The organism is Peribacillus sp. NJ4 (assembly GCF_030348345.1).
Classification (GTDB): domain Bacteria; phylum Bacillota; class Bacilli; order Bacillales; family DSM-1321; genus Peribacillus.
On sequence record NZ_JAUCFQ010000001.1, the window covers coordinates 541,371 to 1,464,116 of the forward strand.

900 protein-coding genes, 22 tRNA genes, 3 rRNA genes, 33 pseudogenes, 9 riboswitches and 7 other annotated features (2 of these 974 running past the window's edge) are annotated in these 922,746 nt (G+C 40.2%); of the genes and pseudogenes, 637 read left to right on the forward strand and 321 right to left on the reverse strand.

Annotated features, from left to right (window positions below; translation table 11 throughout):
* From QUF94_RS02625 to QUF94_RS02685, 14 genes are all read left to right on the forward strand, one after another.
* Positions 1 to 839, forward strand: the 3' portion of a protein-coding gene (locus QUF94_RS02625) for a methionine ABC transporter ATP-binding protein (protein WP_289314490.1). It extends 196 nt beyond the left edge of the window; the window shows 839 of its 1,035 coding nt (coding positions 197-1,035); its start codon lies beyond the left edge, outside the window; its stop codon occupies positions 837 to 839.
* A complete protein-coding gene (locus QUF94_RS02630) occupies positions 832 to 1,500 on the forward strand; it encodes a methionine ABC transporter permease (RefSeq protein ID WP_289314491.1) in 669 nt (222 codons plus the stop codon). The genes QUF94_RS02625 and QUF94_RS02630 overlap by 8 nt, the downstream gene beginning before the upstream one ends.
* 15 nt (positions 1,501 to 1,515) lie before the next feature.
* The gene (locus tag QUF94_RS02635) at positions 1,516 to 2,352 is read left to right on the forward strand and encodes a MetQ/NlpA family ABC transporter substrate-binding protein (protein ID WP_289314492.1); all 837 of its coding nucleotides are present in this window, start codon (positions 1,516 to 1,518) and stop codon (positions 2,350 to 2,352) included.
* Positions 2,353 to 2,517: 165 nt separating this feature from the next.
* The gene (locus tag QUF94_RS29030) at positions 2,518 to 2,658 is read left to right on the forward strand and encodes a YuzK family famiily protein (RefSeq protein ID WP_483313630.1); all 141 of its coding nucleotides are present in this window, start codon (positions 2,518 to 2,520) and stop codon (positions 2,656 to 2,658) included.
* Positions 2,659 to 3,111: 453 nt separating this feature from the next.
* Positions 3,112 to 3,897, forward strand: coding sequence for a Fe-S cluster assembly ATPase SufC (gene sufC / locus QUF94_RS02640; protein ID WP_289314493.1), 786 nt, complete (start codon positions 3,112 to 3,114; stop codon positions 3,895 to 3,897).
* Between the two features lie 15 nt (positions 3,898 to 3,912).
* Positions 3,913 to 5,214, forward strand: a complete 1,302-nt coding sequence (gene sufD, locus QUF94_RS02645) for a Fe-S cluster assembly protein SufD (RefSeq protein WP_289314494.1) — start codon at positions 3,913 to 3,915, stop codon at positions 5,212 to 5,214.
* A complete protein-coding gene (locus QUF94_RS02650) occupies positions 5,214 to 6,443 on the forward strand; it encodes a cysteine desulfurase (RefSeq protein ID WP_289314495.1) in 1,230 nt (409 codons plus the stop codon). Before sufD ends, QUF94_RS02650 begins: the two co-directional genes overlap by 1 nt.
* Positions 6,433 to 6,861, forward strand: coding sequence for a Fe-S cluster assembly sulfur transfer protein SufU (sufU, locus tag QUF94_RS02655; protein ID WP_034310148.1), 429 nt, complete (start codon positions 6,433 to 6,435; stop codon positions 6,859 to 6,861). The genes QUF94_RS02650 and sufU overlap by 11 nt, the downstream gene beginning before the upstream one ends.
* Positions 6,862 to 6,916: 55 nt before the next feature.
* Positions 6,917 to 8,314, forward strand: a complete 1,398-nt coding sequence (gene sufB / locus QUF94_RS02660; RefSeq protein ID WP_289314496.1) for a Fe-S cluster assembly protein SufB — start codon at positions 6,917 to 6,919, stop codon at positions 8,312 to 8,314.
* 201 nt (positions 8,315 to 8,515) lie between these two features.
* Positions 8,516 to 9,364 (forward strand): DUF72 domain-containing protein, encoded by an 849-nt coding sequence (locus QUF94_RS02665; RefSeq protein ID WP_289318273.1) that lies wholly within the window; start codon positions 8,516 to 8,518, stop codon positions 9,362 to 9,364.
* A gap of 84 nt (positions 9,365 to 9,448) precedes the next feature.
* Complete coding sequence (locus QUF94_RS02670) at positions 9,449 to 10,276, forward strand: sulfite exporter TauE/SafE family protein (protein ID WP_289314497.1); 828 nt, start codon at positions 9,449 to 9,451, stop codon at positions 10,274 to 10,276.
* A gap of 16 nt (positions 10,277 to 10,292) precedes the next feature.
* Positions 10,293 to 11,678: a bifunctional metallophosphatase/5'-nucleotidase gene (locus tag QUF94_RS02675; RefSeq protein WP_289314498.1), complete on the forward strand. Its 1,386-nt coding sequence runs from the start codon at positions 10,293 to 10,295 to the stop codon at positions 11,676 to 11,678.
* Positions 11,679 to 11,748: 70 nt separating this feature from the next.
* Positions 11,749 to 12,042, forward strand: coding sequence for a YunC family protein (locus QUF94_RS02680; protein ID WP_483313676.1), 294 nt, complete (start codon positions 11,749 to 11,751; stop codon positions 12,040 to 12,042).
* Between the two features lie 312 nt (positions 12,043 to 12,354).
* Positions 12,355 to 13,023, forward strand: coding sequence for an HD-GYP domain-containing protein (locus tag QUF94_RS02685; RefSeq protein ID WP_353957734.1), 669 nt, complete (start codon positions 12,355 to 12,357; stop codon positions 13,021 to 13,023).
* A 22-nt stretch (positions 13,024 to 13,045) separates the two neighbouring features.
* On the opposite strand, the gene yunB is transcribed toward QUF94_RS02685, so the two are convergent.
* Together yunB and QUF94_RS02695 are read right to left on the reverse strand one after the other, a co-directional pair.
* Positions 13,046 to 13,795, reverse strand: coding sequence for a sporulation protein YunB (gene yunB / locus QUF94_RS02690; protein WP_289314500.1), 750 nt, complete (start codon positions 13,793 to 13,795; stop codon positions 13,046 to 13,048).
* Between the two features lie 87 nt (positions 13,796 to 13,882).
* Positions 13,883 to 14,872, reverse strand: coding sequence for a M23 family metallopeptidase (locus QUF94_RS02695; protein ID WP_483313631.1), 990 nt, complete (start codon positions 14,870 to 14,872; stop codon positions 13,883 to 13,885).
* Between the two features lie 186 nt (positions 14,873 to 15,058).
* Between QUF94_RS02695 and lipA the strand changes: the two genes are divergently transcribed.
* On the forward strand, positions 15,059 to 15,973 hold the full coding sequence (gene lipA / locus QUF94_RS02700) for a lipoyl synthase (RefSeq protein ID WP_289314501.1): 915 nt from the start codon (positions 15,059 to 15,061) through the stop codon (positions 15,971 to 15,973).
* A 43-nt stretch (positions 15,974 to 16,016) separates the two neighbouring features.
* Here the strand turns inward: lipA and QUF94_RS02705 are convergent, their stop codons facing one another.
* Positions 16,017 to 16,679 carry a YhcN/YlaJ family sporulation lipoprotein gene (locus QUF94_RS02705; protein ID WP_289314502.1) on the reverse strand — a complete coding sequence of 221 codons (663 nt, stop codon included), beginning with the start codon at positions 16,677 to 16,679 and terminating at the stop codon, positions 16,017 to 16,019.
* A 113-nt stretch (positions 16,680 to 16,792) separates the two neighbouring features.
* Here QUF94_RS02705 and QUF94_RS02710 point away from each other — a divergent pair, with 113 nt between their 5' ends.
* Positions 16,793 to 17,068 (forward strand): YutD family protein, encoded by a 276-nt coding sequence (locus QUF94_RS02710; protein ID WP_034310177.1) that lies wholly within the window; start codon positions 16,793 to 16,795, stop codon positions 17,066 to 17,068.
* 31 nt (positions 17,069 to 17,099) lie between these two features.
* Here QUF94_RS02710 and QUF94_RS02715 read toward each other — a convergent pair whose 3' ends face one another.
* Positions 17,100 to 17,393, reverse strand: a complete 294-nt coding sequence (locus QUF94_RS02715; RefSeq protein WP_289314503.1) for a cytosolic protein — start codon at positions 17,391 to 17,393, stop codon at positions 17,100 to 17,102.
* A gap of 66 nt (positions 17,394 to 17,459) precedes the next feature.
* On the reverse strand, positions 17,460 to 17,726 hold the full coding sequence (locus tag QUF94_RS02720) for a DUF3055 domain-containing protein (RefSeq protein WP_061465473.1): 267 nt from the start codon (positions 17,724 to 17,726) through the stop codon (positions 17,460 to 17,462).
* A gap of 261 nt (positions 17,727 to 17,987) precedes the next feature.
* On the opposite strand from QUF94_RS02720, the gene QUF94_RS02725 reads away from it, so the two are divergent.
* Positions 17,988 to 18,566: a DUF86 domain-containing protein gene (locus QUF94_RS02725; protein WP_353957652.1), complete on the forward strand. Its 579-nt coding sequence runs from the start codon at positions 17,988 to 17,990 to the stop codon at positions 18,564 to 18,566.
* Between the two features lie 23 nt (positions 18,567 to 18,589).
* Entirely contained in the window at positions 18,590 to 19,357 is a 768-nt protein-coding gene (locus QUF94_RS02730) for a TIGR01457 family HAD-type hydrolase (RefSeq protein WP_289314504.1), read from the forward strand.
* A 60-nt stretch (positions 19,358 to 19,417) separates the two neighbouring features.
* Here QUF94_RS02730 and QUF94_RS02735 read toward each other — a convergent pair whose 3' ends face one another.
* Positions 19,418 to 19,915 carry a phosphatidylglycerophosphatase A family protein gene (locus tag QUF94_RS02735; protein WP_063234039.1) on the reverse strand — a complete coding sequence of 166 codons (498 nt, stop codon included), beginning with the start codon at positions 19,913 to 19,915 and terminating at the stop codon, positions 19,418 to 19,420.
* 208 nt (positions 19,916 to 20,123) lie between these two features.
* On the opposite strand from QUF94_RS02735, the gene yutH reads away from it, so the two are divergent.
* From yutH to thrB, 5 genes are all read left to right on the forward strand, one after another.
* Positions 20,124 to 21,125, forward strand: coding sequence for a spore coat putative kinase YutH (yutH, locus tag QUF94_RS02740; protein ID WP_289314505.1), 1,002 nt, complete (start codon positions 20,124 to 20,126; stop codon positions 21,123 to 21,125).
* A 108-nt stretch (positions 21,126 to 21,233) separates the two neighbouring features.
* On the forward strand, positions 21,234 to 22,145 hold the full coding sequence (locus tag QUF94_RS02745; protein ID WP_289314506.1) for a L,D-transpeptidase family protein: 912 nt from the start codon (positions 21,234 to 21,236) through the stop codon (positions 22,143 to 22,145).
* Between the two features lie 189 nt (positions 22,146 to 22,334).
* The gene (locus QUF94_RS02750; RefSeq protein WP_289314507.1) at positions 22,335 to 23,633 is read left to right on the forward strand and encodes a homoserine dehydrogenase; all 1,299 of its coding nucleotides are present in this window, start codon (positions 22,335 to 22,337) and stop codon (positions 23,631 to 23,633) included.
* Positions 23,630 to 24,691, forward strand: coding sequence for a threonine synthase (gene thrC, locus QUF94_RS02755; RefSeq protein WP_289314508.1), 1,062 nt, complete (start codon positions 23,630 to 23,632; stop codon positions 24,689 to 24,691). The genes QUF94_RS02750 and thrC overlap by 4 nt, the downstream gene beginning before the upstream one ends.
* Complete coding sequence (gene thrB / locus QUF94_RS02760) at positions 24,688 to 25,632, forward strand: homoserine kinase (RefSeq protein ID WP_289314509.1); 945 nt, start codon at positions 24,688 to 24,690, stop codon at positions 25,630 to 25,632. The genes thrC and thrB overlap by 4 nt, the downstream gene beginning before the upstream one ends.
* A 196-nt stretch (positions 25,633 to 25,828) precedes the next feature.
* On the opposite strand, the gene QUF94_RS02765 is transcribed toward thrB, so the two are convergent.
* The gene (locus tag QUF94_RS02765) at positions 25,829 to 26,065 is read right to left on the reverse strand and encodes a NifU family protein (RefSeq protein WP_034310199.1); all 237 of its coding nucleotides are present in this window, start codon (positions 26,063 to 26,065) and stop codon (positions 25,829 to 25,831) included.
* 166 nt (positions 26,066 to 26,231) lie between these two features.
* Here QUF94_RS02765 and QUF94_RS02770 point away from each other — a divergent pair, with 166 nt between their 5' ends.
* On the forward strand, positions 26,232 to 26,555 hold the full coding sequence (locus QUF94_RS02770; protein ID WP_289314510.1) for a YuzD family protein: 324 nt from the start codon (positions 26,232 to 26,234) through the stop codon (positions 26,553 to 26,555).
* Between the two features lie 89 nt (positions 26,556 to 26,644).
* Here QUF94_RS02770 and QUF94_RS02775 read toward each other — a convergent pair whose 3' ends face one another.
* Positions 26,645 to 27,712, reverse strand: coding sequence for an NAD(P)/FAD-dependent oxidoreductase (locus QUF94_RS02775; protein WP_289314511.1), 1,068 nt, complete (start codon positions 27,710 to 27,712; stop codon positions 26,645 to 26,647).
* A 308-nt stretch (positions 27,713 to 28,020) separates the two neighbouring features.
* Between QUF94_RS02775 and QUF94_RS02780 the strand changes: the two genes are divergently transcribed.
* A complete protein-coding gene (locus tag QUF94_RS02780) occupies positions 28,021 to 28,254 on the forward strand; it encodes a YuzB family protein (protein WP_289314512.1) in 234 nt (77 codons plus the stop codon).
* A gap of 96 nt (positions 28,255 to 28,350) precedes the next feature.
* On the opposite strand, the pseudogene QUF94_RS28705 reads toward QUF94_RS02780, so the two are convergent.
* Positions 28,351 to 28,497: pseudogene (locus QUF94_RS28705) on the reverse strand (DUF2225 domain-containing protein); the annotation flags it as partial.
* 111 nt (positions 28,498 to 28,608) lie between these two features.
* Here QUF94_RS28705 and QUF94_RS02785 point away from each other — a divergent pair.
* Positions 28,609 to 28,971 carry a HesB/IscA family protein gene (locus QUF94_RS02785; RefSeq protein ID WP_241580756.1) on the forward strand — a complete coding sequence of 121 codons (363 nt, stop codon included), beginning with the start codon at positions 28,609 to 28,611 and terminating at the stop codon, positions 28,969 to 28,971.
* A 69-nt stretch (positions 28,972 to 29,040) separates the two neighbouring features.
* Here the strand turns inward: QUF94_RS02785 and QUF94_RS02790 are convergent, their stop codons facing one another.
* Together QUF94_RS02790 and QUF94_RS02795 are read right to left on the reverse strand one after the other, a co-directional pair.
* Positions 29,041 to 29,682, reverse strand: a complete 642-nt coding sequence (locus QUF94_RS02790; protein WP_289314513.1) for an SDR family oxidoreductase — start codon at positions 29,680 to 29,682, stop codon at positions 29,041 to 29,043.
* A gap of 152 nt (positions 29,683 to 29,834) precedes the next feature.
* The gene (locus QUF94_RS02795; RefSeq protein ID WP_289314514.1) at positions 29,835 to 30,827 is read right to left on the reverse strand and encodes an NAD(P)/FAD-dependent oxidoreductase; all 993 of its coding nucleotides are present in this window, start codon (positions 30,825 to 30,827) and stop codon (positions 29,835 to 29,837) included.
* 476 nt (positions 30,828 to 31,303) lie between these two features.
* Between QUF94_RS02795 and QUF94_RS02800 the strand changes: the two genes are divergently transcribed.
* The 4 genes from QUF94_RS02800 to QUF94_RS02815 all read left to right on the forward strand — a co-directional run bounded on the left by QUF94_RS02800 (position 31,304) and on the right by QUF94_RS02815 (position 34,458).
* Positions 31,304 to 32,521, forward strand: coding sequence for an NAD(P)/FAD-dependent oxidoreductase (locus QUF94_RS02800; protein ID WP_289314515.1), 1,218 nt, complete (start codon positions 31,304 to 31,306; stop codon positions 32,519 to 32,521).
* A gap of 209 nt (positions 32,522 to 32,730) precedes the next feature.
* Positions 32,731 to 33,213, forward strand: a complete 483-nt coding sequence (locus tag QUF94_RS02805) for an NUDIX domain-containing protein (protein WP_421156787.1) — start codon at positions 32,731 to 32,733, stop codon at positions 33,211 to 33,213.
* Positions 33,214 to 33,320: 107 nt separating this feature from the next.
* Entirely contained in the window at positions 33,321 to 33,638 is a 318-nt protein-coding gene (locus QUF94_RS02810; protein WP_289314516.1) for a YuiB family protein, read from the forward strand.
* Positions 33,639 to 33,765: 127 nt separating this feature from the next.
* Complete coding sequence (locus QUF94_RS02815; RefSeq protein WP_289314517.1) at positions 33,766 to 34,458, forward strand: 3D domain-containing protein; 693 nt, start codon at positions 33,766 to 33,768, stop codon at positions 34,456 to 34,458.
* An 86-nt stretch (positions 34,459 to 34,544) separates the two neighbouring features.
* Here the strand turns inward: QUF94_RS02815 and QUF94_RS02820 are convergent, their stop codons facing one another.
* Positions 34,545 to 35,333, reverse strand: a complete 789-nt coding sequence (locus QUF94_RS02820) for a cobalamin-binding protein (protein WP_289314518.1) — start codon at positions 35,331 to 35,333, stop codon at positions 34,545 to 34,547.
* A gap of 9 nt (positions 35,334 to 35,342) precedes the next feature.
* Complete coding sequence (locus QUF94_RS02825) at positions 35,343 to 35,825, reverse strand: divergent PAP2 family protein (protein WP_289314519.1); 483 nt, start codon at positions 35,823 to 35,825, stop codon at positions 35,343 to 35,345.
* Positions 35,826 to 36,099: 274 nt separating this feature from the next.
* On the opposite strand from QUF94_RS02825, the gene QUF94_RS02830 reads away from it, so the two are divergent.
* Positions 36,100 to 37,605: a leucyl aminopeptidase gene (locus QUF94_RS02830; RefSeq protein ID WP_289314520.1), complete on the forward strand. Its 1,506-nt coding sequence runs from the start codon at positions 36,100 to 36,102 to the stop codon at positions 37,603 to 37,605.
* A 58-nt stretch (positions 37,606 to 37,663) separates the two neighbouring features.
* Here QUF94_RS02830 and QUF94_RS02835 read toward each other — a convergent pair whose 3' ends face one another.
* Positions 37,664 to 37,999, reverse strand: coding sequence for a YuzC family spore coat inner layer protein (locus QUF94_RS02835; RefSeq protein ID WP_289314521.1), 336 nt, complete (start codon positions 37,997 to 37,999; stop codon positions 37,664 to 37,666).
* A gap of 314 nt (positions 38,000 to 38,313) precedes the next feature.
* On the opposite strand from QUF94_RS02835, the gene QUF94_RS02840 reads away from it, so the two are divergent.
* The 6 genes from QUF94_RS02840 (at position 38,314) to QUF94_RS02865 (ending at position 43,235) form a co-directional block, all read left to right on the forward strand.
* On the forward strand, positions 38,314 to 39,063 hold the full coding sequence (locus QUF94_RS02840; protein ID WP_289314522.1) for a GTP cyclohydrolase II: 750 nt from the start codon (positions 38,314 to 38,316) through the stop codon (positions 39,061 to 39,063).
* A 13-nt stretch (positions 39,064 to 39,076) separates the two neighbouring features.
* Positions 39,077 to 40,177, forward strand: a complete 1,101-nt coding sequence (gene ribD / locus QUF94_RS02845; protein WP_289314523.1) for a bifunctional diaminohydroxyphosphoribosylaminopyrimidine deaminase/5-amino-6-(5-phosphoribosylamino)uracil reductase RibD — start codon at positions 39,077 to 39,079, stop codon at positions 40,175 to 40,177.
* 17 nt (positions 40,178 to 40,194) lie between these two features.
* Positions 40,195 to 41,292 (forward strand): FAD-dependent monooxygenase, encoded by a 1,098-nt coding sequence (locus tag QUF94_RS02850; RefSeq protein WP_289314524.1) that lies wholly within the window; start codon positions 40,195 to 40,197, stop codon positions 41,290 to 41,292.
* Positions 41,293 to 41,307: 15 nt separating this feature from the next.
* Positions 41,308 to 41,871 carry a 5' nucleotidase, NT5C type gene (locus QUF94_RS02855; RefSeq protein WP_289314525.1) on the forward strand — a complete coding sequence of 188 codons (564 nt, stop codon included), beginning with the start codon at positions 41,308 to 41,310 and terminating at the stop codon, positions 41,869 to 41,871.
* Between the two features lie 132 nt (positions 41,872 to 42,003).
* Entirely contained in the window at positions 42,004 to 42,396 is a 393-nt protein-coding gene (locus QUF94_RS02860) for a hotdog fold thioesterase (protein WP_289314526.1), read from the forward strand.
* Positions 42,397 to 42,515: 119 nt separating this feature from the next.
* Complete coding sequence (locus tag QUF94_RS02865) at positions 42,516 to 43,235, forward strand: MOSC domain-containing protein (protein ID WP_289314527.1); 720 nt, start codon at positions 42,516 to 42,518, stop codon at positions 43,233 to 43,235.
* Between the two features lie 55 nt (positions 43,236 to 43,290).
* On the opposite strand, the gene mnhG is transcribed toward QUF94_RS02865, so the two are convergent.
* From mnhG to QUF94_RS02900, 7 genes are read right to left on the reverse strand one after another with little or no spacing between them, the layout of a single operon-like run.
* Positions 43,291 to 43,629, reverse strand: a complete 339-nt coding sequence (gene mnhG, locus QUF94_RS02870; protein WP_289314528.1) for a monovalent cation/H(+) antiporter subunit G — start codon at positions 43,627 to 43,629, stop codon at positions 43,291 to 43,293.
* Complete coding sequence (locus QUF94_RS02875) at positions 43,613 to 43,849, reverse strand: Na(+)/H(+) antiporter subunit F1 (protein ID WP_370017115.1); 237 nt, start codon at positions 43,847 to 43,849, stop codon at positions 43,613 to 43,615. Before QUF94_RS02875 ends, mnhG begins: the two co-directional genes overlap by 17 nt.
* Before the next feature lie 47 nt (positions 43,850 to 43,896).
* Positions 43,897 to 44,373, reverse strand: a complete 477-nt coding sequence (locus QUF94_RS02880; protein WP_289314530.1) for a Na+/H+ antiporter subunit E — start codon at positions 44,371 to 44,373, stop codon at positions 43,897 to 43,899.
* 6 nt (positions 44,374 to 44,379) lie between these two features.
* A complete protein-coding gene (locus QUF94_RS02885) occupies positions 44,380 to 45,861 on the reverse strand; it encodes a Na+/H+ antiporter subunit D (RefSeq protein ID WP_289314531.1) in 1,482 nt (493 codons plus the stop codon).
* Positions 45,854 to 46,195, reverse strand: a complete 342-nt coding sequence (locus QUF94_RS02890) for a Na(+)/H(+) antiporter subunit C (RefSeq protein ID WP_289314532.1) — start codon at positions 46,193 to 46,195, stop codon at positions 45,854 to 45,856. The genes QUF94_RS02885 and QUF94_RS02890 overlap by 8 nt, the downstream gene beginning before the upstream one ends.
* On the reverse strand, positions 46,195 to 46,617 hold the full coding sequence (locus QUF94_RS02895) for a Na(+)/H(+) antiporter subunit B (protein WP_289314533.1): 423 nt from the start codon (positions 46,615 to 46,617) through the stop codon (positions 46,195 to 46,197). The genes QUF94_RS02890 and QUF94_RS02895 overlap by 1 nt, the downstream gene beginning before the upstream one ends.
* Positions 46,614 to 49,019 carry a Na+/H+ antiporter subunit A gene (locus QUF94_RS02900; protein ID WP_289314534.1) on the reverse strand — a complete coding sequence of 802 codons (2,406 nt, stop codon included), beginning with the start codon at positions 49,017 to 49,019 and terminating at the stop codon, positions 46,614 to 46,616. The genes QUF94_RS02895 and QUF94_RS02900 overlap by 4 nt, the downstream gene beginning before the upstream one ends.
* A 330-nt stretch (positions 49,020 to 49,349) precedes the next feature.
* Between QUF94_RS02900 and QUF94_RS02905 the strand changes: the two genes are divergently transcribed.
* Positions 49,350 to 49,907, forward strand: a complete 558-nt coding sequence (locus QUF94_RS02905) for a DUF5366 family protein (protein ID WP_289314535.1) — start codon at positions 49,350 to 49,352, stop codon at positions 49,905 to 49,907.
* Between the two features lie 38 nt (positions 49,908 to 49,945).
* Here the strand turns inward: QUF94_RS02905 and QUF94_RS02910 are convergent, their stop codons facing one another.
* Positions 49,946 to 51,805 (reverse strand): transglycosylase domain-containing protein, encoded by a 1,860-nt coding sequence (locus tag QUF94_RS02910; RefSeq protein ID WP_289314536.1) that lies wholly within the window; start codon positions 51,803 to 51,805, stop codon positions 49,946 to 49,948.
* Positions 51,806 to 52,082: 277 nt separating this feature from the next.
* Here QUF94_RS02910 and kapD point away from each other — a divergent pair, with 277 nt between their 5' ends.
* Positions 52,083 to 52,706 (forward strand): 3'-5' exonuclease KapD, encoded by a 624-nt coding sequence (gene kapD, locus QUF94_RS02915; protein WP_289314537.1) that lies wholly within the window; start codon positions 52,083 to 52,085, stop codon positions 52,704 to 52,706.
* 40 nt (positions 52,707 to 52,746) lie between these two features.
* Here the strand turns inward: kapD and kapB are convergent, their stop codons facing one another.
* Positions 52,747 to 53,133 carry a kinase-associated lipoprotein KapB gene (gene kapB, locus QUF94_RS02920; RefSeq protein WP_289314538.1) on the reverse strand — a complete coding sequence of 129 codons (387 nt, stop codon included), beginning with the start codon at positions 53,131 to 53,133 and terminating at the stop codon, positions 52,747 to 52,749.
* 177 nt (positions 53,134 to 53,310) lie between these two features.
* On the opposite strand from kapB, the gene QUF94_RS02925 reads away from it, so the two are divergent.
* The 4 genes from QUF94_RS02925 (at position 53,311) to QUF94_RS02940 (ending at position 55,589) form a co-directional block, all read left to right on the forward strand.
* Positions 53,311 to 53,901, forward strand: coding sequence for a peptidylprolyl isomerase (locus QUF94_RS02925; protein WP_098371439.1), 591 nt, complete (start codon positions 53,311 to 53,313; stop codon positions 53,899 to 53,901).
* A 135-nt stretch (positions 53,902 to 54,036) separates the two neighbouring features.
* The gene (locus QUF94_RS02930; protein WP_289314539.1) at positions 54,037 to 54,261 is read left to right on the forward strand and encodes a hypothetical protein; all 225 of its coding nucleotides are present in this window, start codon (positions 54,037 to 54,039) and stop codon (positions 54,259 to 54,261) included.
* 197 nt (positions 54,262 to 54,458) lie between these two features.
* The gene (locus QUF94_RS02935) at positions 54,459 to 54,935 is read left to right on the forward strand and encodes a GNAT family N-acetyltransferase (protein WP_289314540.1); all 477 of its coding nucleotides are present in this window, start codon (positions 54,459 to 54,461) and stop codon (positions 54,933 to 54,935) included.
* Positions 54,936 to 54,974: 39 nt separating this feature from the next.
* A complete protein-coding gene (locus QUF94_RS02940; RefSeq protein WP_289314541.1) occupies positions 54,975 to 55,589 on the forward strand; it encodes a PH domain-containing protein in 615 nt (204 codons plus the stop codon).
* A gap of 41 nt (positions 55,590 to 55,630) precedes the next feature.
* On the opposite strand, the gene QUF94_RS02945 is transcribed toward QUF94_RS02940, so the two are convergent.
* Complete coding sequence (locus QUF94_RS02945; RefSeq protein WP_289314542.1) at positions 55,631 to 56,488, reverse strand: manganese catalase family protein; 858 nt, start codon at positions 56,486 to 56,488, stop codon at positions 55,631 to 55,633.
* A 143-nt stretch (positions 56,489 to 56,631) separates the two neighbouring features.
* Between QUF94_RS02945 and QUF94_RS02950 the strand changes: the two genes are divergently transcribed.
* Positions 56,632 to 57,387, forward strand: a complete 756-nt coding sequence (locus tag QUF94_RS02950) for a TraR/DksA C4-type zinc finger protein (RefSeq protein ID WP_289314543.1) — start codon at positions 56,632 to 56,634, stop codon at positions 57,385 to 57,387.
* 40 nt (positions 57,388 to 57,427) lie between these two features.
* Here the strand turns inward: QUF94_RS02950 and QUF94_RS02955 are convergent, their stop codons facing one another.
* Entirely contained in the window at positions 57,428 to 58,603 is a 1,176-nt protein-coding gene (locus QUF94_RS02955) for a MalY/PatB family protein (protein ID WP_289314544.1), read from the reverse strand.
* A 102-nt stretch (positions 58,604 to 58,705) separates the two neighbouring features.
* Here QUF94_RS02955 and QUF94_RS02960 point away from each other — a divergent pair, with 102 nt between their 5' ends.
* On the forward strand, positions 58,706 to 58,966 hold the full coding sequence (locus QUF94_RS02960) for a DUF1871 family protein (protein ID WP_289314545.1): 261 nt from the start codon (positions 58,706 to 58,708) through the stop codon (positions 58,964 to 58,966).
* A 38-nt stretch (positions 58,967 to 59,004) separates the two neighbouring features.
* Here the strand turns inward: QUF94_RS02960 and QUF94_RS02965 are convergent, their stop codons facing one another.
* Positions 59,005 to 59,847, reverse strand: a complete 843-nt coding sequence (locus tag QUF94_RS02965) for an alpha/beta fold hydrolase (RefSeq protein WP_289314546.1) — start codon at positions 59,845 to 59,847, stop codon at positions 59,005 to 59,007.
* Positions 59,848 to 60,142: 295 nt separating this feature from the next.
* On the opposite strand from QUF94_RS02965, the gene QUF94_RS02970 reads away from it, so the two are divergent.
* Both QUF94_RS02970 and QUF94_RS02975 read left to right on the forward strand, forming a co-directional pair.
* Complete coding sequence (locus tag QUF94_RS02970; RefSeq protein WP_100533585.1) at positions 60,143 to 60,643, forward strand: Lrp/AsnC family transcriptional regulator; 501 nt, start codon at positions 60,143 to 60,145, stop codon at positions 60,641 to 60,643.
* Complete coding sequence (locus QUF94_RS02975; RefSeq protein ID WP_289314547.1) at positions 60,640 to 61,809, forward strand: aminotransferase; 1,170 nt, start codon at positions 60,640 to 60,642, stop codon at positions 61,807 to 61,809. The genes QUF94_RS02970 and QUF94_RS02975 overlap by 4 nt, the downstream gene beginning before the upstream one ends.
* Positions 61,810 to 61,968: 159 nt before the next feature.
* On the opposite strand, the gene QUF94_RS02980 is transcribed toward QUF94_RS02975, so the two are convergent.
* The gene (locus tag QUF94_RS02980; RefSeq protein ID WP_289314548.1) at positions 61,969 to 62,322 is read right to left on the reverse strand and encodes a helix-turn-helix domain-containing protein; all 354 of its coding nucleotides are present in this window, start codon (positions 62,320 to 62,322) and stop codon (positions 61,969 to 61,971) included.
* A 139-nt stretch (positions 62,323 to 62,461) separates the two neighbouring features.
* The gene (locus tag QUF94_RS02985; RefSeq protein WP_289314549.1) at positions 62,462 to 63,805 is read right to left on the reverse strand and encodes a sodium-dependent transporter; all 1,344 of its coding nucleotides are present in this window, start codon (positions 63,803 to 63,805) and stop codon (positions 62,462 to 62,464) included.
* A gap of 346 nt (positions 63,806 to 64,151) precedes the next feature.
* Between QUF94_RS02985 and yugI the strand changes: the two genes are divergently transcribed.
* Complete coding sequence (gene yugI / locus QUF94_RS02990; protein ID WP_061143894.1) at positions 64,152 to 64,556, forward strand: S1 domain-containing post-transcriptional regulator GSP13; 405 nt, start codon at positions 64,152 to 64,154, stop codon at positions 64,554 to 64,556.
* A 193-nt stretch (positions 64,557 to 64,749) separates the two neighbouring features.
* Here the strand turns inward: yugI and QUF94_RS02995 are convergent, their stop codons facing one another.
* Entirely contained in the window at positions 64,750 to 64,983 is a 234-nt protein-coding gene (locus tag QUF94_RS02995; protein WP_289314550.1) for a DUF378 domain-containing protein, read from the reverse strand.
* A gap of 208 nt (positions 64,984 to 65,191) precedes the next feature.
* Between QUF94_RS02995 and QUF94_RS03000 the strand changes: the two genes are divergently transcribed.
* The 3 genes from QUF94_RS03000 to QUF94_RS03010 all read left to right on the forward strand — a co-directional run bounded on the left by QUF94_RS03000 (position 65,192) and on the right by QUF94_RS03010 (position 68,641).
* On the forward strand, positions 65,192 to 66,355 hold the full coding sequence (locus QUF94_RS03000; protein ID WP_289314551.1) for an iron-containing alcohol dehydrogenase: 1,164 nt from the start codon (positions 65,192 to 65,194) through the stop codon (positions 66,353 to 66,355).
* A 141-nt stretch (positions 66,356 to 66,496) separates the two neighbouring features.
* Positions 66,497 to 67,843, forward strand: coding sequence for a glucose-6-phosphate isomerase (locus tag QUF94_RS03005; protein ID WP_289314552.1), 1,347 nt, complete (start codon positions 66,497 to 66,499; stop codon positions 67,841 to 67,843).
* Between the two features lie 393 nt (positions 67,844 to 68,236).
* On the forward strand, positions 68,237 to 68,641 hold the full coding sequence (locus tag QUF94_RS03010) for a YugN-like family protein (protein WP_289314553.1): 405 nt from the start codon (positions 68,237 to 68,239) through the stop codon (positions 68,639 to 68,641).
* Here QUF94_RS03010 and QUF94_RS03015 read toward each other — a convergent pair.
* On the reverse strand, positions 68,638 to 69,630 hold the full coding sequence (locus QUF94_RS03015) for a potassium channel family protein (protein ID WP_289314554.1): 993 nt from the start codon (positions 69,628 to 69,630) through the stop codon (positions 68,638 to 68,640). The two genes, QUF94_RS03010 and QUF94_RS03015, sit on opposite strands and share 4 nt — an antisense overlap.
* A gap of 265 nt (positions 69,631 to 69,895) precedes the next feature.
* A complete protein-coding gene (locus QUF94_RS03020) occupies positions 69,896 to 71,179 on the reverse strand; it encodes a glycoside hydrolase family 18 protein (RefSeq protein WP_289314555.1) in 1,284 nt (427 codons plus the stop codon).
* Positions 71,180 to 71,348: 169 nt separating this feature from the next.
* Between QUF94_RS03020 and QUF94_RS03025 the strand changes: the two genes are divergently transcribed.
* On the forward strand, positions 71,349 to 71,552 hold the full coding sequence (locus tag QUF94_RS03025) for an alpha/beta-type small acid-soluble spore protein (RefSeq protein WP_057278019.1): 204 nt from the start codon (positions 71,349 to 71,351) through the stop codon (positions 71,550 to 71,552).
* Between the two features lie 60 nt (positions 71,553 to 71,612).
* Here the strand turns inward: QUF94_RS03025 and QUF94_RS03030 are convergent, their stop codons facing one another.
* Positions 71,613 to 72,362, reverse strand: coding sequence for a glycerophosphodiester phosphodiesterase (locus QUF94_RS03030; RefSeq protein ID WP_289314556.1), 750 nt, complete (start codon positions 72,360 to 72,362; stop codon positions 71,613 to 71,615).
* Between the two features lie 147 nt (positions 72,363 to 72,509).
* Here QUF94_RS03030 and QUF94_RS03035 point away from each other — a divergent pair, with 147 nt between their 5' ends.
* The 4 genes from QUF94_RS03035 to QUF94_RS03050 all read left to right on the forward strand — a co-directional run bounded on the left by QUF94_RS03035 (position 72,510) and on the right by QUF94_RS03050 (position 76,807).
* Entirely contained in the window at positions 72,510 to 73,337 is an 828-nt protein-coding gene (locus QUF94_RS03035) for an undecaprenyl-diphosphate phosphatase (protein ID WP_289314557.1), read from the forward strand.
* A gap of 376 nt (positions 73,338 to 73,713) precedes the next feature.
* Positions 73,714 to 75,036: an APC family permease gene (locus QUF94_RS03040; RefSeq protein WP_289314558.1), complete on the forward strand. Its 1,323-nt coding sequence runs from the start codon at positions 73,714 to 73,716 to the stop codon at positions 75,034 to 75,036.
* A gap of 148 nt (positions 75,037 to 75,184) precedes the next feature.
* A complete protein-coding gene (locus QUF94_RS03045; protein WP_289314559.1) occupies positions 75,185 to 76,378 on the forward strand; it encodes an MFS transporter in 1,194 nt (397 codons plus the stop codon).
* 99 nt (positions 76,379 to 76,477) lie between these two features.
* Positions 76,478 to 76,807 carry a hypothetical protein gene (locus QUF94_RS03050; protein ID WP_289314560.1) on the forward strand — a complete coding sequence of 110 codons (330 nt, stop codon included), beginning with the start codon at positions 76,478 to 76,480 and terminating at the stop codon, positions 76,805 to 76,807.
* A gap of 89 nt (positions 76,808 to 76,896) precedes the next feature.
* Here QUF94_RS03050 and QUF94_RS03055 read toward each other — a convergent pair whose 3' ends face one another.
* On the reverse strand, positions 76,897 to 77,034 hold the full coding sequence (locus tag QUF94_RS03055) for a hypothetical protein (protein ID WP_289314561.1): 138 nt from the start codon (positions 77,032 to 77,034) through the stop codon (positions 76,897 to 76,899).
* 144 nt (positions 77,035 to 77,178) lie between these two features.
* Here QUF94_RS03055 and QUF94_RS03060 point away from each other — a divergent pair, with 144 nt between their 5' ends.
* The 3 genes from QUF94_RS03060 to QUF94_RS03070 all read left to right on the forward strand — a co-directional run bounded on the left by QUF94_RS03060 (position 77,179) and on the right by QUF94_RS03070 (position 81,264).
* On the forward strand, positions 77,179 to 78,042 hold the full coding sequence (locus QUF94_RS03060) for an STAS domain-containing protein (protein ID WP_289314562.1): 864 nt from the start codon (positions 77,179 to 77,181) through the stop codon (positions 78,040 to 78,042).
* A gap of 181 nt (positions 78,043 to 78,223) precedes the next feature.
* A complete protein-coding gene (locus QUF94_RS03065) occupies positions 78,224 to 78,661 on the forward strand; it encodes a hypothetical protein (protein WP_289314563.1) in 438 nt (145 codons plus the stop codon).
* A gap of 233 nt (positions 78,662 to 78,894) precedes the next feature.
* Entirely contained in the window at positions 78,895 to 81,264 is a 2,370-nt protein-coding gene (locus QUF94_RS03070; RefSeq protein ID WP_289314564.1) for a penicillin acylase family protein, read from the forward strand.
* Between the two features lie 57 nt (positions 81,265 to 81,321).
* Here the strand turns inward: QUF94_RS03070 and QUF94_RS03075 are convergent, their stop codons facing one another.
* Both QUF94_RS03075 and QUF94_RS03080 read right to left on the reverse strand, forming a co-directional pair.
* On the reverse strand, positions 81,322 to 81,537 hold the full coding sequence (locus tag QUF94_RS03075) for a hypothetical protein (RefSeq protein ID WP_289314565.1): 216 nt from the start codon (positions 81,535 to 81,537) through the stop codon (positions 81,322 to 81,324).
* On the reverse strand, positions 81,530 to 82,153 hold the full coding sequence (locus tag QUF94_RS03080) for a sigma-70 family RNA polymerase sigma factor (RefSeq protein ID WP_289314566.1): 624 nt from the start codon (positions 82,151 to 82,153) through the stop codon (positions 81,530 to 81,532). The genes QUF94_RS03075 and QUF94_RS03080 overlap by 8 nt, the downstream gene beginning before the upstream one ends.
* 156 nt (positions 82,154 to 82,309) lie before the next feature.
* Here QUF94_RS03080 and QUF94_RS03085 point away from each other — a divergent pair, with 156 nt between their 5' ends.
* The 3 genes from QUF94_RS03085 (at position 82,310) to QUF94_RS03095 (ending at position 84,188) form a co-directional block, all read left to right on the forward strand.
* Complete coding sequence (locus tag QUF94_RS03085) at positions 82,310 to 82,474, forward strand: YvrJ family protein (protein ID WP_081088496.1); 165 nt, start codon at positions 82,310 to 82,312, stop codon at positions 82,472 to 82,474.
* Between the two features lie 390 nt (positions 82,475 to 82,864).
* Positions 82,865 to 83,713: a GNAT family N-acetyltransferase gene (locus QUF94_RS03090; RefSeq protein WP_289314567.1), complete on the forward strand. Its 849-nt coding sequence runs from the start codon at positions 82,865 to 82,867 to the stop codon at positions 83,711 to 83,713.
* Positions 83,714 to 83,729: 16 nt separating this feature from the next.
* A complete protein-coding gene (locus tag QUF94_RS03095; protein WP_289314568.1) occupies positions 83,730 to 84,188 on the forward strand; it encodes a DinB family protein in 459 nt (152 codons plus the stop codon).
* Between the two features lie 277 nt (positions 84,189 to 84,465).
* Here QUF94_RS03095 and QUF94_RS03100 read toward each other — a convergent pair whose 3' ends face one another.
* Entirely contained in the window at positions 84,466 to 84,951 is a 486-nt protein-coding gene (locus QUF94_RS03100; RefSeq protein ID WP_289314569.1) for a DUF2798 domain-containing protein, read from the reverse strand.
* 637 nt (positions 84,952 to 85,588) lie between these two features.
* Here QUF94_RS03100 and QUF94_RS03105 point away from each other — a divergent pair.
* Positions 85,589 to 89,407, forward strand: a complete 3,819-nt coding sequence (locus QUF94_RS03105; protein ID WP_289314570.1) for a bifunctional 2',3'-cyclic-nucleotide 2'-phosphodiesterase/3'-nucleotidase — start codon at positions 85,589 to 85,591, stop codon at positions 89,405 to 89,407.
* A gap of 128 nt (positions 89,408 to 89,535) precedes the next feature.
* Here QUF94_RS03105 and QUF94_RS03110 read toward each other — a convergent pair whose 3' ends face one another.
* On the reverse strand, positions 89,536 to 90,018 hold the full coding sequence (locus QUF94_RS03110; RefSeq protein WP_289314571.1) for a TspO/MBR family protein: 483 nt from the start codon (positions 90,016 to 90,018) through the stop codon (positions 89,536 to 89,538).
* A 120-nt stretch (positions 90,019 to 90,138) separates the two neighbouring features.
* On the opposite strand from QUF94_RS03110, the gene QUF94_RS03115 reads away from it, so the two are divergent.
* Positions 90,139 to 91,002, forward strand: a complete 864-nt coding sequence (locus QUF94_RS03115; protein ID WP_289314572.1) for a DUF4349 domain-containing protein — start codon at positions 90,139 to 90,141, stop codon at positions 91,000 to 91,002.
* A gap of 53 nt (positions 91,003 to 91,055) precedes the next feature.
* Here the strand turns inward: QUF94_RS03115 and QUF94_RS03120 are convergent, their stop codons facing one another.
* The 4 genes from QUF94_RS03120 to QUF94_RS03135 all read right to left on the reverse strand — a co-directional run bounded on the left by QUF94_RS03120 (position 91,056) and on the right by QUF94_RS03135 (position 95,491).
* Positions 91,056 to 92,423: an amino acid permease gene (locus tag QUF94_RS03120; protein WP_289314573.1), complete on the reverse strand. Its 1,368-nt coding sequence runs from the start codon at positions 92,421 to 92,423 to the stop codon at positions 91,056 to 91,058.
* A 313-nt stretch (positions 92,424 to 92,736) separates the two neighbouring features.
* Positions 92,737 to 93,894, reverse strand: coding sequence for an endonuclease (locus QUF94_RS03125; RefSeq protein WP_289314574.1), 1,158 nt, complete (start codon positions 93,892 to 93,894; stop codon positions 92,737 to 92,739).
* Between the two features lie 206 nt (positions 93,895 to 94,100).
* Positions 94,101 to 94,448, reverse strand: coding sequence for a phage holin family protein (locus tag QUF94_RS03130; RefSeq protein WP_289314575.1), 348 nt, complete (start codon positions 94,446 to 94,448; stop codon positions 94,101 to 94,103).
* Between the two features lie 152 nt (positions 94,449 to 94,600).
* A complete protein-coding gene (locus tag QUF94_RS03135; protein WP_289314576.1) occupies positions 94,601 to 95,491 on the reverse strand; it encodes a TetR/AcrR family transcriptional regulator in 891 nt (296 codons plus the stop codon).
* A gap of 650 nt (positions 95,492 to 96,141) precedes the next feature.
* Between QUF94_RS03135 and katA the strand changes: the two genes are divergently transcribed.
* From katA to QUF94_RS03150, 3 genes are all read left to right on the forward strand, one after another.
* On the forward strand, positions 96,142 to 97,596 hold the full coding sequence (gene katA, locus QUF94_RS03140; protein ID WP_289314577.1) for a catalase KatA: 1,455 nt from the start codon (positions 96,142 to 96,144) through the stop codon (positions 97,594 to 97,596).
* 422 nt (positions 97,597 to 98,018) lie between these two features.
* Positions 98,019 to 98,168 (forward strand): hypothetical protein, encoded by a 150-nt coding sequence (locus QUF94_RS03145; protein ID WP_289314578.1) that lies wholly within the window; start codon positions 98,019 to 98,021, stop codon positions 98,166 to 98,168.
* A 339-nt stretch (positions 98,169 to 98,507) separates the two neighbouring features.
* Entirely contained in the window at positions 98,508 to 99,701 is a 1,194-nt protein-coding gene (locus QUF94_RS03150) for a M14 family metallopeptidase (protein ID WP_289314579.1), read from the forward strand.
* Between the two features lie 443 nt (positions 99,702 to 100,144).
* On the opposite strand, the gene QUF94_RS03155 is transcribed toward QUF94_RS03150, so the two are convergent.
* Positions 100,145 to 100,471: a hypothetical protein gene (locus QUF94_RS03155; RefSeq protein ID WP_289314580.1), complete on the reverse strand. Its 327-nt coding sequence runs from the start codon at positions 100,469 to 100,471 to the stop codon at positions 100,145 to 100,147.
* A 276-nt stretch (positions 100,472 to 100,747) separates the two neighbouring features.
* Here QUF94_RS03155 and purT point away from each other — a divergent pair, with 276 nt between their 5' ends.
* Entirely contained in the window at positions 100,748 to 101,905 is a 1,158-nt protein-coding gene (purT, locus tag QUF94_RS03160) for a phosphoribosylglycinamide formyltransferase 2 (protein WP_289314581.1), read from the forward strand.
* Positions 101,906 to 102,563: 658 nt separating this feature from the next.
* Here purT and QUF94_RS03165 read toward each other — a convergent pair.
* Both QUF94_RS03165 and QUF94_RS03170 read right to left on the reverse strand, forming a co-directional pair.
* Positions 102,564 to 102,788, reverse strand: a complete 225-nt coding sequence (locus QUF94_RS03165) for a riboflavin kinase (protein WP_289314582.1) — start codon at positions 102,786 to 102,788, stop codon at positions 102,564 to 102,566.
* 114 nt (positions 102,789 to 102,902) lie between these two features.
* Positions 102,903 to 103,100 (reverse strand): annotated as a pseudogene (locus tag QUF94_RS03170) (FMN reductase); the annotation flags it as partial.
* Between the two features lie 547 nt (positions 103,101 to 103,647).
* Between QUF94_RS03170 and QUF94_RS28710 the strand changes: the two are divergent.
* Both QUF94_RS28710 and QUF94_RS03175 read left to right on the forward strand, forming a co-directional pair.
* Positions 103,648 to 103,968 carry a beta/gamma crystallin domain-containing protein gene (locus QUF94_RS28710; RefSeq protein WP_353957735.1) on the forward strand — a complete coding sequence of 107 codons (321 nt, stop codon included), beginning with the start codon at positions 103,648 to 103,650 and terminating at the stop codon, positions 103,966 to 103,968.
* A 71-nt stretch (positions 103,969 to 104,039) separates the two neighbouring features.
* Positions 104,040 to 104,357: a beta/gamma crystallin domain-containing protein gene (locus QUF94_RS03175; RefSeq protein WP_289314583.1), complete on the forward strand. Its 318-nt coding sequence runs from the start codon at positions 104,040 to 104,042 to the stop codon at positions 104,355 to 104,357.
* Between the two features lie 300 nt (positions 104,358 to 104,657).
* Here the strand turns inward: QUF94_RS03175 and QUF94_RS03180 are convergent, their stop codons facing one another.
* From QUF94_RS03180 to QUF94_RS03190, 3 genes are all read right to left on the reverse strand, one after another.
* Positions 104,658 to 104,792, reverse strand: coding sequence for a hypothetical protein (locus QUF94_RS03180; RefSeq protein ID WP_289314584.1), 135 nt, complete (start codon positions 104,790 to 104,792; stop codon positions 104,658 to 104,660).
* Positions 104,789 to 105,010, reverse strand: coding sequence for a hypothetical protein (locus tag QUF94_RS03185; protein WP_289314585.1), 222 nt, complete (start codon positions 105,008 to 105,010; stop codon positions 104,789 to 104,791). The genes QUF94_RS03180 and QUF94_RS03185 overlap by 4 nt, the downstream gene beginning before the upstream one ends.
* A 122-nt stretch (positions 105,011 to 105,132) precedes the next feature.
* Complete coding sequence (locus tag QUF94_RS03190) at positions 105,133 to 105,753, reverse strand: ATP-binding protein (RefSeq protein WP_289314586.1); 621 nt, start codon at positions 105,751 to 105,753, stop codon at positions 105,133 to 105,135.
* 187 nt (positions 105,754 to 105,940) lie between these two features.
* On the opposite strand from QUF94_RS03190, the gene QUF94_RS03195 reads away from it, so the two are divergent.
* The 10 genes from QUF94_RS03195 (at position 105,941) to rpsN (ending at position 112,732) form a co-directional block, all read left to right on the forward strand.
* Positions 105,941 to 106,399 (forward strand): tyrosine-type recombinase/integrase, encoded by a 459-nt coding sequence (locus QUF94_RS03195; protein WP_289318277.1) that lies wholly within the window; start codon positions 105,941 to 105,943, stop codon positions 106,397 to 106,399.
* 471 nt (positions 106,400 to 106,870) lie between these two features.
* On the forward strand, positions 106,871 to 108,238 hold the full coding sequence (locus QUF94_RS03200; protein ID WP_289314587.1) for an alkaline phosphatase: 1,368 nt from the start codon (positions 106,871 to 106,873) through the stop codon (positions 108,236 to 108,238).
* A gap of 22 nt (positions 108,239 to 108,260) precedes the next feature.
* On the forward strand, positions 108,261 to 108,908 hold the full coding sequence (locus QUF94_RS03205) for a DUF4352 domain-containing protein (protein WP_289314588.1): 648 nt from the start codon (positions 108,261 to 108,263) through the stop codon (positions 108,906 to 108,908).
* Between the two features lie 106 nt (positions 108,909 to 109,014).
* Positions 109,015 to 109,167: a YpzG family protein gene (locus tag QUF94_RS03210; protein WP_076368068.1), complete on the forward strand. Its 153-nt coding sequence runs from the start codon at positions 109,015 to 109,017 to the stop codon at positions 109,165 to 109,167.
* Positions 109,168 to 109,372: 205 nt separating this feature from the next.
* Positions 109,373 to 109,753, forward strand: a complete 381-nt coding sequence (locus QUF94_RS03215) for a nucleotide excision repair endonuclease (protein WP_289318278.1) — start codon at positions 109,373 to 109,375, stop codon at positions 109,751 to 109,753.
* 166 nt (positions 109,754 to 109,919) lie between these two features.
* The gene (locus QUF94_RS03220; RefSeq protein ID WP_181762212.1) at positions 109,920 to 110,090 is read left to right on the forward strand and encodes a hypothetical protein; all 171 of its coding nucleotides are present in this window, start codon (positions 109,920 to 109,922) and stop codon (positions 110,088 to 110,090) included.
* Positions 110,091 to 110,521: 431 nt separating this feature from the next.
* Positions 110,522 to 111,715, forward strand: a complete 1,194-nt coding sequence (locus QUF94_RS03225; RefSeq protein ID WP_289314589.1) for a GTP-binding protein — start codon at positions 110,522 to 110,524, stop codon at positions 111,713 to 111,715.
* 19 nt (positions 111,716 to 111,734) lie between these two features.
* A complete protein-coding gene (gene rpmG, locus QUF94_RS03230) occupies positions 111,735 to 111,884 on the forward strand; it encodes a 50S ribosomal protein L33 (protein WP_034310390.1) in 150 nt (49 codons plus the stop codon).
* A 180-nt stretch (positions 111,885 to 112,064) separates the two neighbouring features.
* Positions 112,065 to 112,256 (forward strand): hypothetical protein, encoded by a 192-nt coding sequence (locus tag QUF94_RS03235; protein ID WP_289314590.1) that lies wholly within the window; start codon positions 112,065 to 112,067, stop codon positions 112,254 to 112,256.
* Between the two features lie 206 nt (positions 112,257 to 112,462).
* Positions 112,463 to 112,732, forward strand: a complete 270-nt coding sequence (rpsN, locus tag QUF94_RS03240) for a 30S ribosomal protein S14 (protein ID WP_289314591.1) — start codon at positions 112,463 to 112,465, stop codon at positions 112,730 to 112,732.
* 144 nt (positions 112,733 to 112,876) lie between these two features.
* Here the strand turns inward: rpsN and QUF94_RS03245 are convergent, their stop codons facing one another.
* Positions 112,877 to 114,520, reverse strand: a complete 1,644-nt coding sequence (locus tag QUF94_RS03245; protein ID WP_289318279.1) for an alkaline phosphatase — start codon at positions 114,518 to 114,520, stop codon at positions 112,877 to 112,879.
* Positions 114,521 to 114,812: 292 nt separating this feature from the next.
* Positions 114,813 to 115,199 carry a VOC family protein gene (locus tag QUF94_RS03250; RefSeq protein ID WP_289314592.1) on the reverse strand — a complete coding sequence of 129 codons (387 nt, stop codon included), beginning with the start codon at positions 115,197 to 115,199 and terminating at the stop codon, positions 114,813 to 114,815.
* 353 nt (positions 115,200 to 115,552) lie between these two features.
* Here QUF94_RS03250 and QUF94_RS03255 point away from each other — a divergent pair, with 353 nt between their 5' ends.
* From QUF94_RS03255 to QUF94_RS03265, 3 genes are all read left to right on the forward strand, one after another.
* A complete protein-coding gene (locus tag QUF94_RS03255; protein ID WP_230159473.1) occupies positions 115,553 to 115,822 on the forward strand; it encodes a DUF1292 domain-containing protein in 270 nt (89 codons plus the stop codon).
* Positions 115,823 to 116,048: 226 nt separating this feature from the next.
* A complete protein-coding gene (locus QUF94_RS03260; RefSeq protein WP_289314593.1) occupies positions 116,049 to 116,477 on the forward strand; it encodes a cell wall hydrolase in 429 nt (142 codons plus the stop codon).
* A gap of 147 nt (positions 116,478 to 116,624) precedes the next feature.
* Entirely contained in the window at positions 116,625 to 118,091 is a 1,467-nt protein-coding gene (locus QUF94_RS03265) for a PAS domain-containing sensor histidine kinase (protein WP_289314594.1), read from the forward strand.
* A gap of 37 nt (positions 118,092 to 118,128) precedes the next feature.
* Here the strand turns inward: QUF94_RS03265 and QUF94_RS03270 are convergent, their stop codons facing one another.
* Entirely contained in the window at positions 118,129 to 119,121 is a 993-nt protein-coding gene (locus QUF94_RS03270; RefSeq protein WP_289314595.1) for an NADPH:quinone oxidoreductase family protein, read from the reverse strand.
* A gap of 160 nt (positions 119,122 to 119,281) precedes the next feature.
* Here QUF94_RS03270 and QUF94_RS03275 point away from each other — a divergent pair, with 160 nt between their 5' ends.
* Complete coding sequence (locus QUF94_RS03275; RefSeq protein ID WP_053348803.1) at positions 119,282 to 119,722, forward strand: peptidylprolyl isomerase; 441 nt, start codon at positions 119,282 to 119,284, stop codon at positions 119,720 to 119,722.
* Positions 119,723 to 119,821: 99 nt separating this feature from the next.
* On the opposite strand, the gene QUF94_RS03280 is transcribed toward QUF94_RS03275, so the two are convergent.
* Positions 119,822 to 120,760 (reverse strand): oxidoreductase, encoded by a 939-nt coding sequence (locus QUF94_RS03280; protein WP_289314596.1) that lies wholly within the window; start codon positions 120,758 to 120,760, stop codon positions 119,822 to 119,824.
* A gap of 329 nt (positions 120,761 to 121,089) precedes the next feature.
* Between QUF94_RS03280 and QUF94_RS03285 the strand changes: the two genes are divergently transcribed.
* The 3 genes from QUF94_RS03285 (at position 121,090) to QUF94_RS03295 (ending at position 122,407) form a co-directional block, all read left to right on the forward strand.
* Positions 121,090 to 121,581, forward strand: coding sequence for a DUF2975 domain-containing protein (locus QUF94_RS03285; RefSeq protein WP_289314597.1), 492 nt, complete (start codon positions 121,090 to 121,092; stop codon positions 121,579 to 121,581).
* Between the two features lie 10 nt (positions 121,582 to 121,591).
* Complete coding sequence (locus QUF94_RS03290; protein ID WP_289314598.1) at positions 121,592 to 121,813, forward strand: helix-turn-helix domain-containing protein; 222 nt, start codon at positions 121,592 to 121,594, stop codon at positions 121,811 to 121,813.
* Between the two features lie 207 nt (positions 121,814 to 122,020).
* Entirely contained in the window at positions 122,021 to 122,407 is a 387-nt protein-coding gene (locus QUF94_RS03295) for a DUF1259 domain-containing protein (RefSeq protein WP_289314599.1), read from the forward strand.
* A gap of 202 nt (positions 122,408 to 122,609) precedes the next feature.
* Here the strand turns inward: QUF94_RS03295 and dut are convergent.
* Positions 122,610 to 122,968, reverse strand: a pseudogene (dut, locus tag QUF94_RS03300) (dUTP diphosphatase).
* 217 nt (positions 122,969 to 123,185) lie between these two features.
* Between dut and QUF94_RS29035 the strand changes: the two are divergent.
* The 5 genes and pseudogenes from QUF94_RS29035 to QUF94_RS03325 all read left to right on the forward strand — a co-directional run.
* A pseudogene (locus tag QUF94_RS29035) lies at positions 123,186 to 123,494 on the forward strand (alpha-helical endospore appendage domain-containing protein); the annotation flags it as partial.
* A gap of 783 nt (positions 123,495 to 124,277) precedes the next feature.
* Positions 124,278 to 125,531 (forward strand): LVIVD repeat-containing protein, encoded by a 1,254-nt coding sequence (locus QUF94_RS28720; RefSeq protein WP_353957737.1) that lies wholly within the window; start codon positions 124,278 to 124,280, stop codon positions 125,529 to 125,531.
* Positions 125,532 to 126,039: 508 nt separating this feature from the next.
* Positions 126,040 to 126,537, forward strand: a complete 498-nt coding sequence (locus QUF94_RS03315) for an LURP-one-related/scramblase family protein (RefSeq protein ID WP_289314600.1) — start codon at positions 126,040 to 126,042, stop codon at positions 126,535 to 126,537.
* 769 nt (positions 126,538 to 127,306) lie between these two features.
* Positions 127,307 to 127,456: a hypothetical protein gene (locus QUF94_RS03320; RefSeq protein WP_048680414.1), complete on the forward strand. Its 150-nt coding sequence runs from the start codon at positions 127,307 to 127,309 to the stop codon at positions 127,454 to 127,456.
* Between the two features lie 721 nt (positions 127,457 to 128,177).
* Positions 128,178 to 128,711: a GNAT family N-acetyltransferase gene (locus tag QUF94_RS03325; protein ID WP_289314601.1), complete on the forward strand. Its 534-nt coding sequence runs from the start codon at positions 128,178 to 128,180 to the stop codon at positions 128,709 to 128,711.
* A gap of 317 nt (positions 128,712 to 129,028) precedes the next feature.
* On the opposite strand, the gene QUF94_RS03330 is transcribed toward QUF94_RS03325, so the two are convergent.
* On the reverse strand, positions 129,029 to 129,187 hold the full coding sequence (locus tag QUF94_RS03330) for a hypothetical protein (protein ID WP_289314602.1): 159 nt from the start codon (positions 129,185 to 129,187) through the stop codon (positions 129,029 to 129,031).
* A gap of 379 nt (positions 129,188 to 129,566) precedes the next feature.
* A complete protein-coding gene (locus tag QUF94_RS03335; RefSeq protein WP_289314603.1) occupies positions 129,567 to 130,337 on the reverse strand; it encodes a TSUP family transporter in 771 nt (256 codons plus the stop codon).
* 215 nt (positions 130,338 to 130,552) lie between these two features.
* On the opposite strand from QUF94_RS03335, the gene QUF94_RS03340 reads away from it, so the two are divergent.
* Positions 130,553 to 131,335, forward strand: coding sequence for a TrmB family transcriptional regulator (locus tag QUF94_RS03340; protein WP_289314604.1), 783 nt, complete (start codon positions 130,553 to 130,555; stop codon positions 131,333 to 131,335).
* 64 nt (positions 131,336 to 131,399) lie between these two features.
* Here the strand turns inward: QUF94_RS03340 and QUF94_RS03345 are convergent, their stop codons facing one another.
* Entirely contained in the window at positions 131,400 to 131,753 is a 354-nt protein-coding gene (locus QUF94_RS03345) for a hypothetical protein (RefSeq protein ID WP_289314605.1), read from the reverse strand.
* Positions 131,754 to 131,937: 184 nt separating this feature from the next.
* On the opposite strand from QUF94_RS03345, the gene nagZ reads away from it, so the two are divergent.
* A complete protein-coding gene (gene nagZ, locus QUF94_RS03350) occupies positions 131,938 to 133,179 on the forward strand; it encodes a beta-N-acetylhexosaminidase (RefSeq protein WP_289314606.1) in 1,242 nt (413 codons plus the stop codon).
* 91 nt (positions 133,180 to 133,270) lie between these two features.
* Positions 133,271 to 133,459: a hypothetical protein gene (locus tag QUF94_RS03355; protein WP_289314607.1), complete on the forward strand. Its 189-nt coding sequence runs from the start codon at positions 133,271 to 133,273 to the stop codon at positions 133,457 to 133,459.
* 193 nt (positions 133,460 to 133,652) lie between these two features.
* Here QUF94_RS03355 and QUF94_RS03360 read toward each other — a convergent pair whose 3' ends face one another.
* The 5 genes from QUF94_RS03360 to QUF94_RS03380 form a co-directional block, all read right to left on the reverse strand.
* On the reverse strand, positions 133,653 to 134,054 hold the full coding sequence (locus QUF94_RS03360; protein ID WP_289314608.1) for an SET domain-containing protein: 402 nt from the start codon (positions 134,052 to 134,054) through the stop codon (positions 133,653 to 133,655).
* A gap of 219 nt (positions 134,055 to 134,273) precedes the next feature.
* The gene (locus tag QUF94_RS03365; protein WP_289314609.1) at positions 134,274 to 134,456 is read right to left on the reverse strand and encodes a hypothetical protein; all 183 of its coding nucleotides are present in this window, start codon (positions 134,454 to 134,456) and stop codon (positions 134,274 to 134,276) included.
* Positions 134,453 to 134,602, reverse strand: a complete 150-nt coding sequence (locus QUF94_RS03370; RefSeq protein ID WP_289314610.1) for a hypothetical protein — start codon at positions 134,600 to 134,602, stop codon at positions 134,453 to 134,455. The genes QUF94_RS03365 and QUF94_RS03370 overlap by 4 nt, the downstream gene beginning before the upstream one ends.
* Positions 134,603 to 134,681: 79 nt before the next feature.
* On the reverse strand, positions 134,682 to 134,918 hold the full coding sequence (locus QUF94_RS03375) for a hypothetical protein (RefSeq protein ID WP_289314611.1): 237 nt from the start codon (positions 134,916 to 134,918) through the stop codon (positions 134,682 to 134,684).
* A gap of 61 nt (positions 134,919 to 134,979) precedes the next feature.
* Positions 134,980 to 136,605 carry a M4 family metallopeptidase gene (locus tag QUF94_RS03380; protein WP_289314612.1) on the reverse strand — a complete coding sequence of 542 codons (1,626 nt, stop codon included), beginning with the start codon at positions 136,603 to 136,605 and terminating at the stop codon, positions 134,980 to 134,982.
* Positions 136,606 to 137,086: 481 nt separating this feature from the next.
* On the opposite strand from QUF94_RS03380, the gene QUF94_RS03385 reads away from it, so the two are divergent.
* The 3 genes from QUF94_RS03385 to QUF94_RS03395 all read left to right on the forward strand — a co-directional run bounded on the left by QUF94_RS03385 (position 137,087) and on the right by QUF94_RS03395 (position 140,649).
* Positions 137,087 to 138,571 carry an amino acid permease gene (locus tag QUF94_RS03385; RefSeq protein ID WP_289314613.1) on the forward strand — a complete coding sequence of 495 codons (1,485 nt, stop codon included), beginning with the start codon at positions 137,087 to 137,089 and terminating at the stop codon, positions 138,569 to 138,571.
* 230 nt (positions 138,572 to 138,801) lie between these two features.
* On the forward strand, positions 138,802 to 139,902 hold the full coding sequence (locus QUF94_RS03390) for a CaiB/BaiF CoA transferase family protein (protein ID WP_289314614.1): 1,101 nt from the start codon (positions 138,802 to 138,804) through the stop codon (positions 139,900 to 139,902).
* Between the two features lie 222 nt (positions 139,903 to 140,124).
* The gene (locus tag QUF94_RS03395) at positions 140,125 to 140,649 is read left to right on the forward strand and encodes a hypothetical protein (RefSeq protein ID WP_289314615.1); all 525 of its coding nucleotides are present in this window, start codon (positions 140,125 to 140,127) and stop codon (positions 140,647 to 140,649) included.
* Positions 140,650 to 140,757: 108 nt separating this feature from the next.
* Here the strand turns inward: QUF94_RS03395 and QUF94_RS03400 are convergent.
* A pseudogene (locus QUF94_RS03400) lies at positions 140,758 to 141,009 on the reverse strand (MFS transporter); the annotation flags it as partial.
* Between the two features lie 120 nt (positions 141,010 to 141,129).
* On the opposite strand from QUF94_RS03400, the gene QUF94_RS03405 reads away from it, so the two are divergent.
* From QUF94_RS03405 to glpK, 4 genes are all read left to right on the forward strand, one after another.
* Positions 141,130 to 141,567: a hypothetical protein gene (locus QUF94_RS03405; RefSeq protein WP_289314616.1), complete on the forward strand. Its 438-nt coding sequence runs from the start codon at positions 141,130 to 141,132 to the stop codon at positions 141,565 to 141,567.
* Positions 141,568 to 141,727: 160 nt separating this feature from the next.
* Positions 141,728 to 142,270, forward strand: coding sequence for a glycerol-3-phosphate responsive antiterminator (locus QUF94_RS03410; protein WP_089361795.1), 543 nt, complete (start codon positions 141,728 to 141,730; stop codon positions 142,268 to 142,270).
* Between the two features lie 235 nt (positions 142,271 to 142,505).
* Complete coding sequence (locus tag QUF94_RS03415; RefSeq protein ID WP_289314617.1) at positions 142,506 to 143,330, forward strand: MIP/aquaporin family protein; 825 nt, start codon at positions 142,506 to 142,508, stop codon at positions 143,328 to 143,330.
* 21 nt (positions 143,331 to 143,351) lie between these two features.
* Positions 143,352 to 144,842 carry a glycerol kinase GlpK gene (gene glpK, locus QUF94_RS03420; protein ID WP_289314618.1) on the forward strand — a complete coding sequence of 497 codons (1,491 nt, stop codon included), beginning with the start codon at positions 143,352 to 143,354 and terminating at the stop codon, positions 144,840 to 144,842.
* A 286-nt stretch (positions 144,843 to 145,128) separates the two neighbouring features.
* Here glpK and QUF94_RS03425 read toward each other — a convergent pair whose 3' ends face one another.
* A complete protein-coding gene (locus QUF94_RS03425; protein WP_289314619.1) occupies positions 145,129 to 145,320 on the reverse strand; it encodes a hypothetical protein in 192 nt (63 codons plus the stop codon).
* 178 nt (positions 145,321 to 145,498) lie between these two features.
* Here QUF94_RS03425 and QUF94_RS03430 point away from each other — a divergent pair, with 178 nt between their 5' ends.
* The 3 genes and pseudogenes from QUF94_RS03430 (at position 145,499) to QUF94_RS03440 (ending at position 148,446) form a co-directional block, all read left to right on the forward strand.
* A complete protein-coding gene (locus QUF94_RS03430; RefSeq protein WP_289314620.1) occupies positions 145,499 to 147,151 on the forward strand; it encodes a glycerol-3-phosphate dehydrogenase/oxidase in 1,653 nt (550 codons plus the stop codon).
* Between the two features lie 105 nt (positions 147,152 to 147,256).
* Positions 147,257 to 147,504, forward strand: a pseudogene (locus QUF94_RS03435) (alanine:cation symporter family protein); the annotation flags it as partial.
* A gap of 237 nt (positions 147,505 to 147,741) precedes the next feature.
* Positions 147,742 to 148,446: an MBL fold metallo-hydrolase gene (locus tag QUF94_RS03440; RefSeq protein ID WP_289314621.1), complete on the forward strand. Its 705-nt coding sequence runs from the start codon at positions 147,742 to 147,744 to the stop codon at positions 148,444 to 148,446.
* Between the two features lie 124 nt (positions 148,447 to 148,570).
* Here the strand turns inward: QUF94_RS03440 and QUF94_RS03445 are convergent, their stop codons facing one another.
* From QUF94_RS03445 to QUF94_RS03460, 4 genes are all read right to left on the reverse strand, one after another.
* The gene (locus QUF94_RS03445) at positions 148,571 to 149,791 is read right to left on the reverse strand and encodes a PucR family transcriptional regulator (RefSeq protein WP_289314622.1); all 1,221 of its coding nucleotides are present in this window, start codon (positions 149,789 to 149,791) and stop codon (positions 148,571 to 148,573) included.
* A gap of 138 nt (positions 149,792 to 149,929) precedes the next feature.
* The gene (gene putP / locus QUF94_RS03450) at positions 149,930 to 151,396 is read right to left on the reverse strand and encodes a sodium/proline symporter PutP (protein ID WP_289314623.1); all 1,467 of its coding nucleotides are present in this window, start codon (positions 151,394 to 151,396) and stop codon (positions 149,930 to 149,932) included.
* A 156-nt stretch (positions 151,397 to 151,552) separates the two neighbouring features.
* The gene (gene pruA / locus QUF94_RS03455) at positions 151,553 to 153,094 is read right to left on the reverse strand and encodes an L-glutamate gamma-semialdehyde dehydrogenase (protein WP_289314624.1); all 1,542 of its coding nucleotides are present in this window, start codon (positions 153,092 to 153,094) and stop codon (positions 151,553 to 151,555) included.
* Positions 153,095 to 153,151: 57 nt separating this feature from the next.
* Complete coding sequence (locus tag QUF94_RS03460; RefSeq protein ID WP_289314625.1) at positions 153,152 to 154,069, reverse strand: proline dehydrogenase family protein; 918 nt, start codon at positions 154,067 to 154,069, stop codon at positions 153,152 to 153,154.
* Between the two features lie 411 nt (positions 154,070 to 154,480).
* Between QUF94_RS03460 and QUF94_RS03465 the strand changes: the two genes are divergently transcribed.
* Positions 154,481 to 154,645, forward strand: coding sequence for a hypothetical protein (locus tag QUF94_RS03465; RefSeq protein WP_289314626.1), 165 nt, complete (start codon positions 154,481 to 154,483; stop codon positions 154,643 to 154,645).
* Between the two features lie 204 nt (positions 154,646 to 154,849).
* Here QUF94_RS03465 and QUF94_RS03470 read toward each other — a convergent pair whose 3' ends face one another.
* Positions 154,850 to 155,068, reverse strand: coding sequence for a hypothetical protein (locus QUF94_RS03470; RefSeq protein ID WP_289314627.1), 219 nt, complete (start codon positions 155,066 to 155,068; stop codon positions 154,850 to 154,852).
* 129 nt (positions 155,069 to 155,197) lie between these two features.
* Entirely contained in the window at positions 155,198 to 155,428 is a 231-nt protein-coding gene (locus QUF94_RS03475) for a helix-turn-helix domain-containing protein (RefSeq protein WP_289314628.1), read from the reverse strand.
* 508 nt (positions 155,429 to 155,936) lie between these two features.
* On the opposite strand from QUF94_RS03475, the gene QUF94_RS03480 reads away from it, so the two are divergent.
* On the forward strand, positions 155,937 to 157,139 hold the full coding sequence (locus QUF94_RS03480; RefSeq protein ID WP_289314629.1) for an aminotransferase-like domain-containing protein: 1,203 nt from the start codon (positions 155,937 to 155,939) through the stop codon (positions 157,137 to 157,139).
* A 297-nt stretch (positions 157,140 to 157,436) separates the two neighbouring features.
* Here the strand turns inward: QUF94_RS03480 and QUF94_RS03485 are convergent.
* Both QUF94_RS03485 and QUF94_RS03490 read right to left on the reverse strand, forming a co-directional pair.
* A tRNA-Ala gene (locus QUF94_RS03485) sits at positions 157,437 to 157,509 on the reverse strand.
* Positions 157,510 to 157,624: 115 nt separating this feature from the next.
* Positions 157,625 to 158,332, reverse strand: coding sequence for an MgtC/SapB family protein (locus tag QUF94_RS03490; RefSeq protein ID WP_289314630.1), 708 nt, complete (start codon positions 158,330 to 158,332; stop codon positions 157,625 to 157,627).
* A 147-nt stretch (positions 158,333 to 158,479) separates the two neighbouring features.
* Between QUF94_RS03490 and QUF94_RS03495 the strand changes: the two genes are divergently transcribed.
* A complete protein-coding gene (locus tag QUF94_RS03495; RefSeq protein WP_289314631.1) occupies positions 158,480 to 159,385 on the forward strand; it encodes a DMT family transporter in 906 nt (301 codons plus the stop codon).
* Between the two features lie 32 nt (positions 159,386 to 159,417).
* Here the strand turns inward: QUF94_RS03495 and QUF94_RS03500 are convergent, their stop codons facing one another.
* Positions 159,418 to 159,603, reverse strand: coding sequence for a hypothetical protein (locus QUF94_RS03500; RefSeq protein ID WP_289314632.1), 186 nt, complete (start codon positions 159,601 to 159,603; stop codon positions 159,418 to 159,420).
* A 428-nt stretch (positions 159,604 to 160,031) separates the two neighbouring features.
* Here QUF94_RS03500 and QUF94_RS03505 point away from each other — a divergent pair.
* The 24 genes from QUF94_RS03505 to QUF94_RS03620 all read left to right on the forward strand — a co-directional run bounded on the left by QUF94_RS03505 (position 160,032) and on the right by QUF94_RS03620 (position 166,904).
* Positions 160,032 to 161,582: ribosomal RNA gene (locus tag QUF94_RS03505) — 16S ribosomal RNA — on the forward strand.
* 175 nt (positions 161,583 to 161,757) lie between these two features.
* A 23S ribosomal RNA gene (locus QUF94_RS03510) occupies positions 161,758 to 164,690 on the forward strand.
* 118 nt (positions 164,691 to 164,808) lie between these two features.
* A 5S ribosomal RNA gene (gene rrf, locus QUF94_RS03515) occupies positions 164,809 to 164,924 on the forward strand.
* The 16S, 23S and 5S rRNA genes sit together here with 21 tRNA genes alongside, the layout of an rRNA operon.
* 11 nt (positions 164,925 to 164,935) lie before the next feature.
* Positions 164,936 to 165,011: transfer RNA gene (locus QUF94_RS03520), tRNA-Val, on the forward strand.
* A 10-nt stretch (positions 165,012 to 165,021) separates the two neighbouring features.
* Positions 165,022 to 165,097 (forward strand) — tRNA-Thr (locus tag QUF94_RS03525).
* Between the two features lie 22 nt (positions 165,098 to 165,119).
* Positions 165,120 to 165,195, forward strand: a tRNA-Lys gene (locus QUF94_RS03530).
* Between the two features lie 8 nt (positions 165,196 to 165,203).
* Positions 165,204 to 165,285 (forward strand) — tRNA-Leu (locus QUF94_RS03535).
* A gap of 8 nt (positions 165,286 to 165,293) precedes the next feature.
* Positions 165,294 to 165,368 (forward strand) — tRNA-Gly (locus tag QUF94_RS03540).
* Positions 165,369 to 165,380: 12 nt separating this feature from the next.
* A tRNA-Leu gene (locus QUF94_RS03545) sits at positions 165,381 to 165,469 on the forward strand.
* A 9-nt stretch (positions 165,470 to 165,478) separates the two neighbouring features.
* Positions 165,479 to 165,555, forward strand: a tRNA-Arg gene (locus tag QUF94_RS03550).
* 11 nt (positions 165,556 to 165,566) lie between these two features.
* Positions 165,567 to 165,643: transfer RNA gene (locus QUF94_RS03555), tRNA-Pro, on the forward strand.
* Between the two features lie 17 nt (positions 165,644 to 165,660).
* Positions 165,661 to 165,736 (forward strand) — tRNA-Ala (locus QUF94_RS03560).
* A gap of 28 nt (positions 165,737 to 165,764) precedes the next feature.
* A tRNA-Met gene (locus QUF94_RS03565) sits at positions 165,765 to 165,841 on the forward strand.
* Positions 165,842 to 165,851: 10 nt separating this feature from the next.
* Positions 165,852 to 165,928 (forward strand) — tRNA-Ile (locus QUF94_RS03570).
* A 20-nt stretch (positions 165,929 to 165,948) separates the two neighbouring features.
* Positions 165,949 to 166,041: transfer RNA gene (locus tag QUF94_RS03575), tRNA-Ser, on the forward strand.
* Between the two features lie 102 nt (positions 166,042 to 166,143).
* Positions 166,144 to 166,217: transfer RNA gene (locus QUF94_RS03580), tRNA-Met, on the forward strand.
* Positions 166,218 to 166,223: 6 nt separating this feature from the next.
* A tRNA-Asp gene (locus QUF94_RS03585) sits at positions 166,224 to 166,299 on the forward strand.
* A 23-nt stretch (positions 166,300 to 166,322) separates the two neighbouring features.
* A tRNA-Phe gene (locus QUF94_RS03590) sits at positions 166,323 to 166,398 on the forward strand.
* Positions 166,399 to 166,414: 16 nt separating this feature from the next.
* A tRNA-His gene (locus tag QUF94_RS03595) sits at positions 166,415 to 166,490 on the forward strand.
* A 4-nt stretch (positions 166,491 to 166,494) separates the two neighbouring features.
* Positions 166,495 to 166,568, forward strand: a tRNA-Gly gene (locus QUF94_RS03600).
* Between the two features lie 5 nt (positions 166,569 to 166,573).
* Positions 166,574 to 166,650, forward strand: a tRNA-Ile gene (locus QUF94_RS03605).
* 12 nt (positions 166,651 to 166,662) lie between these two features.
* Positions 166,663 to 166,737 (forward strand) — tRNA-Asn (locus QUF94_RS03610).
* A 1-nt stretch (position 166,738) separates the two neighbouring features.
* Positions 166,739 to 166,829, forward strand: a tRNA-Ser gene (locus tag QUF94_RS03615).
* 3 nt (positions 166,830 to 166,832) lie between these two features.
* Positions 166,833 to 166,904 (forward strand) — tRNA-Glu (locus QUF94_RS03620).
* A 41-nt stretch (positions 166,905 to 166,945) separates the two neighbouring features.
* Here the strand turns inward: QUF94_RS03620 and QUF94_RS03625 are convergent.
* The 3 genes from QUF94_RS03625 to QUF94_RS03635 form a co-directional block, all read right to left on the reverse strand.
* Positions 166,946 to 167,068: a hypothetical protein gene (locus QUF94_RS03625; protein WP_289314633.1), complete on the reverse strand. Its 123-nt coding sequence runs from the start codon at positions 167,066 to 167,068 to the stop codon at positions 166,946 to 166,948.
* A gap of 1 nt (position 167,069) precedes the next feature.
* Positions 167,070 to 167,696, reverse strand: a complete 627-nt coding sequence (locus tag QUF94_RS03630) for a TraR/DksA C4-type zinc finger protein (RefSeq protein ID WP_289314634.1) — start codon at positions 167,694 to 167,696, stop codon at positions 167,070 to 167,072.
* Positions 167,697 to 167,842: 146 nt separating this feature from the next.
* Positions 167,843 to 168,763 (reverse strand): 1,4-dihydroxy-2-naphthoate polyprenyltransferase, encoded by a 921-nt coding sequence (locus QUF94_RS03635; RefSeq protein WP_289314635.1) that lies wholly within the window; start codon positions 168,761 to 168,763, stop codon positions 167,843 to 167,845.
* A 298-nt stretch (positions 168,764 to 169,061) separates the two neighbouring features.
* Between QUF94_RS03635 and QUF94_RS03640 the strand changes: the two genes are divergently transcribed.
* The 7 genes from QUF94_RS03640 to QUF94_RS03670 all read left to right on the forward strand — a co-directional run bounded on the left by QUF94_RS03640 (position 169,062) and on the right by QUF94_RS03670 (position 177,224).
* Positions 169,062 to 170,471 carry an isochorismate synthase gene (locus QUF94_RS03640; protein WP_289314636.1) on the forward strand — a complete coding sequence of 470 codons (1,410 nt, stop codon included), beginning with the start codon at positions 169,062 to 169,064 and terminating at the stop codon, positions 170,469 to 170,471.
* Complete coding sequence (gene menD, locus QUF94_RS03645) at positions 170,464 to 172,215, forward strand: 2-succinyl-5-enolpyruvyl-6-hydroxy-3-cyclohexene-1-carboxylic-acid synthase (RefSeq protein ID WP_289314637.1); 1,752 nt, start codon at positions 170,464 to 170,466, stop codon at positions 172,213 to 172,215. The genes QUF94_RS03640 and menD overlap by 8 nt, the downstream gene beginning before the upstream one ends.
* Positions 172,212 to 173,033 (forward strand): 2-succinyl-6-hydroxy-2,4-cyclohexadiene-1-carboxylate synthase, encoded by an 822-nt coding sequence (menH, locus tag QUF94_RS03650; RefSeq protein WP_289314638.1) that lies wholly within the window; start codon positions 172,212 to 172,214, stop codon positions 173,031 to 173,033. Before menD ends, menH begins: the two co-directional genes overlap by 4 nt.
* Position 173,034: 1 nt before the next feature.
* Positions 173,035 to 173,853 (forward strand): 1,4-dihydroxy-2-naphthoyl-CoA synthase, encoded by an 819-nt coding sequence (gene menB, locus QUF94_RS03655; RefSeq protein WP_289314639.1) that lies wholly within the window; start codon positions 173,035 to 173,037, stop codon positions 173,851 to 173,853.
* Positions 173,854 to 173,939: 86 nt separating this feature from the next.
* Complete coding sequence (locus QUF94_RS03660) at positions 173,940 to 175,421, forward strand: o-succinylbenzoate--CoA ligase (protein WP_289314640.1); 1,482 nt, start codon at positions 173,940 to 173,942, stop codon at positions 175,419 to 175,421.
* Positions 175,418 to 176,521, forward strand: coding sequence for an o-succinylbenzoate synthase (gene menC / locus QUF94_RS03665; protein ID WP_289318280.1), 1,104 nt, complete (start codon positions 175,418 to 175,420; stop codon positions 176,519 to 176,521). Before QUF94_RS03660 ends, menC begins: the two co-directional genes overlap by 4 nt.
* A gap of 556 nt (positions 176,522 to 177,077) precedes the next feature.
* A complete protein-coding gene (locus QUF94_RS03670) occupies positions 177,078 to 177,224 on the forward strand; it encodes a hypothetical protein (RefSeq protein ID WP_289314641.1) in 147 nt (48 codons plus the stop codon).
* A gap of 61 nt (positions 177,225 to 177,285) precedes the next feature.
* Here QUF94_RS03670 and QUF94_RS03675 read toward each other — a convergent pair whose 3' ends face one another.
* Together QUF94_RS03675 and QUF94_RS03680 are read right to left on the reverse strand one after the other, a co-directional pair.
* Positions 177,286 to 177,981 (reverse strand): response regulator, encoded by a 696-nt coding sequence (locus tag QUF94_RS03675; RefSeq protein WP_289314642.1) that lies wholly within the window; start codon positions 177,979 to 177,981, stop codon positions 177,286 to 177,288.
* Complete coding sequence (locus QUF94_RS03680) at positions 177,974 to 179,584, reverse strand: ATP-binding protein (RefSeq protein ID WP_289314643.1); 1,611 nt, start codon at positions 179,582 to 179,584, stop codon at positions 177,974 to 177,976. Before QUF94_RS03680 ends, QUF94_RS03675 begins: the two co-directional genes overlap by 8 nt.
* A gap of 141 nt (positions 179,585 to 179,725) precedes the next feature.
* On the opposite strand from QUF94_RS03680, the gene QUF94_RS03685 reads away from it, so the two are divergent.
* Positions 179,726 to 180,790 carry a DctP family TRAP transporter solute-binding subunit gene (locus QUF94_RS03685; protein WP_289314644.1) on the forward strand — a complete coding sequence of 355 codons (1,065 nt, stop codon included), beginning with the start codon at positions 179,726 to 179,728 and terminating at the stop codon, positions 180,788 to 180,790.
* 71 nt (positions 180,791 to 180,861) lie between these two features.
* On the opposite strand, the gene QUF94_RS03690 is transcribed toward QUF94_RS03685, so the two are convergent.
* Positions 180,862 to 181,809: a metal ABC transporter solute-binding protein, Zn/Mn family gene (locus tag QUF94_RS03690; protein WP_289314645.1), complete on the reverse strand. Its 948-nt coding sequence runs from the start codon at positions 181,807 to 181,809 to the stop codon at positions 180,862 to 180,864.
* A gap of 120 nt (positions 181,810 to 181,929) precedes the next feature.
* On the reverse strand, positions 181,930 to 182,151 hold the full coding sequence (yidD, locus tag QUF94_RS03695; RefSeq protein ID WP_421157138.1) for a membrane protein insertion efficiency factor YidD: 222 nt from the start codon (positions 182,149 to 182,151) through the stop codon (positions 181,930 to 181,932).
* A gap of 199 nt (positions 182,152 to 182,350) precedes the next feature.
* On the opposite strand from yidD, the gene QUF94_RS03700 reads away from it, so the two are divergent.
* Positions 182,351 to 182,824 carry an S-ribosylhomocysteine lyase gene (locus QUF94_RS03700; protein ID WP_289314647.1) on the forward strand — a complete coding sequence of 158 codons (474 nt, stop codon included), beginning with the start codon at positions 182,351 to 182,353 and terminating at the stop codon, positions 182,822 to 182,824.
* A 38-nt stretch (positions 182,825 to 182,862) separates the two neighbouring features.
* Here QUF94_RS03700 and ytzI read toward each other — a convergent pair whose 3' ends face one another.
* Positions 182,863 to 183,018 carry a YtzI protein gene (gene ytzI / locus QUF94_RS03705; protein ID WP_289314648.1) on the reverse strand — a complete coding sequence of 52 codons (156 nt, stop codon included), beginning with the start codon at positions 183,016 to 183,018 and terminating at the stop codon, positions 182,863 to 182,865.
* A 124-nt stretch (positions 183,019 to 183,142) separates the two neighbouring features.
* Here ytzI and QUF94_RS03710 point away from each other — a divergent pair, with 124 nt between their 5' ends.
* Entirely contained in the window at positions 183,143 to 183,583 is a 441-nt protein-coding gene (locus tag QUF94_RS03710; protein ID WP_289314649.1) for a Dps family protein, read from the forward strand.
* 104 nt (positions 183,584 to 183,687) lie between these two features.
* Here the strand turns inward: QUF94_RS03710 and QUF94_RS03715 are convergent, their stop codons facing one another.
* The gene (locus QUF94_RS03715; RefSeq protein WP_370016622.1) at positions 183,688 to 183,954 is read right to left on the reverse strand and encodes a DUF6154 family protein; all 267 of its coding nucleotides are present in this window, start codon (positions 183,952 to 183,954) and stop codon (positions 183,688 to 183,690) included.
* A 227-nt stretch (positions 183,955 to 184,181) separates the two neighbouring features.
* On the opposite strand from QUF94_RS03715, the gene QUF94_RS03720 reads away from it, so the two are divergent.
* A complete protein-coding gene (locus tag QUF94_RS03720; protein ID WP_289314650.1) occupies positions 184,182 to 184,532 on the forward strand; it encodes a hydrolase in 351 nt (116 codons plus the stop codon).
* A 104-nt stretch (positions 184,533 to 184,636) separates the two neighbouring features.
* Positions 184,637 to 185,092 carry an RNA deprotection pyrophosphohydrolase gene (gene ytkD / locus QUF94_RS03725; RefSeq protein ID WP_289314651.1) on the forward strand — a complete coding sequence of 152 codons (456 nt, stop codon included), beginning with the start codon at positions 184,637 to 184,639 and terminating at the stop codon, positions 185,090 to 185,092.
* 71 nt (positions 185,093 to 185,163) lie between these two features.
* Here the strand turns inward: ytkD and QUF94_RS03730 are convergent, their stop codons facing one another.
* The 4 genes from QUF94_RS03730 to QUF94_RS03745 all read right to left on the reverse strand — a co-directional run bounded on the left by QUF94_RS03730 (position 185,164) and on the right by QUF94_RS03745 (position 188,335).
* The gene (locus QUF94_RS03730) at positions 185,164 to 185,325 is read right to left on the reverse strand and encodes a hypothetical protein (protein ID WP_289314652.1); all 162 of its coding nucleotides are present in this window, start codon (positions 185,323 to 185,325) and stop codon (positions 185,164 to 185,166) included.
* Between the two features lie 429 nt (positions 185,326 to 185,754).
* The gene (locus QUF94_RS03735) at positions 185,755 to 186,546 is read right to left on the reverse strand and encodes an ABC transporter permease (RefSeq protein WP_289314653.1); all 792 of its coding nucleotides are present in this window, start codon (positions 186,544 to 186,546) and stop codon (positions 185,755 to 185,757) included.
* Positions 186,536 to 187,306, reverse strand: coding sequence for an ABC transporter ATP-binding protein (locus QUF94_RS03740; protein ID WP_289314654.1), 771 nt, complete (start codon positions 187,304 to 187,306; stop codon positions 186,536 to 186,538). The genes QUF94_RS03735 and QUF94_RS03740 overlap by 11 nt, the downstream gene beginning before the upstream one ends.
* Positions 187,307 to 187,333: 27 nt before the next feature.
* On the reverse strand, positions 187,334 to 188,335 hold the full coding sequence (locus tag QUF94_RS03745; RefSeq protein ID WP_289314655.1) for an ABC transporter substrate-binding protein: 1,002 nt from the start codon (positions 188,333 to 188,335) through the stop codon (positions 187,334 to 187,336).
* 96 nt (positions 188,336 to 188,431) lie between these two features.
* On the opposite strand from QUF94_RS03745, the gene QUF94_RS03750 reads away from it, so the two are divergent.
* The 4 genes from QUF94_RS03750 (at position 188,432) to QUF94_RS03765 (ending at position 191,176) form a co-directional block, all read left to right on the forward strand.
* Positions 188,432 to 189,259 (forward strand): alpha/beta hydrolase family protein, encoded by an 828-nt coding sequence (locus QUF94_RS03750; RefSeq protein WP_289318281.1) that lies wholly within the window; start codon positions 188,432 to 188,434, stop codon positions 189,257 to 189,259.
* Between the two features lie 51 nt (positions 189,260 to 189,310).
* Complete coding sequence (locus QUF94_RS03755; protein ID WP_101225571.1) at positions 189,311 to 189,553, forward strand: DUF2584 domain-containing protein; 243 nt, start codon at positions 189,311 to 189,313, stop codon at positions 189,551 to 189,553.
* Positions 189,554 to 189,908: 355 nt separating this feature from the next.
* Positions 189,909 to 190,373 (forward strand): 2-thiouracil desulfurase family protein, encoded by a 465-nt coding sequence (locus tag QUF94_RS03760; RefSeq protein WP_289314656.1) that lies wholly within the window; start codon positions 189,909 to 189,911, stop codon positions 190,371 to 190,373.
* A gap of 32 nt (positions 190,374 to 190,405) precedes the next feature.
* Entirely contained in the window at positions 190,406 to 191,176 is a 771-nt protein-coding gene (locus QUF94_RS03765) for a TSUP family transporter (protein ID WP_289314657.1), read from the forward strand.
* 53 nt (positions 191,177 to 191,229) lie between these two features.
* Here QUF94_RS03765 and QUF94_RS03770 read toward each other — a convergent pair whose 3' ends face one another.
* Complete coding sequence (locus QUF94_RS03770; protein WP_289314658.1) at positions 191,230 to 191,637, reverse strand: VOC family protein; 408 nt, start codon at positions 191,635 to 191,637, stop codon at positions 191,230 to 191,232.
* A gap of 188 nt (positions 191,638 to 191,825) precedes the next feature.
* Between QUF94_RS03770 and QUF94_RS03775 the strand changes: the two genes are divergently transcribed.
* Together QUF94_RS03775 and QUF94_RS03780 are read left to right on the forward strand one after the other, a co-directional pair.
* The gene (locus QUF94_RS03775; RefSeq protein WP_289314659.1) at positions 191,826 to 192,404 is read left to right on the forward strand and encodes a TetR/AcrR family transcriptional regulator; all 579 of its coding nucleotides are present in this window, start codon (positions 191,826 to 191,828) and stop codon (positions 192,402 to 192,404) included.
* Positions 192,405 to 192,429: 25 nt separating this feature from the next.
* Positions 192,430 to 193,794, forward strand: a complete 1,365-nt coding sequence (locus QUF94_RS03780) for an MATE family efflux transporter (RefSeq protein WP_289314660.1) — start codon at positions 192,430 to 192,432, stop codon at positions 193,792 to 193,794.
* 83 nt (positions 193,795 to 193,877) lie between these two features.
* Here the strand turns inward: QUF94_RS03780 and QUF94_RS03785 are convergent, their stop codons facing one another.
* Complete coding sequence (locus QUF94_RS03785) at positions 193,878 to 194,045, reverse strand: Fe3+ hydroxamate ABC transporter substrate-binding protein (RefSeq protein WP_289314661.1); 168 nt, start codon at positions 194,043 to 194,045, stop codon at positions 193,878 to 193,880.
* A gap of 352 nt (positions 194,046 to 194,397) precedes the next feature.
* Positions 194,398 to 195,531 (reverse strand): non-hydrolyzing UDP-N-acetylglucosamine 2-epimerase, encoded by a 1,134-nt coding sequence (gene wecB, locus QUF94_RS03790; RefSeq protein WP_289314662.1) that lies wholly within the window; start codon positions 195,529 to 195,531, stop codon positions 194,398 to 194,400.
* 196 nt (positions 195,532 to 195,727) lie between these two features.
* On the opposite strand from wecB, the gene QUF94_RS03795 reads away from it, so the two are divergent.
* Genes QUF94_RS03795 through QUF94_RS03805 form a run of 3 tightly spaced genes read left to right on the forward strand, consistent with a single transcriptional unit; the run spans position 195,728 to position 199,615 of the window.
* Positions 195,728 to 196,933 carry a glycosyltransferase family 4 protein gene (locus QUF94_RS03795; RefSeq protein WP_289314663.1) on the forward strand — a complete coding sequence of 402 codons (1,206 nt, stop codon included), beginning with the start codon at positions 195,728 to 195,730 and terminating at the stop codon, positions 196,931 to 196,933.
* A 22-nt stretch (positions 196,934 to 196,955) separates the two neighbouring features.
* On the forward strand, positions 196,956 to 198,272 hold the full coding sequence (locus QUF94_RS03800; protein WP_289314664.1) for a glycosyltransferase: 1,317 nt from the start codon (positions 196,956 to 196,958) through the stop codon (positions 198,270 to 198,272).
* A 41-nt stretch (positions 198,273 to 198,313) separates the two neighbouring features.
* Entirely contained in the window at positions 198,314 to 199,615 is a 1,302-nt protein-coding gene (locus QUF94_RS03805; protein ID WP_289314665.1) for a nucleotide sugar dehydrogenase, read from the forward strand.
* Between the two features lie 165 nt (positions 199,616 to 199,780).
* Here QUF94_RS03805 and pckA read toward each other — a convergent pair whose 3' ends face one another.
* Entirely contained in the window at positions 199,781 to 201,367 is a 1,587-nt protein-coding gene (gene pckA / locus QUF94_RS03810; RefSeq protein WP_289314666.1) for a phosphoenolpyruvate carboxykinase (ATP), read from the reverse strand.
* A 416-nt stretch (positions 201,368 to 201,783) separates the two neighbouring features.
* Positions 201,784 to 201,946: riboswitch (SAM riboswitch) on the forward strand.
* 162 nt (positions 201,947 to 202,108) lie between these two features.
* On the opposite strand from pckA, the gene metK reads away from it, so the two are divergent.
* On the forward strand, positions 202,109 to 203,302 hold the full coding sequence (metK, locus tag QUF94_RS03815) for a methionine adenosyltransferase (RefSeq protein WP_289314667.1): 1,194 nt from the start codon (positions 202,109 to 202,111) through the stop codon (positions 203,300 to 203,302).
* Between the two features lie 682 nt (positions 203,303 to 203,984).
* Here the strand turns inward: metK and QUF94_RS03820 are convergent.
* Positions 203,985 to 204,503, reverse strand: a complete 519-nt coding sequence (locus tag QUF94_RS03820; RefSeq protein ID WP_289318282.1) for a gamma carbonic anhydrase — start codon at positions 204,501 to 204,503, stop codon at positions 203,985 to 203,987.
* Between the two features lie 210 nt (positions 204,504 to 204,713).
* On the opposite strand from QUF94_RS03820, the gene QUF94_RS03825 reads away from it, so the two are divergent.
* Positions 204,714 to 205,517: an alpha/beta hydrolase gene (locus QUF94_RS03825; RefSeq protein WP_289314668.1), complete on the forward strand. Its 804-nt coding sequence runs from the start codon at positions 204,714 to 204,716 to the stop codon at positions 205,515 to 205,517.
* Between the two features lie 268 nt (positions 205,518 to 205,785).
* Here QUF94_RS03825 and mnmM read toward each other — a convergent pair whose 3' ends face one another.
* Complete coding sequence (gene mnmM, locus QUF94_RS03830; protein ID WP_289314669.1) at positions 205,786 to 206,358, reverse strand: tRNA 5-(aminomethyl)-2-thiouridylate-methyltransferase MnmM; 573 nt, start codon at positions 206,356 to 206,358, stop codon at positions 205,786 to 205,788.
* Positions 206,355 to 207,314, reverse strand: coding sequence for a tRNA modification radical SAM protein MnmL/YtqA (gene mnmL, locus QUF94_RS03835; RefSeq protein WP_289314670.1), 960 nt, complete (start codon positions 207,312 to 207,314; stop codon positions 206,355 to 206,357). The genes mnmM and mnmL overlap by 4 nt, the downstream gene beginning before the upstream one ends.
* A 169-nt stretch (positions 207,315 to 207,483) precedes the next feature.
* On the opposite strand from mnmL, the gene QUF94_RS03840 reads away from it, so the two are divergent.
* The 7 genes and pseudogenes from QUF94_RS03840 to QUF94_RS03870 all read left to right on the forward strand — a co-directional run bounded on the left by QUF94_RS03840 (position 207,484) and on the right by QUF94_RS03870 (position 216,313).
* Positions 207,484 to 207,990 (forward strand): SMI1/KNR4 family protein, encoded by a 507-nt coding sequence (locus tag QUF94_RS03840; protein ID WP_289314671.1) that lies wholly within the window; start codon positions 207,484 to 207,486, stop codon positions 207,988 to 207,990.
* 95 nt (positions 207,991 to 208,085) lie between these two features.
* On the forward strand, positions 208,086 to 208,349 hold the full coding sequence (locus QUF94_RS03845) for a DUF2524 family protein (protein WP_061465304.1): 264 nt from the start codon (positions 208,086 to 208,088) through the stop codon (positions 208,347 to 208,349).
* A 153-nt stretch (positions 208,350 to 208,502) separates the two neighbouring features.
* Positions 208,503 to 208,735, forward strand: a binding site (T-box leader).
* A 53-nt stretch (positions 208,736 to 208,788) separates the two neighbouring features.
* Complete coding sequence (gene leuS / locus QUF94_RS03850; RefSeq protein WP_289314672.1) at positions 208,789 to 211,203, forward strand: leucine--tRNA ligase; 2,415 nt, start codon at positions 208,789 to 208,791, stop codon at positions 211,201 to 211,203.
* A gap of 339 nt (positions 211,204 to 211,542) precedes the next feature.
* Positions 211,543 to 214,707, forward strand: a complete 3,165-nt coding sequence (locus QUF94_RS03855; RefSeq protein ID WP_289314673.1) for a S8 family peptidase — start codon at positions 211,543 to 211,545, stop codon at positions 214,705 to 214,707.
* 280 nt (positions 214,708 to 214,987) lie between these two features.
* On the forward strand, positions 214,988 to 215,176 hold the full coding sequence (locus QUF94_RS03860; RefSeq protein ID WP_289314674.1) for a DUF2712 domain-containing protein: 189 nt from the start codon (positions 214,988 to 214,990) through the stop codon (positions 215,174 to 215,176).
* Between the two features lie 74 nt (positions 215,177 to 215,250).
* Positions 215,251 to 215,688 (forward strand): annotated as a pseudogene (locus QUF94_RS03865) (ATP-binding cassette domain-containing protein); the annotation flags it as partial.
* Positions 215,675 to 216,313 carry a hypothetical protein gene (locus QUF94_RS03870; protein ID WP_289314676.1) on the forward strand — a complete coding sequence of 213 codons (639 nt, stop codon included), beginning with the start codon at positions 215,675 to 215,677 and terminating at the stop codon, positions 216,311 to 216,313. The pseudogene QUF94_RS03865 and the gene QUF94_RS03870, both read left to right, overlap by 14 nt.
* A gap of 532 nt (positions 216,314 to 216,845) precedes the next feature.
* On the opposite strand, the gene QUF94_RS03875 is transcribed toward QUF94_RS03870, so the two are convergent.
* The 3 genes and pseudogenes from QUF94_RS03875 to gltC all read right to left on the reverse strand — a co-directional run bounded on the left by QUF94_RS03875 (position 216,846) and on the right by gltC (position 219,095).
* Positions 216,846 to 217,445, reverse strand: coding sequence for a hypothetical protein (locus QUF94_RS03875; RefSeq protein WP_289314677.1), 600 nt, complete (start codon positions 217,443 to 217,445; stop codon positions 216,846 to 216,848).
* Positions 217,446 to 217,573: 128 nt separating this feature from the next.
* Positions 217,574 to 218,068: pseudogene (locus QUF94_RS03880) on the reverse strand (spore coat protein).
* A gap of 124 nt (positions 218,069 to 218,192) precedes the next feature.
* Positions 218,193 to 219,095 carry a glutamate biosynthesis transcriptional regulator GltC gene (gene gltC / locus QUF94_RS03885; protein WP_289314678.1) on the reverse strand — a complete coding sequence of 301 codons (903 nt, stop codon included), beginning with the start codon at positions 219,093 to 219,095 and terminating at the stop codon, positions 218,193 to 218,195.
* Between the two features lie 133 nt (positions 219,096 to 219,228).
* Here gltC and gltB point away from each other — a divergent pair, with 133 nt between their 5' ends.
* The gene (gltB, locus tag QUF94_RS03890; RefSeq protein ID WP_289314679.1) at positions 219,229 to 223,779 is read left to right on the forward strand and encodes a glutamate synthase large subunit; all 4,551 of its coding nucleotides are present in this window, start codon (positions 219,229 to 219,231) and stop codon (positions 223,777 to 223,779) included.
* Between the two features lie 16 nt (positions 223,780 to 223,795).
* Positions 223,796 to 225,277, forward strand: a complete 1,482-nt coding sequence (gene gltD / locus QUF94_RS03895) for a glutamate synthase small subunit (protein ID WP_289314680.1) — start codon at positions 223,796 to 223,798, stop codon at positions 225,275 to 225,277.
* 67 nt (positions 225,278 to 225,344) lie between these two features.
* Here gltD and QUF94_RS03900 read toward each other — a convergent pair whose 3' ends face one another.
* On the reverse strand, positions 225,345 to 225,548 hold the full coding sequence (locus QUF94_RS03900; protein ID WP_289314681.1) for a hypothetical protein: 204 nt from the start codon (positions 225,546 to 225,548) through the stop codon (positions 225,345 to 225,347).
* Positions 225,549 to 225,660: 112 nt separating this feature from the next.
* Positions 225,661 to 226,236, reverse strand: coding sequence for an MEDS domain-containing protein (locus tag QUF94_RS03905; RefSeq protein WP_289314682.1), 576 nt, complete (start codon positions 226,234 to 226,236; stop codon positions 225,661 to 225,663).
* A gap of 330 nt (positions 226,237 to 226,566) precedes the next feature.
* Between QUF94_RS03905 and QUF94_RS03910 the strand changes: the two genes are divergently transcribed.
* Positions 226,567 to 227,277, forward strand: coding sequence for a DUF4386 domain-containing protein (locus tag QUF94_RS03910; protein ID WP_289314683.1), 711 nt, complete (start codon positions 226,567 to 226,569; stop codon positions 227,275 to 227,277).
* 153 nt (positions 227,278 to 227,430) lie between these two features.
* On the opposite strand, the gene QUF94_RS03915 is transcribed toward QUF94_RS03910, so the two are convergent.
* Together QUF94_RS03915 and QUF94_RS03920 are read right to left on the reverse strand one after the other, a co-directional pair.
* Complete coding sequence (locus QUF94_RS03915; protein ID WP_289314684.1) at positions 227,431 to 228,066, reverse strand: FusB/FusC family EF-G-binding protein; 636 nt, start codon at positions 228,064 to 228,066, stop codon at positions 227,431 to 227,433.
* A 159-nt stretch (positions 228,067 to 228,225) separates the two neighbouring features.
* On the reverse strand, positions 228,226 to 228,489 hold the full coding sequence (locus tag QUF94_RS03920; RefSeq protein WP_101225543.1) for a CD3324 family protein: 264 nt from the start codon (positions 228,487 to 228,489) through the stop codon (positions 228,226 to 228,228).
* 349 nt (positions 228,490 to 228,838) lie between these two features.
* Here QUF94_RS03920 and QUF94_RS03925 point away from each other — a divergent pair, with 349 nt between their 5' ends.
* Positions 228,839 to 229,483 carry an SDR family oxidoreductase gene (locus QUF94_RS03925; RefSeq protein ID WP_289314685.1) on the forward strand — a complete coding sequence of 215 codons (645 nt, stop codon included), beginning with the start codon at positions 228,839 to 228,841 and terminating at the stop codon, positions 229,481 to 229,483.
* 43 nt (positions 229,484 to 229,526) lie between these two features.
* Here the strand turns inward: QUF94_RS03925 and QUF94_RS03930 are convergent.
* A pseudogene (locus QUF94_RS03930) lies at positions 229,527 to 230,057 on the reverse strand (sugar O-acetyltransferase).
* 383 nt (positions 230,058 to 230,440) lie between these two features.
* On the opposite strand from QUF94_RS03930, the gene brnQ (QUF94_RS03935) reads away from it, so the two are divergent.
* From brnQ (QUF94_RS03935) to QUF94_RS03950, 4 genes are all read left to right on the forward strand, one after another.
* Positions 230,441 to 231,772, forward strand: coding sequence for a branched-chain amino acid transport system II carrier protein (gene brnQ, locus QUF94_RS03935; protein WP_289314686.1), 1,332 nt, complete (start codon positions 230,441 to 230,443; stop codon positions 231,770 to 231,772).
* A gap of 118 nt (positions 231,773 to 231,890) precedes the next feature.
* On the forward strand, positions 231,891 to 232,757 hold the full coding sequence (locus QUF94_RS03940; protein WP_289314687.1) for an ATP-binding protein: 867 nt from the start codon (positions 231,891 to 231,893) through the stop codon (positions 232,755 to 232,757).
* 15 nt (positions 232,758 to 232,772) lie between these two features.
* Entirely contained in the window at positions 232,773 to 234,689 is a 1,917-nt protein-coding gene (locus QUF94_RS03945) for a vWA domain-containing protein (RefSeq protein ID WP_289314688.1), read from the forward strand.
* Between the two features lie 183 nt (positions 234,690 to 234,872).
* Entirely contained in the window at positions 234,873 to 235,568 is a 696-nt protein-coding gene (locus QUF94_RS03950) for a hypothetical protein (RefSeq protein WP_289314689.1), read from the forward strand.
* 51 nt (positions 235,569 to 235,619) lie between these two features.
* On the opposite strand, the gene QUF94_RS03955 is transcribed toward QUF94_RS03950, so the two are convergent.
* Positions 235,620 to 235,739, reverse strand: coding sequence for a DUF4023 family protein (locus tag QUF94_RS03955; RefSeq protein ID WP_061465287.1), 120 nt, complete (start codon positions 235,737 to 235,739; stop codon positions 235,620 to 235,622).
* Between the two features lie 614 nt (positions 235,740 to 236,353).
* Between QUF94_RS03955 and QUF94_RS03960 the strand changes: the two genes are divergently transcribed.
* The 7 genes and pseudogenes from QUF94_RS03960 to eutC form a co-directional block, all read left to right on the forward strand.
* On the forward strand, positions 236,354 to 236,683 hold the full coding sequence (locus QUF94_RS03960) for a hypothetical protein (protein ID WP_289314690.1): 330 nt from the start codon (positions 236,354 to 236,356) through the stop codon (positions 236,681 to 236,683).
* A gap of 163 nt (positions 236,684 to 236,846) precedes the next feature.
* Entirely contained in the window at positions 236,847 to 238,226 is a 1,380-nt protein-coding gene (locus tag QUF94_RS03965; RefSeq protein ID WP_289314691.1) for a sensor histidine kinase, read from the forward strand.
* Positions 238,227 to 238,235: 9 nt separating this feature from the next.
* Positions 238,236 to 238,820, forward strand: a complete 585-nt coding sequence (locus QUF94_RS03970; RefSeq protein ID WP_289314692.1) for an ANTAR domain-containing response regulator — start codon at positions 238,236 to 238,238, stop codon at positions 238,818 to 238,820.
* Between the two features lie 146 nt (positions 238,821 to 238,966).
* Complete coding sequence (eutH, locus tag QUF94_RS03975; RefSeq protein WP_289314693.1) at positions 238,967 to 240,238, forward strand: ethanolamine utilization protein EutH; 1,272 nt, start codon at positions 238,967 to 238,969, stop codon at positions 240,236 to 240,238.
* 18 nt (positions 240,239 to 240,256) lie between these two features.
* On the forward strand, positions 240,257 to 241,663 hold the full coding sequence (locus QUF94_RS03980) for an ethanolamine ammonia-lyase reactivating factor EutA (protein ID WP_289314694.1): 1,407 nt from the start codon (positions 240,257 to 240,259) through the stop codon (positions 241,661 to 241,663).
* Positions 241,664 to 241,681: 18 nt separating this feature from the next.
* Positions 241,682 to 243,046 carry an ethanolamine ammonia-lyase subunit EutB gene (locus tag QUF94_RS03985; protein WP_289314695.1) on the forward strand — a complete coding sequence of 455 codons (1,365 nt, stop codon included), beginning with the start codon at positions 241,682 to 241,684 and terminating at the stop codon, positions 243,044 to 243,046.
* Between the two features lie 32 nt (positions 243,047 to 243,078).
* Positions 243,079 to 243,804 (forward strand): annotated as a pseudogene (eutC, locus tag QUF94_RS03990) (ethanolamine ammonia-lyase subunit EutC); the annotation flags it as partial.
* 337 nt (positions 243,805 to 244,141) lie between these two features.
* On the opposite strand, the gene QUF94_RS03995 reads toward eutC, so the two are convergent.
* Complete coding sequence (locus QUF94_RS03995) at positions 244,142 to 244,867, reverse strand: DUF4261 domain-containing protein (protein ID WP_289314696.1); 726 nt, start codon at positions 244,865 to 244,867, stop codon at positions 244,142 to 244,144.
* 262 nt (positions 244,868 to 245,129) lie between these two features.
* Here QUF94_RS03995 and QUF94_RS04000 point away from each other — a divergent pair, with 262 nt between their 5' ends.
* Positions 245,130 to 245,849 (forward strand): YebC/PmpR family DNA-binding transcriptional regulator, encoded by a 720-nt coding sequence (locus QUF94_RS04000; protein ID WP_289314697.1) that lies wholly within the window; start codon positions 245,130 to 245,132, stop codon positions 245,847 to 245,849.
* A gap of 99 nt (positions 245,850 to 245,948) precedes the next feature.
* Here QUF94_RS04000 and QUF94_RS04005 read toward each other — a convergent pair whose 3' ends face one another.
* Entirely contained in the window at positions 245,949 to 247,355 is a 1,407-nt protein-coding gene (locus tag QUF94_RS04005; RefSeq protein ID WP_289314698.1) for a polysaccharide deacetylase family protein, read from the reverse strand.
* 185 nt (positions 247,356 to 247,540) lie between these two features.
* Between QUF94_RS04005 and QUF94_RS04010 the strand changes: the two genes are divergently transcribed.
* A complete protein-coding gene (locus QUF94_RS04010; RefSeq protein ID WP_289314699.1) occupies positions 247,541 to 248,056 on the forward strand; it encodes an RNA polymerase sigma factor SigV in 516 nt (171 codons plus the stop codon).
* On the forward strand, positions 248,041 to 248,910 hold the full coding sequence (rsiV, locus tag QUF94_RS04015) for an anti-sigma-V factor RsiV (RefSeq protein WP_289314700.1): 870 nt from the start codon (positions 248,041 to 248,043) through the stop codon (positions 248,908 to 248,910). Before QUF94_RS04010 ends, rsiV begins: the two co-directional genes overlap by 16 nt.
* Before the next feature lie 107 nt (positions 248,911 to 249,017).
* Here rsiV and QUF94_RS04020 read toward each other — a convergent pair whose 3' ends face one another.
* A complete protein-coding gene (locus QUF94_RS04020; protein WP_289314701.1) occupies positions 249,018 to 249,242 on the reverse strand; it encodes a hypothetical protein in 225 nt (74 codons plus the stop codon).
* Between the two features lie 332 nt (positions 249,243 to 249,574).
* Here QUF94_RS04020 and QUF94_RS04025 point away from each other — a divergent pair, with 332 nt between their 5' ends.
* Positions 249,575 to 251,068 carry a peptide MFS transporter gene (locus QUF94_RS04025; RefSeq protein ID WP_289314702.1) on the forward strand — a complete coding sequence of 498 codons (1,494 nt, stop codon included), beginning with the start codon at positions 249,575 to 249,577 and terminating at the stop codon, positions 251,066 to 251,068.
* 384 nt (positions 251,069 to 251,452) lie between these two features.
* Here the strand turns inward: QUF94_RS04025 and arfA are convergent, their stop codons facing one another.
* Both arfA and QUF94_RS04035 read right to left on the reverse strand, forming a co-directional pair.
* A complete protein-coding gene (gene arfA / locus QUF94_RS04030) occupies positions 251,453 to 251,698 on the reverse strand; it encodes an alternative ribosome rescue factor ArfA (protein WP_289314703.1) in 246 nt (81 codons plus the stop codon).
* A 42-nt stretch (positions 251,699 to 251,740) separates the two neighbouring features.
* Entirely contained in the window at positions 251,741 to 252,013 is a 273-nt protein-coding gene (locus tag QUF94_RS04035; protein ID WP_289314704.1) for a YesK family protein, read from the reverse strand.
* Positions 252,014 to 252,572: 559 nt separating this feature from the next.
* Between QUF94_RS04035 and QUF94_RS04040 the strand changes: the two genes are divergently transcribed.
* Positions 252,573 to 252,854: a hypothetical protein gene (locus QUF94_RS04040; protein WP_289314705.1), complete on the forward strand. Its 282-nt coding sequence runs from the start codon at positions 252,573 to 252,575 to the stop codon at positions 252,852 to 252,854.
* 77 nt (positions 252,855 to 252,931) lie between these two features.
* On the opposite strand, the gene bioA is transcribed toward QUF94_RS04040, so the two are convergent.
* Genes bioA through QUF94_RS04055 form a run of 3 tightly spaced genes read right to left on the reverse strand, consistent with a single transcriptional unit; the run spans position 252,932 to position 255,581 of the window.
* Entirely contained in the window at positions 252,932 to 254,314 is a 1,383-nt protein-coding gene (bioA, locus tag QUF94_RS04045) for an adenosylmethionine--8-amino-7-oxononanoate transaminase (RefSeq protein WP_289314706.1), read from the reverse strand.
* Entirely contained in the window at positions 254,311 to 255,018 is a 708-nt protein-coding gene (gene bioD, locus QUF94_RS04050) for a dethiobiotin synthase (protein WP_289314707.1), read from the reverse strand. Before bioD ends, bioA begins: the two co-directional genes overlap by 4 nt.
* A complete protein-coding gene (locus tag QUF94_RS04055; protein WP_289314708.1) occupies positions 254,997 to 255,581 on the reverse strand; it encodes a biotin transporter BioY in 585 nt (194 codons plus the stop codon). The genes bioD and QUF94_RS04055 overlap by 22 nt, the downstream gene beginning before the upstream one ends.
* A gap of 647 nt (positions 255,582 to 256,228) precedes the next feature.
* Between QUF94_RS04055 and bioB the strand changes: the two genes are divergently transcribed.
* The 6 genes from bioB (at position 256,229) to modA (ending at position 261,632) form a co-directional block, all read left to right on the forward strand.
* Complete coding sequence (bioB, locus tag QUF94_RS04060) at positions 256,229 to 257,194, forward strand: biotin synthase BioB (protein WP_289318283.1); 966 nt, start codon at positions 256,229 to 256,231, stop codon at positions 257,192 to 257,194.
* 287 nt (positions 257,195 to 257,481) lie between these two features.
* Positions 257,482 to 257,703 (forward strand): hypothetical protein, encoded by a 222-nt coding sequence (locus tag QUF94_RS04065; RefSeq protein ID WP_289314709.1) that lies wholly within the window; start codon positions 257,482 to 257,484, stop codon positions 257,701 to 257,703.
* Between the two features lie 375 nt (positions 257,704 to 258,078).
* A complete protein-coding gene (locus tag QUF94_RS04070) occupies positions 258,079 to 258,708 on the forward strand; it encodes a polysaccharide deacetylase family protein (protein ID WP_289314710.1) in 630 nt (209 codons plus the stop codon).
* Between the two features lie 17 nt (positions 258,709 to 258,725).
* Entirely contained in the window at positions 258,726 to 259,325 is a 600-nt protein-coding gene (locus QUF94_RS04075; RefSeq protein WP_289314711.1) for a DedA family protein, read from the forward strand.
* A gap of 185 nt (positions 259,326 to 259,510) precedes the next feature.
* Positions 259,511 to 260,677, forward strand: a complete 1,167-nt coding sequence (locus QUF94_RS04080) for an MGDG synthase family glycosyltransferase (protein WP_289314712.1) — start codon at positions 259,511 to 259,513, stop codon at positions 260,675 to 260,677.
* A gap of 163 nt (positions 260,678 to 260,840) precedes the next feature.
* Positions 260,841 to 261,632: a molybdate ABC transporter substrate-binding protein gene (gene modA, locus QUF94_RS04085; protein WP_289314713.1), complete on the forward strand. Its 792-nt coding sequence runs from the start codon at positions 260,841 to 260,843 to the stop codon at positions 261,630 to 261,632.
* 141 nt (positions 261,633 to 261,773) lie between these two features.
* Here modA and QUF94_RS04090 read toward each other — a convergent pair whose 3' ends face one another.
* On the reverse strand, positions 261,774 to 262,262 hold the full coding sequence (locus tag QUF94_RS04090; protein WP_289314714.1) for a VanZ family protein: 489 nt from the start codon (positions 262,260 to 262,262) through the stop codon (positions 261,774 to 261,776).
* Between the two features lie 117 nt (positions 262,263 to 262,379).
* Between QUF94_RS04090 and QUF94_RS04095 the strand changes: the two genes are divergently transcribed.
* The 3 genes from QUF94_RS04095 to QUF94_RS04105 are packed head-to-tail and all read left to right on the forward strand — an operon-like array spanning position 262,380 to position 263,812.
* On the forward strand, positions 262,380 to 262,751 hold the full coding sequence (locus tag QUF94_RS04095; protein ID WP_289314715.1) for a hypothetical protein: 372 nt from the start codon (positions 262,380 to 262,382) through the stop codon (positions 262,749 to 262,751).
* Positions 262,748 to 263,248 carry a hypothetical protein gene (locus QUF94_RS04100; protein ID WP_289314716.1) on the forward strand — a complete coding sequence of 167 codons (501 nt, stop codon included), beginning with the start codon at positions 262,748 to 262,750 and terminating at the stop codon, positions 263,246 to 263,248. The genes QUF94_RS04095 and QUF94_RS04100 overlap by 4 nt, the downstream gene beginning before the upstream one ends.
* 39 nt (positions 263,249 to 263,287) lie before the next feature.
* Entirely contained in the window at positions 263,288 to 263,812 is a 525-nt protein-coding gene (locus tag QUF94_RS04105) for a GrpB family protein (protein WP_289314717.1), read from the forward strand.
* 132 nt (positions 263,813 to 263,944) lie between these two features.
* Here QUF94_RS04105 and QUF94_RS04110 read toward each other — a convergent pair whose 3' ends face one another.
* Both QUF94_RS04110 and QUF94_RS04115 read right to left on the reverse strand, forming a co-directional pair.
* Positions 263,945 to 264,952 carry a LacI family DNA-binding transcriptional regulator gene (locus QUF94_RS04110; protein WP_289314718.1) on the reverse strand — a complete coding sequence of 336 codons (1,008 nt, stop codon included), beginning with the start codon at positions 264,950 to 264,952 and terminating at the stop codon, positions 263,945 to 263,947.
* Positions 264,953 to 265,110: 158 nt separating this feature from the next.
* A pseudogene (locus QUF94_RS04115) lies at positions 265,111 to 265,509 on the reverse strand (SDR family oxidoreductase); the annotation flags it as partial.
* Positions 265,510 to 265,516: 7 nt separating this feature from the next.
* Here QUF94_RS04115 and QUF94_RS04120 point away from each other — a divergent pair.
* From QUF94_RS04120 to QUF94_RS04145, 6 genes and pseudogenes are all read left to right on the forward strand, one after another.
* Positions 265,517 to 266,161, forward strand: a pseudogene (locus QUF94_RS04120) (AAA family ATPase); the annotation flags it as partial.
* A 193-nt stretch (positions 266,162 to 266,354) separates the two neighbouring features.
* Positions 266,355 to 266,735, forward strand: a complete 381-nt coding sequence (locus QUF94_RS04125) for a GntR family transcriptional regulator (RefSeq protein ID WP_289314719.1) — start codon at positions 266,355 to 266,357, stop codon at positions 266,733 to 266,735.
* Positions 266,732 to 267,418 (forward strand): ABC transporter ATP-binding protein, encoded by a 687-nt coding sequence (locus QUF94_RS04130; protein WP_289314720.1) that lies wholly within the window; start codon positions 266,732 to 266,734, stop codon positions 267,416 to 267,418. The genes QUF94_RS04125 and QUF94_RS04130 overlap by 4 nt, the downstream gene beginning before the upstream one ends.
* On the forward strand, positions 267,415 to 268,245 hold the full coding sequence (locus QUF94_RS04135) for a hypothetical protein (RefSeq protein WP_289314721.1): 831 nt from the start codon (positions 267,415 to 267,417) through the stop codon (positions 268,243 to 268,245). The genes QUF94_RS04130 and QUF94_RS04135 overlap by 4 nt, the downstream gene beginning before the upstream one ends.
* A 27-nt stretch (positions 268,246 to 268,272) precedes the next feature.
* Positions 268,273 to 269,508 (forward strand): hypothetical protein, encoded by a 1,236-nt coding sequence (locus tag QUF94_RS04140; protein ID WP_289314722.1) that lies wholly within the window; start codon positions 268,273 to 268,275, stop codon positions 269,506 to 269,508.
* Between the two features lie 37 nt (positions 269,509 to 269,545).
* Positions 269,546 to 269,860: pseudogene (locus QUF94_RS04145) on the forward strand (GNAT family N-acetyltransferase); the annotation flags it as partial.
* 39 nt (positions 269,861 to 269,899) lie between these two features.
* On the opposite strand, the gene QUF94_RS04150 reads toward QUF94_RS04145, so the two are convergent.
* The 6 genes from QUF94_RS04150 to QUF94_RS04175 form a co-directional block, all read right to left on the reverse strand.
* Positions 269,900 to 271,099 carry an MFS transporter gene (locus tag QUF94_RS04150; RefSeq protein WP_289314723.1) on the reverse strand — a complete coding sequence of 400 codons (1,200 nt, stop codon included), beginning with the start codon at positions 271,097 to 271,099 and terminating at the stop codon, positions 269,900 to 269,902.
* Positions 271,100 to 271,111: 12 nt separating this feature from the next.
* Complete coding sequence (locus QUF94_RS04155) at positions 271,112 to 271,531, reverse strand: MarR family winged helix-turn-helix transcriptional regulator (RefSeq protein ID WP_289318284.1); 420 nt, start codon at positions 271,529 to 271,531, stop codon at positions 271,112 to 271,114.
* 90 nt (positions 271,532 to 271,621) lie between these two features.
* The gene (locus QUF94_RS04160) at positions 271,622 to 271,810 is read right to left on the reverse strand and encodes a hypothetical protein (RefSeq protein ID WP_289314724.1); all 189 of its coding nucleotides are present in this window, start codon (positions 271,808 to 271,810) and stop codon (positions 271,622 to 271,624) included.
* Entirely contained in the window at positions 271,798 to 271,944 is a 147-nt protein-coding gene (locus QUF94_RS04165; protein ID WP_289314725.1) for a hypothetical protein, read from the reverse strand. Before QUF94_RS04165 ends, QUF94_RS04160 begins: the two co-directional genes overlap by 13 nt.
* A gap of 57 nt (positions 271,945 to 272,001) precedes the next feature.
* Entirely contained in the window at positions 272,002 to 272,178 is a 177-nt protein-coding gene (locus QUF94_RS04170) for a hypothetical protein (protein ID WP_289314726.1), read from the reverse strand.
* Positions 272,179 to 272,333: 155 nt separating this feature from the next.
* Complete coding sequence (locus tag QUF94_RS04175) at positions 272,334 to 272,984, reverse strand: DUF6944 family repetitive protein (protein WP_289314727.1); 651 nt, start codon at positions 272,982 to 272,984, stop codon at positions 272,334 to 272,336.
* Between the two features lie 152 nt (positions 272,985 to 273,136).
* Between QUF94_RS04175 and QUF94_RS04180 the strand changes: the two genes are divergently transcribed.
* The 8 genes and pseudogenes from QUF94_RS04180 (at position 273,137) to QUF94_RS04215 (ending at position 281,949) form a co-directional block, all read left to right on the forward strand.
* Positions 273,137 to 273,616: a DUF4306 domain-containing protein gene (locus tag QUF94_RS04180; RefSeq protein WP_289314728.1), complete on the forward strand. Its 480-nt coding sequence runs from the start codon at positions 273,137 to 273,139 to the stop codon at positions 273,614 to 273,616.
* Positions 273,617 to 274,009: 393 nt separating this feature from the next.
* Positions 274,010 to 274,657 carry a pentapeptide repeat-containing protein gene (locus tag QUF94_RS04185; protein WP_289314729.1) on the forward strand — a complete coding sequence of 216 codons (648 nt, stop codon included), beginning with the start codon at positions 274,010 to 274,012 and terminating at the stop codon, positions 274,655 to 274,657.
* Between the two features lie 377 nt (positions 274,658 to 275,034).
* The gene (locus tag QUF94_RS04190; RefSeq protein ID WP_289314730.1) at positions 275,035 to 275,721 is read left to right on the forward strand and encodes a VOC family protein; all 687 of its coding nucleotides are present in this window, start codon (positions 275,035 to 275,037) and stop codon (positions 275,719 to 275,721) included.
* Positions 275,722 to 276,093: 372 nt separating this feature from the next.
* Positions 276,094 to 277,374, forward strand: a complete 1,281-nt coding sequence (locus QUF94_RS04195; protein ID WP_289314731.1) for a family 8 glycosyl hydrolase — start codon at positions 276,094 to 276,096, stop codon at positions 277,372 to 277,374.
* Positions 277,375 to 277,419: 45 nt separating this feature from the next.
* Positions 277,420 to 277,815, forward strand: coding sequence for a VOC family protein (locus QUF94_RS04200; RefSeq protein WP_289314732.1), 396 nt, complete (start codon positions 277,420 to 277,422; stop codon positions 277,813 to 277,815).
* 240 nt (positions 277,816 to 278,055) lie between these two features.
* Positions 278,056 to 278,394 (forward strand): annotated as a pseudogene (locus QUF94_RS04205) (thioredoxin family protein); the annotation flags it as partial.
* Between the two features lie 196 nt (positions 278,395 to 278,590).
* Positions 278,591 to 279,097, forward strand: coding sequence for an RrF2 family transcriptional regulator (locus tag QUF94_RS04210; protein ID WP_289314733.1), 507 nt, complete (start codon positions 278,591 to 278,593; stop codon positions 279,095 to 279,097).
* A gap of 2 nt (positions 279,098 to 279,099) precedes the next feature.
* Positions 279,100 to 281,949, forward strand: coding sequence for a YhgE/Pip family protein (locus tag QUF94_RS04215; protein ID WP_289318285.1), 2,850 nt, complete (start codon positions 279,100 to 279,102; stop codon positions 281,947 to 281,949).
* Between the two features lie 46 nt (positions 281,950 to 281,995).
* Here QUF94_RS04215 and QUF94_RS04220 read toward each other — a convergent pair whose 3' ends face one another.
* From QUF94_RS04220 to QUF94_RS04235, 4 genes are all read right to left on the reverse strand, one after another.
* On the reverse strand, positions 281,996 to 282,367 hold the full coding sequence (locus tag QUF94_RS04220) for an ArsR/SmtB family transcription factor (protein ID WP_289314734.1): 372 nt from the start codon (positions 282,365 to 282,367) through the stop codon (positions 281,996 to 281,998).
* Entirely contained in the window at positions 282,368 to 282,796 is a 429-nt protein-coding gene (locus QUF94_RS04225; protein WP_289314735.1) for an SRPBCC family protein, read from the reverse strand.
* A gap of 177 nt (positions 282,797 to 282,973) precedes the next feature.
* Positions 282,974 to 283,417 (reverse strand): DUF6376 family protein, encoded by a 444-nt coding sequence (locus tag QUF94_RS04230; protein WP_289314736.1) that lies wholly within the window; start codon positions 283,415 to 283,417, stop codon positions 282,974 to 282,976.
* 33 nt (positions 283,418 to 283,450) lie between these two features.
* The gene (locus tag QUF94_RS04235; protein ID WP_289314737.1) at positions 283,451 to 284,056 is read right to left on the reverse strand and encodes a protein kinase family protein; all 606 of its coding nucleotides are present in this window, start codon (positions 284,054 to 284,056) and stop codon (positions 283,451 to 283,453) included.
* Between the two features lie 614 nt (positions 284,057 to 284,670).
* Here QUF94_RS04235 and QUF94_RS04240 point away from each other — a divergent pair.
* Entirely contained in the window at positions 284,671 to 287,757 is a 3,087-nt protein-coding gene (locus QUF94_RS04240) for an SH3 domain-containing protein (RefSeq protein WP_289314738.1), read from the forward strand.
* 48 nt (positions 287,758 to 287,805) lie between these two features.
* Here the strand turns inward: QUF94_RS04240 and QUF94_RS04245 are convergent, their stop codons facing one another.
* Positions 287,806 to 288,237: an Rrf2 family transcriptional regulator gene (locus QUF94_RS04245; RefSeq protein ID WP_289314739.1), complete on the reverse strand. Its 432-nt coding sequence runs from the start codon at positions 288,235 to 288,237 to the stop codon at positions 287,806 to 287,808.
* Positions 288,238 to 288,539: 302 nt separating this feature from the next.
* Between QUF94_RS04245 and QUF94_RS04250 the strand changes: the two genes are divergently transcribed.
* The 7 genes from QUF94_RS04250 (at position 288,540) to galE (ending at position 298,698) form a co-directional block, all read left to right on the forward strand.
* The gene (locus tag QUF94_RS04250; protein ID WP_289314740.1) at positions 288,540 to 289,229 is read left to right on the forward strand and encodes a DsbA family protein; all 690 of its coding nucleotides are present in this window, start codon (positions 288,540 to 288,542) and stop codon (positions 289,227 to 289,229) included.
* A gap of 2 nt (positions 289,230 to 289,231) precedes the next feature.
* Positions 289,232 to 289,642 carry a disulfide oxidoreductase gene (locus tag QUF94_RS04255; protein WP_289314741.1) on the forward strand — a complete coding sequence of 137 codons (411 nt, stop codon included), beginning with the start codon at positions 289,232 to 289,234 and terminating at the stop codon, positions 289,640 to 289,642.
* A gap of 390 nt (positions 289,643 to 290,032) precedes the next feature.
* Entirely contained in the window at positions 290,033 to 290,674 is a 642-nt protein-coding gene (locus tag QUF94_RS04260) for an NAD(P)-dependent oxidoreductase (RefSeq protein ID WP_289314742.1), read from the forward strand.
* Between the two features lie 266 nt (positions 290,675 to 290,940).
* On the forward strand, positions 290,941 to 292,683 hold the full coding sequence (locus QUF94_RS04265) for a phospho-sugar mutase (protein WP_289314743.1): 1,743 nt from the start codon (positions 290,941 to 290,943) through the stop codon (positions 292,681 to 292,683).
* 237 nt (positions 292,684 to 292,920) lie between these two features.
* Entirely contained in the window at positions 292,921 to 293,811 is an 891-nt protein-coding gene (gene galU, locus QUF94_RS04270) for a UTP--glucose-1-phosphate uridylyltransferase GalU (RefSeq protein ID WP_289314744.1), read from the forward strand.
* Between the two features lie 214 nt (positions 293,812 to 294,025).
* Complete coding sequence (locus tag QUF94_RS04275) at positions 294,026 to 297,628, forward strand: CDP-glycerol glycerophosphotransferase family protein (protein ID WP_289314745.1); 3,603 nt, start codon at positions 294,026 to 294,028, stop codon at positions 297,626 to 297,628.
* A gap of 98 nt (positions 297,629 to 297,726) precedes the next feature.
* Positions 297,727 to 298,698 (forward strand): UDP-glucose 4-epimerase GalE, encoded by a 972-nt coding sequence (gene galE / locus QUF94_RS04280; RefSeq protein ID WP_289314746.1) that lies wholly within the window; start codon positions 297,727 to 297,729, stop codon positions 298,696 to 298,698.
* A 1,051-nt stretch (positions 298,699 to 299,749) separates the two neighbouring features.
* On the opposite strand, the gene QUF94_RS04285 is transcribed toward galE, so the two are convergent.
* Entirely contained in the window at positions 299,750 to 300,574 is an 825-nt protein-coding gene (locus QUF94_RS04285; protein ID WP_289314747.1) for an ATP-grasp domain-containing protein, read from the reverse strand.
* A gap of 59 nt (positions 300,575 to 300,633) precedes the next feature.
* Positions 300,634 to 300,885 (reverse strand) — a binding site (T-box leader).
* A gap of 160 nt (positions 300,886 to 301,045) precedes the next feature.
* Between QUF94_RS04285 and QUF94_RS04290 the strand changes: the two genes are divergently transcribed.
* Positions 301,046 to 301,942 (forward strand): PhzF family phenazine biosynthesis isomerase, encoded by an 897-nt coding sequence (locus tag QUF94_RS04290; protein WP_289314748.1) that lies wholly within the window; start codon positions 301,046 to 301,048, stop codon positions 301,940 to 301,942.
* A 215-nt stretch (positions 301,943 to 302,157) separates the two neighbouring features.
* On the opposite strand, the gene QUF94_RS04295 is transcribed toward QUF94_RS04290, so the two are convergent.
* Both QUF94_RS04295 and QUF94_RS04300 read right to left on the reverse strand, forming a co-directional pair.
* The gene (locus tag QUF94_RS04295) at positions 302,158 to 302,877 is read right to left on the reverse strand and encodes a pentapeptide repeat-containing protein (RefSeq protein WP_289314749.1); all 720 of its coding nucleotides are present in this window, start codon (positions 302,875 to 302,877) and stop codon (positions 302,158 to 302,160) included.
* A gap of 16 nt (positions 302,878 to 302,893) precedes the next feature.
* On the reverse strand, positions 302,894 to 303,223 hold the full coding sequence (locus QUF94_RS04300) for a PadR family transcriptional regulator (RefSeq protein ID WP_289314750.1): 330 nt from the start codon (positions 303,221 to 303,223) through the stop codon (positions 302,894 to 302,896).
* A 247-nt stretch (positions 303,224 to 303,470) separates the two neighbouring features.
* Between QUF94_RS04300 and QUF94_RS04305 the strand changes: the two genes are divergently transcribed.
* Positions 303,471 to 304,091: a class I SAM-dependent methyltransferase gene (locus QUF94_RS04305; protein ID WP_289314751.1), complete on the forward strand. Its 621-nt coding sequence runs from the start codon at positions 303,471 to 303,473 to the stop codon at positions 304,089 to 304,091.
* Positions 304,092 to 304,549: 458 nt separating this feature from the next.
* Complete coding sequence (locus QUF94_RS04310; RefSeq protein WP_289314752.1) at positions 304,550 to 305,383, forward strand: STAS domain-containing protein; 834 nt, start codon at positions 304,550 to 304,552, stop codon at positions 305,381 to 305,383.
* Between the two features lie 144 nt (positions 305,384 to 305,527).
* Here the strand turns inward: QUF94_RS04310 and QUF94_RS04315 are convergent, their stop codons facing one another.
* Both QUF94_RS04315 and QUF94_RS04320 read right to left on the reverse strand, forming a co-directional pair.
* On the reverse strand, positions 305,528 to 306,184 hold the full coding sequence (locus tag QUF94_RS04315; protein ID WP_289314753.1) for a potassium channel family protein: 657 nt from the start codon (positions 306,182 to 306,184) through the stop codon (positions 305,528 to 305,530).
* Between the two features lie 23 nt (positions 306,185 to 306,207).
* On the reverse strand, positions 306,208 to 307,542 hold the full coding sequence (locus QUF94_RS04320) for a TrkH family potassium uptake protein (protein ID WP_483313677.1): 1,335 nt from the start codon (positions 307,540 to 307,542) through the stop codon (positions 306,208 to 306,210).
* A gap of 171 nt (positions 307,543 to 307,713) precedes the next feature.
* Positions 307,714 to 307,855, reverse strand: a riboswitch (cyclic di-AMP (ydaO/yuaA leader).
* Between the two features lie 333 nt (positions 307,856 to 308,188).
* On the opposite strand from QUF94_RS04320, the gene QUF94_RS04325 reads away from it, so the two are divergent.
* Both QUF94_RS04325 and QUF94_RS04330 read left to right on the forward strand, forming a co-directional pair.
* The gene (locus QUF94_RS04325) at positions 308,189 to 308,380 is read left to right on the forward strand and encodes a hypothetical protein (protein ID WP_289314755.1); all 192 of its coding nucleotides are present in this window, start codon (positions 308,189 to 308,191) and stop codon (positions 308,378 to 308,380) included.
* A 387-nt stretch (positions 308,381 to 308,767) separates the two neighbouring features.
* A complete protein-coding gene (locus tag QUF94_RS04330; protein WP_289314756.1) occupies positions 308,768 to 310,015 on the forward strand; it encodes an MFS transporter in 1,248 nt (415 codons plus the stop codon).
* Positions 310,016 to 310,061: 46 nt separating this feature from the next.
* On the opposite strand, the gene QUF94_RS04335 is transcribed toward QUF94_RS04330, so the two are convergent.
* Positions 310,062 to 310,661, reverse strand: coding sequence for a TetR/AcrR family transcriptional regulator (locus tag QUF94_RS04335; protein WP_289314757.1), 600 nt, complete (start codon positions 310,659 to 310,661; stop codon positions 310,062 to 310,064).
* 118 nt (positions 310,662 to 310,779) lie between these two features.
* Between QUF94_RS04335 and QUF94_RS04340 the strand changes: the two genes are divergently transcribed.
* The 11 genes and pseudogenes from QUF94_RS04340 (at position 310,780) to QUF94_RS04390 (ending at position 323,901) form a co-directional block, all read left to right on the forward strand.
* On the forward strand, positions 310,780 to 311,505 hold the full coding sequence (locus tag QUF94_RS04340) for an ABC transporter ATP-binding protein (protein ID WP_289314758.1): 726 nt from the start codon (positions 310,780 to 310,782) through the stop codon (positions 311,503 to 311,505).
* Complete coding sequence (locus QUF94_RS04345; protein WP_289314759.1) at positions 311,502 to 312,518, forward strand: ABC transporter permease; 1,017 nt, start codon at positions 311,502 to 311,504, stop codon at positions 312,516 to 312,518. Before QUF94_RS04340 ends, QUF94_RS04345 begins: the two co-directional genes overlap by 4 nt.
* A gap of 424 nt (positions 312,519 to 312,942) precedes the next feature.
* Entirely contained in the window at positions 312,943 to 313,137 is a 195-nt protein-coding gene (locus tag QUF94_RS04350) for a hypothetical protein (protein ID WP_289314760.1), read from the forward strand.
* Between the two features lie 30 nt (positions 313,138 to 313,167).
* A pseudogene (locus QUF94_RS04355) lies at positions 313,168 to 313,548 on the forward strand (VanZ family protein); the annotation flags it as partial.
* Positions 313,549 to 313,574: 26 nt separating this feature from the next.
* Positions 313,575 to 315,041 (forward strand): aminoacyl-histidine dipeptidase, encoded by a 1,467-nt coding sequence (locus tag QUF94_RS04360; protein WP_289314761.1) that lies wholly within the window; start codon positions 313,575 to 313,577, stop codon positions 315,039 to 315,041.
* Between the two features lie 582 nt (positions 315,042 to 315,623).
* Positions 315,624 to 319,367 (forward strand): glycoside hydrolase family 3 N-terminal domain-containing protein, encoded by a 3,744-nt coding sequence (locus QUF94_RS04365; protein ID WP_289314762.1) that lies wholly within the window; start codon positions 315,624 to 315,626, stop codon positions 319,365 to 319,367.
* A gap of 196 nt (positions 319,368 to 319,563) precedes the next feature.
* Positions 319,564 to 319,923 carry a PTS lactose/cellobiose transporter subunit IIA gene (locus QUF94_RS04370; RefSeq protein WP_289314763.1) on the forward strand — a complete coding sequence of 120 codons (360 nt, stop codon included), beginning with the start codon at positions 319,564 to 319,566 and terminating at the stop codon, positions 319,921 to 319,923.
* Complete coding sequence (locus QUF94_RS04375) at positions 319,916 to 320,227, forward strand: PTS sugar transporter subunit IIB (RefSeq protein ID WP_098373050.1); 312 nt, start codon at positions 319,916 to 319,918, stop codon at positions 320,225 to 320,227. The genes QUF94_RS04370 and QUF94_RS04375 overlap by 8 nt, the downstream gene beginning before the upstream one ends.
* Before the next feature lie 13 nt (positions 320,228 to 320,240).
* Positions 320,241 to 321,650, forward strand: a complete 1,410-nt coding sequence (locus tag QUF94_RS04380) for a glycoside hydrolase family 1 protein (RefSeq protein WP_289314764.1) — start codon at positions 320,241 to 320,243, stop codon at positions 321,648 to 321,650.
* Between the two features lie 101 nt (positions 321,651 to 321,751).
* On the forward strand, positions 321,752 to 323,065 hold the full coding sequence (locus QUF94_RS04385) for a PTS sugar transporter subunit IIC (RefSeq protein ID WP_289314765.1): 1,314 nt from the start codon (positions 321,752 to 321,754) through the stop codon (positions 323,063 to 323,065).
* Positions 323,066 to 323,196: 131 nt separating this feature from the next.
* Positions 323,197 to 323,901: a GntR family transcriptional regulator gene (locus tag QUF94_RS04390; RefSeq protein ID WP_289314766.1), complete on the forward strand. Its 705-nt coding sequence runs from the start codon at positions 323,197 to 323,199 to the stop codon at positions 323,899 to 323,901.
* Between the two features lie 83 nt (positions 323,902 to 323,984).
* Here QUF94_RS04390 and QUF94_RS04395 read toward each other — a convergent pair whose 3' ends face one another.
* Entirely contained in the window at positions 323,985 to 324,533 is a 549-nt protein-coding gene (locus QUF94_RS04395; protein WP_289314767.1) for an SMI1/KNR4 family protein, read from the reverse strand.
* Positions 324,534 to 324,796: 263 nt separating this feature from the next.
* Between QUF94_RS04395 and QUF94_RS04400 the strand changes: the two genes are divergently transcribed.
* Positions 324,797 to 325,306, forward strand: a complete 510-nt coding sequence (locus QUF94_RS04400) for a hypothetical protein (RefSeq protein WP_289314768.1) — start codon at positions 324,797 to 324,799, stop codon at positions 325,304 to 325,306.
* Positions 325,307 to 325,344: 38 nt separating this feature from the next.
* Here QUF94_RS04400 and QUF94_RS04405 read toward each other — a convergent pair whose 3' ends face one another.
* Positions 325,345 to 325,932 (reverse strand): TetR/AcrR family transcriptional regulator, encoded by a 588-nt coding sequence (locus tag QUF94_RS04405; protein WP_289314769.1) that lies wholly within the window; start codon positions 325,930 to 325,932, stop codon positions 325,345 to 325,347.
* A 166-nt stretch (positions 325,933 to 326,098) separates the two neighbouring features.
* Here QUF94_RS04405 and QUF94_RS04410 point away from each other — a divergent pair, with 166 nt between their 5' ends.
* Positions 326,099 to 327,016: an ABC transporter ATP-binding protein gene (locus QUF94_RS04410; RefSeq protein WP_289314770.1), complete on the forward strand. Its 918-nt coding sequence runs from the start codon at positions 326,099 to 326,101 to the stop codon at positions 327,014 to 327,016.
* Complete coding sequence (locus tag QUF94_RS04415) at positions 327,016 to 328,620, forward strand: ABC transporter permease (protein WP_289314771.1); 1,605 nt, start codon at positions 327,016 to 327,018, stop codon at positions 328,618 to 328,620. Before QUF94_RS04410 ends, QUF94_RS04415 begins: the two co-directional genes overlap by 1 nt.
* 280 nt (positions 328,621 to 328,900) lie before the next feature.
* On the opposite strand, the gene QUF94_RS04420 is transcribed toward QUF94_RS04415, so the two are convergent.
* A complete protein-coding gene (locus tag QUF94_RS04420) occupies positions 328,901 to 329,485 on the reverse strand; it encodes a LysE family transporter (protein ID WP_289314772.1) in 585 nt (194 codons plus the stop codon).
* Positions 329,486 to 329,588: 103 nt separating this feature from the next.
* Here QUF94_RS04420 and QUF94_RS04425 point away from each other — a divergent pair, with 103 nt between their 5' ends.
* From QUF94_RS04425 to QUF94_RS04455, 7 genes are all read left to right on the forward strand, one after another.
* Positions 329,589 to 330,143, forward strand: coding sequence for a helix-turn-helix domain-containing protein (locus QUF94_RS04425; protein WP_289314773.1), 555 nt, complete (start codon positions 329,589 to 329,591; stop codon positions 330,141 to 330,143).
* A gap of 731 nt (positions 330,144 to 330,874) precedes the next feature.
* Entirely contained in the window at positions 330,875 to 333,685 is a 2,811-nt protein-coding gene (locus tag QUF94_RS04430; protein ID WP_289314774.1) for a bifunctional metallophosphatase/5'-nucleotidase, read from the forward strand.
* Between the two features lie 47 nt (positions 333,686 to 333,732).
* The gene (locus QUF94_RS04435; RefSeq protein WP_289314775.1) at positions 333,733 to 338,064 is read left to right on the forward strand and encodes an endonuclease; all 4,332 of its coding nucleotides are present in this window, start codon (positions 333,733 to 333,735) and stop codon (positions 338,062 to 338,064) included.
* Positions 338,065 to 338,371: 307 nt separating this feature from the next.
* Positions 338,372 to 339,034, forward strand: coding sequence for an L-serine ammonia-lyase, iron-sulfur-dependent subunit beta (gene sdaAB, locus QUF94_RS04440; RefSeq protein ID WP_289314776.1), 663 nt, complete (start codon positions 338,372 to 338,374; stop codon positions 339,032 to 339,034).
* 40 nt (positions 339,035 to 339,074) lie between these two features.
* Positions 339,075 to 339,950 carry an L-serine ammonia-lyase, iron-sulfur-dependent, subunit alpha gene (gene sdaAA, locus QUF94_RS04445; RefSeq protein WP_289314777.1) on the forward strand — a complete coding sequence of 292 codons (876 nt, stop codon included), beginning with the start codon at positions 339,075 to 339,077 and terminating at the stop codon, positions 339,948 to 339,950.
* A 325-nt stretch (positions 339,951 to 340,275) separates the two neighbouring features.
* Complete coding sequence (locus tag QUF94_RS04450; protein ID WP_289314778.1) at positions 340,276 to 340,434, forward strand: YuzK family famiily protein; 159 nt, start codon at positions 340,276 to 340,278, stop codon at positions 340,432 to 340,434.
* 212 nt (positions 340,435 to 340,646) lie between these two features.
* A complete protein-coding gene (locus tag QUF94_RS04455) occupies positions 340,647 to 341,165 on the forward strand; it encodes a DinB family protein (protein WP_289314779.1) in 519 nt (172 codons plus the stop codon).
* A gap of 288 nt (positions 341,166 to 341,453) precedes the next feature.
* Here the strand turns inward: QUF94_RS04455 and brnQ (QUF94_RS04460) are convergent, their stop codons facing one another.
* Entirely contained in the window at positions 341,454 to 342,794 is a 1,341-nt protein-coding gene (gene brnQ, locus QUF94_RS04460) for a branched-chain amino acid transport system II carrier protein (protein ID WP_289314780.1), read from the reverse strand.
* A gap of 379 nt (positions 342,795 to 343,173) precedes the next feature.
* On the opposite strand from brnQ (QUF94_RS04460), the gene QUF94_RS04465 reads away from it, so the two are divergent.
* From QUF94_RS04465 to QUF94_RS04490, 6 genes are all read left to right on the forward strand, one after another.
* Complete coding sequence (locus QUF94_RS04465; protein WP_289314781.1) at positions 343,174 to 343,404, forward strand: hypothetical protein; 231 nt, start codon at positions 343,174 to 343,176, stop codon at positions 343,402 to 343,404.
* Positions 343,405 to 343,796: 392 nt separating this feature from the next.
* The gene (locus tag QUF94_RS04470; RefSeq protein WP_289314782.1) at positions 343,797 to 344,246 is read left to right on the forward strand and encodes an Lrp/AsnC family transcriptional regulator; all 450 of its coding nucleotides are present in this window, start codon (positions 343,797 to 343,799) and stop codon (positions 344,244 to 344,246) included.
* A 485-nt stretch (positions 344,247 to 344,731) separates the two neighbouring features.
* Positions 344,732 to 346,348, forward strand: a complete 1,617-nt coding sequence (gene ggt, locus QUF94_RS04475) for a gamma-glutamyltransferase (RefSeq protein ID WP_289314783.1) — start codon at positions 344,732 to 344,734, stop codon at positions 346,346 to 346,348.
* A 303-nt stretch (positions 346,349 to 346,651) separates the two neighbouring features.
* The gene (locus QUF94_RS04480; protein WP_289314784.1) at positions 346,652 to 348,304 is read left to right on the forward strand and encodes a thiamine pyrophosphate-dependent enzyme; all 1,653 of its coding nucleotides are present in this window, start codon (positions 346,652 to 346,654) and stop codon (positions 348,302 to 348,304) included.
* 55 nt (positions 348,305 to 348,359) lie between these two features.
* Positions 348,360 to 349,778 (forward strand): Na+/H+ antiporter NhaC, encoded by a 1,419-nt coding sequence (gene nhaC / locus QUF94_RS04485; protein ID WP_289314785.1) that lies wholly within the window; start codon positions 348,360 to 348,362, stop codon positions 349,776 to 349,778.
* 454 nt (positions 349,779 to 350,232) lie between these two features.
* Positions 350,233 to 350,592, forward strand: a complete 360-nt coding sequence (locus QUF94_RS04490; protein ID WP_289314786.1) for a winged helix-turn-helix transcriptional regulator — start codon at positions 350,233 to 350,235, stop codon at positions 350,590 to 350,592.
* Positions 350,593 to 350,730: 138 nt separating this feature from the next.
* Here the strand turns inward: QUF94_RS04490 and QUF94_RS04495 are convergent, their stop codons facing one another.
* Both QUF94_RS04495 and QUF94_RS04500 read right to left on the reverse strand, forming a co-directional pair.
* On the reverse strand, positions 350,731 to 351,291 hold the full coding sequence (locus QUF94_RS04495) for an NAD(P)H-dependent oxidoreductase (protein WP_289314787.1): 561 nt from the start codon (positions 351,289 to 351,291) through the stop codon (positions 350,731 to 350,733).
* A 593-nt stretch (positions 351,292 to 351,884) separates the two neighbouring features.
* Positions 351,885 to 352,247 (reverse strand): hypothetical protein, encoded by a 363-nt coding sequence (locus QUF94_RS04500; protein WP_289314788.1) that lies wholly within the window; start codon positions 352,245 to 352,247, stop codon positions 351,885 to 351,887.
* A 463-nt stretch (positions 352,248 to 352,710) separates the two neighbouring features.
* Here QUF94_RS04500 and QUF94_RS04505 point away from each other — a divergent pair, with 463 nt between their 5' ends.
* The 8 genes from QUF94_RS04505 to QUF94_RS04540 all read left to right on the forward strand — a co-directional run bounded on the left by QUF94_RS04505 (position 352,711) and on the right by QUF94_RS04540 (position 359,718).
* On the forward strand, positions 352,711 to 353,571 hold the full coding sequence (locus tag QUF94_RS04505) for a transporter substrate-binding domain-containing protein (RefSeq protein ID WP_289314789.1): 861 nt from the start codon (positions 352,711 to 352,713) through the stop codon (positions 353,569 to 353,571).
* A 261-nt stretch (positions 353,572 to 353,832) separates the two neighbouring features.
* The gene (locus QUF94_RS04510) at positions 353,833 to 354,402 is read left to right on the forward strand and encodes an MOSC domain-containing protein (RefSeq protein ID WP_483313632.1); all 570 of its coding nucleotides are present in this window, start codon (positions 353,833 to 353,835) and stop codon (positions 354,400 to 354,402) included.
* 303 nt (positions 354,403 to 354,705) lie between these two features.
* Positions 354,706 to 355,233, forward strand: coding sequence for an RNA polymerase sigma factor (locus QUF94_RS04515; protein ID WP_289314790.1), 528 nt, complete (start codon positions 354,706 to 354,708; stop codon positions 355,231 to 355,233).
* Positions 355,217 to 356,305 carry a DUF4030 domain-containing protein gene (locus QUF94_RS04520; RefSeq protein WP_289314791.1) on the forward strand — a complete coding sequence of 363 codons (1,089 nt, stop codon included), beginning with the start codon at positions 355,217 to 355,219 and terminating at the stop codon, positions 356,303 to 356,305. Before QUF94_RS04515 ends, QUF94_RS04520 begins: the two co-directional genes overlap by 17 nt.
* A gap of 231 nt (positions 356,306 to 356,536) precedes the next feature.
* A complete protein-coding gene (locus QUF94_RS04525) occupies positions 356,537 to 356,749 on the forward strand; it encodes a hypothetical protein (RefSeq protein WP_289314792.1) in 213 nt (70 codons plus the stop codon).
* Between the two features lie 936 nt (positions 356,750 to 357,685).
* Positions 357,686 to 358,249: a dihydrofolate reductase family protein gene (locus QUF94_RS04530; protein ID WP_289314793.1), complete on the forward strand. Its 564-nt coding sequence runs from the start codon at positions 357,686 to 357,688 to the stop codon at positions 358,247 to 358,249.
* Between the two features lie 269 nt (positions 358,250 to 358,518).
* The gene (locus tag QUF94_RS04535; protein WP_289314794.1) at positions 358,519 to 358,908 is read left to right on the forward strand and encodes a cupredoxin domain-containing protein; all 390 of its coding nucleotides are present in this window, start codon (positions 358,519 to 358,521) and stop codon (positions 358,906 to 358,908) included.
* Between the two features lie 255 nt (positions 358,909 to 359,163).
* Positions 359,164 to 359,718, forward strand: coding sequence for a hypothetical protein (locus QUF94_RS04540; RefSeq protein ID WP_289314795.1), 555 nt, complete (start codon positions 359,164 to 359,166; stop codon positions 359,716 to 359,718).
* A gap of 80 nt (positions 359,719 to 359,798) precedes the next feature.
* Here QUF94_RS04540 and QUF94_RS04545 read toward each other — a convergent pair whose 3' ends face one another.
* The gene (locus tag QUF94_RS04545; RefSeq protein ID WP_289314796.1) at positions 359,799 to 361,211 is read right to left on the reverse strand and encodes a PQQ-dependent sugar dehydrogenase; all 1,413 of its coding nucleotides are present in this window, start codon (positions 361,209 to 361,211) and stop codon (positions 359,799 to 359,801) included.
* Between the two features lie 513 nt (positions 361,212 to 361,724).
* Here QUF94_RS04545 and QUF94_RS04550 point away from each other — a divergent pair.
* Positions 361,725 to 362,279, forward strand: a complete 555-nt coding sequence (locus QUF94_RS04550; protein ID WP_289314797.1) for a GNAT family N-acetyltransferase — start codon at positions 361,725 to 361,727, stop codon at positions 362,277 to 362,279.
* A gap of 178 nt (positions 362,280 to 362,457) precedes the next feature.
* Positions 362,458 to 362,799 (forward strand): hypothetical protein, encoded by a 342-nt coding sequence (locus QUF94_RS04555; protein WP_289314798.1) that lies wholly within the window; start codon positions 362,458 to 362,460, stop codon positions 362,797 to 362,799.
* Between the two features lie 218 nt (positions 362,800 to 363,017).
* Here QUF94_RS04555 and QUF94_RS04560 read toward each other — a convergent pair whose 3' ends face one another.
* On the reverse strand, positions 363,018 to 363,509 hold the full coding sequence (locus tag QUF94_RS04560) for a hypothetical protein (RefSeq protein WP_283896555.1): 492 nt from the start codon (positions 363,507 to 363,509) through the stop codon (positions 363,018 to 363,020).
* Between the two features lie 75 nt (positions 363,510 to 363,584).
* Entirely contained in the window at positions 363,585 to 363,860 is a 276-nt protein-coding gene (locus tag QUF94_RS04565; protein WP_289314799.1) for a transporter, read from the reverse strand.
* Between the two features lie 631 nt (positions 363,861 to 364,491).
* Here QUF94_RS04565 and QUF94_RS04570 point away from each other — a divergent pair.
* From QUF94_RS04570 to QUF94_RS04595, 6 genes are all read left to right on the forward strand, one after another.
* Positions 364,492 to 365,271 (forward strand): CPBP family intramembrane glutamic endopeptidase, encoded by a 780-nt coding sequence (locus QUF94_RS04570; protein ID WP_289314800.1) that lies wholly within the window; start codon positions 364,492 to 364,494, stop codon positions 365,269 to 365,271.
* Between the two features lie 211 nt (positions 365,272 to 365,482).
* The gene (locus QUF94_RS04575) at positions 365,483 to 366,166 is read left to right on the forward strand and encodes a hypothetical protein (protein ID WP_289314801.1); all 684 of its coding nucleotides are present in this window, start codon (positions 365,483 to 365,485) and stop codon (positions 366,164 to 366,166) included.
* A 152-nt stretch (positions 366,167 to 366,318) separates the two neighbouring features.
* Positions 366,319 to 366,576, forward strand: a complete 258-nt coding sequence (locus tag QUF94_RS04580) for a hypothetical protein (protein WP_057219614.1) — start codon at positions 366,319 to 366,321, stop codon at positions 366,574 to 366,576.
* Between the two features lie 558 nt (positions 366,577 to 367,134).
* Positions 367,135 to 367,791 carry a Type 1 glutamine amidotransferase-like domain-containing protein gene (locus QUF94_RS04585; protein WP_289314802.1) on the forward strand — a complete coding sequence of 219 codons (657 nt, stop codon included), beginning with the start codon at positions 367,135 to 367,137 and terminating at the stop codon, positions 367,789 to 367,791.
* A gap of 204 nt (positions 367,792 to 367,995) precedes the next feature.
* Entirely contained in the window at positions 367,996 to 368,337 is a 342-nt protein-coding gene (locus tag QUF94_RS04590) for a PadR family transcriptional regulator (RefSeq protein WP_283896836.1), read from the forward strand.
* Positions 368,334 to 369,179 (forward strand): permease prefix domain 1-containing protein, encoded by an 846-nt coding sequence (locus QUF94_RS04595; protein ID WP_283896834.1) that lies wholly within the window; start codon positions 368,334 to 368,336, stop codon positions 369,177 to 369,179. The genes QUF94_RS04590 and QUF94_RS04595 overlap by 4 nt, the downstream gene beginning before the upstream one ends.
* A 240-nt stretch (positions 369,180 to 369,419) precedes the next feature.
* On the opposite strand, the gene QUF94_RS04600 is transcribed toward QUF94_RS04595, so the two are convergent.
* Positions 369,420 to 369,689: a hypothetical protein gene (locus tag QUF94_RS04600; protein ID WP_289314803.1), complete on the reverse strand. Its 270-nt coding sequence runs from the start codon at positions 369,687 to 369,689 to the stop codon at positions 369,420 to 369,422.
* 465 nt (positions 369,690 to 370,154) lie between these two features.
* Between QUF94_RS04600 and QUF94_RS04605 the strand changes: the two genes are divergently transcribed.
* Positions 370,155 to 371,432: an IS110 family RNA-guided transposase gene (locus tag QUF94_RS04605; RefSeq protein ID WP_289314804.1), complete on the forward strand. Its 1,278-nt coding sequence runs from the start codon at positions 370,155 to 370,157 to the stop codon at positions 371,430 to 371,432.
* Between the two features lie 525 nt (positions 371,433 to 371,957).
* Here the strand turns inward: QUF94_RS04605 and QUF94_RS04610 are convergent.
* Positions 371,958 to 372,824 (reverse strand): PhzF family phenazine biosynthesis protein, encoded by an 867-nt coding sequence (locus QUF94_RS04610; RefSeq protein WP_283896831.1) that lies wholly within the window; start codon positions 372,822 to 372,824, stop codon positions 371,958 to 371,960.
* A 348-nt stretch (positions 372,825 to 373,172) separates the two neighbouring features.
* On the opposite strand from QUF94_RS04610, the gene QUF94_RS04615 reads away from it, so the two are divergent.
* Positions 373,173 to 373,481 carry a hypothetical protein gene (locus tag QUF94_RS04615; protein ID WP_283896829.1) on the forward strand — a complete coding sequence of 103 codons (309 nt, stop codon included), beginning with the start codon at positions 373,173 to 373,175 and terminating at the stop codon, positions 373,479 to 373,481.
* A 297-nt stretch (positions 373,482 to 373,778) separates the two neighbouring features.
* Here the strand turns inward: QUF94_RS04615 and QUF94_RS04620 are convergent, their stop codons facing one another.
* Entirely contained in the window at positions 373,779 to 374,687 is a 909-nt protein-coding gene (locus QUF94_RS04620) for a LysR family transcriptional regulator (protein ID WP_289314805.1), read from the reverse strand.
* A 187-nt stretch (positions 374,688 to 374,874) separates the two neighbouring features.
* Here QUF94_RS04620 and QUF94_RS04625 point away from each other — a divergent pair, with 187 nt between their 5' ends.
* The 6 genes and pseudogenes from QUF94_RS04625 to QUF94_RS04650 all read left to right on the forward strand — a co-directional run.
* Positions 374,875 to 376,050, forward strand: a complete 1,176-nt coding sequence (locus tag QUF94_RS04625; RefSeq protein WP_289314806.1) for an acyl-CoA dehydrogenase family protein — start codon at positions 374,875 to 374,877, stop codon at positions 376,048 to 376,050.
* 20 nt (positions 376,051 to 376,070) lie between these two features.
* Positions 376,071 to 377,249, forward strand: a complete 1,179-nt coding sequence (locus tag QUF94_RS04630) for a CaiB/BaiF CoA transferase family protein (protein WP_289314807.1) — start codon at positions 376,071 to 376,073, stop codon at positions 377,247 to 377,249.
* 48 nt (positions 377,250 to 377,297) lie between these two features.
* Positions 377,298 to 378,875, forward strand: coding sequence for a class I adenylate-forming enzyme family protein (locus QUF94_RS04635; RefSeq protein ID WP_289314808.1), 1,578 nt, complete (start codon positions 377,298 to 377,300; stop codon positions 378,873 to 378,875).
* Between the two features lie 220 nt (positions 378,876 to 379,095).
* A complete protein-coding gene (locus QUF94_RS04640; RefSeq protein ID WP_289314809.1) occupies positions 379,096 to 380,331 on the forward strand; it encodes an MFS transporter in 1,236 nt (411 codons plus the stop codon).
* Positions 380,332 to 380,359: 28 nt separating this feature from the next.
* Positions 380,360 to 381,544: a serine hydrolase domain-containing protein gene (locus QUF94_RS04645; protein ID WP_289314810.1), complete on the forward strand. Its 1,185-nt coding sequence runs from the start codon at positions 380,360 to 380,362 to the stop codon at positions 381,542 to 381,544.
* A 375-nt stretch (positions 381,545 to 381,919) separates the two neighbouring features.
* Positions 381,920 to 382,053: pseudogene (locus QUF94_RS04650) on the forward strand (MFS transporter); the annotation flags it as partial.
* A gap of 241 nt (positions 382,054 to 382,294) precedes the next feature.
* Here QUF94_RS04650 and QUF94_RS04655 read toward each other — a convergent pair.
* Positions 382,295 to 382,804 carry a GNAT family N-acetyltransferase gene (locus QUF94_RS04655; RefSeq protein ID WP_289314811.1) on the reverse strand — a complete coding sequence of 170 codons (510 nt, stop codon included), beginning with the start codon at positions 382,802 to 382,804 and terminating at the stop codon, positions 382,295 to 382,297.
* 400 nt (positions 382,805 to 383,204) lie between these two features.
* Here QUF94_RS04655 and QUF94_RS04660 point away from each other — a divergent pair, with 400 nt between their 5' ends.
* The 7 genes and pseudogenes from QUF94_RS04660 to QUF94_RS04690 all read left to right on the forward strand — a co-directional run.
* Positions 383,205 to 384,233, forward strand: coding sequence for a serine hydrolase domain-containing protein (locus QUF94_RS04660; protein ID WP_289314812.1), 1,029 nt, complete (start codon positions 383,205 to 383,207; stop codon positions 384,231 to 384,233).
* Between the two features lie 257 nt (positions 384,234 to 384,490).
* On the forward strand, positions 384,491 to 384,697 hold the full coding sequence (locus QUF94_RS04665; protein ID WP_289314813.1) for a hypothetical protein: 207 nt from the start codon (positions 384,491 to 384,493) through the stop codon (positions 384,695 to 384,697).
* Positions 384,698 to 384,929: 232 nt separating this feature from the next.
* On the forward strand, positions 384,930 to 385,202 hold the full coding sequence (locus QUF94_RS04670; protein WP_289314814.1) for a hypothetical protein: 273 nt from the start codon (positions 384,930 to 384,932) through the stop codon (positions 385,200 to 385,202).
* A gap of 227 nt (positions 385,203 to 385,429) precedes the next feature.
* Positions 385,430 to 385,627, forward strand: a pseudogene (locus QUF94_RS04675) (MerR family transcriptional regulator); the annotation flags it as partial.
* A 659-nt stretch (positions 385,628 to 386,286) separates the two neighbouring features.
* On the forward strand, positions 386,287 to 386,424 hold the full coding sequence (locus QUF94_RS04680) for a hypothetical protein (RefSeq protein WP_289314815.1): 138 nt from the start codon (positions 386,287 to 386,289) through the stop codon (positions 386,422 to 386,424).
* A gap of 666 nt (positions 386,425 to 387,090) precedes the next feature.
* Complete coding sequence (locus tag QUF94_RS04685; RefSeq protein ID WP_289314816.1) at positions 387,091 to 387,273, forward strand: hypothetical protein; 183 nt, start codon at positions 387,091 to 387,093, stop codon at positions 387,271 to 387,273.
* A gap of 338 nt (positions 387,274 to 387,611) precedes the next feature.
* A pseudogene (locus QUF94_RS04690) lies at positions 387,612 to 387,794 on the forward strand (hypothetical protein); the annotation flags it as partial.
* Positions 387,795 to 388,147: 353 nt separating this feature from the next.
* Here QUF94_RS04690 and QUF94_RS04695 read toward each other — a convergent pair.
* The 3 genes and pseudogenes from QUF94_RS04695 to QUF94_RS04705 form a co-directional block, all read right to left on the reverse strand.
* Positions 388,148 to 388,276: pseudogene (locus tag QUF94_RS04695) on the reverse strand (YhjD/YihY/BrkB family envelope integrity protein); the annotation flags it as partial.
* 305 nt (positions 388,277 to 388,581) lie between these two features.
* Positions 388,582 to 390,018 (reverse strand): M20 family metallopeptidase, encoded by a 1,437-nt coding sequence (locus tag QUF94_RS04700; protein ID WP_289314817.1) that lies wholly within the window; start codon positions 390,016 to 390,018, stop codon positions 388,582 to 388,584.
* Positions 390,019 to 390,060: 42 nt separating this feature from the next.
* Entirely contained in the window at positions 390,061 to 391,302 is a 1,242-nt protein-coding gene (locus QUF94_RS04705) for an MFS transporter (RefSeq protein WP_289314818.1), read from the reverse strand.
* Positions 391,303 to 391,569: 267 nt separating this feature from the next.
* Here QUF94_RS04705 and QUF94_RS04710 point away from each other — a divergent pair, with 267 nt between their 5' ends.
* The 4 genes from QUF94_RS04710 (at position 391,570) to QUF94_RS04725 (ending at position 399,630) form a co-directional block, all read left to right on the forward strand.
* On the forward strand, positions 391,570 to 392,886 hold the full coding sequence (locus QUF94_RS04710) for a helix-turn-helix domain-containing protein (protein WP_289314819.1): 1,317 nt from the start codon (positions 391,570 to 391,572) through the stop codon (positions 392,884 to 392,886).
* A 1,355-nt stretch (positions 392,887 to 394,241) separates the two neighbouring features.
* Positions 394,242 to 395,225 carry a glycosyltransferase family 2 protein gene (locus QUF94_RS04715; protein WP_289314820.1) on the forward strand — a complete coding sequence of 328 codons (984 nt, stop codon included), beginning with the start codon at positions 394,242 to 394,244 and terminating at the stop codon, positions 395,223 to 395,225.
* 1,155 nt (positions 395,226 to 396,380) lie between these two features.
* Positions 396,381 to 399,116 carry a DUF3289 family protein gene (locus QUF94_RS04720; RefSeq protein WP_289314821.1) on the forward strand — a complete coding sequence of 912 codons (2,736 nt, stop codon included), beginning with the start codon at positions 396,381 to 396,383 and terminating at the stop codon, positions 399,114 to 399,116.
* Entirely contained in the window at positions 399,109 to 399,630 is a 522-nt protein-coding gene (locus QUF94_RS04725; RefSeq protein WP_289314822.1) for a hypothetical protein, read from the forward strand. Before QUF94_RS04720 ends, QUF94_RS04725 begins: the two co-directional genes overlap by 8 nt.
* Before the next feature lie 466 nt (positions 399,631 to 400,096).
* Here QUF94_RS04725 and QUF94_RS04730 read toward each other — a convergent pair.
* Positions 400,097 to 400,210, reverse strand: a pseudogene (locus QUF94_RS04730) (YjcZ family sporulation protein); the annotation flags it as partial.
* Between the two features lie 301 nt (positions 400,211 to 400,511).
* On the opposite strand from QUF94_RS04730, the gene QUF94_RS04735 reads away from it, so the two are divergent.
* The 7 genes from QUF94_RS04735 (at position 400,512) to QUF94_RS04765 (ending at position 409,031) form a co-directional block, all read left to right on the forward strand.
* The gene (locus tag QUF94_RS04735) at positions 400,512 to 402,332 is read left to right on the forward strand and encodes a GMC family oxidoreductase (protein ID WP_289314823.1); all 1,821 of its coding nucleotides are present in this window, start codon (positions 400,512 to 400,514) and stop codon (positions 402,330 to 402,332) included.
* 354 nt (positions 402,333 to 402,686) lie between these two features.
* Positions 402,687 to 403,196: a DinB family protein gene (locus tag QUF94_RS04740; RefSeq protein WP_289314824.1), complete on the forward strand. Its 510-nt coding sequence runs from the start codon at positions 402,687 to 402,689 to the stop codon at positions 403,194 to 403,196.
* A 440-nt stretch (positions 403,197 to 403,636) separates the two neighbouring features.
* The gene (locus tag QUF94_RS04745; protein ID WP_089364937.1) at positions 403,637 to 404,077 is read left to right on the forward strand and encodes an SRPBCC family protein; all 441 of its coding nucleotides are present in this window, start codon (positions 403,637 to 403,639) and stop codon (positions 404,075 to 404,077) included.
* A gap of 365 nt (positions 404,078 to 404,442) precedes the next feature.
* Complete coding sequence (locus QUF94_RS04750; RefSeq protein WP_289314825.1) at positions 404,443 to 405,717, forward strand: IS110 family RNA-guided transposase; 1,275 nt, start codon at positions 404,443 to 404,445, stop codon at positions 405,715 to 405,717.
* A gap of 683 nt (positions 405,718 to 406,400) precedes the next feature.
* A complete protein-coding gene (locus tag QUF94_RS04755) occupies positions 406,401 to 406,940 on the forward strand; it encodes a sigma-70 family RNA polymerase sigma factor (protein ID WP_289314826.1) in 540 nt (179 codons plus the stop codon).
* Positions 406,933 to 408,348, forward strand: a complete 1,416-nt coding sequence (locus QUF94_RS04760) for a DUF4179 domain-containing protein (RefSeq protein ID WP_289314827.1) — start codon at positions 406,933 to 406,935, stop codon at positions 408,346 to 408,348. Before QUF94_RS04755 ends, QUF94_RS04760 begins: the two co-directional genes overlap by 8 nt.
* A gap of 395 nt (positions 408,349 to 408,743) precedes the next feature.
* The gene (locus QUF94_RS04765; protein WP_283896594.1) at positions 408,744 to 409,031 is read left to right on the forward strand and encodes a hypothetical protein; all 288 of its coding nucleotides are present in this window, start codon (positions 408,744 to 408,746) and stop codon (positions 409,029 to 409,031) included.
* A 205-nt stretch (positions 409,032 to 409,236) separates the two neighbouring features.
* On the opposite strand, the gene QUF94_RS04770 is transcribed toward QUF94_RS04765, so the two are convergent.
* Positions 409,237 to 409,515, reverse strand: coding sequence for a hypothetical protein (locus QUF94_RS04770; RefSeq protein ID WP_289314828.1), 279 nt, complete (start codon positions 409,513 to 409,515; stop codon positions 409,237 to 409,239).
* Positions 409,516 to 409,520: 5 nt separating this feature from the next.
* On the reverse strand, positions 409,521 to 410,468 hold the full coding sequence (locus tag QUF94_RS04775) for an IS110 family RNA-guided transposase (protein WP_289314829.1): 948 nt from the start codon (positions 410,466 to 410,468) through the stop codon (positions 409,521 to 409,523).
* A 377-nt stretch (positions 410,469 to 410,845) separates the two neighbouring features.
* Between QUF94_RS04775 and QUF94_RS04780 the strand changes: the two genes are divergently transcribed.
* The 6 genes and pseudogenes from QUF94_RS04780 to QUF94_RS04805 all read left to right on the forward strand — a co-directional run bounded on the left by QUF94_RS04780 (position 410,846) and on the right by QUF94_RS04805 (position 415,381).
* Positions 410,846 to 411,286, forward strand: coding sequence for a GNAT family N-acetyltransferase (locus QUF94_RS04780; RefSeq protein WP_289314830.1), 441 nt, complete (start codon positions 410,846 to 410,848; stop codon positions 411,284 to 411,286).
* 72 nt (positions 411,287 to 411,358) lie between these two features.
* Positions 411,359 to 411,901 carry a PepSY-associated TM helix domain-containing protein gene (locus QUF94_RS04785; RefSeq protein WP_289314831.1) on the forward strand — a complete coding sequence of 181 codons (543 nt, stop codon included), beginning with the start codon at positions 411,359 to 411,361 and terminating at the stop codon, positions 411,899 to 411,901.
* Between the two features lie 185 nt (positions 411,902 to 412,086).
* A complete protein-coding gene (locus QUF94_RS04790) occupies positions 412,087 to 413,166 on the forward strand; it encodes a DUF3626 domain-containing protein (protein WP_289318287.1) in 1,080 nt (359 codons plus the stop codon).
* Between the two features lie 134 nt (positions 413,167 to 413,300).
* The gene (locus tag QUF94_RS04795) at positions 413,301 to 413,708 is read left to right on the forward strand and encodes a GNAT family N-acetyltransferase (protein ID WP_289314832.1); all 408 of its coding nucleotides are present in this window, start codon (positions 413,301 to 413,303) and stop codon (positions 413,706 to 413,708) included.
* Between the two features lie 95 nt (positions 413,709 to 413,803).
* A pseudogene (locus tag QUF94_RS04800) lies at positions 413,804 to 414,068 on the forward strand (IS110 family transposase); the annotation flags it as partial.
* A gap of 41 nt (positions 414,069 to 414,109) precedes the next feature.
* Positions 414,110 to 415,381 carry an MFS transporter gene (locus tag QUF94_RS04805; RefSeq protein ID WP_289314833.1) on the forward strand — a complete coding sequence of 424 codons (1,272 nt, stop codon included), beginning with the start codon at positions 414,110 to 414,112 and terminating at the stop codon, positions 415,379 to 415,381.
* 238 nt (positions 415,382 to 415,619) lie between these two features.
* Here the strand turns inward: QUF94_RS04805 and QUF94_RS04810 are convergent, their stop codons facing one another.
* Entirely contained in the window at positions 415,620 to 416,090 is a 471-nt protein-coding gene (locus QUF94_RS04810; RefSeq protein WP_289314834.1) for a hypothetical protein, read from the reverse strand.
* Between the two features lie 289 nt (positions 416,091 to 416,379).
* Between QUF94_RS04810 and QUF94_RS04815 the strand changes: the two genes are divergently transcribed.
* From QUF94_RS04815 to QUF94_RS04885, 15 genes are all read left to right on the forward strand, one after another.
* The gene (locus QUF94_RS04815) at positions 416,380 to 416,862 is read left to right on the forward strand and encodes a DUF2975 domain-containing protein (RefSeq protein ID WP_289314835.1); all 483 of its coding nucleotides are present in this window, start codon (positions 416,380 to 416,382) and stop codon (positions 416,860 to 416,862) included.
* A gap of 15 nt (positions 416,863 to 416,877) precedes the next feature.
* Positions 416,878 to 417,099 (forward strand): helix-turn-helix domain-containing protein, encoded by a 222-nt coding sequence (locus QUF94_RS04820; protein ID WP_289314836.1) that lies wholly within the window; start codon positions 416,878 to 416,880, stop codon positions 417,097 to 417,099.
* A gap of 95 nt (positions 417,100 to 417,194) precedes the next feature.
* Entirely contained in the window at positions 417,195 to 417,986 is a 792-nt protein-coding gene (locus QUF94_RS04825) for a DUF817 domain-containing protein (protein WP_289314837.1), read from the forward strand.
* Between the two features lie 390 nt (positions 417,987 to 418,376).
* Positions 418,377 to 419,351: a sugar-binding transcriptional regulator gene (locus QUF94_RS04830; protein WP_137020318.1), complete on the forward strand. Its 975-nt coding sequence runs from the start codon at positions 418,377 to 418,379 to the stop codon at positions 419,349 to 419,351.
* Between the two features lie 74 nt (positions 419,352 to 419,425).
* Entirely contained in the window at positions 419,426 to 419,848 is a 423-nt protein-coding gene (locus QUF94_RS04835; RefSeq protein WP_289314838.1) for a transcriptional regulator GutM, read from the forward strand.
* Between the two features lie 20 nt (positions 419,849 to 419,868).
* Positions 419,869 to 420,414, forward strand: a complete 546-nt coding sequence (srlA, locus tag QUF94_RS04840; RefSeq protein WP_289314839.1) for a PTS glucitol/sorbitol transporter subunit IIC — start codon at positions 419,869 to 419,871, stop codon at positions 420,412 to 420,414.
* Positions 420,415 to 420,427: 13 nt separating this feature from the next.
* Positions 420,428 to 421,453: a PTS glucitol/sorbitol transporter subunit IIB gene (srlE, locus tag QUF94_RS04845; protein WP_289314840.1), complete on the forward strand. Its 1,026-nt coding sequence runs from the start codon at positions 420,428 to 420,430 to the stop codon at positions 421,451 to 421,453.
* A 56-nt stretch (positions 421,454 to 421,509) separates the two neighbouring features.
* Positions 421,510 to 421,875, forward strand: a complete 366-nt coding sequence (locus tag QUF94_RS04850) for a PTS glucitol/sorbitol transporter subunit IIA (protein WP_289314841.1) — start codon at positions 421,510 to 421,512, stop codon at positions 421,873 to 421,875.
* Between the two features lie 172 nt (positions 421,876 to 422,047).
* Positions 422,048 to 422,848: an SDR family oxidoreductase gene (locus QUF94_RS04855; RefSeq protein ID WP_289314842.1), complete on the forward strand. Its 801-nt coding sequence runs from the start codon at positions 422,048 to 422,050 to the stop codon at positions 422,846 to 422,848.
* Positions 422,849 to 423,136: 288 nt separating this feature from the next.
* Positions 423,137 to 423,418, forward strand: coding sequence for a colicin immunity domain-containing protein (locus tag QUF94_RS04860; RefSeq protein WP_289314843.1), 282 nt, complete (start codon positions 423,137 to 423,139; stop codon positions 423,416 to 423,418).
* Between the two features lie 187 nt (positions 423,419 to 423,605).
* A complete protein-coding gene (locus QUF94_RS04865) occupies positions 423,606 to 424,289 on the forward strand; it encodes a hypothetical protein (protein ID WP_289314844.1) in 684 nt (227 codons plus the stop codon).
* A gap of 155 nt (positions 424,290 to 424,444) precedes the next feature.
* Entirely contained in the window at positions 424,445 to 424,708 is a 264-nt protein-coding gene (locus tag QUF94_RS04870) for a CPCC family cysteine-rich protein (protein ID WP_289318288.1), read from the forward strand.
* A 274-nt stretch (positions 424,709 to 424,982) separates the two neighbouring features.
* On the forward strand, positions 424,983 to 425,741 hold the full coding sequence (locus QUF94_RS04875) for a carbon-nitrogen hydrolase family protein (RefSeq protein WP_289314845.1): 759 nt from the start codon (positions 424,983 to 424,985) through the stop codon (positions 425,739 to 425,741).
* 399 nt (positions 425,742 to 426,140) lie between these two features.
* Positions 426,141 to 427,334 carry a YhgE/Pip domain-containing protein gene (locus tag QUF94_RS04880; protein WP_289314846.1) on the forward strand — a complete coding sequence of 398 codons (1,194 nt, stop codon included), beginning with the start codon at positions 426,141 to 426,143 and terminating at the stop codon, positions 427,332 to 427,334.
* Between the two features lie 45 nt (positions 427,335 to 427,379).
* A complete protein-coding gene (locus tag QUF94_RS04885) occupies positions 427,380 to 427,919 on the forward strand; it encodes a PadR family transcriptional regulator (RefSeq protein WP_289314847.1) in 540 nt (179 codons plus the stop codon).
* A 567-nt stretch (positions 427,920 to 428,486) separates the two neighbouring features.
* Here the strand turns inward: QUF94_RS04885 and QUF94_RS04890 are convergent.
* Complete coding sequence (locus tag QUF94_RS04890; protein ID WP_289314848.1) at positions 428,487 to 429,482, reverse strand: zinc-dependent alcohol dehydrogenase family protein; 996 nt, start codon at positions 429,480 to 429,482, stop codon at positions 428,487 to 428,489.
* 325 nt (positions 429,483 to 429,807) lie between these two features.
* Between QUF94_RS04890 and QUF94_RS04895 the strand changes: the two genes are divergently transcribed.
* The 8 genes from QUF94_RS04895 (at position 429,808) to QUF94_RS04930 (ending at position 436,876) form a co-directional block, all read left to right on the forward strand.
* Positions 429,808 to 430,125 (forward strand): winged helix-turn-helix transcriptional regulator, encoded by a 318-nt coding sequence (locus tag QUF94_RS04895; RefSeq protein ID WP_289314849.1) that lies wholly within the window; start codon positions 429,808 to 429,810, stop codon positions 430,123 to 430,125.
* A gap of 274 nt (positions 430,126 to 430,399) precedes the next feature.
* Positions 430,400 to 430,825 carry a FosM family fosfomycin resistance protein gene (fosM, locus tag QUF94_RS04900; RefSeq protein ID WP_483313633.1) on the forward strand — a complete coding sequence of 142 codons (426 nt, stop codon included), beginning with the start codon at positions 430,400 to 430,402 and terminating at the stop codon, positions 430,823 to 430,825.
* A gap of 355 nt (positions 430,826 to 431,180) precedes the next feature.
* Positions 431,181 to 431,303, forward strand: coding sequence for a hypothetical protein (locus QUF94_RS04905; protein ID WP_284702828.1), 123 nt, complete (start codon positions 431,181 to 431,183; stop codon positions 431,301 to 431,303).
* Between the two features lie 546 nt (positions 431,304 to 431,849).
* Positions 431,850 to 433,052 (forward strand): IS110 family RNA-guided transposase, encoded by a 1,203-nt coding sequence (locus tag QUF94_RS04910; protein ID WP_289314851.1) that lies wholly within the window; start codon positions 431,850 to 431,852, stop codon positions 433,050 to 433,052.
* Between the two features lie 832 nt (positions 433,053 to 433,884).
* Positions 433,885 to 435,045: a CapA family protein gene (locus QUF94_RS04915; protein ID WP_289314852.1), complete on the forward strand. Its 1,161-nt coding sequence runs from the start codon at positions 433,885 to 433,887 to the stop codon at positions 435,043 to 435,045.
* 114 nt (positions 435,046 to 435,159) lie between these two features.
* The gene (locus tag QUF94_RS04920; RefSeq protein WP_289314853.1) at positions 435,160 to 435,468 is read left to right on the forward strand and encodes a hypothetical protein; all 309 of its coding nucleotides are present in this window, start codon (positions 435,160 to 435,162) and stop codon (positions 435,466 to 435,468) included.
* 165 nt (positions 435,469 to 435,633) lie between these two features.
* Positions 435,634 to 436,170, forward strand: coding sequence for a nucleotidyltransferase domain-containing protein (locus tag QUF94_RS04925; protein ID WP_289314854.1), 537 nt, complete (start codon positions 435,634 to 435,636; stop codon positions 436,168 to 436,170).
* Positions 436,171 to 436,540: 370 nt separating this feature from the next.
* Positions 436,541 to 436,876: a hypothetical protein gene (locus tag QUF94_RS04930; protein ID WP_289314855.1), complete on the forward strand. Its 336-nt coding sequence runs from the start codon at positions 436,541 to 436,543 to the stop codon at positions 436,874 to 436,876.
* A 208-nt stretch (positions 436,877 to 437,084) separates the two neighbouring features.
* Here QUF94_RS04930 and QUF94_RS04935 read toward each other — a convergent pair whose 3' ends face one another.
* The 7 genes from QUF94_RS04935 to QUF94_RS04965 form a co-directional block, all read right to left on the reverse strand.
* The gene (locus QUF94_RS04935) at positions 437,085 to 437,372 is read right to left on the reverse strand and encodes a hypothetical protein (protein WP_289314856.1); all 288 of its coding nucleotides are present in this window, start codon (positions 437,370 to 437,372) and stop codon (positions 437,085 to 437,087) included.
* Positions 437,373 to 437,383: 11 nt separating this feature from the next.
* Positions 437,384 to 437,596 carry a histidine kinase dimerization/phospho-acceptor domain-containing protein gene (locus QUF94_RS04940; protein ID WP_289314857.1) on the reverse strand — a complete coding sequence of 71 codons (213 nt, stop codon included), beginning with the start codon at positions 437,594 to 437,596 and terminating at the stop codon, positions 437,384 to 437,386.
* Between the two features lie 15 nt (positions 437,597 to 437,611).
* Positions 437,612 to 438,358, reverse strand: a complete 747-nt coding sequence (tatC, locus tag QUF94_RS04945; RefSeq protein WP_289314858.1) for a twin-arginine translocase subunit TatC — start codon at positions 438,356 to 438,358, stop codon at positions 437,612 to 437,614.
* 64 nt (positions 438,359 to 438,422) lie between these two features.
* On the reverse strand, positions 438,423 to 438,602 hold the full coding sequence (locus tag QUF94_RS04950; protein ID WP_144479126.1) for a twin-arginine translocase TatA/TatE family subunit: 180 nt from the start codon (positions 438,600 to 438,602) through the stop codon (positions 438,423 to 438,425).
* Between the two features lie 12 nt (positions 438,603 to 438,614).
* Positions 438,615 to 438,770: a hypothetical protein gene (locus QUF94_RS04955; protein ID WP_289314859.1), complete on the reverse strand. Its 156-nt coding sequence runs from the start codon at positions 438,768 to 438,770 to the stop codon at positions 438,615 to 438,617.
* A 52-nt stretch (positions 438,771 to 438,822) separates the two neighbouring features.
* Positions 438,823 to 440,202: a metallophosphoesterase gene (locus QUF94_RS04960; RefSeq protein WP_289314860.1), complete on the reverse strand. Its 1,380-nt coding sequence runs from the start codon at positions 440,200 to 440,202 to the stop codon at positions 438,823 to 438,825.
* 427 nt (positions 440,203 to 440,629) lie between these two features.
* On the reverse strand, positions 440,630 to 440,959 hold the full coding sequence (locus QUF94_RS04965; RefSeq protein ID WP_289314861.1) for a DeoR/GlpR family DNA-binding transcription regulator: 330 nt from the start codon (positions 440,957 to 440,959) through the stop codon (positions 440,630 to 440,632).
* A gap of 213 nt (positions 440,960 to 441,172) precedes the next feature.
* On the opposite strand from QUF94_RS04965, the gene QUF94_RS04970 reads away from it, so the two are divergent.
* The 6 genes from QUF94_RS04970 (at position 441,173) to QUF94_RS04995 (ending at position 445,276) form a co-directional block, all read left to right on the forward strand.
* On the forward strand, positions 441,173 to 441,490 hold the full coding sequence (locus tag QUF94_RS04970; RefSeq protein ID WP_289314862.1) for a hypothetical protein: 318 nt from the start codon (positions 441,173 to 441,175) through the stop codon (positions 441,488 to 441,490).
* Positions 441,491 to 441,622: 132 nt separating this feature from the next.
* The gene (locus QUF94_RS04975; protein WP_289314863.1) at positions 441,623 to 442,120 is read left to right on the forward strand and encodes an SRPBCC family protein; all 498 of its coding nucleotides are present in this window, start codon (positions 441,623 to 441,625) and stop codon (positions 442,118 to 442,120) included.
* A 581-nt stretch (positions 442,121 to 442,701) separates the two neighbouring features.
* Complete coding sequence (locus QUF94_RS04980) at positions 442,702 to 442,884, forward strand: hypothetical protein (RefSeq protein ID WP_106028659.1); 183 nt, start codon at positions 442,702 to 442,704, stop codon at positions 442,882 to 442,884.
* Between the two features lie 114 nt (positions 442,885 to 442,998).
* Complete coding sequence (locus tag QUF94_RS04985) at positions 442,999 to 443,130, forward strand: DUF6254 family protein (RefSeq protein WP_289314864.1); 132 nt, start codon at positions 442,999 to 443,001, stop codon at positions 443,128 to 443,130.
* A gap of 753 nt (positions 443,131 to 443,883) precedes the next feature.
* Positions 443,884 to 444,675, forward strand: a complete 792-nt coding sequence (locus QUF94_RS04990) for a phosphotransferase (RefSeq protein ID WP_289314865.1) — start codon at positions 443,884 to 443,886, stop codon at positions 444,673 to 444,675.
* A gap of 91 nt (positions 444,676 to 444,766) precedes the next feature.
* The gene (locus tag QUF94_RS04995; RefSeq protein WP_289314866.1) at positions 444,767 to 445,276 is read left to right on the forward strand and encodes a DUF6584 family protein; all 510 of its coding nucleotides are present in this window, start codon (positions 444,767 to 444,769) and stop codon (positions 445,274 to 445,276) included.
* A gap of 154 nt (positions 445,277 to 445,430) precedes the next feature.
* Here the strand turns inward: QUF94_RS04995 and QUF94_RS05000 are convergent, their stop codons facing one another.
* Positions 445,431 to 446,486, reverse strand: coding sequence for a potassium channel family protein (locus QUF94_RS05000; protein WP_289314867.1), 1,056 nt, complete (start codon positions 446,484 to 446,486; stop codon positions 445,431 to 445,433).
* 430 nt (positions 446,487 to 446,916) lie between these two features.
* Between QUF94_RS05000 and QUF94_RS05005 the strand changes: the two genes are divergently transcribed.
* Genes QUF94_RS05005 through QUF94_RS05015 form a run of 3 tightly spaced genes read left to right on the forward strand, consistent with a single transcriptional unit; the run spans position 446,917 to position 448,705 of the window.
* Positions 446,917 to 447,492: a LysE family translocator gene (locus tag QUF94_RS05005; RefSeq protein WP_289314868.1), complete on the forward strand. Its 576-nt coding sequence runs from the start codon at positions 446,917 to 446,919 to the stop codon at positions 447,490 to 447,492.
* A 25-nt stretch (positions 447,493 to 447,517) separates the two neighbouring features.
* The gene (locus QUF94_RS05010; protein WP_289314869.1) at positions 447,518 to 448,294 is read left to right on the forward strand and encodes an AraC family transcriptional regulator; all 777 of its coding nucleotides are present in this window, start codon (positions 447,518 to 447,520) and stop codon (positions 448,292 to 448,294) included.
* Between the two features lie 33 nt (positions 448,295 to 448,327).
* The gene (locus QUF94_RS05015) at positions 448,328 to 448,705 is read left to right on the forward strand and encodes a hotdog family protein (RefSeq protein ID WP_289314870.1); all 378 of its coding nucleotides are present in this window, start codon (positions 448,328 to 448,330) and stop codon (positions 448,703 to 448,705) included.
* Between the two features lie 512 nt (positions 448,706 to 449,217).
* Here QUF94_RS05015 and QUF94_RS05020 read toward each other — a convergent pair.
* A complete protein-coding gene (locus QUF94_RS05020; protein ID WP_289314871.1) occupies positions 449,218 to 450,132 on the reverse strand; it encodes a DUF4240 domain-containing protein in 915 nt (304 codons plus the stop codon).
* A 291-nt stretch (positions 450,133 to 450,423) separates the two neighbouring features.
* On the opposite strand from QUF94_RS05020, the gene QUF94_RS05025 reads away from it, so the two are divergent.
* The 3 genes from QUF94_RS05025 to QUF94_RS05035 all read left to right on the forward strand — a co-directional run bounded on the left by QUF94_RS05025 (position 450,424) and on the right by QUF94_RS05035 (position 452,189).
* Positions 450,424 to 450,837 (forward strand): DUF4262 domain-containing protein, encoded by a 414-nt coding sequence (locus tag QUF94_RS05025; protein WP_483313634.1) that lies wholly within the window; start codon positions 450,424 to 450,426, stop codon positions 450,835 to 450,837.
* A gap of 118 nt (positions 450,838 to 450,955) precedes the next feature.
* Positions 450,956 to 451,498, forward strand: coding sequence for a hypothetical protein (locus QUF94_RS05030; protein ID WP_289314872.1), 543 nt, complete (start codon positions 450,956 to 450,958; stop codon positions 451,496 to 451,498).
* 148 nt (positions 451,499 to 451,646) lie between these two features.
* Positions 451,647 to 452,189, forward strand: coding sequence for a GNAT family N-acetyltransferase (locus QUF94_RS05035; RefSeq protein WP_289314873.1), 543 nt, complete (start codon positions 451,647 to 451,649; stop codon positions 452,187 to 452,189).
* 392 nt (positions 452,190 to 452,581) lie between these two features.
* On the opposite strand, the gene QUF94_RS05040 is transcribed toward QUF94_RS05035, so the two are convergent.
* The 3 genes and pseudogenes from QUF94_RS05040 to QUF94_RS05050 all read right to left on the reverse strand — a co-directional run.
* On the reverse strand, positions 452,582 to 453,421 hold the full coding sequence (locus tag QUF94_RS05040; protein WP_264640784.1) for a MetQ/NlpA family ABC transporter substrate-binding protein: 840 nt from the start codon (positions 453,419 to 453,421) through the stop codon (positions 452,582 to 452,584).
* 14 nt (positions 453,422 to 453,435) lie between these two features.
* Positions 453,436 to 453,668 (reverse strand): annotated as a pseudogene (locus QUF94_RS05045) (ABC transporter permease); the annotation flags it as partial.
* Between the two features lie 103 nt (positions 453,669 to 453,771).
* Positions 453,772 to 453,882: riboswitch (SAM riboswitch) on the reverse strand.
* Positions 453,883 to 454,037: 155 nt separating this feature from the next.
* Positions 454,038 to 454,118 (reverse strand): annotated as a pseudogene (locus QUF94_RS05050) (PLP-dependent transferase); the annotation flags it as partial.
* A 75-nt stretch (positions 454,119 to 454,193) separates the two neighbouring features.
* Here QUF94_RS05050 and QUF94_RS05055 point away from each other — a divergent pair.
* The 10 genes from QUF94_RS05055 to QUF94_RS05100 all read left to right on the forward strand — a co-directional run bounded on the left by QUF94_RS05055 (position 454,194) and on the right by QUF94_RS05100 (position 461,932).
* On the forward strand, positions 454,194 to 454,628 hold the full coding sequence (locus QUF94_RS05055; RefSeq protein ID WP_289314874.1) for an NUDIX hydrolase: 435 nt from the start codon (positions 454,194 to 454,196) through the stop codon (positions 454,626 to 454,628).
* Between the two features lie 138 nt (positions 454,629 to 454,766).
* On the forward strand, positions 454,767 to 455,039 hold the full coding sequence (locus QUF94_RS05060; RefSeq protein WP_289314875.1) for a hypothetical protein: 273 nt from the start codon (positions 454,767 to 454,769) through the stop codon (positions 455,037 to 455,039).
* 175 nt (positions 455,040 to 455,214) lie between these two features.
* Positions 455,215 to 456,492: an IS110 family RNA-guided transposase gene (locus QUF94_RS05065; RefSeq protein WP_289314804.1), complete on the forward strand. Its 1,278-nt coding sequence runs from the start codon at positions 455,215 to 455,217 to the stop codon at positions 456,490 to 456,492.
* A gap of 497 nt (positions 456,493 to 456,989) precedes the next feature.
* Positions 456,990 to 457,499 (forward strand): hypothetical protein, encoded by a 510-nt coding sequence (locus tag QUF94_RS05070; protein WP_289314876.1) that lies wholly within the window; start codon positions 456,990 to 456,992, stop codon positions 457,497 to 457,499.
* A 980-nt stretch (positions 457,500 to 458,479) separates the two neighbouring features.
* On the forward strand, positions 458,480 to 458,791 hold the full coding sequence (locus tag QUF94_RS05075; protein WP_289314877.1) for a hypothetical protein: 312 nt from the start codon (positions 458,480 to 458,482) through the stop codon (positions 458,789 to 458,791).
* An 86-nt stretch (positions 458,792 to 458,877) separates the two neighbouring features.
* On the forward strand, positions 458,878 to 459,246 hold the full coding sequence (locus QUF94_RS05080) for an ArsR/SmtB family transcription factor (RefSeq protein ID WP_289314878.1): 369 nt from the start codon (positions 458,878 to 458,880) through the stop codon (positions 459,244 to 459,246).
* A 20-nt stretch (positions 459,247 to 459,266) separates the two neighbouring features.
* The gene (locus QUF94_RS05085; RefSeq protein ID WP_289314879.1) at positions 459,267 to 459,764 is read left to right on the forward strand and encodes an SRPBCC family protein; all 498 of its coding nucleotides are present in this window, start codon (positions 459,267 to 459,269) and stop codon (positions 459,762 to 459,764) included.
* Between the two features lie 253 nt (positions 459,765 to 460,017).
* Positions 460,018 to 460,929, forward strand: coding sequence for a DMT family transporter (locus QUF94_RS05090; protein WP_289314880.1), 912 nt, complete (start codon positions 460,018 to 460,020; stop codon positions 460,927 to 460,929).
* A gap of 65 nt (positions 460,930 to 460,994) precedes the next feature.
* A complete protein-coding gene (locus tag QUF94_RS05095) occupies positions 460,995 to 461,390 on the forward strand; it encodes a VOC family protein (protein ID WP_289318289.1) in 396 nt (131 codons plus the stop codon).
* Positions 461,391 to 461,494: 104 nt separating this feature from the next.
* A complete protein-coding gene (locus QUF94_RS05100; protein WP_289314881.1) occupies positions 461,495 to 461,932 on the forward strand; it encodes a GNAT family N-acetyltransferase in 438 nt (145 codons plus the stop codon).
* A 134-nt stretch (positions 461,933 to 462,066) separates the two neighbouring features.
* On the opposite strand, the gene QUF94_RS05105 is transcribed toward QUF94_RS05100, so the two are convergent.
* Positions 462,067 to 462,330 (reverse strand): hypothetical protein, encoded by a 264-nt coding sequence (locus QUF94_RS05105; RefSeq protein ID WP_289314882.1) that lies wholly within the window; start codon positions 462,328 to 462,330, stop codon positions 462,067 to 462,069.
* A 91-nt stretch (positions 462,331 to 462,421) separates the two neighbouring features.
* Between QUF94_RS05105 and QUF94_RS05110 the strand changes: the two genes are divergently transcribed.
* Both QUF94_RS05110 and QUF94_RS05115 read left to right on the forward strand, forming a co-directional pair.
* The gene (locus QUF94_RS05110; protein WP_289314883.1) at positions 462,422 to 462,688 is read left to right on the forward strand and encodes a hypothetical protein; all 267 of its coding nucleotides are present in this window, start codon (positions 462,422 to 462,424) and stop codon (positions 462,686 to 462,688) included.
* 71 nt (positions 462,689 to 462,759) lie between these two features.
* Entirely contained in the window at positions 462,760 to 462,990 is a 231-nt protein-coding gene (locus QUF94_RS05115; RefSeq protein WP_289314884.1) for a hypothetical protein, read from the forward strand.
* Between the two features lie 121 nt (positions 462,991 to 463,111).
* On the opposite strand, the gene QUF94_RS05120 is transcribed toward QUF94_RS05115, so the two are convergent.
* From QUF94_RS05120 to QUF94_RS29040, 3 genes are all read right to left on the reverse strand, one after another.
* A complete protein-coding gene (locus QUF94_RS05120) occupies positions 463,112 to 463,816 on the reverse strand; it encodes a Dph6-related ATP pyrophosphatase (protein ID WP_289314885.1) in 705 nt (234 codons plus the stop codon).
* A 109-nt stretch (positions 463,817 to 463,925) separates the two neighbouring features.
* Positions 463,926 to 464,333: a type VII toxin-antitoxin system HepT family RNase toxin gene (gene hepT / locus QUF94_RS05125; protein WP_289314886.1), complete on the reverse strand. Its 408-nt coding sequence runs from the start codon at positions 464,331 to 464,333 to the stop codon at positions 463,926 to 463,928.
* 205 nt (positions 464,334 to 464,538) lie between these two features.
* Positions 464,539 to 464,682 carry a nucleotidyltransferase domain-containing protein gene (locus QUF94_RS29040; RefSeq protein WP_289314887.1) on the reverse strand — a complete coding sequence of 48 codons (144 nt, stop codon included), beginning with the start codon at positions 464,680 to 464,682 and terminating at the stop codon, positions 464,539 to 464,541.
* 336 nt (positions 464,683 to 465,018) lie between these two features.
* Here QUF94_RS29040 and QUF94_RS05135 point away from each other — a divergent pair, with 336 nt between their 5' ends.
* The 3 genes from QUF94_RS05135 to QUF94_RS05145 all read left to right on the forward strand — a co-directional run bounded on the left by QUF94_RS05135 (position 465,019) and on the right by QUF94_RS05145 (position 467,053).
* The gene (locus QUF94_RS05135; RefSeq protein WP_289314888.1) at positions 465,019 to 466,023 is read left to right on the forward strand and encodes a phosphotransferase enzyme family protein; all 1,005 of its coding nucleotides are present in this window, start codon (positions 465,019 to 465,021) and stop codon (positions 466,021 to 466,023) included.
* Positions 466,024 to 466,094: 71 nt separating this feature from the next.
* A complete protein-coding gene (locus tag QUF94_RS05140; protein ID WP_289314889.1) occupies positions 466,095 to 466,532 on the forward strand; it encodes a bleomycin resistance protein in 438 nt (145 codons plus the stop codon).
* Positions 466,520 to 467,053: a GNAT family N-acetyltransferase gene (locus tag QUF94_RS05145; RefSeq protein WP_289314890.1), complete on the forward strand. Its 534-nt coding sequence runs from the start codon at positions 466,520 to 466,522 to the stop codon at positions 467,051 to 467,053. Before QUF94_RS05140 ends, QUF94_RS05145 begins: the two co-directional genes overlap by 13 nt.
* A gap of 122 nt (positions 467,054 to 467,175) precedes the next feature.
* On the opposite strand, the gene QUF94_RS05150 is transcribed toward QUF94_RS05145, so the two are convergent.
* Complete coding sequence (locus QUF94_RS05150) at positions 467,176 to 467,973, reverse strand: peptidoglycan-binding protein (RefSeq protein ID WP_289314891.1); 798 nt, start codon at positions 467,971 to 467,973, stop codon at positions 467,176 to 467,178.
* A 246-nt stretch (positions 467,974 to 468,219) separates the two neighbouring features.
* Here QUF94_RS05150 and QUF94_RS05155 point away from each other — a divergent pair, with 246 nt between their 5' ends.
* The 6 genes from QUF94_RS05155 (at position 468,220) to QUF94_RS05180 (ending at position 480,468) form a co-directional block, all read left to right on the forward strand.
* The gene (locus tag QUF94_RS05155) at positions 468,220 to 468,927 is read left to right on the forward strand and encodes an HAD family hydrolase (protein WP_289314892.1); all 708 of its coding nucleotides are present in this window, start codon (positions 468,220 to 468,222) and stop codon (positions 468,925 to 468,927) included.
* A 114-nt stretch (positions 468,928 to 469,041) separates the two neighbouring features.
* Positions 469,042 to 469,560 (forward strand): GNAT family N-acetyltransferase, encoded by a 519-nt coding sequence (locus QUF94_RS05160; protein ID WP_289314893.1) that lies wholly within the window; start codon positions 469,042 to 469,044, stop codon positions 469,558 to 469,560.
* Positions 469,561 to 470,319: 759 nt separating this feature from the next.
* A complete protein-coding gene (locus QUF94_RS05165; protein WP_289314894.1) occupies positions 470,320 to 471,252 on the forward strand; it encodes an ABC transporter ATP-binding protein in 933 nt (310 codons plus the stop codon).
* Complete coding sequence (locus tag QUF94_RS05170; protein WP_289314895.1) at positions 471,252 to 472,208, forward strand: ABC transporter permease; 957 nt, start codon at positions 471,252 to 471,254, stop codon at positions 472,206 to 472,208. Before QUF94_RS05165 ends, QUF94_RS05170 begins: the two co-directional genes overlap by 1 nt.
* 563 nt (positions 472,209 to 472,771) lie before the next feature.
* Positions 472,772 to 478,702: a DNRLRE domain-containing protein gene (locus QUF94_RS05175; protein ID WP_289314896.1), complete on the forward strand. Its 5,931-nt coding sequence runs from the start codon at positions 472,772 to 472,774 to the stop codon at positions 478,700 to 478,702.
* A gap of 1,562 nt (positions 478,703 to 480,264) precedes the next feature.
* A complete protein-coding gene (locus QUF94_RS05180; protein ID WP_098373407.1) occupies positions 480,265 to 480,468 on the forward strand; it encodes a zinc ribbon domain-containing protein in 204 nt (67 codons plus the stop codon).
* A 67-nt stretch (positions 480,469 to 480,535) separates the two neighbouring features.
* On the opposite strand, the gene QUF94_RS05185 is transcribed toward QUF94_RS05180, so the two are convergent.
* Positions 480,536 to 481,402: a LysR family transcriptional regulator gene (locus QUF94_RS05185; RefSeq protein WP_289314897.1), complete on the reverse strand. Its 867-nt coding sequence runs from the start codon at positions 481,400 to 481,402 to the stop codon at positions 480,536 to 480,538.
* 137 nt (positions 481,403 to 481,539) lie between these two features.
* Here QUF94_RS05185 and QUF94_RS05190 point away from each other — a divergent pair, with 137 nt between their 5' ends.
* A complete protein-coding gene (locus tag QUF94_RS05190; protein WP_289314898.1) occupies positions 481,540 to 482,673 on the forward strand; it encodes an NADH-dependent flavin oxidoreductase in 1,134 nt (377 codons plus the stop codon).
* A 54-nt stretch (positions 482,674 to 482,727) separates the two neighbouring features.
* Complete coding sequence (locus QUF94_RS05195; protein ID WP_289314899.1) at positions 482,728 to 483,624, forward strand: DMT family transporter; 897 nt, start codon at positions 482,728 to 482,730, stop codon at positions 483,622 to 483,624.
* A 31-nt stretch (positions 483,625 to 483,655) separates the two neighbouring features.
* Here QUF94_RS05195 and QUF94_RS05200 read toward each other — a convergent pair whose 3' ends face one another.
* Positions 483,656 to 485,146 carry a LysM peptidoglycan-binding domain-containing protein gene (locus tag QUF94_RS05200; protein ID WP_289314900.1) on the reverse strand — a complete coding sequence of 497 codons (1,491 nt, stop codon included), beginning with the start codon at positions 485,144 to 485,146 and terminating at the stop codon, positions 483,656 to 483,658.
* 446 nt (positions 485,147 to 485,592) lie between these two features.
* Here QUF94_RS05200 and QUF94_RS05205 point away from each other — a divergent pair, with 446 nt between their 5' ends.
* Complete coding sequence (locus tag QUF94_RS05205; RefSeq protein ID WP_098372987.1) at positions 485,593 to 486,078, forward strand: DUF2975 domain-containing protein; 486 nt, start codon at positions 485,593 to 485,595, stop codon at positions 486,076 to 486,078.
* Between the two features lie 414 nt (positions 486,079 to 486,492).
* Positions 486,493 to 486,662 (forward strand): annotated as a pseudogene (locus tag QUF94_RS05210) (DinB family protein); the annotation flags it as partial.
* A gap of 57 nt (positions 486,663 to 486,719) precedes the next feature.
* Here QUF94_RS05210 and QUF94_RS05215 read toward each other — a convergent pair.
* Positions 486,720 to 487,136 carry a hypothetical protein gene (locus QUF94_RS05215; protein ID WP_289314901.1) on the reverse strand — a complete coding sequence of 139 codons (417 nt, stop codon included), beginning with the start codon at positions 487,134 to 487,136 and terminating at the stop codon, positions 486,720 to 486,722.
* 112 nt (positions 487,137 to 487,248) lie between these two features.
* Between QUF94_RS05215 and QUF94_RS05220 the strand changes: the two genes are divergently transcribed.
* The 4 genes from QUF94_RS05220 to argS all read left to right on the forward strand — a co-directional run bounded on the left by QUF94_RS05220 (position 487,249) and on the right by argS (position 491,199).
* Entirely contained in the window at positions 487,249 to 487,464 is a 216-nt protein-coding gene (locus QUF94_RS05220; protein ID WP_289314902.1) for a hypothetical protein, read from the forward strand.
* A gap of 39 nt (positions 487,465 to 487,503) precedes the next feature.
* A complete protein-coding gene (desA, locus tag QUF94_RS05225) occupies positions 487,504 to 488,535 on the forward strand; it encodes a Delta(5) desaturase DesA (protein WP_289314903.1) in 1,032 nt (343 codons plus the stop codon).
* 93 nt (positions 488,536 to 488,628) lie between these two features.
* A complete protein-coding gene (locus QUF94_RS05230; RefSeq protein WP_289314904.1) occupies positions 488,629 to 489,174 on the forward strand; it encodes a response regulator in 546 nt (181 codons plus the stop codon).
* A gap of 88 nt (positions 489,175 to 489,262) precedes the next feature.
* Positions 489,263 to 489,481 (forward strand) — a binding site (T-box leader).
* Between the two features lie 38 nt (positions 489,482 to 489,519).
* Entirely contained in the window at positions 489,520 to 491,199 is a 1,680-nt protein-coding gene (argS, locus tag QUF94_RS05235) for an arginine--tRNA ligase (RefSeq protein WP_483313635.1), read from the forward strand.
* 40 nt (positions 491,200 to 491,239) lie between these two features.
* Here argS and QUF94_RS05240 read toward each other — a convergent pair.
* Positions 491,240 to 491,458, reverse strand: a pseudogene (locus QUF94_RS05240) (SET domain-containing protein-lysine N-methyltransferase); the annotation flags it as partial.
* A 284-nt stretch (positions 491,459 to 491,742) separates the two neighbouring features.
* Between QUF94_RS05240 and QUF94_RS05245 the strand changes: the two are divergent.
* The 6 genes from QUF94_RS05245 (at position 491,743) to hxlB (ending at position 497,041) form a co-directional block, all read left to right on the forward strand.
* Positions 491,743 to 492,777 carry a LacI family DNA-binding transcriptional regulator gene (locus QUF94_RS05245; protein WP_289314906.1) on the forward strand — a complete coding sequence of 345 codons (1,035 nt, stop codon included), beginning with the start codon at positions 491,743 to 491,745 and terminating at the stop codon, positions 492,775 to 492,777.
* A 93-nt stretch (positions 492,778 to 492,870) separates the two neighbouring features.
* Positions 492,871 to 493,641, forward strand: a complete 771-nt coding sequence (locus QUF94_RS05250; RefSeq protein ID WP_289314907.1) for a sugar phosphate isomerase/epimerase family protein — start codon at positions 492,871 to 492,873, stop codon at positions 493,639 to 493,641.
* On the forward strand, positions 493,628 to 494,599 hold the full coding sequence (locus tag QUF94_RS05255) for a sugar kinase (RefSeq protein WP_289314908.1): 972 nt from the start codon (positions 493,628 to 493,630) through the stop codon (positions 494,597 to 494,599). The genes QUF94_RS05250 and QUF94_RS05255 overlap by 14 nt, the downstream gene beginning before the upstream one ends.
* Positions 494,581 to 495,864 (forward strand): MFS transporter, encoded by a 1,284-nt coding sequence (locus QUF94_RS05260; protein ID WP_289314909.1) that lies wholly within the window; start codon positions 494,581 to 494,583, stop codon positions 495,862 to 495,864. Before QUF94_RS05255 ends, QUF94_RS05260 begins: the two co-directional genes overlap by 19 nt.
* A complete protein-coding gene (gene hxlA, locus QUF94_RS05265; RefSeq protein ID WP_289314910.1) occupies positions 495,861 to 496,493 on the forward strand; it encodes a 3-hexulose-6-phosphate synthase in 633 nt (210 codons plus the stop codon). Before QUF94_RS05260 ends, hxlA begins: the two co-directional genes overlap by 4 nt.
* Positions 496,490 to 497,041, forward strand: a complete 552-nt coding sequence (gene hxlB, locus QUF94_RS05270; protein ID WP_289314911.1) for a 6-phospho-3-hexuloisomerase — start codon at positions 496,490 to 496,492, stop codon at positions 497,039 to 497,041. The genes hxlA and hxlB overlap by 4 nt, the downstream gene beginning before the upstream one ends.
* A 160-nt stretch (positions 497,042 to 497,201) precedes the next feature.
* Here hxlB and QUF94_RS05275 read toward each other — a convergent pair whose 3' ends face one another.
* Entirely contained in the window at positions 497,202 to 498,383 is a 1,182-nt protein-coding gene (locus QUF94_RS05275; protein ID WP_289314912.1) for an NAD(P)/FAD-dependent oxidoreductase, read from the reverse strand.
* Between the two features lie 39 nt (positions 498,384 to 498,422).
* The gene (locus tag QUF94_RS05280) at positions 498,423 to 498,854 is read right to left on the reverse strand and encodes a helical membrane plugin domain-containing protein (protein ID WP_289314913.1); all 432 of its coding nucleotides are present in this window, start codon (positions 498,852 to 498,854) and stop codon (positions 498,423 to 498,425) included.
* 335 nt (positions 498,855 to 499,189) lie between these two features.
* On the opposite strand from QUF94_RS05280, the gene QUF94_RS05285 reads away from it, so the two are divergent.
* Positions 499,190 to 499,360, forward strand: a complete 171-nt coding sequence (locus QUF94_RS05285; protein WP_289314914.1) for a hypothetical protein — start codon at positions 499,190 to 499,192, stop codon at positions 499,358 to 499,360.
* Between the two features lie 669 nt (positions 499,361 to 500,029).
* Here the strand turns inward: QUF94_RS05285 and QUF94_RS05290 are convergent.
* A complete protein-coding gene (locus QUF94_RS05290) occupies positions 500,030 to 500,614 on the reverse strand; it encodes a DJ-1/PfpI family protein (protein WP_289314915.1) in 585 nt (194 codons plus the stop codon).
* A gap of 134 nt (positions 500,615 to 500,748) precedes the next feature.
* On the opposite strand from QUF94_RS05290, the gene QUF94_RS05295 reads away from it, so the two are divergent.
* Both QUF94_RS05295 and QUF94_RS05300 read left to right on the forward strand, forming a co-directional pair.
* Positions 500,749 to 501,204: an Lrp/AsnC family transcriptional regulator gene (locus QUF94_RS05295; protein ID WP_483313636.1), complete on the forward strand. Its 456-nt coding sequence runs from the start codon at positions 500,749 to 500,751 to the stop codon at positions 501,202 to 501,204.
* Between the two features lie 111 nt (positions 501,205 to 501,315).
* Positions 501,316 to 502,143: an STAS domain-containing protein gene (locus QUF94_RS05300; protein ID WP_289314916.1), complete on the forward strand. Its 828-nt coding sequence runs from the start codon at positions 501,316 to 501,318 to the stop codon at positions 502,141 to 502,143.
* 229 nt (positions 502,144 to 502,372) lie between these two features.
* Here the strand turns inward: QUF94_RS05300 and QUF94_RS05305 are convergent, their stop codons facing one another.
* The gene (locus QUF94_RS05305; protein WP_289314917.1) at positions 502,373 to 502,897 is read right to left on the reverse strand and encodes a GNAT family N-acetyltransferase; all 525 of its coding nucleotides are present in this window, start codon (positions 502,895 to 502,897) and stop codon (positions 502,373 to 502,375) included.
* A 157-nt stretch (positions 502,898 to 503,054) separates the two neighbouring features.
* Here QUF94_RS05305 and QUF94_RS05310 point away from each other — a divergent pair, with 157 nt between their 5' ends.
* The 3 genes from QUF94_RS05310 to QUF94_RS05320 all read left to right on the forward strand — a co-directional run bounded on the left by QUF94_RS05310 (position 503,055) and on the right by QUF94_RS05320 (position 504,736).
* Positions 503,055 to 503,201: a hypothetical protein gene (locus QUF94_RS05310; protein ID WP_141994063.1), complete on the forward strand. Its 147-nt coding sequence runs from the start codon at positions 503,055 to 503,057 to the stop codon at positions 503,199 to 503,201.
* Positions 503,202 to 503,323: 122 nt separating this feature from the next.
* Complete coding sequence (locus QUF94_RS05315) at positions 503,324 to 504,289, forward strand: quinone oxidoreductase family protein (protein WP_289314918.1); 966 nt, start codon at positions 503,324 to 503,326, stop codon at positions 504,287 to 504,289.
* 234 nt (positions 504,290 to 504,523) lie between these two features.
* Positions 504,524 to 504,736, forward strand: a complete 213-nt coding sequence (locus QUF94_RS05320; RefSeq protein WP_289314919.1) for a hypothetical protein — start codon at positions 504,524 to 504,526, stop codon at positions 504,734 to 504,736.
* Here the strand turns inward: QUF94_RS05320 and QUF94_RS05325 are convergent.
* Entirely contained in the window at positions 504,720 to 506,120 is a 1,401-nt protein-coding gene (locus QUF94_RS05325) for a hypothetical protein (protein WP_289314920.1), read from the reverse strand. The genes QUF94_RS05320 and QUF94_RS05325 overlap by 17 nt on opposite strands.
* A 44-nt stretch (positions 506,121 to 506,164) precedes the next feature.
* Complete coding sequence (locus tag QUF94_RS05330; protein WP_289314921.1) at positions 506,165 to 506,533, reverse strand: hypothetical protein; 369 nt, start codon at positions 506,531 to 506,533, stop codon at positions 506,165 to 506,167.
* Positions 506,534 to 506,819: 286 nt separating this feature from the next.
* Here QUF94_RS05330 and QUF94_RS05335 point away from each other — a divergent pair, with 286 nt between their 5' ends.
* Positions 506,820 to 508,580, forward strand: coding sequence for a hypothetical protein (locus QUF94_RS05335; RefSeq protein WP_289314922.1), 1,761 nt, complete (start codon positions 506,820 to 506,822; stop codon positions 508,578 to 508,580).
* A 131-nt stretch (positions 508,581 to 508,711) separates the two neighbouring features.
* Here the strand turns inward: QUF94_RS05335 and QUF94_RS05340 are convergent, their stop codons facing one another.
* The gene (locus tag QUF94_RS05340; protein ID WP_289314923.1) at positions 508,712 to 509,404 is read right to left on the reverse strand and encodes an FHA domain-containing protein; all 693 of its coding nucleotides are present in this window, start codon (positions 509,402 to 509,404) and stop codon (positions 508,712 to 508,714) included.
* A gap of 181 nt (positions 509,405 to 509,585) precedes the next feature.
* Between QUF94_RS05340 and QUF94_RS05345 the strand changes: the two genes are divergently transcribed.
* Positions 509,586 to 509,714 carry a hypothetical protein gene (locus QUF94_RS05345; protein WP_289314924.1) on the forward strand — a complete coding sequence of 43 codons (129 nt, stop codon included), beginning with the start codon at positions 509,586 to 509,588 and terminating at the stop codon, positions 509,712 to 509,714.
* 491 nt (positions 509,715 to 510,205) lie between these two features.
* On the opposite strand, the gene QUF94_RS05350 is transcribed toward QUF94_RS05345, so the two are convergent.
* A complete protein-coding gene (locus tag QUF94_RS05350) occupies positions 510,206 to 511,447 on the reverse strand; it encodes an AraC family transcriptional regulator (RefSeq protein ID WP_289314925.1) in 1,242 nt (413 codons plus the stop codon).
* Positions 511,448 to 511,879: 432 nt separating this feature from the next.
* Between QUF94_RS05350 and QUF94_RS05355 the strand changes: the two genes are divergently transcribed.
* Together QUF94_RS05355 and QUF94_RS05360 are read left to right on the forward strand one after the other, a co-directional pair.
* Positions 511,880 to 514,702 (forward strand): beta-glucosidase, encoded by a 2,823-nt coding sequence (locus QUF94_RS05355; protein WP_289314926.1) that lies wholly within the window; start codon positions 511,880 to 511,882, stop codon positions 514,700 to 514,702.
* Between the two features lie 118 nt (positions 514,703 to 514,820).
* Positions 514,821 to 516,245, forward strand: a complete 1,425-nt coding sequence (locus QUF94_RS05360) for a glycoside hydrolase family 30 protein (protein WP_289314927.1) — start codon at positions 514,821 to 514,823, stop codon at positions 516,243 to 516,245.
* Positions 516,246 to 516,695: 450 nt separating this feature from the next.
* Here the strand turns inward: QUF94_RS05360 and QUF94_RS28730 are convergent, their stop codons facing one another.
* Positions 516,696 to 516,986 carry a phosphotransferase gene (locus QUF94_RS28730; RefSeq protein WP_353957738.1) on the reverse strand — a complete coding sequence of 97 codons (291 nt, stop codon included), beginning with the start codon at positions 516,984 to 516,986 and terminating at the stop codon, positions 516,696 to 516,698.
* 282 nt (positions 516,987 to 517,268) lie between these two features.
* Positions 517,269 to 517,421 (reverse strand): hypothetical protein, encoded by a 153-nt coding sequence (locus QUF94_RS05365; protein ID WP_289314928.1) that lies wholly within the window; start codon positions 517,419 to 517,421, stop codon positions 517,269 to 517,271.
* Between the two features lie 350 nt (positions 517,422 to 517,771).
* Between QUF94_RS05365 and QUF94_RS05370 the strand changes: the two genes are divergently transcribed.
* Positions 517,772 to 518,200, forward strand: coding sequence for a hypothetical protein (locus QUF94_RS05370; protein ID WP_289314929.1), 429 nt, complete (start codon positions 517,772 to 517,774; stop codon positions 518,198 to 518,200).
* A gap of 379 nt (positions 518,201 to 518,579) precedes the next feature.
* Positions 518,580 to 520,037 carry a protein adenylyltransferase SelO gene (locus QUF94_RS05375; protein ID WP_289314930.1) on the forward strand — a complete coding sequence of 486 codons (1,458 nt, stop codon included), beginning with the start codon at positions 518,580 to 518,582 and terminating at the stop codon, positions 520,035 to 520,037.
* Between the two features lie 92 nt (positions 520,038 to 520,129).
* Here the strand turns inward: QUF94_RS05375 and QUF94_RS05380 are convergent, their stop codons facing one another.
* A complete protein-coding gene (locus QUF94_RS05380) occupies positions 520,130 to 520,558 on the reverse strand; it encodes a MarR family winged helix-turn-helix transcriptional regulator (protein ID WP_289314931.1) in 429 nt (142 codons plus the stop codon).
* Positions 520,559 to 520,679: 121 nt separating this feature from the next.
* On the opposite strand from QUF94_RS05380, the gene QUF94_RS05385 reads away from it, so the two are divergent.
* Entirely contained in the window at positions 520,680 to 521,267 is a 588-nt protein-coding gene (locus QUF94_RS05385) for an NAD(P)H-dependent oxidoreductase (protein ID WP_289314932.1), read from the forward strand.
* Between the two features lie 483 nt (positions 521,268 to 521,750).
* Positions 521,751 to 523,841, forward strand: coding sequence for an Ig-like domain-containing protein (locus QUF94_RS05390; RefSeq protein WP_289314933.1), 2,091 nt, complete (start codon positions 521,751 to 521,753; stop codon positions 523,839 to 523,841).
* 180 nt (positions 523,842 to 524,021) lie between these two features.
* Here QUF94_RS05390 and QUF94_RS05395 read toward each other — a convergent pair whose 3' ends face one another.
* From QUF94_RS05395 to nikC (QUF94_RS05425), 7 genes are all read right to left on the reverse strand, one after another.
* On the reverse strand, positions 524,022 to 525,353 hold the full coding sequence (locus QUF94_RS05395; protein WP_289314934.1) for an SLC5/6 family protein: 1,332 nt from the start codon (positions 525,351 to 525,353) through the stop codon (positions 524,022 to 524,024).
* A 3-nt stretch (positions 525,354 to 525,356) separates the two neighbouring features.
* Positions 525,357 to 526,055, reverse strand: a complete 699-nt coding sequence (locus tag QUF94_RS05400) for an AraC family transcriptional regulator (protein WP_289314935.1) — start codon at positions 526,053 to 526,055, stop codon at positions 525,357 to 525,359.
* On the reverse strand, positions 526,052 to 526,813 hold the full coding sequence (locus QUF94_RS05405; protein ID WP_289314936.1) for a sensor histidine kinase: 762 nt from the start codon (positions 526,811 to 526,813) through the stop codon (positions 526,052 to 526,054). The genes QUF94_RS05400 and QUF94_RS05405 overlap by 4 nt, the downstream gene beginning before the upstream one ends.
* Positions 526,814 to 526,901: 88 nt before the next feature.
* Positions 526,902 to 527,888 carry an ABC transporter ATP-binding protein gene (locus QUF94_RS05410; protein ID WP_289314937.1) on the reverse strand — a complete coding sequence of 329 codons (987 nt, stop codon included), beginning with the start codon at positions 527,886 to 527,888 and terminating at the stop codon, positions 526,902 to 526,904.
* Between the two features lie 2 nt (positions 527,889 to 527,890).
* On the reverse strand, positions 527,891 to 528,913 hold the full coding sequence (locus QUF94_RS05415; protein WP_483313637.1) for an ABC transporter ATP-binding protein: 1,023 nt from the start codon (positions 528,911 to 528,913) through the stop codon (positions 527,891 to 527,893).
* A 12-nt stretch (positions 528,914 to 528,925) separates the two neighbouring features.
* Complete coding sequence (gene nikB, locus QUF94_RS05420; protein WP_289314939.1) at positions 528,926 to 529,846, reverse strand: nickel ABC transporter permease; 921 nt, start codon at positions 529,844 to 529,846, stop codon at positions 528,926 to 528,928.
* A 12-nt stretch (positions 529,847 to 529,858) separates the two neighbouring features.
* Complete coding sequence (gene nikC / locus QUF94_RS05425) at positions 529,859 to 530,761, reverse strand: nickel transporter permease (RefSeq protein ID WP_289314940.1); 903 nt, start codon at positions 530,759 to 530,761, stop codon at positions 529,859 to 529,861.
* A gap of 210 nt (positions 530,762 to 530,971) precedes the next feature.
* On the opposite strand from nikC (QUF94_RS05425), the gene QUF94_RS05430 reads away from it, so the two are divergent.
* From QUF94_RS05430 to pdxR, 13 genes are all read left to right on the forward strand, one after another.
* Positions 530,972 to 532,528 (forward strand): glutathione ABC transporter substrate-binding protein, encoded by a 1,557-nt coding sequence (locus QUF94_RS05430; protein WP_289314941.1) that lies wholly within the window; start codon positions 530,972 to 530,974, stop codon positions 532,526 to 532,528.
* Positions 532,529 to 532,594: 66 nt separating this feature from the next.
* Positions 532,595 to 534,103, forward strand: coding sequence for an amidohydrolase family protein (locus tag QUF94_RS05435; protein ID WP_289314942.1), 1,509 nt, complete (start codon positions 532,595 to 532,597; stop codon positions 534,101 to 534,103).
* Between the two features lies 1 nt (position 534,104).
* On the forward strand, positions 534,105 to 535,610 hold the full coding sequence (locus tag QUF94_RS05440) for an amidohydrolase family protein (RefSeq protein ID WP_289314943.1): 1,506 nt from the start codon (positions 534,105 to 534,107) through the stop codon (positions 535,608 to 535,610).
* A 101-nt stretch (positions 535,611 to 535,711) separates the two neighbouring features.
* Complete coding sequence (locus tag QUF94_RS05445; protein WP_289314944.1) at positions 535,712 to 537,277, forward strand: glutathione ABC transporter substrate-binding protein; 1,566 nt, start codon at positions 535,712 to 535,714, stop codon at positions 537,275 to 537,277.
* 460 nt (positions 537,278 to 537,737) lie between these two features.
* On the forward strand, positions 537,738 to 538,985 hold the full coding sequence (locus QUF94_RS05450) for an amidohydrolase family protein (RefSeq protein ID WP_289314945.1): 1,248 nt from the start codon (positions 537,738 to 537,740) through the stop codon (positions 538,983 to 538,985).
* A gap of 24 nt (positions 538,986 to 539,009) precedes the next feature.
* The gene (locus QUF94_RS05455) at positions 539,010 to 540,284 is read left to right on the forward strand and encodes an amidohydrolase (RefSeq protein ID WP_289314946.1); all 1,275 of its coding nucleotides are present in this window, start codon (positions 539,010 to 539,012) and stop codon (positions 540,282 to 540,284) included.
* 5 nt (positions 540,285 to 540,289) lie between these two features.
* Complete coding sequence (locus tag QUF94_RS05460; RefSeq protein WP_289314947.1) at positions 540,290 to 541,537, forward strand: amidohydrolase; 1,248 nt, start codon at positions 540,290 to 540,292, stop codon at positions 541,535 to 541,537.
* A 552-nt stretch (positions 541,538 to 542,089) separates the two neighbouring features.
* Positions 542,090 to 543,385 (forward strand): uracil/xanthine transporter, encoded by a 1,296-nt coding sequence (locus QUF94_RS05465; RefSeq protein ID WP_289314948.1) that lies wholly within the window; start codon positions 542,090 to 542,092, stop codon positions 543,383 to 543,385.
* A 347-nt stretch (positions 543,386 to 543,732) separates the two neighbouring features.
* Positions 543,733 to 543,996: a heterocycloanthracin/sonorensin family bacteriocin gene (locus QUF94_RS05470; protein WP_289314949.1), complete on the forward strand. Its 264-nt coding sequence runs from the start codon at positions 543,733 to 543,735 to the stop codon at positions 543,994 to 543,996.
* A 141-nt stretch (positions 543,997 to 544,137) separates the two neighbouring features.
* A complete protein-coding gene (locus QUF94_RS05475; protein WP_289314950.1) occupies positions 544,138 to 546,081 on the forward strand; it encodes a putative thiazole-containing bacteriocin maturation protein in 1,944 nt (647 codons plus the stop codon).
* Positions 546,078 to 548,021, forward strand: a complete 1,944-nt coding sequence (locus tag QUF94_RS05480; RefSeq protein ID WP_289314951.1) for a TOMM precursor leader peptide-binding protein — start codon at positions 546,078 to 546,080, stop codon at positions 548,019 to 548,021. Before QUF94_RS05475 ends, QUF94_RS05480 begins: the two co-directional genes overlap by 4 nt.
* A 23-nt stretch (positions 548,022 to 548,044) precedes the next feature.
* Positions 548,045 to 549,616 carry a SagB family peptide dehydrogenase gene (locus QUF94_RS05485; RefSeq protein WP_289314952.1) on the forward strand — a complete coding sequence of 524 codons (1,572 nt, stop codon included), beginning with the start codon at positions 548,045 to 548,047 and terminating at the stop codon, positions 549,614 to 549,616.
* A gap of 205 nt (positions 549,617 to 549,821) precedes the next feature.
* A complete protein-coding gene (gene pdxR, locus QUF94_RS05490; RefSeq protein ID WP_289314953.1) occupies positions 549,822 to 551,252 on the forward strand; it encodes a MocR-like pyridoxine biosynthesis transcription factor PdxR in 1,431 nt (476 codons plus the stop codon).
* Between the two features lie 92 nt (positions 551,253 to 551,344).
* On the opposite strand, the gene QUF94_RS05495 is transcribed toward pdxR, so the two are convergent.
* On the reverse strand, positions 551,345 to 551,569 hold the full coding sequence (locus QUF94_RS05495; protein WP_289314954.1) for a hypothetical protein: 225 nt from the start codon (positions 551,567 to 551,569) through the stop codon (positions 551,345 to 551,347).
* 842 nt (positions 551,570 to 552,411) lie between these two features.
* Between QUF94_RS05495 and QUF94_RS05500 the strand changes: the two genes are divergently transcribed.
* Together QUF94_RS05500 and QUF94_RS05505 are read left to right on the forward strand one after the other, a co-directional pair.
* The gene (locus QUF94_RS05500) at positions 552,412 to 552,606 is read left to right on the forward strand and encodes a hypothetical protein (protein WP_061464872.1); all 195 of its coding nucleotides are present in this window, start codon (positions 552,412 to 552,414) and stop codon (positions 552,604 to 552,606) included.
* A 374-nt stretch (positions 552,607 to 552,980) separates the two neighbouring features.
* The gene (locus QUF94_RS05505; protein WP_289314955.1) at positions 552,981 to 553,430 is read left to right on the forward strand and encodes a YfmQ family protein; all 450 of its coding nucleotides are present in this window, start codon (positions 552,981 to 552,983) and stop codon (positions 553,428 to 553,430) included.
* A gap of 160 nt (positions 553,431 to 553,590) precedes the next feature.
* Here QUF94_RS05505 and QUF94_RS05510 read toward each other — a convergent pair whose 3' ends face one another.
* The 3 genes from QUF94_RS05510 to QUF94_RS05520 form a co-directional block, all read right to left on the reverse strand.
* Entirely contained in the window at positions 553,591 to 554,433 is an 843-nt protein-coding gene (locus tag QUF94_RS05510) for a MurR/RpiR family transcriptional regulator (protein WP_289314956.1), read from the reverse strand.
* Between the two features lie 159 nt (positions 554,434 to 554,592).
* Positions 554,593 to 555,285, reverse strand: a complete 693-nt coding sequence (locus tag QUF94_RS05515; RefSeq protein ID WP_289314957.1) for an N-acetylmannosamine-6-phosphate 2-epimerase — start codon at positions 555,283 to 555,285, stop codon at positions 554,593 to 554,595.
* Between the two features lie 31 nt (positions 555,286 to 555,316).
* The gene (locus QUF94_RS05520; protein WP_289314958.1) at positions 555,317 to 556,852 is read right to left on the reverse strand and encodes a maltose/glucose-specific PTS transporter subunit IIC; all 1,536 of its coding nucleotides are present in this window, start codon (positions 556,850 to 556,852) and stop codon (positions 555,317 to 555,319) included.
* 338 nt (positions 556,853 to 557,190) lie between these two features.
* Between QUF94_RS05520 and QUF94_RS05525 the strand changes: the two genes are divergently transcribed.
* From QUF94_RS05525 to QUF94_RS05565, 9 genes are all read left to right on the forward strand, one after another.
* Positions 557,191 to 557,559 carry a DUF2294 domain-containing protein gene (locus QUF94_RS05525; protein ID WP_370016368.1) on the forward strand — a complete coding sequence of 123 codons (369 nt, stop codon included), beginning with the start codon at positions 557,191 to 557,193 and terminating at the stop codon, positions 557,557 to 557,559.
* A gap of 197 nt (positions 557,560 to 557,756) precedes the next feature.
* Positions 557,757 to 558,803, forward strand: a complete 1,047-nt coding sequence (locus tag QUF94_RS05530) for an ABC transporter substrate-binding protein (protein ID WP_289314959.1) — start codon at positions 557,757 to 557,759, stop codon at positions 558,801 to 558,803.
* Positions 558,804 to 558,824: 21 nt separating this feature from the next.
* On the forward strand, positions 558,825 to 559,754 hold the full coding sequence (locus tag QUF94_RS05535) for a nucleoside hydrolase (protein WP_289314960.1): 930 nt from the start codon (positions 558,825 to 558,827) through the stop codon (positions 559,752 to 559,754).
* Between the two features lie 24 nt (positions 559,755 to 559,778).
* Positions 559,779 to 560,600, forward strand: a complete 822-nt coding sequence (locus QUF94_RS05540; RefSeq protein WP_289314961.1) for an ABC transporter permease — start codon at positions 559,779 to 559,781, stop codon at positions 560,598 to 560,600.
* 6 nt (positions 560,601 to 560,606) lie between these two features.
* The gene (locus tag QUF94_RS05545) at positions 560,607 to 561,395 is read left to right on the forward strand and encodes an ABC transporter permease (protein WP_289314962.1); all 789 of its coding nucleotides are present in this window, start codon (positions 560,607 to 560,609) and stop codon (positions 561,393 to 561,395) included.
* A 15-nt stretch (positions 561,396 to 561,410) separates the two neighbouring features.
* Positions 561,411 to 562,475, forward strand: coding sequence for an ABC transporter ATP-binding protein (locus tag QUF94_RS05550; protein WP_289314963.1), 1,065 nt, complete (start codon positions 561,411 to 561,413; stop codon positions 562,473 to 562,475).
* A 16-nt stretch (positions 562,476 to 562,491) separates the two neighbouring features.
* The gene (locus tag QUF94_RS05555; RefSeq protein WP_289314964.1) at positions 562,492 to 564,210 is read left to right on the forward strand and encodes an adenine deaminase; all 1,719 of its coding nucleotides are present in this window, start codon (positions 562,492 to 562,494) and stop codon (positions 564,208 to 564,210) included.
* 278 nt (positions 564,211 to 564,488) lie between these two features.
* Positions 564,489 to 564,686 (forward strand): hypothetical protein, encoded by a 198-nt coding sequence (locus tag QUF94_RS05560; protein ID WP_289314965.1) that lies wholly within the window; start codon positions 564,489 to 564,491, stop codon positions 564,684 to 564,686.
* 673 nt (positions 564,687 to 565,359) lie between these two features.
* Positions 565,360 to 567,264, forward strand: coding sequence for an endonuclease MutS2 (locus tag QUF94_RS05565; RefSeq protein ID WP_289314966.1), 1,905 nt, complete (start codon positions 565,360 to 565,362; stop codon positions 567,262 to 567,264).
* Positions 567,265 to 567,338: 74 nt separating this feature from the next.
* Here the strand turns inward: QUF94_RS05565 and QUF94_RS05570 are convergent, their stop codons facing one another.
* Together QUF94_RS05570 and QUF94_RS05575 are read right to left on the reverse strand one after the other, a co-directional pair.
* Positions 567,339 to 567,482, reverse strand: a complete 144-nt coding sequence (locus QUF94_RS05570) for a hypothetical protein (protein WP_289314967.1) — start codon at positions 567,480 to 567,482, stop codon at positions 567,339 to 567,341.
* A gap of 35 nt (positions 567,483 to 567,517) precedes the next feature.
* Positions 567,518 to 568,483 (reverse strand): DMT family transporter, encoded by a 966-nt coding sequence (locus QUF94_RS05575; protein ID WP_289314968.1) that lies wholly within the window; start codon positions 568,481 to 568,483, stop codon positions 567,518 to 567,520.
* Between the two features lie 135 nt (positions 568,484 to 568,618).
* On the opposite strand from QUF94_RS05575, the gene QUF94_RS05580 reads away from it, so the two are divergent.
* Together QUF94_RS05580 and QUF94_RS05585 are read left to right on the forward strand one after the other, a co-directional pair.
* A complete protein-coding gene (locus QUF94_RS05580; RefSeq protein ID WP_289314969.1) occupies positions 568,619 to 569,515 on the forward strand; it encodes a LysR family transcriptional regulator in 897 nt (298 codons plus the stop codon).
* 98 nt (positions 569,516 to 569,613) lie between these two features.
* Positions 569,614 to 570,507 (forward strand): LysR family transcriptional regulator, encoded by an 894-nt coding sequence (locus QUF94_RS05585; RefSeq protein ID WP_289314970.1) that lies wholly within the window; start codon positions 569,614 to 569,616, stop codon positions 570,505 to 570,507.
* A 401-nt stretch (positions 570,508 to 570,908) separates the two neighbouring features.
* On the opposite strand, the pseudogene QUF94_RS05590 reads toward QUF94_RS05585, so the two are convergent.
* Positions 570,909 to 571,019, reverse strand: a pseudogene (locus QUF94_RS05590) (site-specific integrase); the annotation flags it as partial.
* A 520-nt stretch (positions 571,020 to 571,539) separates the two neighbouring features.
* Between QUF94_RS05590 and QUF94_RS05595 the strand changes: the two are divergent.
* The 7 genes from QUF94_RS05595 (at position 571,540) to QUF94_RS05625 (ending at position 578,054) form a co-directional block, all read left to right on the forward strand.
* Positions 571,540 to 571,716: a hypothetical protein gene (locus QUF94_RS05595; protein ID WP_169803986.1), complete on the forward strand. Its 177-nt coding sequence runs from the start codon at positions 571,540 to 571,542 to the stop codon at positions 571,714 to 571,716.
* 169 nt (positions 571,717 to 571,885) lie between these two features.
* A complete protein-coding gene (locus tag QUF94_RS05600; RefSeq protein WP_289314971.1) occupies positions 571,886 to 572,083 on the forward strand; it encodes a hypothetical protein in 198 nt (65 codons plus the stop codon).
* Between the two features lie 152 nt (positions 572,084 to 572,235).
* Positions 572,236 to 572,940 (forward strand): hypothetical protein, encoded by a 705-nt coding sequence (locus QUF94_RS05605; RefSeq protein ID WP_289314972.1) that lies wholly within the window; start codon positions 572,236 to 572,238, stop codon positions 572,938 to 572,940.
* Positions 572,941 to 573,538: 598 nt separating this feature from the next.
* A complete protein-coding gene (locus QUF94_RS05610) occupies positions 573,539 to 574,735 on the forward strand; it encodes a M20 family metallopeptidase (RefSeq protein WP_289314973.1) in 1,197 nt (398 codons plus the stop codon).
* 65 nt (positions 574,736 to 574,800) lie between these two features.
* Positions 574,801 to 576,231: a YfcC family protein gene (locus tag QUF94_RS05615; RefSeq protein WP_289314974.1), complete on the forward strand. Its 1,431-nt coding sequence runs from the start codon at positions 574,801 to 574,803 to the stop codon at positions 576,229 to 576,231.
* Between the two features lie 387 nt (positions 576,232 to 576,618).
* Positions 576,619 to 577,485, forward strand: a complete 867-nt coding sequence (locus QUF94_RS05620; protein WP_289314975.1) for an RNA polymerase sigma-70 factor — start codon at positions 576,619 to 576,621, stop codon at positions 577,483 to 577,485.
* Positions 577,486 to 577,592: 107 nt separating this feature from the next.
* Complete coding sequence (locus tag QUF94_RS05625) at positions 577,593 to 578,054, forward strand: carboxymuconolactone decarboxylase family protein (RefSeq protein ID WP_289314976.1); 462 nt, start codon at positions 577,593 to 577,595, stop codon at positions 578,052 to 578,054.
* Between the two features lie 265 nt (positions 578,055 to 578,319).
* Here QUF94_RS05625 and QUF94_RS05630 read toward each other — a convergent pair whose 3' ends face one another.
* The 3 genes from QUF94_RS05630 to QUF94_RS05640 form a co-directional block, all read right to left on the reverse strand.
* Entirely contained in the window at positions 578,320 to 578,547 is a 228-nt protein-coding gene (locus QUF94_RS05630; protein WP_289314977.1) for a hypothetical protein, read from the reverse strand.
* Positions 578,547 to 578,867: a YbjQ family protein gene (locus QUF94_RS05635; protein ID WP_289314978.1), complete on the reverse strand. Its 321-nt coding sequence runs from the start codon at positions 578,865 to 578,867 to the stop codon at positions 578,547 to 578,549. Before QUF94_RS05635 ends, QUF94_RS05630 begins: the two co-directional genes overlap by 1 nt.
* A 549-nt stretch (positions 578,868 to 579,416) precedes the next feature.
* Positions 579,417 to 580,106: a response regulator transcription factor gene (locus QUF94_RS05640; RefSeq protein WP_289314979.1), complete on the reverse strand. Its 690-nt coding sequence runs from the start codon at positions 580,104 to 580,106 to the stop codon at positions 579,417 to 579,419.
* A 444-nt stretch (positions 580,107 to 580,550) separates the two neighbouring features.
* Between QUF94_RS05640 and QUF94_RS05645 the strand changes: the two genes are divergently transcribed.
* From QUF94_RS05645 to QUF94_RS05660, 4 genes are all read left to right on the forward strand, one after another.
* Positions 580,551 to 582,368, forward strand: a complete 1,818-nt coding sequence (locus QUF94_RS05645) for a sensor histidine kinase (RefSeq protein ID WP_289314980.1) — start codon at positions 580,551 to 580,553, stop codon at positions 582,366 to 582,368.
* Entirely contained in the window at positions 582,340 to 583,086 is a 747-nt protein-coding gene (locus QUF94_RS05650; RefSeq protein ID WP_289314981.1) for a LytR/AlgR family response regulator transcription factor, read from the forward strand. The genes QUF94_RS05645 and QUF94_RS05650 overlap by 29 nt, the downstream gene beginning before the upstream one ends.
* A gap of 141 nt (positions 583,087 to 583,227) precedes the next feature.
* Positions 583,228 to 585,021, forward strand: coding sequence for a carbon starvation protein CstA (gene cstA / locus QUF94_RS05655; protein ID WP_289314982.1), 1,794 nt, complete (start codon positions 583,228 to 583,230; stop codon positions 585,019 to 585,021).
* Between the two features lie 299 nt (positions 585,022 to 585,320).
* On the forward strand, positions 585,321 to 585,476 hold the full coding sequence (locus tag QUF94_RS05660; RefSeq protein ID WP_065310844.1) for a DUF1540 domain-containing protein: 156 nt from the start codon (positions 585,321 to 585,323) through the stop codon (positions 585,474 to 585,476).
* Positions 585,477 to 586,730: 1,254 nt separating this feature from the next.
* Here the strand turns inward: QUF94_RS05660 and QUF94_RS05665 are convergent.
* The 4 genes and pseudogenes from QUF94_RS05665 to QUF94_RS05680 all read right to left on the reverse strand — a co-directional run bounded on the left by QUF94_RS05665 (position 586,731) and on the right by QUF94_RS05680 (position 589,517).
* A pseudogene (locus tag QUF94_RS05665) lies at positions 586,731 to 587,347 on the reverse strand (O-methyltransferase).
* Positions 587,334 to 587,678, reverse strand: a complete 345-nt coding sequence (locus QUF94_RS05670) for a hypothetical protein (RefSeq protein ID WP_289314983.1) — start codon at positions 587,676 to 587,678, stop codon at positions 587,334 to 587,336. Before QUF94_RS05670 ends, QUF94_RS05665 begins: the two are co-directional and overlap by 14 nt.
* 170 nt (positions 587,679 to 587,848) lie before the next feature.
* Positions 587,849 to 588,292 carry a MarR family winged helix-turn-helix transcriptional regulator gene (locus QUF94_RS05675; protein ID WP_289314984.1) on the reverse strand — a complete coding sequence of 148 codons (444 nt, stop codon included), beginning with the start codon at positions 588,290 to 588,292 and terminating at the stop codon, positions 587,849 to 587,851.
* 133 nt (positions 588,293 to 588,425) lie between these two features.
* On the reverse strand, positions 588,426 to 589,517 hold the full coding sequence (locus QUF94_RS05680; RefSeq protein ID WP_289314985.1) for a low temperature requirement protein A: 1,092 nt from the start codon (positions 589,515 to 589,517) through the stop codon (positions 588,426 to 588,428).
* A gap of 209 nt (positions 589,518 to 589,726) precedes the next feature.
* Here QUF94_RS05680 and QUF94_RS05685 point away from each other — a divergent pair, with 209 nt between their 5' ends.
* From QUF94_RS05685 to QUF94_RS05735, 11 genes are all read left to right on the forward strand, one after another.
* Positions 589,727 to 590,287, forward strand: coding sequence for an NADPH-dependent FMN reductase (locus tag QUF94_RS05685; RefSeq protein ID WP_289314986.1), 561 nt, complete (start codon positions 589,727 to 589,729; stop codon positions 590,285 to 590,287).
* A gap of 177 nt (positions 590,288 to 590,464) precedes the next feature.
* A complete protein-coding gene (ycaC, locus tag QUF94_RS05690) occupies positions 590,465 to 591,106 on the forward strand; it encodes an isochorismate family cysteine hydrolase YcaC (RefSeq protein ID WP_289314987.1) in 642 nt (213 codons plus the stop codon).
* A gap of 707 nt (positions 591,107 to 591,813) precedes the next feature.
* The gene (locus tag QUF94_RS05695) at positions 591,814 to 593,880 is read left to right on the forward strand and encodes a BglG family transcription antiterminator (RefSeq protein WP_289314988.1); all 2,067 of its coding nucleotides are present in this window, start codon (positions 591,814 to 591,816) and stop codon (positions 593,878 to 593,880) included.
* On the forward strand, positions 593,877 to 594,143 hold the full coding sequence (locus QUF94_RS05700; protein WP_289314989.1) for a PTS sugar transporter subunit IIB: 267 nt from the start codon (positions 593,877 to 593,879) through the stop codon (positions 594,141 to 594,143). The genes QUF94_RS05695 and QUF94_RS05700 overlap by 4 nt, the downstream gene beginning before the upstream one ends.
* A gap of 17 nt (positions 594,144 to 594,160) precedes the next feature.
* Complete coding sequence (locus QUF94_RS05705; protein ID WP_053347686.1) at positions 594,161 to 594,427, forward strand: PTS sugar transporter subunit IIB; 267 nt, start codon at positions 594,161 to 594,163, stop codon at positions 594,425 to 594,427.
* Positions 594,428 to 594,458: 31 nt separating this feature from the next.
* Entirely contained in the window at positions 594,459 to 595,727 is a 1,269-nt protein-coding gene (locus tag QUF94_RS05710) for a PTS ascorbate transporter subunit IIC (protein ID WP_289314990.1), read from the forward strand.
* Between the two features lie 118 nt (positions 595,728 to 595,845).
* Positions 595,846 to 596,691, forward strand: coding sequence for an HAD family hydrolase (locus QUF94_RS05715; protein WP_289314991.1), 846 nt, complete (start codon positions 595,846 to 595,848; stop codon positions 596,689 to 596,691).
* A gap of 734 nt (positions 596,692 to 597,425) precedes the next feature.
* The gene (locus tag QUF94_RS05720) at positions 597,426 to 598,394 is read left to right on the forward strand and encodes an ABC transporter substrate-binding protein (protein WP_289314992.1); all 969 of its coding nucleotides are present in this window, start codon (positions 597,426 to 597,428) and stop codon (positions 598,392 to 598,394) included.
* A gap of 85 nt (positions 598,395 to 598,479) precedes the next feature.
* Positions 598,480 to 599,484: a FecCD family ABC transporter permease gene (locus QUF94_RS05725; protein ID WP_289314993.1), complete on the forward strand. Its 1,005-nt coding sequence runs from the start codon at positions 598,480 to 598,482 to the stop codon at positions 599,482 to 599,484.
* On the forward strand, positions 599,481 to 600,494 hold the full coding sequence (locus tag QUF94_RS05730) for a FecCD family ABC transporter permease (protein WP_289314994.1): 1,014 nt from the start codon (positions 599,481 to 599,483) through the stop codon (positions 600,492 to 600,494). The genes QUF94_RS05725 and QUF94_RS05730 overlap by 4 nt, the downstream gene beginning before the upstream one ends.
* A gap of 15 nt (positions 600,495 to 600,509) precedes the next feature.
* Positions 600,510 to 601,301, forward strand: coding sequence for an ABC transporter ATP-binding protein (locus QUF94_RS05735; protein WP_289314995.1), 792 nt, complete (start codon positions 600,510 to 600,512; stop codon positions 601,299 to 601,301).
* A 98-nt stretch (positions 601,302 to 601,399) separates the two neighbouring features.
* On the opposite strand, the gene QUF94_RS05740 is transcribed toward QUF94_RS05735, so the two are convergent.
* Entirely contained in the window at positions 601,400 to 601,738 is a 339-nt protein-coding gene (locus QUF94_RS05740) for a YmaF family protein (RefSeq protein ID WP_289314996.1), read from the reverse strand.
* A gap of 176 nt (positions 601,739 to 601,914) precedes the next feature.
* Here QUF94_RS05740 and QUF94_RS05745 point away from each other — a divergent pair, with 176 nt between their 5' ends.
* The 12 genes from QUF94_RS05745 to QUF94_RS05800 all read left to right on the forward strand — a co-directional run bounded on the left by QUF94_RS05745 (position 601,915) and on the right by QUF94_RS05800 (position 611,085).
* Entirely contained in the window at positions 601,915 to 602,904 is a 990-nt protein-coding gene (locus tag QUF94_RS05745; RefSeq protein ID WP_289314997.1) for a zinc-dependent alcohol dehydrogenase family protein, read from the forward strand.
* A gap of 221 nt (positions 602,905 to 603,125) precedes the next feature.
* On the forward strand, positions 603,126 to 604,436 hold the full coding sequence (locus QUF94_RS05750; protein ID WP_289314998.1) for an amidohydrolase family protein: 1,311 nt from the start codon (positions 603,126 to 603,128) through the stop codon (positions 604,434 to 604,436).
* A 332-nt stretch (positions 604,437 to 604,768) separates the two neighbouring features.
* Positions 604,769 to 605,011: a hypothetical protein gene (locus QUF94_RS05755; protein ID WP_289314999.1), complete on the forward strand. Its 243-nt coding sequence runs from the start codon at positions 604,769 to 604,771 to the stop codon at positions 605,009 to 605,011.
* A 22-nt stretch (positions 605,012 to 605,033) separates the two neighbouring features.
* Positions 605,034 to 605,402 (forward strand): nuclear transport factor 2 family protein, encoded by a 369-nt coding sequence (locus tag QUF94_RS05760; RefSeq protein WP_289315000.1) that lies wholly within the window; start codon positions 605,034 to 605,036, stop codon positions 605,400 to 605,402.
* A 98-nt stretch (positions 605,403 to 605,500) separates the two neighbouring features.
* On the forward strand, positions 605,501 to 605,968 hold the full coding sequence (locus QUF94_RS05765; protein ID WP_289315001.1) for a GNAT family N-acetyltransferase: 468 nt from the start codon (positions 605,501 to 605,503) through the stop codon (positions 605,966 to 605,968).
* Positions 605,969 to 606,108: 140 nt separating this feature from the next.
* Positions 606,109 to 606,220, forward strand: a riboswitch (SAM riboswitch).
* A 108-nt stretch (positions 606,221 to 606,328) separates the two neighbouring features.
* Positions 606,329 to 606,517 carry a hypothetical protein gene (locus QUF94_RS05770; protein ID WP_289315002.1) on the forward strand — a complete coding sequence of 63 codons (189 nt, stop codon included), beginning with the start codon at positions 606,329 to 606,331 and terminating at the stop codon, positions 606,515 to 606,517.
* Positions 606,518 to 606,557: 40 nt separating this feature from the next.
* On the forward strand, positions 606,558 to 607,580 hold the full coding sequence (locus tag QUF94_RS05775) for a methionine ABC transporter ATP-binding protein (RefSeq protein ID WP_289315003.1): 1,023 nt from the start codon (positions 606,558 to 606,560) through the stop codon (positions 607,578 to 607,580).
* 13 nt (positions 607,581 to 607,593) lie between these two features.
* The gene (locus tag QUF94_RS05780) at positions 607,594 to 608,244 is read left to right on the forward strand and encodes a methionine ABC transporter permease (RefSeq protein ID WP_289318292.1); all 651 of its coding nucleotides are present in this window, start codon (positions 607,594 to 607,596) and stop codon (positions 608,242 to 608,244) included.
* 21 nt (positions 608,245 to 608,265) lie between these two features.
* Complete coding sequence (locus tag QUF94_RS05785; RefSeq protein ID WP_289315004.1) at positions 608,266 to 609,138, forward strand: MetQ/NlpA family ABC transporter substrate-binding protein; 873 nt, start codon at positions 608,266 to 608,268, stop codon at positions 609,136 to 609,138.
* 87 nt (positions 609,139 to 609,225) lie between these two features.
* Positions 609,226 to 610,434: a M20 family metallopeptidase gene (locus QUF94_RS05790; protein ID WP_289315005.1), complete on the forward strand. Its 1,209-nt coding sequence runs from the start codon at positions 609,226 to 609,228 to the stop codon at positions 610,432 to 610,434.
* A 212-nt stretch (positions 610,435 to 610,646) separates the two neighbouring features.
* On the forward strand, positions 610,647 to 610,856 hold the full coding sequence (locus QUF94_RS05795; RefSeq protein WP_289315006.1) for a Fur-regulated basic protein FbpA: 210 nt from the start codon (positions 610,647 to 610,649) through the stop codon (positions 610,854 to 610,856).
* A gap of 34 nt (positions 610,857 to 610,890) precedes the next feature.
* Positions 610,891 to 611,085: a Fur-regulated basic protein FbpA gene (locus tag QUF94_RS05800; protein ID WP_289315007.1), complete on the forward strand. Its 195-nt coding sequence runs from the start codon at positions 610,891 to 610,893 to the stop codon at positions 611,083 to 611,085.
* A 13-nt stretch (positions 611,086 to 611,098) separates the two neighbouring features.
* Here the strand turns inward: QUF94_RS05800 and QUF94_RS05805 are convergent, their stop codons facing one another.
* The 3 genes and pseudogenes from QUF94_RS05805 to QUF94_RS05815 form a co-directional block, all read right to left on the reverse strand.
* Positions 611,099 to 611,692 carry a dienelactone hydrolase family protein gene (locus QUF94_RS05805; protein ID WP_289315008.1) on the reverse strand — a complete coding sequence of 198 codons (594 nt, stop codon included), beginning with the start codon at positions 611,690 to 611,692 and terminating at the stop codon, positions 611,099 to 611,101.
* Positions 611,693 to 611,763: 71 nt separating this feature from the next.
* Positions 611,764 to 612,039: pseudogene (locus QUF94_RS05810) on the reverse strand (DUF3885 domain-containing protein); the annotation flags it as partial.
* Positions 612,040 to 612,295: 256 nt separating this feature from the next.
* Positions 612,296 to 612,691: an SRPBCC family protein gene (locus QUF94_RS05815; protein WP_289315009.1), complete on the reverse strand. Its 396-nt coding sequence runs from the start codon at positions 612,689 to 612,691 to the stop codon at positions 612,296 to 612,298.
* A gap of 191 nt (positions 612,692 to 612,882) precedes the next feature.
* Here QUF94_RS05815 and QUF94_RS05820 point away from each other — a divergent pair, with 191 nt between their 5' ends.
* The 3 genes from QUF94_RS05820 (at position 612,883) to QUF94_RS05830 (ending at position 614,520) form a co-directional block, all read left to right on the forward strand.
* Positions 612,883 to 613,497 (forward strand): undecaprenyl-diphosphatase, encoded by a 615-nt coding sequence (locus QUF94_RS05820; RefSeq protein WP_289315010.1) that lies wholly within the window; start codon positions 612,883 to 612,885, stop codon positions 613,495 to 613,497.
* A gap of 138 nt (positions 613,498 to 613,635) precedes the next feature.
* Positions 613,636 to 614,061, forward strand: a complete 426-nt coding sequence (gene fabZ / locus QUF94_RS05825; RefSeq protein ID WP_289315011.1) for a 3-hydroxyacyl-ACP dehydratase FabZ — start codon at positions 613,636 to 613,638, stop codon at positions 614,059 to 614,061.
* 33 nt (positions 614,062 to 614,094) lie between these two features.
* Positions 614,095 to 614,520, forward strand: coding sequence for an NUDIX hydrolase (locus QUF94_RS05830; protein WP_289318293.1), 426 nt, complete (start codon positions 614,095 to 614,097; stop codon positions 614,518 to 614,520).
* Between the two features lie 72 nt (positions 614,521 to 614,592).
* Here the strand turns inward: QUF94_RS05830 and QUF94_RS05835 are convergent, their stop codons facing one another.
* Complete coding sequence (locus tag QUF94_RS05835; protein WP_289315012.1) at positions 614,593 to 615,174, reverse strand: LOG family protein; 582 nt, start codon at positions 615,172 to 615,174, stop codon at positions 614,593 to 614,595.
* A 97-nt stretch (positions 615,175 to 615,271) separates the two neighbouring features.
* Between QUF94_RS05835 and QUF94_RS05840 the strand changes: the two are divergent.
* From QUF94_RS05840 to QUF94_RS05850, 3 genes and pseudogenes are all read left to right on the forward strand, one after another.
* A pseudogene (locus QUF94_RS05840) lies at positions 615,272 to 615,592 on the forward strand (MazG nucleotide pyrophosphohydrolase domain-containing protein).
* 273 nt (positions 615,593 to 615,865) lie between these two features.
* The gene (locus QUF94_RS05845) at positions 615,866 to 616,441 is read left to right on the forward strand and encodes a TetR/AcrR family transcriptional regulator (protein WP_289315013.1); all 576 of its coding nucleotides are present in this window, start codon (positions 615,866 to 615,868) and stop codon (positions 616,439 to 616,441) included.
* Positions 616,442 to 616,512: 71 nt separating this feature from the next.
* Positions 616,513 to 619,683 (forward strand): bifunctional cytochrome P450/NADPH--P450 reductase, encoded by a 3,171-nt coding sequence (locus tag QUF94_RS05850; protein WP_289315014.1) that lies wholly within the window; start codon positions 616,513 to 616,515, stop codon positions 619,681 to 619,683.
* Between the two features lie 275 nt (positions 619,684 to 619,958).
* Here QUF94_RS05850 and QUF94_RS05855 read toward each other — a convergent pair whose 3' ends face one another.
* From QUF94_RS05855 to QUF94_RS05870, 4 genes are all read right to left on the reverse strand, one after another.
* Entirely contained in the window at positions 619,959 to 620,105 is a 147-nt protein-coding gene (locus QUF94_RS05855; RefSeq protein WP_289315015.1) for a hypothetical protein, read from the reverse strand.
* A 17-nt stretch (positions 620,106 to 620,122) separates the two neighbouring features.
* Positions 620,123 to 620,248, reverse strand: coding sequence for a hypothetical protein (locus tag QUF94_RS05860; RefSeq protein WP_289315016.1), 126 nt, complete (start codon positions 620,246 to 620,248; stop codon positions 620,123 to 620,125).
* Between the two features lie 78 nt (positions 620,249 to 620,326).
* Complete coding sequence (locus QUF94_RS05865; protein ID WP_289315017.1) at positions 620,327 to 620,578, reverse strand: hypothetical protein; 252 nt, start codon at positions 620,576 to 620,578, stop codon at positions 620,327 to 620,329.
* Between the two features lie 78 nt (positions 620,579 to 620,656).
* Positions 620,657 to 620,938: a hypothetical protein gene (locus tag QUF94_RS05870; protein ID WP_289315018.1), complete on the reverse strand. Its 282-nt coding sequence runs from the start codon at positions 620,936 to 620,938 to the stop codon at positions 620,657 to 620,659.
* Positions 620,939 to 621,091: 153 nt separating this feature from the next.
* Here QUF94_RS05870 and QUF94_RS05875 point away from each other — a divergent pair, with 153 nt between their 5' ends.
* Positions 621,092 to 621,541, forward strand: a complete 450-nt coding sequence (locus tag QUF94_RS05875; RefSeq protein ID WP_289315019.1) for an NUDIX hydrolase — start codon at positions 621,092 to 621,094, stop codon at positions 621,539 to 621,541.
* 88 nt (positions 621,542 to 621,629) lie between these two features.
* On the opposite strand, the gene QUF94_RS05880 is transcribed toward QUF94_RS05875, so the two are convergent.
* Positions 621,630 to 623,033: an NCS1 family transporter gene (locus QUF94_RS05880; protein ID WP_289315020.1), complete on the reverse strand. Its 1,404-nt coding sequence runs from the start codon at positions 623,031 to 623,033 to the stop codon at positions 621,630 to 621,632.
* 254 nt (positions 623,034 to 623,287) lie between these two features.
* Here QUF94_RS05880 and QUF94_RS05885 point away from each other — a divergent pair, with 254 nt between their 5' ends.
* The 9 genes from QUF94_RS05885 (at position 623,288) to QUF94_RS05925 (ending at position 631,409) form a co-directional block, all read left to right on the forward strand.
* Positions 623,288 to 623,518 (forward strand): DUF3953 domain-containing protein, encoded by a 231-nt coding sequence (locus tag QUF94_RS05885; RefSeq protein ID WP_289315021.1) that lies wholly within the window; start codon positions 623,288 to 623,290, stop codon positions 623,516 to 623,518.
* A 195-nt stretch (positions 623,519 to 623,713) separates the two neighbouring features.
* Positions 623,714 to 624,064, forward strand: a complete 351-nt coding sequence (locus tag QUF94_RS05890; protein WP_289315022.1) for a DUF4181 domain-containing protein — start codon at positions 623,714 to 623,716, stop codon at positions 624,062 to 624,064.
* A 28-nt stretch (positions 624,065 to 624,092) separates the two neighbouring features.
* Entirely contained in the window at positions 624,093 to 624,587 is a 495-nt protein-coding gene (locus tag QUF94_RS05895; RefSeq protein ID WP_289315023.1) for a hypothetical protein, read from the forward strand.
* Positions 624,588 to 624,742: 155 nt separating this feature from the next.
* Positions 624,743 to 625,624, forward strand: a complete 882-nt coding sequence (locus tag QUF94_RS05900) for a PhzF family phenazine biosynthesis protein (RefSeq protein WP_289315024.1) — start codon at positions 624,743 to 624,745, stop codon at positions 625,622 to 625,624.
* Positions 625,625 to 625,785: 161 nt separating this feature from the next.
* Positions 625,786 to 626,487: a response regulator transcription factor gene (locus QUF94_RS05905; RefSeq protein ID WP_289315025.1), complete on the forward strand. Its 702-nt coding sequence runs from the start codon at positions 625,786 to 625,788 to the stop codon at positions 626,485 to 626,487.
* Between the two features lie 59 nt (positions 626,488 to 626,546).
* Positions 626,547 to 627,827, forward strand: coding sequence for a sensor histidine kinase (locus QUF94_RS05910; RefSeq protein WP_353957739.1), 1,281 nt, complete (start codon positions 626,547 to 626,549; stop codon positions 627,825 to 627,827).
* An 84-nt stretch (positions 627,828 to 627,911) separates the two neighbouring features.
* Positions 627,912 to 628,667, forward strand: a complete 756-nt coding sequence (locus QUF94_RS05915; RefSeq protein WP_289315027.1) for a PepSY domain-containing protein — start codon at positions 627,912 to 627,914, stop codon at positions 628,665 to 628,667.
* Between the two features lie 374 nt (positions 628,668 to 629,041).
* Positions 629,042 to 629,635, forward strand: a complete 594-nt coding sequence (locus tag QUF94_RS05920) for a beta-class carbonic anhydrase (RefSeq protein ID WP_289315028.1) — start codon at positions 629,042 to 629,044, stop codon at positions 629,633 to 629,635.
* Between the two features lie 16 nt (positions 629,636 to 629,651).
* Complete coding sequence (locus QUF94_RS05925) at positions 629,652 to 631,409, forward strand: SulP family inorganic anion transporter (protein WP_289318294.1); 1,758 nt, start codon at positions 629,652 to 629,654, stop codon at positions 631,407 to 631,409.
* A 338-nt stretch (positions 631,410 to 631,747) separates the two neighbouring features.
* Here QUF94_RS05925 and QUF94_RS05930 read toward each other — a convergent pair whose 3' ends face one another.
* The 6 genes from QUF94_RS05930 to blaOXA form a co-directional block, all read right to left on the reverse strand.
* Positions 631,748 to 633,295: a glycoside hydrolase family 32 protein gene (locus tag QUF94_RS05930; RefSeq protein ID WP_289315029.1), complete on the reverse strand. Its 1,548-nt coding sequence runs from the start codon at positions 633,293 to 633,295 to the stop codon at positions 631,748 to 631,750.
* 93 nt (positions 633,296 to 633,388) lie between these two features.
* A complete protein-coding gene (locus QUF94_RS05935; RefSeq protein WP_289315030.1) occupies positions 633,389 to 634,855 on the reverse strand; it encodes a glycoside hydrolase family 68 protein in 1,467 nt (488 codons plus the stop codon).
* A 233-nt stretch (positions 634,856 to 635,088) separates the two neighbouring features.
* A complete protein-coding gene (locus QUF94_RS05940; RefSeq protein WP_289315031.1) occupies positions 635,089 to 636,369 on the reverse strand; it encodes an ABC transporter substrate-binding protein in 1,281 nt (426 codons plus the stop codon).
* Between the two features lie 38 nt (positions 636,370 to 636,407).
* Positions 636,408 to 637,580, reverse strand: a complete 1,173-nt coding sequence (locus QUF94_RS05945; protein WP_289315032.1) for a response regulator — start codon at positions 637,578 to 637,580, stop codon at positions 636,408 to 636,410.
* A gap of 61 nt (positions 637,581 to 637,641) precedes the next feature.
* Positions 637,642 to 639,402, reverse strand: a complete 1,761-nt coding sequence (locus QUF94_RS05950) for a cache domain-containing sensor histidine kinase (protein ID WP_289315033.1) — start codon at positions 639,400 to 639,402, stop codon at positions 637,642 to 637,644.
* Between the two features lie 385 nt (positions 639,403 to 639,787).
* Positions 639,788 to 640,579, reverse strand: coding sequence for a class D beta-lactamase (blaOXA, locus tag QUF94_RS05955; RefSeq protein ID WP_289315034.1), 792 nt, complete (start codon positions 640,577 to 640,579; stop codon positions 639,788 to 639,790).
* 216 nt (positions 640,580 to 640,795) lie between these two features.
* On the opposite strand from blaOXA, the gene QUF94_RS05960 reads away from it, so the two are divergent.
* The 4 genes from QUF94_RS05960 (at position 640,796) to QUF94_RS05975 (ending at position 643,187) form a co-directional block, all read left to right on the forward strand.
* Positions 640,796 to 641,440: an alpha/beta hydrolase gene (locus QUF94_RS05960; RefSeq protein ID WP_289318295.1), complete on the forward strand. Its 645-nt coding sequence runs from the start codon at positions 640,796 to 640,798 to the stop codon at positions 641,438 to 641,440.
* Positions 641,441 to 641,490: 50 nt separating this feature from the next.
* Entirely contained in the window at positions 641,491 to 642,165 is a 675-nt protein-coding gene (locus QUF94_RS05965; RefSeq protein WP_289315035.1) for a Type 1 glutamine amidotransferase-like domain-containing protein, read from the forward strand.
* A gap of 66 nt (positions 642,166 to 642,231) precedes the next feature.
* Positions 642,232 to 642,609 (forward strand): iron chaperone, encoded by a 378-nt coding sequence (locus tag QUF94_RS05970; RefSeq protein WP_289315036.1) that lies wholly within the window; start codon positions 642,232 to 642,234, stop codon positions 642,607 to 642,609.
* 86 nt (positions 642,610 to 642,695) lie between these two features.
* Positions 642,696 to 643,187 carry a PTS sugar transporter subunit IIA gene (locus tag QUF94_RS05975; RefSeq protein ID WP_289315037.1) on the forward strand — a complete coding sequence of 164 codons (492 nt, stop codon included), beginning with the start codon at positions 642,696 to 642,698 and terminating at the stop codon, positions 643,185 to 643,187.
* 140 nt (positions 643,188 to 643,327) lie between these two features.
* On the opposite strand, the gene QUF94_RS05980 is transcribed toward QUF94_RS05975, so the two are convergent.
* Positions 643,328 to 643,906 carry a hypothetical protein gene (locus tag QUF94_RS05980; RefSeq protein WP_289315038.1) on the reverse strand — a complete coding sequence of 193 codons (579 nt, stop codon included), beginning with the start codon at positions 643,904 to 643,906 and terminating at the stop codon, positions 643,328 to 643,330.
* 654 nt (positions 643,907 to 644,560) lie between these two features.
* Between QUF94_RS05980 and QUF94_RS05985 the strand changes: the two genes are divergently transcribed.
* A complete protein-coding gene (locus tag QUF94_RS05985) occupies positions 644,561 to 644,977 on the forward strand; it encodes a VOC family protein (RefSeq protein WP_289315039.1) in 417 nt (138 codons plus the stop codon).
* A 69-nt stretch (positions 644,978 to 645,046) separates the two neighbouring features.
* Here the strand turns inward: QUF94_RS05985 and QUF94_RS05990 are convergent, their stop codons facing one another.
* Positions 645,047 to 645,562 (reverse strand): GNAT family N-acetyltransferase, encoded by a 516-nt coding sequence (locus QUF94_RS05990; RefSeq protein WP_289315040.1) that lies wholly within the window; start codon positions 645,560 to 645,562, stop codon positions 645,047 to 645,049.
* Between the two features lie 533 nt (positions 645,563 to 646,095).
* Positions 646,096 to 646,174, forward strand: a riboswitch (ZMP/ZTP riboswitch).
* A gap of 138 nt (positions 646,175 to 646,312) precedes the next feature.
* On the opposite strand from QUF94_RS05990, the gene QUF94_RS05995 reads away from it, so the two are divergent.
* The gene (locus tag QUF94_RS05995; protein WP_289315041.1) at positions 646,313 to 647,512 is read left to right on the forward strand and encodes a phosphoglycerate dehydrogenase; all 1,200 of its coding nucleotides are present in this window, start codon (positions 646,313 to 646,315) and stop codon (positions 647,510 to 647,512) included.
* A gap of 269 nt (positions 647,513 to 647,781) precedes the next feature.
* Here QUF94_RS05995 and QUF94_RS06000 read toward each other — a convergent pair whose 3' ends face one another.
* From QUF94_RS06000 to QUF94_RS06020, 5 genes are all read right to left on the reverse strand, one after another.
* Positions 647,782 to 647,949 carry a hypothetical protein gene (locus QUF94_RS06000; RefSeq protein ID WP_289315042.1) on the reverse strand — a complete coding sequence of 56 codons (168 nt, stop codon included), beginning with the start codon at positions 647,947 to 647,949 and terminating at the stop codon, positions 647,782 to 647,784.
* A complete protein-coding gene (locus QUF94_RS06005; RefSeq protein WP_289315043.1) occupies positions 647,946 to 648,107 on the reverse strand; it encodes a hypothetical protein in 162 nt (53 codons plus the stop codon). Before QUF94_RS06005 ends, QUF94_RS06000 begins: the two co-directional genes overlap by 4 nt.
* 449 nt (positions 648,108 to 648,556) lie before the next feature.
* Positions 648,557 to 649,039: a hypothetical protein gene (locus QUF94_RS06010; RefSeq protein WP_289315044.1), complete on the reverse strand. Its 483-nt coding sequence runs from the start codon at positions 649,037 to 649,039 to the stop codon at positions 648,557 to 648,559.
* Positions 649,040 to 649,255: 216 nt separating this feature from the next.
* Complete coding sequence (locus QUF94_RS06015) at positions 649,256 to 649,726, reverse strand: FixH family protein (protein WP_289315045.1); 471 nt, start codon at positions 649,724 to 649,726, stop codon at positions 649,256 to 649,258.
* Positions 649,727 to 649,754: 28 nt separating this feature from the next.
* On the reverse strand, positions 649,755 to 651,098 hold the full coding sequence (locus QUF94_RS06020) for a PepSY-associated TM helix domain-containing protein (protein WP_289315046.1): 1,344 nt from the start codon (positions 651,096 to 651,098) through the stop codon (positions 649,755 to 649,757).
* A gap of 396 nt (positions 651,099 to 651,494) precedes the next feature.
* Between QUF94_RS06020 and QUF94_RS06025 the strand changes: the two genes are divergently transcribed.
* The 3 genes from QUF94_RS06025 to QUF94_RS06035 all read left to right on the forward strand — a co-directional run bounded on the left by QUF94_RS06025 (position 651,495) and on the right by QUF94_RS06035 (position 653,962).
* On the forward strand, positions 651,495 to 652,556 hold the full coding sequence (locus tag QUF94_RS06025) for a M4 family metallopeptidase (RefSeq protein ID WP_289315047.1): 1,062 nt from the start codon (positions 651,495 to 651,497) through the stop codon (positions 652,554 to 652,556).
* A 32-nt stretch (positions 652,557 to 652,588) separates the two neighbouring features.
* A complete protein-coding gene (locus QUF94_RS06030) occupies positions 652,589 to 652,906 on the forward strand; it encodes a protealysin inhibitor emfourin (protein ID WP_289315048.1) in 318 nt (105 codons plus the stop codon).
* A gap of 495 nt (positions 652,907 to 653,401) precedes the next feature.
* Positions 653,402 to 653,962, forward strand: a complete 561-nt coding sequence (locus tag QUF94_RS06035; protein ID WP_289315049.1) for a competence protein ComK — start codon at positions 653,402 to 653,404, stop codon at positions 653,960 to 653,962.
* Between the two features lie 160 nt (positions 653,963 to 654,122).
* Here QUF94_RS06035 and QUF94_RS06040 read toward each other — a convergent pair whose 3' ends face one another.
* Positions 654,123 to 655,004 (reverse strand): hypothetical protein, encoded by an 882-nt coding sequence (locus QUF94_RS06040; protein ID WP_289315050.1) that lies wholly within the window; start codon positions 655,002 to 655,004, stop codon positions 654,123 to 654,125.
* Between the two features lie 725 nt (positions 655,005 to 655,729).
* On the opposite strand from QUF94_RS06040, the gene QUF94_RS06045 reads away from it, so the two are divergent.
* Positions 655,730 to 657,043 (forward strand): Nramp family divalent metal transporter, encoded by a 1,314-nt coding sequence (locus tag QUF94_RS06045; protein ID WP_289315051.1) that lies wholly within the window; start codon positions 655,730 to 655,732, stop codon positions 657,041 to 657,043.
* A 79-nt stretch (positions 657,044 to 657,122) separates the two neighbouring features.
* Positions 657,123 to 658,100, forward strand: coding sequence for a 2-hydroxyacid dehydrogenase (locus QUF94_RS06050; RefSeq protein ID WP_289315052.1), 978 nt, complete (start codon positions 657,123 to 657,125; stop codon positions 658,098 to 658,100).
* A gap of 222 nt (positions 658,101 to 658,322) precedes the next feature.
* On the opposite strand, the gene aspA is transcribed toward QUF94_RS06050, so the two are convergent.
* The gene (aspA, locus tag QUF94_RS06055; RefSeq protein ID WP_289315053.1) at positions 658,323 to 659,759 is read right to left on the reverse strand and encodes an aspartate ammonia-lyase; all 1,437 of its coding nucleotides are present in this window, start codon (positions 659,757 to 659,759) and stop codon (positions 658,323 to 658,325) included.
* A gap of 20 nt (positions 659,760 to 659,779) precedes the next feature.
* A complete protein-coding gene (locus tag QUF94_RS06060) occupies positions 659,780 to 661,051 on the reverse strand; it encodes a cation:dicarboxylate symporter family transporter (protein ID WP_289315054.1) in 1,272 nt (423 codons plus the stop codon).
* 205 nt (positions 661,052 to 661,256) lie between these two features.
* Here QUF94_RS06060 and QUF94_RS06065 point away from each other — a divergent pair, with 205 nt between their 5' ends.
* Both QUF94_RS06065 and QUF94_RS06070 read left to right on the forward strand, forming a co-directional pair.
* Positions 661,257 to 662,528: a sensor histidine kinase gene (locus QUF94_RS06065; RefSeq protein WP_289315055.1), complete on the forward strand. Its 1,272-nt coding sequence runs from the start codon at positions 661,257 to 661,259 to the stop codon at positions 662,526 to 662,528.
* Positions 662,525 to 663,445 carry a response regulator gene (locus tag QUF94_RS06070; RefSeq protein WP_289315056.1) on the forward strand — a complete coding sequence of 307 codons (921 nt, stop codon included), beginning with the start codon at positions 662,525 to 662,527 and terminating at the stop codon, positions 663,443 to 663,445. The genes QUF94_RS06065 and QUF94_RS06070 overlap by 4 nt, the downstream gene beginning before the upstream one ends.
* Before the next feature lie 175 nt (positions 663,446 to 663,620).
* On the opposite strand, the gene QUF94_RS06075 is transcribed toward QUF94_RS06070, so the two are convergent.
* Positions 663,621 to 663,878, reverse strand: a complete 258-nt coding sequence (locus QUF94_RS06075) for a zinc ribbon domain-containing protein (protein ID WP_289315057.1) — start codon at positions 663,876 to 663,878, stop codon at positions 663,621 to 663,623.
* Positions 663,879 to 664,129: 251 nt separating this feature from the next.
* Between QUF94_RS06075 and QUF94_RS06080 the strand changes: the two genes are divergently transcribed.
* The 4 genes from QUF94_RS06080 to QUF94_RS06095 all read left to right on the forward strand — a co-directional run bounded on the left by QUF94_RS06080 (position 664,130) and on the right by QUF94_RS06095 (position 670,833).
* Positions 664,130 to 664,258 (forward strand): hypothetical protein, encoded by a 129-nt coding sequence (locus QUF94_RS06080; RefSeq protein ID WP_289315058.1) that lies wholly within the window; start codon positions 664,130 to 664,132, stop codon positions 664,256 to 664,258.
* 480 nt (positions 664,259 to 664,738) lie between these two features.
* Positions 664,739 to 667,081, forward strand: coding sequence for an RNA polymerase recycling motor HelD (gene helD, locus QUF94_RS06085; RefSeq protein ID WP_289315059.1), 2,343 nt, complete (start codon positions 664,739 to 664,741; stop codon positions 667,079 to 667,081).
* Positions 667,082 to 667,262: 181 nt separating this feature from the next.
* On the forward strand, positions 667,263 to 667,397 hold the full coding sequence (sspL, locus tag QUF94_RS06090; RefSeq protein ID WP_201186571.1) for a small, acid-soluble spore protein L: 135 nt from the start codon (positions 667,263 to 667,265) through the stop codon (positions 667,395 to 667,397).
* A gap of 265 nt (positions 667,398 to 667,662) precedes the next feature.
* The gene (locus QUF94_RS06095) at positions 667,663 to 670,833 is read left to right on the forward strand and encodes an ATP-binding cassette domain-containing protein (protein ID WP_289315060.1); all 3,171 of its coding nucleotides are present in this window, start codon (positions 667,663 to 667,665) and stop codon (positions 670,831 to 670,833) included.
* Between the two features lie 332 nt (positions 670,834 to 671,165).
* On the opposite strand, the gene QUF94_RS06100 is transcribed toward QUF94_RS06095, so the two are convergent.
* Positions 671,166 to 672,473, reverse strand: a complete 1,308-nt coding sequence (locus QUF94_RS06100) for an ATP-binding protein (RefSeq protein WP_483313638.1) — start codon at positions 672,471 to 672,473, stop codon at positions 671,166 to 671,168.
* Between the two features lie 225 nt (positions 672,474 to 672,698).
* Here QUF94_RS06100 and QUF94_RS06105 point away from each other — a divergent pair, with 225 nt between their 5' ends.
* Positions 672,699 to 673,157 (forward strand): SRPBCC family protein, encoded by a 459-nt coding sequence (locus tag QUF94_RS06105; protein ID WP_289315062.1) that lies wholly within the window; start codon positions 672,699 to 672,701, stop codon positions 673,155 to 673,157.
* A 1,173-nt stretch (positions 673,158 to 674,330) separates the two neighbouring features.
* On the opposite strand, the gene QUF94_RS06110 is transcribed toward QUF94_RS06105, so the two are convergent.
* Both QUF94_RS06110 and QUF94_RS06115 read right to left on the reverse strand, forming a co-directional pair.
* The gene (locus QUF94_RS06110) at positions 674,331 to 675,314 is read right to left on the reverse strand and encodes an ornithine cyclodeaminase family protein (protein ID WP_289315063.1); all 984 of its coding nucleotides are present in this window, start codon (positions 675,312 to 675,314) and stop codon (positions 674,331 to 674,333) included.
* A 33-nt stretch (positions 675,315 to 675,347) separates the two neighbouring features.
* The gene (locus QUF94_RS06115) at positions 675,348 to 676,646 is read right to left on the reverse strand and encodes an MFS transporter (protein ID WP_289315064.1); all 1,299 of its coding nucleotides are present in this window, start codon (positions 676,644 to 676,646) and stop codon (positions 675,348 to 675,350) included.
* A gap of 173 nt (positions 676,647 to 676,819) precedes the next feature.
* On the opposite strand from QUF94_RS06115, the gene QUF94_RS06120 reads away from it, so the two are divergent.
* The 4 genes from QUF94_RS06120 (at position 676,820) to QUF94_RS06135 (ending at position 679,016) form a co-directional block, all read left to right on the forward strand.
* Positions 676,820 to 677,332, forward strand: coding sequence for a helix-turn-helix domain-containing protein (locus QUF94_RS06120; protein ID WP_289315065.1), 513 nt, complete (start codon positions 676,820 to 676,822; stop codon positions 677,330 to 677,332).
* Between the two features lie 480 nt (positions 677,333 to 677,812).
* A complete protein-coding gene (locus QUF94_RS06125) occupies positions 677,813 to 678,358 on the forward strand; it encodes a hypothetical protein (RefSeq protein ID WP_289315066.1) in 546 nt (181 codons plus the stop codon).
* An 11-nt stretch (positions 678,359 to 678,369) separates the two neighbouring features.
* Complete coding sequence (locus QUF94_RS06130) at positions 678,370 to 678,498, forward strand: hypothetical protein (protein ID WP_289315067.1); 129 nt, start codon at positions 678,370 to 678,372, stop codon at positions 678,496 to 678,498.
* Positions 678,499 to 678,689: 191 nt separating this feature from the next.
* Positions 678,690 to 679,016, forward strand: a complete 327-nt coding sequence (locus QUF94_RS06135) for a hypothetical protein (protein ID WP_289315068.1) — start codon at positions 678,690 to 678,692, stop codon at positions 679,014 to 679,016.
* Positions 679,017 to 679,231: 215 nt separating this feature from the next.
* Here QUF94_RS06135 and QUF94_RS06140 read toward each other — a convergent pair whose 3' ends face one another.
* Both QUF94_RS06140 and QUF94_RS06145 read right to left on the reverse strand, forming a co-directional pair.
* Positions 679,232 to 680,425 carry an MFS transporter gene (locus QUF94_RS06140; RefSeq protein WP_289315069.1) on the reverse strand — a complete coding sequence of 398 codons (1,194 nt, stop codon included), beginning with the start codon at positions 680,423 to 680,425 and terminating at the stop codon, positions 679,232 to 679,234.
* A gap of 253 nt (positions 680,426 to 680,678) precedes the next feature.
* Positions 680,679 to 681,473 carry an alpha/beta hydrolase gene (locus QUF94_RS06145; protein WP_289315070.1) on the reverse strand — a complete coding sequence of 265 codons (795 nt, stop codon included), beginning with the start codon at positions 681,471 to 681,473 and terminating at the stop codon, positions 680,679 to 680,681.
* Positions 681,474 to 681,728: 255 nt separating this feature from the next.
* Between QUF94_RS06145 and QUF94_RS06150 the strand changes: the two genes are divergently transcribed.
* The 7 genes from QUF94_RS06150 to dcm all read left to right on the forward strand — a co-directional run bounded on the left by QUF94_RS06150 (position 681,729) and on the right by dcm (position 695,688).
* Positions 681,729 to 683,510: a T7SS effector LXG polymorphic toxin gene (locus tag QUF94_RS06150; RefSeq protein WP_289315071.1), complete on the forward strand. Its 1,782-nt coding sequence runs from the start codon at positions 681,729 to 681,731 to the stop codon at positions 683,508 to 683,510.
* Positions 683,511 to 683,522: 12 nt separating this feature from the next.
* The gene (locus tag QUF94_RS06155) at positions 683,523 to 683,978 is read left to right on the forward strand and encodes an SMI1/KNR4 family protein (RefSeq protein ID WP_289315072.1); all 456 of its coding nucleotides are present in this window, start codon (positions 683,523 to 683,525) and stop codon (positions 683,976 to 683,978) included.
* A 194-nt stretch (positions 683,979 to 684,172) separates the two neighbouring features.
* Positions 684,173 to 684,820 (forward strand): BglII/BstYI family type II restriction endonuclease, encoded by a 648-nt coding sequence (locus tag QUF94_RS06160; protein WP_289315073.1) that lies wholly within the window; start codon positions 684,173 to 684,175, stop codon positions 684,818 to 684,820.
* Between the two features lie 386 nt (positions 684,821 to 685,206).
* The gene (gene dptF / locus QUF94_RS06165; RefSeq protein WP_289315074.1) at positions 685,207 to 687,540 is read left to right on the forward strand and encodes a DNA phosphorothioation-dependent restriction protein DptF; all 2,334 of its coding nucleotides are present in this window, start codon (positions 685,207 to 685,209) and stop codon (positions 687,538 to 687,540) included.
* A gap of 3 nt (positions 687,541 to 687,543) precedes the next feature.
* Positions 687,544 to 688,929: a DNA phosphorothioation-dependent restriction protein DptG gene (dptG, locus tag QUF94_RS06170; protein WP_289315075.1), complete on the forward strand. Its 1,386-nt coding sequence runs from the start codon at positions 687,544 to 687,546 to the stop codon at positions 688,927 to 688,929.
* Entirely contained in the window at positions 688,910 to 694,108 is a 5,199-nt protein-coding gene (gene dptH / locus QUF94_RS06175; RefSeq protein ID WP_289315076.1) for a DNA phosphorothioation-dependent restriction protein DptH, read from the forward strand. The genes dptG and dptH overlap by 20 nt, the downstream gene beginning before the upstream one ends.
* A gap of 326 nt (positions 694,109 to 694,434) precedes the next feature.
* On the forward strand, positions 694,435 to 695,688 hold the full coding sequence (dcm, locus tag QUF94_RS06180; protein ID WP_289315077.1) for a DNA (cytosine-5-)-methyltransferase: 1,254 nt from the start codon (positions 694,435 to 694,437) through the stop codon (positions 695,686 to 695,688).
* A 38-nt stretch (positions 695,689 to 695,726) separates the two neighbouring features.
* Here the strand turns inward: dcm and QUF94_RS06185 are convergent, their stop codons facing one another.
* Complete coding sequence (locus QUF94_RS06185; protein ID WP_289315078.1) at positions 695,727 to 695,849, reverse strand: hypothetical protein; 123 nt, start codon at positions 695,847 to 695,849, stop codon at positions 695,727 to 695,729.
* Between the two features lie 841 nt (positions 695,850 to 696,690).
* On the opposite strand from QUF94_RS06185, the gene QUF94_RS06190 reads away from it, so the two are divergent.
* Positions 696,691 to 698,145: an Msr family ABC-F type ribosomal protection protein gene (locus tag QUF94_RS06190; protein ID WP_289315079.1), complete on the forward strand. Its 1,455-nt coding sequence runs from the start codon at positions 696,691 to 696,693 to the stop codon at positions 698,143 to 698,145.
* A gap of 72 nt (positions 698,146 to 698,217) precedes the next feature.
* On the opposite strand, the gene QUF94_RS06195 is transcribed toward QUF94_RS06190, so the two are convergent.
* Positions 698,218 to 698,712 (reverse strand): L,D-transpeptidase family protein, encoded by a 495-nt coding sequence (locus QUF94_RS06195; protein ID WP_289318296.1) that lies wholly within the window; start codon positions 698,710 to 698,712, stop codon positions 698,218 to 698,220.
* A gap of 213 nt (positions 698,713 to 698,925) precedes the next feature.
* Between QUF94_RS06195 and QUF94_RS06200 the strand changes: the two genes are divergently transcribed.
* Positions 698,926 to 699,264 (forward strand): hypothetical protein, encoded by a 339-nt coding sequence (locus QUF94_RS06200; protein WP_057276953.1) that lies wholly within the window; start codon positions 698,926 to 698,928, stop codon positions 699,262 to 699,264.
* A gap of 216 nt (positions 699,265 to 699,480) precedes the next feature.
* Positions 699,481 to 700,206, forward strand: a complete 726-nt coding sequence (locus tag QUF94_RS06205) for a ZIP family metal transporter (RefSeq protein ID WP_289315080.1) — start codon at positions 699,481 to 699,483, stop codon at positions 700,204 to 700,206.
* A gap of 241 nt (positions 700,207 to 700,447) precedes the next feature.
* On the opposite strand, the gene QUF94_RS28735 is transcribed toward QUF94_RS06205, so the two are convergent.
* Together QUF94_RS28735 and QUF94_RS06210 are read right to left on the reverse strand one after the other, a co-directional pair.
* Positions 700,448 to 700,816 carry an Abi family protein gene (locus QUF94_RS28735; protein ID WP_353957806.1) on the reverse strand — a complete coding sequence of 123 codons (369 nt, stop codon included), beginning with the start codon at positions 700,814 to 700,816 and terminating at the stop codon, positions 700,448 to 700,450.
* Positions 700,817 to 700,845: 29 nt separating this feature from the next.
* Entirely contained in the window at positions 700,846 to 701,250 is a 405-nt protein-coding gene (locus QUF94_RS06210; protein WP_289315081.1) for an Abi family protein, read from the reverse strand.
* A gap of 390 nt (positions 701,251 to 701,640) precedes the next feature.
* On the opposite strand from QUF94_RS06210, the gene QUF94_RS06215 reads away from it, so the two are divergent.
* Both QUF94_RS06215 and QUF94_RS06220 read left to right on the forward strand, forming a co-directional pair.
* A complete protein-coding gene (locus QUF94_RS06215) occupies positions 701,641 to 702,006 on the forward strand; it encodes a hypothetical protein (RefSeq protein ID WP_289315082.1) in 366 nt (121 codons plus the stop codon).
* A 738-nt stretch (positions 702,007 to 702,744) separates the two neighbouring features.
* Positions 702,745 to 703,593: a PDDEXK family nuclease gene (locus QUF94_RS06220; protein WP_289315083.1), complete on the forward strand. Its 849-nt coding sequence runs from the start codon at positions 702,745 to 702,747 to the stop codon at positions 703,591 to 703,593.
* A gap of 605 nt (positions 703,594 to 704,198) precedes the next feature.
* On the opposite strand, the gene QUF94_RS06225 is transcribed toward QUF94_RS06220, so the two are convergent.
* The gene (locus tag QUF94_RS06225) at positions 704,199 to 705,125 is read right to left on the reverse strand and encodes an NAD(P)-dependent alcohol dehydrogenase (RefSeq protein ID WP_289315084.1); all 927 of its coding nucleotides are present in this window, start codon (positions 705,123 to 705,125) and stop codon (positions 704,199 to 704,201) included.
* 152 nt (positions 705,126 to 705,277) lie between these two features.
* On the reverse strand, positions 705,278 to 706,171 hold the full coding sequence (locus tag QUF94_RS06230) for a LysR family transcriptional regulator (RefSeq protein WP_289315085.1): 894 nt from the start codon (positions 706,169 to 706,171) through the stop codon (positions 705,278 to 705,280).
* Between QUF94_RS06230 and QUF94_RS06235 the strand changes: the two are divergent.
* Positions 706,137 to 707,042 (forward strand): annotated as a pseudogene (locus QUF94_RS06235) (GntP family permease); the annotation flags it as partial. The gene QUF94_RS06230 and the pseudogene QUF94_RS06235 sit on opposite strands and share 35 nt — an antisense overlap.
* On the opposite strand, the gene QUF94_RS06240 reads toward QUF94_RS06235, so the two are convergent.
* Positions 707,008 to 707,244, reverse strand: coding sequence for a hypothetical protein (locus QUF94_RS06240; protein ID WP_289315086.1), 237 nt, complete (start codon positions 707,242 to 707,244; stop codon positions 707,008 to 707,010). The pseudogene QUF94_RS06235 and the gene QUF94_RS06240 overlap by 35 nt on opposite strands.
* Positions 707,245 to 707,400: 156 nt before the next feature.
* Here QUF94_RS06240 and QUF94_RS06245 point away from each other — a divergent pair, with 156 nt between their 5' ends.
* On the forward strand, positions 707,401 to 707,655 hold the full coding sequence (locus QUF94_RS06245; RefSeq protein ID WP_289315087.1) for a sigma-G-dependent sporulation-specific acid-soluble spore protein CsgA: 255 nt from the start codon (positions 707,401 to 707,403) through the stop codon (positions 707,653 to 707,655).
* A gap of 46 nt (positions 707,656 to 707,701) precedes the next feature.
* Here QUF94_RS06245 and QUF94_RS06250 read toward each other — a convergent pair whose 3' ends face one another.
* Positions 707,702 to 708,346 carry a hypothetical protein gene (locus QUF94_RS06250; protein WP_289315088.1) on the reverse strand — a complete coding sequence of 215 codons (645 nt, stop codon included), beginning with the start codon at positions 708,344 to 708,346 and terminating at the stop codon, positions 707,702 to 707,704.
* Positions 708,347 to 708,753: 407 nt separating this feature from the next.
* Positions 708,754 to 709,620 (reverse strand): LysR family transcriptional regulator, encoded by an 867-nt coding sequence (locus QUF94_RS06255; RefSeq protein ID WP_289315089.1) that lies wholly within the window; start codon positions 709,618 to 709,620, stop codon positions 708,754 to 708,756.
* A gap of 206 nt (positions 709,621 to 709,826) precedes the next feature.
* On the opposite strand from QUF94_RS06255, the gene QUF94_RS06260 reads away from it, so the two are divergent.
* The 7 genes from QUF94_RS06260 (at position 709,827) to QUF94_RS06290 (ending at position 713,454) form a co-directional block, all read left to right on the forward strand.
* Entirely contained in the window at positions 709,827 to 710,108 is a 282-nt protein-coding gene (locus tag QUF94_RS06260; protein WP_430102859.1) for a DUF2798 domain-containing protein, read from the forward strand.
* Between the two features lie 197 nt (positions 710,109 to 710,305).
* Positions 710,306 to 710,524: a DUF1659 domain-containing protein gene (locus QUF94_RS06265; protein ID WP_289315090.1), complete on the forward strand. Its 219-nt coding sequence runs from the start codon at positions 710,306 to 710,308 to the stop codon at positions 710,522 to 710,524.
* Positions 710,525 to 710,564: 40 nt separating this feature from the next.
* Complete coding sequence (locus QUF94_RS06270) at positions 710,565 to 710,783, forward strand: DUF2922 domain-containing protein (protein WP_289315091.1); 219 nt, start codon at positions 710,565 to 710,567, stop codon at positions 710,781 to 710,783.
* Between the two features lie 52 nt (positions 710,784 to 710,835).
* A complete protein-coding gene (locus QUF94_RS06275) occupies positions 710,836 to 710,991 on the forward strand; it encodes a YvrJ family protein (RefSeq protein WP_289315092.1) in 156 nt (51 codons plus the stop codon).
* A gap of 156 nt (positions 710,992 to 711,147) precedes the next feature.
* Positions 711,148 to 711,414 (forward strand): KGG domain-containing protein, encoded by a 267-nt coding sequence (locus tag QUF94_RS06280; RefSeq protein WP_251432644.1) that lies wholly within the window; start codon positions 711,148 to 711,150, stop codon positions 711,412 to 711,414.
* Positions 711,415 to 711,528: 114 nt separating this feature from the next.
* Positions 711,529 to 711,933 carry a KGG domain-containing protein gene (locus QUF94_RS06285; protein ID WP_289315093.1) on the forward strand — a complete coding sequence of 135 codons (405 nt, stop codon included), beginning with the start codon at positions 711,529 to 711,531 and terminating at the stop codon, positions 711,931 to 711,933.
* Positions 711,934 to 712,107: 174 nt separating this feature from the next.
* Positions 712,108 to 713,454 (forward strand): DUF3238 domain-containing protein, encoded by a 1,347-nt coding sequence (locus tag QUF94_RS06290; protein WP_289315094.1) that lies wholly within the window; start codon positions 712,108 to 712,110, stop codon positions 713,452 to 713,454.
* Between the two features lie 115 nt (positions 713,455 to 713,569).
* On the opposite strand, the gene QUF94_RS06295 is transcribed toward QUF94_RS06290, so the two are convergent.
* Positions 713,570 to 713,962, reverse strand: coding sequence for a thiol-disulfide oxidoreductase DCC family protein (locus tag QUF94_RS06295; protein ID WP_289315095.1), 393 nt, complete (start codon positions 713,960 to 713,962; stop codon positions 713,570 to 713,572).
* 347 nt (positions 713,963 to 714,309) lie between these two features.
* Between QUF94_RS06295 and QUF94_RS06300 the strand changes: the two genes are divergently transcribed.
* Positions 714,310 to 715,419: a D-alanyl-D-alanine carboxypeptidase family protein gene (locus tag QUF94_RS06300; protein ID WP_289315096.1), complete on the forward strand. Its 1,110-nt coding sequence runs from the start codon at positions 714,310 to 714,312 to the stop codon at positions 715,417 to 715,419.
* A gap of 66 nt (positions 715,420 to 715,485) precedes the next feature.
* Positions 715,486 to 715,998: a DUF3189 family protein gene (locus QUF94_RS06305; RefSeq protein WP_289315097.1), complete on the forward strand. Its 513-nt coding sequence runs from the start codon at positions 715,486 to 715,488 to the stop codon at positions 715,996 to 715,998.
* A 248-nt stretch (positions 715,999 to 716,246) separates the two neighbouring features.
* Here the strand turns inward: QUF94_RS06305 and QUF94_RS06310 are convergent, their stop codons facing one another.
* A complete protein-coding gene (locus QUF94_RS06310; protein WP_054399815.1) occupies positions 716,247 to 716,426 on the reverse strand; it encodes a small acid-soluble spore protein H in 180 nt (59 codons plus the stop codon).
* 304 nt (positions 716,427 to 716,730) lie between these two features.
* Here QUF94_RS06310 and QUF94_RS06315 point away from each other — a divergent pair, with 304 nt between their 5' ends.
* From QUF94_RS06315 to QUF94_RS06335, 5 genes are all read left to right on the forward strand, one after another.
* Entirely contained in the window at positions 716,731 to 717,603 is an 873-nt protein-coding gene (locus tag QUF94_RS06315; RefSeq protein ID WP_289315098.1) for an AraC family transcriptional regulator, read from the forward strand.
* A gap of 191 nt (positions 717,604 to 717,794) precedes the next feature.
* Positions 717,795 to 718,541: a class I SAM-dependent methyltransferase gene (locus QUF94_RS06320; RefSeq protein WP_289315099.1), complete on the forward strand. Its 747-nt coding sequence runs from the start codon at positions 717,795 to 717,797 to the stop codon at positions 718,539 to 718,541.
* 52 nt (positions 718,542 to 718,593) lie between these two features.
* On the forward strand, positions 718,594 to 719,130 hold the full coding sequence (locus QUF94_RS06325) for a DUF1572 domain-containing protein (RefSeq protein ID WP_289315100.1): 537 nt from the start codon (positions 718,594 to 718,596) through the stop codon (positions 719,128 to 719,130).
* 666 nt (positions 719,131 to 719,796) lie between these two features.
* Entirely contained in the window at positions 719,797 to 720,171 is a 375-nt protein-coding gene (locus tag QUF94_RS06330; RefSeq protein ID WP_289315101.1) for a hypothetical protein, read from the forward strand.
* Positions 720,172 to 720,363: 192 nt separating this feature from the next.
* The gene (locus tag QUF94_RS06335; RefSeq protein WP_289315102.1) at positions 720,364 to 720,882 is read left to right on the forward strand and encodes a histidine phosphatase family protein; all 519 of its coding nucleotides are present in this window, start codon (positions 720,364 to 720,366) and stop codon (positions 720,880 to 720,882) included.
* A 97-nt stretch (positions 720,883 to 720,979) separates the two neighbouring features.
* On the opposite strand, the gene mleCBF is transcribed toward QUF94_RS06335, so the two are convergent.
* Both mleCBF and QUF94_RS06345 read right to left on the reverse strand, forming a co-directional pair.
* The gene (gene mleCBF, locus QUF94_RS06340; protein WP_289315103.1) at positions 720,980 to 721,819 is read right to left on the reverse strand and encodes a CBF family alpha/beta fold macrolide esterase; all 840 of its coding nucleotides are present in this window, start codon (positions 721,817 to 721,819) and stop codon (positions 720,980 to 720,982) included.
* A gap of 318 nt (positions 721,820 to 722,137) precedes the next feature.
* Positions 722,138 to 722,914, reverse strand: a complete 777-nt coding sequence (locus QUF94_RS06345) for a 3-hydroxybutyrate dehydrogenase (RefSeq protein ID WP_289315104.1) — start codon at positions 722,912 to 722,914, stop codon at positions 722,138 to 722,140.
* Positions 722,915 to 723,167: 253 nt separating this feature from the next.
* Here QUF94_RS06345 and QUF94_RS06350 point away from each other — a divergent pair, with 253 nt between their 5' ends.
* From QUF94_RS06350 to QUF94_RS06375, 6 genes are all read left to right on the forward strand, one after another.
* The gene (locus QUF94_RS06350; protein ID WP_289315105.1) at positions 723,168 to 724,115 is read left to right on the forward strand and encodes a 3-hydroxyacyl-CoA dehydrogenase family protein; all 948 of its coding nucleotides are present in this window, start codon (positions 723,168 to 723,170) and stop codon (positions 724,113 to 724,115) included.
* Positions 724,112 to 725,287 (forward strand): acetyl-CoA C-acetyltransferase, encoded by a 1,176-nt coding sequence (locus tag QUF94_RS06355; protein WP_289315106.1) that lies wholly within the window; start codon positions 724,112 to 724,114, stop codon positions 725,285 to 725,287. The genes QUF94_RS06350 and QUF94_RS06355 overlap by 4 nt, the downstream gene beginning before the upstream one ends.
* Before the next feature lie 64 nt (positions 725,288 to 725,351).
* Positions 725,352 to 727,022 (forward strand): sigma-54 interaction domain-containing protein, encoded by a 1,671-nt coding sequence (locus tag QUF94_RS06360; RefSeq protein WP_289315107.1) that lies wholly within the window; start codon positions 725,352 to 725,354, stop codon positions 727,020 to 727,022.
* Positions 727,023 to 727,819: 797 nt separating this feature from the next.
* Positions 727,820 to 729,205, forward strand: a complete 1,386-nt coding sequence (locus QUF94_RS06365; protein WP_289315108.1) for a GntP family permease — start codon at positions 727,820 to 727,822, stop codon at positions 729,203 to 729,205.
* Positions 729,206 to 729,237: 32 nt separating this feature from the next.
* Positions 729,238 to 729,933, forward strand: a complete 696-nt coding sequence (locus QUF94_RS06370; RefSeq protein WP_289315109.1) for a CoA transferase subunit A — start codon at positions 729,238 to 729,240, stop codon at positions 729,931 to 729,933.
* Between the two features lie 17 nt (positions 729,934 to 729,950).
* Positions 729,951 to 730,598, forward strand: coding sequence for a 3-oxoacid CoA-transferase subunit B (locus tag QUF94_RS06375; RefSeq protein ID WP_370016234.1), 648 nt, complete (start codon positions 729,951 to 729,953; stop codon positions 730,596 to 730,598).
* A 340-nt stretch (positions 730,599 to 730,938) separates the two neighbouring features.
* Here QUF94_RS06375 and QUF94_RS06380 read toward each other — a convergent pair whose 3' ends face one another.
* Positions 730,939 to 731,853 (reverse strand): iron-hydroxamate ABC transporter substrate-binding protein, encoded by a 915-nt coding sequence (locus tag QUF94_RS06380; RefSeq protein ID WP_289315110.1) that lies wholly within the window; start codon positions 731,851 to 731,853, stop codon positions 730,939 to 730,941.
* 416 nt (positions 731,854 to 732,269) lie between these two features.
* On the opposite strand from QUF94_RS06380, the gene QUF94_RS06385 reads away from it, so the two are divergent.
* Positions 732,270 to 733,187: a peptidoglycan-binding protein gene (locus QUF94_RS06385; RefSeq protein WP_289315111.1), complete on the forward strand. Its 918-nt coding sequence runs from the start codon at positions 732,270 to 732,272 to the stop codon at positions 733,185 to 733,187.
* A 216-nt stretch (positions 733,188 to 733,403) separates the two neighbouring features.
* Here the strand turns inward: QUF94_RS06385 and QUF94_RS06390 are convergent, their stop codons facing one another.
* Positions 733,404 to 733,916 carry a GNAT family N-acetyltransferase gene (locus tag QUF94_RS06390; RefSeq protein WP_483313678.1) on the reverse strand — a complete coding sequence of 171 codons (513 nt, stop codon included), beginning with the start codon at positions 733,914 to 733,916 and terminating at the stop codon, positions 733,404 to 733,406.
* A 166-nt stretch (positions 733,917 to 734,082) separates the two neighbouring features.
* Between QUF94_RS06390 and QUF94_RS06395 the strand changes: the two genes are divergently transcribed.
* The 12 genes from QUF94_RS06395 (at position 734,083) to QUF94_RS06450 (ending at position 746,738) form a co-directional block, all read left to right on the forward strand.
* Positions 734,083 to 735,564, forward strand: coding sequence for a sigma-54 interaction domain-containing protein (locus tag QUF94_RS06395; protein WP_289315113.1), 1,482 nt, complete (start codon positions 734,083 to 734,085; stop codon positions 735,562 to 735,564).
* 265 nt (positions 735,565 to 735,829) lie between these two features.
* The gene (kamA, locus tag QUF94_RS06400) at positions 735,830 to 737,272 is read left to right on the forward strand and encodes a lysine 2,3-aminomutase (RefSeq protein ID WP_289318299.1); all 1,443 of its coding nucleotides are present in this window, start codon (positions 735,830 to 735,832) and stop codon (positions 737,270 to 737,272) included.
* 2 nt (positions 737,273 to 737,274) lie between these two features.
* Positions 737,275 to 737,541 (forward strand): YokU family protein, encoded by a 267-nt coding sequence (locus QUF94_RS06405; protein WP_289315114.1) that lies wholly within the window; start codon positions 737,275 to 737,277, stop codon positions 737,539 to 737,541.
* A gap of 65 nt (positions 737,542 to 737,606) precedes the next feature.
* Complete coding sequence (ablB, locus tag QUF94_RS06410) at positions 737,607 to 738,470, forward strand: putative beta-lysine N-acetyltransferase (protein ID WP_289315115.1); 864 nt, start codon at positions 737,607 to 737,609, stop codon at positions 738,468 to 738,470.
* 13 nt (positions 738,471 to 738,483) lie between these two features.
* Positions 738,484 to 738,714: a ferredoxin gene (locus QUF94_RS06415; RefSeq protein WP_061464616.1), complete on the forward strand. Its 231-nt coding sequence runs from the start codon at positions 738,484 to 738,486 to the stop codon at positions 738,712 to 738,714.
* 79 nt (positions 738,715 to 738,793) lie between these two features.
* Complete coding sequence (locus tag QUF94_RS06420) at positions 738,794 to 740,161, forward strand: aspartate aminotransferase family protein (protein ID WP_289315116.1); 1,368 nt, start codon at positions 738,794 to 738,796, stop codon at positions 740,159 to 740,161.
* Positions 740,162 to 740,171: 10 nt separating this feature from the next.
* On the forward strand, positions 740,172 to 740,870 hold the full coding sequence (locus QUF94_RS06425; RefSeq protein WP_289315117.1) for a CoA transferase subunit A: 699 nt from the start codon (positions 740,172 to 740,174) through the stop codon (positions 740,868 to 740,870).
* Complete coding sequence (locus QUF94_RS06430; RefSeq protein ID WP_289315118.1) at positions 740,855 to 741,517, forward strand: 3-oxoacid CoA-transferase subunit B; 663 nt, start codon at positions 740,855 to 740,857, stop codon at positions 741,515 to 741,517. The genes QUF94_RS06425 and QUF94_RS06430 overlap by 16 nt, the downstream gene beginning before the upstream one ends.
* A gap of 19 nt (positions 741,518 to 741,536) precedes the next feature.
* Positions 741,537 to 742,718 (forward strand): thiolase family protein, encoded by a 1,182-nt coding sequence (locus QUF94_RS06435; protein ID WP_289315119.1) that lies wholly within the window; start codon positions 741,537 to 741,539, stop codon positions 742,716 to 742,718.
* An 11-nt stretch (positions 742,719 to 742,729) separates the two neighbouring features.
* Positions 742,730 to 744,055 (forward strand): peptidase, encoded by a 1,326-nt coding sequence (locus tag QUF94_RS06440; RefSeq protein ID WP_289315120.1) that lies wholly within the window; start codon positions 742,730 to 742,732, stop codon positions 744,053 to 744,055.
* A gap of 154 nt (positions 744,056 to 744,209) precedes the next feature.
* Positions 744,210 to 745,703 carry an amino acid permease gene (locus QUF94_RS06445; RefSeq protein WP_483313639.1) on the forward strand — a complete coding sequence of 498 codons (1,494 nt, stop codon included), beginning with the start codon at positions 744,210 to 744,212 and terminating at the stop codon, positions 745,701 to 745,703.
* A gap of 378 nt (positions 745,704 to 746,081) precedes the next feature.
* Positions 746,082 to 746,738 (forward strand): DUF7010 family protein, encoded by a 657-nt coding sequence (locus tag QUF94_RS06450; RefSeq protein WP_289315121.1) that lies wholly within the window; start codon positions 746,082 to 746,084, stop codon positions 746,736 to 746,738.
* A gap of 38 nt (positions 746,739 to 746,776) precedes the next feature.
* Here QUF94_RS06450 and QUF94_RS06455 read toward each other — a convergent pair whose 3' ends face one another.
* A complete protein-coding gene (locus QUF94_RS06455; protein WP_289315122.1) occupies positions 746,777 to 747,052 on the reverse strand; it encodes a hypothetical protein in 276 nt (91 codons plus the stop codon).
* Between the two features lie 121 nt (positions 747,053 to 747,173).
* Positions 747,174 to 747,393, forward strand: a binding site (T-box leader).
* 28 nt (positions 747,394 to 747,421) lie between these two features.
* Positions 747,422 to 747,645: a binding site (T-box leader), on the forward strand.
* 29 nt (positions 747,646 to 747,674) lie between these two features.
* Positions 747,675 to 747,896: a binding site (T-box leader), on the forward strand.
* Between the two features lie 58 nt (positions 747,897 to 747,954).
* On the opposite strand from QUF94_RS06455, the gene thrS reads away from it, so the two are divergent.
* A complete protein-coding gene (gene thrS / locus QUF94_RS06460; protein WP_483313679.1) occupies positions 747,955 to 749,862 on the forward strand; it encodes a threonine--tRNA ligase in 1,908 nt (635 codons plus the stop codon).
* Between the two features lie 12 nt (positions 749,863 to 749,874).
* On the opposite strand, the gene QUF94_RS06465 is transcribed toward thrS, so the two are convergent.
* From QUF94_RS06465 to QUF94_RS06475, 3 genes are all read right to left on the reverse strand, one after another.
* Positions 749,875 to 750,015 (reverse strand): hypothetical protein, encoded by a 141-nt coding sequence (locus QUF94_RS06465; protein WP_289315124.1) that lies wholly within the window; start codon positions 750,013 to 750,015, stop codon positions 749,875 to 749,877.
* A gap of 135 nt (positions 750,016 to 750,150) precedes the next feature.
* Positions 750,151 to 750,312 carry a hypothetical protein gene (locus tag QUF94_RS06470; protein ID WP_289315125.1) on the reverse strand — a complete coding sequence of 54 codons (162 nt, stop codon included), beginning with the start codon at positions 750,310 to 750,312 and terminating at the stop codon, positions 750,151 to 750,153.
* Entirely contained in the window at positions 750,278 to 750,904 is a 627-nt protein-coding gene (locus QUF94_RS06475; protein WP_289315126.1) for a LysE family transporter, read from the reverse strand. Before QUF94_RS06475 ends, QUF94_RS06470 begins: the two co-directional genes overlap by 35 nt.
* A gap of 258 nt (positions 750,905 to 751,162) precedes the next feature.
* Between QUF94_RS06475 and QUF94_RS06480 the strand changes: the two genes are divergently transcribed.
* Both QUF94_RS06480 and QUF94_RS06485 read left to right on the forward strand, forming a co-directional pair.
* A complete protein-coding gene (locus QUF94_RS06480) occupies positions 751,163 to 751,330 on the forward strand; it encodes a hypothetical protein (RefSeq protein WP_289315127.1) in 168 nt (55 codons plus the stop codon).
* Positions 751,331 to 751,873: 543 nt separating this feature from the next.
* On the forward strand, positions 751,874 to 753,109 hold the full coding sequence (locus tag QUF94_RS06485; RefSeq protein ID WP_289315128.1) for an MFS transporter: 1,236 nt from the start codon (positions 751,874 to 751,876) through the stop codon (positions 753,107 to 753,109).
* A gap of 62 nt (positions 753,110 to 753,171) precedes the next feature.
* On the opposite strand, the gene QUF94_RS06490 is transcribed toward QUF94_RS06485, so the two are convergent.
* On the reverse strand, positions 753,172 to 753,414 hold the full coding sequence (locus tag QUF94_RS06490; protein WP_289315129.1) for a hypothetical protein: 243 nt from the start codon (positions 753,412 to 753,414) through the stop codon (positions 753,172 to 753,174).
* A 72-nt stretch (positions 753,415 to 753,486) separates the two neighbouring features.
* Between QUF94_RS06490 and QUF94_RS06495 the strand changes: the two genes are divergently transcribed.
* Positions 753,487 to 754,905 carry an amino acid permease gene (locus QUF94_RS06495; RefSeq protein ID WP_483313640.1) on the forward strand — a complete coding sequence of 473 codons (1,419 nt, stop codon included), beginning with the start codon at positions 753,487 to 753,489 and terminating at the stop codon, positions 754,903 to 754,905.
* 50 nt (positions 754,906 to 754,955) lie between these two features.
* Here QUF94_RS06495 and QUF94_RS06500 read toward each other — a convergent pair whose 3' ends face one another.
* Complete coding sequence (locus QUF94_RS06500; protein WP_289315130.1) at positions 754,956 to 756,629, reverse strand: ribonuclease J; 1,674 nt, start codon at positions 756,627 to 756,629, stop codon at positions 754,956 to 754,958.
* Positions 756,630 to 756,866: 237 nt separating this feature from the next.
* A complete protein-coding gene (locus tag QUF94_RS06505; protein WP_289315131.1) occupies positions 756,867 to 757,763 on the reverse strand; it encodes a TetR/AcrR family transcriptional regulator in 897 nt (298 codons plus the stop codon).
* A gap of 257 nt (positions 757,764 to 758,020) precedes the next feature.
* On the opposite strand from QUF94_RS06505, the gene QUF94_RS06510 reads away from it, so the two are divergent.
* The gene (locus QUF94_RS06510; RefSeq protein WP_289318302.1) at positions 758,021 to 759,469 is read left to right on the forward strand and encodes a DHA2 family efflux MFS transporter permease subunit; all 1,449 of its coding nucleotides are present in this window, start codon (positions 758,021 to 758,023) and stop codon (positions 759,467 to 759,469) included.
* 271 nt (positions 759,470 to 759,740) lie between these two features.
* Here the strand turns inward: QUF94_RS06510 and QUF94_RS06515 are convergent, their stop codons facing one another.
* Positions 759,741 to 761,744 carry a YhgE/Pip domain-containing protein gene (locus tag QUF94_RS06515; RefSeq protein ID WP_289315132.1) on the reverse strand — a complete coding sequence of 668 codons (2,004 nt, stop codon included), beginning with the start codon at positions 761,742 to 761,744 and terminating at the stop codon, positions 759,741 to 759,743.
* Positions 761,745 to 761,866: 122 nt separating this feature from the next.
* Here QUF94_RS06515 and QUF94_RS06520 point away from each other — a divergent pair, with 122 nt between their 5' ends.
* Together QUF94_RS06520 and QUF94_RS06525 are read left to right on the forward strand one after the other, a co-directional pair.
* A complete protein-coding gene (locus QUF94_RS06520) occupies positions 761,867 to 762,769 on the forward strand; it encodes a LysR family transcriptional regulator (RefSeq protein WP_289315133.1) in 903 nt (300 codons plus the stop codon).
* Between the two features lie 214 nt (positions 762,770 to 762,983).
* A complete protein-coding gene (locus QUF94_RS06525; RefSeq protein WP_289315134.1) occupies positions 762,984 to 763,673 on the forward strand; it encodes an alpha/beta fold hydrolase in 690 nt (229 codons plus the stop codon).
* Positions 763,674 to 763,762: 89 nt separating this feature from the next.
* Here the strand turns inward: QUF94_RS06525 and QUF94_RS06530 are convergent, their stop codons facing one another.
* Entirely contained in the window at positions 763,763 to 764,389 is a 627-nt protein-coding gene (locus QUF94_RS06530; RefSeq protein ID WP_289315135.1) for a TetR/AcrR family transcriptional regulator, read from the reverse strand.
* A gap of 189 nt (positions 764,390 to 764,578) precedes the next feature.
* On the opposite strand from QUF94_RS06530, the gene QUF94_RS06535 reads away from it, so the two are divergent.
* Together QUF94_RS06535 and QUF94_RS06540 are read left to right on the forward strand one after the other, a co-directional pair.
* Complete coding sequence (locus QUF94_RS06535; protein WP_289315136.1) at positions 764,579 to 765,337, forward strand: SDR family oxidoreductase; 759 nt, start codon at positions 764,579 to 764,581, stop codon at positions 765,335 to 765,337.
* A gap of 173 nt (positions 765,338 to 765,510) precedes the next feature.
* On the forward strand, positions 765,511 to 765,651 hold the full coding sequence (locus QUF94_RS06540; protein ID WP_289315137.1) for a hypothetical protein: 141 nt from the start codon (positions 765,511 to 765,513) through the stop codon (positions 765,649 to 765,651).
* Between the two features lie 73 nt (positions 765,652 to 765,724).
* Here the strand turns inward: QUF94_RS06540 and QUF94_RS06545 are convergent, their stop codons facing one another.
* The 3 genes from QUF94_RS06545 to QUF94_RS06555 form a co-directional block, all read right to left on the reverse strand.
* Positions 765,725 to 766,426: a FadR/GntR family transcriptional regulator gene (locus tag QUF94_RS06545; RefSeq protein ID WP_289315138.1), complete on the reverse strand. Its 702-nt coding sequence runs from the start codon at positions 766,424 to 766,426 to the stop codon at positions 765,725 to 765,727.
* 150 nt (positions 766,427 to 766,576) lie between these two features.
* Positions 766,577 to 767,935, reverse strand: a complete 1,359-nt coding sequence (gene gudD / locus QUF94_RS06550; protein WP_289315139.1) for a glucarate dehydratase — start codon at positions 767,933 to 767,935, stop codon at positions 766,577 to 766,579.
* A 31-nt stretch (positions 767,936 to 767,966) separates the two neighbouring features.
* Complete coding sequence (locus tag QUF94_RS06555) at positions 767,967 to 769,328, reverse strand: MFS transporter (RefSeq protein WP_289315140.1); 1,362 nt, start codon at positions 769,326 to 769,328, stop codon at positions 767,967 to 767,969.
* 311 nt (positions 769,329 to 769,639) lie between these two features.
* On the opposite strand from QUF94_RS06555, the gene kdgD reads away from it, so the two are divergent.
* The 11 genes from kdgD (at position 769,640) to QUF94_RS06610 (ending at position 782,180) form a co-directional block, all read left to right on the forward strand.
* Positions 769,640 to 770,572 carry a 5-dehydro-4-deoxyglucarate dehydratase gene (gene kdgD, locus QUF94_RS06560; protein WP_289315141.1) on the forward strand — a complete coding sequence of 311 codons (933 nt, stop codon included), beginning with the start codon at positions 769,640 to 769,642 and terminating at the stop codon, positions 770,570 to 770,572.
* Positions 770,573 to 770,589: 17 nt separating this feature from the next.
* Positions 770,590 to 772,053, forward strand: a complete 1,464-nt coding sequence (gucD, locus tag QUF94_RS06565) for an alpha-ketoglutaric semialdehyde dehydrogenase GucD (protein ID WP_289315142.1) — start codon at positions 770,590 to 770,592, stop codon at positions 772,051 to 772,053.
* Between the two features lie 129 nt (positions 772,054 to 772,182).
* The gene (gene garD, locus QUF94_RS06570; protein ID WP_483313680.1) at positions 772,183 to 773,706 is read left to right on the forward strand and encodes a galactarate dehydratase; all 1,524 of its coding nucleotides are present in this window, start codon (positions 772,183 to 772,185) and stop codon (positions 773,704 to 773,706) included.
* A 210-nt stretch (positions 773,707 to 773,916) separates the two neighbouring features.
* Positions 773,917 to 774,369 carry a GNAT family N-acetyltransferase gene (locus tag QUF94_RS06575; RefSeq protein ID WP_289315144.1) on the forward strand — a complete coding sequence of 151 codons (453 nt, stop codon included), beginning with the start codon at positions 773,917 to 773,919 and terminating at the stop codon, positions 774,367 to 774,369.
* Between the two features lie 406 nt (positions 774,370 to 774,775).
* Positions 774,776 to 775,189 (forward strand): hypothetical protein, encoded by a 414-nt coding sequence (locus QUF94_RS06580; RefSeq protein WP_289315145.1) that lies wholly within the window; start codon positions 774,776 to 774,778, stop codon positions 775,187 to 775,189.
* Between the two features lie 245 nt (positions 775,190 to 775,434).
* A complete protein-coding gene (locus QUF94_RS06585) occupies positions 775,435 to 775,746 on the forward strand; it encodes a hypothetical protein (RefSeq protein WP_289315146.1) in 312 nt (103 codons plus the stop codon).
* Positions 775,747 to 775,781: 35 nt separating this feature from the next.
* Positions 775,782 to 776,258 carry a VOC family protein gene (locus QUF94_RS06590; RefSeq protein WP_289315147.1) on the forward strand — a complete coding sequence of 159 codons (477 nt, stop codon included), beginning with the start codon at positions 775,782 to 775,784 and terminating at the stop codon, positions 776,256 to 776,258.
* A gap of 73 nt (positions 776,259 to 776,331) precedes the next feature.
* A complete protein-coding gene (locus QUF94_RS06595; protein ID WP_289318303.1) occupies positions 776,332 to 776,787 on the forward strand; it encodes an ASCH domain-containing protein in 456 nt (151 codons plus the stop codon).
* 97 nt (positions 776,788 to 776,884) lie between these two features.
* Positions 776,885 to 777,583 (forward strand): polysaccharide deacetylase family protein, encoded by a 699-nt coding sequence (locus QUF94_RS06600; RefSeq protein WP_289315148.1) that lies wholly within the window; start codon positions 776,885 to 776,887, stop codon positions 777,581 to 777,583.
* A 607-nt stretch (positions 777,584 to 778,190) separates the two neighbouring features.
* Entirely contained in the window at positions 778,191 to 781,229 is a 3,039-nt protein-coding gene (locus QUF94_RS06605; RefSeq protein WP_289315149.1) for an efflux RND transporter permease subunit, read from the forward strand.
* Positions 781,230 to 781,529: 300 nt separating this feature from the next.
* Complete coding sequence (locus QUF94_RS06610) at positions 781,530 to 782,180, forward strand: DsbA family oxidoreductase (RefSeq protein ID WP_289315150.1); 651 nt, start codon at positions 781,530 to 781,532, stop codon at positions 782,178 to 782,180.
* Positions 782,181 to 782,347: 167 nt separating this feature from the next.
* Here QUF94_RS06610 and QUF94_RS06615 read toward each other — a convergent pair whose 3' ends face one another.
* Entirely contained in the window at positions 782,348 to 782,986 is a 639-nt protein-coding gene (locus QUF94_RS06615; RefSeq protein ID WP_289315151.1) for a hypothetical protein, read from the reverse strand.
* 23 nt (positions 782,987 to 783,009) lie between these two features.
* Positions 783,010 to 783,570 (reverse strand): hypothetical protein, encoded by a 561-nt coding sequence (locus QUF94_RS06620; protein WP_289315152.1) that lies wholly within the window; start codon positions 783,568 to 783,570, stop codon positions 783,010 to 783,012.
* Positions 783,571 to 783,909: 339 nt separating this feature from the next.
* On the opposite strand from QUF94_RS06620, the gene QUF94_RS06625 reads away from it, so the two are divergent.
* From QUF94_RS06625 to QUF94_RS06645, 5 genes are all read left to right on the forward strand, one after another.
* On the forward strand, positions 783,910 to 784,521 hold the full coding sequence (locus QUF94_RS06625) for a flavodoxin domain-containing protein (protein ID WP_289315153.1): 612 nt from the start codon (positions 783,910 to 783,912) through the stop codon (positions 784,519 to 784,521).
* Positions 784,442 to 784,609: a Fur-regulated basic protein FbpA gene (locus tag QUF94_RS06630; protein WP_081112861.1), complete on the forward strand. Its 168-nt coding sequence runs from the start codon at positions 784,442 to 784,444 to the stop codon at positions 784,607 to 784,609. Before QUF94_RS06625 ends, QUF94_RS06630 begins: the two co-directional genes overlap by 80 nt.
* Positions 784,602 to 784,751 carry an FbpB family small basic protein gene (locus tag QUF94_RS06635; RefSeq protein ID WP_148357550.1) on the forward strand — a complete coding sequence of 50 codons (150 nt, stop codon included), beginning with the start codon at positions 784,602 to 784,604 and terminating at the stop codon, positions 784,749 to 784,751. Before QUF94_RS06630 ends, QUF94_RS06635 begins: the two co-directional genes overlap by 8 nt.
* On the forward strand, positions 784,717 to 784,914 hold the full coding sequence (locus tag QUF94_RS06640; RefSeq protein WP_289315154.1) for a hypothetical protein: 198 nt from the start codon (positions 784,717 to 784,719) through the stop codon (positions 784,912 to 784,914). The genes QUF94_RS06635 and QUF94_RS06640 overlap by 35 nt, the downstream gene beginning before the upstream one ends.
* Positions 784,915 to 785,089: 175 nt before the next feature.
* On the forward strand, positions 785,090 to 785,542 hold the full coding sequence (locus tag QUF94_RS06645; RefSeq protein ID WP_289315155.1) for a DinB family protein: 453 nt from the start codon (positions 785,090 to 785,092) through the stop codon (positions 785,540 to 785,542).
* Between the two features lie 29 nt (positions 785,543 to 785,571).
* Here QUF94_RS06645 and QUF94_RS06650 read toward each other — a convergent pair whose 3' ends face one another.
* Together QUF94_RS06650 and QUF94_RS06655 are read right to left on the reverse strand one after the other, a co-directional pair.
* On the reverse strand, positions 785,572 to 786,231 hold the full coding sequence (locus QUF94_RS06650) for a DUF2238 domain-containing protein (RefSeq protein WP_289315156.1): 660 nt from the start codon (positions 786,229 to 786,231) through the stop codon (positions 785,572 to 785,574).
* A gap of 101 nt (positions 786,232 to 786,332) precedes the next feature.
* Positions 786,333 to 787,103: an alpha/beta fold hydrolase gene (locus tag QUF94_RS06655; RefSeq protein WP_289315157.1), complete on the reverse strand. Its 771-nt coding sequence runs from the start codon at positions 787,101 to 787,103 to the stop codon at positions 786,333 to 786,335.
* A gap of 277 nt (positions 787,104 to 787,380) precedes the next feature.
* Between QUF94_RS06655 and QUF94_RS06660 the strand changes: the two genes are divergently transcribed.
* Positions 787,381 to 787,563 carry a hypothetical protein gene (locus QUF94_RS06660; RefSeq protein WP_289315158.1) on the forward strand — a complete coding sequence of 61 codons (183 nt, stop codon included), beginning with the start codon at positions 787,381 to 787,383 and terminating at the stop codon, positions 787,561 to 787,563.
* Between the two features lie 213 nt (positions 787,564 to 787,776).
* The gene (locus tag QUF94_RS06665; protein WP_289315159.1) at positions 787,777 to 788,337 is read left to right on the forward strand and encodes a peptidoglycan-binding domain-containing protein; all 561 of its coding nucleotides are present in this window, start codon (positions 787,777 to 787,779) and stop codon (positions 788,335 to 788,337) included.
* A 547-nt stretch (positions 788,338 to 788,884) separates the two neighbouring features.
* Here QUF94_RS06665 and QUF94_RS06670 read toward each other — a convergent pair.
* Positions 788,885 to 789,313, reverse strand: a complete 429-nt coding sequence (locus tag QUF94_RS06670) for a hypothetical protein (RefSeq protein WP_289315160.1) — start codon at positions 789,311 to 789,313, stop codon at positions 788,885 to 788,887.
* Positions 789,314 to 789,535: 222 nt separating this feature from the next.
* On the opposite strand from QUF94_RS06670, the gene QUF94_RS06675 reads away from it, so the two are divergent.
* Both QUF94_RS06675 and QUF94_RS06680 read left to right on the forward strand, forming a co-directional pair.
* On the forward strand, positions 789,536 to 790,963 hold the full coding sequence (locus QUF94_RS06675; RefSeq protein ID WP_289315161.1) for a phospholipase D-like domain-containing protein: 1,428 nt from the start codon (positions 789,536 to 789,538) through the stop codon (positions 790,961 to 790,963).
* A gap of 132 nt (positions 790,964 to 791,095) precedes the next feature.
* Positions 791,096 to 791,947, forward strand: coding sequence for an MBL fold metallo-hydrolase (locus QUF94_RS06680; RefSeq protein WP_289315162.1), 852 nt, complete (start codon positions 791,096 to 791,098; stop codon positions 791,945 to 791,947).
* Positions 791,948 to 792,069: 122 nt separating this feature from the next.
* On the opposite strand, the gene QUF94_RS06685 is transcribed toward QUF94_RS06680, so the two are convergent.
* The 6 genes from QUF94_RS06685 to kynU all read right to left on the reverse strand — a co-directional run bounded on the left by QUF94_RS06685 (position 792,070) and on the right by kynU (position 797,832).
* Positions 792,070 to 792,405 (reverse strand): hypothetical protein, encoded by a 336-nt coding sequence (locus QUF94_RS06685; protein WP_289315163.1) that lies wholly within the window; start codon positions 792,403 to 792,405, stop codon positions 792,070 to 792,072.
* Between the two features lie 164 nt (positions 792,406 to 792,569).
* Entirely contained in the window at positions 792,570 to 793,202 is a 633-nt protein-coding gene (locus QUF94_RS06690) for a LysE family translocator (RefSeq protein ID WP_289315164.1), read from the reverse strand.
* Between the two features lie 199 nt (positions 793,203 to 793,401).
* Entirely contained in the window at positions 793,402 to 794,028 is a 627-nt protein-coding gene (gene kynB / locus QUF94_RS06695; protein WP_289315165.1) for an arylformamidase, read from the reverse strand.
* 63 nt (positions 794,029 to 794,091) lie between these two features.
* Complete coding sequence (gene kynA, locus QUF94_RS06700; protein ID WP_289315166.1) at positions 794,092 to 794,946, reverse strand: tryptophan 2,3-dioxygenase; 855 nt, start codon at positions 794,944 to 794,946, stop codon at positions 794,092 to 794,094.
* Positions 794,947 to 795,001: 55 nt separating this feature from the next.
* A complete protein-coding gene (locus QUF94_RS06705; RefSeq protein ID WP_289315167.1) occupies positions 795,002 to 796,423 on the reverse strand; it encodes an amino acid permease in 1,422 nt (473 codons plus the stop codon).
* 131 nt (positions 796,424 to 796,554) lie between these two features.
* Positions 796,555 to 797,832 (reverse strand): kynureninase, encoded by a 1,278-nt coding sequence (gene kynU / locus QUF94_RS06710; RefSeq protein WP_289315168.1) that lies wholly within the window; start codon positions 797,830 to 797,832, stop codon positions 796,555 to 796,557.
* A 184-nt stretch (positions 797,833 to 798,016) separates the two neighbouring features.
* Here kynU and QUF94_RS06715 point away from each other — a divergent pair, with 184 nt between their 5' ends.
* Positions 798,017 to 798,631, forward strand: a complete 615-nt coding sequence (locus QUF94_RS06715) for a TetR/AcrR family transcriptional regulator (protein ID WP_289315169.1) — start codon at positions 798,017 to 798,019, stop codon at positions 798,629 to 798,631.
* Here QUF94_RS06715 and QUF94_RS06720 read toward each other — a convergent pair.
* From QUF94_RS06720 to QUF94_RS06735, 4 genes are read right to left on the reverse strand one after another with little or no spacing between them, the layout of a single operon-like run.
* The gene (locus QUF94_RS06720; protein ID WP_289315170.1) at positions 798,602 to 798,886 is read right to left on the reverse strand and encodes a hypothetical protein; all 285 of its coding nucleotides are present in this window, start codon (positions 798,884 to 798,886) and stop codon (positions 798,602 to 798,604) included. The genes QUF94_RS06715 and QUF94_RS06720 overlap by 30 nt on opposite strands.
* A 26-nt stretch (positions 798,887 to 798,912) precedes the next feature.
* Entirely contained in the window at positions 798,913 to 799,092 is a 180-nt protein-coding gene (locus QUF94_RS06725; RefSeq protein ID WP_289315171.1) for a hypothetical protein, read from the reverse strand.
* 26 nt (positions 799,093 to 799,118) lie between these two features.
* Positions 799,119 to 799,244: a hypothetical protein gene (locus QUF94_RS06730; RefSeq protein WP_289315172.1), complete on the reverse strand. Its 126-nt coding sequence runs from the start codon at positions 799,242 to 799,244 to the stop codon at positions 799,119 to 799,121.
* Positions 799,244 to 799,381, reverse strand: coding sequence for a hypothetical protein (locus QUF94_RS06735; RefSeq protein ID WP_289315173.1), 138 nt, complete (start codon positions 799,379 to 799,381; stop codon positions 799,244 to 799,246). Before QUF94_RS06735 ends, QUF94_RS06730 begins: the two co-directional genes overlap by 1 nt.
* 134 nt (positions 799,382 to 799,515) lie before the next feature.
* On the opposite strand from QUF94_RS06735, the gene QUF94_RS06740 reads away from it, so the two are divergent.
* The 6 genes from QUF94_RS06740 (at position 799,516) to QUF94_RS06765 (ending at position 803,544) form a co-directional block, all read left to right on the forward strand.
* Positions 799,516 to 799,863 carry a lmo0954 family membrane protein gene (locus QUF94_RS06740; protein WP_289315174.1) on the forward strand — a complete coding sequence of 116 codons (348 nt, stop codon included), beginning with the start codon at positions 799,516 to 799,518 and terminating at the stop codon, positions 799,861 to 799,863.
* 19 nt (positions 799,864 to 799,882) lie between these two features.
* Entirely contained in the window at positions 799,883 to 800,518 is a 636-nt protein-coding gene (locus QUF94_RS06745; RefSeq protein WP_289315175.1) for a PspA/IM30 family protein, read from the forward strand.
* Between the two features lie 154 nt (positions 800,519 to 800,672).
* The gene (gene liaF / locus QUF94_RS06750) at positions 800,673 to 801,419 is read left to right on the forward strand and encodes a cell wall-active antibiotics response protein LiaF (RefSeq protein WP_289315176.1); all 747 of its coding nucleotides are present in this window, start codon (positions 800,673 to 800,675) and stop codon (positions 801,417 to 801,419) included.
* Positions 801,416 to 802,462, forward strand: coding sequence for a sensor histidine kinase (locus QUF94_RS06755; RefSeq protein WP_289315177.1), 1,047 nt, complete (start codon positions 801,416 to 801,418; stop codon positions 802,460 to 802,462). Before liaF ends, QUF94_RS06755 begins: the two co-directional genes overlap by 4 nt.
* On the forward strand, positions 802,455 to 803,096 hold the full coding sequence (locus QUF94_RS06760; RefSeq protein ID WP_289315178.1) for a response regulator: 642 nt from the start codon (positions 802,455 to 802,457) through the stop codon (positions 803,094 to 803,096). Before QUF94_RS06755 ends, QUF94_RS06760 begins: the two co-directional genes overlap by 8 nt.
* A gap of 148 nt (positions 803,097 to 803,244) precedes the next feature.
* Positions 803,245 to 803,544, forward strand: coding sequence for a hypothetical protein (locus QUF94_RS06765; RefSeq protein ID WP_289315179.1), 300 nt, complete (start codon positions 803,245 to 803,247; stop codon positions 803,542 to 803,544).
* A 72-nt stretch (positions 803,545 to 803,616) separates the two neighbouring features.
* On the opposite strand, the gene QUF94_RS06770 is transcribed toward QUF94_RS06765, so the two are convergent.
* On the reverse strand, positions 803,617 to 804,780 hold the full coding sequence (locus tag QUF94_RS06770) for an MFS transporter (protein ID WP_289315180.1): 1,164 nt from the start codon (positions 804,778 to 804,780) through the stop codon (positions 803,617 to 803,619).
* 521 nt (positions 804,781 to 805,301) lie between these two features.
* Positions 805,302 to 805,537, forward strand: a binding site (T-box leader).
* 59 nt (positions 805,538 to 805,596) lie between these two features.
* On the opposite strand from QUF94_RS06770, the gene QUF94_RS06775 reads away from it, so the two are divergent.
* The 3 genes from QUF94_RS06775 to QUF94_RS06785 all read left to right on the forward strand — a co-directional run bounded on the left by QUF94_RS06775 (position 805,597) and on the right by QUF94_RS06785 (position 809,216).
* Entirely contained in the window at positions 805,597 to 806,946 is a 1,350-nt protein-coding gene (locus QUF94_RS06775; RefSeq protein ID WP_289315181.1) for an amino acid permease, read from the forward strand.
* A gap of 243 nt (positions 806,947 to 807,189) precedes the next feature.
* Positions 807,190 to 807,846, forward strand: a complete 657-nt coding sequence (locus tag QUF94_RS06780; protein ID WP_289315182.1) for a phosphatase PAP2 family protein — start codon at positions 807,190 to 807,192, stop codon at positions 807,844 to 807,846.
* Positions 807,847 to 808,061: 215 nt separating this feature from the next.
* Positions 808,062 to 809,216 (forward strand): hypothetical protein, encoded by a 1,155-nt coding sequence (locus QUF94_RS06785; protein WP_289315183.1) that lies wholly within the window; start codon positions 808,062 to 808,064, stop codon positions 809,214 to 809,216.
* A 204-nt stretch (positions 809,217 to 809,420) separates the two neighbouring features.
* On the opposite strand, the gene QUF94_RS06790 is transcribed toward QUF94_RS06785, so the two are convergent.
* Complete coding sequence (locus tag QUF94_RS06790; RefSeq protein ID WP_289315184.1) at positions 809,421 to 810,809, reverse strand: L-cystine transporter; 1,389 nt, start codon at positions 810,807 to 810,809, stop codon at positions 809,421 to 809,423.
* A 301-nt stretch (positions 810,810 to 811,110) separates the two neighbouring features.
* On the opposite strand from QUF94_RS06790, the gene QUF94_RS06795 reads away from it, so the two are divergent.
* Both QUF94_RS06795 and QUF94_RS06800 read left to right on the forward strand, forming a co-directional pair.
* The gene (locus tag QUF94_RS06795; RefSeq protein WP_289315185.1) at positions 811,111 to 811,620 is read left to right on the forward strand and encodes a GNAT family N-acetyltransferase; all 510 of its coding nucleotides are present in this window, start codon (positions 811,111 to 811,113) and stop codon (positions 811,618 to 811,620) included.
* A 187-nt stretch (positions 811,621 to 811,807) separates the two neighbouring features.
* Complete coding sequence (locus tag QUF94_RS06800; protein WP_289315186.1) at positions 811,808 to 812,671, forward strand: pentapeptide repeat-containing protein; 864 nt, start codon at positions 811,808 to 811,810, stop codon at positions 812,669 to 812,671.
* Positions 812,672 to 812,720: 49 nt separating this feature from the next.
* Here QUF94_RS06800 and QUF94_RS06805 read toward each other — a convergent pair whose 3' ends face one another.
* Positions 812,721 to 813,629: a hypothetical protein gene (locus QUF94_RS06805; protein WP_289315187.1), complete on the reverse strand. Its 909-nt coding sequence runs from the start codon at positions 813,627 to 813,629 to the stop codon at positions 812,721 to 812,723.
* 147 nt (positions 813,630 to 813,776) lie between these two features.
* On the opposite strand from QUF94_RS06805, the gene QUF94_RS06810 reads away from it, so the two are divergent.
* A complete protein-coding gene (locus QUF94_RS06810) occupies positions 813,777 to 814,514 on the forward strand; it encodes a MerR family transcriptional regulator (RefSeq protein ID WP_289315188.1) in 738 nt (245 codons plus the stop codon).
* Positions 814,515 to 814,739: 225 nt separating this feature from the next.
* Positions 814,740 to 815,165 carry a UPF0715 family protein gene (locus tag QUF94_RS28740; protein ID WP_353957740.1) on the forward strand — a complete coding sequence of 142 codons (426 nt, stop codon included), beginning with the start codon at positions 814,740 to 814,742 and terminating at the stop codon, positions 815,163 to 815,165.
* Between the two features lie 31 nt (positions 815,166 to 815,196).
* On the opposite strand, the gene QUF94_RS06815 is transcribed toward QUF94_RS28740, so the two are convergent.
* The gene (locus tag QUF94_RS06815) at positions 815,197 to 815,898 is read right to left on the reverse strand and encodes a copper homeostasis protein CutC (protein ID WP_289315189.1); all 702 of its coding nucleotides are present in this window, start codon (positions 815,896 to 815,898) and stop codon (positions 815,197 to 815,199) included.
* A gap of 299 nt (positions 815,899 to 816,197) precedes the next feature.
* Here QUF94_RS06815 and QUF94_RS06820 point away from each other — a divergent pair, with 299 nt between their 5' ends.
* The 4 genes from QUF94_RS06820 (at position 816,198) to QUF94_RS06835 (ending at position 818,545) form a co-directional block, all read left to right on the forward strand.
* A complete protein-coding gene (locus QUF94_RS06820) occupies positions 816,198 to 816,464 on the forward strand; it encodes a transporter suffix domain-containing protein (protein WP_370016172.1) in 267 nt (88 codons plus the stop codon).
* 55 nt (positions 816,465 to 816,519) lie between these two features.
* Complete coding sequence (locus tag QUF94_RS06825; protein WP_289315190.1) at positions 816,520 to 817,146, forward strand: NUDIX hydrolase; 627 nt, start codon at positions 816,520 to 816,522, stop codon at positions 817,144 to 817,146.
* A 409-nt stretch (positions 817,147 to 817,555) separates the two neighbouring features.
* A complete protein-coding gene (locus tag QUF94_RS06830; protein WP_289315191.1) occupies positions 817,556 to 818,017 on the forward strand; it encodes a DUF2690 domain-containing protein in 462 nt (153 codons plus the stop codon).
* 42 nt (positions 818,018 to 818,059) lie between these two features.
* Positions 818,060 to 818,545: a DUF2690 domain-containing protein gene (locus tag QUF94_RS06835; RefSeq protein WP_421156296.1), complete on the forward strand. Its 486-nt coding sequence runs from the start codon at positions 818,060 to 818,062 to the stop codon at positions 818,543 to 818,545.
* 83 nt (positions 818,546 to 818,628) lie between these two features.
* Here the strand turns inward: QUF94_RS06835 and QUF94_RS06840 are convergent, their stop codons facing one another.
* Positions 818,629 to 819,159 (reverse strand): methylated-DNA--[protein]-cysteine S-methyltransferase, encoded by a 531-nt coding sequence (locus QUF94_RS06840; RefSeq protein WP_289315192.1) that lies wholly within the window; start codon positions 819,157 to 819,159, stop codon positions 818,629 to 818,631.
* Positions 819,160 to 819,179: 20 nt separating this feature from the next.
* Positions 819,180 to 819,746, reverse strand: a complete 567-nt coding sequence (locus QUF94_RS06845; protein WP_289315193.1) for a bifunctional transcriptional activator/DNA repair enzyme AdaA — start codon at positions 819,744 to 819,746, stop codon at positions 819,180 to 819,182.
* 210 nt (positions 819,747 to 819,956) lie between these two features.
* Between QUF94_RS06845 and QUF94_RS06850 the strand changes: the two genes are divergently transcribed.
* From QUF94_RS06850 to QUF94_RS06930, 17 genes and pseudogenes are all read left to right on the forward strand, one after another.
* Positions 819,957 to 820,883 (forward strand): DNA-3-methyladenine glycosylase family protein, encoded by a 927-nt coding sequence (locus QUF94_RS06850; protein WP_483313641.1) that lies wholly within the window; start codon positions 819,957 to 819,959, stop codon positions 820,881 to 820,883.
* 257 nt (positions 820,884 to 821,140) lie between these two features.
* Positions 821,141 to 821,500, forward strand: a pseudogene (locus QUF94_RS06855) (collagen-like protein).
* A gap of 456 nt (positions 821,501 to 821,956) precedes the next feature.
* Positions 821,957 to 823,552 carry an ATP-binding protein gene (locus QUF94_RS06860; protein ID WP_289315194.1) on the forward strand — a complete coding sequence of 532 codons (1,596 nt, stop codon included), beginning with the start codon at positions 821,957 to 821,959 and terminating at the stop codon, positions 823,550 to 823,552.
* Entirely contained in the window at positions 823,546 to 824,235 is a 690-nt protein-coding gene (locus QUF94_RS06865) for a response regulator (RefSeq protein WP_289315195.1), read from the forward strand. The genes QUF94_RS06860 and QUF94_RS06865 overlap by 7 nt, the downstream gene beginning before the upstream one ends.
* Before the next feature lie 138 nt (positions 824,236 to 824,373).
* Complete coding sequence (locus QUF94_RS06870) at positions 824,374 to 825,255, forward strand: helix-turn-helix transcriptional regulator (protein WP_289315196.1); 882 nt, start codon at positions 824,374 to 824,376, stop codon at positions 825,253 to 825,255.
* 134 nt (positions 825,256 to 825,389) lie between these two features.
* Positions 825,390 to 826,790, forward strand: coding sequence for a CitMHS family transporter (locus QUF94_RS06875; RefSeq protein ID WP_289315197.1), 1,401 nt, complete (start codon positions 825,390 to 825,392; stop codon positions 826,788 to 826,790).
* 206 nt (positions 826,791 to 826,996) lie between these two features.
* Positions 826,997 to 828,940, forward strand: coding sequence for a PTS mannitol transporter subunit IICBA (locus QUF94_RS06880; RefSeq protein ID WP_289315198.1), 1,944 nt, complete (start codon positions 826,997 to 826,999; stop codon positions 828,938 to 828,940).
* A gap of 86 nt (positions 828,941 to 829,026) precedes the next feature.
* On the forward strand, positions 829,027 to 831,117 hold the full coding sequence (locus tag QUF94_RS06885) for a BglG family transcription antiterminator (protein WP_289315199.1): 2,091 nt from the start codon (positions 829,027 to 829,029) through the stop codon (positions 831,115 to 831,117).
* A 5-nt stretch (positions 831,118 to 831,122) separates the two neighbouring features.
* On the forward strand, positions 831,123 to 832,268 hold the full coding sequence (locus QUF94_RS06890; protein ID WP_289315200.1) for a mannitol-1-phosphate 5-dehydrogenase: 1,146 nt from the start codon (positions 831,123 to 831,125) through the stop codon (positions 832,266 to 832,268).
* Positions 832,269 to 833,027: 759 nt separating this feature from the next.
* Positions 833,028 to 834,557, forward strand: coding sequence for a nickel ABC transporter substrate-binding protein (gene nikA / locus QUF94_RS06895; RefSeq protein WP_289315201.1), 1,530 nt, complete (start codon positions 833,028 to 833,030; stop codon positions 834,555 to 834,557).
* The gene (gene nikB / locus QUF94_RS06900) at positions 834,557 to 835,510 is read left to right on the forward strand and encodes a nickel ABC transporter permease (protein ID WP_289315202.1); all 954 of its coding nucleotides are present in this window, start codon (positions 834,557 to 834,559) and stop codon (positions 835,508 to 835,510) included. The genes nikA and nikB (QUF94_RS06900) overlap by 1 nt, the downstream gene beginning before the upstream one ends.
* Entirely contained in the window at positions 835,501 to 836,340 is an 840-nt protein-coding gene (nikC, locus tag QUF94_RS06905) for a nickel transporter permease (RefSeq protein ID WP_289315203.1), read from the forward strand. The genes nikB (QUF94_RS06900) and nikC (QUF94_RS06905) overlap by 10 nt, the downstream gene beginning before the upstream one ends.
* A complete protein-coding gene (locus QUF94_RS06910) occupies positions 836,337 to 837,134 on the forward strand; it encodes an ABC transporter ATP-binding protein (RefSeq protein ID WP_289315204.1) in 798 nt (265 codons plus the stop codon). The genes nikC (QUF94_RS06905) and QUF94_RS06910 overlap by 4 nt, the downstream gene beginning before the upstream one ends.
* Entirely contained in the window at positions 837,131 to 837,895 is a 765-nt protein-coding gene (locus QUF94_RS06915) for an ABC transporter ATP-binding protein (protein ID WP_289315205.1), read from the forward strand. The genes QUF94_RS06910 and QUF94_RS06915 overlap by 4 nt, the downstream gene beginning before the upstream one ends.
* A 258-nt stretch (positions 837,896 to 838,153) precedes the next feature.
* Positions 838,154 to 838,558 (forward strand): DoxX family protein, encoded by a 405-nt coding sequence (locus QUF94_RS06920; RefSeq protein WP_289315206.1) that lies wholly within the window; start codon positions 838,154 to 838,156, stop codon positions 838,556 to 838,558.
* A 4-nt stretch (positions 838,559 to 838,562) separates the two neighbouring features.
* Complete coding sequence (locus tag QUF94_RS06925; protein WP_289315207.1) at positions 838,563 to 839,408, forward strand: VOC family protein; 846 nt, start codon at positions 838,563 to 838,565, stop codon at positions 839,406 to 839,408.
* Positions 839,409 to 839,457: 49 nt separating this feature from the next.
* Positions 839,458 to 840,144, forward strand: a complete 687-nt coding sequence (locus QUF94_RS06930) for an FMN-dependent NADH-azoreductase (RefSeq protein ID WP_289315208.1) — start codon at positions 839,458 to 839,460, stop codon at positions 840,142 to 840,144.
* Positions 840,145 to 840,524: 380 nt separating this feature from the next.
* Here QUF94_RS06930 and QUF94_RS06935 read toward each other — a convergent pair whose 3' ends face one another.
* Entirely contained in the window at positions 840,525 to 841,937 is a 1,413-nt protein-coding gene (locus QUF94_RS06935) for a sigma-54 interaction domain-containing protein (protein ID WP_289315209.1), read from the reverse strand.
* A 382-nt stretch (positions 841,938 to 842,319) separates the two neighbouring features.
* Here QUF94_RS06935 and pruA (QUF94_RS06940) point away from each other — a divergent pair, with 382 nt between their 5' ends.
* The 15 genes from pruA (QUF94_RS06940) to QUF94_RS07010 all read left to right on the forward strand — a co-directional run bounded on the left by pruA (QUF94_RS06940) (position 842,320) and on the right by QUF94_RS07010 (position 860,352).
* The gene (gene pruA, locus QUF94_RS06940) at positions 842,320 to 843,867 is read left to right on the forward strand and encodes an L-glutamate gamma-semialdehyde dehydrogenase (RefSeq protein ID WP_289315210.1); all 1,548 of its coding nucleotides are present in this window, start codon (positions 842,320 to 842,322) and stop codon (positions 843,865 to 843,867) included.
* 17 nt (positions 843,868 to 843,884) lie between these two features.
* Positions 843,885 to 845,078 (forward strand): ornithine--oxo-acid transaminase, encoded by a 1,194-nt coding sequence (locus QUF94_RS06945; protein WP_289315211.1) that lies wholly within the window; start codon positions 843,885 to 843,887, stop codon positions 845,076 to 845,078.
* A gap of 22 nt (positions 845,079 to 845,100) precedes the next feature.
* Positions 845,101 to 846,366, forward strand: coding sequence for a Glu/Leu/Phe/Val family dehydrogenase (locus tag QUF94_RS06950; RefSeq protein ID WP_289315212.1), 1,266 nt, complete (start codon positions 845,101 to 845,103; stop codon positions 846,364 to 846,366).
* A gap of 37 nt (positions 846,367 to 846,403) precedes the next feature.
* On the forward strand, positions 846,404 to 846,658 hold the full coding sequence (locus tag QUF94_RS06955; protein ID WP_289315213.1) for a biotin/lipoyl attachment domain-containing protein: 255 nt from the start codon (positions 846,404 to 846,406) through the stop codon (positions 846,656 to 846,658).
* Between the two features lie 273 nt (positions 846,659 to 846,931).
* Positions 846,932 to 847,171, forward strand: coding sequence for a hypothetical protein (locus QUF94_RS06960; protein ID WP_289315214.1), 240 nt, complete (start codon positions 846,932 to 846,934; stop codon positions 847,169 to 847,171).
* A gap of 282 nt (positions 847,172 to 847,453) precedes the next feature.
* Positions 847,454 to 848,131, forward strand: coding sequence for a DUF975 family protein (locus tag QUF94_RS06965; RefSeq protein ID WP_289315215.1), 678 nt, complete (start codon positions 847,454 to 847,456; stop codon positions 848,129 to 848,131).
* A gap of 136 nt (positions 848,132 to 848,267) precedes the next feature.
* A complete protein-coding gene (locus tag QUF94_RS06970) occupies positions 848,268 to 848,447 on the forward strand; it encodes a DUF4083 domain-containing protein (protein WP_289315216.1) in 180 nt (59 codons plus the stop codon).
* A gap of 537 nt (positions 848,448 to 848,984) precedes the next feature.
* Complete coding sequence (locus QUF94_RS06975; RefSeq protein ID WP_289318307.1) at positions 848,985 to 850,223, forward strand: cytochrome P450; 1,239 nt, start codon at positions 848,985 to 848,987, stop codon at positions 850,221 to 850,223.
* Positions 850,224 to 851,208: 985 nt separating this feature from the next.
* Positions 851,209 to 851,859, forward strand: coding sequence for a phosphatase PAP2 family protein (locus QUF94_RS06980; protein WP_289315217.1), 651 nt, complete (start codon positions 851,209 to 851,211; stop codon positions 851,857 to 851,859).
* An 82-nt stretch (positions 851,860 to 851,941) separates the two neighbouring features.
* Entirely contained in the window at positions 851,942 to 852,556 is a 615-nt protein-coding gene (locus QUF94_RS06985) for a DedA family protein (protein WP_289315218.1), read from the forward strand.
* 180 nt (positions 852,557 to 852,736) lie between these two features.
* The gene (locus QUF94_RS06990) at positions 852,737 to 854,374 is read left to right on the forward strand and encodes a spore germination protein (protein ID WP_289315219.1); all 1,638 of its coding nucleotides are present in this window, start codon (positions 852,737 to 852,739) and stop codon (positions 854,372 to 854,374) included.
* Positions 854,364 to 855,587, forward strand: a complete 1,224-nt coding sequence (locus QUF94_RS06995; RefSeq protein WP_289315220.1) for a Ger(x)C family spore germination protein — start codon at positions 854,364 to 854,366, stop codon at positions 855,585 to 855,587. The genes QUF94_RS06990 and QUF94_RS06995 overlap by 11 nt, the downstream gene beginning before the upstream one ends.
* A 21-nt stretch (positions 855,588 to 855,608) precedes the next feature.
* The gene (locus QUF94_RS07000) at positions 855,609 to 856,748 is read left to right on the forward strand and encodes a GerAB/ArcD/ProY family transporter (protein ID WP_289315221.1); all 1,140 of its coding nucleotides are present in this window, start codon (positions 855,609 to 855,611) and stop codon (positions 856,746 to 856,748) included.
* Positions 856,749 to 856,804: 56 nt separating this feature from the next.
* Complete coding sequence (locus tag QUF94_RS29045; protein ID WP_483313681.1) at positions 856,805 to 856,975, forward strand: YczF family membrane protein; 171 nt, start codon at positions 856,805 to 856,807, stop codon at positions 856,973 to 856,975.
* Positions 856,976 to 857,142: 167 nt separating this feature from the next.
* Positions 857,143 to 860,352 carry a DEAD/DEAH box helicase gene (locus QUF94_RS07010; protein ID WP_289315223.1) on the forward strand — a complete coding sequence of 1,070 codons (3,210 nt, stop codon included), beginning with the start codon at positions 857,143 to 857,145 and terminating at the stop codon, positions 860,350 to 860,352.
* Positions 860,353 to 860,485: 133 nt separating this feature from the next.
* On the opposite strand, the gene QUF94_RS07015 is transcribed toward QUF94_RS07010, so the two are convergent.
* The 3 genes from QUF94_RS07015 to QUF94_RS07025 form a co-directional block, all read right to left on the reverse strand.
* Positions 860,486 to 860,671 carry a DUF8096 family protein gene (locus tag QUF94_RS07015; RefSeq protein WP_289315224.1) on the reverse strand — a complete coding sequence of 62 codons (186 nt, stop codon included), beginning with the start codon at positions 860,669 to 860,671 and terminating at the stop codon, positions 860,486 to 860,488.
* Between the two features lie 105 nt (positions 860,672 to 860,776).
* Entirely contained in the window at positions 860,777 to 861,091 is a 315-nt protein-coding gene (locus QUF94_RS07020) for a DMT family transporter (RefSeq protein WP_230161041.1), read from the reverse strand.
* Entirely contained in the window at positions 861,091 to 861,432 is a 342-nt protein-coding gene (locus tag QUF94_RS07025; protein ID WP_289315225.1) for a DMT family transporter, read from the reverse strand. Before QUF94_RS07025 ends, QUF94_RS07020 begins: the two co-directional genes overlap by 1 nt.
* Positions 861,433 to 861,505: 73 nt before the next feature.
* Positions 861,506 to 861,606: riboswitch (guanidine-I (ykkC/yxkD leader) on the reverse strand.
* A 215-nt stretch (positions 861,607 to 861,821) separates the two neighbouring features.
* Between QUF94_RS07025 and QUF94_RS07030 the strand changes: the two genes are divergently transcribed.
* Positions 861,822 to 862,058 carry a hypothetical protein gene (locus QUF94_RS07030; RefSeq protein WP_289315226.1) on the forward strand — a complete coding sequence of 79 codons (237 nt, stop codon included), beginning with the start codon at positions 861,822 to 861,824 and terminating at the stop codon, positions 862,056 to 862,058.
* A 48-nt stretch (positions 862,059 to 862,106) separates the two neighbouring features.
* Here the strand turns inward: QUF94_RS07030 and QUF94_RS07035 are convergent, their stop codons facing one another.
* The gene (locus QUF94_RS07035) at positions 862,107 to 863,078 is read right to left on the reverse strand and encodes a DMT family transporter (RefSeq protein WP_289318308.1); all 972 of its coding nucleotides are present in this window, start codon (positions 863,076 to 863,078) and stop codon (positions 862,107 to 862,109) included.
* 527 nt (positions 863,079 to 863,605) lie between these two features.
* Between QUF94_RS07035 and QUF94_RS07040 the strand changes: the two genes are divergently transcribed.
* On the forward strand, positions 863,606 to 863,887 hold the full coding sequence (locus tag QUF94_RS07040) for a transition state genes transcriptional regulator AbrB (RefSeq protein ID WP_289315227.1): 282 nt from the start codon (positions 863,606 to 863,608) through the stop codon (positions 863,885 to 863,887).
* 52 nt (positions 863,888 to 863,939) lie between these two features.
* Here QUF94_RS07040 and QUF94_RS07045 read toward each other — a convergent pair whose 3' ends face one another.
* Positions 863,940 to 864,377, reverse strand: a complete 438-nt coding sequence (locus QUF94_RS07045; RefSeq protein ID WP_289315228.1) for a GNAT family N-acetyltransferase — start codon at positions 864,375 to 864,377, stop codon at positions 863,940 to 863,942.
* A gap of 495 nt (positions 864,378 to 864,872) precedes the next feature.
* On the opposite strand from QUF94_RS07045, the gene QUF94_RS07050 reads away from it, so the two are divergent.
* On the forward strand, positions 864,873 to 865,088 hold the full coding sequence (locus QUF94_RS07050; RefSeq protein ID WP_289315229.1) for a hypothetical protein: 216 nt from the start codon (positions 864,873 to 864,875) through the stop codon (positions 865,086 to 865,088).
* Between the two features lie 74 nt (positions 865,089 to 865,162).
* Entirely contained in the window at positions 865,163 to 865,339 is a 177-nt protein-coding gene (locus QUF94_RS07055; RefSeq protein WP_289315230.1) for a hypothetical protein, read from the forward strand.
* A 130-nt stretch (positions 865,340 to 865,469) separates the two neighbouring features.
* Here the strand turns inward: QUF94_RS07055 and QUF94_RS07060 are convergent, their stop codons facing one another.
* The 3 genes from QUF94_RS07060 to QUF94_RS07070 are packed head-to-tail and all read right to left on the reverse strand — an operon-like array spanning position 865,470 to position 869,232.
* Positions 865,470 to 866,615, reverse strand: coding sequence for a Ger(x)C family spore germination protein (locus tag QUF94_RS07060; protein WP_289315231.1), 1,146 nt, complete (start codon positions 866,613 to 866,615; stop codon positions 865,470 to 865,472).
* A 3-nt stretch (positions 866,616 to 866,618) separates the two neighbouring features.
* Complete coding sequence (locus QUF94_RS07065) at positions 866,619 to 868,103, reverse strand: spore germination protein (RefSeq protein ID WP_289315232.1); 1,485 nt, start codon at positions 868,101 to 868,103, stop codon at positions 866,619 to 866,621.
* Entirely contained in the window at positions 868,078 to 869,232 is a 1,155-nt protein-coding gene (locus QUF94_RS07070) for a GerAB/ArcD/ProY family transporter (protein ID WP_289315233.1), read from the reverse strand. The genes QUF94_RS07065 and QUF94_RS07070 overlap by 26 nt, the downstream gene beginning before the upstream one ends.
* 180 nt (positions 869,233 to 869,412) lie before the next feature.
* Here QUF94_RS07070 and QUF94_RS07075 point away from each other — a divergent pair, with 180 nt between their 5' ends.
* The 5 genes from QUF94_RS07075 to QUF94_RS07095 all read left to right on the forward strand — a co-directional run bounded on the left by QUF94_RS07075 (position 869,413) and on the right by QUF94_RS07095 (position 873,233).
* The gene (locus QUF94_RS07075) at positions 869,413 to 869,931 is read left to right on the forward strand and encodes a YfiT family bacillithiol transferase (RefSeq protein ID WP_421156266.1); all 519 of its coding nucleotides are present in this window, start codon (positions 869,413 to 869,415) and stop codon (positions 869,929 to 869,931) included.
* 36 nt (positions 869,932 to 869,967) lie between these two features.
* Positions 869,968 to 870,480 carry a GNAT family N-acetyltransferase gene (locus QUF94_RS07080; protein WP_289315235.1) on the forward strand — a complete coding sequence of 171 codons (513 nt, stop codon included), beginning with the start codon at positions 869,968 to 869,970 and terminating at the stop codon, positions 870,478 to 870,480.
* Positions 870,481 to 870,503: 23 nt separating this feature from the next.
* Complete coding sequence (locus QUF94_RS07085) at positions 870,504 to 870,989, forward strand: SRPBCC family protein (protein ID WP_289315236.1); 486 nt, start codon at positions 870,504 to 870,506, stop codon at positions 870,987 to 870,989.
* A gap of 603 nt (positions 870,990 to 871,592) precedes the next feature.
* Complete coding sequence (locus QUF94_RS07090) at positions 871,593 to 872,843, forward strand: MFS transporter (protein WP_289315237.1); 1,251 nt, start codon at positions 871,593 to 871,595, stop codon at positions 872,841 to 872,843.
* A gap of 192 nt (positions 872,844 to 873,035) precedes the next feature.
* Positions 873,036 to 873,233 carry a hypothetical protein gene (locus tag QUF94_RS07095; protein ID WP_289315238.1) on the forward strand — a complete coding sequence of 66 codons (198 nt, stop codon included), beginning with the start codon at positions 873,036 to 873,038 and terminating at the stop codon, positions 873,231 to 873,233.
* Positions 873,234 to 873,372: 139 nt separating this feature from the next.
* On the opposite strand, the gene QUF94_RS07100 is transcribed toward QUF94_RS07095, so the two are convergent.
* Together QUF94_RS07100 and QUF94_RS07105 are read right to left on the reverse strand one after the other, a co-directional pair.
* Positions 873,373 to 873,597: a hypothetical protein gene (locus QUF94_RS07100; protein WP_289315239.1), complete on the reverse strand. Its 225-nt coding sequence runs from the start codon at positions 873,595 to 873,597 to the stop codon at positions 873,373 to 873,375.
* A gap of 478 nt (positions 873,598 to 874,075) precedes the next feature.
* Positions 874,076 to 874,489 carry a HesB/IscA family protein gene (locus tag QUF94_RS07105; RefSeq protein WP_289315240.1) on the reverse strand — a complete coding sequence of 138 codons (414 nt, stop codon included), beginning with the start codon at positions 874,487 to 874,489 and terminating at the stop codon, positions 874,076 to 874,078.
* 365 nt (positions 874,490 to 874,854) lie between these two features.
* On the opposite strand from QUF94_RS07105, the gene QUF94_RS07110 reads away from it, so the two are divergent.
* A complete protein-coding gene (locus QUF94_RS07110) occupies positions 874,855 to 876,057 on the forward strand; it encodes a C40 family peptidase (RefSeq protein ID WP_289315241.1) in 1,203 nt (400 codons plus the stop codon).
* Between the two features lie 5 nt (positions 876,058 to 876,062).
* Here the strand turns inward: QUF94_RS07110 and QUF94_RS07115 are convergent, their stop codons facing one another.
* The 8 genes from QUF94_RS07115 to QUF94_RS07150 all read right to left on the reverse strand — a co-directional run bounded on the left by QUF94_RS07115 (position 876,063) and on the right by QUF94_RS07150 (position 884,710).
* Positions 876,063 to 876,692 (reverse strand): poly-gamma-glutamate hydrolase family protein, encoded by a 630-nt coding sequence (locus QUF94_RS07115; protein ID WP_289315242.1) that lies wholly within the window; start codon positions 876,690 to 876,692, stop codon positions 876,063 to 876,065.
* Positions 876,693 to 876,775: 83 nt separating this feature from the next.
* Positions 876,776 to 876,925 carry a CapE family protein gene (locus QUF94_RS07120; RefSeq protein WP_176474433.1) on the reverse strand — a complete coding sequence of 50 codons (150 nt, stop codon included), beginning with the start codon at positions 876,923 to 876,925 and terminating at the stop codon, positions 876,776 to 876,778.
* Between the two features lie 69 nt (positions 876,926 to 876,994).
* Positions 876,995 to 878,578 carry a gamma-glutamyltransferase family protein gene (locus QUF94_RS07125; protein WP_289315243.1) on the reverse strand — a complete coding sequence of 528 codons (1,584 nt, stop codon included), beginning with the start codon at positions 878,576 to 878,578 and terminating at the stop codon, positions 876,995 to 876,997.
* A gap of 74 nt (positions 878,579 to 878,652) precedes the next feature.
* Complete coding sequence (locus QUF94_RS07130; protein ID WP_289315244.1) at positions 878,653 to 879,927, reverse strand: CapA family protein; 1,275 nt, start codon at positions 879,925 to 879,927, stop codon at positions 878,653 to 878,655.
* 10 nt (positions 879,928 to 879,937) lie between these two features.
* On the reverse strand, positions 879,938 to 880,387 hold the full coding sequence (gene pgsC / locus QUF94_RS07135) for a poly-gamma-glutamate biosynthesis protein PgsC (RefSeq protein WP_063232582.1): 450 nt from the start codon (positions 880,385 to 880,387) through the stop codon (positions 879,938 to 879,940).
* Positions 880,388 to 880,402: 15 nt separating this feature from the next.
* Positions 880,403 to 881,584: a poly-gamma-glutamate synthase PgsB gene (gene pgsB / locus QUF94_RS07140; RefSeq protein WP_289315245.1), complete on the reverse strand. Its 1,182-nt coding sequence runs from the start codon at positions 881,582 to 881,584 to the stop codon at positions 880,403 to 880,405.
* 769 nt (positions 881,585 to 882,353) lie between these two features.
* Positions 882,354 to 882,566, reverse strand: a complete 213-nt coding sequence (locus QUF94_RS07145) for a hypothetical protein (RefSeq protein ID WP_289315246.1) — start codon at positions 882,564 to 882,566, stop codon at positions 882,354 to 882,356.
* A gap of 464 nt (positions 882,567 to 883,030) precedes the next feature.
* Entirely contained in the window at positions 883,031 to 884,710 is a 1,680-nt protein-coding gene (locus QUF94_RS07150) for a methyl-accepting chemotaxis protein (RefSeq protein WP_289315247.1), read from the reverse strand.
* Between the two features lie 186 nt (positions 884,711 to 884,896).
* Positions 884,897 to 884,939: riboswitch (PreQ1 riboswitch) on the forward strand.
* Between the two features lie 55 nt (positions 884,940 to 884,994).
* Between QUF94_RS07150 and queC the strand changes: the two genes are divergently transcribed.
* Genes queC through queE form a run of 3 tightly spaced genes read left to right on the forward strand, consistent with a single transcriptional unit; the run spans position 884,995 to position 886,851 of the window.
* Positions 884,995 to 885,660 carry a 7-cyano-7-deazaguanine synthase QueC gene (gene queC / locus QUF94_RS07155; RefSeq protein WP_289315248.1) on the forward strand — a complete coding sequence of 222 codons (666 nt, stop codon included), beginning with the start codon at positions 884,995 to 884,997 and terminating at the stop codon, positions 885,658 to 885,660.
* A complete protein-coding gene (queD, locus tag QUF94_RS07160; RefSeq protein ID WP_289315249.1) occupies positions 885,660 to 886,130 on the forward strand; it encodes a 6-carboxytetrahydropterin synthase QueD in 471 nt (156 codons plus the stop codon). Before queC ends, queD begins: the two co-directional genes overlap by 1 nt.
* Positions 886,123 to 886,851 (forward strand): 7-carboxy-7-deazaguanine synthase QueE, encoded by a 729-nt coding sequence (gene queE, locus QUF94_RS07165; protein WP_289315250.1) that lies wholly within the window; start codon positions 886,123 to 886,125, stop codon positions 886,849 to 886,851. The genes queD and queE overlap by 8 nt, the downstream gene beginning before the upstream one ends.
* A 63-nt stretch (positions 886,852 to 886,914) precedes the next feature.
* Here queE and QUF94_RS07170 read toward each other — a convergent pair.
* Positions 886,915 to 887,262 (reverse strand): annotated as a pseudogene (locus QUF94_RS07170) (DUF4260 domain-containing protein).
* 53 nt (positions 887,263 to 887,315) lie between these two features.
* Entirely contained in the window at positions 887,316 to 887,885 is a 570-nt protein-coding gene (locus QUF94_RS07175) for a TetR/AcrR family transcriptional regulator (RefSeq protein ID WP_289315251.1), read from the reverse strand.
* A gap of 385 nt (positions 887,886 to 888,270) precedes the next feature.
* Between QUF94_RS07175 and QUF94_RS07180 the strand changes: the two genes are divergently transcribed.
* Together QUF94_RS07180 and QUF94_RS07185 are read left to right on the forward strand one after the other, a co-directional pair.
* Positions 888,271 to 888,558 carry a hypothetical protein gene (locus QUF94_RS07180; RefSeq protein WP_289315252.1) on the forward strand — a complete coding sequence of 96 codons (288 nt, stop codon included), beginning with the start codon at positions 888,271 to 888,273 and terminating at the stop codon, positions 888,556 to 888,558.
* Positions 888,559 to 888,604: 46 nt separating this feature from the next.
* The gene (locus QUF94_RS07185) at positions 888,605 to 889,576 is read left to right on the forward strand and encodes an HD domain-containing protein (protein ID WP_289315253.1); all 972 of its coding nucleotides are present in this window, start codon (positions 888,605 to 888,607) and stop codon (positions 889,574 to 889,576) included.
* A gap of 196 nt (positions 889,577 to 889,772) precedes the next feature.
* Here QUF94_RS07185 and QUF94_RS07190 read toward each other — a convergent pair whose 3' ends face one another.
* On the reverse strand, positions 889,773 to 890,213 hold the full coding sequence (locus QUF94_RS07190; RefSeq protein WP_289315254.1) for an SRPBCC family protein: 441 nt from the start codon (positions 890,211 to 890,213) through the stop codon (positions 889,773 to 889,775).
* 6 nt (positions 890,214 to 890,219) lie between these two features.
* A complete protein-coding gene (locus QUF94_RS07195; RefSeq protein WP_289315255.1) occupies positions 890,220 to 890,735 on the reverse strand; it encodes an SRPBCC family protein in 516 nt (171 codons plus the stop codon).
* Positions 890,736 to 891,112: 377 nt separating this feature from the next.
* Positions 891,113 to 891,155, forward strand: a riboswitch (PreQ1 riboswitch).
* Positions 891,156 to 891,206: 51 nt separating this feature from the next.
* On the opposite strand from QUF94_RS07195, the gene QUF94_RS07200 reads away from it, so the two are divergent.
* Positions 891,207 to 891,749: a VUT family protein gene (locus tag QUF94_RS07200; RefSeq protein WP_289315256.1), complete on the forward strand. Its 543-nt coding sequence runs from the start codon at positions 891,207 to 891,209 to the stop codon at positions 891,747 to 891,749.
* A 21-nt stretch (positions 891,750 to 891,770) separates the two neighbouring features.
* A complete protein-coding gene (locus QUF94_RS07205; RefSeq protein WP_289315257.1) occupies positions 891,771 to 891,920 on the forward strand; it encodes a hypothetical protein in 150 nt (49 codons plus the stop codon).
* Here the strand turns inward: QUF94_RS07205 and QUF94_RS07210 are convergent.
* From QUF94_RS07210 to QUF94_RS07230, 5 genes are all read right to left on the reverse strand, one after another.
* Entirely contained in the window at positions 891,917 to 892,159 is a 243-nt protein-coding gene (locus tag QUF94_RS07210; protein ID WP_289315258.1) for a hypothetical protein, read from the reverse strand. The two genes, QUF94_RS07205 and QUF94_RS07210, sit on opposite strands and share 4 nt — an antisense overlap.
* Positions 892,156 to 892,365 (reverse strand): hypothetical protein, encoded by a 210-nt coding sequence (locus tag QUF94_RS07215; RefSeq protein WP_289315259.1) that lies wholly within the window; start codon positions 892,363 to 892,365, stop codon positions 892,156 to 892,158. The genes QUF94_RS07210 and QUF94_RS07215 overlap by 4 nt, the downstream gene beginning before the upstream one ends.
* Entirely contained in the window at positions 892,362 to 892,529 is a 168-nt protein-coding gene (locus tag QUF94_RS07220) for a hypothetical protein (RefSeq protein WP_289315260.1), read from the reverse strand. Before QUF94_RS07220 ends, QUF94_RS07215 begins: the two co-directional genes overlap by 4 nt.
* Positions 892,526 to 892,777, reverse strand: coding sequence for a hypothetical protein (locus QUF94_RS07225; protein ID WP_289315261.1), 252 nt, complete (start codon positions 892,775 to 892,777; stop codon positions 892,526 to 892,528). The genes QUF94_RS07220 and QUF94_RS07225 overlap by 4 nt, the downstream gene beginning before the upstream one ends.
* A 175-nt stretch (positions 892,778 to 892,952) precedes the next feature.
* Positions 892,953 to 893,273 (reverse strand): PadR family transcriptional regulator, encoded by a 321-nt coding sequence (locus tag QUF94_RS07230; protein WP_289315262.1) that lies wholly within the window; start codon positions 893,271 to 893,273, stop codon positions 892,953 to 892,955.
* A 308-nt stretch (positions 893,274 to 893,581) separates the two neighbouring features.
* Here QUF94_RS07230 and QUF94_RS07235 point away from each other — a divergent pair, with 308 nt between their 5' ends.
* Complete coding sequence (locus tag QUF94_RS07235; protein ID WP_289315263.1) at positions 893,582 to 894,328, forward strand: alpha/beta hydrolase; 747 nt, start codon at positions 893,582 to 893,584, stop codon at positions 894,326 to 894,328.
* 173 nt (positions 894,329 to 894,501) lie between these two features.
* Here the strand turns inward: QUF94_RS07235 and QUF94_RS07240 are convergent, their stop codons facing one another.
* Positions 894,502 to 895,206 carry a DUF421 domain-containing protein gene (locus QUF94_RS07240; RefSeq protein ID WP_289315264.1) on the reverse strand — a complete coding sequence of 235 codons (705 nt, stop codon included), beginning with the start codon at positions 895,204 to 895,206 and terminating at the stop codon, positions 894,502 to 894,504.
* Between the two features lie 268 nt (positions 895,207 to 895,474).
* Positions 895,475 to 895,578: riboswitch (purine riboswitch) on the forward strand.
* A 176-nt stretch (positions 895,579 to 895,754) separates the two neighbouring features.
* Between QUF94_RS07240 and QUF94_RS07245 the strand changes: the two genes are divergently transcribed.
* Positions 895,755 to 896,948 (forward strand): nucleoside transporter C-terminal domain-containing protein, encoded by a 1,194-nt coding sequence (locus tag QUF94_RS07245; protein ID WP_289318309.1) that lies wholly within the window; start codon positions 895,755 to 895,757, stop codon positions 896,946 to 896,948.
* Positions 896,949 to 897,011: 63 nt separating this feature from the next.
* Here QUF94_RS07245 and QUF94_RS07250 read toward each other — a convergent pair whose 3' ends face one another.
* From QUF94_RS07250 to QUF94_RS07260, 3 genes are all read right to left on the reverse strand, one after another.
* Positions 897,012 to 898,151, reverse strand: coding sequence for a CAP domain-containing protein (locus tag QUF94_RS07250; RefSeq protein ID WP_289315265.1), 1,140 nt, complete (start codon positions 898,149 to 898,151; stop codon positions 897,012 to 897,014).
* A 39-nt stretch (positions 898,152 to 898,190) separates the two neighbouring features.
* A complete protein-coding gene (locus tag QUF94_RS07255) occupies positions 898,191 to 898,502 on the reverse strand; it encodes a hypothetical protein (protein ID WP_289315266.1) in 312 nt (103 codons plus the stop codon).
* A 377-nt stretch (positions 898,503 to 898,879) separates the two neighbouring features.
* A complete protein-coding gene (locus QUF94_RS07260; protein ID WP_063232600.1) occupies positions 898,880 to 899,251 on the reverse strand; it encodes a winged helix-turn-helix transcriptional regulator in 372 nt (123 codons plus the stop codon).
* A gap of 188 nt (positions 899,252 to 899,439) precedes the next feature.
* On the opposite strand from QUF94_RS07260, the gene QUF94_RS07265 reads away from it, so the two are divergent.
* Both QUF94_RS07265 and QUF94_RS07270 read left to right on the forward strand, forming a co-directional pair.
* Positions 899,440 to 900,645 (forward strand): MFS transporter, encoded by a 1,206-nt coding sequence (locus QUF94_RS07265; RefSeq protein ID WP_230176687.1) that lies wholly within the window; start codon positions 899,440 to 899,442, stop codon positions 900,643 to 900,645.
* Positions 900,646 to 900,838: 193 nt separating this feature from the next.
* Positions 900,839 to 901,681, forward strand: a complete 843-nt coding sequence (locus QUF94_RS07270; RefSeq protein ID WP_289315267.1) for an aldo/keto reductase — start codon at positions 900,839 to 900,841, stop codon at positions 901,679 to 901,681.
* A 138-nt stretch (positions 901,682 to 901,819) separates the two neighbouring features.
* Here the strand turns inward: QUF94_RS07270 and QUF94_RS07275 are convergent, their stop codons facing one another.
* Positions 901,820 to 902,263, reverse strand: coding sequence for a MarR family winged helix-turn-helix transcriptional regulator (locus QUF94_RS07275; RefSeq protein WP_289315268.1), 444 nt, complete (start codon positions 902,261 to 902,263; stop codon positions 901,820 to 901,822).
* 183 nt (positions 902,264 to 902,446) lie between these two features.
* Here QUF94_RS07275 and QUF94_RS07280 point away from each other — a divergent pair, with 183 nt between their 5' ends.
* From QUF94_RS07280 to QUF94_RS07295, 4 genes are all read left to right on the forward strand, one after another.
* Entirely contained in the window at positions 902,447 to 903,475 is a 1,029-nt protein-coding gene (locus QUF94_RS07280; RefSeq protein ID WP_289315269.1) for an NADH:flavin oxidoreductase/NADH oxidase, read from the forward strand.
* 168 nt (positions 903,476 to 903,643) lie between these two features.
* The gene (locus QUF94_RS07285; protein WP_148357489.1) at positions 903,644 to 903,955 is read left to right on the forward strand and encodes a rhodanese-like domain-containing protein; all 312 of its coding nucleotides are present in this window, start codon (positions 903,644 to 903,646) and stop codon (positions 903,953 to 903,955) included.
* A 310-nt stretch (positions 903,956 to 904,265) separates the two neighbouring features.
* Positions 904,266 to 905,348 (forward strand): tartrate dehydrogenase, encoded by a 1,083-nt coding sequence (locus QUF94_RS07290; protein ID WP_289315270.1) that lies wholly within the window; start codon positions 904,266 to 904,268, stop codon positions 905,346 to 905,348.
* Positions 905,349 to 905,413: 65 nt separating this feature from the next.
* The gene (locus QUF94_RS07295) at positions 905,414 to 905,599 is read left to right on the forward strand and encodes a sporulation protein Cse60 (RefSeq protein WP_057913195.1); all 186 of its coding nucleotides are present in this window, start codon (positions 905,414 to 905,416) and stop codon (positions 905,597 to 905,599) included.
* Positions 905,600 to 905,760: 161 nt separating this feature from the next.
* Here QUF94_RS07295 and QUF94_RS07300 read toward each other — a convergent pair.
* A pseudogene (locus QUF94_RS07300) lies at positions 905,761 to 906,027 on the reverse strand (SDR family oxidoreductase); the annotation flags it as partial.
* A 151-nt stretch (positions 906,028 to 906,178) separates the two neighbouring features.
* On the opposite strand from QUF94_RS07300, the gene QUF94_RS07305 reads away from it, so the two are divergent.
* The 3 genes from QUF94_RS07305 (at position 906,179) to QUF94_RS07315 (ending at position 907,499) form a co-directional block, all read left to right on the forward strand.
* Entirely contained in the window at positions 906,179 to 906,349 is a 171-nt protein-coding gene (locus QUF94_RS07305; RefSeq protein WP_169803975.1) for a hypothetical protein, read from the forward strand.
* 240 nt (positions 906,350 to 906,589) lie between these two features.
* Complete coding sequence (locus tag QUF94_RS07310; RefSeq protein ID WP_289315271.1) at positions 906,590 to 907,150, forward strand: MEDS domain-containing protein; 561 nt, start codon at positions 906,590 to 906,592, stop codon at positions 907,148 to 907,150.
* Positions 907,119 to 907,499, forward strand: a complete 381-nt coding sequence (locus QUF94_RS07315; RefSeq protein ID WP_289315272.1) for an MGMT family protein — start codon at positions 907,119 to 907,121, stop codon at positions 907,497 to 907,499. Before QUF94_RS07310 ends, QUF94_RS07315 begins: the two co-directional genes overlap by 32 nt.
* 92 nt (positions 907,500 to 907,591) lie before the next feature.
* Here the strand turns inward: QUF94_RS07315 and QUF94_RS07320 are convergent, their stop codons facing one another.
* Positions 907,592 to 908,857 (reverse strand): BaiN/RdsA family NAD(P)/FAD-dependent oxidoreductase, encoded by a 1,266-nt coding sequence (locus QUF94_RS07320; RefSeq protein ID WP_289318310.1) that lies wholly within the window; start codon positions 908,855 to 908,857, stop codon positions 907,592 to 907,594.
* Between the two features lie 205 nt (positions 908,858 to 909,062).
* Between QUF94_RS07320 and QUF94_RS07325 the strand changes: the two genes are divergently transcribed.
* Entirely contained in the window at positions 909,063 to 910,664 is a 1,602-nt protein-coding gene (locus tag QUF94_RS07325) for a putative polysaccharide biosynthesis protein (protein ID WP_289315273.1), read from the forward strand.
* 124 nt (positions 910,665 to 910,788) lie between these two features.
* On the forward strand, positions 910,789 to 911,511 hold the full coding sequence (locus QUF94_RS07330) for a pseudouridine synthase (protein WP_289315274.1): 723 nt from the start codon (positions 910,789 to 910,791) through the stop codon (positions 911,509 to 911,511).
* Between the two features lie 84 nt (positions 911,512 to 911,595).
* On the opposite strand, the gene QUF94_RS07335 is transcribed toward QUF94_RS07330, so the two are convergent.
* Positions 911,596 to 911,817: a DeoR family transcriptional regulator gene (locus QUF94_RS07335; RefSeq protein WP_034309346.1), complete on the reverse strand. Its 222-nt coding sequence runs from the start codon at positions 911,815 to 911,817 to the stop codon at positions 911,596 to 911,598.
* A gap of 544 nt (positions 911,818 to 912,361) precedes the next feature.
* Between QUF94_RS07335 and QUF94_RS07340 the strand changes: the two genes are divergently transcribed.
* Positions 912,362 to 912,712 (forward strand): hypothetical protein, encoded by a 351-nt coding sequence (locus QUF94_RS07340; protein ID WP_098372038.1) that lies wholly within the window; start codon positions 912,362 to 912,364, stop codon positions 912,710 to 912,712.
* A gap of 965 nt (positions 912,713 to 913,677) precedes the next feature.
* Here the strand turns inward: QUF94_RS07340 and QUF94_RS07345 are convergent.
* Entirely contained in the window at positions 913,678 to 914,436 is a 759-nt protein-coding gene (locus tag QUF94_RS07345; RefSeq protein ID WP_289318311.1) for a DeoR/GlpR family DNA-binding transcription regulator, read from the reverse strand.
* A gap of 228 nt (positions 914,437 to 914,664) precedes the next feature.
* Between QUF94_RS07345 and QUF94_RS07350 the strand changes: the two genes are divergently transcribed.
* The 5 genes from QUF94_RS07350 to phnX are packed head-to-tail and all read left to right on the forward strand — an operon-like array spanning position 914,665 to position 919,964.
* Positions 914,665 to 915,417: an ABC transporter ATP-binding protein gene (locus QUF94_RS07350; protein WP_289315275.1), complete on the forward strand. Its 753-nt coding sequence runs from the start codon at positions 914,665 to 914,667 to the stop codon at positions 915,415 to 915,417.
* Entirely contained in the window at positions 915,410 to 917,026 is a 1,617-nt protein-coding gene (locus tag QUF94_RS07355) for an ABC transporter permease subunit (protein WP_289315276.1), read from the forward strand. The genes QUF94_RS07350 and QUF94_RS07355 overlap by 8 nt, the downstream gene beginning before the upstream one ends.
* A 13-nt stretch (positions 917,027 to 917,039) precedes the next feature.
* A complete protein-coding gene (locus QUF94_RS07360; RefSeq protein WP_289315277.1) occupies positions 917,040 to 918,032 on the forward strand; it encodes an extracellular solute-binding protein in 993 nt (330 codons plus the stop codon).
* Positions 918,033 to 918,057: 25 nt separating this feature from the next.
* The gene (gene phnW / locus QUF94_RS07365) at positions 918,058 to 919,152 is read left to right on the forward strand and encodes a 2-aminoethylphosphonate--pyruvate transaminase (protein ID WP_289315278.1); all 1,095 of its coding nucleotides are present in this window, start codon (positions 918,058 to 918,060) and stop codon (positions 919,150 to 919,152) included.
* Entirely contained in the window at positions 919,149 to 919,964 is an 816-nt protein-coding gene (phnX, locus tag QUF94_RS07370) for a phosphonoacetaldehyde hydrolase (protein ID WP_289315279.1), read from the forward strand. The genes phnW and phnX overlap by 4 nt, the downstream gene beginning before the upstream one ends.
* A gap of 239 nt (positions 919,965 to 920,203) precedes the next feature.
* Here phnX and QUF94_RS07375 read toward each other — a convergent pair whose 3' ends face one another.
* Positions 920,204 to 921,571, reverse strand: coding sequence for an APC family permease (locus QUF94_RS07375; RefSeq protein ID WP_289315280.1), 1,368 nt, complete (start codon positions 921,569 to 921,571; stop codon positions 920,204 to 920,206).
* 385 nt (positions 921,572 to 921,956) lie between these two features.
* On the reverse strand, positions 921,957 to 922,746 hold the 3' portion of the coding sequence (locus QUF94_RS07380; RefSeq protein WP_289315281.1) for an alanine dehydrogenase. It continues 332 nt past the right edge of the window; the window shows 790 of its 1,122 coding nt (coding positions 333-1,122); its start codon lies off the right edge, out of view — the gene reads right to left on this strand; it ends in the stop codon at positions 921,957 to 921,959.

Consider the following 922,746-nt stretch of genomic DNA (forward strand, 5'->3'; position numbering starts at 1 on the left):
TGGTGGCTGAGAAGGAAATTTCAAAAATTAAAGGTGCTCAGCTTCGTAAGGCCCGTCAAGAAATCAGCATGATTTTCCAACATTTCAATCTATTATGGTCCAGGACCGTTCAGGAAAATATATCCTTCCCGTTGGAAATTGCAGGAGTTTCAAAATTTGAACGCACCAAACGTGTGAACGAATTGATCAAGTTAGTCGGACTGGAAGGCAGAGAAAAGGCCTATCCTTCGCAATTAAGCGGAGGGCAAAAGCAACGGGTGGGAATAGCCAGGGCTCTAGCGAATGATCCTAAAGTGCTGCTGTGTGATGAAGCGACTTCTGCCTTGGATCCACAGACTACCGACTCTATACTCGAATTGCTTGTTGACATCAATCAGCGTCTTGGGTTGACGATTGTCTTGATAACACATGAAATGCATGTAATACGTAAAATCTGTCATCGTGTGGCTGTGATGGAAAGCGGGCAAGTTGTTGAACAGGGACCTGTCCTGGATGTTTTCAAGAATCCTAAAGAACAAATGACGAAGCGTTTCGTGCAACAGGTGACGGAACCGGAAGAAACGAAAGAAACGATGGACCATCTGCTCGAACGCTTTCCTGCAGGCAAAGTGATTCAATTGACTTTTGTAGGTGATCATGCAGAAAGCCCGTTGATCACTAAGCTTGTGCGTAACTTCGAGTTGGATGTCAATATAGTTCAAGGTAAAATATCGCAAACCAGAAGCGGTTCATATGGAACGTTGTTTATCCATCTTGATGGCAAAGAGGATGAAATGCTCCGCGCAATCGAATTCATTAAAGCACAGCAGGTAGGCGTGGAGGTGATTACTCATGCTTGAAGAATTATTGCCGAATGTTGATTGGGAAGACATTATTGAAGCAACGAAAGAAACGCTTTATATGACAAGTATCTCTGTAGTGGCAACCTTTTTTATAGGCATATTATTAGGATTGATCCTGTTCTTGACAGGGAAGGGGAATATGTGGGAAAACCGGGCAATCAACGCGGTCATCAGTGCTGTGGTTAATATATTCCGTTCCATTCCATTTCTTATTTTGATCGTGCTGCTCATTCCTTTCACTAAAGCGCTTGTCGGTTCCATGATCGGAGAGAACGCTGCACTGCCGGCACTTATTATCGGTGCGGCACCATTTTATGCACGTATGGTTGAAATCGGCCTCCGTGAAATCGATAAAGGTGTAATTGAAGCCGCTAAATCGATGGGGGCAAAAACGAGCACGATCATTTGGAAGGTCCTTCTTCCGGAGTCGATGCCTGCCCTTATTTCCGGGATTACGGTAACATCGATTGCATTGGTTGGATATACCGCAATGGCCGGGGTCATCGGCGCAGGCGGACTTGGTAATCTAGCCTATCTGGAGGGCTATCAAAGAAATCAAAATGACGTTACGCTTGTAGCGACTATCGTTATTCTAATTATCGTCTTCATAATTCAAATTATTGGAGATGTGATTACATCTAAATTGGACAAAAGATAAAGGGAGATGAAAAGGATGAAAAAGTTTTTAGGATTTGCATTGATTTTAGTGTTATCTATCGCTTTGGCTGCTTGTGGAAGTGAAAAGGATAAAGGCGGCAGTGAAACGGAAAAAGAATCGAAGAAATTAGTTGTAGGGGCATCCAATGTTCCGCATGCTGAAATCCTTGAGGAAGCTAAGCCGCTTCTTGAAGAAAAAGGAATAGAATTGGAAATCGAAACATTCCAGGACTATGTTTTACCAAATAAGGCTTTAAATGATAAGGAATTGGATGCTAACTATTTTCAGCACATTCCTTATTTAGAATCCCAAATTAAAGAAAATGGATATGATTTCGTTAATGCAGGCGGAATCCATATCGAGCCAATAGCTCTATACTCAAAAAAATATAAAACCATCGATAAACTTCCTGATGGGGCAACGATCATTTTAAGCAGCTCTGTCGCTGATCATGGGCGTGCTTTATCCCTTTTGGAAAAGAATGGCCTGATCACTTTGAAAGAGGGAATCGATAAAACGACGGCTACAACTAAAGACATCGTTAAAAATGAGAAAAACCTTAAATTCGATTCTGAATATGAAGCGGCTCTGCTTCCTAAAATTTATGAGAGCAGCGAAGGCGATGCTGTTTTGATCAACTCAAACTATGCGATCGATGCAGGTTTGAATCCGATTGAAGATTCGATCGCCATTGAAGATTCTGAATCACCATACGTGAATGTCATCGCTGTAAACAAAGGTGACGAAAATAAAGAAGCAATCAAAGCGCTTGTAGAAGTATTGCATTCTAAAGAAATTCAAGATTTCATCCTTGAAGAATACGAAGGTGCAGTTGTACCGGCGGATAAATAATTCAACAATGACGGCCTGATGTAATTCAGGTCGTTTTTTCATGTTTATATATGATAGAAAAAGGGTAGAGAATGATTGAAGGTAATAAAATGATACACAAATTTGAAAGGATGGTTCACTATCAATACTCTGGATTTAAATGTAACAAGCGAAATGGAAAAGGCGATGCAGTCTTCACATGGGATTGGCTACAGTGAGTACAGTAGAAACTTAGACCTCCGTATCGAGGTTGAGAAAGAACGAGATAGGGAACATGAAAAGTGCAACAAAATGGTCCTGGACCTGCAACGCAAAATTCACGGCTAAGCATATAAAAGAGTTCTTTAAAAGATCGGTCTGTAGAGGTAAAATGGTAAGTGGTCCAGAAAATAAGGGTTTCCTTATTGGATGAACTTACATAATGCCTTACAGTCCGATTTTTTTATTTTCAAAGCGGAACGTTCATACCATCCGATCGACTCTTTCGAACATATATTAATAAGAACGAAGGTTTGCCGAATAATAAGATAATTTTAACAAAAGCTAAAATAAGGCTAAATATGCTGTAAATAGGCTATATCTGTTAGTATGGTAAGAATAGGACAGGTTTTTAACATGTAAGAAGTGGAAACCCTTTTCTATATTAGTTGATTCCAAATTGGATTTGTTATAAAATTGGAATGAGAATAAATTGAGAATGGTTTTACGTAAATTTATAGTAAAGAAAGTAATCTTTACTTTCTGGTAATAAAATAGGAATTAGTTCACGGAGGTATTATTATGTCAGCTTCTACATTAACGGTTAAAGATCTTCACGTATCAATTGAAGGCAAAGAGATTTTAAAAGGGGTAAACCTTGAAGTTAAAGGTGGGGAGATCCATGCGATCATGGGACCAAATGGAACTGGTAAATCCACTTTATCATCAGCAATCATGGGTCACCCTAAATATGAAGTAACAAGCGGTAGCATCACATTCGATGGTGAAGACGTATTGGAAATGGAAGTCGACGAGCGCGCTCGTGCAGGCCTATTCCTAGCTATGCAATATCCAAGTGAAATCAGTGGTGTTACAAACGCTGACTTCCTACGTTCTTCCATTAATGCACGTCGTGAAGAAGGCGATGAAATTTCATTGATGAAATTCATCCGTCAAATGGATCAAAAAATGGAATTCCTTGAAATGGATGAAGATATGGCGCAACGCTATCTGAATGAAGGTTTTTCCGGCGGAGAGAAAAAACGTAACGAGATCCTTCAATTAATGATGATCCAACCTAAAATTGCAATTTTGGATGAGATTGATTCAGGTCTTGATATCGATGCACTTAAAGTCGTTTCAAAAGGAATCAACGAAATGCGTGGAGAAGACTTTGGATGCTTGATCATCACTCACTACCAACGTCTATTAAATTACATCACTCCTGATTATGTACATGTAATGATGCAAGGACGTGTGGTTAAATCAGGCGGTCCTGAACTTGCTGCCCGCTTGGAAGCGGAAGGTTATGATTGGATCAAACAAGAATTGGGCATTGAAGACGAAACTGTTGGCGAAGAAGCGTAAGTAGGAGGATTTGCAATGACTACAGAAACGAAATTACCGTTTGAACAAGAGGATATAAGCTCCTATTCAACTAAAAATAATGAGCCAGCTTGGCTTTCCGAGCTTCGGATTCAAGCGTTTTCTGAATTTGAAAAGCTCCCGATGCCAAAGCCGGATAAAACGAAAATCGACAAATGGAATTTTACTTCCTTCAAAACCCACGCGGTTGAAAGTGAAGCTTTTGCCTCTTTAGAGGAGCTTCCGGAAGAAATTAAATCCATTATTGAAGAAAATGGGAACTTATACATTCAACGCAACAATACGCCGGCATATATCAATCTGTCAGCTAATGTGAAAGAACAAGGCGTCATCTTTACGGATATTTTCACAGCGGCCCGTGACCATTCTGAGCTCGTGCAAAAATATTTCATGAAAGACGGCGTTAAAATAGATGAACATCGTTTAACAGCGCTGCATGCTGCATTAGTCAATGGGGGAGCATTCCTCTATGTTCCGAAAAATGTAGAAATCAAAGAACCGATTCAATCGGTATTCTTGTTGGATAATCCAGATACTACACTTTTCAACCATGTATTGATCGTAGCGGAAGATAACAGCTCGGTAACGTATGTGGAGAACTATTTCTCAAACGTTGAATCTAGCGAAGGTATCGCCAATATCGTAACCGAAGTAATTGCGAATGCAAATGCAAAAGTGGAATACGGAGCGGTCGACACCCTTTCAAAAGGATTTACGACATATGTTAACCGCCGTGGGGTGGCAGGTCGTGACGCACATATCGAATGGGCGCTAGGTCTTATGAATGATGGTAATACGATTTCGGATAACACAACATATTTAATGGGCGATGGCTCACATGGGGATACTAAATCTGTTGTAGTTGGCCGCGGGGAGCAAAAGCAGAACTTTACGACTGCCATCATTCATTATGGTAAGCGTTCCGAGGGGTATATCCTTAAGCATGGTGTTGTGAAGGAAAGTGCATCCACGATTTTCAATGGAATTGGAAAAATAGAGTATGGTGCGACAAAATCCAATGCCGAACAAGAATCACGCGTACTGATGTTAAGTGAAAAAGCACGCGGAGACGCCAATCCAATCCTTTTAATTGATGAAGATGATGTAACGGCTGGTCATGCCGCTTCTGTTGGACGTGTTGACCCGCTTCAACTTTATTATTTAATGAGCCGTGGTATAACAAAGCAAGAAGCGGAAAGACTTGTCATTCACGGATTCTTGGCCCCTGTTGTTAACCAACTTCCTATTGAGGGAGTAAAAAAACAATTAGTTGCGGTCATTGAAAGGAAAGTACAGTAATGAACCCATACGAAATTCGTAAGCTTTTTCCAATATTAGATCAAGAAGTCAATGGTCAGCCATTAGTTTATTTAGATAGTGCTGCAACCTCTCAAAAACCGGCTGCAGTGATTGAAGCGATTGAGCAATATTACCGCGGATACAACTCGAATGTTCACCGCGGGGTGCATACACTAGGAACAAAAGCTACGGATGCGTATGAAGGTGCACGTGAAAAGGTGCGTAAATTCATTAATGCTTCTTCTACTGAAGAGATCATCTTTACCAGAGGTACGACTACTTCTTTGAATACAGTAGCAAAAAGTTACGGTGGAGCAAATGTTAAAGAGGGTGACGAAATCGTCATCTCTTACATGGAGCATCATAGTAATATCATTCCGTGGCAACAGCTTGCCAAAGAAAAAGGCGCTGTACTGAAGTACATTCCACTTCAAGAGGATGGAACGATTTCCCTTGATGATGTGAGGGCAACAATTACGGATGCAACGAAAATCGTTTCCATCATGCAGGTTTCGAATGTACTTGGTGTTATCAATCCTGTGAAGGAAATCGCGAAAATTGCCCATGATCACGATGCTGTAATGGTAGTCGACGGGGCACAAAGTACACCTCATTTAAAAGTGGATGTCCGCGATTTGGATTGTGACTTCTTTGCCTTCTCAGGTCATAAAATGGTCGGTCCGACTGGTATCGGCGTATTATATGGTAAAAAAGAATTACTGGAAAAAATGGAGCCGATTGAATTTGGCGGGGAAATGATTGATTTTGTAGGTTTGTATGAGTCTACATGGAAAGAACTCCCGTGGAAATTCGAAGGCGGAACCCCTATCATTGCTGGTGCGATCGGCATTGGGGCTGCGATCGATTTCTTGGAAGAAATCGGCTTGGATAATATTGAGCGGCATGAACATAAACTCGCCGCTTATGCAATGGAAAAAATGTCTGCAGTTGAAGGACTTACCATATACGGTCCAAAAGATGCAGAAAAACGTGCGGGCGTAGTAACCTTTAATATTAATGACGTACATCCACATGATGTCGCTACCGTACTTGATGCAGATGGAATTGCTGTCCGTGCCGGTCATCACTGCGCACAGCCATTAATGAAATGGCTTGACGTGTCATCGACAGCAAGAGCAAGTTTCTATCTCTATAACACGGAAGAAGATATTGATAAGCTTGTGTCCGGGCTTGTTAAAACGAAGGAGTATTTCAGCAATGTCTTTTGATAACTTAGATACACTTTACCGTCAGGTCATTATGGATCATTATAAGAAACCACGTAATAAGGGTATGCTTGAGGATGGAAGCATGACAATTGATATGAACAATCCAACTTGCGGCGATCGGATTCGTTTAACGATGAAGATTGAAGATGGAAAAGTCAGCGATGTTAAATTCGATGGTGACGGTTGTTCGATATCCATGAGTTCAGCTTCCATGATGACTCAAGCCATAAAGGGCAAAGACGTAGATACTGCTTTAGCGATGTCCGAGACTTTTTCCTTAATGATTCAAGGAAAAGAATACGATGATGAGATGGACCTTGGGGATATTGAAGCCCTTCAAGGTGTTTCTAAATTCCCTGCCCGAATCAAGTGTGCGACGCTAGCTTGGAAGGCCATGGAAAAGGGATTGAAGGAATAATTAAATTAAAATGAGCTGTTGTAATTCAGCCATTTGAAATGGAGGAATACGAGCTATGGCAAAGAAAATGCCTGATATCGGCGATTATAAATATGGCTTTGCGGATAAAGATGTTTCCATCTTCCGTTCAAAGCGTGGTCTGACAAAAGAAATCGTGGAAGAAATTTCTCGAATGAAGGATGAACCGCAATGGATGCTTGATTTCCGTTTGAAATCATTGGAGCATTTCTACAACATGCCAATGCCTCAATGGGGCGGCGACATGCAAAGCTTGAACTTTGATGAAATCACATATTATGTTAAACCATCAGAGAAATCAGAGAAATCCTGGGATGAAGTTCCTGATGAAATCAAACAGACTTTTGATAAATTGGGAATTCCTGAAGCTGAACAAAAATACCTTGCAGGCGTATCTGCTCAATATGAATCAGAAGTGGTTTACCATAGCATGAAAGTGGAATTGGAAGATATGGGTATCGTGTTTAAAGATACGGACTCAGCACTTCGTGAAAATGAAGATATCTTCCGTGAGCATTTTGGAAAAACGATTCCGCCGACTGACAATAAATTCTCGGCATTGAATTCAGCAGTTTGGTCAGGTGGATCTTTCATCTATGTACCAAAAGGCGTTAAAGTGGATACTCCGCTTCAAGCTTATTTCCGAATCAACTCTGAAAACATGGGTCAATTCGAACGTACGCTTATCATTGTTGATGAAGGCGCATCCGTTCACTATGTAGAAGGTTGTACAGCACCTGTTTATACAACTAACTCCCTTCATAGTGCGGTTGTTGAAATCGTCATTAAAAAAGATGCTTACTGCCGTTACACGACGATCCAAAACTGGGCAAACAACGTGTTTAACCTGGTTACGAAACGTGCGGTTTGTGAAGCAAACGCAACAATGGAATGGATTGATGGTAACATCGGTTCTAAATTGACAATGAAATATCCTGCTGTCATCTTAAAAGGTGAAGGCGCTCGCGGTATGACATTATCCATTGCTATTGCCGGTAAAGGCCAACACCAAGATGCTGGAGCTAAAATGATTCACCTAGCGCCAAATACATCTTCAACCATTGTATCAAAATCAATTTCTAAACAAGGCGGTAAAGTAACATACCGCGGTATCGTTCACTTCGGACGTAAGGCCGATGGGGCTCGTTCCAACATTGAATGTGATACATTAATCATGGATAATCAGTCTACTTCTGATACAATCCCTTACAACGAAATCTTGAATGACAACATTTCCCTTGAACACGAAGCGAAGGTTTCCAAAGTATCTGAGGAACAATTGTTCTACTTGATGAGCCGCGGAATTTCTGAGCAAGAAGCAACGGAAATGATCGTAATGGGCTTTATCGAACCATTTACAAAAGAACTTCCAATGGAATATGCGGTTGAAATGAACCGTCTGATCAAGTTCGAAATGGAAGGCTCCATCGGCTAATAACCGACTGGCCTGCCTGTAAGGCGATTTAGAATAACCATTCATACAAAAGCCTGCCGGGTCTGCCTGGCAGGCTTTTGTATTTGGAAAGTGATATATGACACTCTTATACCAAAGATTAAATATGGCTCAATAAGGGTAAAAAATAATAAAGGAAGAAGTCAGGAAATGGGGACTGTCCCGGGAGGAGTGATGGTGCAGATGATTTATGTTGGCGTGACAGGTTGGGGGGATCATGATAGTTTGTATCATGGCGGTGTGTCCCAACGTGAAAAACTCAAAGAGTATGGGGCTCATTTTCCCATTGTGGAGGTGGATGCCTCATTTTATGCAGTCCAGCCAAAGAGGAACAGTGAAAAGTGGGTATCAGAGACGCCGGCATCATTCAAGTTTGTCGTCAAAGCCTATCAAGGGATGACAGGACATCAGCGTGGGGAGATCCCGTTTGAAAGTAAGAAGGAAATGTTCAAGGCATTTCGCGACTCTCTGGAAGCTTATCAGAAGTCAGGGAAGCTCGCGATGGTCTTATTTCAGTTTCCGCCATGGTTTAATTGTAAGCGTGAAAACGTGAATTACCTGCGATGGTGCAAAGCTGAAATGGGCGATATTACAGCTGCCATAGAATTTCGGAATCAAAGCTGGTACAGACCCAGCGTAGTCCAGCAAACTTTGGACTTTATCCAAGAGGAAGGCTGGATACATACTGTATGCGATGAGCCGCAGGCTGGAGAGGGATCCATTCCTGTCGTTCTGCATGCCACCGATAAAGATAAAACCCTGATACGCTTTCATGGCCGTAACCTGCATGGTTGGCAGAGACCTTCCTCGGGTGATGATTGGCGTGAGGTCAGGTACTTATACCGATATAATCATCAGGAATTGACTGAATGGGTGGAGAAAATCAGGATATTGGAAAAGGAATCCAAGGAGATATATGTCCTGTTCAATAATAACTCAGGCGGAGATGCCGCCGATAATGCCAAACAAATGATTGAGTTGCTTGGTATAGAATATGAAGGACTGGCTCCAAGGCAGCTTGGTTTGTTTTAAAAGGCATTATATAATCAATAAAGAGAAGATGTGACAAGCTAGTAGAGGTGCCATCCTCACAAACAGGTAAAGGCGGATTTCTTCATGGTATGGTTAGTTTTAGTGGGTATCGGATTATTAGCGGGATCAATCGGCTCTCTTGTCGGTCTGGGCGGAGGCATCATCATTGTGCCTTCTCTTTTATATTTAGGTACTTCGACAAATATAATCGATGAGCTGACACCTCAGGTGGCCGTAGGTGTTTCAACCGTTATCATGATTTTCACCGGGTTATCTTCTACTTTATCTTATTTAAAACATAAAGTGGTGGATTATAAGGCCGGCTTAATCTTCTTTATAGGCAGTGCACCAGGTGGCATAATAGGGGCATATGTGAATAAAAACCTTAATGTCGAAGCTTTTTCATTGTACTTTGGGATTTTCATGGTTTTCATGGCTATCGTGTTATTAGTGAAGGACCGGTTGAAGCCAATGGTTTTCAAGCCTGGAAAAGGGAAAATGGTCAAAACGTATAAAACTGAAAATGGACATTCATTTTCTTATGGTTACCACCCCCTTATAGCTGTATTGATTACTTTTTTCGTGGGATTCAGCTCCGGGTTATTTGGGATTGGCGGCGGAGCCTTAATGGTTCCCGTAATGATGCTTCTTTTCTTCTTCCCTCCGCATATGGCTGTAGCGACTTCGATGTTCATGGTATTTCTGTCTTCCATCACTAATTCGATTACGCATATTTCCCTTGGAAATGTAAATTGGCCATATGCTTTTGCCCTGATTCCGGGTGCATGGTTCGGTGCTAAATGGGGGGCATTCATCAATAGGCGCCTAAAAAGCGCGTCGCTGGAAAATATGTTAAAAATAGTGCTGATAATCATTGGTTTACGTCTTATATACCAAGGTATTACAGGATAAACGAGGAGGAAAAATGATGTCAGAAATCATTCATTTATATCACACCAATGATCTCCATAGTCATTTTGAGAATTGGCCTCGTATTGATAAGTTTCTTAAAGAAAGAAGACAACTTCATCAAGATACGGGAGAAGAAGCGATCATACTTGATATAGGCGATCATGTAGACCGCTGGCATCCATATACAGAAGGTACGTTGGGTAAAGGGAATATTGAACTGCTGAATGAAGCGGGCTACCAATATGTGACCATCGGCAATAATGAAGGGATCACTTTACCTCATGACGCGTTAGACTCCTTATATGATCAAGCAAGGTTCAAAGTATTGGCAGCCAATATTTATTACGGAAATAATGAAAGACCGGAGTGGGCGCTGCCATATTGGATACATACAACGGAAAAAGGCACTAAGATCGCCATGATAGGTTTGACAGCATTTTTTCAAAAGTTTTATTCTGCGATGGGCTGGGAATTAACAGAACCATTCGCGGAGTTAAAGGCACAGCTTGAAAGGGTCAAAACAGAGGCGGATGTAATCATCATCCTTTCTCACCTGGGCATCCATGATGATGAGAGGATGGCAGAGGACTTTCCGGAGATTGACGTCATACTTGGCGCGCATACCCACCATATCCTTCACCAAGGGAAATTGATCAATGATACACTCCTTTGCGCTGCGGGAAAATATGGTTTTTATGTCGGGCAGGTGGAAATGACCGTCAATCAGGAAAAGAGAATTAGCCAGAAGAGGGCCATTATATATGATACCAATGACTTTTCGGAATTAGAGGATGAACGGGCATGGATTGAAGCGATGTACCTGGCCGGAGGGGAAACGCTAAAACAGGTCGCAGTGGACTTGCCGGAAGCCTTGGACAATGATTGGTTCAAGGTAAGTGCTTTGACGGAAATCCTTGGAGAGGCCTTAAGGGAATGGAGTCAGGCGGATTGCACCTTTCTGAATGCTGGTCTTCTACTCGAGGGATTGCCGAAGGGACCAGTCACAAAAGGGGATATTCACAGAATCTGTCCACACCCCATCAATCCTTGCGTCGTTGAAGTAAATGGGAATGAATTAAAAGAAATCTTAATGCAATCGAGAAATGAGGAGTGGCCTCATATCCAAGTGAAAGGTTTCGGTTTCCGCGGAAAAATCATGGGAGTCATGCAATATGATCAAATTGAATTTAACGAAATGGAGAATGGAATCGTAAATGGGATTCTGATAAAAGGGGATAAACTGCAGGCAGATAAGTCCTATAAATTGGCTATACCTGATATGTTCACGTTTGGGAACTTTTTTCCAAGTATCCAGCGCTCCAATCGTAAGAAATACTTATTACCGGAATTCTTGCGGGATATCCTTTTATGGAAGTTGAAAAAAATGTATACGGACGCCTAACGCTAAATCACGGTTTCGCCCTTTTTTTCATAAAGTATGGGGAAGAAAGGGGCGAAACCAATTGATTAGCATGATACCTATAATACTTGATAATCATACATTCCTAGCCATTACTGTCCGACTTCCCAAAACGAATTTACTTGCTGTCGCGTCCGAAAAAGGGTATATAATGTGCGGTGCGTTAGATGTAGGACTGTTGAATGATAAATTGAGAGATCGTAAAATCCTTGCAGGAAGGGCCACAGGAGTTAAATCGATTGAAGAGCTTTTGGAAGTGCCGCTTGAATCAGTTACCTGGGAGGCCGTGGAAAAGGGCATTCATCCAGGAATGATTGGTAAAGAAGCATTAATCAAGATGATTTGAAAAGGTAGGCTTTCTTTTATCAAGAAGGGGGGCCTTGTTTTTTACCAAAGATTTATTCAATAATTATTTTTAAACGGATTCATTTATCAAAATATTTTCCGATAATCCTTATAAAGGAAAGAAATGGTTCGATTTACAAATATTAAATGGGGAAATAGCGTACAAGAATGAGGCTAGCTATTACAAAGTCCCTAAGCCCTGGAGCCAGGCTCGGAAAAAACATCTATAATGAGCGGGGCCATAGCCTATTATGTGAAGGTCTTACATTAACTCAGAAAATGATCAATCGACTGGTGTCCCTTAATATTCCCTTTGTTTACATACAAGATTACAGGACGGATGACAATTAATGAAAAGAATCTCGAAATTCTTGGGCTGGGCGCGATTTTACATGATGTCGGCAAAATGCTCGTACCTTTGGAAATCCTTCGTAAACCCGGTCAGCTCACGGAAAAGGAGTTTGAACAAATCCGAAAACATGCCGATTACGGATTTCACCTAATTAAAAATGTTCATACCGTTTCACTTTTAGTTGCAAATTGTGCATATCAGCATCATGAAAGGTTGGATGGATCTGGATATCCACGTGGGATAAAAGGGGATGAAATCCACTATTTCGGCAAGATCATTGCCGTTGCCGATGTGTTTGATGCCGTGACATCCAAACTGGTTTACCGGAATGCCATGCTGCCGCATCAGGGGTTGGAAGTACTTTATGCCGGAGTCGGGAGAAAGTTCGATAACACGATCATCGAGGCTTTCCGCAGGGCAGTCGCGATCTATCCAAATGGTTTATCCGTAGAATTGAATGATGGGAGAAAAGGGGTGGTATCAGCTCAAAATGAGGGGATAGGGGACTGCCCAATGATCAGGATACTTGAAGAAAATGGGGAACAGATAAAAGAGCCATATGAAGTGGACTTGAATAAAACCCTGCATTTGCTGATCATGAAATGTCTCAAAATACAAGAACCAGCCTAACCTCATGGATAAGCTGGTTTTATTATTCCTTGTTTTCCTTCATGATGGCAGGTGCCAACGAACCGTTTCCATTACTATAATAACTTGGTACATCACCTTCAATTAGCAAACTGCCGACTGTCACTTCCTGACTTACCTTGGTCTCCTTTGTGAAAGAGGGGATGACGATTTGAATATTGACATCAAAATCCACAATCAATTCATAATACACATTATTGATGCCTGCGTTTGTCAGTTTTGTCCTCAAATCCGATTCAACATTGCCGATGACTGACATTTTCACTGGGATTTCAGGTCCGTAGTTGGAAAGAAGGTTATTTCCGGTCACGACACCCAAGGGTATATAATAGACCACACTTTTATATTGTTCATCATTTATTTTGGCTGAACCCGTTTTAAAAGGATTTCCCTTTTTGATGCCAAGCTTCTTTTGAATATCCTTCGTAATGCTAGCGCGCAATTCGCTGTATATGACCGGATTGAAGCTATAGGAAGAACTGGAGTCCTTACTACCCTCGTTGTTGGTGATGATTTTGTTCATATCAACCTTGGCTATATTCTCATCAACCGATTCATGAATCGTTTCCGTTGCAATCCGTTTGATTTCATATTCGGCTACACTCATGATCACGGGTTCGATTGATTTATCAACGTACCAAAGAGTCATGATGCTGGTTATGATAAAAAGGATAAAGGAATAGAGAAATACTTTTCGGGTGGGAAGAGGCCCCTTCTTTCGGAATTTCTTTGTTCGAAATCTTTTTCGGAACACGCTTTAGCCCCCTTTACTAATACCTATGCATCAAGTTCAGGGGTTTATGTTCGAATCAAAAAAAAGCAGCGTAAAATTCATCGCCGCTTACTTTTTCTTTTTAGCTAAATCCTTCCTTTCCCACATTTTCAAATAAGGGTAAGGGTCAAAGCTCCATTCCGTGATTCCGTTGTCTTTGTACATTCCGTAATGAAGATGCGGAGGGAATTTCCCTGAAGTTCCCGGAGGGCCGTAACCTGTACTGCCAACACCTCCGATGACTTGCCCGGGCTCAACGATCTGTCCGACTTTCAATCCTTTGGCAAAACCGCTTAAATGGGCAAAGTAATGATACGTATTATTTAAATCCCGTATCCCGATCCGCCAACCGCCGAATTTATTCCAGCCTTTCATTTCGATGATTCCATAGCTCGTTGATCGAACGGGAAGGCTATAATCCGCAAATATATCAGTACCCTCATGGATTCTCCTTCCGCCCCATCCACGAGCGCTTCCCCATGTATTCAAATACGTATAATGAGTCCGTACTGGAACGGGGAAGGCCTTTTCCTGTAAATCCAGCCGGCCATATTTCTTATAAATCTCGGCATTGCCGATAATGATGCTGACGGCTTTATCTCGTTTATAATAATCCCACAAGCCGATCCGGATATTATCTTCATCTGCACCATATGATTGAAGGTGCTTCGAAAAAGCATACAATCGATCGGTATCATTAGTGATATCAGCTTTGCCATCACCATTGCCATCCTGGCCAAGCCCATCAAAAAATGTGATCGTGAGCGGGTTCACGTCGTTTAAGTCAGGATTGAGGGCACCGCTCCACTTTGAAGGCTCGATGTGGATGCCTATTAAACCCTTTGCCGGCTCTAAATCCCTTCGTGCAGCCCTGAGGCTGTGCTCATATTGATCAGCTCCAGCAAGGTAATACCACGGGATTTGGACGGTAGCCTCCATATTTTTGTATAGCTCCATTCTCCCGGCATAAGCATCTGGAGTATCGGCAGCATTAGCCACTTGGCCTGGTGCATTCAAAATAAACAAACAAGTTAGGGTAAGAAGGAATAATTTTTTCAACGGGGCAGGCTCCTTTCATGTCACTCTCCGATTTATAAAGACATCAGTTATCCATCTTTTATAGTTTTGCTGATTTAGCTATAAACATGAAAAATAAATAATGGGAAACCAACTATAACTTGTATTAATGCTTTTTTATTGTTAAAGTAGGGTGTGTTAATTTCTATAGAATGGAGTGGCATTTTCATGTCTTCTACAAATAAAGAAATTCTTCGTAAACCAGATTGGTTAAAAATAAAGCTTAATACTAATGAAAATTACCTCGGTTTAAAAAATATGATGCGCGAAAAAAATCTTCATACTGTCTGTGAAGAGGCGAAATGTCCGAATATTCACGAATGCTGGGCAGTGAGAAGAACGGCTACATTCATGATCTTAGGTGAAATCTGTACAAGGGCTTGCCGTTTTTGTGCTGTTACAACCGGACGACCTAATGAATTGGACTGGGCTGAACCGGAGCGTGTTGCCGATTCCGTCGTATTGATGAATTTAAAGCATGTCGTCATTACAGCTGTTGCCCGTGATGATTTAAAAGATGGAGGCGCTGAAGTTTTCGCTGAAACGGTCCGTGCCATCCGACGCAAGAATCCATTTACATCGATTGAAGTATTGCCGTCGGATATGGGCGGGGTACATGAAAATATTAAGACTTTGATGGATGCTAAACCAGACATTCTGAACCATAATATAGAGACAGTCAGAAGTTTATCCGACCGTGTACGGGCTCAAGCCAAATACGACCGTTCATTGGAGCTTTTAAGAAGAGCCAAGGAACTGTATCCGGAGATTCCGACAAAGTCGAGTTTAATGGTTGGCCTTGGTGAAACGCGGGAGGAAATCCTTGAAACGATGGATGACCTAAGGGCCAATAATGTGGATATCATGACGATCGGCCAGTATTTGCAGCCGACTAAAAAGCATTTGAAGGTGCTAAAATACTATACGCCTGAGGAGTTTGCCGAATTGAAAGAACGTGCATTGGAAAAAGGCTTCAGCCATTGTGAATCCGGCCCGCTTGTCCGTTCTTCCTACCATGCGGACGAACAGGTTAATGCTGCGGCAAAACATAAGCAAACCAAAGGTGAAGAATTATTGAAATAGAGTGAAATAAAGGACCGAAAAAATTCGGTCCTTTCATTTTTAATTAACGGTTATCCATTTTTTGATGGATGTTATCGTGATGATCCCTTTTATCGTTAATCATTTCTCCATTTTCATTTTCCCCGTCACTCATTTTGTGTCCTTGAGGCGATTTCAGCATTCTTTTGATGGTTTGTTCAATCGTATAGTCGATCCCTTTGCTGCCGGATTTCAATGTAGCGAAATTCTCGACATCTTGGGCAAGGTTTTGATAATCATCACTAACATAGACATGATAGTAGCGAGGCACGACGGACATGGCAGTACGTTTAACTTGGTCTGCGGTTTCAGTCCGATCCTTGGTATTGGTATCATATACGACAAGAACTTCCTCGTCGGTCACCAGAGTAGCCGCGTCATTGACATTTGGAATCTGAACACTCAGTTTTGAAATGACATCTGACAGTTGTTCACGGTCAATGGAAGCAGCCTTGTTGGAAATGTTACGGCCGTCAATGGTTGCACTATTTGTGCGGGTAAAACCGAAATCATCACTCTTGTTGTCATTATTACGGTAATCCTCGTCATAATATTGAGTTGGGTTATTTACGTTTGTTGGGTTGCCGGCATTGTTTTTTGCACCGAGCCCCTGATCCTCTTCTTTATCAGCACATCCAGTTAGTGCAATAATCGAACTTAAACCTATCGTTATTAGCGTTTTTTTCATCAATAACACCCCCATAACTTTAGGATGAACATATTTCTCTATTTTTCGCTTAGTAATTGATGGGGAATCAGTTATAATTTAAAGAAGGAATGTATTTATGAGAGGTGAAAATAATGATTAACATCAATAACATGACCTATGAAATAATCGAGGATGAACGGGAAGGCTATAACGAAGAAGCGTTTAAAGCCAGATACAGTGAGATTTTAACGAAGTATGATTATATAGTGGGGGATTGGGGTTACGGCCAATTGAGGCTGCGTGGATTTTTTGATGACTCTAATCAGAAAGCGACCTTCGATACAAAAATAAGCACGCTTAGTGAATATTTATATGAATACTGCAATTTTGGCTGTCCATATTTCGTCGTGAAGAAAATAAAGAAATAAGAAAGGCCAGGATTTACTCTGGCCCTCCATGTTAAGAGTTTCCATATCCTTTATAAGGAGACTGTTCATCTTTTTCTGGATCATCATGTGTCGGATGAGCTCCAGGATATTGTCGAGGTAAGTCTTCGTGCAAAGATTTATTTTCATAATTAAAGGCACTTTGATATCGTTGACCTTCCTGCCACGGGGTGTTTTTATTCTGAACTGGTGCATCTTTTGCTATGGATGATCCAAAAGGTCCTTCGGGAAATTCTTCAGGAATTAAATAATCCCGCTGTTTTTCGACATTGGAGAAATCGTGGTATATTTCCTCTTCTTTGCCCAAGGTAATCCCCCCTCATGTAATCGTACATTCAGTAGGTTATCCCGTTTAAGAAAAAAACGTCGGCTTTCAGACGATTTCCATTAAAAAGTGACTTAGTTCTTCGGCTTCCGCTTCTGACAACTGAAAGGCATGCTCAAGATAGCCTTCCTCTTCTAAATCATCAGGTCCAATAATCGCGAAACGGTTACTCTGCATATTTAAGACAAGTTTCTTCCCATAAAAACGATCGGTTGTCGTAATGGCCAGATCGAATCTTGATTCCTCTCCCATGAAACTTATGAACCGGGTTTTTGAATCAACTACGTCATTGTATAAATAAAAACGATCTTCCATAGTATCATTCCCTTCTTATCTTCACATTTGTAGTTCCATCATAACAAAGTGCCTTCAATAGGGGAACAGACATTTTTCGGGTTCCCGGCAGGAGGAACTTCGTCACTCCTCATGGTTCCACAGGAAAGTCCGGCAATCATGCCGTCAGAGTTTTCATTGATTAAAGGAAATTTGTCAAGAATACAAATGGGACCGTAAATTTAGGTTTTTTTATGGCAATGCTTGCGTTTTTGCTGCTGTTTAATATAGGGATTGGTTCAAATGGCTGAAGGAATTGAGAGTAAGGGAGAAGCTATGGTATCATCAAGGAATAAGGTTGGTCCGGCACAGGGTTTTACCTATGCCGCTCATTCAACCAATGATTCCCTATATCATCTTAGATCAGAAAGGATCTGGAAAAAAATGTACTTTGTAGACCGCCAAAAGATTGAACAAATATTAGGTTTTCTTGAAAAGCAGCTTGGACTTTTTGAAGGGCATGATAATTGGGATGGAGACCTTTCGGAACTTATCGCTGAAAGGCTTATACATACTTCCATCGATTCCGTGTTGGATGTGGGAAATGCGGTAATTGATGGTTTTATTATGCGTGATCCGGGAAGTTATGAAGATATTATCGATATCCTTCAAGATGAAAAAGTCATTTCAGAAGAAAAAGCGATACAATTCAAAAAGGTTTTGCCGCTAAGGAAAATGCTGGTCCAGGACTTCATTGAAGTCGATCACAAAGAACTGCATGCTGTTTTCTCGGAAAATATCGAGGCATTCAAGCAATTCCCCGATTTGGTGAGGAACTATTTAACAAATGAATTGGGACCCGTATCAGCTTTTAAAAACTAGTAGCGTTAGGAAGGCGAATTCAAATGAAGTCGTATAAAGGATATTTGATTGACTTAGATGGCACCATGTATCGCGGAACTGAACAAATTGCGGAAGCGGCAGGGTTTATTAATGACCTAAGAAAAAGGGAGATCCCTTATTTATTCGTCACCAACAACTCATCCCGGACTCCGGCACAGGTAGCGGATAAATTGAGAAGCATCGGCATATCAACGGAAGATGATCAAGTTTTCACGACAAGCATGGCCACTGCCAATTACATAGCTGAACAAAAGCAAGATGCATCGGTCTATGTGGTGGGTGAAGAAGGCATCATCGAGGCTCTTAAGGAAAAAGGAATGAAGCTTGTGGATGAACATCCAGACTTTCTGGTAATGGGCATCGATCGCGGCGTCAATTATGAAAAGTTGTCAAAAGCCTGTCTTGCTGTCAGGAATGGCGCTGTTTTCATTTCGACCAATGGTGATATTGCCATTCCTACTGAACAAGGCCTTTTGCCGGGGAATGGTGCTTTGACCTCCGTTGTTTCCGTTTCGACTCAAGTACAGCCAATTTTCATCGGAAAACCTGAATCCGTCATAGTGGAGCAAGCTCTAAGAGTATTAGGGGTACCTAAAGAAGAGACGATCATGGTTGGCGATAACTATGATACGGATATCCTAGCCGGCATTAATGCAGGAATCGATACAATGCTTGTACATACTGGCGTAACGACCAAAGAACGCTTGAAACAATATAAGGAGCAGCCAACGTATGTGGTGGATACGCTCGACCTATGGCACTTCGAATGAAAAAACCAGGCCTGCGAAAGCAGTCCTGGTTTTTTTATGTCGTTTAATATCATAAGCTCACTATTCTGCATTTTCGGTTCTATGGGCAAGCCTGCTTGAAGCGGCAGCAGCAATTGCCCCAACGATATCGTCTAAAAAGGTGTTCACCTTACCTGTGCTTTTATCGTTTAGATATTTTAAGATACCTGGCTTTTGTTTATCGATGAAACCATAATTGGTAAAGCCGATGGATCCATATACATTCACAATTGAAAAAGCCAATATTTCATCGACCCCATATAGTCCTTCATCTATTTCAATGATGCTCAGTAGCGGCTCCTCGAGCAGTTTTTTCTCAGCTAGAATATCCAACTGAATGCCGGTAAGGATGGCATTTTGGACCTCGCGTTTTGAAAGGACCCGTTCGACATTGTGAAGGCAATCGGACATTTGGAGATTTTCATGGTATCCAGATTGTAAATACATGACAAGCTCAGCGATATCCTCCAATTTCACCCCTCGTTCAATTAGCCACCTACGAGCCGTTTTTTCAGACATTGATTGTTCAATATTAGCCATGTCATCACCCATTTCTCTATATTTTAAAGGGATAGTTCTATTGCCGGAAGTTTGATTTGATTAGAGTCAAAACCCATGAAAGGGATTTCGATTCGATTTTATAATAAGGTTTCGATAATCATTCAGAAAACGGGTTATTCCACATATATATATAAGTATATGATGACCAATATTTCTATTATATCCATTTGATGAAGGGGGCCATTCCATGATAGAAGAAATCATTTTTAATAATTATGGTATACAGGTAGGTCATGAAGAAGCCAATAGCAGATTTCCAAGCTTCCGTTCAGGGAATATGGTTTACAGCATCGTTCCCATTGAAAATATGGAGCAGGAGGAATTAGTGGAACGGCATACAATGTCTCAACACATGATTTCACAAGGAGATCGTCACGTATCGGCTTTTGTTCTTGCCAATCATGGAAGTTATGTTTCGGAAGCGGATGAACAATTATTCATCCTTCTTGCCAATCAGGCATTGGAAGGTCCGAAAAATTTCAACCCAGGAAGACGTCTGGCAAGATTCCATCAGCGTGGGAGAAATATTAATGAAACGATTCGAACATGCTCAAGGATCGGTAAATGGAAAGAACTCTGGGAACAAAGGATCGATCAGTTAGAAAAGATTTGGCGGGATAAGCTCAATGCCCATCCTGATAACCAGTTTGAAAAATTATTTATAGAAACCTTTCCCTATTATATGGTCCTGGGTGAAAATGCGATTCAATATTTAGTCGACACGGAAATTGATGATACCCCGCAAATTGTCGATAGTGGTACGGTATGTTATGAACGTTTTTTACATGATACGTGGAAAAGCAATAAATGGATGAAAAATCCGTTTGATTGGGTATTCGACCACGGAACAAGGGATGTCGCGGAATGGGTGAGGGAACACTATTTTCAAAATGTGCATACCCATCAGCGTGGCATTGGCCATTTCTTTCACGAATATCAATCCATAGAACCGTTCTCCAGCTTTTCAGCCCGGTTATTATATTCAAGGATGCTATTTCCCATTCATTACTTTGAAACAGTGGAAGAGTATTTTTCAAAAACGACGGAATCAAGGGCGAATGAACTGGAGGATAAAATATCTGCGATCACGAAATCCTCCCAACAATATGAGTCCTTCCTCAAACATTTTTATGAATTGGCGGAGGTGCCGGCCAAGCAATATGATTTGCCTAAAATTGACTGGATTTAGGTAAAAACGGAAAAGAAATATGATTCATCCTTACTTACTATGTTATGATGATAAAAAGATTTTTTAGAATAGTTAGATATTTGGTTATAACTACGGAAGGATGGGTCCATGAAAAGATTGATGATGGCCACCCTTTTAGTCCTTTTAATCCAACCGACAGATCTTACGAAAGCTGAAACGAAAACAAGCTGCGAAGCAACACAATTCAAGATTGTCATGAAGACTACTACGGATGTGAAGGAAAAGGCGTCGGCTGCGAGTAAAACATTAAAAACTTATAAGAAAAATAAAGAACTATCGGCAAGTGGTAGAACTGGAAACTGGTATAAGGTCTGTCATTCAAAAAAGACTGCATATATCAAGATGGCAGATGTAAAAGAGGTTTTCAGTTCCGGTGAAAAAGTCCTTCTGAAAAAATTCGATACGAGGAAAGGTGTTAATCAAGTTGTATCGGTGACAGGGAAATCCATGAGTGATACGAAGGTCGCGATCCAAACTTACGAGAAGAAACAGGGTGAATGGCGACGCGCATTAAAGAAGATGGAGGGCGTCATTGGGAAGAACGGCTTCACGAAGAGTAAAAAAGAGGGTGATGGAAAATCACCGGTTGGAATTTATTCATTTGGTACGGCCTTTGGAAGCAAAACGAAGCCGCCCGGCGTGAAAATGAATTATAGGAAAACTACCAAATATGACTACTGGATTGATGATCGGACATCCAAGGATTATAACAAGTGGATAACCTATAAAGGAAATCCTTCAAGTAAATGGAAGTCTTTCGAAAGGATGAATCATGAACTCTATAGGTATGGGGCGGTCATCAATTATAATACGAATCCCATCATAAAAGGAAAAGGAAGTGCAATCTTCCTTCACATATGGAGAGGGGAAACAAAGCCGACGGCAGGATGTACAGCAACTGCCGAAAAGAATGTCCTCAGTTTACTGAAATGGATGGATCCCGCGCAAAAGCCACATGTAGTAATGGGAACGAATGATTCATTAAAGAGCGCTGAGTAATAATCTTCAAAATGGTTTTCCCATAAAAAAATTAGCTTTAGCCGTTCTTACTCGTTCAAGGGATGGACAAAAAAAGTCGTTCATCCATCTTTTCTAACTATTGATAATTATATGAATTAAACTTATAATGTCTACTATACAAATACAAATGTTTTCTACAGGTAAACAGTTTTTAAGGGGGAACCAAATATGAAAGCCATCTCGATCGGTTTATTGGGGTTAGGTACAGTTGGATCAGGAGTCGTACAAATCATTGAAAGTCATCAGGACAAGCTCATGCATCAAGTGGGCTGTTCCATATCCATTAAGAAGATACTGGTCAAGGACACGACTAAGGAGCGGCTTGTCGAGGTTGATAAAGATATGTTAACTGACAAACCTGAGGATATCCTTTCGAATCCCGAGATTGATGTTGTAATTGAGGTCATGGGTGGAATTGAAGAAACACGCGGTTATCTGATAGAAGCAATAAAAAATAAAAAGCATATCGTTACGGCCAATAAAGACCTAATGGCTCTATATGGACCGGAACTGTTGGAATTGGCCACCGAGAATCAATGTGATTTGTTCTATGAAGCAAGTGTTGCAGGGGGAATTCCGATTCTAAGAGGTCTTGTCGATGGATTATCTTCTGACCGCATCACGAAAATGATGGGAATCGTCAATGGGACGACAAACTTCATTTTAACGAAAATGAGCAAGGAAGGCAGAGCTTATGATGACGTATTGAAGGAAGCCCAGGAGCTGGGATTTGCTGAAGCGGATCCGACAGCAGATGTAGGGGGATTGGATGCAGCCCGTAAAATGGCGATACTATCCACACTCGGGTTCTCAATGAACATTGGCTTGAATGATGTTGAGGTACAGGGAATAACCGATATATCCGAAGAGGATTTGAGATATAGTAAAAAGCTTGGATATACGATGAAATTGATTGGCGTCGCTTCCAGGGCAGGGGATAGGGTCGAAGTAAGTGTCCAGCCTGCACTTCTTCCGGAAGCACATCCTTTAGCATCGGTAAATAATGAGTATAATGCGGTATACGTTTATGGGGAAGCTGTAGGGGAAACGATGTTTTACGGACCGGGAGCAGGAAGTCTTCCGACTGCGACTGCAGTCGTTTCGGATATGGTGACGGTCATCAAGAATATGAGGCTGGGCGTAAATGGCCGCAGTGCCGTTTCACCGCAGTACCCGAAACAATTAAAAGATGCCACTGAGATTTTCGCTAAGTTCTTCATTCGATTGCATGTTCAGGATGAAGTTGGCGTTTTAGCCAGAATCACGAATTTATTTGCCGAGCATGGGGTAGGATTCGATAAAATCCTTCAATTGCCGCTGGATGAAAAGGAATCTTCCGAAATCGTATTAGTTACGCATACAGCCACTTTGGCAGCATTTGAGCAAATTATACAGAAATTAAATGATTACAATATGGTAAGAGAAGTGAAAAGCACATATAGAGTTGAAGGAGAGGACATCAAATGAGCTGGCAAGGACTTATAAGCACATATAAAGATTTTTTACCTGTCACTGAAAATACACCTGCGCTCTCCCTGTTGGAGGGGAATACACCTTTAATCAGACTGAATCGATTATCCGAAGAGTGGGGAATCGACTTACATGTAAAATATGAAGGAGCTAATCCAACTGGGTCGTTTAAAGATCGCGGAATGGTCATGGCTGTCGCAAAAGCGATCGAAGCAGGTAGCGACACGATCATCTGTGCTTCTACTGGGAATACATCGGCAGCCGCAGCGGCTTATGCCGCCCGTGCCAACCTGCGCTGTATCGTTGTCATTCCAGAAGGTAAAATAGCCATGGGTAAGCTTGCACAAGCAGTTATGTACGGAGCAGAAATAATCTCTATCGAAGGGAACTTCGACCAGGCTTTAAAAATCGTCCGTTCACTTAGTGAGAGCTCACCGATCACCCTTGTGAATTCTGTCAACCCATACCGGATCGAAGGGCAGAAGACGGCGGCTTTCGAAATTTGTGATGCTCTAGGCTCTGCACCGGATATTTTGGCGCTTCCAGTCGGGAATGCAGGTAATATAACTGCTTACTGGAAAGGGTTTAAAGAATATAATGAATCGAAACAAACGGGCCTACCTGAAATGAGAGGGTTCGAAGCGGAGGGTGCGGCTGCAATTGTCAGGGATACCATTATTGAAAATCCCGAAACCATTGCAACAGCCATCCGGATTGGGAATCCTGCAAGTTGGAACTTTGCTGTCGAAGCGGCAAAAGAATCCCAAGGTAAAATTGATGAGGTGACAGACGAAGAAATTCTGGAAGCCTATCATTTCCTCGCTAAAAAAGAAGGGGTATTTGCAGAGCCAGCCTCATGTGCTTCCATTGCAGGCATCTATAAACAATTAAAAAGCGGTGAAATCAAAAAAGGAAGCAAGATTGTTGCGGTGTTGACTGGAAATGGCTTGAAAGATCCGAATGTGGCAGTCGATACTAGCACGATTCAACCGACATTGTTGCCAATGGACGAAGAGGTCATATTAGAACATCTGCAGGGTGTGAAACAGGCATGAGTGCAGATTCCGAGATGTTCTTGATCCGTGTACCGGCGAGTACGGCCAACTTAGGACCAGGATTCGATTCCATCGGCTTGGCACTAGGACTTTACTTGGAAATACACGGATCTTCATCAGATCATTGGGAAGTCGTTCCACTATCAGAGGAAATGTCTGTTTTTCCAAGGGATGATCGTAATTTTATCGTTAAAGTTGCCAAGGAAACGGCGGCTTATTATGGAAAGGAACTATCCCCATGCCGGATTTTCGTCTCTAGTGAAATTCCCCTGGCACGGGGTCTTGGAAGCAGTGCCTCCGCCATTGTAGCGGGGATTGAATTAGCGAACATCGTTGGTGAACTCCATTTATCCGTTGATGAAAAGAATAGGCATGCTTCCCTCTTTGAAGGGCATCCGGATAATGCAGGGGCATCTGTTTATGGTGGATTGGTAGTGGGCCTGCATACAGAGGAGAGAACGGATGTCGTGTCGTTTCCGATCGAGGGAGTTAAGGTGATTGCTGTCATTCCCAATTTTGAATTGCTTACTGAGGATTCAAGAAATGTCCTTCCTAATTCACTTTCCTATAAAGATGCGATAAGCGGAAGTGCAGCCGCAAATGTATTGCTTGCAGGAGTCTTATCGAAAGATTGGAAGCTTGTTGGTGAAATGATGCAAAGCGATCGATTCCATCAACCTTTTAGAGCGGGGTTAGTCCCTCATTTAGCACTTATAGAAGAGGTCGTCCTTAAAAAAGGTGGATTTGGTGCAGCCCTAAGCGGAGCAGGCCCCACTGTATTATGCTTGGCATCCGCAGAAAAATGCGAAAGTGTGCTCACTGGATTGAAGGAGAAATTTCCGGAATATCTTGTGAAAGAATTGGAAATAGATAATGTTGGCAGTTATACGGCAATCCTTTCAGAACAGGAAAAAAAGGAATTGAAATTTTTGAAATCGTGAGCCGCATTTCATTTACTTTCCATATAAAAAAGCTGACTCGCGTCAAGCCGTATCAATTCATTTGATAGGGCAAAAGCCGAGTCAGCTTTATTTTTTACTACAGTCCAGGAAAAGTTCCGGCCTGCATGAAAAAAGGTTGAACGTGTATAGATGAAGTGATCCTTCATCCATACGCTGCATGTTATTTAAAGGGCTATTAGAAAACTTGTTCTACTTCCACTACACCAGGAACTTCTTCAAGAAGGGCACGCTCAATCCCAGCTTTTAGCGTAATGGTCGAACTAGGACAGCTTCCGCAGGCTCCTAGTAATCGTAATTTTACAATTCCATCTTCTACGTCAACTAGTTCACAGTCACCGCCATCACGAAGAAGAAACGGACGAAGTTTATCTAGGACTTCTTGAACTTGAACTTCCATTGTTTGTTCAGACATTGCAATCGACTCCTTTCCTAATCATATTATAAAGCGAAGGTAGTAAAAAATCCAACTGTAACTTTGCGGAAATATAATCTATATTATTCTGGTATGATGGAAACAGGTGAAGTTTTTAAACATTATTCAAAATGAAGCAGATATACTAAAATGAAGGAGGAAGAGTATGGTAATGAAAGAAATTGAGATAGAAGTGTATGGAGCGGAGCAAATTTGCGCGAGTTGTGTGAATCTCCCATCTTCAAAAGATACCTGTGAGTGGCTTGAAGCCGCTTTAACGAGAAAGTTTCCTGAGCAGAAATTCAAAATATCCTATATAGATATGTATAATCCCCCAGAAACGCTGAAGCAAAAGAACTTTGCCGCGAAGATGATCGAAGAAGATTTATTTTATCCACTGGTCCTCATCGAAGGTGAGATCGTTGCAGAAGGAAATGTGCGTCTCAAAAAAGTGGTGGAAACGATGGAAAAATACGGATACACTATATAATGGAAGAAATAAAAAAACCGACCCATGATGAGCTGCTCGCAGCTCCATGGGCCAGTTTATGAAATGTGTGGCATATGAAGGTCTTGAAATCAACCGTTATGGTATTTATACATCCAAAGAATGCCTGATTTCATTAGACGTGCCACTCTTCCGGTGATAGGGCGATTTGCAACAAGACCAAAACCTTGTTTCTTCCCAAGGGAACCTAATGTCCCTTTTAATTTCATGGTAGGGAAGCTTTCTGGAAGTGGTTCATTTGCCCATTTCTTCACAAGGACTTGGACGATTTGTTCAGCTTGGGACTCCGCCAATTGAGCACTAGGTGCATGAGGCAGGCTCGCACAGTCGCCGACCACAAAGATGCTGTCATTATTAGGAAGGAAATGCTGAGGAGTCAGAACGGCTCTTCCTTGACGATCTTTTTCAATATCCATATCGCGGATGATTTTGCTTGGCTGAATTCCCGCTGTCCAGACGATGACGTCACTTTGAACGGCTTCGTCACCATTATAAAGAAGGTTTGGCTCAACTTTGGTTATATTTGAATGATGGATGATTTCGATTGTATGTTTATCGAACCAAGATTCGACAAAGGTACTTAATCTTTCTGGGAAAGCAGATAGTATATGCGGTCCACGGTCAAATAGCTTAACGTTCAAATCTGAACGGCTTTCAATTAATTCACTTGCTAGCTCAACACCACTAAGTCCGCCACCAACGATAGAAACGGTTGCACCTGCACCCAAATTATTCAAAGCTGAATATGTGCTACGTGATTTATCGATTGTTTGGATACTATAGGTATGTGTGTCTGCTCCAGGAATATTGTGGTATTTATCTTCACAGCCAAGGCCAATGACTAAATCATCATAAACGACAGGATCTTGGTTTTCTATAATGACCTGTTTATTTTCCATATCGATGGAAAGTACTTCTCCGTATACGTTCTTCAAGCGAGGATGTTCAGGAAATGCAACACGGATGTGCTGATCAGGAATGGTACCTGCTGCTAAAGCATAATATTCCGTTTTTAAGCAGTGATAAGGATTACGGTCGATAAGCGTGATGCTCACATTTTCAGGCAGCTGATTAGGCAGCAATCTTTGCAACATGCGCATACCACCATACCCACCACCAAGTATGACTAAATTCTTCATATGATTTTCCCCTTTATTTGATCTCTTGAAAAATTTGAAAAAATGCTTCACTTGTGAAAACAAGTATCCAACTATAGGATTCCCCCAAATGAACCCTTTTAAAGTTTAATTAAATATATATACCCCAATTAGTAGTAAGAATAAAAAATTAGATAATTTTCTTTTTTTACGTACCCCGACAAAAGTATAACGAATATAAAAGGAAATCACAACCGATATCTTGAAATCAGCTTACTTTTTATGCGTAAATATTGACTGTAACTGGGAAAAGTAATAAGATGATTTGTTAGTAACTGTGAGGTGAAACAATGTACCCGATTATTGAATTTTGCGTAAGCAATCTAGCCAGCGGTGCTCAAGAGGCTCTGGAAAGATTGGAGAGGGATCCAAATTTAGATATCATAGAATATGGTTGTTTGGGATATTGCGGCAAATGCTCCAGTAACTTATATGCACTAGTAAACGGTGAAGTGGTTTCCGGCGACACAACGGATGAATTGGTAGATAAAATATATAAGTTCATTGATGAATTTGAAATGTAATCATCAACGGCGAATGAAAAGGCTGCTCCTTTTGGGACAGCCTTTTCATTCCCTGTCCTTTTTAAAATGTCTCCAGCGAGTTAGAGGGTTCTGGCTTCAGATGCCTGAGTACGCTAAAGTCCAAGTCCCCTTTAAATAGGATGCTTCATATTCCTTAAGTGCGAATCTCAAGAATCTTCCTTCTTGGTCCTTTGTTTGATTGATTCTGTATAGCCAGGCAATCCGTAAATGGGTAAAATAAGTGCGGGAATATGAGTTTTTTCAAGCTGGAAAATTGAGCGTGGGAAATTCTTTGGTATATACTATAAAGAGAAATAGTTCTATCTCACATATCTTAAGAAGGAGGGGTTTATTGTGAGTGAAGTTGTTCAAATAACGGAAGCTGCTGCTTTTCAGATAAAAGAAATGATGAAACAAAATGGTGAAGAGGGTTCCTTTTTAAGAGTGGCCGTTAAAGGCGGGGGCTGCAGTGGATTATCCTACGGAATGGGTTTTGAAGAAGAGCCCGGAGAAAAAGATAGCCAACTGGAGCAGTTTGAAATAAAGATCCTTGTTGATAACGGGGATGCTGATATATTAAATGGAACGGTAATTGATTATAAACAAACGATGATGGGCGGAGGCTTTACGATCGAAAATCCAAATGCCATCGCTTCATGCGGTTGTGGGTCTTCCTTCAAAACGGCAAAAAACGCCGGTACACCGGAGAATTGCTAACAAACTGGTTCATTTAAAAAGGGGGGGCACTTTAACAAGTGCGCCCCTTTTTCATGCTTATTTCCTATTTTAAATATTGTTAAGGGCTTCCTTGATTGAAGAGGTACCGCTGAAAATCTCGAATGTCTTATTGAACGTATTTTCCGCTGTGATTGATTGGGCAAGAACGGAGGCGACATCTGCTCTTGGAATGGATTTGTTGGCATGGTCCACTTTTACTTCAGCAAAGATTTTTCCGATAGCTTGTTCATTTGTCAATGCAACCGGCCGGACAATCGTGTAAGTCAGCCCGCTTGCTTTTAAATGTTCATCGGCATCATGTTTTGCTTCAAGATAATGGCGCATCCCTTCTTGGGCTTGTTCCGGATCATCAGTACCGACAGAGCTTAACATGATAAAACGTTCGATCCCTTTCTTTTTGGCGGCATCAACTAGTTTAATCGCCCCATTCTTATCCACAGCCGTCGTTTTATCCGATCCCGTTTTTGGTCCAGATCCGGCTGCGAAAATGATGGCTTCCATGTTATCCACTGCTTTATCCACATTTCCCTCTAAATCTGCAAGAATTGGATGACCGCCGAGTTCTTTTATCGTTTGAGCCTGTTCCTCTTTCCGGATTATTCCGAATACATTCATTTGTGGATTTTTTGATAATTCCCCAATGATCTGCTTTCCGGTCGTTCCATTGGCTCCAGCAATTAAAATATTCATATATGTGCATTCTCCTTTCAAGTCTTCTCCTACTCTCTACCCTTAGAATAACAAGGTTAAGCACTGTGGATAACTAATGAAAAACAGTTATCCACAATCATGGAATTGGGGACAAAAAAACCCGGCTACGGAAGCCGGGTTTTTACGTAATTTTAAAACATGGAAGAACTGTGCATTGGCTGGACTTTTGCTTTTGGGTCAATATATTGTTTTGCGTGATTGACGGCAGTGGGTGCCTCACCAAAACCACTTGCAATCAATTTGACCTTGCCATCGTATGTTGCGATATCACCTGCTGCATAAATTCCTGGGATATTCGTTTCCATTCTGGAATTCACCAAAATACTGTTCTTCTGGATATCAAGTCCCCATTCCTTGATGGGACCAAGGGAGGAAACGAAGCCGTAGTTGACGATGACTGCATCTACCTCCATCGTCTCTGTATCTTCACCGTTAGTATCCTTGATGACAACTGTATTGATCCGGCCGTCTGTACCAATCAATTCTGAAGGTATGTAAGGAGTCTTTATTTCAACTTTTGAATGTTTAAGGTTCTCTACACTATGTTCGTGGGCACGGAATTTATCTCTTCTATGAATGATGCTCACTTTCTCGGCGATCGGCTCCAGCATAAGTGCCCAGTCCACTGCTGAATCCCCACCTCCGAATACCACCACTTTTTTGCCAGCAAAATGATTGAGGTCGTCGATGAAATAATGAAGGTTGCTGCTTTCATATTTTTTTGCATCATCAATTTCGATGCGGCGGGGTTGGAAAGCCCCATTTCCAGCTGTGATGATAATGGTTTTGGAGTAATGGATTTCTTTATCCGTCGTTAACTTGAAAACTCCGTCGGCTTGCTTTTCCACTTCTTGAACGGCTTGCTCCAAGACAACATCCTGTTCAAACTTTGCCATTTGTTCTTTCAAATTATTCACTAGCTCCTGAGCACGCACTTTTGGGAAACCTGCGATATCATAGATGAATTTCTCAGGATAAAGGGCCGACAATTGTCCGCCTAATTGTGGCAGGCTCTCGATGATTTTTACGGATGCCTGTCTCATGCCGCCATAAAATGCAGTAAATAATCCAACCGGGCCTCCGCCAATGATGGTAATATCATAAACTTTTTCATTAACTTCCAACGTTATCCCTCCGATATACTAGGTTTGCTGAAATTTATTCTTTTATTTTAACATAGATGATCTTTTAAAAAGCGGAGAAAGATTAGAAAAGTGAGAAAGTTTTGACTATATATGAGCAGTCACATGATGAATACTGTTCACCCTCTTTCATAAGTGGGTAAAAATACTCTTTACCATGATTGAACATATAGAAAAAATATGGTCAGTAACCGGGTGAAAAGTAACGTTTTTAAGCTTTATTTTAACGCTAAAAAGTTCAGTTTGTTACTTGAAAAAGGTATGGAAAAAGACTAATATTTACTTAGACATCATTTGGTAAAATTTTTATGAATTTTTTATTACAATTACGAATTGTTACGTGAAAAACGTCACAAATGTATAAGAGTGCTTTTTATAATGGAAATTAATAAGATACACAATAGATTTTAGTTATGGAAAGCATCACAAGAAAATATCGTAAAGGTGGACGAATACTTTTGAAAAAGCCAACTATCGTTGTTTTAGGAGCAGGTTATGGTGGATTGATGACCGTTACTCGCTTACAGAAGGCATTAGGTCAAAATGAAGCAGAAATCGTATTAGTTAACAAAAATGATTACCACTATGAAACAACATGGCTGCATGAAGCATCTGCTGGAACGCTTCATCATGATCGTGTGCGCTATCCAATCAAAAGTGTCATTAACGGCAGCAAAGTTAAATTCATCCAAGATTCTGTTTTGGAAGTGAAAACAGAAGACAAAAAAGTCATCCTTGAAAACGGCGAAATTTCTTATGATTACCTAGTGATTGGACTTGGACCGGAATCGGAAACATTCGGGATCCAAGGGCTAAAAGAATATGCTTTCTCCATCTCCAATGTGAACACTGCTCGTAAAATCCGTGACCATATCCAATTGCAATTTGCTACGTACAGTTCTGAGGTCGAGAAGAATGAAGACCGATTGACGATCGTCGTTGGCGGAGCAGGATTTACGGGTATCGAGTTCCTTGGCGAATTAGCTAATCGTGTTCCTGAACTTTGTAAAGAATATGACATCGATTTCCAAAAGGTTCGTATGTACTGTGTGGAGGCAGCACCGGCCGTCCTACCTGGATTCGATCCGGAATTGGTGGATTATGCAGTTTCTTACCTTGAGAAAAAAGGTGTGGAATTCAAAATCGGTACACCGATCAAGGGGGCAACTCCTGAAGGTATCATCGTGGCAAAAGGCGAAGATGAAGTGGAAGAAATCAAGGCGGGAACCGTTGTATGGGCAGCTGGCGTACGTGGTAACTCCGTGATTGAGGCTTCTGGTTTTGAAGCTATGCGTGGACGTATCAAAGTGAACCTTGACATGCGTGCACCGGGTCATGACGATATTTTCATCGTAGGGGATTGCGCTTTGATCATCAACGAAGAAATTAATCGTCCATATCCACCAACTGCACAAATCGCCATGCAACAAGGTGAGGTCATTGCGAAGAACCTGACTAAATTGGTTCGTAACGAAAGCGACCTTGAAACGTTCACTTTCGAAAACAAAGGAACGGTATGTTCACTTGGTGAAAACAATGCGATTGGTGTTGTATTCGGCAAGAAAGTTACAGGTAAGACTGCATCATTCATGAAGAAAATGGTCGATAACAGAGCATTGTTAATGATTGGCGGAGCTTCCCTGGTTGCTAAAAAAGGTAAATTCAACGTCCTTTAATTTTTTGATTTATAAATAATGGCCATTTGGGGAATCCCTGAATGGCTTTTTCTTAGGTTCTCTCGAGTGAGAGTCCCATGAAAGCTAGGAGTATGCACCTTTCGTATGTGGAATATAATGGGGATAAGGATGACAGCTTTAAAATCATCGTATGTTCTTATGCGGTTTGGAGTTTATACTGCTTATAATGAATGTAGGGGAAGTGGGTTTTGGTGGAACGATGCAAAAATGTTTGGCTGGCAGTGTCCGGCCTTGTGATATCTGATAAAGGTGAGTGGCTTGTCGTGAACAAAAGGTATGGCGGATTGAAAGGGCAGTGGTCACTTCCGGCTGGTTTTGTCAAAAATGATGAAACCGTTGATGAAGCTGTCGTAAGGGAAGTGTTGGAGGAGACGGGTATTCATACAGAAATCGAAGGTATTGTAGGAGTGAGAAGTGGAGTCATCAAAGGGGATATAAGTGATAATATGTTTGTATTTTTACTTAAACCGCTCAGTTTTGAAGTCACCGCTCAATTGGATGAATTATATGAAGCTAAATTTTATGACCCTGAATTACTCGTGCAGGAGGGGAAGCAATCTTTACTATTGGAACAGCTTTTAGCGTTTAAAAAGGAAAGAATGCAGACGATGCTTGACGGATTGAATCCGGGAGATCAATTTGGCTATACATCCTATAAATTATTCATGTGATTTGGGTAATTATCTTTTCTTCGGTATTATTTGGTATAAGTCGTTGACGTAGCAATTATTTTTTCAGTAAACTAAAGGTGTCGCTTTTAAGGAGGGTCAAGAATAACATGCCATTGCCTGTTTTAATTATCTCAATACTCTTATTTTTCATACTGTTTTTCGGAATTGGCTTTTTGCTGAATATGCTCTTTCGTTCTTCGTGGATCATGGTCATCTTATTTCCAATCGTCTTCATCATCATTGTCAATGAAACAAAGCTAATAGAATATTTCAGAAATCCGGGAATATCTTTTTCACATCTTGGAACGAACCTAACATCCTTACATATGGCAGATATCATGATTTTATCGAGTGGACTGCTTGGCGCGGTTTTAGCTGGTGTGGTCATTAGGGTTTTAAGGAATAAAGGATATCAAATGTTTTGAATTGGGAAGGGCCTTCATTTATGGAGGTCCTTTTTTGTAAGAAAAAATGGTTGTTTTCATTCTTTATGAATACTTTCACTCGGGAAAGGGAACAAATATCCTTGTGAGAGGAGTGGAACTATTACATATGAAAATTGTAAAGGCATTATTTTTGAGGGTTGCTATTATCATATTATTTATCTTGGCCATCGAATCAACCTTAAATCATGTTTTTGGAGCTGAGTCGGACAATCATCTCTTTGAAGAGGCGATGAGACAAAATCGAATGCTTGGTCTCGAATACAAAGCCATCCATAGTGGTGGCCAAGTGGCAACGCTAGTGGCATCCGCATCCCTGAGCAATGGTCCAACGACGATAGCGGAGGCAATTGAGCTCTCTAAATACCCGAAGCACGAAGTTTTGGCTACAGGGTATACAGCAGGGTATGAATCAACCGGAAAGTTCCCGGAGAGCCCATCTTATGGAATCACTTATTCAGGGGTGAAGGTGAAAAGGGATCTGTTTTCCACCATTGCAGCTGATCTTGCCGTATTTCCTCTCGGAACCATCCTTTGGATTCCGGGCTATGGATATGGGGTTGTAGCGGATAAGGGTGGCGCGATCAAAGGCAATCACCTGGATCTATACTACGAAACGGTACAAGACGTGTACGAGAACTGGGGAAAGAAAACCCTTGAAGTATATGTTGTGCAAAAAGGGAACGGCGAATTATCTGAAGAACAGTTAAAAAAGCTGAACGAAACCAGGATCAGGCAGGTTTTCAAGCCTAAAATCGCTGAAAAAACATTGAACGAGAATGTATCATCCTTTGCTTTTTAATGAAATGATGGATAAAGTCCAGCGAAGGTCAAAAGGCTGCCCCGATTGTGGCAGCCTTTTTGATATCATGTTCATTTGAAAATCCCTTAGCCCAAGCCGTTGTATGCTTCTGGGTGAAGAGTCTTTGCCAATTTTGAAAGACCATCCAGTAAACGGGGGGAAGGCCGACAGAATAAGGGTTCTTCCATGATGTGGATATTGTTATCCCGGACTGCCTTCATATCGGTCCACCCTTTTCGTTTCTTGACCAGCTCTGGATTCACTTTTCGTAAAGGGACACCGACCCAAGCTAAGCAAATATGGTCGGGATCCTTTTTCCGGACCTCTTCGGAAGTGACTTGAATGCTTGCCATGTCCACATCTTTGAAAAGATTATATCCTCCAGCAAGAAGGCTGATCTCGGTTAACCAGTTAACTCCCCCAGGGCTGAATAAGGGATTTGGCCACCATTCCCAATATAGGGACGGCTTCGTTTCGATTTTATCGGCGACGTTTTTATATTGAAGGATGGCCTCACGGAATTTAGCAGCCTGTTCCGCTGCTTTATCATTAAAATCCGTGGCTTCGCCCAGGATCAGCAAATCTTTTGCTATATCTTCAAGTGATTGCGGATTGAAGATGATATGAGGGAGGTTCCGTTCTTTTAATCCTTCAATATTTTTTTCCATACCCGGTACACTCAGGGAAGCGAGCACCAAATCGGGTTTCAGTGATTCTACATGATCGATATCAATCGATAAATCGGGCCCCACCTTAGGAAGGTGCTGTATGGTTTCGGGCCAATCGGAATAGTCATCGATAGCAATCAGCTGATCTTCAATCCCTAGATATGTGCAGAGTTCCGTATTGCTGGGGCAAAGAGAGATTATTTTCAAATTGACCACCTACCCTTGAAAGATGAAAAAGTGAAGTGCCAGTGCAATGAAAACTCCGGTCAAGGCTCCGAAAAATACCTCGATTGGCTTATGGCCCAACAGTTCCTTTAATTGTTGCTGTTTCTGCTTTTCTGCTTTTTTCTGCCAGTTTTTTGCTTGCTCGACAAATGTATTGAAGTCCGTGACGAGCTGATTCAAGACGGCTGCCTGTTCTCCTGCCTGCCGTCTCACTCCTGTCGCATCGAACATCGTGATGATGGCAAAGATAGCGGCAACGGCAAATACAGGAGAATCCATTCCGGTTTCAATCCCTACTGCTACTGTTAGAGCTGACACGGCCGCAGAGTGGGAGCTGGGCATACCGCCTGTGGAGTTAAGAAGTGACCAGTTAACCTTACGAAAAGCTATGAAGTGGATGGGCACTTTAATGAATTGAGCAAAGAAAATAGCAATCAATGCTGCAATTAAAGGGAAGTTGAGAAATAATTCCAAGAGTATCAGCCTTCTTTCTAGTTATGAGTAACAATGAAATCCATATATGGGTAAATAAGAAATCCTGCTCGGTACAAGGCCCTTATTATTAGTTCAATTCGGTCCTGTCGATTCCCTGCTGGTTATAAGTATAAATATGATCTTTCTTATACTATTACTCTAAAGTCACCCATTCTAAACAATATCCCTTGTTATTATTATTTTAAGGTGCCTTATTCGAAAATTTTGGAAAATTTCGTTATAATGAAGGTAATCGAATGAAGGAGGTAGCAGAATGTTTACAGTTAAAGATTCCTTGAATATAGATTTGATTGATGAATGCCTGATTCTAGGCATATTTGACAAACCCGTAAAATTCACAGGCATAGGGAAAGAAGCCGATGAACGATTGGACGGTCAGTTAACCGAGTTAGTTAAAGCTGGAGAAATCTCTTCCAAGAAAAAATCAGTAGTTAAAATACATACATTAGGTAAATTAGGCGTAAAGAGATTGATTTTTGTAGGGTTGGGCAAGGAAAAGGAGCTTTCCTTTGAAACGCTGCGCGAAGCGTTGGGGAAAGCCCGTAAAACGATTAAAGAATCCAAGCTTACGACGCTTTCGATTGCTTTGGATACATTCACGACTGAAAACCTGGATGCATTGGATGTAGCCCATGCTTGTTCAGAGGCCTTTGAACTTGCTTCCTATAAATTTGACGGATACAAGCAAAAATCGAACCAGGTCGAAAAAAGCATTGAATCGATTACGGTTTACAGTGAATCGGATAATGAAGAGGTCGGGGCCGCACTTCATGTAGGGAGAATCTTCGGAAGGGCGACGAATTCAGCAAGAACATTGGTTAACACACCAGGCAATTTGTTGACTTCCACGGATCTGGCGGATTATTCATCTGCCTTGGGTGAACGATATGGCTTTGAAGTGGAGATCCTGGAGAAGGAAGATATGCTCAAGTTGGGTATGGGCGCCCTCCTTGCTGTCAATCAAGGTTCGGTCGAGCCTCCGAAAATGATCGTCCTGAAGTATCAAGGTAAAGATGAATGGAAGGATGTTATCGGGTTGGTCGGTAAAGGCATCACATTCGATACAGGTGGATACTCATTGAAAACGAAGGCCGGAATCGTTGGAATGAAGACGGATATGGGTGGTGCGGCAGCTGTTTTAGGTGCAATGGAAATTATCGGGGAATTAGGACCGGATCAAAATGTCGTGGCTGTCATTCCGTCCACTGATAACATGATCAGCGGTGATGCATTCAAGCCAGATGATGTGATCACTGCCATGAGCGGCAAGACGATAGAGGTATTGAATACGGATGCGGAAGGCCGGCTTGTTTTGGCGGATGCCATGACTTACGCTAAACATCATGGTGCTGACTATCTTATTGACGTTGCTACTCTAACGGGTGGTGTCATAACGGCGTTGGGCATGGATATGACGGGTGCGATGACCAATGACACGGAATTCTATGAACAAGTGGTCAAAGCCTCAGAGGAGGCCGGGGAGCCCATTTGGAGATTGCCGATTACCGAAAAGGATAAAGAGCGGGTACGCAATAGTAAAATAGCCGATTTGAATAATTCACCTGGCGGGGCAGGGCATGCGATCATGGGTGGGGCCTTCATCGGCGAATTTGCCGAAGATACTCCGTGGGTCCATCTGGATATTGCCGGAACATCCACAACCTCTAGCAGCTCCGAATTGTGCACGGCGGGGGCTACCGGTGTCATGGCACGAACGCTTGCACTATTGGTTGAAACCTTTGAAACGAAAACGAAATGAACCCAAATATCCGAAGCCGAAAAAAGGCTTCGGTTTTTTTACCAAAAGGTGTTGGACGTTATACATCACTCCATTTCAAGCTGACGATGATATGACAATTTTCTTCCTCTGCTTTAGGATAGAAATCAAAACGGATCCCATCGGGGTTATACGTGATATCAGGTTCGTTCTTAATTCCTATCTTTCGGATCATATCGATCACGACACTCATTTTCGATGCTTGGGCAGCAATCATCAGCCGGTTTGAAAAAGGCTTGGATGTGGCTAAAGTATCCATGACTTTTTTCACATCAAGCATTAAAGATTGTGATGTCTTTGCCGATTTAACTAGCAGATCTGGATTGGTTGCCGAGTAGGGACGCAATGTTCCTCCCCGCTCCCGATTCATATTCATTGCCCCGGCGTGAGGTGGAAATAGGATGGGGTCATACAAAAAATAAGGGAAATCCTCCAAAAGGTTTCCTTCCTTTCCTTAAGTCTGTCTATAGACACGTTTTCGTTATACGTTAAAATATGTATAAAGGCCAGCCGATATGATAGCGGTTTGTGAATGACTTCCTTTTGCAAGAAAACTTCTTGAAAATTATGATCAAAGACACACTATTATTTGTAAACTGCTTCATTGACAGGTATAGTGTATAGTAATATACTTACTTACCTAAAGTAAGGAGAAGGCACACTATAAATTATAAAATAGGTGATGTTAAGATGAAAATAACCCAGGAAACAAAAAACCTTTTAATAGATAAAATGAATATCATCAAAACCCCGGGAAAGGCTGATATATGCCTTGTGGGGCCTGTGAACCTGCCTGTTGAACAAGGCGATTTCTCAACGGTGTTCCAATGGTATACGTGGCTCCAGCTTGATGGCATGGATAATGACAAGGAAGCGGTGCTTGAATCGCTTTCGGAAGCTAACCTTGCTTTTGGACAGCAATCCTCCGTATTGGTGTATGGAGATTTTGAAAAGTCGGGGGATGCACTCGTCCGGATGCATAGCATCTGTCACACTGGTGATATCTTCGGCAGTAAACGCTGCGATTGCGGCTACCAGCTCCACCAATCGATGAAAATGATAGCCGAGCATGGGTGCGGGGCCATTTTTTACCTTGCGGACCATGAAGGAAGAGGGATCGGCCTGTTTTCCAAATCTCTTGCATATTTGCTTCAGGAGGAAGGGTATGACACGGTCGAGGCGAATCAGGCATTAGGATTCGAAGACGATACGCGATCTTACGAGGGAGCCATTCGAGTGTTGAGGGAACTGCGTGAGGAGCCGGTTACTTTAATTACGAATAACCCCAAAAAGTTGGATGCCCTTATGAAGCATGGACTTGCGGCAAAGGACCATATCCCGCTTTGGGGCGGTTTGACGGAAGATAATAGCTTCTATCTGGATACAAAGGTTAAGAAGTCAGGACATATTCCCCACAAGAAGCCAACTTTGATTGTATAAGGAGAGCCATAGTATGAATGATGATCAATATTACATGAAGCTGGCATTGGATTTGGCGGCCAGTGCTAAAGGAAAGACGAATCCAAATCCAGTGGTCGGTGCAGTCATAGTTAAGGACGGTGTGATAGCCGGTACAGGAATCCACCGTAAAGCGGGTGAACCGCATGCCGAGGTTCATGCTTTCAAAATGGCGGGTGAGTATGCAGAAGGTGCAACGCTATACGTGACTCTTGAGCCGTGTTCCCATTATGGAAAGACACCTCCTTGTGCAAATCTAGTGAAAGAATCAGGTGTCCGGCGGGTTGTGGTGGCTACACAAGATCCAAATCCGGAAGTTGCAGGAAGAGGGATATCCATCATTCGGAATGCGGGCATTGAAGTGGAAGTTGGCGTCCTGGAGAAGGAAGCGCAAAGACTGAATGAGCGTTTCATTCACAATATGTTGACGAGCCGTCCATTTGTCATTTCGAAGTATGCGATGACACTTGACGGAAAACTTGCAACCCACACAGGCCATTCAAAATGGATAACAGGAGAAGAATCCCGTCATTCCGTTCATTTGCTGCGTGATGAGGTGGATGCCATTCTCGTTGGTATCGGGACTGTTTTGGCCGATGATCCATCATTGACGACAAGACTTCCGGAGGGCGGAGGGAAAAATCCGATCCGAATCATTCTAGACAGTGAATTACGTGTTCCGATGGAAGCAAATGTTGTCCAGGTATCAGATGCGAAAACCATGATCGTAACGCATGATCAAGCACCTGCGGAAAAAATGGCGGCTTTACGTGAAAAAGGAATCGAATTCATTCTCGTCCCCAAAAACGATACGGGCCTGAATTTAAGGACCTTGATGGAAGAGCTGTATAAAAAGGGGATTACGGATGTCTTGCTGGAAGGTGGAAGTGAAGTGAATGCCTCTTTCCTAAGGGCGGGGCTCATCGATAAATACTTGATTTATATAGCTCCTAAACTATTGGGCGGGAGAAACTCACTAACACCGTATACTGGAATGAATGTAGATACTATGGATGAAGCGATGGATGTTACCTTCTCTGGCGTGGACACGTTTGGTGAAGACATACGCATCACGGCTTATCCTAAATTAAAATAGACAACAGGTGAAGAGGCATGTTGGTTAAATCAGATGTATGCATAGTCGGATCAGGACCAGGAGGAGCGCTGCTAGCTTACCTATTGGCCAAGCAGGACATTTCAGTCGTCCTGCTTGAGAGGCATTCTGAAGTTGCCAGGGAGTTCCGGGGCGAGTTCCTGAACGATGAAGGAGAGGCCATTCTTAAAAAGCACGGTTTATTCGAGGACGTGGAAAGGCTTGGCTTGCTTAGGATGGAACAAATTGAATATTGGAATGACGGCCAACTATTTAAAAGGATTTTCCCGGAATTTCCTATAGACCATGTTGGGATACATGTCCCTCAAAATCATCTGCTTACAGCTATATTGAATGAAGCTGAAAAGCTGGATTCTTTTCAATTGATGATGAATACGAGGGTTACGGACCTGATTCAGAATGAAATGGGCCGGTTTACGGGTGTCAAGGCTCGAAAGGGCGGAAATGACCTGGAAGTGCAAAGTTCATTGATAATCGGAGCGGATGGCAGATTTTCCATGGTTCGAAAAAAAGCGGGGATACCAGTCGTGATTAAAAATCATGGCTATGATTTACTGTGGGCAAAAATTCCTGCTCCAGAGGGATGGAAGCCTTCGATCAAGATGGCATTGGTCAATGGCTCCCAGGTTGCCCTCTTCACTCAGGCTGGAGGTTTCATCCAAATTGGATGGAATATAGAACATGGTTCATTTTCCCATTTGCGAAAACAGCCATTTGATCCATTCATTGAAGATTTGCTTTTTGCATTTCCTGAATTAAAAAAGGTCGTGTGTGAAAATATCAGCTCTTGGCAAGACTTCATTTTATTGGATGTTTACAGCAGCTACTGTGAAACGTGGACAAAGGATGGTGTTGCATTATTAGGTGATGCAGCCCATACGATGACACCTACAGGTGCATTCGGACTCAATTGTGCCATGAAAGATGCCGATATATTAGCCGAGCTTATTCAACGATGCATCCTGCAGGGGGATACTGGATTCCTTGGATTAAAAATGGCTGAACCGGAAAGAAAAGCCGAAATTGAAAGATTACAGGCCATTCAGGTGGACAAGGAAATTTCCTTCGCATCACAATTTGCCGCCGCTTATGTTTAAAGAGGAGTGAAAGATATGAAATTCGGTTTTGATATTGACGATACCCTTATTAATTTGAGGGAGTTCGCGTTCCATCTTTATAATGAAAAGCTTAATAAGAACATAGAGTTAGCGAAATTCAAAGCATTAAAGACAATAGAGATCCATGAAGCTTTCGGGCTTGATAAAGAGGCTGGCGGCAAGATGTGGAACAGCCTTGCCGAGGAAGTGTATTATTCATCCTGTCCAACCTTCGAGGGAGCGGTGGAAACGCTGCAGGAGCTTGAACGCGATGGTCATGAGATCTATTACATCACCGCTAGAAAATCGGAGCATGGTGAACGGACGAAAAAATGGTTGATTGAAAACGGCTTTCCCGTTAAGGATGACCATTTTTACTGTGGTATGAAGGATCATGAAAAAATTGATACGATTCGTAAATTGGAATTGGATTATTATTTTGATGATAAACCGGCAGTTCTGGAAACTTTATTGGATATTCCAACGAAAGTGTATGCAATTGATAATTCCTATAACAGGGAATTGGATATCCCAAGACTGACAAACTGGTTTGAATTAAAAGAAATACTCTCGAAATAATACAATTCACATTATTGAAGGATGACTTGATAGACTTGGGTCATCCTTTTTTTGTATACTATTATGAATGGTGATTCACTTTTTCTGAATCATTCGTTGTAGGAAAAAACATAAGAGTTGGGGGTATTGGGGATGGAGAGAAATATTGAAAATTCGTTGATAGGCACGCTTGGGATAGACATGAAAGTAATCGGTGACGGGAAAGTCATTGCGACGATGCCGGTGGATGAACGTACCAGGCAGCCATATGGTTTATTGCATGGGGGAGCGTCCGTTGCCCTTGCGGAATCCGTTGCAAGTTTTGGCGGGATGCAGCTTGTGGACAGTGAAAAACAAGCTGTCGTGGGCCTTGAAATCAATGCCAATCATGTAAGGGGCGTCCGTTCAGGTATTGTTACCGCCGAAGGGAACATCATCCATCGCGGGAGGACGACAATGGTATGGGACGTGAAAATCCGTGATGAAGAGGATAATCTTATCTGCATTTCACGCTGTACGTTGGCCGTTATCGACTTACCGAAGTGAATCAGGGAACGATCGCTTTGAGGTGACGTAATGATTTAGACGGTTCACTATTTTGATTCTACAGTATCCGGTTTACGTATAATATGGCAGTAGACTATTGTATGAAAAGGAGTTTTTTTATGCTGGTTGGTCATATACAGGAAATCACCCGTCATCCTGTAAAATCTTTCACTGGTGAACAGGTACAGAAAACAAGGGTGATGGATTATGGACTATATGGAGATCGCAGTCATGCCTTTAAAGACAAAAATGGGAAGTTCCTGACGATAACCCAAGTCCCGGAGATGGTCCGCTATCAAGCTGTTTTTTCTGGTGAGGAAACCCTTGACCAATATCCGGAAATAAAAGTGAAGACCCCTTCAGGAAACGTGCTGACATGGGGAGGGGAAGCCTTTCGGGAGGAAATGGAACGGTTGTTAAATCAGGAGGCAACTTCCGTTGTTTATCCGCCAGCACATATCCCGTTCGGTGCGATTGAAGAAGAAAACATCCTGCTAGTCAGTGATGCCTCGATTGGCGAATTGTCGAAGCTTTGGGGAAGAGAAGTGGATGGCAGAAGATTCAGGCCCAATTTGGTGCTATCTTTAGAGAACAAAACACCCTTTTTAGAAGAGCGATGGTTCGGAAAAAGGATTCTGATCGGGGAAGATGTTGAACTGGAAATCAAAAGGCATTGTGAGCGTTGCATGATCATAACAGTCGATCCGAGCGATTCCCATAGAGATCCATCACTCTTGAAAACTGTCGTCAAGGAAAGGAACAATCATTTTGGTGTATATGCTTCGGTCATACGAAAAGGTGAAATCAGTTTAGGGGACCAGGTATATTTAAAGGATTGAGACAGAAAAGAGCTGCTCCTGTTAAATAGGGCAGCTCTTTTGCAATGGCAGGGAATCACCGGATTTTCTTTAAATCATCCTGGACACTCCGATCCCACATTTTAACGCCTGAATGGTAAGCCGAGCGATTGATTAAATGCCCGGCAACAGGGCCGGTCATGAAGATGAAGATGATCGCGAGCACGACCCGGAAATCGAAATGGCTATGCTTATAATAGAAATATAACAAGGTGCCAATCAGGATGAACATGATCCCAAGTGTCGAGCTTTTTGAGGCAGCGTGATTTCTTGTATAGACATCGGGCAGCCGGATGATTCCGAAAGCCGAGACTAAAAAGAGAAAGACCCCCAATAATAGGAATAGGGCAGATAGGATTTCAACGATTGCGGTCATCTTCGATAATCTCCCCTTTCTCAAGGAATTTGGCAAACGCGACCGTTCCTATGAAAGATAGGATTCCGAGCAGTAGAATGGCTTCCAGATAAGCGCTTGTATCCATGACAATGGAGGCAAGTGCAACGATTGCTATTAGGTTTATTCCCATCGCATCGAGTGCGACGACCCGATCCGGTACGGAAGGCCCTTTGATTAAACGGTATAAGAATCCAATCATGGAAAGCGAAACACCGAGCAACGCGATTTTAAGTATTAGATCGAACATTATTTGCTCACCTCCATGATCGCCTTTTCGAATGTATTTCTAATGCTGTCCACGGCTTCATCCTTATCGGCAATATCCATCGCATGGATATAAAGAATCCGATTATCCTCCGATACTTCAACGACAAGTGTTCCTGGTGTCAGTGTAATTAAATTCGATAGTATCGTAATTTCCCAATCCTTAGTCAGCACTGTTTCGAATGCGAATATGCCAGGTCTCATATCCAGACTCGGTTTAAGCACGACCTTAAGGACGCTAATATTGGAAAGTATGAGTTCCCTTGCGAATATGAGTAGTAATAGAACGACGGCATTCACCCTGTTCAGGTAAAAACGATCATTGAAAAAATGACGGAAGACGAACATGATGCCGAGCCCCAATACATATCCGATGATAAAAGTGCTCCCGTTAAACTCATTTTTCAAAAACATCCAGATAACCGCAAGGAACACATTCAGTAAAATTTGGAATGACATCAGGCACTACTCCTTTAAAACCGCTTTGATATAAATATCGGGATTCATTAATGTATCTGCAGCTTGTGTAATGAATGGGTAAATCGATTCTGTTCCTACTCCGAATAAAACGGAAATGATAACAAGGAGGACGGCAGGAACCAGCATTTTATTTACCGTATTATTAGATAAGGCATAATCAGCTTTTGGAGTTCCCCAGAAACCATTCATGAATATTTTCATAACCGAGTATAGGACCATCAAGCTTGAAATCAAGACAACGGCCATTCCAAAGTAGGCACCTTTTTCTGCAGCTCCCTGAAGAATCAGGAGCTTGCCGGCAAATCCGCTGAACGGTGGTATTCCCGCCAATGATATGGCAGCTATGAAGAAGGTCCATGCAAGGGCAGGGTATTGCTTGATCAAGCCGCCCATATCCCGTAAATCATCCGATCCGCTGATTTTGATCATGATGCCAACCAGCAGGAAGAGTGCAGCCTTGATAAGCATGTCATGAATGATATATATAATGGAGCCTGATAATGCCTGCCCATTCATGATCGAGATGCCGAAAATGATAACCCCGACGGCGATGATGATATTGTAAATGATGATTTTTTTAACATCCCAATAAGCTATCGCTCCTATGACACCGATGATGATGGTCAAGATCGCAAGTATCGCAAGGAAAGTGTGGGTGAAATCCTGGTCATGATAAAACATGAGTGTATAGGTCCTGAAAATGGAGTATATCCCTACCTTTGTCAGCAATGCCCCGAATAGTGCGATCACTGGGATGGGTGGAGCATAATAGGACCCAGGCAGCCATTGGAAGAGCGGGAAAATGGCTCCCTTCAAACCGAAGACGATCAAGAAGCCAATTGCTATCACCGAGATGATTCCAGGCTGGTTGACTTCCGCTATCCTCTGGCTGATGTCTGCCATGTTCAATGTGCCAAGAACTGAATAAAGGTACGCCACCATGATGACGAAAAAGGAAGAGGAAAGCACATTGACGATGATATACTTCAATGATTCCCTCAGTTGTATTTTCGTCCCTCCCAGTACCAGCAGCACGTAAGAAGCCATCAGCATGACTTCAAAGAAGACGAATAGATTGAAAAGATCCCCCGTAAGGAAGGCACCGTTTACACCAATCAGCAAAAATTGAAATACAGGATAATAATAGTGTTTTTCACGTTCTTCACCTATGGAGTAAAACGAGTAAATCAGTATGGCCAATCCAATGATATTCGTGGTCAGGACCAACAGTGAAGAAAGCATGTCTGCGACGATCACGATCCCGAACGGGGCATCCCAGCTACCGACACCGAGAGTCAAGATCCCTTGAGTATGAACCGAGAACACTAGATAAAGGGATATTACGATTCCGATAAGAGAGGAAAAAAGAGAGATTCCTCTTTGCAGCTTGATTTTTTTTACAAAGAAAATGAGAAGTATGCCTGTGAAAAGCGGCCATAAAACAGGCATGAAAGTAAGATTATTCATTCGCTTCCGTACCTCTCATTTCTTCCATATCATCAGTTCCGAGTTCCTGGTAGGTCCGATAAGCAAGAACCAGCAGAAATGATGTGACTCCGAAACTGATGACGATGGCCGTCAAGATAAGCGCTTGCGGAAGCGGATCAACATAGGTTGTAACATCATCACTTAGCAATGGAACGGAACCGCCTTTCAAACCGCCCATCGTCAAAATCAAAAGATGGGCGCCGTGACTGAGCAGCCCAGTACCGATTATGATTCTTAAAATGCTTTTTGAAAGCATTAAATAGGTCGCACACATAAATAGTATTCCAATGACAATGGCCATTAAAAGTTCCATTATTCACTCTCCCCTATCGTTTGAATAATGGTCATCGTTACACCAACAACCACAAGATAAACACCCAGATCAAAAAGTACCGCAGTATGAAGCGAGATGTGCCCAAGAAGAGGCAAATCGAAATATTGATATACATGTGTCATGAGCGGCACCCCGAACACTAACCCGCCGGCAACAGTCAGGCTTGATATGAACAAGCCTGAACCAATCATTAACTTATAGTCAATCGGCAGGATGCCTGTGACGGTTTTAATGTCGAAAGCGAGCAACAGCAGGACTATGGCGGCTGATGTCATTAAACCGCCGACAAACCCGCCTCCTGGCGAATAATGCCCCCCTAAAAAGATGGCTACTGCAAAAAGCAGGATAACAAAGGCGGCGACTTTCGTAACCGTTTGGAGAATCAGGTCATTTTGCTTCATGATTTATCTTTCCCCCCTGTCAAACGCAATTTGATCATCGCGAATATTCCAAGCGCAGCGATCGAAAGGACAGTGATTTCAAACATCGTATCAAGTCCGCGGAAGTCAACGAGAATGACATTTACGACATTCTTTCCGCCTGCTTCCTTATAAGCATTTTCAAGGTAGTAACTTGATATGGAATCAAATAGTTTATTGCTATGTGCCGATAAGGCAATCAATGTAACCATGACTCCTACACCAATGGATATAAGGGCATTATTCAACCTGAATGTCATCCGTTCTTCCTTTCTGCTTGCCATTAATGGAAGGTGGAAGAAACAGAGCAAAAACAGTGATACAGAAATCGTTTCGATGACAAGTTGAGTCAGGGCTAAATCCGGTGCCCGCAACAAAACGAAAAATAGGGAAATCGTATAACCGACCGCTCCTAAGATGATAATGGAAGTCAAACGGGATCTTGCAAACAGAATGGCGATCGAGCCAATCACGGTAATCGCCGCTAATACCCATTCATATAAGCCGATCGAAGCTAAATTTCCTGTATCCAATTTAAATGCATCCTTCCAATAGAGCGTAAAGCCCAATGAAAGAATGAAGAATAGGAATATCGAAAGCAGATATGTACGGATCGAACCTGTCATTAAAAATTTCATGACGGAGGATGCCGAGCGTTCGAGCCCTCTTAGCCCGTTATCATACAGAGCATTCAGGGATATACTTTCAGGCATCCACTGATGGATCTTTTGCCACTTCGGAAACGTCTTGTATAAAATGATACCAAATGCAATGATACCGACTGTCATCCATAATTCGGGTTGGAATCCATGCCAGAAGGCGATATGGACTTGGAAATCCGGACCCACCAAGCTTGGCTGAATGCCAGCTACCGCCGGTTCAATGATTGACGAAGATAGCAAGTTTGGAAAAATGCCGAAAATGATCACCAACGAAGCAAGGATTATTGGAGAAATCAACATCCCGATCGGTGCCTCATGGGGTTTCTTGTCCAATAGGTTTAACTGAAGTTTGCCTGTGAAGGGTTTGAGCACGACAATCATGCTGTATATAAAAGTGAATACACTGGCGACCCATGCCAGCACAGGAAACAGCATCCCCCATGTCGCCATATTGAAGATATTCAGTTCCAATACATCCACCATGCTGGCCAAGAACATTTCCTTGCTTAAAAAACCATTGAAGGGTGGAAGGCCAGCCATTGAAAAAGCACCTATGACGGCGACGGTGAAAGTAATCGGCATCAACTGCATTAATCCGCCAAGCTTTCTGATATCACGCGTACCGGTTTCATGATCAATGATGCCTGCAACCATGAAAAGGCTACCTTTAAAGGTCGCATGATTAATCAAGTGGAATACAGCTGCAACCGTGGCTGCCAAGTATATATTTTCCCCTAAAGATTCATAGTGGAGTGCCGCCGCTCCAAGCCCCAAAAGCGACATGATCAATCCGAGCTGACTGATGGTGGAAAAAGCGAGAATCCCCTTTAAATCTGTCTGTTTGATTGCAGAGAATGAGCCCCAGAACAGGGTGATCAATCCGGCAATCGAAACTAGCCAGAACCATATTCCGGATTCTGCAAAAACAGGGCTTAATCGGGCAACCAAATAAATTCCGGCCTTGACCATTGTAGCGGAATGAAGGTAAGCGCTGACTGGTGTCGGAGCTTCCATCGCGTCAGGTAGCCAGATATGGAACGGGAACTGTGCGGATTTAGTGAACGCACCAAGCAGCACAAGCAAAAGGGCAGGAGTGAAGAGCGGGTGGTCCATAAGTTCCCCACTTTGTGCTATCAATTCACGTATGCTGAATGTGTTCCCCATAATGGCAAGGAGAATGATGCCTCCAAGCAGGCTTAAGCCTCCAAACACAGTGATCAACAGGGATTTCTGCGCCCCATAACGTGAACGCTCCCTTTCATTCCAATATCCTATCAATAAAAATGAGGATAAACTCGTGAATTCCCAAAACGAATAAAGGACAATCAGATTATCGGAAAGGACGACGCCCAACATCGCTCCCATGAAAAGCAAAAGGAAGACGTAAAATTGGTTCAGCTTTTCTTTCTCTTTCGATAAATAGAAAACCGAATACAGAACGACGAGTGAACCTATCCCTGTGATAAGCAAGGCGAACAAAAGCCCTAGACCATCCACATAGAAATCAATATGAATTCCGAGAGAAGGAATCCATGCAGCCCTTTCTGTAATGATATCCCCTCGTTTGGTCAAGGAAATGAAACTTGAAAAATAGGTGAAAAGGAGAATCGGTAAAATCAATACAAACCAACCTGTATGTATTTGTCGAAATAGTTTGTATAATATTGGTACAATAAGTGCTAATAGAAACGGTGATAATACCGCCCAATGAAGTAAAGACATAAACTCCCCCCTTTTTAAAACGAAGTCATTCGTCTTATTATGCTTTTTTCACGCAATCCTAGACGTTAGGAAATCTTCGTTGATTATGAATTTTTTTATCGAATACTTGTCTCGCTTAAAAGTATAACGCAATTTTTGTGGGTTTGCATGGCTTTAAAAACAGTGAAGGCCGACTAAAATGGAGTTTTATATATAGGTAGAAAAGGAGAGGAAATCGACCTGAAAAATTTAATTTAAAAGTTTTTCAAGGGTGAATTAGTAGAGTATCCATTGTGAAATGGTGGATTATCTAGCATAATATAGGATAAAAGATACATGGATGGAGAAATCATGAAAAACACATATTTACTTAGCTACTTTCCAATCATTTCAATCCTATTGTTCAGCCTCTCCTTTGCCATTTATGGGGAAATGCAGATGCTCAAGTTATTTGGGAATTTGGGAATCTACCAAGGGATGCTGGAGTTTTTTTCTGAAGCGGGCATTAAGCTGGCGCTGCTGATCGTATTGCTGCTATTATTCTTTATGGTTTTTGCCGCATTGAAGTTGATTTCCGATACTATATTGGAGCTGTCCTTATTATTCTTTTCCAAAGATTCGGAAGGTAAAGCACTGAACAGTGTAAGAAGGGGATCTGTCATTTATGTCATTGGCGGTGCCTGTTCATTGTTCAGTGTCCAATTCATCATCGGGCTTGGTTCTATCTTTATCGCAACGAATGTCGTGGCCTTAATTTATTTTGTCAATAAGTTAAGCCCGAGCCTGAATTTGTCCAGGCTTGTCGGATTGGTTTTCTTTCCAATCTTCGTTTGGGCTGCCTTGATTTCAATAGTCGCTTATGCGGGATTGAAGCTTTATAACAGCGTTATTGCAAGTCTTCCCATATAGAAAAAAAAAGAAGGTGCCATCATGGCACCTTCTTTTTTTCACTCGGCAGTCTGGCTGATGTCTTTCCAAATCAGTACATGGGGTGTATGTGAATAAATGGATTGCAGATTGGATGGCTTGTCCCTCCCAATCCAAACGCCTGTTGTATAGTTTGCTGTCAGGCCGACAAACCACATGTCTTTCACATCATTGGTCGTACCGGTTTTCCCGCCGATATAATCTGTGGGAAAGTAGGCTTTGCGGGCTGTCCCGGAAAGCGTTGTTTCATGGAGAAGTTGCCGCATCTTGGCTACGGTGCTTTTGTTCCATATCTCCTTGGAGTTGTCGTTCCATTTATAAAGGACTTCACCTTTTTGATCAGTGACTTTAATAATGGCCCGCGCTGGCTGATAGTTTCCGTCATTGAAGGAAGTATAGGCATTTGTCAGTTCAAGGGGACTCATGCCATATTCGAACCCGCCTATGGCCGAACTCGTATGGTGGTCTTTTTTGCTCACTTTTTTAAAGTCGAAAGCTTCCAGGTACTTGAAACTAGTCTCCATACCCGTCTTTTCAAAAAGCCTTATGGCGGGTGTATTATAGGATTGAGCGAAGGCTGTCCTTAGTGAGACCATCCCATAACTGTCACCGCTATAATTCTTTGGGCAATAGCTATTGCTGCAATAGCTCGCTCCACTTACAAGCTGATTGATGTCAGCACCCGTTTCTTCAATATAGGGAGCATAATCGAGAAGTGGCTTTATGGCTGACCCTGGCTGCCTATAACTTTGGTATGCCCGATTGAAAGAATTTTTTTTATAATCCTTTCCCCCAATCAAAGAGACAAGCTCGTGCGTATGATGCTGTATAACCACTAAAGCTCCCTCGATATCATTGACACCGATTTTTGATTGTACAGCAGTCTTGGACTGGGTTTGCAGCTTGGTATCGAGTGCGGTATGGATGGTTACACCGGAATTCAAAAGCTTTTCGACCTTTTTATTCAGTTCTACTTCCGCCTGCTGACGTATATCGACATCAGGACTTTGCAGAGATTTGGTGAGACCTTCAGAGGATGCCACCAGGTTTTTCAATTCCTGATGAACATACGCCACGTAATCGGGATATAAGTCGACCGAGGTGGACAAGTCTAATTTAATCGTAGTGTTGATGAGCTTTTCATACTCGGTCTGTTCTAAATCACCTTCGGCTACCATTTGTTTCAGTAATCTCTCCTGCCTCTTTTTCGTCTCATCAAAATGTTTAAGAGGATTGTAGTTTTCGGGATTATTAGGAATCGCTGCAAGGAAGGCAAGTTCCGCTTTGGACAACTCCCCAGTCGGTTTACTGAAATAATACTGGGAGGCAGCTTCGATTCCATAGGCTCCATTACTGAAATATATGGCATTCAAATATAGCTCCATGATTTCCGGTTTTGATTTTTTTCGCTCTAACTGATAGGCGTAAAGGATTTCACTAAGTTTTCGGTTATACGTCCTATCATGTGAAAGGTAAGCATTCCTGGCCAGCTGCTGGGTAATGGTACTGCCGCCTTGTTCGATTGTTTTATTTTGTGAATTGATAAGAAGCGCCCTGCTTATGCCGGATAGGTCAACGCCTGCATGATCATAAAATTTCTGATCCTCTGTAACGATGAACAGGTTTTCCAGGAAAAGGGGGATGTCTTCAAGTTTTAGGTAGGTCCTTTTTTCACCAGTGGAAATTTCACTGATGACCTTTCCATTTGCAGCCTTCATGTAACTGGTCTGAGACAGTTCTACCGAATCCATGGGAATTCGCTCGTCGAGTACATGATAGGGAGATTGCGCTAAGGACCATTCCTGATAGGAAAGGAAAATGAAAAGGATCAATACGGGAACTAAGAGGGAAATCGTGATATAACCAAGGCACTTGCGCATAGATCAACTTCCTAACTAATATATTTTTAGTATGTTCTTGGGAAAAATGACGGGATGAAAGAATGGTACTTTTGGTTCATTCATCCATCATAATCCAATTAAGGTAGACAATAAAGAGTTTTGGGTAAATTAGGTATGACGGCAAAATTTCTATCTGAATGGTGTATTACGATCCAATTAAAAACTTTCTAAATCTTCTGTTATAATATTCTCATGAGAAAATTAAATCCAATTTTTGTTTAGACGTGATGTCAGGAAAATGAAGGGGGTCATAAAAATGGAGGAACAACAGCAATATGTATTCATTGATTTTGAATTTACGATGCCGGAAGGAAAAGCCAATCCATCAGGGTTTTATCCAGAAATCATTGAGGTTGGTTTAGTCACAGTCATTAATGAGAGTATTCAGGAACAATACTCATCTTTTGTTAACCCATTGAAATTTCCAGTCCTAACGGGAAGATGCAAGAAGTTCTTGAATATTACCCAAGATCAGGTGGACCGGGGGATTTCATTTGAAGAGTTGGTTTCTTTATTGAAGAAAATTGATGAGCAGCACCCGACGACGATTGTGACCTGGGGAAATATGGACATGAAGGTACTTCGCCAGAACTGTCAGAAATCAGGACTTGATTTCCCTTTTTCAGGGAAACAAACGGATCTTTGCTTGGAGTATAAACGCTTTTTCGGAGATCAAAATCAAACCGGACTTTGGAAGGCTGTACAGGCCTATGGCAAAGAAGGGACAGGCAAGCATCACAGGGCGCTGGATGATGCAATCACGACATATAATATCTTTAAGTTAGTAGAGAAAGATAAAAGTTATATGCAAAATCATGAACCGACGACAATTGGCGATCGCATTGATTTATCAAAGGTTTTGAATCATTTAGCGTTATAAAAGCCAAATCATCTACTACTGATTTGGCTTTTATCATGCTTTATTTGAAATAGTCCGCCGCTAAATCCTCTAGCAACTGTAAGCTTTTATCATTCCACTCTGTGTGTGCTTCGCTTAAGGTGCGTTTCATTTTCTCGACAGCTTCTCTTAAGGACTCCTTATACTCAGGAATCTCCTCTTCAAAGATCCTTACCATATTCTTCGGTACATTGGTTTGCTCCCGGAATGCAAGAGCGCGCCGCTGATGGAACATGGACACTTCCGTTTGCTTCGGGTTATGAAGATCTCCCTGCATGGGATGCTTCAAGACAGCCAACACTTTAACAAGATATGCAGCAGGTCTGATATCGGTAATTTCCCCGATGTATTTTCCAGTTTTATATATGGCGGTAACTTTATCGCCGATTTTAAAATCCTGTTCTGACATTTCCCTACCACCTTTCTTTTACTTCCTTCATGATACATAAGAACAACGATTTTTCACAGCGATTTTGTTCAACTTCGCAAAGATGCTTTTTTCACGAAAATCGTGTAAAGTGTACAAATGAAGATGGAAAATGGCAGTTAAGGCCATTTTATTTAAAACAGAAAGAGGGTATGTACAATGACAAACTTTCCACAATTAACAAGTGAAGTTTTGGAAAATGAAAAAGCGGTCATCATGCAAACGACGATGGGCGATATTAAAATTAAACTATTCCCTGAGCTGGCTCCGAAGACAGTGGAAAATTTCTTGACCCATGCTGAAAACGGCTACTACGAAGGAATCATCTTCCACCGTGTCATCAAGGATTTCATGCTTCAAGGCGGAGATCCGACAGGGACTGGAATGGGTGGAGAAAGTATCTGGGGAACTCCATTCGAGGATGAGTTCTCTATGCAATTATTCAATTTGCGTGGAGCTCTTTCCATGGCAAATGCAGGCCCGGGAACAAACGGCAGCCAATTCTTCGTCGTACAAGCCCAGCATGTAGACAGCAGAATGGGTGAGCAAATGAAGCAAGCCGGTTATCCGGAAGAAATCATTAGCGCTTATATGGAACAAGGCGGCACACCATGGTTGGATCATAAACACTCTGTTTTTGGTCAAGTGGTTGAAGGCATGGACGTTGTTGATACGATTGCTAACGTAGAGACAGTTGCGGGAGACAAACCAGCAGTTGATGTTGTCATTAAAGGGATCACCATTTTATAAATAAAAGGGAAGCGAGGGGCTAATGGCCTCTCGTTTTTTTTAGATTTTAGTGGATAAGGCCCACTAGTGGATTGTTCTGGTAATTGATATAATGGGATAATGCAGTTTAATTCCCTATCAGGAAGGATGTATCGGATGGACTTTCTCAATCATACTTTACTTGGTTTGTTTCTTTACTTTCCAGAAGACAAGACTGAATATATCTCGGCTGGCATAACTTGCTTCATCTTTTTGGTTGCAGCGGTTTTTACGATGAGGGCAATTATAAGATATTCAAAGAAGGAAGAAATGAAAACCAAGCAATTTGAAGATGAAGTCACTAAAAGGAACCGACGTATAAAGGATGATACCATTACTTGATTCCGGAAGAGGCGGGTGCATCGCGAGAGGTCCTGCCGTTTTTTTATTCCATGATTATTGATTATCTGAATATGAATGGTATTATGTTTTGTTAGAAGGTTGTAAAGGATCTGAATGAAGAATAAAATGTTCCCTTATCAGCATAAGCATTTTATACTATAAGCAGAGAGAGAGAAATTTTGGGGGCGTAAATAGTTATGCAAATCGTAGCGAAAAGAATGATTGCGACAGATACGGTCAAGAGTTTTTTCATTCAGCACTGGGAGACGACTCAAGTCGTTTTTTCAAGAGGCTTGTTTCATTATGCGGAACTTGAGGGTTTTGGAGTGATGGACGAGAATGAAAAAATCACGGGTTTGGGAACATACAAATTATCCGACCATGTATGTCAGATCATTTCTTTGAACAGTGAGCATGAGAATCAAGGTGTGGGCTCATCGTTGCTTTATGTGATGGAAAATATCGCTAAGGAAAAAAATTGCCATACTATTAAAGCGATTACAACGAACGATAATTTACAGGCATTGAAGTTTTTTCAAAAGCGTGGTTATGTCATTTCGGAAATCGTTAAAAATGCAGTTGAAGAATCACGGAAAATAAAACCTGAAATACCATTTTACAGTTTTGATGGAATTCCGATCCGAGATGAGATAATACTGGAGAAATACTTATGATAGGGTGTAATTACCTGAAATTTGATAGGGGGAATGGGAATGTTCAAGAAAATTGCGGCTGATGCCCTTGGTCTTAGTGATATTGGGAGTGTGATTAGCCCTGCCGATTATGACAAGGTGGATGCAGATGATTATATCATGCATGAAGATGAGGAAAAAATTTATTTCCTGATTAAATCGAAAACCGATGAGTACTGTTTCACGAATCAAGCGTTCATACATTTGGATGGCACGAGTGCAATAAGCAAAAAGCGTACACTTACTAGGTATAGCTACAGCCAGTATAATATTTCCAACGTAACGCTTGAAACGGCAGGGACTGTTGATTTGGATGTGGAAATTAAATTTTCGATCGGTGCAAAGAGTTTCTCCATTGATGTCCATAAGAAATTCATTGAAGAATTAAAGGACTTGTTCAAAACACTCGTGAAAATATCGGAAATTTGCCATGAGAATGAATATGCCCTTCAATATGCCCAGCAAAGTGTAAACCTTGCTTCTTCCACTTTGAACCAGGTTCGTACTGAAGGAAGCCAAATGGCTGCAAGTTTCAAGGAAATTAATTCCGCAGCTTTCGAATGGTTGATGGATAGCCGGAAAAAGTACCATGTGAAAGATTTTGGCTTTGTTTTTGAGAAATATATCAATAATTAAAACAAGGAGGCGAACACAGAATGATGTGTCCGCCTTCTTTTTTAATTGTTCAAATCACTCAATCCAGGACTGTGTTCATTTGGCATATCTGGCATTTCTGGGACCGGGAATCCTTTTGGCGGCTCGGTAACAGCAAGTTTTCCGCCATTTCGACTCGGTGTTTCCCCTTGGAAAACTTCGCTGATTTGAGTTTGATCCAGCCTGAAATTGAATTGGGCATTATGGTAGCCTAAATCCACATATTTGCGGCATTCAGGATATTTGTTCAAATCATAATTAGGTACGGGGAAGATTTTTCCCCAGTCGACCCCGAGGGTTTCCAATGCTTTGGCAAATGCATTTTGATGGGCATTGTCACGAACCATTAAAAATGCCAGTGTTTCACGCATTGTTTTATTGGAACTCATTTCATAAATCCTCGACTTTTGCAGGACCCCCGTGGATTCAAGCATGACATTATTCAAAAGGTTCGCCACAAGATTACCGTGATCATAAACCCATGATCCATTCCATGGATTGCCGCCAGCATCGACGGGGAGGGAAGCTTTCGCACCGATGATGAAATGATGGGGGTTTGCGCCACCCCGGATGACATCATCCAATGGGGCACCATCGATACCGGCATCTCCGGGCATATCCCCGCCAGCATCATTCAGCAGCTGGTTAATGGTTGATTGGACAAGTTCAACATGGCTTAGTTCCTCTAAGAAAACACCACGGATTAAATCACGATATTGTTTAGCCTTGCCGCGGAAGTTGGCGCTTTGGAAAGAATACTGCATCATCGTCCGCATTTCACCGAATTGCCCTCCGAGCGTTTCCTGAAGTACTTTTGCTGCATTCGGATCAGGCTTATCGGGAACGATGATATTTATTAAATCTTCTTTATAGAAATACAAATCAAAGCCCTCCTAAGAATTAATATTTCTGATTTAGCTTCTGTTATCTGAATTAAATTATTCTTAAGGTAAAAAATACCCTTATGGAATGACGGGAAGAGAGAAATACTAGTGGGAAGAACGATTTTGAAAGGATGTTGCACATGCTATCCAATCAGCAGCTTAAAGAATTTCAACAGCAATTGCAGCAAACGAAGCAAGAGTTGAAAGAGCGATTAAATGATCAAGGCGACCACGATTTAAGAAGAAGCATGGAGGATTCGACAGGTGAGTTATCGAATTACGATAATCATCCCGGCGATCAGGGAACCGAGTTATATGAACGGGAAAAGGATTTGGCCCTTACCGAGCATGATCGGGATGAAATAAGGGATATTGAAAGAGCGCTTTCTGCCATCGAGGCAGGTGAGTATGGAAAATGCGAGGTTTGTTCAAAGGAAATACCTCTTGAACGTTTGAATGCCATCCCTACTACGACTTATTGTGTCGAGCATACCCCGTCACAAGAAACTTCGGACAATCGGCCGGTGGAAGAGGAAGTGCTGGGACCCCCATTTGGAAAGTTTGATTATGATGACCGGCACGAATCGGTTGCATACGATGCGGAAGATTCATGGCAGGACGTTGCCAGCTATGGAACATCTGAAACGCCTTCCGATTTTGTGAATCCACCAAATGATTACGAAGATATGTATGTCGAGTCCGAAGAAAATATCGGATATGTCGAAGATTATGAAAATTTCGTTGGTGTGGATATATACGGTAAAGAGATAACCGTTTACCCTAACTCGCAATATGAAGAATTGAAGGAAGAACTTTTTGAAGAAAATATTCAAACCCCGTTTGGGGATTTGCCACGTTATGAGCATGATCCTTATGTAGATGAAGAGAAAGAATGAAAAAAAAGAACCAGGATTCTAAACCTGGTTCCTTTTTTATTTATGGAAAAGCCAATTTCAAACGGTTTAGCCCTTCCATCATCATGCTGCGTGAACAACCGAGATTCATTCGGACGAAACCTTCTCCGCCAGGTCCATATTTTGAACCGGGCTCCAATGCGAGCTTCCCTTGATGAATCAGCCGTTCCTTAATTTCCTTGTCGGTCAATCCAAGGTCACGGCAATCAATCCATAATAGGTAAGAAGCTTCCGGATGCATGACATGCAGTGAAGGAATTTCAGCAGCAATGAATTCCTCTGCCACTTTTATATTCTCCTCAATGTAGTCAATCATGTCTTCCAGCCAATCCAAGCCCTCTCGATACGCGGCTTCCATAGCTGTTAAGGCAAAGATGTTAAGACCATGGAAGGCAAGCTTCGTTTGGGCCTTTTGCAATTGCTTCTGCAATTTTTCATTACTGGCGATCAGGAATGAAGCTTGAAGGCCGGCAATATTGAATGTTTTACTTGGGGCCATTAACGTAACGGTTATGTCCGCTAATTTTTCCGAAAGTGAGCCGATCGGATAATGCCTCGAAGTTTTATGGAATAAGTCAGCATGTATCTCATCACTGACGATGACTACATCATATTTTTCACATAGCTCCCCGATTCGCAATAGTTCGTCCTTTGTCCAAACGCGTCCGCCAGGGTTATGTGGACTGCAAAAAAGGAATAGTTTCACTCCGCTTTTCAGTTTGTCCTCAAAATCCGTGAAATCAATCTCAAAGCGGTCTTTTTCTATGATAAGGGGACTATTGACCACTTCCCGGTCATTATTTTTGATCATATCAAAAAATGGGGTATAGACGGGAGATTGTAACAATATTTTATCGCCCGGGTTCGTGAATGCTTGGATCGTTGTACCGATCGCAGAAACGACGCCAGAGCTGAATGAAATCCACTCTTTTTCGATTTGCCAGGAGTGCCGGTCTCTAAGCCAGCTTTGAATTTCGGTGAAAACCGTTTCCGAAGGGACGGTATAGCCGAAAATTGGATGATTCAAGCGTTCCATTAACGCCTTTTGAATGCCCTCAGGAGATGGGAAGTCCATATCGGCAACCCACATTGGTAGAATATCCTCGCGTCCATACAATGATTTGAGCGAGTTTTTATCCCATTTTGCTGACCCTGAATTTTCCCTGTTAATTTGTTCTTCAAAAATTGACTTGTTCAAAATATACACCACCGAATAAAAATTTGTCGTCTTCGTGAAAAGTCTGTTGTTATGATACTATGATATCATGTTCTTTGAAAATATTGAGCAGGTGATGAAGATATGGATACACAGCAAATGAATTTAGCGTTGGTTGCCGTTTTGCAAGAGTGGGATCCCTTCCAAATAGGTTGGGATTTATATGAACCGGAAATTGCAGATACAGTCGTAGCAATCCGGGATATAGATGACCCAAAGGAACTGGCGGAAAAAATAAAATCCATTTACGAGTTCGCGTTTGATGAATCCGTTCAGATGGAAAAATGCCTGGAAGTTGCACAGAAGCTGCTCATCATAAAAAATGATGCCAGCTGTTCGATCTAAAGGTGAAATAGGGTGTACCCGAATAAGGGTCACCTTTTTTATGTTGGGGTGGCTACTCCAAGAAACCCCTTAATTAATTGATACACTTCTTCCGGTTTCTCCTCTGGGAGGAGGTGCCCAGTATCCTCAATGACAACAAGCTCGGAATTAGGCAGGTCATCATGAAGCCTTTGGCCAACACTCAATGGCACCACTCTGTCATGCCTTCCCCAAATAAGCAGGCAAGGTGTATGGATATCACTAAGGTCCTCCTTCAGCAAATCGACTTCCTTATCTCGAAGCATCCTCCCCAAGGCACGGAAAATATCATGATTCTTTATGAATGGCCCCAGATAACCCTGCCGCATTTCATCGTCAATCATGGCCGGGTCATGGACGACATTTTTCAAGTTCTTTTCGATACCTGATTTTTGTAAATACCGTTTTATCCCGAATGAAAAGAAAGGCAGGTAACTGACCATTTTCATTTTTTCCGAATAGCCGGGCTGATAGCCTGAACCGGCAAGCAGAATGGCGTGGTCGACAAGATCAGGATATGATTTGATGAGCTGCAGGGAAATCTGCCCGCCCATGGAATGGCCGATGAGACTGAATTTCCTGATATTTTTCCCCTCTAAGAACAGAACGACGGATTTAGCAATGTTCCGGAATGAATATGTATATCGATAATCTTTTCCGCTTTGACCGAAGGGAGGGAGGTCTATAGAGATCACATTGAATTCCTTGATCAAATAGGGTACTAATTTACGGAAACTGAAGCTGGATGACAAAAACCCATGAAGCAGTACAAGGGTGGGGAGTGAATCATCCATTCGGTCATATTCAAAATAGATTTCCATATCATCCACCCGTTCCACGCCTTTGATTGTATGACTTTCCATAAAGATCCTCCTCCGTTAAAATGAAAGTCCATGTTAACCTGAATATCCCAAAAAAGGTCCTTTAATACTGTTGCATAACAGTAATTGTAATAATAACGATGAAAAAAGACAATTACTATAACAGGTCACCAACCAATTTTGATATAATAGTGTAAGTTTATCCTGACAGAATAGGACTTATTAATTTATATTGTCATATAGGATTGTAAAAAAGTCTAATAAGGTAATTCGTGAGACTATCTGCCAGCCAAACCATCACATTTAAATTAGTGAATTCCAAAAGGGGGTTTTTCCAATGCACTTGAATGAAGAGGAATTGGAAGTCTTGAGAATCATTGAAAATAACAGCCGGATTGATCTGAAGGATTTGGCTAAAATGACCGATCTATCAGAAGCGGACATTGAAATAACATTGAAGAAATTAGAAGATATGCGGGTTATTGTACGTTATTTAACCGTCATTAACTGGGCAAAAGTAGATGAATACCATGGTGTCACAGCCATGATTGATGTAAAAGTCACTCCAAAACGCGGTGTCGGTTTCGATGAGGTCGCAAAAAGGATTTACAAATTCAAAGAAGTCCAGTCCGTTTATCTAATGTCAGGGGCCTATGATCTTTCAGTCATTGTCGAAGGACGTTCGATGAACGAAGTGGCAAGCTTTGTTTCAGAAAAACTTTCGACACTGGATTCCGTCATTTCTACGACGACTCACTTCATTATGAAAAAATACAAGCACGATGGCACGATTTTTGACCAAACTGAAGAAGATAAGCGGATAGTGGTGTCACCATGATTAAAACGAGTTATGTTTCAAGGACGATTGCAGAGCTTAAACCATCAGGTATCCGCCGCTTTTTCGACCTGGCAGCCAATTTGGAAGGGGTCGTCTCACTTGGTGTGGGTGAACCGGATTTCGTTACATCTTGGGCTGTAAGGGAAGCGGCGATCAACTCCTTGGAGGAAGGGTATACCTCTTATACGGCTAATGCCGGATTATATGAATTAAGGTCGGAAATCAGCTGGTATATGGAAAAGCAGTTCCATGTTTCGTATAGACCAGAGGATCAAATCATTGTCACGGTCGGAGCAAGCCAGGCTCTCGACATTGCTTTGAGAACCATCCTGAATCCAGGCGAGGAAGTCATAGTCGTTGAACCATGTTTCGTCGCTTATGCACCGCTTGTGACCATGGCCGGGGGAATACCGGTGACGGTCCAAACTTCAAAGGAAGATGACTTTAAGCTGACTCCCGGGCAACTCGAAGCGGCGATCACCCCTAAAACGAAGGCCGTTTTAATCTGTTCGCCGAATAACCCAACGGGCACCCAGCTTGGGCAGGAAGAATTAGTGATGCTTGCTGACATCGTCAAAAAGCATGATTTATTGGTCATTTCCGATGAAATCTATGCCGAACTTGCTTATGATGAGAAATTCACCTCCTTTGCTGCCATTGACGGCATGCTTGAGAGGACAATTGTCATCAATGGGTTTTCGAAAGGGTTTGCGATGACTGGATGGCGTCTTGGGTTCGTTTGTGCACCTAAGGAAATTTCTGAAGCGATGCTTAAGCTTCATCAATATGCGATGATGTGTGCGCCGACCATTGCACAGCATGCTGCATTGGAAGCTTTGAAGCACGGAATGCAGGATGTGGAAGAAATGCGTCGGAGTTATCGGAGAAGACGAAATTTTATCGTGAAATCATTTAACGATATGGGTCTGGTTTGCCATAATCCTGGCGGGGCTTTTTATGCTTTTCCGTCCATCGAGAAAACGGGGATGACTTCGATGGAGTTTGCTGAAAAACTTCTGACGGAAGAACTTGTAGCCGTTGTACCGGGAGATGTGTTCGGGGAAAGCGGTGAAGGTCATATCCGCTGTTCCTATGCATCCTCCATGGAACAACTTCAAGAAGCACTTAGTAGGATGGAACGTTTCATGAAGAACCATTGCCAATAAAAGCAAAAAAATAGGGATCCGGCCTTTTCAAGCAGCCGGATCCCTTTCCATAGGGGGAATTAGAAAAAAGAGTTAATCTAATGGATTAACATAGAAAGTGTTAATCATAGTATATCCAGCACACTGAAAAAAAATACACACACTACGACATTTTTTGAATTAGGCTTTTGTATTATATAAAGTATGCATAACATTCAGAATTTGTTCTTCGCTAAAATCTTTAGCTGTTCTTAGAATGAGCTTTGCTTTTTTTGTTCCAACTTCTTCAATGAGCTTTTTGATGTCCTCGTCCACATCAGAAGCGTTCCCGGTTGGGGTATCCTCCAGGAATTCTGAAGCTGGAATGTCAAGAACGGTGGAAAGCCGTAAAATGGTTTGTGTATCAGGAATCGATTCACCGGATTCATACTTTTCAATCTTCTTGGTGCCGATTCGTAATTTTAGAGCCAGTTCCTGTTGAGTGAGGTTATGATCTTCTCGGTATTGCCGGATATTCTTCGCGATATTTGACATAGTCAGGCACTCCTTTTTCAGGAAATATTTTAGTAATGTAATTATTTTACCATATTATAACTTAAAGAGAAGTAATTGATTATGTAGGTTTTGTGAAAAAAATGCCGTCCCGAGATATATCGAGACGGCATTTTGGATGTTAAATGAGATTGATTGACTTAAGGAATACGAGTATGATCATGATCGGCACGATGTAGCGAATCAGGAAGTACCAAAGTTTAAAAAGTGATCGGCCGGAATCTGCGCCAGATTCGAACTCCCTTTGGACCTCGATCCTTTTCATTTGATAGCCGATGAAAAGGGATATGAACAAGGCGCCGACTGGCAGCGCGATATTGCTTGTCAGATAATCAGCCAAATCGAATATGGATAAATTGAAAATCTTCACATCCGAAAGCACCCCAAATGATAATGCGCTTGGAATCCCAATCAGGAACACGAGGATACCAGCTATCCAAGAAGCCTTCTTCCGCTTTGCAGTATCACCTTTGATCATGGCTGCCACAACGATTTCAAGTATCGAGAATGACGTTGTAAGGGTGGCAAATAATAATAAAATAAAGAAAATGGCCATGAAGATCCCGCCAAGCGCCATTTCATTAAAGACGGCAGGTAATACGACAAATACCAGTCCAGGCCCGCTTGATGGGCTGAAGCCTAGTGCGAAAACAGCCGGGAAGATAACTAAACCTGCCAACAAGGAAATGAAGATATTCAGTCCGACTACTGAAAAGGCCGATTTTGTAATATCCTCATTTTTACTTAAATAGGATGCGTAGGTTACCATCACTGAAACACCAACACTTAGCGCAAAGAAGGATTGGCCAAGTGCCAATAGGATCGTTTCCCCTGTTAAAGCGGAAAAGTCGGGCTTCAAGAAGAATTTCACACCCTCCATTGCTCCATCGAGAGTCAAGGAACGGATTAGAAGAATGATGAAAAGAATGAACAATGAAGGCATCATATATTTATTCGCTTTTTCAATTCCCTTGGATACGCCACCTTGCACGACCCAAATGGTAAAGACCATGAATAATAATTGAGCGATTACCGTTTCATAAGGATTGCTGATTATCGCATTAAAGAAGTTTCCATATTCCTCTTGAGTTAAGTTTGAGAGGGAACTTGTAAAGCTTCTTGCTAAATAAGAGATGATCCAGCCTCCAACCACACTGAAGAATGAAAGCAGAATGATGGAAGCGACGACACCGCCGTACCCAATCAAAACCCAAGGCTTTCCTGGGGCGATATGTTTATATGCGCTGATGGCATCTTTCTGTGCATTGCGGCCAATTGTGAATTCTGCAATTAATATGGGTGCACCGATAAGCAGGGTGAACAAAATGAAGAGCAGGAAAAAGACCCCTCCACCATTTTCCCCAGTCATATATGGGAGCTTCCAGATGGCACCCAATCCAATAGCGGATCCCGCGGCTGCCAGGATAAACCCAAGTTTTGAAGTCCATTGATCTTGTTTTGACATGATGGAAAAACTCCTTTAGATGTAAAAAATATCTAGCTGTAAATTACTTTCTTTAAAACATTTTCCCATCTTACTATGTTTATTAGGGATTGGATAGTGTTTTAATATTACAATCTTTAGAAAAATGAGTAAATATCTTAAGGGGAAATGAGGTTATTTGCAAATTTTTAGGATAAGTTATTAATAACGAGCTTATGATATTTATTATTTCCAAAAAACAAACATATTTAATGAGTAAAATCCCAAAAAGTATGGTATACTTAACTTTGATTATTTTCCAATTATGTGATATAATTTTTTATTGCGTGAAAAGACGAAAAAATATATATAAAATAGGAGTGTTACCATGTCTGAAAAATTCGAAATTGGTGCGGTAGTTACTGGTAAAGTTACTGGTATTCAACCATACGGTGCTTTTGTTGCTCTAGATGATTCAACTCAAGGTTTAGTTCATATTTCTGAAATTACTCACGGATTCGTTAAAGATATCAACGAACATTTAAAAGTGGGCGATGAAGTAAAAGTTAAAGTGCTTTCCATCGATTCAGCTGCAGGAAAAATCGGCTTATCGATCCGCGCTACAGAAGAAGCTCCTGAGCGTACTGAAGCTCCGAAAAAAGCTCCGAAAAAACGCCAAGCATCTGTTAAAGCGACATCTCACATCGAATCTACTGAAGGTTTCAACACATTGAAAGACAAACTTCAAGAGTGGATTGAACAATCTCAACGCGAAGACTTAATCAAAAAATAATTTTGTGAACCGGCAGATCCTTCGATCAGCCGGTTTTTTTTGTCCATTTTCATGATCAATGAAGATGTCCAGACCTAACTTGCCGCTTATAGATGGTATACAGGCATATGAATTAAATAAAGCCGGGTCATGTGTTTACCATGGTCCGGCTTTATTTTATAGAACATAAACAATGTCCATGGACTTAAGACTTTCAACGAGTAGGTTTGGTTTCAGGCTCCCTGGAAATTTCAGGACTTGGTTTAAAGAGAAGACCAAGATTAATGAGACCGGCAATTCCTACCAATCCATAAACGATGCGGGCCATTGCTGCATCTTGCCCTCCGAAAATTGAAGCGACCAAGTCAAATTGGAAAAAACCTATTAATCCCCAGTTGATTGCCCCGATTATAATAAGAACAAGTGCAGTTCTTTGTATTCCACTCATTGTACAGCCTCCCTTTTTGAGAAAATCAGTTCTTTACTTATCATGCTTTTTCATCATGTAAATATACATCCTTATAAAAGATGCGGGCGGATATTTTGTATTTATATGGAACATTGGTTCATAATGAAAAGAAAAACCAGCCATTGGCCAAATGGGCAATTTTATGGCCACAGATGGGGTCAATGAGGCACTAAAGGAGAGAAATCCATTGGAAAATTTCACTTATAAAAATCCTACTAAAGTAATTTTCGGGAAAAATCAGCTTGAAAGTTTAAAAACTGAAATTCCTGCTTATGGTCATAAAGTTTTACTTGTTTACGGTGGAGGAAGCATAAAGAAAAATGGCTTATATGATAAAGTGGTCAACGCATTGAAGGTGATTGATGCAGAGGTACACGAACTTTCCGGAGTTGAACCGAATCCACGCATCTCAACAGTCCGGAAAGGTGTGGATCTTTGTAAAGAAAAGGGTATCGACTTTGTCCTTGCTGTTGGAGGCGGAAGCGTTATTGATGCTACAAAGGCAATTGTGGCAGGTGCTAAATATGAGGGGGATCCATGGGATCTTGTCATTAAGGAGGCACCAGTGGTAGAGGCCCTTCCGTTTGGAACGGTGCTGACTTTAGCTGCAACCGGCTCCGAGGCAAATTCGGGCTCAGTCATAACAAACTGGGAAACGAAAGAGAAATATGGATGGGGAAGTCCATTGGTATTTCCTCAATTCTCGATTTTAGATCCCGAAAATACTTTTTCGGTGCCTAAAGATCAAACGGTATACGGAATGGTCGATATGATGTCACATGTGTTCGAAACGTATTTCCATCCGGAAACGCATGCACCCCTTCAAGACCGTTTCTGTGAATCGCTGTTATTGACCGTGATTGAAACGGCACCTAAACTATTGGAAGACCTAGAGAATTATGAGCACCGGGCTACTATCCTATATGCAGGAAATCTAGCCTTGAATGGTTCGCTTGGGGTTGGTTACAGTGGTGATTGGGCAACTCATAACATTGAACATGCCGTTTCAGCCGTTTATGACATCCCGCATGCCGGAGGATTGGCCATCTTATTCCCAAATTGGATGAAACATGTGCTCCATGAAAACGTCGCACGCTTTAAACAGGTTGCAGTCCGCGTGTTCCATGTGGACCCGGAAGGTAAAACGGATGAGGAAGCTGCACTTGAGGGCATTGAAAGGCTTAGGGCGTTTTGGAGCAGCTTAGGGGCGCCGACCAATCTTTCGGATTATGGCATCGATGACTCACAATTGGAAGTCATGGCTGATAAAGCGATGAGCAGAGGGGAATTTGGACGATTCAAAATCCTGAACCGTGAGGATGTCCTTGCCATTTTACGGGCTTCATTATAAATCAAGTGAAATGATCATTTCTCCCATCTTGTCAGGTGGGAGATTGCTGCATTATTCGTTATTTACTAAATCGATGTCTTGATTATGAGAATTACATCAGATAAAGTGAAAGGGAAACTTAAAATTAAAGGAGGAATTTGAATGGCCCATATTCGTTTCGATTATTCAAAAGCCCTACCGTTTTTCGGGGAGCATGAAATAACCTATTTACAGGATGCTGTAAAAGTGGCACACCATTCTCTGCATGAGCAGACAGGGGCAGGCAATGAATATCTTGGCTGGCTTGATTTACCCGCCAATTATGATAAAGAAGAGTTCTCAAGAATCAAAAAAGCGGCCGAAAAAATAAAAGAAGATTCAGATGTGTTGCTGGTTATCGGAATCGGTGGGTCATACCTGGGAGCACGTGCGGCAGTCGAGATGCTTCAACATAGTTTTTATAACATTTTGCCATCGGACAAAAGAAATACACCGCAAATTTTATTTGTGGGTAATAATATAAGCTCTACATATATGCAGGACGTAATGGACCTATTGGAAAATAGGGATTTCTCGATCAACGTCATCTCTAAATCCGGTACGACCACTGAACCTGCACTTGCCTTCAGGATTTTCCGGAAATTGCTGGAACAAAAATATGGGGTTGAAGAAGCTAAAGGCCGCATTTATGCGACCACTGATAAAGAAAAGGGCGCATTAAAAACGGTAGCAACGGAGGAAGGTTTCCAAACTTTCGTCATTCCTGATGATGTTGGCGGACGTTACTCGGTCTTAACGGCAGTAGGGCTGCTTCCGATTGCGGTCAGCGGGGCGGATATCGATCAAATCATGGAGGGAGCCGAGCAAGCCAGGGTGGAATTCAGTTCTTCCGAGCTAGCGGATAATCAGGCATACCAATATGCGGCGGTTCGAAATATCCTTTACAATAAAGGGAAAACCATTGAAATGCTGATAAACTATGAGCCTGGACTTCAATACTTCTCTGAGTGGTGGAAACAATTATTTGGAGAGAGTGAAGGAAAGGATCAAAAAGGGATCTTCCCTTCATCCGCTAACTTTTCGACTGACCTGCATTCATTAGGGCAGTATGTTCAGGAAGGGCGACGTGATCTTTTTGAAACAGTCATCAAAGTGGAGAAAGCCCGTCATGAAATTTCAATTGAAAAAGCGGGAAATGATTTGGATGGTCTGAATTACCTTTCAGGTGAAACGGTGCAATTCGTAAATAATAAAGCATTTGAGGGTACTCTGTTAGCCCATACGGACGGCGGCGTTCCCAATCTGATCCTATCGGTTCCTCAGCTCGATGCTTATACATTTGGCTACCTTGTATATTTCTTCGAGAAAGCTTGTGCAATGAGCGGTTACTTACTAGGTGTAAATCCATTTGATCAGCCTGGAGTGGAAGCATATAAGGTGAACATGTTTGCGCTTTTAGGCAAACCGGGTTATGAAGAGAAAAAAGCGGAGCTCGAAAAGCGCTTATAATAATAAAAAGGCATCAAGCTGGAATACATCCAGCTTGATGCTTTTTTTGGGTTGAACGCCAAAGGGTAAGAATAAACATATTCGATACTGGTATCGAAAATGAAAGTGGGGGATAAGTAGTATCGAGGTGCTAGAGAAACTGAGAACGGTTCCCGGGTCCGCAAGAAGCCTGCCTGCCGGATGGAAAGAAGAGCAGCAGAAGATCCGGTAATTACGACTGGAGGAGGAGAGGAGCGACGAAGCTGAAATAAAAGCGTAAGGAAAGCTTGGAAATCAGTGAGGAAGCCAATCTTCCTTTATGCCTGATCAAGGGAACGATAGAGTCATTCCAGGGGTTTTTTTAAAGGCCTTTTGGTTAAGCTAATAGAAAATTAGCGAAAGAGGTTTTTTACAATGATTAAAATTTCTTCTGAGTTGGAAGGGAAAACATTCGGTTTGTTCGATTTGGAGACGAAGTTAAAACCCGAAGGCTATGTGATAGGCGGAGGATGGGATTATGACCACGGGTCTTTTGATTATAAGATAGATGACAGTGATGGATACCAGTTCTTGCGAGTCCCTTTCAAGGCTGTTGATGGTTCACTCGATATGGATGGGGTAATGGTCGAATTTTTACAGCCGTTTTTGCTATCTCATAAGTACGAGGACGGTATTGACGGTGAAGGAAATATCGGAAACCTCTCCGCTTCCTTCAACCAGTTTGCTGAGCCGGAAAATCCGGATGCCGAATTTCCGGAAAACTATATCTCATATGGAAAAACGCTTGTCCGTGATTTGGAAAAGCTTTTATTACATTAATCTTCAATGATGAGCAGGGTGTCATTACGATGTATGATTACATCTGCAGGGGGCTTGATGAAAGTCTTGTCCCCTGAAATGATGCCAATCAATAAAATGTCCTGATCAAATAGCTTGACGCCCAGCTGTTTGAACGACATTTCCACCCAGTCATTCCGGACGGGCAGCTGTTTGAGGTTCAATCCATCCCAATCATTTTGCACTTCTGCATCCGCAATGATCCCTTTCGATAAGCAATCCTGCATATATTCACTCGCAAATTTATTCGTTTCCACTATACCGTCCGCTCCTGCTCGTAAAGCATTTTCCTTTTGTTCATGCGTTAATATCTCCACAAGGCAATACACATGCGGATTCAGTCCCTTGACAGCCAATAATGTTAATATCGAGAACATATCCGTTTGCAGCTCGTCTTGCTTGAGGTCAGCTGTGATAAGTACGCGTATGGCTTGTTTTATATTAGCTTTTTGCAAAACGGAATCCAATGTAGCTTTTCCTTGGACAAAGTGGATATTCGTTCTTGGAAGCGGATGCTTTTGCAGTGTATCATCTATAAGGACGATGGATTGATGATGTTTACGATCATGAATGTTTTGGATGATTCTCTTGGAACGGCCATTCCAGCCTACAATGATGATATGACCGCCGCCGCCGAATACTTTCTTTCCTGTTAGAAATTGCTGTTCATTGGAAATGGACATTTTAGCAATGAACGCAAAATAAGAGGTGATCAGGCCGGCTCCCGACAAAATGAGGACCATCCCAATTATTTTTCCAAGATTTGTAACGGGAGTAAAATCTCCGTAACCCACCGTTGACATTGTGACGATTGCCCACCAGATGCCATCAAGTAAAGTAGGGAATCTCTTCGGCTCCACAATGTGGATCAAGACCCCGAATGAGAGTAAAAATAATGCGATGATAGAAAGCAATCTGATGAAACGCGGAATTCTGGGAACGGCGCTGATGTATGTGCCGATTCGAATCATGTTTCTCACACCCCCTTAACTGTTCCTTTTAGTATGGTCAAAAAAGGCTTGGCTCATAAGGGAGCGGACAGACAAACTTTGAATGATGAATTTCGGCAGATTACCTGGAAAGTTGCGACTGAAATGATAAAAGCCCTCCGGCAATGCCGGAAGGCTTATTGGCTGAGTCACGTATCCTGAACTGGACTTCATGCTCGATATTTGATTATATGTCCGTTTGCGTCTTGGTATTCCAAAAATTTGACGATATAGGCTCAATCTGTTCTTAGACCCTTCTGCGTACGTTAAAATTATCACTGATGAGCAGCCAGTTTTGAGGGAAGGCCAGGCCGAGCTTCCAATAACTCATCCCCCTTAGGTTCAGTTCTTTGATTAAATCGAATTTTGCCTGAATGGATCTGGCATCCTCAAACCACACCTCATGCTGCCTATCCTCAATAGTATAGTTGAAGTGCGGGGCCTGTGCGGTTTCATCATACTCGATGGAAACATTATTTGCCGCCGCAATCTGGATGGCCTGCTGCGGACTCACGGCCTTGGCGGTGGATCCCTGTACAAAAGGCAGGGTCCAATCATAGCCATATAGATTCTGCCCCATCAGGATCTTATTGGAGGGAATATCGGTGACGGCATATTCGAGAACATCCCGAACCGGTCCAATAGGGGACACGGCCATTGCAGGTCCTCCGCTATATCCCCATTCATAAGTCATGATGATAACGAAGTCGACGATTTCACCATGTGCTTTATAGTCATGTGCTTCATACCAACTGCCTTTTTGTTCAGCACTTGTTTTAGGGGCAAGTGCCGTGGAAATGAACCAGCCTTCTTTCTTGAATCGATCCCTGGCTTTTCGGAGAAATTGATTATAGGCTTCTTTATCGGCCGGCCTTAAAAACTCAAAGTCAAAGTGAATATCCCGGAATCCATATTTCTTTGCCGTTGTAACGATATTGTTCAGGAACTTATTCTGAACAGAAGTATTCGTCAAGATGATTTGCCCGAGCTCATCGCTGAATTGGTCATTTTCCTGATTCGTGATCACCATCATTAAAACATTTTTATTTTCTCTGGCGATGGCAGGGAAGTCATCGAGCAAAGGCTCTTTTAAGGAGCCGTCACGAAGCGCCTGGAAGCTGAATGGGGCTAAATAGGTTAAATAGGGCGCAGCTTCCCTTGCAGCCGTTACAAGGGCCGGTGCGACCGTCGTACCCCTAGGCTCGACATAACCGTTGAATTCGGCGGTCCTTTTCTTCCGTGCCGGAATATAGAGTCGATATCCAACGGATAAGACTTGATTTTCGGGAATGCCATTTATTTTTGCCAACTCTTGAAAAGGGACATCAACCTTTTGGGAAATGGAATAAAGACTATCACCCGGTTGAACGAAATAATAGCTGCCGACTATTGGAATGACAAGGGCCTGCCCCGAAACAAGGTTAGTTGGGTTAGGAATCTTATTCGTTTCCACGAGCCTGTCAACGGTTACGCTGTACGTCTGGGCGATGCCATATAACGTCTGGCCTGGCCTAACCACATGTATTTGCAATTCTTTTCCCTCCTACTGTACTGAAAGTTTCCTAACAGTTTATGAACATAATAAGAAAATCATGATAAAGAGCTTTGGATTGAAGGGCCGTAAAGAAAAAAATACAATAAATTGGCAATAATAATTTAAGCTTAAAATGCTAATTAATATTAGTAGGAGGTGAAAACACATGGCAAACAACAATAACAGCAATCAACTAGTAGTAGCTGGTGCAGAGCAAGCTCTACAACAAATGAAGAATGAAATCGCTAGTGAATTTGGTGTAAACCTAGGTGCTGACACTACTTCTCGCGCTAACGGATCTGTTGGTGGGGAAATCACAAAACGTTTAGTGCAAATGGCTGAGCAACAATTAGGTGGATATTCTCGTTAATTAATTGAATAAAAATGGATTAGAAAGAGAAGGGGCTTCGCTCCTTCTCTTTCGCATTGTTCAGCCGTGTGACTGCCAAGCCTTTAAAATCTTGATTGCCTTTTCAGGGAAATCGGTCATGATAACATCGACATCCAATTCTGCAAGCTTGACGATGTCAGCTTCATCATTGGCGACCCATGGCCGGACTTTGTATCCAAGTTTTTTCGCTTTTTCACTAACTGCCGGGGTCAGGCTGTTTTTATCTGGATGAAACCCTGATTCTTTTTTATCACGTAAGATTTCTTCGAAGTTTTCAGGAAGCCCCTCGAACAATAATGCACGTTCAAGTTCCGGGGCTAGCATCTTCACTTTTTCAATGGATTGATGGTTGAAGGAAGAGAGGATCACCCGATTTTCCATTCGATATTGCCGAATTAAATCAATGATTTTCTGTTCAATCCCTTCGTAAGCGAGTTTATCCGTTTTGATTTCGATATTCATCAATAAAGCATTTCCCTTTGCCCATTCGAAAACTTCCATTAAAAAAGGAATCGGCTCCCCAAGGAATTCCTTGGAAAATTTGCTCCCGGCATCCGCCGTTTTCAGCTGTTGTGACGAATGATCTTTTACATAACCAGTAAGGGTGGTCGTTCGATCTAATGTTTCATCATGGATGATGACCAATTCACCATCAGAACTGAGATGGACGTCGAACTCGATCCCCTCGGCACCGATTTCTGCCGCCTCTTGAAATGCAGCCATGGTATTTTCAGGATGCGTCCCCTTTGACCCTCTATGGGCGAAAATCAGTATGTTTTGCAAAATCATCACTTCCCCTTTAAACTTTATCTTGAACCCTATCATACATGTACCCGTAAATTGTTTCAGCAATGTTTAATAGACAATATTTTAAACAACGAGTAAAATACATATGATATTTCCATAAATAGGTGTTCGAATTATGAGGTGAATAAAATGAATATGTGGGAAATTTTTGTTGCGGTTATCCTTGGTCTTGTTGAGGGGTTAACTGAATTTGCTCCTGTATCGTCTACAGGGCATATGATTATCGTCGATGATTTATGGCTGAATTCGAAAGAGCTTTTCGGGAGTGAAGTGGCCAATGCGTTCAAGGTGGTCATCCAGCTTGGTTCGATACTTGCCGTAGTCGTGCTCTTCTGGGGACGATTCATGGACTTGCTTGGTTTAAGGAAGCTGAAAGGCACATCCGCTGTGAACGGCCCAAAGCTTAACCTATTGCAGATCCTTGTCGGATTGCTACCGGCGGGCGTTTTAGGTCTATTATTCGAAGATTACATTGATGAAAATCTATTTACCATGAAGACGGTTATCGTCGGGTTGTTCTTGGGCGCATTTTTGATGATTGCTGCAGATAAATTCCGTCCAAAGCTGACTGCAGAAACGGTTGACCAAATCACTTATAAACAAGCTCTCGGTGTAGGGTTAATCCAATGTTTATCTCTATGGCCGGGATTCTCTCGTTCAGGTTCAACGATATCAGGCGGTGTGCTATTAGGGATGAGCTATCGGGCTGCTTCCGATTTCACGTTCATCATGGCAGTGCCGATCATGGCTGGGGCCAGTCTGTTGAAAATCGTGAAGTACTGGGATAATTTCACGCCTGAAGTTCTGCCATTCTTTATTGCAGGTTTCATAAGCGCATTTATCTTTGCGTTAATCTGTATCCGCTTTTTCTTGATTTTAATCGATAAAGTTAAATTGACTCCTTTTGCCATCTACCGGATTGTCTTGGCGATTGTGCTTCTATTCATTATTTGGTAATACGAAATGAAGCTTGAAAGTGGAGTGGAACCACCCCGTTGATTTGGGGTGGTTTTTTTGCGTCCCTAGAAAAATGCTGGAATCTCACAAATATATATAACGAATGATAACTTTATTTTGTGATTTTTAATTCGTGATTATTGAGCTAAATAACGAATAATCTTTTGTAAATAAAAAAATATTCGGCTTTTAGCGTAGTTTCAGTCATATTTAGTAAAAAAAATATAAATGTAATAAAGCGCCTTGAGCGTAGTAATACCAATGTGTCTGAGTTTTTATTGGAATATTCAAATGATTACATAAACTATTTTCGTATAATTTATATGATATAATTTTAGTATAAAATAAGTACATGTGTACACCTGGGGGGGACAACATGGGAAATGACCAATTGAAAAAAACGATTGGCTTTTGGGTTGGAACATCTATTGTAGTTGGTACAGTTATCGGTTCTGGTATTTTCATGAGACCTGGTGACGTGCTTGAGTTAAGTGGTAATTCAACTATGGCCTTATTAGCTTGGCTGATAGGTGGTCTGATTACCCTGGCAAGCGGATTGACGATTGCGGAAGTGAGTACCCGGATTCCTAAAACGGGTGGCTTATATGTTTATATGGAAGAAGTGTACGGAAAAGCATGGGGATTCCTATGCGGCTGGGTTCAAACATTGGTATATGGACCTGCAGTCATGGGTGCCCTCAGTTTATATTTCGGATTATTAGTCGCAGGAATATTTAATATTGCTTCAGATTACGCTTGGGTAATAGGGATTCTTACGATCGTGTTTTTAGCAGGCATGAATCTGCTGGGGACAAAATACGGCGGTATGATACAAGCCTTATCGACCGTTGCTAAATTGATTCCCATCATATTCATAGCAGTGTTCGGTATCGCACAGGGTGATATGCCTGTATTCAATGTCAATAGTGAAAGTTCAATGAAAATCAGCATGGCCGGTGCGATTTTGGCTACGCTCTGGGCATATGATGGTTGGATGAACGTCGGCTTCATGGCAGGGGAAATGAAAAACCCGCAGAAAACGTTGCCGCGTGCGATCATAACGGGAATAGTCGTGGTCATGGTCGCTTACTTAGCTGTTAACCTTGCCATGCTTCATGTATTGGGAGCAGAGGGAGTCATAGCTCATGGAACGAATGCAGCGAATGTTGCGGCAACGCTTCTATTTGGTGAATTGGGCGGGAAATTGATATCAATCGGAATAGCGATTTCCATTTTCGGTTGCTTGAACGGAAAACTCCTGACCTTCCCGCGCATAACCTTGGCGATGGCGACTGATAAAATGATGCCTGGGCATAAACAAATCGGGAAAATATCGCCCAAGTTTAAAACGCCTGTAAATGCAACGATATTACAAGTGTTCATTGCAATCATCATGATGGTTGCAGCAGACCCTGACAAACTTACCAATATGGCCGTATTCTCTGTCTTCTGTTTTTATGGATTAGCATTCTTTGCGGTCTTCATCTTACGCAAGAAAGATCCGGATGCGAAAACTTATAAAGTTCCATTTTACCCATTGATTCCTATTGTAGCGATTGCTGGCGCAATATATATTGTTGTAAGCACATTAATCGATACGCCTTTAAATGCCCTGTACTCTGTGATCATCCTCATTATAGGTATGCCTGTGTACTGGCTGCTTAAAAAAAGTGAGCGGAATGATAAACGGTCATATTAATGAAAAACCCTTCACTCAGTGCAGTGAAGGGTTTTTTTAGGATTGCTGGAACTGAACTTTCCCTTTGGCCATAAGTGGCGAAATAGACAACTCAGGAAGTTCGTATTAACATAGGGGGAAAGTTTAATAGTGAAGGGTCTGAACAAAAGTGAATTATATCGAGCCTGCTGGAAAATCATTCAGGAAAACAATCTTGGCTTTATTTCTTGGTAGCTTTGTAACGTTTGCCGATCTATATAGTACCCAACCGGTCATTCCGGTATTCGCAAAGCAATTCGGAGTCTCTCCTGCTATGGCAAGTCTTACATTATCTTTCGCAACGGGGACGCTTGCCATTTGTTTATTGCTAGTTTCCTTTTTCTCGGAAAATATCGATAGGAAAAAAATAATGGGGACAGCGCTCACCCTGTCTGCATTGTTATCCATATGTGTAAGCTTCATCCAGGATGACCTATACATACTTATTGCAATACGGGCGGTTCAAGGAGCGGTGCTTGCTGGTTTCCCGGCAATTGCGATGGCCTATATCAATGAAGAGTTCCATCCGAAAAGTCTGGGCTATGTGATGGGGATTTACGTGAGTGGGTCGAGTATCGGCGGATTGGCTGGCAGGTTGATTGTCGGGGTGCTGACCGATCATTTCTCATGGAACATAGCGATTGGCAGCCTTGGAGCTTTAAGTTTGATCATCAGTCTGGCTTTTTGGTGGATGCTTCCGCCTTCGCAGCATGCAGTTCGCGTAGGAGTCTCATTGTCGAGAATAAAAACCTCCCTCATTAATAACTTAAGGAATGGCAGACTAGTACTCTTATTCGGTATGGCCTTCCTATTAATGGGCTCGTTTGTTACCGTTTATAACTTTGTGGGTATACCTTTAATGGGACCGCCATATCATTTATCACAGACATTGATTGGCTTCATTTTCATCATCTATCTTGTGGGGACATTTAGTTCTACATGGATGGGGAAGCTTGCCGATCAATATAGTCGGAGGCTTGTACTTCTTATAGGAATCGCAATCATGCTGATGGGGGCCCTTTTAACCCTATTGGATCCACTTTTGCTGAAAATAATGGGGCTTGCCTTGTTAACATTTGGCTTTTTTGGAGCTCATTCAATTGCGAGCAGCTGGGTTGGAAGTTTAGCCGATAAAAGTGAAAAAGCACAAGCATCCGCATTATATCTCCTGTTTTACTATGCGGGATCAAGTGTAGTGGGGGCATCAGGCGGTTTATTCCTGATGAAGTTCGGTTGGGTAGGGGTCATCTCGGCAGTATCCATTTTAATCATCCTGGCTGCTGCTTGTGCCATGATGGTTGAAAAAGTGAAAATCGTTAAATAAAATGATCTTTTCTATCATGATTTTCCGGAATCCTGAATATAATCTAGTGAAAAAGGATATTGAATAATAGATTGATAAGAGAAGAGGGTAATAGATAGAGTGAAACGAAAAGTAGTAATTCTCATTGGGTTAATAGTCGTATTAATTATTTTATTCGTTGTATACTTAACAAGTCCTGGCAGATTGGAAAAGGTGGAGATTGTTGAAAAATACTATCCTCATTTCTCCGATGGCAAGGCAGTCGGTTTTAAGACGAACGAAGTCATTGATGTGACGGAGACCGAAGAGGGATCCAATTGCGCAATGAAATTCGACAATGGGAAAACGTTGGAAATTGATTGTGACCGTTATTTAACATACAAAATTGATGAAACAGTCTATATTACCACTGAAGGGAACCATGTGAAGGAGATTCGGAGAAAAAGATAGGGACAGGAAGAGCTGGGTTTGCTTAAATAACAAACTCAGCTCTTTTATTTATCCATTCAAAAACCCAGACCACATTGGACTGGGCTTTTTCATTTTTTATCTTTACTTTTATCCTTTTTGTTACGCCGAAGTACATCCAATAATCTGCGGCTGTTATTTTTACTGTTTATGAGTTCGACTAAATCGCTCATGTTTTCAGATTCAAAGTCTTGTTGATCTTTTTTCATGGTAATCCCTCCAAGTCATATGTCATAATACCCTTATTCAGAAAAGGGTAAACGTCTATTATCATATTGGTAATAGAAGGTTTTATACCCATAACCATTAACTATTTGATAAAATGTGATGAAAGCCCTGTATGGGAGGTCTACATGGAAGAATTAAGAATGATCGGTGAAAAAATTCAAAAATTTAAATATATCTTAGTGGAGCATATCGAGTTGTTCGAAGAAGATGTCCCGCTCTATGATTTTGAAACCAGTAAAAAGGTAAGGTCAGAGCTTATTCAAATCCATGCAGATGCCTTAATCCATGGAAAGTCACAAGCGATGGAACGTATGAAAATAACGGGTATGGAAATAGGAAAGCGCGTCGTGGATATGGGTATTCCTTTAGATAAGAATATTGAGGAAGCTCAGCTGGTACGTAATCTTTTCTGGAGTTTCATTGAAGAAGAAGTAAGCAACCGCTACTACTCCATTGAAATTTTGCTAAAGGCAAGTTCGATAATTGATGCGATCCTGGACCAATTCATACACTGTGTGAGTATAAGTTACGTGAATCATTATAAAGAAATGGCAAGAATGGCAAACGATTCTTTGCAGAAGATAAAAGAAAACCAGGAAGTCATGGAAGAATTGGCCACTCCGATCGTTCAGACCGTTTTAAAGGATGTCCTGCTCTTACCATTGATCGGGCGCATTGATGATTGGAGAATGGAGCCGATGCAATCGACTGTACTGCAAAAATGTGCAGATCTGCATGCGGAAGTATTGATTATCGATTTCTCCGGGATTACCTTTACGAAGGAAAGCAATGTGCTCTCCCTTTTAGATAAACTAGTGGGGGCACTGGCGTTGATGGGTACGGAAACGATGTTTGTCGGTTTTACCCCTGATGTGGTGAAAGAGATAATCAAACTCGATTTCACTAATCAGGTAAAAGCTTTTCTATCGTTCAGGCAGGCTATGGAATATCTGTTTAAACAAAGAGGGCTGGCTCTTCAGCCGGTATGATGGGGGTATCCTTTTCAGGGTATCTTTTTTGTATGTCATGAAGTTGCATATCCCTCCATGGTATAGTGAAATGGCGTGAGGACGGACATGTTGAGTTTGCCATTTAGATAATGAATGGGAAAAATAATATACAAGAAAAAGAAATAGGACATGTAAAGCGTGAAAGGAAGGTGGATGAATAGTGTTTTTCAAGAAAAATGAAGAACTGGATCATAATGAAAAATGGTATTGTATAGGAATCATGACGGATAATGGGTTGGAGGATGAAGAATATGATGTTTTGTCAAAACGCATCCTCGACTCGGTCCAAAATGTGAAGGTCATATCAGATTTGATAAGGGTGGAATGGGATCGGGGAAAATTGCAGGCATTGAACGAACGTTTTCAGGACCATTCATTTTCTGACCCATGTTTTATCATTAATGAATTCATACCAGAGGATATAAAAAGGGCAAGGAAACTTCTTGAGAAAAACAATAAATGGAAGCGGCTCTTTGGTTTCCTTTCCCCTGTTGAATACATGGAAGCCGAGACGAAGGCGGCCCATGACTTCGATAAGGCCCTCTTTTATACGGATGATGCGGAAAAAGTGATTGAATACATAATTGCAAATAGCTAGAATCCCCTGACGCATCGATACATAGTATCGGTGTTTTTGCATTTGACAATGTTTATCGGAGCAATTTCGCGGTAGTAATTCGCCCTTACGCGGTAATAATCCGCCCTTGAGCATATCTTCCCTTCCGGAAATAAAAAGAGAGAATGTCAGGAAGTTGGTAGGAAAGGTGGGTGGAAACGCGGAATATCTTAAATAGAAAGAAAGAGAGTTTTAAGGGAGAGGGAGATGTATCGATGGAAGTTGCCGTACCTCAGCAAAAGCCAAAACCGAAATGGAAAAGACGGGCGCTATGGAGTTTTGGAATCCTGATTTTACTTTTGCTGTCTGTCTTGATTGCTGCAAATGTATTTCTTTCAAGATCCTTGCCCGAAACAAAGGGGGAAATATCGCTTCCAGGCCTTTTGAAACCGGTTACGGTAGTGAGGGATTCCAGTGGGGTACCGCATATCAACGCAGCGAATGAACATGATTTGTATTTAGCCCAAGGGTATATCCAAGCACAGGACCGTTTATTTCAAATGGATTTAAGCAGGCGTCAGGCATCAGGAAGATTGAGTGAAGTGATTGGTGAGAAAACCGTCAAAAATGATAAATATTTTCGTACACTGGGGTTGAGACGGGCGGCTGAAGCCTCTTATGGTGCATATACAAGTAACGGGAAAGAAGCCCTGGATGTGTTTGCCGAAGGGGTGAATCTTTATATCGATGAACTGAAGCAGAATGGGAAATGGCCGGCAGAGTTCACTTTACTTGGATACGAACCAGAGCCGTGGACACCAGTCGATTCGCTGGCCATCGGTAAATATATGGCCTTTGATTTAGGCGGGAACTGGGAAGATCAGGCGTTTAGACAGTATTTGCTGCAAACGTTCCCAAAGGAAAAAGCGTATGATTTATTCCCGAATTATCCCAATGGCGCTCCATATATCATCAGCAAGGAAGAACTGGATATTGAAAAAAGTTTCGCTGGGGCGGTTATTCCTTATGAATTCAACGGCAGCAATAACTGGGTCGTTTCAGGCAAGAAAACGGATTCCGGTCAGCCGCTATTGGCGGATGATCCCCATCTGGGATTAGCTACACCGTCCGTTTGGTATCAAATGCATTTGGAGGCCCCGACAGTCAATGTGAGCGGTGTTATTTTTGCCGGGATTCCAGGAATCATACTAGGTCATAACGAAAAGGTCGCTTGGGGTGTGACCAATACAGGTCCGGATGTTCAGGATCTGTATATTGAGAAGAGAAACCCGGAAAACGAGAAAGAATTCGCCTACAAAGGTAAATGGGAAAAAGCTGAAATCCTGGACGAGCCGATCAAGGTGAAGGATGGTAAAACACTTGACTATAAGGTGACGGTTACCCGCCATGGACCGGTTGTTTCCGAGTTTGCCGGGAAAAGCGGAAAAGATACCGTCCTTGCATTAAGGTGGACGGCACTTGATCCTTCTGCCGAGCTTGAAGCGGTGTTGAATATGAATAAAGCCGGAAACTGGAAAGAATTCGAAAAGGCCCTCTTGAAATTCGAAACCCCGGCACAGAATTTCGTCTTTGCCTCAGTCGATGGGACCATTGCCTATAAGGCGAATGGGAGAATCCCAATCCGGAAAAAAGGCGATAGTATGCTGCCAGTACCTGGCTGGACGGATGAATTTGAGTGGAAAGGCTACATTCCGTTTGATGAACTTCCAAAAACGGTCAATCCGGAAGAGGGATTCATTTCGACAGCGAATAATAAAGTCATCTCGGATGACTATCCTTACCACATCAGCAATAACTGGGCACAGCCCTACCGTCAGATGAGGATACAGGAGTTTTTAAAAGCCAATAAAAAGCTTACGGCCGAGGATATGCAAAGCCTGCAAATGGATCAGCTGAATCTGCAAGCTAGAGAGTTTGTCCCTCAATTTCTAGAGGTATTGAAAGGTCCTTCGGGAAAACAGGAAGAACAGGCACTTAGGATTCTTAAGAAATGGAATCATATTGATTCCGTTGATGAAGCAGCGCCGCTGATTTTTAATGTCTGGATGAAAAAAATAGGGGAAGTTCTGCTTACAGAAGAAATACCGGAGGAAACCCTCAACCTCTTTAATGGAAGGCGTTCAGCCATTGATGAACTACTAAGGCGGGCACTGGACGGTAAGCCGGGTCCTTGGATTGAAGAGGCAGGCGGACTGGAGCAGGTACTCGCCAAGTCGTTACAGGAGACGTTAAAGGAGCTGGAAGAATCACAAGGTGACGATATAGCTGATTGGGAATGGGGTGACTATCATCAGGTAAGGTTTAACCACCCGCTATCAAGTGTCGCCCCGTTAAATTATTTATTTAACAGCGGCGGCGGAATGCCGGTCGGCGGCAGCAGTGTAACTGTACAGGCAGCGGCATTTTTAGATGACGGAACTGTTAATCATGGTGGCTCCTGGAGGTTTGTCATCGACCTATCCGACATGAACCAGGGGTATCACCTCGTTGGCCCGGGGCAATCAGGTAACGTTAAAAGTGAGTGGTACCACGATCAGCTTGATGATTGGGCAGAAGGTACTTATCACAAAACGGCATTAGACGATCCAAAAGGTGATAAGCTGACATTGAATCCATCATACTGATATTCAGAAAAAAAGTACCAAGTCCAGCATGCATGCTCTGGACTTGGTAATTTTTCATTATTTTTGCTTAGTCAGGAATTCTGCAAGGAATTCCTCAAAATTAGGTGCCTCGATTGCTGCAATTTTTTCATATGACTCAATGATCTTGAGTTTAATCTCTTGTTCCAGATCATTCCGGTCTTGATAGTTTGTGTTTTTTAACGATTTTTTTATTTTAGGATTTAAAGAATCGATAAGATTCACCAATTCTTCTTTTGAGAGTTTTTTATCCACAATGGCTTTTCTCCTTTCTATTATATACCTCATCCATATAGTGCTTTCGAAGTTTTTTTAGAGCTTGTTTACGGATGCTTGAGATATTCTGTGGCGACTCATGGAAATAGGCAGCAATTTCCTTGTTGGATAGGCCGTAGGAAAAAATCATGGTCAGCACCAGGTTTTGTTTGGCTGTTAACTTCTTCAAGGCTTTTATCATCTCTTCATCACTTATGTGTGAAGATAGATCATTCGTTTCTCCCATCTTTTCAAGTTGAACGTCCAAAGTACCGATTCGATCGATCATTCCGCCAGTATCCCTTGGTGTCGCATCAAGTACCATTCGATAGCGTTCCCGCTGCTTCCGTGCCCTTTTATCAAAGTCAACGGAGAAAAAGTAAATTAAGGAGCACATGTATTTGTATACCTTAGCCCGGTAATAGAAAATTTTGAAAGTCTCGTTGAGTTGGCAAATGTTGTGTGAAGAAGGGGAATCAAGAGTTTCGGTGAAAATCTTTAAATGCTCTGGGTTCTGTAAAAATACTTGAATGATCGGTTGTTCAAAGAAAGATGAGTACTGTTGTTGCAGAAATTCCAATGAATGAGAAAAAAAATGAGAAGTTAATTGGTTCATCGCTATCCCTCCTTTAATTAATAAAGTGATGGACAAGGGGAATAAATCAATTATATACGAACATTCGTTCTTTTATCCATAAATCAATAGTGCTAGATTGTTTTTTTTAAACAAGTTTCACTTTAGATATCAGATACAAGAAAAGGGGTGAAGAGGATGATGATTGAGGATGCTACTATGTGGGTGTCATTAGTTAGCGAATTTGGCTATCCATTCGTCGTTTCTATGTTTTTGCTCTTCCGCTTCGGTAAACAATTAAAAGAACTGACAACGGACGTAGAGAACTTAAAAAAGTCCGCTCACAAAACGAAAAAACGATAACCTCAGGACGTAATGTGCTAGGTAGTAAAAACCGAATTTCGGGTTCTGTTCAATAAAGGGTCCGGAATTCGGGTATAAAGAAACCGGTACATTGGACCATTAAATTCCTCCTTTAAAGTCAAATAAAAAAAAGATAAACCATTATTTGGAATATAGCACAAAATGGTTAAAAAATAATCCTCAATTGGAATCATTTTACTGCTATAATTCATCCGTCAATGGAATTAGATAGGAAATCCTCCCCTCATACGATTTTAGTTTTATGGATTAAAGTGAAAATACTTTTAAAAAAACAACATTCATATATAAACTTATGTAAATATGCGGCATCCAAGTAAAAGGATGCTGCTTTTCTTATTTTTTGGTAATAAACTGATAGTATGGAAAGGGGTGACAATTTTGAATGAAATACAGCTAGAAGATATTCGGATTCTACAGCATGAATGTGAAGGGGAAGATTTTACATTAAAGCTGAACTGGGAAACGCTTCGCAGTCGAAATGGTGTGAATAAGAATGACTTTCTTCACTATGATGGAGTAAAACTTGTTGGTTTTCTTGGTCTTTACGATTTTGGAAACAAAGTGGAGATGTGTGGGATGGTACATCCTGATTTTCGGAGGCAAGGCATTTTTACAAAGCTGATGGATGAAGCTATAAGGAGTGCCATGGAGCGCAACTATAAGTTGATCATCTTGAACGCACCTTCCCAATCCCATTCAGGGACAGGATTCTTGAAACAGCTCCCATGTGAGTTTTCTTTTTCTGAGTTTCAAATGAAATGGTCTCAAACGGAACTGGATGATTATGAGGATGCAGTCGTTCGCCCTTCACGGAGAGATGATGAGGAAACGGAAATTCAGCTGGATATTCAATGTTTCCAATTTACGAAACAAGAGGCGAAGGATTATTATCAGCGCATCCTATATGAGGATACTCTGAAAACCATGATGATTGAAAAGGATGGCCGCGCGGTCGGTAAGATCCGTGTTGATCACTCAGACCGGGAAGCGTGGATTTATGGATTTTCCATTTTGCCGGAATACCAGGGAAACGGACTGGGCAGAAAGGCATTGAAAAAGGTTGTAGCCGAACAATGCCAGCTGGGATATGATATTTTTCTCGAGGTCGAGGCGACTAATGAGCATGCTTTAAGACTCTATGAATCTTGTGGATTCAAAACCATTCAAAGACAGGATTATTATCAATATAAAGGGAAGCGGTGCTTTAACGTCAAATAGTGTTGGGGGAAAAGGGATGTTGACATTATTCACTTATAACTGGCAGGTGCGAAATGAGTGGTTCAAGTGGTGCAGATCCGTACCGATTGAGGAACTGAAACGACAGCGTACTGGCGGGATGGGCAATATTTTAAGGACACTCGCCCATATAATCGATGTCGAATGCAGCTGGATCAGGGCCATACAAGGGAAGCCGGATGTCGGGATAGATTTAGACGCTTATAATACGATCGAGAAAGTGGAGGAATTATCCGGGCGTTATCATTCAGAGGTCGTGGACTATTTGAACTCGCATTCAATTGATGGGAAGGAAGAAATGATTCAGCCATCCTGGATGGAGGGGACATACCAACAAGGCAGGATACTGCGCCATCTGATAGCACACGAAATTCATCATATAGGCCAGTTGTCCATCTGGTCGAGGGAGATGGGAATCGAACCGGTTTCCGCCAGTTTAATAAATCGGGATTTATAGGTTTTCATGTTTTAATAACTGGTTACCAGTTTTTTTTGAAAGGAATTCTGCAGGTTTTTTCAAAAAAGGGGATTATGGAGGGGGACAATTCGGGAATCCATATTGGGTATAATGGTCGTTTCACCGGCACGCCTTGGTCTGGATGGGACAGGTTAATTCCTAATATAAGAAATTTTTCGTCTTAACGCAGTAGAGTTATAACATATTAAATAAAAAGGATTAGCGTATTAGCTTAATCCTTTTTATTTATTTGTCATATACATTAATATTTACGCACTCAAATTTTTGTTAATTTTGGCTTATGTGTCGCTGGTTTAATGTATTTAGTTAATAACCGGCGTGAGATTGGTCCAACAATCAGTAACTGTGATGGTAGCGCCACGATAAAGTTTAGACCAACTGTTTTAAGGTAAGCTGTGACAATTGAACCCTCGATTCCTATTATTAACCTCGTTAAAATAACCCCATATACTGACATAATAAGGACCATTATTGGGACCATACAAAAGGCGATTGCAATAATAAAGTTGGTTTCTTTCGATTTATCATAAGGCAGTGATAATGCAAGTTTACGCGCCTGCGGTTCAACTATTGACTCTGCAATAAAAGCGACGATGAATGTTACCACAAATTGAATCACTGCACCCCCTACTGTAAACGATGAAAACCCGTGTAAAGCTGTGTTGTAAACTGACATAATAAGAACCATTCCAAAACACATAAAAAGCCCAAAGATTATGCCTTCCTTTTTATTACTAGGCAAATAAAAACATCCTTTCTTTTAAGCATAAATGTAATTATATATGCCAAAATTTTTTTACATAAGTGACATCTTTATGACTTTTATTTTAAGTTATTTTAATTACATTGTTGTTTTGATGAAACCTTGTTTATAGAGGTTTTGCAAAAAAAAACGAATTAGAAAAATTGATAGATAAAGAAAACCATAAAAGAATAATAGCGAATTTAATTTGTTTCAATGAGTTTGATGATTCATTAGATTCCCAGTAAGTATTTCATTATCAATCGGGAGTATGCTGGGGTGATTGCCTTGGTCCTATTATTATCAAGCGGATTAACTGCAGCGGCGCTTCCGGTTCACTGAAGTAGAGAGCGTCGAAGAAAGAAGGAACGATCTTGAAACCATACGATGTAAGCAGGCTGGCTCATGTGCATGGGCCAGCCTTTTATTAAAAAGCACCTTTCTCCCTAAGGATTCCCTCGGATTCGGTGACGATTATATATATTTGAAGGAAAAACGATCCATGTTCAGTGAATGGGAATGGATAAATAGTACCAATTATTCAAAATTATTAATATTATGGTAAATCATGACGCGATTTCGACAAAATCATGTTATATTATTCTAGCATTTTACAAAAATAGAAGGGTTGTGAAGTATGTCGTTCAAGATGCATGTTAAAAAGATGCTTGCCCCGATTCTGGCTGTAAGTTTGATTACAGCCCCATTTACCGTACCGGGGGAGACATCCGCCAAAGAGTCTAATAAGAAACCGGTCGCGACTAAACCATTCATCATTTCAGCTCCTGCCGTTAATTACACAAATGGCACCAAGGCGACTGTAACGGTCACACCGAAAAAAGGGAACAAAGGAAATGAAACAGTTGTCTTCCAGTTAATGAATGGGACGAAGGTCATTTCACAGTCAGCCGTTGAGGCGGATATTAAATCGGCCCAAAAGTTCTCTGCATACTTCAATACGTATAAAGCTGGTTATTGGGTCAAGGTATCGGTTGTCTCCAAGTATAACGGCAATACGAGTAACTTCGGCAACAGCCTGGCAACCTCCGTTTCTGATGCCCCATTTGAACTAAGGATCATGGAGACGACAGATATACACACTAATCTAGTGAGCTATGATTATTATAAGGATGCCGTATCGGACTCCGTCGGCTTTTCCCGCACGGCATCTTTAATCAAACAGGCACGAAAAGAAGTGGAAAATAGTGTTTTAGTGGATAACGGCGACCTTATTCAAGGGACCCCCCTGGGTACGTACAAAGCGAAAATAGCGCCACTGAAAAAAGGTGAAGTTCATCCTGTCTATAAAGCGATGAACTTGCTTGACTATGATGTCGCTACATTCGGCAATCACGAATTCAATTATGGTTTAGCTTATTTGGACGAGGCCATCAACGATGCGGACTTCCCTTATGTGAATGCCAATGTTTATAAAAAGGATAAAGACAATAATCCAAAGAATGACAAAAATAAATATACCCCTTATAAGATCGTCACGAAAAAAGTAAAGGATATCAATGGAAACGAGAAATCAGTAAAAATAGGCTACATTGGATTTGCCCCTCCGCAAATCATGGATTGGGATAAAACGAATCTTGACGGTAAGGTCATTACAAAAGAAATCGTCACGACTGCAAATAAATATGTACCTGAAATGAAGAAAAAGGGTGCGGATGTCATCGTGGCGCTCACTCATTCCGGGTTTAATGGCGACACCAAGAATACCGAGGATGTCATCTATTCATTAAGCAAAGTATCCGGCATCGATGCCATCACGTTCTCTCACACGCATAAAGTCTTTCCGGCACAAGATGAGGCGTCTTTAGACAGCCTATTTAAAGATAGCCAAGGAAAAATCCTTAAAGGCGTGGATAATAAAAAGGGCACCATCAATGGTGTACCAGCCGTTCAAGCAGGATATGGCGGCAGTAATCTGGGGATCATCGATCTTGATATCCAGAATATCAAAGGGAAATGGAAGGTCGTTCATTCCGATTCATCAACACGGGCAATCAACGACAAAGTAACAGGAAAAAAAGCAGCTGAAGATGCATCTGTCGTCAAAGCCGTTAAAAAGGATCACGAAGGAACGATCAAGTATGTCAACACGCCAATTGGAACGACTACAGCTCCAATCCATAGTTACTTCGCCCTTGTGCAAGATGATCCTTCTGTACAGGTCGTGACAAGCGCGCAGAAATGGTATGTGGAAAAATATATCCAAAGCAACCGTCCTGAATACAAAGACTTGCCTATTCTTTCTGTAGGCGCCCCTTTCAAAGCGGGGCGCAATGGAGTCGAGGAATTCACCGAAATCAAAGAAGGCGGACTGACCATTCGCAGCGCCGGCGATTTATATTTATACGATAATACCTTGAAGGCAATCAAGATCAAAGGGTCCGTGGTTAAAGAATGGCTTGAGATGTCTGCCGGGAAATATAATAAAATTGATCCTGCCAAGTCTGAGGAACAGGAATTGCTTAATGGGAAGTTTGCCGTCTATAATTTTGATGTGATTGACGGCGTTACGTATCAAATCGATGTCACCAAGGCTCCGCGCTATGATGAAAAAGGGATAAAAGTGTCGGATTCAAGCAGGATTGCAGATTTGAAATATAATGGCAAACCAGTGGACCCGAATCAAGACTTCATCGTCGTTACGAATAATTACCGTGCTTCGGGCGGAGGAAACTTCCCGGGAGTGAAAGGCAGTGAATACGTAGTTGACTCTGCGGATGAAAATCGCCAAATCTTGATGGATTACATTACACAAGAGGGTGAGATCAATCCAACCGCTGATAATAACTGGTCGATTGCCCCGATTTCAGGCAAGGTGAACGTTACTTTCACCTCATCACCAAAGGGTGCGGAATATCTAAATGAAGAAAGTACGATTTCCTATACAGGTAAAACCGATGATAAAGGCTTTGGCATTTACAAATTCAATCTTGGAAAAGAAAACGTTAAGGTGCAATTGCTCGGAATCAATGATCTTCACGGCCAGCTGGATACCACTTCTGATTTTGGCGGTATCAAACAAGGGCGTGCTGATTATTTAGCTGCGCACATGAAGCAGCGTAAAGCTGAAAACCCTGAAAATACACTTTTACTATCAGCAGGGGATGCTGTTGGGGCAAGTGCTCCCGTTTCCTCTTTGATCCAGGACAAACCGACGCTACAGTTTTTGAATAATATGAAATTCGATGTCGGAACTGTCGGGAACCATGAGTTCGACAAAGGGGTAGAAACCCTGATGGCTCAAATAAATGGCGGAAAGTCGCCCACATCTGATGTGGTATTCGATAAATTGAACTTTCCGTATGTGGTTGCCAATGTCGTATATAAAGACACGAAAAAACCCATTTTGGACCCTTACGTCATAAAAAAGGTCGGCGGGGTTGATATTGGGTTCATAGGTGTAGTCACGAATGCCACACCTCAAAAAGTAAGTCCGGATGGCATTAAGAATGTGGAATTCATAGAACAGGCACCTGCGGTAAATAAGGCGGTTGATGAGTTGAAGGAGAAGGGCGTCAAATCCATTGTGATCATCTCGCATGACCCAGGCACTGAAAAGGAAGGGGTCATCACAGGCGAAGTGGCTGATCTTGCCAATGCAGTGGATGATGAAGTCGATGTGATCTTAGCAGGAGATAATCATGCAAGGGTCAACAACTATGTGGATAATAAATTGATTGTACAAGCTTACTCTTATGGAACGGCTTTTGAAGATGTTGATTTGGAAATCGATCCAAACACAAAGGATATTGTCAAAAAGTCAGCTGAAATTGTCACGGTTACACAAGATGGCATCACACCCGATGCCGGGACGACGAAATTCATTAACGACTATTTAGACATGTTCCCCGAGTTGAAAGCCCCACTTGGGACAACGGATGAGAAAATTTTAAGAACCAATGCCTATACACAGGAAACTGCACTCGGTAATTTAATTGCCGATTCGATGAAAGCAGATTTGAATTCGGATTTTGCCTTCATGAATCCAGGTGGAATTCGTGCAGATATTCCAAAGGGGGAAGTCACTTTTTCCGATTTAGCGAAAATCCAGCCGTTCGGAAACGTATTGGTTAAGCTCGAACTGACTGGAGCCGAAGTGAAAACGCTGCTTCAACAGCAATGGATTGTTGAAGGATCTCCGAAAACTTTGCAAATTTCTGGACTGAGCTACACAGCCGACTTCAGTAAACCTGTCACCGAACGTGTCACTTTATTGAAGGAAGCGGACGGGACACCGATCAAGGATACCGAAACATACACGGTCGCCGTCAATGATTTCATGGCAAGCGGTGGTGATAACTATACCGTCCTGAAAGGAAAAGAGCGAGTATTTGGGCATGCTGATCTGGAAGCTTTCGTTAACTATGTGAAAGAAACCTTCAAAGGCGGAAAGATCACGGCAGAAATTGAAGGCAGAATTACGAATATCAATAATTAATTGAGGTTTACTCGTGAGTTTGAGGATTTACTCGTGAAAATTGGACATTTACTCGTGAGTTAAGTGAATTTACTCGTGAAACCTAAATGAGAGCGCTCCTTAATACAAGGGGGCGCTCCTTTTTGTGATCAATTGTTTCTGAAGATGGAAAAGTTTAATCCCAATGCAAAGGTGACCCATGCGATATAGGGAATCATCGCTAAACCTGATGTACGGTCTATTTTATAAAACTCGAATGCCGTTAATGTAATCAAGGTCAGCAGTCCAGCCATTTCAATAAATGCTGTTCCGCGCAAGCCCCATTTGAAGAATAAAAAAGACCATAAGAAATTCAACCCTAGTTGAGTATCGTAGAGGAGTTCAGCTGACTTCGATTTTTTTTCTTTGGATGCAATGCGATATTTCGCTATTCCCATAATCATATAAAGGCCGGTCCAAGCAACGGGGAAGGTCCAGGAAGGAGGAGCAAAAGCAGGTTTCTTGAGTTTGTCATAAATTTCTTTTGAATTCCTTGTGGCGAATATCCCCACAAGTGAACCTCCGACCACAGGTACCAAAACACTTTTAGCTAACTTTCCGTAGTTCATCATGCAATCAGCTTCTTTCTTCATTGTTTGGATGTTCTTAATACCTTTACCTTTTCATCTGAAAATAAAACATGTCCTTTAATCAAGGAGTGTAACTTTCTTCCAAATTTTACGTCGGTACTATTAAGAAAAGGGGGAATACCGATGAACCGTAAAAAAATGATGTTTTTGTTCAGTTTGTTCCTTTTACTTGCTGCATGCAGCAGTAATGAAAAAGATGATTCAGCATCGGAATCACAGGATGAAAAGGCGACCAGTAAAATGGACGCTTCCTTTTCTGGGAATAAGGAGCCGGAAGAAGTCGCGGAAAAAGAAGGGGTGACGGATGAAAGAAAGGTCATCCATCAAGCCCAGCTAGAGTTGAAAGTGAAGAACCTTGAAAAGGCACAAATAAAGATTGAGAATAAGGTGGATGAATATGGCGGATATGTTGTCGAGTCCAATGTATACAGGGAAGATGAAGAATTGGTGGAAGGAACCATCACTGTTCGGGTCCCCGAGGCCCGTTTTCAGGATTTTCTAGCCGATAGCGAGGGCGAGGCTTCAGAAGTGGTCGGAAGGAATGTTACAGGACAGGATGTGACGGAGCAATATGTAGATTTAAAAGCAAGGTTGAAGTCAAAGAGGGCTGTGGAGGAAAGGTTACTTGCATTCATGCAGGACGCTAAGAAGACGGAAGACCTGTTGAAAATATCATCTGATCTTGCCGTGGTTCAAGAAGAAATAGAGCAGCTGACCGGGCAAATGAAGTATCTTGAAAACCAGACTTCATATTCAACGGTTACAATCACGTTTATACAGGACCGGATTGTTGTACCGGGCATTGATAATAAGGAATTGAATACATGGGAGAGAACCAAGAAACAACTTGCAACGAGTGCGAATCTATTACTTAAAGCGGGTTCGGGAATCATTGTTTTCATAATAGGAAACTTGCCTATCCTCATTATTTTAGGCGGAGCTGGAGCGGTGGTCCATTGGGCGCTGAAAAGAAGGGGTAAAAGGTAAAGGAAGAAAAAAAGAGGGTGCCCAAACAAATTCGTTTGGGCACCCTCTGGCATTTATTTTTTTCTTTTATGCAAACCGGTCACATAATACAGAACCACTAACAGTAAGATCCAGATCGGACCAACGATTAGAGCGATTCTTGTATCTGCTGAAAAGCCGAGTACAACCATTACGAATACTAAAAAGGCTAGAGTGAAATAAGAAGTGAATGGGAAAAGAGGCATTTTGTAACCTAAGCCTTGTTTTTCCGTCGGACTCATTTTTCGTCTAGACATAATCTGTGTGACAAGTATGGTTCCCCAAGTCCAGAGTGCACCGAATGTGGCAACACTTGTCACATAACTGAAAACTTTATCGGCTTCCATGTAGTTAAGGTAAACACCAAAAAGTAGCACGACAGCCGAAACGATAATGGCAACGCCAGGAACGCCTGACTTTGTTGTACGTTCGAAACTTTTTGGTGATTCACCTTGCTGCGCTAGGTTGAATAACATTCTTCCCGTACTGAAGATCCCGCTGTTACAAGATGATAGGGCCGCTGTCAATACGACAAACTGAATGATTCCTGCTGCGCCTGGTATACCGATTTTATCAAACATCATAACGAATGGGCTGTTTTCTCCATTCATTTGATCCCATGGAGTGATCGATAGAATGACTGTCAGAGCTAAAACGTAAAAAAGTAAGATCCGATAAAAGACGGTATCGATGGCTCTTTTTAGAGATTTTTCAGGATTTTTGACTTCACCTGCTGTTACACCGAGCATTTCAATTCCCAAATAGGCGAACATGACCATTTGGAAAGAGAGGATGACACCGGAAATCCCATTAGGGAAAAATCCGCCATGTTCAACAAGGTTGCCGAATCCAACCGCGATTCCGCCGTTCCCAAGTCCAAAGATGATCATCCCGAAGCCAAGAACGATCATAAGGATGATCGTAACGATTTTAACTAGGGCGAACCAAAACTCCAATTCACCGTAAGCTTTTACAGCAAGAAAGTTAATCGTTGTCATGATGGCAAGTGCGGCTAACGCCCAAGCCCATTGTGGAGTCCCAGGGAACCAGAATTGCATATAGATTCCGACTGCCGTAATTTCGGCCATACAGGTGGCAATCCAAACGAACCAGTAATTCCAACCGGTTATATATCCGGCAAGAGGGCCGACAAATTCGCTTGCATAGCGACTGAATGAGCCTGCGACAGGGTTTTTTATCGCCATTTCCCCTAGTGCCCGCATGATAAGATAGATCATAAGCCCGCCAATTGCATAAGAAATAATGATAGCTGGGCCGGCTAGTTTAATCGCAGATGCCGAGCCGAGAAATAAACCGACTCCAATGGCTGCGCCAAGAGACATTAATGCGATATGTCTTTCTTCCAAACCTCTATGCAGTTGAGATTCTTTGGAGTTTTGCATAATTTTCCCCTTTTCTTTGTTGGAGTGAAGTTTTCTCTATCTAGCATTTTATCACTAGTAGAGCTGAATACATATTATTTATTGATTTTTCACATAATATTACAACTAAATAATATATTTTAATAGAGAGATTGTAAAGCGAAAAATGAAAACGCTTACCAAGAAGGAGCTCTTACCTGTTTTCATTATATAATAATCTTTTATAACTAAATGGAATGCTATTTAAATAAAATATAATTATGTGATTTTTCTAAAAATTTAGACTATTATCCGATGAAAAGCTGTCCCAATGTAAAGGAACAGCTTTTTGTTATCATTGCCAGATGGCGGAGGCCCACTCTGGATGATCTATGAAAGGGTTGCGATTATGTTGATATTCATTATAAATGACCTCATTTCGGTTACGCTCGAAGGCATCTACAGGGTCCTGTTCATTCCATTCCAGTAAGACAGCCAATTTACCATGATACGGGGCTGTACCATTGTTCACTTGATTATTTAGCTCTAAATTGACTTCCCCTGAATCGCCCTCGTAACGAACCGCCATATAAAAAAGCATTCGGGCGACATCCCCTTTGACACTATCGCGAGGTTCCCAAGAATCCGAGTCATAGTAATTTCCTTTCGCTTCGGTGTGTTCAGAACCTCCATTATCGAAGTCCAGGTTGTTTCTTGTACTATTGACGGACGCATCAGTCGGCCGAAGGTGATGTAGATCGGTGCCAGGTCCTAAAGTGGTGCCAAAATCGCCATGTGATTTTGCCCAGACATGTTCACGGTTCCAATCATTGACACCAGATCCGTTCATTGTTTTTCCTTGAGAACGCCCTGTATAAAGAAGAATGACATTATTGGCGTTATTCGGGTCCTCATCGGTTTTCCGTAAAGCGTCCCAGACATTTGTATACGATATTTCCGTATGGTCATCGATGATTTCATGGAGGGAACTCTTTAGCGAAGCCCCTGATTTTCCGCTGGCTGATTCATAGTATGAGCCGACCCCGGGTGTCTCCGGTTCTGGTGAATCATTCCCTGAAACCATGGCAGAAACATCTTTTAAGCCTGGATGGGTGAAATATGCACTCAGTGCACCGGTTACGGTGACTTTTTTTCCTTTTAAAGAAGGATTCGATTTCAACCCAAATTCAGGTCGAAAGGAAGATGGGATCTGAACATATACCATATTGGCAATGTTTGTTTCCGCGAAACTGTCTGCTAAGGCTATGGCATAATCATTCGGATAGCTGTTCGTGACTACGGTGTTAGCAGAGGTAGGCTGTCCCACTACATAGCCACTGACCGTTTTAATCGTGCTGTCTTGATTTGCAATGGCTTGGGAAACGGAGAAAGGAGATGACAAGCTGCCATCGCCAGTCGCGGCTAGTGAAGGGGTGCCGAAAAGAGCGGGAATAAAGAATGCCAGCACGAGTAAAATGGACAGGATAAGTCTTGGTTCATGTTTTGTGAACATGTCATTCCTCCATAAATCGATTCATACCCATTTCCAGAAAAATCGGCATGTATATGTAAAGTTATGGATAAATGGTGCCTTCTCCTTCTGGATTGTCAAAAATGAGAGAATACAGCTAGTGAGGGTTAGCGAAATTTAGGGAAATAGCCCGGGAAATATCGAAGTCCGTTATGGAAATGACATGGATACGAAAAACCGTCAGCATCCTACTGACGGTTTTTTTTACTCTTTTTTATAAGAAGGCTTTGAATGAAACTCAATAGAAATGATCCGATTAAAGCTCCCCAAAAAGAATCTATTACAAAGCCACTCACTACATAGGAGGTGATTTGAAATGTGAAGGCATTGATAATGAAAGAAAACAACCCGAACGTCAGGATGGTGATCGGCAATGTGATAAGTTGCAGAATGGGTCTAACCAGCAAGTTCATGATTGATAATATAAAAACCGCCAGCAGGGCTGTACCGTAAGATTTGATCGTGATGGAGTCGAGAAGCCAGTCAATAACGAGCAATACCAACCCGTTGATAAGAAAGCGCATTATTATGTTCATGAAAAACTCCTCCTGAAGTCACTTTACTACAAGTCATTATACTAAAATTTCATGAATTTCAGTTATATGTTTACAGAATTGTCACAAAAAAGAGGGGGCGGATATGTACTCCCCCCGGAAAAGAAAAGGACCCATTTTAGGGCCTTATTCTATTAGTTGTTGGCAATGATCTTTTCGAATTCACTTAACTCCAATGTGTTTTTCAGCTTTGGATTGGTGTTTAAGGAAAGCAGGGCACTTTCGATGAGGAAGGTTCGCGGATCACTGTTTTGTAAAAATTCCTCTTGGATAAAGTGAATTAATTTTAAGTTTTTCACCCGTTCAGCTTCATCATCTTGACATAGCTTCAAAATCATCTTTTTTAGGTCGTTTGCAGAGTGCAGGAGTGCTGTATGAAAATCCTGCTGTGTATTGAAGCACTCCGGCAGCCATTGCTTGATTTGATCGGGTTCTAAAAGCTGTACGCCGGACTGGCTAACATCTTCGAAAATGGTTTTGATCCGGTCCACACAATAACGGATAACTTCAGTAGGGTTGAAATCGGGCTCTTTAGCCAAGACATTAAAATGAATCGTTTGATGCATCATCCCCGAGTAAAGAATGGCACAGTCCAAAATATAGGGTTTTTTCTCAGCGCCGAAAATATCCAGAAACCGTTTTGATAACCAATGTATATGCTGGAATTTAGCATGGGTTATGAAGTTCTTAAGTTCGGTATCATTCGAAATCATTACTTCTTCATATAAGGAAAAGAGTTTATTACTTTTATTGGAGTGCATTTGCAATTCGGATTGTTTGATGAATATTTCAATATCTCCAAGGTTTTGCCCAATCAGCAATTCATTCCGCTCTTTTTCTAATTTTTCTAGGGTAGTCAGGAAGACTGCCTTAAGCAATTCGCTTTTAGAAGAAAAATAGTTATAAAATGTTCCTTTTGAAATGCCGCTATAATCCAAAATGTCCTGAATGGATGTTGCTTGATAACCCTTTTCGATAAATAATTGGTGTGCATATTTAACTACCAGTTGTTTCCGCTCATTCATTTATATCACCCTTACTCTTATTGGACGGTCATTTTAACGTAATAGTATCTTATTTTCTATACGAATACAAACCAGTATGTTTACAATTTCTCTAGCAAAATAAGGGTGATGTCCTCATATGGATACCTTGTTTCAGTCAATTTTTTTATAGGGATTCATGGATTTTTGAAATCCAAAATGTACACGAATGGATCAAGTCTGATGAAATCGGGAATCAACAAAATGCATCCTTCTACACTTTATGTAAATAAAGGCTAATGAAGTGAACAAAGTCACAGGAGAATCATCTGGATTGCTATAAAATAAATAGAAGGAACCAGGTGCAGCCGCATCGTATCAAGAAAGCATATATCTCTCATTCTCGTTTACTATCCCATTAGTAGGAGAAATGATAAAAACACTTATTACGAAGGAATATTGGGCATGAGGGTCGTATACCATTATTAGGAATATTAATTTGTTTATATGTTGTACAACCAACGTTTATAAAGTGTGAGTAATCCATATTATGGTTATGTTTCGGGGGTGCAATATTAATGGTGACTTAATGAATTGATTATTATATTAAAATTATTATAAATAAGTATTGATTTTTTCCTGAGAAGCTTTATCATTATATACATAAATAATAATGAAAAGGTGGTTCAATAATGACGAACAAGAAAAACCTTACTACAAGCTGGGGAGCACCAGTTGGAGATAATCAAAACTCAATCACTGCCGGCGAACGCGGTCCTGTACTCATTCAAGATGTACACTTGTTGGAAAAGCTAGCCCACTTCAACCGTGAACGTGTGCCTGAACGTGTAGTTCATGCGAAAGGTGCCGGTGCATTCGGTACTTTCGAAGTAACGAACGACCTTTCTCAGTATACGAAAGCTAAACTTTTCAATGGTGTAGGCAAGAAGACAGATCTTTTTATCCGTTTCTCTACAGTGGCCGGTGAATTGGGATCTGCCGATACAGTCCGTGATCCGCGTGGATTTGCTGTTAAATTCTACACGGAAGAAGGAAACTACGATATCGTCGGTAATAATACGCCTGTATTCTTTATTCGCGATGCGATTAAATTCCCCGATTTCATTCATACACAAAAAAGAGATCCTAGAACACATTTGAAAAACCCGACTGCAGTATGGGATTTCTGGTCACATTCACCAGAATCCTTACATCAAGTAACGATCCTGATGTCCGACCGGGGCATTCCTGCTACACTCCGTCATACACATGGTTTCGGAAGCCACACATTTAAATGGGTGAATGATGAAGGAAAAGGCGTTTGGGTGAAATACCACTTCAAAACAGAACAGGGCATCAAAAACCTTGATGTGAATCTAGCTGCAAAACTAGCAGGTGAAAACCCTGATTACCATACGGAAGATCTTTTCAATGCCATTGAAAAAGGGGACTTCCCTGCATGGAAATTATATGTTCAGATCATGCCTTTGGAAGATGCGGATACATACCGTTTCGATCCATTTGATGTAACGAAGGTATGGTCTCAAAAAGATTATCCGCTAATCGAACTTGGCCGTATGGAATTGAACCGAAATCCTGAAAACTATTTTGCAGAAGTGGAACAAGCCACGTTCTCACCGGGGACATTCGTGCCAGGAATTGAAGCTTCCCCAGATAAGATGCTTCAAGGACGTCTATTTGCATATGGAGATGCACACCGTTACCGTGTAGGCTCGAATCACAACCAGCTTCCGGTTAACCGTCCGAAAGTCGAAGCGAACAACTACCAGCGTGATGGCTTCATGCGGGCGGATGACAATGGAAAGGGATCTGTTTATTATGAGCCGAATAGCTTTGGCGGTCCTGCAGAATCAACGGAAAATAAAGTCACTCCTTTCGAGGTGACTGGAAAAGCTGCACAAGTGGGTCATAATAGTGATGATCACTACACTCAAGCAGGTGACTTATACCGTCTATTGAGTGCGGAAGAGAAAACCCGCCTTGTCGAAACGATTGTGGGCGCAATGAAACCTGTTGAATTGGAAGAAATCAAGCTTCGTCAAATCGGCCATTTTTACAAAGCCGATCCGGAATACGGAACGCGCGTAGCTGAAGGTTTAGGCTTGGTGGTACCACAAGAAGCGTAAAATATGGAACTCCCAATCTATTTTTAAAGCAAAAAGGCACCCATTCATGAATGGGTGCTTTTTTTTATACCGGGATGTCCTGTTCATCAGGAAGGCGATGATATTCTGACCTTGACCCCAAGAAATAGGACGCCAAAAGGGTGGCTGCTGCAAGTTGATGAATTAAAGCCATCGTTTTATAAAGCGTGGAACAAGGTGGTATCACTGACACCCAACAAGTTCGGTATGAATATATAGTTATAAATGTTCGTAAAGGAAGTAATGCAGTCAGATCAATAGGGGGCTGGGTACTTAGTTTATCGGTAAAGGGTGGAGTTAATGACTAATAAAAAGAAACGGGTTTTAGTAGGCAGTCCAGTTTACCAGAAACCACATATTTTAAAAAGTTTTCACTCTCACTTGAACGCTTGGATGTGGAGGGAATGGAGATTGGCCATTTTTTCATTGATGACAATGAAGATGAGCGATCAAGAAAATCCGGTTATATGACTTTTGAAATGAAACCCATTACAGGGAGGATGAACTCTGGTTCGCTCACCAGTACTACCGCCGTTCCTGGTCAGGTATCGTGAGGGGGTTGAATGCAAGTGGAACGATAGGCCGCAGCATAGCGGGAGATTTGGAGAAAATGTTTTTGAATTGCCTCACAAGTTATCTGACATACGCTTGAAGCATCTGGGCTGGGTCAAAGAAGAAGAGCGGATGGCGAAATTCAAAAGGTTTCAGGGATTGGACCCTGATGGTACCTATGGGAGTACCAAGCATTATCTAAGCAATCCGGATGATGCCCCCAATTTGGTTCGATTTGAGGAGTGAGGATCATTAATCATGAAGTCCCTATCAAGATGGCCCGGGTGCTTTGGCAATAATTAAATCGAATCAGCATACATTTGGTTAAGAGGAGGTGCAGTATGGACGTTTTTGTGAGGCAGAATGATTCCTTGTGGTATTATAGCCAATTATTCAAGGTGAATTACCAACTTATCATTGATTCCAATAATGGGATTGATCCACTTGCACTTATGATTGGCCAACAAATCAAAATTCCTGGCTTTACGACTACCAGTTATAGCATTAAGCAAGGTGATTCGTTATGGGCAATTGCCAGGTCACGTAATCTTTCATTGGATGCCCTATTTTTGGTTAATCCTAATCTCAACCCGAATGCCCTGCAAGTTGGTCAGACGATTTCTGTGCCATTAAGGATTACATGGAGGCTAGTTCAAGGAAACCAGGAATATGATTATGAGATGATGGTGACTGATGTAAGACGTTTGAAAAATATCTATCCATTTATTAAAACATCCCCAATTGGGGACTCGGTACTTGGGAGGGATATCCCCGAAGTGCTGATTGGAAATGGTAACAAACGAGTTCACTATAATGGTTCCTTTCATGCCAATGAGTGGATTACGACACCTGTGATCATGACCTTTTTAAATGATTATTTACTCGCAATCACGAATCAGGCTGACATCCGCGGTCTATCCATGTATCCTTTTTATCAACAGACGATGCTGTCGATCGTCCCAATGGTGAATCCGGACGGAGTGGAGTTGGTTCTGAAAGGCCCGCCTGCAGATGAGTCATTGAAAGGTCAGCTCGTGGAATGGAATAATGGCAGCGAAGACTTCTCTGGCTGGAAAGCCAATATCAATGGAGTGGATCTGAATGATCAATTTCCCGCCAAATGGGAATTGGAACAAGCTCGCAATAATGTAACGGAGCCAGGTCCGGCAAACTATCCTGGGGAAGGCCCGCTTACGCAGCCTGAAGCGATTGCAATGTCAGAGTTGACAAGAAAACGCGATTTTGGCAAAGTCCTTGCTTTCCATACCCAAGGAGAGGTCATTTATTGGGGGTTTGAAGATTTGGAGCCACCCGAGTCCGAAACGATAGTCAATGAGTTTGCGAGGGTCAGTGGATATGAGCCTGTCAAATCCGCCAATAGTTACGCAGGGTATAAGGATTGGTACATTCAGGATTGGAGAAGGCCAGGATTTACCGTGGAGCTGGGCAAAGGAACCAATCCCCTTCCTATATCACAGTTCGATGAGATTTATCAGAAATCGCTTGGGATTTTCTTAGCAGGGCTATATATGTGAATTTTGACCAAATGAAAAAGCTCAACTCCGTTTCCTGGGGTAGAGCTTTTTAGTCTTATAAACTATTAGACTTGAAACGATGAGGGCTGCTGCAAAGAATAAGTAAAGTTATGCTTTACTTATCGATTGCATGATTAACTCGCTTTAAGCCTAAAAAGTAAGGACGTTCTCCAGTATTCGTCCTAGTAATAATACAGCCCCTACCAAAAGGAATTCTAATAGTTTTACGGTAAGGAAGTTTGTCTCCCTTAGCGCTAGTATTGGCCCCACCTACGCCAGATACTTTGACGGCCACGCATGCCATCCAACCTAATTCCATTATAATGGAAAGCGCTTACATTTACAAAAATATTCGTATTGCAAATTTCGACATTCGCTTCTATATCCCCTTATCAGCATAGGAAAATGGGCTTCTTACTGATAAGGGCCCTATAAGATTCAGGTTAATCTGCAATGAATTCCTGCAACTTTTGCGTTAGTCCACCATTGCCGAATTTAATGAACTTTGTTTTTCCGGCATCTTGTTCAGGGGTAGAAGCGAATTCCAAAAAGGCTAATAAGTTGATCCGGCGGTAAAGAATATGGACAATGCCATATTCATAGAACCAACGATCGATCGTGTTGTAAACCCCTCTATTCAGTCGGTATTGCTGCTGGCACCAGTGGAAAAATATTCTGTCCGGCAGATTTAGGTACTCCATATCTTCTAAGCCCCCATTTTGCTTCTCATTCATGATAGGGGAAATGGTCCGTAGCGATTCCTTTTGCATAGTGCAATCCTCCCTCATTGATAAAAACGAAAAAACCCCCTATTCTTGTTGAATAGAGAGCCTCCAGTGAACTAGTCAGCTTATATATTTTCCTTATATAAAAGCAGTATAAAATACATTAATCCTATTTGTAAAGTTGGTATTTAGAATTATTGAAATAGATATGTTTACTTTATATTTTCCGGGAAAATTGATTGAAAATACGAATAAAATTTTATGTTTATTCGTTTATAGTTCGTATATAATGATTTTGAAGTATTAAGGAGGAGAGACTGAATGTATAAATCGAAAAAGATTTTATTATTGGGCTCGGGTGAATTGGGGAAAGAGGTCATACTTGAAGCACAGCGACTTGGTGTTGAGACCATTGCTGTAGACCGCTATGAACATGCCCCTGCCATGCAAGTCGCTCATCGCAGTTATGTGATCGATATGCTGGATGCGGAGCAACTAAGGGGAGTTGTAGAAAAAGAACAACCCGATTTGATTGTACCGGAAATCGAAGCCATCGCTACATCTGAATTAGTCAAGTTGGAAGAGGAAGGCTTTCACGTCATTCCGACGGCAAGAGCGGCTAAATTGACTATGGATCGTGAAGGAATCAGGAGGCTGGCTTCCGAAACCTTGGAGATTCCGACTGCAGCCTACAAATTCGCCGATACATATGAAGAATTTGTCCAAGCTGCCAAGGAAGTTGGATTTCCCAATGTCGTAAAACCGCTGATGAGTTCCTCAGGTAAAGGGCAAAGTGTGTGCCGAACGGAAGGTGACCTGGAGGATTGCTGGAAAATCGCGATGGAAGGCGGCCGGGTTCAAAATGGACGGGTGATCATTGAAGAATTTATCCGATTTGATTCGGAAATTACGCTGCTTACTGTCCGGGCCGTGAATGGTACCATGTTTTGTGCTCCTATCGGTCACATTCAGCAGGGCGGGGATTATATTGAATCATGGCAGCCGCATAATATGACAGAAGCGCAAATAGCGGAAGCTAAAAGAATTGCCCATGCCATTACGGATGAACTTGGAGGGTACGGATTATTCGGGGTTGAGCTTTTCCTCTCAGGGGATAAAGTCTATTTCAGTGAAGTTTCCCCACGTCCGCATGATACAGGGCTAGTGACATTAGTGACTCAGAATTTGTCCGAGTTTGCCCTGCATGTTCGAGCGATACTAGGATTTCCAATCCCGGAAATCACGCTGATCAGCCCAGGTGCCAGCCGTCCATTAAAAGCGCAAGATGAGTTATCGGAATATTCTATAGTCGGTGTTGAACAAGCTTTGGCTTTACCGAATACACAAGTGCGTCTTTTCGGAAAACCGGTTACCAAGGTAGGGAGAAGGGTCGCGGTTGCCCTGTCAACTGCCGATTCAATCGAGTTGGCGAGAGTGAATGCGGCCCGTGCTTTGGAATGTTTAGTTGTAGAGAAATAATAGTGAAAAAAGCGCTCTTTGAATGGAGCGCTTTTTCATATAGCATGACCTCCATAACCAGGCCTCCGACAGAGTTCTATAAGCGAAAATAAAGCATCCTGATTGGATGCTTCAGTTTATCGACAATAGGGGATTCGGAAGGGTCTCATCCCGAACCATGTTTAAGACTAGGGTGGACTTTATGGTTTTTTCTTGTTTTATGAAACCCTCAATAGTTTGAAGAAATTTGCGACACTCCTGCCGAATAACTGGCTAGCCAAGACCCCGCAGACGCTTGCGTCGAGGAGGCATGGCAGACAGTCGGCGGAAAGGGAGCGGATTTCTGAAAACAACCGGAACTTTTTTTCTTTTCTCCATTAATTTTTTAGCACTTTCAAACTCCTAACAAATCACTCTGATTTGAAGTTAGAGGGAAGGTATCTTTTTTCGTTCCATCTAGTTTTATATAATGGCGTAAAATCTTGATTTAATGCACTTTTTAACTAGTCATATATCATTTAATTTTATCTAATTATATATATAAACATCTAATCTGTGACCAAGTTGTGACCAAAGATGTGACTAGTTTTCTTATTTTATTAATGGGATTAATTAAGTAAAAGAGGAGGTTTATACAAACCTCCTCTTTTTCCATTTGTCACCTAAAGGGAGAATAAGACTAATTCAACGAATGACCCCAACCCTGCAAGGTTGTGGGAAAACCAAATATTCTGCCTAAGGCTTGACCATGTATAACTTTACCGCTAATTAAATAAGGTCTTCCCAGCAGGGTTAGTACAGCTTCCAACTTGCCATCTTTAACAAGGGAATGTATCTTACTGCTGCTTATTTCCCTTTTATCTTTCTCATTAAAGGATGCTGATGTTGCTTGAATTACTTCCATTAATTCCACTTCCTTATAAGGTTCAAAAAGTAAAAATCAATAGAACAAGAAGCCAATAGGCACCTCATTCTATTGATGATAAAAATACATAAGGTAAGTCCCAAAGGATACTTTTTAAAAATCGTATTTAGCCTCTTTTTCTTTACGGATGTTTGTATATGTTTCTGTTAACATGACCGTGTCCTCAACTAATCGTTCTAATCGGAAGAGAACATCATCGTTTACTATTTCCCTACGATGGAAATCCTGTTCTTCAATAAATACATATGTTTGAACAATTTGGGCTTTCATATAAGCCAAGATCGGCTTTAATGTCTTGCTATACATGTTAGGTATTCACACAATTAAGCATGGACAATCATCTAGAACGTAACAGCTTAATATAATATCGAGAAAACTAAAATCAAGATAAGGAGGAAAAAGAATTAACGCCTTATGAAGGAAGCACGGTCGATTAAGTTATCCACACATCATCACCTCAAAGGGATGGAAGCCGCCTTTCCCTCGGTGCCCCGTTGAAGTCAAAGCTCGTAGAAGAGCTAGGTTCCATCGGGAACAGGATGATTTGCTGGCTAGATCGTTGGTTCCCTTAGTTTGTGAAGGTATTACGATTGCTTGGGAAAATGGTCTCCAAAGGAATGTAGGCACATAGATGTCAAGAAAGACGAGAGTATACGGCTCATAAAAGCACTGATCCACAGTGCATCGTTTAAGGATTTATTACTCCCCCAGATTTAACCTGTAGAGACCGCGAATTTGTACCCAATATCAATATTGAAACGACTGACCTGACAGTCGTTAGTTTATGCAGTATTTTATTCATGCCGCAAGGTATAAAAAAAGTATTGGAGAGATGTTTATGTATTATCATCCGTATAATAATTATAGTCATTCAGTCGAACGTGCTCTTGTTAACACCTTTTATCACCATATTAATGAAGGTGGTGCGTCTTTCACTTTAAATACAGGAGACTCGATGGCATTCGTAGGAGATCTTTGGAACGACCAGATTTCTTCTGTAGTGGTCGCACCTAAGACTCAGGTAATTTTGTATGAGCATATTAACTTCAGTGGTAGGAAAAAGATACTGACAAATAGAAGTAACGATTACTGGAGGTTTAACATTCACCGCGATTTTAATGACACAGTTTCATCAATTAAAACTTATCAACTAGCCTAAATAATAAAAATGCCCCCAGTATCCAGCCTGAGGGCATTTTTTATTATAAAAATACAATTGGAGAGATGTTTATGTATTATCATCCGTATAATTATAGTTATTTAGACGAACGTGTTCTAGTTAACACCTTTTATGTTCATGCAAATGGGGGTGGTGCGTCCTTCACTTTAAATACAGGAGACTCGATGGCATTCGTAGGAGATCTTTGGAACGACCAGATTTCTTCTTTACGTGTAGCACCTAAGACTCAGGTAATTTTGTATGAGCATATTAACTTCGGTGGTAGGAAAAAGATACTGACAAATAGAAGTAACGATTACTATCTCTTTAACGTTCACCGCGATTATGGTGACAATACTTCATCAATTAAAACTTATCAACTAGCCTAAATAATAAAAATGCCCCCAGTATCCAGCCTGAGGGCATTTTTTATCCAAAATGTATCTTCCTCGATTCAAAATGGACACCCGATATTATCAGGGCAAAAAGTGAAATCAAAACTTAAAAAGCCTTAAGAGGTGCCTCCTCCCAAGACTCTTAAATATAAATCAAGACACCGACACATGTTTGTTTTCCTTGATTAACTGTTTTATACGAATGTTATAAGTTTTAGCCTTTTCTTGATATGGTTCTTTCCATTGCTCCAAGGTGTCGATACTCTGACCCACTGAGCACTGTAAACGAAATATTTACCGCACACATTCGCGAAACTCTTCGCTATTTTGAGCAAGCCATTCACAAACATTATCATACTCATCTTCATTTGCATTTTTTATTGTTGGTAATAGCTTTTCAAGCTTATTTATTCTTTTTTGAATTCTCACGATGTTTCCACCCCTAGCCGCTTTTCTATTTCCTTCATACGTTCATCAAGCTCGCCTACTTCCATTGCCTTAATGATACTATTTGATAAGGTTGCAATCACTCGTGCTCGATCTATACTAGATGGTTCTTCCTGAATTAGTTCATTAATCACTCTAGCAAGTAACCTTCTTACATCTTGAGGTCGGGTCAAACGAATATTTCCCTTTGGCATACTCATATTTTTTCCCACTCCCTTAAAATACTGTTATATCAAGGGATTAAACCTTTAATTTTTATACAAAAAGCAGAGTTTTTAGGCTTAAATTAAAAGCTTTTGTTCATATAGTTTCATTATTGTAATCATTTTATTTGAAGGTTCTTCCTATAATCATCTGTAAATAAATCAATAAATTTTGTATTGTCATTTAGACGGGAATAGACTCTACTTCCTACGGCATTTTCTAAATCTGTTCCAGTCAAATTGGTTGTGTAGATTGTCGGTTTACCAGAACGGCTTTCTACAATTTTAAACATCATTGCTATTCTCCAATCGTTATTTCCACCTATCGCTTCCAATCCTAAATCATCTAATATAAGAAGATCACATTTTTTTAGGTCTCTAAAAATATCTTCTTCCTTTTTTGCTGCTCCCTTTTGATAAGTTTCGCTAATTATTGAAAGTAATTTTCCTGTAGTTAAAAAACCTACCGTAAAACCTTTTTCTATTAAGGTTCTAGCAACTGCTACACACAAATGTGTTTTTCCAGTTCCCGGATTCCCCATAACCAAAAGATTATAGCGTACAGAAACCCGGAAATCCTTTACAAAACGAATAAAATTACTTTTTGCTCTAGCAGTAACATTGTTCGTTTCTCGGTAATCCTTAAATCCAGCGTTATTTAAAGTTTCCGGAATAAGGAAATACCCTTTCTTCAATCGGTTTGCAATTTCCTTCTCCCGCTCTTTTAAACTGTTTTCCATCTGAATTTTTAAAGCTATGGAATTCCTACAATTGGAGCAAGCTTGTGTTTCCCCTGCTTGAGTCCATTCATCGCCCTCATTAACCCGAAAAAAAATTGCCCCAGTCCCTATACTACCACTTTCACCGCATTCCGGGCACTCTATAGCTGTCCTAAATTCGGTTTCTATACTCCTTCCCTCTAATTCTATTCTATACGTAAGACAGTCCCTTCAGGAGGTTAGAGGTGAAGGCTTAAAATTTAAGGAACCTAAATCAGGAAAAAGCAGATCAATTACTATTACCCCTTCCCTAGCAAGAGAATTGAAAAAAGTTTATAAGCAACAAATAGAATACAAGCTTTTATTAGGCCAAACTTATCATGATTTAGATTTAGTTTTTGCTCAAAAAAATGGTAAGCCAATCCAACCAACTGAAATGGCAAGAAATTATCGTAAGGTGGTTAGTAGTACAGATTTACCCTATATTAGGTTTCATGACTTAAGACATACGCATGCTACGTTATTGCTGCAAAAAGGGGTACACCCTAAAATTGTTTCCGAACGTTTAGGTCATTCAACAATAGGTATTACAATGGACACTTATACACATGTATTACCAAACATGCAAAAAGAAGCTGCTCAACAATTTGAGCAACTCATTAAATAGCATATGTAATTTCAAAAAAATAATGATGTGACCAAACCGTGACCAAAAACAATATTTTTTGCTTTTTCGCGAACACAAATCTTCCTTATCAACTTCATCAAAAGGCCTCTAAAACCCTTATATATCAAGTGTTGGCGGGACCGCCTGGGAATCGAACCCAGCTGACCTGACACGCAGGTCACAAGCGGTTTTGAAGACGTTGAATGAAAAGAACTTGGTTCAAGATCACTTACCCACGCTGGTGTTAACTAAATCTTTTTCATTCCTCTAAAGCCTGTAAAATGACCCCACTACTGATGATTTTCCTGAATAACCCACAACTTCATAAAAGTGGCATACAATTCCGAGTCAAGCTGCCTTTACTTTGTCTTAACAATTATCCTGCTGCATTTTTACATAGCCTTGACATTGAGTTCATTTTCTTCACCTATAGTTTAATTAAAGAGAAAACATTAATGGGAGGTCATTCATTTGAATCGCACATGGAGTAAAAAGGTTTTACCCATCACACTCGTTTCTGCATTAGCATTTGGAAGTTTATCATGGTCCGCTACGGATCGTGTTTCGGCAAAGGGGAATCCAAAAAAAGAACCCGAAATCAAGAACGTGATTTTCCTGATCGGTGACGGCATGGGTGTTTCCTATACCTCCGCTTACCGGTATTTAAAAGATAACCCTGGTACCCAGGTGGCAGAACGGACAGAGTTTGATAAATACTTGGTGGGCCAGCAGATGACCTACCCTGAAGACGCTGCACAAAATATAACGGATTCAGCCTCGGCAGCAACGGCAATGTCTTCCGGAGTGAAGACTTATAACGCTGCCATTGCAGTGGATAATGATAAATCCGAAGTCAAAACCGTATTGGAAGCAGCGAAGGAAAAAGGAAAAGCGACGGGATTGGTTGCCACTTCTGAAATCACTCATGCTACACCTGCATCTTTTGGCGCCCATGATGAAAATCGGAAAAACATGAATTCAATCGCAGACGATTATTATAATGACTTGATCAAGGGCAAACATAAAATTGACGTCCTCTTGGGCGGTGGGGAATCCAATTTTGTCCGTCCGGATGTCAATTTGGCGAAAGCCTTCGAAAAAGACGGTTACAGTTATGTGACTGATAAAAATCAAATGCTCAAGGACAAAAATGAACAGGTACTGGGATTATTCGCTTCAGAAGGACTCCCGAAAATGATTGACCGCCCAAGTGAAACGCCTTCTTTGAAAGACATGACTAGTTCGGCCATCGAGCGTTTGAATAAAAATAAAGATGGTTTCTTCCTTATGGTCGAAGGAAGCCAAGTCGATTGGGCAGGACATGATAATGATATCGTAGGTGCAATGAGTGAAATGGAAGACTTTGAAAAAGCATACAAAGCGGCCATGGAATTTGCGAAGAAAGACAAACATACCTTAGTGGTGGCTACTGCGGATCACTCTACAGGAGGATTCTCTATTGGAGCCAAAGGAATCTATAACTGGTACGGTGAACCCATCAAGGCAGCCAAACGCACCCCTGACTTCATGGCGGATGCCATCGTCAAAGGCGCCGATGTTGAAAAAACTTTAAAGCAATATATTGATCAAAATGAAGTGAAGCTAACTAACGATGAAATCAAAACGGTTTCCGATGCTGCCAAAACAAAAAATGTGACGAAAGTCGATAATGCCATTGAAGCCCTATTCGATAATCGGACCAATACTGCATGGACTACCGGGGGACATACGGGTGAAGATGTACCGGTCTACGCATACGGGCCATATAAAGAGCGTTTTGCCGGGCAGGTCGATAACACGGATCATGCCAAAATCATCTTTGATCTATTAAAGAAGTAATAACACTTCAGGGAGGGATTCAATGAAAAGACTGATGATTGGTGCCCTGTTATTAACGGCATTTGGTGCTCTTAATACCCAACCAGCTTACGAAGAAGAAACGACAGCTAAAGAAAAAACAGAGGAAAGTGCACGACCACTGGTAAAAAAGGATGTCTATGTTCCGAATCCACAGCTTCCTGATGATATAAACTTGAACCAGATCGGTCAGAACGTTTCCGATGCAAAAGGCGAATTAACTTTGAAGGCCTATAAAAAAGTGAATGAAACGTTGAATGTTGGTCCGATCGAGGTTAAAGTCAAAGAAATGAAAGTGATGCATGCCACTCCGGATTACAGCATGATCGATTTCTTTCATGGCTATACACATGATGAAGATTTCGATATCGTAAAAGTGAACGTGGATATCAAAAACAATTCGGATAAAAAAATCAAGTTTTCCCCAGTCGCTTTCCTTGAAACAGACAAAGGGGAACATCTGACATGGGAAGATGACATCTATTTAGAAGAACTTACTGGTGTAATAGAAGGAAACGGTTCAAAAAATGGAAACATTGGTTTCATTCTAAGTGATGGAGACATAAAGGGAATATCCTTCATGACAGGTGATGCGGTGGATGAAGAAAGGGAAGTCCTTGCAAAAGGCAAGTCAGCTGAATTCGCTTTTTAGAGAATATGGTGTATGAATACCTTCCAAAAAACAAATACTAGAACAAGTGATAGGGATTTCTATCACTGAACGGAATCTCCAAATCCTAATGATGAGGTGACACAGAATGAGCTATAAAGATCAATTAGATCCACATTCTCAAAAGTTTCACCATAATTGGACAAGACCTAAGCGTTCAAATTCTCAAGTTAATGGCCATACGCAAGAATCGCAAACAAACATTATACTAAGAAGCAATGCAAAGGCTCACAGGTGGTAATGGATATTTCCGACAAAGAAGGAGGCTCTTAGTGAGTCTTCTTCTTTATATTTAAAATAGTTCATCTATACCAATCAAGGCATACATGGCTTTTCATTGATAATTATGATACCATTTACCTTTAAGGTTAAAGTGATGAGCTTGGCGTGAAACTGGAGTTTCGATCTCGATTGAAAGTTTCACCTTATACAAATAGAGGACGTGAATTGTAATGATTAAAATTGAAATCCCTGCAGCGGATATAAGCATCAAACAAAGAAAGCAAGTTATAGAAGGAGACGAAGCCGTCATTCCTGAAATTTACGGGTTTATCGATTTTCATTTGATTCCCCGTGATAAAGGCGGCATCATCTTGTTTTACAATGAAAACGAAGAGCTGATTTTTGTCGGGAAAGCACGTAAATTAAGACAAAGGGTCAAAAAGCACTTCGAGGATAATGTTTCTCCAATTAAAGAGCATCGTAATGAAGTCAAGAAAATTGACATTCTTATAGTCGAAGATGCCATGGAACGTGAAATCTATGAAACGTACATGATCAATAAACTTCATGCTAAATACAACATCGACAAAGTGTTTTATAAATAAGAAGAACCTATGAAAAGCTGACTGCATATGCACTCAGCTTTTTTGTGTGCAAACTTAAGTTTACATATGTACAAAAATAATTTCGTACATTTACAGCTGCTCCATGTTAGGTTAACAATGTTGGTTTATATTTAGAGTATTCCAATACATTTTCAGGAGGAAGCTATTGAAGAAAATACTTTGTAAAAAGGTGTTAGTTATCTCAATCGGGACAGTGATTGCCTTTGGGAATTTAACGTGGTCCGTGTCACAAGCTTCTAAACTGGCGAAACAGAGAGAGATTGAAACTTTTGAACAAAAGACAGTAAAATCTTCAGGGTGGGAAATGGCGGAATAAGCAAAGTAACCAATAATTTTTTTCTTGATTTTCAACAAAGAAAAAGAAAAATGTATTGGATAATGAAACGTTGTTGATGATCAGCAGCTTGTCAATATGGAAGTACAATAAATGATAAAACTGTAATGGAGGTTCATTACACATGATGTTATGTGTGATTGGGCTTCCATTTAATTTTTTTAGTTTTAGGAAGAATGTCAGCACCTTTCATTTATCCGTGATTGCCCATGCTGAGTATCGGGTGCAATGGCTGATTACATATGTTCAGGAAAAGTATTCAAGAGGTAATTTTGATAAAAAGCTTGCAAATAGGAATGATTACGTTTTATTATTAAAGAGTGATTTTTCATGGAGGTTAACTTTTGTATTTAAATCGTAATGATTTTGATTTGTGAACAAAAATAATAAATCAGGTAAGGAAGTGACAAGGGATGGAGAAGGAGAAAATTCCCGTTACGGTATTGAGTGGATACCTTGGTGCGGGAAAGACGACGCTTTTGAATCATATACTTGAAAATCGCAATGATCTAAAGGTTGCCGTCATCGTTAATGATATGAGTGAGATCAATATTGATGCTTCGCTGGTCAAAAAGGGAGGGTTTACCCGGACAGATGAAAAACTTGTGGAAATGCAGAATGGCTGCATTTGCTGTACGCTTCGTGAGGATTTAATGATCGAGGTGGAGAAATTGGCGAAACAAGGGGACATTGATTACATCGTGATTGAATCGACTGGGATAAGCGAACCGGTACCTGTAGCCCAAACCTTCTCCTATGTTGATGAAAGCATGGGAATTGATTTATCGGAATATTGCCGGCTTGATACGATGGTCACCGTTGTTGATGGGTATAACTTTTGGCAAGACTTCACTTCCGGAGAAACACTTATTGACAGGATGCAGGCAACTGATACTGCGGATGGCAGGGAAGTCGTCGATCTTTTAATAGATCAGATTGAGTTCGCCAATGTCATCCTGTTAAATAAAATCGATCTAATGGATGCTGACGCCGTGGAGGAACTGAAAGCGGTACTTCATAAAATGAATGCAGATGCGAGGATCATCGAAACGGATCATTCCAAGGTGCAGCTAAAGGAAGTATTGAATACGCATTTATTTGATTTTGAAAAGGCAAGCCAAGGTGCAGGCTGGATAAAAGAGTTGAATGAAGAGCATATCCCTGAAACCCTTGAGTACGGGATTTCATCCTTCGTTTACAGAAGGAAATTACCCTTTCATCCATCACGGCTGATGACGTGGTTAGAAAGTTGGCCGGTGGAAGTGGTGCGGGCAAAGGGCTTCCTTTGGCTGGCATCAAGAAATGATATAGCCGGATTGCTATCGCAAGCAGGACCGTCATTAACGATACAAGCAGCCGGTAAATGGGTCGCAGCTTACCCTGAGGAAGAACAGCTCCAAATTTTGCAGGAAGCACCTGAATTACTGGAACGGTGGAATGCGGTATATGGTGACCGGATGACGGAGCTGGTGATGATTGGCATCGAGATGAATCAAGAGGAGATAGAACGTGAACTAGATCAATGTTTACTGACTTCAGCAGAGTTGCAGCAGGATTGGTCTCTGTATGAAGATCCATTACCTGCATTTACGGAAATAGTCCATTAAAATTTAGGAGGAAAAAAACATGAGAGTGAACATTACTTTAGCATGCACTGAATCAGGGGACCGGAACTATATCACAACGAAAAACAAGCGGAATAACCCGGACAGGATCGAGCTGAAAAAGTACTGCCCGCGTTTAAAGAAACACACGCTTCACCGTGAAACGAAGTAATTTCGAGATTTAAATCGTAATGATTATGCTTTATGAAGAGATTGGATGTAAAAGGAGGGAAGTTCATGTTGGAATGGATCATTATTGGCGGAGGCATTCAAGGTACGATTATGGCTGCATTTTAGTCTTATCCAGGCCCGTAATAAGGGATCCATTCCACCTGACTTACATAAAGCGCTGATGAATCAGGTTAAACAGGGATTATTGCGTGTGATGGATGTTGAAGTGATAAGCGCTGTGCGGAGGGACGGGCATATTAGCCTCAGGGATAAAAACAAAAAGGTTATTCAACAAACAGGGACGATCCTTTTGGCGACCGGCTTTAAGTCATCAATGCCAGGGAAGGATTGGCTAACGCCAGTCATCCAGTAGCATGATTTACGCTGCGCGAAATGTGGTTATCCGATTGTATCGCAGTCATTGCAGTGTGGACCTGGTTTAGATGTAACGGGAGCATTGGCTGAACTTGAAATGGCCCGATATCCAGGAATATATCGGGAGCAAGACAGGCAGCGGAACGGATTGTGAACAGTTTATAGAATTTATAAAATCATTATGTTTAAAAAAGGAGAATATAAATGGCGAAAAAATCCAAAGTGGTAAAAGCACAAAAACAGTTGGCAATGGTCGAAAAATATGCAGAAATCCGTAGGGAATTGAAGGCGAAAGGGGATTATGCTCCATTGGCTAAACTGCCGCGTGATTCTTCGCCGACAAGGGTCAACAATCGTTGTGGAGTAACAGGGAGACCGCGTGGGTATATGCGCAAATTCAACATGTCCCGTATCGCTTTTAGGGAACTTGCACATAAAGGGCATCTGCCGGGTGTTAAAAAGGCAAGCTGGTGAAGCGTGGTGGTGAAAGTGATTAGGGATGAAAGTCTTTCATTCACTTGAATCAAGTACTAGTACTACAAAGAACATTCATAAAAAAGGGAGCCCTTGTTAAACAGGGGCTCCTTCCATTCGCTCATCATAATAAAGAAGTGATGCTTACTTGACTGCCTTTAATGCTTGTTCAGATATATAGAAGTCTTTTCCATTGTAAACGGTGATGGCATTTATTTTCTTTTGCTGTGTAGACTTAGAAGTCTTCATGATAACGATATTCTTATTTGCAGGCAACTCCACTTTTTGCTTACCCTTTTTTGCTACGAAAACTGGGTTATTCGGGTCAGACACATCAATACGGGTTGAATATCCCTTTTTCTCAAAGGAATCTTTAGCATTCATGTATAGTTTATTCGATAACTTTTGTAAATCAAACCCCATGAATTGGGCCATCTTTTTAGCGAGATCTGTATTCTCCACTAATCCTGTCGGTTTTGATGGGCCATAAGAATACAGAAATACGTCTTCCCCTGTATGACCGCCTGTTGTAAAACCAATGTTGGCACGGTTAGCAAGCATCTTTGTCATGTCAGCCCCTACGTTTTTTGAAGAGGATAGTTTTGCTGATTCTTCAGCTGTCAGATCATTAAGTCCATAAAGGGCTGCAACTTCCTTTAGATTGGATTTATCTGATTTCAACTTACTTAAAGCTCCTTCAACTGTCATCTTCGCTTTCTTTAATGGATCGATGTAGGCTGAAACGGGTGTTTCCGGGTAGGAGGAGTTCGTGTTTAAGTTACCCATTGTAATTCCGCTGTTCCCATGGTCCGTTACAGCAATAACCATCGTGTTTCCATCTTTTTTTGCAAACTTAAGTGCCTCGTCCACGGCATTATCAAAAGCTAAAGTATCACTGATCATTCCGATTGTGTCGTTTCCGTGAGCAGCCCAGTCAATCTTGCTGCCTTCAATAAATAGGAAGAAGCCGTCTTTATCTTTTTTCAAGGTTTTAAGGGCTTTATTGGTCATTTCTGCTAAAGTGGGCTCACTTGGCTTTGTTGTTTCACGATCAAAATCATAGGCTAGGGCACTTGGTGCAAAGCTTCCCCAAATTTTATTAGATTTAGAGTTTAACAGCTCATCTCGGGTTTCAACAAAGTCATATTTGCCATCATCAAGCACTTCCAAAAGGTTTTCCCCATCAATTCTTGCATTTTTTGTTTTACCTGGTGAAAGGGATTCCTTGCCCCCTCCCAAAACCACGTCAATGCCCTGATAAACCTGCTGTTCCGCAATATCAGCGTAATTGCTTCGATGTGTCACATGAGCTGAAAAGCCTGCGGGTGTAGCATGCTGGATTTCAGAGGTAGAGATGATGCCAGTTGCCTTTCCCGCTTGTTTCGCTCCTTCCAATACGTTGGCGACTGGTTTATGGGCATTTTTCGGATTAACCGGATCGAGCCCTGGGGAATTGACGATGGATGGCAGGACACCGACAAATTTATCATTGGATTTATTTCCTGTCGCAAGCGCTGTTGCTGCAGGAGCTGAGTCTGTAATCGCTGATTCAGCTGAGTATGTACGCATACCACCGGCCAGCATTTCGTCCATGGCCAGATTATCGCCTTTATACCACCTTGAAAGGGTTGTGGCACCTGTACTTGTTCCGTCCATAACCATCATGATGACGTTTGTTGGTTCTTTTTTCTTGTCTTTTGCCTGAACATCTTCCTTCAATGTTGAAATACCCAGTGATGAAAGGGCTACTGTACCCGCTAACGTAATTCCTGCTACCTTTTTACTCATTTTCCCCAAAATGCATACCTCCAAAAAATATACTTGATACATCTAAGGATAAATGGGATATATTAAGAAATTACTTCATTTAAGTAAAGAAAGGTTTTTTATCTGTAAATTTGATTTTCTCGCTATAAATGAAATGAACGTACCATTTGAAAAACGCGACTGTTATTTATCATGGAAAAGCTCATGGGAAATGGACTGAAGTGTATTTTTGAAGGCTGTTCAGAAGGAATAGCTTAAGAGTGAACGTTAAAAAGGCAGAAATCCCATGGACTCTGCTTTTTTAGTATGCTAGTTACCTTTGGAAAAATTCAATCCACTCTTTTTCTGGTCCATAAACGTAGAAATAGCGATAACCATTTGGAAGTGTGATGATTTCCTCCTCAATAAGCTCGGTGTTATCCAAGCTTTTGATCCGGGCATATTCTTTTTCGATATCATCCACGGTAATGGCAAAATGGTGGATCGTTGCTTCGGATGGCAGTGTGTCGCTATATCCTTGAATCAATTCTATTTCTGTTTCGTCCGACTCTTCGTAACCCAGGAATGCCAGTTCGATTACCCCATTAGTATGAGGCATGCGTAATTTTAATTTTAAATCCAGCACATCTTGATAAAAGGCGATGGATTTTTCAAGATCTTTTACAACGATGCCAATGTGATCGACCCTTTTCGCAGCCAAGAAAACTTCCTCCTTCATTATGTCCATGTGCAATATGCTGATAAATAGTATGTATAACATTATTCGGAATTAAATTACATTTTTATAGCCGTTTTTAGATAATATTTAAAATAATGTTAATTAAGAGGAATTATTGGTGAATATCGGAAGGTGAGCGGTGACGTTATGGATAATATTTTTTTCATAATATTGTCTATTCAGATTCGAGGTATAAAATTATTGCGTTTACATTACATTATGTTGGAAAGAATAGAATTTAATATTTTTACAAGGTAAAAATTTGTTTCTATATGGATTAGTCGATATACTATGGAAACAACACCATTATTAATGGATATGAGAGGAGAGGTAATATGGGGAAAATTCGTGAAGGTGAAGTTTTCACACTTGCTGATGACAATGATGAAGGCCATGAAGTTGAGGTTTTAGGATCATTGGATGTAGAAGGAACGGAATATGTAGCGGTAGGTCTGCTTGAGGATATTGAAGAGGATACTGAAGAAGATATCGATATTTTCTTTTTCAGGGTCGAAGGCGAAGGTGAGCTGCTTGATATCGAATCGGATGAAGAGTTCGAAAAGGTATCATTGGCGTTTGAAGCCGCATTTGAAGCGAAAGAATGATGGGACAAGATAAAAGACGGCACAATATGTGCCGCCTTTTTTATATGTATAAGAAAGTATTGGCCCCGCCTTCGCCATATACCATGATAGCCACTCGTGCTATCCAACCTTACTTAAGTATAGGATTGTATTATTGATGGGACATGTACTCTATATGTAGATTTTGTTAAAAAACGGAGCATTTTTCCATCTCTAAGGCATAGGATAAAAAAGTGGAGGTGATGGGATGGCTGTTGTAAAGCACACTGATGCCGATATTGCTTTATTGGCAAGGTTGCTTAGAGCTGAAGGCGAGGGCGAAGGCGATCAAGGCATGTTGATGATCGGGAATGTAGGGGTGAATCGGATCAGGTCGAACTGTTCCGATTTCAAAGGGTTAAGGACGATTCCAGACATGATTTATCAGGAACATGCCTTTGAAGCTGTACAGAAGGGGTATTTTTATCAACGAGCAAGGGATAGGGAAAAAAGGCTTGCACGCCGCAGTGTAAATGGTGAAAGGCTATGGCCCTCGAAATTTAGCCTATGGTACTTCAGGCCACCGGGAGATTGTCCGGCAACCTGGTATAATCAGCCTCTGGTTGGCCGATTCAAGCTTCATTGCTTTTATGAACCAACAGGTGCAGAATGTCAAAATATTTATAATACATTTTAATGAAGAGGCTGAACCTTATGGAGGTTTAGCCTCTTTGTGCATCAAACCCTAAATGGTAAATATCATATGATAAAACTGGCAAATGATTTACTGTTACTGTAAAATTGAGACAGTAAATTTCCGGATAAGAAAGGAATAAAAAAATTGATGAGTAAAGGGCTTATTAATTATGGACAAGGGCAAATGGGGGAACAGTCGGAGGAGAATACTTGGAAATTCAGGTCTTTCATGGAGAATAACCCGGACGCCATTTCCATTGTTGATCTGGAAGGTAAGACTCTTCAAGTAAATGCAGCTTTTGAAGAGTTTTTCGGTTGGACGAATGATGAGCTCATTGGCATGCCATTTCCCATTATTCCTGAATTCTTGAAGGAATCAGTCAAAGGATTGCATGACCAGATTAGGGCTGGGGTACAAAAGAAAGGCTTTGAAACGGTCAGGCAAAGGAAGGATGGCCGGTTAATCGATGTGAGCATCTCCCTATTTAATATCCGGGATAAAGAAAATGAGCCGTGTGCACTGGTCTTCGTTTATCGGGATATCACGAATCAAAAACTTGCTGAAGCTGCCTTGAAGGAAAGTGAACAAAGGTATCGCAGTTTAGTGGAGGTGTCACCTGAAGCGATATTTGTGCATCGCAATGGGATCATAGAGTATATGAATCCCATGGGGGCAAAAATGCTTGGGATGGATAGTGTGGAAGATATTATCGGTAAATCGGTTTTTCAATTCGTTCACCTTGATTCCCGGGAAAGTGTACAAAAAAGAATCGAGATAATGAGGGACGATTATCAGGCAGTTGGTTTACTGGAACAAAAGTTCATTCGACTTGACGGACAAGTATTTTATGGAGAAACACTCGGGCTTCCGATTATTTATAAAGGTCAGCCAGCCATACAGGTATTTTGCAGGGATATTACGGAGCGTAAAAAGACCGATGAGCTGCTCTGTAAATCCAATATGTTATCAGCGGTAGGACAGATGGCTGCGGGCATCGCACATGAAATAAGAAATCCATTAACTACGGTAAAAGGATTTTTACAATTATTAAGGGAAGACCCTGAGCAAAAGGACTATCTTGAAATGACGGTCAGTGAAGTTGAGAAAATCGAAATCCTGGCCAATGAATTTTTAAGTTTAGCAGAGCCTGAAGCGAAGGTTTGTGAATCGATACAGCTTAACGAAATATTGGATAGTGTGATTACGTTAGCCGAGTTTCAAGCGATATTGAATGATGTTGAAATCATCAAGGAATTCAATACGGATTTGGCATCAGTCATTGGCGAACCGAATCAGTTAAGACAAGTATTCACGAATGTCGTCAATAATGCGATAGAAGCCATGCCGAATGGCGGCAAACTTCATATACAGTTAAACCATGAGGGCGCCTCCGCAATGATCCGATTCATTGATCAAGGTTGTGGAATCTCAAATGAGCGCATGAAGCATATAGGGCAGCCTTTTTATAGCACCTCGGAAAAAGGAACAGGGTTGGGGCTCATGGTCAGTACTAAAATCATCCATGAACATAATGGGGAAATTCATTTCAGCAGCGAAGTGGGAAAAGGGACGATTGTAGAAATCATTCTCCCGATCAATGAAAGTTCACAATGAAAAGTGACGAGAAGCCATGCTCTCGTCACTTTTTGGATTATAGCTTAACGATCGTTCTGCCTCTTGCTTCCCCTTTTAATAGGGTAGGAAGGATGTCAGGCAATTCATCAATTGTAATTTCCTGTTGAATGAGCTGTTCTAAATGCGTAAGTTTAAAGTCGGTGGCAAGGCGATGCCAAACTTTCAATCTTGTATCCATCGGGCAATTGACCGAATCGATACCAAGTAAATTAACGCCTCTGAGGATAAATGGAAAGACGGTGGCAGGAACGCTTGTACCAGCCGTTAATCCACTGACCGCTACAGATCCGCCATACTTGATTTGGCTAAGGACCGAGGCTAACGGTTCACCGCCGACGGGATCTACCGCCCCGCTCCACTTCTGTTTGCCCAGTGCCCGCAGCTTGCCATCATATACATCTTCACGGGATATAATAGTCGTCGCACCGATTTCCTTCAGGTATCCATGTTCCGATTCTTTTCCTGTACTCGCTTCAACGGAATAGCCTAGTTTGGAAAGGATCGAGACAGCGAAACTGCCAACCCCGCCAGTTGCACCAGTGACGAGAACGCTCCCTTGCCCAGGAGTAAGGTCATTTTCTTCCAGACGCTGAACCGATAAAGCTGCAGTGAAACCAGCCGTTCCGATGATCATCGCCTCTTTCATTGTAAGGCCATCAGGAAGCGGAACGATCCAATCTGCAGGAACACGGGCAAATTGACTGTAGCCGCCGGATTGTGAAACGCCAATCCCATAGGAGGTCGCAATGACTTCGTCCCCTTTTTTAAAGCGGGAATCCTCAGATGAAACGACAACACCAGCCATATCAATTCCCGGAACGATCGGATAGCTGCTGACAATGTTTCCATTCGGAATGCTGGCAAGGCTATCTTTATAGTTCACACCGGAATAATGAACACGGATGAGCACGTCCTCTTGCGGCAGATCATCAACTGATAGTTTCTGAATGTTAACGGTGAATTGATCATCTTGCTTGTTCACGACTAATGCATCAAATTGCTGTATCATGGTTCGTTCCCCCTTTTATAATGAATCTATCCAATTATAAAGAAAAAACGTTGTGATGTATAATGATACAAATCGAAATAAGTAGTGCTTGCTTTTCTTTCTGCTTCTAAAAATGTTACTATTAGATTTGATTCAGTTCATATTAAAGGAGATGTTTTACATGGCTAAAAAAGGATACATACTTATGGAAAATGGAGAAAAGATCGAATTCGACCTTTTCCCGAACGAAGCACCGAACACAGTTGCCAACTTCGAAAACTTAGCAAACACAGGATTTTATAACGGCGTAGTCTTTCACCGTGTCATCCCTGGTTTCGTAAGCCAAGGCGGAGATCCAACAGGTACAGGTGCAGGCGGAAGCGGCACACAAATCAAATGTGAAACAGTAGGAAACCCTCACAAACATGAGGCAGGCAGCCTATCAATGGCACATGCCGGAAAAGATACAGGCTCAAGCCAATTCTTTATCGTGCACGCACCACAACCGCATCTTAACGGCGTTCACACGGTATTCGGTAAAGTGACATCTGGACTTGAAACAGCAAAAGCTATGAAAAATGGCGACAAAATGGAAAAAGTCGAAGTTTTTGACGCTGAATGATAGAAGTGAAAAGAGGGGGCATTATGCCCCCTCTTTTTTTTCCATGTTCATGGGCAGCAGACTTAACCTATAAGCCCGCTTTAATGGTGAGCATTTTAGTTAGGTTGGCGTAATGCTTTCAGTGAAACGATAGTTGACCTCTGTCATGGATTCCGAAATAGCCCATAATCTTTTCGAGGTTTCTTCATTATATAAGGTATCGATGATATCGTCTTTTCTAGGAAAGCCTTTTCTGCTTTTCTTGCCATCGGGACCGATATACTCCCCGCCTGTTAATGTAGGTTCCGTTGCGGCATAAAGAGTGGGCAATGCGCCCAGATTTGCGGGCTGGGTGATGGTTTTGGAAAGAAAGTGGACAAATTTATTCATGGGCTTGCCAGATCCGCGTGACATGAGATTGGTATGGGCAAGGCCCGGATGACAGGCAATGCTAATCGGGTTTGCATCATGCTGGTTGAATTTGTTCTGTAATTCGCGGGCAAAGAGAAGATTGGCCAGCTTGCTTTGCGCATAGTATTTCATTGGTTTATAACCGTTTTCACCATTTAGATTTTCGAAATCCATGAATCCATTGTTGGCGGCCAAGCTGCTCAATGTGACCACCCGCGATTTTGGAGTAGAAAGGATACGCGGAAGCAGGAGGCCTGTCAAAGCAAAATGACCGAGATGATTGCTGCCGAATTGTAGCTCGAAACCATCCTTCGTCTTGCTGTAAGGCGGAATCATCACACCTGCGTTATTGATAAGGACGGAGAGTGAGTCATAGTTTTCCTTATATGAATCAGCAAAATGCCGAATGCTGCTTAAATCACTTAAATCCAGCTGCATAACGCGTACATTTGCCTTAGGGTGGACCGAGATGATTCTATCGACCGCCTTTTCACCCTTTGAAGAATTCCGGACGGCAAGAATGATTTCTGCCCCCTTACCGGCCAGTGCAAAAGCCGTTTCGAAGCCAAGTCCACTATTAGCACCAGTGATTACAATGGTTTGCCCCGATAGATCTACCATTTCTTCGCCAGTCCACTTTTTAATCATCCAATCACACCTTTCCACACATTCTATACCTATCATATACCCAAATAATTCCTATATGTCACATTCCATGGCGGGAACTAAGTGTTGTACTTATTTTTTTGCAATTTTAAAGGATATTGTTGATTTTATTGGTGAACTAACGGGGAAGTTTAGTTGCACAAGTTATAAATTGAATGGTTTAAAGTTATAGAGCATTTCGCTGTAATGAGGAATGCTTTTTATCTTGTCTATAAACAATAACAATATAATTAAAATCAATAATATTTTATTGTGAAACAATAAAACATGTGTTAAATTCAAATTGACAATAAATAAATGAGGTGCTTTTTATGAAACCAAGTTCAACACTCTTTTTAAAGGTAGCTGTTATTTTTATTGGTATTCCTGTTCTTGCTTTGTGTCTATTTTTGTTGCCTCAGATAGCGAATGAAGCAAATGAAGCAGCAGAAAGAGGTTCAGATTTGGCTTATGTGGTATATGGAATTTTAATGGTTATGTATGTTTCGGCGATCCCATTTTACTTCGCTTTGTATCAATCTTTTAACCTTTTAAGCTATATTGACAAGAACCAAGCTTTCTCGGAATTATCTGTAAGAGCCCTAAAGAAAATCAAAAACTGTGCCATCACAATCAGTGGCTTGTACGTGGTTGCTCTGCCACTCGTCTATATCATGGCGGAGATAGATGACGCACCGGGTCTCGTACTAATCGGAATGGGCTTGATTTTTGCTCCCATGGTGATTGCGGTCTTTGCGGCTGTTCTTCAAAGACTTTTAAAAGAAGCCATCGATATAAAATCAGAGAACGACTTAATAGTCTGAGGTGAATAACATGGCAATAATAATCAATATTGATGTGATGCTGGCTAAAAGGAAAATGAGCGTAACAGAACTTTCGGAGAGGGTTGGAATAACAATGGCTAACCTTTCTATATTGAAAAATGGAAAGGCAAAAGCGATTCGACTATCCACGTTAGAAGCTATTTGTAAGGCTTTAGACTGTCAGCCGGGAGATCTTTTAGAATACAAAAGTGACGAGTACACTCAAGAATAATAGGCAACAAATTTCTTCAACTAATGGGTGGTTTAGTTCAAAAAGGGAGGTTGCTGCGGCAGCCTTTTTCTTATGGAACTAACTGGGCAGGTTAGTTTGAATAAGATATAAATAATTTTCATAATTTTTATTTCAAAAGAGCTGCATATCCGTTTCGAATCTATTCATTAATTCATATCCTATTAATACTAGGGAGGAGATGAATAGATGGCATCTAATGATGAATTAATTTGTCAAGAGTTTGCAAGAATTATCGGCGGCCAAGAAGGATTTGCGGGTGGAAAATGTGTGACAACCATAAATCGAAATGAAATAAAAGCAAAAATTTCAGGAAAACGTTTTAGAGTAACCTCTTCTTTCTCATTTGAATCAAGAGATAATAAGACTGGACGAGCATTGTGCCTAGGTAGGGTAGCACTCTTGCAAAAAGAAGTCGAGAATTTTGTTGCTTCCATTCTTAAACAAGGAATAATAGTTTCATCCATACACAATGAGTGGCTTTTTGATAATCCGAATTTGGTTTACGTTAATATCGAAGCTGTTGATGCCCCATTAGTTTTTGCAAGGAAAGTAAGAAAAGCGTTATGGAACTAATGGATTTCTCACTAGTGGTAAACCGGAGGGAAAACCAAAAAGAATAATTAATAGTTGTAGAATAAATGAGAACAGAGAACAGATAAAGCCAATGGAATCCAGAATTCCATTGGCTTTATTCTGATGCTTTATGTAAACAGCGTGCGTGATTATCTATTCCAAAAAAAATTATTCCTTATCAAGAACATCCATTGTTAAGATGTTATCTAATACCTGATAACCCAAAGCCACCTTCGTTTCTAGCGGTTACTGATAATTCACTAACCTCATTAACTACCGATTTATATGTAGGTTGTATTACCATTTGAGGGATTCTCATTCCAACTTCAATATGAAATGCATCTTTCCCGTGGTTAATTAAAATAACTCCAATTTCTCCTCTGTAACCTTCATCTATGGTTCCAGGACTATTTAAAACTGTTATAGAGTGTTTTAAAGCTAATCCACTCCTAGGTCTAATTTGAGCCTCTTATTTGTTGGTAACCCGATTTTTATACCTGTTTTTAATAATGATGTTTCTCCAGGTAGTAATAATTTTTCCTCAACTGAATATAGATCCATGACTATTTTCCCTATATAAAGTGGTTTTTTTGAATTTTTTTTGCAAGGTGGTATAAGTTTAACGTCTACACATGACAAACGCTCAGTCATTCAAAGGCTTGTTGCATAACTATAGAAAGAATGTCCTATTAAAGATCTCTGTCCATGCAAATAACAAAATGGGAAACCCATACACTCATGTTTATGGCTTCCTAAACTAAAAAAGAGGTGAATCATTTTGTCTTTTCCAAACATCCCTAATATTACACCAACCATTTCGATTACGACTGCTCAGACTGTACCGCTACTTTTGTCTTCCATTGCTCTTGAAGAATTAGCCCTCGCTCACATCATCAATGCTGAGGCAGAGAAGCTTCAATTTGTTCTAGGAACATTACCAACAGGAACCACACTTTCTCCTGCAGTGGTTTCGTTACCCAATCTTCTTGCTGTTGACTCGAGTGTTCAAAGAACCCTTCGTGACGTCATCAAAAAGGAAATGTTGTTGGAATTCAAGTTTGAAAACGTTCTGGATTTGTTAACAACTATTCCCCCAACTCCGCCTCCACCAGCTTGCGGTTGTCAGGTAACGGGCATGCCAGTAGCAGGAAATGCCTTTTCCATTAACCGAGGACAAGGCGCAGCAGGCACAACTGTTACATTTAACGAAGTCGTTCAAGATCCACCTGGAGGAGTTACCTATAATGGTCTCATATGTTCGAGCTGCACACCAGATGCCAACTTCTTTGAGTTTGATTTCGATGGATCCGATGGTGTCGCTGCATTTATTTTCACGGCAACTACCTTTAACGTTCCTAATTGCCCTAACAATGCTACAGTAACAATAACAGGCCAAGGGACTATCACAGCAGGCACTAATGTGTTTGGTGCTAATCCTGTATACGCTCTCACCGTGAACGAAGTAACAGATGATATTAGCTTAACGATTACTGGTAACGGTAACACATTCATAGCAACGGTAACAGACCTAGGAGAAGGTGAAATCGCTCTCTTGAATTGTCCTTAAACTGGTTCAGCGCCCAAAACATTCACACATAGACGATTTTTCCCATTAGAGTAGGAAAAATCGTCTTTTCAATTGACATAATATTCACCTTTTATGATTCTAGTAAATCACTTTCGTTAATTGATTTCAGTTATTTGGCGTCTCCTAAGATTGAACTGACCCCATAAAGTTAGACAGGTTATTTCGTTAGGGATTTCTTGAACTAGAACAAAAATTACTTATAACGGAACAAGGGCCGTGTCCCATTTACACCATTAACCATAATTTATATATAGTCTTAAAAATTGAAAGAGGTGAATGATTTTGTCTTTTCCAAATATACCTAATATTACTCCTACCATTTCTGTTACGGTAGAGCAGACGATTCCTTTACTGTTAAGTTCCATTGCTCTGGAAGAACTAGCTCTGGCTCACATCATAAATGCCGAGGCAGAGAAGCTTCAATTTGTTTTAGGAACATTACCTACAGGAACCGCACTTTCTCCTGCAGTGGTGTCGTTAGCCGAACTTTTTGCTGTTGATTCGAGTGTTCAAAGAACCCTTCGTGACGTCATCAAAAAGGAAATGCTCTTGGAGTTCAAATTTGAAAATGTTCTGGATTTAATCGGAACTCTTCCTCCTGTGATATCTACATTTCTTTTTGTATCGAATCGTGACGATAACACGGTAGCAATTTTTGATATTTCCACTCCTCCAAATCCTTTATTTGTAACGAAGTTTAGTTCAGTAGATTCTCCAGGCGTTTTAAATGGTCCTACTGGTGGCCCTACCGGATTAGCGATTACAGGTACCACTCTTTATGTCGCAAATCAATTCGATAACAATGTAGCAATTTTTGATATTTCGTTACCTACTGGTCCTATCCATCCTGGTGATCCTATCTTTCCTACAGGTCCTATACGTGTAGGGCAGTTTAGTACAGGTTTAAGTGAACCTACCGGATTCGCGATTACAGGCAACATTCTTTATATCGCAAATCAACTCGATAGCACGTTAGCCATTTATGATATTTCCACTCCTCAGGATCCTTTATTTATAAAGAAGTTTGGCGGATTAGATATTCCAGTAGGCTTAAGTAAGCCTAGCGGATTAGCGATTACAGGTGACATTCTGTATGTATCAAATTCCGGCGATGACACGGTAGCCGCTTTTGATATTTCTTCGCCTGGGTTTCCTTCCCTTGTAAAGCAGGTGAATGACGTAAGTGGTCCTGCCGGATTGGCGCTTTATCCTATTGATCCTATCCTTCCTGGGGATCCTGTCGTTCCTCCAAGTTCTATGTATGTATCAAATTTTAACAATAGTACGATAGATATATTTGATATTACCCTTCCTACTGATCCTATACATGTAGGGGAGTTTGGTGCAGGGGATTTAAGTGGTCCTGAGGGATTGGCGATTACAGATACGACTCTGTATGCAGCAAATTTTAACAATAGTACGGTAGAAATTTATAATATTATCCTTCCTACTAGTCCTGTACGTGTAAGGGAGTTTGGTGCAGGCGTTTTAAATGGTCCTTTCGGATTGGCGATTTTCCCAGTTGACCCTGTCTAAATGAATATCATATACATGTGAGGTTGACATAACATCACATTATTGGAAGTAGCTAAAAAAGCCAAACCCATGTGTATCAGGAGTTTGGCTCTTAGTCGTTTTTTATCGTTTATTCAGGATTTTATACAACCTTGATGTAGCAAGGGTTTACTAGCTTGTAAGACTCATATAACAGACCTATTCTTTGCATAAAAAATATAAAACACCTTATTAAGCTAACGGGTGCTTTACTTCAATAAGGGAGTTGCTTTGGCAACTCTTTTTCTTATGGAACTGACGGGGCAGGTTAGTTCAAGAGTACATAAGGAGTTGTTCAACAATTGGGCTAGATTGCGAGGAAGAATTGCTGACTTTACAAAAGGTAAATTAGTTAAGGATAAATAGTGGTGAACCGAAAAGAAGGCGCTTTTGAGTGGAGCTATTATTTGGAATTTAATGCATAAGATTGGAACCGATGCCCATTTCAAACGTAAGTAATGTAAAAGACTTAAGGTTGGGAGGCATAAGTATGAGGCAGCTTTATATAAAGCAGAAGGTATTCAGTCTTAGCGGGAAATTTACAGTAAAGGATCAGCAGGAGAAGGATATATATTACGTGGAGGGAAGTTTTATGCAAGTTCCAAAAACTTTCTCCATTATGAATACAGCAAGAGATGAAGTAGCACTCATTACGAAAAAGGTGTTCAGCTTTTTACCAAAGTTTTTGGTTGAGGTGAATGGTCGAGAGGTATTAACAATAAAGAAGGAATTTTCCTTATTTAAAGCACGATATACAATTGATGCGGCAGGCATTGAAGTACATGGTAATTGGTGGGATATGGATTTTCAAATTTTACAGCATGGTAAAATCGTAGGTAAAGTGGGCAAGGAGTGGTTCACTTGGGGCGATAGCTACAAGGTTCAAATAATAGATGAAGAGATGGAAACCATTATTATTGCACTCGTTGTTGCAATTGATTGTGTGAAGGCTGATCAAGCAGCTGCTTCCTCAGCAGCGTCGATTTAAAGTAGAAGTGTAAAATTAAAAGGTTGACAGTTTTTAAAAAATCACTGCTTGAATAGGTGCGGTGAACCGTATCATAAATAAATAAATAAATAAATGACAAGGCCATTTGGTACCAAGGTTTTATATTCGTTCTTCAGTAATCGAGCGCGATTCTTGAATAAGGTTCGCTTTTCTTATAGAACTAACAGGCTGAAGATTGGAGCTGTCTTTAAGGCAGCTTTTTCTTATGGAGCTAACGGGGCAGGTTAGTTGAATAAGGTAATATTTGGATTAAGATAGATATAAGTAGAAAAGTTAATAACAAGGGGTGCTTTTTTGGAGAAAAATATTGGGGGTGTAGATTTTTTTAAACAAGTAGTAAAAAGACTTTGCAAAAAAACAATATTTCCCCTCAGAAACCTAAATTTGAAATCATCGAGAACGTAATGGTTATTAGCATTAAGAACCATTTAAAAGATGGAGTAGACTTAGATTGTTTTAATATTTTAAACCTTATTTAACGAACAATTGGACCTTTAGAAGAGAGCTGAACAAACAAGAAATAGAATTATTGAGGCTTATGCAGAGTGTCAAGGCATTTTATTTTGATTATAGCAATGAAATGAATACCATTTGGCGATGAATTATTTTACTAAGTTTTTAATGTTTTTACTGATATATGCAAAGTTAGAGTACACTAATAAAGTAATAAGGTTTACTTCAGTAAAATAAGGTATATTATATTTGTTGAATAGATTCTCTTTAAAGACATGAAAAGTAGGTGAACAAAGTGGGAAAATATCAATTGGATACCAAAGGTAAGGTAGCTGTGACAAAGTTTCATGAAAAACAGAAGCCTGCCAAATTTGATAAAAAGCAGCAACTTGAAAAAATACGTGCGGAGTATTTGAAAAAGAAGCAAAAACAAACAGATAAATAATATGAATGAAAACATAGGAAGACTAAGATCTCCCTATGTTTTTCTTATTCGAAGTTCTTTTTTAAATTGATGATAGAGTTTATTATTCCCATAAATTTCAGATTCGGTGACAAAAAACTCGTCATCAGATATCCATTCCTCACTAAAAATTTCAGTAGCAGAATCAATAGATCAGCCGTTATTTTGGATACACCAGTAATCTCAAGCAGAAATTTTTAAAACATTTGGATACTCACTTGGCTTAGGTAGCTGAATAAAAAGATAAGTCTCGATCTTTTCAGCAAGATACTTTCTCAACACCCCACACTCAAAGAAAGTCAGGGAATACCAATGCGGCTTTAATTCATACTTTCAATTTTACGCTTGACGAGTTTTTTATAAAAATGGTTACGTTTTTGATTACGTTTTTCCCAATTTTCTGTATATGGTGCAAACAAACACAAGAAAATAGGTAAGTTATTCATCGTTCAAATATATACAGGCTATTTTTTCAAACCTCTTCCTTATGCAACTAACGCATGCGTTAGCTGAAGATCGGAGCTGTCTTTAAGGCAGCTTTTTCTTATGCAACAAACGGGGCAGTAGAGTTGAAGAAGGAATAGGTGTATAAAGAACGAATATATATGAAGGCTGGGATTAATTTCCAAGAGTTAAATAATGTGTTTTAGAGGGTGAAGATATGGGGTTAAGCTTTAAAAAGGCTTGGTTTATGAATTAGCAGGTGAAAATCGCAAAGAAGCAAAAAATGATTGAAGCATATGAACACTCTGCAAAATATAATGCTTATTTTGTTTGCTTATTGGATGACACTAAATTAATTGGCTGGGTTCTAATCTATAAGGGGTATGATTTCTTAAATGGTAATCAAGTGGGTTGGATAAGTGATTTGTATGTAAAATCACAATACAGAGGTAATGGTTATGCCAAATTATTGATGGAAGAAGCCTTTAATGAGTTCAGAAAAAATGGAGATAATGATCCACCAAATTTTAATGATGGAAGTGAATTTATGACGAAAACATCAGATAACAAAGGTAGCGCAAAGAAAAAATATCCCCTCAGGAAGCTTGGTATCGCGTTGATTATCTTAGCCGTTATCCTGGCTTTTGTTGGAGTCGCCCTTATGCCTACGGCCGATGATGCGTTCGCTGCTGCAATGGTTGCATGGATTCCTGGCGCCATAGCACTTTGGGCTGGCCTGGTATTTACCTGGTGGGATGGCAAGCTGTCTGACGGCGGGCATATGGGCTCGTAGCAGGCAGTAAAGATAAAAATCCTTAATCAACTAACAGGTGCGTTAGCTGAAGATCGGAGCTGTCTTTAAGGCAGCTTTTTCTTATGGAACTAAAGGGGCAGGATAGCTCAATAAAAATAAGGGTTACCCAATTAATGTAGCTTACCTTTTGCTATATTTATTTGTTTATTTCTTTAGCTAGATATTCACATGGCTTGAGGTGGTCTTTCAACCAACCGTGCTTATATCATTAAGTTTTCAGCATCTCCATTAAATCGATATGAGGGATGTAAAGTGTTTAATTTTGAAGCAGAAAAAAAACCACTCAGAGTGGTTTTTTAATCGCGCATTGCTCCTGCCTCTCGGGAGGTCATTGCACCTTGTCCTTCGCTTACATCTTTTTGAATTTCTTGTTTTACTTTTTGTGCATCAGTTCCGGAAAATTCCGGTTTCATAATAGAACCCAAATTCTCTTTAGCTTGTTGATCCTTTTGCATATAAGTCCTCCTCAATTTATTGTTTAACAATCTTATTATTTACAAAAGAACACTCTTTATATCCCGAGGATTTGAGCGAATTTCCCTTAAAGTAAAGGGGGCTTTCGTAAACAATCGGGTTGCTGTGGCAGCCCCTTTTCGACTAACGGGGCAGGTTGGTTAAAGAAGTATTTAACTAAATTCAAGCCTTATTAATCACCTATAACACTATAAATAGAGCGGAAAGAATATTAAACTGACTTTGCCAATTAAAAATTTTATTTTGAAATTCAGAAGACCACAATAAGTGGTCTTTTTCATTTGTTCAAATATCAATATTAATGTTTAATAAGGCATTTTTCAGATGTATACAGTTCTTGCTGTAGCTGAAAATTTCTATTTAGCCACCCATTAAGTAATCGAATATATTTTTCATGATCAGAATGACGGTAACTATGATAAATAATACTCTTACATATGCAACTCCCTTCTTAATGGCAAATTTTGAACCTGCCAATGCTCCTGCTATCATGGAGATCCCCATCGGTATTCCATAGGAAAAGTTGACGGTATCAAGAAAGATGAACATGATCAGTGCTGCCAGATTACTTCCGAAGTTTAAAAATTTTGCGTTTCCTGCAGAGTGCAAAAAATCAAAGCCAATCATTAAAAAGGCAAACAAAATGAAAGATCCCGTTCCAGCTCCTAAAAATCCATCATAAAAACCAATGGCAAATATAGCGAACGTAAATAGTGCTGCCTTATACCATGTAAGCCTTTGGTAAGTCGAATCTTGTCCCCAGTCCTTTTTTAAAAAGGTATAAATGGCTATAGCTAGTAAAAGAACTAAGATCAGTGGTTTTAATAGTTCGGGTGAGACGAAATTGACAACCCAAGCACCTAGCAAGGATCCCATGAAAATAAGTGGGAAAAGTTTGGATACCAATCGAAAATCAACCTTACCTGAGCGAATGAAGGCAATGGTACTTGTTAAAGATCCCATGGAACTTGCCAACTTATTCGTTGCGATCGCTGCTGAAGGGGAAAGTCCTGAAAATAATAAAGCGGGTATGGAAATCAGGCCACCGCCGCCAACTACTGAATCAATGAATGCTGCCAGAAAGCCGAAAAATATCAGCATCAAGAGTGTTGAAATTTGTATATCTTCCATTCAGGAAACCTCCGTAAACATTGGCATTATGGCGGAATCCTTGCTTTTTCTGTAGCCATAACCCAAAGTATTTCTATTAGTCACTATTTAAATAGTAACTAACAAAAATCATTCTGTAAATAAGAATATGATGCATACCTTTTGAAATCGAATAAATTTCGATAAGAGATTTGGTATGATAGGCATATAACTTACTTAAAGCACTAGGAGGTACTATGCAAGATATCATTCAAAAACTACAGTCTCTCGGATTTAGTCAATATGAAGCAAAGGCTTATGTTTCTTTAGTTCGCCAAGGTCCAACCAGTGCCTATCAAGTAAGCAAGGAATCAGGAATTCCCAGGGCACGTATCTATGAAATATTAAATGGACTTCAAGAAGAAGGAGTCGTATTAAAAGAGGAAATCAATGACTCGATACAATATTCACCATTACCAGTCGATGTGTTTTTGGAATCCGTCCAATCGAAATGGAAAAATACCTATCAATCCATCAGTCATACACTAAAACAATTCGAGAAAATCGAGCCGATGTCCGACAATCGTGTAATGACGCTAAAAGGTGAGGGGCATATCCTATCCTTCTGTCGTACTTTGATTCAAAAAGCCGAGAAAAGGGTGGTGGTTTCCTTATGGGACAAGATGTATGGGAAACTTGAACAAGAGCTTAAAGGGGCAGCCGAGCATTGTACTCTCAAGGGGATTGCATTTCAGGTTGAAAACCCATTATCAGGTATAGATATACATCGCCAAACCAGCTATGTGGATAATATCGGAGAGAACAAATGGTTCATCCTATCCATTGATGGCAAGGAGACGATTTACGGGCCTTCTTCGGAAGCGAGAGAAACGGCGTTTTACACAGATGACCCCATTCATATCAATTTTCTCGAAAATTACATTTGGCATGATATTCTCGTTAACCGCTTAGTTAAAAAGGATGAAGAAGATGCCGAGAAATGGATTTCGAGGGAAAGAGACCAGTTTTTCTCCCTATAAATTTGAAAAAAAGCTGATAACCCCTTATGTAGGGAATATCAGCTTTTTATTTTTTGTACCAGAGTCATTCGGACAAAAGGGTTTTAGGAAATCTAATCGCCGTGGGTAAGCTTGATTTATCTCGATAAGATCTGTAAGACACAATCGTATGGTTCTGGGCTTGAACATCCAACTGGAGAATTTGAGAGCTCTTCATTTCCAAATAGTACGTAACATCTTCTTTTTGTAAGTGGTAAAAAGAAAAGGGTATCCCTAAATGGTTCTTGCTGATTAGTTTTGTTTCAGGCTGATTGATGATGTGCTCACTTAATTCCGCTATCGTAACGGAAGTTGTTCCTGTAATTGCTGTTATTTTTTGTTTTGCATAATCGACTGCATGATTTAAGGTAACGGCAATATTTTTCAAGATTCCGTTCATGGGGGGCATCTCCTTATAATTAGGCTATGTTTGTAGTATGGTACCTGGCTAATGCTTTATGCAAAAAAATCCTCAATGATGATATAGAATGTTCCATTTATGAACATGATTAAGATAGTGTGCCGCGAAATCAATAAAAGGGCAATTAAGGAAGGAAAGAGAAAATGTCAATGAAGGTTAAAGCATGAAGAAAAGAAAAATATATATGGGCCTGCTTTTCATCGCAATCCTAGCTTTTTCAGTGGTGTTCATTCAGTTGAATATGGATGCGAATTCTAAAGTCGAAAAAGGGAAAGACGTCGATGCCATTACGGATAGCCATGAGAAAATAGAAAAAATGCTCGGAGAAATGACGCTTGAAGAAAAAGTTGGGCAGCTTATGATGGTCGGTTTCAGGGGAACTGAAAAGAGCAGTGAAATTACGGAGCTTATTGAACAAAAACATATAGGGGGCGTCATTTATTTTGACCGCAATATGAAATCACCTGAACAAGTGGCTAAGTTATCCAATTCGCTTCAGCAAACGGCAGATCAAAGTACACTTTCGCTTCCGCTCATGGTGGCCGTCGATCAGGAAGGCGGGAACATAATCCGGATGAGGGAACGGGTATCGCCACTTCCTTCGCAACAGGACCTTGGGAAAAATGCATCTGTGGAAGACATGTACAAGGTGGCAAAATTGAATGGGGCAGAACTGGGTTCCATGGGGATTAACATAAATTTAGCCCCGGTTCTTGATCTATCGAAAACGGATGAGCGCTCATTGGGAAAAGATCCGGAAAAGGTCTATCAATACGGAAAGAAAGCCATTCAAGGCTTGAATGATGTATCCATAACGGGTGCATTGAAGCACTTTCCCGGAAACGGACGCAGCGAAATCGATCCGCATGTCGAAACATCGTCCGTGGAAGCAAACCAACTTGATCTGGAAAATTCGGATATTTATCCTTTCAAGCAAATCATAAGTGAAATGGATAACCAAAAGTTTTTCGTGATGGTGACCCACATTAAATATCCAGCCTATGATAAAGAAAAACCGGCAAGCCTTTCAAAAGTCATCATAGAGGACCTGCTTCGGGGGAAACTTAAATATGAAGGGCTTGTGGTCACGGACGATTTGGAAATGGGAGCTGTGAACAAGTATTTCTCCTATGAGGATATGGGGAAGCAAGCAATCCTTGCAGGAGCTGACTTATTACTCGTCTGTCATGAATATTCCCATGAGCTTGAGGTATATAACGGATTACTAAAAGCAGCAAAGACAGGGGAAGTTCCGATGGATAGAATTAACGAGTCAGTGAAAAGAGTTTTGACATATAAACTCTTCAATATGAAGCAAACGAAGGCTGACCCGGATCAAGCTGAAAAAGTGGTGAAAAGTCCTGAAAGCATAAATTATATTGAAAGTCTGAATTTGGATAAATAAAAGGGACACCGCACTCTCAACAGGATGCTTTTGTTTAATTCTGTAGATAGAGGGAATACTATATATGACTAACTTGAAGGAGGAAACTCACATGCCATCAAACAAAATGCTTGGAACCGTCCTGATAGGAGCTGCCGCATTTCTAATGCGCAATAAGAAAACTCGTGAAAAAACCATGACTCAAATAAAATCACTGGCCACACCAGAAACCATTGACAAGGTTAAGAGCCAATTCCAATCAATGACTAAATCAAAATCAAGTAACCCATCCGTACGTTAAGGTGAAATGACCACCCCATTAAGTTGTTCTTAATGGGGCGTTTTTTATTGCTTAATATCCAACAATTAAAACGATTAAAATCCAGCAGTGAATTCATCAAGCCGGTAAAAGGAAAATGAAAAAGCACCCGTTGCTTTCGAAGACCTTTGACAGGTCTTTCAAAAGCACAAGTGCTTTCATGAATGTTCAATGATCATTCAGCTACATCTTCACCGTCATCTTCTTTATTGAACCAAAGCGGATCCTCATTATCGACTTCACCATTATAATTAATCAGGATTTCTTCTCCTGCTTTTATGTCGGTGTAAGCAAAGAAATCAAACGTATGATTCTTAAAGTTTATGTCATACGTAGCGTTTGGGGTATAAGAATGATTAAACAGCATGCCATAACCTAAAAGCATGGCGGTATGGTTAATTCCATATTCAAACGCATAATCAGCAAGCAATGTTTTCTCTATGAAGACATGCTCCTCGTTTGGGTAAGCAATGACAGGTGCTTCATGCAAAAGCTCACCTTTTTTAATGTCCTGTGTTGCGAATACGCCTCTATTGAACTCACCATCACTGAGTGTGGAAGTTTTAACTTCAATCATGTTCGTCACCTACTTGTTCTATTCAATATAGTCCAGATCATCTAAGCTTGACAGTTAATAAGGAGAAAAGCAACTATTTTACGGAATTAATCATTTTATCATTTAAATGACACTAATGTATTTATTGAGGCTTAACCTTTATTTCATAGGTATACATTCACGAGAAGGACGAATTAAAATTCCGGACAGTCGAAATATACGAAGTCTGGTTATCTTTTTTTACTTTTTATTATGATGTATCGGAAAATCCATATTTATTCTAAAATCCAAACTCACGAGTAAATGCACGAAACTCACGAGTAAATGCGCGAAACTCACGAGTAAATGCTTCAAACTCACGAGTAAATGCACGAAACTCACGAGTAAATGCACGAAACTCACGAGTAAATGCGCGAAACTCACGAGTAAATGCGCCAACTCACGAGTAAATGCGCGAAACTCACGAGTAAATGCACGAAACTCACGAGTAAATGCGCGAAACTCACGAGTAAATGCACGAAACTCACGAGTAAATGCACGAAACTCACGAGTAAATGCGCGAAACTCACGAGTAAATGCGCCAACTCACGAGTAAATGCGCGAAACTCACGAGTAAATGCGCGAAACTTACGAGTAAATGCGCGAAACTCACGAGTAAATGCGCCAACTCACGAGTAAATGCGCGAAACTTACGAGTAAATGCACGAAACTCACGAGTAAATGCACGAAACTCACGAGTAAATGCGCGAAACTCACGAGTAAATGCGCGAAACTCACGAGTAAATGCGCCAACTCACGAGTAAATGCGCGAAACTTACGAGAAAATGCGCGAAACTCACGAGTAAATGCACGAAACTCACGAGTAAACTCACGATTATAGTACATACAAAAAAACACCTCCGCTAAAAGTGAAGCTAGGGAGGTGTCGTTCATATAGGTAAATCCCTTAATTCACACCGACAGCTGTAAAGGCATTTTTGACAGCTGTGACTTCGGCACTGGTTGAACCGTATAAATCAGCTGCAGCTTGTACGACTGCCGCTTTGGCTTGTGAAAAAGTTGATGAGGTAGTTAAATAAGTCGTGTTTGCCCGGTAAAAGATTGTCCCAAGTTTATCGATACCGATCCCGGAGACGGTCACGCCATGGTGAGTGCCGCCTGCAGAGATCAAATAGGCTGCCTTATTTATGATTCCGCTGTTCGTGTGGACTCCGCCATTATCACCCGTGCCCGTATAACGGTTCGAATAATGGTCAGGGTCACCATTCAATGTTGGGTTAGCCATTGAACGGAGTGCATCACCGGAAGTTTTAGGTGTGTAAATATCTTCTCCAATCAAATAATCCGCTTTGGCACTTTGATTCTTAAATTCGACCACTGTGCCAAAAATATCAGAAATCGCTTCATTCAAAGCACCGGATTCATTTTGATAGGTAAGATTCGATTCAGTGGAAGTCACAGCATGCGTCAGTTCATGTGCAACGACATCCAGACCGCCGGACAATGGGATGAACGTCGTGCCATCTCCATCACCGTAAACCATTTGGGTGCCATCCCAGAAAGCATTATTGTATCTCGAGCCATAATGAACGGTTGATTTCAGGATGGTTCCATTTCCATCATAAGAGTTCCGTCCAAATGTGGATTTGTAATAATCATAAGTTTTACCCGCATAAAAATGAGCATCTACAGCAGCTTTATCGGTAGAAGTGGTAAAAGCATTTGTTGTGTTGGAAAAGAGTGTGCCAGGTAATCTTGAACGGTTATTGGCATTGTAAGTGAAAATGCCTTTGCCGCGTGTATTGTCTTGTAAATAGTAATTACCGTTGGATAAGGTAGTGTTCAACGACACGGTGTCGTTTAATACTCCTGTGCCCGTTCCTACGGAATTGGTTCCCGTCACTTCATCCAGGGTATTATATTTATTCAGTATTTTCCCCGTTTTGACTGAGATGAAATAATTATGATTTCCTGGTTCCGGACTTAAGAAATTCAAATTGACTTTATATACATAATCCGCCTTGCCTTCATTTGCGTATACATATAGCTCAGATTCAGGGGATTGTTCATAGGCAGGAGTGAACCCCAGATCTGTTTCCGCTATTTTGATAGCTTCTGATTTACTGATGCCTTTTTTAGCCTTTTTCTCTAATTTCGTGTTTAGATTGGCTTCGACCGTACCGGATACGACCGTTAAAACCCCTTTAGCGTCAATCGATACTGCTTGTGTAGAATTCCATACAGGTACCCCTTTATAGGTTTGTTGCAATCTAAGGACGGTATTGCCAAGTTCATCCTTGCTTTCTTTCTGGATAATGAAGGAGTCTTTCGCCTTTTGCTTTTCTAGCTTGTAAGACTTTTTGTTTTCGTCAAAAAAGGTAAGAATGATATCTTCTGCCGTTTGCTTCGATGGGTCTGTAAGTTTCCCAGACTTGAATTCTAGCGAATCCTTATGCTTATTATACTTTTCAACACTTAACACATTTTTTGCCGCTAAAGCTTCTTGATGGGGAATAGCAGAAAATAATAGACCGATGGATAGTGCAGTTCCTAAAAATACCTTACCTTTCATAACACTCAACTCCTTCATGAGAATACCTCATTTTTACATTTGCTTCATATATTATCAAATGGAGAAAACACGCAAAAAATATGACAATTAAAGGAATAAAATGGGGAAAAATGGTTTTTAATAGAAATATTCTTTCTGGATATTCTTCTAGTAATATTTGGAATGTATTTAAATTGAACCATATGAATAAAAAGTGCAAAAAAACTTGGCATAAAGTGCAAAAAAACGTGGCATAAAGTGCAAAATGTTTTGTCTATTCTGTCATTTTTTCTGTTAATTTGTTGAATATTGCGGTTTTGTAAATTTGGCATGAAAATTGCATATATATTCAGTAAGGGAATTCAGGAAGGATTCAGAAAGGATTCAGAAAGGAAGATTCGAATTGTAAATTAGGTCTATTTGAAAGTCTATGAAATAGGAAAATTTATTAAATGGATTTCCCCATACATGTAAGCGCTTATATAGAAAGGGATGAAAATTTATGATACCAAAACAAGAAAATGACGTCTTTCAGCATCCTCCACAGCAAGAAGGACAAGAATTAAAGCGCGGTTTAAAATCCCGACATTTAACGATGATTTCCATTGGAGGGGCAATCGGCACAGGGCTGTTTCTTAGCAGCGGGGCAGCCATTCATACAGCTGGGCCAGGCGGCGCATTACTTGCTTATGCCTTAGTTGGGGCAATGGTTTACTTCGTGATGACAAGCTTAGGGGAACTGGCAGCCTTTATGCCGACAAGCGGATCATTCAGTACCTATGGATCGAAATTCGTCGATCCGGCATTTGGGTTTGCCTTGGGATGGACGTATTGGTTCAATTGGTCGATGACCATAGCGGCAGAGTTGGCAGCCTCAACAATGATCATGAAATTTTGGTTTCCGAATAGTCCATCATTGTTGTGGAGTTCATCATTCTTGGTGCTCATTTTCCTATTAAACTATTTATCGGTTAAAGGGTATGGTGAAGGCGAATACTGGTTTTCCTTCATAAAAGTTACAGCCATCGTTATTTTTATAATCGTTGGGATATTAATGATTATCGGCATTATGGGCGGCGAAGCAGTAGGATTTAAAAACTTCACCGTCGATGACGCGCCATTCCCGGGCGGGTTCATGGGTGTCTTCATCGTGTTCATAGCGGCTGGCTTTTCTTTTCAAGGTACTGAAATCGTCGGCGTGGCTGCCGGTGAAAGTGAAGATCCTGCACGGAATATACCAAAGGCCATTAAAAGTGTCTTCTGGAGAATCCTGCTCTTTTACGTATTGGCAATCTTTGTGATAGGACTGCTTATCCCTTATACAAGTTCAAGTTTACAAGGGGATAACGTCATGGTAAGCCCGTTCACGCTCATATTTGAAAAGGCTGGAGTGGCCTTTGCAGCTTCACTTATGAATGCAGTCATTTTAACAGCGGTGTTATCAGCAGGTAACTCTAGTCTGTATGCATCTACGCGTATGCTATATTCCATGGCAAAAGATGGCCAAGCACCGCGTATTTTTGCAAGACTTAATAAACGAGGGGTACCGGTTGCAGGAATGATTTTGACATGTTCCATCGGTATGCTAGCCTTTTTAGCTTCCGTATTCGGTGATGGTAAAGTGTATATTTGGTTAATGAATGCCATTGGAATTACAGGATTCATCTTTTGGCTGGGCATTTCCATCAGCCATTACCGTTTCCGCAAAGCATTCATCGCTCAAGGCCATTCATTGGAGAAGCTGCCATATAAGGCATTATGGTTCCCGATAGGTCCGATTTTTGCCATTGCAATTGGCATGATCGTCATCCTGTCTCAAAATATCCAAGCCTTTTTCTCAGACCAGATTGATTGGGGCAGTGTTATAGCTGCGTACCTAGGAATCCCGCTTTTCCTTGGTTTATGGTTTGGCTATAAACTGGTAAGAAAGACTAAATTCGTTAAACTGGATGAAGTCGAGTTTGACTTCGACAAAAAATACGAATGAACAAGCTTAAAGTAAAAGCCGGACAATTTGTCCGGCTTTTACTTGTTTTCTTTAGGCTCATTATCAAAAGCTAGGAAGCTGATTCCTAGCTTTTTATTTTTGTTAAATGGAAATTTATACAAATCTCGTGGGAGGTGTTATATGATAATCGTAAACTCTGCTAAATTGCATGTACAGAACGACGGGGAAAGCTTTTAATATTTCCAATAGAAAGGGAAGGTGCACGGCTGATGACCTTATTGACTCATTTAAAAGTATTGGACTTTTCAACGTTACTGCCAGGCCCATTTGCCACTTTGATGCTAGCGGATTTAGGAGCGGACGTTTTGAAAGTAGAGAGGCCGGGAGCAAAGGATTCATGGGGTGTGAACCAATATCTTAACAGATCGAAGAAGTCGATCACACTTGATTTAAAACAATCTGAGTCCATCGAATCCGTAAAAAATCTAGTGAAGGAATACGATATCGTCATTGAACAATTCCGTCCAGGTGTCATGGAACGCCTAGGACTGGGGTATGAGGCATTGAAATCGATCAATCCGAAGCTGATTTACTGTTCCATCACTGGCTTCGGCCAGACCGGTCCCTATAAAGACCGACCGGGACATGATATCAATTATATTTCGATTGCAGGCTTATCAGGCTATTCCGGTACGAAAAAGGACGGCCCGGCAAAAAACGGAACCCAAATAGCAGATCTTGCCGGAGGCTCACTGCATGCTGTTATCGGTATATTATCTGCAGTCATTCATAGGGAAAGAACAGGAGAAGGCCAAGCCATCGACATCAGCATGACCGACTGCAGTTTTGCCTTGAATGCCATATCCGCACCTCTGAATTTACAAGGGGGCCTCGAGCTTGAACCAGAAAAACTGATGTTAAACGGAGGGTCCTTTTATGACTTTTATGAAACGAAAGATGGACGTTATTTTTCGGTTGGAAGCCTTGAGCCCCCTTTTCGAAAAGCATTATGTGAAGCGATCGGTGCACCCGAATTGTATGAACTGAGCATGAAAAGCAATGAAGAAAGCGGAATCAGGTTTAAAACGGCCATCCGACTTGCTTTCCTCGAAAGAGATTTTCATGAATGGCAGGAAATATTCGCTGATTTCGAGGCCTGCGCAGAACCAGTGCTGACCTTCACTGAAGCGGCCGAACACCCCCATTTGAAGGAGAGGGGAATGATTGTCGAGGTACCTGACGGAAAAGGAAATGCCCAGAAGCAAATCGCATGCCCGATTAAAACATCGGTTTTCACCCCTGAATATAAACATGCAGGCTTGAGGCCAGGAGAAAACAACGCAGAAATTCTTCGCACCCCCAATCGCTAAATAATGATGTAAAGGCTATCACTTTTCCGAGTTTTTTTGAAAAGAGATAGCCTGTTTTTTTTGAAGGGCGAAATAAGTTGGAGTTAGGTCGAATTAAGAAGGAAACAGCCGAATTAACTGTGAAAATTTACTAGTTATAACTATTTTGGACAGGGTATCAGAGTAACATCCCAGTAATAGGGTTTTTGAGAAAATTGCTCTGATAAGGAGGGTTGATTAAACATGTTTGGTCTCTCTGATATCATTAAATTTCTATTTTCCTTTTTTTTGATCTTGCCGATCGTTACGCTGATACATTTGAGCGGGCATATTTTCTTTGTTACGATTTTTGGGGGATCAGAAAAGAAAATCTTGATCGGTTGTGGTAATAAACTTTTCGCCTTTCGGAACATAGAGGTGAGGAAATATTATTTTTGGAATGGGACTTGCGAGTTCAAAGGATTGAAACATGATAATCGATTTACGAATACGCTGATTTATTTAGGGGGGGCTATCTTTAATTTAGTCAGCATGCTGATCATATATAGCTTAGTGTATCAGAATATCCTGGACAGCTCGGTAATCTGGTATCAGTTCATATATTTTTCTTTCTACATTATGTTTTTCTCCTTGTTTCCGATGTATTTCTCGGACGGGTCGCCCAGTGATGGGAAGGCTGCGGAATTGGCCTTGAGGAACAAGCTGAAAGATAGGGTGACGGATGATATTTTTGTGAAGAAAATGGATGATGAAGATAGCTGCAAGTAAAAAGGGACGTGCTGGTGGGCGTTCTTTTTTTGTTGCTTTCGTCTTTAGGATTTATCATAAGGCTAAAATCTAGCCTTATGATGAATGTTTATATATCGGTCTAGGATTTTATGACTGTGCTATTTTACTGCTTGACGATGAACTTGAAAGGACCAGAACAATGACCATGGCAATGGCAACCCCCGTTGCACCGATCCAGGTTATGGAAGCAAGGGATACATGTTCTACGGCAACACCGCCAATCCCAGCACCGGTAGCCATGGCCAATTGCATCATCGACTGATTGAGACCGAGCATGACTCCTGATGATTCAGGCTCAAGGGTGGCTAAATGATATTGCTGTGTCGGCCCTGATGACCATTCCTTAGAATATATCGATTATTAACTCAGGAAATGTTAACTGCATCCGTTAACCCGGCATATGTTATAACCGACGTTCCTTATGAACCGTGATATTGAAAGTTGGAGGGGAATACGAGGATGAATGCATTCGATCCATCCAATATATTTGGAAATGGCATACCGATAACGGTAACTGCAGCTATGATAGAGAGAATCATAAAGATGAAATCATCTGATCAGGATATTAAAGTCGAGATTACGCCAAAGTATATAGTGCTTTCCGGAACGACGGAAGTGAAAAAAATGATGTTTAAGAAAAACGTAGCTTTCAGGATTACATTAAAACCGGTTCACGTGGAAAAAAGAACGATATCATTTGAATTAGTGGAAATGGAACCGCTTGACAGGAGTTTCATCAACCAAAGGATATTTAACAGACCGCCATTTTTTGAATTTGAAAATAGAATGATCAAAATGAATGTTGATGCTTGGAACATCGTGAGAAAAATCCCGGTGGGCACAATTAAATCATTTGAACTGGTCGATGGTTCATTGAAAATGAAACTTTCTTTATGATGGAACGTTTTTAGCCGCAATATATAAAGGGGATGCCAGGTATGTTAGTGTAGGGATGGATAGGGTGGCGATTCATTAAAATGTGTTTGAAAAACCAAGCTCTTTAAAATATACTGAATTACTAAAAGTTTTAGTTTTTCCAGAGATAAGGGGGAAAATAATGGACCAGAAGATTTTGCCTGCTTCGGCAAGCATGAAGGATTTCGAAAGATTCTTAGAAAGTTCCTATGAAATAGGCGTGTTTCTTGATTTGCATATATCACAATTGAAAAATGTAAGTATGATGGCAAAGCAGCATAATAAGAAAATGATTTATCATGTCGATTTGATCCATGGCATAAGAAGTGATGAATATGCGACAGAATTCATTTGTCAGGAGTATAATCCATATGGATTGATTTCGACTAAATCAAACGTTATTTTGAAAGCGAAGCAAAAGGGGGTCATTGCCATCCAGCGAATCTTTTTAATAGATTCACATGCGCTGGAGAAAAGTTATAAGCTGGTGCAGAAAACCAAGCCGGATTATATCGAAGTTTTGCCGGGTGCTATGCCGTGGATGATAAAAGAAGTGAAGGAACGACTACAAACACCCATTTTTGCAGGCGGTCTCATACGTACTTCCGATGAAGTCCTGAACGCCCTTGATGCTGGAGCGTCGGCAATCACCACTTCCAAAACTGAATTATGGGATATCGTCTAATAGGGTAGAACGAGGAATTTGAGAAAAATTACAGAAAAATAGATTAATTTTTCACAAAATAATTGACAGCGTTTTCACAACCTAGTATATTTTACATTACAAGTTAATATATGTGACGGAGACTAGGAGATTCACAACAGATCTATTCATAATTTTTTTATGAGGATAGTTCTGCTGTGAATCTCCTTTTATTTGTTTGCAAGGTTTTTAAATTATCAGGGGAGGGGTTTTATTCATGACTCCATTTTGGGGAGAAGTAGTAGGCACAATGATTTTAGTTTTATTCGGAGCAGGTATTGGAGCGGGTTCATCCTTAAAGGGATCTTATGCTAAAGATGCCGGTTGGATCGTTATCACGATTGCGTGGGGACTGGCTGTCACCATGGGTGTTTTTGCAGTGGGATCCATAAGCGGGGCGCATTTAAATCCGGCGGTCACAGTAGGATTTGCCATTATTGGAGAGTTTCCATGGAGTGATGTGCCTGGTTACATCGTTGCCCAAATGATTGGAGCAATCCTGGGCGCAACTCTAGTATTCCTGCACTATTTGCCACACTGGAAAGCTACTGATGATCCAGGAACGAAGCTTGGTGTGTTTGCGACTTCACCAGCTATCCCACATACATTTTCAAATCTATTAAGTGAAATGATTGGAACTTTCATCCTTATTCTTGGTTTATTATTCATAGGTGCCAATGATTTTACAGAGGGTCTGAACCCATTCGCTGTCGGTTTATTGATTGTCGTGATCGGGATGTCACTTGGGGGAACGACAGGATATGCCATAAACCCAGCCCGTGATCTGGGGCCCCGCATCGCTCACTTTTTGCTGCCGATACCGGGTAAAGGCAATTCGAATTGGGGCTATTCATGGATTCCGGTAGTTGGACCGATTGTTGGGGGGTCACTTGGTGCCGTTTGTTATAAAGCATTCTTTTTAGGGGATATAACAGTAGGATTTTGGTCTGTTTTGGGTGCAAGCTTGGTACTATTGGTATTAGCCTATGCATTTGGGAAAAAGCAGTCACATGAATTGGAAAGCAGGAATATCGCTAGTTAATTAAAAGGAGGGGCATACACTATGGAAAAATATATTTTATCATTAGATCAAGGAACAACAAGCTCGCGGGCGATTTTATTTAACGAAAAGGGGGAAATCGTCCATTCCTCCCAAAAGGAATTCACGCAGCATTTCCCTAAACCAGGCTGGGTCGAGCATAACGCCAATGAGATTTGGGGATCGATCCTGGCAGTGATTGCCGGTGTACTATCGGAATCAGGTGTAAAGCCAGAGCAAATTGCCGGTATCGGGATTACTAATCAGCGTGAAACGGCAGTCGTTTGGGATAAGGAGACAGGTACTCCTGTTTATAATGCGATTGTATGGCAGTCAAGACAAACAAGTGAAATCTGTGATGATTTGAAGGAAAAGGGACTTAATGATTTATTCCGGGATAAAACGGGATTGTTGATAGATGCATATTTTTCCGGAACGAAAGTGAAATGGATCCTCGATAATGTGGAAGGGGCACGACAAAAGGCGGAGGAAGGCAAGCTGTTATTCGGTACCATCGATACTTGGCTAATCTGGAAGCTTTCAGGAGGCAAGGCTCACGTAACGGACTATTCCAACGCATCCCGGACATTGATGTACAATATTCATGAACTGAAATGGGATGAAGAACTGCTGGAGATATTGACTGTACCGAAGTCGATGCTGCCGGAAGTAAGACCATCATCCGAGGAGTATGCACGTACGGTCGAGTATCATTTCTTCGGCCAATCTATTCCGATTGCCGGAGCAGCCGGTGATCAGCAGGCAGCATTATTTGGCCAAGCCTGTTTTAATGAAGGAATGGCCAAAAATACGTATGGCACAGGCTGTTTCATGCTCATGAATACAGGGGAAAAGGCTGTCAGTTCCGACCACGGACTATTGACGACCCTTGCTTGGGGATTGAATGGGAAGGTCGAATATGCACTGGAAGGCAGTATATTCGTAGCTGGCTCCGCAATCCAATGGCTGCGAGATGGTCTGCGGATGCTTCATGATGCCAAGGATAGCGAAGCCTATGCAAAACGGGTGGAAAGTACGGATGGGGTATATGTAGTGCCGGCTTTTGTAGGCCTTGGAACTCCATATTGGGACAGTGAAGTACGGGGAGCCGTTTTTGGTTTGACGCGCGGTACCTCCAAAGAACATTTCATTCGTGCCACACTTGAATCACTTGCGTATCAAACGAAGGATGTCCTTGATGCAATGGAGGCGGATTCAGGAATCGAGCTGCAGACGTTGAGAGTGGATGGCGGTGCAGTCAAGAATGACTTCTTAATGCAATTCCAAAGCGATTTATTACGGGTGCCTGTCGAAAGGCCGACCATAAACGAAACTACGGCATTGGGGGCTGCGTATTTAGCGGGACTTGCTGTCGGGTATTGGAAGGATCAAGAAGAAATCTCTCGGCAATGGGCGGTGGACAAAACCTTCAAACAATCCATGGAAGAGCAAGATAGTGATAAATTATATGAGGGCTGGAAAAAAGCTGTACACGCTGCAATGGCGTTTAAATAAAAAAACAAGGTGAATTCTTTCTCAAATGAGCTGGAGTATGCTATACTGAAATCAAGTTAATAACTCGGCCGGAGAACAGGAGAGACCATGAATGCGTTATCGTGAATACGATAATGTGCATTTATGGTCTCTCTTTTTTGTTTTTTAAAGGCAGATTAGGGATATTAATATCTATACGAATGAGAAACTATGAGAACAAATGAACCAATTGAATATAAGCGAACTCACGAGTAACCAGCACGAACTCACGAGTAAACGTGCAGAACCACGAGGAAACAGTGCGAACTCACGAGTAAACGTGCAGAACCACGAGAAAACAGTGCGAACTCACGAGTAAATAGCGCGAATTCACGAGTAAACGTGCAGAATTCACGAGTAAACAGCGCGAACTCACGAGTAACCAGCGCGAATTCACGAGTAAACAACACGGACTCACGAGTAACCAGCGCGAACTCACGAGTAAACAGTGCGAACTCACGAGTAAACGTGCAGAACCACGAGAAGACAGTGCGAACTCACGAGTAAACGTGCAGAACCACGAGAAAACAGTGCGAACTCACGAGTAAACAGCACGAATACACGATTAAATAGCGCGAATTCACGAGTAATTCAAGCTACACGACAATAGAGAGCATTACTTAAAGGAGGAGTCAGGGATGAGGTTTTCAAATATATATCGGGAAGAAACAATCGAACTTCTGAAAAAAGAAAAATATGATGTAGTTGTCATTGGTGGGGGAATTACCGGTGCAGGAATCGCCCTGGATGCAACGACCCGTGGGATGAAAGTGGCATTGGTTGAAATGCAGGACTTTGCGGCAGGTACTTCAAGCCGCTCGACAAAACTGGTCCATGGTGGTTTGAGGTATTTGAAGCAATTTGAGATAAAAATGGTTGCTGAGGTTGGTAAAGAGCGGGAAATCGTTTATGAAAATGGACCGCATGTGACCACGCCGGAATGGATGCTGTTACCGATGCACAAAGGAGGCACCTTCGGGAAATTCAGTACTTCCATTGGACTCCGTGTATATGATTTCCTTGCAGGTGTTAAAAAAGCCGAACGCAGGAAAATGCTTTCGGCGGATGAAACACTAAAACGGGAACCCCTCGTTAAGAAAGAGGGACTGAAAGGCGGAGGCTACTATGTCGAATATCGGACAGATGATGCTCGTCTGACGATTGAAGTGATGAAGGCAGCTGTCGATAAAGGTGCAACGGCGATAAATTATACAAAAGTAGATAAATTGTTATATGAAAATGGAAAGGTGAACGGCGTCCAAGTTGCCGATTTACTTTCAGGTGATGCTTATGAAATATACGCAGATAAAGTTATTAATGCAGCAGGTCCATGGGTGGATTCCATCCGTGAGAAAGATCAATCGAAAAAAGGGAAAACGCTGAAGTTATCCAAGGGTGTCCATGTGGTCATCGACCAATCGAAGTTCCCGTTGAAGCAGGCGCTTTATTTCGATACACCTGATGGACGGATGATCTTTGCCATCCCGAGAGCCGGTAAAGCTTATGTAGGGACTACGGACACTTTTTATGATGGCGATCCTGCAGTGCCATCCGTTACATCCGAGGACCGTGCCTATTTATTAAAGTCGATACATTATATGTTTCCAGAAGTGAAAATTTCCGATGATGATATCGAATCAAGCTGGGCTGGAGTAAGACCGTTGATTCTTGAAGAAGGAAAAGACCCTTCTGAAATATCAAGGAAAGATGAAATATGGGAGTCCGATTCGGGTCTTATCACGATTGCGGGAGGTAAATTGACCGGTTATCGCAAAATGGCAAAAACGACGGTCGATCTTGTGGCAGGGAAGCTTTCCCAGCAATCTAATAAGACTTACCCAACCAGCAGCACTAAAGGAATGCCGATTTCAGGAGGGGATGTCGGAGGTTCAAGCAACTTCTCCGATTATATCAAGCAACATATTCAAATGGGAGTGGACTCAGGACTTGCCGGTAAGGACTCCGAAGAAATATTGGCCATGTACGGGTCAAACGCACCTGTGTTATTCGATATCGTAAAAAGCGAAGGAGACGGAGCAGCAAGCATTGGCCTTCCGCAGAAATTGTTCGTTCAGCTGAAATACGCACTAGATCATGAAATGGCCGCAACTCCAGTGGACTTCTTCTTCCGCAGGACCGGGACCCTGTTATTCGATATCGATTTAGTCCAAACGCATAAAAGTGGAGTGATTGAATATATGGCTGGATATTTCGGGTGGACGGAATCAACAAAAATGGAGAGAACCAATCAATTGGAACGGGAAATACTCGGTGCGATTAGAGTATCTTGACTTATATGCAAAAAACATGATGCCGGCGGAATCGCTGGCGTTTTTTTCGATTCGGGAAGGAAATGAAAGACGAAACTATCATGTTAGGTTTTCCGTGGTGCCTGGAAGCTCATCATACTGGTAGCCAGTTTCCATGGATCCGTCCGTACGGCAGAGCTGGCTTGGGCATTATGGTATGGCTTAATGTCATTGCCATTTTAATTCTGGCTAAACCGGCGCTTATTGTGTTAAAGGATTACGAAACGCAAAAGAAGGCGGGGGTGGTTCTGGTTTTCGATCCCAAAGCTTTAGGCATAAAAAACGCCTTCTTTTGGGAGCATGAATACACCGGAGACAAGGAAAACGTTTCATGAAGAGAAATGCCCTGAAATAAATTAATAAATATATGGAGATACATGAAAAACCAGCTTTAGGTATTTGAGAGCTGGTTTTTTATCATATTGCGATAACTAGGACAAAACTGAAATTGTGAACATAACTAGTGAGGCTTTAGTTTACTAGAAAGACTAAAAGGATGGAATATTATTGAGAAAATAATCATAGTATTTATGATTGTAATTATATAAGTGTGTGAGGGAGTTTGATTAAAGATGAAGCTGACAAAGGTCGATACAGTATATCAACTATCTTTCATGCCACGTGTATTTCCCGTAAACTGTTATTTCATAGAAGAAGAGGATAGCCTTACACTAGTAGATGCAGCTTTACCCTATAGCGGAAAAAGTATTTTGAAGGCGGCGCGGATTATTGGAAAACCGATAACAAGAATAATAGTTACTCATGCACATGATGATCATGTCGGTGCACTAGACGGGCTAAAAGCGTTAATGCCTGATGTGCAGGTGAGTATTTCTATCAGGGAAGCATCATTACTGGCTGGTGATTCCAGCCCCTTACAAAATGAAAATCCAATTCGCGGTGGAGTCCCCAAAAACATTCAAACTCAACCCGACTTACTGCTTAAAGAGGGCGACCGTATCGGTTCATTGGAAGTTATTTATTCACCTGGGCATACCCCTGGTTCGATATCGCTTCTTGATACCCGGAATCATAGTTTAATTGTCGGGGATGCCCTGCAGACAAGGGGTGGAACTGCAATTTCTGGAATCATTAAACCTTTATTTCCATTCCCGGCCTTTGCTACATGGGATAAACTCATTGCCCTTGAAAGTGCAAAGAAATTAAGAAGTCTTAATCCGCATTTGCTTGCTGTAGGTCATGGAAAGATGCTAGAACAACCTGGGAACTCCATGGACAAAGCAATAGTTGAAGCTGAATTAAAACTCCAACAATGAAAGAATGGGAAAGTGCCGGCATATTGAGGTGTTATTTCAAAAAGAGTGAGGAACACGGCTGATGGGTCTCCGTGCTCCTCACTCTTTAGCTGTTTGAATCTTTTAACCGTAAAAGCGAAATGCCTTAAGATTTTTGCTTTATAAGCTGTAAATCGATGTAGAGTTGTATTCTTGAGTGTAAGTCATCAAAATCGATTGAAGTAAGATCGGCTATTTGGTTCAATCTATATTTCAATGTGTTGGTATGAATGTATAGCTGCTCAGCTGTCGGTTTGATCCGGCAATTGTTCAACAGATATATTTCCAATGTTTGAAGGAGTTTCGTTTGGCTTTCCTGGTCCTTCTTTTGAAGAATCTGTAAATCCATATTGATATAATTCGTTTTAGTATGATGATGGGAGATCATTTCGAGGTAACGGAAAATCCCTAGCTTGCTATATTGGAAAGGAAGCTGTTCAGGTTTACCGATGAACTTCGCAGCATTGATCACTTCCAGGGCTTCGAGGTAGGATTTCCTTAATTGAAGAATCGAAGAATATTCATTTCCGATTCCCGGGAACACCCTTTGATCATTGAATTGGGAAAGAACCGTATTCGTTAAATCATTGGCGCTTTCAGAAAGGAGTTCTTTCCCTTTTCCGTTGCTGCCAATTAATACGATGATCTTCAATTGGTTTGTGAATACATGGGAAAAATGATTCAAAGCATTGGCGAATAGACTGACTGTATCCGTTAATTCATCGAAATGTTCCGCATCGGATTGAGCGATGGTAAAGACATTTACAAGGAAAGTTTCCGGAATGAGGAGATTCATATTGGCGGCTTCCCATTTTATTTGGTTTTCAGTTTGATATACTTCATCAATGACCTTTTGATAAAACTCATTTTTTTCTTCATCTTTTTTCATGTTTATCTGTTTTTTCTGATAAAGGAGCTTGCCGATATGATGGGAAACCTCATGCAAAAATTCCAAGTCGGAATCAGTCATCATTTCCGTCTCTTGAACCCATATGAATCCGAAGACTTGCCCTTTGTGTACCGCGCTTACAACGACTCTTTGATTTAAACCGATTTCCTCGATTTGTTTCACCCTAAAGGGATGCTGCACCGTTTTAAGCTGTTCGACAATGCCCTCATCCATGAATTTCTCCAAGATTGGAATCGGCCAATGCTTTGTGAAAATGGTTTGCCGATTGGCTTGGTCGAAGTGATCGATATAATATGAACTATATGACAGCAATAAAAATTGGTCATTTTCGATGACCACTGGTTTTTTTAAATAAGTGCTGACCATATCCGTTATATCGTTGATGTTTGTGAGAGTAAGGATTTTTTCTAATGACATATATGGCCCCCTGTTTTTTGAATTGGACGATAACTTAGTCTAATAATACTTATAAACGGATGATGTGTATAGGGGCAAGCACAAAGAAGGCACGGTATATGAAAAAAATTTCATATACCGTGCCTTTCAGGGGATTTATTATTGTTTTAATGTTCTTTCGAATTCGTCGAACTTTTCTTCTACTTCTCTAGATGGTTTCGCTGTAAGAAGACTGACCACGATGATGGCAATCAAGCTCGCGCCAAAACCAGGAATCATTTCATAAAGCGTATCGGATAATCCTGCCATGGACCAGAAAATTACAGTCCCGGCACCGACGATCATCCCTGCTAAAGCGCCCCATCTTGTCATCCGTTTCCAGCAGAGGCTTAGTATGACCAATGGACCGAATGAAGATCCGAATCCAGCCCATGCATAGCCGACAAGTCCAAGGATCGTGTCATTCTGTTCCCAAGAGAGAATGAGCGCTATGATGGATATGGTCAGTACGGAAAGTCTGCCCAGGAAAACAAGCTCTTTATCTGAAGCGGAACGACGGAAGAAAGTTTTGTACATATCCTCCGTTAAAGAGCTGGCCGTAACCAAAAGCTGCGAAGAAATCGTGCTCATGATGGCTGCCAGTATCGCTGAAATCAAGAAACCAGTGATAAGTGGGTGGAATAGTATTTCACCTAACTCTATGAAAATCGTTTCAGGATCATCTAACTTCAGGTTGTTCTGATGGAAATACGTGATACCGATGAATCCAGTCAGCATGGCACCGACACTGGAGAAAATCATCCAGCCCATCCCGATAGTACGGGCTTTTTTGATTTCCTTAATAGAGCTGATCGCCATAAAGCGGACAATGATATGCGGCTGGCCGAAGTAACCCAGTCCCCAAGCAAATAATGAGATGATTCCTAAAAAGCTCGTCCCCGTGAAAATATTCAATAGAGCTGGATCAATGGAACGTGGCGTATCTATGGAAGGACCGAAACCGCCAACATGGAAAAGGGTGACGATCGGTACAAGAACCAAGGCAACGACCATGATGATTCCTTGAACGAAGTCTGTCCAGCTTACTGCCAGGAATCCGCCGAATAAAGTATAGGCAACGGTGACGCCTGTTAAGATCCATAGGCCTGTATGGTAATCAAGGCCAAATGTACTTTGGAATAAGACTCCGCCGGATACCATTCCGGAAGAAACGTAAAAGGTGAAGAAAATTAGGATAACTAAAGCGGAAATGAGCCTTAGGATCCGTGAACCCTCGCCAAAACGATTTTCCAGGAAAGCGGGGATCGTAATGGAGTTATTGGCGACTTCCGTATAGGTTCTTAATCTTGGCGCAACATACAGCCAGTTCGCATAGGCGCCTAGCGTCAGGCCGATTACGATCCAGATGGAACTTAGTCCTGTTGCGAACATGGCACCAGGCATCCCCATCAAAAGCCAACCGCTCATATCCGCAGCGCCGGCGCTTAATGCAGTGACAGCAGGACCAAGGCCCCGGTCGCCCAACATATAATCACTCAAATTGGAAGTCCGTTTGTAAGCGAAGTAACCAATGAAAAGCATGCCAGCCATGTAAATGCTGATGGAAATTATTAATGCGTAATCCATAAAAGACTCCCTTCAGGTTGAAATATATATTTTTTTGTTTTAAAAGAGGAAGCAACCTATTTGTCACTTCCTCCATTTACCCTCATTTTGGTTTTGTATCGCAAAATGGAAGATACATAACCAAAACGAGTATTCAAACTGCTTGATAGAACATTATCAGAACGTTTCTGATGTTGTTTTAGCTTGCATATGAAGCTGCAAGTAGTCCGGTCCGCCTGCCTTGGAATCGGTTCCTGACATGTTGAACCCGCCGAATGGCTGATAACCTACGATTGCACCAGTACAGCCGCGGTTGAAATACAAGTTCCCCACATGGAATTCTTCACGTGCTTTTTCCATGTTAAGGCGATTTGTCGTAATGACAGCCCCAGTCAAACCGTATTCTGTGTTATTGGCAATTTCAAGAGCTTCGTTAAAGTCTTTGGCTTTTGTAAAGGCAACGACTGGTCCGAAGATTTCTTCTTGCATCAAACGGGCTTTCGGATCTACATCAGCGACGATTGTCGGTTGAACGAAGTAGCCTTTAGAGCTATCTCCTTCTCCTCCAGTCAGAATGCGTCCTTCTTGGTTCCCGATTTCAATATAGCTCATGATTTTGTCGAAAGCTGCTTGATCGATTACAGGACCCATGAAGTGGTTCTCTGTAGGATTACCGACAGTCAGTTGTTTAGTTAACTCGACAGCGCGATCCAAAACTTGATCATATACATCTTCTACAATGACAGCACGGGAGCAAGCAGAACATTTTTGTCCCGAGAAGCCAAATGCCGATTTCACGATCGATTGAGCTGCCAATTCCAGATCAGCCTCTTTGTCGACGACGATTGTATCTTTTCCGCCCATTTCAGCAATGACACGCTTTAGCCAAACTTGGCCTTCGTTCACTTCTGAAGCACGTTTGTAAATGCGCAGACCTACATCACGTGAACCGGTGAAGGAAATGAAACGTGTTTTTGGATGATCTACCAGGTAGTCGCCCACTTCGGCTCCGTTCCCTGGAACGAAATTCAATACTCCTGCTGGAAGGCCTGCTTCAAGCATCACTTCAACGAATTTCGCAGCGACAATAGGAGTGGTCGAAGCTGGTTTCAACAGGATTGTGTTACCAGTAACGATAGCTGCAACAGCTGTACCTGCCATGATGGCAAATGGGAAGTTCCAAGGAGAAATGATGATGCCGACTCCTAATGGAATGTAATCATAGCGGTTATATTCTCCCGGACGGCTTTGTACAGGCACACCATCTTTAAGCGTCAACATTTGACGGGCATAGAATTCAAGGAAATCGATTGCTTCAGCTGTATCGGCATCAGCTTCATTCCAAGGTTTTCCTGCCTCTTTTGTCAACAACGCAGAGAATTCATGCTTGCGTCTGCGAATGATGGCAGCCGCTTTGAATAAAACGTCAGCACGGATTTCCGGCTTCACTTTTTTCCAGCTTTCAAAAGCTAAAGACGCTTCCTGCATGGCTTTTTCAGCAAGATCCCTGTTCGCTTTCGATACTCGGCCGATGACCTCTTCCTTATCTGCAGGGTTATATGAAACGATTTTCTCATCAGTCGTCACTTTCTCTGCCCCGATATAAAGAGGGTAGTCTTGCCCTAAGTAGCCTTCAACAGTTTGAAGAGCTTCCTGATACGCTTTTTTGTTTTCCTCGTTTGTAAAATCAACAAATGGTTCGTGTTTATATGAAATCATTGATTACTCACACCTTTTTATAGATTTTTTGTAACAATTAGAATATTAAATGTATATTTAGCTTTTGACCATCCCTTTGAAGGCAAAGGCAATATTGGATGGCCTTTCTGCAAGCCTTCTCATGAAGTATCCATACCAATCCAGACCATATGGAACATAGACGCGCATTTTGTAACCTTGCTTGACCAACTCGTATTGTGTTTTGTTTCTCATGCCATAAAGCATTTGAAATTCGAATTGTGTATTTGGAATGTTGTGCCTCTTAGCCAACTCTTTTGTATACTCGATGATTTTGTCATCATGTGAGGCGATGGCCGTATAATTACCGTTAAGAAGACTTTGCTTAATCAACTTTTTATAGTTTTCATCTACATCATCCTTTTCGGGAAAAGCCACCTCTGGAGATTCCTTGTAGGCACCCTTTACGAGACGCAGGAATGGCTTATATTGGGCAAGGTCCTCCAAATCTTTCTCTGTGCGGAATAAATATGCTTGTAGAACAGTACTTATGCAGCTGTATTTTTCCTTGAACTGTCTAAAAATGTCGATTGTTGCCTGACAGCGAACTTCATCTTCCATGTCGATCGTGACCATGACTTTATGCTTTTCTGCTGTATCAAGAATTTTCGTCATGTTCTCTATGACCAGATTATGATCGATATCGAGTCCCAAAGAAGTCATCTTCAGAGAAACTTGTGAATCAAGTTTTTCCCTGCTGATCATTTCGATGGTTTCGATGCATTCTGCCGTCCTTTCCTGAGTCACTTCCTTAGAATCAACGAATTCCCCAAGATGGTCGACTGTAACCGACAAGCCACTATTATTAAGTTGTTTAATAAATTTAATGGAACTTTGGAAATCAGTTCCCCCAATGATCTTTCCAGCAGCAAAACTTCCTCCGCTTTTTTTAGCAATATTATTAAGCAGATTATTTTTAGATAAAAATAAGAAAAAGTCCCTTGTAATGGCTTCCATATAAAGCGCACCCCCTAAGAAGATGTATTTCAATAAATTAAGCTTACGATTATTCGACAATATTCACAATGTTTCAAAAAAACAATAATTATGCCTTCCGTTTGTCGGTTATGGACAAATGAAAAGGTTTACATTTTTTCTTTTATGATCGGAAAGAAACGAAGGTTTATATTTTAACTTAAAGAGAAACGCTAGAAATAAAGGCTTTATCAGGAAGCGATGATGTGAAGGTCATCAATAAATACGTTTAAAAGTGGCACCTCGACCATAATCATCCAATGCGTTATAATGAACCTAATTTAACGGAATGGGTGCAAAGTTCGAAGATAAAACGATTAATGAAGCTTTCAGAAGTAAAATGGGTGATAAACCGTAAAATAAGTCGCATCGGCAAGCCGGGGAGGATAAGGAATGGATGCTGTACTTGAAGAACTTAGAGAAACATCGGGTTTGATAATAGGATTAATAATGGCCCTGGTAATATTGGGGCTGATCGGTTATGCCCTTACGAATGTACATGATTCCATTGTGTCGCCTGTGGTTCAGTTCATAAAGAAAATGGTTAGGCGAAAATAGCTGAAGCGAAATAAATAACCCTTTGTCCCTAATCGATAACAAGCCCTTGATAATAGAAATCCCTGCAGGGTTTGTCTAAAAGGAACAAAAAAACTGCAAGAAATAAGCATATCATCCGAAAATGAAGAAAATCCCCGCTCCTAATGGAGGTGGGGGGTTTCAGACTGTAGACAAATTCGAATAATTTGCCTACAGTTTTTTTATTTAGTAAACGTTCCAGTTGATTTCAGAAATCCACTCCCTTTCCTCCGACTGGCTGCCAAGCCTCCTCACCACAAGCGCCTGGACAATCTCCCAACCGGTATGATCTTTGGTGTATGTAAGCTTGAAAATTGTTTGAAGGTAATTGAAAATAACGGGATGCAGGCAATGCTGGAAGATGGACAAGTGGAACAAGGCAATGATTTTTTTTAGGAGCCCCACAGTGGGAGAATACGCCTGGGAAGTAAAGGACATGCGGCTGTTCCAGTGAAAGGAAAGCTTGGACTAAGGGAGCATGGATAAGGAGAGTATCAACATTTAGCCCCGGCCATTACGCTGGGGGCTTTTTGTTTATAAGTCAAAGTAGTCATCTGCCTTTGCGCCAGCCTCTATACTTCGAACCGCCTTCATGATTTTCTTTAATACTCCGGCTGACGGCACATACTTGGGATCGCTGCAAACTCTGCTTATCGTATTGCGTGAGATTCCGGACGCGCTTACAAACTCCTCTTGTGAATATCCGTGCTTATCGATGAATTTGCCGACCTTACTTCGTGGCTTTCCCTTCCCGAATCTAAACATTTTGATAACCTCCTAGATTAATTTACTAGCAGTCTCGTCCAACTTTCACAAAAATATACGCATAGTTTCGCAAAAATTTGGTATTACGGACAAAGTAAGCAATTGGATGTATAAAATATATGTGTGAGGTTGCCAAGGTTTCTTATACTAACGGCAGAATAATGAAATATCCATTCACTATAGTAAATAAGGATTAACGAAAAATGTTATAATGCATAAGGTATCAGAATATTCAAAAATGCGTTGGCGGAAAAGGCAAACATAAATAAAAAAAGGGGATTTTTGTTTGAAGGTAACAATTGGCCTAGCTATGTATGGAAAGTGCGGGTGATGAAGAAGTGAATATGGTATTTCTTTATTACCATAAGTCGGTTACCTTATACTTTAAAGCAGTTGGAGATCAAAGGCTAACGGATAGAAATTTATGATTTATCTCTTAAAAAGGCAGCTATCCAAAAAAAATGTGAGGATCAATTAAGGCTCGATTGAAGGAAGGGGTATGGTTGAAGTGAATGTTGAATCTTTTTTTTCTGAAAACATTAAAGCGGCACTTAAGAATGATCCGCCCGGTGCATGGATGCCAGACCTGCCAGATGGTTGTATTCGCTTGAGTTCAGGCTATCCTGATCCTGCGCTCGTTCCTGCTGAGGAGCTCAAGGTAGCTGTAGCCGGACTTCTTGATGAGGAGCAGGATTTGCCGCTCCATTATATCGGAAGTCCAAGGATTGTAAGACTGAAGCAGCAAATCCAGAAAAGACTTGAAGATCGTGGAATTCGCGTTTTGGAAGAACAGCTTTTGATTACATCAGGTGCTTGCCAGGGGATTGATCTTATTGCCCGCATTCTCCTTGATGATAAAGCGGTCGTAGCTGTAGAATCTCCCACCTATATGGAGGCTTTAGAGATTTTTCAAAACTATACGAAGCAGATTATTAGTATACCTATAGATGAAAATGGACTCCAAACGTACCTATTAAAAGAAATGCTGGATGAAAGGAAACGTAAAGGTCTAACCCTCCCGCGTTTTCTATATACCATCCCAACCTTTCAAAATCCAACTGGGACGACTATGACAACTGAGCGGCGAAAGCATTTATTGGAACTTTCCATCGAGTTTGATTTCCTCATTCTAGAGGATGATGCATACGGAGAATTAGCCTTCGATGAAAATCCGGTGCCAATAAAATCTTTTGATACACTCGGACGAGTCCTCCACGTTGGTTCATTATCCAAAGTAGTGGCACCGGGAATGCGGATTGGATGGATAGCAGGAGAAAGTGAATTCATTAAGGCATTAGAGTGGTTTAAAAAAGATTTAGACCATCCATTTGCTCAAAGTACAATGGCTGTATACTTAGAAAACACGGATTTTGAGAAACGAATCGACCTTCTGAAAAATGTGTATCGTGCTAAATGTACTGCGTTAATCCATTCGTTGGAACAATTCCTTCCAGAATCCGTTTCCTGGTATGTACCAGATGGTGGTTACTTTGTATGGGTGAGAATTCCAGGTATGGATACGTCGCAATTATTATCACAGGCTCTAGCGGAGGGTGTTTCGTATGTTCCAGGGAAGTACTTTTTCTTGGATGAAAAGGATGGAACCGAGTTTCTCCGGCTCTCGTTCAGTTATGCTAATGAGGAAGAAATAATCGAGGGAACTAGAAGACTAGGACAGCTTATCGCATCTTTTTTTCATAAAATGTCCTGAAGGATTGTTAGTTTTAAATTTGAATGCGCCTACTTCCTTAAAGGGGGTAGGCTTTTTGTTATAAAAGGATTCTTTATCTCTTTCGCGATGATTATATCGACAAATTCTTTCAAATCTTAGCTGGGATATGCATGCAAAGAAGTGGCATCTGGGCAAATACATATTCACATGTTCTTCCAAACATGCAAGAAGAAGTGGCAAATTGTGACCGTTTTTATGGCCAAAATATGATCAGCGCGCGATGTTTTTCCGTTAAGACAAAGAAAAAAACCCTTGCTACACAAGGGTTTTTGGATATGGAGCATAGCGGGATCGAACCGCTGACCTCTACGCTGCCAGCGTAGCGCTCTCCCAGCTGAGCTAATGCCCCGAATTGAGGTACAATAATTATTTTATCGGATTTTGGGGAAAAGTCAATATAAAAAATGAGATTTTTGCAAAAATGATAAAAAAAACCGTTTGAGAGTAGTCAAACGGTTCTTTTATTATGAATTTTCGATTTCTACCCGTGCAATTTCCTTAAGATTGGAGACGGTGTAATACACTTCAGATGTTCTAACTTTATGATCGACCAAAACTTTAAGTGTCAAAAGGTGGTGGTCTTCTTCTACATCTTTGATTCTAAGGTTCTTGATGAATATCTTTTCCTCTTTGATTTTTTTCAATACGACGGCAATGTCATCTTTGTTTTTGACCACCAGCTGCAGAAAGATTTCTTTTTGCCGTAACTTCATCGGTCCGAGCCAGGTGACCATTGCTGGCACCAATTCGACACTGATGATCAATAGTATGACGCCGGCTATGGCCTCAAGAAAAAATCCTGCTCCTACGGCAATCCCGATTCCGGCCGCTCCCCAGATGATGGCGGCTGTCGTTAAACCGGATATGCTGTTGTTGCCCCGCCGGAGAATGACGCCTGCCCCGATAAAGCCGACGCCAGAAACAATCTGAGCGGCTAGACGCAAGGGGTCCATTGTTATATTTACGTCGTCACTTCCTGGGAACTTATAAGCGGACTCCATGGAAACGATCGTTAATAAACAGCTGACTATTGAAATGACCAGGCTTGTTTTTAATCCAACGGGTTTTCGTTTCATTTCTCGCTCAAGTCCGATAATTAGTCCTAGGAGAGCTGAAATCCCCAATTTGATAAGGATTTGCAGTTCCGATTGAGGGTCGAATGTCCATTCCATTTTGTTTCACCACTTCCGAATTATTATCGAAGAAAAAGATCGTCTGTTGCCATATACCCGTTTTTAAAAAAAGCTTACCCTATTAATTTTAACATAGTAGAATAGAGTTCAATGTTAAGTAATTCCCTTTGAAAGGAGGAGTTTGAAATGCAAATGCCAAAAGTGAATCCTTATGTTGCGTTGGCGATTGGTGTGGCATCCGTTTCATTTTCGGCCATCCTTGTTAAATTAGCGACTGCTCCATCGGGTGTTATAGCCTTTTACCGTTTATTATTTACTGTCCTTCTTATGCTGCCGGTTTTCTTGGTGAAATACCGCCATGAACTTAAATTCATTGGTAAAAAGGATTGGTTATATTCGATTGCTGCAGGAGTGTTCTTGGCTTTTCATTTTATTTTATGGTTTGAATCGCTTAATTACACGTCTGTTGCGAGTTCAACTGTACTTGTCACCCTCCAGCCTTTATTCGCTTTTGCCGGAGCCTATTTGTTTTTTAAAGAAAGTTTTTCAATGAAGGCAATATTGAGCGGCATCATTGCGATAGCAGGCAGCCTTGTCATTAGCTGGGGAGATTTGAGAATCAGCGGCATGGCGCTTTGGGGAGATATTCTTTCGCTAATCGCATGTGCGCTTGTAACCGGTTATTTACTATTTGGGCAAAATGTTCGAAAACGCATCTCTTCTATAACATATACATTTGTCGTGTATGCTATCAGTGCAGTCACTTTGTTTTTCTATGTGATCTTCAAGGGAGAGGCATTGGCACCATATCCTGCTGCCGATTGGATCTATTTTGTTTTGCTTGCCATTTTCCCGACATTATTAGGACATTCTTTATTCAATTGGTCATTAAAGTGGTTAAGCACTTCGACGCTTTCGATGGGAATCTTACTTGAACCGGTTGGAGCGACGGTTCTGGCTTACTTCATATTAGATGAACCGATACTATGGACGCAGGTCCTGGGAGGTACCATCATATTGGGCGGTTTGATGATGTTCCTGAAGGATGAAAAGAAAAGTAGGGTACGGGAAGAAACACAAGTCTCCGTATAAAAGCAGTAAGTCTCCTGACTTACTGCTTTTATTTAATAGGGATGAAACAAATAGGTGATTCGTGTGAAAATCATAGCGAAAGTAAAGCTGAATAAAAATGTCGTACCATTCACCTTGCCTTTTTCTCTGCTGAACCTGATGGCTTCATAAAAAGCAGTACTGAATAAGTAAAGGGCCATACTGTAAGAAATGAGTAATCCGATTAATGATAGATTCATTGCTTCACCTCATGGGAAAAGATATCTTTATAAGTCTATTTGTGTTTCTTTGGAAATATGCTTCGTTCATTCATGTACCATGCTATTGGTCAAGGAAGCAGGGGGGATGATAATGAAGGATATATAGAGGGAAAAAGAAAAAAACGTTTTTTTTGAAAAAAGTTTTAAAAAACATATTGCAAACATTTTTGGTACATGGTATATTATTTCTTGTCGCTAAGACAGCAACTTAAACAGCTAACAAGTTGTTGAAAAATATTTTTAAAAAAGTTGTTGACGAAACGTGACACAATGTGTTACATTATAGAAGTCGCTTCTGAGAGAAACGACAGAAATTGCTCTTTGAAAACTGAACAAAACAAAGCGTCAACGTTAAATTTTAAGTGAGCACACACTATCAAAAAAGCAAAATGAGCAAGTCAAACATTTCTTCGGAGAGTTTGATCCTGGCTCAGGACGAACGCTGGCGGCGTGCCTAATACATGCAAGTCGAGCGAATCGATGGGAGCTTGCTCCCTGAGATTAGCGGCGGACGGGTGAGTAACACGTGGGCAACCTGCCTATAAGACTGGGATAACTTCGGGAAACCGGAGCTAATACCGGATACGTTCTTTTCTCGCATGAGAGAAGATGGAAAGACGGTTTCGGCTGTCACTTATAGATGGGCCCGCGGCGCATTAGCTAGTTGGTGAGGTAATGGCTCACCAAGGCGACGATGCGTAGCCGACCTGAGAGGGTGATCGGCCACACTGGGACTGAGACACGGCCCAGACTCCTACGGGAGGCAGCAGTAGGGAATCTTCCGCAATGGACGAAAGTCTGACGGAGCAACGCCGCGTGAACGAAGAAGGCCTTCGGGTCGTAAAGTTCTGTTGTTAGGGAAGAACAAGTACCAGAGTAACTGCTGGTACCTTGACGGTACCTAACCAGAAAGCCACGGCTAACTACGTGCCAGCAGCCGCGGTAATACGTAGGTGGCAAGCGTTGTCCGGAATTATTGGGCGTAAAGCGCGCGCAGGTGGTTCCTTAAGTCTGATGTGAAAGCCCACGGCTCAACCGTGGAGGGTCATTGGAAACTGGGGAACTTGAGTGCAGAAGAGGAAAGTGGAATTCCAAGTGTAGCGGTGAAATGCGTAGAGATTTGGAGGAACACCAGTGGCGAAGGCGACTTTCTGGTCTGTAACTGACACTGAGGCGCGAAAGCGTGGGGAGCAAACAGGATTAGATACCCTGGTAGTCCACGCCGTAAACGATGAGTGCTAAGTGTTAGAGGGTTTCCGCCCTTTAGTGCTGCAGCTAACGCATTAAGCACTCCGCCTGGGGAGTACGGCCGCAAGGCTGAAACTCAAAGGAATTGACGGGGGCCCGCACAAGCGGTGGAGCATGTGGTTTAATTCGAAGCAACGCGAAGAACCTTACCAGGTCTTGACATCCTCTGACAACCCTAGAGATAGGGCTTTCCCCTTCGGGGGACAGAGTGACAGGTGGTGCATGGTTGTCGTCAGCTCGTGTCGTGAGATGTTGGGTTAAGTCCCGCAACGAGCGCAACCCTTGATCTTAGTTGCCAGCATTCAGTTGGGCACTCTAAGGTGACTGCCGGTGACAAACCGGAGGAAGGTGGGGATGACGTCAAATCATCATGCCCCTTATGACCTGGGCTACACACGTGCTACAATGGATGGTACAAAGGGCTGCAAACCTGCGAAGGTAAGCGAATCCCATAAAGCCATTCTCAGTTCGGATTGTAGGCTGCAACTCGCCTACATGAAGCCGGAATCGCTAGTAATCGCGGATCAGCATGCCGCGGTGAATACGTTCCCGGGCCTTGTACACACCGCCCGTCACACCACGAGAGTTTGTAACACCCGAAGTCGGTGAGGTAACCTTTATGGAGCCAGCCGCCTAAGGTGGGACAGATGATTGGGGTGAAGTCGTAACAAGGTAGCCGTATCGGAAGGTGCGGCTGGATCACCTCCTTTCTAAGGATAATTACGAGAGCGCTTTTGTTTTGTTCAGTTTTGAATGAGTAATTCATTCAAATAGGAAAGACAAGCATCACGATGTGATGGATTCTTTCTGCTTTGTTCCTTGAAAACTAGATAATAGATAGAAGGCAATTAATTTTTTTCAAAGCATCTGTAAGATCTTTTTAACGGTTAAGTTAGAAAGGGCGCACGGTGGATGCCTTGGCACTAGGAGCCGATGAAGGACGGGACTAACACCGATATGCTTCGGGGAGCTGTAAGTAAGCTTTGATCCGGAGATTTCCGAATGGGGAAACCCACTGTTCGTAATGGAACAGTATCTTTACCTGAATACATAGGGTACTGAAGGCAGACCCGGGGAACTGAAACATCTAAGTACCCGGAGGAAGAGAAAGCAAATGCGATTTCCTGAGTAGCGGCGAGCGAAACGGAATTAGCCCAAACCAAGAGGCTTGCCTCTTGGGGTTGTAGGACACTCAACATGGAGTTACAAAGGAACGGGGTAAATGAAGTGATCTGGAAAGGTCCGTCAAAGAAGGTAAAAACCCTGTAGTTGAAACTTCGTTCCCTCCTGAGTGGATCCTGAGTACGGCGGGACACGAGAAATCCCGTCGGAAGCAGGGAGGACCATCTCCCAAGGCTAAATACTCCCTAGTGACCGATAGTGAACCAGTACCGTGAGGGAAAGGTGAAAAGCACCCCGGAAGGGGAGTGAAATAGATCCTGAAACCGTGTGCCTACAAGTAGTCAAAGCCCGTTAATGGGTAATGGCGTGCCTTTTGTAGAATGAACCGGCGAGTTACGATTTCATGCGAGGTTAAGTTGATAAGACGGAGCCGCAGCGAAAGCGAGTCTGAATAGGGCGAATGAGTATGAGGTCGTAGACCCGAAACCAGGTGATCTACCCATGTCCAGGGTGAAGTTCAGGTAACACTGAATGGAGGCCCGAACCCACGCACGTTGAAAAGTGCGGGGATGAGGTGTGGGTAGCGGAGAAATTCCAATCGAACCTGGAGATAGCTGGTTCTCTCCGAAATAGCTTTAGGGCTAGCCTCAAGATGAGAGTATTGGAGGTAGAGCACTGATTGGACTAGGGGCCCCCAACGGGTTACCGAATTCAGTCAAACTCCGAATGCCAAATACTTATTCTTGGGAGTCAGACTGCGAGTGATAAGATCCGTAGTCGAAAGGGAAACAGCCCAGACCACCAGCTAAGGTCCCAAAGTATACGTTAAGTGGAAAAGGATGTGGAGTTGCTTAGACAACCAGGATGTTGGCTCAGAAGCAGCCACCATTTAAAGAGTGCGTAATAGCTCACTGGTCGAGTGACTCCGCGCCGAAAATGTACCGGGGCTAAACGTATCACCGAAGCTGTGGATTGACACCATTAGGTGTCGATGGTAGGAGAGCGTTCTAAGGGCGTTGAAGTCAGACCGGAAGGACTGGTGGAGCGCTTAGAAGTGAGAATGCCGGTATGAGTAGCGAAAGAAGGGTGAGAATCCCTTCCACCGAATGCCTAAGGTTTCCTGAGGAAGGCTCGTCCGCTCAGGGTTAGTCGGGACCTAAGCCGAGGCCGAAAGGCGTAGGCGATGGACAACAGGTTGATATTCCTGTACCACCTATACATCGTTTGAACGATGGGGGGACGCAGAAGGATAGGGTAAGCGCGCTGTTGGATATGCGCGTCCAAGCAGTTAGGCCGGAAACGAGGCAAATCCCGTTTCCATTAAGGCGGAGCTGTGATGGCGAGGGAAATATAGTACCGAAGTTCCTGATTCCACGCTGCCAAGAAAAGCCTCTAGTGAGATGTAAGGTGCCCGTACCGCAAACCGACACAGGTAGGCGAGGAGAGAATCCTAAGGTGTGCGAGAGAACTCTCGTTAAGGAACTCGGCAAAATGACCCCGTAACTTCGGGAGAAGGGGTGCTTTTTAGGGTGAATAGCCCGGAAAAGCCGCAGTGAATAGGCCCAGGCGACTGTTTAGCAAAAACACAGGTCTCTGCGAAGCCGCAAGGCGAAGTATAGGGGCTGACACCTGCCCGGTGCTGGAAGGTTAAGGGGAGAGGTTAGCGCAAGCGAAGCTTTGAACCGAAGCCCCAGTAAACGGCGGCCGTAACTATAACGGTCCTAAGGTAGCGAAATTCCTTGTCGGGTAAGTTCCGACCCGCACGAAAGGTGTAACGATCTGGGCACTGTCTCAACGAGAGACTCGGTGAAATTATAGTACCTGTGAAGATGCAGGTTACCCGCGACAGGACGGAAAGACCCCGTGGAGCTTTACTGCAGCCTGATATTGAATTTTGGTACAGCTTGTACAGGATAGGTAGGAGCCTGAGAAGCCGGAGCGCTAGCTTCGGTGGAGGCGTTGGTGGGATACTACCCTGGCTGTATTGAAATTCTAACCCGCGCCCCTTATCGGGGTGGGAGACAGTGTCAGGTGGGCAGTTTGACTGGGGCGGTCGCCTCCTAAAGAGTAACGGAGGCGCCCAAAGGTTCCCTCAGAATGGTTGGAAATCATTCGTAGAGTGTAAAGGCACAAGGGAGCTTGACTGCGAGACCTACAAGTCGAGCAGGGACGAAAGTCGGGCTTAGTGATCCGGTGGTTCCGCATGGAAGGGCCATCGCTCAACGGATAAAAGCTACCCCGGGGATAACAGGCTTATCTCCCCCAAGAGTCCACATCGACGGGGAGGTTTGGCACCTCGATGTCGGCTCATCGCATCCTGGGGCTGTAGTCGGTCCCAAGGGTTGGGCTGTTCGCCCATTAAAGCGGTACGCGAGCTGGGTTCAGAACGTCGTGAGACAGTTCGGTCCCTATCCGTCGCGGGCGCAGGAAATTTGAGAGGAGCTGTCCTTAGTACGAGAGGACCGGGATGGACGCACCGCTGGTGTACCAGTTGTCTTGCCAAAGGCATAGCTGGGTAGCTACGTGCGGACGGGATAAGTGCTGAAAGCATCTAAGCATGAAGCCCCCCTCAAGATGAGATTTCCCATGGCGCAAGCTAGTAAGATCCCTGAAAGATGATCAGGTTGATAGGTCAGAGGTGGAAGCGTGGCGACATGTGGAGCTGACTGATACTAATAGATCGAGGACTTAACCAACGCTTTAAAAAAATGAAATACCTTCTTATTATCTAGTTTTGAAGGAATGAAAATTTCTTCTTGCATTTTTTCGAAAAGACGTTATAATAATATATGTCTTAAAAAAATGTTAACAATGTTTGGTGACGATAGCGAAGAGGTCACACCCGTTCCCATTCCGAACACGGCAGTTAAGCTCTTCAGCGCCGATGGTAGTTGGGGGTTTCCCCCTGTGAGAGTAGGACGTCGCCAAGCAGGTTTTATATGGAGGATTAGCTCAGCTGGGAGAGCATCTGCCTTACAAGCAGAGGGTCGGCGGTTCGATCCCGTCATCCTCCACCATTTTACACCTGCCGGTGTAGCTCAACTGGTAGAGCAACTGACTTGTAATCAGTAGGTTGGGGGTTCAAGTCCTCTTGCCGGCACCATATTTTGAAATAGTACAAGCACGAGCCATTAGCTCAGTTGGTAGAGCATCTGACTTTTAATCAGAGGGTCGAAGGTTCGAATCCTTCATGGCTCACCATTTTATATGCGGGTGTGGCGGAATTGGCAGACGCACCAGACTTAGGATCTGGCGCCGCAAGGCGTGGGGGTTCAAGTCCCTTCACCCGCATCTTTCATGCGGAAGTAGTTCAGTGGTAGAATACAACCTTGCCAAGGTTGGGGTCGCGGGTTCGAATCCCGTCTTCCGCTCCACTTTTCGTATGTGCCGGGGTGGCGGAACTGGCAGACGCACAGGACTTAAAATCCTGCGGTAGGTGACTACCGTACCGGTTCGATTCCGGTCCTCGGCACCATCTTAATATGCGCCCGTAGCTCAATTGGATAGAGCATCTGACTACGAATCAGAAGGTTGTAGGTTCGACTCCCGCCGGGCGCACCATGTTTTTATTGCGGGAAGTAGCTCAGCTTGGTAGAGCACTTGGTTTGGGACCAAGGGGTCGCAGGTTCGAATCCTGTCTTCCCGACCACGTGATTTTTAATGAATGGGGCCTTAGCTCAGCTGGGAGAGCGCCTGCCTTGCACGCAGGAGGTCAGCGGTTCGATCCCGCTAGGCTCCACCATTTTTCAATCAGATACTTATATTATATTGGCGGTGTAGCTCAGCTGGCTAGAGCGTACGGTTCATACCCGTGAGGTCGGGGGTTCGATCCCCTCCGCCGCTACCAATAAATATAAGGACCTTTAGCTCAGCTGGTTAGAGCAGACGGCTCATAACCGTCCGGTCGTAGGTTCGAGTCCTACAAGGTCCACCATATGCATTTTTTAAAGCCGTGGAGGTATACCCAAGTTCGGCTGAAGGGATCGGTCTTGAAAACCGACAGGGGAGTCAAATCCCGCGGGGGTTCGAATCCCTCTACCTCCTCCATTTTTTTAAAAAGCAGCAAGTTGTTTTGAAACAACCTTACATAGAGGAAGCGAAAAAACAATATTCACGAAAACTTGATGCAAATCGTTTCATTATTACCGTCGCGGGGTGGAGCAGTCCGGTAGCTCGTCGGGCTCATAACCCGAAGGTCGCAGGTTCAAATCCTGTCCCCGCAATTATTAGGTCCCGTGGTGTAGCGGTTAACATGCCTGCCTGTCACGCAGGAGATCGCGGGTTCGATTCCCGTCGGGACCGCCATTTTTTAAATTTAATACAAATGTGGCTCAGTAGCTCAGTCGGTAGAGCAAAGGACTGAAAATCCTTGTGTCGGCGGTTCGATTCCGTCCTGAGCCACCATATCTTTCATATTACGGCGGTTGTGGCGAAGTGGTTAACGCACCTGATTGTGGTTCAGGCATTCGTGGGTTCGATTCCCATCAGTCGCCCCATTTCGCGGGTGTAGTTTAGTGGTAAAACCTCAGCCTTCCAAGCTGATGATGAGGGTTCGATTCCCTTCACCCGCTCCAAATATGGGCCTATAGCTCAGCTGGTTAGAGCGCACGCCTGATAAGCGTGAGGTCGATGGTTCGAGTCCATTTAGGCCCACCATATTCATATTGTTCCGCAGTAGCTCAGTGGTAGAGCATTCGGCTGTTAACCGAACGGTCGTAGGTTCGAGTCCTACCTGCGGAGCCATGGGGAAGTACTCAAGAGGCTGAAGAGGCGCCCCTGCTAAGGGTGTAGGTCGCGCGAGCGGCGCGAGGGTTCAAATCCCTCCTTCTCCGCCATTTGGCCCGTTGGTCAAGCGGTTAAGACACCGCCCTTTCACGGCGGTAACACGGGTTCGAATCCCGTACGGGTCATAACAAAAAAGGAAGCATACATTCATGTATGCTTCTTTTTTTCATTTCTTTTCATTGATATAAGTATCTTTTTGTTTATAAGGAATGTTTCCAAGCTGGGAATCGATATTTTCTTCATCTAATGTATCTTCATATTCCTTTTGCTTTTTGTTCGGTATATCCACCCTATTTTTTTCCTTCGATATCATTTGCTGCAAATCCTTCATAGTCTTCTGGAAATCCATCCGTTTCATCTTCGGTTTTATAAAGATCATTATAATTGTCATGATCGCCGGTGTAATCAGATGGCGTTTCGGATGTACCGAATTTGGCGACTTCACCAAAGCTATCCTCTTTATCCACTATTTCATTTCCATGACGATTTTCAAAATGATCACCCTTAGATGGAATCAATATATCCTCTTCCACTGGTCGGTCTTGTATAGTAGGCCGTTCTGGGGCATGCTCGACACAGTAAAGAGTGCTTGGGATCGCTTCAAGCCTATCGATGGGGATTTCTATATCACAGGTTTCACAATGGCCATACGTACCCTCATCTATGGCATTCAATGCTTCTTCGATTTTCTCCATTTCAGATTGTGCATGCTCATCCAATGCTTGGTTCCGTTCCATCTCGAATAATTCTGTTCCTAGGTCAGCAGGATGATTATCATAGGATGATAATTCCCCTACGGATTCAGTCTGGCTTTTATCCAGAACGGATTGTTCATCATTTTGAATCCTGTTTCCAAGCTCATCTTTTTCTTGAAGCAGTTCTTTTTTGAATTTTTGCATTTGCTGTTTGGTTGCCATATCCGTTTCACTCCTTCTAAAGTCCATATCTCATTTTATATTGGTAAGATGGTTGTATTATCTATTACCCGAATCGTAGTATAGGAAAACAAAATGGAACGGAAGATAGAAAAAAGGACTGAGCGGATGAGCTCAGTCCTTGGAGATCATATTAGATAGCTGATGAATAATCCAATGGCCATGAGTAAGCCAAAGAAGGTGTTCGTCTGGGCCGTGGCTTTCATTGCTGGCACCATGGTGATCGGCTGCGTTTTACCTACGAAGCCTTTGATTGCGGCCATGGCTTTAGGGATGCTTAGGAAGGCAAGGAGAATCCACGCTGTTACGTTTCCGGTAAGGACTAACCCAACCAGCCATAGATAAGAGAAGGCAAACATGATTGCCATGAATTTCAGGGCGTTTTTCCTGCCCATCACTACAGGCATGGTTTTGCGGCCATGTGCCTTATCCCCATCATGGTCACGGAGGTTATTGGATAAGTTGATCAACCCGACCAATATTCCACTTGGAATGGCAATTAAGATGGCTGTTGAGGAAACATGACCGGTTTGAATGAAAAAGGCGATCAGGATTATCAAAAAGCCCATGAACAATCCAGAAAAAAGTTCCCCGAATGGTGTATATGAAATGGGTAGGGGACCGCCTGTATAAAGATAGCCGACAAGCATGCAAACCAGTCCTACTGCAGCAAGCCACCAAGATGATGCGGCACAGATATAGATTCCGATTATGAGTGCGATGGCATACATGCCAAGGGCCAAGGTCATGATGAGTTTGGGGGTCATCCCATGACGGACGATTCCGCCACCGATGCCTACGGATTCCTCCGTATCCAAGCCTCGCTTGAAATCATAGTATTCATTGAATAAATTGGTTGCAGCTTGAATCAGGATACTTGCAATCATCATGGCAGCGAATAGTAACCAATTCACTCCATCATCCAAAAGTGCAATCATAGTTCCAAGTAAGACCGGGACAAAAGCTGCGGTTAGTGTATGTGGACGAATTAACTCCCACCAAATCTTCCAGGTCCGTTTAAGGGGAAGTCCGTCGTATTCTGTTTGCATTATTTCTCTCCTCAAACTCATTATTGGTTCTCTCGAAATTATAACAAATATTGAAATGTTGCACAAAAGGTTATCCTAATAAGGATAGGAAAATTAGGTAAGGGTGTCAATTGATTTCGTGGACGATTCTCTTCCAAAATAAAGGATATTTCTCTTCATTCGCTAAGATTCATATAATAAGGAAAAAAGCAGGCATGAATCGCTCGGTATAGGGGCGTTTTATTGACATGAGGTTGAATGGAGGTGTATCTTTAAATAGGTTAAAAAGCTTTTAAAATGTACATTTGGGGGGATTTTTTTGGCTATCTCAGAAGAAACTGGGCAGTTTCAGGGACTGGCTTCAGCTATACAAAAGGCGAAGGACTTGAATGATCAAGTTCTATTCAGTCATATTAAGAAAGTTAATTGCACGAACCCCCTTTCATTTTATCAAGCTGGAAGAGAACGGTACGCGGGTGAACGCTTTTTCTGGGAGGACCCTGCAAAGGAAATAACCATCACCGGCTTAGGCAATGTTAAGAAACTCAAAGCGGCATCGAATGCCGAACGTTATAGAGAAGTCGAAAAGAGCTGGATCAAACTGCAGAATACTGCTGTCAAAACAGGATTGACTGATGTAGAAGCGACCGGTCCTTTACTGTTTGGGGGCTTTTCTTTTGATTATGAAACTAACAGTACGCTCCTTTGGAATCAATTCGGGGACAACCTGTTTTATATACCTGCCTTCATGCTATCAATAGTGGGGAAACAAGCTTACTTAACGACAAACTTACTTTGTTCGCCTGATGATTCAGAAAAACTCTTCATAGATATGATAAATGAACGGGAAGCTTTCCTTTTCGAAAGCTTGGATGACACTGGATTGGGTCACAATTCCCTGGTTAAGCAGAGGGAAGTCAAACCTGACGAATGGAAACGGACGGTCGCTGAGGCTGTTCAGGAAATCAAGACGACAGATCTCGACAAAATCGTTTTGGCGAGGGAGCTTCGACTGGTTTTTGAGCGTTCCATCGATTCAGGGAAAGTGCTTGAACAATTGATTGCTGAGCAGCCATTAAGCTATATTTTCAGTTTGGAAGCTGGTGGTGACTGTTTTGTCGGTGCCACTCCTGAACGTTTAATTAAGAAACAGGGAAATGAAGTATTTTCTACCTGTCTTGCTGGATCGATGGGGCGAGGGAAAGATGAGGAAGAAGATGTTTGTCTTGGTGATGAATTGCTTCATGACCAAAAGAATTTACAAGAGCACCAATATGTCGTGTCGATGATATCGAATGCCTTTGATTCTGTATGCGAAAAGGTAATTGTTCCGGCCGAACCGAAACTTATGAAAAACCGTCATATCCAGCATTTATATACACCGGTCCGCGGAATATCCAAGGAAGGTGTCACGATTTTTGAATTCGTCGAGAAACTACATCCTACACCGGCTATGGGCGGACTTCCAAAAGAAAAGGCCGTTGTCCGAATCCGGGAAATGGAAGGTCTTGAACGCGGCTTTTATGCGGGTCCTCTAGGCTGGGTGGATACGTATGGAAATGGGGAATTCGCTGTAGGGATACGATCTGCGCTTATACAGAACAATGAGGCATCGCTTTTTGCTGGATGCGGCGTAGTTGAGGATTCGACTCCCGAAAGTGAATTCCGGGAAACGGGGATTAAATTCAATCCGATGTTAAGTGCTTTAGGAGGAAATCTTAATGAATGACCGAGATGCATTGACAGCATATGCTGCTTCATTTGTCGATGAGCTGGCACAAAATGAGATGAAGCATGTGGTGGTGAGCCCGGGTTCACGATCCACACCCCTAGCTTTGTTGCTAGTGGAACACCCTGATATCGAAGTTCATATTAATGTGGATGAGCGTTCGGCTGCTTTTTTTGCCCTTGGTTTGGCTAAGGCCTTAAAGGAACCTGTCGGACTTCTTTGTACGTCCGGTACAGCCGCTGCAAACTTTTATCCAGCCGTCATTGAGGCTTTTTATTCAAGGGTGCCGCTTATTGTACTTACCGCTGATCGTCCGCATGAATTGCGTGATGTCGGCGCCCCACAGGCAATCGACCAGATTCATCTTTATGGTAGACAAGTAAAATGGTTTGTCGAAATGGCACTTCCTGAAAGCACGGATGAGATGATGCGGTATGCAAGAACGGTCGGTGCAAGGGCAGTGGCTACAGCGGCAAGTGAACCTGCAGGGCCTGTACATTTGAATTTCCCGCTTCGTGAACCATTGATTCCGGATCTGGAGCAAGCAAAGGAGTATCGGCAAAATAAAATGACGCCTGCAGTGTTGATTGACAGTGGAGAACGGTCATTGTCCGCATCACAAATAGAAGCTGTTGCAACTACTTTGTCACAAGCTAGGCAAGGGTTGATTGTATGTGGCGAATTACCGCATCCAGAGATGAAGGAAGCCATCGTCGCATTAGCGGATAAACTTGCTTTTCCGGTACTGGCTGACCCTCTTTCCCAGTTAAGGAGCGGGAGTCACGGCAAAGACGTCATAATTGATGCGTACGATACGTTTCTGCGCGATGAAGCGGTAAAAGCGGCTTTCAAGCCGGAAGTGATATTGCGTTTCGGGGCAATGCCTGTTTCTAAACCCTTATTGTTATTCATGAAAAAACAAAAACAGGCAACCACTTTGGTCGTCGATGGCGGTGCAGGTTGGCGTGAGCCAGCAGGATTGGCAACTAACATGATTTACAGCGAAGAGAAAGATTTCTGCAAGCGTGTTGTTGAAAATATTACTGAGGCCAATGATGATGAATGGCTTGGTTTATGGCAAACCGTCAACGGAGCGACGAAGAATGCCTTAGCCTCCATCAAGGATGAAGGGGAGTTAAGTGAAGGCAAGCTGTTCTCCCTGTTAGCTGATATGATGCCATCGGGATCCACTTTGTTTGTCGGGAATAGTATGCCCATACGTGATTTGGATACATTCTTTTTGAATAATGGAAAGGGAATCAAGACCTTTGCAAACCGAGGGGCGAATGGCATCGATGGTGTCGTTTCCACTGCGCTTGGCGTAAGTACGGTATCGAAAAATACCGTACTGGCAATCGGGGATTTAAGTTTTTTCCATGATATGAATGGCTTGCTTGCGGCTAAACTTCAAAAACAAAACATCACGATATTGTTGATCAATAATGATGGGGGCGGCATTTTCTCCTTCTTGCCACAGGCGAATGAGAGAGAACATTTCGAAACGCTATTCGGGACGCCTCACGGTCTTGATTTTTCCCATGCTGCCCAGCTTTACGGCGGTAAATACAGCAAGGTGCAAAATTGGGATGAGTTAAAGAAGGTATTTACAGAGTCATTTGAAATGCAAGGTCTGAAAATCATTGAAGTACCGACAGAAAGAGAGTCCAATTTACAAAAGCATCGAAATTTGTGGAGTTTTGTTTCCCAGGAAATAAAAATGGTGTTAGACAGGGAAATATCATGAATTTTGTCATCAAGGATGTCAATTATGCTGTTGAAATAACGGGAAATGGAGATCCTCTTGTTCTTTTGCACGGATTTACGGGAAATCGGGATACATGGAAATTCCTCATTCCGCTTTTGCGTGAGCGGTATACAATGATCATGGTCGACATCATAGGTCATGGCATGTCTGCATCACCAGTTGATTATCGAAGGTATGAGATGGAGCGAGTGGCTGAAGATATCAAGGATATTTTGGATGCGTTACATTTCACGAAAGCCCATATCCTTGGATACTCGATGGGCGGAAGGCTTGGATTGGGATTTGCCTGTTTATATCCTGGGTATGTTGATACATTGATATTGGAAAGCGCTTCACCAGGCCTTTTAACAGAAGAGGAGCGGGAAATCCGAAGACGAAATGATAGGAAGCTTGCCGAAAGGATTCTTGAAAATGGCATGGAAGCTTTTGTGGATCAATGGGAAAACATCCCGTTGTTTGAAAGTCAAAAACGGCTGCCGGCCAAAACCAGGTCGGCCATCCGGGAACAGCGGATGGCAAATGTCCCTGCCGGCCTTTACAATAGCCTTCTCGGTATGGGGACCGGCAGTCAAGCTTCTTACTGGGAAGAACTGAAAACCCTTGATTTTCCTGTGCTCCTTGTAACCGGTGAATTCGATCCTAAGTTTTGTGAAATTGCTGCCTCGATGAAAAAAAAGCTGAAGCGGGCTGAATGGAAAATAATAAATGGTGCGGGACATGCGATTCATGTGGAAGATGGAGAAAAGTTTGGTAAAATAATAAGTGAGTTTTTAAAGAGAAATCGAAGGAGGAATTAAGATGACGATACAATGGGAAACAATACGTGAGTATGATGAAATTTTATATGAAAAATATAACGGGATTGCAAAAGTGTCCATCAACCGACCGCATGTACATAATGCATTCACGCCAAAAACGACTGCGGAAATGATTGATGCATTCGCAAGGGCGCGTGATGATTCCAGCATCGGTGTCATTATTTTAACGGGTGTAGGCGGCAAAGCATTCTGTTCAGGCGGAGACCAAAGTGTACGTGGGAATGGCGGATATGTAGGTGAAGATAACATTCCACGTCTAAACGTTCTTGATTTACAACGCTTGATTCGCGTCATTCCAAAACCAGTCGTAGCCATGGTCGCAGGTTATGCAATTGGTGGAGGTAATGTCTTGAATGTGGTTTGTGACTTAACGATTGCTGCTGACAATGCAGTCTTCGGACAAACTGGACCGAATGTTGGAAGCTTTGATGCTGGTTATGGTTCTGGCTACCTGGCACGTATCGTCGGTCATAAAAAGGCACGTGAAATCTGGTACCTATGCCGTCAATACAATGCCCAGGAAGCATTGGATATGGGATTGGTCAACACAGTCGTACCTTTAGACCAATTAGAAGCGGAAACGGTTAAATGGTGTGAAGAAATGCTTGAGAAGAGCCCAACGGCACTTCGTTTCTTGAAAGCGGCAATGAACGCTGATACTGATGGCCTTGCAGGTCTTCAACAATTGGCTGGTGACGCTACACTTTTATACTATACAACAGAAGAAGCAAAAGAAGGCCGCGATGCATTCAAAGAAAAACGCAATCCGGACTTTGGACAATTCCCTCGTTTCCCTTAATGAAACGCGTGAATCGATGAGACTGACAGCTTGGCGGATATTCGCCGGGCTGTTTTCTATATCCAAATGGAGGAGGCTAAGCAAACATGGCAGAAGAAAAGTTGCCGAACTGGCTGAAAAATCGGGCGCATCTTTCACCAGATCGTCCGGCAATTGAGTTTGAAGGTCATACGTATAGCTTTCTTGAACTGCATACATTATCGGAGAAGATGGCTGGCAAGCTTTCTAACATTGGTCTGAGGGCTGGCGATTCATGCGCGGTTTTACTCCGTAATCATATTGATGGTGTTGTCGCTATCCACGCACTATTTTATCTTGGTGTGAAGATTGTGATGCTGAATAATAAGTTAACGGCAAAAGAGTTGTCCTGGCAGATTGAAGATAGTGAGACCGTTTATCTGGTTTCAGAAGGTACCTTCACCGACAAACTCTCGGATATTGGCGGTATTCTCCCTGATTTAAACCTTCACTTAATGGAAGAATTGCCGGATGAGGGCAAGGCAGAGATACTTCAAGAGTTTTACCTTGAGGATACCGCTACGATCATGTATACATCAGGTACGACAGGAAATCCAAAAGGTGTGATCCAAACCTTCGGCAATCATTGGTGGAGTGCCGTCGGGTCGGTTCTGAACCTTGGATTGCATGAGGAGGATTCTTGGTATTGCGCGGTTCCGATCTTTCATATTAGCGGCTTATCCATCCTGATGAAAAATGTGATTTATGGCATGAAGGTCGTTTTGGCGGAACGGTTCGATGAACGGGAAGCAAACCGGAGCATTCAGGAAAATGGCGTGACGATCATTTCGGTCGTGACGGCGATGCTGAATAGGATGGTGCAGGATTTGAAGGGAACTGGCTATCCGGAAACCTTTCGCTGTTTCCTGTTGGGCGGCGGCCCTGCACCCGTTCATTTACTTGAATCATGTAAGGAGAAAGGGATTCCCGTCTATCAGTCTTATGGGATGACCGAAACGTCTTCACAGATTGTGACACTGGCACCGGAGTATAGTATGACAAAAATCGGATCAGCGGGAAAACCTTTATTCCCTTCGCAATTACGTATAGAGAAAGACGGCAATATGTGTGAACCGGGGGAAGCGGGTGAAATCGTGGTTTCAGGTCCAAATGTGACAAAAGGCTATTTCAATCGGATGGATGCTACACAGCAGGCCATTACCGATGGATGGCTTTATACTGGGGACCTTGGTTATCTCGATGAGGAAGGCTTTTTGTATGTGCTTGACCGACGCTCGGATTTAATCATATCCGGCGGTGAAAATGTCTATCCGGCCGAGATTGAAAATGTCCTTAGTAAGCATCCGGATGTATTCGAAGCGGGAGTGACGGGGACTGACGATGAAAAATGGGGACAGGTTCCACTCGCTTTTGTCGTTTTAAACCAAGGTGCAGAGCTTAGTGAGAGCGAACTGCTGGAGTATTGCAGGGAATCCTTGGCGGCCTATAAAATTCCCCGGAACGTGATTTTTTGCCAGGAGCTTCCGCGTAATGGCGCGAGCAAGCTTCTGAGAAGGGAACTGAAGAAGGGAATGGGGGAATGGCAATGATGTTATCCTCCATTTCACTAAAGCTCATTAAGGCCCCATTAAAGCGGCCATTTAAGACGCATCTCGAAACGGTAAGCGACCGGGAAGTGATAATTGTCGAAGCCATGGATGAAGATGGATTGATTGGATACGGGGAAGCGGTGCCATTTGCAAGTCCTTGGTATACCGAGGAAACGATCAAAACATGCTTTCATATGTTGGAGGACTTCTTAATACCGCTGACATTGGCAAGTCAGATCAAGCATCCTGATGAGCTGCCGAACTTATGGAGCGGAATCAGACGGAATGCGATGGCGAAGTCAGCTTTAGAGCAGGCAATTCGTGATCTATATGCGAAGCAGAAAGAAGTCTATCTCGGTCGGCTGTTTGGCGGCGAACGAAGTGAAGTGCCCGCTGGTGTTGTCGTTGCTTCCAATGATATTGAAGACGCGTTGCGCCAGATTGAGGATTTTTCCGGATCTGGTTATCAGCGATATAAGATAAAAATCAATCCTCAAGATGATCTGGAGTTTTTATCGGAAATCCGTCGGGCCTATCCCGATATTCCGCTAATGGCAGATGCCAATTCAGCGTACACTCTTGATGACATCCCACACCTTCAGAAGCTTGATGTGTTTAATCTGATGATGATTGAGCAGCCGCTGGGACATGACGACATTGTTGAGCATGCCATTTTACAGAAACAGCTGCAGACACCCATTTGCCTTGATGAAAGCATAAATTCCTTTCATGATGCCAAAAGTGCTCTGTCGCTCGGAAGCTGTGGGGTGATCAACATTAAGATGGCAAAAGTCGGCGGCTGGACGGAAGCTGTCAAAATACATGATCTATGCCTGGGAAATGATGTGCCCGTTTGGTGCGGGGGCATGATTGAATTTGGCATTTCACGTGCACATAATATCGCACTTGCCACATTAAAAGGGTTCACGATTCCCGGGGATATATCATCCTCATCCCGCTATTGGGAAGGGGACATAATCGATCCGGAAGTCATTGTCAAAAATGGCATGATCCAAGTCCCCGATAAAGCTGGGATCGGTTTTGCCATCAATGAAAAGCGGCTAAAGGATTTGACTACATATAGTAAACTGTACAGGTGAAAACATCAAAGGAGGTGAATGCCGCACCTCTTTTGAACCACATTTTATAATAATCCTCTATCTCGCTAGAAAGCTAATGTGCTTCATCCATTCGATATCACGGTATATGGAACTCACCCATTTAGTACTTCTTGGACAAAAACCCCACCCTTTTGGAAAATGATTTTAATAGGATACTAACAAATATCAGTTTGTCGATATAAGGAGCTCTCACCCCCGAATCATGGTGTTAAAAGTTAACTCGGATACTCCTGCCGAATAACTGGCTAACCAAGACCCCGCCAGATGCTTGCGGCAGGAGGCTTGGCAGAGCGGAAAGGGAACGGATTTCTGAAAACGATTGGAACTCTTTTTTATTTGTCAGCAGACTACAAATATATTTTTTCTCCAGTATTCCCTATTAAAAATGGAGTTTTAAAGAAGAAAAATCATTTAAATGGCCCGATCAGTCATATTTTTTTTCGTAAAATGGGGCTTTGTCTATTTTTTCTTTACTGGATTATTTTGTATAATGAAATAAAAAGTATGCAACCAAGGGAATGGGAGGGGAGAGTATATGAAAAGACCGTACCTTATTGCGGAAATTCTACTAAGAAGAGGCATGCCGGACTATGTCATTAAAGAAGTGACGGCATTGGCGGAGTGTGAACTGTTTCTTTTGAAGAGAAAGTGGGGCCTATATGATCGAAAGACGGGTGCGTAAAATGGATAAAAGATAAAAGGTAAAAGGGAACCGTTTCGGTTCTAGCTGGTCCCCATGCGTTTTAAGATTTTTGAAGCCGGTACCTATTGACTGGACGGCCGATGCTGCCGTACTGAACGTCAAGCTGAAGGACTTCTTCGCCATGCAAGTATTCAAGATAGCGCCTTGCAGTAACTCTGGCGATTCCAATCCCATCAGCCACTTCTTCCGCAGATAAAGATCCAGGCTGGGTCTTTATGAATTTCGTCACTTGCTCAAGAGTCGCGCCATTCAATCCTTTCGGAACATCATATTTCGGACTCGATTCAGAAGGTGTTTTGGTTTGAAAGAGAATTCGGTCAAGCTGATTTTGAGAGATTTGATGGTCAGGTTCAACCTCCATCCGAAAAGCAAAATATTGTTCAAGCGTATGTTTTAGCCTTTCGAATTTGAATGGCTTGATTAAATAGTCAAAAGCCCCGTTCTGTACCATTTTTCGGATCGTTTTCTGATCATTTGCCGCTGAAATGATGATGACATCCACATCAAGTTGCTCTTTTCTTATTTGATAAAGTGTATCTACCCCGTTTAAAGATGGCATGAAGATGTCCAAAATCACAAGGTCAGGTTTAGACTCCCTGATTTTTTTTAGACCATCAAGCCCATTGGAAGCTGTATCAACTACTTTAAAGGCAGACAGGCGCTCGATGAACTGTTTGTTGACCTCTTGGACCATTGGGTCGTCTTCAATTAAAAGTACACGAATTTCATTAGTCATTTTGGTTCTCCTCTATATCGTGCATGGGAAAAGAAAGAAAAAAGCTTGTTCCTTCGTTAGGGCGTGTCGTGAATTTCATTTCGCCGTTCGCTTTTTTTACAATTTGGTCTATTAGGTAAAGACCAATTCCTGATCCTTCCGCACCTTTTGTTGTAAAACCATATTCGAATATATCTTTATGAATGTCCTCAGGAATACCGGGTCCATTATCCTCAAGCACGATTTGACAATTACGTTCATCCTGGTAGATGGATAGATAAACCTGTTTCGTTTCCTCTGAAAAATGCTTTAGTGCAGCGAATGAATTTTCGATCAGGTTTCCGATTATCAAAACAAAATCGTGATGATCCATATCAGCTGGGAAGTGGTCCAATTTCGTGTGCTTGTCCATGATTAGTTCGATTCCGAGTTCCCGTCCCAAGGAAATCTTGCTTAATATAAGCCCCACTAAATTATCATCGTGAATGTGCTTCGTTAAAAACCTGGTCAATTCCTCTTGCTCTTCCGTGATTTGAAAAATGTAATGCAGTGCTTCGTCCAGATTACCTAGCTGGATCAATCCAGCTATCGTATGAAGTTTGTTCATATGTTCATGGTTTTGGACGCGCAGGGCTTCAACGAAAGCTTTGACACTAGTCAACTCTTCAGCTAGCTTCGTCACATCGGTGCGATCCTGGAAAATGGCCACGGCACCGATCGTTTTATCCGCAATCTTTATCGGTACCCGGTTGCTTACAATATTCCTGTTTTGAACGGAGATTTCCTGATTGAAGATGGGAGATGTCCGGTCGAGCACTTCCGGGAGACGGGTATCATGTATAATATCATTGATATTCTTGCCTATGACCGCACCGTCAATATTGAATATTTGCTTAGCCTTTTCATTGAAAATCGTGATTGTCTGATTATTATCTATGGCGATGACCCCTTCATGCATGGCATTGAAAGCCGCTGTCCTTTCAACCAACATCCGTGAAATTTCATGTGGTTCAAGTTGAAAGGTCTCTTTTTTTATCCGTCTGGCCATGAGCCATGAGCCGCATACACCGAATAGGAGTGTAAGGACCAGGATAATCGCGATTTCGCCTTTCAGATCCTTGATTAATTCCGGTATCGTAGGCAGGATATTCCCAACCAGAACGACGCCGATTTGCTCTCTATCTCTATCAAGGATCGGGACAAAGGCGCGGACGGAAATGCCAAGTTCGCCAGCGGCCTTCGAAAGGTATTCGTGTTCGGCGAACGCAGCGCTTTCGTCGCTGCTGCCCGAGGGGGTTCCCAATTGGCTGAACACAGGGTGGGAATAACGTATATGCTGATTGTTGAGCACAACTATATAATCCGCTTGATGGATTTTCCTTAAATTTTCAATAATCGGATTGAGCTGCGTCCATCCTTCGGGCTCACGGACCAATCTTTGTACCTCAGGGAGTTCGGCAATGGTATGGGCGGTGATCATCGATCGTTTGCCAATTTCATCTTCCCTGACTGAAACGATATTTCCAAATATAAAAATCCCGCCTATAAGTATCGAAAAAGCGACGATTACGAATGATAGCAGGGTGATTTTAACTTGAATGGGCATATGAAAGGATTTATCCATTGTTTCTCCTCCATTACTTCTATACTTAATAGTAACAGAATTACTATCACTTTTCGCTATTTTTCGCGCATTGTATTACGACAGCAAAAAGGCTGTGATAGAATAGTGATAACGTGATGTGAGCGGTAAGGAGTTGTCGGTATGCGTGCATTATGGGGGTACTTCATATTAATTGGCTTGGGGCTGTCGATAGCAGTATATATATCGTTTCAATCGTTCTTTACAAGCTTCGGTTTCAATTTGCCGAAGGATGAGGAGCAGGTAGGGATGAAGGATCAAATCGTAATTAAGTTCAGTCATGTCGTAGCCGAAAATACACCTAAAGGGCTAGCTGCGAACCGGTTTGCCCAACTAGTCGATGAATATACAGATCATCGTGTCAAAATTGAAGTTTATCCTAATCAGTCATTATATAGTGATCTTGAAGAAATCGAAGCATTACAGGAAAACAAGGTGCAGATGATTGCTCCAACTACATCTAAAATTACGAGTATATCAAAAAAATGGATGCTATTGGACCTCCCTTACGTCTTTCCAACGGACGCTGCCTTGCAGGAAGCTTTGAATGGGGAAGTGGGGGAAGAGCTGCTTAAGCAGCTGAATACCATTGATATCGAGGGACTCGCATTTTGGTCGAATAACTATAAACAGATTACAAGCAGCAAACCGATACGGCATCCAAGTGATTTTGCAGGAAAGAATTTTAGAATCATGCCAAGTGCAGTCCTGGAAAGCCAATTTAAGCATTTTGGGGCGACTACATCTCAGCTGGAGTTTAATGATACGTTTAAAAGCCTTGAAATCAATGAAACGGATAGCCAGGAAAATACGATTTCGAATATCTATTCCAAGAAATTATATGAGGTGCAAAAATATTTAACGATCAGTGATCACGGCTATTTAGGGTATGTCGTCATGATAAACAAGCCATTTTGGAACAAACTCCCGTTGGATATTCAGCAGCAAATCCAACGGGCGATGGATGATACAACGAAATGGCTATGGAACAAATCAACTGAATTGAATCAGGAACAGCTACGGGAAATTCAACAAAAATCGAATATAGACATCTATACACTGTCAGATGAAGAAAAGAAAGAATGGATGGAAGAGATGACCGTCATCTATCCGGAATTTGAATCAACGATTGGAACCGAATTGATGACGAAAATGGAAAAGATTCGTGAGAAGCATTTAAAGGAATAACGAAAGCGGCTCTTTAGTCGTTTAAAAGGACCAAAAAAAGCGGACCCATAAGGACCCGCTTTTTTTTTTGACTATTGCAATGCAGTTTGCAGTGTCTTTATATTTTTTTCCATTAAACTGAAGTAATCTTCGCCAGCTTCGATATCTTTATCCGTCAGAACGGAAAGGTTATGGAGCTCAAGTGATTTCGCTCCCATTTCCTTTTGGATGATCTCGGTTAGTTTAGAACTGATATTCTGCTCAAAGATGACGTAATTCAAGTTCTCTTCATCGGCCATGGTTACGATTTTCCCCAGTTCTTTTTGAGATGGTTCGTTTGAAGACGTTAGTCCTGTGACGCCAATCTGTTCAAGGCCGTAGCGTTCCTCCCAATACCCATAAGCGGAATGGGAAACGATGATCTTATTGGTACGGCCCGACTCGATTGTTGTCACGAATTTTTCATCAAGTGACTTCAGCTTTTCGGAAAGCTTGTTGAATTGACTGTTGAAATATTCTTCCTGTTCAGGCATTTTCTTCGTTAATTCGTCCTTGATGGTTTTGGCCATCTCAATGGAATAGATGGGATCTAACCATAAATGCGGATTGACGCCCCCATGGTCATGACCGTCTTCTTCATGGGCATGTTCATCTTCGTGTGCATGCTCTTCTTCATCAAGATGAACCGTTTCGCCTATCGCGACTGTGCCGACGCCTTCTTTGCTTAAAATTGGTTCAGCTTTGGTTACAAAGCCTTCAAGATTATAGCCAATATAGAAAAATAGGTCTGACTCAGCCATTTTTACAATATCTTTTTGAGAGGGTTCAAATGAGTGTTCATCCGTTCCGGGTGGATAAACCGTTTCGACGTTCACGTACTCCCCACCAATGGCTTCCGTGAAGTATTGCAATGGGTAAACGGTCGTATATATATCTAAGGTATCCTTCTCTTTTTTAGTGGATTCTCCCTTTGAGTTGCCGCAGGCTGACAAAAATAGCGCAGTAACAAGGAAAAGTGAGAGCAATGCTCGATTTTTCATATGAAATGCTCCTTTATAATTCGTATTGATTACGATTTGAATTTTATGTGTAAAAACGAAATGATTACGATTTGACTTCTGTATAATACAAAAAATTGCAAAGGAAAGCAAGGGTTTTTTCTAATGGTCCTCACTTTTTTCTTTTTTTTCTGGAACAAGGTCAATGCCTCCTGGATGAAACGGATGACATTTAAGGATCCGGATGAGTGCTAACCAGCTTCCTTTTATAGGGCCGAAACGGTTGATCGCTTCCAAACCATAATGGGAACACGTTGGGTAAAAACGGCAGGTAGGCGGTTTTATTGGAGAAATGGCAACTTGGTAAAAACGGATGATTCCCATTAGTACTTTTTTCAACACGATGCTTTCATCTCTTTTCGAGTAAATTCACTACCCTCAATTATAGCATATTTTCTAAATTTCCAATAAGGTATAAGCATATTGGTAATCCGATAGATATAATGAGAATTAATTTTAAAGGATGAAATATATTGTTATTCAAGGTAAAATAGAGATGACATACAATTAAGGAGTGAATTAAATGCCTTCAGTTGAAAGCTTTGAATTAGATCATGACGCTGTTAAAGCCCCATATGTTAGACATTGCGGTGTCCATAAGGTAGGAACAGATGGTGTTGTTAATAAATTTGATATCCGTTTTTGCCAGCCGAATAAACAAGCGATGAAGCCGGATACGATCCATACACTGGAACATTTGCTTGCATTCAATATCCGTAAGCATTCTGAGCGTTACGATCATTTTGATATTATCGATATTTCGCCAATGGGCTGTCAAACAGGATATTACCTTGTTGTCAGCGGTGAGCCGACAGTAACGGAAATCATCGATGTTCTTGAAGATACATTCAAGGATGCCGTTACAATTACAGAAATTCCTGCTGCAAATGAAAAGCAATGCGGCCAAGCAAAATTGCATGATCTTGAAGGAGCTAAGAAATTAATGAATTTCTGGCTTACACAAGATAAAGAAGAACTTCATAAAGTTTTCGGTTAATGAAAAAGGTTCCCGTCATTTTTTGACAGGAACCTTTTTTATTTTTCGGATTCTTCCTTTTTCCGCTCATACTCTGGCAAAGGGTCAATGGGATCCACTGTATGCTTGTAGCTGTAACCCTTTCCGATGGTTAGGACGGATAATGCCAATACAATCAGAATCACAATAATGGAGATAACTAAAACCGTAATCATACTTTACAGCCCCTAACGTTCACAATTTAGATTCATTTTAGCATAAGAATCGAAATAGATAATGTTTCAATTTTTGAATAGAGGGAATTATAAAGGTATAACCAACTTACGGAGGTAGATATTTATGGCTCAGAAAAAATTAGGAACTTTAGTGAATAAGGAAATTGCAAACTTCAGTGTTCTTTATACGAAAATTCATAATTACCACTGGTTCGTGAATGGACCGCACTTCTTTGAACTTCACCAAAAATTGGAAGAGCTATATAAAGAAGTGACAACCAATTATGACGAATTGGCTGAAAGACTATTGGCCATTGGTGAAAAACCGGTCGCTACCCTTAAAGAATACTTGGAATTAACCACGATTGAAGAAGCGACAGGGAACGAAAATACAGAAGATATGGTTCAAAGTGTCATCAGTGATTTTGAGAAGCTTTCCGAAGAGTTCTCGGAAATTATCGAAGTTGCGGAACAAGAAGATCCGGTTACGGCTGATATGCTGACAGGCATGAAGAAAAGCTTAAACAAACATGCTTGGATGTTGCGTGCGTATTTAGGACGTTAAGGTTTAAGGAAAAGCTCTACTTCGGTAGGGTTTTTTTTTGGAGGAAAAAAAACTAAAACAACAAAAAGGCATCCATCAAGAGAGGGACACCTGACAAGTATGTATTAATGAATATTCCGTGGCGGAAAATGTGTAGGTTTCGTGTCGTTCATGCTATTTTGTGCGAACTTCCCTTTTAAAGTTTCAATAATGTAAAGGCCCATTAGATTGGTTAGTTCCTGATCATCCATCTCTTGAAGCAATTCGAAAATTTCCTTGCGATCCAGTTGTTCCAGAACGGCAAAAGTAAGCATATCAATATCTTCTTCATCACCAGTCATCTTATTGCGGTACATATTGTATAATTCTTCAATTAACTTCAAAACTCTCACCTCACATTTATTAGAAATCCGTTATCTCTTTATATGTAGGTTATCAAAAAAACCTCTGGGTGCATATAAAAATCTGAAGGGATGCTTGGGCTTATTATATGTTTTACCCTTTGAAAGATACTTTAATCTATTATTTAACATCTTTGTTCTTCTTTAAGCAAAATTTTCCATTGTATGAAGTGGGGGATTACGTGAAAAAATAAGCGTAGGATTTATGGAAAGGGTGGATGAATGTGTCTGAAAACAGGAAAAAGTATTACATTTGGCTTCCGAATGGGCAGATAACACAAGATAGGGAAAGTTCTCCATGGAATTTCGAAATCGAGGCTACTGATAATGAAGTCATCAAGTTACGTGAGTTATTTGATTATAATTATTCTGTAGGGGAAGAAAACTTTTACCGGGCACATGTCCCATACCTACAATATCATTATGACCGGGAAAATGATAAACAGGACATCACACTCCAAAAAATTTACGAGATGATTTATGCACTAGGTACTGAAGAAGGAAGACGGCATATAGAAAGTATGGGGATTTTACAGGCAAAACCAACAGACGATGGCCTCGAATATTGAGGTGCCATCGTTTTTTTGATGTGATGGAGATTCTTGCTGGATTATAATGAAAGATGGATCCAATAAAAATCAGCATTATTTCTTACATGGAGAGAAGGGGAAAAATGAAACGCTTTTTTGATAAGAACGGATATAAGGTGGAATACTCCGAGGATCCTGTTTTTGGAGAGTCCTGGCATGTTTTTGTGCTAAGCAGGTATAAGGGAACGTGGGTATTGACCAAACACAGAGAGCGGGGATTGGAGTTCCCGGGAGGTAAGCGGGAAGCAGGGGAGTCGATAGAACAAACAGCCATACGGGAAGTGTATGAAGAAACAGGGGGGTTAGTGGGGGAGCTGCAATTTTTGGGACAATATAAAGTGCATGACCCAGTTAAGCCATTCGTTAAATCGATATACTATGCTTCTTTGCGTGAGGTCGAAAAGAAGGAAGATTACCTGGAAACGGACGGCCCGATCTTTTTGGAAGCATTTCCGGATGTACTGGGTGAGGAGTTTAGTTTCATCATGAAAGATCAGATTGTGCCGTTGAGCTTATCAAGGCTGGATGGCAGTATATAACTGAGAAACGAGTAGATGGGGCAAATTTACGGATATTGGACAATTTATAGGTAAAACATCAAATTCACGAATTAAGGCTCGTATTCACGAGTAAATCGCGCAAACTCACGAGTAAACGCACCGAACTCACGAATAAACCGCGCAAACTCACGAGTAAACCGCGCAAACTCACGAGTAAAGCACCAACTCACGAGTAAACCGCGCAAATTCACGAGTAAACGCACCAAACTCAACTCACGAGTAAATCGCGCAAACTCACGAGTAAACCGCGTAAATTCACGAGTAAACGCACCAAACTCACGAGTAAACCGCGCAAATTCACGAGTAAACGCACCAAATCACGAGTAAATCGGCGAAACTCACGAGTAAACGCACCTAATTCACGAGTAAATCGCGCAAACTCACGAGTAAACGCACCTAATTCACGAGTAAATCGCCGAAACTCACGAGTAAAGCACCAAACTCACGAGTAAACCGCGCAAATTCACGAGTAAATCGCCGAAACTCACGAGTAAAGCACCAAACTCACGAATAAACCGCGCAAACTCACGAGTAAACCGCGCAAATTCACGAGTAAACGCATCAAACTCACGAATAAATCGCCGGAACTCAATAAATTCCTGACATGAATGAAAAACTGCCGAGGGTTATCGGCAGTTTGGTTAGTCTTTGATTAGTTTTCGCTCGAGCAGTTCGACAAGTTGATACATGATGGTGGCAAAGACGGCGATGATCATCAAGGCAAGCATGACGAGGGTGAAGTTGAAGACTTGAAAGCCATAAATGATCAGGTAGCCCAATCCTTTCGCCGAGACAAGGAATTCTCCGACGATGACGCCGACCCAGGAGAGGCCGACATTCACTTTCAATGTCGAGATGATCGTTGGGAATGAGGCGGGTAATATGGCTTCCCGAAAAGCTTGTGTTCTTGTGGCTCCAAAAGTTTGGAGCACCTTCAGGTAGTTCGGGTCCACTTCGCGAAATGCGGTGTAGACGACGATGGTGGTGATGATGATGGAGATGATTGCCCCCATCGAGATGATGGAAGGGAAGCCAGGGCCGAATGCTACGATGATGATGGGGCCGAGTGCCACTTTCGGCATGGCATTTAAAATGACGAGATAGGGGTCAAGTGTTTTTGATAATCTTGGCGACCACCAGAGCAGTGATGCCAGGACTGTTCCAAGAAAAGTCCCTATGATGAAGCCGAGAACGGTCTCGAATAGCGTCACTCCGGAATGGGAAAGCAGCGTTCCATCACTCAATTTCTGTATGAAAAGATGCCACACTTTAGTTGGGGAGCTGAAGATGAGCGGGTCAATCCATTCCATTCTGGAAAAAAGTTCCCAACTGCTGAAAAAAACAATGAAAATCAGGATCTGATAAAAGCGAATGAGCCTGTTTTCCTTTTTTAATGAGGTTTTATATTGGTTATGAAGTTGTTCAATATTCAAGGCTCTCAAGCTCCTTCCAGATCGTTTGGAATAGCATCGGATACTGTGGATGGTTGCGTGCATGGAAAGGCGTCAGTTCACGCAGTTCATCGGGAACATCTAAAGTTTTGTACACGCTACCCGGGTTCGCGGAAAACAGATAAATGCGGTCACTCATTGCAATGGCTTCACCGATATCATGGGTGACGAGCACGGCTGTCTTTCCGAAGGATTTCAAGGTTTCAAAAACAAGGTCTTCCAGCTTCAGCTTCGTTTGGTAATCAAGGGCCGAGAAGGGTTCGTCAAGCAAAAGGATTTTTGGATCGACCGCCAGTGTCCGTGCCAGTGCAGCCCTTTGCCTCATTCCGCCTGAGAGTTCGCGCGGATATAATTTTCCGGTGCCTCCCAATCCAACGTCACTTAATAGTTTCAGCGTCTTTATTCTCTCAAGGCCTTCATCCTTTTTAATCAGTTTCAATCCTAATAAAACATTTTCTTCTATCGTCTTCCATGGAAATAGATAATCCTGCTGCAGCATATAGCCGATTGAAAGGTCACTGTTGGCCTTCAGAGGTTTGTTTTCGAGCAGGATCTTTCCCGCAGTGGGCGGAAATAGCCCGGCGATGATGGAAAGCAGGGTAGTCTTTCCGCAGCCGCTGGGACCTAGAAAAGAGACGAATTCACCTTTTTCAATGTCGAGGGAAATGTCCGCGAGTGCGGTCGCTGCCGTCTGATTTGAAAAATAAGTATGGTGAATGTCTTGGATTTTTAAAAAGCTCATCGGACATCCTCCTTACCTTTAGCTATGCTATTTTGTGACTTCTTCAGCAAAATCGGTATTGACCAGCTCATCATGGCTTATACGTGAAGGCAGCTCTCCTGCTTCATCCATGATGTTTTGCAGATTGTTCCATTCTTCTTCATCAAGAATGGGGTCGGTGGCAAAGGATCCTTGTTCTTTGTAGCGGTTGATGACTGTTTCCATCGTCTCGATATTGGTATCTTCAAAATATGGCTGAATGACTTTGGCAATTTCGGCAGCGTCAGTTTCCTGAACCCAATCCTGTGCTTTCTTCAATGCCTTCGTGAATTTCTCGACAGTCTCTTTGTCTTCTTTCAAATAGCTTTCCTTAGCCATATAAACCGTATAGGGAAGATGCCCGGACTCGGTGCCGAAAGAAGCGACGATATAGCCTTTTCCTTCTTTTTCAAACACGCTGGCTGTTGGTTCGAACAGTTGAACAAAATCGCCTGTTCCGGAAGCGAAGGCAGTTGCGACATTCGCAAAATCAATATTCTGGATGAGATTCAAATCTTCTTTCGGGTCTATGTTATGTTTTTTCAATACGAACTCGCCGGCCATTTGCGGCATCCCGCCTTTTCGCTGGCCTAGGAATGTAGAGTTTTTCAGCATATCCCATTTGAAGTTGTCGATTTTTTCACGTGAAACAAGAAACGTTCCATCCGTCTGTGTTAATTGGGCAAAGTTGATGACGGGATCGTTCGAACCTTGTGCCTGAACATAGATCGATGTTTCAGAGCCAACGAGAGCAATATCCGCACCATCGGACAGAAGCGTGGTCATCGTCTTGTCGCCGCCTGCCGTCGTTTTCAAATCAATGCTTAGGCCCTCGTCTTTAAAAAATCCCTTTTCAATCGCTACATATTGCGGTGTATAGAAAAGGGAGCGGGTAACTTCGGCCACCCTGACCTTCGTTGTTTCCTGGTCCTTGTTGCCACATGCTCCGAGCGGGATCACCAGCACACACAGAAGTAAAAATATGACACCTGCTTTACACCATTTTTTCAAAATTCCTTCCTCCTTGATAAATAGGTATTTTGCCTACCTTATCGTATGAATGGAAGAAAAAAATGTGAATGCCTCTTAGGGGATAAAAACAAGCGGATGTTTTACAATAAGATTAAAGAGAAAGGAGAGTGGAAATTGGAGAACGGGACGATTATTTCAAAACGGCGGTTTCCCTCACCGCATCCACAAATCCATCTTTATTCAGTTACATACATATCACAAGGCCTGAAAGTAAAGGGGTTACTGGCTGAACCGGTTGATGGTGAAATTCACGATGCCTTCTTATATTTACGCGGCGGGATTAAAAATGTCGGCAAGGTCAGGCCCGCAAGGATTGTGCAGTATGCCGTAGAAGGTTTTATCGTTTTTGCCCCTTTTTACCGTGGAAATCAAGGCGGAGAGGGAGATGAGGATTTTGGGGGAGAAGATAGGTTCGACGCGATATCAGGATTCAATCTTCTTGAACAGCACCCCCGAGTGAACAAGGACCACATTCATATCCTCGGATTTTCCCGTGGCGGCATCATGGCGCTTTGGACTGGGATATACTGCAAGAATGCAGCGTCGATTGTCACATGGGGAGGTGTGTCGGATATGTTTTTAACATATGTCGAACGTGTCGATATGCGTCGGATGATGAAGCGGGTTATCGGCGGAACACCAAAAAAATGCCCTGATCAATATGAATACCGTACACCATTGTTTGCGATTGAAGATTTGAATATACCCGTTCTGATCATTCATGGTGAAAAAGATGACAATGTCGCCATTGAACACGCGTACAGGTTGGAGAAAAGGTTGAAAATGCATGACAAAGAGGTCGAAAGCTGGTATTTTCCTCAATTCACTCATTACTTCCCACCGGCCATTAACAGAAAAGTAGTCGAAGATTTAACAACTTGGATGAAAAATAAAACCGAATAATGATAGAATGAAGTATATTCTAAGTATATTGGCAAGAGGAGGAGATACAACATGGGCATGCCTATGGAACTCAATACTATGATCGTTACAAAAGGGAATGAAACCCGAGAAGAAGAAAATATCTTTCGGCTATCGAAAGCAGGTTACCGGTTATACCCTATCGATATCCCAATCGATGTCCGCAAAACGATTCAATCTGACTCAAGCGGAACAGCCGTTATCCAAAAAATTGAATGGACAAGTGAAAAGACCATCATTACGTACCAACTTCTATCACTGAACTCAACTAACTAAATAGACAAGCGCTTGCCGGGAATTCACTGCAAGCGCTTTTTTTGGTTGGGTTGCCAGAATTAGACCTCCGCGCCGATAAATCGACCTACACCCAAATAAATCGACCTCCGCGCCGATAAATCGACCTACACCCAAATAAATCGACCGTGCGCCCAAAAAAAATCGACCTCCGTACCAAAAAATCGACCTCCGCGCCGATAAATCGACCTCCGCGTCGATAAATCGACCTCCATTCCGATAATTCGACCGTCGTCATTCGCCACACAGCAAAATTCCAATTGATATTCAATATTCGAAATGAATGATACTGAAAGAATGATAAAATGGATTAAAAAGCATGAGATGGGGTGATTTGATGATTTTGGTGAGTTCTTGTTTAGCAGGTCTTGAGGTGAGATACAACGGTACACACAGCCTGGACGATAGAATTATGGAATTAATGAGGGAGAAAAAGGCGGTAGCGGTTTGTCCTGAGTTGCTTGGCGGTTTTTCGACACCTAGGGAACCTGCTGAGATAATTGGCGGTGATGGTGGGGATGTCCTTAATGGAAAAGCGAAGGTAATTGAAAAGTCGGGTCGGGATGTAACGGAGTTGTACATAGAAGGAGCCAATCTTACATTATTGAAAGCCCAGGAGGTTGGAGCGACGCTTGTCGTTTTAAAAGAAAATAGTCCATCCTGTGGAAGTGCGACGATTTATAATGGTGAATTCAAGGGGGAGAGGAGGGTCGGGAATGGAGTGACCGCGGCTTTGCTTAAACGCCATGGATTCACGGTTACATCAGAGGAAGGGTTAGTCGATTATCTGGACGAAAAATGATTTAGATAGTGCTTTTGAAAGAAGGGGAATACATGGAGGATATCAATCTCTATACTTTGCTATTTTTAATTATTGCGGGTTTTATTGCTGCATTCATCGATTCCGTTGTGGGCGGAGGCGGCTTAATTTCCATTCCGGCTTTATTGTTCACGGGGATTTCGCCTTCTGCGGCACTTGCGACTAATAAGCTTGCGGGTACAATGGGATCTTTAACGAGTACGATTTCATTCATTCGGGCTGGCAAAGTGAATTTCAAATTCGTCATCAAGCTGTTTCCGATTACTGTGATTGGAGCGGCATTAGGGGCTTTTGTTGTACATTTCGTTTCCGCTGAAATATTAAAGCCCCTCATTTTGATCTTGTTGGTCATTGTTGCGATTTATACGATGGTAAAAAAAGATTGGGGTAAAGATGCAAGGTATAAAGGACTGACAAGGAAGAAAATGTTACTTCTGATTGCCATAATTTTTGCCATTGGTTTTTATGATGGTTTTCTTGGACCAGGGACAGGCTCCTTTTTATTATTTTCATTTTTGATCATTGGATTTGATTTTGTCCAGGCAGCTGGGAATGCAAGAATATTGAACTTTGGAAGCAATATAGCCGCACTTATCATTTTCTTATCGATGGGGACCGTCAATTTTGCCTATGGAATTCCGATGGGTCTTGCAATGGTCGCAGGAGCATTGGTCGGAACGAACTTCGCAATTAAGAAAGGTGCTTCCTATGTACGTTTATTATTCATTTGCGTCACGATTTTACTGATTGGAAAAAATGTCTTGAATTATTTTCATGTGTTTTGATGATATAAAAAATGGCCGGAGATACAAATTTGTATCTCCGGCCATTTTTGAATTCATTTTGTGTAATTCAAGTCCCAGTGAACGCCAAATTGATCCTTGACTTTACCATACTTGGCCCCCCAAAAGGTATCTTGCAGTTCCATTAAGGATAATCCTTTTTCACAGATGGCATCATATAAATACTGGATTTCCGAGTCGCTTTCACATTCGAGGACCAACGATACATTATTCCCGACTTGAAGGGGATTGCCTGGAAACGTATCAGATACCATGATTAACATATCGCCTTTTTTGATTTTGGCATGCAAAACAAGGTCATTCGCTTCTTCAGGTGTTGGGAAATCAGCTTCACCGTAAGTTTGCAGGTCGATAATCTCTGCTTGGAATACCTCTGCATAAAAGGCTAATGCGTCCTTTGCTTGACCATCGAACATTAAATAGGGGGTAACCTGATTTTTCATATGAATCCTCCTTCTTGTACATGACTATCATTTCGACAGAGATATCTTATCCCCCTTTATTTCATCACAGGGAATATGATTTGTGTGTTTTTTATTATAAAAACTTTCCTGACGAACGTTCGTTAGGGTATGATGGGTTTATCAGAAATACAAAAAAGAATATTCGGCAATGAAAGGTGAACCTTATTATGAAAAGCGATGAAATAAAAAAAGCGGCACTCAAATATTTTACGATTCATGGGTATGAGGGGACTTCACTCTCACAAATTGCGGAAGAAGTCGGAATAAGGAAACAATCCATTTATTCTCACTTTAAAGGGAAGGACGATCTGTTTTTATCTGTCCTTAAGGATGCCAAGGAAATGGAGCTTTCGTCTTATGTGAAGTATTTCAAAATGATGCGCAACAGTGACCCGGAAGAGACGCTATACGGATTTTTGGAAGAAATGATCAAGATGTTCCAGGAGGTAGAAAGTTTGAAGTTCTGGCTTCGCATGGGATTCTTTCCGCCAACACATCTATACAATGAAATACAGAAGGAGACTGATGATCTTCAGGTTCAACAGGAAGCCTTAATGGAAGAGATATTCCGATCATGGGTATCAGAGGGGGCTTTAAACACAGGGAATGCGCGGACCCTGACATTGGCGTATTCAGGTGTCATCGTAGCCATTATGGTTGAACTGGTTTATGCCGATAATCGAGAGCGGGTGGCGGAAAAACTTGCAGCGTCATGGTCCATTTTTTGGAGAGGTATTTCAAAGTAAGGTCGAATAGCAGGAGATGGTAAACATGTCATTAAGAGAAAAACAACAACAAAATCTACTGGAGATGGAATCGACGGGAAGGGTCTTTTTACGCTATTTGATTCCTTCTATGATAGGAATGGTATTGATGGCATTGAACTTTGTTGTCGATGGCGTGATGGTCGGCAATAAACTTGGATCGGTTGCCCTTGCAGGAGTTAATATAGCAGGGCCCATTTATACGATTTTTGTAGCGATGTCGATTTGGATCGGGGTAGGCGGCGCAACACTTTATTCACAAAGCATGGGGGCAAGGGATTATGGCCGTGCACGCTTTATTTTCACCCATTCCATCATTTTGATTACGATATTCACCGTAATCATTGGTCTGATTGCCTACGCTTTTCACCATCAGCTTGTTTATGCACTAGGGGCCAATGAAGCAACGGCTCCCTTTGCAACGGACTACATGAATGTTTTCTTGATGCTAGGCTTTGTTTTCACGTTGGAAAACACTTTAAGCATATTCGTCAGGAATAATGGCAATCCGAATTTGGCCATGGCCTCCCTTATCGTTACAGCCATATCCAATTTCGTTTTGAACTTCATTATCCTTTACGTACTTGAACTAGGGGTGCGTGAGACAGCTTATGGTACGATCTTGGCAGCAGCGTTGGGGATACTGGTTCTCAGCCTGCACTTTTTCACGAAGAAGAACACGCTTCGTCTCGTCAAGTTCCGTTTTGAAAAGTCACTATTCATGATGACGATGATGATCGGTTTTCCTAGTTTCTTAGCGGAAATAGGCGTATCCGTCTTTACTATCGCTCATAATAATGCGTTCTCCCGACTTGCAGGCACCGATGGATTAGCTGCATTTTCGATTGTGAATTATGCCCATAGTGTCATGCTGATGATGTTTCTCGGCATAGGGTCGGCAATCCAGCCGCTGGTAAGTTATTATCATGGTGCAAAAGATGAAAAGAGGAAGCGCGAAACGGTCCGCATTGCCATTTTTACCGCAATGGGGGCAGGAATATCCATTACCCTCATGGGACAGGTTGCGGCTCCTTTAATCGTGAATTTATTCGGTGATTTTTCAAGTGATGTTAAAGAACTTGCTACAATTGGAATTAGGATCTTCTTTAGCGGCTATATCCTAATGGGTGTCAACTTTGTCATGATGACCTATTTCCAATCCATAGGGCAAGTGAAGATGGCCGCCTGGATCACGATTGGGCGAGAGTTCATTTTCATGCTTATATTCTTGCTGACATTGCCGCTAATATTCGGGACGAATGCAGCATGGCTGGCCATTCCATTATCAGAGGTGGTCATATTCTTAACCGTCCTACTTTATTTAAAAGAAAAGGTTCGAAAACTTGGGGAAAAGCCCAGTTCAATAAAATGATAAATTGAGGATCACCAATTTTGGTGGTCCTTTTTATGCAAGGACTTAGTAAGAGAGAGAAATTTAAATATCATATATTAGTTTTAAGCTTTATCAAAACACTCTTCACAGATGAAACTTCCTTCATTTTTTAAATATGCTTTTATTTCAGTCATCCCTCTACGCTTCGGATAACGCATTTTCACAAGAACAACTTCATCGCCTTTAATTTCTTTTCCACAATTAACACACTTTGGGTCTTCCCCGAACATTTAAACACCTCCAAGCAATGTAAAGTTTTAAATCCAATGAACTTTGATATATCAAAACTATCATAAGTATCTGCCATTTCAAATACAAATTAATAGTGGTTTTTTGTCCTTCGTTGCTTTGACTATTTTTGCGTCCCCTTTCGTAAATGAAATTCAAGTGATGATCCAGAATGTTAATGCTGGTGCGGATTCAATAATAGAAATAGCGGTTATTTCGGAATAAGGGCAAATGATACGTGTGCCGCGACTGAACAGATTTTCGAAGGTGCTCAAGTATAGATCTAACTAATTGGAAAAAGCCTGCCGGTAAAGTGGCAGGCTGATTTAATCATCTTTTTTTATTGAACCATTTTCATATTGGAAGGGGGGATTTCATACTATGCTTTAATAGGATTTCAACAATCCGCTTTGAAGCAAGTCCATCTCCATATGGGTTGGAAGCTGTGGCCATTTTTTTATAGGCCACTTCACTCGTAAGTAGGTCATTGGCTAATTGGTAAATTCGTTCTTCTTCGATCCCTGCCAATAATAGAGTGCCAGCTTCAATTCCTTCCGGCCGTTCCGTCGTATCGCGCAATACGAGAACTGGAACACCCAGTGATGGGGCTTCTTCCTGCACCCCTCCGGAATCTGTCAGGATCAGATGGGATCGCGCAGCGAAATTATGGAAATCAATCACCTCTAAAGGTTCGATTATATGCAGCCTATCGTTATCGCTGAAAATCTCATGAGCGATTTCGCGAACGACTGGGTTTTTATGAATCGGAAAAACAACTTGGATATCCCCATGTTCATCAAGAAGCCGTTTCACGGAACGGAATATTCCTTGCATGGGTTTTCCGATATTTTCACGACGGTGTACGGTCATCAATAGCATTCTATCGCCATTCAACCCAGAGAGGATCGGGTGCGTGTAGTCTTTTTGTATCGTTGTTTTCAAGGCATCGATGACAGTGTTACCGGTAATATGGATTCGGTCATTCTGTTTGTTTTCCAATAGGAGATTTTCAGCAGCCTTCTTGGTCGGTGCAAAGTGCAAGTCAGCCAGGACACCAGTCAACTGTCGATTCATCTCTTCTGGGAACGGTGAATGCTTATTCCAGGTACGGAGACCAGCTTCAACGTGACCAACCTGTATCTTATTATAGAAAGCAGCCAAGCTTGCGATGAAAGTTGTCGTTGTATCCCCATGAACGAGGACGATATCCGGTTTTATATTTTTCATGAGCGAACTCAACTTTTCAATGCCTCGAGTTGTAATTTCTTCTAATGTTTGCCTATCTTTCATCATATCCAAATCGTGATCTGGCTTTATTTGAAAACATTGCAAGACTTGGTCGAGCATTTCCCTATGCTGGGCGGTGACCACCACGATGGTTTCTATTTCTTCTTGATGTTTTTTCAGTTCCAATACGACGGGTGCCATTTTGATGGCCTCCGGTCTTGTACCAAATACGGTCATGACCTTTAAACGTTGTTTAGGCATGCTCATTTCCTCCCCTTCTAAATGTCCTCCCCATTATAGCGGGAAGTTCATGGAAAATATGAAAATGAAACAATAATTAACGGAATATTTACAATATTAATGAGGACTTTATATTTCTTTAACTTTCAGTTAATATCTGGCATTTACAATGAAAAGCAGGAACATAACAACCCAAGAATAGAGGTGATAGGCGAATATGAAAAGCGTCCTGATGATCGTGCAAAACTTTTATCCGGAAATCGGAAGTGCGGGAAATAGAATGAAAAATATATATCTCCATTTGAAAAGAAACGGATTTGAGGTAACGGTCATCACATTGAAGCCGAGTTATCCTAATCAAAGTTTATATCAAGATACAAAGTTTTGGGATGAAGATAGCATTGAAGAAGATGTCATCAGGATAAAGCCGGACAAAGTGAAGAGGTATACAAGCAATATGGGAAAGCGGTTGCTTCATTATCTTGAAGCGATGTGGCTTTTCATTTATACAATCATCCGTCTCGAAAAAAAATATGATTATGTGTTTGCCACTACCCCGCCGATCTTCCCGACATTGGCGGCGTTGATCGCCAAGAAAAAGATGAAGGCGAAACTCATTACCGATGTCAGGGATTTATGGCCGGAATCGTTGATAGGAGTGGGAGTGTTTACAAATAAGTGGGTTTTGAAAATCGCGTTCTTTCTGGAAAGGAAGCTATATCGGCATTCGGATTTTATCATAATCAATAGTCCTGGTTTCAGGGATTATATCGTTTCAAAGGGAGTCAAGGAGGATACCATCCAATTCATCCCTAATTCGCTTACTGCGGATGAGCTGACTTTAAAGAATTTGCTTACACCCGCATCGGAAAAAATAATCAAGGTCGTTTATACAGGGAATATTGGACTGGCTCAAGACCTGAAAAAACTGATAGCCGTGGCTGAAAAGCTAAGGGAACATAAGCAAATCGAGTTCTCGATGATCGGATATGGATATCGGGTATCCGAAGTGGAGAAGGAGATCGGATCTAAAGGGCTGACTAATATCAAGGTGATTAATGCGATGAATAGAAGAGTGACTCTTCATGAAGTTTCAACTTCTCACATTGCATATGTAAGCTTGGTTGAAAAAGAGGTCTTCAACAAGGTGCTGCCTGGTAAAATCATCGATTATATGTGTGTCGGAAAGCCCATTGTCGGTGATGTTGCTGGACGGGCCAAGAAGATGCTCACAGAGGCGAAATGCGGGTTGGTGGCAGACAGCCGAAATGTTGATGAAATCAGTCAGCATATCCTGACCATGGCCTCGGATCCAGCCCTTCGTAAAGAACTGGGGGAAAACGGTTATCAGTATGCTAAACAACATTTTCAATGGTCCAAAAATATTAAAGGTCTCATCAACGTGATGGAAGCGTCAGGCTGAAAACCTGGAAGTGGAGGACAACATGGCGAAGAAAGTATGTATGTTTGTGTGGAATCACTTTACGAACGATGCAAGGGTTCTAAGAGAATGCACAGCACTTACTGAAGCGGGTTATGAAGTGGATTTGATTGCCATTCATAACTGGAAGATCAAGGATTTGCCCAAAAAGGAGAAACATCAAAATGGTTTCACTGTCACTAGGGTGAATAACCGCTGGGAGGCGCTTCATAGGATTCTCAGGATCGTAGGCAAATTGAAGAAAAAGAAGTTTGAAATCGTTCTACTGGCATTATTGGTTTGGAATACGTTGTGGAACTTGAACTTGATCAATGGCTGGGTGGGATCGGGAATATTGTTCGGTTCCCTTGCACTCCTTGCGATCGGCACCTTGATCATGAGTAAAACGAAACTGCCGACCCTATTAACAAGGAGCTACATTTTTGGTCAAATGATCCACCATGGCCGGAAAAGGAAATATGATTTTTATCATTCGAATGACTTGAATACGCTAATGCAGGGAGCGATCAGCAGTAAATGGTTAAGGCGGAAAAAGCTGATATATGACTCACATGAGGTACAAACGAGCAGAACGGGATATAATAGCCGACTTTACGGGATGATGGAGAAATTCCTATTAGTATTTGTTGATGAAATGATTGCCGAAAACCATACGAGAGCTAAATATAACGAAGACTTATATGGTTTATATCCCAATGTGGTCCATAACTACCCAATTCCAACCAATCCGGAGGAAAGTACGGCCGTGAATTTGCATGAGCTGCTCGATTTGCCAGCGAATGAGCCGATATTGTTATACCAAGGCGGCGTTCAAATGGGCAGAGGTTTAGAGCAATTGGTTGATGCTGTACCGATGATAGAGGGTGGGACAGTGGTTTTTATAGGAGATGGAAGAATCAAGGATGATTTGATGAAAAAAGTAAGCGACATGCATCTGGAACATCGTGTGAAGTTCTTACCGAAGGTTCCGGTCGACGAGCTGCTCCATTATACGAAAAATGCGTATTTAGGTTTTCAGGTATTGAATAATGTCTGTTTTAATCACTACTCCGCTTCTTCAAATAAATTGTTTGAATACATGATGAGCGGTGTGCCTGTGGTTGCCTGTAGTTTTCCTGAAATCCAAAAGGTGGTCGATGCGGAACAGATTGGCGTGTGTGTCGATTCACATGATCCAAAGTCAATTGCCGAAGGAGTCAATTACCTATTGAAACACCCTGAAAAAAGGGCGGAAATGAGCAGTAATTGCCTAAATGCCCGGCAAAAATACAATTGGAAACAAGAGAAGGAAATCTTTATCGATATTTATCAATCTGCCTAACAAAACGAGTGTAGCAGAAAAATAGGATAGGAGTGGTTAATATGAAACTTTGTACAATGGGACTAGGTTATATAGGGCTTCCAACTTCTTTAATGTTTGCGAAACACGGTGTCGATGTTATCGGCGTGGATATCCAGCCTGAGGTTATCTCCAATTTGAATGATGGTAAGCTCCATATCGAAGAACCTGGACTGGAGCAGGTATTACATGAGGTGCTTATTTCCAATAAGTTTCGAGCTGCTTTAAGCCCGGAACATGCTGATGTTTTCATTATTGCAGTCCCTACTCCAAATAAAGATGACATGCATCAATCATGTGATTTAACCTACGTCTTAGAAGCGACATCCACCATTCTTCCTTTTATCAAAAAGGGAAATGTCATCATTATCGAATCGACGATAGCGCCAAGAAGCATGGATGATCATATCAAACCGATGATAGAAATGACTGGCCTCACGATCGGTAAAGACATCTTCCTCGTTCATTGCCCGGAACGTGTTTTACCTGGAAGGATTCTTGAAGAGTTAGTTCATAATAATCGTATCGTCGGAGGGATCACGGAAACATGTTCTTATAAAGGGAGCTTAGTTTATGAAACCTTCGTTCAAGGTGAAATCATTCAGACGGATGCGAAAACGGCAGAAATGTCCAAGCTGATGGAAAATACTTTCCGGGATGTCAATATCGCCCTTGCAAACGAGCTGGCGAAAGTCTGCTTCCAGCTGGACATCAATGTCTTGGATGTCATAGGGATGGCAAACAAGCACCCACGTGTCACTATTCACCAACCAGGCCCTGGAGTCGGGGGACATTGTTTAGCAGTCGATCCGTATTTCGTCGTAGCAAAGGCACCAGAGTATGCGAGAATCATTAAATTGGCACGTGATACAAACGTATCGATGCCTTATTACATTGTCAATTGCGTAAGAATGATGCTCGAGGGAATCCGTCATCCAAAGGTAGCGGTTTTCGGACTTTCATACAAAGGAAATGTAGATGATATTCGTGAAAGTCCCGCCATTGATGTCGTCAATATCTTGATGGGAATGGAAAATGTGGATGTAGCCTTGCATGATCCGCATGTTCAATCTGGGAAGATGCCAATCGTTTCAGTGGAAGATGCTGTAAAAGGTGCCGACTTGATACTTGTCCTGACCGACCATGATGAATTTAAACGGATGGATTATGATAAGCTATCGGATCTTATGGCCAATAAATTGATTTTGGATACACGGAATTGCATTGATGCAAATGAAACCGATGTCCCGGTGGCCAACCTGGGCAATATATATCAATACAAAACGATGTCCATGAAAAAAGCCAGGAATAAAGCGATCATCTAAAAACTTGGACAAACATCGATAATGGAATAAGGATAAAGGGGGGCGCTGACTATGGACAGTGCCCTTTTTGTGGTTGAAAGTCAAGCTCTGCAACTGGCACGGGGGGAGCGGAAAACCAATGAAGAAAGGACCAAGCAAGAGCTTGGTCCTTTTGTGTACAATTTATTAAGCTGTCGGTCCGCCAAGTTCTTCGATTTCACTTGGAACGCTACCGAATTTCTTGAAGTTTTCACGGAATTGAGCTGCAAGAGCTGTTGCTGCTTGTTTATAAGCTGCAGGATCTGCCCAAGTCTTGATTGGTTGAAGCACTTCGTCAGGAACTCCAGGAACATGAAGCGGGATATCCAAACCGAAGATTTCATCCTTGATCGTTTCGATGTTCGCTAATTCACCTTCAAGTGCCGCTTGTACCATCGCACGAGTGTAAGCAAGTTTCATACGGCTTCCGGTTCCGTATGCTCCGCCAGTCCACCCAGTGTTGACAAGGTATACTTTTGCATTGTGCTCGTCAATTTTATCACCAAGCATCTCAGCATAGCGTTGAGCGGGAAGCGGTAAGAACGGTGAACCGAAGCAAGTGGAGAATGTAGCTTCCGGAGAAGTTACCCCTCTTTCAGTACCAGCCAATTTACTAGTGTAACCACTTAGGAAATGGAACATTGCCTGTTCTTTGGAAAGTTTGCTGATTGGTGGCAGAACGCCTGAAGCATCAGCTGTTAAGAAAATGATTGTATTTGGGTGTCCTGCAATACTTGGGTTCACGATGTTATCTATCGCTTGCATTTGGTATGCAGCACGGGTGTTTTCAGTCAATGAACTGTCATCATAGTCCGCTTCACGTGTATCCGGGTCCACAACTACATTTTCCAATACGGCACCGAAGCGGATCGCATCGAAAATTTGTGGTTCTTTTTCACGTGAAAGGTTGATAGTTTTCGCATAGCAGCCACCTTCGATGTTGAATACACCGTTAGAAGACCAGCCGTGCTCGTCATCGCCAATCAGTTTACGGCTAGTGTCTGCGGATAAAGTTGTTTTACCTGTTCCAGACAGTCCGAAGAATAAAGCGACGTCCCCTTCACGTCCTACGTTAGCAGAGCAATGCATTGGAAGGATTCCAGCCTCTGGAAGTAAGTAGTTCATGATCGAGAAGATCGATTTTTTCATTTCTCCTGCATATTCCGTTCCGCCGATCAGGATGGTACGGCGTTCAAATGAAACGATGATGAAAGTTTCAGATGAAGTCCCGTCCACTTCTGGGTCTGCTTTGAAATTAGGTGCCGAAAGAATTGTGAATTCAGCTTCGTGACCTCTTAATTCCTCTTCGTTCGGACGGATGAACAAAGTATGGGCAAAAAGATTATGCCAAGCATATTCGTTAACAACTCGGATTGGAAGACGTGATGATTCGTCTGCACCAGCGAAACCTTTGAAAACGAAAATCTCTTCTTTTGCTTTTAGGTAGTCAACTACTTTATTATATAGTTTATTGAACACATCTTCAGAAATTGGCTGGTTCACTGAACCCCAATCGACTTTATCCTTAACGGATGCTTCTTCCACGATATATTTATCTTTAGGTGAACGACCAGTATATTTGCCGGTTTCAGCTTTTACTGCGCCAGTTGATGTTAGTACGCCTTCATTTCTGCTTAATACTTTTTCGACCAATTGAGGAACTGAAAGTTGAGTTTGAACATTGTTTCCTGTTAATAACTGGTGTAACTCATTAGAAACATCTACAGAATTCATATATGAGATACCTTCCTTTGTTTAAGTTTTTATATTACAATTAGTATAACACATTCATTTAAATAGTCTATACTATTTCTTTTAATTTGTGATTATTTTCAACTGGTTGCGTTAATCATTTTTCATTATTAAGGCGCAGGAACCGAGTCATTACTATTGCATATACTTACATGGAGTGAAAATTTTATTTTAAATAGGAAGTAATTAAGCAACATATTTCTAATTGGCCGTTCCTGTTAGTATGCTTTATTTTCTATTATTAATGGCAATTTTCAACATTTCTATTCGCAGTCGGCCTTGGAAACCCTTTGAAGACGCTGAAACAACCCGTTTTTTCAAGTGGGGGGATATGTTCTTTTTATAAAAACATTGACAAGTTCCAACCTGATACGATATTATCTTAAATTGTACGGATTCTCTTATCCCGAGTTGGTGGAGGGACAGGCCCTTTGAAACCCAGCAACCTGCCATATTGAACTTGACTCCAAGATCGATCGCCGAAAATAAAGCGATGTTCTTCAAGGAATAGTGGTGATGGTGCTAACCTGAGCAAGGTAAAAAACCCTTGAACGATAAGAGTGAAAGGATAGAAGACAGAATTTTAAACCTTTCCTCATTTGCCAGGGAAGGTTTTTGTGTTTTTATAAGTAATTCTGTGTCTATAGTTGAAACTAATGAGGGAAACGAGTTCCGTAAAAATCAGGCTTATGCCTACAACATACTAACTTCCAAGGAGGAAATATGATGTCAAAGAAACGTCTATTTACTTCTGAATCTGTTACAGAGGGCCATCCGGACAAAATTTGTGATCAGATTTCAGATTCCATTTTAGATGCTATCCTTGCTAAGGATGCAAATGCACGTGTTGCGTGTGAAACAAGTGTAACAACAGGTCTTGTGCTTGTTGCTGGTGAAATTACAACATCCGCTTACGTGGATATTCCGCGTATCGTTCGTGATACCATTGCAGGAATTGGTTACACACGTGCGAAATACGGTTTCGATGCTGAAACTTGTGCTGTATTGAGTTCCATTGATGAGCAGTCTGCCGATATCGCAGCTGGCGTCGATAAAGCATTGGAAGCTCGTGAAGGAAACATGTCAGAGGAAGAAATCGATGCAATCGGTGCAGGGGACCAAGGTCTTATGTTCGGATTTGCTTGTAATGAAACAGAAGAGCTTATGCCGCTTCCGATTTCATTGGCACATAAACTTTCTTTCCGCTTGGCTAAAGTTCGTAAAGATGAAACTCTTGCTTACTTACGCCCTGATGGTAAAACACAGGTAACTGTGGAGTATGATGAGAATAACCGTCCTGTACGTGTAGATACGATCGTTATCTCTACACAGCATGATGCAGAAATTACGCTTGAACAAATTCAAGCCGATATAAAAGAACATGTGATTAAAGCAGTTGTTCCAGCTGAATTGATCGATGCTCAAACTAAGTACTTCATCAACCCGACCGGCCGTTTCGTAATTGGCGGACCTCAAGGGGATGCTGGTCTTACTGGACGTAAAATCATCGTTGATACGTACGGCGGATACGCTCGTCACGGCGGTGGTGCATTCTCTGGTAAGGATGCTACTAAAGTTGACCGTTCTGCGGCATATGCAGCGCGTTACGTTGCGAAAAACATCGTTGCCGCTGGCCTTGCTGACAAAGCGGAAGTTCAATTGGCATACGCAATTGGTGTGGCAGAGCCTGTATCGATCTCGATTGATACATTCGGAACTGGTACAGTTAGCGAAGAAGTCCTAGTTGACCTAGTTCGTGCAAACTTCGACCTTCGTCCAGCTGGTATCATCAAAATGCTTGATCTTCGTCGCCCAATCTACAAACAAACAGCTGCATACGGACATTTTGGCCGTACAGATGTCGATCTTCCATGGGAACGCACGGATAAAGCAGAAACATTAAAAGCACAAGCATAATCCATAGAAGAAAAGGTGTCCCGCAAAAGCGGGGCACCTTTTTTTATGGATTAATTTTGCCTTCAGGGGGAATAATTCAAGAAATCGATAGTTACTCTAGAGTTAGGAGTTTACTCGTGAAATTGGAGCATTTACTCGTGAGTTAGGAGCAAATACTCGTGAAACTGGAGCATTTACTCGTGAGTTAGGAGCATTTACTCGTGAGTTAGGGTCGTATACTCGTGAAATGAGCATTTACTCGCGAGTTAGGAGCAAATACTCGTGAAACTGGAGCATTTACTCGCGAATTAGGAGCAAATACTCGTGAGTTAGGAGTTTACTCGTGAATTGAGCATATACTTGTGAGTCAGGGTCGTATACTCGTAAATTGGAGCACTTACTCGCGAATTAGGAGCAAATACTCGTGAAATTGGAGCATTTACTCGCGAGTTAGGAGCAAATACTCGTGAAATTGGAGCATTTACTCGCGAGTTAGGAGCATTTACTCGTGAGTTAGGAGCAAATACTCGTGAAATTGGAGCATTTACTCGCGAGTTAGGAGCAAATACTCGTGAAATTGGAGCATTTACTCGTGAGTTAGGAGCATTTACTCGTGAAATTGGAGCATTTACTCGCGAGTTAGGAGCAAATACTCGTGAAATTGGAGCATTTACTCGTGAGTTAGGAGCATTTACTCGTTAGTTTATTTTATTCGTTCTGCCGTTTTATAGTATTGTCCTTTTTCGGCATATTCGCGTACGATTCGTTCCATATCCTGGCGATCTTCTTCGTTGATTTCGCGAATGACTTTAGCTGGGCGTCCGAATGCCAACATGTTCGGTGGAATGACTTTACCTTGGGGAACGAGACTGCCGGCACCGATAAAAGCCCCTTCGCCGATTTCCGCTGCATCAAGCACAATCGATCCCATGCCGATCAAAGCTCCTTTACGGATTTTGCAGCTATGTAAAATGACCTGATGTCCGATGGTCACTTCATCCTCGATGATCAATGGATTATTTGGGCTTTGGTGCAGGACGCTATTATCCTGTATACTGACTTTTTTCCCTATGATGGTTGGGGATACATCACCGCGAATGACGGAATTGAACCAAATTGATGATTCGTCACCAATTTTCACATCACCTGTGACGACAGCATTTTCAGCAATATATGCGCTTTCAGCGATTTCAGGTTCTTTGCCTTTAAACGGATAAATAATCATTTTCAATCATTTCCTTTCCGAAGTTAATGTTTTTATGTATTATTTTAATATACCGTATGCAAATACACTTAGCTATTTATAATACCAATGTACAACTTGTTAGATTTCTTTTTTGTCGAAAATCACGAATATGGTTATAATTTATATATATTATTTTAACTATCATGGATCGTATACAACAAGTGAAAAGTGAAAGGGGGATTTCGAATGTGGAAATGGGAGACAGAAGGAGACGCAAAAGGCGTCATTGTCATCATTCATGGGGCTATGGAGCATCACGGCCGTTATAAGTGGGTTACACAAATGTGGCTTTCAGCCGGATACCATGTGGTCATGGGCGACCTTCCTGGGCAGGGAATGACAACACGCGCCTACCGGGGACATATCGATTCCTTTGATGAATATTTAGATGAAGTGAAAAGCTGGATAGAAGATGCCTACGAATATTCGCTGCCGGTGTTTTTACTTGGTCACAGCATGGGCGGTTTGATCTCGATACGCCTTCTTCAGGAAGAGGAATGGGACATTGCAGGGGTGATTCTATCTTCACCATGCTTAGGCCTCATGACGAAGCCGCCGAAGTTCATGACAGCCCTCTCTCATGGTTTGAACATCGTGATGCCAAAGTTCAGGGTAGATTCCGGGTTGACACCTGAAATGGCAACGAGAAGTTCTGAAGTTCGTGAATCCGATAGAAACGATACCCTATATATCACAAAGGTTTCGATTCGTTGGTATCGCGAGCTTGCACAGGCTATGAAGGATGCTTTTGAAGAGATTCCCGAAATTCAGGATGTACCGCTTTTGGTCATGCAGGGCGGAGATGACAAAATCGTGAATAAGAAGGCGGTTCGTGAGTGGTTTAATTATAACTTGGCCAGTGAAAAGCAATATAAGGAATGGCCGAAGCTTTATCATGAAATCTTTAACGAGCCTGAGCGTGATGATGTATTTCAATATGCACTGAGTTTTGTTGAAAATCGTTTAAAGATATTAGGGTATGTCGTTTGATCGGTACATACTGCGGGATAAATGAAAAAGCTGCCGAAGTGAGACCTTTGGCAGCTTTTTTTATTTGGATCAACCTGTTTTTGTAAGCAATTCGTTCGTCTTGATGACCGGTGCACGGAATACATTACAAGTATCTTTTTATAATGTGGAGGATATTGGCGAATAGGTCTAGTCGCTTTCATATTTTGTTCCATGCACCCTTCGAGTGGGGGCTTAAACGAATGTCTAATGCAAAAACACCGTTACTAAAGAACGGTGTCATGCGTGATCATCTCTTTTCAATCGCCACGATGAATGGCGGATTGTTGGCTTGGTTGATGAAACCGTATTTCAGGATATGCGCTTTCTGTTGAGGAAAGTCCCGTACATAATCCATCAATGCATCCCGTTCTTCAGATCCCCCTGGATGTCCATGGTAAATGACGAGGATGATAATGCCTTCTGGTGCCAGCATCTCGAACAGCTGTTCAATGGCCGATATCGTCGTATCTGCTTGGGTGATGATTGCTTTGTCTCCGCCAGGAAGGTAGCCTAGGTTGAATATGGCACCTGTGATCTTTCCGGAATGTTCTTGCTTGATGTATTTGCTCAATTGTTCATGCCCATCGTGAATGAGGGTGCAGTGCGCTTGTAAATTCTCGGCCTTCAGTTTCGCCGCTGTGGTTTGGAGGGCTTCTTTCTGAATGTCAAAACTATAGACATGTCCGTTTTCACCTGTAAGTCCTGCAAGAAAGACCGTATCAAAACCGTTGCCCATCGTGCCATCAATGCTTATATCCCCAGGCTGAACCGCCTTTTCAAGCAGAATCCTGGCGAATGGCAAAATTCGATCAAGCTTCATGTTTGTACCTCCGTCTGATGATTTTTCCCCTGCCAGCTGTTGCGGCGTTTTAATTCGGCATCAATGGCATTCAAGACATCCCATTTATTGACGCTCCACATTGGTCCGATCATCAAATCGATCGGACCGTCACCCGTAATGCGGTGAACGATCATTTCTGGAGGGATAATTTCCAACTGGTCACATACCAGGCTGACATAATCGTCACGGTCGAGAAACTCAAGTAGGCCTTTTTCATATTGTTTGACCATTGGTGTCCCTTTTAATAGATGAAGTAAATGGATCTTTATGCCCTGCACATCGAGTTTGGCGACTTCCCGGGCTGTTTCCATCATCATTTCGTAATCTTCCTGAGGAAGACCATTGATGATATGGGAGCATACGCGGATGCCGTGTTTACGCAGTTTATCGACACCCTCTTTGTAGCAATTGAAGTCATGGGCACGGTTGATCATCGTCGCGGTCTTTTCATGAACCGTCTGGAGACCGAGTTCCACCCATAGGTAAGTGCGCTCGTTCAATTCCGCTAAATACTCGACTACATCATCTGGGAGGCAATCCGGGCGTGTCGCGATGGAGAGTCCGACGACACCTTCCTGGGTCAATACACTTTCATATTTCTCGCGAAGCTCTGCTACGGGTGCATGGGTATTCGTGAACGCTTGGAAATAGGCCATATATTTTCCGTCTTTCCATTTATGATGCATCCGTTCGCTGATTTTCTTAAACTGGACGTCTAACGGTTCAACCCTGCTGCCCGCAAAGTCACCGGAGCCTGAGGCACTGCAGAAGGTGCAGCCTCCATGCGCGACGGTGCCATCACGGTTCGGGCAGTCGAAACCGCCATCCAGGGCAACTTTAAAAACCTTATGTCCAAAATGATTTCTCAAGTGGTAATTCCATGTATGATATCGTTTGTTATCCGTTGCATATATAAACGGGTTTGCTTGATTCAAATCAGCAACCTCCTAATTAAAAATAAAGCGCAACATATATTATACAACATTCTGGCAGCTAGGTCTTTTTTTGAAAAATAAGCGTATACTGTATACTTGAAGGTTAAAATTTAGCTGCTATTTTCAGTATATCTAATGAATGACTATATCCAATCGGGAGCTGATGGACATGACCGGTCAAGTTGAAGAAGCGATTAATCAAATGAAAAAGAAATTAGCCGAAAATAATCAGGTGATCGAATTAAATGAAGATGGGTTCATATACAAAGCCACTTGCACCTTCAATTCACCTGCTTCGGATGAACAAATTCATTCCTTTGAAAAGAAAACCGGATTGCTTCTGCCCGATGATTATAAAGAGTTTTTAAAAATAACGAATGGATGCCGTCTATTCGATAATGTGGAATCTGGCGGGGAAAATGATTTATACAGCCTGGATGATATTGTTAATTACACATATGAAAATTCATACGAAGGATGCTATAAAGTGGCATGCATTTATCAAGATAATATCGTGATAGATGGGGAAGCCGTCGCTAAAGGTGATAAGGATTATTTAATGGTAAAAGGCCATATCGATGATTTTGAAGAAGGCGAGAAACTCCATATGGGTTTTGCCGAGTGGATCGAGCAGTTCATTTCCCATCATGGGGAGAAGTTTTGGGATAAAGGTTGATTCCTCAAAAAAAATGATAATCCACTCGTTATTTGCTCAAACTAAACAAGATGATTCCGAATCATCCACATGAGACGCGAAGGAGAGGGTTTGTAATGGCAACCAGACAATCCGTCGATCATTTTTTAGAGCAATGTGAAGGAGCTCTCCATTTTGCAGAGTTTGAATTTAACGAGGCCTCACGGCAGGAGCATTATGATGATGAACAATTTCAAAATTCGCAAAGGTATATCGAAGAGGCTTTGACGGATATGGAACGATTGTATGCCAGCTCGAATGCCCAACAACGGGATATGCTTTCGCGGATGCGGCAGCAGTTGAATGAATTGAAAAATGAAATGATTTTACTGCGGCATTAAAGGGAAGCAAGGGAGCTATGGATGCATAGCTCCCTTTTTTGCACGATTTTCCTTGAATTCGCATATATAATGAAAAACCTGTCGATAATGTTTATGTACGGCTATTGCAATTATCGGTGAAATTGACTAGAATTAATATAATCAAATATTCTCATAAAGACTATGATGAGGAACAGTAGCGATTTGATTCCAGTAAAGAGAGTTGACGGGTGGTGCAAGTCAACCTGGGAGGGTCGTGAACTCCCCTTGGAGTTCCGGGTGTGAAGGTAAAAAGTAATGCCTGGCGTTTTAATCCATGTTACGGATGTTTTAAGCTGGGCGGATTTTAGCTATCGCCAATGTGGGTGGTACCGCGGGAAGATATACATAATCCTCTCGTCCCTATTTTGGGATGAGGGGTTTTTTATTGTTTTTTATACGGAAATTAGGAGGAAATCAAATGAGTTTTGACCATAGAAGCATAGAAACGAAATGGCAGCAGTATTGGGAAGGCAATAAGACATTCAAAACGGGTGAAGAAAGCGGCAAACGCAAATTCTACGCGCTGGATATGTTCCCATACCCTTCAGGCGCAGGTCTTCATGTGGGGCACCCGGAAGGTTATACGGCAAGCGATATCCTAGCACGTATGAAACGGGCGCAGGGGTATAATGTTTTACACCCGATCGGCTGGGATGCATTTGGGCTTCCGGCAGAGCAATATGCGATCGATACGGGAAATGATCCAGCTGAATTCACGGAGCACAATATCAACACGTTCCGCCGCCAAATCAAAGCCCTTGGTTTTTCTTATGATTGGGATCGCGAAATAAACACGACAGATCCCGACTATTACAAATGGACGCAATGGATCTTCTTGAAATTATATGAAAAGGGCCTTGCATATATTGATGAAGTGGCCGTTAACTGGTGTCCGGCTCTTGGCACGGTATTGGCGAACGAAGAAGTCATCGATGGAAAAAGTGAGCGTGGAGGCCATCCGGTTGAGCGCCGCCCGATGAAACAATGGATGCTTCGAATCACGGCTTATGCGGACCGCTTAATCGACGATTTGAATGATGTGGATTGGCCTGAAAACATCAAGGATATGCAACGTAACTGGATTGGACGTTCCGAGGGAGCGGAGGTTACATTCAATATCGATGGCTTTGAAGATGCATTCACGGTGTTCACGACCCGTCCGGATACGTTATTCGGTGCAACATATGCCGTATTGGCACCTGAACATCACTTTGTCGATAAAATTACGACAGCTGATCAAAGGTCGGCAGTCGACGCATATTTAGATGAAGTGAAACATAAAAGCGATTTGGAAAGAACAGACTTGGCTAAGGATAAATCAGGCGTGTTCACGGGGGCATATGCCATTAATCCGGTAAACGGCGAAAAAATGCCGATTTGGATTGCTGATTACGTGTTGATCAGCTACGGAACAGGTGCGATCATGGCCGTTCCTGCGCATGATGAGCGGGATTATGAATTTGCAGTCAAGTTCAACTTGCCGATCAAGGAAGTCGTAGCTGGCGGAGATGTGACAAGTGAAGCATATACAGGCGATGGCCTTCATGTGAATTCGGAATTCCTTGATGGATTGAATAAAGAAGAAGGCATTTCAACCATGATCAAATGGCTGGAAGAAAAAGAAATCGGTACGAAGAAAATAACATACCGTCTTCGCGACTGGTTATTCAGCCGTCAGCGTTACTGGGGTGAACCGATTCCAATCATTCATTGGGAAGACGGCACGATGTCTGCAGTGAAGGAAGAAGAACTTCCATTGATTTTACCGAAAGCTACGGACATCAAGCCTTCGGGTACAGGCGAATCACCACTTGCGAACATTACGGAATGGGTGAACGTAACGGATGAAAACGGACGAAAAGGGCGCCGCGAGACAAATACGATGCCACAATGGGCAGGCAGCAGCTGGTACTTCCTTCGTTATATCGATCCGGACAACAAGGAAGCACTTGCAGATCCTGAAAAATTAAAAGAATGGATGCCGGTCGACATTTATATTGGCGGCGCTGAGCATGCGGTGCTTCACTTGCTTTACGCTCGTTTCTGGCATAAATTCCTGTACGATATCGGTGTCGTGCCAACGAAGGAACCTTTCCAAAACCTATTTAACCAAGGGATGATCCTTGGCGAGAATAATGAAAAAATGAGTAAATCCAAAGGGAATGTCGTGAACCCGGATGATATCGTTGAAAGCCATGGTGCAGATACACTTCGCATGTACGAAATGTTCATGGGACCATTGGATGCTTCGATTGCCTGGTCTACAAACGGATTGGACGGTTCCCGCAGATTCCTTGACCGCATCTGGCGTTTATTAGTCAACGAAGACGGTTCGATCACAGATAAGATGACCGAAACGGATGACACGGGCAAGCTTGAAAAAGTCTATCATCAAACGGTTAAAAAAGTGACCGAGAATTATGAAGAATTGAAATTCAATACGGCGATTTCACAATTGATGGTCTTCATCAATGATGCTTATAAAGCGGATTCGCTTCCTAAAGTATATATCGAAGGCTTCGTCAAATTGCTTGCACCGGTTGCACCGCATATCGCTGAAGAGCTTTGGTCTAAACTAGGCCATTCCGAGAGCATCACATACGGAACATGGCCGGCGTTCGACGAAGCGAAGTTAGTGGATAACGAAGTCGAAATCGTCATCCAAATCAACGGAAAAGTCAAAACGAAATTAATGGTGCCGACTGACACTACGAAAGAAAAGTTGGAAGAAATTGCGATGGGTGATGATTCCATCAAAGAACAAATCGATGGGAAAACCATCCGTAAAGTCATTGCTGTACCAGGTAAATTAGTCAATATCGTCGCAAACTAACCAAATCGAATGAGAGCTGTTCCGCATGTTTTAATGCTGGGACAGCTTTTTTTTTCGTGGGCATTGGCGGAACTTAGGAATTAGGTCATGTTAGGATATTCACCGATTTAAGTCCATTAGCGATGAATCTATCAAATATTGGTATCAACATCGTTATAAGGTGTCGATCGGAGCTCAAATATCTTGCTTAATTGGTACAGGAGAATCATTTTTCTGCTCGCTGTCCAATTGTATCAAGCATTTGTCATAAAAAAGGGAAAAAATTGGTTGATAAAATAATACAGTGTGATAGTTTGGTATAGTACTGTTATTTTATAACCAAATATTGGAGGCGAAACCGTGAAATTTAAGAATGTGAGTCGAATTACGGTGTTTGTGCTTATTTTTGCACTGATTTTCAGCTTGGTTCCACAAAATTCTCAAGCTGCAGCTGTAACACCTATTGAAAATGTAAATACGATTAAAAATGGGGACACTTTGGACGGAAAGTTTGAAAAACCGGGTGTTCAATGGTATCAAATCACTCCCACACAAGAAGAAATACAAAAATTCTCCCATATTGAGTTCGAAGTCAATTCGGATAAAATCTTGAATATTTCCGTATATCAAAATAAAGAAAAAGCAGAAAAAGATGAGAGTAATTATTTTGTCTCTTCTTATCCTGATGAAAAAGCTGTAGTTGATTTCCCATATGCTTGGGACGGCACATATTATGTTAAAGTTGAATATTTCGGCGATACGGATGATGAAGGAAATCCTCTACCGGATGCGGAAAATGTAGCTGAATACTCCATCAATGCCCATTCAGTGACATTGCCGCCATCTGCCGGTGACGAAGGGGAAGATCTCGAATCATGCCCGGTTGAATTGAGTGTAAACGATAAGAAAACGGGAGAATCCATGTTGAAAACACTCCGCGTGTTTAGAGATGAAGTTCTCACGAAATCATCTGAGGGACGCACCCTGTCCTCTTTATACTATAAGGCTTCTCCATTCCTGGCTCTTCATCTGGCTGGTAATAAAACGGCAAGGGAAGCCGTCTATAATCATTTAGTCGTCATTAAGCCCCTTATTGAGGATCTCAATGAAAATGGAGCAAGCAGTACGGCAGTCATTAGCAACAAGCAGCAAGAAGCGATTAAAGCTTTATTCACTAAGACGGCAGACGTCGCTCCGGCTGGATTGAAAAAGGATATGGACGGCATTGCAAAGAAAATCAATCTTGATAAGCTTGCAGGTGAGAGAATCGTCGATATCGCAAGCAAAGCGGGAATCGAACTTCCGGCTACGAAAAATATAAAGAACAAATATATCGTCAAACTTAAACCAGGGAAGTCATTAAGCTCTGTCCAATCCAAAGTAAGCGGAAAAGAATTCGGGACATTATCGGCACCTAAGAAACAAGAGGTTCTGTATGATGATATGTATGTCGTAGAGTTAAAGAATCAAGCAAAAATGAGCACAGCAGCTCTTTCCGGTATTGAAAATCTTCCAGAAGTGGAATATATCGAACCGGTAAAAACGTATAAAGCACTTTCAGCCGATATTCAATCATCGTATCAATGGTCTTTAAATAACCTCGGTGGTGAAGAGGGCATAAAGGGTGCGGACATCGATAACGAAAAACTGCAAAACCTTATTAAGAAACGTAATCTAAAGGATACATTAGTAGCGGTTATCGACACAGGTGTCGATGATTCACTTGCGGATTTGAAAGATACGGTTCGCATGGACTTAGGCAAGAATTTCGTTGATAAGAAGGGAAATGCAGTCGATGACAATGGCCATGGTACACATGTATCCGGAATTATCGCTGCAAAAGCAGACAATGGCTATTCCATGCAAGGAATCAATCCAGTAGCTAAAATCATGCCTGTGAAGGTCTTGGACTCTTCAGGATATGGAGACAATGAGAAAATTGCACTAGGCATTAAATATGCCGTGGACCATGGTGCCAAGGTCATAAACCTTAGCTTGGGCGGAGAATATAGCAGGACGATTGAACACGCCTTGAAAGATGCAGCCGCCAAAAATGTAATGGTTGTCGTAGCAAGCGGTAATGATGGGATGGAAGGTCTTTCTTATCCTGCATCATCTAAATACGCCATTTCCGTCGGCGCAACCAATGCCCTTGATTTAGTATCGGATTATTCCAATTATGGATCGAAATTGGACATGGTCGCTCCGGGGACAGGCATCCCGAGCCTTGTACCTAATGGAAATGTTACCTATATGGATGGTACATCAATGGCAGCTCCTCATGTTGCGGCAGCTACGGCCTTGTTATTATCCGGAAACCCTGGATTGAAATTGAATGAAGTAAGGGAAATCCTTCATGAGACATCGGAATATGTTGCTTTTGAAGAAGAAGATAATGTAGACCCTGATGAGGACTATCCACCTGAGGATGGAGAAATCATAATACCAGAAGAAGAACTTCCTGTCGGAAAAGATTTAGTATCCGGATATGGAAGGCTGAATGCATACAGTGCACTTAGTGCAGTGGATTTAAAAGCAAAAGTCAATCTTGTGATGGATACGCAAACAACACTGACTGGTACAGCTAAAAAGGATTCAGTCATCGAAGTGAAAAGCGGAAACAAAACGCTCGGTAAAGCAACGGCGGCAGCTAACGGAACGTTCACCATTAAAATTCCGGTCCAAAAAGCTGAGCAAATGCTTACTGTGAATATCTCTGATTCTTCCAAACTGGCAACCTCTTCAATCAAAGTATTCGTGAAGAAAGGGAAAGCCCCTAATAAGCCAACCGTTAAAGCTGTAAGTGACAAAGATACGTATGTAACTGGTCAATCACAAGCGGACATGAAAATCACGATCAAAAATAATGCAAAAAAAGTGATTGGTTCAGGTAACACGGACAGCAAAGGGATTTTCAAAGTGAAAATCAGCAAACAAAAAGCCGGCACTAAACTTTCAGTCACAGCTACAGATCTAGCAAAACGGGAAAGCAAGGCGGCAACCGTAACTGTTCTGGATAAAACCGCCCCAGGTGCACCGAAAGTGAATGAAGTGAACGACAAAGCGACCAAAGTAACAGGTAAAGCGGAAATCGGTTCAACCGTCACCGTGAAGTACAACAATAAAAACATCGGAACGGCAAAAGCTGATAACAAGGGGAACTTCTCCATCAAGATCAGCAAGCAAAAAGCAGGGTCCGCATTATATGCCTCTGCAAAAGACAAAGCAGGCAATACAGGAAAAGCGGCAAAAGTAACGGTTAAAGATAAAACGGCTCCAGGAGCACCGAAAGTGAATGAAGTAAACGACAAAGCCACCAAAGTAACAGGTAAAGCGGAAATCGGTTCAACCGTTACCGTGAAGCACAACAATAAAAACATCGGAACAGGAAAAGCAGATAACAAGGGGAACTTCTCCATCAAAATCAGCAAGAAAAAAGCAGGATCCGCATTATATGCTTCAGCAAAAGACAAAGCGGGCAATACAGGAAAAGCAACAAAAGTAACGGTTAAAAAATCAAAATAGTTATAAGAGGTGAAGGCCGTTTAACTTACATGTTAAACGGCCTTTTTATGTTAGAAGACGAATGAAAACACCGCTCGATGATGAGCGGTGTTTTTGATATGAGCGTGTCTTTTGCCTGTGCGTTGTCATTGCGTGATGTCAGATCTGGAGTTTCGCGTTTTAATTCTGAAATAGAACCTACTCTTTTTTCTTGTACTATAAATCTTTATTAGAGAAAAAGAGAGGAGAAAGAATAAAAGTCAAAGTGCAGTAATACCAAATTTCAGGTGGAATTATAAAGATGAAAAAAGGAAGAGTAATAGCATTAGGTACTATTCTAGCCTGCTCAATTGGTTTAGGAACGCTTTCGGTTGAAGCTGGAAATGAGAATTCAGGATATTCCTTTGAGATTAAGAAAGAGCAGGGCAATGAATATACAGGTACAAAGTATCGTCAAACGACTACGCGGAACGGAATACATGGAAAGTGAGAATGTATTATTCAAAAGAAGGAACTAATACCTATACGACTTATTGGCTGGAGAAAAGCAATGGAACGAATGGTAAGGATATTTCATTTCCTTCTAACATTAGTGTCATTATTGAAAACACATCCCTGCTTCACCAGTATGACGCCTATACAAATCTGAAAATATTATCAAAAATCAGGAACATCGCCACTGATGAGGATATTAAATTGGCGATAAAAAGAGTCGGTCTTGATCCTGATTCAAAAATGAAGGTAGGAAAGTTTTCGTTAGGAATGAAACAACGATTAAGTGTCGCCCAAGCGATATTTGAAAAACCGGATATTTTATTATTGGATGAACCAACAAATGCAATTGATGAAGAAGGTGTCATTCAAGTTTATCAAATCTTGAAAGAAGAAAAAGAGCGCGGGTCACTCATCATTTTGACAAGTCATCATAAACAGGATTTAGAAGCATTAGCGGATGAATATATAAAGATGGATAATGGAGGAATCGTTCTTGACTCTAAATAAAAGAATGGCAGCATTAAGCTTACTCGTATTAGTTGGCGGATTCCTTATCTATAAAGTGTACTTTGTTTCAGCAGCAATTAGTGCCGATAATAGAAATCCTGAAAATAATGCAGCGTCCTATAAGGTTTTGGAATCACAAGAGATCAGTGTCGGTAAGGATATCGATCAGGGTTATTATGATATTAAAGCCCTCGATAATGAAGCGGAATTTTTTGGTGATAAAATGCACAAAAATGCCATTTTACATGCAGTGCCAGTTCATCTCAATGGGAATTTGTGGATTAAAGGAAAAGTTGAATTCAAGCCTCCTGAATTTGAAAAGGCAGCGAAAAAGGGTCAAAAGATCATCCTTAAAGATCCTGGTCATTATGTGGTCGGTGCAGAAATACAAGCGGGGAATTATGTACTATCAAGGACATCCGATAGAATCCGAGTGTTTATCGATATAAGAGATGGAACAAAATCAGGAAGTTTGCAAACCATTCAATGGGAAATTGGTGAAAAAGTAAAAAAGCCAATCGAAATTGAACTGAAAAATGGGTATAACGTGTATATTAAGAAAATGGATAAAGATGGTTTCATATCAAATGAGGATGATTTGATATTGGAGAGAAATAATGAGTAATTTAAGTGTATTTAATACAAGCTTAATTGAAAGATAAGTTTGAAATACTATCAATCAATATTGTCTTTATGCACAGATTCAAATCCCATGATCGTTTCTTAAAATGTTAATATTTATTGACTTGAAATTATAAGGAATCAAGCTCAAAAGCGGATTCCTTATTTTAAATGTATATACCTAGGGCGGGATTTTCGAGGGTCATTATATCCGCCGGTTATTTGATGTCCGAGAGAGCTCGCAATGACTACTGCTGCAAAGAGGAGGATGATTTTCTTCAATTTAATATCTTCTTTCCGTTTTTTTTTATTTTAAAAGATTACACCCAAATGCCTCTTCCTTCAACCCCTTTTTAAAATTTTCCCATACCCATTATTTGGACTTTAATACTTCATCAATTTGATCGCCAACCCTTTTTTGAATCTTCAAATGTCTCATTTATTTTCTTGAAATCATAGAGTTTTGTAGTATTAGCGTGCAAAAAATAAACTGTGCAGTTGCCAGTTCGATTCAACTTGCACCTGCATTTGTCAGCTCATTTAGTGAATTCACTTCTCAGGAGGTAGACAACATCGTATTCCTTCAACTCGTCCATATGGCCATCCATATCACCATAAAAATCAGTGGAAAGCGAACGTATGCCTTCATTTCCGCTTGAGTAGCATATACTCGCCAATGCAAGCTTTGTTGTGCTGTTAATATTGATTTTATCAGGACTGCCCCATACGCTGGAATCCCTTCTATCAATGCTCTCAGGATAAGTAGCTGAAATCAAACTGTCATCGTTTTGAATGCTGATATTGAACATCGATTGATCTTGGTCATCATCCGTTTTGGATGTGGTGAAGATAATCGTCCCATTCTTTTCAACCCCAGTTGTCATGCGGCCTTTTTCATTCTCAACTAGTTTACCAAATTCATATTTCTCGACCCAGACGGACATCTCCTTGTATGTATCATCAACTTTGAAATCGATAAGGAAGGAATGTTCACTTGAACTCTCCAGGATTGCTTTTTCCCTAGCGGTCAACTCAGGAACTGAAAGGATATTCTCGGGTTTTGGCCCATCAGCCTTACAGGCGACTAAAGATAATGATAGCAGGGATATGATGATGGATAAAAAGATCTTTTTCATGATTTTCACCTCTTTAATACTTTTGACCTAATTAAAACCAATTCTTATATATTATAACATTATAATGAAAACCGGAATCGGAACGCGGCAAAAAGGCAAGCAATCGGTATGCTTACCTTTTTTTGCATTTAGAATGGTTGGGAAAGAGCCTTATTGGCAACATCTACGTCATTTTGAAGCAGTTGGTTCAAGTCGTATGCAGGATAGAGGTTTCTTTCATAAAGTTAGTTGAAAATCTTGGCATGGGTATCGATGGCTCCATTTAAATGTTTCTTAAATACTTTTCGAAGAGAAGGGGTGGCTGTTTCAGTAATGGCAAGTGCATAACTTTTGATGGATGATTTGGCAAAGCCCAGCAATTCCCCGGCAGCAGCGGCCGAAGCGTCATCCCTTAATACATCGTCATCCCGGCCCGTCTTAGGCGCCAATGGGTAAAATTGCAGCAGCTCCATGATGTTTTGGGTAAGAGTATCAATCGTTTGCTTATATATCGTTTTTAAAATGGGGTCTTTTATTTTTGGATAAGCTTTTTTAAATTTCATAAGGGCATTGGACTGGGCGGCGACCAATTCATGAAGCTCGAGTGTTTCATGCCATGCAAGATGTGAATGGGTGGGTGCCATTTAAATTCTTCCTGAACGAATAATCTTGAACAGTGGGCTATTTGTAAGTTGTCTAGTGAAATCATTTATGGAAAAGGCTGTCCCATCTTCGTTCACATTCACAGTTTAGAAGGGTCGCCATGTTTTATTGATATTGCTCGAGAACAGAGAAAAACTTTTTGGCAAATTCATAAAACACCTTTTCCGATGGTGCCAATTCCCTGTGTTTTGGAGTGATGATGCCAACAGTCCGTTTGACTTCGGGTGTATCGATCGGGATTTTGACGGTAAGTCTTGGAGTGACTTCATAAAACGTACTTTCAGGGAGCAGACTGACTCCGATTCCGGCTGATACGAGACCTTTAATGGAATCCATGTCTTCACCTTCCGAGGTGATGTTCGGTGCGAAACCGGCTGCTTTGCACGCTTCGATAGCGATAGTGTGAAGGATGTATCCTTTCGGAAACAAGACGAATGGATCATTTCGTAAGTCATTTAGTCGCAAACTCTTCCTTTCCGCTAATGGGTGAGTTATGGGCAGTAAAGCGGAAATGTTTTCCGTGAACAGGATATGACCTTCGATATCTGGATCGTTTGTCGGGATTGGTCCAAGGAAGGCTAAACCGATTTCGCGATTTTTGACGGCTTCCTTTAAAGAGGAATAAGATCCCTGTCTTAAGTGGAACCCGATATTCGGCTGCTCATCTTTAAAAGCAGAGATAACGGTAGGTAGTAAATGGGTGGAAAGGCTAGTCGGGAACCCGATTTTAATGGTTCCGTGTTCAGGGTCCAAAAATTCCTCAATTTGATATTTGGCATATTCTATCGCTTGTATCGCCGTTTTTGCATGGATAAGGAATATTTTTCCGATAGGGGTTAACTGAATATTTCGGCCGATTTTTTCAAATAAAAGGACGCCAAGCTCATCTTCCAATCTGGAAATTTGCCGGCTGATTGCTGATTGTGCGATATGCAGGTGCTCTGCGGCTTCAGAGACGTGTTCTCTCTCGGCGACTTCAACAAAATAACGTAATTGCCGTAGTTCCATTTATTCATCCTCCAACCATTCATCTCAAATTGAGATAGATTCTATTAGAATTATATATTGTTTATATCGATTTGAAAACCTAGAATAAATGTAAGTGACATAACGGTGTAAGAATACGATGGGGGCGATTAATATGACATACAATCAAATACCAAAAGCACAAGGGCTCTACCATCCTGAATTTGAACATGATGCATGTGGGATCGGTTTATACGCTAATTTAAAAGGGCTTGCTACACATGACATCGTCAAACAAGGACTGAAGATGCTGTGCCAATTAGATCATCGCGGCGGACAAGGCAGCGATCCCCTTACAGGAGATGGCGCAGGATTAATGGTGCAGATTCCCGATAAATATTTCAGGCTGGCATGCCCGGAGATGAATTTGCCAGCAAAAGGGCGCTACGGTGTAGGCATGCTTTTTTTCTCTAACAATGATGATGAACGGATTGAAATTGAAGCTCGTTTGAATGCATTTATCGAACAAGAGGGCCAAACGCTATTAGGCTGGAGAACGGTCCCTGTTGATGCTGGGAAAATCGGGGAGGTCGGTAAGGAGACATGTCCGACGATCCGCCAAGTATTCATCGGTGCCAGTGAAGGGATAACCAATGATTTAGCTTTTGAACGTAAATTGTTCATTATTAGAAAACAAGCTGAAAACTGGGCTCGTGAACGTGGGAATCGTTTTTATTTTGCCAGCCTTTCAAGTACTACGATCGTTTACAAAGGTTTATTGACACCGGAGCAGGTGGATGCATTTTATCTTGACCTTCAACAGGACGATTTCGTTTCGGCTTTCGCTTTAGTGCATTCCCGCTTCAGCACGAATACTTTTCCTAGTTGGGAACGGGCACATCCAAACCGTTACCTGATTCATAATGGCGAAATCAATACGCTTAGAGGCAATGTGAATTGGATGAAAGCGCGTGAGCAGCAGTTTGTTTCAGAAGCATTCGGAGATGACCTGCAAAAGGTCCTGCCCATTTTGGATATAGACGGCAGTGATTCCTCGATTCTTGATAATGCACTTGAATTCTTTGTCCTTGCCGGGCGTAAACCGGCACATGCGGCCATGATGCTCATTCCTGAACCATGGACGGAAAATCCGCATATGACGAAGGAAAAGAAGGCATTTTACGAATATCATAGCATGCTCATGGAGCCATGGGATGGTCCGACGGCCATATCCTTTACGAATGGCAAGCAAATCGGGGCAATCCTGGATCGAAATGGTTTAAGGCCTGCAAGGTATTATGTGACAAAAGATGATTACATCATTTTCTCCTCCGAAGTCGGCGTGATCGATGTGGAGCCGGAGAATGTATTATATAAAGATCGTTTAAGCCCAGGCAGAATGCTTTTAATAGATTTAGAGGAAGGCCGTATTGTTTCCGATGAAGAAATCAAGACGGAAATGGCTCAGGAAAATCCATACCAGCAATGGCTGGACGAACAGCTTGTTCAATTAAGTGACGAAGAACCAGTGACCGAAGGGAAGCCATTGAGTGATTTGTTATTCAGGCAAAAAGCGTTCGGATACACATATGAAGATGTCCAAAAATATTTACTGCCGGTCATTACCGAAGGCAAAGACCCGCTGGGCAGCATGGGGAATGACATTCCGTTAGCGGTCTTATCAGATCGTCCGCAGTCGCTATTCAACTATTTCAAACAATCCTTTGCACAAGTAACCAACCCGCCAATCGATTCGCTTCGTGAACAGATCGTCACGTCAACGATGACATTTCTGGGTGCGGAAGGAGATTTGCTGAAACCGGATGAAACGAACAGCCGCCGCATTCAATTGGATTCACCTGTTTTGACGCCAGGTCAAATGCAGCAGTTGAAGGAAAATGCCTTTCCGGAATTCAAAAGCAAAGTCATACACACTTTATTTTCAGAAGATTTAGATAGTGAACTCGATCGCATCTGCCGTGAAGCGGAACAAGCGATCGCTGATGGTGTCAGCCTTTTGATATTATCTGACAAGGATATGAGCAAAGAAAAGGCTGCGATTCCTTCCTTGTTGGCTGCGAGCTCCCTTCATCAAGAGCTTATCCGTCATGGAAACCGTACGAAAGTGAGCATTATTGTTGAATCGGGTGAAGCAAGGGAAGTCCATCATTATGCGTCCCTTATCGGGTATGGAGTGGATGCGATTTACCCATACCTTGCTTATGAAACATATAAGCAAGCTGTATTGGAAGGCAGTTTAGCCATCAGCTACGAAGAAACGGTAAGGAAATATGTAAGCTCCTTGACGGAAGGTATCGTAAAAGTGATGTCGAAAATGGGGATTTCCACGATTCAAAGTTATCGTGGGGCACAAATTTTCGAAGCAGTCGGAATTGGTGCTGATGTAATCGAACGCTATTTCAGTGGTACGGCATCGCAGCTTAGTGGGATAGATTTGGAAACGATAGCTGATGAAGCGTTGATTCGCCATAGGAAAGCTGCAGCTGATTCCCTTGACCAAACACTTGAAAGCGGAAGTGATTTTCAATGGAGAAAAACAGGGGAACATCATGCTTTCAATCCTAAAACGATCCATACACTGCAATGGGCCTGCCGGAAAGGCGATTATAATTTATTTAAGCAATATTCCAACTTGGCGAATGAAGAGAGACTCGGGTTTTTAAGGAATTTATTCTCGTTCGATCAAAAGCGCCAAAGCATTTCAATAGATGAAGTGGAATCCGTGGAATCCATCGTCAGCCGATTCAAAACGGGTGCGATGTCATTCGGTTCATTGAGTCAGGAAGCACATGAAACATTGGCGATCGCGATGAACCGTTTAGGCGGAAAAAGCAATAGCGGTGAAGGCGGGGAACACCCAAGCCGTTACCAAGTGGATGAAAATGGTGATAACCGCCGTAGCGGGATTAAACAAATTGCATCTGGACGTTTTGGTGTGAAAAGCCATTACCTTGTCAATGCCGATGAACTTCAAATCAAAATGGCACAAGGTGCAAAGCCGGGTGAAGGCGGCCAGCTACCGGGGAATAAAGTATATCCTTGGGTTGCAGAGGTTCGTGGTTCCACACCAGGTGTCGGCCTGATTTCACCGCCTCCACATCATGATATCTATTCGATTGAGGATCTGGCACAGCTGATCCATGATTTAAAGAATGCGAATCGTGATGCCAGGATCAGCGTCAAGCTAGTATCAAAAGCAGGCGTGGGCACGATTGCAGCCGGTGTGGCCAAAGGAGCTGCAGATGTCATCGTTATCAGCGGGTATGATGGCGGTACGGGTGCATCACCAAAAACGAGTATCAAACATACAGGTCTTCCTTGGGAGTTGGGCCTTGCCGAAGCACACCAAACATTGATGCTGAATGGCCTGCGCAGCCGTGTAGTCCTTGAAACGGATGGAAAGTTAATGACGGGACGCGACGTTGTCATGGCAGCTATCCTTGGAGCGGAAGAATTCGGCTTTGCTACGGCACCGCTTGTGGTCCTTGGCTGTGTCATGATGCGTGCTTGCCATTTGGATACATGTCCAGTCGGGGTAGCTACTCAAAACCCTGAGCTTCGCAGTAAATTCACTGGAGATCCGGATCATGTCGTGAATTTCATGCGCTTCATCGCTGAGGAAGTGCGGGAAACGATGGCTGAGCTTGGTTTTAGAACACTAGAGGAGATGGTCGGCCGCACTGATGTTTTACAAGTGAGCGAGCGGGCACAAAACCATTGGAAAGCTAAGCATCTGGACTTGACGACACTTCTTTTCCAACCGGAGGGGATACGTACGTATCAACTTCCGCAAAACCATAAAATTGAAGAATCCTTGGATATCCGTGAGATTTTACCTGTGGTGCAGCCTGCTTTAAATGATCAAACCCAGGTGGATGTAAGCTTCCCGATTACAAACGTGAACCGTGTGGTCGGAACGATCGTCGGCAGTGAAGTATCCAAACGCTATGGGGAAGATGGGTTGCCTGAAGATACGATCACACTTCGCTTTACGGGATCGGCGGGCCAGAGCTTCGGTGCGTTCATTCCAAAAGGAATGTCGATGTATTTGACAGGTGATGTCAATGACTATGTTGGGAAAGGCTTATCTGGCGGAAAGATCATTGTCACGGCACCTTCTGGGAATCAGATTGAGGCCGGGGACAATGTAATTGCCGGTAATATCGCCTTATACGGTGCAACAAGCGGCGAGGCCTACATTAATGGCCGTGCGGGAGAACGATTTGCCGTACGGAACAGTGGAGTCAATGTCGTGGTTGAAGGGATTGGAGACCATGGCTGTGAGTATATGACAGGCGGTCGTGTGGTCATCCTTGGCGACGTCGGCAAAAACTTTGCCGCAGGAATGTCAGGCGGAATCGCTTATGTACTTGCTGATGATGCAGAAGAATTCAAGGCATTATGCAATGGTGAAATGATAGAATTCGAGACGCTGGCGGATATGGATGATGCAAACGAGGTAAAAGAAATGCTTTACAGCCACCTTCATTATACAGAGAGTGCAAAAGCCTCTTATGTACTGGAGAACTGGGAGGATTTCGTCAAGAAATTCGTAAAAGTCATTCCGAAAGATTACAAACGGATGATGAAAAGCATCAATGAGCAGAAGAACGCTGGGTTGTCGGATGAAGAAGCGATCATGAGTGCATTTCAGGCAAATTCCGTTCAAGATAAAAAAATCACTAAACAAGCTGTGATGCAGTAAGGAAGGGGAGAGAAAGATGGGAAAAGCAACAGGATTTATGGATTATCCGCGAGAAAAGCCAACAGACCGGAATCCTCTCACTCGTTTAAGCGACTGGAGAGAGTATACAGCTCCTTTCTCTGATGAAAAGTTAAGTACACAGGGAGCGCGGTGTATGGACTGCGCGACCCCTTTCTGCCATATGGGCATGGAATTGAACCGAGTCACAACAGGCTGTCCGATTCATAATCTGATCCCGGAGTGGAATGATTTGGTTTACCGCGGCAGATGGAAAGAAGCATTGGACCGTTTGTCGAAAACGAATAATTTCCCTGAATTCACCGGGCGAGTTTGCCCGGCCCCGTGTGAAGGGTCTTGTACGGTAGCGATAAGCGACCCTGCGGTTACCATCAAGAACATTGAACGGACCATCATCGATAAAGGATTTGAAAATGGCTGGATCACGCCTCGCATCCCTGAGAGCAGAACCGGCAAGAAAATTGCCATCATCGGTTCAGGCCCAGCAGGATTGGCGAGTGCCGATCAGTTAAATCAAGCAGGTCATTCTGTCACGGTTTATGAGCGCGCAGACCGTGCAGGCGGACTGTTGACATACGGCATCCCGAACATGAAACTTGAAAAAGATGTCGTTGCACGCCGGATCAAATTATTGACCCAAGAAGGCATCGATTTCATTACCAATACGGAAGTGGGCAAAGATATTTCAGCCGAGGAACTGCAAGATCAATATGATGCAGTCATCCTATGCACAGGTGCCCAAAAGCAGCGTGACCTGGAAATTGAAGGCCGCGGGGCATCAGGCATTCACCTAGCTATGGATTACTTGACAACTTCGACTAAAAGCCTGTTGGACTCCAATTTTGAAGACGGCAAATTTTTAGACACGAAGGGTAAGGATGTCATCGTCATCGGCGGCGGGGATACAGGAGCGGACTGTGTCGCAACTGCCCTTCGCCAGGAATGTAAGAGCGTCGTACAATTCGGGAAGCATCCAATCCTTCCGACGGCCCGTACATCTGATAATATGTGGCCGGCCTACCCGAATGTATTTTCACTAGAATATGCGTATGAAGAAGCGGAAGCGAAATTTGGTGCAGATCCGCGTCAATATTCCATCCAAACAAAGAAAATCGTGGCCGATGAAAATGGCAACGTTAAAGAACTGCATACAATCTCAATGGAAAAAATCAAAGGTGAAGATGGAATATACATTTTCAGGGAAGTTCCAGGAACTGAAAAAGTATGGCCTGCACAATTCGTTTTCATTGCAATCGGATTTGAAGGCACTGAACAGCCACTATTAACTCAATTTGGTGTAGAAACAGTCAATCAAAAAATTGATGCCGTCTATGGCGAATACAGAACGAATGTCGAAGGCGTTTTCGCTGCCGGAGATGCAAGGAGAGGCCAAAGCCTCATCGTTTGGGCGATAAATGAAGGTCGTGAAGTAGCACGTGAAGTGGACCGCTACTTGATGGGCGCATCGGTATTGCCATAATTGCAAAAGAAGAAGTGCCATATCAATCATTATGGCGCTTCTTTTTTTGTGGTGGGAAATGTGGAATTCACGAGTAAAGCATGAAACTCACGAGTAAACGCACGAAACTCACGAGTAAAAGCATGAAACTCACGAGTAAACGCATGAAACTCACGAGTAAACGCACGAAACTCACGAGTAAACGCACGAAACTCACGAGTAAAAGTATGAAACTCACGAGTAAACGCACGAAACTCACGAGTAAATCACGAAAATTCATGAGTAAACGCACGAAACTAACAATACTACGGCTTAAATATACAAGGAATTCATAACAAGTGGTCGGTAACTCAATAAAATGCATGGCAAAAAAACACGCTTAGGAGAACTCCTAAGCATGTTGTCTATTTTTTTACATCAATTGATGGCAAGTATTGTTCCGAGGTGATGATATCATCGTCGGTTAGAACATAAGGGTGTGTTTCCATCAATATCTTTTTTAGGTAGTCTGGCATCCTAGCACCTTCGTACGCACAAATTAATGGAAATGACAGCAGATTTACTGCCTCATCTACTGTTCTCTCAAAATCTTCTATGATATGCAGTGGCTCTTCCATGGTCGCCCACTCCACATGTGCCCATGATCGGAAAGAGATTTTATTTTCCACATAGGGCTGTACTGTTTTATTAAAGTATTCTTCGATTGCAGGGGGATGATAACTGCCGCTTGAACAATAGAAATCGAAGTTGTTCACAAAGTGAATGAACTCCATTTGCTCTTTCGCTAATCGTGCACTCAGTTCTCTGTGAATAATGGGATAAATACGGTCATTTTCAATAAGAATGACGTAGTCTCCCGCCGCGAGGCCATCTTGGATATAACTTAAAACCTGTTTGATGTAATTTTCCTTTTCATTATAGGAATACAGCACATGAACATTCTTTTGGTCTTCAAACAACTGATTCATTTTGCTTTTCAATATATCATTCCTTCTCTCATGTATCTCCTCAATTATACTAGATTTGTGTAAACAGAACAAAATCAATTGGTGACAGCAGGTAAAGGTGTTGATTGAAGAAGTGCCACGGCAGCAGGGGGATCGATAACTCAACAAAAACGGTAATGAATATAGAAGATAGTAATCATGCATGTTGTTATCGATTATTAGCAATTCTTTATATCTTTGAGAATACGAATTTCAAGGCCATTCGAGAAAAGAGAATAAATTTTACCACAGCAATCTTTTTGATTCTATGACAATAGTACTTCGAATAGTGTAAAGTTAGCAGGAAATTAGGAGGAGTCAGAAATGACAAACCGTAATAATGAAACGCCGCCACTACATTATTCTAGAGTCGCAGGAGTAGCGCTATTGCTTATGGCAATACTTGCGATGTTTTCTAACTTTTCTGTTCTTGAAGGACTTATCGTCTTTGATGATGCAGCAGCAACTGCCACTAACATCATGACCAATGAGATGTTATTTAGGACTGGATTCATTAGCTTTGTCATCGTGCTCATTCTTGATGTGCTGTTAGCTTGGGCTCTGTATGTTCTGCTTAAACCCGTTAATAAGAATCTGGCGATGCTCGCTGCGTGGTTTAGGTTGGTGTACACCGCCATCTTTGGGTTCGCCTTGCATAATTTCCTGGGTGTACTGCAACTGCTAAGCGGTACTGAATATTTGGCGGCATTCACACCTGAACAGATACATGCTCAAGTGCTGTCATTAATCGATGCTTTCAATAATGGATGGCTAATTGGGTTGGTGTTTTTTGGCTTTCATTTGTTTGTCGTTGGTTATTTAATAATCAGGTCAGGAGGCTACATGCCAAGATTGATCGGGATCTTCCTGGTCATTGCATCTGCTGGGTATTTAATAGACAGTTTTGCACATTTTCTTCTGACCAACTATACCGACTATAAAACGATATTCTTATTGATTGTAGCCATACCTGGTGTGATTGGGGAGTTATCATTAGCTTTCTGGCTTTTGATTAAGGGTGTTAAAGTTCAATAAAGGCGATAACCTTCCAAAATTAGGAGCCGTACCTATTGAGGCTGTTGAGTAAAATGCGTTAGTTCATAAAATGCACACATTCAAAAATAACATGAATGTATAACAAAGCCCAAAAAAGCAATCCTTCAAATGGTGAAGGATTGCTTTTCCGTATTATTTCAGCCGCTCGATTAGATCGGTCATTTTATCTAAAGTGGTTATGTTCTGGTTACATTTCATACTATCCAGGCAAATATAATTCCCTTTTTTAATGAATGTCCCTTGGACGGTTCCTTTTGTTTCAGACATGAACATTCCTACTTCTTCAAAGCGGCTGCATATGGCACAGATCCCTTTTTTGTTGGCGGGTTTAATGGTTCCATGCAATCCGGTGAGTTTATTATGATGGGGTGCAATGATGAATTTCTTTCCGGATCCGCCATCATCCCATCCCAAGTATGAAATCTCTCTCAAATCGATGTTTTCCAACAAAGGGGCTTTTAATTTCTTTGCTTTAGGAAACAATTTTTTTATCGTTTTTTCGCTTACTTCTTTAAATGGGATCACAAACGGCTTTACCTGTAAGAGAAAGGCTTCGGCTTGTGCGGGATCTTTAATGGTATCTACTGGATCCAGCAGTTGTTTTTGTTCTTCGCTCAAGTCACTGAATAAGCTTAATACTCTTTCTTTGGCAACAGTTTTCAGGGTGTTGATCACATCCTTATCGTTGGCCGTCGCGTGTCCATTTATAAGAATCTGCGTTTGGGATTTAATGAAGTTATATTGCTCGCTCCTGATAAAAGGTTCCATTTTCTTCACTCCTGTTTTTATTGCGCGATACTTGTAACATGATACCGTTTTTATATACTTTACAGAAATCGCATCTGCATTAAAAGGGGGAAAACGACTAAGAAACATTCTTGGCATATGAATAGCACTGATATCATTATCAGTGCTGCCCATGCAATCCTATTTAGAATAAACGATTTTCTTAATGGTTTCCGCGGAGAGAAAATGTTCCTCGGCTAATTGATGGATGGTATGACCGTCCTTGAATGCATATTTTATAGAGGCATTTCGGTCATCGATCAATTCCCTTGATCCCGAACGGGTTCCCCATTTGTGATGGGCCTTTTCAGGTTTCGGGATATATATGGTTTCACCTTGCACATACTTTTGAATTTCAACGATCAGCTTTTCAGGCAACACGGCCGTTGCTTTTACATATTTCATTTCTGCCAGCCCCTTATTCTTTTTTAAGAATGAAATAAGGTGCAAAGCCAAATATTAGAAATGATAAGTCGGGCGATTAAGTTTAGCTTAATTTAACCCCATGCAAAGTATCGCCTCCAATACTAGGCTTTGCATGAGACGCTGCAGAAGGTGGCATTAACATTCTTATTGCCATCTTTACACCTCCCTTTTGTGTCCCAGAAGAACACGTACTGTCATTATTATAAAATATATAAGGGTGGTTGCCAAACTTTTTCCAATGTATGGCGGGCTGATTGTTTGATAATGATCTAAGTACATGAAATAATTTGAAATGAAATCAAACTAACCATTATGGGAGCTGACTTTCATGAAAGTATTCGTAGTTGGGGCAAATGGGCAGATCGGTAAACATCTGGTGGATTTATTAAAAGATAGTCCGGATCATACTGTACGGGCAATGATTCGCAAAGAAGATCAGAGGAAGCATTTTGAGAAAAATGGAATTGAAGCTGCAGTCGTCAGTTTAACGGGAACAGTGGATGAGATTGCGAATGCGGCGAAAGGCTGTGATGCCATCGTGTTTACAGCAGGATCCGGAGGAAGCACCGGCGCTGATCAAACGCTGTTGATTGATCTGGATGGTGCAGTTAAAACGATTGAAGCGGCAGAAAACTTGGGAATCAACCGATTCATCATGGTGAGTGCTTTTCAGGCCAATAATCGCGAAAACTGGAATGAAGCCATCAAACCGTATTATGTGGCCAAGCACTATGCGGATAGGGCATTGTTACAAAGCGATTTGAATTATACCATCATTCGGCCTGGCGGTCTGGTTAATGAACCGGGAACGGGCAAAGTGACCGCCGCCGAAGAATTGGAAAGAGGTTCGATTGCCCGTGAAGATGTGGCTCGAACTATTCTTGCTTCTTTAACGGAAGAAAATACCTACAAGCGTTCATTTGATTTAATCTCCGGTGATACTGCAATCGCGGAAGCATTAAGGAAAATATAACGAAAAAAAGGAGGCAGAGCCACTCAGCATCGAGTGAGCTCTGCTATTTAATTCCCTCAATATGCTTGATGACCCTCGCTGGGTTTCCACCGTCAACAACGCCTTCAGGAACATCCTTTGTTACGACGGCCCCTGAAGCGACGACGGAATGACTCGCTATTGTAAAGCCAGGATTGATGATGGCCCTTCCGCCAATCCATACATGATCCCCAATCGTAACCGGTTTTCCGTATTCCACTCCAGAACTGCGTTCGAAGGGATTCAGCGGGTGTGTGGCCGGATAGATATGCACTCCGGGACTTGCCAATCTTCACTTCACAAACATCCAAAATGACACAATCGAAATTAGCATAAAAGTTTTCCCCGACAGAAATATTGTATCCATAGTCACAATGGAAAGTGGGTTCAATATAAACATTTAGTCCAGTGGAACCTAAAAGCTGTTTCAGTAGTGCCCTTCGTTCATCCCCTTCGCTTTCCATTGTCTGATTGTATAACCGGTCAACTTTCTAGCATTTTCCCTATCTCTTATTAATTCCGGATCAGCGGCCATATAAGGTTTCCCGCTCACCATTTTTCTTTTTCAGTATTCATGTTTACTCTTCCTATTTTTTTACTTTTTATATAGTTTATTTAAATATCTGAATATTAAAACATTTTTCCTGCAAAATAAATTGCAGGACATTTTACTCAAATTTTCTGTTGAATCTGAATGCCTCTCTCAGTTTCATAAAAAGAAGTAAGAAAAGAAAGATTTTTCCGAATAATGAGTGAAATAGCTTTGACAAACGTTCCGCCGAATTTTATAGTAAGGAGAGTTATCAATAATCAATAGTTTCATGAAGGTGCATTTTAATAGATAAGTAGAATGGACCGAAGCTCATTTCACTTTTTTATCGGAACTAGATGGACAACTCTTTTCTTCGTTAAGATAATCAAAATAATGGAGGGCTCAATATGTCACAGAAAGCACCACTTTCTTTTATCGTTGTAACAGGATTAATGCTTTTTGCTTTATTTTTTGGTGCAGGAAACTTAATTTTCCCTGCCATGCTCGGTCAATCCGCTGGGACCAATTTATGGTCGGCTAGTTTAGGATTCATCATTACTGGTGTTGGATTGCCATTTATTACAATATTGGCATTTGGTTTTTCGGGAAAAAATGATGTTCAATCGCTTGCAAGCAGGGCACACCCGTTATTCGGCATCATTTTCACAGTCGTTCTTTATTTATCTTTGGGACCGCTTTTCGCGCTTCCGAGAACGGGAAGTGTCTCTTACGAAATAGGGATCAAACCTTTCCTTTCCAATGACGTCGGTTCTTTACCATTGCTGGTATTCACTATCATATACTTTGGAATTGCCTGTTTATTATCCATCAATCCATCCAAGATGCTGGATATCGTCGGAAAAATATTAACACCGTTATTATTGATTTTTATCGGGATTCTCATTGTAGTCGCAATTATTAACCCAATGGGTGAAATCCAGTCACCAGTGGCGGGTTATTCAGATAATTCTTTCTTCAAGGGATTTAAAGAAGGATATTTGACCATGGATACGCTGGCCGGATTTGCATTTGGTATCATTGTCATCAACGCGATCAAAGACAGGGGGATCACTTCAAGAAAAGAAGTGTTAGGCTTCTGTATGAAAGCTGGCTTGATAGCTGCAACCTTGTTGGTGATCGTGTATACGGCATTGACTTATGTCGGAGCAACAAGTGTGGAAAAACTAGGTCAACTGGGTAATGGCGGAGACGTTTTGGCTCAAGCCTCGAATCATTTTTTCGGATCGGCTGGTGCCGTGTTGTTAGGGTTGATCGTGATCGCAGCATGCCTGACGACAAGCATTGGGTTGATAACGGCTTGTTCTGCGTATTTCAATAAAATACTGCCTGCTGTATCGTATAAATCATTTGTCGTCATCTTCTCCGTTTTTAGTGCGGCTGTTGCAAATGTAGGTTTGACAAAGCTCATTTCAATTTCAGTGCCTGTGTTAACCGCGCTTTATCCGGTGGCGATCGTTTTGATCGTTCTGACGTTCTTCCATTCCCTTTTCAAAGGGAAATCGGAGGTATACTTAGGAAGCTTATTATTAACGGCCATCATCAGCATAATGGATGGAGTAGTGGCATCAGGCATTAAATTGGATGCTGTTTCGAACTTTTTCACCCAATACCTTCCACTATATAGTGTAGGGATAGGATGGGTTATGCCTGCCATCATCGGCGGTGTATTGGGCTATATGATATACCTGATGAAAGGGGACCCTAAGGAAGCCTATTAAGGGTCAGCATTCACTATATGAGCATGAAAGGAGCTGTCTTAATGACAGCTCTTTTTCTTAGTGTTTGTTTTTAATGGGAAAGAGCCTTAAAATGTTTAGAAAGGGGTGTAGGAACACAATGATCAATCGACTACCAATAGAAATAGCAAATATATTAGAAGCTAATAAAAAAAATCCTGCTCAATACAAGGAATTGATTAGGAGTGGCGGATATCTGCCTCCCGAGATGGAGTTGATGGTAGATGCCATCACTGCCTTAAGCATGGGGAAGAATATCCTTTTGAAGGGTCCGACAGGGGCAGGAAAGACAAAGTTTGCCGAGACATTATCGAATTTATTCAACCAGCCAATGTTCAGTGTCAACTGCTCAGTCGACTTGGATGCCGAAAGTTTATTGGGCTTCAAGACGTTGGCTTATAAAGAAGAAAAACAGGTGATAGAATTCGTACCCGGACCTGTGACCAATTCAATGAATCACGGTCATTTCTTATATATAGATGAAATCAACATGGCAAAACCGGAAACACTGCCGCTAATCAATGGGGTGCTTGATTACAGAAGGACGATAACGAATCCGTTCACGAATGAAGTCATCACTGCAAAAGATGGCCTTAATGTGATTGCTGCAATCAATGAAGGGTATGTCGGTACAGTACCGCTGAATGAAGCGCTGAAAAATAGGTTTGTCGTAATCGAAGTTCCCTATATCGAAGGGGAGCAGTTAAAGCAATTGATAGAAACCAATACAAAGTTGAAGGACCCAAGAAGTATTGAATTGTTCGTTAAACTGTCGAGTGATTTGATAAATGCCGTGAATCAAGGGAAGGTCGCTGAAGATGCGGCATCGATCAGGGCTTTGCTTGATGCTTGCGATCTGAGTGTATTGATCCCGCCGAAACGGGCGATTCTTCGTTCCATTGTGGATAAGTTGGACGAGGAGCGGGAGCGTGAGTTTGTGAAGAACTTGGCTGACACATTATTCTAACTAGGAGAATGCCTCATGAAGTATATCCGGTTTAATGATTCAATAATCGATACGGCCCTTTTTTTACAGCTTCAGGATCTCTCGACTGTCTTATCCGGCATTTCTGAGCTGGAATTCGAATATAATTATGGTTCCTTCATTGATCTGATCGAGAATAAGGTCACAGCCAGCCATTTTTGGGAAAATGGCAATAAGGAAGTGAAGGAAGCGGGACTGAAAACGGACGTGCTCCTTAGAACGATAGGTACGCTGCATCATTCAACAATCCAGAGCATGAAGGAGTACCAGGACATCATCGGGGAAAGTTCGCTTCCGAAGTTTGCAGCCCAATTATTCGCTATAATGGAAGATTTGCGATTGGAAGAATTGGTGAAGAAAGAAAGGCCGGGCACGAAAAAATGGTTTTCGGTAAGGGGAGCTTACCTTAAACAATATTTCGAAAGCCAATTAGCAACGAATGTCACAAGAAGTTTTGCGCTGGATGAATTATACTGCCTCATCTATTTACTGCTTCAATCCGACCGTCCGGATCCGATTTTTCCCAGAGCCAATGTACGGCAGCTGGAAGAGCTGGAGAAAATCAAACCGTTCATCCATTCTGTCTTTGAAGCCACTAAAACCAGTGATATCACGAGGATTTGCGAGCAAATCGTTTTCCGTGTGAACGATGGATACGAGGATACGATCAATGAATATTTCATCTTCCCCATTGCAAATGTGGAAAAGTATAAGGCAAATACCTTATTTGATGAACTGACTAGAAATGATGAACTGGTTAACGATGATACAGAAGAGGTAGACGAAGAAAAAAGTGAGTTCATTGATGAAAAATTCTCAACTTGGCACCGGGAGAATAAGAACGGCGAGAGTAATTCGACTTTCCTTCAATTTGAATTGGAGCAGGGAACGAAAACAAGTCTTATGGGCGGCGGTGCCCGAGAAGCGGAAGATGCCGACCAAGCGCTGGCTTCGATCCAGGGTTCATCAGGGGAAAGTAAACAAAAGGAATACAATCAGCAGGAAACGCTGGAGAAGAAACAAACCAATATGGGCAAAAGTGGTGAACATCCATTTGGTGAAGAAAATAAAGACGTCGTCCAAGTAATCAAGGAAGCAAAAATACCAACACTTTCGGAAGAGAAACGCTACCGTGAGTTTGTTGCGGATATCGAACCGTTTAAGAGGAAACTTTCCAGTACAATTGAAAAGACACTGGAAAATAAAAAGAATGCACCAAGAAAAGATTTGGTTTTTGGTCGTTTATCGAAGAAATTACTGCCGCTTGTACTTGAAGAAAATCCAAGGGTCTTTTATAAAAAGAACCAGGATTCAAATGAATTGGATGCCGTATTCACATTGCTTATCGATTGCTCGGCCTCCATGCATAACAAAATGGATGAAACGAAACGAGGGGTCGTCCTGTTTCATGAAGTGCTGAAAAAATTAAGGATCCCCCATTCGATCGTGGGATTTTGGGAAGATGCGAATGAAGTGAGAGAAGGATATCAGCCGAATTACTTCCATGTGATCCAGTCCCATTCCGATTCTTTTTATCTGAACTCAGGAGCGAAAATCATGCAGCTTGAACCGGAGGAAGACAACCGGGACGGATACAGCATCAGGGTGGCCACAATGGAATTGGAAAAAAGGCGCGAAAAAAACCGTTTCTTGCTCGTATTTTCCGATGGTGAGCCGGCAGCAAGCGATTATGATCAAAATGGAATTGTCGATACACATCTTGCCGTATCGGAAGCCAGGAAAAAAGGCATAGAAGTCATAGGCCTATTTTTAGCGGATGGAGGCGTCGATGAAAGTGAAGAATTGACGATGAAAAACATCTATGGCAAAGAACGGCTAATGATTCCGAGTGTAGCTGAATTGCCAGAGCAATTTACACCGTTGTTAAAAAAGCTACTGCTGAAGACGATTTAAGAATTAGGTGTATATAGGGAAAAACGCAGTAGGATTCTGATTTGGATCTTACTGTGTTTTTTTTTGTTTCATATCAGTTATTTGCAGTAAGTGAATATTTTGATGAGAAGCTTGAAAAGAAAAAAGGATGCGATTCTTTTGGTGGGATTGGGGTAAACAATAAATGAGGAAGTGATCGTGTTGATGAATTTACTGTTTATGTTACTTTACTTTATAATCATTGTTCTTGTTATTGAAATATCAGTTACCTTGCTGAAATTGACTGGATTAAAAAGCACAGTAGCCAGATTTCAGGTTATCTCCATGCTGACAGGTACTGGTTTTACAACTGATGAGTCAAAATCCATTATTGATCATCCCGTTCGCAGGAAAATAAGCATGTTTTTAATATTATTTGGTGCTTTCTCACTTGCTGTCATCATTTCATCGATCAGTACATTGCTTACAGATGACCTACGCTTGATGGAGTTAAGCATCATTATTGGTGTATTGGTGGTCTTAACCATTTTTGTGAAGACGCCATTCCTGAATAATAGAATATCGAATAAGTTGAAAAGTGAAATGTATAATCATTATGAATTATGGGAGCACCCGATAGAGGAGGTCCTATTTTTACAAGATGATGACGTGGTCATGGAGATTGATATTTATGAGGACTCTGAATTCATAGATGTCAAAGCGTTTGATGTCATATCGGATGGAGCGGACATCAATATTTTATTTATTGAAAGCGGAGAAGTGAAAATCAGGAAAGAGTTATATGAGTATAAAGTTAAATTAGGGGATAACCTCTTTTTATATGGAAATAAAAAAGAGATAGAAGACACATTTTCAAAAGAAATCGAAGTGATGAAGAAGAAAAAAAGTACATCGGGGTGAAGAAATCCCTGCCTTGAAATAAGGCAGGGATTTTTTGAATTGCGATCTTCATTAATGTTTTTTATTCGGTAATTTCTGAGCGGGATTACCGTTACCTTGACGGCGAAAATTGCCTTCTTCCTTTTTCTGCTGCTCTTGAATGCTTTCCACAAATTCCTTTGAACTTTTCATGGAATGAACCTCCTCCGTTAGTTTCTTCTTTACTATAACCAGAAGAGGTGAAATTCATGAGTGTGGAAGAAATGTTGACTTTCTTATAAATAGGATAGATGGTAATGTGTGGAATTAAAATATTTTTTATGAAATGAAACCACCCCGACCTACTAGCATAGCACTAAACGAGACTTCTCTAAACCCTTCCTTAATATCCTTCGTGAATTCCTGTTACGTTTAAACCGGAAATTAAACCAACAACGATTACTATTATAAAAATATCCTGCCATTTCTAACATGAACAAACAACCTTATGCTAAAACGCCAGATACTTGTCTCAAATTTGGGAAATTAAATTTCAAAAATGAAACACCATGATGCGATTCAGATGATTTAATTGAATTATAAAAACAGGTACTCCATTAAAGCGAACCCAAAAAAATGGAGTAGACCTGCTATCTATGGAGATTCATTTGCTACCAAATTTCGAATGAAATCATAGACGGGAGCTGGAAAACTAATAAGCACAACTTATGTAACGTACTATCATACAACAAAAACATATATAAAAATTTTATATTAGTATAAAGGGCTGAGGTGAAATTATTTTCAAAAAATCTTCATTTTTTTTAGTGGCAATACTATTAGTTGTTGGTTTTGTTAGCAGTGATAAATTGGGATTATTCGAAGATGTACCACCTTCAATTGTTTGGGAAGGGCAATCTTACAGAATTACTGATGAACCTGTTGAAGTTCAAGATATAGGGAATGAAGTAGGAGAAGTTATTCGAAAAATTAGTAGCAATAGCACTCCTAATGCGGATGGAGAATCTAATGTTTTAGAAAAGGGAACAAAAATCTTCGAATCTAAAATACAATTTGAGGATAAAAATTATAAAGAGTTAGTTCTTCAAATAAATAATAAAGAGTATATAAAAGCGTATCCAATGTTAGGATTATAATAGCAAGGAAAAAATGCTCTCTTAAAAAAGAGGACATTTTTTCCTTGCTATCTAATGTCAGGATATATAACATTTGAATATTTTGAATATTGACAAAAATAGGGACGGTATCTATAATAATCAATAATAATATCCATGAATAAACGTTATTGGGGTTTTGCCTATGGAACGGACAACTACAACTGCTGTCCGAGAATTATGTGAGATGCATACTCACCTACTGGACAAGGATATTCAAATTCTTGAAAACCTATCAACGAATTTATCGTTGATAGCCAATTTGAATAAAGCGAATGTCTTTATTGATTGTCCGGTGCGTGAAGGGAAGCATGCCATAGTCGTGGCAGAGGCAAGCGCATATTCTGTAAAATCGGCTTATGATCATCCGGTTGTCGGGAAATTTGCCTATGAGGCTTTCGAGCCGGCAGTATTTTATGTATTGCGCACCGGAAAGGAGATGTTCGTGAATCGGGCATTGACTCAAGAGGGGGCAATGGTCCAGCAAAGTGTCGTTCCGGTCAAGGGAGAATGCAATCGGGTCATAGCCGTTTTGATCATGGAAAAGGTGATTCAGGAAGAACCTGAAACTTCAAATCAGTTTGAAAGGCAAGATCAACAAAATTCCTTAGTTCCTGAATTCATCGAAGAGTCCATTTTCCTGATCAATAACCAGAACCGACTTGTTTATATGAATCCTGCTGCCATTAATCTAGTAACGGAAATAGGTTTGAGGGACTGTGTCTTGGGGGACTCCATTTTCGATTGTTTTCCTGACTTTGCCGATGTTCTTGCTTCAAAAGAAGAGATTTTAATGAAAGAAATTAATATTGGTAAAAAGACTTTCCAAATTAAGAAATTCCATTTAGGCAACAAGAATTCCGATGAAACATTCATCATCATCCGGGATCTGACTGAACTGCGGGATAAAGAGAGAGAGCTGATTAGCAAGTCAGTAGCCATTCGTGAAATTCATCATAGGGTGAAGAATAATTTGCAGACTGTTGCCAGTTTACTTCGGCTGCAAATGAGGATAGGGGCCCCTGAAGAAAGCAAGCCCCATTTATTGGTCAGTTTGAACCGGGTGTTAAGCATATCGTCGGTTTATGAAATCATTTTGGCAAGCAGCCATGCGGATCACGTGGATTTACTGGAGCTTATTAAGAAAATAGGCGATATGATCGTTTATACGGAGGATCATACCCGTAACGTCCTAAGCATTGAATATACGGGTGAGCTTCATTCCATTGATTCCGACATTGGCATTTCCGTCGCGCTGGTGGTGAATGAGCTGATTCATAATTGTGTGAAGCACGCTTTCATGGAAGGTACGGAAGGGAAGATTACCGTATGCTTTCAAAAGGATGGTTCTGAATTGGAGATTCAAGTAAGAGATGATGGCATCGGCTATTCGCCGGCAGTGAAACCTTCTTTGGGGCTGGATATCATCCGTATGACGGTGGAAAATGATTTGGATGGGGAGTTTTCGATTCATCGGATTAAAGAAGGTACCCTGGCTTCTGTGAGATTTCCATACAAGAGGTAGGTGGGAGAAGTGGTCAAGAGGATTTTGGTCGTGGAGGATGAATCGATCGTTCTGCTTGATATAACGATTATGCTCAAGGATGCAGGCTACGATGTGGTTGGACATGCACGTGACGGCGAGAAGGCGGTTGAATTGGCACATGCTTTACAGCCGGATCTCGTTTTGATGGATATAAAAATGCCTAAAATGAATGGACTCAAGGCTAGCGAAGTGATATCCAATACCTTTCAGATACCGGTCCTGCTTTTAACTGCATTCAGCCAGCGTGAATATATCGACGAGGCGAAACGGGCGAATATCGTCGGATATCTTGTAAAGCCAATAACGGAGGCGAATTTGATTCCGGCAGTGGAGATTGCTTTACTGCAAGCCGCCAATGTAAAAAAATATCAGGAACGAAATGCTCAATTGGATGAAACGCTCACAAATCGTAAAGTCATTGAAAAGGCAAAAGGAATTATCATGAAAAGGAAGAAAGTAACAGAAGAAACCGCTTACAAAAAACTGAGAAGGCTGAGTATGGATAAGCAGCTATCCATGGAGACAGTGGCACGAATGATCATTTCAAATGATCAAAAACAAGTAAATAGATGAAGCAATGGCGCTTTGATGGTCCAAATTGGTTATAGGTAGGCAATTCTACTGAAAAACCTAAGTTTGGGCTATAAGAGGCGTCTTTTTTTATACCCTTTTTTAAAAGTCGATAGGCCAAATCAAATCGGAATTCAGGGGGAATATGTATGGAGATGGTAGGTAAATTCGTTATTTATATCATTATGGTGTGTGCTGTTGTCGGTGCTTTTGCATCGATTAAGGACAGTGAGCGAGGATTGGGCAAGCAATTCATGGAAGGTTTGCATACCGTTGGCCATATATTCATCCCGGCTGCTGGAATCATGGCCTCAATCCCTTATTTATCATGGTTCATCGATACAGTATGCGGTCCGGTTTTCGCTGCAATCGGTGCAGATCCCGCCCTTGCTGCAACCACGATTTTGGCAACGGATATGGGGGGTTACCAATTGGCTGCCGAGCTCCAGGAGTCATATGAAGGCTGGATCATGGCGATGATTGTCGGATTCATGTCTGGAGCAACGATTGTATTCTCGATTCCAATGGGGCTTGCCATGTTAGAGAAGCGTGATCATAAGTACATGGCTCTTGGTGTCATGTCAGGGATCCTGACGATTCCGATTGGCGCTTTCATCTCAAGTGTGCTGGTGGTGGCAACGAATTCGAAAATCCGCGAAGTTATTTCCACGAATGCGGATTCTACATACGAATTCGCGTTGAGCTATTTGAAAATTGCCCTGAACCTTTCCCCCCTTCTCATTTTTGTGGTATTGCTTGCGTTAGGTCTTTATTTCCTGCCGGATTTGATGATCAAAGGTTTCATGTGGTTTGGGAAAATATTGGATGCCGCGATTAAACTCGTACTTGTGTTTTCAATCGTGGAAATTTTCACCGGACTGTTTTCCACTGTATTTGGTGCTTGGGGGTTCCACCCCATCATGGCCGATAAGGCGGACCAGTTCCGTGCCCTGGAAACGGCGGGGTATATCGGGATCATGCTGGCAGGTGCTTTTCCAATGATTTACCTGATTCAAAAGTATGCAGGCAAGCCGCTTGAAGCGATGGGCGGGAAAATCGGATTGAGCAAAGCGGGGAGTGCAGGGATATTAGCCACGGTAGCCAATATATTGGCGATGTTCAAACTTGTTAAAGATATGCCGCCGAAGGACAAGGTCATAAACATTTCCTTCGCTGTGTGTGCGGCCTTCCTATTAGGCGATCATTTATCTTTCACAGCCAACTTTCAGCCCTCCTTAATATTACCGATCATTGTGGGCAAGCTATCTGCCGGTGTTATTGGAATCGGTCTTGCTTACTGGCTGTCCGTTCCGAAAGCTTTGGAATTGGAGGAAAAGGATCGTGCAGCAGGAGTTATCGGCATAAATGAATATAAAGGGGAAAACAAGGAAGAAGATGGAAACGAAATCCAAGTTGTGTAAAACTGAGGTGGAATTTTAATGAATGAACAGGTGGAACGAATCATCAGTGCAGGAATTGATATTGGCACCAGTACGACGAAACTTGTTATCAGCGAGCTTTCGCTTAGGAATGTGGCGGGTGGTGGACAGGTACCAAAAATCGAAATTACCGATAAGAAAATTCTGTATCAAAGTCCCATTTTCAGGACCCCGCTTTTATCCGATACGGTAATTGATATACCTGCCGTTCAAAGAATGGTGGAAAGTGAATATCATCAAGCTGGAATCATGATGGAAAACATACAAACAGGGGCTGTCATCATCACAGGGGAAACGGCAACCAAACAAAATGCAGAAGAAATGGTACACCAGTTATCCAAAGCGGCAGGGGAATTCCTTGTAGCGGCAGCCGGTCCGGATTTGGAGGGAATCATTGCCGCCAAGGGATCCGGTGCCTATCAACATTCCATTGAGACAGGAAAGACAATTGCGAACATAGACATTGGCGGGGGAACGGCGAATATTGCCGTTTACCGATCTGGCATGCTTTGCGGAACTTGCACACTGCATATAGGGGGCCGTTTGGTTGAATGGGAGGGAGCGAAGGTGAAGGTTGCTCCTTCAATAGGAAAATGGCTGAAATCAAAGGGGTATTCTCCTTTGAATGGTGATGGGGCAATCATCGCAAATGAAATGTCGAAGGTGCTTTTGAGGTTTCTGGCTGGTTCATACACAAACGAAGATAAACTCCTTTTAGTGGGGAAGGAGCCATCGTGGACAGGACGAATAGATGGGTTAATGTTCTCGGGCGGGGTCAGTGATTGCATTTATCATGAAGAACGGAAGGACAAAAGCTTCCGGGATATAGGTATGATGCTTGCAACCTCTATAAAGGAAAATGAAGGATTGGCTGCATGGGAGTGGGAACAGCCCGTTGAAACGGTTCGGGCGACTGTCCTTGGAGCAGGCGCACATACAACTGAAATCAGCGGTGCTACCATCGAGGTGAATGATTCCCATCTGCCAGTTCGTAATATCCCAGTCTATCGGCTCGATTTTCAAGGCGTGCTGGATGATGGAGCCGAGAGAATGACACAAGCTGTTCTGGATGCGATCACGATATACGATCCCCAGCATGAGGGCCTGAATTTCGCCTTTTATTTAACGAATTTGCCTTATCTATCATTTCGGGACATTCAGCAGCTCGCAGTCGCTTTTACCGAGGCTTTGAAGCAAAAGCCGAATCAGCAGCAGCCTCTGATCATTGTCATGGATAGTGATTATGGGAAGGTGCTTGGTCAAACATTTCTAGCGAATCAACCAGATTTGCCGGTCATCTGCATTGATCAGACACAAGTGGAACATGGTGATTATTTAGATATAGGAAGGCTGCTGCGGACAGGGGTCGTTCCGGTTGTCGTAAAAACGCTAACCTTTCACAGTTAGGAAAAGGAGGATTACACGATGAAATTATCCACTCAATACTTTGGGGAAATCCATCAATTCAAATCGTTGAAAGAAGTCTTGGCCAAAGCGAATGAAGAGAAATCAGGAGATAGGCTTGCGGGAATTGCAGCAGAATCGGTCCAAGAACGGATTGCGGCGAAAGCGGTGCTTAGCGAATTGACTTTGGCAGACATTAGGAACTATCCCTTACTCTCCCCGGAAGAGGATGAAGTGTCACGGGTGATAGATGGTCTCATCAATGGAACCATCTATCAATCTGTGAAGAATTGGAGCGTTGCCGAGCTGCGTGAATATATTTTAAGTGACGAAACGACTGGAGAGGATTTAAAGCGAATAAGCAGGGGGTTGAATAGTGAAATGATTGCTGCTGCCGCCAAGCTGATGTCGAACCTCGACCTCATTCATGCAGCCAATAAAATCGAAGTGCTCACCAAGAATAATAGCACGATCGGATATAAAGGAACGCTTGCCTCGCGCCTTCAGCCTAACCACCCGACAGACAATGTGGATGGCATGCTCGCTTCTTTAAAAGAAGGCCTCTCCTATGGAATTGGGGATGCACTCATTGGAATCAACCCTGTCGATGATTCAGTCGAAAGCGTAAAGCGGCTGCTTCATGCGACACAGGATGTCATCCAGAAGTGGAACATCCCGACACAAAATTGTGTGCTTGCGCATGTGACCACACAAATTAAGGCCGTACAGCAGGGGGCACCTGCTGATATGATCTTTCAAAGCATAGCCGGAACCGAAACGGCCAATCGTTCTTTTGGAATTAATGTTCAATTGCTCGAAGAAGCCAATGAGGTGGCAAAGGCCTATGGGACCGGGACAGGTCCACAGCATCTTTATTTTGAAACGGGGCAAGGCTCCGAGTTATCGGCGGAAGCGCATTTCGGAATCGATCAGGTGACGCTTGAAGCAAGGAACTATGGATTTGCCCGCTATTTTGATCCGTACATTGTCAATACGGTCGTCGGATTCATCGGACCTGAATATTTATATAACAGCAAGCAGGTCATCCGCGCCGGGTTAGAAGATCATTTCATGGGAAAAATGCATGGCCTGCCGATGGGAGTCGATATTTGCTACACGAATCATATGAAGGCGGATCAAAATGATATCGAGGACTTGGGTGTACTTTTAACAGCGGCTGGCGTGAATTTCATCATCGCAACTCCGATGGGGGATGACTGCATGTTAAACTATCAGTCTTTGAGTTACCACGATATAGCAACTTTGAGGCAAACGATGGATAAGCGGCCTGCCCCCTTATATGAAGCTTGGCTGGAGAAGATGGGGATTATGGAAAACGGCAAGTTAACGAAGCGTGCCGGTGATCCAACGATATTTAACCATTAGGAGTGGATGATATGGGAATGAATAATAAGGAAGATTTGGATGCTTTGATGGCGAAAACCCCTGCGCGGATAGGGGTAGGCAGATCGGGAACACGGCCGAAAACGGATTCTTGGCTGAAATTCCGTTTTGACCATGCAGCAGCCGTTGATGCTGTATATGGTGAGGTCAGTGAAATTCTGTTGAAACGCTTGGATTTATTCAAGGTGAAAACGAAGGCCGATGATAAGGAAGTCTATCTGCGGCGTCCGGATTACGGCAGGAAACTTTCGGATGAAGCAAAGCGGGTGATAGAAGCCAAATGCATAAAAGCCCCTACGGTTCAGATCATCATATCCGATGGCTTAAGTGCCAAGGCGATCGAAGAAAATATGGAGGACGTCTATTTATCTTTCAAACAATCTTTGGCAGTGGCAAAACTGGATACAGGTACCCCTTTTTATATTGAAAAGGGCCGGGTTGCCGTGATGGATGATATCGGTGAAATCCTTGGACCTGAGGTCATTGTCCTGTTAATCGGTGAACGGCCTGGTCTCGTCAGTGCTGAATCATTGAGCGCTTATATTTGCTATAAACCTCGCTTGGGCACAATTGAAGCAGAGCGGATGGTCATTTCCAACATCCATAAAGGAGGAATCCCGCCCGTTGAAGCTGGAGCGCATCTTGGCACGGTCATTCAAAAGATCCTCAAATACCAAGCGAGCGGCATGTCCCTCGTGAAGAAAGAACATGACGAAGAAAAGCGTGAAAAACTCGGTTGAAAATAAAAATGGAGGAGCGAATTACTCCTCACAGTTTGTCGGCAAAAGTGGGGGAGATATGGTCTCATCCCGAACCATGATTTTAAAACAAGACTAGATTATCCTTAAAGTTTTTTTATTGCAATCCTTATTGGATAGAAGAAATTTGCGACACTCCTGCCGAAAAACTGGCTAGCCGAGACCCCGCTAGACGCTTGCGTTGAGGAGGCTTGGCAGACAGTCGGCGGAAAGGGAGCAGATTTCTGAAATCAATCGGAATGGTTTTTAAATAAAAAAACTGTCGGCAAACTCGCTTTATTCGAATTTGTCTACAGTTTGGGAGGAGCGAATTGCCCCTCTATTTACTTGTCCCTAAATTCCACAATCCAAATGGGTTATAGAAGGGATGGTCTTCTTCGTATCTAAAGTCCTGAAGGCCCGTCAATATGAAGTCGGGTGCGTCTTTTTGTATGCTAAAGGTTTCGCCATTCTTAAAGAGAGGCTGTTCACCTACATGGTAATAATTGAATGTGTTAAGTAGAGCAGCCGCCTCTTTCGGACTCATTGTGTTAAGTGTCACGGCATCCGGAAGACCAAAAGCTTTCATTCCGAAAGAACAATAATAATCCTCTTCACCGATGATCGTCACAAAATGGGCATATACCGAGAGAATATCGGGGCTATGATGAAGTTGTTGCCAATCTTCCTTTGAATGGGCAATGCCAGCTGTTTCTATTTTCACTGCCATTCCGCCTGCCCTAAGGATTGCTACACCGGCATCGATCAAATCTGAAACATTTCCGACATTGGATATATCAGCAATTATATAAACGGTAAAGGTATGGTCATTGATTTCCGCTAATAAACTCTCTGGAAAGGCGCCTTTACTGGCGTAGGAAAAGGTCTCTGTTAAAGTGGGTTCATAATCCTGGATCTCCGCCTGAAAAGTTATGTTCTTATCCTTGTTATGAAAAATATTCCCGGCTAACAGATACCCTTCGCTTTGGGAGGCTACCGTTTGAATCAATTCTGTCCGGTCCTTCCACTTTCCGGGTATCCCGATGATGATTTGGTTTTCCGTCATGAATCATCTCTCCTTTCCAATCACTTCATACTATACCACTCTTGATGTATTCCATAGTATTTTATAATATATGGCGCCAAGCCGTCGATTTAATGCCAGTGGTTGATGTGCAGACTTTTTCAAATTTATACAATTGATGTATAATATAATCTAGTAAACGTACTGTCTATCTTTAAAGGAATTCCCTTAATGGGTTTTCTCTTAGAGCAGTATCTTAATAATCAATTCGTATATATTCAATGATGAAAGAGAGTGGAATATAATGGGTCGTAAGTGGAATAACATTAAAGAAAAAAAAGCGTCAAAAGATGCAAATACAAGTCGGATTTATGCTAAGTTCGGACGGGAAATATATGTAGTGGCGAAACAAGGTGAACCAGATCCAGAATCCAATCAGGCATTAAGGGTCGTACTTGAGCGTGCGAAAACCTACAATGTTCCGAGAGCGATCATTGACCGTGCGATTGAAAAGGCAAAAGGCGGTTCGGAAGAAAGCTATGACGAACTTCGTTATGAAGGATTCGGTCCAAATGGTTCAATGGTCATCGTGGATGCATTGACAAATAACGTGAACCGGACGGCATCTGATGTACGTGCCGCGTTTGGGAAAAATGGCGGGAATATGGGTGTCAGCGGATCTGTTGCTTATATGTTCGACGCAACGGCTGTGATCGGGATTGAAGGTAAAACGGCTGATGATGTACTTGAACTGCTCATGGAAGCGGATGTTGATGTACGTGACATCATTGAAGAAGAAGAATCGGTCATCGTTTATGCTGAACCTGAACAATTCCATGCTGTGCAACAAGCATTCAAGGATGCAGGAATCACCGATTTTACAGTGGCAGAGCTGACGATGCTTGCACAAAATGACCTTACCCTGCCAGAAGATGCACAAGCACAATTCGAAAAAATGATTGATGCATTGGAAGATTTGGAAGATGTTCAACAAGTTTATCATAATGTAGATCTTGGAGAATGAAGAAACAAGCAGACCTTTGCTGTATGATCAAAGGCCTGCATATTTTGTTTGGATGCAAAAGAGCCTGTTCCGAATGACGAAACAGGCTCTTTCTTTTGATTATTCATTTATGGTGATTCTGGAAAGTTCACGGTCTTTCTTTACCTTTTCCAATTCCGAAATAGTGACAAGTTGATAGCCTTTGTCATGCAGTTGTTTGATGATTTTTCCTGCAGCCTGGGCGCTAGCTTGATAGATATCATGCATTAATATGATACTGCCATCTTTGGCTTTACTCATCACTTTGTTCACGATTTTCTTTTCATCGCGTTCTTTCCAATCTTCGGGATCGACATCCCAGAGTATGACTTTCATATCCTCCATGTATTCACGCGCATTATCGTTAATCGCTCCATATGGGGGACGGACGAGATTTGGCCCAGCACCTGTAGCTTTTTCTACAGCGTCTTGGGTTTTTTCGATTTGGTCTTTGATTTTGTTCTTGCTTAAGCGCGTCAGCTGCGGATGGTCCCATGAATGGTTGCCGATCTCATTTCCTTGCTGCAGCATTTTTTGCAGAACTTCCGGATAGTGCTGTACGCGGCTTCCAAGCACGAAAAAGGTCGCGTGTCCATCATACTTGTTCAGGTCTTCAAGAATGGACATGGTATGACTTGGATGCGGCCCATCATCGAACGTCAAGGCAATGACCTTTTGTGTTGGGTCAATCCATTCCTTTTGCTCGGGCAGTTGGGCGACGATATGTTTCGGCTGCCATTCCTTTACACGATCCTCATTCAAATCTTCACTTTGATATGAATCTAGCAAACTATCTTTAAAAAGTTCCTTCTTGATGGCTATTGTATGGGTCTTAGTTGAATCATCAGTCTTAATGTAGAATACAAGCGTATTTTTCAAGACTGAGAAAGAATTGAAGTTGGCCGCTTTCAGTTTGTTTTCCTTTTTAATAAGACTCTTTGAAATGCCTTCTTCTTCCTTCTGCGTTAACTCTTCAAAAACAATATCGGATAAAACGGATAAATAATCAGTATCCGTGGCAAAGATGTCTTTTATGGAGAGCTTTTGCTGAGATGGAACATCATAAGTGAAGATCCGGGATTCAGACTCCTTCTTTCCTTCCACTTGTTCATATTTATCGAAGGAAATCGTAATGGTCTGCTTGCTGAAATGGAGGATCGTATATGTGAGGTTTAGCTCGGATGCTTTTCCGTCGGATGCTTTCCATTTCTTTTCATAATTCTTAATTTCTTTCTTTATGTAAGCTTCTAGTTGCTTGTCGATATTTTCTATATGCAGAACGGGTCTGCTGGCTGAATACCCGCCTTTCGTATTATCTTTCACATACGTTTGAATATCAGCTTCTGGGTAATTTTTATCGTTTGTATAGGCCGAAACGGTTCGTTTCTTATCAAAAGCAAGACTTTTGATGGCTAACCCCATCGTTCCCACTGCAGCTGTTAGACAAAATAGAAAAATAAAGACTTTTTTATAATTTAGTTTCCTCATGATGCATTCCACCTCGATAATCATTCTACTATATAGACGCGCCAAAAGCCTTAAAAGTTTGTAAATATTTTCATTTTTTTATATAAAGATATTTCCTTGATCAAATTCAAACTTTTATGGCTGCACGAACGTCTATCCTTTGTACCTAGGATACGTAATTTAAATGTAAGGAGCTCTATCATGCAATGAAAAATCTAGATATGAATCAATTAATAACGAACCGGATAACCGAACGGCAAGAAAATTTGTACAGACTTGCTTTTTACTATGTCAAAAATCAAGAGGATGCGCTTGATATCGTGCAGGAATCGATCAGGAAAGCGCTGGCCTCCAGCAGCAAAGTAAAAGACGCTGCTTCTATAGATAGTTGGTTATATAAGATCATCGTCCGAACGGCACTTGATGTTTTGCGAAAGAAAAAGAAGCTGACAGTCGCCGATGACGAAACAATAGAGTACTTACGCAGCGGTGAGGAAGATCACTACGCTGACCTGGATTTGCAAAAGGCCCTTGAAGGACTTTCGGTCAAGTATAAAACGGTAGTCGTCCTTCGTTTCTTTGAGGACCTGAAGTTGGAAGAGATAGCGGAAGTGCTGGAAGAGAACGTAAGCACGATTAAAACAAGATTATATAAAGCGCTGCAACTATTACGGATCAACATGACTGAACGGGAGGAAACGAAAAGATGGAAAAAAAATTAAAAGATCTTCGCGAAGAGTATCTTAAAACACCGATCCCAAAAGAATTGAAAGATGTCGTTCAAGCCGCCTTGAATGAAAGGCCAAGGAAGAAGCCAAGGGTTGGCAGGAATATCCTGGTGTCAGCAGCTGCAGCGCTTCTGATTGTGACAGCTTCCGTAAACATAAGTCCGGCAGTGGCGAAAGCCATGAGTGATATTCCAATAGTCGATAAGGTCATCGACGTGATCACCTTCGTCGAATGGAAAGAAGAAGCGAATAATTCCTCGGCAGTAATCAAAACACCTGCTATATCCGGTCTGGAGAATAAACAGCTGGAAAATAGCTTGAATGATAAATACTTATCGGAAAGCAAGCAGCTCTATAAGGAATTCTCGGATTCCATGTCAAAACTTAAGGAAGGGGAAAAGGGTAATATCTCGGTGGAAAGCGGGTATGAGATATTGACGGATAATGAAACGATCTTATCCGTACGGCGTTATACGGATAAGATCCAGGCTTCCAGTTCTACAGAAAGTCAATTCGATACAGTCGACAAGAAAAACGAAGTGCTATTAACGCTAAATAGCTTATTTAAAGATGATCGCTATCTCCAGGTGATCAGCGAGAACATCAAGGAACAGATGAAGCGGCAGATGGCTGAAGATCCGGAAAAGATATATTGGGTCGAAGATGATGATTTTACTGCTTTTAAAGGCATAGATGGAAACCAAAACTTTTATATAAACGAAGATGGCAAGCTAGTCATCGCCTTTAACAGCTATGAAGCTGCCCCGGGATATATGGGGGCCGTCGAGTTCATCATCCCGACAAAGGTGCTAACAGATCTTCTTGTGGGCAATCAATATATCCATTAAAACGAATGTATTTGTAAGGTGCTTTAATCATTCTTATGACGGGCGGGATGGTTTTAAAACGGGGACCCCACAATGCCCATAAAAAAGGACGAACCAACGTTACTTGATTACAGTAACCTTGGTTCGTCCCTTTTTTCATCGAATTTCATCTGATCCAGTTCCAGCCTCATTTTTTCCGTCTCCATAAGAAAGTTTGCATGTTTAAGTTTTTCAAGTTCCAATTCATCTTTGAGCATATTGTGTTTGGTTTTTGACTGTTTTTCGAAATGGGTAGTCAGTATGCCGAGTATAGGGATGGAAAAAATCATCACGACGGTTATGATACCGAGCATTATTGTGCCTCCTCATTTTTGTGTTATTTCTATTATACGGTGTCCATAACGGTTTTGGTTGGGGTTTTGCGTTTTCCTTTTTGACTTTCATTTAATTGGTAAATGGTTACTAATGAGGTATTAAACGTAATATCATTCGTGAAGTTAGGGCAATATATCATTGATGGTGCTTCCTATTGAATGGTGTTTTTTTCCGGAGGATTCGCAGTGTTACTTGCATGGTGAAAAGCCATTATTATTTACTTTGAAATTAATTATTTAAATATACTAAATATTTGTTTACAATAGAGAAAATAAAATGTTATTATACAATAATAAAAGGAGGACTGGGTATGGCAACGATAAATAAACAGAAAATTGTGGATAGTGTACCTCAAAAAGGCTTTTTTGGAAACCCCAAAGGACTATTCACCCTTTTCTTTACTGAGTTCTGGGAGCGTTTCTCCTATTATGGCATGAAGGCCATTCTTGTTTACTATATGTATTATGAAGTTTCTAAAGGGGGACTAGGTCTTGATGAAACCACAGCCCTTGCCCTTGTATCCATTTACGGATCTTTAGTTTATATGTCCGGTATAATAGGTGGCTGGTTTGCCGATAGGATTTTTGGGACTTCCAAAGCTGTATTTTACGGTGGTATCTTGATTATGCTCGGGCATATTGTCCTTGCTGTACCAGGCAGTCTCTCCATGTTCTTTGTTTCAATGGTTCTTATTGTACTGGGTACTGGTCTTTTAAAACCAAATGTCTCCAGCATCGTTGGGGAAATATACGCAGAAAATGACGAGCGCCGGGATTCCGGTTTCAGTATATTCTATATGGGTATCAACATGGGTGCATTCCTTTCACCGTTTGTTGTCGGTACAGTCGGAATGGACTACAGCTTCCATCTTGGTTTTGGACTTGCAGCAATTGGTATGTTGATTGGACTCATCGTCTTTGTTGCAACAAAGAAAAAGAACCTGGGCCTGGCTGGAACCCTTCCTGCTAACCCATTATCACAAGGTGAAAAGAAAAAAGTATTCACTAAATTTGGAATAGCTGCATTGATCATAGCTGCCATCATTGGCATCACTGCTTCTGCAGGCATCTTAACGATTGAAACCTTCATTAATCTTGTAGGTATCCTTGGGATCGTTATTCCGACCCTTTATTTCATTTTCATGTATCGCAGCCCGAAAACGACTTCTGTTGAACGTTCACGCTTGATTGCCTATATTCCTTTGTTTATAGCAGCTGTCATGTTCTGGGCGATTCAAGAGCAAGGTGCAACAATATTAGCAAGCTATGCAGACAAACGGACACAGTTGAATTTTGCTGGAATAGAAATAAACCCGGCATGGTTCCAATCATTGAATCCTTTGTTCATCATTACCCTTGCACCAGTATTCGCATGGTTATGGATTAAACTAGGAAAGCGCCAGCCGACAATTCCTCAAAAATTCTCAATAGGTTTATTGTTCGCTGGTTTATCATTCTTGGTTATCCTGCTTCCTGTTTATTTCGGTGGATCCGACGCATTAGTCAATCCACTATGGCTTGTACTTAGCTATTTCCTTGTAGTACTTGGAGAGCTTTGCTTATCGCCAGTTGGACTTTCTGCCACTACTAAATTGGCTCCAGCTGCATTCTCGGCACAAACGATGAGCCTGTGGTTCCTGGCAAGTGCAGCAGCACAAGCACTGAACGCACAAATCGTTAGATTCTACACACCTCAAACTGAAATGGCTTATTTTGGAGTGATCGGTGTTGCTTCAATCGTCCTTGGACTGGCCCTGATGGCCTTATCACCAAAGATTCAAGGTTACATGAAAGGCATTCGCTAACACTTAGCAAGCAATAAAAGAAAGATGACCTCCAAATTAAAAAGGGGTCATCTTTTTTTCATTTTTTGTACCTCTAGCAACTTCCTGAATGGGTGCTTGATCGATTTCTATTTGAGGTTATGATTCAAACCTTTAACTTTTCTTTTAATAGGATCCACAGTGAACACTAAGACGAAAAACAAAATAATCTTGGGAATGGGCCCGATATCGATGATAAAAAAAATACAATATCCTAAAATGAAATAAATCGAAAATAGAATACCTAAGTACAATCTATTTTTCATTTAACCCTCTCCTTAGCTGAGTGTCCATCCCAATTCTAAACAAAATGGCATTGCCTGGCATTTTTAACATTAACAGCTGACATTAGTAATCCATAATAAACTAAGTTTCAACTTGATAGATTCCAAAAGAGAGCAGTGGAATTTCAGAAATGATACGGTTGCCATAAAGAAATAAGCTAATATGAAAAAAAGAGCATCCTGTATAGGATTGCTCTTTTTTTCGGTTGTAAGAACCTTTTCCTTTTTTGTTTTTAATAATACGGGTGGAGGGGGCAAACGCCCAACGCATTCGGCTATTTGTCATTTCACCAATGGTTTTTTTATTGGTTGTAATCATTTTAGTCATTGTATATATTCCTGTTTTCATAGATTATCCGAACTAAATGGACTAGCTTTGCACACCTTTGTTTTTACTCGCAATTATTGAAGCCACAATTGCAAAGGGAAGTAAAAAGAAAGCAAGTATTCCATATCCAGCTCCTTCAAACCCTCTGATGTTCACAAAACCAATGTAAAACAAAATAATTGACGCTATAACGGTTAATATGCCTGGTAAAAGCCTTACAAATAAAGATAAATGTAATTTCCTAAACCACCACGCCAAAAGTATTACTAACATCCCAGGGACACAAGCAACCAGGAGGGGAAATCCCAACATCATTTTGTAACCTCCTTAAAAACATTATGTAAAGAATACCATAATTAGCAAATTTTTTCTTTTTTATTTAAGGAGTGAAAAAGACAGCAGGAGGTCACCTTCTTGGATGTATGAGGGAGGAAAACAAAAAAGATAAACGTAAAGGTGAGGTAAATTAAATTCTTAATATTTGTGTACAAACAAAGTTCACTTACATTAGTGATCGGCCTTTTTCTTATCAAGATCTCCAAATAGCCAACTAAAAAGTAAAATAAATGCTACGAAATAGGATGCATATCCTAAATTCCCTGACCACTTTATCGGTTGGCCACTGAAGTATTGCAGACCAGAGTTAGCAAGAAACATGAGTATGATACCCACTATAGAACTTATGAAAAATCTTTTCTTTGTTATCGCCATACTGCAAATCCACTCCTTTGCTTATCCAGTTTACAATAAATATCCAATCATTTACATCAAGGATTATTAAAATTAGTCCATTAATGGTGCGTAATGAAGAAGCGGATAGGGATGAATGTTATATTTATATCGCACTCGATTTTTAAAAAGACAGGAGGTAAAAATGAAACGTTTACTTGGAATATGCATATCCATGCAAATGACCTTCGTGCTGCTTTTTATCTCGGGGATTACTCCAAAGTTGAATTCCTATGTTGGAGCCAGCATTTATTTGATCATTGGGTTTGCAAGTCTGGTGATCAGCTTATATTTAGCAGGTAAGAAATTTCTCTTGGGCATTTCGTTTATTGCATTCATCTTTTCCTTGCTTATCATTTGTTTCACCATTTTCATTTATTTCTTGCCTGAAGCCGGGATGCCGCCGGAAATCCCTTTGTTTGAATAGGTGACTTCATCCAAAATTCAAGCGAAAAAAAGGGCATCCCATTGAGGGTGCCCTTTTTAGTTCCACATCTTTTTGAATCAGTTTGCTGCTGGGATCAATCCTTTATGAATGGAGACTTCCTGAATGGCACGGTAGACGGTTTCGACCATGAAATCGAGTTCCTTTTCTGACATGGAAAGGATCGGCATCATCGTGATGACTGGACCAAGTTCCCGGATGATCAGGCCATTTTCCCGTGCTGTATGGATGATTCCGGAAACGACATTCTCTTGGAGGGTGAACGTTTCTTTTGTTTGGCGGTCTTTAACGATCTCCACTCCAATCATGAAGCCGCGCTGGCGGATATCGCCGACTATCGGAAGTTCGTATAGCGCTTGCAGTTTTTCGGATAGGTATTTTGATTTTTTCTGGATGTCTTTAATGAGATTGCGGCTTTCCATTAGCTCGATATTCTTCAGGGCCAGTGCACAGGCTAGCTGATTTCCTGTATAGGTGTGGCCGTGATAGAAGGTTTTATGTTCTTCCCGTTCTCCCAAGAAGGATTGAAAGATCTGCTCGTTCATGATGGTTGCTGCGAGTGGCATATATCCCCCAGTGATCCCTTTGCCCATACACATGATATCAGGAACAACATCTTCCTGTTCGCAGGCAAACATCGTTCCGGTTCGACCGAATCCAACGGCCACCTCATCACAAATTAGGAGGATGTTGTACTTTCTGCATAATTGTTCGACTTCTTTCAAAAAGCCTTCCGGATGGGTTATGATGCCTGCCGCGCCCTGCACAAGCGGTTCGATGATCAATCCTGCAATTTCCTCTGATTGTTCTTGCAGTAACTTCTCCAGTTCCTTCAAGCAATGGTTTTTCACTGCTTCTGGATCTCCATACTCAGTCATGTGATAGGCATATGGTGAAGGGGCGGAAATCCGTTGAAATAAGAGTGGCTTAAAGATTCTATGGAATAGATCCATTCCGCCAACACTCACGGCACCGACAGTATCGCCATGGTATGCTTCGTCAAGGGAGACGAATTTGTTTTTATTCCGATGCTTGACGGGATCGATGTTCTGCCAATATTGATAAGCGACTTTAAGGGCGATTTCCACAGCAGCAGATCCCGTGTCAGAGTAGAAGACTTTCGATAAATGACCAGGAGTGATCTCTGCAAGTTTTTTTGCCAGTAAGATCGATGGTACATTTGCAGATCCCAGCAGTGTGGAGTGCGCGACCTTATTCACTTGTTCAATAAGGGCGCCGTTTAATTCCGGCTCGTTATGCCCGTGCACATTCACCCATAATGAAGCATAGCCGTCCAAATAGCGTTTGCCATCCACATCAATCAAGTAGCTGCCTTCCCCGCGCTCGATGATCAGCGGTTTACTTTCCCGATACGTTTTCATTTGTGTGAACGGATGCCATACATATTCCTTATCCCATTGCTCTAAATCCTGACTGTTCATGCTTGGAACACCTCTTTCAGTTGTTGGGTATAATCTTGATCATCAAGTAAATCAAGGATGCAGATCCTCAAGTCTTTTCTAACATCCGCCAGTGTTGGGATGCAGGCGAGGCCATTCAGCCCTGTCAGCTTTTCAATGGTTTCGATATTGTCTTTATGAATCCGATCCTCTGACCGGTAATGGTTATACAAAATGGTTTTCACGCATATATCATGGATTTGGGCATACGAATGCGTCGTCACGACATTATGAATCGCGCCTAAACCACTTGTAGATACGAATACGACAGGCATGCCGCAATCTCTTATGAAATCCGTCGTCATATAGAAACCGTCGGATCGTTCAATGAGCGGGACAGCCAATCCGCCAGCACCCTCGACTAATACGATGTCATACATTTCCTCAAGTTCATGAACCCTTTCCACGACTTTCTTCTCATCAATTTGCTTTCCGGTCAATTTAATCGCCAAATGTGGGGAGGTTTCAGGTTCCAGTGTGTAAAACCCTGATTCCTTTACACCGAGTTCCTGCTCAAACCAAGATATGTCCGGGTATGTATTGTTTTCCTCGTTGATTCCAGTTTGAAATGGTTTGAATATCGTGACGCTTTTTCCCAATGTTTGAAGAGACAGATAGAGTGCGCTCGTGACGATGGTCTTTCCAATATCCGTGCCAGTTCCGGTTATAAAGTAGGCTTGGCCCATGGATGATTCAGCTCCTTCACGTTTATATATCTTGCAATGCGCGGACGTACTTGTTGAATGATGACAGCACATATAATGCACAGCAGTAGATCACCGGGGACAGGTAATAAGAAGCCGTAAAGAATCGTTTGGTTGATTGAAAGCGGCGTTTCCACAATCCACTTCATTGCACCATAAAGCCAGATGCAGCCGAAGAAGTACACAGTCAGTAAAGAGGCGGCATTAGCAAAGAATATGGAACGAATCGTGGTGAGGGAAAACCGGTTGATCAGCCATCCATTTACATAGGCTCCCAGTATATATCCGAGCAAATAGCCGAAAGTGGGTTTGAATATATAGCCGAATCCCCCGCCTTCAGCAAACACGGGCACCCCGATAAGTCCGATCAAGACGTAGCATAGCTGACTGAGCAATCCAAGACGGGGGCCCAATAATGCGCCTGCCAAATAGACTGCCAGAATTTGAAGTGTGAATGGTATGTAAGGGATAGGTATTTTAATAAAGGCGCCAATTGCGGTTAACGCGGTAAAAAGGGCCACATAAGAAATCGTCCTTGCTTTCAAGGTTTTCACCTCCTTTTTTAGAAATGATAGGCGAAATGCTCACTATTAGTTTGCCTGATTCCCATTTTATATGTCAACTAATTTATTATTTAGTTAACATATAAAAACCATACGTACACAGGTTTTAATGGACAGACTAGTAAAATATTGAAAAAAGACCATTGAATAATATTTTGTTTGTATGTTATTATTCTATCGATATGTTAACTTAAAATATTATAGGTTAACAAATTAAAGGTTCTATTTTCGGGAGAACTATTTAGATCACTTATTGGCATGTTTCCAGGCATTGTTGATCTTTCGGCGCTCATTATGGTTGGTGTTGCACGTTCGACCCGCGGGGAACTTCCGAACATTTTGGTTTGAAGGGAAAGATAGATATCGAAATGGGGCCATTCTGCTGAAAACCGGAACGAGCCAAGCTGCTTTCCTAGGAAGTACATAAGCCACGGAATCCATGCACCAGCGATTCATCACACTTTAATGGCAACACATCAGGAACAACAGATGTGATTTAGCGAGTGCAAAAATTATCCAATCCGTTCCAAGGGTCAGGTAATTAATCGAGTCAGTTTTATGAGAAGGAATTTAAAAGATTGTAAAGAAAAGAGGGATAAGGTTTGGATACATTAGTAAGGGATTGGAAGATGTTAGCGGAGAACGTAATTAAAGGATATAAAGTGACGGAGGAAGAAGCATTATCCATCGTGCAAGCTCCGGACGGCGATGTTTTGGAAATTTTGAATGCAGCCTATCTCATACGCAAGCATCATTATGGGAATAAGGTTAAATTGAATATGATCATCAATACGAAATCAGGATTATGTCCCGAAGATTGTGGCTACTGCTCGCAGTCGATCGTTTCGGAAGCCCCAATCGATAAATATGCCTGGCTGACTAAAGAAAAGATTGTCGAGGGAGCACAAGAATCCATTCGTCGTAAAGCGGGTACATATTGCATTGTTGCCTCTGGCCGTCGGCCGACTAGCAGGGAAATTGATCATGTCATTGAAGCGGTAAAAGAAATCCGCGAAACGACGGATCTTAAAATCTGCTGCTGTTTAGGTTTCCTGAATGAGGAACATGCCGGCAAACTAGCGGAAGCAGGCGTTCATCGCTACAATCACAACTTGAATACATCACAGGAAAACTACAGCAATATTACATCGACACATACATATGAGGACCGGGTAGATACAGTCGAAACTGTTAAAGATGCCGGAATGTCTCCATGTTCAGGTGCCATTTTCGGTATGGGGGAATCAGAGGCCGAAGCGGTGGAAATCGCTCTATCCTTACGCAGCCTTGATGCAGATTCCATTCCTTGTAATTTTCTCAATGCAATTGACGGAACACCGCTTGAGGGAACTTCCGAGTTGACCCCCAATAAATGCTTGAAATTGATTTCAATGATGAGATTCGTTAACCCGAGTAAAGAAATCCGTCTGGCCGGCGGTCGTGAGGTCAATCTCCGTTCCATGCAGCCCATGGCACTTTATGCAGCCAATTCCATCTTTGTCGGCGATTATTTAACGACAGCTGGTCAAGAACCCACGGCGGATTGGGGAATCATCGAAGACCTGGGATTTGAAATTGAAGAATGTGCTCTTTGATAAAGAAGGTTATAAAACTTTCATTTTTTGAGGAAAACTATATGGATTTGAAAAAAACACCCTTAGGGTGTTTTTTTCAGTTTGTGACAAAAGGGAGCGGATTTCTGAAAACAGCTGGAATATTTTTTGAGGGTTTGTAAAATTTGAACGCTGATTTACTCTCCAGGCACTCGCTTTCCGCGGGCGGTCCGGGAGCCTCCTCGGCGCTCTTTGCGCCTGTGGGGTCTCCCTTGACACGCTTTTCCCGCAGGAGTCTCGTACCTTCCGTTCCAATCAACTGGAATGTTTTGAAAAAAACTGTAGGCAACCCGCTTTCTTCGACTTTGTCTAAAAACAAGACTAGATTATCCTTAATGATTTTTACTGTAATCCTGACAAAATTGAAGAAATTTGCGACACTCTTGCCGAATAACTGGCTTGCCGAGTCCCTGCAGGCGCTTGCTTTGATGTGGCTTGGCAGACAGTCGGCGGAAAGGGAGCGGATATCTGAAATCAACTGGAATTTATAAAGGAAAAAACTGCAGTCAAATTCGATTTCTTCAATTTGTCTACAGTCAGGGTGTTTTTTTATTAAGCTGTAGATAGCTAGTGACCAGTCAATCTTTACAAAAATAAAAAAATGATTGATTAGTGAAAATAATTTAAAAAAAATGCTAAATTGTAAGAAGGGGTTTTTTAATGTAATGAAAGACAGTGCAATGAAAATTGTAATTGCTTGAAGATAATAACATTTGCTGCATAGAGTTAAAAGATTATGATATAGGGAAAGGACCAGTATTGGTAATATAAATAATGAGAGGGTATGTTTTTGTGTGATACATATATGGATATTTAGTTTTATTATTTTATTTTTGCTATTTATATTTTATACTATTTTCCCAACGGTGCTTATTCGTGCATGCAGTCTGGGAATAACAAAAAAAATCAATTCGAATAATGGGATGGCGCTAACTTTCGATGATGGCCCAAACCCTGAATATACAATGAAATTACTTGATCTTTTAAAAGATTATGGGATAAAGGCTACGTTTTTTGTTGTTGGCAATAAAGTGAAAAGCAATCCTGAAATTATTAAAAGAATGCATGAAGAGGGACATACTATAGGTATCCATCATTTTCATCATGTTTCAAGTTGGGTTCTTTCTCCAATCCATCTGCGGAGACAGTTGGATATGACGGCAAAGGCAATAAATGAATGTACGAATGAAAAGGTAGTTTTTTATAGACCTCCATGGGGCCATTTCAATATTTTCACCCCACTTTTAAGTAAGAAATATAAGGTGATAATGTGGTCGGACATTTTCGGGGATTGGAAAGTGGAAAAATGCAAAAATAATCTGCTTGATCAACTGCGAACCACTTCAACAGAAGGTTCCATTCTATTGCTTCATGACTGTGGTGAAACCTTGGGAGCGGATAAAGAAGCACCTGGCTACATGATTGAAATGTTAAAAATTTACCTGCAGGAGCATAAGGAAAAGGGAACGCGCTTCATTACTTTAAAAGACTTATAACTAATTCTGGGGGTATTATGAATATAGATACGCTTTTACATTTTATTGATTCGTATGGATACCTGATCATTTTTCTTTTTTTATTCTTTGGCATTGTGGGAGTGCCTGCTCCAGAAGAATCCCTTCTATTTCTGATTGGGGTGTTGGTTGTCCAAGGGAAGCTCTCATTTGGTTTAGCGATGCTGTGTGCAATTCTCGGCGCCTTTATCGGAATGCTTGCAGCTTATGCATGCGGAAAATATGTGGGGTATCCATTTATAAATAAATATGGAAGATTCATTGGAATTACTAGTGAACGCTGGGAGAAAGCAAAGAAAAACTATACGGATAATGCACAAAAAACCTTAGTATTGGGATTTTACATTCCGGGTATAAGACAAATTAGTCCATATTTTGCAGGAATCTCTTCTATACCCTTTCGGAAATACTTCCTATTTTCCCTATTAGGCACTATACTCTGGACTGTCCCTTTTATAGTGGCCGGTTATTATGTGGGGGATGCTTTTAATGTTAATCCCAAATATGTTCCATATTTAGGAATTGTATTTTTGGTGATTTTTGTACTATATGTTACTATCAAATACATTAAAAAGAGAAAACGAATGTCGGAAAATTGAGTCGGCTCCTCGTTATACAGCACAACATTGATTCCCTCTCGGAAGATGGAACTTTTGCTAAACTTGATTTAAAGGAAATTGTTCAAAAATATCGATAATTATATTGTAAGAGGAAGATATCATGGACCTGCTAATACATTTCCCCATTATATATTTTCAGAATGATTTCTTAGGAGATGACACATATGAAGAAGATTTTGTTTTTACCTCTCTTTCGAATGCAATCGGGACATCATCAAGTTGCCGAGGCATTAATGGACATGTTGAAAAAGCATTCAAATGGGATTACTTATAAAAAAATCGATCTAATCAGTTATACCAACACCTCTCTAGAAAAACTAGTGGCAAATAGTTACCTGACATGGATTCGTTATGCGCCAGAAACCTATAATCTTGCCTATAAAAACCTTTTTTACATTCACTCACCAAAGGAACGGATATTTAAATGGTATCAGCAAATATTCATGAAAAAAATGGAACAATTGATAGCTGAAGAAAAGCCTGATTTAATTGTTTGTACACATGGTTTCCCTTCCTATCTTTTGAGCCAGTTAAAGATGAAAGGGAAGTGCAGCACACCGGTTATAAACGTGTACACGGACTTCTTTATTAATAATGTGTGGGGAAGCGAAGGGATAGATGCCCATTTTCTTCCTAGTCAAGAAGTAAAAGAAAAGCTGATGGGTAAGCGTCAAATACCAAAACAAACGATGATGGTCACTGGTATTCCCGTGCACGAGGAAATCACTAAAAATGCCGGTGTACAAAGAAACACAGAACGACCAAAAATTTTGATATCCGGAGGAAATAGTGGCTTGGGAGGGATTTTGAACTTAGGTGATGAGTTAAAGAATTCGACCGACTTTGATTATTTAGTTCTTTGTGGCAACAACACCAAGCTGTATGATGAAATCCAAACGTGGAACTTAGCTCATATCAAACCATTGCCTTATATCTCATCAAGGTCTGAAATGAATAAGCTTTATGAAGAAGCTGACGCAATCGTTACGAAACCGGGCGGTGTCACGATTAGCGAAGCATTGCGAAAAAGGCTTCCCATTTTTGTTCATTCCAGGCTTCCGGGGCAGGAGGAAATTAATCTACAGTATTTAAAACAACAAGGACTTGTATTTAAACTTAATCAGAAAACGCCTTTTGAAAAACAATTGTTGAGTATATTGAAGGATCAGAAAAAAATGAAAAAATGGAAAACATCCATTGAATCCTATCATAAGGAAATAGAGTTGGAGAAACCTGAGCGAATGGTGGAGGTCATGAAATTGATCCTTAATCTTAATCAAAATGGTACGCCTTCCTATCTAGCCCGACAGCCCAAAGTTCTTTATAGCTAAGTTTTCACTTGCTGGCAAGGGCATCCTACAATGAACCAGATGAAGAGGCGGTTTGAAAAGAACAGATTATAGTCAATGGCATACCAACCCGGAAGGCTGCTTTATTAGTAGCTCTCCTGATTTCGTTTTTATAAGATATAACTGGGCGGAAGGAAGAGTGATTTTGAAAAAAATATACCTTATGATTTTTGCGATTATGCTGCTTGTGGCAGTGGGTACAGGGTGTTCAAATGAAGAAGCGGAAATCACTGAAATGAAGGGGAAGCAGGTGGAATTGACTGTTTCCGCAGCTGTAAGTTTGCAAGATGCCTTAAATGATATAAAAGAGTCCTTTGAAAAAGAGAATGCAAATGTGAAAGTTAATTACAATTTTGGAGCCTCTGGAGCTCTTCAGCAACAGATCTCCCAGGGCGCACCTGTTGAACTGTTTTTCTCGGCTGCAGAAGATAAATTTGATAAATTAGTAGAGGAAGACCTTATTGAAGATAAAAACGGAATCGATTTAGTCGGCAATGACCTGGTGCTGGTGGTGCCAAAGGATTCCGATAAGGAACTGGGATCACTGAAAGACCTAACAAAGGCTACCAAAATTTCGATTGGCACTCCTGAGTCTGTACCGGCAGGGCAATATGCTAAACAAACCTTGGAAAACCTGAATCTCTGGAAAGAGGTTGAAGATAGATTGATTTATGCCAAGGATGTCCGGCAAGTGCTTACATATGTGGAAACGGGAAACGTGGACGCAGGGCTCGTTTATAAAACGGATGCGATGAGCTCATCAAAAGTTGATATCATTGCAACAGCCAAGGAAGATTTACATGATCCGATCATTTATCCCGTCGGTATGATCAATGACCTGGAGCATTCCAAGGAAGCCAAGCTATTCTATGACTATCTCCAAACGGAAGCCTCCATTAAAATTTTTGAAAAATACGGATTTAAAGATTTAAAATAACCACCAATCTGGTGGTCTTTTTTTTTAGTGTAACAAGTAATATTAGGAATATTTTACTTTATATTGAAACTTCATCTCGCTTTAAACGTAAGAATAAGAACATGCATCTAATCATCTTTCACCATTAGCGGATAATTCGACCTACACTTGACTGCCAATGGTTCCATTCTTTTTGAAAACTGTGTAAAACAGCTTAATCGGCAGGTACCCTATAATCCCCCCGAGAGTATTCAGGATTATATCATCGGTATCAAAACTTCCTAATTCAAATAAAAGCTGAAGAATCTCGTAGGTGAAGCTAAAACAGAATGTTGCAATCAAGATCGGTTTGAGTTGGGTAAACCTTTTTGATAGTAAAGGAAGCATGAGGCCAAATGGTACGAAACCGATGATATTCCCCACTATGTTTTCAATCCGGATGGATGTATTTACATCCGCTAAGAACAGGTAATGGAAAATGGTTTTAAAAGGGATGAAGTTATGGGAACCCCAATAGCGGCCATTGAAGGAAAAACTAATATGATCATTCATTTCGGTTATCGAGAAGGTTTTAAATAAAATGAGCTTTGTAAGAATTAATAGATAAAGAACCATACATAGCGATAAAAGGACTTTTACAAAAAATTTCATGATACAACTCCGATATTAAAGTAGGAAATATATATCATTTTATCACAAATGGTATATGATGAGTTTAATGTAATATTTTACAAGTTTTTTAGGACGAATTACCAAGGAGGAGTAAAAGTGGAGGAAGCAATAATTGATTTTCTCATTGTAGTCATGTTAATTATTGGTTTCACATACGGTCTCATTCGGCAATTTAGACAATGCGTCAGTATCAGGAATGGAAATAAATCTGATTATGCACATTACAAGAGGATACTGATCGGAAACTATCTGTTTTGCCTATCCTATTCGGGTTTTCTTTTTTCCTACATTTTGAATTCATTACTGGGATCTCGTATTATACAGGCTTCATTTATTACAAGTGATAATACTAGTTTTTGCTGTTTCAGTTTTCTTGCCATTCTATTAATCGCTAAATTTGGGATTATTCCTAAGGAAAATGAACAAGTTGAATTACAAGAATACATAGTTGAGAAAGAGGAAATATGAAGAAAATTTCGCTTACCCTATTAATCGTATGCATATCGATCACTTTTCTAATGAATTTTGCCATGCCTGAATTTGCTGGCAAAATGAAAGGTAATATAAGTTCCATGAATATCCTTTATTCATACAGTGTCACAAAATCATTCTCGGAACAAACTCAAGATACGATCGAAATGGCATCCGTGCCTTCAGGGAAAACCGATACCAGGAGCGTTGATTTCCGAAGCGAAGTTAAGCTTGAGGAAACTCCGTTGAATATTAAAAGTGTAGTGAAAGGGAGCTTGAACAAGCCGCAGGCGTATAAAACTAAAGAAAAATTAACCGGTCCCGAAAAAGGGTTTTCATACCGGAAATATTTTCTTACCAAAAATTATGATAAAGGAAGATATACAGTCATCCGAACCAATAAAATAACGGGAAAAGAAAAGGTGTATGTCGGAACTTATTATGAGCCGAGCACGCAAGATCCTATCGTCAAATGGTCACGTGATGAAAAGTGATGGCTGACAATACCATTTCATGAAAAGTTGAGTGATTAAATGGGGAAAACAGTAAAGATCGAGGATTATAACCCTGATTGGGTTAGCGTATTTCAACAGGAAAAAGCGAGGATAACGGAGGTTTTAAAGAACTATTCCCCCCTTTGTGTTGAGCATATTGGAAGTACATCTGTAAAAGGGTTGGGGGCAAAACCGATTTTGGACATCATGGCTGGCGTCCGGCATTTAGATGAAGCTGACCCATTCATTGAACCCTTGAAATCGATTGGGTATGAATTTGTCCAACATCAGGAGTTTCCCGAAAGGCGTTTTTTTAGAAAAGGTCAATGGAGAGCAGGGACACACCATTTGCATATCTATAGATTCGGAAGTGAACAGTGGAATGATCAACTTTTATTTAGGGACTATTTAAGAACCCATCCTGATGTAAGGAAACAATATCAGCAATTAAAATTATCCTTAGCTCAAAAGCATCGTGCGGATATAGTCGGGTACACGGAAGCGAAAGCACCATTTATCCAAAATGTCATAGAATCAGCTAAAAATGAGGTGAATGGTGGGTGATTTCCAAGTGGAAGGTTTAATCATGTATCTGTAAATTGCCTGAAAGAAAAAGAAAATCGGTTAGCTTTTCTTTCATCATTCCAGTGTAAATGGAACGGCAGTGTAACTAACCTGCCGTTTTTGTCTAATCCTTTAGCATGAACCTCGAACAATCAGTTCGGGGGCAAACCGATAAGTAATGTACGGGGTCTGACCAGAATCGGTTATCCGGTGCAATAATAACTCTGCTGTTTTAATTCCCATTTGTTGTATTGGTTGTCCGATTGTTGTGATCGATGGTTCATAAAACTCCGTATAAGCGACATCATCAATGCTGACAATGGCCACTTCCCCAGGGATCGAGATTTTTTGTTTTTTCAAATAGCTAAGGATTTCACGTAACACTAAATCATTTCCTGCGACTATGGCAGTTGGAGGCTTTTCTGCATCGAATATCTGGGCCAATTTTTCTTGAATTCGATTTCTGGGTAAAGAATGAATATCATCATCCCTGACTTCCAATTTATGAGATGCCATCGCTTTTTTAAATCCTTCGATTCTCTCCAATCTTGGTGTTATCGGGATATCAATCGGTAAGGTTAAAAAAGCAATATTTTCGTGTCCTTTTTCAGCGAGCATGGAAACAGCTAAAAAGATTGCAGCATGATTGTCCAAAAGAACGGAATCGGATGTAACTCCATCAACTAATCGATCAACGAATACCATTGGAATGGAATGATCGATCAAGTAATTATAGACTTTAAAGTCATTTCCTACCGGAAAAATGATGATTCCATCTACTTGTGTAGAAACCAGCAAGTCAAGGTATTCCTTTTCTTTCTCTGGATCATCGGCAGAGTCACATATGAATACTTTCATGCCATGCTGCTGAAGCTGTTGTTCAACGGTACGAATGATTTCAGTGGATAAAGTATGTAAAATATTAGCTACGAGTATGCCTATCACTTTTGTTTTTTTTACTTTTAAATTCCTGGCATTATCGTTGGGACGAAAGTCAAGTTCTTGGATGACTTGCTCGATTCTTTCTTTTGTTTCAGCACTCATATAACGAAAACGTTGGTTAATATATTGAGAAACCGTACTTTTGGAAACACCGGCCTTCTCAGCAACATCTGATATTGTAGTTTTCTTTTTTTTCATGATGTTCTCCTAAAGGGAATAATTTCTTGAAATAGAACGGGATACCTACATCATAACAAAGGAGTCCGATTTTGTTAAACATTGGATGAAAGAAACACCCTAAGCGCTTTGGCTAAGGGTGTTAACCTTAAACATATTCATTTGTCTTAATCGGCGGATTAACGAACGAGCCAGCCTCCATCAACAGCGAGGATATGGCCATTCATATAGTCAGAGGCCTTGCTTGCAAGAAATACGACGGTTCCCATGACATCAAAAGGTGTTCCCCATTTTTCAGCCGGGATCCTTGAAAGAATGTCTTTGTTTCTTGACTCATCTGCACGAAGCGCGGCTGTATTGGCCGTTTCAATATATCCAGGGGCAATCGCGTTTATTTGAATGTTTTTAGCGGCTAATTCATTAGCGAATGCTTTAGTCAGCCCAGCAACGCCATGTTTACTCGCAGTATAGGCCGGAACGAACTTACCTCCTTGGAATGTGAGCATGGATGCGATATTTATGATTTTTCCGCTGCCTTGTTCAACCATTTCTTTAGCAACGAGCTGACTAAGAAAATACCTTAAAGAAGTGACCTTTCATCCCAGTGTTACCTATGTTATCGGGGAAAATGGAATGGGGAAGTCCACCTTGCTTGAAGGTATTGCGATTGCGTATGGCTTCAATCCAGAAGGCGGAACGTTGAATTTCAATTTTTCCAATTATGATTCACATTCGAATTTGGACGAATACCTCCGTTTGAAAAAAGGAGTGTACAAACCGAAGGATAATTTTTTCTTTAGGGCGGAAACATTTTATAATTTAGCTACGAATATTGAGGAATTGGACAGGGAGGCATCGTTTGGTTCGAAAATCATCGATTCCTTCGGTGGAAAGTCACTTCATCAACAATCACATGGGGAATCTTTTTTCTCAGCCTTTGTAGAACGATTTCAAGGCGATGGATTGTATATCCTCGATGAGCCTGAAGCTGCTTTGTCGCCGCTAAGACAAATATCGATGCTGGCCAGGATAAATGAGCTTGTTCAAGAAGGTTCCCAATTCATCATTTCCACCCATTCCCCGATCATCATGGCCTACCCGGATGCTAAAATCCTTCAGATTTCAGAAGAGGGAATGAATGAAGTGACTTTAGAGGAGTCCAATCATTATTTGTTAATGAAACAATTTTTTGAAGATAAAGATCGGCTGCTACATCATCTATTCGAATGAAACTTTGGCATCTCCTTCTAAAACATATAATGAAACCCCGACTGCACCGCGCTTTCGGGGCTTTCATTTTGTTGAAAGTTAGGATTGACAGTTTAGGTGTATTACGGGTATAGTACATCTATAAGGTGTATGAACCACTTAGTACATACACGAGTGAATACACGTAATTCTAAATAAATAGGGGGTGTTTTTAATGAATGTTAATACCCGGGAACCGGTATATCTGCAAGTCGTTAGGCATTTTAAAGAACAAATAGCCATTGGTAAATTCGTTGCTGGACAGGAAATTCCCTCCCGCAGAGAACTGGCGGCTTCACTGAATATAAATCCTAATACCGCTCAAAAAGCGTATAAAGAAATGGAGGAACAGGGCTTGATTCATACAGAACGAAATTTCCCAAGTCAAATCACGACGAATGAAACGATTTTACAGGCAGTAAGGCAGGAATTGATTCTGGCAGCCGTTGATTCGTTTGTCGATGCGATTCGTCCGATTAATGTACCAGTTGATGAACTGCTTCGTGTTGTTAAAGAAAAATATTCGGAAGAAATAAGGGAGGAGGAAGAAAAATGATAGAAGTAAAACGGATTTCCAAGAATTACGGCCGGAAAAAAATCTTGGATAGTGTTTCTTTTACAGCTAATAAAGGGGAAGTCACGTGTCTGATCGGGATAAATGGTGTCGGTAAAACGACTACACTCAAAGCCATTATGGGATTGACGCCATATAAAGGTGAAATCCTGATCGATGATCGAAAGATGACAAAGGACAGTTATGAAAAAATCACCTTCATTCCGGACGCACCGATCATGCTTCCGCAAATGACCGTTAAACAGGCAATGGTTTTCATGGAGGATTTCTATACGTCATGGAATTCGGAAAGAGCTAACCAATTGATGGGATTCTTCAAGCTGAAAGAGGAGACCCCCATTTCGGAACTGTCAAAGGGGAATACAGCTAAGCTCAACCTGATGCTTGGTTTGTCCCTTGACGTGGATTATGTACTGATGGACGAACCATTTTCAGGCATCGATATGTTTAGCCGCGAGCAAATCGCCGATGTCTTTGCGAGCCACCTTATTGAAGATAGAGGAGTCATCATCACGACCCATGAAATCGGTGATATTGAACATTTAATCGATAAGGTCATTTTATTGGATAACGGTACAGTGCTTAAAGAGTTCAAAACAGAAGAAATGCGTGAAGAGGAAGGAAAATCGGTAGTCGATGTAATGAGAGAGGTGTATCAATCATGATGCGATATTTAAAGCTAGTGAACTTTGAAATCAATCGATTTAGTAAAATATATATATCCTTATTGTTGATAACCTTGGTTTCGCAATTTGCTGGAGTGATCATCGTAACGAAGAGCCTTCTTAAAGATGCCAGGAAGATCATGTCGGATGAAAGACTATCCGAAGCTGCCTATATTGCGACTTATAATGGCATTGATTTTAGCCATATCGCCCATACCCTCTTGTTTGTAGGACCGATTGCGCTGAGTGCGGTTGCCCTTATTTTTTACATTTTCCTTATTTGGTATCGTGATTGGTTTGGTAAGAATACATTCATTTATCGTCTATTGATGTTACCGACATCCAGATTATCGATCTACCTTTCAAAAGCTACGGCCATCTTCCTTATGGTATTAGGGTTGATTGCTTTCCAGATCATCATTTTACCAATGGAAAATGCCCTATTTAATTCAAATGTGCCGGAAGCGCTCTTGAATGAAATGTCAATTTCCACTATCACAAAAGCCAGTCAAGTTTTGGCATTGATCATCCCAAGCACGTTCACGCAATTCCTGCTTTCCTATGGCATCGGTCTTATGATCATGTCGATATTATTCACGGCGATCATGTTTGAAAGAAGTTTCCGCATAAAAGGAGTCGTAATGGGCTTGGTATATTGCGGAATCGCTGCTGCATTGTTTTTAGCTCCTGTTTTCGTAATGGCGTTTGGTAAATTCCATTTTTATCCTAATGAATTATTTGGTCTGCTGCTCGCATTAGGAATCATTGTGACAGGACTTTCGATTTGGCTTGGTTCCTGGTTATTGAAAAACCGCGTTACCGTATAACAACAACTTTAAAGGAGAGTGAACAAGGTGAAACGTTATTTATGCAGCATCATTATTGGAATGGTTGTCATCTTAAGCATCGGGACCTATTATGTCAAAGTAGCTTCCTCCGCTTCCAGCCTTCCAAAGTATACCTTCAAGACACTGGAAGGCAGCGATAAAGAGCTTGATCCGGTAATCATAAATGCAACGCTTGAAAATGGCTCTTTTTATGAATCGTTAACATTTGAATCCAATACAACGACATATGCTAGCGAAAGGTCTTACTTGGAGAACTTATATGGAAGACAAGATCATCAAATTGAAAGATTAGTAAAAGAACATCGTGCATTTATGCGTGGCAAGGATTCCATTAGTTCTTTATATGAAGACGATGATTTTCTCGCTTACGCTTGGGTGAATAGCGATATTACGAATAACGGGAAAATGGATGCGGAGTTTGATATCGGTTTACTGGAGAAGAAGGACGAAGAGGAAACTTCTTTCCAAATTGAACTGCCCGACCAAGAGAGAATCATGAATGCTGATGTCAGGGATGTGCAGTTGGTCCATTCAAAACTACAGGTTTTAACGATGAATGATGTGAATTCAAGTGATGATAAGCAAACGAAAGAGGTTCATCTGTATACGATCGATTTAGCTAATAAAAAAGTTTTGAGCGATAAAACCCTTTTATCCGAAACCTTTACTTACCCCAATCAAGTAGATTTTGAGATGCCAATTGATATTGCTCCTTCCCAGCCAAACAATATGGTTTTAATTTCTGTAATTAAAGGGGTAAATCATGAGGACGGTCCCTATGAGGAAAAATTGAATGAAAGCAAACTGTTATCTTATAATTATGAAACGGAAAAAGTAGAAACGGTTAAATTACCCAAAAGGGAATCTCTTAGCCTTGGTATGGCTGAATCAGGATATGTGGACGGGAAAAACCTTTACCTAATTGATAAGAAATCCGATAATTATCGCATTAAAATGTTTGACCTAAGCAGTCAAACATTAACGAATGACATGGAGCTAGATTTAGCTGTTAATAAAAAGGAACAAAACTTCGCTGCCATTAAGAATGGGCGTGTGTACTTCCTATTAGGCAACGGAGTGGATCAAATGGACAATTTAACATACAAGCCTGCCAAACTTCTAATCGTTGATATAAAGACTGGAAAGACTTTATATAAAGGTGAATCGGTCATGCAAGCAACAAATAAAATGAATGGTAGAAAATTTGGAATCTTTATCGATGAATTGGAAGTAAAACAATAAAATGAAAGGTCCCCTCATGATGAGGGGACCTTCATTTAATTGGTCAAATAAAACGGCATATATAGGCTATTGGCTTGGTGAAGATTTTCAAGGGAAAGGGATCATGACTAAGGTGGCCAAGGCCCTGACTGATCATGCCTTTTCTAATCTCAAACTAAATAAAGTGGAAATTAGAGCGGCTGCCGAAAATGAAAAGAGCAGGCGAATTCCCGAAAGGCTTGGCTTTGTAAAGGAAGGGTGCATTAGAAAATCTGAATGGCTGTATGACCATTATGTGGATTCCATCGTTTATGGGGTACTGGCAGATGAGTGGCAAGGGAAATCTGAAATATTTTGGGTTCGAAAATCGTGAAAAAAGGGATATCCACCAATGGGATATCCCTTTTTTCATTTAAATGGAAGCTAAGTTTGTTTTAGCTGTACGTTCTTTCTTGCCGTGCAAGAAGTAGTAAAGAACGGAAGTTGCGATGACGACAACGCCCAGGATGACATAAAGTGTGCTGTACCCTGTTACTGGAATGATGAATCCTAGAATATAAGGGCCGAATCCAAGTCCTGCATCAAGCATGATAAAGAAGGTGGATGTTGCCATCCCCATACGGTGGGGCGGTGTCAGTTTAACGGCAATCGCCTGCGAGCTTGATTGCATATTACCGAATCCAAGGCCAATTAGGAAACCAGCAGCCAATAAAGTGAAACTATTGGTTGATATACTTAGAAGGAGCAAACCGACTCCGAAAATCATGAAAGCTGGATACATAATGAAGTTCGATCCTTTCCGGTCCATTAACGGTCCTGAGAAAGGACGTGATAACAATACGGCTACTGCGTAAACTACAAAGAAGAAGCTTGCTGTATTGACCAGGTCGATTTCAATGGCATAGAAACTGATGAAAGAAAGGACGCTGGAATAACAGAATGCCAATACCAGAGTAATGAATGAGATGGGCAGTGCCTTAGGTTCTATGAAATTGGAAAGCTTGAATCCTTTACTTTCGGTTACTTTTGCCGTCACTTTCAATGCCGGGACATATAGGAAGAATGCAGTAATCAGGCTGATCAACCCTAAAGCCAGGCAGAAACTGAAAATTACTTGGAAGCTTGTATTTTGAGCCATATACAGACCGATGAAAGGGCCGATTGCCGTCGCAAGTGTTGCGCTCATACTGTAATAGCCGATGCCTTCGCCTTTTCGTGTTGCCGGGATGATTTGGGCGACGATCGTTCCTGTCGCAGTACTTGCCATACCCATCGCCATACCATGGATGAGACGGTTAACAAGCAGGAAGCCAATTCCAAGGTCCACAAAATATAGAAGTGTTGTCAAAGTGAAAAAAATCAGGCCGATGAATAATGTTTTCTTGCGTCCGATCGAATCAATGAAACGGCCGATGAACAGACGTCCGATTAACGTCCCGATTATGAAAATACCCGATATGAGTCCGGCTTCGCTTGTAGAAGCATCCAATTCATTTACAGCATAGATGGCAAGTGTCACCATCAGTAAATAAAAGATTAATGTTATGAAAAAATTAATGGAAGAAACGATGACAAAATCCTTCGTCCACAGTCTAGATCTGGATTGTTCCATTTTATTATCTCCTTACTTTAATATGTTATTTCTTATTTCGCCCATGATGCGGATGGCTGCGATTTGTTCCTCTTCAGTTATCCCTTTCAAGATATCCTGTTCGTATTGATCGATTGTTACGCGGACTTCAATGTAGACCTTTTTTCCAAGCTCCGTAAGCCGCATTCTTTTTTCGCGTTTATCTTTACTTGGCACATGTTCGACATACCCCAGCTCTTCCAAGCGGGCAACGGTCCTCGTAATCGTGGGTTTCTCCACACTTTGGTAATTAGCAAGCTCTACAAGCGTCGCCGAACCATAATTGGTTAAGTAATACAAAATGGACCATTGCGCCCTGTGTAAATCATGCTTGTTAAGCTGTATATTAAGATTATTTTCAAACGGTCGGTACAGCAGTAATAATTGCTGAAAGAATTTTTGGTAAGTCTTTATCAGAAACACCCCTTATACTTAATATATAGTTACCCTAAGTAATTGTTACCCTTAGTAACTATAATAGCAAAATAAATCCATTCTGTCCACTCAGATTTGTAGTAGTAATTTGATAAAATGAGGGGGCGGAGCGATCCCGAATTCACGAGTAAAAGCCCTGAATTCACGAGTAAAGATCCGAAACTCACGAGTAAAAGCCCCGAATTCACGAGTAAAAGGCCGAAACTCACGAGTAACGCCGAAACTCACGAGTAAAAGGCCGAAACTCACGAGTAACACCGAAACTCACGAGTAACGCCGAAACTCACGAGTAAAAGCCCCAAACTCACGAGTAAAGATCCGAAACTCACGAGTAAAAGCCCCAAACTCACGAGTAAAGATCCGAAACTCACGAGTAAAGATCCGAAACTCATGAGTAAAGAGCCGAAACTCAAGAGTAACGCCCAAACTCACGAGTAAAGAGCCGAAACTCACGAATAACGCCGAAACTCACGAGTAAAAGCCCCAAATTCACGAGTAACGCCGAAACTCACGAGTAAAGATCCGAAACTCATGAGTAAAAGCCCCGAATTCACGAGTAAAGTGCCCAAATTTACGAAAAGCGATGATAATTTTGAGCTGTATGTATCAAATTTAAACAGGACCATTGGTTTTTGGAGGGGATGGGCTATGAGCCATTCCAGGAGTGGGGAAGCGAGAAGGGTTGGAAATTGGATGAGAAGTATATGCATTGTTTTGTACAAGCGGAAACAAGGGTTCTCGATGAAAGTCGAACTTGAAGGCACTTAATTACCAGTCAATTTCATGCGTAATAATTTGCAAAGCTATAATGGCTGTTAAGTCCTTCCTTACCTTTCTCAGGTTGTTCGGGTTCTGGTCCAATGGAAAAGGCATCGATTAATATGAATGCACCGATAACTTGGGTCCAGCTGCCGAGCAAAAGAATTTGCTCTCCCATCCGTCGTTTTTCATTCAAAATGAAGATATTTCCGATCGATTCCAAAAAAGAACCTGCAGCAATGAGGCCATTTCCCTTAATCTCTAGAGAGCGTGAAAATGTCGCCTCCGTCAGTGATGCCCCGAATGCTTCAAAAGTGGCACCCAGGCCTTGGATTCCACTGCCGAGTGCATCCGTCCGGGTGCCCTCCTCCTCTGAGCCATTCAACTGCATATCTATTCCAACTGCATTTGCGGTATTACCAGCAGCCTCAAGCCAAGCACCGAATATGAAATAGGTTTCCGAATGTTCATTTTCCGAATTCAGCATTTTCGTCCGGCCGATTGCTTGCAGCGAATTCCCAACCGCTTCAATGACATTCCCTTTGAGGACCAGATCTTTGCCGAGATTAGTGCCCGTTAAAGTTTGCCGGGTTTGACCGATTGCACCTACGAGTGTACCGAGGCCCAGTAACCATGCTCCTGAAATAAGGAGGTCATCTCCATGAGTGATCATATCTTAAACGCTCCTTAAAAGTGTTTGCATTATATTATTCAGGAAACAGTGTATGTTTACATATTGCTTTGGGGTATAAAGACAGTTTTGTTTCAAGATTGGGTGTGAATTTTACCCATTTATTGGTATGATGACAGCTGGAGGAGATGGCATTGACTTTTAAATATTTTTTGCAAATAATAATCGCTGCACTTTTCTTTATGGTATTTTCATTTTGTGCATGGTTTGAAGGCAGCGAAATTCAGGATGAACCTTGGGAATGGAAGTATTCCGCGCATTTTTCACAAGTAAGTGATGATGAGGTGATGGATGCACATGATATCTCGAATTTGGATCATTTCGTGTATGCTGCAAAATTCAAGCCTTTATTTCCATTTCTAATGGCCCTTACCGCTTCATATATAATCATATTTACGGGTTATACCTTATTCAAAAGAAGCATTAAAAAAACAGCACTATTTTTGTCTGGATTTGGGGTCCTTTTTCTGATTTCAAGTGGTTTCATATCCACTTCCCCGACTGTTGGAGGAAATATCTTTCAAGCTTTTTTCCTGATAGGCGGAATGATAGTCATAATGGGCGCAGCTCTATATTATTTCCGGATCCCAAAAAGATTCAATACTGAAATATAAAATCACTTCTTCCGTTTTTATGAAGTAAGCGAGGCTGCCGATGAGGCAGCTTTTTAATTTGCAGTGGCAAAGGTGACACAAAATAACGAAAAATAATAGCCATATTAGCGAAATTCTTAGATTGAACTTCACTGAAATATGGTTTAAAGTTAAGTCCGAATTAAGTAGACCAGTTGTTATATTGTCAGCTGTGGAAGTTTCAATTTCTAGTAAGCATTAATGTCCCCACTTTCAAAAAAAAACGGTATGCGGTAAAAAGCCTTTTGAAAATCGAACGGATATGACTCCAGGTCAAACGTCATTCCGTACTTTTCATGTAAAGGAACGTGTTGCAGTATTGATCCGGTTTTTAGCTAGGCACTTGAAAGGTTAATAAAGTGAGAAGGTGATAATATGTCAGGTAAAATCAAAATTGAACAGCCAAAGATCCCCCAAGACTTAACTCAAGCGAACTTTCAGGAAATATATTATCAGGATGAGCCTTATCTTGAGTCCTGTATCATAACCAATTGCACGATCGATAGAGAAAAAATGGACAAAATCGTATTATCACAGGTTGTTTTTAAAAATGTGACATTCAGCGATGTATCTTTCAGGAATATCGAGCTGACGGATGTCATTTTTGACCATTGCGATTTGACGAATGCCGATTTCATGGGTGGCTCGATTCATCGGGTGGAATTCAAGGAGTCCAAACTTTTAGGCATTAACCTGTCTGACGCAAGTTTAGGAAATGTCTCCTTTGAGAATTGTAATTTGAATTTAAGTGCATTCGGTTATTCCAGTTTGAAGCAAGTGAAGTTCGATCATTGCTCAATGGAAAGTGCTGATTATTATGAGTGTAAATTCATCAAAGTTAAGTTCGAAACATGTAGATTAAATGAAGCGAACTTTTCCCGGACACCGCTCAAAGGAATCGATATTAGCAGTTCTACATTTCAAAGGCTTACCGTATCCCTGGAGGATTTAAATGGATGCGAAGTTTCCCCGGACCAAGCGATAGGCTTTGCAGCCATGCTTGGAATGAAAATTAAAGAATGATCCTTTTTAAGACGAAAAGATGAAAATACATGACCAAATGGAGAAGGAGAAATGATTCAAAACAAAGTGGTTTAAATTACTGGTTCTCCAACAGGGCCGAACATTTCAGCTACGGCAGAAGAAATTGCCGACATGGTCATTTTTGCTTCAACAACAGGGGCGATCATCTTAAATGGAACCATCGTAAACTGCGCTGGCGGAGAGATTTTTTCAATACGGGGGACCACCGATTTGGTGGTCCTTTTTGAGTTGGCTGGCCGAAAAATTAAGGGATATTCCATTGGCTATTTGTGGTAAAAATAGGTAAAGTGAATATGAATATATATATTTTAATATGTAAATGAAGAGTACGGATTTGGGAGAAGGGGGATTAAACTTTGATTATCAATAAGGTCACTTTGTATAGTCATGCATTGAATGATATGCGGAATTTTTATGTTAATGAGTTAGGATTTGAGTTACTATCGCATACTGATGATGGTTTTGAAATTAAAGCAGGGGACAGTGTGCTTGAAATTAAAAAATATCATCTCCAGGAAAAGCCTTTTTATCATTTTGCCATGAATATACCGACCAATTTATTCACTTCGGCCAAAGCATGGGCGAAATCAAAAGTGGAATTGACTAGGGAAGATGAAGTGGACGAAGTTTATTTCAGTTATTCAAATGCACATGCCTTTTATTTTTCAGACCCTTCAGGCAATATTGTCGAGTTCATTTCCAGATATTCCGTATCACCCAAATCTGAGGCGGAGTCTTTTTCAGCTCAAAACGTCCTGTGTATTAGTGAAATAAACATTACGACGAATGAAGTCAGGACCTTGGGAAATCAGTTGGTCAGTTTTGGTGTACCCGTAAGGAAGGCTGAAACGATAAGTGAAGATGGATTGAATTTCATGGGGGAACATGAAGCAGGTTCGTTTTTACTTTTAGGTCCAAGTAAACGGCGGTGGATCTTTTCGGATAGAGAGTCGGAAATCTTTCCGCTTTCGATAGTCGTTAATCAGCAATTTGAAATTTCATTAGATGGCGAAGGCCTTATGGAGTTGAAAAAAGTGGAATGACCAAGGGGAAAGATTGATATGTCCGGAATTTGATGAAAGAGGTGAGTTAATTGAGGAATTTCATTTTTTTGACAATGGTTATTATAAGTTAAATTATCCTATTCGGATTAAGATATTCATTTAATCTCATTACTGATTCAAATTTTATGAGTATAAACTTATTACTCCTGATATCAGTATTAATAATTAGGAGTAAATTAAATATCACTTTCTTTAAATAAGGCTATGAATCTTAATGTTTTGTAAAAGGATAAAGTAGGCCTTTTTCTTTTGTCTTCCGGAAAGGAAGAAAAGTCATGCTAATAGATTGAAATGCTCATAGCCAAACATAAAAAAGAAGTGAATACTGCACCATAACCCAAGGAGCGAGCCATGAAAAAAAGAAGTTTATTGATAGCGGTGGGCTCGATCGTTTTCGTGATCATTGCCTCGCTAGCATTGGTATCTCAAACCACAAAGAGAGAGATTGCCGGTAAAAGGGCATTTCCTCAGCATACAGTCTATCAACCGGGTACGATAAAACCTGACAATCTATCACAGGAGGAGATGGATGATGCCGTAGCGAATTATTATAAAACCTGGAAAAATGAATATTTGAAGCAGCCTGCTGATAAAAATGATGAATATTATATCTTTTACAATGATAAAGGATATGCAGAACCCAAGAACGCAGTGACCGTTTCTGAAGCGCACGGTTATGGGATGATGGTTACGGCAATAATGGCAGGCAGCAAGGACAAACAGTACTTCGATGGTCTGTATCGTTTTTATAAAGCGCATCGAAGTGACAATGACCCTTCATTAATGGCGTGGCAGCAAGTTAAGGATAAATCGGGCAAAATCATAAATACTCCAGGGGATGCCGATTCAGCAACTGATGGCGATATGGATATCGCTTATTCGTTATTATTGGCTGATCGCCAGTGGGGAAGTGAAGGGGAAATCGACTATCTCGCCAGAGCAAAGGACATCATGGATGCGATCATGTCGAATGAGATAAATCGGTCCCAGTCCCTGATTAAACTAGGTGACTGGGCGGAGGATGAAGATGAAGTATACGGACAATCGACTCGTTCATCGGACTTTCTTCTGAATCATTTGAAGTCATTTGAGGCGGCAACTGGGAATCATGAATGGAAAGGTGTTACGGATAAGGCCTATGCGATCATTCATTCCATTTATAAGGAGAAAAGCGGCAATACTGGTCTCATGCCGGACTTCATTGTACAATCCAAGGGAGAGTATCAGCCAGCACAAGCTGACTTTTTAGAAGGGGAGAATGACGGCAATTATAGCTGGAACAGCAGCAGGACCCCTTGGCGGTATACGCTCGATTACTTACTGACTGGTGATGAAAGGGCGCTGCCGCAATTAAAGCGGATGAATGATTGGATTAAAGAGGAAACGGATGGAAACCCTGAAAATATCCAATCGGGCTATACGCTAAGCGGAAAAGCCTTGGAAGAAGGGAATAGTACAAGCTTCGTTGCTCCATTCATGGTAAGTGCCATGGTTGATTCCTCCAATCAGCAATGGATTAATCAGTTATGGAATCGGACGATACAGGAACAAGATGATGATGATGATTATTTTGCCAATACGATAAAATTACAGACAATGATCGTGGCTTCAGGTAACTGGTGGGCGCCATGATTCAATGCAAGAAACTAATTAAAGATGAAAAGGGGTTTGATGAGAATGATGAAGGTCACACCTTTCTTGATGTTCGAAGGAAATGCGGAAGAAGCAATGAATTACTACACATCTTTAATCGAAGGATCGAAAATAACCAGCATGAAACGGTATGGTGCAAATGAATCAGGTACAGAGGGGAGTGTCATGCAGGCTACCTTTACCTTGAAGGATCAGGAATTTATGTGCATCGATAGCAATGTTAAGCATCAATTTACGTTTACACCTTCGTTTTCAATATTCCTTACATGTGATAGTGAAGAGGAAATTGACAGGCTTTATTCGAGCTTAACTGATGGCGGACAAGTGATGATGCCATTGGGTGATTATTTCTTTAGTAAGAAGTTCGGATGGGTATCCGATAAGTTCGGTGTTTCCTGGCAACTAACTCTCCCAATATGAATGAAGTGAAAAGACCACTGGATAGTGGCTTTTTTCATGAATAAACACTGATTTGTGGATTGCTAGATTAAAAGTAATATCACATCCCTTGTGACGGAAAAAGGAGAATTTTTCATAAACAATCAACATAAACCGGGCAATAGTGGGATAGATCGAGGTTAAACCGTTTGAACTGGGAAGGAATAAATTATATAGTAATTCTTGAGTACATATATTCATTGATTAAAGTATGATGATGATAAGAAAAGCTCGGAGGAGACAATCATGAAAAATATTAATACAGAACAAGAATACCGTGAACAAATCAAACAAGAGGGACTGACGGTCGGGATTTTTACGACTACGTGGTGTCCAGACTGCAAACGTTTAGACATGTTCATTGATGAGATCACTCAAGAACATCAAGACAAACAGTGGTTTACAATCGATCGTGACGAGTTCCCAGAGATTTCTGAAGAGCAAACCGTAATGGGAATTCCATCTTTATTAGTATTTAAAAATGGAGAAAAGGTTGCACACCTGCACAGTGCAAATGCTAAAACTCCAGAGGCAGTCAATGAATTTTTAAATGACCTATAATAGATCCTGCCAAAGGTGAACCCCGCATGATGTTGTCATGCGGGGTTCACCTTGTTTTGAGGACCCAAAACGCTTTTTTAGAAATTTTTTCTGGAAATAACTTGATTTCTAAGATGAAACAGGGTTTAATTATAGATACCGAATATCCATTATGGATATCAAACATCCACATACATACTTGAAGAGGTGAACTGAATTGCAATTAACAAAAGGTGTCGAGCAAGCTATATGCATCATTGTTATACTCTCTACCCAGGATAAAAATGTACCGCTTTCGTCTAATGAGATCAGCAGGCGGTTAGAGGTGTCTCCTTCTTATTTGAAGAAAATCATTAGGAAATTGGTCGTTAAGCAGATAATCACTTCCGTTCCTGGTAATAATGGCGGCCTTTCTCTTGCCAAAAGTGTAGATAAGATTAAAAACCTTGAAATTATTGAAGCGATGGAAGGCCCCATTTCGATGTTTCCAGATACAGGACTTATAGAAAAAGCGTTTAAAGATGGAGAGTATGCAGAAAAGGGCATGGACGTTCTTCGTCGGATGTTTTCTCAGGCGGATGAACTTTTAATGGATTTCTTTTCCAGTCAAACAGTAGCAGATTTGCTTAAAGAAAGCTTTGGCACCACGGATATACCGACTGTTAATTGGAATTCAGGGTCATTGGGTGAATTAATGCGTGAAAAGAAAGGTGAAAAAGAGTGAACATGCTTAAACAAGAATGGAAGCTTTTACTTACAAATCGAAAACTGATCGGGGTCGCAATCGTATTACTGTTCGTGCCGATTATTTATGGGGGGTTATTCCTAAGTTCTGCTTGGAATCCATACGGAAATACCGGTAAATTGCCTGTTGCAGTCGTGAATAATGATGTGAAGGCGGAGTATGAGGGTAAAACCTTATCTGTCGGTGATGAGCTAATCGAGCAATTAAGGGACAATGATGATTTAGAATGGCATTTCGTAACGGAAAAAGCGGCGAAAAAAGGATTCGATGATGGTACATATTATATGGTCGTCACCATTCCTGAGGACTTTTCGAAAAATGCTTCAACCGTAATGGATGATAAGCCACAAAAAATGAATTTAACGTATGATGTGAATCCTGGACGCAGTTTCGTTTCTGAAACGGTCGGAAAACAGGCAACGAATAATTTGAAAACTGAAATTGCAGAAAGTGTCACAAAGGAATATGCAGAAGCGATCTTCTCACAACTGGATGAAATCGGAGATGGATTCGGTGATGCAGCAGATGGGGCATCAAAACTGGATGACGGTGCTGAAAAACTGAATGATGGAAACAAAGAAGTGACAGACAATCTGAATAAATTGGCTTCCAGTACATTAACGTTTAAAGATGGCGCGAATAAACTTCAAATTGGCGTTGGTGAGTTTTTGGAAGGCGCCAATAAACTTGAACGTGGGGCGTCGGAATTAAGTAAGGGAATTTCACAATACACGTCTGGTGTCGGTCAGTTGCAAACGGGTGCTAACGAACTCGCTTCTGGCACAGGGGAGTTGACTAATAATAGTGAAGCGCTTATACAAGGTTCTTCCCAACTTTCCACTGGGCTTGCAAAAATGGTTCCAGGAGCCCAAACATTAAATAATGGATTGGCACAAGCGCAAACAGGCAGTGCGAATTTGAATGATGGCTTGAATCAGTTATCACAAAATGCAAGCCAGCTGACTGACGAATCTACGGGAATTCCAAAAATGGCAGCAGGTCAGCAGAGCTTAAATGAGGGAATCACTAAACTTTCAGAAGGAAGCCAGGCATTAAATGACGGCCTGAAAAAGATGGATGGCCAATTGCCCGCGGAAGAACAGCTGAGTCAGCTTAAGCAAGGCCTGACAAGCATTCAAAGCGGTGTAAATCAATTGCAAGAAGCGGTTCCTGCAGGAAGCGGCGCGTCCGGTACCGTATCGGGAATTACAGCAGATCTCGAGAATAGCCAAGCAGCTTTAACAGAACTTCAATCAACGATTGCGAATAATGGACAAAGCACAATCAATACTGTACAAAACACTGAAGCATACAAAAGTATGACCAGTGAACAACAATCCGAATTAATCGGAGCCATTCAAAATGAACTTCAAATGCAAGCGGAAGCACAAAAACAAATTGCATCGACTCTTGCTGCAAGTGTATCCGACTTATCAACACAATTAACGAATAAAGTAATGCCAGTATTGAATGGATTAGGCCAGCTTCCAGAACAAGTGGCCAATTTAAATAATGCGGTGAATAAAGTCAATCCAAACGCCGTATCAGCGTTAAACGGATATCCGGCGATAAGGAACGCACTGGAAGAACAATTGATTCCTGGTGCAACCCAATTAAATAGCGGCTTGAATGAAGCAGTTAAAGGCAGCAATCAATTAACAGCGGCAACCGAAAGCTTAAATGAACGAGCACCGGAACTTGTGAATGGGATCAATCAGTTAGCACAAGGCGGTTCCTCGTTAAATAATGGCTTGTCAAAACTAACTGAGGGATCTGGTCAGTTGGTTGATGGAGTTTCACAACTTCAAGCAGGGTCATCTTCTTTTGGAAATGGTCTGGAGAAGTATGCGTTTGGTGTTAGCAAAGTTGGCGAGGGAGCGAACAAACTTGCTAATGGAGCCAATCAACTGAATGCCAACTCAGCATCCTTGAACGATGGCTCATCAGCACTTGTTAAAGGCACTGAGCAATTGGCAAGCAATCTGCCTACTTTAAGCAATGGTGTGATCCAACTTGCTGAAGGCGCAGGTAAGATCAATGAAGGTTCATCAGCACTAGCTGAAGGTTCACATAAATTGGGTGATGGAATCTCCTCACTAAAAGATGGAACGGTCGAACTTTCGGAAAAACTAAGTGATGGTGCAGAAGAAATAAGGGGAAATAAAACAACCGATGATAATTACGGCATGATTGCTGAGCCGACACAGGTTAAAGAACAAAAAAGCAGTGAAGTGCCTAATTATGGTCATGCTCTGGCTCCTTACGTATTGTCTCTAGGGTTATTTGTAGGAGCGATTGCCTTCAATATGGGATACCCGACAGGCAAGCCATCTACAAGACCTACATCAGGAGCGGCATGGTGGTTCAGTAAATTTACGGTCCTATTTATACAAGCCACGATTTCAGCATTAGTATTGGATGCAATCATGATTTGGGGTATGGATTTACAAGTCGAGAACATGGGGCAATTCATAGGGGTTTCCATATTGACTTCCCTTACTTTCATGTTCATCGTTACTTTCTTAACTGTAGGATTTGGAAATCCAGGTCGTTTATTAGCGATGATATTCCTTGTATTACAGCTAGGAGCAAGCGGAGGAATGTTCCCTGTGGAACTGACAAATAACTTCTTCAGTCATGTTCACCCGTTCATACCAATGACATACTCAGTCATGGGCTTCCGTCAGGCGATGAGTACGAGCCTTGGAGCGGATGCATTGACAACGAGTATCGTGTTCCTTACTGGATGCATAATTGTATTTAATTTACTGTTGTTACTAACGATGGTCATCAAGAAGCGCAAAGAACACAATATTGAGATGGATGCATAAATTAATGAAGAAAACCCCCCGGTGCAATGCGCCGGGGGGTTCTTCATTATGATTGTTCATCCGTGTCCTTTTCTTTTTCGGCGGTTTTAAATCCATTTTCCCTTGGATTTTCAATCACATGTTTAAGGATGGATAGTTTGTTATCCCAAAATTGATCGTAAAAAGAAAGCCACTGTTTCAATTCCGCTAAAGGTTCTGGATGAAGCCGAAAGCGTTTCTCTCTTCCTACCTTCCGGCCACTGACCAATTCAGCTTCAGAAAGGATATGAAGATGCTTGGCAATCGCTGTACGGCTCATGGAAAAGTGAGAAGTGATTTCTGAAATGGGTAAATCCCCTTCAGCAAGCAATTGCAGGACCTTTCTGCGGGTTGGGTCTGCGATAGCCTGAAATACATCATGCTTTTCTGCTGCAGACACTTAGCCCTCAACAGCCTTTTTAAGATTTTGATTAACGATCTGTTCCCAGCCATGATCCATTCTATCGCGAATGACTGAGCTTTTTTCGTTCGGTTTCGGAAGAATCGTGTCAGGCTCTTTCCAACCACCATGAATAAGGGTAAACTCCGTTTTGCCATCCAGTTCTTTTAAAGTGAACGATATGATCCAACCGTCCGTATCCCAAGCGAATGAAAGCCGATTAGGAGCATCTAACTCTAATACCTTACAAGGAGAAGGACCAAAAGGTGATTGGACATGGAACTCATGTCCAACTTTCGGTTGAAAATCATTTGGCATGAACCATGAAGCTATACCCTTGGCAGTCGAAACTGTATCCCAAACTTTTTGGATGGGTGCTTCAAGAATAATCGTCTTTTTGATATCTTGTAATGTATGTTGATTTTCCATACTGATTCTCCTTTTAATTAAAAATATAAAACCAATTGGTTTCGCTTTATCGATTATATAAAACCTTTTGGTTTCATGTCAATAATTTGTTCCGAACATTCCTTTTTAATTCATGATTCCTTGAAATTAAAAGGGACATCGGTACGAGGAGTTCTTCATTTTAATGGAGCAGGCTGCTTAATTACCCAACTCTTCAATTTGCTTTGCCAATCCTGTTATATTATCGATTGATTTCATTATCTCTGAATCTTCCAATGCCTTAGGGTCAATTTGGCCATTTTCAATATTATTCAGGTATAATTCAATTCCATCTGAAAGCTGTTGATTTGAGCTGACGATCTTCTCATGGATGCCTTCAGCGATTTGGGGTGGTTCAGTTGCATTGAATTCTTCAATCTCCGTTTTCATCAATTCCAGTTCTTTTTCAAGATTTGCTCTTGCTTCGGTATTCGCGACGGCGTCTTGTGACAATGCGGGCACCTCATTGGCAAAATCCTTAACGGTACTTATATACTCCGTGGCATTATCTGCATACTCCAATGATGAATTGACTTCTCCCAAAAGCGAGCATCCGCTTAATGTAAGGATGGACAGTAAAGAAATGGTTATGATTTTTTTCATATGTGCCTCCAATGTGATTTTTTTTAGTGATGATCAGATGGGCAAGAATCTCTTTTTATAAATCGCTGCTATGGAATTCAGTATGAAGCCTGGGATTTTCTTCGGGAAAAATGACTTCGAATAGAAAAGGTGAAAAGCACTTTTCAGGTCGTGCCACTGATTGCAGGATTTCACTTGCTTAAACCTCGCTACGTCAATGATCTTCACCTTCTTTTCGGAAGTGATGAAGATGTTTCGTAAATGAATATCCGAAGGGTTCAATCCCTCTTTCCTTGCTAATTGTAAGGCATGGTCAATCTCCTTGATATTTTCTTCCGTTATTGGGATTCCCAATGTTAAACATTCAAAAAGAGTGTTGCCTTCGATGTGATCTATTACCAGATAATTTACCCCCGCATCATATAGGGTTGGATAGTAATCGATCGATTGAACGGTTTTGTATATTTCAGCTTCTACTTTAGCTGTGTGAGTATGGTCAGGGAAAAACACTTTTAGTGCTTTATTGGTGGAATGTATTCGGAATACATAAGCGCTGCGGCCTTTTCCGATAAGTGATAAAGATGGGTCGGCATCAAGCAATATATGCTTTTTATCATCGGAAATCTTAACGCTTTGAGCTAATTCATTATAGTTCTGCATACTTTTCACCTCTATTGTGCAATTTTTTCGATTAAAAAAGACGGTATAACCGATTTTTGGTTATACCGTCTTTTAAAAATTTAAAAGACCTCACCAAATAATCGGCAAGGTCTTGCAAACAACTAAAATCAGTTGCCAATAAAGCCGAGGATTAAATCCTGTACTGACGACTTTATTGTATAGCTACTCCCCTTAACAGAAGGATTCATATAAGTTATTTAGAGTAATTATATAGGTTATGGCCTTGATCCGTCAAATATAAGGATTGTAGGCTTACCCTTTATGTATATTCGGTATGCGTAGAAAGATGCTCGTCTCATAAACATTACTTTGAGTATGAATAAATTATTTCAATATATCTTATTTCACGTCATTAAGCTTGTATCCGCTTCTTATGGAATTTAGTGAAATGGATTACATTTCTAATGTTACTAATTAATAACTTAAATGTCTATTAGTTTACTATTGTGTTACAATCTCGTCCATCTCTCTATAGATCTAAAGGAATATGTTATATTTTTAACGAATAAGCACAATTGCCTATATTATTATACTGAATTTAACCGATATTTAAATAAATGTTAAAAATATAATTCTTTAGTAGGGAGAATGAGATGAAGAAATTAATTATACCAACTTTCTGTTTTGCAGTGTTGTCTACAGTTGCTTTCGAAGAAAAAATATCTGCAGCTCCACTACACGCAGAACATGCCAATATTGAAAAAAGCGTCATGTTTGTAAATGTAAATTCCGGTTCGCTAAATATGAGAAAAACTGGTGCGGATAGTGCAAGCATAGTTGCAAAGCTGGCAAAAGGCACACAAGTAACGGTATATTCGGAATCCAGAGGCTGGGCGAAGATCAGAGCCAATGGAAAAGATGGATATGTCAGTACCAAGTATTTATCGGCAACGAAGCCAGGGACTTTAACTAAAGCTGCAGTAACCATTAAAACGGCAGAGAAATATGTGAATGTCAGTACAGGTTCACTTAATATGCGCAAAAGTGGAATGGATAGTGCAAGCGTAGTCGCGAAGCTGACAAGGGGCACACAGGTAGCGGTGTATTCGGAATCCAAAGGCTGGGCGAAGATCAAAGCCAATGGAAAAGATGGATATGTCAGTACCAAGTATTTATCGGCAACGAAGCCTGGAACGGTGACCAAAGCTGCGGCACCCGTTAAAACGACAATGAAATATGTGAATGTGAGCACAGGTTCACTTAATATGCGAAAAAGTGGGGCAGATAGTGCAAGCGTAGTCGTGAAGCTGACAAGAGGCACACAGGTAACGGTGTATTCGGAATCCAAAGGCTGGGCGAAGATCAAAGCCAATGGAAAAGACGGATATGTCAGTACGAAGTATCTATCGGCAACGAAGCCTGGAACGGTAACCAAAGCTGCGGCAACCGTTAAAACAAAGGTAAAATATGTCAATGCAAGCACGCTCAATATGCGAAAAAGCGGGACAGTAAGTTCAAGCATAGTCGCGAGGCTTTCAAAAGGAACGAAAGTGACGGTGTATTCGGAATCCAAAGGCTGGGGGAAGGTCAAAGCCAATGGTATAGACGGTTATGTCAGCACCAAATATCTGTCTGCTGCAAAGCCGGGATTGGGATCTACAGTAGCCACACCTGAAAAAACGACGGTAAAATATGTGAACACGGGTTCACTCAATATGCGAAAAAGTGGTACAGAAAGTTCAAGCATAGTCGCGAGGCTTTCAAAAGGAACGAAAGTGACGGTGTATTCGGAATCCAAAGGCTGGGGGAAGGTCAAAGCCAATGGAAAGGACGGATATGTCAGCACCAAATATCTATCGACGTCAAAACCGGGATCGGGATCCACAGTAGCCACGCCAGAAAAAACGACGACGAAATATGTGAACACGGGTTTACTTAATATGCGAAAAAGTGGTACAGCAAGTTCAAGCATAGTTTCGAGGCTTTCAAAAGGAACGAAAGTGACGGTATATTCGGAATCCAAAGGCTGGGCGAAGATCAAGGCCAATGGAAAAGACGGACATGTCAGCACCAAATATTTATCGACAACAAAACCAGGAACGGAAACCACGCCCTCCATACCTGATAAAACGACGACAAAATATGTCAACGTAAGCTCAGGAACGCTTAATATGAGAAAAAGCGGGTCGGAAAGTGCCAGCATAGTCGCGAAGCTTTCAAAAGGAACGCAAGTAACGGTGTATTCGGAATCCAAAGGTTGGGCGAAAATCAAAGCCAATGGGCAAGATGGATATGTCAGTACTGACTTTCTTTCAACAACAAAGCCAGAAGCCAAACCCTCCATACCTGATAAAACGACGGTGAAATATGTAAATGTAAGCTCTGGTTCTCTGAATATGCGTAATAAACCGTCAGAAAGTGCTTCCGTTATTGTGAAATTGGCAAAGGGTGTGAAGGTGGAAGTCATCTCGGAATCAAATGGCTGGTCAAAAATAAAAGCGTATGGCGGGGAAGGTTATGTCAATACGCAATATCTATCAGCAACGAAGCCTGGTTCTGTACCGGAAAGCCCGAATCTCAATCCAGACGAGGAAGAAACCACGTTAGTTAAATATGTAAAAGTAAATGATGGCTCCAGTCTTAATATGCGCTCTTTTGCATCAGCTTCCGCTTCAATTATAGCCAAACTCGTAAACAATACGGCCGTAACGGTGTATTCTGAGTCCAATGGTTGGTCAAGGGTCACGGCTAACGGAAAAACGGGATATGTCAGTACGCAATATTTAACAGCTAAAGCACAAGGTCCAGGAAGTTCGGATGGATCGATAATCAGGATCGATAAAGAGTACAATCTTACGATGGACAAGATGGTTGAAATTCAAATGGCCGTAAATGGTCAAACGGATAAAACGTATAAAACCTACATACGTGAGGATGGGTTAACTTTAATCAATTCAACAAAGGGAACGGTAAAAGGAAGCGGATGGCGTGTTAGGGGCGGAGCTGGATCTAATTATTGGGCAGTCGGTGCTGTCAGCAATAATCAATCATTGAATATTAAATCAAAAGTAAAGGGCTCTGACGGATACTATTGGTATGAAGTGAGTTATAACAAGACATGGGTAAATGCCAGTCCGGATGATATAAACTATAATCTCAACCCAGATAATTTTGTGAATGATCCAATCAAATCGTTCCAGTTCGTTAAGCTCTCCCAAGTCACCAACATGAACGTTTCTGAAGTGAATGCTAGAATCCTTTCAGGTAAAGGGATTTTACAAGGCCAAGCTGCAACCTTCACTACGGCAGGGGAAAAATATGGGGTCAATGAAATTTACCTGATTTCACATGCTTTGCTGGAGACTGGGAATGGTACTTCACCGTTAGCAACTGGAGTTAAGGTGAATGGGAAAATGGTCTATAATATGTATGGAGTGGGAGCTTTTGACGGAACAGCGGTAAGCAGCGGCGCTCAATACGCATATAAAGCAGGCTGGTTCACCCCGGAAGCGGCCATTATAGGTGGTGCCGAATTCATCGCCAAAGGGTATATCGCTACTGGACAGGACACGCTTTACAAAATGAGATGGAATCCTACAGCTGCAGAGAAAAATGGATATGCTTCACACCAGTATGCAACTGATATTGGCTGGGCAACAAAACAAGTGAAACAGATTCATAATTTGTATAGTTTACTAGATTCCTATAAAATGACGATTGAAGTTCCTAAGTATAAATAAGAAAACAGGAAAAAACACATGAGTCCGACCCATGTGTTTTTTTGCTATTTAGTTTTTATCCTTTTCCAGAATACCTCTAACGACATCCTCGATCGTCACCACTCCAAGCGCCTTTTCCAAGGCAAGTTCAGCGACTGAAAAGATGGGCTCTATTGTATCTTGTATATTTCTTCCAACAGTGCATGCTGGATTAGGATTTTCATGGATTCCAAATAATTCTTTATCGGAGACAACGTTAACAGCCTGATAAACATCGAGCAAAGTAATATCCGATAAGTCCTTGGCCAATGTCGCCCCGGCGATACCCGGCCGAACGTTCACTAAACCTGCATTCTTCAGCATGCCGGTGATTTTTCTAATTAAGGCTGGGTTTGTGTTTACACTTTTTGCTATAAAATCAGAAGTGTTAACGCCTTCTTTGTTTATTTCTAAAAGAGATAATATATGGATTCCTACGGAAAAGCGGGTACTGATGGACATCTCTTTTTTCTCTCCTTTAAAATCTCTATTCTTATATAGTATAAATTATTTAACATGTAATTCAAGTGGTTACAAGTTATAATGGCCTGCAAGAATAATATTTATCCATTAACCGTTTCCTTGTCAAGTCACGCCGGCAAAAATAAAAGGTATGTGTAATTGACAAACCATCATGATGAAACTTATATTATAACGTGTAAATGAATCAGTTACAGGTGAAAGCTACAGGAAGGGGGAACTGAAATCGGCCGCTATGGCTGGATAAGGAATATCGACACAACTACAAGTGATGGAGGTATATGATGGCTAATAAAAAAAAGGGTAATCAAAAACAATCTTATGCATTCACGTTTTGGATCATAGGGTTAATCGCTGTAATCATTATTGGCTTTATATTTTTAGCAAATGGGAAGGACGAAGATACAGCCGTTAATGAAATAGATTATAAATCACAGCCTTATTTGGGAGAAAAATCGGCTCCTGTCCAAATAGTGGAATTTGGTGATTATAAATGTCCAGTATGTAAGACATTCGAGGAACAATTCTTTCCTTCCATACAAAGTGAACTGATCGAAACAGGAAAAGCGCAATTTTATTTCATGAATTATTCGTTCATTAACGTCGATTCAACCAGATCCGCTAAATTTGCGGAAAGTGTTTATCAGGAATTAGGAAATGATACCTTTTGGAAATTTCATGAGCTGTTGTACGATAAGCAGCCAGATGACTTGAAATATGAAAAGGAAGATGTCTTTACGGACAAATTCCTAGAAGAAACATTGAAAGAAATCGCAAATGACAAAGATGTGAAAAAGGTCGTTTCCTCTTTTAAAGCCGAAAAGTCCGAGGACCAATGGAACAAGGATATGGAGTTGGCCGACGAATTGGGCGTTTCTGGAACACCTTCCTTATTTGTCAATGGCAAGAAGTTTGAAGGAAATACAATTGATGATTTAGTGAAAATGGTTGATGATGCAGCGAAGGAGAAATAGTGATGAACAAACCACTATTATTTTCGTGGATCCTATCCATCATTGCCACTGCTGGAAGTCTCTACTTTAGTGAGATTCTCCATTATGTACCTTGTACCTTTTGTTGGTATCAAAGGATCTTGATGTACCCGCTCGTTATTTTATTGGGCCGGGCCTTTTATGAGCAAGACCTGAAAATCCATCGATACATCCTCCCATTATCGATTTTGGGCATGTTGGTGTCAGGGTATCACTATAGTCTGCAAAAAATTCCGGCACTACAGCATTTCGAAATGTGCCAAAGCGGTGTTCCCTGCTCAGGCGAGTATATAAATTGGCTAGGATTCATCACGATCCCGTTTTTGGCTTTTATTGCTTTTACTCTCATTACTATCTGTATGGGATTGCTAATGAGGAAGAATGGAAAGAACTGATCAATAAGTGCACCATTCCTTGTATCTGCAAGGAATGGTGCTTTTTTTATCGACGAAAATCGGGATATATCTATCGAAAATGGTAATATATCGACGAAAATCGGGATATATCTATCGAAAAATGAAATATATCAACGAAAATCGGGATATATCTATCGAAAATGGCAATATATCGACGGAAATCGGGATATATCATCGAAAATGGTAATATATCGACGGAAATTGCAATATACCTCCGAAAAATGAAATATATCAACGAAAATCGCAATATATCATCGAAATACTTCCTCGATAAATAAGTTGACAAAACAGCAACCTGTAACTTATGTTATTACATGTAAGTAATTCGATTACAATTAAAATCCAAAACGATATAGGAGGAAATTGAAAATGAAAATTGGTATTATAGGTGCGAGCGGAAAAGCTGGAAGTCTGATTTTAAAGGAAGCATTGACTAGGGGACATGAAGTTACGGCCATTGTCAGAGATGAAGCCAAAGTCCAAATTCAAGGTGCATCCGTACTGGAAAAGGATCTATTCGCTCTGAAAGCGGAAGATATTAAAGAATTTGATGTGGTAGTGAATGCCTTTGGCGCTGCTCCAGGGAAAGAACATCTGCATGTGGATGCAGGAAAAATCTTAATTGACGCCATGAAAGGGGCTCCTCAAACTAAACTGATCGTTGTTGGCGGAGCTGGAAGCCTTTTCGTTGACGAGGCGAAAACGATACGTGTACTGGAAACGCCTGAATTCCCTAAAGAATACTTTGCAACGGCATATAATCAATCTAAGAACCTTGAGGATTTACAAAATGCCACTGGCATCCAATGGACGTTCATCAGTCCTTCAGCCTTCTTTGATCCACAAGGAAATAGAACCGGAGGGTATAAATTGGGTAAAGACAACCTTCTTGTAAACTCAAAGGGTGAGAGTTATGTAAGTTACGCCGATTTTGCCCTTGCAGTACTTGATGAAATTGAAAACCCGCAACACATCAACCAACGCTTCACCGTTGTTGCCGAAGCTGAATAATTTGTAAGGTGATCCATCATAGTGGACATCGCTCCTGTTTACAGGCCGTGATGTCCACGATTACCGCAACATCGCCATCCTCTATTTTTGCCTTCCAACAAATTTTTTATGTTGAGAATATTGACTGATGTCTATTTATTGCTGATAATATAGCGAAGAAAGTCGTATGAACGGCTTTTTTTTTATTTCAGCGGTAACTGTTATTTTTTAGTGAAAACATCTAGATTTTCCAAGGGGAACTAGAAAGAAAGAAGGACTATGTGAAGATGGATTGGAAATGTTCTTACCACTCATGGGTGAATTTCGAAAACCTTGATGAGGAAATGAAATCATTACTTAACAAGATGCAAGATGATGAAAAAAATATTGAAGATGCGTTTTATAAGAACTTGGAATTCGGCACAGGCGGTATGCGCGGGGAAATTGGGGCAGGTACCAATCGGATGAATCTATATACAGTCCGTAAAGCAACATTGGGATTAGCCCATTATCTGCAATCGATGGGTGATGAAGCAAAACGCAGAGGTGTCGCGATTGCCTACGATTCACGTTTCAAATCGCCTGAATTTGCCTTGGAAGCAGCCAAGACCCTGGCTACAGAAGGTATCAAGGCTTATCTATTCGATGAGTTAAGACCAACGCCGGAGTTATCCTTTGCCGTTCGTGAACTGAATGCTTATGCTGGGATCGTTATCACAGCAAGTCATAATCCCCCTGAATATAATGGCTATAAAGTGTACGGGCCAGATGGTGCCCAGCTTCCTCCGGCAACGGCTGATAAAGTGATTGAATTCGTGAATGCGATTGAAAATGAACTTGCCATTTCGGTAAAAGATGAAGACACATTGAAAGCGCAAGGCCTCATCAAGATGGTCGGAGAGGAAATAGATACCGCTTATAATGATAAATTGCTTACTGTGCCCGAAAATAAAAACCTAAGTGAAGAAGTTGATGTGACTGTAGTATTCACACCGCTTCATGGCACGGCAAATAAGTCGGTTAGAAGGGCTTTACAAGATCTGGGATACGACAAGGTACATGTTGTAAAAGAGCAGGAATTGCCTGATCCCAATTTTTCGACAGTCAAATCCCCGAACCCTGAAGAGCATGCAGCATTTGAAATGGCCATTGAATTAGGAAATGAGGTATCGGCAGACCTCTTGATCGCAACAGATCCTGATGCAGATCGTCTCGGTATCGCCGTTAAAAATAAAGATGGCGAATATGTGGTGCTTACAGGTAATCAAACAGGTGCACTAATATTGGATTATCTTTTGAAAGAAAAGAAATCGAAAGGCACTTTACCTGAAAATGGAGTTGTCTTAAAAACGATAGTAACCTCTGAAATAGGCCGCAGAATCGCAAAGGAATATGGTTTAGGGACCGTTGATGTATTAACGGGTTTTAAATTCATCGCTGAAAAGATCAACGAATATGAGGAAAGCGGTAAGCATACTTTCTTATTCGGATATGAAGAAAGTTATGGTTATTTAATCAAGGATTTTGCCCGTGATAAAGATGCTATCCAAGCGGCCATTCTTGCGGTGGAAGTTTGTGCCTACTATAAAAAACAGGGCATGGACCTATATGAAGGATTGCTTAATATCTTTGAAGAGTACGGATATTACCTGGAGGGACTTCAGTCATTGACTTTAAAGGGGATTGAAGGCGCTGGGCAGATTCAAGGGATATTGAATCAATTCCGCAATGCTCCTCCAAAGCATATAGCCGGAAAAGCTGTAACGATTCAAGAGGATTATCAAAGTGGCGTGAAGCTCAACATGGGCACCAATAAGGAAGAAGTCATTGATTTACCTAAATCGAATGTAATTAAGTACTTCCTTGAGGATGGTACATGGGTATGCTTACGTCCATCTGGCACAGAACCTAAAATCAAATTCTATTTCGGGGTCCAAGGTGAAAAGATGGAATCAGCCGAGCTGAAATTGAAGCAGGTCATGAATGCTTTCATGGAAAAAATTAATGGGATAATCAATAGTGCTACATAAGTCAGACCCTTGGACCTGACAGCCATATATATTGAAGAAAATAAGGCCTTTTCCTGTTTTTATCGGGAAAAGGCCTTTATATTTTCTGAAGAAGGTTTTGGGGAAAAGTTACAATTATATATGGGATTACAAATGTTTTATGCTAAATTATTTACAAAAAACAAGTCTATGTTACTATGAAAAGGGTGAATAAGTAAATTTTGTAGTTTTATATTAATGTGGAGGAGTTACAAAAGAATGAAAAAAGTTAAAAAGGCTATTATACCTGCAGCGGGATTGGGAACTAGATTTTTACCTGCTACGAAGGCAATGCCAAAAGAGATGCTGCCAATAGTGGATAAACCAACTATTCAATATATTATAGAAGAAGCCGTAAAATCGGGAATTGAAGATATAATCATTGTCACAGGAAAGAATAAACGTGCGATAGAAGATCATTTTGATAATGCATACGAGCTAGAGAATAACTTGAGGGAAAAAGGGAAATTCGATTTATTGGAGAAGGTACAATACCCATCCAATTTAGCAAATATCCACTACATTAGGCAAAAAGAACCGAGAGGCCTTGGACATGCTGTATGGTGTGCACGTAACTTTATTGGTGATGAGCCGTTTGCCGTACTATTAGGCGATGACATCGTTCAAAGCGAAATACCCTCTCTAAGTCAATTAATCAACGAATATGATGCGACGGGTTCGTCCATCATTGGAGTGCAGCCAGTAAATGAGAACGAGACACATAGATATGGCATCATTGACCCGCTTACCCAAGAAGGCAGAAGATACGAAGTGAATCGTTTCGTTGAAAAACCCAAACAAGGAACGGCACCATCCAATTTGGCCATTATGGGAAGATACATACTGACTCCGGAAATATTCGATTTCTTAGCTAAGCAAGAAACGGGAGCTGGCGGTGAAATCCAGTTAACGGATGCCATCCAAAAACTGAATGAAATCCAAAAAGTCTTCGCATACGATTTTGAAGGGAAACGCTATGATGTCGGAGTTGTCGATGGCTTTGTGAAAACGACAATTGAATTTGCCCTGCAACATCCTGAATTAAGAGATGACATTATAAAGGAAATGGAAAAAATCCTCGAACTGCACAAGGCAGTGGACAAAAAATGATTTATTGAGTTACTGTATTACCGCCAAATCGATTTTTTCAGTTTAAAGAAAGATTATCTACATAGCAAATGATGGTTGTAGTCATTAAGTTTTAAGTTTAATAGAGTTTTAGAAAGATCTCCAACTATTGATCATTCATAGTTGTTATTTTTTGTTAATTAAATCATGATTTTGAATGGTGAATACTAAATTTATAAAAGGGGATGCCTATTTAGTGAATAAGAAGGTAATAAAAAGAAAAGTCGATTTCCTTAAACAGCCGCTTGCCAATTTCCTATTGAAGGAGAACCATCAGCGTGTAAATAGATATGCGAAGTATTTTGAGAAATTAAATGTGCAAAAAAACACGATTTTATATGAGAGTCGTGATGGAAACAGTATGACTGACAGTCCATACGCGATGTTTAAATATATGCTGGAAAAGCAAGACTTTAAAGATTTCATGCACATTTGGTCAATCCAGGATTTTGGTGCCCTCTCAGGTGTAATATCGAAGTATAAGGATATGCCGAATGTGAAATTTGTTCAACGTAATTCAAAGGAATATTTAAAGTGGTTGGCAACAAGTGAGTATTTAATCAATAACTCCACTTTCCAGTCCTTCTTCATACCTAAAAGCGATCAAATTTACATGAATACCTGGCATGGAACGCCCCTTAAGAATATGGGCTTTGATATACCCGGTAACCCTTCGGTCTCTCAAAACGTTGTAAGGAACTTTTTGAGTGCAGATTACATTTTGAGCCCTAATTCCCACACTACCAAAATATTTACAGATAGCTATAAGTTAAACGGATTGTATAAAGGTGAAATTATAGAAGAAGGATATCCGAGGATCGATTTAACGCTGAATACGAATCCAGGGGAGTATAAGGAATATCTAAGGACCCTGGGTTTGAACATCAGTGATGGTAAGGAGAATATTTTATATGCTCCGACTTGGAAGGGAACGAACCTTGCCAAAGTGGATAACGACCTTCTTCAAATCATTGCAGATATTAATTATTTACAAAGTCAAATCGGTGAACAATATAACTTATTCATCAAGGTGCATCCATTTCTATATAAAGAAGCTGCCAAGCATTCAGAAATCATGGATAGATTGATACCTGATCATGTGGATACGAATGAATTACTTGCTGCTGTTGATTTGCTTATCACGGATTATTCCAGTATTTTCTTTGATTTCCTTGTTACCAATAAGCCCATCCTATTTTACACATGGGATACGGACGTTTATACAGAACAAAGGGGACAGTATCTCCAAAATGATGAACTCCCAGGCCCGATGCTTTTTAACTCGAAAGAATTGGCTATCGCAATTAAAGATATCAATAATGTTAAATTGAGTTATTCCGATAAATATAAAAAGATGCAGGAAAAATTCACTAACCATGAGGATGGACATGTAACGGAGAGAATAGTCAACTATCTCTTCAATAAGTCTGCGAAAGAACTAAACACAATTACTGGCCTGGATTCCGCAAAGGAAAAAATATTAATTTATCCTGGAGGATTGAGGGATAACGGAATTACATCCTCTTTTCTTAACCTAATGAATAATATTGATTATGAGAAATATGATGTCAGCTGTTTTACTGCCACTCCTCACTCATACGAGGTTTTGAAAAATATGGACAAAGTAAATAAAAATGTGCGTTTTCTTTTTAAACCTGGCTTACCTGTGTATAAATTTTTGGAAGTCTATAAAGATAAATTCATCCATAACAGAGGGGAAAGAGGTTTCTTAGGGAAAAAGCTTTACCCGGAAAATGCCTATATTAGAGAACATGCACGTTTATTCGGTAAAACTAAATTTGATTTTGTTATCGATTTTAGTGGTTATAGCCATTATTGGGCTAAATATCTGCTAGCAGCAGATGCAAAAAAGAAAGTTTGTTATATGCATAATGATTTACTGTCTGATAGTGAGCGTATCATTAATGGAAAGAGACCTCACCGTATTAATCTAAGAGGGATTTTTTCTGTATATAATCGATTTGATAAGCTTGTAAGTGTTTCTGAGGGAACGATGGAATTAAACCGAAAGAACCTATTGGAGTATGCAGACTTTGATAAATTTGATTTCGTAATGAATTCCATCAACCCGGATAAAATCCTTCAACTCGAGTCAAATAACTCTGAAGTCAGCGATAATGATGAAGATGCATTGTCCACTGAAAACTTCAAAGCAAGAGCGATATTAAGGAATGTGAAGGATAATCAGGTTTGGAATACCCTTCCGGGAATTTCAAATGCCACTCAATTTCCTCTGGATGAACGATTTGAAGAAGCTGAAATCATGATCTCGAGGAAAGGCCATGCAGATCAAAATACTTTCTACAAATTCAGTCATAACAATCAAATAATTGGCTGGATTAGTGAAGAAGCTGTTGAGTTGTTGCCAGACAGCATTATTTACGAAAAGGAATTGGATAAAATTGCAAGGTTAGTAAGGCCTCGATCGAACTATATTTGGTCCATGCCATATAAGGTTGAAGGAACGTACAAGGTTTCTGGCAGTCAAGATTTTAAAGGGATCATTGTAAAAATTGATAGGGAAGTAAAGACCCAACATTCGATTTATAGCAGGATATCTGTGAAAAACAAGATAATAGGTTGGATAGATAATGCAGCTTTATCCATGCTTGAACATTGTACGATCAATGAAAACACGAGCTTAGGTGACAAGCTTCAAATCATGGTGAAAAGAAAGTATATAATATCCAGAAACTATAAAAACAATAAAAAATTCATTGATAAGATCGATAATAGAACGTTGAAGGAAATAAACACAGGTAATCAGAAGTACGGAAAAATAACGGAACCGGAAGACCATACAATCTGGACGAAGGCTTATCCGAATTACAAGGCTAAAAGAGTATCTAAGGCTATCGATTTTGAAGGGCAAATCGTCAAGATCATAAAATATAACAGAACCAGAAAAGGCGGCTATTACCTTTTCGAAATGGATAATAAGAGAATTGGCTGGTTGAATACAAGGGCATTCGAAATTATGGAAGAGCCAATACTGTTAAAAGAGCGGGAAGTGCACGGTACCGCAGAAATTAACTTGGGAGATTATAATATTTGGGATAAGCCTTATGGGTTACAAGATGCCATGGTCGTGGAGAATGGGCCAACCTTTAATGGCCGGATTGTGGAGTTCGATAAAGAAGCGGTTACTCAACTTGGTACTTATGCTCATATCTTATTAGACGGGATATCTCTAGGTTGGATAGATGAACAGGCGTTGATCGTACAAAAAGTGCATGGGTTGGAAGTAAACAATCAATTCGTTCCATTTCCTGATAAAAATGATTTCAATTTTGTCAATATGGGAAGGTTATCTCCTGAAAAAGGTCAGGATAATTTGATTCGTGCATTCGCAGGCTTTCATGAGAAATACAGTAATAGCAAGCTGTATATTTTAGGACAAGGTCCATTAAAGGAAGATTTGCAGGCAATCATTGATGAGCTGGAATTAAATGATTCCATTCATCTTTTGGGCCAGCTTGAAAATCCATTTTCGTTCATGGAAAAATGTGACTGTTTCGTTCTTTCATCACATTATGAAGGACAGCCTATGGTATTATTGGAGGCAATGACTTTAGGAATGAAAATCATGGCTACTGATATAGTTGCTAACCGAACCGTTTTGGAAAACGGTAAATATGGTTTACTTGTTGAAAATAGCATAAATGGACTTGAAAAAGGCTTATCTACTATGGTTAGTACTGATAATCCTAAACTAGAAAAGTTTGATTACAACCAATATAATGGATTAGCCATGGAAACCTTCAAAAAGTGCTTATAAAATAAGGGAGGGGCTCTTTTTCAATAAAAAGAGCCCCTCAAACTCTAAGGATATAAATAGGTTACGAATAAAGCTTAAAGTAAAAGGGGAAATTCTATATGATTTTGGTCGTTGGCGGTGCAGGATATATTGGAAGTCATCTTGTAAAAGAGTTAGTGAATACAGAAGAGGTTGTCATTCTGGATAATCTCTCAACCGGTTTTCGTTCGCTGGTCGATTCGAAGGCCATCTTGGTTGAAGGGAATTTAGGGGACGAAGCGGTTTTGAATGAAATATTCCTTAAATATCCCATTAAAGCCGTTATGCACTTTGCTGCTAATAGCTTGGTTGGTGAGTCTGTTCAAGACCCTTATAAATACTATGAGAATAATGTTGGTGCAACTCTTACATTATTGAATACCATGCTCAAGCATGATGTTAAGAATTTCATTTTTTCATCAACGGCAGCTACATACGGGATACCAAATGTAGATATGATTGATGAAGATCAGCCAACTAATCCGATTAATCCATATGGCCGCTCGAAATTGATGGTAGAGCAAATCTTAGGTGATTTTGCAAAGGCATATGGACTCCATTATGTCGTTTTGCGTTACTTTAATGCGGCAGGAGCACATGTATCGGCAGAAATCGGTGAAAGCCATGATCCGGAAACACACCTGATTCCTATCATTTTACAGCATTTATTAGGTCAACGTGATAAGATTTCCGTGTTTGGTACGGACTATGACACAGAAGATGGCACTTGCATCCGTGATTATATTCATGTAACGGATTTAGCTCAAGCTCATATAATCGCGCTTCAAGCCCTATTGTCCGGGAAGAAGGATACGGCCACCTACAATCTTGGGAATGGGAAAGGATTTTCGGTTAAGGATGTAATCGACACTTGCGAAAAAGTCACAGGAGTGAAACCGACCATAGAGTATGCAGACCGACGTCCTGGAGATCCAGCCCGTCTGGTTGCTTCTGCTAATAAGATATATGAAGAACTAGGATGGAAGGCATCAATAGATTTGGAAGAGATTATTGAAAGTGCATGGAAATGGCATAAATCTCAAATGAATTAAAGGTCCCTTTGGACTCGATAGTCGTTTCAGACTGTAGACAAACTCGAAGAAAAGCGAGTTTGCCTGCAGTTTTTTTATTTAAAGAAAGTTGCAGGTGATTTCAGAAACCCGCTCCCTTTCCGGCCAAGCCGACATACCTAAAACAATGAGGAAAACCTAAAAAAATAGCCCACCATAGAGGGAGGCCATCTCCAATATGTATTAATTATTCATATCTCTCCATTTTCTAGTTTTTTGTTTAAAAGTATATAATCATCTTTGTTAAAGGTTATCGCTGCTCTATCTAATCTATCTCCATTTGGATATAAATATAACTGTTGATTGAATTTTATACCTAAAGGTACGACTGTTAGGTTTTCGAGGAGAAATATTATCAGCTTTACAAAGTCTTTTTAATAGATTTTGATAATAATCATGATTTTGTTTCAAATTAACCACCTCATTTTTTATTAAATAAAGCTAGCTTTAGCGTACTTCGTTTAGACCCAATTAATATTATCGTTTGGACAATTTAATTGGGGAGTAGTAATGAGATCAGTCTTCTTACTTTATTCGAGCTACCGCGTACTTTATTCGACCGTCCCCGCGGTAATTCGAGCTACCGCGTGCTTTATTCGACCGTCCTCGCAGTTATTCGACCGTCCCCGCAGTAATTCGAGCTACCGCGTGCTTTATTCGACCGTCCCCGCAGTAATTCGAGCTACCGCGTGCTTTATTCGACCGTCCCCGCAGTAATTCGAGCTACCGCGTGCTTTATTCGACCGTCCCCGCAGTAATTCGAGCTACCGCGTGCTTTATTCGACCGTCCCCGCAGTAATTCGAGCTACCGCGTGCTTTATTCGACCGTCCCCGCAGTAATTCGAGCTACCGCGTGCTTTATTCGACCGTCCCCGCAGTAATTCGAGCTACCGCGTGCTTTATTCGACCGTCCCCGCAGTAATTCGAGCTACCGCGTGCTTTATTCGACCGTCCCCGCAGTAATTCGAGCTACCGCGTACTTTATTCGACCGTCCCCGCAGTAATTCGAGCTACACACACTTCATTCGACATACTAAGCTTCCAGTGCTTTCTGGATTGATTTTTTCAGGGATTTTACGAAATTCTGGCGTGTTTTATCGGTTAATTCCAACAAAGAAAGATAGGGATTTAAATCTTCCAGTTCAACTAATAATAGTTCACCATGCTCATTCCGGCACGCATCAACGCGTTGAATCCCCCAATCAAGGTTGTTCCATTCAATAAATCGTTGAGCAAAAGCTAGATCTTCTTCGGTAGGTACATATTCTTTCAATTCCCATCTTTTCTCTTTATCCGGTGCATAAAGAGCATACTGAAATTCTGTATCGATAAAGTAAAATGAGACTTCATATTCAAAATTGATAAATGGTTGTACCAATGTATTTTTCAATTCTGAATCAACTTTGCCATTCAATGCATCTTTCGTAACAAATTCCAAACCGATGGAATCCGCTCCATCTTTCGGCTTTACGATATACGTGTCTACATTAGGCAGTTTATCTAGGGAGTGAACCGTATCGATTGTTGGAATGACAGGAAATTGAGCATTCGTTAGTTCTATTAAGTATTCCTTTCCGTTCATATCAGCCTTTCCTATAAATGAATTGTAAGTTTTCAAATGATCGGTAGCCACTCTTTTACGGAATGCTTGATACTTATCTTTAAAATTCGCTACTGGACCAGCATTTCGAAATACAATTAGTTCAAAATCCTTTTCAAACGTTTCAATATCTTCAGGATGACAAATGACCAATTGAAAATCTTCCCTAAGTTTTGAAGTTAGATATAAATCCTCCTCGTAATAATTTCTTCCTTTTGCTTCATAGTTTAAATCTGTTACGAATAATAGTGTCTGCATTAGACCTTCACCTCTTTGCCTTTATTTCCATTGATTTAAATACAAAAAATCCCGTCTCATTAAGAGACGAGATTTGAACTCGCGGTACCACTCTTGTTTAATAAAATGCTTCGAAAGCAAATTACTACCTTTACGAACGTACAATAATACGTTGTCCCTTATAACGGGGGAAACCGATAAAGCTTACTAAAGATTCGGCTTTACTTCTCAGGGATGATCTTCGGTTATATTCTGGACACTGGCTTTCAGCAAAGCACCAGCTCTCTTTGGAACAGAAACTATAACGTACTTTTTCCCTTCATGGAATTTTAGATGAAATTAGATGAATTTGAGTCATTGTACAATAGTCAGAAAATAAAATCAATGGTTGTTTCTCTTAATATAGGTAAACTGGACGAAAAAGGGATTTTATAAAGAACATAGAATTACTATTCAAGAGAAGCACCATTCAGTTAATAGGAGATGTTAGATTTGAAAATGGTAAGGGTTTTTCATTACGATGCGTTCAGCAGTAAACCGAATAAAGGAAATCCGGCAGGTGTGGTTTTAGATGCGGATGGACTGACGGAGAAGGAAATGCAGGATATAGCGCTGAAGGTGGGGTTCAATGAAACCTCTTTTCCCATGGAGTCCGATATTGCCGATCTTAGAATCCGTTATTTTACACCAGGACACGAAATGAATCTTTGCGGACACGCGACAATGGCTGCCATTCATGCACTGAAGACCAGGGGATTATTGGATAAAGATGAGCTGATGATTGAAACGGGAGCGGGAATATTGCCAATCAAGATTCATACGACGGCTGATCAAGAACTATACATTACGTTGAAGCAGGCTACCCCAACGTTTGAAGAATTTAGCGGAGATAAGCGGGATTTAGCGAGTTCCCTCGGACTTGATATAGAAGATCTGGAAGCGGAATTACCTATTATTTATGGAAGTACAGGTTTATGGACTTTACTGATTCCGATAAATGACCTCAATGCATTCAAAAAGATGAAGGCGAACAATAAACTGTTTCCACAAATTTTAAAGGAAATGCCAAGAGCTTCTGTTCATCCCTTTTGCTTGGAAACGTACGATCAGGATGCCCATATGCATGCCCGGCATTTTTCCTCGCCATTTTCAGGTACGCTTGAGGACCCGGTTACAGGAACGGCTTCAGGTGTAATGGGAGCTTATTATGCAAAATACATAAAAGATGACCGTGAAAATGAGCTGCACCTGTTAATAGAACAGGGAAATGAAATCGGAAAAGATGGCAGGGTCCGCGTTACGGCTACAAAAACCCATGACAACTATGATATTGAAATCACAGGGAATGCTGTCTACGTGAATGAATTTGATGTGGAAGTCTCAAGGTGAATGCAGGGGAGGGTGGGCGGTTGAATGATGAGAAAGGTATATTGAAAATACGAAAAACCCTGTGCCAAGACGTTTCATGTCTTGGCACAGGGTTCTTGATGAATCATTCCCCCATGCTCATTCCTTTTAAAACGACCGCAGTCAGAAACACGGTCACGCAAATGATTGAGGTGGATACGACAATCGCTAACGGTAAAGTCATTGGAAATTCCTCCTTAGATGATGGTCACGCCGCTAAGATCAACCTTACCTCCATGTAAAAAGTTGTAAGTGAGTTTATCCATCGAAGCTCCCGTAAAGTCAATTTTCTTTAAATCGGACATCCGAAATTGAACATTGATGAGTGTGGCGTCGCGAAATGATGCCTTTTTCAATGAAGAACCCTCGAAAACGGTTTGGTTGAATGTTTCCCCATCAAATATAAGACCAGATAAATTACAGCTTTTAAAATGGGTTTTGTTATAAATGCTGTTCTTGAAAGTTACGCCTTTTAAATTGGCACTTTTAAATAAGGTACTAGTTAAATTGGCGTTTTCAAAGATGCAGTCATTTAAGTTACTGCTTTTAAATGTGCTGTTCGTCAGGTCCGAATGGCTGAAGTCGGAACGGCTTAAATCACAGGAATTAAATTTCCCATCATGCACGGAAACCGAGCGGAAGTCGGAATCCAATAAACGGTGTCTGGAATAGTCCATGGATATCGCCTGCTCAAGCTCGTTATACTGAAGGTTGAGTGATTCCATTAGCTCTGATACTTCTCCAATTGAATCCACAGTCAGCTTATAAGCTTCTTGCTCACTAGAGCCATTCCTTTTATGGTCATTGTATTTTTCCAGTAAGTTTTGCAGCAGTTCTTCTTCCAATTCCTTTGTGGTTTTTGCATTTTTGTACGGGGCAAAAATGCTATGAACATGTGCATGCAGTTTTTCAATCACATTTCATCTTCCTTTCTTACAAGAGGCGTTCAAGTATTCGCTTGGCCTGCTCCCAGTCATTTTTATTTTGCGTATATGTCTCTTCCCCGATTGGGGTGATTTTGTAATACTTCCTTCTTCCGCCTTGTGTAGCATCTCCCCAATAAGAGATGATGCAACCATCCTTTTCCAGACGTTTTAAACTGGAATACATCGTAGCTTCCTTTATTTCATATTGCTCATTTGAACTCACATATATCAGTTTGCTGATTTCATAACCATATTTATCGCCACTTTGCAGGAGTTTTAGAATCATCGTATCTACATGTCCGCGAAGCAAGTCAGAGGATAGTTTACGTTCAACCAAATCCTCACCTCCTTTGGTATATCTTATAATGTATTACTATGACAGTCAAGGTAATTTGTATAATATGGGGTGTGTCAGTTGGGGGCTTTATATTAGGAGGGTCGTTGATTATGAAAAGAAACATGTCTGTTATCGCGGACCACTGCGTCGCATACTATTTTTAATTTTACTAATTTGCCAGATGTAATATCCGCTTGGAAGGGATTTATTATGCTACATAGAAGAAGTATGTAAGGGGGTGGGGATGTTGAATAATTCGTGGAATAAAGTGATTTATAAGTTTTGGTCGCCGATTTATGATAATATCTTCAACTCTCATCTCTTTTTAGATGCCAGGAAAAGAATATTTGAAGAGATACATTTTCATGATAATGCGAAGGTTCTGTTTGTAGGCGTAGGTACGGGTGCCGATTTGGAGTTGATCAAGAACCTTGACCTTGAGATAACGGCGATAGATATATCAACCGATATGCTAAAAAAAGCGATGGGGAAATATGAAAATACAACGATCAATTTCCTGGAGATGGATGCACAGAATATGGAATTAGATAATGAATCGTTTGACTATATAGTTGGAAGTTTGGTCCTTTCCGTCGTACCTGATGCCAATCAATGCCTTCAGGAAATGATCAGGGTTTTAAAAGGAGAGGGGAAAATAATACTATTTGATAAGTTCATTTCTAAAGATGAACGGCTTTCATTACCCAAAAAGGTTCTGAGACCCATCATTGGATTGTTAGGTACAGATATTGGCTTGCGGTTTGAGGACTTGTTCAGTAGACATGAAATGAATATGAAAATTGAAGAAGATCGACCGATCATGCTGAATGGAATGTACAGAAAGATAATCATCAGTAAACGGATATGACATGTAAAGACCTATAAAGGTTGGAAACATTCTCGAAAATGAAAGGGCTCAACATGGAATAGTGTAGCTCAATGTCACTGAACGGAGGATCTGGGATCAGGTCCTTTTTTTGCGTGATAAAGAAAAGGGGCAGGATGGCGGTGAATTTGTTAACAAAAAATAAAAATGGTAAACTATAACAAAAAAATACGATTTGGTGAATGCCGCTTTACCAGAATGATAGATGAATGTTCTTGCAGATTTTTTTTTTTGAAAAATCAGTGGTTGTATGGTTTCAAAAACAGCTGGGAAGGTATATGGAATGAAGGGACCATTGGCATGGGATCTTAAGTATTGAAGCGGTTATCTTCGATGCTTCTTTTGTTGATAAAACGGTTAACTTTCAATACCCTGACAATGCTGATTCAGTCTTTAATAGCATTAGATATTATAAAAAAATTAAATAGGTGGAGGAGTTTATGCACAGAAATAAAGAACTATATTCCTTTTTATTAGGTGAGGCAGCTCAATTGACTGAGGATTGGTACGCAACATTGAATAAAAATGATAAGTCGGGGGTTTATAGCTCACCCGATCCCAAAGTGATTAAAAAACTGAAGCAACAAAATAATGAGTTCCACTTACATTTCTTTCAGATATTTGTTACAGAGGAAAGGGAATTCTTTAAGCGTCTTGATGAGTGGATTGAAGATATCGGTCAGGATGAGCAGCATTTAAACACACCCATCTATTTTATATTGAGGGAGTTTTTTCGAACGCAAGAGCAATATCTGGATTACATTGACCGATTTGTGGGATTGCATGGAGATCGATATACACGGGAGGAAGTAAATTCCTGGCATCGGATAGTGGTCAAGGTGTTCAGTGAAGTGATGGAGAGGTTTACGGAAGCGAATCATAAATATGCCAATAAAATTATGAAAGCCCAACAGGCCACGATCGATGAATTGAGCACGCCCATCATTTCCCTTAAAGATAATACCGCGTTGCTTCCCCTGATAGGCGATATTGACACGACGAGGGGCATGTCCTTGCTTGAAAACACCTTACAAAAGTGCGCTGAAAAAAATGTCACCAGGCTTTTCATTGACCTATCGGGCGTTCATGCAATAGATAGTGCATCCGCCCACCAACTGTCACAATTGATTGAATCCTTACATTTGATCGGAATTCATACAACCCTTTCAGGACTTCGGCCGGAAATAGCCATGACTGCCGTTAAGCTTCAACTGCCTTTTGATAAAGTGACGATAAAGTCCACTCTTGCCCAAGCGATCAGTACGATAAAATAATACATACATATACTTGGCAAGGGTATGCTCGTTATAAATTTCATCGAGAAGACCTCCATATGGCGGTCTTCTCGCATGTATAGGTGAATGCTACATTCAAAATAGGTGGCGGGCTCCATAAGGCAAGAGCCGGAACCTGCCAGATTATTCAATATTTGCAAAGACGGCTAGGTCTTCTTTATTGCCAACGACCAAAAGCATATCTTTTTCATGGATATCCTGATCTGGTGACGGTGCTATGATAATTTCTCCATTACTCACGATGGCAATGACGCTGATATTATATTTTGCGCGTAAATCAAGTTCCCTGAGGCTTTTTCCCTTCATACTCATGGGGAGGATGATTTCCTCGATATTGTATTCTTTAGACAGCTCTATATAGTTCAGCATGTTAGGGAACAGGAGCTGGTTCGCGACCCGTTCCCCCATATCCCTCTCAGGATAGATGACCCAGTCGGCACCAACTTTAGTGAGCACCTGACCGTGATTTTTATTAAGTGCTTTGGCAATGACCTTTTTAACCCCAAGCTCTTTTAAAAGCAAGGTAGTCAAAATGCTTGATTGCATATCATTTCCGATGGCTACGATGACACAATCGAAATTACGAATCCCGATGGATTTCAATGTCTCTTCTTCAGTGGTATCCGCCATGACTGCATGGGTAACGCTCAGTTCTGCATTCTCGACTCTTTCTTCGCTGATATCAATACCCAATACCTCTTGGCCAGCGGTATATAATCTATCTGCCACACTGCTTCCGAATCTGCCTAAACCGATTACGGCATATTGTCGTTTTCCCATCATTTACACTCCTTCATTTATGGTTAACCAATCATGATTTTCCCTTTTGGATGACGGAAGGGATCTGGCTTACGCCTCATTGCGATGGCGAAGGCAAAAGTCAAAGGACCCACCCGGCCTGCAAACATCGTGAAAATGATGAGCATTCGGCCAACCGGTGATAATTCGGGGGTCAAACCCATTGAAAGTCCCACTGTGGCGAATGCTGAAGTGGCTTCAAATAAAATCATCAAGAAATCACTTCCACTTTCTGTGATGGTCAGCAGAATGGAAATGATTGAAACAAGGAAGACCCCGATGAATGTAACGGATAATGCTTTAAAGATGGTTTCATTCAAAATGCGGTGACGGAATAATACCACATCGCCCTTTCCTTTAATCTGTGACCAAACCGTTCCAAGAAGCGTCGCAAATGTTGTTGTTTTAATCCCGCCGCCAGTCGATCCGGGTGAAGCCCCAACGAACATCAAGAAAATGATGAGCAGTAATGTAGGTTGAGTTAAATCAGGGATATTCAACGTATTGGAGCCTGCTGTCCTTGGTGAAACCGATTGAAATAAAGACGATAACGTTTTACCCATGAAAGATAAAGGCTGCAATGTTTTGGCATTACCGAACTCGAATAAAAAGATTAAAATTGCGCCGACGATTGTAAGGGTCAAGCTAGTCATCAGAACAACCTTCGTATGTACGGATAAACGATGGGTTTCACGATATTCGTATAGTTCATTCATTACGATAAAACCTATTCCGCCAAACGTGATGAGGAAGGCGACGGTAAGGGTTACGAATGGGTCCGATACATAAGGGGTCAAACTCCTGAATTCCCCCATTAAATCAAAGCCGGCGTTATTGAAATTCGATATGGAATGAAAAACCCCGTAATAGATCGCCTTGCCGATTGGCATGTCAAAAGAAAAGCGGATCGATAAGATCAGGGCACCCACGCCTTCAATGATGGCCGTGAAAATTAAAAGCCGTTTTACTAACTTGACTACACCTGCCATGGATAGATTATTTAAAGACTCCTGCAAGAGTAACCTGCCTTTTAAAGAAATCTTTTTGCCTAATAAGAAAAAGAAAAACGTGGCAAATGTCATGAACCCTAGGCCGCCTATCTGAATCAGTGTTAAGATGACCAACTCACCAAAGGTGGTGAAAGTCGTCCCCGTATCCACCACGACAAGCCCTGTTACACATGTAGCGGAGGTTGAGGTGAATAAAGCATCCAGAAAAGAAAGACCATTCCCATTTTCAGTCGAAATCGGCAGGGTCAGCAAATAGGCCCCAATAAGTATCAGGATGGCAAAGCCGAGTACAAGGATTTTTGGCGGATCCAATAAATTTTTTGTTTTTATCAAATGATCATCCCTACCTATAAAAATATTGTGTAAAACTTATGAAATCTTAACCATCAATCCTCTTTATGAATCTTTTTCAAAGCATAATAAAAAGACCTGCGAAAACATCGAAAGGCTATTTTGCCACAAAAAGCGTGAAAAAAAAGCTCCCGAAATAGGCGGTCTTATGACCTCCTTCGCTTTAGCCGACGAAGTTAGCTGACGGGTAGGATGGCGAAAGAGCTGATCTCATCCCTTCTGCAAGGCAGAATTAACCCCAAATGATTGGGTCCTCCGTACTCAATTCCTTGAGTTTTGGCCGAAATGCATTAAATTGATAAACGTATTCTACTCCCATCATTTAGCAGTTGTAAACCCCTAAAGTGTAAAAAAATATTTCTTTAACAAAACTGAAAATTTACGTTTTATTTACATTTGAAAAACGTATTGACAAATATTAGTTAGCACATTATGATAGGTTCGATTAATCCGAATATGTTAACCAACATCGATGTACTTTATTCAACACTTTCAAGTAGAACATGTCATTGCAAATCTATTTTCTAATATAAATAAATTATTTTTCTTTTGAAAATCATAAAGAAAAAAAGTATGGCATTCTTATTAAAAGGTTTTAAACATTTTATAAAAAAGGCGGGCAATTATGGAGAAGACGTTCAATAGATATGTTATTAACGCTACAGGCAAGGGTGGACAGACATATTTAACACAATGCCAGGATAAAGATGCACTAAGGAAATGGATAGCCGATCATGAGGATCAAATCATAATGAATGAGTTAAGGATAACGGATAAGAAAAAGAATCCGTTGTTAAAATTGTTTTCTCTAAGGTAAATCAACTGAAATTATGTCATCCTGTGTACTATCCGGGAACTAGAGCGAAAAATCCATAACTTGTTTTGCTTTTAAACTCATTTATTTTTGAATGAGTTTTTTTGCGTTGAAAATTATGACGTTTACACTATTAATACAATAATGTTAAAATTTAGAAAATGATGAATATGGATGTAATGAAGAGAAAGCAAATGAAATGACCACTTTTCAGAGAGCACCGTCAACTGGAAGGAGTAGTAAGCATAAATTGAAGCAATTCTCGGGAAGGGTATGCTGTGACGGGATCTTCCGTTATGGTGCATAGTAACACCGCACTATTGATCTCGTCCCCCGAGAAGCCTTTCCTGGGGATGGGATTTATATTTCCTTTTCTAAGGAGGAGAAGCGTTGACATTCAAAAATTTATTAGTAGCTTGGAAATATCCCTCCATTCTATTGTGCGGCATCGGGATTTCGAACTTTGGTGCATGGGTTTATTTTATTGCACTTAATTTAATCGTGCTGGATATGACTGATTCAGCTTTAGCGGTAGCTGGACTTTATATCGTTAAACCGATGGCTGCCATATTTACGAATGTTTGGGCAGGCAGCGTGATCGACCGGATAAATAAGCGGAATCTTATGGTGGCACTTGACCTATTTCGAGCGGTATTCATAGCCTTGCTGCCATTGACTTCTTCTATTTGGGTCATCTATTCCCTTGTCTTGGTGATCAATATGGCAGGGTCCATGTTTGTAACGACATCCAGGTCGTATATAACAAAATTAATACCCATTGAACAGAGGAAACGATTTAACTCGTTGCGAAGCTTAATGGATTCTGGGGCTTTTTTGATTGGACCTGCGATAGCGGGTCTCCTTTTCTTGATCGGTACACCCGTTATAGCCATTTACATTAACGCGGCTGCCTTATTATTATCCGGCATCATAACTCTATTCATGCCCAATCTTGAAAAGGAACGTTCCCTTGAACAAACCAGTCATTACCTGTCTTGGACCATCATGAAAAAGGATTGGGGCATCGTCATGGACTTCAGCCGGAAATTTTCCTATATCATGCTCATTTATTTCTTATTCAGCTGCATGGTAGTAATGGAAACGGCCATGGATTCCCAAGAAGCGGTGTTTGCCAAGGCCGTGCTCCTTTTGTCTGACAGCGATTACGGATTCCTTGTAAGCATCGCCGGGGCAGGCATCATTGCGGGTGCAATAGTCAACGCGATATTCATTAATAAAATACCAATATCGTACCTAATTGGACTTGGATCTTTATTTGTATCGATAGGTTATGTGATCTATGCCCTTTCAAATTCCTTTTCGATGGCCGCCATCGGATTTTTCATCATTGCCTTTTCACTGGCTTTTGCCAACACAGGCTTTCAAACATTTTATCAAAATAATATTCCAGTGGAGATTATGGGGAGGGTTGGAAGTATTTTTGGCTTGTTGGAAGCTTTACTGATCATCATGACTACAGCGATTGTTGGTGTCTCAGCTCATTTCATTTCGATTAGGTTCGTGGTCATTTCAGGTACCATGATCATGTTCGCCGTATCAATTTTACTGTCCATACTTAGTATGAAGGCCTCGAAGAGCAGGTATTATTCCGTTGGGAATGCCGGGGAAAAGATGTAAGTTCTTATAAAAGGCATGTAAATGGAACATGCCTTTTATAAAAAGTTCATTGAACGAATGTGCGCACTTGGCTGATGAAGTTCAAGATTTGAAAATGAATTTTCGCCATTTCTTCCACCGTTTGCCCGTCGCAATTCTCCAGCCACTCCTGTATCACCCCTAAAATCGCTGATGTCATGAAGGCATGCATATACTTACGAAACGCCTCATCTTTTACTGCTGGATGCTGGCTGATTAGTCGCTCCAACAGCACTTCACCGAATACACGCTTTATTTTTTTTGCAAAAGAAGGATCGCCCTGATCACCAAGAATGGCCCTTAATGCATGTGCATGTTCACTAATGAATTGAAAAATTGCTACGAAGGGCGGGTAAAGTTGTTGCTGATGTAGAGCCAAAAAAGCCTCTTTCGGCAGAATGGCAGTAATCCGTGTTTGAAGTTCATTTAACAATTTCTGCTGTAAGTGATCCATCAATTCATATTTATCCGTATAATGCAAATAAAATGTGCCCCGATTAATGTTAGCGCGTTCCGCAATTTTCTTCACTGTTACATGTGAGAACCCCTCTGCCTCTACGAGTGCAATAAAATGATGTTGTATCTGCAGTTTCGTTTTATATACCATATCCTCATGAATCGATCCCATGAAATGTCTCCTTCACTTAACATTTTTCCAAATATGTTGATTGTATTGGACCAAATGCTACCTTAGAATGATGATACACTCAACACCGTGTTAATTAAAGAGGAAGGATGTGTGTACAATGAAAAACGCGATTTCCATTGAAGGAATTGCTAAAGGTTTTCATCATAAAAAGGTCATTCAGCCATTGAACCTGAATATAGAAAAAAATGGGATTTTCGGCTTGTTAGGTCCATCCGGATGCGGAAAGACGACCTTGATTAAAATGATTGTCGGATTGCTTAAGCCCGATGCGGGTAAAGTCACGGTTCTTGATAATGAAGTGCCAAACGAAGCACTGTTAATGGATGTCGGCTATATGGCACAGTCCGATGCTTTATATACAGAACTGACGGGAGCTGAAAATCTCGCATTTTTTGCGAAGCTTTACCGTTTATCGAAAAAGGAACGAAGGGAACGCATTCAATATGCAGCTGAAATCGTACAATTGACGAATGATTTGAACGTTCGGGTAGCGTATTATTCCGGTGGGATGAAACGGCGTCTGTCACTGGCGGTTGCACTCATCCAAAACCCGGAGATCCTCATTTTGGATGAACCGACCGTAGGGATAGACCCTTTGCTGAAACAGTCCATTTGGCAGGAACTTGAACGTTTAAGAAATGAAGATCATAAGACGATCATCATCACGACTCATTTGATGGATGAGGCGGAACGATGCGATAAACTGGCGATGCTGCGTGAAGGTGAAATCATCGCATCAGGAACACCGGCAGCTTTAAAAACACAATATGCAGTGGATACGCTGGATGATGTTTTTTTGAGGATTGGAGGTGGACTATCATGAGAATTGCCTCTCTTGTTACTCGAATTATACAGCAGATGCGCCGGGATCGAAGGACACTCGCTTTATTTTTCCTCGCTCCATTGCTCATTTTAACGCTCATGTATTTTATTTTCGATACAGAAGCGAGTGATTTGGAAATCGTTGTTACAGGCAGTGATGAAACTCTGGTTAAAGCATTGAAACAAGCGGATTTTCAAGTAACGGCTGCTGAGAAGTTTTCTAAGGAAAGAATGCTCGAAAATAATACGGATGGCTGGTTGCATGTTGAAAATGGCCAGATAAAACTGACGCTGTTGAACGACGAACCGGCTCGTGCAAAGGCCGTTCAAATGCAAATGATGCAAGCGTTGCAAGGGAAACAAAAAAATACTCCTTCAATTGAGGAGCAATATGTTTACGGGGATGCAAACACAAAGGGTTTTGATACTTTCAGTCCGATGCTCGTTAGCTTTTTCGTTTTCTTCTTCGTATTTTTAATAGCGGGTATTGCGCTTTTGAAGGAGCGAACAAGTGGTACGTTGGAACGTCTGCTTGCTACACCGATTAAACGATACGAAATCGTAGCGGGTTATGTGATCGGATATGGTTTATTTGCTCTTATTCAAACGATAATAGTCGTACTATATGCTGTAAATGTGCTGGATATCGTGCTTGTCGGCTCAATATGGCTCGTTTTATTGACGAATATACTCGTCGCGCTCGTTGCATTATCGCTTGGTACATTACTATCGAGTTTCGCAACATCTGAATTCCAAATGGTACAATTCATTCCTCTGGTCATCGTGCCGCAAGTCTTTTTTACAGGGATTTTCCCATTAGATGGCATGGCAGACTGGCTGCAAAAAATAGGCAAGGTCATGCCGCTCTATTACGCGTCGGATGCCATGAACGGCATTATGTACAAAGGTTTCACATTCAATGATATTTTACTGGATTTACTCATTCTCCTGGCATTTTCAGTCGTTTTTATAACCATCAATATCATCAGTTTAAAAAAATACCGTACCTTATAATGAGGATTAAATACCAATCCTTGCTAAGATGATTACATCTGCATAACGTAAAACAAAGCCGGATTCCTGGATCGTGAGGAACCGGCTTTTTGTTTTACTGGAAGAAGATCGAATTTTGGTTGAAGGTCGAATTATTCCACACAACAGTCGAATTATCCGGAGTAAGGTCGAATAAACCCACACATCGGTCGAATTATCTGGTAGGTCGGAATATCCGGCACATCGGTCGAATTATCCGGAAGAAGGACGGAATATCCCACACATCGGACGAATTATCGGGGATTAAGGACGAATTATCCTTTCCATCGGTTGATTCATACTAAAAAGCTTCCCTTTGAAGTAGTTTGTTGACGGGGTGTTAAAGATGTCCTAGGATATAATGATATGCAGTGATTTGGAAAGAAATAGAAGGGGAGGGAGTTACATGTCTCTAAAATCGGTCATGCTTTCCCTTTTGCTGTCGCAAGCACTGTTTTTATGCGGTTTGCCTCTTTTCCTTCAGCTCCTATTATATTTGAATCCTTTGGTGATCATGGTTGTCTGGTTTTGTATCCTCATTTTCGTTTCGCTTGCGGTTCTTTATTTTCGAGGTGAAATGGTCAAGGTTCCGCGCCTTTAGTGGCAGGCAGCCTTTAGTGGCTACAGTTTATCATTAATGGTTTTGTTGTTCTTTCGGCCAAAAGGGCAGGTTTATTCGTATAATTTGATTCCTTTTTCCACGATTCTTTCATATTTATCGAACGAAATGAACGGGCTTGTGTCATTTTATAATCTTAGCGCCAATGTGGGACTGTTCATTCCATTCGGGCTATATTTGTTGTCCAAGGAAGGGAAAGATCTATCAGCTTCAAGGAAATTTCTTTATCCATTACTTTCGATTTCGGGCATCGAAATCTGTCAGTTTGTTTTTCGGCGCGGCAGTTTGGATGTCGATGACCTGGTACTGAATATGATTGGTGTTTACCTGGGGTACATCCTGTATCCATTGTTCACGAGAGTGGTGGCGATCCATTCTAGAGTAGATTCATAAATAAGATAACTGAAAGGATGAATTCCATGTATAGCACTTTAGAAGAATTAACGGGCCATCCCGTGTTTCATTATTTTGCAGCGATTTCCGAAATCCCGAGAGGATCAGCCAATGAAAAAGCAATCAGTGACTATTTGGTTCGCTTTGCTAAGGATAGGGACCTGGTGGTGATTCAGGATGAAGCACTGAATGTCATTATCAAAAAGCCTGCCACAATTGGATATGAAAGTGCACCTACCGTCATTATCCAGGGGCATATGGATATGGTTTGCGAAAAGAACAAGGGTACACTTCATGATTTTGAGAAGGATCCGCTTCAATTAAGGATTGTGGGTGACATGTTGTATGCGACGGAGACAACTTTAGGGGCGGATAATGGGATTGCCGTTGCTTATGCTTTGGCATTATTGGATGCAAATGATATTCCGCATCCTGCTCTTGAAATAGTCATAACGACTGAAGAAGAAACGACAATGAACGGTGCACTTGCTGTGGATCCGGCTCACTTCAAGGGAAAAATGATGATCAATATCGATTCGGAGGAAGATGGAAAGCTGCTGGTCAGCTCAGCAGGAGGAATACGCGTTCGGCAAATCCTGCAAATCGGATGGGAATCGGCTTCAATTGTTGAAGCTGTATCTTATAACATCAGGATTAAAGGGTTAAAGGGCGGACACTCCGGTATGTCCATCCATAAGGAAAGAGGGAACTCCAATAAACTTTTGGGCAGAGTATTACATGAATTAACGACAGACTTTCCTTGCTTCATACAGCAAATGAACGGGGGCCTGAAAGGGAATGCGATTCCTCGTGAAGCAGAGGCGACTGTACTGATTCATGTAGAAGATGTTCAGAAGATAGAGGAGAGACTCCAGCAATGGGAAGATACTTTTAAAAATGAACTGCAATCTTCCGACCCTGAGGTATCGATTGGATTTGAAAAGATCGAAACGATTTCTTCAAACGTTTTTTCCAAAGAGACGGTATCTAAAGCCATTACCTCTTTACTGGTAATCCCGCATGGCGTTCAAGGAATGAGCATGGGAATAGAAGGATTAGTGGAAAGTTCGACGAATCTAGGGGTCGTTACGACAAATGAAGCGGAAATGATATTCGAAAGTGAAATCAGGAGTTCGGTCAAAAGCCTCAAATATAATATGGTCACTCAGGCAAAGGCGATAGCTGATATGCTTGGATGCGAGATATTAGTAGATGCGGATTATCCGGAATGGCCCTATAATCCCGATTCGAAACTCAAGAAATTATTTGAAGAAACATACAAAGAAAAATATCATGAAGATATTGAAATCATCGCTGTACATGCAGGGATCGAATGCGGGGTTTTCATAGATAAGATTCCAGGACTGGATACTGTTTCAATCGGACCGGATATATTTTCCGTACATACACCAGATGAACACATAAGCATCCCGTCCACTATAAATAACTGGGAGTATTTCCTTTATACATTAAAAAGGATGAAGGATCTATAATCAACTGCAAGTTTGGGGAACAGGTAAAATGATAATTGAATAGATTTTGAGACATCCTATCGTAAACGATTTGATGTCTCTTTTTTTGGTTGAAATAAGGAACAGCACGAGGATATGGAACATGGTCAACTCCATAAGCCTAGTAAAAAATATAATTGAAGTTATATTAATTTTAGAAAGAGTAAGAAAGGCCATTAAAGAGAACCAGTCTATCAAAGGCAGATATTATCCTGTTTTGTTGACTTGATCTGCAAGTGAAAAAAGCGTTTACATTTTTATGTAAACGCTTTATAATTCATTTGTACCTATAAATTCATACCAATGAATTTAATGTATGCTTATCAATCCGAATTAAAGATGCCAGAATTCCCTTTAATTAAGGATGGAAGTCATTAATGAAGCGTAACTTTTGAATTCAGAACATTCTGTTTTTTATCCGATCACCATCTTCTAAATAATTAGATTAGCAGAAACATATTTCATATCTTTCTTTAAAGGGGGTGACATGCATCTTCATTTCGTTTTGAGATTTACCTGGATCAGAAGCAAAAAGTAATCTAAATCAAATAATGGAGGAGAAAAATGAGAAAAACCATTACGATAATAATTTTGTGTATTTTTACCTTTACTTTGTTCGTCGGGAATATACCAGGAACAGTCAAGGCGAAGCAAGCAGGGAAACCATTATATATGAACGAGAAGGCACCTGATGAAGAAAGAATCAAAGATTTGTTAAAACGAATGACAATCGATGAAAAGGTCGGTCAGATGATCCAGGCTGAGCGAGCCTCAGTAACCCCAAATGATGTAAAGGAATATAAATTAGGTTCGGTATTAAGCGGGGGAGGTTCTTTTCCGGATGGAAAGGAGGAAAACAGCACCCGTGAAAAGTGGTCAAACTTAGTGGATTCATATCAATCCGGAGCTGTTTCTACCCGATTGGGCATTCCACTATTATATGGAGCAGATGCTGTCCACGGTCATAATAACGTAAAAGGCGCTACCATTTTCCCGCATAATATTGGTTTAGGTGCCACTAGTAATACAGAATTAATAGAGAAAATTGGACATGCTGCCGCATCAGAAATCAAATCTACAGGCGTGAATTGGACGTTTGCCCCGACAATGGCCAATGTCCAAAACATCCGATGGGGAAGAACGTATGAAGGGTTTGGAGAAAACTCAAAACTTGTTGCCAACATGGGTGCAGCCTATATTGACGGGCTTCAAGGCAAAAACCTTAAGAAAACGGAAAATGTTCTAGCTACCGCTAAACATTTCATTGGTGAAGGATATACAAAAGGCGGAGTCAATCAAGGTGATGTGACTGAGTATACAGAAGAAGAGATACTTAAGAATGATAGGAAGATATATGAGGAGGCTATCGAATCAGGGGCCAGAACGGTGATGGCTTCTTTTCATAGTATCGAAGGGTTGAAAATGCATGCTAACAAACGGCTGCTTACCGATGTATTGAAGAAGGATATGGGCTTTACGGGATTTGTCATTTCTGATTGGTATGGGATACAGCAAATCACGAAGGATCAAAATGGGAATGCGGTTTCCGGGTTAAAGCAGCAGATTGAAGTGGCAGTGAATGCTGGGGTCGATATGTTGATGCAGCCTGAAAACTGGAAAGAGACACTTAAACTTACAAAAGAACTGGTGAATGAAGGTGAAATTTCAGAAAAAAGGCTAGATGATGCCGTTACACGGATTCTTCGGGTCAAGTTTGAGTCTGGTGTTTTTGAAAAACCAATGACAGATCCAAAGTTGGCTAAGTCATTTGGGTCTGAAAAGAACAGGGAAATAGCGCGTCAATCCGTCAGTGAATCTCTAGTCCTATTAAAAAATGATAAAGTGAATGGTAAACCGATTCTTTCTCAATTAAAGAAAATGGACAAAATATTTGTGGCAGGCAGAAGCGCTGATGATATCGGAAAGCAGTCGGGTGGCTGGACGATATCATGGCAAGGGAAATCAGGTGATACGACTGAAGGTACGACTATTCTAGAAGGATTAAAAGAAGTTGGTGGAAAACAAAAGAAAATCACTTATAACAAACATGGAAGAGGAGCAAAAGGAAATGATGCTGCTATCGTTGTTGTAGGTGAAGAACCATATGCAGAAACTGATGGTGATGCCACTGATCTTCATTTAAATCGGATGGATCTATTAACATTGGAGAATGTCCGCAAGGCAGATCCGAATATTCCGATCGTTGTCGTATTAGTATCTGGCCGGCCGATGATCATTACGGATGAAATGAAGGATTGGTCAGGTTTGGTTGCAGCGTGGCTTCCTGGTACTGAGGGTGCAGGAGTTGCTGATGTCTTGCTCGGTGGTGAGGAATTTTCAGGTAAATTGCCAGTTAGTTGGCCTTTCTATTTGGAAGCCTATGAAAATAGGGAAAACAAAAAGGATCATTTTATGTTTAATTATGGATATGGTCTGACGAAGAAGCAGGCTACGCCAAAGCTGCCTGAAAAACCAGAGCTCCCTGAAAAGCCTGGCTTAAAAGTACCAGGGAAAATTGAAGCAGAGGATTTTGCCGCCCAATACGGATTGCAAACGGAAAATTCATCTGAAGGGTCATTAAATATGGGGTATGCGGATGGAAGAGATTGGTTGGAGTACGAAATAAATGTAGAACAGGATGGCCTTTATCAAGCCGATTTTCGTTATGCGGCCAATCTAAGTGGTCAAACCGGGATTAATATCGTTAGCGAAGAAAAGAAGCTGCTTGGTAAGTTACGAGTCGGATCCACTGGGGGATGGCAAAATTGGGACACATCTACGGTTGATGGCGTCATCTTGAACAAGGGTAAACAAAAGATCAAATTTGAATATATCGAGGGATCATTGAACTTAAACTGGTTCGAATTTAAGCGGGTTGGCAATATTCCGGAAACACCTCCTCCGACTGAGGATGTACCCGCAGAAGTTATTAAAGCAAAGGCAGTTGAATCATGGATCACGAATGAACGGGAACCAAGTGATGTTGCTTGGTACTATGATTCCAGGTATCAACCAGATGATAAGAAGTTGTCCAAGCAGGAAAAAATGGATATCACCAAACCGGATGCATCAAATCTTACCACCATAAACATTGATCCGACCAAACAATACCAAAGCATATTGGGGATCGGTTCTTCAATGGATGAGTCGACCGTTCATAATTTGACGAAAATGTCTCCTGATAAGAGACAGGAAGTTCTCGATAAATTGATAGATCCGGATAAAGGCATCGGAATGAGCCTTATTCGAACAACGATTGGCACATCTGACTTCACGGCACAGAAATTTTATACGTATGACGACATGCCGCCAGGGAAAACGGATGTCAATCTGAAGCATTTTTCAATCCAAAAGGATATCGATTATAAGATTATTGAAACGTTAAAACAAATTAAGGAAATTAATCCGGATGTTACATTCTTTGCCTCCCCATGGAGTCCTCCAGGCTGGATGAAAACGTCTGACAGCATGATCAAAGGACAGGTGAAAGACGAATACCTGCCAATCCTGGCAAAATATTATTTGAAATACTTTCAAGCCTATAAGAAACAGGGAATCGATATAAGTGCAATGACCTTGCAAAATGAACCGATGCTGGAGATTGAGTACCCGAGTACCAATATGCCTTACAGCCAGGCAGCGGAATTAGCGACACTCCTAAGAAAAGAGCTCGATAACAACGGTTTTAAGCATGTAAAACTTTGGGGTTTTGATCATAACCCAAGTGATACAGGAGCATACGCGGAACAATTGTTAAAAGATAAGGGAGCCTATGATGCCTTAGATGGTACGGCTTTCCACGATTACGGCGGATCCTTGTCTGAAATGACTAGATTACACAACTTATTCCCAGAGAAAAACGTGTATTTAACGGAGCGTGCAGTTTGGGGAACGTATGGCGCGGATCGAATTGCGCAATACATGAGAAACTGGGCGAGGAGTTATAATTCCTGGGTGGTCATGCTGGATAGCGACATTCAAACGCATCAATGGGTGGGTCAGCCGGATCCTACACTATTGATTCAAGACTCAGCTGATAAGGATAATTACTGGTTGACTCCGGAATATTATTTAACTGGGCATTTCTCCAAGTTTGTTAAGCCAGGGTTCACTCGTGTTGAAAGTGATTATGGTTCTTCGGATACGGTTACAAATGTAACATTCTTAAGTCCTGACCAAAAGAAACTTGTATCTATAGTTATCAATCAATCCTATGAACCTCAAAAATTCAAGTTCATTAGCGAGGGTGAACAAATCAAGGGTGAGCTGCCGGCCAAATCTGTGGCTACTTACCAATGGCAAAGATAATGAACACCAAGATTGAAGGAAGGGGCCAATCAAAAAGATTGGCTTCTTTTGTTGCTGAATAAAAACGCAATAAATTATTTGAATAAATAGAATATAAGCGTTTACATTTCTGTTTGTACGTTTTATACTATATTTATACCAATGAATTTGTACCAATAAATATAAATCATTCTTATGAAATGGAGGGGTATTATAGATGCCTTATACTTCTGAAGAAGATGTACAAATGATCATATTTGGCTTGATTGCTGGAGCGGGAGATGCCAAATCCAACTTTTATCAAGCGATTTCCCTTGTGCGGGACCATAAATATGAAGAAGCAGAGGAATTGATACATCAAGGGGAAGCAGCCTTACTAGAAGCACATAAAGCCCAAACTAGATTAATAACAAATGAGGCAAATGGAAACAAAACGGATATTGGCATCTTAATGATTCATGCTCAGGATCATTTAATGAATGCCATTCTAGTGAAAGAATTATTAAACAATCTAATTTCGATGCAAAAAGATATAAATGCATTAAAAGAAAAATTGGAGGGAATTGAAAATGGTTAAAATCGGTTTGTTTTGTTCGGCAGGAATGTCAACAAGTATGTTAGTGACAAAAATGAAAAAAGAAGCTCAAGCAAATAGTTTGGAAGTAGAAATCAATGCATATCCAGAATCTGAATTGGAACAAATCGCAGATTCAATTGATGTGGCTCTATTAGGACCACAAGTTAAGTTCCTTCTGTCTAAAGCAAAAGCCGTTTGCGAACCGAAATCGGTTCCTGTCGAGGTGATAAATACAATGGACTACGGCATGATGAACGGAAAGAAGGTTTTAGAAACCGCATTGAATCTAGTGAAAAAGCAATAGTGGGAGGTACAACATGAAATTTCCAAAAGACTTTTTATTCGGAGCTGCATCTGCATCATATCAAGTGGAGGGTGCCTGGAATGAAGATGGAAAAGGGCTGAGTAATTGGGACGTCTTTTCAAAGATTCCAGGTAAAACATTCGAAAATACAAACGGTGATGTAGCGATTGATCATTACCATAGATATAAAGAAGATATAAAACTAATGGCAGAAATGGGATTGGAGTCTTATAGATTTTCAGTTTCCTGGACGCGCATCATCCCGGACGGTGACGGTGAAATAAACGAAAAAGGAATCGAATTTTACAATAATGTCATAGACGAATGTTTGAAATATGGAATCGTCCCGTTCGTTACACTATACCATTGGGATTTACCACAGAGTTTAGAAGCGGACGGGGGCTGGGTGAATAAAAGAACGATACGTGCATTCGCTAAATACGCCGAGGTTTGTTTCAGGGCTTTCGGTGACAGGGTGAAACATTGGATCACTTTTAATGAAACCGTTGTATTCTGCACATTAGGATATTTGAATGGAGCCCATCCACCAGGCCTTGTAAACGATCAAAAAAAATACTTTCAAGCTACCCATAATGTATTCGTGGCTCATGCTGAAGCCGTTCAAATCTATAAAAGCTTAAAGCACTATGGCGAAATTGGCATAACACATGTTTTTAACCCCGCTTTTAGCATTGATGGCAAAGAAGAAAATATTTTTGCCTCGATGCATGCGAATCACTATCAAACATTTTGGTATTATGATCCGATTTTAAAAGGGGAATATCCAAGTTATGTAGTGGATGCCTTAAAGGAAAAAGGCCTGACACCTGATTGGACAGAAGCAGAGTTGACTTTGTTGAAGGATACGGCTGATTACAATGATTTCATGGGCTTGAATTATTACCAGCCAGCAAGGGTGGCCAAAATTGATGGAGCCATTGAAAGCACGAAAATTGATCGTGATAAGTCGACCGGGAAACCTGGCAACCCATCATTCGACGGTGTATACAGAACGGTCATGATGGAGGATAAAGTATATACAAAATGGGGCTGGGAAATTTCTTCCGAGGGCTTCTTGGATGGCTTAAGAATGCTGAAGGTACGTTATGGCGATGTAAAACTTTATATCACTGAAAATGGTCTGGGCGATGAAGATCCAATCATAGATGGTGAAATTGTCGATGTCCCAAGAATCAAGTATATTGAAGAGCATTTAACCGTGATTAAAAGTGCAATAAGTGAAGGAATTAACTTAAAAGGCTATTATGCTTGGTCAGTCATTGACTTATTAAGCTGGTTAAACGGCTATAAAAAACAATATGGTTTTATTTATGTGGATCATAAAAATAATTTGGAAAGAAAGAAGAAGTTATCGTTCCATTGGTATAAGCACATTATTGAAACAAGAGGAGAAGAGCTGTAACGCTTTCAGTCATCATGAAAAAAAGACCGACCTAATCCATTTCCAGGATAAGGTCAGTCTTACTTAGTAAGTATCATTCACTTTTACTAGGAGGGGTAGTTATGTCGCGTATTGAAAAACTATTCGAGAAAATGATGCCTGCATTCATGAAATTTTCAAATGCAAAAGCAACCGTCGCACTTAAGGATGGTTTCGTACTTACGATGCCGTTGACACTTATTGGCTCCATTTTCTTATTAATAGCAAACCTGCCGATCAAGAATTGGAATAAAATCATGGCTAATTTATTTGGTGCAGATTGGATGGTGCCATTGAATCAAGTTACAGGAGCCACCTTTGACATTCTTGCCCTCATAGCCGTTTTTGGAATCGCTTACTCCTATGTGAAAACAAGCAATATTGAAGCCGTTCCAGCAGGGATAATCGGTATCATTTCATTTTTGATTCTCAGCAATTCATTTGTTGAAAGTCCTTCTGGGGAAGTGGTTGGCGGAGTCATTCCTAAAGCCTGGACAGGCGGACAAGGGATGATAACATCCATATTGGTAGGGTTGGCTGTCGGTGCGATCTACACATGGTTCATCAAAAAAAATATCAGGATCAAAATGCCGGAAAGCGTACCATCTGGTGTTTCAAATGCCTTCTCGGCATTAGTTCCTGGATTTGTGATCATGTTATTATCGATGTTCATTTTCCTCATTTGTGATAAGATTCAAGGCGTATCAATGACTGAAATCATTTATAAGGTATTACAGATCCCCATGCAAAATCTATCAGATACATTACCTGGAATCATCATTATCATGGCATTAATCTCCATTTTCTGGTGGTTTGGATTACACGGTCCGAATATCGTCATGGGAATCATGGCACCTATTTTAACTTCAAATGCCTTGGCGAATCAAGCTGTCATAGATGCCGGTAACACGCTGGCCGTAGGCGGAAATGCAAAAATCGTTACGGTTCAGCTAGTGGATATTTACGCGAAATTCGGTGGTGCGGGCATAACATTAGGTTTAATTGCAGCAGCGTTGCTTGTCGCTAAATCACAGCAAGTGAATCAGTTATCTAAAATGTCGCTGGTTCCAGGTTTATTCAATATTAATGAACCAATCATTTTCGGGCTTCCCATCATATTTAACCCTTTAATGATCGTTCCATTTGTTTTGGTTCCTGTCATTGCCGTATTGATGACGTATTTTTCAATTATTTTAGGGTTTATCCATCCATTTACAGCGGTACAGGTCCCGTGGACAACCCCGCCAATCATTTCAGGCTTTTTATTATCGGGATGGCAAGGGGCAGTCGTCCAACTAGCTATATTGGGTATGGCTACCATGGTATATTTCCCATTCGTTAAAATGCTTGATAAAGTAGCGCTGGAACAAGAAACCCCAATTGAAAAAGTTAGTTGATTTAAAAAGAAACAGAGGTTTCTTTACAATCGTTATGAAATAAACTATTGTAAAGAAAACCTCTCTTTTAGTCTAAACTATTGTTCGAAAACGTTCGAAATCATTATGTATAGAGGAAGGTATATGGAAATATGGGTGTAAAGTATAGAATGGTCGTAGAACAAATGGAGAAAGAAATATTAGATGGAAAATATACATTAAATACTAAGTTACCTACTGAAGATGAGTTGATGAAGAAGTTCGATGTCAGCAGGAATACCATAAGAAAAGCAATCAATATATTGGTTGAACAGGGTTATATATACCAAGTTCAAGGAAGCGGCATATTCCTAAGGGAATTTTCCAGACCCGGCTGTATTTCTATGAAGGATATGAATGGCTTAACCAAAGAGTTTGCAAAGGATGAAATGACAAGTAAAGTGCTGAAGTTGGAATTAATAGAAGCTGATGAAAAATTGGCCGAACAAATGAAATGTAATGTAAAAACCAAAATCTATAACCTCAAACGGGTTAGGTACTTAAATGGTGAACCCATTGTAATAGAAGAATCCTTTTTCAATAAAGACATCATTCCCATTTTAAATAAAGAAATCGCAAATGGTTCCATTTATGAATATATCGTCGAGGATTTAAAGTTGAATATTGGTTTTGCAGATAAAATCATTTCATGTGAGAAACTAAATGACGATGATGCAAAGCTTTTGGACTTGCAACCAGGAGATCCGACTTTAATTGTTGAAAATACGGTCTTCTTAAAAGCGGGAGTCGTTTTCGATTTTTCAATTGAGAAATATAATTATACTTCCGCCAAATTATTAACATTGACCACGAATTAAAATGGGCTTTCGGAATCTGAATGGAAGATTCGAAACAAAAAAAGAGCGACTGCATTTCTTAGCGATCGCTCTTTTTATTTATTTTACCTGGTTCTATAGTAGTTTTCAGCTGTGTATATAGGCCAGCTCCAAAACGGTACACCTTGTGAAATAATGTAGCGGTCCAAGAAGATTTCAAAATTAAGATTTAGAGATGAAAGCTCTGTAAACTCCAATATTTGAAGGTAATTTGGATCCTCGACCTTTAGTTTTTCTTTATCTAATATTAGAAAACAATCTTCCAATAAATGTCCAATCGGAATCCCCTGTTCACCTATAATCTCAAGTTCTTGAGCCTCTTTTACTTCATTTAAACTAAATAAATGAAGACCGCCCCCTATATTAACACTGTCGTCATCAATCAATTCATATATTCTTGCCCCATTATGGAGTGTTAAGAATGCCTTGTAGTCTTCAGGAAGCTTGATATTGTTTTCACTTTCAAACATTTCAACTTCAGTTGGCTTTATCGGAGCGTTATAAGAACACGAAACGTTACCAACTTCTCCTTCGTCTGATACTGTCTTCATTTGGTCTTTCTTATTCAACAATTCTTTTAGTCCCGACAATGTATTATGTATAAAATGACTCAATTCACTAATCCCTCCATAACGAATGATTATTACTAGTTCCTATTCATGACGTAACAATAATTACCAATTCTATCATTAAATTATTGATATGCATCGGAAATTTCATTTAACAGGAAAGAAAATTATAGCGTAATTCATGAAACGGGAAACTTTGTCCATCGTATATCATATATATGGAAAAATACGGAGGGGTTAAGCTTCAAGAAGATTATAGATGGGAAAACTTATTAAGGGGTGAGAAGGGGAATCTTATGCAAAAAAGGGTGAAAAGAAAATTATTTCATTTATATACAGGCGAATTGATGGCAACTGTGATTTTTGCTGTACTTTGGGTTTCGTTTCTGATGCAACATGATTGGACCGATTCCTACTTAACTTCATTTTCATCTGTTTATGCGTTCGTCCTATTGGAATTTATTTTGCTTCAAGGAAGTTTATATTGGTTTCTTAAATGGAAACGGGCAAAAGAAAACGATTACGCCCATTTACCTTATACGCAATTACGGATTTTTCTATTCTTTAAAAGGATCAACCTATTACTTATTGCCACAGGAATAGCAGTCTTTTTTTATCAATTAAAAGTAGTTGGATCAGGAATTTATTGGTATTTATTTCTTTATGTTTTCGCCATCATCGAGCATATAAATTACTACCACGTCAGGCTTTCTTATCAAAGTCCAAAGGAAATGAGAGAATTCAATCGCCAAAAAGGATTAAGGAAATCCATTTTGGCAAAGGAATTGAATGATCTTAAAAAAGATTTTACGGTGTGAATCGATTCACACCGTTTTTTTTATTCCGGGGTTTTGGTTCATTCATCATTTTTTCCGACTATCCCATAAAATAAAATCTTCATGATATCCTCAGTCAAAGGCAGGATTTTTTGATAAACCTCTTCCCGTTGGATATATTCAGTCATCGCTTTTATATAAAATAAAATGGCTTCATTAGATAAGTTTGGATCTACATATCCTTGTTCCTTCCCCTGGTCAAACAGTTCAATAAAGCGTGGCAGAGCCTTTTCTGTATATATTTTTTCCATATAATCGATTCCGGAAGTATATTCCCTCATTAAATATTGATAAAAATCTTCATGAATTTGTTTCGCAGTTTCATTCTTAGCAAACATGATTTGCTTTATTTTCTCAGGGAAAGCCATGTTGCTATTAAGTATTTGTTCAAATTCATCCAATGCCTTATCCGTATAATAAAGAAAAACCTCATGAATTAAATTATGTTTACTTTCAAAGTAATTATATATCGTTACTTGAGATACATTTGCTTTTTTGGCTATTTCCCCAATGGAAATCTTTTGTACACCATACTCCATGAATAATGTTAAAGCAGCCTCAAGTATATTCAATTTTTTTTGTTCCCTGCGTCGTTGAAACCCGTCCATTTATTTCACCTCAACCTTAGTTTAATTAAAAATATGTAATAGAACAATTAAATTAGTTCATAAACTATTGTCAGGATTCCTTATTTTATATATTATGAACTAAATCAATTAAAATATTTCATAATATCATTTCATATTTAATCAATGAGGAAGAGGTGGATGAGGGATGTCAGTATTGAAAACAACGGATTTAACGAAAAAGTTTGGAAAGTTTACAGCTTTAAATGGTGTGAACATTGAGGTGAATAAAGGTGAGGTATTTGGATTCATCGGTCCTAATGGTGCCGGAAAATCAACAACGATTCGTGTGCTGCTCGGGATTTTAAAAGCGACGGATGGGGAAGCGAAGATTTTTGGCAAGGACGTTTGGAAAGACGCGGTTGAAATTCACAAGCGAATTGCCTATGTTCCAGGAGATGTGAACCTATGGCCCAACTTAACAGGCGGGGAAGTAATTGATCTGTTTGTTGAACTACGTGGCACGAACAATAAAAGCAGACGCGAAGAACTAATAAAAAAATTCGATTTGGATCCTTCCAAAAAGTGTAGAACCTATTCTAAAGGGAACCGGCAAAAGGTTGCTTTGATTGCTGCTTTCTCATCTGATGCCGACTTTTATATATTGGATGAACCAACATCAGGTCTGGATCCATTGATGGAAAGAGTTTTCCAGGATTGTGTGATGGAGGCGAAAAATGAAGGGAAAAGCATATTACTTTCCAGTCACATTCTTTCTGAAGTGGAAAGGTTATGTGATAAAGTGGCCATCATTCGGCAAGGACAAATCATTGAAACGGGAACATTGGATGAGTTACGTCACTTAACCAGAACAAGCTTGCTCGTCGAAACGAAGCAACCAATTACTGCTTTAGGGAATGTAAACGGGGTTCAGGATATAGTGAAGAAAGATCAAGCACTTTCATTCCAAGTGGATACAGATGAATTGGATAATGTGATGAAGTATATAAGCCAGTTTGGAATTGTGAAATTGGAAAGTGCGCCGCCTACATTGGAAGATTTATTCATGAGCCATTATGAAGGAATAAGGAAGACTTCCGATTCAGGGTCGGGAGGTGCGTTATAATGCCGATGCAGTCCTATCATAATACTGGAAGACTCTGCCGATTAATAGTACGGCAAGATCGGATTCGGATCCCTGTTTGGTTAATTTCCCTATCTGTCCTTTCATTTATGGTTGCAATGGCATTCACTGATCTGTATCCGACTGGGCAAGCAAGGCAAACCATTGCAGAAACGATGAGGAACCCGGCAATGACAGCGATGGTGGGGAAAGGTTACGGCCTGGATGACTATACAAACGGAGCGATGATGGCGCATCAAATGTTACTTTTAACTGCTATTGCTGTAGGAATAATGAGTATTTTGCTAGTTACGCGCCATACACGCGCAGATGAAGAGGACGGCCGTATTGAGATGATTCGTTCTCTGCCAGCTGGCCGTTTGGCTAATTTAAATGCAACCATCTCCATATCGTTTGGAACGAATGCATTGATTGCGTTAATAACGGGTTTTGGATTGTATGCTCTGGGAATTGAAAGCATGGATTTGGAAGGTTCCCTTATGTATGGAGCTGCTTTAGGGGCAACCGGTATTTTCTTCTCGGCGATAACGGCATTATTTGCCCAGCTTACGGAGAGTGCGCGAGGTACGATCGGGTATTCCATCACTGTATTGCTTCTCTCCTATCTTATTCGGGCAATTGGGGATGTTGGCAATGAGGCACTTTCCTGGTTTTCACCATTGGGTTGGGTTTTGGGTTCAGAAGTATATGTGAATAATTATTGGTGGCCAATCATACTGACGATCGGTGCAGCAATTATCTTGGTTGTAATTTCTCTCTATCTCAATTCCATCCGTGATTTGGAAGCTGGATTCATACCGGCTAAGCCTGGCAGGAAATATGCTTCATCCTTTTTAAAAAGTCCGCTTGGTCTTGCACTAAGGCTTCAGCTTACAGGATTGATTGCGTGGGCAGTCGGGATGTTCATTTTAGGAGCATCTTACGGTTCCGTTTTAGGTGATTTGGAATCCTTTTTTGCAGAAAATGAAATGATGGCTGAACTATTAACGCCTGTTGAAGGTTACTCGCTGACAGAGCAATTTTTAACCATGTTGATGTCGATCATCTCCATGATATGCACCATTCCACCTTTAATGGCGATGTTAAAGCTTAAAGGGGAAGAGAAAAAGAATCATACTGAACATTTACTGAGCCGCGCTGTATCACGTACAAGGCTTATGGGCAGCTACTTTATCATCTCCGTTATTGGCGGCTTTTTCATGATTACGCTAGCTGCAATTGGTCTTTGGGCAGTCGGGAATTCAGTAATGAATGAAGGGATTGCTTTTGGCACTTTATATCGTGCAGCAATGGTCTATCTGCCTGCGATGTGGATCATGATTGGCATTGCAGTGCTGTTTATCGGTATTGCACCAAGATTATCTGTCTTAACTTGGCTTTACTTGACATATTCAATCTTAGTCGTCTATTTAGGGGGAATGCTTCAATTCCCGGAATGGATGGGTAAACTAACACCATTTGGCCATATTCCGAAACTTCCTATTGAAGATATGGACTTCATGAAAGTATCCATACTTACAATCATAGCTATAATATTACTGGCTGTTGGCTTTATCGGATATAACAAACGGGATATTCAAGGTTAACGATTCAACTTTGATTGATGGGGCTGGAATGGAATAAGCGTAAAGTTTTTTGAGGGGTTGTAAATTTCGAACGTTCATTTCCACTCCAGGCACTCGCTTTCCGCGGGCGGTCTGGGAGCCTCCTCGGCTTGCGCCTGTGGGGTCTCCCTTGGACGCGCTTTTCCCGCAGGAGTCTCGTACCTTCCGTTCCAATCAACTTTGTTTTAAGATTTTGATGAAGTCCCCTTAGTCTACAACTTGGCAATCTTTCTTAATGAAGGATCGAACCCGTTGCCCTTTTTCATTGTACAAGAATCGAAATGGCGCTATACACTAATAACAAAGCCATGATTACATTAAACTGACTTCTATACTTTGATAAAAACGTTTGAAAAACCGAACCGAACATACTCCAACAGAACGTACTCATAAAACCAACAAAAGCCAGAAATAATGAAAAGAATAGTAAGCTGAAATTTGAAGAGTGATAAGGTAGTATGAAGGTTGATATTGCCGTGATGCCATATAAGATGCCTTTTGGATTTATGAATTGTAAAAGCATGCCCGCTATAAAACTGTTGTTCCTGTCATCATTATCGTCCTTATCTTTATTTGAACTGGAAATGATTTTTATGGCCAGATACAGCATATAAATTGCACCTAGGATAGTCATGATAAATTCAATCTTTGGTATGAAATTTTCAAGCAAAACATTAAAATAACTACACAATAACATTATTACAAAAAAACCGGCACCTACCCCAAAACAAAATTTAATCGTCTTTTTTAACCCGTACTTGTTCGCAAATAACATTGCCATGATGTTATTTGGACCTGGAGTGAAACTTGTAACAAAAACAAATAACAAAAAAGATAGTAAAGGCATGGTTGACTCCCCTTTGTATGTTATAATGACCAAAAGTGACACTATAACGACTTACTTTTTATTGTACAATGCCGACGTTATATTGTAAATAAGGAGCATTTTTATGGAAGAAATAAATTTTATTATTGCTAACAATTTAAAAGCCATCAGGGAAAGTAAGAAATTAAGTCTTGAAAAAGTTGCTGAATTAACCGGAGTAAGCAAAACGATGATCGGACAAATCGAAAGGGGCGGATCGAGCCCTACGATTACAACAATTTGGAAAATAGCCAATGGATTAAAGATTTCATTTTCTTCACTGATAAATAGTCCGCAGCCGGATACAAAAATTGTTTTAAAAAGTGAAATCCAATCATTATCTGAAGATAACGGCAAATATCGAGTTTATCCCTACTTTCCCTTTGAAGATGAGAAGCGCTTTGAAGTATATTCAGTCGAGATAGAAAAAGGTGGATTCCTAAGTTCCGATTCGCATAGAGAAGGAACTGAAGAGTACATAACTGTTTTTGAAGGGGAATTGACTGTACGTGTAAATAACGAAGAATATACAGTAAGGAATGGTGATTCTATCAGATTCAAGGCTGACAGACCGCATACTTACCATAATTCAGGGGAAACATTAACTCGCTTAAGCATGATCCTATATTATCCAACTTAAAAATATGGGAGTAATGTTGTTCTGCTTGTTATGGATTATTAAAAATTCATGTTCAATGATGCAGCTCAAAGACTGGGAGAGATTTAAATCTCTCCCACAGACTGTACAAGTTGGACGTTGAATTCCGCTCCAGGCACTCGCTTTCCGCGGGCGGTCTGGGAGCCTCCTCCGCTTGCGCCTGCGGGGTCTCCCTAGACTCGCTCTTCCCGCAGGAGTCTCGCACCTTCCTCTCCAATCAACTTTGTTATAAAATTTTGATATAAACCATACCTGAGGAGTTGAAGGTATTGCTTTGGGTCAGTTGGTTCTTGATCAAAGTTACGTTTTCCGAAGCCCTTTTGTCTACAAACTTGAGAGAGAGATTTAAATCTCTCTCTTTTTTTTGATCTTCTGTAGGTATAAAGACCAAAATTGATTACGGAGAAATAATGATACTATTTTACCATTAAATAATTTTGTTGATATATCATCTAGATACAGATGGGTATTTTGGGGTGATTATAATGATAATATTCTGTTAATATTCCGTGTTGCATTGTAAATTTGTTTTAAAATTGGATTATTTTGTTGTAATATAGGATATACACGAATCTTTAGAGGAAAAAAGTAGGGTGGATTTGTGTATAAGCAATAAAATTTATTCAGGTTTAATATTTTGAAAAATGTGTAAAAACCATGGATATGTTCGCGAAATGTTATGCCAGTATAGAACTTACGGGGGGATTACTCTAATGGGGAAAAAGAAAATCGTTAAAATTGCAACAGCAACCATAATGGCTGCGACAACGATCGTAGCAGTAGCACCGGCACCATCGGATGCTGCCACTAGCCTGAATAGTAAAATCAAAACGGCAAAGGCCACCATCAAAAAACCATTCGACACCTATTTCTACTCTTCTAAACTCGCTTCCGTATCCACTGTTGAGAAACAAATCAAGTCTGCAATACAAGCAAAAAAAGACATCAACTCTACCATTAAAAAATCAATGCTAAGCAAAAAAGAAAAAGAAGCCAAATACAAAGAAATCGAAGCTTATGATAAGTATATCATTCGTTCAGAAGGATATGTGAAAGGGTATAAAGCGGCAGAAAAAGCAAAAGCTGCCCATGACAAATCGATTAGCGCCCTTACGAATTCAATTCTTGCCAAGAAATCTATTGATATCAGGAACCAATACGAGGCACTGGATAATGCCGTGAAAAAGACAGACAAAGATATTAAAGATACGGTTTACGGTGCGAAAATCGAAAAGCTCTTATACGATAAATTCACTAAATCGACCAAAACGGCTTTGAGCGGTGACCTGAAAGTGCCGTACTACTATGAGAAAGCTGCTTACTGGGTGAAGAAAGGTGATTTAAAGACCGCGGACAACCGGATGAATACCGTTTCTTCGCAGTTGAAAAAGGTCAGCAAAACATCCAAACTCGGTAAAGCCATTCATGCTTATGTTAAAGAGGTGAAAGGTAAGTATGATGAAGCGGTATATGCAGAAAAGAAAAAAGAAGTGGCAAAACGGGTCAATGCCTATGTAGCTCTTGCCAATGGGGAACTTAAAACGAAAGAACAGATAAAAGCGGCTAAAAAGGCGAGAGCCGACATCCATTTAAATGGGATCAAGGAGTCGGACCGAAAGGAATTCGAAGCGAAAATAGCATTGGCGGATAAGAAAGTGGCAGCTGCTAAAGAAGCTTTGAAAAATCCAGCGAAGGCAATCACGCTTTCCTTGATGCATACGAATGACACGCATGCCCACTTGGACAATGTAGCCAAAAGGGTGACGGCTGTTAAAGAAGTGCGTAAGAGTAAACCGCAAGCTCTTTTGGTGGATGCTGGTGACGTATTCTCGGGAACCCTCTATTTTAATGAATTCAAAGGGCAAGCGGATCTTCGCTTCATGAATTTAATGAAATATGATGTCATGACATTTGGGAATCATGAGTTTGACTTGGGATCAAGCGCTGAAGGGCATCAAGCTTTAGCTGACTTCATTAAGGGGGCTCAGTTCCCATTTGTCAGTTCGAACGTGGACTTCTCCAAGGATGATAAGTTTAAGGGACTATTTTCGGACCTGATTTCAAGTAATCCGGAGCAAGGGAAGATATACAATGGAATCGTAAAACAAGTGGATGGTCAGAAGGTGGGTTTCTTTGGGCTTACGACTGAAGAAACGAAAGATATTTCAAGTCCTGGAAGTATAGTATTTGAAAACTATCTTGAAGAGGCAGAAAAAGCGGTCAAGGCGTTCAAAGGCATGGGGGTTAATAAGATAGTTGCCGTATCCCATATTGGTTATGATGACAATGCAGCTTATGACAATGATTTAACATTAGCTGCCAAGGTCAAAGGCATCGACGTGATTGTGGGCGGACATAGCCATACGCAGTTAAACGCCCCCGTTGTAATTGATAAGGATGATAAGGGGGAAACGAAAGATCCGACAGTCATCGTTCAAGGGTATCAGTATAGCGACTTTTTAGGAACGATTGATGTGGAATTCGATAAGAAAGGCAAGATTGTCGGACAAGCCGGTCAGCTGATTAAGCTTTCTGAAAAACAGGATGATCCTGAAGCGGCAACAGTGCTCGAAACATACTCCTCGAAGATTAAGGAGCTGAAGGAAACGCAGACTGGGGCAACAGCTGTGAAGGCTTTGGACACACCGCGTGATGCAGGGGATGAAACGAAACCGAGTGTTCGTAAAAATGAAACAGAACTGGGTAATTTAATTACGGACGGAATGCTTAGTAAAGCAAAAGAATTCAATAAGGATGCGGTCATTGCTTTCCAAAATGGCGGGGGCATCCGTGCAGGTATCGATCAAGGTGAGATCACTTTAGGGGAAATACTGACCGTTTTACCGTTTGGGAATACGTTAGCGACGATGGCGCTTACGGGTGCAGAGATCAATGAAGCATTAGAGCATAGTGTCAGCTTGGCTCCTAAGGAAAATGGCGGCTTCCTGCATGTATCCGGAATGAAATTCAGCTACGATAGTTCAAAGGAATCAGGCAATCGTGTGACAAAGGTTGAAGTCCTGGGACAAGATGGAACATATTCCGAACTGGATGCAGCGAAGGAATATGTCGTGGCGACCAATGCTTTTACAGCTAAGGGCGGAGATGGATTCACCGTTTTCAAGAAGGCTTATGAAGAAGGAAGAGTGACGGATATCGGACTCGCTGATTGGGAGAATCTACGGGATTATGTAAGTGGGCTCAAAACTGTCGATCCAAGCATCGAAGGACGCATCAAAGATGTGGCCGGAAACTCTACAGACCCGACTACGGTGTTGGCCAAAGACTTTGGCGGAACGGCTGATGCTCCAAAAAACCATGAGGGTAATGTAGTTGTGGACATCACGGATATTGCTTCATTGGAAAATGCAGTGGTTAAAGGAAATCTTACATTAACGGGAACCCCTCCAGACAGCTTTACTTTTTCAGATGTTACAGTCGAGGGTAATTTGGATTTATCGGGACTTAACGGTAAAACCGTGAGCCTAAGCGGTGTCACCGTGAATGGCGAAACGATTTTTTAATCGGTATGAATGCTGAACCTACGTAAAAAGTTGGAGGGGTTGAGATTTTGAAGAAGAATGGGATATGCAGGCTTTTCTTTGCCATATTGATCGTGCTATCAACGGTTTTGCCATATGCAGACGCTGCAAATGCGGAAGGGACTATAACGGTAACGGAAGCGATTAATAATAACAGTGGCACGGCAACGGTGAAGGGATATATTGTCGGTACAGCTAAAAGCGGTACAAGCTATCAACAAACATCGCCTTTTACTGAAGGTACGAATATAGGTATTGCGGATAGTCCGGATGAAACGGATGTAAAGAAAATCATACCTGTTCAGCTTCCGGCCGGTAATATCCGTACGGCGTTGAATCTAGTCGAACATCCGGAATTACTCAAAGCACAGGTGACGATTACAGGAAAGCTGGAAAGATATTTTTCAGTGCCAGGTCTGAAATCCGCAACCGATTACACTATCATCACTGATGGAGGAACACCTCCTGAAGAGCCTGATGTGAAGGTTCTGGATTCCATCGCCGAGGCAAGAACGAATACTGAAGATGTAGTGCAGGTCGATGGGGTGGTCACCACAGGGCTAGGTTATTGGGGAGGAAAAGGCTTTTATATCCAAGATGAAACGGCTGGGCTATATGTTTATGGTTCTTCATGGCCTGTGGATGTAAAGCAAGGGGATAAGGTTCGTTTAATCGGACAAGTATCCGCTTATAATAAGGAATTACAAATCCAACCAACCTCCCTTGAAGTGGTTTCTTCCGGGAATGAACTTCCTGAAATCCAAAAAATCGATGCCGCTGGCGTCAATGAAGAAACGCAAGGTGAGCTGGTCACGATTGAAAAAGCGACCATTACTGAATTGGCGGCATCGGGAACATACGGAACATTCGAATTCAAGGCGGCAGATACTGAAGGAAACTCTGTTACCGTTCGCCATGATAACCGGAACGGTTCGAATTATGAAGATTTCCTGAGGAACTTTAAAGCGGGGGATGTCATTTCCGTAACCGGGATAGCATCGCAGTTCAATGACACGTATCAACTGAAGCCACGTGGTCTTGAAGATTATGAACTGGTGAACAAACCAGCTGTTTACCCGGATATTTTCCCTGGTACGGTTAGTGAAAATACAAAAGTAACACTTGAATCGGCCTGGGAAGAAGCAAAAATCCATTATACGCTGGATGGATCCACTCCGACGTCTTCAAGTGCCTTGTACACAGATCCTATCTTCTTAACGGAAGATACTGTCATAAAGGCAATCGCTGTCAATGATAAGACATCGGAAGTTTTCACATTTGCCTATACGGTTATCAAAACCAATGAATTGAAGATCCGTGACATTCAGGGGATGAATCATTTTTCATCATATGAGAATCAACTCGTCTCAGGTGTTGAAGGTGTCGTCACTTATGTAAAGGATGCGAATAACTTTTACATGCAAGATCTGAATCCGGATAAGGACTTAACGACTTCAGAGGGAATACTCGTGTACAACAAAGCGCATGGTCTAAAAGCGGGAGATCATGTCAAAGTGGCAGGTAAAGTCGTGGAGTGGTATATCGAAGGATACGCTGAAATGAAAACGACGGATCTGCCAACAACCGAATTGACGAATACGACTATTGAAAAGCTTGGAACTGTAGCAATGCCAGAACCGATCATCATTGGAAAAGATGTCATTCCGCTGTCTGAGAACATCGATGATGATAGATTGACAGATTTTAATCCGAACGAGGACGGCATTGATTTTTACGAGAGTTTGGAAGGAATGCTCGTGCAAGTATATAACCCGAAAGTGGTCGCTCCTCAAGACTATGGTGAATTGGTCGTGATTCCGGGGAATATGGAAACGACGACTGCAGTTAAAGGTGTCAAAATAACGGAAACGGATTTCAATCCTGAAAGAATAACCCTGGATATGGATGATGAATCTTTTGTAGCGAAAACGGGTGATTCTTTTGAAGGCTCGGTTACGGGTGTCATCAGTTATGGATATAGCAACTATAGGGTATTGACGGATAAAAATCAGCTGCCGGCATTAAAGGATGGCGGTACGGCCCGGGAAGTGACATCCTTGGAGAAGGATTCCGATAAATTATCGATCGCTTCCTATAATATCGAGAATTTCTCCACACAAACCGCTGACTCGAAAGTTGAAACGATCGCAACATCCATCATTACTAATCTTAAACAGCCGGATATAATCGGCGTAACGGAAATGCAAGATAATGATGGGGCAACAGATAGCGGGACAACGGATTCTGCTCAAAGTGCCAAGAAGCTGACCGACAAAATAAAAGCGTTGGGCGGACCGCAATATCAATTCATCGATATCGCTCCAGAAGATAAACTTGATGGCGGGGCACCTGGCGGGAATATCCGTGTAGGCTTTTTATATAATGTGGACCGTGTCAAATTAACTGAGGGGACGAAAGGAACGGCGACGCAATCCGTTGCCTTCAAAGATGGAAAACTCACCTTGAATCCTGGACGAATAGAGCCTACTGATTCTGCCTTTACTTCAAGCAGGAAGCCTTTAGCTGCTCAATTCGAATTTAAAGGGGAAAGTGTAGTGGTGGTGGCCAATCATTTTAACTCCAAGGGCGGCGACCAGCCATTATTCGGCAGGAACCAACCTCCTATCCTTTCAAGTGAGACGCAGAGGCTACAAATTGCCTCCATCGTCAATCGGTTTGTAAGTGATATCAAGTCACAGGATGCCAAGGCGAATATCGTCTTGCTTGGAGACTTTAATGATTTTGAATTTTCGGCTCCGCTTAAAACATTAAAGGGTAAAGATTTAACCAATATGATCGAGAAAGTTCCTTTTGAAAAACGTTATTCTTACACATATCAAGGCAATTCACAAGTACTGGACCATATCCTTGTATCGAATAATATGGCGGCGGCAACAAAAGTCGATATTGTCCATATTAACTCATCCTTCATGAAAGCTCATGGAAGGGCAAGTGATCATGACCCTGTATTGATTCAAACATCTTTATCTGAATCAGGGGGAGTTGAACCCGCTGCTCCAGATAAAACGTATCATTTAACAAACGTTAAAACAAAAAGACTTACGATTGCTTCACCTAGTGTTTTGATCGATCTTGACGAAACATCCAACATCGAGGAAGGGATCTGGTTAAAAGGTTCCTATGCCGTACTCAAAGGCCTTGGGCTGAAGGATGCAACTGTGACGATAAAACCGGCTAAGGAAGGCGCAATCATTGATTTTGGAGGCATGGCGGTGAAGGAAGTCATCATTGATAACGCCAATGTAAAAGAAATCAGGGGTGCTGAAAATGTTCAGAAATGGACTGTAACAGATGGTGTCGACGCGTCTAATATCAAATTTGTCGATTCAAAAGGGGAAGCAATCGCTTCCCCTTTCGACCCTAAAGAAAATCAAGCGCCTGTTGTAACGAAAAAACTGGAGAATCTTGAAGTGAAAGCCGGTTCTAAGGTCACTATCGATTTGAGTGAGCACTTCTCAGATCCGGATGAAGATAATCTGACCTTTTCATCCACTATCGGTACTGTTGCCGGCCCAATATTAACCCTTCCTGCAAATGAAGCTGGAACATACCTTGTTGCAGTTAAGGCTGAGGACCATCTATCGGAAGTGGTTGCCCGCTTCACGTTGACCGTAACGGAGGATAAGCCGCTTGAAGCTTATTACGAAACGGCGACAGGAAAAACAGGCCCGGAATTGAAATCGGTTCTGCACTCGATTATTAAGGGTCATACGAAGTTATCTTATGATCAAGTGTGGAATGCCCTTAAAGAAACGGATGAAGATCCGGCAAACAACCAGAATGTCATCTTGCTTTACTCTGGAAAATCGATTTCGAAGAACGCTAATGGAGGCAATGCAGGACAATGGAACCGTGAGCATGTTTGGGCTAAGTCCCACGGTGATTTTGGAACAAGCATAGGTCCCGGGACCGACCTTCATCACCTCCGTCCGGCTGATGTTACAGTCAATGGTAAACGGGGCCATCTGGATTTCGACGATGGCGGTCAAACATATAGCGGTTGTGAATGTAAGTTTGATTCAGATTCATGGGAACCGCCAGATCATGTTAAAGGTGATATAGCCCGGATGCTCTTTTACATGGCCGTCCGCTATGAAGGAAATGGTGAATTGGATCTGGAACTATCCGATACAGTCAATACGTATCCGAAGCCGCTTCATGGAAAGCTATCGACACTTTTGAAATGGAATGCTCTCGATCCAGTCGATGATTTCGAGAGCCACCGTAATGAGGTCATATATGACTGGCAGAATAACCGCAATCCGTTCATCGATCATCCTGAGTGGGTCTCCGAAATTTGGGGAGCCGCTAAATCCAAAGATGAGAAAAAAGCGAGTTAGAGCGGAGAGATAGAAGGGAAAGCAGCCTGATGGCTGCTTTTTTACCTGTTTAATTGTTGTAAGTGATTTTATTAATTATCTTAAAATACTGAAAAATCAAATACTATCTCTACGATAAATAATAAAAGTTTTTGGTAGGTATGTTATGTAATATATGTTAATATGGGTATGCAATGAAAGGGTTTTCATTGCAGGAATGATAAAAATATCTTAATATAGTAATTATGCCGCTTTTTGATCTTCATTCACCCTTATTTGAGATGAAAGACGGTTAAAAAATATATTGCCAGAAAAGGGGCATTACAAAATGAAATACAGATCTGCATTCGATATAATCGGTCCCGTTATGATTGGACCTTCAAGCTCACATACAGCAGGAGCTGCCAGAATTGGCAGAGTAGCAAGGACGTTATTCGGAAAGCAACCGAAGAAAGCCATTATTTCTTTATATGGTTCTTTTGCAAAAACCTATCGGGGACACGGTACGGATGTTGCTGTCGTAGGCGGGATATTGGATTTCGATACGGATGATGAACGAATCCCTACTTCTTTGACGATAGCGGAAGAAGCGGGTATGGAAGTTTCCTTTACAATCGAGGATACTGTGATGGATCACCCTAATACAGTCAAAATCAGACTGTTTGACGAAGATAAAGAATTAGAGCTTGTTGGAATCTCCATTGGCGGAGGAACGATAGAAATAACGGAGTTGAATACTTTCAAGCTTAAATTGTCGGGTGAAAACCCAGCCATTTTAGTTGTGCACAACGATGTGTTTGGAATAATATCTTCCGTTTCAACAGTATTGGCCAATCATGAAATTAACATTGGACATATGGAAGTTTCACGAAAAGAAAAAGGTCAAATGGCCCTCATGGTGATTGAAGTCGATCAGAAAATCAAGGGCGAAGTCATGAAGGAAATTGAGGGACTGGAAAACGTGTCGCAAGTCATAAGGATGGTTGAGTGAGAATCATTAAAAGTGTTGGTATAGATATGGAGGTAAAAACATGTTCCGAAATGTAGCAGAGTTGGTTGAACTTGCTGAAAGTAAACATGTAAAAATCGCGGAAATCATGATTTTACAAGAAATGGAGTTCTCGGGCTTGTCGAGAGAACAGATCATTGAAAAGATGGACAGGAATCTGACAGTGATGGAACAGGCGGTGGAAAGAGGTCTGAAAGGCGTGCAATCCGTTACAGGCCTAACGGGCGGAGATGCCGTTCTTTTGCAAAATTATATCAAGACGGGCAAGGCACTCGGAGGCAATTTATTATTGGATGCCGTAAGTAAAGCTGTTGCGACGAACGAAGTGAATGCAGCAATGGGAATGATTTGTGCCACTCCTACAGCCGGTTCTGCGGGCGTGGTTCCCGGTACGTTATTTGCCGTGAAAGAAAGACTTAACCCGACCCGAGCAGAGATGATTGATTTTCTTTTCACTTCCGCTGCCTTCGGATTCGTAGTTGCAAACAACGCTTCCATTTCTGGAGCAGCTGGTGGCTGCCAAGCAGAAGTGGGCTCGGCAAGTGGAATGGCGGCAGCTGCAATTGTAGAACTGGCCGGCGGTACACCAAGTCAAGCCGCAGAAGCGATGGCAATCACACTGAAAAATATGCTTGGATTGGTTTGTGATCCAGTGGCAGGTTTGGTTGAAGTTCCTTGTGTGAAACGTAATGCAATGGGTGCATCTAACGCGATAACGGCAGCTGATATGGCACTTGCAGGCATTACGAGCCGCATTCCATGTGATGAAGTCATCGATGCCATGTATAAAATTGGATTGACCATGCCAGTCGCACTTCGTGAAACGGCAGAGGGCGGCCTTGCTGCCACTCCGACTGGGCGTAAATTGGCAAAAGAAATATTCGGTTCTTATAAATAAACATTCATCCCATTGACAACAAGTTTGTTAATGGGATTTTTAATTTGTTTAAAAAAATGACTTCATTCCTATCTACTTGCTCATAGCTTTGAACAAATTAAAAATTTATCTTTACGGTTAAAAATGGAAAATGGAGGAAGAGGGAGGGATATGGCGTTTACGTACATGGAGATAGGAACAGCTGTGGAGAATTCTGAATTATCAGTGAATATGGAGCCGTAGCAACTTTGTCAGTTAGCATTTTCAATGATAAGATGAGTACGAAATTCACTATGGAAAGGATTGATTCTTCATTAATTTTCTCGAATTAACGTACACGTCGGCAATGGAAAAGGCAATGTTTCAGGCTCATGGAATCGGCTATGCACAATATGCTCAAAAACTGGAGCAACGTATAATGGTTGAACAAGAACGGGAACAGGATCATTTACAAAGCAGGCGTATAACAGATGAGATGAGGGCCAATCTTTTTATGGGGAGTTAATATCGGTTTACGATATCAGTTAAAATAAAACGAAATAATCATACACAAACGAAAGGGCAATCTGATGATTGCCCTTTTTGTCCTGCCTTTACCGTCAATAAAACTAAACTTCCCATAAAGCTTGCCATTAATTAACAGGCGATTTTTCATGTAAAAGAAGGAAACGAACAATTTAAATAGAATGTACGTTCAATAAGAGGAGGATGATCTTTTTGGAGAAAAGAGCATTACTGGTATCTGTATTACCGGAATATGAAGAAGAAATTGGGCGGTGGCTATGGTGTTTAGAAGATGTTCGCCGTACGCTTATAACGGAATTAACTGGAATTAGCCAAAATATACTCGATTCGAAAATGGATGAACGGCAAACGATTGGCTCGATGTTATATCACATAGCATTGGTCGAGGCGGATTGGTTATACGAGGAGGTACTTGTTACGGAATGGGATACGGAAATACGCGCTTTATTTCCATTAGGATGCCGTGCGGAAGATGGCTCCCTAACCCACATTGAAGGACAAACATTAGAAGAACATTTCTATCGCCTCAATAAGGTACGTGAAGTATTCCTTTCAAACTTTCGTTCAATGGACCTAACGGATTGGCGTAAACCGAGGGTGCTTGAACAATATGATGTCACGCCTGAGTGGGTCGTTTACCATTTGATTGAACATGAATCGCATCATAGGGGGCAGATTTTTCAATTGCTGAAGAAATTACGGAATGAATAAGAAGTGAAAAGAAATGGGATTGGGATTTTATATCCCTGCTATCTAGCTTAGCCGGAGTTGCCTTTTTGGCAGCTTTTTTCTCGTTGGGAGACAGGCAGCTTAGGTAAATTAGGGGGATTATCCATAATATATTACAGTTTATGGTATATTGGTTAATATCACAACGTAATAAAGCTGCAGTGAAAATAATTCACCTACACAGAGATAATTCGATCTACAGAAGATTAATTCGTCCTAAATGAAAATAAAAAAAGTCCAGGAAATATTCCTGAACCGATTTTATACCATTTAATCTATTTGATGATTAGGACCGAATTTCGACCGTAAGACGCTGCTGGCATACCCAATGAATCCTCCAACAATGGCTGGGATGATCCACCCTAGTCCTGTCTCATACATAGGAAGGATTGCAGTGAAGAAATCATTGATGAATGAAATGTGTATACCCGCTCCATTTAATCCATCCATTAAACTGACGATGAATGTTAAAAATAAGCTGCCTTGATAAACTTCAGGTCTTCCTTTAAATAAAGAATGAAGGAATGTTAAGAAAATCAAAACAATGGCTAATGGATAAATGGCTGTCATTACCGGTACAGAAATGGCAATTAACTGGGTCAATCCAATATTGGCAATGATTGCACTGAATATGGATAAACTTATAGCAATTGTTTTGTAAGGCAGGTTTGGAAATAGTTTATGGAAGTACGTCGAGCAAGATGTAATCAGCCCTACGCTCGTCGTTATACAAGCCACTGTGATCATTAATCCCAATAAAAGCCCGCCATATGCACCGAAGTAATAATCCGAGACTTTCGCTAAGATAATGCCTCCATTATCCAAACGTCCCAGTTCCTCAACACTTGAAGCACCCATGTAAGAGAGAGCTGTATAAATGGTGGCAAGGATAACGGCAGCAATTGCAGTCGCTTTTCCGCAAACGATCATTATTTCTTTTTTTGTTTTAGCACCTTTTTCTTTAATGGCATTAATGATGATGATGCCAAAAACAAAAGATGCAAGAGTATCCATGGTTAAATACCCTTCTCTAAACCCATTGAAAAATGGTTGAACCATATAGTGTTCGGCAGGTGCTTGAAAATCTCCAATTGGATTAACAAAAGCGACTACGACCAGGATTCCAATGAATGTCAACTTGATGGGTGTTAATATTTTCCCCACAATTTCGACAATTTTCGCAGGATTGAGCGAAAGAAGGCACGAAATCGTAAAAAAGATGATGGTGAAAATAAGTAAAGGCAGTGGCCCTGAGTCTTCAGGCAAAAAAGGTTTTACACCGATCTCAAAAGAAACGTTTCCGGTTCTAGGCATTGCGAATAATGGACCAATCGCTAAATAAAGAACGGTTGTGAATACAATTCCAAACACGGGATGGACGCGGCTTGCTAATGATTGTAAATCATCTTTTCCCGAAAAACCGAGTGCCAGTACACCAAGTAACGGTAATCCTACACCTGTGACTAAAAACCCTGCATTAGCTGACCAGATGTTCGTTCCTGCAGATTGACCAAGCATTGGCGGGAAAATTAAATTCCCTGCCCCAAAGAATAGGGCAAATAACATTAACCCAATCACTACTATAAATGAAAATGGTACCTTGTTAGACAAAATAAACCCTCCACGAATAAACCAAAATTTACTATTTTAGAAAATTATTAAATTTTCTAAAAATTATATACAAACTAATATTAAGAACGTATCGTATTATAACTAAATTAAATTGATATTTCAATATATTTTTGTTTTTTTATTAATTACTCTGGATGATCAGTGATCCGCCCTTGTCTTATTTTGAACATCTAAAGGTAACTCATACCATTAATAAAATTCATTTTGATGAAATTCAAAGGAAAAGGTGTTCTAACATTAAAGAAATTCTTGGCTCATTGTTTTTATCCGTATGGTTCATAGGGGCAGGGGCGTGTAGTAAGAAAATTGTCAAAGGAAACGATGATGTTACAGAGGAAAAATTAAGGGGTGTTTTATAATGGGAGTATTTTTTGAAAAAATGTTGGGAGTGTTTTTTGAAAAAAGGAAACAAGGCAAAAAAGATGTTTTACTAATGGTTTGCTTATTCGGGCTTTCCATATTGAACATTGTTGAGTATTTCTCGGATATGGACTTATCATGGTTATCTACCATTGTATTGATTGCATTCATTGTTCTTGCGGTACTCATATATATGGAACGAAAAAGGAACAGGGAAAGCGATGAATGAATTCCAGGTCTCGTTGAGCTAACTGTAGGCGTGAAGGCAGGCTTTTTTTAATATTGTACTTAGCCACACCGGCAAATGGTTCGTTAACAGTTTTCAATGAAAACTTTAAATATTTCATAGTATACTTAACTTATGTAGGCCAAACACCCTTCCAAAGATCCGACTTTTTGGAAATTTTTGTTATGTTCATCTGAACCTTTGAACTACGTTATTTTTTTCTTTTAAAAGTGGATAAAGCCAACCTGAAGTATTGTGTTGGTTTACAGTCCATGTTAGAAAGTCTATTATTAGATTAAGGCCTAGTGAAAGTTAGATTCTTTTCAATTTTTTTAAGTTACAGTATACGATGATTTTAGAAAAGAATCCTGATAACGATGTAGGATGTGAAACAGATGAAGATTACCGATATAGATAAAAAAATATTAGAGATATTAACGATAAATAGCCGAACGTCTTATGCGGATATGGGTAAGGAATTAAACATATCACGAAATGTTGTCCGTGACCGTGTTCAGCAGCTAGTAGAAAAAGGCGTAATTGAAAAATTCAGTGTTGTTATCAACTCTGAAGCTGTTGGCCAAAAGGTATCAGCTTTTTTTGAAGTGGATTGTGAACCTGCATACTTAGTGAAAGTAGCAGAAAAGTTGGCTAAGAACCCAAGTGTTGCAAGCTGTTACCAAATGACAGGTCCCAGCACATTACATATGCACGTTTTAGTTGAAGACTTTCCTTCATTAGAGTCATTCATTAATAACGAATTATATGGGATAGAAGGCATTTCCCGAGTTGAAAGTAATATCTTGCTTCGGCGTTTCAAAAGCAGGTCTGGGTTAAAGTTATAATGAACGCTTCATAATTGTAAAAAGTATACGCTCAATGCAGCCTGAATTCCCGATTCATAGGGACTCAGGCAATTTTTTTGATTTCGTTATTTCCTCTTCAGCAAAACCTTCATTCTTCTGTAATCAAACCTCTATGAACTTTTTCCCTTCTCCATTGTTTGTTGTTTTACCATTTGTAATTAACCAGTACGAGCTACTTTTGCCAACTAACATTGCAATTAAACAGGATGGCATTTATACTCATCCCCTCCTTAAGATATAGATCTACTGCCCTTTTCTTAAACGATATAGAATGTCTTATCCTTCATTTTATTAAAGATTTATAATATTCAGAATAAACTTTACTTTCGGCGATAAAACATGCTATTGTTATTTTATTAAGCCGCTTTTATTAACAAACGCAAAGAAAAGACTATTATTTCAAGCGTTTGATTATTTTTACCCCGATTAATAAGCCCATATTGAATTAAAGGAGAGCTAGTAGTATGACTTTACAGCTTGACCCTAATTATTCACCTTATCCATCACAGCGAAATGTAGTTTATGCAAAAAATGGAATGGTCGCCACCTCTCAACCCTTAGCTGCACAGGCAGGGCTAGATATTCTAAAAAAAGGAGGAAATGCGATTGATGCTGCCATTGCAACTGCTGCTTGTCTTACAGTAGTAGAGCCCACCTCAAATGGAATTGGCGGAGATGCATTTGCACTCGTTTGGACAAAAGGAAAAATGCATGGTTTAAATTCAAGTGGCCCGGCCCCCATGAACATATCGATCGAGAAGGTAAAGGAAGCCGGATACGAAAGCATGCCAAAGTATGGCTGGTTACCAGTCACTGTACCAGGTGCCCCTGCTGCTTGGGTTGAATTATCAAAACGTTTCGGGCGTTTGTCACTTTTGGAAACCATGAAACCCGCGATTGAATATGCAACAAATGGCTTTCCCATTTCCCCTACACTTGGCCGCTTTTGGCAGAAAGCATATGAACAATACAAACAAGACTGTACAAGTGAAGAATTTGAATCTTGGTTCGATACATTTGCTCCTAAGGAAAGAGCACCTGAAGTAGGGGAAATATGGTCTTCTCTCGACCATGCCCTCACATTGGAAGATATTGCAAGGACAGAAGGGGAAAGCTTTTACAGAGGGGCAATTGCAGAAAAGATCGCAGCAGCTTCTGCGAGTTACGGAGGCTATCTAACTAAAGGTGATTTAGCTAGGTACAAGCCGGATTGGGTTGATCCTATTAAGGTAAATTACCGGGGCTATGATGTATGGGAAATCCCTCCAAACGGACAGGGGATAATAGCTCTAATGACTTTAAATATACTGCAAGGATTTGATTTTCCAACCAAAGATTCAACAGATACATACCACAAACAAATTGAAGCCATGAAACTTGCGTATTCTTGCGGTAAACAATACATTACAGACCCTAAGCATATGGGAGTAACTGCAGAGGAGCTATTGAGTACTTCATATGGGCAACAACGCCAGGCCCTAATCGGAAGTCAAGCATGTACTCCAGCTCCAGGCAACCCGCCGCGTGGTGGAACAGTATACCTCGCGACAGCAGATGGAGAGGGCAATATGGTTTCATTTATCCAAAGTAATTATATGGGCTTCGGTTCGGGGATTGTAGTGCCTGGAACAGGAATCGCCTTACAAAATCGCGGCTATGATTTTAGTCTTGATCCCACTCATTACAATTGTCTCAAGAGCGGTAAGAAAACATACCATACCATCATTCCTGGATTTTTAACAAAAGATAATCAACCTGTTGGACCGTTTGGTGTAATGGGTGGATATATGCAGCCGCAAGGACATGTACAAGTCATCATGAATACGATAGATTTTCATTTGCATCCACAAGCTGCCCTGGATGCACCAAGGTGGCAGTGGCAAAATGATAAAACAGTAGAGGTGGAAAAATCATTCCCATCACACATTGCAGAAGAATTAGTGCGAAAAGGGCATGACATTAAAGTGGCGGTGGACTCCGGTTCATTTGGCCGCGGTCAAATTATATGGCGAAATCCTGAAAGCGGCGTGCTGATGGGGGGGACTGAATCAAGAACGGATGGTGCAATTGCCAGTTGGTAGTGATTGTAAGTAAAAATAATCTAGAGTCTCTATTTCGATTAGAGGCTCTACAGATTACGTATAGCAGGACCTCCAGAGGAACTTTATGCGGATGTAAAAATTGAAGGATGAACTTCATTACCCCACTGGTTACAGCAGCTTATTTTGTACGGTTCCCATGGTCTGAGTTCAATTAATTGAATATTCAGAAATCAAAACTGTGTAGATGTCCGTTTTTAAGAGGGAAGTTGGAATGTTGTCCATAAATATAAGTTAGTAAAAAAGATGAAATGAAAGCGCTTAATATAGAAGGAGGAAGATGAAATGACTAGATTATCAGGAGGAGAGGCCGTCGTCCAAGCGCTGGTGCGGGAAGGGGTAAAAAAAGCTTTCTGTGTTCCAGGGGAAAGCTATTTGGGGGTATTGAATGCTCTTTATGAGCATTCCTCCATCCAGCTTATCACCGGACGTCATGAGGGAGGGGTTTCCTTTATGGCGGATGGCTATGCGAAGGCATCCGGTGAAGTGGGTGTGTGTATGGCTACAAGAGGACCAGGGGCTTCCAATCTGTCCATTGGCCTTCATGCAGCAATGCAAGATTCTACACCTTTAGTCGCTCTCATTGGTCAGGTGGAACGCCCATTTAAAGGAAGGGAGGCTTTCCAGGAGGTTGATTTCGCTGCTTACTTTAGTCATTTATGTAAATGGACGGTAGAGATTGATCTAGTTGAACGGATCCCGGAACTATTGCATCGGGCTTTTCATATCGCACGGTCAGGTCGGCCCGGTCCAGTTGTCGTGTCGTTACCACATGATATGTTAGAAGATTTCGCTACATTTATAGAACATAAACCTTATGAAACCGCACCGTTGATTCCACATGAAGAATCGCTGGATGAAGCGTTAATGGAAATTTCCAAATCAAGAAAACCGATACTCATTGTCGGCGGCGGAATAACCCAGTCAAAGGCGACTAAGCAGTTAATTCAGTTTGCCGAGGCTTTGGGGCTTCCAGTTGTCACTTCTTATCGGCGCATGGATGCTTTTCCGAATAACCATCCTTGCTATGCAGGTGGGTTAGGGTTTGGCACTCCTTCTAACCTGCTTGACTACATCCGAAATGCTGATTTAGTAATAGCTGTTGGTACACGTTTTTCTCAAGTGACGACACAAGATTATAGTCTTTTAGCCGACAATCCACGTCTCATTCATGTTGATATCTCATCAGATGAACTCGGAAAAGTATATACCCCAACCCTGCCGATTTTAGCCGATGCAAAACAATTCTTATTAAAAGCGGTAGAGAAAGTGACGGAAATAAAAAATGCAGAAAGGGAGGAACTGCTTAATGAACTGCATTCTAATTATCTAGAGTTTTCAACTACAAAAGCAGATTATTCTACGGATTATGTTGATTTGGATGGCATGATGCATGACCTAATACAATTGCTTCCAAAGGATACCGTGATTACAAGTGATTCCGGCAATTTCTTTGGGTGGATTTCGCGCTATTACCGTTTTGTCCAAGAAAATACGTATATAGGGACAACTTCAGGATCAATGGGATATGGTTTGCCTGCTGCGATCGGGGCGAAATTAGCTCATCCTCGAAAAACGGTTATTTCCATTTCTGGCGATGGCGGTTATACGATGACAATGCAAGAGCTTGAGACCGCTGTGAGGGAGAATATACCGGTAGTCACCATCGTAGCGAACAACAATATGTATGGAACGATTCGCATGCACCAAGAGAAGCAATTCCCGGATCGCGTGGTTGCAACGAGTTTATCCAATCCTGATTTTGCTAAAATGGCCATGCTCGTCGGAGCTCACGGGGAACAAGTGGCAAAGAATGAAGACTTCATCCCTGCGCTTGAAAGAGCCTTGTCAAGCGGCCGTCCTGCCGTGATTGAAGTACTTACGAATCCTAAAATTCTGTCCGCCGGTCAAAGAAAAGTAAGTGGTTTAAAACTATAAGAACGTGCTGCGGTTTTTAGGTTTTTTATTTTTATAGTTAAAAGGGGGAAAAACGTTGAGGGAATTATCCGTGATGAAGGCCACTACATTATTGCTTGTTTCAATTGCAGTTATTTTTGGGGGGTTATTGGTTGTTAAAGCCCCTTCAACCATGGTGCTTGGCGCTGCAGGAATAACGGTTATCATTTTATCCCTGCTTTGGGGGATTAAATGGGAGGACATCGAAAAGGATATTTACGACACCCTAGGAAAGATGTTGCTTCCCATTTTAATTCTACTTGCTGTAGGGGTCTTGATTGGTGCCTGGATGTTATCCGGAACGATCCCTGTCATTATTTATTATGGTTTGTTATTGTTGAAGCCTTCAATATTTTTACTCGTAGTCACCATCGCCTGTACGTTAATGTCATTAATGACGGGAACTTCCTGGGGGACGATTGGAACAGTTGGTGTTGCGTGCATGGGTGTTGCGATCGGACTTGGGATTCCCCCTCACTATGCAGCCGGAGCAATTGTGACAGGAGCCTTCTTTGGTGATAAGCTGTCACCTCTTTCTGAAACAACGATTATGGCGGCTGCTTTTACAGACGTAAATCTTGTTGAACACATTAAACATTTGTTGTACACGACTATACCAGGTTTTGTCATTTCTCTGATTCTTTATGCAATCTTAGGTTTTCAGTTAAACGGAAAAGCTAACAACAACGAAGAAATCAATCTAATTTTATCTACATTAGAGACTCACTTTTACTTGAATCCGATTCTTTTGTTGCCTCCTATTGTCGTGTTGTACTTAATTTATAAGCAGAAACCTACGCTACCTGTCTTTGGAATTGGAATTTTACTAGGTTGTGTGTTAGCGATGGTCTTTCAAGGAAGCAATTTGCTAGAAGTAGCTAATACTATGAACGATGGTTTTACGGCTAAAACAAATATAAAAGTGGTTGATGAAATGTTACAGCAAGGCGGACTATCCAGTATGTATAGTACACTCGGGATATTATTTGCAGCAGCTATCTTCGGTTCACCTATGAGAACTGCCGGTGTGATTCAGGTGATCCTTGATAAAATCACGGAATTGGCCAAAACCGGAAAAGCGATGATGACTTCTTGCCTAACGCTGCACAGCCTCTTTTTTATCATAACAGGCAGTTTTTATGTATCGTTTTCAGTATTAGGGCCAATGCTGGCACCATTATATGATAAATATAATCTGCACCGGAAAAATTTAGGGAGAACACTTGAAGATACTGGATCAGCTTTTTCCCCGGCAGTACCATGGGGGATAACAGGTGCTTTCGTCGCAAGCACGCTGAATGTTTCAACAGGTCAATTTATCCTCTATGCACCAGTTATTTATCTAGGAGTTGTGTTTGCCCTCATTTACATTTTTACAGGGTACGGCATTGCCAAAGCCGATCCAGATCAAATCAACAAAGAAGTGAAAAGCGGAAAGGTGGAAGCTACCCTGTAATTGATGAAGTATATTGGTTATCGAAAGCCGGAAGGTTCATGAAATTATGGAGAGAAAATAATAAAAGGTGTAATGGGAAAGTACCTACAAATAGGTGGAATCCATAGTTTGGAAAATAATCTTTTAAAACAATGATTATCCAATTAAATAGTATTAGAGCGTGTTTTGATCAATCTTTTTTCAAAAACAGGCTCTTTTTTTTTAGCCTTTGGTTCGAATATTATATTCCAAGGGGTGGGAATGAGGGAAGACAGCTGTGAAAGCCCTTGGCTTACAGGTGCTTAATTGCGGCAGCCTTTTTATATAACGTCCCGTCCTAACGTACAGGAAAAGGATTTTTTTGATGAGATTTGCTAAGCGTACAAGTCTTACATCCTTTCAATAAGATTGATAATGATATATTGTAAAGTATACACACTTATATCATATACTTATCTAAAGGAGAGTGTAAATTGTGCGTGAAACCTGTGTTCCGACTGGCGTGAAACCAAATGACACTGGCTTTGGATATACGTTGTCCTTAATAGGGGGCAAATATAAAATGATCATTTTGTATTGGCTGTCTGAAAATAAGGTTATGCGACATAATCAGCTGAAGCGAAGTATCGGTACCATTTCCTTTAAAACGCTAAGTGTCATGTTAAAAGAGCTGGAGGCAGACGGCCTCATCGTACGCAAGGAATTTCCCCAAATACCTCCAAAAGTTGAATATTCATTATCTGAACGTGGTCTTTCTCTCATTCCATTGTTAAATATGATGTGCGAGTGGGGAGAGAAAAACAGTTTGCCAGGTCAGGAGGCTGTACAGCCTTAGGCCTAGCTAATTTGTTTGGAAAACGTCCTCGTTGGTTTCAGAAATCCGCTCCCGATTTTGTCGACAAACCGAAAGAAGTATTTCTTTAAAAAGGAAATACTTCTTTTTTTATGGGTTTAATAAACCACCCTAAACCTATTACAGGTTGTCAACAAAATCCAAATAATCCTGAGCGCTTTTTTCCAATTGGATTGAACCTAGCCCATTTTCTTCTTCTTCGTTTCCACCCGGCTCATTTTCTTTACCATAAAACGCAAAGGGCGAACGATAATCTGCATTGCAATACCGGAATGTCGTTTCAAATGGAACTAATATTTGTTCAAGTGTATAGCGATATCTTCCGTTTTCACTATAATCTTCTTTTATGATTCCTGCAGATACAGCTAAAGCAACTTTACGATTCTTTAATTTATCGCCTCCATTTGAACCATAAGCCCATCCATAAACTAAAACATCGTCAAACCATTTTTTAAGGAGAGGCGGACAATTAAACCAATATACAGGGAACTGCAAAACAAGATCACCATGTGATTCAACCAATTTTTGTTCTTTATCCACGTCTATGTTTCCATCAGGGTAAACCTTAGACAATTCGTGAACCGTATACTTTTCTGGATGTTTTTTGAGTTCTTCTACCCATCGCTTATTAATGGCGGAAGTTTCTATGCTTGGGTGTGTCACGATAACAAGAGTTTTCAAAGATTTTTCCTCCTTAAGATTATTTATCTTGAGTATAAAGTGCACACCATAAATATGTAAGTATGCACTTTTAGTACAGGTACTTACAAAAAGGTGAGTGTTAAATCAGTCCTTAATTATGCGTGAACAACTATACGCCACGATATAGTGTTGCCCCAGGTAAGGAAATTTTGGATTGTTGTTTGGGGGATTTTTAGTGGAGGGTATTATATTTTTTGTTTTTTTGATTTTTTGATTGTTGGGTTATTCATTCTCTATATAGTTATTGAAACAGCAGTAAGAAAAGGAATTAACAATTCAATTATTGGTTCAATTTCATGAAAAAAAGTATGGAGTTAAAGAAGATAAAAAGTCTTTTATTGATGATGATTTAGATAATGATAAATAAACCGGGTTATTAAAATAGGTGGAGGTTGCTGCGGCAACCTTTTCTAGTGGGAAGGGAAATTCCATATGAAACTGTGGCTAGTTCATTAACAATCTCTTTTTTTAAAACAAATTCAACAAGACAACAATGAGCCTTACAGGCGCTTTCTTGTAACAAGGAACAGTGCTTTTATTCTTTTCTGGTCCAGATTGCGGCATAGGGACAATTATTCAGAGTCTTTCCCAGGGCGACGAAATTCGGCGTAGTAAACCTTTCGCTTTTCTGGTTCGGATTCAATATTTTCGATGAAAGCTGTTTTGGCTTCCTCCAGTAACAAGTCCTTTAATTTCCGAAACTTTATTGGTCCCACTCCTGGCAACTTATCAGGTATATGTACTTCGAAATCCCCCTGCCGTTTATAAAAGCGAATGCTACCATGCCCGGTTCTTTCGACTTCCCCCAAGGTATAAGCAAAATCAAATCGTTGCTGAATGAATGAAGATAACTCAGGCAGTCCTAAACCTTCATAGAGGGGAGGGAATTCATGATAAACTGGAGGTTCTTTGAATGAAATTGAAGAGATCTTCAAATCGATACTCCTCCTTTAGTGGAATAAAGGCGACGTTGCCTATAAGAGTTATTAAAGTCAAAATTAAAAGCACCTATTCAATCCTTTCATTAAATATTATTGTGCCATGGGCCAATTTTTTAAACATCTTGGTTAAAGGTGAAAGAAGTTTGCAGTATGTAAGAAAGCCAAATAAATCCGATATAAGGATCCAAATTGGAAACGGTTAGAGTAAGGGCACATATATTAATTGATTATTTTGTTCGTTAACTAACAGCTGCTTTAATTCAATAAGAATTTTAATTGGGACTACACATTATAGATATGTCTAATATGTGTAGTTCTTTTAATATCAACTGTTAAGCTAATTTAAGTTAAATATAAAAAAGTGTTCGTTTTTTGAAGGTGATTCATTTATTTTGTTGTATTTTTAATAATTGGTAGATTAATTCTAAAAATAGACAAAAATTGGAGGAAAAATCACATGGTTAACAATTGGAAAAAAACACTGATGGCTGGAGTGATTAGCTTATCCTTGCTAGGTACAGGGTACGTCGGTCACGACCTAATCTCCTCGCAAAACGTATCGGCTGAACCTGCATCGGAAAATGCACCAGGGCATTTGAAAAATGTTGAGGCTTCCCAGCTTGATGAGATAATCGAACGAGGATACATTCGGGTAGGAATGACCGGGGACTACAAACCATTTACCTATTTGAACCCAGAAACAAATGAGTATGAGGGCTTTGACGCGGACGCTGCCAAAGAACTTGGCAAAGACCTTGGGGTGGAGGTGGAATTTGTCGCTACCACATGGCCTAAGATGATGAAAGACCTGCAAGCGGACAAATTTGATATCGCTGTGGGCGGTGTGACTCGCAACACAGCCAGACAAAAAAGCGCTTATGTATCCCAAGGTTACCTTTCATTCGGTAAGGTGCCTTTGATTCGCAAGGAAGATAAAGATAAGTATCTTACCATTGAAGATATCAACAAGCCTTCTGTGCGCATCGGCGTAAATCCAGGCGGAACGAACGAAGAATTTGTCCGTCAGTATCTAAGCAATGCTAACGTAACTGTTGTAGAAAACAATCTTGATATCCCTCATCTTGTTTCAGAAGGTACGTATGATGTTATGATCACAGACACAGTAGAAGCAATGCTATATGCAAAAGCTGATCCCAGATTGTATGCAGCTCAAACTGACAAGCCTTTCACAAACAGTGAAAAAGGTTATATGATTCCAAGAGGTGATTTCATTTATGCAAGCTACTTGGAAATGTGGATGGATGAAATGAAGCTCCAAGGAAAATTTGACGCACTCTACAAAAAGTGGATGGAATAGAATTTAGCGATGCTCCCAATAATTCTACCCTTAATACTGCCGTGTCAGGGAAGCACTTTTTCGAAAACCACCAATTGGTCCCTTTTTCTTAATTGGCGATTATTATTATGGTTTGGGGTACGAATTAGGTAAGACCTTCCGTGCTACAAGGGAATGATTCCATCTTTAACAAAGGGTCTTGAGATTCATTTAGGGCAGCTTTTTCTTTATGCAACTATCGGCCAGGATAATTGAAAAAATATAAGTATTTGGGGGAGTTGAATGAAAATGAATGACGAAAAAATTGGCGCGGATAGTGGAGTGGTAATAGCTGTAAGTAAAAGTGATAAACACACGTTCAGTAAGGAAAATTGCAATAGTATAAAACTGTTGAAAGGTTTGGGCGTTGAAGGAGATGCCCATTTAGGTAAAACGGTTAAGCATCGTTCACGTGTAGCGAAAAACCCAAATCAACCTAACCTGCGACAGGTTCATCTAATCCACTCAGAATTATTAGATGAATTGAAAGATAGATTTAATGTGACAGCTGGACAAATGGGTGAAAATATTACCACAAAAGGTATCGATCTGCTTGAATTACCGAGGGATTCGTTACTATATATTGGAGAAACAGCAGTTATTAAAGTAACAGGCTTGCGAAATCCATGTGTCCAAATTGATCAATTTAAATCAGGACTTATGAACGCTGTTTTAGATCGGGATCAACATGGGAACTTGATACGTAAAGCAGGAATAATGAGCATAGTTATGGAAAGTGGTGAGGTTCACCCGGGAGACCAGATTAGAATTCAATTACCACCTTTACCTCATACACCTCTTGAAAGGGTATAATATTTTCAATAGAACGGTTTTTATTTTCAGTAAAAAAATTTAAACTAGCTGGTTGCTGAGGCAGCCTTTTTCTTATGGAACTATCAGGATAGTTCCATAAGGAATACTTATATTAGCTCTAACGAGAGCTGAGAGTATGAGTTTTACCTTATTTCTAATACAACTGATATAGACGTTATATCTATAAAAGAACGTAAAAATCTCTAATCTAAATTTTTAGAGGTTTTTTTTATGCATAAACACAACTTTTATTTAGCTAATACGTCTAAGTATTGAACATTCAAGAAAAGGAGGGTTGGTAACTTGTCGGAGTACAGAAAAGAAGAAATTGCAGATTGGTATGACCAACATAGTAAATCCATTTTAAGTTTTATTTTATTGATGGTTAAGGATTATCAACAAGCAGAGGATTTGACTCATGATACCTTTGTAAAAGCGTATTTATATCATAATTCATTTAATCAGCATTCCAGTGAAAAAACATGGCTATTCAGTATCGCTCACAATTTAACGGTTGATTTTATAAGAAAACGGAAACCCAGTAAGTTTTTTAAAGAAGTATTTCTTTTGCAAAAGGACAATAACTCATTGCCTGAAGAAATGATTCGAATAAAAGAGGAATCATCTGAACTATATAAAGCGTTAGGGGAAATTAAAGATACATATCAAAAGGTTATCGTTTTAAGAAAAATCAAGGGTTTTTCTATTGAGGATACGGCAAAGATATTGAGTTGGTCTGAGAGTAAAGTCAAATCGACTCTTTTTAGAGCGATTCCAGCATTGAAAAAACAATTAATAAAGGAGGGGTATTTGGATGAAAAGGCAATATGAAGATACCGATTTTGATAGTTCCTTAAAGAAATTAAATTCTGATCTAATGTGGAAAACAAAACAAAAACAAGAACTCAAAAACCGAATCTTAACTGATATTGAAAAATTGGATTCCCAAGAGAAAAATAAAAACCCTATCCTATCCACTCGTATCAAAAAAGTAAGTTTGATTAGGAAGTTAGCATACTCTAGTATCGCGTCGATCATATTATTTGGTTTATTTATAAGTTCTGCATTTGTTTCACCTGTAATGGCAGAAGTAGTCTCAAAGATTCCTTTTTTAAGCTCAATTATTAATACAAAATCGATTGGTCCTATTATTGATGAAGAATTAAGCGAGAGGGGCTACAAAGTTAGAGGTCCTAGTATTAACTATCCCAATAAAATGATAACTATATCTGTTGATGGTTCTAATCAATATTATAAAAGTGTTAAAGGTGAAATTGAAGGTATTGTGAAGGATGTATTACAATCAAACAATTATGATGCTTATAAAGTTAAAATAGAAAAAAACGTGGATGTTCCTTATAGCGAAGAAGAAAAGAAACACATTGAAGAGCTAGAAAAACAGCATAAGAAGGACATGGTACTTTGGAAGCCTCTTGATAAAGTGTTAGAAAAGTATCACATCTTACAATATGGTGTGAATCCCAATAAGACAATAGAATTAGCCATACCGGACACCGAGACAAATACAGATGAAATTAAAAAAGAAGTTAGTAAAATAGCACAGACCATAACGAACGAACAATACACAGTTAAAATTAATAAAATAGACATGGATAAAAGAGATCAAGACAAAAGATGGATGACGATTCTAGATTATATTACTGATGAATTAATCGGTAAAAAGGAGTATAAAGTTACGTTGACTGGATATTCAATTAACCCAAAACCCAGAATTAGTATACAGACTTCTTTAAATAGCTCGGATCCTAATTCAAAGAAACATGGTAATAATATCGAAAAGGTCCTTAAAGAATATCTGAATTCTAAAGAAATGCAACCATTGGTTAAAAATGATACATACAAAATTAATGTATACAGCAAGGATAAAAAGAAGATAAATTAAATAAAAAGGCCCCAAATTGGTGGCCTTTTTAATGTACGATTCTAACCTTATCATACAGTAGAATTAAAGTGAAAAAATACCCTTAATGAACTAACAGGGCAGGTTAGTTGAACAAGCTTTGAAGATCCAGCTGAATACTTATGGAAAAAGAAGTTTTTGACAGTTGTGTGAACTGGTAGGATTAGCGACTAGAAATAAAGAATACCTATTTATCAAAAGGGGGCATTTTTAATGGAAAAAGAAAACTTACTAGCTGTAAAATGTTCGTGCTGCAAAAAGGAATTGGGCGCAATAGACTTGGTCATCATCAATGAATCACTTCAGCTGACGCATATTCAATGCCCTGATAAAGGAGAAAAAGCAATTATTGATGTAGGATATTTTAATGCTATATCCCGAAAATACCTGACCTGTACTCGTGAAGAAGCCCCTATAAGTTTATAGTGGAAGTAAGTCCATGGCTTTAAGAACCTTCTATAACTAACAGGTGCGTTAGCTGAAAATGAAGGCTATCTTTAAGGGAGTTTTTTCTTTTTACTATAATTACCTTTTTAAATCTAGCACGAAATTGTCCAGGGTTTATTTGCATTCTAATGGGGCACGATATTAGTAATTTTATCAATTTTAATGTTTTATCATGATGAATTAGAGGTTATATATCCGAAATAATAAAATTAAAGTATACCAATTAATCTGTTTCTTTCACATTTGGTTGTCTGGCTCCTGCAAGACACAGTGTATTCTTTAGGGTACAATAGTCATATGATAGCAGGATCTTATTCCTTTAGGACAAAACTCCATATTAGTTAAATCCCAAATTTAATAAATCGGAGGTATGAATGTTGAAGGACAAATTAAAAAAATTAATAAATGATCCAAAAGTACAAAAAGCAGTAAAAGAAAAGGTAATTCCTTTGGTGAAAAAAGAAATTGAAAAAAGAAAAACAAATAAAACATAATCCTTTTGAAGGACCTAGGCTGCACCGAATGGTTTCGAAGTGATAAACTACGAACACGGGATGTTTCCGATATTAGAAAGATACCATTTAAAGCCAATTTAAATATATACACTTAACTAACGAGTGTGTTAGTTCATTTAGAAGGCCACCAAATTGGTGGTCTTTTGAATGTGAGTGTCCATTCAAATTAGAAAAGAAAGTACCCTTATGCAACTAATGAGTCAGGAAAGTTCAAGAGTGCATATGCCATATTCTGAATAACTAATTGTGGAAATATTGGCAATTTGAGATAATTGTTATTAAGGGAAGACAGTTTAATAACATCAGTAGCTTTATTCAGAAATAAATGCTGTAAATAATGAAAATATAAAAAAACTTGGCGGGAGAAACTATATCTAATTGATTAAAGGGAGGAAGAATAATGTCCAATAACATAAGACCAAGAAGAATAATTTTAGATTTAGCAATTACTTTAGATGGTTTTATTGAAGGGGAAAATGGGGAAGTTGATTGGTGCATCATGGACCCTGAGATGGGGTTTATTAATTTCTTAAATCAAATTGATACTATTTTATATGGAAGAAAAAGCTACGATTTATGGGGACAATTTACTCCGGAAATTGAAGATACAGATAAAGAAATGTGGGAAATAGTTCATAGTAAAGAAAAATATGTGTTTTCCAGAACGCAAAAAGGGACTGATAATAAAGCGATATTCATAAATGATAATATTCTTGAAGAAGTAAATAAATTAAAGAATAAGCCTGGTAAAGACATCTGGTTATATGGTGGAGCAAGTCTTATTACAACTTTTATCAATTTAGGGCTTGTTGATGAGTTTAGATTATCCGTTCACCCTGTTATTTTGGGAGAAGGAAAACCGTTGTTTATTGATATAAAACAGAGGTTGAATTTAAAAGTGGTTAATACAAGAACATTCTCCTCTGGCGTTGTGCAACTAATCTATCATTTGAATGGGGATTAATAATATTGCACATTCTAAAGATAAAATACCTCGATAGTAATAGTCACTTATTCAGCAAACGGTCCAGATAATGGAATTAGACTTGGATATTTATTTTAATATATAAGATTGTAATAATGTACTTAAAGTAACGGGCAGTTTAGTTGCATAAGAATAGATTCTAGAAGATCGTCATTAGAGTCGATCTTTTTTTATTTTTGCAACCAAATTAATAGTAATAATATTTTATGAATTAGAAAAAAATAGTGTTAGGGAAGGAGGGATTGCGAATGTCTGTGAAAAAGTGGGTAACAGGATTGGTCGTTGTGCTTGCAATGGTTGTAGTTGTGACAACAGTAGGTTCACTCGGCGTATTTGCCGAATCCGGTGTTGTAACTCAGCCTATGGAGACGGGAAAATCGATTGAGGTCGAGATGAAAGATGATTTCTTTAATCCGAAAGTCATCACTATTCCGAATGGAACAGCCACAACGTTGATATTGAAAAACAAAGGTACAAAAGAGCACACCTTCACAGTGGAAAAGCTCGGAATTGACGCCGAGGTCCAGCCAGGTACAGAAAAAAACATTACCGTGAATCCGAAACAGCCCGGTACATATGAACTGATATGCCGGTACCATTTCCAGGAAGGAATGGTTGGAGAAGTAATTGTCAAATAAGAAGCAGGGCCTATAAGGCCTTGTTTTTTTTATAGGCAAAGGAAATTACTTTTTACCCAGACATCCTCATAACAGCTAACTTTCCTCCACAGATGTTCTCTCCTTTGTATTACCGGTTAAGTTTTAGAGAGATTTTTTATTAAGTTTTTCATTACACAGGATATTGATGTTTGAATCATTAATAATTGTTCCACCTCTAATAAATGGTAATACAATGTATCGTAACGTATAAACCATTTAGAATGAGGTGGAAAGGTGTATTTTTTTAAACCTATTTCTGATGAGGTTCGTTTATCTCAAATAATATTCAATAAACATAAAAAAACGATGAAGCTCATTTTAGGGTCTATTTTTGCCTGTATTGCTGCTATTCTACAGGCTGCTGCTGGATTTTTACCAGGTATAGGATATTTTTTAAGTCCGCTAGCCACTGCACCTATTCTGTTATGTTCCATGTTTTCCATTCCATTTGGAGTAATGTCCTACTTTCTGACAATTATGTTGTTATTCATCCTACAGCCAACTGAACTAATTGTATTTCCTTTTACAACAGGATTGTTAGGACTTGGCATAGGGGCATCTTTTTACTTTTTTAGGAAGAGATTAAGTATTATTGCTACTGGTGCAATTCTTTTAATGTTAGGAATTATGAGTCTAATATTTATTTTTCACTTTCCAGTTTTAGGTCCAGCCGTCCCTGTTTCCTTTTCATTTCTTACAATTGGTTTTTTATTGGCTTTCATTTATAGCTGGTTATGGGTTGAAATTGCTTTAATCATTTTTAAAAGATTAAAAATGATTATAATTTAGTGATTCTCCATCACTTGGTTTTAATTTCGATTACTTAGATCCATGTAGAGATTTATCAAGTAGAATTTTATAGTTATGATTCATGGAATTATTTCAAAAACAGTGCCTTGGTTAAAATCAGTCACTTTCATGGAGCCATAAACTGCTAAATATAATCTGGTTTGATTGAGGTTCGTTCCCAAACTAACATAATAGGCTGATTGAGACCCAAATTCATAATCGGTTTGTATCACACTAAAATCATTTTGTTCACCATTTGGTCTTACGATGGTATAAGCTAGAGCCCCTCGAACCTGAGGTTGAGATTCTTTCCGGGCAAGGTCGGTAAACACAACGCTTCCTGTTAAACCAGGGATACTTTCCCCCATATAGGCTTGCACTCCTGTAAGTGCAGTTCCTCCAAACTTATCGGGTCTGGTATCTTTATGAAAATAACTAGTTAAAGGCTGAAGACGACTACCTGAAAGTGTTACTGCTTCATTGTAAAAAGCAATTGTTTTCTCATCCAAAGTCGAATCTTCAGTGCAGCCTCTTATAATGGGAGCAGGAAAAGCACCTTCCCAACCTCGCCAGCCAAAGTTAATAAACCCTTCTTTGTCAGGTTCAGAATTCATGAAAGAAGCTTGAATAAGCTGAGTAACCGGTATTGGTTTATAATGAACGAATGAAAAAATGGACTCGACCAAATCCTGGCCGACATTTCCCGCATATTTAATATACTGATTATAAAACTTTTGAAATGAAATGCCTGGTATATTGCGAACCCCTTTGGCCATTACCATGAGCGTTTCCTGAATAGTTGTGGGAAGTTCATTAAAACGTGTGACAATGGGTGGATTATTGATGTATACATCCTTACCTACATCAATTTCAATTATTTTACCAGCGATTTCTAGATCGTCCTGGCTTAAGTTAAATGGATCATAGCCTGATCCACCATCTCCGGTTGTTAAAACAAGTTTTCCTGTTTCGGGTGAAAAGTTTAAACTATTGACCCCATTATGATTTGAAAATGGCCTTCTTAAGTTAAGTAATGTCCGTCTTTTTTGGGGTTGACCATTCGATTGTAAAATCCATTCTTCAATTGTATCAATATGATCATATTGCGTTTCTCTATTTATCCACCTTAGGTTTAACGTTCTAGGATCACACGGGTCAGGCTTAAAAGATTCACGAAGAGCACCTGGTCCTTGTGTTCCAGCTACTGAATAATGAAGATAAAACAGACCGTTATAATAAAATTCGGGATGGAACGCTAGCCCCAGCAATCCCCGTTCATCATATCCGCCACCAGAAACACCTAGTTTTAGGATTCGCGGGCGAATATCTAAAAAAGTCCTTATAACTCCGTTTCCTATGTAAAAGATCTCTCCTACCTGGGTTGCAATAAATAATCTTTCAATTGAGTCACCTGGAAGTATAGTTGTTTTCAAAACAGTAGGTAAATTTATCTTACTTGCAATGGGTCGTAAACCAACCTTAACTTTTATCAACTGCTTTGCACTCCTTCCTATTGTTTTCTTTTATAAGAATATGATTAGAACTGTCTATTAGTACCCAATTAGGCCGGGGAATCTGATAAGGCATTGCACCACTTTCCGCACGAGCGTAATTAAACGAAAGGAGTGCGTTAGTTGAAATCTTTAAGAATGAGGATAAATTCAAGTTATGCCATAAAAGGACGCTATCCAGGAACAAGGATAAGCGCTTATTTTTCATTTTAGGGCCATATTCTTGAATGAGGGGTAGCATCAGGAAAATGCGTATTTACAACGATGAGCATTCAGATACAAGTCATATGAGACAGATTGGATTGTGTCTCAAAAGACTCTACTATTGAGATTGTGAAAGAATGTACTTAAACTATCGGGGCAGTTTAGTTGAAGATTGAATACGTTGCAAAAAGGGATTAATACTGTAAAGGCGAATAGTTAATAATTGGATTTATTTTGAAATGGAGAGATTTTAAGAGTTAAAAAAAGACCTAAATAGAAAGGTTGTTTTATTTGAACAAATTTGACTGCGTTTTAGAAACAGAAAGATTAGTAATAAGACCATTAAAGGTAAATGATTTTAAAAATTGGCTTAGCGAATTTAAAAATAGACTTCCATCTCAACACAAGTATGATCAAGGAAAGATTGATATGAGTGAATGTACAGAGGAATGGTTTACCAACTTAGTGGAAAAACATCAAGAATTAGCAGTGGATGATATAGCATATGTTTTTGGTGTCTTTAGGAAAGAAGACGGTAAACATCTTGGAACGATAGATTTTTCCACCTTAGAGAGAAATGACTTTCAATGGGGTAGGATAGGTTACAATATTCATAATCAATATTGGAGAAATGGTTATTGTAAAGAGGCAGTAAAAGAAGCCCTTAATATCGCCTTTAAAGACTTGAATTTCCACCGAATTGAGGCTCATATAAACGTTGATAACACACCTTCTTATAAGTTAGCAGAGAATGTAGGAATGGAGTTTGAATGCATAAGAAAAGGATTTATTTTTGAATTTGGTGAATGGACTGATAATCTGGTTTATTACATAAATTCCAAATAGAAAATTCTACAACTACAAGGGGCTACCATTCGGTGGCCTTTTTGCTTAATGAACTAAAGGGGCAGGTTAGTAGAAGAAGGAAAATAGCTAGATTATAAAGAATATTAGTTTTAGAAAAGAGAAATAAGGTAAATGGAAGAAAGTAATTAAATAGAATAACACATTTTTGGAGGACGTTATGACTTTTGAAGAACTAACAAAAAATAAACCACCAGTAGAATGGAAAGAAAGAATGGATGAAGATGATGACCTTTTTACGGATGAAAATATCAATGCGACAAATGAGGTTCTTGATTTTTACATTAACAATTTAGTAAAACTTGGAGATAAGCCGACAGAGGAAGACATATTAGAATGTGTTAAAGAAGTGGTAATAATTTTAAATGAAATAAATGAACAATACGATGATTTTATCGAAACAATGGAGAGAGAAGAACTATGTGAGTTTATTATTGAAGCTGCACATATAGCTGGGTTAGAATCCGAAGAAGACATTACAGAAGACTGGAGAGAATGGTAAAAGTAATTGTAATTCTTGTTTCACTAACGGGTGCTTTACTTCAATAAGGAAGGTTGCTGCGGCAGCCTTTTTCTTATGGAGCTAACTGGGCAGTTTAGTTGAAAAAGGAATATTAATTTTATTAGGTTATGGAAAGAACAAAATATAATAAAAAACTCGCCAAGAACTGAACGAGTTTTAAATCCCTTTTTTTATTGCTGGTTGAAATAATAATACGCTCAACATAAAACGATTATACGATAGGGTGTGGTTTGAGCAGGGATACTTCTTGTGGCAGGTCCATAGAAAACAATTAAATCTCGGTTCGCTGGATATCTTGAAAAGAGTTGCCCATTTGTTAAAAATATTTGGGTATAGGGAGATAATTTTAATTGTAATTGTCCATCACTACTCACCAATTGGTTATTAAAATAATCAACTTTTACATTCTGATTTGGGTTATCTTTTACCATGACAAGCGCTTGATATTGTGGAGGGTAAATAAGAATAGCAGGTAAATCTCCATCATAATATCCTGTCACGCGATCTCCTACTATGACCATTTCATGGTCAACGAAATAAGTTGAGGGTGAAACCACGAAATTTACTATTGAACCCAATTCATTTTCTATTGTAAATAATTTATAACAACCTTCTCTTTCACCATTTTGACCTGTAAAAAAATCACTAATCACCGTGACAGTTCCATGAAATGAATAAAAAGTTGTCATACAATACCTCCAAAATTAAAAGATAGGGGCGATCTTTTATTTTGAGACTATTCGAGATAAGGCTTTTTTAGGATTTTAGTATAATGTAGGGATAGGAGGGCAGGCAACGGCATCTATAAGTCTTGGGTCAATACCGTAGAATTGCCAGAAAGCACCGTTCCATCTATATCCAGATACTTCCCCATATTCCACACGAGTAGGGTAAAACCAAAATTGTCTGCCATTTATAAGCCATACATAAGTGTTTTGATATAGACAGTCGACGATATAGGACACAGAAGGTTTTGGTGGTATGAATGTTGGAGGAGGGGATTGTGGACTCATTGTCCCCTGGCGTGGGAAATATCTCATGTGATTTCACTCCTTTTAGTTAGGTTCTCAACATTATATGTTGAGAAGAAGTAAAAGGATTATTTAACGCGAAAACTAAAGATTGTGAAGTAATGTACTTAAACTAATAGGTGCGTTAGCTTAAGATCGGAGCTGTCTTTAAGGCAGCTTTTTCTTATGGAACTACCATGAAAATAAGTTTCTTTAATAATGAAAAATGACAATACTTAAGAAGACCCTGCTCAATCGTTTAAAAAAAGAGGAGAGCGTTAATTAATTAGTCTATAGATTAGGGTTGACTGGATTAAGGTCAGTATCAGTATTGACACTTCCTAACCATTTTCATTCTTTGTGGTGAATCGCCGATTTTTGCGATTCATGGATGGCTAACGGGGCAGGATAGTTGAAGAGTGCTGTTTGACCTTTGTTCAACAATTGGGCCATATTGTTGAAGAAACTTCATAAAGTTAAACCCTTAATGGGAAATCAATTTATCTTGGTTATTCAAGAATCGGAGGTGCAATTCTTAAATGAAAGAAATTACAGTTTAATCCAATTCCGGATTTTATGTTAAGATAATTCTTGTGATTAAGTTTGTTGCGAACTGAATAGAAAATTAATAAAATAAGTTTTGATTGAGGGAGAGAAAAATTTGTCTAAATTAAAAAAATATCTATTTTCAACTTTTTCAATCACTTTTCTTTCTTGGGGAATGATTGCTGTTTATACGCAAATTAAAAATATTCCTTTTGGTTCATCAATTGCTTTATATATTCTTTATATTTTAGGTGTAATAGGGCCTGCAATCGCTGGTATAACCGTTAGCAAAAGGTCTGATTCAAAAGAAGATTTTAGTATGTTTTTAAAGAGTTGTTATCAACCACCGAAAAATTTAAATTGGTATTTATTTATTATCGTGATCGTTTTAGTTTTTTCTTTACTTCCGTATTTCGTAGTCGGAGGAGAACAAATTGTACCCGTTCAATATATACTTTTACAAATTCCTATTTTTATCTTAATTGGCGGTTTAGAGGAAATTGGGTGGCGGGGGTTTATGCTTCGAGAATTGACAAAAAGAATACCTGCTTTAACAAGCACATTACTCGTAAGTATTGTTTGGATTTTTTGGCATTTGCCATTGTTTTTCATAATTGGAACTTATCAATATGAATATTTGAATATTCCTGTATTCTCCATAAGTGTTATTTCTTTTTCCTTTCTTTTATCAACTGTTTATTACAAAACAAAGAGTATATTTCTTTGTATTATGACACACGCTTTTTGTAATAGTGTTCTCAATGTGTTCGTTAGCAATCAATCATTATTAGGAGGAATTATAGCATTAGTTTTTTCTTTATTCATCTACTTGCTATTCGCATACAATCGCAACCGATCATTAATAATGAAAAAAGTTGATACATATATTGAATAATCTATTAGTAGCAATCTCTTATTCCACATAAGGGCGCGATTCTTTAATAAGAATCGCTTTTCTTAATGAACTAACGGGTGCTTTACTTCTATATGGGGCTGGAAACAGCTCCATTTTCTTATGCAACTATCGGGGCAGGTTAGTTTACTAAAAATGTTACTATTAATTAAGTAAATAATAAAGTTATAAATCAAATGAATGGGAGTAGAAAATGGCAGAAATATGGATTAAAGAAGAAAGAGTTTCAAAGAAGTTTTTAGATGATTTGGGACATTATATAAGTTTAGATGGGGAACTAGATATTGCCTATTTTATTGCTGCTGACGGAGAAGATTATGTAGAAGAAAATAAAAATTTTTTACTGGACTTCTTATTTTTCCAAAACAAGTATCCTCTATTTATTTCCTTCATTGTTTATGAGGATCAAACTGACGAATATATTACTTTCTTAAAAGAAAATAAAATTGATTTTACGTTAAATTACCTTGAAGAAAAAAGAACTTATTATGATTACCTTGGGAAACACCAATATCATCCACCTTGCTTTACTGCGAAGATAGAAGATTCAAATTCTTTAGCTCTTATATTAAATGAAACTTTTTGGTTACCAGCTCAAAATGAATTTTACTCAATTTCCTTTTCCGATAATTTAATGTTCGAATTAGGGGAGGTTATTGAATGGGGAAGAAAAAGAAAACGGTCGATTCCAATTTTCAAAACAAAGGGAGAAACTACTTTTATCACTATTTTTCACGACGGAGCAGGGTTTTACTTGTTTTCAAACGATGAGAAATATTTCACCCTAGATAAATTCATTTCTAACTTACCAAGAGGAACAGTGATTACACAAATAAACGATACTTTGGTAAATGGAGATATTCTTGAAGAAGATTAATGCTTATTTAGGTAACGGGTGCGTTAGCTGAAGATCGGAGCTGTCTTTAAGGCAGCTTTTTCTTATGGAACTAACGGGGCAGGTTAGTGGAGGAAGGAATTTACATTTATGATATTGAATTATATATAAAAAGGTGATAGGAGGCTTAAATATTGAATAAGGAAAGGCAATTAGTAATTCCTTTAGACGGTTTAATAAAATTTAAAGAAAATTCAACTAGATTCCTTCTTAAATATAGGTATATAATTTTAACACTAGCTATAATAGGTACGTTTTATTTTCTTTTAGAAAATCAAATGATAACAGTTGATTTATATTTTTATCTTAGTGCTTTTAAAATTATTACCACCTATATTTTACCTTGGGGCATTTTGTATTGTTTAATTCAAATAATGAAAAGAACAAAATAACCAATGAAATTTCAAAATAAAGTTTAGTCTAAAAATGGTGTAACAGGTGCGATGCTTTAAACAGGCATCGCCTTTTTTGTTTCAGTAAAGTAGAAGATTGTGAAGTATTGTACTTAAACTAACGGGTGCGTTAGTTGAACAATGAGACATCTTAAAGGACCAAAAAGTGGTCCTTATCTCTTTATTAACCTCATGAATGAATTAGAGTCTTACCGAAAGACACTAAAGGTTTTCAAGAATTATTCGTTTCTTCTTCGGTGATGCCGATAATAAAGGTTTATGTTAACTGGATGCTATTTTTGCGATTTCTTCAACTACCGGGGTAGGTTAGTTGAGTAAAGAAAAGGATATATATTTAAGCTGTTAATAGAGGTGGAAGGTGTAGACTAAAAATAAAGTCGTACCGTTTTTAAAAAAATTGATAAAATTGTGTCACAAGCTATTTCATTTGGCACAGTAAATGAGGCATATAATGGGTAGTGTGTTGATAACAAGAAAACAGAATGAATAATTTAGGAAAATAATAATGTTATTTACACTTTGCCACGGGGGGAACTTATGAAAACTCATTATTATTTAGGTTGGTTTAATAATTTTTTTCCAGATAATCTGGGTAGGGTGTTACAGGAGGATATTACTGATAGAAAATCGCTTGCTATGATTAGCTCGAATCCATTATCTTATGAAGATGTTGGTGCTACTGAACGCTCGTGGTTTGACCAGGCCGGCATTATGTTTGATGAATATCATTTAATTAATTACCGCGTACAGAAAGAAGATGCCCAAACCTTAATTCAAAATGCTTCAGTTATTTTCTTGTTGGGTGGAAATACCCTTAAACAAAATGGGTTTTTAATGGAATATGAATTGTCGGATTTGATTAAAAAAAGTAGAGCCGTTGTGATGGGAGCTAGCGCTGGTGCGATCAATATGTCCGCTAAATGGTTATGTTCGAAAAATTTTGGCTATAAAGTTGAAATAAGCTCTGTTTACGATGGAATCGGCCTTGACGAATTTTCCGTCCTGTCTCATTTTGATCTTGAAAATAACATTGAATTGGTTCAAGGCGAACTGTCTCCCTTATCGGAAGAAATTAATATTTATGCGTCTAACAAGGATTGCGCAATACGTGTAAAGGGAGACATAATCGACATTTTAGGCAAGGTATATTTAATTTCCCACTCAAAGATTCAGAAATTGGATGAGACGCTCTAGTAATATGTAAAGCCAATCCGATTTGTGAAATATTGTACTTAAACTAACGGGTGCGTTAGCTGAAGATCGGAGCTGTCTTTAAGGCAGCTTTTTCTTATGGAACTATCGGGGCAGGTTAGTTCATTAAGAACTACCTGTTTTTTCTGAAGAATACCTTGCATTATAAAGTAATATAAAATATATTTATACCAAGAGGTGGGAAAATTGGAAATTAATAAGGAAGTCTTAAAAGGCCATATAGACACTCTCATCCTTTCTCTTTTACATAGGAGGGATATGTACGGCTATGAATTAGCCAAAATTGTTCGAGAAAAGAGTGATAACCAATTTGAATTAAAAGAAGGTACGCTTTATCTGTCTTTAAAGAGATTAGAAAAGAATGAATGGATTTCTTCTTACTGGGGTGATGAGCAAGGACCAGGAGGAAGAAGAAAATATTACAAACTTACATCAATGGGTGAAGAAGGATTTAAAGAAAAGCGTTTGGAATGGGAATTTGTAAGAGATGTTATTGATTCGTTTTTAGATGGGGGGAGAAAAAAATGAATCAAATTGAAGAATACGTTCATTCGGTTTACCGAAATGTTGATGGAGATAAAGAAGAAATCGAAGAATTAAAACAAGAAATGCGCTCACATTTACTAGAAGCTGTTTATGAGTTAAAAGAAAATGGAGTGTCGGAAGAAGAAGCAAATAGAATTGCCATTGAAAACTTCGGAGATAAAAAACACATTATAAAAGGATTATCGGAATTTTTTAATGTTCAAAAGCGGTTTGCTCGGTATATCTTATTATTTTCTCTTGTTTCACTTGTGTTAGGAGCTACCTTTTTTGTAAACACCTTTTCAAAAATAAACGATTTTAAAGAGGAAAGAAACATCATCATGAACAATGTGTTAACCATCATAGGTGATGATAGTGTGATTACAAATTCCGAAAAAGAGGGTCTCCATACTATTTTCGACGAACATAGCGACCATTTAAATTATTTGGCAGTATTTAATGTGAAAGAGAAAGCTCAAGTACAAGAATGGTTAAAAGAATATGATATAACAACAAAACCTTCTACCACCTACCCCCTTGAATATCAGCATGCAACATTTATGATTGGACATCAGGGTGAGATTTTGAATAATAAAGAAGAAATCGTTAGCAGTAATTATGACTTAGGAACAGTAGCGAGTGCAAATGATAGTTGGATTGTTCAATATGAATATAAGGATACCTACCATAATGTTATTGAAACAAATAATTCAATGGTATTAGGAGATTACACGGATATTTTTCATCTACCGATTTTGTTCTTTGTAGTGTTTGGAGTTCTAATTATTGTTTGGGTATTCTTAAAAAAATATCATAAAAGATATTTAAAAGGACTTATAAACTGAATTTCTTGAATGAACTAACGGGTGCTTTACCTCATTATTAGGGGCTGATCAGAAGCTCCTTTTCTTATGCAACTATAGGGGCAGTATAGTTGAAGAAAAAAATTTATATTTGTGTTCAACAATCGGGCCATATTCTTGAATAAGAGAAGAATGGAGTTTTATGATACAGTATTCAGGGAATCACCCCTTCTCTCAACCAAGTTAAAAAAAACCGATTATTTCGGTCTTTTTGTTTTCTTGTTATTCAGCAGTGAATGTAAATGTTTCTTTTAAAGGTCTGCCTTCGCTCCCCTTTTGAGTCCAAATAATTTCCACTTCAAATTCTGTTGCTTTTTCAGCCAAAAGGAAATTTTTAAATCGATAAGGTATTCCATCATTCAATTGTTTAGCTAAAAAAGTAGCTTCATCAAAGTGGTTTTTGTTGCAATCCTCTTCACCAGGACAACCAAAAAGTGAAAACTTCGTTGTAGAGTTAGGTTCATTTCTAAATATATAAATTTCTGCAGACAATATATCCTTGCCAATGTTATCAACCTCTAAAGAGTAAGTACGAAATTTTCCCCTTTTTGGTTTTGCTAACCCCTTACCTTGATCAGCTTTGTCTACTTGAACCGACCATTATTTCGAGGTTTGTTTGGTTGGTAATTCATCAAAGGTTAAAGCTTTTGTCTCTAAAGTTGGTGCGACTATGTTCAAAAGAAATAATGTACTTATAGCAAGTATCGTTTTCTTAAACATGACTACCTCCTTGTTTTAGTTACAGGATACTTTGCCCAAAATGGATTGGAATATGTTTTTTATAAATTTGGCCAAAGTATCATATATAAAAATTAAAGTGTAATATATCTCCTTATTCTAACGGGGCAGCATTCCTGTTAGAAGGATGTTCGAGGTCTTGAAAGAAAAAGAGCCCTCTTGTATGATGCATGAGTGTCAACGACCATTGACCCAGCATCAAACAAGGAGGACTTCTCTATGCAGTTTAAATGGAATGAAAAAATTAATCAAGTTACTGAAAATACACTCGTTGTTGGTATGGATATTGCCAAGCGTGTTCATTACGCTTGTTTTGTTGATGAACGAGGGCGCGTGATAGAAAAAGCCTTCGCAGTTCATCAATCAAAAGAGGGCTTTGAACACCTGTATGAAAAGATTCGTCAAACGATGAAGGAAGCTAAGAAAACAGAAGTAATTGTTGGAATTGAGCCAACAGGCCACTACTGGATGAACCTAGCTAATTTCTTAGATCATTACGGCATACCACTAGTCATGGTGAATCCAATGCATGTCAAACGATCGAAGGAACTGGACGATAATTTACCGACAAAGAACGATAAAAAAGATGCATTAGTCATCGCTCGTTTATTGAAAGATGGGCGTTTTAGCTATCCACGTTTATTAAAAGAAGTAGAGGCAGAACTTCGTATCGGATCTACTCTTCGTTCAAAGTTAACGGAAGATTTAGCGAGTATTAAAAATCGAATCATTCGTTGGCTTGATCGTTATTTTCCCGAGTTTACTCAAGTCTTTCCGGCTTTCGGAAAGATGGCTCTAGCTACATTGGAAATGACTCCGTTGCCACAGGATATCGATGGAAAAAGTGCTGAGGAGCTTGTCTTTCTTTACCGTAAGGTAAAGGGAATGAGAGCCCCACAGCTACCAAAAGCAAAGCTACTCATTGAAGCAGCGACGAATTCAATTGGACTGACAGAAGGGACACAGATGGCCCGACATGAAATTGCCACGCTCCTGCGTCAGTATCGCTTACTAGAAAACGAAATTGAATCTGTGAATAGTCAATTATCCGAAATGGCCCAAACAACTATGGAATATGAGCTGCTGGCTTCAGTTCCTGGATTAGGAGATGCAACCATTGTTGATTTGCTTTCAGAAGTTGGAAGCTTTTCACTTTATGAAAATCCACGCCAATTGATTAAACTAGCGGGATTAACATTACGTGAAAACTCATCTGGTCAACATAAGGGACAAAAACATATCTCCAAACGAGGAAGAAAGCGACTTAGATATATTCTTTTCAAAGTAATAGTACCACTCATTCGTCACAACGAGGGGTTTAAACAGCTTCATGAATATTACACAACACGCCAACAAAATCCCTTACGTGGAAAGCAATCGATGGTGGTACTCTGTGGTAAATTGTTGAAAGTATTGCATGGTATTTGTAAAAAGAAAGTCCATTTTAATGAGCAGAATATGATGAAGGATCTCTACTGCCTCTCAGAGGCAGCGTAAGCATTTCTAACTATCGATTTATAACAAGAAGGATGACACGGAGAAGCCAGCAACATTACTAAACTAAGACCAAGAGTCCCCGGGGCAGCTTAGCAGGCCTCTGCCTTATGAATAGACCGAACGAAGGAATGTAAGCGCAAATGACGCTAAGAGACATGGGAGGGTACGTCATCATAAGTTTCGCAGAGATCTATTGTGCATCACATAGTGGAGAAAATAGCTAATGATTTCCATTAGTTTTAGCGAAGCGTACGCTCAATTTAGTAATAAAAACCAGAATTTCTATACTCTGTTTAAAAGCAGAATAAAAAAATAATTTCACTAATACACCGAGTGGTGCAAACCGTTGATACATCAATGTTTATAGAGGGAGGTTAGTTTACTAAGGCATAACTATTGAGTTTAGCTAAAGAATAAGGAGTAAACAGAATATGAGGTGAACCTTGATGGCTTATAATCCAATGGTTCATTACGTTCGGAAGAGACTTGAATAAAATATTAATCTAAAAAAAGCCCTTTCTAATGTTAATACCATTCTCCTTTTGCGATTAAAAATACCTTACCCCCTACAAGGATTTGAATGGAATTTTGGGAATTTTCAGCTTGTATATTTAAAATAGATGGTCTTCCCATTTGGAATCCTTGTTCAACTCTGTACACTATATTTTTACTTTCAAAAAAGTTATGTGCGATAAGGTATCCAGCAAGATTTCCGTTTGCACTTCCAGTCGCAGGATCTTCAGGGAATCCTGTGTCATCTAAAAATACTCTTACATTTAAATCACTTTCTTTTAGTTTGGTTTCAGGAGTAAAGACAAGGATATTTGCTTTTATAACGTTATCAATGAAATTTTGATAATTATTATGATTGATCTTGCAACGATTTACAGCATCCAAAGAACAAAGAGGAACAATTACTGCTGGTAATCCAGTTGATACAATTTGAATTGGAAAACGGGAATCAATATCTTCATTTGGTATCTGTAATATTTCGGTGAAAATATCTTGATCAGGAATAATCGTTCCTAATTCGGGTGGGTTTTGCTTCATTATTAATTGTTCACCTTCAATATTTACAGGTATTTGTCCTACTTTAAGGTTTAGAGTTATTTGTTTACTTTCATTGTTTTCTAAAACTTTCTGAATGATAAATGCTGTTCCTAATGTTGGATGACCAGCAAAAGGAACCTCTACATCAGGAGTAAATATTCGAACATCGTATCCTCCGTTGTCTTGTTTGCCAGATAAAATAAATGTTGTTTCATTAAAGTTTATCTCTCTTGCAATCTTTTGCATTTCTTCAGTAGATATTGTTCTCGAGGGAATAAGTACAGCTAATTGGTTACCTTGATATTTTTCTTCTGCGAATACATCAACTATATAAAAATCCATAAATATTACAACTCCTAATTTTTAATTTTAGTATAAATTATATCATTTCTTTATGAACTAACGGATGCGTTAGCTTAAGATCGGAGCTGTCATTAAGGCAGCTTTTTCTTTATGCAACTATAGGGGCAGGTTAGTTGAACAAAGACTAGAAGGGGATAAGATGAAAAAATGCTTTATAGCTGATTAAGTGACTCGTTTATAAGCGAATTAAGGGAAGCCAAAGGGCTTCCCTTAATTCGCTTAATTTTCAATACTATTTTAAAACATGGCCTTTTATTTAGAAGGTTCCAATCGTTAGCGAATAGATTAATGCCATCAGCAGATAATATAAGCGAAGGAGTGAATCATATGCCACAAGATTATAATGATCCATTAAATAATGCCGAGAACCTTGATAAACGTAGAGACCCAACTAATTATCCTACTGATAAGAATGAAGACAACGATACAGTTGACAGATCTGTAATGATTGATGGTGGCCCTGGATTTGATGGAGAAGAACGTTCTAGGCGTGGTGATAATATACCAACAATAGAGGAAGCTACAAACTTTAGAGAACGTTTCAATTCCGACCATGAGAAACTTATGGGCAGAATCATTCTTGGAGATACACTTATTAATCGAGAAAATACACATTTTGGACGGTTTGAAAGATAAAAAAGAGACAGCCAATTTTACTTGGCTGTCTTTTTCTTTTCTGTTAATTTCTTTTGAGACTTAACTATTTGATTATTAAAGATGTAGTTTTAATAAAGTAATATTTGATTTTGGTTTTCCTAAATGAACTAACGGGGCAGGATAGTTTAAGTACAATACTTCACATTCATGCCTTCTAAATTCCTTATCTGTACAAGTTATAGTTACTGTAACCAATTAATTGTGATGGGTTCGCAGGAGATTATTGTTTTTGGAATTTTGATGTAATTTTAACAGGCTATTGATGTGGTTGGAAACTTATTCTAATTTGGAGATATGTAATTTTATGCATTTTAAAAACTCTCTGGTTGCAAAAGAAAAATGTTTTTTCTTTGACCGTACCCATCCGAAGGATCGGCGGTTGGAATCGAAATTTATTAAAGGTATTGGAACAATTTCTCCACTTTTAACATAATGATCATCTTTTAGTGATATATCCATCAAAAAACTAATCGCCAATCCTTCTGAAACGGCTTTTTTGATGACTTCAGTATTGTTTGAAGAAAATAAAATATTCATGGAGCCGTATCTATTCATAAATATAGAAATGGAATCTTTCCATATTCCCCCATCATACATCACTACAGTTTCGTTGATTAATTCCTCAGGAGTTAAATAGTCACTTAATGCTAATGGGGAATGTTTATTAACACATACCATTATTTCCCCTTCTAGTAGTGTTTCAAAAACTAACTCTTCATGAGCATCCAAATCAATCTCATCGATCATTGCTAATCCAATGTCAATTTTACCTTGTAAAACATCTTCAATAATATTTGGTGATTTTTTTTCCGTCATGACAATACGGAAGTTTGGATAGTCTTTTTTGAAGCTTGATAATGATTTGAGTAAGATGGTCATGAATAAGCTGGGGCTGGCAGATAGATTTATTTCTCCATTTATTAAGGATGTTTGAGTTTGCGCTTCTTCTTGTATTTCATGAAGTTTAACTACAATTTCATACGCTTTTTTAATGATGTTTTTGCCTTCAGCTGTCGGTATAGCGCCTAACCGTGAACGTGTAAACAAATTAATTCCTAATTCTTGTTCTAAATTGGTAATAGCCTTACTAATTGTAGACTGAGAGACATGAAGATTTTGTGCAGCGATGGAAATAGAACGTGTTTTAGTTACTTCAACAATATATTTTAATTGTTCAATATGCATTAAATTTACTCCTTTATATGAATTTCCTTCAAGTAAATATGATATATAGCCATTTTACATTATTTATAACCATATATAAAATAGATTTAGAATATTAAAACTATTCAATCTATAAAAGAAATCACTTTTAAAAAAACTGAAAGCGTTTTCGATTCCTCCTAAACATAAGTATGAAAGGAGTAAAAGTATGAAGGATACAGTGCAAATTAAGAATGAAGAGAGTTTACGGGATAAGCTACTTCATTTCATTTACAACGAGTTATTACCGTTTGAGAGAGAAAACGAAATTGACTCAGAAAAAGAAATTCCGATGGAACATATCCAGTGGGCAAGAAAGAGATCTAAGGAGTTAGGGTTTTACGGAATCAACCTTCCTAAAGAGTTAGGAGGACAATTACTTAACCTGAAAGGGCTATGTATCTTGAAGGAGGAATTGACAAAATCCGGTGCGGTTTTATGGGGGCACGTATTAGGTGAAATAGGCGGACCTTTGCGAATCGGTAAAATGTTAAAGGTATTTTCCCCGGAACAAAATGAAAAGTATGTAATGCCGGTTATCAATGCAGAAGCGGGATGTTGTTTTGCGTTATCTGAACCCGAGGCGGGATCAGATGCTAAAGCAATTCAAACGACGGCAGTACGAGACGGTGATGACTACATTTTACATGGTAAAAAGCATTTTATTAGCGCCGCACCTTATGCAGATTGGGCCATTGTGATTGCTAAAGAGATCGTTGAGGAAGGCGGTGAAAGGGTTACCGCGTTTATTGTGGAGAAAAAATCGCAGGGTAAGTCAGGTTTTGAATTAGGGAAAATTCAAGTACCGATTTCCGGAGAACGGAGTACAGCGGAGCTTATCTTTAATCGTTGTCGAGTCCCATCTTCCAATATTCTCGGTGAACCAGGTAAGGGTTTGTTGTTGGGACTCAGCAGGATAAATGAAAACAGAGCCTCGTGGGGTGCTACCTACCTTGGCGTGGCACAGCGGCTTCTGAATTTATCCATTGATCATGCCAAGCATCGGGTTCAGTTCGGTCGACCGATTGGGGAATTTCAAGCGATTCAACATATGTTAGCGGAGATGGCGACTGAAATTTACGCCGCACGTTGCATGCTCTACGAAGTAATCGAAAAGATTGATAACGGTGAAGATGTGAAAGGGGCTTCATCCATGGTTAAAGTTTTTTCCTCAGAGGTCGCCAATCGAGTTGCCGATAAAGCCGTTCAAATCTTTGGCGGGCAAGGGTTAATGAAAGGGCATCCTGTCGAGAAAATGTACAGAGACGTACGGATGTTTAGGATTCTAACTGGTACATCCGAAATTCAGAAAAACACTATTGCCAAAGAATTGCTGAAGAAATAAGAGAAGAAGGTGTGAGTATTTTGTCTGAATATCAAAAAAAAATTAGAGTGCTGGATTTAACTCGTTTATTACCTGGACCTTATTGCACCATGCTGCTAGGCGATTTGGGAATGGACGTAATTAAAATTGAAGATACGGAACATGGTGATGCAACTAGAAAATCAGCCTCATTGTTCAACATCCTTAATCGAAATAAAAAATCGGTTGCCCTTGATTTAAAACACCCGAAGGGAAGAGAACTATTTCTTACACTTTCTCAAGAAGCCGATGTCATCGTAGAAGGATTCCGCCCGGGGGCGATGAATCGTTTGGGGCTTGGCTATGAAGACATTAAAGCGGTAAATCCGCGTATCATCTATTGCTCGTTATCTGGTTTTGGGCAAACAGGACCGTATAAAGATCGTCCGGGACATGATTTGAACTATTTAGCCATGGCCGGAATGGTTGGCATTCCATCCCAAATGGAGTTCCCTACGGGGAGACCTGCGACCAGGGTTTCTGACTTTGCAGGTGGTCTTATGGCTGCTCTTTCTATTCTTAGTGCACTTCATGATTTACAAAGTTCGAAGGTCGGCCGGTATATAGATGTGGCTATGACTGATGTCATGGCTTCATGGGTCGGAATGTTCCTTCCTTACTTGGTAAAGGATGGAGCTGCGCTATCCAAAGAAGAGGTTCATTTGGTAATGCCAGGAAATGATATGTATGAAACGAAAGACAAGCAATGGCTAACTCTTGGAATGAATGAAGATAAATTTTGGAGAAACCTAATTGAATCCCTTCAGGAAGAGTTTCCAAGTATAGCCATTGACCAATGGAAAAATCCAATAATAAGAATGAAAAAAAAAGTGGAACTCCATTTTCTCTTGAAAGGGATCTTTCTATCAAAACCTCTCCATTACTGGGAAAGTCTCTTAACTGTAAACGATATTCCTTGGGCGCCCGTCCAAAATGCAATTGATGTGTTCAATAACGGGCATTTCAGAGAACGGGGTATTATCGGGGAGATGGTCAACCCTGAAACGGGCGATTTAGAATACCAAGTGGGGTTTCCCGCACTATTCTCAACCAGGCTTGACGTGTATCGTAACACTGCCCCGCAGTTGGGACAACATACTGAGGAAATACTCGAAAATTTAGGCTACCAAAAAATTTTCATTCATGATTTAGTCGCTAAAAATATTGCTAAGATCATATGATAATTTCAATCTATCAGTTTTGAACTATACTAGGGAGGGAAAATTTTCATGAATACTTTAACCTATCAGGCTCTTCTATTCAATAGAATAACCGAATTTGATTACCAGCCTGCACTTACTTGCTTAGAAACAAGCGAGACCATCACTTATAAGGAATTGCGGGATAGAGTAGATACGGTAGCCAACCAGTTGATTCGGCTAGGCGTAAAAATTGGAACCCATGTTGCTGTTATAGTCCCAAATAGCATTGAAAATGTCATATATAATCTTGGTGTAAGTCGATGTGGGGCAACCGTAATCCCTTTAAACGATAAGCTGGGTGTTAGAGAGATCGAGTTTATCTTGAGAGATGCCGAGCCCCAAGTGGTAATTATGGCAACCCAGAAACATGTGGAGTCTGTGCATGACTATCTTAAAGAGGAAGATAAAAACAGCGTGACTGTTATTGGTCTTTCGGGTTTCGGTGTCGAATACCCTGATGAGTTCTATTCTGTTGATTGGGATGATACAAAAGGCAATATGGAATTTCCCGTCGCCTCGTTGGATGATTTAGCAACAATATCATACACTGGTGGCACAACAGGCACACCGAAAGGAGTCATGCATTCTCAACAAGGTTTTGGAGCCTCGATCATGGCTTCGTGCATGGAATATCCGTACGATGATCAAGACAAGGTTTTGTTTTGTACACCGCTTATTCATTCGGCAGGTGTGCTGCTTCAGAGGTCATTGTTATCCGGCTGTCATGTCTACATCATGCGGTCGTTTAATCCCGAGTTTTTTTTACAGACTGTACAAGAAGCACGTATTACCAGTACTTTTATTGTTCCGACAATTATTTACCGATTGATTGACGAGGCTAAGAAAAAAGGCTACGAGGTGAGCTCGTTGCGAAACATTAATTATGGTTCATCCCCTATATCTACAGAACGTTTAAAAGAAGCGTTTGAAATCTTTGGACCTATTTTTAGACAGCAGTATGGAATGACAGAATGCAGTATCTTGATCGCAAGACTCACAAAAAGCGATCATATCTGGGCGTACGAGAACAACCCTGAAGTGTTAAAAAGCTGTGGAAAGCCGTGTATGTTTACCCAAATTCGCCTGATTGACAACAATGGAAATGACGTGAAACCTCTTCAGCCAGGGGAAATTGCTGTCAAAATCCCTTCTGTCTCAGTCGGCTATTACAAAAGACCCGATCTTACCCAAGAGGCATTCCGTGATGGTTGGTTCTATACGGGAGATATCGGAAAACTAGATAAATACGGTTTTCTTCATATAATTGAACGAAAAAAAGATATGATCATTTCTGGTGGTTTAAATGTATATCCCGCTGAAGTGGAAAGGATAATTAACCAGCACCCTGCTGTATCAATGAGTGCATGCATCGGCATACCACATGCTGATTGGGGCGAAGCGGTCTGTATATTTGCAGTGCTTCGTGAAGGGGAAACGTGTTCCAAGGAAGAGTTAATTCAGTTCTGCAAAGAACGTACTTCTAACTATATGGTTCCTAAAGAAATATATATTGAGACATCATTACCACTAACACCAGTAGGTAAGATAGATAAAAAAGAGTTGAAAAAACCTTTCTGGGAAGGTACGACACGCGTTGTAAATTAGAAGGCTTCAATTGTTAGAGGATATGTTATATGTTCTCTAACAAGAATTCGAAAGCGCTTTCGATATTATTTACTTTACAATGAAATGAAAGCTTTTCCACCGCCTATTTTTGAATCGGATAAGTATAGTAATGATTACTGCTTAACCTATATTTATTGTGATGAGATTTGTACCACATATGGGGAGGCTCATGTCGATACTTCAAAAAGGAGCGAATTGAATGAAAGCTTATGCGACCGATAAAAAGCGTAAAACCATCATTATCATTCTTCTATTTATAGTAGCGACAATAAGTTTCATTGATAAAGCGGCGATTAACGTAGCAATTATTCCAATTCAGAAGGACCTGCAGCTTAACTCTTTTGAATCAGGTTTGATATTAAGTGTTTTCTTTATCAGCTACGCCCTTATGCATCCATTAGGAGGATGGCTTACAGATAAATACGGATCACGAAAAATTTTAATTCTTTCAATCTTAGGTTTCTCGGTTTTTACTGCTTTTACGAGTTTTGCTTGGTCATTTGCATCACTATTTTTGTTTCGTTTCCTGTTTGGTATTGGGGAAGGTGGTATTTTTCCTGCCAGCATACGATCTATTTCCGAAAACTTTCCCGATAAAGAAAGGGGTAGAGCAACTTCTTTCTATCTATCTGCACAAACGTTCGGTGGTGCGCTAGGTTCAGTCATTATTGGGGCTTTGGTAGTTTCCCTTGGGTGGAGATGGATGTTTGTCAGCATTGGTATAATAGGTGTTTTGATAGCATGGGTAGTTTGGGTTTATCTAAAATATCCGGTAGATATACAAATAAATAACGAGAAGCCAAATCAAAAGAAAGTTTCTTATAAAAAGGTATTTAATACAAAAAATTTTTGGAAGATATTCTGTACTAAATTTTTTTCAAATATAGTGAACTGGGGTATCGTTTCCTGGATGCCTTCTTATTGGGTAAGTAAAGGTTTAGACTTGGTGTCAGCAAGTGCCTTGATGGCCATACCGTTCCTTACCTCCTTTCTTATGTTTAATGTTAGCGGCTGGATTTTAGATAAATATATGGCTGGAAGAGAAAAATACCTGACAGTAGCAGGATCACTATTTTCTGCCTTCTTTCTTTATTTGATGTTTAATGCAACGTCTGTTTCACTTGGGATTGTTTATATGACCTTAAATGCTTTTTCAATCGCGTTTATCGGAACATCGCTATACACAATGGTCATTAAATATTCAGCAAAGGAATTAACTGGTTCTGTGACAGGGTTAGTTAGTTTTGGCGGACAAATTTCCGGGGGTATCTCTCCAGCCGTAATTGGGTTCGTTCTTACTGTATTCAACGGTTCTTACAATGCTGCTTCCTGGTTTTTAATCGCTGCTGCATTGGCAGGGGCAATTACGTCACTAACGATTAAAAACAACGTTGTAGAAACAACAGAAAATGTGCTTAAAGAGCATTCTTTTTAAATAAAATACAAAAGCAGGAGGAATTGTAATGAAGTCCATTACAAAGAATGAAAGCAAAGTTTTTCCGCCACTTACAGAGGATATCGTTACGAAGGATAATTGGTTTACTTCAAAAAAAAATTTGCAACGGTATTGTCATAGTGGTGAACTGAGTCCCGGTCGTATTATATGGAGAGGAAACCAAAAGCCTACCCAATTATCATATGCTAAAGACCAATTAAATCTAGAAAAAATAAACAATAAGAATGGGGAAAGTATTTTAGCCGATCTTGAGAGAACTGACACAGATGCTTTTTTAGTAATGCATAAAGGAAAAGTTTTGTATGAGAACTATTTTAACGGATATAAATCTCATCAGCTTCATGCAATGAACTCTGCTACAAAATCTTTTGTAGGCTTGATTGTTAGTTTGCTTGCTGATGAAGGATTACTAGATATAAATAAAAAATCTTCCTTCTATATACCTGAGTTAGAAGGAACAGGACTTGGTGATGGAACAGTTCAGCAATTGCTTGATATGCAAGTTCCTGTGAGATATTTGGAAGCCGACACGCCATGGGGAATAGGCCGTGGGACACCCATTTTTATGGCAACCGGTTCAATTCCAAAACCTGATAACTACGATGGACCCGAAAACCTATACGAATTTACGTTATCGAGCAAAAAAGATAAAATACCTGGTACTGCGTTTTATTATGAAAGTGGACAAACAGAAGCATTGGGATGGATTGTCAAACGCTTGACAGGGAAAAACTTGGCAGAATTAATTCAAGAAATAATCTGGTCTAAACTGGGGACAGAAGAAAACGCATTGATGCAATTGGATCTAATCGGTACGGATATTGCCAGCGGCGGTATGCGGGCTACATTGCGTGATTTGGCACGATTTGGTGAAATGATGCTTAACGATGGTTACTACAATGGCCAACAAATCATTCCGGAACATATTATAAGGGAAATTAAAAAAGGTGGTAACCGAAAATATCTCGCGGAAAGTAATCATAGTCATCTTTCAGGATTCTCTTATCATAATCAATGGTGGGTTAGCCATGATCAATTCGGTGGATATTCAGCCCGTGGGAAGTTTGACCAGCGAATATACATTGCACCAAAAGCTGATACAGTGATTGTAAAATTATCTTCATATCTGTCTCCTAGTTCAAAAGAGACAAATGCTTTTCAAGCGATAATAGAGTATTTAGAAAAACAATAAAATCAAAAGAAGTCGGGCGTGATGACTTTCAAGATTAGCGTATGTTTGTCACTAAGTCCTGTTCAAATCCCATCCCTATCAACTAAGCAAAAGAAACATTCTTAAAACAAAAAAGATGAAATGAATTCTCGTGGACAACGTAGAGAAGTTAAATTTTTACATTTAAGAGAATTAAATAGCTTAGCCTGATAGGCATGGTGGATTTGTTCAAATATAAACTGGATGGACATGTGGTACTCCCCATAACCATCCAGTATACGGGAAACAGAAACTTACCAAAGTATCGAAAATCTAGGTAATATAAGAGAATTACGTAATCTCATTGTAGCCAAAGCAGGTCTGCTAGTGAGCCTCTTTGCACTTACTGTCGCCATATCTGTTTTTCATCCAATTTATTGTTCGTTGCTTTGACAGTAGCTGCCACATCTGTCAGCAAGGAAGAATCTCCAAAGGCTGTTTCTAAAGTGATTATGGGAGTAACCGCAGGTATGATACTTGGTGTACCAGTGTTATTTGGCACATCCGACTTTAAAAACCCAGCTATTCTTCACATTAGAAGATTAGCTGGGTTTCTTAATTATTTACATCCAATCATTTATAGCTCTATCTGATCTTTTTAGAAAAAAGCGACTTCTCATTTTTCATCAATCGCGCCCGATCGCGGAACAAAGAACTCCTGCATATCAGGAATTTTAATCAACATTCATTCAGTCATACCTAAAATACCACTCCTAAGGATTCAAAGGATAGTTAGATTTCATTCGCGAACAACCTAAGCTCTTGAGACTCATTAGAAAACTTAACCATTCGTTCAAATTGCAACCCCAGCTTTTCAAGTAGTTTAGCAGAACTATGATTGTTTGGAGAAGTTATAGCCACAATGCGATTAATACCTAAAACGTTTTTTCCATGCGCCATTACTGCAGAGGCTGACTCATAGGCATATCCTTTCGCCCAAAACCTGGGAAGAAAGGCAAATCCAATATCCACATCTTCCAAGGTGTCCCTTTTTATCAGACCGCAGATCCCAATAGGAATACCTTCCTCTTTCAATTCGGTCAAATACAGACCGAAGCCCAATCGATTATACATTTCAACGGGTCCGTTCAAAATATAATTTCGCGCATCTTCGAGGGTTCTTACACCCTTATCCCCGATAAACTGGATCCATGAAGGCTCATTCAAAAGCTCAAGTATAAACTCCGCATCATCAGGTGATATCCAACGAAGGATTAATCGATTTGTTTCAAGAACTTTCAAAGTAGATACACCCCTTTATAATGTCTATAAATGATTCAATATAAGTCAGAGTCTGGTCTTCCATCACCACGGGTATAGCTACCAAACTCTCTTGTCGTATGAAGAAAACATGAGTCTTCCTTTCATTCTGATGGGAAGTCTGGCCTTTTCTCCCTGGGAAACAGACACTGGTATTACCCCATCGCCCTCAAGCTGTTATTACGATTATGCGTCAGGACCCCCTGTTAGTCATAATAACAATTATTTCAAATTCCAATAAAATGAACAAGGAGTTATTTCATTATATAGCCCAATACACGAAAAAGACGCGGTACAAAATAAACGGGGCAGTTATTTAAAAAGAAACAAGGATTTAATCTTTATTGTATCGAAAAGATTAATAAAGGAAAGTAGTGAAAAAATGATTATTAATAAAAAGATAAACACACAGTTTAATTCAGTTGTATCAAATGTTAGAAAGACATCTGAATTAGTTGACTGTTCAGGTGCATCTGTTTTTATAATTCACAACGATTATATTGTAACAGAGGAATATTGGGGTAAACATTCTAAGGCTCCTGATTTGAGGGAAATCCAAGAAGATACCCAATTTCATGTTGCATCAGTTAGAAAAAGTTACATAGGCTTTGCAGTTGCCTATGCGGTTTATGAAGGATACATAGACTCAATAGATGATTTAATAGTTAAATATCTTCCAGGGAATAGTATGCCAATATTTAATGGGACAACAATAAGACACCTACTAACACATACGCATGGTTTAAAGAGTATTAATGGAGAGATACATCGGGAATTTATACCTGGAATTAATTGGTCATATAGAGGTGTCGGAATTGATATGTTGACGCAAATCGTTAAAAATACAACTGGTAAATCGGTTGCTGAAATAGTTGCTGATAACGTATTTAAACCTCTGAATTTTACAGAGACTGGCTGGTATGGAGAAGTAAATGAAAAACTTGTTTCTGTAATACGGAAGCCTAATGACCCAAATTGGACTACAAGTAAGAGTACAGACGGCAATAAGATGAATATGTATGTATCATCAAGAGAGTTGGCTAAATGGGGGTACTTTCATCTTAAAAAGGGAAATGTAGATGGAAAACAAATCGTATCAAATGAAATTATAGATATCGCTACAACCGTTCAAAGCCCAAATTCATTAGATGTGGAACTTCCCCAAAACGGATATTTATGGTTCGTAAAAGATTTACCTGCAAGAAAATCAGAAATTGGTGAACTTGTATCTAAAGGATCCTTTCAAATTTTAGGCTATACAGGAGTAACTCTTTTGGTTATACCTCAACATAATCTTGTAGCAGTGCGTGCGTTTAATAGTTTTGGTTCTCCTAATGGATTTGATTACTTAGCTGATGTCCGAGAATTTGGTAATACTATTATGACCTGCTTAATATCGGCATCCCATTGATGGATTGAGCCTCGAAATAATACGTCTTGAGGCTATCAAAATTTTTTTTAGATAGAGTCATATCTTCATGTGTTCTTTAATTGAAAGTGACTTTTCACTTCATTACCAGGAGCTGATCAGCAGCTCCTTTTCTTATGCGACAAATGGGGTAGGCTTGCTTAATGATAAATATTCCAAAATCTGTTTAATTCCAAATTAATAATGTTAAAATTATCCTATGATTCGGCTAAATAAATGTAAAGAAGGGAGTAGTTTATTTGTTAAAATCGAAAGCATTTAGAATGTTAGTACTAATATTCATCCTATTCTCCATCTTTATAATTCTAAAAAAAGATGTGATATTTCAGGAAGGAAACCCTATTCCGTTTGCTGTGGCTATATCTAAAATAATTATTCAGGATAAAGAAATTACTGAAGTAAAAGGAACAGAGGAAGTATGCCTTCACGAAATCTTCATGTCCTGAAATCACTTCATTTATCCGTGAACTTAAATTCAATGGTGATGAAATCCTGCGAATAAGCGAGTATTTGTGAGAAAATTGTATTAAACTGAGGGAGTTCCATAAGCGTAGTGTATTCGTACTGCGTAGTTCGATATTTACACAAACATACTCATTTTTTGTTAAAATTAGGTAGTGTTAAATTATCATTAAGGGCACAAATTTTTATAATCTAATTCATTAAGGGGCAATTGTTGTGCAAAAAATACCAGGACTTATATCCATTCTAATCCCGTCTGTTTTAACATTATTGATCATTAACTTTTTATTTGATATCGTATCCTTGAAAATTCAAGGAATGCCACTCGTATTTCCGTTTATACTGTGTCCAATAGGAGCTATATTGGGATTCGTAGGCTATAAAATGAATCGCGATAAACTTTCGTTAGTTGGAATAATTTTTAACATCATTTTATTTGTGTTCCCAATCTTATATAACATCGTCGCTATACTTACACAAGGTCCATAATCTTTAGTACAAAAGGGTCGGATTTTTCCAATCCTCCGTTTTAAGAGATATATCGCACAGTTTGTGTCAACTCTGCAATAAGCCTTAATGAACTAACTGGTGCGTTAGCGCCATAAGAAGGTCGCCAATTGGCGGCCTTTTGAATGTATGATTCTTACACTTATCATACATTCAATCTAAAGTGAGAAAGTACCCTTAATTAACTAAATGTTGGCGGTACCTTTTCTTTGCTAGGGGGCGTCGATCGCGATGAAGCGAAGTGCCGTGTTATGTATGATTTCACTGTTCTTAAGATAGATGACATCCAGCGTAAAATTAAAAATCTCAAAAGAATTGAACAGATGCTGATGGATCTTAAAGAAAGATGTCCCGAAAACAAAGATATTTACGAATGCCCCATTATTGAAGCATTGATGAGGAAATAAGAGGCGAAACAGGATGAAAAACACAATAAAAAGTTCAGGTTGGTTTATTTGTCGAACTAATCAATGCCCGTGCCATCTGGTTTTACTGCTTCCGTTGTTTGCATGAACGGCACTGGGTTCATACTTCACGGAATTTAAAGATGTTATTTTCATTATGATGGCTCTGTAATTTGTTTTTGCTCTTTTCAAGGGCTGGAGAAAACTTTATCCAGAAACAAAGAAAGAAACAACAACGCATGATTGTTACAGCATGGAGAAGTTTAAAGCATGTAGGAAAAAGTGTCGCAGTTAGCCACTGTATTTTCGGGTTTTTTTAGGGCTGCATGCTGCCTTGGTTCACTGATTTTCATCCCTCTTGGATTAACTGGATTTGCAGGAGTATTATCCTTCTACTCATTGAAGTATCGGTTATTGTTCACCATCGTTAACATCATTCTTCTTGCTTACTCCCTTTACATGGTTTACGGGAGAAATGGCCCAAAAACCGGACGGAGAGATTCACTGACAAATCAAGACTTGTTAGTGTGAAAAGGAATATGAGGATGGAAAAATTATTCAATCATTTTGCAGTCAGACCTGGCTGCATTTTTCTTAGATGCATGGTGAAACCTTTAATAGTGCATATTAATTTCTAGAACCATTGGAAGGGGGTAATCGCCATGAAAAAGCAAGTAAAGCAAAATGAAAAGGTTACTGAAGAAAGACAAGAGGAGCTGCAAACAATTAATGATATTTCTAACAGCGAAAACGGGCAGCCGGTCCCTCAGCCTAAAGATTACGATGAAATAGAGTATTAAGATAAAAGTAAATCCCCGGGATAAATGCGTTTAAACCAATTCCTTCAGTAGCTAATTCAAGGGTGCATTTATGAAAAAGCAGATTTACAACATTAAGATATTTTCATTATTAAAAGCCTGATATATCTCTATATTATCTAGAGAAATCTGGCTTTTTTAATTAATCACTAAAGTCTTTAAACGGAGACTTTAACTAATTAACACCCTGAAATTATCCACTTTTTCACCTCTGCAATATAATACAAGCTAGTACCGTCCACATCTAACATTGGCATTTATATTATCACCTCAATAATCTGATATCGTTTCTAAGATCTTCAACTATTCTTTATTCAGAATGGTTGAAGTATGTATTGCTATACTAAATCCCATAAATCTAATAAAAAGATAAGTGCTTTATCTTAATGACAAGCGACTTGGATTTAGAGATATATTGAAGAGGGTATGCATAAAATAAAATTCCCATTAAAAGAGTAATTGCGCAATTACCGCCTGTTTTTTCTATTATATATTCCTCTGAAATTTTTTATATTTTATTTTTCCTTTAAAACATTATTTTATTACTAATTGTTTTGGTAACAAACACCTTGAATTTTTAAGTTTTTTTTTACCCAAGATATTAAGGTTCAGGAAATGAACCAAAATTTTATGAATAAGGTGATGTAGATGAAGACAAACATGGATAAAATTTTACCCGTTTTCGCTTCAGTTGGAGTAGGTATTGCTGCTTATCAAATGTTGAGTGGAAATGGCGGAAAAATGAAAAATATGATGCCACTTGCCTCTAACATGATGGGAATGGGGACTGGCATGCAAGAACAGAATCAACAACAGTCCGGAAATCAATAACGCTTATAAAAATAACAATTTCCTAATTAAGGTAATTTCTTCTAATCCACAAATAATCCCCTTTCCATGTCAAAGATACGGTTGGGGGACTTATCTAATTTATTCAAGAAAAGGGTTGCTAAAGTTTAATAAGAACTATTACCAAAAAACATAGTTTGAGGGTAGTGTCACATGCCCATCAAGCTAAGACAAATCATTACCCCTAAAACGAAAAAAATTACGTTCTCCCTAAATCATCCTCTGACTTTCTTTGTGCTCTCTCCAACACCTCAAGACGTCCTAAGTGTAAAAATAGACGGTCAAATGTAAGAAGATGAATCCCGATAAATACAGCCCCTAAGCAAGGGGAAAAAGTGGATTATGCCTATAATGATCGGGAGATTGAAGAAATCATGGCTAGTATGCGAAGTACTCCAAAGCCTAACCTGCAGCGTTATAAAGGGCTGGGGGAAATGAATCCAGAGCAATTGTGGGAAACGACCATGAACCCAGATACAAGAACTCTACTCCAATTCAGTTTGTAAGAGAGACTGAAGAGCGAGTGGAAATTTACGAAGATCGCATAACAAAAAAGAATTGGAAATCAACTTGGAATAAGATAAAAGTTAACCACATCAAAATCCCTTCAAAATGTACGATTCTTACAATAATCATACTGTACAAAAGGAGCCTAAAAGGCTCCCTTTTATATGCAGCTTAACTTTTTAATGATCGCCATTCTGCCCATTTGCAGAACTTGATGTTTTATGGTTCCCCTTTTTACCCTTATGCTTTCCTTTTTTACTCATGAAAGAATCCCTCCCCAATACAAGATGTTATTTCTTGATTAGTGTTCGTTGAAGGGCTTTCAGGTATTACGGGAACTGAAGGAAGCTCATTCACATTTTGGATGATCTTCATTTATGAAGGCATTGATTTCTCCCCCTATAATGATGATGAGCGCAGATAAATAAAACCAGATCATTAACACAATGATGCCACCAAGACTGCCGTATGTAGCAGACTTAAAGAAGTATTCGCAAAGGACTTTGATATCATTAGTTTTAGGGTAATGAAAAAGATTACTTAATTAAGTGAATTTTTCGGAGAAGAATTTTTGTGGACAAGCTTAATGCAAATGAAATAGTTGTTGAACTAACAGGTGCGTTAGTTCTATAAGGGGTACCGTCAGCAAAACTCGGATTTACAACGTTATGGGGATCTGAATGCAAAAATAGCCACTCCCGTCCAGTTTGTTAAATCTTACTGAAAAAATCAAGCCCTTACAGTTGTTGTAAAATAACTGTAAGGGCTTTTCCTTTTTGAAAGTTATCGACTTAATGCAGGTTTGATTTCCGTCGGAATTGGACAGACATAGTTTGCTCCATCTAAATTTTCCTTCAGTTCAGCTTTTGCCTGGTCAATGACTTCTGGTTGGAGCAGTATATCGACTGCGGTAGCAGCCATTACTTTGCCGGCATGCAGCATACCTTTGTGGCCAATCGATGTTCCCCCCTGCGCCACAGCCTGCCAGGAATGAAGCTGTGTCCCCATCGCAAAGCAGTTGACTGCGCATTGCACAGTAGGTACAATCCAGCTGACATCTCCAACATCGGTCGAACCGGTCATACGAAAGGTTTTGTTTATATAGGGCATTAACACAGTGGAAAGCTCTTGTTCCTTTATCTTTTGAATTAAGTTTTTGTCTACTGGTAGCTGAGAAAGCATGCGCAAAATACTTTTCTTATCGGGTTCTGGCATGGTGGTGCGAATTTGACGGGCAAATGCTTTTTCTTCTTCGTTAAATTCTGGGACGCCAACCTTGCGATAATTATCGTACATAACAGCTGCTAATGTTCGATTAGGAATCAAGTTGGAGCACCCTTTATCAAAAATGATGTCAACTTCTGTTTCTGTCATCATGGCAGCACCACGGGCAATCTTGCATACGCGGTGATAAATCTCATCTACCTGCTCCAGTTCTGGAGCCCGCACCATATAGAGTACTTCCGCTTCTGCCTGCACAACATTGGGAGCCAGCCCGCCCGAATTAGTAATAGCATAGTGGAGGCGAGCTTCAGGAATAATATGTTCACGGAGAAAATTAGCCCCGATATTCATTAACTCTAAGGCATCCAATGCGCTGCGGCCGAGATGAGGAGAGCCTGCTGCATGGGCCGCTTTTCCTTTGAATTTAAAGTACACCTGATAGTTGGCCACGTTTGTTACCGATGCAACTGCGTTAAAGGAATACGGATGCCAGGAGATAGCCGTGTCCACATCATCGAACAAACCCTCTCGGACCATAATAGTTTTTCCTGAGCCCCCTTCTTCAGCCGGACAGCCGTAATAGCGAATCGTTCCTTTGATTTGATTTTCTTCCATAAAGTGGCGAACAGCTACTGCAGCCGCCAACGAGCCGGTACCCAGGAGGTTGTGACCGCAGCCATGGCCGTTGCCGCCCTGCTTGATTGGATGATGAGATGCGATTCCACGGTCCTGGCTCAGTCCGGATAGTGCATCGTATTCCCCAAGAATAGCCACAACAGGTCCGCCGCTTCCATAGCTCCCGATAAAAGCGGTCTCCATGCCGCCGACTCCTCGTTCTACACTAAATCCTTCTTCTTCCAGTGTTTTGCAAAGCAAATCTGCCGAACGGAACTCTTCAAATCGAGTTTCGGCATAGTCCCATATACAGTCGCTCACTCGGATAAATGTCTCTCTTTTTTGTTCAATAATATCTGCAATTTTTTGACGATTAAACATGAAGAACACCCTCTCTTTTCTTTTAATTAGATGCGAACCATGCTACTCAGCTCTGGAGTTTATCTCTGTAGCTTGGTCACTCGTTTCGTCAGAATGGGTTCGCACAGTCATCCCGACAATAAGAGCAATGAAAAGCGCGGAAATTAAAAACCAGAATCCGGCATCATAGGAACCGTTAAACTGTTGAATCATGAATCCCATGACGGTAGGAGCGATAACGCCAGCTAATTGCCCACCCAAATATACCATCCCAGTAGCCGTGCCTATGGAAGAAGAGGCTATATACTTTAGCGGCATCGTTAACGTGGTGGTCAAGGCTATCGCAATACCGATACTTGCGAATGCGCCATACATTACTACATAAGGGATAGAAGGGGCGCTGATAAAAAAATACAGGGATATCATCCCGATCAGTGCTCCCAAAACAATTAAGTATTTTTCTCTTCCCACCATGTACTTGTCCAGCAACCAACCAGTAAAAAGCATTGTGATGAGACCCATGATGGCCGGAATGGTAGCCACTGCACCCATCGATACCAGGTCAAGGTCCCGCACTTTAACCATATAAGATGGCATCCACGCCGCAGTTCCCCAACTCACTATTGAAATTCCGAAGTAAATCACAGTAAGCTGCCATAACAAAGGAATTTTAAGGGCCTGTTTTAACGACATTTTTTCGCTAGGTGCATTTTTTTGAATGCCATGTGTTCCTGCAGGATAGAAATACTTCCAGTAAAAAAAGGCAAGTAGCAAACCGACAAGACCAAGGAAGATGAACATGAACTGCCAGTCAAAGATACTAATTAGGCTAGCGATAGCTAGTGTCCCTAGCACGCTCGCTAGCTTCCCGGCAGCTAGAAGTCCCGATTTGGCACGTCCGCGCTCTTTTTGCGGAAAGGTTTCCGCGAGTGAGACTTGGCTTGCAGAAGGATAGCTACCCTCCCCAATTCCGAACAAGAAACGGAGAACGATCAGAGAAAGAAACGACCAGGCCATTCCAGTTAGAATGGTAAAAATGGACCAGGCAATTAAGGAAAACAAGATCACTTTCCGTGAGCCAAACCTGTCTGCCAGACTGCCTCCAATTGGCTGCATAATTGCATAACTTAGAAAAAAACTGCTAATCACAAGACCTACCTGTGTTTCCGTTAAACCGAACTCCTTGGAGATAGGAATGACGGCTACGTTGATGGCTATCCTGTCGAAGGTATTGACCATCCAGCCAAGACAGAGAAGAACCATTATCAAGGTTTTCTGTTTACGGTTTGCAGCAAGTGGATCCATCTTTGAACTCCCCCCCTTTTTTTTGAAAGCGCTTTTATATTTGAGTAAGCCAACAATCATCCGGTCCGAAAAACATAAACACATTTAGGTATAGAAGGATATGTGTATATATTTTTGTGTTTATATTTATTTTTAGACACTTTTAAGACGAATTGTCTAAAATTGAGTATAAGTTAATAATCTGAACATTTCAAGTTTTTTTAAAACATTTCCAAGTGGCTCCGAATCTCTTATAATGTTACTAGTGAACGAAAGGAGGGATCGGGTATGATACGTTTGGGTGTCATGATTGCCCAGCATTCCCTGAAAGAGTTGAAAACAGTACCGGATCGGGTCCAGGAGAGCTGCGAAATTGTAATGCTGCCGTATCAACGCTTGCATGAAACGATCGATCTATACCTACAAAACCAGCAGCATGTGGATGGATTTGTGCTGACTGAGCTGGCCTACTATTATTTGACGGAAAAGTGGGAGAAATTCCCTATACCTACCTATACCTTTCAAATCAGCAAGCAGGAATTCTACGAAAAGTTGTTGCAAATCAGCCTGTCCAACCGGAACCTTGATTTTTCTAGGATCTATATTGACTTTATAGCGAGTCAAAACAACTTTCTTGGATTGAAGCAGGTGCTGAATGAAAAGGACATGCCTCTCATGGTCTCTTTCTCACAAGTGACTGACCAGGTCTATGAAGAGGTACTGAATGAACACATCCAGTTGTGGCAAGAGGGAAAAATCGATTTGTCATTAACCCGGTTGAGTAATATTGTTGAAGAGTTGGTCCGCCATGAAGTCCCCCATATTTTCCTGTTCCCGTCGCCTGATTCAGTTGTGCAGCAATTCGAGCAAATCATCAGCGAGCTTTCATTGATTAAACTGGCGGAGAGCCAAATTGCCATTGGCCACATTACAATTGGAAATCCGGACACGGGGAAGCAAAACATCAACGAGTGGGAGTTTCAGCAAATGCTTTTGCACAAATCGCTACTGGAATTCAGCACAGAGCAAAAAGTCCCGTTTCTCATCCAAAAATCCAGTGGAAGCTTTGAGCTCATCAGTTCTTACAAGGAACTCAAGACATTTACGCACAACCTTTCGCAATGCTTGCTTATGTCCTATCTTGGCAAAGTGTTGCCCTTTTCGGTCCACATTGGTTGGGGGGTAGACAATACCATGTACAAGGCGCGTTCAAACGCGCAGTCAGCCAACAACTTGTCCGTAACTAGCCGGTCCCCGGGTACTTATGTGGTGACAGACACGGATAAAATCATCGGGCCATTGGGAGAAGGAAATTGTTTGGAGTACCTGAACGGAGTCAACAAGTCCATCCAACGCATCAGCAAAGACGTGGAAATCTCTACCCTTCAGCTCCAAAAAATCATGGCGGTCATTTCGAAGACAGAAAGCAACGAACTGACAGCGGAGGAGCTTGCTTACCATCTTGATGTCACGGTAAGAAGTGCCAATCGCATTCTTAATCGTCTGGAGGAAAAAGGGGTGGCCCGTATTCTTTACAAAAAGCAGGAAAAGCTGCGAGGGCGTCCCAAGAAAATCTATCAGATCCAGTTTGCCGGCAAGGGATGACTTCAGTCCTACTTGTTGTTTAACAATCGTTCGATGAATTGTTAAGGTTTGTTCGTATATAAATGGATTTGGGTAACCTTTTCATTATAAAGAAAGTGTAGAAAGAGGTTACCATCTTAAACTTTGCGACCATTAAACAAATACTAGCAATAATGCCGGTTACACCCTTAGCGTGGTGAAAACCGGCTATTTTTATATCTAGATGCCCTTAACGTTGTAAATCCGCGTCATGATGGTGGTACCCCTTAATGAACTATCGGGGCAGTTTAGCTTAATAAGAAAATAATAACTGTCGAAATCTACATCTAAAGTTGTATGGAAAATTTAGCCTTAAGCCGCATTAAAGATTTCCATTAAATTGTTATATTTGAATAAGTGGAAAGCTTTTTATTTAATGAGTTTGTATCGATCATCAGTCCTTTTTTATTATGCTAACGGTGCAGTTTAAAAGAAGGTGATGTGGTACTCTTAAAACCAGATGAACCTGTTAAAAATGGTACTCCAGTTATCTAGAACATTGAGCAACTTAGTGTCTCAAAAAGTAAGTCTTGTTGAACAAACAGGTGCGTTAGCTGAAAATCGGAGCTGTCTTTAAGGCAGCTTTTTCTTATGCAACTATCGGGGCAGGATAGTTCAATAAAATGATATTATAAAACTAGCAATTATACTTTATCACTTTAGGAATAATAATTGAGGTGTCCAAGAATAAATGGAGCATATCCTGAACGAACTAAAAAATATAAAAGGAAAGAGCCCCCACACATTTTGTTTTTTGGGGGAGTTTTTATCTGTTAACGGAATTAAGTCCAATCCAATATAGGAACATATGGACAGCATTGGGTGTATCCCTTATTATTATTACTCTTTTAGTGGTTATTGATAGAATAAAGGGCTGGCATTATACAAAGTGGATTGTGTTTATTCTTATTTTTATATTGGGTTTAGGTTTATATATCTTCAATGACATATATGGGAATTAAATACCACAATCCTTATCTAACGGGGTGCTTAATTCAATTAGGGAGGTTGCTGCGGCAGCCTTTTTCTTATGGCACTAAAGGGGAGGTAAGGTTAAGCGTAACGTGTGTAAATGAGGTTTTATTTATTATTCTTAATAATAAATGAACTCCCTCATTATTCATGAAGCTTTGCTACATCAGTAACCACATTATTACAAAGAAGATTCAACACATCAATTTCTAGCGAATTAAATATGATTAATATTCCTCGTAACAATTATTAATTGTTAAATTTGTGTAAATTACCTAATAACTAGATTAATAATGGTATAATTAACCAAAAAATGACGATAAATATTTCTGATGCAGTTTATAGTCTTTTAAGGAGAATTGGATATGCGTAAGGTTACAGTTGGGATACCTTGTTACAATGAAAGTAAAAACATTTTAAAATGCCTAGATAGTATAACATCTCAATCAGATATATTTCAGGGTATCGAAGTACTGATAGTAGATGACGGGTCAACGGATGATACAGTAAAAATTATTGAGAATTATAAAAAACAGTACAATATAGATGGCAATATGAAGATATTAACTCAAAAAAATACTGGCGGCCCATCAACCGCTAGAAATAGAATTATCGATGAAGCCGAAGGGGAATATATCTTCTTTGTTGATGGAGACGATTATCTTGCTGAAAATTCCATTTCAAATATGTATACATTAGGTAAAGAAAATGATTCAGATGTTATTATCGGAAAATATGAGGGCGTCAATCGTAGAGTTCCTGTATATGTATTTAAAAGTACGCAAATAAACACGAATTTTTTTGATTCACTAGTAAAAGACACGATGTCAGTATTGAAAATGTTTAAAACTGAATATCTCCGTTCTTTGAATATTCGTTTTAGAAAAGATATTAAATTGGCAGAAGATCACCCCATTGCTATGAGTGCTTATTTACACACTAAAAAAATTAGTATATATGCAGATTCTCCTTGTTATTATTGGGTGAGACATATTAATTCTGAGAATAAAACTCATTTAACTGGCGGCGTCATCCCAGTAGATGAATTTTATAAGTATTTATTTGAAACATTTGAAGTAATAAAAAATGCCCGAATCACTGAAAAAGAAAGAACAGAAGCTTATAGAATATATTGGGACAGATTACTTACACTTGATATAGTTAATGAGTTTAAGCGTAATAGAACTGAAATGGAAAGAAATCATTCATTTGCGATTTTACTCCGTTTGTTTAATAAGTATGAAGGCCCCTTAATAACACCGTTATTAACAGGTTATAAACGTTATACTGCAATGCTACTTTGCAATGAAGATTATCTTTTATTTACTGAGTATTTGAAAATAAAATAATGTTAGTTGATTTTTATTGAGGCCATTATAGTAAATAGAAATACACTTGAGTATTTTAAAGCTAGCAAATTCTAATTCCAATTGCTAGCTTTCTGATACAAAGTATAACAAACTAATCGACGTCATTCTCGTACCTACACAGGCAACCTAAAAAAAGGTTCCCTGCTTTTTTTTATTTATTAATCATCATTACGAACTATATGCATTCACTTTTCCTTCTCCGAAATAACTATCTCTACCACGCTTACCGATATCAGAACTTCCTCTGTCAAATATTTAAGCACCTCATGAACAGAATGCTTACCACCCGTTCATTAAGAAAAGCGATTCTTTTTAAAGAATCGCGCTCGATTGAAACTACCATGAAAATAAGTTTCTTTAATAATGAAAAATAACAATACTTAAGAAGACCCTGCTCAATCGTTTAAAAAAAGAGGAGAGCGTTAATTAATTAGTCTATAGATTAGGGTTGAGGTCAGTATCAGTATTGACACTTCCTAACCATTTTCATTCTTTGCGATTCATGGATGGCTAACGGGTCTATATATTGGGTCAATCTCTAAAGAAAGATCATTAATTCATAAGTCTGATAAAAATATTTAGGAAATATTTACCTTATAATCCATATTTTTAATCTGTAAACTAATACTTAGTTGATAAAATTATTTTTTAGGGAGGAAAGGAGAAAAAATGAATTTATCCCTCAAGGAACTATAAGAGCTGTTACTGTTTGTTTTATGCTCTTCAATGCTTTTTGGCATTTTTCCACAGTCTAAGGACCAAAAAGCATCATCCCCTGACACGTTTCATATAAATGGTTGAGGAGCGAAACGGGATTCATTCATTGGTTTCCAGGCTGAAAATATATTGGGTCAAAGATTTATTTATGTTCGGTAAATTTAAAAAGACAAGGCACTTAAATATTAGGTGTCTTTCTGGTTTAATAATTTTTAGAATATTCAGCATTCGTATCGATTGGAATAATTCCCAATATATACTTTTGATGGGTACTGACTAGTTGCTATTAGAAAATAACAACTTGTAAAGGAGTTGATTTAATGAAATTAACTCAAGGATTTTGACAATATTCTTTGGATGGGAACCACGATATCGTATATAGGTTAAATTAAAATTTTTATAGAGGAGATTATCACGTTGAAAAATAAAGTAAAAAGTATGTTGAGTTTTTTATTGATCTTTGCAATGATTTTCGGCGGATCTGGGCAAGCGGTGGTTGCCAAGGGCAATAACCATGCTAATCAAGGAAAACATAAGAATTCTAGTGAGCAAAATGTAAAACAGTGGTTAAGTGAATATCAATTCTATGAGGACACCAGAATTGCAAAAATCTATGATCAGACTGCAATAAATGAATTAAAGCGTTTCGCGACAGTCATAAAAGAAACTAATGCTAAGTTTGATTCTAAACTGATAGCGGAAATTGATGAAACCGGAGACTTTAAACAAAAAGATATTAATGAACTTGATGTACTTCAACAATTGATTAACCAATATGAACAAGCTGTTCAAGAGGAGTATATACAAGAGTCGGTTCTTAAAAGTGATCGGCTCTTGGAAATCAAACATAAGTTAACCATATGTCTATGGGGGTATGTAACAAAAAACGATTTTAATGAACCAACTGAAGTATTACTTGCAGATATACTCTTTAATTTTTATTTATCGGATAAAATTGTCAATAAAAATGCTATCGGCATCTTAGAGGATATCTCCGATCAAGCAGATCACAAAGGAAATAAACTAAAAGCTCATTTGAATAACGCTGGGAAAATGTCTGAAAAAGGTAATGAGTTTCTAGAAAAAGATCTAGCTATTCCTGCATCAAAATCCTATCAAAATGCATATAAACAAGTGTTATTCGGACTTAAAAAAGCAGGCTATTCATTTAACACAGAATTCTTTGAATCTACCTCTGACACGGATGGTGATACTATAACAGATGGAATAGAATTCCTAGAGGGTATGAATCCATTTAAAAAGGATACAGATGGTGATGGATTGCAGGACAATATTGAATATGAGGTTAAATCATTTATTTCCCCAACAAAATATGATTCAAATCGTAATGGCATAAGTGATGCAGATGAAGATATCGATGAAGACGGCCTGAGTAATAAAGACGAGCAAGCTAATCAAACAAATTTGATTAAGGGAGATTCAGACCAAGATGGTTTAACTGACGGATTTGAAGTACATCAGTTCGATACATTACCTAATAAGTATGATACAGATAACGATGGGTTAAGTGATGGAGATGAATATGCTTTAAAGACAAATCCGAATGCTACAGACAGCGACAATGACGGAAGCGAGGATCCACAAGAACTCTATAAACAATCGATTAGTAAATCATTGATTCAGCCTGATAAATCAGAAATTAAAAGCGTAGAAGTTGGATTTAGTGCAAAGGATAATATTAATAAAACGACCAGAATTAGCAGCACAAACAACATAAATATTAAAACAACTAATTTACACGGTATTATTGGTTCTCCTGTAAGCATCAATACGCAATCAAAATTTGAGAAAGCAAGCATTCAGTTTACTTATGATGAAGCGAAGCTAGGAGACACGTTGGAAGATGATCTAGCCATCATTTGGTACAATGAAGACGAGGAAATGTTTGAAAGCCGTAACGCTGAGTTAGATAAAAGTAAAAATACAATAAGTATGGAAACTACTCACTTTGGTGAATATCTGGTTGTTGATAAGGCAAAATGGTTGGAGCTATGGAATCGGGAAATAGACTACTCAAGGACGCATGATCTAAATAACGCTCTGTATAACAATCTTGCAACGAAGACAGTAGGTGATGTAGAAATTGATATAACAGATTCAGATGGGGATGGCTTATACGACATCTATGAAATTGAAGGAATGAAAACACCATACCGTATAATTTACTCAGATCCTAACAAGAAAGATAGTGACGGAGATGGATTAACCGATGGGCAAGAAATGGGGCAATTAAAATCATTCACGGTAGAAATTTTTGGAGTTGAAATTCATTTTGAAGGTTTCTTTCCAACCAGTTTCCCTGACCGAAAAGATAGTGACGGAGATGGAAAGTTTGATAATGAGGATTTGAGACCGTTGTACTCTGATTTTACCGATACAGAAATTTATCAATCAGATAGACCAGAAGGCTATGATGAAAATGGAAATGTAGCGAATGATATGAAAACAAATGATTATACAGAAGATGAAATAAAAGACATTAGCTGGATGTTCAGACTCCAATTACTTGAATCTTATTTCCCAAGTATTCTCTTTTATGAGTTCGAGGATATGACAACAAGCTTGTTTTCCATGGGAGATATGGAAGATGTTATTTTAGATATGATTAATCATTTTAGAGAGGGAACTGGTAAAGAGTACAGAAACCAGACTTTAACTAAAGAAGCGAGTGAGCATGAAACAACGAAAGCCTATGTTGATTTTGTCAAAAATGCCTTAGTTGATGAGCTAAAGAAAAATGGAGGTAATTTGGCAGCACTTAAGTTGGATAAAAGTACAAAGAATACAAATGAATTTTATAATTTGATACAGAGAAATGCTAGTTATCCGACGTTTAGCACTTGGAGTGATCGAGTAGGTGGACTTACAATTACAGTAAATGATACTTGGGGGAATACGGTATCCGTAAAAGATTTTTCTGAAGAGAATAATCACTTTAAAGGAGTCATGCGTGTTCGTTTATATGATCATTTTGGGTTGGATCGGCCAGATGTTGAGAAGGAGTATGTCAACTTAGCAGGATTCCGTTCCTGGTTTGTCTTACAGCATTATGATGAATATAATGGGAAATATAAGCCCTTTGTTACTGTAATGGAAATGGATGTACCATTTGAGGGGAAATTGAGTGATTAAAGTTAATTTAAAAATTATAGTTTTAATGATTTGTATATTCTTAATTCCATTAAACTTAATAGGATGTAAAAAGAATGAGGAATCAAGTGGGGAAACAAAGATTTTCGAAATTGACAATACAGAAGAGATATTTGGTAAAAAGGATGAAGAAGAGGTGACTGTAAAAAAGCATTATATGATTCTAAATCCACCAAAAGATCTAATAGAATTAAAAGAATTAGTTGAAAAATACAGTAAGGAACATCCAGTTGAAGAAGAAATGAAAGTAATGGAAGGCAAAAACAGGATTTTTGATATGTCCTTTTATAGGGAAAGTAAGGATTTGCCAAGAGACTGGCAGCTTGATGAAAGTTACATGAATACAGATCGGCTAGAACATCATAAGAATGATCTAATTGCATATATAATTTGGTCAGATGCTGAACCACAAAAAGAATACAATGTTTATGATAAAAATAAGGAAGGAAAGGTAATTAAGAGGATGCATTTTATTGGGGATCAGCTTGTTGAGTGATACACTATCCATACGCTAAAAAAAAGAAATGGAAATTGTTAGGAAATATAACAGGAACACTACATGATAGACTGGGGATCACTATGAATATTTTCCATAGTGGCCCCTCATTACTCGAATCGTTTCCATACCCTATTAAAACTAATTTTTTCTTTGTTCCGTTAAAGGGCGCGATTCTTTAATAAGAATCGCTTTTCTTATAGAACTAACGGGTGCGTTAGTTGATTAAGAGATGAGATCCTTGAGGATCCTAAGCGTAGGAAATTAGGGGCTTTATTTTCCATAAAATTTATTATCATATTTTTTCGCGTTTTGTCGTCTGGACCATAATTAGAGTCCTCAAAATAGCTATCATTCCCTAGAAATAGGAATCAAATTTGAAGAAGCCGACCAATAAAGGTCGGCTTTTTTCATACTATTTTTAACAACAGGCGCCATATCCGTAACCGCCGCCGTAGCCGTCGCAGCCACCAACAAAGCTAGCTCCAACAATGATTAAGAGTATAAACAAGACGACTATAAAGGCGAAACCTCCACCAAATCCAAAACCGTCATCACAACTTGATTCACAACGTGACATATAGAAACATCTCCTTTTTGTTTTTAAGGAGGAAATTAATTAAATGGGTAATATCACCTTATGCTCTAATTAGGAAAATGACACAATAGTCTCCATCTCTGTTCATAGGATAAAATGTTGGAGGTACCTCTTATTGAGCTAACGGGTGCGTTAGCTGAAGATCGGAGCTGTCTTAAGGCAGCTTTTTCTTTATGCAACTAACGGGGCAGTTTAGTTAAAGAAAAAAAGGCAATAAAAACTAATCTTGTCCAAACCAATTAAAGTAAAATTGCATCTCCTAATATAGAAGGAGATGATAATGATGTCAGAAGATATGGATGAAAAATCTGGTTCTGATAAATTCAATATTTTTGATTATATCGTGATTGGTGCCGGAACTGCCGGAGGGGTAATCGCCAAAAAATTAACGGATGATAAACATACCTCTGTACTTGTCCTTGAAGCAGGAACAAATATGACGAATGAGCTAAGTAACCCTAGCGTTCTGGCTGCCATTAATACAACCCGCGGTAACAGGTTTAGCTTTAATGTTACTTCTGAACTAGAGTCAACTATTGCACGTACACTTATTGCAACAAATGGTCGCGCCATAGGGGGAAGCTCAGAAATTAGTGACATGTACGCCGTACGTGGGAGTAAAGAGTTGTATAACCAGTGGGCAAGTCTTGTTGGTAATCAATGGAGTTATGACAAGATTAGCTCCTTATTTGTAAAAAATGAAACCTATACAGGATCGACACAAGACCCTAATGAACGAGGAACACAAGGGCCGATCTTTATTAGGCAACAGAGTATTCCCCCTAATGGATTGATCAATTCGTTAGTTCAAGCAACAAACACTGTATTGGGAACGCCGATTGCTGTGGACTATAATACCGGCATAAGGGATTGTACATTTTATAAAACGCAAATTATTCAAAAAGAGGTTAGCCCCGGTCAATTTGTCCGATCCTCAACGGCAACAGGTTATTTAAATGACCATATTGTCAGTCAAGGAAACCAGTTCCATCCAGATGAATTTGGAGTTGGTGGAAGAAAATTGGTTATTTTAGCTAAAACAACTGTTAACAAAATCTTATTTAAGAAAAAAGATGGATTGAACATTGCGGTTGGTGTTGAATTTGTCAAGGATGGTGTTTCACATAGAAGGTTTGCAAGAAAAGGAATTATCGTCTCTGCAGGATTTTTTTCCTCAGTCATTCTACAACGTTCAGGAATCGGTAAATCGGATGATTTGGCTAAAGCAGGTATACCAACATTGATAGAGAGTCCAAATGTGGGTCACAATCTTCAAACTCAGGGTTATGTTGGATTGGGGGTTGAGATAGATACCTCCCGAATTATTCCAATATTTTTTGCTGATCCCAACTTTCCACTTATCTTAGGTGCTTTCCAAGCAGAGAATCCAATGAATCTACTAGAAGGTCGTCGTCTCCAACTGATAGGGGCTCCTATCCCATTTTTTATCCCTGCTCCAGATGTGATCAGCAATGGTTGGAGTTTAGATTTAACTTTCCAAACCACTCCAAGTATCATGAGTTTTGGTATTGTAGACGTGAATACAAAAAGCAGGGGTACAGTGCTAGTGGAACATAGCGATCCAGAGGCTTATCCATCTCTTAACTTCAATCCGTTGGAAGATCCCAATGACCTAACGTATATGGTCGATCAATATAAGAGAATTTATAATATTATTGTAGAGGCTAGAGATCCACTGAAATACCCAAATAACGGCATCGGGAAAGTTGTATATCCTCCCGAGAGTATATTCCAGCTACCTGACAACGATCCTAACAAACAACAGCAGCTTGAAAATTATGTCAAAGCCTCTTACACAAACTTTTCTATAGGCGGGCAGTGTCGGATGGGACAGACGATTCAAGAAGGGGTTGTCGATGGATTCCTCAATGTGTTTGGTACCAAAAATCTTAAGGTTGCCGATCTGTCCATTTCGCCTATTTTTCCGGATGGTCAGCCGTCCGCCGCTGCTCAGATGATCGGACTAAATGCGGTACGGTTTATTCGAGAGGACTCTTCCCCATGTGTGGTGGATGATGATGATTTTAAGGATTACGAAGAAAGTGAATCAGAGGATTATGAAGAAAGTGAATCAGAAGATTGAAACAGGGGAAAAATTTTGAATTATAGACTCGAAGAGAGGTTGACTTTTATTTATGTAGAAAATATCGTAATCATCTTCAACTAACGGGTGCTTTAGCTTAGAATCAGAGCTGTCTTTAAGGCAGCTCTTTCTTTATGCAACTAAAGGGGCAGGTTAGTGGAATAAAAAGTGAACTAATCCATTATTATCTGTATTATGTTAACTGCATAAATCAGTTGTACAGAGATAATAAAGTTGATTAATTTGCAATTATTTTGCGGTAATGAAATTAAATATCAAATAAAGGAAATTTCTTCTTGAAAGTCGAATATTAGCCTAGAACCATAATTAACTATTCCGATGAGGAGGATTCTTGTGCGTCCACGACCATTATCTATTGAAAATCCAGAGTATGATAGGTATGTTAGTCTTGTGCCAGATGGAGATATTGAGGAAATACTTAGTAAGCAACGAACTAAGACCATTACCCTCTTGAGCAGCATATCAGAGGAGTCAGCAAGGAAGGCGTACGCACCAGGGAAATGGACTTTAAAAGAAGTGATTGGGCATCTGGCCGACGTGGAACGTGTGATGTCGTATCGAATGCTTGCCATTGCACGAAATGAAAGTGCACCACTCCCAGCAATGGATCAGGATCAATACGTTTCTGCGGCAAACTTCAACAAATTATCCTGGGAGCAGCTACTAGCTGGTTTAGACACGGTACGCTCCAACACGTTAAGTCTTATTTCAACCATTGATGATGCAGCGTGGGATCGTAATGGAACTGTAATGAACAACCCAGTTTCGATAGGTACCTTTGCATATGGCATTGTCGGGCACGAGTTACACCATATGAAAGTGATTAGTGATAAATACTTATAAGTCTTTTTCTATTAATGAAAAAACCTAATTTCTCATTTAATGCTGAGAAATTAGGTTTTTTAATATTGAAACTTCCTTAACGTTGTAAATCCGCATTTTCCTGAGGCTACTGTACAGAGATAATAAAGTTGTTTAATTTACAATAAAGTCATTAAAAAATAATAATGTTGTTTAAAAATCCTTATGTCACTAACGGGGCAGGTTAGTTCCATAAGGAATACTGTTAATTGACATTAAAGTCGTTTAAAAACGTCAGTCCTGTTATTCCATTAAAGGGCCGGATTGTGGAGGATTGGAAAATTTTGATTCTACAAATAATTGGGGGATTGGAAGAAGGAAAGCTATGTATAATTAGTGATGTAAGTTTATGCTTTTTATGTAATAATTATTTTGTAGAAATGTAAAGTTACAATTCATACATAGTGAAGGTGGGGATCATAATGGCAACGGGAACGCATACTGTAGTAGTTCCAGTAGATGTACAGGCAGTTTGGGATTATGTCAGTGATCTCGAAAAATGGGCAACGACAGTACCAGCCTATAAAGAACATGAAATCATAAATGACAAGCAATCTATTTGGACATTTGAAGGTAGTGTGAAAGGTATTAAAAAAACAATACAAGCGCAGGTAGATATTACCGAATGGAATGAACCTTCAAATATTAAGTTTGAACTAAAAGGTTTATCAGATAATTTTACAGGAAGCGGTCACTTTACTGCAGAAGATGTTAATGGTGAAACAATAATGACTTGTACGGTGGAAATCCATGCAGGCGGATTATCTGGTGCGGTGTTAACACCAATTATTAAATGGGCTGTTCCAAAAGTAGCCTCTCGTTTAACAGAATCTATCGCACGTAAAATTGCAGTATTCTCATAGTTTTCAAAGATTGAAAGCCAATTCATTTTGGAGATACCTTCTCTGAAGTATAGATGGTAACATTCTGAAGTGACCAATATAATGATATCGAGCTCTACTAGAAATTTTATAATTAGCGGAAAGGGGGCTGTCCAAAAAGGATGGCCTCTTTTTTTCAATATTCCAGAATCGCTTTTCTTAATGAACTAACGGGTGCGTTAGCTGAGGATCAGAGCTGTCTTTAAGACAGCTTTTTCTTATGCAACTATCGGGGCAGGTTAGCATTCCTGTAGTTCGTTATTTTCAACTTTGAAAAAAATAGGGCTCCTCAGTAAGATATGAGTAAGACACCACTCTAACTCAAAACCTTAGGAGGAAACCCTAATATGAAGTTTAAAATGCAAGATAAACAAAATCAACTAATAGAAAGAATTTCCGATAATCACCTTGTTGTTGGAGTGGATATTGCCCAACAATTACATGTGGCTAGAGCAGTGAATTTCCGTGGAATTGTAGTCGGAGATCCACTTGCATTTGAAAATAATGAAGATGGATTTGCTAGTTTATTAAAATGGATGGATAAGCTTCAAAGATTAAATAAACTGGAGGCAGCCATCGTGGGAATGGAGCCTACAGGCCATTACTGGATTAATCTTTCAAAATGGCTATTTAAACAAGGAATTGAGGTAGTAACAGTAAACCCTCACTTAGTAAAAAGGAATAAAGAAAACCGTGATAATACTCAGTCCAAAAGTGATAAGAAAGATGCCCTGGTCATCGCTGATATGGTGAAGAACGGTTACTACGCCTTTGTCAGGAACACTTCAGAATCATTTGAAATACTTAGGGTCCTTATGTCTAACCGTGATGTGGTAGTTAAACGACTCGTTAGCACTATTAATCAATTAAACCGTTGGGTGGATATTGTCTTTCCCGAACTCAGGCAAGTATTTAAAGACATTACTGGTAAAGGGGCGATCGCCACACTTCGTTTATTTCCATCTCCAATGGAACTGCGTTCCCTGAAACCTCATGATGTTGTTTCAGGATGGAAATCAATAATGAAGAGGCAGCCTGGATTAAAGAAAGCTCAATTACTTCTTCAGTTAGCTAGGAAATCTGTCGGCACAAGACAAGCACTTGAAGCGTATAAATTTCATTTGGAACAATTATTAGAGGAGTATGATCTCGCAGTCTTACAACTCGAAAGAGTGGAACAAGAGGTTAAGGATGTATTAAAACAAATACCTTTTGCCAAGAAGCTTCTTGCCATTAAGGGAATTAGTGAAATTTCATTAGCCGGAATATTAGGTGAAGCAGGAGATCTAAGTGGTTTTTCACACGGTAATTCTTTACTTCGGCACGCTGGGTTGCATCTGGCTGAAGCAAGCTCTGGAAAGTGGAAAGGCCAAATGGTCATCTCTAAGCGAGGAAGATCCAGGCTAAGGCGTTTCCTTTACTTAGCCACCATGAGCCTTGTGATGAATAACATGGAATTTCGAGCCATTCACTCCCATAATGTTAAGGTGAAAAAAATGAAGAAAATGAAATCGATTATGAAATTGGTAGGTAAGCTAGCCAGGATATTTGTTGGAATAGCACGCAGAAACGAGTCTTATTGTGCAGATAAAGTTCAACCTATAACTGAACTGGTTGCGTAGTTTTAAAGGGGGATTTTTTAATAGGGTTCTCGAAGGGAACCTTCAACAACTAATTTTCATAGACTTTTTCTTTTTACGAATGTTGGCTTATTCGTAGGATTTCAAATATGTACGGAGTACCAGATTTCTTGAACAAAAGGGCACCGACCCATCAGGTTAGCATAACTGGCCTTCACCCCTTGGATAGGCATGACGAAGGAATGATAGGGCAATTGACCCGTTGAGACATGGGAGGGAAAGCCTCCAGGGCGGCGTGGAGAATGTACATTATATGGTAAAATATGGAGTATTGTACAACTCCTTTATTTCACTATGCCTTCACGAAATCTTCATGTCCTGAAATCACTCCCTTTACCCGTGAACTTAAATTCAAAGGTGATGAAATCCTGCGAATAAGCGAGTATTTGTGAGAAAATCGTATTAAACTGAGGGAGTTCAATAAGCGATTTTGTAGAATAAAGTGTAAACTCACAACACCTTTGAGTTGCAGAATACACTCAACAAATTCAAAAGCTATCAAAAAAAAGCAACAGTTTAAATAAGCAGAAATCGCAAAGTGGTTTCTGTTTATTTTTTTAAACTTAGGTTTTTATTTGCATGTTATGCTTTTTCTAAAAATACTTTAACTTTTTGAAACTTTTTCTGAAGATATATTCCACTAATAGTTGAAGGAGTTGAGAGAGATGGAGTTTGAGAATGATAAGATGGTTAAAAAAGCAATCAGGGGCAATAAAAAAGCTTTTGAACAACTCATAAAGCAGCACTATGAACGAATCTACCGGACTGCTTATCTTTATGTACATAACGAAGAGGATGCATTAGATGTCGTTCAAGAGGCAACGTATCAGGCTTTTACGAGTATTCATTCGTTAAAGCATCCGGAATATTTTATGACTTGGCTTACAAAAATCATTATCCGCTGTGCTGGCCAAATCCTTAAGAAAAGAAATAATATTGTGCGGCTAACAGACGAAGTATTGTCTAATTTAACGGTAACCTATCATTCAGGTCATGACGAAGCAATAGATCTATTAAATGCGATCGGACAGTTAAAAGGGAATTATCGAACCGCCATTATTTTGTTTTACTACTATGATTATTCTATTAAAACCATTAGTGAAATCATGGAGATCCCCGAAGGGACTGTAAAAACTTATTTAAGCAGGGGGAAAGCCGAATTAAAAAAGTCCTATAAAGAAGAGGAGGGCAAATGCAATGGATAACAAAGAAGTAAAAAGTGCTATTGAAAAAATAGTTGTACCAAAAGAAAAAGTGTTTAGCGCTATTGATAAAGGCTTAAAAATGTCAGGGCAAGGTAGGAAAATAAAGAAAAAGAAAGTTCTTGCAGGTTCAGCTGCTGCAGCTGCTCTTCTTGGAATCACCATTGCTTCTGGATTTGTTAATCCTACAATGAATAAAGTATTGGCTAATACCCCTTTAATAGGCGGGATTTTTCAAGAATTTAATGATTCAATGGGCGTTGAACTTGCGAATCAAGATGCAGTTACAGAATTAAATCAATCCTTAACTAAAAATGGAGTGACTGTAAAACTCACCAGCGCTTATTTTGATGGCAATGTGGTATCAATTACAGGATTTGTAGATGAAGATGTTGAAAAAGGGCATAACGAAAAAGGGGAAGTAAGCTTTGATATGAATTTTGAACACAACAAAGGGGATAATGACCCTTGGTTGAATGGAAAGTCGACAGACATTAGGAAGGTCAAGGGGGGATACAATTTCCAATGGAAAATGGAATATCCATATGAATCATTTAAGGAGAATTCTACTCTCCCCATAACTATTCATAATATTAACGGGATAAAAGGTGAATGGAATTTTGATATCCCAATTCAGCAAGAAAAAAACAGTACACTTGTTATTGATCAGGAGCAAGGATACCCAGATGATGAGGTCAAAATCCGTATTAAAGAGATCCTCACCGCAAGGGCGTCATCTTCGCTTATTTATGAGACGGTGGAAAAATACAAAGATGATGAAATTTATATACTAAAAGCAATTGATAATAAAGGAAAGGTATATAGGTTTGGAAACGGAACATCTCTAGAGGGGGCAGCACTAGAGGATGGATATCATAATACTGCTCGAACAAAAATGACCAAGCTGAACTCAAATACTACTTCACTTACTTTTTATCCGCAGCTATCTGTTGCAGACCCAAAAGTACAACAGCTATTGGACAAAAAATCGTTTGCGTTAAAAAGCAAACGGCTCAATTTAGGCCTTCAGGTAAATGATATAACCAAAAAGGGTAGTAAACTAGTAATCGATTATCAATTTACAGGGCTCTCCAAGGAATTGAGTAAACACCAGCTTGATTTATTTGAAAATAATTTGAAATATGAATTATTGTTGGTAGATAAGGAATATTTAGGGGAAATAGATCCTGAAAATCCAGTACCACCTAAAAATCATAGCATTCGCATGAATAAAGTGAAAACTATCGATAAAAAAGCAGCGCACTTCCAATCTACATTCGATTTAAATGGGGAAGAAAAAATTATGAACTTTAAGTTGGAAAATACAATTTTGCAATTTAATTTTTCAAGCTTTTTCCCAGCTAAGGAATTACAACCATTTACTGTTGTACTTCCAGTGGGGAATGAATAAACAATTAAAGTAGATCATTTTAGGGACCATATAGTTGATGAGTGGGATTCTACTAGTGCATTGAATAATTAGTAATATCGGGGCGATGACTTATGTAAGTCACCGTCTTTTTTTTATTAGTTAGAAGTTTGTGAAATATTGTACTTAAACTATAGGGTGCGTTAGCTGAAGATCGGAGCTGTCTTTAATGCAGCTTTTTCTTATGGAACTATCGGGGCAGGTTAGTTGAAGAGTGCTGTTGATCTTTATTCAACAATTGGGCCATTTTGTTAAAGATACTTCTTAAAGATTCTTGGAAATTTATGTTAAAATCAGGGGGGTATACATTAATCTAAATCAGCATAGCTACACATATATAAGAGTATTGTGAAATTTAGAGAGGGGAGTAACAAAAGATGGCATTTGCCGTAGGGTATGGAATTGCATTTATAGGAGTACTTGTAGCTTATCAACTTAGCAAAGGCAAGTCGAAAAAAAGAAAATGTATTGTTTGGGGCATCGCTCTTATGTTGGCAATTTCACCATTCTTATCTTTTGCGATTGGTTTATCATACGCATTTATTGTTGAGGATCCTTGGGCAGCTTTGGTTATGTGGTACTTGTTCCCAATCGGTTTCATCATAGGACTTATTATGCTACTGGTAGGCATATTTAAGAAAAAAGAAATAGAGAATGTCATGTAACTTCTTCAACTAAAGGGCGCGATTCTTAAAGAAATTTCGCTTTTCTTAATGAACTAACAGGTGCGTTAGCTGAAGATCGGAGCTGTCTTTAAGGCAGCTCCTTTTTGTATGAAAACACAATAGTAAAAAAGCCATGCTAAAATAAACCCTCCAAATTCTCATTTTTTTTGATGGGCGTAAATGTGCTATGTCGTTATTTAACTGGTTATGCAGGTTGTTGTTCAGATGGAGCGATTGTATAGCCTTTCTTTTTTAGGTATTCGATCATTTTTAATTCTTTGTTATTTTGTTTTTCTTCAAGGTAATTTGAGCCTAGTTCATGATAAGGTTCTCCTGTTTTTAAGATGTTGTAAGTAATCGTTAATAGTAAATGGGCAGAAGCGATTCGTCCCTTCATTTTTCCTTGCCGTTTGGTAATCCTTTTTCGATGTGAAGCAATTCGATTATTTTGCCTTGATGTCGCTAATACACATTCTACGGCCATCGTTTTTAAAGCTTTATTTCCTTGTGTGGTTTTACTCGTTTTTTTTTACCTGCACTTTCGTAATTTCCAGGACTCACACCAGCCCAAGAGGCAAGATGTTTAGCTGACTTAAATACGGACATATCAACACCCATCTCCGCAATAAAAGTAGCTGCCGCAGCTTTGTTCACACCAGGTATACCATCCAATAATTCTACTTCCTTACGATAAGGGGACAGGAGTTGATCAATTTGTTTTTCTAATTCTTCTATGGTTTCTTCTAAATAACCCATATGCTCCCAATGGTAACGCAACATATCACGATGATGACGGCGAATACGACCATTAATTGCATTGGCAATGTCAGTAATACTTGCTTTTGTTCGCCAATCCACCATTTTTCGAAGACCATCGGTCTCTATTCTTTCACCATTTAGAATCGCTTCAAGGATACGGCGTCCCGATACACCAAAAATGTCTGATAGAACGGATGTTAGCTTGATATTAGCATCTTGAAGAATTTTGTGAATGCGATTCTGCTCTGAGGTGCGATGATGAATCAATTTTTTTCGATAACGAGTAAGATCTCGTAAATCACGAATATCCTCTGGTGGGACAAAATTGCTTTCAATAAGTCCGCATCTTAGAAGCTTGGCAAGCCATTCGGCATCTTTCACATCAGTTTTACGCCCTGGAACATTTTTGACATGCCTGGCATTGGCAAGAACAAGGTGAAAAGATCCTTCGAGTATATTCCATATTGGTTTCCAGTAGACTCCGGTACTTTCCATCACAACATCGGATACCTGAAGGGTAGCTAGCCAATCACTTAAAGCCAACAGTCCCGTTGTTGTAGTTGAAAAAGTTTCAATAGAGGTTTTTGGCTTTTTTTCTAATGGACCCAATAATACGCAGGCTACTACTGTTTCTTGGTGTACATCTAGGCCAGCACACCGTTCAATCATTGCTTCCATAGGAGAATCACCTCAATAAAAGATTAACAATACATATGACAGGAGATTTGTTGCAAAAATTTTTGTATACGTACTAGCAGTACACTAAATGGTTCTTCAATACTGTCACAACCAGTTTCTTATACAGGGTATCTTCCTTAAGATCCACCAAAAAAGGTTCAGCCTGGTTGTATTGTTATCACCATTATTGTCAACGGTTTAATGGGTTAGACTTTATTTTGGGGTAATTAGCAGGGTTTCGTGATAGATGGTGGCGGCGAGGATCGCCGCCATAGAAGTTTCTTATGTAACTAAAGGGTCAGGTCAGTTCAACAAAGATAAGATATAATTTGGATTAATATACAAAATTTTAATGAAAATAGAAAGGAAGCATGAATATGACAGAAATGTTACCACTGACATCGGAGAATTTAGAGCCATGTATCGAACTCTACATGAACGTTTTTAATAGTGAACCATGGAATGAAAGTTGGACATACGAGACTGCTAAAGAAAGACTTGCTGACTTATTGAATACTCCTAGGTTTCTTGGTTTTTTATTCCATGTCGATCACAATCCAGTAGGTTTTATTGCTGGAAATAGTAAGGTGTCTTATCAAGGTTTAACTTTTTATTTGGCGGAACTTTGTGTAAATAATCAATTGCAAGGTAAGGGATACGGCTCAAAAATGCTTCATTCTTTAGAAGATGAACTACAGAAGAGAGGGATTAAAAGTTTATATTTATTAACTGCTAACGACGGGCTTGCAGAAGCATTTTATCGAAAGAATGATTATGTTGTAAATGAACATAGGATAGTTATGAAGAAAAGTTTATAATTGTGCGAATTTTAGGGTTTTACTTCAAATTGAAAAATGTTGTGAAAAGTTGCCAAGGAGTGTGAAGGAACTATGTCGAAATCTGTAAAGTTGTATCAATTTAGCCGAAAAGTACATAAATGGTCAGGATTAATTTTATCTGTTTTTTTTATGTTCATCGCAGTCACAGGCCTCGTGCTTGTTTATATGATACCACTCGGAGTGGCTGATGAGTTAAGGACGGGGAAAGAGTCGAGTCCAGATCAAGCGATACCAATGGAGAAGGTCGTGTCGATTGCTGCTTCCCAGGGACTTCCAGGTACAGACTCGGTTGATGATATATTTAGAATTGAATATAGACCAAGTGCAAATGTTTACCAGGTTCGCTTTAATAACAGTCAAGGTGTTCAAATCGATGCAAGTACGGGAAAAGTTTTATCCACGAACCCGGATTACTCAACTTTCCTCATTACTTTGCATGATGGATCCTTCTTTGGCAATTGGTATAGATACACGATCCTCACAATGACAGGTTTAGCCTTAATACTGCTGTCATTTTCAGGGTATTATATGTTTGGCTTTCCTCTTTATAAGCGTCTGATGGCGAAAAGAAAAACAAGAGATTCGGAGATTTAGCCAGGGGTCTTGGGGAAGAGCAAGCATCTTTAAGTTCCAAGTGCATAGTGTCTCTATAAAGTGAATATTTTTATAGTTATGGAGATATTGCTGCTTAACGGAGCAGTTAATTGAAAATAAGGGAAAAACAACTTTTCATTGAATTAATTAGGATCAATTGAATGAAAGGAGAGACTCGTCTATTCATGGGTTTATCAAGGGCACAACAATTTGCTTTAAAGCATTTTACAAAGTATGCAAGGAACCATAAACATGAAGCTAAAGCAACAATTAATCACATATTAAAAATGTCCAATATCTCGGAAAAGGTATTTGAAAATGCTGTTGTTAATTTAAAGGCTCATGCAAATATTTGTCTGCATTTTCACCCAGATAGACCAGATTCGACTATGAAAAGCGTTGCTGAAGCAATGCTTGAGCAGGGAATATATAAGAGCCAGTTTGAAACATTTTTATCGAATGGCAGCGTATCCGCATACTCTGGCGGTAATCGCGACATTTGGGAGAAGAGAATTTTTGGAGGAGCATATCAACTGGAGGGCACAACCAATAACCAACGGCCAAAATATGGGGCGCTAAATTTGATGTTACACCCTGATGGGCCTGCTCCACGGTTTGGATCATGCTATTTTGTTCTTTCCCCTGAGGTCTCTTATCGTTCCACCTACACGTATTTGGATTCGCATCAAGACCCAAAAGAAAAGGGCACTTATGAAGAGTTTGACATCATTTTGGCTGCACTCTTGGAAGAAGCGTTCTTAAGGGATTTTGCAATCGGTGAAAGAAATCTGACGCCAGCAAGATTAATCAATCATTTACTGGTTAACCTAGAAAGCCCGTTTATGGATCCAGCAAACAAAGAGCCAAGCCGCAATCTTAACCACTATCTTGAAGCCCAAGTTCATGGGGACATATCACTTAAAGAAGACGTGGAAGTGCTTGTTGCAGATCCTTCATTCAAGGACAATCATGTAGGGAGAACAATGGAACAAATATGCCTTAAGTATTCTATTGATCTTTATTGGCACAAGGGCTCTGTACTTATGGTAGACCAGGTCCCTGCGGATTTTAGAGGCCCATCAATGACTTCCTTGGCAAAACGAATTGCACATAATAATTTAATCGATGCGAACATAATTGGATCTGCTGTAATGGACTTGAAACGCAATCCAGGGTCTTGGAGCGATCGCGGAACGTATCCAGAGGTACTTCAGGAATTAAAACTATTGTGGCATATTTTGGTGAAATATGGGAAGGGAATTTAAAATTGACCTAAAGGGTTTGAGTCGAACATGGAGTTGCTTAGGCAACCTTTTTCTTAACCAACTATCGGGGCAGGCAGTGGAAGATACATGTTGATATTAACTTGTAAGTTACAAAAATCCAGGGAGGTGCTATTATGGGAAAACCTATACATTATACAATGGAACCCCCTGAAAATTTCAAGCAAGTACTAACCTTATATGAATCTTTAGGATGGAATTCACTTAAATTAACAGTTAATGAATTGAAACAAATGTGCAATCAAAGCTGGTATGCAATTTATGCTTTTGATGAACAGCAGTTAGTGGGTATGGGACGTGTTATTTCAGATGGTGTGATTACTGGAGTTATATGTGGAGTTTGTGTACTATCGAGCTATCAGTCCAAAGGAATCGGTAAAGAAATATTGAATCGAATAATTGAACATTGTGAGCAAAATCGAGTAATTCCTCAACTTATGTGTGTAGAAAGTTTGGAATCATATTATGAAAATTTAGGATTTGAGAAGTTTACCATTGGTATGACAAAGAATATAATTCGATGAATTTAAAGGTTGGTCTAATAATCGGGGTGCTTTACTTCAATAAGCGAGGTTGCTCGGCAGCCTTTTTTCTTATTGAACTAAAGAAAGGTTAGCTTAATGAAGATGGATTTGCTAGTTTATTAAAATGGATGGATAAGATTCAAAGATTAAATAAACTGGAGGTAGCCATTGTAGGAATGGAACCTAAAATCCATTAATGGATAATCTCTCGAAGTGGCTATTTAAACAAGGAATTGAGGTAGTGACGGTAAACCTCACTTAGTAAAAAGGAATAAAGAAAACAGTGATGATTCTCAGTCGAAAAGTGATAAGAAAGAGGCCCTGGTCATCGCTGATATGGTGAAGAACGGTTACTACACCGGAGAAATTACAGAATGATATATGAATTGAGGTCTTAACAAATGTCTAGTAAAACATATCAATTGAACCAGAGTTATGTAGATTCTCAAGAAAAACAAAAAATGTTATACAAACGTACATTGATTATTATAAGTATTTCACAAATTTTTGGTGGTGCTGGGTTAGCAGCTGGAGTTACGGTGGGGGCACTTCTTGCACAACAAATGCTTGGCACAGATGCATTTGCTGGACTTCCTTCGGGTTTATTTACTTTAGGGTCTGCAGGGGCTGCTTTAATCGTAGGGAGACTTTCTCAACGTTACGGTCGTCGTACAGGTCTAACAGCTGGCTTTATGGTAGGTGGACTTGGAGCGATAGGAGTCATAACTGCAGCCATAATAAATAGCATTTTCCTTTTATTCGCTTCCCTGCTCATTTATGGTGCAGGAACAGCGACAAATTTACAAGCTCGTTACGCTGGTACGGACTTAGCAAACAATAAACAGCGAGCTACTGCTATTAGTATTACTATGGTATTTACAACATTTGGTGCAGTTGCAGGTCCGAATTTAGTGAATGTAATGGGGGATTTTGCTCTTTCTATTGGCGTTCCATCACTTGCTGGTCCTTTCATTTTATCAGCTGCAGCATTTATCTTAGCAGGTCTTGTACTTTTCATCATGCTTCGCCCAGACCCATTGGTTATAGCAAGAACAATAGAAGTGTCCAACCAAGAAAGTAATCGAATAGAACATTCGACAGATACTGATAAAACAGAAAACAAAAGAGGCATTATTGTTGGTGCAACAATCATGGTTCTTACTCAAATTGTCATGGTGGCTATTATGACAATGACACCAGTTCATATGAGACATCATGGACATGACTTGGGTGAAATAGGTCTTGTTATTGGCTTTCATATAGGTGCAATGTTTCTCCCATCACTGGTTACAGGTTTCCTTGTTGATAAGTTTGGTCGTACTGCTATGGCTATTGCTTCTGGAGTTACGTTGCTTCTGGCAGGTTTAATATCAGCGATTGCACCAGGTGATTCTATGATTCTCCTAGTTATTGCTCTTTCTTTACTTGGATTAGGATGGAATTTTGGTTTAATAAGTGGGACTGCTCTCATTGTTGATTCAACTGGAACTTCAACTCGGGCTAAAACTCAAGGTGCAGTGGATGTTTTAATTGCATTATCAGGTGCTGCTGGTGGAGCCTTTTCTGGAATGATTGTGGCCGGTTCAAGTTATACAACATTATCATTTATTGGAGGGTTATTATCTTTATTATTGATTCCTGTAGTTATCTGGTCTCGGGGAAGTGAAAAATAAAATAACCAATTTCTCTATGAAATCGTTTTTTTGTTGAACTAACAGGTGTTTTACTTCGATAAGGAAGGTTGCTGCGGCAGCCTTTTTCTTATGGCGCTAACGGGGCAAGAAGCACAAGTTATTTTAAGTTATGGAGCTTTCTTTGTAATGAGTATGCTTTTCTTCCTTTTTTTAAAGGCTATGTTAAAGTTCTTGGGTGATTTTACTCCTATAATTCTCTTTGCCCCTTAGGGCTACATCACTGAATTAAGATATTTCCTACATATTGGGCAGTACCTCTTGAACTTGTGAATACAACTTCTAAAACATAACTCCCTTTGTTATTGGGGATTTGAAATTCCCTATTTTCATGCAATTCGAGTTCAATTCGTTGTTCATCTTTCAGTAGGGCAACTGTTATTTTTTGGTCAGTCCAAATGTCTCCACCATTTCTTACGTTCTCTTGAAAATCCAAGGAAACTTTTTCGTTGGCAGTAACCTTCATTTGTTCTTGTGATAATCCTAATTCTTGAATATCATCTATTTTTTGATCTACATCTCCACTTGATGAACTCCAACTGATATTTCCTTCTGTTAATTGTAAAGTTGTAGCAAGGTCTTCTGAATATAAATGAGCAGTTGGAACACCAACATCATAATCTTCTCCTATGCATCCTGTTGATGTAAATATTAAGAACATTCCTATAAAAAATCTAAAAAAACGTTTCATTTCATCCCCCCGTATTCTTTTGCAATACAAACCTTATTTAACAATCCTGAACCGTTAGTTGTAGTGGAAATCTTCATAATTTCATATATATTTTAACATAAATTACCATTTTATTCTTTGCTTATATATTTTTTTAAAATCAACCTTCATCTTTAACATAGCCTTTTTTTAAAATGAAAGGGATAATTACGTAACAATAATAATATAATAAAAGACAATAATACTTTATTGTAAAACGATAAAACGTATGTTAAAGTCAAATTAATAATAAATAAGTGAGGTGCTTTTTATGAAACGGGGAACAACACTCTTTTTAAAGATAGCTGTTATTCTTATTGGAATTCCAGTTCTTGCTTTGTGCATATTTTTGGTGCCTGAGATAGCGAATTTTGCAGCAGAATTGTATCCGGATATTGCTTATATGAAATATCTCGTTTTAATCGATTTGTATGCATCGGCGATACCTTTTTACTTTGCTCTGTATCAAGCTTTTAAACTTTTAAGCTATATTGACAAGAACAAAGCTTTCTCGGAATTATCTGTTAGAGCTTTAAAGATTATCAAATATTGTGCAATCACAATCAGTATCTTGTATGTCGCAGGCATGCCACTCTTTTATCTCATTGCGGAGATGGACGACGCCCCAGGTATCATATTAATCGGAATGGTCGTTATTTTTGCTTCAATGGTGGTTGCTGTCTTTGCTGCCGTTCTTCAAAGGCTTTTAAAAGAAGCCATAGATATAAAAGCGGAAAATGATTTAATAGTCTGATCTGAGGTGAATAATATGGCAATTATAATCAATATTGATGTGATGCTGGCTAAAAGGAAAATGAGCGTTACAGAACTTTCTGAGAGGGTTGGAATCACGATGGCTAATCTTTCCATATTGAAAAATGGCAAGGCAAAAGCGATTCGATTATCAACTTTAGAGGCGATTTGTAAGGCTTTAGAATGTCAACCCGGAGATATTTTAGAATACCGAAATGATGAAGGCACAAAAGATTAATAAAGTGGGGAAATGCAACATTGAAAGGAAAAGAAAGATTTTTAAAAAGGGGAGTTACTCATGAATTTAACGATTCAAAAATGGGGGCACCAATCATGAGAGCACTAAAACAACTCGTTCGTTTTGGTTGGGAGCAGGCCCTATCATGTTTGTTTCCTGTCGTTATTTTTGCCTCTTTGGCTTTTACAAAAATCATGCCGCTTCCCTTCCTGCCACGGTATGACTGGCTGCTCATCATCTGTCTTCTGATGCAGTGGTGGATGGTGCGTTCTGGACTTGAAACACGGGATGAGCTAAAGGTTATCACATTGTTCCACCTTATTGGACTTGCTCTTGAACTTTTCAAGGTACATATGGGCTCCTGGTCTTATCCAGAGGAAGGCTATTTCAAAATTTTTGGAGTGCCTTTGTATAGCGGATTCATGTACGCAAGTGTAGCGAGTTATCTTTGCCAGGCGTGGAGGAGGCTTAAGGTTGAACTGGTTAAGTGGCCACCGTTTTTGGTAGTTGTACCTCTTGCAGCTGCGATTTATTTGAATTTTTTCACCCACCATTATTGGATTGACGTTCGTTGGTGGTTATCTGGACTTGTAATTATCGTCTTTTGGCAATCATGGGTCACATACGAGGTTGATGGAACTCGTTACCGAATGCCACTCGCGCTTTCTTTTGTGCTCATCGGATTTTTTATATGGATAGCCGAAAATATCGCAACATTCTTTGGAGCGTGGGAATATCCAAACCAAACCGATGCATGGAGTCTGGTTCATCTAGGAAAGGTGAGTTCATGGCTCTTATTAGTGATTGTTAGCTTTCTTATAGTAGCGACGTTAAAACAGGTTAAGGGAAAAAGTTCCACTAGGATAGATACCAGTCAATTTTTATAACTGTTAAGATCCCTCATAAAAAAAGTAAAATCCTTAGAATAGTAAGGAACTCGACTATTTTTAGGTTGAAGTTCTCCTGACCTTCAAAATTCCGAAATGGATAAATTGGAAAAGGCAACGTTCGAGTTGTTGCTTTTCTCTTTATAAATACTTTTGATAATACCGTCTTAATGGATAATAGAAATGAAGCAGCCCGATCCAATGGAGCTGCTTCATTTTTTTGGGGCTTTTATGAGTCCACACCAAGCACAAATGACATAATTTTTTAAAAATTTGCACAAGTGGTATTTTTTTGTTGACGTAGCTATTTTTGTAAGCGTATACTAAATTCAATAAAGCACAAATGATTAGGGTTGCACAAATGTGCATATTTAAAAAGGAAGTGACGAAATGGATAAAAGAGAAGAAAAAAGACTCTTAGTTAAAATTGCGCAAATGTACTATGAAGAAGATATGACGCAAGGCGCCATTTCAAAAGAATTAGGTATATACCGAACATCCGTCAGCAGACTTTTAAAAAAAGCAAGGGAAGATGGGGTAGTTAAAATTACTGTCAGCAGCGATATTGATGGAGCTTTTGAATTGGAACGTCAATTGGAAAAGTTGTTTGGCTTAAAAGAAGTAATTATTGTTCCTGAAAAAAGAGACAGTACCGAACTGGATAAAAAGAAAGTGGTAGCGATGGCCGGGGCTGAATTACTAAAACGGATTATTAAAGACGGTGATGTCGTAGGCTGTGCCTGGGGAAGCACAATGGCCAGTCTGATTGGTGAATTTACCAACGCCGGAAAAAAAGACGCTCATTTTGTCCCTTTAGTAGGCGGGCCTGGACCTATGGATACGAAGCATCACGTCAATAGAATTGTTTATAATATTGCAGAAGATTTTGGAGGAACTTCTTATTTTATTGATGCTGCGGCAGTAGTGGAAAAAAAAGAGACAAAGGATGACATTGTTCAATCTCACTACTTCACTAAAATAACGGAGCTTTGGGACAACTTAACAATTGCAGTAGTAGGGATTGGGAACCCAAACCAATCATCTAATTTAGTCTGGGCCGGCTTTTGCGGCAATCGGGAAATTGAAGATTTAAATCAACAAGGTGCCATAGGTGATATCTGCTCACGATTTTATGATATAGATGGAAACCTGATTCAATCTGACTTATCTGATCGAACAATAGCCATTGAGCTGGAAAAACTAAAAAATATTCCATACTCAATCGGTATTGCAGAGTCTGTTGAAAAAGCTCCTTCCATTATTGGGGGATTAAGAGGAGGATACATCAACACTCTGATCACCACTGAGGAAACGGCAAATGAAATCATTGAAATCATTGAAGAAAATGGAACATCCTTATCTTAAGGAGTATTGATTAATTATCTGATTGTAACGGAAACAAGATGTAAGCTTCAGTTCATATGAAAAGAGGAATCAAAATGCTATGGTATGTCATTATATTAATTGGTTTTTCTTGGCTCCTTCAAAGCATTTTTGGATTTTTGCAAATCAAGCATTTCAATAAAAGGTATGCAGAGTTGAGAAAGCTTGGAAGGGTCGCGATTGGGAAAAGAACGGGACTTTTTAAATCTGGCACTGTCGTAATGTTTGCAATTGACCGAAAAAACAACATATTGAAAGCCGCCAAAATGCAGGGAGTAACCGTGCTTTCAAGAGTAAGGAACTTAAAAGGATTTGAAGGGAAAAATCTCTTACACCTCGGTGAAGAGGATCTTCATAAAGTAAATAAGTTAACAAGGTTAGCCATTGAGGATGCACTGAACAGCTATCATATTATCTCTAAAGGGGGTGAATTGAAGGTTAAGAAAGGCTGGATTGATTTACTCTTATCAAAAAAATAGGAATTATTGAGGTGAATTGAATGGATTGGCTTACAAATGCAGCAGATGGCTTTATGAATTTATTTAGAGCAGGTGCCGAAACTTTTGTCGATTTAGTAACAGGTATTGTTCCACTCCTTATCATGCTTTTAGTTGCAATGAATGCCCTTATACGGTTGGTTGGAGAAGAAAGAGTGGAACTGATCGCGAAGAAATCGAGTAAGAACCCACTTACAAGATATTTTGTCCTTCCGGTAATTGGAACGTTTGCTTTGGCAAATCCAATGACATTATCACTTGGGAAATTTTTGCCGGAAAAATACAAACCAAGCTATTATGCTGCTGCTTCTTATTCCTGCCACACGCATAACGGACTTTTTCCACACGTTAATCCAGGGGAGCTGTTCGTATTCTTGGGAATTGCTGCAGGAATTACAACACTGGGATTTGAAACAACAGAACTAGCCCTTCGTTACTTCTTGGTGGGGGTTTTCACAAACTTTTTAAGAGGTTGGGTAACAGATTTAACAACTTATTATGTATCTAAACAGCAAGGCGTTAAATTGAAAGAAACAGTGGATCTCTAAGGAGGGGAAAGGAATGACTCAAACGGTTACGAAGTACAAGTCAATTATCGTCAATGCAGGGCAAGGCGGATTTGGCGGGCCATTAGTGATTTCACCGACAGAAGAAAAAAATAAAGTGGTATATGTAACAGGCGGAACAAGACCGGATATTGCAGACACCATTGCAGAATTAACAGGCTGTGAATTAGTCGACGGTTTTAAAACGAGTGTACCCGAGGATGAAATGGCGTGTGTCATCATTGATTGTGGCGGAACGCTCCGATGTGGCTTATACCCCAAAAAAAGAATCATGACGATCAATATCATGCCTACTGGACAAAGTGGCCCGTTAGCAATGCACATTACCGAGGACATTTACGTTTCTGGAGTAAAGCCTCAAAACATTGAATTGCATGAAGGTGCTGCAACACCTCCAACATCCAATGTGAACAATGCTAACGGAAAAATTGAAAAAACAATTTCTAAACCTAAGTATAGCGCAGATAAAAAAATTAGTGAACAAAGAAAGCCTAAAGGCGTCATAGCACGCATTGGGATGGCGATGGGTTCCATCGTCAATGTCTTTTATCAGGCTGGCCGTGACACGATAGATACTGTCATTAAAACAATTTTACCGTTTATGGCTTTTGTGGCCATGTTAATCGGGGTGATTAAAGCATCTGGAATTGGGGATGTGTTCGCACAATATTTATCACCATTTGCAGGATCTTTGCCGGGCTTGCTCTTAATCTCTTTAATTTGCTCATTCCCATTATTATCACCATTCTTGGGACCGGGAGCTGTTATTTCACAGGTCATTGGGACATTAATTGGAGTGGAAATTGGAAAAGGAAATATCCCGCCGCACCTTGCATTGCCAGCTCTTTTCGCGATTAACTCACAGGCTGGAGCTGATTTTGTTCCAGTTGGGCTAGGTTTAGCAGAGGCAGAAGTGGAAACCATTGAAGTCGGAGTTCCTTCCGTTTTGTACGGACGTTTTTTAACCGGAGCACCAACCGTTTTTATTGCTTGGCTCGCAAGCTTCGGGTTGTATGAATAATTACTAGAATAGATTCTGAATGAATGATGTAAAGCAAAGAATTGGAGGAGTTTCTTGTGCAGACAGTTTATCAAACTAAAATTAACCAACTTGGTCCATCTGTCTCTGATTTTCTTGGAGAAAAAATGTTCATCCTATTCGGAGCAAATGCCCCGAGTGAATTAGCGGATTATTGCCTATTAATTGATGTAAATGAAATTAATGGAGAAATCGAAAAGGGTGACATTCTCATCTTAGGCAATCAGCAATATACCATTACCTCTGTAGGTGACGTGGTGAAAAAGAATTTAGGTTCACTTGGACATATCACGTTAAAATTCAATGGTTCTGAAACGGCAGAATTACCTGGCACTTTACATCTTGAAGAAAGAGATATTCAAATGCCGCAAGCAGGGACAACTCTTCAAATCTTGAAAAAATAAGCTTTTCAAAGATTTATATAGAATAATTGAATGCAAGAAGAGGGAAGTTCCCTCACCGGAAAATTGCATCAGTAAGACACAGCCAAAACAAGAAAAAAAATTTAGAGTTTGTTACTCATTTTTAAATTTCACCTATGATTCTCGACTCTATATATAATAAGGAGGAAAAAGAATGAATGAATCATGGCCTCAATTAGAAAATAAAGTGGCAATCGTTACGGGTGGTGCCTCTGGAATTGGCTCGAAAATTACAGCACATTTAGTAAAGAACGGTACAAAGGTGATTGTTTCCGATCTAAATGTAAATACTGGCGAACAAACTGATGGAACTTATCATATCCAATGCGACGTTACCAATAAAGAAAGCGTTGAAAAAATGGTCACTAAAGCCACCGAGTTATTTGGAACTGTAGATATTTTAGTTAATAATGCTGGTGTAAACCTACCACGTTTACTTGTTGATTTCCGTGGCGAAAAGCCGGAGTATGAGTTAAGTGAAAAGGACTTTGATTTCATGGTTGCCGTCAATCAAAAAGGACCTTACCTTTGTGCTCAGGCAGTTGCGAGAGTAATGGTGAAAAATAATAAAGGCGTTATCATTAATATTTCTTCCGAGGCAGGTATGGAAGGATCTTCCGGACAAAGTGTTTATTCGGCAACAAAAGGTGCTGTCAATGGCTTTACCCGTTCTTGGGCAAAAGAGCTGGGGAAATTCAACATCCGCGTAGTCGGTGTTGCGCCAGGGATCAATGAGCAAACAGGTTTAACAACAGACGCTTATAATGAAGCATTAGCTTACACACGTGGAGTGACAGTAGAAGGTCTTGGAACAGATTACAGCAAAACGATACCACTTGGACGACCTGGTAAATTGGATGAAATTGGTGAATTGGTCACTTATCTAGCTTCAGACCGTTCTAGTTATATTACAGGTACAACCGTTAATATTTCAGGTGGAAAATCCCGCGGATAAATAATGGCATCAACCACTGAGATCCCTTTCATCCCAATTATGAAAACGAGGGTGTTGGTTGGTATTAGTAAGTCTTTAATTAACAAACAGGTTTGTTCGTATTATAAGGTTAGCCAGTTTATTTTACTGGTTGACCTTTTTTTAATGGAACCTATTATATCAGTAGCCAAGGTAGGCTGTCTTTAAGGCAGCTTTTTCTTTATGCAATTAACGGGGAAGGATAGTTCATTAAGAAATGTTATAATATCACTAATTTACCTTTGGATTCTCTATTGAGAGGGGATAAAAATGTTCGTAAACAAATATAAGAATATAATGGTGGATTTTTTAGAGAGGAAGATTTCTGCAGATGAATTTCAAACTCGTTATATGAAAAATTTCATAAAGTGGAATGATAAGTTCGATGAGACGTTTTTTGAAATACTGAATGGGGTGTTTGAGACAGCAGATTGTTACTGGCACGAGTGTCTTCCTGGACAAGAGACTTCCTTTGAAATTTCTGAACAACAATTAAGAAATGATATAAATGAATCATTAATTAAATTAAATATATTGTTAGATAGCCGATAGCTCTTATTCAGCTAACGGGTGCGATACTTCAATAAGAGGTATCGTTTTTCTTATAGAACTAACTGGTGCGTTAGGTGAAGATCGGAGCTGTCGTTAAGGCAGCTTTTTATTTATGCAACTAAAGGGGCAGTTAGTTTAATAAGTTCAAATGATAAGATAAAAGAAATAATGATAGGGGCGATTCAAAATGGATAACTGGAGAAATAATACGATTTGGTTTGAACAAATACCAGATAATCTTCAATCTTACTTAAACTTAAAAGAAGATAAGTTTAATGAGATGCAGTTTGAAAACATTGAGTATTTAACTCTTTGGCATCATAAAAAGAATAAGCTGGGTAACTTTGATGGTATTCCTGAAAATCTCCTCTATCTAGAATTAAACTGGTCCAATATACAAGATTTCCTTGGGGTAGAAAAAATGAATAAATTAAAGCGTTTAGAATTACATTATTGTACTAAATTACAAAATGATTTGGGTTTGTCTGGATTAGCCAATACGTTAGAACATTTACATATTAATCAATCTAAGAAATTTGTACCAAATGACGAATTATTCTCTCTGAAAAATCTTCGGGTTCTGTGCCTTAATTCTTGCGGTCCTATTAAGAATTTGGATTTTTTAAATCAATTTCCTAATCTAATTGACTTTAGATTTGTTGATACTAATGTGTTAGATGGTGACCTATCACCAATTTTAGACCATCCAACAATCCGAAGTGTAGGCTTTCTGAATAAGAGACATTACAATATTAAAGATGATAAGATGGATGCTTTGTTAAAGGATAAAAATGGTGGGGAAGAATTTAAAACTGTTATCAAGTATGGAAAATATGAGACTTTTAGATATATTTATAACCTCAATTGTTAATGAACTACGGGTGAGTTAGCTCCATAAGAAGGCCGCCAATTGGTGGCCTCTTGAATGTACGATCAACTTATTTCTTCCTTAACCAACGGGGCAAGTTAATTGAAGAGTTATGTTTAACTATAAAAAAGAAAAACAAACAACTAAGAGGTGATTTCATGAAATATACTTGTCCTTGCTGTGGATATAAAACTTTAGATGAAGAACCTCCAGGAACGTATGATATTTGTGAAATCTGTTTTTGGGAAGATGATGGTTACCAATATGAACATCCAGATGAGGATGGTGCAAATTATGTTTCCTTTAGAGAAGCACAACAAAATTTTAAAAAATTCAGGGCTAAAGGTGAAAGAAGTTTGCGGTATGTAAGAAAGCCAAATAAGTCCGAAATAAAGGACCCAAATTGGAAACCGTTAGAGTGAGGGGGTACATATAGAAAAGCATAAACGAAGACCTGCTGATGAGAAATCTGAGCAATAACCTCAGCAAAATATAAGAGTGAATCAAAAGTTCCTTTTCGAACTAGAAAGATGAGTTAAAGGGTTTAAGAGTGCTTTACTTCAATAAGGAATGTTGATGCGGCAGCCTTTTCTTATGCAACTAAAGGGGCTGGATAGTTGAACAAGCAAATCAATGTCTATGCTACAATTATTACAAGCATAGCCATTAATATAAGTTGATGTTTGGGAGATCACTATGAGAAGAATAAAAATAGCTTTATTACACCTATTGCCTATCGCTGGTGATGTGGAGTATAACCAAAAACTAATTGAACAAGCCATTCATATAGCATCAAATAATAATGCGGAATGGATTATAACACCCGAACTATGTGTCAGCGGGCTTCAATTCAATCATAAGATTGGGACTGGATGGATTAACAGGCAACCTGATGCTTGGATGAGTAATTTGAGCCGTAAACTAAAGAATTTGAAAAGCACTGTATTTTTGGGTTGCCCTGAAAAAGGCAGTAACGGAGAGTTGTATAATTCTGTGTTTGTCATAGATAAAAAAGGTCATTTATTAGGTAAACAGAGAAAAATCAGTGTTATTGATGATTGGTCAGCTTCAGGTGATGTAATGGAGCCTATAAAAACAGACAATGTTGAGGTTGGTATCATGATTTGTGCAGACGCATATACCAAAGGTATTGCATACAACTTATTTGAAAAAGGAGCAGAAATATTAATTGCACCGTCTTCCTGGGGTCCCGGATTACATGGTCCAGAGGGAGAATGGGAACAAAGGTCATTAGAAACAGGACTGCCCGTAATTGTCTGTAATCGTACTGGTGAAGACGAAACTGTCCGTTTTTGGGATGCAGAAAGCATGATCATAAAAAATGGTGTACGCCTCCTAACACATAAATCGAAACAATCAGCTATACTTACCTTTGAATGGGATTTACAAAGCATGGAATTAATATCCCCTCATTTCGACATCCATTACATATAATGAGAACTTCACTTACTATATACATTACACTCTTGTTGAACTAAAGGGTGCTTTACTTCATAACCAGGAGCTGATCAGCAGCTCCTTTTCTTATGGCGCGAAAGGGTCAGTTTGGAACTTACAACTACCTAATTTTTAAGGTCCGTCAAAGAATGAAAACCATAAAAATACTCCCCATAGCAGCACATTTCCGTTGGGCTGCTGTATGGGGAGTATTTTTATTTTTTGCACTGTTGGATAAATAATCCATAAAAAATGGAGCGTTTTTTTAATTGACTTTGCAAAAGGAATAAAATAAACTATAAAAGTACTTTAATTAGAGTACTTCAATAAAAGTGCTTTTATTAAAGTGGTATGATTTGATTTAAATAAATTCTTACTTAAGGAAGGATACAACATATGAAATTTACTCAGTTCTTAAAAACAAAAGGTGCAACTGCGACAATCTTCATGGGGATTTTCTATGCCATTGCAATGCTAGGCATCTTCTTGCCTGGTTATACATCAATTCCAGGGAATATCGATAAATTACCGATTGCTATTGTCAATGATGATGCCGGTGAATATGGGGCAAAGATTGCCGACCAGTTACAAGAAAATTTACCGTTTAAAGAAATCGATAGGGATTTAACAAATAAACAAGCCTTAAACGATTTAGAGCACAATGATTTATCATTAGTCGTACACATTCCTGAAACATTCTCTGCGGATATGCAAAAAGGTGAAGCATCATCAGGTATCGACTTTACAATTAATGAAGCAGGGGCAACAACTGTTTCTTCTACTATGAATTCAGTTGTTAACGAAATTAACAATCAATTAAGTACACAATTCTCAGAACAAACAGCCCAAGGTGTATTAATGAACTTTAATGTACCAGAAGAGCAAGCTGCTGAATTAGCAAAAAAGATTGAAACGGCTTACGTAGGAAACGTAGTGACAATCAACGAAGTACCAGACGGTATGAATAATAATATGCTGCCCATGTTCCTAACGATGGCTGGTTATACGGGTGCGATGATCGGAGCGATGCAATTAGTAGGTGCGTTTAAAGAAAGTCGTGGAAAAGCAAGTAAAACACGTTTATTCAACTATGTACAATTAACTGCGTTATTGGTTGCGGTTGTATCATCTTTAGTTGCTTTAGGTGTAACATATTTAATCAATGAGCCAAGTGGTGACCTGTTCTTCAGTTTAGTAGGACAACAAATTTTAAACTATATGGTATGTTTCAACTTTACAGCGATTATTATCTTCTTAATTGGTGAAGGCGGTATGATTTTAAACTTACCAATTTTATTAATACAAACATTAGCAAATGGTGCCACAATTACACGTGATATGATGTACTTGCCATATGAATGGATGAGCCACATTTCACCAATGTATTATTCGGTACAGGCATACTTCGCAAACCTATTTGGCAGCATTAGTCCAAGTCCATATATTTGGTCAATGGTTGCAGTTGGTGCAGGTTCACTGTTAATTAATATTGCTATTGTCGCCTTTATCCATAAACCAATGCCAATAGAAGATCCGGAAACAAAGGCTGAAACGGAAAGTGTAAAGAATGCAACGGAAGTCACAGCTTAGTTTTGCTATAATAAGGAGATAATTCTTCTTGAAGGAGCAAAGAGAATGCCCATTCAAATTTTTATATTGAGTAAATTGATGGAGGATAACAATTATCCTTATAAATTGAAAAAACAGCTATCTGAACCCATTCCAATGGATCGACTAGGCGGGTTAACAGAAAGTAAACTGTACTACCATTTTGATTCATTAGCAAAAAAAGGGTTAGTTGAGGCAGTCGAAATCATAAAAGAAGAGCATCGACCTGATAAGCAAGTATTTGCAATTACAGCTAAAGGTCGTGAAGAACTACCAAAACTAATCTACAAGTTGTTTGAAAATGCGGATGAAATTAAGGATATGGTGGCTGGTTTAGCAAACCTAAAGTATGTTGATCGGGATGAAGTACTAGTAATACTGAAAAGAAAATCAAAAAATATCAGGGATCGTTGGGAGCAAATTAAGGATTTTGAACAGCAGATTCAGGTCGACGAAGGTCACGAGAAGTTTATTGAATTTATGAGTGGCTATGTTTCAACTAGAACAGAGCACACAATTTATTGGCTTGAAGAGTTAATTAAACGAATTAATCAAGGGGAAATATAATGGTATTGGTCTAAATAAAGAAAGCCAGTTTTCATTACTATAGGGAAAACTGGCTTTTTTCTTTATTAAAACTGATAGTTGTGAAGAAGCCTACTTAAACTAACAGGTGCTTTACTTCATTACCAGGAGCTGATCAACAGTTCCTTTTTTTATGCAATAAATGGGGTAGCATTCCTGTATTATTTGAAATACTAAAAAGTTTGTGAAGAAATCTACTTAAACTAACGGGTGCGTTAGCCGAAGATCAGAGCTGTCTTTAAGGCAGCTTTTTCTTATGGCACTAACGGGGCAGGTTAGTTCTATAAGAAAATGAATTAAAGTATGGTTTTTTGAATGAAGAACAAAAGGATGTAACCGAAAAGAAATTGACAAAAACATTTATTTAAAGAGTATTAGTGGTTTCAAATTATCTTAAAGTTGCCGATTTCTATTACTATGCCCTGATGGTTTTTACAGTAATTAAAAATAAAAGCAGACGGTACATCGAGGATCTTATAAAGATTCTAATGACCATCTACTTTTAAAAGAACGTAAAGTTGCTAAGGCATTTCAAATGTGCATGTAATATTACCAGCTATTTTTCAAAACAATTTTTCCTATCGCCTTGCCTGACTCCATGTACTCATGGGCTTTTGAGACTTCATCAAACGTGAAAATGTTCGAATCCAAAAGCGGGCGCAGCTTCCCTTCCTCAACCACCCTGGCAACCTTCTTCAAGATTTCTCCATAATGTTTATGCAGGTCCTTGTTTAATATCTTCAACAACATAAAGGTAACATGGAGAGAAAGTCCCTTTGAATGCACTGGGGAGAGGTCATGAGTCGAACGTGCAGCAATGGCTATTATCGTTCCATGTACCGCGGCCGCCTCAAAGGAGCGATCAAGGTTTTCACCCCCTACTGTGTCAAATACAACGTCAAATCCTTTTCCGTCTGTATATTTTTGTACATAATCGTGAACGCTTTCTTCTCGATAATTAATGGTTACATCAGCACCAAGACGCGTGCCAATCTCCAGCTTCTCTTGCGAAGAGGCAGTTGTATAGACTGTCGCTCCTCTCCATTTGGCTAGTTGAATGGCAATGTGTCCTACACCGCCGGTGGCTGCATGAATCAGTATATCTTGTCCTGGTGTAAGCCTTGCCCGATTAAATAATGCTTCCCAAGCGGTAATGGCAACTAACGGTAAAGCTGCGGCTTCTTCCATCGTCAAATTTTTCGGCTTGTGAGCAAGTAAATCAACATCTGCAAGCATAAACTCTGCAAGTGCACCGCCAGTCCCTTTAAATCCACCCGCGCATCCAAACACTTCATCCCCAATATTAAACTCGGTTACTCCTTCACCCACAGCAGAGACCAAACCGGCCACATCCCCATGTAATACTGCTGGAAACTCGGGTGCAACGGCCGGAACTGCACCAGCACGGACTTTCGTATCAATTGGATTTACACTTGTAGCCTTTACTTGAATAAGTACATGTCCAGGTTGTAGTTCAGGTTTTGAAATCTCTTTATATTGAAATACGGATGGTTTACCAAAAGATTGTATGATTTGTGATTTCACTCTAGTCACTCCTTTTTATTTTATGGGAAAATGTCTCATCACCTATTCATGTTAAGGATTAATACACCGGAGATATTACCATCCGATTTTATTAGGAACATCTTTAATGATGAATAGTGTGAAGAGAGTGAATATTTAGTCTTTGCTTGCAAAATCAATGATACTTTATATAATATAAAATTAAAAGTACGTACATTTTTGTTGAATAGGATAAAATTTGTAATATAGTATACAATTTGATACTTAAAAAGATTGGGTGTCGATATGAAGGACTTTAAAACGGAAAAGTGTCCTGATACCACTGCTTGTCCCTGTTGCCGTTACAGTGGATGTGATAGGAGGCAAATGGAAAGGGATCATATTATATAACTTAATTTCCGGCCCTAAACGTTTTAGCGAGTTAGGGAGACTTATGCCCTATACCACACAACGTATGTTAACGTTACAACTTCGGGAATTGGAACAGGATGGTATTGTACATCGTGAAATATATCGGGAGATTCCTCCAAAAGTTGAATATTCTCTTACTGCATTTGGAGAAACATTAAAACCTATCAACTACCTCATGCGAGATTGGGGAGATATTTACCAAAGTGAGGTTTTAATGAAACGAAAGATCTCAGAAAATGTGTCGCATCAATAGCGATCTCTCTGACAAAACCGAAAGTTAGCTTTCAGCATATCCATGACTTATGTTTTTTTACCAATAAGATAAAAATAAAAAGGATGATAATTGAATATAAAAATGAAATTCAGAAATTATATTATGAAATATTGTACTTAAACTGACGAGTGCTTTACTTCAATAGGGAAGGTTGCTACGGCAGCCTTTTTCTTATGGAACTATCGGCGCAGGTTATTACAATAAGGTTTTACTTCCTTTGTATAATAATTAAGAATTCTTATTTTGAGGTGATATGGTGTCTATAAAAGGTTTGAACCACTTTTTATTTTCAGTTTCTAATTTAGAGAATTCCATTGAGTTTTATAAAAATGTTTTTGATGCAAAATTGTTAGTTAAGGGAAGAAATACTGCCTATTTTGATTTGAATGGAATGTGGATTGCCCTAAATGTAGAAAAGGATATTCCCCGTAATGAAATAAGCCATTCATACACACATATAGCTTTTTCAATCAAAGAAGCCGACTTTGTAAAAATGTACGAGAAACTAATGGAATTGAATGTAAACATCTTGTCAGGTCGTCCAAGAGATGAAAAAGATAAGAAATCTGTTTATTTTACTGACCCCGATGGCCATAAGTTTGAATTTCATACAGGTACTTTACAAGATAGAATGGATTACTACAAACAAGAAAAAGCACATATGGAGTTTTTCGATTAAAGGATTTCCTTGTTGACTAACAGGTGCTATAGCTTAAAGCGACTTATGGCCAAGTTATCATAAATGATGGGAGTAAACTCGCTATTTCAGATGGTTTTGGCAGCAATCCTCCTAATGCGACTATCTGTAAGATCAATGACAATCAGTTATTCAAAAATCCTATTAGAATTATTGATCAGTTAAAATCACGAGGTTGAAGAAGAATCTCAAATAGCATAGCCTGCAAAAAAGAACGCAAACTAAAAATACTGGTTGCCGATAACGAAAAAGAAAAAATATTACACAGTATCTTTAAATCGTGTATTTATTGGCATCCACGATGTATCACTAACTCAAACTACAGGGGGGTGGAAAAATGTCTAAAAATAAAAATAAGCAATTGAAGAATAATGATGCTTTACCTAGAAAAGATGTAGAATTTGCGCATAATGGACTTGAAAAAATAGCATTAAAAGACCAGGAACGCCAAAAAAAGTAAACATATTTGACTTCAAACTGTCCCTCAAAAAATTTGAATTGATGTTTTTTGGGGGATACAAAAATTATCGTCACATTTGTTTACCTATATCTCTTGTATACCTCTGTGAATTCAATCAAAAAGTTAGAACTTATTATTAAAGAATACAATGTTCATCATTATCAATAGAAGAACTCGTCAAAAAAAGCCTTTGCTCCTGCCATTCGAATTTAATCCTGAATATGTACGGGGAGAATAAAACCAAAATAAAAAGTCACCCCATCAACCATAGAGGTAAGCTTTGTTAATGAACTAACGGGTGCTTTCGTATTATAAGGTTAGCCAGTTTTTACTGGTTGACCTTTTTTTAATAGAATCTATTATATCAGTAGCCAGGGTAGGACGTACGGGTGCGTGGGACTTGATCCCGTGAACTAAACAGTCCGCCCCCTATTTGTAGAAACATGTTTGAGGCTGGTTGGGACGTAGATCTCGTATAACAAGCGAAGCTATGACACTACATGGAGGACTAGGGGTACTGGTAAGTATGTAGAGGAGGGAAAAACAATGAATCCAGTTGTTGGTCTGGATGTGGCAAAAGGAGAGAGTCAAGTTCAGGCATTTTTAGATCAATCTAAACCGTATGGGAAGAGCTTTTCAATGAAGCACATCAAAGAGGAATTAGATCATTTTTTAGACTTTTTAAAAGAGATTGAAGAGGTGACAGGGCAGATGCCTATGGTCATTTTAGAATCTACAGGGCATTACCATACTCCTGTTATTCAATACTTGGAGGAACAAGGGATTCTATATATCTTACTAAATCCGATTATTTCTTATCAGGCAAAGAAGACCAGTTTACGGAAGGTAAAAACAGACGCTATCGATGCGTACCAGTTGTGTGTGCTGTATTACAAAGAGGATTTTGAACCTCATAAAATTAGAGGAATTCAGCTATTAGACCTTCGGAATTTGTCCAGACAACAGGAAATCGTAACGAATATGTATGTGGAAGCTAAACTTCAGTTTCACACCATTTTAGATCAAGTGTTTCCTGAATACCGGAAGGTTTTTGGGGATCTATATTCAAGGGTTTCTTTATTGATATTAAAGGAATATCCCACTTCAGAGGTGGTGTTAACAGCCGGGGAAAGTAAACTAGCAGAGAGTGTTATAGAGTTCTGTCCTAGCCGATCGGGTCAATGGGCATGGAAAAAAGCCAAAAAAATAATGGACTCCGCATCTCGAAATCCATACCAAAAAAATGTGTATCAAAGTCACGTAATCAATCTTCGTATGTATATTGAGTTGCTTTTTCATTACCAGGGACACCTCTCTGATTTGGAAGATCGTATAGTGGCCCTGGCAAATGAAATTGAGGAATATAAGATCATCCAATCGATTCCAGGTATCGGAGAAAAAATCGCAGCCACAATTATTTCTGAAATTGGTGAAATCGATCGGTTTAATCATCCGAAAAGACTGGTTGCCTTCGCTGGAATAGATCCAAGTGTTCACTCATCGGGTAAGTATACGGCAACCATTAATCGTATTACTAAAAGAGGTTCGAGCAGACTACGTCATTCCCTGTATCTTGCCGTGCTATGCGGCATAAGGAGTTCAAGAAACAAAAAGCTTAAAGCTTTCATTGATAAGAAAAAATCAGAAGGAAAGCCAGCCAAAGTGGCGATCGTTGCCTGTATGAATAAACTTCTTCATTGGATTTACGCTTTATTAAAGAGAAAAGAAGCATTCCTAGATTTAGCCTGATTAACGGTTTTGTGAAACAGAGAAAAATCCTTCCAAAAGGGTTTTGGAGGGTTATTTGTCATGAACAAAAATAGTATATCATAAGGGAAATGAAAATTTTAGAGAAAGATATTGACATCCTATTAGCTGGTTTAGTTCTATAAGGATCACTAAAAATAATAAAAATATTTTATAAAAACCGTATACTAAATCACTAGAAAAGAATCCATTTTGATTATTTTTTTAAAATGGATTCTTTTTATTTACGCTAATATGTGGGTTCATGAGGACCTTTTGATCAATCCCTACAGTTGATTCTTTTAGGTGCAAATTAGCACTTAAAATAAGTGCTAATTATCACCTAAAGTAACAAGCATTTTTAATTGTCTACTATGAGTGTACTCAAAATTTACAAGATATTTTAAATATGTGTTATGAAATCAATCACTAAATGATTCTAGTAAATGAGCCTAAAAAAGCCCCTCTCTATATGAGAAGGGCTTTTATCCGATATCCAAAGTGGTCACATATGATTGGTGCCCATTTTTAAAATTAGCCATTCGTTGAACAGTGACAAGTTAGCTCACTTCTAGTAAGTCTATTCATCATTCGCTTCGTTCGCGATTTGCTTTAAGTAGCCTTTTGGAATGGACTGCGTCAAACGGAAATGCTTTGTATACGACTGATGAGAGAGCAAGCACATCTGACATAGCAACACATGATATGTCTAACTTTTTTCCTGTTTCGTACTCTGTTTCAAACAAATGATGTGTTCATTTTAAATATCAAATAGATATTTTTGTTGTTATTTCCTAAAAACACCCTACTATAATAGTAGGAGGTTGCATTTGCCATGAAAAGAATACTAGTGTTTCTAGCTACATTTATATGTTTGTTATGGATTCTTGCACCATTTGTAAAAGGTCAATTTCAAGAGGAACCAAAAGTCTCGGAAACAAAGGCAGAAAATAAAAAGAAACTTAAACCCGAAAACGCTTCATCTCACGTTCATACACCTGTTCCGAAACAAAAAGTAACTGCAGCAACCATAGGTGCTGTAGGAGATATTTTAATTCACGATAGGGTGTATATACCCGCCCGCAAGTCAAACGGCTCGTATGACTTTAATCCGATGTTCCGATTTGTGAAGCCCTATCTGGGGAAAACGGATATTACGGTGGCTAATCAGGAAACGATGATTGGCGGGAAAGAAATAGGGCTTTCCTCATATCCTTCCTTTAATTCACCAGTAGAGGTGGGAGATGCTCTAAAGGCAAACGGGGTTGATCTCGTGACAATCGCCAATAACCATACACTTGACCGAGGAGAAAAGGCCATTTTGAATGCGCTTAACCACTGGAACAGTATTGGGATGCCTTATACAGGAGCTTATCAATCGTCTGAAGACCAGAAGATCATTCGGATATTAAAAAGAAACGATATTACCTTTTCGTTTCTCAGCTATACGTATGGAACGAACGGGATTCCTGTTCCTGAGGGGAAGCCGTATCTTGTGAATTTAATTGATACCACGAGAATCCAGACGGAAGTTAAAGAAGCAGAGAAAGTTTCAGATGTCGTTGTGGTCAGTCTGCATTTCGGCAAAGAGTATGAACGGTTGCCTAATGATGAACAAAAGCTGCTTGCTCAAACGACAGCTAATGCAGGTGCTGATATTATTATTGGCCACCACCCACACGTTTTGCAGCCTGTTTCATGGCTTACAAAACCAAACGGCGAACGGGCATTTGTTGCTTATTCGCTTGGGAATTTCTTATCCGGCCAGCAGGGAGATTACAAAGACATCGGCGGTATTATGCAAATTGGCGTAAAGAAAATCCAAACCGGGGATGATGTGAAAATCGAACTGCAAAATCCCAAATTCCTGCCAACCTGGGTCAACCGGCCATATGAGATCATTCCAATGAAAACCTTGAGTGATCAGTCTGACAAATATAACGAAATCCAAAAACATATGAATCAATTCATGCCTGAACTGTCATTTGATTTTTAATGAAGGTACAGTCTTTGGCATTGGAAAAAACTAATTGTTTACATAATGAAAAAGCCACCGGCTATTTAGCCGGTGGACCGCATATTCCTCCTAATAAGGTAAACACTATTCACCATGTTCCAGCTAAACGGCTTGAACCAACAGACGAACACGACTCAGACAAAGAACCTATTCCGCAAAACATATACGAAAAACTGTCATATGAGCGAACTATATGAGATTACATTAGATGAACTGATTAAAAATGATCATACATTTCAAATGCAAGTAACTAAAAATGGAGAGAAATTAGAGCAAGAGTTTACTCCTAATGAGGCAACTGTTAATTGGATGGACTTTCCTCAAATCGATAAAAATGAATATACATTTCGGAATTATAAATATTATGATAAAGATGGAAATCTAATTGAGGAAAACGAATAATTATTATTCAACTAAAGGGTGGGTTAGCTGTGGATCGGAGCTGTCTTTAAGGCAGCTTTTTCTTTATGCAACAAACGGGGCAGGTTAGTTAAAAAAGGGTTTTGCAATCCTTATGCAGAATAAGGTAATGCTTAAAATCTTAGTACATAAAGGGTGTGTATGAGGATGGATTGTAAGAATGTTACCGGAGAAAATGATACAGGCAAATCACAATTAAATATACTTCTTGAAATAAATGAAATTTGCTTATCACTTAATTTTAACCTGTGGCTACGAGGCGGATGGGCGATAGATTTTCTTCTTGGAAGGATTACTCGGTCACATTCTGATATTGATTTAGTTACTTGGTTACAGTATCGTGAGCACTTGGAACAGGCTCTTGTTAATGCTGGTTTTCAAATAAAGCCAGTAGGCCAGTTTCAAACCGATTTCCTCAAGAACAATGTCGATGTGAGTTTTGTATTTGTTAGGTATTCTGATAATGGCGATATAGTCGCTAACGGTTTTCCAGATTGGGTATGGAGGAAAGATGCCTTGCCAATGGAACTTTATAATTTACAAGGTGTATCAATAAATGTTCTAAACCCATACCAATTACTTGAGGAAAAAAGAGTTTACGAACAAGGAACAGGAAGAACACTTCGTCCAAAGGATCTTAAAAGCATAGAAATTATTCAACAGATAATTGATGCAAAAAGTTAGAGGTTAAATAAAATTCTTATAGAACTACCATGAAAATAAGTTTCTTTAAAAATGAAAAATGACAATACTTAAGTAGACCCTGCTCAATCGTTTAAAAAAAAGAGGAGAGCGTTAATTAATTAGTCTATGGATTAGGGTTGACTGGATTAAGGTCAGTATCAGTATTGACACTTCCCAACCATTTTCATTCTTTGTGGTGAATCGCCGATTTTTGCGATTCATGGATGGCTAACGGGTGCGTTAGTTGAGAACCGGGGCTGCCATTTGGTGGCCTTTTTGCTTAATGAACTAAAGGGGCAGGTTTGTTCAATAAGGGACTTGAGTACAATCTGCTAAAATAGTTAGAAATAGGCAGGGTAGGGTGAAGTAAATGTGTGGAATCAATTTCATTTTAGCTAACACCTATAAAGAAGCGTATAAGGAAGAAACATATGTAGAATTTGAAGAGGGAATACACTCATATCTTTTAAGCAAGGAAAAGGACTCTAATAATGAGTTTGGTTTACTTCTAAATCTTCATATTTATGGTGAAACAATATTGTATAGAGACGAGATTAATGAATTAATAGGTATATGTGATGGCGTAATTAATAAATACACAGGGGAGGACAAAGAACAAAAAGTTAGATGTTTTGCTAAAGAGTTAAAATTTATTTGCATAGAAGCGTTACAGCGAAAAAAACATATATTTGCCATAGGTGATTAGTTTTAAATAGTCTTAAACTTGGTGCGTTAGCTCAAGATTGGAGCTATCTTTAAGGCAGCTCTTTTTTTATGCAACTAAAGGGGCAGGAGAGTTCCATAAGGAAATGAAGACTAATGTGTAAATTTATACCATGAAATTTATACTATATTGGACATATAACGTCAATAATATTAAACCTAAATTTGCAAGGAGAAATAATGAAAATACACTATTTTGTTGTTTTAGTTTTATCTTCAGTTTTATTGTTTGGTTGTTCTTCCAAATAAAAGTATGACAATGCTGCGAAAGCAGAAGTACAAGATGGCCTAAAGGAACAAAGTATTAAATCTAATTCAAGCTCTAAAATTATTTCATCTAACAACAACTCAGAACAAACACCAACATTCACAGTAAATGAAAAAGTAAGAGATGTAATAATGGTAAATGAAACAAGGGGTGAAAATCGGAAATTTGTTTTTTTAGATAAACCTTTGATAGGGGTACGACCGAGATACATGTAAAAAAGGGTTATGACATGGTATTTGTTACCATAGATAACCCTTTTTTTACTTTGTGCTGTTTTCTATTTCTAATTAAAGCAACATCCAATTCTCCTCGCATAATCGTTAAGGAAGTACGAAGTTCATGAGAAACATCGGAAGTAAACTGCTGGATTTGAGTGAAAGAAGTTTCTAACCTGTCAATTATGATTGACAGGTTTAGATAAACTCTGCAATTCATCTTCCTCCTCCTTAATTAAGACGTTTTCTTCATTTCAATGACAATATCCGATTGCTTTTTTAATTTTTTTCGGTATACGATTTTTGATAATGTAACACTACATTCGTACAACACTAAAAGTGGTACGATAACTAATATATCGGATATAAAATCAGGTGGTGTAATTAAAATAGACACAACGATAAGCAAAAAGTAAGATATCTTTCGCGCTTTTGAAAGAGTCATAGGATTAATGACACCAAGAGAGGTGAGGAACATGACGACAAGCGGGATTTCGAATAAAAATCCAAACGGCAGTGTCAAGTTAATCATGAATTTAAAATATTTTTCAGATGTGAACATCGTTTCAAATTGTCCTTCAGACAGGGATAGTAAAAAGGAAAGTACGGTTGGATATACTACAAAATAACCAAATGATAAGCCGGTAATAAAGAGGACAAATAATCCAGGAATGTACGATAGGGTCGTTTTTCGTTCTTTTTCAGAAAGCCCCGGTTTTACAAATAGCCATGTTTGATGGGCAGCAATCGGAATAGTAAGAGCAATCGCGATCACTCCTGAAATCATGAAATACACCCAGAGGATTTCACTTGGCCCCAATACTGCTAAATTATGGTTGAGGTCACGGATAAGCCATGTGTAAATTTCCTGTACATAAATGAATGATCCAAATAAGAAAACGATAAAAGCTACCAAAGTATAGATTAACCGTTTCCTGAGTTCTCCGAGGTGCTCAACCAAAAGCATTTCTTGATTAGTCATACAACTTCTCCTTTTCTAAAAACAAGAGGAAGATGCAAGCTTGTTGCCTACATCCTCTTCAAAATTACTTGGATTGCGTCTTTTCTTCTTCGTCTGAAGAAATTAAATCTTTCGTAGAGTTTTTAAACTCTCTTAATGTACTTCCAAAAGCACGTCCAATTTCGGGCAACTTAGATGGTCCAAATATGATGAGGGCAATGACTAAAATTAATATTAATCCAGGTATCCCAATATTTTGAAACATAGTGTTTCCTCCTTAATATTTAAATCCTTTTTTCTTCGGTTTAACACGTAATAGGGTGTCAGTTTGGGCATTGGCTGTCTCACTTAAAATACCCAGACCAGAAGTGGCAGCCGCACCTGTTCCCATATATGTTAAAAACGTACGACGATTTAGCGGTTTGTTTGCCAAAAAATGTCCTCCTATTAATCTCCTGAAATTTAAAGCTAAATTAGAGAGCGGCCTATGCTTTCGTTATTCCATCTATTTTCAAAAATGTGTCACTTATATTCCCAAATGAATCAATTGCATATACTTCGATACTATAGCTTGTACCAGGCTGTAACCCCTTAACTGGCTGAACGAATGGATTAGGTACTGGATCTTTGTAGAATTCTGAGAAAGCACGAAACTCTTTTACTATTTGTCCTGTTAGATTGTTCTTCGCTACTACTTTATAAGAATGTACCAGCGAATTATCATTGGCCTGATTAAACATGATATTCATCTCAGTACTAGTGGTATCAACAATCGAAATGCTTGACCCTTTCGGGAAACGAGGTTTTACTTGATCTCTCATTTCTGTATATTTAAATGAATTCTTTTCACCTCGACAGTCAATTACCCATGGTTCGCCTATCCAATCATTTTGAGTAAAATCACGACGATGAATGAACACTTTGTCTCCATGAACCTCTACAATTAGACCTTGGCTAAACGTTTCGGCTCCTTTAGGTAATTCTCCTTGAATATACCCAGCTTCAACCCACATATTTTTTAGAGAAGCAGTTGCAAGTGTAGTAAAATCCTTTTGGTGGATTGTTCTTGGTTCATCTAATGGATAATGTGTATGACCAGAAAACGTGATTACTTGCGGATATTCTTTTAAAGTATCGTAAAAAAGGTCTCTATTTGCAGAGAAGCCCCATTCGCTTCCATAAATGGTTCCTTTGATAGGCTGGTGATGGAAGACAAAAATTGGTTTTTTCGCATCATCAGTGTTTGCTAACTTTAATTGTTCACCCAACCATTCAATTTGCTTCACTGAAAAGGTTCCCTCTGTTTTACCATCTTCCGTACCAAGAACAATGAAATGATAACCTTTGACGACCTTATGGTAGTAAATCGACTCCATTCCCGTTTTCTCAATAAATCGTTTTTGAGAATCTATTACTGATAAACCATTCCAATAGTCATGATTTCCGATTGCAATCATAGATACAGCCTTCGGTTGTTTTTTGATATCATAAATCGACATAAATCGATCATACTCTTCTATGTAACCATTCTCTGTTAAATCACCAACAACAACAAGAGCATCTTGTTTTGGTACTAATTCATTCAATTGATGCAATGCGCTGCCCCACTTTTGCAGATCCGTTGTCCCACTCTTCAAAATATGCACATCACTAATAACTGGAAACACTAAATCGGGGTTTTTATGCAAACCAAGCTTTGATGTTGCTCCAGCTGACTCAAGATTTAGTGAGTTTACTAGCGATAATCCAAGGGTAAGCCCAGCAATCTTCGTTGTACCTTCCAAAAAACTGCGTCGATCCATTCCTTTTTCAAAGATAGTATTCGACAATTTTTCTGATTCGTGTTTTAGTTGCTCGTCTTTCATTGATATCTACTCCTCTTAAGGTATTTTTGGTTGATTTTGCTAATAATAAATCGGTAATATAGGTGAATTCATATCATGATGCCAGCGCTCAAACATCACCTTATATTCCGTTTTTCAGTAGATAACTCTACTCTTAATGCTGGAAAAGGCTCGTTTTTAACATAAACCGCTAAATGATTCGTGAATGTTTCGATTTGATGTCGACCACCATAAGTCATTCCTAATCCACACAAAAAGACAACTTTTATCACAAATTACCTCTTTTCGACATAAATATACACAAAAAATGTTAAGAAAATGTTAGTTTAAAGTGGATTATTTTTGGTTTTAGTGTAAATTGCCACAATAACCATTTTTTTCATAACTTTAACCAAATTAAAAGAGGAAAAGCCAATATTCGCTTTTCCTCAACGTAACATGCATGATTCTATTTATTTACGATCTCTATACCCTCTTTTTCATACTTCTTCAATATTTTTTCCGACAGCTTAGAGTCGGAAATAATACGGTCAATCCGATCAAACTGGCAAACCTTCAATAAGGAGGCAATATCAAATTTGCTGCTGTCTGCTAAAACAGTACAATTTCGAGAAATCTCTAGCAGCTTCATTTTTACCTGGTATTCACCTAATCCGTAATCCGTTAGTCCTTCCGTCAACGAAATGCCGCTGATACTCATAAAAAATGCATCGATAGGAAATCCTTTGAAAAACTCCTCCGCGTTCCTTTTGTCAATAACTGCAATCAGGATACACAAATGATTATGATATTTTCAAAATCACCCAGAACTTTAACATAGCCTGTGACATTAATCATTACTGCATTATTTTTTTTTCAATAATTCTTAATGAACTAACGGGCGCTTTACTTCAATAAAGGAGTTGCTTTGGCAGCTTTTTTTCTTAGGCAATTTAGTTCATTACAGTTTATACTACAAGCAGACTTTGATTTAGATTGAGGAGATAAAATAATGCGTTCTTTTTTAAGAAAAGAATTTTGGGATGACAGAAATAAACCTATTCTGTTTATACAATGGGTATTGACAATCTTTGCAATAATATTATATTTCCAAACTTATAACAGTATAGATTATTTTCACTCTGGAATTATAAGACTAATTGCAGGGATAATCACCTTTCTAATAGGAATTGAAAACTACATTGTTAAAAAAAAGAGAATACATATTTTGGTTCATCCTAACGATAATGTTTTGTGGAATGGGGATAGACATATTAATCAACTAAGGGGAGAGTTAGCTGAAGGTCGGAGCGCAGGTGCGTCTTTCTAATTCGTCCAGAACCCTTTAAGGCATTAAACATTTGGTTGGAACAGTATCGTGAAATATGGGAAGAAAAACTCGACAGCTTGGAATTTTATCTGAAGGAGCTACAAAATAAAAAACAATAATTGGAGGAATAAAATGTTTCCAAAAACCGAAATCACCCGTAGTTTCAATGCTCCTCGTGAGCTTGTATTTAAGGCATTTACCGAATCAGAACATCTGCAGAACTGGTGGGGCCCTAAAGGATGGGCTTTTGATATTTCTAAGTTCGATCTTCGCAAGGATGGTGTCTTCCATTACAGCCAGACATCTCCTGACGGTAATGTAATGTGGGTCAAATTTGTTTATCATGAAGTAAATGCTCCAGAGAAACTCGTTTACACCTCTTTCTTTTCTGATGAAAAGGGTAACATCGTACGTGCTCCTTTTAACGACAACTGGCCATTGGAAACTCTCAATACTTTTACATTCGCTGAGCATGAAGGTAAAACAATACTTACGATGATTGGGACACCTGTATCCCCAACTGAGGAGGAAATGAAAACATACGAGGAGTCGCAAGAAATGGTTCAGGAGGGCTTTTCAGGAACCTTCGTTCAACTGGCTGATTACCTCTCTAATATTTCAGAAAACTGATATAGGTCGATGACGAACAAAAGAACAATGGGAACACTGTTAATAGCAGTGTTCTCGTTTAAGGAAAGGTAATAACAGTTCAATAATTGGTCATGGAATTAAAGAAGATGAAAAGTCTTTTCTAAAACAGATTTTTAAACTAACAGGTGCTTTACTTCAATAAGGGAGTTGCTTTGGCAGCTCTTTTTCTTATGCAATAAACGGGTGCGTAGTTAAAAAAGGAATAACAAGGAGTGAGTGGAAATGAGTTTGGCTGCCTATATTGATATGCCCCACTCCTGGTAACGTCTTGAACATCATGTATCCGATTATACAAGTGAACCATCTCGTGCATTAGGGTATCCATTGTATCGTAGAAAATCCGGGTCAAGAAATTATCTGGAATTAAGTTAATTTCAAACATCTTATGTAAAAACGGCAACATTGTTGGTATATAACTTATAAAATAACCGAACTGGAACTTATTATTCACTTTGTTTTTTTACCCGAATTACTTGACGGATTCATGTTATTATCGGTTTTAATTCGGGGTATATTTCTTCTTTCTGATCTCATACTAAAGATAAGAAGGAGGGGTATCCATGGCAAAACGAACAAAGAAAAATGATGCAGACCAAAAGAACAAACAAGGATTTGATTCAAGCAAATCCGATTCAGAATTCTCTAAAGAATTTGGCAGTGCAAACGCTAATCAAGCACATAAAAATAAAGCAAAAAAAGAAAAAGCATCTAAAAATCAAGGTGAGTGGAAAGGCATGCATTAATTAATACTTACCAGACTCGACTCTTGATAAGTGATGCCTGCACCGAGTACAAAGGGTGGAGGCTTATCATGCTTCAAACTATTTACTGAACTTTATGTAAAGGAGCTTATTTAGATGACTCAATCTAAGCAACAACAAGAACGCCAATGGAAAGATCGTAAACAATCGCAGAATCCACATGGTAAGGTCAAATCATTTGAACAATTAGCTGATGATATGGGAAAAAATGAATCAGAAACTAAGTAAAACTGTTTAAGAATGAGAGGCTATCCCAAAGGTCAGAGCCCCACATAATAGTGAGGTCACTCCCTTGGGGTACCTCTCTTTGTCGTTACCTAAAAGGTCATAATTACCTGGAGTGTAATTATTCATACAGAAATACCGATTAATGATGATCAATATTTAGGTTATTTTTTATATTCGCGGTTGTTTTGCCGGTGAGTTTGATTTGCTAAACGTAAAGAAATATCAGTTTACTACTCCTTACGTTTATGAGGTATCCAGTCATGCGCCAGCCCATTTTCTTATTCGACAAAAGGGGCAGGTTAGTTGCATGAGAAAATGTAATTTTATGTTAAAATAATGGCAGGGATAAAAAAGGAGATAATTTAATATGCCAGCCTGTCATAAATGTAGTTATAAGTGGAGCAGGAATGAAAAATAATATAATTTTTGGACTTGTCATATTTAATGTCTTAGTATTTATGAGTACTCTCATTTGAATACTATTTTTATGATGGCATCTTAAGTGCAAATTTCATTTATGTAGTATTCCACGTATATACTCCTTACTGTTTGGTTTACTTTTGTTTAGGCTTCTATTTCTAAATATGTTTGAAGAGTCAAAACATAATAGTAGAAAAAGCATGAACCAATGAAAATTCAGGCTTAGAAGGTTGCTGAGGCAGCCTTTTTCTTATGGCAATAACGGGGCAGGTTAGTTGAACAAACAGGATTTGTTTTACGGTTTATAGAAAGTAGATTAGGGGGGATATTTAGATGTCAAACCATGAAAACGAAGAAATGCTAACAGGGGGGAATGTCTCTAAGGTTTATCGTTCAGGAAATACTGTGCGACGAGAATTAAAGCCAGACAGTACCAAAGTTCATAAGCTATTAAAGCATTTGGAGAACGAAGGTTTCAGTTATGCACCAAAGTTTTTAGGTATTGATGAAAAAGGAAGAGAGATATTATCCTTTATTGAAGGGGAAGCTGGTAATGATCCTTTAAAAGAATATATGTGGTCAAATGATGTTTTAAAAGAAATAGCGAAGATGCTCCGTCTTTATCATGATGCTGTGAGTGATTTTCCATTATCAGATGATTGGAAACCGATAGATAATACTCCACACAAAGTGGAGGTATTATGCCATAATGACTTTGCCAGATACAACATTATTTTTAATCATGAAAGACCAGTAGGTATCATTGATTTTGATGTTGCTGGACCTGGTCCAAGACTTTGGGACATAGCTTATACTCTTTATACTTGTGTCCCCTTAAGTAGATTTTATCTTTCTGAAACAGGTGAGAAAGTTTATTATAATTCATTGCAGCACGCTAACCGTATAAAACAAAGAGTTAAATTGTTTTTTGATTCTTACGGTGAGGGAGTAGAAGAAGATTATTTGGAAATGGTATTGCTGCGATTGGAAGGGTTATGTAAAACAATTACAAGAAAAGCCAGTGAAGGTGACATTGCTTTTCAAAAGATGATAGATGAAGGGCATCTTGAACATTATCAAAACGATATTAAATTCATTCGTCAATATGGAAAAGAGTGGATTTGAGGTAAGGTTTTGTTGAACTATCGAGTGCTTTATTTCAATAAGTAAGGTTGCTACAGCAATCTTTTTCTTCAGGAACTATAGGGTCAGGTTAATGGATGAAGGAGGAGTATTTATAGAAAAAATACCTGTTAAAACCATAAAGAAGATAGAAGAGGACATTAAAAATAATGATTTAGGAAAAGCAAGAGATAGAATACACGGGTTAATTTTCACCTATCCAGATGAATTAGAACTCCGTAAAAAGTTAGGGGATATCTATTTTGCATTAAAATATCCCTCGATGGCCGGTCGATATTGGTATCTAGAAAAGGATAAGACTCCTGAAATGGTAGATGCGTGTATTCAGTTCGAAAAATCAATGGGTAACGATCCTAATAGAATAGCAAGGGTTCTAAAATTTAAAGGAGATAGTGAAATTATAAAAAGACTGCAAGATCAGGAAATTTCTCCTATACAAAATAAAGTTAAAGAAAAATTGACGGAAGAACCTGATGAGACATTGGAGGATAAGTTATTTACTATTGGGTGTATCACGATATTAATATTAATCATTTTCTTTACATTAATCGGAATTTACACTCTCTTTAGCTGGTTTTTTTGATCCCTAGAGTCTTTATTCAAGAGGTATTTATAGTTATTGTTCTTCAGATAACAGGTGCTTTACTTCAATAACAGGGGTTGCTGCGGCAGCCTTTTAGTTTAATAAGAAAAATAAATAAAGGATGCTATTATAGCATCCCTAAAGATTTCGGCTTTCAAGGTAATGTATTTGAATTTATTTCGGAAATGGTCTTTTTATCACATATAACGAAAAGCTGTGCATCATCAGGAATTCTTTCATCTAATTTTTGGTTTATGGTAAGATTACCACGATCTGCTACCAGTGTGGCTCCTTTGTCAAGAAGATCTATAAACGCATCACGATAGGTTCTCCATTCATCTTGTTTAGAAATCTCATACATGGTTTCTTTATACTTTGTGCTCATAAGTTCAGAATACATGTGGGTGACTCCATGAGAAAATAATGATCTTACTGCTGCGTGGGAGATCATCTCTTGTGTAGGAATAAACTCATCCACTTTTACACGCTCGAATAAACGAATATGCTTTTGATTGATTACCTCGGCGGTGACATGAATAGATGTATTCGTTTTTTCTTCAATGGATGTTATGGCAGTGGCAACTAATAATGTCTTTCCATCGACAAGCAAAGGATCCTTTGTAGCATAATTATCTTGTGTTATTTGGTCAGCAAAAATGATAACGCCTTTTGCTCTAGGCAGGTTTGCACGGAGTAATGTTTCTTCATCGGTAGCATCCCCACGAACATAAAACAGACGCTCTTCCATCATAGGAGCTTTTTCCAAGTTATCAATGATTACAATATCAATGATTTCATCAGATTTTATAATTTCTTGGATGGCGGATTTTGACTTATCACTCCAGCCAATCAGAATGATCTGATTTTTACCTGTATATTTCATTTTTCCACCAACTTTAAATTTTTCGATAAGATATACAGATTTAATGATTTTTCCAATAAAAAGACTAACTAGCCCAATACCCGTGACGTAAAGACCAATGGTAAATGCTTTTCCAAGATCGGTGACCGGTGCATAGTCTCCAAAACCAACCGTAGCAAGCGTTGTAAGTACCCAGTAAACAGAGGTTAAATAAGACTCGAACGTCTCTGGCTCTATAGAAAAAGCAACATACGCAGCAACTAATATGTATAAAATGGCAAATGGTAAAAAGATTCTACCTCTTAATTTAATAAAGTAATACATTATTTTTTTAGCCGTAATTCTCATCAATATCCATCCTAGTTTTCAAGTCATCGATTAGATTTATATTTCCCCAATTTAACAATTAATTAAACGTAAGCGTAAAAGTAGTTTACCCAAGTGGGGAGCAAGAACAGCATAAAAAAAGGAGAATTTTGTATGTTCACAACATATTACGGATAAAGTGAGAGGATCGTGTTATGTAAGAAGATCTTGGGGAAGTAAATGGAAAACTGTTGAATCCCGCTTGATGGCATTTTGGATATCTGAAAACCGAAATTTTTAGTCATCCTTTTTTGTAATGGAGTGGATGATTGAGCATGGGGTCTGAGTTCATTACACAACAACCATAAACTTTTCTTTTGTGATATAGAATGTATCAGCACCCTGCAATAATATACTATAGCCATTTAATTTTAAGATGTAAGATATGAGATACTTGAAAGGAGTATTCCTCATGAATATTACATCTTTTTTAATTTACTGTTTTATTGTTACTTTTACACCAGGACCTACTAATATCATCATTTTATCCACAGTTCATAATTCAGGTACAAGAAAGGCAATGGAATATACGTATGGAGCAACGATTGCTTTTGGTTTATTACTTGTTATTTCTGCCATGTTGCATACTATGCTTGTAACGATAATACCGAAAATCTTGATCGGTATGCAGATAATCGGAAGCTTTTATATGTGCTACCTCGCTTATCAAATTTACAAAATGGATACATCTAAACCAACTGTAAACCAAACTGGTACCTTTATGTCAGGCTTCCTTATGCAGTTTTTAAATCCAAAGGTGTTACTATTTACAATGACTGTAATTCCTAGCTATGTTATGCCCCACTATATCGAAATGACTGAGGTGACAATAAGCGTTATAGCTATAACTATTATTGGATTTTCAGCATTTACTACATGGGTTCTTTTCGGTACAATCTTCAAGAAGTTTTTACAGAAGCATGAAAAGACTGTTAATGTAATGATGGCATTGTTTTTAGTTTATGCTGGAGTAATGATATGGATGTAGGTAAGCCAATTAAGAGGTGAATTAAATGGACAAATTTATCTATAAAAAATCGGCAGGTATTACTGCGTTGTCAGCAAGCATTACTGATTTTAAGTATAAAAAGCACTCTCATAAGGAGTATGCAATAGGGGTAACCTTGCGTGGCATTCAACAGTATAACCTGAATGGCAGTTTACAATTATCCTATCAAAATGGAGTTATGCTTTTTAATCCAGAACAGGCACATGACGGAAGGGCACATGATGAGCAAGGCCTGGATTATGTGATGCTATATATTGAGCCACAATTGCTTTTAGAGGTTATTGAGAAAAAGGATATAGTACGTTTTTCAACCCCTATTGTGTATGATTATAGACTTGAACAAAGAATATTAAGTCTTTCTAATGCAATATTGAGTGAAAAAGATGAGGCTTTGTGCAGCGAATTACTTTTATCCCTCACAGATAGCCTTATTCAAACTAATCTTTCTACAGACTATAAGAAAGATAACGCTCTAATTAGAAAAGCAAAGGATATGCTTCATACCAACTTAGAAAATGTACTTAAACTTGACGAGATATGTAAAGAGCTTAATTTATCAAAATTCAAGTTTATCAGATCATTCAAGGCTCATACCGGAATTTCACCATACCAATACTTTCTTAACAGCAAGATAGAACGTGCAAAGCAGTTAATAGAAAAGAATGGAGATATTTATTCAGCAGTAGCTGAATGTGGTTTTGTTGATTTAACCCATTTAAATAAACACTTTAAAAGCGTATATGGAACAACAGCATTTGAATATATATCACATTTAAATTGAGGAGGGATTTTTTAAAATAAAGGGGGAATAAAATTGTCTTTAAAAACAGGCGATATTCTTACATTTGAACGGACTTTCACAGCAGAAGATGTTGAAGTGTTTACTAAGGTTTCAGTTGATGAAGGCTCACACCATGTTACTCCTGATGAACAGGGAAGACTTGTAATACAGGGATTACTAACCGCTACATTACCAACAAAAATAGGAGGCGATAACAACGTACTCGCTCGTACAATGACTTTTGAGTTTTTAAGGCCTGTGTTTACGGGGAATACAATAATTTGTATAGTCAAAATTGAAAAATATGAAAAGCAAGAAAATAATAGAACAGCTATTGTTGCATCCTTTTTATGTAAAAACGGGGATGAAAAAGAAGTATTAAAAGGGGATTTTTCAGGTGTGATCCTTTAAATTTATACTTTCTCTAAAACATTGAATATCACTTATTGTGCGTTGATCAACGAGGATTAACGCCTTTTTTTTTGTTGGACCCCTTATAATAATCTGGGAGAAGGACTTTAAAACCATTAAAATTACACCGAAAGTCAAAGTTGAAGTCATTGAAACTGGAATTGCAAATTGATGTGCTGAGAATACTTCCATTACAATCGAGGAACCAATGAGTTTAAGATCCAGAGAGCTGAATGTAGCTCTTTTTTTATGGCTGTTTTCGTATAGATTTTTGTTTTTTAAGTAATAGCACCCGATTAAGTAAGTAAATCAAACATCAACCCTCTTTCTAAAGGAACAATTGCGGAAGAAATAAAATTAAATCCAAACGCCTGGGTAGTGAAGATTTCCCGGAGGTTCTAGAAAATCTCCGGGAAATCCTCATCGTGGATTGGTAATTGTAATCCTCTAGTTCTGATAAGAACACTCTAAGTAAATTATTAAACTAAAGCACCTGTTAGTTAAACCAAAAATCATTTCCAGCCTTCAACGTTTGAAAAAGACTCATAATCACATCCTGTGATATATTCAAACTTTTTTCCAGTTCTTCTTATATATGCATTGGATGCTAATGAAAGCAAGGATTCAAATGAGTCATCCTTGGGCATATTTTTAGGATTACCGAGAGTTGATTCGAAAAATTCTTTTCCTCTAGCAAGCACGGAACATCTGAAATATAAGAATAAATCCGCAGAGAAATAGTCTCTTTCTTTATCATATGAGTATTCCCCTATGTTTTTTGCGTGTTCTTTCGTATCTAATAAATAAAGTTTGTAAGACAAGGCTTCTTCGAACTGCTTAATGTCTCTTACACTCATCTTTGCCAGTTTATTAACCGCAGGTTCGATAATTTCTTCTTCACATTCAGCATTAAAATTAAGAAGGGAAATAATTGACCAAAACAATTCATCTTTCATTATCTCTTTTGGTTTTTGAATTGTATGGAATTCTTCTATATACCTTTCCTCTTCTTCCCGAATTTCTCTTTCAAAGTTTTCTCTATCATTTTCCCAACGCCACTCTAAGAAAGCTTCTATTCCATCGGAATTATCCCACTTTTCACCGAAAGAATTACATTTTATTTTTCTTTCCTTTTTAGTCAGAGGAATATTACCAATGTAAATAACATCTTTAGGAACCTTGCCATCAACCCATACTAATGCAGGATTATTATCGTAAAAAAATCGATTTTGAATAAGAATTTCTTCTAAAATGTCATTTTCAATTGAAGGAATTTCAGTTCCATTATAAGGTGTTGTAGCTAAAAGGTACGAATTATCCGTTTGATCAAGGATTCTAATTGCCCCGAATTTACCATTTGGCAAATTTACGGCATATATATCTCCAGTCGTTACAGTTTTTTTTGTTTTATTTTTTTGATTGTCCAATTTTCATTACCCTCCTTAAGCCCTACAAGAAGTATTATTGAATACATTCAATAATATAGATTAGCTATCCTTTTTCAATTAAACCGCCTTATATTTTACCATAAAATACAAGTGGTTAGATTTTTATCATGAGAGCAACAATCTTTTAGAAAACACCCTTTTTTATCGTGCTATCAGGTGCTTTACTTCAATAAGGGAGGTTGCTGAAGCAACCTTTTTGTTATGTAACTATAGGGGCGGGTTAGGAACAAGGAATGCTATAATAAAAGAAATGCTTTGGAGGGGAACCACTTGGACAATGAACAATGGGAAAAACAAATGTTAGAAGAATACGGCTGGTATATGGATGCTATTTACGCTGAAGAATACGATGAAATTCACGCTAATTATCATACACACGGAGTCCAAGAGAACTTTAATCATATGGATTTTCAAATAGTACTTAATATGGACCCTGAAATTGCAAATGATGTCTTCTTTACTTTAATTGATGACATACGCCGTGGAAAAAGGTTTGAGGAAGGCAAAAAATACACTGACATACTAGAGGGCTTTGAAGTGATGTTAAAAAAGTATAGAGAAATGGGACGGGACGTATTAAGAGTTCTTTTGCCTGATGAAGACGGAATGCTTCCAACTGAAGAGAATTGTGATGAATATTATAAAACTCAGCTTGATGACTATGCTTTTGATAGTAATGATTAAAAAGTTGTTGATATAACCGGTGCTTTACTTCAATAAGGGGTTGCTTTGGCAGCTCTTTTTCTTATGCAACTAAAGGGACTTGTTAGTGATCTATAAAATTAAAGATTGGAGATTAAGGATGTTTAAAATAACTACATTTCTAGTTAAAACCAGTGAAGGTGATGAGAGTTATATATCCTTAGATGATTCTTTAAAATTAAGAGAAATTTTTGAACATCGAAAATTCATTCCGGAGCATATTCAAATGCATATAAAGATTCAATATAATGATCAAATTATTGTAGGAAATGATATTCCTAGTGGGTTAGATTTATGGAGTGATTATATAGTTGGTATAGAGCAATATTTAGACGGTGAGAACATTGAAATACCTTATGGTATCGATCCATATCTTATGAAGTTAATCTCGATAAACAGCAATTTATTGGAATTTTCCATTGTTGGGGATTGGGAACCTGTTGAGGTGTTTGCACAAGCTAGATTACCTAAAAATGAATTCTTGGAGGCCATTTTAGATGGAGCAACACACTTTTGGAATACATTGAATGATTACAAGGTGTTTGAAAAAAATACAAAGAACACAACCCCTAAAGAATATCCAAAATTAATAATAGAAGAAATTGAAAAACTAAGGAAAAAGGTAAAAACCATAATGAACTAACAGGTGCTTTAGCTAAAAATCGAAGCTGTCTTTAAGGCAGCTTTTTCTTATGGAACCAAAGGGGTAGGTTAGTTAAACATGTGATTTATCTATTAATCATATATGTTAATATACAAAATAAACCAATAGAATAATTAGGGGGATGAGTATGTTCTTACATAAGATTGATGAGGAGTTATCATTGAAACTGTTAGAATTAAAGGATGCAGAAAAAGTTTTCGAAATAACAAATCAATCAAGAGAATACCTACAAGAATGGCTTCCTTGGCTGGATAATACAACAAAACTTGAAGATACAAAAGGGTTTATTAATATGTCTTTAAAAGGTTTTGCTGAAAACAAGAGTGTCAATACAGTTATTATGTATAAGGGACAAATTGTTGGTGTAGCAGGTTATAACCAAATAAATTGGTCAAATAAAACTGCATATATTGGTTATTGGCTCGGAGAAGAATATCAAGGAAATGGAATTATGACAAGAGTAGCTAAGGCATTGACCGATTATGCATTTTTTGAATTGAAACTAGATAAAGTGGAAATAAGGGTTGCTGAGGAGAATAAGAAAAGTAGAGGAATTCCCGAAAGATTGGGTTTTGTTAATGAAGGTTGTATAAGACAAGCAGAATGGTTGTATGACCATTATGTTGACCATATTGTTTACGGTATGTTAGCTAAGGATTGGAATAAGTAGTAATACCTTATAGAACTAACTTCTGCGTTAGTTCTATAAGAAAAAGTAAAAAAGTCGATTCCTTAACGTAGAGGAGATCGACTTTTTAGGTTGGAATTCTCTTAGTGTATAAAATTTCCGAAATGGGCGGTAGCATTGTTGCTACCGTTCGTAAAAGGGCACTTTTACAAAGCATAGAGCCCATCTTTAAAGATGGGTTCTATGCTTTGAGTTTAGTTAAGTATTTATGTATAAGAATTTACGCGTTAAGTTTTTTGGTAGCTTCCAATAAGCTGCTTTTATGTAAACTAATTTTTTGTTTTTCTAGTGTATAGACATAGAAAAACCCCGAATAAGGGACCTTTTTCGAAGTGTCCATTATTCGGGATATAGTTCATGAAAGGGTGTTTTTTTTATTTAGATACAGGTATGACTGCACCTTTATATTTTTCAGTAATGAAGTCTTGTATTTCTTTAGAGTGAAGTACTTCTACTAACGCTTTTACTGTCTCTTTATTTTCATCACCCTTACGTACAGTGATAATGTTTCCATATGGATTATCTTCACCCGATTCAACAGCGATTGGATCTTTAAGCGGATCTAACCCTGCATCTAACGCATAGTTAGCATTAATAACAACCGCATCACCTTCGTTGTTATTATAAATTTGAGGTAATAGTCCACCTTCTATATCTGCATTAAAAGTTAAGTTTTTAGGATTTTCTACAATATCATTAATAGTAGCTTCTGTTTTATTGAGTCCTTCTTTTAGCTTAATAACGCCTTCTTTTTCAAAAATAGATAGAATACGTCCTTGTTCAGCTACAGCATTACGCATAATAACTGTACCGTTTTTTGGAAGATCTTTTAAGCTATCATACTTTTTTGAGTAAATACCGATTGGCTCAATATGAATAGCACCCGCATTTACAAAGTCATAGTCTGGATTCTCTTTTAACACTGATTTAAGATATGGAACGTGTTGGAAATAATTTGCATCAATCTCTTCATCAGCTAACGCTGTGTTCGGTATAATATAATCTTGGAATGTTTTAATTTCTAAATCAATTCCCTTTTCCTTTAATAATGGCTTTGCCTCTTCTAAAATTTCAGCATGCGGAATGTTTGATGCACCCACAAGGATTTTCTTTTCTTTGTCTGAAGAATCTGATCCGCCGTTAGACGTACCGCAAGCTGCTAAACCTAATACTAATGCTGAGGAAACTGCTAAAGTTGATATCCACTTTTTCATAATTCATTTCTCCCTTATCGTTTATCTATTTTTGTTGTAAATATATCACCTATAAATTGAATGAAAAAAACAATGACTAAAATTAATACAGTTGCTACCAATGTTACATCATTATTATTGCGCTGAAACCCTTCAAGATATAACAAATTACCTAAACCATTGCACCAATTACCCCAGAAATAGCTGTATAACCAACTAGAGCGATTGTTGTAACTGTAAGACCTGAAATTAATGCTGGCAGCAGCTCTTAGTAGGTTAGTTTGTCCTAAGTATACAGGGGAAAGGAAAGTTTTTTCTCCTCAAAAAAACCTTTCTACACATGAGTAGAAAGGTTGGTTAAACAATCCTTTCTCTCATCTTCCAAAGCACATTGCTTTGCAGGAATTGGCACCATTTCAGTTAATTAACTGACGGTTGCCGGGCTTCACAGGGCACAGTCCCTCCACCTCTCTTGATAAGAGTCAAACATTATATTCAATTAAACGCAATATTTTAAATTCAGCGTGAATATAGTACGAGAGTGATCTTATCATGACCAAATGGTAGTGTCAATCACAAAATTGTTCAATTAATTTGAATTGACGGATGATTGCATTAAATGTTTTATTCCTGTAGCCTATGAGATTGCTTGTTCCAGGTCCTCAATTAAATCATCGACATGCTCGATTCCAACGGACAAGCGTATAAGATCTTTTGTTTTTCTTATGGAACTATCGGGGCAGGTTAGTTCAACAAGGAAAATGGTAATATACGTTTCTGAGAAGGTGAAAAAATGTTGAAAATTTTTGGAGAAAAAATTGATGGTCTTGATTATCAAATAAGAAAAGGCGTTTATGCAATAGTTTTCAATTCTGAAAAGGATAAAATTTTAACTGTCAAAAATTCCAGAGGACATTATTTTTTACCTGGTGGTGGAATTGAAAATAATGAAGGTTATCAAGAATGCCTGGAAAGAGAAATGCTAGAAGAAACGGGTTATAAAGTGTCGATAGGTTCTTTTATAGGCAATGCAAAGAGATATTTTCAATCCACTAAAAATGAACCACTAATAAATGACGGATATTTTTACTGGGTAGAATTGTTAGATAAAATACAAGAACCAATTGAAGATGACCACTTTATAAAATGGATAGATATTGAAAGTGTTCGAGAACTCCTTGTCCACGAACATCATTGTTGGGCGGTAAATAAGGGTTTAAAAGGGTAAGGTTAAAAGCACTCTTGTTGAACTAACGGGTGCTTTACTTCAGGAGGCAGCCTTTTTCTTATGGCACTAACGGGGCAGTTTAGTTCATTACAGTTTATAATACAAGTAGACTTTGATTTAGATTGAGGAGATAAAATAATGCGTTCTTTTTTAAGAAAAGAATTTTGGGATGGCAGAAATAAACCTATTCTGTTTATACAGTGGGGATTGACAATCTTTGCAATAATATTATATTTCCAAACTTATGACAGTATAGATTATTTCCACTCTGGAATTATAAGACTAATTGCAGGGATAATCACTCTTCTAATAGGAATTGAAAACTACATTGGTAAAAAAAGAGAATATATATTTTGGTTCATCCTAACGATAATGTTTTGTGGAATGGGGATAGACATTTTACTGAACTAACGGGTGCGTTAGCTGAAGATCAGAGCTGTCTATAAGGCAGCTTTTTCTTATGGAACTAAAGGGGCAGCATTCCTGTTAGAAGGATGTTCGAGGTCTTGAAAGAAAAAGAGCCCTCTTGTATGATGCATGAGTGTCAACGACCATTGACCCAGCATCAAACAAGGAGGACTTCTCTATGCAGTTTAAATGGAATGAAAAAATTAATCAAGTTACTGAAAATACACTCGTTGTTGGTATGGATATTGCCAAGCGTGTTCATTACGCTTGTTTTGTTGATGAACGAGGGCGCGTGATAGAAAAAGCCTTCGCAGTTCATCAATCAAAAGAGGGCTTTGAACACCTGTATGAAAAGATTCGTCAAACGATGAAGGAAGCTAAGAAAACAGAAGTAATTGTTGGAATTGAGCCAACAGGCCACTACTGGATGAACCTAGCTAATTTCTTAGATCATTACGGCATACCACTAGTCATGGTGAATCCAATGCATGTCAAACGATCGAAGGAACTGGACGATAATTTACCGACAAAGAACGATAAAAAAGATGCATTAGTCATCGCTCGTTTATTGAAAGATGGGCGTTTTAGCTATCCACGTTTATTAAAAGAAGTAGAGGCAGAACTTCGTATCGGATCTACTCTTCGTTCAAAGTTAACGGAAGATTTAGCGAGTATTAAAAATCGAATCATTCGTTGGCTTGATCGTTATTTTCCCGAGTTTACTCAAGTCTTTCCGGCTTTCGGAAAGATGGCTCTAGCTACATTGGAAATGACTCCGTTGCCACAGGATATCGATGGAAAAAGTGCTGAGGAGCTTGTCTTTCTTTACCGTAAGGTAAAGGGAATGAGAGCCCCACAGCTACCAAAAGCAAAGCTACTCATTGAAGCAGCGACGAATTCAATTGGACTGACAGAAGGGACACAGATGGCCCGACATGAAATTGCCACGCTCCTGCGTCAGTATCGCTTACTAGAAAACGAAATTGAATCTGTGAATAGTCAATTATCCGAAATGGCCCAAACAACTATGGAATATGAGCTGCTGGCTTCAGTTCCTGGATTAGGAGATGCAACCATTGTTGATTTGCTTTCAGAAGTTGGAAGCTTTTCACTTTATGAAAATCCACGCCAATTGATTAAACTAGCGGGATTAACATTACGTGAAAACTCATCTGGTCAACATAAGGGACAAAAACATATCTCCAAACGAGGAAGAAAGCGACTTAGATATATTCTTTTCAAAGTAATAGTACCACTCATTCGTCACAACGAGGGGTTTAAACAGCTTCATGAATATTACACAACACGCCAACAAAATCCCTTACGTGGAAAGCAATCGATGGTGGTACTCTGTGGTAAATTGTTGAAAGTATTGCATGGTATTTGTAAAAAGAAAGTCCATTTTAATGAGCAGAATATGATGAAGGATCTCTACTGCCTCTCAGAGGCAGCGTAAGCATTTCTAACTATCGATTTATAACAAGAAGGATGACACGGAGAAGCCAGCAACATTACTAAACTAAGACCAAGAGTCCCCGGGGCAGCTTAGCAGGCCTCTGCCTTATGAATAGACCGAACGAAGGAATGTAAGCGCAAATGACGCTAAGAGACATGGGAGGGTACGTCATCATAAGTTTCGCAGAGATCTATTGTGCATCACATAGTGGAGAAAATAGCTAATGATTTCCATTAGTTTTAGCGAAGCGTACGCTCAATTTAGTAATAAAAACCAGAATTTCTATACTCTGTTTAAAAGCAGAATAAAAAAATAATTTCACTAATACACCGAGTGGTGCAAACCGTTGATACATCAATGTTTATAGAGGGAGGTTAGTTCTATAAGGAACTGGTTTATTATGGTATAATATTTAGGTTATTGTCTTCAATACTCAATGTTAGGGTGGATAATTTAATGGTTCGAAATTTACATCCATCTTTTGGGAGGGCTGGCCTTTGTTTACTTTTAAAAAAATCTCCGTAGGACTCCTGGTTATATGGAGTCTTGCTGCTTGTGACAACGAACAAGAACAAGTCATAAAAAGTGAAAAGGTGGATGTAGAGCAAAAAAATGAGGTACAAGATTCTACACAACAAGAGGATGTGCCCTCTTACGATGCACCCAAGTATCATATATATGGTGGCTGGATGAACGGTGGATCTTATATACTTATCAAAAGTGATGGTGACGATGGCGAGGGTAGAGCCAAGTTCACATTAGAAAAATTCACTAAAACGGGAAAAGATAAAATCATAAAGAATTTCCAGTTATCAGAATCTACTGGATCCAAACTAACCGGTATAATATCTAGCAAAGAATCAAACAAGACTTCTTTTCTAACGCTAGAATTAAATAAAGAAAAAACTGAAATAACTGTCAGGTTGCCAAATGAAAAACCCGTTAAATATAAACAAACAGAAATAAATCCGCAAGAATTTAATCCCGATTATGAGTGGGAAGAATGAAACCAAAGTATAAAGAAAAATAAAAAGACACCTCCTGAACCGTAGGAGGTGTTTTTTAGAGGGCAGCCTTTTTCTTAAGCTCGGGGCGGAAGAAGACCCGTTTGCGTTATGCTATAGTTTATTAAATTTAGTTGTATTCTTATGGGGGAAATTAAATGTTAGAGGATGGAGTTTGAAATGAAGAAAGATATATTTAGTTTTACGGCAGCCATCGTTGGAATTATGGCTCCGTTATTTTATTTGCTGCAATCGAAACGATGAATGGCAGGTTAGATAATATATTTCTAATTAGTAGTTTGAGTCTGTATGGTGCTTCTATTGTTTGTACGATTATAGCTTTGAAAAGGAAAGAAAAAAATAGGATAAAGTACTTCCCATTCGTTACACTAATCCCCATTTTCCTGTATCAATTATTAATTATTTTCGCTTATAAATTATTAGAATTCATAAATGGGTTGATATTTTAAGATAATCAACAGGGGGTAATCCAGTACCAAAATAAATCGTTCATTATAGGAATGTTGACAAAATTTGCAAAAATAACGGTGGTGGATAGATTGAAAAAATGGGAAAATGTAGCGAGGGGCATTTCATTTGTAATTATACTAACTTTTCTTCCTTATTTTCTTGAAAATATAGGAATCTCCTTTTGGCTTATAGGGTTATGTATATTTGCTGTGATTTATTGTGTCTTTTTTATTTTATCAAAAATCGAATGCCTTCAGAAATCGGTATCAAATAAAGTAGGATGGTTGACTTATATTATGGTATTTATAATCATAATGGTTTTGTATTATAAAATAGGCAGTGTGTTAGCCCATGACGGAAGTATGAGAGTTTCGGCAGCTTTTTTCTAGGAACTATCGGGGCATATTGATTGAAGGAAAATGGGAATGTAATCTTATCAGTGCGATTCATTATTATGAGGGATCTTTTTTTATAAAGATAGAGGTGCTAAGGTTAGAGAAAAGGAGACTGCAATGAAAATAAATTTACTGATTTTCATATCGTCTGTAAAAGAACAAGAAAAGAGTATATCGATGATGAAAACATTCGAATCTGATATTCGTCCTGTCAGAGGGGATATAATCGATGATCCGGGATTCGATCCGGGGTTTCATAATGGATATGAAGTTGTAAAAGTTTCGATTAATTATGCTTCGAATGAATGTTTTGTTTCGCTGCACCCACTTTCGTTAGAAATTCAGGAAATCAAGATAGAAACCTACATAGGGAATCTTGATGCACATGGTTGGTGTGCTGTCTCAAAAGAAGAATTAAAAAGTATGTAAAAAGGTAAGAACCCTTCATTTTTCACGAAGGGTTTTTTATTTGATGTAGTGCATACATTCATATTTAACCAAATGGTTGAATGTAAATGGCGAAAAACTGTTATATTAACTATATGGTTAAGCAAAATGAGGATAATTTAAATGAAATTTTTCATGCTTTAGCTGATTCAACAAGAAGGGAAATGGTTCAGATGATGGCTCTGAAAGAAAGGACGGTTTCTGAACTAGCGAAACCATTTGAAATGTCTTTGGCTGCTATTTCAAAGCATATAAAGGTCTTGGAGCGGGCAAATCTAGTCGATAAGATTGTCGATGGAAGAACTCACATCTGTCGATTGAAGACCGAATCATTATCACAAGCTACAGAATGGCTGCATTTATATGAGAAATTTTGGAGTATTCGTTTTGATCTTCTTGAGAATGAGTTATTGAAAGCAAAAAAGAAAGAACATTAAATTATGTAAGGGGTATGTAAATGCAAAAACATTCAACAACTACTTTAAAGATGACAAGAAATTTTGATGTAGTACCTGAAAGAGTTTTTGATGCATGGTTGAACCCTGAGATGATGAGAAAATGGTTTTTTACATTGGAGGGGACAAATAAGGTGGCACAAAATGATCCTCAAGTGGGAGGCACTTGGGAAATTATTGATCATCGCGATGGAAAAGATTATCGGGCGATAGGGGAGTATCTTGAAATAGACCTTCCAAACAAATTAGTGTTCACCTTTAAAATGCCGCAGTTTAGTGAATCGGAAGATACCATTACAGTTGAGCTGAAGGAACTTCAACAGGGCTGTGAAATGACCTTTTCACAAAATATCAACGTTCCTCATGAAGAAAATTGGACAGAAGCGGATATCGAAAAAGCTCTTGGAGAATATCATGATGGATCTGAACATGGCTGGAATTTAATGTTCATGGGACTGAAGGAATTGGTTGAAACTGGGCAAGTTAGCTATAAAGGCTAATAGTCGTTAGCATAATCCAAAGTTGATTCAATGAACTCAATTTGAAGGCACTCCAAATTAACTGGAGTGCTTTTTTAATTCAGCATTAATGGTCGCATCTTTTCTTGAAAAGTCGTTTAAATTGACAATTCCCTCATAGCTGGTAATATTTCTTTATTATTCCATTATTCTAGGCGATTCCATTAAAAGGCGATAAAAAAACTTTAGGAATAATGGGTGAAATAATCTAAGAAAGTGGGCAATATCGCTTTATATGACTAACTTTATGTATTTATTTTGTTTATTGGTATGGGGGCTTAATTTTATTGCCGTAAAGATTCAAGGTACGCCTGTGAGTTTAGAATTATCTTTAACGTATCGTTTAAGTTTGACGGCCATCCTATTCTTCATTCTATTGTGCATTCTTAGACCTAAAGGAAAACCAATGAAAAAGGATGTTCCATTTATTATTGTGTTTGGTATATGTAATTTTGCCTTAAGTTATTTATGCCTTTATTACGCCACTATCTTAAGTTCAGCGGCAATGGTTACATTGATATTTTCATTGAAAGTCATTTTAACACCCATTGCCCTTCGTATTTTTTTGAAAGAACCATTACATCCCCGTATCTTAATTGGTGGGGTAATTGGAGTGCTGGCTGTTTGTATCGTTATTTACCCAAGTTTGAATGACATTCATGGTTTTAATGATATAAAAGGTATCATGATAGCTGTTCTTGGTACGATCCTTACTGCATTGGGCGATGCTAGCTCAGCTAGAAATGCTAAGAATAAAGTAAATCCAATCTATGCTAATGTACTTGGATTTGCGGCAGGGGGAATTCTTTTAGGGGCAATTGTGTTCATTAAAGGACAGGCAGTCAGTCTGCCAACATCTATTACATATTTATCTGCTTTGTTCTATTTAACTATATTCGCTTCCTTTGGAGCTTGGCTATTCTACCTAAAGCTTGTAGAGAAAATAGGTGGGGCGAAAAGCGGATACATGGTTGCCCTTTTTCCGGCAATTGGAGGTATAGCTTCAGTGATGATTGGTGAATCAGATCCATCCATTTTCTTGGCTGCTGGCTGTCTTTTCAGTTGTTTAGGTGCTGCTATTGCCTTAGGATTAGGCACGCGAATTGGTAAAATAAACTTGAAGGAAGAAAAATCGACCTTTAAATAAGGGTTTCCGCAGTAATTCGATATACAGAGAGGGATGGGACAATGGAAAGTAAATGGCCAAAAGAAATGAAAGTATCGCAAATCCGAGTTGCACGTCCTACTGATCAACTAAAAAAGGTTGTCAACTTCTATTGTGAAGGATTAGGTTTGAAAAAAATCGGTTCTTTTGAAGGGCACGAGGGATATGACGGTATCATGATCGGGCTACCTGATTCCGACTATCATTTAGAGTTCACTCAACATAAAGATGGCAGTCCTTGTCCTGCCCCATCAAAGGATAATCTGCTTGTCTTTTATATTCCTGAACATAAGACCATTGAAGAAATCGCAAATAGATTGAAAGCGATGGGGTATGATCCAGTTTCTCCGGAAAATCCATATTGGGAAAAGTCAGGTGTTACCATTGAAGATCCGGATGGTTGGAGAATTGTATTAATGAATTCGCCCGGCATAGGAAATTAAAATAATAAAAGTGTACAGATGGGACTCGCCCCTAGCAATCTGATGAAGGAATTACGGTGTTCAAAGTTGAATGTAATGTTAATAAAATTTTCAGGGGTGTTAATGTGAATTCAACGGTAGAAACAATACAAGAATTAACAGAGAAAGAACAATGGTTAGAAGCCTTTCCAATTATGAATCAGTTACGTACTGACTTAACTCAAAAGACATATCTGGAGTCACTAGAAGAAATGAGGAAAGATGGGTATCGTTTGTATGCTTTATATAAGGATGACCGGATTGTATCCTTGGCTGGTTTAAGTTGGAGAGTTAACTTTTATAATAAACGTCACGTGTTTATTTATGATCTGGTAACAGATACTTCGCACCGTTCATTTGGATATGGAAAGAAATTATTAAGTTATATACATAACTGGGCAAAAGAAAATGGAGCTGCATATGTGGCATTGGAATCTGGAATTCAGCGAAATGAAGCGCACCGTTTTTATGAAGAGAAATTTGATTATGATAAATGGTGCTATTCATTCAGGAAAACGTTGTGATTTAAAAATAGCAGTAATCAAGTATAAGAGCTGAGTAATCAGCTTTTTTTTATGTGACTATCGGGGCAACGGTCGTTTTTGAAGGTGTTTGCCACGGGAACAGTAATTTCATTCCTTGCATAAAAGCCGCAAACTCATGTATCGACCAAACTTACGAGTAAAAGCTCGAAACTCACGAGTAAAAGCTCGAAACTCACGAGTAAAAGCCTGAAACTCACGAGTAAAAGCTCGAAACTCACGAGTAAAAGCTCGAAACTCACGAGTAAAAGCCTGAAACTCACGAGTAAAAGCTCAAAACTCACGAGTAAAAGCTCGAAACTCACGAGTAAACACCAAAACTCATGAGTAAAAGCCTGAAACTTTATGAAAAACGGGTGTGCTGTAGTCGTACTTAACATTAATTCGGAAAAATTTTGTAATGATTTTTTTAGCCTTGGACATACTTAGTTAAGACTCTTAAAGAAAATTTTAACTTAAGGAGGAACCCCAATGCCTGACGAAAATATACAAATGAAAATGGAAAATATTTGGCAGGATACATGTGGATCATGGGAAAACTGTACGGAAACTACAATTCAGTCATTCTTGGCAAAATCCGAAGAAAGCAATATAGACCCGCAATATTGCATGAGCTGGGTGGAGCAGCATAAAAACCAAATCCCTGAGTGGCCTGCCGTTTCAAAAGTGTCGCTTGACTGGGTTAATCAACATACTTCAACTGGTTCACCGATTTCGATGAAGGAAGAGGATCTTTAGAGGCAATTAAAACTTTTTTCATTTAGATTTTTGGGCTTTACGAACTCTAATGTGTAAAGAGGTGAAAATAGTTGTCGAATAATGAGAAACAAAACGGTCAATCAAATCGTCGGCAAGGTTCAGAAGATACCAGGGAGCATTCGAATAATGATCCAGAGTATAGAGCTAATGCTTGGGGCGAAACGAATGATGCGGATTCATTTGTACAATCAGCCATCCAGGAAGAATTCAACAATCCAGTAATCCAAGAATCCATCTTGAAGTTCAATAAAATAGCAAATGAAGAAGAGAAGGAATCATGATTAGGCGCCCTATTGGGCGTTTTTTATATGGGGCAACTCTTACTAGCCTTTCCGCTGAAATTATGTAAATTAACAAAAAAAAGATAGTGAGGGGTATCCTCACTATCTTTTTCATGTGATTTTATACTATATCTGCCATCTGATCTAGCTCCAAAGGCAAAAAGGCATATTCTCCATCCTTAATGATCTCACATTTACGAACTGGAATGGGATGCTTGAAAATGGGCCCATCTATTACCGTGGTATGGAACTCTCCACCTTCTCCGCAAGGGTCGATACCACGGGCTTCAAGCTCCTTCACGTATTCATGGGTCAACGTTCGCCCTAAGTCGTCCTCTCGCATTCCCAATGATAAATTAACAGTTACAATGATCGTTACAAATCCTAGATTCATGAACTCTTCGACAGCTTCACGATGGTTCATTTCCCATAAAGGCATCCCAAGCTTTAATCCCGCATTCTTCGTAACCTTTTCATGCCAACAGCCATGAGCAGGCATATCCAAGTCTCCAGTTACTAAAACTTCCGTTCCTTGATTTTTAGCTTTTTCTAAAAGGCGCATAAATACTTTTTCATAATCTGTCCAACTTGCAGCTGCAGTATATACGGGCAAACCTATGGAATTCGCTTGGGCACGTATGAGCTCAGGAGGCATTCCATGGGATCTGGAACGTTTCCCTTCCTCCTCCAGCATGACGATCAGTCCAACAGCTTCCCCAACCTTCATTGCTTTATACAGAGCTAGGACACTATCTTTTCCGCCGCTAAAAGAAGCTATAAATTTATGCCCGTGAGCACCATGTTTCCAATCGATTAATTCCGCCATTCATATCTTTCCCCTTTATTCTAATGACTTATTTCAAGATGCCCCTGTTATTAGCCAATTTCCTATTTTATATATGAGGTTTCTAGTCCCAAATTTCAGGAAAACCTCTTTACTGGAAATTCAGGACTTGTTTTGTAAAAACAGTGAAATCACTGAGATGATTCACTACGATTTGTTTTAAAATATCTAAATTAATGGTTTGGTAATCATGCACGGCAATATTTCTAAATCCAACCATAGCTTTTAAGCGCTTTGCTGTATCTTCATCAATGACCGAGTGTTCCTGCAACATATCAAAAGCATCCCTGCTTGACTGAGGCAACCCGAGTCTTTGATCAGCTACAATATGCATGGCCAAGTCGATCGAGGATTCGCAAGCACGTTGTATATTTAGGATGATGGAATCTTGTTTGGTAAAGTCCTTTAGGTTTTCTGGATTATTCGCGTATACCACCTTAACGCGGTTCATGCAACGTTCTATTGCATTGATTTTGTTCAAAATCACATCATTCTTCATATATGGTCCCACTTTCCCCTATTTTTTTAAGATGTTTTCACGTTCCTCATTCAATTTAGCTTACATGCTAAGAACAGTCATTTGTTGGTTTTTAAGAAGGGGGTCATCCTTTGAACATATCACAGTACCAGTCGTGTGAATCTGTGCCTGAAAAATCAATATCTATTTCAAGGATATCTGCCAGTTCCTGGGCCAATAAAAAAGCTCATAGGTACTGTAAGGACGCCATATCGATGTCACTATCCCGATGTGTAGTATTCTTCGCGTATGAGCCAAACACGATTATAAATGAAGGATCAATTTTGCCGATTAGGAACTCTTGGATACTTTGAAACATTTCTGTTTTCATAAGATATGCTCCCTAATGATTATACGAATAGTATACCAAACATTAGTTTTCCTTTGTACTGACCACAAAGGATCCTATGAAAAATATGGTTTCATTCATATAGGTTTCTATATGAACCAAGTGATTCGTTAAATTTTGGGGATAGAGTGATAACTGGTGGGAATCCGTAATTGCTTCTTCCCGGTAAACATAACTTTATCCTGGTTATCATAAAGTTTTATTAAAGAAGAATGATATACAAATAAAGGGAAAAGGCATCATGATATCGTATAAAGCATAGTATAATTCGTTTTTTTATTAACTAAGTTAGCAACATCATTAATGGGAGTGAAGAGTATGGAAGCGTCGGTAGAGCGGATTTTTTCTTATGAATTGGTGGGAAAGGCTGGGCATTTTTTTCAAGTGAGTTCAGGGAGTCCAGTAAAACTTGGAGATGCAGAGAACTATGTATTTGAGGTTTACCGGAATGGAACGCCATACATCTTAAGAATGACACACCAATCACATCGTACAAAAGGCCAAGTGCTTGCTGAGTTGAAGTGGATTGAGCATTTACAGAATAATGGAAGTGAAATTCCGAAAGTCATTCCTTCGACAGGAAATAATTTAGTTGAAATTGTAAAGGGTCTGGATGGCACGGATTTTTATTGCTGCCTGTTTGAAAAGGCTCCTGGTGTAAGGATGAAAGTCACCGATGAAAATTTCGACGAACATTTATTTTTTGAATGGGGAAGAACAATAGGGCAACTACATAAAAAAACAAAAAGTTACAAGCCTGAAACGGAATATAAAAGGCTGGATTGGCATGAAGAAGAATTATTGAATGCCGAACTCTATCAATCTGATGTTCCAGAGCAAGTGAAGCACCAACAAGAATTAATCATGAAGAAATTAAATGCGCTTCCAGTTCATCAAGATAATTTTGGATTGATTCATTCTGATATACATAACGGCAATTTCCATTTTCATGAGGGGAAGATTCATGTGTTTGACTTTGATGACTGTTCTTATCACTGGTTTGCCAGCGATTTGGCCATACCCCTGTATTATCTGATATGGAGCTTGGAACGTGAAGGTGTAAAAGAACTCGATGATTATGCTGCAAAATTCATGAGGGAATTTATAAAAGGTTATGAGACGGAAAATAAACTGGAACGGGCAGATTACGAAGCGATCCCGCTATTTTTAAAATTAAGGGACTTGACGTTATATAATTTTTTTCATAAAAAGTACGATTTGAATAGTGGGGATAGTCAATTATACAAAACCGTTCAAAAAATCGAACGCAGAATTATGGAAAGCCGTCCTATTGTTCACTTCGATGCGAACGTGATTCATTGAGGGTTCGTAATGAAAAGTTAAATTGATAATGGCCGTATAAGAAAGTTAGACAAGGAGACTTTAGAACAAATATGAAATTCAATGCTCTAGTACCTGAATTATCAGTATCGGATATAAGCGAATCGAAAAAGTTTTATATGGCTATTTTGGGGTTCCATTTAGAATATGAGCGTGTTAATGATAAATTTGCTTTTCTTTCTTTAGGCGAAGCGCAAATGATGCTAGAAGAAATAAATGGGAGCTGGGATACAGGAGAATTAATCTATCCATTAGGCAGAGGGATTAATTTTCAGATTGATATTGATGATGTTGAAAAATTGGCGGCTGCTTTAAAAAGAAATGGAATAAACTTATTTAGAGAAATGATGGAAAATCATTATGAAAGCGATAAAGGGGTTTTTGTAAAAAAAGAGATTTTAGTTCAAGATCCAGATGGCTATTTACTAAGGTTTTCACAGTCATTGAATCCGAGCGGGAGCAGTCAAGGGGGATTGGAATGTCAGAAATGAAAAATGATAGTCTTTCGTATATGATTCGGACTGGTGAATTGGAAGATGCGGAAGCTGTTTTGGAGTTACAGAATTCCGTTATTTCCGAAGGGGAGTATTTCATTGCAGTATCAAACGAGTTTAATAAAACAATAGAACAACAAAGAGATTGGATACAAAGTTCATTGGAAAATGAACGTGAAACCATCATCGTGGCCGAATTCAATGGTGAAGTGATTGGATGGATTGGATTTGAATCGGAAAATAGAAAGAGAATGTCTCACAAGGGCTCATTTGGATTGATGATCAGAAAAAATTACAGGGGTATGGGAATCGGAAAAGAGCTTGTTCAAGCATTATTGGACTGGGCAGAAGCCAATCCGTTAATAGAAAAGGTGAGTTTAGGGGTTTTTTCGACAAATCATCGGGCAATAGCCTTGTACAAAAGTATGGGGTTTGTTGAAGAAGGACGAAAAATAAAGGAATTTAAGATGAGCGAAAGTGAATACGTCGATGACATTATCATGTACAAGTTAGTTTGATAAGTCGGATACTGGCAATCCATAGCTCCAGCAGGATACAGAAAGAGCATGTATTGATTCCATACATGCTCTTTCTGTTTGTTATGTATCTTTTTATATTAAAATGACGTTTCCGTCATGCATCATTTAATTACTTTAACCTTCACTTGCTTTCTTCCCCATGTTAAAGCATCTTCTTCTTTAGCGATGAATACATCGATTCTGTTTCCTTTGATCGCTCCGCCCGTATCTGCAGCGATGGCTTGTCCGTAGCCTTCGACTTCAACGATCGATCCCAGCGGAATCACGTTCGGATCGACTGCTATCAGTTTGGCATCATCATATTTAATTAAATCGACGCCCATTCTTGTTGTGCCTGAGCACCCTTCGCAGCTCGCTGTATAAGCTGTACTTGTAACCGTCAGTTCTTTAACGGCTGAACTTGCTGAAACTGCTTTTTCATTTAATTTACTGAAAGTCCGTGCACCGGCTATTCCATCAGCTGATAATCCCTTTTGCTTTTGAAAGTTCATAACTGCTTGCTTTGTACCTGTTCCATAAATGCCGTCGATCGTTGATGTGTAAACATTCCAGGCTTTCAATAGCCTTTGCAGTTCAGCTACAGGTCTTCCCATATCCCCGCTTTTCAGGGTCTGTATTTTCTGATTCGTTTGTGTTCCTGCTATTCCATCGACTTTCAGTCCTGATTTTTCCTGAAATTTCCTTACAGATTCCTTTGTAATCGGTCCGTAGTAGCCTGTTGCTTCATGATAGGGAAAAACCCCTTTTGTCAGTAATAATTCTTGTAGTTCTTTTACATCGCCATTACTCATTCCAAATGAAAGTGTGCGATCCAAAGCAGCGGCTTCGCCTTTAGTTGGCATGCAAACTCCTAGAATGAATACAGAAGCCGTTAGGATCGTTAATAAAATTTTCTTCATGTTTATCCTCCTCGTTGTTTCCTGCAATTAAACCATTCGTTAAACTATCACTCTTTTAGGCGCAGTTAAGGAAAAACACCGCAAAGGCACTAAGGAATTGTTAAAAGATGTAACATAAAGAAAAGAAATGAGGCGGAGAACGGGTTACCATGTCCTTAGTAATTAACGGATTCTGGATTCTATGAAAAATAATCACGCTTCCCATGGAACGAAAAGAACCGTTTGGTTGAACAAGGGGATTCATTCATGTACGTTTATGTTAATAGAAATTCCATTTCACGGTTAGAGGAGGAAATTATTTTGATTAAAGCAGTTATTTTCGACTTTGATGGTTTAATTTTAGATACAGAAACGGCTTGGTATCAGGCTTATAAGGAAACGATGGCTTTTTATAAATCTGATTTGCCTCTCGAACAATTCGTTAAATGCATCGGAACGGATAATACTGAACTTAATCAGTACTTCAAAGATCAGCTGGGGGAAAGGTGTAATATTGATGAAATTGAATCCAGAGCAAAAAGCCTCCATGAAGTAAAGATGAAAACATCACAGGCACGTGAAGGTGTAAAGGATTATTTAGAAGAAGCAAAAAAAAATGGATATAAAATCGCCCTCGCTTCAAGTTCAACAAAAGAGTGGGTCACGCATCATTTGGGGGATCTTGGACTGTTAAACTATTTTGAAGTAATTATCACAGGGGATGATGTGGATAAAGTAAAACCAGCTCCTGATTTGTATTTAAAGGCAATTGAAGTTCTGGATATTCAGCCCACAGAAGCCGTAGCATTTGAAGATTCGTTAAATGGGCTTCAAGCGGCCCTGACTGCTGGATTAAAGTGTGTAATCGTACCAAATCCCGTGACGGAAGCTTTAGCTTTTGAAAACCATCATTTACGCCTCCGATCCATGGTGGATAAGAGCTTATCTGACGTTATAAAACATATTGAGCAATAAGCGTTCGACGGTAAGTGTAGTATGATAAAGGAATGAAACCACGCCGAAGATGGCAGAGTCTTCGGTTTTTCTGGGTTTTATTGAATGTTATATTTAGGTGGGGAGGGTGAATTTATGGGATTGCATATCAATGACGAAGGAGTCCGGCTGCGGGAGGTAAAGGAAAGTGATCTTCCTATCTTTTTCGAGCAGCAATTGGATTTGTCCGCAAGTTATATGGCTGCTTTCACATCTAAAGATCCAACAGACAAAGTGGCTTTTCTGACCCGCTGGAAGAATATCTTATCGAACCGGGATATTCAAAAAATGACGATAATCTGCAACGGATGTGTTGCGGGCAACATTCTCAAGTTTGAACAGTTTGGTAACCCGGAAGTGAGTTATTGGATTGGGAAGCAATATTGGGGTAAAGGAATTGCTACAGAGGCACTGGTCAATTTTTTGCCGAAAATAAATGTTCGTCCTCTTTATGCTCGGGCGGCCAAGGATAATCTAGCATCCATCCGGGTGCTGGAAAAATGCGGATTTGAGAGATTCGGTGAGGACAAAGGGTATTCCCATGCAAGGGGTAAAGAGGTTGAAGAATTCATTTTGAAACTTGAATCCCCAAACCCAGTTAAGATAAGAATATAACAATATCGTTTAACCTATGAGGAAACAGGTGACATACAATGGGGTTTAAGATTTTTTCCATCATTTTTATTTTATGTGGTCTTTTTGTAATGTGGTTCGCCGTTTTTGGCAAAAAGAAAGAGATCAAAGAGTTCGGATCCGGAATACCAACGAATTTCATCGATGTAATTGTAATGATGATATATAGGCTTTTTCCTTCTTATATTAGAAGAATCTTTCTTTTTGCCTTAGGTCTTGCCATTTCTATATTCTTTACCTATTTTTTGCTTTTTTTATGATTTTCCATGAATTTTCCTTATTAGATAAAATAATCCTGAAACTTTATTCTTTCGGAAACGTATTAAAAGGTAACGATACATAGGAGTTGTGGCTATTTCGAGGAAAAAAAGTGATGGCAGTGTTATTGATAATGGGAATTATGGGGCGGGATGTCATTTTCTCTTTTTTAAGCAAAAAGGATTTGACATTAAGGTCAAAAATCAAGCAGTGGAAAATATATCAGGATTATATTTGAGCTATCAACATATTCCTCGCCTGTATAGACTGCCATCACCTTGGATTCCATCGATGGTAACGGTGAAAAAATCTATTGATTGTAGCTGATATTGAAAATAACTGTGGCCCATTTGTTTTGATATCAAAGTCCTAATGGGCTGCTCCATATCCAGATGGAAAAATATCAGTATAGTAATAATATGCATAATATGGTAATGTTGAATTTGTGTTATTTTGGAAAATATAAAAAAAGGAAGGTATTATATGTCTGAATCGGTTCTTAAGGTTCAATCCTTAACTAAAAAAATTGGAAAAGCAACCATTGTAGACAATGTTAGCTTTGAAATAAAAAGTAATGAAATATTTGGTTTGCTTGGTCCGAACGGGGCTGGTAAGACCACTATCATCCGTATGATCACAGGTCTTATCAATCGTACGGGCGGCACTGTCATGATCAATGGCAGTGACCTCGATAGAGATTTCGAAGGTGCGATGAATCAATTGGGGGCCATTGTTGAAAACCCGGAGTTTTATAAATACATGACAGGCAGAAAGAATATCCTGCATTATGCCCGAATGTCATCCAATGAGATATCCAATGAGAGAATAGAAGAGGTCATAAAGCTTGTAAAACTGGATCATGCCATCGATAAGAAGGTTAAAACATATTCATTAGGGATGCGTCAGCGCCTTGGCGTGGCACAGGCCATTTTACATAAACCGTCGTTATTAATTTTTGATGAACCGACGAATGGCTTGGATCCACAAGGGATTCGCGAGTTTCGCGATTATTTGAAAGTACTGGCAAGTGAAGGCGTCGGGATATTGATTTCATCCCATTTACTATCGGAAATGCAATTGATGTGTGATAGTTTTGCCGTTATCGAAAAGGGAAAACTGATACATACGAAAGAACATATATTAGATGAAAAAACCGAAACAATCAATGAAGTTTCATTTACTGTTAGTGATGGGAAGCTAGCTAAAAAAATCCTTCAAGAACAGTTTGTCGATATTACGATTTTAAAATATGATGCGAAGACAATCTCCGTATCAGCCACTCGTGAACAAACGGCCGATATAAATAGGAGTTTTAATGGAAATCAGCTGGATGTCTATGAAATTGGCATTACTAGAAAATCACTGGAAGATAAATTCTTTGAAATCACTGAGCAGGAAATGAGGGAGTCTGTATGATGTCCTTAGTAAAAAATGAATGGATGAAAATCTTTTCAAAAGTTTCAACTTATATATTCATCGCTTTTCTTTTATTGGCAGCATTAGGGGCTGCAGTCATCGATTATAAACTAAGTCCCGAAGAATCAGGTAAAGATTGGAAGCAAGGGTTAAAGGCAGATATCCAAGAACAGCAAAAGGCTTTGGAAGCTAAGGATATCAGTGACGAGGAAAAAGCGATGATCATGGAAGACATTGATCTCAATAAGCAACTTTTAGCTGATAATATAAACCCTGACTTAAACACGAATTGGACCTATATGGCAGAATGGACGACATCATTAACATCATTTGTCACTTTATTCGTCGTCATTGTTTGCAGCTCGCTCGTTTCCTCGGAATTTTCGGATGGTACCATAAAACAACTGTTGATCAGGCCTTATAAACGGTGGAAGATTCTTCTTTCCAAATACATTACTTCCCTGTTATTTGCTGCGTTATTACTGGCGAGCCTACTTATATTCAGTTATCTAATCGGAATCATATTCTTTGGCAATGGCTCGTATTCAGACAAAATCATGGATCCTGCAGCTTTCGGTGAATTCAGTCCGGTGGTAGTCGGCGAATATTTCGTAGACATGATCGTTTACTGGATACCAGGATTCTTAGTCATCACGACCATCGCTTTCATGTTAAGCACATTATTTAAAAACCAAGCACTTGCAGTAGGTATATCCATTTTCATCCTATTTGCTTCCTCGACATTAAACATGGTCATTCAATCATTCATCGGTAAATACGAGTGGTTAAAATTCGTCTTATTCCCCCACCTTGATTTAAGGGGCTATATTTCCGGAACCATAGAAATGTTTGATGGAGCTACCCTTGGATTTTCAATGGGTGTACTGGGCATCTATTATCTTATCTTTTTAGCGCTAACTTTCTTCTTCTTCCAGAAAAAAGATATCACTAATTAAATAATCCTTACTGGAAAAAACCGAAATCAGTGGCTGATTTCGGTTTTTTCTTATGTTAACACGCACAAAAATACGGCAAACGAATTGATAATTCGACCCACGCGGAAACAATTCGACCTACGTGCCGATAATTCATTCGATGCTCAAATAGAAGATCGACCGTGTTAGTTATTTAGTAGATATATTTCTTAATCTTCAACGAATTGGATTAATCCGCAGCGTCATCCCCTCAAATTCCACACTAAAACTACTAAAGCGAAACTCCATATTGAGTGCAAACTGGAAAAAGTTCTTCGAAATTTATCGTTACTTAAAATTTTATTTCCAATGAATCTTGATACCAGATAAGTATATAAATTGAGTTATTTTACCGATAACAGGTACTTTAACCTAATCACTTATGATTATATAAAATTCATTATATATGAAGGGTTCTTTTGTAATGGTTAATAAGTATCTATGTTTTGTTGTATTTTGTTAATATTCTGATATTTTTACTAATTTACTAGATATATTTACTGATGTATAATCTGTTAGAGTTAATTGGAATTGGAGGAAATATTTTGTTGAAATTCAGAAAGTACATTGCATCGATTTTGATTTTGGCTTTGTTATGTAGCTTGTTGCCAACCTATACAGGTGCTTCAAGTGAAAATACGAGTCAGACGAAAGAAAATGAAAAGGAAACAATCAACACTGACAATTTGGATGAAGTGGTGAAAGAAAGAACGGAAAGTTCAAAAACATTCACTGATGGAGAAGGAAACTTTGTTAAAGAGATTTATCCAGAAGAAATACATAACAAAGTAGACGGAAAATACAAGACCATTTCCGAAGAGTTAGTGGAAAAAGATAATAAGGGCTACATAGAGACAGAAACAACAAACTTAGAATTTATGTTTCCTGAGAAATTAGGGGAAGATAAGCCTTTAATTTATCAATCTGGTGAACACAAGTTATCATTTGAGTTAACTTATGCCTCTGATGGAGAGAAGCAGACTGAACCAACTTATACATCGGGGTCAGTAAAAGAAGAAAATTCAATAACTCTTAAATCTATATACCCGAATATTGATCTACGGCATGTTGCCTTAAATAATGAGGTAAAAGAAGATTGGATTATGAATGAATATAATGGTATCAATGAATTTCACTATACCATTCAAACGGATTTATACGGTCAAGTTGAAAAAGACGGATCTATAGGATTCTATGAAAACGAATCTAAAGAGAAATCAATTTTCACTTTACCAAAGCCTGTAATGGTGGATTCAAACTATAACGACACTTTAGGTGATGGTGTCCGATCGACAGATATCCATTATGAGTTAAATAAAAAATCAGACGATAGTTATGAGTTAGTATTAAAAGCTAGTAAAGAATGGCTATCTTCGTCTAAGCGAGTCTTCCCTATTTATATTGACCCTTCTGTATCGATTGATGCATTGGGAGATACATTCGTGATGAGCGCCTATCCAAATAACAATTACAATAAAGAATGGGATCCATCACAAGGAGAATATGTATTAAAAACAGGATATTATGATAGCACTACAGGAACCAATTACCCGTTTGTTAAATTTAGTGTAATTGGTGATTTAAAGGGTGCAACCATTGATTCTGCTGAATTAGCCGCCTATGTTACCCATTCTTATTATGTCGATACAAAAACGGATATATGGGTAGATGAGGTAAAAGCACAATGGTATGTAGATGAATTAACTTGGAACAATAAGCCATCATCCACCAAAATAACCAGTACGTCTGTTGCTAGGGATCAGTGGGCTTATTTTGATGTTAAGAATACCATCCAGGCTTGGGTGGACGGTACAAGAGAAAACTATGGATTTAAATTCCATACGAACGGAAATGGCAAAACACATTGGAAAAAAATCACGGCTGCAGAAAGTGCGAAAAAAGCTAAATTGGTTATTAGTTACCATTATGAAAAGATGAAGAATCCTACAGTCAGTTCTTTCTCCTATGGTGAGGGGAAGGCTGATGGATATATTGATGTTAAGTGGGGTTCCGTTCATGGAGCAAAGTCTTATGATTTGCAAATGTATGATGGTAAGGGTTATCAGACTATTTATTCTGGTACATCTACAAGTTGGTCAACAAAGGGCAAAAAGATATTCCCTAAAGCTCCTTATTCAACAAGTTCCACGTATAAAACGGATAGCACGGGTGTTGAATTACCGGTAGATCCGAGTGCTTTTTATAGTGTGAAAAGTGGAACGACAACTACGAAAAAAGATTACGGATTTCGTGTAGTAGCAAAATTTGCAAATGGAGATAGCCCGGCTTCAACAGCTATTTACAAAGCCATACCAGTTGTGCAAGTGGGAATTCCGGATATTCCAGCCGTAAAACCATATGCGTACCCGGAAACAGATACAGTAAATAAAGGGCGTGGTTGGCTTGATATTTCCTGGAAACCAGTGACTAATGCAACGGGTTATAAAGTTCTTATTTGGAATGGTACAAAATATAAAGAGTTTTCGGTAGGTAAAGTAACCAGTGTTAGTACAAAGGGGAAAAAGATCTGGCCTACGGATGCGGATTTGAAAAATGGGATTAAAGAACTTTATCCAGTCGAATTAGACAAATCGACAAGTATAGGTAAAGGAACAGAATTACCAATTGACCCTAGCATTACTTATGGAAATGGTTCAAATCGTTATAGTATTCGAGTCAAAGCAATTTCTGCAGCAGGAGATTCAGCTTCATCAGATGTTAACTATGGATACATACCATTATATGCACCTAAAAATGCAAAGCTAACTAGTAATTTAGAGGATATGGTCAATAACAAAAGTAGTTTGACAGTGAAGTGGGATGCGACAACTTCAGCAAAATATTACGAGGTACAGATTTCCGATGATAAAACAACTAAAACATATCAAGTAAAAGGCAAAACATCTTTCACAACAGAACCCATTTATGGTGTTTCATCAAATTATTCCGCAACGGTTAAAGCCTATTATGTGGACGACGACAATGCTCCAGAAACAGAACAGGGTAAAATTACAGGAAATCGTGGTTTAAGTCCTGCTTCGAATAAAGGAACGGTATCAGTTGATCCTAGAGAGGATTTAAATGGTTTAGAAGATTATTTCACTTATGAAGACCATTCATTTGGAAATGCAACTGCTTCCGTCAATGTAACCACGGGAAATATGGTCATGGAGTTCACGGATCAATCCCTATTCACTCGAGGTCTCTTAGGATTTGATTTTACCCGTTACTATAATTCACGGTCCACTCGTACTTCTGCGCTTGGGCAAGGTTGGACATTTATCGGAAATGAGAAGTTGAAGATCCTCTCGAACAAAGATATTCTTTATACAGATGAAGATGGAACTACACATATCTATGTCTATAAAGATGCGAAATATGTAGCTCCAAACGGTATTTACGAAAAATTAGAGAAACAAGATGAACAAACTTGGACTTTAACTAATCCGGACGGTTTTGTTCAGACATTTAAAATAAGTAAAGATTCATCTAACTTCTTAATTGCTTCTTATACAGATAACTACAAAAACCAAATAGACTTCGTACGTAATGAGAAAGATCAATTAATTACAGTGAAAGAAGCTAAGGGAATTGATAAGCAAGAAAAAATAGCAATTAGTTATCAAGATGATAAAATCAGTAAAGTTCAGTTTGCAAATCACTGGACAACATTTACGTATATCGGGGACTTACTAGTTAAGACTACCATTGGTAATGATAAGACAACGCGTACAATTATTGAAAACTTTGCATACAATAGTCACAATCAATTAGTGAAATATGTAGATGGAAAGAACAATACATCAGAATTTTTCTATGCTGAAAATGAACTAAAGATATTTGATAAACAAGCAAAAGATGAGGAATTATCAGTTACAAATAGTTATCAATTTAACGTAAAAGACAATGAGTATAAGTCCGTTGCAACAGATGATGCAGAAACGATTTATAAACGCGATTTAAAAAATAATACGTATGCAGTTTCCCAAGTGACAACGCCATCAGAAGAAGACCAAAATTCAACAATATTTTATGATTTAGATAAAAATTTTAATGTTTTAACGGTCACAAATCCTGATGGAACAACGGAAAAAAATTCGTATGATACAAATGGAAATGTGCTTTCTTCAAAAACAACTAATGGAACAATTGTAAATACGTACAATGACAATAATCAACTCGTAAAGACAGTTGCAGCCAATGGAGAATTAACAACCAACCAGTTTGAAGGGCCATCTCTTGTTTCCAGCACATTGAATGATGAAACAACAACATATACGTATGATTCATTTGGTCGTTTAATTAAAACAAATTATCCAAATAATACATTTGAAAAGATTGCATACGATGATGACGTATTTAAAGAAAAAGTTACCGATAAAAACGAAAATACGACATCTGTTCAGTATACAATTTTCGGACAAAGAGAAGAAGTAACAGATGCAGAAGGACATACAACGAAATATACGTATGATCCATTATATTTTGATAAGCTTACATCTGTGACAGACGGTAATGGGTACAAAACAGAATACACCTATGACGCAAACAACAATATGACATCTCTTATAGATGCATTAGGACGTAAAAAATCATATGAATATAACTATAACGATCAAGTAACTAAAAAAGTCATGCCATTAATGACATTCCAATATGAATATGATTTAAATGGCGAAATGAGTAAAGAAACGCTTCCTTCTGGGATTCAAAAACAGTATAACTTTAATGAGAGTGGCAATCTGGATACGATAAATTTGCTTAATGCACAAGACGAGACAGCAATATCATACCAGTATCAATATGATGCATTTGATAAACTTACTACATTATTACAAGACGGCCAGTCAATCAAAGCATATGACTATAATAAAGAGAGTAACTTATTAGAGAAATATGGCTTGGGTTCATTTGTCCAATCATATACTTATGACGATCAAGAACGTTTAACTAAACGAAAAACTTCGTATCAAGATATTTTCTCTGTTCAAGAGTCCAAAACGTATAAAGAGAACACTGATGATATTCAAAAAGTGCAGTATAAAATGGGTGAACAAGTCTATCATTCTTTTGCATACGATGACAATGCAAAAAATAACAATCAAACAATTTCTGTCAATGACGATTTATTAAAACAAGTTTCACAATTAAATGATGCCAATCGTTTAGAAACATTGACATATACATCTAAAGCACAATCACCATTCGTGATTGCATACGACTATACGAAAAATGGCAACATTTCAAAAGAAACCGTTCAAAATAAGACCACAACTTATGCATACGATCAAAACGAACAACTGGTTAAAGAAATATTATCAAATGGTCAAGAAAACACCTATTCGTTTGATAAAGTAGGAAACCGTTTAACGTCGAATATCAATGATAAAAAAATTACCTTCACTTATAATGATGCGAATCAAATTAAAACCAAAAATGACATTGTATACAAATACGATGTAGATGGAAATCTTATACAAGATGAAAACTATCACTACACGTATAATGCAATGCAGCAACTAACAGTTGTAGAACAATTAGATGGCCGAAAAATCGCATCTTACACTTATGATGAAAATGGTTTACGACTAACAAAAACTGTGGGAGATACGATCCATGAATACTTCTATAATAATGAAGTGTTAGATATGGAAGTCATTAAACAAAATAATCAAGTTATTTCTTTTCGTTCTTATGAATGGAACCAGTACAATCCACTAGGTATGATTGTAAAAGAAAAAGATACTACAGATACTTGGACAACAAAGTCTTATCAATTTACAACAAACCAACGAGGTGATGTTCTCAATATTCGAGATGAAAGCGACAAAGAAGTTGGTTCATACACATATGATGCATATGGAAATATCCTTTCAGTTGAAGGTGATATTGGAAAAGAAAATCCTATTCGTTATGCGGGCTATTACTTTGACGATGAAACAAAGAATTACTACTTGCAAGCCAGATACTATAATCCAGCGAATGGATCGTTCTTAGCGCTTGATCCACATCCCGGTGATGATGATGAACCGATTTCACAAAATGGCTATACCTATGCGAATAATAACCCTGTGATGTACGTTGATCCGAATGGTCTTTATAGTATGAGAACGAGCGTGATTAAAAGCGGAGTAGATGTTTTAGTTACTCTTATTCCAGGTCTAAAAGCCATTAATACGCTATTGAAGCTTAGAAAACAAAAGCAAGTTCACAACTTGTTAAATGGAAAGAAAATAAAAATTAAAATAAAAATAACTAGTTATCTTACACATGCAGGACTGAATAGATCACTTGCGATAACAACTGCTGCGACGGTAGTAAATTCATTGTTTGCTGTTACTGGGTGGTCTGTAGGGAGTATCACAGTAATGGTTCTAAAAAGATACTTCAAAGCGTATAAGAAAAAAGCTAAAAAATATATAAATTGGGGTCCAAAGGTTAATGTTGAATATATTAATTTTAGTAAAAGAAAATAAATCTATTAATTTATGAGAGGTATTTCAGTGGTCAAAATTTTATACATTTTTATATCTATAATATTTTGTTTTATAACGATTCGTCTATATTTCTGGACAAGGCCAAAAAGAAAAAAGAATACATCTGATTTGAAAGTTAGAATATACCTATATATGTTTATTTCATTTTTCATATTTTATCTTATTGCAACTGTTCTATTGGGATTCAACGAGTAGAAATAATTTATTGTTAAAAAGTTACTCTAAAGAGGTTAGTTGATTGGAATAAAAAATGGATCGTTCTTAACGCTGATCCACATCCCGATGATGATGAACCGATTTCACAAAATGGCTATACCTATGCTAGGAATAATCATTGGTGAAATTCTAGAAAGATTATAGCCCCTGGAATAAATTTAACGATTTTTACTACTACGGGTTTTTTTGGCGGAAAAATGAGTAGTGCTTTACTTAAGTATGGTAAAAGGCAATTATCAAAAGCAAAACGAACAACTTTTGCAAAAAAAATAAAAAGCAGTTTAATAAGAAAGGGGGGGTCAGCTAAAGGTGCAGGCTATGTTCTTAGAGCCCTGAGTAGCTACAGTAGCTTCATATTATTCAAACCCAGGATATTATATATTTAACTATCTTGATAGTATGGTTATTAAATAAATTGGAGGTTAGAATAAACTGGAGTTTTTAAAAGCGAAGAAATGGAACATCTTTAGTTTTTTTCTTTTTATGATTATTTTGCTTATTTTAAGTTATATTCTTACGGATGGACCGGCTACTTATTCTGGCCCCATTGGTATAACTTTTGGATACATTATTTATCAATGGTTTAATTTTAGAAAGAATTATAGAGATTAGTCATAGTGTCAGATATAAATGTACTGGATAATTGGATCTACTACAAAATAGATGGTCATGAAGATATCTTCCGAGTTAAAACAGATGGGACAGAACATACCTTATTTTCAAAGCATGAATAAAGTAAGGTGCACTCCTGTAGTTTTGTAAAAGACTAATAGATTCGAAGAAAGCTTTGTGGAGGTGGATCTCTACAAAGCTTTTCTTAATTCATGAGCGAGACAGTTGTACCTACGAGGACCATCTTCTCAAAATTGTTGGTATGTTAGTTAATTAACTTAATATAAAAAACACCAGCCTTTTACATAGAGTGTCCTGTAAAAGGGTTTGGTCGTTTAAGAAAGCGATGCGATAAAGAATATGTTCATTAAAAATTTCTGCTATCATTACATCATTTATCCAATCATATTTGTTGGGGTATATGCATTATTTGCTATTTTTAAGCTTGATGATACACCCGTTCCAATAAGTGATGCTCTGCATATGATTTTACTCTATTATTTTGCAATTAGTGTGTATAATGCTTTGCCTACCATAAAATCTAATCGTAATAAAAAAGGCAGCCAATAAAAACAGTATTTAATGGAATTTACATATTTTTGCATGAGTTCCGAAACCATTTATCACTTTATCCGTATATTTAATTATGAACGGTGCTGGGAAGCTCCGGTATTTATCGGCATTATTATTTATAAATTGGGAGATGAAGGATCATGAATGAAAAGGGATGCATGAAATGCGGAAGCAATGATGCTGCTAAGAAGGACGTAGCCATGACTGGAACAGGATTGTCAAAAATGTTCGATGTCCAGAATAATCAATTTACGGTTGTGTATTGCAAGAATTGCGGTTATTCGGAGTTTTATAATAAGCAATCATCAGCAGGCAGTAATCTGCTTGACTTATTCTTTGGATGATCACTGCACGAAAAGAATCCCCTTTTTCATGAAAAGGGGATTCTTTTTTTTTCTTCATTATGTTTTTCTACTTTCGGAAATAATCTTGAACGACGTTTGAAAATTCCTTTGCTGCTGGTGAAAGGTCTTTGGATGATTTCATGACCAATCCGATCTCCCGGGAAATTTCCGGAGTCAAGGGCAGGCTTTTTATACGTTCCGGTTTTTCAGGTATAGCCAAGTCGGGCATAATTGAGATGCCTAATTTTCCTGCCACCATTGAAAGCACCGTTTGATTGTCTTTAATATCGTATGAAATGTTTGGTTTTATTTTGGCATCAAGGAATCTATCTTCTATGAGTGTTTCACAGCCGGATCGCAGCATGATGAATGGTTCATCAGCGAAGTCCTCAAGATTGATTCCGGTTTTCTCCGAAAGTGGATGGCCTTCGTATACGACGGCTGATAAAGGATCTGTTAGCAGATGAATGAATTCCACATTCTTAACTGGTTTTGCTGCAAAGCCGATGTCCACTGTACCTTCTTCTATCCACTTTAAGATTTCATCATATCCACCTTCATGAATCAGCAATTCAATAGTAGGGTATTTTTCATTAAAGATAGAGAATAGTATCGGTATGAATCTGGCAGTGAAGCTTGGAAAACTGCCAATCGTTATCTTCCCGATTTCCATTCCATTCACAGCTGCAATCTTTTGTTCGATATGTGCAAGATTGGCGGCAATGGCCCGCATATGTGGAATAACCTGTTCTCCAGCAGTGGTGAGTGTTACTCCTTTTCGATCACGTTTTAATAAAGTCACACCAAGTTCCGTTTCAAGCGCCGTAATGTTATGGCTCACGCCTGATTGAGTCAGTCCGATCCGGTCTCCCGCTTTCGTGAAACTTCCGTGTTCAACAACATGTAAGAAGACTTGCAACTGAAAAAAATTCAAATGCCCCACACCTTTCTTGTAATTGATTATACATGAGAAGTTCTAATGTAAGTGATGAAAAACATTCATTTTACTTATGTTAGGGTCGAGAATACAATAAAATTACAAAAAATAAAATACGAATGGGTGATGGGAAAATGATGAAACGGAAATACAGCCAAATTTTTTCACCGTACACGCTTTCTAATGGAACGGTTCTTAAAAACAGGATTGTAGTTGCGCCAATGACCACTTATTCTGCTCAAGAGGATGGCTTGGTTTCTGACCAGGAACTAGCTTACTATAAAAGAAGGGCAGATGGACCTGCCATGTTCATTACTGCTGCGGCCGCCATATCCCCTGTTGCTACAAGCTTTCCCCGGCAAATGAAAGTATATGATGAACAAAGCATCGCTGGACTCACACAGCTTTCAAAAACAATCAAATCAAAAGGTGCAAAAGCAATTCTCCAGCTTCATCATGGCGGAAGCGAGAGCCTTCCAAGCTGTACAGGCGGAGAACGTATGGTTAGTCCAAGTGGAATCATTGCAAGCGTTTATAAAGAAATGGGCGGGGAATACATTCCAAGGCCAATGAGTCACACGGAGATCATCTCCACTATTCAAGACTTTGGAAGAGCCACTCGCCATGCCATTCGTTCAGGATTCGACGGTGTGGAAATCCATGGTGCGAATGGATATCTCCTTCAGCAGTTTTTCTCACCGCACTCTAACAGGCGGACAGATAAATGGGGCGGGAATTTGGAAAATAGAATGCAATTTCCACTTGCAGTCATCGCGGAAGTGAAACGGATACGTGATCTATACGCAGACAAAGATTTCATTATAGGCTATCGCTTCTCCCCTGAAGAACCGGAAGAAGGCGGAATGAAAATGGATGACACAGCTGCATTGGTGGATAAATTGGCTAGCCAAGAGCTTTCCTATTTACATCTTTCCGTTAAAAATGTCTGGTCCATCGCTAGAAGTGGATCAAAGTTGGGGTTAACAAGGACGGAAATCATCCGTGATATCATTGCTAGCAGAACCAGTTTCATATCACTCGGATCGATTAATACTCCAGAAGAAGCAAATGCTGTGCTTGAGAAAAATATACCGCTTTTCGCGCTGGGGAGGGAATTGCTGATGGAACCGGACTGGGCCGCCAAAATAAAGGAAGGTAAGGAAGAAGAAATCATGACAACCTTGCCGCGCGATAGCAGGTGTAAATTGATGATTCCAGAGCAAATGTGGGCCAATATCATCACGCGTGACGGAATGCCCGAGAAGTGATAGTATTAGTTACATTAATGTAAAATAATAGGTGATTATATAAGGGGAAATTAAATGAATAAAATAGCACTTATTCAACTGTCTTTAGCCATGACAATCTTTGGTTCTGTCGGTTTCTTTTCAGAACTATCAGGACTCCCAGCACTGGAGTTGGTATTTGTTCGCTGCATTTGTGCTGCCATATTCTTATGTGCAGCCTGGATGATTACAGGGAATTTCAAGAACGAAATATGGAACGGTAGAGAGGTGATGCTCATCATATTCTGCGCCGTGGCCAACTTGTTAAACTGGATATTCCTCTTTAAATCATTTGAACTGATATCCGTGACAATTGCCATTTCGCTCTATCATTTAGCCCCGATTATCGTACTCATCATAGGGAGCTTCATCTTTAGGGAGAAAATGACTTTATTCTCCATCCTGGCCATTTCATTATGTTTCATTGGCACATTATTCATTATGGGAACAGATGGATTTCGATCATCATCTCCTGAATGGGAAGGTATCATGTATGGGATCATAGCTGCATTTTTCTATGCGGCAACCATGCTTTTAGGAAAGAGCATTACAAAGACGAGTGTATATGCGACCACTTTTCTGCAAATGTTCATTGGATTTCTATTACTGATTCCTTTTGTTGATTTTTCAATCTACACAACGCTAAAATCTTCCGAATGGTTTTATACGATACTTACCGGCATCATCCATACAGGCGTCGTGTATCTTCTGTTTTTTAATAGTATCCGTCATTTGCCCACAAATGTAGTATCCTTCATGATTTTTGTCGATCCGGCAGTTGCCATCCTTTTGGATATTCTGCTTTCAGGATTTCAACCTGACAGGATTCAAATCTTGGGCATTTCATTAATATTCATTGGGGTGGTCTATTCACTTAAGACGACAAGACCGACTGAAAATGATGTCATGCAGAAAAGGCCGCACACAATGTGAGGCCTTTTTCCTTTATGATTTTTCTATTAACCTATTTCTTAAAATGATATACATCCCAAATGTCAGGAGTTTCTGCTCCAATGTACCAAGCAGATACACCGCCTAGATGATTTTGTTTTACCAGGTCAAGACGAAGGGTCATCGATTTTTTATCTTCTATCCATATTTGATGCTTTTTCCCTTTGGAAGTATACTCCACATAATTTTGTGAGGTCTTTTTATCCCATACCTTTTTAAGTCCATGAGATGAAATGATTTTGTTGACCTCAGCCATGGTACGGTCATGACTTTTCACTTTATTGGTCGATAAATCGGTTACCCATTCTCTCGTATAAAATGGGACAGCCAATATAATCTTATGAGCTGGTACTTCTTTCATTAAAAGCTTAGTTCCTTCTTTGATCCAAGGTAACGAGGAAACGGACCCGGCTACTGGGCTACCTCCCCAATGCTCGTCATAACCCATTATGATTATGTAGTCCGCTATTTTGCCAAGTGCTTTCCTATCTAGACTTTTTGACCAAAAAGGATCGTCATTTTCTCGGGTGACATCCACAGATAGTTTGATGCCATGAGGTTTTAGGGCCTTTTTTAGTTCGCCTATGAAAAGTACAAAGTCTTTCTTATTTTTTGGATCGATGTTTTCAAAATCTACATTTAATCCATCACTTTTAGTTTGAACAAGTGAATCACGTAAAGCTGAAACTAGTTTCTGACGTTTTTTTGTATTGCCTAGTATAGAACCAGTTAAAACAGGATCGAATTTATTACCGATAAGTTGCCAAACTTGTTTTCCTTGTTTATGAGCGTATTGAACGTATTTTGTATCTACAGAAACGGAAACGAAATTTCCGGTATTCGTCAGCGTATAGGAACGGGGAGATACTACATTTAAATTGGGGTGTTTAAGTTGTTGGGTGTAGTTTTCTTTCGATCCATTATGTTTCCAGCCCATGACGATGCGGTTTTGCGCTTTTTTTTGAAGATGGGATTTCTTTATCCATCCCTTTTTACCTCCAAGCAATTGAACCTGGTAGTAATATTCCGGAATCTTCAATTTTTGGCCAACTTTAAGGGAAGTTGTACGTAAGTTATTCAATTTAGTCAAATCACTTGTGGCTACCTTATATTTAGAAGAAATCTTCCACAATGTATCGCCTGATCCAACCGTATGGATCTTATATTTTTGAGGAATCTTCAATTTTTGGCCAACAGTAATTTCGGAAGAGGTTAACTTGTTTTCTTTCTGTAACGCACTTACTGAAACTCCATATTGATTTGCTACTTTCCATAAGGTGTTTCCAGTCTTTACTGTATGTATATTAGGCTTCGCAGAATCCCCGGCGACAGAAGAAATGACGGGAAATTCCTCGCCCTTTTTTAAGGTCTTTAATATAGTGGAACCTAGTTTAGGAGAACTGAAAACCTTCGTATTGCCTTCCTTAACGGAACCTATGTCAAGGGTTTTACTTGATGCTTCACCACTGGCAGGACAGAGACATATACAAAGAAGGCTTAACATAATAAGACATCCAAAGAATTTTTTCACTATTATTTTATTCCCCTTAAATTACGTCAATTTTAACTTTACTAGTTTACTATGGTAAATAGCTTTAAAATAGAGGTACATTGTGGAAAGGCCCTATATAGTAGGAAATGGGGAGTCTAAAAAGGATTACGATTCTGCTGTTATGTTGGTCAAATCGTGCCTATTTACTGTGACCGACACGAATACCAAACTTCGGCTCTCTGCTTATTCTTGTTAAGCTAACGGGCAGTTTTGTTGAACAAGTTGTAAATTTAACATTTTAAAGTAAGAGCATTTCTTTGTAATGAGAAGTGCTTTTTATTTTTGTCAAAATTAGAAGGATATTTCAATAACAATATAAAAAAACAATATAAATTTATTGTAAAACGATAAATGATATGCTAAAATCATGTTGTCATTAAATAAGTGAGGTGTTTTAAATGAATGTTAAACGAGGTTCAACCACTTTCTTAAAGGTAATTATTTTTCTGGCTGGAATTGCAGTGCTTGCTTTGTGTATCTGGTTGCCTGAGATAGCCGTTAGAGATGCAAGGGTACATCCAGATACGGCTTACTTCCTAATCCCCTTTTTAGTATGTGCATACGGATTCTGTATTGCGTTTTCTGTTGCGTTGTATCAAGCATATAAACTATTAACCTACATCGAAAAGAACAATGCTTTCTCTGAATTATCCCTTAAATCTTTGAAGATTATAAAGAAATGTGCTTTTACAGTCATTTTCCTCATTTTGTTAGGAATAGTAAGCTTAAGGGTGCTTGCTAAAGTTACAGGTAGTGATGATGCAGCGGGTCCTACATCATTATGTCTAATGGGTATTTTAGCAACAAGTATCATCGCAGCCATTGTGGACGCACTTCAAAAGCCATTAAAAAATGCCCCAGATATAAAGTCAAAAAATGAATGATTAACGGATATGTAAGACTTTGGATTGTCAGCCAGGTGATTTTTGGAGTACAAAAGCGACGAAGACACTCAATAAAAACAGACACAACTAATTTATTTAACTACGGGGACGATAGCTCAATGAACCGCCTTTTCACCAAGGCGGTTTTCTTATGGTCAAATATCAACATTAGAATTTAACATAGCCTAAATAAAAAAGATTAGCCATGAGCTAATCTTTTTTATTTTTTAGATTGATGGTTTAATAGTCGACTAGTTTGTGTATTCGCCGTGCTTAATTTTATTGACTTTATCTTTTTTCTTAGAAATGATATCCCCATTGTAGATATTGACTGTGTGGTTTTCGCCTGTTTCGACAGCATATCTCACTCTATATCCCTTATAGACTTGTCTATTAGGACCTACATTTAGCGTAATTGAGAACCCATCTGGCGGCCTAATGAGAACTTGTGTAGGCGAATTGGGGCCACATGTCGTGAATCATGGAACATACCATCGTGGCATATCACAGCCATGTTACGCCAAATGGGTTACGCTTCAATTTCAACGGATTATGGTCTTTATTTATTTTTAAAAGGGGAGTAACTAAAGGTTAATGTTGATTTTTCATCTAGAAATAGGACTATTTGTGTATGCAAATATTTATTGTTTTCTTTTAAGTAAAAATCTTGGAGATGGAAGGACTTCTTGTTCAGCTTCAAAATAAGCGAGTTTATTTGGGATACAGGATATGATTGACGGCATTCCCATCCCAACGGCTTTTTCTAAGGCGGTTAATAAGGGGAGCTCCTTACCATCAATATCTTTATCCCAGGATATTACATAACAAGAGTCTTCAGCACCATTCTGTTTCAGTAACTTTGCTATATCTACTGGATCTGAATTAGGTTTTGGGATCTCAATGATATATTCTTCACGAAGAGTTGTTCTGTAAGTATGACAAAGTCGACTTAAGGCATCTTTGCGTTTCTTATTTGAAGACAATTCGAACAGAACTCTATCTTGGAGCCTTTTGGTGAAAAATGATTTTACAATTATTTTTTCGATTTCCTTATCCATTTTAATCCCCCTTTACAGTTTTTTAACTGGTAAATCCTTATAGTCCAAGCCTATCATAAGTAGCATTTGTCGATAATAAACATCTCTCTAAAATCATTTTACTACTGTTGTATTGTCAAAAAATGTTGCCAAGCCTTATTGGAGAACGATATCGAAATCCGATATTTATGAACAGGTTAACCAGTTGTCACTGGTTGGCGTTTTCTCGTTTTTGTTTTTGGGTAAGGTTTTCATGTATGTGCAGGCTAAAGAAAAACTTGTACATGACATTTGTCATCTTCTAGTCATGACACCTGGTACTAATAATTTAAGGTTGATTTCTTTATAATATGAAATAACGACAAATAAAAGGAAGTGCAATTGATTAATGACTATACAAAACACTAAAAACTTGAGAAAACAAATTGCTCCTTTTGAACAATCAACGACAAAGGAAAGTATATGGCAGATCATCAATACATTGGGACCGTTCATCATTTTATGGTACCTAGCATATATAAGTCTTTCCGTTTCTTATTGGTTAACTTTAATTCCAGCTGTGTTGGCTGCTGGCTTCCTGACAAGAATTTTCATTATTTTTCATGATTGTACGCATCATTCATTTTTCAAAAGCCGCCGTGCGAATAGAATAGTCGGGACAATCATGGGTGTTTTGACTTTATTCCCTTTTGATCAATGGGGGCATGAGCATTCTGTGCATCACGCAACAAGCGGTAATTTAGATAAGCGGGGTACAGGAGACATTTGGACCCTTACGGTGGATGAATATTTGGCTGCACCGCTTAAGCTTCGTTTTGCCTATCGTTTTTATCGCAATCCATTGGTTATGTTTGGAATAGGTCCAATTTATGTTTTCCTTCTTAAAAATAGATTTAACCGTAAAGGTGCTAGAAAGAAGGAAAAAATGAATACTTATTTGACGAATGCAATAATCGTTGTTTTAGTGGCATTACTTTGCCTGGCAGTAGGTTGGCAGTCGTTTCTTTTAGTACAAGGTTCCATTTTCATGATTTCTGGTTCAGTGGGCATTTGGCTGTTTTACGTCCAGCATACATTTGAGGACTCTTATTTTGAAGAAAATGAGGAGTGGGAATATGTATTGGCAGCAGTGGAAGGAAGTTCTTTTTATAAGCTTCCAAAACTGATGCAGTTCCTTACTGGTAATATCGGTTACCATCATGTTCACCATTTAAGTCCAAGGGTACCTAACTATAAATTGGAAATGGCGCACAATAATACGCAGCCATTAGAGAACGTACCAACGATTACTCTTGCTACGAGCTTGCGCTCACTCCGTTTCCGTTTATGGGATGAGGAATCCAAGAATTTTATCGGTTTCAAAGACATAAAATATTTAACGAAAAAAAGCGTTTCCGCTCAAGTGAAATCTGAACTGTAACGTTCATGTATCATTTCAGACTCCCTTAATAATCCTTGGATTTGGGGGAGTCTTTACTTCATATAAGCGACTCGATAAAGGAGAGAACTTAAAATGATTCGAATTGTCATTGCAGAGAATCAGCAAATGCTGTTAGAGGCAATAAGTTCTCTACTCAATCTTGAAGAAGATATAGAAATTGTCGGGCAAGCCAGTAATGGAGAAGAAGCGATCACTCTTGTGAACCAATTACAGCCTGATGTTTGTATCATGGATATGGAGATGCCTGTAATGAGCGGACTTGAGGCAGCAGAAGCTTTAAAGTCATTTGAATGCAAAGTGATTATATTAACGACATTTCGAAGGACTGGTTATTTTCAACTTGCGTTAAAAGCTAATGTAAGTGGTTATTTATTGAAGGATGGCCCGAGCGAAGAGTTAGCCTGCTCGATTCGCAGCATAATGGATGGCAAGCGTATATACTCCCCCGAACTTACAGATGAGTCTTCCAACAATAATACCCGGGAAATGGGAGTGTTAGGCCTGTTAGCCGATGGTCAAACCACAAATGAACCATCTAATCAGCAAAGAAACCCAATTGGTACCGTAAGGAAATATTTTTCAACCATCAAGGATAAAATGAAGTTACCGGCTGGTTAGTCATATTGAGACTTAATAACCGGTTGGATCTGAAATCCTGTGTTGACACGTATTTTTAAATTGTGTACGATGGATTAAATCATATATTGAAAATTCTGTGATAAAGAGAGTAGTTCATTTTGAAATGGAAAGCGAGTTAGGGATGGTGTGAGCCTAATGCAGGACGGATGAATGAAGCGCACTTTGGAGAAATTTCTTGAAACGTTTAGTAGGGAACATCGGGGAGTCACCCCGTTAACAATGGAAAGTGGTCACGATTTGTGGCAACTAGAGTGGTACCACGGGAATCCATGCTCTCGTCTCTTATTTAGAGACGGGGGCTTTTTTGTTTTTTTAGGAGGGAAAATGACGATGAATAAAACAATTGCAGCATTAATTTCAACTGCTTTAAACAATGAATTGCCAGCAAGCGAAATAGAAAAATTAATGGAAAAGCCTAAATTAATGGAGTTAGGTGATGTCGCCTTTCCATGCTTTACACTTGCAAAAAAATTTAAAAAATCACCTCAAGTTATTGCGTCTGAAATAGCTGAACAATTAACCGGTCATTTGATCCACGAAGTGAACGTAGTGGGTGGCTATCTGAATATCTTCGTCAATCAAAAGATGGTGACGGAAAATGTGCTGCAAACCATATTAAGTGAGAAGGAGCAGTATGGTTCGAAGCAGCCTGTACAGGAAAATGTCGTGATTGATTATTCATCCCCGAATATTGCCAAGCCTTTTTCCATGGGGCACTTACGCTCAACGGTCATAGGGAATGCACTGGCTAACATTGCTGAAAAAAATGGCTATAATGCCGTGCGTATTAATCATTTAGGGGATTGGGGCACGCAATTCGGCAAATTGATTGTCGCGTATAAGCTGTGGGGAGACAAAGAGGCAATCGAAGCTTCCCCGATTCAAGAATTATTGAAAATCTATGTGAAGTTCCATGCTATGGCTGAAACGGATGAATCGTTGAATGACCAAGCACGCGCTAGCTTCAAGTCGCTTGAAGATGGAGACGAGGAGGCACTGGCACTATGGAAATGGTTCAGGGATGCGTCTCTAAAAGAATTCGATACGATTTATGATTTATTGGGCATCCGTTTTGATTCCTATGCTGGCGAAGCGTTTTACAATGATAAAATGGATGTTGTTGTCGAGGAATTGAATGAAAAAGGCTTACTTACCCTTTCCGAAGGTGCTTATGTCGTGGAATTGGAAGATATGCCGCCTTGCTTGATTACGAAAACGGATGGTGCGACACTATATGCGACGCGTGATTTAGCAGCAGCACTGTATCGTAAAAAGCAGTATGATGCAAAGAAAACATTTTACGTTGTAGGAAACGAACAATCCCTGCACTTTAAACAACTCTTTAACGTCATTGGGAAAATGGGTTACGATTGGTCAAATGACTTACAGCACGTAGCCTTTGGCATGATGTTAAAAGACGGTAAGAAAATGTCGACACGTAAAGGGAAAGTCGTGCTGCTTGCGGATGTATTGGCAGAGGCAATCGAAACTGCAAAGCGCAATATCGAAGAAAAAAATCAGGCACTTGAACAGAAAGAACTGGTTGCGAAACAGGTTGGTGTCGGTGCGGTAATCTTTAATGATTTAAAAAATCACCGCATGAACGATATTGATTTTTCATTAGAGCAAATGATGAATTTTGAGGGAGAAACGGGTCCTTATGTACAGTACACATTTGCGCGAATTTCATCATTGCTTGAAAAAGGTGAATATAAAGAGCAGGCCATCCAATTTGAAGCTTTAGGTGAATATGCTTGGTCAGTACTCCAGCTGCTGGAGCAATATCCAATCATTGTCCAAAAATCATTTGAACAAGCCGACCCATCACAAATCGCGAAATTCAGCTTGCAGTTATCACGCGCATTCAATAAGTATTATGCACATACGAAAATCTTGGTTGAAGATGAATGGAAACAAATGAAGCTCTCATTCGCTTTCTCCGTAGCGATAGTATTAAAGGATGCGCTAAGTTTATTGGGAATTTCAGCGCCGACTAAAATGTAAAGTTAAAACGAATAAAGAATCCATTTTGAAGAAAGATTGATCAAAATGGATTCTTTTTAAATGAAATGGCAAAAAACCCCACTCGATGACATAAAACCATAAGGGGATTTATCATCATTTCAATCGTGATTTCCACGCCAGCCTTTATATCTTTATGTGCATAAAAGTCTATCGTTAAATCTTCTGGATTATAATCGAACGGCGCATTCGGAGTGTAAGAATGATTGAATAGTGATCCATTTCCTAAGGCAACCCTGGTGCAGTGATACTACTTTGTTTTCCAGATGCTGCACGGTAAATGTAGTTTCCAATGTTTCAATCAAGAGTGTTTTGTAGTACTTACGGTATTGATTCAGGAACCTGCAAGAGAGATTGATTGATGGATGAACGGACCGGAAGAAGAAGCTCTTTTTTCAAAAGCAGGCTCTGCTATTAAAATTTGATATGGGAAAAATATGAATAAAATGGATTGACATTCATTGGGAATGTGTTAATATTTATAAAAATGGAACCGGTTCCAAAATTCGCGAATGGATGAATGAAATGGTTAAACGAGAAAATTCAAAAGTTACAATTTACGATGTCGCTAGAGAAGCAGGTGTTTCAAAAACCTCCGTTTCCCGGTATTTAGGGGGGAGATATAATGAACTCTCTGACAAAACCCGCAAGAAAATCGAGTTGGCGATCAACAAAATGGATTACCGCCCAAACACGATGGCCAGAGGGCTTAAAAGCAATAAGAGTTATTTGATTGGAATCATCGTGGCGGACATCAACAATCCATATACGACGGCCATCCTTCGGGGGGCTGAAGATATATGCAGCCAGAATGGATATAATCTGATGATTTGCAATTCGGATAATAATCCGGAGAAGGAAAGAGGATATTTTGATATGCTTCTATCCCATCGCATTGACGGTCTTATCATTCATACGACTGGCGGAAATCACGACATGTTAAAACAGATGCAAGACCAAAAGACACCGATCATCCTTTTGGATCGGAAAGTGCCGGATCTTGAAATCGATACGGTAGGATTGGATAATTTTCAGGCTACTTCTCAAGCGGTCAATTATCTTGTCGGCCAAAATTATGAACGAATTGCGTTTTTCAGCGAACCTGCAAGCAAGGTCAGTACCAGGTATGAACGGCGGCTATCGTTTCAGCAAACGCTGATGAGCCACAGTCATCCGAGTTCAGAAGATGTTTATGAGGTAAATGTCGACGATTTACATGATGTCGAGTCCAAGCTCCAGCATTTTTTAGATGACTCAAAAGGCGTATCAAGAGTTATATTGACGGCAAATAGCGTCGTGCTATTAAAATTAATTTTACTTTTTCAAGAAAAGAAATTGGCGGTACCTAGAGATTTAGCAATAATGGGATTTGATAATCCGGATTGGAGTACCATTGTTTATTCGGGTATTACAACGATTGAACAGCCCACATACCAAATCGGGGTCGCTGCTATGGAAATGATCCTGCGCCGCATTGATGGTCAGGTGTCTCCAGCCCAAACAATGGCATATCAAGCGAAGTTGAATGTTAGACAAACGACGCCTTTTATACAGAAGTAAGTCTTCTAAGCATGGAAGACTTTTATTCTTCACCCAAAATGGTACCGATACCATTTTAGTTTGTTAAAGCGTTCGTTAGGAGGAGGAATCATTATGAAAGTCTTTGTATGCATGAATTCATTACCGCTGGAATTGCTTCAAACGCTCGGACATCTTGAAATCATAAAAGCAGTGGCGGCTGCTGGAGCTGATGGAATCGAAATCAGAAGAGAGCTATTGGGCCAGGATGTTAGGTTGGAAGAATTGGGTGCCTTATGCAAGGAGCTTAACTTGGACATTTATTATTCCGCTCCGGAATTCCTGATCGGACCTAACCATCAAATCAATGAACAAGGTTTTAAGCGACTGGCAAGGGAATCGGATGAACTGGGAGCGGAAATGTTAAAGATGCCTCTAGGAAACTACCACTTCTCGGAAACCGATATGGCTCAAGTGAAAGAGGTCTTGACGGAAAATCTGCAAAACGGCGGATTAAAAATCACCATCGAGAACGATCAAACGCTAGACGGCGGAAATGTAAACCGGATCGCCCATTTCCTGAACCGCTCCGAAAAGTTTGATATCCCGATTAGATTGACGTTTGATACGGGGAACTGGCTGTATACAGACGAGGTTCCAATGAATGCTGCAAAAGATTTAGCGAGATATGTAGACTATATTCATCTGAAAAAAGTGAAGCGGGGGAAAGAGGAATGGGTGACCGAGCCGGTATCATTGCCGCTGCAGCCTGGGGTGATAGAGTTATTGGAAAGGTTCAGTGATGCCTGTCCGAGAGCGATTGAATTCCCGGTAACCCTGGAAAATGTAGAGACCTATATTTCACATATGAAATCGGAACGGGAGGTTAGCCATGAGCGAGCTTAAGGTATTGACGATGGGAGAGGCAATGGCGATGTTCATAGCTGATGAGCCAGGAAAACTTGAAGACTGCTTTAGTTATAAACGTTATGTGGCGGGGGCGGAAACCAATGTAGCGATTGGTCTGTCAAGGTTAGGGATCAAAACTGCATGGATGAGCAAGGTGGGGGACGATTCGTTCGGGCGCATGATATTGAAAACGCTAACAAATGAAGGGGTGGATGTCTCCAATGTTTTAGTGGATGCGTTCAATCCAACTGGGTTCCAGCTAAAATCGAAAGTCGAACAAGGGGATCCGGTCGTTGAATACTTTAGGAAGAATTCAAGCGCCAGTAAGATTTCCCTGGAGGATTTTCCCCTTGAGAAGCTCCCTTTAACTCAGCATCTGCATTTAACGGGGATACCTCCTGCGATTTCCAGCAGTTTCAGAGAGTTGTCGTGGGAAGTCTTGAATCATCTGAAACAAAAGGGTGTAACCGTATCATTCGATCCAAACCTTCGTCCATCACTCTGGAAGAATGAAAGGGAGATGATCAACATCGTCAATCGGTTTGCGGAAGAGGCGGATTGGCTGCTTCCCGGTATGAAGGAGGGTGAAATTCTTACGGGATACAGCAAAAAAGAGGATATCGCCAGTTACTATCTCGAACTCGGTGTTAAGCTTGTGGTGATTAAACTTGGGGAAGAAGGCGCCTACTTTGCGACCCAGAATGAAAGGAAAGAGGTACCGGGTTTTGCTGTAACGAAGGTCGTAGATACCGTAGGGGCAGGAGACGGGTTTGCAGTCGGGGTAATAAGCGCTTTATTGGAAGGGGCAACGTATCAAGAAGCCGTTGTACGGGGAAATGCGATAGGGGCCAAAGCTGTGATGTCTTCTGGAGATCACGAAGGGCTTCCTGATATGGCAGAGCTAGAACACTTTATGAAAAAAGGAGTGGTTCAATCATGTCTCAATTACAGGTAGCTTCGCGAAAAAGGTGGATGAGATTGATCCCCTTAGTGTTCATCACATACAGCCTCGCCTATCTCGACCGTGCCAATTATGGGTTTGGTGTAGCGGGAGGGATGGGGGAAGACCTAAATATCACAGCCGGGGTATCTTCCTTTCTGGCCGCGCTGTTTTTCCTGGGTTATTTCTTCTTTCAAATTCCAGGCGCGCATTACGCGGAAAAGAAAAGTGCCAAAATTCTGATTTTCTGGAGCTTGATTCTCTGGGGAGGACTGGCCACATTGACGGGTATGGCGACAAGTGTGGAATGGCTCTATCCGATTCGCTTCTTTCTGGGTGTCGTTGAAAGCGCTGTTATGCCTGCGATGCTCGTTTTCCTTAGCCACTGGTTCTTAAAAGAAGAACGTTCCCGGGCCAACACCTTTTTGATCTTGGGGAATCCTGTTACCGTATTGTGGATGTCGATCCTTTCCGGCTACCTATTGAAGGCATTCGACTGGAGATGGCTGTTCATCATTGAAGGACTTCCGGCTGTCCTGTGGGCGTTCATCTGGTATAAGGCCGTCAATGACCGTCCAAAAGATGCCAAGTGGCTTACCGATCAAGAAAAGAAAGATATGGAAATGGTCCTCCAGAAAGAACAGGCCGCATTAAAACCCGTTAAAAATTATAAGGAAGCTTTTAAGTCGAAGCAGGTCATCGTGCTCAGCATCCAATACTTCATGTGGAGCATTGGGGTTTATGGGTTCGTCATGTGGCTGCCGTCCATTATTAAACAGGCGTCCAATATGGATATAGTAGCAACGGGCTGGCTTTCATCCGGACCTTACTTATTAGCAGTCGTTTCAATGTTGGCACTATCCTATTATTCGGATAAAACATTGAATCGGAAAACGTTCGTTTGGACATCGCTGCTAGTGGGGGCCATCGCATTCTTCGGATCCTTCATGATCGGCACATCGAATTTCTGGCTTTCATATGCACTGTTGGTCATTGCTGGCGGAGCGATGTATGCCCCGTATGGACCGTTCTTTGCCATCATTCCTGAAATACTTCCAAGGAATGTCGCTGGCGGTGCAATGGCCCTGATTAACAGCATGGGGGCGCTTGGCTCATTTGTAGGTGCTTATTTCGTCGGATATTTAAACGGATTGACTGGCGGGCCTGGAGCATCCTATATTTTCATGGCGGGATCTTTATTGATTTCAGCGTTACTGACATTGATGGTTAAAAAGCCAGCGGTTACATCAGTCAAGCAAATGGAGGTGGTTTCGTCTTGAAAATTCAGCTGGCGTTGGATCGCATGAATATGGGGGAAGCCATTGAAATGGCACGAACCGTGGAATCTTCGATTGATTGGATCGAAGTGGGGACTTCCCTGATCAAAGAGTTCGGAACGAATAGCATCAAAGAAATGAGAAAACACTTTCCCGATAAAAAAATCGTTGCAGACATGAAGACGATGGACAATGCGGCTTACGAAATGGATCTTTGCTTTCAAGGCGGGGCCGATGTAGCTACGGTAATGGGGGCTGCTTCAGATGTAACCATCCAAAAATGCCTGGAAAAGGCACTTGAATACAATGGGCAGATCATGATTGATTTATTGAATGTATCCGATTCCCGGCTTGAACAGTTACGGATTTACAATCAGGCGATTTTCTGTGAGCATGTAAGCAAGGATAGCCAGGAGATAGCTGATCATGCCATGATCCATATGAGAAATCACGCTGGATCCATGAGCGCGGCTGCAGGAGGGATCACACTTTCATCCTTGCCTGTAATGATCAGGCGGGGTGTGGATGTCTTGATAATTGGCTCGGCGATTACAAAAGCAAAAAATCCAGCAGAAGCTGCCCGTCTATTTAACGAAACGATGAATGGGGAGAAAGGTGTGAAGAAAGTTTGAAAAAGGAAATTGCGGTTATTTTAGAAGAAATGAACGGTGTATTTCACAAAATGGACGGAACGGAAACGGATGAGCTCCTAAAGCAGTTACAGTCGGACAACAGGATTTTCATCGTAGGTGAAGGAAGGTCGGGCTTCATGGCTAAAGCCTTTGCGATGCGATTGATGCATCTCGGCTTAAACGTTTATGCAGTCGGCGAGACGATTACCCCTTCTATTGCGAAAGGCGATCTAATCATAGCCATTAGCGGGAGCGGCTCGACAAAAAGTGTGATTTCGGTTGCGGCAAAAGGCAGGGAAATGGGATGCAAGGTGTTTTCCATCACGACGAATGATCAATCCGATTTAGCGAATGTCTCTCATGAGGTCTTGTTGATTCCAGCTGCAACGAAAAATCGCTTGGACCATGAAACGAAAAGCGTCCAGCCGTTAAGCTCATTGTTTGATCAATGCGTACATGTTTTATGTGATGCAGTATGCTTGGACTATTCATTAACCCAGTCCATAAGCCACGAGCTCACTTATTCCAAACATAGCAATGTAGAGTGAAATATGGCGGGCCCCCTTCAAGTAGGGGGCCCGCCTTTTTTTCTGTAGGCCATCAATAAAAAGTTAAACCTCGTGAAATAAAAATGCCCTTTACTCCCAATGACGGGGAATAAAGGGCATGTACCGCGGACATGTAAATGCATGTCACGACTATAATAAATTAATAAGCCAAGCTGAATAGGGCTTTGATGTGTGATAGATAGCGAATATTACTTGCTTCTTTCATCAAAGTAGCGGGCAGACCTTTTAGGGAAGTGTTATTGGCTCCAACAGTTGCCACCGCATCCTTACGGCCAAGGCTCGCAAGTGTACCTGAGTTTACAGGTGAAAATTCTTCGAGTTTCTTGCCTTCAAACGCTGCATATAGGTTGTATCCAACAAGCTCACCCATTTGCCAAGCATTTTGTGCAGTAGGAGCGTATGGACGTCCGCCTTCTGGAGGGAAAGCAAGGGCACTGTCCCCGACGACGAATACATCATTATGGGATTTGGATTGCAAATACTCATTGACGGCCGCTTTGCCGCGATCCACTTCAAGGCCTGATTCGCCTACGATAGGAAGGGCTGCAACTCCGCCTGTCCAAACAAGCGTATTGGCAACGATAGTTTGTCCATCTTTTAATTCGATTTGGTTTCCTTTAACACCCGTAACAGGCAGACCTGTCAAGAATTCAACGCCGCGTGCTTCCAAGCTTGTCATGGCACGTTCGATTAAGTGATCAGGCAGGACCGGAAGGATTTTTGGACCAGCTTCCACAAGCTTGATTTTCAAGTCCTTGAAGTCCACTCCGAACTTTTTGGCGATTTTAGGGAAATGATCCACGATTTCACCGATTAACTCGACGCCCGTCAAGCCGCCGCCGCCGATCACGATCGTTGCGTCCGCTTCATTATTCGTTTGTGCATATTCACGGATGCGATCTTCGATATGTTTGTAAATCTTGTTTGCATCATTTACGGATTTCAAGACCATGCTGTTTTCCTCAAGTCCCGGAATGCCGAAGAATCCTGTTTGGCTTCCCAAAGCAACAACCAGGGCATCATAAGATAAAGTGGAGCCATTGGAAAGCTTCACTTCTTTTTTATCGACTGAGAAAGACTCCACTTTTGAAATGGCAAGGTCGATATCTTTTCCTTTGAAAAGTTTTTCTAAAGGAATGGAAACAGCTTGTTCAGAAATGGATCCGCCTGCAAGACGGTGCAATTCGGTGATGATTTGGTGCGTTGGAAATTGGTTCACCACTGTAACCTGCACTTCATCCTTCTTGTAATATTCACGTACGGATAAGGCAGATAGTAATCCAGCATAACCTGCACCTAAGATGACGATTTGTTTTGACATAGTTAATCCCCCGTCCTTACTGATTGAAAGTTTATCAAATTATTTTTGGTTTTTACGTTCTGAAGAGACTTCAAGAAAAGCTTGGGCGAAACGGAAAAGCTTTTGCGCTTGCGGGTCTTTCATCATTCTTAACAGACCAAAAAGACCGATCACATCATTATTCACTTCAGCGCGATCCTTAGCTTCGATGGAAGTGGCCGCAAGCCCTTTCACTGAATCCACCACAGGTCCTGCGATCTCCGAAATGGCGCTGACCGTATCATTTTTCAAAACATCATCAGTCGCTACTGATTGAGCAAAATCATAAGACTTTGTTAAAATATTCACTATCTCAGTCAGCTTTGGTAACTGCTCAACTAAAGTGTTCAAAGATTCCTGAACCTCAGGCTTTAATAATTGGTCCAGTACATCTAATTGTTTTTGGCGGTCATTAAGTTGTTCAGTCTGTGATTGGGTAATCGTTTCTGACATATCCAATTCTCCTTTACAATAAGCATTTTGTTAATATAATTAGAAAAACTTGTAAAATATTGCACAAAGTGCAACACGAAAAAAATACTTTTAAAAATTAAATAAAAGCTATCCTTTAGTATATCCTTTTAGCTTCATGAAAACAGCTGATTTTTTAAAAATATCCATAAAATAAGCTTTTCCTTCATATTTAAAGGATCTAACCTAATGGAAGGTCTTATGTATGGCCTGAAATTTTTCACTAAAATAGACCATTTTGTAAAGTGTCTATCATCGTCGCCAGTCATACATATTTCCATCTTTATTTGCCATCCTAAATGATGGAGGTGAATATTGTGACTGATTCAGAATCTAAACTTGTAGAAGAGAATAATGATGAGAAGCATAATAAACTGGTTGGCAATATGGAATATACGAAAGCGCAACTATTGGAAGGCATGAATGGAATTTCTGAAGTTTACCTCAAAAACAGTGAGGAAGGCACATCGGAAACATCTGATAAATAATAATTTCGTAAGCATAGCGAACCGGTTATGCTTACTTAGTGTTGCTCATTTTTATAAAAAAACTCCTTAATCCTCACTATGCAGCTGTTCGGATATTCTGAAAGTTAACTCGACTTTATGGTGAATTGACTCTAGAAATTCTACTCTCCATCGCCCTAAAATGGACTCGGTGAATTAAATGATTAATCTATAAATAACTGTCGAATCTAATGGACTTCGCCAGCCAGCGAAGCTAAACCTAGATCAAAAACCAGTTCTATCAATTATATCTAATTGATAGAACTGGTTTTTTTATTTCATCATTCATCTTGTTCCGTTTTTGGCCTTCGGAACCTCAGACTGTATACAATTTGGACGTTGATTTCCGCTCCAGGCACTCGCTTTCCGCGGGCGGTCCGGGAGCCTCCTCGGCTTGCGCCTGCGGGGTCTCCCTAGACGCGCTTTTCCCGCAGGAGTCTCGCACCTTCCTCTCCAATCAACGTTGCTACAATAGTTAGATATACCCTAGGAGTTGAAGGTGTTGCTTTTGGTCATTGGTTCGGAATTATTTGATGAAAGATACGTTTTCCGCCCCCTTTCTCCTACTCCTACAGTCTTTTCAAATAGAACCGTGTGAATGAGTGTAAGCCAACCGCTGGATTTTCTTATTCATTCGGATAAGAGCCATTCTTAATGAAAACCCATCAGTTCCTTCACATGTTTACAATTTTCTTCGGAAGTGAGCATTTCCAAGAGCGTGAAGGCAACATCGAATGCTGTTGAAGGATTGTAGGATGTAATGATATTATCAGTGACGACAATCGGTTCATTAACGACAATCGCACCATAATCTTTTAGCTGACCCTGTCTCTTACTAGTCGGATGGTTGTACGTAGTGGCTTTTCTTCCATTCAATATCCCGCTTTTTCCTAATGGGAGAGAACCTACACAAATCGTTGCTATGATTTTGTTCTTATTGTGAAAATACTTTATAACATCAAGAAACCTCTGATCATATGCATCATCATAGAAACCGGCTTCTTCAAAGCCTCCTGGAATGGCCAAAGCATCGAAGTCATCAAGATTTACTTGATCGATGGTAAATTCGGGCTGCACGATGAAATTCCATGTGCATTTCAATTGTTCATGAAGTCCCACCGTAACTAGATCAGTGGTACCATCACCCTCCAATTTATTCCACCCCAATACATCTGTAAACACACTTGCTTCAACCGCTTCGAATCCATTGGAAAGCAGCATCAATACTTTTTTCATAGCAGTATCCCCTTAAATTTATTTGTATTAATTATATAAAAATGAAATTCCCCATTACATACGATTAATTACGTATTCAATACATTTCTATTTATTTTATAATGTATTTAGATGATTTTTATTAATAATGAAAAGTGAGGGCGATTGAGTTGGATCGAACGGATAAAAAGATACTTTCCCTGCTGGAGAATAATGGGCGCATGTCAATGAAGGAACTGGCACATGAAGTTTCCTTGACAGCTCCAGCCACTAAAGAACGTGTTAATAAATTGGAGGAAAGCGGAGTGATAAAAGGATATAAAACGGATATATCCCTTGAAAAACTTGATAGGAGCATCACAGCTTTCATTTTATTCGAAACGGATCGATGTAAAGACTTTTATAATTTTAGCTTAAGTCATCCAGACGTTCTGGAGTGCCACCGGTTAGCCGGACAATACAGTTATCTTATTAAAATAAGTACATTTTCCATGGAAACACTGGAAGAATTCGTCGATGAAGCCATCAAATACGGGAAATCTTCCACCCATCTGATTTTTTCTTCAGCAACGAAGAATGTCTTTTCAGGCGAGGATGTAACCCAGCTTTAATTATATGCCTGCCATATCTCTAATATTTTAGCAGGAAAAAACTCCACCAATATAGAAAGTAATTAGTAACAAAAGTCACAGTTGAAAGTTACTAAAAGGGAGTGGAGACTAATGAGTTTTGTTTATGAGGAAGAAAAAATAATGGAATTCTTTTTGCAGAATAAAAGTGAGTTTGAAGAATATCTTTTATCGGAAGCTGTCAATGTCAGGGATAAGATTGAAGAAATTCTGCTGATTGGAAATGTCGACCTTTTGAATAATGCTCATAAACTCATCCGTTATATAGTGGAACAGAATGAAGTGGATATGATTGCCTTTGCCGAACAAGAGGGAGTTACGTGGGCAACCCACTCCTTGACGCTTTCATTCAAGCTGGAATGGATTCAGGCCATCCGCCGAACACTTTGGACCTTTCTTTATAAGTTCGAAAGTGCAAAAGTAGTGTTTAGTGAATCCAAAACCTTTTTTGAATTAGAGAAAAAAGTGAATGAAAAGGTTGATGTATTTCTTAAATCCTTTTTCGTCAGTTACTCCGATTACAAAGACAAATTGATTCTGGCCCAGCAAAACTTGGTGGAAAATCTGTCCGTCCCGATTATTCCAATCACTTCCACCACCTGCGTCCTTCCTTTAATTGGGACAATCGATGATTCACGTATACGGATAATCGAGGAAAAGGTATTGCTGGAGATAGGTAAACTACGGATACAGACCTTAATCTTGGATTTATCCGGTATCATTGAAATGGAGGTTGAAATCATTAATGATTTATTGAAAATCCTCGATGGAACGGCAATGATGGGGTGTAAAGCTGTAGTGACTGGTTTACGCCCTGAAGTGGTTACCAAAATGATCCGTTCAGGGGTTCAAATCGAAAGTAGAGCAGAGACAAAGGGGACGCTGCAGCAGGCCTTGAAAGACTACCTTGTAGTTACCTAAATCGGAAGTCGCCATGATTTGGTGACTTTTTCTTGTGGGTAATTTGGTATATTAAGAAAATCAATTCGCTGTTTTTTTCGACTCGAATAAGTAAATGGAATCGGGGAACGGATGCTTCGAAGCAATTGAACGTTGATTTCAGCGGATTGCTGAAATCAACTGGAATTTTTTTTAGAAAAAACTGTAGGCAAACAGAATTTTCTTCGAATTTGTCTACAGTCTTGAACCCTCACTTCAGCAGTGAATAGACATATGTATCATGAGGGACACCATTTTGGTATATATAACTCCTTAATATTCCTTCCTGGATGAAGCCCAGCTTAACCAATAGATCACTGGATGGCTGGTTTTCCAGAAAAACAACCGCGCCGATGCGAGTTAAGTCAAGGTCGTTGAAGCCGTAAGCGATAATTTCTTTAAGAGCCTCTGAAGCAAATCCTTTGCGCCAATGTGCAGGATGGATTTCATAACCGATTTCGGCCCGTCTGTATTTGGGACTGTGGGCATGAAAACCTATTGTACCAATCAATTCTTGCGTATCCATGCGTTCAATTCCCCATCGAATCGCTCGTTTTTCAAGATAGTTTTTCGCAAAAGTTACCACAATATCCTGCGCCTGCCCGACAGTTTCCAATGAATCCTGACCATAAAAGCGGGTAACTTCATCTTTTGATAAACATTGGAAAAGGGCTTCCGCATCACTTTCACGAATTTCCCTTAATCGTAACCTTTCCGTGTTCAATACAGGAAACATATTATTCCCTCCACATATATCAGTTTTCTATCTATTCGGTCTCAACGATGGTTTTTCCTTTATTATGAAGTGCCTATTTTGCCGGTATTTTCGGTGATAATCGGACAAGCTAACATTAGAAAACGTAATAAATAGCATTATGAAGGGGAGATGCATCATGGGTAAAAAACATCGCAACCGTACCGGTTCACCGAAAAAGAATAACCATATTCCGAAAGCGGACATCATTGCAGAACATGAAGCACACGGTAAGGAATATTCTGCGAATAAACGAAAGAACGGCCCTGGTTCCAATACCGATTGATGGGTCAAACTTAGGGACCGCTCTAGCCTTTAAGGGCAGGGCGGTTTTTTGTGTTTCTTGCCATCAAGGGGTTCATCCTATATCTTTAAGATTGTAAAGAACCATTGAAGGGAGTTAGGATGATGAAAGCACTTGTCTTTGATAATTTCGGCGGACCGGAAATCCTGTCTGTAAGGGAAATTGCAGAACCTGAACATTCAAAATCAGCCGTGATCGTTCGAATGAAAGCAATCGGATTGAATTTTGCTGATGTATATAGAAGGAAAGGGAATTATCACTTGGTGGGTGATCCTCCATTTATTCTAGGTTATGAAGGGGCGGGGGTCATCGAATATGTCGGGGAAGATGTTCATCATGTGAAAGCAGGTGATCGTGTAGGATTTGCTGATGTTCCCCATGCCAATGCGGAGCTGGTTTCAGTTCCAGCGGATAAACTATTACCGCTGCCTGAGGGCATTTCCTTTGAAACGGCCGCTTCCGTTTTACTTCAAGGATTGACTGCGCAATATTTAACTCATGACAGTTATCCAGTAAAAGAAGGGGAAACCATTCTGGTCCATGCAGCTGCAGGCGGAGTCGGTCAATTACTGACACAGATGATCAGGATGAAGGGCTGTCAGGTCATTGGATTGACTTCATCAAATGATAAAGCGTCTGTTGCCAAACAAGCGGGTGCCGATCATGTTTTCCTTTACGGATCCGACTGGGTGAATTCCATTAAGGGTGTAACCGGCGGGAAAGGCGTTAATGTCGTTTATGAATCAGTAGGACAAACTTTGCTGGATAGTTTCGAGGCGACCAAGACTGGTGGAACAGTCGTTTTCTTTGGAATGGCGGGCGGAGATCCAGAGAAAATCGATCCGAGAATGTTGATGGATACATCCAAAGCATTGATAGGTGGAGACCTCTGGAACGTCTTGACTACCCATGAAGAACGGAAAAGAAGGACCGCAGAGTTGTTTGAATGGATCATGTCAGGGAAAATCCTCATTGAAAAACCGACTCTTTTTTCGTTGGAAAATGGGGCGGATGCACATAGACTTCTTGAAAGCCGGAAAAGTACGGGGAAGATATTATTAATACCATAAAACGTATGAGGGTCATCCATTCAAATGGGGGCCTTTTTTCATTCCTTTCTTAAATGGGCCCGCCACATTCAACTCCTTGTTCATACTGATGATCAGAATCTTTTTCAGTTCCTTTATATAGACCTTTCCTTAGACCCTTGGATAACTCATTTATAAATGCCCTTGCCCTTACAGGGGTTAGGGTCTGCTGTCAAAACAACCTGCTGACCAAGTTCCCTTATCCACATGATTCATATGCAACCCACGAATTCAAAGGGGAAATCAACAGTGGGCCATCCCCAAACCACAATCGTCATTCTGCAAATCACAGTCGACATTCGTTATCCACATACCCCAAAGACCGCAAAAAAAGAGAACGGATTCGTTCTCTTGAACAATCTGTATGAAAAGGCATGGGGAATCACACGAAACTTAATGCTCCGTGTGAATGTTAGCAAGTGGAAATAGAGAGAACATCCAGACGCTCCTTTTGGATTGCGAAATAGGATTGGAGGGTTTCCTTTTTCTTTGTGAGGGGAGAATTCCGGGCAGACGGGGCCACTGCATGGTTGCCGAATTTAAGGATCAAGGTCAACAGCCTGTCCAACTGTCCATATGTATCGTTTCTAATACGTGTCATATATTCGGCAGCGATCTGCTTATCATCATGCGTACTTTTCTTTTTTCCTTCTGCTCTCAGTTCTTCGGTCACTGTCTTCACACGGGAAATGAGCCATGTCTCGCACCAGCCGTTCAGTACATTGCGGATGAATTCCGCCTGATGGTATTTATTGAGAATGGGTTCGATATGGTCAGCCATTTCCAAATCATTCACTTCCCGGCCTAGAGCTTTCTCGGAGATGTCCCGATGAAAATGAACACGTTCAAGCAAGCTTTTGATGGATTCCGCCTGGTGTGAAAACTTTACCATCTGTTCCAGGGTTTCGTTATAAATGATCTTGCTTAAATAGGCAGATGCTTGTTTTGGTGCCAGTAGTAACTGCTTATTGGCAGGAAGGGCCTTGCCAAATTTCTTAAGGGAATGAGAATAGACGAAACGGGCTAATTTCAGCAGTTCCTGTTGGGTATCATTGGAAAACTCTGGATTTGTCGCTTCTTGTAGAAATGAACGGAAAATATATTTGCCGATCCGTTCCAATTCCCTGCATACAGAATCATTGATATGCCCAAGGAAGCCAGAGTTGAAAATCGTTCTTCGCAACAATGTCCGTTCCGCCCGATTTTCCTTATACTGCTCCAAGACGCCTCCGGTAAAGGTGAATACCAGAACTTCTTTCTTTGAAAAAGCCCTGCTTGCAAAAGAAATCCTCACTAAATGGCCTAAAGCGTCATGGACTGCATCGATTGCATCCAATAAGCGCTTCCTAGTGAAGAGCGAGCTGGAATCAGGAACGATTTCACTATAATCGAATAGTACTTCTTCAGACTTCAAAACAGACATTCGAAAAGCGCCCATCAGCAGCAGCCGTTTTCCATGAATCGTTAAGATTTTGAAAGCATCGCTATAAAAGAAACGGTATTTCTTGCAGTAACGGTCCGTCTTCCTGTTAAAACCAAGATTGCTTGCAGGCCCCAGGTTAAACTTATATAAAATGTCTTCGCCCTGATGAACAGGCACAAACACTTTTTTTAGTGATCCTTGAGGGGCGGTGAATTTATTGATGATCTGCCTTAAGTACTTTTCTGTTGTCCCGACTCCTCTGGCCATCATATGAAGCGGGCTCTGGATGACCCCATCCCAATCACTGTGAAGCAAGGCGTACAAACACGTATCGAATTCAGTGGAAGATACATTTCTTAATAGGTATTGGTAGGTTTCTTCATAAATCATACGGTTTTGTCCCCTTTGGTTTTTCTATGACGCAGTGTCATTTTTCAAAGATAATGCGATGTTCTATCTGTGCTATCACAAATATCAATGGCTAATTCGTAACGAATGCTGTACCATTTCGTTTTATTCATTTTCCATTTGTTATAGTTGCATGAAACAAGGCATCCATCCTTTTCAAGAATAAGGATTGTCTGTTTGACTGTACCCTTCGACCAAAAGGGCATCTGCCTTTGCAATTGTTCATAAGTCTGGCAAATCCAATCCCTCCCGTCCCGTTCCACGCCATAACCTTCAATCAAAGAATGAAGATGTACCAGCATCAGAGCTTTTTGCAAGCCAATCGCTTTCGCCAAATGGGGGTTGAGCCCCATCTCATATCTCTGATCGAGTATCGTTTCCAATTCCATTTTCATTTACATCCCTCCCGAATGGTTTGGTTCGACCCTATCGAATATCTGGTATTTATACATCGAAAAGAACGAACTTCACCATCTATATAAACAATGAATCGGAAAAAGTAGCATCGTTGGAAAAAATAAGTTTTATGATTTGGAAGAAATGATATTTCGACATATTTCAAGAATAGTAAAATTGTTTCACAAAAGTGATAAACTGGGTAAATGGAAACGTATTTGACAAGGAGAGATTTTAAAAACCATGATACTTTCGCTACTCATTTTCATCTTAAAAGGAATTTTAATGAAAATACCATTTGCCATATTGGGACTTTCCTTGATTCCGCAGAGATGGACAAACGCAATCACCAAAAAGGATATACCCTTTTTCATTGAACAGGTGCTGAGACTTTTAGTTTCTGCTGCCGTATTATTTTTCGTTATCGATATTATGTTAGTGGATCTTACTGCCGCAGCATTCTTTTCGAGTTTTGCCATCATTCTTGGGCTCATTCTCATCATTGATTCAAGAATGTATGTGTACAGTGCCAGGGCATCTTTAATGACCCGACGAAATCGGAGGGAAAATGAAACTGCGAAGAAACCAAAAACACCATGGAACGTACATTTCAACAGTTTGTTAGGGGGCATTTTGATTGCAGCATGGGTTATCATGTTGTTTTACCCCATCACTTTTGCCGCAGATCTGCATGGCTTGGCAAAGGTCGATAAGAAAAATGAGTTGGAAGAAGTTCAAGATATTAAAACCATGCCGCTTGTTACAGTGAAAATGGCAGACGCAAAAGGCGATGCCGCGATTAATAAAATAGAAAATGCATCATATTTCACTGAAGGCGAATACCGTCTAACCAATATAAATGATCAATTGGCTTATACTTCACCCATTGAAATGGACGGATTTTTGAAAGCCGGGAAAGCGGAGTACACGCCAGGTTATAATCTGATTTCCGCCGTATCGACGGATAAAGGGGCAAGTACGGTAAAAGGGAAGATGCTGTATGCTCCCTCACAGTACCTCGATCATGATTTGGAAAGGACCATCCGGAAGGCCTATCCGAATAAAATCATCCATGATTCATATTTGGAACCGAACGAAGATGGAAAGCCCTACTTCGTAGCTTCTGTGGGGCATTATTTGAAATACCGCAGCGGGTCCGTAGTGGACGGGGTGGTATTGGTGAATCCGGAAACGGGGGATACGAAATACTACCCAAAAGGAAAAGAACCTGAATGGGTGGATCGAACATTCACGCTGGAAACAGCCCTGGAATATTGGACCTACTGGGGGAAATATGTTCACGGGTGGAAAAACCAATCCCTGATCGGGCCGAAGAAAGATGTCTTGATACCTAATGAGGATAATATGCAGGTCACGTTTAACGAAAAAGGCGAATTGATTTATGTAGTGGACTTTACAAGGGCTAAATCAAAAGGAAACTCCAAAACCTTGGTAGGTTACGGTGTTTTCAATGCCAAAACCGGTGAAATGACGTACTACAAAGGTGTCACGTCCGTTCTAACTGGAAAGGAAGCAAAATCCAACGCCAATGCGAGTGAATTTTTGTCTAAATATCCAGGCTGGAAAGCCACTAATGGAATTTTCTATACGATATACGGTGCTCCCACTTATGTCATTCCAGTTACAAAGGGCAGCAAGTTTCAAGGTGTCGCGATTGTTTACGCCAATAGCGATAATCCCCAAGTGGTCTTCGGTAAAACGAAAGACGAAGCTTTCCGGAATTATAAAAAACTGATTGCATCTTTAGGGAAAGTCAGCGGTATAACGCCACAAAAAGGATTTGAGATGAAAGAAATAAAGGGGAAAGTAACAAGGATCAACGACGCCAATCTCCCAAATGGATATGTTTTTCATTTAATCGTCGAGGGTAGTGCCAAGAGATTCTCAGTGGACCCTGGGGTCAATGCGCTATCCGATGTTGTATTGACGAATGTAGGAGACCGGGTTGTACTGAAGGTGATGGATATGGAAGAAGATGTCGTTCCAGTCGATCAATTCACTAATCTGGACTTACCAAAGAAATAAAAGCATTAGGATGGAACGGGTGGATACAGGCTGGCCATCTCCACTATATGAAACACTAAACCAATTATTAAAGCATGAAAAAAAGCATTGTAATCAGCAATGCTTTTTTTCATGTCTTCGAATGATTGTCATTATAAGTCCGATAGATTGAATGTGAGGATGGATTCCATATAATATCCCTTTTGAATGACGGCTTTTATGGCGAAGTGCCCATTTAACCGTTTCCGTACCCGGTACAGGAGTGAAGCGATTTCTTCTGCCGTCACGATTTGCTCGGGATCACCGAGTCTCTCTGGCCATACATGCTGGACAATCTCTTCCTTCGAAATAAGGTTGTCCAAATTCTCATAAAGTAACTTAAAGCAATTGAATTCCTTTGTAGGCATTTTAATGGGTGCTTCTTCATTGATGATCACGGTCTGAAGGTGCTCATTGATTGCCAAGGTTTGCTTGATATCGGGGTTCACCGGCGTGAAATCCCGTGTTAAGTCATTGTCGATGGAGATCATGAATTCAATCAATCCATTAATCAAAGTAATGGAATCCCCCGGTTCAATGAGACAGGGATTGCCCGGTACGAGCGGCATCTCGTTTACCGAGGTACCGTGTTTGCTTGCCAAATCCTCAATGAAGAGCTGTCCTTCCTCCATATAAATCCGGCAATGTTCCCTGGAAACGAAGTCATTGTAAAGCTTGAAATCAGCTTTGGAGTGCTGGCTTGCACGGCCAATCAGCAGGCTTTTCCCTTCAAAAACATAGGCGAATTCCTCGGTTTGACCTTTGTGCAAAGCCCTCAATACAACCTTGAAAGTTTTATAGATCATTCACTTCACACCTCTTAAAAGTCTGAATATTTAAATTATTTTCATGGATTTATCATTTTGGCTACATGGCTGTTTAGTGGGTTCAATCTTATAATTATAAATTATCAGTCGCTTACTTACTAACGAAAAATGAAAAAATACAAATTAGGCACACAGCCATTATAACAAAGAGAAATGATGGATGAAGAAAGTAACTCTATTTTTGCTGATATTCGCTTTGACTGTGGGAGGAGTATTTTTATGGCGTTTCCTCAAAGCCGACCAGGCAGCACCGGAAGAAGTATGCGATGAAAATGTACCTTACGCTTGAACGCAATGGAAAAGGAGTTGACCAAAGGTGAGTATGTGGAGAGATAGGATAAATGCCTTCAGCATCCTGCTGATGATCATTAGCATGATGGTATATATTATTTTTCCCCAGCCCTTTACCCTCATTCTGTACTGTATATTTGGCATTGCCTTTATCAGCCTGACTTTACTGAATTAAGCATATCCTGGATTGGAGAGGGATGTTGGAGACGAAACGGGAAGGAAGAAGATAGAAAAGGTGGGGGAGCAAGGTGAAAACATCAAGACCCATATTTTTTAACCTTTCAATCGCTTTTTGAGAGGTTTCTTTAATAGTATCCGCGACAGCAATCACGTTGGGTTAGCTTGATGGGCATGTGGCGGTACCCCATTATAAAAAAAAGTACCCTATAGGTAGACTTTTTTAGTGTCTACTCTATAGGGTACTTTTTAGTAGGCTAAATTCCTCAATACGACCCTTGTCAGTAGAAAAGTAACAAGAAAAACTGTTAACTAGATTTCAAATTCGTGGCTATTCCTGAACTGTCTTGGCGTAACGTCTGTATGTTTTTTGAATACTTTTGTAAAGTAACTCTGGTCATTAAAATTAAGTATGAAACTTATCTCTGATACAGTATAATCGGTAAGAATTAAAAGCCTTTTTGCTTCCTCGATACGCTGCCTCTGAATATATTCACTTACTGGAATACCCGTTTCCTTTATGAATAACTGTGACAAATAGCTTGGATTTAATCCGGTGTGCTCACCAAGGTTTTCCAGGGTTATCTTCCTATATAAATGCTTAAAAATATAATTTTGACAGGACAATACCGGTTTAGAAACAATTTGCCCCTTATTTCTTCGCTCGACATCAACAAATTCAAGAAGTGCGTCAATAATGGCATTTTCTACCTTATAGATTGCTTCTAATTCTTCAATATGCTGAATGTGAATATCACTCATTGTATATGCGGTTTCCCAGTCTAAACCTCCGTTTATAGCGGCTCGTGTCCAAAGCGTAACTGCAGTTATGGCAAAATTCTTCCTGCTTCTTAAATAGCTTTGTTTGGATAAAGTTCCAATCGATTCCTTAGGGAAAGACAGATAGGCCTTTAACGCTTCATCCTTTTTTCCAACCTTAATGAGGTGGTACAAATTTTTCTCAAAACTCGGATCCATATGGAAGAATTTGTTTTCACGCTGATTCAACACTATGACATCAAGATGGTCGGTTGGGGTAACTTTGGGTGAATAGATATAGGACTGCTCCAATACTTCGTTCACCTTAAGAGTTTTCCCACAAACAAGGTAATAGAGGAGCGTTCCGATATAAGCCAGCCTCTTTTGGTTAATCACTGGGATGTTCTCGTAATATTGGAACCACTGATCATGATAGTTGCCTGGCACTTTGTTATCTATTATAAGGATTTTTTTGGATTCCTCGGTTAATTCTTTATAGCAAGATGGTCCAATCACAATGGTTCCCAAAGATGGATGACCAGGCAGGCGTAGAACAAGAAAGTGCTCCAAAAAATTAGTCATATGGATAGCCGGCAATAAAGTTCTTTGGTAAAAATGTGTAATTTCACCAAGAAGCTCTTCAATCCCTTCGAATAAGGGATTAGCTTTAAAAGTTTCAGGTAATTTAATTGTGACTTTTTTATTCTCATTTAAATAAAAAACAGGTATGTCGAATGTTTTGAACATAAGATTGCAAATATATGGAATATCCTTCCTGTTAACCATTCTATTCATTTTCATATCACTTGCCTTTTTTTAGATAACTTATTTGTTTTAAATAGATATATCAAAATAACATTAGCTTACTGTAAAAGATCCAAGCCCCATAATGGAATATCCTATTATTGATTTATAGAACTCTACTTTTCCCGCGCCAATAAGTCGGAAATAATACTCTTTCCAAATTCTTCGAATGATTATTTTGACCCGTTTTTTAAAAAATCTGTATAATTTTCAACTTACTAACCTTTAATATAAAACCCTTTCATTTCACCAAAGTCCAGTTTTGACAAATAATAAGGATTATGAAGCAAAGTTAGGCATTTTCACCTGTTTCCTTCGACACCTTGAAATTACACCAAATACCTACTAATTATACCATATATATTAAATATTGTTCTGTAACATTTAGAAGGCAATAATAATTTTGAAAGAGGAGCTGGAAAAATGGTTGGTTTATTAGATGGGAAACGGAAACTTACCGTACTAAGCCTTATTTTTACTTTGGTTCTTAGTATGGTAACTATTCCACTGACGACATCTGCTGAGGCAAATTCGTTTCCGTGGATGAACAAGGAACTTTCTGCTGAAGAAAGAACTAATTTGTTGGTGGATGCAATGACACTGGAGGATAAAGTACATTTTATCACCGGTAATTTGAACAATTATTATGGCTTTTATAATAAGGGAGAAGAGAAATATGGGATTCCCGCGTTAACAATGGCAGATGGGCCTGTCGGGGTCCGGATTGCAAATCCGGATGTGCAGAATAAACAATCGACTGCTTTGCCTGCTGCGATTGGATTAGCTGCAACCTGGAATACGGAAACGGCTAAAAAATATGGGGAATTACTTGGGAATGAAGCATTTAATACAACACACAATGTATTGTTAGGACCTGGACTAGATATTGCTAGAAATGCTTTTGGAGGAAGGAACTTTGAATCCTTAGGAGAAGATCCATTCTTACAATCACAAATGGCTACAAATTATGTGAATGCGGTTCAAAACAACAATGTATTAGTTACAGCGAAGCATTATCTATTAAACAATCAAGAAAAAGATCGCTTCACAAGTGATTCACAAGCAAGTGAGAGAGCAATAAACGAAATATATGCAAGACCTTTCGCAAGTGTGATAAAAGATGCAGATTTAGGTAGTGTGATGTGTTCCTTTAACCAAGTAAATAGTATGTATGCTTGTGAAAATGAAGATATCCTAACGAAACTATTGAGAGGAAATCTAAATTTTGCTGGCTTTGTCATGAGTGATTACGGGGCAAACGTAAGTACTTCAGAATCAATTAATGCTGGGTTGGATCTTGAAACGCCTGGAGACCCTAATGGTTTTTGGGGCGATCACTTAGTACAAGCAGTGAAGAACGGAAAGGTAAGTGAAGAAACAATAAACCAAAGTACGTATCGCATTTTATATCAAATGTTTGATAAAGGTTTATTTGATAACCCTGTGCAAAATAATGAAATTGACGCAAAAGCACATGGTGCAATTGCTCGACAAATCGCTGCAGAAGCAATGGTTTTACTTCAAAATAAAAAAGATGTCTTACCGTTAAATACGGAAAAACTAGATTCAATTGCTGTAATCGGACCGGATGCAGATACTGCTTCTGCTGCGGGTGGGGGTAGTTCTCTTGTGAATCCTACTTATACTGTAAGCCCACTTGAAGGGATTAAAAACCGTGCAGGGAAAAATGTAAAAGTAGAATATGCGGCTGGAACAGATCCAATTAGTGCGGGAGATATTCTTCCAGGACCAAATTCTATACCATCTGCATTCCTAAAGCCATCAGCTGATGCAATAGAGAATGGATTAAAAGCAGAATACTGGTCGAATAAAAACATGGAAGGCGACCCGGTTTTTGAACATACAACAAAACAAGTTAACTTAAATCTAGGATTTTATAATTTCGAAGGCTTTAATGCTCAATCTTCTAAATTAGATAAACTTCCTACAAATTTAAATGGCATGATGTCGGCAAGCTATACAGGAGTAATCAACGTACCAAAATCTGGTGAGTACAAACTTTCTACCACTAGCTATGGTTCTAGTAAAGTATATATTGATGGCAATCTCGTTATAGATAATGCTGGAGAAGAACTTGGCACTGAAGAGAAAACTGTAACATTAGAAGCAGATAAAAACTATGATGTTAAGATTGAATATAAAACAGATTATCCAAATGCTTCTAGAAATGATGATGGCGGTCAATTACGTTTCGGCTGGGAAGCTGCTGACGATGTTGTAGATGATAATATTGCTAATGCAGTTGAGCTGGCGAAAAAATCAGATGTAGCTGTTATAGTAACAAGAACGTTTGATAGTGAAGGTTATGTAGATCGTTCCGATATGGAATTACCAAATAACCAAGAACAACTTATCAAAGAAGTTGCAAAAGTGAATAAGAATGTGGTTGTTGTAAATGAAAGTGGTATTGCTATTGAAATGGGAGCTTGGAAAGATAATGTTGCTTCTATTGTACAAGCTTGGTATCCCGGACAAGAACAGGGGAATGCTATTGCTGACGTATTATTTGGAGATGTAAATCCATCAGGTAAATTACCTGTTACTTTCCCAGTCGATGAAGATTCAACACCAGTATCATCGGAAGAACAATACCCTGGTATCGACGAAGTGTCAAAATACACGGAAGGTATTTTTGTAGGGTATCGTGGCTTTGAAAAAGCTGGGATAAAGCCAGCCTTCTCCTTTGGACATGGTTTATCTTATACAGAATTTGGCTACAAGAATTTAAAAACAAAGGTAACCTCTTCAAAAGACTCAGAAGAACCTACCTTTAAAGTATCATTAAACTTACGTAATACAGGCGATGTAACCGGATCAGAGGTTGTACAAGTGTATACTGGCAAACTGCCAACAGACGTAGAGACTGCGCCAAAACAATTAGCAGGCTTCCAGAAGGTAGAATTAAAGCCTGGTAAACAAGAAAGAGTAACTATTAAACTCGATGCAAAAGCCTTCGCTTATTATGATGAAGAGAAAAATGAATGGGTAATGCCTTCGGGTCAAGTACCTATTTACGTTGGTAGTTCTTCTGCTGATATTCGCTTAGAAGGTAGTATCACTGTTTCCAATGATAACAGTAAGAATTTTAATCAAGTGAGCAATGCAAATTCAGATAAAAATAATCTAGCAAAAGCAAACACGAATAAAGCAAAAGCAAACACGAATAAAGCAAACAAAAACAAACGTATTAACCCAAGTAATAAGGACAGTCTATCTAGAAGATAATCCTTTTCCCCACAATGAATTTACGTTCATGTGGGGAATTTTTTTCAGATGAGGTGAGAAAATGAATTCCTATCGGAAAAGAACGATCTTAATCCTCCTTCTCCTGGTGTTATTTATAATGTTTATTAGTCGATTCAATTCTTATCTTGAAAGGGAAGAAATTTCGCAGGAAAAAGAAGTTTCTGTTTGGCTTACGACTGGTGATCAAAAGAACTTGTTAACTAGTAAATCCCCTATTCTTTTTTCAGACAAGGAAAAAACAAATGTGCAAACTATAACAATTGATCGTAATACAACTTATCAAACAATGGACGGTTTTGGAGCAGCCATTACTGGTTCTTCTGCCTATTTGATTCATAAAAAAATGGATGAATCGAAGCGGGAATATTTATTAAATGACTTATTCACCTCTAACGGAATTAATATCAACTATATTCGGCATACCATTGGGGCTTCTGATTTTTCTGTAGATGAGAATGGGAATCCAAGCAGCTACACATATAATGATACAAATGGTGAGCTGGATTTGGAACTAAACCATTTTTCCATCGAAAAAGATCAAGATGTAATTACTACCTTTCAGGCTGTCCTGGCAAAGAAAAGAGATATTAAGATTGTTGGATCTCCATGGACAGCCCCACCCTGGATGAAATATGGTGTAAAAATATTCAATGGCCGGTACTTAGACTATACCAATGAGGAAATATATAGAGCCTATGCTAATTATTTTGTTCGTTATGTACAGGCTTACGAACAAAAAGGGATTCCTATTGATAGCATTACCATTCAAAATGAGCCTGAATTTACTTCACCCAATTATCCGACGATGAGCATGAGTGCAGAAGAACAGGCGAAATTCATTGGACATTATTTAGGTCCAGTATTTGAGTCGAACGGTATCGAAACGAAAATCATCGCCTATGATCATAATTGGGAGGGGGCTTTAGATTATACTACAGCTTTGTTTCAAAATGAGGACGCAAAAAAATATACAGATGGTACTGCGTTTCACTGTTATGAAGGTACTCCGGCTGCAATGACCCAAGTCCATACAAATTTTCCTGATAAAAATATTTATTTTACCGAATGTAGCAGCGGGGAATGGAGCGAAGACTTTGGGGATAATTTAAGCTGGCAAATGTCCAATATTATCATTGGTGCCCCTCGGAATTGGGCAAAAAACGTATTGATGTGGAATATCGCACTCGACGAAAATGGAGGGCCCACAAATGGCGGCTGTGAGAACTGCCGTGGGGTTGTAACGATTAATCAAGCAACCGGTGAAGTGAAGAAGAATGTAGAATACTACGCCATTGGACACGCCAGTAAATTTGTTAGGTCTGATGCCGTTCGGATTGCCTCCACCACATACCTGAGAACAATTGAAACCGTAGCCTATCAAAACCCTGATCACTCTAACGTTTTAATTGCCTCAAATCCAAGTGGAAAAGATCAAGAATTTCAAGTGAATGATGGAGGGGCATTCTTTACTTATACTCTTCCTCCTAAAAGTGCTGTTACTTTTACCTGGGAGTCGAAATAATAAGTTTATTTATACTTTGATGCAATCAAGGTAATAAATCAATGGAAACAAAAAATTAATTCCTGGCACCAAGGCATTCGGATATAGATTAGTGAACAGCGTGGATCCAAAGTTTTAAAGTAACCAACGTCAGCGTTTTTGCCTTCGTGCCAAGTTTTTAAGGTTATCCTTTTCAACTTTTAGTAATGTATCCATTTTCGGATTTAGCTTATCAAGGGGTACAGCCAACATTTTAACAAAAATATACGCTAAGACAATATTTGGAACAAAAAATCTGATTAGCCCTACTCTAAGGGCAATCAGATTTTTTAATCAAAATGAAATTACATTTAAGTAAAACATTACAAAACTAGGAGCACATATTTGTATATTTTCGGCAAGGAATTCTTTGTTCTTTTCAATACCACGTTTTTTGCACCAAGCTACTCCACTAAATGCGTGGTAAAAAGATTAAAAAGGTAGAAAATTTTCTAAATTTGGCAAGGTCCGGATGCTTTTGTATCCCAATATAAATTCCTCTTTAGTCTCTGGGTACACGTCCCATACATACTGCTTTATCTTTGTGAAGTCTATTTCAGATGGACCTCCATGGGCACTTTCAAAATCAATAAGCCCAGATATCTTTGATTCATTAAGAACTAATATGTTACCTGGACGAAAGTCCATATGAACTACGCATGGACCATCCACTTCCTGATGTCGAGACAAAACTTCGTTGTAGTAAGCGATACATTTTTTCAATAAATTAGTATCCAGTATCTCCGAACATGGTGTTTCTAAATCTTCTAATTGATGACGAATATATAGCCACCAATTATTACCTTCGACATAATGAAAACCTTCTTTGTGTCATGCCCAAACCCTGGCATTTTTATATTATGTCGAATCCTCCACTCGATTGGCAAGTTTCTGTTCACCTGTTTGGGAAGATTGTAGATAATGTAAAAAAGCCCGCCGAATCAAAGGCTGGCTTCAGACTGTAGACAAAATCGTAGAAAGCGAGTTTGCCTACAGTTTTTTTCTTTAAAAAACGTTCCAATTGATTTCAGAAATCCGCTCCCTTTCCGCCGACTGTCTGCCAAGCCTCCTTGCCGCAAGCGTCTGTGGGGTCTCGTCTAGCCAGTTATTCGGCAGGAGTGTCGCAAATTTCTTCAATCCAATGAGGGTTTCATCCATATAAAAAAGTAAAAAAACATGGAGGATAACCAAGTCTCATTAAAATCATGGTTCGGAATGAGACCATTCCGAACCCCCTTTTGTCGATAAACTGAAGCCTGCCGATTTAACGGCAGGCTTTTTTTGCACAAGCTAATTTTATAACGTCCCTTTTCCTTGTTTTATAGTAAAAATGATACTAAAAGCACATATTTCTGTTGTTTTTTTCAATTTATTGTGATTTTTATAATTTAAAATACCTATATTAACCATTACTGTAGTAATATCACTTAAGGAGGGTGCTGGGATTTTTTAAAATATTCCTATCCCGATTTTTTGAAAAGAGAATTAAAAGGAGGGAATGATAGTATTTGAAAAAATTAATATTGGTAATAGGTGCTTTCATGCTGCTTGGACTAATCTTAATGAATACCTTAACAGATTCAGGAACAATGGCACGGGATGGCATTGAAATTAATACAACATATTTAAAAGACTCAACAGAATTAGTGGCTGATATGAGTATCTCAGGTAACCTTCGTAAAGAGAAAACGCTTGATATAAAAACTCTTTTAAAAGAAGATAATACTATTTCAATAAAGAACGATCAATCTGGTAGTGAAATAGAATGTATAGTAATTAATTCAAAGGGAGAAAAGGTATTCTCTAAAAAAATAAAAGGCGATGCAATTCGTTCATTTGAATCAATGTCTGGAGAAGGAATCATCAAAATAGTTTTAAATAGTGGGAAACATGATGCAATGTTTATTATTAATGGGGATGAGCTTAAAAAAGAATAAATGAGCAATTCTGTATGTGGAATTAATCAGGAAATCATACTTCTTTCGTCCTGATTTCATTTAATCACGCTGAGCAGTATCACAATTTTAAACGGGAATCGACTATATTCTTAAGCAGGAACCCAGTAAGGGTACCTGCTTTCTTTATTTCTAAGGGACAGCGAGGTTATTGCGCTTTACACAATCGTTTTATGAAATCCCGGAAGGCGCCATTGATTTTACATGACTTTAAAAGAGCCATTTTTATCCTGAGACGGTATAATTAATTGGCAGAAGTAGACATTAAAATGGACTGCACCTGTGCTTTATGACGTTTATTAATTGAATCATGAGAGAAAGACCTTTATACAATAAAGTCAAAACAAGAAAAGGAGAAACCATGACAAATGAAACTGGATGGAATTTAGATAATAGTTATGCCCGTCTTCCGGAAAAATTTTTCACGAGCACGAACCCGACTCCTGTACGTTCACCGGAGTTGATCATTCTCAATGATCGTGTGGCTGCATCCCTTGGTTTGGACGTTCAAAAGCTGCAAAGCGATGATGGCGTAGCGGTGTTTGCCGGCAACGAGGTTCCAGAAGGTGCTTCGCCTCTTGCCCAAGCCTATGCTGGGCATCAATTCGGGCATTTTAACATGTTAGGCGACGGCCGGGCGATACTGCTTGGCGAGCAGATTTTGCCTCAAGGCGAGCGGTATGATATCCAGCTGAAGGGTCCGGGAAGAACGCCGTACTCCCGCGGTGGCGATGGCCGGGCTGCACTTGGACCGATGCTGCGCGAATACATCATCAGCGAAGCGATGCACGGGCTCGGCATTCCTACCACCCGAAGTCTGGCAGTGGTGACGACCGGTGAAACGGTAATCCGTGAAACCGTGCTGCCTGGTGCCATCATGACTCGTGTGGCTTCGAGTCATCTTCGTGTCGGAACCTTTCAATTCGGTGCAAAATGGGGTACGGTCGAGGAACTCCGGACCCTTGCCGACTATGCAATAAAGCGTCATTTTCTAGATATTGAAGCCGGTGAAGGCCGTTATCTTGCGCTCCTTCAGGAAGTGATCAAGCGTCAGGCCAAGCTTATTGCCCAATGGCAGCTGGTTGGCTTCATCCATGGGGTGATGAATACCGACAACATGACGATTAGCGGGGAAACCATCGATTATGGCCCTTGCGCCTTCATGGATGCTTTTGATCCTGCAACGGTATTCAGTTCAATTGATACCCAAGGTCGCTATGCCTATGGCAACCAGCCGGTTATCGGGGGATGGAATCTTGCGCGATTCGCTGAATCCCTATTGCCGCTGCTGCATGATGATGAGGATCAGGCGGTTACGCTGGCCCAAGATAAGATTTCCGTTTTTAATGATCTTTATCACGCTAATTGGGTAGCGGGAATGAGAGCAAAACTGGGGATATTCAACGAAGAGACACAGGATGAAGCCCTTATTAATGGCATCCTCAGCATGATGAAAAAGCATGGTGCCGACTATACCAATACCTTCCGTGCTTTGACCTTTAATACGATGGAGGAAACGGTCCTTTTCGGGACACCTGAATTCGCTCAGTGGCAAGAGCTCTGGCAGGCGAGACTTGGCAGGCAGAAGGAATCGAAGGAATCTTCGAATCAGTTGATGCAGAACAGCAATCCTGCGGTTATCCCACGGAACCACCGGGTGGAAGAGGCGTTGGAGGCGGCAGTGGAGCAAGGGGACTACAGCGTGATGGAACGGCTTTTGGCGGTTCTTTCAAATCCTTATGCACACTGCAAGGAACAAGCTGAATACTCGACACTACCTGAGTCAACAACACCTTACCAGACCTTTTGCGGTACCTGATTATAAGTTAGTTTTATGCGTAGAAGCTCCCTCGATTGAAGTTGATCAGTTGTCAACTTCAATCGAGGGAGCCTATTTTGTGTATTCATGCATTAGTAAAAAAGTTTTGTGTGAAGAATATCCATGGCACGCTCAATATCCTCTAAGTCTTCCTTCGATGCATACTGCAGTCGGCTTTGGAAACGGGATTCCACGATTGCAAAGGCTTCGTTCATCATCATTTCCCCTTCTTTCGAGAGACGGATGTATTGTTTCCGTCTATCTTCCGAATCACTTAATTTTTCAATTAGATTCTTTTCGCTTAATTTTTTCAGTTCACGGCTCGTGTTAGGCATGGAAATATGCTGACAGTCACTGATTTCACTTGGAGTGACAGGCTGACTGACTGTGATGTATTCAAGAATATTATATTGAACTGGCGTGATCGAAGTAGATTTAGCATGTTGTGTTAATTCGTGTGTCACTTGATGTACGGAAGTTGTAAATGAGACCCATTTATCAAATAGAGCTTTTTTGTCCATAACTTTCACCTCTACAGAGAAGATAACAAAAGTGTTATCAAAACACAATTATCATTTGACAACAAAAAAAAGGGAGTGCTATATTATTGTTATCAAATGATAAGTAAATAGGGGGGGCGTCATGAACATGTTGGTCATTTACACATATCCAAATCATAAGAGTTTAAGCTATGCCTTTTTACAAAAAGTCATCAAAGGTAGTAAGGAGAACACCAACATAAAGGGGCTGCAGGTGTTGGATTTATATGCTGAGGGCTTTAATCCACTCTTGGAGTTCAATGAGCATAAACGAAGGCGTGATATGCATCGTGATCCTCAGCTTGAAAAATATAGAAACCAGATTACTTGGGCTGACCAGATTGTCTTTGTCTATCCAATCTGGTGGGGGAGGCCTCCCGCCATGCTCATGGGATACATTGATCAATTATTTTCTGCGAATTTTGCCTACAGGGATAAGAAGGGACTGTTACCAGAAGGTCTTCTAAAAGGAAAGTCGGTCGTATGTGTGTCCACGATGAAGGGCCCTGCAAAGTATCCACTTCTCTGGTTGAATGATGCCCATAAAATATTGATGAAGAGAGCGTTGTTCAATTTTGTCGGAATCAAAAAAGTGAAGTTTTTCGAATTCGGTAATATGGAAAGTCCGAAGGGGAAACAAACCCAAAAACTAGAAAAGGTTTATCGGTACTTCAAAAAGGTGGATAGCTAAGTTTTTACGAGATTAATAGTGTGACTTGAATTTTATATTATCGATGAACCTTGATTTAAAGGGTTAAGAGTCTATCTTTATAGAGATCAAAACTCCAGACTGTAGACAAACTAGATAATAATTGATTTTGCCTACAGTTTTTTTGAGGGTTTGTAAAATAAGAACGTTGCCTCCAGGCACTCGCTTTCCGCCTGCGGGGTCTCCCTTGGACGCACTTTTCCCGCAGGAGTCTCGCATTTTCTTTTTTGTCTCTAAAACTGCCTTGATCTATATAGATCAAGCTCTTTTTATTTGTTGTGTTATAGACTCCCTCAAGACATGCGGAGCCAAATGCACGCAGGTCACTTCTGAATATGTGAATGATAAAAATATTTCCAAAAATACCATACAGTAACATTAATTTATTGCATAATGAAAATATATGGAATTTGTTGTCGATATACTTATTGGTTGTAAAAATTTAATAAGAAAGATGGTTTACTTATGAAGAGGAATTTATTTATTAAAGTGATTGTCATGTTGGTACTATCACTATCGATTGGGTTAGGAAGTAAGACGGCACAGGCTGTAAGTAGTCAATCTTTAAGTGATGGGACATATACAGCAGGGATGGATATATCTGCAGGATTAACTAAATTCAGTATCCCTGAAGGTGCGGCTGCCATTTCCATCAGCAGAGGAAATAACGATATCATTTTTGAAACGCTTAGTGATGATGAGTACTCGTCCAAACGATTTACCGTAAGTTTAATAGAAGGAGACAAAATAGATGTCAATCTCTATGATGCTACTACTGTAGAGGTACAGCAAATCCCGAAACTGGATTTAAAAGGTGTATCTGCAGGTTATTATGAGGTCGGTACTGATATTCCGGTAGGAACTTATACATTGGACATTGATCGCCCAATGGATGACTATGATACGGCATATATAGACATTTTTGATGAAAGCTATAATGAAAAAGATTCCTTCAGCCTCTATTATGAAGATGATGCTTTGGAGTATAAGCTTTCAGAGGGAGAAAAAGTCTATATCTCATCTTTAATCGGTACGATGAGTTTTAAAGAAAAGATCCTTGTTCCTCAAAGTATCTCGTTAAGTAAGTCCAGCTTGTCCCTAGTGGTAAACCGAACCGAACAGTTAAGGGCTACGGTAAACCCTTCTACTGCCGTTAATAAAAGCGTCAGCTGGACAACCAGTGATCCGGAAATTGCGACAGTGGATACGAAAGGCAACGTAAAAGCACGTAAAGCTGGCAGTGCGACCCTGACCGCTACAGCAAATGGTGATGCTTCCATTAAAAAAAGTATTCAAGTTACGGTGACGAACATTGTACCAACCAGTTTGAAGTTAAGTAAATCCACATTGAATATTACAAATAATCAAACTGTAAAAGTAACTGCGACGGTAGCTCCGACTGATGCAGCGAATAAAACGGTTTTATGGAAAAGTTCAAATGCAAAAGTCGCAAAAGTGGATTCAAAAGGCAACATCAAAGGAATGGCCAACGGATCCGCTACCATAACGGCGACTGCAAAAGATAACACGAAAGTGATGAAAACGGTAGCTGTAAAAGTTTCTGCTAAAACAGTAAAAGTAAATAAAACGAGTTTATCCATTACAGCAGGCAAGACTGGAACACTGACTGCAACCGTTTCACCCTCTGATAGTACAGATAAAACCGTGAAGTGGAAATCCGCTTCCACCAAAATTGCAACGGTGGATAGCAAAGGGAAGGTAACCGGCAAAGCAAAAGGAACGACAACAGTTACGGCAACTGTTAAGGGTGCAAAGGATGTAAAGGTAAAAGTAACGGTTACAGCTCCGATCATGGCAAAATCAGTTAAGCTGAACAAGACTTCCGCTACTATATATAAGGGTAAAACCTTAACTTTATCTGCAACGGTAAGCCCAAGCAATACAACGAATAAAACAGTGAAATGGAAATCTTCCAATTCTAAAATAGCGAAAGTGGATAGTAAAGGGAAAGTCACGGCTGTAGGTGTAGGGACGGCCAAGATTACAGTGACCACTATAAATGGTAAAGCAAGTACAACTACGATTCATGTACCTTATAGTAAAAGTTTAAGTGCAGGGAAGTGGAAAGCGGGCAAAGATTTACCAGCAGGCCGTTATAAAATCACTACGAAATCGGGCAGTGGTAATTTATTTATCGGTATGAATACCTACGACCGTTTTGTAAATGAGATTCTATCAAGTGAAGATGATGGTTTTGGCGTAACCGTTGTTACAACGGATATAAAATCGGGGGATAGTATTGAAATTTCTGGATTAGACAGTGTCCAGTTTGTCAAAGTCACTAATGTTAAATCGAATACATTGCATGCTGGATACTGGACAGTCGGTAAAGATATAAATGCGGGAAAATATAAAATAACGACAACCAGTTCATCAGGGAATTTAATTATTTACAGGGGACAAAATTTACTTGTAAATGAAATCCTTTCAAATGAACGTGATGATTATTCAGTAACAAGCGTGACCACCACACTAAAATCAGGAGATCGCATTTATATTTCCGGTTTGAATAAGGTGAGTTTCTCGAAAAGGTAATTCGTAAGTGAAATGGATCATCCTTCTTCTTTAACTTTGGGTTGCCGACTTTATGTCGGCAACTTTTTTTACATGTAACAGATTGCATCCTTAGGTGAAATAACGGCTAATATGAGCCAGGTTCATCACACGCTTTGATGGAAGCTATATCGTTTTCGAAATCCAATGAGTTGGCCTTCGTCATACATGCCGTTTTGTTATTACGAATCTCCATTTTTTCTTGATGAACGTAAGGATCGTACAAATCACTATGATGGTCAATGAAGCCAATCCGCTAAACCATATGCTTTGGAATTCACTTACATAAGGCTGGATGATGTATGAAGCGGCAATGGCCAAGACCGCGCTTATCGGTATGAAATCAGCGATTTTCCCTTTACTGAATACGATTACCAGAATGGGAGCCAGCAATGCTGAGTATACATTACCTGAATAAAATAAGAGCTCTAACAGGTTTGGGGAATAGAAGAGCGTAGCTACGAAAATCAATCCACCCATACAGACTGAAAGCAGGCAGGCCATCCTTATTTTTTGCTGGTCGCTTTTTTTGGTTTGGAAGGGTTCAAGAATATTGGCGACGATCAGGCTTACCAATGAATGCAGGCAGGCACCGAATGTCGAGGTGATTGCACTGAAAGCACAGAGCACAAAAAGGATGAAAAAGAATGGAGTCGTTATCTTGTTTGCCAATCCAGCCAAAATCGAGTGTATATCAGTGAATCCGCCCGTAAAGATAACCATTATGAACAGGGATGAAAATGAGAGCGGGAATATGATCCAAATAAGGCCGGATAAAGAAAATGTCAATCGAACCTTTTTCATTTCCATCATAAATAATCGCTGCCATGATGTCAGGTCAAAGAAAAACTGGCCGAATCCAACAAGAAGTCCTGCAAAAAGAAAACTCCATAGATCATACTTATTGATCACCAGCATGTAAGGATGGTATAAACGAATCCCATCATAAACAGGCTGAATGCCTTCCTTGACGAAAAAGTATAAAGGAATTAAGATAACGGCGGCAAACATGAAGACGACTTGAAAAGCTGCGAATCGATGAATGAGCTTTAACCCGCCGAAGCCAGCAAAAAGAACACAAAAACCGTAAAAGAAGAACAGCCCGACATAGAGCGGCGTGTCGAAAAGAAACTGCAATAGGGTGGACGCGGCCATTCCCTGAATGAATAAAATGTGTAAGCTGGTCATGACCAGAATCACGATCAATATCCAATATCCCAATGGATGAAGCCGGGTTTTTAAATAGTCCCCGATGGTCAAACCGACGGGAAAATCCTGCCTGACCCTCTTCCCGATGAAACTGAACATGAACAGGGCGATCGCTCCCATCAGGGCATAGCCGATCCCTCCGAAAACTCCATACTTCACCATCGATTCAGGGGAGGATAATATCGTTGTTCCCGTCACCCAGCGTGCCAGGAGGGAGATGATCCCTAAACCCATCCCAATTTGAATGGGGCCTTGTACGTATTCTTGAAATGTACGTGGTCGCAATGTTCATTTTCCTTTCTCGCGGAACTCCTTGGGCGTGATTCCCTCTATCTTCCGGAATAAAGTGCTGAAATAATGCTGGCTATTGAAACCCGAGTTTTCAGCGACGTCTGATATGCTCCAACTGGTGTTATTGGTTAAGGCCCTTTTAGCTGCCTTTATTCTATATTGCATTAAATATTCCGAAAAGGAAGTGCCGACTTCTTCATGGAATTTCCTGCTTAAATAAGTCGGGTTGGTATGCACTTCACGGGCGATGTCCGAAAGGGAGAGTTTTTCAGCATAATTTTCATGAATGAATGAAAGGGAATGGTGAATCAGGGTTGAGTAGTTATGAGAAGACTCCCTTTTATCATACCTGGATAGCACTTTATGCAAATCGCTTTCAATTACAGGTTTCGTTAAATAATCAACTACGCCTATCCTTATGGATTGCTGGGCATAATCGAAACTTTGATGTGCGGTCACCATGATGATTTCCACTTCTTTGTTCAGTGCCCTTAGGTCTTCACCAAATTCAAGACCCGATCGCCCCGGAAGATTGATATCCAGGAAAGCGAGGTTTATTTTAAAATTTTGGGTGAGGGTCAGTGCCTGACAGGCATCAGCAGCTTTATGAAACTTCCAAAAAGGGTATATGGACTGAATCATATATTCCATTTGTTCAAGGACCAATGGTTCGTCATCAACTAATAATACATTCATTCCGGCGCCGCCTCCTCCATTTTCTTATCATGAACCAGTGGCCATGATACCTCTACCTTTGTTCCAGATTCATTAGAAGATATATTCAATTGTGCACGGTCATTGAAATACAAATATAAACGTTTTTGGATATTATCCAGGCCATGGCCGCCTTCGTTTGTAACGGAATGTCCCATTAATCCATTATCCATCACTTCGAGATACACCATCTGCGAATCCTGATGGAACCGGATATGCAGAAGGGCTTCCCCCACTTTTTTTTCCAAGCCGTGTTTAAACGAATTCTCCACTAAAGTCTGGAGAATGAAAGGGGGTACCATTGCAATTGATAATGGGTCTGGGCACTCCATATCGATCTTAAGGCGATCGCCAAAGCGAAGGGTTTGGATGTCGAGATAATGCTGAGTATACTGAATTTCCTGGGAAAGGGGGATTAATGGTTCAGTTGCTTTATATTTGAATTTCAAGAATTGCGAAAATGCCTCTAAGGCCCTGATCAGTTCAGCCGTCCTGTTCAGGCGGGCCAAGCCCAAAATGACATTTAGTGTATTAAACAAAAAGTGAGGCTGGATTTGCTGGTTCAATTTATTATATTGTGCTTCTTGAAGTGCTTGCTCCAGACGTATCTCTTTGTTTTTATTTTCAAGGAGATCGATCCGCTTCTCGAATATGAATAGAAATAAAAGAGCGATAGCTCCCATGATGGGAGCTAATATGAAGAGCATGATAATTAACGTGAATCCCTCGTAACTAAGCATGGAGAACCTCTGTTGGTTATATTTTTATATAACTTTAATTATTCTGTCTATTAGTATCATACTAAAGACCCCTTGGGAAATCTACAACTTATGACACAATGTGACAAGCCACTTGATGATTCTGTTCAGATAATTTTAGTTCTGGTGCCTCTGTTTTACAGATGTCCAATGCAAAAGGACATCGTGTATGGAAGCGGCAGCCGCTTGGAGGATCGATGGGTGAGGGGACATCACCCGTCAATAGGATCCGTTCCCTTTCATGCACTGGATTCGGTACTGGGATGGCAGATAGCAATGCTCTCGTATATGGATGCTGTGGCTGCTCGAAAATGGACTTTTTATCGGCTATTTCGACTATCTTTCCGAGATACATGACCATTACACGATCCGAGATATGTCTGACCACACCCAAATCATGTGATATGAAAAGAAAGGTAAGGTCGAACTGTCGCTGTAACGATTTTAATAAATTCAGTACTTGCGCTTGAATGGAGACATCGAGTGCAGATACGGCTTCGTCACATATGATCAATTTTGGGTCCACTGCAAGGGCCCGTGCAATGCCGATCCGCTGTCTCTGGCCGCCGCTGAATTCGTGCGGGTATCTTTCCGTGGATTCAGGTCTCAGCCCGACATGTCCCAATAATTCTTCAATCCTGCTCTTTCGTTTTTCTTTAGGCACTACATTTTGTATGGCTAAGGCTTCTCCGAGAATCTTCCCTATGGTCTGTCTGGGATTAAGAGAGGCAAATGGATCTTGGAAAATAACTTGTAAGTCCTTCCTGGTGCTCCTCATTTCCTTTTTTCCTAAACTCAGTAAATCCCTATCCTGAAAATGTATACTCCCGCTTGTAGGTTCGTCCAATCGAAGGATCGCCCTTCCGGTAGTCGATTTTCCGCAGCCGGATTCGCCAACTATGCTTAAGGTTTCACCCTGATAGATATGGAAGCTGATGTCATCAACGGCTTTTACATGATTGACGGTTCTTCCGAAAAATCCACCCTTGATCGGAAAATATTGTTTCAATTGATCCACTTTAAGCAGAACCTTTTTCTCTGCAACTGGTACACCCATCATTAAACCCCTACCTTCTCTTGAGTGTCATATTCCTTCTCCCATTGGGGGGTGAACATCCAACAGCTGACCTGGGTGCTTGGGCCGGTCGATTGTAGATCCGGTACGGCTTGTTCACAAATGCTCTTCGCATGTGCACAGCGGGGGGCAAAGCTGCAGCCCTTAGGCATATTGTAAGGACTCGGAACAGTCCCGGGAATTGTAGTCAATTCCTCCTGGTCCATGTCCAGACGCGGAAGGGAGTTTAATAAACCGATGGTGTATGGATGTTTAGGATTTGTGAATATTTCCTTGGCCAATGTGTATTCAACGATTTTCCCTGCGTACATGACAGCAACGCGATCACAGGTTTCATATACGACACCCAAATCATGAGTGATCAAAATGACAGCCGTCCCGAAATCCTTTTGCAGCGTCTTAATCAGTTCCAGGATTTGGGCCTGGATCGTCACATCCAATGCAGTAGTAGGTTCATCGGCTATTAAAACCTCAGGGTGACAGGCAAGTGCCATGGCAATCATGACCCTTTGCCTCATTCCGCCGCTTAGCTCATGCGGCTCCTGTTTTGCCCTTTTTTCAGGTGAGGGGATTCCGACGAGCCGAAGCATGTCGACCGCTTTGTCCCATGCTTCTTTTTTTCCAAGATTTTGATGGAGCCGGATCGCTTCTGCAATTTGCTCACCTGCTGAATATACGGGATTCAATGATGTCATCGGTTCCTGGAATATCATCGAAATTTCATTGCCGCGTATGGACCGCATCTGTTTTTCAGTCTTCGTAAGCAGATCCTCCCCTTTAAAAAGGATGCTGCCCCCGGCAATCTTTCCGGGTGGTGATGGAATAAGCCTTAACAATGATAAGGATGTTATACTTTTGCCGCTTCCCGACTCCCCGACGATTCCAAGGGTTTCCCCTTTATTTAGGGAGAAACTGATTCCGTCGACGGCTTTACTCGTGCCTTCGTCAGTGAAAAAGTGGGTCTGCAGATTTTTTACCTCCAGTATTTTATCATCAACCTGTTTCATCATCATACCTCCTTAATTCAAATCTATTCTTTTGTTAAAGTATCGATAGAGGACATCCACTGCCAAATTCATGAATACGAAGATAACGGAAGCGATAAGGACCCCGCCCTGAACCATTGGTAAATCCCTCGTTCTGATTGCATCGACTATCAATCTCCCAAGTCCATTGATGGCAAAAACGGACTCTGTCAATACAGTACCGCCGAGGAGTGCACCGAACTGGAGGCCAACGACTGTAATGACGGGGATAAGCGCATTTTTCAGGCCATGTTTATAAATGATGACATATTCTTTTAATCCCTTGGCTCTTGCTGTCCGGATGTAGTCCTGGCGAACGACTTCGAGCATGCTCGACCTGGTCATCCTGGCAACTATGGCCGCTCCGCCGGCCCCAAGGGTTATCGCTGGCAGGATCATGTGCCTGATGGTTCCCCAACCTGAAACCGGAAACCACTGAAGGTTTACGGAAAAGAAGTAGATAAGCATCAGACCCAGCCAAAAACTAGGTAAAGAGATTCCCAGTAAAGCAACGATCATGATGGAAATGTCAGCTGCCGAGTATTGCTTGGTTGCCGAGATGATTCCTGCAAGCATACCAAGGACAACGGTTATGAAAATGCTGGCGAGTGCCAGTTCCAGGGTGATCGGCAAGCGGACCATGATTTCATCCAAAACAGGCCGGCTGCTGCGGAGTGATTCCCCAAAGTCTCCTTGAACGGCATGAATGATATAGTCGACGTATTGATAAAGGATTGGGCGATCCAAGCCAAGCTCATGTCGCAGTGATTCAATCGTTTCTTTAGTCGCTCCTTCACCTGCAAGCAGTGTTGCCGGATCTCCAGGGACCATTTGCATGATGAGGAAAACAACAAGACTTACTCCTAGTAAAACCGGTATGGTTTGAAAGACCCGTCGGATTATAAATACGAACATTTTCTCTCCTCCTTATTTTTTCATTCTTGGATCCAGGGCATCTCTAAGTCCATCCCCGAAGACATTGAAACCGAGTACCAGTGTTGATATGGCTATTCCCGGAAACAAAGCGATGTGAGGGGCGCTGAACAAATAATCCCGACCGCTGCTCAACATGGCTCCCCATTCCGGTGAGGGAGGCTGGGCTCCCAGCCCCAGGAATGATAATCCGGCTGCCGATAGAATGGCTGTTGCCAGACGTAATGTAGCTTGAACGATGACAGGTGATAGAATATTCGGGAAAATGTGCTTGGTTATGATCGTGAAGTCAGTGGCTCCCAATGCACGGATGGCATCGATATATTCAAGCTTTCTGACTGACAGTGTGGAGCCGCGGACAATTCGGGCAAACATGGGTATGGAAAAGACACCGACCGCTACCATTACATTGATTAAACTTGGGCCAAGGGCACTAATGATGGCAAGTGCGAGCAATATTCCCGGGAAAGCCAGCAGAACATCGACAATCCTCATAATGACGGTATCGATCCATTTTCCGTAATAACCAGCCGTTAACCCAAGCAGAATGCCAATGAAAGCCCCGAAGAATACAGAGACAAATCCAACGGTTAATGAAAGCCGGGTTCCATATAATAATCTGCTTAAAATATCCCTTCCTTTATCATCCGTACCCATCCAATGTTCGGCCGACGGAGGCTGGAGTTTGTTGACTAAATCAATTTCATAGGGATCCTGCGGTGAAATCAAAGGTGCAAAGATAGCCAATAAAATATAAAAAAGTACGATATACCCGCCTATCAATGCCAGTTTATTTCTCTTGAATTTTTTATAAAAGGCTTTCCAGTGGCTTAGTTTTGGAGATTTTTTTTCGTTTACCTTCAATTCGGTATTATTAATGACGATCTCTGGCTTCATTGCACTTCCTCCTTTTCTTTCATTAAATTTATTCAAAATAGGTATTGAAGTAAATATGATGCGGAAAAGCAGTAAAGATAATTAAAAAATGTGTAAAGATTCTGAAAATATAAAATTCTGTTTTTTTTTATAATTTGAAGTAAGCCCGATGTACTCATAGCTGAAAGTTACTTGGAGAAACAAAGGCAGGTTGAAAAGGGAGGAAATAGAATGAGAAAAAGTATGATGGGGTTACTGTTTGCATCGTTATTAGGCATCTCATCCGTTTTATCTGGGTGTTCAGCAGATCAAACCGGCAGCAAGGAACCGGAAGGAAAAGCGAAAGAAGGAGGTACACTGATCGTCGCGAGATTATCTGATGCGACCATCCTGGATCCTCATTTCATAACAGACATTCCATCAGCAAACGTCGTTTATGAAAAGGTTTATCAAACGTTGGTCGTTCCTGATAAAAACATGGATCCTAAACCGCTGCTGGCAAAAGAGTGGAAACAACTGGATGATGTCACTTGGGAATTTAAATTGCAAGAGGGAGTCAAATTCCATGATGGAGCTCCATTCAATGCCGAAGCGGTGAAAACCAATTTCGACAGGATACTTGATCCGGCAACAGCTTCTCCGCAGGCTGGTAAATTGGAAATGATCAAAGAAATTAAAGTGGTTGACGAAACGACCGTACAATTCAAGCTGAAATATCCTTATGCACCGCTGTTATCGATTTTAGTGAGTAATGAAGGAAGCATCATCAGCCCTAAAGCGATTAAGGAACATAGTGACAAGTTAGGTCAAAACCCGGTTGGGACAGGGCCCTTCGTTTTTAAATCGTGGAAGCCAGGTGAAGAGATCGCACTTACGAAAAACGAGGAATACTGGGGGGATGAACCGAAGATTGATGGCGTAGTATTCAAGGTTGTCCCTGAAGATGCCACGAGGATTGCGATGATTGAAACCGGTGAAGCACATGTGACCGATCAAGTGCCAGTTACTGAGATTGATAGGATCGAAGCATCGGACACGATGAATTTATATCGCACGGAGGGACTTGCGGTTGAATACCTAAGCTTCAATGTTAAGAAAAAACCTTTCGATGATGTACGTGTCCGTAAAGCGGTCGCTCATGCCATCGAGGTCGATTCGATTATTAAAGGGGTTTATAACGATGTCGGTACGAGGGCAAATTCGACAATGAGCCCAAAAGTGTTTGGCTATGATCCGGATATAAAAGGCTACGACTATGATATTAATGAATCGAAGAAGCTCTTGACTGAGGCAGGGGTCAAGGATGGCTTGGAGTTTACATTGACGACGAGTGACCGTAAGGAAAGGATTAATATGGCCGAAGTGATTCAATCCCAGTTAAAAGGAATTGGAATCAAGGTCAAGATTCAAGTCCTTGAGTATGGGGCCTACATTGATGCGACCGCTAAAGGCGAGCACCAGGTATCGATAGGCGGCTGGGGCAATGCTACCGGGGATGGAGATTATAATCAATTCAATCTTTTTGATAGCAAATCCCAAGGTGCTGCTGGAAACAGTTCATTCTATAGCAACCCGGAAGTGGACAAATTGATTGAAAGTGCACGTAAAGAATCGGATGGCGATAAACGTAAGGAACTATATTCGAAGGCACAGGATATTGAGAGGGAAGAAGTTCCATATGTTCCTATCCGTAACTATGAACATTTGGCGGTATATGGTGGGACGGTTAAAGGGCTTTGGCTGAATCCGGCAAATTATTTAATGCTTGATGACGTAACCGTGAAGTAGGGAAATCATCAAAAAAGGAAGGCAGCATAAGGATGTTATGCTGTCTTCTCAATTAGGAGGGGAAATATGATAGATTTACTGCTAATCCATGGAACCGTGATAACCATGGATCAAAACAGGAGAATTCTGCAGGATGGCGCCATCGCCATTAATCAAGGAAGGATTTTAGCCGTTGATTCAACCGAAAAACTGAAATTGAAGTATGAGGCTGTAAAAGTCATTGATTGCAGCCATCAGTGTATATTGCCCGGATTAATAGATGTTCATGGTCATGGGGGACATTCCATGTTCAAAACGATTGCAATGGAGAATATTGATTTTTGGATGCCCATCATGACAAATACGTACAAGCATTTTGTTACGGATGACTTTTGGTATTACGAAGGAAAGCTGTCCTCCCTTGAGAGATTAAAGGCGGGAGTGACAACCGGGGTGAGCGTTTTAGGATCCATGCCACGATCCGATGAACCGATTTTCGCCATCAATCATGCAAAAGCATACGCCGAAGTGGGAATCAGGGAAGTGGTTTGCACGGGTCCTTGCAACCCTCCATGGCCCCATTCATTCAGCCGGTGGATTGACGGAAAGAGAGTGGTGAAGGAAGTTTCCTATGAAGAAGTATTGAAGGGGGCGGAAGCGGTGATCGAGGCACTGAACCATGCGAATGAAGACCGCACGAGAGCCTTCATTACACCATTTGTCATTGTGACATCCGTTGATCCTTCCAATCCCACATCACCTGACAGGCTTTATGGGCTGAATGATCATGATCTTTATCAAGCGAAGAAAATAAGGGAGATTGCCAGGAAATATAACACAAGGATACACTCCGATGCCTTTGGCGGGATGATTCATTTAGCGATACAGGATAAGGAAAATGCCCTATTGGGTCCGGATGTCCATTTACAGCATTGTCGGGGCATTTCCTTCGATGAAGCAAGAATACTGGCAGAAACAGGTACCAACGTCAGTGCATCACCTGGATTTGGACAGGTTCATGCACGCACCCCGATAACTGAATTATTGGAGATGGGTGCAACTGTGGCGATCTCCACGGATGGGACTTCCCCTTCCACAAGTTTCGATATGTTTCAGGCAATGAGGAAAACGCAGTTCGTTCACCAGGCAGCCCTTAGGGACTACTATTATTTGCCCCCAGGCAAACTGTTGGAAATGATCACGATAGATGCTGCGAAATGCATTGGCTGGGATGATGAAATAGGCTCCCTGGAGATCGGGAAAAAAGCGGATGTCATTACGGTCAATCTGCATCAGCCTCATCTGACCCCTGAATTCATGCATGTTCACCGGCTTGTATTCCAAGCAGTGGCGAATGATGTGGAGCATGTCATCGTGGATGGGAAATTGATCATGGAAGGGAGGAATGTACGGACGGTTCATGAAAGTACAGTGCTGAACGAAGCGAATGAAGAGGCCTTTTCAACGATAAAGCGTGCCGGGCTCGAAAAGTATATGCAGCCGACGAAATATTTCTGGGGACATGCCAGGGCATATGTAGATGAAAAAAGATATGACGAACGGGAAGACGCTGCCGCAATGAGGAAAGGGGAATAAGATGAAAACCAAGCTTAAAGGAAGATATGTAATTGGGTATGACGGGTGCGATCATGTCATTTTGGAAAACGCAGAGATTGTTTATGAAAAAGACACGATTCTGTATGTTGGAAAAAATTATCCGGAAGAAGTGGACGAGGTAATGGATGCCGGTAACGCCATTATCAGTCCCGGGTTCATCGATTTAAATGCATTAGGGGACATTGACCATGATATTTTACATTTTGAAGCCGGTTCCAACAGACAGAAAAACCTTCTCTGGTCAGAGAATCATATACAAAGCGGACATCCCGAATTAATGACCGAGGAAGAAGAATCCTTTAAATCTTTATATGCTTATTCACAACTCATTCTTCATGGTGTGACGACGGCCATGCCCATCACTTCCGTTTTTTATAAAAGCTGGGCCGAAACCTATGAAGAATTGGCAGCTGCGGCAAAACATGCAGCTGAATTGGGGTTAAGGATTTACCTGGGCCCAAGTTTCCAATCAGGAATGAGAGTCGTCGAGCCTGACGGAAATATAAAACTGCATTGGGATGAAAAAGCCGGGGAAGCGGGATTGCGGAAAGCGGTGGAGTTTGTAGAAAAATTCGATGGAGCCCATGGAGGCATGGTCAGAGGGATGCTCGCTCCAGAACGTATAGAGTCTCAAACTGCAGAGCAATTAAAACAGATCAAATATTACAGTGAAAAATTGGATGTACCGATAAAGCTCCATGCTGCACAAGGAAGTTTTGAATTCAATACCGTATGGGAAGCTTACCGTGTCACACCGATTAGATATTTGTACGACCTTGGCTTTTTGGGTCCAAGAACAGGAATCCCGCATGCCCACTTTGTTTCAGGATACAGTGGAGCGAAATATGGACAGGGTGATGACTTGGCGCTGCTAAGAGAAACGAATACAACAGTGATTCATTGCCCTCTGATTATCGGGAGGCATGGGGAGGCGTTGGAATCATTCGCTAAATATAAAAGGGCAGGGATAAATATCGCGCTTGGAACGGACACCTTCCCTCCGGATATGTTTCAGAACGTCAGGACAGGAAGCATGCTCTCACGGATGATGGAGAGAGAAGCGGAAGGCTCTGCATTTGCCGACTTCTTTCGGTCAGCCACTCTTGATGCGGCGGCTTTTCTTGGCAGGAATGATCTTGGCCGCATTGCAGCAGGGGCCAAGGCGGATATCATTGCGATTGATTTGGACAGTTATCATATGGGTGTAATCGATGATCCCATTCGAACCATGTTCGTAAGCGGATCAGGAAGGGACGTTAAATTATCCATCATAAATGGAAAAGTAGTCATGAAGGATCAAAAAATCCCCAATCTTGATTTAATGGAAATCAAATATAAGGGGCAAAAGTATTTCGATAAGATGAGAAGAGGATATATGGAAAGAGATTATAAGAAGCTTCCTGAGAAAGAATTGTTTAAGCCATCATTTAAGTTCGTCGAATCGATAAGCGATACAGAAGTGAAAACCATTTACGAAAACAAGTAAAGAAAATGAAAAACATAGTAAAGATTTTCAAAATAAATAGTCAGAATATTTCCTATAATTAGATAAATGCTCAATTAAATGAAATCGGGAGGTCGAAGTCGATGGGGTTAAAACGTGGAACAGGAAAGCTTTTTCTAGTCATGATCATGGTTATCATAATTACGGGCTGTTCTTCTAACAATGATGTAAGCAAGACGGCAAATGATCAAAGCAAAGCATCAAACGAAGGGGGTACATTGGTCATTGCCCGTTTGTCCGACGCTGAGAATTTGGATCAGCAGTTCATGTCCACGATTAACGCCGCTAGTGTCACTCACCATAAAATCTATGAAGGTCTTGTACAACGGGATGAGAATAGTGAGATACAGCCTATGCTAGCAGAAAAATGGAAGCAAATAAATGACACGACTTGGGAATTCAAGCTTAGGGAAGACGTAACGTTTCATGATGGCACGCCATTTAATGCAGATGCAGTAAAAAAGACGTTTGATCGACTATTGGATCCAAAGGTCGCTTCTCCTAGAGCGGTAGTATTCGATATGGTAAAAGAGGTGAAACCGATTGATGAATTTACCGTGCAATTCATTCTGAAGGAACCTTTTTCCCCGCTCCTTTCCATATTGGCGAATCACGAAGGCGGCATCATCAGTCCGAAAACAATTGAAAAGTTTGGCAAAAAGATCATCCAGGAACCGAATGGAACCGGTCCTTTCGTTTTTGATTCATGGTCCCCAGGGCAAGAAATCACATTGATGAAAAACAAAAGCTATTGGGGAGACAAGCCAAAATTGGACAAGGTCATCTTCAAGGTCGTCCCTGAAGATTCCACGAGGATATCGATGATTGAAACCGGTGAAGCGCAGATTGCTGAACCTCTTCCTGTAGCGGTCATGGACCAGGTGGAATCTTCACCGGCAATGGATGTTTACCGCAGTGAAGGGTATGGCACCGAATATTTAGGGTTCAATGTCAATAATGAACCGTTCAATGATGTCCGGGTCAGAAAAGCCATTGCCCACGCCATAGAAATGGATTCGATCATCAAGGGTGTCTTCAATAATGTGGGAGTAAAGGCGAACTCATTGATGGGCTCTAAAGTATTTGGGTACAACGAAGATCTGGAAGCCTATGAATACAATCTGAAAGAAGCAAAGAAACTGATGGCTGAAGCTGGATATTCAAAAGGTTTGGATGCGACCATCCTGACGATGGACAGTAAGGAAAGAGTGAACTTGGCTGAAGTCCTGCAATCCCAACTAAAAGGGATCGGAATTAATTTGAAGGTACAGGTCATGGAGTACGGTTCGTTCGTGGAACAAGTGAATAAAGGGCAATCGGAAATGTTCATCATCAGTTGGAGAAACGCGACCGGAGATGCTGATTATAATCAATATAATCTATTTCATACGGATTCACAGGGGGCGGCTGGAAATACATTCTTTTACAGCAATCCAAAGGTTGACAGTTTAATAGATGCTGCCAGAAAAGAAAAGGAAGAAGGGAAACGAAAAGAACTATACGCAGAGGCACAGGAAATCGAGATGGGTGACACCCCGTATATTCCTGTAAGGGTCATTGAAAATGTTGCTGCAGTCGCGACAGAAGTAAAAGGGTTTTCAATCAGCCCTTCAGGCTATCTGGATATAAATGACGTAACGATAAAATGATGGTCGAAAAAAATTCGTGAACTGCCGAATAATTTGTGGTTTAGGTCGATAAACTGCGTCAACGGCCCAAGACAGTGCAGCGGGTCGAATAAAGTGCTCCGGTCTTTACGTTTTTTACTGTAATCCTCATTGGATTGAAGAGATTTGCGACACTCCTACCGAATTACTGGCTAGCCGAGACCCCACAGGCGCTTGTGCCGAGGAGGCTTGGCAGGCAGTCGGCGGAAAGGGAGCGGATCTCTGAAATCAATTGAACTTTTTAAATAAAAAACTGCAGGCGAACTGAGTTTTCATAGAGTTGCCTCCAGTCTGAAAGGGTTCATCCATTTTAGGGTGAGCCTTTTTCTTACAATAAGTAAAAATAACATAAAAATGAGTAAAAATTCTGAAATTATTAATTGGCCTTTAGAACTATAATGAAATGGATGCATGTTCAATCTGGAGTGGAAGGGTGAGTTTAATGTCACGATCGTATTGGTTGACGAATGTACGCTTGGAAAATGGTTTTACTTATAATGAAAATGAAACGGTTACCGGCACTGAAACCGGAAATTACCACATCAAGATTGAAAATGGAAAAATATCCTCGATTTTATTAGCGGAGGAATCGATAACAGATCAGGATCCACAGCATGATGTTCAAGGACTCCTGATGGTCCCTTCGTTTAAGGAAATGCATATTCACATTGATAAAACGTACTATGGCGGTCCGTGGAAGGCTTGCATGCCTGCCATAAATGGCGTGAAAACCCGGATAGAGGAGGAGCAGGCTTTACTTCCTGAGTTATTGCCTACCGCTAAAGCAAGAGCAGAAAAAATGCTGGATTTATTATTGGGCTTCGGATCTACCCATATACGCACCCATTGTAACATTGACCCCGTTATAGGTCTGAAAAATTTAGAGGCCACCATTCAAGCGCTCGAAGGATATAAGGATAAATTGACGTATGAAATCGTCGCATTCCCACAGCATGGACTATTACGCAGCAATTCCGCGGGACTAGTAAGGGAGGCCATGAAGAATGGGGCGAATCTGGTAGGAGGCGTGGATCCCGCCACCATTGATGAAAATATAGAACGCTCTCTTGAAACGATCATGGATATCGCGGTTGAATCGAATTCCGATATCGATGTCCATTTACATGATCCGGATCACCTTGGACTCTTTACCATGCAACGTCTCGCTTCGATGACGGAAGACGCAGGGTGGCAAGGAAGGGTAACGGTTAGCCACGCCAGCGGTTTGGCAGATCTTTCCGTTGCAGAGGCTACGGGTATAGCCGAAAGGTTTTCGGAAACAGGAATATCCATTACATCCACAGTGCCTATCTTCAGAACGATCCCCATTCCCCTGCTCCATGAAAAAGGGGTGAAAGTTGAACTGGGCAATGACAGCATCACTGATCATTGGACACCCTTCGGCATCGGTGACAATCTGGAAAAGGCCGGTCGCCTTGCTGAGAGGTTTCGCATGATTGAGGAACGTTCTTTAGCTAAAAGCCTGCAGTTCATAACAGGAGGGAAGACCCCATTAAACCAAGACGGGGTCAAGGCATGGCCCAATGTCGGGGATGAGGCGAATATCGTTTTGCTTGAAGCAAGCTGTTCCGCGGAAGCGGTGGCCAGAAGGTCAAAGCGTGCCGCTGTCATTTTCAGGGGCAATGTTGTAAGCGGATCTATTTCATCGTTCGAGACGACAGGTGTTTAATCTTCTATTAAAGAGAGTGATTCAATGAATGAACCATACTGGCTTACAAACGTTACACTTGATAGTGGATTTGTTTTTGAGAATGAAAGAATCGATCGAACGAAGACAGCTTCATACAACATGTATATAAAAGACGGGATCATTGAGGAATTGCAATTGGCTTCAAGTATGCCTTTGAAAACGGAAACGCCCGTCCAAGATGCGGGAAACTTGCTTGCACTTCCGCCTTTTAAAGAGATGCATAACCATCTGGACAAGACCTATTTAGGACTGCCATGGAAATCATGCACTCCGGTTCCGGGTTTAATCGAACGCTTGAAATTAGAAGCGGAAGAGCTTGCCGAACTGGCTGAAACTGGGCGGCTCCGGGCTGAACGGATGCTTCAACTATTGTTGAAAGGCGGTGCGACGCATGTAAGGACGCATGTTAACATTGACCCATACATCGGTATGAAGAACTTGGAAGAAATTCAGAAGGCGTTAAGCAGTTTCAAAGGGAAAATGACATACGAGATCGTGGCTTTCCCGCAACATGGACTGCTAAGAACGAATTCAAAAGGGTTGATGAGACAAGCGATGAAAGAAGGGGCGTCTTTGGTGGGAGGCCTGGATCCTGGCGGAGTGGATAATAATATAGAAGCTTCCCTCTATGAAATGATGGATTTAGCTGTTGAATTTGATGCAGACATTGATATTCATATACATGATCCCGGTCATCTTGGTTTTTATACGATTAAGAAACTCGCTTCTTTAATCGATGAAGCAGGCTGGAAAAACAGAGCGGCTGTCAGTCATGCCTTTGCCCTTGGGGATGTTTCCAGTGGGGAATCAAATGAATTGGCCAGTGAATTATCAAACCTGGGGATAGCCATCATGTCCACAGTTCCGATTAACCGGGTCATTCCCCCAATTGATGTACTGCATGAAAAAGGTGTCCGCGTTGCTCTCGGATGTGATGGCTTTTATGACTCCTGGTCCCCATTCGGTACAGGGGATATGCTGGAAAAGGCAGGTCGATTGGCAGAGAGGTACAACTGGAAGGACGAGTATGGATTGTCTCAATCGCTCCAATTCATTACGGGCGGGGTCAGGACACTGGACCATGAAGGAAATCGTTTATGGCCGAACGTGGGAAATGAAGCAAGTATGGTATTAGTGGATGCATCTTGTGCTGCCGAGGCAGTTGCCCGGAGATCCACGCGTTCTGCGGTCATGGTCAATGGGAATCTGGTTTACGGCGGACTCGACTGTGAATCCGCCTTGAATGTGAAGGGAATGTCAATTTCAAGAAGGGAATGAAGGGCATGAATACAATCTATTGGTTAAAGAATGTTCGTATGGAATGTGGTTACCGAAAAGAGAATGATAGAGTTACAGGAACAATAACCGGTCTATTCCATCTGTTGATGGAGGATGGAAGGATCACGAAGATCGTTAAAGATGGGGAGTCCATACCTAATGATCTGCCAGCGGAAGATGCAAAAGGATTGCTGGCGTTACCCTCCTTCATTGAAAAGCATGTCCATCTTGATAAGACACTGATGGGGGATGTATGGAGAGCATGCACGCCTTCTAAAAGTGTCATTGAACGCTTTGAAAATGAGAAGAGGGTGCTGCCTTCCATTGCAACAAGCACATGTAAACGGGCAGAGTCTTTACTGGAAATACTTTTAGCTTCTGGCTCTACACATGTACGGACCCATGTTGATATCTACCCGGAAGTGGGATTGCAGAACTTAGACCAAGTCCAACAGGCGCTTGCTGGCTATTCCAATAGACTCAGTTCAGAAATAGTCGCATTTGCGCAGCACGGATTGTTGCGGTCGGGGTCTGTCCAGCTTGTCAGGGAGGCATTGCGAAACGGAGCGGGAATCGTCGGTGCAGTCGACCCAGCCACAGTCGATAACAATATTGAAGCTTCGCTCGTGCAATTGATGGATTTGGCAGTGGAAGCGAACGCTGATGTGGACCTGCATTTACATGATCCCGGCCACTTGGGCACGTTCACCATGAAACGTTTGGCAGCCCTGACCAAGCAAGCAGGCTGGGAAGGCAGGGTAGCATTAAGCCATGCGTTTGGCATAGGGGACGTATCCAGGGAAGAAGCCTTTGAGCTGGCTGACATCCTTAGGGATGCGGGGATTTCTATCGTCACAAGTGTCCCTATTAACAGACAGATGCCCCCTGTTGGTTTATTACATGAAAGAGGGGTTGAAGTATCAGTAGGGAATGATAATATCTTTGATGTATGGTCACCTCTAGGGAATGGTGACATCCTAGAGAGAGCCGGCAGGCTGGCAGAACGCTTCAAATGGATTGATGAAGTCTCCCTCTCCCAAACACTAGGGTATATAACTGGCGGAAAAACCCCATTAGACGAAAAGGGTAACCAGGTATGGCCGAAAGTGGGGGATGCCGCAAGCCTGGTGTTAATTGACGCAAGCTGTTCTGCAGAAGCAGTTGCCAGGCGTTCTGAACGTAAAGCGGTCATTTACAAGGGTAACTTGGTTTCCGGTTCACTATATAAACAAAAGCAGTCAATAGACTTGTAGGGCTAACCCAAGGATCTCTGGATACTTCCGGATTTCCTTTTTCTTTTGGGGATTGAAAGTCTCGGAATGCAGGTAGTCTGCCATGTTCGCTCCCGTGTACTTTTACTTACTGTGATTTTTTTTGCTATATTGGTTAAGGACTTGCTTCCCATGTCATTATTTTTTTGCCCAATATGCTTTATACAGGATAAAATGGACTACGATTCCAAAAGGGCTGGTTAACAATTTCTATCAAATTAAAGGGTTTGGCTTCCGCTTGTCCATTTGCCTTGTAATCGAGTCCAGCCAACAAATTAGCAAGAAGCCGCGGCCTTTGTTACTATTAATGGTAAACGCTGTCATTTTGCATGGAATCTGCATCTTTATTTTGGCATGATGATGGCAGCAGAACCGCAAAGCGTAAGAGGACTTTGATCCCTTTGTTGCCATGTGTTCAAGAAATGACAATCTGGGGACCGCGTCCATTAGCATGGTGTTGTCCTATGAAGGGCGATTAAACCATGTATTCACCATGAGCTTAAAAAAGTATCATGTTCAAAGGAGATGGAATCTATGAAAAGTTGGAGATCTTCCGTGACTCTATTTTCTTCTTTTCAATGGTTGTTTTTTATTTTTGCAAATACGGTAGTGGTGCCCATATCGATTGGCGCAGCTTTTGATCTTCCTCCCAGTGTTACGGAAATGACCATGAGAAGCTCGCTCATTTTCACCGGGATCGCTTGCGTGATTCAGGGTTGGAAGGGGCATAAGTATCCCATTATGGAAGGGCACTCCGGTCTATTATGGGGAGTGATGCTGAATTTAGGGTTATCTGCACCATCCATAGGGCTCGGTTATGCTGAAATAGGAGGGGGAATAGCTACTGGTCTCATTGCAGCCGGTGTCGTGACCCTCATTATATCTGGCTTCAACCTGATTTCTTATGTCCAGAAGATTTTTACTCCCATGGTCATGACCGTTTACTTATTCCTTCTGACGTTCCAGCTCATTTTTGTCTTTTTTAAGGGGATGCTGGGGATTACGGAGGATGGGGAAATTAACATCCCGGTCAGTTTTCTATCATTGGGGATTGTCTTTTTAGTAAGTATATTAAAAATAAAAGGACCAAGGACCATAAGCAATTTCTCCATTTTGATCGGAATTGTTGTGGGATGGATTTTTTACTCGCTGCTATTTCCAGAGGACGGGGGAGAAATGGGATCGACGGGTGCCTCTTTTTCCTTGTTCCCATTAGGCACTCCAAACCTGGAATTCGGGATAATAGCGATTTCTTTTTTTGCAGGCTTACTGAATTTGTGTAACACGTTCGCTTCCATTCAAGCCGCATCCGAGTTAATGGGGGATGACGCTGACCACAAGCAGTATCGAAATTCTTTATTCATGACTGGCGGATTTACCATTTTCGCTCCGGTGCTTGGCCTTGTGCCGTATACACCTTTCACTTCATCCATCGGATTTTTGCAAAGCACGCAAATCTATGAGCGGAGGCCCTTCTTATTCGGAGGCATGTTGTTGACCATGATTGGTCTCATTCCTCCGTTTATCTCTTTCCTGGCCAGCATGCCAATAACAGTCGGGAACGCTGTATTGTTCGTCGCTTACCTTCAACTGTTTGGAACGGCTTTCAACAGCGTCAAGGGTCAGCATTTCACTTCAGACACGATATTCAGGCTTGCCGTACCAGTATTGATCGGAGTGAGTTTGATGAATATCCTGCCCAATGCATTTGCGGGCGTTCCCACGCTTTTACAGCCCTTTTTGACGAATGGGCTCATAATGGGGGTATTGATATCAATCGTGCTGGAAAAATCGGTAAACTGGAATCGCTATGAACAACTGCAGAACTAAGGTGACTTTTCATGCATATCCTGATGACCGATTGATATGGCTATACATAAATGATCCTCCATTGAAGTGTCTTGTAAGGACCTAATTTAAGAGGTGAGCATGAAAACCGGAAGGATATTATCCTTCCGGTTTTCTGCTTTTTCATTTGGTTTTTAATGGTGATCAGGCATTCGACGTGAACGGGATTTAGTAAAAATAGGCTTTTTCATCAGTGGCAATACCCACTCCCCTTACATATTTTGTTGGAGGGATACTTGATGTGGTGTTAATTCCCTGACCATTTCGTCCCGTTTTTTTTTATCTATTCCAGGCACTACCTTATAAATAATACACGGAGGTTATATAAAATGTATGAATTTCAAAATCAATTGCAAAATCTGAATGTTGATGATTTCCAGGTAACCCAGCCAGTTCCTTGGGAACAAAACCAGTACAATTTGGATGATTCGTCTCGACAATTCATTGGTGTGGGTGGTTGTTTTGGTTGTTTTGGCTGTTTCTTGTGCTTTGGTTGCTTTGGTTGCGGTGGTCGTTGCGGTCGTTGCGGTCGTTGTGGTGGATGCGGACGCTGCGGAGGGTGCGGCGGTCGTTGCGGACGTTGCGCCGGTTAAGGTTTCAGGTCTAATAAAGAAAAGTCCCTGCGGTGCAGCAGGGACTTTTCTTTATTAGACATAAGGGACAAATTGTCGTACATAGGATTAAAGTGAAGTGCTGAAGCAGAACGTAGAATGCTTTGGGTTAGGAGGAGCGGAATGGTGAATTTGACCCCTTCTATGCGTTTGAAAGTGAAAAGGGATACGTTTTTTCTACCAGAACCAAACAGAGGTGTTTATTTCAGGAATAATATAAGTTCGTTCCGAATGGAGGGCAGCACGATCGTCCAATGGATTGAAAAGTTATTGCCGATGTTCAACGGGGACCATACATTAAGTGATTTGACGGATGGATTGCCTGGCCCGTATCGGAACCGTGTCATGGAAATTGCCGAGGTTTTGTACGCGAATGGGTTCGTTCGGGATGTAAGTCAGGACAGTCCCCATCAATTAGGGGATCAGGTTCTTGAAAGGTATGCTTCGCAAATCGAGTTCCTCGACAGCTACGGCGATTCCGGGGCATACCGTTTTCAAGCTTATCGAAAGGGAAGGGCTCTGGCAATAGGCTCTGGCCCACTGTTCCTTTCAATGGTGTCCGCGCTGATCGAATCCGGACTGCCCACATTCCATACCCTGATTACGGACACGGTACCGACCAATAGAGAAAGGTTGAAGGAAATCGTTGCACATGCTCGTAAGTCGGACGAAGAGGCAGCGATAGAGGAGGTCGTGCTTGACAAGGGAGCGGGGATTGAATGGCAGGAGATCGTGCGGCCTTTCGAATCGATATTATATGTGTCACAGGAGGGTGATATTAAGGAATTAAGAGAACTTCATTCGGTTTGCAGGCAAGGGAAAAAGGTCCTGTTTCCTGCATTGATCATCAATCAAATAGGCATGGCTGGCCCGCTTGTCCATCCGGATTCCAAAGGATGCTGGGAGTCAGCGTGGCACCGTTTACATCAAACTGTGCTGGAAAAGGATCAGGCTTCGACTTCTTTTTCCTCCACAGGCGGAGCGATGTTAGCCAATATAATGGTTTTCGAGTGGTTCAAAGAGGCTACAGGTGTCACAACTGCAGAACAAGCCAATCAATTCTATCTGTTGGATATGGAAACATTGGAGGGAAAGTGGCATCCATTCATTCCTCATCCGGGGGTGACGGGAAAAGGGGCTGCTAAATGGATTGAAGATTTTGATCAGCGGCTTGAACAGAAATCGGGCCGGGGTGAGCCGGGGAAAGTGTTCATGCATTTCAGCCGGTTGACATCGGCCGAATCCGGAATCTTTCATACTTGGGGAGAGGGCGATTTAAAACAGCTGCCGTTGGCTCAATGCCGCGTTCAGGTTGTGGATCCGTTGTCGTCAGGTCCAGCCGGACTTCTGCCTGATATTATCCGTTCAGATCTGACGCATGAGGAAGCGCGGAGGGAAAGCGGTCTGGCAGGGGTTGAAGCATATGCATCCCGGACACTCAGCCAGCTCGTTCAGACTCTTCCTCCGATTGAGGGAGCAAGCGGAATTAAGGAATCCATCGGTGTCGGAGCAGGTGAAACATTTGCTGAATGTATTTGCCGTGGGCTGCAAAGCAGTTTGGATACAGAGTTTGGAAATAAGGAGTTCAACCAGGAGAAACTTGTGTCGGTGCAGTTGGCCGATGTGGATGATGAACGCTGCCGGTATTATCTACAAGCGCTGACCCGGCTGCAAGGAGATCCAATCATCGCGTTGGGTGAGGAAGTGTCCGGTTTCCCAGTTGTTTGGGCAGGAACGAGCGACGGCTGGTCTGGCGCTGTCGGTTTGAATGTAACGATCGCATTACGGAACGCGCTGCAAAAGGCAATCATGAAAGTTCAGAACCAGACCGTTTGCCTCACAGCTCCAGATCTAGTGGCATCGTCTGTTCTTAATGAAAAAAAGGTGAATCTTGTGATTCCTTCGTGCGAGGTAACAGGGAATTCCGAGGTAGTACAGACCGCCATTCAAGTCCTGAAGAAGAATAAGAAGCGGATCTTCGTTTTCGAATTAGAACTGGAACCATTCTTTAAGGAAGAACTGGCAGGTGTGTTTGGGGTATTTTTGCGAGAGGAGGAATCAGGGTGAAAACTGACGTATTGGTTGTCGGGGAAGGAGTGTTGGCCGACCATGTTCATGGGGACCTGTCCGGCCAATATCAGGTCAATCGCCAAACCGATTTCGAGGCAGGAATACCGCAAACGACGGCTTTGGTCCTTTTGCTGCAAGATGCTTGGAATCCCACTGTCCATCAAAAGGCGGAAGAGGTGATAAGAACAGCTGGCATTCCATGGCTGCGGGGGTTCGTATCATTTGGAGAGGGAGTGGTAGGTCCGCTGGTGCGCCCGGGTATTATAGGTTGCTCACAGTGTGCAGACCAAAGACATTTCATGGCCGGGCGTGATCGTAAAGAAATGTGGGGAATCCGCAAACAGCTGCAAGAAAATGGGGGGATACAGCGTGATGTGGCGGCATCACGCACAGGCCTTTTGCAGATGGCTCACCTGATTGGTGCAGAGGTAAGGAAGGTGATGAAAGGAGAACACGCCCGTTCGGAAGGACGTGTATCATTAATCAATCTGAAAACGCTGAACGGCTCGTGGCACTCTTTTTTACCTGATCCCTTGTGTCCTGTTTGCAGCCAATTACCTGATGACTCGAAGGATCGTGCAAGGATTGCGTTACAGCCAAGTCCGAAAATAAGTCCCGACAGTTACCGGACCCGTTCAATGGAGGATCTGAAAGAAGTTCTGGCCAAGGATTACTTGGATCACCGCACAGGATTCTTGAATAATAAAATGATAGACCTTGTGCCGCCATTTGCCGATGTAAGTGTTAATTTGCCTTTATTCATAGGAGATGAGGGGGCGGCAGGCCGGACTCTCTCATACGCCATCAGTGAGATGACTGCCATATTGGAGGGATTGGAAAGGTATTGCGGAATGGAGCCCCGCGGCAAACGGACAGTCATACATGACAGCTACAATAACCTGAAAGATCATGCGCTCGATCCCATCAAGATAGGGGTGCACTCGAAGGAACATTATGCACAGCGGGATTTCCCGTTTCAACCGTTTGATCCTGATCGCTCGATAGATTGGGTGTGGGGCCATTCATTTTTGCAAGAGCGGCCGATCTTGGTCCCGGAATTGCTTTCCTATTACAGCTTGGGCTGCGGAGATGGATTCGTCTATGAAACTTCCAATGGCTGTGCATTAGGGGGAAGTTTGGAGGAGGCCATTTTCTACGGCATCATGGAAGTGGTGGAACGTGATTCGTTTCTGCTGACCTGGTACGCGCAGTTGCCCCTCGCACGTCTTGACCCCTATTCTGCAAATGACAAAGAACTGGAATTGATGATTGACAGGGCAAGGGCGGCAGCGGGGTATGATATCCATTTGTTTAATGCGACCATGGAACACGGTATACCAAGCGTATGGGCGTTGGCAAAAAACAGGAAACAAAAAGGATTGAATCTCATATGTGCGGCAGGGGCTCATCTGGACCCGATCCGGGCGGTGAAAAGCGCGGTCTTCGAGTTGGCAGGCATGATGCTGACCCTTGACGATAAATTGGAAGAGAACCAGGAGGAGATTGAGAAAATGCTGCATGATTCCTCACTGGTACGGAAAATGGATGATCATGGCATGCTGTACGGTTTACCGCAGGCCGAGGAGCGACTGCAGTTTCTGCTGGATGATGACCGGCCGATGCGAACATTCGATGAAGAATTCGGGAAAAAGGTGAATCATTCAGACTTGACTGAAGATCTGCAGGATATCCTTCAGGAGTTCCGCCGATTGAAACTCGAGGTGATCGTGGTGGATCAGACGACACCGGAGATTGAACGGAATGGATTACATTGCGTGAAAGTGCTGATCCCGGGGATGCTGCCGATGACATTCGGCCATCATCTTACCCGCATAACGGGGCTTGAGAGGATACTGAGGGTTCCGATGGAACTTGGATATGCAAAACGGCCGCTTGAATTCGAACAGATCAATCCGCATCCGCATCCTTTTCCATAAGCGGTGACTTAGGAGGTAGGAGGATGAGTCTAGAGGCATTTCTGCACAATTTGCATTTTGACATCGAAAAGGCAAGTCCGCCGGATTGGGAAGTGGATTGGGATGATGCACCACTAACGTATAAGATTTACCGTGACTTGCCTGTTTTTCCACTATCACTGGAGGTGCCGCTGACGCTTGAGGGGGGCAATGGCCCTTCAAAGCTGGACCTCGAAGGAATCGGTCATTTCCTCTGGTATGCATATGGCCTGACCCAAGTCAGTCAGGTACCGAGATCCTCGGAATCCGAGGACCTCATGCAGTCATTCAGGCGTTTTCCGGCATCAGGGGGAGCTTTGTATCCAAGTGAATTGTACGTGTACTTGAAGATGGAGGAAGTGCCTGCTGGCGTATACCACTATGATGCGGCACACCACCGGTTGGTATTGCTGCGGGAAGGGGATTTTGATTCATATGTAACAAAGGCTCTTGGTGAAACCTTTGATATGTCCTCATGTTTTGGGACGGTTTTTGTATCGACGATGTTTTGGAAAAACTTCTACAAATATAATAATTTTTCATACCGCCTGCAAGGTCTGGATGCGGGGGTGCTCATTGGACAGTTACTCGAAGTTGCGAAACGATTTGGAATCGAATCTGGGGTTTGCTTCCAATTCCTTGACCGGGCCATCAATCATCTGCTCGGGCTTTCGGAAGAGGAGGAGAGCACGTATGCGGTGATTCCCTTATCGGCAGAACCAGCATTTTGGTGTACGGATGAAAGCTACAGTGACGGACTTTTCACTTCGACGGAATTATGCAGGGAATTGACGGGGATTCAGCCTGAACACTATGTTCGGTCGAAGAGGATCAGGGAATTTCCGATGTTAACTAAAATGAATGAAGCATCCATGATCGAGTCCACCCAATCATTCCGGCCGATCGCTCCAAAGAATAGGGCCGAATGCGAAGGGCATGTAGTAACCCTACCTATCGTTAAAAGGTTATCCCATGATTTGGCAGCGGTTTGCCGAAAGCGGTTTTCACCTGAAATGGACTTCGCTCTAGGGAAAGTCAGTCAACTGCAACTGGCGGCTCTCCTGCAGGAGGCAACCGCCTCGTTCTCCTATCGAAATGATTTGGATGGAACAAACGAGAACAACGAACATCGCGTTTCCTTATATGTTTGTTTGTATAATGTGGAAGACATTCAAGATGGTGCATACCATTATGACAGCACGACACATTCATTACGACAGATACAATCAGGAGATCATCGGCTCCGACTGCAATACGGAATGTCCCTCGATATCATGAACTTTCAGGAAGTGCCGATATGCATACATGTAGTTGGCGATCAAGATCATTCCAAAAAGCAGCTTGGATATAGAGGGTACCGCATCCAGCAAATGGAGGCGGGGATGCTCGTACAGAAATTACTGATAGCGGCCTCAGCTCTCGGAATGAACGGGCACCCGCTGCTCGGTTTTGATGTGAATATGTGTGATGAACTTTACAAGATCGGTGGTGGTCCCCAAGGAAAAACGAGCCTTATCCAAGTCCCGATCGGCCACTATCGGAATCGTCCTTGGCTGAAGGGGAGTCTGCATTGTTGAAAAAGATGAAACGAAAGCTTCCATTTCATTTAAGAAATGGAGGCTTTCGTTTTTATTTTGTAGTGCAGCTTCTATCCTAAGAGTGCAATAATCTCTACTGAAGATTATACTGAAATAAAAGATTTTACTACTTTTGGGAATGAATAACTATATAAAGTTAATAATTTAGTACGCTTTAAACTAAACATTTTAAAGGATGTAGCTTATGGAATGGAAAACTGACAGAAAATCCAAGAAGCCTTTATATAAACAAATAGCAGCTTACATCGAGAGTGGCATTGCTGATGGAACATTTTTATTGGATAAGCCGCTACCGTCTGAACGCTTCTTGGCAAGTGAACTGGGAGTTAACAGAAGCACAGTTGTTGCGGCTTATGATGAATTGGAAGCAAATGGGCTAGTTGAACGAAAAAAAGGAAGCGGAACGATGATCAGCAAGGATATCTGGGGAATTACTCGAAAACGTATACCTAGTTGGAATAGATATATCGAAGCGGGTTCTTTTTTGCCCAATATGCCAGTAACCCAAAGAATTCGTAAAGAGACGGAAGGGCATAACCTTATTAACTTAGCTAGTGGGGAACTTTCAGAAGACTTATTTCCAGTCCAATCCTTACGTGAAATCATTTCTAACAGGTCCTTCATTGGTAGCTTAGGTTATGATCACCCTCAAGGCAATGCGGTTTTAAGGGAAACAATAACCAAACATGTTAAACAGTATAGGAGAATTGACACGCATCCATCTTCTATACTCATTACGTCTGGTGCACAGCAAGCCATACATCTGGTGGTCCAATGCTTGTTAAAGCCAGGAGATGCCGTTGTATTGGAAGATCCATCATATAGTTACAACCTTCCCATCTTTCAATCCGCGGGGCTAAGAATTTTTCCTTTACCAGTTGATAAAGATGGCATCAACCCAGAGGATTTACTGGAACTCCATAAAAAACATCGGATCAGGATGATCTTTTTGAACCCTGTATTTCAAAATCCTACAGGAACTGTCCTTCATATCAACCGTCGTAAAAGGATTCTTGAACTTTCATCCGAATATGGAATACCGGTCATAGAAGACGATCCTTATAGTTTAACTTCCTTTGCTGGGGAAGAAATTTCCACTCTTAAGTCGATGGATAACAACGGAAATGTTTTATATATAAGCTCTTTGTCAAAAATTGTTGCTTCCGGTTTAAGAATTGGGTGGATTATAGGACCGAAACCAGTTATAGAGAGACTATCTGATGCTAAGCAGCAGGTTGACTTCGGTCATGGCTCATTCACTCAATGGATAGCAAACGATTTTTTGGATTCAGAGTATTTTCCTGCCCATATTGCCTACTTAAGGGGGCAACTGGAAAAAAGAAGGGATGCAATGGTTTCGAGTCTTCAACAATTCCTCCAAAAAAAAGTTGATTATAATTCGCCAAATGGTGGAATTCATTTGTGGTGTAAGCTGAAAGTGCCATTGAACGAAATAAAGTTACTGGAGGAATCCATCAAAAGAGGAGTCATATACGTTCCGGGTTCAACACTAGGTACAAATAAGGAATACGTACGCTTTACTTTTGCAAGGGAAAATGAGGAATCCATTCACGAAGGCATCAAAAGGTTTGCAGAGGCTGTAAAAAGTTTATAATCATATGCTTTGATATTCACGAGAGAGAGTCATGATGATTCCATGATTCCAGACTGTAGACAAACTTGTTCGGTTTGCCTGCAGTTTTTTAATTAAAAAGTTCCGTTGATTTCAGAAATCCGCTCCCTTTCCGCCGACTGTCTGCCAAGCCTCCTCGACGCAAGCGCCTGTGGTGTCTCGGCTAGCCAGTAATTCGGCAGGAGTGTCGCAAATTTCTTCAATCTATTGAGGGTTTCATCCATAAAAAGTAAAAAAACATGAAGGATAACCAGCTCTTCTTTAAAATCATGGTTCAGGATGAGACCATTACGAACCATGATTTTAAAACAAAGTTGATTGGAACGTAAGGTACGAGACTCCTGCGGGAAGAGCACGTCCAAGGGAGACCCCGCAGGCTTGCGCCGAGTACGGATTAAAAAAACTGTAGGCAACTCCATTATTATCGAGTTTATCTACAGTGTGTAAGGTGCCGATCATGGCACATTCCTGTTGTCGACAAAAGAGGTTCCATCTATATGTTAAAACAAAGTTGATTGGAACGTAAGGTACGAGACTCCTGCGGGAAAAGCGCGTCAAAGGGAGACCCCGCAGGCGCTTGCGCCGAGGAGGCTCCCGGACCGCCCGCGGAAAGCGAGTGCCTGGAGTGGAAATCAACATCTAAATTGTAACCATAACCGAGGAGTTGAAGGTGTTGTTTTGGGTCAGTTGGTTCAGGAACATCATTTGATGAAAGTTACGTTTTCCGAACCCCTTTTGTCTACAAACTGGAATCATGACGAAGTCATGATTCTTTTTTTTTTGTCCTTTTTCGAAGAAGGGAATTAGGTCAGAGTTCCTGCAATACGTGGTATCTTAGCCATTTCTTCAGTGGCGCTTTGCACTTTTCTATGTAAATGAACGTAAGAATTCAACAAGTGGATGGTGAAAATTTCACTTAATTGGATGGTCCGAAAATTGGCTGTTCTTTTATTATAGAGAAGTAGGCTTGTTCTAATATATTTACTCAGTAAACACGAATCGCGAACTACTTGGACAATATAATTTTGACATGCAAATTAGGTGCGATTTTTTATGTAGTTACACTACGATATACGATGAGAATCGGAATAATTTGAAATGGTTCAAGGAAATAGATAATAATATTGGGAGGCGTTGAATCATGACGATAAGTGTAATATTAGTAGTAGCCATTAGTTTAGTTGCTCTGGTTGGCACCCTTTCATTAACGGGGAAGAGTGATAGTGATTATTCTGCAGCAACGAGAGGGAATTTGTTGAACCTTAGTTATATTTATATTGGTCTTGCCCTAGTATTAACTGTGGGCATCATCTACTTCGTAATAAAATTAGCCTAAGATACCACGTGAATGATTATTATAATAGCGTATCAAAATGCATAGTAATATAGGCTTAAATGTATAAAGGTCATGTTTTGTACGAGTGATTTACAAGACATACTCTATTTGTTGAAAAATGTGAATTCGTTCACAAACCGTGGCGAAAATATGAATAAAAAAATCACCTTTGTAAGCTGAGTGAACAATCAAATGAAGTCTTTGACATTTATGGATAAAAAATTATATTGATTGAGTTTAATTATGTTTTGTGCCCTCCTTCAAGTACAACTTTTCACCAAAAATGAAACGTTAATAGAACGGTCACTTCAAAGAAAAACTGACCGCCTCTTTCATTTAATAATTAAATTATAACGTCGCGGAGATGATCAAATATGACAGTGCCTGTATTGATTTTGACAATTATCTTAAGCTTGCTTAAATTATTAGTTACCTGTCTTCCAACCGATGCAGTGAATTGGATTATGAGTAAATTTAAAATGCATTCAGAAATTAGTGATGCTAATGCAATCGTAACCTTTGATGAAAAACGTTTGGAAGGTGAAGACAAAATTCAAGTAATTAATTATTTTAACGAAGCTAAGTTTTTGAAAAAAAATCATATATTCCCAGGGAACGAGAAATTGTTTTTACATCCAGAGAACAGTGGGACTCCAATAATAATTGATACTAAAAGAGGGAAAAACGATGTTAGATTATTTGTGTACATTTACAACGACCACGTGGATGTAGTCAAACAGCACAAGAATAAAGTAGTTGCGTATAGTCTTCTTTCCGAGAGCCTCCAAGAACGTTCCATGCCAGTAATAAGGAATTTAGTTTAAAAGGAACAAAAAAAAGACGTCTTTTAAAGTGAACTGCACCCCAATTGTTAGTAACATCTAATCAATTGGAGATGCAGTTTTTTTATATGATGAATAACGAAAATGACTTTCGGTCAGGTTTAGCTAAACAAACAAACTGATAAATTTCAGCGGCCGAAAGTCAGTCGGTCGCGGTTAATACCTTTAAAGTCTTTTCCCTGATGCTTATCCTGTTTTTATAATCTTTAGCAACCAACTCTGTATATATTAAATCGAAAAGTAATAGTAGCGGAAGCAATGGAGAGATGTTTTGTCCCATATGCAGGCTATTTTTGCTGGTGACCGATAGCGATATATCACCAAGCTGTGAGAGCTCGGAATTTTTATCACCAGTAAAAACCAAGATGCGCGAGCCTTGTTCCTTTGCGATTTTAACTGCGCGAATCACTTCTTTTGTTGCTCCGGAAATGGAAATGCCGATGACAACACTATTCTGGTCACTTAAAGCTGCGTCCATCATTGACTGGTGGGGATCTGTAATAGCCTCAACAGATAAGCCAATCCGGAAAAACTTGGATTTGAACTCCTGGGCGGCTAAACCCGAACTCCCTATTCCATATACATGTATCTTCTTTGCCTGTGTAAGGAAAGATACCGCTTTCTGGATATCGTCATATGTGGTTATATGAAAGGTATTATCTATGATACCTAAGTGATCTTGGTACAGTTTAGCGAAATAATCCACCTGCTTGATGTCCTTCATATTTTTCGGTGTTTTTCGGAGATCCACGAACCTTTTTAGCTCATGCCTGAACTCATTAAACCCAGAAAAGGCTAATTTTTGGCAGAAACGCGTAATCGTTGCAGGCGAAATATGAAGCTTTTTAGCTATTTGACTAATGGTTAACTGACTTACTTCTTCAGGGCGTTCCAGAATGTATTTGGCCAATTCTTCTTCTGTTTTGGTGAATTTGCCCATACTGCACTCGATGCCATATATGAGGTTTTCTGCTAGATATTCCATCTGATCCCCCATTTCAAATTACTTATATGTATACCTTTTATAGTTTAATGTATCCATTAGGGACGTCAATAACCAGAACGGATGGCTACAGGAATATGAATCAAAAAAGAGACCCAAACTATTGACAGTCTGGGTCATTTCATTACTATGTGCAATTTTCTATTCTTGGATAGCATCCACGAATCTTTTAGTGATTTGCTGCGGTCTGGTAATGGCACCGCCCACTACTACTGCATGGACATTCATATCCAATACAGAGCGGGCGATTTCTGGTGTTATGACATTTCCTTCAGCGATCACTTTCGCTTTTTTCACTGCTTTTACTATCTCTTTGAGCACAGCATAATCATCCTGATATATTTTTTGGCCAAATGTTTCGTTCGTATATCCGTATAAAGTGGGTGCTACAATATCGAATCCTAACTGTTCGGCGTATACTGCTTCCTCTATGGTGGATACATCAGCCATTAGTAAAACATCCGGATATTTAGCTCTTATTTCGTAATAAAACTGTTTTAACGTTTTACCGTCCGGTCTTACCCGGGCTGTAGCATCCGTCGCAATGATTTCCGCTTTAGTTTCCATCAATGCATCAATTTCGGCCATGGTGGGAGTGATAAAGACATCATTTTGTCCATACACCTGTTTAATGATCCCTATGATTGGAAGGTCCACATTTTTCTTGATTTCCATTATGTCAGCTACGGAGTTTGCGCGAATGCACTTCGCACCGCCTTCTTTGGCAGCAATGGCCATGCGTCCCATAATAAAAGAGCTGTGCAGCGGCTCATTCTCCAATGCTTGACAAGATACAATTAAGCCTTTGTGAATTTGATCCAGCACCTGTTGCATGTTTAACACTTCCTTATCGTTATCTATGTTCTCAATGACCCAAGAATTCTTCCACTTCATTTTTGATGATCGTTACTTGGGGACCGTAAACTATTTGAATGCCATTCCCTTTTTTTACGACGCCTTTTGAACCGGTTTGTTTAATGACGTCCTCTTTCACCAATGATTCATCCTTTACCGTGACACGGAGACGGGTTGCACAGCAATCGACTATATCGATATTTTCCTGTCCGCCTAATCCAGTAACGATGGTCTGGGTTCTCTCTGATGCCGTTACTTGTGTAACAGCGGCCTGTTCATCATCTTCACGGCCAACCACTTTTAAATTCTTCTTCCTGATCAAGAATTTAAAAGTGAAGTAGTATAGGAAAAACCATGGAATGCCGACGAGAAGTACATAAACCCAGTTTGTTTTACTGATACCCTGGAGAATCCCGAATAAAGTGAAATCAATAAATCCTCCAGAGAAGGTTTGACCGATTGTTATATTGAATATATCTGCCATCATGAAGGCAAGCCCGTCAAACAAGGCATGAAAAACATAAAGGATTGGGGCGACAAATAAGAAACTGAATTCAAGCGGTTCGGTAATGCCTGTTAAGAAAGATGTTAAGGCAGCTGAAAGAAGCAAACCGGCCACGACTTTCTTATTTTTAGGTTTAGCGCAGTGATAAATGGCCAGTGCAGCGCCTGGTAAACCAAACATCATCGTGATGAACCGTCCGGACATGAACCGGGAAACACCCTCATAGTACTTGACAGTAGTTGGATCGGCCAATTGCGCAAAGAAGATATTCTGAGTCCCGCTTACAATCTGCCCTTTAATCTCCATCGTCCCGCCTAAAGCTGTTTGCCAGAAGGGAAGGTAGAAAATATGATGCAACCCTAACGGCCCGAGCATCCGTAATATGAATCCGTAAAAGAAAGTCCCAATCGTACCTGTGCTCGTTACCAGCGCACCTAATTGGTTAATGAGAAGTTGGAAATAAGGCCATACGATAAAAAGCACGGCTCCAACCAAGATGGACGCGAAGGAAACGATGATTGGAATGAAACGGGAACCACCGAAAAACCCTAAAACTTGCGGAAGCTGAATTTTATTATATTTATTGTGCAGAAATGCAGCAGAGATACCTACTACGATACCGCCAAACACACCAGTCTCCAGTGTTTGGATCCCGACCGCCATTCCCTGTCCGGCACCTGCCAGATTCTCTTTGGCAAGTTCCCCGTTTATTAGAAGCAGTGCATTTATTGTACTGTTCATGACGAAGTAGCCGATCATGGCTGCAAGTGCAGCGGTCCCTTTATCCGAGCGTGCCAAGCCCACTGCAACACCTACGGCAAAAATAACCGGCAAGTTGCCGAATACGATGCTTCCTGCAGAACTCATGATCGTGAAAATGGCCTGCAGCCAAGCAAAGTCTAAAAAAGGATAGGCCTCAACTGTATTTGGATTAGAAAGAGCACCGCCAATTCCCAGCAATAAACCGGCCGCTGGCAAAACGGCAATCGGGAGCATAAAAGATTTACCGAACTGTTGCGCTTTCTCAAAAGCTTTCTTCATATTAATTCCTCCCTCATTTAACGAGCCCTTTGATACTCTCTATTTTTAATCGCTCTATACTAGCTATATTAAATCCTTATGAGAGCGTTTTCAATGCGATGCAAGGTTATATCAATGGTTTTCAATCTTGCGCTTATTTCTCTGAAAAAGTTTTCATTAATAGAAGGTGCGGGCTTGGATATAAAGTTATATGAATATATTGAAATCCTCATTTGTTTATTTTTATAATTCGTGTATTGGTAAGTAAATGTACGTTTTTTATGAAAAAAAACATTTTTTTGTACGAAATCCGAATATTATCTTGTGCAATTCTGAAAAAGTATATATAATTACCTCAAATGATAGTTTGGCAGGTGATAGTCATCTTACCGATAAACTCTAACGAAACGAAGAAATTGCTTTCTCATATGTATAATGAGGTATCGAAGGAATTGTTCGGCTTTGGTACGACTTTGCTAAAGGTTACCATTGAGAAGAATGTGATTACATTTCAGGCCAAACATCGACGTGCCCCGCGCTCTGAAGCTTTAGAGGGTGAAGTTCCCAGCCTGAAGCAGGAAGTTGACTTCCATATGTCACTGCTTTATAAAAAGAAACTGAGACAAAAGCTGGAAACGCAAACGGATTGGGATATTGAAGCCGTCCTGAGGGATTATGACTCAGCGACGCAGCTGGCATTCACCAATATTGTATTGAAGGAAAATTAATATAATCATATAAATGGATTTCCACTCGGATTTATCTGGAGGGAACGCCACAATAGAACCAAATGATAAGTTTTATCTTTGTTTACAAAGAAAAGACAATCTTGGGTAGAATTTCAATTCTATTTAAGATTGTCTTTTTTTACATTTATATCAGTAAAAAGGAAATTTTAAACAATATGAAAGTGGAGGTTTGAATGATGAAAAAAATGATTAGCGTATTAATGGTGTTATCCCTTTTCACATTTGTTTTAGCTGCATGCTCTTCAAAGGAGGATGGAAAGAAAAAACCAGCCAAATTAGTCGTTTCCACTTGGGGATTCGCCGATGATTTCTTCCGGCCGGAAGTCTACGCACCATTTGAAAAGAAGCATAATGTCGAGATTGTCGTTGATTCAGGAAATAATGCAGATCGACTGAACAAGGTACGCCAAGCGAATAGTGATGTGGATGTTATCTATTTATCCGACTACTATGCACAGCAGGGCATCGATGAAGGCTTATTTGAAAAAATTGACCACAGTAAAATTCCGAATATTGATAATATATACGACAAAGCAAAAGCACCAAATGGCGAGGACTTTGGACCAGCATATACCATTGCACAATTTGGCATTGCTTATAATCCCGATGAAGTGAATAAGCCAATTACGTCTTGGAAAGATCTTTGGAGCAAGGATTTGGCAGGGAAGATAACGATCCCGTCAATCACATCAACAACTGGACCGATGTTTTTGGATGCCGCTTCAAAAGTCAGCGGAAGTAAAGAGTTCAATGAAGATAAAGCCTTTGATCAAATGAAAAAGATCATGCCGAATGCGGTAAAGGAATATGGGCAAACATCTGAGTTCGTAAACATGTTCTCGCAAGGGGAAATTGCTGCAGGCCCGATCATGGAAATGTATTTTGGCGATTTACAGGAAGCCGTTCCTCAAGCTAAGTTCATTTCACCTGAAGAAGGCGGTTACGCAGTGATGAATACGGTGAATATTGTAAAAGCCAGCGATCAAAAAGAATTGGCCGGGGAATTCATGAATTACATCTTAAGCAAGGAAGTTCAGGAAAAATCAGCGAAAGCGAAAGTGGATTCTCCTGTCAATACCGAAGTCAAGCTCTCTAAAACGGAAGCTAAAGGCTTAACATATGGGGATGACGTCATAAGCAGCTTGCGTGTGTTAGATATGAAGTTTGTAAATCAAGAATCTAAACAATGGATCGACCGTTGGAATCGTGAACTTACACACTAAGAAAAAAAAGAGGTGTGCTTGATGAAGAAAAAAATGATTCTTGATGTGGATACTGGAATAGATGATGCGATCGGGATCATTCTTGCTGTTAAAAGCCGTCAATTCGACATATTGGCGATTACGACAGTGAACGGGAATGTATCACTTGATACGGCCACACTGAATACATGCAAAATATTGGATTTATTGAATGAACAGGACATTTCAGTCATAAAGGGGGCAGATAGCCCAATTATCAGGAGACCCTTTTTTGAACACCGAATCCATGGCGAAGACGGGATTGGCGGAGCCTTGAAGGATGTGCCGGTCAAAAAGCAGCCTGATGATGGATTTGCATCTGATTTCATCATCAATTCCATTTTGAATTTTCCTGATGAAGTGACGCTTGTCATGACGGGACCTCTTACGAATTTGGCATTAGCGGTGAAAAAATGTCCGCAAATCACCAAGCTTGTTAAAGAAGTCATTTTCATGGGCGGTGTTGTACAAGGGGTTGGCAATGTCACGCCAACTTCTGAATATAACACGTATGTCGATCCTGAAGCAGCCAAAATCGTCTTACAGGCGGGATTCGAATCGATCACGCAAGTGGGTCTTGATGTCACGAGAAAGGTTCTATTGGGTGAAGAGCATATCCAATTGATTCAAAACGATGCACTTGCTAGCTATATAAGCGAAAGTACATCCGATTATCGGAAAAGGTATTTTGAACGTAATGGTATATGGGCTTGTGCGATGCATGATCCATTAGCTGTAGCCATTGCTTTGCAAAATGATCTTGTCACTAGAGAAGAATATTATGTGGATGTAGAAACAAAAAGTGAAATTTGTGACGGACAGATGGTTTGCGACTTTCAAAATAGGCTGAATAAGCCGCCAAATGCGCATGTTTGTCTTGACGTGAATGCGGAAGCGTTTTTCGACCTGTTCATTCGCATAATCAATTCATAAATAATACGAACAGGGGGTTCCGAGGTGAAAAAACGCTATCTATACCTGTTGCTGTTGCCAGGGGTTCTATTTTTAACGATATTCATGATCATTCCAATCCTATTGACGATTGGCACGACATTTTTTACTGAAAGCGGCTTTTCCATACAAGGATATCTCGATTTTTTCAAAGATCGATACTTTATTGAAATACTGCTCACGACACTTAGGGTGAGTCTGTTCACGACCATCATTTGCATTCTATTAGGATTTCCAGCAGCTTATTATATTTCAAAACTGAAACAACGAAAAAAAGCGATCATGCTTTTACTGACGATCTTTCCACTATTGACAAGCCCTGTGGTTCGCTCATTTAGCTGGATGGTGATTATCGGTAAAAACGGCGTGGTGAATAAATTGCTTATGGGCATGGGCCTGATTGAAAAGCCGCTTGATATTTTATATACGCCTACTGCAATCATCATCGGATTGGTCCATTTATTCCTGCCATTGATCATCGTGACGCTGGTTGGTGTGATGGAGAACATCGAGACGGATTTATTAAAAGCGGCGGAGAGCCTTGGAGCGTCAAGATTGGCAGTATTCTCAAAAGTGATCATTCCGCTTTCGGTTCCAGGTTTGGTCATTGGCAGCATCCTTGTTTTTGTAGGGAGCTTCACTGCCTATACGACGCCTGCTTTACTAGGTGGGAAACAGCGGGTCATTTCGACATTTCTTTATCAAAACGCCATTACATTGAACGAATGGCAAGTGGCATCGATTGTCGCCACCATCATGATTGCCGTGACCGTTCTAATCATATCGATCATGAATGGTTTGGCAAAAAAATTAAATCCAAAGGGGTAGAGGTGTATGCAGGAAAAAAATCGAGGATTGGCCCTGTTTACTCTCCTGGTGTTTCTCTTTTTACTAGGGCCTTTGCTTATCATATCCGTTACGTCATTTGAAGGCGGAAATATTTTGAAATTCCCGCCGGAAGAGTTTTCTTTAAGATGGTACGAAAATATTTTTAATGTGGAAATGTTTTTGGTCGCTTTTAAAACTTCCATCCTTGTTTCACTCGGAGGCAATCTTTTGGCACTGTTACTGGGAGTGCCAGCTGCCTATGCATTGAGCCGATATGATTTTAAAGGGAAAAGCGTGATTAATGCATTTTTCGTTTCGCCAATATTAATTCCGGGAATTGTGCTGGGCTTTGCATTTTTACGTTATATTGTCGGAACTTATCAGCTTCCGATATATGCGGCCCTGTTTGTTGGACATACTGTTATCATGCTGCCGTTCATCATCCGTGTGATTTCTTCAAGCTTATCAAACTTTGACTTTTCCATTGAAGAAGCGGCGGAGAGTCTCGGAGCCAGTAAATTGGGGACATTCTTTACAGTCGTCCTCCCGAATATAAAATCAGGAATTCTAGCGGCAGTCATGATCGCCTTCTTGGAATCCTTCAATAATGTAGACATTTCAGTTTATATGACAGGCCCTGGGGTAAGTACGTTTCCGATCCAGATGCTGACGTATGTAGAGAACTACTTCGATCCTACCATTTCGGCCATTTCCGTATTACTCATGTTCCTAACGGCTTTCTTCATGTTTATAGTAGAACGGCTCATGGGCTTGTCTTATTTCACAAAACGATAAAGGAGGTAATGATGGATGGCTTTATTCACTTTACAAGATATATCTGTAGCTTATAACAAACAGAATATATTAAAGGATTTCAATCTTGAGATAGAAAAAGGGAAACTGGTATCCCTTCTTGGCCCGAGCGGCTGTGGGAAAACGACGACCCTGCGTTTAATTGCCGGGTTTTTACAGGCGAACGAAGGGAAGTTTTTATTTAAGGAAAAGGACTATACGAAAGTGCCCGTTAACAAGCGGAATTTTGGCTTTGTGTTCCAAAACTATGCATTATTCCCGCATTTGTCGATATTCGATAATATTGCATTCGGTCTCCGCCTTAGAAAGAATTCAAAAAGTGAAATTGAAAAAAAAGTGATGAATGTGCTCGAAATCGTTAATTTAAAAGGGTTTGAAAAGAGATATCCCCAAGAGCTTTCCGGGGGGCAAAAGCAGCGGGTTGCGATTGCCAGGGCACTGGTGATTGAGCCGGACATCCTATTATTCGACGAGCCATTGAGTAATCTTGATGCGAACTTAAGGGTGAATATGAGAGTCGAGATTCGCCGTATCCAGCAAGAGCTGGGTATTACGACTGTGTATGTCTCCCATGACCAAGAAGAATGCTTTTCCATTTCCGATCAGGTAGCGATCATGAATAAAGGGATCATCGAGCAGCTTAGTGACCCTGCCACCATTTACAAATATCCTGAAACCAAATTTGTCGCAGACTTCATCGGTTTTAAGAACTTCATTGAGTTTGATAAGCGGACGGATCATGAAGGCAAAATTGAACTGAATAAGTCTGGCTACTCATTTGTGCTGCACAAGGATGCACAGATGACCAATTCGACTGGAAAAATAGGCGCCATCAGACCGGACGATCTGTTGATCAGGGAAAAAGACAATGTTGGAGCGGTCCTGGAAAATAGTTTATCAGGCCGGGTTAAGGTAAGTACGTATCTGGGAAGAAGCTATCAATATGTCGTTGAAACGCCAATAGGGGATTTCACTGTGAACAAGGAAATGACGGAATCCTACCGGACGGGGCAGGAAATCATCCTTGAAATTCCGAGAAACCAGATGGTGCTTGTTGACTAGCTTAGGAGGGTAAGTTATGCGAATGGATATGCTTGTAAGAGATATCAACGTGTTTAACAGCTATTTTAAAAGATTCATTAAAGGGAATGCAGCCATCAAGGATGGAAAGTTCTATTATATTGGAGAACGGGAATTGGATGCCTTCGAGCCGGATAGAATCGTCGATGGACAGGGGAAGTATATGGTTCCAGGTCTGATCGATATCCATCTACACATTGAAAGTACAATGGTCACGCCGGCCACGTTTTCCTACGGGTTAATCAAAAACGGCGTGACGACGATCGTGCCTGAACCGCATGAAATGGCCAATGTTTTCGGAATTTCCGGTGTGAAGGAAATGATCAAAGCGAGTAAAGATTGCGTAGCGGATATGTTTTATGCCATCCCGAGTTCTGTTCCTGCGACATCGATGGAAACGACAGGCGGTTCTATCGAAATAGGCGACATAGATGAATTGATGCAAACAGAGGACATTATATGCCTCGGCGAGATCATGAATTACTATGAGGTCATATCCGACCCGGATTGCAAGACGAACAGGATCTTGTCCCATATCCGTTCCCGCTATCCAAATCTGATCATAGAGGGGCACGTTCCAAAGCTGCTCGACTTGGAACTGCAAAAGATTATTTATGCCGGAGTGAATTCAGATCATACACACCAGACCGTAGAAGGGATGGATGCGAGGATCGCAGCCGGAATGTTTATTGAGATTCAAGAAAAATCAATGACTGAAGAAGTGATTGAGTACTTGAAGGAAAAGCAGGTGGATGAGCATTTCTGCTTTGTCACCGATGACGTCATGACCGACTCTTTCCAAAAAAGAGGACACCTGAATGTCCTTTTAAAGAAAGCCATACAAATGGGGATGTCCCCGGAAAAAGCCATCTATGCATGCACGTATACACCTGCACAGCGGATGAGGATGTATGACCGCGGCGCCATTGCGCCAGGAAAAGCGGCAGATTTTCTGCTTGTATCCAACTTGGAAACATTTGATATTGAACAAGTATACAAAAAAGGCGAGCTAGTCTATGAATCTTCCCGGCCATATGTGCAAGAAGTGAAGGAAAGACAATTTCCTGAACATTTCTATCAAAGTGTGAAACTAGCGGAACTTACTGAAAACGATTTTAACATCCCAATTTCAGACAAGCATGGACACAGCAAGTGCCGGATCATCAACGTGCAGAATGGTTCCACTTTCACAACGGAAACCCATGATTTTATTGATGGGAAGAATGGTGAATTATGCTGGGAAGAAAGCCCTTATGGTTTAATCGCAACATTCGAGCGATACGGGAAAAACGGCAACAGGGCGCACGGATTAATCACCGGCGATGTTTTGAAGCGGGGAGCGGTTGCCACAACCTATTCGCATGATAACCATAATCTTTTGGTGATTGGCCATAACAAGCAGGATATGCTGCTTGCCGCCAACGAAGTGATAAAGAAGCAAGGCGGAGTCTGTTGCGTTGAAGATGGCAAAGTCCTATCCATGATACCTCTTCCGGTAGGGGGCATCCTTTCCGAAGAGCCAATGGACATCGTATCCGAACAGGTTCAGCACCTGACAGATGCACTTAAATCGTTAGGCTATGAACATTATAATGTCATCATGTCATTAAGCACCTTATCGCTTCCTGTCAGCCCGGCCCTGAAAATAACCGACCATGGATTAATCAACGTGAATGAAGGGAAAATAGTCCCTCTCATAATGAATGATGAAGCTTAAACCGCAAAGGGGATTATCCAATGGATAATCCCCTATTCTTAATGACTTAACAGGATCAATAGAAATTTGAGTTAATTAAAACGGTCTCGTTAGGACGCCTTATCGTCATATATTACTAGCTAATCAGGAGATATGTTCAAATATTAGCTGTACTTGTAAATAAAGGGGAATAATCTGAGCTAGAATACGTCCTCTTATTTATTTTCATATATTTTCCATAACGTGAAAGATATGATAAAATAGAGGGACAACTGAGGATAGAGTGGGAGGTCACTGTTTTGCTTTTCCATCTAATTATAGATGGGAAAGGGGGTGACCGTATGATGCATTTCTTATTGAACTTAATTACAGATATGGGTAAAGAGATATTTGTTGCTGTAGCAACCAGTCTAATCCTGTCTGCGTTCGCCAAGAAAAGGAAAAAGAACCACTCATCCTCGCAAGATCGCAGTGGTTCTTCTTCTGACCAAGATTAAATTGTTTAGAAAAGTGATCGCTCACTCTTGCAGTTGTCACCCTCATGTTACCAGCATGGGGGTGTTTTTAGTTTATGTTAATATAAGGATATCATACCCCAATTCTAATGTAAATATTCAAAACTGAAAAGGGGAGGTACTGAAGCATTATGGATGTTAAAGCTAATTCCCCCTTTGTTTTACATGAATAGATTCGAAGGATGGCCCAAAAATGAAAAAATGAATTGACTCTTTCTTACTGATATGGTATGTTAATTCCAATCTAAGAAAAGGTGTGGTGTTTTATGTCGGGAGTAGGTATCAACTAATTTAGTTGAATAAGGTTTTTAATCACTGATATGTCAGTGGATTAAGTATGCCTTTTTTCATAGTGCAACTCTGCATTGTGAATACCTACCTTAAGACTGCTTCCTTTTCCATAAATCGTGTAACATGTAGGTGTTACGACGAAAAGTATGGTGGGATTTGTCCTATCATGCTTTTTTGTGTACGCAGGTCTATTCGAGCTGCCTTATTTGTTAACGATTTTAGGTCCTTATCTATAGATAAGGCCGATGCCCGCAGGAGCTTTCTACTCAAATGGCTTGTTCATTTGTAAAGGTAGGGGGACCATTGCGGGCATTTTTTGGATTCGGGAATTTTAATCACTCACTCATTCAAGGAGGATCATTAGATGAATACAATGACTTATGAAAAATTACAATATATCCAACTCAAGGAAATGGTGAAAAACCATTGCGTAAGCGGTTTAGGAAAAGCGTTATTGGATCAGCTTAAGCCGAGCAGCATTTTGAAGGTCGTTAAAAATCGTTTGAACGAGACTACGGAGGCTAGGAACTTACTGAATGCGGAAAGCCATATTCCCTTAAAAGGCATTTCTCATATTGGCCTCCATATCGACAAACTGGAAAAAGGAATGATTTTGGAGCCGTCAGAGTTAGTGGCGATAGCAGACTTCTTAAGAGGCTGCAGGAATATCAAGAAATTCATGACCGATAAAGAGTTCTTTGCACCAACACTGCATTCCTACGCCCGCTCCATGACTGAATTCAGGAGCATTGAAGAAGAAATCCAATTCACCATCAAAGGAAATGCTGTTGTTTCCGAAGCCAGCAAGGATCTGAAACGGATCAGGAACCAAATCATCAAGACAGAAGGTAAAATAGAGGAACGACTGAATAAGTTCTTGAAGAGCGGAGCCAATAAAGAGTTCATTCAGGAATTTTTCATCAGTAAAAAGGATGATCGCTACACCATCCCGATCAAAGCCTCCTATAAAAATCAAGTGGCCGGAACGATTGTGGAAGTATCCGCAAAAGGGGCTACCGTGTTCATTGAACCTGCCTCGGTAACGAAATTGAATGTAGAATTGGCCAGTTTAAAAGCGGAGGAATCGATGGAAGAGTATCAACTTTTGGCTACATTATCCGGAACGGTTTTCGAACAGTTGAAACCGATCAAGATAAACATCGAGTTAATCAGTCAATATGACATGATCTTCGCAAAAGCCAAGTTCAGTAAAAGCACGGATGCCATCGAACCGAAAATCAATGATCATGGTTATATTAAATTAAAGGGCTGTAAACATCCCCTTTTGCCGCAAGACAGCGTACCTTTGGATTTCGAAATCGGTAAGGACTATCGCAGCTTGATTATTACCGGCCCTAATGCCGGGGGTAAAACGGTCGTCCTGAAAACGATCGGCATCCTTACATTGGCCGTCATGTCAGGGCTGCATGTTGCCGGGAAAGAGGGGACGGAGCTTGCCGTCTTCGATCAGGTATTCGTCGATATCGGTGATAACCAAAGCATTGAAAATGCACTGAGCACATTTTCGTCGCATATGAAAAACATCTCGGAAATCATGGCGGCATTAACCAATAACTCATTGCTGCTGTTCGATGAAATTGGGAGCGGAACGGAACCGAATGAAGGTGCCGCGTTAGCGATTGCCATCCTTGAGGAATTTTACCAAAGGGGCTGCATTACCGTTGCGACGACCCATTATGGTGAAATCAAGCGCTATTCGGAAATCCACAGTGATTTCATGAATGCGGCCATGCAATTCAATAGTGAAACACTTGAGCCAAAGTATAAGCTGTTGATCGGTCAATCCGGGGAAAGCAATGCCCTGTGGATAGCGAAAAAAATGAATGTACGTGAAAAGGTTTTGCAAAAGGCAAAGCTATATATCGACAATAAAGACTACGACTTGGAGCGTGTCCAGGAAGGTAAAATCAAAAAAGCGAAGCCAGCTGCCGTTCCTAAGGAGGCATCGTATGAATATGAAGTCGGCGACAAAGTGAAGGTAAGCGAACTGAATGGATATGGGATCGTTTATAAGAAAAAGGATTCATACAATAATGTCACCGTTCTTATCGAAGATACCTTCAAGGAGGTTCATGCCAATAGGCTGGAGCTTGAAATAAAGGCCATCGAATTATATCCTGAAGGCTATGATCTCAATTCCCTATTTGTCAGTTACAAAGAAAGGAAATTGAACCACGACCTTGAAAGGGGATCAAAAAAGGCGCTAAAGAATGTAGCGGCGGATATACGGAAGAAACTTGGTGAATAGTACGATCATCTAATATGCAAAAAAGCCTCTCTAAAATGAGAGGCTTTTTTGCGTTGTATTGCCAAAAGTCTATTTTACTGAGCCCTTTTATTTCTATCATTATACAGATTGATTAATTCTGCATTTTGCTCATTCATTTTTTTCACATTCTTATTAATCGTTGCCAATTCCCATAGTACAGCTAATCCAAAGATTAGCATAAGCGTTAATAAATCCATTGTTGCCCTCCTATTGATGTTTTGTACCTTTATGTTTAAACGACTCTCTTTACTTTCCTTGGATTCAATTCCTCAACTTGGGAAGGCGAGTTTTTTCTTTGATAATAATTGTTTTGAATCAATGCATATATCACTAAAAAAGTTCCCAGTAATTCGAATGATGATAGTGATCCTCCTTGAATGAAAACGATGGCCAACGTGGTTATTGGCACTAAATTGATAAATAGGATTCCATTGATCGGCGTTAAAAGTTTAATGCCTAAATTCCAGCTTAAAAGGGCTATGGCACCGGGGAAAATAATCATGAAAATCATTTCACCATAAATGGATTGCATAACCTCTGCTGTAGGGACAGACAGGCCCAGTACAGTTGCAAATAATGTTATGATTCCTGATACCGAAGTTCCTAAAATACATGTTAAAGTCGAATAGCGGAGTGTTGACCATCCATTGAATTGGTCGCCGCCCATTGTATATATAACCCAGCCTATCACCCCGATGAGAATGAAAAGTAGAGGAATGATGCTATCGTTCAATGAAAATAGGAATGATAATTTGCCATTGGTAATGACAAGAATGGCCCCAATTAAGGCAAGGAGCATACTGGCGATGTTATATTTCATGGGTTTGGAATTTTTGAAGACCCACATTATTAAAATTGAGATCATGGGCATTAATGATTCCATGATGGAAGCAACAATTACCCCGTTATGTCCCAGTAAGTCCTGACCTGCGAAAATGAGAAAGTTATATACTGTAAAAGCCATCGTTCCGAAAAACAATAACCTCTTTCCTTGCCCTTCCAGCTTGAATGACTCCTTCCCCTCTTTCATTAAAAGCAATATCCCTAAAATTACGCTAACAGCTAAATATCGCAAAAAAGAGAAATAAAAAGGATCAATATACATTAATGCCCTTTCTGCAACTGGAAACATGGCTCCCCAGGAAATACTGGCTGTCAAACATAAAAGTGCACCGATTAAAACTTGATTTTTTTTCATAAAAGCTTCCCCTCAAAAAATAATGATTGATTAAATTCCTATACACACCTTATGATAAAGTCATTATCATGTAAAATGACTTAAAATGAATATAACCATCATTATTAATGATAGTTGAGGAAGGGGGTCACTTTTATGGAAATACGGGATTTGCAAATATTCCAGTGCGTCGCTAAATATGGCAGCATAAGTAAGGCGGCTGTTGAGTTGAATTACGTCCAATCCAATGTAACGGCGAGGATTAAGCATTTAGAGCAGGAGTTACGGACGCCTTTATTCAATAGACATAAACGTGGTATGTCATTAACTGCAGAGGCCCGAAAAATGTTGGAGTATGTAAACAAAATTTTGCTTGATGTGGAAGAACTCAAGCAAGTATTCCTGGATAGTGAAACACCTACAGGGATATTGAACATAGGTACAGTTGAAACGGTCACCGATCTTCCCAAGATTCTAGCCTCTTATCATAAACAATATCCAAATGTCGATTTATCCATAAAGGCGGGATTAACAGAAGACCTAATTAAAGATGTCATTGAACATAGGCTGGATGGAGCTTTTGTTACAGGACCGATTAAACATCCACTCATTCAGCCATATGATGTTTGTACGGAAAAACTTGTATTGGTTACAAGAAATGAAACATTTGACCTTGAAGAAATTATAACAGAACCATTTTTGGTATTCAGTCAGGGATGTGGCTATCGCTCTAAACTGGAACAATGGCTGAAAGAAGAAGAAGTGATGCCCAAAAGGATCATGGAGTTCAATGTATTGGAAACGATCTTAACCAGCGTATCACTCGGTCTTGGCATTACTCTCGTACCACAATCAGCAGTAAATCACCTTGCAGCCAATGAAAAAGTGCACGTGCATGCAATTCCGGAAGAATACGGCAATATTTCGACTGTCTTCATTCACCGTAAAGATGCTTATATGACAAACTCCATGCAAAGCTTCTTACAAACGATCGAAGTGCATCATGACAACCGATTTAAGCTAAACCCTGGAACCACTCCTGAGCTAGTATGAAGGAAGGGGGAGCAGCATATCGCTTTACATAGAATGATAGAGGATCGCTGAAACCGTTGATTATTAGGCTGCGAAACTATTAAGGGTGGGGAAATCGTATGGATGAAAAAGATTGTTTAATTTTACAATATTTATATAAAGACCAGAATCTGACAAAAGCTGCAGAGCGACTTTACATGACCCAACCCGCATTAACGTACCGCGTAAGACAAATTGAAAAGGAATTCCAGACTGAAATACTAGCTAAAAATGGGAAAAATATCAAAATGACTCCTGCTGGAGAATATTTGGTAAGCTATGCGAACAAAATGCTCATAGATTTACGTCAAACAAAAGAGTATTTATTGAGTATGGGAAGTGAAACGAAGGGTAGTTTGAAATTAGGTATAAGCAGCCATTTCGGACTTTATAACCTGCCTTCCATTTTGGAAGAGTACATGGTTAATTGTCCTAAGGTCCATTTAAATGTTGATACGGGATTCAGTACGGAAATGATGGAATTGCTTATGCAAGGTGAGATTGATGTTGCGATTGTAAAAGGCGATTATGAGTGGTTCGATGAAAAGTTTCTTCTTGAGGAAGAAAATATATGCATCATTTCAAAAGATGAGATACCTGTTGATAGCCTTCCAGATTTTCCGATGATTAATCGTAAAGAACCGAATGTTTTGCTGAAATATAGAAATATATCGCAAATTCCCTCTGAAAAAAGTATTGATTATTGGTGGAATGAAAGGTTTACATCGTCTCCTCTGGTAATGATGCAAGTGGACAGCTATGAGACATGCAGGGAAATGGTAAAAAGAGGGCTGGGGTATGCCATTATTCCTCGTGTTTTTTTGCAAAAAAGTGATGATTTATTTTCCCATGATTTGATCTTAAAAAATGGTGAAGAGATAAAAAGAAGAACATGGATGTTATACCGGCAATCATCTTTACAATTAGCCAGTGTTTCCAAGTTTGTGAGTGAAATTAAAAAGCTATATTGCTAAAAGGAGATATTGATTGTTCTCCTTCCAGACTGTAGACAAACTCGAGGAAAAGCGAGTTTGTCTACAGTTTTTTTATAAAAAACGTTCAGCTTGATTTCAGAAATCCGCTCCCTTTCCGCCGACTGTCTGCCAAGCCTCCTCGGCGCAAGCGCCTGTGGGGTCTCGGCTAGCCAGTTATTCGGCAGGAGTGTCGCAGATTTCTTCAATCCAGTTAGGGTTCGACTCCATAAAAAAAGTAAAACATGAAGGTAAACCAAGTCTTCTTTTAAAATCATGGTTTGAGATTAGAGCATTCGGACCCTACAGTTTTTTATTTAAAAAACGTTCCAGTTGATAGGAATGGAAGGTACGAGACTCCTGAGGGGAAAGAGCGCGGAGGAGGACTCCCTATGCTTATTACATGGGTGAGAATGATGCAGAATCCGTTGCAGCATGGCAATATCTTTGGTCGCCTTGTAAAACCAATAGCCAAACGTTTTTCGCAAGGTATGGTTGCCGACATGTTCTAAGCCAGTTTGAAGGCTATAAGATGAGAGGTAAAACAAAATAGACCCCTAAAAGCTTAGAGGAGTCTATTTCTTGTGTCGTTGATTTGTATTAATTTTTTACATCTTTTGAGTTACTAAAAATTTTAAAAATAAAGAGCGCACTAAAGAAAATAACCGGTATCCCTATAATAATATAAAAGATATGGGGATACTGGGCCAGCGATATAGCATAGCAGTGGTATTTATTATTACTTCGGTTTCCTTATGTTTTTCGTTTATTAATCTTGTTACCTCTAGAAAGTATTTAACATTAACCATAGGTGAAACTAACGATAACTTGGAAAAGCATTTGTGAATTATTTAGACAAAAAGCCAACGATTTCGTTGGCTTTTTGTCTGTACGATCATTTCAATTATCATACATTCAAATTAGAGAAAAAAATACCCTTCTTAAACTAAACTGGTAGTTTGGATAAAGAAAAATTGTATTAATTTTCATAAATTAGGAAAATATATAAATAATAACAATAAGGAGGGAACAGAGATGGAAGTAAATATGAGTGTTGAAGAAGTCGTGAATCAAATTTCTCAATTAGTAGAAAAAGAAGGGAAGCCACCTCGAAAGAAAGAGGTAAAGAAGTCAGATCCGGAGTTAATGAAAAATGCATTGTATTATTTTCCTAGTTGGGATACTGCAGTAGAACATAGCATTGGATCTTAACCATAAACGATACATAAACATTTTATTTTTCAAATTAGTATATAAGGCAAGGAAAGTTATGAAGGCCGCCAATTGGCGGCCTTTTGAACGTGCGATTCTTTACATTATCATACATTCAAATTGGTTTTAAAAAGTACTCCTTATTCAAATTTTCTATTGGGTAGTTTAGTTGAATAAAGATATGGACGCATCAAAGGATTCCTGGTCTCAATTAGGGAAAGATTATTTCCGGCAAGCCCGTATTAATGTCGATGGATTACCGATGCGTGAAGCGTTAACTGGTGAAAACGATGTATTAGAACAATTTTTTGATGTTGAATATGTTTTTGATTCCACACGACCAACAGCTAAATTACTTATTCCTTAAGGAGTAACTGTACAATTCGAAATTAGGGATGGAGAAGAGTATCGATCTTTTTTAAGTCTATAAAGTCTGATACTTGCAAAGAAGCATAGTGTAACTTTTTTACATATGGGACCGTATAATAATTTGTTAAAACACTTGAAAAGAGGGTTCCAATGAAAAAGATATTGTTGATTTTGGCAGCCGTTTTTTTGGTAACAGGACTTAGTGCTTGTAAAGGAGTACAGGAGGAAAATAAGGAATCTCCACCAATTTCAGAAAAGCCAAATGATAATCCTAAGCAAACCGACGGGCAAGATGAAGATCCTACAGGTGAATCGGTGGATGATCCGACAAAAGATCGGCCAAATACGAAAACGGATATGATCATATTAGAAGGTATGGAAGAATCATTCCAATTCACGCTTCATCATAGTCAGGCATTGGGATTCTCAACCTATATCGTGGATGACATGGTCGTTGAAGAGGCTAGTTCTGGTGAAGGAGATGCAATGATTGTTTTTGCAAATTTTGCAGGCAAGAGAAATGAGGATGCCAAAGTTCAGATATTTTCCAAAGGGGAGGGTACGAATGCGACAATAGAAGAACAGGCGGAGTTTGCGAGGGAAGTTGTGATAAGCAACGACTTTGAGATTAAACAGCGATCTGATAATACGCCTAACCGATTTGATTGGTCTGAGGTCGAATTTGACATTAGTCAGATGGACAGTAATTATTCAATATTGGGTACAGTGTCGGTTTTTCAACATGGCGACCGCGTTTACTATGCGATAGTTCAATACCCGGAAGATTATGAAGAAGGCTTCATACCGCGGGTTGTAAAAATGTTTGATGATATCGTATGGTATGAAGCACCTTGATAAATGAGTATCTGAAATTGGGTACCATTTTAACAGAGAGTGGTAATATATTTGTCCAAAAAGGGGGGCATAAGAAGGAATACTGTTGAACGGTAGGGAGCTACTAGACCTAGTTCATTCAAAAAACTTTGATAGCAGCCCTTTTTTTCTTTCTTTTGACTAGTTAATTGAGCCCAATTGACTCTAATTTCACCTCTAATTCAGTCTTAGCCTAATTTCTCAGAATTTTAGTGAGAAATTAGGCTTTTTTACCTTTCATTATCCTTAATGTTGTAAATTCGCATTTTCCTGACTTTACCCCATATAAAACAGTAAAAAATCATGGATTATAACTAGTTCTTGTTTTGAAACTATGAGGATCCCCAATGAGTTAATCCCGTTAAAGCTCCATGCTGGTTCAAAATGAGACCACTCCTAACCCCCTTTTCGTATTCAGAAATTTCGATAAATTTATAAATATTCATAGTTGTTACTATATTGAACTATAAAAAAATTTTTTAGTTTCATAAAAAAACCTTAATTTTACTTATCATTAAAGTGAACGTAATATTTAAAAAGAAACATTTAATTTTCTGAATTTTTTGGAGGTTGTATATTTATGTCAATACATATTGCTGAAGGAAAGAATTCGATTCAAATGGCAGTTGATGCCCGTGATGCTCAATTACGTGAGCTTGCATTGAACATTCATGCTCATCCAGAACTTAGTTTCCATGAATACCAGGCAGTGAAATGGTTGATAGAGCCTTTAAAGAAGGCCGGCTTCTCGATAGAAAAAGGGGTAGCAAATTTAGAAACTTCATTCAGGGCAACATGGGAGGGGCATCCTGGTGGTCCCACGATTGCCATTTTAGCTGAATATGATGCACTGGCAGGACTAGGCCATGGATGTGGCCATAATATTATTGGAACATCTGCCATTGGAGCGGCATTGGCACTGAAAGATGCTCATCCTGACCTTCCGGGGAAAATCGTCGTATTGGGGACGCCTGCGGAAGAGGAAGGCGGAGGGAAAATTTTGATGGTCGAGGATGGCATTTTCGATGATGTGGATGTAGCCATGATGTGTCATCCGCAAAAACAGTCCATGGTATTGCGTGGCGGACTGGCATGTGTGGATGCATCTTTTAAGTTTTATGGTAAAGCATCACATGCATCTTCTGCTCCCGAAAAAGGAATCAGTGCTCTTGATGCAGTCATTAATACTTTTGTTGCCGTCAATTCTTTACGTCAGTTTTTTAAAGATGATGTGAGAATCCATGGAATCATAACAAAGGGCGGGGATGCAACAAATGTAGTTCCCGCCAATTGCGAGGCTGAATTTTTACTGAGGGCAAGCACTGTGGAAGAGTTAAATGTTGTTCGTGAGAAAGTATATGCTGCAGCTCGTCATGCTACAGAAGCCATAGGTGCCAGGATCGAGATAACCGAAGGCCTGATATATGCTGAACGAAATAATAATAAAGCATTAGCCGCCTTATTTAAAGATAATCTAGAGATGTTAGGGGAGGTTGTATGTGACCCGCCTGCAAAAGGAGGAATCGGTTCATCGGATATTGGTAATGTTGGACAAGTAACTGCAACGATTCATCCGTACATCAAAATAACGGATGACGCAATTACCCATACTCCAGAGTTTGTACAAGCTGCAGCTTCAGAGAGGGGAATGATTGGATTAAATAAAGCAGCAAAGGCTTTAGCGATGACAGCATACGAAGTATGTATGAACCCTCAGCTTCTTCAAGAAATTCGGGAAGAATTCGAAGGGTGGAAAGCTAATAAATCATGTATATGAAAATAAGGGAAGATTCCGTTTTGCGGGGGATCCAGGTGGAAATAATGTAAAAGGTGGTACGAAAAATGAGTAAAGTGAGTGCTGAAAAAATAAAGAGTGAACCCCCATTCAAAAAAAGTAAAATAAAAATGCCACACACATTTGTAATTATTATTTGTATGATCCTATTTGCAGCTGCTCTAAGCTATTTAGTGCCCGCAGGTGAGTTTGACAGAGTGGAAGATGAAAAAAATGGTAATACAGTAGTAGTGGAAAACTCTTATCATTCTGTAGAGAACAACCCCATTGGTATATTCGAGGTTCCTTTAGCAATTGTTCATGGCCTTGTAGATGCAAGTGACACAGTTTTCTTTATTTTCATTGTCGGTGGAGTATTTCAAATCATTAATTCCACAGGTACGATTGAAGCCGTGGCTGCGAGGGTTGGAAAGACTTTCATGAACCAAGGAATCGTCATCATTCCCATTTTTTTAACTCTATTTTCAATCGGCGGATTCACGATTGGAATGTCGGCAGAAGTCATGGCATTTGTACCCATTGGCATTGCAATTGCAAGGTCTTTAGGCTATGATGCTTTGACTGGAACTGCCATGGTGACGCTCGGCGCAGCTGTCGGCTTTACAGCTGGACTTCTTAATCCTTTCAATGTAGGAATCGCTCAAGCCATTGCAGAAGTTCCGATGTTTTCCGGGATGTGGTTACGTGGAATCATTTTGGTGGTTTTACTGATTGTCACGAGCATTTATATCATTAGATATGCAAAAAAAGTGAAGAATAATCCACAAGCCGGTATTGTGTATGACTTGGAAAAAGAGGAAAAGCATGAGAATTTGGATATATTCTCTTTATCCTCCATGAAGCTTAGACATTACTTAACGATTATTGTCGTGTTGATAGGATTTAGCTTCTTGATTTGGGGTGTTTCCGAAAAAGGCTGGTGGATGGAAGAATTAGCTGCATTTTTCTTATCTTTAGGTGTTGTTGTTGGGTTTTTATCTAAATATGGTCCGAGCAAAATTGCCAGCGAGTTTGTACAGGGGGCAAGGGATATTACATTCGGTGCTTTTATTGTTGGTCTGGCAAAAGGTGTGGTCGTAGTGTTAGAGCAAGGACATGTTATCGATTCAGTTGTAAATGGACTTGCAGCAACGGTAGGTCATTTGCCTAGTTCGATCCAAGTTCTTGGCATGTATGTATTTCAGACCATCATGAATGTGTTCATCACTTCAGGAACGGGTATGGCAGCAACGACCATGCCGATTTTGACACCGCTTTCCGACCTGATCGGTGTTACAAGGCAAACGACCATACTTACTTATCAGTTGGGAGATGGTCTATCAAACTGCATTCTCCCTACCTCTGCCATGCTTATGGGAAGCTTGGCAGTCTCTAAAATCAAATATCAAGAATGGGTGAAGTTCTTCTGGCCCTTGTTATTGATCTGGATTGTAATAGGTGCTGTGTTTATATTAATAGCGGATTTCATTAGATACTAAACCTTAAAAAACGAATGGCTCTTTGGTTGCTCTGAGTTTGTAGACAAAAGGGGTTCTATCTAAAGTTTAAAAAAAGTTGATTGGAGCGGGTGTTCGGGACTCCTGCGGGAAAAGCGTGTCTAAGGGAGACCCCACAGGCGCAAAGAGCGCCGAGGGCGGACCGCCCGCGGAAAGCGAGTGCCCTACGTTCCAATCAACGTTCACTGTAGAGAAAATCAATCGAGTTTGTCTACAGTCTGAGAGCAGCTCTTTAGCTGCTCTTTTTTATGTTGTTTGAATTACTGCTTTAAACGAGGTGAAGAAGGATAAATGATTGGTTTAGAGAATAATTATGGAAAGGGTCATACGTTCTCGAAAAATGAATTTGATAGAAAATAGGTGAAGCAAGTGGAGTTGGATACTTTATATAAGACATATCAACCTTTTCTTTTTTCCATCGCATACCGGATGCTTGGATCGATTACCGACGCAGAAGATATCGTTCATGATTTATTCCTGCAGCTTAAGCTTGATACCGACCAAATTAAGGACATGAAAGCATATCTTGCGAAAATGACGACAAATCGCTGTCTAAACTTTTTAAAATCAGCCCATAAGAGAAGAGAGGTTTACACAGGACCTTGGCTGCCTGAACCTCGGGTAAACGAAACAGAGCAGCCTTTAGATAAGGTTGTAACGGATGAAACGGTTGCTTATGCCTTCCTCGTTTTGCTGGAACAGCTGTCACCTGTTGAAAGAGCGGTGTTCGTGCTTAGAGAAGCATTCGCTTACAGCTATGAGGATATTGCCGAGATGCTGGAAAAGACTGAAGTGAACTGCAGAAAGATCTACAGCCGGGCTAAGCGGAAATTGAAGAATGATATGTCAGTCCTTCCGGAGGATACAAAACATGTCGATCTTTTGGCAAAAACATTCATAAAAGCATCAAAGACAGGGAACTTTGAGGAGTTTTTGGATATCCTTACAGAAGATGTCGTTCTTGTCACTGATGGCGGAGGAAAAGTGCTTTCTGCTTTAAATCCAATTGTAAACAAACAGCGCGTATCCTCCTTTCTTAAAGGAGTTTCTGCTAAAGGAGGTTTCATAGGAGAGCTTCTTCCGGTGATGGTCAATGGTCAGGAAGGGATTTTGCAAATGAAAGACGGGCAGCCTATCAAAGTCATCTGCTTTGAATTAGATCCAAAACAAGAAAATATCCGGAAAATCTTCATAGTTTCAAATCCGGATAAATTAACTCATATTCCTGTTCCTTAATAGAATGGACAGAGGGCTCATACGGGCTCTCTATTTTTATGTCACAAATCAATTCTCTATTTTGTCTTATAAGTGAAACCTAAAAAGATTTAATGGAGGAGATAGACATGGAACAACGCATTAACTACATGAAAACAAATCGGGAAGTAATCAAATTGATGATGGAATTCGAGGAGTACAAGAAAACAACGGAAATCGATAGCAAGTTAATCGAATTGATTAAAATTCGTGCGTCTCAAATCAACGGCTGTGCGTACTGCTTGGATATGCACACAAAGGATGCCCGGGCAATGGGTGAAACGGAACAAAGAATTTACTGTTTAAGTGCTTGGCGTGAATCGCCATTCTATCTTGAGTCGGAAAGGGCAGCGCTGGAATTGACGGAAGCGGTCACGGCCATTTCAGCAAACGGTGTCCCGGATGATCTGTATGAGCGGGTCCGCCTTCACTTTGATGAAAAACAATATATCGATCTCGTTACCATAATCATCACAATCAACGGCTGGAACCGATTGGCCATTTCGGCAAGAAGCATACCCGGACACTATAAGCCTGTAATGGAAAAATGATTTTGAACAAAAAAAACCCCTTGTATGGTTATAACGGGTTCCGTTTACAGGGAGAAACAATGCAATTAGCATATAAATTAGATGACCAATTCGCAAAGCGATTTGGTCTCAATTTTTCCCATAAACCTTGATTTAACGGGAGTTTAGCACACTTCTGCGAAACAACTAATGGACTTGATGGAAGAATTAATACCTGCTCAAAAGTTAAGGATAAAATAAAAACAATAAAAAGCCACGTTTTTGTATAAATCGTGGCTTTTTATAATTATTTTTCTTTTTTATAAAAGCGTTCACCCGTATCAGGATTATAATACACCCTTGTTTTTTCTCCAGTCACAGGGTCTATATTTATTTCATCTGTCGATTGAAATCCATCAGGAACTTTCACACCGTGATTACGATTAAGCCGTTTATCATAGATAAAGTATCCTAGTAAAATGCATAAGATAACTATAATAATTTGTAATATATAGTACCCTATGATGAATTTCATTATATTGTCTCCACAATGACGGCAGTTCCATATGCAACTATTTCACTCATATTTTTACCGATTTCCCCAGAATCAAATCTCATCATTACAATTGCGTTTGCACCCATTTGATTGGCATTTTTTATCATACGGTCCATTGCTTCTTTTCTTGAATCTTCAAGCATAGCTGTATATTGCTTGATTTCTCCACCTACTAGGGATTTTAACCCTGCCATGATATCGCCGCCAAGCCCTCTGCTTCTTACAATTAGACCAAAAACAGGTCCTTTTACTTCTACAACTTTGTAACCTTCAATTTTTTCTGTGGTAACTACCAACACATTAATCGCCTCCATCTTATGCGTATATGTATGTTCTCTTGTCATAACGTAGCACTGCAATTCCTTTTTCCGACCAAACCTTCAGCGGGGTCTGACTTTATAAGGGTAATTATAACTTTTTCATCCCTATTACTTGGTCCAGAGCCGTGAACGAATACAACGGAAGGAACCAATCCATTATTTCAGCACCCATAACACTTTTTTTATCAGCCATTGTGTTACCTCCAGTGAATAATAACAAATAATAATTACCTTTTTATCAAGTGCAAAAATAATACCATTCCTATAAATTTTAACATAATATAAGCTTTATCCTTCTTATACAATAGGAAGTGCACTTATTTAACACGTAGCATATTTCGAGTAAACATAAAAAATCCCATTTCGTAAAAAAGAAATGGGATAAAATTTATTAGTGTTATTTTCTGCGGATTTGATTGTTATTTGTGTGTAGATTTATGATGCTAATTGCACACCTCTTTCTTCTTCAAAATGAATTTTTCTCCCTCATAACGGAACCGATTAGTATGATTACGAGGGGTTTGCTTTTTATAAAAAGCGGTTTTTAATCTTTATTTGATTAAGAATGTCATACAATTTATTTTCATAGTACAAGCTGATTAATTGTGATCTGGAGGTTATCTCTAATTCTTCAAACATTTTATTTACATAGTTACGAACTGTAGAAACACTTATATGCAGATTATCAGCTATTTCTTTATCTTTGAGACCTTGAGTTATATTCTTTATTATTCGCAATTCAACTTTATGTTGTTGTTCCCTGGTAATTAAAGATGATGTATCTGTTTTTATTATATCTTCAATTAATAATTTCTCACGATGCACATGTAACTCGTAGGAGATTTGATTAGCTAGCATCTCGGAAATCATTTTGAAATTTTCACTATCATCCGTTGTGATTATACCTACATAACCTTGCAATTCCTTATTTTTAATTTCATGGATGGGGGAAGATATGACACTAAAATCCTTCCCGTAGATTTGGTTTTTAGTTCTTACTGTAGTATTTTGCAATGTACTTAAAACAAATGCATTATTTTCAACAGATTCTTTTATAACCACTTTACATATATCTTCATTTTCAAAATTACTCTTAGAGTATAAAACATTTAGCTCTTTATCAAAGATAAATATAGAAGTTTCAAAATTAAATTTGAAATTCTTAATACTATTCAATACTTTTTTACTGATATAAATGATTTGATTTTTCAATTCCATATTCATACCTCATAGTTATAAAAGATAATATTTTTGGCATTTAAAAAGGGTGTGAAGGCACTGTATCTTTAACCCATCAGGTTACTTTTTTTCATGAAATAACCTATTTATTCTCCTCGTTTAACAATAAACTATTTTTCAGTATGATGGATTCCAAAAATGACGAATGCAATTTCAGAAATGATACCGGGGGTGCAAATGTGGACTTTCCGATAATTAACCTTTTTGTGACGGACCGACAAAGGTAATTTCGAAAGCGTAGTTAGAGCAGAATAGATCTAGTGGACAGAAGCTATAGGGCAATTCTATTAAATATAAAAAGGGCAGGTTTGCATTAATCTTTTTTCAAAACATGTCCTTTCCATGTTATTGTTTAGCGCCCCTAGGATTATCAGTGTTAATCGTAAAAACAAAATTCGACAAAGATTTCATGGCTGTTGTAAGATGAATGAAAAAGCCAGAAATGGGGTGAGTGAATTGGTTCATTTATTACCGTCGCTGTTTGAAAAAGTGGGGATCATCGTGATTGCTGCATTCCTGCTTTCTTATATGAAACCCTTTCGGCAAATGATAGGCCATGAACATGAAATGTCGAAGAAAATCATGTTTATCGCACTTTTTGGAACTTTCGGCATCATAAGTAACTATACAGGAATTGAAATCGGGAATCATGCCATACCAGAGGGTGCTTGGCATACTGAGATAGCTCCGGATAACGCGATTGCCAATACTCGGATCATGGGTGTGGCAATCGGCGGTTTGCTGGGGGGACCATTTGTCGGTTTGGGCGTGGGTTTGATTGCGGGGCTTCACCGTTATTCTCTCGGGGGTTTTACAGCGGTGGCTTGTGCGATCGCAGCGATTTTGGCTGGAGTCTTATCGGGGTTTTTGGGAAAAAGGCGCCGAAAGCATGGGACGATCACCCCTTGGTTTGCCCTCCCAATTTGCATGGCCTTGGAAGCGATCCAAATGGGGATCATACTAGTGACGGCCAAACCATTTGAAAAGGCGTGGGAGCTCGTACAAGTAATCGGTCTCCCGATGATCATCATCAACGGGTTCGGCACTTTACTATTCATGCTCATCATTCAATCGATCACGAGGGAAGAAGCACGGACGCGGGCCGTGCAAACGAACCTTGCATTCCTGATTGCGGATCAGACATTGCCCTATTTCCGGCAAGGGTTGAATCAAACTTCCTGTAAGAGAATTGCCCAAATCATCTTGGGGCTTACTGAAGCCGATGCCGTGGCCATTACCAATGAACATAGTGTACTTGCCCATGTGGGTGCTGCGTCCGATCACCATGTACCGAAAGTGGGAATAGCGACAGGCTTAACGAAAAAGGCCCTTGAACAAGGCAAAATCATCGTGGCCAAAACAAAAAAGGACATTTATTGTTTTCATGATCAATGCCCATTGCAGGCGGCCGTAGTCCTGCCGTTGCAGGTACAACAGAAAACGGTGGGGACTTTGAAGATGTATTTCAAGCATCCGGATAAATTAAGCCAAGTGGAGCAAGAGCTAGCGGAAGGATTGGCGAAACTATTTTCCACTCAATTGGAGCTCGCTAAAGCGGAAATGCAAACGAAATTATTGAAAGATGCTGAAATTAAGGCCTTGCAGGCACAGGTCCATCCTCATTTTTTATTTAATGCAATCAATACGATTTCCGTTTTATGCCGGATGGATGTCGAGAAGGCAAGAAATTTATTGTCGGAGCTCAGTGCCTTCTTTCGCTCAAATTTACAAGGGGCCCGTCAAATCCTGGTACCGCTTGAAAAGGAATTAGAGCATGTCAACGCTTATTTATCACTGGAGCAGGCCCGTTTTCCAGATAAATATCATATCGACTATCGCATTGAGCCAAGGCTTAAGGAAGTCCTCATCCCTCCATTCACGTTACAGCCACTTGTTGAAAATGCGGTACACCATGCATTTCCACATGTGAAAAACAAAGGTGAAATCATCATACACGCTTTTTTCAAAGACGATAAGATGCAGATTGTTGTGGCAGATAACGGGAAAGGGATTTCAAGCGGGAGATTAGATGAATTGGGTAAGCATGCTGTAGAATCGACTAAAGGTACAGGAACGGCCCTTCATAATATCAGTGAACGGCTGGATGGGATCTATAATGGTCAGGCCAGTCTCTCGATAGAAAGCGAAACGGGGCACGGAACACAAGTGAAAATATCAATACCACTCAACGAAAAAGGAGCATATGTCAACGATGATGAAAGCATTTATCGTAGAGGATGAACCACTGGCAAGAGATGAATTGAAATATTTACTGAAGAGAAGCAGGCAAGTAGAAGTTGTGGGTGAGGCCGAAGGGATAGAAGATGCCATGAGGGATATCTCCCACCTTAAACCTGATCTTGTCTTTTTGGATATTGAGCTAGCAGAGGGGAATGGTCTCCAATTGGCTAAGCAATTAGCGGAACTTAACCCTGCACCTTCGCTCATTTTTGCGACCGCTTATGATGAGTTCGCCCTCCAAGCCTTCGAATTATATGCGTTTGATTATCTATTAAAGCCGTATAATGAAAATAGGATTCGTCAAACATTGGATAAGCTAATGAAGCTGGGTAAAAACAGGGAAGATGGATCCAGAACAGCACCTCCAGCCAGTCGGACGGCGGTGGAACAGACAGGTAAATTGGCTGTAGAGATAGATGATCGGATTGTTTTGATCGACCGGGACACTATTTTATTCATAGGACTCATAGAAGGAAAGACGATCATTAAAACCGAGGAAAATGAATATAAAACCGGTGACCCTCTCATCGTACTTGAAAGGAAGCTCGACAATCGCTCATTTTTACGGGTCCATCGCGGTTTTATCGTGAATGTCATCCATATATCTGAAATACAGCCTTGGTTCAATTCGACTTTTAACCTCATTATGAGTGACGGATCAAACATTCCGGTAAGCCGCACCTATGTGAAGGAGCTAAAGCAGCTAATCGGTTTTTAAAAATTTTCACAATTCTGCATTTTATCTTCTATATAATGCAGCCCATCCCTCATTATCTGCATTATAACTTGAAAACCCATTGAATCCGCTTTCATCGTGATATCATCAGTTTACGATGTAAGTAATAGAGGGGGTTCAAATATGAATGCGGTTCCAATCGTCATAGGCTCCATTTGTATATTAATGATTGCCTACCGTTTATACGGGACATTCATAGCACTTAAAGTATTAAAACTAGATGATTCCAAGCCGACTCCTGCCCATAAATTAGAGGATGGAAAAGATTATGTTCCAACAAATAAATGGGTGGCATTTGGCCACCATTTTGCAGCCATTGCAGCGGCTGGTCCATTGGTGGGCCCAATCCTTGCTGCACAATTCGGGTATTTACCAAGTTTATTATGGCTTTTAATCGGGGCTGTAATCGGGGGAGCCGTCCATGATGCCGTCGTGCTTTTCGCGTCGATGCGTAAAGACGGAAAATCCCTATCGGAAGTTGCGAAAGAAGAACTTGGACCTGTAGCAGGCTTCTGTACAGGACTTGCGATGCTTTTTATCATTACCATTACGATGGCAGGACTTTCAATGGTCGTTCTGCATGCTTTGGAAAATAATCCATGGGGGACGTTTGCTGTCGGGATCACCATTCCCATCGCCATGGGTGTTGGGCTTTACCATAAAAAAACTGGCAATCTGAAAGGTGCGACCATCGTCGGGTTCGCGCTCATCATGGCCGGAATTTTACTTGGTCCGAACATTCAAGGAACGGCATTTGGTGAATTATTGACACTGGAAGCGAGCACACTTGCCATCATTTTGCCAATCTATGCTTTCTTTGCTGCCGCATTGCCTGTTTGGCTGCTGCTGGCACCTCGTGATTACTTAAGTACATTTATGAAAATCGGCGTATTTGCCGCATTGATTATCGGCGTTTTCGTGGTAAATCCAGAAATCCAATTTCCTGCGTTTACCGAATTCATTAATGGCGGGGGACCAATTGTAGCCGGACCTGTCTGGCCATTCATTTCAATAACCATCGCCTGTGGAGCGATTTCAGGATTCCATGCATTTGTTGGATCAGGCACAACTCCAAAAATGTTAAACCGATGGAGTGATATCAAATCCGTTGGTTTCGGAGCGATGCTTGTAGAATGTGTCGTTGCCATCATGGCCCTGATTGCTGCGGTTTCACTACAGCCAGGAGATTATTTTGCCATTAACTCCACACCTGAAGTATTTCAAACATTAGGCAAGGAAACCGTACACCTTAACGAACTCAGTGAAGAAATCGGCATGAATCTAGAAGGACGGACAGGCGGGGCAGTTACACTTGCTGTCGGCATGACCTATATTTTTACCGAAATACCCTTCTTTGACAAACTGGCTTCGTTCTTCTTCCAATTCGTCATCATGTTCGAGGCAGTGTTCATATTAACCGCAATCGATTCGGGGACACGTGTTGCCCGTTATTTAATCCAGGATTTCTTCGGGGAATTCTATAAACCATTAAAAAGAGTCGACTGGTTGCCAGGTAACATCTTCGCCAGTGCGTTAGCCTGCTTTATATGGGGATATCTTCTTTACTCTGGGGACATTGGCTCGATCTGGGCACTCTTCGGTGTATCCAACCAGCTCATGGCTTCGATTGGACTCATCATCGGTGCGACCGTCGTTTTGAAAATTGCAGACAAACGCTGGTATATCTGGACATGCCTCGTACCCCTAGCCTACTTATATGCAACCGTTAATGTAGCTGGGTACTGGATGGTGAAAAATGTATACCTGAATCCGGACTCTGCAGGATTCAGCATCTTGAACGGAGTATTATCGATCATCATGCTATGCCTAGGCTTGGTCATTCTCATTGCAGCCTTGAAAAAATGGCGGGAGCTTTGGAAAATCCCACAAGCAGAACTACTGAAAAGATCAGCATGATCATAAAAAAATCCGGGCGGAAGCTGCCCGGATTTTTTTTGTCCTTAGATTCCACACGAGAATGAAATTCTTTCATCGAAAAGCGTTTTACTGGTGAATTTGATCGATTTACTCGTGAGTTTGAGCAATTACTGGTGAATTGGCGGTTACTCGTGAATTTGATCGATTTACTCGTGAGTTAGAGCGCTCTATTACACGAGGTTGGCGGTTTTTTTAAAATGAAGGAACCTGAACCTTAAAAAGGAAAGTATCAATAACCCCAATTTTGTTAATGATAGCAAATGAGGAGGTGTGATACGATGGCAAAAGATGTTCTATGTGAAGTGAATAATTGTAAATATTGGGATTCTGGAAACAAATGCAGTGCAGATGCTATTTATGTTGTCAGTCATAAAGGGAACCAAGCATCAAATAGCAAAGAAACGGATTGCAAAACATTTGATCCAGAAATTTAAATCATCGGGGGTAACCATCAAACTGGTTACCCTTCTTTCATACTTTATTATTGATAATAAAAATCATTTTCATTCAAGATTATAGAAATTCATTTTATTTTTTCTTCAAGACTTAGTGAGTTTGATCGATAAATTCGAAAGTTTGACTGATAAATTCGAGAATTAAGGCGATATACTCGTGAGTTAGAGCACTTTACTCGTGAATTAAGCTGTTTACTCATGAGTTAGAGCAATTTACTCGTGAATTAAGCTGTTTACTCGTGAGTTAGAGCACTTTACTCGTGAGTTTGGCTGTTTTACTCGTGAATTAGAGCACTTTACTCGTGAGTTTGGCTGTTTTACTCGTGAATTAAGCTGTTTATTCGTGTGTTAGAGCACTTTACTCGTGAGTTAAGCTGTTTACTCATGAGTTAGAGCACTTTACTCGTGAATTTGGCTGTTTTACTCCTGAATTAAGCTGTTTACTCATGAGTTAGAGCAATTTACTCGTGAATTAAGCTGTTTACTCGTGAGTTAGAGCACTTTACTCGTGAATTAAGCTGTTTACTCATGAGTTAGAGCACTTTACTCGTGAATTAAGCTGTTTACTCATGAGTTAGAGCACTTTACTCGTGAGTTTAGCCGTATTACTCGTGAATTTGGCTGTTTTAATCCTGAATTAAGCTGTTTACTCGTGAGTTTGGCTGTTTTACTCGTGAATTAAGCTGTTTCCTCGTGAGTTAGAGCACTTTACTCGTGAGTTTGGCTGTTTTACTCGTGAATTAAGCTGTTTACTCATGAGTTAGAGCACTTTACTCGTGAATTAAGCTGTTTACTCGTGAGTTAGAGCAATTTACTCGTGAATTAAGCTGTTTACTCATGAGTTAGAGCAATTTACTCGTGAATTAAGCTGTTTACTCGTGAGTTAGAGCACCTACTCGTGAATTAAGTTGTTTACTCGTGAGTTAGAGCAATTTACTCGTGAGTTTAGCCGTATTACTCGTGAATTTGGCTGTTTTAATCCTGAATTAAGCTGTTTACTCGTGAGTTAGAGCAATTTACTCGTGAGTTTGGCTGTTTTACTCGTGAATTAAGCTGTTTTACTCGTGAATTAAGCTGTTTACTCGTGAGTTAAGCTGTTTACTCGTGAGTTAGAGCACTTTACTCGTGAGTTTGGCTGTTTTACTCGTGAATTTAGCAGTATTACTCGTGAATTTTGTTTTTTGACTTATATGTCTTCATGCACGTACTTTTAATCAAACTTCATTTCATTCTTTATTTCTTTACTTTTGAAATGGTCAGTCCATCACCGATCGGAATGAGCAGGGATTCCAATTGAGGATGATTGGCCACAGTTTCATTGAATGTCTTCATGAATGCAGTATAATGTTTAGGTTTAGCATCCTGGTCTGCGACACTGCCTCCCGCAAGTACGTTATCCATGACGATTAAAGCACCTGGCTCTGCCAGGCTAATGCAATATTTCAGGTAATTTTCATAATTGTCCTTGTCAGCATCTATAAAGAAAAATCGAGTTTTTCCAGGCTTAGCAGAGCTGCTCCGGTCATATATGATACTTGATCGCCAAAGCCCGCTTTGGATAGATTGCCATAAGCTAACTTTGCGTACTCTTCCTTTAATTCAAGGGAGGTTAATTTTCCTTCGCTGCCGAATCCCCGGGCAAGGCAAATCCCGCTATATCCCCCTAGAGCGCCTATTTCCAAAATATTTTTTGCCCCTGAAATGGATACAAGCATGGTAAGTAGTTTTCCGGATGAGGGAGATACCGATATGGACGGCATTCCGTTTTCTTGTATGGACGTAATGACTTCTTCCAAAAGGGCATCTTGGGTATAAAACACTGAATCGATATAACTGTTAATTTGTTTCATTGCTTTCAATTCCTTTCTCACTATTATTGGAAGTTTCCTTTTCTTCACTTTTCTTATCGGCTGCTTCACTTTCTTGTATTTCAAATAATTGAATAAATTCGTTGATTAACATATCAATGGCTTTTAATTCACCGACTAAGATTTGATTAATGGATTGAAACTCTGGTTTATCTAACTGTTCCTTAATGGTTGAACGTTTAAGGTTCATCATGTCTAAAAAGGCAATTGCCCGCCCTCGGCGAAAGGTTTTTGGACCATGGCCTTTGCCACTGTGATGCTCCCCACGGTGATGTCCCTCTTTCTTGAAATCCTTGAATTTTTCATTTCTCATGTTAAAACCTCTTTCTGTGTATACGTTTGTATACATTTTTAATCTCGTATTAAATGTATACAAACGTATACAAAATGTCAACGCATACAAATAGGAATAAAACATCTGCTCAAAGTACAAATTCGATTATCAATAGAAAAACAGATCACCATTAAACAGGTGATCTGTTTTTATTTTTGAACTTTATTAAGTAAATCTAAAAGCTGTTGTTTTTCCGTCTCATTCAAGTTGGCAAACTGTGATGCCTGAAAATGCTCTTGTTTTGGAACAACTTCATGAAAAAACTCTTTTCCTTCCTCAGTCAATGATAGGTATTTTGTTTTCCATTCCTGTTCCCGTTTAATCAATCCCAACTCTTCCATTTTCCTTAATAGTTGAGTGATATTGCCTTTTGTCACAAAAAGCTTGTTTGCAAGTTCTTGCTGAGACAATCGTTCATGGGAACCAATTTGAACCAAGATATCGAATTGGGCTGCCGATAGATTCCATTTTTTTAAATGTTGATTGGATTCCCGGATACTCTGGTTATATATTCGTGTTATTCGGAACCATAACATTAAACCCAGTTGTTCCTCATTATTAGATGTTGAGGGATTCGTTGTGTTTTCTTTCATGAATGTCACCTCATTCTTCTTTTGTCACACTCAGTTTATGAATAAACTAATTCGAAGTCAAATGCAAAAACTTCCAACTTCCATACAAAGAAACCAGTATTATCGTTTGATACTGGTTTCTTTGATTCCTTTATTATGTGGTCGTCAGTTTAGCAAAGATGATAAAAAACAGTGTTAATTCGCCTATTATCACAATATTCGGTACCACGACAATCAAATTAAAAATAAAAAAGACCGCTAAAATCCCTAAAAATAACCCTAAATGATATATTTGCAACCGCTGGTGCTTATGTCTATATTGGTGGAAAACAAAAGTGGTTGAAATGAAATAGAGCAATACGGAACCAAAAACAAAATAGAGGATAAATGAAAAATGGACTTCATGTAAAAACAATAATCTGATGGCTGCTGCAATCATGCTTATAGACATTAAAATAAACAGATGACCGTAAATGATGATTTGGCCGGAAGACTGTACAGACTTGTCGACTTTCTTCTCCATGTTATCGAAATATTGCCACCACATAGCTATTATCAAGGTAAATGAAATGATGGAAAAGGCTATCGAGTCCCAATTTCCTTGTTTAGGTTGAATTACGGCAAGAGTGCTGATAAGCGCTTCCCCAAAGAGAATGATGGTAAATAGACCAAAGCGCTCTAACAAGTGGGCCGTATTTGTAGGTACCTTTTCTAAGCATTTTTTTCCAAGGATTGGGACAATGATATCGATCAGGATGCCCAAATACAACACAGCATATCGAAGCCAAGAATCAAAAAGGACGGAGAATAATGAAATGACGATCCCAATCCAAAAATACCTTCCCAAAAAGAGTGCCGCTTTTTTTCGAAATCCCTCTTCTATTCGCTGTACAACAAGATATTGGATAGCAGTCACGGCTCTTAAGCCAATATAACCAATTAAAAAAGAAAGATAATAAGGATCAAAATCAGCTGATAAGCTTGATGTCATAATTAGGACAAAAAACATTTGCAGTATCAAAAATAGCCGTTGATGAAATAAATCCTTTCCAAACCGGTTAATAAAGATGGTTTGCCCTACCCAAGCCCACCAGATAGGAATAAAAATCAACACGAACTTCAATAAATACTCCGGATGGATATATCCATCTTCAACATGCAGTAAAACATGAGTTGCGCCCGCAACTGCCGCCACAAATAACAAATCATAAAAGAGCTCTAACCATGTGACTTTCTTTTCATCCATTTCTATACTCCTCCCAATACCCTTCTAGTTTATAGTATGTTGGAAATATTCAGAAAATGGAAGTGGGATTAATATAAGGAAGTTCTTTTTACCCAGCAATCATGTTACGCCATATTTAGATCACAAGCTTAATTAGGAATAACGTCACTTTTTTATAGTTGGTAGATTATGGTACTATAGGAGATGATTTCAAACAGGGAGGGATGTAGATGACTAGAACCATCGGCCTTATTTGCGGCAGTTTACGGGAAAATTCTTATAATCGAATCATTGCTCAATCATTGACAGATATGGTTGATTCTTATCAATTTCGCTGGATCGAAATTAATGATCTTCCTTTGTTTAACGAAGACTTGGAATTAAGTGGGGTTCCAGAAACAGTGACATCATTTAATTCCGCCATTCAGGACGTTGACGGTATCATTATCGTTAGTCCAGAGTACAATTCTGGAATACCAGGCGTATTAAAAAATGCATTGGACTGGGCATCAAGACCTCGGGAGTCCGCTGTTCTTACCAAAAAACCAGTTGGCCTGATTGGAGCTACTCCTGGGGGATTAGGTACTGCATTTGCTCAAATGCAAATCAGGCAAGTACTGGAAGCGATGCAAGTTCATGTTCTTCCATTTCAAAAAATGCTGATATCGCAAGTACATAAAAAGATTGATTCTGATCGGAAAGAGCTTACTGACGATCAAACAAAACGTTATCTTGAGCGTTATTTACAACAATTCATTCATTGGATCGATCACACTCCAGTTCTAGATTAATTACCAATAATCAATGATTCTTATTATATATATGATTGACAGGCTATAAGTTTATAGATAAACTTAAAACAACAGTCAGTTAAGTTATAAACTGACTGGAACCAACGAAGGAGTTGGGGGGAATTTCCCTACATATGAACTTTCTTCGATAGCTTTAATAAAAGGAGGACTTTAAAAATGTCTGATCTCTATTCTCGTCTTTCCAAAGATGATGCTGCCGTTCTTCTAGTGGATCATCAAACCGGTCTTATTTCCGGGCTAGTGCGTGATTATGGTGTTGATGAATTCAAGAACAATGTTATGGCTCTTGCCAACACCGCCAAGTTTTTTGATTTGCCAGTTATTTTAACAACAAGCTTTGAAAACGGACCAAACGGACCGCTGATGCAAGAATTGGAAGAACTCTTTCCTCACGCACCAAAAATAGCTCGGCCTGGACAAATTAACGCATGGGATAATGAAGATTTTGTTAAAGCAATCGAAGAAACTGGAAAAAAACAACTTATCATCGCGGGCGTGGTTACAGATGTCTGCGTTGCTTTCCCTGCACTTTCCGCTTTGAAAGCTGGTTATGAAGTATTCGCTGTCACTGATGCTTCTGGAACAGTCAGCAAACAGGTAGCTGATGCGGCATTATCGCGTATGGCCCATGGTGGTGTGCAGCTTATGAACTGGTTTAGCGTAGCATGCGAATTACAACGTGATTGGCGCAATGACGTTGAAGGTTTTGGTGCTTTACTTTCCAGCCAGCTTCCTGGTTATCAAAATATCATCGGAAGCTATAGGGGAGCGCAGCGCAATCTTAGCAAGCAGATATAACTCTTATACAAATGGTACTTTAGTTGAATAAAAGAGGGAGCTTTCTGTTCCCTCTCAGACTGTAGGCAAACCCGATGAAAATCGAGTCTGCCTACAGTTTTTTTAGTATTAGTACAATTTGTCCACTCCAGAGACACTCGCTTTCCGCGGACGGTCCGCTCGCGGCGCTCTTTGCGCCTGCGGGGTCTCCCTGGACACGCTTTTCCCGCAGGAGTCTTGCACACCCGTTCCAATTTTTAAAAACAATACTTGGTTATACTCCATGATTTTTTTATTGTTTTATATGGGATGAAACCTTATTGGATTGAAGAAATTAGCGACACTCCTGCCGGATAAATGGCTAGGCGAGACCCCACAGACGCTAGAAAATATGAACGTTGATTTTCCTTTCATTTTGATTTGATGAAAGATATGTTTAGCCCCTTTAAAACGGCTCATCATTCCAAAACCTCAGTTTCACCCAGAACCCCTTTCACGCTAGGTCTCATGACTTCACTGCGACTCCGAACTAAAAAACAAAAGATGTATGAAGTACATAATATCCTCTTCTGAATATAGTCTGTATTTAAAATTGATTACATGCGGTATTGTGCACAAATTTATAAAGAGTTTATTATTGTGCAGTACCCATGACAACATTCGGACTTAGAAACGCTATAATTCTAATAAGAAGTGAGATATCGTAGAAGCAGGGAGAGGGATAGAGAATGTTTTTAGATGAAAGAAGCGCCAATTTATTAAAACTATTACAGCATTCGCCCATTTCAAAAATGAAAGAACTTGAAGCCCAAACAGGTCTGACGAGAAGGCAAATACAATATGGTCTGAACAAAGCGAATGACTGGCTCCAATTTCATGGATATCAACCGATTCAATATAATCGTGAAATGGGCTACTCCTTTTCCGAAACAATCAGGGATGAAGAATTGAACGTAAAACTGACAAAACGCAATTATATATTTTCAGAGACAGATAGGGAAAAGGTTTTTTACCTCATGATCCTGTTAAGCCATGAAGAATTGTCCGTCTTTCATTTCCAGACAATCACCGGGCTTTCACGAAATACGGTGTTGAAGGATTTAAAAAGGCTTAAGGAGAAAAACAGGGACATAGCGCTCAAAATCCAGTATTCCAAACAAGATGGCTACGTGGTGATTGGGGAAAGCCGGGTAAAGAGATATATCATTGAACGTCTCGTGCATGATGTACTGAACAGTCCCAATAGTGAATTGATCATGGAGTGCATATGGGGAAATCACGAAAAGCAAATCAGCTCAATCCGGTTCCAGCTTGAAAGGATCGAGCGTAAATTAGGCATCACCTTTACGGATGAACGGCTTCATGAACTGAGCTATTTATTTTTATGTACAGATCAGCTCATAGGTAAAGGGGAAGAGTTACAAGCCGACCAGAGCTGGGCTCCGTTTGTAGCGACGGAAGAATACAAAATGGTTGAGGAAATGACCATGACGGATGCCTTTCAATCAGTGTGGAGCGAAACGGAAAACTTATACGCAACGTTACATTTACTGAGCATGAATCGAACGAAGGACATTTCCCCTCTTAAGGATGATGAAGTCATTCAACAGCTTTTGCAGGAAATCGTGGAAGAGTTCGAGAGGCTGGCGTTTGTTCACCTGAAAGACAAAGAGCAGCTATGCCAACAATTATACGTTCATTTTAAACCGGCATATCATCGCCTGCGGTATGGTCTCCCGCAAATGAACCCGATGACGGGACGGGTTCAGAAAGTATATCCTGAACTGCATCATTTGACAAAAAAATCCCTGTGGGTGTTGGAGAAAGAGATCGGCTGTCCAGTATCAGAAGAGGAAGTGGCATACTTCACGATCTATTTTGGCGGATGGCTGCGCAGGCAAGGAACCACATTGGATGATCGAAAACGGGCGATTGTCGTATGCCCGAATGGTATCGGCATCAGCAATATCCTCATTTATACATTGAGGGAATTATTTCCGGATATTTTGTTCCTTGATGTTCTGTCAGTAAGGAAAGCGGCTGAATACCCACTGTCGTACGACCTTGTTTTTTCAACGGTGCATATGAGAACGAAAGCGGCCTTATTCGTTGTACCGCCCATTTTGGAAATGCAGGATAAACATACATTGCGCCAGCAGGTCATGCAGGAATTGTATGGATATACGACGGAAAGTGTGGATGTTTCAGCTTTATTAAAAATCATTTCCAAGTATGCGACAATCCATGAACCGGATCAGCTTGAAAAGGCACTGCAGTCGAATGTGTATACTCACACGCCAAAAGTAACCCAATTTTCTTTAAAGGAGGCAGAGAAGCCTGTGTTAGAAGAACTGCTCAATATGCAAACGATTCAATTACAGCCGCATGTTTCCAATTGGAAAGAAGGCATTCAAGTCGCGGCCAAGCCTCTCGTGGACTTAGGAACCGTCGAAGAACGATATGTGGATGCAATGATCGAGGCCATAGAAACGAATGGCCCATATGTAGTGATAACGCCTGGAGTGGCGATTCCCCATGCACGTCCGGAGCAGGGGGTAAGATCTTTATCCATGAGTTTGCTGAAATTGGATGAAGCCGTGGACTTTGGTCCGGATAAACCGGTTCGCCTGATTATCATTTTGGCAGCCGTAGATAACGATTCGCATTTGCGGGCATTGATCCAGCTCACTCAATTATTGAATGAACCAGCCAATATAGAGGAAATCTTACGCACTTCAGATAAATCGCTCCTTATGGAGTACGTTCATAAATATTCGAAGGAGGAAGCGGAATGAAAATCATGGTAGTATGCGGAAACGGATTGGGCAGCAGCTTCATCATGGAGATGAATGTGAAGAAAGCATTGACGGAAATGGGAAAAACGGCCGAGGTGGATCATACGGATCTTACATCCGCAAAAACGGTTCAGGCGGATATTTTCCTGGGAGCGGCGGATATTGTCGGTCAGCTGGATGATGGAACCCGGACGATCGTCACACTGGAAAACATGATGAGCATCCCTGAAATCAAATCTAAATTAGACAAGCATGTAGGATAAAAAAAGGAGAGATTGATATGAAGAAAATCATGGTAGTATGCGGAAACGGATTGGGCAGCAGCTTCATCATGGAGATGAATGTGAAGAAAGCATTGACGGAAATGGGAAAAACGGCCGAGGTGGATCATACGGATCTTACATCCGCAAAAACGGTTCAGGCAGATATTTTCCTGGGAGCGGCGGATATTGTCGGTCAGCTGGATGATGGAACCCGGACGATCGTCACGCTGGAAAACATGATGAGCATTCCTGAAATCACATCGAAATTAGCGTCACATCTATAACAAGAAAACTTAAAAAAGAGGGGGAGAGGCAATGCTGGAACTTATCATGAATGACATCTTGGGTACACCTTCCATACTAGTGGGACTGTTTGCTCTCATTGGCCTGCTGTTACAGCGGAAATCCAGTGCGGATGTTGTATCTGGAACGTTAAAAACAGTCATGGGCTTCATTATCATTGGAGCGGGAGCGGCAGTGCTCATCGGCGCCCTTGATATATTCAGTAAAATGTTCGATCATGCATTCAATGTACAAGGCGTCATACCGAATAACGAAGCCATTGTCGCAGCCGCCCAAAGTGATTTTGGGACCTCGACTGCACTTATCATGGTTTTTGGTATGGTCGTCAATGTATTGCTAGCTCGTTTCACGCCATTTAAATATATATTCTTAACGGGGCACCATACCTTATTCATGGCTTGTTTACTTGCAGTCACCCTATCGGTCGGCGGGCTTGATGGATTTCCGCTTATCTTGGTCGGTTCCATTCTATTGGGGGTATGCATGGTGATGTTCCCAGCCCTCCTTCAGCCATACGTACGGAAGATCACCGGAAGCGATGATTTTGCCATCGGCCACTTCGGGACCATCGGATATTTTGTATCCGCGACTGTTGGAAAATGGTTTGGGAATAAGGAGAAGACGACCGAGCAGATCAAGGTTCCTAAATCTTTAGGATTCCTGAGGGACACATCAGTCGCCGTATCGCTTACGATGACGTTGTTCTTCGTGATCGTCGCTTTGTTTGCCGGACAGAACTATATTGAAACGGAATTATCCGGCGGTTCGAACTTCATCGTATTTTCTTTCATCCAGGCGATAACATTTGCAGCAGGGGTCTACATCATCCTTGCAGGGGTACGGATGTTAATTGCTGAAATTGTCCCTGCATTCAAAGGGATTGCTGATAAAGTGGCGCCGAATACAAAACCTGCATTGGATTGCCCGACCATCTTTCCTTTCGCTCCAAATGCAGTGATCATCGGATTCCTATTCAGTTTCCTGGCTGGCCTATTATCCATGTTCCTCCTCCCGGCAATCGGATTGAAAGTCATCGTTCCGGGGCTCGTACCGCATTTCTTTACCGGAGCGGCAGCGGGTGTTTTTGGAAATGCCACAGGAGGCAGACGCGGTGCGATGCTAGGATCATTTGCCAACGGGCTCATCATTAGTTTCCTGCCGGCGATACTCCTGGTCTTCTTGGGGGATGTAGGTTTTGAAGGAACCACATTTGGTGATTCGGACTTCGGTGTGGTCGGTCTCTTCATCCTAAGTGTCATGAAACTTTTAGGATTATCCTAAACTGTTATACTGATAAGGTACATGAAAAAACATAAATCAATGAAACCAACAGCCTAAGATCTTTTTGATAATGGGCTGTTGGCATTTTCATATCATTCGGATTTTAGAGGTGATTTGCATGACTAACAAGGCAATTGTGCTGGATTTGGATGGCACGACATTGAACGAAATGAATAAGGTTAATGAGACGCTGGAACAGTACATAGGCGAACTTAGGGAAAGAGGTAAGCTGATTTTCATTGCAACAGGAAGAACGCTGGAAGAAGTGAGGGACGTATTGCCGTCTGGTATGGAAGCCGATGGAATGGTGACAGCCAATGGAATGTCCGTATTCATCGGAAAGGAACAGATTGTCGAACACGCCCTGTCGCCGGAACTTGTGGAAGAATTAGTAGCCAAAGCAGGAGCTGGAGAGATTTTTTACGAAGTGCATCCGAACGCTGGAACACGGATGGCATTGCTTAAAGATAAAGACTATATGGTTAAACAAGGCTTGGTGCCAAAGCCCGAGACAGTCGATGAAAATGAATGGCTATCAAGACAGGATGCAGTGGATGACAAAATAAGATGGTCAGAACAAATGGATATAAGCAGCGTCGCCAAAATCTACTTTTTCAGCAATGAAATGAATACCATTCGAAAATGGAAAGCGGATTTGGGGAAAATCAAGCAATACAATGCCTTCACAACAGCTTCCTCCACCCATCACAATGTAGAAGTGACAGTGGAAGGCGTCTCAAAAGCAACAGGGGTCCAACTATTACTGAAGCATTTCCAGCTAGCACCGGAAAATATCCTGTCAGTGGGCGATGGTGAAAACGACCTTCCCCTATTTAGGCTCGCAGGACATTGCGTTGCCATGAAAAACGCCACTGACCTGGTCAAAGAACAAGCCGATGAAGTGACGGAGCATTCATATCGAGAAGATGGGCTGTATCGCTTTTTGAAGGGAAAGTTTCACTAAATAACCTGGAAAGCAAAGAAAATCCAATATTGTTTGTGAAATTTGCACGTTGATTGGAAAGCGAGTGCCCTACGTTCCAATCACCGATTTTTGCAAACTCAATTATTATCTATTGTCTACAAAAGAAGTACGGAATGGTCTTATCCCGAACCATGATATTAAATAAAGCAAGACTAGATGATTATTAATGTTTTTCTGGTTTTATGAAAGCCACAATGGATTGAAGAAATTTGCGACACTCCAGCCGGAAAAATGGCTAGCCAAGACCCCACAGGCGCTAGCTTTGATGCGGCTTGGCAGACAGTCGGCGGAAAGGGAGCGGATTTCTGGGATCAACTGAATCATTCTTATAATAAACTCCACCTCCATAAAACCCTCAAAAGGGGAAGCTTCTAATGAAGTATATCCTATTGAGGAAATGCTGATGGAAAGAAAATGAGGACGTACATTGATCAAAAGAGCAGACCTTAACGGGTCTGCTTTTTTTACTTTTTTTAAAGTTCAACTTCAAGCCCTTGCCGAATCGGTACTTCAACTTACTTCACGTAATCAATAAAATGCATGCAGGTTGCCTTAATGGCCATAATGATTTTTATTCACAAAATTTCATTAATATTGACGGTATCAATCGATGACTTTATCATAACAACAGGATAATGATAATCATTTTCAATTATGATTAACACGTTGGATAAGAAGTTAAATAGATATAGATGAGAGAAAGGGTGCAAAAAATGCGAGAATCTAAAAAAGTAAAAACATTTGGGGGAGGAGTATTAATCCTGTTATGGACTATTATGATGATGTTATCAGGATGTAATACCTCTCAAAAAACAACAGAAGCAGATAAGACATCTGCCGAAACAAAGAATCAAGAAATAAGGACGATTAAGCATGAAATGGGAGAAACGGAAATTAAAAATACTCCTAAAAAAATTGTTACCCTTGAGTTATCTTTCGTTGATTCTCTAAATGCTCTAGGAATAAAACCTATTGGGATTTCAGATGACAACAAAAAAGATATGATTACAAAACTTGTAGGTCAAGAAATGGATTATACTTCAGTGGGAACACGTGAACAGCCTAATTTAGAGGTTATCAGTTCTTTACAGCCGGATTTAATCATTGCAGATGCTGAGCGGCATAAAGGTATTTATAAAGATTTACAGCAGATCGCTCCTACCGTTGTCTTAAAAAGTCGGGAATCTACCTATCAAGAAAACTTGGATTCTTTCAAAACGATTGCAAAAGCAGTAAATCAGGAAGAGGCTGCAGATAAAAGATTAAACGAGCATGAAAAAACGATCAAAGAACTTAAATCAAAGTTAACAGTTAATTCAAATATGACGGTTTTACCTGCTGTTGTACGGGATACTTCATTCCAAGCTCATACTTCTTCTTCATATGATGGAGAATTGCTTGAACGAATGGGATTGAAAAATGCCATTCAGCAAGACCAACCACATGCTGAGATGAATCTGGAGCAACTTGTCGAGATTAATCCGGATGTGCTGCTTTTGGCGAACAATGAGGGAAAGTTACTTACTGATGAGTGGAAAGACAACCCTCTTTGGAAAGACCTCAAGGCTGTAAAAAACAAACAAGTTTATAGTGTTGATCGGGATTTATGGACGAGATACCGTGGTGTTGTATCCGCAGAGGCCATTGCTAAAGACACTTTAAACATTCTTGATAAAAAATAAGGAACAAAAGCGAAGTAAGAGATCCAATTCTTACTTCTCTTTCTATTAGTATGAAAATCTTGTTAGGAAGTGTGTTGTATAGTCAATGGAGACCGTAGTTAGAAGTAAAATGAAAGTGTATTGTACAGCTGTAGCCGGAATCGTTTTGTTAATTTTGGGAGTCCTAACAAGTATTTCTGTGGGCGCGGCCGACATAAATTTAGCAATGGTTTTGAAGTCCTTTTTTGAGATGGACTCGTCAAAAGAACAGGTTATTATAAGGACTCTTCGTTTACCTCGAGCTTTGGTTGGAGCATTGGTCGGTGCAAATTTAGCGGTGGCGGGTGCTCTCATGCAGGCTATCACCCGGAATTCATTAGCTTCTCCACAAGTATTTGGTGTTAATGCCGGTGCGTCATTTTTTATTGTTTCAGCTTTTGTTTTCTTTCCTAACCTTTCTTCCGTCTCTCTAGTTTGCGTTGCATTCATTGGTGCAGCAGTGGGAGGGATGGCAGTCTATTCTTTTGCTTCGGGAGGGGGAATGACCCAAGTAAAGCTGGCATTGGCGGGAATGGCTGTTCACTTTTTTTTATCTTCTTTAACGCAAGGCATGATCATCTTTAATGAACAAGCGAAAGATGTGCTCTATTGGTTAGTCGGATCTATTAATGGGAAAACATGGGCGCACGTTAACATGATTCTTCCTTGGTCTCTTTTTGGGCTATTCGTCGCTGTCGTGTTCTCTCGATCTGTTTCCGTCCTTGTATTAGGAGAAAATATGGCGCAAGGACTTGGGCAACGGGTGTACCGAATCCGTATTTTAGCAGGAATATTGGTCATTATTTTGGCAGGATCTTCGGTTGCCGTCGCAGGCCCAGTGGGCTTTGTTGGTTTGATTATTCCTCATATCGTCAGGAGGCTGGTGGGGGGAGATTATCGAAGAATCATCCCTTTTTCTGCATTATTCGGCGCTTTACTCTTAGTTTATGCAGATATTATCGCCCGGTTTATCGCTTATCCTTTTGAATCGCCAGTAGGAATTGTAACAGCTATGATCGGTGCGCCATTCTTCCTTTATTTAGCGAAGAGAGGGAGGAATATTAAGCAATGAAATTTAATCGAAAATCCGTGTTGAAACCCAAATTTCACCCTTATTCCATTCTCCTTATGCTTATGGTAATCATGCTGATTTTATCAATGGTGAGCCTGGGATTAGGGGCCATTTACATCTCACCTTTGGAAATCATCCAAAATTTCCTTGGAAATGGCATGCAAAGTCAGGCATTCATACTGCACAACTACCGGATACCCCGTATTTTGATTGCCGTGATAGTGGGTGCCGGATTGGCAACGGCTGGAGCCATTCTGCAAGGGGTCCTTCGAAATCCATTGGCTTCTCCCGATGTGATTGGGGTAACAAAAGGTGCCGGATTGGCAGCTGTTATCGTCATTGTTTTATTTCCGCAATCGCCAATTATCATTCTACCCCTTTCAGCTTTTATCGGAGCAGCGGTCATGGCGGCAATTTTGATGATATTTGTTTATAAAAAAGGGGCTCAACCAAATACAATAGCTTTGGTGGGAATTGCTTTAGGGGCAATATGTCAAGCAGGCATAGAGTATTTCATGGTCAAGTTCCCGGATGATGTGAATACGACTCTCTTGTGGTTAACAGGCAGTCTATGGGGAAGAGGATGGGATCAAGTATTCATGTTGCTTCCATGTCTAGTTCTTGTCCCGGTATTAATTGCATTAACTTCTAAAATGGATGTACTGAGCCTTGGAGACGAAATAGCTACAGGTCTCGGTGAAAGATCAAAATTACTGCGTTATATTTTACTAGGTGTTTCTGTCATTTTAATTGGAGTCTGTGTAGCTGCGGTTGGTTCCATTGGATTTATTGGTTTAATCGCCCCCCATATTGCCCGTAGAGTGGTTGGATCTAAATTCAAGGTTTTACTTCCTGCTTCAGCGCTCTTTGGTTCTATCTTTCTACTCGTTGCCGATAGCTTGGGCAGAGGATTGTTCCCTCCAATAGAAATACCCGCCGGAATTATCACTGCGGTGATTGGGGTGCCATACTTTTTATATTTATTACGTCGTGAACGAAAAATAACATAAGGAAGGCGGGAGATCATGACAACATTATCAGCAGAGCATCTTTCTCTCTCTTATGGATCAACTCAAATCATTGATAATATCGATTTAGAAATTCCTGAAGGTAAAATCAGTATAATCATAGGTTCCAATGGTTGTGGCAAATCTACCATTTTACGGTCTCTAGCTAGATTATTAATACCTCAGCAAGGCACGATCTATTTAGATGGAAAGGCCATTCATCAGCAATCTTCCAAGGAAGTTGCGAAGAAATTGGCTATTTTACCGCAAGCTCCGGAAGCGCCGGAAGATATAACCGTTAAAGATCTATGTTATTATGGCAGGCATCCACACAAAGGCTTGTTTTCGAGACAAACTCCAGAAGATCATGCCATTGTCGACCGTGCTTTATCTGCAACGAAAATGACTGAATTTGCTGATCGGACATTGGATGCATTATCTGGAGGACAAAGGCAAAGAGCATGGATTTCGATGGCTTTAGTACAAGAAACCGACCTTTTACTGTTAGATGAACCGACAACCTATCTAGACTTAGCACACCAAATTGAAATATTGGAATTACTGCGCGATTTAAACGTAACTTATGGGCGCACGATTGTCATGGTTCTGCATGATTTGAATCAAGCGGCACAGTATGCCGATCATCTGATTAGCATCGTTAAGGGAAAGATCTATAAAGAGGGACCGCCTGAAACGGTATTTACAAAAGAGATGATCAAGGACGTTTTTAGACTGGAATGCTGTATTATTGAAAATCCAGTTGATCAAACGCCTCTATGCATTCCAATTGGTTTATCTCAAGATCATTAGAATAACTATTTCTAATAAAGGTAGAGAATGCATTTAGAGTCTATCGGAGGCAAGAAAACATCAGGGGGATTTCCCATCCCCCTGATGTTTTTTCGTTCTTATTTATTTCCTGGAGCAGGTTGATCGACCCCTTTAATTCTATGTCTATGCCCATCATCTTCCGTTGTGTAAAAATCATAATAATGAACGTGCATTCCATTTCCAACCGGAATGGGTGGTCCCGAATATGCCTTATAATAATGGGAATGCCCATCCTCAAATAACACATATCCTTCAGTATAATGAATATGTCCTCCCTCTTGTGATGGAATTGGCGGGGATGTTACATCCAAACATTGATGGACATGGCCGTCCGCTATGGAAGTATAATCAACAGATCCATGATTATGATGTGGTACAAACCCAGATACAAAATCATTTTTCCCTACACTATTCAATCTCTTCCCCCCTTGTACATAAATTTATAAACTATATGCTTGGAACAATAAGAAGATTCTTAACGAGAAATTCATGGAAGATGGGATCATAAAGCGGAAAACCAGAATCATCATAAAATAAACCACAGTTAAATGATAAAATAGATAGACTTATACATAAAAGGAGACTTATTATTTTGGAAGCCAAATGTGTTACATTCTATGAGTTTGGGAATCCGCAAAAGGTTTTAAAAGTTGAAAATAAACTTATTCAAAAACCTTTCGAGGGGGAAGTCCTCGTTCGGATGACCACACGTCCGATTAACCCGTCTGACTTGCTGCCCATTCGCGGTGCCTATTCCCACCGAATCCCCTTACCTGCCATACCTGGTTATGAAGGTGTCGGCATTGTAGAAGAGGTGGGTCCATTGGTTTCGAAAGAGCTGATAGGCAAGCGTGTACTGCCTTTGCGTGGTGAAGGGACCTGGCAGGATTATGTTAAAGCATCTGCGGAGCTGGCCATCGTCATTCCTGATTCGATTGAGGACCATATAGCAGCGCAATTATATATAAATCCGATAACCGCGTGGCTAATAATCACAGAAGTATTAGCATTGAAACCGGATGATGTATTACTCGTAAATGCTTGCGGATCTTCCATTGGCCGTTTATTTGCCCAGTTATCCAGGATTCTTGGTTTTAAGCTGATTGCTGTAACGAGAAACGATAAGTATACGGAAGAGCTGCATGAACTTGGTGCTGCATATGTAATCGATACGTCCCAATCATCCTTGCATGATACCGTGATGGAATGGACGAATGGGCGCGGAGCGAATGCGGCCATAGATTCAGTGGGCGGCATTGATGGTTCAGAGCTAGCTTTTTGTGTTCGGCCTAACGGCATCTTATTAACGATTGGACTTTTATCAGGAAAGTCTGTAAATTGGGCGGAAATTTCACAAAGGACAAAAGTGAATGTTAAAATGTTTCATCTTCGCCATTGGAATCAGCAGGCTTCCGTTCAAACCTGGCATGAAACGTTTAACCTTTTGATGGGTTTCATTGCTGATAAAAGATTGATGTTCATGAAGCCGGATTCCTACTACGGCCTTCAAGATGTGCAAGAAGCCATTCGTATCACCGAAACCCCTGTGGGCAATAGAGGGAAGATTTTTTTAAGCAGCTGATTTTTCCTGCTGAATTTGCAATGGGCATTTCTATGTGGTTTGCTGATTGAACGGACATATTGAAGGAAGCATTCATCTTGAAGCTCTTCCAATAGGTTCCTAAGGTAAATGGAAATGTCCCCTGATAATATGGAATTACTTGATTACCTGTAAGACGCTAGTTTAGAATGCGGAATAGAAACATGTTGATACATGAAACGACTTTTGGAGGAAATACTTATATGAAAACGATATATACGAATGCTACCTTTTTTACTATGGATAAAGAAAATCAAATCTTTGAAAACGGCATGATGATTGTACAAGATCAAACCATATCCTACATTGGCCAGCACTCTGAAGAACAATTGACAGATGCTGATCAAGTGGTCAACCTTGGCGGAAAATGGATTATGCCAGGCCTTGTGAATGCCCATTCGCATATTGTCATGACCCTTTTACGCGGAATCGGGGACGACATGCTGCTGAAGCCTTGGCTTGAAACGAAAATATGGCCGATTGAAAGCCAGTTTACAACGGAAATCGCCTCTGTAAGTTCTCAACTTGGCCTTATGGAAATGATGAAATCAGGAACTACCACATTTTCGGATATGTTTAATCCTAATGGAATAGATGCGGGTGCTGTCATGGAGACGATAGGCGAAACGGGAATGCGCGGAGCCTTCTCTTACACAATTTTCAGCTTGGGTACGGAAAAAGACCAAAAAGCGAACCTCATGGGGGCTGAGCAGTTTTCAAAAAACTATAAAACGTTTGCCGATGGCCGCCTGACCACCATGGTCGCGCCACACAGCCCTTATGCCTGTACACCTGAAGCGATAATGGAAAGTGCACGGATTGCAAAAGAGAATGATTTGATGGTGCACATTCACGTATCGGAAACGGACTTTGAAATCCTCGACATCGAAAAACGTTACGGATCCCGTCCTGTCGAGCACCTTCGCCGTTTAGGACTGTTCGATCAGCCTACCGTAATGGCCCATGGTGTGGTTCTAAATGATGAAGAGCGAGCGATACTAAAACAGCATGATGTACGCGTTGCCCATAATCCAATCAGTAACCTGAAGCTCGGATCTGGAATAGCAGATGTCGTCAGCCTCCTTGATGCAGGCATTAAAGTTGGGGTTGCAACAGACGGCGTCGCCTCGAACAACAACTTCGATATGTTCGAGGAAATAAGGACAGCTGCATTACTACAAAAAGGCATCTATAAGGACGCCACTAAATTCCCTGCACAAACAGCACTCGCCATGGCTACCAGAATGGGTGCAGAAGCGATTGGAATGGGTCATACGGGATCACTTGAAGCTGGTAAAAAAGCAGACTTCATCACCATTTACCCATATAACAAAGAACATCTGCAGCCACTGAGTGAAGCCTATTCGCACCTGCTTTATGCAGCACGCGGAAATGATGTATGTGATGTATACATTGATGGCAAGATGGTCGTGAAAGATGGCGGATGCTTAACGATCGACGAAGAAAAAGTGATTGCCGAAACGAATCGGCTGCAGGGGACCCTATCACGATAAACATGAACGGATGCACGAAAAAAGGAGCTGCCATTGCAGCTTCTTTTTTTATGGACTCAATGATAAAAATGGGATGTGGGAGTAATTATTTTGATGAAGGACGGAATAAATGGGGTGTAGGTCGAATTAAACTGATATAGGTCGAAATAATCCGATTTAGGACGTAATAAATCGATTGTAGGTCAAATTAATCTATTGAGGACCATACTATTCGGTTTAGCAAGGAATAATTCGTATCGGATGGCAGTTTAAAAAGGAATTACCGCAATTATTGTGGAATAAATTGTTCTTAACACTTAGAAATCCGTTTTGAGTCAAGTTTCTTGGAAATATTGAGACAAAGTAAGCCGGTTGAAAATATTAATAAGAAAATAGGTATGGCAAAAACGGTTAAAAACGAAAAAATGAAAAAAATGCTGCTGACCGCAAATATTAGCCAACTGGTAATCAGCAAACAACTGGATAAAAAATCTTTGACAGCATGGATCATGAATTCACCACCGTATGAAAGTCTTTGTATGAATTATACACCATTTTCCAATCGTATTGAGAAGCAGTCAACTCGAGGAAAGTAGTTGAAAAAGGAGGACGAGATGAATGGAAAGTGTTTCTTCGTTGTTAAAAGAGCATTTGTATCAGCTGGAGGAGAAATTGTTAAAATCTGAAATCCGTACATCTCCAGAAGAACTTTCATTATTATTGAAAGATGATTTCTTTGAGTTCGGCAGTTCGGGTAATATATGGACTAAAAGCGATTTTGTGGGAGAAGAGGGAGCCGGTGCGGTGAAAATGACCTTAAATCAATTTGACATGCATCAATTGTCAGAGGATACCGTGTTAACTACGTACCGGATTTTTGATGAAAGTAAAGCGGAACATACCTTAAGAAGTTCAATCTGGAAATGTACGAATGGAAGATGGCAAATGTTTTTTCATCAGGGCACAAAAACGAAAGGGCCTCTTTAAGCCTTTTATTTATGAAATTGAAAATGGTGAATTAGCGTAAGAAAATGAGTATTACCTATCTAAAAACTATTCCAATAAAATGATAGGGGTGGATGAAGTTGCTTTTTCGTACCATTGATACGGACAAAGATAAAGATATTATCGTTAAATTCCGGAAAGATTCATTTGTTGTAAGTTTTGGATCTGAAGACGGTTTTGGAGATGAAAATACATACTTGCAACGAATGAAAGAACGGGTCCGCAAATTTCCGGATGGACAGGTGATCATTGAAAAGGATCAAGAACCGATTGGACAAATGGAACTTCAAATTCGGGAGTATGAAGGAACTGAGATTGGCTATGTGAATCTATTTTATCTAATTCCCGAATACCGCAGTAAAGGCCTTGGCAAGGAATTGGTTCGCTACGCAGAAAACTTTTTCAGGCAATTTAATGTATCCGAATACCATTTAAGGGTTTCTCCGGATAATCAAAGGGCGATTCGTTTATATACAAGTTCAGGCATGATGAAGATAAGCGAAGAAAATGAAAAACACCCTGTATGGAGAATGAGAAAATCATTATAAAATAGAAATAAAAATTATATTGATATAATTAAAAAATATCAATTCACTATATTATGAAAATATTTCGTGCGATTAAAAATATGGTTGACTTTAGAGAAATTAGAATATATAGTGAAGGACATAATTAAATATAACGTTAATTCTTATCAAGAGATGTGGAGGGACTTGGCCCTATGATACCTCGGCAGCGGGTTTTTACTTTTGTAAAAATACTGTGCTAATTCCAACGGACGAAAGTTTGAAAGATAAGAAGGAGCTTTTCTTAGATAATTAAATTAAGAGTTTACTCTTTTTTATTTCTAAAAGAGGCCTCTTCTGTCTGATGACGGAAGAGGCCTCTTTTGTTTATTCAGAATGTATATGGTTATTTGGAGAATTATTGATTTACTCGTGAGATTCGATGATTTACTCGTGAGTTTGGCGCATTTACTCGTGAGTTTGGCGCATTTACTCGTGAGTTTCATGCATTTACTCGTGAGTTTCATGCATTTACTCGTGAATTTCGAAATTAACCCTATCATTATGAAACTTTGCAAAGCTCTTCTCTGATAATGAATTCGTAAAAATAAACAACATGGGGGGAGATTGGATGATTGAGTTTCAAAATGTTAAAAAGGTTTATCAAACAAAGAAACAGACCGTTGAGGCTTTGAAGGGCATTAATTTGACGGTGGAAAAGGGGGATATATTCGGTGTCGTCGGTTATAGCGGGGCCGGGAAAAGTACGTTGATCAGGTTGGTCAATCTGCTTGAACAGCCTTCAGATGGTTCGGTGATTGTCGGGGGTAAGGATTTAACTTCATTGAATCCGAGGGAATTGCGGGCAGAAAAGAAAAAAATCGGAATGATCTTTCAGCATTTCAACTTGCTAAACTCAAAGACTGTTTTTGATAATATCGCCATGCCGCTGGTTTTATCAGGAACTCCTAGTAAAGAAATCAAACAGCGGGTAGGCGAGCTGTTAGAGTTCGTTGGCTTATCAAGCAAGGCAAAGAGTTATCCGGAACAATTATCCGGCGGTCAAAAGCAGCGGATCGGCATAGCGAGAGCATTGGCTACCAATCCATCGATCTTATTGTGTGATGAAGCTACATCTGCATTGGATCCACAAACAACGAGTGCGGTACTACAGCTCTTAAAGAAAATTAATAAAGAATACAATATTACGATTCTGTTAATCACTCATGAAATGTCTGTTATTAGGGAAATTTGCAATAAAGTAGCGGTCATGGAGGGAGGATGCGTGGTTGAACAAGGTTCAGTTTTCGAGGTTTTTGCCAAGCCGCAGACGGATATTGCAAAAAACTTCGTGAGAACGGTCATACATGACGAGATTCCACAAAGTTTCCTAAAAAGTATAGGGTCCCATATCCCGATTATTTGGAAAATTAATTTTATTGGGACTACTTCGGGTACTCCTTTACTTTCTACCATCTCGAAGAAATATGATGTTCATTTAAGCGTATTATCAGCCAATATTTCTGAAATTCAGGAAACGCCTTTTGGGAATTTGATCATCGAAGTGACAGGGAACAAAAAAGAGGTGGACAAGGCTTATCAATATATTAAAGATGAGGGGATTCTCGTCCAGGAGGTGCAGATAAATGGGTAATACACTTTGGGGAATGGAAATAACGGCAGAGCAGCTGTCGACAGCTTTCGGTGACACACTTTATATGGTAGCCATCTCATTGGTGTTTTCCGGATTGATTGGGCTGCCGCTCGGTATCCTGCTTGTCATTACAAGAAAGGGTCACATCCTGGAGAATAAATGGATCTTTAATGTATTGAATCCGATCATCAATATATTGCGGTCGGTTCCTTTCATCATCTTGCTTGTAGCACTTATTCCGTTTACCAGAATGCTCGTAGGCAGTGCGATCGGAACGAATGCGGCCATTGTTCCGCTTATCTTTTACGCGGCTCCTTATATTGCCCGGCTTGTCGAAAACTCCCTTTTGGAAGTGGACAAAGGGATCATCGAGGCAGCTCAGGCGATGGGGGCGACGACATGGCAAATCATTTATCGCTTTTTGATTCCCGAGGGACTTAGTTCGTTGATCCTTACATTTACAACAGCGACAATCGGGCTGGTCGGATCTACGGCCATGGCAGGTGCCGTCGGAGCAGGCGGGGTCGGAGATTTAGCTTTGGCTTACGGTTATCAAAGGTTCGATACGATGACGATGGTCGTCACAGTAGCGGCGCTCGTGATCATCGTTCAATTACTACAATCCACCGGGAATTTTGTTTCAAGAAAAATCAGAAGAAGATAAAAATAACAGGAGGTAGGAGAAATGAAGAAAATCTTATTAACGATCATGGTATTGGCATTGGCCATCGTGGCTGCAGCATGCGGGAACGAAGAGGGTGCATCAGGCGGTTCGGATGATGTGAAAACAGTAAAAGTCGGTGTCAGCAGCGGGGATACGAGAACATGGGAATACATTGTCGACTTAGCAAAAGATAAGGGGCTGAATATCGAACTGGTCACTTTCAATGATTATATCCAACCGAACCTTGCGTTAAGTGAAGGGGAAATTGATGCGAATTCATTCCAAACGGTCGCCTACTTCGATGAATTCGTTCAAGATCAAAAGCTGAAATTAGAGGCCATCGGGTCGACTGTCATTGCACCTATGGGCCTTTATTCGAAAAAACACAAAGATCTCAAGGATCTTCCAGATGGCGCTACGATAGCGGTTCCGAATGAAGCAACAAACTTTGGCCGTGCGTTACTCCTTCTTCAAGAAGCTGGATTGATTACATTGAAAGAGGAATTCAATGGATCGGGATCATTGGAAATCATTAAGGAAAATCCGAAAAAATTGAAAATCAAACCTGTTGCTGCCGGCAATACACCGCGTCTATTGGATGATGCCGATGCTTCAGCCATTAATAATAACTTTGCTGTCGAAGCAGACCTTACTTTAAAAGATGCATTATTCCATGAAAGTAAAACGGCGAAACCATATATCAATATCATTGCAGTTCAAAAGGGAAATGCCGATCGTCCTGAGCTGCAAAAATTAGTAGAGCTTTATCAATCGAAAGAAGTGGAGGAATTCATTGAAAAAACGTTTAATGGAAACACCATTCCTGCATATGTTTCAGTAGATGAATTAGTGAATTACCAAGATGCTTGGACAAAACCAGCTAACGAAAAATGATGAATAGAACAATGTGAAGGGAATGCCGGAAGGATTCAAAATGCTATCCGGCTTTTTAATCCAATAAATAAAAGGGGAGATAAGAGTATGGCGAGAGAATTAGTGCAGAAGCAGCATCAGCAAATCATTGAAGATCACATCGACCTTCATTCCGAATTATATATCCAAACGAGTCAAGCCATTCATGCCAAACCCGAAATTGGGAATCAAGAGTTCTTCGCTTCGGACACGTTAACCGGAATACTTCAACATGAAGGATTTGAAGTGAACCGCAATATAGCTGGACATGAAACAGGATTCATCGCCAAAAAAACCTCTTCAAAGGAAGGAGCTACCATTGCCTTTTTAGCCGAGTATGATGCATTGCCGGGTTTAGGCCATGCTTGTGGCCATAATATCATCGGCACAACGAGTGTTGCAGCAGGCATTTCCTTGGCTCAAGTGCTGGAGGAAACAGGCGGAGAAGTGATTGTTTTCGGTACACCGGCTGAAGAGGGCGGGCCGAATGGAAGTGCAAAAGGCAGTTTTGTGAAACATGGTCTATTTGATGGGGTGGATGCAGCCATCATTATCCATCCTGCCGGGCAAACGGGTATAACTAGTCCATTTTTGGCCGTCGATCCCCTTGATTTTCATTTTTACGGGAAGGCAGCACATGCGGCTGCTGCTCCTGAACAAGGCGTAAATGCACTTGATGGGGTGATTCAGCTATTCAATGGCATTAATGCTTTGCGCCAGCAGCTTCCAACCGAAGTCAAGATCCACGGAATAATCACCAATGGCGGGGAAGCGCCTAACATCATTCCTGAATATGCTTCAGCCAGATTTTACATTAGGGCAACAACATGGAAACTTTGCCAAGAAGTGTCCCGTAAAATACGTGCTGTCGCTGAAGGGGCAGCACTTGCCACAGGAAGCACGGTTAAGGTCGAGCGTTTCCAAAATGAAGTACTCGATTTTGTCATTAATCCAGTCCTTGATGATCTGTTAAAAGAAGAACTGGATCAATTAGGGGAAGCGGTGGCCCCTCGAAAAGAGAGTGGTTTTGGTTCGACGGATGCAGGTAATGTAAGCCATGTAGTGCCGACAGCACATCCTTATATTAAAATTGGACCGGATGAGTTGATTGCCCATACGAATGAATTCCGCGACTGTGCTAAATCAGAAGCTGGAAACAAAGCCATCCTGACTGGTGCAAAAGCACTTGCGCTTACAGGATATCGATTGCTATCGGATAAAGATCTGTTGGGTAAGGTGAAAACGGCATTTCATGAAGCGAAGCAAACGGAAAAATAAATAAAATCAAAATTTTTGTTGACTACGGAGCTCGGAGTTTGTAATATAAGAAATAACAATACCAAGTAATTAAATAGGAATTATAGGTTAATTGACCGGAAAACCGGAGACTTTTCTTTAAAAAGAGATGTCTCCGTTTTTTTTGGTGTATGAGCCAGGTTCCAAGGCTGTTCCAATACCGTAGTTGTTCATATAATAAAGGAGGATTTATTATGGGGATATTATTACGTAAAGCAATTGAAAAGAAAAGAAACTTCTTGATCAACAAGTTGATTAACGAGGGAGTCTATAAAAAGAATGACATCCATCTATTTGAATTAACACTAACCGATTTAGAGGAAGAATATATTAAAATAATTAAAATTGAAGAGAAGGAATCCGATGATCATTCCCCCTGTCTGAAGATCCATCATTTCATATAAATCAGTGGAAAAATAATGAAAAGGGGAGGGTGAAATGAGGAAGGGTGTGGAAGAAAGGCGGAAGGAATTAATCCATAAACTTATGATCCATACTGTAAATAAGAGTGTGGAACAGCTTATGACGTTAACCTTGAAAGAATTGGAAATGGAGTACAAAAAGGTTCAAACGGACAGTCATCCCCATAGTGATGCTGGTTCGATACAATGGATCAATACAAAACGATATTAGAGAATATAACACCTCAGTTCATCATGAAAAACTTCATCATTTTGCTAAATGCGTTTTGTGCTGATTCTACATGATACTTTGAACTGTAAGGGTCACTGAATCCGTGTTTTCCGTTGAATTTATGCACTTCGATATTCTTTATTTCTAAAGCTGAAATCAATTCGTCCACATTAAATGCTGATTCTTCTTGGGGAAAGAATAGCAGTGTAGGGCATTGTGGCGTTAATTCTACATAATTCCTAATACGGGAACCGTAGTATCCAACCATTCCATCGACACATTCGTCCTCACTACACAGCCAAGCCACAGTTGCCCCTGCACTAAATCCAAGGATGAATAATTTTTGGTATTCATCTTTAACATCCGATAATATATCCTTTATTTTATGTAAAGCGCCTGTAAAACCTACATTCTCCATAAAATGACGATAAGCAGCATCCTCTTGGGAATAATCAAAAGGTGTCTCTCGATCTAACAAATTCGGACAAATGACATCAAAACCCTGATTCGATAATGATTCACAAAAACGCTGCATATGTTCGTTCAGTCCATAAATTTCGTGAATGACAATGATTACAGTATCGGAATCTTTCTGTATGTGCAGCATTTTTACCCCCCATTATCCTATTGCTTCATTATATATTGATCTTCAGCTAACGCACTTGTTAGTTGAATCCTTTATTTGAATACCCCGTCTATTTCATTTCTGTCGTAAGCTAATATCCAATCGTTGTAGTTGTCATAAACATCTCTTATTGTTTCGGGCGAGGTCGCCACTAAATCACAACCCCTGTCATCATAAACGTGAAATATAGTTTTCTTGTTGATGTTGATAAAATAGACCATATTAAAAATACTTGGTCTTATCCCCATATCCTGATTGCAGATTGCTTTCAACATAGGAATGTAATTGAAGTCAGATGTTTTACATTTTAAAGTAAATCTATGTGTTTTTCATGACTTTATTTTAAAACCACATTGTTTTATACTTTCCTAAAAAATTTTCATTCCATATAAATATGAAATCATAATGATTAGCACCATCCAAACAATAGACACCCACAAATCATTTCCAACAGCATGTGAATTAAATAGATTTCTAATTGGTGTCATAGGTTGATTTTCTGCGAAAAAGCGAACTAACTTGGGCATTCCACCTACAAGAACAAATGCGGAACTGACAAAGAGCATCATCGTGTTTATTTCATTTTTAGGTATGGGGAAGTTCTCTTCCTTCTGAAAATGCTTTTAGGTTTGCCAGACTAAGTTCAAATCCGTCCATGTTAATGGATACTCTAGTTCCTTCAGGTTCTGGGTATATTTCGAAAGTGAAAACGAGGTTATCAGAATCCGAGGAATAAGAAAACTTTTCGTTAGGAATTACTTCTTGGATGGTAAAGCTCATAGGTATACTTTCGTTATCTTTAAGATTGTTATGTGCACTAGGCATTAATACGAAGATTGCCTTCTCGCCAACCTTGAGTTTAGGAATATTCCATTTTGAACCCGGGGCATACCATTTTGAAATGTTTTCATCATTTGTAATCGCATGCCAAACGGCTTCTTGGTTTTTATGAATTAGAACAGAGTTACTATCATTATTCACCTGACTAACCTCCTGATTTTTCTATGGATTATATAGAATGTCTTAGAAATATACAAGAAGATTTATACTCTAGCGATAGTTGAACACGTGACAATATTGTAAGGTTGCAGCTAAAACTGTTAGGAAAATCGATGGCGATTTACACCTCTTTTCTTTTACTATGAAAGAAAAAGAGGAAAGGTGGATATGAAATGAGTCTTTTTGAATTGAATGTCAATGTATTTAGAATGATAAATGACTTAGGGAAACAATACTCTTATTTAAACCCTTCTGCCATTTTCATTGCCGAGTACATGGTATTTTTATTAGCTTTAGCAGTCATCGTAATATGGTTCACTCGAAATGAACAGAGTAGAATGATGGTTGTTTGTGGAATGATCACGTTTGTAATAGCTGAAATGATGGGGAAAATGGCAGGGGGATTACATTCGAATAATCAGCCATTTGCCGAATTGACCAATGTTAATAAGTTGATTGAAAAAGCAGTGGATAATTCATTTCCAAGCGACCATACCATCTTGTTTTTCTCGTTTTGTGTATCCTTTTGGCTTTTCAAAAGAGGATGGTGGATGCTATGGATCATGCTCGCTTTCCTTGTTGGTATATCCCGTATTTGGGTAGGAGTCCACTTTCCGGCAGATGTGCTGGCAGGTGCTATACTGAGCACGATTTCAGGCTTGGTGGTTTACTTTGTTGTTCCTAAGATAAGCTTGATTCATACAATATTAGCGGGTTATGCGAGGTATGAACAAATACTTCTATCCCCATTGACTAAATCGAAGGAAAAAAAATCAAAGGATTTTTAAGCGAGACTCAAAAACAGGGTTGCTCAGGCAGCCTTTTTTTGTTGAAAGAAGTGTAGTGTGGTAAATACAAAAATATCCATATGATGATTCTGATGGTAAAATAAAGAGAAAGAATTCATCACAATGGGGGGCTTAATATTGGTTGATATCCAAGAAATCAAAGACATTATCAGGCATCGCTATCCATTCCTTTTAGTTGATAGAGTACTGGAATTGGAAGAAGGAAAGAGAGCGGTGGCCATTAAAAATGTAACAGCAAATGAAGAGTTTTTTACTGGTCACTTTCCAAATCACCCAGTGATGCCAGGTGTATTGATTGTTGAGGCTTTAGCACAGGTAAGTGCTGTTATTATGCTTACAAAAGAAGAAAATCAAGGGCGGATCGGGCTTTTGGCTGGGATCGATGGATGTCGTTTTAAAAGGCAAGTAAGACTAGGGGACCAATTACATTTAGAAGTGGAGATTACTCGCTTGAAAGGCCCTATCGGGAAAGGAAAAGGAAGGGTTACTGTCGATGGGGAAACTGTATGCGAGACAGAGCTCATATTTGCTTTTGGTGATTGATCTTTCAATAGGGGTAACTTGAACAACGGGGGTATGAAAGTGATACCGATAAAAAAAGCCTATGGGTATGTGACAAGAATCAAAAATGGAGAAACTCAGGTATTGGTTTTTCAACATCCCATTAGGGAAGCGGGTATACAGATACCCAAGGGAACAGTGAAGCCTCAAGAAAGTGCTTACCAAGCATTGATTAGGGAAATGAAAGAAGAAACAGGTCTTGAGAATTTTCATGTGGAGAAATTAATTGCGGAAGATTTTTGGGAGAGCGCTGATGGTGCCATACATAATAGATATTTTTATCAATTAAGTGTATCGATTGTTCCTGATGAATGGGACTATCAGCCAACGGGTGGAGGAGATGAAGAGGGGCTGACATTCCATTTCTTCTGGATTTCATCCCAACATGAAGTGGAACTTATTAAAGGGCATGGAGATTATTTAAACCTGATATTTACCTAACCCTTCAGTGCGCAGCAGTATATCACAACCGGCCAAGGTCATTATTGATCTTGGCCGGTTGTTTTTTTATGATCAGGTTTGTTTTTCGGTAATGAAAGTTTTTACGGTTGGCGGTTCATATGTATTGAATTGATCAAGAAGTCCATTTGGTTCAACATCTACCAGCGCCATCGAACGGAATTTTTCATGAAGGAACTGTTCGTCGGACATATGATTGAATAAAGCGACCAAAGGATCATAATAGTGATTGATATTTAAGAGTCCGCAAGGTTTTTGATGAAGACCAAGTTGAGCCCAAGTGAAAATCTCAAAGAATTCTTCCAATGTTCCTGGCCCGCCTGGCAAGGCAATGAACCCATCTGCAAGCTCAGCCATTTTAGCTTTTCTTTCATGCATGGATTCCACGACAATCAGTTCGGTTAAGTTCTTATGGGCTATTTCCTTTTTTTCTAGAAAATCTGGCATTACGCCAATTACATTTCCGCCTGCTTCCAAAACGGAATCTGCAACTGCACCCATGATTCCTACACTTGAGCCTCCATAAACAAGGGTAATATTACGTTTTGCCAGTACCGCACCCAGTTTTTTAGCCTCTTCTACATAGACAGCAGATGCACCAATGCTTGATCCACAAAATACAGCTAGACTTTTCAAAATATCACATCTCCCATTTAGTAATCTTCCTTTCTTATCATACATAATTCAGGGGGTTTTGTTAAACTTGAATTATCTAAATGAAGGGTGGATGAATATGAACGTCACTGAATTTCAACAATGGGTAAAAGATTATTATGAAGCATGAGGATGGTCAGAATTGGACATTTTCATTCGCATTGGCTTTTTGGCAGAAGAAACTGGCGAGGTGGCACGAGCCATTCGCTCCCTTGAGATTGGCAGGGATAGACCTGATGAAGTTATTGGTTCGTTTGAAGAGAATAAACAGGAGTTAACCGAAGAATTGGGAGATGTGCTAGGTAACTTGATTGTGATTGCGAACAAGTACGATATTCCATTGGAAGAAGTGTTTAATGCCCATAAAAGGAAACTATCCGAACGCTATCATCATGCATAATTTCCGTCATTATTGGTGTACATGAAAAACATCCTGTTTTTAAACTTGAAGAGCTGTGACGATTAGCTCTTTTTCTTATGGGTCCAACGATGGTGATTTGTACTAATTTAACTCATTACAAGAAAAAACATCAGTCTTTTATCCCGGTTCATTAACAAAGAATTCACAAAATATGGGTACTATGCGCGATTGAGATGGGATTTTATTGGGTATACACTTACATTAATAGGAATGAACATTCATTCCGCATCTTATAAAAAGGGGTGAATCATTATGATCAATGCAGTAAATAAACGAGACAGTATAGTATCCAGCGCTTTGGAACTATTCGCCGAACGGGGATATGATGCTACGACGATTCCGATGATAGCTACATCGGCAGGGGTTGGAGCCGGTACCATCTATCGTTACTTTGAGAATAAGGAGGTGCTGGGCAACAAGATTTTTCAAGAGTACTTGGATATTTTCACTGAAACGATCAAGAATGGATTTCCCCATGATGATTCGATTCGCAATCAGTTCCACCATATTTTTAAATCTATGGTTCATTTTACAACTGTGCAGGACCAAGCTCTTTATTTTATAAAGATACATAGTGGAGCCCATTTTTTAAATGAAGATAGTCATGCTAGTTTTCAAGGGCTATTGAATATTTTTAAAAATTTCTTTGATTCTGGAAAAGAAAAAAAAGAAATTAAGGAGCTGCCTTCTTCAGCTTTGATTGCCATCATTTACGGAGCATTTCTTGAGCTTGAGCGACTTGTCCGCATTGGGGAATTAGAACCTGAACCAAAACTATTGGCAGATGTGGAAGAAAGCTTTTGGGATGCAGTCCGATTGCACGCTTGACACATTTTTAACAATTAAAATGAATGAACGTTCATTCCGCATTCTAAACTATTAAAAGAGGTGCTTATAAAATGGAAAATACAACTCAGTTTCCACAGCCAAAGACTTACGGCCCCCTAGGCAGCCTGCCTATCATTGATAAGGATAAGCCGCTTCAGTCTTTCATGAAGCTGGCACGGGAACTTGGGCCGGTTTTTCAATTTCAATTTCCTGGTCGCATCGCTACATTCGTATCCAGTGCTGACCTCGCTAAAGAAATTTGTGATGAAGCAAGGTTTGATAAGAAAGTTGGACCTGCCCTACAAAAAGTGAGAGCGTTCGGCGGCGATGGTCTCTTCACAAGTGAAACCACGGAGCCGAATTGGAAAAAAGCCCATAACATCCTGCTGCCAAGCTTTAGCCAGCAGGCAATGAAGGGCTACCATGCAAAAATGGTGGATCTTGCAACCCAACTCATTCAAAAATGGGCTCGCCTGAATCCGGCTGATGAGATAGATGTTCCTGAAGATATGACACGATTGACCTTGGATACGATCGGACTCTGCGGGTTCAATTACCGCTTTAACAGTTTTTATCGGGAGACCACCCATCCTTTTGTCACCAGTATGGTGCGTGCGTTGGATGAAGCGATGAGCCAAACGCAGCGACTTGGCATCCAAGATAAACTGATGATCAAGTCTAAAAAACAATTCAGGGAAGACATTCAATATATGTTCTCTCTAGTGGATGAAATGATTGCTGAACGAAAACAAAATGGCGATCAAGGAGAAGATGATCTTCTTTCCCATATGTTGAAGGGAGTCGATCCTGAAACGGGCGTTTCCCTGGATGTTGAAAATATTCGTTTTCAAATCATTACCTTCTTAATAGCCGGGCATGAAACGACGAGCGGTCTCCTATCGTTCGCCATTTATTTCCTGATGAATAACAGGGACAAGTTAAAAAAAGCGCAGCAGGAAGTCGATGAAATGCTTGGTGAAGATGTTCCTGATTACACACAAGTGAAAAAGCTGAAATATGTCCGGATGGTGCTGAATGAAACGCTTCGTCTGTGGCCGACAGCACCGGCATTTTCCGTTTATGCTAAAGAAGATACCGTGCTGGGCGGAAAATACAAGGTGAAGAAAGGCGATGTGTTCTCGCTACTTATTCCTGAGCTTCACCGTGATCCATCCGTTTGGGGTGATGACGTTGAATCGTTCATTCCTGAGAGGTTCGAGGATTTGGATTCCATCCCTTATCATGCTTATAAACCGTTTGGAAACGGGCAGCGCGCCTGTATCGGACAGCAGTTTGCCCTTCATGAGGCGACACTGGTGCTTGGCATGGTTTTACAGCACTTTGACTTGATTGATCATGAAGAATATCAATTGGATGTTAAAGAAACGTTGACTCTCAAACCGGACGGGATGACCATGCGCGTTTCACCGAGGAAGCCGGAGATGTCGTTTACCGTTTCTTCTCCAGAACCAAAGTCTGCGGACAAAGGAGCCACGGCATCTTCAATCGAATCTGCACATGGTACACCATTACTTGTCCTGTTTGGATCAAACATGGGAACAGCGGAAGGGATCGCTCGTGACCTTGCTGAATCAGGTAAGCGGCAAGGCTTCAATGCCGAGATTGCCTCTTTGAATGATTACACGGATCGGCTACCTCGAGAAGGGGCTGTTCTCATCGTCTCGGCATCTTATAATGGAAATCCCCCTGATAATGCGGGTGACTTTGTTTCATGGCTGAAGGAAAGTCAAGATGACACATTGGATGGTGTTCACTATGCGATCTTCGGCTGCGGGGACCGCAATTGGGCGAATACGTACCAACGCATTCCACGTTTCATTGATGAGCAGCTGGAACAAAAAGGAGCGGTTCGGCTGTCAGAAACAGGCTATGGAGATGCAAGTGATGACTTTGAAGGTGATTACGAAAAATGGACAGAAGCCCTTTGGCCGAATCTTGCCGAAACCCTTAACATTGAAGTGAATATGAATGATCGGGTAGTCAGCTCGATTACGATGAACTTCGTAAGCGATGTGAGCGGCACGCCACTAGCCCGCACCCATCATGCTTTTACAGCCATTTTAAAAAGGAATTACGAATTACAACATGTGGAAAGTGGAAGAAGTACACGGCATATAGAGTTAACTTTGCCAGAGGGAATACATTATCAGGAAGGCGATCATCTCGGGGTTCTTCCACAAAATCCATCGGAACTTGTCGAGCGAGTGCTCAGTCGATTTAACCTAAACGGCCATGATTATGTGAATCTGACTGGGGATTCGGGAAAAGCTGCCCATCTTCCTACAGGAAAACCAGTAAAACTCGAGGAGTTACTATCAAACCATGTGGAGTTCCAAGAACCCGCCACCCGGTCTCAAATTCGGGCGCTTGCCACTTACACGGTATGTCCTCCACATGTAAAAGAACTTGAAGAACTTCTTGAGGATAGTACCTATAAACGAGAAATCCTGAACAAGCGCATAACCATGCTTGATCTTATAGAAAAGTATCTTGCATGTGAAATCCCATTTGAACGTTTTTTGGCTTTACTGCCGCCTTTAAAAGCAAGATACTACTCTATTTCAAGCTCTCCACTTCACAAGGAAGGAGAAGTAAGCATCACCGTCAGCGTCGTCCGCGGGGAAGCCTTGAGCGGCAACGGGGAATACAAAGGAATTGCATCGAATTATTTGGCAGAACGCTCCTTAGGCGACAAGGTAGCCTGCTTTATCACTACGCCGCAATCCAATTTCCAACTTCCAGAGCAAACAGGAAAACCAATCATCATGATTGGCCCTGGAACAGGAATTGCACCATTCAGAGGATTCATTCAGGCTCGTCGCGTTCTGAAGGAAAAAGGTGAAACGCTAGGGGCTGCCCACCTTTACTTTGGATGCCGTAATCCGGAACACGACTTCCTCTATCAAGAAGAACTCGTGCAAGCAGAACAAGAGGGACTTGTAACACTGCACACCGCTTTCTCAAGATGTCCCGGCCAAGAAAAAACGTATGTCCAGAACCGATTAGCGGAAAACGCTCATGACATACTTCCTTTATTAAAAGAAGGAGGAGGGCACCTATACATCTGCGGAGACGGAGGTAAAATGGCACCCGATGTTGAACGAACATTAATCGACAGCTATATGCATTTCTATCAAAAACCTCAAGAAGAAGCCACGGATTGGCTGCAATCATTAGAGGAGAATGGCAGATATGCAAAAGATGTTTGGGCAGGAGCATAAATAGGAGGGAGCAGCGATTCCAAGAGAATCGCTGCTTTTCTTGTGTGGCAATGATAAAAAAATATGAATTTGCGAGTAAATAGCGAAAACTCACGAGTAAAACACGCAAACTCACGAGTAAACAGCACAAATTCACGAGTAAACCGCACAAACTTACGAGTAAAGTACGAACTCACGAGTAAACAGCACAAATTCACGAGTAAACCGCACAAACTTACGAGTAAAGTACGAACTCACGAGTAAACAGCTCAAATTCACGAGTAAACCGCACAAACTTACGAGTAAAGTACGAACTCACGAGTAAACAGCACAAATTCACGAGTAAACAGCACGAAATCACGAGTAAAACCGCAAAACTCACGAGTAAACAGCGCAAACTTACGAGGAAAGTACGAATTCACGAGTAAAACCGCAAAACTCACGAGTAAACAGCGCAAACTTACGAGGAAAGTACGAATTCACGAGTAAAACCGCAAAACTCACGAGTAAACAGCTCAAACTTACGAGTAAAGTACGAACTCACGAGTAAACAGCACAAATTCACGAGTAAAACAGCAAAATTCACGAGTAAACAGCTCAAACTTACGAGTAAAGTACGAATTCATGAGTAAAACAGCAAAATTCACGAGTAAACAGCTCAAACTTACGAGTAAAGTACGAACTCACGAGTAAACAGCACAAATTCACGAGTAAAACCGCAAAACTCACGAGTAAACAGCACAAATTCACGAGTAAAACAGCAAAATTCACGAGTAAACAGCTCAAACTTACGAGTAAAGTACGAATTCATGAGTAAAACAGCAAAATTCACGAGTAAACAGTACGAACTCACGAGTAAACAGCACAAATTCACGAGTAAACAGCACGAACTCACGAGTAAAACCGCAAAACTCACGAGTAAACAGCGCAAACTTACGAGGAAAGTACGAATTCACGAGTAAAACCGCAAAACTCACGAGTAAACAGCTCAAACTTACGAGGAAAGTACGAACTCACGAGTAAACAGCACAAATTCACGAGTAAAACCGCAAAACTCACGAGTAAACAGCACAAATTCACGAGTAAAACAGCAAAATTCACGAGTAAACAGCTCAAACTTACGAGTAAAGTACGAATTCATGAGTAAAACAGCAAAATTCACGAGTAAACAGTACGAACTCACGAGTAAACAGTACAAACTCACGAGTAAACAGAAGTGAAATAAGCTATTTTTCGCAAAAATAGAAGCGTTGGTTGCAAATGGGGTGTACAACATCCATTGAGGGAGGACGGACGTTTACGGATTCTTTATTCATTGTTAATATTTGAGGGTGTGTTAATAGTGGTGGCAGATGACGCTCTCTATGGTCAACATTCGTCACGGCCATGTGGTGGGGTTAAACTAACGATAAAGGGGTCACTTTATATAATGTTTAAGTATACAGTTTGTTTTGTTAAGAAAGATAATGAAATACTCATGCTCAATCGGGAGAAGGCTCCAATTATGGGCGTATGGAACGGGGTGGGGGGCAAAATCGAGAACGGTGAAACACCTGATATAGGTGCACGGCGTGAGGTGTTTGAGGAAACGGACATTGAAGTAGAGCCCTATTTTTCTAAAGGAACGGTAATTTGGGAGACTCCAGAAGGTGAACTGGATGGGATATATGTGTATTTGTATGAAGTGGATGCAGATTTAATATATGAAACACCGAAAAAAACGCGGGAAGGTATTCTGGAATGGAAATCGATTGAGTGGATCCTTCATCCAGAGAATCTCGGAATTGCTGAAATGGTCGCACAGTATTTACCGGTTCTATTGAAAAAAGAAGGAAACTACACATTCACTTACAAAAATGGTCAAACGTATCATTCATGAAACTAACCTTCCTTAAAAAAAGGGATACTACCATTTTGAGCAGTATCCCTTTTTGGGCTGTCATACGAATGTTGATTGAGTCTACAAATTAACTTTCATTCTCGAATATCGTACCTTTTTTGAATCTTGAATCCTTAAAGGCGAACTTCATCAGAATAATATAGGCAATGCCTGCCACAACAACGCCGATGACCCAGGCAAGCTCCACTTTTATAAAGGCGGCACCGGCGCCGATAAGCATGGCGAGCAGTGCGCATGGATTATATCCTGCAAATGGTCCGTCTTCTCTGTATAAATCGGCAATATTCATTTTTTGCTTTCTTAATATATAATATTCGACTAATAAAATCGAAACGATCGGGCCTAAAAAAGCGGAATAAATCAGAATGAACATACCGAGCCCCTTCGCCGAAGAATCCTGTACAAGCACCCATGGGAATGAGCAAAAGGCAAGAAGTCCGGTTATGATAACGGCAATCTTATATTTCAACTTTGTAAGCAAAGTAATGACATAGGCTGGCGGAATAATGTTGGCGACCATATTTACGGCAATCGCACCTATTACGATAAATGCAGAAACGCCTACAGTGATATAAGGATTGTCCACCACTATTGCAAACGCCTTAACGGGATTGGATATGCCGGTAGCGGTAGCAAGCATTACACCGATTGTCAGTACGAATCCATAGGCAATTAAAATGGGCGAAAAGTACAATAAACCTCGTTTTGCATCACTGATGCCAGACTTAAGCTCTCTTGAATAGTCCCCTGCGCTTAAAAAGATGGCCGCATAATTCCCCAAAAACATCATGATGAAAGCAAAGAACGGCAAGCCCCATGAGCCTTCGGCATGCACCCATTTTTCCGCGATGACCTCGCTATGTGATGTAAGGAGAATACCAAATACATAGACAAGCGCTAGCATGATAACGATGGATACAAGCATTTCCACCCATTTGATGGCATGGAAGCCGTACAGCGAAAGCGCAATTTGCACCAGTTGAATCGCGACAAAGCAAATGACGGCATTATCAAAAGCGCCACCCGTCATGATCTTCACGATTTCGTTTAAGGCAGTACCACCGATCCAACTTTGAAAACCGTACCAGATGATGGCCGGAATTCCGCGCAAAAGTGATGATATGATGGAGCCTTTCATCCCGAAGGACATTCTGAGCTGTACAACATAGGGAATACCGGTCCTGTATCCGATCCTATCATTTAAAGCGAAAATCATGGAAATGATGGCGATGGCGATGGCAGCTGCAGCAAACGTCTGAATGATATTCAACGTTGCGGTTCCCGCTACGACCAAGCTGGCCCCTAGTGTCATATTCCCTAAATTGACGCCGTCTCCAATCCACATGAATATATAGGATATCGGGCCAACTGTCCTATCTTCTTTTGTTTTAGGCTTCAGAGATTCATCCAAATCCGCAGTATGGTTGAACTCCGTTTCTTCCAAAGCGTGACTTTCTAGATATGTAGACAATTTACACTCAACTCCTATTCATTTGTGTTATGTGACATACCGGACAATGTGATAAAAGCTAACATAAATAAAGTATATAAGATTCGGATTTAGGAATCATTAGAAGAAGTGTGAAATTTCAGATATTATTTTGTGTTTTTTAACTAAAATTATTTCGGTGAACATATAAAAAAAACCTCTGTCTGAAAGCTCACCTTTCACAAAATGGTATAATTAGGATATAGTTAGTGGATTGGGTTAAAGGGGGAATATTCTTGAATATAGCTAGAATCATCTTAGGAATCATTGTTTTTGCTTTATCAGCTACACAGCTAATTACCGGGAATGTTAAGTTGTTACCGTATAGCATGTTTTTCCTGGGGTTAATGATGCTGGTGATTGGAATTACCGAAATTCAAAAGGATCGTAAAGGATTCGTGGGGTATATGTGTCTAGTTGTCTCGCTATTAGTTCTCTTTACCGTCATTCTGAGTTTCTTAATATAGAATTAGTTTTTACCTAAAGATCTTAATGGGGGGTCTTTGTTCATCATTGGGATATAGATTTGAAGTTCATAACAAAACAAGGGGGGCTCTTGCAGCTCTTTTTCTTATGTGCTTAAATGGCTGATTCGATTGATAAGACAATATATAATTATGGTAAAATATAGATGAAGTGGTTGTGAAAGGGATGTAGTTTTAGTGGGAATTGTGTGGATCTTCATTATTTTTATTGGTTTTTCTCTCTTTATAGATAAATTTTTAAGGAAATGGTTTGGTGTAGATAAGAAAAAGATAGCCGATACCCCTGGTAAGAAAGTGGATCGGTGGGGAAGAGCCATCATTGCATCCATTTATTTATGTACTTTCTCCTTTGTTACAGAGGACCCATATGTCATGAAGTTGTATCTGATGTCCTTTTTAATTGTATTAACTGGTTTTCAGTTGTTCTTGGAATGGAAGTACTTGAAAAACGCAAAAGAACATGTCATTACAATAGTTCAGCTTCTGTTAGCCTTAGTGATAATGTATAATGTGGATTATTTTATATAGGTTGGATGGTACATAAGGAGCAGATAATTTGAAAATAATGAGAGAAGCAACAAGCGGGGATATGGAAGCTGTGTATATGATGGGCCATGATGTTTGGGGAGACAAAATGGCAGCTAACGAATATATAACGATGTGTCGGAATTCCAGTAAATATAAAAAAGGTAAGTGGCATGTTTTAGAAGAAACGGCTACAAAAGAGCTATTAAGTTCCTTGATTGTATATGAATTAAATCCCTCGGAAGCCTTGATTGTCAGAGGAATCGGTTCAATTGCCACCCCGATGCATTTGAGGAAAAAAGGATATGCATCGCTATTGATCCAGAAAGTGATAAACGATTTAGAGCAGAGGATGAATTGTACTGACTTTTTCCTATATAGCGATATTGGAACGGCATTTTATAAAAAATTGAACTTTATTGAACTCCCTTCCACTAAGCAAAAATATGAGGATAGTATTTGTTTGTATTATTCGAATGAAAAGGATATGGACTCCATATCCTATGAAATCCCAAATTATTTTTAGTGGAATAGATATAGGGCTTTTAACATGAGAGTTGCTCAGGCAGCTCTTTTTTTTATGGAGCTAACTGGGCAAATAGCGACTGTAATTTTAAAAATTTAAATGCAATAATTGGGACATTCGTTTAAATAACTAACAAGTAAATGAGGGGGAGTCTTATGGAGAGGATTAATTATTCTATTGTTGATGTGTTTTCAAATGGAAAATATACAGGAAATCAACTCGCGGTTTTTAAAAACGCTGGAAATGTTCCAGATAATGAAATGCAACAAATAGCCAAAGAAATTAATTTTTCAGAAACTACCTTTATCTTGTCTGATTCAAAAATTGATGGCGGTTATGATGTCCGGATTTTTACACCTAATGAAGAGGTTCCTTTTGCTGGCCATCCGACTTTAGGAACTGCATACATCATTCAAAACGAAGTATTGGATGAACCATTGGAAAACATTATTTTAAACTTTAAAGGTGGTCAGATAACAGTATCATTCAATAATCAGGAAGAACTTATATGGATGAAACAAAATGAACCAACTTTCGGCCGGATTTTAGATGAAAATAAAATTTCTGAAGTTTTAAATATACATAAAGAAAACATAGATGATAGATTTCCCATTCAGGAAGTTTCGACTGGACTACCAGTGATTGTTGTCCCATTAAAATCATTGGATGCCGTTAAAAAAGTAAAGGTGAATAGAGAAAAATATTTTGAGTTAATTGAACATACTGAGGCAAAAGCCATTATGGTTTTTTCTCCAGAAACGTATAACTCGAAAAATGATTTAAATGTTCGAGACTTTGCAGATTTTTATGGTATCCCCGAAGATGCAGCTACTGGTAGTTCTAATGGATGTTTAGCTTCTTACTTAGTTAAATACCGGTATTTTGAAAATAGTGAAATAAACGTTCGCGTAGAACAAGGATACGAAATCGGAAGGCCTTCTTTGTTGTTTTTAAAAGCAGGGGATGATACCGGGAAAATCAACGTTCATGTAGGAGGTAAAGTAGTGAAAATTGCTCAAGGTGAATGGTTCCTTTAATAACCTAACATTCTAACAGGTGCTTTGCTTCAAAATAGTAAGGTTGCTGAGGCAGCCTTTTTCTTATTGAACTTAGCTTCGCTATTAATCTCGTGACCCTATTTTTCTTTCGCAAAATAAAAAGTCCCACAAAAAAATCCCCCCAAAAGGAGGCATTCCATATGAATAAAGAATCAATATTAATCGTAGAAGACGAAGAGAAAATCTTGAGACTGCTTGAATTAGAGCTTGAAATCGAAGGCTACCGAATCGGAAAGGCAATGGACGGGAATGAAGCACTTGAAGTATATGGATCAGGAAAATGGGATTTGATCTTATTGGATGTCATGCTTCCAGGCATTAGCGGAATCGAGCTGCTTCGTAAAATTCGTACGAAAAACACTTTTACACCTGTCATCCTGTTAACGGCAAAGGGCTCGGTTGAAGATAAAGTTTCTGGTCTTGATCTCGGCGCGAATGACTACATTACAAAACCCTTCCAAATTGAGGAATTGCTTGCTCGAATCCGTGCGGTTTTAAGAATGCGAACTGCAGCACCTTTAATGGAAGATGACGGCAATGAATGGCTAAATACTGCTGATTTAAGGTTAAATGTCAAAACGCGCGAAGTCATCAGAGGCGAAAATGAAATTGACCTAACCCCAAAGGAGTATGATTTACTTCTTTATTTACTGAAGAATAAGCGTCAAGTGCTAAACCGGGATCAAATTCTGGAAGCGGTCTGGGGGTATGATTTCTATGGAGAAACAAACGTAGTGGATGTGTATATCCGATATGTTCGAAAAAAGCTCGAATATGGCTTTGATGCGCCACTTATTCATACTGTAAGAGGCGTTGGCTACGTCATGAAGGAAGCCAAATGAGACTTCGAAGGAAAATAAATTTATATACAACGGTGTTATTCATTTTCCTGCTGCTTTTGATGAATGTTTCGATTTATTTTGTTTTCAGTAAACAGGTGATGATGAATGAACTTAATCGTGCGAAAGCGGAGACAGAGAAAATGGCATTTGATGTTAGTGAAAATGTAAATCGTATTTCACCAAATGATTTACTCCGTGCCTATGTGCCTATAGATGGCATGGTTGGTATTGTAATAGAGGGTCAAAGGCAAGGAACAGTTGTTACATCCAATTCTGAAAAACAGTTATGCAATCGACCTAGCAGCTTTTACCCAGGTGAGGAGAGCGCGATCATCACTTTTGATCAGAAAAAGTATGTGTTCGTTTCAAACCCGATCGTTTGGGGGGATGGAAGTGTAGTTAATCTTCAAATAACCAAAAGCATTCTAGCAACAGAAGAAATGCTCGCTGTTCTTCGCATTGTATTAATTGCTGTAACGGTCATCGCCATGATTCCTGTTTTGATATCAAGCAGTATTCTCAGTAATTTCATTGCTCGTCCGATTCGCTCGATGATTGAAACGATGAAAGAGATTCAAACAAGTGGCCAATTTAAGCGACTCAGCCTAGAAGAAAATTCAAAAGATGAACTTGTGGAAATGGGGAAAACCTTTAATCACATGATCGATTTGTTACAGGCTAACTTCGAGAAACAGGAACAATTCGTATCAAATGCTTCACATGAATTAAAAACACCGCTAACTGTCATCGAAAGCTATGCAAGTCTTTTGCAAAGAAGGGGTTTAAAGCGTCCTGATTTGTTTGATGAATCAATAGAGGCCATTCATTCTGAAGCCATTAGAATGAGAGAGATGACAGAGCAATTGCTCCTGCTTGCAAAGCATCAGGAAAAATGGAATATAGAGAAGGAAAACGTAAATCTGACTGATATCATGGCAGATTTAGCAAAAGTGTATAAAAATGCGTACGATCGAACAGTGGAGATTCATAGCAGCGATGCAATTGAAGCATTAACGGACGTTCAAAAGTTAAAACAGCTTTTGTTCATTTTTTTGGATAATGCAAGAAAGTATAGTGACGAGCATATCTCAGTTTACATAGGAAAAACAGGTAATGAAGCATATATCCACATCGAAGACAGCGGGGACGGAATCCCAAAGGCTGAATTGCCAAAAGTGTTCGATCGCTTTTATCGTGTAGATGAAGCAAGAAGCCGAAAGCAAGGCGGATCAGGATTAGGGCTTTCCATGGCAAAGGAAATTGCCGAGGCAATTGATGTCCGGATTGAAATGGATAGTCTCGAAGGCAGGGGAACAATCGTCACTCTTTTATTTACTTAAGTCCCTTTACTGAAAGAGATTTAAATAAAAGAATGGGTGAATTCTTATTTAATTAAGCCAGAATGACGTTGGATGGGTGATACGATGAAGAGTAGAAGATTGCTGGTACCAGTTGGGTTAATTGTCGTGTTTGGTCTGCTTTCATTTGTCGGATTTCAATGGTGGGCTCCATCATTATCCGCGGAAAACTTGACTATAGAAGTAGTGAACCAGTTAGCAAAGGATAAATATCCTGGAACCATTATTAAGACAACGAAAAATGATGGTGAAGAATATCAGATTGAAATGCAGCTTGAAACTGGGGTATATCAAATTAGGATGGATGCAGAAAGTGGGGAAGTTAATTTCATAAAAAGGAAGAGGTTGACTAAAGAAACTTCAGATCATGCAACTGAAGAAACGACGAAAAAAACACCTCAAAAGCAACTAACTCAAAAAGAAATAAAGGAACGTATTTCCGCAAAAGGTGATCTGGAACAAATTGATTTTGTGCAGGAAAAAGACAACTCCTATTATAAAGCAGTTGTAAATAAGAATAATGAAAAAACCACATTAATACTCGACCCATATACAGGAGCCATTATTGACTCAACGAAGGTAGCAGATAGTATCATTACAGAGAAAGAAGCAATTGCGATTGCCGAAAAACATGTAAAAGGAACAGGTGATGATACGGAATTTTATCAACCCCCGAATCAGACACCCTATTATTTGGTCGAAGTTGAATTGGAAGACGATCGTGACGCAGTTGTCCAAGTGGACGGTTACACAAAAGAAGTAAAAACAGTCACATGGGAAGATGATGATGATGATGTGGATGATAATGATGACTCTAAATAAAACAGTTTGCTCAAAACTGAGAAAACCAAGAGATGTTTCCCATCACATTTCAATCTTTCTTTCCGCTAAAATAAAAAAGGGTGATACCAATTAGATGTCTAATGGGTATCACCCTTTTTTGTTGAGTAAGGGAAATGCAAAACAAAAGAGAAGAAATTGTAATAATTCTCACCATTTTCTAATCCTTCTATCATTTAACTCTAATTTAATAACTTTAACATGGAATTAGCTTAAAAGAAGGTTTCATCCATGTAAAACGAAGCCAAATAAGATCATTGGATGAAAGGCATCTGGATCATTGTACATACTCTTTTTTAGAACATTACCTTCTATAACAATTTAACAAAGAATTGCAACGGAAAGGAGAATGATGAATGTCAATCATTTCGAGTATTTTGGATTATAACAAGACGTTTGTCGATCAAAACAAATATACAGAGTTTCAAACGACAAAATATCCAGATAAAAAGATCGTCATTATAACGTGTATGGATACCCGTCTATTGGAATTGCTTCCAAAGGCGTTGGGTTTAAAAAATGGGGATGCGAAAATCATTAAAAACGCAGGAGCTATTGTTTCTCACCCCTTTGGCAGTATTATGCGCAGTATCCTTGTCGCTATTTATGAGCTGAAAGCGGAGGAAGTATGCGTGATCGGACATCACGGATGCGGTATGGTGGGGCTTCAATCCTCTTCACTTCTTGATGCCGCAAAGCAGAAGGAAGTCAGTCAGGAGCATATTGATATCCTAACAAACTCTGGTATTGATTTATCAAAATGGCTGTCAGGTTTTCAATGCGTGGAGGAGAGTGTTACAAATAGTGTCCGTTTGATCAAAAACCATCCCTTATTACCGGATTCCATTGCCGTTCACGGTATGGTCATCCATCCCGAAACCGGTAAATTGGATCGAATCATAGATGGATATAGCAACGTTGTCAGCAACGATGAAATACATATTCAATAAAAGAAGGAGCGATAAAATGATGGGTTCTAGCAGGCTTGAAGGATACAACTTTGGCCATTTTCAGAAAGACCTGGTTGCCGGCGTGGTAGTTGGGATTGTAGCAATTCCTTTAGCGATGGCTTTTGCCATTGCTTCAGGGGTAAGACCAGAATACGGACTATACACATCAATCATAGCTGGAATCATGGTCTCCCTTTTAGGCGGATCGAGATATCAAATTGCAGGCCCGACTGGAGCTTTTGTCCCGATCTTGTTGGGAGTGGTCATGCAGTACGGATATGAAAAACTGTTAATCGCCGGTTTCTTGGCAGGTATCATGATTTTTCTTTTAGGTGTGTTCAAACTGGGGAGATTCATCAAGTTCATTCCGCGTCCAGTTACCATCGGCTTTACTGCTGGAATTGCTGTGATTATCTTTTCTGGCCAGATTGCCAATTTCTTTGGACTCAGTAACTTAAAAAAAGAAGAAGTCTTTCTTTTAAACATGAAAGAAATCTTATTGAACTTCAATACAGTTAATATCTACAGTGTACTGGTGGCTATCATAAGTTTAACTCTCGTCATATTAACTCCAAAATATTTACCGAAAATCCCTGGAGCATTGCTGGGATTGATTATATCAACTCTAGTGGCCACCTTTTTCTTTCCTGATCAGGTAGCGACCATTGGATCGGCTTATGGCGCCATCCCTAATGCATTGCCCCATTTTCAGTTCCCCCATATCACTGTCAGCCTAGTGATTGAACTCCTTCCGGCAGCTTTGGTCATTGCCATGCTTGGAGGAATTGAATCACTATTATCCGCTGTAGTGGCAGACGGCATGACCAACAGTAAACATAACAGCAATAAAGAACTGATGGGGCAAGGATTGACCAATATGATTACGCCATTATTTGGAGGCATTCCAGCTACAGGTGCCATCGCCCGTACCGCAACGAATATTAAAAACGGTGCAGTTTCCCCTATATCAGGTGTGATACATGGGTTGGTAGTATTGCTGGTGTTAGTCAGTTTAGCTCCTTATGCTTCTGCCATTCCTTTGGCAAGCATGGCTCCCATTCTTATGTTTGTCGCATGGAACATGAGCGAACGCCAAGAATTTTCGCATATCTTAAAAGCAAAAACCATGGATTCGGTCGTATTGATCGTCACCTTCTTGTTAACAGTTTTGATTGACCTGACAACAGGAGTTGGAATCGGTTTACTATTAGCTATTCTATCTTTTGTTAAACTAATGAGCGGTACACTGAAATTAACAAAGGTTTTACCAGATCCAGCTGATAAACTAGTTAAACCGGAAATGGTGCAACAAGGTTCAAGCTGCCCGCAGATAAACATTTATACGATAGAAGGACCTTTATTCTTTGGTTCAATCGAAAGGTTGCAAGAAGAAATCGAAGAAATGATGCGTTCTAAACCAAAAGTCCTCCTATTAAGAATGAGCAATGTGTCATTCATTGATACTTCGGGTGAAGCACTTCTCACCGACATTGTGAAGCAATTCAAGTCCCACAAACTACAAGTGTTGATTTCCGGGATTCAACAGGAACCTAAAGAAATGCTCGAAAAAACCGGTTTTATTAAACTGGTTGGTGAAGAACGGTTCTTTTCCAATACGGGTGATGCCATTAATGAAGCTTTATCCAAACTGGATGAGAACCGTTGTAAAGGGTGTAAACAATTTGCTTTTGATGAATGTACGGTACTCTCCCAGCAGGTTCCAAAGCCTGCGGTATTAAAACAGAAAAGAAAAAGGGAGATAGGGTTAACATGACCCTTATCAAGAAAGATCAATTCACGAAAATTAAGGCATCCGCTTTTGGCAGATGCCCTTTTTTCTAATCAACTATCTTCTTGATTCACCATGGCTATAAATGAATACGGTAGTAGTCAGGAAGGTTACAAGTAGAAGTAACTCAAATACAAATAGATTCATGAAGACACAATGGAGAGGGAGGGACAGAAGCCTCTCAGCCATAGCGAAAAGCCGGATTTCAATACTTCTTGAATCCGGCTTTTCGTTATTACTCCTTATTGAAGAGTTTTGGGTAGACATGGTGAATTGTGGTCAAAGTATACCTCATAGTATCGCCATTCATAAATGATGTTCAATTAATCACTGAGGTGTTTGATCTTAATATTATGAAAGACCGCTTTGCCTCCCTCTGAGAAGAGGGATATTCCTTTATCATCAAATTCAGGGAATATTAAATTTGAATGTGCAATCTTTCCATCATCCACAAACACCTCAATACTTGTTTTATCAATGAGGATCTTTAAGTGAACATGTTTCTTGCTAGCATCATATGGAGCAATGCTTTTAATATATTGATTACTTTCGTCAGGGTGTTCGGTAAAAGTTCGATTGACATAAGAGTAGTTTTCTTCTGCAAAAATTCCTACGTCAATGTGGCGTGTTCGATCTGCTGATTCTCGAAGCCTTAAGCCTACATTGTTTATGTCTGACCAATTGATATCCGTCTCCAATTGATATACATCACCTTTTACATCTAGTGTTTTGGAACCATTCACTTCAATTTGTTCATAGGAATCCGTTGAACTCGTCAATTCTTTCAATGCTTTGATAGGTTGTGAAGATAAATAATATAGGTTGTTGCCCCCATGTTTTAGCCCGATTTGGCGAACGATGGAATCCATTCCATTAAAGCCCTCTTTCAAGGTCGGAGTATTATCGGCATAGGCCCAATTATTCATCCAAGCGAGAGCATACCGTTTGTTGTATTTATCGCTTTCTGTCCCATCTTCAAATGTAACTCCACCATACCAATCGAAGCCATAATCCAACCATTGCGGTTCATTGTAATCTGGGAAGAATTCCATTCCATCAAAGCTTCCAGTCCAATAGGCGTATGTGTTTGGTTTACCATTGGATTGCCCATTAGCACTGACACCAAGTACCCATTTTAAAGTCCCGTCATCCGCCCGTAACAAATAAAGGTCCGGGCACTCTACAAGACCTATGTTTTTCGTGACAAAACCGCTCATATACTGCCAATCTTTTAGGTTGTTAGACTTATAAAAACCTATTTTTGTTCCCTCAGCCATGACCATAATCCATTTATGATCACTGTCATCCCAGATGATTTTTGGATCTCTAAAATCTTTCGTTCCTGGATTTGAAATGATGGGATCATCACTGTAGGAGGTAAATGTTTTACCGTTGTCCGTACTATACCATAGAAATTGTTCCTGTTTACCGCCATCCTTGGAGGGCTGCGTAACAATTGCCACAAGAGCATCTTTTCCAAAGCCTGCCGTATTTTCCTTGTCCACAACGACTGATCCCGACCATGGATCTCCATTATCATTGGTATATTTCGGAATGGCTATCCCTTGATCACTCCAATGCACCAAGTCCTCTGAGGTTGAATGACGCCATTCTGTTCCATTTCCATCCGGATAATCCCCATTATAGAGGTAAAAGTAATGGTACTCACCATCAATGAAAATCGGCCTCTGAGGATCGTTTTTCCATTTGTCAGGTACAGTGAAATGGTAGTTAGCTCGATACGATTCCTCTTTATGCTTAACTGGTAAAGTTGATTTGACTAGATAGACTAATAATCCGGCAATGAACAATCCAAGTATTAATAGAGCCAACGACTTAAAACCTTTCTTAGTAAAAACTATTTTGTCCAAGTAAATCACCACGCTAATAAAAAAAGAAAATGCCAATTTAATAGACATTTTCTTTTTTTGATTTATTTTGTAAAAATTAGGGTTAACATTGAATTATTGGTTATTCGTTAGTTGACCCTGTTCCTGAATACTATCTTCTATCACAGCTGTATTTGGCCCTTTAATGTTAAGTGAAAAACTTGGGGCAAAGGTAGATTTATGGTCTTTAAAATAACCTCTATTTGTCATGTAACTTGTAATAACTACATTATCGCTTTCCGGTTGTGGGATAGCATAGTGAGCGTATGTCCAAGTAATATCATAAGGATTAAGATCTTGATGTAAGACAATTCCGGTTTTATTTAACGGTTTGTATGGGCCAGTTAAAGAATTTGCCACGTAGCCTAACATGTAAATATCTTTATCATCAATTCCATCAATGGTCATTTTTGATCCTCTTGTACTTGTGAATAAATACCATTTTCCGTCCTTTTTAAATATGTTAGGACGTTCAATTTCATCTGTTACTGTATTCGAAACAATCAAGGGTTTCATTTCGTTTTTTAATGTATAATCATCGTTTATTTCAATGATGCCAATTGCACCATTTGCTAATTCAGCTAAACCTTTTTTAGAGCTTTGCAGAAGTTTATCCTTTTCAGCTTGGAAGAATTTATTGCTGTTGCCATAGTAAGCACTGTTGTAAAGGGATTCTTCTCCTTGGTAACCATATTCAGTCCCAGTATTCGCTTCAAAAACAAGGTATTTACGACCCTTATCTTCAATATAGTGAGGATCTCTTAATGTATGATTATCACTAAAATTTTCATCAGCGAAAGCTTTATCATGTGATTGATAAAACTTGCTGTCTCCGCCTTCATAGATGGATTTGTAATCTTCTACGCCATCCACTTGCAATGTACCAGCACCTGACTCAGATAAGTTTACTTGAGCTGTCGTTAATGTTTGTTTACCGTATTGCTTGGAATCTGGTGAAAACTGTCCGCGATTTGTATAGAATAAGCGAACTTCTCCATCAGACGTGAAGGTTGCAGAACCGGACCACTCTTCTGATTGATTTTTTAAATAAGGATCATTTGGAACATTTTTATCATTATCATCAAATACTCTGCCAGCATTTTTCCAAGCATCAATGGATGTTTCTCCAACTTTTTTGTAGAACAAGTAAATGAACGTGTCACTACCATTTTCAGGGTCTCCAGCCAATCCGAATACGATATGATAGCCCTTATATTCTGCCACTGTACCATCAGCGTTTTGTAATGGCCAGGTATCCCATACATCCATATCAATTAAATTTCCTGATTTGTCATACTTTTTTGCTGAGGGAATGTTTTTTATTGTTGATTCGTCAAACTTGGGAACTGTAAACTTTGCATCGCCTTGTTGATTAATCATTTTTTGCATGTCGTAACGAGTGATTTGTGAAGTGCCATACTTTTCATTGTGATCTAATGGGTCTTTTGCCGCCGCGAAAGTTTCTGAGCGACTGCCTCCTAATAAGATAACTGTACTAAGTGTTATTACTGTTGCTTGTTTGGCAAGCCTGTTAAGGTTCATATGCCTTCCTCCTAGAATGTTTATTAGTATATAGAAATAAAGTCTAGTGGAACGATTACTTTTTGGGAGTAACAGTCCCGCCTGTTTGAAGTACTAATAAAATTATAGGTTAGTCTTAATTCTATGGATATGTCATATATTGATTAGAATTTAGTCTTATATTGATATCATAGTTTTCGCCGTACAAAAAAATGCCCCAACAAAGGAGGCAAGAAGTGTACAGAAGTCCTATTTTATTCGCTGGAAGCCCGTTCCCATGACCTCTGAAACTCGTGTAGTAATTGATCACGACTTAGCTTGTTTCCTACATATAGTTGCATGGCAGCCCCAAATTCTTCTCTTATTCCAACAGGGAAATCATACCAGTTTGAGTGTAACGTTTTTCCTTCTTTATAATACTGAATCGTTTCATCAGCAAGAGGTCCTAAATTGTCAGCTTCAATGTTAGTGAAAGCAGGAATGAATTTAAAGCGTTCTGTCAAAAACATTTTGCCTTGTTCGGAAGAAACCATCCAATTTAAAAATCTCTTCGCTTCTTTCTTCTTTTCTGGTGTGGTTTGTTTGTTTACAACCCAATAATTCGGTACGCCGACCATCAAGGCTTCCTTCTTAGGTTGATCATTTATTGGTATTGGCATAAATCCGATGTTCATATTCGGTGCTTGTTGATCGATCATCGGCTGTATCCAGTTTCCTTGTTGGATAATCGCTGCATTTTCTGAAGTGAATAGATTCACTTCCATGTTGTAATCGGTTGTTAGCGGGTTATTGTTTCCATACTTTAATGTTACATCCAACAAATTGATTAGATCATTGAATTTTTGATTATTATATATTTTTTCAGTTCCATCATTTAGGCCTTTTATAAAAGCCGGTGGATCTTCTTGCTCTGTAAAACCGACATTCATTAAGTGGTCACCCAATTTCCACTCTTCATAATATCCAGTTGCAAAAGGAGTAACCCCTGCTTTTTGCAATTTTTCAGCCACTGCTATTAATTCAGTCAGCGTTTTGGGTAATTCATCGATTCCTTCCTTATTAAATATATCCTTATTATAGATGAATCCGTACCCTTCCAGATTAACCGGCATCCCATGAATTTTCCCATCGAATTTCATAGGGGTTAACGCATCTTCATATGCATGTTCAACCCAGGGTTGGTCAGAAAGATCCTCTAAATATTCACTCCACTGTTTGGCATTTTCGTATCCGCTGTTTGTGAAAATATCAGGACCATTGCCAGTGGCCATTTTTGCTTTCAAATCAGCAAGGTTATCCATAGCCCCGCCAACCGTGTGAACCTTTATATCTACATTTGGATTTTCTTTTTCATAAGCAATCACCATTTGTTCGAACTGCGTAGAAATTTCAACTTTCGGATTCCTTACATTCAAAGTGATTTTTCGCTCTGAAATTTCCGGTTTTTTTGTTCCGCTCTCGGTCTTTGTTTGACATGCACAAAGTGATAGGCTCAATATTCCGATTAAAAATATGTTTAGTATCTCTTTTTTCATCATGTCACCCCTGCAATTTTCTAATTAAGGTGAATTATTTACTTCTGATCTGCATTCTTTTCACCGTTTCGGTACTCGAATGGTGTCATGCCAACCACTTTTTTGAATAGTTTTGAAAAGTATTTCTCATCCTGATAGCCGAGCATTAAAGAGATGGAGTAAATACTTTTTTCGGTTTCTCTTAACCAGCGTTTTGCTTGGTCAGTTCTTAGTTTAGTGACGTATTTGGACAGGAGCATTCCGGTTTTTTGTTTGAACTTTCTTGAGATATGCTCGCGACTTAAGAAGAATACATTCGATAGTTTTTCTAAACTCAATTCTTCCATGTAATATTTTTCAACATATGAAACGATGTCCTCTATGCGACGTGCAACATCCAAGTCATCCAAACGGTGGATGGATCTGAAGTTTTGATTTTTCATTGCTTTTTGTAATGACTTAAAGGAATTGTGTATATCCCCTAATGATTCCAAGGGCTCGCCACAAACAAGGCGAACAGGAATATCAAATTGATGACTGATCCACTCTTCAACGGATAACCAATGGTCAGGTATGGTGATCACTAGACAAAGATTATGATCATTCTGAAGCGAAAATACATTTCCGATTTTCCGCTCAACAAGTTCGTCAGCGAGTAACTGGATGTAGGGGGCAGGATGGTGCATTTGATAAAAGGAAATTAATGTAAGGGTGTATCCGTCTGCTTTTGGAAGATATGACTCAATATCTTTTTTGTCGAAGTGTTCCCCCATACAAGCGGCAGTAACTAATTGATTACTCCGAAACCTTTTAACATCTTCATATACACCGGTATCTTCATTAGCACGAACTTCCTCTTCATTCGCCCATGATTTAACGGCTTCTTCCAGTGTTTTGTTAAATGCATCAGCTTCAATCGGTTTCAACAAATAATCGAAGCTGCTAAACTGAATTGCTTTACGCATAAATGAATAGTCGTCAAAACCCGAAATTAAAATCACTTTACCAGGATAAGAAATGGAATCTAGCCACTCGATTAGTTCCATACCGCTCATTCCAGGCATTTTCACGTCTGTAAAGATGATTTCCGGACTTTCCTTCTCTATCATTCTTTTTGCATCATCGCCATTACTTGCTTCTAATAGTTGGGTGATACCGTATTTTTCCCACTGCCCCAAATGGCGTATTACGTCACGTACATTGAACTCATCATCGACAATTAAAGTTTTCACAGATTTCATCTCCTTATATGAATGAGTTAAAGTGTCCGTTTTTGAATAGCTACGAAGCAATCTATTCATTAGCAAGCGGAAATTCTAGTGGAATCACTATTTTAACGGAAAATCCTTGTCCTTGATACGTATCCACTTCCAGGCCTGCTTTTGATCCATAATTTAGAACTAAACGATCATAAATATTTTTCAGACCGATATGATTATGTGAATATGTGCTTTCATGTGGGGACGCGTATATATTTTCCCGTAATATTTGAAGCTCCGCCTGAGTCAAACTAGGACCCGAATTTTCAACGATGAGGTGTAAAAATTCTCCTTGTATTTCTCCATGAATAGTTAAATGAGCATGATAGAAACCTTCTTCATAACTGTGTTTAAAAAAGTTTTCAACGAGGGGCTGAAGAATCATACTTGGAATCGTCATATCAAGAATCGTCTCGCTTATTTTAATAGAATAGTTCACATTGTCTCCAAAACGCTCCATTTGAAGGTTTAGGTATGCTTCTATATAATTCATTTCATCTCGAACCAACACCCATTGGTTTGCCTTAATGGAGTAGCGCATCATTTTAGATAGTGACGTCAATAAATGGTAAACTCCTGGAGAATTAGATCTTAGGGCAACTGCACCAATAGATTGTAACGAATTAAATAAGAAATGCGGATTAACCTGAGATTTTAATGCTCTGAATTGGTTTTTTCTATTTTCTATTTCGAGTTTATATTCTCTTTCAATGTGTAGATTGATTCGGTTCATCATATCCTTCATATGTTTTTCCAGCTCACCAATTTCGTCTTTTCTTCCATCATCAAAGGGGACATCCATATTTCCACCTTTTATTGTTCTCACTTTCTTGCTAAGAAGTTTAATGGGACGAGTGATTCTGTATGAAATAATACCAATCATTAATAGCCCTAACAAGCCGACTATTAGTCCAACGATTATATTTGTATAGGCAGTCTTTCGGACATCATCGAATAATACATGATTAGGGGTTATCTTAACTAATTTCCAATGATTTAGTGTTCCTGATAATGTTTTGGTTAAGATAATATCTTCACCCGTAATCTGCTTTTTAAAATCAGGAGTAACGGATTTTCCTATAAGGGACCGATCATTTGCATACATGACATTGTTATGTGAATCCATAAGTATTACAGATTCTTCATCCTTTTGAACAAGGCTGTTACATATACGGGCATAGGCATCCAAATCTATATCAATTGTAATTATTCCGAGATATTCGTTTGAAGGCACATCGACTATTTTATGGTGAAAAGTCATCACCATTGTGTCGTCCGATTGGGGAATGATCGCTGTGTCATTGTAATTTTGAATTTGATGTGGCGGCTCAATCATGTAATTGGAGTCAGAGCTATAAAATTGTTTTATCGGCTCCTCATTTAATAAATCGGGTTGAGGTTTCCGGGCGCTGACCGTCGCATTATAAACTGTAAACGATTCTTTATCCTTATCAATATAAAACCGTACTTGACGGATTTCGTTTCGCGTCAGATAAAAGGTTTCTAAACTTTTTTCCATCGCAATCGGGTTAAAATATATCGAGTCTTCAAAACCATTCTTGAAAATCCGGAATAAATCGGGATTTCGATATAATAGATAGGGAAGATTAATCATGTCATCAAAGTATTGCTCCAGTTCTTCAGCGTTATTCTGAAGTTGTTCTTGGCTATTTTCAAGCTCATGTCTCTCCACACTATTTTTTGTATAGCTGTAAATCAGAAACACTGATAGAAAATACGGTAAGATGATAAAAAGAAGTAACATTAACAATAAGCGACTTTGAATGGTTTTCACAGAAGGTGCCCCTTTCGCTAAAGGCCCATTATTTATTTCATGCAGAGTTTATATAAACGTTACAAACAAATAATCCTTAGCTCCATTTTATTATGATGCAGTTTTTTTGCTTTATTTAGTCAGTCTTGAATACTATTTTAAAACTATATCAAATAAACACGTATCGTCAACAAGGCATAAACACGTGATGCGCATTAAGAACATGGAACAAAAAACTATTCGATTTAAAAAAACGGGAAATTCATAATTTCTCATTTTTCAAAAATGGAAGAAGGAAGAGTATAAAGGAGCTTGTCTAGAAGAGTTTTGAATGTGTGTGCTGACAAATCAGGTGAAGTTCCATAAAGTAAAAACGCATGCCCGAATTAAGAGCATGCGTGAACTATTATTCTTTTATGATATCCAACTCTTTCAGGGTATCCAGTGTAATCGTTTTGGCTTTACTTCCGCTGCCATCCAAGTTCGTGGCGAAGGCCCATTTGCCTTTGTCCGTTTCGATGTAACCCACATACCAGCCCAATCCCATATCGGAAAGGCGTGTACCGGTTTTTCCATGGAGGACATATGAGTCTGCTTCTTCATTGATCATGATTCTCTTAACGGTTCTCATATGCTGCTTATCGATAGGCAGTTTTTCCTCTACAAGGTTTTCGATGAACTGGACTTGTTCCCGGGCAGAAATCTTTATGCTGCTGTCCAGCCAGAACTGATCGATCCCACCGGAGATATCACGATTGCCGTAATCGATTAGTTTCACATATTGCTGCATGTTTTCCGCCCCGATATCGCGGGCCATTGCTTGATAATACCAGATCACAGAATGCCTCATGGCTGAAGCCAGCGTATGATCCCTGTTCCAATCTTCAAATTCCCTGATTACGCCATCCCAGCGCTTCACTTCATATTCATCGCTCACCGCTTTTGTCTGTAAGCCGATTAATGCATTCGCCACTTTGAATGTCGATTCTGGAGTGTAGCGTACTTTACTTCGCTGTTTGTTATAGATAAATACTTTATCATTTTTTAAGTTTTGGAGAACCATCGTACCTTCCGCACCATCGAAAGACTCCCCGATATCCATTTCTTTCACCTTTTGATCGTTTGCACTTGCATGAATCGAGCCCATGGAACCAGTGACTAGCAGGACAAGAATGAAACATAACGCTTTGATTTTCATTACACACTCTCCTTTAAGGCATGGATTGATCGATCATCAGAAATACAGAGTAATTTCCAAAAAATAAGTTGATAGCTAAAGTATACCTATTCCCGGTAAAAAACGAAACCTTATTCTTGGATTCTATCTAGATGTATCAATCAAGGAGGAATGCAGCGGGTAGCTAATGAATATATAGAGCAAACGATAGAATGGATTCAATGGGAGGAATCTATCATGAAGGTTAACCAAGGAAAAATAAATAGTAATGAAAAAGAAATTACATACACGCATATTGAAAATGGAAGCCCAGCCGTTTGTTTTATGTTTTCTGGTGCGGGTTACACGTATGAGAAGCCGCTATTTTATTATTCGACAATGATCATGCTTCAAACTCAGTATGATGTCGTGCATATTCATTACTCTTACGACCAGGATATATTCAAGCATCCGTTGGTAGATATCACAAAAGTGATAGTTAATGATATTAATCCCGTCATAACTGAAGTTCTTCAAAATCATGAATATCAAGAAACTGTATTTTTGGGCAAATCACTTGGTACCATACCAATCATCAACGGAATTATGAAAAGTGAGCAGTTTATGAATTCCAAGATGATTTTGCTTACGCCACTATTGAAGTTCGATTCGATTTTTGAAGGGTTATTAAGCAGCCACCATTCAGTACATATAATAATAGGAGAAAAAGATCATCATTATATTCCAGGTAAAATTCAAATGATTGAAACAAAAACGAATATAAGTATGGATAAAGTCCCCAATGCTAATCATTCTTTGGATAGTGAACCTTTGAATACTTCAAGGTCGATTACCATGCTAGAAGGTGTAATGAAAAGAATGGAAGAGTTCTTAAAGATATAACTCATTTAAGTTAGGGTAAACGGGAAATAACGAACGAAGGAGATAAAAATATGAATCTTTGTTTTATTGGGGGAGGAAATCCTTTAACAGGGGAACTTGATGAGGTCATGAAGCGGATAGCCACTTATGTTGAACCTGAAAGCAGGGTTTTGATCATTCCGTTTGCTACAGAACATGCAAAACGGGATGGATGGTTTCAATCTGCTAAAAAATCATTCAACGATATAGGTGTTGAGAATATTCAGCTTCTTAATGATGAACTTGGCAATGAAGAAATGAAAGCAAATATATCAGTTCAAGATGTACTTTACTTCACTGGAGGAAGACCCGAAATATTAATGGAATGTATGGTCAATAAAGGTTTGATACAAACGGTAAAGGAATTCAAAGGTTTAATGATCGGTGTTAGTGCAGGTGCGCTGGCTTTTTGTAAGGATTGCCTTATAACGAAAGACGAGGATTATCCTGAAACTCAAATACTGAGAGGACTTGGATTGGTGGACTTTAGTGTCGAAGTCCATTATGAAGAATCTGTGGATGAAGAACTGATACTTTTATCAAAGGAGAGGGATATATATGCCATCCCAAATGGAGGGGCCCTATTTTGGAATGATGAGGGGTTAACATCGATTAAGAACATTTTTCACTTTAGTGACACTAAAAAAATAAACAAAAGAAGGAAAGTGATTCTTGAATCGGGTTGTGTTTGGAGCCCTTCTTCTTAAGGGTAACGGAAAAGGATAGGGTATAATAGTGGGCAGTGATCGTTTAGATTATGAAAGGAGTTAAACATGGAGGAAATTCAATCAATTGATGAATACATTATGCAATTTCCCGAAGAAGTTCAGGAGATACTGAAAACGTTAAGAAAAGTCATAAAAGATTCAGCACCGGCTGCAGAAGAAAAGATCAGTTATCAAATGCCCACTTTTGCTTTGAACGGAAATCTGGTGCATTTCGCTGCCTATAAAAAACATATTGGATTCTATCCAACTCCAAACGCGATCTCTGCTTTTGAACATGCTTTATCTGAATACAAATGTTCAAAAGGGGCCGTTCAGTTTCCACTTAACAAACCAATTCCTTATGAAATAATAACCAAGATGGTTACATTTAGAGTGGAAGAGAATAAGAAGAAAGCAGAAGGTAAATTGAAAAAGAAAAAATAATTTCGACTATTATCAGAATTTACAAAACACTAAATGTAAGCTGTAAGAAGCTTAAAATCAACTGGAAAGAGAAAGGAAGGAATAATATGTTTAAAAAATTATTCGGTAACAAAGAAAAAGTGGAACAACTGCTTGCTCCTATAAATGGACAAGTAATAAATATTGAAGATGTTCCGGATCCGGTATTTTCCGGTAAGATGATGGGGGACGGAATAGCGATTCTTCCTGAGGAGGGGCTGGTAGTTTCTCCTATTGATGCAGAAGTGATCCAGGTTTTTCATACTAAACATGCTTTGGGCCTTCGCACGAAGCATGGCATTGAATTGTTAATTCATATTGGATTAGAAACAGTGAACCTGAAAGGCGAGGGATTCGAAGTACATGTCACAGAAGGGCAAAGGGTAAAAGCAGGGGACAAGCTTGTTACATTTGATATTGAATTTCTGAAATCCAAAGCTCCAAGCATCGTAACTCCGATTGTTGTCACGAATGGCGACCTGGTTGAAAAAATAGAAAAAACAGATAGTACACAAGCAAATATTAAGGAAACACAGATTATGAGTGTTTATTTGAAGTGAAATAAAACGTCAAGTGCCTTCTATATTAGAAACTTCTAAACAAGAAAAACAGTCCTTGCTGGCGAATGCTGGCAAGGATGTTTTTACTATAAACCCATCACATACAGCTGCAAGACTTCAGCTTCACTTAGCACAGTGAACTATTCCAAGTGCACATACCCCAAATCACTACTAAAAGATTTAAGATCGTTAATTAACTGGTTAATATTTTGGCTTGGACCGCTATCATATAGAGCATTTCTAAATTTTAAGAACTTAGTCCCCTTTTCTATTAAACTATTCAATAGCACATTTTCAGGGAATCTTAGTGTGGATATCTTAGGCATATCATTCCATTCCTTGCTAGCGAAACCATGGTTCCATGTAAATGATATATCGGGATTTTTTTCCATTAGCCTTTTCACTTGCCAATCCATAGAGCGTTCTGAATAGTCGCAGCTGCCAATACCGGTATTTAAACAATCATACATTGCCTGTAAAATTGAAAGCCAAATACCATCAACATCATCCCAATCATAAAAGCTCGAGAGAAATTGATCTTGATAAGATATAATGACTGTGCCGTATAAGGAAGTTCCTTTTGAAGTAAATAACTTTTGATTTCCCAGTTGCTTGGCGCTTGAGTGATGGATTGGGATAAAATCTCCGTTAGCTAATAAATGTTTATTAATAATTGCATCATAACTATTTTTTGATATATATGTTTGAATGGTAACCATCTATGAACCACCTATCCCATAAGGTAATGTTGTCGTTTCCCATCTATTTTTGACCTGTGCTACGATTGCAAAACGTGTATTGCTCTACTTGCATAATAGGTGGTGCTTCGAGCGTTTGTTTAGCTATAGGAGAACGAAATGATTGGGCTGAATCCTGGTAAAATAACTGAAAGCAAAACCAGTAAAGAAAATGTTCCGGATACTTTATGTTTTAATACTATTTTTCATAAGCTTACCTCCTTGAAATAATTATTTAATTTTAGTAAAACATGGAATTATAAAGTTATTATTTCAAAAAAGAAAAGATGTGTTTTAGTTATGAAACCCAAATTGAACATCTGGTATACGAATGCAAAAGGGCGGCAGTCTGCTAATTTTTATGCGCAAATGCTACCACCATCCAATGTTGAAGCAACAAGGGAAGAGGCAAATACTCCTTGAAAATTTCATAAGGTAAACTCTCAGGTTGTTTTAAAATTGAATTATCCTGTTTAATATTTGAAATTCACTTTTAAGTAGGTGAATTATGGATGCTCCCAGTGGCTAAGGTTGTATCTGTTCAATTTGAATGCAATGACTGCTGCAAGCAGGAAAATCGAAAAATGCAGCGAATAGAAGGTGAGTGAACAAATAAATCAAGCGAGGGTGAATTGGATGGGAGTTCAAGCAGAAAAGATCTTTGTAAACTTGCCTGTTAAAGATTTGGGTGCCTCAATGGAATTTTTCACAAAGGTCGGCTTTGAATTTAACGAGCAAATGACCAATGAAAATGCAACGTGCATGGTTATCAGTGAGTCCATATATGTCATGTTATTGGTGGAAGATTACTTTAAAACGTTTACCAAGAAGGATATCCCAGATCCAGCAACAACTACGGAAGCCATCGTGGCCCTATCGGTTAAAAGTAAGGAAGAAGTGGATGAGGTCGTGAATAGGGCACTGGATGCTGGTGGAAAGCCTTTTAATGAAGCAATTGATCATGGTTTCATGTACGGTTGGAGCTTTAAGGATATCGACGGTCATTCTTGGGAAGTGTTTTACATGGACGAAAGCGGATTTAATCAAAATTAAATCAAATGAAAGACACAATCCTTCACTTAGGATTGTGTCTTTTTTTGAAGTTCGGTGCCGTAGGTTTATTCATAACAATACCGGGCTAATATCCTTCCATTCATAAACCAATAGATTTATTTCAGCGCCAGCGATTTTGATTTTTTCGGTTTTAAGCAATTCAGAACCAAATGCCTCATAGAAGTATCGAGATTTATTATCTTCAAGTACCTCAACGAGAATGGTCTTGAATCCAAGTTCTTCAAATTTAAAAAATAATTCTTTGATAAGTTTCTTTCCTATTCCCATTCTTTGAAAATTTTCGAGGATATATATTGCAGTTAAATCACCCGAATCCTCAACTTTATTTGTTTCCCTTTTACCACCAGCTATAAATCCAACTATTTTCCCCTTGTCATTTTCTGCTACATAAATATGATTCCCATCACTGGATATATTCTTTATCCATAAATCTTTCCTTTTCTCATAAGACAGATTATCTAGAAAATCACTTGGTATTATATTTTCATAAGTGGTTCTCCAGCAATCCACATGGACTATTGCTATACCTTCAGCATCAGCAAGCGTTGCCTCTCTTACTATCATATTAATTCCTCCTAATTATCTTTTAGTTTGCTATACTTTCTATATTTTACTAATATTATCCATTTTACAACAAAGCTGTCCGAGATAGTCCAAGAATATCAACAGCCACTTTCAACAGTGCCTTTTTCCAACGAGTAATTTCGTCGATATATTCCTAATTTCGGAGATAAAACGATAGAATTCGTCGATATATTCCTAATTTCGGAGATAAAACGATAGAATTCGTCGATATATTCCTAATTTCGGAGATAAAACGATAGAATTCGTCGATATATTCCTAATTTCGGAGATAAAACGATAGAATTCGTCGATATATTCCTAATTTCGGAGATAAAACGATAGAATTCGTCGATATATTCCTAATTTCGGAGATAAAACGATAGAATTCGTCGATATATTCCTATTTTCGGGAGATAAAACGATAGAATTCGTCGATTTATTTCTGGTGAGTTGTGACTTCTGCAAAAAAAGAGATAAATCTTTAAAATGATATTGAAGATTGCTGAATAATTTGATAAAATAAAATAAATGAAAAGACTATGTGCAACTGGCGAAACACGGATAACCGTGAGGGAACACATAGTGTCGTAGCCGTTCGCCTGGGCAGAGGTAAGGGATTTTATCCCTTGCCTCTTTCTGTGTATTTACAGAGGATAGTAAAGGTTTAGAGAATGCAGATTTTCATGGTTTCAAAATTTTGTCAATATTTTGAAACTTCAAAACTATCATAACCAAAAAGGAGCAAACAAAATGAGCACAGTACTTTTAGAAAAAGTCAAAACGATCAAAGCGTTAAATAATATTGCCGAAAGCGGGCTAAATGTATTCAACAAAGGCGATTTTAAAGTCGACAATGACAGTGAAAACCCTGATGCAATCGTACTTCGCAGCTTTAACATGCATACTATGGAATTCGGCGATCAGTTAAAAGCAATCGCAAGGGCAGGGGCAGGAGTCAATAATATTCCGGTCGACAAATGCACAGAGCAAGGAATCGTCGTTTTCAATACACCTGGAGCTAACGCAAACGCTGTAAAAGAAATGGTGCTAACGTCATTAATGGCTTCATCTCGTAACCTGTTTGCCGGTGTGGCCTGGACAAAGACGCTGGAAGGCGAAGGAGAACAAATTCCAAAGCTTGTAGAAGCAGGAAAGAAACAATTCGTTGGTAAAGAAATCAAGGGAAAAACTCTTGGCGTAATCGGTTTAGGAGCGATCGGTGCACTTGTAGCGAATGATGCCCTGGATTTGGACATGGATGTCATTGGGTTTGACCCGTTCATCTCTGTTGATACAGCTTGGAACTTGTCCCGCAATGTACAACGCGCCATGACAATTGAACAATTGTTTGCAGAATCTGATTACATTACAGTACACGTTCCATTAACTGATGACACTAAAGGAATGTTTAACCAAGAAACATTTGGCATCATGAAGCCTGGCGTACATATCTTGAACTTCTCACGCGGCGAGCTAGTGAATGAAGCGGATATGGAAGCGGCACTTGAGAGCGGGAAAGTTGGCAGGTTCATCACCGACTTCCCGAATGAAAATGTGTTGAAAATGAAAAATGTCGTTCCAATTCCGCATCTTGGTGCCTCTACACTAGAATCAGAGGAAAACTGTGCCATCATGGCAGCTCGTCAGTTGAAGACCTTTTTAGAAACAGGGAACATCAAGAACTCTGTGAATTTCCCGAATACTGCCATTCCTTATACAGGAAATCGTCGTGTGGCAACTTTCCACGAAAACGTTCCTAACATGGTTGGGCAAATTACACTGGCTGTATCTGGCTTTAATTTGAACATCGCTGACATGGTTAACAGAAGCCGTGGGGGATATGCGTATACGATCATCGACATTGACGGTGAAGTAAACGGCGATATCATTCCTGGTTTGGAAGCAAAAATCAAACAAATCGAAGGTATCGTCACAACTCGTATTATCTAATTGGTACCGGAAGATAGATGATAAATAGTGAAAGCCTCAATTCCTTTAAGGAGTTGGGGCTTTTTTTAGGCTTGTTAATGTTTTTGAACAAAAAAAGCCACTTATTGTGGTGATCATATTAAACGTTACTCACGTGTTGAGAACCTAGGGATTACAACGAACTCAGCCTGGCACGGGTTATGCCAAGCAGCTCGATACAGTCAGTTGAAGTCAAAACTTCTTCCATCACGAATTGCTTAAGATCGAACTTCTCCAAGATTAAAAATCTGTCATGGTTTCACTTCCGTTTCTTCTTCATAATGTACAAACAACATCAAGTAGATTGCGAATAGAAGATGCAAATAAAGTGGAATATTCTTATCGTATTGAATGACAACAAATATGAAAATTCCATATAGCAAAATTGGAATGGTTAAAAGGATTCTGAGCTTAGTCACATGTCATCCTCCCATTTATCCTCAAATATTAATACATCAAGCATTTGAGCCACTTGAAAATCCTTTTCTGCAATTGCTTTTATTAAACTTGTACAATTATTTTCCCTAAGAACATCTGCTAATAATTGTAAATCCATTGTCATTACAGTTGGTTTCATAGTTTTACCCTCCTAATTTACCAAATATTCTGTCAGTTCTGTTATTACAATAGTATGAAGTACAGAGAAAATGCTGTCAATCAATATTCCATCTGTACTCATTTTGAGTTAATGGATTCAAAAGTTATCTACCAAAATCACTATCTCATATATTAATCTGCTTAGTTAGATAGTCACTGGTGTGCCTCTTTGCTTCCGTTCACTTCAGCACCTCGCCTTTTCCATTTGGGAAGGGGTTTATTTTTTGCCTTCTATGTAGGCATCAGGATTACATCAAAATGTAATATCATGATGGGAAACATTTGAAAAGATGACGTATCAGAAAATAATCCCTGAATTCTCAACCAACCTGTCAGTTCAAGAAGGCTTTTGGTAATTTGCTATAGTAAAGAATCGTCCCTAGGAAATACAGAGACGATTCACACCCTTTCTACACAGAAAGGATTACCCTATATTGTTCTGCCCCCAAAATTCTGATACTGATGAAGGATATTCGATGTTAAAAAAGCTCCAACAGGAGGTAATTGCTCGGTATAGGTATTACCACTAACAGGAAATTCATTCAGAGCTATATCAGTAGTGGCAATCCACGATCCAGACTCACCTGCTTGTAAAGAGGGAGGCTTCATAAGAAAACGTCCGCGTAAAATAAAATGTCGAACTCTAATCTGGAAATCATCAATAATGGTTAAGTTGCCAGAGAATGTGGCATAAGGTGAATCGAATGTGAGTTGTTTGGTGCTTTCATTCCAAAAGCCACTAATCGGAATAGGTGTACCACGAAAATTAGCCGTACCACTTACTCTATTATCTGTAATGGAGTTAATGTTAAGTGTTCCCCAAATAATCGTTCTGCCAGCTATTGAAGAGTGGATACCCCATACAGATGGGAATGGAAAGCTAACCGAAGCAGTTCCCTGTGAAGTTACCAATGCTATGCCCTCCCTTAAAGTTTGTTTATGTTCTGAGGAAGCTCCCTTGTTTATAGGAACAATCCAGTATATGCGGCACGAGCAGAATAATCCAATAAATAAAGGTGAAGCATTACATACCCTGCCTGTAAATACATTCTCTCCGAACCACCGTGGTAAACAAATATCCATAAAAAATCCGGTCTTCAAATGAAAACCGGATGTCAAAAAAATTTATTAATGATGATGTTCATGACTTTCTTCTTGTTTTTGGCTCCCTTTTTGCAAGAATTTCAATTCACTTTCAGACAGTTTTCCTACGATAAACTGTTTTTGAGGCATAATGATTGAACCATCGTTACTAGCATGTACTTTTATATAGTATAGGCCATCACTATCAAAGTTTTTACGTAAAGTATAAGTACCGTTTCCCTCTTCCTCAGCTTGTTCCATACTATATTTGAGAGAGCCATCTTGTTTCCATATCTGAAAATGAACATAATCTGAGTTTTCAACCTTTTTACCACCTTGAGTAAGAACAGCCTTTATCGTCTCCTGTGTATTAGCTGAAAAGGATGCTGGTATAATTATTTCAGCTTCAAGTGGTGTTTCTTCTTTGTATAGATTAGTGACATCCTTTTCAAGTGAACACGCACTTAACAATAGGCTGAAAATAAAGATTAAAGAAATACATATATTTTTTTTCACGGCAAAAGCCACCCTTTACATTTCCGAATTATGCATTCAAAAACTTCTTAACTGCAGATATTCGTTTAATAATTAACCAGTCAATTAGCCAAACAACAATAAGAGACAAACCAACCAAAGGAAACAAAATTCCTAGACCTATTAACAGAAATAGAAAGAATCTCATGTTCTTTATAGGAGGAGCTTTTGGTGCACCTAATCCTTTTTTCGGCTTTCGCTTCCACCATAAATAAAAACCACTAAATGCAACAAGGATAATTCCTAAACAAATAAGAAGGCTGATTATTTGATTAATCAAACCAAATTGAGTCCCTTTATGCAAGGTAATCCCCCAAGCAACTATTTTTCCTATTAAACCGTAATGATCATAACGATAATCAGCTAGAACCGCACCGGAATATTGGTCAATATGAATAGTTGCTTCATCTTGTGCTTTCGGTGGAAAAGCTGACAATGTATAAACGCCATCCGTTTCTTTTGGAATATTAATGCTATAACTTGGATGCATACCCTCACGATTCGCTATCGTGACTACATCATCAATGGACAGTGGGATAAAACCTTGAATATCTGAGATAGGTACATCTAAATTTTCTGCTGCCCAAGGAACATCTGCAATATCTTTTGTTTTAATTAAGGATGTTGGAGCACTTCCAGTCCATATGGAAGGAGGATACCCAGATCCGGAATTGGTAGCTAACGATTGAAAATTACTTCCCCAAAAACCTGACCAAGGCAAACCTGTCATAATTAAAAATAACATTCCTGCTGATATCCAAAATGCAGGTACTGCATGTAAATCTCTTCTGAAAGTATTTTTCCCTTTATTTATTCTTGGAAATAGAACACCAGAAAGACTTAGCTTATTTTTGGGATACCATAAATAAAGACCAGAGACAATTAACACAACTGCCCAACACGCAGCTAACTCTACAATTCTATCTCCCAAGGTGCCAGCCATCAGTTCACCGTGAATTTCCTCGATTTTATCCATAATTCTGTCTTCATCATTTAACTCTCCAATAGATTTACCTGTATAGGGGTCTATAAAAATGGTAAGAGACTCATTATTAGTAGTAATGCTCACTTCGCTTGAACGGGAGGCATTTTCTCCGGGATGATATTTTGTCACCACTGCATCTGGGTATAGCTTCTTCACTTTCTGAATCTGCTGAGATGCTGGTAATTTATCTCCTTGCGGTGTTACCTCTTGGTAGTCTTGATAAAGTACTTGTTCAATCTGTGGCTTAAATAAATAGATTGAACCAGTAACTGCCAGAATGATAAGTAAGGGTGCAAAAATAATTCCAGCGTAAAAATGCCATCTCCATACTGTTCTATACAGAGCGGCGTTTGGTTGTTTAGTTTCCATTTATACAGGACCTCCAAGTAGTACTATTAAATTCACCTATATAGATGATAAAAGAAAATTGTGAGAAAAATATGAAATTTATTTAAAAAAAGGAAGTTTGAATTTGTTAAAGATGAGATGGTCATTCCAAATAAGAAGAACAATTGGAACAAAGGAGCGAACGTATTGAGTAAGAGTTTGCGATTGTAGAGTAGGAAGGAATGGAGGGAAATGGGGTAAGTGCGGCGAAAGTAATCTATAGAATGTCTTGAAGATAGGAAGAGCAGCGAGACAACAATGTAAACGGATCAGAGATAAACTGCTAATGAACATGAAGACAAACACATTAAGGGAAGCAGCACTCTTGAAAAAAGAAACTGTAATAGATCGTAAAAAAATCATGAAGGGGTGTTAAATATGCACAAAAGAGATTGTTCGAAATTGAAGTGTCAGTGTTTCATTGTACCTAACTATATTCTTGAGAATTTGGCGCAAAATGAAGTGGAAGAAGCACGGATCAGTTTAGCGAAAAGCCGTCAAATGCGCAGGCGCAGAATTTTGAAAGAATATGATATTGACGGGGTTGTCGCTTTAACTGATGCAGGATCTGGGCGTCATGGTGAATCTGCCCGCCATGTTTATGATTGTAAAGGAGGAACCAAACTCCGGGAGAATGAGGCTAGGAAAGAAGGAGATCGATCAAGTGCAGACCCGGTAGTTAACGCTGCATACGATTATAGCGGAGTTGTGCGTGATTATTTCAAGGATGTCTTGCACCGTAATTCAATTGATAACCAAGGCCTTGATATCATTCTGAACGTTCATTATGGGAATAAATTCACGAATGCCTATTGGGACGGGGATGAAATGGTATTTGGTGACGGCGACGGGGTCATCTTTAGCAATTTTGCCAATTCACTCGATGTAATCGGACACGAACTGACACATGGGGTTACGCAGTTCACAAGTGGATTGGAGTATGAAGGTCAGTCGGGGGCTTTGAATGAACATCTTTCGGATGTGTTTGGAGTTGCCATAAAACAATTTCATTTAAAGCAAACAGCAGGTGATGCCGATTGGCTAATCGGTGCTGATATAATGGGACCAACACTGAAAGGACAGGCCCTACGTTCGATGAAAGCACCAGGTACTGCATTTGACAATAAGTTGATGGGTAAAGATATTCAGCCAGATCACATGAGGAATTTCTATAAAGGAGAGCGGGATAATCATGGTGTTCATATCAATAGCGGCATACCGAACAAGGCCTTTTATCTAGTATCCATGGAGATTGGAACGGACAAAGCGGCTTTGATCTGGTTCAATGCAATGCAGAATTTATTTGCAACGGCAAACTTCAATCAATTTGTACAAATAGTCATCAAGGCAGCACAAAAACTTGTTGATAGCGGAGAAGTTACCAAAACAGCCATAGAGACAATCGAAAATGCTTTTAAAGCGGTTGGACTGCCTGAGTAGTCATATTCCATGAATAGGAGGCTTCATCTACAATGCATATCAAATTTAGCTGCATGGGGGGAATGGCCAACCTCGACTTGAACTTTCAGATAGATACAGATGAATTGCCGAAGGAGAAAAATGAGGAATTACAGAACTTAATGAAGACAGCGGACCTTCCTAATGCTCAACTAAATAAAATGGCTGGAGCTAAAGCTCAAGGGTTCGACTCGTTTTCATACCAGCTGGATATAGCTGATGAAAAGAAGGAACAGTCTTTCTCATTTACTGACACAACAGCTCCAGAGGAAGTTCGGCCCTTATTGGATTACTTACGTAATTTGGCCATTGAAATAAAGATGGCAGAATGAAATGAAGGTAATGAAAGAAAGTCTATCTATTCAGATAGACTTTTTTTTACGTGGTTTTTAAAACTTCACAAAAATGTCATTTCATTTCACTTTTCACATAGATTTTGGCAGTTATTTCTCTAAATGGACACAGATTACCAAGAAAAGATCGATCTAGAGCAGAAAGCTTGAAAAGGAAATTGGAAAGTATGGCCGTTTGATGGCAACTTGTAAGGAATTAGCTATCAAACAGGTAATGGAGTCACAAAAGGGAACGGATTTTTATAGTGGTAAAATCAGAGCGGTTTTACAAAAAATGCATAAAATAGGATAATGGTCGCAGAGAGGTGAAGTGAATGACATCTCATGAAATGAAAGTGACGATAGCCGGAAATAAAAACCCCTAGGTGAGTACGTCCGGGAAGACAATCACCTAAGGGCTTGCGAGCAGGAGTATACCTGCCTCTATATCCAGTATACTCCAAGAAAGTGAATAGTAAATGGGGAGTGAATGGAATGATGATACGAAAAAATTATTTAATGAATATTGAAACGGTGGGAATGATGGAGCGTTTTGATTCAAATGGTGCCGAGATGACCATGGTAGTGGAAGGAGAAAACACATTCCATGTTGCACAACCGCGCCAGGAAATCCTGAATAACACGCTAAACCACTATGGATTGGACCTTGACGGCGGGCTTGCAGCAGCAAAATCCGTGCTTGGCGGAAAATACAGGCTGCCCGTCTGCATAAACGCCCAGCTTGGAATGGTCTGGTTCTCCTCCCGCTCTTTCCGGAAAAGAGGAGGGGTCTGGTTTTCCTACATCCACGTTCGTGATTTAGAGGAAATGAACGAAAAAGAAACAATGGTCCACACAAACTATGGACATTGCCTTCCTGTATCCTTAAGCAAAAATCAGCTCGCCTTCAAAAGGGACCAAGCATCCTATCTGCATACGACCTTCCATGAACGCTCATTAGGCAAAAAAACCTTTTATTACGAGCCGGGAAGCGGAATCACCTTTTGCAAAGAACCTGGTGAGGTCCATTACAGGGTGAAAGGCAAGGAAATCTAGCCAAGGAAAATGTAAAGGCAGACCACCTGAACTAGCCATGAAAAAAAACTTAAAGGAGCATGATTTCATTTGAAATCATGCTCCTTGTTATTATTGATTGGAAAAGTGACAGCAATCCAATGTAATAAATTTCACGTCAAACATCTCACTCTAGGTACTGTTATTTGTTATTTTGTGATAACGTCGTTTTATAAATGCCATCGTTATTATAGATATAAATGATTTCGGCTCGCATGGATAAACGACCGCTAATTTTTTGACATTGCTCATCGACATATTGAATCCGTCTGCCTTTTTTGAATGTTTGTCCTTTTCTGTGGAACATGTAGCTACCATTCCCGTCGAAAATGGCAATAGCATCATCACTAATCGCAAACTCCCAGAATGATTCTTTCTTTATATTAAAAAAGGTCGGTTGAAACAGTTCATCTAATATAACGAATTTAAAATCATGGTAATAGTAAAAGCACACCTTGTCTGATGAAGCGACATTTAGCGCATAACAATCTGAAATACCAAACTCACCAGCGTGCCATAAAATATTCCCCTGTCGATCAAACAAAATCAAACCATGTCGTCCAATTGGCTCGTCCCATCCATAATTTCCAAACACACCTTCATCAAAATAACTGATCCATATGCGGTCTTGCTCATCGACCTGTACAGATTGAATGCCATCCCCAAACGTCAGTGCATACAAAAATTGTCCGTTATTATCATAGAAACGCGCATTTTTATCAGGTTTCCCCTCATTATATTCACACCTTGAACCGACAAGCATAATCGTCCCATCCGAAAAGGTTTGTACATGATCAGCACTGATAGGCACTTTATGAAACTCGATTTGTTTATATTGTTGGTTATTGATGATATGTACCTTCAAGTTCTGCTTCATCGCAACCTGCACAAACCCATCCATACGTTCAGGTTGATTCGGCATTTCCAACAACAACAAATCCCCGTTTGCGGCAATTTCGGTACTAATACAATCATCCTTACTTGTAAACTGCATCACTTTTTCACAAACTAATTTGGTTTTCATACTTCGCTCCATAGTTTATTTTCATAAATTTATATTTTTTTACAAATATATGCTCTTGAGAATTCTAGTGTTATTATACCATACAAAAAAGGTGCAATATCTCCTGTATCATGGGATTTCGATCTCATGAATACATCACTAACTCTATCTTCAGTGGTAATGGTAGTCACGGTTAATCATGGTTCTTGGTCTATCATTTTCCATTTTCACAAAGAAAGATTAGCTTGTTTAAGAGAATGTAAAACGAAAAAAGTCTGACTCCATTAAATATTGGGAGTCAGGCTTTTTTACTTTCTAAAAGAGTAATTGGTTTCTAAGAGAAAGAATGGTTGAAGAAAAGAATATTCAAGGATTTTTGAGGCTGCCAGTCTGAAATACAACGTCCTGATTTATCAACTAATTAGAAAGGTCATAAGGCTTTTTATGGCTTTATTTTAAAGAATATTCTAAAATTTATTATTGACTTACATTTTAATTTGTCTTACAATTGCGTTGGTAATAGTCGAAACATTCAATTAAATGGAAGGGGAGCTTTTTTAAGGAGCTGATTTACTTCAACATGAAGCATGACAACATCCTGAGTGTAAACTCTATGTCAATTCCGGAATCATATTTTCAGAAAGTTTTGTCATATTTTCAATATCTGTATGTCTTGAGTAAGCAATTTATTTTTTACTCAGGGAAATGAAAGCGAATACATACTCTTTGGGATGGAGTTGAAAAACTTGAAAAATCAATCTAATCTTGCTGAATCTACTGTAATGGCTCCTGAGGTCGAAAGTAGGAAACAAAATTTTTTCACAAAGTTTAAAACAGCTTATGGTCCAGGAATACTTGCCGTATTAACGTGGCTTGGAGCTGGTGATCTGGTGACTTCTTCTGTTGCCGGGGCAGATTATGGATATAGTTTAATGTGGATTTTAGCTTTATCATTAATCCTTCGTTTTCTTATCGTTAATATCATTGCTCGGTTCCAGCTTTGTAACACAGAGGGGTTAACCATTCTTGAAGGATATGGACGTATTCATCCATTTTTCGGTTACTTCATGTTTGGTTATGCATTAATAATGGGTCATCTTTTTAATGCATATATGATTAAGGGTGCGGGAGAGGTATTATCGACCCTATTCCATGTTAATCAGCCATTCTTGGCTTCAATGGTAGTTGTAGCATTAGTTTTCATGCTTATTGGCAGAAATATTTATAATAGAATTGAAAGTGTAATGAAAGTGCTTTTGGCATTATTGACGATTGCCTTCTTGTACCTGGCGATTTCAGCAACACCGGATGTGGGGCAAATCATTAAAGGGACGGTCGGTTTTAGCATTCCAAGTGATACTGGCGTTCATGGAGCATTATTGGTGGCGATTTCAATTATAGGTGCAGTGGCAGGATCCATTTCGAACTTTGTTCATCCATATTTCATGAGAGAAAAGGGTTGGACGAAACCGAGTCACGTCAAGGTTCAAAGAAATGATTTACTGTTTGCCATCGGAGTTTGCATTGTGATCAATTTGGCCATTTGGGTTGTAGGTGCAGAAATTTTAAAACCAAATGGAATTCATGTGGAAACGATTGATGATTTGGCAATGGCATTACAAATGTCTTTAGGGCAATTTGGCTGGTACATTTTTTATCTTGGTGTATTTGGCGTATTGTTTGCGAGTATAGTAGGGAAGTCAACTGGTTTTCCAAGATTGATTGTAGACGCCTTTTACGTAATTAATAAGGACCGACGCGAAAAGTACAATGGAAAATATGAAAAAGATCCAATGTATAAATGGATTACGATTTTTGTTTTAGTTACTCCAATCATTTGGTCCATTCCTGGCATGCCTGGTTTTATTGCATTGACAATTGGTGTAAATGCAATAAACATAATCGGTTTCCCTATTATCGCAATAGGAATGCTTGTACTATCAAATCGAAAAAGCTTGATGGGTAAATATAAAAATAATTGGTTCGAAAATATTGTTCTGACCCTAGCCTCCGTTTTAGCGGTCTGGTCAGCAGTCCAATTAGCTCTTACCTTTATTTGAAATAATGGTAGATTATAGTTAGGGGATTTGTCTGCTTGGGTAATGAACATCAAACTTTATTCGAAGTGAGGGATCAATGATGAAACCGAGAGTAATCATTTATAAGAAAGTGGATCAAGAAGTGTTGGATTATATTCAAAAGACATGTGATGTCGTATATTTTGAGGGTCTTGACTCACAAAATCAACCTGAATTCCTTCAAGAGTTGAAGACAGCACAAGGGATATTAGGTTCAGGATTAAAAGTGGATAAAAGTTTACTGGATCAGGCACCGCAATTAAAAATCGTCTGTAATTCGTCGGTTGGTTACGACAATCTGGATGTAACAGAGCTGTCCAATCGGGGAATTATGGCTACGAATACTCCTGAGGTATTAAATGAGACAGTCGCCGATACGATTATGGGCTTGATGTTATCCACAGCGAGAAGAATGCCAGAGTTGGATCAATTGGTGAAGTCAGGGCAATGGACATCGAATATCGGGGAAAAATGGTTTGGGGTGGATGTCCATCATAAAGTATTAGGAATCATCGGTATGGGAGGAATAGGATCTGCCGTTTCAAAACGGGCTCATTTTGGGTTTGGCATGAACATTTTATATCACAACAGATCCAGAAATGAGGAAGCGGAACAAAAGTATGGGGCTACATACTGTTCAATGGAAGATCTGTTAAAGCAGTCTGATTTTGTCTGCTTGATGACACCGCTCACTCCCCAAACCGAAAATATGATGGGGGAAAAAGAATTCAAGCTCATGAAGGAGTCCGCCATCTTCATCAATTGTTCAAGAGGGAAAACAGTGGATGAAGAAGCCTTGATCCATGCGCTAACAACCGGTGAAATTCACGCGGCAGGACTTGATGTCTTTGTACAAGAGCCCGTCATGGAAGACAATCCATTGCTTTCCATGAAGAATGTTGTCACTTTACCTCATATCGGTTCCGCAACATATGAAACCCGCTTGAAAATGGCGATGCTGGCCGCAACCAACCTTGTCGCCGGATTACAGGGGGAAACTCCGCCTACCTTGATTAAAGCTGGTGTAAAGGTAAAGTAATTTATAATGGAATGAATTACGCTGGATAGTCCTTTATGGGGCTATCCAGTTTTTCAATTCCGGATTATTCAATATTTTTTCTCATCCTGTAAAGCAAAAAAAGCCCTCTATAAAAGAGGGCTTCAGGGAGTTCGGATTTACTGTTATGAAATCCTCATTGGATTTCTGAAAACAACTGGAGTTATTCATCAACCACATCTGCCATTCCATCAAAATCAGAAATTACGATCTATCGAACAGCTCAGCCCCAGAAATACCTGGGTTTGTCATCTCGTAAGGATTTAAAATAAGATCAAGCTCTTCCTCTGTTAACACATCGTACTGCAGGCATAGTTCACGTACTGATTTTCCTTTTAAAATGGCTTCCCGTGCGATACGCGCTGCCACTTCGTATCCAATATGCGGATTAACAGCCGTGATAATCCCTACGCTTTTTTCCACATTCTCTTTTAGACGGTCTTCGTTTGCTTCAATATCCACCAGACAGTAGTCTGTAAAGGCACGGAATGCATTGCTCATAATGCTAATGGATTGAAGCAAATTGAACACAAGCACAGGTTCCATCACGTTCAGTTCAAGCTGACCTGCTTCAGATGCAAGGCAAATGGTATGGTCATTGCCAATAACCTGGAACGCTACTTGATTGATCATTTCAGGCATGACCGGATTGACTTTTCCCGGCATGATGGATGAACCTGGCTGACGAGCCGGCAAGTTAATTTCCGCAAGGCCCGCACGGGGACCTGAGGCCATTAAACGTAGGTCGTTCGCGATTTTGGACATATTCATCATACATATTTTCAATGCAGCAGAGACTTCTGTATAAGCATCTGTATTTTGTGTCGCATCAACAAGATGCTCCGCCCCAACAAGCGGAAGCCCACTAATATCCGCCAAATGTTCAACCACACTTTCAATGTAGCGAGGGTCTGCATTTAATCCTGTTCCCACAGCTGTTGCGCCCATATTTATCTCATATAAATGCTGGCGTGAATGTTGAATGCGTTTAATATCACGCTCTATTACACGGCTATATGCTTCAAACTCTTGACCAAGACGGATAGGCACTGCATCTTGAAGATGTGTCCGTCCCATTTTAATCACATGGTCAAATTGTTGGGCCTTTTTCCTGAAGATAGTAAGCATATATTCCATCGTATTTAACAATTTTTCGAGTGAAATAAGAGTGGCGATATGAATCGAACTCGGGAACACATCATTTGTTGATTGTGACATGTTCACATGGCTATTTGGACTTAATTGAACATAGTCACCTTTCTCTTTCCCAAGCAATTCGAGTGCACGGTTAGCAATGACTTCGTTTGCGTTCATATTTATGGATGTACCTGCACCGCCCTGGATGGGATCCACGATAAAATGATCATGCCATTTGCCTTCGATTACTTCATCTGCTGCCTGAATGATCATCTTACCAAGACCATCGTACAAACGTTTAGTATCCATATTTGCTAAAGCCGCTGCTTTTTTCACGATAGCCAACGCTTTAATCAATTCTTCATGAATGCGATAGCCTGTAATCGGAAAGTTTTCGACTGCACGCAATGTTTGGATACCATAGTATGCATGCATTGGTACTTGTTTTGATCCTAAGAAATCTTTCTCAATACGTACGTTATGATTTATATGGACTGTTGACATCGTGTTTCCCCCTTTATAGTTTATGCTACGTCTGATTGTTTAATAGAATCAACGTAATGGTCTGCTTTTTCCTGGTCAAATTCGCCTTCCCACTTCGACATGACAATCGCCGCCAATGAGTTCCCCACGACATTGACCGCTGATCTTCCCATATCCAAAATTCGGTCGATACCGGCAATGAACGCAACACCTTCCACCGGCAGTCCCATAGAACCAAGTGTTGTTAAAACAACAACAAATGAAGCACCCGGAACGCCAGCCATTCCTTTTGACGTTAACATCAGTACAAGTAACAACGTAATCTGTTGTGTAATGGATAGATCAATACCATACATTTGTGCCACGAAAAGTGAAGCAAGTGCCTGATATATCGATGAGCCGTCCAGATTAAACGTATAGCCTGTTGGAATAACAAAAGAAGTAATGGATTTCGGGCAGCCAAACTTCTCCATTTTGTCCATAAGCCTTGGTAATACCGACTCTGAACTTGCTGTTGTAAAGGCCAAAATCAGTTCATCCTTTAACACTTTCAGGATAACGAAAATGCTTGTCCCAGACATTTTCGCGATAATTCCAAGAATGACGAACACGAAGAATACCATCGTCACATAAACGGCAACGACTAGGTTCCCTAAAGGAATTAATGTTGCGATGCCAAATTTGGCAACGGTTACACCAATGAGTGCAAATACGCCAAAGGGGGCAAATTTCATGACTAGATTCGTCACCCAAAACATTACTTCCAACACACCTTCAAAGAATCCAAGAATAGGCTTTCCTTTTTCGCCTATCGCAGCCACACCTAAGCCGAATAAAACAGAAAAGAAGATAATCGGTAATAAATCCGCTTGAGCCATCGATTCAAATACATTTTGAGGAACAATATGAGAAATTGTTTCTCCAAAGCCACTGCTTCCAGCCGTTTTTGTTGTTTCTTCATATTTTGAAATATCACTTTTTTCAAGATTACTTGTATCTAAACCAGCCCCCGGATGGAACAAGTTTGCCGCCAGTAATCCAATGACAATGGCAATTGTGGTGACAATCTCAAAATATAGAAGAGTCTTCCCGCCTAATTTTCCTAGCTTTTTAATATCGCCGACTCCCGCAATGGAGACAACTAATGCAGCCATGACGATCGGGATGACAATCATTTTAATTAAATGAATGAAAATATCGCCGATAGGTACCATAATGGCCATGGCTGTTTCATTACCATGGAATAAAGCACCGACAACGATACCTAGTACAAGTGCAATAAAAATTTGAGTAGCTAAGCCAAACTTTTTCATTTAAATTCCTCCTATGATAGTTGTATTATTGATAACGCTTTCATTTTTTAGATTATTTTAAGTTTATGATCATCCTACTGGAACCTACTGAAACCTACTGATACTTACAAGGGCCAGAAAAAATAATAATTTCAGTCAAAACCCTTCTCTCCTTTTTACCATTTCATGTGTTATGTTTTTACTATAGTGACTGGGAGGGACCGTATTGAAAAAGAGTATAAGGATATTACTATTGATTATGATTGCGGTGCCTCTTGCGGGTGAATTCAAGTTTTATCCATTCGACGATACATTCAGAGTTAGTTTGGGAACCCCTGTATTTTTCTTGTTTTTACTATGGGGGAGGGGGATCCACCCGATTATTGCAGGCATATTAACGGGAATGAGTGTGTTTGTTTTTCGTTTTTCACTGGCTGTCGGGATACGGGACATATCTGTTGAGGAAGCGATGTACCTTTATGTTCCAGCCTTTTTCTATTACTTCATCTATGCGTTCGCATTTCATAAAACGAAATTGAATGAACGGCACGATCAGCCGTTTATGATCGGTCTTTTAGGGGTATTGATCGAGCTTTTTGCAAGTGTATCGGAAATGATGATCCGTTCTTTCTTGGCGAATCAGGGCACACCCTTGCTAGCCATTGACCAACTCGTTTTAATCGCCTTTATTCGAAGCTTTTTCGTCCTCGGCTTTTTTAATATATTAAAGCTGAGAGAAGCAAAATTCGCAGAAGCGGAGCAGCGCATGCAAAAGGAACAAATGCTGCTTTTCATTTCAAGTTTGTATGAAGAATCGGTTCAACTGAAGAAAACGATGCAAAATGCGGAAGAAATCACCCGCACTTGTTATGACTTTTACCGTCGGTTAAAATCAGAGGGGACTAATGGAAGCGATGCGCAAACTGCGTTGCAGATTGCCGGTCTCGTACATGAGATCAAAAAAGATAACCAGCGGATTTATGCGGGGCTGTCGGAACTCGTGTCTTCCGAAAACCTGCAGGAATATATGAATATCGAAGAGCTTGGTAACATTATGATCGTGTCCAATAGACGATATGCAGAGTCCCTTCGCAAAGATATTTCATTTTCCTTGCATATAGATGGTGACCATCCGCCCTACCATGTATATATGGTATTATCATTAATAAATAATTTATTGGCCAATGCAGTGGAAGCCATTAAAGAAGAGGGGTACGTATCACTGCATGTGAAAAGGAAAGATCAATTCGTGGAGTTTTGCATCAGTGACAATGGCCCCGGCATTGCACCGAAGCAGAAGGAACTCATTTTTACAGCAGGATATACAAAGAAATTCGATGCGGCGGGAAACCCTTCGACGGGAATCGGTTTATCGTATGTGAAACAAACTGTTGAAAAATTTGGAGGACATATCAGGCTAATGGATAACTATAAAGAAACCGTATTCATCGTAGAACTTCCGATTGATGCGATTATGGAGAAAGGGTTAACGAGATGAATTATTTCATTATAGATGACGATCCTGCCATTCGAGGAATGCTGACAGAGATGATTGAAGATGAAGATTTAGGAGAAGTGGTAGGAGAAGCAGAAGACGGATCGCTAGTGAATAATGGCTTGCTGTTTTTAAAAAAAGCAGACGTTGTCCTAATTGATTTGCTCATGCCAATAAGGGACGGGATTGAAACGATCAGGGCTCTTGCTGATGGATTTCAAGGGAAGTTTGTGATGATATCGCAAGTGGAATCGAAGGAACTGATTGGAGAGGCGTATAGATTAGGGGCGGAATACTACATTACAAAACCGCTCAACCAAGTTGAAATTTCAAGCATATTAAACAAAGTGAATGAGCGAATACTGGTGGATCAATCGATCCAGGGCATTCAAAAATCGTTGAACGTTTTTACGGGCCGCCCGAAGTCTTCGAAAGTGCCCTCCTCCCATACAAAAAATATTATGGAAGCCGGACGTTCCTTAATTTCCGATTTAGGTATGATTGGCGAAGGGGGAAGCGAGGATTTACTAAACATTTTAGGATTCCTTCAAAATGAAAAGCAAAGACTCGGTTCCGCCTACACGTTTCCATATTTAAAGGAAATTTTTGCAGGGATTGCTACTGAAAAGCTGGGAGATCAAGCGAAAGATGCCGAAATCCAGAAAGAAATGAAAGCTTCTGAGCAGCGTGTCCGTCGCGCTCTTAACCAGGCCCTCATCCATATCGCTTCATTAGGATTGACGGATTATATGAACCCAAAATTCGAAGCCTATTCATCCACATTTTTTGATTTCTCGGAAGTCCGCAAAAAAATGCTGGAGCTGGAAGACAAGAGCAAAAAAGTAAGCAACCAGAGCCGTAATAACATGAAAAAGTTTATCCAAGTGCTGTTTATGGAAGCAAGACAGATGATGAAATAATAAACCAGAAACACAAGTTGAATTGATTGAAAATTCACTAAAACATGATAAAGACAAATCCGTTTATATGGATTTGTCTTTATCACTTTTTTCATTGTATTTTTTATGAACAGTATGACTTTCGTTCAAATCTACAGAAAAAGATAAAAAAGTTATTCGTTTTCTAATAGTTTGACTAATGCCATCGCTCTAACTTTGGTATTCCTCTAGTAAAAAACTTAGCAATAAATTTAGGCATTTTCATATTTTCCATCAAATGATTTTGAACAAATTTTTGCATTTCTATCGCAGTAATATTTTGAGTGAATTCACCATTTATATAACAATGACTACAATATTTAGTACTTTTACTACCATCTTTTTCAGTTCCTCCACCTAATTCATCTTTAGAAAGCGGCATTCCACAACTCTGGCATGTTTTATATCTTTTCATTATAAATTCTCCTACAAAAAGTTTTAATCTAAACAAATTATAAGGCAAGAAATTATGAGTAGAACTGACTGGAGTTTGGGACAAGCCCCACATATGTAGGACAAATCCATCAGGCAAGCCTTTTTTGAATCGTTCTGTTTAATTGACAATGCATGCAGATAAGGAGGCAGTAGAATTACGGATTACAGAAAGAAAGGAACTCGTCTTTAATATAGACCAGATCGGACATAATATACTTGGAGATGAAGGAAATGAGTAAAAAGATAGGAAGCGCCAGAATCGCACCAAGTGTTAACCCGCAGGGACATGGAAAAGATGTCGAATTCTCCACAGAGCCAACAAGCAAAAAGGTCCAATACAAAATAAGCGGTATAGGGTAAATTAAGCACACTTCATATAAGAAAGCCAATCTCTATATCGAGACGGGCAATTGTAATCCTCTTATAAGGAGGTCCTAATCATCATCTGCATGCAGGTGTAGGACAATATGAATCACATGTCTCGATACTACGAGTCAAACTGTTGATGAGAGTGTCGTAGCTACCATGAAATCAGTGACCAGCGAAGCAATGAGGCCTTCAAATATGTAAATGGACAAAAAAAATAACCAGCCATGCGACATGCTGGAGTGGTTACTGACATCAAATGTTAAGTTGGATTGTTCCTCCATGCGTTAAAAACGACGGATCTTTCATGGCAACTGTTATGCAATATTCATTGATATAATTCTGGAATTGTGATAACTTAGTATAGAAACACATTTGTGAATTATATATAAACAGTTTATCCCTTATTTTAATTATAAGGTTAAACTCACCTCTAGTCAACCCCTAATTTCTTTTTTTGAAGGAGTGTCTGATATGAACAATGAAATTCGGCAGGAGCAAGAACGTTTGGATGAGGTGATAGAAACAATTACAAAGCAAATCAGCAAAATAGAAGGAGAGACTTTACAGCGTAGAAAAGAAGTTGTTAATATCCGGAAACACTTCTGGGATGACCTCAAGGTTAATGTGGATACTTTCGATGATTACCTCGAGACGATCATTGGCTTAAGGCAACAGGCTCAAGACTTGTCACAAAGCGAAGGTGCACATAGATATTCCTTCAAGAGGTTGTCAACACTGCGCCGCATGCAGGGGGCACCTTATTTCGGCCGGATTGATTTAACTGAAGAAGGGGCTTCCCTTACGGAACATATTTATATTGGGACCGCCACCCTTACTGATACAACAGGAGAAAACTTCATTGTCTACGATTGGAGGGCTCCGATTTCGAGTGTTTATTATGACTATCCTCCCGGTCCCGTAGAATACTCTACTCCCGGAGGCGTAATTCGGGGGATGCTGGAGAATAAGTGGCAATATATCATCAAGGGAGGCGTTATCGACTCAATGTTCGATACGAGTCTCACCATTGGAGATGAGATACTGCAGCAGGTGCTTGGTAAGGGGACGGATAAGCATATGCACAGTATTGTGTCCACCATTCAACGGGAGCAAAATAGAATCATCCGCAACGATCGCGGACGTCTGCTCATTGTTCAAGGAGCCGCTGGCAGTGGCAAGACATCAGCTGCCCTCCAACGGATCGCTTACTTGCTTTATAAGTATCGAGATAGGATTAAGGCCGATCAAATCATTCTATTCTCACCTAACTCAATGTTTAATAACTACGTATCCAATGTACTACCCGAACTGGGCGAAGAGAATATGCAGCAGGTAACATTCCAGGAATATTTGGACCATCGTCTGGCTGACTCATTTCAAGTTGAGGACCCTTATGAGCAATTAGAATTTTTGTTGACTGGAGCGGATGATCCTTCCTATAGCACTAGGACAGCGAGTATCCGATTTAAGGCTTCAATTCGCTTCTTTGAGATAATCAAAACATACAGTCAATCACTGGAATTATCTGGAATTATCTTTAGAGGGTTCAAGTTCCGAGGGGAAACGCTCGTCTCCGCCAAACAAATCTCAGAAAGATTTTATAACAGAGACACCACCCTAAGATTTCACAATAGGATTGAAAAGTTGAAAGAATGGTTATGTGAGTTACTTGATGAAAGGGAAAAGTTTGAGTTGAAACAACCTTGGGTCCAGGAGGAAATCGAGTATCTTAGCAAAGAAGACTATCAAAAGGTATATACCTACTTAGAGAAAAAACGCGGCGTTAATGAAGATTCCTTTGACGATTATGAGATGGAGAATAAAATGCTCGCGCGTATGATTGTTCGTAAGAAATTGAAGACGTTACGCAAACGGATAAAAGCATTTCATTTTATCAACATTAAGGGAATATACAAGCAACTTTTTGACGAACAGATACGGATCGAACTGTGGAACGAGGGTAAAACACCTATCGAAAGGGAAATTTGCTTATCAACGCAAAAAATGCTGGACGAAGGTAAACTGCATTACGAAGACGCGACTCCATTTTTGCTACTGAAGGAGCTAATTCTAGGATTTCAGACGAATACCTCTATAAAATACGTGCTTGTAGACGAAGCACAAGATTATTCTCCATTTCAATTCGAGTTTTTGAAACGGTTGTTTCCTTCTGCAAGGATGACCGTGCTCGGTGACTTTAACCAGGCAATATTCGCTCATGCCAGCGAACGGGTGGATTTCCAGACTCTTAACAGTTTATACGGAATAAGTGAAACCGAGAGTATAACCTTGGATCAAAGCTACAGATCCACAAAGCAGATTATAGAATTTACACGTGAACTAGTTCCTGATGGCCATCGAATTAAGGCATTCGACCGTGAAGGTGAAAAACCTGTACTGACTCAAGTCTCCAGCCGTGATGAATTGCACCACAAAATCGTGTCTAAAGTCAAAGACTTTCAAAGTCGTGAGTATAATACAATCGCAATAATATGTAAATCTGCTGCGGAAAGTGCCGCTGCATACGATGCCCTTAGTATCATCGGTGAAATTAAACTCGTACAGAAAGGCACAAATGAATATGAACAGGGTGTTGTTGTGATACCGGCTTATTTGGCCAAAGGCATCGAATTTGATGCTGTCATCATTTATGATGCATCTGTGCAAGCATACGGTGATGAGAGCTTACGAAGATTGTTCTACACCGCATGTACCAGGGCTATGCATAACTTGCAGATATATACGGTTGGCGAACCCAGTCCTTTCTTGCTCAACAACGATGCAATGAAGAGTTTACTTCTGACCCTAGATTGACAAAGAGGGCCCGAATATGGAAAACAACTTTTTTGAAACCTGTGTAGACTTTAGTTCTATGCAGGTTTTTTATTGGGGTACTCTTTATAAATTCCTGATCGCAGGCAGAAGTTCACAGAAAGAAAGGACCTCCATTTTAATTTACAACAGTTCGGACATAATATACTTGGAGGTGAAGGAAATGAGTAAAAAGACAGCAGGAAGAGGCCAAATCGCACCAAGTGTTAACCCGCAGGGACATGGAAAAGATGTCGAATTCGCCACTGAGCCCAAAAGCGAGCTTGAAAACAAGGCAAAAAAGTCCAATACAAAATAAGTGTATTGGACAAAAATATGGTCATACTTCGTAAAGAATGCCCTTCTCTTAATCGAGAGGGGCTTTTATAATCTATAAGAAGGCTCTAATCATTTTATTGATTATGGAAAAAAACCTATCCTAAGTCCACGATTTTTGTCGATGAATCATACGTTTTTGGAGCAGTGGAATAGTAAAATGGAGCTACCGTTAAAAAAATACCAAATACATTTGTCGCTGTGCTAATATGAAAGACTGAGCTTAATAAAATGGAGAGGAGTTACAAATGAAAATAAATCGATTAATAGCGAACAATATAAACCATTTAGATGCAGCACTTCAAGACGATCAATCATTAGGAATTGCTGGGTTATCCGGTTCCGGGAAAACGACTTTTTGCCAAACCATTGGGGAAGAATCCAAGAAGCGTCTCGTTTCCTTATTGCCCAAGTCTGAATATCAGTATTTATTTCCTAATATTATGGAAACCAACTTCAGCGCCATCAAGATGGAGGAAATGCCGCTGGTCCTTTTTCTCGGCAAATCATCCATTTCAGCCAATCCCCGTTCAACCATTGGCACACATACTGGTGTGTTTAAAGAGATTCGTGTTTGTCTTGCTGAAAAATTCAATCTTTCTCCGGAAGTTTTTTCATTTAATAATGCCTTAGGCTGGTGCCCCACTTGTAAAGGACGCGGTACGACGAAAAATGTCGAATGTCCAAAGTGTGAGGGGAAACGCTACAATCAAGAAGTCGAGCAATATACGATTGAATTATTAGATCGCCCGCATACTATTTCCGATATCAACAACTTAAGCATCGAAACGATCCTTTCACTTGCAGAGACATTACATATTAGTGAAGCTAAACAGCATATTCTCCAAAATATAATCAATATGAATATTGGTTATTTAAGTTTAAATCGTATTATGGGGACAGTGTCAGGGGGAGAATTAACACGGCTTTACTTGGCCGAATTTATGGCAACAAGTGAAAATACCGTAATCATCATTGATGAAATCTCCGTCGGTCTTGATCATCAAACCCTATTGAAAATTTTGGAACAGATTAAGCAATTAGGATATAAGAATCAAATTTGGCTCATTGATCACTCAGACACGGTGTTAGATAGCACAAATGAACAATTGTTCTTTGGACCTGGCAGCGGGAAATATGGCGGGAAAATTGTTGAGGAATCACCACGTCCCAAACCAATCGCCTGGGAACGAAATGAAGCAGCGCCAACGGAATACTATCAATTTCAGGATCTTTACTGCCGTAATATTCAAATGGAAGAAATTCGGATTCCCAAGAATAGGCTGGTTACCTTTACGGGTGAGTCAGGTTGCGGTAAATCTACACTTGTCAATGAATGTATCTCTAAAGATTTTCAGAAGCGGTATCCAAAAGATAAACTGGTCATGGTCGGGCAGGATCGAAACAAATCGATTACCAGTCGATCAACCGTTGCGACATTTCTTGATATTAAAAAGAAACTCACCAAATACAGTGATGAAATTGATGATATTTTTCTGCGTTCGATTGAAGATATCATCGAAGAATTGCCAAATGAAGACATCGCTCATAAACGCTTGAGCTTATTGATCAAACTTGGTCTTGGCTATTTGACGTTGGAAAGAAAAACACAAACACTATCGACGGGTGAATTTCAATGTGTCCACTTAGTTTCCGAGCTTTTCGCGAAGACAAGAAACCCGCATACGCTGTTCATTTTTGACGAGCCATCAAAAGGGTTATCGCAAAATATACTAAACCAATTCATCGATAGTGTCAGGGTCATCCTGGAGGATGAATCCGTCTCCATCATCATGATTGAACATAATGGTTATATGCTGGATAGCTCGGATTATATCGTTGATTTTGGTAAACGACAGCTAACACCTGTCAAACATCTTGACGTTGTCAGTCATGATGATCATTTTCGACACAATAACAGTGAGGATCAAGTGGAACCATTGCAAATCACTTCTACACTCCGGTCAAAAAATGGCATCAATTATTTACAGGGAAATCATCTGGACTATTTCAAAAAGGCAGAGAACGTCTATAAGGGCGGCATTTTAAAAAGCTTATCACCAATTGCTCGTGTGATTTATGGTGAATACGAGTCAGACACGATCGCACCTGTGATCGCCATCGATCTTGAACGGCACTTGTACAGTCAATATACGTTTCTTTATGAATTGGGCGGAATGATCAACCATCTAGTGGCTGCACATCCAACCAATAAAGATACAAGAAGCTTCGATTTCTATTCTGCAGAAAATCATTGTCCAAGCTGTTCGGGCCGCAGGGTCATTGAAAAATTTGACTTTGATGTCGTCATTCAAGACAAAAACGTGCCATTCTGGGATGGCTTATTGCATCCAGACGTGATGGAAGTACTAAAATATTATCAACATTCTAAACTGCAATTCCTGTTTGATGAGATCAAGAATGAACTCGGTCACGACATTAGTAAAAGCTATAATGAGATGACAGATGCCGAAAAGCAGACCTTCTTATATGGATATTGGGAAAAGTCCTTTTACGATAAAGCAGGCAAGGCATCAAGAACATGGGAAGGATTCAATTTCATCATTGGACGTTATATGTTCATATCGAAATCGATCATTAAAGAGCAGATGAAAGCATCAAAAGAGATGATCGCCTGTCCTGTCTGTCAAGGAACGATCCTCAACCATCATAAAAAACTGACATTTGGTGATACAGACATTCGCGACATTATCCAACAGCCGATTGATCAAGTCATCAAAATTGTAGGGAAGCTGCCAGAACTTGAAAAACTAAAAGCGATTGTGGGCGGCGATATCGCACTTACAGATGATGTCTCATTCCTTCCTCGGGAAACAAAAGCGGCGTTGAAAATGCTCGAACTGGAACTGGCAAGCTTCGTCGGATATGAAGTGGTTTTACAAAATACCCTGCCATTCTGGGGCAGCATTAAAGGCAATATCGAAGCAATCAGCAGCAAAAACCAGATCACCATCTGTGACTTTGCCAATATTAACGAAACAAGAGAAACCATTATTGATAAATACTTCACCAATGGCAAATACAAAAAACTAACCTATGTCTATGAAGCATTTGGCTACAAAAAAATCGTTACCCAAATCAATAAAATAAAAGCAAGTCATAAATGCCCATTCTGTAATGGGAAGAAGGTCATTTCAGAGGATAACATCCATGACGGTGTGTATAAATTAACGATACCCTGTGTGAGTTGTCATGCCAGTGGCATCGATGATGAAGGGCGTAAAGCAATCGTCGAAGATATCGACGTGCAGACCTGGCTGACAGGTAAAGTAAAAGATGTCGTGGCTGAAAGTGAACGTACCGAAGCCGTTGCCGATATTCCCATTTTCAACCGGATTCGTGAATTGAACAAACGGGATATGATGGCGGTTCATCAATGCCTTGAACAGAAAAAATAAATTTAACAGCACTCAATTGATAAAAGTCCGCCGATAAAGGCGGGCTCAGACTGTAGACAAACTCGATGAAAATCGGTTTGCCTACAGTTATTTAAGGGTTTGTACAATTTAAACGTTGATTTCCACTCCAGGCACTCGCTTTCCGCGGGCGGTCCGGGAGCCTCCTCGGCGCATTGCGCCTGCGGGGTCTCCCTTGGACGCGCTTTTCCCGCAGGAGTCTCGTACCTTCCGTTCCAATCAACTTTGTTTTAAAATTTAGATAGAATCCCTTTCGTCTACAAACTAAAAGTCCGCCGATAATGGCGGACTTTTTTTATGAAAAGATTCTTCATTTAGTTTTTAGGATTATCTTCATGATAAACGGGAAGTGTTACTGAAATCGTTGTTCCCTTATTCAAAAGGCTATTTATATGAAGTGAACCATTCATCGTTTGGATGGTCTTAACAGCTACCATAGATCCTAGCCCTGTCCCTTTTTCTTTGGAACTGTAATAAGGTTCGCCAAAACGGTTTATTTGTTCTTTGTTCATTCCTATTCCATTGTCACTTATTTCGATAATTATGCCAGAATTATTTATATAGGAAACAATACTAAGTTCCCCGCCGTTTGGCATAGCCTCGATACCATTTTTAATCAGGTTTAGGAAGCATTGCTTGAAATGTTGAATATTCCCCCGTGTAATGCCTGGAGTCAACTGTTCTGATATATTAACTAAATTCATGCTAGCCAATGGTTTGATCATTTCAATTACATATCCTATTTCACGGTTAATTGAAATAGGATCCACTTTTTCAATTGCAGGTTTGGCAAATGCTAAGTATTCACTAATAATGGATTCTGCACTATCAAGTTCTCTAACAATATGTTTTATATATTGTTCTTTTACTTCTTGAGAAATATCAGAATCCTTTAGCAGTTGAACAAATCCTTTCACAACCGTTAAAGGATTCCTGACTTCATGTGAAATACTAGCTGCAAGCTGACTAACTATCTCCATCTTTTCAAGCCTTACCATTTGTGTACGGATTAAAATTGCATCTTTTAAAATTTCCATGATATATACAGCTAAACCTATAATGAAAGGAGGAAGGATAATAAAGTAAAATACATAGGCATCCGTTATTCGAAAATAATCAGACATAACGAGTGAAATAGAGCTGGTTAGGATTCCTAGAAACAAAATTAATAGTATCGAGCTATTTAGCTTATTTTTTCTATTAAAATTTTTGAATTTGGAAGAAAATAGAGCCGTTATAATAAATATAACGATATAAACAATTAACGTAAGGAAATTGAAACCATAAAGAGCAAACCTAAAAGTTAATATTATGACTAACAGGGCAGCCCCTACAGGCCAACCACCATAAAGTGTCCCAATTATAAAAGGAATTTGCCTGAGGTCATGGACACAATATTCATCTATATAAATAGGGAACTTCATACATAATATAATGGGAATGCTCATGCATGCAGTAATAAGGGTCTTGCGATACTGATTTAACCTTTTGCCATGATCTAATAAAATGTAATAAATCAAAATGCTTACTAAAATATAAAAGAGATTATCTAATATGTTTTGATTAATATAAATAAAATTCATTGGATTCTCCTGAAAATTACAATTTGGTCTATTATACAAGAATAACACTAAATGGTAGGAATTTAATAAAGTAATTTATTGGCAGAAAGAAAATTCTAAAAAGAGTTGTTTAACAATGCCATAGGTAATAATGTCACTTGGGCTAGGACATATTCTACACCTTATGATAAATGGACGTAATGATCCCCAGTTTCCAATGATTTATCAGTGTTAATTTGGTTTTACATAGGAAAGTGAATATAATGTAAGTAGAGGTGATTTTCTTTGAAAAAATGGACAAAAGAAATTGAAATAAACGCTCCAATTGAACAGGTTTGGAAATTTCTTGATGGTTCTGTAGAAAATATGCAACGAATCATGCCTCAAGTGGTTGAACAAAAGCCCGTTAAAATAACGGAAGAAGTGGTTGGAAGTGTATATCGCCAAAAATATAGAGAAGGAAAACGAACAGAAGAGTATGATATAGAAACATTAGAATATTTGAATGAAACTAATGAGAAGAAGCTAAAAGTAGGCTTTATACTTGCTAAAATGTTTGAAATTACAGCTTTTTATGAACTAAATAAAATCAATGACAATAAGACTTCCTTTACATATACAGTCACCAGTCGCCCGTTAAAATGGTTTTTGAAATTACTTTTATTATTTGCTACCGATAAAGTGGTAGTTGAATTTTTAGAACGTGTCAAAAAGGTAGCTGAAGCAGAAACAAGTGGATCATGAATTAATTAAGTCAATCTTCCGCATTATGGGGGTCATACAACTTGCCCATGTTGGAGGGTGTGCTTTGAACGTTTCATTCCACTGCAGGCACTCGCTTTCAGCGGGCGGTCCGGGAGCCTCCTCGGCGCTCTTTGCGCCTGTGGGGTCTCCCTTGGACACGCTTTTCCCGCAGGAGTCTCGCACCTTCCGTTTCAATCAACTCTGAGTGAAAACTAAGTAGACACAGCAACACAGATAGAAAATGATCCATCTTTTTTCAAGATGGACTCTTTTTATTTGTCGTAAAATATAGGGTCTGAGGAGGAGTTTTTGACTGGTGCTTACTCCAAATAGGGAGTTGCTTGAAGTTATTTTTCTAAAGTTACGGTATCGGAGTAGGAGTAAAGGCAGGATTAGAAGATGATAAGTAATTCTAAAAAACAGTGGTTAAAACAAAATTAAAATTAGGTGGTGAATTTTGATATTGTTGTCGACAAATAAAGAGAATTATAAAAAGGCTTTAAATTTCGGATTATTATTTTATGCGATATTCATGGGATTAAGTGGAACAATAACCTTTTCAGTTCTACTACTTTGGGTTGTCCCAAAAGATCAAATATCAACAATATTAGTACCTTTACTTTTCATAGCTTCATTTCTCTATGGTACTTGTGCTTTATCTATACTTATTCGTTCAAAAATCAATAAAAAATGAGTGATTTTGAATTTAAAACTTCTACCAATATAAAATGATGGAGTAATGGGTTTATGATTATTCAAAGGCAACATACTAAAGAGAGGTAATAAGTTTTTATGAATAAAACTTTTAAAATAATTCTTTTAATATTACTAAGCATTTTAATAGTAGTTCAAATATTTATGACTAAAGCAGTATTTGATGTTGTCGACCAACTGACAAATATTTCTCAGACTTTACCTGGTATATTAGACCGATAAAGTTATCAAGAAAACGAAACTGCTATTTTAATTGGTAGTTTTTTTTTTGTTTAGAGGGTAGTCATAATAAAAAAAGCGACCGTAATAAAGACTTGATCGCTTGTGACAAGATAAGGATTATTCAGAAGACCCTTCCGAAAGAAGGGTCTCTCTTTTTAAAGATGAAATGTTACTGCAAGCTAAGGCAAATAAAAGGGTTGTTATTACATTCGCGATAGCAAAATGTATTGGCTTCTGTTATACCTCAATCTCCATCCCGATGTTCCGTTCTTTGGATTGACAGTAAACACCTTTTGCCACAGCGAGGTCAAAGTAAGCAGCACCGACTGATTTAAAGAAGGTAATTTCCTCATCATTTTCCCTGCCTGTTTTGGTCAGCATTACAAGTTCAAAAAGCTCCCCATGAATATCATTAAACGACCAATTTCCCTGATTGGCTGCATGAATGAGTTCTCCTGCTTCATCCTTCACGCCCGCCAAATCGTCGACGATAATTTTAGCAGCGCGTGAAACCGTGGTATTATCCACTTCTTTCATATACGGCAAATAAGAACCGACCCCGTTAATGTGTGTGCCCGGCTTTAAATCCAGCCCATTAAATACAGGCTCGTTCGAGCGGGTTGCACAGCAAATAATATCTGCTTGACGAACAGCTGTTGAAACATCTTCGCAAACTTCAAAAGGAACGGTTACTCCGAATGCCCGCAGCTTTTCACCGAATTTCTCCGCTTTCTCTGGTGTGCGATTTACTAATAAAATACGCTCAATGTCCCTTACGGCTAACACACCAATTGCTTGTTCAAATCCCATAGCTCCTGTTCCAATAATCGTGAGAACCCGGGCGTCTTTACGAGCAAGAAAGTCTGTGGCAATGCCGCTCAATGCCCCCGTTCTGAGACGTGTTAAATATGAGGCATTCAACAATGCTAAATGTTCGCCATTTTCCGCATCTGACAGCAAGATGACTCCTTGTGTTGTTGCCATCCCCCTTGAAGGATTCTTTGGAAAAATGGTAACAACTTTGACCGCCGAAACTTCTTCAGATAAATCAGCGCTTGGCATGTAAAGTGCCGATGCCTCGTGTTGAGGGAAAGCAAGAACTGTGCGATGAGGGTTGTCTATTCTTTGAGCACCATGTGCACGTAATACGGCCTTTACATCCGAAATTGCGTCCTTCATTCCATATGATTGTTGAATTTCCTTTTCACTTATAACCAACATTCAATTGTCCTCCTTGAAGTAAAAAACCATAGGTTACATGGCGCTACTATTATGCGTTTCGTCTAATTTCTGATTGCTGCGATCCTTAACTGCCCAAATCGCCGCTAGGGAAAGGACAGATGCAAAAATAATATAAATGGCGACAGGAACATAGGAGTTATTAAACCTATTAAGTAAAGCAGTTGCAACTAGCGGCGCTGTTCCTCCTGCCAGAGCTGCCCCGATTTGATATCCAAGCGTGATGCCAGTATAACGAATCCTTGCATCGAAAATTTCCGAGAACATCGTTCCAAGAACAGCTGTGATTGGAGCCCAAATAACCCCTAAACCTATCACTGTTGCAATGATTAATAGGAGTACCGATTTTTGCTGCAGCAACCAGAAGTATGGGAATGCAAACAGTGCCATCCCAATCGTTCCTCCTATAAACAGCTTTTTGCGGCCAATTTTATCGGATAACATCCCCATGAATGGTATGAAAATTGTCGTTATAATTGTTGCAATCATGACTGCAGTCAAGGTAGCTGTCCGTGAGAAACCGAGATTCGAAGTAGCATATGATACGACAAATGTGCTGAAAATATAAAATGGCGCTGTTTCTACCACTTTGGCTCCCACGGCGATAATCACTTCACGCCAATAATTCTTAAGGGTTTCTACAATCGGTAGCTTTGGAACTTCTCCAGATTCCTTTACCTTTTTGAAAGACGGTGTTTCATCGATTCCTTTACGAATCCATAGGCCAAAAAACACAAGCAAAGCACTAAAAATAAATGGTAAACGCCATCCCCAAGTCATGAATGCGCTTTCAGGAAGCAGTGTCATAATAGATAAGGCAATGGTTCCAAGCAGCATTCCTATTGTAACACCCATCTGGGGAATAGCTCCGAACAAGCCCCGTTTTTCAGCGGGAGCATATTCAACGGCCAATAAAAGCGCGCCTCCCCATTCACCGCCAATTCCTAGACCTTGAACTAAGCGTAACGTGATTAATAAAATCGGCGCCCAAATACCAACGGCTTGATACGTGGGAAGAAGCCCCATCCCAAATGTTGCGACCCCCATTAAACTAAGTGTTAAAACAAGTGTTTTCTTTCTCCCGATACGATCGCCAATATGACTAAAGATCACTCCGCCAAAAGGGCGGATGAAGAATGCTAACGCAAAGGATGCATAGGAAAGCAACAGCCCTATTGCCGGATCCTCATTCACGAAGAATAGCTGGTTAAACACGAGAGCTGCAACGGTCCCATATAAAAAATAGTCAAACCACTCAATCGAACTTCCGACTAAACTCGCGATTAATATTCGCCGCATTTGTTTCTTTTCCATCATGAGTCACCCCTTTAAAATTGAAGTATCACTTCAATTTATTATTTTCTTTATTTTAAATAATTAGAAATTTTCTGTCAATATTTTTTTAATAAGTTATTAATGACGGAGCATTCATCAAATTTTGTCATGTATAATGAAGCTAGATACTATGTAAAAAAGGGGGCATCTGTATGCCTTTTGATTCAATCGGAAAAAAACTCAAATTATTGAGGAAAGAGCGAAAACTAACATTAAAGAGTCTGGCTGAACAAACAGGCGTTTCGATCAGCTTTTTATCACAAGTAGAACGGGGAAAATCAAGCGTCACATTAGAGTCATTAAAAAAAATCGCTGATACATTGGATGTCAATCCAAGTTTCTTTTTTTCTGAGGACCGCTCCCAAGAAAATTCAGATTATAATCATGAACAATTTCATTATCAGAATTTATCCAGCGGCATTCGTGATGCTGTTTTTTCGCCTATTCTAGTCACGTTAAAGCCAGGGGAAAATAAAGGAAGCGCTTTTTCTCATAGCGGACATGAATTTTTATTCATTATCGAAGGGAAGTTAACAGTGGAAATAGAGGGAGAAAGAATAGAACTCCATGAACAGCATTCGTTCATGTTCGATGCTAGAAAAGCCCATTACTGGTTTAACTTCTCGGATCAAATTGTCCGGTTTTTGGTGGTGTCGTCGAAATAACATCACGGTGTTCTGGAATGAAAGTATATCCAGTTAACGAAATAGTTGGTTGTTGGGTAAATGAGGTCATATGTCGTACTAAAGGATAGATGTAAACAGGTATTCCTCACTGTTCATCTATCCTTTCTTTTTACCGTGTTAATTGTGTGACAGTAAATCAAATCATTAAAGTAATAAATTATTTATCGGAAAGAAAGGGGAGTTTTCCATATGTGAAAATCCTCAATTCAATTTTGGAATCTATCAATCTGGATTTATGGTTATTATGCCATTATAGGAATGAAAATTAAAAATGGGGGGAGAAAAAGTGAAAAAACAGTTGATGATTATACACCTTTCCTTACTGAATGATAAATAGGATTATACCATTCTATAAGTTATTATTCTTTTCCTTCTTGCAGAATAAACGTTACAGCAGGTATTTAAAGCTTATACCGCTGCTTATAAGAAATTCTAACACGAAGAGGAGTAATGAAAACGATGGGTAAGAAAAAAGTTCAGTTACTTGCTTCACTATTATTTATAGTTAGTCTTTCTTTGATAGTTTCAGCTTGTTCTAGTTCCAAGAAAGATGTAAGTAATGTAAGTTCGGAGGATAAAAAAAATCTAAAGGTAATTCAAATGGATGGTACTTTTGCTGTAGATGTGGATGATCCAAATGAAACTGTAGGTGATGCAGATTACGTTTTTATAGGCCGAGTTGATGAAGATGTTGACACTGTATACAAAAATCCTGTAACAATTGAAACTAGTGACGGTGCTAAAGAGGTTTCAACACCGTATACAAATTACAAAGTTACTGTCCTACAAAATATAAAGGGTGATTTAGTTACAGATACTTCCATACCTATTCAAAAGGCTGGAGGGATAAATGAAGATGGTTCTTCTGTTGTTTTGTATGAAGATGATACATTACCGGAAGAAGGAAAAACATATGTGTTTTTAGCGTATGCACAAGATGAAGGTTCTTTATTAATATCAGGTCCAAATCGAATGAATACGTTGAAGGTATTGAGCAAGATGTGACTAGCGAAAAAATGGAAAAAATTAAAGCTTCTTTGAACGAGGAAGCCACAGAGGTAGTTTCTGAGTATGAAAGTGCATATGAAAATGAAATACCTACAGATAGAGACCGTTCAGAATCTGAATTTGATGCTGAGCAATAAAAATGAAAAAACTGGCGATGGTGATAGGTAGTTTATGTGTTTACTGAGTATGTTTAAAATTGAATGCTGATGATGTCATGCAGCTAATCCACTTACTATTTATAAAAGTTCTTGGAATTTAGAACCGTGGCAGCCGTACTTATATTAAGGCCTGTAATCCATCATAATTTATTTTTAGGAGGGGGTTTAAGATGCTAATTGAAAGTATGAGTGATTTTTTTTATGAGCCCGTATACATACCTATTTTATTGCTGCTGCTTGGATTATTATATTTAGGTATTTTAGTATATAGTTTTACAAAAATTAAGTTTAATATCATAGGATATTTTTTAATAGGAATATCTATAATAACGTATCTTCTTGTTGGATTGTATATGACCGGAAAAGGATATTATTCAGACGGACACGCTCCAGACATGTTTCTTTTTGGAAGTATGGGTTTTTTAGAGCTTACTTTATTAACTTATCCTTATATATTCCTTACTTTGGCGGTAGCTCTTGGAAAAAAGGGCGAATAATTCAGGCAGCGTATATCGCAATTGTCCGCTTGGTTTTTGAGGTATGCACCTAGTTTTTTAAAAAAAGAAGTATCAAAGAACAACTAACGTTCTTGATACTTCTTTCTTCAATTTTATTTGAAGGATTAACTGTAATCCCTTTTATTAGGACATGGAAAGATTTTAGTTCTATTGAGGTACCCTAGGAAGCATACCAAGGCGTTCTTAGCTTTCTCTTATGCTGCTTTCTTTTGTTTTTGGTCTAAGCGATGACTTAGGAAAGTTAGAAGACTTGCACAGATAGCAACCAGCCCACCGACCAATGCCACACTCATCAAATTTCCCTGATGGTAAACAATTCCGCCTAATGCGGAACCAAAGGCGATACCGACATTGCTTGCTACTGGCATCAGTGAAGCAGCTAGTCCTGTAGCTTTTGGTTGATAAATACCGGCAAGGTCTATCAAATAAAGCTGGGTGGATGTTGTTAAGAGGATGGCCATTAATGACATCAAGCTAATGTTAACCAATCCAAAGATAAAATTATTTGTCGTCCAATATAAACTGATCAGAACAATTGCTTGCACGAGGAAAACAAACCGGAGTCGTCCGATAGCATTGTAGCTGGCAATTTTACCCGCGAGTATGTTGCTGAAAATGGAAATAAATCCGTAGCCAAACAAAATCAAACTGATTGAACTACTTGGTGCTTCCATAACTTTCAGGATTGGAACGAGATACGTATAAACAGCATACGTCGCTCCAAATCCAAGAGATGGAATGAAAAAAGCCATTAGAATTCGTGGGTGTGTTAACAAAGAAAATTGATCACGCATTGAACTGCGAATTGGACTGTGCATAGTAGTAGGTAAAATGAGAAAAGATGCCAAAAACGCAATTCCACCGAGAAAAGACGTTAACAGGAAGGTTGCATTCCAATCATACCATTCAGCGATGACAGTGCCTATTGGTACTCCAATCACGTTTGCAAGAGTAAAACCACCGAAAACGAATGATATAGCAAGTCCACGTTTAGAGATCGGTATGGTTTCACTTGCAACAACCATGGCAAGAGAAATTAAAACCCCTGTTACAATCGCAGTCATCATCCGAAGTGCAAGAAGCATGATGTAGCTCGTCGAAATCACGCACAAAGCATTCAGGATGATGAACGAACCTATCAAAAACAACATCCATTTACGCTTTGGAAAATGGCTTGTTACCGACATCACGAGTGGTGTGGCAATGGCAAACGTAATCGCAAACGCAGAAACGAGTGTGCCTGCTTTTGCATTTGTGATATGGAGACTCGAGGAAATATCGGTTAAGATCCCGATGATAACAAATTCGCTTGTCCCGAGAACAAATGTTAATAAAGTAAGTGTTAAGATAAGTAACCAATGTCGCTTGGATAATTCTGTGGCGTGCATAAATACCTCTTTTCTTAGATGAATGTAAATGTGTCACAGGGTAGATAAACAATTTAACTATCATACCATAAAACATTTTTACGAGGAAAACCCTTGCTTAGGTATCGTTGGTTATTTCTTGCTAAAAAACTTGTAGCTGAATCATTCAGTGATTTTACCGGACCTGATAAAGGTCTTTGAAAAAAGCAGCCCCCAAGACTGGAGGAAAATCACCAGTCTTCGGGGCTATTGTGATGCAATCGATTAAGGCCAATTAAAGATCCAGCGTTTCGGTTTTATTTTCTATGCCAAATAACCAACGAAGTGACTGAATAAAGTAGTTAGAAAAGAATAGGTCATCATGAGTTCCTTCTGGATCTGACTCAAATAATAGATTGGATTTCAAATAGCCTTCCTTGATAAATTCTTGATGGGCCTTCTTCGTGTAGTTAACCATATGCTGTTGAATCGTTTCTTTATAAATTCCCTCTAATTGCCCAACATATAAATAGAGCTGATGATCTTGACGATTCACAGTTGGTTTGATATAGATATTTCCTTGGCGTTCAATCTTTTCCCCTTGAAGATAGCGAAGAACATCCTCGTACCAAAAGGAAGCAGATAATGAGATATATTGATGGAATACCTCTGGATAATGATAGGAGGCGAAAATCGAAACAAGTCCTCCAAGTGAGCAGCCGGAAATAGCTGTATGTGAAGGTTCAGGATTCGTAGCAAAATGCGCATCTATATAGGGCTTTATTTCGGTTACAACAGTATGTAAATAAATCTGTGCTTGTCCTTCAAAGGTAGAAGCATGCGGTGCAAGTGATGGTGCTTCCCACGGCGTATAGTCATGTTTGCGATCAATTGGTTCAATTCCAATAACGATAAGTGGTTCAATTTGACCTGAAAGAATTAAATGATCGATATAGTTTGCAGCTTGTTTGGCAGTTTCTCCACCATCATGCATATAGATCGTTCGGTATTTCTTGGATTGATCGTAACTAGAGGGTAAGATGACACATACCTCATAGTTGGCAATTTTCTCATCAAGGTATTGAATCATGTATTTTCCTCCACATCCTTTAGAATATTCGTATTATTTTGATATTGATAATCATTATCAATTATAATGAACTCTCTATTATTTTAAAATGAATTATCCCTTTTAGGTTAAAATTTAGTGAAACTCCCCTTCGTTTCTTGAATAAATATAGAAACTCTTCTAAAATATATTTAATCCACAATTTAACAGTAAATAAAATTATTACATACAAATGACATCTAGTTATAAGAAAAGCAGTTGAAAGGACTTTCCAATATGTCTATGATTTACGAATCTCAAACACTAGTTTCTGCCATGCAAACGCGTGTCGGACAATATAAGGACCTAAAAGTACAGCTCACGGAATTAAAAAAAGGATTTGAGAGTATCGTTAATTTGGATGATGAGCTGCAGGGGCGTGGCGCAGAGGCAATCAAAGGGTTTTACAAAGCACAGATCGATGTCGTGGATTCTTGGCTGCGTCTGATCAATCGGCATGTTGCCTTTTTAAGTGGAATTCAAGGAGATACAATCGAAGCGAACCTTAGTGAAACCGTGGTCACGGTCCCTTTTTTAGAGGAAGAGCTGACAAATGCCACTCGAAATTCCAAGGAAATGGTCACAGCCCAGAAAAATGATCTGAAAAAAATATTTTCCGGAATTGATGATATCATTCAGTTAGAGCCATTTTCCGATGATGCGTTCTTTGAGAATATGGAGAAGGCTGACAAGAAACGGACCCAAACGATAAACAAAGTAAACGAAATCGATCATAAGTGGACGACTGAATATGCTAAATCCGAAGAGGACCAAGCTGCAGTGACGGCACTCATGGAGCAATTGAAAGTATCCAGTACAAGAGGAGGAGAAGTATCCCCCCTCTATTTTAATGCAACTGCTTATAAAAATAGTGAAGCCTATAAAACCCTAGAAGTTAGGAAAAAAGAGACCGCGGAATATCTGAAGGTTAAGCAAGAGGAAGCAGAGAATCGCCGGATCAAAGAATTGAAGGCACAACTCGATCATGTAACAGATCCAGATGAGTTCCTCAAAATCGCCAAGCAGATCGGGTATGAAAACTTAGGGCCCACCCAGCAGCAATATGTTATGCAGCTAGAAGCGTCCAAGCAAACGGCAGAAATTGCAAAGGGAATTGGCGTAGGCCTTTATGATGTAGGTAAAGACTTTGTGACAGGAGTTTGGGACTTTGTCACAGATCCTGGGGAAACGGTTGAAGGTGTAGCAAATTCGATCATGCACCCGATAAAAACCTATAAATATATATCCAAGTCCATCTCGGATTCATATGAAAGAGATATGGTTAATGGAGATGCCTACTCGCGGTCTCATTGGGTAACTTATGCCCTCGGAACAGTTGTCACATCAGTAGTTGGAACAAAAGGCGCAGGAGCCGTAGCAAAGACTGGTGTAGCGACAACAAAAGCCGCTGCAGTAAAAGGTGCTGCGAAGGCAAAAGAACTAGTCTCTATCCCTAACCTATTACCATACAATCCTAAAAACCAACTGTCGTTGGCAGGGGGTGTACCTTATAATGTGGTTAATGGTGCGGGGTTGAGGGATCAACTTATTTCTAAGGCTCAAAAAGTCTCAGATCCAACAAGAAAACCATTTACAGGGAAAAATATATCACTACCTTGGTTGAATAATGAAAAATACAATGCTGTTGAAGTACAAGGAAAAGTTAAAGCTAAAGGTAAGATAAAAGATATAGACCGAAGAGTGTATCAGATCAAGGATTTAGATATTGATAGAATTGATCCAATAACCCAGACAACCAATTTACAGCTGATGAAGAAGGGGAATGCACCGTTTGCAAATGATGGAACGCAAATTAATTTACATCATTTAATTCAAGAAGAGCCTGGTACCATGTTAGAAATACCTGAGAGTCTACACAAAAAATATAGTAAAGTAATACATGGATTAAAAAATAAAGGAGAAAGCTTTAGGCAATCTCGTGAGCTTCAAAGTCAATATGAATCGTTCCGTAAAAGGTATTGGAAATGGAGAGCAAAGCAATACGAAACTCAAGATTAGTAGGTGATTTTGATGAAATATTCAGCTTTACAGGAATTTATTAAGCAGTATGGCGAAGATGATGATTTTACAGGTGGAGTAAGTGAAGACAAAGTAAAAGAAACTGAACAAAAACTACAGGTCACATTACCGGAAAGTTATAAGTGGTTTTTAAGAAATTATGGTTACGGTGGACTTTTTGGAGTGAGAATAATTGGATATGGCTTTACGGGTCCAGCAGTAGTAGATGCTACCAAAGGTCATCAAAAGTATTATGATTTAATAGATGGACTTGTGGTTATAGAAGATATTGATGAATTTGCTTATTGTCTCGATACTAATAAAATGAAAAATGGAGAATGTCCAGTTATTACGTGGGATAATCAGGAGGGGTATGGTGTTAAACTAGCTGATAACTTTTTAGAATATTTTATTGAACGCCTTGAAGAGGCAAAAGAAGATTGGGATGAAGATGAAGAAGATTGGTAAAGACTTAGGGTAATAGTTATTTATCATGCTTTGTTATAAAGAAATATTTATATATAAGAAGAAATAGATAAAAAGCAATGAAAAAGAAAAATCCATTAATTCAGTTTATGGTAAAAGGTTAATCATCAAATTATTTTGCTTGATTGTTAAAAGATAAATAAACTGATGAAAATAAATGGAAATAGGAGAAGAAAATGAAACTGAAAATTCATTCCCATAAATTCGCTGAGAATATTCTATCTCAAGAGCCATTTAAACGAACCTATGATGAGCTATTGAATATTTGCGAACAAGCACCAATACCTATATATAAAAATAAATCCTCGAATCAAAAGAAACTGGATGTAATTCAACAAATTATAGATTCATATTTAAATCTAAGACTAAAATTCGATGGATGGAACCATGATGAGCATTTTCCTGTAAATGATAAGGAATATTTAACGATTGACTATAAAAAAATTGTTTCAACCAAGGAACAAGAATACAATATTCATCTTGAAGTTGAATTTGGAAACGTAGCCAGTACGTATCGGAACTATTTTAAACTCCAATTTTTAAATTATAAAAAAAGTAATAATATTGGTGTTTTAATATTACCAACAGAAAGTTTATCAAAGCGCATAGACAGTGGAATAGCAACATACGAAAAAACTGTGGGTGAACTAGAATCGGCTAACGGTATATTTAATTTTCCAATTTTAGTGATAGGGTTAGACTATAATGAAGAAGATGAACTACCACTGAATACAGGTGAGCTCACATTGAAAGAACTCCAAAGCAAATCCAATATTAAGCATGAAATGTTTGTTAGGGATTTTATAAAGAACATTAAAGCATGAATAATTAATGGATGAGGTCATGTTAAATAAATATTGGAAAGTGACGGCAGCTGACCTTTGGTTGGTTGCTTTTTTGTTCTAATCATTCATTGGTTATTCATTAAAGAATTTATTCTTGAACCATCCATGTGGAAAAGTAGTTTGTAGAATAGTTGTATGGCATATTAGATTGGATTTTACAACAAACTTAAACTTTGGAAAACATATGGATTATTACTCTAGGACCATTGTAAACCGTTTGCTATAATTAAACATGAGACTGTAAGTATATAGTTTCATGTTTGATTTTCTTTTTATGGTAGAAAATGATCAGTGTTCATTTTTTTGAATATATATTTTATATGGGCTTTTAAAAAATTCATAGACATATTGAGGTGTTTTAGTAATTGCAGAATAATAATTTTGGATTTTTAGAGGAGAAGTTTCCGAAATTAGCGGAAGTTGGTCGGCAGATTGAAGATGTTTTTTATAATGATCCACAAACCGTTTTAATAAAAGGAAGAATATTTTCTGAAGAGCTATTGAAGGAAATAGCTAAACAACATGAAGAACTTGAAAATATAAGCTACTTAAAGTTGGTGGAACGGATTCAGTTTCTCGAGAAAGAGGAAATTTTATCGAAGGATATTGCAAGGTCATTCGATACAATCCGTTATTTAGGTAATAAAGGAACACATGAATTCATTGAGAATGATTTGGAAAATGCCTTCAAGATGCATAAACGGTTGTTTGAAGTATCAGTTTGGTTCATGGAACTATATGGAGATTATTCATTTGTTGCACAAAAATATAAATATCCCCAACCGAAAAGTGATTTGGATTTTTTTAGCAAACTGGAGGAAAAGACCTCAAGCCTAGAGAAAAAATTGGAGCTGATATTGACAGCATCCAAAGCGGCTGCTGCGACAGTTGAAACTGAGAGCGAAGTTCCTGTAAAGAGGGAAATTGCGCCACAGCCTAATCTCGTTTATGAAAAAGAAATAAGTGAACAATTTGAATTCACTCTTAAAGAAGGAGAAAGCTATTTACTTAAAGAGCTATCGAAACTAAAGGAATCTTCGCAAGAGGCCATCGAGAATTCAAATCAATTTAGTGGTTTTAAAGAGTATTTACATGTAAAAAGGTCTATTCAAGATGATTTGGAGCAGACATTAAATAGGTCAGTATGCAGGAATCAGGCACAGTTGATTTTCTTGTGTGGAAGTGTTGGTGATGGTAAATCACACTTACTGGCGTATTTGAAAAATAAATATCCTGACTTGGTAAATCAGTTCATGATTCATAACGATGCCACCGAGAGTTTCGATCCGCAAAAGAGTTCTTTGGATACATTGGCTGAAATTTTGAAGCCCTTCAGTGATGAAAAAATTAAAGGTGCTCAAGATAAGTTGATTTTGGCCATTAATTTGGGAGTCCTGAATAACTTCATGGAATCAACTTACGCCAAGGAAAACTTCAAAATATTATCTGAATTCATTAAAGAGGCGAATGTCTTTGAAACTTCGACCATTACGGAAAATAAAGAGAATGAAAATTTTCATCTAATCAGTTTTAGCGATTATCAACCCTTTGAATTAACGGGACATGGATCTGTTTCGGAATATTATTCAACCCTATTAGAGCGTTTAGTGAATAACACGGAGGGAAATCCTTTCTACCACGCGTACTTGAGGGATAAGGATAGGATTAAAGGTTTCTTTATCACTAACTATGAATTACTTATGTTGCCGGAAATTAGGGAAGGAATAGTAGATTTACTGATTCAGGCAATCATCAAGCATAAAATGATCATTTCAACACGATCATTACTCAATTTCATTCATGATATTATGGTGCCGGCTAATCAGGAAGTGGATTATATCAATTCTGATGCTGTTCAAAAGACTGAAGGTTTACTTCCTTACCTACTATTCGAAGGAAGGGAACGCTCCCATTTGTTGTCAGTGATTTCAGCATTGGACCCAATTCATAAGCGTACGGATGTAGTCGATCAAATACTGATTGAATTGAATAATTCATTGGATATTAAAGCTACCTTTCAAAAGTATATTGACCTGTCTTCCCTTGGAGATTGGACAAAGGAAATAGATGGAGTTGGAGCATTCCATGATTTAACGGAAGCTTCTCGTCATCTGTATAATAAGGCGTTAATCCGCTTGGCCTATTTTTTAGCCAATGAAGTGAAGGAAGTCTTTGTAGACAGCGACTATAAGGAATATCTTTCATATTTATATCATTTTAATATAGGGGATAGGAATGGTTTGAGGAGGATAACGAATTTATTGAAAGAGTCCATTTTCCTTTGGAACGGTACACCAAAGAATGATTATGTATATATCGATAAATCGAATGAAAACATTCAAGTCGCACAATCATTAATGATCAAGCCTTATTTTGGACACTTGGAAAATGGTGGAGATGGTGTATTAAATAGGTTTCATTTGACGATTCGTTTAGCTTTTGGTGATGAATCAAAGAGAAACCCTTTCTTTATGGAGATTGATTATCCTTTATATGAAATGCTGGTAAAGTTGTCTAAAGGATACCGTCCCAATAAAAAGGATAAAGAAGATTGCATTCAATATGTTGAATTTATAGATAAAATCATGCAGCACGGAAATAGGGAAAAGGAGTTATTATTCGTAAACCTTCAATCCAATAAAGCGTTTAAATTGATTTATGATGATGACTACGAAGAATTTACGTTCAGAAGGGATTAAGTGATGGTTGAGCAGAAAAATTTACAAGAATTAAGAGATTCCTTATCTATCAAGCCTGATAATGCAGGACTTAAACATACAATCAATCGAAAGAGCACCTTTTTACCATTTACCACAAGAGGTACTGAGCGACCTAAGTTCCGTAAGGGATTTGAAGGCGTTTTAGGTGAGTTTACCCGTAATATTTCATCAAATCATTTGAAGGAAAAGTTGAATCTTGAGGATTTGATTAAAAATATCAGCCAAGTTGTTGATGTTTCAGAAGAAGATAAACCATTCTTTGAACAAATACTTCGCCTGTTTTTACAAGATAAAAAGGGGAATATTAAAGTGTTCCATCCACACGTTTTTCAATACTTGCCCTTTAATGAGGGTCCGGAAATGAAAGGAGAACAGGAGATAGCGAAATTTTTGTCCGATGTCTTGATTGAGGCAGATAAGGAATTCGAGAAAATGTTTGAAAAGAATTCATCCGATGATTTAGTAGCGAAGTTAGTATTACATCAACTTGTCGGGGTGGAAAAGAATGATGCTAAAATTAAATATTCAAGCAAACTTCCATACATTTCAAAGATGTTTAAAGAGGATTTCTTGTTCTTGGTGCAACATGAGGATTACTTTAAAAGTCATTATGAAATATTCGTAAGCTATTATTACTTTTTGTATATTACCCAATTGACCTTAAAGATTTCTCAAAAAGGAAAAGGAAAACTCGATTCAAACAATGAAGTTTTTTACACTTTGGATTGGGAAGCAACGAGCAAAAATCGTAAAAGCTATGGTTATGGTTATCAGATGATCAAGGAAGCCGCTCGTACTCTATTAATTGATATCAATAGTTTAGAGCATTTGAACTTCCTGATGGGCACGGATGATTCCCAGAGTTATTCTGAACTGCAGCAGACATATGAACAGTTGCCTTCGGAAGAAAAAGAAGTGCTATTGGGCCTGCTTGGTCAATGGATAGTGGAGTATCGTTTTCATCTAGCTCTACCTGAACAAAACTTACCGAAGAATTTACCATATGAAGATTTAGTTGCAAAGTTATATTCAAGCATTGAAGAGGCATACGAAAAGCCGACGATGCAAGGTCCACGAAATCGGTATAATTTGTCAATTGAAGAAATTGGAAAAAAATTTTTCCTGAAAACAAGGGGTTCATTAGGTTACATGTTGAATGTTAGCCAGGATTTATTATTGTTGTTAACTGCACTTAGTTTAAAAAAAGAACGAAAGTCATTAAAGCAGGTTTTCCTTGATTTGGAGATCCGAGGCATATATTTAGATAGATATTCCCGAGAAGAAATCGTGAAATTATATGATAAATTGAATTTGTTAGACAAAAAGAGTGATAGTGGGGATGCCCAATATGTTAAACCAATTTTATAAATATCTGTCAGAGAAATTAATCAATTATTTTAATCAAGTCACATTACAGGGTGGGGAACGCTTTTATCTGCAATTTGATAATGAGGAACAAGTTAATGCGTTTTACGAATTCCTAGAATCTGATGAATCATCAAGTATTTTTAGATACCAGCATCATCAAGGCTCACCGTATACAACTTTTTCACTTCAATCCGGAAGAGTGAAAATCGTCGTTGCGGCAACTTCTGAAAATGTGACCCCCGATTTCTTGGTAACACTTCGTAATCAAGTGGGGGAACAGAAGGGAATTTGGTCAGGGACGGCATTACTGAGCATTTGTCATGAAACACTTGACAGTATAAGAGGTGGAAGTAGTGACTTACAAAAAGAGGGGATGCCTTTCAATGTAAAGTCAATATTAAGGACCTTGAAAGAAGAGATTGAGAAGAATAAGTCCCTTGCATCCGATCATAAAGAATTATTGAAATTTCACCTTAACAAAAAATTGGAAGAATCTTTTATTCAATCATCATTATGGGATTATGAAGAGATACTAGGCTTCCTATCACAAGGACAGATAAAAAAAGAAGACTATTCCCATTTAGGACTTTTCTATGACGGGAAATTGGACCAGTATCCTCAAAGTCAAATGAAAAAAAGATTAGAAGAAAACTATTCTTTATTCGAAAAAGTGCAACATATACATGAATATGAAAACCTTCAAAACCAATTGGAAAAAATATTTGACGATAAAGGTGTCCAAGCCTTGCGTAAAGAAAGTTGGAATGAACTGGACTATGGATTTGTGAAGGAATCAGCAGAAAATGTAGTAACTGGACGGACTCTTGGTTATATTGAAAATCCGAAAAAGAAATCCAATGAAGGATTATTCTTTTGGGAGAAGCCTCATAAAGATACCAAAGTTGGCCAAAGAAAGCGGCATTTGATTGTTTTCAATACAACAAAAGAAAGCGAAGTAAACCTTACCTTTGAATTTGATGAGTGGCTAAAAAAAGAATTCATTCATAAAAAATCCGAAAACTTATGTACCGTATCAGGAAAAAAACTAGTGATGTCCTTATCTCATGAGCCTAATAGCACCTCTTTCCACCAAGTCGTCTATACACATAACAATCAATCGAAATCCAAGTATGATTTCAATGTTGCCATTGTTGAATGCGACCAGGATTTCTTGGGGGAAATTAAAACGCTATATGAAGTCAATAGTAAAACCAAAAAGATTATTTTAAATAAAAAAGAAGAAATGATTACCTTTGGTGATAAAAATTCTGGTAGGAATGAAATATTCGTTGAAGAAGAAAACCAAGTCATCATGGAATCGAATCAAGGGATTGAAATATCAAATGCCTCTTCAGCTTGGAATGATGATAACTTACATTTCCAAATACAAAAAAATGGAGCCCTAATTCCATTCAATATAAAGGAAGAAATCTCTAGGGTAACTCCTATTACGGGAAGCAGAATATGGAAACTTAAAAGGGAACAGTTAGAGGATTTCCATTATGATGTCGAAAATAATAAGTTAAAACAAAACACACGTGAGTTTTCGGCACGTGAAGAAATAAAAGTATATTTATTGGATGAAAAAGAGTGGGTGGGTAAAGGACTTTTCCATGCGAAGCGAGAGGTGACTGGGCTCGAAGGTTTAAGTCTGGACTTAAACGTGGAAATTGAACAGGCTTATAACGAATTGCTAAGTTATTATAATTCGCGAAATCTATTACCTAGTCTTTCATATATGAACGAAGAGCTTTTTGATTTATCCTTTAAGTACGTAAATTCTTTCATTGAATTGATTTCGGGGATTCAGGAGAATGTAATTTTGGCGGAACGATCCAAGAACTTATTTAAACTTGGAACGATCATAGAGGAAGATAAAATTTCCTTTACACCTTTACACCCTTTAAATGTAGCCTATCAATTGGAAATCCATAAAAGGTTGAAGAATGAGCCAATAGAATTGCATATTCTGGATAGGCTACATCCCAATAATTTACTTCCATATATTTATGGGGAGGATAAAGAGATCTATCGCCCTATAAATCAAAAAGATGCTCCAGAATGGATGATTTATGAGCCTATGCAAAAAGTGGCAATAGGCGAATCAAATGCGTTTCTAGCTAATGTAGTGGAGGAAAAATTAAATCAATTCGTACAGCACTTCCCTTTTTTATTTTTAAAACAATCAAAATCACCCATTCAAATAAATGTAATTAACATCAGTAATGATCATGAGGTAGTTAGAGGACTCATCAATTTCATTAAAAAGCAAATTGATAAAAAAGGTGCATCAGAAATCGTTCCGATTGAGGTTGCCCTATATGATGATAAAGCTTCCGTCAGTGCCTTCGAAAAGTTTTCCATGAATGACGATGTGGAAGAATTTGAAGCAACCTTCAATGTATCATTAACTACAAAAAAATTGGATGCAGTCGATGTTTTAAGGTTGATTCGGGAAAACGTGCTCTATTATAAACCATTGAATGCAAATGAATATGGCTATGCCCATATTTCCTTTTATAAAATGATATCGAACGATTCCCCGGCTAAAAATAAAATCCAGGATATAGATACGGGCTTATCATTGAAAGGGCTACTTTCATCCATATCATTCTTGGAAACGGAAAAGGATTATCGTACTGGTTTTGGATTGAAGAACGCTGAACATCAAACCAACGAACTTATCTCTATTGCCATTTGTTTGAATGAGTTAGCCAGCAACCTGGATAGTGGAGGTACCAACCCTTATCGTAAGGATGAAACAATCGTTACAAGAACAGCCAATTATGATGAAGATATACTAAATCAATTGTATGATACGTCATATTGGGTGACTTTTATAGAACCTAATGTCGATTTGAACTTTTTCCAAAGTGCATCCCGGAACCTATTGGTAATCCATTATAGTGATCAATATTCGTCTTCCACACAATATGATGCAATCACCGTTACGGATAAATCAGCACAATATAAATTAATAATCGAGCAATATCTAGCTGGTAAGGAAATCAATACTCAGCAAAATCAAATTGAAACGGCCATTCGTGGGTTCAATAGCTTAAATGGTGAATGGCTACTCCGGATAATTGGCAGTAAAGGACACTTTTCCCGAGAAAAGTTAAGTATCATTTCAGCGATACGTTATATCCTTAGTACTTTGGATCACGAAAACATTCTTTGGGTCCCTATATCATTGGAGGAAGTATTGCGTATTGCAGGGGCAGTAAGGTTAACGAAAAGTGAAGGTGTATTTTCTGCGAAAAACCTTAATGTCAAAGGTATGCATAGTGATGATTTGCTTTTGATTGGCATAGAAACCAGAGGTGAGGATACCTTTGTGCATTATTATCCAGTAGAAGTGAAAATAGGTTTTAATCAAGAATCGACTATCGTTAAGGCAAAAGAGCAAATTAACAAAACGCAACAATTGTTTAAAACGCAATTAGCCAAATATAATGAGGATGACCAGGCTTTATTCAAAAATGAATTCTTTAGGAACTTCTTCATCCAATTGTTATTGTCTAATGCTGAGAAATTGATTGATAATGATATCTGGCCAGAAAAGGATTACTCCCGAATCCATATCCTGAAAGAGAAATTGTTGAATGATGATTATCTATTAAGTAACCATCTTCAACCGTTTATCGGAAAAGGGGCAGTGTTGTCCTTTAAAAAGGAACAGACCTGGAGATCAGTTAGACTGGATGATGATATTTTGGTCGTTGATTTAACTGAGGATGATGGATATTCAGGTGTGATCACTGAGATTGAAACCCTTAAAACGAATATTAGAAGTGCAAAAACAGACATTAAACCAGAAAGTTTACTGTTCCATAAATATCGATTTAAAATAGTGGATCCCACTGATTCACGGTCAGATGATGTTATGGGGATATCTGGTGTAGAACCACCAAAACCAGAACCAGAACGAAAACCAGAACGAAAATCAGAACCAGAACCAGAACCAGAACCAGAACCAAAACCAGAACCAAAACCAGAACCAAAACCAGAACCAGTTATCGTGGACCCGAGTATTCCACACGTTCCTGAGTTGAAGGATGTTAGGGTTCTTTTAGGAACTGTAGAAGGGTCCGCAAAAGAAGTGTACTGGGAATACGGTCATCGGGAACTAGCAAATCGCCATATTTTGATTTCGGGAAAGTCAGGGCAGGGAAAAAGTTATTTCATCCAGTGCTTATTATTGGAATTATCGAGAAGCGGGATTTCCAACATCATTTTTGATTATACGGATGGATTTAAAAATTCTAAACTTGAGCCACAATTCAAAAAGCAATTAAGTGGTAGCCTGGAACAATTCCTGGTTGCAAGGGATAAGTTCCCAATCAACCCTTTCAAGCGTAATCAAAAGGAACTTGATGAGGATGAATACATGGATGAGGATAACACGGACATTGCCGAGCGAATTAAAGGTGTGTTCTCGTCGGTATACAAAGATTTGGGAATCCAACAGCAAAATGCCATTTATGAAGCTGTACTTCGCGGGTTGGATAAGTATGGGGACAGCATGAATCTAGAACTGCTCTTAGTGGAACTTGGAGAGGACAATACAGGTCCAGCCAAAACTGCACGGTCTCAAATCAAGCCACTTATAGATAAAAATCCATTCAGGAGTGATGGTGAATATAATTGGGCAGAAATTTTATCTCAAAAAGGTAAAGTGTGTATAGTTCAGCTAACTGGCTATAATCGGGATGTTCAGATGATGATCACTGAATTCATTTTGTGGGATTTATGGAATTATCAATTAAATCATGGTGATAAGACTAAACCATTAGCTGTCATTTTAGACGAAGCCCAAAATTTGGATCATCGTGAAAAGTCTCCAAGCGCTAAAATTTTGTCGGAAGGAAGAAAGTTTGGCTGGTCAGGTTGGTATGCCACTCAATCATTCAGAGGTCAGTTTACAATCGATGAAATTTCAAGGTTGCAAGGTTCGAGTCAAAAAGTTTACTTTATGCCACCTGAAAATGAAATTAGTTCAATAGCCGCCAATCTTGCACAAGATAGTCATGCACGAAAAGAATGGGAACGCAAATTATCCACATTAAAAAAAGGGCAATGTGTCGTTTCGGGGCCTATGCTTCAGGACGATGGTACATTGAAACATAGTATGCCGATTGTCATTGATATAAGTCCATTGGATGAAAGAGTGGAATGAAATAAGAAGGCTCCTGTTTTCTCCGGAGCCTTTTAATATTTTTATTTTGTTTATCGTCCTAATATCATTTGCATGGTACCTTTTCTTAAGTAATGCTGCGGCATTTATATTATTTTAGTTCTCCATATCATTGGTATTTAAAAATGGAATCATAAATTCTTTTACTATTACTTCTTTACACTTTAAAATGATAGAGATAGGATATATAATATTAAACTATTATATTCAGTAGCAAAAAGAATTTATATAAAATATTTAAGGTAATCCTTGATTATTGAGGGGATTATCATTCATTATAGGTATAAAAGCCGAAAGGATGTTCGGTCATGATAAATGCAATTGAATTGTTTGCGGGGGTCGGGGGGTTTCGGCTCGGCCTAGAAGCTGCAAAAGGATTTGATGTGGTTTGGGGTAACCAATGGGAACCATCAAAAAAATCACAGGATGCTTTTGAATGTTATGCAAGACAGTTCGATAAAGGCGTTCACTCCAACGAAGATATTACAACAGTGGACGAAATGATGTTTGTAAATAAAGGGATTGAATTAATTGTAGGCGGATTTCCCTGTCAAGATTATTCAGTTGCCAGGGGCCTTTCCGGAGAAAAGGGAATCCAAGGTAAAAAAGGGGTGCTTTTCTGGGAAATAATGAGGCTAGTAGATGGAATCAGGCCAAAGTATATCTTGCTGGAAAATGTGGACAGATTATTGAAATCACCATCGAAACAGCGGGGAAGGGACTTTTCCATCATGCTGGCAAGCTTCAGGGATATGAATTATTCGGTTGAGTGGAGAGTCGTCAATGCCGCGGAGTATGGACAAGCCCAGAGGCGGCGCAGGGTCTTCATTTTTGCAATCAGGAACGATACGCCGTATGTAATAAGCAGATCTAACGAAGGCGAAGCCGCCATGCTGCATGAGCGAGGTTTCTTCGCAAATGCATTCCCAGTGAAGTTGGAAATTTCCTCAAAGCATAAGCCGGATTGTTTCATGATGGAAGAAGATCTTTTGGAAATATCGGATTCATTCTCGAAGACTTATTTGAATGCAGGGATAATGAGAAATGGCAAGGTTTATACTGAGCAACTGGTTCCTATAGAGGAGAAACCACGTATGTTAGGTGAAATCTTACAGTCAGGTGTCGATGAAAAGTATTATTTGAACGCAAATGCAATCGAGAAGTTTAAAGATTTTAAAGGTCCGAAAAAGATTGAGAGAATCGCTGCGACTGGACATAAATATACCTTCTCCGAAGGTGGGATGGCTTTCCCGGATGCTTTGGATAAGCCTGGCCGTACGATGGTGACAAGTGAAGGTACTGTGAATCGGAGTAGCCATGTGGTGGAAGACCCTGAAACGAAAAGGTTTCGCATCCTGACCCCGGTGGAATGTGAACGATTGAATGGGTTCCCTGATCATTGGACGGAAGGAATGTCCGAACGGATGAGGTACTTCTGTATGGGAAACGCTTTGGTTGTCGGACTGATTGAAAGAATGGCCAAGCGAATTCTCGAAATCGAGGAAGAAGATGCCGAAGCCATTAAAGTGAATCCACAACAACTACAACTTAGTTTATATTAAATTTAAATGGTTCCTGGCGAAATTGTCAGGGACCATTTTTATTCGTCTGCCACATCTTCCTTGACATCATTGATGAAATTAGTGATTTTTTCGATGGTGTTATCAAAATCCTTCCTTACCTCATGCTCCCAGATTCGTAAGTATAGTCGATGTATTTTCACGATTTGGGGTTGATATTATGCATGAGAACCAAGATAGAGCTTGAAAGGAGCTATTGAATAAAATCAGAGATATACAGGCAAAGAAAAAGTTAGAAATGGTTTCTGTGGATTAATATTATATTGGCTTAATAAAGAAAATAAAAGCGCACGCACTGATACTTGGCTCCAAGTATGGAACAATTACCATCGAAGAAAGGGAGTTTCAGGCAAATATCCTTCAAACCCCGATTGAAATAGACGAGGAAAAAGAAATGACTATCACCCGCAGATACCCAGCCTATTTAATGATCAGCGGCGTCATGATCATCATGGTTACACTGGTGTTTTATTATTGGCCTATGAATATGAATTGAAAGAAATGGCAGGGGAGATACCTGCCATTTCTTTACTGATAATTAATCATCTATTATATAAAACGAAAATAATTGACTATTGGAAATATCCTGGTTAGAATAGGGGCAAGAATTGAAAGGAGCGATAAACGTGGCATTTTTACAACTATACTGATATACACACATATTATGGAAAAAATCACTTTGCATAAGGGGTTATTTGCTGTGTGTATAGGGTAGGTATGTTGTAGAAGTTTTGTCGTTCTACCGAATATCTATGCCGTTTTTTCAGTACACAGAGCCTTCTGTGTACTTTTTTATTTTGGAGGGATTTTACATGATGATGTTACTTTTCTATTGATACGATCTTATGTCAGTGGTGACTATGAATATGAAGTGGGAGGGAAGGATATTGCAATTTTTATTATTCTTTTGATGCGAGCTTGAAATAGAAGCTCGTATCGATCCAAGCTATCGATACGAAATCACAAATTTCGGAGGTAGCGAATATGGAACAAATATGTTTTGAATTAGAAAATGTCGAAGTGACCTATTTAGATAAAGAGATATTGAAGATTGAAAGATTAGCTGTACATCAATTTGACCGCATCGGCATCGTTGGGAAAAATGGTACAGGGAAAAGTACGTTATTAAAGTTACTTGCTGGAGAAATTCAACCAACAAGCGGAAAAGTAAAGTGTTACGTCGATCGTGGCTATTTTGAGCAAGTTGAAGCACCTGCTGTTGCAGAGGCAGATCCAGCGTTACTGGGAAGGTTAGCAGTTCCACGAAATTCAGAATCGCTAAGTGGCGGTGAGCAAACGAGGGTGAAGCTTGCCCAATTGTTTACGCACTATTTTGAAGCGTTACTTATCGATGAGCCGACAACCCACTTGGACCAGGACGGCATTTCGTTTTTACTTGATGAATTACGCTATTACTATGGTGCGCTTGTATTAATTAGTCATGACAGGGCTGTACTGGATGAACTTGTTACAACGATATGGGAAGTACATGAAGGCGAGGTACACGTATATTCAGGAAATTACAGCGAGTATATGGCACAGAAGCAGTTAAAACGTGAACAACAGAGGCAGGCTCATGAACAATTCATTAAAGAAAGAAGTCGACTTGAAAAAGCAGCGCAGGAAAAAATGAAAAAAGCTGAAAAAATCGCTCAAGCTGGAAGATTGTCAAAAAAAGAGGCGAATGCAAAACCGAATAAGTCGTTTATGACGAAATCGAAAGGCACAAGCCAAAAAGCCGCACAACGTGCAGCGAAGGCAATTGAGCATCGAGCGGAAAAACTTCAGGAAGTCGAAGCTGTACAAGAGGAAAGGCAAATCGTATTTCGCCAGTCGAAGCAATTGGAATTGCATAATAAGTTCCCGATTATGGCAGACCGATTGACGCTTCAAGTGAAAGAGAAAGTATTATTAGATGAAGTGAGTTTCCAGCTGCCCCTCGGTAAAAAAATAGCCATCACGGGCAGCAATGGTAGCGGTAAAAGTACTTTGCTACACCATATTGCGAATAATGGTGCAGGATTGGAGCTTTCTCCAAAAGCGAAAATAGGTTACTTCCGTCAAATGAGTTATAGATTTGCAAAGGATGAAACGGTTCTGCAATTCTTGGGAAATCGCTCAGAATATGATGAAGGATTTTTAAGAAGTGTACTTCATTCGATGCAGTTTGTCGGTACGGATATTCTGAAAAGTGTTCAGTCTTTAAGTGGCGGAGAAGCGATTCGCCTCCAACTTTGTCAGTTGTTCTTAGGGGAATACAATATTCTGTTATTAGATGAACCGACCAATTTTTTAGATATTACTGCCATTGAAGCATTGGAACGAATCATAGCTGGATATGAAGGGACGATAATATTTGTATCCCATGATCAAGCGTTCATAAATCATGTTGCAGATCTTCAGTATAAAATTCATGCGAAAAAATTGACTTTAGTGTAATTTTTAAATTAATGCCAAAATAAGCCGATGAGAAAATCTCGTCGGCTTATTTATAATAATTCCCTAAACACATTAAGGATGAATTGTAACCAATGTCCCGATTGGAACAATTCTTGATAATTCCTCCACGTCCCGATTATGCATGCGAATACAGCCTTTTGAGACAGCTTTACCAATCGAGCTGGGATCATTCGTTCCATGAATGCCATAGTGTTCTTTTGATAAACTCATCCACATGGTACCGAATGGGCCTCCAGGGTTGGGGGCTTTATTAATGATGATGAACTGTCCTACTGGTGTACCGAACAGCATTCTTCCAACGGCAATCGGATATTGTTTTTGCAGTACTCCATTTTTTAGCAGCCTTAGCTTACGATTGTTAACGGACACATCGATTTGAAATGGAATGGTATCGGCAGGAGGAAAACCAGGTATTAAAATGGGTTGACCAGGGTAAATGACATTTGGATTTATTGACGGGTTGGCAGTGATGATTGCCGATAGCGGTTTCCGATAGTCCCTTGATATCTGTGTCAGTGTTTCACCTGGTTTAACTGTATGGATCAGTCTGAACACCTCCAAATGTTATAGTTGTCATGTTACATTCTATGTAATTATTAAAAAGTGTTTCGTAACTGCCACAAGACTATGACAGGCTGTTATCTTTTTTTAATAAAACTTATTTGTTAAGTAACTAAGCAGAAAAGAAACCGAAATGAAGTTTTGATAAAATAAGTTTTTATGGAGACGGATTTTGTTAGTTAAAGAGGGGGAACAAAGGTGGAGGAACATGTGAAAAAGGCTTTAGTTGAATGGAATGAAGAAATTAGTGATGTGTTAAATGGGATAGAAAAAGAGTATGAAGAAGTTAAGCGTGACCTTCAGGTTTATTCCTATAAATTCAATATCACCAAACAAGTTGTGCAATCCACTATAAATGATGAAATTATTCGGAACATCCGCGAGCTCTATCATAAACCTTTTGAACAAAAGTTGAACGAATTGAAAGAATCGATAAAAGAGCTGGAAGAGAAGAGAAAGGTTTTCCAAATGTTTGTTGATAAAATTGAAAAGGTTAGTGAAAGAGAAGAAGGAAAGCCTCAAATATCAGTCATATAAGGCAGAGATTCAGAGCCTCAATCCATAGGATCCTTATGGGATAACCGGATCGGCTCTACTATTTTTTTCATACTCATCTACCATGGCAGGGATTTATAACTGCTTTTTTTTGAGGGAATTTGCAAAAAGACGCTAACGGCCTCTATTCCCGGATCACCGTTTACCCCAACATCAACCAGGGTACACTATCCTATAAAAAGGAAATGGGGGAGTAGCATGTGGAATGCGGTCTTTTGGGGAGGGGTTTCGGGTTCTGCTGTCCTGATTGGGGCACTTGCCGCCATCTTCATTCCGATAAAGAAAAACATCATTGGCTATATAATGGCATTTGGTACTGGAGTATTGATAGGTGCAGCGGCATATGAGCTGCTTGCTGATTCGGTGCGGGATGGAGGAATCTGGGCAACGGCGATTGGATTCATAACAGGGGCCGCCGTGTTTACTGGCTTGGATATTCTTGTTTCCAAAAAAGGTGCGAATAAAAGGAAACGGTCCAATAACAGCTCTTCAAAAGAAGCGGGCCTAGCCATTTTTATTGGGACAGTGATGGATGCCATACCGGAGTCGATCATGATTGGCGCAAGCTTAATAAGCGGTGGCTCGGTAAGCTGGCTATTGATCATTGCCATCTTCATCAGTAATATCCCCGAGGGACTCTCCAGTACAACTGGTCTGCTTAAAAGTGACTATTCAAAGAAGAAAATCATGCTGCTGTGGTCTTCCGTAATGCTCATTTCAGCTTTATCTTCGATGTCGGGCTATCTATTTCTCGATCATGCCCCGGAATATGTCCTGGCAGCGATGGCAGCCTTTGCAGGCGGCGGGATCATCGCCATGATTGCGTCAACGATGATGCCTGAAGCGTATGAAGACGGAGGACCGATCACGGGTATATTCACCGCAACCGGCCTGCTTGTATCTTTGGTTCTGGATTCGATGTGATAACGAAAATGTGAGATTGTCCCCTTGGAAAAGGGGGCATTTTTTTTGTGTGGGAAGTAGTTTATGGAGAATTAGAAAGCTGTTGTGGAAAAAAGCCAATTTTATAAACCTGGGTCTATTAGTAAGAGTTTGTCATTCCTATCTTTTTACAATTAAGACTTTTGATTATTGATTTTAGATAAAAGTTCATCCCAATCGGAGGGTAACCCAATATGTGAAAATTCTAAGCTATCTTCATACTCTAAAATAAGTGCGTGTAAATCAGTAATGAATCTTCGCCCTTCGTCAATAATCTTTGAATAATGTATATTGCAGCAAATGTAAATCTGTTATCAAATTTTTTCACTTCTTCTTTAAACAAGCGTGGCTTAAAAGTTAACTTTTTATTGTATAACCGTCCATAATGAGCACAGACATTTCGAACATTGGATAATGTTTGCAACCAACTTTCTAAGTATAGATAAGGAACGTTATAATATATTTTTGCTATGTGTTTTTTTACATCTTCGCTTAAATTTCGATATAGTTTAGACAGGAAGCCAAACGGAGTCACTTCTATTGCCACCCAAATAGGAATGTTACCATCATAATTTTTGTAATGATGTTGAATAAATAGTTAACCTTTACGACTTTTTTTAATTAAGTTGTCCAATTCATCCAGAGATTCTTTATGAAATTTTTCATTAATAAAGTTTTCTTTATCTTTATAGCCCAGAGGTCCAAATCTATGGGCAATGAAGTATGAGTTCTGAAGGCTATTTCAATAGTTTCTAATACACTTATAAGCAATACTCTTAATTTACGATCAAATTCATATAATGATAGTAATTTATTAAATGATGCTCCGTTTACATATTGATCATTATTAATTGGATCCTTTAAAGTTAGTCCGTAAGCAGATAGACGATAATAATTAATCCTTTGTAATATTTTTTCTGTATTTTCAGAATTCGCCACATGTAAATTTTTGCTCCTATATAATTCCACCTGTTCTTTATACGTAGTGGGGAGTTTTCCAGTCGGCTTATCTTTTTCAGGATCCATACATACATTTCTCCTTGAATAAATAAAATAACCCACCTTGGTCCGCATTGTTAAGAGGCGTGGTGGGTTCTGTTACTTTTAACCTATCATTCAATATATATAATGTCAAGGAATAAATTAGTAAAATAAGGAAATATTGAATGGGCTTTTCTATTTAGAGGGCGAGTTCTAGGTTTCTTTGTGTATGCAATACCTTGTCGATCAACATTAAAGCAAGTTAATTAGAGGTGGCTCGGTAATGGTCATTGTCATCATGACCAGTAATATTCCATTAGAACTTTCAGTATAGCAAGGAAATCTATCTTTAAAGAATAATTGTTGGTGTTAAAATATCATTTTAAATCATACACTTTTCATATATTGGATTTTGGAAATTGAGGTGATGGAGAAATGAACTTTGAGATGCAAATAGCGAATATGTTGGCTGGAAACATAAATGGTTTCATTACATTCGTTCGGGAAAATCATGAAAATGAAAACAATTGCTTTTGTTTAAATAGAGATAAATTGTATCAATTAAAGCTTCTTGTTGAGGAGTTTAAGTTTCAAGTCTTGGCAGATGAACTTAAACGAATCAATCGGTTTACCTGGGATGAAAACTATACTACTTTATTAGTAGATAGATTCAGGAAAGGAATGGGCATCATTGAAGAATACGTAGAAAATAACTACAATGATTTATTCATTTTTACCGCTAGAATTTACACATTGAATAGCCTTAGCTTAACATTTTACAAGGAGGAAGAATCAGTATAACCAAACAAGTTGTCCAATCCATTATGAATGATGAGAATGGTTAGCATCCTATCAGAAGACAAGTATTTCTGATTGTTGTAGCGTTTTTTGCTTCACTAAAAGTAGTCCAGTAAATTTGGGCACAGCCCTCCGCAAAAAAAAGAAGAGCACATATTATCCAATATAATATGTGCTCTTCTTCACTTCTTGTACCAGTCTTTGAAATTTTGATTTTATCCACCTTGTTTTCCTCCTTAAAGAAAAATTTATATGGATTATTTTACCGTGAACATCCATGGAAGTAGAGTTTGTTTCTTTCATAATTTAAATTCCGTAATTGGTTCTTAACTTCAATCATGCATTAGATACTTAACATTATTTGTAATTAGTTATCCTTTTATTAAAAAATTATATCTTTAATATAACTATGGTATAATTTAACTATTAATCTACTTAGGAGATTTATATGGAGAATGAAAAACAAATCGAACAATAAAAAAACTAAGAAACAAGTCAGAATTATCTATAAATGCACATTCTCTTCAATGCACCAAGTATAAAAAAGCTAGTAAATTTACATGGTCTAATTTTAGTTGGTTCTTCCGTTGTAGCCATCCTTACTTTTGCAGATTTTGATGATTTTTTAGTCATCCTCAATAGCTTAACCGAAAACATTTATAAGTTTTCAGTGGGGATTATGGCAGCGAAGTGGGAAGGTATTCTAGTATATTAGATAATTAAGTATAAGGAGCTTAAAGTATGGAATACATAAAGTTAAATAAATTGACTTTAAAAACACATCAAGCCATTAATGAAGCTTGGGTTCAGGAAAGAATTGCTGAAGATCCTAGTATAATTGGTTTAGGAGATGTTGAGTTAAAAGATAAGGAAAGAAGGCAACCACGTGCAGGAAGGTTAGACTTTTTACTGCAAGATGAGAATAGAAGATATTGTGTCGAGTTGCAATTAGGTAGAACAGACGAGAGTCACATTATCCGAACAATTGAATATTGGGATATTGAAAGGAAACGCTTTCCGCAATATGAGCATATCGGTGTTATTATAGCGGAGGATATTACTAGCAGATTTTTAAACGTAATAAGCTTGTTTAACTCGAATATCCCACTGATTGCAATACAATTAAGTGCAGTACATATTGAAGAAAAGATTGGGTTGCATTTTGTAAAGGTTCTTGATGAAACAGCATTCAGATTTGAAGAAGAGGAAGAGGTTGAGTCGCCAGTAACAGATAGGGCTTATTGGGAAAATCGATTTGAAACAGTAGGGCTGGTTGACCAACTCTTTACAATATTAAATGAAAATGTTGATTTAAACTTAACCCTTAGATATACAAAGAGTTATATTGGAATAGGAAAAAATAATATTGCTAACAATTTTGTTTTCTTTAAACCTCGGAAAACTTATGTACTCTTACATATAAAATTAAATCAATCTGACGAAATTGAGAACGAGATGGAGGAATTTGATATTGAGTATAGTCATAGAGGGAATTTTTATTTGTTAAAAATTTATCCTAATCACATTGATAATTATAGTGTACCTATAGGGAAGTGGCTTAAAATGGCAGATGTTTATTCAAACTTGTAATATTTCGGTTTGAGCAGATATTTAATCCTTAATGATAAGGAATAGTTTAATTCGACCTGATATCATTAGCTAAATCCCTAAGAAAGACTGATACATCAATGTTTTTTAATTTTCTTATATGCCCCGTACTATAACTAGGCATGTTAAGTGCATTGTATTACTAAACTTACGTTAAATAAAAGCAGAAGGTAACACGGATCTATAAAAAGGTTCACACTGTACCGTCTGCTTTTATTACATTAATTAATAGCATTTAAATAAAATACAGTGCAAGTCTATTTATCTTCTATTTCCTCTCCACATAACTCATGTAATCTTAGATTATCTACGGTATTCTCTTACGGTCATAAATGCAGGAGGGTTTGAATTAAGGACTCTTTATTACTAAGGGCTTGATAAGGGACAGCGTACTCTTAAGTTTGGAGACCTGCTTTTTGTATGGTATTAGCAATGCTCCAAAATACTTTTTTTCCACAAAGGGGCCGGATTGTTTAACAATAAAAAACAATAAGCCTGTTAATAATCTAAGGATCAATATGCATTATTGAACTATATCGACCAAGCGCTATGAAGCTCAGCGAAAAGCAGTCCAGTAGAAGGTTTTGTCAGGATTTATCATGATCAACCAAAGTTATGACTACATTTCCTTTTTTATGTCCTTGTTCTACATATCTATGAGCCTCGGGAATCTGTTCCAGTGGGTAGCGTTTATCAATGACCGATTTTAACTTTTCTGTTTCGATTAGTTCTTTGAGAAATAGTAAATCTTCCGTACGTTCCTTTGCTATCCCTTGTCCTTCAACAGACACGAATCCCCCGTTCGGGCTTAGTGCCTTCTTGCAAGTGGCTTTCGAGCTTTTCCCGACTGCATCAAAGATGATATCATATCGTTCTTGTCTTTCCGTGAAGTCCTCTTCCATATAATCAATTACCTTATCGGCCCCCAGCGATTTCACCAATTCAAAATTAGCGGCACTGCATACTCCGGTAACTTCTGTTCCAAAGTATTTGGCAAGCTGAACAGCGGAAGTGCCAACCGAACCGGATGCACCGTAGATGAGGACTTTTTGTCCGTCCTGGATATTGGCTTTTCTGAAAAAATGCAGAGCTGTCGTTCCCCCAAAAGAAACGGCGGAGGCTTCTTCATGGGTCATATTGGCAGGCTTCAGTGCCATGGGCCCGTCTTCAGGTAAGCATGTGTATTCGGCATGTGCCCCAAAATTCATGCCAGTCATGGCAAAAATCTGATCACCTTTTTTGAATTTTTTCACATTCTTCCCTGTTTCCTCTATCTCCCCGGCCAACTCCACTCCGAGTATCGGTTTTCGCGGTTTTCTAAGACCCAGGAAGATACGCATCGGCAGCCATAACAAGAAAGGGCTCTTGAAACTCCGGACTCTTATGTCCCCTGAAGCCACTGTTGCCGCATGGACCTTTACCAGAACTTCATTGTCCTTGGGAGTTGGTTTTGCTACCTCTTTGAGTTCCAGTACATCGGGTGAACCGTATTTCGTGCATATCATTGCTTTCATCGCGAGTCTCCTTAGTTTTTGGATTCGATCTTTTAATACTATGAAATAAGCTGAAAGATAAAACTACATTAATACGAAACTAAAGAAACTTTTGAATGTATGCTTAAAAGCAGTGAGATTTCACATCCGAAATCCACTGCTTTTACATTTGTTTAATCTGTTAAAGGCTCATTTTTCATGTCACAATGCATGTATTTTTCCAAACTAACTCCCTCATTCAGCATCTTCAATAATTCCTTCAAGGCGAAGGAATGGTAGGCGTCTTTTTTGGTGATAATCCCGAGTTTCCAGTGGAGGTTCGAGTTTTTTAGCGGGATGACTTTAACATTTTCGTTAGTTTGCTTATGATAAATCGATCTCGGCAGGAGGGTGATGCCCAGTTTAGATGAGACGAGTTCAATGATTAGATCCCATTGTGAGCTTTGGTATGAGATGTCAGGGGTGAATCCGTCTTTTTCACATGCCTGGATAATGTAATCATGTAATGTGAAGTCTTCTGAAAAAAGGATGAATTTCTCTTCCTTCAATTCAGTCAAGGTGATGTCAGAATGGCGGGCAAGTCTGTGCTCTTCATGAAGGAATAAAACGAATTCGTCTTCAATGAAGGAGTAGATATTGAATTTTGTTTCACTGGCAGGCAATACGACGATTCCAAGATCAATTTCGCCTTCTTCGACAAGCTTTTCGATCAGCTTTGCCCCAAGTTCGACCAACTCGAGGGAAACTTTCGGATAACGTTCTTGAAAGCTGCGGGCAATTTCCGGGAAAAACAGGGTGCCGATCAGCGGCGGGATGCCGATTTTCACTTCGCCTGTTGTAATGTCCCTGAGGTCATCCAAGAGTATGTTCAATTCGGATAATGCCGCGAAGGCTTTTTGGCCTTGCTGGAACACGATTTGTCCGGCATCCGTAAGACGCAAGTGTCTTGTTGAGCGGTCGAATAGTTCGACACGCAGTTCTTCTTCGAGTTTTTTGACTGCTTTACTTAAGGAAGGCTGTGTTAAATAAGAATTTGCGGCTCCGATCCTTGGAATCATAGGTGCCATTTTTGTCTTATCGGTTGGATTGGCCTACTTGGAGAGCCGGAAGAGGCGAGCCAAAAAAGCGGGAGAAGGATATTATGGGCTTGCAGAGGAAAATGCCGCTGGATCTGAACAGGACAAGGAAAAAGAGGAACCAGTTCCTAATCTGCATTCAAACCAATCTGTTTTACGGCAGATTTTAGCATTCGTTCCGCTTGCATTAGTTGCCATCATGAATAACTATTTGTCTAAAGCCATACCGAAATGGTATCCGGATGGATTCGATTTTTCTGCAATTGGGTTAGAGGATTACTCTGTTGATGTAGCGGCCAATGCTGCAATTTGGTCAGGGGAAATTGCCCTGATCGTCGGTATCATCACAGCCCTTGCCTATGATTGGAAACGAGTGACGAAAAACATGAAAGAAGGACTGAACAACAGTATTGGCGGCTCACTGCTTGCCGTCATGAACACTGGTTCGGAATATGGTTTCGGCGGAGTCATCGCTGCCCTTCCAGGGTTTGTAAAAATCAGTGATGGAATTTCTGGCGTATTTTCGAATCCGCTTGTCAATGGTGCTGTCACAACTAGTGCACTGGCAGGTATAACGGGGTCGGCATCCGGGGGAATGGGTATTGCATTAAGCGCAATGGCCGATAAATACAATCAGGCGATCGCTGCGGCAAATATCTCACCCGAAGTGATGCACCGTGTCGTCGCCATGGCATCAGGCGGCATGGATACACTTCCGCATAACGGAGCCGTCATCACCCTGCTTGCCGTCACAGGATTAACGCATAGACAATCGTATGGCAGCATATTCATGATTACCATCATTAAATCATTGGCTGTCTTTGTGATCATTGCCCTCTATTCTTGGTTTGGTATTGTATAAATAACGAATTCACGAGTAAATCCTTGAAATTCACGAGTAAAACTCCAAAACTCACGAGTAAATCCTTGAAATTCATGAGTAAAACTCCAAAACTCACGAGTAAATCCTTGAAATTCACGAGTAAAACTCCAAAACTCACGAGTAAATCCTTGAAATTCACGAGTAAAACTCCAAAACTCACGAGTAAAAGCCAAGAATTCACGAGTAAATCCCCAAAACTTACGAGTAAAACCCTAAAAAAAAGGGATATCCAATTTGGATATCCCTTTTTTGGGGTCAACAGAGGAATTTATCAGCAAATAATGGGGGAAGTTATAAATGGAGCATCTAAAAATTAACATTCGAGAGGGATGGTAAGATGGATCGTACGATTGGTTACTTACGTGAGATATTGTCTAACTATACGGACCAATATCCTGAAGCGCAGGAAATTTATAATAAAATCAAAAGTGGACATTTTCATTCTGAAGAAGAACTCGTCAATAAGCTTACTGGTAAAGAATCCAGTCTCCTTAACCATATTCTTCCCCAGGAAATTAAGCATGCAAAGGAAGTCAGTGATACGGAACGGGTCACTCAATTGTCGGAGGTATATGAACTGCTTCTTATTTAATAAAACCTTGTCCATGATGATCATGGACAAGGTTTTGTTGGTTTTTTTACTCCATTTCACTAAGTGAATCCATATGACTGGCTATCATGGCGATGATCGTGCTAGCTTCTTCCCTGCTGAAAATGAAATTTGTTTCATCCTTTATCAGGTCATCATCCGCTGTCCGAATTCGATTGATCCGTTTCAACACACCATCACCCGTTTCCTGCACGATGCCGAATTGATAGGTGACCTCCACTTCATTATCCTGGATATAGGCGGTCACTTCAGGCGTTTCCCAATCTACATCGATTTCGTATACATCGGATTCTTCGCCGCCGTCTGTATCATAAGATTCATCATACTCATCATCCAATTCAAATTCATAATCGTTGTCATCCTCTTCCAAATAATTATGGAAGCTTTCATGGACAGCATCGACGATATCTTCAATATCTGAAAGGATCACCTTGCTAATCTGCCCTAAATCCGGATCGAAGGATTCCATATAAAATTCCTCATTATACGGATCGAAAAACAGCGTGGAAAAATAATCTCTCTCATCGTCATCAAGCTCTGTATAAAATTCGATGCGTGGATGCTTAGACCCGCGTTCCACGATCATGCTGCCATTGCGGTCGTATTTCTCACAAATTGATTTAAGATGATCCTGCAATTCCCCGCTTACTCTGTCAAACCATTCTAATGACATCCAACATCCACTTCCTTTCATCATTATTATTTCCCAGAAAAGGCGAACATGACATTCCATTTAAAGCCAAATGGAATTTAACTTCACATCAAAAATGTCAGTTATAAAAAAATAATTTAAAGGAAAAATAAAGTGAAAAGTAAAAACGGTATTCTAATCAGAAAAAATCCCAGGATTTTTTTATGAAACAAGCAACCGGGACGGGATAAGGCTAAATGTCTGGTTGTACTATTCCATCAATGGCAATGCTTTTTGCAAACTGCATTGCCTTACTAAATAAAACCAAACCATCTAATGGAAGAGTGTTTATCGAAGCGAATTAAGGCTTTATTTATTGGATTTTTTAATCCAGCCGTTATTGTAGAATACGAAGGTTCCATTTATAGATAACGCAGTTTTGAGAATTTTTATCTAGCTTCCCTATACCTTTCAATAATAAAGTCAATAAAATACCGACTTGCAATTGGCAATACCCTTTTATCCTTGTATGCCAGAGTAATTGTTCGAATAATAGAAGGAGTGATAGTTTTCGTCACAATATTATAGGGACATCTATTTAAGAGAAGTTTCGGTAAAATCGAAATGCCAAGCTCTTGTTCAATCATGGACATGATCGCATAGGGATCATATACTCGATATTGTGTATCAGGTTCAAAATTGTACTGGTTAAAAACTATTAAAGGTTCATTTATCACTCCCTCATCCAACAGGATATAAGGATCTTTTAGCAATTCTTTTAATGAGACTTTTGTGGATGATGCTAAGGGATGATTTTCTGACAATACAGCCAGCATTTCATCTTCTTGCAAGGGTATCGTAGTTAGATCCGAAACATTTGAATTTACAAAGCCAAAGTCTACGCTGCCTTCTTTAATCCAGTTTGAGATTTCCGTATAATTTCCTTGATGTAATTCAAAATGAACAGTTGGGTAAAGTTCCTTAAAATCTTTGATCAATCCCGGTATCCAATGGCATGTAACACTGGAAAAGGTGCCAATTCGAATAAGGCCACTTTGCAGTCCTTCCATCTCTTTATGCTTTTCAGTCAGTTCCCTATGTGAATTACAAATCTTCCTGATGTAGGGCAAAAATTCCTCGCCATCCGGTGTCAGTGTAATACCCTTTCGAGAACGTAAAATAAGAGTGGTAGAAAGCTCTTCCTCCAATGAATGCACCATTTGGCTAATGGCGGACTGAGTATAGCCAAGTTCTTCAGCAGCTTTTGTAAAACTGCCTGTTTCTATGGTTTTGATAAAAGCATAATACGAATTCAACCTCACAATCCCCTTTACATTAGTAATCCTAATAGATCTATTATAAAAATTGGTTTTACTAATGTAAATGGAGGGAATAAAATATAGTTGTGAACAGGACTACGTAAAACAAGCATACTGATTTTGGTTGGGAAGTAATGTTTCACTTGTTAAATTAATTAAAAATATCAGGAACCTATTAGATCAGGAGTTGAAGTAGAAAGATAATGAATATTAACGTTAAATACAGAAATATTATTTATGCATTTTTAATGGCTTTTAGTATGTCCTTTTTTATTTCATTTATATTAGTCTCAATAAATAGTGGGTATGATCATATATTCTTATCTACATGGTTAAAAACTTGGTCCCAGGCTTTTATCTGTGCTTTCTTTGGAGCTTACTTTTTTCCGAGAGTAATACAACAAATAATGAGAAGAATTAATTTTGTGGAAAAACCGCTAATAATTGAGGAAGATTTTTTAGTGAGAGAAGAAGACAATAGATGATGGCCAGTAGAGAATTTGTGGATATTGTTTTAAAGGCATTCCTGAAAGACGGTAAAAAATATGGATTTTAAGAAGACTGATAAAGAGAGCTGCTCAAATGATGAGCGGCTTTTTTTATGTCCTAATTAAGAAATTTCAAGGCCATGCTACTTTCATCCCGTAAAAGTTTATATAGAGTGTGAAAGGGGGTGAGTGGCATGGCAAACCAGATTCCAGTATCAAGTACGTTGCGGATCGATTTTGAGACGGGGTTAAATGAAAAAGGGGCTCTCGTTTTCAGGAGGAGGTCATTTTCGAACATCAAGGTCGATGCGACGGCAGATCAGTTGTTTTCGACAGCTGTTGCAATCGCGAGTGTGCAGAATTATCCAATGGGCGAAGTGACTCGAGTGGATACGTATTCATTGTTTAGCTAATTGGATTTTGAAAAGTTGGAAGAGGGGGAGGTGACATGAAATGGCTAAAGTACTGGAAATGATTTTCGTTACGAAGGAAGGGCAGTCAGCGACGATTTCTGTTGATAATCCGAAGGAGCCGGTCAGTGTAAATACGGTTAAACAGGCTATGGAAAAAGTGATAGCGGGGAATGTGTTCGTTACATCTTCCGGGGATTTCGTAGATTTGAAAGCGGCGCGCGTTGTCGAGCGGAATGTCGAGGAAGTGGAACTTATCTAAAGAACGGGAAGTTCATCTTTGAAGGACACCCTGGAAAAGAGGTGAATGAAAAGTGGACCAAATCTTGCCATTTGTTAGTGATATTGGGTTCCCAATCATTGTTACCCTTTATTTGCTTCATAGGATTGAAACGAAATTGGATACTTTGAATGAGACGCTTGTGGAGCTGCCAAATCGCTTGCGAGAAGGGATTTCCAAGTCAGGTTAACGAAAAGCGGGGAGCATCATGAGTGAAATCATTCATGATGCTCTTCCTTTTAAAATGGCAAAGTTTTAATAGATTCTAGTTTTATACTGAAACTATCGGGTATACATAAAACTGTAGCTAGTTCATGAAAAATCCAAATAATAAGGAGGAGTTTTAATGACTAACAACAATGAAAAAATGAGCAGGGAAGAAGCTGGCCGCAAAGGCGGGGAAGCGACAGCCAAAAATCATGATAAGGAATTTTTCCAGGAAATCGGCCAAAAAGGCGGAGAAGCCACTTCCGAAAACCATGATAAGGAATTCTATCAGGAAATTGGACAAAAAGGTGGAGAGGCACGGGCCAATCAACGTGATGGGTCCGATGATGGAAAAATGAGCAGGGAAGAAGCAGGGCGCAAGGGCGGGGAAAAGAGTCGCCGTTAAATAGAAGAAGCGACCTGAAGTATTTAGTAGATTCTAGTTTTATGGCCGTTCAAGCGGGTATATGACACATGTAGCTAGTTCATGGAAAATCCAAATAATAAGGAGGAATTTTTAATGACTAACAACAATGGTAAAATGAATCGTGAAGAAGCAGGTCGTAAAGGTGGAGAAACAACAGCCAAAAATCATGATAAGGAATTCTATCAAGAGATTGGTCAAAAAGGCGGAGAAGCGACATCCGAAAATCATGATAAGGAATTCTATCAAGAGATTGGCCAAAAAGGCGGAGAAGCGACATCCGAAAATCATGATAAGGAATTTTATCAGGAGATTGGCCAAAAAGGCGGAGAAGCGACATCCGAGAGTCATGGTAAGGAATTCTATCAGGAAATCGGCGAAAAAGGCGGAGAGGCACGGGCCAATCAACGAGATGGCGACGGCAGCTCTGACGGTTCCGGTAATGGAAAAATGAGCCGGGAAGAAGCAGGACGCAAGGGCGGGGAAAAAAGCCGCCGTTAAAATAGAAGGAAAAATCAGTAAAACACATAAATGATCGAGGGAAGTAACCATTCCCTCGGTTTTTTTATGTTTATTCAACATCGTGTCCCGGGGAAATGCCTATCACAGCACATTGCAAAGTGTGCTTGGAGTTTAAAGTGGGTAAAGAAATAACACCTAGAAAAGGAAGAGGTGATGAAGAAGTTGATCGTTCATTATTCATTTCCCCGTTTAAAAGTGGGCGGAGTTACATTCACTGCACGGCATTCATTGCTTGCTCTTGGTCTTGCAGGAATCGCTTATCTCCTTTCCAATAAGAGGAAGCATCAAGCTGTATTCAAAACGGCTTCATTGATGTGTAAGATCGAACGGAAGGAAGATTCGATTAAGTTTATTTGGCCTGATGAAGGTGGTTTCTATCGGGTATATAGGGGGAAAGAGCTTATTTACAGCGGCTCGGAGCCAAGTATTGCAGATCGGGGTTTGACTCCAGGAACCATCTATACGTACACGATAGATAGCTTGAATGAAAAAGAACAGGCAGTGAACAGGATGAAAATACAGACATCAACGACCGCCGAGAATAAAAAAGAGGACAATATCCTTTTGGATTTGGTGTTCACCACGATTGTCGCAAAAGGCCAAACCAGCTTGGAATGGGAGCCCATCAAAGGGATAAAGGAGTATAGGGTTTACCGGAACGGCGTGGAGGTTGGGAAAGTGGATGGATGTTCCTTCAGTGATCGGGGCATTAGTGAAGATCGAGCATACACCTACACCATCAAAGCTAAGCGGCCCCTGCCACTTTCAGAGCAAGAGTCCTTCGCGGTGAAATCCCTTTTGGCGAGTATTGTCGGAGCATTTAAAAAAGGTTCTTCCCAAGCACAGGCAGCGATCGAGGAAATAACGAATACCAAAAAGATAGGACCTGTGAAACAACTTTTACAGTCAGTTGAAAACGATGTGGATGGTAAAAAGAAAAGAAATAGGCAGCTTCGCTATTCCACCTTTTTACCGGAAGAGTGGCTGAAAAACCCCAATCTTGCATCAATGGTTCCATATTTTAAAGGTGACAACCGCGGGTTTGATCCTGAATCATCCCGTTACAGGACTAGGGTCGATGTGTATATTCACGAAAAGGAGAAGGAAGCCGAGATCGAATTTTTCAAAGCCGTCGGGAAGAGTGAGGCCTACAACCATGATGGGGATTTCCTCGAAGAAGGAGTGGCATCCGATGAAGACATTTTAGTGAAGCGCATATTATCCAATCATGAGAAAACGACGATACAGCTGACACACTCGGTAGGCAACCCAATCATCATCTCTCCTGCCGTGGACTATAAAGTAATCGGGACCTTTTACCGAAATGGCGAAATCAATATAGCCGGCTATCATGACCAGGCACCCCATCACGAAGTCTACCTAAAGGAGGCAGACGAACCAAACTGGCAACCCCTGCACCAAGCGGAAAACAAAGGGCTCGAAATGATGGCGCATCCTACGGCGAACCATTTATGGAGATACTCCACATTTACACAATGAAAAGGACGAAAAGCCATGAACGCTGATCGTCCTTCTTTTTTTGACCATTTCTAATACAACAAACAAAAAGGACCTCGAATACTTTGAAGTCCTTTTTTTTGTTGATGAGGTCTTTTTATAAAAAACGCTTTCGAACACTTGGCGACGGCAACATACAGCTTTCTTCTTTCTTTCCGAACCATTTGTAACGGTTCTTGGCAATGAAGTCATAAACGAAGTTCCGGATGAAGCTTGGAACGATGATGAAACCGTAAAGCAATTTCCATGCTCCTTGTAAGCGGCGGCAAATCCTCAAGGCTGCAGACGATTTATAGTAGGCCTGATCCTTTTCGATCAGCACCATGCTATCAATATCTGCAGGAACATCGTACTTCTTCAGCAACTCTTGACCCGCCTCACTTTGAAGCGAAGCGTAATGAAAAAGCCCCTGCGGATCCCGCTTGATAATGAACTGGACACTCGAATCGCAAAAGTTGCATTCACCATCAAATAAAATGACCGGATTCATGAACATTCCTCCTATAGAGAGACGTTTATCATACTCATGCTTATATAATACACTACCCGTTTTGGTAAGGCGAAAACGTCTGATCAAGTCTCATTCATTTGTAGCCTTTCTGGCTATTATAAGTGGCTCGCTACGTTATTTGAAGAGAAAGTCATAAACCCACTAAAAGGGCAATCCCCCTTATAAAGTTATTTCAGGAAAGGAAATGAAAGATATTACCCGAAATGTTTCCAAAATTATTAAAGGGTAATTACTGTTTTATTTCAATTTCAATAATCCATCTCTAAACATTCAGATTTATTTTATTATGACTATATAGGATTTTACTATCATTAAAGGAGCGGCATATGAATAAGTTTTTCTTCATCTTCATTTTGGCTTTAATCCCCTTCGCCTCTACGACTGTAAGTGCAGAATCTGACTTACCTCTCAATAGTGAAGCCGGAATCGTTATTGATGCGAAAAGTGGGAACGTATTATACGAAAAAAATATGAAAAAAAGTATGTATCCAGCCAGTCTAACGAAAGTTGCCACTGCTATATATGCTATAGAACATGGGGATCAGAACGAACTGGTGACTGTTAGCAAAAAAGCAGCGGAGGCAGACGGGTCTTCGGTATTCATTGAACCTGGGGAGGAAATAGAGCTTTCCAAATTAATTGCAGGGATGCTAATCAACTCCGGAAATGATGCAGCCATCGCTATTGCCGAGCATATGTCTGGTAGTGAAAAACTGTTCATGGAAGATCTGAATGAGTTTTTAAGAAAAGAAGTAAACGTCACCGATACTCATTTTACGAACCCCCATGGATTGTTTGACAAAAACCATGTAACTACAGCCAGTGACCTTGCGAAAATTACCCAATATGCAATGAAAAATGAAACTTTCCGTGAGTATTTTGGGAAGAAGGATTTACCATGGGAAGTGGAAACATGGGACACAACTCTAGTTACCCATCATAAAATGTTAAAAGGCGAACTACCCTATAAGGGAATAACCGGCGGGAAAACCGGTTTCGTCAGTAAATCCGGCTACACCCTGATATCTACTGCTACTAGAGGAGAGCAGGACTTGATTGCCGTCACTCTAAAAGCTCCTTCAGACAAGGTTGCCTACTCTGATACTGAGCTTTTATTCAACTATGCCTTTGAAAACTTTAAATCAGCCAAAATTGATAAAAAAAGTATACTGTATTCAGCAGACTACTCTAATTCCTACACGCTGGACGAAGACTTATACTATACTCATTTAATTAATGATATACCCAGTCTAAAAACGAGCAATGATGGAATTCTCTCAATCATGAACCAAGAAGGGGAAGCAATAGAATCCTTTGACCTTAAAACGGTCGCTGATGTTAGGAATACAGTATTGCCTGCCCCGATTAAAAAAGAAACAATCAATGATAAGCTAATAAAATTTTCTGTCCCATCTCTAGGATGGGGAGGTAAATAATCAACCGAATTGGAAATGGATTATCTGTCCATAATAGTATTAAATAAAACTATTAGGGATGATATCATGATGTATATCTATAATGATTATGGGGGCACACATACCACGTCTTTGGCTGCCGCATATCATTTAAAACAATTACCTCAATCGGAAAGAAAATTAACTTCGGAAGAAATATTAAATGTAAAATATTTTAATAAATTAACGAAAGAAGATTTTGGAAAGCTAATTTTTCGCGGGACCGATGAGGATGGCGACTCAGTTTATACAATTGGACATAAAAGAGACAAACTTGTTGTTCCAGCATTAAAAGAATTGACTTTACTACTAGAAGAGAAATTTCATTTTAACGAAAAAATTGTATTCTCCAATACATCACCAACTGTACCTATTGCTATGTCCATAGGGGGATATTTATCAAGAGCATTAAAAATTGATTTTATAGGTGTACCATTATTAGTTATAGGTACCAAACAATGCTGTGATAATATTTTTCGGTTGGTTGAAAATACGAAACAAATAGGGAAAGCAGCGAATGGGGAAAAAGTGATTATATTGGAAAATGAAATATATAAGTAATAATGTTTATCTCTGTTAGTAAAAGATTGCTTAGCCCATAGGAATTCGAATGTCGATATATATATTAAGTCAACAATTGATGTTGGCTTTTTTTGTTACGCTTTTGATGAATATGTGCTATAGAAGAGGTGGTGCTTGTTCATCTAACGGATGCATAGGGGATAGATTAATTAATAAGATGGTAATTGAATTGAACCGAACAATAAACCACCACCCGAAAGTGGAGGTTTATTATTGAATCGAGGAAATTACTGCTCTTGTAAGCTGGTTACAGAAACACTTTGTTTTTTATTTGGATCATCAAGGGGATGGATTGTAGCCGTTCCATTTTGTTCATCCACATGCTCAATGTAGATACTTTCCTCATTATAGGTTACAGTAACCATATTTGGTGAAGAAGCAATTTCTTCCGCTCGTTGTGCGTTCATTTTAGCCACCTCCTTTGGACTTGCAACATGTATAATATTTGTTTCTAATTACTTAGATATACCTGTTGTAATTAAAATGCTTGCAAGAATCCCTTACCTCCGTACTTAACTAACTGGTGCGTTAGCTGAGAATCGAGTTAAAAGGTTGCTTTTTTATTGAAAGTCTATAAAAGATTGTGAGGGCTTGTACTTAAACTAACTGAAGTTTAGCTGAAGTAGGATTATACCCTGCATAATCGTGCACAGAAAGTCGGATGATTAGTTTCAACTCCTGCTATTCTGTTGATATAAGGGAGGTCATTGAATGGATTTGCTCAAAAATATGAATGGTGCCATTAAATTCATTGAAGACAATCTTACGAATGAAATTGACTTTAAAGAAGTTGCAAGGCTAGCTTATTGTTCGGAATATCATTTTAAAAGGATGTTTTCCTTCCTGGCAGGTATTTCCCTATCCGAGTATATCCGCCGAAGACGACTTACGCTTGCGGCGTTTGAGCTTAAAGATAACACCATAAAGGTCATTGATATAGCGATAAAGTACGGGTACAGCTCACCGGACTCTTTTACAAGGGCGTTTCAACATTTGCATGGTATCACACCATCAGAAGCGAGAAGTAATGGCCATTCACTTAAAGCCTTTCCACCGATGTCCTTCCAATTATCCATTAAAGGAGGCAGCGAAATGAACTACCGAATTGAAGAAAAAGAGGCGTTTCGCATTATTGGAATTAAAAAAAGAGTTCCGATCATTTTTAACGGGGTTAATCCAGAGATTGCATCCATGTGGCAAAGTTTAGACGAGAAAACGATAAATGAACTTAAAGACCTTTCGAATGTCGAGCCAACAGGAATGCTTAGTGCATCTGCGAACTTTTCCGAAGGCAGGCTGGAGGAAAAAGGGGAGCTTGATCATTATATAGGCGCAGCTACAACGAAGGAATGTCCAGATAACTTAACACAGCTTGAAGTTGATGCATCTACATGGGCGGTATTCGAAGCAGTCGGACCTTTTCCTGAAACACTGCAAAATGTATGGGGACGTATTTATTCCGAATGGTTTCCATCCTCTAACTATGAACAAATCGAAGGGCCGGAAATCCTTTGGAACGAAAATAAAGATGTAACCTCACCAACATTTCGAAGTGAAATCTGGATTCCCGTTTTGAAAAAGTAAGCATAGGCGTAAGATTTATCCGAAGAGCTGTTGCGACAGCTCTTATTTATTTTTAGCTGGGGATCGTAGCTGCCTTAGGCAGCTTTTTTATTATGGAACTATCGGTGGCAGGACTAATCAAAAGAGGTCTTTTTAATATGTTCCGAGAATTAATATTAATAGATTATTGCTAGAACAGGAGGAGGAAATGAATGAAACAAAATATTTATGATAATCAGATTTTCTTTAATGAATATACGTCGTTACGTGAGAGTGGTGTTACCTATAATGATTTTGTCGAACAGCCATCAATTAAATCTACCATTTCAAACCTTAAGGGAAAATCAATATTAGATTTAGGTTGTGGAACTGGTCATTTTTCAAGTTATTGTATAGAAAACGGTGCTTCGAAAGTTTTAGGTGTAGATATTTCAAGAAATATGATTGAACAGGCGAAAAAAGATAACAATCACGAGAAAATAGATTATATGTGTATACCAATAGAAGACCTGGATCTACCGAATCAAAAATTTGACTTAATCATAAGTTCTTTGGCTATTCATTACATAGAAGATTACCCAAACCTAATTAAGAAGATTAATGGATTATTAAAAAAGAACGGTGAATTTATCTTTTCAACTGAACATCCGATAGTTACAGCTCGAAAAGAGATGGATAATTGGATTCACGATAATGAAGGGGTTAAATTACATTGGGCATTGGATAATTACCAGGAAGAAGGAAAAAGGGAACAACATTGGTATATTGACGGTGTGATTATATATCATAGAACTATTTCAACTTTAATAAATACACTTATAGATAATGGGTTTGTAGTAGAAAAGATTATTGAACCACAATCAATCCCTGCTGGATTAGAGCAAATGCCGAAATTAATTAATGAAAACCGGAGACCATCTTTTATTATTATTAAATCAAGAAATTGGGATCGGAGCTAACTTGGCAATTTAGTTGTGTAAGCTCTATAAAAAAATTTGAGGGGGCGGAATAATGAATATTGGAAACGAATATTTAAAAATTGTAATTGAAAGATTTAAAAGTGTAAAAAGTCTTGGAGATAAAACGATAAACCAATTATCTGAAGAGGAAATCTATTGGGCTTATAATGACGTGTCAAATAGTATCGCAATAATAGTAAAGCATCTGAGTGGAAATATGGTTTCAAGGTGGACTGACTTTTTAACAACAGACGGAGAGAAGGAATATAGAAATCGTGACGAAGAATTTTCAGATGATATATCTTCAAAATCAGAGCTCACAATTGTTTGGGAAAAGGGTTGGCAAACCCTGATTGATACATTAACTGGTTTAAGTGAGCAAGATTTATTAAAAAAAATATATATTCGTGGAGAAAGTCATTTGGTATTAGAGGCTATTGAGAGGCAAATGGCACATTATTCTTATCATGTGGGGCAAATAGTTTATATTGGTAAACAAGTAAAAAACAATAAATGGGAAAGCCTCAGTATACCAAAGGGAAAATCTGAAGAATATTTAAAACAAATGCTTGATAAACACCGAGAGTAGATCGATCGTTATTGAGTTAATTGGTGTGTTGCTGAAGATAGGAGCTGTCTGTAAGGCAGCTTTTTCATTATGAATAAGAAGTCGAATTTGCACGCATTATTCCTTCTAATACGATTACAATATCGCCCCAACCAAAAATGTTAGTTGATTTCGCACAATTGATAAGGTTTTGGTCACATTTACAACGACCCGGGTATGATTTGTAAGTACCAAAGCAATAATCGTGAGTACGGCAGCAGGTATCAAGAGAGTGAGCTAAATAGAGATTTGAAGAAAAAAAGAAAATTGTCGTTGATGAAGAATGTTTGGTTCAATCCTTTAAAGTTTAAACAAATTAATGGGTGCGTTAGCTGAAGTTCGGAGCTGTCTTTACCGGCACCCTAGAGCAATTGGCTCGGCTCAGCGGTACAACCGTGTAAGGCCCGCGGATACAACCGACCTTTAATTATAATTACGGATCAAATCGTTTGGTAGGATCAAATCTTTTTTTTGTTTTTATAATAATAACATAAATAGAACAGATGTTCCAGTGGTTGTGTGTAAATATATTACATTTTTTTAAACCAGCTCTGTTAAAGGGTATGTTGATTTTCTTGTAGAACTAACGGGGCAGTTTAGCTCAACAAGAAAATGTTAAAATAGGGAGTTGAAAGGTGGTGATGGTGAGTGAATGTATTCCCGGATGAAGACGATCTTCTTTCGTTGTTTGAGTGTGAACCTACATTATTTGATACCACTGAGAAAGGTTTACCATTTTATTATAATAAAGCAACATATCAATTTTCTAATGGAGAGGAAGACTTTATTGTTACACTATCTCCATCTTACGGTGAAGTAAAAATACAAGTAACTCAACCGACTTCAAATAAATTGTTATCACTTTTGGATTTAAAACGAGTTGACAAATTTGAGATTACAGCAGACAAAAGGGAACTTTCAAGTGTACTTTTAACGGTTCTGAATGAGGATTCCCAACAAACAATAGAAATTGATTTTAGGCCAAAATATAAACTGATTTTTAGGGAACATTATACACGGTAAAACTCAGTCTTGTTCACTAACGGATGCTTTACTTCATTACCAGGAGCTGATCAGCGGCTCCTCTTATGCAACGAACAAGCTTCATGCAGGTCTAAATTGTAACGGATGCCTCTGTTTTTATTCTGTTAAAGGTTTTATTAAAGTTGAATAGAATTAATGATTTGGATAAATAAACAAAATTGAGGTGTTATCTTGCAGATACTATTAATTCGACATGGTGAGTCAGAAGACGATTTTTTAGAAGAAAATTATGAAGGATCTACAGATTTACCGCTGACTATTAAGGGCGTGGAACAAGTAGAAAAAATGTGTCGTCGTGTTTCAGAAGAGTTTCCACCGGAATTCATATGGTCAAGTACCTTGATTCGTGCCAGTAAAACTGCCGAAACTTTATCCAATACTATCAGATGTCCAGTAACATTCTTGGATGAGTTACGAGAGATGCAAGATAGGGAGAGTGAATCTGATTTTAGATTACGAGCTCAAAATGTACTTTCCCATCTTAGAGAAAACAGTGCAAACTATAAAAGGATTGCGGTTGTGTCCCACGGGGGTATGATTACAAAACTGATTGAAAGTTTTCTTCAATTGCCACACGAAATTGATGATGTGTGGTTCAATTCCAATAATACTGGCATTCATCTTCTTGAGTATACCGAACATCCATATAAACTTATTAGATTTTTAAACAGTACCACTCATTTGAATTAACGTTTGTATGCACTATATAACAAAGGAAGCCCAATTTCTCGTTTGTAACACTGAGAAATTGGGCTTTTATTAGGGTCATCTTCCACTTATTCTTTTATCACGAACTAAGCTTTATAACTGAATCTATAATTTTGTCCCAATCTTCACTATGAATCTCATGCCCTGATCCATCAAGAGTCACTAATTCTGCATGAGGGATGGCTTTCGCAAGTGCAAGCCCGTGCTCGTATGACAGGGCTGGATCTTCTGTGCCATGAATAATGACGACAGGTACGCTGATCTCACCCATTTTATCGTAATACATGTCCCCGCCTTGCAGCATGGCATGATTAAATCTGCTCGGTAGCTGTTTGGCGCGATTAAACTCTCTTTCCGCCAGCTTACTCATTCTTTTCTGCTCATAAGGTTTGGAACCGGCTAATGTTTTCCATCCTTCCGCAAGGTAAGGGATGACCGCCTCCCGATTTGACCAATCGATGGAAGCACTCTTCGCATGATGATCCAATATTGTCTGGTCCATTGGAGGCAGTTTTTCCATCACAGTCCCGAACACACTTGATGCAATTAGCGTAAGAGTAAATACGCGTTCCGGATATCTTAAGGCAAGAATCTGACCGATCATACCGCCTAGGGACATTCCGACGATATGAGCTTGCTTTATGGAATAAGCGTCCAGGACACCCACGGCATCGTCAGCCATGTCCGTTATGGTATAGTTGGAAGTACCGGGTTCATAAACGGCTGATCGTCCCAAATCCCGATGATCGTACCGAATGACAAACCTCCCCTGACCAGCGAGTCGGAGACAGAAATCCTCATCCCACCAGTCTAATGAAGACATGGCTCCCATGATCAAAAGCACAGCAGGGTCCTTAGGGTTTCCAAAGCTTTCCGTACATATATCGACTTTATTTATTTTCAGTATCTGTTCACTCATGTTTTTTACCTCCGTATTAAATATTATCTAATTGCGCAGATCAATAAATTCTTTCCGGAGCATGATTGGCCTGCCCCTTTAATTATCGCAGTCTAACCCACTTAATAATCATGACGAGGCCTCCTTTTATTTTTGTAAAAAGGGGAGGTATCCCTATATTACTGTAACATGGGGAAATCCTTTCTTCCACCAAAATTTTCCACATTATTTCCTCAGGAAAAGACTGCCCTGTTATTCCATGAATACAGAAAAGCCCGAATAAAAGAGCACCTTTTTGGTGCCGTTCATTCGGGCTTTTGTTCTTTTGCAAGATGTATTTTATTGTGCTGTATACCCGCCATCTAACACAACTGCTTGGCCGGTGATGCCTCTTGCTTTATCGCTTGCAAGGAAAATGGCGTAGTCGGCAATTTCGCTTACGTCGAGCAAGCGGTTTTGTGGGACGAGCGGATAGATGACTTCTTCCAAAACGCTTTCCAGCGGTACTTGCCTTGTTTTTGCCAGGTCCTCCAGTTGACCGCGGACGAGAGGTGTGTCCACGTATCCTGGGCAAAGGGCATTTACGGTTATGCCTGAAGAGGCGCTTTCCAAGGCGGCTACTTTCGTTAATCCGATTACACCGTGTTTTGCACTATTGTAAGCTGCTTTGTTGGCGAATCCAATTAGCCCGTTAATGGAAGAGATGTTGATGATTCTGCCGAAGCCTTGTTCTTTCATGATGGGCAAAACGTTCTTGATCGCGATGAATGGAGCGGTCAGCATGATTTTGATCATCAGTTCGAATTTTTCAGTTGGAAACTCTTCGATTGGTGCAACATGTTGAAGGCCGGCGTTATTAATGAAAATATCAATTCGTCCATATTTGTCTTTAGCTTGTTTGATTAGTTGGATAATATCTTCTTCACTTGTTACGTCTGCTTTTAAGCCGATAACATCCAAGCCTTTGTTCCTTAGGTCCAAGGCAGCTTTTTCAACAGTGTTTTGATCAAGGTCGGACAAAACGACCTTTGCGCCATTTTCAGCAAATATCTTTCCAATCTCAAAGCCAATTCCTCTGGCAGATCCGGTAATTATCGCCACTTTATCTTTAACCATATTACATTCCTCCAATAAAAATGTAATGATCCAGGTCTGTCATTTTAAGTTGGTGAACAGGGATATTTAACTAGGGAAGGGAATATAAAGGGAAGGTTATGAAAATATGGTATAGGTTATTGAGTAAGAGTCTATCATGATTTTCAAAATAACAAAAGAATTTTTGTTTACCCATTTTGCTGGCACAGATATTGCATACATAAAAAGGTGAGTAAAGGCAGGTAATTTAAACGGATAAGAAAGGAGAATCTGGATGATTAAAAAAATAGCCATTATCGGTTCAGGTGTAATGGGGAGTGGAATCGCTCAATCATTTGCAGTTGGCGGGTATTCCGTCACCATCAACGATATAAAGGAAGAGTATCTATCATATGCCCAAAATCGAATCTCTGAGAATCTAGCATTGCTCATTGAGGAAGGGGTTTTGACTGATCGGGAAAAGCAAGGTGCCTTAGCTAATATTACATATAGTGTAGATTTGGAAGGGGCTATAAGGGATGCTGATTTTATCATTGAGGCCATTCCGGAAGTCATCGGGTTGAAGTTGGATCTTTATCAGCAATTGGAGAAGATAATCAAACCGGATGCAATTGTAGCTTCAAATACATCGACCTTTCCGATTTCCCAATTGATGGAGGAGGCCTCGTTTGCGGACCGAATGGTAATCACGCATTTCTTTAATCCTGGCCATTTGGTTCCTTTGGTTGAAGTTGTTCAGCATAACGATACAAAGCCGGAAGTCGTCAAGACAACACTTGATTTGATGCGTAAAATCGGTAAGTCTCCGATTCTCTTGAAAAAAGAAATAGCAGGATTCATTGCTAACCGTTTGCAGACTGCCTTGATGCGGGAAGCCTTTTATCTATTAAAAGAGGGCGTTGCCAATGCTGAGGATATTGATACAGCGATAACGGCAGGACCAGGTTTTCGATGGGCATTTACAGGGCCAATCGAGATTGCCGATTTTGGCGGACTGGATACATGGCAGCGTGTTTTTGATAATGTTTCACCAGTGTTGGATCAGAGTAAGGAAGCCCCTGTTTTGATTCGTGATTTGGTCGAAAAGGGGAAGCTTGGGGCGAAGTCGGGTGAAGGGATTTTCACATATGAGGAATCTACCGTTTCTCAGAAAATCAATGAGAGGGACCGTAATTTTATTAAACTAGGTAAATTAAAAATGGAGAAGGAGGAAGTATTATGAGAGAAGTAGTGATTGTAGGGGCAGCAAGAACACCAGTAGGTGCGTTTGGAGGCAGTCTTGCCAATGTTTCAGCGGTTGACTTGGGAGTTGTGGCAGCAAAGGAAGCGATTAAGCGGGCAAATATCTCGGCTGATATGATCGATGAGGTATTGATCGGGAATATTCTATCTGCTGGATTAGGGCAAAATGTGGCACGTCAGGTTGCGATTCATGCAGGGATTCCGGAAACAACGCCGGCTATGGCCGTTAATAAACTTTGCGGGTCTGGCCTCCGTACGGTAATAATGGGGGCGCAATTCATTGCCCTTGGTGATGCCGATGTGATTCTTGCTGGGGGGATTGAAAGCATGAGCAATGCCCCGTATTTACTTCCAAATTATCGTTTTGGACAGAAAATGGGTAATGCCGAAGCAGTGGATTCAATGACCTATGATGCCTTAACGGATGTTTTCAATCAGTATCATATGGGCGTGACTGCGGAGAATATTGCGGAGCAGTGGGACATCAGCCGGGAAAAGCAGGATGAATTTGCTTTAGATAGCCAATTGAAGACTGAAAAGGCGCAGCTAGAAGGAAGATTTGCAGATGAAATCGTACCTGTTGAATATAAACGCAGAGGAAAGACGATCTTGGTAGACCAAGATGAGCACCCACGTCATGGGCTGACGATAGACCAGCTAACGAAGCTGCGTCCTGCTTTTAAGGAAAATGGAACGGTTACGGCTGGAAATGCATCCGGAATCAATGATGGTGGGGCGATGTTGGTCCTGATGTCCAAAGAAAAAGCGGACGAGCTGGGACTGGAAACGTTAGCGACAATTAAGTCATATGGAAACGCTGCGCTTGATCCGAAAATCATGGGATACGGCCCAGTGCCTGCGACAAAAAAAGCTTTGGCAAAAGCGGGATTATCAATAGATGATATTGATTTGATGGAAGTGAATGAAGCCTTTGCGGCCCAGTCACTTGCCGTGCTGAAGGACCTTGAATTGAATCCGGAAAAAGTGAATGTAAATGGCGGGGCAATTGCTCTGGGCCACCCGGTAGGTGCATCTGGTGCCCGCATCTTAGTGACATTGTTGTATGAAATGAAGCGCAGAGATGCAAAAACCGGCCTTGCCACTCTATGTATCGGGGGAGGACAGGGAACTGCGCTGATTGTGGAACGTTGATGCATTGGCCTCAATTTCCTATGATATAATGGGGGAAACTTCAGACCGGTTAAGGAGAATGGGAATGGCCAGCGATAATAAAACTGTTCAATTGGAATTGGTGAAAGCGATATTGGAAGAATTACCTTTTGGGGTTTTGGTAACGAAAAACGAAAAAGAAATCGTTTTATGCAATAGCGTAATATCTGAGGCTTTTGCCGAGAATCAATTTGACCTGCAAGTAAATTTAATTATCGAAAAAAACCTTATACCAGACGTAAATACCCCTATTCGTTTGAACGGTAATAATGGGATTGTCAGAAAAGCAATCGTTCAAATGGTTGATGAGGAATATCAGGTTTATCTCCTATTGTTTACAAATAATAAAAGTGATTTCCTTAATATCGATAATCATGAAGAAATTCTGTTTAAGGATATCATCGAATTTGCCTATGATGGTTTGGTGATGGTCGATACGGAAGGGTATGTCCAAATGCTGAGCCACGCTTATGCGGATTTTCTTGGAGTCGATCAGGAAAGCTCTATTGGGAGACATGTAACGGATGTCATTGAAAATACCCGTATGCATGTGGTCGCCAAAACTGGAAAGCAAGAGGTCGCTGAATTACAGAAGATTAAAGATAATTATATAATTGCGACCCGCTCCCCGATACGGAAACAAGGTAAATTAATGGGAGCGGTCGGGAAGATTCTTTTTAAGAATGTCGGGCAGTTCACTGCTCTTTCCAAGCGGATAAACTCACTTGAAGTAGAGCTGAAAAAGTACAAAGGCGATTTTCGCGAGAGAAATAAGGCCTCCTATACGTTTGATCATTTGATGGGAAGAAGTCCAGAATTCATGGAAGTAAAAGGTCAAGCAAAAATTGCTGCTAAAAGCGACTCAAATGTGTTGATTTTGGGTGAAAGCGGAACGGGTAAGGAACTGTTTGCGCATTCAATTCATAATGCCAGCAGACGGGCCATGGGTGTGTTTGTCAAAGTGAACTGTGCCGCCATCCCAGCAGAGCTGCTGGAGTCAGAGCTTTTTGGCTATGAAGAGGGTTCTTTCACTGGTGCAAAAAAAGGCGGAAAAGCAGGTAAGTTCGAAGCGGCTGAAGGCGGGACGATTTTTCTGGATGAAATCGGTGAGCTGCCACTGCATATGCAGGTGAAATTGCTCCGTGTTTTACAAGAAAAAGAAATTGAACGGGTCGGCTCGACGGGAAGCATTCCCATTGATGTACGGGTAATCGCTGCAACAAACCGTAATCTGGAGGAAATGGTCTCGAAAGGGGAATTCCGACTTGATATGTATTACCGGTTAAAGGTCATGCAAATCCACGTACCTTCCTTAATGGAGCGACCGGAGGACATTGAAATACTGGTAAATCATTTTGTTGAAAAGTATCAGAACCTCATGAAAAAACGTGTACAGGGCATGAGTGATCAAGCATTACGGCTCCTTCGCCTTTATAAATGGCCGGGTAATATTCGTGAGTTGGAAAATATCATTGAACGTGCATTGAATATCGTCGATGAAGAGGAAATGATACGTTCCAAGCATCTCCCTAAAGAAATAACGGGACATAAAGAACCAGTATCTATCCGCACTTTGGCAGAAGTAATGGATGAAACTGAACGGTTTGCAATCGTTTCATGTTTGGAAATGACTTCTGGTAATAAATCAGAAACGGCAAAGAGACTCGGAGTGAGCCGAACAACACTGTATGAAAAAATGAATAAATATGGTTTATGACTGTAGAAAAGAACCCTTTTGCAAAGGGTTCTTTCTGAATTTTAAAACAATATTGATTGGAACGGGTGTGCGAAACTCCTGCTTAGAAAAGCGCGTCCAAGGGAGATCCCGCAGGCGCAAAGGCGTCGAGGGCGGACCGCCCGCGGAAAGCGAGTGCCTGGAGTTGAACGCAACGGTCAATTTATACAAATCCTCAAAAAATCATTATTATGGAGTTTGTCTACATTCTGAAGTGCCCTTTAGCCAAAGGGTACTTTTTTAATACTTTAAGAATAGATACACATTTGTGCATGTTTTACACCGTAAATCTTTGGGTGTGTTAAGAAATCCGTACACAAAACAAGAGGGAATTTGAATGTTGTAAGAAAAGGTTTACACTTTTTTGGGGTTTATGACTTTTGTGTATTGAAACCTTGACAGTTTTAAGAGGTTTCAGCTTTTACAATTTATAAAAAGGGAGATAAAATCTTTGAAAAGGCTTTAAAAGTTGATGTTTTTTTAAGTTAGGATAAGTTGGCACAAGAATTGCATAAATACTTTAGTGAATGGCCTATCTGTCATTTTATATGGTGTTTCCACGTAAAATGAAAAGGGATTTTTAATTCAACAGTTTGTTGAAAGCGTTCTCATAAATGAGAAGCACTTAGTAAGATCATTCAGCTTGACTTGGGGAAGGCAGGTTTGGATGGTGAAAGCGGAAAAATTAAAAATATGGAATTTAGGGAGATTAATGTTTCTACTTAAAGGCTTCCGAAATAATTTGGGGGCAAGGGGAGAAAAGAAAAGGGGGAATTAAATTGGTGATTCAAATCTTAGCCATTGCAGTGGCTTTAGGACTTTTAATCTTTTTAGCCTATCGGGGCTATCCGGTCATTATCATAGCGCCGATTGTTACGTTATTGGCGGTCATTTTATCTGGCGGGCATTTGCTGCCGAGTTATACAGAAACATATATGACGTTTGCTGCTAACTATGTAAAAGCATTTTTCCCGATATTTTTATTAGGGGCCGTATTTGGAAAGGTCATGGAGATGAGCGGTGCAGCAGCATCCATTGCCAAGACCATCGTAAAATCACTAGGTTCAAAGCAGGCTATTCTTGCTGTAGTGCTGGCTTGTTCGGCGCTGACATATGGCGGGGTTTCGCTGTTTGTAGTGGCATTCGCCGTTTATCCATTTGCAGCTGCAATTTTTAAAGAAGCAGACATTCCAAAGCGATTATTGCCAGGAACGATAGCATTAGGCGCATTCACTTATACGATGGATGCCCTTCCTGGAACACCACAGATTCAAAATATCATTCCCACGAACTATTTCGGAACAGATACTTATGCAGCTCCATTAATGGGGATTATTGGCGCGATCATGGTATTCACTGGCGGAATGATCTGGTTAGAACGTCGCCGTAAACAAGCGGTGGCAAATGGTGAAGGCTACGGGGAAGGACATATTAATGAACCGGAAAGTGCCGAAGAGCAAAACCTGCCTAACTTTTGGCTGTCCATCGTACCGCTCGTCCTTGTAGTAGTGTTTAATTTTGCTTTCAGTCGCAGTGCCATTTCGGTTAAGCACTGGTATGATGCATCGATGTTGAAGGAATCCTTCAATATTGCCGATGTAAGCACAGTCACTTCATCCTGGTCTTTGATTGTTGCACTGACAATCGGTATTATTGCAGCGATGCTTCTGAATGTTGGGCGTATAAAGGTCAAATTGGCAAGTGGATTAACAGCTGCTGCAATGGGATCTTTGCTTGCAATATTCAATACCGCGTCTGAAGTTGGTTTTGGTAATGTCGTGAAGACGCTTCCTGGATTCTCGGTGATTCAAAACTGGGTGTTCAATGCAAGCGGTAATCCACTCGTATCGGAGGCTATTGCCGTCAATGTACTGGCAGGGATTACAGGATCTGCATCTGGTGGACTTTCGATTGCGTTAGAAGTAATGGGCGGTCACTATTTACAGGTGGCTCAAAGTGTTGGAATCAGCCCGGAAATGCTGCATCGAATTGCATCCATGGCATCTGGCGGAATGGATACGCTTCCACATAACGGTGCCGTTATTACTTTACTTGCTATTACAGGACTGACACATCGTCAATCCTACAAGGATATCTTTGCGATCACGATTTTGAAAACAGTGACTGTGTTCATCCTTGCTTTTGCAACTTCCCTATTTATTTAATAGAATAGTATTAGGAATGGAGATGATGGAAAATGAGTAAATTATTAACATCTTTTGAAAGCGCTATTCAACAAATCGAGGATGGAGCAACGATTATCGTTGGCGGGTTCGGATTAAGCGGAATTCCAGAAAATCTGATTTTTGCTTTGCGTGATAAAGGTGTAAAGGATTTGACTATTGTCAGCAACAATTGTGGAGTCGATGATTGGGGTCTAGGTCTTTTGCTGGAAAATAGACAAATCAAAAAAATGATTGCTTCTTATGTAGGGGAAAATAAATTATTTGAGCAGCAATTTTTAAGTGGAGAGCTGGAGGTCGAGCTAGTTCCCCAAGGAACGCTTGCTGAGCGTCTAAGAGCGGGTGGAGCAGGAATCCCTGCCTTCTATACAGCTACTGGAGTAGGAACGGAAGTCGCCAAAGGTAAAGAACATAAAGAGTTTGATGGTCGCACATACATTATGGAAAAAGGAATAGTCGGAGATTTTTCCTTTGTGAAAGCTTGGAAAGCAGATCATTTCGGTAATCTCGTCTATCGGAAAACGGCAAGAAACTTTAACCCTGTCGTTGCTACCGCGGGGAAAGTCACGATTGTTGAAGTGGAGGAGCTTGTGAACACAGGAGAGCTCGATCCGGATGAAATTCATACTTCAGGGGTTTATGTACAAAAAGTACTTGTAGGAAACCGTTATGAAAAACGAATTGAAAAACTTACAACTGCTAACTCATAAAAAGGAGGAGTATTCGAATGACTAGACAACAAATTTTAGAACGGGCCGTTAAAGAAATCCAAGATGGTATGTGTGTAAATTTAGGAATAGGGATGCCGACCTTGATTGCTAACATGATTCCAAATGACTTTAATGTTATGCTTCAATCGGAAAATGGCTTACTGGGAATCGGACCATATCCAGAAAAAGATGCAGTCGATCCGGATTTGATTAATGCAGGAAAAGAAACAGTAACGGCAAAAGCCGGGGCATCATTTTTTGATAGTGCTGAATCGTTTGCAATGATTCGCGGCGGCCACATCGATCTAGCTATTTTAGGCGGGATGGAAGTTTCCGAAAATGGGGACTTGGCAAACTGGATGATTCCAGGGAAGATGGTAAAAGGAATGGGAGGAGCGATGGACCTCGTCCAAGGAGCAAAACGGATCGTTGTCATCATGGACCATGTGAACAAGCATGGGGAATCCAAAGTGAAAAAGAGTTGTACACTGCCTTTGACGGGTGAAAAGGTCGTCCATTGCCTGATTACCGAATTGGCCGTATTTCATTTTACAGAAGCGGGTATGGAATTGATTGAATTGCAAAATGGCATAACACTTGATGAAGTGAAAAGTAAAACAGAGGCTGACTTTACAATAAGCCCCTCTATTGAAATTAAGGCATAGTAAGAGATTACTTGAATTGACCTATCAGGGAAACGGATAAAACTCATTATTAGGCTACTTTCAGTTCGTAAACGGGCGGACGGAGGTAGTCTGATTTTTTTGTTGTTGAAATAAATTCCCTTTCTATAGTTAAAAAGCAGTTTGTATTTTACTAGAGATTGTGGAGGGAAAACAGGCTTTTCAATTCAGTTATCAATCTTAGATAAATTATTATCTTCTCCATTTTTTACATACAGTTTGTATGGAGAAATAAAAAAACTGTAGGTAAACACGGTTTTCATCGAGTTCGTCTACAGTCTGAAAGAAGGAATTCTTATTAAAAGAATTCCTTCTTTGCATATTAATTGTTAAGAAATGATTTTTCGAAGAATTCCAGAAGATACTCTAGAGTGATTGGATCACTGTAAGTTGATGCTTTACTATTTATTTCAAATACACGATCGTTCTTAACAGCAGGTATATTTTTCCATGAATCAGTCTCCAAAAATGAATTAACAACATCCGGATTTTTACTAAAGATCATATAATCTCCAGCATACTCAGGAAGCACTTCTGATGAGAGGACATAAATGCCTGATTTAAGTGCCTTTTCTTTTACTTTCTCAGGCATTTTCAAATCCATTGCTTGATACAATATTTCTGTCCCGCGTGCATAATTATTTCCAAATACATAAAACTCCTTAGCATCATTTTCAATCACGGAAACGGTTGCATCTTCACCAATTTTTGCACGTATCGCTTCTCCTGCGGATTCTGCACGCGTTTTGAAATCATTAACCCATTCTTTTGCTTCCTTTTCTTTGTTTAAGAGTTTTCCGATTTCTATCTGCTGTGATAAATAATCCAATTTTCCCCAAGTGAATACTACAGTAGGAGCAATGTCGTTTAATTTGCCAATATTTTTCATCTCGGATCCTGCTATGATTAGGTCCGGTTCCAGTTCGATGATTTTCTCCAGGCTATCTTCTGAAACGACTTCCACTCCCTTAAGTTTTTCTTGAAAAAGGGGGTTCATATTAGTCCATTGATCTATCCCAACGATATTACCTTCTAAAGCCAAAACATTAGGTCCATTAGAGAGAGCAATTATTCTTTTTGGGTTTTTAGGAATCTCAATAGGGCCAGTTTCTGATTGATAGGTAAATGTTTCTTTTTTAGTCTTGGATGCATTATCTTCGTTCGCTGTCTCGTTGTTCCCACAAGCACTAAGAATAAGTACGAACAAGAGTAGGAATGGTATGAATAGTTTTTTCATTCTGATTTTCTCCTTGCTAATTATGGTATAGGTTAAAAAAATGTATGTAATTAGTAATGATATTCATTTTCAATTACTACTTAACATGTTAATAGGAATGATAATCATTGTCAATTACTTTCGCCAGATTGCTAAACTCATTGAACTAAACTATCCGCCCCTACTTGTAGAAACATGTTTAAGGCTGGTTGGGGCGAAGCTATGAAAATAAATGGAGGAGTAAGGGGACTGGTAAATGATTGGCAGTGTTGGTCTAGATGTGGCAAAGGAAGAGAGCCAAGTAAGATGGATCAGAACTGAAGAACCTTCAATAGGCATAATCAATTAACGAAGCCTTTAATAATAAAATGGAAATATTCCAGCCATGCTACTTTTCCGTTAAAAAGGCTTATATAAGGTTTAAAGGAGGGATTACATTGACAGTAGCATTACAAACATTATTGGATAAATCAGTGAAAAAGATGGGCACAGGGATGAATCCAGTGGTGAAGGCATCAGCATTGGAAATGATGGAACGTGCTTATAATGAAGGGATTTATGTACAGATAAGTGCTGGCCACCGCTCTTTGGAAGAACAAGCTGCGCTTTATGGCCAAGGAAGAGTTTACAGCTACAATGGAAAAAACTATAGTAATCTAGCTAAGCCTAATGTGACAAACGCTAAACCAGGCCAGTCTTATCATAATTTTGGACTGGCTATTGATTTTTTCACTGTGAGTGATGATGGCAAGAATGCGAACTGGACAGTGAATTCAAAGTGGCAGCGTGTAGCTGCTATAGGTAAGGATTTAGGATTTAAATGGGGCGGGGATTGGAGTTCATTCAAGGATTATCCCCACTTGGAAATGACGGGTGGGCTATCCTATTCACAGTTACAAGCAGGGAAAGAACCTCAGCTTACCTTTAAATTCGAAAAAACGGATATCCCGAAAATCAGCAAAGGAGCTACCCATATAATTTCCATGCAAAAAACGTTAAATAGCAGGTATAAAGCAGCAATTTCCGTTGATGGGTTTTACGGTCCCGAAACTCGATCGGCCCTTATAAAAGCTTTACAAACGGAACTGAATAAGCAATTCAATAAAAAGCTTGCTGTCGATGGAAAATGGGGACCTAAAACCAAGACTGCGCTCGTCACCGTAAAAAAAGGAGCTGCAGGCAATATCACATGGATTCTCCAAGCAGCACTTTACATGGAAGGCTTTAACCCTGGGCCCCTTGATGCAGAATTCGGGGAGAATACAGAGATGGCATTATTTAAATACCAAAAGGCAAGCAAGATTTCTGCAGATAAGCAAGCAGGTAAAGAAACATGGAATGAATTGTTTGCTTGATAGAGAATGCGGGTAAATGATGGCGGATTTGATCCTACACAGCAATAATTCGACCAACATCGTAATAATCGACCTACACCAAATCCGGCCTGCACACGATATTATTCGACCTCCCCCCAAACCTTACCCGGGAAATAATTCACCTAAACTCGACATAATTCGACTTACCCGGGAATAATCCGTCCTATACAAAAATCCCCCTTTTATCTAAAGAATTCATTGAATTTCCAAGCACCAATCATTGCATCGCATTAGGCTTCCTGGCGGGTATTCGAATTCACATTCGGAGATGAGGTTGAAGTCTAGCTTACGGCAAATTGCGTTTGACGCAGGATTATTGATTGACGGGAATGCGTGAATATATTTATATTTTCGTTCGGCTTTGATTTGGGCTATCAGTGCCTTCACGGCATGGGATGCGATTCCTTGTCCTTGAAATGAAGGGAGGACGCTCCAACCGATTTCGTACACATTTTCATTATTCCATTCGGTTTGCCAGTAGCCAACGGAACCAACCGCTTCTGTCTCTGGAAACAGGATGATGCTAAACATGCATCCCTTATTTCCCAGCTGAAGATACCGTTGATGCCGTTTCATGATTTGTTCATTACTTTCCGGACCACCAAGATGTGCCATCATTTCTGGGGCATTAAGTTGAAAAAGTAAATCAAGGTCCTTATCTTCCCATGGTTTAATTTCTAATCTGGTTTCTTTGTTTCGTTCTGAAATACGACTCACCCCTGCCTTTTAATTTTCTTATAGTAACTTTCTTTGCTGGATGCGAGATCCCTTTTTTTATATGTGAAATTACTATTCTATTGGGGTATGATTTTATTAAAGATAAAGAGATGAAAGTTTCCCATTAAATGCTATAATTTACAGGTGATTCTATCAAATGACAGAGAACGGAGATGAAGAAATGAAATCTTCAGTGAATCAGTTTTCCACTCAATTTGAATGGATATTGAATGTGATCAATGTGGGTGTCCATATAGTGAATAAAGATGGGGATACTGTTTTCTACAATGAAATGATGGCACATATCGATGGGCTTGATCGTGAACAGGTATTGGGGGAGAATATCTTTCAGCTTTATCCATCATTGACTGATGAATCCAGTACGCTGCATGTAGCATTGGAAAAGGGCATGGAAACGATTGAGTCCATTCAGACGTATGTCAATTTAAAAGAGAAAAAAATAACTTCCATCAATAGTACGTATCCTTTATATGAGGATGGTGAGATTATTGGGGCAGTGGAAATAGCAAAGGATATTACGAAGGTCATGAATATGTACGACCAAATTGTTGATTTGCGTTCCCAGCTGGCCGAGACCCATAAGAAAACCAAGTTCCTTGAAGGGACGGCGACCTACCATTTCAGTGATTTAATCGGTGATAGCCCTGCATTTAAGCAAGCCATTTCATTGGCGAAAAAAGCGGCCCGAACACATTCCCCAGTCATGATTTATGGACCTACAGGGACAGGGAAAGAATTGGTCGCTCAAAGTATACATAATGTAAGTGCTCAGCGAAATCAACCATTCATAGCGCAAAACTGTGCGGCTGTTCCAAAGGAATTGATGGAGGGGTTGCTGTTCGGTACGACGAAAGGGGCTTTTACCGGAGCGATGGATCGCCTGGGCATTTTTGAACAGGCAAATGGCGGTACCCTTTTCCTTGATGAGTTGAATAGCCTCGATCTCGGCCTGCAGGCGAAATTGCTGCGTGTGCTTCAGGAAGGCGAGGTACGCCGTGTTGGGGGTTCGAAGGAGCAAAAGGTTAATGTGAAGATCATTGCTGCGATGAACATTTCGCCGGAAGAGGCGTTAGAGCGGGGAATCATTCGCTCGGATTTATTCTTTCGCCTGAATGTCGTGACGATCCAAATGCCTTCACTGCTGGAGCGTAAAACGGATATTCCGGAAATCGTCAATCACTTTATTCAGAAATTCAACAAATCATTCTTTACGGAAGTACGCGGGATCAGTCATAAGGCGATGCAGCGGCTTCTTCAATATCCATGGCCCGGGAACATTCGTGAACTGGGACATGCCATCGAGTTAACCTTTAACGTCATGGACGCAGGGGAAGATATGATTGATGAACACCATCTTCCTGCATATCTTTTTCCTTCAGGGAATTACGCTGCAGCAAATGCGCAGAACCATCCTTCCCCATTGAAAAATAAGATTGATTTACCTGTCGTTCTTGAAGAAATGGAAAGGGAAATGATCATCAATATGTTCGAGAAATATAACGGGAATATCAGTAAAACGGCTGAAGCCCTCAATATTAAAAGACAGGGATTACAATATAAGTTAAACAAGTACGGCATTGAAAAAGTTTATACGGCAGGGTCGCGAGAATCAAAATAAATTTGGTAGTATTTGAAACCGCTGTCACTGCATTTTTGATCATGATGTAACTTGAAGAGGGCTCTTATGTAAAGAGACCCTCTTTTTTATGCTTGGCGCAAAGAATCTGGCTGCAAAAAATTAGGCATAACGAAAAATTTCTTGCGATTTTAAGGTCGATTTGTCCCCCTTTTGCTTATGTTTCCCTTGTTATGAATGTTGGCATCATTCTTGCAAATGTATATAGATAAGTTCTTATAATAAGGGGGCATATTAAATGAATTTGATGGGATTGGATGTAAAACATAAAGAATACCTAGGTGGACGCAGGCATTATAATGATATCGAACTTTGGAAGGATGTAACGGAAGAGCAGTGGAATGATTGGATCTGGCAATTGACCAATACGATTAAAACACTGGATGATCTAAAAAAGGTCGTCAACTTGACACCGGATGAAGAGGAAGGAGTTCGGATTTCGACTCAAACGATTCCGTTGAACATTACTCCTTATTATGCTTCTTTGATGAATCCGGATGATCCTCGCTGTCCGATTCGTTTACAATCGGTACCGCTTTCGGCAGAAATGAACAAAACTAGATACGATTTGGAGGATCCGCTGCATGAGGATGAGGATTCCCCTGTTCCTGGATTGACGCATCGTTATCCGGATCGCGTTCTATTCCTTGTAACGAACCAATGCTCCATGTACTGCAGATATTGTACGCGACGCCGTTTTTCAGGTCAGGTTGGCATGGGTGTTCCCAAGAAGCAGCTTGACGGGGCGATTGAATATATCCGGAACACTCCGGAAGTGAGGGACGTGCTGATCTCTGGAGGAGACGGCCTGTTGATCAATGATAAGATCCTTGAATACGTATTGAGTAACTTACGTGCCATCCCGCATGTGGAAATCATTCGGATCGGCACACGTGCCCCGGTCGTTTTCCCGCAGAGGATCACGGAAAATTTATGTAATATTCTGAAAAAATATCATCCGATTTGGTTAAATACGCATTTCAATCATTCCCTTGAATTGACGGATGAAGCGAAAAAGGCATGCGATATGCTGTCGATGGCAGGCGTGCCGCTTGGTAATCAGGCAGTCATCCTGGCTGGTATCAACGATAGTGTCCATATCATGAAAAAGCTTATGCATGACTGTGTTAAAGCAAGGGTAAGGCCTTATTACATTTATCAATGTGATCTATCTGAAGGGATTGGCCATTTCAGGGCGCCGGTTTCAAAAGGACTGGAAATCATTGAAGCGCTTCGCGGCCATACATCAGGATATGCGGTGCCAACCTTTGTGGTGGATGCTCCTGGCGGTGGAGGAAAGATTGCCTTGACTCCGAATTACCTGCTTTCGCAAAGTCCGGATAAAGTCGTTTTACGGAACTTTGAAGGAGTGATCACTAGTTATCCGGAGCCGAAGAATTATGTTTCCGGCAGTGCGGATGCTTACTTTGATGAAGTGTATGGTACTGAGGATAGGAAAGAAGCCGTGGGGATTTCCGCTCTCATGACGGATGAGAAATTCAATTTGGTGCCAGAGGGCCTTCGCCGTCTTGACAAGAGAAAGGCGTATGAAAGCACTGATGAACATGCATCATTGAAGGATCGCCGTGATAAACGGGATGAAATGAAGGAAAAATTAAGGTTAGCCCAAGAAAAAAAGAATGCCTTGGTCGGAAGCGGCTCGGTGAAATCTGAAGGCAAGGAGGAATGAAGATGGATTGCTTGTGGTGTAATGCCCCAAACGTAGAAGAAAGTGAAAAAAAGGATTGTTACTGGATCATGCCTGATGGGAAACGCTCAATAAGAGTCCTTCAAGTTCCAGCCTTGAACTGTCCGGAATGTGGAATCTATGTGTCTGATTCGATGAATCAAAAGGTGGACGAAGCCTTATCCATATATGATGTGAGTGAATACCCTGATGAGTTTACGTATGAGCAGCTTCTTCAGGCACCCGTCAAAAAATTATTCAATTGGAAATAGAATGCCGGGAGAAGCGGATGATATGCATCTCTTCTCCCGAATTCTTTAAATAAGGGGGTTACATAATGCCTGTTCAAAAGCTGCCTTTTTTCACCCAGATCGAGACTGGGGATTGTTATACGATGGAACTCTATCATGATCATGCCAATCAGCGCTTGCGCATGGATGATTATCGGGGAAATATCAAAAAAGCGATGGCCCGGGCGCTTGTCATCGCAAAGGAGCAGGGCTTTACTAAAGTGATACTTAAAGCTAGAAACGAAGATTTATCTACGGCATTGGGACAAGGATACATGCTGGAAGGAATATTAAGCAGGTATTTCAACGGAAATGATGCCTATTGCATGGCTTTCTATTTAACGGATGAAAGGCGAACGAGCGACTTTTGGGTCAAGGAAGATAAAGTCATCCAAGATGTAAGTGAGATTCCCAGACTGATGGATATGCAGAAAATTCCTGAAAATTATATCCTCCGTTTTGCTACAGATGAAGATGCGCAAGAGCTGGCTAATTTATATGGTGAAATTTTTGAAACCTATCCTACACCGATGAATGATGAGCGATATATCAAGAAAGTGATGGAGGAAGGTACGATCTTCAGTGTTATCGAATATGAAGAATCCATTGTGAGTGCTGCATCCGCGGAAGTGAATGAGATGTATCATAATGCTGAATTGACGGACTGTGCAACGATTCCCCATCATCGAAAGCATGGTTTCATGAAGGTGCTAATCTCCGCTTTGGAACAAGAATTGATCAGGAAAAACATTTATTGCTCTTATTCATTGGCGCGATCATTGTCGATGGGAATGAACGCCGTTTTTCATCAGCTTGGTTATGAATATGGCGGAAGATTAACGAAGAATTGCAATATTTGGGATAAGTATGAGGACATGAATATTTGGGGTAAAGATTTATCTTTCAAGTAGGAGGATTGTTTCTATGGCTAAATACACATGGGTTGATAAAGAAACCTGTATTGCGTGCGGGGCATGCGGTTCAACAGGTCCTGAAATTTATGACTATGACGATCAAGGGATTGCTTTTGTGATCTTGGATGATAATCAGGGGATTGCCGAAGTTCCTGAAATCCTGCATGATGACATGCAGGATGCTATGGAAGGCTGCCCTACAGAGTCAATCCTGATTCAGGATGAACCTTTTAGCTGGTAAACTAGGTTTTTTTAATCTGCGAAATTAATTGATTAATAGAATGAAGCACGTGGGTACGAACGTTAAAAGGAGAGATGACATGACACGCAATTATTTGATTAAGCCTACTTTAGATCATGACTATCCCACTATCTCTCATGGGAATGGAATTTATCTTTATGATACAGATGGTAAGCAGTATATAGACGGATCATCAGGTGCTGTTACGGCAAGTATTGGCCATGGTGTAATGGACGTTGTCGATGCAATGACGGAGCAGGCCCGCAAAGTTTCTTTTGCATACAGGTCTCATTTTACGAGTGAAGCCGCAGAAGCATTAGCCAAAAAGCTAAGTGATTTGGCTCCAGGGGATTTGAATTGGTCATTTTTCGTGAATAGCGGATCCGAAGCGACCGAAACGGCGATGAAGATAGCGATTCAGCATTGGCAAGAAAAAGGATATGAGCGTAAAAATCGTATCGTCTCCAGATGGACGAGTTATCATGGAATTACGATGGGCGCTTTATCGATGTCAGGTCATGTACCGAGGAGAAAGCGTTTTGTTCCGCTATTGGAAGATTTCCCTAGCATTTCCGCTCCCTACTGTTATCGCTGTCCTTATAATAATGAATCTTCCGGCTGCAAGCTTCAGTGTGCAAATGAACTGGAAACAGCCATTCAAAGGGTCGGCTCCGAGAATATCGCAGCTTTCATCGCAGAACCGATCATCGGGGCATCCGCTGGTGCTGTAACACCGCCGGATGGCTACTATCAAAGGATTAAGGAAATCTGCGAAAACTATGACATTCTCTTTATCGCCGATGAGGTAATGACGGGAATCGGACGGACAGGAAAAATGTTCGCTATGGAACATTGGGGAGTCGACCCGGATATCATCGCATTGGGTAAAGGAATGAGCGCCGGTTATACTCCAATGGCAGCCACAATGGTTAGTGACCGTGTCATGGAGCCCATTTTAAAAGGCTCGAATTCAATCATGGCTGGACACACATATAGTGCAAATCCTCTATCTGCAGCCGTTTCATTGGAAGTACTTTCCTACATTGAGGGAAATGACCTGGTTCAGGCGGCTGAAGAAAAAGGTCAATATCTGTTTAAGAAGCTGCAAGGGTTGGCTGGGAAATTCGACATCATTGGTGATGTACGGGGGAAAGGGCTTCTCCTCGGACTTGAGTTTGTCTCCAATCGGATATCAAAAACGCCATTCGACTTGCAAATCGGCCTGACTACTAGGCTTGTCAACAAGGCTTTTGCGAAGGGATTGTTGATCTATCCTGCTGCAGGTGCGATTGAAGGAATCGCTGGTGATGCGGTTATCCTATCTCCGCCATTAATCATTACGAATGAAGAAATCGATCGCCTCGTCAAGATACTGGAAGCTTCCCTTGAAGAGTTGCAGCGTGAATTGCACTCGGAAGGTTTGATTGAGGACATGCAGGCTATTTAGGAGGAACGGTATGAAACAGGTCATTACGAAGAAAAACAAAATTGTGACCCTGGAAGAAGCACTGGAGCATATTTCCGATGGATGCACGCTCATGTATGGCGGATTTGGCGGAGTGGGGACTCCCCCCACGCTCGTGCAGGGTATCCTGGCCAAGGGTGTTAAGGATTTGACCTTGATTGGCAATGATACTGGATTCCCTGATATCGGCATAGGCCGGCTAGTGACTGCTGAAAGGGCAAAGAAAGTCATCGCCTCACATATCGGATCCAATCCTAATGCCGGCAGGCTCATGACTGAAGGAAAGCTGCAAGTGGAGTTTTCACCGCAAGGGACATTAGCAGAACGGATTCGTGCTGGCGGTGTAGGCTTAGGCGGGATTTTTGTCGATGTCGGGATTGGCACGATAGCCGAAGAAGGCAAGAACAAGATGGTCATAGAAGGAAAAGAATATTTAGTGGAAACCGCGTTGACCGCTGAAGTCAGCATCGTCCATGCGAAAAAGGCAGATTCGCTGGGGAATTTAGTGTACGACAAGACTGCATGCAATTTCAATCCGCTGGTAGCGATGGCTGGGGCCTTCACGATTGCGGAAGTGGAAGAAATTGTTCCTGCAGGCGAATTGGATCCGGAGTGTATTGCCACACCAGGCATTTATGTAGATATGGTGATTCCGACAAAAGGGGTGAATTGGAAATGGGCATGGCAGTAGATGTACGAAATCGCATCGCGAAACGCGCCGCCAAGGAAATCGATGACGGATTGATCGTCAATTTAGGCATCGGCATCCCTACCTTGGTGGCCGACCATATACCTCAAGATATCCATGTGCTGTTCCATGCGGAAAATGGCGTTCTAGGTACAGGTCCAAGTCCGGATCCGGGGAAAGAAGATCCTGCCCTCTGTAATGCAGGAGGGTTCCCGATTACCACTGTAATGGGCGCTTCTTACTTTGACAGTGCAACTGCATTTGGAATGATCCGGAAAGGATACATCGACATCACCATCCTTGGAGCCCTGGAAGTCAGTGAAAAGGGAGACTTGGCGAATTGGATCGTCCCAGGTAAGCGGGTGCCGGGGATGGGCGGTGCGATGGAGCTTGCCCAGAAAGCCAAAAAGGTGATCGTCCTGATGAATCACGTGAATAAGCAGGGTGAATCGAAGATATTGAAGACCTGTACGCTTCCGTTGACGGCAAGGCAGAGTGTGGATTTAATCATCACAGATATGGCAGTCATGGAAGTTACGGAAGAGGGATTGGTGCTGAAGGAAGTCATGGCGCCATATACCGTTGATGATGTGATAAGGAATACGGAGGCAACGTTGAAAATCCATGCTGCTGTCAACACCATTGAATAGGTAAGAGGAGGAAAAAAGCATGAATGAGGTTGTCATCGTTGCTGGAGCGCGAACTGCAGTTGGATCCTTTGGCAAATCACTACGGAATGTTAAAGCTACCGAATTGGGCCGTCAAGTATTAGAAGGTTTAATGGATAATTGTGAGTTAGGTAAAGAAAAGGTAAATGAAGTGATTTTCGGACATGGCTATGTCCATGGAGGCGGACTTAACTCGGCCCGAATTTCGTCGCAGATGGCATGTTTCCCACACAGTGTCCCAGGCCACGTTGTAATCAAAGCATGTGGATCAGGTTTAAAGGCCATTACCAACGCCGCTTTAACTATCGCTGCTGGTCAAGAAGACGTAATCATTGCCGGCGGAGTGGAGAGCATGAGCAATGTGCCTTATATCGTGAAAAATAGATGGGGCGGTAAATTTGGAAACGTAACGATGGAGGATGCTCTGCTGGCAGATGGATTAATATGTTCCTTGGGAAATGAGCATATGGGAATAACTGCCGAGCGCTTGGCTGAAAAATACGGTATCCGTCGTGAAGAACAGGATCAATTTGCTTATCAAAGCCACAAGAAGGCTTGGAAAGCTATAGTAGAGGGTCGCTTTGATAGAGAAATTATTTCGCTTAAAATCAAGGATCGAAAAGGACTTCAAATCTTCAACCATGACGAAGGGGTACGCGAGGACATTCATCTAGATCAACTAGCCAGTCTTCCAGCAGTATTCAAAAATGAAGGAACCATTACGGCAGGAAATGCCTGTCCTATGAATGATGGAGCTGCAGCTGTACTATTAATGTCCAAGCAGCAAGCAGAAGAAAAGGGATTAAAACCGCTCTTGAAAATAAAGGCTTTCGCCAGTGCAGGAGTTGAACCTGGAGTTATGGGGATTGGACCCGTACCAGCGACTCGAAAGGCATTGGCAAAAGCAGGTCTATCGTTAGAGGATATCGGACTGTTTGAACTAAATGAAGCCTTTGCTGCCCAAGCACTTGCAGTGATCAAGGAGTTAGATTTGAATCAGGATATTGTCAATGTCAATGGAGGGGCAATTGCACTTGGTCACCCTGTAGGAGCAACAGGTGCAAAATTGACAGTCACACTGATGCATGAAATGTTGCGTTCACAAGTTAAGTACGGAATGGTAACGTTGTGTATGGCAGGTGGAATGGGACTTTCAGTAATCTATGAGAATATGTGTATTTAAGGAGGATAAAAGTGCCGGATATAAAAAAACGGATAAACCAATGGATTAAGGATCATCGGGAAGAAGGAACAGACCTATTGCAAAAAATGGTACAAGCCCCGAGTACGCAAGGAAATGAAGCCGGGGCACAGGCCATCGTCGCCGAAAAGCTGGAGGAAATGGGTTTGCAGATCGATAGTTGGGAACCTGACGGCGGCGAACTGAAGAAGCATTCTTATTTCCATTCTCCACGAAGTGATTTCTCCAACAGCCCTAATGTGGTGGGAATCATGAAAGGGACTGGAGGTGGCCGTTCCATCATTTTGAACGGGCACATCGATGTGGTTCCTGACGGTGACCGGGCACAATGGGACGACGATCCATATAGTGGAGCCATTAAGAATGGAAGAATGTTTGGACGTGGCGTAACCGATATGAAAGGGGGCAATGTATCCCTGATCCTTGCCATGCAGGCATTGAAGGAAAATGGCATCCAATTAAAAGGAGATGTCATTTTTCAAAGTGTGATTGAAGAAGAAAGCGGCGGGGCCGGAACATTAGCAGCCGTCCTGAGGGGATATAAAGCCGATGCTGCCCTTATCCCTGAACCGACGAATATGAGGATTTTCCCGAAACAGCAGGGCTCGATGTGGTTCCGGGTCCATGTTAAAGGACGGTCAGCCCATGGCGGAACAAGGTATGAAGGCGTTAGTGCCATTGAAAAAAGCATGACCGTCATCAATCATATTCGTGCCTTGGAAGAAAAGCGAAATGCACGTATCATTGACCCGCTTTATCAGAACACGCCTATTCCGATTCCAATCAATCTAGGTGTCATTGAAGGTGGCAATTGGCCGTCATCCGTTCCAGACCTTGTGAAAATCGAGGGGAGGATGGGCGTTGCGCCGGAGGAAACGATGGAGCAGGCGAAGGACGAAATGGCTGACTGGTTAGTGCAGCTGAAAGAAGTGGACGAATGGTTCAAGGAAAACCCGCCCGTATTGGAATGGTTTGGGGCACGCTGGGTTCCAGGAGCAATTGATGTAGAGCATGAACTGATGAATGCGCTTGTTCATCAATATCGGCGAGTTGCTGGCAAGGACCCGGTCATTGAAGCCTCCCCGTGGGGAACGGATGGGGGATTGCTGACACATGTCGGTGAAACGCCCGCAATCGTGTTCGGGCCTGGAGTGACCGAGGTTGCCCATTATCCAAATGAATACATCCTACTCGACAATGTCTTCTCGACAGCGGAGATCATTGCCCTTACTTTAATTCAATGGTGTGGAATGGAACAAGATCAGGATGAGGCTATTCCTGTAGGGAATAAGCTGACGATTCAAGGCAATGGCAATTAAACCGGATAGTAGACTAGCCAGTAAATATCAGGATTTTCCTTAACTGCAATAAAGTCTTCCACAAAAAGGTTGTGGGAGACTATTCATATCTAAAAATATCTCTTTTACTATTTCTTGAACTTTTAATATTAAAAGAAAATGAGGTAGGAACCATATGGACATGAATCTCATTAATAAGCAAGAACCGACAGTTAAAAGGAATCTCAATGATAAGCAAGAACCGACAGTTAAAAGGAATCTCAAAGCAAGGCATATGACCATGATAGCCATTGGCGGTTCAATAGGAACCGGATTATTCCTGGCAAGCGGGGCAACCATCCAGAGTGCAGGGCCCGGTGGTGCCCTCGCTGCATATGCATGCATTGGAATCATGGTTTATTTCCTTATGACGAGCTTAGGGGAAATGGCGACATATATGCCTGTATCGGGATCATTTTCCACCTATGCCACACGCTTTGTAGATCCCGCATTCGGCTTTGCACTTGGCTGGAATTATTGGTTTAACTGGGCAGTCACCCTTGCCGTGGAAATAGCTGCAGCAGCCATCATCATGAAATTCTGGCTCCCTGATGTACCCAGCCTTATCTGGAGTGCATTATTTCTTGGAATCGTCTTCACCCTCAACGCCCTGTCCATTAAAAGCTTTGGTGAATCTGAATATTGGTTTGCTTTAATAAAAGTCGTCGCCATCATTTTCTTTATCATTATTGGATTATTGACCATCTTAGGGGTTTTTGGCGGAAAGGTGATCGGGTTTGAAAACTTCACCATGGGTGAGGCACCATTCAAAGGAGGATTTTTATCGATCATCAGTATCTTTCTAATAGCGGGATTTTCTTTTCAAGGCACGGAACTGGTTGGTATTGCTGCCGGAGAAAGTGAGGAACCCGAAAAAAATGTTCCGAATGCCATCCGCCAAGTATTTTGGCGCATCCTATTGTTTTACATCGGTGCCATCCTGATACTAGGTCTGTTAATTCCTTATACGAGTCCAAGTTTGCTGAACGGGGATGTAGAAAATATTTCTGTAAGCCCTTTCACACTTGTTTTTGAACGCGCAGGACTTGCATTCGCGGCATCCGTCATGAATGCTGTCGTGTTAACTTCCTTACTATCTGCAGGGAACTCGGGGCTTTATGCATCAACGCGGATGTTATGGTCGATGGCAAAAGATAATCAAGCTCCCAAATTCCTCGCCAAGGTCAATCGCAGGGGAATCCCGATGAATGCTTTGCTTATCACGGCATTAATTGGGGGACTCGCCTTCTTGACCTCCATTTTTGGGGACCATGTATTTACATGGCTATTGAACGCATCGGGGCTAACGGGCTTCATCGCATGGATTGGAATTGCCATAAGCCATTATCGCTTTAGACGTGCCTATGTTGCACAAGGTGGTGACTTAACCGAATTGAAATATAAAGCAAAATGGTTTCCATTCGGTCCGATTTTTTCATTCGTCCTTTGCATGGTCGTCATAGCAGGACAAAACTATGAAGCATACCTAAGCGGCAGCATCGACTGGTATGGCGTCGCTGTCTCCTATATCGGATTACCGATATTCCTGGCAATTTGGTTAGGTTACAAGATTTATCATAAAACCAAATTAGTTTCATTGAAAGATTGCCAATTTGATAAAACCATTTAGCTGATAGGAATAGAAAAACCTGAGACCCCTTTGGGGACTCAGGTTTTTTGTTAATTAAGAAATTGCTTAATTAGACGCCGATACTGTATGAACCTAGTTATATCGACGAAAACCCAGTTATATCTCCGAAAATAGAAATATATCGACGAAAAGGGCAATTATCTCATTATGGAGGTAAGTAGACATATTCTCTTAGGTCCCCGATAAAAAAGGTCGTTTTATTTGCTGCCAGCCCATTCAATGTTGGCTGAAGGTGAAGTGGCACCATAATAGTCAATGCTTTGGCATTTTTGCAGTTTGGGCTGCATGGCTTAAGACCGTGATGATGAATAATCGGGGAGTGAGCGCAATACTATTATTCTATGTACGATATTACCTGTGGATGAAAGGAAACTGATGATGCAAACCTCAAGACTCATATCGAAAGAGGCGTTTCGCGGTTCTGGAATTGGCGTCATTTTCATGGCATTATTCGGCACGTTGTGGGCAGGTACCGGTGTAATGGGATTGCAAGGGTGGGGGTTTCCTTACGTGGAACTTGCTGCCATATTCGTAGGAATCATAATGGTTATAGAGGGCATTTCATTAATATATGCATCACAAAAAATGCCCGATCAAGTTTCAGAAAATGGGGCTAGGCGTTTGAAACGTATGAATTTCTGGTTTAATATCGTTTTCATTGCCGAAGGTTTGCTGATTGGGATTGCCATCGCCATCTGTAATATGATCAATCAGACCGATCTTATTCCTGGAGTCATCGCCATTATTGTAGGGATTCATTTTTTACCTTTGGCGGCGCTTTTCCAAATCAAGGTCTACTATGCAACAGGAGTGCTTCTCTGTTTATTGGCGCTTATCACATTGCTTATTGTGCCAGACACCGTCATGTTTGGGGAGCATCAAATCCTTGCACCGTTATCCTTGCTTGGCTTTGGATGCGCGCTAATTCTTTGGACCACTGGACTGACATTATTGCTTAGTGTAAAGAATCCAAGGGAAGCGAAAGAGGAAAATTCACACAATGAAAATCAATAGGAAACATACAAAAACCCGTCGTGGCGAACGGGTTTTGATTAATTTTTCATCCAGGTTAATAGCCTGATGATTTGAAATGGTTCATTCCAAACCAGAATGAAACTTAAAAGAAAGAAGGCAGCCACAGCCAGAAGCTTCGTCTTTCCTTTTTCACTTTTTAACATGGCCCCGAAACTAAATAACATACCAATAAGTAACGCACCGAATCCTGAGACCATTAGAAGCTCGAAGGATTTTGGTAAAAAAAAGGCGCAGCAAAATGATACGGCACCAATCACTGCAAATACGAAAGACCAATTGCTTAAACTTTTCATGACGACTCCTTTTTTACTAATTATACCAATTTAGTGTTTGTAATGAAATGAAAAAATTTGAGGTTGTCACTTATGGGAATATATTGTAATATATATAACAATATAAAAATCCATTTACATTTTAGAAGCATTGATAAGGACATGAATCATTTTTACGGTCTGCAGAGAGGGAAGGGCAGCTGCGAACTTCCTGGCTTAGGAAACTGATTTACCGCCTTTGAGCCATATCGGTGAACGAAAGTAACTGATATCGTCTAAGCTACGTTACAGCTCCAGAGCCATAAGTAATCTACTTATGGGAAATTGGGTGGAACCACGGGTATAACGCACTCGTCCCTTACTTAGGGATGGTGCGTTTTTTATTTTTATAATATTGCCATGATAAGGACATGAATCATTTTTACGGTCTGCAGAGAGGGAAGGGCAGCTGCGAACTTCCTGGCTTAGGAAACTGATTTACCGCCTTTGAGCTATATTGGTGAACAAGAGTAACTGATATCGTCTAAGCTGCGTTACAAGCTCCAGAGCCATGAGTGTTTTTTGCTTATGGGAAATTGGGTGGAACCACGGGTATAAACGCACTCGTCCCTTATATAGGGATGGGTGCGTTTTTTTATATAAAAATATTGCCATGATAAGGACATGAATCATTTTTACGGTCTGCAGAGAGGGAAGGGCAGCTGCGAACTTCCTGGCTTAGGAAACTGATTTACCGCCTTTGAGCTATATCGGTGAACGAGAGTACCTGATATCGTCTAAGCTGCGTTACAAGCTCCAGAGCCATGAGTGTTTCTTGCTTATGGGAAATTGGGTGGAACCACGGGTAAACGCACTCGTCCCTTGAATAGGGATGAGTGCGTTTTTTTATTATAAAAAGGGGTGTTTATGTGATGGGTGAAAAAATGATTAAGGTTCAATTCCCGGATGGGCAGCAAAAGGAATATCCGCAAGGGATGACAGTGGAAGGTGTGGCAGGGTCAATCAGCTCAAGTTTAAGGAAAAAGGCAGTAGCAGGAAAACTGGATAAGCAACTGGTTGATCTAAGTTTCAAGTTGAATAAGGATGCCGAACTGTCGATTTTGACTCTGGATTCGGATGAAGGTTTACAAGTTTTACGACATACATCGGCGCATGTTTTGGCTCAGGCTGTGAAAAGAATATACCGAAATGTGGAATTAGGGATGGGGCCAGTCGTGGAAGATGGTTTTTACTATGATTTTAAGTTAGATCATCCTTTGAGCTCAGAAGATTTACAAGCTATTGAAAAAGAGATGGAACATATCATAAGTGAAAATCTTGAAATTAAAAGGATCGAAGTGTCTTATGCAGAAGCTGTGAAGTTATTCCAGGATAGAGGGGAGTCATTCAAGTTGGATATAGCAAAGAATATCCCTAAAGATGAAAAACTAACGGTCTATCAACAGGGGGAATTCGTCGATCTTTGCAGAGGACCGCACCTTCCATCCACATCATTTGTAAAATCGTTCAAATTGACTCGTGTATCGGGAGCCTATTGGCGGGGAGATAATCAAAATGAAGTTCTTCAAAGGGTGTATGGCGTGGCTTTCCGAAAGAAAAAAGATTTACAGGATCATTATAAATTCTTGGAAGAGGCGGCCAAACGCGATCACCGAAAATTAGGGAAGCAGTTGGAGTTATTCATGTTTTCGGAGGAAGCTCCTGGAATGCCGTTTTATTTACCGAAAGGACAAATCGTTAGAAATGAATTGGAGAAGTTCTCGCGGGAGCTTCAGACTGAAGCTGATTACGACGAAGTTCGGACTCCTTTCATGATGAACCAGCGGTTATGGGAACAATCGGGTCACTGGGATCATTACCATGAGAATATGTACTTCACTGAGGTGGATCAAACAAAATTCGCTATGAAGCCAATGAACTGTCCAGGTCATATGCTTATTTTCAAAAACAATCTTTATTCTTACAGGGATTTACCCATCCGGATGGCCGAGTTCGGTCAAGTCCACCGTCATGAATATAGCGGTGCATTGAACGGGATGTTGCGGGTCCGTACATTTTGTCAGGATGATGCCCACATTTTTGTTCGGCAGGATCAAATCGAAAGTGAAATTAAACAAGTGTTTCATCTGATTGATAAGGTGTATCTCACTTTTGGTTTCGAGTATTCGGTGGAACTCTCGACACGTCCAGAGGATTCAATGGGCGATGATTCCCTTTGGGAAGCTTCTGAAACAGCCTTGAAAAATGTTCTGGAAAGCATCGGGATACATTATCAGTTAAATGAAGGGGACGGGGCATTTTATGGACCGAAAATTGATTTTCATATTAAAGATGCATTAAAACGAAGCCATCAATGTGCAACAATCCAACTTGATTTTCAGATGCCCGATAAATTTGATCTGACTTACATCGATGAAAATAATGAAAAAGTTCGTCCGGTCGTCATTCATCGTGCCATATTTGGGTCGATCGATCGTTTTTTTGGAATCCTGATAGAACATTTTGCCGGTGCTTTTCCGGTATGGCTTGCCCCGGTGCAAGTACAGATCATCCCTGTCTCACAAGTTCATTTGAATTATTGTTTAAAGGTTCAAAAAGAACTGAAGAATCAAGGCATAAGAGTGAAAATTGATGATCGGAATGAAAAGCTGGGGTATAAAGTCAGGGAAGCGCAGATGGGGAAAATCCCATATATGCTGGTCCTTGGCGATAAAGAGGAGAAAGAAAATGAAGTGAATGTCCGGAAATACGGGGAAAAAGAATTTGAAAATGTCGCAATAGAAACGTTCATCAAGAAAATGGTCCAGCAAATAAAAGAACGTAGCATCTAATATGAAAGCAGCTTAATCCAAATTCACGAGTAAATGCACGAAATTCACGAGTAAATGGGCGAAATTCACGAGTAAATGCACGGAATTCACGAGTAAATGGGCGAAACTCACGAGTAAATGCACGGAATTCACGAGTAAATGCGCGAATTTCACGAGTAAATGCCCATTGGATTAGGTTTGGATAAAAAAAGACAGCCGAATATATCGGCTGTCTTTTTTTATCTATCTACAAATCCATACCCAGCCAACGCCAGGAATGAACTGTTGGAAACAGTTAAAGTAAGATTATTAATACGAACTCACGAGTAAAGCATCGAAATTCACGAATAAATCCGCCAAACTCACGAGTAAATGCCTGAAATTCACGAGTAAAGCACCAAAACTCACGAGTAAATGCTTACAGCTCCTTAAATCTTTATGTAAACAAAACTTTGGCTGCCTGGATGGCAAAGTAAATGCCAATCCCTATAAGGGATATTCCTGAAATGATCGAAATGCCCATTAAAATAGGTTTGGATAAGAAACGTCTGAAGGTGCTGGCGATGAGGGCCATTGTGAAATCCCAGGTTAAGAGGCCGATAAGGATGCCTGAACTGTATAAAAGTAGATGATCCATATCATATTTAGAAGCGGAGTTAGCGAGAATGGATCCATAAATTCCTAGCCAAAACAAAATGGATAAAGGATTCGAAAGGGACATGATGAATCCTGTTAGGAATGAAGAAAAAAGGGAATCTCTCGCTTTTCGTACATTCACTTCAATCTTACCTGCACTAAGCAGACTTTCGATTCCGGTATAGGTCAGGACGAAAAAGCCAAAAAGCCACAAAAATGTCTTCATGAAGGAGCTGTCCAAAAAGTGGACAACACCGAAAAAGACGAGGGCTATAAAAACAAAATCCGCTAAAATGGCACCCCAGCCAAAAATCCAGGCATGCCAAAAACCTTTCTTGATCCCTTTGTCCAATTGTGCAGCGTTAATGGGACCGATAGGAGCCGCCAGTGATAAGCCCAATAATACATAGCTGAAAAAAACACCCAATTCATCACCTCATCGTTTGTTACATCTTCGCTTATTTGAATGTATTCAAACAATTAGACTTGTACCACCTTTTTAGTCCTTTTTTTGAGTGGATATGGTGAATTTAGTCGGGTTTGCTCCTTATGGATGTACCTAGTCGTGACCTGGATGTTTTTGTACCAACGTAGAAAGGTCCTTCATCATGTAATTTAGTCAAATGGAAAGACGTCAAATATGCATGCATTAAACCAGGGTTCAAAAGGGAATTGGAGGATAATTATGCCGGAATTATCAATGCCAAATAAGTACAAAACAATCTTTGATATCATGCGTACTGATATCGCTATTAATGAAATAAAGGATCATTTTGAAGAAGGACTTTCAACTGCGTTAAACCTAATAAAAGTATCAGCCCCTATTGTTCTAAAAGAGGGTAATGGTAATTAAAGTTTCCAAAAACGAAAATCATACGGGGCTCGAATATCATAAGTCCGTATTGGAAGGAAATCTTCCATATTCAATAGGTGGAGGAATAGGCCAATCCAGATTATGCATGTTTTTGTTGAAGAAAGCACATATTGGCGAGGTTCAGGTTTCGGTATGGAATGACCAAATAGTAAATGATTGCAATGAAAAGAATATTATTCTTTCATAGTTAAACACGATAGCTGATTAATAGCAGGGACTCTCGAAGGAATGCGAAAGGATACATGTTAGGAAGCGCGTAATCGAGTGACATTTGAAATGCAGGGAAACCCATTCATTTAAAGAATGGGTTTTTTGGTTTAAAGTAGAATGAATCCATATTATAAAGTCGAGGCAAACTAGAAGAGGAAAGTCCTAAAGGGGTAATTTTGGCACTAATAAATATTATTGCCCTATAACATAATAATTAAAGACATCTAAAAAATGATGCACAACAAATTGATTACACAGATATGTTACCTTTTATGCAATAAGTTGCTTTTATAATGGATGAGGAGTGTAAGTATGGAAGGTCATGAGAAGCAAAAAAATGATGTGAGCGTGTGGTGTCTCATCAGTATGGCATCGATTCCATTGGTAATGACACTAGGAAATTCAATGCTTATCCCTGTTTTGCCGATTTTCGAGGAAAAGGTGGGAATATCTTCATTTCAATCAAGTATGGTGATTACAAGCTATTCTGTTGCATCTATTTTCTTAATTCCTATTGCTGGTTATTTATCAGATCGATTCGGAAGGAAGATGGTGATCCTGCCAAGCCTTGTCCTTGCCCTGATCGGCGGCTTGATCGCGGGTTATGCATCATGGAAAATGGATGATCCCTATACATGGATCATCATTGGGAGAGTATTGCAAGGGATTGGTGCGTCTGGAGCCTCGCCGATCATTTTGCCTCTAGTGGGGGACCTATACAAGGATGATGATGAAAAAACCAGTTCTTGCTTGGGTATCATTGAAACCTCGAATACATTTGGTAAAGTCCTTAGTCCAATATTGGGTTCCCTTTTTGCCGCATTTATCTGGTTTTTACCATTCTTCTCGATTTCATTCTTCAGTTTAATATCTATTGTCTTGGTCTTTTTCTTTATAAAGGTACCAAAGGAGAAGGATGAACCGAAGAAATTTAAAGAATTCTGGCATGATACGAAAAAAATATTCAAGCAGGAGGGAAAATGGTTATATACAGTTTTCCTGATTGGTGTATTTGTCATGTTGGTTTTGTTCGGTGTTCTTTTCTTTTTGTCTGACAACCTTGAAAAAGTCCATGATTTGCATGGAGTCAAAAAAGGTTTCGTGATAGCGATCCCGCTGTTTTTTCTTTGTGTATCTTCTTATGTTGCAGGGAAAAAAATCAAGGGAGAATTACCAATCATGAAAATGATCATCATGATCAGTATAGCTGTCCTTTCAATCAGCCTTGTTTTTGTCGGTTTTACAAAAGAAAAGGTTTTCCTTCTATTACTCATAACGAGCATAGTTGGCATAGCAATTGGTGCGTTATTGCCGACACTCGACGCAATCATCACTCAAAATATAAAAAAGGAACAGCGGGGGACGATTACCTCTTTCTACATGTCATCAAGGTTCATCGGAGTTGCGGCAGGCCCGCCGGTTATGTCCCTTGTCATGAAAAATCATGTCAATATGACCTATATCATTTCGGGAATCATTGGCATATGCATTGTATTGATTGTTATGAAATTCATTAGTTCAGATAAAAAAGAAGCAGCTGTTAGCTAAAAGGCTTCGAAAAGCATACCAAGGAAAATTTTAAAAAGCCGGGTTTTTCCACACGGATTTTTTTATGTGTAATTCGCGTGAAAAGTGTTATCCCATCGCGGGATGATTTTTCTTGGTCTTACCTGCTGGGATTTTTTTGTATTGGCATTAACGAATGGATTTCGCAGGTTCTTAAATGGAAAAAGCTTAATGGCGATTTCGATCATCTCTGGATCATCACTGATCGGCTTTGGGATTAATTTTGCTGCCATCCTAACATAATTCTTAATGCTTAAGTTTATTACATAAGGTATTTGATTAATCATCTGGAAAGATTCTTCCTTGCATAATTCATTGTGGCATTATCAACACTATGAATGATGGAAGGGGGTAATGTTATGACAACAAAAGCCAATTGCAGTTCAGCGAAAGGGAAGGCTGGTCAAGATTCCAAGGCATCAGGTGAACAACAAGGCGATATGAAATGGTGGCAGCTATCATTGGTCGGTGTAGGCTGTACGATCGGGACAGGGTATTTCCTCGGATCGACCATTGGGATTAAAACGACGGGGCCATCCATTGTATTTTCATTTGTATTGGCTGCACTAGGTACCTACATCGTTTATAATCTGCTTGCTAAGATGACGGCAGCCGATCCTCAAGAGGGTTCTTTTTGTTATTATGCCAATAAAGCATTTGGAAGATGGGCTGGCTTTAGCTGTGGCTGGAATTATTGGTCCTCCAATATATTGATCATGGGAAGTCAACTTACTGCGCTTTCGCTATTATCACAATTTTGGTTCCCTAAAGTACCGCTGTGGCTATTTGCATCAGGTTTTGCCATAGTTTCAATCGTGGTGGTATTGCTGGGAACCAAAGGGTTCGACAGAGTGGAAAACATCCTTGCGGTAATTAAGACAGCAGCGATCGTAATGTTTATCATTATTGCAATATGTGCCGTTTTCGGCTGGTTTGGTCTTAATGGAGGGAAACCGCCCTCATTTCCTAATACGTACAATGAATTATTCCCAAAAGGGCTAACAGGGTTTTGGACATCCCTTATCTATGCTTTTTATGCGTTTGGCGGCATTGAGGTCATTGGACTGATGGCGATGCAGCTTAAAAATAAAGAAGATGCGCCAAAGGCAGGGACAATCATGCTCTTGGTTCTTACTATAATATATGTCGTTTCATTGGGATTAGCCGTGACCATGATATCGTTAGGGGCATTCAGTGAAAAAGAAAGTCCATTCGTTTCGGCATTGGACAGTTATCACCTGACATTTTTCCCGCACGTTTTTAATGGTGCGATCATCATTGCCGGATTCTCGACGATGACCGCTTCACTATTTGGTGTAACCAATCTATTGGTAACGCTCTCCAATGATGGGAATGCACCCTCGGTATTCATGCAAAAGATCAAGAAATTCAAGGATCTTCCACTGCCCTCACTGGGGCTTGGAGCCTTAGGTCTTTTAGGATCGATCATCACTGCCTTGCTCCTGCCAGGCAAGATTTATGAATACATTACAACATCTGCTGGAATATTACTTTTGTATAACTGGGCATTCATCATTCTTTCTTCATTCAAAATCTTGGAAAATAAGATGTGGAGTAAGATTACGGCCGTTTTCGGACTTCTTTTAATTTTAGCCGCCGTAAGTGGTACCCTGCTTGAAAAAGAAATACGACCAGGGTTCTTCATAAGCCTTTTATTCATCGTGATCATCGGTCTTGCTGCCGTTTTCATGAAGTTCAAGGTTTGGAATAAGAACAAGGCGATGGCCGCAAGAGCCAGTAAATCGGAACTGGATTGAAAAAAAGGAACTCGACTATATAAAGTCTAGTTCCTTTTTATGTGTTGGCGCTAAATCTCAATGATTATCGGAAGGATCATTGGTTTTTTCTTAGTTTGGGTAAAGAGATATTGCCCCAGTTCCTTCTTTATGGTTTGTTTAATGATATTCCATCGGTATATTTTATCACTTTGTAAATCGTTGACCGTTTTCGTGACAAGACGATTTACATGTCTCAGGAGCTCTTCGGAATTTTGAACATATACAAATCCTCGGGAAATGGTATCGGGTCCTGATACTATTTTTCTTTCCGTCTTGCTTAGTGTTATGACGATTACGAGCATCCCATCTTCGGAGAGCTGCTTACGGTCCCGTAGAACGATTTCTCCAACATCACCAACGCCCACACCGTCAACAAAGGTATTGCCGGCAGCGACCTTTCTCGTTTGACGGGCGACCGAGTTTTCAATATCAACGACATCGCCATTATTGATGATGAAAGTATTGTCCTGCTCCACCCCGACAGACTCAGCTAGTAGTCGATGTTGGTGCAGCATCCGATACTCCCCGTGAATGGGTATGAAATACTTAGGTTTCATCAGGGTAAGCATGAGCTTTAACTCTTCCTGATAGGCATGACCGGAAACATGCATGCCTGTTACAGTTCCAGATCCGTAAATGACTTTGGCCCCCAGTTGAAACAGGTTGTCGATGATGCGTGAAACATCGCGTTCATTTCCCGGTATTGGAGTGGAGGCAAGAATCACGGTATCACCAGCTAAGATACTCATATCCCGATAATTCGAACTGGAAAGGCGAGACAGGGCAGCAAACGGCTCTCCTTGACTTCCCGTACATAAAACCGCGACTCTTTCAGGAGCATAATTATCGACTTCATGTGCTTGGATCAGCATCCCCTCAGGAACGTCGAGGTAGCCGCGCTCGATGGCAACGGATACGACGTTCACCATGCTCCGTCCAAGTAAAGCTAATTTTCGGTTTGTCTTCTGAGCAGCGTTCACCACTTGTTGAACGCGATTGACGTTTGAAGCGAAGGTTGAAAGAAAAACTTTCTGTTTAGCCTGCATAAAGGCTTCTTCAATATGGCTGCCAACCAGATGCTCCGAGGGACTTGAGCCGGGACGTTCTGCGTTCGTGCTTTCAGATAATAAAACCAGTACACCTTCACTCCCGATTTTCGCCATTTTATGAATATCAGGATACTGATCATTCATGGGAGTCAAGTCAAATTTAAAGTCCCCTGTATGAACGACCGTGCCTTCCGGAGTATGCATGGTGACTCCAAGGCAATCGGGTATACTATGATTCGTTTTGAAAAAGTCCAGACGCAACTCCCCGAACTCCAACTTTGAATCCGAGTCGATCTGGATCAATTCAGTATCACCCAAAAGGTTATGTTCTTTTAATTTCAATTCAATCAAACCAAGTGTTAAACGTGTGGCATAAATCGGTACATTCAATTTTTTCAAGAAATAGGGGATACCGCCAATATGATCTTCATGCCCATGAGTCACAATTAAAGCCCGGATCTTCTCCTTATTTTCCTGAAGAAAGGTAATATCAGGAATGATCAAATCGACTCCTAATAAACTTTCATCAGGAAACTTTGCACCACAGTCAATAATGACCAAATCGTTTGAATATTGAACCACATACATGTTTTTACCGATTTCATTCACTCCGCCTAGAGCCAGTATGGACAAAGCATTTTCATTCACACTCAAATAGCTAGACCTCCCTTTAATATAATAAGGATAGTGTTTCCTTAGGCCCCTCTTATAAAACCAACTTCTTTTTTAAAATGACTTCCCAAGCAATTAAAAACCAAACCTTAAAGGGAGGAGGGCTGAGAAACATGCGTTAACAAGCTACTAATGCTCATAAAAAAACACCTACCGTTTTCAGTAGGTGCATGAGTAAACCATTCCATCCTCATTAGAGAAGAATCCGCTCTCGTTCCTTCATTGGCTCAAGCAAGAGTTGATGCTTTCCTCAAAAGTCTCAATGTATCCTTGGACCTGCTCTGCATATTGAGTCTTTAAAGAGTTCAGCAAACTTTCTATCAAAAATTTTCGCGGTTTGTCTGCCTGCATCAGCTCATCTTGGATAAAATCGACCAATTCGATCGCTCTTGTTCGATCTTCACCGCAAGGAAAAGCTTTGTTTATCGCTTTTTTCAATTCCGTGGTGGCGTTCAGCAAATCATTATGGCAAGGATCAAGATGGTTTTTAAAGTTGGGAAACCACGTGTCCATTAGTTCCGGATCAAGAATCTGTTCTCCGCTTTCAGCCACTTCATTGACTAAATGGACAATTCGGTTCATGCAATAGCGAATAGTTTGTATGTCCGGTGTACCGGCCGCATTAGCACGATAGCTAAAATGATTCATGTGGGTCATCATCGAATGAAAGATAATGACGCTATCTAAAAGAAAGGGTTTTTTGCTTTCCCCGAATATATCGAGAAAACGGTTATACATCCAACGTATGCTCAACAATAGCGTCTGATTGATGAATTGTTTTAATTCTTCATCGTTGGAGACACGGACTTCCTCGATCAGGATAAGTAATTTGCTTTGCTTGTTCACCATCATCTGCAGTTCGAGCTGCCGGATGAAAATTTCAATATCTGCGGAATCTTGACCAATCAACAGTTTTTCCCGTTCATGGCGAATCTTTGTATAGAAGGAACGGAAAATCGCTATAAATAATTCACCCTTCGAAGGGAAATAATTATAAAATGTACCTTTTGATATACCGCTGCCGTCAAGAATGTCCTGGATGGACGTGGCTTGGTAGCCCTTGTCAATAAACAGCTTATGAGCCGTGTCGATGACATTCTGCCTTCGATTATTCATCATATCACCTAATTTTCATTATACTGCTTGTATAAATGTAATCGTACTCTATTTTCCATTACAGCACAAACCCTTATTTTAACCAGTAAATATTTATTGCAAAAAATGAACTAGGGGTATATTATTGATTTTATGAGATTGGGTTATACCTCTCGTACAATTAAATGAACCAATAGTTTGAATGGAGGAATAGATAAAAAGTGAGTACTGCACAAACTACTGAAAAAAAGGGTTCGTATGGCATTTTGATCATACTGATGGTCGGGGCGTTTATATCGATACTGAATTCAACCCTTTTGAATATTGCACTGCCATCAATCAAAATAGACCTGGGGATTGAGACTTCCACAGTACAATGGTTGACGACGGGCTACATGCTAGTGAACGGAATCTTGATTCCGACAACAGCTTTCTTAATAAGAAAATATTCGGTGCGTAATCTGTTCCTGACAGCCATGCTCCTATTCTCAATCGGGACGATCGTTGCAGGTGTTGCGCATGCATTCCCGTTATTATTGAGCGCACGTATGGTTCAGGCTGCAGGTTCTGCAATTATGATGCCGTTATTAATGAACGTGCTTTTAACTGCATTCCCTGTTGAAAAACGGGGCTCGGCAATGGGATTATTCGGTTTAGTCATGATGTTTGCCCCTGCAATCGGGCCGACGCTTTCAGGATGGATCATCGAACATTATGATTGGAGAATGCTATTCCATTTCATTACTCCGCTAGCTTTACTAGTGCTTATTCTCGGCTTCTTTAAACTTAAAGACAAAAAGGAAAAAGTCGATATTAAAATTGATAAATTATCGGTCGTTCTTTCAAGCTTAGGCTTTGGCGGCTTGCTTTATGGATTCAGTTCCGCAGGCAGCAAGGGGTGGGATAGCCCTTGGGTATATGGAACATTGATTGTCGGTGCCATTTCCCTGATCCTTTTCATTACACGCCAGCTTAAAATGGAAACGCCAATGCTTGAATTCAAGATTTTCAAACATCCGATGTTCGCTTTATCCGCAACGATTTCAATCGTGTTGAATATGGCCATGTTCTCGGCGATGATCTTAATGCCGATGTATACACAAACGGTCCGTGGCATTTCACCATTCGATTCAGGATTATTGATGCTGCCCGGTGCACTATTGATGGCCCTCATGTCACCGATTACCGGTAAGCTCTTCGATAAATTCGGTGCGCGCATACTTGCTTCAACCGGTTTGTTTATTACTGTGGTGACGACGTATTTCTTCAGTAAATTATCAATGGATACTTCTTATACACATATTGTGATTCTGTATTCCGTCCGTTTATTCGGTTTGTCCATGGCCATGATGCCGATCATGACAAATGGATTGAACTCGCTGCCAGCCCGTATGAACCCGCATGGTACAGCCATGAATAACACGCTGAACCAGATTTCAGGCGCTATCGGAACGGCATTGCTCGTTACGGTCATGTCTAACCATGCAGCATCTTCTGGTGAGAGTTTAATGACCAAAGCGATGAGCAAATTAACAAGCCAGCCCACTGCTGAGATGATGGAACAAATGCAGGCCCAAATCGGGATGCAGGCGATGCTCGATGGAATTAACTTCTCCTTCTTTGTATCTACCTTCATTGCTGCTGTGGCACTGATTCTGACATTATTCATTAAGCGTGCATGGCCGGCTGAAGAAAAACCAGCTGTGAAAGAAGATCAAACCGCTTAAAGGAAACAAGCAAAAAGCCTCTATGTCACCTGAATACTCAGGCAGCATAGGGGCTTTGTTTAAACTTCAGCCGATTTAGTTTGGTTTATCACCCAATTTAAATCCCGGGATGGAAATAATTCGACCTAGAACGGGATAATTCGTCCTACACCCAATTTAATTCGACCAACGATCCATAAGCCTCATCCGTTAGTATGTTTTTTCCGTGAGTTCACTTCTGACTTTATGTATGCAAAAAAGCGCAGTGCCATTGGCAATGCGCTCTTTTACATCAGGATGTCACTTCCTCTGAAGTCGCCTTTGCATGCTGGATATGACTCGCTATCCAGCCAATGATCGCTGCAGAAACGAGATAGGCAAGTAGGATCCAAATCTGCGTTCGCAAGTTTTCCCAGCCGCCTAATGAGATGACCTCTTGAAGCTCCTTTAGTGAGTGGGCCATTGGCAAAAATTGACCGATTTTCGTCAATAGCGACATGCCCAGTTCGCCTGGGAATGTTCCGCCGCAGGTAGCCAATTGGAATACGAGAAGGGTCACGGCCGCGAATTTGCCGATCACTCCGAATACGGTAACCAACATAAGAATGAACGTCATGAAGGTAAATGAAACGATGATGCTTGATAGAATGAATACAGGGATACTGGCCACATGTAAATGGAATCCAAGCAGTACGACTGCATCCACTAGAAGTGCCTGAATCATGCCGATTACATATACCAGCCCCAGTTTATTCGTGAAATGGACGGTTCCGGTAACCTTAAGATTCTGCCTGCGGCCAAGCGGCAAGATATTGGAAGCCATGATGCCGCCTACATAAAAGGCCAATGACAGAAAGTAAGGGGCAATCCCGGTTCCATAGTTAGGAACTTCCGACAGGTTGGATTGGACCAATTGCACGGGTTCAGAGAACATCGAGGTGGTCGAATCGTCGTACTGAAGACTGGCCGTTTTATCCGCAGCTTCATTTAGCTTGGAAGATAACTTGTTTGAACCCGTTTCCAATGAAGCCAGTCCGTCTTGAAGTTCCGTCGATCCGCTGGCTAGTCGGCTGCTGCCGTCAGCTAGTGAATCGATTCCGGTATTTAAAGTGGAAAAACCATTAGTCCATTTAGAGAATCCATTCCCGAATTCTTCAGACCCCTCGTTCAATTGCTTAGCACCCGAGGTAGCTTGTGCCATTTTATCACCAAAGGTTTTCATTCCCGATTGAATGGTGCCTTGGCCATCTGCCACTTTAGCTGCACCTTCGCCCAATTGCTTTTGTCCGGCATTTAAAGTGGTGGCTGCTTTTGATAAGCCTTCCGATAGGGCAAGGATTTGCTTGAAGTCTTGATCTTTCATTGCATCGGGATGACTTTTGATATAGGCATCCAATTGTCTCTTAAGAGTATTCGCTGTATCGGCAGCCTGTTCTTGCCCCTGCATCAATTTTGCATTTCCGGCTGCCCAGTTCTCAACACCCTGACTTACTTCATTCATCCCATTTTCCAATGAGCGATGTCCATCCGTTAGCTGCTTCATGCCGGAATACAAGTTCTGGGAACCTGATGTTAATCCTTCCGCACCATCAGCCAAGGCTTCTTGTCCATTCAAGAGCTTGGTGCTGCCTGATTGCAGCTTCTGGGCACCATCATTCAAATCCTGAATGCCATCAGTCAATTTCTCACTGCCGCTTTTCGCATCCGCCGTTCCAAGATGAATCTCTTCCGCTCCATCCCCGGCATCCGCCAAGCCTTTAGAAACGTCCTGGAATTTCGAAAGGATGCCTTCCGAATATACCTTTGTAATGCTTGCGTTGATTTTTGCAGTCATCTTTTCAACAGCAGTTGTGCTGATCTGTGAGGCAACGAAGTTCTTACCTGGATTGACCGTATATAAAAGTTTGGCCGTTTTCGGTTTTTCATCCATTAGTGTCGTGACATTTTCCGAAAAATCATCCGGAATCGTGACAACCATATAATAGGCACCTTCTTCAAGGCCTGTGTTAGCCTCCTCTGCCGAAACAAAGTGAAAGTCCAATTCTTTCTGCTTCTTCAATTGTTTAACGAAATCATCTCCAGCCTCGATTGGCCTATCGTCCATTTCCGAACCATTATCGAGATTGACCACCGCTACCGGGAGCTGATCCAACTTTCCATAAGGGTTCCAATATCCTGCCAAGAAGAAACCTGAGTAAATCAACGGAACGACCAAAAGGAAAATCAACGCGATTCTCCCGTGTTTATGTTTCCACATTGCTGTTATATCATGAAGTACAAGTTGTAAACCATTCATTATAGAGCCTGCCCTTTCTAACTAAATGAGATTATTTCATCATAAAGGCTTTTTAAAATACTGTATAATACATAAATGATTATGTAATAATAGATTTAAATCTATGTGAAAAGAGTGGGAAAATGGAAATTTTACAGCTGAAGTACTTTCAAACCGTAGCACGACTGGAACATATGACGAAGGCTGCAGAACAGCTTCAGATTGCACAGCCATCCCTCAGTAAAACCATATCCCGCCTAGAAGAGGATTTGGGAGTCGCACTCTTCGATAGGGAACACAGGAAAATCAGGCTCAATGCAGCCGGAAGAATATTCTTGAACCGGGTCGAACGGGCTTTCGCGGAACTGAAAGAAGGAAGGCGCGAAATAGAGGAATTAACAGATCAAGACCAAAAGAACATCACCTTGGCCGTTACCATTCCCAGGGTCCTGCCTGATCTATTGGGTACATTTTTATCTCAATACCCGGATGTCCGTTTTCAACAATTCCTAAAATCCATATCATCCATGAAACAGCTACTAATTGAAGGGGAAATCGATTATTGCATATCATCCGTTCCAATTGAAGGCCCCGAATTAAAGTGGGAACCGCTGATTACCGAAGAAATATATCTGATCGTGCCCCCCAATCACCGGCTGGCAGGCAGGGAAAGCATTCAACTCCATGAAGTGAAAGATGAACCATTCATAAGTATGAACACAGGCTTCGGATTTCGAAACCTAACCGACCAATTTTGCCTCGAAGCTGGATTTGTCCAGCACATCGCATTCGAAGGAGATGAACCTGCTGTCATCTCGGACCTTGTCAGGAAAGGATTGGGCGTCGCCTTCGTATCCGAATTGACATGGCTCCACCAGACCGGATCATTATCCCATAAAATCCGGATAACCGAGCCTGCCTGTCAAAGAACCATTGGGCTCGGCTGGTCAGAAAAACGCTACTTCACACCAGTAGCCAAGCAATTTCGTTTATTTGTCATGGATTACTTCGCTGCTGTCAACTCTGCTAGGCTGATGGATAAATAATGGGACAGAGGCAGGATTGACCGTTCGAAGGTCGAATTAATCGGATGAGGGCCGGAATAGAAGGGATGAAGGCCGAAATTAGTGGATCTAGGTCGAATAAATGGGTGAAGCATAAAAAGTATAATTTAATTATAGTGAACATAGTATTTTAGGAGGTTTTTATTAAATAGATCGGGTTCAAAATGACAAATCCGATCCTAGGAGATGAATGGAGATGGAAGTACGGGTTAATCAAATTGAGTTGAATGGCCTCACTTTTCAATATCGGGAGAGTGGGGAACGTTCCGCACCACCGCTTGTCGCCCTTCACGCGCTGGGGAAAAGTGCAGAATCATGGGATCAAGCGGCTGCCGTATTAGGGGAAAATTATCGCGTATTAGCTTTAGATCAACGGGGTCACGGTGGGAGTTCGAGAACTGATACATACAGTTTTGAATTGATGTGCGATGATTTGCTTCATTTTGCGGATGCTATGAATTTGGGAAGGTTTTCGTTAATGGGTCATTCCATGGGGGGAACGGTTTCCTATCTTTTCTCTCAAACTTATCCTTCGAGGATAGAAAGGTTGATTGTCGAAGACACGCCTCCTCCTTTTTCGGATAAACCAATCGAATTTCCTTCCAGACCTTCTGACCCCCTGCCGTTTGATTGGCACTTGGTGCCTTCGATTCTACAGCAACTGAATGAACCCAATCCCGAATGGTGGACGCGTCTTACGGAGATTACCATGCCAACTCTTGTTATTGGCGGTGGGGCGAGTCATATTCCCCAAAACAAATTACAGGAAGTTTCCGAGCTTATTCCGAATTGTGAATTGGTGACGATTGAGGACGCCGGGCACTTTGTGCATGATGATAATTTACCAGCTTTCTTAGCTGCCGTGAGAAGTTTTCTTATTTCGTGAATCCACCTACTTATAAGGCCCTTTTAATAGATAAATGATTAAATTCCATCCAAATAGCATTTTGAGGGAGGGCTGCCAATGCTGCCCTCTTATTTTTGCCTGGAATCTTTCAATGTTTGGTTTATTTTATAAACGGCGTTTACCGGCTTATTATTAATGATTTCCAGAAGCTGTTCAGCCATATAGTCAGCGCTGTATTTAAATCCAGTGTTGACCCATTCGATTATCATGCCTAAAACCGCGTAAGCTTGGTAACTGGAGGCAAGTTCTGTATTGATCTTTGGGTTCGGCCGATAATCTTCTAGGTCCTCTAAAGGGAGTTTCTTTAATTCATTACAAATCCTTTCTAGTAATTTTGGCCATGCATTCGACTTTAGAATGAGGGTATAAATGTTTGCATAGTTAGCTACGTGTTCAAATATTTTGATGACGGAAGCCGTCAGTTCATTGATGGTGAAAGTATCCACATCTTTATAAGGTTCCCGGTAAGATATGATCAAATCAGCTATGACATCCTCCATGACCTCTTCAAGCAGTTCCTCTTTGTACTGATAGTGTTTATAAAATGTACCCCGATTAAGATCGGCGATTCCTACAATGTCAGTGATCGATATCTCCCTGAAATCCTTATTTTGCATTAATGATATGAGGGATTCTTTTAAAGCCTTTTTGGATTTCCTGATCCTTCTATCAATCCCAGTGTTATTATTAGACATTTTCTTCACCCTTTGTTCGTTATTGTACTTTTGATAAACAATATAACTCTTTCTGTTCATTGTTCAACATCGAGGTCATCATTTGCTGATTGTATAAGCCTGCTGAAACTAATTATACTATAAGGGAAGGTAGTTAATGAACATCTGTACAATAAGTATCGCTTCACTAGAATGAATGGGGGAGTTTGAATGAAATTACAAGACAAGGTTGCAGTAGTGACTGGCGCAGCATCAGGCATGGGGAAACAAATTGCTATAGATTATGCTAGAGAAGGTGCTAAAGTCGTCGTATCGGATTTAAATCTCGATGGTGCGAATGCAACGGTAGAAGAAATAAAAGCGAATGGCGGAATGGCATTTGCCATTAAAACGAACGTAGCGGTAGAAGAAGATATTCAACATTTGATCGATACCACGGTCAGTACGTATGGTACGGTTGATATTTTGGTGAATAATGCGGGTATCATGGATGGCATGGAACCTGCCGGGGATATAGAGGATTCTGGATGGGATCGGATTTTTGCAATTAACACGACAAGCGTCATGCGTTCGACTAGAAAGGTTTTACCAATCTTTTTAGAAAAACAAAAAGGGGTCATCATAAATATTGCTTCTGCTGGCGGTTTATATGGTGCTCGAGCAGGCGCAGCATATACTGCCTCAAAACACGCAGTGGTCGGGTTCACAAAAAACACGGGCTTCATGTATGCAGATAAAGGCATTCGCTGCAATGCAATAGCACCAGGTGGAGTTGAAACCAATATTGGTTCTAGCATGACGAATATCAATAAGTTTGGCGCATCCCGCCAACAACTGGGTATGGCTATCAATCCACGCAATGGCAAACCTGAAGAAATCGCTAAAGTGGCTTTGTTCCTTGCTTCTGACGATTCCAGTTTTGTTAATGGTACTGTCATCACGGCAGATGCTGGCTGGAGTGCTTATTAAGCCGTATATTAAAAAGAGGATGGTCAAAAACTAGGAGACTATACATGCATTCCTGCCAATAAGCAGGGATGCATTTTTTTGAGTGGGTCATTGGCAGGTTCATTGGATGGGGATTTTGGTTAGTTAGACAATTTGCAAGAGGAAGGTTTCGACTTCATTCGGGAGTCCTGACATTGTCATTTCAATCGAACTGGATAAGTGGGGGCTGGATAGTTCAACTACTATCCAGTTTTTCTCAAAAAGAATTATGCTATCAATTGGATTTAAAAGATGAGTTGAACTCTGAAATCTTGGAAGCAAAATTGGTTCCCTGAAAAAATCCACTTTCCCTATTAAATTGGATCATTGAGTGATCCATCAGTTTGCTGCGTCCTCACAAACGATATATTATTTTGCGTGAGAATATTGAAGGACTTTCTGACGAACGTAATCAAGGTGCTTGTACATTTGGTTGAATGCTTCATGGGGATCATGTGCTGCAAGTGCCGCATAGATTGCTTTATGATATTTTACAGTCAATTCCCGTTCCCTGAATTGAATCAGGCTGTTTATTTTATTATGGGTAATCAATAAGGAATCGATCATCCCTTCGATAATGGGATTGTTCGCGCTTAAAGCAATGATTTTGTGGAATTCTTTATCAGCCTCTCCATAATCGTTGTCTTCACTATTGGCAATCGTGTCGATCGTAACTTGTAATTTCTCAAGTTGTTCGTCGGTGATCTTCTCGGCAGCCATTGTTACCAATCCCAATTCCAATGCCATTCGTGCTTCGATGATTGCTGGTAAATTATCGGTAGCCAGCGCCAGCATGACAGAGAATGGATGAGTTCCGATTTTATCGTTAAAAAAGGTTCCTTCACGCGTTTTCCGTGTTATGACACCCAGTGTGTCAAGTGCACTGAGCGCTTCCCGTAAAACCGGCCGGCTTACTTCAAGTTCTTTCATAAGTTCCATTTCAGGAGGCAGTTTGTCACCCGCTTTCATTTGTCCAGTGACGAGCAGATGCACAATTTGATCCACTACTTGTTGTGAAAGAGTGTTGCGATGTACCGATTGTACGCCTAATTTCTTTGACGATTCTTCCATTATGTAACCCCTTTTCTGTGACTTCCTATATGTAACCCTACTGTAAGACTAATTATATAATATAATAAACTTATTTGCATGTAGACCTATGTCCAAAAAAAGTAAAATGCGCCGCTCTTAAGAGAGTGACGCATGCATTCCTTTAAAAAATCATCTGACAAGGCAAGGTAATTTTGGATTGAACTTCCATCTGGAGACCAGGTATTGCATAGCGATTGAATCATCACGGGCACCAAGCCCTTTTTGTTTATAAAGCTGATGCGCCTTCTCGATTTGTTCCATATCCAATTCAATTCCAAGTCCGGGTTTGGAAGGAACATCCACCATTCCGCCGACAATTTTAAAAGGTTCTTTTGTTAAGCGTTGACCATCCTGCCAAATCCAATGGGTATCGATCGCAGTGATTTTGCCTGGCGCTGCTGCTGCAACGTGTGTAAACATGGCAAGTGAAATGTCAAAGTGATTATTGGAGTGGGATCCCCATGTCAATCCCCATTCGTTGCACATTTGAGCGACACGGACGGAGCCTTGCATCGTCCAAAAATGCGGATCGGCAAGAGGGATGTCCACGGATTGAAGTTGAATGGAATGCCCCATTTGCCTCCAGTCCGTTGCAATCATATTCGTTGCGGTGGGAAGACCCGTTGCGCGCCTGAATTCCGTCATGATCTCCCGGGCGGAAAAACCGTTTTCCGCTCCGCATGGATCTTCCGCATAAGCTAGAACATGATGCTGATCCCTGCAAAGCTTAATCGCATCCTCCAGCAGCCAGCCGCCATTTGGATCAAGGGTGATCCTGGCTTCAGGGAAGCGTTCCGCAAGTGCCGTCACCGCTTCGATTTCTTCTTCCCCGCGCAAAACCCCGCCTTTCAATTTAAAATCATTGAATCCATAGCGAGTGTGGGCAGCTTCTGCCAAGCGGACAATCGATTCTGGTGTCAGTGCTTCCTCATGACGGAGGCGGATCCAGTCATCTTCCGCTTCAGGTTCGCTTAAATAACCAAGATCTGTTTTATTACGGTCACCTACATAAAATAAGTAGCCCAGCATTTCTACCTTATCCCGTTGCTGTCCTTCGCCGAGAAGGGCTGCGACTGGAACGCCCAAGTATTGGCCAACTAAATCGAGAAGTGCCGCTTCCAATGCTGTTACGGCATGTATGGCAATACGGAGATCAAACGTTTGAAGGCCGCGCCCTCCTGCATCCCGGTCCGCAAATTGCTTACGGATGGTATTTAGAATGTTGTTGTATGTCCCGATGGACTGGCCGACAACCAATTGTTTGGCATCTTCGAGTGTCTGGCGAATTTTTTCGCCTCCAGGAACTTCACCTACCCCCGTATTACCCGCATTGTCTTTTAGAATGACAATGTTCCGGGTGAAATAAGGAGCATGGGCACCGCTCAAGTTCATAAGCATGCCGTCATGGCCCGCAACTGGAATGACGCTCATTTCTGAAATGACCGGTGTGCCGATTTTTACATTATCCTTAAGCAATTGATTGTTCATAATTTTTCCCCCTACTAGAATATTTAGTTGACTATGATTTTAACTCGACACGTTTAATTTCACCAACTAGGAATAAATAACTTAATATCGCGACAAGAGCATTAGCACATACGAAGACTAGCGCCCCATTGAATGACCCTGTCGTGGCAATGATATATCCGATGATAATCGGTGTTGTAATGCCTGCAATGTTACCGAATGTGTTGAAAAGCCCCCCGCTAACACCGGACATTTCTTTTGGTGAGGTATCGGCCACTACCGCCCAGCCGAGTGCCCCAAATCCTTTACCGAAAAACGCAAGCGCCATAACGAAAATAACTACCCATTCCGTATCTACATAGTTTGCAGCTACCAAGCTCATCGATAGAATCATCCCAACAACAATTGGCACTTTTCGGGCGACAGTCAATGAGAATCCCTTCCGTAACAAGAAATCCGAGAATGTCCCTCCGAGAATGCCGCCAAAGAATCCACAAATGGCTGGAAGGGAAGCGACGAATCCAACTTCAAGAATGGTCATGCCTCTTTCTTGCACAAGGTACACAGGAAACCATGTCAGGAAAAAGTACGTTAACGTTGTAATGCAATATTGTCCGAGATAAACACCCAGCAGCATACGGTTCGATAAAAGCTGCTTAATATGATTCCAGTTGACGCCTTTCTTTTCATCTTTATTTGTATTGGTTTGATCCATATTGATCAATGCGCCGCCTGCTTCGATATATTCAAGCTCAGCTTTGTTGATACGCGGATGTTCCTTTGGGCTATAAATCGTTTTCAGCCAGATGAAAGCAACGACGATTCCTAAAGCGCCCATAAAGAAGAAGACGTATTCCCAACCAAATTTATACGTAATGTAACCCATGATCGGTGCAAAGAGAACAGTTGCAAAATACTGGGCGGAATTGAACGTGGCAGCCGCGGTTCCGCGTTCATGGCTTGGGAACCAGGTAGCAACGATTCGGCTGTTGGCCGGGAAGGAAGGGGCTTCTGCCAATCCAACTAAAAAACGGAGTCCGAACAATACCATGACCGCTGTTCCGGCAGAACCGAAAAATCCGAGGAATCCTTGTAAAAGCGTAAAGGTAGACCATAGCATGATACTCCAAAAGTAAACTCTTTTTGAGCCAAAACGGTCTAAAAGCCATCCACCTGGAATTTGTCCAGCTACATAAGACCAAGCGAAAGCGGAGAAAACATAGCCCATCATGACTGAATCGAGACCAAGCTGACCAGACATGTCCGTACCCGCGATTGATAGCGTCGCACGATCCGCATAATTCAGGGCGGTGACCATAAAGAGCATAAAGACAATGAACCATCGTGTGCGTGTTTTTTTCTGTGCACTTGGCAGTATAGGAGAAGCTTGAAAAACTTTTTCTTCAGCGTTCATATACTCACTTCCTTAAACTTATTTTATTTTCTTGATACCGCTTACAATGTAGTTGCTTCCCCCTTTGCGAAAATTCTAACTATTTAGTTTTGTCCAATGGTAAGACAAATGAAATTGTTTGTCAATGTGTTTTTTGTAAATTCGTTTTTACATTTTAGCTCCTTAATTATCTATTTTTTTTGTATATATTAGAAGCGAAATTATTGAGGTTTGATTTGATTTTGCATTTTTCAGAAAATAAAAAATATACAATTGACCATTTGGTGTATTTGTCTTACAATAAAACAATAATACACAAGGAGGAATCGATAATGAATAAGATTCGCAAAGCACCTAAAGGGATCCTAGGTTTTCCTGTGGCTCCATTCACGACGAGTAATAAGCTTGATGAACAAGCACTCGCCCAAAATATCCAATTTTTATTAGATGAAGGCCTCGAGGCCATTTTCGTGGCATGTGCGGCAGCAGAGTATCCATCATTAAGTAAAGAGGAATATGAAGTGATGGTGGATGTGGCCGTATCCGTCACGGGTGGAAAAGTACCTGTCTACACAGGGGTAGGGGGGAATATTCAAACTTCCCTGGAACTTGCCAGAATATCAGCAGATAGAGGGGCGGATGGTTATTTAATATTGCCACCATATCTCGTTACTGGAGAACAGGCAGGTCTAGCGGCTTATTTCAAAGCCATCGCAGAGAGTACAGACTTAAATTCGATTGTATATCAGCGTGATAATGTTTCCCTTTCAATTTCAACTTTGGAAGCGCTTGCGGAGGTCCCTCAGGTGGTCGGCGTCAAAGATGGTCTAGGCAATATGGAGTTGAATGGACTGCTTACACAAACCTTCGGAAAACGTTTCGGCTGGCTGAACGGAATGCCGCTTGCGGAAGTTACCATGTCGGCCTATGTTCCACTTGGCTTTGACTCATACTCATCTGCGATATCCAATTACATCCCGCACATCTCACGAAAATTCTATAATGGTATTTTGAGTGGAGATCAAGAAACGGTCAATGAAATTTACCAACAGGTCATCATGCCAATCAACAACATTCGCCGTCAGCGAAAAGGGTATGCCGTTTCTCTCATTAAAGCAGGTATGGAGATCATGGGAATGCCGGTTGGGCAAACAGTCCGGTTACCGATTCTTCCGGTTGAAAAAGAACATTATGCAGAAATGCAAACGATATTAGAGAATGCCTTAGATCGTTTTCCAAAAGAAACAACCATCCAATCAATCTAATAAAGGCGGGATTATATATGATAACTACAGTTCAAACAAAAACGTATCTAAATTATATTAATGGTGAATGGGTTGCTTCCATTTCAAATGAAGTTGAAAAAAGTTTAAACCCGGCAGATAAACAGGCCATTGTCGGATATGTACAGAAATCTACAAAGGATGACTTGAACCTGGCTGTGGAAGCTGCAAAAAAGGCAAAAGATACGTGGCGCAAACTAGCTGGATCTGAGCGCGGGGAGTATCTATATAAAGTAGCTCAAGTTCTTGAAAAGCGGATTGATGAAATTGCTGAATGTGCAACACGGGAAATGGGAAAGACCTTTGCTGAAACAAAAGGGGAAACGGCACGCGGCATTGCGATCCTGAAATACTATGCAGGAGAAGGAATGCGTAAAGTGGGAGATGTCATTCCGTCTACGGACAGTTCAGCGCTTATGTTCACGACACGCGTCCCGCTTGGTGTAGTGGGTGTCATTACACCTTGGAACTTTCCAATCGCCATCCCAATCTGGAAGATGGCCCCTGCTCTTGTATATGGGAATACGATTGTGGTGAAGCCCGCAACCGAGACGGCCATCACTTGTGCGAAGATTATGGAGTGCTTTGAAGAAGCCGGTTTACCGACGGGTGTAATCAATATGGTCACAGGGCCTGGCAGTGTCATCGGGCAGGGCATCGCCGATCACGAAGATGTTAACGGGATTACCTTTACCGGCTCAAACGGCGTTGGTAAAAGGATTGGACAAGCGGCGTTAGCACGTGGAGCGAAATACCAGCTTGAAATGGGTGGGAAAAACCCGGTAATCGTAGCGGCGGATGCGGATCTTGATCTGGCTGTGGAAGCAGTCATTACAGGTGCGTTTCGTTCAACGGGGCAAAAGTGTACAGCGACAAGCCGTGTGATTGTTGCTGCTGAAGTCTATGAAGAGTTCAAGCGGAAGCTGGTGGAAGAAACGAAAGGCATTTCCATCGGGGATGGATTGGACAGCGGGACATGGATGGGGCCATGTGCTAGCGAAAATCAATTAAATACGGTACTTTCCTATATCGAAAAAGGAGTGGAAGAAGGCGCTACTCTTCTAATTGGCGGAAAGCGTGCTGAAGAAGGCCCTCAGGCAAATGGCTTTTATGTAGAGCCGACGATTTTTGATAACTGCACGTCAGATATGGCAATTGTACAGGAAGAAATTTTTGGTCCGGTGATTGCCTTATTGAAAGCTGATTCAGTGGAAGAAGCGCTGCAACTTGCGAACAGCGTGGAATACGGCCTTAGTGCTTCGATTTTTACAGCCAATATTAAACATTTGCTCTCATTTGTTAACGATATGGAAGCGGGATTGATCAGGGTCAACGCGGAAAGCGCAGGCGTTGAATTGCAGGCGCCATTTGGTGGCATGAAAAACTCCAGCTCCCACTCCAGGGAACAAGGGGAAGCGGCAAAAGAGTTTTTTACATCGATTAAAACGGTGTTTGTCAAATAAGGGGAAAAGAAGAAGTGTGTGTGTTACCATTTTATTAAACTGATATTATATCGGAAATGAAATGATAACTGGCCCGTGAATCTTTGTTAGCTTTCTTATAATGAAGGGAGTGGTGAAGTGGATACTAAAATGCAACTCACGGAGGTACCGCTTTATATTAAGGTAAATTCGATAGACAATGTCGCCATTGTGGTTAATACTGGGGGCTTGGATCAAGGAACCGTTTTCCCTTGTGGGCTAGAATTGAAAGAAAGAATACCACAAGGTCATAAAGTAGCTTTAATGGATATAGACAAGAATGAAGCCATCATCCGCTATGGAGAAGTTATCGGCCATGCAGCTGAATCAATCAGGAAGGGCAGTTGGATTGATGAGTCATTGGTGATACTGCCGGCATCCCCGGATTTAAAGGAATTAACGGTAGCCAATGATGTACCCAAAACTTTACCACAACTTGAAGGATATACATTTCAAGGATTTCGCAATGAGGATGGCAGTGTTGGAACTAAGAACATATTAGGCATTACAACTAGCGTTCAATGTGTAGTAGGCGTTCTGGATTTCGTGGTGAACCGCATAAAAAAAGAGATTCTCCCGAAGTATCCCAATGTTGAAGATGTTGTCGCTTTGAATCACAACTATGGCTGTGGAGTCGCAATCAATGCACCGGAAGCAGTTATTCCCATTCGCACGATTCAGAACCTGGCGAAACACCCAAATTTCGGCGGTGAAGCCTTGGTAGTTGGATTGGGCTGTGAAAAGCTTTCTCCAATGAGAATAAATCCAAGCGGAGACGACTCGGATATCATTTCACTTCAGGATCAGCAGGGATTTGCGGGAATGGTCCAATCCATCATGGAAATGGCTGAAGAACGATTAATGAAGTTGAACCGCAGGCAGCGCGAAACATGTCCAGTTTCCGAATTAGTCATCGGAACGCAATGCGGAGGAAGTGATGCATTCTCTGGTGTTACAGCTAACCCTGCAGTGGGATATGCTACAGATCTGTTAGTTAGAGCAGGGGCGACCGTTCTATTTTCTGAAGTCACGGAAGTACGGGATGCGATTCATTTATTGACGCCTCGTGCAGTGAATGAAGAAGTAGGGAAGGCTTTAATAAAGGAAATGGATTGGTATGATGACTACCTCGCATTAGGTGATGCCGATCGAAGTGCCAATCCGTCGCCAGGAAACAAAAAAGGCGGATTGGCCAATGTAGTGGAAAAATCATTAGGGTCCATTGCCAAATCAGGAGGCAGCCCTATATCTGGCGTACTGGCTCCTGGTGAAAAGGCTACGGAAAAAGGGCTGATTTTTGCAGCTACACCAGCTAGTGACTTTGTTTGCGGAACGTTACAGCTGGCTTCCGGCATCCATCTTCAAGTTTTTACAACCGGAAGAGGGACACCCTATAATCTGGCAATGGCTTCCGTCATCAAAGTTTCTACACGAAATACATTGGCCGAGCAATGGAAAGACTTGATTGATATAAATGCCGGAACTATCGCTACTGGAGAAGCAACCATAGAGGATGTTGGGTGGGAAATATTTCACCTTATATTGGAAGTGGCCAGCGGTAAAAAGAAAACCTGGGCAGAGCATTGGGGCCTGCATAATGATTTGGCATTATTCAATCCAGCTCCAATTACCTAATAATGATTTTCTGGACGGACTTCCTTATAAAAGAGGAAGTTTGTCCTTTTTTTTGTTATTCCTATTTTTAAAGCTATCATTATTTTTCCTCGAGAAAAGAGGAACGCCGAACTATTGGCAGAAGTTATACATGAATTTATGGTTGAACTAGATTAGTATTTCATCATGACGAAAAAGTGTGAAGATGAAGTACGTATTAGGAGGCATTGTATGATTACATTCAGGAATGCAACAGCAAAGGACTTAAGTGAAATAGTGAAGATGCTTGCGGACGATATATTGGGGAGGGAAAGAGAGCGCTATGAATATCCCCTTCCTGAAAGCTATCAAAAAGCATTTGAATCCATTGATTCAGATGAGAATAATGAATTGATCGTAGCATGTCTTGGTGAGGAAATCGTTGGGGTGCAACAAATCACGTTCACTCCTTATATTACCCATCAAGGCGGTTGGAGAGCTACGATTGAAGGGGTTCGGACGGCATCTTCAGAACGGGGGAAAGGAATAGGAAGCAAGTTGATCCAATATGCGATTGAGCGTGCAAAAGCGCGGGGCTGTCATATCATTCAGCTAACGACCGATAAAAATCGGGAAGAAGCGCTGCGTTTTTATGAACATTTAGGATTCAAAGCGACTCATGAAGGTTTGAAAATGAAGCTTTAATTCAACGTTTTTTGTCCTGTCATTGGGGAAGGTTGCTGCGGCAACCTTTTTTTGTGCACAACTATCGACTGGTATTATATGTAGAAATTATTTGTGAGATATTTATAGATGTGTAGGATCTATCTGGCAGAGATTTTGAACGTACAGAGTATCAAAAAATGAAAAATATAATCCATTTTGATGATGAGTTAGTTATTCATAATCTTTCTAGGTTTGGCCGTAATAAGGAAGAGATACTCAAAGAATGGAAATAAATCATGGAACTAGAATACAGCGTTAAATATGCCACAATAACGAGAATGACTATCCATAATAAAAAGAAGAAAATATTAATTTGTGTAATTGTACTACTGAGTAGTTGTGTTAATATTACTAATGTATGAAATTAGAAAGGTAGGAAATACATATGAAAAAAAGCATCATAGCTTCACTTGCACTTGCACTTGTTTTAAGTCTTTCAAGCTTCGGAGGTACTCAAAAAGCAGAGGCAGCAGATTGGTCAACTACAGGAAGTATTTGGACTACATATTATCATTCTGGTTCATTCTCCAATTACGTTTACCAACGTACTATGACAACTACTGTGTCAGACGAAATTTGGACTGCTGTAAATGCAAAGAGCTCTGCATCTGGAACATTCAAAGCAATTCTTCAAAAAAAGACTAGTGGCGTTTGGAAGAATTACCGTACAAAATATCCTGCTAAAAATGGCTATACAAGAATGGACTGGACAGGTGTTACCAAAGGCGCTACATACCGTATTAAATTCGAAAATGCAAGTTCTTCAAAAATAACTTATACATTTAACGTAATGCAATAATATTAATTCAATAAAAGCCTACATCCTTAATCGGGATGTAGGCTTTTATCGTTCTATTCACTTACTAATTTCATTTGCAAACCTATGAAAATGAAGCTTTAATTCAACGTTTCTTGTCCTGTCATTGGGGAAGGTTGCTGCGGCAACCTTTGCACAAACATTCGCTGGTATTATATGTTAAAATTATTCGTGAGATATTTATAGATGTGTAGGATCTATAAGACAATCATGAAAGGGTGTGCTCGATGGAAAACGAAGCATTTATTCAGAAGAGGTACGGTGTAATTAGTTTTATTTCATTCATCATCGGAATTATTTGCTTTTTTATTGTTTTTGTTACACCTATTGGAATTGCCAATATCGGGAGCCTGACTGGATATTATATAACATTTTTCCTTACGATTACCGGCATCGTCCTTTCTATCATAGGTATTTTGAAGAATACGGAGAAAAAAGTGATTCCTATTATCTCTTTGGTTTTTTCTTCGTCTTTCTTCATATTATGGGTTATCGTCATCACTTTGTTATTAACGGGTGAAATTGAATTTGCCCCGTAGACCAAATTGGATCTGACTAAAAAGGTGGTTTTTCAATGATAAGAGGTTTATATGAAGCACATTTACCGGTCCGTGATTTGAAACGGTCCATCGAATTCTATGAGGGACTAGGTTTACAGTTGGATCATAAGGTTGAAGACAACCTGGCTTTTCTATGGATTGAAAAGGATAAAAGTTGGTTGGGGCTTTGGGAAACGGAAAAAGTGGAGGTTGAGTATCATCCCTCTTTAAGGCATATAGCATTTCAAGTATCATTGGAAGATTTAAAGAGTTCAGTCGCATGGCTTGAAGATAGGGGCTATTCGCCAAGAGAGGCGTTCGGATTTCAACCAATTGAACCTTTCGTGATGCCTCACGGGGAAGATGCCCACGCTAAAATTCACTTTAATGATCCAGACGGCAACAGTTTGGAATTTATTAGTAAATTGGCAAATCCAAAAAAAATCACGAATCGTATGTATTTAAGTGAATGGGAACGGTTAAATGAATACAGAAGTGAAAAAAGCGAATGACAGTTGGGCGGATGTTTTAAGAATGAATCGCTTTAATATGCTTTATGTTAAAGCAGAATGGGGGATTTATAGAATGAATGTCAAAGCGGAATTATATTGGAATGAATTTTGGCAAGGGACAGACGAAGGAAAACCCAAGTCAGTCAGTGCGTGGCAATTCGGGGCTGATCCCGATCATTTGGCTCAATTAGTGATCGAAGGGAAAAAAACGGCTACGTGCTCTGGGTATGTTTTTTATGAAGAGGAAAATGAACCATTACCATCCGTGGGTGATTATAGCATTATATTAAGCAGTGAGGATGAGCCCTTAGCCATCATCCAAACAGTGAAAGTCGAGGTATTGCCCATGAATGAAGTGAGTGAAGGGTTTGCGATTGCAGAAGGGGAAGGAGATCGAACCTATACATACTGGTGGGATGCTCATGAAAAATTTTTTAAAGAAGCACTGGACAAAATCGGCCACACCTTTAAAGAAGATATGCTGCTGGTGTGTGAGCGTTTTGAATTGATTCATGTGAAGGGAATGTAGAGGGTTCGTTCGGAAGTGCACAATAAGTGTTTTCGTTCAGTGATTTGCTATAATAGGTCATTGGATTAAAAAACTTATAGAAAGATAGGTATTTGCCATGAAAAAGAAACTGACATTCATTGGATTGGGTATACTGGTTGTTTTCCTGCTATTGCTTGGTACGTATAAATTGATGAATTCGAGAAACTATCAGGTATTCGGAGGATTAACGGATAAGGTCGAGACGAATGAAAAAGTGGTCGCTTTGACTTTTGATGACGGCCCATCGAAGAATGTAAATCAGATCCTTCCGTTGTTGGATAAATACGATGCAAAAGCTACATTCTTCCTGATTGGTAACGAAATCGAAAATTATCCAGAGGAAGCTGGGAAAATAGCGGAAGCCGGACATCAGATTGGGAATCATACGTATGCCCACAAGCGAATGGTTTTTAAATCCCCTTCCTTTATAAAAACGGAAATCGAGAAAACGGATAAATTGATTCGAAACTCAGGATATAAGGGTGAAATCGACGTTCGCCCACCAAACGGGAAAAAGATCTTAGGTTTGCCTTATTACTTAAATAAAAATGATAGGGACACCATTACCTGGAATCTGGAACCGGATAGCTATTACACTTCCGCTTCTGACAAAGTGAAGTATGTGAAGGAAAATATAAAACCAGGTTCGATCATCCTGATTCATCCAATGTATGATGATACGGGTAAAGAACTTCAAGCTATTGAAGAAATTTTACGAGAGTTAACGAACGAAGGGTATACGTTTGTAACGGTCAATGAACTTCAAGAGTTATAGGGTTAAATTTTTACAAGATTCTCGAAAAAATGGGTTGCTGCGGCAACCTTTTTTTTATTATTCCGCTATGTGAAGGATTAATAATTCCCGATATACAGAATAGTACAAAATGGAGGAGGCATATTGTTTCATAACGGTATGTTGATGTAAGAGGCAGGATTTCCTGTGAATTTTCCTTCATGTAAATAAAGCTATTAAAATGGGGCTGGTTACGTTGTATCGGAATAAAAATACCGCTCTGATCATCATTTTGTGTTTCCTGTTATTCCTATTTCTTGTCGTGCTCGTTTTTCGCCACATCACGGTATACTTCGTGTATAGCTCGGGCATCGGACCTATATTATTTATCGGGATAATGATTTTCGCTATCGTTATGCTTTTTTTAAAAGGATTTAAATAATCAAGATTGTTTCTATGAGGCTGCTGTGCAGCCTTTTTTATGTTATGTGGAAAAAGTTCTTCATACCAAGTTGGTTTATCATTAATTTATAGAGTCACAAAAAAATATAAAAATCAATAAAAAATTAACACTCCAGTATTAGTAAAATATGGTAAGATTTAAAATGGAATTATTTTCTTTTAAATTATAATCAGGGGTGATTTGTTCGTGGAGTTTTTTACTAAGTGGTCGTTTAACAACAAGGCTGCCGTTTCTTTGGTAACCATTTTTATTTTGTTGATAGGTGTGGTCAGTTATTTTAAATTGCCAATGGAATTTTTACCATCTGCTGATAATCCACAAGTTACGATTATCACAATGGGGCAGGGCACTGATTCGAAAACGATGGAAACACAAGTTACAGATCCGATTGAAAGAGCAGTAACGGGAGTTAAAGGAAAGAGTTCAATATACTCCACCACTGGAGATGGATTTTCAAAAGTAGATCTATTTTTTGAAGCCGGATCGGATATGAAACAAGCGAAACTCGATGTTCAAGAGGCTTTAGGTAATGTAGCATTGCCACAAAGCATGGCAAAGCCTACTGTTACACAGCTAAATACATCAATGATTCCCATTTCATTTATAGCTGTTACTTTCAAAGAAGGATTAACAGCTGAAAACATTGACTTTACCAAGAAGGAATTAGAGCCTCTATATAAAGATATTAAAGGAGTTTCGGATGTACAGACATTTGGAGTTTCCCAATCTGTACTTTCAGTCAAAGTGGACAATAAAGAATTGGCTAAAAAGAAAGTCTCCATTCAAGATATCATGGGCGTCCTTAACGGTCAGAATACAGCTCTGGCCGTAGGCGAAAAAGTGATTGATGGGAAGGCAAGTAACATTAAGGTTATTGGGGATTTAACAAGTATTGAAAAATTAAAAGCGTTAAAAGTCACTCCAAATGTAACTCTTGGAGAGATAGCAAAAGTTGAAGAAGCGAAGGATGGTAAACTCATCAGTCGTTTTAACGGAAAGGAAAGCATTGATTTAAGCATTATCAAGGACAGCCAATCAAATGCTGTCACAATCAGTAAAGAGGTTGAAAAAGTATCAAAAGAAATTAATGAAAAGTATGGTGACCAGAAATCGACCATCTATTTATCTACAGCAGATATGGTGGAGACTTCCGTTCAGACGATGGTTAAAGAAGTGCTGCTTGGTGCGCTATTCGCCACCATTGTGATCATGGTCTTTTTACGAAATGTACGTTCTACATTCATTACAATCGTATCCATACCGTTATCTCTTGGCTTTACGTTATTTTTGCTGTCATTGTCGGGAGTGACGCTGAATATTTTGACGCTAGGCGGTGTCGCTGTAGCGATCGGGCGATTGGTGGACGATAGTATTGTTGTTATTGAAAATATTTTCCGGAAAATGCAGCAAGAGAAGATTTCAATCGAATTGGTGATGGATGCAGTAAAAGAGGTGGGAGTGGCGATAACAGCTTCAACCCTTACTACTGTAGCCGTTTTCTTGCCGGTAGCTTTATTGAACGGAGGGCTCCAAGAGTTTCTTCTGCCTTTCGCTTTAACGGTCACTTATTCTTTGCTGGCTTCCTTAATTGTCGCATTGACGGTTGTTCCGTTAATGAGTGCGGGATTGCTGAAAAGAGCGAAGCTTCCAAAACATCGACCAGCCAAGCGTTTCACCAAGCTGGTTACATGGTCATTAAACCATAAATGGGTTGTCTTGATTGTTGCTTTGCTATTGTTTGTCGGTTCTGTTGGTACATATTTTGCCATGCCAAAAGGGGCGATTGATAATTCGTCAGCAGACTATGTCTCCGTGACATTAACTTATCCAAATGATCAGCCATTTGATGAAGTAAAAGAAAAAGCGATTGAACTCGAAGAAACGATGCAAGAAATGAGTGAAGTGGATAATGTGTTCATGCAATTAGGAAACTCTGCAGAGGCGGCACAATATGGCGCGGTCACATCACCTACAGAAGCGACTTTCGGCCTCCTGGTGAAGGATAAAGCAAATATTGATGCAATCCTGAAAAAAATTGAAAAGGAACAAGAAAACTATCCTGATGCGAAGCTTACGTCCACCGCTTCTTCATTCATGATGGGGGCATCAAAGACGAACATTACGATAGATGTGATCGGCAGTAATGTTGAAGATTTGGAACTGACTGCCAATAAGGTCAAAGAAAAAATTCAGGATATTAAAGGAATTGAAGATGTTACAACGAACCAGGACGAAAAGAAAACCATTTATTCATTCAAGGTAGATCCAGCTAAAGGCAATACAGAACAAATAGGTCAACAATTAGGGATCATGCTTAATAAAACCCCTATCGGCAATATAACGTTGGAGGATAAGCAGACACCTGTCGTCCTTGAACCAATCTTAGATCCCAAAAAACCAGAGGATTTAAAAAATATTCCCATAATGACAGATGGCGGTCTAGCTCCGGTGTCAAAGGTTGCCTCTTTAAAGAGCGAAGAGAGTGCAACAACGCAGTTCCATAAAGATGGGGAAACGTATCTTCAATTAACGGCAACGGTCGATCCGACTAAACTTTCCGATATTGCAAGCAAAATAAATCTTGAGATATTTGGAGATAAGGAGAACAAAGGCGGCCTTGATATTCCGAAAGATGTAGAAATTTTAGTTGGAGGAGCCAGTGCTCAGCAAACAGATGATTTTACTGATTTGTTCCTTACGATGTTAATATCCATAGGCATTGTCTTTCTAATCATGGTTATAACTTTCAAATCGATTAAAGCACCGGTCGCCATTCTATTTTCCTTGCCATTCGCTGCGATTGGAGCGGTATTAGGATTGGTTATCAGTCGAATTCCAGTGGATATTACAGCACTGTTGGGTGCTCTCATGTTGATAGGAATTGTGGTGACAAACGCAATTGTGCTTCTGGATCGAGTCAAACAAAACGAAGAAAAAATGATTATCCGTGATGCGATCATTGAAGCGACAGCTACAAGATTCCGTCCGATCATAATGACGGCTGTAGCAACCATTTGTGCCATGCTGCCGCTTTTATATAAAAAGGCGGAAACAGGAAGCCTGGTTTCACAAAGTTTAGCGATCGTGGTCATTGGCGGGCTAGCTGTTTCAACACTGCTCACACTTATCGTCATTCCATGTATATATGAATTGCTGTACTATAAAAAATCGAAAAAACAGAGGAAGAAAAAGAGAGAACCCGTTAACGAACAAATCGAGATGTAATGGAGAATAACTGAAAAGTTTGTAGAGAAAGCGACGCTTCCTTTACAAACTTTTTTTCTTACTTCCCGAACGGAAGGTTTTAAAGATTTTTTTAAATAATGCTTGACTTATCTTCAACCTGTAACTAAAATGATTACAGCAGAGGTGAAAGACAATAAAGTAAAATCGCAAGAAGCAATCGGCTACGAGTTACTTAATCCAATGCATTCTATATCGTAGAGAATGCATATTTTTTTACTCGTTATTGTAACTGGTTCGGTTACAAGTGAGAGCTAATGATGAAAAGTGAGGGAATATAATATGACAGTGAAAATTAAAGCGTATTCTGATTTTATATGTCCATTTTGTTTTTTGGGCAAAGGTCCTTTAGACGAAATCGTGAAGGAAAAAGATGTGGAAGTGGAATGGATGCCATTTGAACTTCGCCCTAGTCCATATTCCAAAATTGATCCATGGAAGGAACCGGATAAGTTGAATTCATGGGACTCTTACATTCTTCCTGTTGCGAAAAAGCTGGGAGTTGATATGCGTTTACCCCGTGTTTCTCCGCATCCATATACACATTTGGCGTTCGAAGGGTGCCATTTTGCAAAGGAGCACGGAAAAGGGAACGAGTTCCACAACAGAGTATTTACAGCGTTTTTTCAAGAGGAACAAAATATTGAAGATATTGAAGTGTTGACAAAATTAGCGGGTGAAGTTGAACTTCCTGTAGATGCTTTTAGAGAAGCATTAGTGTCACGGAAGTATCGGGAAGTGCACCAAGAAGCACTCAAACATGCTTATGAAGAAGCGGATATAAGGGCTGTCCCGACGTTTATTATTGGTGATGAAGTCATCCAAGGACTTGCTAGCAAAGAAAGGTTAGCGCAAGTCATTGAGAAGGAAGAAACCAAGAATAAACTGAATGAATTTGATGGCCTGCAATGCGACGTTAAGGGGAATTGCTAAAAGCTTTTTAACTGTCAGGGAAATGCGGTAATACAACGGTAAGGTCATTTTAGGATACTCCTTAAAATAAGGCATGATTAATTATAGAGTACTTAAATATTACAGAAAAACCCCTTTTATCAAACAATAAATCCTTTACTTTTACTGTTTAATATAAAAGGGGTATTTTAATGTAATTCCAGTTGAATTGTAGTAACAATATTAGAATCATCAACCCATAAATAAACATTCTTACATTTATGCGTGAAATATCTAATGGCAAAAGTATCTTTTAAATAATCTTCTAAAGTCCAATTGTATAATGAGAGAGAGATTATTGGCCCCTTTGATGTATTTTTTAAACAATCTAACACCTTATCGAACCCCATATCTTCGTATTTCTCTATAAATTCAGATAGTATCTTGTATGATTTTTGAGGTTTCCATTCATATTGTGTCTTGCTAATTGTCCCATATAGATTTTTTATTATCGGATTTAAATGATTCGACCTGATCAAGGAAAGAGATTCTTGATTCGGCTTACTTAACATTATTTCTGATGGTAATTCGTTTTCCAATACAATCTTCGTGCTGTCAAAATGCATAATAATTTCTTCGATTACTTGATTATCAATTCTATTATCGACAAATAACGAAGTAACACTATTTTCATCTTGATAACTCAACAGTAAAAAGAATTGAGTTAATAGTGAATATTTTTTTTGGACATTTGAATTGGGGATAAATTCCCTGATCTTGAAATCTGAAAAACTGTCTGTATTGTCTTCGAATTGATTAGTAGCTTCAAAAGGTTTCAACCATTCCATTAGCAGCCCACCTAGTATGTTTTTTATTTAACCTCAAAATAACTATAACCATTTGCAATGGCTGAATAAGTACCATTTTTTACTGTCCTGAACGTTCCACCTAGTTTTGCACGATATTTTCCAGCAGACAATCGATCAGATGATTCATTTCTAATTGTGGAGGTTGGTCGATTTATAGGATAGCTAAAGCTGTGAGTTTTATAATTTTTCCAACCGCCATTAAGAAATCCGTGATGTTTTTGTATTGTAACTTTTACATTGCTATAAGAGATTACATCTCCACCAACTTGTATAGTCCAAGGGCAATATGCAGTTTTACTTATGACATAACAGCCAACCATTCCGCGTGCGAATGAAAGTCCATATGGAGTGATAACTGATTCATTTCCATTAGAAAGGCTATCTGGTGAATAATCAGTGTTTGCAAGATTTGGTAGTGAATTCAAGTCTATTGTTGGCTCTGCCTCTTGTGTTATTACTTCTGTTAATTCTTTAGATGGGTCTGTATCTTCTGCTTTTGTTTGATTAGGAAAACTAGCGATCAAAAATACTGAAAATAAAAATAAATATAGCACTTTTCTCATCATAATAACCTCCTAAATAATTATTTTCCATAATAAATTCATATATTTATGGATTTATTACAAAAACAAGAAAGGTAGATATGAAATTGGAAGGTGTTTTTTTATTTTGTTATATCTACCTATATAGTTATATTATATCAGTATTTTTTATAAGAAATAGTCTTTTTTACCTAAGTATTTTGATAATTTCACTTAATTTACAGGATATTTATACTATAAATAAAACGAAGACGGACTGTTTAGTAATATTTAAGGAGGTAAATAATTGACAATGAGAATCATTTTCATCTATAGTGAGATGTGTAATGAAATTAATTCTCAATTAGGAAGGTGATATAGATGAAGGTATTCATTGGTTATGTCAGTTTATCCGGTAATACCGAGAAAATGGCTATGAACATAAAGAATAGAATGAAGGCTGTCGGCTGTGAAGTATATATGGAAAGATTGGATACTGTTGAAGTTGATGCCTTAAAGGATTTTGATTTGGCCTTTATTGGTTTATATACATGGAATCTTGAAGATTTACCGTATGAAGCAAACGAGTTTTATGAAGAAATTGACCAATTGGACTTTGCTGGAGTGAAAGTCGCATTCTTTGGTGCCGGCGACTTGACCCATTCAAAACCTTGCGCCGCGATAGATATTCTTTCAGATAAAATGAAGGAATTGGGATTTGATGTACATGATCGAGTATTGAAAATTCACCAGGAAAGCACTAGATACGAACAATTAAGGAAATGTGAAGACTTTGCAGAGCATGCCCTTATATGGGGAAGCAAGAGGAAGAAGTGGAGATTCTTCATGTGGGATCGGATGCTAGGCAACCCAAAATACCAAAAATCAGCATTTTTGTTAAGGAGGGCCCTTGATGATTACCCAATTAAGTGCAAAGGGAGAAGCAAAAAAAGAGGAACTTATCCAAGAACTTCTGAAATTCGGGATTTTTAAAAAATATAATAAACAACTATACGAGCTTCCGTTAGTTGTCCTGCAAAAGGAATTCAATCACTTGAGAGGTGAATTAAAAAATGTCTAGGAGAAAGAAATCTTATACTGAACTGCTAAAAGAAAACCGCGAACTTCTGTTGCATGACAAAATCGAAGTGGAACGCATCTATACAAAAATCGATCAAAAAGCTATCAATGAAAAAAAGGAAAGTAAGCAAGTACAATCATGATTGGTTAAAATTTGAACGTTGCCTCCAGGTATTGAAGAAATTTGCGACACTCCTGCCGGAAAACTGGCTAGCCGAGACCCCACAGACGCTTGCTTTGATGAGGCTTGGCAGACAGTCGACGGAAAGGGAGCGGATTTCTGAAACCAACTGGAACGTTTTTTAAATTGCAGGGAAACTCGCTTTTTTTCGGGTTTGTCTGCAGTCTGAACCGAAATCCATTTTTGATTTCGGTTTTTTCTTTTGGGTCAGTTATTTAATGCTGTTGATTGAAGAAGAAGGTATTTTCTGGTTGGTTGCCGAATAAAAATCCTTTAGGTAAAACTTAGGGGGAGTGCAACTTGAAAAATGTAATAGATGGAATCAATAATTGGATAGGTTTTATACCAGAAGAGTTCAACCGGATGACAGAAAAAGAATTAAATCATCGACCAATGCCACACAAATGGTCCAAAAAAGAGATTTTAGGACATCTATGCGATTCTGCATTGAACAATATGAATAGGTTTATCAAGATTCAGTACGAAGAACAGCCATATGTTATACAATCATATAATCAAGACCAATGGGTATTAGTCCAGAATTATCAAGAGCGACCAATGGATGAGATAGTTAACCTTTTTTGTACTTTAAATAAGCAAATCGTACATATAATAACGAATACACCAAATGATAGATTATCTAATCTTTGTGATATCGGCAATAATCAACAAAAATCATTGGAGTGGCTAATAAATGATTATCTAGAGCATATGGAACATCATATTAACAATCAAATTCTAATTAAAAAATAGTGATCTATATAGATCACTATTTTTTTAATTTATCGTTTTTCAGAGCCTTTCTTTTTGTTTTCTTCTCGATTTTTCACTTTTCGTAACAGCTTGTCATGAAGTTTGGACAAGGTGAACAATACAATGATAGAGCTGATTAAGGTTAACGACATATCCCATTGTGCGTCCCAAATATCACCCTGTGTTCCTAAAAATTCCTTTGAAGCCTTTCCGCCTTTTGAAATGATGGCAGCTATCCATTCGATGATTTCATATAAGGCTCCAATGGCAAGCGCAAAACTTAATGTGACAGCAAATAACCAGGGTCCTTTTGTTAGAGGGGTTTTACGTATTACTATTTCTCTAATCACAATCGCAAATAAACCTTTTAGGAAATGTCCAAACCGATCATAGTGGTTCCGGTTTAGATCGTAATGATCTTTTATCCAATTAAATAGAGGAACTTTTGTGTACGTATAATGGGCACCGATGAACATGGTAATTGAAAGAACGGCAATAACGAAATAGGATAATGTAGTAAGGCGGAATTTATTATATGTAGCCATTACATAAATCAGTAACACAACGGCAGGAAGTACTTCCATTGTCCATATCAAGTATCCTTCAGGCTTAATAACTGACCAAATAAAAACTGCAGTTACTAGCAATAGAAATAATAAATGAATCAGTGTACTTTTATCTCTTCCCAATTTTTTCACTCCATAAATTTATGATATGTACAATAGTAAAAGATTGAAATTTTCTACATAGTACTTGATGGATTGGTTTATTTGTTTATAAATAGAAAGAATCAAACAGTTGTATGGATAAAATGCTTAATACTTTCATTTAAATCATTAGCCGCTTTTGTAGGGATCTGATGCTTTACATGATCAATAAATTTTAATTCCGTACATGGCAATTTTTCATGCAATAAATTAGCATAATGATAAAGTGGTTTATCTTTTTTACCATAGATCAGTAAAATTGGCAGGGTGATTTTCTCTAGCTGATGGGTACAGTTATAATGTAAACTATAATAGTAATACTGCTCGATATTTCTGGCATCTCCTTTTAGGGCTTCATTAAACATTTTGTTGAACAAATTTTCCGTATTTGAATTACTCCATGAAATGGATAGCGCAAGAATTGGAACTGCGTCTTTATTTGCAAGTGATATTCCTAAAGAGATCTTTTGCTTAAAATATTTATCCCTCACTTCAGACATTCCACCTATTACAATGCCTCCTAGAGCCCTATCGGCACAACTCAGCAAAAATTCCAATACGATAGAGCCGCCGGTTGAATATCCGCATATGATTGCTTTTTTAATTTTCAAATGATCCAACAGTTGTTTGATATCTTCTATAATCAGGGGATAAGTTACTGGCAGTTTTGAATACTGACTTCTTCCGTGACCCCTAATATCAAAAGTTATAACTTTGAATTCTTGGGATAATTCCTCCATTTGGTATTGGAAATTCACACTAGTCAGTACTGGAGGATGAATAAAAACAATAGGAACCCCTTTTCCCTTAACAGAATAATACAAGCTAATACCGTCCACATCTAACATTGGCATGAATATTCACCTCAATAATCTTAAATCATTTTTCAATCATTGAATGGCTATACTATTTAATAAACAACTTTTTGATAAGCGTTTGGATTTTAGCATAAAAATAAATTTCTATTCGAAGGGTACTTGCATAATATCCCTCCTAAAAGAATTTTCCCTTAAAAACATATTTTTATTACGAATTGTTTCGGTAACAAACATCTAGAATTTTTTGGGTTCTTTTGAACAAGATATAAGAGTTCAGGAAATGAACAAAAATATATAAAATAAGGTGATGAAAATGAAGGCAAACATGGATAAAATTTTACCAGTTGTCGCTTCGGTCGGGGTAGGTATTGCCACTTATCAAATGTTGAGTGGAAATGGCGGGAAAATGAAAAATATGGTACCGCTTGCCACTAACTTGATGGGAATGGGAACTGGGATGCAAGGGCAGAATCAACAACAGTCAGATTATGAATAAAAAAATAATCCCCTTAAGGGGATTATTTTTTTATTCAAGAAACGAGGTCTCCATCAAATAAGCTTTGGAAATGCACCGCGTAGATACTATTTACCATTTTTTATAATTTAAGTAATAAAACACCAAATAAATAAAACCATACGTTATAATGAATGGGCTTCAAGGAAAGTAAGTCAGAAACCTGCAGGAGTGATTATAGAATGGAGGTTATTTGTGTTGAAGAAGAAAGTATTGGTCATCATTCCAGCCGTTGCCCTGATGTTAGCCCCCTTAGGAACGGGAACTTCAATTACCCAAGCAGCATCTAAGGGCAGTCAAACCCAGAAAATCGAAACGAAGGCGGAAACGCGCCCGACCCTCCGGAAAGGCTCGCGTTCTAGTTATGTAAGAGACTTACAGCAAAGCCTTAAAGATGTTAAATATAATGTAGGCGTTGATGGGATTTTCGGCACCCAAACACAAAATGTCGTGAGAGAGTTTCAAGTGGATCATAACCTGGGTTCAGATGGTATCGTTGGACCATTGACATGGGCTGCCTTAGATGAAAATAAGGTAGAAAGAAAACAGTTCACGGAGAAAGACGCGATTGCGTTAGGTAAAAAGAAGCTGGGTAACAATATCGTTTTCAGCGGTGATGGCAGATTGCTGAAAGACGGCAAAAGAAAATCATATTACAATTATAAAGCAGCTAATAAAGATTGGATGGATCAAGGCGGGTCAGGAACGATTGGGTGGTTCCACATTTACAAAGATGGCCGTGTAGTGGAACAATAATGGGATATACAATGGTCTCACTATAAGTGGGATTTTTTTATGTATAAGCATGGATTTTATAAGGGGAATGAATATATCTATATTTTGCTATAAATAACAAGTAAATACAGATATAATAGAAAGTGGACAGCAATTTGGTATAGTGGGCAGCGGTCACTCCTTTAATGAAAGGGGGTGTCGCTGGTGATTTCTATTATGGACGGACTGATGCTTATGATTTCATTTGCCTCTTTAATCGTCGCAGTAATCGCGGTTACATTAAAAAAGTAACCCCCTCCCATACCATCCGGCCAGATGTATGTAGGAAAAGGGTTACTTTCATGATTGAGTAGCTACTGACTTACCACAGAAAGCCGCTGCTCTTTATGCAGTTTGCTGTTCATTAAGACGCTGGTCTAACCAGTGTCTTTTTTTTATATATGTTAGTTATCTTTATTATATCCTCATTTTACCTATACATTCAACTAATAAACATGGAAAGAGACTAAAATCCATTTCTCGATTAGCTTCTTAAATAACGAAGCTTTCGGATTTCAAAGGAGTTCCACTAAATCATTTCCAGTTTGAATAATTTCCTTCCTTTATAAGATACAATCGAAGGAATCAAACAAAGCAAGGCCATCGGTAAACAATAAAGAAGATAGAAGTGCCCCCCGTTTTCCAGCAAGGGAATATAGGCTAAAGCTGTAAAAAATAAGACGGAAAATATGATTGTGAAAATCCCGAAAGACTGATGATAGAACGCATGAATTTCCCTTCTTCGTTCCGCTTGATTGGGTAAAGTCATTGCTGCTTTATGCGTTCGAAGGAATAGGTACAAGGAGAACATTAGAAATAATGCGGAAAATGGTAAAGCGACGGCAAATAATGAAACGTCTAGAATGGAAAGATAAAAGCTGGATAAAAAGAATACCTCTGACACACCTAAGGCAAAACAATAATTGAAAATACTTATTCTATCAGGTTGTTTAAGCATGAAATCCCTCCTTCTATATCATATTATGCAACTGCTTTCATGTTCACCACTTTGTCACATTTAAAAGGAAAATAAATGCACCAATTTCTACTCAAGAATGACCTAGATAGGCGCCGCTGGCTAACTGATCAGAGGTGTTTTTATTTATGCTTGAAGATGTTGAATAGAGTACTTCCTTATTACGAATAGTAATAAAATATCGGTTAAAGGGGGGAGTGCGTAATGACGGCAAAAACGGCAATTAACGGAGTTCTGCTCGTTCTTCTAATGTATTTGCTTTATGTAGTGGTGACGGCAGTGGTTCTTTTCCCCAAAGAAGAAAAAGAAGAAGATAGGCCGAATAATCAAGTAAGTGCATATATGGGAGAGAAGGAAGCCACCGTGGATCGTGTCCTTCTTCTCGAAGACGGTTATGAGTCGGGACTCGCCCGAATGCGAATGATCCAGGAAGCCCAGAATTCAATCGATATTGCCTACTATGCTTTTGGAAAAGGCAAATCAACCGAACTTTTTCTTGGAGCCTTGATCGAAGCGGCTGACCGAGGTGTCAAAGTCCGAATCCTTCTGGATGGAATATCTCATGGACTCAGAGGTCAATTAAGCAGTGCCCGTTATGCATTGGCTTCTCATGAAAACATTGAATTAAGATATTACGAAACCTTTAAGCCATTTAAGCCGTGGACCTGGCATAATCGCCTTCATGATAAGATCATCACTGTAGATGGAAAGTTAGGCATCATCGGAGGGAGAAATATTGCCGATAAGTATTTAGCTAGCAAGCCGCCGAGGAATTTTGTCTATGACAGGGATGTACTCATTTTCAATGTTAAAGAGGAGAAAGATAGTGTAATCGTTGAAATGAAGGACTATTTGCATGAATTATGGACCCATCCGTATACGAGCGATGTTTTTTCGGATCTCTCGAAAAGGCAAACGGAGAAAGGAAAACGTGAAAGAGGTGCATTAGCGAATCAATACAGTAAAGCTTTGAAAACTAATGTAGATTTCGTTAATCCTGCCGTCGATTGGAGCAAGGCTACAACACCTACTAAAAAAGTGTCCTTCATACATAATCCCATCGAACGTTTCAATAAACACCCAATTGTTTGGAGATCTCTAGTGGATCTTGCGGCGAATGCCAATCAATCGGTACTCATCCAAAGTCCCTATATTGTTCCTGCGGATGCCTTGAAGGAATATGTACCGAAGCAGATGGATTCAAAGGCTAATTGGACGATACTTACCAACTCGGTGGAATCAACCCCGAATGTGATCGCTTTTTCAGGTTACTTGGCGCTTAGGGATAGTATCGTTGAGACGGGCGCAAGGCTTTATGAATATGCAAAGCCTTATTCTTTGCATGGTAAATCTGTTGTCTATGATCAACGATTAAGTGCAGTGGGTTCCTACAATTTGGATTCTCGATCTGCCTTTTTAAATACAGAATCGATGGTGGTCATCGATAGTGAAAAATTTGCAGCGCAATTGACAGGAGCCATCGAGTCGAAAATCTCAAATAGTACACTCGTTGCGGACAATAATAAATATATAGAACCACCTGAAGATCAGAAAAAGGAAGAGTCTTTTTTTAAAGCCACCTTTTTAAATGCCCTCTCGAAAGTTACGGTATATGTGAATAGGTTCATTTGAATGATGACGAAAAGACAGCAATCACGGTTATTGTTGTCTTTTTAACCTTTTGCGGAGATTATCTTATGAATAGATGGGTAATTTGCTATACTTGAGCAAGCTAATCACAACAATCGTAAGGAGAACAGAAACATGCAAACATTACAGCATCTATCGAAACATATCGTCTATCTGCCGCCAGTTCAGGTAACCGATCGGCCGGTTCTTGCCGCCGTTACGGGAAACAAGAAAACGCTCATCATCGATGCCGGGAATTCCGTCCAGCATGCACAGCTCTTTAAGGACGAATTGCTTCGGAATGATTTAAGCGGGAATTTCCTTGTTCTTACCCATTCCCACTGGGACCATGTTTTCGGACTGGAGCATATCGGGATTCCGGTAATTTGTCAGGAAAAAACATACAACAACATTAAAGATATGCAGCAGCTTTCATGGGAAGATCAGGCACTTGATCAACGGGTCGAAGAAGGGACAGAGATTCCCTTTTGCGCCGATGCAATCAAATTGGAACATGGGACGAATAGAGAGATTTCCCTGCCCCTGCCCGATATCATCTTTGAAAAAAAGATGACAATCGATCTAGGCAATGTAACCTGTGTAATTGAACATGTCGGCGGCGACCATGCCAAAGATTCCTGCATCATGTATGTTCCAGAAGAAAAAACATTATTTCTGGGAGACTGCCTTTATGCCAATCTTTATGCTGAAAAATGGAATTTCACGGCTGAACAGGCATCTCTGCTCGTTAAGAAAATTGAAGCCTATGATGCCGATACATATATACTCTCCCATCATGAGCAGCCTTGCACGAGACTGGAAATGGAGGCGGAGCTTAAGCTAATGAAAGAATGTGCCAGAACCGTAGTCGAACATCGGGGAAACCGAGCTTTAATGGAGCAGGAATTGGCTAAAGAGTTAAACCGGGATTTAACTGAAGATGAGCTCGAAACGATTGGATTTTTCGTGAATGGGTACATTGAGTGATTTGAGCACCTGGTAAGTTAAAGAACACAAAAAGTTAAACACTTTTATTATAAAGGTTTGGGTGGGGTATGGGTTTGGTATTGGGCTCATACCCTTTAATTTGACCTTTTTCCGCAACGGACCTACACAAAATCGATAATAATCGATATTAGTATTGAAACAATAAGAACGGATAGGAAGCCTGATATAATTTTCCCTGCTTTTGCTCCGCAATTATCGGGATGAATATGACCAATAATAAAGGAAGGGATGAAAAATATAGCTGAATAGATCATTGTATAATGAATGCCTGTATCTCCATTTGACCAAGCGCTTAGGCCGCTATTATTTAAAATAGTATCTCCAATGCAAAATTCATCACCAAATCGAAAGGTAAACCATATTCCGATTAAACATAGCGCGAAAGAAAGTGAACCTAATCCGATATCTTTTGTTTTCCTAACGGCAATAGTTGACATGTTTTTTCTCCTTGTATAAAAACACCAAATTATGGTTTTTGTAGTTGTAACATAACTCAGCAAGTACTTAAATCCCTACACCTGTATCAGAACCAAAATAGACCACTATAAAAACTGCACCTCCAATTGTTAGATGGTGTCTAACAATTAGGGTGCAGTTCTAATTAATTATGAGCTTTTTCTAAAGCTAGCTTTATCCCGAAACCAATCAAGACCGTCCCGGTTATACCCTCGAAAATCGCTTGGGTTTTAGGCTTTTTCATAAAAGCACTGATCTGGTTCAACAGATAGATATAAAATACAAACCACATTGCAGTTAAAACGGTATACGTAATGCCCATGATCAGGAACGGTAAAAATGTATCCTTGCCAGGATCCACGAACTGAGGCAGAAACGTTAAGAAGAAAACGGCCACTTTAGGGTTCAGCAGATTGGTAAGGAACCCTTGCTTAAAGCAAGACTGGTTTTCGTACCTACTTTTGACTGACGTTTCCGCCGCTGCAGCCACTTGCTTATTCCTTAATCCCCATAAGGTCTTGAAGCCTAGATATACCAAGTAAACGGCACCGACATATTTGAAGATGGAAAATAGTAAAGCGGATTTCACAATGATTGCCGAAAGTCCGAACACGGCAGCTGATGTATGGATAAGCAGGGCACAGCATGTGCCGAACATGGTTTTAAAACCTCCCGACGTCCCCACGGTAACGGTGTTCCTTGTGGCTATTGCTGTATCTGGACCAGGTAAAATGATGAGAAGAATGCACATGATGATGAACAAATAAAAGTTTTCCATATTCGAACCTCCACTCTTAGTGATGAATTCTGAAAATTATAACATAGATGTACTTGGTTTAGGGAGATAAATTCGATAGAGAGGGGAAATCGTCGGCTTGACTAATAAATACGGTGTTTAATGAAACAAAAAAACAAGCCAAATCATTTTTTGATCTGGCTCGTTTTTTTTATTAATTCAATACCAACACTGTTATATATTAGGGTAACTTTTTCAACACAGCACGTACCGGACTTCCATCTGCTTCAACTAATGGAAGTGGGAGGGCTGCCAACTCATAATTCCCTGGTCCTATATCGTCCAATACAAGCCCTTCCAAAATGTGAATTCCATGACCGGCAAGCTCATGATGGGCAGACAGTTCTTTACTATCCAATGGATCTACGGATGGCAAATCAAGACCGATAAGACGAACACCGAGTTCTGAAAGATATGCCGCTAATTCTGGTTGGATATGAGGAATGGTTTGTGGAAACACACGTTTATCCTTCCATGCGTCTGTCCGAATTAACAGACGGGTCACGCCTTGTAGATCCAGATTGGATAATTCATTGACTCCAATGCTCGTTCTGTTTGGTAAATGGATGACTCGGGCATTCCCCATATATAAATCGAGATCCAGTTCAATCACTCTTTTTCCATCGTTATCAAAATGAAAAGGTGCATCAATATGGGTACCAGTGTGAATGCTCATATTGATTTGACCTACATTGACAGATCCACTCTCTTCTTTACTCCAATTGACTTTGTATGAGAAAGGTGTATCTCCAGGCCAGACTGCAACGTTTTCATCCAGACGTTGTGAAATATCAATCCATGTTCCCATGCATCTTACCTCCATATCTTCTGGCTGTTGCTTTCAGTAAAAAATAACCTGCCTATTTTCCTCTTATAGCTTCGTTCTTAGGCTCCAAAGTTCTGGGAAAAAGTGTTGGTCCAAGGCTCTTTTTAAATAGTTGACACCTGATGATCCGCCAGTACCTTGTTTATTACCAATAATCCTTTCCACTGTGGTCATATGATTAAAACGCCATAATTGCTGTTGATGGCCAATGTCCACTAACTTCTCGCCCAACTCATATAAGTCCCAATATTGCTCGACATCGCGGTAAACTGTCAGCCACGCTTCTTCTACACTGGTATTTGGTTCATATTTTTGTGACCAATCCCTGTTAATCGCTTCTTGATCAATGGGTAATCCACGCGCCACAAGGGCATTAATCGCCGCATCATAAATACTTGGCTCATTAAGGGCCTCCAGCATTTGTTCGTATAGGTCTGTCTGATGTTGATAGACAGATAGCGTATGGACATTTTTGTTTCCTAGAGCAAATTCAATCAAACGATTCTGATAGGATTGGAATCCGGAAGATTGTCCAAGTTTATCCCTGAACTCCATGTATTCAGCCGGTGTCAAAGTTGAAAGGACATTCCATGACTGAATCAATTGCTGCTGAATCCTTGAAACACGCGACAGCATTTTAAACGAGGGTTCCAACTTGTTTTGGCGAATAGACTCAGTAGCAGCTGCCAATTCATGTAAAATGAGCTTCATCCATAGCTCACTCGCTTGATGGATAATGATAAAAAGCATTTCATCATGATGATCGGAACATCTATGTTGACTAGTTAAAATCTTATCAAGGTGGAGATAATCTCCGTAAGACATCGATTTTTGAAAATCGGTTTGAATTTCTTTCTCAAGCCCAGTTATTGTTTGTCCATTGTTATCCATATTCTTCATTCCGCAATCCCCTCACTTTTCATATAAAAAACTGTGATCAATTTTTTCCATCATTCTATTCTATCTTCTCTGCCAGAGTTTCCTCCACTACATTATGATTAATATTTCTTCTTTTCGAAATAAAATAAGCGACAGATAAAAATAGTAACCAAGGAATCCCGAATTGAAGCATGATTTTGAAATCCGTAAACCATGACGTAATCATCAAACTAAATAGAAGAACGGCTCCTAGTATCGTTAAATAGGGGAAACCGATCATCCTTACCGGTAACTTGCGTCCGCCCGTTTTATCCCATTTCACCCTGAAAAACAAATGGGAAATGAAGATCATAAGCCATGTGAACATGGCACCGAACATGGAAATCCCCATCATGAAGGCATAGGAAGAACCAGGAAGTAACGCATGAACGCCTGCAGCGATAAAAATCCCCGTTGAAGAGACAGCAAGTGCTTTTGTCGGAACACCCTTTTTGTTTAACTTTCCTAAAAAGCTAGGTGCATTTTTTCCACGTGCCAATGAAAACATCATACGTGTTGAAGCATAGAGCTGAGCGTTCATTGCAGAAACGGCAGCCGTTAAAATAATAAAGTTCATGATCCCGGATGCACCTGGAATGTTCAATATTTCCATCACTTTTACGAATGGACTTACCTCGATCCCAGCCGTTTTCCACGGAACGATCATCAGCATGATCCCGATTGTCAGCACATAGAAAGTGGATAAACGGAACACGGTAGCTTTTAATGCTTTTGGAACAGCTGCATCTGGATCTTTTGCTTCCCCTGATGTAACCGCTATCAATTCAGTTCCAAGAAAGCTGAATAAAGAAATGAATACGGCTATCCACATACCCTTCAAACCAAATGGGAAAAAACCGCCTTCATTCACGAAGTTTTCCGGTCCTATATGTGGCTGTTCGGATGAACCGAATAGTACATAGGCTCCAAGAAGGATAAAACCAACAATGGCACTTATTTTAATAAAGGAGAACCAATACTCAAATGTAGCGAATGTATTCACGCTGGTAGCATTTACATAAATCAGGACACCTGCAAACAACAAAATCCATACGATTCCCGGAACGGCCGGAAACCAATAATTCATATATACGCTGACTGCACTCACTTCAACCCCAACAGCCAAAACATTGCCAATCCAATAGGAATAGCGGACAAGATAGCCTGCCATGGGAGTCATGTACTTTTCAGCAATGGCTCCAAAAGATCCGGAAGTAGGATGGGCAACCGTCATTTCGGCTAAACAGCCCATCAATAGTAAGACAATGAACGCCCCGAGAGCATAACTGAGCAAAACACTTGGCCCTGCAGCTTGAATGGCAAGCCCGCTGCCAAGGAATAGCCCCGTCCCGATGGCACAGCCCATCGCGATCATGGAAAGCTGGCTTGTTTCTAACTCACGTTTTAATCCCTTCTCTGGCTCATCTTTAATGTTCAATTGAGTATTTTTGTTCTCCATAGTTCATCCCCTTTTTATCCAAAAGACTTTATCCTGCCCTAATGGGCAGTCAGTTTTAAGCGTAGACTAATGACGGGCTGAGTCAACTAACCATTGGAGGGAAGAAGCCTCATCTGCCGAAAAAATTCACTTTATGCAACCACTTCACGTTCATTCTTGAATTTTTCATATTGTTTTTCTGACATGATTTTCTTGAGTATTTGTACCACTTCCCAAACTTCTGCGTAGGAAGTATATAGTGCAACTGGAGCAAGGCGAATGATATTGGGTGCGCGGAAATCGGGAATGACACCGTTTTCCTTCAATGCCTTACATATCCGTGCAGCTTCTTTATGCTCAAGGCTTACATGACCGCCGCGACGTATGTCTTCTCTAGGCGTTCCAATGAAAAAACCCATGTCTTCCAATTCGAATTCGACTAAATCCATTAAATATTGATTGATTTTCAGTGATTTTTCGCGAATATTCTCAATTCCCGCTTCTATAAAAATGTCTAATGACCCAATCAAAGGTGCACAACTTAACACATGCGGCGTTCCAATTTGATATGCGCCTGCTGATTCAGCTGGTGTTAAGGTATGTTCCATATCGAATTGTTTTTCTTTTTTGGAGCCGAACCATCCAGCCAATCCAGGCATCGTTCCAAAATGTTTTCGATTTACATATAAACCGCCAACACCGCCAGGACCGCCATTCAAATGTTTATAATTGCACCAATACGCAAAATCCACACCCCATTCGCTGAATGAATGCGGGATCGCACCAATAGAATGACATCCGTCAAAACCGATTACTATTCCTCTATTATGAGCTTCCTCAGTTAATCGTTTCATATCCAATATTTGACCGCTGCGATAGAGGACTGTAGGCAAGATGATCAAAGCGATGTCATCAGTCATTGCTTCGATGATGTCATCCTCTTCAAGAAACCTTCCATCACGGCTTTTCACGCGGATAAGATCGATTTCCGGATCGTATCCATGTGTACGCAGCTGACTTTGAAGAGCATAAATATCAGTCGGAAAGGTTAGTTCATCTGCTAAAATTTTTGTACGCATGCCTTCTGGCTTATAAAAAGTAGCTACAAGTTGATGCAGATTTACAGTTGTGGAGCCGGTTACAATAACCTCCTCGGGAGAAGCTCCGACCAATTGGGCCATCTTCGCACCCAATTTCTCTGCCATGAAAAACCATGGGTGATTCCCTTGTGTCCATCCATCAATCCCATGTTCCTTCCAATCTTCCAAAGATTCCAAAAGAGTGCGTTCAGCTCTTTTCGAAAGAAGCCCCAATGAGTTTCCATCCATATAGATCGAATCCGGCTTTAAATAAAACTCTTCTCGAAAACCTTTAAGTGTATCTATCTCATCCAATTGTTTTGCATAATCCAACGTGAATTCTGAAACCATAATCATCCTCCTATATTAGTTTATCTAATATTCTAGGAGAATCGTACCAAAGAATATGACATGATGTCAATAAGTTAATTCAGAAAATTATAAAGATTAAACTATTCATAAAAAACATTTTCCAACAAATGTTTTTTATTTTGAGTAAAATCCATTATGCTAGAAGATAAGGGGAGGAATAGGCATGGATAATGGTAAAGTAGGGGATAAACGACATTTGCGCTCAATCATGACACGTCAAAAGTTATTGGAAGCTGCAAAGGAAGTATTTCTTGAAGAAGGTTTTCAAGCTGCGGTTATCTCCCAAATGATCAAAAGGGCAAACATCGGATACGGAACTGCCTATGTTCATTTTAAAGGAAAAGAGGATCTTTTAATTGTACTAATGGAGAACGTAATGGAGCAATTTTACGAAATTGCCGAGACCTCTTTCTTTCCAAAATCAAAAGACGAAGCAAAACATATCATAAACAAACAAGCCAATGCATTTTTAAAAATGGCAGAGGCTGAACGCTATATGATGCAAGTTTTCGAACAGGCCATTGGGGTTTCAACCGTCATATCAGATAAATGGAAAGCGATCCGCATGAAGTTCATCCAGCGAATTTCAAAGGACGTCGCCTACGCACAGCAAAATGGGCTGGCAAGAGCTGAACTGAACCATGAGCTTGTGGCAAGAGGGTGGTTTTTCACGAATGAAATGTATCTTTGGGAAATTGTCCGAAACGAACATCATAGTTCTGTCGAAGAAATTGCTCAAACCATCACGTCAGTTTACGTCGAAGGTTTGTATTTGTAATGATAATAGCAGTGCAAAAATCTTCCGGTTATATACAATCGGAAGATTTTTATTTTCAGCATAAATAGCAAAAATAGCTGAATTCACGAGTAAAGTGTCCAAACTCACGAGTAAACCAGCTAAATTCACGAGTAAAGTGTCCAAACTCACGAGTAAACCAGCTAAATTCACGAGTAAAGTGTCCAAACTCACGAGTAAACCAGCTAAATTCACGAGAAAGCCGTCCAAACTCACGAGTAAACCATCAGAATTCACGAGTAGCGTCCAAATCCACGAGTAAATCAGCTAAACTCACGAGTAAACCATCCAAACTCACGAGTAAACCAGCTAAATTCACGAGTAAGCCGTCTAAACACGAGTAAAGCATCAGAATTCACGAGTAAAGTGTCCAAACTCACGAGTAAAGCAGCTAAACTCACGAGTAAGCCGTCCAAACTCACGAGTAAACCATCAGAATTCACGAGTAGCGTCCAAATCCACGAGTAAATCAGCTAAATTCACGAGTAAGCCGTCCAAACACGAGTAAAACAGCTAAATTCACGAGTAAGCCGTCCAAACTCACGAGTAAGCCAGCTAAATTCACGAGAAAGCCGTCCAAACACGAGTAAATCATCAGAATTCTACGAGTAAAGCACCCAAACTCACGAGTAAACCATCAGAATTCACGAGTAAAGTGTCCAAACTCACGAGTAAAACAGCTAAATTCACGAGTAAAGTGTCCAATCTCACGAGTAAACCAGCCAAATTCACGATCAAAACGCCCCTCATTAGCCTGGGACTTACAGCGTCTAAGCCTTAAGTCTTACTAGAAAATATAGCTAAGGCTCATTATACGAACTTGTAAAAGTAGATAAGATATAAACAAGGAAAGGAGGACGAAAACAATGAAGAAATTTGGTTTATTTATTGTAGGACTGATCGCATTATTCCTGTTACTGGCGAATGTGGGTCCATTGATCAGCCTGGCGATTTGCTTGGCGATCCTATACTTTGGATTCAAGCAGTTCATGAAGTCCGAATCGACAGGGGCAAAGGTTGCGTGGGGATCAGTCTCCATTATCGTGCTAATCGTTTCTATTTCCCATATCCCGGCAATATTGGGATTGGTGGCAGCTTATGTTCTTTACCTGGTTTATAAAAAATGGAATGAAAATGATGAAAGTGCATCATCGAATGAAAATGACCCATTCTCAAATTTTGAAAGAGAGTGGAAAGAGTTGAATAAGAACTAATAGAAGGGATGGAATTGAAATGGGTAATTTATTTTCAAGAATGAAACAAACGATTTCAGCGGATTTTCATGACTTGTTGGATAAGAAGGAGCAAAAAAATCCAATTGGGATGTTAAATCAATATTTGCGTCAATGTGAGCAGGAGACAGAAAAGGTCGGTAAGCTGCTTGAACGTCAATATCTTTTGAAAGAAGAGTTCACGCGTGAATATAATCAAGCGCAACATCTAGCTGAAAAACGTAAGCATCAGGCTGAGATTGCTAAGCAGTCGGGAGAAACCGATTTAATGGAATTTGCCATAAAGGAAAGCCAGCACTATGAGGATCGGGCGCTTAGTTTGAAGGAGGCGCATAAAAGTGCAGAGGTTCAGTTGGATGAACTGGAGCGGAAGTATGAAGAAATGAAGCATAAGCTGAAGGATATGCATCTAAAGCGGTTGGAACTGATGGGCAGGGAGAATATTGCCCGGGCAAACAACCGGATCAATCGGGTTTTGGACGGAAGCAGTTCCGACGCGAAACCGGTAGCGATGTTTGAAGAAATGGAGCATTATATCGATCGCATCGAGCACCAGGTCCATACAGATTATAATCGGCATACGATCGATGCCAGGATTGTCCAGCTTGAAAAAGAATTGGAACAGAAAGAAGCGTAAACGTACATTGAAGAATTGCTGTTATCCCCTGGCTTATTGGAATGGAGGGCGGGGGAAAACAGTCTTCAGAACGTGATAATTTCATGGTATTCTTAAAAGGCACGGGTTCCTGTGCCTTTTAAGAATATCATGATCATACAGGGGAGGCGAACCGATGTTGAACAAGATGAAGACGGACTATATGGGATGGATATTTCTCATCGGAGTCGTCCTGCTTTTTTTAGAGATTTCATTTACGGGTGGAGGTCTCCTTTTTTCCATCGCTTTTTCGATAGGATTTATCTATTTAGGCAGGAAATTCACAAAACGGTCAATCGGGAAAATCCTATTTTTTATAGGGCTGATTTCCCTTATCATCACAGTCTTGAATATGTTCGTCTTTAGATTTTTCCTTATGGCGATCCTCATTTATCTTTTGCTTTTATATTATCAGTCCAAAAAGAACCCTGATTGGATCAGTCCCATTTTAACCAATGAGGATTTGGACGAAGAACGGATCAAGAAGGAACGATTGCTGAAAACCGATTATCTATTTAAAAATAAGTTGTTCGGTCATCAACAAACGGCCGAACATGTATATGAATGGAATTCCGTTAATGTTCAGGGCGGGGTCGGTGATACGGTTATCGATTTAAGCAAAACGATTTTACCGAAAGGCGACGCTGTCATTTCCATTAGGAATATCATTGGCAATATCACTGTCCTTGTCCCATATGGCATCGAAATCAGGGTCCATCATTCTGTTGTTGCAGGCAGGGCCCGAATCTTTGAAAATAAGCCTGAATCCAGGGTCTTTAATCAAATTTATTCCTACCAAACGGAAGGGTTCAATGAAACGGATCACAAGGTTCATATCATCACTTCAATCTTAGTTGGGGATTTAGAGGTGAAGCGGGTATGAGCATAATGACACGGCAGATATTGACTGCCCTTGGTGTTTCTTTTGTTCTTTCCCTAGCTTTGCCGGCGGTGGTTTTTTTTATCTTTCCTTTATCCGACTGGAGTTTATTGTGGGAGAAAGTGGTCATGGGGTTACCCTTCGTCATATTCCTGCCAAGTCTGGTCATTACGGTAGGGCTGATCTATGGAGTCGTTTCGGGGATGTTTTGGAAGAGGCAGCTGGAAAGGGTGGATGAAGGGCTTCATTTACTTGAACAGGGCCGCTTACCTTCGCAACAGGAGACGTTTCCGGTCCAAGAAATGGCTAAAATGGTGGAACGGATGCATCTGATTCATAAGCAAATCAATGAGCAGACTAAATTATCGCAAAAAATGGCGAATGAAAAGGCCATTGATCAGGAGAAACAGATCCAGGAAATCGTTTCCCAGGAACGAAACCGTTTGGCGCGGGAACTGCATGATTCGGTGAGTCAGCAATTGTTTGCCGCTTCGATGTTCATGTCGGCCATTACCGAGTCACAATCCGATATGGAAAAAACGGAAATGAAACAATTCAAGATAGTGGAAGAGATGATTCATCAATCCCAGCTCGAGATGAGGGCTTTATTGCTTCACTTGAGACCCGTTGCATTAAAGGGAAAATCTTTACAGGAAGGAATGAAGGAACTCCTTTTGGAATTGGCCCAAAAAGTAACGATGGATATAAATTGGAAGATGGAGCCTGTCACTCTGGATAAGGGGATTGAAGACCATCTGTTTCGGATTTTACAAGAATCGATTTCCAATACACTAAGACATGCAAAAGCGGATTCGCTTGAAGTGCTATTGATCGTTCGTGATGGGCTGATCATTTTACGGATAACGGATGATGGCATCGGTTTTAACGTCGAAGAGTCGAAAACGGGATCATATGGTCTGCAAAACATGCATGAACGGGCTGTTGAATTAGGCGGAACGATGCAGCTTGTTAGCGTTCCGAATAAAGGAACGAAACTTGAAGTGAAAATCCCATTATTAAATGCTGGAGGTGATCATGATGATTAAAGTATTATTTGTCGATGACCATGAAATGGTAAGAATAGGAGTATCGGCTTATTTATCCGCACAGGCGGATATCGAAGTGATTGGGGAAGCAGACAATGGTATGAAAGCTGTCGAACTGGCAATGGATTTGCGTCCGGATATCATTTTGATGGATTTGGTCATGCCGGAAATGGACGGCATAGAAGCGACGAAACGAATTATCGAAAAATGGCCTGAAGCAAAGATCATCATTGTGACAAGCTTCCTTGATGATGAAAAAGTGTACCCGGCATTGGAAGCCGGAGCGACGAGCTATATGTTGAAGACATCTAAGGCCAGCGAGATTGCGAGAGCTGTCCGTTCCACGTTCCAGGGGCAAAGCGTACTTGAACCGGAAGTGACGGGGAAAATGATGGAAAAGTTGCGTCGTCCAAAGATTTCACAGCTTCATGATCAATTGACGAATCGCGAAATGGAAATTTTACTGCTGATGACACAAGGGAAATCGAATCAGGAAATTGCGGATGATCTATACATAGCCTTGAAAACAGCCAAAGTGCATGTTAGCAATATATTAAGCAAGCTTGCCGTGCAAGACCGCACGCAAGCAGTGATTTACGCATTTAAGCATTCGCTCGTACAAGAAGAACAGTGAGAGCGTCTATTTACCAATAGGTGAAAGTTTGTTATATTAAGGGAATTATCCCACTATATTGGAAAGTTCTTTTCACTATCAGGGGTTGCTGCGGCAGCCTTTTTTTCTTGGATAATAAATCAGCTTAAAAGCAGAAAGCGGGTGAATGATGTTAAGAGTCATCTTAGAATTATTTCGTATCGTCACCATTATTTTCGTTATTGGAATGATTTTGGGGTTCATCATTAATTCAATCTATGCGATTTTTGGTATAACCGTAGAGAATACCACGGGCGGATGGATGGTTGGTCTGGCAATTTTTCCATTACTTTATGTACTCTATAAAAATCGGCTTCAATTTTCAGGGTTCTATAAAAATGGCGGACAAGTAAAACTCTCAAAAAGGACAACTACAATTCTGCTTTGCATCTCCGTGCTAATGTTAACGGTTGCCCCCTTATTTCGCTAATGGAACCTACATTCGAATGCAAAAAGAGCATGTTTTGATCAAAACATGCTCTTTTTTATACCGTTTTTTGAATTATACAGCTTCCTCTGCAGTATCGAGCCTCTTGCCATATATCCGATAAAGAACCAAAGCAAATATCATTCCGATGAAGGAGATGGAGGAGATGAACAGGTAAAGGGTCTTGCCTCCGAAAGCCCCATATATGGCTCCGCCTATATAAGAAGCAATGATTCCCGACACCCCGAAGAATAGCAGCGCCAGTACCGTCTGGCCTGTAGCACGCCATTCCACCGGAACGATCCGATACAGATATTGGATGGCGGCCGAGTAGAAAATGGGGAACGTCAATAGCTGCATGACCTGCAAATAAGCTAATAGCTGTGGATCGGTTATCCACGCAGAGACGAAATAACGGATAAAGAAAAACGCTGCTGCAAACGAAATGATGATGATTTCCTTACCCTTGCGCAGCCACCAGAAGCTTAGGGCGAATACAACGATTTCACTTCCTGCCGCTAAGAACCAGGTCAAGCCTACAAGCTTGGCACTTCCTCCAAGTTCCCGGATATACACTCCGAGGAAAGTATCGTTCATCCTTGCTGGAACAGCACAAATAAACACCAATAACAGAAAGAGAAGTGTCTCTTTATTGCTGAAAAAGTGCTTAAGACTGCTTAAAGTGACAGGTTCCCCCGAAACGGGTGCATCAGGCATCATCCAACTGACGATGAAGCTGATCAAACCTATGCCGGCAAAAAGGAAGGCCAGGCTGTTAGCTCCGAAATATGACATAACATAGCCGGTGATCAGTGAAATGACCGCATAACCCAAAGCACCATATGTCCGGATGGAACCGTAACTGATCCCGGATTTCTCTGCAATCGTGAAGTTGAGGCTTTCCGTCAGGGGATCGATCGGCATCAGAAAGAAATATAGCAGCATGGCAAACAGGATGAGCTGAATATAACTGCTTGAGTCATAGAGAAAATAACCGATTACGCTCGAGAAAAAGATGAGTAACAACAGGACTTTTCGTATAGTCCTCGTTTTGTCGCTGATCATTCCCCATAAAGGCTGGGTGATGAGGGTGACAAAACCTCCTGTACCGATGATGAATCCGATTTGGGCTGGACGCAAACCTTGATCAGCCAGATAAACTGGGAGAAACGGAATGAAAATGGCAAGCAGTCCAAAATATAAAAAGTTAAAACTTTTTAATAATCGTAATGCTTTCATAAAAAGTATGATACCTCACGTGTTCTATAGATTGGTTGATTAACCTTGTTATTGTAACATTGATGACAGAATTTGAGAAAATAGTTTTAATATTTATGGATGGAAATAAAATGGTAGAGTTGGTTTTGAGGTGGAATTTCACTTTTTTAAAATGGATGTAGAATTAACACTTATTGTTAAATGCAAGGAGTGGTGTAAATAATGGATCAAAACACAAAAGTGGTTCAAGAGTTGCAGGAATTGAAGCAAAAAGTCGGTCATCTTGAATAACCCTCTTTCACTTTTAACTCTATTATACTTTTAAGAGACAGAATCAATAAACCGTGAAGTGAAACGGCAGTTCTCCAGAGGGCATGAATCATACTTTATTTTAAATAGTATTTTACTATTTCAAAAAGCTTTTCCATCATGTTTTCCGATGATTTGTTTCTTTGAAAATATTATCCTAAGAAAATTATTGACAAATTCAACTCGAGTCCGTATAGTATTGGATATTATTAAAAATATTCAGATTTAATTTTTGAAACGCAATGATCAGGAGTAGTAAAAGCATATTATTCGGTAAAGAGAGCTGCGGGTTGGTGCAACGCAGTCCAATGATTCTTTGAACTTGCCTGGGAGTGGTAAAGCGGAAGATTAGATGTAATCTACTCTTTTGTTTTAACGATTGACCTTCGTTACAAGGTTTTTAGAGCAGGGTTCGAAAAGAGCCAATAAGAGTGGTACCGCGGTAAGCTTAAGGCATATCGTCTCTTTCTTCATTTGATTATGAAGGAAGAGACGATATGCTTTTTTTGATTTTTGGGAGGTTAGGATATGGAAACTGAAAAACGGAATTTACAGAGGACAATGACTTCAAGGCATATTACGATGATGGCATTGGGCGGTGCCATCGGGGCAGGTTTGTTTAAAGGAAGCAGTTCAGCCATTGATATGGCAGGACCATCAGTAATCGTTGCTTATTTGATAGGAGGCATCATCCTATTATTCATCATGCAAGGTTTAGCTGAGATGGCGGTCCGCAATAGCGGTGCACGAACATTCAGGGATTTGGTCCAATCGATTTTAGGAAAGTATCCTGCCTATTTCCTGGATTGGATCTATTGGAAAATGTGGGTATTGAACATCACGGCCGAATCAGTGGTTGCGGCGATTTTCATTCAATATTGGCTGCCTGGATATCCGATCTGGATTCTGGCATTAGCTGTTTCGGTGTTAGTTACTGCGGTTAACTTGCTGTCGGTAAAGGTTTTTGCTGAAACGGAGTACTGGCTTGCATTAATTAAAATTACCGTCATCATTGTGTTCATCATGGCTGGATTATTGTTACTGCTCGTGACTTTTGGTGATCATACAGCGGTCGGTTTCTCTAACTTGACTGAGCATGGCGGTTTCTTTCCGAATGGATCGACAGGTTTAATCACGGCGATGCTGGTGGTAATCTATTCATATGGCGGTACGGAAATCATCGGGGTCACATTGGCTGAAACGAAAAATCCTGAAAAAGTTGTTCCAAAAGCCGTTCGCAGTACATTGGTCAGGATCATTTCTTTCTATATCATTCCATTTTTCATCATCGTTAGCTTGATTCCTTGGAACGAAGTAAACGGTGTACCGGAAAGTCCGTTTGTGATGGTCTTTCAAATGATAGGGATTCCAGGTGCCGACCATATTATGAACGCCGTCGTTCTACTGGCGATCATTTCATCGATGAACTCTGGATTGTATGGTTCATCCCGCGTCCTGTATACACAAGCCGTGGACGGTCGCATTCCGAAAATCTTTTCACGTTTATCCAAGAAGAAAGTTCCTGTTTACGCAATATTAATGTGTACGTCCGCTTTATACGGCGGTGTACTGATTTCCTTATTTGCAGGAAGCAAGACTTTTGATTTCCTAATGGGATCGCTGGGATATACCGTATTATTCATCTGGTTGATCATTGCATTCGCCCATTTGAAATCACGTAAACAACAGTCCGGAAAAACAAGTGGCTATGCAGTTAAATGGTTCCCGTATACGACATGGGCTGCGATCATCGCTTTAATAACGATCCTGATCGGAATCATTTTCACGACATCCATAATCGTAACGATCATTACACTTTGCATCTATATCTTCATTACCTTGACGTATGTATGGAAAAGAAGGCTTAACAAGATCTAGCAGTAAGCGGGGCATAAATAAAGTTTCAGTTTCAAGCCGTGGTATGCATACCATGGCTTTCCTTATGTCATGCAGCTGAATGGGAATTTAGTTATTTTTGGTCTACAACTGGAAAAGTAAGAGATATCCATTTTACTAGTTCATGGGAATCATTAACTTTAGCATATAAATAATCAATCTACCGAAAAATGTTGTATAATAATCTTTGGAAATTACCCAATATATTGAAAGCCGGAGCGAGCTATGAAAAACAATCCTATCTTATCCTTTCACCCGCTATGCTATTTATTACTTTTAATGATTACTAGTTCCATCTACTCGGTAATCAATCAATCTTCAGGTCACGCTGTCGATGTTACGACTATAATAGATGGGGAGATTCCCTTTATTAAAGAATTTGTCGTTCCATATTTACTTTGGTATCCGTATATTTATGGATTGCTGATTTACTACTGTTTTGTTGACCGTAAGCACTATTTTGTGGCATTAGGCAGCTTGATATCGGGGAAACTTCTCTGTTTTCTTGTATATTGCCTATGGCAATCGACAGTCCCGCGTCCAGAAGTGGTGGGGAACGATATCTTTGCCCATTTAATGCGATTCGTTTATAGTCATGATCAACCTGTCAACTGTCTGCCGAGCATTCATGTACTGACTACATTCATCATGATGATCGTCGTCCATAAACGGAAAGAACAGCATAAATGGGAGTATGCCAGTGTCACTGCATTCGGAACACTGATTATCCTTTCCACGCTATTTACGAAACAGCATGCTGTATTGGATGTGCTGGCCGGAATACTCCTTGCATATGGGGTGTATGCTTCTATCCAGTATATGTATCAAGCGTTTTCGGCTTATCAGGCCAATCATTATCCAGCGAGGCAAATAAAAAAATGATCTCAGGCCACATTACCTGAAAAATGCCACTGTAAGATATTCGCTCCCGTGAGCTGATATTTTACAGTGGCATTTTGTGTTTCTATTAAGGATTTGGATATTTATGTTAAATTATATATGGTATTATGTGTTTTTAACCGAATTGAAACAGTGGAGGGGAGGTAAAAAATGACTCTTATCTTAATCGAATTGCTGAAGACTTAGTTAAAGAGAAATTGGAAAAGTATTGGCCGGGTTTTGAACTTGTTGCTTATGCATTATATGATAAGAGAAATGTTTATCTATTCAATCATCCTAAATTTAGTAGCAATCAACAAGATAGATTTCATATTTTAAGATGGGATGTACAGTTTACTGGAGATACAATCTTAAAATATGAAGAATATCCCACTGCGATTGTCAATATGGAATCATATGAGGAATATGAAGGTTTGTATTCAATACTGATTCACGAATTATTTCACGGACATCAGTATATAAAAAGTGAAAAACGGTTTCCAGATGAAATGATGGGAATTACATATCCGTTGTCAAAAGGTAATGTGGAATTACGAAATCAGGAAAGAACAAATCTTTATAATGCATTGTTGGAAAATAACATAATTAAGAAGAAACAATATCCTAATACTTTCATTGCCTTAAGAGAAAAAAGAACAGCCAAGATTAAAGGGTACCTAACATATGAAAAATTAATTGAAACCATTGAGGGACCTGCGTTGTATGTGGAATTAAAGGCTTACTCGGAAAAAAGCCCGCTTGATTACGATTCAGTTTTAAGAAAGTATGGACAGGACTTAATAAACAAATATGAATCTACTTCTAATATAAGAAGGAGTAGTTATAGTTCCGGCTTGTTTATGTGCTTGTTACTCGAAGAGCTTTCGCCAGGTTGGATGGAAAGTTTTTTTGATATAGAAGATACATTATATGACCTATTAAAACAGCAGTCCGGTGACTATATGGAAAATTCAATAGCTGATGTTAAAATAAGTTCTGAAACAGAGGAAGTCGTTAATTTTGCTATGGAAAAGAGATTTAAAGCATTTGAAGAGTTTAATGAACAAGCAGGTATTCATCTATATATTGAAGGGGAAATAACTGCTAAATCCTTTGACCCTATGAATATCATCCCATTAGAAGATAGACTTTTACATAAGAGCTTTATAAAAGTAAGAATGAACAATCAAGATTTTCTTATTCAACAACCTGTTATTGCCCATGTTGATAATGGAATTCAAAACATAAATAAATTACACCTGATATTAGAGAATGCCCCCATTGAAAACATTGATTCGATTACAATTAATGATGTTGGAGAAATAAAGGGAAGATATAAGAAACAAGAAAATATCTTGCATTTACTTATATAAAAATGAATTTCAAATTAAATTGGGTTTCAATCATCCTTCCTAAGATATTGAGCAGTATCATAACGATGCTGGGTATCCTTCTTTATTGTGGATATACCATCAGGAAAACCAAAAGTGATTGAAGTGATTATATAGTTCCAATTTACAAGCAAATAAAAAAGCATCAAACTTCCAATAAGGCAGGAAGTCCGATGCTTTTTTATTTTACATTTCAGCTTCAATTTTCAAAGATGATTCTTCGCTGAATTGTTCTTTATCCAGGTCACCCGTTATTTTACTTGTCAGAATACCGGAAGTCATGCTGCCGCTGACATTGACAGCCGTTCTTCCCATATCGATCAATGGCTCGACGGAAATCAATATACCGGCCAAAGCGATTGGCAAGTTCATTGCAGATAATACTAGAATGGCAGCGAATGTTGCTCCTCCACCTACACCTGCAACCCCGAAAGAGCTAATGGCCACGACGGCAATCAACATGGCTATAAAGGAAGGCGATAGTGGGTCGATTCCCACCGTTGGAGCGATCATGACCGCTAACATGGCCGGATAGATGCCGGCACAGCCATTTTGACCGATCGATAAGCCGAAGGATCCGGCAAAGTTGGCAATTCCTTCGGACACCCCTAGTTGTTTCTGTGTTTGGATGTTCAATGGAAGTGCTCCTGCACTTGTTCTCGAAGTGAAGGCAAACGATAATACCGGGAAAGCTTTTCTCAAATATACCATTGGATTCAATCCTGAAATCGTTAGCAATAACAAATGGATGAGGAACATGACAATCAGGGCGACATAAGAGGCACCGACGAATTTCCCCAATTTCAGGATGGCATCCAAATCACTCGTAGCTACTGTCTTCGTCATGATCGCCAAGATTCCGTATGGTGTTAGACGAAGGATCAATGTGACTACGCGCATGGTGATGCTGTGCAATGTATCTACTATTTTAGCAAAAAATTCAGCTTGTTCAGGCTGCTTCCTTTTGACCCCTAAATAGGCAATCCCAAGAAATGCGGCAAAAATCACAACTGAAATGGTTGATGTCGGTCGTGCTCCCGTTAAATCAAGGAACGGATTGGACGGAATCAATTCAAGGATTTGCTGCGGCATCGTTTTATCCTGAATCGTACCGTAAGTTTCCGTTATTTCATCCCCGCGGCTTAACTCTGCATCTCCTTGGTCAATTTGAACGGCTTCCAAATTGAACACAGTTGCCGAGGTAATCCCGACGGCTGCTGCAATCGCAGTCGTTCCAAGCAGGATTCCGATGATCAGGATACTGATCTTTCCGATATTGCTGGTTAGTTTCAATCTTGTAAATGCGGATAAGATCGAAATGAAAACAAGCGGCATAACGATCATTTGCAGGAACTTGACATAGCCTGAACCTACAATGTTAAACCAATCGACCGATTTAACGATCGCTTCTGATTGAGGTTCATAGAAAAACTGCAAAAGAAGTCCGAATGCAATCCCTAAACCAAGTCCAGTAAAGACCCTTTTTGTAAAGGAAACATGCTTCTTATTCATGTAAAATAAAACGCCTAAAAGAACGAGCATTATGGCAAGATTTAAAAACACATAACCAATCATATATATTCCTCCTAATTCCGATTAACCAAATGAGAATAATGAATATCTGATGACTATGATACATCATCCGTTGATTTTTTACCAGAAGAAAATAATTTATTTTTGACTTTTGAAGTAATTCATTTATGTATCCATATTCATGGACTGAATAAGAAGTCACAAAAAAGAGGTATACAAACCTTTAAGCTTAGAATACAAATCTTCCATTATATATCTTTATCATGAAGGATAATCCCTTGTTTTTCTTGAATGATATATCAGGCCGTAGATGCTTAGCTTTTTTTGAAAGGATGAAGGAATGATGGATATATATATTGAGAGGCTTAATGAACAGGATGCAAAAGAGTTATTTGCATTTGAATGCCATAATAGAACGTTTTTCGAGCAAACGGTCCCAGCCCGGGGAGATGATTATTATAGCTTTGGAACGTTTGGAGTCAGGCATAAGGAATTATTAAAAGAACAAGAAGATGCTATCTCTTCTTTTTATTTGATTAAGGAAGGCTCAGGAACAATCATCGGCAGGATTAATCTTGTGGATATTGATCCCATCAATGGTACGGCTCATGTCGGTTATAGAATCGGTGAAGCGTTTACGCAAAAGGGGATTGCAAACGAAGCTTTAAAGCTTTTGGTTAATCTGGCGCCGGAATTGAATGTGACTCAAATACATGCCAAAACGACAACCGACAATATTGCCTCCCAAAAGGTTTTGGTGAAAAACGGTTTTGAACGGATTTCGATTAATGAGGAAATTAGTTCGGATACGGGTCAAAGGCTAACATTCTACCATTATAGTAAGAACTTATAAATCCATTTTCTTCTATTAATAATAGGGAAAGGGCAGGAGTGACGATTGTAAGGGATCTTGGGAGTTGTAGCAATGAAGAAATATTCCCGAGATATTTTCCCGGCATTGCTGGGATTTTTGATAAAATGGTAGAAAACAAAAAATCTACTAGTATGAAACGATTGGTTTTATAGAAGGAAGTGTAAGTATGTTTAATCAATTAACGAATAACGATAGTATTCTTAATCAATTACGTGCAGACTGTGAGAATTGTTTTGGTTTGTGCTGTGTAGCTTTGCCTTATGCAAAATCTGCTGATTTTGCATTGGATAAAGATGGAGGTACACCATGTTCAAACCTGCAATCGGATTATCGTTGCGGCATCCATGAAAATCTCAGAGCAAAAGGATATCGAGGCTGTACGGTATATGAATGCTTCGGTGCAGGTCAGAAGGTATCTCAACTCACTTATGAAGGAAACGATTGGAGAGATAACCCAGCGTCAGCAAAGGAAATGTTCGAGGTATTTCCTATTATGCAACAACTTCATGAAATGCTTTGCTACTTATATGAAGCGCTGAATTTAGAAGATGCGAAACCTCTTCATCGAGATTTGCAGGCCGCTTTTGAGGACACGGAATATCTCACTCAGCAAAGCCCAGAAGCTATCATGAATCTAAATGTACCAGCCCATAGAGCGACCGTTAATGAGTTACTTCTGCGCACAAGTGAACTGGTACGTGCAAAAGTTTCAAATAAGAAAAATGGAACTCGAAAGAAACAGAACAAAATAGGCAGGGGTAGTGACCTTATCGGTGCAAAGTTGAGAGGTGCAGACCTTAGAGGAGCGAACTTAAGAGGGGCCTTGTTTATTGCAACTGACCTCAGAGAAGCTGACATGAGAGTGACTGATCTTATCGGTGCAGACTTTAGGGACGCTGATTTGCGCGGTGCCGACCTCACCGGAAGTTTCTTCATCACACAAGCACAGGTTAACTCGGCTAAAGGTGATATGAAAACGAAATTGCCGCTTTCTTTAAGCATTCCCGATCACTGGAGAAAAGAAGGCTAGCTAAGACCGGAGCTAACTTTTATGCAGAGTTCATAGATAAGAAAATTGTTTAATTCACGAGTAAAAGCTCCAAATTCACGAGTAAAAGGCTAAAACTCACGAGTAAAAGGCCGAAACTCACGAGTAAAAGCTCCAAACACACGAGTAAAGCCCGATTCACGAGTAATAGCTCGAAACTCACGAGTAAAGCCCAATTCACGAGTAAAACGCTAAAACTCACGAGTAAAAGGCCGAAACTCACGAGTAAAGCCCAATTCACGAGTAAAAGCTCCAAATTCACGAGTAAAAGGCTAAAACTCACGAGTAAAAGGCCGAAATTCACGAGTAAAAGGCTAAAACTCACGAGTAAAAGGCCGAAATTCACGAGTAAAAGCATCAATCTCACGAATAAAAGTCCGAAACTCACGAGTAAAGCCCAATTCACGGGTAATAGCTCCAAACACACGAGTAAAAGCATCAAACTTACGAGTAAAGCCCGATTCACGAGTAAAAGCTCCAAACTCACGAGTAAAAGGCTAAAACTCACGAGTAAAATGCCGAAACTCACGAGTAAAAGCATCAAACTCACGAGTAAAAGCATTAATCTCACGAATAAAAGGCCGAAACTCACGAGTAAAGCCCAATTCACGAGTAAAAGCTCCAAATTCACGAGTAAAAGCATCAATCTCACGAATAAAAGCTCCAAACACACGAGTAAAGCCCAATTCACGAGTAAAAGCTCCAAATTCACGAGTAAAAGGCTAAAACTCACGAGTAAAAGGCCGAAACTCACGAGTAAAAGCATCAAACTCACGAGTAAAGCCCAATTCACGAGTAAAAGCTCCAAATTCACGAGTAAAAGGCTAAAACTCACGAGTAAAAGGCCGAAATTCACGAGTAAAAGGCTAAAACTCACGAGTAAAAGGCCGAAATTCACGAGTAAAAGCATCAATCTCACGAGTAAAAGCATCAAACTCACGAGTAAAAGGGAATTTTAATACTAACATGCGATTCTTCATTAGGAAGGATCGTCTTTTAAAATTGGCGGGAAAATTTCAGTTTTCCATTTGACTCTCACGTTGCGTAATACCTTACAGTAAATGATATCGAAAGGAGGTAAAGGGCAGTGGCAATGAAAGTGAAAGAACTGGCCGATTTAGTTGGCATTAGTGTGCGGACACTGCATTATTATGATGAAATCGGGTTATTATCGCCAGAGGAAACAACCGATTCCGGTTATCGCCTTTATTCGAATGATAATCTTGAGATGTTGCAGCAAATCCTGTTTTTTAGGGAACTCGGCATGCCATTAAAGGAAATCAAACAAATGGTAAGCAGCTCTTCGTTTGATAAACAAGAAGCGTTAAGGCAACATCAAAAAATGTTACTGGAGAAACGCAATCAACTTGATAAATTAATTAACACGGTCGATAAATCGATTAAGCATATGAAAGGGGAAATTCAAATGACGAATAAAGAAAAATTTGAAGGGTTTGACTTCAGCCAGAATCCATATGAAGAAGAAGCTCGCAAGCTTTGGGAGGATAAAGCTGTCGATGAGTCGAAAGCTAAAGTGGCGGGCATGTCCAAAGATGCACAAAAAGTTGTATCGGAAATCTATATAAAACTTGCGTCAATGCGAAATGCCTCGCCCGAGTCGGAGGAGGCACAAGAAGCGATTAAAGAATGGTATGACTGTTTGAACAATAACTTTGGAACATACTCATTGGATGCTTTCAAAGGATTGGGTCAAATGTATGTGGATGATCAACGCTTCACCAAAAATATCGACCAATATGGTGATGGTTTAGCAAAATTCATGTGTGATGCGATGGGTCACTTTGCCGATTCTAACAAAAATTGATTATTGTTCATCAATCTTGGGTGCCCAAGATTGAAGGAATTTCATGATGGGAGGTTGCTGCGGCAACCTTCTTTTTGTGAGCTGAAAATCAGGCGCGAATGGCACGTTGTTTCGCTCCAAATTAAAACATCTCCGCGTTATATAGTACAATGATTATGTAAAAATTCCTATTATATTATTGTAGGCTGCGCTGTCCGTCTGCATTATAGCGAGGTGCTGGTTTAAATGGAAACTTGGAAATTGAGTGTAAAGGTATCGGAGCTTAGCGATGTGATTCCTTATTATTTTTTTAGTCTAGTCTCTTCCTGTCTATCGCTTTCTACGGTGTTGGTAATTTTTAGCGAGGGTTCTAATTGGGGGCTGCCTGGCATTATCGTGTTTTCTTTTTATGTGGTTATCCCTTATTTATTTTTTGCTGTTCCGGTACAGGTCCTTTTCAATAAGTATCCTAATAAATTCAATTTAGTTTATTTATGCCTTTATGTTTTTTTCTCTTTGGTGGCTGTATTCATTTATAGTTCGGTGTTAAACTTTGATTTCAGCATGGAAGTTTTAACTACAAAGGTTTACTATGTAATGAGTTTATCCGCGGCCCTGATTTTTTGGTTTTGGGACTCAGTCTTTTTACAGAGAAAGAGATCTGCATCATAAAAGGGACCAAAGTAGCGGTCCCTTTCCGACATTATTTCTTCAGCATGTTTACGATTTCACTAGCTTTTTCTAATTGAACGCCTTCAATGATACTGTTATTTTTTCGAACAGCCGTACCGAAATGATAGTAACCGGTATGCAGTTCGGAATCGATGGAAAGGATATTATCCTTGTTTAAGCCGCTTCCCACCAATATCGCTATGTCGCCGCAGGCTCTTTGCATTTGTTGAATGGTTTTCATGCGGCTGGGGAAATCCTCGTGTCCACCAGAGGTCAAAATCGTTGTGATTTCTGGATATTGGGCTAGCATTTCAGCTGAACGGACTGGGTCGTACGTATCATCGATGGCTCGGTGGAACGTAATCTCCAAACCTTCACATTCCGTCAATAGCTCTTCGAGGTATGGTCGATTGATTTCATTTTTTTCATTTAATGCACCCAATACGACCCCGTTCGCTCCCAGTGATCGAATGATTTGGATATCCTTTTTCATAATTCCCAAATCATTTTCAGTATAACAAAATGACTGGCTATGAGGCCTTACCATCACGTTGACTGGTATCTTTACTGAGCTGACGACAGCTTCTATCAGGGCGTGGCTTGGAGTTAATCCCCCCTCGGCTAAAGCACTGACAAGCTCGATTCGGTCTGCTCCCGATTTTTCGATTAAAAGTGCATCTTCTATGGTTGTGGCAATGAATTCAATATACATTGGATTTTCCTTTCCCTGCATGCAAGTGTTATAAAGAATAGTATGTATAAGATTATTAAATCCATTAAGAATAGTAAAGTCAATCCATTAATGAATACAATGAGTTTTTTCACTCACCGTTATTATAACCGGATACCTTATTAAATAACTGCTTCGGTTTTCCCAAACTTTCCTCAACTGGATTTCTTTATTTCTCATATTTATGAAACGAAATCAACATTCAAACGTATAAAAAAAGAATATATTCAAGATGGTAGATTAGAAAGTCGAAAGTTTTGCAGAATAATCAAATGAATATCATCATGACGGAGGTTATTTAATTGGATAAAAAAAGTAAGGAAGTAACGAAATCGAGGTTTTACAAAGTAGGGATGGGTTGCCTGATCATTTCCCTTCTCACTTGGATCATTCCTGTAATAGCACCTTTTACGCCTTTTTCGACTGCGGTTAAAGCGGGGGTCATAACAGGTGCGATCGTCTTTGCGGAAGTCATGTTCTGGGCAGGTGCACTTTTGGTTGGAAAAGAAGTGGCTGCTAAATATAAAGGTTATTTAAACCCGAAAAATTGGAGAAAAGAAAAAGGGTGAAGAAACGCAGCCAGTTAAGCAGTTTTTTATAAAAAAGCGCTAGGAGTGAAGCTCCATGGAAACTGAGATGTTGAAGATATTCGATTCCAATCGCATTCAAATCGGCGTGGCTACGCGTGAGGAAGTACATAGAATGGGACATTGGCATGAGGTTTTCCAGTGTTGGTTCGCTAGTAGGGAAGCCGGGGTGGATTACCTATATCTTCAACATCGCTGTGCGCTGAAAAAAGATTATCCGAATCTATTGGATATTACGGCTGCCGGTCATTTACTGGCTCATGAAACGGTATATGACGGAGTAAGGGTAATAAAAGAAGAAATAGGCATTGAAATTTCCTTTAACGAATTGGTTCCGTTAGGGATTATCGAATCCCATCAAGCGAAAGAAGATTTCATCGATAAAGAACTGGCTAACGTCTTTCTATATGAAAGTGCACATAGCTTCGATGATTTCACCTTGCAGCCAGAAGAGGTTTCCGGGATGGTGAAGGTTGTACTGAATGACTTTGAAGGGCTTTGGACCGATGCGAAGGAAAAAGTGAACATTAAGGGATTTGAAATGAATCAAGAAGGCCGCAGGATGATGATCGATCGATTTGTCGGGCGGGATGAGTTCGTGCCGCATGAGATTTCCTATTATGAAAGCATCATCAGATTGATTAGGCAAAACTTATCGATGTAGCCAGGTGCTGGCGCCGCTAAATGATAAAATATTCCCCAACGAAACGATTCTTGTTTTGTTGGGGTTTTTCTCTTTTCTAAATCGAATCCCGTTAAAAACATTAAGTATATCGACCTGTGACCATTCCCGGTCAACGGTAGCCTATTGGCTCGTATTGTCCCAACGTGATACGCATATGTCCTTAGTTCATCTCTCATTTCCCTGAATTTCTCATAGGGATAATGACTTTGTCAATGCGGTTATTTAAATGATAAAGCGAGACATACCAGACTGTAAGGGTGCTAGCGTGATGCAAGTTAAAGGAGGTTTCCGTAGTTTTTCATAATCTAGGGAATTTATCACTTGTAAGAATATTACAAAATTGTAAGATGAACAGTGTATAAATTTTGTTAAGGGGATGAGTGAAACAATGAAAAAAATGGTTTTATGCATTTCATTTCTTGTAGCTTTTTTAGTCCTTTTTGGCTCCCTTGATTCATTTACCAGCAAAGCATCAGCAGAGACACACATCTATGATGGAAAAAGTCCTTACTATAATAGTTGTGCGAATAGCGCAGTCACGAAGAAGGCCGTGAAAATTTATGCCAACGGTGCGTCTGCCAATTTAGAGTTGAAATTCAGCACAACTTGCAAAACGGCTTGGGCAAAGATCACTCTAAGCAGACCGGCTAAAGCTGATGGGGAGGCAACGGCATTGGTTGTCCGAAATACTGATAATAAACAATTTAGCTGTGCATCTCCTGGAGGAAATGGTGAAATAAATAAAGGTCAAACGACATGCTATACACCAATGGTATATGATTTAGATCCTCGAAAAGCAAAAGCGGTCGCGTTTTGGCCATATACAGCAGGTGAAACCGACTGGTATTAATGAATAAGGAAAAGCCTTCATCTACTTTTATGCAACGAAAGGATGGATGATTTGAATAAAAAGCTTAAAATGATAGGTTTATCGATAGTGATGACACTGTCGATGTTCATTGTTGATTTTGGATTTGGTAATGATCAGGCACTGGCAGAAACACACACCTATGATGGAAAAAGTCCCTACTATAATAGTTGTGCAAGTTCGGCGGTGACGAAGGATAAAAAATGGATCGATTCCAATTCGTACGTAGAATTGAAATTCAGCACTGTCTGTAAAACCGCCTGGGCAAAAGTGACCGTAACACGCCCCGCCGTATACAACCATGAAGCGGATGCCAGGATCGTCCGAAGTACTGATGGTAAAGCCTATACTTGCGCCAGTTCGGGGGGAAATGGTGTTGTGAATATCGGGCAGACCGCGTGCTATACACCAATGGTATATGATTTGGACCCGCGCAAAGCACAGGCGCAAGGGATACATGCGATCCCTAATAGTGATGCATATAAAAAAGCGGTGACCATTTGGTACTAGAAAAACTTGGGGAACGTCAAAAGCAGTTTACAAGCATCCGCATGACCGGATGCTTTTTTTTTCGGTCAGATTGAACTCACCCCTCATTCATCCCCACCATGTTGTGCTTCCAATTGAAGTAGATATTGTTTCATCTCCGTACCTCCCCGGTAACCGGTAATAGCCCCGTTTTTTCCGATTACCCGATGACATGGCACCGTGATCAGAACAGGATTGGCACCAATGGCCGTTCCGACCGCCCGAACAGCTGCGGGTCTTTGGATGATTTGGGCAATATCGGAATAGGAACAGGTTTTTCCATAAGGTATTTGATTCAATGCTGCCCAAATTTCTTGTTGAAAGGGAGTACCTGTTACATCTGCCGGAATAGAGAAAGTCTGCCTGCTCCCTTCCAAATATTCTTGGAGTTCTTTTAGATAGGGTGTTAGTGCTTTTTCATTTTCAACAAGGCTCGCCATTGGAAAGCGTTTTTGTATCCAAGACTTCAGTTCTTCATGCGATTGACCCGGAGAGCCTACATAGCACAGTCCTTTTTCCGTCTTTGCGATATATAATTGCCACGTATCATAATGTAATATGGCCCAGTCAATGGTTTGTTGTTTAATATTCTTCATCTGGCTCACGCTCCTTGGCTTTAGTTTTGGTGATAAGCTTTCCGATATCCTGAAGGTGTATTCCCCATTTTCCTTTTGAATAGCGTTATGAAATAGGGTGTGCTTGAGAAACCGGCAGCCAAGCCTATTTCATATATCGACTGTTCGGAGTTTTCAAGGAGCCTCGTTGCTTTTTCAAGGCGAAGCCGTTGAATGTATTCTGTGGGCGATATCCCCTTCACACGCTTAAATGATCTTTGCAAATGATAGGGGCTGCCGTGGGAAATATCCGCCAATCTAATCAATGTGAGGGGTTCGCTGTAATGGGTGTCGATCCATTCGGCTATTTGTTCAACCCATTCTTCTGTCGGCAAGTTCAGTCCTTCGGGTTTACATCGTTTACAAGGCCGGAAATCATCTTCCAAAGCTATCTTGGCATTTTTGAAAATCTTCACGTTTTCCTTATTCGGCACCCTGGATTTACAGGAAGGCCTGCAAAAGATGCCGGTCGTTTTTACTCCGTATAAAAATTGATCATCATATGCTGCATCACAATCCATAATGGCTTTCCAATAATCATTCGGGATATCGGCCTTTTTCGGATTCATCACATTCACCTCTCTTTTTAGTATACAAGAAAGGGTTGATATACAAACATTTTGATAATATAAAAGCAAGATAACGTAATTAATCATTTTAGAGCTATTCTGTTAAAATAAGGGAGTTGGATGAAATTTCCGGAACATTGCTAAGCTTGAAAGAAAGAGCAAGATAACGTACTCATTTTTTCATTAGAATAAAGCTAAAGGAGGAGCAGAATGAAAGAGACATTATCAAATGATGAAGGCATGACTAAATTGAGAATTCGTGCACCAAAAGAGTTTAGTTTTTCGGAAAATCTTAAATACTTATCAAGATCCTCCAATGAATGCATGTTCGAAATTGTTGATCAAAAGATTTATCGTGCTCTTGTTGTAGATAACGAGACACTTTTAGTCGAAATCAGTTCAATGAATGAAACGGAGCTGACCGTTCGATTTCCAGGACGAACTGCACCGGTGAAAAAACATGTAAAAGATACTGTTTCCCAATATATTCGTCATTGGTTCGATCTTGAAACGAATCTGCTTCCTTTTTATGAGCTTGCCCAAAATGACCCATTACTGCAAAAGCCGGTAAACCAATTCTTCGGTTTAAGAAATATGGGCATTCCGGATTTATTTGAAGCCATTGCCTGGGGAATACTTGGACAGCAGATAAATTTGACTTATGCTTATACCTTGAAACGGAGATTGGTAGAGAAATTCGGGACATTCGTTGAATATGAAGGGAAACGATTTTGGCTGTTCCCGACGCCTGATGTGATTGCGAATTTAACGGTAGAAGATTTTGTGGAAATGAGAATGACCGTAAAGAAATGCGAATATTTAATTGACGTGGCACAATTAATGGTACGCGGTGAACTTACAAAAGAAAAGCTGTTGAATGCAAAGGATGTAAAAGTTGCTGAAAAAATGCTGACCAAAATACGTGGAATAGGTCCGTGGACTGCCAATTATGTACTGATGAGGTGTCTACGTTTTCCAGCAGCTTTTCCAATCGATGACGTCGGGCTGCATAATTCCATGAAGCTGGTCATGGAAACGGAAGCAAAACCAACGAAAGCGGAAATCCTGAAACTATCGGAAGCGTGGGCCGGTTGGGAATCATATGCGACCTTCTATTTATGGAGATTGTTATATTGACTTGAATTATTCTTTGGAACGGATTCAAAAGGTAACTGTAAGTTTCGTTGATATATTTCTATTTTCGGAGATAAAACTGTAGATTTCGTCGATATATTTCTATTTTCGGAGATAAAACTGTAGATTTTGTCGATATATTCCAATTTTCGGAGATAAAACTGTAGATTTCGTCGATATTCTCTATTTTCGGAGATAAATTGCAATTCCCCTTCAATGTCAACAGCCCAAACACCTTAAGTCATATTACATTCAATCATATAGAGGTGAATGACCATGTATATGACCCAACGTATTATTATGAAGATCAAGCTTTTATTGAACGACAGTTTCCTGGTCTACCGGGCATTCCAGGTCAACCTGGACCATCGCCGTATTCTCAAGCACCACGACCAGCGTTTATCCCTCAACAAATCGGCTTCAACATTTGCTGTAGATCCAGGGGCCATTTCGTTTTGTCTGTTCAGGAATACTTTTATCTGGCTAAACAATGGTGCGAGATTCTGGTATTACCCGATTTTCGTCGGTCCGCGTTCTGTTGCCGGCTTTAGATGGAATGGCAGGTTCTGACAATTTTTGGTATCGATACAAGACAAATCAATTCATTTAGTTGTTTTTGAAAAAATGCTCAAAGGAGATGTCAGTCTCCTTTGAGCATTTTATGTTTTTTTCGAAGTTAGACGGTCAACAATCCCACTAGGGAAAGGAGATACAAGGTGCAAATCAATTGCTCCTTGAACTTCGCACCATGATTGTTTTGTCTAATAGGAGACTGAGAACTAATCTGATCAGCACCTCAGGTGAAACGATCCCAGATAGAAAAGGTTTGGAAAAAAATAGTAAATAAGCGAAAGGGTGATGAGGGTCATATAGACTATTTGAAAAGGATTCAAGAAATTCATTTTCCCCTCCCCTTTTTGTTAAACTCTCCCTTGTTTTGGAGGCAGGTGCTCTTTCGTTTATGATTGTGGCGAAATAAACGGCCAACAATGTTCAATATTTAATAGAAATGGTAAAATCATTATGCTCCTATAAAATTTAGTGAATGAAAATGAAAATAGAGGATGCTGTTGAATATGAGGAAAGTATCACTGGAAACCAAGATTCTCGGGTTGGTCCTATCGTTGAGCCTGTTTTTGATCCTTTTATTGACGACTACTTTTTCCTATATGGAAGGAAGGCAAATAGCGAAGGATAAAGGTCAATTGGCTTTGGAACTCTCAAAGACGATTAGCTTCATGCCTACAGTTACAGAGGCCTTTGAAAAGGAAGATCCCGCTGCCACAATCCAGCCGATTGTCGAAAAGATCCGCGTGGAAACAGGGGCTGAGTTCATCGTTGTAGGGAATAAAGAAGGCATTCGCTATTCCCATCCTCTGGCTTCCGAAATTGGGAAGCGGATGGAAGGAGGAGATAATAGCAGGGCCATTCGGGATGGTGAATATTATGTTTCCGAAGCCGCTGGATCACTTGGTCTTTCCATTCGGGGAAAGTCACCGGTTTTCAATGAGGATGGAAAAATTATTGGAATCGTCTCGGTCGGTTTTTTAGTGGACGATGTCCGCGCCCAAATTTTCAAGGATTTGTCCAGAGAGATGATTGTTTCTTTAGTGGCCATCATGATATCGATCATTGGCAGTTATATGCTGGCAAGGAGCATACGTAAAGATACATTGGGGCTGGAACCTTTTGAAATCGCCAATTTATATAAAGAAAAAAATGCAGTGCTTCAATCGGTGAAAGAAGGGATATTGGCCATTGACCAAAATGGGTTGATTACCTCGATGAATCAGCCGGCGAAAAAATTGCTCGATATAAAAGAGTCCGTTCGCCATTTGAACGTTGATGGCCTATTTCCTTCGAAATATTTATTCGAAGTGTTGAAGTCCGGTAAACCGCAAATAGATAAGGAGATTTCATGGAAAGATAAATCCGTTATTGTTAATTGTACGCCAATCTTCGATAGTGAAGGCGTAAGCGGTGTTGTTGCTTCGTTCCGTGATCGAACGGAAATTGAGGAAATGGTCAACACATTATCGGAAGTGAAGATGCACTCAGAGGATTTAAGGTCACAAACCCATGAATTTACCAATAAACTATATGTCTTATCCGGATTGATACAATTAGGGGAATATGATGAAGCGATAGATATGATCCAAAGTGAAACGTCCGATTTGCATTCCCTGAACCGTGTCGTGTTCGAACAAATAAAGGATACAAAGGTACAAGCCCTGTTACTTGGTAAGATAGGGAAAGCATCGGAAAAGAAGATATTCTTTGAAATTGACGCACAAAGTTACCTAGAGAAACTCCCGGATCATATAAAATTGTCGCAGCTGACATTGATTCTAGGCAACATTATCGATAATGCACTTGAAGCGGTTTCAGGCATGGAGGAGCCCCTTGTGAAATTTTTCGCCACCGATATCGGAAATGATATGGTATTTGAAGTGAGTGATAACGGAAAAGGAATACCTGAGGATGCGATCGCCCATATTTTCGATCGGGGTTTCACTTCGAAAAACAAAGGAAATCCGAGTGGGTATGGACTTTCGAATGCTGATCGTGTCGTAAAAGAGCTGGGCGGCATCATCGAAGTTCAAAGTGAGGGTGGAAACACCATATTCACGGTGTATCTTCCCAAAGAACAGAGAGGAGGGAAAGAATGCTGAAGATAAGAGCAGTCATCGCAGAAGATGATTTTCGTGTAGCTGATATCCATGAAAAATTCTTGAAAAACTTTGATGAAATAGAAGTGGTCGGAAAAGCTGTCAATGCCAAAAAGACGCTTCGGATTTTGGAACAAAAAAGCCCTGATCTGCTTTTGCTTGATGTGTATATGCCAGATCAGCTTGGTACAGACCTCCTTCCGGACATACGGCAAAAATTCCCGAATGTGGATATCATCATGATTACCGCCGCAACGGATAAAGAACAACTTGAAAAGGCGCTTCACTACGGTGTAGAGAATTATTTAATCAAACCAGTGGAAATGAAGCGCTTCAACCAAGTTATCGAAGAGTATCTCAAGAAAGCGCATCTGATGAAATCCAAACAAGAAATAGACCAGGATTTTGTTGATCTCATTTTGAAAAAGGGATCTGCCGTTTCGGAAACGAACGATGGGCCCGCCTTACCGAAAGGCGTCGACGAAATCACTTTGGCGAAAGTGATCGAGGTACTCGAAGCAAGCGATATCGGTTTGTCGGCTGAGCAAGTGAGCGGACAGATTGGCGCTTCCAGGACAACCGCGAGACGCTATCTGGAATACTTGATATCCGTAAAGAAATGTAAAGCGGAAGTCGTATATGGGGTAGTGGGAAGACCCGAGCGAAGATATTATAAAATTCAATAGAGATTATATTAATTGAAACACCTTCATTATGGAGGTGTTTTTTTTATGCATGCATGGTTTGAAAGATTTCAAAAAAAGCAATATATGTCAAAAAAACGATGTTTTAATCTGTTATCTTTTTCTTAAGGAGGTTCGGAAATGAGATACAGTCCCATCATTCAAAAAACGATTGAATATATAGAGAATAGCTTACAAGACGAATTGTCCTTGGAGAACATCGCACGATTCGCAGGTTTTTCGAAGTTTCATTATCATCGTATTTTTCACAAGGAGGTTGGCGTGACCGTATCAGAATATATTCGATATCGAAGGATCGCCAATGCCGCAAACATGCTGCTTTATACGGATGAAAAAATAATTGACATTGCTTTATATTACCGCTTTGAAACACAAGAATCCTTTACTCGTTCATTTAAGAAATATTATGAACTGCCGCCAGGGCAATATCGGAAACTCGTAAGTAAATTAACCTTGCAAAAGGAGGAAATGACGATGAAAAACGAACAATTATTAAAAGGATGGAATTTAAGTGGGAGTCATCCATTCAATTATAAAATGGGAATTGACCGGGAGACATTCCATAAAGGCCGGGCATCAGGATTCCTGAAATCCGTCACTGCGGAATCCAACGAGGAATTTGCAACGATGATGCAACAATTCAAGGCGGAAAATTACCTTGGTAAAAGAATGAAACTGTCGGGTTTTTTAAAATCAAAAGATGTTGATGGATTTTGTGGTTTATGGATGAGGGTGGATAATGCCCTTCATGATGTTTTGCAATTCGACAATATGGGAAATCGGCCCATCGTTAACGATACGGAATGGAACCATTATTATATTGTCTTGGATGTACCCGAAAACAGTGCCATCATTTCATTCGGGGTCCTTCTTTCAGGGCGTGGCCAAGTATGGATCGATGAACTGGAATTCGAGGAAGTCAATATAGATACGCCAACGACGAATATAGATTACGGCTGTGACCTATTGGATGGACCGGCAAATTTATCATTTGAAGAATAAATACGAAGCCTCTGCCTTGCATAAAGATTTAGTCACTGTTTGCTTAATAATCATATCTTTTCCTTAAAGAACCCGCCATTCAACCCGGGGGAATGGCGTCCGGTTCACTCTGGAAAATCGCGTCTGTGAACACAATGAACACAATTAACAAAATAGTTTTAAAACACAATAAATTGAAAACGCTTACAGATAAAGCGATTTCATATACAATTTATCTTATTAGAAGATTAGGAGTGATAGATATGCTCGCTTTATTAGGATACTTGATGATAGTAGTGTTTATGATTTTAATTATGACAGGGCGACTTTCAGCCATGATAGCTTTGATTGCAGTACCAAGTGCCTTTGCACTTATTGGTGGGTTTGGCGGTAAAATGGGTGAGATGGCGTTGGAAGGAATCAAAGACGTCGCGCCAACGGGAATCATGATTTTATTTGCGATTCTTTTCTTTGGTATTTTGATCGATGCTGGCGTTTTTGACCCGATCATCAATACGATCCTTAAGGTTGTAAAAGGAGATCCAGTGAAAATTGCCATCGGTACGGCAGTCCTGGCTTTGCTGATTTCCTTGGATGGAGATGGTACGACTACATATATGATAACGATTTCAGCCATGCTTCCGCTATATAAACGGATTGGAATGAGACCGTTAGTATTGGCCGGTATTGCCGTATCGTCATCTGGAGTCATGAACCTTCTTCCTTGGGGAGGCCCTACAGCACGGGTGATGACCGCTTTAAAACTTGAAATGTCCGATGTTTTCACCCCTGTCATTCCAGCGATGATTGGCGGAGTCCTATTCGTCCTTTTCATGGCATATTGCCTGGGTAAAAAAGAAAGAAAGAGAATTGGGATCATAGAAGTCGATTATCAAGCTGTGGCACAGCACGCGGCTGCAACGGAAGATGCTTATCTTAAACGTCCTAAATTGATAATATTCAATTACGCATTGACTCTTACCTTGCTGGTGGCACTGATCATGGAACTTATGCCTTCGGCGGTCCTGTTCATGATAGGTTTTGCCATTGCCATTACGGTTAATTATCCGAAACTCAGTGATCAAAAAGAGCGTGTGGCAAACTATGCGGACAATGCTTTATCTGTAATTTCGATGATTTTTGCAGCAGGTGTCTTCACTGGAATCCTTGCCGGTACGGAAATGGTGGATGCCATGGCAAACTCTTTGATTCAGCATATTCCAGACCAAATGGGTGCACATTTTGCCGTCATCACAGCCATCATCTCAGCACCTTTCACGTTCTTCATGTCTAATGACGCTTTTTATTATGGAGTACTCCCATTACTTGCTAAAGCGGGAGCCGCTTATGGAATTGACCCTGCATTGATTGGAAGAGCTTCTCTTTTAGGGTTGCCTGTTCATCTATTAAGCCCGCTTGTTCCATCTACTTATCTATTGGTTGGAATGGTAGGGGAAGATTTCGGTGCATTGCAGCGCACTTTCCTGAAATGGGCATGCGGATCGACGCTTGTCATGATAGTGGTAGCTGTCCTATTGGGAATCATCCCACTATAAGAAATATTTTAAAAGAGTCCCGTTCGTAAACATGCGAACGGGACTCTTTTCTATCTGCATCAAGCGCTGAATAATTTTGGTAAATTGAGATACATTATGTTTGTCTTCCCTTCCGCGACAAAGTTAGCTTTTTCTTTTATTGAATGCGGAAGTTACGTACCTTAAGATTAATGGAAACTATATTAATATGAAGGGAAGAGAGCAAAATGGCTCACTTTAATATAAAGGTTGCCGTTCAAAAGTTCGGTAACTTTCTAAGTTCAATGGTCATGCCGAATATATCAGCTTTCATAGCATGGGGGTTAATCACTGCCCTATTCATTCCATCGGGTTTCCTGCCAAATGAAAGCCTTGCCAAAATGGTTACACCAATGGTCACGTTTTTACTGCCGCTTTTAATTGGTTATACGGGCGGTAAGCTAATCCATGACCATAGAGGTGGAGTAGTTGGTGCCATTGCGACAATGGGTGTCATCGTTGGATCTGACATCCCTATGTTCCTTGGCGCAATGATAATGGGACCGTTCGGCGGTTATGCCATCAAGAAATTCGATCAACTGATTGAAGGGAAAATAAAAGCCGGATTCGAAATGCTTGTTAATAATTTCTCGGCGGGGATACTTGGCGGCTTATTGTCCATTCTATCCTTCCTGGCCATCGGGCCTGCTGTGGATGTATTTACAGGCTGGCTTGTAGCAGGAGTCGATTGGCTTGTCGGTACAGGTTTACTGCCGTTGACAAGCATCTTGATCGAGCCTGCCAAGGTATTGTTCCTGAACAATGCCATTAATCATGGTGTACTATCACCAATTGGTGTAGAGCAAGTTAAACAAACAGGGGCTTCAATCCTGTTCCTTCTGGAATCGAATCCTGGACCAGGTATCGGCGTACTGCTTGCCTATTGCTTTTTTGGAAAGGGAACGGCAAAGAAATCGGCGCCAGGAGCAGCCATCATTCATTTCTTCGGCGGGATCCATGAAATTTATTTCCCTTATATCCTAATGAAGCCAATGTTATTCTTAGCCGTCATTCTTGGAGGCATGAGTGGGGTTTTCACATTGGTCCTACTAGGCGGAGGATTGTTCGCCCCGGCTTCTCCAGGCAGCATACTTGCCATTACAGCAGTAACTCCGCATAATGCGGGCGCATATATTGCTAACTTTGCAGGCGTGATCGTAGCGGCCCTTGTTTCATTCATCGTCGGTGCATTCATCTTGAAAACAGGAAAGCAATCCGAAGAGAATATTGAAGATGCCGCGAAAAAAATGCAAGAAATGAAAGGCAAGAAAAGCTCAGTAGCCGATGTATTCGCTTCAGATCCGGGAACGATGCCAACAAACGTCAGCAAAATAATATTTGCCTGCGATGCTGGCATGGGATCAAGTGCGATGGGGGCTTCGCTGCTTCGCAAGAAGGTGAAGGAAGCCGGATTGAATATCGCGGTTACAAATACGGCGATCTCAAACATTCCTGCTGATGCACAAATAGTCATTACACAGGAAGAGTTAACTCCAAGGGCACAGAATAAAGTTCCGAATGCTTATCATGTATCCGTCGATAATTTCTTATCGAGCCCTGAATACGATGCATTGCTTGCACGGCTTCAGGATGACGGTACCGATGAGCTTCATGAAATCGTCGAAGATGCCGAAGAGAAAGTTCCCGGTGTTCGTGAGCATTCAATCGAGCCTGGCATCAACGAAGATGAACAGGATGATAATGAATTGCTTCGCGAAGAAAATGTTTTCCTTAATCAACAATTTGCCAATAAAGAAGAAGCGATCCGCTTTGCGGGAAGGGCTTTGTTCAATGCAGGTTACGTGAAGGAAAGCTATATTGAGGCAATGATTGCCCGCGATGAATTGACTTCAACCTATATGGGCAATGATGTAGCCATCCCGCACGGAACCGAGGAAGCGAAGAAAGATGTTCTTAAATCCGGATTTACCGTTTTACAGATTCCTGATGGTGTCGACTTTGACGGCCAAAAGGCACGATTGATATTCGGCATTGCCGGTAAGGATGGAACACATCTTGAAATTCTATCTGGCATAGCAGTTACCTGCTCCGAAATGGAGAATATTGAAAAGATGGTTAAAGCCGCATCAGCAAGGGAATTGATGGATATCATAAACGTCGGAAATAATTAAATACTCTTAACCATGAATAGAAAAGCGTTTTACGCTTTTCTATTCAGTATTTTCTCGTGTTACTCCACCTGAAATGAGTTGGTAGCATGTATATTACTTCAAGGGAAAAATCAATCATAGAATTGATCATAAAAACTTCAGGGAAACATTCGGCCATATCCATTGCGACACAACTGAATGTAAGTGTCCGGACGGTTCAACGTGATCTGAAGTCGATAGAAAAAATCCTGCACTCTTTTGAATTGCACTTAACACGCAATACGCATGAAGGGCTGTCCATCGATGGAAAGAATCAACAAGTCTTTCGGCTTGTACAGCACCTGATGGGTAATCATCCGATCGATCAAACGCCACAAGAAAGAAAGTTGCATCTCCTTTTAGCTTTACTGCAGGAGGAATCATATAAAACTCAAGCACTTGCGGGGGATCTCGGTATAAGCATAACCACTCTTACCACCTATTTAGACGAACTGACCGAGTGGTTAAGAAATTTTAATATCGTGGTTACCAGAAAAAGGGGAGTCGGAATTGAGCTTACCGGAACTGAAGAAAATAAACGGAAAGCCCAGGCCGCCTATTTCTTGCACTTCTTTAATGAAGAGCTGATTGAAAGTTTATTTTTATTGCAAGAAGGAAAATTTCCAGAAGCGAAAATCCTCGACTATTTCGATCCCGAATATCTTCAGGCTATTGATGGGGTGCTGAACTCGACTTTTAACAGTGTCCATTCGCGGTTGGCGGATAGCGGGTATATAGGGTTGATTGTACATATTTATGTAACCCTGCAAAGGAATGAAGGCCAATTTCTTTTGGAGAAGGACTTCAAGAAAATAAGCGAACTCTCGGATGAAAATAATCTCATGAATAAAATAGGCAAGGAACTCAGTGCCATGCTGGAAGTCTCTTTTACCATCGATGATATTAGCTACCTTGCGGCCATCCTTAAAGGTTCCAAGCTTCATGCGGCGGATACCGTTCCCTATGACAGTGTGGTGCTGGGCCAGCTGATAAGGAACTTGATAAAAGATGTTTCTGCTCAACTGCAAATCGATTTGACCAAGGATTTCCCATTGTACCAAGGGCTCCTTGCCCATATGGAACCATCGCTCTTCCGGATCAAACAGGAAATGGGATTGTATAATCCCTTAACGGAAGATATTAAACGAAAGTACCCGGTTCTCTTTTTAGCAGTGAAGACCAGTCTGGAAAAGGGATTCAAAGAAATCAAAGAATTTCCTGAAGATGAAATAGCCTTCATCGTCCTTCATTTCGGATCTGCCTTAGTGTTGCGGGAGGAAGAAATATCAATAAGGGCACTCATCGTTTGTCCGACAGGTATAGGCACGTCGAAGATGCTTGCAAGCCGGATCAAAAAAGAAATCATGGAAATCCAGACTGTAGAAATCAAGACGATCAAAGATATCCAGCAGCAGGGCAGCCTGAATAACTATGATGTGATCATTTCTACCGTTCGGCTTCCATATATCGATATGGATTATATCCTCGTATCCCCTCTTTTGAGTGAAGAGAATATATTGAACATCAGGAATTATTTAAGGAAGAATATTGAAAACTTCACGAAGAATAAGCGTTATGGCAGTCATACAGGCCATAAGGCTTCCCAGCCGAAAAAAGAGGATGGCGAATTGAAGGAAGTGCTGCAGGAATTGAAAGATGTCCAGCAGAGCATCGAGTCGATCACGGATAACTTCCGGTTTTATCGGCTTCAGCACATGAAAGGACATCCGCGGATCATCGAAGAAATGGTCAGGCTGGCTGAAAAGGAAGAATTGCTAATTGGTGCGGATGATGTGATCCGATCACTGAACGAGCGGGAAAAAAAAGGCGGATTAGGCATTCCTGGCACTGGAATGGGCCTATTCCATACCAGACATAAGAATGTGAAAGAACTGATATTCCAGGTCGCCCACTTGGAGGATTATTGTCTGGTAAAAGGTATGGATGGAAATGAAGTCCATATGAAAAATTTGCTGCTGATGCTGGCGCCTGAAGAATTGAGTGTGAAGCAGCAGGAAATCGTCAGCTTAATAAGTTCAAGCTTAATTGAAAGTAATGAATCCATCATGATTTTTTCATCTTCTGACGAAGAAATGATCAGCAGAAGACTGGAAGCCATATTTTTGGACTATTTATATACTAACTTGATAAAGGGATGATTGTAATGAAACAAGCAGTACATTTTGGAGCAGGGAACATAGGAAGAGGATTTATCGGAGCACTCTTTTCACAATCTGGATATCATGTGACATTTGTAGACATAGCTGAACAAATCATCGATCAGTTAAATGATAAAAAACAATATCAAGTCAAATTGGCAACTGATCAACAAGAATCGGTCACTGTAAAAAATGTTTCAGGTTTAAACAGCTTAAAGCAGGAAGAGGAAATCATTAAGGCAATATCAGAGGCAACCTACCTTACCACTGCAATCGGTCCGAATATTTTGCCTCATATCGCTCCTTTAATTGCAAAAGGGTTAGCTTCAAGAGTGAAGGAAACCGATGAAAAACTATATGTGATCGCTTGTGAAAACCAAATATCGGCAACGGACCTTTTAGAAGGGTACATTCTCGAAAACATGGATCAAGAAACGAAGGAAAACCTAGCTGGAAAAGTATTCTTCTTTAATTCAGCTGTCGACCGGATCGTTCCTTTACAAAATAACGAGGGATCACTGGATGTATTGGTGGAACCTTATTATGAATGGGTCGTTGAAACGAATGAAAGCATTCCTGCCGTCGAAGGGATGACCATTGTAAAAGAACTAGCTCCATTCATTGAGAGAAAACTGTTTACCGTTAATACAGGACATGCCGTCATTGCTTACCTAGGTTATCTCAAAAATAACAAATCGACGATTGACCAGTCTTTGGAAGATGAAGGCATTGTAGAGCAAGTCAAGAAAACCTTAGGGGAAACGGGCGAATATTTAATAAAGCAATACGGGTTGGACGCAGATGAGCATAAGCAGTATATCGAAAAAATCATTAATCGATTTAAAAATTCCTACCTAAATGACTCAGTGAATAGAGTCGGCCGTTCACCGCTTCGTAAGCTTGGGCCAAACGACCGTCTCGTCCGTCCTGCCGTAGAAGCTAAGAAAGCCGGTCTTTCCTATACTAATCTGGCGAAGGCGATAGCAGCCGCTTTACTCTTTGATTTTAATGAAGATGAAGAAGCGCTTAAACTGCAAACGATGATCAAAGAACATGGTGTAGCTAACGCACTTAATGAAGTTAGCGGATTGGACGAAAATAGCGAAATAACCAAAATAGTTATCAATCATTACAACGAATTGAAAAAATAAAAATATACAAGATTCGAAGAACTCCTGAAATTTATTTTTCAGGAGTTTTTTCTTAATCAATAGCCAATTAAAGAAGGTACCTCTTAGCCGATATGGCAGCAAAATTTTAAAGCTCAAAGGAAGAAGTGCAAGCCGTTTAACAAAAACGAAAAAAAACCTTGTTAATAGTAATCATTACGTTTTATAATGAAAGACGGTCAAGACAAGAGTCACTTTTTAATTTTCACAAAGTGTAAATCGTAACGATTTTGATTTATTTGATGGAAGGAGCTTTTTAATGTTGGAGGATATAGCACTTGCTTGAGTTTAAGATTTTACATAAGAGGATAAGTGCCGTATTACGAGCGATTCGTGCAATTGCTCAAGAATCTGGGCTATTAAACAAGATTTAGAGAGCTGTTACTCGAGAGTTTGATGTTTAATCTCGAGTTTAGAGTATTTACTCGTAAGTTTGAAGCAAATACTCGTGAGTTTGGCACATTTACTCGTGAATTTAGAGCAAATACTCGTGAATTTGGCTGATTTACTCGTGAATGGGTGTTTTAGTTGAGTAGTTTGATTTTACACAAGATTTTGCGGCTATTGCACGAGATTTAGAGTATTTACTCGTAAGTGCGCATGTATTCCGAGTACGGTGCAAGTACATAGGCTGATTTCTGATTGGGGTAACATCAGATTGGTTCGTCATGACTACGGTGTAAATCGTAATCAATACGATTTTACATCATAAATAAATATGAAGTAATGGAGGAATATATCATGTTCAGAAAATATAAATCGATTTTTGTGCTATTTCTCTCATTCTTGCTCTTGGCTGCTTGCTCGACTGAGTCTGCGAAAGAGCAAGGGAGTGAGAAGAAGGAAGTGAATTTACTTTTTAATTTCGCAACTAGCTCGCTTGATCCGAATGTTGATACTAGTTATGTGTCACTAAGGGCTGGCATCACTGAGACATTGGTGCATCTCAATGATGAGGATTTGACTATCGAACCTTGGCTGGCGAAAAGCTGGGATAGCAGGGATGGTCAATTATGGAATTTCGAGTTGAGGGAGGGTGTGACTTTTCAGAATGGAAAGCCCATGGATGGCAAAGCGGTGAAGGCATCCTTGGAGCGGGCGATGAAAGATAGTTTAGCTATCAAGAATGCCTTGCGCATTGAATCGATTGAAGCGAACGGAAATGAGCTGACCATTAAGACAGAGGTTCCCTTTCCGGAGTTTCCATCTGAATTGGTCCATCCAAATACATCGATTATTGATGTAACGGAAAGTGACTACATAAACAAGCCGATAGGAACAGGGCCATTTGCCGTTTCGAAGTTCATACCAGGTACGGCTGTTGATCTAATCCGGTATGAGTCTTACTGGGATGGAGCCGCTAAGCTTGAGAAAGCCAGGTTTTCATTTAATGAAGATGCCAATGCACGATCTCTTGCCCTGGAATCGGGAGACGCCGATATTGTTTTCCGTCCGGAAGTGGAAAGCCTGGAAAATTTAGAAGCGATAGATGGGGTGAAGGTGGAATCCACATCGACTTTCCGTGTACATCAAATGACGATGAATTTGGAGCGTAAACCCCTGCAGGACATACACGTCCGAAAGGCGATAGATGCCTTGATCGACCGCTCTTCGATTGCGGATACGATTTTACATGGTCATGCAGAAGTGGCAACAGGGCCTTTTCCATCCACTTTCTCGTTTGCTCCGGACTATCCGAAAAAAGAGAATGGAATGGAAGCGGCTAAGGGGTTTCTTGATCAGGCGGGATATAGGAAAGTGAATGGTGTCATGCAAAAAGACGGCAAACCGTTAACGTTTACACTTCTTACATACAGTTCTCGTGCCGACCTGCCGTTAATTGCCCAAGTTTTTCAATCGGATGCCGGCCAGTTGGGGATTGATGTGAAAATCAAGCAAATAGAAATCCCGGAAGAGTATATGGCTGCCAATCGGGATTGGGATTTAACGACCTACAGCAATTTAACGGCTCCGCGCGGGGATGCTGGTTATTATTTAAATGCAACTTATCATCCAAAGGGAGCTTTGAATTTCAGCGGGGCCGATGATGATCACCTGACGTCCCTTATTGACAAGCTGAATGTAACGGTCGGACAGGAGAAGCGCTCGGATTTAGCTGAAGATATTGCGATGTATGTGGATGAACAAGTGTATAATTCGTTCATTTTACATCCGAATACACTTGTTGCCTATGACGCCGATAAAGTTGAAAACTGGATCACTTCGAGAAGCGAATACTACATGCTGACGAATGAACTGGATGTGAAGTGATGTTCCGCATCTTGTTCCGGCGATTTATTGAGGTCGTGATTTTTGTCCTTGTGATTACATTTATCTCTTTCCTTTTTGTTCGGCTTGCTCCGGGGGACCCGGTTCTTTCGATACTTCAAGTGGATGATGTTTCGATCACAAACGAGCAAGTCAATGAGCTTCGTGAAGAATTGGGGTTCAATGATCCGCTGTTCGTGCAATATGGCGATTGGTTTGCGGACTTTATCCAATTGGATTTCGGGAATTCCTATCTTACGAATCAGCCCGTTATGGAAATGATCATGGGCGGACTGCCTGCTACACTTGAGCTGACGGTTGGGGCATTGCTTGTCATGCTTGGTATAGCCATTCCTTTAGGGTCGTTTGCCGCATTGTACAGAGGAAGCTGGATTGATCAATTAAGCCGTACCGTTTCTTTGTTGGGGGCAGCCATTCCTAGCTTTTGGCTGGGCCTGCTATTGATAGATTTATTTGCGGTGCGATGGGGGGCGCTTCCAACAATGGGCAGGGACGGATTCCGTTCTTTGATTCTGCCGTCAGTCACGTTGGGGCTGGCCATCACTAGTGTGTACGTCCGTTTGCTGCGTTCGAGTTTGATTGATTCCCTCAGTCAAGATTTCATCAGGGCTGCCCGGTCAAGGGGGATTTCAGAAATCCGGATATTCTTTGTCCATGCATTTCGTTATAGCTTGCCCCCGGTCATTACCGTATTCGGTGTCAGCCTTGGCAGCCTGATAGGCGGTGTAGTGGTGATCGAAGTGATTTTTGCCTATCCAGGCATAGGTAAGATGGTCGTGGACTCGATTCGGTCGCGGGATTACCCAGTCATTCAAGGGTACCTGTTGATCATGGCCATCATTGTATTCATGGTTAATAGTGCCGTTGATTTATCTTATCGATATTTAAATCCGGAGCTAAGACTGAAGGAGAGGAAGCATGGAAAATGGAGTTAGTGTTCAAAAAACAATCCAAAAGACGTTGGAGAATGACCCTCCTATTTACGGTGATGGTTTTGGTCCTTACCGTTGCGGCTTACACCTTTCTTATCCTGAAACATGATCCGACATTGGTCAATCTGGGAGAAAGGCTATGGCCGGCAAGCATGGAACATCCATTAGGAACTGATCATTTAGGGCGTGATGTATTGACACGCCTTCTGCTAGGTGCACAGCTGACGGTTGGCTACGGGCTCTTATCCTTGTTAGCAGCTGTTATCATCGGCGTCCCATTCGGGGTGATTGCCGGATTTAAAGGAGGACTGATCGATCGGATCTTCATGCGAATTGGAGACGCGTTTCTCGCATTCCCTGATACGATCGTTGCCATTGTGCTGAGTGGCCTATTAGGGCCAGGCATCGAAAATCTTCTTTTGGCGATCGTTCTAGTGAAATGGGTGAATTATGCCCGGCTTGTACGAAGTACGGTGATCACCGAACGCCAGAAGGATTATGTCACAGCCGCTAAAATCAATGGATTAAGTTCATTCAGGATCATGCGGAAGCATCTATTTCCGCATCTCATCGGCAACGTGCTCGTCCTTTCGAGTCTCGATTTAGGGAAAATCATTTTGCTCATATCTTCCTTATCATATATCGGGCTCGGGGCGCAGCCGCCGGCACCGGAGTGGGGGGCCATGCTGAACGATGCCCGTCCATATTTTCAATCCAATCTGTTGCTGATGATTTACCCGGGGCTAGCCATCGTATTTGTCGTCCTTTTATCCAACATACTCGGTGATTATTTGCGCGATGCATTCGATGTGAAAAAGGAGGTGGAATCATGAGCATTTTATCCGTTAGGCATCTAAATATCATGGGAAAGCAAAATCATATCGTCAAGGATCTTTCATTGGATGTGCATGAAGGTGAGTGGTTCGCACTTGTCGGACAAAGTGGGAGCGGCAAAAGCATGACGGCCATGGCAATCGGCCAGCTGCTTGCACCCAATCTCCAAGCGAAGGGGGAAATATGGTATGGGGAAAAGAATCTTTTAACGCTATCCACTTCTGAAATCCGGCATTTTCGCGGAAAGCGCCTGGCTTATATTTTTCAAGATTACCAGGGTTCATTCACACCGTTCCATACCATCGGTCAACATTTCGAGGAATATCAGCGGACACATTTGAACCTTTCCAAAAAGGCAAGGCGCAAGCAAGCGGTCAAGGCGCTCATATCGGTGGGCCTGAATGAAGGTATCTACAGCAGATACCCTTTTCAATTAAGCGGTGGGCAACTTCAACGTGTATCCATTTCAATAGCCATGCTACTTGAACCGGATATATTGATAGCTGATGAACCGACCACTGCCTTGGACAGTGTATCTTCCATTAAGGTCTTGCAGCTGTTATCAAGGCTCCAAAAAGAAACCGGATGTGCAATCTTGTTCATCACCCATGATTTACGTCATGTCAGGAAATATGCGGACCGCATTGCGGTCATGAAAGACGGAGCCATTATTGAAACCGGTGATAAGGATCAGGTATTGAAACATCCACAGCATACTTACACGAAAAGACTGATTCAATCATCGCCTACACTGAGAAGAAGTCCATTTAAGCTTGAAGGAGTGTCGGGATGAGTTTATTAGACGTACGGAATGTCCATAAAACCTATGATAATGGAGTAGAAATACTGAGGAACGTGAATTTTAGCATCGAAAGGAAGGAATGCCTGGGATTAGTGGGAGAGAGCGGGTGCGGAAAAAGCACATTGGCAAGAATCATCCTTCAAATAGAATCTATTGACCAAGGAAGCATCCTATTTGAAGGAACCGCGCTGCAAAATAAAAGTGAACGCAGTTTAAACCCATACCGCAAGAATATCCAGGCCGTTTTGCAAAATCCTGCATCAGCTTTGAATCCAAAACTAAGGATAAAAGATTCACTAATGGATCCATATCTTCAATATGGCAGCCAGGTCAATATGAAACATTTTACGTATACAAGTGAAGGGAACTTTATCGGACAGCTGCTGGAAACCGTGGAGCTTCCAAAGAACTTAGCTGAACGTTACCCGCATGAACTAAGCGGCGGACAAAAGCAGCGGGTGACCATTGCGCGCGCAATCAGCATTGAACCTGCCCTCATTATATTGGATGAACCGACTTCAAGCCTTGACGTGCTGTCACAAGCGGCGGTGCTGAAATTGTTAGGCGAGCTGAGGGAGACTTTGGACATTTCTTACCTTTTCATTTCCCATGATCTGTCGGCAGTACAGGAGATGAGCCAACGGATCATGGTGATGAAAGGGGGTGTTATTGTGGATTCTTTCGAAAACGAACATCTCTTTTGCAACGATCGCCATTCATACACCAAAGAACTGATTTCGATGTTTGAATAAAGTGGTTATACCACTTTTGGGTTTTAAATCGTAACGATTTCGATTAAAGGGAAATTAGGGGGAAGTAAAGTGAAGTCGGGAGAACCATTGCGGACTCTTTCATCATCAATTCAACCATTTATTACACATTTAAACCGTGAAACCAAAGGAACGAGTTGCTTCGGCAATTCGTTTCTTTTTAAACTTACTTGACATTATAAACTTATTTAAATATAATTACTTACATAAAGTAACCGATAAAAAAAGGAGAGTTCATACATGAATAAAAATGAAGCAGGTCAAGTTTTTTTAAGGGTGATTTTAGGTCTTACCTTTTTCATTCACGGCATTTCAAAGTTTCAAGGGGGCATAGGAAACACGGCGGGATTTTTTGATAGCCTTGGTATTCCTGGGTTCATGGCTTATATCGTTGCGGGTATCGAATTAATCGGAGGACTTGCGGTTATACTTGGTTTGGGAACACGAATCGTTTCCGTCCTGTTTGCGGTCATTATGGCGGGGGCGATTTTTACGGCTAAATTATCTGCTGGTTTTCTTGGAAACGGGCAAGCGGCGGGCTACGAACTGGACTTGGCACTACTAGCCATGTCTGTCTATCTAGCGTGTACAAACCGCATAGCCCTCTCTTTGGATAACATGATTTTCAATAAAAAAGGGAAGTGACATTATGAAGAATTTTCATCAAAAACCAGTTACTTTTGTTGGCGAAGTCAGTATAAATGTTTTGGATTTAGATAAAGCCATCACGTTTTATCAAGATATCATCGGCCTTCAAGTATTGAAGAAAAATGAAAGGCAAGCTGTTTTAACGACTGACGGAAAAACCCCGTTGCTTACACTTGAACAGCCTGCTGATGTGATTCCGAAAGAAGGGCGGACGACGGGCTTATATCACTTTGCCCTTTTACTGCCGACCCGTGCCGACTTATCAATTTTCTTACGACATTTACTTCAAACGAAATATCCATTTGGAGCGGCGGATCATGAAGTGAGTGAAGCCCTGTACATTACCGATCCTGATGGCAATGGCATTGAAGTTTACTCTGACCGGCCATCGACTGATTGGAAGTGGGCCAATGGGGAGGTCGCGATGGGCACGGATCCGTTGGATGGGAATGACCTTCTGGAAGAAAGTAATGGCGAGTGGAGCGTAATGCCTGCAGGTACCTTAATGGGACATATACATTTGCATGTGTCAGATTTACGTAACACGGAAGAGTTTTACATGCAAGGTCTTGGGTTTACTGTTGTGAATCGATACGCAGGAGCACTCTTTACTTCCACCGGGGGATATCATCATCACATCGGATTGAACATTTGGAATGGTGTTGGCGCCCCAGCTCCTAAGGAAAATAGTGTGGGACTAAACTGGTATACCCTCGTTTTTGCAAATGATGAAGCGAGAGATAAAGTGATGGAACGACTGAAAGGAATAGGAGCTGTCGTTACGGAAAAAGAAGAGTTTTATGTCGTAACAGATCCATCAGGCAATGAGATTCATTTAGTCGTCTAAAAAGGGCTTATTGTAATGGAATTAAAGTAGAAAGCAATGGTGAGGAAAAATGGGATTCTTAAACAGATTATTTGGGAAAAGAGAAACGGCAACAGAGGAGAATGGGGAAATGACAAAAGTATTATTCGTAAAAGTGAACGATCGCCCTGCAGATCAGGCAATCAGCTCGAAAATGTATGACACATTCTTAGAAACATATAAAGAGACCCACCGTACAGATGAAGTGATCGAGTTGGATTTATTTAAAGAAGAACTTCCTTACTATGGGAATACAGCCATTACTGGTTTGTATAAACGCAACCAGGGTCTTGAACTGACAGCTGAAGAGGAAAAAGCGGCAAAACTGGTTGACCAATATTTAAATCAATTCCTAGCCATGGATAAAGTTGTATTCGCATTCCCTCTATGGAACGCAACGGTTCCTGCACCGCTGATCACATACCTTTCCTATTTGTCACAAGCAGGTATTATGTTCAATTATACGGCGGAGGGGCCGGTTGGGTATGCTGGCGATAAAAAGGTCATGCTATTGAATGCCCGCGGTTCGGATTATGCGTTGGAAGGAATGGCTTCTGCTGAAATGGCTGTGAATTTAGTTAAAAATATCATTAGCCTGTGGGGGATCAACAATCCGGAGGCAGTGGTCATTGAAGGACATAATCAGTATCCGGATCGGACACAGAAAATCATCGCGGATGGTTTGGAAAACGTTGCAAAAGCTGCTGAAACATTCTGATTGCGAAGTGAAAAGACTAGCAGGTAAAGGAAGGCCCTCACTATGAATGGGGGCCTTCAGACTGTAGACAAACTTGAAGAAAAGCGAGTTTGCCTGCAGTTTTTTTATTTGAATAACGTTTCAGTTGATTTCAGAAATCGGCTCCCTTTCCGCCGAATGTCTGCCAAGCCGCATCAAAGCAAGCGTCTGTGGGGTCTCGGCTAGCCAGTTATTCGGCCAGGAGTGTCGCAAAATTCTTCAATCCAGTGAGGATTCCATAAAGCAGAATTAAATCATTTATTAAAATCACGGTTCAGGATGTGACCATTCCAAACTCCCTTTTGTCGATAAACAAAAGGCCCTCATATATCAATGGGGGCCTTCTTTGTGCAGGAAAGACGTTATTTGTCCTGATACTTTTTCAAACGGTATTGAAGACTTTGGCGGCTGATATTCAGGGCTTTAGCTGCTTTAGAGATGTTCATGCCATGTTCCTTTAATACCTTCTCCAAGTATTGCTTTTCAGTATTGGCGATATAATCATCAAGAGATAATGTCGACTCCTGTAAATCTCCATTCGTTTGGACATCTTTTTTATCGGGATGAATGTCTTCAAAATGGGCTTTCTTTCTAAATAGGGTAGGAAGGTGATTGATGGCAATCTTGGTATCGCCAGGTTCCAGTAAATTCATGGCCCCTTCAATGATATGTTCAAGTTCCCTTACGTTCCCGGGCCAGTCGTAATCATAAAATAGTGAGTAAACCTCTTCGCTGATCCCTTCAATATTCAATTCGAACAGCGCATTGAATTTCTCGATGAAGGATTGAGCCAGCAAAGGGATATCCTCTTTCCGCTCACGAAGAGGAGGTATGAATAACGAAACGACACTTAATCGATAGTATAAATCCTTTCGTAAATGATCATTTGAAATGGCATCTATTGGATCCTCATTTATCGTTGCAATGACCCGAACGTCAATTTTTTTATCTTTTGTATCCCCAACACGACGAATCGTCCTTTCTTGAAGGGCCCTTAATAATTTCGCTTGCAAATTCGGATTTAACGAATTGATTTCATCAAGAAGGATGGTTCCGCCCTGTGCCTGTTCGAATAATCCAGGCCTTTCGATCGATCCGGTGAAGGCCCCTTTCTTTGTGCCAAAGAGTATTCCTTCAATTAAACTATCTGGCAGGGCAGCACAGTTTTGGCTGATGAAAGGATGTGTCGAACGGCTGCTGCCATTATGGATACTTTGGGCGAAGAGTTCTTTTCCGGTTCCCGTCTCCCCGACGATGAGGATGGAGGATGTGGTCCTGGTCGAGCGCTTGCTCTTTTCTATGACGTCCAGGAAGTTCTCACTGGTTCCGATGATGCTGTCAAACGTATATTTGGTATCGCCCTTATTTAAGATATTGTCTTTAATGATTCTTTCGAGATTCGTTATATCCTTTGCCACTTCAATTGCTCCGATGATCGTTTGGTTCGGATCCAAAATCGGAAACGTATTATTGATTGTTGTAATTTCCTGTCCAAGATTATTGAAGTATGTCTGCTTCGAGTTCTCGGTAGCCTTACCTGAATGAAGCGCCCGGATTAATGTACTCTCCGTTTCTTCCTTGAATTTAAAGATATCGTGAATCTTTTTCCCTAATACCTCATCTGATTCCATTCCTTCAATTTCAGCCATTTTCTTGTTATAAACGATGGTTCGACCCTTTATATCGATTATATGTATCCCAATATCGATTACATCCACAAGCGAATAGAGGATGGTTTGGAAACCTTCTATTTTAATGATTTGATCTAAATGCATGAATGCCTCCCGTTTTTATTCATTTCTTAGAGCTATTGTAGTGGAATTGAAGAAAAGGTGCAAATAAAATTTGCACAGCAAGGATATTTTGCATCCAGGTGCAAAAATATTTTGCGGAAAAAGTGTAAAAACACTGTTTTTTATGGTTTTATGAGTTGGCATGAATCTTGCATTAATAAAAAGTGTAAAGTTTAAGCGACAAAAACAGGGATTAGAGCAAAAAATAATGGCATACTATGTCAATTTTGCCCCGAAAGTGCTGAATTTCATTGCATATTTCATAAAAAAACAATATTTTTACGAAAAAATGAAAAGTTGGCACGGAACTTGCTTATTAAATAAGTGAGAAATAAAAACATAAACTTTAGGGAGATGAGCCATAATGGTCCAACCATATAAACACGAACCATTTACTAATTTTAAAATCGAAGAAAACAATAAAGCTTTTCAAGCGGCATTGAATGATGTAGCTAATGATTTAGGGAAGCAATATCCGCTAGTCATTAATGGTGAAAAAGTGTTTACTGATGAAGTCATTACCTCTGTAAACCCAGCAAATAAAGAAGAAGTAATTGGAACTGTGTCCAAAGCAAATAAGGACCTTGCTGAGCAAGCCATGCAAGCGGCAGATAAGACATTCCAAACTTGGAGAAAAACGAAAGCGGAAGTGCGTGCAAATATTTTATTCAGGGCTGCAGCCATCGTTCGGAGAAGAAAACACTATTTCTCTGCTATATTGGTTAAAGAAGCAGGAAAGCCTTGGAATGAAGCGGATGCAGATACAGCGGAAGCGATCGACTTCATGGAATACTATGCACGCCAAATGCTGAAGCTTAAAGACGGCATGCCAGTGGAAAGCCGTCCGATTGAACACAATGCCTTCAGTTATGTTCCACTTGGTGTCGGTGTTATCATCTCACCTTGGAATTTCCCATTTGCGATCATGGCAGGCATGACGACAGCAGCCCTTGTTTCAGGTAATACCGTCTTATTGAAACCGGCCAGTACAACACCGGTCATTGCAGCAAAATTCATTGAAGTATTGGAAGAAGCGGGCTTACCGGCAGGAGTAGTGAACTTCATTCCAGGAAGCGGTGCTGAAGTTGGTGATTATTTGGTAGATCATCCTCGCACACGTTTCATCAGCTTTACCGGATCTCGTGATGTTGGAATCCGTATTTATGAGCGTGCGTCTAAAGTTCATGAAGGCCAAATTTGGTTGAAACGTGTCATCGCTGAAATGGGTGGAAAAGACACGATCGTTGTTGATAAAGAGGCTGATTTGGAATTGGCAGCACAATCAATCGTCGCTTCTGCATTCGGATTCTCTGGTCAAAAATGTTCTGCTTGTTCACGTACCGTCATCGTGGAAGATGTATATGACCAAGTCTTGAATCGTGTCATTGAATTAACGAAAGAAAAAACGGTCGGGGAACCAACCGATGTAAACAACTTCATGGGTCCGGTTATCGATCAAGCCGCTTTCGACAAAGTCATGAGCTACGTTGAAATCGGTAAACAAGAAGGGAAACTTGTTGCAGGTGGAGAAGGAGACAATTCAAAAGGTTTCTTCATCCAGCCAACCATCATTGCTGATGTGGATGAGAATGCACGAGTCATGAAAGAAGAGATTTTCGGACCAGTGGTAGCGTTCTGTAAGGCGAAAGATTTCAATCATGCTATCGAAATCGCCAATAACACGGATTATGGATTAACAGGTGCGGTCATCTCGAACAATATTGAACATATCGAACAGGCGCGTGAGGATTTCCACGTAGGTAACTTGTACTTCAATCGTGGCTGTACTGGTGCCATTGTAGGATACCAGCCATTTGGCGGATTCAATATGTCAGGTACAGATTCAAAAGCGGGCGGTCCTGATTACTTAGTTCTGCATCTTCAAGGAAAAACAACATCTGAAACGCTATAATTTGAGGGGGAATCAACATGACAACAGTAACGGAAAAATTAATCGAGCAAACAGAACAATATGGTGCAAACAATTATAATCCACTTCCAATCGTCATTTCGAAGGCAGAAGGAGTTTGGGTGGAAGATCCTGAAGGAAACAAATATATGGATATGCTAAGTGCCTATTCAGCAGTGAACCAAGGCCACAGGCATCCGAAAATCATCGACGAATTAAAAAAACAAGCAGATCGCGTGACATTGACGTCCCGTGCATTCCATAGTGATAAATTAGGCCCGTGGTATGAAATGGTGTCCCGCATTACGCAAAAAGACATGGCGCTGCCTATGAATACAGGTGCTGAAGCCGTTGAAACAGCAATCAAAGCTGTTAGGCGCTGGGGTTATGATGTTAAAGGAATTGCAGAAAACCAAGCTGAAATCATTGCTTGTATCGGGAATTTCCATGGCCGTACGATGGCAGCCGTTTCATTGTCATCCGATGATGAATATAGAAGGGGCTTTGGACCGATGTTACCAGGGATCAAGCTTATCCCTTATGGTGATCTTGATGCATTGAAAGCAGCGATTACACCGCAAACGGCTGGATTTTTAATCGAACCGATTCAAGGTGAAGCGGGAATCATCATACCGCCACAAGGATTCTTAAAAGAAGCTTACGAACTGTGTAAAGAAAATAATGTCCTATTCGTTTCTGATGAAATTCAATCAGGACTTGGACGTTCAGGAAAAATGTTCGCCTCTGACTGGGATGGAGTAGTTCCGGATATGTACATTTTAGGCAAGGCGCTTGGCGGCGGGGTTTTCCCAATCTCTTGCGTAGCTGCAAACCGTGAAATCCTTGGCGTATTCAATCCTGGTTCACATGGTTCCACATTCGGCGGCAATCCATTGGCATGTGCGGTTTCCATCGCTTCATTGGAAGTCCTTGAAGATGAGAAGCTTGCGGAACGTTCATTGGAGCTTGGACAATATTTCATGGATAGTTTAAAAGAAATCAAGAATCCGATGATTAAAGAAATCCGTGGTAGAGGTCTATTCATCGGGGTTGAATTGACAGAAGCTGCAAGACCTTATTGTGAGCAACTTAAAGAAGAAAAACTGCTATGTAAAGAAACACATGATACAGTCATCCGTTTTGCTCCGCCGTTAGTGATTACAAAAGAAGAATTGGATTGGGCAATCGAACGCATTAAAAGAGTTTTATCCTAATATCCCTATGAGGTGAATTCCATTGAGTACAACGATCAAAGAAGAAAAAGAAACTGCCAGCTTGCTTGAATCAACACAGGTCGTAATCAAGGAGGCGCTGGATAAGCTTGGATATTCTGAAGAAGTATTCGAGCTTTTGAAGGAACCTCTTCGTATGCTGACCGTCCGTATTCCAATTAAGATGGATGATAATACGACGAAGATATTCACTGGGTACCGTGCCCAGCACAACGATGCCGTTGGTCCGACAAAAGGTGGGATCCGTTTTCATCCTGAAGTAGATGAGGAAGAAGTCAAGGCACTGTCAATGTGGATGAGTTTGAAATGCGGAATTGTGAATCTGCCATATGGCGGAGGAAAAGGCGGCATCATCTGTGATCCGCGCCAAATGTCCATTGGTGAATTGGAAAGACTTAGCCGCGGGTATGTTCGGGCGATCAGCCAAATAGTTGGGCCGACTAAAGATATTCCGGCACCGGATGTTTATACGAATTCACAAATCATGGCATGGATGATGGACGAATACAGTAGAATAAGAGAACACGATTCTCCAGGTTTCATTACAGGTAAGCCACTGGTACTGGGCGGTTCACACGGTAGGGAAAAGGCGACTGCACAAGGTGTCACCATCTGTATCGAAGAAGCGGCAAAGCGTAAGGGCATAGAATTGAAAGGTGCACGCATCATCGTCCAAGGGTTTGGGAATGCAGGAAGCTTTTTAGCCAAATTCATGCATGATGCAGGTGCGAAAGTGATTGGCATCTCGGACGCATATGGTGCAATATATAATCCGGATGGTCTGGATATCGATTACTTACTTGATCAAAGGGATAGCTTTGGAACGGTAACGACACTATTCGAAAACAAAATCACCAATCAAGAACTTTTGGAACAAGATTGTGATATTTTAGTGCCTGCTGCCATCTCCAACCAAATCACCAAAGATAATGCACATCTTATCAAGGCCCAAATTGTCGTGGAGGCAGCGAATGGACCTACCACTTTAGAGGCAACCAAGATCTTGACGGAACGGAATGTGCTTCTTGTACCCGATGTATTGGCAAGTTCAGGCGGTGTGACTGTTTCTTACTTTGAATGGGTTCAAAATAATCAAGGTTATTATTGGGAAGATGAAGAGGTCCAAACCAAATTAAAAGCGTTATTGGTCAACTCATTTAATCAAATATATGAAATGTCCGAGACTAGAAAAGTGAATATGAGGCTGGCGGCATATATGGTGGGTGTCAGAAAAATGGCAGAAGCCTCGATATTCCGTGGCTGGGTTTAAGCTTTAGTCTAATAATGGAGAGTGGAGGAGTGATTCCGTGTTAAAACCGATTCATACCATCGAGTGTGTACATGATGGGACCATCGAACAAGTTTACGTTCAAAAGAATTCCTATGTTTATGAATGGGAGAGGCTCTTTTTAGTGAAAACGGAGGATGGGAAATTGATTGATGTTTCAATAGGTGCCAGTGGTCACATTACTGAAATCAATGTCACGGCAGGGGATCCTATAAACAGAAAGCTACCTTTAGCTTTGCTCCAAGACGATTTTATTATAACTGGCTCTGATTGATTATAGGAAAAAGGGTGTTCCAAAGGCGGAAACTATTCGGCTTTTGGGATGCTCTTTTTTTGTTGTTTTAAAGCGCAATCGGATCTTTAAGGGTAAGTCAGGGAAAATTTTGAAAAAGATATTTTTCGATCGGACCGGAGGAAATCGATAGGGTTCAGGTGGAAGGAACTTATATGGGCGGTTCTTTGGTTCATCAGTAAGAAAGGGGGAAAACTAAGTAAAAATAATAGGGGACGAAAAGGGGGAGATTTCCTTTTCGTCCCTTTCACTATCTTGGAACGGATGAAAGGAACTTTCTATAGTGAGAAACTTTTTACTCTTTTCTTGCAAGGGAGCCTTGGAATCTACTTGAGAGTAAATGGCGCACAAAGTCTTATTGGGGAGAAGGAAAATGGAACTAGAATAACAATAGTGAAAAATAAAAGCGCCTTCGCTGACGGTATTCTTAACAAGCCATGGTTCAGCGAAGTTTTTGGAAGGAATTGTTGGGTTCGTGGCACTGAAAGTGATTAATGGCATATTGTCATATTCGCTTTCATAAACTGTTATGGGATACAAACAAGCCAAGGATCATTTAATTGCCCAGATGGGAGGTGATCGTGATTGCCCGAAACCGATTCAACCGCTTGTCGTGCTTTCTAGGAAATTAAGCCCATAGCTCGAAATATTATGTTAAAATACAACTTGGAATCTAAACATCAAATAAATAGTGGTTTTTCTTAATTCAACCAAATATGCAATAAAATGGTGAATATTCAGAATTCCACTGTTTAAAAAAGGGGAGTTAAATAAAATATGAGAATCTCAGAATTAAAAAGGAAAGCCCTGCATTCGTTGGGAGGTAAATGGGGAACAGCTGTATCGCTTATGTTGCTCTTGTTCTTAATAAATCTCATTTTACCTTTAATTGTCGAAGTGATTGGAAGCGGTGGGTTTTCACAATGGTTCATGCAGGAAGAAACACCGGTATGGTCTGATATCTTCAGTACGGTCCTGTCCATCGCCTTAATCCCGCTCACCATTTCAATCACTTGGTTCTACCTGAATTTGGTTAGGGAAGGAAACCCTGATATTCCAGAAGTATTCGCAATCTATAAAGATGGAAGAACCTCTTTCAAGCTTATTGGGGCATCCATTTTACAAGGTATTTTCATTTTTTTATGGTCATTATTATTAATCATTCCGGGTATCATTAAAAGCATCGCCTATTCGCAGCAGTTTTTCTTATTGAAGGATCATCCAGAATACACTGTGCTTGAAGCCATTACAGAAAGCAGAAAAAGAATGAAGGGCTTGAAATGGAAGTATTTCCTTATGCACCTAAGCTTCATAGGGTGGGGCATCCTTTGCATGTTCACGCTGGGAATTGGTTTACTATGGTTGATTCCTTATGCAGGAACAACGGTGGCTGCATTCTATAATGAATTAATCGTGCCTCAAGAAGATTTTGACGATCAACAAATAGAGGTATAAATGATCAACCGATAGCAATTGGCTATCGGTTTTTCAATTATGCCGTTAATTCTCGATTCCTCTTAAAAAGGTTAAAATGTTCATTTTTCCTGGTGTATAATAGAATACTGAGAATGCCATTTAGGGGGATTACATAGTGAGTGGTTTTAATATTGCGGATCTGATATACCAATTGTTTTGCCTTGTATTTTTAATTCTGATCATTGTTGGGACCGTATCCCTTTTCCGTTCCGTCAAGCATCGTAAAACCAGAATGGATATCATGGAAAAGAAAATGGATGATTTACATGAACTGATTAAAAAGGGCAAAAATTGACGGCTGCATTGTGCAGCCATTCAGACTGTAGACAAACTCAAAGAAAAGCGGGTTTGCCTGCAGTTTTTTTATTTGAAAACGTTCCAGCTGATTTCAGAAATCCGCTCCCTTTCCGTCGACTGTCTGCCAAGCCACATCAAAGCAGTCCCTTCAATTTTTACAAACTCCGGAAATTATTAAATTATCTATACTGAAATAACTTAGTGAAAAGCACTGTCTCCGAATTTGAAAAAGAGGATTGGATTTTAAGCATCGATTGAGAGACATAAAAAAATAGAAAAAGAAAGGGAATTGTAAAAAATAAGCAGTTTTACATAGGGTTGTTGGGATTGTGGGGCAAATTTCATGTAAGGCTGCTGGTATGGAAGATGCATGGTTTGTTGCGGGATTTTACCCTATAATGGAATAGATGTGTATTTAAGGATTTGGTGAAAAAGTCTATCAGGAATGCTCGACCCTACAACAAATCGACTGAGATGGGAATGCTGAACATTCGATCCTTTTGTTAGGTATCTTTGAGAAGTGGGAGGAGTCGGTATCATGAAAGAAGTTATAGCAATAAAAGAATTTACTAGGTTTAAAACACGTACGGAGGAATTTAGTCCATACGCTTGGTGTAAACGGATGTTAGAAAATGACCCTGTGAGTTATCACGAGGGAACGGATACGTGGAATGTTTTTAAATATGAAGATGTTAAGCGTGTTCTCAGTGATTATAAACATTTTTCGAGTGTCCGGAAACGTACTACCATATCGGTTGGAACGGATAGTGATGAAGGTTCAGTGCCTGATAAGATCAAAATCACTGAAGCGGATCCACCGGAGCATAGAAAACGCCGTTCACTGCTGGCCGCAGCATTCACACCTAGAAGTCTTCAAAACTGGGAACCTCGCATTCAGGAAATAGCGGATGAATTGATCGGAGAAATGGATGAGGAAACGGAAATCGATATTGTGCAATCATTGGCGAGTCCGCTTCCCATCATTGTCATGTCAGATTTGATGGGCGTTCCTTCGAAAGATCGTTTATTGTTTAAGAAATGGGTGGATATCTTATTCCTTCCTTTTGATAAAGAAAAACAAGAAGAAGTAAATGAATTGAAGCAAGTGGCAGCAAAGGAATACTATCAGTATTTGTATCCGATTGTAGTGCAAAAACGATTGAACCCGGCAGATGATATCATCTCGGATCTTTTGAAGGCGGAAGTGGATGGGGAGATGTTTACGGATGATGAGGTTGTCCGCACGACCATGCTGATTTTAGGAGCAGGTGTCGAGACAACAAGTCATTTACTGGCCAATAGCTTTTATTCCCTGCTATATGATGACAAGGAAGTTTATCAAGAGTTACATGAAAACCTGGATTTGGTTCCGCAGGCGGTCGAAGAAATGCTCCGTTACCGTTTCAATCTCATTAAATTAGATCGCACCGTAAAGGAGGATAACGATCTATTGGGAGTGAAATTGAAAGAAGGGGAAAACGTGGTTGTTTGGATGAGCGCAGCTAATTTGGATGAAGAGATGTTTGAAGACGCCTTCACCCTTAATATCCACCGCCCAAATAATAAGAAACATCTAACCTTCGGAAATGGTCCTCATTTCTGCCTCGGAGCTCCGCTAGCCAGACTGGAAGCAAAGATTGCGCTTACTACATTCCTGAAGAAATTCAAGCATATTGAAGCCGTGCCATCGTTCCAGTTAGAAGAGAATCTTACCGATTCAGCGACCGGGCAAACTTTGACATCACTACCGCTTAAGGCATGCCGTACACTATAAAAAAACGAAAAACCTTGTGCACTAACCTGCATAAGGTTTTTTCGTTTTAGATTAGACACTTGAAATAGTGGTGATCCAAAAGGGTACTTTTTGATGTTCAATCGTATTCTTTTCGTACTACCGTGTCATAGTCTCCCTATCCCAATTCTTTGCACAATATGAATACATAACGGTTTTAGATAATCCCATAAAACTCACCCTAATCATAATTGTCAGGTGATTTCCTTATAGGGAGTTGAATTTTTGAAAAAAGTTTTTTCGGGAAACTGGTTTTTCACCTTTCATCAAAATCATATATTTTTGCTTGCACAATATAAGAAGAGCCTAAGTAGCTGCAACTACCTAGACTCATGTTAAATATGCATTTTTCCAGAAAAGTAACTTAATAGAGACTTGAAAAGACCATTAAGTCCCTAGAAAATCTAGGAGAGTGATAATTACATTTTGTGGTTTTATTTACTTCTTGGTCTTTGGAGTTTCAATATCATTAGTAATAGCAATAAAATAACTGGTAAGATCAAAAATAAAGTCTGAGGAAATATATCATTCGGGTTGAAGTATGTGTAAGCACTCATCGTGATGCCTACAACAGCAATCAATACTAACAGCGATTTTAATACCATTACTTTTTAATCACCATTTTTATAATTTATTGTGGTTTTATCCAATACGGATAAAACCATCTGCAGCATTAATACAAAATATGTATATTTTGATTGAACGATAATCGATCATAAGTGAGTCCCTGAGAAACGAATACTGAAGATGTAACGATTCAAGTGAATGACACTAAAGTAACCTGAAGTTGAGGTGACAATGACGAATAGAGTAGTATGAAAAAGTAGAAGATTTGAGCATGTGCATGATCATAAACACTGGATGGGTTGTGGGCAATGAAGCAAATACATTCATTCTGCAATGAAGAAGATATGATAAAATAGAAATTTCCAGATGAAACGGTTTTCAAAAGTGAAAGGATGTTATTATGAAATTAAAGCAACAATTAACCATTGCTTTTATAGTAAGTGTACTTTCTTTAATTGGGTTCAGTTTCATGGCATTTACCATTAGTGCAAATGAATACCTGAAATTTGATGAAAAGGTGATTTCCTTAGTGCAGGGATGGGAGTCCCCCTTACTGACGGGTATCATGAAGTTCTTTACCTACATAGGTTCAACTTGGTCCTTGATCATCCTCTCTTTGATGATTTTGTTTTTCTTATATAAGGTTTTGAAGCATCGTTTGGAGCTAATCTTATTCAGTGCCGTCATGGTTGGTTCACCTCTTCTCAATTTGATGGTTAAGCTTTTCTTTCAACGCGCCCGGCCCGATTTACATCGGCTCATCGAAATAGGGGGGTACAGTTTCCCTAGTGGACATGCCATGAATGCATTCTCATTATACGGTATTCTCACATTTCTGCTATGGCGTCACATCACGGCTAAGTGGGCGAGGAACCTATTGATTCTGTTCAGTATGATGATGATCCTATCGATTGGTATAAGTCGAATATACTTGGGAGTCCATTATCCTAGTGATATCATTGCGGGATATTTGGCGGGTGGTTTTTGGATTGCGATTTCCATTTGGTTTTTCCAAAGGTATCAAGAACGGCGGAAGAAAAAAGATATTTAATAAAGGATCAAGATTATTGCAAGATAAGCAGCCGGCGGGTAACAAGTCAGCTATTGATTCAAATCAGTTAGGAGCGTAATAAATGGAAAACTGGATTACGGAATTCATGAATGATTTTGGGTATATGGGAATCTTTCTATTAATAGCATTGGAAAATATTTTCCCGCCGATCCCGTCAGAGGTCATTCTTACTTTTGGCGGCTTCATGACGACAACAGCGAATATGACGATTATGGGCGTCGTGATCGCATCGACTATAGGGTCAGTGGCAGGGGCAGTCGTCCTTTATGGAATTGGTTTGCTTCTTGATGTTAAGGTCATTGAAAAGTTCGTGGAAAGATGGGGCCATATTCTTCGGTTAACGGTATCGGACGTCCATAAGGCGAATTCATGGTTTGACAAGTATGGGGCATGGACCGTGTTTTTCTGTAGACTGGTTCCACTGATCAGAAGCTTGATCTCGATTCCAGCAGGCATGTCCCATATGAGCTTTTGGCTCTTTTTGCTTTACACAACATCCGGTACGTTAATTTGGAACATCATTTTAGTGAATATCGGGGCAGCTGTTGGATCTTCGTGGGAAGATATTGTAGGATATATGGACATTTATTCAAATATCGTTTATGCGATATTGGCTTTGCTATTCATTCTTTTCGTTGTTTTGATTTTCAGAAGGAATAAAGGTAAAGTGAAATAATCTCAGTTTAGTTGATTGGGCAGTTCGAATCGTCACTTGCATTACATAACCGAATATAACCGCGAGAGGCTGTCATTGCGACAGCCTTTTTCTTATGTGAGGAAGAAGGCTGAACCCAGAATAAAGGGGGAGTGTTTTGGACAAAATGAGTGAAACGAAAAAGGAATGAGGTTCGGTGCTATGGCTTCTTTTTTCAAACAAAAAAGACAAATGAAGCAACGTGAAAAGAAAAAGGAAGATGCAGGTCAATCCAAAAGCAAAACGCCTGAGTATATTGAAAGCTCCATTTCGGCCAATCTGGAAATCGTGAAAAAAAAGACGGGAAACAGTCCGGACATTATTATCCGAACGCTGAAAATCGGTAAAAATCCGGAGATAAAAACGACTATTTTGTATGTGCAGGGTCTGATTGATAATCCAAGCGTTACGGACTTTTTAATTGAATCAATCATGAAAAATCCTCATCTATCAGAAAAAATACTTCCACAAGAAGCGTTGGATGTAATCTCTGAGGACGTGGTTTCCCTCGGTGGTGTAGAAACGGTCACGGACTGGGAAAAACTATTTTTATCCTTATTATCAGGGGACAGCATCATTTTTGTTGATGGTTTAAACACAGCCCTGGTTGCCAGTACAAAAGGGGGGGAACGGCGCTCGATTCAGGAACCAAGTACGCATTTGACTGTCCGGGGATCAAGAGAAGGGTTTACGGAATCGAATGGAACGAACATCGCCATGTTACGCCGCATCATCAATACCCCGGATTTATGGATAGAGTCGATGAAAATAGGCACGGTGACAAAAACGGATGTTTCCATCATGTATATAAATGGGATTGCCAAAGAGGGGATCGTCGAAGAGGTCAAGAAGCGCTTAAAACGAATAAACATCGATAGCATTCTTGAATCAGGATATATTGAACAATTGATAGAAGACCAGGTCATGACCCCTTTCCCAACCCTTAACCATACAGAAAGACCGGATATGGTCGCAGGAAATCTTCTGGAAGGAAGAGTGGCGATATTCGTTAATGGAACGCCTTTCGTCTTGGTAGCCCCGGCAATATTTGTACAGTTTTTTCAATCTGTCGAAGACTACTATAATCGCTTCGACATTGCTTCTGCCACACGTTTTTTACGGATCATCGTTTTCATTATTTCTATAGTCGGACCAGCTGTCTATGTTGCAGCCACGACTTTTCATCAGGAAATGATCCCAACGAAGTTGCTGGTCATTGTTGCAGCCCAAAGGGAAACGGTTCCTTTGCCGGCCGTCATTGAAGCACTTCTCATGGAAATGACGTTTGAAATATTAAGGGAAGCAAGTCTTAGGATGCCAAAGGCCGTTGGTTCGACCATGTCCATTGTCGGAGCATTGGTCATCGGGCAGGCGGCTGTCCAGGCTGGTATCGTATCGCCGGCAATGGTCATCATCGTCTCGATTACGGCGATTGCCAGTTTTGCAACCCCTTCTTATTCCATAGCCATATCTGCCCGTATCGTGCGCTTCGGCTTTATCATTTGTGCCGGAACTTTAGGTTTTTATGGCATGATTTTGGCCTTTTTCGTGCTCATTGTCCATTTATGCAGCCTCCGTTCATTCGGTGTTCCTTATATGACACCGCTCGCCCCTCTGCATCCGGAAGGGTTGGGCGACACATTCTTCAGAAGACCTATGTGGGCCTTTAAGGAAAGGCCGAAATTTTTAACCAACGAAAATAATCTGATAAGGGAAGGCGAAAATCAAAGACCCTTGCCTCCTGAATCGCGTGGAATGAAAACTGCTGACGAGAAAAAAGGTGAAGGCAATGAATCGTAAAAAGCTAATTCTTTTCTTGATGTTGATCTGTACCACATTCACCACCGGCTGTTGGGATAAAACAGAGTTAAACGAAATGGCCATTGTCTCGGCGGTTGGACTCGATAGAAATAAAGAAGGAAAGTTAGTGGGAACTTTCCAAATCATTAATCCAAGCAATGTAGCGGGAGCTCTTCAGGGCGGCGGAGGAACGAATCCACCGATATCCATTTATAGGGCCACCGGAAACAATGTGCTTGAACTGGATAGTAGGACTTCAACTAAAATCTCGCGAGATATGTATTTTGCCCATGCCAATCTGATTGTCATAGGTGAGGAACTAGCAAAAGAAGAGGGCCTCAACGATATTTTCGACGCATTTGAGCGCTCACCGGAATTCAGGGCAACTACGAGGATCGTGATTGCCCGGGGTGTGAAAGCAAGGGATATTGTCGAAACGTTAACCGCAATCGATAAGGTATCAGCTGAGAAAATCATTAGGACGATTGAAATCACTGAAAAAATTCAGGGGAAAAATATTAGCATCAATCTCCAAGAAGTGATCAAGAATCTGCTTAGTACCGGGAAAGAACCGATAATAAGTGGTTTTACCGTGAAAGGAAACACAGGTAAAGAAGATAAAATGGAGAATACCATGTCTTCGGATATTGAGGCAAACCCTAATGCAGCAGGAATAGGTGTTTTTAAAGATGGAAAATTGATTGACTGGCTGGATGGCAATATGGCAATAGGGTCAATGTGGGTATTGGATAGGATCGAAAATACCCATTTAAACATTGATTGGGAGGGTAGAAAAGACGCAGTCACCTATTCGGTTATTCGCCAAAAAACCAACGTCGGAGCAAAATTGGTAAACGGCAAACCGAAAATATCGATAAAGGTCCGTGCAGAAGGAGATATCCGGGAGGTGAATGTTCCTGTGAATCTAACCGATACGCATGTTCTGATTGATATTGAAAAGAAGTTAGCGAAAGAATTGAAGAAGGAGATGGAAGATGCGGTCGTTCGGGCACAAAAAAATAAAGCCGATATTTTTGGCTTTGGTGAAATTATGCATGAAAACCACCCTAAAGAATGGAAGAAACTCGAAAAAAACTGGGACGATGTTTCTTTTCCTAAGCTCGAAGTAGACGTGCAGGTAGAGACTTTCATTCGCCGTACCGGATTACGTAATAAGCCGTATCTTTCGAATTTAAAAAAGAAAGATCAATAATGGAAAGGAAGTGGCATTCTCATGGAAAAGGCAAAAATCAGCGGTTACCAGCTGTTCGTCCTTATTTTCATGTTTGAAATGGGCAGTGCACTTTTGGTTCCGCTTGCAGGTGAAGCCAAGCAGGCTGCTTGGCTAGTCATCCTTATTGCGATGATAGGCGGATTTTTATTATTTTTCGTTTATTATGGCCTTTTTCAATACTACCCTGAGCAGCTGTTAACAGAGTTTGTAAAACATATATTGGGGAATTTTCTAGGCAGGATCGTAGCTTTTCTATACATCCTTTATTTGATCTATCTTGCTGCAAGGTGTCTGAGGGATTTCGGAGATACACTGCTTACTTTTGCCTATCCTCAAATTCCGTTATTTGTTGCGAACGCTGCATTCATTTTAGTCGTGGTGTATACGGTCCGTAAAGGGATAGAAGTATTGGCGAGGACGGGGGAACTATTCTTTGTCTTGGAGAATTTACTTTTAATGACCTTCATGCTTCTGATTATTGCTTCAGGCATGATCCATTTAAACAACTTAAAACCCATTTTTGAAATCAGCGGGACAGAGATGATGAAAATGGGTTTCACTAAAACCGTATTCTTTCCATTTGGCGAGATCATAGTGTTTTTAATGATTTTTCCTTATTTGAATGAACCTCAGCGACTGAAAAAAATTGGGATAGGGGGCTTGGCGACAAGCGGTATTTTTCTCGCGGTAATAATGGCTGTGAATGTTGCTGTACTTGGTGTGGACCTTACAACACGTTCGCAATACCCTCTTCTTACCCTCATTCAGTCCATAGAGGTCGCTGGCTTTCTTGAACGTCTCGATGTGTACTTCTTGTTTTTGTTGTTGATTGGCGGGTTCATCAAGATAAGTGTATTAACTTATGTAGCGGTAACGGGTACGGCGAATGTTTTCAATGTTAAACAGCCCTCTAGTCTTGCATACCCTGTTGGCATGGTCATTTTATTGATTTCGATTATTATGGCAAGCAGCTATACGGAACATATCTATGAAGGGCTAGATGTCGTACCAAATTACATCCATCTGCCATTTCAGGTGATCATTCCGTTGCTTCTCTTGATCATTGCCTTTTTTAAGAATCGAAAAAAAAGGAAAGGCCAGCACCAAAATAAGTTCCAAGGCGGAGTTGATCAAAAATGAAATTCTTCGGTATTACGCTTTTGCTTCTGATCCCTTTAGTGGTCATATCTTTAGGTATGGATATTCTATTGGGATTTGATCTGGATAATTCAATCAAGCATGCCTTTAACCCATTTTTGGTGAAGGACCCCGCTGAACTTATCCTTTTTTTCATTCTTCTTATATTCCTTTTGTTCAGCTTCTTTTATCGAAAAAAAAAGAAAGGCAACACTAAAGGACAACAATGAGCCGCAAATTCCCGGTGCTGAAATAGAGATGAACTCCGAATATGGGAGTTTGTCTTTTTGCTTTTTTACAACCCCGTAAACCCATTTCATAGTATGATGATAAAATGAGCTTATTTTTCAGCGGATTTTAAAACACTCAAACAAAACCTCGGGAGGAGGACGGCAATTTGGATATCAAGTTGAATCAAAAAATCATAAAAGACATGTGCGGGACCGTCTCCTTCAAAAGAGGGGAAGCTTTTCATCGTGCCAATAAAGTGACATTTGAAAGTTACCAGCCTGATGGTTGTGAGGCAACGGTTAAAGGCAAGGAAGACTTCCATGTCACGATTGAAGTGGATGCTGTCGGCGGATTTCAGACGAAATGCAGCTGTCCTACGCTAGCTTCCTTCCAAAGGGATTGCCAGCATATTGCAGCCGTCCTGCTGTCGGTTTACGACTCTCAGCGAGATGGAACGATAAATGTACCTCGTTCTGATGCTTCAGCCAATGATAAATTGTCAGAGGGCTTGCTGACCCTTTTCAATAATCAGCCTGTACGCAAAAGCGGTCATCAGCGCCACTTTGAAAAAAGAAAGATGATTGATGCAGAATTTACGTGTAAACCTGTAAGGATAGGCACGGATCAATATATGTTAGGAATGGAAATGAAAATCGGTTCTTTCAATGTAGCGAATGTCCGGGAATTCCTGAAGCGAGTAAAAGAAGGAAAACCTGCCCAAGTGTCCCTTGCATTTATATATGACCCGGAACTGCATTGTTTTCAGAACGAAATGGATTCCGTACTTCAGGAGCTTATTACAGTGGTATCGGATGAAAGAGTCTATGTTGACGCATTGGCGGACAAGTCTGAATATACGTTGGACAAACACTTATTGCTTCTGCCTCCATCTTCTTTTCAAAGGCTTGTCCCCATCCTTGAAAGAGCACCGTTGGTAAAGCTTTCCCATGGGAGCCATACATTCAATGGTTTTCGTTTATCCAGCGGACCGCTTCCTTTACAGTTTGACTTTACCCAAAGCGAGGGAAAAGGTTATCAACTGAATATTAAAGGGTTGAATGAGATGATCGTCATGAATGCATATAAAATGGTTCTATTCGAAGGGAATTTGGTTCAGCTCGAAAACGAGGATTGCCAACGCCTTTCAGAATTGAAGCAAATGCTGGAGAATTCGGGCATGAATCGAATTCCAATCCATCATGACCAACTGGAATTATTCCTCGACAAAGTGGTGCCAGGTTTGAAAAGACTAGGTGAAGTCCGTATAGCAAGGTCCATCACCGAACTGTTTTTCAAGACACCGCTGGTTGCAAAGCTATTCTTGGATCGAGTGAAAAACAGACTGCTTGCGGGGCTGGAATTCCACTATGAAAATATCGTGATCAACCCTTTGGAAAAACAGGAATCCAAGGCAGTCTCCATGCTCATAAGGGATGTGGAGAAGGAAGCTGAGATACTAAAGCTTATGGAGGATAGCCTGTTTGCCAAGACTGATGGCGGCTATGTCTTGCATAACGAAGAGTTGGAGTATGAGTTTTTGTACCATATCGTTCCGAAACTTCAAAAGCTGGTACAAATCTATGCCACGACCGCTGTAAGAAACCGGATTTCCCGTGGGAATGCTGCACCGCGCATTAGGGTGAAAATCAAAAAAGAACGGACCGATTGGCTGGAATTCAAATTTGAAATGGATGCGATTCCTGATAAACAAATACGTGAGGTCTTAGCAGCGCTTGAAGAAAAAAGGAAGTATTATCGTTTAAGGAATGGATCGCTGCTTTCCCTTGAAACAAGGGAGTTCGAGGAAATCAATCGGTTTCTGAATGCACTTCCCGTTCAGGATGAAAACCTGGAAAGCAGTCTGAACATGCCAATCGTAAAAGGGCTGCAACTCCTTGATTCCGTAAATGACAGCCAGACATTCACAATGGAGGAATCATTCCGTCAGTTTTTGGATAACATCAGGAATCCGGGTGCCTTGGAGTTCGAGGTGCCAAATAGTCTGGGACTGATCTTGCGCGATTATCAAAAAAACGGCTACAAATGGATGAAAATACTTGCCCAATACGGTTTTGGCGGGATACTTGCTGATGATATGGGACTGGGAAAAACACTGCAAAGCATCACGTTCATTTTATCGGAGCTGCCTGACATCAGGAAGAAAAGGGTTCCTGCGCTTATTATCTGCCCATCATCATTAACCTATAATTGGCTGAGTGAATTCACTAAATTCGCTCCTGAAATACAAGCCGTCGTCGTGGATGGCCACAAATCGGAAAGGTCGAAGCTGCTTAAGGAAGTAATGGACGTGGATGTAGTGATCACCTCTTATCCATTGCTCCGGAAGGACATCACGAGGTTTGAAAAAGAGGAATTCCATACGGTGTTTTTCGATGAGGCACAGGCCTTTAAGAACCCGGGGACACAAACTGCACGAGCGGCTAAGAAGATAAAAGCGGCCCATCGCTTCGCGTTGACCGGTACGCCCATCGAGAATTCACTAGAAGAGCTCTGGTCCCTTTTTCACGTGGTATTCCCTGAACTATTCATGGGGTTAAAGGAGTATAGTAACCTCTCAAGGAAGAAGATTTCACGTAGGATCCGTCCATTTTTGCTGCGGAGAATGAAAGAGGATGTGCTTGCGGAACTTCCGGAAAAAATCGAGTCGCTTGAATCGATGGAACTGCTTCCTGATCAGAAGAAGCTGTATGCCGCCTATCTGGCGAAGCTGCGGCATGATACACTGAAACACCTGGACAAGGATACCCTCCGGAAAAATCGGATCAGGATCCTCGCTGGCCTGACCCGGCTCCGGCAGATTTGCTGTCACCCCGCCTTGTTTGTGGACGGTTATAAAGGCAGCTCGGCAAAATATGAGCAGCTGATGCAAATTGTTGAGGAATCGAAGCTTTCTGGAAGAAGGGTGCTGATTTTCTCGCAATTTACAAAAATGCTGCAAATTATCGGCAGGGATTTGGCTATTAAAGGACAGCCCTTTTTCTACTTGGATGGACAAACCCCATCAAAGGAACGTGTGGAAATCTGCAATCGGTTTAATGCAGGAGAACGGGATATATTCCTCATTTCATTGAAGGCGGGCGGCACGGGTCTCAATCTTACGGGGGCCGATACAGTCATTCTATACGACCTTTGGTGGAATCCCGCAGTTGAAGAACAAGCTGCGGACCGTGCCCATCGAATGGGGCAGAAGAATGTGGTTCAGGTCATCAAACTTGTTGCCCGTGGCACAATCGAAGAAAAAATGAATGAACTGCAAGAGAAAAAGAGACACCTTATTGAAGAAATCATCGACCCTGATGAAAAGTCGTCATCTGCACTTACAGAAGAGGATATCAGGGAAATCTTGATGATATAGGGATAGGGCTGCCGTTTTCCTACAACTTTAAAAGATTGGGTAGCATATTGCCAGCCCAAGAAGGCCGCCAACTAATTGGCGGCCTATTATATAGAAGGGTAGCATGAATTCATATATCCGGGCAAACCAACGACTAAATCGATTTCTTCATGCCGCACTCCCTGCATTTACGAATATATACATAATCCTTGACCGAACTCTCGAACTGGGCTTTCCCGCAATTGTCACACCGTCCACTAACGATGTCAGGATGGTCTTTGTAATCATAAATGATTGTGGTGTCATATTCCTTTTTTTCTTCTGGAATTTCTTCAGACAAAGTAAAATCACCTTCACTAATTTATTTAACTCATGTATCATACCAAAAATTCAATGGAGCAGGTAGGTGGTTTGCAATAAAACGGGAATTCAGTGGGTCGGTCACCTATGAAACCAGTTTTAATCCCACTGCCGCACCTAGGACCATGGCAATAAAAACGACCCTTCTCCAATCTTTGGATTCCCCATATAAGAGCATCCCGATTATCGCTCCGCCAGATGCGCCGATCCCTGTCCAGATTGCGTAAGCCGTCCCCATCGGCAAGGTTTGCATGGCATAAGCAAGAAATAGAAAACTTGCTCCAAATCCGATGAATAACAGCAGCAAGGATTGCCAATTTCGGTCTTTATGCAATTTATTTATCATCGCAACCCCAAACATTTCAAATAGTCCCGCTAAAATTAAAGAGATCCAAGCCATTAGGATTCATCCCCTTCCTCGACCTTATCGTCAGTCACTAGTTTCAAGCCGATTACCCCTGATAATAATAGGAGGATCAATAGCGTTTTGCTCAGTTTGAAAGATTCTCCGAAGAAAATGATTTCGGAAAGAACGGTTCCGGCCGTTCCCATACCTACAAAAACGGCATATACCGTTCCGACAGGAAGCTTCCTGCCAGCCATTATCATCATATAAAAACTGATGATGATGGAAATGACCGTTCCAGTCCACGTCCAAAAATCATCTGCATGTTTTAAGCCAATCACCCAAAAAACTTCAAAAAAAGCTGCAATGAACACTTTAATCCAATTTGCACTCATGAAAAATAACACCTCCAATTTTATTCTTTACAAAAAAAACAAAAAAAGCCAAAGAGATAACCGGTAAACAGTTTTCTCCCAGGCTTTTATCCTTCCGTGACACAGCAAGCTGTGAGTTTTCTCTCGGACCAGACCAGCAATTGGATATACTGCGGAACCCTAGAAAACATTTGACTTATGCAATTTACATTTCATTATACATACTTTTTGAATTAACTCAAGGTAAAAGTTTTGTCAACTCGAAAGCCCTTGATCCAATCCATTCACCTTTTTGAGTCATGCCCATTTTGCCTAATATCCGCATTCGTCTTGTAGCGTTTCCACCATGGATGACTTAATATATCCCAAGGTTTTTAGTTTAGATGACCAACCAGAAATGAGGGCAAATCATGGCTCCTAAATATAACATCAGAAAAAATGCACAACATCTTTCTGAAAAGGAAAGAAGGAAATATAACAATGCGGTTTTGGAGTTAAAAGAAAAAGGCATATATGATCGGTACGTAGCGTGGCATGCTACCGCAGGAAGGTTTCAAACCCCTCCCGTAAAGCGCCCGATAGCTGGGAACGCTCCAACAGAATCCACCCGCAGTCATAGTGACCTGTCAATGAAAAAAAGAACGTAATCTATACCAATAAAGGTACAGATTACGTTCTTTTTTTTGACTTACTATTCAGGCACTCACTGTCCGTTTCCGGGATGGACCTTCTTTTTTATGTGATACATAGCTATGCAGGATCATTCCTATGATAACGATAAAGATGCCGAACCACGATAACGGAGAAGGGATCGGTAAAGATAGGAATAGTAATTCGCCAGCCAGGGCAAAAAGGACCTCCATCGACTGTGTAGCTTCGACTGAAGCTAATTTCTGCATATTTCCACTTACCAAATCGGTCGCTTTGAAAAAAAGGACCGTGGCAATGACACCTGAAAATAGTGCTACCAAAAGGGATTGGAAACTCTGCATCTTCGTCGGTGCCCCTACTGTGAAGAATCCGTACAATGAAAGCAGGAACCAGAATGGCAGGCTCGCCAAAGTCATTCCCAATACACGCTGGTAAGCATCTAAACGTCCTTCGGATACTTCCATCATTTTGCGATTCCCCAAAGGGTAGGCAAACGAGGCGATGACGATGGGGATCACTCCCAACCAAAGATTGGCCATTGAAATGTGCTTGGTGTGTTCCAGTTGCATCAGGATGATCCCAAGCAGAATGATCATTGACATGAGGAGGCCTTTCACAGATACCTTTCCTCTTTGCCTTTCGAGCCCATCTTTCGTTTGGACATTTTCAAAAAATAGCGGGGCAAGTAAAGCACCCGAAATGATCGTGATCTGCCAAGTGCCGGCGATCAGCCAGCCAGGTGAGTAGGCGGAAGCAAAGCATAAAGGAGCATAAAACAACCCGAATCCGACAAAACTCCAAAGCAACCAAGGCCCCGGCCGTTCTTTCATCACTCGTAAAAGGGGACGCAGGTTTTTTCTGCTTAATACGATACACAACAGGAAAGGCACCATAAAGATGTAACGCAGCGAAGCACTCCATATCCAACTTCCACCAGACAACTCCATGGCCTGATTTAAAACAAACGTAAACGCAAAAAAGAAAGCAGAACAAATACCTAATATAATCGGACGCAATTGACTCACCTCAATCTGTTTTATGAGCCAGTAATTAGCCAAACTCTGGAAGTGTGGCAATCGTTTCGGCTTTCCAAGTATTAAAAAAGTTTAAAAAGACATTCACGTTCAACTGCGTCAAAGGCAGAAGAATGAATTTTCGAAATATAATAAGCCATCAGTTTTAATTTTCCTTCAAATGTAAAAGAAAATCAACTGGATTCTTTTAGACTACTGAAATTCCATCTTCATCATTCGATATGGAATCGAAAGAATGGTTGTGGAAAATAAAATGGAAACGTTGTCATTTTTATGGTCGAATTAACAATAAGTACCATTAAATTAATCGAGAAACGCCGGTATGACACGTTTTATAAAGGGTTTACTGTGAATTTATATAAAAATCATATAAAGGCAGATAATATATGAGGATACGAGAATTGACGAAAATGGTAGGGAGTGGTATCTTTATAGAAGTGCAAATAATGTCGAATGGTGACGAAATATATAGATGCAACATTCGAAAGAAAAATAGTGGGGTAAATTAAATGAAATCTACAGGTATTGTACGTAAAGTTGACGAATTAGGACGGGTAGTCATTCCAATTGAATTACGCCGTACATTAGGAATTAATGAGAAAGACGCCTTGGAGATCTATGTAGAACAAGAGCGCATCATTCTTCAAAAATATAAACCGAACATGACTTGTCAGGTAACAGGTGAAGTGTCAGATGACAATATGAAACTTGCTGCCGGAAAATTAATACTTAGCCCTGAAGGTGCCGAACTTCTAATTAAAGAAATTCAAGCCAGCATGGAAACTGTTTAATAAAATCATCCGGAGTGCAGGGAAAAGAAAATTTTCCCTGCACTTTTTTTAATTAAATGGCGAAATGATAAAAATGGTTCGATTCACGGACGAAACCAATTCTTTCGTAAAGTTTTTGTGCTTTTACATTATCTTTACCTGTCTCGAGCGAAACCCCTTTGGCACCTGTTTCCCGAGCAAAAGCGATGGCTGCGTTCAATAACTCCTCGCCAAATCCCTTTTTGCGGGCGGACTCCTTCACGAATAAATCATTCAATATCCATGAACGCATCATACTCACAGATGAAAAAGAAGGATATAATTGCACAAAACCAATAGGATTCCCTTCATCAAAGGCCATAAAAACGACAGACTCTCCATTTGTCAGCCTTTCTCTTAAAAATTCCCTTGCACGATCAGGATCAGATGTTTGCTCATAAAACACTCTGTATAAATCAAAAAGTTCTGTCAGAGATTCGAGCTCAAGTAATGTCGCTTTCTGAATGCTCATATTTGGAAACCCCCATTTTTAGAATACTCTTAATTTACCATTTGTTTCTATTTAATGATATATTCAGGACTCAATTTTAGCGCCAAAATTCAGGATGGAGCCTTAAAAAGGATCCATCCTGAATTTTTTATAATTAAGAGGGCTTTTAACGAGCAGTAAACTTGGGGGACATAAGCGTTTACTCGTGAGTTTATAGCAAATACTCGTGAGTTTGGTCGACTTACTCGTGAATTGAGCATTTACTCGTTTGAATGAGCAGCAAACTCATGAGATATAAGCGTTTACTCGTGAGTTTATAGCAAATACTCGTGAATTTGTTCGACTTACTCGTGAGTTTGGTCAATTTACTCGTGAAATTGGAGCAAATACTCGTGAGTTTGGTCGACTTACTCGTGAATTGAGCATTTACTCGTTTGAATGAGCAGCAAACTCATGAGATATAAGCGTTTACTCGTGAGTTTATAGCAAATACTCGTAAGTTTGGTCGACTTACTCGTGAGTTTGGTCAATTTACTCGTGAAATTGGAGCAAATACTCGTGAGTTTGGTCGATTTACGTGAAATTGGAGCAAATACTCGTGAGTTTGGTCGATTTACTCGTGAAATTGGAGCAAATACTCGTGAGTTTGGTCGATTTACTCGTGAAATTGGAGCAAATACTCGTGAGTTTGGTCGATTTACTCGTGAAATGAGCATTTACTCGTTTGAATGAGCAGCAAACTCATGAGATATAAGCGTTTACTCGTGAGTTTATAGCAAATACTCGTAAGTTTGGTCGACTTACTCGTGAGTTTGGTCGACTTACTCGTGAGTTTGGTCGATTTACTCGTGAAATTGGAGCAAATACTCGTGAGTTTGGTCGATTTACGTGAAATTGGAGCAAATACTCGTGAGTTTGGTCAATTTACTCGTGAAAGTGGAGCATTTACTCGTTTGAATGAGCAGCAAACTCATGAGATATAAGCGTTTACTCGTGAGTTTATAGCAAATACTCGTGAGTTTGGTCAATTTACTCGTGAATATGGTCAATTTACTCGTGAAATTGACCATTTACAAATAAACAGGCTTTCAATCATCAATCCTCTTTTTTTCCTTACTGCAATGGTTTTGCTTCTAATCCGCCTGTGTTAAGGATATGTACCTTTACGTTTATATCATGTATCGAATCCTTATCCAGGAAATCAGTCGGTTCTTTAATATGATTTTCTTGCCAGTATTTTGTCTCTTTGATATAAAGGGTTTTGCCTAAGCTTAATGGGTCTGCGTTCTTTTGAATCCCGCTCTTGAAGGTTGTTTGGATGTCTTTTTTTATTTGACTTTCGAATTTTCGTTTAATTTTATCGATATCCATTTGGGTATCTAGCCCCAGTATTTTACCTGATACATCAACTTCAATATCAAATTTGTACTTTCCATCCTTGAAAACAGGTTTTACTTTATGTTGTGGATGGGAGAAAGAGGCATAGATGTCTTGTTTATTCATGTTAATGCTAACGGGAGTTTTGTTGGTCCTTTTAGTGAGCCAGCGTACACCGCTCAGTTCCTTTTCAGAGAACCAGGGTTGGGACACTTTATAGTAAATGACAAATGCACCATCCATATAGAGGCTCTTTCGATTTTTATCTTTTTCTTTCCAAACTTTATCGTTCCAGGATATGGAGGGTAAGATGGTTGTAGATGCTTTTTCCCTCTGGTTAGAATAATACCTTTGGACCGTAATGGGTTCGATGTATGATCTGCTCCGATAGACATCTTCTGGTAAATATAATGTCGTGTATAAAGGCGATAAATTAAAATAACCATTAATGGAGAAAAGCTCATCCATGGAACTTTTTGTGCCAAAGATATTGGCTGAGTACCTAAGTAATTGGTTTCTGTATATATAATCCACTATTTCTGAGCTTTGCTGCTTCAAAACATTTTCACTGATGACAAATGTGGAAACATGGCCTATATAAAGAGACTGTTGAGTATCGCGCATTAGTTTATTAATGGCGATCGAGATGGAACGGCCTTTTTGTTTTCCTACATATACGGGGGGACTTTGCGTAGGCTTGGCCTCCGTTTTAGCTACCGCAGCGAAGTCTACAAGTTGCGTATAAACAATGTACTCCCCATCCTTGAAATCAATCCCGATGGCCGTTATATAATGAAAGTCCTGAATCGTTTTTTCATCCCAACAGCCTGAAAGTAAAAGGATTAAAGGTAGGGTCAAGCAAATTTTACAGATGCGGAACATGCCTTACTGCCCCTTTCTGGTCTTATCGTTGGCTGCCAATGATCGCTTGCTAATGGAATTCCATGGCCTCTTTATGAATGCATCCAGGATTTTTGTAATTCTTGGTGGGTTCAGCCCGCCAATATAAGAAACCCCGAATGATTCAAGCCTGGATAATAAAGTGACAATTGAGAGTAAACCGATTATCATGCCATAGATTCCATAAATGCAGCTTAGTAACAACACAAACATACGTAAAATTGTTACGGCACCTGTTAAAGACTGGTTTACAAGGGTATAAGATGCGACAGAGGTTACGGCAGTAACCACAAGCATGGTTTGTGAAGTCAGCCCGGCCCTTATCGCGGCATCACCGACAATGAGACCGCCTACAACTGCAACTGTCTGTCCAACGGCTTTAGGTAACCTAACTCCGGATTCACGGAATAATTCAAATAAAATGAGCATGAGAATGAATTCCATGGTGGCAGATAAGGGGAGTCCCAGCCTTGAAAGGGTTATGGTGGCTAGTAACGGAAACGGCACCTGTTCAATATTGAAAGCTGAAATGGATATCCAAAACCCTGGCAATAAAATGGTAATACCAAGCCCCATAAAGCGAAGAAGTCGCTCAAGGCTAACAAAAAGATAAGGGAGATTCGAATCTTCTGCGGTTTTTATTTGCAATAGTAATGTAGAAGGAGCTACGATTATCGTTGGCATACCGTCCACGATTAGAATGAATCTTCCTTGATTGAGTGCTTCCACTACAAAATCAGGGCGACTCGTATAATGAGTGAGTGGAAAAATACTATATTTACTGTTTGTAATCAATTCCTCCAATTGTTGGCTGCTAACCAATATATCAATATCAATGTTATTAATTTTCGACCTTACATTGTTAACCAGTTCTTTATTGATGATGTCATCCATGTACATCAGTCCGACTTTCGTTTGACTGCGTCTGCCAACGATAAAGTCTTCATAGGCAAGCGATTTGGTTTTCAGCCGCTTTCTGATTAAAGCTGTATTGATGGATATGTCCTCGACAAATCCATCTCTTGGACCTCTTACCGAGACCTCGAAGGAAGACTCCTCAGGCTGCCGGTTCGGAACATTGGACAAATTTATTGAAAATAAATCTTGGGTTGATGGTATGAATAATAAGGCATACCCAGAGAAAATCAGCTGTTGGACGTTATTGAATTCGCTATCAATGGTTACTTTCGTCAGATCTATCAAGGGTTTTAGCTTGTTGATTGCTTCTTCTTCATCGATTCTCTCATCCAATTCCATCATCTTGTTTAACTTTTCCAAAATTCCCTCGTTCAATAAGCTGATATCGGCCATACCCGAGCAATAAAAAATAAGGACAGGAATAAGTCTTTCGGTTTCTCCGATATAAATCGTGTCAAACATGATATCTGAGCTTGAACTGAATAACTCCCGAAATGTCTCCTCCCTTAATTCAGGCGGGGGTGGTTCATTTTTGGATCGTTTCATTCGCATGTCGTTTACCCTCCTTAGAACTGATGAAAGTGCCGATAAACAAAAAGGTGGACAAAAGTAACAGGAAATAAAAAGCGCCAGGATAGTAGAATGTCTGACTTACATGTAAGAACTTGAAATTACTGAATGGTACGATGGAGATGACGACCATAAGAAAGCCTACAGCGAAAAGGATTCCGAGCTTCATATTATTAGTTTTTCCTTTAAAGACTTCCGTTATTAAGAATAACGCCAGTGAAACACGAATATAGGCTCCTGCAAGCCATTGATAAATGGAAAAGAAGTCTGTATGTTCGATATATTTACCAATTGTCAGCAACCGCCATTGTTCATAGGCGGGGTACCTCATGACTTCTGCTAAGGTCGGTCCGAATTCAGCAATTGCAGCTGTTAATGGGCCAAGAAGTAAAAACACTAATCCGAGGCATAAGAAAAACAATGATTTCCAACTGAGCTTATCAGAAAGTTTTTCCTGAAAAAAGGCGATTAAAATCAGTTCGGCAAGGCCATAACCAGTATATTGAAAGGTTTTAACGCCATGAAAATAGCCATTCTCGAAAAGGGGAAGGAGGTGGCTGTAGTCTTTTGTCGGTATATTTCCGGTCGCAACGAAAATCCCAAGAATGACGACTATTGGTAATAATACAGAAGAGCAAATGGCGATGGAGCGCATGCCTGAATGGGCAAGGAAGATGCATAGCAGTGTAAACGGAATGATAATGGCTAAACTTGGGGTTTCAAAAAGAAAGCTTGTAGTGATCCAATCAATCGTTTCCTTGGTTGTTGCCAATACAAGGCTAATCAGATAAATCACAATAAAGAATAAAGCGATATTTTTAATAGGTTTCCCAAATCTATTTTCAAGCCAATCCGTCAGTGATTGATTATTCATATTCTTGATTATCCTCGATAATATGTAGACCCAAATCGGTATTATTCCAATAGTAAGGATGGGAAAAAACCAAGCATCCCTTCCGCCGGTGGATAGGAGGAAAGGGATCAAAATAACGTGATCAAGAAGGCCGATTGATAAAAAGAAGATGCTAAGGGTTTGTATCGAACTGATTTTCTTCAAGATGATCCTATCCCCATTTCCATTGTTTAAAGATTGGATTGATGCACATGGCATTCTTTTGTTAGGGTTGCTAAATGTGGAAATAGTATACGTGATAATGATATGGATTAATATTCCTGAGGATCAATGAAAACAGGATTGCAAGCCAAGAATTGCCGGTAAAAAGGGTTTGTCTCAATCGATAAAGAATATATATTGGATGCTATTTTTATTGAACATCAAGGGGGAATGAAGATGGATTTAAGATACCCGATAGGAAAGTTTCAGTTTGACGGGGAAATTACTAATCTTGTGGCCGAGGGATGGATCAGGGAGATTGAAGCTTTGCCTGGGATGCTGCGGGAGACAGTGGGTAACATGGATGATGAACAGCTTGATACGGCTTATCGACCTGGAGGATGGACAGTCCGCCAAGTGGTGCATCATGTTGCTGATAGTCATATGAATGCGTATATTCGCTTTAAATTGGCCCTTACGGAAGAAAGTCCGGTCATTAAGCCGTACGAAGAGGGGCAATGGGCAGAGATGTCTGATTATGATTTGCCGATTGGAATTTCTCTATCACTGCTCGAAGCCGTACATATCCGAATGTGCAAACTTTTATCTGGTCTTCATGCAGACGACCTGATCCGAACTTTCATCCATCCTGATTCGGGAGAGGTGACGGTCGGTGAAAATATAGGCATTTATGCATGGCATGGACGCCATCATCTTGCTCATATTACTTCTTTATCAAAGCGCCAGGGATGGTGAATATATATTGTATTTCCTGAAAGTGAGGTGAATACTGTGAGTACTGATGTGAAAGTCGAACAATTAACATCGATCGGGCACCATCTTAATGAGCTTTCGGACCTTTTGATGCAAGTTGTGGAAGATGGCGCGTCAATTGGTTTTTTGCCTCCCATGAAACGGTCCGAGGCCATTGACTATTGGGAGAATGTCATTAATCCTGATGTGATTCTATTTGTCGCTAAATTACATGGGAAGATTGTCGGGAGTGTACAGTTACATTTATGTACAAAGCGGAACGGCGGCCATCGGGCGGAAATCGCAAAATTAATGACACATACTGGTTATAGGCGAAAAGGTATAGGCCGTTCACTCATGCACCAGGCTGAGGAGAGTGCCAAGCAGGAGGGGCGGACATTATTGGTCCTTGATACAAGAGAAGGGGATCCTTCTAATTTCCTGTATAATTCATTGGGATATATTCAGGCAGGGAGCATTCCTGATTTTGCGAAATCTGCAAATGGTGAATTCCATCCGACCATTTTTTATTATAAAAATATGATTGGGTAACGAAATTGAATGGGGGAATCTACGTGCAAGCAGTAATCGAAAAAGAAGGTAAAGGAATCATCGCAAGATTCGATCGCCAGCTCCATCATTCGGTGGAAAAGGTATGGGGTGCTTTAACGGAGAATGATAAGTTGGAAAAGTGGATGTCCAATCTGGAAATAAAGGACCTTCGAAAAGACGGGAACATAAAATTCAATTTTAATGATGGGTCAGGGGAATCCTTTGATATGAAGATAAGGGATTTCCGGGAATCTGCCGTTTTAGATTTTGAATGGGGGGACGGCTGGGTTCGTTTCGAGGTATCCACTGAAAAGGATGGATGCTCATTAGTATTGAAGGAATCCATCACGCCGGTTAATGATCATACATCAAAAGATTTGGCAGGCTGGCATGTTTGCCTCGATATGTTAAGTGATTTACTGGATGGTCAATATCAGGACTTTCCAATGGGTGAATGGGAAAAATGGCATAAGGAATATACGGCCGCCGTCAAACGATTGGATGGATGAATGGAATGCAGGTGGTTACATAAGACGGCCTTAAACCGAAGTGATGCTTCTGCTATGAAGGAAGTTTTTTGTTGATATTCCAGTTGGTGCCATGTTAATATAATTTTAACTTTTAAGAAATGGAGGTTTTCCTTGTGACATTTATCAGACTGCGTTTCCTATCTTTGAACCGTTAATTGAATACGTTCAAGTGCTCTGCATGTCCGCAGGGTAAATGGGAATGGTCTGTCTATTTTTAAGGAAACCTTCATTTTACGATTTGTGAAAAAAGTTGGGACGATTCTATCCTCTTTTTTTGCTGTCCAGCTGAAGCTAAAACCTTTGTAGATCAAGGGCTTTCGCTATTCAAGCTGGTTTTTAAAAAATAGAAAAAGATTATTAAGGGGAGAAACTCCACTTATCCAAGAGAGGTTATTTTGGATTCGTGTCATTTCTCCATTTAATTGACCAAACCGAAGGCCAGTGAGGGATTATTGTTTTCCGTGATGATCAGTTCCTCTCAGGTTTCCGTTAGATAGGTTTTTATCCATTTACTCTAAACACAGGCAGATAGCCTGTGTTTTTTTTGGGGCATTATTAAAAATGGAATGGGGTGTTTGTAAGATGGAATCATTAAATGAAAAAGTAAAGGAAAAGTGGAAAAAGAATATCATTCTCTTTCTAGGCAGTCAGACCATATCGCTCTTTGGATCGTCCTTGGTTCAGTATGCCATCATGTGGTATATCACATTGAATACACAGTCGGGTGTCATGATGACGATATCCATCGTTTGTGGTTTCGTGCCTACCTTTATATTATCGCCAATCGCGGGAGTATGGGCGGATCGCTACAATCGGAAGATGCTGATCATACTTTCGGATTCATTGATTGCCTTTTCAACCCTAATATTGGCCATCTTGTTTTTAATCGGATACGATGAGCTTTGGCTACTTTTCGTCATGTCAGCCGTTCGCGCAATCGGAACTGGAATCCAAACTCCGGCTGTCGGGGCCATTCTTCCGCAGCTTGTGCCGGAGGATAAGCTTACTAAGGTGAACGGGACAAATGGAAGCATTCAAGCGCTCGTGATGCTCGTCTCCCCCATGGTGAGCGGAGCGCTGCTTACGATGGCTTCAATCGAGACCATTTTCTTCATAGATGTGATCACTGCTGCAATTGCCATCTTCACATTACTGGCATTTTTGAAAATTCCAGCCCATGCGAAGGCATTACAAAAGCAAACAACCAGCTATTTCACCGATTTGAAAGAAGGATTCAGTTATATCAGAAATCACGACTTTCTTAAGAAGTTCTTTGTTTTTTTCGCGTTTTTCTTTGTGCTAGCCGCACCTGTTGCATTTCTTACACCGCTACAGGTCACACGCTCTTTCGGGAATGATGTTTGGCGGTTGACTGCGATAGAAATCACCTTTGCCATCGGTATGATGCTAGGCGGGATTTTCATGGCTTCCTGGGGAGGCTTTAAAAATAAGATCCATACGATGACACTTGCGAGCCTTATGATTGGGGCTTGTACATTCGCGCTTGGAATCATCCCCGTTTTCTGGATTTACTTAATCATCATGGGAGTAGTCGGATTGGCGATGCCCATCTTTAATACGCCGTCCATGGTCTTATTACAGGAGAAAGTCGAGGAGGATCTTCTCGGGAGGGTTTTCGGTGTTTTAGGGATGATCTCGACTTCGATGATGCCGCTGGGCATGCTTGTATTCGGACCGGTATCCGATATCATTAAAATTGAATGGCTGCTTATAGGAACTGGTGTATTGTTGTTCATTCAAGGTTTTTTCTTACTGGGAAGCAAAGTGTTGATCGAAGCTGGAAAACCGATTACGAAAGATTCCCCCGAATAAAGGGTACACAGAATGCCTGGTCAGGATAAAGGACGGCAGTATTACAGGGTTAGCTGAAAAGGACTTGTCTTAATTGGATGTTGTGAATATAAAAGGTTATTAGATAGTGGGCAGAGCTCTTGTGGAAAGGTAATTGGCGGATCGAGGTGGAATCTGCATGAAAGTCAACATTAGACCGGTAAGGGGGAAAAGATGAATTCTTTGGGAAAATTATTTAATTGGATGGTAGTTATCGGAGTGATTCTGCTAATAGGGCGACTGGTTACGGTGGTATTTTTATTTCTGGACATTCCATTCACGACTTTTTTTAAGGACTACAGTCTCATTTCAATCATCATTTTAATAATAGGTGCAATTGGTCAGCAATTCACCAAGCCGGATAAAAAGTAAAAGGAGTTATCACCTTTCCTTCTCACGGAAATGATCAGCTTCGAATTCAAAAGACCGGCATATTCTATTGTCGGTCCCAGAATGCAGTCAAACTCGATGAAAATCGAGTTTGACTGCATTTTTTCATTTGGAAAACGTTTCAATTGTTTTCAGAAATCCGCTCCCTTTCGCCGATTGTCTGCCAAGCCTCCTCGCCGCAAGCGGCTAGCCAGTTATTCGGCAGGAGTGTCGCAAATTTCTTCAATTTAAAAGAAAAACAAAGTTGATTGGAACGGGTAGGCGAGACTCCCGCGGAAAGCGAGTGCCCTACGTTCCAATCACGTTTAAAATGTACATCATTTTCTCGGATCATTTTCACTGGCATTCATTTCATGTTTAATTTCATTCATTCTGTTTTTCGCAGCTTACACAGTTAATAAATGATTTGGAGCATACGCTGGGGGAATTCCAGAAAAAGAACTAGGGGATAACATAAACGCTGCAAAAGGGGAGGCCACTAAAGTGGTTTCCCCTTTTTTGTTGTATGGCCATTTTATCATTCTGCAGGCATTTAACCCTGATTCGCTGAACGTTGCATTTCTCTTTAGTGGATAAAATCACTAGAAGTACAAAAGTACAATTTAGAGGGACTGGTCAAGTATCCATGCTTTTTTTACGAAGGGGAATAATATATAGGAATCGGACAAGTAGGCTCCAATGGCTCAAGACCCAAAAAGCGGGACTATTTTTGGGTTTGTCATGACAAGGAGGGTCATACCAATAACATATTAAAGCGGTGTATATGCCATAGATTCATAGAAATGTGGGGAAGGCCATTTAAGCTTTCCCCTTGTTTACTTTTGCTAGATGATGGGTGATACCAATGGATTCGGGTTCCTGATCAAAAATCCATCGCCTTCGTAATCAATTTCCGTTTGATCTGTAAAATGGGAGTCCGATGGATCTATCAACATTTTTATATCATGTAAAATCAGTATTTCCTCGTGCTCCTTTTTAGAGATTGCCAAACTTAATGTGTAGTTCATTTGGTTACAGCAAGGTCTGTGTATGCCAAACCTCACATACGTTTCCCCTCCCAAACTATGTTGCATATCTTTAAGTGCACGCTGGGCTTTCTCTGTCATTTTTATCAAGATGTTCACTCCAATATCGTTAGGCTCTTCATAGGGCACCCGTATATGTACAACTTTATCATGACCGGGAAAAAAACCGATAACATTCTTATCTTTGGATGTTTCCAATGTAACTTTACCCATATGATTGCACGATTAATAAATGAATAAATTGCGCTGTCCCATAATCTTCTTTGAATCTTCGATTTCCAAAAGTATATCCACTATGAACCTTTTTCTATCTCCATTACCTTACATTTAAAGGATAAATGCAAACAGTAGGTATAATGGTTTGTTTTTAGGCCGTTTGATAAACGATGGTCAAATAATAGGCTAAAGGTTTCGGTTTATTCACCGATAATACACTCGTGGTGGGCATTAAGGTATATTTCCTGAGAATGATGATAGGGTAAAAGGTTTATATAGAACTGGTTCAGCTTCTTATAATGGAGTATTTATTGGGAAATCGTAAATTTTAAAATATTTGAGCGTATAAAGGAAGGGTTTAAATGTTTAAAGGGAAATTAAGCGTTATAGTACTTTCATTGGTATTCATGGTTAGTTTCACTTTTTTACCTGGTTTAAAGGTCGAGGCGGCAGATCGTGTGCATACTGTGATTTCTGGCGAAACGGTAGAATCGATTGCCGATACTTATGATATATCGGTAGAGCAATTAATGAAATCGAATGGTTTACCGGATGATAAGTTATTTGTGGGACAAAAGTTGACGATCATTCTAACGGATTATACTCCTTCCATCTATCAATGGTCGGAGAGAGGAAAACAAATAGCGAACTATGCGAAATCCTTTATAGGGTTTAAAAAGACAGCTGGAGAGGAGACGCCTGAAAAGGGGTTTGATTCGAGCGGATTGATTCATTGGGTGCTTTCCCAGCAAAATGTGCCGGTCGACCGTTTGACAGTAGATGGTTTTTATAAGCAAGGGATGGATACAGCCACTCCGAAAACTGGGGATATTATATTCTTTCTGGAAAAAGACAGCTTAAAAGTCGTGACTGCGGGTATTTATGTCGGCGAAAACCAATTTGTCAATTCTGGATATGGTGCAGAAACGGTTCAGGTGAGATCCACTACAGAAGATTACTTTGCAAAATACCAAGTGGCGTACAAAACATACACGCCTAAAGGGGAGCATATCGTCCAAACGGGAGAAACGCTTAATAGTATATCGGAGAATTACAGCATTTCCATGAGTACGATCAAAAGCCGTAACGCGTTAAGAACTGATGAGTTGATGAAAGGGCAGTATCTTCAACTATACAGCAACCCGTTATATCCGTTTTATGTAAACCAGGAGGCTGCATATGATAAAGCATATGATGTCATCAAGTATGCATATACTTTACGCGGATTCACTTATGTTTTCGGGGGAGAAGATCCGATGATCGGAATGGATTGCAGCGGATTCATTTATTGGGTCATGAAGGAGCAGGGCCTTTCAGTAAAACGGGATTCCGCAGCGGATTACTTCTCATTGGTGCCCAAAATCGAAAATCCAAAGGCAGGGGATTTAGTGTTTTTTAGGGACACAGGAACTAGGCTAGGTGTGACCCATGTAGGTATTTATCTAGGTGATGGCCGTTTTCTCAATACAACGGAAAACACCGGCGTTCATATCTCCAATCTTTCGTCAGGTTATTTTGCCGAGAAATTCGAAAGCTTCGGTCAAGTTGAAAGCCTCATCGACTAAGAAGATCATTCAATCTCTTTATATGCTAGAGTCGCTTTTTCAATGGCAGTAACGAACTGTTTAAAAAGATCACATGGATTGACCCTGTTCTTACTAGTAAAGTCATCACCTTTGAAAAAGCTTTTTCTAAGCTTTGTGGAAAGTTCCAATTGCACGCCTGCACCCGTTTTGGATGTGTTGGTGATGTTGTTTCCTTTCATGCCTGAAAGGTACTGCGGTGCATGAACAGTTTGAAATCCAGCTTTGTTGAGGCATTGCTGAATAAGGTTCTTATAGGGTTCGTTCCTTCCGCCAATGTAAACCAGCGCATTATTTACATCGTAGTGGCCATGGATGGAAAGGGTGGTCTGTGCGTTCGCTGCCATTGAAACGCCGATCGGTTCATTAAACAAGCGGGATGTTATATGGAGGACCTGGTTGCCCCTTGGTTTAAGTCCTTCGAATAGATAGGTGCTTGCACAAAGTCTCTCTCCAAGTGCGGCTGCAATCTCGCTGGTTCCCGGTTCGATGTTCCCGCCATGTATGGCTAGAACTGCAATATCAGGATTCCTATGATGAACGATGATGCGGTAATCGAGGTCTTCTTGTTCATTTTGCTGCAGTTCAAAAAAATCAGTATAGTTATTTTCAATCATGGTTATCCCCCATATCTCTAGTGTATTTCATCTTCCATACCGTTGACGGCAAAAATAAAAAAAGCGGGGATGCCCCAGCTTTTTTATTCTTCGACAGTCGTATATTGTTCTATTTTCTTTTGCTCGTCGGGTGTTAAAGTTTCTGTCCGTTTAAACGTATTCATGGTCACAAGCAGGGCTGCTACAAGAAGAACAGGTATAACCCAGCTTGTTATTTTTTTTACGATATTCATATTCAAAATCCCCTTATACATCGATAAAATTCATATGATATTTAGAAAAGGAGGGGTTGGATTGCACTTTTATTGCTGAGCTTTCCAGCTTCCATTTCTTCTTTTATCCCCAGCTCCGGATAATCGTCCATTTTTCTCGTTTTTAACGAGAACTTGAACCCCGCCATAATACATGGGGGAAATCTTCTGGATGACTTCATATCCTGAATCTTCCAAGTTGGATATCATTTCATCCGAAAGCCTGGATTCCGTATAAATCTTCTTTCCATCAAAGACGAACCGATTACGGTCGACGATATCCTGAAATGAGCCTTCATTCTCTGTATAAGAATAAAGGACCTGCATCAATATTTGCGGAATCCTATCACCGCCTGGTGAGCCGATCCCAATCGATTCCTGCCCTGGTTTCTTGAGAATGGTAGGAGCGGTGAAAGTTCTTGACCGTTTATATGCCTCTTGAGAGTTCAAGCCGGACCGGAAATTTTTCAATTGATCGTTAAGGAAAAATCCATTCGTATAATCACCAGATCCGAAAAAGTTACTGAGCGTATTTGTTGTGGAAACGACAGTGCCATACTTGTCCATGATCACAAAGTGTGTCGTACTCTCATGTTCTTCGGAGCCATTCGATTCTTTATCTTCCCATTTTTCACTTTTGATCTTACTTTTAAGATTATCCAAGTGAATGGGGGAGAGCAATTTTTCCGCCTTAGAGTGACTTATTCCATCTCCAATGTGGTCGGACCGATCTTGATAAGCAGTATCTGTGATGCCCCCCAAGACTTTCATATAAGCTGATTTGCTTGAAGAATCACCTAGGTTCATTTCCTCCGCCAGTTTTAACATTTCAAGAACTGTGATTCCTGAAAAGGGTGGAGGGGCGGTAAAAACATCATAACCGGCAAATGTTCCTTGGACCGGCTTATGTTCTTTCACCTCATAGCGCTTTAAATCCATCAAGTCGATATCTGATTCTCTTTTAATATCTCGCGCAATTTCCCCTTTATAAAAACCATCAGGACCATCCTTTTGAATCTGCTTCAATGTTTCAGCAAGTCTTTCTTGGACGAGGGTTTTTCCTGGTTCAATGGCATCACCATCAGGATAAAAAAGTGAAGTCGCATCGGAAGATATCCTTGGCTGAGCTGATTCTAAGCGTGATGATAACGATTCGTCGACTTCAAATCCGCCTTCAGCCAACTCTATCGCCGGCTGAAGAAGATCTGCCATTGGTACGCTCCCATACTTATCACTTATAACCTGCATGCCGGCCACTAAGCCTGGAATCCCTGTATCGTGTCTCGAACTCGGGTCTTCTGGAGAGGATTCACGATAATCGATAAAATTGGGATCGCCGGATTCCGGGGCAATCAGCATACCGCCGCCGCCACCCACGCCAGATCCATAAGGTTCAACTACACCTAATACATAAGATACGGCAATGGCAGCATCCGCCGCCGTTCCGCCGTTTTCCAATATATCCATCCCGACATCTATTGCGATTGGGTTTGAAGAACTGACCCCATATGATTGAGCGTTTTTACTATCTATCGGTTCATTCGTGTCAGAAATAGGGGGTGTCTTCGAACATCCAGCAATAGATATGAGCATGCTAAGGGATATAATCACTTTTCTCGTCATACGGTTAATCATCGGTTGATCCCCCTTTTCGTTGAGCTTCTAAGTTGTGTGTCTTTTTTCTTCACGTAGTAGTAACAAAGCGTTCTTTACTGAATGGGTTGTATGTCCTGTTGTTTAGCTTGTGCTGCTTTTTTCTCTTGTACAGCTTTCTTTTCCATTGCTGCTTTCGCTGCTTTTTCTTCTTGCTCACGTTGTGCCTTATGGTCGATTATCTTCTTGTGATCCAAGGTAATCTCGATGCGATCCTCTTTTTTCGACCATTGGGCTTTTTCACTCGTTTCTTTCGTCAACTGACGGTAAACACGTGATTTGTCGATTGAAGAGGTAGCTGGTCTTGGTGTGGCTTCTTCAATTTGCAGTGGAACGACATCGATTGTAGCTTTGCCGTCTTCCGCTAAATGGTATTGAACCATGGCTGAATCCTTTGTCCGTGTCCAGCCTTGATCGAATATGAAGTTTCCTAAGCTATAGAAAATGATTCCATCTTTATAAACATCAAACGATTGAAGTACATGGGGGTGATGGCCGATGATGATGTCAGCCCCCGCATCGATGATAGCTTTAGCCAAGTCTTTTTGCCGGGTGGTTGTAGATGTTGAATACTCTTGCCCCCAGTGCATATTCACGACAACCAAGTCTGCGTTGCCTTGCTTGTCATCACTTGCTTTTCCGATCATTTCAAATAATAAATCAGGGTTGGAGTTCAATAGGCCGGCTTGATTATGTTTTGGCACGGCATCCTTACCGTAAACATCTGTGAAGCCAAGTGTTGCGACACGAACGCCATTAACATCCGCATAGTCGATGCTAGCTTTAGCATCCTCAGTGTTCGACCCAACACCGACATAGTGCATGCCCGCATTTTTGAATTCATCAATCGTGTCAAGGAGTCCCTGTTCTTCAAAGTCCTTCATATGGTTATTGGCCAAAGTCATCACAGAGAAGCCAGCATCTTTAACGGCTTCAACACCACTAGTATTGGAGTTTAAATGGATGGGCGTATCTGCTTCCTTGTAGTTGGCTGCCTCTTCTTTTAAAGCTGGGTGTTCATAATTCCCACTGACATAGTCCGAATCAGAAAAATAGGGCTTCATATAACGGAAAAGGTATTCATATCCGTGCCTATCCGTCACTTCTTCAACATTACGCCCCATCATTACATCACCGACCATGGTCATCGTCAATGGTTGCTCGGATTTTGAAGCGGTTGTTTTCACTTCCTCAGCCCGTCCCATCCAAGTGGTAATGACTAAAGCGATCAGTAATATAGGTAGTATGATTCCAGTGTATTTAAGATTCTTTTTCTTCGTACGTTTAATAAAGATAAGTGTTTTTTCTTTTGCATTTAAAGTCCGTTTCATTTTTTGCACCTCAGAATAGGTAGTACACGTTCATTAATCCGAAAGTCAAGCCGGATAATAAAAGCGTGCTGCCAAGTGTCAATGGCATTCCTTGTCTTTGAATGGTATTCGCTATCAAACCGGGAACGATTATACCGATTCCCCGAAACTCGAATATTTCAAATGGCATGACGGGGTAGACGAAGTCCAATAGGAGTTTCAAGCAGATCCCTGTCACCATCATGGCTGCGAATTTTCTTCTTCCATATAAAATCACCCATCTTGAAAGGCCGTGAGTGACGATTAAATAAGTTACGACACTAATGATCAGGATGGTCAGCATGATTTCCCATTGATCAAATACCAATGCCAAATAACCTGGCACAATAAGTCCTGCGGGTACGACACCCGTTTTTTCTGAAAATATAAGGCTAAGCGTTACTCCCAGCACTAGGGCTACATATAAATCCGATCCAAACATTAAGGTTCCTCCTACTTAACTCGCTTTTTGCTTTGTTTTAGATTTCATGAATGCTTCAATTAATGGTTCCGCTGCACCGTGAATATTCCCGACACCGTAGACGATTCGATTTTTCATCAATGGGCGGAGACGTGCCACGATTTCTTCAGTTGACCAGTTTTCTAAATCCCAATATTCTTTTGTATCCAATTTACCTTGCTCGAATGCCTTTGTGATCGGTGAAGTGGTTTCACCAATGGCAATGACGATTTCAGATTTTATGTAAGGCAATACATCTCTTGCAAACTGCTCTGTACGGTCCACACGGTCGGCACGGCAGTTCATGATGACGATAGGAGGTTCTGTGCTGTATCCGAACGTATTGACACGTTCCCAGATGTTCAGCGTCGATGATGCGTCATTTGCAGCAAACCCATTGACAAAGAAAGTTGGCTGGATGGAATCCCCGAATTTGGTGATCCTCATGGCACCTGGATCGGGATGCGCATTTAACATGCCGCGAAAAGCCGTTTTCTCATCGATGCCCAAAGCTTCTGCAACGGCCAACGCCAGTGACGCGTTATCCGGAAATACCATATAGTCGAATTCGCGTAAGAATTCTTCCGAAATTCTTGAATTATCAGCAACGATCACTTTAGAGTTGCGTTCTTTGGCAATTTGCTTGAAAAAGTCCAAATATTCACTTTCGATGGTTATTAAGTGACCGTTATAGGGTATGGTAGCAGTGAAAGCCTCTGCAACCTCATCCAAGGTCGGTCCCATGACATCCATATGGTCTTCCAATACATTCACGATGACCCCAATGTTTGCTTGGATCATTTTATTTTGGAAGATTAGTTGATAGTCAGGCTGAACGGCCATACATTCACAAACCAGTGCTTCCGTGCCTAAATCGGCAACTTCTTTAACTACACGCCTTTGTTCTCCAATGTTGGGTCCTTCTGGGCGGCGTTTAATCGGTTTTTCTTTGTCGGTAAACCAATAGATCATTCTTGCTGATGTTCCGGTTGTTTTACCTACAGTTTTGTACTTAGCTTCCTGGATCACCCCTGTAATTAGACGCGTTACAGTTGATTTCCCTCGAATTCCATTCACATTCACACGTACCGGGATGGAGTCGAGACGCTTCTGATGGCGTTTTTGTTCGAATATGCCATAGCCAAGCAAAAAGATCGCACAAATAAATATTGGTGCCATTTTTTAACCTCTCTTTTTTTAAATATTTGATTTACTGAATACACACTACATGATTTTAAACTTAATAGGCAATAGTCAATTATTCTATTGTAATATAGTTAATGTCAGCTTTTTCAAATAAATGTATATAGAAGTGTAATAGTATCTAAAGGGATAAAATGCTTTATGAGTACAAAGAAATGGCTAAAAAACACGTAAAACCTTGGAATTTTACACTAAAATATGGAAAGTGTAATAAAAGCTCATTTTTGAACAGCATCAAAATAGTTTCATGAGCATTTGAGCCCAATTCATAATGGCTATATTTATATAATTAATTGTTTTTAAAAGTGAGGTTTATTACAGAATGGTAATTGTTTATACCCATTTATTTGACCTAAATGTAACAATATTTATGCATCTGTCATTCAATGTAAGATATTGTATCTATCGACTCAATTAGTTGGACTCTTTTGAATATGGACAAAGATGAGTAAAAGAACACATCTCTTTTTTTTGTTATTTTTTGGTTTTTTCATTGAAAAATACCCATGGGTCTAAAAATGATCTTTTCCTTAAACATGAAATAAACTAAAGTTAATCCAATTTTTTTAAAAAATACCTAGTTTCTTCTATTGATATAGTGTTAAAAGAAGAATGAAAAATAGAAAAAGCCCAGATGTATATCTGAGCTTTCGGCTTATATATTTTAAATGAATCCGAATGGGTTATAATCCCGTTTGTGGGTTAGGAGCTACAACATTAGTGGCTGATTATGGAAGGGATCTGTTTAACTGGATTTCTTTCTGTCGGAAATCTCAAGGTTGGAGCCTTTTTTACCGCCATCAATTACATAAAATCTAGGAGCTAATCTCCTTTTTCCTTGATTTTCAGGATTCATCTTCATATAATTTTCGTATTCTTTGCGAAAGAATTCTTCGGTTTCCCGTTCCATTGCTTTGCTTTCGTTAAAATCTGCGATGAATTTGAAAAAACGTTTCATATGAATTCCTCCTTATGGGGTTAAAAGGTCTTAGTTTAATAGTGACATATTGTTAGTGAAGTTTAACCTTTTTTTCAATTTTTTAGAAAAAGTTATGATTTTGTGTGAATAAAGTTGTGAATGGTGTGGTTTGAATGAAAGTATGTAATGGATAGGTACCCGTGCATTGTGTTGAAATGAACTGTCCGGATCAAGTGAATCCGTGTACCGGGATTTGCGGTAAGCAGGTATTGGAAATGATGATTATTGCAGTTAAATTATTCCTATAATAATATTTATTATACACTAAATATTCTGAAAATAAACGAAAATATTCACATCTAACCGCTTTTGACGGATTTGTCTTTTGATGAATCATTAATGTGTATAGTGTTTTATTCCCCGAATATACGAAAACGAAACAATTCACATCATGGAGGGAAAATAAGCAATTTCCCGTATTAAGTAACGGGAAATTGCTAGTATCATAATTTGAATTTCTTAACCTGTTCAGTCAGCAGTTCAGCAGACGATGCAAGTTCACTGGCATGATTAGTGATTTCATCCATTGAAGAGCTGGATTGTTGGGCGGAGGCGGAGACTTGTTCGATTCCTGCCGCGGACTCTTCGGAAACGGCTGCGATATCTTCGATAGCCTGATTGATTTTTTTACTATTAGTAGAGATATATTTCAATTCATCTGTAATATGCTGTATTTTCATGCCTATATTCCCGACAGAGTGATTGATTGTTTCAAAGGTTCGTCCAGTGAGCGTAATCTGTTTCGTGCCTTCATCCACTTGTGTATAACCATCTTCCAGGGAGTGGACGACCGTTTTTGAACCTGTTTGTATAGCGGAGACAATATCGGTGATGTCCCCAACCGAGTGTGTGACCTCTTCAGCGAGTTTACGCACTTCAGCTGCGACGACGGCGAAGCCCTTGCCATGTTCACCTGCGCGTGCAGCTTCTATGGCCGCATTCAGCGCCAATAGATTGGTTTGATTGGATATATCCTTGATGACCAGCACAAGCTGCGAGATTTCCTGTGATTGAGAATCGAGTCCTTTCACTTGCTCAACGGCATTTTTGACAATCCCATCTATAATCTCCATTTGTTGGACTGAACTGCGCATTAAAGTGGTGCCCTCCTTAGACAAGGAAAGGATCTCGGTTGAACTTTGAGATACTTCCACTCCTTCAAGATAGGCCTCCACGATCTTGCCTGTGAAATCATCCATCATGCGAACCATTTCAGCTGCCCGGTTGGCTTGTGACTCCGAACCTTCCGAAAGTTCGTACATGGTAGTCGCTATCTGCCTGCTGCCCTGTTGGACTTCATTTGCCGATTGAGTCAGATCCTCGCTTTGGCTGGAAACGGATTCGGATACAACCAGCATTTTTTCGATCGTATCACGAAGGTTTTTCTGCATTTGGTTGGCGGATACCGTTAATTCGCCTATTTCATCCTTGGACTTTTGCTCCAGGGGCTCATGATTCAGCTGCCCATCAGCTATCATTCTCATTCTGTCCCTGATTTTAAGGAGAGGGGTGGTAATGAGGTTGGCAGTCACAAGCGCGAGCAGAAGGCCGATAATGACAGCCGCAATCGAGATGATGATACTTGTCGTCTTGACCGATTTCCCGCTTGCGATCACGCTTTCCCCTGAAGCGACAATCAATTCCTCACGTTCCAAAGTCAGCTCCTTGAGCCCTTCCGTCACTTCATCGTCGACCGGTGCCACTTCATTTTTGAGTATTTCTTTAGCGCGTTCTTCATTTCCTTTATCATATTGAGTATATACCCGGTCTACAATCATCGTCCTCCAATCCACGCTTTTCTCGATCAATTCCTTCGCTTTATCAGAATCGCTTATGGCCAAAAGATCCTCCTGGATGGCCTTGCTATCCTCTGTATATTGTAAAAACCTTTCTTTATAACTCTCGTCGCCATATAAAATATAGGCTCTTGCTAGTGCGGTTCTTTGTGCTAAATTATATAGTAGCTTTTCGTCTTGGATAAGAAGTGGAAGTTCCTCATCAATGATATCCTGAGACTGTTTAAGTGACTTGTTGCTGCTATAAATATTGAATGCTCCTAAGATGATACATAAAGATATGATGAGAGAAAATGCCACCAATATCTTTCCTTTAATGCTTTTCAAATTAATGATCCCCTTTATCGATATTTTATTCACTCTTTTTTATCGGATGAATAATGGGATATTTAAGCAGAAGAGGTGATGATCAAGGTTTCCATTAGGTCTAATTTTCAATAAATATAAACATCTTGATTTCTTTTTGTTTTCAAGTTACTATTGACTTGGAAAAATATTATATTCCGCGTTAAGGCGGAAGAGGTTCTAGCTACCCTCTCAAAAAAACTAAGGAGAAACAGTGCTCTATTCTTAGGGTGCTGTTTTTTTCCGTAAAAAGGAGTTTTATAGAAATGAAGAAGAAAGAAAAGGCAGTGGTTGTGTTTAGCGGAGGGCAGGATAGTACGACGTGCCTGTTCTGGGCGATGGAGAGATATGAGGAAGTGGAAGCGGTAACGTTTGATTATAATCAGCGGCACAGCCTGGAAATCGAATGCGCTCAAAAGATTGCCAATGAATTGGGCGTGAACCATCATATTCTTGACATGTCGCTGCTGAACCAACTGGCACCGAATGCGTTGACAAGAAGTGATATTGCAGTGGAGGACGGAGAAGACGGGGAATTGCCGTCGACGTTCGTACCAGGGAGGAATTTGCTGTTCCTTTCGTTTGCCGGAGTGTTGGCCAGTCAGATTGGCGCTAAACACATTGTCACCGGTGTCTGTGAAACGGATTTCAGCGGATATCCGGACTGCCGTGATGTATTCATCAAATCGTTGAACGTTACCTTGAACTTGTCGATGGACCAGTCATTCGTGATTGATACGCCGCTTATGTGGCTTAATAAAGAGGAAACATGGGAGCTTGCGGATCAGCTCGGAGCGTTCGACTTTGTTCGCGAAAAGACCCTGACATGCTATAACGGAATCATATCCGATGGCTGTGGAGATTGCCCGGCATGTAAGTTGCGGAAAAAAGGACTGGATGACTATGTAAGCAGACGGAAGGTGCTTTCATGATGTACGGTTTTACTATAGTGGATAAACTCCAAAAAATAGATGAAGATATTCAGCGCAGCCAATTGAAATATACCACCAAGAGGGTTCTGGTCAGTAAGGAGTTCACCTTTGACGCAGCGCACCACCTACATGACTATGAAGGAAAATGCAAGAACTTGCATGGCCACACGTATAAGGTCATTTTCGGCTTGAGCGGGTATACGGATTCACGTGGTTTGATGATAGATTTCGGGGACATCAAGAATATATGGAAAAATGAAATTGAAGTCCACCTTGATCATCGTTATTTGAATGAAACCTTGCCACTCATGAATACAACGGCTGAAAATATGGTTGTCTGGATTTATGAAAAAATGGCCGAAGCCCTTTCATTAAAAGATTATGAGGGTGCTAGAGTCGAATTTGTCCGACTATACGAAACGCCGACAAGTTATGCTGAAGCCAGACGGGAGTGGATGGAAAGTGAGTAAACTCCCGGTTATGGAAATCTTCGGACCGACCATCCAAGGTGAGGGAATGGTCATTGGCCAAAAAACCATGTTCGTTCGGACGGCAGGCTGCGATTATTCCTGTGCCTGGTGTGATTCCGCATTTACTTGGGATGGCACCGGTAAGGAAGATACCGTCCAAATGACTGCCGAAGAAATATGGGATGAGCTGAAGCGAATTGGGGGTTCCGGCTTTTCCTTCGTGACGATATCAGGCGGAAACCCGGCACTGCTGAAAAACCTAAATGGCTTGGTAGAAATCTTACATGAAAATAAAATGAAAATAGGTGTGGAAACACAAGGGAGCCGATGGCAGGATTGGTTTCTCGATATTGATGAACTGACCATATCACCTAAGCCGCCGAGCTCAAGAATGAACACGGACTTTACGGTGCTTGACCGAATCATATCGAACCTTGCCAATCGAAACCCTGAAAACCATGTCTCATTGAAAGTTGTCGTCTTTAACGAAGAAGATTACCAGTATGCCAAAAATGTGCATGGCCGTTACCCGGATATTCCGTTTTATCTGCAGGTCGGCAATGATGACAGCACGACGGCTGATGATAATCAATTGATCAGCGGTCTTTTGAAGAAATACGAAGAGTTAATTGATAAAGTGATAGCCGATGATGAATTGAATGATGTGAAAGTGCTGCCCCAGCTGCATACCTATATATGGGGTAACAAGCGAGGCGTGTAAAGAAAAGAGAGCAGGAGGCAGTGTGATGCGTAATCACACTGCCTTTTACATGTGGAAAGCTTCCTATACCTTTTGAAGGTGTGTAGCTTTGAAGGATGATGTGTATTTAAGGCCATACCCAAATAAGCGGTCCATTCCAATATGTGCGGTCCAAATTAAACCAATCATCATACATGCATCCGACTTTAGAAAAACGGCTAGCAAAATCATGAAGATCGACATGGTATAAGTATGGAAAAAGTTATAAACTTTTGCTCCAACTCGTTCATCGATCGAATAGGCCAACATGGAAACATCAGGAGACAAAATCAATAAAAGGAAAATCTACCAGCTGAATTCAAATAACGAATAGACGTAAATCATTGCTAAAAGGACCATGAGTCCTTCGATATGAAGGAATTTCTTTACCATTTTAAAGCCCCCTAAAATTCAATTAACCATTGGTTAATAATATTCATGAAAAATTAGATAATGTTCTTGATGATATTTTTCACGTGAAAATCAGCTAAACCTTTTACATCCGGATAAGATAGATCAGAATTAATATAAAACGTTATGAATCCGTGAAGAGACAGGAAAATGGACCATATGGATGCAGGATTCAGTTTGTTGTCGGTAAGGTCTGTCAAGGACTGGATTAGCTTTTCGTAGGTCTTATTGGAATCGATTTGAAGTAAATGCTGAATTTCTTTTTCCTTGGATAAAAACATGATGGAATAATGATTCTGTTGGGTTAAACCGAACTCTATGAAGCACAATAAAATCTTTTCGATTTTTCGGGAAGGGTCATTTTCCGACATGATGATATCATCGATTAAAATATTTAAGACGGAAAAATCCGTTTTAACCAAACTATAAAATATTTCTGCCTTATTTTTAAAGTGATAATAAATGGCCCCATGGCTGCAATCCAATGATTTAGCCAATTGTCTCATTGAGACGTTCGAATACCCTTCGGTGGCAAAAAGATGTCTAGCTTCATTCAATACCATTTCCCTGGATAATTCTTTACCTGCCGTTTTCCTTGGCGACATTATAGCACCCCCTTATTTATTGACCACTGGTTAATTAGGATGATATCGTACTGATTTTCAAATGTCAAATATTAGACATTCTTCTGAATAAATGTTTTTTTAGTGGACTTTTCCATTGGAAGCAACCGAAATCGCCATCGCCAATAGTAAACCTGAAACCGAAAGGAACACTTGCAGTCTTACGGTTTAAGGGGAGGATAAAGTTGCAAAGGCAGCAGTGGGCGAAGATGCAGAATTCATTTCCAGTTCCCTTAACCAGAAATTTGAATGTCCTTGTAACTGAAAGAAGGAACCCGCTATATATGAGCTTGACTAATTTTTTTAACCAGTTATATCCTTTTATGGTAGTATAAGGTCATATAGATAGCTTGGAAGGGATGAATAAATGAAAAATAAATTCGGTATTTTGTCTTCAATTATCATAGTCTTGACTGCTTTTTTTTTATTCACTAAACCTTATAAAAATAAAACAAAACCTGTAGAAGACATTTTTGAAGTGTATCCGACAGATCAGGTAATAAAAACAAATGAAATGATATTCATAGAGGGTATTGATGAGGTCAATCCAGGGAATATCGATTTGAATGATGAAGAGGAGTTAGAAAAATTGGTAAGGAAGCAATATGAGCAAAATCAAAAGGGGGAAATAATTTTCACAGAAGAAAATCAGTGAAATCACCTGCCTGTAATGAGTAAACTAATGGGGGAGGTGGCAGTTATTGATAGTTTCGGATAGTATCTATGGGAAACACATTGTAGAGGGAGTTCTCGAAGAGTTGATAGTAAGCAAACCGCTCCAAAGATTGAAGGGGATACATCAAGGCGGGGCAAGTTATTTAGTTAATGAGAAGTGGGACGCCACACGGTTTGACCATTCAATAGGTGTGATGCTTTTAATAAAATCGCTTGGTGGGTCATTGGAGGAACAAATCGCGGGCTTGCTGCATGACGTATCCCACACTGCATTCTCACATGTAATTGATTTCGTTCTGGATTGTAAGGATGAAGATTATCATGAAAAAATATATGAACATGTCATTATGGAATCCGAAATCCCCTTAATACTGAAGAGGTATGGATATGAATGTGAAGATATTTTTCAATCAAAATGGGAATTGCTTGAACAGCCAGCACCTGAGTTATGCGCCGATCGGGTAGATTATACTCTCCGGGATATGTATCAATACGGACATATCACACTGGAATCCGTTCATGACTTTCTAAACCATGTAATCATAATTAATGGAAGGATGTATTTGGATAATATTGAATCGGCGGAATGGTTTGTAGAAACGTATTATAGCGAAGTTATTGATTTTTTCATGGACCCACTTAATATATATGGCTATGATATCTTGGCAAAGACCTTAAAATTGGCTTTGGCTAACAACCTGATCAGCCTTGATGACTTACTAGGTACAGATGAAGAAGTCATGTCCTTATTAAGCTCCACTGAAGACCATGAAGTGCAAAATCTGTTAAACCGGATCCATGGTAACGTAAAGCTGAAAGAAGATCAATTGGACTACGATATTCATCTGAAAAATAAAGTGCGGCTCATTGATCCTTCCGTTATTCAAGGAGCCAATTTAGTAAGAGCCTCCAATTTATCGGGAAAAGTCAAGAACATGGGGATTAAAGCCCATAAAAAAGCTTCGAAGGGCATGTATCTAAAAGTGATTTCCGATTGAATTTCGTGTCACAGCATACGGTAAATGAAAAACCCAAGGGTGACATCCATCCTTGAGTTTTTTTCTCCGAATAATACGGAAAAATTAAGAAAATGATATAGTCCAACCAAGACTTGTAAGCCTTCTTTTTTTGAACATCGAAGAAAAAGCCTTTATTTAGTTGGGCATTCCCAACTGCCATTGATTCTTTTAATAACTAAAAAACTATTGACGCTCTCAAATTATTAACGCCATTTTCTAAATAACCCTTTAAACAGGTTAATGTATATACCCAACCTTCTTTTTGTCCTATCATTTTGTTTATTATTTCTGGGTCATCTTCATTCAAACCGGATTCGTTTACTTCGATAATTGTACTCGTATTATCTAACTCTTTAAGTGTGATGGTAACAACCGTTTCTTGATCATTTCCTCCCCACGAAAACACGATTTTCCTATTTTTCTCGACTTCTAAAACATTGACTACCACTTCTGCATCGTATTCGTCATATCTCAATGTAGGCGTCCGGCCTTGTTCCCATCTTTCCGAACTCGATGAGAACCAAAAATTCCCGATTTTTTCAGGGTTCACTATGGCTTCAAACACCTCATTAGTTGGCTTGCCTATTTTAAATTTCGTAGTTATTTGAGTATCCATACTAAATCAACTCTCTTTCAATGTGTTTTTATCGTTTTCCACTAACACCTGATTCTCCCGATCTACATAGATTGGCGGCAAGGTCCGTCCAGTTTCAAGCAAGCTCTTCAGGTTACTTAGAATGGCAGGCCATCCATTATTTAAGCCTTTAAAGGTATTGTCATCGTATACGAAATCTGTCTCCAATAGCTCCTCATGCTTTAGCGTTAACTTCACGGTTGAACCATCCATTGGCTGTAGTTCAAAGGTGACCCGTGTAGGATGGTCGCGAGGGGTTTCGTCTCCTGCCATGTTCCATGTAAACGAGAGCAGGTGCAACGGCTCACACTTATGTACAATACCATGATCAGTAACCCGCCCATCTTGCAGCAAATATTCAACGGTTGAGCCTTCTTGCCAATCAGACTGGACTTGGCATCCGAAATGATACTTTTTCGTGAATTCACCACTCGTCAGGGCTTCCCAAAGCTTCTCTGGAGTGGTTGCGATATAAATAGGATAGACAAACGCCGTTTTTTTCATTATTCTTTTTCCTCCTCGCGTTTATACTTTTGTTATTCCTCTTAAGACCGTGGCCAATTGAGTTTCTTCTTTTACAAGGAAAGACCGTAACATAACTCTATCAATGATTGTCGCTTTTCATATACAGCTGGTCAAGCAGTTTTCTGCGACAAGAATCGGCAAAAGTCCTAAAGTGTTAACAAAGTGGGATGTTCGTATTAATTTCACTACGTACAAAGCTTTGGAAAAATGGATATTGACTTAACGATTCGGCAAGGAAAACCTTGGTTTCGCACCATTCCCAGCGACTAAATCGAAAATACGATGCAACAGGGAAACTTCTTGATTTCCAATCGTTTTCAAGCTACGATAATTAAGGAAAATGATAATCCGCTCGGGCGGAAGAGGTTCTAGCTACCCTCTCAAAAAAACTAAGGGGAACGGTGCTCTTTCTTAGGGTGCTGTTTTTTCTGTATAAGGAGAATGTAAGAAATGTTAAGAATTCTATTGTATTTAGTATCCATCGTCACGGCGAATGTGGTTACGGCAGCTTTTGAGCCATTGCACTTTGGTATGTTCATCATTCCTATGGGTACATTGCTTATCGGGGGAACCTTCATCTTTCGAGATCTGGTCCAAAATAAATTCGGCCGCGCGAAAACCTATATGTGCATCGTTACCGCACTGATTTTATCTGCGTGTGTATCATTTTTATTAGGAGATACATTATTGATTGTATTTGCTTCCGCATTATCTTTCGTGGTGGCAGAAACAGCGGATACCGAGATTTATACCCGGTTAAAGCTCCCGATGAGTTGGAGGGTGTTTTACAGCGGGATCGTTGGAGGATTTTTCGATTCAGTGATATTTGTCGTGATTGGCCTAAGTCCACTGGGTGCCAATATTTTGCCATGGGAAGCTGTACCCGCTGCGGTTATCGGCCAAATCATCGTTAAAACAGTCATTCAGTCAATCGGTGCCACATTGTTGGGCCGAATCAACGTAAGGCTGGAGAAGCGAGTAGTCTCCGGTTGAATGCTAGGAGGGATGCACTCGATGGATGGAACCAAAAGGGAAGAAGACAAATGCTATTGTCTCGAGGCCTTTCGTGAAAAATATGGCCCGCAAGTTCAAGGGGATTGTATGAAGCTCTCCTGCGCCAATTATCGGAAGCATAAAGGAATAGACAAAAAAGGACCTAATTAGGTCCTTTTTTTGCGTGATCGGAGTAACTTACGAGTAAACAGCACGAATTCACGAGTAAATGATCCAAACTCACGAGTAAAACAGCAAAACTCACGAGTAAACGTACGAAACTCACGAGTAAACGTACGAAACTCACGAGTAAACAGCACAAACCCAAGAGTGGCGCACGAACTCACGAGTAAATGACCCAAACTCACGAGTAAAACAGCAAAACTCACGAGTAAACGTACGAAACTCACGAGTAAACAGCACAAACCCAAGAGTGGCGCACGAACTCACGAGTAAATGATCCAAACTCACGAGTAAAACAGCAAAATTCACGAGTAAACGTACGAAACTCACGAGTAAACAGCACAAACCCAAGAGTGGCGCACGAACTCACGAGTAAATGACCCAAACTCACGAGTAAAACAGCAAAACTCACGAGTAAACGTACGAAACTCACGAGTAAACAGCACAAACCCAAGAGTGGCGCAAGAACTCACGAGTAAATGATCCAAACTCCCGAGTAAAACAGCAAAATTCACGAGTAAACGTACGAAACTCCCGAGTAAACAGCACAAACCCAAGAGTTGCGCACGAACTCCCGAGTAAATGACCCAAATTCACGAGTAAAACAGCAAAACTCCCGAGTAAACAGCACAAACCCAAGAGTGGCGCACGAACTCACGAGTAAATGATCCAAACTCACGAGTAAAACAGCAAAACTCCCGAGTAAACGTGCGAAACTCACGAGTAAACAGCACAAATCCAAGAGTGGCGCACGAATTCACGAGTAAATGATCCAAACTCACGAGTAAATGATCTAAACTCACGAGTAAAGCAGCAAAATTCACGAGTAAACGTGCGAAACTCACGAGTAAACAGCACAAACCCAAGAGTGGCGCATGAACTCACGAGTAAATGCTCCAAACTCCCGAGTAAACGTGCAAAATTCACGAGTAAACGTGCGAAATTCACGAGTAAACAGCAAAAAAAGCTTCTTCCACCGTTCCAATCATGGGTGCGGGAAGCTTTTTATCTTGTTTTTGGTCAGAATTGCTCTGCGCTTTTCCGAACTAACTTTTCTAGGGTGAAAAAGCATTTCCGTTTCCGTTCAAGTTCGGTTTGTCCAGTTTCCGTGACATGATAATATTTCCTGCGACTTGATTCGGACTCTTTCCAATGGCCTTCTATGAATTCCTTTTTTTCCAACCGTTTAAGGGCGGGGTAGAGGGTGCCTTCACTGATTTCGTATTTGCCCATGCTCATTTCTCTCAAGATCTTCGTGATTTCATAGCCATATAGCTTTTTTTGTGAAAGAAGTGAAAGCAAAAGGAGGTCAATGCTTCCCTTCATTAGTTCTTTATCCAAATAAAATCGCCTCCTTTTCATTTTAAAAGTGTAATACTTTGTGCATCGTAACACAAGGTGCATTTTACTTTTCTTAAAAAAAATGGTTAAATGACGATTGCTAAATAAAATCAATCATAGTAAAATGTGCTTCGGAACGGATGAGTTGTAAAGCGTGTGGTAAGGATATTATATACATGATTTAATTGTTTTAATGAAAATACGGAATAGGATAGAAGAAATCCCACTCAAGGGGTATTAATTGATTTTTTTTTGAAAATCATTTAGATTCTATTTATCAACAAGAGCAGAAAGAAGGTCCTAGAAAGATGAAAGTGAAAGCACCTGAGTCATTCACATACAGAGGTGGAAATAGAGCTGTTCTTTTACTTCACGGGTTTACCGGAAGTACAGGAGATATGAAGAAATTAGGGAAATACCTGCATGATCGCGACTATACTAGTCACGGGCCTCTTTATAGAGGGCACGGAGTATCAGCCGAGGAACTTGCTAAAACAGGTCCAAAGGAATGGTGGGAAGATGTAGTCAATGGCTATAAATTCCTTAAAGAGGAAGGTTACGAGGAAATTGCTGTTATTGGAATTTCTTTAGGAGGATTGTTCTCATTGAAAGTGGGAATTGAACTTCCTGTAAAAGGCGTAGTTTCAATGTGTGCCCCGACACAAGGAAAAAGTAGCGATCGACAAAAAAACCGCTTGCTCAATTATGCACAGGCCTATAAGAAGTTTCAAGGCAAAGATGCTGACCAAATTGCTGCAGAAGTGAAGCTGTTGGAAGAAGACCCGATGACTTCACTGAAAGATGTGGTGAATGTAATAAATGAGACGGGTGAAAATTTAGATCTAATCACATCACCAACTCTTGTTTTACAAGGGCGCTTGGATGATCCTGACTATACGAATAGTGCTACAGCGATTTTCAATGAAGTCGATACGCAGCATAAACACTTGATATGGTATGAAAACTCTGGTCATATAATCACATTAGGTAAAGAACGTGAGCAGGTTTATGAGGATGTGTACAAGTTCTTAAATACTCTGAATTGGTCGGAGTAATATTTTCTTGAAGGCATGAATGTGATATTATCCCCTTTTAAGTTTGAAAGTGTAAAAGCCGACATTTTATATGTAGGTGTTACACTTCCATCTTGAGGGGATTTTATTTTGGGAAAATCGGGCTGCCAATTAGGGCCTGACTATAATAAGTTATACTCTTAAGCTCCAAGTATTTATTTGTAGAAAAAGACCTTTAAGTTATCGTTATTATCAAGAGTTGCTAATAAAATATCGTTTACATCCGCATGGTATGTTATTTTGATTCTGTTTTTCAGCCATTCTTCGTCTTTTCCGCCTCGATTTAATTCTTTAAAATCAATCTGCCCCTCTTTAATGATCGTTTTGGGAAAAGTGAAGGCATTTGTTGCTAGATGCATATCTGCTGGGGTTACCGCTTCATATTGTGGATCTAAAAACAATGAAATGGTACCACCCGGTTCCCATAGTGCGAGGGACACTTTTTGAATATCTTCGACTTTTTCTTTTCTTAATTCCGATAATAAAAAATCGATGGAGATTCGGGCCCTTGCTAAGCTTTTGTAAATGATTTGTCCATTTTCGATAAGTGGAAAGGGGGCGGAGTCAAAAAACCTTCGGAGTTTGCCCCACTTAAGACCCGTAAACACACTAATTATATATAAAATCACTAAAACAAAGGTCGTAATCATTGAGCCCTTCAAACCTAACTGTTCATCAGACAAAGGGTGGGCAAGAATGTTTCCAATAATTAATGCCATTATGAAATCAAGTAATCTTAACTGGGAAATGGACCGTTGCCCCATCAATTTAACCGAAAAAAGTAAGAAGAAGAAGGATATAATGGCTCTTAAAGTCCACTGAATTGCAGTAAGAGTTTCCTGGCTATTAAAAAAATCCACAAAAAATTCACGTCCTTATTTCCTATAAAGGAGATGTAATAGTTAGTATGATGAATTGAAGCAAGGATTATCACAACTGGGAAGGTTATTTAAAGTCCTCTATAGATGGGGCCGTTTATACTTAAGCCAACTCCTTTATAAGTATTACCCAACATTGGACCCTAGGAGACTTTCTTAACTGTTTTCGAAAAATTTATATTAATATAACAATTGTAAAACGTATTGTAATTGAAAATAAACTGCTTTAAAATGATATCTTTCCTAGAGAAATTCATTTTAAAAATATCCTTGTATAGTATCAGTGACAATGGTCTGATAGTTTCTACCTGGCAGCCGTAATAATGCCGGACTACAAGGAAGTATGAAAATAGAAGAGATGAACAGGTTTATGTTGGTTTCAGTTAAAAAGTTTGATCCAGCATCTAGTGTTTCAATGAAGGCTCTTACTTTTTCACACTTTCTTCCTGCGGCTGAAAGTGTAAAAAGGTAAGGGCTTTTTTATATAAAGAAAATGAATGGGAAATAATATATCCAAAGGGGATGAAAGCATGTATTTCTTATTGAATGTACTAGGTGTTTTAGTTGTAATGGGCATCGTTTACCTTTGTTCACCTAATAAAAGGAACGTTAAGTGGAAAGCCATTCTTACCTTGCTGGTTCTTGAATTGCTTATCACATGGTTCATGTTATCGACTAAAATAGGGGCGTGGGTCATTAATCTGATTGCTTCCTTCTTCACCTGGTTGATTGAATGTGCGAATGAAGGGATTTCTTTTGTCTTTCCTTCATTAATGGCAAATGAACAAGTGGATTTCTTTTTCAGCGCATTGATGCCAATTATTTTCATCATCACGTTTTTTGATGTTTTATCGTATTTCGGTATACTTACCTGGATCATTGACAAAGTGGGATGGCTCATCTCAAAAGTATCCGGTTTGCCAAAACTGGAGAGTTTCTTTTCGATTCAGATGATGTTCCTTGGGAATACCGAGGCACTTGCCGTTCTGCGCCTTCAACTTAGTGCGATTAAAGATCAGCGACTTTTGACATTTGGAATCATGAGCATGAGCAGCATCAGTGGTTCAATCATTGGAGCCTACTTATCAATGGTACCGGCAACCTATGTTTTTGTAGCCATACCCTTGAACTGCTTAAATGCCTTGCTGATCGCTAACATGCTAAATCCTGTCGATGTCAGTAAAGAAGAAGACGTCGTTTATGTACCTTCTAAAGAGGAACGTAAAGATTTCTTTTCCACCATTTCTAACAGTATGCTGGTTGGGGCCAAAATGGTCTTCGTCATCATGGCCATGGTTATCGGTTATGTGGCGTTAACGGCCAGCGTAAACGGCATTTTCGGTTTCTTTGTGGATGGCTTGACCATTCAAAAGATTTTCTCTGTCATTTTCAGTCCATTTGCATTCCTGCTTGGACTATCTGGACATGATGCCATGTACGTCGCTCAATTGATGGGAATCAAGCTTGCCACGAATGAGTTCGTTGCCTTGCTCGATTTAAAAGATAAAGTCAGTACACTGCCTCCGCATACAGTTGCTGTGGCTGTCACTTATCTGACGTCATTTGCCAACTTCAGTACAGTGGGCATGATTTATGGAACATTCAATTCCATCCTCAATGATGAGAAATCGAACATTATCGGAAGGAATGTTTGGAAACTGTTGGTTAGCGGGATGGCTGTTTCCTTGTTAAGTGCCATGGTCGTTGGATTGTTCGTTTGGTGATATTTTATTAAAAACAAGAGAAAAAAAAGCTGTGCAGGTTTCCCCATGCACAGCTTTTTTTGTTTATTTCCTTAAATAGTTCTCCGTATAATATGGTTTTTCTTCACCATCGAAGGCAACTCCGACACCGAGGGATTGAAAATCCTTCTGTAATTTGTTTTCCCGGTGTCCAATGGAATTCATCAGGCCTTCATGGGCAAAGATACTGCTATTTTGACCGGCAGCCAGGTTTTCCCCAGCCATTCGAAAATTGATTTTGTCATCTTCCATCCGGTCGAACGGGGATTCTCCTTCAAGGTTTGTATGGTTGAAGTATTGATTCACGGCCATATCTTTACTGTGATCCTGTGCAGTGACCTTCACTTGTTTATCCCATGAAAGCACGGAGAGATTATGATTGACCCGTGATGCATTGGTCAAATCGAATAATTGATATTCAAAGCCTTTCTTTAACCCGGGGCTGGCTTCAGCAAAATAGCTGCTCTTTTGCTTTTCAAGGTTTGCATCGATGATTTGGATCGATGTGACTGTATTTTTCTCATGTTTGTCGTAAAAAATGGTTACATAGCTCTTATCCATTTCAAACATATCGTATTCCCCATCGCTTCGAATCTGGTAATAGACGTTTCCTTTAAGCAATTTCGTAACAGGCTCCCCCAATTTCCCTGTCACACTTTCTTTAGGGGTACCGCGTTTAATCCCTTCTTTTGAGGAAATCAAATCTTGGTTCGTATATAAACCAACAACTTTATTGTTGGTATCGTAGGCAGCCATGAAAAAGTTTTGATAATTTTCGTGATAGGTGAACCAGTCCACGCCATATTCATTCCGCGTATTCCGCTTTGCTTCACCAGCGAGTTTTTCTACGGCATCCTTCGTGTCGCCTATTTCAATATTACGGACTGAAAAGGATGCATCAGCAGGTGCTTCCAGTGCTGGTTTTTTCACTTTTTCCGATTCCTGCGGTTCTTTTTCCGAAGCGGTATCCAATGTTTTCTTAAGCGAACTTATCAGGTTGCTGACTCCAGCACTCAGTTTTTCCAAGGTAGTTGAAACCTCGGGCCCGTTTATAAAGGTGCGAACATCGGATGCAAAGGAACCAACCCCCGCCTTGAATCCAGACTCCTGAATATCTTTACCATATCCATACCAAAATCCACCGAGTAGGAGTATGAGAACCAGACTATTAAACAATTTCCGCAAATCGTTCACTCCTGCTCTATCTGGGATATAGAATCCCGATTATTGAAAGATCATTTGCAGCACACTTAAAACAGGTGGGGCACATAAAAAAAAGAGTGAACACATGATGAGTATTCGGGATGCCGTTTTTGGAAGCTTTTCCTTCCCTTTTCCCGAATACCAGCCACTGAACTGAAGTTTATTTCTATACCAGACAAACAATAAAATGAGTATCGCTATCGAGCCTAGCCAGCCATACTGATTCATATTAACTCCTATGTTTATATATATGCCGTTTACAATGATCGAAATGATCGATCCGGCTATCCCGAATATTAATATGATGCGTATCAATTCTAATAAGACCCTCATATGTCACACCTTGGTTTCACCATTATATTCATTCGTCTACAAAATAAAAACTTTAAGTGATCAACACTTCCTGCTTGATCAGATAAAAGAGTTTGGATATCAAATGGTATTACATATTATACCAAAAAGTAAGGAAGGAATAAAACGGGTGACTCTTACTAAAGTGAAATTTTATTTACATGCACACCAATTATATATTTGCATTTATGATAAATTAAGGCGGAATGTTTATGGATAAAAAAACTCAGCTAGCTTTAATTCTTATTTTCATACCTCCCGTAGTTAAATTAGGAGAATTCTTTATAAACAAAAAATATGATTGATGGTTCATCAAAAAAAACGGAATCCCTTAGTGGACTCCGTTTTTTTATGTTGAATTACTTCAATTGATCATTCAATACACTTTCCTCGAGAACGGAAAACTTATCACCATACACTCTGGTAATGTGATTTTCCCCCCACGTACATAGTGCGGATAGGATGCTTTCGAGGCTTTGTCCATACTCACTTAGTTCATATTCCACTTTTGGGGGGACTTGGTTATAAACGATCCGATTGATGACACCGTCCTGTTCCAACTCCCGCAATTGTTGGGTCAACATTTTTTGGGTGATGTTTGGCATTAGGCGCTTCAATTCACTAGTCCGCTTTTTTCCGTGGGTCAGATGGCAGAGGATTACGCATTTCCACTTCCCGCCCAGTACTTCCAGTGTCGCTTCAACGGATATATTGTACTTCTTTTTTTGCATGATTTGCATACTCTCCTTATTTTATAGGAACTTTAAGGTACCTATATTACTTTAAAGTACGTACTGTTTTTTATTTGTATTATATCTCATAATAACATTTGTACACCGAATTCCACTGTACCATTTATAAAAAAAGTTGCTAAGGCAATTTCAATGATAGTACAAAACAACAAGAAGGAGAAGAGGATATGATTTCAAATAAAAATAGAAGTACATGGGCATTGCTCGCTTTAGCGATCAGCGCCTTTGCGATTGGAACAACCGAGTTCATCAGCGTGGGATTATTACCGCTCATTTCTAAAGATTTACACATTACAGTCACGACGGCGGGGTTGACGGTATCTCTATACGCCTTGGGGGTCATGTTCGGGGCACCTATCCTTACATCCCTGACATCGAATATGTCGAGAAAGACCTTATTGCTTTGGATCATGGTCGTGTTCATTGCCGGAAATGCATTGGCGGCTTCTGCGACCACGATCAGTGTATTATTGATCGCACGTGTCATTTCAGCGCTTGCACATGGTATCTTCATGTCGATAGGCGCTACGATTGCGGCTGATTTGGTCCCTGAAAACCGCAGGGCAAGTGCCATCGCCATCATGTTCACAGGTCTAACGGTGGCAACGGTGACCGGAGTTCCGTTTGGAACCTTCATCGGGCAGCAATTCGGCTGGAGATTCGCTTTCATCATCATTGTGGCAATCGGCCTGATAGCTTTCATCGGGAATGGCATCCTTGTCCCATCCGATTTAAGAAAAGCTGCACGGACCACGTTCCGTGACCAAATCAAATTGGTGACAAATGGCCGATTGCTGTTAGTATTCATCATTACAGCGTTAGGATACGGAGGTACATTCGTTGTCTTCACGTACCTGTCGCCATTACTTCAGGAAGTAACAGGGTTTAAAGAAGGAACTGTGGCCTTGATTTTGCTAGTATATGGAGTAGCCATAGCGATAGGGAATACTCTCGGCGGGAAATTGGCCAATCGCAATCCTATTAATGCCCTATTCTATATGTTTCTTATACAAGCCATTGTACTGGTGGTCTTGACCTTCACGGCACCGTTTAAGATAGCTGGTTTAATTACGATCATTTTAATGGGATTGTTTGCATTCATGAATGTTCCAGGGCTTCAAGTCTATGTCGTCATGTTAGCGGAGCGTTTCGTGCCGAGTGCAGTGGACGTGGCGTCAGCCATCAATATTGCCGCCTTCAATGCGGGAATCGCCATTGGTGCCTACTTAGGAGGGGTGATTACCGATTCGATCGGACTGATCCATACAGCGTGGATAGGTGGAGTCATGGTGTTTGCAGCAGTGATTTTAACAGGCTTGAGCCGGGCCTTGGAAAGTAAAGACCGTACCAAGGGAACTGACAAAATAGCATAGGAATGAAAAAGTGATGCATGTTAGAAAAAGCATGTTCCATTTCTTGAAAAGCGTATAGAGTATCAAAACCCTAGTATCATTGCATCCCTTCAGCGAATGTGGAAGGTTCCTTGAAGGGATGTAATGATACTGATACTTAAGCGCATTACAATCTATAAAAACAATGAAGAAAAAATTTGGAGGTAGAGTGATAATGGTGAAACATTTACAAGATACAACAACGTTGCATAACGGCGTTAAAATGCCTTGGTTCGGATTGGGCGTATTTAAAGTGGAAGAAGGACCTGAGCTGGTAAATGCAGTTAAAGTGGCCATTAAACATGGTTATCGCAGTATCGATACGGCTGCCATTTATGAAAATGAAGAAGGGGTTGGACAAGGGATCCGTGAGGGATTGAAAGAAGCTGGAATCTCCAGGGAAGAATTATTCGTAACATCAAAAGTCTGGAATGCTGATTTGGGATATGAATCAACAATCGCGGCTTACGAAAAAAGCTTAAAGAAACTTGGCTTGGAGTACTTGGATTTATATCTTATCCATTGGCCAGTGGAAGGGAAATATAAAGAAGCTTGGAGAGCGTTGGAAACTCTTTATAAAGAAGGAAAAGTGAAAGCGATCGGTGTGAGCAATTTCCAGATTCACCATCTTGAAGATTTAATGAAAGATGCAGAAGTGAAGCCGATGGTCAATCAAGTAGAATGCCATCCGCGTTTAACTCAAAAAGAAGTTCAGGCATTTTGTAAGGAACAAGGAATACAACTTGAAGCATGGTCTCCTTTGATGCAAGGTGAACTGCTGGATAATGAAGTATTACAAGCAATTGCGACCAACCATGGCAAGTCTGTTGCACAAGTCATTTTACGCTGGGATTTACAAAATGGGATTGTAACGATTCCAAAATCCACTAAAGAACATCGCATTGTAGAAAACTCATCTGTATTCGATTTTGAATTGACGGAAGAAGAAATGAACCAAATTGATGGATTGAATCAAAATCACCGTGTAGGTCCAGATCCTGATAATTTCGACTTTTAATCATGTAAGAAGGAGAGAGACAGACCTATCCGTCTTTCTCCTTTTTTTACTGGATATCCGCATTGGAGGGGATGGACATGCAAAAAAGGCCTCAAATTGAATCGGGCACAAAATTTCACATCATACATCGCCACTGATTCATTCATTCTCCTGGAGACCGCTTTTTGCATCCACGAATAGTTTCAGTGCTGTGTCAATATCACTGTTTTTTAAGGACTTTTCCAATGTTTCATTAACGGTATCGAGGATTTCCTGAAGCCTTACCTCACCGCGGTCCGTTATGATCGCACACACACCGCGACGGTCGTCTTCATATCCAAGCCTTTGGATGACACCGCAGCTTTTATTTTCCATTCTAACAGACAGCCTGGACATCGCACTTTGGCTTAATCCGACCAATTGCTGCAATTCGAGGAGCCTCAGTTTTTTTTCTGGTGTTTTCGATAAAAATAATAGAACATAAAATTCGTTTAAAGTCGTTTGGTGTCTTGCTTGCAGCATTCGATCAAGCTCATTGGAGAGCTCGGCATGAACACGTGTAAACGATAGCCATGTATTGATAAGGTTCTGTTCACTGGACATTTATATTCGCCTTCCTCTGCTTACTTCCATTAAATATAACACATATTAACTGAAGTGTACCAACAGACGATAGCGTTTACAATGACAGCTTCGGGTGTTACGGGGAATCTGATTAGTTGACACAGTATTATCCAGATGATATAAATGCATGTGCATGCATTATATAAAAAAGGAGATAAAAATATGAAAGATTTATTTTCACCTTATCGCATAAATGAACTTGAACTTAAAAATAGGATCGTCATGCCTCCGATGTGCCAATACTCCGTCGAAGCGGAAGATGGTATCCCGACAAACTGGCATCAGCAGCATTATGTAAGCAGGGCAGTTGGCGGCACGGGATTAATTATAGTGGAAATGACCGATGTAGAGCCTGATGGACGTATTTCGAATCGCGATCTTGGATTATGGTCCGACGATCAAATTGATGCTTTCTCCAAAATCGTTAAGGAAGTACATCAATACGGAGCAAAAATCGGGATACAAATTGCCCATGCAGGACGTAAAGCGCAAGATGCCGAAACTCCGGTAGCACCATCGGCCATAGCATTTGATGAAACGTTTAAAACACCAAGAGCTTTAGAAACGGAAGAAGTAAAGGAAATGGTCGATAAATTCCGTGCTTCCGTCAGAAGGGCTGTTCAAGCAGGATTTGACGTAATTGAATTACATGGTGCACACGGGTATTTAATCCACCAATTCACATCACCGCTTACGAATAAACGTGAAGACGAATACGGAAAAGACCTGACCAAATTTGGAGTGGAAGTCATTAAAGCAGTGAAAAGCGAAATGCCTGCCGACATGCCTTTAATCATGCGCATTTCTGCAAAGGAATACGTTGAAGGTGGATATGGTCTTGAAGAAAGCATTGCATTTTCAAAAGTCTTTAAAGAAGCAGGCGTGGATATGTTCCATGTAAGCTCTGGAGGAGAAGGCCCGATTGGAGCAGACGGAAGACCTGGTACGCATGCCAGCTATCAAACGCCGTTGGCCAGGGAAATCAAAAAAGCTTTGGATATTCCGGTGATTGCTGTAGGCCGATTAGATGATCCGATTCTTGCAAATTCAATCATTGGTAATGAAGAAGCGGATTTGGTTGCCGTCGGCAGAGGAATGCTGCGAAACCCTTATTGGGCACTTGAAGCGTCTAAAGCTTTGAATAAAGAAACGGAGATCCCTAAACAATATCAACTGGCATTCAAGCATTGATACAAATTTATTCCTTAAAACGCCGGCGAATATTATATTCGCTGGCGTTTTTAGTTGGACTCAAATTATCGAGGGGGAAATTTCATCAGGGGATCCATTACGTGATGTTTATCTGGAAATTTTGTTATAATGAATAAGATAAATCAAACTTAATTCGAGGTGCTAATTATGGAAGAAATCAAAATCATTACAACTGAAGAAGTGGAAGCCAAGCTTGAGGCAGGCGAAGCGATGGAACTTGTCGATGTTCGTGAAGACGAAGAAGTGCAAGAGGGAATGATCGAAGGCGCGAAGCATATTCGCATGAATGATATCCCGGAAAATCTTGACTATTTTGATAAAGAAAAAGAATATATTTTTATCTGCCGTTCTGGACGCCGCAGTGAAAATGTATGCCATTATCTTCAGGAACAAGGATATAAAGTGGCAAACATGGTTGGCGGAATGCTTGAGTGGGACGGCGAAGTCATCGTTAAGTGAAGTTTTTCAAAAAAACCTGTTACTTTTGTAAGCGAAAATCCAAGAATGTGACGACATATTTAAATGAAGAAAGAAAAAAGATCGCGGTTTGTTCACAATGCCGTGAATATGCGGAAAGACGCGCATTTTTGAAGGCGTGAAAAAAAAGGGTCCTTTCATCATGAAAGGGCTTTTTTTTCTGCATTATGGACATTTTCGATAAAACTTTGCCGTTCACCTGTACGCGTTCCATTAGGGCCTGGGAAGCATACGTTATATGTTAAAATTAGGTTGTTGAAATCAGAAAATATAGAAAAAGGAGAGTTGAAGAATGAATGTCCATAAAATAGCGGTCATTGCGGGTGACGGTATAGGTCCTGAGGTGATTAATGAAGGTGTGAAGGTCCTTAAAGAAGTGGCTGGAATTGCCGGGGATTTTTCTTTCGAGTTCACATATTTTCCATGGGGCTGTGAATATTATCTTGAGCACGGCAAAATGCTGCCCGACGACGGACTGGAACAACTGATGAAGTTTGATGCCGTGTATCTTGGGGCGGTGGGTTATCCTGGTGTCCCGGATCATATTTCATTACGTGAACTCCTGCTGAAAATCAGAAAGCAATTTGACCAATATGTGAATGTTCGACCAGTAAAATTGCTTCAAGGTGCACCTTGTCCATTAAAAGACGTGACTCGTGACCAAATCGATATGGTTGTCATCCGTGAAAACAGTGAAGGGGAATATTCCGGTGCCGGTGATTGGCTTTTTAAAGGCAAGCCAGAAGAAGTCGTACTGCAGACTGGGGTCTTTTCACGAAAAGGAACGGAGAGAATCATCCGTTATGCGTATGAACTGGCGCGTAAGACAGGAAGGACGCTAACGAGTATAAGCAAGGCGAACGCATTGAATTATTCAATGGTCTTTTGGGATCAGGTTTTTGAAGAAGTCGGACAGGAGTATCCGGATGTAGAAACGAATTCCTATCTGGTCGATGCGGCGAGCATGTTTTTTGTCAAACAGCCCGAACGATTTCAAATCGTTGTCACTTCCAATTTGTTTGGTGACATCATCACGGATTTAGGTGCAGCCATTGCAGGGGGGATGGGTCTGGCAGCGGGAGCCAATTTAAACCCGGAACGGATTTATCCTTCAATGTTCGAACCGATTCATGGCTCAGCCCCGGATATTGCACATCAAGGCATCGCCAATCCACTTGCGGCCATATGGTCCGCCAGTCAGATTCTCGATTTCTTCGGGCATGAGGATTGGGGAGCAAAAGTGTTGGACGTGATCGAACGGGTGATGGTCGATAAAAAGTCGCTGACACCCGATATGGGCGGGGTAGCCTCTACAGAAGAAGTCGGGGATGAAGTGGTTGCATTATTATCCGCTTTACAAAAAAACCGAGTATAATCCTCATGAAAAATGGGCATCCTGCACAATAACTATCATTATAGTAAAAGGGCAGGGGAAAGCCGATGATTCAAGTTAAATTATTCGATTATGAGCATGAAAAGGATCTAGAGGATGAAATGAACGTTTTCTTGGAAGACATCCGTGATAATCAAATCGTCGATATCAAGTACAATGTCGCCACTACAGGTGAAGAGGAAGAGGAACAGATTTACTGTTTTAGTGCGATGATCATCTATAAGAAAAAATAAAGGGGGCTTTGCCCTACCTTTATCCGTACATATAATCAACATTAGACTACCTATTGCTGCAAGGCGGGCAAAACAAGGTAGTCTTTTTCCATGAATGCAAGAAAGTGGACTCCCAAAACCTCTTGAGTTTCAGGGAAGGGAGAATTATTCGGTGTGGAAAGTTAGGATGATGTAGCTTCCCCGCCGTTGACATGAAGTGTTTGTCCTGTCACAAAACGGGAATCATCGGAAGCGAGATAGACAAAGGTGGGAGCCAGTTCGAATGGCTGACCATGACGCTCCATCGGGTTATCGACCTGTGTCACTTAGTCTGCCGAGAAACTTGCCGGGATGAGGGGTGTCCAAAACCTTCCGGGCGCAATGGCGTTCACCCGTATGCCTTGATCGATAAGACTGTTTGCCAAGGCACGAGTAAAATCAATGTTGGCCATGGGGAGCCCTCCTAAAAAAGAATTTAGTCGGATTACTTTATGTCGATCAGGTAAATGCCGTGCATGAAGAACATGTTTGGGTACGGGCTCGTTGCCGTGCAGTTTCGAATATGCTGAAGGGGAGAAAAAAGTTTTTGGAGGCCTCTATATGCCCTATTATTATAGTGAAGAAGTGAAGTTGCTATTGGTCGAACAATCCGATGAAAAAGTGGAGTTGTTATATGATTCCAACCCAAATACCTTTGAATTGCCCCTCATAGGACCAAGACCGCCCTATTATTATAACCCGCGCTATGTGCCGTATTATCCTGTGATTTAGGTACGTGCATCAAAAAGGAAAATGCATTTAAGAACGGAGTCTGCTGAATTGGGCTGCCTTGGTCTTTTGATGAGTGGACTTGAAGCAGCCTCAGTTCGACTTCCCAATCAAAAAAGATAGTAGGTATAAATTAGGAAAAACCAATTAAATTACTCTATGAATTTTACAAACACAGAGATAATGGGTAAAGTTAAACATAATACATAGTGCGAACTGGTGTATTTAAAGGGGAGATCCATTTTGGATAACAATATGAGACAACTAATAGAAACTATACAGCAATCGGATGGGGGCCATATCTTATACTGTTTTAATGAATTGGAAGCCTACATTGAAAATGAAGCAACATTCATCATTGCGGGTGTTGAACAGGGAGACCACATCCTGATCGTCGAAAATGACCGTATCTTTCCTTTGGTGTATAAAAAATTGCAGCTTCATTTAAATGAGGAGCAATTGGAGAAAGTGCATCTTATTAATAATTTTGATTTTTATTGTTTTCATGGAGACTTCCATCCTTCGACGATGGTTAATTATTTCTTGGAAAATATCGATACATACTCTAAACGAAATCAACTCGTGCGGACATGGGGACATGTTGAATGGGGCCATGACGATCAAGTCAGCGTAGCAATAGGTGAATATGAAGAAGGAATCGATAAATTGATCAAAGAACGAGGCTTGATTTCTGTTTGTGCGTACGATGACTGCAGAGTGCCTTCCGAGCTAAAAGCAAACTTGATCAAGCATCATGGGGTCCTGGTAACCGATGAAAATATTACGATTTTGGCTAACGGATAGAACAAAGGGGAGAGGTATTTTGGAAAGTTTTACTGAACGGGTGATTAAAATCATTCAACATATCCCTTCCGGTAAAGTGATGACATATGGTCAAATTGGACAGCTCGCCGGAAGTCCGCGCGGTGCAAGGCAGGTCGTAAGGATCCTTCATTCAAGCAGCAAAAAACACGACCTTCCCTGGCATCGGGTAATCAATGCAAAAGGCGAAATCGGCATAAAAGCGGACGGCGCCGCAGAACACCAGAAAGCGATGCTCGAGAGTGAAGGCGTCATATTCACGAAACGGAATACCATTGACCTCGAAGCTTTTCGCTATCATCCAGAACTTTTTAACGGAATGCTGGAATAAAAGAGGTGGTGGCCGAAAAAAGTGCGCCTACGCCGGAAATGCGAAATCATATCTAAAAGAGGCTGATCCAAATGGATCAGCCTCTTTTAGAATTATGAACGGGCATATATGGCAGCATTCATTCCGGCGAGTCTTCCGGTTACTAATGCCGAGGTGATATTGTAGCCGCCTGTGTATCCGTGTATATCCAGGATTTCACCGCAGAAATACAGTCCAGCCATTAGTTTGGATGCCATTTCTTTTGGGTGAATTTCTTTGACGGATACGCCGCCGCCCGTGACGAAGGCTTTTTCCAGCGGCTGGGTGCCGTGTACTCCGAATTGGAAGTCCTTGCATAGTTCAGCAAAGCGGCGGATTTTTTCATTTGATATCGTCGCTCCTTGCTCTTGAAGGTCGATTCCGCTACGCTCAAGCAGGAAGTGAAGGTATCGCTCAGGAACTAAACCTTTTAAGGTGTTCTTAATGGCTTTTTTCGGTTCGGCTTTGATTTCCTTCATGATGTCTTGAAAAACCTCTTCCTTGTTTCTGTCCGGAAGGGCATCGAGTTTCATTGTCACTTCCGATAGGTTCCATTTTTTCATCGCTTTCACGACGAATTGGCTGCATCTCAGAACAGCTGGACCGGAGACGCCAAAATGGGTGAAGAGCATATCCATTTGGTGGGTAATCAGGGCCTTGCCCTTTGGGTTAAGGACACTCAATGAAACATCCCGAAGTGCGAGACCTTGAAGCGTCCGATCTTTAATGAATGTTTCATGGCTTAGTACGGGAACTTCAGTTGGGAACAGTTCGGTAATCGTATGCCCCGCCTTTTTAGCCCATGCGTAGCCGTCGCCGGTTGAACCGGTGTGAGGAACTGATTTTCCACCGACTGCTATCACGACTGCATCCGTGTCAATGGTCTGTCCATCTTTTAACCGGACACCGCTTGTTTTTCCATGTTCATAGAGAACTTCCGCAACTGGGGAGTTCTTATAGATCGTTACTTTTAAATTCGACAGACGCGTCAGCAGGGCATCCACGACACTTTGCGCTTTATCGTTGACCGGGAACATCCGGCCATGGTCCTCTTCTTTGAGGGCCACGCCCAATTTTTCAAAGAATTGAATAATGTCTTCATTATTGAACTCTGAGAAAGCACTGTATAGAAATCGCCCGTTTCCAGGGATATGCTGAATGATTTCATCGATTGAGAGCCTGTTCGTCACGTTGCAGCGCCCGCCGCCCGAGATTGCAAGTTTCCTGCCAAGCTTCTCGCCTTTATCCACTAACAATACATGGGCCCCTTTTTCCCCGGCCGCTATTGCTGCCATCAATCCGGAAGGACCGCCGCCAATTACCACTACATCATATTTCAAATTGATCACCACTTTATCATTTTCAGTCCCTTCATTATATAGCAAGTGCCCTTCAGATTGCGAATGTAGAAAAAAAGGGATTATTTGTTTGTGTATTATCTTCGAAAACGATAAACTTGATTGTAGTTTTCTATAGAAAAAATACTTTAATATGATAAGATAAAGAGCGTGTGAAACGTAACTGACAGAGGCAGGAAGGGATTAGATGTCATCTAAGTTTTTAAAAGGGGCTTTTATATTAACGCTGGGAGCGATTATTTCCAAGGTACTTGGTTTATTTTACGTCATCCCATTTGAACATATGGTTGGGAATAAAGGGGCTACCCTCTATCAATATGGGTACGTTCCATATACCATTTTCATTAGCTTTGCAACGGCAGGCATGCCGCTTGCTGTTTCTAAATTCATTTCGAAGTATAATGCGCTCGAGGAATACGCCGTCGGTGAGAAGTTATTTAAATCGAGTCTGAAATTAATGGTTGTCACCGGTTTTCTCGCTTTTTTGGTTCTTTATACCATGGCACCGATGTTCACTGGAGTCTTCGGGGTCAAGAAGGAAGATGTCAGTGATGTCACGGAGATCATACGGGCAGTCAGCTTCGCCTTGATTTTTGTACCGTTCATGAGTATCATCCGCGGCTTCTTTCAAGGTCATGAAGCGATGGAACCAACAGCCATTTCGCAGGTTGTCGAACAAATTGTCCGCATCGTGTTCCTTCTGGCCGGGGTGTATGTTGTTTTAAATGTCTTGGATGGAGAGTTAGTGAAGGCCATCCAAATGGCTACATTCGCGGCGACGGTCGGAGCTGTCGGCGGTTTAGTGGTGTTATTTTGGTATTGGAAAAAACAAAAACCCCATTTGGACAGCTTGATGAAGAAAGACCGGGGGACGATGGACATTTCCCTGAAGGAAATCTATAAAGAAATATTTCTTTCGTCGATTCCTTTTATATTCGTCGGAATCGCGATGCCAATGTTTCAGTTGGCGGACTTGCTGTCTTTCAATAAGGCGATGTCGGCCATCGGGCTGCAGCATGTCGCAGAAGATGCACTTGGGGTGTTGAATGTATATGCCCAGAAGCTTGTTTTGATTCCGATGACCCTTGCAACCGGGTTTTCGATGGCGCTTCTGCCCTCGGTGACGAAGGCTTATGTAAGCGAGGATTCGGAAGAGTTAAACCGCCAGCTTAACCAAGCCTTTCAAATTTTGTTGTTCATTACGATCCCTGCGGTCGTTGGCATGTCGGTACTGGCCGACCCAATCTATAGTGCCTTTTACAGCCATGATCCACTTGGAATCAGCGTCCTGAAGGCATATGCGCCCGTTTCCATCTTGTTTGCGCTTTTTTCCGTTTCGGCGGCCGTTTTACAAGGCATCAATCAGCAGAAATATACGGTGCTCAGCCTGCTTGTTGGCTTTTTAATCAAATTGAGCTTGAATATCCCGATGATCAAGTTGTTTGAAACGGAAGGATCCGTTTATGCCACGGCATTCGGCTACTTGGCTGCTGTACTGCTGAATTTGTATGTCATTACTTACTTTACTGGATATCGTTACAGCCTTACCATCAGAAGATCTGTTTTGATCTCTGTTTTTTCAATGATTATGGGACTGGCTGCATGGGGCATGAACAGTTTATTATCGCTGTGGCTTACAACGGAAGGGCGCTTTCAAGCGATTTTGATCGTGGCCATTTGTGCAATCTTTGGAGCGCTCATTTATGCGGCACTTTCCTTGAAAAGCAAACTTGCCCATCGTTTGTTCGGTACCCGGATCGATCGGTTAAAAGCTAAATTGGGATTATAAGATAGAAGTTTGATTTGTAAAAAAAAGGGTATGATAAAATAAATCCCCAGATTAAAAATATATTGGCCTTGCCTGTCATTAAAGTGGGCAAGGCTTTTTACTGAAAAGGCTTTAGGAGGAAACGATGAGAATTGATAAGATTTTATCCAATATTGGTTATGGCAGCAGGAAAGAAGTGAAAAAGCTCCTGAAATCCGGCGCCGTGAAGGTCAATGAAAGGGTGCTGAAGGATCCGAAAGAGCAAGTGGACCCTGATACGGAAATCGTGACCGTCCATGATGAACGGGTTGAATATAGGGAGTTCATATATTTAATGATGAATAAACCGCCAGGCGTATTGTCGGCAACGGAAGACAAACACCAAGAAACGGTCATCGACATCTTGGAGCCAGAGGATTCAGTATTCGAGCCATTTCCTGTAGGCCGTCTGGATAAGGACACAGAAGGGTTATTGCTTATCACGAATGATGGAAAGCTTGCCCACCAATTGCTTTCCCCGAAGAAACATGTCCCTAAAACATATTTTGCGGTCATTGATGGCGAAGTGACGGAAGAGGATATTGAGGCATTCCGCAACGGCGTGACCTTGGATGATGGGTACGAAACAAAACCAGGTGAATTGAATATTTTAAAATCAGGTCTGACATCGGATATCGAGCTGACGATCATGGAAGGAAAGTTCCATCAGGTGAAGCGGATGTTTGAGGCCGTCGGCAAACGTGTCGTCTACCTAAAGCGTCTTTCCATGGGAAGTTTACAGCTTGATGAGGAGCTTGAGCTTGGTGAGTACCGTGAGCTAACGACGGAAGAGCTTGAACAGTTAAAGGCGGGCCAGCCTGCTGAATGAATATAGGCATAAAAAATGAGGCGGACAAATATTGTCCGCCTCAAAGTATTTTACATATCGATCTCGTTCGGGTGGTCGTTCTTTTTACGATGACATCTTCACCTTTTTACTTGTTGTCGTCCAAAGGCCACGGCTTGGGCTTTGAACAAGGTCATTGTATGCTAAGACATTTAAATCGCGCTGCACAGTTCGAGGAGTGATGCCAAATTCTTCTACAAGCTCTTGAGTAGAAACCGTACCGTTATTACTGATGAACATATAAACGGATTTAATACGGGTTAACATGCGATTTGTTGAAGGTTTCAAAAAATCACTCCTTATTCTTTTCATTGTTATTTTGAACAAATGAAAACAACCGATATGTCGGACAGCATTTCAGCTGTCACTATGTACTTGCTATACCCACCCTATAACTCCTCGGAAACATTGGAAAAAATAAGATGTCATTAGCATCATTTTACTCCTTTACAAAAGCAAATTCTATAAAAAGATGCTAATTGACTAAATATTACATTTATTATATCAAATTTTAACAAAATTATTCTCTTTACATATATAAAAATTAATAAGATTGTGTTGTTCCATTTGTTCATACTCATATTTTACCAATAAACGATTCTAAATATGCATAAAGGGATGTCACACAGCTCGAACGTTGACTAAGAGGCATATACATGTTATTTTACTTAAATAGAATCATAAATCGTAACAGTTACGTTTTGTGTGTGGATACAGGAATTGCTTGATGGCTTGGGGTTACGATGTCATAATGAGGTGTTGAGGGCAGTATAACTTTTTCATACATGATCTAAAAAGAATGTAAATATAAACAAATTCGAGGTAGAACCATATGAACGAAAGATTAATGGAGTTTTTATTGCGCGACGAAGTGACCAGACTTTCTGGCGTGAAAAAACAAGTGTATGAATTCATCGTGAATGAGGAAGATTATCTTGCCTCGAAGGCGGACACGGTCGATCAATTCATGAGATTGCTGGTAAAGCATTCTCCGCCCAGGCTCGCAGCCCGTCATTTCAATATGCCTTATGGGGAAATCATTCGTTTCATGAATGAAATAGAAGATGAGTTGAATGAGAGATTAGAGGAAAGATGCAAGAAAGTGAAGTGGATGGACTACACGGAAAAGGACCAGCAGGCATTTGTGGAATATCATAGAAAGTTATATCTTTTCGTAAATTAATAAATTGGATTATGAAAATGCCCTCGGTATGAAAGGGCATTTTTTTATTTGTCCGGAACCATTAAACGAGAATCCAGCACAACCATTCCTTTAAATCCAGAGATCCAGTAAAAATTCATCTTGATATAAACGTAAGCATATGTGTGGACTTTCTGCAGCAGTATAGGCGGGCGGGGTGGCTTATGGAGAAAGGAATAATGGCTGATTATGCATGAAAGGAACTTTAAATAGGATATGTTATTTGCTTAGGTGATTTCCCGGACCGCCCGCGGAAAGCGAGTACCTGGAGTAGAAATCAATGATTGTATTGTACAAACCCTCAAGAAAACGTTCCAGTTGATTTTAGAAATCCGCTCCCTTTCCGCCGACTGTCTGCCAAGCCACATCAAAGCAAGCGCCTGTGGGGTCTCGGCTAGCCAGGTATTCGGCAGGAGTGTCGCAAATTTCTTTAATTCAGAGAGTTTTCATCATATAAAACATTAAAAATACATAAAGGATAACCAAGTTTTGTTTTGAAAATGTAGTAAAAATCCCCTCGGTAATCATGAAAGGGATTCGGGATGAGACCAATCCCATTGGGTCGACAAACTCAAAGAAAAGCGAGTTTACCTGCAGTTTTTTAAAAAAAGTATTCCAGTTGATTGGAACGTAAGGTACGAGACTCCTGCGGGAAAAGCGCGTCCAGGGGAGACCCCGCAGGCGCAAAAGCGCCGAGGAGGCTTCCGGACCGTCCGCGGAAAGCGAGTGCCTGGAGGGGAAATCAACGTTGTGTTAAGGTGTGCCTTTGGGCCAATTGGTCCCTGAACATCATTTAGTCTGGCAGTTATTGATTTCCCGAAGGTGATCGCCCAAATTAGACTTGTTAAACGTCCTTCATTGCAACTGTATTTGACATTCGCCGAACTCCTTTTGTCTACAAACTGAACGGGAACTATACTACTGTATAGTTCCCGTTTTTTCGACTTTTAAGAAAGAATCAAATGTGTGTCGGTCTCTTTAAACGAAGAGATGAAATCTTTATGTAAATGATCGTCGGTAATGATGTAATCGATTTTATCCAGTGAAGAAATCCCGATGGTCACGTCTTTCCCGAACTTGGTGCTGTCAGCGGCAACATAGACTTCTTGGGATAATTCAATGATTTTTTTTCGTGTGTTCGCTTCTTCTAAATTATAGTCGGAGATGCCTTTTTCAATGGTTATGCCACTCGCACAAATGAATGCTTTCGAAATATTCAATTCACTAAAGTTGAATAAGTAGTCAAATGCAACAATGGATTGTTCATTTCTCCTCACTTTCCCCCCTATGATCAATATCTCGATATCGCTATGAATGAGCTCATTTACAACAGGGATCGAACTGGTTATCACGGTCAGTTTCTTTTTCTGTTTTATATATTTAGCGATTTGATAGGTTGTCGAACCACTATCGATATAAATGCAATCACCATCGTTGATATACTCACTGCATTTTTGGGCGATGGATTCCTTTTCTTCTAATTGACTGAACATCCGTTCATCTATCGTCGATTCTCCAAACTTCGATTGAACCAGCTTAACGCCGCCATAGATCTTTTCTATTTTTCCTTGCCTTGTAAGAAGGTTTATATCCCTTCTGATGGTTTCGATGGAAACTTGCATTTCTTCAGTAAGCTCGGCAATCTTCATGACTTTTCTAATCGTTAATAACTCGATGATCTTCTTTTGCCTTTCCAGAGGAAGCATAAGTTTCACCCGCCTATTCTTCATATCTATCTTCCTGATATTCATGTTAAGTGTACTGTTTACCGCGAACATATTCAACAAGTAGACAATAAAAATATCATCAATTGGTCAAAAGTTAGTATGAAGTTGGTAATAAAGTGTTCAGTATTTACAGAGTATTTACAAATATCTCAAATTCGTTTTACAAATGGCTTTTATACTGAGGGTGTATTGAAGGAGGTGAACGGTTTGCTAAAATTACAAAATATTAGCAAGCAATTCGATGGAAAATCAGTTTTGGATAATATAAATCTTGAAATTAAAACGGGGGAGATCGTTTCACTATTAGGACCAAGTGGAAGCGGCAAAACTACTTTATTACATATTATTTTGGGCTTGACGGGTATCAATCATGGAAAAATCATTTTCAATGATACCGATTTGAGTAACGTGCCCATGAAAGACCGGGGATTTAATATCGTTTTCCAGGATTACGCTCTTTTCCCTCATTTAAATGCCTATGAAAATATCGTTTATGGATTGAGGAACAGGAAGGGATCGGTTTCCAAGGAAGAGCTTCAGGAATACATCGATTTCCTGGAACTAACACCGCATTTGAAAAAGAGGATCAGCGAATTATCAGGTGGTCAGAAACAAAGGGTATCGATCGCAAGGACTCTTGTAATGAAACCGAAGATCCTTTTACTAGATGAGCCACTGAGTGCTTTGGATGGTGTCATCAAGGAATCGATAAAGGAACGCATCAAATCCATTGCCCGAGAATATAAGCTGACGACGATCATAGTGACACATGACCCTGAAGAGGCTTTGACGATGTCCGATAAAATTTTGATCATTAATCAAGGGAATATTTCTCAATTTGGATCACCCCAAGAAATCATCAATCAGCCAGCCAATGATTTTGTTAAGGAATTCATTCTAAAACAACTGGAGATCAAGAGAGAAAATATTTATAACTTATTCGGTGAAAAGTATGCCTGATGTAAAACCTGCAATGAGAGTCATTTATATACCTATCTTACTGCTATTTGCCGCTTTTCTTTTTTTGCCGCTTGGCATATTGTTCGTCCGTTCTTTTGAAACGGCAGATGGAATCAATCTCTCGAATTATCAAACGGTCCTTTCAAATGCAGAGCTGATGAAGTCATTTGGAAACAGCGTGAAAATTTCAGGGCTCACAGCCGTCATTACGACCGTTTTAGCCTTTTTCCTGGCCTATTCCATCCATTGCACCCGATTATATAGGCCATTAAAAAGTGTAATTAAAACAGGGATCCTTATTCCGATGCTGCTTCCGACGATCACATTCGGGTTTGCGATCATCTACTCTTTCGGCAATCAAGGAATCATAACGAAGATCTTTGGAAGGAATCTATTCGATATATACGGCTTTAATGGATTATTGATAGGTTATGTGATTTATACATTGCCATCAGCTTTTCTGCTCATTAATAATTCCTTCAAGTACATGGATAAAAAGTTCATGATCGTTTCGAAATTAATGGGTGACGGAACGATAAGAAGTTTCATGAATACGATCATACGGCCATTGTCGGGAACTTTGGGAGGAGCCTTTGTCCTTTCCTTCATCTTGAGCTTCACCGATTTTGGGATACCGGCTTCAGTCGGCGGGACCTACTCCGTTGTTGCGACGCAACTGTATCAAGTCATGCTAGGTTCAATCCCTGATTTCAATAATGGTGCAGTGATTGCCATTCTCATGCTCATTCCGGTAGTATTCAGCGTTTTCCTATTAAACTATCTGGAGAAACTTAATTTTCATTACGACAAGTTCAGCGATATCGAAATGACGCAGCACAAAGGAAGGGATATATGTTTTGGGGGTATCTCGCTGCTGGTCTTAATAGGGATGTTTTCTTTATTTGCGGTCATGTTCATTGCACCATTTTTAACTAGTTTCCCTTACGATCTCTCGTTCACCTTAAAGCACTTTATCGACACATTCCAATCGAGCGATTTAACGGCAGTCTATAAAAACTCCTTATTCGTTGCCTTGATGACGGCCGTACTGGGAACGTTCATCGCCTTTAGCTCGGCAGTTTTGAATGTCCGAACGCCCCTTAAGGGGAAATCGTCAATGGATGTCATTTCAATGCTGACGAATACAGTACCAGGAATGGTGTTGGGTTTATCGTATTTACTGCTGTTCAACGGCAGCAGCTGGAAGGGGACCTTTGCCATCATCATTCTTTGTAACATGGTCCACTTCTTTACGACACCCTATTTAATGGCGAAAAACTCTTTATCCAAAATGAATCCTGCTTGGGAAACCACCGGGAATCTATTGGGGGATAGCTGGATCAGGACAATCTATCGTGTCATTCTGCCAAACTCGGCATCTACGGTGATCGAGATGTTCAGCTACTATTTCATCAATAGTATGGTGACGATCAGCGGAATCATCTTTTTGGTCACGGCCCAAACCACATTAGTGGCCAGTAAAATTAAAGAGCTTCAGCATTTTGCCAAATTCAATGAAATATTCATCCTGTCTTTACTTATCTTTTTTACAAATTTAATCGTGAAGTTGCTTTGTGATCATTATCAAAAAAGACAATTCAAACATTAATGAGGGGGATATTATGTTTAAAACGATCAAGATCGCCTTACTTTCTTTAGTTGCTTTAAGTTTGGTATTTGTATTGGTGGGCCGTAACAGTGGCAAAGCGGATGAAGAAAAGGTGGTCATTTACACGAATGGCGATGAAGAAGCCACTGCAGCAATGGAGACTTCCCTGAAAAATGCCGGTTACGAAGGGAAATATGTCCTTCAATCGTTAGGCACATCTGAATTAGGAGGGAAACTGCTGGCAGAAGGCGATGAAATCGAGGCTGATGTCGTGACGATGAGTTCCTATTTCATCGAAAGTGCACAGGATCAGCATTCCATGTTCAAGGACCTGTCATTCAGTACAAAAGCATTGGAACAAAATCCAGCCTATTATACGCCGATTTTGGCCAATACCGGTTCCATTTTTGTGAATACGGAAGTACTCAAACAAAAAGGCCTGCCGATGCCGATTTCGATTAAGGACTTAACAAAGCCGGAATATAAAGGGTTCGTTTCAATTCCTAATATCCTGGACTCTTCAACAGGGTGGCTGTTAGTTCAAGCAATTATCAGTCAATACGGTGACGCAGAAGGGAAAAAGGTTCTCCATGATTTAATAGCAAATAGCGGTCCGCATCTTGAGAGCTCAGGTTCAGGTCCAATCAATAAAGTGCAAGCAGGGGAAGTGGCTGCCGGTTTTGGTTTACGCTATCAAGCCGTGATGGCTAAAGAGTCGGGATTACCGATTAAGTTTGTCGATCCGATTGAGGGGAATTTCTCATACACGGAATCCGTCGCTGTCGTGAATAAAGATAATGAAGCTAAAACAAGTTTAGCGATGAAAATGGCAGAAACGATCAGTAAAGATGCTAGAGAAGAACTGTTGGAACATTACCCGGTCGCACTTTATGAAGGTGAAAAGGTAACGGAAAAGAACAAACCGGCTCACCCGATGAAATTCAAGCAGCCTCTAACGGTCGAATTATTAAAACAGCATCAAGAGTTCTTTAAATCAGCACAATGATAAATACAGTGAGGAGTGAAGGAAAATGAATACCTATAAACTTTTAACGCCTGGACCATTGACCACTACAAGTACGGTGAAACAGGAAATGCTTGTTGACCGCTGTACGTGGGAAAATGATTATAAAGAAATCACACAAAAAATCAGATCCCAGCTTCTTGAATTGGCATATGCTGCAAACGGAGAATATACGGCTGTACTTATGCAGGGAAGCGGCTCGTTCGTTGTCGAATCTGTGCTGACGACCGCACTTTCAAAATCCGATAAAGTGCTGATCATAACGAATGGCGCATATGGAAAACGGATTGTGAAAATGGCAGAGTGCATCGGACTGAATCATGTTGAATATGGCGTTGAGTATAATGAATTTCCAAAAGAAGCTGAAATTCGGAACATGTTACTGGATGATAGGGACATCACACATATTGCCATGGTTCATTGTGAAACGACTACTGGGATTTTGAATCCGATAGAAATGGTTTCGAAGATATCAAAGGAACAAGGGAAAACCTTGATCATTGATGCGATGAGCAGCTTTGGCGGAGTTGAGATGAATGTGCCTGAACTCGGAATTGATTATTTGATCAGCAGTGCAAATAAATGCATTCAAGGTATCCCAGGTTTTGGTTTTGTCATCGCAAAGCTTGATAAATTGTTGGCTTGTGAAGGCAATGCCCGCAGTTTGTCCCTGGATTTATATGATCAGTGGAAAGAAATGGACAAGGATGGGAAATGGCGTTTCACATCTCCGACACATGTAGTGGCCGCGTTCGCTAAAGCGTTAGAAGAATTGACGGAAGAAGGGGGCATTCCAGCCAGATTCGCCCGCTATAAAAATAATAATGATAGGCTGAGGGAGCTGATGGGTAAATTGGGCATTCGTACATATATCTCACCTGATAAACAATCGCCCATCATTACAACATTCCTTTTTCCTAGTGAAACCTTTGATTTTGAGGACTTTTACAACTTTATCAAAGAGAGGGGTTACGTAATTTACCCTGGAAAGCTGACTGACATAGATACATTCCGGATCGGTAATATTGGCGAAATCCATGAAGAAGATATCGAGGAACTTGGCAGAATCGTAGAAAAATATATGAAAGTGGTGACAGTATGAATAAGGTAGAGGGAATCATTTTGGATTGGGCTGGAACAGCTGTGGATTTTGGATGTTTTGCGCCAGTGAATGTTTTTGTGGATATTTTTAAGAATGCTGGACTGGACGTGACGATGGAAGAAGCAAGAGCTCCGATGGGCATGCTGAAAATCGACCATATTCGTGCGATGCTGACCATGCCAAGGATATCTTCGTTATGGGAAGAACAATACGGAAGGCCATTCAATGAGGAAGACGTTGAAAAACTATATGCTGAATTCGAACCGGCACTGATGAAGTCATTGGCGGATTATACAGATCCCATTCCGGGGGTTATCGAGACGGTGGAAGCATTAAGAAATCGCGGCCTGAAGATTGGGTCGACAACGGGATATACGGATACAATGATGGAGGTTGTCGTAGCAAATGCTTTGAAAAAAGGGTACCGGCCGGATTTCCATGTAACCCCGGATGCAACCCATTCAATTGGAAGGCCTTATCCTTACATGATATATCGGAATATGGAAGAATTGAAGTTAACGGCATCAAGGAAGGTAGTGAAGGTAGGGGATACCATTTCCGATATGAAAGAAGGAGTGAATGCTGGGGTATGGACGGTCGGAGTCATTGTCGGAAGCTCCGAGATGGGATTGAGTTTGAATGAGTATACAAGTTTACCAGAACTTGATAAACAAAATCTCATCTCTAAAACCGCAGACACCTTTATGCAAAACGGGGCCGATTTTACCATCAAAACGATCGAGGAATTACCTGAACTCATAGATACCATCAACCTTCTTATAGCAGATGGGAAGAGACCTCGTTCAAGCTAACTCCCAGTGCCAAAAAAAGTGCAGCATCTCGTTCACCCATGAGTGGGGATGAGGGATGCTGCACTTTTTCACTTTTGGACTGGGTTCTATCTCGATTCTCTTTATTTCTTTTTTAAGGTGAGGATTGACTTACTACATCAATCTATTCGTTAGATATCCATTCGATAGATTAATCCAGTAATGACCTGTATGTCTCATACCGACAATAGTCGTGTCTAAGCTGTATTTTTATCTTATTTTCAAGCATCGTGGCTTTTTAAATCTACATCATAACTTTCTTCGATTTTCAATTGTGGTGGCTGTTTTTTAAGTCCTTTTGTCAATACAAGTAAATAAATGAAGCCTATTATTAACCAACTTACTCCAAGTACTTTTGAGTGCACATCAAGATTCACAAGTAGTAAAATATCAAGAGCGGCTCCAATAAGAGGAACAAATAAATATAAGACAGTTCCTTTTACCGAACGTTCTCTATTTCTAATATAATAATGAGCAATTACGGCAATATTAACACAAGTATACGCAAGAAACGCCCCGAAATTAATAAATGATGCTACAAGATCTAAACTTAAAAATAAAGCAAGCAAAGAGACAGAACTAATGATCAGAATATTATTTACGGGTGTTCCATATCTCGGATGCAGGGTGCCAAAAAACTTTTTAGGAAACTGTCCATCTCGCCCCATCGTATAGAGGACTCGTGATGCACTTGCCTGGGACGACATGGCACTACCCAATACAGCTAATGCGTAAAGCGCAAGATATATTGAGTACATCGCCTTTCCACCAACAAGTTTAATAATTTCGTAGGCAGCCGAATCAGGATTATTAAATGTGTTATATTCTGGCCATACAAGATATGAGAAATATGCAACACTTGTAAAGATTAAACCACCACCAAGAGTAATTAAAATAACAGCTCGGGGAATTGTTTTCTTAGGGTTCACTGTCTCTTCAGCAAACGCTGTAACTGATTCAAATCCAAGGAAACAAAAGCATAATAATGCTGCTCCAGCTATTGTATAAGAAAAGGGTTCATTCGAATTATAGAATGGCTCAAGAGATAAAAGAGTTGCCGTGCCTTCGCTCATAAAAATTTCCTTAATAGAAAAACCTATAAAGATAAGGATAAAAAGTAAAGCGAAAATCGTTATGAATGCGTTTACATTTGTAGCAAACTTCAATCCTTTAATATTAATAAAAGTGACGAGCACCAGCATACCTGCAATCCAGATGTAACTTGGAATTGTAGGAAAGGCTGCTGAAAAAAATATACCAAATACTAAATAATTTACCATTGGCATAAATAAATAATCCATTAAGATTACCCATCCGACAAGAAATCCAACAGAGGGATTGATCGATTTTTGCGTATAAACATAAGCAGAACCGGAAGATGGAAACGCAATTGCCATTTTCCCATAACTGTAAGCAGTAAACATCATTACCACTAGAGCAACTATCATTGCCCCCGGAACCATACCGTGGGAAATATTAGCCGCAATACCATACGTAGTAAAAGCTGTGGTTAACCCCATAAATGAAAAACCAAACAACACAACTGGAATGAGTGTCAGTGTTCGATCTGTTTTCCTTAAATTTGACATGTAAAATACTCTCCTCTTTTACCTGATTTAACCTTTTACAAGAAGGGGATCTATATTATTACTTCCATAGCTTTTTTAATACGTGGTTTTCTAGTAATCATAAAAAAGTTAGAAAGATGCCAGGGAGCCTGCTTTGAATTATCCATGAATTTGTTGTGTAGAACTTAGCTCCCCATTCCCCGTAAAGAATGCCGTCTGCCGAATGACAAAGATAATTCATTGGAATGTATATTATATCTTATATAATTCCTGCAAAAATTTTCTCGCTGGCATCTTTCCTGACTCCTGGAATTTCTTTAGTAGCGACTTGTTCAATAACTTGTATACTGATTTCTAATCAATAGATATGAAACGTAGAATATGAGATGACTCTAAGGACGCTTTATTATTTGGACAATAGTAACTCCGTTTTTATATCTGTATAAGGCATGTTATGATTGATCCCAACTTCGTGATGAACAATTTCACCGTTCAAAGTGCTGATACAATTTCTTACTATTGCATCATTTACTACAACCTCTTTCAAACCATTATTCGCAATGTTCATAATATATGGGCCGGTTGTCATCAACATCATGTTTGTCGAGGTTTGTGGGCATAGAGCCGGCATATTCGGGACACAGTAATGTAGGACTTCTTGTTCGTAGTAAACTGGTTCCTCTAAAGTCGTATAACGTGAGGTTTCAATTATACCCGTTCCTGCAATATCAATAATAATAGAATTAGGTTTCATCTTACTGACCATCTCTCGTGTTATGAGAGATTCGGTTACCCCTGGCATTGGATAAATTGTATTAATTAAAACATCACTTTGAATAAGTTCTTCGAACATCATATCTTTATCCCAACACAAAATGTCCACCTGTGGCAACTGATCGTTCAAATAATCAATGCGTTTCATTGATGCTTCCATGATTGTTACATTCAATCCAAGACCCACAGCAACTTGCGCAGTATTGAGACCAGCGTTGCCACCACCAAGTATGAATACTTTGCTCGAGGGCAAACCGGCCAGTTTCCGGAGAAGTATTCCTTTTCCGCCATAACCATATTGTGCATATTTGACTGCTTCAAGCATTGCTAATGTTCCTGCAATTTCACTCATTGGTTTAATCGTAGGTCTAGTCCCATCAGGTAAAACGATTAATTCCATTGATAATGATATTGCTTTTTTA

What these genes read in the sequence shown, in the direction of transcription:
- QUF94_RS02630 (WP_289314491.1), top strand. Translation starts at nt 832, where the DNA reads ATGCTTGAAGAATTATTGCCGAATGTTGATTGGGAAGACATTATTGAA.
- QUF94_RS02635 (WP_289314492.1), top strand. Translation starts at nt 1,516, where the DNA reads ATGAAAAAGTTTTTAGGATTTGCATTGATTTTAGTGTTATCTATCGCT.
- QUF94_RS29030 (WP_483313630.1), top strand. Translation starts at nt 2,518, where the DNA reads ATGCAGTCTTCACATGGGATTGGCTACAGTGAGTACAGTAGAAACTTA.
- sufC (WP_289314493.1), top strand. Translation starts at nt 3,112, where the DNA reads ATGTCAGCTTCTACATTAACGGTTAAAGATCTTCACGTATCAATTGAA.
- sufD (WP_289314494.1), top strand. Translation starts at nt 3,913, where the DNA reads ATGACTACAGAAACGAAATTACCGTTTGAACAAGAGGATATAAGCTCC.
- QUF94_RS02650 (WP_289314495.1), top strand. Translation starts at nt 5,214, where the DNA reads ATGAACCCATACGAAATTCGTAAGCTTTTTCCAATATTAGATCAAGAA.
- sufU (WP_034310148.1), top strand. Translation starts at nt 6,433, where the DNA reads ATGTCTTTTGATAACTTAGATACACTTTACCGTCAGGTCATTATGGAT.
- sufB (WP_289314496.1), top strand. Translation starts at nt 6,917, where the DNA reads ATGGCAAAGAAAATGCCTGATATCGGCGATTATAAATATGGCTTTGCG.
- QUF94_RS02665 (WP_289318273.1), top strand. Translation starts at nt 8,516, where the DNA reads ATGATTTATGTTGGCGTGACAGGTTGGGGGGATCATGATAGTTTGTAT.
- QUF94_RS02670 (WP_289314497.1), top strand. Translation starts at nt 9,449, where the DNA reads ATGGTATGGTTAGTTTTAGTGGGTATCGGATTATTAGCGGGATCAATC.
- QUF94_RS02675 (WP_289314498.1), top strand. Translation starts at nt 10,293, where the DNA reads ATGTCAGAAATCATTCATTTATATCACACCAATGATCTCCATAGTCAT.
- QUF94_RS02680 (WP_483313676.1), top strand. Translation starts at nt 11,749, where the DNA reads ATGATACCTATAATACTTGATAATCATACATTCCTAGCCATTACTGTC.
- lipA (WP_289314501.1), top strand. Translation starts at nt 15,059, where the DNA reads ATGTCTTCTACAAATAAAGAAATTCTTCGTAAACCAGATTGGTTAAAA.
- QUF94_RS02705 (WP_289314502.1), bottom strand. Translation starts at nt 16,679, where the DNA reads ATGAAAAAAACGCTAATAACGATAGGTTTAAGTTCGATTATTGCACTA.
- QUF94_RS02710 (WP_034310177.1), top strand. Translation starts at nt 16,793, where the DNA reads ATGATTAACATCAATAACATGACCTATGAAATAATCGAGGATGAACGG.
- QUF94_RS02720 (WP_061465473.1), bottom strand. Translation starts at nt 17,726, where the DNA reads ATGGAAGATCGTTTTTATTTATACAATGACGTAGTTGATTCAAAAACC.
- QUF94_RS02725 (WP_353957652.1), top strand. Translation starts at nt 17,988, where the DNA reads ATGGCTGAAGGAATTGAGAGTAAGGGAGAAGCTATGGTATCATCAAGG.
- QUF94_RS02730 (WP_289314504.1), top strand. Translation starts at nt 18,590, where the DNA reads ATGAAGTCGTATAAAGGATATTTGATTGACTTAGATGGCACCATGTAT.
- QUF94_RS02735 (WP_063234039.1), bottom strand. Translation starts at nt 19,915, where the DNA reads ATGGCTAATATTGAACAATCAATGTCTGAAAAAACGGCTCGTAGGTGG.
- yutH (WP_289314505.1), top strand. Translation starts at nt 20,124, where the DNA reads ATGATAGAAGAAATCATTTTTAATAATTATGGTATACAGGTAGGTCAT.
- QUF94_RS02745 (WP_289314506.1), top strand. Translation starts at nt 21,234, where the DNA reads ATGAAAAGATTGATGATGGCCACCCTTTTAGTCCTTTTAATCCAACCG.
- QUF94_RS02750 (WP_289314507.1), top strand. Translation starts at nt 22,335, where the DNA reads ATGAAAGCCATCTCGATCGGTTTATTGGGGTTAGGTACAGTTGGATCA.
- thrC (WP_289314508.1), top strand. Translation starts at nt 23,630, where the DNA reads ATGAGCTGGCAAGGACTTATAAGCACATATAAAGATTTTTTACCTGTC.
- thrB (WP_289314509.1), top strand. Translation starts at nt 24,688, where the DNA reads ATGAGTGCAGATTCCGAGATGTTCTTGATCCGTGTACCGGCGAGTACG.
- QUF94_RS02765 (WP_034310199.1), bottom strand. Translation starts at nt 26,065, where the DNA reads ATGTCTGAACAAACAATGGAAGTTCAAGTTCAAGAAGTCCTAGATAAA.
- QUF94_RS02770 (WP_289314510.1), top strand. Translation starts at nt 26,232, where the DNA reads ATGGTAATGAAAGAAATTGAGATAGAAGTGTATGGAGCGGAGCAAATT.
- QUF94_RS02775 (WP_289314511.1), bottom strand. Translation starts at nt 27,712, where the DNA reads ATGAAGAATTTAGTCATACTTGGTGGTGGGTATGGTGGTATGCGCATG.
- QUF94_RS02780 (WP_289314512.1), top strand. Translation starts at nt 28,021, where the DNA reads ATGTACCCGATTATTGAATTTTGCGTAAGCAATCTAGCCAGCGGTGCT.
- QUF94_RS02790 (WP_289314513.1), bottom strand. Translation starts at nt 29,682, where the DNA reads ATGAATATTTTAATTGCTGGAGCCAATGGAACGACCGGAAAGCAGATC.
- QUF94_RS02810 (WP_289314516.1), top strand. Translation starts at nt 33,321, where the DNA reads ATGCCATTGCCTGTTTTAATTATCTCAATACTCTTATTTTTCATACTG.
- QUF94_RS02815 (WP_289314517.1), top strand. Translation starts at nt 33,766, where the DNA reads ATGAAAATTGTAAAGGCATTATTTTTGAGGGTTGCTATTATCATATTA.
- QUF94_RS02830 (WP_289314520.1), top strand. Translation starts at nt 36,100, where the DNA reads ATGTTTACAGTTAAAGATTCCTTGAATATAGATTTGATTGATGAATGC.
- QUF94_RS02835 (WP_289314521.1), bottom strand. Translation starts at nt 37,999, where the DNA reads ATGAATATGAATCGGGAGCGGGGAGGAACATTGCGTCCCTACTCGGCA.
- QUF94_RS02840 (WP_289314522.1), top strand. Translation starts at nt 38,314, where the DNA reads ATGAAAATAACCCAGGAAACAAAAAACCTTTTAATAGATAAAATGAAT.
- ribD (WP_289314523.1), top strand. Translation starts at nt 39,077, where the DNA reads ATGAATGATGATCAATATTACATGAAGCTGGCATTGGATTTGGCGGCC.
- QUF94_RS02850 (WP_289314524.1), top strand. Translation starts at nt 40,195, where the DNA reads ATGTTGGTTAAATCAGATGTATGCATAGTCGGATCAGGACCAGGAGGA.
- QUF94_RS02855 (WP_289314525.1), top strand. Translation starts at nt 41,308, where the DNA reads ATGAAATTCGGTTTTGATATTGACGATACCCTTATTAATTTGAGGGAG.
- QUF94_RS02860 (WP_289314526.1), top strand. Translation starts at nt 42,004, where the DNA reads ATGGAGAGAAATATTGAAAATTCGTTGATAGGCACGCTTGGGATAGAC.
- QUF94_RS02865 (WP_289314527.1), top strand. Translation starts at nt 42,516, where the DNA reads ATGCTGGTTGGTCATATACAGGAAATCACCCGTCATCCTGTAAAATCT.
- mnhG (WP_289314528.1), bottom strand. Translation starts at nt 43,629, where the DNA reads ATGACCGCAATCGTTGAAATCCTATCTGCCCTATTCCTATTATTGGGG.
- QUF94_RS02875 (WP_370017115.1), bottom strand. Translation starts at nt 43,849, where the DNA reads ATGATTGGATTCTTATACCGTTTAATCAAAGGGCCTTCCGTACCGGAT.
- QUF94_RS02880 (WP_289314530.1), bottom strand. Translation starts at nt 44,373, where the DNA reads ATGTCATTCCAAATTTTACTGAATGTGTTCCTTGCGGTTATCTGGATG.
- QUF94_RS02885 (WP_289314531.1), bottom strand. Translation starts at nt 45,861, where the DNA reads ATGAATAATCTTACTTTCATGCCTGTTTTATGGCCGCTTTTCACAGGC.
- QUF94_RS02890 (WP_289314532.1), bottom strand. Translation starts at nt 46,195, where the DNA reads ATGGAACTTTTAATGGCCATTGTCATTGGAATACTATTTATGTGTGCG.
- QUF94_RS02895 (WP_289314533.1), bottom strand. Translation starts at nt 46,617, where the DNA reads ATGAAGCAAAATGACCTGATTCTCCAAACGGTTACGAAAGTCGCCGCC.
- QUF94_RS02900 (WP_289314534.1), bottom strand. Translation starts at nt 49,019, where the DNA reads ATGTCTTTACTTCATTGGGCGGTATTATCACCGTTTCTATTAGCACTT.
- QUF94_RS02905 (WP_289314535.1), top strand. Translation starts at nt 49,350, where the DNA reads ATGAAAAACACATATTTACTTAGCTACTTTCCAATCATTTCAATCCTA.
- QUF94_RS02910 (WP_289314536.1), bottom strand. Translation starts at nt 51,805, where the DNA reads ATGCGCAAGTGCCTTGGTTATATCACGATTTCCCTCTTAGTTCCCGTA.
- kapD (WP_289314537.1), top strand. Translation starts at nt 52,083, where the DNA reads ATGGAGGAACAACAGCAATATGTATTCATTGATTTTGAATTTACGATG.
- kapB (WP_289314538.1), bottom strand. Translation starts at nt 53,133, where the DNA reads ATGTCAGAACAGGATTTTAAAATCGGCGATAAAGTTACCGCCATATAT.
- QUF94_RS02925 (WP_098371439.1), top strand. Translation starts at nt 53,311, where the DNA reads ATGACAAACTTTCCACAATTAACAAGTGAAGTTTTGGAAAATGAAAAA.
- QUF94_RS02930 (WP_289314539.1), top strand. Translation starts at nt 54,037, where the DNA reads ATGGACTTTCTCAATCATACTTTACTTGGTTTGTTTCTTTACTTTCCA.
- QUF94_RS02935 (WP_289314540.1), top strand. Translation starts at nt 54,459, where the DNA reads ATGCAAATCGTAGCGAAAAGAATGATTGCGACAGATACGGTCAAGAGT.
- QUF94_RS02940 (WP_289314541.1), top strand. Translation starts at nt 54,975, where the DNA reads ATGTTCAAGAAAATTGCGGCTGATGCCCTTGGTCTTAGTGATATTGGG.
- QUF94_RS02950 (WP_289314543.1), top strand. Translation starts at nt 56,632, where the DNA reads ATGCTATCCAATCAGCAGCTTAAAGAATTTCAACAGCAATTGCAGCAA.
- QUF94_RS02960 (WP_289314545.1), top strand. Translation starts at nt 58,706, where the DNA reads ATGGATACACAGCAAATGAATTTAGCGTTGGTTGCCGTTTTGCAAGAG.
- QUF94_RS02965 (WP_289314546.1), bottom strand. Translation starts at nt 59,847, where the DNA reads ATGGAAAGTCATACAATCAAAGGCGTGGAACGGGTGGATGATATGGAA.
- QUF94_RS02970 (WP_100533585.1), top strand. Translation starts at nt 60,143, where the DNA reads ATGCACTTGAATGAAGAGGAATTGGAAGTCTTGAGAATCATTGAAAAT.
- QUF94_RS02975 (WP_289314547.1), top strand. Translation starts at nt 60,640, where the DNA reads ATGATTAAAACGAGTTATGTTTCAAGGACGATTGCAGAGCTTAAACCA.
- QUF94_RS02980 (WP_289314548.1), bottom strand. Translation starts at nt 62,322, where the DNA reads ATGTCAAATATCGCGAAGAATATCCGGCAATACCGAGAAGATCATAAC.
- QUF94_RS02985 (WP_289314549.1), bottom strand. Translation starts at nt 63,805, where the DNA reads ATGTCAAAACAAGATCAATGGACTTCAAAACTTGGGTTTATCCTGGCA.
- yugI (WP_061143894.1), top strand. Translation starts at nt 64,152, where the DNA reads ATGTCTGAAAAATTCGAAATTGGTGCGGTAGTTACTGGTAAAGTTACT.
- QUF94_RS02995 (WP_289314550.1), bottom strand. Translation starts at nt 64,983, where the DNA reads ATGAGTGGAATACAAAGAACTGCACTTGTTCTTATTATAATCGGGGCA.
- QUF94_RS03005 (WP_289314552.1), top strand. Translation starts at nt 66,497, where the DNA reads ATGGCCCATATTCGTTTCGATTATTCAAAAGCCCTACCGTTTTTCGGG.
- QUF94_RS03010 (WP_289314553.1), top strand. Translation starts at nt 68,237, where the DNA reads ATGATTAAAATTTCTTCTGAGTTGGAAGGGAAAACATTCGGTTTGTTC.
- QUF94_RS03015 (WP_289314554.1), bottom strand. Translation starts at nt 69,630, where the DNA reads ATGATTCGAATCGGCACATACATCAGCGCCGTTCCCAGAATTCCGCGT.
- QUF94_RS03025 (WP_057278019.1), top strand. Translation starts at nt 71,349, where the DNA reads ATGGCAAACAACAATAACAGCAATCAACTAGTAGTAGCTGGTGCAGAG.
- QUF94_RS03030 (WP_289314556.1), bottom strand. Translation starts at nt 72,362, where the DNA reads ATGATTTTGCAAAACATACTGATTTTCGCCCATAGAGGGTCAAAGGGG.
- QUF94_RS03035 (WP_289314557.1), top strand. Translation starts at nt 72,510, where the DNA reads ATGAATATGTGGGAAATTTTTGTTGCGGTTATCCTTGGTCTTGTTGAG.
- QUF94_RS03040 (WP_289314558.1), top strand. Translation starts at nt 73,714, where the DNA reads ATGGGAAATGACCAATTGAAAAAAACGATTGGCTTTTGGGTTGGAACA.
- QUF94_RS03055 (WP_289314561.1), bottom strand. Translation starts at nt 77,034, where the DNA reads ATGAAAAAAGATCAACAAGACTTTGAATCTGAAAACATGAGCGATTTA.
- QUF94_RS03060 (WP_289314562.1), top strand. Translation starts at nt 77,179, where the DNA reads ATGGAAGAATTAAGAATGATCGGTGAAAAAATTCAAAAATTTAAATAT.
- QUF94_RS03070 (WP_289314564.1), top strand. Translation starts at nt 78,895, where the DNA reads ATGGAAGTTGCCGTACCTCAGCAAAAGCCAAAACCGAAATGGAAAAGA.
- QUF94_RS03080 (WP_289314566.1), bottom strand. Translation starts at nt 82,153, where the DNA reads ATGAACCAATTAACTTCTCATTTTTTTTCTCATTCATTGGAATTTCTG.
- QUF94_RS03085 (WP_081088496.1), top strand. Translation starts at nt 82,310, where the DNA reads ATGATGATTGAGGATGCTACTATGTGGGTGTCATTAGTTAGCGAATTT.
- QUF94_RS03095 (WP_289314568.1), top strand. Translation starts at nt 83,730, where the DNA reads ATGTTGACATTATTCACTTATAACTGGCAGGTGCGAAATGAGTGGTTC.
- QUF94_RS03105 (WP_289314570.1), top strand. Translation starts at nt 85,589, where the DNA reads ATGTCGTTCAAGATGCATGTTAAAAAGATGCTTGCCCCGATTCTGGCT.
- QUF94_RS03110 (WP_289314571.1), bottom strand. Translation starts at nt 90,018, where the DNA reads ATGAAGAAAGAAGCTGATTGCATGATGAACTACGGAAAGTTAGCTAAA.
- QUF94_RS03115 (WP_289314572.1), top strand. Translation starts at nt 90,139, where the DNA reads ATGAACCGTAAAAAAATGATGTTTTTGTTCAGTTTGTTCCTTTTACTT.
- QUF94_RS03120 (WP_289314573.1), bottom strand. Translation starts at nt 92,423, where the DNA reads ATGCAAAACTCCAAAGAATCTCAACTGCATAGAGGTTTGGAAGAAAGA.
- QUF94_RS03125 (WP_289314574.1), bottom strand. Translation starts at nt 93,894, where the DNA reads ATGTTCACAAAACATGAACCAAGACTTATCCTGTCCATTTTACTCGTG.
- QUF94_RS03130 (WP_289314575.1), bottom strand. Translation starts at nt 94,448, where the DNA reads ATGAACATAATAATGCGCTTTCTTATCAACGGGTTGGTATTGCTCGTT.
- QUF94_RS03135 (WP_289314576.1), bottom strand. Translation starts at nt 95,491, where the DNA reads ATGAATGAGCGGAAACAACTGGTAGTTAAATATGCACACCAATTATTT.
- katA (WP_289314577.1), top strand. Translation starts at nt 96,142, where the DNA reads ATGACGAACAAGAAAAACCTTACTACAAGCTGGGGAGCACCAGTTGGA.
- QUF94_RS03145 (WP_289314578.1), top strand. Translation starts at nt 98,019, where the DNA reads ATGGAGATTGGCCATTTTTTCATTGATGACAATGAAGATGAGCGATCA.
- QUF94_RS03150 (WP_289314579.1), top strand. Translation starts at nt 98,508, where the DNA reads ATGGACGTTTTTGTGAGGCAGAATGATTCCTTGTGGTATTATAGCCAA.
- QUF94_RS03155 (WP_289314580.1), bottom strand. Translation starts at nt 100,471, where the DNA reads ATGCAAAAGGAATCGCTACGGACCATTTCCCCTATCATGAATGAGAAG.
- purT (WP_289314581.1), top strand. Translation starts at nt 100,748, where the DNA reads ATGTATAAATCGAAAAAGATTTTATTATTGGGCTCGGGTGAATTGGGG.
- QUF94_RS03165 (WP_289314582.1), bottom strand. Translation starts at nt 102,788, where the DNA reads ATGGAAGTAATTCAAGCAACATCAGCATCCTTTAATGAGAAAGATAAA.
- QUF94_RS28710 (WP_353957735.1), top strand. Translation starts at nt 103,648, where the DNA reads ATGTATTATCATCCGTATAATAATTATAGTCATTCAGTCGAACGTGCT.
- QUF94_RS03175 (WP_289314583.1), top strand. Translation starts at nt 104,040, where the DNA reads ATGTATTATCATCCGTATAATTATAGTTATTTAGACGAACGTGTTCTA.
- QUF94_RS03185 (WP_289314585.1), bottom strand. Translation starts at nt 105,010, where the DNA reads ATGAGTATGCCAAAGGGAAATATTCGTTTGACCCGACCTCAAGATGTA.
- QUF94_RS03190 (WP_289314586.1), bottom strand. Translation starts at nt 105,753, where the DNA reads ATGGAAAACAGTTTAAAAGAGCGGGAGAAGGAAATTGCAAACCGATTG.
- QUF94_RS03205 (WP_289314588.1), top strand. Translation starts at nt 108,261, where the DNA reads ATGAAAAGACTGATGATTGGTGCCCTGTTATTAACGGCATTTGGTGCT.
- QUF94_RS03210 (WP_076368068.1), top strand. Translation starts at nt 109,015, where the DNA reads ATGAGCTATAAAGATCAATTAGATCCACATTCTCAAAAGTTTCACCAT.
- QUF94_RS03225 (WP_289314589.1), top strand. Translation starts at nt 110,522, where the DNA reads ATGGAGAAGGAGAAAATTCCCGTTACGGTATTGAGTGGATACCTTGGT.
- rpmG (WP_034310390.1), top strand. Translation starts at nt 111,735, where the DNA reads ATGAGAGTGAACATTACTTTAGCATGCACTGAATCAGGGGACCGGAAC.
- QUF94_RS03235 (WP_289314590.1), top strand. Translation starts at nt 112,065, where the DNA reads ATGAATCAGGTTAAACAGGGATTATTGCGTGTGATGGATGTTGAAGTG.
- rpsN (WP_289314591.1), top strand. Translation starts at nt 112,463, where the DNA reads ATGGCGAAAAAATCCAAAGTGGTAAAAGCACAAAAACAGTTGGCAATG.
- QUF94_RS03245 (WP_289318279.1), bottom strand. Translation starts at nt 114,520, where the DNA reads ATGAGTAAAAAGGTAGCAGGAATTACGTTAGCGGGTACAGTAGCCCTT.
- QUF94_RS03255 (WP_230159473.1), top strand. Translation starts at nt 115,553, where the DNA reads ATGGGGAAAATTCGTGAAGGTGAAGTTTTCACACTTGCTGATGACAAT.
- QUF94_RS03260 (WP_289314593.1), top strand. Translation starts at nt 116,049, where the DNA reads ATGGCTGTTGTAAAGCACACTGATGCCGATATTGCTTTATTGGCAAGG.
- QUF94_RS03265 (WP_289314594.1), top strand. Translation starts at nt 116,625, where the DNA reads ATGAGTAAAGGGCTTATTAATTATGGACAAGGGCAAATGGGGGAACAG.
- QUF94_RS03270 (WP_289314595.1), bottom strand. Translation starts at nt 119,121, where the DNA reads ATGATACAGCAATTTGATGCATTAGTCGTGAACAAGCAAGATGATCAA.
- QUF94_RS03275 (WP_053348803.1), top strand. Translation starts at nt 119,282, where the DNA reads ATGGCTAAAAAAGGATACATACTTATGGAAAATGGAGAAAAGATCGAA.
- QUF94_RS03280 (WP_289314596.1), bottom strand. Translation starts at nt 120,760, where the DNA reads ATGATTAAAAAGTGGACTGGCGAAGAAATGGTAGATCTATCGGGGCAA.
- QUF94_RS03285 (WP_289314597.1), top strand. Translation starts at nt 121,090, where the DNA reads ATGAAACCAAGTTCAACACTCTTTTTAAAGGTAGCTGTTATTTTTATT.
- QUF94_RS03290 (WP_289314598.1), top strand. Translation starts at nt 121,592, where the DNA reads ATGGCAATAATAATCAATATTGATGTGATGCTGGCTAAAAGGAAAATG.
- QUF94_RS03295 (WP_289314599.1), top strand. Translation starts at nt 122,021, where the DNA reads ATGGCATCTAATGATGAATTAATTTGTCAAGAGTTTGCAAGAATTATC.
- QUF94_RS03315 (WP_289314600.1), top strand. Translation starts at nt 126,040, where the DNA reads ATGAGGCAGCTTTATATAAAGCAGAAGGTATTCAGTCTTAGCGGGAAA.
- QUF94_RS03330 (WP_289314602.1), bottom strand. Translation starts at nt 129,187, where the DNA reads ATGCAAAAGGATCAACAAGCTAAAGAGAATTTGGGTTCTATTATGAAA.
- QUF94_RS03335 (WP_289314603.1), bottom strand. Translation starts at nt 130,337, where the DNA reads ATGGAAGATATACAAATTTCAACACTCTTGATGCTGATATTTTTCGGC.
- QUF94_RS03340 (WP_289314604.1), top strand. Translation starts at nt 130,553, where the DNA reads ATGCAAGATATCATTCAAAAACTACAGTCTCTCGGATTTAGTCAATAT.
- QUF94_RS03345 (WP_289314605.1), bottom strand. Translation starts at nt 131,753, where the DNA reads ATGAACGGAATCTTGAAAAATATTGCCGTTACCTTAAATCATGCAGTC.
- nagZ (WP_289314606.1), top strand. Translation starts at nt 131,938, where the DNA reads ATGAAGAAAAGAAAAATATATATGGGCCTGCTTTTCATCGCAATCCTA.
- QUF94_RS03355 (WP_289314607.1), top strand. Translation starts at nt 133,271, where the DNA reads ATGCCATCAAACAAAATGCTTGGAACCGTCCTGATAGGAGCTGCCGCA.
- QUF94_RS03360 (WP_289314608.1), bottom strand. Translation starts at nt 134,054, where the DNA reads ATGATTGAAGTTAAAACTTCCACACTCAGTGATGGTGAGTTCAATAGA.
- QUF94_RS03375 (WP_289314611.1), bottom strand. Translation starts at nt 134,918, where the DNA reads ATGTACTATAATCGTGAGTTTACTCGTGAGTTTCGTGCATTTACTCGT.
- QUF94_RS03380 (WP_289314612.1), bottom strand. Translation starts at nt 136,605, where the DNA reads ATGAAAGGTAAGGTATTTTTAGGAACTGCACTATCCATCGGTCTATTA.
- QUF94_RS03385 (WP_289314613.1), top strand. Translation starts at nt 137,087, where the DNA reads ATGATACCAAAACAAGAAAATGACGTCTTTCAGCATCCTCCACAGCAA.
- QUF94_RS03390 (WP_289314614.1), top strand. Translation starts at nt 138,802, where the DNA reads ATGACCTTATTGACTCATTTAAAAGTATTGGACTTTTCAACGTTACTG.
- QUF94_RS03395 (WP_289314615.1), top strand. Translation starts at nt 140,125, where the DNA reads ATGTTTGGTCTCTCTGATATCATTAAATTTCTATTTTCCTTTTTTTTG.
- QUF94_RS03405 (WP_289314616.1), top strand. Translation starts at nt 141,130, where the DNA reads ATGAATGCATTCGATCCATCCAATATATTTGGAAATGGCATACCGATA.
- QUF94_RS03410 (WP_089361795.1), top strand. Translation starts at nt 141,728, where the DNA reads ATGGACCAGAAGATTTTGCCTGCTTCGGCAAGCATGAAGGATTTCGAA.
- QUF94_RS03415 (WP_289314617.1), top strand. Translation starts at nt 142,506, where the DNA reads ATGACTCCATTTTGGGGAGAAGTAGTAGGCACAATGATTTTAGTTTTA.
- glpK (WP_289314618.1), top strand. Translation starts at nt 143,352, where the DNA reads ATGGAAAAATATATTTTATCATTAGATCAAGGAACAACAAGCTCGCGG.
- QUF94_RS03430 (WP_289314620.1), top strand. Translation starts at nt 145,499, where the DNA reads ATGAGGTTTTCAAATATATATCGGGAAGAAACAATCGAACTTCTGAAA.
- QUF94_RS03440 (WP_289314621.1), top strand. Translation starts at nt 147,742, where the DNA reads ATGAAGCTGACAAAGGTCGATACAGTATATCAACTATCTTTCATGCCA.
- QUF94_RS03445 (WP_289314622.1), bottom strand. Translation starts at nt 149,791, where the DNA reads ATGTCATTAGAAAAAATCCTTACTCTCACAAACATCAACGATATAACG.
- putP (WP_289314623.1), bottom strand. Translation starts at nt 151,396, where the DNA reads ATGGATTACGCATTAATAATTTCCATCAGCATTTACATGGCTGGCATG.
- pruA (WP_289314624.1), bottom strand. Translation starts at nt 153,094, where the DNA reads ATGATTTCATATAAACACGAACCATTTGTTGATTTTACAAACGAGGAA.
- QUF94_RS03460 (WP_289314625.1), bottom strand. Translation starts at nt 154,069, where the DNA reads ATGGAAGCCATTACAAGGGACTTTTTCTTATTTTTATCTAAAAATAAT.
- QUF94_RS03465 (WP_289314626.1), top strand. Translation starts at nt 154,481, where the DNA reads ATGGATGCTGTACTTGAAGAACTTAGAGAAACATCGGGTTTGATAATA.
- QUF94_RS03475 (WP_289314628.1), bottom strand. Translation starts at nt 155,428, where the DNA reads ATGTTTAGATTCGGGAAGGGAAAGCCACGAAGTAAGGTCGGCAAATTC.
- QUF94_RS03490 (WP_289314630.1), bottom strand. Translation starts at nt 158,332, where the DNA reads ATGGAATGGACATTCGACCCTCAATCGGAACTGCAAATCCTTATCAAA.
- QUF94_RS03495 (WP_289314631.1), top strand. Translation starts at nt 158,480, where the DNA reads ATGCAAATGCCAAAAGTGAATCCTTATGTTGCGTTGGCGATTGGTGTG.
- QUF94_RS03500 (WP_289314632.1), bottom strand. Translation starts at nt 159,603, where the DNA reads ATGAATCTATCATTAATCGGATTACTCATTTCTTACAGTATGGCCCTT.
- QUF94_RS03630 (WP_289314634.1), bottom strand. Translation starts at nt 167,696, where the DNA reads ATGGCAACCAAACAGCAAATGCAAAAATTCAAAAAAGAACTGCTTCAA.
- QUF94_RS03635 (WP_289314635.1), bottom strand. Translation starts at nt 168,763, where the DNA reads ATGCAAACAGAATACGACGGACTTCCCCTTAAACGGACCTGGAAGATT.
- menD (WP_289314637.1), top strand. Translation starts at nt 170,464, where the DNA reads ATGAATGACCGAGATGCATTGACAGCATATGCTGCTTCATTTGTCGAT.
- menH (WP_289314638.1), top strand. Translation starts at nt 172,212, where the DNA reads ATGAATTTTGTCATCAAGGATGTCAATTATGCTGTTGAAATAACGGGA.
- menB (WP_289314639.1), top strand. Translation starts at nt 173,035, where the DNA reads ATGACGATACAATGGGAAACAATACGTGAGTATGATGAAATTTTATAT.
- QUF94_RS03660 (WP_289314640.1), top strand. Translation starts at nt 173,940, where the DNA reads ATGGCAGAAGAAAAGTTGCCGAACTGGCTGAAAAATCGGGCGCATCTT.
- menC (WP_289318280.1), top strand. Translation starts at nt 175,418, where the DNA reads ATGATGTTATCCTCCATTTCACTAAAGCTCATTAAGGCCCCATTAAAG.
- QUF94_RS03670 (WP_289314641.1), top strand. Translation starts at nt 177,078, where the DNA reads ATGAAAAGACCGTACCTTATTGCGGAAATTCTACTAAGAAGAGGCATG.
- QUF94_RS03675 (WP_289314642.1), bottom strand. Translation starts at nt 177,981, where the DNA reads ATGACTAATGAAATTCGTGTACTTTTAATTGAAGACGACCCAATGGTC.
- QUF94_RS03680 (WP_289314643.1), bottom strand. Translation starts at nt 179,584, where the DNA reads ATGGATAAATCCTTTCATATGCCCATTCAAGTTAAAATCACCCTGCTA.
- QUF94_RS03685 (WP_289314644.1), top strand. Translation starts at nt 179,726, where the DNA reads ATGCGTGCATTATGGGGGTACTTCATATTAATTGGCTTGGGGCTGTCG.
- QUF94_RS03690 (WP_289314645.1), bottom strand. Translation starts at nt 181,809, where the DNA reads ATGAAAAATCGAGCATTGCTCTCACTTTTCCTTGTTACTGCGCTATTT.
- yidD (WP_421157138.1), bottom strand. Translation starts at nt 182,151, where the DNA reads ATGGGAATCATCCGTTTTTACCAAGTTGCCATTTCTCCAATAAAACCG.
- QUF94_RS03700 (WP_289314647.1), top strand. Translation starts at nt 182,351, where the DNA reads ATGCCTTCAGTTGAAAGCTTTGAATTAGATCATGACGCTGTTAAAGCC.
- ytzI (WP_289314648.1), bottom strand. Translation starts at nt 183,018, where the DNA reads ATGATTACGGTTTTAGTTATCTCCATTATTGTGATTCTGATTGTATTG.
- QUF94_RS03710 (WP_289314649.1), top strand. Translation starts at nt 183,143, where the DNA reads ATGGCTCAGAAAAAATTAGGAACTTTAGTGAATAAGGAAATTGCAAAC.
- QUF94_RS03720 (WP_289314650.1), top strand. Translation starts at nt 184,182, where the DNA reads ATGAATGTGTCTGAAAACAGGAAAAAGTATTACATTTGGCTTCCGAAT.
- ytkD (WP_289314651.1), top strand. Translation starts at nt 184,637, where the DNA reads ATGAAACGCTTTTTTGATAAGAACGGATATAAGGTGGAATACTCCGAG.
- QUF94_RS03740 (WP_289314654.1), bottom strand. Translation starts at nt 187,306, where the DNA reads ATGAGCTTTTTAAAAATCCAAGACATTCACCATACTTATTTTTCAAAT.
- QUF94_RS03750 (WP_289318281.1), top strand. Translation starts at nt 188,432, where the DNA reads ATGTTTTACAATAAGATTAAAGAGAAAGGAGAGTGGAAATTGGAGAAC.
- QUF94_RS03755 (WP_101225571.1), top strand. Translation starts at nt 189,311, where the DNA reads ATGGGCATGCCTATGGAACTCAATACTATGATCGTTACAAAAGGGAAT.
- QUF94_RS03760 (WP_289314656.1), top strand. Translation starts at nt 189,909, where the DNA reads ATGATTTTGGTGAGTTCTTGTTTAGCAGGTCTTGAGGTGAGATACAAC.
- QUF94_RS03765 (WP_289314657.1), top strand. Translation starts at nt 190,406, where the DNA reads ATGGAGGATATCAATCTCTATACTTTGCTATTTTTAATTATTGCGGGT.
- QUF94_RS03770 (WP_289314658.1), bottom strand. Translation starts at nt 191,637, where the DNA reads ATGAAAAATCAGGTTACCCCCTATTTAATGTTCGATGGTCAAGCAAAG.
- QUF94_RS03775 (WP_289314659.1), top strand. Translation starts at nt 191,826, where the DNA reads ATGAAAAGCGATGAAATAAAAAAAGCGGCACTCAAATATTTTACGATT.
- QUF94_RS03780 (WP_289314660.1), top strand. Translation starts at nt 192,430, where the DNA reads ATGTCATTAAGAGAAAAACAACAACAAAATCTACTGGAGATGGAATCG.
- QUF94_RS03785 (WP_289314661.1), bottom strand. Translation starts at nt 194,045, where the DNA reads ATGTTCGGGGAAGACCCAAAGTGTGTTAATTGTGGAAAAGAAATTAAA.
- wecB (WP_289314662.1), bottom strand. Translation starts at nt 195,531, where the DNA reads ATGCCTAAACAACGTTTAAAGGTCATGACCGTATTTGGTACAAGACCG.
- QUF94_RS03795 (WP_289314663.1), top strand. Translation starts at nt 195,728, where the DNA reads ATGAAAAGCGTCCTGATGATCGTGCAAAACTTTTATCCGGAAATCGGA.
- QUF94_RS03800 (WP_289314664.1), top strand. Translation starts at nt 196,956, where the DNA reads ATGGCGAAGAAAGTATGTATGTTTGTGTGGAATCACTTTACGAACGAT.
- QUF94_RS03805 (WP_289314665.1), top strand. Translation starts at nt 198,314, where the DNA reads ATGAAACTTTGTACAATGGGACTAGGTTATATAGGGCTTCCAACTTCT.
- pckA (WP_289314666.1), bottom strand. Translation starts at nt 201,367, where the DNA reads ATGAATTCTGTAGATGTTTCTAATGAGTTACACCAGTTATTAACAGGA.
- metK (WP_289314667.1), top strand. Translation starts at nt 202,109, where the DNA reads ATGATGTCAAAGAAACGTCTATTTACTTCTGAATCTGTTACAGAGGGC.
- QUF94_RS03825 (WP_289314668.1), top strand. Translation starts at nt 204,714, where the DNA reads ATGTGGAAATGGGAGACAGAAGGAGACGCAAAAGGCGTCATTGTCATC.
- mnmM (WP_289314669.1), bottom strand. Translation starts at nt 206,358, where the DNA reads ATGAAGCTTGATCGAATTTTGCCATTCGCCAGGATTCTGCTTGAAAAG.
- QUF94_RS03840 (WP_289314671.1), top strand. Translation starts at nt 207,484, where the DNA reads ATGACCGGTCAAGTTGAAGAAGCGATTAATCAAATGAAAAAGAAATTA.
- QUF94_RS03845 (WP_061465304.1), top strand. Translation starts at nt 208,086, where the DNA reads ATGGCAACCAGACAATCCGTCGATCATTTTTTAGAGCAATGTGAAGGA.
- leuS (WP_289314672.1), top strand. Translation starts at nt 208,789, where the DNA reads ATGAGTTTTGACCATAGAAGCATAGAAACGAAATGGCAGCAGTATTGG.
- QUF94_RS03860 (WP_289314674.1), top strand. Translation starts at nt 214,988, where the DNA reads ATGAAAAAAGGAAGAGTAATAGCATTAGGTACTATTCTAGCCTGCTCA.
- QUF94_RS03875 (WP_289314677.1), bottom strand. Translation starts at nt 217,445, where the DNA reads ATGAAAAAGATCTTTTTATCCATCATCATATCCCTGCTATCATTATCT.
- gltC (WP_289314678.1), bottom strand. Translation starts at nt 219,095, where the DNA reads ATGGAACTACGGCAATTACGTTATTTTGTTGAAGTCGCCGAGAGAGAA.
- gltB (WP_289314679.1), top strand. Translation starts at nt 219,229, where the DNA reads ATGACATACAATCAAATACCAAAAGCACAAGGGCTCTACCATCCTGAA.
- gltD (WP_289314680.1), top strand. Translation starts at nt 223,796, where the DNA reads ATGGGAAAAGCAACAGGATTTATGGATTATCCGCGAGAAAAGCCAACA.
- QUF94_RS03910 (WP_289314683.1), top strand. Translation starts at nt 226,567, where the DNA reads ATGACAAACCGTAATAATGAAACGCCGCCACTACATTATTCTAGAGTC.
- QUF94_RS03915 (WP_289314684.1), bottom strand. Translation starts at nt 228,066, where the DNA reads ATGGAACCTTTTATCAGGAGCGAGCAATATAACTTCATTAAATCCCAA.
- QUF94_RS03920 (WP_101225543.1), bottom strand. Translation starts at nt 228,489, where the DNA reads ATGAAATATGTAAAAGCAACGGCCGTGTTGCCTGAAAAGCTGATCGTT.
- QUF94_RS03925 (WP_289314685.1), top strand. Translation starts at nt 228,839, where the DNA reads ATGAAAGTATTCGTAGTTGGGGCAAATGGGCAGATCGGTAAACATCTG.
- brnQ (WP_289314686.1), top strand. Translation starts at nt 230,441, where the DNA reads ATGTCACAGAAAGCACCACTTTCTTTTATCGTTGTAACAGGATTAATG.
- QUF94_RS03940 (WP_289314687.1), top strand. Translation starts at nt 231,891, where the DNA reads ATGATCAATCGACTACCAATAGAAATAGCAAATATATTAGAAGCTAAT.
- QUF94_RS03945 (WP_289314688.1), top strand. Translation starts at nt 232,773, where the DNA reads ATGAAGTATATCCGGTTTAATGATTCAATAATCGATACGGCCCTTTTT.
- QUF94_RS03950 (WP_289314689.1), top strand. Translation starts at nt 234,873, where the DNA reads ATGAATTTACTGTTTATGTTACTTTACTTTATAATCATTGTTCTTGTT.
- QUF94_RS03955 (WP_061465287.1), bottom strand. Translation starts at nt 235,739, where the DNA reads ATGAAAAGTTCAAAGGAATTTGTGGAAAGCATTCAAGAGCAGCAGAAA.
- QUF94_RS03965 (WP_289314691.1), top strand. Translation starts at nt 236,847, where the DNA reads ATGGAACGGACAACTACAACTGCTGTCCGAGAATTATGTGAGATGCAT.
- eutH (WP_289314693.1), top strand. Translation starts at nt 238,967, where the DNA reads ATGGAGATGGTAGGTAAATTCGTTATTTATATCATTATGGTGTGTGCT.
- QUF94_RS03980 (WP_289314694.1), top strand. Translation starts at nt 240,257, where the DNA reads ATGAATGAACAGGTGGAACGAATCATCAGTGCAGGAATTGATATTGGC.
- QUF94_RS03985 (WP_289314695.1), top strand. Translation starts at nt 241,682, where the DNA reads ATGAAATTATCCACTCAATACTTTGGGGAAATCCATCAATTCAAATCG.
- QUF94_RS03995 (WP_289314696.1), bottom strand. Translation starts at nt 244,867, where the DNA reads ATGACGGAAAACCAAATCATCATCGGGATACCCGGAAAGTGGAAGGAC.
- QUF94_RS04000 (WP_289314697.1), top strand. Translation starts at nt 245,130, where the DNA reads ATGGGTCGTAAGTGGAATAACATTAAAGAAAAAAAAGCGTCAAAAGAT.
- QUF94_RS04005 (WP_289314698.1), bottom strand. Translation starts at nt 247,355, where the DNA reads ATGAGGAAACTAAATTATAAAAAAGTCTTTATTTTTCTATTTTGTCTA.
- QUF94_RS04010 (WP_289314699.1), top strand. Translation starts at nt 247,541, where the DNA reads ATGAAAAATCTAGATATGAATCAATTAATAACGAACCGGATAACCGAA.
- rsiV (WP_289314700.1), top strand. Translation starts at nt 248,041, where the DNA reads ATGGAAAAAAAATTAAAAGATCTTCGCGAAGAGTATCTTAAAACACCG.
- QUF94_RS04020 (WP_289314701.1), bottom strand. Translation starts at nt 249,242, where the DNA reads ATGCTCGGTATCATAACCGTCGTGATGATTTTTTCCATCCCTATACTC.
- QUF94_RS04025 (WP_289314702.1), top strand. Translation starts at nt 249,575, where the DNA reads ATGGCAACGATAAATAAACAGAAAATTGTGGATAGTGTACCTCAAAAA.
- arfA (WP_289314703.1), bottom strand. Translation starts at nt 251,698, where the DNA reads ATGACTAAAATGATTACAACCAATAAAAAAACCATTGGTGAAATGACA.
- QUF94_RS04035 (WP_289314704.1), bottom strand. Translation starts at nt 252,013, where the DNA reads ATGATGTTGGGATTTCCCCTCCTGGTTGCTTGTGTCCCTGGGATGTTA.
- QUF94_RS04040 (WP_289314705.1), top strand. Translation starts at nt 252,573, where the DNA reads ATGAAACGTTTACTTGGAATATGCATATCCATGCAAATGACCTTCGTG.
- bioA (WP_289314706.1), bottom strand. Translation starts at nt 254,314, where the DNA reads ATGAACAGTCAGGATTTAGAGCAATGGGATAAGGAATATGTATGGCAT.
- bioD (WP_289314707.1), bottom strand. Translation starts at nt 255,018, where the DNA reads ATGGGCCAAGCCTACTTTATAACCGGAACTGGCACGGATATTGGAAAG.
- bioB (WP_289318283.1), top strand. Translation starts at nt 256,229, where the DNA reads ATGTTAGCGGAGAACGTAATTAAAGGATATAAAGTGACGGAGGAAGAA.
- QUF94_RS04075 (WP_289314711.1), top strand. Translation starts at nt 258,726, where the DNA reads ATGAATATAGATACGCTTTTACATTTTATTGATTCGTATGGATACCTG.
- QUF94_RS04080 (WP_289314712.1), top strand. Translation starts at nt 259,511, where the DNA reads ATGAAGAAGATTTTGTTTTTACCTCTCTTTCGAATGCAATCGGGACAT.
- QUF94_RS04090 (WP_289314714.1), bottom strand. Translation starts at nt 262,262, where the DNA reads ATGAAATTTTTTGTAAAAGTCCTTTTATCGCTATGTATGGTTCTTTAT.
- QUF94_RS04100 (WP_289314716.1), top strand. Translation starts at nt 262,748, where the DNA reads ATGAAGAAAATTTCGCTTACCCTATTAATCGTATGCATATCGATCACT.
- QUF94_RS04105 (WP_289314717.1), top strand. Translation starts at nt 263,288, where the DNA reads ATGGGGAAAACAGTAAAGATCGAGGATTATAACCCTGATTGGGTTAGC.
- QUF94_RS04110 (WP_289314718.1), bottom strand. Translation starts at nt 264,952, where the DNA reads ATGAAAAAAAAGAAAACTACAATATCAGATGTTGCTGAGAAGGCCGGT.
- QUF94_RS04125 (WP_289314719.1), top strand. Translation starts at nt 266,355, where the DNA reads ATGAATGTTAATACCCGGGAACCGGTATATCTGCAAGTCGTTAGGCAT.
- QUF94_RS04130 (WP_289314720.1), top strand. Translation starts at nt 266,732, where the DNA reads ATGATAGAAGTAAAACGGATTTCCAAGAATTACGGCCGGAAAAAAATC.
- QUF94_RS04135 (WP_289314721.1), top strand. Translation starts at nt 267,415, where the DNA reads ATGATGCGATATTTAAAGCTAGTGAACTTTGAAATCAATCGATTTAGT.
- QUF94_RS04150 (WP_289314723.1), bottom strand. Translation starts at nt 271,099, where the DNA reads ATGGAACAATCCAGATCTAGACTGTGGACGAAGGATTTTGTCATCGTT.
- QUF94_RS04165 (WP_289314725.1), bottom strand. Translation starts at nt 271,944, where the DNA reads ATGAGTTTCGGATCTTTACTCGTGAGTTTCGGATCTTTACTCGTGAGT.
- QUF94_RS04170 (WP_289314726.1), bottom strand. Translation starts at nt 272,178, where the DNA reads ATGGTCCTGTTTAAATTTGATACATACAGCTCAAAATTATCATCGCTT.
- QUF94_RS04175 (WP_289314727.1), bottom strand. Translation starts at nt 272,984, where the DNA reads ATGATCACTCATGGAGATGACCTCCTTATTTCAGGAGCATGGTTACTG.
- QUF94_RS04185 (WP_289314729.1), top strand. Translation starts at nt 274,010, where the DNA reads ATGTCAGGTAAAATCAAAATTGAACAGCCAAAGATCCCCCAAGACTTA.
- QUF94_RS04195 (WP_289314731.1), top strand. Translation starts at nt 276,094, where the DNA reads ATGAAAAAAAGAAGTTTATTGATAGCGGTGGGCTCGATCGTTTTCGTG.
- QUF94_RS04200 (WP_289314732.1), top strand. Translation starts at nt 277,420, where the DNA reads ATGATGAAGGTCACACCTTTCTTGATGTTCGAAGGAAATGCGGAAGAA.
- QUF94_RS04215 (WP_289318285.1), top strand. Translation starts at nt 279,100, where the DNA reads ATGCTTAAACAAGAATGGAAGCTTTTACTTACAAATCGAAAACTGATC.
- QUF94_RS04225 (WP_289314735.1), bottom strand. Translation starts at nt 282,796, where the DNA reads ATGGAAAATCAACATACATTACAAGATATCAAAAAGACGATTATTCTT.
- QUF94_RS04230 (WP_289314736.1), bottom strand. Translation starts at nt 283,417, where the DNA reads ATGAAAAAAATCATAACCATTTCTTTACTGTCCATCCTTACATTAAGC.
- QUF94_RS04235 (WP_289314737.1), bottom strand. Translation starts at nt 284,056, where the DNA reads ATGCAGAACTATAATGAATTAGCTCAAAGCGTTAAGATTTCCGATGAT.
- QUF94_RS04240 (WP_289314738.1), top strand. Translation starts at nt 284,671, where the DNA reads ATGAAGAAATTAATTATACCAACTTTCTGTTTTGCAGTGTTGTCTACA.
- QUF94_RS04245 (WP_289314739.1), bottom strand. Translation starts at nt 288,237, where the DNA reads ATGTCCATCAGTACCCGCTTTTCCGTAGGAATCCATATATTATCTCTT.
- QUF94_RS04250 (WP_289314740.1), top strand. Translation starts at nt 288,540, where the DNA reads ATGGCTAATAAAAAAAAGGGTAATCAAAAACAATCTTATGCATTCACG.
- QUF94_RS04255 (WP_289314741.1), top strand. Translation starts at nt 289,232, where the DNA reads ATGAACAAACCACTATTATTTTCGTGGATCCTATCCATCATTGCCACT.
- QUF94_RS04260 (WP_289314742.1), top strand. Translation starts at nt 290,033, where the DNA reads ATGAAAATTGGTATTATAGGTGCGAGCGGAAAAGCTGGAAGTCTGATT.
- QUF94_RS04265 (WP_289314743.1), top strand. Translation starts at nt 290,941, where the DNA reads ATGGATTGGAAATGTTCTTACCACTCATGGGTGAATTTCGAAAACCTT.
- galU (WP_289314744.1), top strand. Translation starts at nt 292,921, where the DNA reads ATGAAAAAAGTTAAAAAGGCTATTATACCTGCAGCGGGATTGGGAACT.
- galE (WP_289314746.1), top strand. Translation starts at nt 297,727, where the DNA reads ATGATTTTGGTCGTTGGCGGTGCAGGATATATTGGAAGTCATCTTGTA.
- QUF94_RS04285 (WP_289314747.1), bottom strand. Translation starts at nt 300,574, where the DNA reads ATGCAGACACTATTATTCGTAACAGATTTAAACTATGAAGCAAAAGGA.
- QUF94_RS04310 (WP_289314752.1), top strand. Translation starts at nt 304,550, where the DNA reads ATGCACAGAAATAAAGAACTATATTCCTTTTTATTAGGTGAGGCAGCT.
- QUF94_RS04315 (WP_289314753.1), bottom strand. Translation starts at nt 306,184, where the DNA reads ATGGGAAAACGACAATATGCCGTAATCGGTTTAGGCAGATTCGGAAGC.
- QUF94_RS04325 (WP_289314755.1), top strand. Translation starts at nt 308,189, where the DNA reads ATGGAGAAGACGTTCAATAGATATGTTATTAACGCTACAGGCAAGGGT.
- QUF94_RS04335 (WP_289314757.1), bottom strand. Translation starts at nt 310,661, where the DNA reads ATGGGATCGATTCATGAGGATATGGTATATAAAACGAAACTGCAGATA.
- QUF94_RS04340 (WP_289314758.1), top strand. Translation starts at nt 310,780, where the DNA reads ATGAAAAACGCGATTTCCATTGAAGGAATTGCTAAAGGTTTTCATCAT.
- QUF94_RS04345 (WP_289314759.1), top strand. Translation starts at nt 311,502, where the DNA reads ATGAGAATTGCCTCTCTTGTTACTCGAATTATACAGCAGATGCGCCGG.
- QUF94_RS04350 (WP_289314760.1), top strand. Translation starts at nt 312,943, where the DNA reads ATGTCTCTAAAATCGGTCATGCTTTCCCTTTTGCTGTCGCAAGCACTG.
- QUF94_RS04360 (WP_289314761.1), top strand. Translation starts at nt 313,575, where the DNA reads ATGTATAGCACTTTAGAAGAATTAACGGGCCATCCCGTGTTTCATTAT.
- QUF94_RS04365 (WP_289314762.1), top strand. Translation starts at nt 315,624, where the DNA reads ATGAGAAAAACCATTACGATAATAATTTTGTGTATTTTTACCTTTACT.
- QUF94_RS04370 (WP_289314763.1), top strand. Translation starts at nt 319,564, where the DNA reads ATGCCTTATACTTCTGAAGAAGATGTACAAATGATCATATTTGGCTTG.
- QUF94_RS04375 (WP_098373050.1), top strand. Translation starts at nt 319,916, where the DNA reads ATGGTTAAAATCGGTTTGTTTTGTTCGGCAGGAATGTCAACAAGTATG.
- QUF94_RS04380 (WP_289314764.1), top strand. Translation starts at nt 320,241, where the DNA reads ATGAAATTTCCAAAAGACTTTTTATTCGGAGCTGCATCTGCATCATAT.
- QUF94_RS04385 (WP_289314765.1), top strand. Translation starts at nt 321,752, where the DNA reads ATGTCGCGTATTGAAAAACTATTCGAGAAAATGATGCCTGCATTCATG.
- QUF94_RS04390 (WP_289314766.1), top strand. Translation starts at nt 323,197, where the DNA reads ATGGGTGTAAAGTATAGAATGGTCGTAGAACAAATGGAGAAAGAAATA.
- QUF94_RS04405 (WP_289314769.1), bottom strand. Translation starts at nt 325,932, where the DNA reads ATGGACGGGTTTCAACGACGCAGGGAACAAAAAAAATTGAATATACTT.
- QUF94_RS04410 (WP_289314770.1), top strand. Translation starts at nt 326,099, where the DNA reads ATGTCAGTATTGAAAACAACGGATTTAACGAAAAAGTTTGGAAAGTTT.
- QUF94_RS04415 (WP_289314771.1), top strand. Translation starts at nt 327,016, where the DNA reads ATGCCGATGCAGTCCTATCATAATACTGGAAGACTCTGCCGATTAATA.
- QUF94_RS04420 (WP_289314772.1), bottom strand. Translation starts at nt 329,485, where the DNA reads ATGCCTTTACTATCTTTTTTGTTATTTGTTTTTGTTACAAGTTTCACT.
- QUF94_RS04425 (WP_289314773.1), top strand. Translation starts at nt 329,589, where the DNA reads ATGGAAGAAATAAATTTTATTATTGCTAACAATTTAAAAGCCATCAGG.
- QUF94_RS04430 (WP_289314774.1), top strand. Translation starts at nt 330,875, where the DNA reads ATGGGGAAAAAGAAAATCGTTAAAATTGCAACAGCAACCATAATGGCT.
- sdaAB (WP_289314776.1), top strand. Translation starts at nt 338,372, where the DNA reads ATGAAATACAGATCTGCATTCGATATAATCGGTCCCGTTATGATTGGA.
- sdaAA (WP_289314777.1), top strand. Translation starts at nt 339,075, where the DNA reads ATGTTCCGAAATGTAGCAGAGTTGGTTGAACTTGCTGAAAGTAAACAT.
- QUF94_RS04450 (WP_289314778.1), top strand. Translation starts at nt 340,276, where the DNA reads ATGGAAAAGGCAATGTTTCAGGCTCATGGAATCGGCTATGCACAATAT.
- QUF94_RS04465 (WP_289314781.1), top strand. Translation starts at nt 343,174, where the DNA reads ATGGGAGTATTTTTTGAAAAAATGTTGGGAGTGTTTTTTGAAAAAAGG.
- QUF94_RS04470 (WP_289314782.1), top strand. Translation starts at nt 343,797, where the DNA reads ATGAAGATTACCGATATAGATAAAAAAATATTAGAGATATTAACGATA.
- ggt (WP_289314783.1), top strand. Translation starts at nt 344,732, where the DNA reads ATGACTTTACAGCTTGACCCTAATTATTCACCTTATCCATCACAGCGA.
- QUF94_RS04480 (WP_289314784.1), top strand. Translation starts at nt 346,652, where the DNA reads ATGACTAGATTATCAGGAGGAGAGGCCGTCGTCCAAGCGCTGGTGCGG.
- QUF94_RS04505 (WP_289314789.1), top strand. Translation starts at nt 352,711, where the DNA reads ATGGTTAACAATTGGAAAAAAACACTGATGGCTGGAGTGATTAGCTTA.
- QUF94_RS04510 (WP_483313632.1), top strand. Translation starts at nt 353,833, where the DNA reads ATGAAAATGAATGACGAAAAAATTGGCGCGGATAGTGGAGTGGTAATA.
- QUF94_RS04520 (WP_289314791.1), top strand. Translation starts at nt 355,217, where the DNA reads ATGAAAAGGCAATATGAAGATACCGATTTTGATAGTTCCTTAAAGAAA.
- QUF94_RS04525 (WP_289314792.1), top strand. Translation starts at nt 356,537, where the DNA reads ATGGAAAAAGAAAACTTACTAGCTGTAAAATGTTCGTGCTGCAAAAAG.
- QUF94_RS04530 (WP_289314793.1), top strand. Translation starts at nt 357,686, where the DNA reads ATGTCCAATAACATAAGACCAAGAAGAATAATTTTAGATTTAGCAATT.
- QUF94_RS04535 (WP_289314794.1), top strand. Translation starts at nt 358,519, where the DNA reads ATGTCTGTGAAAAAGTGGGTAACAGGATTGGTCGTTGTGCTTGCAATG.
- QUF94_RS04555 (WP_289314798.1), top strand. Translation starts at nt 362,458, where the DNA reads ATGACTTTTGAAGAACTAACAAAAAATAAACCACCAGTAGAATGGAAA.
- QUF94_RS04560 (WP_283896555.1), bottom strand. Translation starts at nt 363,509, where the DNA reads ATGACAACTTTTTATTCATTTCATGGAACTGTCACGGTGATTAGTGAT.
- QUF94_RS04565 (WP_289314799.1), bottom strand. Translation starts at nt 363,860, where the DNA reads ATGAGATATTTCCCACGCCAGGGGACAATGAGTCCACAATCCCCTCCT.
- QUF94_RS04575 (WP_289314801.1), top strand. Translation starts at nt 365,483, where the DNA reads ATGGCAGAAATATGGATTAAAGAAGAAAGAGTTTCAAAGAAGTTTTTA.
- QUF94_RS04585 (WP_289314802.1), top strand. Translation starts at nt 367,135, where the DNA reads ATGAAAACTCATTATTATTTAGGTTGGTTTAATAATTTTTTTCCAGAT.
- QUF94_RS04595 (WP_283896834.1), top strand. Translation starts at nt 368,334, where the DNA reads ATGAATCAAATTGAAGAATACGTTCATTCGGTTTACCGAAATGTTGAT.
- QUF94_RS04605 (WP_289314804.1), top strand. Translation starts at nt 370,155, where the DNA reads ATGCAGTTTAAATGGAATGAAAAAATTAATCAAGTTACTGAAAATACA.
- QUF94_RS04610 (WP_283896831.1), bottom strand. Translation starts at nt 372,824, where the DNA reads ATGGATTTTTATATAGTTGATGTATTCGCAGAAGAAAAATATCAAGGT.
- QUF94_RS04615 (WP_283896829.1), top strand. Translation starts at nt 373,173, where the DNA reads ATGCCACAAGATTATAATGATCCATTAAATAATGCCGAGAACCTTGAT.
- QUF94_RS04620 (WP_289314805.1), bottom strand. Translation starts at nt 374,687, where the DNA reads ATGCATATTGAACAATTAAAATATATTGTTGAAGTAACTAAAACACGT.
- QUF94_RS04625 (WP_289314806.1), top strand. Translation starts at nt 374,875, where the DNA reads ATGAAGGATACAGTGCAAATTAAGAATGAAGAGAGTTTACGGGATAAG.
- QUF94_RS04635 (WP_289314808.1), top strand. Translation starts at nt 377,298, where the DNA reads ATGAATACTTTAACCTATCAGGCTCTTCTATTCAATAGAATAACCGAA.
- QUF94_RS04640 (WP_289314809.1), top strand. Translation starts at nt 379,096, where the DNA reads ATGAAAGCTTATGCGACCGATAAAAAGCGTAAAACCATCATTATCATT.
- QUF94_RS04645 (WP_289314810.1), top strand. Translation starts at nt 380,360, where the DNA reads ATGAAGTCCATTACAAAGAATGAAAGCAAAGTTTTTCCGCCACTTACA.
- QUF94_RS04660 (WP_289314812.1), top strand. Translation starts at nt 383,205, where the DNA reads ATGATTATTAATAAAAAGATAAACACACAGTTTAATTCAGTTGTATCA.
- QUF94_RS04680 (WP_289314815.1), top strand. Translation starts at nt 386,287, where the DNA reads ATGAAAAAGCAAGTAAAGCAAAATGAAAAGGTTACTGAAGAAAGACAA.
- QUF94_RS04685 (WP_289314816.1), top strand. Translation starts at nt 387,091, where the DNA reads ATGAAGACAAACATGGATAAAATTTTACCCGTTTTCGCTTCAGTTGGA.
- QUF94_RS04700 (WP_289314817.1), bottom strand. Translation starts at nt 390,018, where the DNA reads ATGTTTAATCGTCAAAAAATTGCAGATATTATTGAACAAAAAAGAGAG.
- QUF94_RS04705 (WP_289314818.1), bottom strand. Translation starts at nt 391,302, where the DNA reads ATGGATCCACTTGCTGCAAACCGTAAACAGAAAACCTTGATAATGGTT.
- QUF94_RS04710 (WP_289314819.1), top strand. Translation starts at nt 391,570, where the DNA reads ATGATACGTTTGGGTGTCATGATTGCCCAGCATTCCCTGAAAGAGTTG.
- QUF94_RS04715 (WP_289314820.1), top strand. Translation starts at nt 394,242, where the DNA reads ATGCGTAAGGTTACAGTTGGGATACCTTGTTACAATGAAAGTAAAAAC.
- QUF94_RS04735 (WP_289314823.1), top strand. Translation starts at nt 400,512, where the DNA reads ATGTCAGAAGATATGGATGAAAAATCTGGTTCTGATAAATTCAATATT.
- QUF94_RS04745 (WP_089364937.1), top strand. Translation starts at nt 403,637, where the DNA reads ATGGCAACGGGAACGCATACTGTAGTAGTTCCAGTAGATGTACAGGCA.
- QUF94_RS04750 (WP_289314825.1), top strand. Translation starts at nt 404,443, where the DNA reads ATGAAGTTTAAAATGCAAGATAAACAAAATCAACTAATAGAAAGAATT.
- QUF94_RS04755 (WP_289314826.1), top strand. Translation starts at nt 406,401, where the DNA reads ATGGAGTTTGAGAATGATAAGATGGTTAAAAAAGCAATCAGGGGCAAT.
- QUF94_RS04760 (WP_289314827.1), top strand. Translation starts at nt 406,933, where the DNA reads ATGGATAACAAAGAAGTAAAAAGTGCTATTGAAAAAATAGTTGTACCA.
- QUF94_RS04765 (WP_283896594.1), top strand. Translation starts at nt 408,744, where the DNA reads ATGGCATTTGCCGTAGGGTATGGAATTGCATTTATAGGAGTACTTGTA.
- QUF94_RS04770 (WP_289314828.1), bottom strand. Translation starts at nt 409,515, where the DNA reads ATGGCCGTAGAATGTGTATTAGCGACATCAAGGCAAAATAATCGAATT.
- QUF94_RS04775 (WP_289314829.1), bottom strand. Translation starts at nt 410,468, where the DNA reads ATGGAAGCAATGATTGAACGGTGTGCTGGCCTAGATGTACACCAAGAA.
- QUF94_RS04780 (WP_289314830.1), top strand. Translation starts at nt 410,846, where the DNA reads ATGACAGAAATGTTACCACTGACATCGGAGAATTTAGAGCCATGTATC.
- QUF94_RS04785 (WP_289314831.1), top strand. Translation starts at nt 411,359, where the DNA reads ATGTCGAAATCTGTAAAGTTGTATCAATTTAGCCGAAAAGTACATAAA.
- QUF94_RS04790 (WP_289318287.1), top strand. Translation starts at nt 412,087, where the DNA reads ATGGGTTTATCAAGGGCACAACAATTTGCTTTAAAGCATTTTACAAAG.
- QUF94_RS04795 (WP_289314832.1), top strand. Translation starts at nt 413,301, where the DNA reads ATGGGAAAACCTATACATTATACAATGGAACCCCCTGAAAATTTCAAG.
- QUF94_RS04805 (WP_289314833.1), top strand. Translation starts at nt 414,110, where the DNA reads ATGTCTAGTAAAACATATCAATTGAACCAGAGTTATGTAGATTCTCAA.
- QUF94_RS04810 (WP_289314834.1), bottom strand. Translation starts at nt 416,090, where the DNA reads ATGAAACGTTTTTTTAGATTTTTTATAGGAATGTTCTTAATATTTACA.
- QUF94_RS04815 (WP_289314835.1), top strand. Translation starts at nt 416,380, where the DNA reads ATGAAACGGGGAACAACACTCTTTTTAAAGATAGCTGTTATTCTTATT.
- QUF94_RS04820 (WP_289314836.1), top strand. Translation starts at nt 416,878, where the DNA reads ATGGCAATTATAATCAATATTGATGTGATGCTGGCTAAAAGGAAAATG.
- QUF94_RS04825 (WP_289314837.1), top strand. Translation starts at nt 417,195, where the DNA reads ATGAGAGCACTAAAACAACTCGTTCGTTTTGGTTGGGAGCAGGCCCTA.
- QUF94_RS04830 (WP_137020318.1), top strand. Translation starts at nt 418,377, where the DNA reads ATGGATAAAAGAGAAGAAAAAAGACTCTTAGTTAAAATTGCGCAAATG.
- QUF94_RS04835 (WP_289314838.1), top strand. Translation starts at nt 419,426, where the DNA reads ATGCTATGGTATGTCATTATATTAATTGGTTTTTCTTGGCTCCTTCAA.
- srlA (WP_289314839.1), top strand. Translation starts at nt 419,869, where the DNA reads ATGGATTGGCTTACAAATGCAGCAGATGGCTTTATGAATTTATTTAGA.
- srlE (WP_289314840.1), top strand. Translation starts at nt 420,428, where the DNA reads ATGACTCAAACGGTTACGAAGTACAAGTCAATTATCGTCAATGCAGGG.
- QUF94_RS04855 (WP_289314842.1), top strand. Translation starts at nt 422,048, where the DNA reads ATGAATGAATCATGGCCTCAATTAGAAAATAAAGTGGCAATCGTTACG.
- QUF94_RS04860 (WP_289314843.1), top strand. Translation starts at nt 423,137, where the DNA reads ATGTTCGTAAACAAATATAAGAATATAATGGTGGATTTTTTAGAGAGG.
- QUF94_RS04865 (WP_289314844.1), top strand. Translation starts at nt 423,606, where the DNA reads ATGGATAACTGGAGAAATAATACGATTTGGTTTGAACAAATACCAGAT.
- QUF94_RS04870 (WP_289318288.1), top strand. Translation starts at nt 424,445, where the DNA reads ATGAAATATACTTGTCCTTGCTGTGGATATAAAACTTTAGATGAAGAA.
- QUF94_RS04875 (WP_289314845.1), top strand. Translation starts at nt 424,983, where the DNA reads ATGAGAAGAATAAAAATAGCTTTATTACACCTATTGCCTATCGCTGGT.
- QUF94_RS04880 (WP_289314846.1), top strand. Translation starts at nt 426,141, where the DNA reads ATGAAATTTACTCAGTTCTTAAAAACAAAAGGTGCAACTGCGACAATC.
- QUF94_RS04885 (WP_289314847.1), top strand. Translation starts at nt 427,380, where the DNA reads ATGCCCATTCAAATTTTTATATTGAGTAAATTGATGGAGGATAACAAT.
- fosM (WP_483313633.1), top strand. Translation starts at nt 430,400, where the DNA reads ATGGTGTCTATAAAAGGTTTGAACCACTTTTTATTTTCAGTTTCTAAT.
- QUF94_RS04905 (WP_284702828.1), top strand. Translation starts at nt 431,181, where the DNA reads ATGTCTAAAAATAAAAATAAGCAATTGAAGAATAATGATGCTTTACCT.
- QUF94_RS04910 (WP_289314851.1), top strand. Translation starts at nt 431,850, where the DNA reads ATGAATCCAGTTGTTGGTCTGGATGTGGCAAAAGGAGAGAGTCAAGTT.
- QUF94_RS04915 (WP_289314852.1), top strand. Translation starts at nt 433,885, where the DNA reads ATGAAAAGAATACTAGTGTTTCTAGCTACATTTATATGTTTGTTATGG.
- QUF94_RS04920 (WP_289314853.1), top strand. Translation starts at nt 435,160, where the DNA reads ATGTTCCAGCTAAACGGCTTGAACCAACAGACGAACACGACTCAGACA.
- QUF94_RS04925 (WP_289314854.1), top strand. Translation starts at nt 435,634, where the DNA reads ATGGATTGTAAGAATGTTACCGGAGAAAATGATACAGGCAAATCACAA.
- QUF94_RS04930 (WP_289314855.1), top strand. Translation starts at nt 436,541, where the DNA reads ATGTGTGGAATCAATTTCATTTTAGCTAACACCTATAAAGAAGCGTAT.
- QUF94_RS04935 (WP_289314856.1), bottom strand. Translation starts at nt 437,372, where the DNA reads ATGTATCTCGGTCGTACCCCTATCAAAGGTTTATCTAAAAAAACAAAT.
- QUF94_RS04940 (WP_289314857.1), bottom strand. Translation starts at nt 437,596, where the DNA reads ATGAATTGCAGAGTTTATCTAAACCTGTCAATCATAATTGACAGGTTA.
- tatC (WP_289314858.1), bottom strand. Translation starts at nt 438,358, where the DNA reads ATGACTAATCAAGAAATGCTTTTGGTTGAGCACCTCGGAGAACTCAGG.
- QUF94_RS04950 (WP_144479126.1), bottom strand. Translation starts at nt 438,602, where the DNA reads ATGTTTCAAAATATTGGGATACCTGGATTAATATTAATTTTAGTCATT.
- QUF94_RS04960 (WP_289314860.1), bottom strand. Translation starts at nt 440,202, where the DNA reads ATGAAAGACGAGCAACTAAAACACGAATCAGAAAAATTGTCGAATACT.
- QUF94_RS04970 (WP_289314862.1), top strand. Translation starts at nt 441,173, where the DNA reads ATGCGTTCTTTTTTAAGAAAAGAATTTTGGGATGACAGAAATAAACCT.
- QUF94_RS04975 (WP_289314863.1), top strand. Translation starts at nt 441,623, where the DNA reads ATGTTTCCAAAAACCGAAATCACCCGTAGTTTCAATGCTCCTCGTGAG.
- QUF94_RS04980 (WP_106028659.1), top strand. Translation starts at nt 442,702, where the DNA reads ATGGCAAAACGAACAAAGAAAAATGATGCAGACCAAAAGAACAAACAA.
- QUF94_RS04985 (WP_289314864.1), top strand. Translation starts at nt 442,999, where the DNA reads ATGACTCAATCTAAGCAACAACAAGAACGCCAATGGAAAGATCGTAAA.
- QUF94_RS04990 (WP_289314865.1), top strand. Translation starts at nt 443,884, where the DNA reads ATGTCAAACCATGAAAACGAAGAAATGCTAACAGGGGGGAATGTCTCT.
- QUF94_RS04995 (WP_289314866.1), top strand. Translation starts at nt 444,767, where the DNA reads ATGGATGAAGGAGGAGTATTTATAGAAAAAATACCTGTTAAAACCATA.
- QUF94_RS05000 (WP_289314867.1), bottom strand. Translation starts at nt 446,486, where the DNA reads ATGAGAATTACGGCTAAAAAAATAATGTATTACTTTATTAAATTAAGA.
- QUF94_RS05005 (WP_289314868.1), top strand. Translation starts at nt 446,917, where the DNA reads ATGAATATTACATCTTTTTTAATTTACTGTTTTATTGTTACTTTTACA.
- QUF94_RS05010 (WP_289314869.1), top strand. Translation starts at nt 447,518, where the DNA reads ATGGACAAATTTATCTATAAAAAATCGGCAGGTATTACTGCGTTGTCA.
- QUF94_RS05030 (WP_289314872.1), top strand. Translation starts at nt 450,956, where the DNA reads ATGTTTAAAATAACTACATTTCTAGTTAAAACCAGTGAAGGTGATGAG.
- QUF94_RS05035 (WP_289314873.1), top strand. Translation starts at nt 451,647, where the DNA reads ATGTTCTTACATAAGATTGATGAGGAGTTATCATTGAAACTGTTAGAA.
- QUF94_RS05040 (WP_264640784.1), bottom strand. Translation starts at nt 453,421, where the DNA reads ATGAAAAAGTGGATATCAACTTTAGCAGTTTCCTCAGCATTAGTATTA.
- QUF94_RS05055 (WP_289314874.1), top strand. Translation starts at nt 454,194, where the DNA reads ATGTTGAAAATTTTTGGAGAAAAAATTGATGGTCTTGATTATCAAATA.
- QUF94_RS05060 (WP_289314875.1), top strand. Translation starts at nt 454,767, where the DNA reads ATGCGTTCTTTTTTAAGAAAAGAATTTTGGGATGGCAGAAATAAACCT.
- QUF94_RS05065 (WP_289314804.1), top strand. Translation starts at nt 455,215, where the DNA reads ATGCAGTTTAAATGGAATGAAAAAATTAATCAAGTTACTGAAAATACA.
- QUF94_RS05075 (WP_289314877.1), top strand. Translation starts at nt 458,480, where the DNA reads ATGAAAATAAATTTACTGATTTTCATATCGTCTGTAAAAGAACAAGAA.
- QUF94_RS05080 (WP_289314878.1), top strand. Translation starts at nt 458,878, where the DNA reads ATGGCGAAAAACTGTTATATTAACTATATGGTTAAGCAAAATGAGGAT.
- QUF94_RS05085 (WP_289314879.1), top strand. Translation starts at nt 459,267, where the DNA reads ATGCAAAAACATTCAACAACTACTTTAAAGATGACAAGAAATTTTGAT.
- QUF94_RS05090 (WP_289314880.1), top strand. Translation starts at nt 460,018, where the DNA reads ATGACTAACTTTATGTATTTATTTTGTTTATTGGTATGGGGGCTTAAT.
- QUF94_RS05095 (WP_289318289.1), top strand. Translation starts at nt 460,995, where the DNA reads ATGAAAGTATCGCAAATCCGAGTTGCACGTCCTACTGATCAACTAAAA.
- QUF94_RS05105 (WP_289314882.1), bottom strand. Translation starts at nt 462,330, where the DNA reads ATGTTAAGTACGACTACAGCACACCCGTTTTTCATAAAGTTTCAGGCT.
- QUF94_RS05110 (WP_289314883.1), top strand. Translation starts at nt 462,422, where the DNA reads ATGCCTGACGAAAATATACAAATGAAAATGGAAAATATTTGGCAGGAT.
- QUF94_RS05120 (WP_289314885.1), bottom strand. Translation starts at nt 463,816, where the DNA reads ATGGCGGAATTAATCGATTGGAAACATGGTGCTCACGGGCATAAATTT.
- hepT (WP_289314886.1), bottom strand. Translation starts at nt 464,333, where the DNA reads ATGAAGAATGATGTGATTTTGAACAAAATCAATGCAATAGAACGTTGC.
- QUF94_RS29040 (WP_289314887.1), bottom strand. Translation starts at nt 464,682, where the DNA reads ATGAAAACAGAAATGTTTCAAAGTATCCAAGAGTTCCTAATCGGCAAA.
- QUF94_RS05135 (WP_289314888.1), top strand. Translation starts at nt 465,019, where the DNA reads ATGGAAGCGTCGGTAGAGCGGATTTTTTCTTATGAATTGGTGGGAAAG.
- QUF94_RS05140 (WP_289314889.1), top strand. Translation starts at nt 466,095, where the DNA reads ATGAAATTCAATGCTCTAGTACCTGAATTATCAGTATCGGATATAAGC.
- QUF94_RS05145 (WP_289314890.1), top strand. Translation starts at nt 466,520, where the DNA reads ATGTCAGAAATGAAAAATGATAGTCTTTCGTATATGATTCGGACTGGT.
- QUF94_RS05150 (WP_289314891.1), bottom strand. Translation starts at nt 467,973, where the DNA reads ATGAAGAAAATTTTATTAACGATCCTAACGGCTTCTGTATTCATTCTA.
- QUF94_RS05155 (WP_289314892.1), top strand. Translation starts at nt 468,220, where the DNA reads ATGTACGTTTATGTTAATAGAAATTCCATTTCACGGTTAGAGGAGGAA.
- QUF94_RS05160 (WP_289314893.1), top strand. Translation starts at nt 469,042, where the DNA reads ATGGGATTGCATATCAATGACGAAGGAGTCCGGCTGCGGGAGGTAAAG.
- QUF94_RS05165 (WP_289314894.1), top strand. Translation starts at nt 470,320, where the DNA reads ATGTCTGAATCGGTTCTTAAGGTTCAATCCTTAACTAAAAAAATTGGA.
- QUF94_RS05170 (WP_289314895.1), top strand. Translation starts at nt 471,252, where the DNA reads ATGTCCTTAGTAAAAAATGAATGGATGAAAATCTTTTCAAAAGTTTCA.
- QUF94_RS05180 (WP_098373407.1), top strand. Translation starts at nt 480,265, where the DNA reads ATGAATGAAAAGGGATGCATGAAATGCGGAAGCAATGATGCTGCTAAG.
- QUF94_RS05190 (WP_289314898.1), top strand. Translation starts at nt 481,540, where the DNA reads ATGATGAAACGGAAATACAGCCAAATTTTTTCACCGTACACGCTTTCT.
- QUF94_RS05195 (WP_289314899.1), top strand. Translation starts at nt 482,728, where the DNA reads ATGAATAAAATAGCACTTATTCAACTGTCTTTAGCCATGACAATCTTT.
- QUF94_RS05200 (WP_289314900.1), bottom strand. Translation starts at nt 485,146, where the DNA reads ATGTTAAGCCTTCTTTGTATATGTCTCTGTCCTGCCAGTGGTGAAGCA.
- QUF94_RS05205 (WP_098372987.1), top strand. Translation starts at nt 485,593, where the DNA reads ATGAATGTTAAACGAGGTTCAACCACTTTCTTAAAGGTAATTATTTTT.
- QUF94_RS05215 (WP_289314901.1), bottom strand. Translation starts at nt 487,136, where the DNA reads ATGGATAAGGAAATCGAAAAAATAATTGTAAAATCATTTTTCACCAAA.
- desA (WP_289314903.1), top strand. Translation starts at nt 487,504, where the DNA reads ATGACTATACAAAACACTAAAAACTTGAGAAAACAAATTGCTCCTTTT.
- QUF94_RS05230 (WP_289314904.1), top strand. Translation starts at nt 488,629, where the DNA reads ATGATTCGAATTGTCATTGCAGAGAATCAGCAAATGCTGTTAGAGGCA.
- argS (WP_483313635.1), top strand. Translation starts at nt 489,520, where the DNA reads ATGACGATGAATAAAACAATTGCAGCATTAATTTCAACTGCTTTAAAC.
- QUF94_RS05245 (WP_289314906.1), top strand. Translation starts at nt 491,743, where the DNA reads ATGGTTAAACGAGAAAATTCAAAAGTTACAATTTACGATGTCGCTAGA.
- QUF94_RS05250 (WP_289314907.1), top strand. Translation starts at nt 492,871, where the DNA reads ATGAAAGTCTTTGTATGCATGAATTCATTACCGCTGGAATTGCTTCAA.
- QUF94_RS05255 (WP_289314908.1), top strand. Translation starts at nt 493,628, where the DNA reads ATGAGCGAGCTTAAGGTATTGACGATGGGAGAGGCAATGGCGATGTTC.
- QUF94_RS05260 (WP_289314909.1), top strand. Translation starts at nt 494,581, where the DNA reads ATGTCTCAATTACAGGTAGCTTCGCGAAAAAGGTGGATGAGATTGATC.
- QUF94_RS05275 (WP_289314912.1), bottom strand. Translation starts at nt 498,383, where the DNA reads ATGTCAAAACAAATCGTCATCTTAGGTGCAGGTTATGCTGGATTACTA.
- QUF94_RS05280 (WP_289314913.1), bottom strand. Translation starts at nt 498,854, where the DNA reads ATGTCAGAAACGATTACCCAATCACAGACTGAACAACTTAATGACCGC.
- QUF94_RS05290 (WP_289314915.1), bottom strand. Translation starts at nt 500,614, where the DNA reads ATGAAAAAAGTATTGATGCTGCTTTCCAATGGATTCGAAGCGGTTGAA.
- QUF94_RS05300 (WP_289314916.1), top strand. Translation starts at nt 501,316, where the DNA reads ATGAGTTTTGTTTATGAGGAAGAAAAAATAATGGAATTCTTTTTGCAG.
- QUF94_RS05305 (WP_289314917.1), bottom strand. Translation starts at nt 502,897, where the DNA reads ATGTTTCCTGTATTGAACACGGAAAGGTTACGATTAAGGGAAATTCGT.
- QUF94_RS05310 (WP_141994063.1), top strand. Translation starts at nt 503,055, where the DNA reads ATGGGTAAAAAACATCGCAACCGTACCGGTTCACCGAAAAAGAATAAC.
- QUF94_RS05315 (WP_289314918.1), top strand. Translation starts at nt 503,324, where the DNA reads ATGAAAGCACTTGTCTTTGATAATTTCGGCGGACCGGAAATCCTGTCT.
- QUF94_RS05320 (WP_289314919.1), top strand. Translation starts at nt 504,524, where the DNA reads ATGCAACCCACGAATTCAAAGGGGAAATCAACAGTGGGCCATCCCCAA.
- QUF94_RS05325 (WP_289314920.1), bottom strand. Translation starts at nt 506,120, where the DNA reads ATGATTTATGAAGAAACCTACCAATACCTATTAAGAAATGTATCTTCC.
- QUF94_RS05330 (WP_289314921.1), bottom strand. Translation starts at nt 506,533, where the DNA reads ATGAAAATGGAATTGGAAACGATACTCGATCAGAGATATGAGATGGGG.
- QUF94_RS05335 (WP_289314922.1), top strand. Translation starts at nt 506,820, where the DNA reads ATGAAAATACCATTTGCCATATTGGGACTTTCCTTGATTCCGCAGAGA.
- QUF94_RS05340 (WP_289314923.1), bottom strand. Translation starts at nt 509,404, where the DNA reads ATGATCTATAAAACTTTCAAGGTTGTATTGAGGGCTTTGCACAAAGGT.
- QUF94_RS05345 (WP_289314924.1), top strand. Translation starts at nt 509,586, where the DNA reads ATGAAGAAAGTAACTCTATTTTTGCTGATATTCGCTTTGACTGTGGGA.
- QUF94_RS05350 (WP_289314925.1), bottom strand. Translation starts at nt 511,447, where the DNA reads ATGAATAGAATGGTTAACAGGAAGGATATTCCATATATTTGCAATCTT.
- QUF94_RS05355 (WP_289314926.1), top strand. Translation starts at nt 511,880, where the DNA reads ATGGTTGGTTTATTAGATGGGAAACGGAAACTTACCGTACTAAGCCTT.
- QUF94_RS05360 (WP_289314927.1), top strand. Translation starts at nt 514,821, where the DNA reads ATGTTTATTAGTCGATTCAATTCTTATCTTGAAAGGGAAGAAATTTCG.
- QUF94_RS05365 (WP_289314928.1), bottom strand. Translation starts at nt 517,421, where the DNA reads ATGGATGAAACCCTCATTGGATTGAAGAAATTTGCGACACTCCTGCCG.
- QUF94_RS05375 (WP_289314930.1), top strand. Translation starts at nt 518,580, where the DNA reads ATGACAAATGAAACTGGATGGAATTTAGATAATAGTTATGCCCGTCTT.
- QUF94_RS05380 (WP_289314931.1), bottom strand. Translation starts at nt 520,558, where the DNA reads ATGGACAAAAAAGCTCTATTTGATAAATGGGTCTCATTTACAACTTCC.
- QUF94_RS05385 (WP_289314932.1), top strand. Translation starts at nt 520,680, where the DNA reads ATGAACATGTTGGTCATTTACACATATCCAAATCATAAGAGTTTAAGC.
- QUF94_RS05390 (WP_289314933.1), top strand. Translation starts at nt 521,751, where the DNA reads ATGAAGAGGAATTTATTTATTAAAGTGATTGTCATGTTGGTACTATCA.
- QUF94_RS05400 (WP_289314935.1), bottom strand. Translation starts at nt 526,055, where the DNA reads ATGAATGTATTATTAGTTGATGACGAACCATTGGTCCTTGAACAAATG.
- QUF94_RS05405 (WP_289314936.1), bottom strand. Translation starts at nt 526,813, where the DNA reads ATGCTTAGTTACGAGGGATTCACGTTAATTATCATGCTCTTCATATTA.
- QUF94_RS05410 (WP_289314937.1), bottom strand. Translation starts at nt 527,888, where the DNA reads ATGGGTGTACCAGTTGCAGAGAAAAAGGTTCTGCTTAAAGTGGATCAA.
- QUF94_RS05415 (WP_483313637.1), bottom strand. Translation starts at nt 528,913, where the DNA reads ATGAAACAGGTTGATGATAAAATACTGGAGGTAAAAAATCTGCAGACC.
- nikB (WP_289314939.1), bottom strand. Translation starts at nt 529,846, where the DNA reads ATGTTCGTATTTATAATCCGACGGGTCTTTCAAACCATACCGGTTTTA.
- nikC (WP_289314940.1), bottom strand. Translation starts at nt 530,761, where the DNA reads ATGAAGCCAGAGATCGTCATTAATAATACCGAATTGAAGGTAAACGAA.
- QUF94_RS05430 (WP_289314941.1), top strand. Translation starts at nt 530,972, where the DNA reads ATGAGAAAAAGTATGATGGGGTTACTGTTTGCATCGTTATTAGGCATC.
- QUF94_RS05435 (WP_289314942.1), top strand. Translation starts at nt 532,595, where the DNA reads ATGATAGATTTACTGCTAATCCATGGAACCGTGATAACCATGGATCAA.
- QUF94_RS05440 (WP_289314943.1), top strand. Translation starts at nt 534,105, where the DNA reads ATGAAAACCAAGCTTAAAGGAAGATATGTAATTGGGTATGACGGGTGC.
- QUF94_RS05445 (WP_289314944.1), top strand. Translation starts at nt 535,712, where the DNA reads ATGGGGTTAAAACGTGGAACAGGAAAGCTTTTTCTAGTCATGATCATG.
- QUF94_RS05450 (WP_289314945.1), top strand. Translation starts at nt 537,738, where the DNA reads ATGTCACGATCGTATTGGTTGACGAATGTACGCTTGGAAAATGGTTTT.
- QUF94_RS05455 (WP_289314946.1), top strand. Translation starts at nt 539,010, where the DNA reads ATGAATGAACCATACTGGCTTACAAACGTTACACTTGATAGTGGATTT.
- QUF94_RS05460 (WP_289314947.1), top strand. Translation starts at nt 540,290, where the DNA reads ATGAATACAATCTATTGGTTAAAGAATGTTCGTATGGAATGTGGTTAC.
- QUF94_RS05465 (WP_289314948.1), top strand. Translation starts at nt 542,090, where the DNA reads ATGAAAAGTTGGAGATCTTCCGTGACTCTATTTTCTTCTTTTCAATGG.
- QUF94_RS05470 (WP_289314949.1), top strand. Translation starts at nt 543,733, where the DNA reads ATGTATGAATTTCAAAATCAATTGCAAAATCTGAATGTTGATGATTTC.
- QUF94_RS05475 (WP_289314950.1), top strand. Translation starts at nt 544,138, where the DNA reads ATGGTGAATTTGACCCCTTCTATGCGTTTGAAAGTGAAAAGGGATACG.
- QUF94_RS05485 (WP_289314952.1), top strand. Translation starts at nt 548,045, where the DNA reads ATGAGTCTAGAGGCATTTCTGCACAATTTGCATTTTGACATCGAAAAG.
- pdxR (WP_289314953.1), top strand. Translation starts at nt 549,822, where the DNA reads ATGGAATGGAAAACTGACAGAAAATCCAAGAAGCCTTTATATAAACAA.
- QUF94_RS05495 (WP_289314954.1), bottom strand. Translation starts at nt 551,569, where the DNA reads ATGGTTCGTAATGGTCTCATCCTGAACCATGATTTTAAAGAAGAGCTG.
- QUF94_RS05500 (WP_061464872.1), top strand. Translation starts at nt 552,412, where the DNA reads ATGACGATAAGTGTAATATTAGTAGTAGCCATTAGTTTAGTTGCTCTG.
- QUF94_RS05505 (WP_289314955.1), top strand. Translation starts at nt 552,981, where the DNA reads ATGACAGTGCCTGTATTGATTTTGACAATTATCTTAAGCTTGCTTAAA.
- QUF94_RS05510 (WP_289314956.1), bottom strand. Translation starts at nt 554,433, where the DNA reads ATGGAATATCTAGCAGAAAACCTCATATATGGCATCGAGTGCAGTATG.
- QUF94_RS05515 (WP_289314957.1), bottom strand. Translation starts at nt 555,285, where the DNA reads ATGCAACAGGTGCTGGATCAAATTCACAAAGGCTTAATTGTATCTTGT.
- QUF94_RS05520 (WP_289314958.1), bottom strand. Translation starts at nt 556,852, where the DNA reads ATGAAGAAAGCTTTTGAGAAAGCGCAACAGTTCGGTAAATCTTTTATG.
- QUF94_RS05525 (WP_370016368.1), top strand. Translation starts at nt 557,191, where the DNA reads ATGATAGTTTGGCAGGTGATAGTCATCTTACCGATAAACTCTAACGAA.
- QUF94_RS05530 (WP_289314959.1), top strand. Translation starts at nt 557,757, where the DNA reads ATGAAAAAAATGATTAGCGTATTAATGGTGTTATCCCTTTTCACATTT.
- QUF94_RS05535 (WP_289314960.1), top strand. Translation starts at nt 558,825, where the DNA reads ATGAAGAAAAAAATGATTCTTGATGTGGATACTGGAATAGATGATGCG.
- QUF94_RS05545 (WP_289314962.1), top strand. Translation starts at nt 560,607, where the DNA reads ATGCAGGAAAAAAATCGAGGATTGGCCCTGTTTACTCTCCTGGTGTTT.
- QUF94_RS05550 (WP_289314963.1), top strand. Translation starts at nt 561,411, where the DNA reads ATGGCTTTATTCACTTTACAAGATATATCTGTAGCTTATAACAAACAG.
- QUF94_RS05555 (WP_289314964.1), top strand. Translation starts at nt 562,492, where the DNA reads ATGCGAATGGATATGCTTGTAAGAGATATCAACGTGTTTAACAGCTAT.
- QUF94_RS05565 (WP_289314966.1), top strand. Translation starts at nt 565,360, where the DNA reads ATGAATACAATGACTTATGAAAAATTACAATATATCCAACTCAAGGAA.
- QUF94_RS05570 (WP_289314967.1), bottom strand. Translation starts at nt 567,482, where the DNA reads ATGGATTTATTAACGCTTATGCTAATCTTTGGATTAGCTGTACTATGG.
- QUF94_RS05575 (WP_289314968.1), bottom strand. Translation starts at nt 568,483, where the DNA reads ATGAAAAAAAATCAAGTTTTAATCGGTGCACTTTTATGTTTGACAGCC.
- QUF94_RS05580 (WP_289314969.1), top strand. Translation starts at nt 568,619, where the DNA reads ATGGAAATACGGGATTTGCAAATATTCCAGTGCGTCGCTAAATATGGC.
- QUF94_RS05585 (WP_289314970.1), top strand. Translation starts at nt 569,614, where the DNA reads ATGGATGAAAAAGATTGTTTAATTTTACAATATTTATATAAAGACCAG.
- QUF94_RS05595 (WP_169803986.1), top strand. Translation starts at nt 571,540, where the DNA reads ATGGAAGTAAATATGAGTGTTGAAGAAGTCGTGAATCAAATTTCTCAA.
- QUF94_RS05605 (WP_289314972.1), top strand. Translation starts at nt 572,236, where the DNA reads ATGAAAAAGATATTGTTGATTTTGGCAGCCGTTTTTTTGGTAACAGGA.
- QUF94_RS05610 (WP_289314973.1), top strand. Translation starts at nt 573,539, where the DNA reads ATGTCAATACATATTGCTGAAGGAAAGAATTCGATTCAAATGGCAGTT.
- QUF94_RS05615 (WP_289314974.1), top strand. Translation starts at nt 574,801, where the DNA reads ATGAGTAAAGTGAGTGCTGAAAAAATAAAGAGTGAACCCCCATTCAAA.
- QUF94_RS05625 (WP_289314976.1), top strand. Translation starts at nt 577,593, where the DNA reads ATGGAACAACGCATTAACTACATGAAAACAAATCGGGAAGTAATCAAA.
- QUF94_RS05630 (WP_289314977.1), bottom strand. Translation starts at nt 578,547, where the DNA reads ATGAAATTCATCATAGGGTACTATATATTACAAATTATTATAGTTATC.
- QUF94_RS05640 (WP_289314979.1), bottom strand. Translation starts at nt 580,106, where the DNA reads ATGGAATTGAAAAATCAAATCATTTATATCAGTAAAAAAGTATTGAAT.
- QUF94_RS05645 (WP_289314980.1), top strand. Translation starts at nt 580,551, where the DNA reads ATGAATGAAAAAGCCAGAAATGGGGTGAGTGAATTGGTTCATTTATTA.
- QUF94_RS05650 (WP_289314981.1), top strand. Translation starts at nt 582,340, where the DNA reads ATGATGAAAGCATTTATCGTAGAGGATGAACCACTGGCAAGAGATGAA.
- cstA (WP_289314982.1), top strand. Translation starts at nt 583,228, where the DNA reads ATGAATGCGGTTCCAATCGTCATAGGCTCCATTTGTATATTAATGATT.
- QUF94_RS05660 (WP_065310844.1), top strand. Translation starts at nt 585,321, where the DNA reads ATGGCAAAAGATGTTCTATGTGAAGTGAATAATTGTAAATATTGGGAT.
- QUF94_RS05670 (WP_289314983.1), bottom strand. Translation starts at nt 587,678, where the DNA reads ATGAGAAATGAAAAATTCAAGGATTTCAAGAAAGAGGGACATCACCGT.
- QUF94_RS05675 (WP_289314984.1), bottom strand. Translation starts at nt 588,292, where the DNA reads ATGAAAGAAAACACAACGAATCCCTCAACATCTAATAATGAGGAACAA.
- QUF94_RS05680 (WP_289314985.1), bottom strand. Translation starts at nt 589,517, where the DNA reads ATGGATGAAAAGAAAGTCACATGGTTAGAGCTCTTTTATGATTTGTTA.
- QUF94_RS05685 (WP_289314986.1), top strand. Translation starts at nt 589,727, where the DNA reads ATGACTAGAACCATCGGCCTTATTTGCGGCAGTTTACGGGAAAATTCT.
- ycaC (WP_289314987.1), top strand. Translation starts at nt 590,465, where the DNA reads ATGTCTGATCTCTATTCTCGTCTTTCCAAAGATGATGCTGCCGTTCTT.
- QUF94_RS05695 (WP_289314988.1), top strand. Translation starts at nt 591,814, where the DNA reads ATGTTTTTAGATGAAAGAAGCGCCAATTTATTAAAACTATTACAGCAT.
- QUF94_RS05700 (WP_289314989.1), top strand. Translation starts at nt 593,877, where the DNA reads ATGAAAATCATGGTAGTATGCGGAAACGGATTGGGCAGCAGCTTCATC.
- QUF94_RS05705 (WP_053347686.1), top strand. Translation starts at nt 594,161, where the DNA reads ATGAAGAAAATCATGGTAGTATGCGGAAACGGATTGGGCAGCAGCTTC.
- QUF94_RS05710 (WP_289314990.1), top strand. Translation starts at nt 594,459, where the DNA reads ATGCTGGAACTTATCATGAATGACATCTTGGGTACACCTTCCATACTA.
- QUF94_RS05715 (WP_289314991.1), top strand. Translation starts at nt 595,846, where the DNA reads ATGACTAACAAGGCAATTGTGCTGGATTTGGATGGCACGACATTGAAC.
- QUF94_RS05720 (WP_289314992.1), top strand. Translation starts at nt 597,426, where the DNA reads ATGCGAGAATCTAAAAAAGTAAAAACATTTGGGGGAGGAGTATTAATC.
- QUF94_RS05725 (WP_289314993.1), top strand. Translation starts at nt 598,480, where the DNA reads ATGGAGACCGTAGTTAGAAGTAAAATGAAAGTGTATTGTACAGCTGTA.
- QUF94_RS05730 (WP_289314994.1), top strand. Translation starts at nt 599,481, where the DNA reads ATGAAATTTAATCGAAAATCCGTGTTGAAACCCAAATTTCACCCTTAT.
- QUF94_RS05735 (WP_289314995.1), top strand. Translation starts at nt 600,510, where the DNA reads ATGACAACATTATCAGCAGAGCATCTTTCTCTCTCTTATGGATCAACT.
- QUF94_RS05750 (WP_289314998.1), top strand. Translation starts at nt 603,126, where the DNA reads ATGAAAACGATATATACGAATGCTACCTTTTTTACTATGGATAAAGAA.
- QUF94_RS05760 (WP_289315000.1), top strand. Translation starts at nt 605,034, where the DNA reads ATGGAAAGTGTTTCTTCGTTGTTAAAAGAGCATTTGTATCAGCTGGAG.
- QUF94_RS05770 (WP_289315002.1), top strand. Translation starts at nt 606,329, where the DNA reads ATGGTTATTTGGAGAATTATTGATTTACTCGTGAGATTCGATGATTTA.
- QUF94_RS05775 (WP_289315003.1), top strand. Translation starts at nt 606,558, where the DNA reads ATGATTGAGTTTCAAAATGTTAAAAAGGTTTATCAAACAAAGAAACAG.
- QUF94_RS05780 (WP_289318292.1), top strand. Translation starts at nt 607,594, where the DNA reads ATGGAAATAACGGCAGAGCAGCTGTCGACAGCTTTCGGTGACACACTT.
- QUF94_RS05785 (WP_289315004.1), top strand. Translation starts at nt 608,266, where the DNA reads ATGAAGAAAATCTTATTAACGATCATGGTATTGGCATTGGCCATCGTG.
- QUF94_RS05790 (WP_289315005.1), top strand. Translation starts at nt 609,226, where the DNA reads ATGGCGAGAGAATTAGTGCAGAAGCAGCATCAGCAAATCATTGAAGAT.
- QUF94_RS05795 (WP_289315006.1), top strand. Translation starts at nt 610,647, where the DNA reads ATGGGGATATTATTACGTAAAGCAATTGAAAAGAAAAGAAACTTCTTG.
- QUF94_RS05800 (WP_289315007.1), top strand. Translation starts at nt 610,891, where the DNA reads ATGAGGAAGGGTGTGGAAGAAAGGCGGAAGGAATTAATCCATAAACTT.
- QUF94_RS05805 (WP_289315008.1), bottom strand. Translation starts at nt 611,692, where the DNA reads ATGCTGCACATACAGAAAGATTCCGATACTGTAATCATTGTCATTCAC.
- QUF94_RS05820 (WP_289315010.1), top strand. Translation starts at nt 612,883, where the DNA reads ATGAGTCTTTTTGAATTGAATGTCAATGTATTTAGAATGATAAATGAC.
- QUF94_RS05830 (WP_289318293.1), top strand. Translation starts at nt 614,095, where the DNA reads ATGAAAGTGATACCGATAAAAAAAGCCTATGGGTATGTGACAAGAATC.
- QUF94_RS05845 (WP_289315013.1), top strand. Translation starts at nt 615,866, where the DNA reads ATGATCAATGCAGTAAATAAACGAGACAGTATAGTATCCAGCGCTTTG.
- QUF94_RS05850 (WP_289315014.1), top strand. Translation starts at nt 616,513, where the DNA reads ATGGAAAATACAACTCAGTTTCCACAGCCAAAGACTTACGGCCCCCTA.
- QUF94_RS05870 (WP_289315018.1), bottom strand. Translation starts at nt 620,938, where the DNA reads ATGTTGTACACCCCATTTGCAACCAACGCTTCTATTTTTGCGAAAAAT.
- QUF94_RS05875 (WP_289315019.1), top strand. Translation starts at nt 621,092, where the DNA reads ATGTTTAAGTATACAGTTTGTTTTGTTAAGAAAGATAATGAAATACTC.
- QUF94_RS05900 (WP_289315024.1), top strand. Translation starts at nt 624,743, where the DNA reads ATGGAGAGGATTAATTATTCTATTGTTGATGTGTTTTCAAATGGAAAA.
- QUF94_RS05905 (WP_289315025.1), top strand. Translation starts at nt 625,786, where the DNA reads ATGAATAAAGAATCAATATTAATCGTAGAAGACGAAGAGAAAATCTTG.
- QUF94_RS05910 (WP_353957739.1), top strand. Translation starts at nt 626,547, where the DNA reads ATGAATGTTTCGATTTATTTTGTTTTCAGTAAACAGGTGATGATGAAT.
- QUF94_RS05915 (WP_289315027.1), top strand. Translation starts at nt 627,912, where the DNA reads ATGAAGAGTAGAAGATTGCTGGTACCAGTTGGGTTAATTGTCGTGTTT.
- QUF94_RS05920 (WP_289315028.1), top strand. Translation starts at nt 629,042, where the DNA reads ATGTCAATCATTTCGAGTATTTTGGATTATAACAAGACGTTTGTCGAT.
- QUF94_RS05925 (WP_289318294.1), top strand. Translation starts at nt 629,652, where the DNA reads ATGATGGGTTCTAGCAGGCTTGAAGGATACAACTTTGGCCATTTTCAG.
- QUF94_RS05935 (WP_289315030.1), bottom strand. Translation starts at nt 634,855, where the DNA reads ATGAACCTTAACAGGCTTGCCAAACAAGCAACAGTAATAACACTTAGT.
- QUF94_RS05940 (WP_289315031.1), bottom strand. Translation starts at nt 636,369, where the DNA reads ATGAAAAAAGAGATACTAAACATATTTTTAATCGGAATATTGAGCCTA.
- blaOXA (WP_289315034.1), bottom strand. Translation starts at nt 640,579, where the DNA reads ATGAAAATCAAAGCGTTATGTTTCATTCTTGTCCTGCTAGTCACTGGT.
- QUF94_RS05960 (WP_289318295.1), top strand. Translation starts at nt 640,796, where the DNA reads ATGAAGGTTAACCAAGGAAAAATAAATAGTAATGAAAAAGAAATTACA.
- QUF94_RS05965 (WP_289315035.1), top strand. Translation starts at nt 641,491, where the DNA reads ATGAATCTTTGTTTTATTGGGGGAGGAAATCCTTTAACAGGGGAACTT.
- QUF94_RS05970 (WP_289315036.1), top strand. Translation starts at nt 642,232, where the DNA reads ATGGAGGAAATTCAATCAATTGATGAATACATTATGCAATTTCCCGAA.
- QUF94_RS05975 (WP_289315037.1), top strand. Translation starts at nt 642,696, where the DNA reads ATGTTTAAAAAATTATTCGGTAACAAAGAAAAAGTGGAACAACTGCTT.
- QUF94_RS05980 (WP_289315038.1), bottom strand. Translation starts at nt 643,906, where the DNA reads ATGGTTACCATTCAAACATATATATCAAAAAATAGTTATGATGCAATT.
- QUF94_RS05985 (WP_289315039.1), top strand. Translation starts at nt 644,561, where the DNA reads ATGGGAGTTCAAGCAGAAAAGATCTTTGTAAACTTGCCTGTTAAAGAT.
- QUF94_RS05990 (WP_289315040.1), bottom strand. Translation starts at nt 645,562, where the DNA reads ATGATAGTAAGAGAGGCAACGCTTGCTGATGCTGAAGGTATAGCAATA.
- QUF94_RS05995 (WP_289315041.1), top strand. Translation starts at nt 646,313, where the DNA reads ATGAGCACAGTACTTTTAGAAAAAGTCAAAACGATCAAAGCGTTAAAT.
- QUF94_RS06005 (WP_289315043.1), bottom strand. Translation starts at nt 648,107, where the DNA reads ATGAAACCAACTGTAATGACAATGGATTTACAATTATTAGCAGATGTT.
- QUF94_RS06020 (WP_289315046.1), bottom strand. Translation starts at nt 651,098, where the DNA reads ATGGAAACTAAACAACCAAACGCCGCTCTGTATAGAACAGTATGGAGA.
- QUF94_RS06025 (WP_289315047.1), top strand. Translation starts at nt 651,495, where the DNA reads ATGCACAAAAGAGATTGTTCGAAATTGAAGTGTCAGTGTTTCATTGTA.
- QUF94_RS06030 (WP_289315048.1), top strand. Translation starts at nt 652,589, where the DNA reads ATGCATATCAAATTTAGCTGCATGGGGGGAATGGCCAACCTCGACTTG.
- QUF94_RS06035 (WP_289315049.1), top strand. Translation starts at nt 653,402, where the DNA reads ATGATGATACGAAAAAATTATTTAATGAATATTGAAACGGTGGGAATG.
- QUF94_RS06040 (WP_289315050.1), bottom strand. Translation starts at nt 655,004, where the DNA reads ATGAAAACCAAATTAGTTTGTGAAAAAGTGATGCAGTTTACAAGTAAG.
- QUF94_RS06050 (WP_289315052.1), top strand. Translation starts at nt 657,123, where the DNA reads ATGAAACCGAGAGTAATCATTTATAAGAAAGTGGATCAAGAAGTGTTG.
- aspA (WP_289315053.1), bottom strand. Translation starts at nt 659,759, where the DNA reads ATGTCAACAGTCCATATAAATCATAACGTACGTATTGAGAAAGATTTC.
- QUF94_RS06060 (WP_289315054.1), bottom strand. Translation starts at nt 661,051, where the DNA reads ATGAAAAAGTTTGGCTTAGCTACTCAAATTTTTATTGCACTTGTACTA.
- QUF94_RS06070 (WP_289315056.1), top strand. Translation starts at nt 662,525, where the DNA reads ATGAATTATTTCATTATAGATGACGATCCTGCCATTCGAGGAATGCTG.
- QUF94_RS06075 (WP_289315057.1), bottom strand. Translation starts at nt 663,878, where the DNA reads ATGAAAAGATATAAAACATGCCAGAGTTGTGGAATGCCGCTTTCTAAA.
- QUF94_RS06080 (WP_289315058.1), top strand. Translation starts at nt 664,130, where the DNA reads ATGAGTAAAAAGATAGGAAGCGCCAGAATCGCACCAAGTGTTAACCCG.
- helD (WP_289315059.1), top strand. Translation starts at nt 664,739, where the DNA reads ATGAACAATGAAATTCGGCAGGAGCAAGAACGTTTGGATGAGGTGATA.
- sspL (WP_201186571.1), top strand. Translation starts at nt 667,263, where the DNA reads ATGAGTAAAAAGACAGCAGGAAGAGGCCAAATCGCACCAAGTGTTAAC.
- QUF94_RS06095 (WP_289315060.1), top strand. Translation starts at nt 667,663, where the DNA reads ATGAAAATAAATCGATTAATAGCGAACAATATAAACCATTTAGATGCA.
- QUF94_RS06110 (WP_289315063.1), bottom strand. Translation starts at nt 675,314, where the DNA reads ATGTTGGTTATAAGTGAAAAGGAAATTCAACAATCATATGGAATGAAG.
- QUF94_RS06115 (WP_289315064.1), bottom strand. Translation starts at nt 676,646, where the DNA reads ATGGAAAAGAAACAAATGCGGCGAATATTAATCGCGAGTTTAGTCGGA.
- QUF94_RS06120 (WP_289315065.1), top strand. Translation starts at nt 676,820, where the DNA reads ATGCCTTTTGATTCAATCGGAAAAAAACTCAAATTATTGAGGAAAGAG.
- QUF94_RS06125 (WP_289315066.1), top strand. Translation starts at nt 677,813, where the DNA reads ATGGGTAAGAAAAAAGTTCAGTTACTTGCTTCACTATTATTTATAGTT.
- QUF94_RS06130 (WP_289315067.1), top strand. Translation starts at nt 678,370, where the DNA reads ATGGAAAAAATTAAAGCTTCTTTGAACGAGGAAGCCACAGAGGTAGTT.
- QUF94_RS06135 (WP_289315068.1), top strand. Translation starts at nt 678,690, where the DNA reads ATGCTAATTGAAAGTATGAGTGATTTTTTTTATGAGCCCGTATACATA.
- QUF94_RS06140 (WP_289315069.1), bottom strand. Translation starts at nt 680,425, where the DNA reads ATGCACGCCACAGAATTATCCAAGCGACATTGGTTACTTATCTTAACA.
- QUF94_RS06145 (WP_289315070.1), bottom strand. Translation starts at nt 681,473, where the DNA reads ATGATTCAATACCTTGATGAGAAAATTGCCAACTATGAGGTATGTGTC.
- QUF94_RS06150 (WP_289315071.1), top strand. Translation starts at nt 681,729, where the DNA reads ATGTCTATGATTTACGAATCTCAAACACTAGTTTCTGCCATGCAAACG.
- QUF94_RS06155 (WP_289315072.1), top strand. Translation starts at nt 683,523, where the DNA reads ATGAAATATTCAGCTTTACAGGAATTTATTAAGCAGTATGGCGAAGAT.
- QUF94_RS06160 (WP_289315073.1), top strand. Translation starts at nt 684,173, where the DNA reads ATGAAACTGAAAATTCATTCCCATAAATTCGCTGAGAATATTCTATCT.
- dptG (WP_289315075.1), top strand. Translation starts at nt 687,544, where the DNA reads ATGGTTGAGCAGAAAAATTTACAAGAATTAAGAGATTCCTTATCTATC.
- dptH (WP_289315076.1), top strand. Translation starts at nt 688,910, where the DNA reads ATGTTAAACCAATTTTATAAATATCTGTCAGAGAAATTAATCAATTAT.
- dcm (WP_289315077.1), top strand. Translation starts at nt 694,435, where the DNA reads ATGATAAATGCAATTGAATTGTTTGCGGGGGTCGGGGGGTTTCGGCTC.
- QUF94_RS06190 (WP_289315079.1), top strand. Translation starts at nt 696,691, where the DNA reads ATGGAACAAATATGTTTTGAATTAGAAAATGTCGAAGTGACCTATTTA.
- QUF94_RS06205 (WP_289315080.1), top strand. Translation starts at nt 699,481, where the DNA reads ATGTGGAATGCGGTCTTTTGGGGAGGGGTTTCGGGTTCTGCTGTCCTG.
- QUF94_RS06210 (WP_289315081.1), bottom strand. Translation starts at nt 701,250, where the DNA reads ATGGATCCTGAAAAAGATAAGCCGACTGGAAAACTCCCCACTACGTAT.
- QUF94_RS06215 (WP_289315082.1), top strand. Translation starts at nt 701,641, where the DNA reads ATGAACTTTGAGATGCAAATAGCGAATATGTTGGCTGGAAACATAAAT.
- QUF94_RS06220 (WP_289315083.1), top strand. Translation starts at nt 702,745, where the DNA reads ATGGAATACATAAAGTTAAATAAATTGACTTTAAAAACACATCAAGCC.
- QUF94_RS06225 (WP_289315084.1), bottom strand. Translation starts at nt 705,125, where the DNA reads ATGAAAGCAATGATATGCACGAAATACGGTTCACCCGATGTACTGGAA.
- QUF94_RS06230 (WP_289315085.1), bottom strand. Translation starts at nt 706,171, where the DNA reads ATGGCACCTATGATTCCAAGGATCGGAGCCGCAAATTCTTATTTAACA.
- QUF94_RS06245 (WP_289315087.1), top strand. Translation starts at nt 707,401, where the DNA reads ATGGATCGTACGATTGGTTACTTACGTGAGATATTGTCTAACTATACG.
- QUF94_RS06250 (WP_289315088.1), bottom strand. Translation starts at nt 708,346, where the DNA reads ATGTCATTAGAATGGTTTGACAGAGTAAGCGGGGAATTGCAGGATCAT.
- QUF94_RS06260 (WP_430102859.1), top strand. Translation starts at nt 709,827, where the DNA reads ATGAATATTAACGTTAAATACAGAAATATTATTTATGCATTTTTAATG.
- QUF94_RS06265 (WP_289315090.1), top strand. Translation starts at nt 710,306, where the DNA reads ATGGCAAACCAGATTCCAGTATCAAGTACGTTGCGGATCGATTTTGAG.
- QUF94_RS06270 (WP_289315091.1), top strand. Translation starts at nt 710,565, where the DNA reads ATGGCTAAAGTACTGGAAATGATTTTCGTTACGAAGGAAGGGCAGTCA.
- QUF94_RS06280 (WP_251432644.1), top strand. Translation starts at nt 711,148, where the DNA reads ATGACTAACAACAATGAAAAAATGAGCAGGGAAGAAGCTGGCCGCAAA.
- QUF94_RS06285 (WP_289315093.1), top strand. Translation starts at nt 711,529, where the DNA reads ATGACTAACAACAATGGTAAAATGAATCGTGAAGAAGCAGGTCGTAAA.
- QUF94_RS06290 (WP_289315094.1), top strand. Translation starts at nt 712,108, where the DNA reads ATGAAGAAGTTGATCGTTCATTATTCATTTCCCCGTTTAAAAGTGGGC.
- QUF94_RS06295 (WP_289315095.1), bottom strand. Translation starts at nt 713,962, where the DNA reads ATGAATCCGGTCATTTTATTTGATGGTGAATGCAACTTTTGCGATTCG.
- QUF94_RS06300 (WP_289315096.1), top strand. Translation starts at nt 714,310, where the DNA reads ATGAATAAGTTTTTCTTCATCTTCATTTTGGCTTTAATCCCCTTCGCC.
- QUF94_RS06305 (WP_289315097.1), top strand. Translation starts at nt 715,486, where the DNA reads ATGATGTATATCTATAATGATTATGGGGGCACACATACCACGTCTTTG.
- QUF94_RS06310 (WP_054399815.1), bottom strand. Translation starts at nt 716,426, where the DNA reads ATGAACGCACAACGAGCGGAAGAAATTGCTTCTTCACCAAATATGGTT.
- QUF94_RS06315 (WP_289315098.1), top strand. Translation starts at nt 716,731, where the DNA reads ATGGATTTGCTCAAAAATATGAATGGTGCCATTAAATTCATTGAAGAC.
- QUF94_RS06320 (WP_289315099.1), top strand. Translation starts at nt 717,795, where the DNA reads ATGAAACAAAATATTTATGATAATCAGATTTTCTTTAATGAATATACG.
- QUF94_RS06325 (WP_289315100.1), top strand. Translation starts at nt 718,594, where the DNA reads ATGAATATTGGAAACGAATATTTAAAAATTGTAATTGAAAGATTTAAA.
- mleCBF (WP_289315103.1), bottom strand. Translation starts at nt 721,819, where the DNA reads ATGAGTGAACAGATACTGAAAATAAATAAAGTCGATATATGTACGGAA.
- QUF94_RS06345 (WP_289315104.1), bottom strand. Translation starts at nt 722,914, where the DNA reads ATGGTTAAAGATAAAGTGGCGATAATTACCGGATCTGCCAGAGGAATT.
- QUF94_RS06350 (WP_289315105.1), top strand. Translation starts at nt 723,168, where the DNA reads ATGATTAAAAAAATAGCCATTATCGGTTCAGGTGTAATGGGGAGTGGA.
- QUF94_RS06355 (WP_289315106.1), top strand. Translation starts at nt 724,112, where the DNA reads ATGAGAGAAGTAGTGATTGTAGGGGCAGCAAGAACACCAGTAGGTGCG.
- QUF94_RS06360 (WP_289315107.1), top strand. Translation starts at nt 725,352, where the DNA reads ATGGCCAGCGATAATAAAACTGTTCAATTGGAATTGGTGAAAGCGATA.
- QUF94_RS06370 (WP_289315109.1), top strand. Translation starts at nt 729,238, where the DNA reads ATGAGTAAATTATTAACATCTTTTGAAAGCGCTATTCAACAAATCGAG.
- QUF94_RS06375 (WP_370016234.1), top strand. Translation starts at nt 729,951, where the DNA reads ATGACTAGACAACAAATTTTAGAACGGGCCGTTAAAGAAATCCAAGAT.
- QUF94_RS06380 (WP_289315110.1), bottom strand. Translation starts at nt 731,853, where the DNA reads ATGAAAAAACTATTCATACCATTCCTACTCTTGTTCGTACTTATTCTT.
- QUF94_RS06395 (WP_289315113.1), top strand. Translation starts at nt 734,083, where the DNA reads ATGACAGAGAACGGAGATGAAGAAATGAAATCTTCAGTGAATCAGTTT.
- kamA (WP_289318299.1), top strand. Translation starts at nt 735,830, where the DNA reads ATGGGATTGGATGTAAAACATAAAGAATACCTAGGTGGACGCAGGCAT.
- QUF94_RS06405 (WP_289315114.1), top strand. Translation starts at nt 737,275, where the DNA reads ATGGATTGCTTGTGGTGTAATGCCCCAAACGTAGAAGAAAGTGAAAAA.
- ablB (WP_289315115.1), top strand. Translation starts at nt 737,607, where the DNA reads ATGCCTGTTCAAAAGCTGCCTTTTTTCACCCAGATCGAGACTGGGGAT.
- QUF94_RS06415 (WP_061464616.1), top strand. Translation starts at nt 738,484, where the DNA reads ATGGCTAAATACACATGGGTTGATAAAGAAACCTGTATTGCGTGCGGG.
- QUF94_RS06420 (WP_289315116.1), top strand. Translation starts at nt 738,794, where the DNA reads ATGACACGCAATTATTTGATTAAGCCTACTTTAGATCATGACTATCCC.
- QUF94_RS06425 (WP_289315117.1), top strand. Translation starts at nt 740,172, where the DNA reads ATGAAACAGGTCATTACGAAGAAAAACAAAATTGTGACCCTGGAAGAA.
- QUF94_RS06430 (WP_289315118.1), top strand. Translation starts at nt 740,855, where the DNA reads ATGGGCATGGCAGTAGATGTACGAAATCGCATCGCGAAACGCGCCGCC.
- QUF94_RS06435 (WP_289315119.1), top strand. Translation starts at nt 741,537, where the DNA reads ATGAATGAGGTTGTCATCGTTGCTGGAGCGCGAACTGCAGTTGGATCC.
- QUF94_RS06445 (WP_483313639.1), top strand. Translation starts at nt 744,210, where the DNA reads ATGGACATGAATCTCATTAATAAGCAAGAACCGACAGTTAAAAGGAAT.
- QUF94_RS06455 (WP_289315122.1), bottom strand. Translation starts at nt 747,052, where the DNA reads ATGAAAAGTTTAAGCAATTGGTCTTTCGTATTTGCAGTGATTGGTGCC.
- thrS (WP_483313679.1), top strand. Translation starts at nt 747,955, where the DNA reads ATGATTAAGGTTCAATTCCCGGATGGGCAGCAAAAGGAATATCCGCAA.
- QUF94_RS06480 (WP_289315127.1), top strand. Translation starts at nt 751,163, where the DNA reads ATGCCGGAATTATCAATGCCAAATAAGTACAAAACAATCTTTGATATC.
- QUF94_RS06485 (WP_289315128.1), top strand. Translation starts at nt 751,874, where the DNA reads ATGGAAGGTCATGAGAAGCAAAAAAATGATGTGAGCGTGTGGTGTCTC.
- QUF94_RS06490 (WP_289315129.1), bottom strand. Translation starts at nt 753,414, where the DNA reads ATGATTAATCAAATACCTTATGTAATAAACTTAAGCATTAAGAATTAT.
- QUF94_RS06495 (WP_483313640.1), top strand. Translation starts at nt 753,487, where the DNA reads ATGACAACAAAAGCCAATTGCAGTTCAGCGAAAGGGAAGGCTGGTCAA.
- QUF94_RS06505 (WP_289315131.1), bottom strand. Translation starts at nt 757,763, where the DNA reads ATGAATAATCGAAGGCAGAATGTCATCGACACGGCTCATAAGCTGTTT.
- QUF94_RS06510 (WP_289318302.1), top strand. Translation starts at nt 758,021, where the DNA reads ATGGTCGGGGCGTTTATATCGATACTGAATTCAACCCTTTTGAATATT.
- QUF94_RS06515 (WP_289315132.1), bottom strand. Translation starts at nt 761,744, where the DNA reads ATGAATGGTTTACAACTTGTACTTCATGATATAACAGCAATGTGGAAA.
- QUF94_RS06520 (WP_289315133.1), top strand. Translation starts at nt 761,867, where the DNA reads ATGGAAATTTTACAGCTGAAGTACTTTCAAACCGTAGCACGACTGGAA.
- QUF94_RS06525 (WP_289315134.1), top strand. Translation starts at nt 762,984, where the DNA reads ATGGAAGTACGGGTTAATCAAATTGAGTTGAATGGCCTCACTTTTCAA.
- QUF94_RS06530 (WP_289315135.1), bottom strand. Translation starts at nt 764,389, where the DNA reads ATGTCTAATAATAACACTGGGATTGATAGAAGGATCAGGAAATCCAAA.
- QUF94_RS06535 (WP_289315136.1), top strand. Translation starts at nt 764,579, where the DNA reads ATGAAATTACAAGACAAGGTTGCAGTAGTGACTGGCGCAGCATCAGGC.
- QUF94_RS06545 (WP_289315138.1), bottom strand. Translation starts at nt 766,426, where the DNA reads ATGGAAGAATCGTCAAAGAAATTAGGCGTACAATCGGTACATCGCAAC.
- gudD (WP_289315139.1), bottom strand. Translation starts at nt 767,935, where the DNA reads ATGAACAATCAATTGCTTAAGGATAATGTAAAAATCGGCACACCGGTC.
- QUF94_RS06555 (WP_289315140.1), bottom strand. Translation starts at nt 769,328, where the DNA reads ATGAACGCTGAAGAAAAAGTTTTTCAAGCTTCTCCTATACTGCCAAGT.
- kdgD (WP_289315141.1), top strand. Translation starts at nt 769,640, where the DNA reads ATGAATAAGATTCGCAAAGCACCTAAAGGGATCCTAGGTTTTCCTGTG.
- gucD (WP_289315142.1), top strand. Translation starts at nt 770,590, where the DNA reads ATGATAACTACAGTTCAAACAAAAACGTATCTAAATTATATTAATGGT.
- garD (WP_483313680.1), top strand. Translation starts at nt 772,183, where the DNA reads ATGCAACTCACGGAGGTACCGCTTTATATTAAGGTAAATTCGATAGAC.
- QUF94_RS06575 (WP_289315144.1), top strand. Translation starts at nt 773,917, where the DNA reads ATGATTACATTCAGGAATGCAACAGCAAAGGACTTAAGTGAAATAGTG.
- QUF94_RS06580 (WP_289315145.1), top strand. Translation starts at nt 774,776, where the DNA reads ATGAAAAAAAGCATCATAGCTTCACTTGCACTTGCACTTGTTTTAAGT.
- QUF94_RS06585 (WP_289315146.1), top strand. Translation starts at nt 775,435, where the DNA reads ATGGAAAACGAAGCATTTATTCAGAAGAGGTACGGTGTAATTAGTTTT.
- QUF94_RS06590 (WP_289315147.1), top strand. Translation starts at nt 775,782, where the DNA reads ATGATAAGAGGTTTATATGAAGCACATTTACCGGTCCGTGATTTGAAA.
- QUF94_RS06595 (WP_289318303.1), top strand. Translation starts at nt 776,332, where the DNA reads ATGAATGTCAAAGCGGAATTATATTGGAATGAATTTTGGCAAGGGACA.
- QUF94_RS06600 (WP_289315148.1), top strand. Translation starts at nt 776,885, where the DNA reads ATGAAAAAGAAACTGACATTCATTGGATTGGGTATACTGGTTGTTTTC.
- QUF94_RS06610 (WP_289315150.1), top strand. Translation starts at nt 781,530, where the DNA reads ATGACAGTGAAAATTAAAGCGTATTCTGATTTTATATGTCCATTTTGT.
- QUF94_RS06615 (WP_289315151.1), bottom strand. Translation starts at nt 782,986, where the DNA reads ATGGAATGGTTGAAACCTTTTGAAGCTACTAATCAATTCGAAGACAAT.
- QUF94_RS06620 (WP_289315152.1), bottom strand. Translation starts at nt 783,570, where the DNA reads ATGAGAAAAGTGCTATATTTATTTTTATTTTCAGTATTTTTGATCGCT.
- QUF94_RS06625 (WP_289315153.1), top strand. Translation starts at nt 783,910, where the DNA reads ATGAAGGTATTCATTGGTTATGTCAGTTTATCCGGTAATACCGAGAAA.
- QUF94_RS06630 (WP_081112861.1), top strand. Translation starts at nt 784,442, where the DNA reads ATGATTACCCAATTAAGTGCAAAGGGAGAAGCAAAAAAAGAGGAACTT.
- QUF94_RS06635 (WP_148357550.1), top strand. Translation starts at nt 784,602, where the DNA reads ATGTCTAGGAGAAAGAAATCTTATACTGAACTGCTAAAAGAAAACCGC.
- QUF94_RS06640 (WP_289315154.1), top strand. Translation starts at nt 784,717, where the DNA reads ATGAAAAAAAGGAAAGTAAGCAAGTACAATCATGATTGGTTAAAATTT.
- QUF94_RS06655 (WP_289315157.1), bottom strand. Translation starts at nt 787,103, where the DNA reads ATGCCAATGTTAGATGTGGACGGTATTAGCTTGTATTATTCTGTTAAG.
- QUF94_RS06660 (WP_289315158.1), top strand. Translation starts at nt 787,381, where the DNA reads ATGAAGGCAAACATGGATAAAATTTTACCAGTTGTCGCTTCGGTCGGG.
- QUF94_RS06670 (WP_289315160.1), bottom strand. Translation starts at nt 789,313, where the DNA reads ATGCTTAAACAACCTGATAGAATAAGTATTTTCAATTATTGTTTTGCC.
- QUF94_RS06675 (WP_289315161.1), top strand. Translation starts at nt 789,536, where the DNA reads ATGACGGCAAAAACGGCAATTAACGGAGTTCTGCTCGTTCTTCTAATG.
- QUF94_RS06680 (WP_289315162.1), top strand. Translation starts at nt 791,096, where the DNA reads ATGCAAACATTACAGCATCTATCGAAACATATCGTCTATCTGCCGCCA.
- QUF94_RS06685 (WP_289315163.1), bottom strand. Translation starts at nt 792,405, where the DNA reads ATGTCAACTATTGCCGTTAGGAAAACAAAAGATATCGGATTAGGTTCA.
- QUF94_RS06690 (WP_289315164.1), bottom strand. Translation starts at nt 793,202, where the DNA reads ATGGAAAACTTTTATTTGTTCATCATCATGTGCATTCTTCTCATCATT.
- kynB (WP_289315165.1), bottom strand. Translation starts at nt 794,028, where the DNA reads ATGGGAACATGGATTGATATTTCACAACGTCTGGATGAAAACGTTGCA.
- kynA (WP_289315166.1), bottom strand. Translation starts at nt 794,946, where the DNA reads ATGAAGAATATGGATAACAATGGACAAACAATAACTGGGCTTGAGAAA.
- QUF94_RS06705 (WP_289315167.1), bottom strand. Translation starts at nt 796,423, where the DNA reads ATGGAGAACAAAAATACTCAATTGAACATTAAAGATGAGCCAGAGAAG.
- kynU (WP_289315168.1), bottom strand. Translation starts at nt 797,832, where the DNA reads ATGGTTTCAGAATTCACGTTGGATTATGCAAAACAATTGGATGAGATA.
- QUF94_RS06715 (WP_289315169.1), top strand. Translation starts at nt 798,017, where the DNA reads ATGGATAATGGTAAAGTAGGGGATAAACGACATTTGCGCTCAATCATG.
- QUF94_RS06730 (WP_289315172.1), bottom strand. Translation starts at nt 799,244, where the DNA reads ATGATTTACTCGTGTTTGGACGGCTTTCTCGTGAATTTAGCTGGCTTA.
- QUF94_RS06740 (WP_289315174.1), top strand. Translation starts at nt 799,516, where the DNA reads ATGAAGAAATTTGGTTTATTTATTGTAGGACTGATCGCATTATTCCTG.
- QUF94_RS06745 (WP_289315175.1), top strand. Translation starts at nt 799,883, where the DNA reads ATGGGTAATTTATTTTCAAGAATGAAACAAACGATTTCAGCGGATTTT.
- liaF (WP_289315176.1), top strand. Translation starts at nt 800,673, where the DNA reads ATGTTGAACAAGATGAAGACGGACTATATGGGATGGATATTTCTCATC.
- QUF94_RS06755 (WP_289315177.1), top strand. Translation starts at nt 801,416, where the DNA reads ATGAGCATAATGACACGGCAGATATTGACTGCCCTTGGTGTTTCTTTT.
- QUF94_RS06760 (WP_289315178.1), top strand. Translation starts at nt 802,455, where the DNA reads ATGATTAAAGTATTATTTGTCGATGACCATGAAATGGTAAGAATAGGA.
- QUF94_RS06765 (WP_289315179.1), top strand. Translation starts at nt 803,245, where the DNA reads ATGTTAAGAGTCATCTTAGAATTATTTCGTATCGTCACCATTATTTTC.
- QUF94_RS06770 (WP_289315180.1), bottom strand. Translation starts at nt 804,780, where the DNA reads ATGAAAGCATTACGATTATTAAAAAGTTTTAACTTTTTATATTTTGGA.
- QUF94_RS06775 (WP_289315181.1), top strand. Translation starts at nt 805,597, where the DNA reads ATGGAAACTGAAAAACGGAATTTACAGAGGACAATGACTTCAAGGCAT.
- QUF94_RS06780 (WP_289315182.1), top strand. Translation starts at nt 807,190, where the DNA reads ATGAAAAACAATCCTATCTTATCCTTTCACCCGCTATGCTATTTATTA.
- QUF94_RS06790 (WP_289315184.1), bottom strand. Translation starts at nt 810,809, where the DNA reads ATGATTGGTTATGTGTTTTTAAATCTTGCCATAATGCTCGTTCTTTTA.
- QUF94_RS06795 (WP_289315185.1), top strand. Translation starts at nt 811,111, where the DNA reads ATGGATATATATATTGAGAGGCTTAATGAACAGGATGCAAAAGAGTTA.
- QUF94_RS06800 (WP_289315186.1), top strand. Translation starts at nt 811,808, where the DNA reads ATGTTTAATCAATTAACGAATAACGATAGTATTCTTAATCAATTACGT.
- QUF94_RS28740 (WP_353957740.1), top strand. Translation starts at nt 814,740, where the DNA reads ATGGAAACTTGGAAATTGAGTGTAAAGGTATCGGAGCTTAGCGATGTG.
- QUF94_RS06815 (WP_289315189.1), bottom strand. Translation starts at nt 815,898, where the DNA reads ATGCAGGGAAAGGAAAATCCAATGTATATTGAATTCATTGCCACAACC.
- QUF94_RS06825 (WP_289315190.1), top strand. Translation starts at nt 816,520, where the DNA reads ATGGAAACTGAGATGTTGAAGATATTCGATTCCAATCGCATTCAAATC.
- QUF94_RS06830 (WP_289315191.1), top strand. Translation starts at nt 817,556, where the DNA reads ATGAAAAAAATGGTTTTATGCATTTCATTTCTTGTAGCTTTTTTAGTC.
- QUF94_RS06835 (WP_421156296.1), top strand. Translation starts at nt 818,060, where the DNA reads ATGGATGATTTGAATAAAAAGCTTAAAATGATAGGTTTATCGATAGTG.
- QUF94_RS06840 (WP_289315192.1), bottom strand. Translation starts at nt 819,159, where the DNA reads ATGAAGAATATTAAACAACAAACCATTGACTGGGCCATATTACATTAT.
- QUF94_RS06845 (WP_289315193.1), bottom strand. Translation starts at nt 819,746, where the DNA reads ATGAATCCGAAAAAGGCCGATATCCCGAATGATTATTGGAAAGCCATT.
- QUF94_RS06850 (WP_483313641.1), top strand. Translation starts at nt 819,957, where the DNA reads ATGAAAGAGACATTATCAAATGATGAAGGCATGACTAAATTGAGAATT.
- QUF94_RS06860 (WP_289315194.1), top strand. Translation starts at nt 821,957, where the DNA reads ATGAGGAAAGTATCACTGGAAACCAAGATTCTCGGGTTGGTCCTATCG.
- QUF94_RS06865 (WP_289315195.1), top strand. Translation starts at nt 823,546, where the DNA reads ATGCTGAAGATAAGAGCAGTCATCGCAGAAGATGATTTTCGTGTAGCT.
- QUF94_RS06870 (WP_289315196.1), top strand. Translation starts at nt 824,374, where the DNA reads ATGAGATACAGTCCCATCATTCAAAAAACGATTGAATATATAGAGAAT.
- QUF94_RS06875 (WP_289315197.1), top strand. Translation starts at nt 825,390, where the DNA reads ATGAACACAATTAACAAAATAGTTTTAAAACACAATAAATTGAAAACG.
- QUF94_RS06880 (WP_289315198.1), top strand. Translation starts at nt 826,997, where the DNA reads ATGGCTCACTTTAATATAAAGGTTGCCGTTCAAAAGTTCGGTAACTTT.
- QUF94_RS06885 (WP_289315199.1), top strand. Translation starts at nt 829,027, where the DNA reads ATGTATATTACTTCAAGGGAAAAATCAATCATAGAATTGATCATAAAA.
- QUF94_RS06890 (WP_289315200.1), top strand. Translation starts at nt 831,123, where the DNA reads ATGAAACAAGCAGTACATTTTGGAGCAGGGAACATAGGAAGAGGATTT.
- nikA (WP_289315201.1), top strand. Translation starts at nt 833,028, where the DNA reads ATGTTCAGAAAATATAAATCGATTTTTGTGCTATTTCTCTCATTCTTG.
- nikB (WP_289315202.1), top strand. Translation starts at nt 834,557, where the DNA reads ATGTTCCGCATCTTGTTCCGGCGATTTATTGAGGTCGTGATTTTTGTC.
- nikC (WP_289315203.1), top strand. Translation starts at nt 835,501, where the DNA reads ATGGAGTTAGTGTTCAAAAAACAATCCAAAAGACGTTGGAGAATGACC.
- QUF94_RS06910 (WP_289315204.1), top strand. Translation starts at nt 836,337, where the DNA reads ATGAGCATTTTATCCGTTAGGCATCTAAATATCATGGGAAAGCAAAAT.
- QUF94_RS06915 (WP_289315205.1), top strand. Translation starts at nt 837,131, where the DNA reads ATGAGTTTATTAGACGTACGGAATGTCCATAAAACCTATGATAATGGA.
- QUF94_RS06920 (WP_289315206.1), top strand. Translation starts at nt 838,154, where the DNA reads ATGAATAAAAATGAAGCAGGTCAAGTTTTTTTAAGGGTGATTTTAGGT.
- QUF94_RS06925 (WP_289315207.1), top strand. Translation starts at nt 838,563, where the DNA reads ATGAAGAATTTTCATCAAAAACCAGTTACTTTTGTTGGCGAAGTCAGT.
- QUF94_RS06930 (WP_289315208.1), top strand. Translation starts at nt 839,458, where the DNA reads ATGGGATTCTTAAACAGATTATTTGGGAAAAGAGAAACGGCAACAGAG.
- QUF94_RS06935 (WP_289315209.1), bottom strand. Translation starts at nt 841,937, where the DNA reads ATGCATTTAGATCAAATCATTAAAATAGAAGGTTTCCAAACCATCCTC.
- pruA (WP_289315210.1), top strand. Translation starts at nt 842,320, where the DNA reads ATGGTCCAACCATATAAACACGAACCATTTACTAATTTTAAAATCGAA.
- QUF94_RS06945 (WP_289315211.1), top strand. Translation starts at nt 843,885, where the DNA reads ATGACAACAGTAACGGAAAAATTAATCGAGCAAACAGAACAATATGGT.
- QUF94_RS06965 (WP_289315215.1), top strand. Translation starts at nt 847,454, where the DNA reads ATGAGAATCTCAGAATTAAAAAGGAAAGCCCTGCATTCGTTGGGAGGT.
- QUF94_RS06980 (WP_289315217.1), top strand. Translation starts at nt 851,209, where the DNA reads ATGAAATTAAAGCAACAATTAACCATTGCTTTTATAGTAAGTGTACTT.
- QUF94_RS06985 (WP_289315218.1), top strand. Translation starts at nt 851,942, where the DNA reads ATGGAAAACTGGATTACGGAATTCATGAATGATTTTGGGTATATGGGA.
- QUF94_RS06990 (WP_289315219.1), top strand. Translation starts at nt 852,737, where the DNA reads ATGGCTTCTTTTTTCAAACAAAAAAGACAAATGAAGCAACGTGAAAAG.
- QUF94_RS06995 (WP_289315220.1), top strand. Translation starts at nt 854,364, where the DNA reads ATGAATCGTAAAAAGCTAATTCTTTTCTTGATGTTGATCTGTACCACA.
- QUF94_RS07000 (WP_289315221.1), top strand. Translation starts at nt 855,609, where the DNA reads ATGGAAAAGGCAAAAATCAGCGGTTACCAGCTGTTCGTCCTTATTTTC.
- QUF94_RS29045 (WP_483313681.1), top strand. Translation starts at nt 856,805, where the DNA reads ATGGATATTCTATTGGGATTTGATCTGGATAATTCAATCAAGCATGCC.
- QUF94_RS07020 (WP_230161041.1), bottom strand. Translation starts at nt 861,091, where the DNA reads ATGGCTTGGATCTCTTTAATTTTAGCGGGACTATTTGAAATGTTTGGG.
- QUF94_RS07025 (WP_289315225.1), bottom strand. Translation starts at nt 861,432, where the DNA reads ATGAGTGCAAATTGGATTAAAGTGTTCATTGCAGCTTTTTTTGAAGTT.
- QUF94_RS07030 (WP_289315226.1), top strand. Translation starts at nt 861,822, where the DNA reads ATGGCTCCTAAATATAACATCAGAAAAAATGCACAACATCTTTCTGAA.
- QUF94_RS07040 (WP_289315227.1), top strand. Translation starts at nt 863,606, where the DNA reads ATGAAATCTACAGGTATTGTACGTAAAGTTGACGAATTAGGACGGGTA.
- QUF94_RS07045 (WP_289315228.1), bottom strand. Translation starts at nt 864,377, where the DNA reads ATGAGCATTCAGAAAGCGACATTACTTGAGCTCGAATCTCTGACAGAA.
- QUF94_RS07060 (WP_289315231.1), bottom strand. Translation starts at nt 866,615, where the DNA reads ATGTTCCGCATCTGTAAAATTTGCTTGACCCTACCTTTAATCCTTTTA.
- QUF94_RS07065 (WP_289315232.1), bottom strand. Translation starts at nt 868,103, where the DNA reads ATGCGAATGAAACGATCCAAAAATGAACCACCCCCGCCTGAATTAAGG.
- QUF94_RS07070 (WP_289315233.1), bottom strand. Translation starts at nt 869,232, where the DNA reads ATGCCATGTGCATCAATCCAATCTTTAAACAATGGAAATGGGGATAGG.
- QUF94_RS07075 (WP_421156266.1), top strand. Translation starts at nt 869,413, where the DNA reads ATGGATTTAAGATACCCGATAGGAAAGTTTCAGTTTGACGGGGAAATT.
- QUF94_RS07090 (WP_289315237.1), top strand. Translation starts at nt 871,593, where the DNA reads ATGGAATCATTAAATGAAAAAGTAAAGGAAAAGTGGAAAAAGAATATC.
- QUF94_RS07095 (WP_289315238.1), top strand. Translation starts at nt 873,036, where the DNA reads ATGAATTCTTTGGGAAAATTATTTAATTGGATGGTAGTTATCGGAGTG.
- QUF94_RS07100 (WP_289315239.1), bottom strand. Translation starts at nt 873,597, where the DNA reads ATGCCAGTGAAAATGATCCGAGAAAATGATGTACATTTTAAACGTGAT.
- QUF94_RS07105 (WP_289315240.1), bottom strand. Translation starts at nt 874,489, where the DNA reads ATGGGTAAAGTTACATTGGAAACATCCAAAGATAAGAATGTTATCGGT.
- QUF94_RS07110 (WP_289315241.1), top strand. Translation starts at nt 874,855, where the DNA reads ATGTTTAAAGGGAAATTAAGCGTTATAGTACTTTCATTGGTATTCATG.
- QUF94_RS07115 (WP_289315242.1), bottom strand. Translation starts at nt 876,692, where the DNA reads ATGATTGAAAATAACTATACTGATTTTTTTGAACTGCAGCAAAATGAA.
- QUF94_RS07120 (WP_176474433.1), bottom strand. Translation starts at nt 876,925, where the DNA reads ATGAATATCGTAAAAAAAATAACAAGCTGGGTTATACCTGTTCTTCTT.
- QUF94_RS07125 (WP_289315243.1), bottom strand. Translation starts at nt 878,578, where the DNA reads ATGATTAACCGTATGACGAGAAAAGTGATTATATCCCTTAGCATGCTC.
- QUF94_RS07130 (WP_289315244.1), bottom strand. Translation starts at nt 879,927, where the DNA reads ATGAAACGGACTTTAAATGCAAAAGAAAAAACACTTATCTTTATTAAA.
- pgsC (WP_063232582.1), bottom strand. Translation starts at nt 880,387, where the DNA reads ATGTTTGGATCGGATTTATATGTAGCCCTAGTGCTGGGAGTAACGCTT.
- pgsB (WP_289315245.1), bottom strand. Translation starts at nt 881,584, where the DNA reads ATGGCACCAATATTTATTTGTGCGATCTTTTTGCTTGGCTATGGCATA.
- QUF94_RS07145 (WP_289315246.1), bottom strand. Translation starts at nt 882,566, where the DNA reads ATGAAACGTTTTTTCAAATTCATCGCAGATTTTAACGAAAGCAAAGCA.
- queC (WP_289315248.1), top strand. Translation starts at nt 884,995, where the DNA reads ATGAAGAAGAAAGAAAAGGCAGTGGTTGTGTTTAGCGGAGGGCAGGAT.
- queD (WP_289315249.1), top strand. Translation starts at nt 885,660, where the DNA reads ATGTACGGTTTTACTATAGTGGATAAACTCCAAAAAATAGATGAAGAT.
- QUF94_RS07175 (WP_289315251.1), bottom strand. Translation starts at nt 887,885, where the DNA reads ATGTCGCCAAGGAAAACGGCAGGTAAAGAATTATCCAGGGAAATGGTA.
- QUF94_RS07180 (WP_289315252.1), top strand. Translation starts at nt 888,271, where the DNA reads ATGAAAAATAAATTCGGTATTTTGTCTTCAATTATCATAGTCTTGACT.
- QUF94_RS07190 (WP_289315254.1), bottom strand. Translation starts at nt 890,213, where the DNA reads ATGGATACTCAAATAACTACGAAATTTAAAATAGGCAAGCCAACTAAT.
- QUF94_RS07195 (WP_289315255.1), bottom strand. Translation starts at nt 890,735, where the DNA reads ATGAAAAAAACGGCGTTTGTCTATCCTATTTATATCGCAACCACTCCA.
- QUF94_RS07200 (WP_289315256.1), top strand. Translation starts at nt 891,207, where the DNA reads ATGTTAAGAATTCTATTGTATTTAGTATCCATCGTCACGGCGAATGTG.
- QUF94_RS07205 (WP_289315257.1), top strand. Translation starts at nt 891,771, where the DNA reads ATGGATGGAACCAAAAGGGAAGAAGACAAATGCTATTGTCTCGAGGCC.
- QUF94_RS07235 (WP_289315263.1), top strand. Translation starts at nt 893,582, where the DNA reads ATGAAAGTGAAAGCACCTGAGTCATTCACATACAGAGGTGGAAATAGA.
- QUF94_RS07245 (WP_289318309.1), top strand. Translation starts at nt 895,755, where the DNA reads ATGTATTTCTTATTGAATGTACTAGGTGTTTTAGTTGTAATGGGCATC.
- QUF94_RS07255 (WP_289315266.1), bottom strand. Translation starts at nt 898,502, where the DNA reads ATGAGGGTCTTATTAGAATTGATACGCATCATATTAATATTCGGGATA.
- QUF94_RS07260 (WP_063232600.1), bottom strand. Translation starts at nt 899,251, where the DNA reads ATGCAAAAAAAGAAGTACAATATATCCGTTGAAGCGACACTGGAAGTA.
- QUF94_RS07265 (WP_230176687.1), top strand. Translation starts at nt 899,440, where the DNA reads ATGATTTCAAATAAAAATAGAAGTACATGGGCATTGCTCGCTTTAGCG.
- QUF94_RS07270 (WP_289315267.1), top strand. Translation starts at nt 900,839, where the DNA reads ATGGTGAAACATTTACAAGATACAACAACGTTGCATAACGGCGTTAAA.
- QUF94_RS07275 (WP_289315268.1), bottom strand. Translation starts at nt 902,263, where the DNA reads ATGTCCAGTGAACAGAACCTTATCAATACATGGCTATCGTTTACACGT.
- QUF94_RS07280 (WP_289315269.1), top strand. Translation starts at nt 902,447, where the DNA reads ATGAAAGATTTATTTTCACCTTATCGCATAAATGAACTTGAACTTAAA.
- QUF94_RS07285 (WP_148357489.1), top strand. Translation starts at nt 903,644, where the DNA reads ATGGAAGAAATCAAAATCATTACAACTGAAGAAGTGGAAGCCAAGCTT.
- QUF94_RS07290 (WP_289315270.1), top strand. Translation starts at nt 904,266, where the DNA reads ATGAATGTCCATAAAATAGCGGTCATTGCGGGTGACGGTATAGGTCCT.
- QUF94_RS07295 (WP_057913195.1), top strand. Translation starts at nt 905,414, where the DNA reads ATGATTCAAGTTAAATTATTCGATTATGAGCATGAAAAGGATCTAGAG.
- QUF94_RS07305 (WP_169803975.1), top strand. Translation starts at nt 906,179, where the DNA reads ATGCCCTATTATTATAGTGAAGAAGTGAAGTTGCTATTGGTCGAACAA.
- QUF94_RS07315 (WP_289315272.1), top strand. Translation starts at nt 907,119, where the DNA reads ATGAAAATATTACGATTTTGGCTAACGGATAGAACAAAGGGGAGAGGT.
- QUF94_RS07325 (WP_289315273.1), top strand. Translation starts at nt 909,063, where the DNA reads ATGTCATCTAAGTTTTTAAAAGGGGCTTTTATATTAACGCTGGGAGCG.
- QUF94_RS07330 (WP_289315274.1), top strand. Translation starts at nt 910,789, where the DNA reads ATGAGAATTGATAAGATTTTATCCAATATTGGTTATGGCAGCAGGAAA.
- QUF94_RS07340 (WP_098372038.1), top strand. Translation starts at nt 912,362, where the DNA reads ATGAACGAAAGATTAATGGAGTTTTTATTGCGCGACGAAGTGACCAGA.
- QUF94_RS07345 (WP_289318311.1), bottom strand. Translation starts at nt 914,436, where the DNA reads ATGCTTCCTCTGGAAAGGCAAAAGAAGATCATCGAGTTATTAACGATT.
- QUF94_RS07355 (WP_289315276.1), top strand. Translation starts at nt 915,410, where the DNA reads ATGCCTGATGTAAAACCTGCAATGAGAGTCATTTATATACCTATCTTA.
- QUF94_RS07360 (WP_289315277.1), top strand. Translation starts at nt 917,040, where the DNA reads ATGTTTAAAACGATCAAGATCGCCTTACTTTCTTTAGTTGCTTTAAGT.
- phnW (WP_289315278.1), top strand. Translation starts at nt 918,058, where the DNA reads ATGAATACCTATAAACTTTTAACGCCTGGACCATTGACCACTACAAGT.
- phnX (WP_289315279.1), top strand. Translation starts at nt 919,149, where the DNA reads ATGAATAAGGTAGAGGGAATCATTTTGGATTGGGCTGGAACAGCTGTG.
- QUF94_RS07375 (WP_289315280.1), bottom strand. Translation starts at nt 921,571, where the DNA reads ATGTCAAATTTAAGGAAAACAGATCGAACACTGACACTCATTCCAGTT.